Source organism: Ruegeria sp. A4 (assembly GCF_056543025.1).
The window spans coordinates 225,859-1,135,384 of sequence record NZ_JBQGAW010000001.1 but is presented as its reverse complement, the minus strand read 5'-3'; the positions used below and the strand labels follow the sequence as shown (position 1 = coordinate 1,135,384).

Here is a 909,526-nt window from a genome sequence, read left to right as displayed (position 1 = left end):
TGCGCTGATCACGATGATCCCGCTGGTGTGGATTTTGCTGACCGGGTTCAAATCCCCTGCCGACGCGATCAGCTACCCGCCCAAAGTGGTCTTTGACCCAACGCTCGAAGGTTACGTCAATCTTTTCACAACGCGCACCAGGCAGACGCAGGAGTTTCTGGAAGCCAACCCGCCGCAGCACTGGGCCGATGAGATCGTCCGCCAATATGACATGGTGATCGTTGGGCCCTCCAAGTTCGGCGAGCGTTTCATGAATTCGGTCATCATCGGATTTGGCTCCACGTTCTTGAGTATCTTCCTCGGCACGCTGGCCGCCTATGCGTTCAGCAGGTTCAAGGTACCGCTCAAAGACGACCTTCTGTTCTTCATTCTTAGTACAAGGATGATGCCTCCGGTTGCTGTCGCCATCCCGATCTTCCTGATGTTCAGAAACCTTGGGCTGAGCGACACGCATCTGGGGATGATCCTCCTGTATACGGGCGTGAATATCTCCCTGGCGGTTTGGTTGCTGAAGGGTTTCATCGACGAAATTCCAAGAGAGTACGAGGAAGCCGCCCTCATAGATGGCTACACGAGGTTTCAGGCCTTTTACAAAGTGGTGCTGCCGCAAGCCGCCACAGGCATTGCGTCAACTGCGATCTTCTGCCTGATCTTCGCATGGAATGAATATGCTTTCGCCGTGCTGCTGACTTCGGCCAACGCGCAGACAGCGCCCCCGTTCATCCCCACCATCATCGGTATTGGCGGTCTGGATTGGCCTGCGGTTGCGGCCGGTGCGACGATCTTCCTGATCCCCGTCATGATTTTCACCATCCTGATGCGCAAACACCTGCTGCGCGGGATCACATTCGGAGCCGTACGCAAATGAGCGAGTTTCTTACCGGATTGATGCGGCTCCGCCGCGGCCCGTGGGAGATGGTCGCCACCATCCTGATCGCACTAGGTGTCTTCATGCTGATGCAGCCCTTTGTCCTTTGGGCGTTCACCTATTCCTTCATCGTCACGCTGATCGGAACCGTCATGTTCATCATCGTCAGCCATTTTCCGGAGTAGAAATGGCCCAGATCATAGTCAAAAACGTAAAGAAGATGTTCGGCGATTTCACTGCTGTGCGCGAAAGCTCTTTTACAATTGAGGACGGTGAGTTCTTCATGCTGCTTGGGCCGTCGGGATGTGGAAAGACGACAACGCTCAGGATGATTGCGGGGTTGGAGCTTCCGACTTCCGGCGAAATCTATCTGGATGGTGAGGAAATAAGCCAAAAGCCGCCTTCAGAACGTGACATAGCGTTCGTTTTCCAGATGTTTGCGCTGTATCCGCACATGAACGTTCGCAAGAACATCAGCTATCCACTGATTTCACAAGGCATGTCACGCGCAGCTGTCAAAGCCAAAGTTGAAGAAGTTGCCGGAATTCTGGGGATAACTGACATTCTGGAAAGCCCGGTGGGGGGGCTTTCGGGTGGCGACAGGCAGCGCGTGGCACTTGGGCGGGCGATCGTTCGCGAGCCCAAGGCGTTCATGATGGACGAACCTCTCGGCGCTTTGGACGCCGAATTTCGCGAGCACATGGCTGAAGAGTTGCGCGCGCTTCACGATCGCATGGGAGCGACAACGGTTTACGTCACACATGATCAGTTGGAAGCCATGCAAATGGGCGACAAGATCGTTGTGATGAATAACGCTGTGATCGAGCAATTCGGGACACCCCAGGAAATCTACGACAAACCAGCTACGATGTTCGTTGCGGATTTCATAGGATCTCCGTCAATGAACTTCTTGCCGTTTCAGGGAAAAGTGGCACCCGGCTCTGAAAGGGTCAGGCTGAACGGCCATGACGAAGCGGTCCCGAAGCTGATGGAGGGGGCGGAAGGGGAACTGGTCTTCGGTGTCCGGCCGGAACATGTATTTTTGTCCGACGACAGTGACTATCGGGCCAAAGTTCTGGCAGCTGAATACCTGGGGACAACCCAGATCGTGACATTGCAAAGCCCGAACGGTGAGTTGAAGGCCCGCATCGGCGCAGGTGAAAAGGTTGCGCCGGGTGAAACCGTGGGATTGGATTTCCGTTCGACAACGGTGACTCTTTTTGAGCGCTCCACGGGCCGGGCGCTGAAATCCGCCCTGAACGAAGAGGTGCTGAGCAATGGCTGAAGTCATTTTGCAGAACATCTCGAAGTCATTCGGAACTGTTCAAGCCGTCGACGGTATCTCGATGACAATTCCCGATGGTGCCTTCGTCGTGCTTTTGGGTCCGACAGGTGCGGGAAAAACGACAACGCTTCGATTGATTTCCGGACTCGAGAAGATGGACTCGGGATCGGTACGCATCGCCGGCCGAGATGTTGGCCTGGAAACGCCTGCCCAACGCGATGTGGCGATGGTTTTTCAGCAATATTCGCTGTACCCGCATATGACGGTGCGCGAGAATTTGTCGTTTCCACTGCGTTCGCCGATCCTGAAAACTCCTGAGGATCAGATCACGCAGAAGGTGAACGAAGTCGCGGAAATCCTGCAAATCCCGCACAAGCTGGACAACAAGGCCACGGAATTGTCCGGCGGAGAGATGCAGCGTGTTTCGATTGGCCGCGCATTGGTGCGGGATCCCCAAATTTTCTTGATGGACGAGCCGCTCAGTTCACTGGATGCCAAGCTGAGAGCGGATCTGCGCGTTGAGCTCAAGAGAATTCAGGCCGACCTTGGGTCCACGCTTTTGTATGTGACTCATGATCAGGTTGAGGCCATGACAATGGCAACGCATATCGGAGTTCTGGAAGAGGGCAGGCTGGTTCAGTACGGCACGCCAAGGGACATCTATGAAAACCCGTGCAGTGTTTATGTTGCCAGTCGATTGGGTCTGCCGCGGATAAATATCCTTCCGTCGGAATTGTTCGGAGGAGATCACAAGGGCCCGCAGATTGGTCTTCGCCCGGAAAACATCATTGAAGGCGAAGGCAGTGATGCGCGCGTGATACGTGCCGAACACCTGGGTGACCAAACCCGACTTCATCTGGACTTGAATGGCCATCCGGTCGTGACGCTGATCGATGTCCATCAAGATTACCCCGCAGGTAAGACTATCAAAATTAGCCCACGAAACCCGTTGTATTTTGACGCGTCCGGCGCGCGCGTGAATTAAGGAGCAAAAGCATGGCCCAGTTCCTCAACACAAAAGAAACCCTCGTGACCGAGGCGATAGATGGTCTTCTTGCATCCTCAGGTGGGGCACTGACCAGATTGGATGGGTACCCTCATATCAAGGTTGTCTACAGATCGGATTGGGACAAATCGAAAGTCGCCCTGGTTTCGGGCGGAGGTTCCGGCCACGAACCTGCCCATGCCGGGTTTGTGGGCGCCGGAATGTTAACTGCGGCCGTATGCGGAGAGGTTTTCGCTTCCCCATCGGTAGAAGCTGTCCTGGCGGGCATTCTGGCCGTGACCGGTGAGGCGGGGTGTTTGCTGATCGTCAAGAATTATACTGGCGACCGGCTGAATTTTGGACTGGCGGCCGAGCGCGCCCGCGCATTGGGGCGCAAGGTGGAAATGGTGGTGGTCGATGATGACATCGCCCTTCCTGACCTTCCGCAACCGCGTGGCGTGGCAGGGACCTTGTTCGTGCACAAGATTGCCGGAGCATTGGCAGAACGTGGGGCTGATCTGGAAACTGTAACCAAGGCCGCTAAGAACGTAGTCGAGAAAGTAGTCAGTATCGGGATGAGTTTGGACACCTGCACCGTTCCGGGTTCCCCGAAAGAAGACAGGATTGCCCCCGGCAAAGCAGAGCTCGGGTTGGGTATTCACGGTGAGCCAGGTGTTGAGCAGGTGGAGTTCGCAAATGCCGTGACCGCAATGTCCACCGTCGTGGAAAAGTTGAAGCAGCGAGTGGGGGCGGGTGACTGCGTGGCGCTGTTAAACAACTTGGGGTCTACAACACCGCTTGAGATGTCTGTTTTGACGCACGCCTTGTCCGAAACCGGTATCGCGGGACATATTATCGGTCCGGCACCGATGATGACTTCGCTGGACATGCATGGATTTTCTGTGTCGATTCTGCCGGTTGATCCGAATGACTTGTTGGCGCTGGAAGAACCGGTCGAGTTGGCGGCATGGCCAGGGGTCAAAACGATAAAGTCGGTTCGAATTGCCCCTTTGCCAGATGGTTTGACCCCGATTGACCCCATCCCGTCGAACAATCCGGCGACCAAGGAAACAATAAATCGCTTGGCAGAGCTGCTGATCCAAGCCGAGAAAGACCTGAACGAATTGGACGCGAAATCCGGAGATGGAGATACAGGCAGTACCTTGGCGACAGCAGCCAGATCTTTGCAGGGAAGCCTGGATCGAATGCCTCTTGCGGACCTGACGCAATTGTTTCCCGCGCTGGGCAATGAGTTGAGCCAGACCATGGGGGGATCTTCCGGTGTGATCCTGGCGATCTTTTTCAATGCCGCCGGAGATGCCTGTGCCAGTGGCGCTTCCATATCAAAGTCTTTGGTCGAAGGTCTGAACCGGGTCAGCCAGGTAGGTGGGGCCAAAGTTGGCGACAGAACAATGATTGATGCTCTGGCACCTGCGCTTGAGGCGCTGCCTTCAGGGCTGGTGCAAGCCGCGAAAGCCGCGCGTGAAGGTGCTGACAAAACCGCAAATATTCACCGTGCCAAGGCAGGCCGTGCAGCCTATGTTCCCGAAGAAAATCTGATCGGACATAACGACCCGGGTGCAGAAGCTGTTGCATTGCTGTTCGAAGGCTTGGCACGGGAGATTGAGGGCTGAAAGACACGTGGAAGACCAAAAGCAAAAACTAGAATTGGTGAAAAAGCCAACCGTAAACGACATCGCGCGCGTTGCGGGTGTCAGTCTGGCGACTGTTGACCGGGTCTTGAACAGGCGTCCCGGTGTGCGGGCGGTGACCGTGCAGAAAGTACAAAAGGCGATTGATGAGCTTGGGTATGTGCGCGACACCGCTGCTGCCAACCTCGCGCGGAACCGTGTCTACAATTTCGTCTTTATTCTGCCGGACGCCGGCAATGAATTTGTCGAGGCGATATGCGATCAGATAGCTGAACAATCGCGCGATCAGTTCATCGAAAGAACACGGGTCACGATAAAAAAGGTCGCTCCGTTCGAGCCTCAGGACATAGTCAACATTCTGGATGGGATCGACCACCTGAGCGTCGACGGGGTGGCCGTATTCGGGCCGGAAACGCCTTCGGTCCGCGACGCTGTGAAGAGGGTCAGGGATAAAGGCATTCCAGTGGTTGCATTGGTGTCGGACTTGCCAAGCTCGGACAGAGATCATTTTGTCGGAATCGATAACGTTTCGGCCGGGCGAACCGCAGCTCAGTTGATGGGGCGCTTTGTGCATCGTCCGGGTAAGGTTTTGGTTCTGACGGGCTCACGTTTGGCACGTGATCATCTGGAGCGGCGCCAGGGATTTGATCTTGTTGTCGCTGAAGAATTCCCTCATCTGGAAGTCGTGGCGTCTGTCGAGGGCAGGGATGACCCGGATCTGATCTACAAGATGATGCCTGGGATATTTGAGACCTACCCCGACCTGGTCGGAATATACTCTTCCGCCGCCGGCAATGCGGGTTTGGTTCAATTTCTGTCAGAGAGCGGGATCAGCAAGGATCTGGTCATTATCGCGCATGAACTCACGCCGCTTAGTCGTGACGCGCTTCGCCGTGGCACCTTTGACGCGCTGATCTCGCAGGACTCCGGGCATCTGGTGCGGTCCGCCGTGCGTCTGTTGCGTGCAACATCGGACAAAGTCCCTTTCAACAAATCACAGGAACGCATCCGCATCGACATCTATCTGAAGGAAAACTTGCCGCCATAGAGGCATTGGTTTCGGGGAGGAAACTGAATGAAGACGATCAAAGGGCCTGCATTATTTCTTGCACAATTTGCCGGTGACGAAGCGCCGTTCAATTCATGGGACGCCATAACCAAATGGGCGGCGGATTGCGGATACAGGGGTGTTCAAGTGCCCAGTTGGGACGGGCGGTTGTTCGACCTTGAAACGGCCGCGACAAGCAAAGACTATTGTGATGACTTCAAGGGCAAAGCCCAAGAGAATGGCGTTGAAGTCACAGAATTATCGACGCACCTGCAAGGCCAACTTGTCGCTGTTCACCCGGCCTATGATACGGCGTTTGATGGTTTTGCGGCCGAAAGCGTCAGGGGAGATCCCAAAGCCCGGCAGGAATGGGCCGTTGATCAGGTCAAGAAAGCGCTTTCAGCCTCTCGGAATTTGGGAATCTCGGCTCATGCAACATTCTCTGGCGCGCTGGCCTGGCCTTACGTGTATCCCTGGCCCCAACGTCCTGCTGGTCTAATTGAAACCGCATTTGATGAGCTCGCCCGTCGTTGGGTGCCGATCTTGGACCACGCTGAAGACTGTGGCGTTGATGTTTGCTATGAAATCCACCCCGGCGAGGATCTTCATGACGGGGTGACATACGAAATGTTCCTTGAACGAACAGGCAACCATGCGCGGGCGTGCATGCTGTACGACCCGTCGCATTATGTCCTGCAATGCCTCGATTACCTTGACAATATCGACATCTATAAAGACCGCATCCGGATGTTTCACGTAAAGGATGCCGAGTTCAATCCGACCGGAAGGCAAGGTGTCTATTCCGGCTATCAAAGCTGGGTCGATCGCGCAGGGCGGTTCAGGTCACTTGGTGATGGACAGGTGGATTTCGGGGCCGTCTTTTCCAAGATGGCGGCAAACGACTTTGATGGCTGGGCCGTGGTCGAATGGGAATGCTGCCTGAAACATCCCGAGGATGGCGCGCGTGAAGGTGCGCAGTTCGTTTCCGATCACATTATTCGCGTGACCGAGAAGGCCTTTGACGACTTTGCCGACGGCGGCACCGACGAAGCGGCCAATCGGAAAATGCTGGGGATAGGCTGATGGTAACAGGACGCAACGAAGAAAGAACGGGGCGCATTCGCCTTGGTATGGTCGGCGGTGGAAACGATGCTTTCATCGGTGGTGTCCACCGCATAGCCGCACGACTGGATGACAAGTTCGAGCTGGTTGCAGGCGCGTTGTCCTCGACGCCCGAAAAATCTCGGGAAAGCGGCGAGGCGCTGGGCATCGAGCGGGTTTACGATGACTTCAAGCAGATGGCGATGCGAGAAGCGCGTTTGAAATCCGGGATCGAAGCTGTTTCGATCGTCACGCCAAATCACGTTCACTATGCTGCCGCGCGTGAGTTTCTGAAACGCGGCATTCACGTGATTTGCGATAAGCCGCTTACGTCGACCCTTGGTGATGCGAAGAAACTGGTCAAAACCGCTGAAAACTCAAACGCGCTGTTCATCCTTACCCATAACTACACGGGCTATCCAATGGTTCGGCAAGCGCGTGAGATGGTTGCCAACGGGGATATCGGTAAAATCCGCGTGGTTCAGGTTGAGTATCCGCAAGACTGGCTGACCGAGCCGCAGGATTTCAAGCAGGCCGAGTGGAGGACTGATCCGGAACGCTCCGGTGCCGGAGGATCAACCGGTGATATTGGAACTCATGCGTATAATATTGCCTGCTTTGTAACCGGATTGAGGGCAGAAAGCCTTGCGGCGGATTTGCAGGCTTTTGTGCCGGGTCGTCAGGTCGACGATAACGCGCATGTGTTGCTGAGGTTCCAAGGCGGAGCCCGTGGCATGCTGTGGTCTTCGCAGGTTGCGCCCGGTAACGAAAACGCTCTGCGATTGCGTGTGTACGGCGAAAAGGGCGGCATCGAGTGGGCTCAAGAAGACCCGAACTATCTTTGGTTTACTCCTTACGGAGAGCCAAAGCGTCTGATCACCCGAAATGGGGCTGCGGCAGGGGATGCGGCCAATCGGCTCAGCAGAGTGCCCCCGGGACACCCCGAAGGTTACCTGGAAGGGTTTGCCAATATCTATGGCGAAGCAGCCGAAGCCATTCTGGCGTTCAGAAACGGAAGTTCACCTGACGCATCTGTCGTCTATCCAACGGTCCGGGATGGGCTTGAAGGCGTCAGGTTTGTGGCCGCATGCGTGCAAAGCTCTGCCAGAAATTCGGCCTGGGTCAAGCTGGAGTGAGGCTTTCTGCTTTGCGGGTTGAATTGCGGGCCTCGTATGAAAAACCGGGTTGAGGCGGGCAAGCGCCTCAACAATCGACGCGGCCACTCTGTATGAGCAAGCATAGGCCGTGTCACAAACATCGCGCGGTTAACGTTTCCACGGCGTCATCAAAGGTTTGGGCGCTCTTCTCGGCCCGCGCCGTCAGATGAGCGCCTTCCAGCAAGGCCAATGCCGCGCGTGCCTCTGCTTCCGGATCTTCAACGCCCGTGATCGAATGATCGGTTTTGCCAAGCGCAAAGACATTCTCGATCCACCGGGTCATCATGCGCCGGAACTCGCGGATTTTGTCGGTGACCTCAGTCGACAAGCTTTCCCGGCTGATGATCAGCGACACACATAAGCACAGGGTTTTCCCTTCGTTCAAAGCCGCGCGATACAGCGCGATCAGTGCACGCATGCGCGCGCCCGCCGTGTCACAAGTTTCCTCGATCTCGTCGCAGCGTCCGGTAAGCTCGGTATGGTAGCGTGTCATCAAAGCTGAAGAAAGCGCGGCTTTGGTCGGGAAGTGATAGTGGATCGATGCCTTGCGGATGCCCACATCATTGGCAAGGTCGGCATAGCTGAAGCCGTCGAAGCCTTTGCTGCGTACGGCAAATTCGGCAGAATTCAGCAAAGCGGTTTTCGTGTCTAATTCCATGCCACCTTCATCCTATTTGCGCTCAACAATGCCGCGGTGTTTTCTGCTGCTTCCAATGCACCTTCAAGATATCCCCCAAATTGCGCGGCTGTTTCGGTGCCACTGAAAACGATCCTGTCTTCCCAGATCCGCGTCATGGCCTTCGGCAGACCGTATTGCGGATGGGCATATACGGGCTGAAGATCCAGGTCTGTCGCTGTGAAGCGATCAAACGCCCAGTCTTTTAACAAAAGCACGCTGGGGCTGGTCGCCTTGCGCCCGAACAAGCGCCCCAGCTGAGCCAGAACCTGCAGCCGCAACGCCCCTTCATCCCGGCGCGCTTGCGCAGGGATGCCGATGAAACCGAACAGCGCGAAGGGACCACCGCTGGCAGGCGATGCGTCGTGGATTTCCACCATGGGGCCGTGCCGGCTCATAGCGTCCCCTGACAGCCCGTCTTCGCGCCAGAACGGAGTGTCATAGACCGCAACCGCTTTGGCCTGCCCGGCCATCCAGGTCGGGATGTGCCGCATGGCTGACAACGTGCCATCGGGCAGGGCGGGCTCATAGATCAACTCGGCCGCGATGCGTGGGGGCACGGCAAGTACCACACGGTTTGCCAAAATATGCTGCCCAGATTGCGTGGTGACCCGAACCCCGCCTTCGGTGCGGGCCAAGGCGGTGATCTGCGTGGACAGGTGAATTGCCCCATCCGGCAACCGTGCCGACAGCGCATCTGTCAAAGCAGCGAGCCCCCCGATCAGACGATAAGACCCTTCCATGGATGAAAACCCGCGGCCCCGCTCAACACGGCACTGTTCATCTTCGAAACTCAGCGCGCCGGAACTGAATTGGTCAAACCGGTGCAGGCCCAGCCGGTCTGTCAGCGTTGCGATACGTGGCTGGCCGGGCCAGAACCAAGCCGGACCCATGTCCAGATGGGCGCTCCCCTGAACCTCGGTCAGAATGCGTCCGCCCAGACGGCTGCGCGCCTCAACAACCAGAACTTCCTGACCCTGATCCACAAGCTGTGTCGCCAGGCTGAGCCCAGAAAGCCCGCCGCCGATGATGAGCGTATCGGTGCGCATGGGTCAGAACCCCTCAGTTGAAGGACGCAGGTCCAGCTCTTGGGTCCAAGTCGACCGGGGTTGTTGCGCCAGTTGCCAATATACCTCGGCAATATCTTCGGGCTTCATCATTTTGGCTGGGTCCAGACTGTGCCGGTCGCGCGACCGGGCCGTGTCGATTATGCCGTCCAGTATGACATGCGTGATATGCACGCCCGCCGGTTGAAACTCTCGTGCAAGCGATTGTGTCAGCCCGCGCAGGGCAAACTTGGCCGAAGCAAATGCTGAAAACTGTGCACCACCGCGCAGAGAGGCGGTTGCACCCGACACGATCAAGGTTCCGCCACCGCCACGGACCATCGGCTGCATCACCGATTGCGCCAGCACGATCAGCGTTTGCACCATCGACGTCCAGCTGCGCTGGTAATCGTTCAGCGTTGTTTTCAGGAAGGGTGAGATCACCAGTTCTGCGGTGTTGTGCACCACGATCTTGGGCGGCCCGTAAGTGGCAATCAAATTGGCTATGACCGGTGCCGTTTCGCCGGGGTCGGACAGATCGACCTGATGAAAGGAACCGATTGGGTTGTCGGGTTGGGTTCGGCCCAGACCCACGGTCACCATGCCTTCGGCCTGGAAACGCGACACCAACGCCTGGCCAAGCCCAGCCCCCGCTCCGGCGACAAGCGCCAAGGGTTTTTGTTCAGCCATCGGTTACACCGCCGGCGGTTGGGCGTAAGGCAGGTGGCCTGTCTTCATCCAGATCTTGGCCCCGTTCGCCCCCGCAACGGCCGTCAGGCTGTGGCCTTCAGGCAGGCGCAGCCAATCGTTTTTGACCAGTTCGTCCCCGCCTTCAGTGACCGACCCGTCGATGATCAGAACCTCGATCCCGCCAGGGGCGTCCGAGCGCAGCGTCGCGCCCGCGTCCAGATGGGAGTAGGTCACGATCTCGCGCGCATCCTCATGCAGGACAGCGGTGGCGATATCGTTTGCGGGCGCGCGCAGCTCATCCACCATGTTTTTGCGAAACTGGGTTCGATCGTTCATGTCGAACTGCCAGAGCTTGACGAAGATCGTGCATCCCGGTTCCGACCCCGGTGTGTGTTGCGAGGTTGGTGGATTGCGCACATAGGTCCCAGCCGGATAGTCACCGTGTTCATCCTGAAATACACCGTCAAGGACAATGAATTCCTCACCGCCGGTATGGGTGTGGGCAGAGAAATGACTGCCCGGCGCATAACGCACGATAGTGGTGGCCCGTGCGACCTCGCCTCCGATCCTGTCCAACATCCTGCGATCCACACCCTTCATAGGAGAGGCCTGCCATTCCAGCTGGTCTGAGTGAACGACAACGCGGTCAGAGAAGTCCGAATTGATTTCCATGGGGTCAGGTCTCTTCCTTGGTTACGACGCACAGTAATATCTACTAGTAGGTAGGTAAACGCCAGCAGCAAAACTAGAATACTCGACACGTTTCACAGAGTGTTGAACGGTTTCTTGTCAGGGGGGCTTGGTCGCACGGTTAGGTGGCGCAACCGCCACGGAGAGGTTTCACGCCTCGTTTTGAGGGCGGGGCGTGCGCGACACGCATTATCAGGTGCAGCAATATCTGCTTGATATCAATTGCTTCCTGCAAAAGGAAAGCATCAAAAGCCGTTTTGAAACTGGCTGTGGTTTTCGTGCGAGGCAATTCAGTGCCTAAGAAACCAGCGGGTATCTTCGGTTTCAGAGGTTTCGGAAGTACCGCATTGAATTGCAAGAAGTCGAAACAAACTTATGATAATATCGCATTCATGAGGTAGAAGGACGTAACCCTTGATGGGCAACGCATCCGCATGCTTCACTTTCGGGGCTATGTCAGCATTTGGTTTTGCTGGCGCCAAAAAACCGAAAGGCACTACCTTTCCACACCAAAAACCTGAGCGCACCGCTGCCCGAGAGGGTGAGAAAAACAAGCGCGGAAGCTACCCAACACGGAGATATCAGATGAAAAAAATTGCAACGCTACTTGGAAGCGCGTCCTTCGCGATTGCCGGGCCGGCCATGGCCGCGGATATCGTGATCGGTGTGCCCAACTGGGCCTCGGTGAACGCCACGGCACATATTCTTGAGGTCGTGATCGAAGAAAACCTCGGCTTGGACGTGGAATTGCAAAATGGCACCAACCCGATTGTCTTCGAGGCGATGGACAGCGGTTCGATGCATGTCCATCCGGAAGTGTGGATGCCCAATCAGCAGAACCTGCACGATACCTATGTCAAGGAAAACGGCTCCGTCGTCATGAACCAAAACCCGGTTCAGGCCGAACAGGGCATGTGCGTGCCGACCTATATCGCGGAACAATATGACATCAAATCGATTGATGACCTGAGCGACCCCGACAAGGTTGCGATCTTTGACACCGATGGCAACGGAACACCCGAGGTATGGATCGGTGCGCCGGGTTGGGCGTCGACCGTCGTCGAGAAGATCCGGGCCAAATCCTATGGCTATGACCAGATCTTCGAGCTGACGGAATACGAGGAAACCATTGCCTATGCCAATCTGGCAAATGCGACCAAAGCGGGCGACCCGTGGATCGGGTTTTGCTACAGCCCCCACTATATCTTCGTGACACAGGATCTGACGGTTCTGGAAGAACCGCCTCATGATCCGGCCACCTGGACAATCGTTCAGCCCACGGATGATCCGGATTGGTTGTCCAAGTCCGAGGCGTCCTCGGCCTGGAACGGAGCAACGCTTCACTTGCACTACGCCAAGGAACTGGAAGAGAGCTATCCCGAAGTGGCCGCCCTGTTCAGCAACTACCAGATGACAGGCGACGATCTTAGCGCGATGGGTAAGGCGCTGGCCGTCGACAACATCGAAGCTGCGGATTTCGCCAAGGAATGGGTGGCTGCGAATGAAGACACCGTCATCGGCTGGCTGACTAACTAAATCACCACTCTTCAGGCCGTCGCGCAAAACCGCGGCGGCCTTTTTCTGTCGGGCAGGGCATCGCCCTGTGGGGGATAAATGGACGAACCTGTCGTAAAATTAGAAAACGTTTGGAAGATCTTCGGCTCGCGTGCGGAAGAGGCAATGGAAGCGGTCAGAAACGAAGGCATAGGCAAGCCGGAGGTTCTGGAGCGGTTCAACTGTGTTGTCGGCGTTCAGGGCGCCACGTTCGAAGTGCCGAGGGGTGAGATTTTCTGTATCATGGGGCTGTCCGGCTCGGGCAAGTCCACATTGGTGCGACATGTGAATCGATTGATCGAACCCACGGCGGGTCGGATCGAGATTCTGGGTCACGACGTTTCGAAACTGTCGGAATCCGAGTTGCGCCGCATTCGCGCCCAGCAAATCGGGATGGTCTTTCAGCACATGGCGCTGATGCCGCATCGTTCCGTGCGCGATAATGTGGCCTATCCGTTGGAGATCCGAAAGGTGTCCAAGTCAAAGCGCTGGGCCGTCTCGGATCACGCGCTGAGCCTGGTGAATCTGACAGGTTACGAGGACCGCCTGCCCAAAGAGCTTTCGGGCGGGATGCAGCAACGCGTGGGGATCGCGCGGGCGCTGGCCTCGGACCCGGAAATCCTGTTGATGGATGAACCGTTCTCTGCCCTTGATCCGCTGATCCGCCTGCAATTGCAGGACCAGTTCAAAGCACTTGTGGCGCAGCTCAAAAAGACCACGCTGTTCATCACCCACGATCTGGACGAAGCCATTCGGATCGGCCACCGGATTGCGATCATGAAAGATGGCGTCATCGTACAGATCGGAACCCCCGAAGACATCGTCATGAACCCGTCCGACGATTACGTGCGCGAATTCGTTCAGGGCATCTCAAAACTCAAACTGGTCAAGGCGCATTCCATCATGGAGCCGGTGGACAGTTATTCAGGGCCACTTGACGGTGCGCCCCGAGCCGACGAGGGCGCGGATCTGGATCAACTGATCGACCTGGCCGTGAATTCTGATCTGCCGGTCGTCATCACGGATGCGGGTATGGATGTGGGCGTCGTGACCAAGCCGCGCCTGTTGCGCGGTATCCAGGGGGGCAAAAATGACTGATGCTGCAACAGAGATGAAAGTAACGGCCGCCTCTGATATCGAGGTCGATCGCGAGGCGCTGGACCTTTCCATCAAAGAGTTCGCGGGTCCGAACGGTGACTACTATGTCAATGCGTTCCACAAGATCCATGATGCGACCAGCGCGATTCCCAACACGTTCAACAAGTGGGCCGCGGCGCTGGGGCCGTTCTGGTCTGCGTCACGCGCAATCTGGGGCATGTTCTGGACCTTTCTGATCCTTGAGATCATCGCGTGGGTCCAGATCGGCAGGGGCGCATGGGGCAATCCCGGCGCGGATTTTGCCGAGCGCGCTGCGCGTCAGCAGGAACGTGCGGCCGAACTGTTGGCGCGCGCAGCGGATGCCACGGAACAGGCCGATATCGACCGTTTCACCAAACTGGCCGAGAACATACAAAAAGCAGCGGCCACAAGTCTGGAAAGGGCTGCCGCTGCGCAGTCCGAGGCGGCAGGCATCCTGATTACCGGGTTGTTGATGTTGCTGGTGTTCAAGTTGGTTCAAGGGTTCTACGCCGACCGCGTCTACGAAAAACAGTATTCGAACTGGCGTATCGATCCGGACAGCACGGAAAGTGGGCGTTCGACCCGTAACATCGTCATGGGCGCGATCCTCGTTGCAGCAATCGGACCATTGATTGTGTACAAGTTCACCGTAAACGCATCCCTTCCCTTGTTGGACGCGTTCCCGGAACAGCAAGTGTCTGCGATGTTTCTTGGGGAAGGCAACGGCACGCTGTTCTCGAGCCTGGCAAACTGGATGGAGGCCAAGATTGATGCGGCCGCTGCGGCGGGCGGCGACATCTTTGACGGGATCGTGGCGGGCGTGCGCTCGGTGCTTGATGCGCTGACGATTGCACTGATTGGGTCGCCCTGGCCGGTGGTCATGCTGGTCATCTGTGTGACGGCCTGGCGTGCGGCGGGACCAAGGGTTGCCATCTTCACCGCGTCTTCTCTGGCCTATATCGCGTTGCTGGGGTATTGGGACGTGGCGATGGAAACGGTTGCTCTGGTCGGTGCGGCGGTGTTGCTGTGCGTCGTCTTCGGCATTCCGCTGGGTATCTGGTTCGGAAAGTCGCAGCGCGCTTATCGCGCGGCGGAACCGGTTCTGGACCTGATGCAGACGCTTCCCGCCTTCGTCTACCTGATCCCGATCATCGCCTTCTTCGGCACCGGCAACCCGCCGGGGATTCTGGCCACCATCATCTTTGGCATGCCGCCGGTGATCCGCCTGACGGCACTGGGCATGCGGGGGGTGCCTGAAAGCATCAAAGAAGCTGCCGTCGCCTTTGGCGCGTCGAAATGGCAATTGTTGAAGGATGTTGAAATCCCGCTGGCGCTGCCATCGATCATGACCGGTGTGAACCAGACGATCCTGATGTGCCTGTCCATGGTCGTGATCATCTCACTGATCGGCGGGGGCGGTTTGGGCAAGGAAATCCTCGAGGCGCTGCAATACGCGGCCAAGGGGCCGGGCCTGCTGGGGGGCTTTGCGATCCTGTTCCTTGCCATGGTCATGGACCGGATCGTGCAGGGCGCGTTCCGACGAGAAGACGAAAAACTCTGAACGCAAACGCCCCCGGTTCTGATCGGGGGCGCTTTTCTTTGATCCGAGGAAATCATGACCGACCCGTATGAACAATCGATGATGGACAACCTGTATTGGTGGGGCGTGCCCACACTGTTCCGGTGTCCCAATGTCGGGCCCGAAGGGCAGGATATCGCACTGGCGGGCGTGCCGCATTCGACGGGCAACGGCACGACCGAAAGGAACCAGCACCTGGGACCACGCGCGTTGCGGCATGTCTCGGCCGTACAACGCAGGGTGCATGCGGTCTTTGAAATTGATCCTTGGCAGAGTGCGCGGATCGCCGATGTTGGTGATGTGCCTTTTCCAAAGGCCAACGACAACGAAGACTGCATCGAACGCATCACTGAATTCTACAAGACCATAGACGCGGCCGGAGCGCGCCCCGTTTCCGTCGGAGGCGACCATTCCATCACCGGTGGCATTGTTCAGGCCCTGGGTGGCGGCAAGCTTGCAGGCGGGCAGCCGGTCAGCTTTCTGCATCTGGACGCGCATACGGATGTCTTCACCAAGGTTGATCACTTTCTTGGTGCCAAGAAATCAGCGGCTCACTGGGGGGCCTATCTGGCCGATCAGGGGCAGGTGGATCCAACCCGGTCGATGCAGATCGGTCTGCGCGGCCATCCACGCAGCCTGGACTGGCTGCAACCGTCTTACGATTACGGGTACAACATCGTCACCATGCGCGAATTCAGACAGCGCGGATTGCAGGACGTCGTGGCGCAGACCAAAGAGGTTTTGGGTGACCGCCCGGTTTACATCACCTTCGATCTGGACTGTCTGGACCCAACCGTCGCGCCGGCCGTGTCCAATCTGGAACCGGGTGAGAAGGGGTTTGACATAGATGAGGCGGTCGGCATCCTGCGCGCGGCGCGCGGATTGAACATCATCGGCGGCGATGTGGTCTGCATGATGCCCACCAAGGACAGCCCCAACAACATCACCGCGCTGACGGCGGCGGCGGTGATGTTCGAGATGATTTCGATGATCGCCGAGAACGTCGCGCGGGCCTAGCGCCGCGCGTCGATCGCCTGTGCCAGAACGCAAAGCAGTTCGAACATCAGCGAGATGCCAAGCCACGCCGTCCCGCCTTGGGGGTCGAATGGCGGTGACACTTCGACAAGATCGGCGCCGACAAGGTTCAGACCGGACATCCTGCGAATGACTTGCTGGGCCTGAAAGCTGTTGGGCCCGCCGATTTCAGGTGTTCCCGTGCCGGGAGCATAAGTTGGATCAACAAAGTCGATGTCATAGGTGCAATAGGTCGGCTGCATGCCAACGATATCGCGTACCTCGTTCATGACGTCGTCTATGCCCCGGTCGAACAGCTCTTCGACACGAATGATGCGGATGCCCTGTGCCTCGCCCCATTCGATATCTTCAGTGTTGTAGGCCGTGCCGCGAATCCCGACTTGTACAAAACGCTTCGGGTCCACCAACCCTTCCTCGACCGCGCGGCGGAACGGGGTGCCGTGGGTGAATTTGTGACCTCCGAAATAAGTGTCGAACAAGTCGGTGTGACTGTCGAACTGGATCAGGCCAACCGGACCCGAAGCGGCCAGGGCACGCAGGACGGGCAGGGTGGTCAGGTGATCCCCTCCGGCGGTCAATGGTGTGATGTTGCGGGCTTGAAGATCCGTGTAGAAACGCGTGACCCGATCCAGCGTGTCTTCTATGTCGACGGGGTTGGGGGCGACGTCTCCTAGATCTGCGCAGTTCACCATTGAAAACGGTGCCACACCCGTAACCGGGTTCATCGCCCTGATCATCGTGGAATAATCTCTTAATTGCCGCGGACCATGCCGGGCGCCGGGGCGATTGGTGGTTCCGCCGTCCCAAGGGATACCGACGATGCCCAGTTCGACTTCCGAAATCCGTTCGTGCGCCAGATCCAGCATGGGCAGGCGCATGAATGCGGGAATGCCGGCAAATCGGGCCAGTTCCATGGCGGACACCGGTTGAAAAAATGAATCGGCCATGATGCCCCATCCTCTGCAAGTTTCCTCAGTGACCCTAACGGTTCAGGACCGGGCTGGAAATGCCCGCCGCTCTTCAAGACAGGATATGAAAACGCCGGCGGATTTCGGCGTCTTGTTCAGGGGTGAGGTATTTGGGGTAATGCGTGCTCAACACCTCTTGAGCGACGCGCCGTGCGGATGACCACGCATCCATCGCGCCATCGGTTTGCCAGGTGCGGGGCTCCTGACGATCGGCGAGTTTCGGATAGAAATAGTCTCGTTCCATGGCTTCATAGGTTTGCTCGCTGCCCAGAAAATGCCCATCGCCCAGAACCGAATGGCATATGGCGTCAAAGCCAAGATTCGCTTCGGTGACCTCGATCCCGCGCAAGACACGATACGTGTGCGAGTGCATTTCGTTGTCGAGAACGAAGGCCTCGAAGCTGACCCCGAGCAGAGATGCCGTCATGCCCGAGCTTTCATAGATCAGATTGCCTCCTGCCAGCGCTGCCGCCAGCGACGTGATGCCTTTTTCAGCCCCATGCTGGGCGTCGATGGCTTTGGCATCGGCCATCGAAGCGGCCACGCCCGACGGCAAACCCAGCCAGTTCGTGATTTGCGCCGACGCCGCATTCAGGATTGCGGTCTCGCCGCTGCCCCCTGCGAAAGAGCCGGTCCTGAGATCCACGATGAAGGGCCAGTTGGAAAAGACCATCGGAAAGCCGGGTTTGATCGCATTGACCATCACGAGACTGGCCAGCGTTTCGGCCAGTGATTGCGCCAGAAATCCGGCCAGAGTTGCCGGGGCGGTTGCGCCCGCCTGCGCGGCCGTGATGCAGGACATGGGTATGTTATGGGCGATGCATTCATAAACCACGTCCACGGCATCCTCGCCGTATCGCATTGGCGAAATGATCGGGCTTATATGCGCTTTCAGGAAGGGGCGTTTGGCGAATTCCCCGGCCCCTCCGGCGACGATATCCAGCATCGCGACGATCGGGCCGACATGTTCCGCCAACGTGAAAGACGTTGCCATTGGCTTGGTTGTGTTGCGTACCAAAGCGTAAACGGTGTTCACGTCCAGATCGAACACATCCGGGATGTCGGTTGCCACGCAGCATCGGGTAAACCAACTGACATTGGCCAGCGTGTCCTGTAGCCGGGTGAAATCATGCAGATCGGCCAGGGTGGAGGGGCGATAAAGCCCACTGTTGATATCAAGGGTCTGAACCGCAGCACCGCCGGTGCCAAAATACACGCGGTCGCCACCCACCTCGATGGATCGTTTTTCATCCCGGCCATGAAAGGTGAAGCTCTTCGCGGCCGAGGCGATGGCCTGTTCGACCATTGAACGGGGAAAAACCAGGCGGTTCTGTTCCCGATCCTGGGCACCCGCCGCCCTGAGATCGAAGGCCAGCCTGTCCGGCACGTCTCCCATCCCCAGCTCTTCCAGCAAACGCAGCGCCGTGTCATAGATTTTCTCGATTTCCGATAGGCTCAAGGGCTTGAATGCCCCGCCTTTCTGACCGGGCGGGCAAGGATCAATGACGGGTTTGGCCGCACGCTGCGCATGCCGTGCTTTGCGTCCGCTTCGTTTGATGCTGTCGGATGGCATGTGTTTTCGTCACCTTGCGTTTTCCTGCACCGTAGGACCCAAGTTGTCCCGGTATCAAAGAAGAAGTGCCGTTTTCAGAATCCGAAATCGCGGTTTCGATTTTCCGGCACCCGCATCTGCCCTGTTGTCTGCCCATCCCGTTATTCAGCAAGACTGGTGCCGAAGTTGAAGGAGCAATGCCATGAAGTCGCGTACCAGAGCCGTTGTGATAGGGGGCGGGATCGCCGGATGTTCGACGCTCTACCACCTGACCCGGGAAGGGTGGACCGATGTGGTTTTGGTCGAACGGAATGAACTGACCTCGGGCACGACATGGCATTCGGCGGCGCAGGTCACCAATTTCGGCATGAACCAGACGATGGTCGGCCTGAAATCGCATTCGATCCGTCTGTACAAGGAACTGGCCGACGATCCGGATTACCCGATCAACTATCACCACGCAGACGGTGGGATCCGTCTGGCCAACACCGAAGGGCAGATGCAGGGCTATCGTCACTTTGCGTCCATGGCGCGGGGGATGGGCGTGCATTTCGAGGTGATAGACGCGGATGAATGTGCCCGGAGACACCCGTTGATTTCGACCGAAAATCTCATCGGTGGGCTTTGGGATCCGCTGGACGGCGACATCGATCCGGCGCAATTGTGCCAGGCCCTTGCGCGCCGGGCACGCAACGCGGGTGCCGAGGTGTATCGAAATACGCCGGTGACCGCGCTGACACAGCACAGCGATGACACCTGGACCGTGCATACCGAGAACGGGGATATCGACTGTGATGTCGTCGTCAACGCCTGCGGCTACAGGGTCAACGAAGTCGGCGCCATGATGGGTGTTCATCATCCCGTGTCGTCCATGGAACATCAGTATTTCCTGACCGAAGAAATCGAGGCCATCCGGGATGCCGGACACCGGATGCCGCTGCTGCGCTGCCCGATCAGCGATTACTATTGCCGGCAGGAAAAGAACGGCCTGTTGCTCGGGTTCTACGAGCAGGGATGCAAAACCTGGGGTATGGACGGGATTGATCCGAACTTCGTGAACGCATTGTGCCCGGATGATCTGGACCGGGTAACCGATGTGCTGGAAGGGGCCTTTGCGCGCATGCCCGCCTTGATGGAGGTTGGTATTCACACCGTGGTCAACGGACCGATCACCTACACCATTGATGGCGCCCCATTGGTCGGTCCGATTCCGGGCAAGCGCAACGCGTACTGCATCATTGGGCTGCGGGCCGGGCTGGGTGAAGGTGGCGGTCACGGATGGTTGCTGGCACAGCAGATCGTGCATGGCGAGGCATGTTATGACACGTGGTGCCTCGACCCGCGGAGGTTTTCGGGTCATGCCAATGTGGAACTCACCGCGCTCAAGGCGATTGAGGATTATCAGAACGAATTCAGGTTCCACTTTCCGCATGAACATCGCCCCGCGGGCCGACCCGCTAAGACGACCCCTTTGACGCCTGTTCTGGCATCCGAAGGGGCCGAGTTCACTGTGGTCAACGGATGGGAAAGGGTGGACTATTTCAAACCCGATCCCGATTTCTCGCCGACGCTCAGTTTCGATTTTGACGAAACCTTCGATTTGGTGGCCGCCGAAGTCGAAAGCATTCGAACCGGCGTCGGGCTTGCAGAGGTCAACGGGTTCAACCGCATCGAGATCACAGGATCGGACAGGCACGCATTCCTGGATCGGTTGTTTTGCGGGCTTGTTCCTCGGCGTGAGGGGCGTGTCGGGTTGGGATACCTGTTGAATCACTACGGTATGATCAAGGCAGAAGCGACGATTGCCAATCTGCCCGCCTGCGACAGGGGGCCGGCCCGCGTTTGGTATGGTTCCGCCGCGGCGAGCGAGTTTCACGACATGGATTGGTTGCGCCTGCATCTGCGCAGCGATGAGGACGTTCAGTTGCGCAGCCTGACAAATGATCAGACCATTCTGGTTCTGGCTGGCCCGAAGTCGCGTTCTGTCTTGTCAGCCTGCGCCAGAGGAGATTGGTCGGCAGATGCGTTCCCGTGGCTCAGCGTGCGCGAGTGCTTTGTCGGTATTGCTCCGGCGACGGTCATGAACCTGAGTTACTCGGGCGAGCTGGCCTATGAAATCCATGTTCCAAACGCCTCGCTCTATGCGGCCTATCTTGCCTTGCGCGAGGCCGGCGAAACGCACGGGCTGAACCTGTTCGGTGCCAGGGCCGTAGAATCCATGCGCATGGAGAAGAGCTTTTTGCACTGGAAAGCCGATCTGATCACCGAATTTGATCCTTTTGAAACCGGGCTGGATCGGTTCGTCCGACTGGACAAGGGCGCCTTCGTGGGGCGTGATGCCCTGTTGAATCGGAAGTCGGAAGGACCACGACGCAAGCTGGTCCCGTTGCGCATCGATTCAACCCTTGGCCCGGCGCATCCCGGCGCATCGCTGATGCAGGGTGATACTGTCGTTGGCACCATCACGTCGGGCGCATGGGGGTATCGCACCGAGCTGAATCTGGCGCATGCTTTCATTCATCCGTCCCTGGCGCAGCTTGGCCGCGAAATGGAGCTGGACAGCTGCGGGAAACGGATTGGTGCGACGGTTATCAGCCCAAGCCCGTACGACCCGGATTTTGTGCGGATGAAAGCCTAGAATCGACCGTTTCGATCAACTTCTTCATTGCCGCATGGGCAAAACTTTGCTTCGCTAGTTTCGAACAAATCGAAACAATGGTCGGTTGCCGTGTCCAAATCTCTGAGTCTTCGATGGCTGGAAGTGTTTCAGCTGATCGCCAAATCCGGATCGATTCAGCAAGTCGCATCAGAAACAGACTTGTCGATCAGCACGGTTTCGAACCACCTGCGCAGCCTTGAACGCGCGTTGGGGATTGAATTGGTCGACCATGGGCGTCGCCCGATGGGCCTGACGCCGGCGGGCGAGGTGTTTGCCCGCTATGTGCGTGAGGGTCTGACTGTGCTGAAACGCGGTGAGGCCGAGATACGAACGGGAAACTGGCAGCATGCGACGGATCTGCGGCTGGCTTTGATCGATGACTTCGACAACCAGATCGCACCCGACCTTGTTCGTTTTCTGGCGCAGGCTCTGCCACGGTGCAATTTCCGCCATTTCACACGCCCGAGCCACGAAATTCTTGCCAAACTTCAGGAACACAAGCTTGACGTGGGCGTCGCCACACGACCGCTGGGTCGTACCGAGGGGCTGATCGAATATCCGTTGATGAGAGACCCCTTCATCGTCGTGGTTCCCAACAAGTTCGAAGGGTCCCCGGACGAGCTGTTCAACCCGGATGCCGACCTGCCATTGTTGAGGTATTCGCGTGACTATGTGATCGGCAAGCAGATTGAAACTCAACTGGCCCGAAGCAAGTTCAGCCTGCCCAACCGGTTTGAACTGGAGTGCAACCAATCCATCATCGGCCTGGTCGCGCAGGGCAGTGGCTGGGCAATCACGACGGCGGCGTGCTTTCACCGAACGCAGAGGTTTCACAACAGCGTAAAGGCCATGCCGTTCCCCGGCAGCAACTTCGTTCGCACGGTGTCGCTGTTTACAACCGAGGTATACCCGGCAACGACGTCGGTGCTGATCCAGAAGGCCATGAGCAAATTGATACGTCAGCATTTCACAAGACCGATGTGTGCCCGACACAATTGGCTGAAGAATGAGTTCCGCACCATGGAGATAGAGGGCGTCTAGCCCAATCTGACCGGGGTGCCGAACGGCTGATGGTTTAGGGCGGATGCTCGCAGGGCTTAAACTGGACTTGCCGTGTTGGTGTTTCGGGAAACCGAGCCGATGTTCGAATTGCGGTCTGTGCTGGTCCGGGTTCTTTCTGACGGGGTGTCGAAATCGTCTCGCCTCGGGCTCAAAGCGCTTCTAGTCTTTGAAGGACAGGCAATCACGTCAACAGGAAGCCAAATGAGCTGGATCAGAACCATCCCATTCGAGCAGGCCACAGGCAGGCTGAAGAAACTCTATGACCGCGTCACGGGCCCGGGCAACAATGTGGACAATATCATGATGGCGCATTCGTTGCGTCCGCATTCGATGGAAGGGCACATGGCGATCTACAAGGCGGTGCTGCATCACTCGGGCAACAAGATACCGAAATGGTTTCTCGAGGTGCTGGGCGTGTGGGTCAGCTCTCTGAACCGATGCGGATATTGCGTCGAACACCATTTCGCAGGGTTGCAGCGGTTGCTGGGCAACGAAGAACGGGGAAACGCGATCAGGGCGGCGATCGAAGCCCGCGATCCGGCCGCCGCGCCATTGGATGCAGCGCAGGTGGCGGCCATGGCCTATGCGCGCAAGCTGACCGAGGATCCGGGCGATCTGGTCGAAGCGGATGTGACGGCGCTGCGCACGGCAGGGTGGGATGATGGAGAAATCCTCGAGATCAATCAGGTCTGTTCGTACTTCTCTTATGCGAACCGCACGGTTCTGGGGCTGGGATGTTCGACGGAAGGCGACGAATTGGGTCTGTCGCCCAACAACTCTGACAACCCTGACGATTGGGGGCATAGATGAAGCGTGAAACAAGGGGATCAGCGATCCGGTGCGCCAAACGGGCGCCAGCCTTGGCCATGTTGGCCGAGGTCGATTAGACGATCCTATTGAGGATTCAGGCAAGGGCCGCTCGCGCGCAGCTTGAAAAACGGCGTTTGTATCGGAACCTTGTATCCAGTGCGGAATTTATGGGTTTTTAAGGCATCAATTTGACCCCAATCAAAGCGCATCCGTGGCCTTTCTGCTAGCTCCTTTCCGGGACAACAGAAAAGGAAAGATTTCATGGAAGCCATTGCTCGGGTCGAAACAAATTCAACTCAGGTCAAGACCAGGCCGACGCCGGTTGCAGAGGTCGCAGAGCCCAGCCCTGAAAAGATCCGGCAGGCGTTTGAAAGCGGCAAGTACCCCTATGGCCGCAAGATGGCGCGGTCGGTGTACGAAGAACAGAAGGCCAAGCTTCAGGCAGAGTTGCTGAAGGTTCAGTTGTGGGCGCAGGAAACCGGGCAGCGTTTCGTTCTGCTGTTCGAAGGGCGCGATGCTGCCGGCAAGGGCGGTACGATAAAGCGGTTTATGGAGCACCTCAATCCGCGTCAGGCCCGGGTCGTGGCCTTGAATAAACCCACTTGGGAGGAAAAGGGGCAATGGTATTATCAGCGCTATATTCAGGAACTGCCAACGGTTGGCGAAATGGTGTTCTACGACCGGTCCTGGTACAACCGCGCGGGTGTCGAGCGGGTGATGGGCTTCTGCTCTCCCAATGAATATCTGGAGTTCATGCGGCAGACGCCAGAGTTGGAGCGGATGCTGGTGCGTTCGGGCATCCAGCTTTACAAATACTGGTTCTCGGTCACGCAGGAAGAACAGCAGCGTCGTTTCAAAAGTCGCGAGACGGATCCTCTGAAACAGTGGAAATTGTCACCGATTGACAAGGCCAGCCTCAGCAAGTGGGACGATTATACCGAAGCAAAAGAGGCCATGTTCTTTTACACCGATACCGCGGACGCGCCGTGGACGATCATCAAGTCGAATGACAAGAAACGCGCGCGGCTGAATTGTATGCGCCATTTCCTGTCGACGCTGGACTACCCGGGCAAGGATCACGACATTGTGGGTGAGCCCGATCCGTTGATCGTGGGGCAGGCGCATCACGTGATTCACCGCTCCGAGCATATTCTGGGTACAGCACTGCATCCGGACGCTCGTTAATCACGCCGGTGCCCGCCTGGACTGCGCAAGCGGGCACCGAAGTATCATGTTGACATTTTAGCGATCGTCTCTTGTCTCGCGCCAAGCCCGCGCATATGGCTGGGGCAATGACAAAAGTGATGACATATCCGGCCCACTTTCGGGCAATTGCCGTGCTTGGCCTGCCGTTGATCGGTGGTCATCTGGCGCAGTTTGCCATCGGCCTGACCGACACGATCATGCTGGGCTGGTACGGGGTCGAGGCGCTGGCGGCGGTTACCCTGGCCAGCAGCTATTATTTCGTTCTGTTTTTGTTTGGTGCCGGGTTTGGCTGGGCCGTCATGCCGATGGTTGCCACCGCAGCGGCAGAAGGGGACGAAACCAGCATTCGCCGCTCGACCCGCATGGGGCTGTGGTTGTCGCTGCTATACGCTGCGGTGGTCATGCCGTTGTTGTGGTGGTCCTATCCGATCCTGATCGCCATGAAACAAGAGCCGCATATCGCTGAAACCGCGTCGGAATATTTGCGCATTGCCGGTTGGGGGTTGTTTCCGGCGCTCATCGTGATGGTGTTGAAATCCTACCTTGCGGCTCTGGAGCGAACTCAGATCGTGCTGTGGATCACGGTTACGGCGGCGGTTGTGAACGGGTTTACCAACTATGCGCTGATCTTTGGCAATTGGGGCGCGCCGGAACTGGGCGTGATGGGCGCTGCGATCGCTTCGATCGCGACGCAGGTCGTTTCTCTGGTCGCGGTTGTCGTCTATGTGGTCCGGACCTTGCCGGAACACAGCCTGTTCCAGCGCTTCTGGCGTCCGGATTGGGAAATGTTCATCAGCGTGTGGAAACTGGGCGTGCCCATTGGCCTGACCACCCTGGCCGAGGTGTCGCTGTTTGCAACATCCGCCGTGATGATGGGCTGGCTGGGTCAGGTCCCGCTGGCCGCGCACGGGATCGCCCTGAATCTGGCTTCGGCCACATTCATGGTACATTTGGGGCTGTCAAATGCGGCCACCATCCGGGCCGGCAACGCGTTGGGCCGCCGGGACAAGGCGCATCTGGAAAAAGGTGCGATTGCCGTGACGGGCATGTCGCTGGTCATGTCCGTCGTGACCGTCATCCTGTTCCTGACATATGCCGAGCCGCTGATTTCCCTGTTCATGGAGGCCGATGATCCGCAGCGCGGACAAATTCTGGCAATCGGGACAGGATTGCTGGCCATGGCTGCCCTGTTCCAACTGGTCGACGGGGCGCAGGTGATTGCGCTGGGACTGCTGCGTGGTTTGCAGGATGCCAAGATACCGATGGTTATGGCGGCGCTCAGCTATTGGGTGGTGGGAATTCCGGCGTCCTACTATTTCGGCTTCGTCCGTCAGATGGACGGCATCGGTGTCTGGCTAGGGCTGGTGCTTGGCCTGGCTTTCGCGGCGGTGCTGCTGATGGCCCGGTTCTGGATGCATTCGGTGCGGCAGGTGCAGGCGCCGGCGGAACCTGCCTAGTCTTTGCTCAACCGGTCGGCCTTTTTCCGAACCAGAACCGTGCGCAGATCGTGCATCGCCATCAGCAACCTGTCGGTTACATCCTCAAGCTGTTCGTCGCTTGCCTTGGACTGCGCCCATTGCGTTGTCAGATTCAGATAGTCGACAGCGCGGTGAATGTCGTCGATGTCGCGCTGGGCCAGTACGGCCCGGCGCTCGTCCATCCATTGGGCGATCTCTGCCTGATCCCGTTCGGACAAAACCCGTTGGCCGTGCGGCTTGACCTCACCGTTGCGGATGTTGATGACGGCGATCTGGTCCATCTCGATCCGGCGCTGGCGGTTTTCCGTATCGATCCGAAACACCGCGGCCCCGTTTTCACGGATGCGAAAATAATATTCGGGCAGGTCGGCAGACATGTTTACCTCAGAGATGCACAAAAGCGCTGTATACGAGCGCAAGCTTCGGTCAGGGCTGCATCGGACGTCGCATAGCTGACCCGGAAGTTGGGTGACAGGCCGAAGGCCGCGCCAAACACGACGGCGACATCCGCCTCTTCCAGCAGGGCCGTGGCAAAGGCTTCATCGTTTTCGATGACGGTTCCCGCGGGTGTCGTTTTGCCAATCAGCCCGGCGATCGAGGGGTAGACATAAAACGCGCCCTCGGGTGTCGGGCAGGTTATGCCGTCAATCTCGTCCAACATGCGCACCACCAGATCACGGCGGCGTTTGAACGTTTCATTGTTCGGCGCCAGAAAATCCTGTGTTCCGTTCAGCGCTTCCACCGCCGCCCACTGGCTGATCGAGCAGGGGTTCGAGGTGGATTGCGACTGGATCTTGCGCATCGCCGAGATGAGTTCAACCGGACCGGCCGCATAACCGATGCGCCAGCCGGTCATGGCGTAGGCTTTCGAAACACCGTTGCAGGTGAGCGTCCTGTCATACAGGCCGGGCTCCACCTCGGCAGGCGTGCAGAATTCAAACCCGTCATAGGCCAGGTGTTCATACATGTCGTCCGACATGATCCAGACATGCGGATGGCGCATCAGAACATCGGTGAGGGCCTTGAGCTCATCCCGGCTGTACCCTGCGCCTGTCGGGTTCGAGGGCGAGTTGAAGATGAACCACTTTGTCCTTGGGGTGATGGCGGCTTCCAGTTGTTCTGCCGTCAGCTTGAAGCTGTTGGCCAGCGTCGTTTCAACAACAACCGGCGTTCCACCTGCCAGCAAAACCATGTCGGGGTAGCTTACCCAATACGGCGCGGGGATGATCACCTCGTCACCGTCATTCATTGTTGCCATCAAGGCGTTGTACAGCGTCTGCTTGCCGCCCGTTCCAACCGAGATCTGCGCGGGCGTGTAGTCAAGCCCATGATCGCGCTTCATCTTGGCGCAAACCGCCTGCTTCAGTTCCGGAATGCCGTCCGGTGCGGTGTACTTGGTTTTTCCGGCTGCAATCGCTGCAACGGCGGCGTCCTTGATGTTTTGCGGGGTGTCGAAATCCGGCTCACCCGCGCTCAGGCCGATCACGTCGCGCCCGGCGGCTTTCAACTCGGCGGCCTTGGCTGTCATGGCGATCGTAGGCGATGGTTTGACGCGTGACAGTGTCGCAGACAGGAAACTCATGGATGGCCTCGGTTTGTATGTTCAACCCGACTGTCATAGGGTGCGCCGGAATGACGATCAAGCCGAATGGACAATGTGAATTGGAGACCCCGATGAATGATGAAAAAGACTGGTATGGACCTGAGTCTGCGACATTCGGGGACCGTTTGGCAGGCGCGCGCGAAGCGGCCGGAATGACCCAGGCAGAGCTGGCGCGCCGCCTTGGGGTCAAGAAGACGACGATTGTCGATTGGGAAAACGATCTGTCCGAACCGCGTGCGAACCGGTTGTCGATGATGGCGGGGCTGGTCAATGTCTCGATCATGTGGCTGCTGACCGGTGAGGGCGAAGGGATGGATGCCCCGGTGGAAGAGGGCGAAGGTGGAATGGAGCTGTCGACCGCGGTGGCCGAACTGCGCGCCATCCGAGGAGAGATGCGGGTTTGCGCTGAACGTGCGGCGCGTCTGGAAAAGAAAATGCGTCTGATGCTGGAGCAGAAGAATTGAGTGAACCCCGGGACGTACGCATCAAGCGAATGAAAATGCGATCCATGCGGCGAGGGATCAAAGAGATGGACATCATCCTGTCCGCTTATGCCGATCGCAACCTGGCCGATATGGATGCCGCCGGGCTGGATGTCTTTGACGCGCTGCTGCACGAAAACGATCAGGACCTTTATCAATGGGTCACAGGTCAGGTGCAGCCGCCGGCGCAGTTTGCCAGTTTGATTTCAAACATCGCGCAGACCTTTCAGAAATAAGAAAAAAACCGGCTTAACCGATTTTTCGGACTTTCAGGTCATCGTGTCTCAAACAGCACGACTGAATCGGAGGGTCGGATGAGTATGGAAATGCAGGTCTCCGGGCTGGAAGCCAAGGGGTTCATGACCAGCTATCTTGAGGCGCTGGCCCTGGTGGAGCGGCTGCACCGGTTGCTGCTGGATGTCATCAAGGATGAATTCGAGCGCGTCGGCGTGCTGGAAATCAACGCGGTTCAGGCGTTGCTGCTGTTCAATATCGGCGATCACGAAGTGACGGCAGGTGAGCTGAAAAGCCGCGGCTACTATCAGGGCAGCAATGTCAGCTACAACCTCAAGAAGCTGGTTGAGATGGGGTATATGCACCACCAGAGATGCGAGATTGACCGCCGCTCTGTCCGCGTGCGTCTGACACCACGAGGCAGGGAAATCCGCAATATCGTGTCCGACCTGTTTGCGCGTCACGCCGAAGGATTGCAAAGCAGGGGCGTGTTGGAGTTGGAAGGCATCGAAGACATCACCACGTCGCTGCGCCGCGTGGAGCGATATTGGACCGACCAGATCCGCTATATCTACTGACCGGGGTCGTGCGTCGCGCAGAACCAAACCCGTCCTGCATTGATGCACAGGCCTGGCGGCCTTGTTCAAACGCCGGTTCAGAGAACAGGCCCGCAAAAGCAGCACTCAGGCGCGGATTTATTGCGGGTTTTCATCAAGCGCACCAATCTGCAAACCGCTCAATTCCCGTTTCAGCTTTTTCCGCATGGCCCGTTCGAAATCTTCGAACCCCTGAGCGACCTCCAAAAAGGCACCGGGACCATGCAGAACATTGTTTTCAAAAAACGGGATCAGAAAAAGTTCGCCTTCAAAATCCGCCGCGTTGATCACGAGGCCATTGACCACCACATTCTGGAACGCGAAGTGACGATAGGCTATTTGCGGCCCATAGCCATCGTTGTTTGAACCATCTCCGGACAGGTCAATCGTTTGAAACAAGCAGTCGGGTGCCTGGTTCATCAAGGTAGACCCGTAAGCCAGGGCATAGCCCATGGCGGTCGCTGATCCGGAATCTGATCTCACAGAGGCACTTATCTGACCGGAGGCGAAAAGCAGGTCGGCAACATCTTCTATCAGCAACCAATTCAAAATGACGTGCTGGGTGGACCGACCGCTCCATTCGTAAACAGCCAAAGCAACCGGCATAGGAGAGGAAAAAAAGGCCTCCTGCACTTCGGGTGCGATCAGCGCAGCGGCCAAACCCTGCCGTTGCAGTACGTCCTCGGCCTCATCGACCGACACTGAAATGTCCATGGCCAATGCAAGGGCCAGACGACACGTCTCGGCCTTGATCGGGCTGGCCAGCGCGGCCAACCCAAGCGTTATGACCCACCGGATCACCAGTGGCCAACGCTTTCCATGCTGGCCCAGGGTTCCTTCGGCTCCAGAGCATCGCCGTTTTGCAAAAGCTCGATCGAGATATTGTCGGGTGAGCGCACAAAGGCCATGCGACCGTCACGCGGAGGGCGATTGATCGTGACGCCATTGTCCTGAAGGTGCTGGCAAACCTCGTAGATATTGTCGACGCCGTATGCGAGGTGACCGAAATGGCGGCTGTCGCTGGGAAGGCCATCATCACCGTCCCAGTTGTAGGTCAGCTCGATGGGCGCATCCTCCTGCTCCGGAGGGGCCATGAAAATCAGCGAAAACCGCCCGGCTTCGCTGTCATAGCGGCGTGTTTCCTTCAGTCCCAGAAGCTTGTAAAACGCCATGGATTTTTCCAGATCCTTCACGCGGACCATGGTGTGAAGATATGTCAGCGCCATTTTGGTCATCCTTTTCGACTCAGTTTGCAAAGAGCTTAGCGCGCCGACCTAGTGTGTCGAGACCGCTGGGTCTGGCGAACTGAATTTTGCGTGGGTTGCGGCATATATCGCGGTTTCGATGTTGCGGTTGGCGAGATATAGTAGGGAGCGACTCATTGCCAGAAAGGAAAACTTGATGCCGCTGTCCGCTGACCAACAGGCCGAGATCGAAGCGCAACGTGCCCAATCGCATCCCACTCGTCGCGTCGTTTCAGCGGGAATGGAAGATCACCTGTACGCCGCGCATCAGGTTCTGGATCACGGCTTTGTCCGCGTGATTGATTACATGGGCGATGATGCGGCCATCTGTCAGGCCGCGCGTGTGTCTTACGGCAAGGGAACCAAATCGGTTCAGAATGACGAAGGTCTGATCCGGTACCTGATGCGGCACTGGCATTCGACCCCTTTCGAAATGTGCGAGGTCAAACTGCATGTAAAGCTGCCGGTCTTCGTGGCGCGGCAGTGGATTCGGCACCGTACGGCCAATGTAAATGAATACTCAGCGCGATATTCGATTCTGGATCGTGAGTTCTATATTCCCGCACCCGAACATGTGGCCGCCCAATCAGAGGTGAACAATCAAGGCCGTGGCTCTGCTTTGGAAGGTGAAGAGGCCGCGCGTGTTCTGGACGTCCTCAAGGCTGACAGCGCGCGGTGCTATGACAATTACGAGGCGATGATCAGCCAGGACGGGCAGCAGGGGCTGGCACGTGAACTTGCCCGGATGAACCTGCCCGCAAACATCTATACGCAGTGGTATTGGAAAGTGGACCTGCACAACCTGTTCCATTTTCTGCGGCTGCGCGCTGACCCTCATGCTCAATATGAGATCCGTGTCTACGCTGATACGATGTGCAAGATCGTCGCCGACTGGGTGCCCTTTGCCTATAAAGCCTTCGAGGATTACCGCCTTGGGGCCGTCAACCTGTCGGCTCAGATGGTTGAAAGCCTGCGCCGCATGCTGGCGGGTGAGGACGTCACGCAGGAAAGCTCGGGCATGACGGCTCGGGAATGGCGCGAATTCGAAGAGATCATTCGCAAATAGTATTCGAATTGCAGGGCGCTAGTTTCTTTGGATTGTCGTGCCAAGCGGCCCATTGACGAAGCAGAGTGTGGGCTTTTGCGACGCATGCACGATGACCTGAAATCGGAACGAAGGGCGTCGCAACGTGCCAGCGTCGCCCCGAGCACACAATGAAAGCCTGGGAAATCCGGTTTGCGGGCGGGGCTGGGATCTGGTCGCAGGAGCCCGGGGTATCCGACACCACTGCAACGGATATACACCATCGACGCCGCGCAAATGAACAATCCGCGCGGGTAATGGAACAGGCCCGGTAGGGGGTGGTTGACGGCCGGAAATTGGCCGCCATCCTTAATGGATCCATCCCGCGATCAGCGGGGATGTCGTTACAACGGCTTCAATTCCGCAGCCATTTGTCGGCCGTCGCGTCCGTCCTGCAACTCGTACGAGACTTTCTGATTGTCTGCGAGTCCGGTGAGGCCGGACCGTTCTACGGCCGAGATATGTACAAACACATCTTTGCCCCCTTCATCAGGGGCAATAAAACCATAACCTTTAGTGGTATTGAACCATTTCACGGTGCCGGTTGGCATGTCCCGTGTCTCCTTCTACTTGCGCATTGTCCCACAAATTGGTGGGGGCTGTGGTCAGCGTCACCACAAAAAAAGACTGTTTGGCACTTTCTGAACAGTCCGTTTCGTGTGTTTCGCCTTTTTCAACATTGCACGGTGAAGTAAAAAATCAAGAATAACCGCCTGAAACTGGCAAGTTTGCCTAAAATGCAATCAATTGCAGGAGCAGTAAAAACATGCGCCTATATGGGTTGAAAACCTGTGACACCTGTCGCAAAGCATTGAAAACATTGCCAGACGCAGAGTTCGTAGATGTCCGCAGCGATGGCGTGCCGGATGCTGTGCTGTCGCAGGCTCTTGCTGACTTCGGCGACGCTTTGCTCAACACCAGGTCAACGACATGGCGCGGATTGGATGACAACCAGCGCGCGAAAGCACCTTTGGAGCTATTGAAACAGCATCCCACCCTGATGAAGCGCCCGTTGATCGAGAAAGGCGGAGAGCTGTTTCTTGGCTGGACCGCGGAAACACGCACGCAGCTTGGTATTTCTTAAGGAATGCTTATGTGCCTGCAAGCAACAGTGAGGACGTTCAATGCGTAATGCCGCCATGATCTTGGGCGTGATTGCCGGGCTGATCGGGATGATCGTCGGATTTTTCGGATATGCGAAGGTGGTCGTCATCGATCACGTCGGCGAGATCGACGGCGTTCTGAGGCAGGTGGACAACCCTGACCTGATTCAGGCTGTTTCGATCATTGCACCTTTGTTGGCCATTGCCGGGGGCGCGATGGCGCCCGCGCGCGCCCTTGTTGCCGGGATCCTGCTGCTGATTTCAGCGGCGGCGATGTATTACGCATTCGGATTTGGTGTGTTCACCATGTTCCCGATCGCGTTTGCCGGGGTTGCCGGGGTGCTTGGGCTGGCGGCAGGTAAACCAGACCAGCCCAAAGCGCATTTTTAGGTCATTTCAGACGCAGGATTCGATCAAGTGAGATGGGGCCTGCACCGTTGATCACGATCACCAGCATCAGGAACGTCCACATCGTGCGCTGATCCATAATGGATGGCGCCGCGTCGAACAGGCTGCCCAGTTTCACGCCATGGCCGGTGACGTCGACCAGGGTCTGCACCCAGATGAAACCGATCATACCCAAGGCCGCCAAGCGGGTGAACAGACCGACCAGCAGCAGCGCGGGAAGGACGAATTCTGCAACCGTGCCAAAGAAAATGACGACCCGTTGAAAGAACGTCATTTGGGATACGTCGTAAAGGACGGCTTCGGCGGCTTTGGGGAAAATCTGACCGAAGGCACCGGCCGAAGGTGAAAAGATCGAGCCGTCGATCTTCAGCATCGCCGAGTTCCAGTAATAGACCAGAAGAACCGCGACAAAGACCAGTCGCGCCAGCGTGGGTGTAAGCCAGTTGGACGCCAGGTCCACTTTTCCCAGAACATTGTTGTGAAGTGAGATCAGGGCAGTCATGTCTCCAGCCTTTCGATAGTCACAGAAGTTATTGCACCGCCCTGCAAAAGCAGTGCCAGAGTGGTTCCAAGGTCAAATTCCGGCTGCGCCGCAGCGGTTTTTTCAAACGCTTCGCCGATCATGTCGCCGCCTTGCATATGGGCGATCCAATCGGCGCCGCCGACGGGCAGCAACTGGGCAACCGGGTCGAATTCCGGGCGCGTGATCAAAACATCCTCGGCGCGCGCATCGGGTTTCGGCGCGTCGGTTTCGGTGTTGAAACGCCAGATCGCGTGAATGGGCCAGTCCGACCGTACTACCCGCATGGCCGGGGCAAAACGCAGCCGGGTTCGCATGACCTGTTCGGGGTCTACGGCCAGTGCGTCTGCCGCGGCGTGTTGGCTGTCGGCGGCGTGGTACGACTTGCGCAATGCAAGTTCCAGCCGCGCCACATCCGGCAGGTAACCAAGATGGGCAAGCTGCTGCATTTCGGCCAGAAATTCGGGAAAGGCTTCACCGTAGAACATCATCAGCGGTGATGATGGCGGGTGCTGGCGCAGAAATATCCCGGCCAGCCCGTCCATGTTCTGTGGCCCCAGCAACTTGGTAATGACTGGAAACGCCTGATGCATCGCTTCGGTCAAGGACACGGCGACATTGTTGCGATAGACGCTGAACCGACGACCGGCTGGCTGCGCCTGGGCGTCCAGCAAACCTTCGGGGACAGGGGCTGACGCATCCATCATGGCCGCGCGAAATTCGGATTGCGAAACGCTCATGCCGGGATCCGTTCAAGGGCGGTCTGCGCGCGAACGGCCTCTTCCCGCAATATGGACCAGTCCGGTACGTCTGTGTCCCACTCGATCAGGACGGGTTTCGGCCCCGTACGTTCCAGCACGTAATCCAACAGCGCCCAGACCGGATCAACGACTTCACGCCCGTGGCTGTCGATCAGCAGCGGGTGGCCGTGATCGTCTTCATCCTCGTCATGACCGCCAAGGTGAATTTCCCCCACTTTTTCAAGTGGATAGGCATCGATGTAACCCCGAGGAGAAAAGTCCAGATTGGTGGCAGAGACAAAGACGTTATTGACGTCCAGCAACAAGCCACATCCGGTGCGACGTGCAATTTCGCGCAGAAAGTCCGGCTCGGACCAGGTGCTTTCTTCAAAAGCCAAATAGCTTGAGGGGTTTTCCAACAGCATCTGCCGTCCGACGGTGTCCTGAACCTGATCGATGTGATCGCAAACTTGTGTCAGTGTTGCGTCGGTATAGGGCAGGGGCAGCAGGTCGTTGTAGAAATGGGTGTCATGGGTGGACCAGGCCAGGTGTTCGGAAAAGCTGGCGGGGTTCAGCCAGCCTACCAGATGTTTCAGCCGGGCCAGGTGATCAGGGTCCAGCGCGCCTTCGCCGCCGATGGACAGGCCAACGCCATGGACCGAGATCGGGAATTGTTCGGAAAGATGGCGCAGCTGCGCCAGAGGCCGCCCGCCATCGCCCATATAGTTCTCGGCATGAATTTCCAGCCATGCGACGGGTTGCGCGTGTTCAAGTATCTGAGCGAAGTGTTGCGGCTTGTAACCTACGCCCGGAGCTGCGGGCAGGCGGTTCGACCTGTGGGCATCATCCAACATGGGCCAGTTCCTTGATCACGAAAGGGAAGGGGCGGGCGATGGTGCCCGCCCCTGAATTCGTCAGGCCGTTCTTATGCGGGCAGATCGCGATCCAGGGCTTCCAACGAGCCTTTGCGCGGGGTGCCGTCTGCCTGTGCGGGCAGTTCGATATCCGCGCAGGTGCCTGCGTCAACCAGGGTCCATGCGTTGCCCTGATAATCAACGGTCGAGGTGCCCGCGCAGGTGGTGCCGGGGCCCGCGGCGCAGTCGTTCTGACCGGCCAGCGATACGCCATAGCATTTTTCCTTTGCCTGAGCGGATGCAGTGGTTGCGGCGCCCGATACGGCGGCTGCGACTGCGGTTGCGATAACCAGGGACTTGGCTGTGTTCGACATCTCGGTAATCCTCTTGATGACTGGGTATGTCTGCTTGTGACAATGACAAAGGTAGTAGCTTGGTGGACAGAGTTGAATTCACGAGCCCGTGTCTCACAAGCACGTCAAAGGGCGGCGTGCCCTCTTGCAGCGTAATGCATTGTTTTTGATGAAGAAAGAGTGAATTGTTTCAACCTGGCCCCAATTCGGGGGCCAGATTCCCAGCAATATGCTGCCGATTGTTACAGCAAATCCGGCGGGGTGGCTGCCTGCGACAGCTCGTTTGTTACAACGTCAAGCGTTTGTACCTGCGTCTGTTTTTCGCCCAGACGCCGGACACTGACGGTGCGGTCTTCAACTTCGCGATGGCCGACGGCCAGAATGACCGGAACTTTGCCGACCGAGTGTTCACGAACCTTGTAGTTGATCTTTTCGTTGCGAATGTCGGCTTCGGCCCGCACACCGGCGGCGCGCAGCGTTTCGACCACTTCGGCGACATAGCCATCCGCATCGGAAGTGATGGACGCAACCACGACCTGACGCGGCGCAAGCCAGAAGGGCAGCTTGCCGGCGTGTTCTTCGATCAGGATACCGATGAAACGCTCGAACGAGCCCAGCGTCGCGCGATGCAGCATGACGGGGCGGTGCTTGCCGCCGTCGGCGCCGATATAGGTGGCATCAAGGCGTTCGGGCAGCACGAAGTCAACCTGGTGCGTGCCGCATTGCCAATCGCGACCGATCGCGTCGGTCAGAACAAATTCCAGCTTGGGACCATAAAAGGCGCCTTCACCGGGGTTGAGCTCCGGCTCGATCCCGGCAGCACGTGTCGCGCTAAGCAACGCGGCTTCGGCCTTGTCCCAGACTTCATCCGACCCCGACCGTTTCTCGGGGCGATCCGAGAATTTGACCGAGAAGTTCTCGAATCCCAGATCCTTGTAGATCCGGGACAGGAACCGGATGAACTCTGCGGTTTCTGACTCGATCTGGTCTTCGGTGCAGAAGATGTGCCCATCGTCCTGGGTAAAGCCGCGCACACGCATGATACCGTGCAGCGCACCTGAAGGTTCATAGCGGTTGCAAGACCCGAATTCGGCCATGCGCAGCGGCAGGTCGCGATAGGATTTCAGGCCCTGATTGAAAATCTGCACATGGCAGGGGCAGTTCATCGGCTTGAGCGCGTTGATCGCCTTTTCGCGGGCATGTTCCTCGTCCACTTCGACGATGAACATGTTTTCCTGATACTTGTCCCAATGGCCCGATGCTTCCCACAGTTTGCGGTCCACAACCTGCGGGGTGTTGACCTCGACATAGCCGCCGTTGCGCTGCTGGCGGCGCATGTAGTCCTGCAACTGGGTGTAGATCGTCCAGCCGTTGGGGTGCCAGAAAATCTGGCCCGGGGCCTCTTCCTGCATGTGGAACAGGTCCATCTCGCGGCCCAGCTTGCGGTGGTCGCGCTTGGCGGCCTCTTCCAGCATATGCAGGTGCGCTTTCAGCTTTTCCTTTCCGGTGAAGGCCACACCATAGATACGCTGCAACATCGCACGGTCGCTGTCGCCACGCCAATAGGCGCCGGCGATGGACATCAGCTTGAACGCATCCCCCGGAACCTGACCGGTATGTTGCAGGTGCGGACCTCGGCACAGATCCTGCCAGTGCCCGTGCCAGTACATGCGCAGCGGCTCGTCGCCGGGAATAGCCTCGATCAGCTCGACCTTGTAGGGCTCGTTGTTGGCCTTGTAGAATTCGATCGCGCGCTCGCGGTCCCAGACCTCGGTGGTGACGGGATCACGCTTGTTGATGATCTCTTTCATCTTTTTCTCGATGAGGCCGAGATCTTCCGGCGTGAACGGCTCTTCGCGGTCGAAGTCATAATACCAGCCGTTTTCGATGACGGGGCCGATGGTGACCTTGGTGGCGGGCCAGATCTCCTGAACCGCGCGCGCCATGATATGGGCCAGATCGTGGCGGATCAGCTCATTGGCCTGGGCCTCATCCTTCATGGTGTGGATGGCGATCTGCGCGTCGGATTCGATGGGCCATTGCAGGTCCCAGTGCTGGCCGTCAACGGTGGCCGAGATGGCCTTTTTGGCCAGCGAGGTTGAGATGTCGGCAGCCACCTGCGCGGGCGTGACGCCTGCGGCATAGGTGCGTGCATTGCCATCGGGAAAGGTGAGAGAGACGGATCGAGAATCCAGGGCCATATCGGCTCTCCTCGTCGGTTTGGCGCCCACTGAACGCCCGGTTGCGGGTTATGTGTGTTCGGCCCATGTGGCAGGTGGATGGGCCTGTGTCAAGATTGGGGGCGAGGGGCCAGCCCCTCGCGCTCCCCGGAGTATTTGGAAAAAGATGAAGTGGGCGGAATTGCACTCGGGGGTGGAGCGTGCATGATGCAGGAAAAGGAAAGAGGGTTTCATGGCAGCGACGGATTTTCTGGAGACGCCGCAGGGGCGGCGACTGGCTTATCACAAGACCGAAGGGGCAGGGCCGACCATCGTTTTTCTGGGCGGGCTCAAATCGGACATGGAAGGCACCAAGGCCGTGCATCTGGAAGCCTGGGCACAGGCGCGGGGGCAATCGTTCTTGCGGTTCGATTATTCCGGCCACGGCGAAAGCTCGGGCGCGTTCACCGAGGGCAGTATCGGTGACTGGCATCAGGACACATTGGCCGCGGTAAAGGCATTGACGGATGGACCTTTGATCGTGGTTGGCTCATCAATGGGGGGATGGCAGGCATTGCTACTGGCCAAGGTCATGCCCGAGCGAATCGCAGGCTTGGTGACAATCGCCGCCGCGCCGGATTTCACCGAGGACGGGTATTGGGCTTCGTTTAGCGACGAACAAAAAGCTGCGCTGGACACTGTCGGCCACGTCGAGCTGCCGTCCGACTATATGGAACCCTATATCATCACCAAGCGCATGATCGAAGACGGACGCCAGAATTTGGTTCTGCGGGGCGCTCTGGATCTGCCGTTCCCGGTTCGTTTCCTGCAAGGCACCGCAGACACGGCAGTTTCGACCGAAACAGCCGTGCGGCTGCTGGAACATGCTGCGGGCCCTGACATGCGGCTGCTGTTGGTCAAGGGGGCCGATCATCGCTTTTCGGACGAGAAGTGCCTGGGTTTGATCGAGACCGCGGTTCTTGATGTGTTGGGAGAAGCCTGATGCGGCGCTTTGGTTGGCTTCTCGGGCGCGCTCTTTTGGCGCTGGTTGTTCTTGGCGGCCTGGTCTACTGGTTCGGCCCGCGCGAGGAAGTGAACCTGCACCCGACTTTTGATTCTCGGAAATTTGGTGAAGGTGTTCAGGTTTATTTTGAAAGCACCGAGTCCGCCTATGAAGACATCGTTCCGGGTGTCGAAAAGCGCGTGATCTGGCAGGACGAGTTCAAGGAACAGCGCACGCCGTATTCTGTTCTGTACATCCACGGTTTTTCAGCAAGTTCCGAGGAAATCCGCCCCGTTCCTGATCTGGTGGCTGACGCTTTGGGCGCCAATCTGATCTACACCCGGCTGCAAGGTCACGGTCGGGATGGGCCGGCAATGGCCGAGGGTACGGCCTCGGGCTGGATGCAGGATACCGCCGAAGGGCTGGCAGCGGCGCGTGCGGTCGGGGAAAAGGTGATCGTCATTTCCACATCGACCGGAGGAACGCTGGCGGCGGCCGCTGCGTTGGATGCCGACCTCAGCCAGGATGTGGTCGGCATGGTTTTTGTCTCGCCGAACTTTGGTGTGAATACCGTCGCAGCGTGGGTGCCTTCGCTGCCTTGGGCAAGAAGCTGGTTGCCCGTTCTCATGGGGCAAGAACGCGATGTGTCAGGGCCGGACCCAGAGAAGAACAGGTACTGGACGTCGGTCTACCCGTGGGAAGCCGTCGTGCCGATGTCCGTGCTGGTGGATACGGTCTATGCGCTGGATTTCTCTGAGGCCCGGATACCCGCCTTGTTCTGGTTTTCGGATGATGATCAGGTTGTGCGGCCGGACCGGACGCACAAGGTTGCCGAGGCCTGGGGCGCTCCGGCAACGGTCAGGCTGGTGACGATGGGGCCGGGTGACGATCCGTCTTCGCATGTTATCGCGGGGCGGTTGATGTCGCCGGGTCAAACCGATGCCACCGTTGCTGGTATTCTGGAGTGGCTGAAGGGCTTGGGGGTGGAATAAACCCTGATCGGAAAAAGGATGCAAGATGCGTAAGCCGGGCAGCATGTGGAGCCTTGAGACCCTGGGTCGTGTCCGATTGTCCCGGCACTTCTTCATGCGCGATTTTCTGTATTCGGAAATCGGCAACTTCCACCAAAAGCAGAATATTCCGGACAACCCGGATCTGGCGATCGAAACAGGCCGCGCGTTTTGCGAAACCCTTCTTGACCCTTTGGAAGAGACATTTGGCCGGGTCGCGGTCAGGTCGGGTTATCGTTCATCGTCCTTGAACCGGTTTGGCAATGAAAACAAGCTGAACTGCGCCCGAAACGATCACCCGCTGGAATGCCATATCTGGGATCGCGGGGAAGGGGATGCGCGGATTGCCGGGGCATCCATCGTTGTCCCGTGGTTCGCGGATCAATATGCGCAGGGCCGGGACTGGCGGGATCTGGCGTGGTGGATGCACGATCATCTGGAGTATTCCGAAATCTGGTTCTTCCCCAAGCTCTGTGCGTTCAACCTTGTGTGGCGACCCAGGCCGCAACGCCGGATCGACAGCTATATTGCCCCGCGTGGATGTCTGTTGAGGCCCGGCGCTGAACCCGGTGAAGACCTTGCGACGCGGCAAGCCCGTTACGCCGATTTTCCGGCATATCGGGCCATCGCCTACCCGTGAAGTTTTCCTTGCCCGGCTGCGGCAAAACTCTCATCCTGACAACAACTGGAAGGACTCGGAAAACCGAGCAGATGGAGCCCCCGCGTGAACGAACCGCTGGTGTTGTTGCCTGGGTTGATGTGTGATGCCCGGCTGTTTCGACCTCAGATCGAGGTGTTGTCACGGTCACGGCCCGTCACTGTTGCACCTGTTTCCGGAGGCGAGCGAATTGAAGAGATCGCCTCGGGGCTGTTGGATCAGCTTCCACATCGGTTTGCATTGGCGGGCCTAAGCATGGGTGGTGTGGTGGGGCTGGAACTGATCCGGCGGGCACCGGAACGGGTGACGCGCCTGTGCCTGATGTCGACGGATGCACAGGCGGACACACCTCAGATCGCGGCCAGTCGCGAGGATCTGATCATCGGGGCCCTGGGGGGGCGGTTGGAAGAGGTCATGCGCCAACTGGTCGGCACCGATACTTTGGCGCCGGGGCCCAGGCGAATCCCCATTCTGAATGATCTTTTGGCAATGGCGAATGATCTGGGCGCCGAGACATTTGTGCGCCAAATGCGTGCCTTGCAGCGCCGACCCGACCAACAGGGATCGTTGCGCCGCATCAAAGTCCCCACTTTGATCATGTGCGGTGCCCATGACACGCTGACCCCGGTCAGACGGCATTCTTTCATGTCTGACCTGATACCGGAGGCCGCGTTTGAAATCGTCGAAAATGCCGGACATCTGCTGCCGCTTGAAGCGCCCGATGCCGTGAACAAAGCCTTGGCAATCTGGCTGAATATCCCGCAAGGGTTTGTCTAAGGGTAAAGCGCCGCGCGTTCGTCTTTCGAAATGACATTCGGTACGACCGCAGGATCGCCGGTCTCGGGGTCGAAAAACGGCGTTTTCTTCCACCGTCCTGACAGGCGCGATAGCAGGGCGCGGCGCAAAAGGCCAAAAGCCGCAAACCTGACCTTTTCGTGTTTTTGTTTTCCATCGGGTCGAGGGACAAACCCACGGGTCGTGACCGGCCCCAATGCGGAAACATCACCGGTCATCCTGCCGACGATAAACCCTGCAAAGGGCAAACGTGCAGTCTGTGGCGTCGTCGCCAGCGGGGCGTTGCAGCAGCTGGCATACCATCGCAGCATACCATTTGGGCTGAGCTTCATGGCGGAAAGGAATTGGCCTCCGGCGGTGATTTCGATTTCATCCGGTGCCATCTGGAAGATGTCGACCGGGCCTGGGGCCGGGTCGGGCTGCCCGAAATACAGCTGCGCCGCGCGGCAGTCATGACAAAAACACTCGACATGGGTTCCAAGCCGAACGCCCCGGTCCGAGATTTGACCCTTCAACTGGCCGCAACTGCACGAAAAGGCGAGGCCACCATGTGCCGGCCCGCCCATGTTCATCAGGCGACCTTGTTGGTGTTCGCTGCGCGGCGAGGTTTCTTACGGCTGTTTTCATTCATGAAATCAATCACAAGCGGGCGAATGTTGTCGCGCCAGCTGCGGCCCGCGAAAATGCCATAGTGGCCCGCTCCGGGTTCTACGTGGCTGGCCTTTTTGCTGTCTGGCAAGCCGGTGCACAGGTCCAGGGCAGCAATACATTGACCGGGCGCCGAGATATCGTCATTCGCACCTTCGACCGATTTCACGGCAACATCGGTGATCTTGCCGATATCCACCTTGTGGCCGGCGACAACAAATTCGTTGCGTGCGATCTCGCGGTTTTTGAACACGCGTTCGACCGTCGACAGATAGAACTCGGCCGTCATGTCCATCACCGCAAGATATTCGTCATAGAAACGGTTATGGGCATCCAGGTCCGAGGCTTCGTTGCGGATAACACGCTGAATCTGATCGGAAAACGCTTTGGAGTGGCGATCGGCGTTCATCGACATGAACGACGCCAGTTGCAGCAGGCCGGGGTAAACCATACGCCCGACACCTTTGTACTTGAACCCGACTCGTTGAATCATGGTTTCTTCCAGCTGACCCATCGTCACACGGCGTCCAAAGTCGGTGACGTCGGTCGGGGTCGCGTCCGGGTCCACCGGCCCGCCAATCAGTGTCAGGGTACTGGGTTGAGCCTTGGGTTCGACCTCGGCCAGATAGGCGGTGGCCGCCAGTGTCAGCGGGGCGGGCTGACAAACCGCGACGACATGCGTGTCCGGCCCCAGTTCCTTCATGAAATCTACAAGGTAGAGCGTGTAGTCTTCGACATCGAACTTGCCGGCAGACACAGGAATATCGCGCGCATTATGCCAATCGGTGATGTAAACTTCGCAATTAACCAGCAGGCTTTTGACGGTCGAGCGCAGCAGCGTGGCGTAGTGGCCGGACATGGGCGCAACCAGCAGGACCTTGCGCGGTTGTTCTTCCCGGCCGTTGACACGGAAGTGAACCAGATCGCCGAAGGGGCGTTCCAGAACTGTCGTGATCTCGACCAGATGGTCCTTTCCATCCTCGCAGGTGAAAGTACGAATGCCCCAGTCAGGTTTGACGATCATTCGCTGGAAGGTTCGTTCGGTGACTTCGCCCCAGGCAGCCATCCAGCTGAACGCCGGGTTGGGTGTCATGGAAAACAGTGGGTAGGACGCCATCGCGCTTGCGGTTGCACCAAGCCACTGGTTGGTGTTACGCATGGACTCCATAAGGTCGTAGGTCATCATATAGCGCATAAATGGGGCCTCCTGAGTGTCATCCTGAGAGTTCGGACCATTCGTCGCTTTGCCCCCCAGCACCCACGACGTTATTCTGCATGGCAGCGAGGTTAGGGTGGAATTGTTAAAATGACAACAAGTGAAGACCAAATGCCGGACGTGTCCGAAGAACATATTGAACGAATTAAAGAAAATATGGAAAAGGTCGAGCAGCTCTCGAAGCGCCTGATTGAAATTATGGCGTCAAAAAAGTCGCACACCCCAGCGCTGGACAGCCCGAATCAAGAGCTTTTCGCACGAGCAGCAACGGCGTATTGGGCCGATGCATGGCAAAATCCCGCCAAACTGTTGGAGCAACAGATAGAATTCTGGGGCAAGTCGGTTCTCAACTTTGCCGAAGCGCAGAAAGCGCTGACAACGGGTGAGGTGGAAACCGAGGAAACCAAGCCCGGTGACAAGCGGTTCTCCAATCCCCTTTGGGAGACAAACCCTTATTTCCGACTGATCCGGCAGCAATACCTGACGAACGCGGAAGCGATTGCGCAGGCTGTCTCGTCGGTCGATGATCTGAATGCCAAGGACAAACGACGCCTACAGTATTTCTCGCAGCAGATCATCGACATGATGGCGCCCACGAATTTTCTGGCGACTAACCCGGATGCTCTGCAAAAGGCGGTCGAGACCGAAGGTCAGTCGCTGATAAAAGGGTTGGAGAACCTTGTTTCAGACCTCGAAGCCAATGATGGCGAGTTGGTCGTCAAACTGGCGGATGAAAGCGCGTTCGAGGTTGGTGGAAACCTGGCGACAACGCCGGGCGAGGTCATATATCGCAACCGGATGATGGAGCTGATCCAGTACAAGCCGGTGACTGAAACGGTTTATGAGACGCCCATCGTTCTGTTCCCGCCCTGGATCAACAAGTTCTATATTCTGGATCTGAAAGCCCAGAACAGCATGATCAAATGGATCACCGAACAGGGCTATACCCTGTTTGTCGTAAGCTGGGTGAACCCGGATGAAAGCTATGCCGAAACCGGCATGGAAGACTATATTCAGGACGGTTTCCTGACCGCAATCGAAACGGCCAAGAAGATCTGCAAGGTCAAACAGGTCAACGCAGTGGGTTATTGCATCGCGGGCACGACGCTGAGCCTGACCTTGTCCTTGCTGAAACAGCGTGGCGACAAATCGGTCAAATCCGCAACGCTGTTCACGGCACTGACGGATTTTTCCGATCAGGGTGAGTTTACGCCATTCCTGCAAAACGACTTCATCGACGGAATCGAAGAGGAAGTAAAAAAGGAGGGCGTTCTGCGGTCGTGGATCATGGCGCGCACCATGTCGTTCCTGCGATCACGCGACCTGATTTATGGTCCGGCCATTCGCAGCTACATGATGGGGGAAGTGCCTCCGGCCTTTGATCTGCTCTACTGGAACGGCGATGGTGCAAACCTGCCAGCAAAAATGGCCGTGGAATATCTGCGAGGCCTCTGCCAGCGCAACGAGTTCGCAACCGACGGTTTCGAGTTGATGGGGCACAAGCTGAAACTCGAAGACGTGGATGTGCCGCTGATGGCCATAACCTGCGAAACCGACCACATCGCGGCATGGAAAGACTGTTACCGCGGCGTGCAGAAAATGGGCTCGCGGTCCAAAACCTTCGTGGTTTCAGAATCGGGTCATATTGCGGGTATCGTGAACCCGCCCAGCAAGAAGAAATATGGCCACTACACGAACCCGGATATGAAGTCGGACGCCAGCACCTGGCTGAAAGAAGCTGATTTTCACGAGGGGTCCTGGTGGCCCATGTGGGACGCGTGGTTGAAGAAGCGGTCCGGCAAGCAGGTTCCGGCCCGTGAGCCGGGTGATTCGAAGCACCCGAGCCTTGCATCCGCACCCGGGACTTATGTTGTGGCGAAACCAAACGCCTGATTTCATTTTGAAACTTAAAAATTCTGCGCCGCAGCAAGAAAAAACTTGCAATGCTGCGGTGCAGCAATCATATTGTCCTCAAGCTGATGAAACCCGGGGTGGGCCCGGACCGGCTAAAAGGATTAGGACAATGGCAAAGACCCAAGACTTTACCGCGATCATGAAAGACATGATGGGTGCATTTCCGGTGGACACCACCGCAATGGAAGGCGCATTCAAATCGACCGCTTCGCTGAACGAGAAGCTGTCGGGCGTTGCCCTGGACGCTGCTGAGAAATCGGCCGAGATCTCGAACAAATGGACCAAGGACACCCTGGCCAAGCTGAGCGAGATGTCGAAAGCCAAGGCAGAGCCTGCTGACTACGCAAAAGCCGCAACCGACTTCGCAAGCGCGTCGGCTGAAGTTGCAGCTGAAAACCTGGCCGCTTTCGCTGAAATCGCGAAAAAAGTTCAGACCGAAACCGTCGAGCTGCTGATGGCTGCCGGCAAAGACGCCGCGGAAGAAGCAACCGCTGCCGTCAAAAAGGCGACCAACGAGGTCACCACCGCAGCCAAGAAAGCTGCAGCTGCAAAGTAAGAAACGTCTGCGAAGCGCACCCAACCCTCCCATTAGGTGCAATCGCGTTGGGCAGGTCCATTGACCTGCCCTTTCTTTTTGTGCTGCACTCGCATAACCTGTGCTGCAACGCATCATCCTTGGGGAGGGAACCCGGTGTCGGACCAAGAAAAACCGCTGCTTATCAAGCGCTATGCCAGCCGTCGGCTGTATAATACCGAGACCAGCGATTACGTGACGCTCGAAGATATCGCGGGGTTCATCCGCGACGGGCGCGAAGTGCAGATCATCGATCTGAAAACCGGCGACGACCTGACACGCCAGTATCTTCTGCAAATCATTGCCGAACATGAAAGCCGGGGTGAAAACGTGCTGCCGGTGAATGTGCTGAATGATCTGGTGCGCAGTTACATGCTGCCGGGTGGGGGAATGATGCCCCAGTTTCTGCAAAGCTCGTTCGAGATGCTGCGCGAAAGCCAAAACAAGATGATGGAAAACATGAGCGCGATGAATCCGATGTCTCAGATGCCGGGTTTTGACGCATTGCAGGCGCAGCAACAGGCTTTCCTGAAGGCGATGACCAGTGGGTTGTCCAGCGGATGGTCCAGCCCGGAAAAGGAAGAGGAAAAGTCCGAACCGAAAGAGGATCTGGATGACATCAAGAAACAGCTGGCCGAGTTGCAGCAAAAACTGTCCAAGCTGAACTGATCCGTTCCGAACAAAGAAACAGGCCCGCATTGTGCGGGCCTTTCTTTTTCAAAATGCCTTCATCCTACGTGCCATAAACTGGCATCGGGCCGGTCACTTCGCCAACCGATGCCAGCAGGATGTCTGCAATCACGTCCAGCTCTTCGCGGGTCAGGCGGACGGGCAGGCGCACGTCACAGGCCTTCATCAGCATGTCGCGCGTCTTGGGCAGGTCGAAAGTTTCTGGCAGGAATTGCCAGTTCCAGAAGGCGCGGGCGTTGTCTTCGCTCAGACCAAAAACCTGAACCTTGACGCCGCGTGCCTCGGACGCTGCGGCAAAGGCGCGGATCTCATGTTCCTGCATTCCGACAAGATTGAACTGGATCGAATCCGGCGCACGCTGCTCGGGGGGCAGGGGGGCGGGAACCTCGATATGAGACGAGGTGTTCAGGCGACCAGCCACGTAATCATGGTTTGCCAGGCCATCGCGGACGCGGCGCGCCAGTTCCGGAAGTTGCGGACGGATCACCGCCGCGCTGAGGTTGCTCAGGCGAAGATTGTACAGCGGCAGCTTGTTCTGCCAGCGGGCAAAGGCCTCTTGCAGTTCGGGTGAATTGTCGCCCTGCGGACCTTTGTGCTTCTTCCAATTGTGCTCATACGCGCCCGACATGATGACGGCCCGCGCGACAAGATCTGCATCATTCGTGATCAGGATGCCACCTTCGCCGGCATTGATCATCTTGTAGGATTGGAACGAGAAACATCCGACCTTTCCGATCGTACCGATATTGCGGCCATGCCATGTGGTGCCCAGCGAATGCGCGGCATCCTCGATCACCGGAATGTTTCGTGTGTCGCACAAGGCCATGATCGCATCCATGTCGGATGTATGCCCGCGCATGTGGCTGATGATGACTGCCTGAACGTTGTCCAGCTTGGCCTCGAAATCGGCCATGTCGATGCGATAGTTTTCACCCACTTCGCACAGAACCGGAATGCAGTCGGCATGGACAACCGACGACGGCACGGCCGCGAAGGTGAAGCCGGGGATCAGAACACGCGCATCGCGGGGTAGGCCCAGTGCTTTGAGCGACAGAAACAGCGCGGCCGAGCAGGACGACACCGCCAATGCGTATTTCGTGCCCAACAGTTCCGCGAACTCGGCTTCCAGCAGGGCCACCGGGGCATCCTGCGGTGCGGTATAGCGGAACAGGTCACCTGACTGCATCAGGGCCTCGATCGCGTCCTTGGCGGCGGCAGGGATGGGTTCGGCGTCGTGAACGTTGGGGGGCAGCATCATATTTGAAATTCCCGAATTCTATCTTTGGGAAAGATAAAGATAATCGGAAGGCAATCCAAGCCCTCAATCGCCGGGCAGGCGAAAATTCACCAATCTGTCGCAATTTACGTGGATCAGACCCCAAGCCGGTCGCGCAGTGCGAACCATGTCATGGCCAGCACCAAAAGCGGGCTACGCAGGGCAGGGCCGCCGGGGAAAGACAGCGCGGGCACGCGTGCCATCGTGTCAAACCCTTCGGCCTGACCCTGAATCGCCATCGCCATGAGTTGTCCGGCATGGGTCGCAGTGCCGACACCGTGACCGGAATATCCCGAAGCCGAAAGAATTTTGGGTGCGACACGGGCCAGATACGGCATCCGCCGCATGGTGATGGCCAGCGTTCCGCCCCAGGCATAGTCGATCTTCACATCCCGCAAATGCGGGAAAATCTCGGTCATGGGTTTGCGGACCTTGGCGGCGACATCTGATGGAAAGCGATAGCCATAGCTTTCGCCGCCTCCGAACAAGAGGCGGCCATCGGCGCTGAGGCGAAAATAGTTCACCACGAATTTCGTATCCGCAACCGCCACATCCCGGGTCAAAACCCGGGCGGTGTCCTCTCCAAGGGGTTCGGTGGCCGCAATGAAATTGTTGATGGGCATGACCCTGGCGGCGACGGAACGATTGAGGCCGCCCAGATACCCGTTGCAGGCCAGAATGACGTGCTCGGCCCGAACGTTGCTGTGTGCAGTTCGGATCACCGCCGTCTGGCCCTCGTCAATCCCGGTCACTTCGGTGCTTTCATGGATGCGAACGCCCGCTTTGGCCGCGGCTTGCGCCAGTCCCAACGCCAAGTTCAGAGGGTGCAGATGCGCCGCACCCATATCCAGATACCCCCCGTGATAGGCGGGCGACGGGCACAGCGAATGACCCGCGTTTTCGTCCAACAGCTCGATCTGGTCGTATCCGTACCGCTCGGAAAGATGGCGGGCGTGGTCATGCAGTTCTTTTTGCTCGGATTTGCTCAGGCCCAGAACGGCGACACCGGGTTTCAGGTCACAGGCGATCTTGTGTTTTGCAATCAGGGATTTGACCAGATCCTTGGCGTCTTCGGCCAGTTCCCACAGCCTGGCGGCGTCGGCATCGCCTACAAGACGCTCGAGGTCTTCCTGATCCATCCGCTGTGCGCTGCCCAACTGGCCGCCGTTTCGGCCCGACGCGCCAAAGCCGACGCGGTGCGCTTCAAGCAGCACGACGTTGAACCCGGCTTCGGCCAGATGAAGGGCCGCGGACAGCCCCGTATAACCGCCACCGACAACGCATACATCCGCCTTGGTGTCTTCTGACAACGCGGGAAAGCGATCCATCGGATGTGCCGTCGCGGCATACCAGCTGTCTGGGTACTCACCTTTGCGGTCATTGGAATAGAGCAGGTTCACGGAAGGTCTCAGACGTTGATCAGCAGGTGTTCACGTTCCCAAGGAGAGATGACCTGCAGGAACTCTTCGTACTCGGCCCGTTTGACGATGCCGTAAACGCGGGCGAATTCAGGGCCCAGAACCTCGTGCAGGGCAGTGGCCTCGTCGAACAGGTCCAGCGCTTCGCCCATGACCTGCGGGATATCGCCCTCGCCTTCATAAGCGTCGCCATAGAACTGACGACGTGGGCGTTCCTGCTCGACCAGGCCAAGATAGCCGCAGGCAAGCGACAGCGCGATGCCCAGATACGGGTTGCAGTCCATCCCGGCGATGCGGTTCTCGACGCGCCGCGATTCCGGGCCGGACAGGGGCACGCGAATACCGGTGGTGCGGTTGTCACGGGCCCATTCAAGATTAATCGGTGCCGCGTGATCCTTCACATAGCGCCGGTAGGAATTCACATAAGGTGCCATGACCGCCAGACCAGCGGGCAGGTGGTTCTGCAGACCGGCGATGAAGTGGTAAAACGCGTCCGTCTCACCCCCTTGAGGACCAGAAAAGATGTTCTGACCGGTTTCCATATCGATGATCGAGTGATGGATATGCATGGCCGAGCCCGGCTCTTCCTCGATCGGTTTGGCCATGAAGGTGGCAAAACAATTGTGGCGCAGCGCGGCCTCGCGGATCAGGCGTTTGAAATAGAAGACTTCGTCGGCCAGTTTCACCGGATTGCCATGGCGCAGGTTGATTTCCAACTGCCCGGCGCCGCCTTCCTGCGTGATGCCGTCGATCTCGAACCCCTGATGCTCGGCGAAATCATAGATGTCGTCGATCACCGGGCCAAACTCGTCCACGGCCGTCATGGAATAGGCCTGCCGCGCCGCGGCCGGGCGGCCGGAACGCCCCATCATGGGTTTGATGCCCTGCGCCGGGTCTACGTTGGGGGCAACCAGAAAGAACTCCATCTCTGGTGCAACAACCGGCTTCCATCCCTTGTTATGATAAAGCTGCACAACACGCTTGAGCACGTTGCGCGGGCTGTAGGGGATCGGATTGTCATCCCGGTCGTAGGCGTCGTGGATCACCTGCAATGTCCAATCCCCCGTCCACGGCGCAGCGGACGTGGTCGAGAAATCGGGCTTCAGGATCATATCCTTTTCGATGAACCCGTCATCGCCGGCCGCTTCGCCCCAGCCCCCTGTGATGGTCTGGTAAAAGATGCTGTCGGGCAGGTGGAAATAGGATTGCTTTGCGAATTTTGATGCAGGCACCGCCTTGCCGCGCGCAATGCCCGGCAGGTCCGAAATGATGCATTCAACTTCGTCCAGTCGTTGCCCGTGGAAATATGCCTTTGCGGCTTCCGGCAGTTTATCGGTCCAATCAGCCATCAGGCTCTCTCTTTCTTTAGAAACTCGGCCATGTGGCGCGCGATTTTGGCGTTGTCGTCCGGGGCCGTCTCGCGATTTGCGGCTTCGCGCATCAGGTCTTCGGGCACCACGCCCTTGCCCCGTGTCCGCATCAGGCCCGCCACGAATCCGTTGGTGAATTCCGGGTGGGCCTGAACTGTCCAGATTGCGTCCCCATAAGCCAGCATCGCGTTTTCGCAGAAGGCATTCCGGCCCAGAACCCGCGCTTCCTTCGGCAATTCGACAACCTGATCCTGATGCCAGGCATTCAGCCACAGTCTGTTGCCGTCATATTCGTATTCCGTACGACCTACGGCCCATCCTTTCGAGAATTTCTCGACCTTGCCACCCAGTGCCTGAGCAATGATCTGGTGGCCAAAGCAAACGCCGATCAGGGGTTTTCCACTTTCCCGGATCTCGCGCACCAGCGCTTCCAGCGGGGCGATCCAGGGAAGGTCCTCGTAAACCCCGTGGCGCGATCCGGTAATGATCCATCCATCCGCATCATCCGCACCATCGGGGAAAGTGCCGTCCACGACGGGGAAGGTCACGAACTCGAACCCGTTGTCACGCAGCAACGCGGGGAAAAGTTCGTCATAATCCCCGAATTCTTCCTGTAGCACTTCGGGGGTGTGGCCGGTTTGTAGAATACCGATTTTCATGTGTCACCAAATTTGATCAAATTAATCCTAACCGAGACTGGTTGACGCGGCAAGGGGGTCAAACCGTCTCGAGATAGCTCAGCCAGTGATCCTCGGGCGGGATGTTCGCAAATCGGGTGATCTCTTGTCGTTTGGTCATGGTCAGATAGCGGATCAGGTCAGCGGGGAACAGCCGGGCCACCAGGGGGTCCGTGGCCAACCTGTCAATCGCGCGCGACCAATCCGGCATCAGTTGAGGCAGGTCCGCGATGTCGTAGGCGTTCCCCGTGATCGGGGCAGGTGGGGTCAAGCCGTCCTCGATGCCGACAAGTGCCGCGCCCAGAACCGCGGTCAGCATCAGATAGGGGTTTATGTCCCCGCCGGCGACGCGGTGTTCGATGCGCCGTGCGGCGGGCGCTCCGCCCGGGATGCGAATGGCAGCGGTTCGGTTTTCATAGGCCCAGCAGGCGCCCGTGGGCGCATGTGCACCCGGTACCAGCCGAGTGTAGGAGTTGCCGTGGGGTGCAAATATCAACGTACTGCCCGGCATGGCCGCGACACAGCCCGCTACGGCAGACCGCAATATCTCGGTGCCTTCCGGCCCGTTGTTGTCGAATACATTGTGTCCGTTCTGGTCCAACACGGAGAAATGCACATGCATTCCGTTGCCCGCGTCATCGGCATAAGGCTTGGACATGAAGGTGGCCGCAAATCCGTGTCTGCGAGCCAAACCACGCGTCAATGCCTTGAAAAGCCACGTATCATCGGCACAGCGCATGGCGTCCTGATGGTTCAGGTTGATTTCGAACTGGCCGATGCCGCTTTCGGAAATGGCCGTCTGCGCGGGGATGCCCATTGCGGCGCAGCCATCGTACAGGTCGGTAAAGAACGCCTCGAACGCGTCCATTTCGGCAACCGACAGAACGGCCTCATCCGCAAGGCGCCGCCCTGTGATCGGATTCACCGGCGGTTGCGGCTGCGCGCCAGAAGCGTCAACGAGTGTGAACTCCAACTCCGTCGCGGCAACAACGGACCAGCCGCGTTGCGCATAGCGGTCGAGTGTGGCGGACAGGGCATGCCGCGGGTCGCCCGGGAAGGGTACGCCGTCATCATCATACAGACACATTGGCACCAGCGCTGTTTCCGTATCCAGCCAGGGCACGGGGACCGGGCCGCGTTCGGTCGGGCGCAGCACCCCATCTGCGTCGCCGGTTTCAAAGACCAGCGGGCTTCCTTCGATATCAGCGCCCCACAGGTCTACGTTCAGTGCCGAAAACGGCATTCGCACGGCGCCTTTTCCCAGTTTGTCGGCATAGCCGGGGGGCACGCGTTTGCCCCGCATCTGACCATTCAGGTCACATGCGGCAACGCGAAAATTGTGCAGGGCTCTCAGATCCATTGGGGGCTCCGTCGGTGAAACTCCCCAATGATCTACTTCAATGGATGCGCTTTGTCATCAAATTTGATCAAATTTTGGCTTGGGTGCTCAAGGAACGCCCCGCACCGGTATTGACCGGCGCGGAGAGCTGTTTTCAGGCAAAGCTTACGCCATGTTCTTCCATGGGCAATTGCGCCACATGCAAACCTGACAGGGCCTTGATCGCATTGGCCAAAGCCGGTGCCGACGGTGGCGTGCCGGGTTCTCCGACGCCGGTCGGCGCTTCGGCCGATGGCATGATGTGCACGTCGATTGCGGCAATATCCCCGATACGCAGCGGTTCGTAATCCGGGAAGTTGTATTGATCCACAGCCCCGCTTGTCAGGGTGATCTGGTCACGCATCACATGGCCAATGCCATAGCCGATGCCGCCTTCCATCTGGGCCCGCACGATATCGGGGTTCACGGCGATACCGCAATCCACGGCACAGGTGACCTTTTCAATCCTGATGCCACTTTCCGGATCGCCCGAGATTTCGACCACTTCAGCCGCGTAAGACCCAAAGGACTTGTGAACGGCAATCCCCTGCGACCGGCCTTCTGGCGCATTGCCCCAGTTTGCCTTTTCGGCCGCCAGCTTCAAAACAGCTGCCTTGCGTTGCTGGTCCGGGTTGCCGCTGTCGGACAGATGGGCCAGACGGAACTCCACCGGATCACGACCGGCGGCCTCGGCCACCAGATCCATCATGGTTTCCATCGTATAGGCGGTGTGGGTGTGCCCGACCGAGCGCCACCACAGAACCGTCGTCGCCTTTGGCGTGTCGGTCAGACCCACCGCCATGCCGGGGATTTTGTAGGGGCTGTCCGAAACGCCTTCGACCGAGCTGTGGTCGATGCCGTCATGAACCAGAACAGCCTCGAACGGGGTGCCCTTGATCACGGATTGGCCGGCAATCTGGTGCTGCCACCCGACGATGTTGCCTTCGGCGTCCAGACCCACACGAACCTTGTGGCCAAAGGCCGGTCGGTAATACCCGCTGCGAATGTCGTCTTCGCGCGTCCAGACCAGTTTCACCGGGCGCGAGCGGTCAGTGACGACAAAGGCCAGGGCGGCCTCGACCTGATAATCCGCATCCGGGGTGGCGCGGCGCCCGAAAGACCCGCCTGCCAGCATGGTTTTGATGTGGATCTTCTCGGCGGGCAGGCCAAAGATCTGCTGGTAGGCCATATGAGGACCCGTCGGCATTTGTGCCCCGTCATGCAGAACGATGTCTCCGTCTGCGGTCTGCTCGATGGTGCAGTTTAACGGTTCCATCGGGGCATGGGCCAGCAGTGGGAAGTAGAACGTTTTTTCGACGACCTTGTCCGCGCCGTCGATGGCGGCTGCCACAGTGGCGAAATCCGCCTTGTTGACGTTATATGTGGGCTCAGCCTCCAGCGCGGCCATGATCTCGGCCTTGATCTGGTCCGAGTTGCGGGTTTCCGCGCCGGACATGTCCCATTCGACGTCAAGCGCATCGCGTGCCTGAATCGCGGCCCAGGTGTTCTCGGCATACACCGCGACGCCTGCCTGATTGGGCAGAACCGCGGCGCTGATATAGCCTTTGACCTCTTTCGATGCGCTGTCATCAAAGCCCAGCGCGATGCCGCCTTTTGCTTCGGGGCGTTTGATCATGGCGATCATCTGGTTGGGCAGGTGAACGTCCATGGCAAACATCGCCTGGCCGTTGCTTTTGATTGCCGTATCCTTGCGGCGCACCGTTTCATTTCCGATCAGACGGAATTCAGACGGGTCCTTCAGGCGTGGCTCTGCCGGAGCGTCCAGTTGCGACGCAGCGGACACAAATTCAGCGATCGGAGCCGACTTGTCGCCTGCCTTCACGATGCCGTCTTCGATGATGATGCCGGATGCATCCACGCCCCAGCTTTGCGCGGCGGCGTTGATCAGCATCTCGCGCGCGGCAGCACCGGCCTGACGGTATTGCAGCCACGAATTCGCCATCGCGGTCGAACCGCCGGTGCCCTGGAACGGGCCGAACAGCAGGTTGTTGTAGACATTCGGATCCGAGGGGGCGAACTCGTATTCGATCTGGTCCATGGTCAGGCCGATTTCTTCGGCAATCAGCGTCGGCAGTCCGGTCGCCGGGCCCTGACCTTTTTCAAAATGTTTGACGATGGCGGTCACGGTGCCATCGGCATCGATCTTCACAAATGGATTGAACTGCGCGGTCTCGGACGAGGCCGCGGCCAGCGCACCGTCCGGACGGGTGCCGACCAGGAGGACGGCACCGGCAGCGGCGGCGCTTTTCAGAAACCCACGGCGAGAAGTGTTGATGGTCATGGATCAGGCCTCCAGAATTTCAGACGCGCGCTGGATGCCGGCGCGAATGCGTTGATAGGTGGCGCAGCGGCAGGCGTTGCCGGACATGTACTCGTCAATCTCCTGGACTGACGGTTTCGGGTTCTCGGACAACAGCCCGACAGCCGACATCACCTGACCCGACTGACAATAGCCGCACTGGACGACATCCAGTTCGACCCAGGCCTGTTGTACGGCGGCACCGATCTTGTCGTCACCGACAGCTTCGATGGTCGTGACTTCGGCGTTTTCGACGTCTTCAATGAATGTCTGACAGGAACGGACGGGCTCACCATTTACGTGCACGGTGCAGGCCCCGCAGGATGCCACGCCGCAGCCGAATTTTGTGCCGGTCAGTTTCAGTTCGTCTCGGATCACCCAGAGAAGAGGCGTTCCGGGTTCGGCATCAACCTCGTGGGTCGTGCCGTTCAGGTTCAATTTAAGAGCCATGATGAGGGGGTCTCCTGTTGGTGCTGGTTTCCGCAATTGGTAAACTCGCAGGTTTACTTATGGCATATAGTTTTGCCTCTGTAAACTCTTGCGTTTACCTAGTGTTTGACCAGGGCACGTCAATAGGTCTATAGCTCTGACATGAACGAATGCAGCGCACAGAATGCGTCCAAGCGCGCACAGATCATCGAAGCTGCCGTGGCCGAGTTCCAGGAAAAGGGCTTTGCCGCGGCCAGTATGGATCGCATTTCAGCAAGGGCCGAAGTGTCCAAGCGTACGTTGTACAAGTACTTTGAAAGTAAAGAAAACCTGTTTCGCTCCATCGTGGTCGAATTGTCCAGCCGCTTTGCTGAAGTGCTGGAAATCCGGTATGAAAAAGGTCGCGATATTCGTACGCAACTTACTGAACTGGCCTGGGCCGAAGGGCGCATTCTGATGCGGCCCGATGTTATCGCAATGGCCCGGATGGTGATCAGCGAAACCTTGCGCAACCCGACGCTTGCGGCGGAAGCGCAGGGCAAGCTGGACAAGACGGCGACGTTCATTGCCATGCTCAAAGATGCGGCCGAGGATGGGCAGCTTCGGATCGATGATCCGGAACGGGCCGGGCGCGAATTCATTGGCCTGATCAAGGCGCGCGCCTTCTGGCCGCTGCTGTTTACGGGTGGGGTGCTCAGCGAAGCCGAGATGACGGAAACGATCGAAAGCAGTGTCCAGATGGTGATGAGCCGATATGGTGTCTGATCGGAAGCAGTTGGATCCTGATGGACGCAGTCGGGACGCCGCCAGAGGAATGTGTTAGGGCTTTTCGACTTGATTCGGATGGGCAAGGCCACTGACAGCCCATCGGATTTCGAAGCATAGCAGGACGGAGGCGTTGCTGTGACAGGCAAGGCAACACAGGCTGCGCGTCTAAGCGTGGCACCGATGATGGACTGGACAGACCGCCACTGCCGCTATTTCCATCGGCTGCTCAGCGCGGAAACGTTGCTGTATACCGAGATGGTGACGGCGCCGGCGCTCGTGCGGGGCGGGGCGTTGCATCTGTTGGACTACTCTCCCCAGGAACACCCGATTGCTTTGCAACTCGGCGGCTCTGACCCGGAAGAATTGGCGCAGGCGGCGAGACTGGGGGCTGAGGTCGGGTATGATGAGATCAATCTGAACTGCGGCTGCCCGTCGGATCGGGTGCAATCCGGCACTTTCGGCGCGGTCTTGATGAAAGACCCGGCCCGCGTTGCCGACTGCGTGACTGCCATGCGCGAAGCGGTGAATGTGGATGTCACCGTGAAATGCCGCATAGGAGTCGATGACCAGGAGCCCGAAGATGTATTGCCCGCGTTTCTTGAGCACATCAGCGCGGCAGGTTGCCAAAGGGTGACAATCCATGCCCGCAAGGCGTGGCTGCAAGGGCTGAGCCCCAAGGAAAACCGGGATATCCCGCCTTTGGACTTTGACCTTGTGCATCGGATGAAGGTTGAGTTTTCGGATCTTCACATATCGATCAATGGCGGCATCAACACGCTGGACGAGGCAGCCGCACATCTGGAAGCAGGTCTGGATGGGGTGATGATCGGCCGGGCCGCGTATCATCAGCCGGGCGACGTCCTGTCGGATGCTGACCGACGCATCTTTGGTACCGGAACGACGCGTGATCCGTTCGCGATCGTTCAACATATGGTGCCTTATGTGGAACGGCACCTTGCCAATGGCGGGCGTTTGCACCAGATCACGCGTCATATGTTGGGCCTTTTCGCAGGTCGTCCCGGAGCCCGCGCATGGCGGCGCGCCTTGTCTGAAGGGGCTGTGCGGGATGGGGCCGGACCCGAGGTGATGCTGCGGGCGCTGGATCATGTGGCGCCCATGGCAGAAGTTTAAGCGGCAGGGGGAACGATGCCCGAGACGATGTTGCTGGCCCAGATGCTGGGCCTTTTGCTTGCGATCGGAGCGCTGGCCGGCGTGCTTGCCGGATTGCTGGGGGTCGGCGGTGGAATCGTCTTGGTGCCTGCCTTTTTCTATGCGTTTCAAACTCTTGGCTACGGCGGCCCGCAGTTGATGCAACTGTGTCTGGCCACGTCGCTAGCCACGATCATCGTGACATCGGTCCGATCCGTTCTTGCGCACAATAAAAAGGGTGCGGTGGATTGGGATATCCTGCGCGGCTGGGGGCCGGGGATCGTCGTCGGTGCGATCATCGGAGTTCTGGTTGCATCGGCCCTGCGGACCGAAGCCTTGCAGGCGCTGTTCGGCATATTGGGAATGGTGATCGGGGCCTATCTGGGGCTGTGTCGTTCGGAATGGCGGCTGGGTGATGTCATGCCCGGTGGGATAAAGCGGGCCATCCTGTCCCCCGCGGTCGGGTTTCTTTCAGTTCTGATGGGAATCGGCGGCGGCAGTTTTGGTGTACCGCTGATGAGCCTCTACAACACGCCGATCCACCGCGCCGTCGCAACCGCCGCCGGGTTTGGTGTGATCATCGCCGTGCCCTCGGTCATCGGGTTTTTGTTTCTGGATATCGCACCGGAACACCGGCCTCCGCTGACCATTGGGGCGGTCAATCTGGTGGCCTTCTGTATCGTCGTGGCAATGACGATGATCACCGCGCCCTGGGGAGTGAAGCTGGCCCATGCGATGGATCCGAAACCTTTGAAGCGCGTTTTCGCCGTTTTCCTTACGCTGGTGGCGCTCAATATGCTGCGCAAAGCGGTGGGTTTGTGAAGGATTTTGGCGCCAGGGGTTGGGTGAAATTCCCGTATGATCCAGTGCTTGCGGCCTGGGTAGGCCATGCGCTGCCTGCCGCACGGGCCGCGGTAACGGACCCGGCCCATGCTGACTGGCTGGATTGTGACGGGACGTGGTTCATCGGTGTTGACGCGTTGCCCAATGACGCTCAGGGCAGGGTCGGCCAATCGGGGCCTTTGGCCGGAACTGCCATGTCATTCATTGCAGGGCGTTACGGGCAGTTGCCGCTTCACAAAGGCCAAGTCTCGGTCATGCATCCGGGATATCCACGCCCGCGCCGGGGGGAAAACGAAGCCGCCGCGCGGTATCGCAGAAATCGGGACGCGGCTCATGTGGACGGTTTGCGCCCGATGGGGCCGGATCGTCGCCGCCGGGTGGATGAACCGCACGCCTGGATTTTGGGCATACCGCTGACCGAGGTCAGCCCGGATGCGTCGCCCATGGTGTTGTGGGAAGGCAGCCATCATATCCTGGGCGCGGCGTTCAGGCGCGCCCTTGCGGGGAGGCCACCAGAGCGTCTACTTGAAGTCGATATTACGGATATCTACCAATCCGCCCGTCGCGAGGTTTTCGAAACCTGCCCGCGAATCGAACTGCCGGCCAAGCCGGGCGAGGCTTACGTGCTGCACCGTCACTGCCTGCACGGGGTTGCCCCCTGGGTGGAAACGGCAAGCGCAGGGCCGGATGGACGGATGATCGCCTATTTCCGTCCGGAATGCGCCGGGGGTGTGGCGGAATGGATCGAATCCACTTAACCTCCTGTCATTGTTTGGCTTTGGAGGATTTGACCGATGATTACGGTCCATACGAATTCTGATGGTGCATTGATAGAAGTAGAGTTGTCGGGGCAAGTCACCAGCGCCGACTATGCCGATGTCCTGGTTCCTGCAATCGAAGCAGCGCTGACAGAACACGATTCCGTTCGGCTTTTGACCATCGTGCAGCCAGAGTTCAAGGGGTATGATTTGGGCGCGGCTTGGTCCGACACCAAGCTGGGGCTCAGCCACTGGCGGGGGTTTGACCGGATCGCGGTTGTTGCCGATCAGGGCTGGGTGCAAACCAGCATCCGATTGGCCGCCCCGATCCTGCCATGCCCCGTTCAGGTCTTTGAACTGGCCGAGCTTGAAGCCGCCCGGCGCTGGATGCGCGAGTCGCTGGGATCCATTCACGTGACCGATCTTGAGGGCCCATGTGTGCAGATCAGCCTTTTGGGAAAACTGGACCCAGAGGAGTACAAGCAGGCCGAGCGCGACCTGGACGCTTTGTTGCATGACCGCTCCGGGTTTCGGTTGCTGATCGACCTGCGGGAATTTGACGGCTGGCAGGGGTTGTCCGCTCTTGCAGCGCATTTTCGTCTGGCCAGTCGCCACATCGGACAACTGGATCGCGCGGCGATCGTCGGGGACAAAAGCTGGCAGCACATGGCACAACGTGTCGCCAGTCATGTATTGGGCACACGGACTCAGTTCTTTCCGTCCGAGGAAATCGAAAACGCCAAAACCTGGCTGGCTGCCGGGTAAGGCCCTGCTCTGCGCGCCAACCTGCATCTTGTGATCTTGCTGCCAACAGGCGGCTTGCGTGCTTTGTTCTCTGGGCAGAACAAAGCACCTTTGAGCGCGAATTGACCAAATCTGATTGGCTTATTTCGCGGAACGACACGCACCACATGTCTTGAAACCGGTCTTGATGCCGTACCGGTCCAGAATTGTGACGTAAGGGAACTGGTGGGTTTTTCCGTGGAATTTCTGACCTTAAGGTCAACACGGACCAAAAACCGTGTGTTTTCCCCCTAAATTTGACCGGAAATGCCCTTACCTACGCCCTGTCGCTGCGGGCCTCCACTCACGTTGAACAGATGCGTTCATGAGCTGGCCCCTTTAAGGAGCTCGAACTCGGCCCGCGGCGGCACAGTTATTGGAAGCGGGAAGTTTGCGATGACACTTAGGTTATTGATGGAAAGATTTGCGGCACGCAAGACGCCAGTTTTCAAGGCGGACAAGACCAGCACGAAACATGTCCAACGTGCAGCGAAAAAATACGGGACTGCAAAAACAAGCAGATCCGAAATCGCAGCACTGTTCGAGTCAGAGCTGCGCGGACAAGACACAAACGGGTCGGTCCGCAACAAATCCAATGACCACAGGGATACGTCCCCAAAGCAGACTGGCTGACTTCAGGAACCGTTTATGCGCGCTGCACGCCCGCCACGACGTTTGCTGAGGCGCGGCTTTCTGGTTGGCAGTTCTTCCATGATTTCGGCGCGTTCGCTGCTGTCCATCTTGGACCAGCGGGTGATTTCGTCAATCGTGCGATAGCAGCCGGTACAGATGCGTTCAGTCGGGTGAACGACACAGATCTGGACACAAGGGCTTTCGACCTCATTCCTTTTCCAAACCATATTCGTCATCACTGGTCCCCGACCCGTTACAAAAAGCGCAGCCTGTCCAGCGCCCCTTGCAAAATATAGCTGGCCGCAACGTGATCAATAACCTGTCCGCGACGTTTTCGTGTCGTATCCGCCTCAAGTAGTGCTTTTTCTGCCGCAACCGTGCTGAGCCGCTCGTCCCAAAATCCGATGGGCAATTCGGTCAGGCGGGACAAATTGCGCGCAAATGCCCGCGTTGACTGGCATCTTGGACCTTCGCTGCCATCCATGTTCTTGGGCAGGCCCAGCAAGATGCCCCCGATCTCGCGATCGGTTACAATTTCGATCAGGCGCGCGGAATCGAGCGTGAATTTCTTGCGCCGTACCGTTTCCAGCGGGCTGGCGACGCCGCGCATCCGGTCGGACACGGCGACTCCGATTGTCTTTTCCCCAAGGTCCAGCCCCATCAGGGCACTCATGGGTTGCAAGGCTGCTGCGAAATCTTCGATAGCGTCATGGATCATTGAGCGATCCCGGCTTGAAGGGCCGCCGCATCGATGATCTGCAACGCCTCTGAATTGCCGGCAAAGACTTCCATGGCCTCGTCGCGGATATCGATGGCGCGCTGGCCCTGGCCAAGAACGCCCAAGGCCGCGATCAGGCGGGCCCATTCCTCGGGGGATCCGCCTTCTGTCGCCAGCCGATCAGACAGCTGGTCCACCATACCCTGAATCATCTGCTGCCGTTCTTCGGGGCTCAGTTCCGCGGCGGCGGCCATGTCTTCCTGGCTGGGGCCGGGTGCTGTGCTCAGATCCGGTGCATTGAAAACGCCGGCCCTAAAGGCCAGTTCGTCGATCTGAGCCCGAATTGCTTCAGCCCAGGGCGCACCTGCGGGGGAATCCTGCAACGTTTCGACCCACATGCGATAGGCAAGGTCCGGCCGCCCGATCTGTGCCAGCATCTGCCCCCAATAATAGCGCGCCGGGCCGTGACGGGGGTCACGGTTCAGCGCTTCGATCAGTGCCTGTTCCGCTTCGGGTGAGACATACCCTCCTGCGGCCAGAATCATCATTTCAGCCAGGTCCGCATAGGTATCAGCCGTGGCGCTGTCGCCGGACAGCTCGATCACCTTTTGCTGCGCGGTGTACCCATCCTTGAAGTTGCCCGCATTCGTCTCGTGCTGCGCCAGCAACATCTGACCCTGCAAATCATCTGGCCGGCTCGCAACGGTTTCCCGCAACTGCTTCAGCAGGTTGGCATAGCTTTCTTCCAGCTGCGCAGGTCGAGGTGGGGTCGCCAGTTCTTCCGCGGCGCTTTGGGATGGCCGGTTGGAGCGCACTTCCTTGGCCAGTTCAAGCCGTGCGGTCAGCGGCATGTCAGGCAAACCAACGGCCCCGGTGCGATGATACATCGCCAACGCTCCACCGATCAGAAGCAACGAGATTGCCAGGATCGACAACACAGAAACCACACGAGATGGCCCGGCGCCGGCGCCCTCTTTCTTCATTTGATCATCTGCGGCCAGAATGCGACGGGAAATTTCCGTGCGCACCCGTTCGGCGTCGGCCTCGCCAATGACCCCGCGCGCCAGATCCCGGTCCACACCGGCCAACTGTTCGCGATAAACTCGCAGATCGTATGCCGCCGCGGGTTCATCCCCACGGCGTTTGCGCAGCAGGGTAAAGCTGAGAAAAGCTGCGATCAGCAGCGCGACAAGAAAAATCAGAACCCAGAACGTCATGGTCCCTCCGAGGATGCTGCCCTGACTTAGACCTGTGAGGCGTCCGACAAAAGGGACAAATGGCCGCGAATGAGCGACATGTCGCAATAGTGCGATATTGCGGCGTTGCACGGCAGGGTTAAAATGCCGTCACACGGCATATCTGCGCCCAATCACCGAACCGGATGGATTCGCACATGAAACACTATTCAGCCTTTGCTGTGGCGCGGGAAGCTCTGCGCTATCACACCGGATGGGAGCGCGCCTGGCGCTCACCCGAACCCAAGAAGCGCTATGACGTCATCATCGTTGGCGCTGGCGGTCATGGTCTGGCGACCGCGTATTACCTTGGCAAGAACTATGGCATCCAGAATGTCGCGGTTATCGAAAAAGGCTGGCTGGGCGGCGGCAATACTGGTCGCAACACGACGATCATCCGTTCGAACTATCTGCAAGACCCGTCTGCGGCGATCTACGAGAAAGCGCGCAGCCTCTACGAGGACCTGAGCCAGGAACTGAACTACAACATCATGTTCAGCCCGCGCGGCGTCATCATGCTGGCGCAGACCCAGCACGAGATCCGCGGCTACCAGCGCACGGCCCATGCCAACGCGCTGCAAGGAGTCAAGACGGAATGGATCGGCCCCGAGCGCGTCAAGCAACTGGTGCCAATCATCAATCTGGATGGCCCCCGGTATCCGGTTCTGGGCGGCCTTTGGCAGGAACGCGGGGGCACTGCGCGCCATGATGCGGTTGCGTGGGGCTATGCGCGTGCCTGTTCGGCGATGGGGATGGATATCATCCAGCAATGCGAAGTCACCGGTGTGCGCTCGGACAACGGTCGCGTTGTCGGGGTCGATACCACCAAGGGTGCCATCGATTGTGACAAGCTGGGCATCGTCGTCGCGGGCCATTCGGGTCAGTTGGCCGAGATGGCGGGCTTCCGCCTGCCGCTGGAAGCCGTCGCGTTGCAGGCGCTTGTGTCCGAGCCCATCAAACCCTGCATGGACGTGGTCGTGATGGCCAACACCGTGCACGGCTACATGTCACAATCCGACAAGGGCGAAATGGTGATCGGCGGGGGAACCGACGGGTTCAACAACTTCACGCAGCGCGGGTCGTTCCACCATATCGAGGAAACGGTGCGGGCGCTGGTTGAAACCTTCCCGATGATTTCGCGCCTGAAGATGCTGCGCCAGTGGGGCGGGATCGTTGACATGACCGGTGACCGTTCGCCCATCCTGTCGAAAACACCGTTGCAGGGCTGCTTTATCAATGGCGGCTGGGGCACCGGTGGTTTCAAGGCGATTCCGGGTTCCGGCTGGGGGATGGCACAGTTGATGGCGACGGGTCATTCACCGCTGACCGAAGCCTTCTCGATGGACCGCTTTAAAGAAGGCCGCTTCATCGACGAAAGCGTCGCCGCCGGGGTGGCGCACTAGGGGGATTCCCGAAGGTGCCAGAAAACAGAATTCAGGTCGGCCCCCGCGCCGACCGACCGCCAAAAGGATGACAACATGCTAATCCTGAATTGCCCCTATTGCGGCGTAGACGCCGAAGAAACCGAATTGGCCGCCGGCGGCGAAGCGCATCTGAAGCGTTTCGGTCCGGGCTCGTCCGATGACGAATTCCACGACTACCTGTTCATGCGTGAAAACCCGAAAGGTGTTCATTTCGAGCGTTGGCGGCACGCCAATGGCTGCGGCAAATGGTTCCACGCCGCGCGCTGCACGCAGACACTCGAAGTGTTTGGCACCTATACGGCTCAGACCTCCGAACCGCCGCAAGACATCAAGGATGCCATCACTGCCAAACGGCCCGGCTGGACGTGGAGAGAGTTCTCCTGATGCTTCATCTTTTCAAAAATATTCCCGCCGGAGGCTTTGACGCCTCCACATGCGAAAGGCCCGCACAATGAGCACCCGTCTCGCAAAACAAGGCCGGCTGATTGACCGGTCGAAAAAGGTCACATTCACTTTCAACGGAACCTCGATGCAGGGCTATGAGGGGGATACGCTTGCCTCGGCTCTGCTGGCCAATGACCAGATGATGGTTGGCCGGTCGTTCAAATATCACCGTCCCCGCGGCGTTGTCGCCAGCGGCGCGGAAGAGCCGAACGCGCTTGTCGGCCTGGGGCAGGGCAACCGGTTCGAGCCGAACCAGCGTGCCACGACGACCGAGGTGTTCAACGGCTTGACCGCGATTTCACAGAACCATTGGCCAAGCCTTGAATATGATATCGGTGCGGTGAACACGGCCTTTGCCCGGTTTCTGCCGGCCGGCTTCTACTACAAGACGTTCATCCACCCCAAACCCTTCTGGAAACACGTCTACGAACCGTTCATCCGACAGTCGGCGGGATTGGGCAAGGCGCCCGACAAAGACAACCGGGATGCCGACACCTATGAACATTTCTACGCCTTTACCGATGTTCTGGTGATCGGCGGCGGTGTGGCTGGTTTGCAGGCAGCCAAGGCGGCGGCACAATCCGGTGCCAAGGTCCTGCTGATCGAGCAGACCGCGCATTGGGGCGGTCGCGCTCCGGTTGACGGCGGCACCGTGGATGGTGAACCTGTGGATAAGTTCGTGGAACAATTAGTTTCCGAACTCGAAACAATGGACAACGTCATCATGCGCACGCGCTGCATGGGAGCGGGTGTTTACGACCATGGTTATGTGTTGGGGTACGAACGCCTGACGGATCACACGCCGGGCGTGCAGGGCCCGCGCCACCGCTTGTGGCGTATTCGCGCCAAGCAAATTGTAACTGCAACGGGTGCAATTGAACGACCATTGTCCTTTGCTGGCAACGATGTTCCGGGTGTGATGCTGGCTTCGGCCATGCGCGATTATGTCGTGAACTGGGGGGTTGCTCCGGGCGATCGGGTCATCGTCGCCACCAACAATGATGACGCCTACCGCACCGCGATTATCCTGAAACAGGCAGGTGTGGATGTTTTGCGCATTGTTGACGCACGGGCAACGGCCGGACCTTTGGCGGAAGAAGCCCGCCAGTTGGGTATCCGCGTCGATCCGGGCAAAGCCATTGCCAAGGTCAAAGGCGGCAAGCGGGTCAAAAAGGTTGCCATCTGCAATCAGGAAGGCATCGGCGGCGCGCGTGAAGAGGTTGAGGCGGATGCAGTCGCCATGTCCGGCGGCTGGTCTCCGGTCGTGCACATGTGGTCGCATTGCGGGGGCAAGCTGATCTGGGATGAGGCGAACGCGCATTTCCGGCCGGATCCCGAGCGTCCGCCGCTGGGCGCCGACGGCAAAGGGTTCGTTGTTGCTGCTGGCGCGTCCAACGGTCCTCTGGCGTTGCAAGATGTTCTGACAGACGCCCATGCGGCCGGTAAGGCGGCCGCCAAGGCGGCTGGCTTCAAGCCCAAGAACACCAAGGCGCCCGCAGGGGAAACAACCACCGAAGCGCCGATGGAAGCGGTCTGGCTGATGCCGGCAAATGCAGAAGTCCAATTGCGCATGAAATCGTGGCTGGACTTCCAGAACGACGTCAAGGTTTCTGACGTGCAACTGGCCGCGCGCGAAGGCTATGAAAGCGTCGAACACACCAAGCGCTATACAACGCTGGGTATGGCGACCGATCAGGGTAAATTGAGCAACATCAACGGATTGGCGATCCTTGCTGATGCGCTGGAATCCGAAATTCCCAAGGTTGGCACAACCACCTTCCGCCCGCCTTATACGCCCATCTCGATGGGTGCGATCGGCGGTGAGGCACGGGGTGAGGTCTTTCAGCCGATCCGTCGGACACCGATGCACAACTGGCACGACAGGAACGGCGCCGACTGGGAGCCGGTCGGTCACTGGCGCCGGGCCTATGCCTATGTCCGCCCCGGTGAATCCGTGCACGACGCGGTCAATCGCGAGGTCAAGAACACCCGCGAGAATCTTGGCCTGCTGGATGCCTCGACGCTGGGCAAGCTGATCGTCAAAGGCCCGGATGCCGGCAAGTTCCTGGACATGATGTACACCAACATGATGTCCACGCTGAAGGTCGGCAAATGCCGCTATGGCCTGATGTGTTCGGAAAACGGCTTCCTGATCGACGACGGCGTTGTCGCCCGCATCGACGAGGACACGTGGCTGTGCCACACCACCACCGGCGGGGCCGAGCGTATCCATGGTCACATGGAAGAATGGCTTCAGACCGAATGGTGGGACAGGAAAGTCTATGTCGCCAACGTGACCGAGCAATACGCGCAGGTCGCCGTGGTCGGCCCCAATGCCCGCAAGGTGCTTGAAAAGCTGGGCGGCATGGATGTCAGCAAAGAGGCGCTGCCGTTCATGGAATGGCGCGATGGCAAGATCGGAGGTTTCGATTGCCGGGCCTATCGCATTTCGTTCTCGGGCGAGTTGTCTTATGAAATCGCTGTTCCCGCCAGCCAGGGTCAGGCGTTCTGGGATGCCTTGATGGAGGCAGGCAAAGAGTTCGGCGTGATGCCTTACGGAACCGAATGTCTGCACATCCTGCGGGCCGAGAAGGGCTTTATCATGATCGGGGACGAGACCGACGGCACCGTGATCCCGCAGGATCTGGGGCTGCACTGGGCGCTGTCCAAGAAGAAAGAGGATTATCTGGGCAAACGCGCTCATTCCCGCAGCCACATGGCGGATCCCGAGCGCTGGAAGCTGGTCGGTCTCGAGACTGTGGACGGATCAGTTCTGCCGGATGGTGCTTACGCGGTGGGCGAGGGCGTCAATGCCAACGGTCAGCGCAACATGATCGGCCGCGTGACGTCGACATATTACTCGGCCAATCTGGGCAAAGGCATCGCCATGGGGCTGATCAAACACGGCCCCGACCGTATGGGCGAGATCGTCGAGTTCCCGGGCACGGACGGCAAAACCTACAAAGCCAAGATCGTGGACCCGATCTTTTATGACAAGGACGGGGAGAAGCAGAATGTCTGAACCCATCAGCGCATTGAACCACGCCAGCTATGACGGCATCGCCAAGGTCCAGGAATGCGGCCTGCAAGGCATGATAACCCTGCGCGGCGACCTGTCCGACAAGGTGCTGGCCAAGGCCGTCAAGGATGCAACCGGTCAGAAAGTGCCGGGTCAGCGCGAGGTGCTTGTGACCGGCGAAACCGGCGTGGCTTGGATGTCGACCGACGAGTTGCTGGTTCTGGTGCCTTATGCCGAGGTCGAAGCCAAACTGGCCGACATGGTCGGTGCCCTGAATGGCACCCATGCTTTGGCGGTCAACGTCTCGGATGCCCGCGCCGTATTCAGCGTCTCTGGTGCCAGCGCAAGAGAGGTGCTTGGCAAGGTCGCACCTGTCGATCTGTCGGCGGATGCATTCCAGCCCGGCCAGATCCGCCGCACGCGTCTGGCGCAGGTGGCGGGTGCTTTCTGGATGGATGATGAACAGACCTTCCGCGTGGTCTGCTTCCGTTCCGCTGCGGATTATGTGTTCAAACTGCTCAAGGTGGCAGCACAGCCTGGCAGTGAAGTCGGGGTCTACTGAACAAAAAAGCCCCGGTTCATCCGGGGCTTTTTCTTACTTGACTGTCGAACAGGTCCCGACTCCGAAAGGTTTGTTGGCGAAATTTCCCTGAACGAACGCCATGCGAACGGCGACCGTATTGTCGGTTGTTTTCAGGTTCGCCTGATATCGAACACGAACATTGCCGCCGGCAACCATTTTTTGATCGAGATTCCAGATAATACGGTATCCCTTGGCGCCGCGGTCTTTGAATTTTGCCTTGGCCCAATCCTGGTACGAAGTGGCGGCCATCGCCGAAGATGCGGCGGGGTCGATCCGGAACGCATACTCTGGCGCAATCCAGCCATGGGCGTCCTGTTTGGTCATCTTGCAATGATAGGTAACCGTTTCTGCCGCAGCGGTTTGTGCAAGCAATGCGGCGACTGCAATCGGTAAAAGTCTTTTCATTTTATCCACTTGGGTATGACTCTTGGTGTGTGCACTCAAACTGATACACATCAATGCCGCAAGCGGGACCTCGCGTGAACGAAGAAAAAAACGCCAGACGTTCTACCCATGCAAGAGAACGGTGTGAAAACGGCTCAGGCCGTCTTCGGTCAGCAATTCCGAAGTCTTTACAGGCTGCGCCTTGTCATCCGACAGCTTTGCGTAATAACCCAGTTCATCCATCAACGCGCTGACACGTTCGTGCCTCTGGTCTTCCGGAAGCAGAGGTGCGTGAAGAGACAGAAGAAGGGCGGGGCGGTGTTTCTTCAGCCATGCGGACAAAGTGGGGGCAACAATGAATTCCGCGCCCTCGATGTCCATTTTGACCAGCGAAACCCGTGACAGGTCGTTTGTCTTTTCGAATTGGTCCCAGGCGATCGTCAGCGCATCAGTCCCATGCGCCCCGTCTTGCAGAAGCGAACTGGTGGAGTCCCCGGGTTCACCGCGCACAGAGGCCATGCGTGCCACGCCAAATCGATCTGACAGGGCGACCCCGAATGCCGAAACGTTCTGAATGCCGTTCAGATCAAGGTTCCATGCCAGATGCCGAAACGCGGTCGGGTCAGGCTCAAAACACCAGACATGCCGTGCCCTTCGCGCACCGTACAGCACCGTCGGGCCAATCCACGCGCCGATGTCCAGATAGTCGCTTTGAGGGGACAGGAACCGGTCAAGAACTGCAAATGTTTCAGGTTCCCAAGCGCCCGCAGTGGCTTTGCGCCAGAATTTCGAATGGTACGGGTCCAGACGAAAGGGCTCGCCGTTCAGATTGCCCGCATAATATCCGCGGGCGCGATAGAACATCTTGCGCGCCTGTGTCAGCATCGCCTGCCTCCGGGTTTTCTTGCCACGCCCCTTGACCTGCGGCGGTTGCCAAAGCATTTAACCTTGGGAACCGCAACTTACATATAAACAGGGGGCCGACATGGCTTTTGAACTTCCTGATCTTCCTTATGCACATGACGCGCTGGCAGCCAAGGGTATGTCCGCGGAAACGTTGGAATATCACCACGACCTGCACCACAAGGCCTATGTCGACAACGGCAACAAGCTGATCGCCGGCACCGAATGGGACGGCAAGTCGCTGGAAGAGATCATCGTTGGTACTTACGACGCAAACGCCGTGGCACAAAACGGTATCTTCAACAACATCAGCCAGTTGTGGAACCACAACCAGTTCTGGGAAATGATGGGGCCGGGCGAGTCCAAGATGCCGGGCGAGCTGGAAAAGGCGCTGACCGAAAGCTTCGGTTCGGTAGATGAATTCAAGTCGCAATTCAGTGCCGCCGGTGCGGGTCAGTTCGGTTCAGGCTGGGCGTGGCTGGTCAAGAACGCCGATGGCTCGCTGGCCGTCACAAAGACTGAGAATGGCGTGAACCCACTGTGCTTTGGTCAAACCGCGCTGCTGGGTTGCGACGTTTGGGAACACTCCTACTACATCGATTTCCGCAACAAACGCCCGGCCTACCTGTCGAACTTCCTCGACAATCTGGTGAACTGGGAAAACGTCGCATCGCGGATGTAACGTATTGAACCGACGTCGGTTCATAAAGGGCCTGCTGGCGGTGACGCTGGCAGGCCTTGTCACGGCCGCCTACGGGTTCATCATTGAACCCGCGGTTCGGTTGCGCGTGCGCAAATGGCGCATTCAGCGGGACGACTGGACAGCGCCGCCGCTTAGAATCGCCGTACTGTCCGATATGCATGTGGGCGAGCCCTATGTCGGCCTGAATCGCGTAAAGCAGGTGGTCCGTCGAACCAATGCGCTGGCTCCGGACGTGATCCTGCTGTTGGGTGATTTCTTTGCAAGCCACAAAGGTGTCTCGGACACGGTCAAGATGCAGGACCTGGCCCCTGTGCTTGCCGGGCTTGAGGCAAAAAATGGTGTCTTTGCCGTTCTGGGCAATCACGACTGGTGGGATGACAGGTCGGCTCAGCGGCGCGGGTCCGGGCCCAATCGCTATACCGAAATTCTGGAACAGAACGGCATTTTGGTGTTGTCCAATGCCGCGATCAAACTCGAAACTCAGGGCATCTGGCTGGCCGGGCTCGAGGATCAGCTGGCGATCTGGCGCAACGGCAAGCCGCAAGGATTGGACGATCTGGAAGGTACTCTGGCGCAGATCACCGATGACGCTCCGGTTGTGATGATGGCGCATGAGCCCGATGTGTTTCCCACTGTGCCCGGGCGGGTGGCGTTGACCCTTTCTGGGCACACACATGGTGGCCAGGTGCGCCTGTTCGGCTGGTCGCCTGTGGTGCCATCGAAATTCGGCAATCGCTATGCCTATGGCCATGTACGCGAAGATGGGCGCGATCTGGTCGTTTCGGGCGGTATCGGCTGCTCGATCCTGCCGGTTCGTCTGGGCGTGACGCCCGAAATCACCGTTGTCGAGATGTCCGCCTAAAGGGTTGATGACCAGCCGGTGAAAACCCGCCGATACGTGCCCTTTCTGCACGACGGTACCTTGTTTGCTGTTTTCCAGTACACATCTCTGTAGGGCAGAGGGAGAAACTGCATATCAATTCAAACAATGATTGGGCTGCGCACTGTTCGTGCGTCAACAACCCCGCATGTCCGGCAGGTCGAGGGATACCCAGAACACAACCTAATCAGGAGATCGCAATGGTCGCACTTACACAGGGAACTTGGGTTATTGTTGCAGATGGAGAGAAAGCGCTGGTGATGGAGAATATCACCGACGCCGACGATCCCAACCTTGTCGTCGTCGCTGTCGAAGAACAAGACGGCCCGACCGGAAAACCGACGGACCGCGCAGGTCGTCGCAACGACGGCGGACCAAAACAGAAATCGGCAATTGAAGAACCCACGTGGAAGGCGCACGCAAAATCTCTGTTCGTGCAGGATCTGGCGAACCTGTTGAATCGCAAGGGGCTGAAAGGCGCCTATGACAGGCTGGTTCTGGTGGCCAGCCCTCATGTTCTGGGCCTGTTGCGGCGTCGGTTGCACAGCGAGGTGCTGGGAAAGGTCGTGGCCGAGGTCAACAAGACCCTGACCAATCATCCTTTGCACAAGGTCGAACAGGTGGTGCGCCACAGTCTGCAACCCAAAGCCAGACTGGCCTGATCAATACGGCGGGCGGTTCGACCGCCCGCATGGTTTCCCATCCTCAAGTCAGCTTGTTCCGCAAGGCGGTCATGGCTGTATCGGCGTCTTCGACCCAGGTGATGAAATCCGCCAAAGACGTGTCGGCAAAGCCTTGCCCGATCACCTGATCCAACAATGTGTGCAACGCGTCCCAATAGCCGTTCACATTGACCACGACGATTGGCTTGTCATGCAGGCCAAGCTGGCGCCATGTCAGCGCTTCGAACAGCTCGTCCAGCGACCCCGGACCGCCCGGTAGAACCACGACGGCGTCGGCGTTCATGATCATGACCTTCTTGCGCTCGTGCATTGTCTCGGTGATCACGAAATGGGTCAGATCCGTTTTTCCGACCTCGCGCTTGACCAGATGCACCGGAATGACGCCGAAAGTTTCACCACCGGCATTCTGCGCGGCGCGGGCCACTTCACCCATCAAACCGACATCGCCGGCTCCGTAGACCAGCCGCCAGCCTTCCTGCGCCAGCAGGCTGCCGAACTGCCGTGCAGTTTCAGAATAAGCTTTCTCGGCTCCATTGCGTGACCCGCAGTACACACAGACTGATTTCTGAGACATCAAAGAGGGGCTCCGGGGTTGTGTCAGGGGTTTTGACCCGTGATAGCGGGATTGATAGATTGGCTCAACTGTCCGTCGGAAAGCTTTTCAACGCATAGCTTTTGCCCGGTGGAGTGAAAGGAAAATAATGGACGCCAAATCGGGAAACGGAAGCTCGGGCAATTTCATCTGGGGGGTGATTGCAGGTCTTGTTGCGATATTGGGCGCGGGTGGATTGTATCTGTCCGGCGTCTTCACCAAAACGCCCGAGCCGAGCGCCCCGCAGGAAACCGCCTCTGCCGTGGCCCCGGAACCTGTAGGGCAGGATGCGCAGGTTTCGGAACCGGAAGTGGCTGAACAGGCGGCTCCTGTGGATGAAGGGCCCACGACCGAGCCTGCCGAGGACACAGGTAAAGCGGCCGACGCCCCTGACGCAGATACTGCCGTTGCCAAGACGGATGATACCGCGCCCCAGCCAGCGGTCCCTCCGGCGCTGGATCAGATATTTGTTGAGCCAGATGGCACGGCGCTGTTGTCCGGCGATGCCGAGCCCGGCAGCCGGATCGAGGTGCTGCTGAACGGCGAACCCCTGCACAGCTTTACCGTGGACGGCAGCGGCCAGTTTGCCGAATTCGTTTCGATCCCGTTCAGCGACGCGGCTCAGGGGTTGGTCCTGCAAAGCAAGGATGGCGAACGGATCACACAGTCCGACGACTATCTGATTGCGGCATTGCCAAAGCCGGTCGAAGAAGCGCCTGTAACTGAAGAATCGCTGGCATCCGATCCGGACACGACGGCCGATGCCGAAGACGCCACGATCGCGACAGCCGATGAAGATGTTGAGCCCGAAACGACGACCGAAGTTCCGGCGCCAGAAACTGACGTGACCGGAACCGAACCCACCGTGCCGGAGACCGAGGAAACGCAAACCGCCGACTTGCCGCCGCAGACACCCGAACCGGATCAGCAGATTGCGGTGCTGCGGTCCGGCGAAGAAGGGGTTGAGCTGGTGCAGCCGCCTGTGGTGCGGGATACGCCCCCCGATCAGATCGCACTGGATACAATCGGATATTCTGATACCGGCAATGTTCAGTTGACAGGACGTGTGCAGGACGGTGCAGCCGTTCGACTGTACCTGAACAATCGCCTGATCGCCGATCTCGACCCGAAAGAGGATGGATCCTGGCGCAGCGATCTGGAGGGAATTGATCCGGGTGTCTACACGCTGCGCGTGGACGCGGTGAATACGGACGGGACGGTGCTGAGCCGGGTCGAAACGCCGTTCAAGCGAGAGCCGGTTGAAGTGCTGGATGCCGCCGTGGCGGCCAGCCAGGCCAACGCGCAGGGCGAAGCAGCTGCCATCCGTTCGGTTACGGTTCAACGGGGCGACACGCTGTGGGCCATCTCGCGCGACCGGTTTGGCGACGGGGTCCTGTATGTACGGCTGTTCGAGGCCAATCGCGACCTGATCCGCGATCCGGATCTGATCTATCCGGGGCAGGTCTTCACCATACCTGAATAAGCATCGCCTTTGGCCCAAGCGGGCCGGGGTCAATCTCTGACCGCAGTTAAGGTACGTGATGAGACGAACACCTACTATGACCCCGGACGATACGGTGCCGCGCGACGAACGAAGCTCGGGCTGGCGCACGATCCGCAAAGTGGCGCCGTATCTTTGGCCACAGGATGAGCCATGGGTAAAGCGCCGCGTGGTGATTGCCATGGTCATGCTGGTTCTGGCCAAGCTGATCGCGGTCTATACGCCGATCCTTTACAAAGGTGCCGTTGACGCCCTGGCAGGTGAAGGCGTGCCGCCGGTGGCGCTGGGCGCGGTCGGGCTGACGGTTGCCTATGGCGTGGCGCGGATGCTGACCGTGGGTTTCCAACAACTGCGGGATGCGGCCTTTGCGCCCGTAGGGCAAAGGGCCCTGCGGGCGTTGGCGCTCGAGACCTTTCGGCATATTCACAACGTCTCGATGCGTTACCACGTGTCCCGCCGTACCGGAGGGCTGAGCCGCATCATCGAACGGGGTGTCAAGGGCGTCGAGTTCCTGTTGCGCTTTATGCTGTTCTCGATCGGGCCGCTGATCCTGGAACTGCTGCTGGTGGCGATCATCCTGATGTGGCTGTTCGATGTCTGGTATCTGGTGGTCGTCGCCGTCACAATCGGCCTGTATATCTGGTTTACATTTGCCGTGACCGAATGGCGGGTGAAGCTTCGGCGCGAGATGAACGATCAGGACACCGAAGCCAATCAGCGCGCCATCGACAGCCTGCTGAATTTCGAAACCGTCAAGTATTTCAATGCCGAAGCCCGCGAAGCTGAACGATATGATGTGTCGATGAAAGCCTATGCCGGGGCGGCGTTGAAAACGGCTTATTCGCTGGCATTTCTGAATTTTGGCCAGTCATTCCTGATCACCTGTGGTTTGATTGGTGTGATGGTTCTGGCTGCAATCGGGGTTCAGAGCGGGAACCTGACAGTGGGCGATTTCGTCATGGTTAATGCCTACATGATCCAGATCACCGTACCGCTGAATTTTCTGGGGACGGTCTATCGGGAAATCCGGCAGTCGTTGGTCGATATGGGTCAGATGTTCGATCTGCTGGAACAGCCCGCCGAAGTCACCGACAAACCCTGTGCGCCCAACCTCAAGGTAAATGGCGGCGAAGTCACGCTGGACGACGTGCATTTCGGCTATGACCCTGAGAGGGAGATCCTCAAAGGTGTTTCGTTGACCGTTCCTGCCGGGCAGACCGTGGCCATCGTCGGGGCAACCGGGTCTGGCAAATCAACCATCGGGCGGCTGCTGTTCCGGTTCTACGATGTGACCAAAGGAGCCTTGAAGATCGACGGGCAGGATGTGCGGGATGTGACGCAGTCCAGCCTGCACGCGGCCATCGGCGTTGTGCCGCAGGACACGGTACTGTTCAACGACAGCATCCGGTACAACATTGCCTATGGCCGTGACGACGCCACCCCGGAGGAGGTCGCGGCCGCCGCCCGAGCTGCGCAAATTCACGATTTCATCACCTCGCTGCCCGAAGGCTATGACACTATGGTCGGCGAACGGGGGCTCAAACTGTCAGGTGGTGAAAAACAAAGAGTCGGCATCGCGCGGACTTTGCTCAAGAACCCGCCGATCCTGTTGCTGGACGAGGCGACCTCGGCCCTGGACACGGATACCGAGCAGGACATCAAGGATGCGCTGGCGCGCGCAGGAGAGGGTCGTACGGTTATCACCATTGCCCATCGCCTCAGCACCATTGCCGAAGCTGATCGGATCGTGGTTCTGGAAGCGGGCGAGGTCATCGAACAGGGCACGCATGACGAGTTGCTGGCGCGGTCGGGGCGGTATGCCCAATTGTGGAACCGGCAGCAATCGGACGGGGAAGCGGCCTGAAGATCCAAACATGGGACGAAACAGGGTAGGATACACCAAACCAGGAGGGTGCCTGTCATGATGAAGCGACTGAAATCACGACTATCATCTGTTGTGATAGCGATTTGTCTGCCCGTCATTGTGGCGGCCGATCCCATCGTGGGTGTCTGGAAGACTGAACCTGACCGCAAGAACCTGATTTCGCATATCAAAATCACGGCGTGTGGGGACAAGTTCTGCGGTCGGATCCTTTCGGCCTATGACGCTTCAGGCAAGGAAGTCCAAACACCGAATATCGGTAAAAAACTGTTCTGGGACGTGGTCGGTGAAGGCGGTGGAAAATACGGCGGCGGCGAATTCTGGGTCCCGCTGATCAACGTGGATGCGGTGCCACAGATGACGTTGCAGGGGGACAAGCTGCTGGTCAAAGGATGCGAACATGCGATTTGTGCGCATCAGACGTGGTCCCGGTTGTGATGATGGCCAAATGAAAAAGGACCGGGAATACCGGTCCTCTTCCTTTATTCAGCAGCTTTCAGCGGCGGGCCAGAGGGGCGACCAGACTGATCTGATCGACTGTCCTGTTCTGATCCTTCAAAACGCGAGTCGTCCTCCCACACAATTTCAGTGGCCTGCATCTGCCGGGCAGAGCGCCCAATCGCCATGTCCTGCGCGATCTGGCTGGACCGGCCTGCCGTTACACGGGCCAGAACTCGGCTGAGCCAAATCGCATAGGTTGTCACCCAGACCCGCAAGGCCAAAAGCGATGGCGTCACGATCAGCGTCAGGACAGTTGCAATGCCCAGGCCAAAGACCACCGCCGTGGCCAGCTGTTTCCACCACAGTGCGGTGGGGCTGTCGATGGAATAGCCGCCATTGATGAAGTCCAGCGACAGGCCGAACATCATCGGTGTCAGACCGGCCATCGTTGTCAGCGTGGTCAGCAGCACAGGGCGGATACGGGACTCCGCGGTGCGGATGATCGCCTCGATCCTTGGCATATAGCTGCTGTATTCCTGATAGGTGTCGATCAGAACGATATTGTTGTTCACCACGATACCGGCCAGGGCCACGATGCCGGTCCCGGTCATGATGATCGAGAAGGGCTGTTCCATCACGATCATGCCGATCAGAACCCCGGTAGTGGACAGAACCACCGCCAGCAGCACGAGAACTGAATTGTAGAACGAGTTGAACTGCGCCAGCAGGATCACGAACATCAGCCCCAGGGCGCCCATGAACGCGTTCACCAGGAAGGCGCCGGATTCTTCCTGTTCTTCCTGATCACCGGTCCATTCCCAGCTGATCGCGTTGGCGAACGGGCCGGTTTCCAGCCATTCCGTCAGCACCGCAATTCGCTCGTTCGGGTTGATCAGCGCAAACTGCGCGTCCCCGTCTTCGATTGCGCTGCGCAGCTGGTCGACACTTTCTGCGCCGGTCAGTTGAACCAGTTCATATGACTTTCCACCCGTACCATTCAGAACGGTGCCGGTCGGTGTGTAGCCTTCCGTCACTTCACGCATGACGGCCATCCGCACCTGATTTCCATCGGGGCCTTCAGTCACGACCTTGCTCAGCCCCGGTTCGACATCCGCTTTGACGTCGTAGTATCGCTGCTGGTCGACGCGGTTGATCTCGGCCAGCTTGGCCACGGGTTTGCGCGTTACGAAGTTCGACAACGGCACCAAACCGTCCGGGGTACGAACCTTGAGTGTATCCAGTGTCGACAAAACGCGGTCTTCTTCGGGCAGGCGAACACGAATTTCGATCTCTTCGTCATTGCTGTCCGGGCGCATCTCGCCCAGCAATATGCCCCGCGTGACCAATTGGACCATGGCGCCGACGGTTGCCACGTCGGCTCCGAACCGACCGGCCTTGGCGACATCCACGTCAATCTGCCAGTCGATACCGGGCAGGGGCAGGGTGTCTTCGGTCTTGATCAGGCCCGGCGTGGTGTCGAAAACCTCGCGGGCTGTGATCGCTGCCGAGGTCAGGTCTTCCCACCCGTCACCCTTGATGCGCAGATGCACAGGCTTGGCCGAAGCAGGGCCTTGCTCCAAGGGCAGAATCTCGACGATGATACCGGGGATCGTTGCAAGTTGGGCATTCAGTTCATCAATCACAAAGTCGCCGTCATATTCGGGCGCTACGAAGTGCCGCTCGAACAGGCCCCACAGAGCGGATTCCGATATGTTGGGTCGATCCTCCCAAGGGATGATTTCGAACTGAACCCGGCCCACTGTATCGGCCGGCGCCTGAGCGCCACCGTTATTCTGGTTCAGGCCACCTTCGCCCGCAAAGGCAAAGACATTGATGACCGCGGGATGAGATCCGATGATCTCTTCGGCGGCAAGAACCATCGCGTCTTTTTCCGCCAGGGAAAGGTTCCCGCGGGCACGCACATATGCGGTGGCCTGTTCAGGTTCGCTTTCCACGAAGAATTCAACCCCGCGGGATTCCTGAGGAAACCAGACGAAGGCCACGAAATACACCGCCGTGAAAACCGTCAGCAGGGAAACGATCGGCATGATCGGATTGCCGACAAGGAACCGAACGACGTGGCCAAAAAACGTGTGTTCGTCCGCTGTATGAACGTGGTCCTCTTCGGCGCGTTCAATTTTGGCCGCGCTCAGGGTTACAGACCCGGCAAACGCCCCGAACAGGAACAGCAGGGCGCCGGCGATCGAGCCACCGGGCAGCAGGTAGTTGGGGTTCAGAACCTGCATCGCACCCAGAAAGATCATGTATAGCGACGGCGGCACCATAAGCACCCGGACCCACCATGGCGTGCGGGCCCGCAACCAGGTCGAAGACCGATCGAAGAGGCGGCTCAGCCGGCCGGATACACCGCCCATGACCGGCAGATAGATCAGCGCCACGATCAGTGAAGCCGACAGAACGAAGATCAGCGTGACCGGCAGCATTCCCATGAACTCGCCGGGAATACCGGGCCAGAACAACATGGGCAGGAACGCACAGAGTGTCGTTGCGGTCGAGGACACGATGGGCCAGAACATGCGCTGGGCGGCCTCGACATAGGCGTGCATCGGGCCCACGCCTTCCTTGATGCGTTTGTCGGCGTATTCCACCACGACGATGGCGCCATCCACCAGCATCCCCACCGCCAGGATGAGGCCGAACATCACGATGTTCGAGATGCTGACACCCATGACCGCCAGAAACGCAAAACACAGCAGGAACGAGGTCGGGATCGCAAAACCGACCAGCAGGGCGGCCCGCGTACCCAGCGAGGCAAGAACCACGATCATCACCAGCGCAATCGCGGTCAGAACCGAGCCTTCAAGCTGGCTGACCATCGAGCCGACGATGCGGCTCTGGTCGTTCGATGTGCCCAGGTCAACCGCCGCCTGAAGCTCGGGCGGCCACTTGGTCTTTGCATGCGCAATGGTTTCCTTCACCTGCGCGACGGTGTCGATCAGGTTATAGCCCTTGCGCTTGACCACCTGCAACGCGACGGTCGGTTCACCGTTGAAACGGGCCGTCCCTTCGCGGTCTTCGAAAGTGTAGTTGATCTGTGCCAGCTCCCCCAAGGTGACGACCCGATCCCCATTGACCTTGATGGGCAGGCCGTAAACATCCTGTGCGGTTTTGAACGACGACGGTATCTTGACCGAGAAGGTGCCCTGCGCGGTTTCAACTTCACCGGCCGCGATCAACTGGTTGTTGTTTCGAACTACGTTGATCAGCTCGTCCGCCGTCACGTTGTACGCCTCGAGCCGAAGCGGGTCGATCACGACCTCGAGCATCTCGTCGCGATTGCCTGCGATACCGGCTTCGAGAACGGAATCCAGAGCCTCAAGATCGTCCTGTAGATCCTTGGCGACACGGGCCATCGTGCGTTCGGGAACAGGACCGGTCAGGTTCACGATGACGATCGGGAATTCGGAAAAGTTGATCTCGGTCAGGGAATATTGTTCTGCGCCCTCGGGAAAGTCCGCCTGGGCTGTGTTCATGGCGTCACGCACATCGGCCATGATCGCGGTCTTGTCCCAACCGAAGTCAAATTCCAGCGCGACCCCCGCATAGTTTTCCGCAGCGGTCGATGTCATTTCCTTGAGCCCGTCGAGATCCGCCAGTTCGGTCTCCATCGGTTTGATCAGCAGGTTTTCAGAATCCTCTGCGGAAATCCCGGGAAACTGCACTGATACAAACAGGGCAGGGATTTCGATATCCGGCTCGCCTTCTTTCGGAAGCGAGACATAGGCAAATCCGCCGATAACCAGCGAGATGGCGATAAATGCCAACACCATGCGGGCCCGATCTGCGGCCCATGCGACGATACCGGTCATTGTGAAGCTTCCCGATAGGTCGGCGCAACGGTCACACCGCGTGTCACGAACTCTTGTCCGACAATGATGATGTCAGCTGTTTCAGGCAGACCGTCGACCCAGACACCCTCTGCCGTGTCACGCAGAATGCGGACAGGCAGGAAATCCACCACATTGCCGGTGCCGACCGTACGCACACCCAATTGACCCTCGTTGCTTAGGGTCAGAGCGGATTGCGGCAGCAGATGTGCCTTTGTGCCTTCGGCTGCGATGCGGATGGTCGCGGTCTGACCGTCGCGAATGGTCAGATCCGGGTTCGGAACCGTGATTTCAACTTCGAACGTACGCGTTGTTTCATCAGCCGACCGGCTGAGGAAAGTGACGCGGCCGCCAAGCTGCCGACCGGTGACCAGCGTTGCCGATGCCTCGGACCCCACCTGAACACGGTTGACTTCGGTTTCCGGCACGAACCCGACCAGTTTGATCGGATCAAGCTGAATCACGGTTGCGCACAGCGATCCGGGCTGCATCAGGCTGCCCAATTCTGCGGTGTCGCTTTCCAGCAGGCCCTTGAACGGGGCTTTGATGGTCAGGCGTCCGACCTCTCGCTGCGCGGCTTCAACTGCGGCTGTGGCTGCTTCGATTCCGGCCCGGGTCGCCTCCAACTCGGCTTCGGCGGATTTTACACCTGCTTTGGCGGCGCTCATCGCAGCCTCGCTGGAAATCCGGCGGGTTTCCGAAGCAAACCCGGTTTCCGCCAGTTTGCGCGAAGCCGTCAGATTGATTTCGGCCTCGGCCACACGGGCATGCGCCTCCTGCAAGCGGGCTTCAGCCTCGGGAATGCGGCTTTCGGCTTCGAGTTTTCCGGCCAGCGCCTCGGCCAGTTGCGCCGGACGCGTGCCGGGGTCGAGTTCACACAGAACATCCCCGGCCTCGACAAAGGCACCTTTGCGCTTGGGTTCCGAGATCACCGTGGATGTGGTTTCAGACAGAACCTCGACTTGCCGGTTCGCCTTGGTTTGTCCACGCAGCAGAACCGCACTGTCAATTTCGCGCGCCTGCGAACGCAGGGCGACCACGCCAACGGCATCAATATCGGTCTCGTCGGATTCGGTGGCTTCGGTCTGCGCCGCTTCTTCCGCTTCGCCACGCCCGGCGAATGCAAACAAAGAGTCGCGCTCAAAAACAAGAAAATACAACGCAATAATAACCAGAAGGGCGTTGATGAAAGAAATCAAACGCATTGAGTGTTTCTCCTAGAATTCGGTGCCAACGCAAGCGGGCCGTCTTGGTATGAAATGGGGCGTCGGCTGTGTAATTTCTACACTAAACTGAATAGTTCGGTTTAGTTTTTTTCGCAAGAGAGAAGCCAAGCGGTGAAAATGCGCAAAATCGGACCCTTGGCTTGGCGTTGGTGCCGGGGTATGACATGGCGCACTTATGCAAGACACACAGCCCAGGGGGCAGGAATGAGCGACACCGACAGTTTCATTGATGAGGTCACGGAAGAGGTACGCCGTGACCGGATGTATCTGCTGCTGCGCCGCTGGGGCTGGGTTGGTGTGGCGGCGGTCGCGCTGATTGTCGGCGGGGCGGCATTCAATGAATACCGCAAATCCCGCGATACGGCGCAGGCGCAGGATCTGGGTGACTCGATTCTTGCGGCCCTGTCGGAAAACGATTCTGATGCACGGGCAGCCGGTTTGCGGGAAATCGAGGCGCAGTCGCCGGGCGGGAATGCTGTTCTGAACATGCTGCTGTCTGCGTCCCAGCTTGAAGCGGGATCGCGCGAAGAGGCGGTCAACAGTCTGAACGCGGTTGCCGTGCAGGGGGATTTGCCCGAGATCTATCGTGCGATCGCAAGCTTCAAGGCGCTTTTGTTGCAAAGCGACACCTTGCCCGCCGCCGACCGTCGACAGCAGTTCGAAGCGCTGGCAGCGCCGGGTGCGCCCCTTCGACTGCTGGCCGAAGAACAACTGGCCCTGATCGACGTGTCCGAGGGCAATGTCGATGCGGCACTGGACCGCTTGCAGGCGCTGCGTCAGGACGCCGAGGTCGGTATTGATCTGCAACAGCGTGCGGCCCAGCTGATTATCGCGTTGGGCGGCGAACCCGAGCCATTGGCGGCACAACAGGGCTGACCAGGCGGGACAAAAGACTTAATGACAGGCGAGTTCGGAACACCATGGTAACAAGACTAATTTCCCGCGCGGGGTTGCCGGTTGCGGCACTGGCTTTGACCGCATTGACCGCCTGTGAACCTCCCGAAGCGATTTTGCCCGGAGAACGTGAAGACATCCGTCCGGCGTCTGATCTGGAAACAGTGGAAAAAAGCGGCTCTCAGCCCATCAGCTTGCCAGCTCAGAAAGCAAATGCCAGCTGGCCGCAAAGCCCTGGTACGGCTGCTTACCGAACCACGAACGCGGCACTGCGTGCCACGCCACAGCGGGTCTGGTCCGTGTCGATCGGGCAGGGTGACTCGCGCAAGCAACGTATCACCGCCGAACCGGTGGTTGCAGGCGGGTTGATCTATACACTGGATGCGGGGGCGACGGTGTCAGCGGTCACGCCGCAGGGCCAGTTGGCCTGGGATACCGATCTGGTTCCGCCAAGCGACGGTGATGCAGACGCCACCGGTGGCGGCATGGCGTATTCGAACGGCGTTCTCTATGTGTCGTCCGGGTTCGGACGACTGACCGCATTGGATGCAAAAACGGGCGCCGTGCGTTGGCAGAAGCGATTGGATGCAACCGGAAGCGGCTCTCCGATGGTCAATGACGGGTTGTTGTACCTGGTTGCGGGGGACGAAACCGGGTGGACCATCAACACCAAGGATGGGCGTATCGCCTGGCAAATCGAAGGCACGCCCAGCGTCGGTAACGTTCTGGGCGCACCGGCACCGGTGATTGCCTCGGACCTGGCTGTGTTTGCATTCGGGTCCGGCGATGTTGCGGCCACCTTCCGCCGTGGGGGCATCCGTCGCTGGAATGCGTCGGTCGCAGGCGGGCGGCGGGGACGGGCCGCCGCGCAGATCGTTGACGTGACCGGCAGTCCGATGGTTGTCGGAAACACAATCTATATCGGCAACCATTCTGGCCGGACCGTTGCCTTTGACGCTGCCACCGGTGAACGCCGCTGGACCGCCGATGAAGGCGCGGTCGACACTGTCTGGCCCGCAGGCAACAGCATCTTCCTGATCAGTGACCGCAGTCAGCTGGCGCGCTTGAATGCGGCCGATGGCTCGGTCATCTGGGCGCAGGATCTGCCAAGCTTTGTCAAGGACAAGCGAGGCCGCCGCGGTCCGATCTTTGCACATTACGGTCCGATCCTGGCCGGAGGCCGTATTGTGATTGCATCCAATGATGGTTATCTGCGCTTCTTCAATCCGGTTAACGGGGCACTGGTTCACCAGGTCGAAGTTCCCGGAGGTGCAACTACGGCTCCGGTTGTCGCCGGGCAAACGCTGTATGTCGTTTCCTCTAAGGGGGATCTACACGCTTTCCGTTGACGGCAAGATGCGCTAAAGGGCGCTTCTTGAGTCTTGAAAGTTGAGTATCATGTCGCTGACCCTCGCCATCGTGGGGCGCCCGAATGTGGGCAAATCCACCCTGTTCAACCGCCTTGTGGGCAAACGTCTGGCCCTGGTCGACGACCAGCCCGGCGTGACGCGTGACCTGCGCGAAGGCGACGGGCGTCTGGGCGATCTACGCTTTACAGTGATTGATACGGCGGGTCTTGAGGACGCGACGGATGACAGCCTTCAGGGGCGGATGCGCCGTCTGACGGAACGTGCCGTGGACATGGCTGATGTCTGCCTGTTCATGATCGACGCGCGCGTGGGTGTGACACCAACGGATGAAATGTTCGCAGAGATCCTGCGCAAACGGTCCAAGCACGTGATCCTTGCGGCCAACAAGGCCGAAGGCAATGCTGCGGATGCGGGTGTTCTGGAAGCTTACAACCTTGGTCTGGGTGAACCGGTCCGCTTGTCGGGCGAACATGGTGAAGGGATGACGGACCTCTATGCGCAGCTGATGCCTCTGGCGGATGCGGCAGAGGAAAAACAGGTCGAGGACGCCCCGCAAACGGACATTGAACTGGACGAAGACGGTGAGGGCGAGACGCCGCTGATCACCGCGGCCAAGCCCTTGCAGGTTGCGGTGGTGGGGCGTCCGAATGCGGGCAAATCCACCTTGATCAACAAGATCATCGGCGAAGACCGTCTGTTGACCGGGCCAGAAGCCGGGATCACGCGTGACGCAATCAGTTTGCGAATCGACTGGGCTGACCCGGACGGCCAAAGCACGCCGATGCGGATCTTTGACACCGCAGGGATGCGCAAGAAAGCAAAAGTACAGGAAAAGCTGGAAAAGCTTTCCGTGTCGGACGGTCTGCGCGCGGTAAAATTTGCCGAGGTCGTCGTTGTGTTGCTGGACGCCGCGATCCCGTTTGAACAGCAGGATCTGCGGATTGCCGATTTGGCCGAGCGCGAAGGCCGGGCCGTTGTCGTCGCCGTCAACAAGTGGGACATCGAAGACAACAAGCAGGAAAAGCTGCGCGAGTTGAAAGAGTCGTTTGACCGTCTGCTGCCGCAACTGCGCGGCGCGCCGCTGATCACGGTGTCTGCCAAGACGGGCCGGGGGTTGGAGCGTTTGCGCGCCGCGATCCTGCGCGCCCATGACGTCTGGAACCGCCGGGTGCCGACTGCCGCCTTGAATCGCTGGCTGACCGCGATGCTGGAACAACACCCGCCGCCAGCCCCACAGGGACGCCGGATCAAACTGCGCTACATGACGCAGGCCAAAACCCGACCTCCGGGGTTTGTGGTGATGTGTTCGCATCCCGACAAAATGCCTGAAAGCTATACCCGTTACTTGGTGAACGGATTACGGCAGGATTTCGACATGCCCGGAACACCGATCCGCCTGACGCTGCGCGGGCAGGGGGACAAGAACCCCTACAAGGGTCGGCGCAAGAAAAACGCGGGCGCATTGGCCAAGCATCTGAAGGGACGCGGGTAAGCTGAGCACCAGAATCAGGGCTTTGATGACACAGGCAGACTGTCTCAATCGTTCCCAAGGACGAATGTGCGGTTCGCTTCTGCGGCATTGGCGATACCCTCTGACGTCCCATTGCCCTGTTCAATGGCCGTCGCCAGTTCGGTCGCGGCTGAACCTATCGTGAAGATCGATGCAATTCGCGTTCGACCTCCGAAAAGACCTTTGGAAGCGTCGGCATTGTCATAGGTCAGGTCAAATGTCGAAACCAAACTGACCGCCTCATCATTGGGTCGTTTGTTTTGATTGCGTGATATGGGCGGAACCAGCGTTGTCACGCGGCGCTGCACACCTGCGTTGACCTCGACAGGCAGTGCCTTGGCTGGATCAGAGCGCAAGGCGATGTTCACGCCGCTGCGTTCCCCATAGACCAAACTGCGATCCTGAACCGAGGTGCAGCCCGCGACCGCGCAACTCGTGCAGGACTGCATTGCCAGTCAAGATGGCGGCAGAGGATGAGGTGCCGAAGCCGTTAAAAGAGTACCCCGCAAGCGAGACGCAGATGAATGGCGCAAATGGCAAAATATTTCTCGATAAAGTCAATCAACAGGCCTGAAAATACTGTTTGTTTTTCTGATCGGCAGCCTCCACGCGTCAACTCAGAGGGGCATACGAATGCGGTTGAAGCGTTCCGAGACACTTCAGGGCAGTATTTTTCGGGCGCTTCCGTCATATGAAAGGCTCGCGTATTTCAGTGCCGGTGATCCTGACGCCAGCGCGTAACTGCGCCAATTTTCAGCGTTTTCGCTCTGAGGGCGTGACAGCCCCTGTTCTGCGCGCTAGCATTCATGTGTGTGCATCTGTCAGCACATGCATTGCCTGCACGCGGTTGAGCCGCGACTGGATTTTAGCAGATTAAAACAGGGCCATCGTGGGGAGCGGACTGGATGGATCTGAGGGAATACACAAGACACTACGCAGTTCAGGACAACAGATTGGCTGCACTGAGCTATTTTGGCACGTTTGCGGTGTATTTCGCATCGCTGTCTCTGGCGATCGTATTCGTGGATCGCTGGTACATCATGATCCCGGCCGGGATCGTCTTCGCCTTTTCGGCGGTACGCCTTTATGTGCTGCAACATGATTGCGGGCACCATTCGCTGTTTGAAACGCGAATGCAGAACGAATGGGCAGGGCATGGTCTGTCGCCATTCACCTTTGCACCGTTCGAGGTGATGAAACAGAACCACAATCTGCACCACGCGGGGATCGGAAACCTTGAGCATCGTGAGACCGGCGAAATTCACACCATGACATTGCAGGAATGGAAAAATGCGGACTGGAAAACACGTTTGTTTTACAGGCTGTATCGAAACCCTTTCATTCTGGTGCCGGTCGGTGCGCTGTTCACATATTTCATTCGCTATCGCTGGCCCAAGAACACTGTTCGTTTCGGTGTCAAAGGCGTCTTGCTGCACAATGCCTCGATCATCGTATTTTTGGGCCTGTTGTACCTGGTGGCGGGCATGACCGGTATTCTGGTCTGGCTGGTATTTTCTTTTCTGGGCGGAATGCTGGGTGTGTTTCTCGTGTATCTGCAACACAATTTTGAAGATACCTATTGGGATCGCCGTCCTGATCTGAACCCGCAGACTGCAGCGTTGCATGGATCTTCTGCACTGGATTTCGGATGGTGGTTCGATACTGCCGTCGCCTGCATCACGCTACATGACATCCATCATTACAACGCACGTATCCCGTCGTACCGGTTGCGGGCCTGCCACTATAACCTGCCGCCTGAATTCACGCCTCGTCGGATCAAGTTCCCCGAGGCAGTGGCGGCTTTGAACCTCAAGCTTTGGGATGAGGATGCGAAACGCCTCGTGCCATTCCCGAAAAATGACCGAACCGCTGGGTTGGCGCATAGCTGATCCATTGGCTCTGAGAAGGCAAGCGCTGAACTGGCGTACATGCATTTCCAATGTATACGCGATGAGGCAGGGCGATAGAGAAAGGACCCTTAGATGACTGCAGTGACCGACGTAAAAGGTGTGGGAGAGGCGCTGGAAAAAGCCCTTGCAGCCAATGGCTTTAAGACCGCAGAAGTGATAGCGAAGGCGTCACCCGCAGATCTGGTCAAGGTTCCTCGGGTCGGTGAGAGTCGAGCCGCCGTATTGATCGAAGCCGCAAAAGCCGCAATAGCCGCAACACCCACTGCCGGTAAACTTGGCGCGCGCAAGGCGCCGGCACGAAAGTCAGCGGCACGGAAGCCAGCAGCCGCAAAACCAGCCGCCCGAAAGCCGGCGACACGAAAAGCCGCCCCGCGCAAGACCGTGGCCGCTGTAGCGGCAGAAAAACGGGCGGAAGAAGCTGCACGCAAAGCGGCAGAAGAACAAGCGGCGGCCGAAAAAGCCGAAGCCGCCGCCAAGAAAAAGGCCAAGGCCAAGGCGAAAGCTGAAAAAGCCGCCAAGAAACGCAAAGAAATGGAAGCAGCGTTTTCCAAGGCCAAGGATAAGGTGAAAGCAAAGTCCAAGAAGGACAAAAAATCGAAAAAGGACGAAAAGAAAAAAGACGCCAAGAAGGGCAAAAAGGACGCCGAGAAGGGCAAGAAAAAAAGTGACAAGAAGAAAGATAGCAAGAAGGACAAGAAAAAGGCGAAGAAATAAATTCCTTCGCCCCGTCTTGCATTGTGAACCGGCGCCCGGTGGTGCCGGTTTCGTTTTTCAGGCCAGTGTGCCGTCCAGTTGCAGGGTCAGTTTGCCGCCCAGATAGGGGCTCAGGACTTCGGGCAGGGTCACGGTGCCGTCCGCGTTCTGGCCATTTTCCAGCACGGCAATCAGGCAACGCCCAACGGCCAAACCCGAACCGTTCAGCGTATGGACGTATTCCGGCTTGCCGCCACCTTCGGGGCGGAACCTTGCGTTCATGCGGCGGGCCTGGAAATCACCACAGGTCGAAACCGAGCTGATCTCGCGATAGGTGTCCTGACCGGGCAACCAAGCCTCAATATCATAGGTGCGGCGGGCGCCAAAGCCCATGTCACCGGTACACAGGATGACAGTGCGGTAAGGAATGCCCAGCTTTTCCAGAATGCCCTCGGCGCAGCGCAGCATGCGCTTTTGTTCTTCATCCGATTTGTCCGGATGCGTGATCGAAACCATCTCGACCTTTTCGAACTGGTGCTGTCGCAACATCCCGCGGGTGTCTTTGCCCGCGGATCCGGCCTCGGACCGGAAGCACAGGGAATGCGCGGTGTAGCGACGGGGCAGATAGCTTTCCTCGATCAAACTGTCGTTTACGATATTGGTCAGCGACACTTCGGAGGTCGGGATAAGCCACCAGCCTTCGCGGGTCTGATAGCTGTCTTCGCCAAATTTCGGCAATTGGCCGGTGCCCTGCATCATCTCGGACAGAACCAGAACCGGGCCATTCACCTCGGTCAGCCCGTTTTCGGTGATATGCGTATCCAGCATGAACTGCGCCAAAGCGCGATGAATGCGGGCGACGCCACCGGACAACAGCACAAATCGCGAACCCGAGAGTTTGGCCGCGGTTTCGAAATCCATGCCTTGCTGAACGGCTTCGATCTCGAAGTGTTCCTTTGGCGCAAAATCCAGTTCACGCGGTGTGCCCCAGCGGCTGATCTCGACATTGTCGTTTTCATCCACGCCATCCGGCACATCCTCGGCGGGCAGATTTGCGATCCGGATCAACTGATCCGTCAGCAGGGCATCCAGATCCTTGGCCTCGGTCTGCATACGCGCGATTTCGGCCTTTTTCTCGGCGACCAGCGCGCGCAGGCGTTCGAATTCGGCTTCGTCGCCTCGAGCTTTGGCAGCCCCGACTTCTTTGGACGCTTTGTTCTGTTCGGCTTGCGCTGTTTCGGCCGCCAGAATCTTGGCGCGGCGGCTTTCGTCCAGCCTAAGCAAATCTGACGACACCGGCGCGTCCCCACGGCGCGCTAAAGCGGCGTCGAATGCGGCAGGGTTTTCGCGAATGGCGCGGATGTCGTGCATGTCTCAGATCCTTGAATGCGTGAATCACTGAAACCGCTTATGCACCATCTGTGGGGCAGGGTGTAGCGCCGGTTAAGACTTATCGGCCTCGTCGTGGGTTTCATGTGCCAGATGTCCATCCCATTCCTCCGCCGGGATTTTTGGTTCTGGTGGATCAGCCATGTAAGATGGCGTCATGATCTGCACTTTGTTCTCGTTGAAAACGGCGACAATGTTGCGATGCAGGTCCGAGCGGATTTTCGGAATGATGCTGCCGCGGGTGGTGTAACCGTTGATCTGATAATTGATGGCGTAGTCGGCCAGCGCCGTCCACAACACGAAAGGTTCAGGCTTGGCCTTGATCCCCTTGGTGCGGTTGGCCGCCTCAATCAGCATTGCTTCGACTTTTTCGGGCGGTTCTTCATATCCGATACCAACCGTCGTGTGCAGCAGCAAACCACTGCCATCGGTTTTCTTCGAGAAATTCACGACGTCCGAATTCATCAATTGGGCGTTCGGGATCGAAATCAGCTCGTTCTTGATGGATTTCAGATGCGTCTCCATCAGTTTGATCTGAACCACGTCACCGATATGCTCTCCGATCTGAATGCGGTCGCCGATTGACGTGGAGCGGCGATAGATCACGAACAGCCCTGCCAGCATGTTGGACACGACCGAGTTGGCACCCAGCGACAGCATAGCGCCGACCAGAATGGTCAGACCCTGGAAGGCGGCCGAATCCGAACCGGGAATGTAGGGAACGGCAAAGACGAGCGCTATCAGAATCACGATAACCCGAGCGATGTTGAACGTCGGATTGACCCAGTGTTTTTCAAAATCGCCCATTTCGAACGAACCGGCTTCGACCGCGTCGAAGAACACGCGCATGCCCTTGATGATGTACAACGTGACCCATGCGATCAGGCTGAGCATAATCAGGTTTGGGATATAGCTGAGTATTCCCTTGAATATCAGCAGTACCGGTTCTGTCAGATAGGTCAGCAGCAGTTGCGCGAAATAGCGTGTTTCCGCAAAGGCCAGTAGAACGAAGGACAGGTAGTAGTAGAAGCCGAGAAAGAAGATGACCAACAGGGCAAAATTCAACCCGTATCGGATCAGGGCGGCGATTGCTTCGGCCTGAACGCTTTTGGCCGTCGCCGTTTCGACATCCTTCAAGTAACGCTTTACCAGTTTCAGAGTGCGCCGCCTGATCCGTCGGTGCAGCCAAAGGATAACCAGCACGAAGACGACAAAGCCAAAGGTCCATCCGGCGGCCTCAATCGCTCCGGATACCCGGGCTTGATCTGTACGGTTGGAGCGGTAGGCAAGGATGGCCTCTTCGATGGCCTGACCATGCAAGAAGCCGAGGACGTCCAGCTCCATCTGGTCCAGTTCGGCGTCCGCAACCGTTACGATCGATACGATTTCACCGTCGGCGCGAATGCGTATGCCCAGGTCGGTCTCTTCAAAGGTGATGTCGACCGTTGGGCTTTCCGAGGCCTCGGCCACCTCAATGATCTTGTTCTGCACGCTTTCGGCACGTTCCGGCGCGGGCAGGGCGCTGGAGCCGCGCAGGAAGAACAACATGTCGCCGTCCACGATGACGGGTGCCTTGAAACTTTCGGTTTCTTCCGCCTCGGGTTCGGTGGCTTCCGCAGGCAATTCCTGGGCCTTCACCGGTGCGGCCAGACACAGGATCAAGCTCAGCAGAGACAGCAAAAGCGTCAACGATTGGAATGGTTTGTATCTAGCTCTCATTGCCCCCCCTGATGTTCGACTATAGCCAAATTGAGATATCTGCATAGGACATATCTGCAACGATTGACCGGTTCATGTGGCACCTTTGTCAGGTTGCGGCCGATCACATGACCACCTTTGCTTGCAAACACGCATTTCAAAGCATAGGTTCCGGCAAAATTTGCGGAACGGTGCCGCAAAATCTGAACAAAGGAATATCCCATGGAAGGTGGCGCAATCGCCCAGTTTCTCCCGCTTATCCTGATCTTTGCGATCATGTATTTCCTGCTGATCCGTCCGCAGCAGAAGAAAATGAAGGAACATCAGGCCATGGTCGATGCCGTGCGTCGAGGGGATCAGGTTGTCACCCAGGGCGGGCTGATCGGCAAAGTGTCGAAGGTCAAGGAAGGCGAAAACGAGATCGAAGTCGAGATCGCCGAAGGTGTCAAAGTGCGTGTGGTCAAATCGACCATCGCTCAGGTTCTGAACAAAACCGAACCTGCGAAATAACATCACCTTACAAATCCTTGAAAAGGCAGGGTAATGCTGCACATTGATACCTGGAAGCGGGTTCTGATCTGGCTGGTCTGCGTGACTGGCCTGATCATGGCCCTGCCAAATGCGTTTTATACACGGGTCGAGCAATCAAACGACGCCAAAGCCGCGATCGAGCTGGGCGTGGACACGCCCGAGTTGCAGGCCGAGGCGGGGCAATGGCCGAACTGGCTGCCCTCGTCACTGGTTAATCTGGGCCTTGACCTGCGCGGCGGTGCACACCTGTTGGCCGAAGTTCAGGTGCAGGACGTCTACGAATCCCGGATGGAGGCGATGTGGCCAGATATCCGTGACGCCCTGCGCGATGAGCGTTCGACCGTTGGGACGGTCCGCCGTCAGGAATCGGCCCCAGATGAGATTCGCGTGCGCATCAGCCAGCCTGAGGGCATGGCGCGGGCACTGGAGGTCGTGCGCGGCCTTGCCCGCCAAGTGCAGACCCTGACCGGTGTCGGGGCAACGGATATCGAGGCACGTGCCGAAGGCGACACGATTGTCGTTCAGTTGTCCGAGGCAGAAAAACTGGCCTCAGACGACCGCACAGTGCGTCAATCGTTGGAAATCATCCGCCGCCGGATCGACGAAGTGGGCACCCGAGAACCGACCATTCAGCGTCAGGGTGCCGATCGTATCCTGATTCAGGTGCCTGGCATCGGCAGCGCGGGTGAGTTGAAAGAGATCATCGGCACGACGGCGCAACTGACCTTTAACCCGGTTGCCGGACGCGGCACCGATCCGGATGCCGTTGCAGGCATCGGCGAAGAAATCGTGCCGTCGATTGACGAAAGCGGTGTTTACTACACAATTGAGTCCGCTCCAGTCGTTACCGGAGAGGAACTGGTCGATGCGCAGCCCGCATTCGACCAAAACGGCCGCCCTGCGGTCAACTTCCGGTTCAACACGTCTGGTGCGCGCAAATTCGGGGATTACACCCGCGACAATATCGGAGCCCCCTTTGCCATCGTTCTGGACGATGAAGTGATTTCAGCCCCCGTGATCCAAAGTCATATTCCGGGCGGCTCGGGCATCATCACCGGCAACTTTACGGTTGAGGAAAGCACCAACCTGGCCGTCCTGCTGCGAGCGGGCGCACTGCCAGCCGGTTTGGAATTCCTCGAAGAACGTACCATCGGACCCGAGTTGGGGCAGGACAGTATCGACGCGGGCAAAGTCGCCACAATCGTGGCCTTTGTGGCAGTACTGGTTTTCATGGCGCTCAGCTATGGTCTGTTCGGGATCTTCGCCAACATCGCGCTGATCATCAATGTGGGCCTGTTGTTCGGTCTGCTGTCCGTGATCGGAGCAACCTTGACCCTGCCGGGTATCGCGGGGATTGTATTGACTGTCGGTATGGCGGTGGACGCCAACGTGCTGATCTTTGAACGTATCCGCGAGGAATTGAAATCCGCCAAAGGTCCGGCGCGTGCAATCGAACTGGGCTATGAGAAGGCGCTGTCTGCCATTCTGGATGCGAATGTGACCACATTTATCACCGCCGTGATCCTGTTTGCCATGGGCAGTGGCCCGGTGCGCGGCTTTGCAATCACTCTGGGCCTCGGCATTCTGACCTCGGTCTTCACCGCGATCTTCGTGACGCGCCTGATGGTCGTGATGTGGTTCGAACGCCGCCGTCCGAAAACGATCGAGGTTTGACATGAGACTGAAACTCGTACCCCAGAACACCTCGTTCGATTTCTTCAACCGCTGGAAGGTCTGGTTGGGCATTTCCGGCCTGATGATGGTGATTGCCTTCACCTCGTTCATGCTGCAAGGGTTGAATTTCGGTATTGATTTCCGGGGTGGCACGACGATCCGGACGCAAAGCGCGGTCGAGATCGATGTGGGCACATACCGAGATGCCATCGCCCCGCTGGAACTGGGCGATGTGACCATCACCGAGATTTTCGATCCAACCTTTGCGGATGACGAAAACGTTGCGATGATCCGCATCCAGGCGCAGGAAGATGCCGAGGCCGTCGAAGCAGCGACCATCACCGCCGTGGAGGGCGCGTTGCAGCAGGTTGTTCCCGACATTCAGTTCGTGTCCGTGGAATCCGTCGGCCCCAAGGTCTCGGGCGAGTTGATCCAAACCGCCGTCATCGCGGTGGCTTTGGCGATTGGCGCGGTGCTTGTCTATATCTGGCTACGGTTCGAATGGCAGTTTGCGCTGGGGGCCGTGGCGGCGCTGGTTCACGATGTGATCCTGACCATCGGTATCTTCTCGGAACTGCAAATCCGCTTTGATCTGGCCATTATCGCGGCCCTTCTGACCATCGTCGGTTATTCGCTGAACGATACCGTGGTCGTTTTCGACCGAGTTCGAGAGAATCTGCGGAAGTACAAAAAGAAAGACCTCAAAGAGGTGCTGAACATTTCGATCAACGAGACGCTCAGCCGGACGGTGATGACCTCGGTCACCACGTTGCTGGCGTTGATCTCACTTTATGTTCTGGGTGGCGATGTGATCCGCGGATTTGTATTCGCGATGATCTGGGGCGTGATCGTGGGCACCTATTCATCGGTCTTCGTCGCCTCGACCATCCTGTTGTGGCTGGGGGTCAAGCGCGACTGGTCCAAGCCGTCGAACACGGCGGGCAACCAGTTTGCCAATATTGATGCCTGAGGCGTTGCAACAGGCCTTGTCCCTGCCGGGGCTGGGTTGGTTGGTTCTTACCATCGGAGCCGCGGGACTTGTCCGCGGCTTCACTGGTTTTGGCACCGCGATGATCTTTGTTCCGGTGGCCACTCAATTTCTGCCGATTGCCGATGTCGTCTTTCTGATGGCAGCCACCGGGATCGTATCGACCTTTGCGCTGGCGCCGCAGGCATGGCGTGAATGCGACAAGACCGAAATCAGCACTTTGGGCGTTGCAGCGGCATTAACCGTGCCGCTTGGCCTTTGGGTCATGGCACAGGCCGACACGATCGTTCTGCGCTGGATTGCCTGCGGTATCACCGGCGTGACCCTGTTGGCGATCGTCACTGGCTGGCGCTGGCAGGGGCGGCTGGGTGTGCCCGGACGGCTGGCCATCGGTGGCAGCGCAGGCGTGATCGGCGGCATGACCGGACTGACCGGCCCGGTCGTTATCGTATTCTATCTGGCCAGCTCTTCAGATGTGCGCAAGATTCGTGCCAACACGATCATCTTTCTGGCTTTGCTGGACGTGGCCATCGTCTTCAGCATCCTGATCGGAGGCGCTGCGGATCTGTCGATCCTTTGGATTGTCCTGCTGCTGGGCGTGCCCTATCTGACCACGACATTGATCGGCAAGGCGCTGTTCGATCCAAAGCTCGAACGGATCTATCGCGCCGCGGCTTATTCGGTCATTCTAATAGCAGTCGTTTCCGGCTTGCCGATCCTGGATTGAAGGAGGGAAGGAATGCGCCTGAACCAAGTTACGTTTTCGGATGCCAAGCCGGTTGATGGCTACGGCCCCGGATTTTTCCGCATCGGCGGTGATGTGTTCGAGGGCGCCGTTCTGACCGGCCCCGCAGGACCTGCCACCTGGGGCGGCTATGAAGATGCGCAGCCACTTCTGGAACTGGCTGATGAAATTGACGTTCTGCTTGTCGGTACCGGCAAAGACATGGCCCACATTCCCCAATCCTTGCGCACCCGGCTGGAGTGTGCCGGTGTCGGCGTCGAAATCATGAATTCTCCGGCTGCGTGCCGCACCTACAATGTCTTGCTCTCTGAAGGTCGCCGAATAGCGCTGGCTCTGATCCCGGTCTGACGGGATCCCTTCATCTGGCTGAAAATATCCCGGGGTGTGTGAGGGGCTGGCCCTTCACTCGGACCTCTCTGCTCAGAGCTCCCACAACCGAACTGCGGCAAATCCCACCTTTTGCCTCTGATGACATTCCGATAAGCGGGTCTCATGACTCTGATTGTAACCGACCTGTCGATCACCCGTGGTGGCATTCCCGTCCTGGAGCATCTCAGCTTTCAGCTGCCTCCGGGCAAAGCGCTGGTTCTGCGTGGGCCGAACGGGATCGGCAAAACGACCCTTCTTCGCACATTGGCCGGGTTGCAGCCGCCGCTGAAGGGTCAGATCAAGGGTGCGGAAGACCAGATTGCTTATGCGTCCCATTCGGACGGGCTGAAACCGACGCTGACTGTATCCGAAAACCTGACATTCTGGGCTTCTGTCTTTGGCACCAACGGCATCCAGACGGCGCTGGACGCGTTCCAGTTGAACGAGCTGGCCGATCGCCATGCGGGGAACCTGTCGGCCGGTCAGAAACGGCGGCTGGGGCTGGCGCGAATGCTGGTCACCGGGCGGCCGATCTGGATGTTGGACGAGCCGACCGTTTCGCTGGACAGAAATGCGGTGCAGATGTTCGCCGATGCAGTCCGCGCGCATCTGGGGCAGGGCGGGTCAGCCCTGATCGCGACTCATATCGATCTTGGTCTGGATGGCGAAGTTCTGGACGTCGGCCCGAACAAGGCCAAACCCAAACCCATTGACGATTTCGACGGAGGCTTCCTGTGATCGCCCTTCTGCTGCGCGACCTGAAACTGGCCTTCCGTGCGGGTGGCGGGTTTGGTTTGGGATTGGCCTTTTTCCTGATCGTGACCGTAATGGTGCCTTTTGCAGTGGGGCCACAATCGTCACTGCTGTCCACCATCGCGCCCGGTGTGCTCTGGCTGGGGGCGTTGCTGGCTTGCCTGCTGTCTCTTGACCGTCTTCTGGCGCTGGACTGGGAGGACGGATCACTGGACCTGCTGGCCACGGCGCCGCTGCCACTGGAATCAGTCGTGACCATCAAGGCGCTGGCCCACTGGCTGACCACAGGCCTGCCTTTGGTTCTGGCCGCACCTTTCCTGGGGGTCCTGCTGAACCTGCCTGCGCAGGGGTTCTTCTGGCTTGTCATCTCGCTGCTGATCGGCACCCCGGCCATGAGCGTGATCGGAACGTTCGGGGCTGCCCTGACCGTCGGTCTCAAGCGCGGCGGGTTGCTGTTGTCGCTTCTGGTGCTGCCGCTTTATGTCCCCACCCTGATTTTCGGGGCCGAGGTCGCCCGGCGTGGGGCAACGGGGATGGACGTGCAGACGCCGTTGTTGATGCTGGCGGGGATCACGGCGGCCACCATCGCGTTGTTGCCCTTTGCCAGCGCGGCTGTGTTGCGTATCAATCTGCGGTGAACCGTCCCAACTTTGACTGATGTCAATTGAGAAAACCCCCAACTCGGACTAGATAGGGCCCATGTCGATAGCAGCCAAAGCCAATGCCCTCTGGGAATACGCCAACCCGCGCAAGTTTCTTGCGACCAGTGAACGTGTCCTGCCGTTTTTCTGGATCGTCTCGATCTTCTGCATCGTCGTCGGGCTGGTCTGGGGGTTCTTCTTCACGCCGGACGACTACAAACAAGGGTCGACGGTCAAGATCATCTATCTGCACGTCCCGGCGGCGCTGATGGCGATCAATTGCTGGCTGATGATGCTGGCGACTTCTCTGGTCTGGCTGGTGCGGCGTCATCATGTCAGCGCGCTGGCGGCACGGGCGGCTGCGCCGATCGGCATCGTGATGACCCTTATTGCGTTGCTGACCGGGGCGATCTGGGGACAGCCCATGTGGGGCACCTGGTGGGCGTGGGATCCGCGCCTGACGTCGTTTCTGATCCTGTTCCTGTTCTATCTTGGCTATGTCGCATTGTGGGAAGCCATCGAGGATCCGGACACTGCGGCGGACCTGACTTCGGTTCTGTGTCTGGTCGGATCCGTGTTTGCGCTGCTCAGCCGATATGCGGTCAACTTCTGGAACCAGGGCCTGCATCAGGGCGCATCGGTCATGCGCGCGGCAGCCGTGACCGGGGCCGATACGGAAGAAAAAGTCAGCAATATCTACTTCTATCCGTTGTTGCTGTGCATTATCGGATTTGTGCTGCTGTTCATCGCTTTGGTGCTGTACCGCACCGGAACTGAAATCCGCGCGCGGCGCATCAAGGCGTTGCAGGCGCGGGAAAGGGTGGGCGGATGATCCCCGATCTTGGAAAATATGCTGACGCGGTTTTGTCGTCTTATGCCGTGTCCATCGTGCTGCTGGTGGCATTGATCGTGTTCAGCGTGATGCGAGGGCGCAAGGTGCGCACTGAAATGGAAAAAATCGAACAAAGGATTTCGCGAAATGGCTAAGATATCGCCCCTGATGATCGCGCCGCCTTTGATTTTTGGCGCGTTCGCCGTGTTGGCCGGGATCGGTATGTTCCGGGAAGACCCCAACGCGTTGCCCTCTGCCCGCGAAGGCCAACCGGCTCCGCCAGTGGTTCTGAGCGAGTTCCCGGAAAAGAAGCTGTTTGATGATGCGACGCTGCGGGATGGAGAGGTCAAGCTGGTCAACTACTGGGCCAGCTGGTGCGCACCATGCCGCGCCGAGCATCCCAATCTGGAGGCCCTGGCCGCCGAAGGCATCCCGGTCTATGGCATCAACTACAAAGACCAGTTGGACAACGCCCAAGCCTTTTTGACCGAGCTTGGCGATCCCTACGCTGCGATTGGACGTGATGAAAAGGGGCGCATGGCATTGGATTGGGGCCTTTACGGCGTTCCCGAAACCTATGTGGTTGATGGCGACGGCACGATCATTCTGCGCTTTGCTGGCCCGATTACGCAGCGTGTGATTGAAAACACTCTGCGTCCGGCGTTGGAAAAGGCTGCGGGCGGTTGAGCAATTTGGAAAACGAGGTTTGAGCCACCTTACAAGCGATAGCCTCCGGTCACGCCCAGAACCTCTCCGGTTACGAATCCCGCCGCGTCCGAGGCCAGAAACCGAACGACCCTGGCGATGTCTTCCGGAGTTCCGATCCGGCCCAGCGCCGTTTCCTTGACGAATAGCGATGTCAGATCGTCAGGACGGGGGTCTTCGGGGATGTTGATGGCACCCGGCGCAACCGCGTTGACGCGGATTCCGTCCGGGCCAAGTTCTTTCGCCATGGCGCGCGTCCAGAGGTTCAGCGCGGCCTTGCTTGCCCCATAGGTCGCGGCGTCGCGCGGCGGCAGTGTTGCGTTCATCGACGAGATGCTGACGATCGAAGCGCCGCGTTTCAGATGCGGTAATGCCGCGGAAAGCAACGCGGCGGGGGCCAGTACGTTGAGGTCAAGAATGGCGCGATGGTCCGCGGCCTGAAACTCTTGTTTCGGAGTGGAGCGAACAAGACCGGCATTGTTCACGATCACGTCCAGTCGCCCGAAGTGATCGATGACCTTTTCGACCACCCGGGAGGGTTGGTTGTCGTTTGTAAGGTCAGACTGAACCGCCAGAACGTCGCCTTTCAGCAATTCTGAATCGGGGTGGCTGGCCAACCAGGTGAAGGCGACATGGTGATCACCGCGCAGGTCTTCGACTATTGCCCGCCCAATTCCGCGGGCGCCACCGGTTATCAGTGCAACTTTTTCCATGAACTCAGATGACCGGCAAAGCGCCCAGTATTCAACGTTGATTTTTTGCGCTGCCGGAATGCTGTCACTTGCGCAGTAATATCCAGAGCATTGCCGCGATGAACGCGAAGGTGACAAGGTTCATCAATGTGTCCGTGAGATCACCGATCAGCATTGCGTTGGCCCTCCTCTCTGAGCCCGCGGAACAGGCAAACCATCAGCAGGACCGAAATGAAGACAAAGGGCAATGCGCCAAGGGAGATGAGGATCTTAACCGAGTCCACGGATCCCGAAAGGATCATTGCAACGCTCAGCAGTCCCAGCAATCCCCCCCAGATCAGACGCACACGCGGCGGGGGGTTCTCGTCCCCGCCCGTCGAGAAGGTGCCCAGAACAAATGCCGCGCTTACGACGCTGGTCACGATGAACAGAAAGGCGGCCAGTACCGTTGCAAGCGTGGTGATCACGGAAAGTGGAAGTCGGTCGAGCAGGGCGAAGGTCACGCGTTCGATATTTGTCTGCGTATAGGCCAGCAGTTCGCCCGCACCATTGAGTGCCTCGAACAGGCCAATGCCACCAAAGGCACCGAACCAGAGGATTGAAAACAGCGTGGGGGCGAACAGGACGCCGATCACGAATTCCCGTATCGTGCGACCGCGAGAGATGCGGGCGACAAAGACGCCCACGAACGGGCCCCAGGCAATCCACCAGACCATGTAGGTCAGGGTCCAGTCGCTGAACCATCTGGTGACGTCATCGCCGAAGAACGTAAAGGTCTGAAATCCCCTGGGAATGACATTGGTGACATAGTCGCCGAACCCCTGAACGATGGTATTCAGAAGGTATTCGGTGGGGCCAAGGACCACCGTGTAGGCAACAAGGCCGATTGCGATCAGCATGGCGGCATTGGACAGGCGCGCCATGCCCTGGCCCAGATCGATCATGAGTGCCGGGATATACGCAGCAACCATTGCCAGAAACACGACACCAATCAAAAGGGCGCCGACCGTTTCCCGACCGCCCAGCACTGCGATGCCGTCTGCCACCTGAAACACGCCCATGGCCATGGAGCCGCCAACACCAATGGATATGGCGATGATCGCCATGAAGTCCGAAAGCCACCCGACACGTTCAGCCCAGCGTTCACCGGGAAACAGGTTTTTGATCGGCGCACTAACCATCATCCCGGTACCGCGCCGGAAGCTGAAATAGGCAATTGTCAGCGCGGTAGAGCCATAAATCGCCCAGGCATGCAGCCCCCAATGGAAATTTGTCGCCAGCATCGCCTGCTGCGCCGCGATGAAATCCGGTGCCATGCCGGAGATGAAGTTGAAATGGGTCAGCGGTTCCGCCACAGCCCAAAACAGCAGGCCGACGCCCATACCGGCGGAGAACAACATTGAAATCCATGTGGCGGTGGAAAACTCTGGCTCCTCGTCATCCCGGCCAAGGCGAATGTTTCCATAGGGTGAAAATGCCAGAAACAGGCATCCGATCAACATACCCGAAGCGGCGAGCATCACGAACCAGCCGCGGCTGTGGAAGGTCTGCTGGACGATGCCGCTTGCCCAGGTCACCAGGCTTTGAATGTCCACGACACCCCATATCCCGACCACGGCAATTACGCTGAGCGAACATACCAGCAGGGCGTTGGGTTTCTTCATGGCGTTTGGTTTTCCGTTGATGACCTTGCCCAACAGTTTCAGGTTTTCGAATAAATGACCAGAATACAAAAAACCCCCGGCGGGTGGCCGGGGGTTTGAATTGCACGCTTTGGTATCGGTTATGATGCCTTCGCAAGATTGCGCAGGACGTAATGCAACACGCCTCCGTTTTCGATGTATTCAATCTCGGGCGCGGTATCGATGCGGCATTTCAGGGTGATGGTCTTTTCGGTTCCATCGCCATAAACGATCGTGCAGGGGACTTCCTGAAGCGGCTCGATCGTATCCAGCCCGTGAATCGAAACGGTTTCATCCCCTTTCAGCCCCAGGGTTTTGCGGGTGTCGCCACCTGTAAACTCGAACGGAATGACCCCCATGCCAACAAGGTTCGAACGGTGGATACGCTCAAAGCTTTCGGCGATTACGGCCTTGACGCCCAGCAGCGCCGTGCCCTTGGCCGCCCAGTCGCGGCTTGAGCCTGCGCCATATTGCTCGCCACCGAATACCACCAGCGGGGTGCCGTTCGCCTGATAGGCCATCGAGGCGTCATAAATTGACGTCTGTTCACCGTCCGGGCCTTTGGTGTAACCGCCTTCGACGCCGTCCAGCATCTCGTTCTTGATGCGGATATTGGCGAAAGTTCCGCGCATCATCACCTCGTGGTTGCCGCGACGTGAACCATATGAATTGAATTCACGCGGCTGCACCTGACGTTCAATCAGGTACTGGCCTGCGGGCGAGGTCGTCGCGAATGACCCCGCGGGCGAGATGTGGTCGGTCGTGACCATGTCACCCAGAATGGCAAGAACCTTGGCGCCTTCGATGTTGGAAATCGTGCCCGGTTCGGGGCCCATGCCCTGGAAATAGGGCGGGTTCTGGATATAGGTCGATGTCGGCGGCCAGTCATAGGTTTCCGCATCGGTGGTTTCGACCGACTGCCATTTCTCGTCTCCTTTGAAGACGTCGGCGTATTTCGACTGGAACGCTTCGCGCGTGACGGTCTGTTCGACCAGTTCCGCGACCTCCTGCTGCGTTGGCCAGAGGTCTTTCATATAGACGTCGTTGCCGTCCTTGTCCTGACCGATCGGTTCGGACGTCAGGTCGATGTCCATGGTGCCTGCCAGGGCGTACACGACGACCAGAGGCGGCGAAGCCAGATAGTTTGCGCGCACGTCAGGCGAGATGCGGCCCTCGAAGTTGCGGTTCCCGGACAAGACCGAAGTGGCGACCAGATCGCCTTCCGCAATGGCCTCCGAGATTTCTTTCTGGATCGGACCCGAGTTGCCGATACATGTGGTGCAGCCGTATCCGACGAGGTTGAAGCCGATCTTGTCCAGATCCTCCTGAAGGCCCGCGGCCTCGAGGTAAGCGGACACAACCTGCGACCCCGGTGCCAGTGAGGTTTTGACCCAAGGCTTGCGATCCAGCCCCAGCGCGGCTGCCTTGCGCGCCACGAGGCCCGCTCCGATCATCACGTAAGGGTTCGACGTGTTGGTGCAGGACGTGATCGAGGCGATCACGACCTTACCCGATTCCATGCCATAGTTTTCGCCTTTGACCTCGACCTGTTTGCCCATCGGACGCTTGAAGGTCTCGGCCATTTCCTTGGCGAAAGCGGCCTTGGCGTCAGTCAGCGCAACATAATCCTGCGGGCGTTTGGGCCCCGAGATTGCCGGAACAATCGTGCCCATATCCAGGGTCAGGGTGTCGGTGTAGATCGGCGCATAGTTTTCATCGCGCCAGAAACCGTTTTCCTTGGCGTAGGCTTCAACCAGCGCGATGCGATCCTCGTCGCGGCCGGTGTTGCGCATGTAGCGCAGAGTTTCGCCGTCAATCGGGAAAAAGCCGCATGTCGCGCCGTATTCCGGGGCCATGTTGGCGATGGTCGCACGGTCGGCCAGCGGCAGACGGTCTAGGCCTTCGCCGTAGAATTCGACGAACTTGCCGACAACGCCTTTTTCGCGCAGCATTTCCACGACCTTCAGAACCAGGTCGGTGCCGGTGGTGCCTTCGACCAGATCACCGGTCAGCTCAAAGCCCACGACCTCGGGGATCAGCATCGAGATCGGTTGACCCAGCATCGCGGCCTCGGCCTCGATCCCGCCGACACCCCAGCCCAGCACGGCCATGCCGTTAACCATGGTGGTGTGACTGTCGGTGCCGACCAGCGTGTCGGGATAGGCGACTTCTTCACCGTTCTGGTCGGTGTCGGTCCAGACGGTCTGGGCCAGATATTCAAGGTTCACCTGGTGGCAGATACCGGTGCCGGGGGGGACAACGCGGAAGTTGTTGAATGCACCCTGACCCCATTTCAGGAACTGGTACCGTTCCATGTTGCGTTCATATTCACGGTCCACATTCATCTGGAACGCACGCGGGTTGCCGAACTCGTCGATCATGACCGAATGGTCGATGACCAGATCGACCGGGTTCAGCGGGTTGATTTTTTGCGCGTCGCCGCCCAGCGCCTTGATGCCATCACGCATCGCGGCCAGATCCACAACGGCAGGAACGCCGGTGAAATCCTGCATCAGTACCCGGGCAGGGCGATAGGCGATTTCACGGGGGTTTTTGCCACCGTTGGCCCCCCATTCGGCAAAAGCTTTGATGTCATCGACCGAGACCGAGAACCCGTCATCCTCGAACCGCAACATGTTTTCCAGCACCACCTTGAGTGCGCCTGGCAGTTTCGAGAAATCGCCCAGGCCGGCCTCTTGTGCGGCAGGGATCGAATAATAGGAAATGGATTTACCATTCACGCTCAGACTGCGGCGCGTTTTGGCGGTATCCTGTCCGACTTTGATGGGCATCTGTGGCCTCCCTCTCAAATGACTTGGATATTAGGATTTGCTGAGTGTTATCTGCATCACCAAGCCCCCGTGTTCAAGGCTGAACACGCAATGAGAGGCAATTTTGTATACTATTGTACACTTTTTCGCGGGGGGAATGTATCAAAGCCTCAAGAAACCTTGATTGGCTGTTGAGTGTCAAAGCAGCTATCCCTGAGATCCAACCGCTCACCCCGAGAGTTCACATGTTCAGATCCATTGCCTTGACCACCGTGTTTTCCTGCCTTGTGGCGGTACAGGTCGCGGCCGAGGAAGACCCGGTTGTGGTCGAGCTGTTCACGTCTCAGGGGTGTTCATCCTGCCCGCCGGCGGATCGGATCATGCATGATTTGGCCAAGCGCGACGACGTCATAGGGCTGGCTTTGCATGTCGACTACTGGGACTATATCGGGTGGAAGGACGAATATGCGAACCCCGATCATACGCTTCGGCAGCGGGCTTATGCCCGCGAGGGGGGGCGTTCCATGATCTATACCCCGCAGATGGTGATCAACGGGCAGCACGACATCGTCGGGGCGCAATCCCGTGAACTTGATCGATTGATCGAAGCGCATCTGAAAGCCGCGCCCGAAGCGCTTGTGACGGCCGTGCGCTCAGCCGATGAAGTGACAGTGGATGTGACGCCCGTCGAGTTGCCGAAAGGCGATACCTATGACGTGCATGTGGTTCAGTATTCTCCCATGCGTCACGCTTCGATCCGTCGTGGAGAGCTGGCCGGGCACGAGTTGGATTATGCCAATGTCGTTGAGGCCTGGCAGATTGCGGGGCAATGGGATGGAACTGCACCGCAATCATTCACGGTTCAGCTTGGTTTGGACCTGCCGGCAGTCGTTCTGGTTCAAAGGGCCGGGGAAGGGCCGATTGTTGCCGCCACCCGGGTCAAGTGATCAGGGCATTTCTTCCGGTTTGATGCCCAACCCGTTCCAATGTTTCCAGCGGCGGTGAATCCAGAACCATTGCCCCATATGCTGCCGCACCATCTTTTCCAGATCGTCATTGGTGAACTGGGTCATGGTTTTAGGGTCCGTGTGCGGAACCGGTTCGTGCAGAACGATCTCAAAATCGATACCGTTGGGCTGACGCACCGCGTAACACGGAATCAGCTCGGCATTGTATTTGATGGCCAACTCGGCGTTCAGCACGGATGTCACGGCGGGTTTGCCGAAGAACATCAGTTCCTCACCACCCATTGCATGAAGATCGGAAACGATGGCAATGATCCCGCCTTTTTTCAACGAGCGTACCATCTCGACCATACCGCGCCGCCCCTGTTCGAACATCGGGGCGCCTGTCTTGTAGAAGGCTTCGACATAAGCGTCGTTGAAATACGGGTTGGCCATCCGCCGATACAGGCAGCCGATGGGCTGACCGCTGTATGTCTGCAAGGCGATGCGCGCTGCCAGGTAGTGACCGAAATGCGCCGTAATCATCATGACCGGACGCCCCTCGGCAACAGCCGCGTCTAATGCAGCGATACCTGGCCCAGAAATCTTGGCCTTGCTCTGCCGTTCGATAAAGTCTTCCGGAGAAAAATGTTCCATGATCGCACGACCGGCATTGTCCGGCACATCGCGGCAGATCTGCCTGACTTCGGCTTCAGGCAAGTCCGGGCAAGTCAGCTTCAGATTCCGACGAACACGTTTGCGAAACCCAACAACAGGTGCCAGAAACCGCACGATGGCCCCCATCGTTGCAATACGCCGCTCATAGGGAAGCATGCGCATAACGCGGATGACCCCCTGCAGAAACAGGTTGGCGACATAGTATTTCCCAAGCTCAAACCGGCTGAGCTCCGACTTTTCAACGGGCATGGAGGTGTCTCACCGCGTGTTGCGAATTGCTGAGAAAGACATACAGCCCGATGCCTGCAAGCTCAAGCGCCCAGACGGGCGGAAAACCTGAACCCGCAGCAGGTGGCCGGATCGCGCAATACCCGTGGGTTCGCGGGGTCAGGCTGCATCTTCCTCGTCATCGTTTTCGATCAGAACAATGGAACCGGCATCGACCAGAACGCGAATGGCGGCCACGACCTGTGTCATGGCATCTTCGGCTTCCGATTGTTTGACGCGCCCACGTTCGGCCATTTCCTCGCGCAGATTGTCGGCCATGCGGGACGAAATGTTTGACAGAATGAATTCAACGGAGGCCTTGTCATCATCCGCGGCGGCACCTGCCAATGCGGTGACAAGAACCGGCTGTTCCACTTCACGCAGGATGGCGGGAACATCGCGGGTCGCGATACGGTTTGGGATATGGGCAAAGGTGAAGATCGATTGGCGTACCAGATCCGCAAATTCGGCGTCGTCCTCGTCCAATGCGTTCAACAAGTCGTCGCGTGTTGCGGCCGCCGACTGGTTCAGGATCGCGCCCACGCGTGCGTCGGGACCATTGTCGAAAGCCTGAGCAGGCCGCTGATCCAGTTGCGCGGCCAGCGACCAGCCAATACGTTCAACCGCTTCGGGGGTGACATTTGTTGTTTTCGAGATGGCATAGGTAATGCGCCGCGCAACCGGGCCCGGCATATGGGCCAGCATCTGCGCCGCCTGTGCGGTATCCATCTTTGAAAGCATGACGGCCGCCACCTCGGTGCTTTCCGCTTGGGCCATTTTGGCAAGATCCTCAACGGGTATGTCACCCAGGCGTTGCCATGGGTCGCCGATCTGACGCACCCCGGCCAGCTTGCGCAGGCGCGCGGCCGTCGATGGTGCGATCTTTCCGTTCACCGCATCCAATGCCCCTGCAAGCCCATGTGGAAAAGCAAGCCCGACATTGTCCAGAGCGTCGCTGAATTCCTGGGCCACCGCGCCAAGGGTTACACGATCCACAAGGCCCATTTGCCCAAGTTGATGGGTCAATGTCTCTTGCAGGTCGTCAGGCAATTCCTCAAGTGGAATATCGGCGCCCTCGTTCAACAGAAGGCGGACGACAACGGCCGCTTTTTGCCGACCGGTCAATGTGCGCGGAACAACTTGCGGCGCGTGTTCATCCCCCGCGGCAAGTGGGGCAGACCCCCCATTTGCCATTTGTATCAAAGCGTTTGTGTCCTGCATCTGCCCGTAGTGCCAAATTTTCCGAACCACGGGCAGATTAACGGGAGTCGGGTTAAATAACCCTGAAGCTCAGTAGCTGTAGGTCAACCCTGTCCGGATGGCCTCGCGCAGAGACGTCTCGGCCCAGGTCCCTTCGCCGCCGCGGGCCTTGATCTCGCGCCATTGCTCGATTGCCAGATCGGTTTTTCCTTCGGTTACAAAGCCTTGCGCCATGTAGCTGCGCGCCAGAAGATTGTCGGGATTGGCATTGATGGCATTCTGGTAAAAGACGTTCGCCAGCTCCAGCTCGCCCATCTTACGGTAGGTAAAGCCCCAATAGGTCAGCACACGGTCGTCGTCCTGATCCATGATCCGCAGGATATCCTGCGCGTGCCCGTATTGCCCGTCATAGGCCAGTTCGCGGACGGCGTCGTAAAGCTGATCTTCCGACAGGTTGGTTTTGTTGGGTTTGACGCACCGGCCTCTGGCTTCGTCATAGACCCGACCGAACAAACATTTCTTGGTCGTATTCGTCGGTTTCGGCGGGCTGCTGCTGTCGCCGCCTGCGGCGTGAACCACCGGGGCAAAGGCGAAGGCCTGCAAAGCGAGGGCTGAAGCTAACAAAAGGCGCATATTCTTACTCCGTTCTCGGGGCTGCTCACAAAATCATAGTGCGATCTACAAAAAAGCTAACAGTGGAACGGTTGCTTTTATTCACAAGTCGGACAGAAATTTGTCAGCTGTTGACGGATTTCGCGCAGCTTTGCGTTTCAGTGTCCCAGGTTGTGCCGGGCGCGCAGGATTGCGTCTGTTTGGAATGCCCGCTGCACGCAAGGCCGGCAGATGCCACACAAACAAGTGCAAGTGAGCAAAGAACGGTACGGATCATGGTGCCTCTCCCCAAAAAAAATCAACCGCAGAATAACCGATTTCGGGCAGTCTGGCAAAAAACAAGGCCCGGCCTGTGAAATGCAGACCGGGCCGTGGGAAGGCGGCGTCGAGACCTACGTTATTCGCCGAATACCCGGGCGAAGATCGTATCAACGTGTTTGGTGTGATAGCCGAGGTCGAATTTCTCTTCGATTTCTTCGGGGCTGAGCGCGGCTGTCACGTCGGCGTCCGCCAGCAGTTCCTGTTTGAAATCGGTGCGGTGTTCCCAAACCTTCAACGCGTTGCGCTGGACCATGGCATAGGCGTCCTCACGGCTGACCCCTGCCTGGGTCAGGGCCAGAAGAACGCGCTGGCTCATGACAAGACCGGGGAATTTGTTCATGTTTTCCAGCATGTTTTCGGGGAAGATCAGCATCTTGTCGATCACGCCGGTCAGACGGGCCAGCGCAAAATCCAGAGTAATCGTGGCATCCGGACCGATCATGCGCTCGACCGAGGAATGCGAGATGTCGCGTTCATGCCAGAGCGCGACATTCTCCATTGCCGGGATCACTGCCGCGCGTACCATGCGGGCCAGCCCGGTCAGGTTCTCGGTCAGTACCGGGTTTTTCTTGTGCGGCATGGCCGACGAGCCTTTCTGGCCCATCGAGAAGAATTCTGCGCCCTCCAAAACCTCGGTCCGCTGCATGTGGCGGATTTCGATGGCGATGTTTTCGATGCTGCTGGCGATGACGCCAAGCGTCGCAAAGAAGGCCGCATGGCGATCACGCGGGATCACTTGGGTGCTGATCGGTTCGGGCACAAGGCCCAGTTTGTCACAGACATGTTCCTCGACGGCGGGATCGATATTGGCAAATGTGCCGACGGCGCCGCTGATGGCCCCAGTTGCAATTTCCGCACGGGCGTCGCGCATACGGGACAGGTTGCGGTCCATCTCGGCATAGAACCGGGCAAAGGTCAGGCCCATTGTCGTGGGCTCTGCGTGGATGCCGTGGCTGCGGCCGATGCGAACGGTGTCCTTGTGTTCAAACGCGCGTCGCTTGAGCGCTGCCAAAAGCCCTTCGAGATCTGCGATCAGAAGGTCCGCCGCGCGTGTCAGCTGGACGTTGAAGCAGGTGTCCAACACGTCCGAACTGGTCATGCCCTGGTGCACGAACCGGGCCTCTTCACTGCCGACATGTTCGGCGAGATGGGTCAGGAATGCGATGACGTCATGCTTGGTCACGGCTTCGATCTCGTCGATGCGGGCGACGTCGAATTCCACGTCCTTGGCTTTCCAGACGGCTTCTGCATTCTCGCGCGGGATCACGCCCAGATTGGCCATGGCATCGCAGGCATGCGCCTCGATTTCGTACCAGATGCGAAACTTGGTTTCCGGCGACCAGATGGCAACCATGTCAGGGCGGGAATAACGGGGAATCATTGGCGGCAGCACCTTTATGTGATTGGGATGAGGCGTTGGCGCGGGGTTTAGCCGCCTGTGCGCAAGGGAACAAGATGTGAGAGCAGGTATGAGACGGTTTGCCCTGATTTTCGCCCTCTGGCCGGGTGTTTTAGTGGCCGGAGACTTCCAGAAACTGTCCGGAGAGGAAATCCTGTCAGCCTTGGCCGGCAAGAAGCTGGAATACGGCGCGGGTGTTTGGCAGGTTTTCGAAGCCAGCATGACCACGCAGTATTTCTCGGGCGGGCCCAGTGTCGGGCGCTGGGCGGTGAGAGGGGATCAATACTGCTCGACATGGCCACCTGCCGATTTGTGGGCCTGCTACGAAGTATGGCGAAATGGGGACGCGATCCGTTTCGTTGATGATGCGGGCGGCCAGACCGTCGGGGTCTATGCGCAATAGATTTCATCTATTTGTCTGAAAGATTGGGGCGGGATGTTTGCAAGAGCCAGACGACAGGTGTGGGGCAGGGAAATACCTGAACGCGGTTTTCCTGGGTCTTTGCAACGCAGTGCTGGACAAGTCGCGCTTTCAGCGGTCAAGCTGAGGGTGAAGAAATCATCAGGTTATTGAGATATGCGTTTATTATCATCTCCAATTCTTGCCGCTTGCGCCGCTGTCTGGCTGGGTGGGGCAGGATCAGCACTGGCCGACACTCCGGTGACGTATACCGAGGATGGTCGCGCCCTGTTTCGGTTCGACGTGCCCGATTTCTGGGTGCTGCGCACTGGCGGCCCGCGTGAGATCGAAGACACCGGGTTGGATGATCCGCGTGCGGTGGCCCGAGTCATGGGGCTGCGCCCCGTAACGGACGACAACGTCTGGATGGGGTTTGTTTCACCTTCAGGGGTTGCAACCATTCAGGATGGGGTCCGCTACTTGCAGGACATCGACAAATTTCTGGTCAAAGACCCGACCCTTACCAGCACCAGCGACACCCGTATCGGCGGGTTGCCTGCCAGGGTGTTTCGGGGGACAGGGCGCCGGGATGGCAAGGGGGTGAACTTCACGGCCACTGTCATTGATTTGCCGCGCAACCGTGTCGCCATAGCTGTTGCCATCCTGCGGGACGGGGCAGACCCGGATTTCGCCGAAGATTTGAACGCCGTTTTCGCGTCGTTCCGGTCGCTTCTGTAAAGGGGGGCAAGATGCGCATTGGACTGATCAAACGGATTTCCCTCGCATTGGGGCTGGGGGCTGCAACTTTGACGTTGTCGGCCTGTGACGGCGTAACGGTCGGCGTTGGATACGGGTATGACCCGTTCTATGACTCGATGCTGTGGAACGATTACTATCGCGATGTCGATGTGAATGTTGATATCGACCGCCCGGACCGCCCAGATCGACCTGATCGGCCCGTGCGTCCCGAGCGCCCAAATCCGCCGGTTGCCAAACCTCCTGCACGGCCGCGACCCCCGGTGGCCCGGCCACCTGCCGCGCGGCCACCGATCCACCGCCCGGCACCACGCCGCAGATAATCAAAAGGCCGCCTGTCCGGCGGCCTTTTCTCAGGTAAGAAGTTCGGTCGTGATATGCGCCGAGCCTTCAAGTGTCCGGTGAACCGGGCATTTGTCTGCGATTTCCAGCAGGCGCTGTTTTTGTTCCTGATCAAGCGGGCCGCTCAGGCGGATTTTGCGGCGGAACTGATCCACTTTGCCCTCATTTGCCAAACCGGCATCCTGAGCATGAACTTTGTCATGGCAGACATCGACGCTGACACTGGTCAGCGGCCATTTTTTGCGGCGCGCATACATCCTTATCGTCATGGACGTGCAGGCGCCGAGGCCGGATGAGACAAAGCCATAAGGCGACATGCCCTTATCCGTGCCGCCATAAGAGGCAGGTTCATCTGCAACCGCATGATGGTGCGGACCGGCCTGAATATCCTGCATGAAGCCATTCGGATCCGCCTCTGTCACGCGAACGACACCTTCCGGCGCACCCGGGGGTGGCGCGGGGGGGCAAAGTTTCAGATAGCGCGAGACCCAAGCCGAGATGACATCCGCGGCATATTCAGCATCAGACGCCCGTGTGATCAGGTGATCGGCTTCGTCGAGGGTGACGAAGCTTTTTGGGTGCTTTGCAGCCAGAAAGATGGTGCTTGCGTTGTCGATACTGACCGTTTCGTCCCGAGGAGCGTGCAGGATCAGCAAAGCGGCCTTGAGATCAGCGATCGAGGCAGACAGGGCCGATCCCGCAATGTCATCCACGAACGCTTTGCCAATTCGAAACGGGCGCCCGCCCAAGGTGACCTCGGCGCTGCCCTCCTGTTCGATCTGGGGCAGGGCATCCTCGAAATGATGGGACACGTGGCCGGGATCGGCCGGTGCGCCCAAGGTGACCACGGCCTTGACCGTCGGAATTCCGGCACGCGCCCGCAAAACCGCCGCACCGCCAAGCGAGTGACCGATCAGAAGGGCAGGGGCCATGTTTCGTCCGGCCAGATATTGCGCGGCCGAGATCAGGTCCTCGACATTCGACGTGAAAGTCGTGTTGGCGAATTCTCCTTCGGAATGACCCAGGCCGGTAAAGTCGAACCGAAGCACTGCAATTCCCATGGCCGCCAGGCGGGCCGAAATGCGCCGGGCCGCAGGTATGTCCTTGGAACAGGTGAAGCAATGGGCAAACAGGGCCGTCGCAAGGACCGGACCATCCGGCAAATCCAGCCGCGCGGCCAATTGGCTGCCGTCATGTCCGGCAAAAGTGATGCGTTCCGTGGGCATGTCGGCTCCTTGAACGGTTCGGGGAAACATCCCCAATACTGTGGTCAAGCCCGCCGGGTCACAACCCTTATGTCAAACGCGTCACGGGAAGGTGAGAACCAAGCGAGCGTCTTGCAATCCGAAAGATGCCACGGGCGGTGACAGGCGTGGCCGCTAATTGGGGGTGTTTGGCGCTCCATCAATGTGTGTGATGAAAAACCGAACAAACATTCGTTTCACTTATGTCGCAATCAGGCCCATCTACGGCCTACAGCAATTGATAAAGGAGACGCAGATGGCACATGCAGACGCTGCCGCACACCTTCCAAAGATACTTCCCGGTACAGTCATGGCGATTGTTCTGGCTGGCCTCGTGGGTTTTGCCGTCGGGCAATCCCGGCCCGCAGTTTTCAGCGGGCCGCAGGCTCAGGTAAGTCCAACTGTCGAAGACTGGCACGGCAACGTGCGCCGGTCTCATTGGTTAGAATGAGGCGCCGGCCTCACTCGAGCCCCATCAACCGGGCATCGAAGGGGTATTTCGTCAGGTTTTCGTATCCGTCTTCGGTTATGAGAACCTGATCCTCCAGCTTGATGCTGAAATCGCCACCCACTTCGCCCACGCAGGCTTCGACACACAAGACCATTCCGGGTTCCAGCGGATAATCGTAGGCCCCTTCAACCGCCTTGTCCGGATAAGCAACCAGCGGCCATTCATCGCAAAGCCCGACGCCGTGCATCAGACAGCCATATTTCTGCGCCTGGAACTTCTCGTCCAGCCTGTGGGAATTTGCGGTCAGTTCGGGGATCATCACGCCGGGCTTGAGCATCTCCATATTGGTCATGATGTGTTCATGGGCGTGTCGCATGGCATAGATCATGTCCTCGCGTGGCTTCTGATCGCCAATCCACCAACTGCGGGAAATATCGATACAAATCCCGTAAGATCCAATCAGGTCGGTGTCGAACGAGATGATCTCGTTCTGCTGGGTGATCCGCGGGCCACATTCCTGAAACCACGGGTTGGTGCGCTGGCCCGAAGCCAGCAGACGGGTTTCGATCCATTCACCGCCACGCTTGATGTTTTCGGCGTGAAGTACAGCCCAGATATCATCTTCCGAGGTCTTGCCGTCGCCGACATTGGCACGGGCAAACCGTTCCATTTCGGCAACCGCAGTTTCGCAGGCATGGCTGGCGCAGCGCATGGCCAGGATTTCGTCAGGCCCTTTGATGGCGCGGGTCTTCTCGGTCAGTTCTTCGCCTTCCATGATGTCGAACCCCTGCGCCTCGAGCGCGCGCAATCCGTGCAGCATGATCTTGTCGACCGCCAGGCGCATATTTCCGCCGCCGTGTTCTTCGATCAGTACGCGTACTTCGTTCGAGAACACATCTGCGGCAACGTCAACCTTGTCGCCCCGGTCGAAGTAAAACAGGTCAGCGCCCGAGCGCTGCTCGCGCACAAGTGGGTTGAAGGTGCTGAGGAAGGGGGAGTTCTTGTAATCCCAGATCACCATATAGCCATCTGCACACAGCAAAACCGCCCGAAACGGATTGTGGGTGTTCCACAGCTGCATATTCGTGCTGTCGGTGGCATAGCGGATATTCAGCGGGTCAAAAATCAGCAAGCCGCCATAGCCGCGGTCCACGATGGCCTGTGTCAGCCTCTTCCAGCGGTGTTCCCGCATCCGTGCCAGATTGGGAAGTTCCAGCCCCGCAGCGGCCCACTCGTCAAACGCAAGCTGCGTCGGACCAATCTCGATCCGATCATTTTCGTTTGGCGTACCATCGCCCAATGTCGTGCCACGGCTGGGGTCAATCTTGCGCGCGTCTCGGTAGTGCTGGTTCATGGCTGGCCTCGTTGCTTGTTCCAATTACAATTCATCCGCCACAACCAATCGTCTGAGAAAAATGCGACGGCGAGGTTGTCGTTTTCGACCGACAAGAAAAGCTGCGCATGCTAAGCCCCCGGCATGACTCGTATTCTGCAAAACAAGATCCCGTATGATGTCGAAAACCCACGCGCTTTGCCGGGTATTCAACCGGCAACCATGGAAAACTGGCTGCATCAGGATGAGGCTTTTGCCGACCAGATGCGGCGTCGCGAAGAAATTCTGGCTGAGCGGCGCGACGATGTTCTTGCGCTTGATCCTGGGGCCAAACCTGCCGCGCAAGAGTTGCTGGATCTGGTGCTGATGCAGACATATCCCACGGCCGGGGCAGAGGCCGCAAGGCCGGATGGCATATCCGTCGCGATCGACCGCGACCGACCGCTTGATACGCTGTGCAGGCTGGTGCAGGAGGACTTCTGCATTCTTCAGAAACGGGGAAATGAGCATGTTCTGACGGGTGCCATTCTGTGTTTTCCTGCCAGTTGGCGCTTGTCCGAGAAATTCATGCGGCCGCTGATTGATATCCACGTGCCCGTGGAAAGCTATGACGCCAATGTCGCGAAACGGGTACAGAGGCTGTTTGACGGTATTCAACCCGGTCGCCCGCTGTGGCGCTTCAACGCCCTGTGGTACGAAGACCCGGAGTTGTTCCAACCTCGCAGTGCCAGTGAGCCGCGCGAAATACGGGACCGGCGTCAGGCGTCTTATCTGCGAAGCGAGCGGCAGACGTTGTTGCGTTTGCCGAAATCCAACGCGGTCGTGTTTTCCATCCACACATACGTTCTGGCCGCAAACGCGATCCCAAAAACGGAAAACCCCGCCTGATGGCGGGGCCTCCTAGGAGGGTCTTCGATAATTCTTTTACATGCCCAAGGCACCCGCAACATCAGCCAACGCGTTGCTGGCGTTCAGCGCGACAATGGCGAATGTGAGCACAAGCACCTGTGTGTTCAGGCGGAAATCCTCGCCCCGGATCAGGTTGACTGCGGCCATCGATACGGCAATTGGCGCTGAAATGCTGGCCAAAACTCCGGTCATGCACCAACTGCTGAGGCGCAGGATGTCGCTTGGCTTGTCATCATCATCCGCGATGGCCCCGCGCGCGTCCATCTGGGCGGGCAGGTCTGCCTCGTCGCTTCGGAACGCAATGCTGAGCAATTGTTCGTCGGTCAGTTGAATCGGACGCGCGGCAGGAGAGTGTAGGGCAGTGATCGTGTCATCCTGTTCAGACTGCTGCATCCCGGCGAACTGTCCGGTCAGTGATTGAAAGATCTGCTTTCGATCCCGGCTTGTTCGGCTTGGTGTCAGGGTGTCAAAGGCGCTCATGAAGTGCTCGACAGTAAGAACCGTGTGCGGCGACAACCATTCAACCCGTCGGGTCGAACAGATATCGACCATGCGATACAGAGTGACCACCAGCATCAGTTCCGAAATCTCGGCGTCGTCCAAAAGTGGCGAGACTGGCGTAATTGTCAGCACCAACCTGTTTTGGGGATGCGACACGCGGGGCTTTGTTATGGTTTTCAACCCTGCGGCGCGATCCATGCGCTCGTATCGGTCCTGCTGCCCGGAGGCGCCTGTATCCAGAGTCATCCGCACAAGATACTGGCTCGAGACGATGCTGGCCTCGGTCGCGCTGAGCAGGGCCTTGCGCTCGACCAGATGACCGTAGTCTTCCAGCGTCGTGGCAACGATGGATCCAAAGCGCTCTATCGCGCCGGTTGCGTCGCCATCAAATTGCAGGCCGCCATGGTAGCTGTGCTTCCGAGCCACTGCCCCGTCCTTTTCTGCGTTCTGTTATTCAAAGACTAGCACCCCATCTTGGAGAGAATTTGGCGAAAAATGCAAAAAAGTGAAATTTCCCAGCGATTGGTTACGCTTTGGAAACCAAGCAACTAAAGGCTTTTGTTTGTCACTGTGGCGGAAATGTGGCGAAATCAGGTGCGGCGCGTGTTGACGGTGCGGCGGGGCTAATTGTCGATTCGGGCAGCCATTATTGCGATGGATTGCTGATAGACCGAGGCAGCATTCCACTGCTGCAAGACGCGAAAGTTTGGTTCTCCGGGTTGATAACCGCGCCCTGGTTTCCACCCCTTCTTGCGAAGAAAATTGGCGGTTGAGGCCAGTGCATCCGTCATGTTGTAGAAGTCCACGCGCCGGTCGCCCGTAGCATCGACACCATAGGTCAGGGCGTTGCCGGGCAGGAATTGCGTGTGGCCCAGTTCGCCATGTTTTGCCCCTTTTGTCGCCATTGTGATACTGCCTATGTCGACCAGTTTCAGTGCCCCAATTGCGTGGGGAATAAAGAACTCTGACCGGCGACAATCATAGGCCAGTGTTGTGATTGCGGAAACAACCTGACTGTCGCCCATGAAATTGCCAAAGCCGGTTTCCATGCCGTGAATGGCGATCAGAACGCCCGCAGGAACACCATATTGCCGCTCAAAGGCGGCATAATAGTTCGGGTTGGCGGCTTTGCGTTTGCGCCCCTGTGCGACGATTGTATCGGCCCCTCGAACACGCATGAATTTGTCCAGCGAGTATTTGAAGCTTTTTTGATTGCGGTCCGCGGCGATGGTGCGCGTGGCATATTGTGTCTGGGACAGCGCTTGCAGACCTTTCTTTTTCACTCCCGCCTTGCGTGCCTGTTTGGCAAAATCGGCCTTCCATGCCTCAAATCCAGCGCTGGTGTTGCCACAGGGTGCGGCCAGAACCGGAGACGTCAGGGAAAGGGCAAGAATGGTGGCAAGGCGAAACATGGGCGTAATCCGTTGGAATTGAAATCTGCGGTTAGCCTAGCGTGAGCTGCGCCTTGGGCAAAGCGGTTAATAAAGGTCCAGCTCGCCCTTTTTCCTGAGCGTTTCGAACCATTCCTCAGGCGTGGCATTGATGCGGGCGTGTTTCACCATCATCGCATTCATATTTGGCAGATGGGTCGAATCCGGCCAGTCTTCGGGTTGCCACAGATGTGCGCGGATTACACATTTGGGACAGTGTGCAAATGCTGTCTCGACATGGATGAGCAGCGCCAGTTTGGGTGGGTGCCCGTCAATGGCCATGGTTTCAAGCAAACGGGGGTCAGCACAGATGCGGGCGGTGCCGCGAATGCGGAGCGTTTCCATCTTGCCCGGAACAAAGAACAGGACGCTGACGCGCGGATCCTTGAGAACATTGTGAAACGTATCCACGCGTTTGTTTCCCGGCCGATCCGGGATCGCGATCAGGGTATCGGACAGCACCTGAACAAAGCCGGGCGGGTCACCACGGGGTGAAACATCAAGATGCCCATCCGTGTTGGCCGAAGCGATCAGGCAAAATGGCGAGGTCGCTATGAAATCGCGACACATCTGATCGAGGGAGGACACCTCCTTGGCAGTGATCTGCGGCAGCGGATGGCCAGAGATCCTCCTCAGCTCCTGTTCGGATGTCACAAGGTTTGAGAATTTCGAGAAAGGTGAGGTATCGCAAGGCATGCTGTCGTCTCCGGCCGGGAGTGTTCTCACCAGTTTGTTGGATCAAAGGCGGCGCGTCAAACCGTGTGGGCAGACATGACGAGGGCGCCCGAAGGGGCGCCCTGCCAAATCGTTTCCGTACTCAGCTTAGCAGCTGTAGTACATGCCGTACTCCACCGGGTGCGGCGTGTGCTCGTAGGTTTCCACCTCTTCCATCTTGAGCGCGATGTAACCGTCGATCTGGTCTTTGGTGAACACATCGCCCTGAAGCAGGAAGTCGTGATCGGATGCCAGAGCTTCCAGAGCCTCACGCAGGCTGCCGCAGACGGTCGGGATGTCGGCCAGTTCCTCGGCGGGCAAGTCGTACAGGTTCTTGTCCATCGCCTCGCCGGGGTTGATCTTGTTCTTGATACCGTCCAGGCCAGCCATAAGCAGGGCGGCAAACGCCAGATAGGGGTTGGATGAAGGATCGGGGAACCGCGCCTCGACACGTTTGGCTTTGGGGCTTTCAGTCCATGGGATACGCACACAACCCGAACGGTTACGTGCCGAATAGGCTCGCAGAACGGGGGCTTCAAACCCGGGGATCAAGCGCTTGTAGCTGTTGGTCGACGGGTTGGTGAAAGCGTTCAGGGTCTTGGCGTGTTTCAGGATGCCGCCGATGAAGTACAGCGCCTCGTCCGACAGGTCGGCATATTTGTCGCCAGCGAACAGCGGCTTGCCATCTTTCCAGATCGACATGTTCACGTGCATGCCGGTGCCGTTGTCACCTGCGACAGGCTTGGGCATGAAAGTGGCCGATTTGCCGTAGGCGTGTGCCACGTTGTGGATGACGTACTTGTACTTTTGCAGCTCATCGGCCTGCTTGGTCAGGCTGTCAAAGACAAGACCCAGCTCGTGCTGGCACGAGGCCACTTCGTGGTGGTGCTTATCGACCTTCATGCCCAGGCGTTTCATGGTCGACAGCATTTCCGAACGCAGGTCCTGCGCTTCGTCGATGGGGTTGACCGGGAAGTAGCCGCCCTTGACGCCCGGACGGTGGCCCATGTTGCCCATCTCGTATTCGGTGTCGGTGTTCCACGACGCATCCGTTGCATCAACTTCGAAAGATACTTTATTGATGCTGTTGGAAAAACGAACGTCATCGAACAGGAAGAATTCAGCTTCGGGACCCATGTAGGCTACGTCACCGATACCGCTGGACTTCAGGTAGGCTTCGGCTTTCTGCGCAGTTCCGCGCGGGTCGCGGCCATAGGCTTCACCGGTGTCGGGCTCAACGATCGAGCAGTGCAGACACAGTGTCTTTTCCGCATAGAACGGGTCGATGTAAGCCGAAGTCGTGTCGGCGATCAGTTTCATGTCCGAGTTTTCGATCGATTTCCAGCCTGCAATGGACGAGCCGTCAAACATAAAGCCTTCTTCCAGGAAGTCTTCGTCGACCAGATCGACGTCCACCGTGACGTGCTGTAGTTTGCCGCGCACGTCGGTGAAGCGGATGTCGACATATGCGACGTCTTCTTCGCGGATTGTATTGAGAACTGCGTCTGCGCTCATTCCCTTGGTCCTTCTGATAGATGTGTCAGTAATGTTGTGAGTTAGAGTGCTTCCGAGCCGGTCTCGCCGGTCCGGATGCGAATGGCTTGGTCGACGGGCGAGACGAAAATCTTGCCGTCTCCGATCTTGTCGGTTTTGGCGGCCGATACGATGGCTTCGATCGCGGCGTCGACCTGGTCGTCGTCCAATACGACCTCGACCTTTACCTTGGGCAGAAAATCGACGACATATTCCGCGCCGCGATACAGTTCGGTATGGCCTTTCTGGCGACCGAAGCCCTTGACCTCGATGACGCTGAGGCCCTGGACGCCCACATCCTGCAATGCCTCTTTCACTTCGTCCAGTTTGAACGGCTTGATGATCGCTTCGATCTTTTTCATCCCGGCTCACCTTGAATGGTTGTCTCAGGGGCAGTGATCACGTCTAAGATCGGGCGGCAATGTGATTGCGATATCGTGCGGGTCGGGGTGCTTTGAAAAACGGCTGTGTGCTATTTTTTGAGCGACTTGCACAAAAAGTAATCAAAATTGAATCGAGCAAGGGGTGAAAGGATGGAATTGCTGACAGCGGCACAGATGCGGGCCATTGAGCAGGCCGCCATCAAATCTGGTGACGTGACCGGTCTGGAACTGATGGAGCGGGCCGGCCAGGGTGTTGTTGACGCGATTTTCGAAGAATGGCCCGTGTTGGACAGGCGAGGGGCCAGCCCCTCGCGCTCCCCGGGATATTTAGGGCCAGATGAAGAGGATCCGCTGCGCGCAGTGGTGCTGTGCGGACCGGGCAACAATGGGGGTGACGGGTTTGTCGTGGCGCGGCTTTTGCAGAAGCAGGGGTGGGCGGTGGAGGTTTTCCTTTATGGAGACCCGGAAAAGCTGCCTCCGGATGCGCGGGTGAATTATGAGAGATGGGGTGCAAAGAACGAGGTTCGCGTCTTCGCTGTCGACTCCGCCCCGTTGGCGGATGATTTGCTTGGGTTTCCAAAGAGCATTGATCTGGTTGTCGACGGGGTTTTTGGCACGGGTCTCACCCGGCCATTTGGTGGGGCGTTTTCCATGTTGGCCAATGCGTCAGTCAGGGCCCTGCTGCGAGAGCGAGGTGTAAAGGTTGTTTCAATTGACGCGCCAAGCGGCCTGTGCGCCGACAGTGGTCGCATTCTTGGTCAGGCGATTGTTGCGGACATGACGGTGACGTTTCACAGCAAAAAGCTTGGGCATGTTCTGGGCGATGGTCCGGTGACCTGCGGTGCGGTCCGAACCAAGTCGATCGGGCTTGAAACACTGGAAGACGGTCAGATCGTTCACACGACCGAGGCCGACGGGGTGAAGCTGTCGAAAGGTTCGGTTGGCCACAAATACTCACATGGTCATGCTTTGATCCTGTCCGGGGGGGGCGGCAAAACAGGGGCCCCGCGGTTGGCGGCGCGGGGGGCTTTGCGGGTTGGAGCGGGGCTGGTGACGCTGGGCGTGCCGCCGTCTGCGCAGATGGAGGTGGCCAGTCAGATCACGGCTCTCATGTTGCAGCGGGTTGATGGGGCTGATGGATTGTCTGACATACTTGAGGATACGCGCCTGAATGCGCTCTGTCTGGGGCCTGCGCTGGGATTCGAGCGGGCGCAGGCGCTGGTGCCGACGGCCTTGGCTGCGCGGCGGGCGACCGTGTTGGATGCGGATGCTTTGTCAGCTTTTGCAGAGGATCCCGGCGCCCTGATCGCGCGATTGCACGACAAATGCGTACTGACACCGCATGGCGGGGAATTTGCTCGGGTATTTCCGGACATCGCCGCGCAGATGAACGCGCAACCGGCCAAAGGCCCGGCGTTTTCCAAGGTAGACGCAACGCGTGCTGCCGCAAAACGGGCTGGGTGCGTGGTTCTGTTCAAGGGCCCGGACACGGTGATTGCTGCGCCGGATGGCCGGTGCGTGGTGAACTCGGCCGTTTACGAAAGAGCGGCCCCCTGGTTGGCGACGGCCGGGTCCGGCGATGTGCTGGCCGGATTCATCGCAGGGTTGTTGGCGCGAGGTTTGGCACCGATGCAGGCGGCGGAAACTGCGGCGTGGCTGCATGTGGAATGTGCGCGCCAGTTCGGGCCGGGTTTGATCGCGGAAGATTTGCCGGAACAGGTGCCGGAGGTTTTCAGAAAGTTGAATATTTGAGTTCGTTGGGCGTGGAACGGCTCAATTCCCGGCGAGTCGGCGGAAATCCGCCGTCAAGCTTCACGTCAATGCAGACCGAATGTTTGCCAGATGCATAGCTGGACGTCACAATTTATTTGCACACGGTGCCGCGGATTTTCGAATGGATTCGTAACTGTATGATATAAAATGCGAAATGACCTGTTTTTTGACATGCCATGTTGCGAATTTGCAATGTTTGCGAGGGAGCGAATGCGGGCCACTGGAACGCTCGCAGTTCGTAAACAAATGGACAGTATCTGAACCCCGAACCTTTCATGGTGAGTGAAATGACCCTTAACATCAAACCGATATCAGTAGCCGCTGTTCTGACTGCGACGACCGCCATCCCGGCTGTGGCGGAAATGAAATACGAAAACAATAGTGGCGGATATGTGCTGCTGTATGGACAGTTGCACCCCGCCTTGATCTCGGTGGATGACGGACAGGATACCGAGACCCGTGTTCTCGACAACGATCTGTCGAACAGCCGTGTTGGCCTGCGTCTTGTGCAGCCATATGGAAGCAACGAATTCCAATTTTGGTTTGAATCAGGCCTTGGCCTGCCGGGTTCGGCGTCTGCCGATCAATTCGGAACCAACGCAGATGGTTGGAATCGCGAAGACATTCGCCATGTGGATTTTTCGCTGAAAGGTGGCTACGGCAAGTTTTCGGCAGGTCAGGGCAGCATGGTCGCTGATGGTGCCGCAGAGGTTGATCTGTCATATGTCGGAACCGCGCTGTATTCGTTTACCAACGATGAAAATGCAGGGTTCTTCTATCGGGACACGACCGGTATGCTGAGCGGTATTACGGTTGGTGACAGTTCCAGCAACTTTGACGGCGCGCGGCGTGGTCGTGTGCGGTATGATACGCCAACGTTCAATGGGTTCTCCGCCGGATTCGCTTATGGTCAGAACATTTTGTCCAGCAGCGACGACGACGACTATTATGACGTCGGTCTGTTTTACGAAAACACTTTTGCCGGTGGTGTGGAGTTCGCTGCAGCCGTTGCCTATTCGGTAAGAGACCGGGATAACAATTCGGGGGATCGCAAAGATACGATCGGTTCCGCTTCCGTCCTGCTTCCCAGCGGGTTGGGCTTTACGATTGCGGGCGGTACGCGCGACGATGATCAGGCCGGTGCCACGGATCCGAACTATTGGTACGGTAAGATCTCGTACGAAGGCAACTGGGTGTCCTGGGGCAAGACCGGTGTCGGTATCGACTATTATGATGGCTCGGATTTCCAGAGCAACGGTTCTGACACCAAAGCTTGGGGTATCGCGGTCGTGCAAAAAGTCGAGCCGATCAACACGGATGTTTATCTGAAATACCGCAACCACGATTTCGATGACGGCTCGTCATTCGACAACAACGAAGCATGGGTTCTGGGCGCACGCTGGAAGTTCTGATTGTCTGGCTGGAACAAGTGCGAGCGCCCCGGTTTCCGGGGCGTTCTTTTTTGCGGTTTAGGCGATCAAATACCACTGGATTCAGCCTTTGCCTCTTGCACGCGGGCGGCAGGGCAAATAGAAGGCTTCAAATTTGCCCGGCGCGCCCTATTTGCGCGCCCCGAATCCTATGGGGACTACCATAATGCAGGTTACCGAGACGCTGAACGAAGGTCTGAAACGTGGCTACAACATCGTTGTGTCAGCAGCCGAGCTGGACGAAAAGGTCAATGAAAAGCTGACCGAAGCGCAGCCGGAAATCGAAATGAAAGGTTTCCGTAAAGGCAAGGTGCCCATGGCGCTGCTGAAAAAGCAGTTCGGCCAGCGCCTGTTGGGCGAGGCGATGCAGGAAACCATCGACGGCGCCATGAACAAGCATTTCGAAGACAGCGGTGACCGCCCCGCGCTTCAGCCCGAGGTCAAGATGACCAATGAGGACTGGAAAGAAGGCGATGACGTAGAAGTCGCCATGTCTTACGAGGCGCTGCCAGCGATCCCAGAAGTTGATCTGAAATCGGTCGAGTTGGAAAAACTGATCGTCAAGGCTGATGAAGCAGCCGTTGAAGAAGCGCTGAACAATCTTGCGGAAACCGCTCAGGACTTCAAAGCGCGCCGCAAGGGGTCAAAAGCCAAGGACGGCGACCAGATCGTGTTCGATTTCGTCGGTAAGGTTGACGGCGAAGAATTTGAAGGTGGTTCGGCAGAGGATTACCCGCTGGTACTTGGCTCGAACAGCTTCATCCCTGGCTTCGAAGAGCAACTGGTTGGCGTGAAAGCCGAAGAAGTAAAGGACGTCAACGTTACGTTCCCTGAAGAGTACGGCGCCGAGCATCTGGCGGGCAAAGACGCAGTTTTCACCTGCACCATCAAGGAAGTCAAAGAACCGGTTGCTGCGGAAGTGAACGACGAACTGGCTAAAAAATTCGGCGCCGAAGATCTTGAAGCCCTGAAAAGCCAGATCGCAGAGCGCCTGGAAGCTGAATATGCAGGTGCATCGCGCGCCGTGATCAAGCGCGCTTTGCTGGATGCACTGGACGAGAAGGTGTCGTTCGATCTGCCGCCGTCGCTGGTTGAAGCCGAAGCCAAGCAGATTGCGCATCAACTGTGGCACGAAGAAAACCCAGATGTCGAAGGCCACGACCATGACCCGATCGAGCCCACGGACGAGCACACCAAGCTGGCCGAGCGTCGCGTGCGTCTGGGCCTGTTGCTGGCTGAACTGGGCCAGAAGGCCGAGGTTGAAGTTAGCGACGCTGAGATGACACAGGCGATCATGAACCAGGCCCGTCAGTACCCGGGTCAGGAACGTCAGTTCTTCGAGTTCGTTCAACAGAACGCGCAGATGCAACAGCAGCTGCGTGCGCCGATCTTTGAAGACAAGGTTGTGGACTACGTGTTGGAGCTGGCTCAGGTCACTGACAAAGAAGTCAGCAAGGACGACCTGCAGAAAGCCGTTGAGGCACTGGAAGAGGAGTAATCCTCTTCCTTCCCTTCGTCAGAAGAAGGGACAAAAAACGGAGCCGCCTGCAATCAGACGGCTCCGCATGGGTGGCTTTTGTATCTATGAGGTGAGGGGGTCAGGCCTCATGAGCAAAAGCACGGGGGGTTTCCAAAAGAGCGGTTCTTTGCTCTGGCGTGAACGTATCCGTGAGCGCTTCGATCAGCTTGAGGACATCCTGCCGTTCAGCTTCTGTTTTTGCGGCGCTCATCTGTTCCACAAAATATTTCTCGAGATCTGTGAGTGGTTTGTGATCCTGGTTCGCGGGGTTCTGTGCTGCGGCTTTCTTAGCGGCGAACAGAGCCAACGCTTCTTCTTCGTCCATAAAGACGTCGTTGTGAATGCCCGCAAATTCACGCAGGCCGGCGATGCGTTCTTCGGTGCAGTCCAGCAGAGCGGCCAATGCGTGAACCTTACCCATTGGAACTGTCTTACCTACATAGTCGTAAGGCGCGCAATTCGAACGCTTCAACACCCGATCCATAACCGGATCAATCACGGTGATGATGTCCTGAATACCTGCATTCTTCGCATATTCCAAAGATCCGATCATCAATTCGCAAGTCGCGTAGGAGACGGAGTTTTTTTCTTTGCCACGCGTGAGCCGTTGCGTGTCGACGCAGAACCGGGTCGATTCCCACATGGTCGCACTGCGAAGTGGTGCTTCGCCGCAAAGGATCGCCGAAAAGACATCCGCCAACATGTGTGGTCCGGTGGTCTGGAGGGCACGCACGGCTGCGACGACATTCCCCTCATCGTCGAGTCCGATTACATATGCCGGGTCCAGGTGATCGAACTCGTCGATCTCTTTACCATCTTCAATGTTGACGTCCCATCCCAGGCGTTCGCCAAAAACTCGTGCTCTCAACTCGAACATTTCATCAAGAACTTCGCTGAACATATGTCTGTTCAGGCCATCTACCACGATGATCATTTCTTCCCCCTTCGAGTGGTTGTTCGGTAACTTAGACGTTACCGGACACAGGGGATTTTTCTATTGGGGGTTTCCCGTATTTTGGCGAAATTTTGCGTTTTTTTTGTTTAACTTGGGGTAATAAGCCCAATTGCAATCGCCCGGCCAACGGCCTGAGGAGTGGTCAGCGCACTAAGCTTTTCTCGACTGGAACGCAAGTGCACTTCTACGGTTCGGTGTGAAATGGACAAAATATCGCCGATGTCCTGTTGCGATTTCCCTGCCGCAACCCACTGCAAGATCTCTGTCTCACGTCTGGAAAGTGTTGGATGATACAGCGCGCTGGTCAATTCGTCTGAGGAAACCACGTTGTCATGGATGTGCACTGCCATCGATTGCAAGTCACTAATGACATGCGTGTATAGCTTGCGCCATTCCTCTTTGCTGCAATTGCGCGTTGCGCTCAGCAGGCCGATATCTCCGTAGGGACCGCGCACGGGAATTGTAACGCCTTGGTTTGGCAATCCAAAATCATGGGCATCCCGGAATACACGTTGGAAGTCGGGGCTGCGCTCAAGTCGGCTCCAATCCACTGGCGCGATGCTGCGGCGGGCCATATGGATGGTCGGATCAATCATGATCAGACCCTGGTTTTGGTAGTGCTCATTCCAGGCGTCGTCGTAGGTAACAAAGCCGGCAACCGTGCCGGCAGCAGGGTTCATGCCAGCATAAGCAGCATGATCCATATCATGCTTCTCACAGATTTGCCTTAGAAATTCGGTGTATCGAACTTCTGAATCCGGCAGAGTGCTCAGATCGACAATTTCCATGTGGTGCCTACCAGCTGCGGCCCATCTTACAGCCCGATGGTGTCGTCGAGCATGCATATAACACAGAGTGGAACCCGTTTACCTCACCGAGCCAGAACACCATACTTTCCTAAACATGACAAGGCGAGGTACTAATTGTCTGCGCAATTCCAAATAATGAGACATTCAATAGAACATTTTTGTCACTATTCGGCAAAAAGTGCTAATTTCACGCGGCTTTCTGACGCTAATCACCGTCAGTTGGCGGGTTTCAGCCCAGTTTCCACCAACAATCCGCGCGCTTTGGCCTCGGGGTAAAAGCCCTTGGCATAAAGAAATATGGCCCGATCCTGGTTGCCGTCAGCCAGAAGCCAGGCGCCACGAAGGTATTTCCCGGCGAACTCAAGGTTGGTGTCCGCGTCCAATAGACCTTTGGCGTTTCCGGTGTATCCCATGGATCGTGCGGTGGCCGGAAGGATTTGCAACAACCCATAATAGGGCCGGTTGACCGCCCAGGGGCGATGCGTGCTTTCACGAATAGCAAGCTTGTGAACAAGCTCTCGCGGAAGCTCGTAGTGGTCCGCCCATTTGTTGATCGACGCGCGAAGTTCTGGCGTTTCGTTTGGATAGAGCGGAGGATTGAATTGTTGTGTCTCTGCCTTGGAGACTTCTCCTGCACCGCAGGCAACCAACGGGGCTGTCAGCAAGAGTGCCATGAGATTGCGACGGGTGAACAGGGGCATAAGTTTCTCCGGGGTTTCGAGTTGCAATGATATGGCCTGAGTATTTGGCTGCAAGATTATGGATGGAGTTGGGCTAAAATTTGCTGGTTTGGCTCGGAGACAAGAAAAAAGGCCGCGCTTGAAGCACGGCCTTTGTTGTGTTCGAAACCTTGCCGGATCAGGCTTTGGCTTCGTCTTCCTCGGCAGGAGCGGCTTCCGGAGCCAGCTCTTCGTCCTCGGACGCGGCCGAGCCGATGTCGTCGAACAGTTCGGCGATCTCGAATTCAGCGGCTGCTTCTTCTTCGGCGGCCAGTTCCTGGATCGATTTGCCCGAGGCCTGAAGTTCAGCTTCTTCTTCCGAACGCGCCACGTTCATCTTGATTTCAACTTCGACTTCGGGGTGCAGCTTGACTGCAACCGAGTGCAGGCCCAGTTCCTTGATCGGATTGACCAGAACAACCTGCTTTTTGTCGACGGTGAAACCAGCTTCGGTTGCAGCCTCTGCGGCGTCACGCGGGGTGACCGAGCCGTACAGAGCGCCAGCATCCGATGCCGAGCGAATCACGATGAACTGCTGTCCGTCCAGCTTTTCAGCCAGTGCTTCAGCTTCTTTCTTGGTTTCCAGGTTGCGTGCCTCAAGCTGCGCTTTCTGGGCTTCGAACGACGCGATGTTGGCGTCCGAGGCGCTCAGAGCTTTGCCCTGAGGCAGCAGGAAGTTGCGGGCGTAGCCGGGCTTGACGTCAACGACGTCGCCCATCTGACCCAGTTTCGCAACGCGTTCCAGCAGGATAACTTGCATGTCAGTCTCTCCTTACTTCACAGCGTAGGGCAGCAGGGCGAGGAAGCGGGCGCGCTTGATAGCACGGGCCAGTTCACGCTGCTTTTTCGCCGAAACGGCGGTAATGCGCGAAGGAACGATCTTGCCGCGCTCAGAGATGTAGCGTTGTAGCAGACGGGTGTCCTTGTAGTCGATTTTTGGCGCGTTCTCACCCGAGAACGGGCAGACCTTGCGGCGGCGGAAAAATGGTTTTGCGGCCATGGTTTAGTGTCCTTTCCTCAGGCGGTGATCAACGACGCTCGCGGCGGTCGCCACGTTCGTCACGCTTCTGCATCTGAACCGACGGGCCGTCTTCGTGACCGTCAACCTTGATGGTCAGAACGCGCATGACGTCATCATGCAGGCGCATCAGGCGTTCCATTTCCTGAACCGCACCCGAGGGCGCATCGGTTTTCAGGAAGGCGTAGTGGCCCTTGCGGTTCTTGTTGATCTTGTAGGCCATCGTCTTGACGCCCCAGTACTCGCTATCAACCAGCTTGCCGCCGTTGTCAGCCAGAACGGTGCCGAAATGTTCGACGAGGCTTTCCGCCTGCGCGTTGGACAGATCCTGACGCGCGATCATTACATGCTCATACAGTGGCATGTGCACTCCTGTTTATGTCAAGGCGCATTTCATAGGCGGGGCCATCCGGTCCTTCGCGACCCTGCCACGAGAGGCTGCGCGATTCATCTGATTGCGAAGGATGGCCCCGTATACACGTTTGAACCGCAGGAGCAAGCCCCGCCACATATGCCTTTGAGACGCCGCCCAATTTCCTTTGGGCCGCCCAAATGCTGACGCTTTTCGGCTCAAAGTTGTTTTGCATACCGGACGTTACCCGGACCAAACAGAAATTCGACAGTAACCTGATAAAAGGTGAAGTGTTATGACCGCGACCAATACAAACACATACCGGGAAGAGGCGGCGGGCTCGCGCTTTGAGCATTCGGTGCCGGTAATGATTGCCTTCGCGCCAAACTGGAAGGCCCGTTTGATCCTGGCGCGGTTGGTAGGAGCGTTCTTGATCTTTTCGGCGTTTTCGATGTGGCTGATGCCAGGTTCGATCGTGGGTGCAGATGTCTGGCCGATCAAGATGGTGGCATCCATGCTGTTTCTGATCGTCGGTGTCAGTTTGCTGACGATCGAAGTTCTTGATCAGCGCCCGGATGCCTATTTCGATCCGATCCGCCGCGAAGTCCGTGTTCTGCAAAAGAACGAAGACGGGCGCCCTCAGACGGTGCTGCGCCGCAGCTATGAATCGCTGGGTGGTGCGCGTTTTGAAGAAAACGAAGTCCACTTGTTTGATGTGGACGGGAGCCTTTTGATGAAGCTGCCCCTTGAATCGGCGGATGTCAGCCGAGCGCTGAAAGGGCAACTGAGCAAGAGCGTAACAATTTTCGGCTGAACTTTATTCTGTTCAAAAAGGAACAGATGTTGTGACTCGAAAAAGGTTGTGTGCCGCCGACAGGCGGCACATTTTGTTTGTGAGCAACCCTGCCGGGTTGCGTTCACAAAAACGCGGAGATTGTTATGAAATCCACCCTTCTTGCTGCTGCACTGGCCGTATCGGCGACCACGGCATTCGCCAGCGCCGAGAAATACGTGCTGGACCCGAGCCACAGCCAGGTTGTCTTCAGCTATGATCACTTGGGCTTTTCAACCACAACCGGCATGTTCTCGGGCTTTGAGGGCGAGATCATGTTTGATCAGGAAAATCCCGCCGCTTCCAGCGTGAGCGTGTCGATGCCGGTATTGGAAATGTTCACCGGTTGGAAGCCGCGTGAAGATCACTTCATGACCGAGGATTTCTTTGGTGCGACCGAGGGCGATCTGATCACCTTTACCTCGACGGGTATCGAAGTGACGGGTGAAAACACTGCCAAGATCACCGGCGACCTCACCATGAACGGCGTGACCAAATCCGTTGTTCTGGATGCCAAACTGAACAAGGTTGATACCCATCCAATGGCGAACAAGCCATGGGCCGGTTTCGACGCCACCACGACCCTTGTCCGCAGTGAATTTGATCTGGGCCAGTTCGCACCGTTTGTCAGTGACGAAGTGCAGGTGCAGATCTCGGTCGAAGCGCAAAAAGCCGAATAAGCGCAAGACGACGAACATGAAAACCGCCGGTGATCCTGTCACCGGCGGTATTTATTTGGCATTACTGACTGCGGGACGCGGCGAGTTCCACAGTGACGGTGACGGTGAAGCCGAGCGAATCTTCGGTGGGCTGCGATGCGCCGATGCCGAAATCCAACCTGTTCAGATCAACCGAGCCCGTCATGGTCGCGGTGTCGTCCTCCAGCTCCAGTGAAAACGGGAGTATGATGTCGATCGTCTTGTCGCGGATTGTCAGTGGTCCGCGTGCCTCATATCCGCTTTCGGTTCTGAAAAGGTCAGCCTTGAATTGGGCCGTCGGAAACTGGGCGTTGTTGAAGAAATCCGCACCCATGGCCTGTTCGGTTACGGTTCCGAGGCTGAGAGAACCTATTGCGATCGTGACCTCGACGGACCCGGCCGGGCCAGGCTCGGCAGGGTCGTCAAAAGCAATTGCGGCTGTCCAGTCGGAAAACGAGCCGGTGACCGGGCTGCCCAATTGGGAAATCGTGATGGACAGGGTGCCGTTCTGAACCTGCCAGTCTGATTGCACCTCGGCCAGTTGGACGTCGGCGTCATCATCGTCGGCCTCGCGCGCAAATTCGCCAGAGACCCAGCCACCGGTGAGGACAAGCGCCCAAACGGCCACCGCGGCGACGGCGGGCACAAGGGAATGATGCTGGTGTGGAGGCTCCGGAGCGTCTGACCCACCCGGCAACATCCTGCGCAACGTGCTGTCTTTGTCTATGACGTGATGCTTCAACGCTCCGGCAACATGCAGGACCAGCGCGCCGACGAGCGTCCACATGAACAGCCAATGCAGAACGCCTGTCACCTCGGCCACAATGGTTGATTTCGGTACAAAAGGCAGGTTTTGGCCGAAGGGCCAGAGGATTGGAGCAAACCCTTCGGTTGCGGCGTGGTGCACCCAACCGGTCAGTGGCACAAGCACCAATGACCCATAAAGAAGCCAGTGGACAGTTTCGGCGGCAAAAGCCTCGGGCTTGTTGTCGGCATTCAGCAGGCCGGGCTTGGTTTGCGTGAAGGCCCACATTATCCGAGCCAAAGCAACGAAGAACACGGTGACGCCTACGGTTTTGTGCAATGAGAACATGCGCGCCGCGCGTGCGATTTCGGCCTCGCTTGGGGCTGTGGAGGCATGCAATACGGCATGGGCCAGGTTGTCCGCGATCCAGCCGAGCGGCAGGGCCGTGAAGATCAGCAACGCGGTGAGCCAGTGAAACGTCCTTGCGACACTTCCGTAGCTTGAGAAGGAATTGGTCGAGGCCATGGGTGCAACGCTCCGAGATTCTGTGCTGCGCCCAAGTTAAGGTTATCGGAAGTCGGCACAAGTAAGCGCTTGTGCACAGCCAAGGTGCCAGAATGCAGAACACAGGCAGTGCTTGTGCCAGACGATCAGTCAGTTTACACCCCGCCGCAACCTGACATCATCCATGAGGTTGCAATGACACTCGCGTTCGTTTTTCCGGGGCAGGGCGCCCAGACCATCGGTATGGGCAAAGCACTGGCCGATGCCTATCCGGCGGCGCAGGCCGTCTTCGATGAGGTGGACGAGGCACTGGGAGAGAAGCTGAGCAGCGTGATCTGGGAAGGCGATATCGCCGACTTGACGCTGACTCAGAATGCCCAGCCGGCTCTTATGGCGACATCCATGGCGGCAATGCGTGCGCTGGAAGCCGAAGGCGTTTCGGTTGGTCAGGCGGCTTTTGTGGCGGGTCATTCCTTGGGTGAATACTCGGCCCTTGCGGCTGCGGGGGCTTTGTCGGTCGCGGACACCGCGCGCTTGCTGCGCACCCGCGGTCTGGCGATGCAAAGTGCCGTACCGGTGGGCGAGGGCGCAATGGCGGCCATTCTTGGATTGGATCTGGAGGCGGTGCGCGCCGTTGCAGAAGAAGCCGCGCAGGGGCAGGTCTGTCAGGCTGCCAATGACAATGATCCAACCCAGGTCGTTGTGTCCGGTTCCAAGGCTGCCGTGGAGCGTGCCGCCGAGATTGCCAAGGAAAAAGGCGCAAAACGTGCTGTTATGTTGCCTGTAAGTGCTCCATTTCACTGTGCGCTGATGCAGCCTGCGGCAGATGTCATGGCGGAAGCGCTTGCTGCCGTCGAGATTAAGGCGCCTTCCGTGCCTTTGGTGGCCAATGTGCGCGCCGAAGCCGTCAGTGATCCGGATCTGATACGTCAGTTACTGGTGGAACAGGTGACGGGGTCGGTTCGCTGGCGCGAAAGCGTTCAGTTCATGGCCGCGCAGGGCGTGACTGAAACGTGGGAAATCGGTGCCGGCAAAGCGTTGTCCGGCATGATCCGCAAGATCGATCGTGCCATTGCAGGCAAGGCAGTGGGCACACCGGAAGATGTTCAAAAGGCCATTCAGGCCGAATCGTAAGCTCAAAAAGCGTCGTGGCCGACGCACCAAGAGGAAAACCGAATGTTTGATTTGACAGGTAAAAATGCGCTGATCACCGGTGCTTCGGGCGGTATCGGAGGCGACATTGCACGTGCGTTGCACGGTGCTGGCGCAGCGGTCGGATTGTCCGGTACACGAGTCGAGCCATTGCAGGCTCTGGCAGACGAACTGGGCGAACGCGCGCATGTGTTGCCTTGCAATCTGAGCGATCCGGAAGCCGTAGAAGCGTTGCCAAAGCAAGCGGCCGAGGCGATGGGATCGGTGGATATCCTGGTGAACAATGCGGGTATCACGCGCGACAACCTGTTCATGCGCATGTCCGATGAGGAATGGCAGAGCGTGATTGACGTGAACATGACCTCGACGATGAAACTGTGCAAAGGTGTGATCCGCGGCATGATGAAGTCACGCTGGGGCCGGATCGTGAATGTCTCGTCCGTGGTGGCCGCAATTGGCAACCCGGGGCAGGCCAACTATGCTGCGTCAAAAGCCGGGATGATAGGGTTTTCCAAGGCTTTGGCTCACGAAGTGGCAACGCGCGGAATTACCGTGAATGCCGTGGCACCAGGTTTTATCACGACTGCAATGACCGAGAAGCTGACCGAGGAGCAGAAAAAGGGTCTGTTGCTCAAGGTTCCGGCGGGCCGCATGGGTGAACCCGAAGAAATTGCAGCGGCTGTTCTGTATCTTGCCAGCGCCGAAGCGGGTTATGTTACCGGAAGCACCTTGCATGTGAACGGTGGTATGGCCATGTTGTGATCGCCACAGGGGCAGCGCGAAAGCGTTTGCCTCTTGCGTCGACTATGCTATAGGCGGCGCATCTATGCGGGGCCGGTTGTTCAGGTCGGCCTTCGACTTCCCGGTTCGCCGGGACCCAAACCGCCCGAAACGGGCAAATCAAAGCCAACCCGTGCGGGCAAGGGCAGAATCGGGCAGACCGCCCTGTAAAGGAATGAGGAATAGACATGAGCGACGTCGCAGATCGCGTTAAGAAGATCGTTGTTGAGCACCTGGGTGTTGAAGAAGACAAAGTCGCGGAAAACGCGTCCTTCATCGATGATCTGGGCGCAGACAGCCTGGACACCGTTGAACTGGTCATGGCCTTCGAAGAAGAGTTCGGCATCGAAATCCCCGATGACGCAGCCGAGACCATCCAGACCTTCGGCGACGCGGTCAAATTCATCAGTGAAGCGTCCTAAGCGTTTCCTTCTGATCAAAAGCGGCGCTTCCGAGCAACGGAGGCGCCGTTTTTTTATGCCCGCTCAAAATTCATGCTTGCGCGTGCATTTTCGGATGCGCACTGTTTCCATTGAGGCAAAATTCAAAGTGGACAGGGCATGATAAGATCCACTCCCATGATAAATACCGCGCGTTTGACGCTGTGTGCCATGCGCCCGGAGGACTTTGACCGGTTCGCCGAGATCTGGAGAGATCCGTACGTCGTTCAGCATGTTGGCGGCTCACCCCGATCGCGCGGAGAGGCATGGGATTCCTTTTTGCGCAATGCCGGGCATTGGCACATGGCCGGGTTTGGACAATGGGGTGTGCTGCAACAATCGAATCGAAAGCTGATCGGACAGGCCGGTTTCTTTTACGGAAACCGTCAGATGGGCGATGATTTCGACGGCTTTCCCGAGGCGGGCTGGGTTCTGGCGCCCGAGGCGCAGGGGCAGGGCCTGGGGTATGAGGCGGCCAAGGCAGCGCATGACTGGTTTGACCGGGTGATTCCCGGGCCTTTGGTTGCGATGGTGAATGCGTCCAACGCCTCGTCGCAGAAACTTGCCAAAAAGCTGGGCTATGTATTGATGCGGGAAGGGGTGTATAATGAAACCCCGGTGCATTTGCTTCGGCGCAACGGGCCACCGGCGCTCGCGTAAATCCGCCACTTCGACACTATGCCGCAAAATGGCCAAACTGTGCCGATCCCGGTGATATTGGGAGGGCGTTCAAGGTGTATGCTTCCGGGGATTTTCAGAGCGATTGAGCGGAGGACCAAGCTCATGAGGATATACCCCACTATGGAATTGCAGAACGGCCGGTGTGTCACGTTGGACAAAGGTCGTTTGGACAACGCTATGATTTGGCATGTAAACCCAGTCGAAACAGCGCGAAGCTGGGCGGAAGCGGGTGCCGAATGGATGCATCTGACCGATTTCGACGCGATCGAAGGCAAGGATACCAACGTCGAATTGATTGAAGAGATTATCCGCGCTGCCGAAATCCCGGTTCAGTTGGCGGGGGGTATGCGGACCCGCGAACAGGTCGAACGCTGGATCGACAAGGGCGTCGGTCGCGTCGTGATCGGGACGCTGGCAGCGCGCGAGCCGAAACTGGTCAAGGAATTGGCCACGCTCTACCCGGATCAAATCGTGCTGTCGGTCGATGTCTGGCAAGGTTATGTAATGACGGATGGCTGGCGCAGCCAAAGCGTATTCACGCCCGAAGCGTTTATCGATGCATTCGAAGGAGCGCCATTTGCTGCTATCGTGGTGACGGATATCGACAGCGATATGGAGGACGTCGAGGCTCAGCTTGGCCTGATCTCGGGACTTGCCAGCCATTCGCGCACCCCGGTGATAGCAAGCGGGGTTGTACGTACCGCGGATGACATCTCGCGGCTGGCCTATATTCCCAATATCTCGGGTGCAATCGTGGGGCGTGCACTGTTTCGCAAGACACTTGATCTGACGGATGCACTGGAAATGGCAAAATCGGCGCATGAGCCGGTGGCACAGTTCCAATAAATACGCTTCGCCCTTTCAACCGGATCCGTGAAAGGGCGGGCACCGATTTCCGTAACCCACAGCGGTACTGCTTCGGTTGCCCGGCGGCGGGAAGCCCGCCTGAAATCGCCGTTGCTCTTGCCCCCGCACCCCGGGCCGGGGTAAGAGCGGTTCTCATAACAGGAAGCAGGCAAGAGGCACTTCATGCGCAGAGTCGTTGTAACCGGTCTTGGATTGGTCACTCCTTTGGCCAGCGGGGTCGAGGAAACCTGGTCGCGGCTGCTGGACGGAGAGTCCGGCGCTGGTCCCATCACGCATTTTGATGCGGAAGGCAGTGGTGTCGCCACGACCTACGCCTGTGAAGTGCCCCGCGGGGACGGAACCAACGGGACCTTCAATCCCGATGACTGGATGCCGCCGAAAGAGCAGCGCAAGATCGAGGACTTTATCCTGTATTCCATCGCAGCCGCGGAAATGGCCTGCAAGGATGCGAACTGGTTGCCGGAAGATGAAGAGGACCGCCTGCGAACAGGTGTTCTGATCGGTTCTGGCATCGGGGGGTTGGGTTCGATCGCGAATACCGCCAATCTGATCCGCGACAAGGGCCCGCGCCGGGTTTCACCGTTCTTTATTCCGGGTGCTCTGATCAACCTGGCATCAGGTCAGGTGTCGATCCGGCACGGCTTCAAAGGGCCGAACCATTCGGTCGTGACGGCGTGTTCCACCGGTGCCCATGCAATCGGTGACGCCAGCCGTATCATTCGGGCAGGTGACGCAGACGTCATGGTTGCAGGTGGCGGCGAAGGCTGCATCTGCGAAATCGGCATCGCCGGGTTCAACGCATGCAAGGCGTTGTCGACCAAATATGCAGACAACCCGAAGGCGGCCAGCCGACCCTATGACGTTGACCGCGACGGATTCGTCATGGGCGAAGGTGCGGGCATCGTCATCCTGGAAGAGTATGAACACGCAAAGGCCCGCGGTGCAAAGATCTACGCCGAGGTGCTGGGCTATGGCATGTCGGGCGACGCATATCACATCACGGCACCGTCCGAGGATGGTGACGGGGCAGAACGTTCGATGAAAGCCGCGTTGCGCAGCGCCGGGCTGGAGCCGAAGGACTTGGACTACATCAACGCCCATGGCACTTCGACCATGGCGGATACGATCGAACTGGGTGCGGTCGAACGTCTGCTGGGAGACCACGCCGCGAACGCCACCATGACGTCGACCAAATCGGCAACCGGGCACCTTTTGGGTGCAGCGGGGGCGATCGAGGCAATCTTCTCGATTCTGGCGATCCGCGATCAGGTCGCACCTCCGACGATCAACCTGGACAACCCCGCGGTGGAGACACCAATTGATCTGGCCCCGAACACCAAGCGTGAGCGTGAGATCAACGTGGCCCTGTCGAACTCGTTCGGGTTTGGCGGCACCAATGCCAGCGTGATCTTCGGAAAGGCCAACTAAATGTGGCGGGCCATTGCTTCGAACGCGCTGACCATTCTGGTGGTCGGTCTGTTCCTGATGGGTGGACTGATCCTTTGGGGGCAGACCCAGTACAAGGCCGAAGGCCCGCTTGAAACCGCGATCTGCCTTCAGGTCAGAAGCGGATCGAACATGACACGTGTCAGTCAGGAACTGGAAGAGCAGGGCGCGATCCGCAGTGCCACGATCTTTCGGATGGCCGCCGATTACACGGATCGGGCGCAGCAGTTGAAAGCCGGCAGCTTTTTGGTGCGGGAAGGCGCGTCGATGGAGCAGATCATCGACGAAATTACCAGCAGCGGTGCCAGCACCTGTGGATCCGAGATTGAGTATCGTATCGGTGTGACGCGTGCTCAGACCCGTGTGCGCGAGTTGAACCCGGCGACCCTGGATTTCGTCGAAATCGCGTCGTTTGATCCCTTGGAAGACGAGGTGCCCGAGGCCTATGACGAGAAACGCAACGAGGCGGACACCCGTTACCGCGTGTCGCTGGCCGAAGGTGTGACCTCGTGGCAGGTGGTACAGGCGTTGAAGGCGTTCGACGCTTTGACAGGTGAGGTGACCGAGATCCCGGCCGAAGGGATGCTGGCGCCTGACAGTTACGATGTTGTGGCGGGCCAGGACCGTAACGACATTTTGCAGGCGATGCAGGACAAGCAACAATTGCGGATCAATGCCGTTTGGGAAAGCCGTCAGGACGGGTTGCCGCTGCAAAATCCCGAAGAAATGCTGATCCTTGCGTCGATCATCGAAAAGGAAACCGGAGTTCCGGAAGAGCGCGGGCAAGTGGCCAGTGTTTTTGTGAACCGGCTGAAACAGGGGATGCGGTTGCAGACGGACCCGACCGTCATCTATGGCGTCACCAAAGGGCAAGGCACGTTGGGACGCGGGCTGCGCCGCAGCGAGCTGAACCGACCAACCCCGTGGAACACCTATCAGATAGACGGTTTGCCGCCGACGCCGATTGCCAATCCGGGCTTGGCCAGCCTTGAAGCTGCTGTTGCGCCGGATGACACGGATTTCGTGTTCTTCGTTGCCGATGGCACGGGCGGCCATGCATTTGCCGAAACCTTGCAGGAGCATAATCGCAATGTCGCCAAATGGCGCGAGATTGAGGCAGAGCAGAATTCGGGGAATTGATCTGAACGAAAAATAGTTTCGTTCATCGTGTTGCGCCAACGCCGGTCATTGAACCGGCGTTGGCTTTTTTGTGTTCCGATCTTAGGCCGCCGGACGTTTACCGCGTGGGCGACGCCGTTTGTTTGCTGCGGGTTTTGACCCCGCGTCGGCGGATTTGGGTTTGAACCCCCGGCGACGGTTGTTCGGGCGGCGCGCCGGTTTTTCAGGTTGCACAGCTTCGGGCATCGCGCCACTGGCAACTGGAATCTCGATCTTCATCAGCTTTTGAATCTGGCTCAGCAGATCAACTTCTTCCGCGGAACAGAAGGCGATAGCTTCGCCCTCGCGCCCTGCGCGGGCGGTGCGCCCGATACGGTGGACGTAGTTGTCAGGTACCTCGGGCAGGTCGAAGTTGATCACGTAGGCGACGCCCGGGATGTCGATGCCCCGGGCGGCAACGTCGGTGGCCACCAGAATGTTGATGTCACCCGCGCGGAACGCCTTGATCGCGCGATCACGCTGACCCTGGCTTTTGTTGCCGTGGATGGATGCGGCGTTGTAGCCATCGGCCACAAGCCCTTTCATCAGCCGTTCCGCGCCATGTTTGGTGCGGGTAAAGACCAGTGTCAGGGCGTCCGTGTCCTTCGACAGGATTTCACGCAGCTTGGCTGGTTTCCCGGGTTTGGAGACGAAGTGCAGAGATTGTGTAATCTTGTCTGCGGCTTTGCCCGGAGGCGAGACCTGCACCCGCTGCGGGTTGGTCAGGTAAGCGCGGCTGAGCTCTTCCATCTGCTTCGGCATGGTGGCCGAAAACAACATGGTTTGGCGTGGGGTGCCCAGGGCCGGAGCGATTTTTCGCAGTGCATGGATAAAGCCCAGGTCAAGCATCTGGTCTGCTTCGTCCAGCACCAGATGGCGCACCGCTCCGAGGTTTACCGCGCCCCGCTCCATCAGATCTATCAGGCGGCCCGGTGTGGCAACCAGAATATCGGTACCACGGGAAAGGAACATTATCTGCTTGTTGATCGATTGGCCGCCGACAACGGTGGCCACGCGCAGCTTGGTACCTTTCGTCAAGGTGCGGAGGCTGTCGGCGATTTGATTCACAAGTTCGCGGGTGGGCGCCAGGATCAGTGCTTTGGCGGTTTTCGGGTCGAGCTTGCCGGGTTGGGCCAGAAGGTGATCGATCAGAGGCAGGCCAAAAGCCAAGGTCTTTCCGGTGCCGGTTTGCGCCAGTCCCAGAATGTCGTGACCATTCAGAGCAAGTGGAATCGCCTGGTTCTGGATTGGGGTGGGTTGAGTGAAATTGGCGCGTTTGAGTGCCTCGTTCAGTGCCGGGGCAAGGCCCAGCATATCAAAGTCGAACAAATAACTATCCTTTGCAGCCCGGAGCGTTGGCCCACGGACAGGTCATGAAGGGTCGCGCGTTGGCGACCGACAGGGGTTGTGCGAGACCTCGGGACGAGCAGGCGTATCCTGCGCCATCCGGCCGCCGCGTCAAGAACCCTGCGTGATGGGGAACTGGAATGATGAGTTGGCGCTGTGGGGCGGACGAGGTCCGCTTGAACTCACGCATCAGCGCTGTGATGTGGGGCACATGAGGGTTCCGCCATGAAATGTCAAGCGCTGGCAAGCCTTCTGGTGGTCTACTGAGTCGAATAAGGCACTGTTCGCGGCACCAGGCTGCCATTGAATTACAACGTAAAACCAACGGCCCTGTTGATCGCCATTCCAGTATTCACGGCCTGATAGGTTGGAAATGGCATCCTCTCGGCAGTGTGAATGTCGCGTCGGATCCAGTTTTGTGCTTCCAATTGGTGAAGGGATGAGGACAGCGCCCGATCTGTAATGATCGTAAGACCAGATTTGATGGCCGAGAAACGATGAGGGGTACCTGTCAACGCCAGAACTGGCACAGTCCAGGATTTTCGTAGCAGTCTGATTTCATCCTCAGAGCGGGCGGTAGTAATTATCTTGCTGGCGATCGTGGCAGCCTCGGTTCCGAATGGCGTAAGTCGAAATTCTGGACGCAGAGGGTGCCCATGTCCGGGGTTCCTTTCGATCATTCCAAGTTCAATAAGATGAGAAAGGCTGGCTGCAAAGGCCGTTCGGCTTGCGTCGGTCGCTGCCAAAAGCGGGGCTTGCCGGCCCGGAACTTTGGCGTGCAGCAGGGCAAGAATTTTCAGGGACCAAGCCCGCGATGTCAGCTTGACAAGTGTATTTATGTCCATAAAGTATAGTAAATATATTTTTCAAAAAGGAAAAGCCTTATGTCGCTCGTTTCATTGAAAAACACCATCACACTTGCGATGTCCGTTCGGGACCGACACGCCAGTGCGGAATGGTATGCCGCCAAGTTGGGATTTGAGCTTATCCACCACATTGATGAAGCGGGATGGAGCGAATTGCGAACCAATGTCGACCGTGTCACTTTGGGACTGGGCGAACAGGCCGAAGCCTCTCCGGGGAATTGCGTGCCTGTCTTCGAAGTCGCGGATATCGCGGAGGCGCGCGGAAAGTTGGAACTTGCAGGAGTGGAATTTGACGGTGAAACGGACACGATTGAGGGGATGGTCAGCACAGCAACGTTTTATGATCCGGATAGGAATGCGCTGATGCTGGCGCAGGATTTGACAGGCCAGAGCTGAGAGTAAGAGGTAAAGGAAAACTCAACACAGCGACCGCTGCGTGTTGCGTCGACGTTGCGCAACTCATTGACTTTGCGCACTTAATACCGTATAGCTTGTGACATGCTAGAGGAAGTGGGCAACGGCCCCGGGGCGACCCGGTGGCCGTTTTTTGCTTCTCTCGTGCGGAGAAAACTCACGCATGAGGTCACAGGCAAACATGACTTTGATTACCCCGGAAGAGCGGATTTCCCAGACGGCTGAATTGTTGCAGTCGCTTGAGAGGTCCATTCGCGATCTGCGGCAAGCGGCGGAAGACCTGCGCAAACAGATCGGAGCCGGGGAGGATGTAGATCTTGCTGGTTCAGCCAAGCAACTCGGGCAGTTAGAGGGGCTGATCCGAAGTTGTCAGAAAGTGGAGACAAGCTTTGTCGAACAACATCACAGACAAGCCGGAATTGCCCAAGGAGGGTACGCGCTCGATCTTGACCGAGCTCGGTTTGAAGTCGGGTGCAGGCTGGCTCGCCTCCGCGCCTGTTGCGGTGCAGAACAGATTTCTGAGTGAGATCGGGGAGGGAGGGCTGTGTGCCCTCCCTTTCCTGTTCGAATTCTGGGCGCTGCCGCATCAGCTGCCACCCGAGGGCGACTGGCGGTCCTGGGTGATCATGGGCGGACGCGGTGCGGGCAAGACACGCGCCGGGGCCGAGTGGGTGCGGTCGATGGTCGAGGGGTCTTTGCCATTGGATAAGGGCCAGGCCTGTCGGGTGGCTTTGGTTGGTGAGACCTTCGATCAGGTACGCGATGTGATGATTTTTGGCGATAGCGGGATTTTGCAATGCTCGCCGCCGGATCGTCGGCCGGTGTGGAAGGCATCCGAGCGCAAACTGATCTGGCCCAACGGGGCCGAGGCGCAGGCGTTTTCGGCGCATGATCCCGAGGGGCTGCGCGGCCCGCAATTCGATGCGGCATGGGTGGATGAGTTGGCCAAGTGGAAGAAGGCCGGCGAGACCTGGGACATGCTTCAATTTGCGCTGCGGTTGGGGGATCAGCCTCGGGTCTGCGTGACCACGACGCCGCGCAACGTGAAGGTGCTGAAGGATCTGCTGGCCTCGCCGTCCACGGTTCAGACCGATGCGCCGACCGAGGCGAACCGGGCCAATCTGGCGGACTCGTTCCTGCAAGAGGTGCGTGCGCGTTATGCGGGCACGCGGCTGGGGCGGCAGGAACTGGACGGGGTGCTGCTGGCCGATGCCGAAGGGGCGCTGTGGACAGGCTCGATGCTGGATGCGGCGCGGGTCGAGGTAGTGCCCGAGCTGGATCGCATCGTCGTTGCGCTGGACCCGGCGGTGACGGGGGGATCAAGCGCTGATGCCTGCGGGATCGTGGTGGTGGGCGCGCAATTGCAAGGCCCGCCCGAGGACTGGCGCGCCTATGTGCTGGCTGATCGGACGGTGCAGGGCGTTGGCCCGGCGGGCTGGGCGCAGGCGGCAATTGACGCGATGGACGAGTTTGGGGCCGAGCGGCTGGTGGCCGAGGTCAATCAGGGCGGGCAGCTGGTGGAAGAGGTGGTGCGGCAGGTGGACCCTCTGGTCCCGTTCCGGGCGGTGCGGGCCTCACGTGGCAAGGTCGCACGGGCCGAGCCGGTGGCGGCGCTGTACGAACAGGGGCGGGTGCTCCATGTGGCCGGGCTGGACGCGCTGGAGGAACAGATGTGCCAGATGACCGCGCGCGGGTTCGAGGGGCAGGGCTCACCCGACCGCGTCGATGCGCTGGTCTGGGCGCTGCATGAGTTGGTGGTGGGGCCTGCGGGGGTGTACCGGCGGCCGAGGGTGCGGAGTTTGTAAGGCCAGTGCGGCGAATACATCAAGCGCTTTGGATAGGGGCGAGTTCATCTGGCCATCGTCTGGGGTGTTCAGAGACAATCAGCAGAACGTCAGCCCCGGCCAATACGGTTCGAACATCGCGTATCAAATCCAGGTTGAGGCGGTCGATTTCGTGCGCGAAAACGGAGCGACATGGGTCATAGTAGACAGTCACTAAATGGGATCGGCCCAGTTTGGTAACAGACAGATCCCGGATCCGGCCGCCATCTTCAATGAGAGTTGCACGTACGGCGCGGCGCGCGGTCGCAATAGTGGCGGGGCTGGCGCTTAACCCTGCAAGCTCGCCCAATCCGCCTTTGAATTCACGGATATACGCCCCGAGGGCCAGCAGGCAAAGCAGTAGGACAATCACGGAGTCCCCGATCGGAGCGATCAAGGCAAGTGGTCCTTCCCTGAAATAGTAGATGGCAGCCAGGCCGATGCCTGCCGCCGCAGTGATCATCCCGTCAAAAAGCGCCGCTTTGGCCTCCAGTCGCAGGATTGCGCTGTTTCGTCCGATGCGACGCCAGGTGAAATGATGAAAGGCCCAGAGCAAGGTGCAGGTCAGTCTAATCCCCGAGAAATAGAGGATCATTGGCGCAAAGCTCAGAGGCTCGGGGGGCAGGCCGTTCAGATAGTTGTAGATGCTTTTGAGGGCGCTGGTGATAGCAAACAATACAAGACCCAAAAGGGATAGAGAGCGGAGTGTTGAAAAGATGGCCTCGTCTGCGGCATAGCCGAACGGTCGTAGCTTGTCGGGTCCGGCATCAATTCGTTGGCTGATCCTTCGGCCGAGAACGGCTGAAGTAAAACCGATCAGTGAGAACAGTCCGTCCATCATGATCGCGTTCGAATTCGACAGAATGCTGGCCAGGATTCCTGCGGCACCCATGAAGAGATTTCCCCCCATTGCTACTACGAGTGCGCGGCTTTCCAGTCGTTTTCTGATGGCCAATTCTGGCTGGGTCATTCGATCGGTCCCGCTTTGCTTTCAGTACTTCTACCAATAGCCATCCATTCGGAATTCGCCACCTACTTTGGTTGTTCGTGTTGCCCAACCCCCGTACGCCCCATTCCCGAGGCTTAAACTTCTTTCCGTCATAACTCCCTTCAACAAGCCGGGCAGAGCGGCGGCAGAAAGGAGCACAGATGGTATTCGATTTCTTGCGTCGTGGATCGGCTGAAGCGGCGCACGAGGCAAAAGCAAGCGCGGCTGGGCCGGTGGTGGCGTGGCAGACGGGCGGGCGCGTGGCCTGGAGCCCCAGGGACGCGGTGTCGCTGACGCGGACGGGGTTTTCAGGGAACCCGGTGGGGTTTCGCTCCGTCAAGCTGATTGCCGAGGCGGCGGCGGCTTTGCCGTTGGTGTTGCAGGATCAGGCGCAGCGGTTTGATACCCATCCGATCTTGTCCCTGATGCGTCGTCCGAATGCGGCGCAGGGGCAAGCGGAGTTGATGGAGGCTCTGTTCGGGCAGTTACTGCTGTCGGGCAATGCCTATGTCGAGGCGGTTCAGGCAGAGGAAGGCCTGCCGGTCGAACTGCATGTATTGCGTTCCGACCGGATGAGCGTGGTGCCGGGCGCGGATGGCTGGCCCAAGGCATATGACTATGCGGTGGGTGGTAAAAAGCATCGCTTCGCAGCGGAAAACATCTGTCATATCAAATCGTTCCATCCGCAGGATGACCACTATGGGTTCTCGCCGATGCAGGCAGCGGCGATGGCGATTGATGTGCATAACAGCGCGTCGCGGTGGTCGAAATCGCTGCTGGACAATGCGGCGCGGCCATCGGGGGCGCTGGTGTGGAAGGGCGATGGTCACGGGGTGATGGCCGAGGATCAGTTCCGGCGTCTGTCGGATGAGATCGAACAGAACTATCGCGGGGCACGCAATGCGGGCCGGCCGATGGTTCTGGAGGGGGGATTGGACTGGAAGCCGATGGGCTTTTCGCCCTCGGACATGGAGTTTCAGAAGACCAAGGAAGCCGCCGCCCGCGAGATCGCGCTGGCCTTTGGGGTCCCGCCGATGCTGCTGGGGATCCAGGGCGACGCGACCTATTCGAACTATCAGGAGGCCAACCGGGCGTTCTATCGCCTGACCGTTCTGCCCCTGGTGACGCGGGTGGCGGCGGCGGTGTCGGACTGGCTGGCGGGCTTTACCGGCGAGGAGCTGGTGTTGAAGCCTGACATGGACCAGGTGCCTGCGCTGTCCGCAGAACGGGATGCGCAATGGGCGCGGGTCAACGGGGCCGACTTCCTGACCAACGCCGAGAAGCGTGCCTTGCTGGGCCTGCCGGAGCGTGCGGATGGGTGAGGGGTATCCCTCGTTCGAGTGCGCGCCGGGTCTGCGTCTGGCCGCGCACGAACGGGTGGCCGAGATCCAGCATGCACATCTGTGTCGGCGCCTGGATCAGATCGAAGAGATGATGGAGCGGCTGGAGCGCCGGCTGTGGCTGACGGTTTATGGCGTGGCGGCGGTGATCCTGGCGCAGGCGTTTCAATCTCTCTTGGTGGTATCGCCATGAGTTCAATGAGTTACGTGGAGAAGTTCATGGATTTGGAGCACAAGTTCGCAAGGTTCGGTGGCGGTTTGTCGGTTACGGATGATGCGGTAATCGAGGGCTATTCCAGCCTGTTTGGGCAGGTCGATCAGGGCAGTGACGTGGTGCAGCGTGGCGCCTATCGCGGTTCGCTTGACAGGTTGGCCAGGGCGGGGCAGCGCGTCAAGATGCTGTGGCAGCATGATCCGGCGCAGCCCATCGGCGTGTGGGACGAAGTACGCGAGGACGACAAGGGCCTGTGGGTCAAGGGGCGTCTGCTGGAGAGCACGCAGAAGGGCCGCGAGGCGGCAGAATTGATCCGGGCAGGTGCGATGGATGGTCTGTCGATCGGCTACCGCACCAAACGGGCTGTGAAGAATGACAAGGGCCAGCGGGTCCTGACCGAACTGGAGCTGTGGGAGGTGTCATTGGTGACCTTCCCGATGCTGCCCAGTGCGCGGGTGGCGGCGAAGGGAAGGACACCTGACGCCGAGGAAGCCCTGCGCTGTATTGCCGACGTATTCAACGATGCCCGGCAGGAGCTGGCGCGGAACTAGCGCGCCTCAAAACCACTCAGAACAGGACATGCTGATGAGCAAGACCGAAACCCCGGCCTTGACCGGAGAGGGTGCGCCCCTGGTTCAGGAGGTGAAGCAGGCGATGGCTGGCTTCGTGAATGAATTCAAGGGACTGAAAGCCGAAGTTAATACTAAACTGCAACAGACAGAAGAGCGACTGACCATGCTGGATCGTAAATCAACAATCGCGGCACGCCCGCATCTTGCCGCTTCGATCGAAGACGGAGCCCCGCATCAGAAGGCATTTGACGCCTATGTGCGGTCCGGCGAAGATGACGGGCTGCGTGGCCTCGAGATGGAGGCCAAGTCCCTGTCAACAGCGGTCAACAGCGATGGTGGCTATCTGGTTGATCCGCAGACTGCCGAGACGATCAAGTCGGTTTTGAACTCGACCGCCTCGATCCGTTCGATTGCATCGGTCGTGAATGTCGAGGCAAATTCGTTCGACGTGTTGATCGATCACACCGATGTAGGTGCGGGCTGGGCTGACGAAAACTCGGCCACAGCGGAAACCGGAACACCGTCGATCGATCGCATCTCGATCCCGCTGCACGAGCTGAGCGCGCTGCCCAAAGCGTCGCAACGTCTGCTGGATGACAGTGCCTTCGACGTCGAGGGCTGGCTGGCCGGGCGCATTGCCGACAAGTTTGCACGCGCCGAGGCGGCGGCATTCATCAACGGCGATGGCGTCGACAAGCCCAAGGGGTTGATGATCCACCGAGCGGTGCCGAATGATGGCTGGTCGTGGGGCAGCATTGGCTATGTCGCGACCGGTATTGATGCGGGTATTGATGCGGATGCGATTGTCGATGTCGTTTATGCGCTGGGCGCGCAGTACCGGGTCAACGGGACCTTCGTGATGAATTCGAAGACCGCAGGTGTGATCCGCAAGCTGAAGGACAGCGATGGCCGCTTCCTGTGGTCCGATGGTCTGGCCGCAGGTGAGCCGGCGCGTCTGATGGGGTATCCGGTTCTGATCGCCGAGGACATGCCGGATGTGGCAACCGACAGTTTCTCGATAGCCTTTGGTGACTTCCAGGCTGGTTACACCATTGCCGAGCGTCCTGATCTGCGCGTGCTGCGCGACCCGTTCAGCGCCAAGCCACATGTCCTGTTCTACGCGACCAAGCGCGTCGGCGGCGATGTCAGCGACTTTGCTGCGATCAAGCTGGTGAAATTCGGCACCGCCTAACGCGGGCTGAATCCGGGGGGCCCTGGCCCCTCGGACGGCGGGCGCGGGCCGGAGTGAGATCCTCTGCGTTGTCTAGCTGCTCCCCTCCGTCCGAGCAACGTGGGGTGGCGCGTGCCCGCCATTTTCCAAGGATGGGGCCCTGGAGGGGTCCGAGATTGCGGAGTGAGTGGATGATGTTGATCGAAGAGACCGCCATCGCGGATGCGGCGCTGCCGGTGGATCAGTTCAAGGCGCATCTGAGGTTGGGCACGGGCTTTGCCGAAGATGATGTGCAGAATGAAGTGTTGAAGGGGTTCCTGCGAGCCGCCATCGCGGCGATCGAGGCGCGCACTGGCACGGTTCTGATCACACGGGATTTCTCGTGGAGTTTGAACAGGTGGCGCGACCCGTCGGGTGAAGTTCTGCCTGTGGCCCCGGTGGTTTCAGTGCAGGCCGTGACGCTGGCTGACAAGCAAGGAGCCGAAAAAGTTGCGGACGCCGCGACCTATCGCCTGGAGCATGATAGTCAGCGGCCCCGGATCCGCCCATGGGAATCCAGCCTGCCTGCCATCGAAACGGGTGGTTCCGTAAAGATTTCGTTTGTCGCGGGGATGGCGCAGGATTGGGGCGGGCTGCCTGCCGATCTTGGGCAAGCCGTGCTGCTGCTGGCGGCGCATTACTATGAATACCGGGATGAAACCTCATTGGGCGCTGGATGTATGCCCTTTGGTGTCACCAGCCTGATCCAGCGCTATCGCATGGTGCGTTTCGGGGCGGGGGTATCGCAATGAATACGCCGCATCTGAACCGTAAATTGGTGCTGGAGGCGCCAATGCGAAGTGCTGATGGGGCGGGGGGCTATACCGAAACATGGGCTGCGATGGGGACACTGTGGGCCGAGGTGACGGCGCGCAGTGGCGCCGAACGGCAGATCGCCGGAGCGTCCGTTTCGCGTGTCGGGTACCGCATCGTGGTACGTGGTGCGCCCATGGGATCTTCGGTGCGCCCCGCGCCAGATCAGCGGTTTCGCGAGGGAAATCGCTGTTTCGTAATCCGGGCCGTGGCCGAGCATGATCCGCGCGGCAAGTTCCTGACCTGTTTCGCAGATGAAGAGGTGGCGGCATGAGCTATGGCGTTTCCGCCGCTTTGCAGGCGGCCGTGTATCAACAGCTTTCAGCGGACGCAGCAGTCAGCAGCCAATCGGGGGGCGCGATCTATGATGCCGTACCCGCGGGAACCGTGCCGCAGACCTATGTGACGCTGGGCCCCGAAGAGGTGCGGGACGCGTCGGACCGAACAGGCGCGGGCGCGATACACCGCTTCACCGTTTCGGTGGTGTCCCAGGAGGCAGGGTTCGGTGCTGCCAAAACACTGGCGGGCGCGGTGTATGACGCGCTTGAGAACGCGCCACTCAACCTGGTTCGCGGGCGTTTGGTGGGGCTGTGGTTCGAGCGGGCCTCGGCCCGGCGCACCGGGACCGGCGGCACCATCCGCCAGATCGACCTGAAGTTCCGCGCCCGCGTGGAAGATGACTAAGCAATCAACGGAGAGAGCACATGGCTGCCCAGAACGGAAAAGACCTGTTGGTCAAAATGGATATGAACGGTACCGGCCTGTTCCAGACCATCGCGGGGCTGCGGGCCACGCGCATAAGTTTCAATGCTGAAAGTGTGGATGTCACGAGTCTGGAAAGCCAGGGTGGATGGCGCGAGCTTTTGTCCGGGGCGGGGGTCAAATCGGCTTCGATTTCTGGCTCTGGCGTGTTCAAGGATGCTGGCACGGATGAACGCGCGCGGCAGTTGTTCTTTGATGGCGAAACTCCGGCCTTTCAGGTCATCATCCCTGATTTCGGGATTGTAGAAGGCCCGTTTCAGGTGACCGGCATCGAGTATGCGGGCTCGCACAACGGGGAAGCGACCTACGAGATGAGCCTGGCAAGCGCCGGTGCTTTGACCTTCACGGCGCTGTAATCCGATGGCCAATCCGTGGACGGGCGAGGTGGCTTTGACCATCGATGGGGAACGGCGGGTGCTCAAGCTGACGCTTGGTGCTTTGGCGGAGCTGGAGCAGGAGCTGAATGCTGGGTCGCTGGTTGAGCTGGTGCAGCGATTTGAGGGCGGTGCGTATTCCAGTGCGGATGTTCTGGCGCTGATCGTTGCCGGTTTGCGGGGCGGTGGCTGGAACATTGCCCGGGCCGACCTGATGCATGCCGAGATCGAAGGCGGCCCCATGGCGGCCGCCAGAACAGCAGCCGAATTGTTGGCGCGCGCCTTCATGGTGCCGGAGGGCGCATGAGCGGGTTCGACTGGCCTGCCCTGATGCGGGCCGGATTTCTGGGGCTGCGACTGACGCCGGATCAATTCTGGCGTCTGACCCCGGCAGAGCTGCGGCTGATGCTGGGGCAGGGTTCCGGAGCGCCCGCAATGAACCGGGCGGGGTTGGACGCTTTGCTGGCCGCCTATCCGGACAAGACACAAGGAGAGCGTGATGACAGATCGTGACGGGTTTGAGGACCTGCAAGAACGAGGCGAAGCGCTGGGCGATTCCCTCGGCGATGCTGCGACTATGGCGGCAGCGTTTGACAGCCAGATGAAGCGCATCAGCGCCGCATTTGAAGAGACCGGCAAGGATGTCGCCACGCTGGAGCGCGGCATGTCCAGCGGATTGCGCAAGGCCTTCGATGGTGTCGTTCTGGATGGGATGAGCCTTTCCGGTGCGTTGGATGTCCTGAAGAACTCTTTGATCCAAACGGCTTATGCGGCTGCGATCAAGCCGGTGACGGACCACTTTGGCGGCATGCTGGCCAACACGGTCGGCGGGTTGGTGAAAGGAATTCTGCCCTTTGCCGATGGCGGCAGCTTCAGCCAGGGCCGGGTGATGCCCTTCGCCAATGGCGGTGTGGTCAGCGGCCCGACCATGTTTCCCATGCGTGGCGGCACCGGGCTGATGGGAGAAGCCGGGCCAGAGGCGATCATGCCGCTTGCGCGCGGGGCCGATGGCAAGCTGGGCGTGCGGACGCAGGGTGCCGGGCGTGCCGTGAATGTGGTGATGAACATTTCGACACCTGACGTGCAGGGGTTCCGCCGCTCTCAGGGGCAGATTGCGGCCCAGATGAGTCGCGCGCTGGGGCGCGGCAATCGCAACAGGTAAATCAGGGAGCAGCTGATGAATTTCCACGAGGTGAGATTTCCCGCCAGCCTGAGCTTTGGCTCGGTCGGGGGGCCGGAACGGCGCACGGACATCGTGACGCTGGCCAATGGTTTTGAAGAGCGCAACACGCCCTGGGCCCATTCGCGTCGCCGATATGATGCGGGGCTGGGGATGCGGTCGCTGGACGACATCGAGACACTGATTTCGTTCTTCGAAGCGCGGCAGGGCCAGATGTTCGGCTTTCGCTGGAAAGACTGGTCGGATTTCAAATCCGGCAAGGCCACGGCGGACATCAATTTCGGAGATCAGGTGATCGCGAAAGGCGACGGAACACGCACCGAATTCCAGTTGATCAAGACCTACCAATCGGGTGGGGTAAGCTATGCGCGCCCCATCGTGAAACCGGTATTGGGGACGGTGCGTCTGGGGCTGGATCAGGATGAGGTCCGCGAGGGCGTGGATTTTGACGTTGATCTGACGACGGGCAGGGTCACGTTCGCGGACCCACCGCCGGAAGAGGTCGATATCACCGCGGGTTTTGAGTTTGATGTGCCGGTGCGTTTTGACACCGACAAAATCCAGACCAGTGTTGCCAGTTTCCAGGCCGGCGACGTACCGAACGTTCCAGTGGTCGAGGTGCGCATCTGATGGCTGAAGATATTAAGGGTCTGCACGCGCATCTGCAAAGCGGGTTGACAACGGTCTGCCGCTGTTGGGCGATCAAACGCACGGACGGGCAGGAATACGGTTTCACCGACCACGACACGGAGCTGAGTTTTGACGGGTTGACCTTCAAGGCCAGTACCGGCCTGACGGCCGCCGCCATCGAGCAGGCCACGGGCCTGTCCATCGACAACACGGAAGCGATGGGCGCCCTGTCTGACGCGGCCATTCGCGACGAGGATATCGAAGCGGGGCGTTTTGACGGGGCCGAAGTGCGCGCCTGGCTTGTCAATTGGGCAGATCTGGATCAGCGCGTCCTTCAGTTCCGTGGTTCTATCGGTGAATTGCGCCGCTCTGGCGGCGCGTTCCATGCGGAATTGCGTGGCCTGACCGACTTGCTGAACCGCCCTTTGGGGCGCGTTTACCAAAAGCCTTGCACGGCTGTGTTGGGGGATCGGGCCTGCCGGTTCAACACCGACGCGCCGGGGTATTGGTTCGACGGTGTGATCTCGGGTTTCGATGGCGGCACCCTTTTGCATGTTGTAGGAGGCCAGACCATTGAAGAAGGCTGGTTCGAACGGGGGCGCGTGGATGTTTTGTCCGGTTCTGCCAAGGGGTTGTGGTCTTCGATCAAGAATGACAGGCAGACGGCAACCGGGCGCGAGATCACGCTTTGGTCCGGTTTCGGGGCAAGCCTGGCGATCGGCGACAGTGTGAAACTGCGGGCAGGATGCGACAAACGCATGGAAACCTGCCAGTTCAAGTTCAACAACTTTCTGAATTTTCAAGGGTTTCCAGATCTTCCGGGCGAAGACTGGGTCATGGCTGTTCCCAAGAAAAGCAAAGCCAATAGCGGAGGCAGCTTACGGTGACGATACGTAGAGAGGATATTGTGACAGAGGCGCGCAATTGGCTTGGAACGCCTTATATGCATCAGGCCTCGGTCAAAGGTGCCGGTGCGGATTGTCTGGGCCTGTTGCGCGGCGTTTGGCGCGCCGTGATCGGGCGGGAACCTGAATCTGTTCCGGCCTACAGCATGGACTGGTCCGAACCGCAGGGTGAGGAACGGATGTGGGTGGCTGCCAGACGGCATCTGGTCGAAAAACCAATAGGCGAGATGGCATCGGGGGATGTTCTGCTGTTTCGGATGCGCGATGCAAGCGTCGCCAAGCATCTGGGCATCGTCAGTACCACGCACCCCGAGCCGCGCTTTATTCACGCGTATTCCGGCCACGGCGTCGTGGAGAACGCACTGAGCAGGCCTTGGTGCCGCCGTATCGTTTCCTGTTTCGAATTCCCGATGGAGATGCATTGATGGCCACTATTCTTCTTTCTGCAGCCGGGGCCGCGCTGGGCGGTTCGATCGGGGGCACGGTTGCGGGCCTTTCAACCGCAATTATCGGTCGGGCCGTTGGTGCGACGGTCGGGCGGGTCCTTGATCAGAAGTTCTTTAACCAGTCCGTTATGGGCAGCGGCAGTGAAGTCGTTGAAACCGGCCGTATGGATAGGTTTCGGTTGACGGAAACCGGCGAAGGTGTGCCGGTGACCACCGTGTTTGGCCGTATGCGTGTGGGTGGTCAGGTCATTTGGGCTTCGGATTTTCTGGAGACCCAGACGACCACCACAGAGGGTGGCGGCGGCGGGGGCAAGGGGAAACCCAAGACCCCTGAGGTGACTACGGTCACGTACAGTTACTCGATTTCGCTGGCGATTGCGGTCGGCGCCGGTGAGATTGCCGATGTCGCGCGCATTTGGGCGGATGGAGAAGAGCAAGATCGATCCAGCTTCAACATGCGGGTTTACCATGGCACGTGGGATCAGTTGCCGGATCCTCTGATCGAGGCGATTGAAGGCGCGGGAACAGTTCCAGCGTATCGCGGAACCGCCTATGTCGTGATCGAGGACTTCCCGCTCGGCGCTTTCGGCAACCGGGTGCCGCAGTTTTCATTTGAAGTTGTGCGCCCCACGCAGCGGGACATGCCCGATCACGACAGTGCATTGCCTCAGATCGTGCGCGGGGTCGCCATGATACCGGGGACCGGAGAATACGCTCTGGCCAGCTCTCAGGTGAATTATTCACAATCTGGCAAGAGCTGGCCTGCAAACGCACATTCCGCGTCAGGCACCTCGGATCTTGTCTCCTCGACCCGAGCGCTGGAAAGCGAGTTGCCCAATTGCGATGCTGCATCATTGGTGGTGTCGTGGTTCGGCGATGACCTGAGATGCGGACATTGCAAGATCCGGCCAAAGATCGAACAGCGTGAGAACGACAGCAGCGATATGCCCTGGATCGTATCTGATCAGGCCCGAAGTGACGCCGGGCTTGTGGTGCGACAGAACGGCCGCCCGGTCTATGGGGGGACTCCGGCCGATGCGGCCGTGGTCGAGGCGATCCGGCATCTGAACCAATCCGGCAAACGGGTGATGTTTTACCCCTTCATCCTGATGGAGCAATTGCCGGGGAACGGGCTGCCTGATCCCTGGTCGGATGCATCAAGTCAGCCACACCTGCCATGGCGTGGGCGGATCACCCTGGATGTGGCGCCGGGGCGTCCGAGTTCCGTGGACCAGACGGCATCGGCCGATGCACAGGTCGCCGCGTTCTTTGGAACAGCACGTGCGCAAGATTTTGCAATCAACCAGGATACGAACGGATCGGGCGGCACCGGCGGTGGCTCGGGTGGTCTGGTCAGGCCCAGACCGGGTGGTCGGCCTGACGACAGAGGGGATACCGGTTTAACCTGGGTCTCCGGGGGCGGTACCTTTGGCGGGCTGCTGGGGGACAGCGGTGTCACGGCCAAAGAAATCATCACATATTCCGGCCCTCAGGAATGGGGCCTGCGGCGTTTCATTCTGCACTATGCCATGCTGTGCAAGGCTGCCGGCGGCGTTTCGTCGTTCTGCATCTCGTCCGAGATGCGTGGCCTGACCCAGATCAGAGGGGCTTCGGGCTTTCCGGCCGTTGTACAACTTCGCGCCTTGGCGGCCGAGGTGCGTCAAATTCTGGGGCCGAACACCAAAATCGGCTATGCAGCGGATTGGAGCGAGTATTTCGGATACCAGCCAAAGGGCACCAGCGACAGGTATTTTCACCTCGACCCTCTCTGGGCGGACGACAACATCGATTTCATCGGCATCGACAACTACATGCCGTTGTCCGATTGGCGCGACGGTGAAAACCATCTGGACGCCGAGGCCGGCGCGCCTTCGATCTACGACCTGGGGTATCTTCGCAGCAATATCGAAGGCGGTGAAGGGTATGACTGGTACTACGCCTCTCCGGAAGAGGCGGAGGCGCAGATCAGGACTCCGATCGAAGATCAGGGGCATGACGAGCCGTGGATCTGGAGATACAAGGACCTGCGCAACTGGTGGTCGAATCCGCATCACGAACGGATCGGAGGCGTGCGTCAACCCAACCCGACCGATTGGGTGCCCGGCTCGAAACCGATCTGGTTCACCGAGTTGGGGTGTGCGGCAATCGACAAGGGCACGAACCAGCCGAACAAATTCCTGGACCCGAAGTCATCGGAATCGTTGTTGCCCGCGTATTCAAACGGGCTGCGCGACGACTTCATTCAGGTTCAGTATCTGACGGCGATGCTTGGCTATTGGAGCGATCCGAAGGTCAATCCGATCTCGGACATCTATGGCGCGCCGATGCTGGACATGGCAAACGCGTATGTCTGGGCATGGGATACCCGTCCGTTTCCGACCTTTCCGAACCTGAAAAGCCAGTGGGACGATGGCGAGAACTATCCCAGAGGGCACTGGCTGAACGGTCGGTCCGGGTCTCGCACGTTGGCCTCCGTGGTGACCGAAATCTGCCACGGTGCAGGTGTCACGGATATAGACGTCTCTGGTCTGTACGGTGTGGTCCGCGGGTATGTCATCGAAGACGTGACGAACGCTCGTTCCGCCTTGCAGCCGCTGATGCTGCGCTATGGGTTTGATGCGATCGAAAGGGATGGAGTGTTGAAGTTCCAGATGCGCGACGGGTACGGCGCGGTTGCCTTGAACCCCGACCATCTGGCGATCAGCAGTGATCTTGAGGGCACGGTTGAACACCGGCGCGAGGCCGAGGCCGAAATGACCGGGCGCGTTCGTCTGCGCTTTGTTCAGTCGGACGCGGATCATGATGTCGTCGCGGAAGAGGCGGTTCTGCCCGATGATCGCACCCATTCCGTATCCGTGAATGAAATGCCTCTGTCCATGACCCGCACCGAAGGGCGGCAAACGGCCGAACGCTGGTTGAGCGAAGCCAGAGTTTCCCGTGATACGGTTCGGTTTGCGCTTCCGCCGTCTCAAATGCACCTGGGGGCAGGGGATCTGGTTCGTTTGACGGATGCTGAAACCGGGCCGGTGTACCGGATCGACCGGTTGGAATCCGCCGACCTGCAACTGGTTGAAGCGGTCCGGATCGAACAGGGCGTGTACAAAGCGTCCGAATTGAATGACGACCCGGCAACGGTCAAACCCTATGCGGCGCCGGTCCCCGTGCTGCCGGTTTTTCTGGATCTGCCCTTGATCACGGGGGCCGAGGCCCCTCATGCGCCCTATCTGGCCGTTACCGGGGATCCATGGCCCGGGGCGGCAACAGTCTATTCCTCGTCCAGTGACGATAGCTATCGCCTGAGCGACGTCATTGCACAGCGGGCAGTGGTCGGCGTGACTGAAACACCGCTGAGACGCGCCAGTGTCGGTGTCTGGGATGAGGGCCCTGCCTTGAAGGTCAAACTGCTTGCAGGTCAGTTGGAATCCCGCCCGCGCAGCTCGGTGATGAATGGCGTCAATCTGGCTGCAATCGGTGACGGAACACCCGGTAACTGGGAGGTTTTTCAGTTCGCTGACGCGGCGCTCGAGGCCCCGGATGTATACGCGTTGTCCGGGCGGCTCAGGGGTCAACTGGGAACAGACGCCTTGATGCCTGATGTCTGGCCGGATGGATCGGTATTCGTGCTGCTGAATGACAGGGTGCAACAGATCAGCCTGCTGCGAAACGAAAGGCGTCTTGCCAAACATTATCGCATTGGGCCTGCGACCCGCGGCTATGATGATCCGTCCTATCAACATCTGATTGCCTCGTTTGCAGGCAACGGATTGCGCCCCTATGCGCCTGTGCACATGCGGGTTCGGTCTGGTGCCGCCGGGGATGAGCTTACGTGGATCCGACGTGCCCGAACGGATGCGGATGACTGGTCGGGGCTGGAGATTTCCCTGGGCGAAGAAACCGAATCCTACCTGGTCCGTGTCGTTGCGGGTGGAACCGTTCTGCGTGAAGAACTGACATCCGAACCAAGGTGGACCTATTCGACGGCCATGAAAGCGGCGGATGGTCTGTCCGGGGGCTATGAGGTCGAAGTGGCCCAGGTATCTGCTGTATTCGGACCGGGTGCCTGGTCGCGTCTTGCGGTTGGGCAAGCTGCCTGATGCGGCCGGTTCTGCATGGAGATGTCAGTGCTGCGGCGCGCGCCTTGCTGGCCGTGCCGCAGCCGGACAGGGGGGCTTTGTGTGTGCGGATGATCCACGAGGCGGAATTGGCCGATAGGCATTTGGAGCGCACGGGCAAGCTCCACCCGGTTTACGGCAATGGTTCTCTCATGGCCGTTGCGCGAAACAGGGCCCTGGCCGATGAACCCGGGTTTGACGATCTGCAATATTGCCAGTGTTTTGAGATGGTTCTGCACCAGCTTGCGAGATTTCAGGCTAGCCGGACGCGCAGCTGACGCATTTGCTGGCGGCCAGATCCAGAGTCAGCCGCCCATCCGGAATCCGCTCGCCGCAGTCTTCGCAATATCCGAACTCGCCCGCTTCAAGCCGGTCCAACGCGGCCAGAAGCCGGCGTGTTTCCACATCGCGATTGGCCTGCTGTGCCTTGGCCATGGCCTGATTTTGCAGCGCATCCATGCGGCTCAGCCGTCCAACGGCCTGTTGATCCAGCTCGACAACGGCCTGGGCCTGCTGCCCCGACGCTGACATCTGCTGCAATTCCGCCAATCGCTCGCGAATTCGTGTTTCGAAATGGGTGCGCTCTGACTCATTCATTTTCGTTACATGACCGATCATGGGTTTGCGTTTGGTCTTTTTGCCACTAAATGGCATTCTAGGCGCAGTAAAGGATCAAAGCCATGTTCGAAAAGCGCAGCCATGTGACACCGGTTGATCCGGTCTGGACCCGTATCACATCCGAGGCCCATGCGGCCGTCGAGAAAGAGCCCCTCATGGGGGGGCTCGTGCACGCCTGTATCCTGCATCACCGCAGCCTTGAACGCGCGCTTTCATATCGGGTGGCGGCGAAGCTGTGCTCGAACGAAATGTCGATGATGGTTCTGCGTGAAATCGTGGATGAGGCATATGCCGACGATCCGGGTTTGCTCGAAGCTGCTCGGGCGGACCTTATGGCCGTTTACGAACGTGACCCGGCCTGTCATCGGCTGTTGCAGCCGATCCTGTATTTCAAAGGGTACCAGGCCATGCAGGCATATCGCGTGGCCCATTGGTTGTGGCGCAAGGGGCGCTATGATCTGGCCTATTTCTTCCAGATGCGCTCATCCGAGATTTTCGGGATCGACATTCACCCGGCAGCCAAAATCGGCAAGGGCATCATGATCGACCATGCCCATTCCATCGTGATTGGCGAGACAGCAGTGGTGGGCGACAACGTGTCGATGCTGCACTCGGTGACGCTGGGCGGAACCGGCAAGGAAGAAGAAGACCGTCATCCAAAAATCGGAGACGGTGTTCTGATCGGGGCCGGGGCCAAGGTGCTGGGCAATATCTCCATTGGCCATTGCAGCCGCATCGCCGCAGGTTCGGTGGTGCTGCAAGAGGTGCCGCCCTGCAAGACGGTCGCCGGTATCCCCGCCAAGATCGTGGGGGAAGCCGGGTGCGACCAGCCTTCGATCTCGATGGATCATATGCTGGGCAAGGATCAGTAACAGCTCAGCGAGAGCGGTTGGCGCGTTTGTCCAACCGCTTGCGCCGCTGTTCTTCCCGTTTTTGTTTGCGAAGCTCTAGCCGTCTGTCCTGTGCGGCTTTCTGCCGGGCAATCGCGGCCGGATCGTTTGGCTTGAACTTTGAATGCTCACCCGTATAGCTGTTGGGCTTTGCCATGGCACATTCAGGTGCCGTGGCTGCGGGTATCGCCAAAACAGTCAGGCTGAGAATGAGATTTCTTGAGAGCATCGCGCACCTGCCTTCCGTCTGCTTCTAAAGGAAGGAAGTGGGGCGCTTGGATACATCGGGCAATCGGTGCCCCGATCACGCAAGTTCAATTCAATGCAAACACTTGAGGCTGCCCGCGCTCCGGCTGTCCGGGGCGCGGGTATTCTTTGGGTTGTCAGGCCAGCATGACCATCGGGTTTTCCAGGTTGTCGACAATAGCCTTGAGCAGTTCTGCCCCCAGCGCGCCGTCGATGACGCGGTGATCGACGGACATGGTAACGGACATTACGGTTGCCACCGTCAGTTCTCCATCATCCCCGACAACGGGCTTTTTCACGCCGGTACCCACCGCCAGAATGCCGGCATGAGGCGGGTTCACGATGGCGTCGAAATTGTCGATGCCGAACATGCCGAGGTTCGAGATGGCAAACGTGCCACCCTGATACTCGTGCGGTGCCAGTTTGCGCTCGCGGGCACGGGCGGCGAGATCCTTCATCTCGGTCGAAAGCGCCGACAGAGATTTCATGTCGGCGTCCTGAAGAACCGGGGTGAACAACCCGCCCTCGATCGCGACCGCTACGGCCACGTCCGACGGCTTGAGTTGCAGCACGCGGTCACCCGCCCAGACGGCGTTGCATTCGGGCACCTGCTGAAGCGCGTTGGCGACGGCCTTGATGATGAAGTCGTTGACGCTCAGCTTCACGCCACGGCCTTCCAACTGCTTGTTCAACTGGCTGCGGAACTTCAGCAGCGCATCCAGCTTGATGTCACGGCGCAAGTAGAAATGCGGGATGGTCTGTTTGGCCTCGCCCAGTCGCGCAGCGATGGTTTTCCGCATACCGTCGAGCTGAATTTCTTCGTACTCGCGGCCCTCATACATCCGCGCGACCATATCGGCGGACGGTCCAGAGGCCGCCGTCGGTGCGGTCGCAGGCGCGGCCGCTGCGGCTGCCGGGGCAGGAGGCGTCGCAGTGGCCGTCGCGCCTTCGACATCCGCCTTGACGATGCGGCCATGCGGGCCAGAGCCTGTGATCTGTGCCAGATCGAGGCCTTTCTGCGCAGCGATCCGTCGGGCCAGAGGGGAAGCAAAGATGCGACCGCCATCCGCCTTGACCGGAGCGGCCGGCGCAGGGGCAGGGGCGGGCGCCTCGGACGCCGCAGGGGCGGCGGCCTCGTTGCCCGGGTCGGCTGCGGGGGCAGCCTCCGGGGTCTTGGCCGGGGCCGCGGCGATGTCATCGGCGCTTTCGCCATCTTCCAGCAAAATCGCGATGGCGGTGTTGACCTTGACCCCTTCGGTGCCTTCGGGGATCAGGATCTTGCCGACGATGCCTTCATCGACGGCTTCGAACTCCATCGTGGCCTTGTCGGTTTCGATCTCGGCCAGCAGATCGCCGGAGGAGACGGTGTCGCCTTCCTTGACCAGCCATTTGGCGAGCGTGCCTTCCTCCATGGTCGGCGAAAGGGCGGGCATCAGAATTTCGGTGGGCATCTGTCTGTCGCTCCTTACCGGTAAGTCACTTGTTTGACGGCTTCGATCACCTCGTCCGTAGTGACCAGGGCCAGCTTTTCGAGGTTTGCGGCGTAGGGCATCGGAACATCCTTGCCGGTGCAGTTGATGACCGGCGCGTCGAGATAGTCGAATGCTTCCTGCATCACGACGGATGAGATGTAGCTGCCGACCGAACCTTGCGGCCAGCCTTCTTCCACAGTCACCAGACGGTTGGTCTTCATCACCGAATTGATGATCGCACCGGTATCCATCGGACGGATGGTGCGCAGATCGATAACCTCGGCGCTGATGCCTTCTTCGGCCAGCCTGTCGGCGGCTTCCAGCGCGTATTGCATGCCGATGCCGAAGCTGACGATGGTCACGTCCGAGCCTTCGCGCCAGATGCGGGCCTTGCCCAGCGGCACGGTCAGGTCATCGACCTGCGGCATGTCGAAAGTGCGACCATAGAGGATTTCGTTTTCCAGAAAGATCACCGGGTTGGGGTCGCGGATGGCCGATTTCAGCAGGCCCTTGGCGTCGGCTGCGGAATAGGGCATCACCACCTTCAGGCCGGGGATCTGCATGTACCAGGCGGCATAGTCCTGGCTGTGCTGGGCTGCCACGCGCGCGGCGGCGCCGTTGGGGCCGCGGAACACGATCGGACACCCCATCTGACCGCCGGACATGTACAGCGTCTTGGCGGCCGAATTGATGATCTGGTCGATCGCCTGCATCGCGAAGTTGAACGTCATGAACTCGACGATCGGCTTCAGCCCGCCAAAGGCCGACCCAACGGCGATGCCGGCAAAGCCGTGCTCGGTGATCGGTGTGTCGATCACGCGTTTGGGGCCGAATTCGTCCAGCAGACCCTGGGAAATCTTGTATGCGCCCTGATATTCCGCGACCTCCTCGCCCATCAGATAGACATCTTCGTCGTTGCGCATTTCTTCGGCCATCGCGTCGCGCAGAGCTTCGCGAACGGTTTCGGATTTCATCTCGGCATCTGCCGGCCAGTCGGGCGACAGGTCGACCACCGGCGCAGCGGGGGCCGCAGCGGCAGGAGCGGGGGCCTCGACCGCCGCAGGGGCGGCTTCGACCACCGCTGCGGCTGCGGGTGCAGCCGCGGTCACGGCCGAGGCGTCTTCGCCTTCCTCGACCAGAACCGCAATCGGGGTGTTCACCTTGACCCCTTCGGTGCCTTCGGCGATCAGGATCTTGCCGACGATGCCCTCGTCGACGGCTTCAAATTCCATTGTCGCCTTGTCGGTCTCGATTTCGGCCAGGATGTCACCGCTGGATACGGTGTCGCCTTCCTTGACCAGCCATTTGGCCAGCGTGCCCTCTTCCATCGTGGGCGAAAGGGCGGGCATGAGAATTTCGGTTGCCATGTCTTATTCGTCCTCTCAGGCGTAAATGTCGGTCCAGAGCTCTTCAACGGCGGGCTCGGGGCTTTCTTTCGAGAATTCGGCGGCTTGGTTCACGATCTCTTTGATTTCCTTGTCGATCGCCTTCAGGTCATCCTCGGTCGCGTGTTTGCCGGTCAGCAGCAGCTCGCGCACATGTTCGATCGGGTCGCTTTGTTCGCGGACTTTCTGAACCTCTTCGCGGGTGCGGTACTTGGCCGGGTCAGACATCGAGTGCCCGCGATAGCGGTAGGTCTTGACCTCAAGAATGTAAGGGCCCTTGCCGGCGCGGCAGTGGGCAACGGCCTTTTCACCAGCGGCTTTGACGGCCAGCACATCCATTCCGTTGACGATCTCGCCGGGGATGCCGAAGGCTTCGCCGCGCACATAGATATCGGGTGACGAGGTCGAACGCGCCTGCGCTGTGCCCATGGCGTATTGGTTGTTCTCGATCACGAAAACCACGGGAAGATCCCACAGGGCGGCCATATTGAACGTCTCATAGACCTGGCCCTGGTTTGCGGCACCGTCGCCGAAATAGGTAAAGGTCACGCCGCCATTCTCTTTGTACTTGTCGGCAAAGGCCAGACCTGCGCCCAGCGGAACCTGCGCGCCGACGATGCCATGGCCCCCATAGAAATGCTTTTCTTTCGAGAACATGTGCATCGAACCGCCCTTGCCCTTGGACAGGCCGCCTTCGCGCCCGGTCAGTTCGGCCATCACGCCGCCCGGATCCATGCCACAGGCCAGCATATGGCCGTGGTCACGATACGATGTGATCCGCTTGTCGCCGTCCTGTGCTGCCGCTTCGAGCCCGACAACAACCGCCTCTTGACCGATGTACAGGTGGCAGAACCCGCCGATCAGACCCATGCCATAAAGCTGACCCGCCTTTTCTTCGAATCGACGGATCAGAAGCATCTCGCGGTAGTATGTCTTGAGTTCTTCCGCAGAAACATTTGGTTTCTTTGTGGTTTTTCGCGCAGCCATAGTGGCGATCTCCCCCTTTCGGCAAGATAGTTTAGCGTTAAACTATCTCATAAAGCATTTGGGGCTTTCTGGCGAGGGGAAATGTGACGCAGCGTCCGCGCGGGCGTGGCGCAGCCGACAGGCAAAGCGGTGCGACGATGGTCCGAAGGCGTCCGGCAGCCCAAAAAGGATCAGCGGATCACGATCTCATCCGCCCGGATCATGCCAAGAACCGAACGCGCCTGCTGATCGAGCAGGTCAAGATCCAGATAAGTGTCGGACAGGCGCCGAGTCAGGTTTTCCAATTCGGCGATTTGGGCATTCAGCTTTTCCAGGTCCTGTGACAGGGCGTCCCGTTCCGCAGCAATTTCGACCCGCCGAAACAGGCCATAGTCACCTTGTACGGCGGCAAAGGTGAAATACACACCAAGCATGAAAGCCACCGAGAAGAAGATGATTGAGCCCAAACCGGGCCGATGGGAACGGGACACTCTGTTTACCGCCGTATGAAAACCAGCCTCAAAAACGTGCCCTTTGCGAGCATCTGAACACACTATGTCACAGGTGATTCGGGTTGTGAATCCCCTGTTTCGATTTTTTCATCAGTAATTTAAGCGCGTCCTGATCCGCGTCAGCGCCATGATTCTAGCGCCTGATTTCGCGCGACGGTCTGTTCTTTCATGCAGGTCCAGTAGAACATCGGCGCAGCGCTGCCGCCGCCCGACAATTCCTTGTCACAGGTTACGTCTCGGGCCTTCAACCAGGCACGTTGTTCGGTCAGAAGGGCATCACCGTCGCCGCGCGCATCAGCTGCGGGCTTGATCTGAGCCCACAGCCGGTTGAGTTCACGATCTGCGGCCTCCCATTGTTCCTTGGCGCAGAAATTGGCGTCAAGCTGGGTTTGGCCGCCGCAACTGGATTGAGCTGCGGCAGAGCAGGGCAGGATCATTAGGGCAAGAAGGTAAATTGGCTTCACGGCAATATCCCCCGTTCAAAAGGGGATACTACCATGGACCATATCAGGCGATCAAAGGCGGCAAGTGGTGCTTACTGATCCAGCGCTGCGACACCGGGCAGCGTTTTGCCTTCCATCCATTCCAGAAACGCGCCACCCGCGGTCGAGATATAGGTGAAGTCCTTGGCGGCACCCGAGGCGTTCAGGGCAGCAACCGTGTCTCCACCTCCGGCGACCGAGATCAGCTGGCCCGAACGGCTGAGCGCGGCCGCTTTTAAGGCGGCGGCATTGGTGGCGGCGTCGAACGGTTCCAGTTCGAATGCGCCCAGCGGTCCGTTCCAGATCAGGGTTTTGCTTTTTTCGAATATCTCGATGATCGCGGCCACGCTTTCTGGGCCAGCGTCCAGGATCATGTCATCGTCGGGGCATTGATCCGCAGGCAAAACCTGATGAGGGGCATTGGCTTCAAACGTTTCGGCAACCACGACGTCACGTGGCAGAACGATCTGACAGCCGGTGCTTTCGGCCTTGGCCAGAATTTCGGCAGCGGTGTCCTTCATCGCAGTTTCGGCCAGCGATTTTCCGACGCTGATACCTTGCGCGACGAGGAACGTATTGGCCATGCCGCCACCGATCACCAGATAATCGACCTTGTCGATCAGATTGCCCAGCAGTTCCAGCTTGGTCGAAACCTTGGCCCCGCCCACAACCGCTGTCACGGGGCGTTCGGGCGCGCCCAACGCGCTTTCCAGTGCCTGCAACTCGGCCTGCATCAAACGACCGGCGCAGGCGGGCAGCAGGCGCGCGATGGCCTCGGTCGAGCTGTGGGCCCGGTGCGCCGCTGAAAACGCGTCGTTGCAGAATACGTCGCCCAGCCTGGCCATACCTGCGGCCAGATCAGCATCGTTCTTGGTTTCGGCCGCGTGAAAACGCGTGTTCTCAAGTAACAGCACCTGGCCGGGCTGCAACGCCTGCGCCGCCAGTTCGGCCTCGGTTCCGACACAGTCGGCGGCAAACAGGACTTTGGTGCCAAAAGCGCTTTCGAGGGTCGGAACCAGTTGCTTGAGCGACAGGTTCTCGCGCCGCTCTCCTCCGGGGCGGCCGAAATGGGCCAGAAGGATCGGTTTGCCGCCTGCGGCCAGAATATCGCGCACCGTCGGCACGATTCTCTGGATGCGGGTGGCGTCGGTCACAACACCGTCAACCACGGGCACGTTGATATCCACACGCACAAGTACGCGTTTGCCGTTCAGGTCCATATCGTCCAGTGTTTTCCAGCCCATTGTGCGATCCTTGTCATTGGCAAATGATTTAGGCGGTTCTTTTCCTGCAATTTGCCCTCAGGTCAATGCGTCACTTGGCATTCGTACGCGTGCGTCATAGGTATTTGCGCAAGATAAACGACAGGAGGGCCTCATGGCCGAGATCAAGGATCCCGAAAACACGATCATCATCGAGCTGAAAGACGGCAATGTCGTCATCGAGCTGCTGCCGGATGTGGCGCCTTTGCACAGCGCGCGGATGAAAGAACTGGCCCGCAGCGGAGAATACGACAACGTGGCCTTTCACCGAGTGATCGACGGCTTCATGGCCCAAACCGGTGACGTGCAGCATGGCGACATGGAAGATGGGTTCAACCTGCGTATGGCGGGCACCGGCGGTTCGTCGCTGCCGAACGTGCCGGCAGAGTTCTCCAAGCTGCCCCATGATCGCGGTACGCTGGGCGCGGCCCGGTCGCAGAACCCGGATTCGGCCAACTCTCAGTTCTTCATCAACTTCAAGGACAACCACTTCCTGAACGGTCAGTACACCGTTTATGGCCGTGTCATCGAAGGCATGGAGCATGTGGACGCGATCGTTCGTGGCGAGCCGCCTGCGAACCCCGACCGCATGATCAGCGTCAAGGTGGCCGCAGATGTATAAGCTTGCCGCCGCCTTTGCCTTGCTGGCAAGCCCGGCGCTGGCCAGTGGTTTGCAGATCGAGGTCGAAGGGGAAGGGGCCAATGGCACGATCTCCATCGATCTGTTCGAAGATGTCGCGCCGAAGCACGTGGAACAGATCACGGTACTGGCTGCGGACGGCAAGTATGATGGTGTGGTGTTCCACCGCGTGATCGAAGGTTTCATGGCCCAGACCGGCGATGTTCAATACGGCAATTCCACCGCGAACGGCTTTGACATGCGGTATGCCGGGCGTGGTGGGTCAGACCGCCCGGATCTGCCGGCTGAGTTTTCTGATCTGACCTTTGATCGTGGTGTGGTCGGCATGGCCCGGTCGCAGAACCCGGATTCAGCCAATTCGCAATTCTTTATCATGTTCGAACCCGGCCCGTTTCTGGACGGTCAGTACACCGTAGTCGGTCAGGTGACCGACGGTATGGACGTGGTGGATGCGATCAAACGGGGGCATTCCCAGACCGGAGCGGTTACGGGACAGCCCGACGTGATGAAAAAAGTCACCGTCACCGAATGAACCGAAACAGCCCGGCGTTCCAAAGAGCGCCGGGCTGTTCCTTATGGTCGATTGAACGAAACTCAATCGTCTTGTGACATCGCTTTCCAGATGACAGCACCGATCGCGCCGCCGATCAGCGGGGCCACCCAGAACAGCCACAGCTGTGACAGGGCAGGGCCGTCGGCAAACAGGGCGACGCCTGTGGACCGGGCCGGGTTGACCGAAGTGTTGGTGACCGGAATTGATACCAGGTGGATCAGGGTCAAGGCCAGACCAATTGCGATGGGGGCGAAACCGTCCGGCGCCTTGTCCGAGGTTGCGCCCAGGATGATCAGGATGAAGAAAGCGGTCATCACGATCTCGATCACCAGAGCGGACATCAGAGAGTACCCGCCGGGTGAGGCCTCACCATATCCGTTGGACGCAAATCCCCCGACGCCGGCGAAGTCGGGCGCACCGCTGACGATCAGATACAGAACCAGTGCGGCGGCGATGGCGCCGATGACCTGAGCGATCCAGTAGGGCAGCAGATCCTTTGCCGGAAACCGCCCGCCGATCATCAAGCCCAGGCTGACCGCTGGATTGAAGTGCCCGCCCGAGATATGGCCAACCGTGTAAGCCATTGTCAGAACCGTCAGGCCGAAGGCGAAGGAAACGCCAAGCCACCCAATGCCGACATCTGCAACGCCCGCGGCCAATACGGCACTGCCGCAACCTCCGAGAACCAGCCAGAAGGTGCCGAAGAACTCGGCCAGTAGTTTTGATGACATGAAATTTCCTCCACAATGCAATGAGCTTAAGTGTAGTTCATAAATTAACTTTTGTTAAATTGTGCAGAACGGGGAATTTTACCGGCACCCTCGCACCAGGGGTCGAAAAGCCCTTAGCGCCATTGAGAAGGGTCCACGTGAAACAGCTTGGACAGTTGCTTGTAAACCTCCGGGTCCGACCTGCGCAGGGCCTTTGGTCGCTCAAAGAACACTTCAACCGAAACGGCGAAAAACTCCTCGTGCCCTTCCGCGCCATAGGGGTCGATTACGGTTGGCTGCCCGGATTCGACGGCGCGGACATGCGCGTCATAGGCTGTCAGGAATGCGGATTCCCATTCTGAAAAGCTTTGGTCGTCGCTAAGTACGGGCACTCCGTTGGCCGACCCTGTCAGATCGTCGATCTGGTGTGCAAATTCGTGAAACACAACATTTTGGCCGTCATGATCGTTCATGGCCCCGCGCTGGCTATGCGCCCAGGACAGGATCACCGGGCCGCGGTTCCAGCTTTCCCCTGTGCGCACGATTTCCTTCTCGGTGACGACATAGCCGCTGTGACGGCTCTGTCTGGATTTGAATGCGCTGGGATAGATCAGAATGGTGGTCAGGCTGTCATACCAGAGATCGGTATTCACTACCAGCAGGCAGGCTTGCGCGGCGATGGACAGTTGCATGTCTTCGGTAACGTCCAGACCCTCGCACCCGATGAATTCAACCTGATCCAGGAACAAGTTGATCTTGCCCTCCAGCTTTGCGCGCAGGCTTTGCGGCAATTTCCGCAAAATCGGGACCTGAGCGTCGACAAGCTGCCGTTGTTTGTCAGTCAACGGCGCGGCCAACAGGGCGTGGCGCGCCTGTCGTTTGGACCAGAAATAAAAGGCCAGACCTGCGGCGATCACCGCAATAAGTGTCAGAAAAATCAACATGGCCCGACCCTAACGTGATCCCGGCGGGATCAAAACAAGTTTCCCGGGTATAGGCTGCGGTGCAAGAAAGAAACGCCGCTGGTCTCCCTGCGGCGTTTCCGATCTGACCTGATGGGTCGAATTACTGTTTGACGTCTGCTGCCGGGTTCGATCCGGCTTTGGCGCTGCGGCCCGGATTCAGCGGATCGTCCTGTCGCTGTACAGACCCTTCGAAATGCGCGCCGCTTTCGATGGCGATGGTCTTGTGGATGATGTCGCCTTCGACACGTGCGGTCGATGTCAGACGCACCTTGAGGCCACGTACGCGACCCACGATACGTCCGTTGATCACGACGTCATCTGCGGTGACTTCACCTTTGATCGTTGCCGATTCACCAATTGTCAGAAGGTGAGCGCGGATGTCGCCTTCGACTGTGCCTTCCACCTGTATGTCACCAGAGGTTTTGATATTGCCAGTGATGTGCAGATCCGAAGACAGAACCGACGCAGGCGGCTTGGGCTTGGGTGCGGTGGCAGGTTTCGACTCGGTCGGTGCAGGGGCCGCTGGGGTCGCCGGAGCGGCTGGTTTGGCCGCCTCGGGTGCCTTGGATGCGGGCTCGTTGATTTTGCTTTTAGAAAACATTTCTCGCAGCCTTGATGTAAGTCATTGGGTTTACGGGTTTTCCGTTCACGCGCACCTCATAGTGCAGATGCGTGCCGGTCGACCGTCCGGTGCTACCCATATCAGCAATATGATCCCCGCGCGAGACCCTTTGACCAACCTTCACGTTGATCTTGGTGTTATGAGCGTAAAGTGTCTCAATTCCGAATGCGTGCTTGATTTTCACAAGCCGTCCGAAACCGGATTGCCAGCCTGCATGGGTAACGACGCCGTCTGCGGTCGCAAAGATATCCGTGCCTTGCGGCCCTGCGAAATCGACCCCGTTATGCATCCGGCGACCACCGGTTTTGGGGTCGCGCCGGCTGCCATAGCCGCTGGTGAAACGCACGGCCGAATGTACAGGATTGGCAAAGGGGGCCTTTTCCGCCGCAAGTCGGTAAAGGTTCAGCTGATCCATCTGTTTCAGCAATGTATTCGCGCGGGCTTCCTCGGCGGACAACTCGTCCACCTCACCGCGCGTGCTAAGGGATAAAGGGGTCAGCGGACCGCCCATACCGCTATATCCGCGCCGGACCTCTTCGATGATACGGTCTGTTGGCATTCCCGCCTGACGGAACATCTTGTCCAGCGGCTCGACCGAGATCACCATGGCCTCTTCCAGCTGCCGGAAAATCTCGTCGCTGCGTTCCTGCATCAGGCGGATTTCCAGCTCAAGATCATCGCGCTGGTCCAGTGCTTGCCGGGCGTCGGCGGCGATCTGATCGCGTTCCTCGGCCGTACGCGCCAGAGCGTCTGTCATGAAGGCCATCTGAACCGGCGCGCTGGAGGCCGTTACGTACATGTCAGCGTTGCTGTTTTCCTGCTTCAGCGCCGCCAGTTCCTTCCGCGCATCTTCCCGCTGTTTCATGGTTGTGCGCAGCGTGGTCTGAATGACTTCGATCCCCGTCTCAAGTTCGCGACGGCGGTTTTCCGAGGCCAGCAGTTCGGACTGCATGGCGGATATCTGTTCCAGTGCGGCGTTGAAACGATCCTGAGCGGCGAGGGCTTCCTGCGCACGGGCGTCGCGTTCTGCGGACAGGACATTCAATCGTTCCTGATAGGTTGCCTGGTCGCGTTTCGCCTGTTCCCGGAAGTTGCCCGAACCGATGCTGTCCATCAGCAGAATGGCAGTTGCGACAGCGGTCCATCCGACCATGACGGCAACACCGGCCACCGCGACCACCTGCGTTTCCGAGCTGAGACGGATAAAACGTGTATCTTTGTCAGACTTCAGAAAAACCCGGCGTTCCGGAAAGTACCGTTCAAATGCGGAGTGTATTTTTATTGCCAGACGTGTTCGCACGCGTCCTACCTCTCATCCCCAAGATCGGGACCGGTTGTGAGTGCCGGCCGCTCCTTGGGCCGACTGCATAAAGGGCAGGCAGCGTTCGGGCAAGTTTGTTGATCAGTCTGGCGCCAACTGCGTAGAAATCCCCCCAAAGATCGGCGGGAAATTGCCGAAAAGCATGTTGAGGCGTCAGTTGGTGATATCGCCGGGCGCGGGTAGGTCTTCGGTCAGCGGCCAGTAGAAATCGGGCGGCAACCCGGCCTCGGCCCGTTTTTCCTCGTTGAAGGGTGGTTTCAGGACGCCGTGGAAATACCGGCGTACCAAAGCGTGAAACACATCCTTGGGGTCCGCGTTTTCACGGCCACACAGGAAATGAAACCACTTGGACCCATAGGCGACATGGCCGACTTCTTCGGCATAGATCACCTCAAGCGCTGCAATGGCCTGTTCGGCCTTGGCCTTGCGAAAGATCTCGATCATGCCGGGGGTCACATCCAGACCACGCGCTTCGAGCACCATCGGCACGACCGCAAGCCGTCCCATCAGGTCGTCTGCGGTGTCCTCGGCCGCGCGCCACATTCCCGCATGGGCGGGCAAGGCGCCATAATGGCTGCCCATTTGTTCCAGACAATCGCAGACCATCTCGAAATGGCGCGATTCCTCTTCGGCGCATTTTACCCAATCGTCATAAAACCCGATCGGCATCGGCACATGGCCAAAGCGGGCAATGATATCCCAATGCAGATCGACGGCGTTCAGTTCGATATGCGCCACGGCGTGCAAAAGGGCGATGCGGCCCGCCTCGGTGCCCGGTTTGCGCTTTGGCACCTCGCGCGGAGACAGGAGTTCGGGCCGTTCCGGGCGCGCGGGCCGCAGCGGGGGTGACGCCGTCCCGATCTCGATCGGGGGCGCGTCGCCCTTGCGCGAGGCAAACCACGCGGCGGCGTGCTGTTTGGACAGGGCGGTCTTTTCCCGACCTTCCGCCGTTGCAAGAACTTCGGTCGCCATCTGGGTCAGCGATTTGGACACCATTATTCTCCGCCTGGTTGATCCTGTGGCTCTTAAACCGGATGGCGACCGTGGTCGAGGGCGTTACAGCGCGCGCACGGCTTCCAGCACCTCGTCCACGTGGCCGGGAACTTTGACCTTGCGCCAAACGCGGGCAATTTTGCCTTCGGGGTCGATGATGAAAGTCGAACGCTCGATCCCCATCGATTTGCGCCCGTACATGTTTTTTTCGACCCACACGCCGTAGTCTTCACAGACGGTCGCGTTCTCATCCGATAACAGCGGTGTGGTCAGCCCATGCTTGGCGACGAATTTGTCATGTTTGGCGACGCTGTCGCGCGAGATGCCGAAAACTTGAGCGCCCGCATCGGCAAAGGCCTGAAGTTGTTCCGAGAAACCGATGGATTCCTTGGTGCAGCCCGGCGTATCATCGCGGGGGTAGAAAAACAGAACCACGGTGCTACCGCGCAACGCCGAAAGCGTCACCTCGCCGCCGCCGTCGCGCGGCAAAGTGAAGTCAGGGGCGATGTCTGAAACGTCGGGCATTGGAAACTCCGCTAAAGGTTTTTAAAGGCTGCCTGATATCATAGGGCAACGCGTGCGGGTTGGAAGGCGTGGATAGCAATTTGAAGCAGCACGAAGACGGTGACGGAGCACGGCCCGTCAAGCCCGCGCGCCGCCGGTCTCGCCGCCGGGCAGCGGGTCTGTGGGCCATGCGCGGCACTTTCGTGCTGGTACTTCTGGCGCTGTTCACCGGTTTCATGGTTGTCGGGCAAAGAATGCACGCCCCCGTCTGGTTGCGGGACAGGGTCGAAGCGCGGCTTGAACAGGCATTGGGTGGGCTGCAAATCCGGTTTGGTGATGTCAGTTTCATCATTCACGAAGGATGGCGCCCCCGTCTGCGTCTGACTGATGTGGCCATCAGCGACGCTGAGGGTCGGCAAATTGCGCAGGTGTCCGACATGCGCGCCAGTCTGGCCATGCGCCCCTTGTTGCGGGGTCATGTCCGACCCAAAAGGATCATTCTGAGGGGGGCGCAGATCGCCGTGACCCGAGACGAGGACGGGGCGCTGAGCCTTACGGTCGGGTCCGGCAGCGCACCGGTGCAGGAGGCCCCGAACCTGGCACAGCTTATCGAGGCTTCGGATCAGGTCTTCCTGTCTCCGGCCCTGTCTGCACTGACTTCAGTCGAACTTGACGCAATCACACTGGATTATCGCGATCTTAGGCAGGGGCGGTCCTGGATACTGGACGGTGGGCATATTCAAGCCAACCGAGCCGGCAACGAAGTGCGCTTGGCGACCGGGTTTTCGGTTCTGGCGGGGCGTGACTATGTCAGTGCCATCGAGGCCAATTATACAAGTGTTCTGGGCACACCTGCCGCACAATTCGGAATCTCGGTCACCGATCTTCCGGCCGAGGACATCGCGGGCCAAACGCCTGCCCTTGCCTGGTTGCAGGTTCTGCGGGCCCCGATCTCGGGTGCCTTGCGCGGTGGTGTCGACGAAAACGGAGCGATCGGAACTTTGTACGCCACGCTGAATCTGGGGGCGGGGGCGGTGCAGCCAAACCCGGAAACACGCCCGGTTCCCTTCGAATCCGCGCGCACCTATTTCACCTATGATCCCGAAGACCAGATCCTGGATTTCAACGAAGTTTCGGTGGTCTCGGCCTGGGGTGAGGTTCAGGCTGACGGAAAGGCGTATCTGGAAGGTGCAGAAGATGGCGTGCTGGACAGCCTGTCTGCACAGTTGCGGCTGTCCGGTATCAACGTGAACCCGGCAAACCTGTTCCCGCAACCTCTTCAGCTTTCGCGGGCCAGCCTGGATTTCAATATGGCCCTCAACCCGTTCCGGCTGCATCTGGGTCAGATGACCATAGAAGATCCGGGTCACACGGTGCGTGCCTTTGGCGTCCTGACCGGGCGGCCGGATGGCTGGGCCGTCAAGCTGGACGCACATCTGGATCAAATGACGTCGGACAAGGTTCTGGGATACTGGCCCGAACGTCTGGCCCCGAAACCGCGAGAGTGGGTGACCGAAAACCTGTACGAAGGGGTCCTTTCGGATATGGACTTTGCCCTGCGCCTGCTGCCCGGATCGAAACCGGATCTCTATCTGGATTTCGGATTTGAAAAGGCGAAGATCCGGTTTGTCAAAACGCTTCCGCCGATCGAAAAGGCGCAAGGTCAGGCCAGCCTGATCAACAGCAGGTTCACGGTCACTGCGCAGCAGGGCGTCGTGATTGCGGATGACGGCGGTGCTGTGGATGCGTCGGGGACGTCCTTCATCATACCCGACACGGATATCAAGAAATCCGCGCCTGCGATTGCGCGCATTCAGGCCAAAGGCAGCGTGACGGCTGCGTTGTCGTTGTTGGACCGGCCTCCGCTGGAATTGCTCAGCAAGGCGGGGTTGCCCGTTGATGTGGCGAAAGGAACGGTGTCGCTGGCCGGAACCCTTTCCCTGCCCTTGAAAAAGGGTCTCAAGTTTGACGAGACCGAGTTCCATTTTGAAGGCCGGCTGGCAAACCTGTTCAGTGACCGCTTGGTGCCCGGATTTGACGTCAGTGCTGATCTTCTGGACCTTTCTGGTGATCAGTCCGGCGTTCAGCTTCAGGGGCAGGGGCAGTTCGGGGACGTACCGCTGACGGCGCTCTGGCGGCAGCCGATAGACGGCAAGTCGGAACAGCGAAGCACCCTGACCGGTCAGATCGAGCTGTCGCCGCGATTGATGGATGAGATCGGCGCCGGTCTGCCTCCGGGGATGCTGACCGGCAAAGGGATTGCGGATATCACATTGGGGCTCGGCGCCGGGGTTGCCCCGAAATTGTCCGTCACGTCTGATTTGCAGGGTGTCGCGCTGGCCATACCCGAACTTGGTTGGAGAAAGGGGGCCAATTCGACCGGCTCTCTGACGGCCGAAGCGACTTTGGGGTCGCAGTTGAAGGTGGATAGTCTGCGCATAAATGCAGCCGGATTGCGTACATCTGCCTCCATTACGTTTCGTGAAAACGGCGAATACGACCGGGTTCGCTTCACCTCTTTTGACCTGGGCGATTGGCTGGCAGTTCCGGCAGAGCTGATCGGGCGCGGAAACGCCATGCCGGATATCCGTGTGCTTGGCGGCGTCCTTGATATGGGCCGCGCGAATTTCGGCGAAAGCGGCGGATCGGGCGGCGGGGGCGGCGCCGGGCCGAAACTGGACGTGGCTCTGGATCGCCTTCAGGTTACGGAAACCGTCGCGCTGACCGGGTTCCGGGGCGCATTTCAGACGACGGGCGGAATACAAGGGAACTTCACCGCGCAGGTCAATGGCGGCGCGCCGGTCAGAGGGCAGGTCAGCCCCAGAGGGAACCGAAGTGCTGTTGACCTGACGTCGCAAGATGCGGGGTCCGTGCTGCGATCGGCCGGAGTACTGACACAGGCGCGGGGCGGAGAAATGAATCTCAAACTCGAACCTGTGACGGCACCGGGTAGCTATGACGTGATACTGAAAATCACCAACACGCGGATAACCGACGCCCCGGCCATGGCGGCCTTGCTGAATGCCATCAGCCTTGTGGGCCTGTTGGATGAAATGGCCGGACAGGGTATCTTTTTTGCAGCAATCGACAGCCGGATGCGTGTCACCCCCACAGACATCAAAGTGCTCAGCGGCAGTGCCGTCGGCCCGTCGATGGGCCTGTCTTTTGATGGCACCATCGATACGGTGAACGGCTTGCTGAACCTGCGCGGTGCGATCTCGCCCATATACCTGCTCAACGCAGTTGGCAGCGTGTTTACGCGCAAGGGCGAGGGCGTCTTTGGATTCAACTACACCCTGACCGGCCCGCTTGCCTCGCCCAAAGTTTCGGTAAATCCGTTGTCCGGTCTCGCCCCTCTGTTCCTGCGCGACCTGATGCGTGCCCCGGCACCCAAAGTTCAGGATGGTCCGAACGCAGTGCCGCAGAAACCGGATGAACCCAAACGCACATTCGGCTCATCCCCAAGTGACCGCTGACAGGATATGGCCGAATCTGATGCAGGGTTGTAAGGCGCGGGCATGAAACTTAGCGATTTTGATTTCCATCTGCCCGAAGACCTGATCGCCACGCGGCCGGCCAGCCCGCGTTCCTCTGCGCGCTTGCTGGTGGCGCAGGGGGATGCAATCACGGACAGCCATGTTTTCGACCTGCCCGATTTCCTGCGGCCGGGTGACCGGCTGGTGTTGAATGACACACGGGTCATTCCGGCGCGACTGAACGGCCGACGCCACCGGGACAGCGCGCAGGGGCCGGTTTCCGCAGGGATCGAGGCCACTTTGCTTGATCCACAGGCCGATGGCACGTGGTCTGCGTTGATCAAGCCGCTCAAGAAGGTGAAGCTTGGGGAAGAGATTGTCTTCTCGGATGATCTCAGCGCCACGCTGGACAGAGTTGCGGATGGCCAGGCTTATCTGCGCTTCAATCTCAGCGGCGAGGATTTCGACGCGGCGCTGGATCAGGCCGGAGCAATGCCTCTGCCGCCCTACATCGCAGCCAAACGTCCGGCTGATGAACGGGACAAGACGGACTATCAGACCATCTGGGCAAATCATTCCGGTGCCGTGGCCGCCCCGACCGCATCCTTGCATTTCGACGAGGCGCTGATGAAGGCGCTGGCAAAACGGGGGGTAAGCTTCACGCATGTGACGCTGCACGTGGGGGCAGGGACTTTTCTTCCGGTCAAGGTTGAGGATGTCACAACACACAAGATGCATGCTGAATGGGGGCAGGTAAGCCCCGACGCCGCCGCTGAGATACAGGCAACCAAGGCCGCCGGCGGGCGGGTGATCCCGGTGGGGACAACGGCTTTGCGACTGATCGAAAGTGCGGCAAGGTCAGGAAAGATCGAACCCTGGGAAGGCGACACGGATATCTTCATCTATCCCGGTTTTGAATTCCACGTCACTGACGCATTGATGACCAATTTTCACCTGCCGAAATCCACGTTGCTCATGCTGGTTTCGGCGCTGATGGGGCAGAATCGGATGCGCGATGTCTACGCGCATGCCATCGCCCGGAAATACCGGTTCTTTTCCTATGGCGACGCGTCGCTTTTGATCCCTTGAGAGGCGCGGAAACAGCATCGCGGATCGGGAATGTCGTAGACAAGCGCGACGTAGGCGGTCTTTGATCGCAGAACGACACTAAAATCAGGTTGGCATTAGTCGGAGGCCCCAATGATTCAGGTCCTTTCCAGCGCATGGGCGCTGCTGCTCGGCATGGGGTTGCTGATGGTCGGAAACGGCCTCCAGGGCACGATTCTGGGTGTGCGGGGTGAGATCGAAGGCTTTTCGACCCTCGAGATGTCTTTTGTCATGTCGGCCTATTTTCTGGGCTTTCTGGGCGGCTCACGCCTTGCGCCCGAGATGATCCGGCGCGTTGGCCATGTGCGGGTCTTCGCGGCCCTTGCGTCGTTTATTTCGGTCGTGATGATCATGTATCCCATGCTGACCAACCCGATCGCGTGGGCCTTGGGCCGGGTGGTGATCGGATTCTGTTTTTCGGGCGTGTATGTTACCGCCGAAAGCTGGCTCAACAATGCGGCCAGCAATGAAAATCGCGGGCAGGCGCTGTCGCTCTATATGATCGTCCAGATGACGGGGATCATCAGTGCGCAGGCGCTTGTTCTTGTCGGCGACCCGGCTGGTTACGAGACCTTTGTGATCGCCTCGATCCTGGTTTCAGTGTCCTTCGCACCGATTTTGCTGTCGATCTCGCCGACACCGGCCTTTGATACCACCAAACCGATGACCTTGAAGAAACTACTTGAAACATCGCCTCTGGGCTGCGTGGGCATGTTTCTTCTGGGGGGTGTGTTTTCCGCGCAGTTCGGCATGGCGGCGGTGTATGGCGCCCGGGCAGGGCTGTCGCTTGTTGAAATTTCAACCTTCGTTGCGGCGTTTTATATCGGCGCTGTGGTTCTGCAATACCCTTTGGGCTGGTTCTCTGACCGTATGGATCGCCGCTTTCTGATCCTGCTTGTGGCGCTCGCCGGTGCCGGTGGCGCAACGATCGCTATGATGATGGGCGGATCGTTTCCAATTCTGCTTGCTTCGGCTTTCCTGATCGGCGGTATGTCCAACCCGCTATATTCACTGCTGATTGCGCATGCGAATGACTTTCTGGATCACGAGGATATGGCGGCCGCATCCGGTGGGCTGGTATTCATCAACGGTCTGGGCGCGATTGCCGGGCCGGTGATCACCGGCTGGCTGATGGGGGATGCCGTATTCGGGCCACCGGGCTTTTTTCTCTTTATTGCGGCACTGTTACTCGCAATGGCACTTTACGCCCTGTATCGGACGACGCAGCGGGCATCGATACCCGTGGACGAAACCGGCACGATGTCGACGCTGTATCCAACGGCCTCGCCAGTTGCGTTTGAAGTGGCACAGGAAGTCGCCATCGAAGCCGCCGAGGCCGAACAGGCCGAGCAGGAAGATGCCTAGGACACAGGATTATGTCGCAAGTGTTGCAATATGTTACTGTAACAGTTCTGTAAAACGGCCTTAAATGACGTTACGTCCAAACTACGGGCACAAGACGGAGTTTAAGGCAATGGTAACGCCTGAAGAAGTATTGAGTTTTTGGTTAGATGAGGTGGGTCCAAAGGGCTGGTACATAGAGGATGAAGCGCTGGATTCAGAAATCCGCGCACGTTTTCAATCAACGTGGGAGGCTGCGGCCGAGGGCAAGTTTTCGCTCTGGCTGACCTATCCCAGCGGGTCACTGGCTTACATAATTTTGACGGACCAGTTTCCACGCAACATGTTCCGCGGGCAAGCGCGTGCTTTCGCGACGGACCGAGCGGCCCTGGCAGCTGCGAAATGCGCGGTGGACAGAGGTTGGGACAAGAAGATCGGTGAACCGGCCCGGCAGTTCTTTTACCTTCCGATGATGCATTCGGAAAATCTGTGCGATCAGGAACGCTGCGTGCGTCTGATCTGTCAGAACCTAAGCGGCGATACAAGCAATCTGCTGCACGCCCGTGCGCATCGTGAAGTGATCCGCAAGTTCGGTCGTTTCCCTTACCGGAACAAAGCACTGTCGCGCAGCTCGACCCCCCATGAAGAGGCTTATGTCGACATGGGCGGCTATGGCAGCACCGTGCGAGAGCTGCAAGCAATGGCCTGAGACCGTACAAAGGTTTTGCGCCTCTGTTGTTAGTGCGGGGGCTTCAGGCTCCCGGCTCGCATCCTTTGAACGACAAGACCCGTTCGGACGCGATGTCTGCTCCGGTCTGAATGGCTTGGGCGATCAGAACCTCTGGTGTCTCGGCAAGTTCAGTGAACCGCTCCTGCGCAGTTTGCAGCTTTTGGTCAACTGCGTTCAGGCGGCGCAATGTTGCCTGAAGGTTTTGCGCGGCTTGACTGTCAGTGATCTGGTTCTCATTCCTCAAGGTCGCCAAATCCTCACGCAATGCGGAAAGTTCTGCCCGAATGCCCTTCGCCTCATCCCGAATAGGGGCAAGAACCTGCACGGCCTCTGAGAATTCCGCCGAGACGCTTTCGACTTTCGATGCCAGCTTCCAGCCTAAAAACAAGCACAGCGCCACAAGTATCAAAGTTGCGTTTAGCAGAGCAAGCGCCAGATCTTTTAGTGTTTTGGCCATGGTAAACCCCTTGAATTCAATGTGTTCACAAATGTCCGAGCGGCGTCGGCGTTTCTGTTCTAGCCATAGCATGGGCCTGCGTATAGGCTGAAATCCGCATATTCAGGTAAGGTTTACCCTGCGTCTCATTTGTCGCGGGAACGCGTGTTGATGCGTTTCTGAAAATAGTTTAATGGTAAACTAAATTTTCACCACCTGCGCCGAGAGGAACACATGGCTGCACAATCCTATGATCTGATCGTAATCGGGGCTGGCCCCGGTGGCTATGTCGCCGCCATCCGTGCGGCCCAGCTTGGTCTGAAAACCGTCGTGGTAGAGCGCGAGCACCTTGGTGGCATCTGCCTGAACTGGGGGTGCATCCCGACCAAGGCATTGCTGCGGTCCTCCGAAGTGTTCCACCTGATGGAACGCGCCAAGGATTTCGGATTGAAGGCCGACAAGATCGGTTACGATCTGGACGCGGTCGTCAAGAGGTCCCGTGGCGTTGCCGGGCAGCTTTCGGGCGGCATCGGCCATCTGCTGAAAAAGAACAAGGTCGCCGTGGTGATGGGTGAGGCGACGATCCCCGCAAAAGGCAAGGTCAGCGTCATAACCGACAAGGGCACCGAAGAACTGACGGCCAAGAACATCATTCTTGCAACCGGCGCACGGGCCCGCGAACTGCCCGGTCTCGAGGCTGACGGCGATCTGGTGTGGACGTACAAGCACGCGCTGCAACCGCCCCGGATGCCAAAGAAGCTGCTGGTCATCGGCTCGGGCGCGATTGGAATCGAATTTGCCAGTTTCTACAACACGCTGGGGGCCGACACGACGGTGGTCGAGGTGATGGACCGCGTGTTGCCCGTGGAAGATGCGGAAATCAGTGCCTTGGCTAAGAAAGCCTTCACCAAACAAGGCATGACCATCATGGAAAAAGCCATGGTCAAGCAGTTGGATCGCGGCAAGGGCAAGGTTACCGCTCATATCGAGGTCAAGGGCAAGGTTGAAAAGCACGAGTTCGACACCGTTATCTCGGCTGTCGGGATTGTTGGGAATGTCGAAAACCTCGGGCTCGAGGCGTTGGGCGTCAAGATCGACCGCACGCACGTGGTGACGGATGAATATTGCCGCACCGGCGTCGATGGCCTTTATGCGATCGGTGACATCGCGGGCGCGCCTTGGCTTGCACACAAAGCCAGCCACGAAGGTGTCATGGTTGCCGATCTGATCGCGGGCAAGCATGCGCATCCGGTCAAGCCCGAAAGCATCGCCGGATGTACCTATTGTCAGCCGCAGGTGGCCTCGGTGGGATATACCGAAGCCAAGGCCAAAGAGCTGGGGTATGACATCAAAGTCGGTCGCTTCCCCTTCATTGGCAACGGCAAGGCCATTGCTCTGGGCGAACCGGAAGGTCTGATCAAAACCGTGTTCGACGCCAAGACAGGCGAACTGCTGGGGGCCCATATGATCGGCGCGGAAGTTACGGAACTGATTCAGGGCTATGTGGTTGGGCGGCAGCTGGAGACCACCGAAGAAGACCTGATGAACACGGTCTTCCCGCACCCGACTCTGTCAGAAATGATGCATGAAAGCGTGTTGGATGCGTATGATCGCGTGATCCATATGTAACGTCATACGCGTGTTGCGGTCGGGCAGGGGGCGCTGCCCCCGCCTTGCTGCGCGCGGCTCCCCCGGGATATTTTGGGCCAGATGAACAAGGGATCCTTTATTCATCTGGCGGCAAATATCCCGGAGCGCGAGGCAGAGCCTCGCTGAAATCCGTTACTTGTTCAAAGCATCCAGAATGCGGGCCCATGAACGGATGCCCTTGTGGAAGCTTTTGACGTCGTATTTCTCATTCGGCGAATGGATGGCGTCGTCCTCGTTGGCATAGCCGACCAGCATCGAATCCAGCCCCAGAACGGTATTGAAATACCCGACGACGGGGATCGAGCCGCCCATGCCGGTAAACACCGCTTCGCGGTCCCACTCGTCCGACAGTGCTTTGCGCGCGGCTTCGAATTCCGGGCGATCGATATTCATGACCGAAGCGGGCGAACCTTCCAGATCGTTGTCCCAGACAACTTTTGCATCCGGGGACAGGCGATCCTCGACATGTTTGCGGATCTTGTTGCGCAGCGCGTCGGGGTCCATGTCGCCGACCAGTCGGCACGTGATTTTACAATGCGCTTCCGAAGGGATAACGGTTTTCGAGCCTGCGCCATTGTATCCGCCCCACAGCCCGTTCACCTCAAGTGTCGGGCGCGCCCATTGCTGTTCGAGCGTCGAATAGGCTTTTTCGCCGTGCGGCTGGGTATAGCCGACCGAATTCAGATAATCCGCTTCATCGAAACCGCAATTCTGCCACTGGCGCAGCTGGTCCTGGGGCACTTCATGAACGCCTTCATAGAAACCATCGACCGCGACACGCCCGGTTTCGTCATCATAGAATGAGGCAACGATCTTCGACAGCTCGCGCAGCGGGTTCAACCCCGGGCCACCGTAATGGCCGGAGTGCAGATCGATGCGGGGCCCGATGATCGTGAACTCGTCCTTCAGCATGCCGCGAAGCTGCGCGGCAATCGACGGAACACCTCGCGACACCATGGATGTATCGCAAACCAGCGCCAGATCCGCTTTGAGTTCGGCCGCGTTTTCTTCGAGGAAGGGGACCAGCGAGGGTGAGCCGGATTCCTCTTCGCCTTCAAAGAAGAAGGTGATGCGGCAGGGTAGGGATCCGTGCACCGCTTTCGAGGCGCGGCAGGCTTCGACGAATGTCATCAATTGACCTTTGTCGTCCGATGCCCCGCGCCCGCGGATGACGGGGCCGTGCTCGGTATCTTCGATGGCGGGGTCAAACGGGTCGCGCGTCCAAAGGTTCAACGGATCGACGGGTTGCACATCATAATGGCCATAAAACAGGATATGGGGTGCATCCGAGTCCTCGCCCACATGGCCTACGACCATCGGGTGTCCCGGGGTTTCCCGTTTTTCTGCTGCAATTCCGATACTGTTGAGGTCGGCAACCAGCCAGTCGGCCGCACGGCTGACGTCGGCCTTGTACGCGGGATCGGTTGAGATCGAAGGGATGCGCAGCAGCTCCATCAGGCGGTCGATCGAGGTTTGCAGATCTTCGTCAATCCGGTTCAGCACGGTGTCTAGCGACATGGGGATCTCCTGCTTGTCTGTGTTCGCGCGAACCCTAGCAGCGTTGACGGCGCCGTCCAGTGCGGTTGATCATGAATTCTTCATGCAATCACAAGCCCGCGAATGACGTTGCGCGGGCTGCGTCGTTTCCACGCGTCCGAAGGACGGAACTGTACTTGCCGTGAGCATTGCAAACTTATATTTGATGCAAATCAAAGTTGGGTTCACCTGTTCGGCTGTAACCAGCTGAACAAAGTAACACAAAGCTGCTGATACAGGTTAAGCTGTGGGATGTGGCAGACTAATTGCCCAAGGGAAACCGGAAACGGGCATTCAAGGAGGGTCCGTTGGACTATACTGCTCAGCTCGATTCAGCGATTGCCAGGCTGCATGACGAAGGACGTTACCGGACCTTCATCGATATCGAACGTCGCAACGGACAGTTCCCCCATGCAGTGCGTACGCGCCCCGACGGGTCGCAGCAGGACATCACAGTCTGGTGCGGCAATGACTATCTGGGCATGGGCCAGCACCCGGTCGTGTTGCGGGCGATGCACGAAGCGATCGACGCAACCGGTGCCGGGTCGGGCGGGACGCGCAACATCTCGGGGACAACGGTCTATCACAAACGGCTCGAGGCCGAGCTGGCAGATCTGCATGGCAAGGAAGCCGCGCTTTTGTTCACCAGTGCTTATATCGCCAACGACGCCACGCTCAGCACGCTGCCCAAGCTGTTCCCGGGGCTGATCATCTATTCTGACGCGCTGAACCATGCTTCGATGATAGAAGGGGTGCGCCGAAACGGCGGGGCCAAGCGCATCTTCCGTCACAACGACGTGGCGCATCTGCGCGAATTGCTCGAGGCGGACGACCCCGCCGCCCCCAAGCTGATCGCCTTTGAATCCGTCTATTCGATGGACGGTGATTTTGGTCCGATCGAAGAATTCTGCGATCTGGCAGATGAATTCGGCGCGCTGACCTATATCGACGAAGTGCACGCGGTGGGCATGTACGGCCCGCGCGGTGGCGGCGTGACCGAGCGGGATCGCCTTGCACATCGGATCGACATCATCAATGGCACCCTGGCCAAGGCCTATGGCGTCATGGGGGGCTATATCGCCGCCAGCGCAAAGATGTGCGATGCCGTGCGGTCTTATGCGCCGGGCTTTATCTTTACGACATCGTTGCCGCCGGCGGTTGCCGCGGGCGCTGCTGCATCCGTTGCGTACCTGAAAACCGCGTCTGAGCTGCGCGAGCAGCACCAGACTCAGGCGAAGATCCTCAAGCTGCGGCTGAAGGGAATGGGCCTTCCGCTGATCGACCACGGCAGCCATATCGTGCCTGTGATCGTCGGCAATCCGGTGCACACCAAAAAGCTCAGCGATATGCTGCTGGACGATTATGGCATTTACGTGCAACCGATCAATTTCCCGACTGTCCCGCGCGGAACCGAGCGTTTGCGTTTTACCCCGTCTCCGGTGCATGGACCCGACGAAATGAACCGTCTGGTGCAGGCGATGGACGAACTTTGGTCACATTGTGCGCTAAATCGCGCCGAACTTGCCGGATAACCTAACGCCAAAGTGTGCAACGAGTTTGCCGCGTGTTAAGCTTACGCTAACAAAACGAGTAGACGAATCATTGTGGGGATGATTCGCCACTTACGCGAAATACGCGACAGGCAGAATGGGGCAGCAGGGATGATTGGGCGCAGATCTCAGCGCGAATCCGAAGAGAACGTAGATGTCAGACCAAAAGGGTTTGACGACTACGAAGTTCGCCTGGGCGACAAGATGCGCGGTGAACGCGCTACGATGGGCAAATCTCTTCTGGATGTTCAGCGCGAGCTGCGGATCAAAGCCAACTATATAGCTGCAATTGAAAACGCCGACCCCGATGCGTTTGATACACCCGGCTTTATCGCCGGGTATGTGCGTTCCTATGCGCGCTATCTGGGTATGAACCCCGATGAGACCTTCGCGACTTTCTGCGAGGAAAGCGGATTTGAGGTTGCGCATGGCATGTCCGCAGAGGCCTCGGTGGTGCGGAAACCTTCGGGGGCTCTACCTGCGCGCGGTCCGATGGGGCGGGATCCATTCATCTCGCCCAATACGCCCTATATTCCGGGCAAGGAGTCTCTGGTCAGTCAGATTGAACCCCGTGCAATCGGCTCGTCGCTGGTTTTGCTCGCGGTGATCGGTGGCATTGGCTATGGCGGTTGGGCTGTTTTGAACAAGATTCAGCAAGTACAGGTCAGCCCGGTTGAACAGGCACCGGTGGTTCTGTCTGATTTGGATCCGCTGGATGCGGCGCGCAGCAACGTGTCAGATGATGTTACGGAAGTAGCAAGCGCAGAAGCACTGGACCGTCTCTATCGTCCGCAGGCGCTGGATGTTCCGGTGCTGGTCTCGCGGGATGCTCCGATCTCAACGCTTGATCCGCGCGAGGTTGGAACCTTCCGCCCGCCCGAATTGCCGCAGTTCGAAGTGGCTGAACTGCACACGGTCGAAAAACCGGCCCTGCCGCAAGTGGTCGAACAGATCGATACCACGCTCAAGATCGTGGCAGTTGACCCCGCCTGGATGCGTGTGACGGCTGCGGATGGCAGCGTCATTTTCGAAGGTACGCTGGGAACCGTCGAGCAAGGCAGTGTATTCGAAGTGCCCCTGACGGAAGAACCGCCGACATTGCGTGCGGGCGCGTCGGGATCGGTATATTTCGCGATGAACGGTGAACATTACGGCCCGGCAGGTGCTCCGGGAACGGTCGCCAAGGGTGTCGTTCTGTCGAAAGACGCCGTGTCCGAGGCCTATGCCGTCGCCGATCTGGAGGCGGAACAGAACAGTGCGCTCAAGCAACTGGTGGCGGAACTGCAAACCGAGGCGACAGAAACGCCCGCCGAGTGATCTAGCCATTGCGGTAACCCCGTTGCCGAACTATCTAATGTCGCAACTCAGGCAGACGCGGATCCGTCCTTATGTCCCTCAATCATGTACGCCCTTGGCGCGACATTTATCGTCGTAAATCCCGTCAAATCATGGTCGGTAACGTCCCCGTTGGTGGCGACGCGCCCATTGCCGTTCAAACCATGACCAACACGCTGACCACCGATGTGGCGGCGACCGTGGCGCAGGTACAGGCGGCGGCTGAGGCCGGCGCTGACATCGTTCGCGTCTCGGTTCCTGACGAAGCGTCATCCAAGGCGCTGAAACAGATCGTGCGCGAAAGCCCGGTTCCCATCGTGGCGGACATTCATTTTCACTACCGCCGCGGCATCGAAGCAGCCGAAGCCGGGGCTGCCTGTCTTCGCATCAATCCCGGCAATATCGGGGACGAGACCCGGGTAAAAGAAGTCATCCAGGCGGCGCGCGGCCACAACTGCTCGATCCGCATCGGCGTGAACGCGGGAAGTCTGGAAAAGCACCTGCTTGAGAAATACGGCGAACCGTGCCCCGAAGCGATGGTCGAAAGCGGCTTGGAACATATCCGCATCCTGCAAGACAACGACTTTCACGATTTCAAGATCAGTGTGAAAGCCAGTGACGTTTTCCTGTCCGCCGCAGCTTATCAGGGTATTGCCGAGGCCACGGACGCCCCAATCCATCTGGGTATTACCGAAGCTGGTGGGCTGGTCTCCGGCACCATCAAGTCCGCTATCGGTCTGGGCAATCTTCTGTGGATGGGGATCGGTGACACGATCCGTGTCAGCCTGTCTGCCGATCCGGTAGAAGAGGTGAAGGTCGGGTTCGAAATCCTCAAATCCCTTGGTCTGCGTCACCGGGGTGTAAACATCATCTCATGCCCATCCTGCGCGCGGCAGGGTTTTGACGTCATCAAAACCGTCGAGGCGCTGGAGCATCGCCTTGAACACATCAAAACGCCGATGTCTCTGTCGATCATCGGCTGCGTGGTCAACGGGCCGGGTGAAGCGCTGATGACCGATGTTGGTTTCACCGGCGGCGGGGCAGGGTCCGGCATGGTCTATCTGGCCGGCAAAGCCAGCCACAAGATGTCGAACGACCAGATGATCGATCACATCGTGGAAGAGGTCGAGAAAAAGGCGGCTGAACTGGATGCGGCGGCTGAAGCGGCTGAATAGCCTGTTTCTTCACGACATCTGAAAAACCGGCATCTGTTGTGTGGCGCAATGGATGCCGCCGCCAAGCTCTCCCAGCACATCCACGTCAAGCGTCACGACTTCACGCCCAGGGTGGTGCCTTGCAAGCGTTTCCGACGCGATCCTGTCTGTTTCCGAGTCTCCGAACCGGGCCGCAATCACACCGCCATTGCAGACGTAGTAATTGGCATAAGAGGCCACGAAATCCGGGTCTTCGACACGGCGGAAATGCGGCTCGGGTATCACGTCCATGTTGATGCCCGCGGCAATGAGACGATCATGGGTGTCCAGCGCGGCCATGTGGAAAGGATCATCTTTGTCCGGTTCATCCGGCAAGTTGATGATGCCGCGACCGGGGCCGGTAAAGCGGGCCAGACTGTCAATGTGATAGTCGGTGATGTCTTCGCCCCAGACACCTTCGGACCAGATCATGCGTTTGGCCCCATAGGCCGCCAACAACCGGGCTTCGATCTCGTCCCGAGTGAGGCCGGGATTGCGGTTGTCATTCACCCAAGAGCTTTCATGCGCCATAAGTGTCCCATGCCCATCCTGCTCGACGCCACCGGCTTCGCCGATCAGCCCGGTCGGCAACAGGGGCAGACCCAGCGTTTCGGCCACTCTGCCGGCAATTTTCGCATCATGTGCGTGAACCTGTTTTCTTCCCCACCCATTGAACTGGATCTGTTGGACCGCAAGCGCGCCACGGTCGTTGATCGCAAAGACCGGGCCTGCGTCCCGGCACCACAGATCTTCGGTCGGGACATCCCAGATCTCGACCGCCGCAGAAAGCCGTTTGCTGATGTCTGCGTGATGTTCCGATCCGGCGAGCATTGTGACGGGTTCAAAAGCAGAGATCGTGTTTGCGATTTCCGCAATGGTCCCCTGTACCATTTCCAGAAAAACGGGGTCGGGATAGACGGTGCGGCTGACCGGCCATTGCATGAAAGTGCGTTCATGCCGGGCGTCTTCGGCCGGCACGTGGAAGCCGGTCGCGGGCTGCGCAATAGACTGGCCAGAGAGACCCGTCATACCCAACGCTCCTCCGGCCACCAGAAATTCCCGCCGCTTCATGGCATGTTGCCGACAGTTCCGGCCTCAGCCGCGTTCGGCACGTATACCGTCAACGATCTGCTGCATCTGATCGGCTGGCAAATAGCCGCGCAGCATCTCTGTGCCCAACACGAACGAAGGCGTGCCCGAGATCTGCATCCGCTGGGCCAGAGCACGGGTGCGCGCGATCTCATCCGTGACGCGATCGCTGTCCATCGCCGCGATGATCTCGTCGCTGTTCAGCCCCAAACCGTCCGAGATGCGGCGCAAGGCAACTTCGGTTGGCTCGCCGGTGAATTCCAGCAGGGCATCATGGACCTGTTTGTATGCGTCATCGCCCGCCACGTGTTTGGTGGCCACGGCAAAACGTGAGGACAGCACGGACGCATCACCCAGAATGGGGAATTCCTTGATCACAAGGCGGATGTTGCCGTCTTCTGCCAGCAGGCTGGTAACTTCGGGAACGGCACGGCGGCAATAGCCACACCGGTAGTCCATGAACTCGACCAGCGTGATGTCGCCATCCGGGTTGCCGCCAACCCAGCTGTACCCGTCATCGAACAGTTCATCCGCATTGGCGGCGACCAGTTCCTTGTCCGCCGCGGCTTCAGCGACGGCATTGCGCTCTTCCAGAATGTTGATGGCTTCGAGGATCACTTCGGGGTTTTCCAGCAGGTATTCGCGCACCTGGGCACCAAATTCCGCCTTCTCGGCATCGTTCATCGCGTTCAAGTCCAGCGCCTGCGCCGAGGTCGCCGCCATGGAAAGCCCCAGAAGGGCGGGTGCAGCATGTCTGAGGATCATTTCCGTTTCCTTTTGTCTTTGTCGAGTCGTTCCGCCGCAATCAACACGTCTTGTGCCCTTTGCCAACCCGGTGAACCTTCGGGCAGTCGTGCCACGGCGCGTTTCGCGTGAATTCCGGCGTCTTTCAACCGCCCTTGCAGCGCATACCGCTCTGCCGTCACGGTGGATGCCATACCATCATTGCCAACCTGAGCATAGGCCACACCCAGATCCTGCAACAGCCTGGCATTCCGGTAATCCCGGGCGCGGGCTTTTTCCAGCACGCTCAGGGCCTGTTTGGTTTGACCCTGCGCCAGCAACGCCCGCCCGTATCCAGCCAGGATAAGCGCATCGTTCGGAGCCATTTCAACAGCGTTCCCATACGCTTCAACAGCCGCGCCTATTTGCCTGTTTTCCAGCAGAATTTGCCCTTTCAGGTCATAATAGTAGGGGTCGTTCGGGCGCAGCGCCAGTGCCTCGTCGATGGCACGGCGCGCGCGATCCAAATCACGGTTCTGATGATGGGCCGAAGCCTCGCGCATCAGGCGGATGTCCTGAGCGGTTTCTTCTTTGGCGCGCCGTAATGTCCAACTGGGTGAGCGTAAAAAGGCCGACAGTTTGCCTTTGACGCGGGCAAACCAGTAATCGGCATTGGCATTCGGAACGGCCTTGTCGCCGAACTCATCCAGAAACGCTTCGGCGGCGCGCAATCGTTCACGACTAGTGGGATGCGACCGCATGTACGGGTCCTGATTAGCGACGCTCAACAATTCCTGACCTGCGAATTTTCTGTGCAGCTCGACCATGCCGCTGGGGGAAATCTGAGCCCATCGCAGATAGCTTGCGGCGCTTCGGTCGGCCGAGGCCTCTTCGGCGCGGGTATGGCCCAGAAAGCTGCGGATTGCGGCGCCTTGGGTGCCTGCGGCGATGCCAATGGCGGCTTCACCCCCTCCGGCCGCAGCCGCAAGCAGGGCCAAAGCGGTACCAAGGCCCGCATTGCGCCGCGCCGCCTTCAGGTTTTCGGCACGGCGGGCCAGATGGCCGTTCGCGATATGCGCGGCCTCATGCGCGATCACTGCTTGCAGCATTTCGGGGTTTTCGACCGTAAGGATCAGCCCGTAATTCAAATAGATCGCGTTGTAGTCGATGACGAAGGCATTGAACGTGTTGTCATTGACCACAAGGATTTGAACCCGGTTGGTGTTCAGGCCGGCGGCGCGCAGAACCGGAAACGCCAGCTCGCGCAGGCCATGCTCGATATCGGGGTCGCGGATCAGGCTTTGCCCATGAGATTGCGTTGCCGCCGTCAGCCAGACGACAACCGACAGTATCAGAGCCGGGATTGACGTCAGCCGGGATACGCGTTCAAAAGCCATGGCTGCAACATGGGAGATGGGCATGAGAAACTCAACCCGGTCCGAGGTCGATCCCTTCATCGTGATGGACGTGATGGAGGCCGCGCGCCGTGCGGAAGAAGCGGGCCGCCATGTGATTCACATGGAAGTTGGCCAGCCCGGAACCGGCGCCCCCAAGGGTGCGACCGAGGCGCTGGCGAAAGCGATGGATCAAAGCCCGTTGGGCTATACGGTGTCTCTGGGTTTGCCTGCGCTGCGAAAGCGTGTCGCGCAGCTTTATGGTGAGTGGTACGATGTGGACCTGAACCCGGGGCGCGTGGTCATCACGCCCGGATCGTCCGGCGGGTTTCTGCTGGCTTTCACGGCATTGTTCGACAGCGGGGATCGCGTCGGAATCGGTGCGCCGGGGTATCCGTCTTATCGCCAGATTCTCAGGGCACTTGGATTGGTGCCGGTCGATCTGCCGACCGCGCCTGAAAACCGTCTGCAACCCGTGGCAGCGGATATTCAGGGAATGGGCCTGAAGGGGCTGATGGTGGCGTCTCCGGCGAATCCTACCGGCACGATGCTGGATAACGCCGCCATGGGGTCGCTGATCGAAGCCGCACACGGGCAGGGGGCATCCTTCATCAGCGACGAAATCTATCATGGTCTGGAATACGAGGCCAAGGCCGTGACCGCGCTGGAACTGACGGATGAGTGCTATGTGATCAACTCGTTTTCCAAGTATTTCTCGATGACCGGTTGGCGCGTGGGCTGGATGGTCGTGCCCGAGGATCAGGTGCGCGTGGTCGAGCGGATAGCCCAGAACATGTTCATCTGCGCGCCGCATGCCAGTCAGATTGCCGCACTGGCCGCGATGGATTGCGAGGACGAACTGCAAGCCAATCTGGACGTGTACCGCCGAAACCGCGCCCTGATGCTGGACGGGCTGCCCAAGGCGGGCTTTACGAAAATCGCGCCTCCGGACGGGGCTTTCTATGTATATGCCGACGTGTCTGACCTGACCGATGACAGCCGCGCATTTGCGGCCGAGATTCTGGAAAAGGCCGGGGTCGCGGTCACGCCGGGTCTGGATTTCGATCCGCAGCGCGGCCATACGACGTTGCGTTTTTCCTATGCGCGTTCGACGGCCGACATTCAGGACGGGCTGGAACGGTTGCGCGTTTTCATGACCGAGCGGAAGGTGATCGGGGAACCTGCCTGAGCCGTTCACAAATCAGCCCTTGTGGTATAGGCTGCCCGGCAAACGATCTCGGGAAAACTTGAGGCCATGAGCAGGATCTTCATTTGCATCGCCCTGATCTGGGCGCTGTGCGGCAGTGCCGTCGCGCAGGATTTCAGCGCGCTGGCACGCGTTCAGCCCGACCAAAGCCGCATCACGGATGTGGGGCGAACTGGCGTTCGCGTGGATATCGGCCTGAGCCAGGGGGTGCCGTACCGGATCTTCACCTTGCAGGATCCGTACCGGATGGTTCTGGACTTCAACGAAGTGGATTGGACCGGGCTGAACCGAACGGATTTCCTGCAATCCGAACGCGTCAGCGGCGTGCAATTCGGAGCCTATGTTCCGGGTTGGTCGCGGCTGGTGTTGGAACTGGGCGCTCCGATGGCCGTAGACACTGCCGAATTGTCAGTTTCCGAGGTTTCGGGGGCGGCTTTGCTGACTCTCAACCTCAAGGGCACGGATTTTGATACGTTCAACGCAACCGCAGGTGCGCCGCGCAACCCGGGATGGGACCTGCCGGAGCCAGCTGATGTGCCGCAGGCATCGGCGCGCTCGGCAGACCGGCCGTTGCGCGTGATGCTCGATCCGGGGCATGGCGGGATCGATCCGGGTGCCGAAATCGACGGCGTTGATGAAAAAACCCTGATGCTGACCTTTGCCCGCGAACTGCGCGAAGTTCTCTTGCGATCAGGAGGTTATGAGGTGGTCCTGACCCGGGTTGACGACCAGTTCGTCTCGTTGGAGCGCCGGATTGCCTTGGCGCATCGGGCTGGCGCGGATCTGTTCATTTCGCTGCATGCGGATTCCCTTTCGGAAGGTCAGGCCCATGGGGCTGCCGTCTATACCCTGTCGGCCGATGCTTCGGATGTGGCCAGTTCAAAACTGGCCGAGCGGCATGATCGGGGGGATTTGATCTCGGGTATCGATCTGAATGGTGCCGATGATCAGGTGGCCGATGTTCTACTTGATCTGGCGCGCCAGGAAACGATGCCGCGGACCAGGTCCTTGGCCAGCGCGATCGCCAACGGGATGGCCCAGCAAGGCGGGCCGATGAACCGAAAACCGCTGCGGACCGCTTCGTTCTCGGTGCTCAAGGCGGCCGATATTCCGTCTGTTTTGGTCGAACTTGGATTTCTGTCGAGCCCCAGAGATCGAGAAAACCTCAGGGATTCGGAATGGCGGGCGAAAATGGCCTTGGGTATCTTTCAGGGGATCGAAGACTGGCGTCAGCAGGATGTGATCCGCAAATCCCTGATTGGCCAGTGACCTTGCGACGCAAAACGGCTAGAATACGCTTGGTGTTTTGACCCTTGGGCGGTGCAACACTATATAGGCACCACCGCGAGAAAAAGGCAGTAACGTGATCCGGTTCATTCTTTCGTTTTTCGGGGCGATCTTCAGTATCGTTACCTTGGGTATTTTCATGGTCGCACTGGTGATCGGTGCGGTGTTCTGGATGTATGGCCGGGACCTGCCCAGCCACGAATCCCTGGCCCAGTACAAGCCCCCGACGATCAGCCGGATCTATTCGGGCGAAGGCCAGTTGATCGACGAATTTGCGCAGGAACGCCGCCTGTTCACGCCGTCCGCGGAAATTCCCGATCTGGTGAAGCAGGCGTTTATTTCGGCGGAAGACAAGAATTTCTATACCCATCAGGGGTACGACCCACGCGGCATTGTCGCGGCAGGTGTCGAAGCGGTGCGCACCAAAGGCGGGACCGTGCGGGGTGCATCGACCATTACGCAGCAGGTAATGAAGAACTTCCTGTTGTCGGGCGACCGCCGGGCAGAACGCAAGATCAAGGAAATCATCCTCGCCACCCGGCTCGAGGATACCCTGGACAAGGAGCAGATCCTTGAGCTGTACCTGAACGAGATTTTTCTGGGTCAGAACTCGTACGGCGTGACGGCCGCCGCGCAGACCTATTTCAACAAGACCTTGCAGGAACTTGCCCCGCACGAGGCCGCGATGCTGGCCGCGATGCCCAAGGCACCGTCGGATTACCACCCGGTTCGGGAAAAGGAACGCCTGCTGGCCCGCCGAAACTATGTGCTGCGCGAGATGTACCAGAACGGTTACATCGATCAGGCGACCTATGAGTCCGAGGTCGAGATGCCGCTGCGCTCGGTTCAGAACGGCGATTTCGAAAGCTTCCGCACCGCATTGCCGCCGCGCGACTACTTCACCGATGAAATCCGTCGCCAACTGAGCGAGGACTTTGGTGAAGGTGAGTTCTTTACCGGCGGCTTCACGGTTCGTGCGTCGGTGGACGAAGAAATGCAGGTCGAGGCCGCAAAGGCCCTGCGCACGGCGTTGCAGAAATATGACCGGTCGCGCGGGAAATGGCGCGGCACCGGCGAAGTGATTCCGGAAGAAAAACTTGCGGATGAGGCACAGTGGCGCGAGGCACTGTCGCTTCTGGAAATCCCGCGCGATGTGGTGCTGCCGACCCGCTGGTATCCCGCCGTGGTTCTGAATGTCTCGGATCAGCAACTTACCGTCGGGATCGAAGACGGCCCTGCGGATGGCACCATTCCGCGGTCCGATATCAAGTGGATGCAGGGTGATTTTGCGGCGAACTTCAAGCGCGGTGATGTGATCCTTGTTGTTGAGGGCGAAGAGGGGCAGTGGTCTGCCCGTCAGGTGCCCGAAGTTCAGGGCGCCTTTGTGGCGATGGATGTGAACTCGGGCCGCGTTCTGGCGATGCAGGGCGGGTTTTCTTATCAGGATACCGTTTTCAACCGCGCCACGCAGGCACAGCGCCAGCCGGGGTCCAGCTTCAAACCCTTTGTCTATGCCGCCGCGCTGGACAGCGGATACAGCCCGGCAACCATCGTTGTGGACGCACCGATCGAGGTGAACACGCCACAGGGCTTGTGGCGGCCCAAGAACTCGTCAAACAAGTTCTACGGGCCGACGCCCTTGCGCACCGGGATCGAGCAGTCGCGGAACCTGATGACCATCCGTCTGGCGCAAGAGGTCACGATGCCGGTGGTTGCAGGCTACGCCGAACGCTTTGGCGTCTATGACCGGATGGGCGCGTTCCTTGCAAACTCGCTGGGGTCCGAAGAAACGACGCTGTACAAGATGGTCGCGGCTTATGCGATGTTCGCGAACGGGGGTCAGCGGGTTGAACCCACTCTGGTCGACCGTATTCAAGACCGGTTCGGCAAGACCATCTATCGTCATGATGATCGCCAATGCCTGAATTGCAACTCGACCTGGCTCGAGCCCGACGAGGCCCCAACCCTTGTCACGGATCGCGCGCAGGTCATGGATGCCATCACGGCTTATCAGCTGACGTCCATGATGAAAGGCGTGGTGGATCGCGGCACCGCCTCGCGCTATGTGAACCTGCCGGTGCCGACTGCCGGCAAGACCGGAACCACCAACGAATCCAAGGATGCGTGGTTCATCGGCTTCACCTCGAACATCGTGGCAGGCTGCTATATCGGATATGACCGCCCGCGCCCGATGGGCCGGGGGGCTTATGGTGGTACCTTGTGCGGCCCGGTGTTCCAGAGCTTCATGGAAAAAGCCGTCGAAAAGTATGGCGGTGGGCCATTCAAGGTTCCAGAAGGCGGTCACTTTATTAAAATCGACCGTTTCAGCGGCGCCCGCCTGCCGGATGACGCCACCGGTGACTATGTCGTGGCCGAATTCTTCCGCGACGGTGTCGATGGGTTCATCGACCGTGTTTACGACGGTGGTTTTGCGATTGGTTCCGACCTGCCCTTGTTCGAGGAAGCGCAGCGCGCAGGTGTGCAGGTTCAAACCTCCACCGGTCAAACCATCACGGTCGGCCCCAAGGCCACCCAAGGCGATCTGAGTACCGGCGGTCTTTACTAATCGGCCGCGTCCAGAAAAAGGCGCAAAAGGTCGGCTTCCGGGTCGTTTTCGATGGCACCGTCGGATCGCCAGCAGATGGACAAGGCGCATTTGACGGCTGCCCATTGAGCCAGCCGTTTCTCTGAAACATTCATGGCTTCGGAATAGAGCGACAGGCAGGTTTCGATCTGCCGGGGATCGCGCACCAATTCGGTCATGCCTTTTGGGTGCCGCAGTGCATTTGCCAGTTCAAAGGCCGGATCTCCTGCATATCCTTTGGCATCGAAAACCCGCGGGCCATTGTGGGTCAGAATAATGTTGTCCGGGTGAAGATCCCCGTGCAGGGGCACCGGCGTGGGCTGGCTGATCAACAGGTGCTGACCCAGATTTGTGGCGGACAGCATGTCCTTGCGCAGAAGGGTTGGGCAGGCCGGAGCAAAGGTGCAGCCGAACAAAGGGGCGAACACCTGGTTCAGGGGTTTCAAGCCACCGACGTCAGCGGTGGCCTTCCCATGCAGGCGCGCCGCCGTTTCTGCAAGGATCGCAACAGCGTCTTCAGGACGTCCTGCCCGCGCAATGTCCCCCAAAGACGGGCCTTCCAGCCATTCCATCAGAATGGCATTCCGTTCCTCGTTGAGAACCCGAACCGCGCCCCGGTCATGCCAGGCTTTCAACAGCGCGGTCCCGGGTTCTTCGTTGCCGCGATCCGGTCCGCGATAGAGTTTCAGGGCGGCCGGCCCGTGTTCCGACTGTACCTTCCACACCCGCGCCTGGGCTGTCTCGGCAACCAGTTCCGGTTGATGCAATTCCCATCGGTCCAGAAACTCTTTGAATGTGCCTTGCATTCACGCTCAGCCCGTCTTGTGGTGTCTCGCACCTCTTGCTATCACGCAGGCCTGATTGAGCAAGTTGGGACAAGACCATGCGCGCCGAAACCCAGAACACTGTGGCGGAAATCGAAAAGTCGCTGGAGCTGCTGGCGCAGCGCATGGACTATGAGACCGCGCCGCATCGCCTTGAGGAATTCAATGCGCGTGTCGAAGATCCCAACCTGTGGGACAATCCGGAAAAGGCGCAGAAACTGATGCGCGAGCGGCAGATGCTGGTCGACGCGATCGAGACCTACGAGTCTATCAAAACCGATCTCAGCGACAATATCGAACTGATTGAGCTGGGCGAAATGGAAGAAGACGAAGAAGTTGTCCAGGACGCCGAAGCCGCGATCAAGGCGCTTCAGGCCAAGGCCGCGAAGAAAGAGCTTGAGGCCCTGCTTGACGGCGAGGCCGACAGCAACGACACCTTCCTCGAGATCAACTCGGGCGCGGGCGGAACCGAAAGCTGCGACTGGGCCTCGATGCTGGCGCGGATGTATGTGCGCTGGGCCGAGAAAAAAGGCTATACGGTCGAGCTTCAGTCCGAAACCCCGGGCGAAGAGGCAGGGATCAAATCCGCTGCGTACAAGATTTCGGGGCACAACGCTTATGGCTGGCTGAAATCCGAAAGCGGCGTGCACCGGCTGGTGCGGATTTCGCCTTTTGACTCGGCGGCCAAGCGGCACACCTCGTTCTGTTCGGTCTGGGTCTATCCCGTGGTCGACGACAATATCGAGATCGAGGTGAACCCCGCCGATATCCGCATCGACACCTACCGGTCATCGGGTGCCGGTGGTCAGCACGTGAACACCACGGACTCGGCCGTACGGATCACGCACATTCCGACCGGGATTGTCGTGACCTCGTCCGAGAAGTCGCAGCACCAGAACCGCGATATCGCCATGAAGGCTCTGAAATCGCGCTTGTATCAACTGGAGCTGGACCGCCGGAACGCTGACATCAACGCGGCACATGAAGCCAAGGGGGATGCGGGCTGGGGCAACCAGATCCGGTCATATGTTTTGCAGCCCTACCAGATGGTCAAAGACCTGCGGACCAATTACGAGACCTCGGATACCAAGGGTGTTCTGGACGGCGATCTGGACGGCTTCATGGCGGCCACACTGGCCCTGAACGTGGCGGGCAAGAGCCGCTCCGAGGCCCAGGGCGACATCTGAGGTGAAGCGTAACAGCCCTTTCCTGAACGTTCTGAAAGGGCATTGGCAGCTTATCCTCATCACGGCCCTGGTGTTTCTGCTTTGGAATACACTGGTTGCGGTTCCACTGAAGATACTGGTCGTCTTTCTGCATGAGCTGTCTCATGCGGTGACGATCCTGATGACGGGTGGCTCGGTCGAGAGCTTTTCGATCTCACCACAACAGGGCGGCGTTGTCGTCGGCCGGGGCGGCAATCGCTTTCTCAGCCTGTCTGCCGGGTATCTTGGTTCCCTGGCGCTGGGCATGGCCCTTTTGATCCTTGCTTTGCGAACACGGGCCGACCGCGCCGTTCTGGCTGGTTTTGGCGGTGTTATGTGCCTGGTGGCGGTGCTGTATATCCGCGACCCGTTCGCCCTTGTTTTCAGCATCGGAACCGGGGCTGCGATGATTGCTGCAGCGTGGTATCTGCGCCCCGATGCAAGCGATCTGGTGCTGCGCGTGATCGGATTGACCAGCATGATATATGTCCCTTTCGACATCTTCGATGACACGATCCGACGGTCTGGCGCGCGTTCGGATGCATTCATGCTGGCCGAGGAATTCGGTGGCTCTGCCATGTTGTGGGGCGGGATCTGGCTGGTGCTCAGTTGCATCGTGATCGTTCTTTGCCTGCGCTACTGGCTTGGGGCTGACAGCAACCTGCGTTTTCGCAGGTCAGCGCGCTGACATTGCCGTCCGGGACTTCACTGAAAAGATACATTTAAACAGTGGGTTTAAATGATCCGAGCTGCCCGCTAGGCTGCCGGAAACGACAATGGATTGGCGCGTCATGGACCTGACCCGGATATCGGCTACAGACCTTTTGAAACAGTTGGCCAACCGGCAGGTTTCAGCCTCGGACGTGATGCAGGCCACGCTGGATCGCATCGCCAAGGTCAATGGTGAGGTGAATGCCATCGTGGCGCTGAGGGATTCAGATGGTTTGATGGCCGAGGCGAAGGCCTGTGACGACGGCCCGATCACCGGCCCACTGCACGGTCTTCCAATCGCAGTCAAGGATCTTGTGAATGTGGCGGGTGTCGTCTCGTCGCAAGGATCACCTGTTTTTCAAGACCACGTGCCAGCCAGCGACGATCTGATCGCCGCGCGGATGCGGCAAGCCGGTGCCATCCTGATCGGAAAGACCAATACGCCGGAATTTGGGCTGGGATCGCACACGTTCAATCCGGTCTATGGCGCAACGCGCAACCCTTATGATGCCAATCGCACCTGCGGTGGCTCATCCGGCGGGGCGGCGGTAGCCTTGGCGACGGGCATGGTTGCTTTGGCCGATGGCTCGGACATGATGGGCAGTTTGCGCAACCCTGCCGCCTGGAACAACGTTTATGGCTTTCGGCCAAGCTGGGGCAGGGTGCCTTTCGATCCCGTGGGGGACAGCTTTTTGCACCAGTTGTCGACACTGGGCCCCATGGCGCGCTGCCCCGAAGATCTGGGTGTTCTGCTTGATGTCATCTCGGGGCCGGACCCGCGCTTGCCGCTGGCCGTTGAAAGTGCGCCGGTGTCGCCGGTGACCGCCGCAGATCTGCAAGGGCTGCGGATCGGGTGGCTTGGCGACTGGGGCGGCGCTTTTCCGACCGAGCCCGGTATTCTTGACATCTGCAAAGACGCGATGGGCGTGTTCGAAACGCGTGGCGCGCGGGTTGAGGACGTCGCCCCGCCTTTCGATGCCGAAAAACTCTGGACCAGCTGGATCACCTTGCGGTCGTTCAGCGTGGCCGCCGGGCTGGAACCCTTGGTGTCGCAAAAGGAAGATTTGAAAGACTCGGCACAATGGGAACTGGATCGGGGTCTGGCACTGAGTGCAATGGAGGTGCACCACGCCAGTGTCATCCGCTCGGAATGGTTCCGTTGCGCGGCGAAGCTGTTCGAAAAGTTTGACGCTTTGGTTCTGCCGTCTGCTCAGATCTGGCCATTTTCGGTTGATTTGCCTTACCCGACAGAGATCGCGGGCCGGGCCATGGATACCTATCACCGATGGATGCATGTCACGATACCGGTCAGCCTGATCGGCCTGCCATGCCTTGCTGCGCCCGCGGGGTTTGGCACGCAGGGGCTGCCAATGGGGTTTCAATTGTTCGGGCCCAGAGGATCGGATCGAAAACTTTTGTCAGTCGGTGCGGCTTACCACGCCGAAACCAATTGGCCGAACAAGAGGCCGGCGATGCCATAACGCCGGTCAGGGAGGAGGAAGACAACATGGACAAACCCTTTGGTGTTCCGGATATGCGACCGGTCGATACCGCCATGCTGCGGACTGCATTGCAGCGCGCTTGGGCCGACTTTCGCCGCGCACCGCTGTTCGGCCTTATTTTTGCGGGGTTTTACGTACTGTCCGGGTGGGCGATGGCATGGGTGACAGTTCAGACCGGAACAACCTTTTGGCTGGTGCTGGCGGCCATCGGGTTTCCGCTGATCGGCCCGTTTGCCGCTGTTGGTCTGTACGAGGTATCGCACAGGCTGGAACAAGGAGAGCCGCTCGATTTTGGCGCGATCTTCGGGGTCGTGATGCAGCAAAGCCGCAGACAATTGCCCTCGATCTGCGCGATCATAGTTGTCGTGTTTCTTTTCTGGTTTTTTCTGGGGCACATGATTTTTGCCCTGTTCATGGGGTTGGCGACGATGACCAACGTGTCGACCTCGCTTGAGGTGTTTCTGACATTGAATGGCCTGACAATGCTGGCTGTCGGCACGGCAGTCGGGGCGGTTTTTGCGACCGTTCTGTACATGATCACCGTTCTGTCGATCCCTCTGCTGCTGGACCGCGAACTGGATTTCGTAACGGCCATGATCACCAGCTTTACCTACGTGTCAGAGAATTTTCCGGTGATGCTGGCCTGGGGTGCCTTCATCGCGGTGCTGACATTTCTGGCGATGGTGCCCTGGTTCCTGGGGTTGCTGGTGGTTCTGCCGTTGCTGGGACATGCCAGTTGGCATCTGTACCGGCAGATCACGCAGAATGATGAAGAGGAAACACCAACCTGAGACGGTAGGTTACAGGTTCTGAGCCACATTGTTCGTCGACAATCGCGCAGCAGCAAAAATGGCCGTCGAGTCGTGCCCAAGGTATTTTAGCACAACAGGTTCGGGCGTTGTCGCATTTGTCGGGCTGATGACCGACCCACGCCAATGAACTGCCGTTCCCGTGGGGTCCGGAGAGATCAGATAGACCCGGCTGTTGTGACCTTCCCGCTGGGAGGTCAGCATATAGACAGTGTCACCGCTTGAGGCTGCTATCCCCTGTATTTCCCGCGCCTTCGGGGGTGCCTCGGGCATTGCCGCACGCGACACGTAGCCACGGATCAACGTACATTGGGCCAAGGGTCGGGCGTGCAGCAGGGTCATCCGGTGTTCAGCCGACAGGCTTTCGATCACCGCGTAGAACCCGGGGGAAAACGGGGATTTCTCGATCGCATCCGCACCCGAGCCCAAAAACTCTGTCAGGGCCGGGGTTGCAGGGTGTTCTTCGATCTTCTCGATCTCGTCCAGCGGTTTCAGAAGAATGCGGGCATCGACATCGAAAAACCTGCATATACGGTCCAGCACATCCGGTCTGGGTACGCTTTCACCGGAAAGATATCTGTTGAACTGGGTACGGTTTACGCCAAGTTGGCGGCACAGTGCCGAGACCGAGCGATATCGCTTTGCCAATTGCCGAAGGTTCGCACCAAACATTGCGCGAATCTCGGCCGGACTACGAATATCGTCAGTCATGGGTGCCCACGTCTTGCTTAGTTTCCGGAAGAAACCATCGTCGCACCGACGCCGAAGCCCGGTGCATTTTAAAAATCGTACAGAATGACCCCAAGCAACGTATCCCCACGTCGCGTTGCAGCTTCGAGGCTAACGCCCTCATGTGTAAAGGCAATAGGCTTTATCTGAAAATGCCTGATCTTTATTGGGAAAAGCCGACCATATGGCAATTATAGCGCATTCAGATCGCAAGAGTTGAATTTGAAAGGACCAGCCACCCTAAAAAGTGTTCCCGCCTTGGCTGCAAGACAAGCGCCAAGGCGGGACAGGTCGATCAATCGCCGCGCAGCAGGGCCGCCACGCCGGTACGCGCGATTTCCATCAGGCCCAGCGGGCGCATCAGGTCGGCAAATGCGTCGATCTTGTCCGGCGCGCCGGTGATTTCGAAGATGAAGGAATTGAGCGTGCTGTCGACAACATTGGCGCGGAAGATGTCCGCCAGTCGCAGGGCTTCGACCCGCTTGTCGCCTTCGCCGACGACCTTGATGATCGCCAGTTCACGCTCGACCGAGGCGCCCTCGACGGTCAGATCATGCACGTCACGCACCGAAACAATCCTGCCAAGCTGCGCCTTGATCTGTTCGATGACCTGCGGCGTGCCGGTGGTGACGATGGTGATGCGGCTCAGGTGGCCGGTATGATCAACCTCGGCCACCGTCAGGCTTTCGATGTTATAACCACGACCCGAGAAAAGGCCGATGACACGGGCCAGCACTCCGGGCTCGTTTTCGACCAGAACCGCGATTGTATGGCGTTCCTGAACGTCCGAGAAAGTGGGCCGTAGGTTATAGGCCGAATGGCGGGTAGAGCCTTTTTTGATATGTAGGGCAGACATTTACGTCCCTTTCATCATCCTTGAGATGTCGGGCACAGCAAGGCACCCGACCAAATCCGTCGAATTGTGTTAAACCAGAACCGAGCCTTTGCTATCGATCACGCCCTGCGTTTCCGCCTCGCCCAACAGCATCTCGTTATGGGCCTTGCCCGACGGGATCATGGGGAAGCAGTTCTCGTGCTTTTCAACCAGACAGTCAAAGATCACCGGACCGTCGTAATCGATCATCTCCATGATCGCGTCATCCAGATCGGCGGGGTCGGAACACAGGATACCTTTGGCGCCAAAGGCCTCAGCCAGTTTTACGAAATCGGGCAGGGCCTCGGACCAGGAATGTGAATAGCGCTCGCCATGCAGCAGCTCCTGCCACTGGCGGACCATGCCCAGACGTTCGTTGTTCAGGATGAACTGTTTCACCGGCAGGCGGTACTGAACGGCGGTGCCCATTTCCTGCATGTTCATCAGCCAGCTGGCCTCGCCGGCGACATTGATCACCAGAGCGTCCGGATGCGCCATCTGAACGCCGATCGAGGCGGGGAACCCATAACCCATCGTGCCCAGACCGCCCGATGTCATCCAGCGGTTTGGGTCTTCGAACCCAAGGTACTGCGCCGCCCACATCTGGTGCTGACCCACCTCGGTGGTGATGTAGCGATCATGCTTTTTCGTCAGTTCTTCAAGGCGTTGCAGCGCGTATTGCGGTTTGATCGACTTTTCGCTGTTGGTGAAGGCCAGGCAGTTGATCTTGCGCCACTCGGCGATCTGGTTCTGCCACTGCTTGACATTCGCGGCGTCCGTCTTGCGGCCGCGCGACTTCCAGATCTTCAGAATATCCTCGAGCACATGCGCCACATCGCCGACGATCGGGATGTCCACCCGTATGACCTTGTTGATCGAGGACGGGTCGATGTCGATATGCGCCTTTTTCGAGTTCGGCGAAAACGCATCGATACGCCCGGTGATCCGGTCATCGAACCGCGCACCGATATTGATCATCAGATCGCAATCATGCATCGCCATATTGGCCTCATAAAGGCCGTGCATGCCGAGCATTCCCAACCAATTTTCGCCCGAGGCGGGATAGGCGCCCAGACCCATCAGGGTTGAGGTGATCGGAAAGCCCGTTGCATCCACCAGTTCACGCAGCAACTGGCTGGCCGCGGGGCCGGAATTGATAACGCCACCGCCGGTATAGAAGATCGGTTTCTTTGCGGTTTCCATCGCGGCAACCAGTTCGGTGATCTCTTCCAGATCTCCTTTCATCGCGGGTTGGTAATGCGAGGTCGAAGGTTTCGGGCTGGCATATTCGCCCGACGCGAACTGCACATCCTTCGGGATGTCGATCAGCACCGGGCCGGGGCGGCCCGAGGTGGCGACATGGAATGCCTCGTGCAGGGTTTCAGCCAGCGAGTCCGTGTCCTTCACCAGCCAGTTATGCTTGGTGCAGGGGCGGGTGATGCCTACGGTGTCGGCCTCCTGAAACGCATCCGATCCGATCATGAAGGTCGGGACTTGCCCGGTCAGAACAACGATCGGGATCGAATCCAGCAACGCATCGGTCAGACCGGTGACAGCATTGGTGGCACCGGGGCCTGACGTGACAAGCGCGACGCCCGGTTTTCCCGTCGATCGGGCATAGCCTTCGGCCGCGTGGATCGCGCCCTGTTCGTGACGCACCAGAATGTGGCGAATGTCGTTTTGCAGAAAGATCTCATCATAGATCGGTAGCACGGCGCCACCGGGGTATCCGAATACCGTGTCCACGCCCTGATCCTTGAGGGCCTGAACCACCATCTTTGCGCCGGTCATCTCACGTGTCATCTGCTTTGCTCCGTTCGCGACATGTGTCTTGCGTTCGACAAAAAAAAGCCCCCGATTTTTCGGAGGCGCATGGGTTCGATTATGGTTTACCGTTACCGGCCCATGCGCGTGGTTCCTACGATTACGACTAGCGTTCTCATCGCCAGAGGCTCCTTTTTGCTTGGAGGCGACATTATGGTCGGGGGGAAGGGGCGTCAACAGGCAATTGCACCAATTTTCTATCTCAGCGGCGGTATTTTGCGACATTTTATTGCGCAGAGTGCCGCATGTCGGGAATTTCCGGGAATTCGGCGGGTGAGCTGGCCGTTTTGTGTGCGAATAAGGCGGTCTGAAAGCGTCAGGCCGATGTCCGAAACGGGCATGATCATTACTTTTTTCTGCGCCACGCTGAACGTGCAGGGGGCAAAACCCGGAGGCTTGAAATGTTGCAGGACCTGGTTGATCTTGGCCGCTATCCAATCGATCGTCCGGATTCACCGGCTTATGACCGGCTGATCGAGGATTTGAGACGCGAGTTGGAACAGGATGGATGTGCTGTTCTGCCGGGTTTCGTGCACGAAGCAGGGGTCAAGCTACTGGTGCAAGAAGCCGAGGGGGTGGCGCCCAAGGCGCACCGGTCCTTCAACAGAACCAACGCCTATTTCACGAAGGACGACCCAAGGCTTGGCATCGCCCATCCGATCCGCCGGTTCTATGATCGTTCGAACGCCTTTGTTCCGGCCGACAATTTTTCGAAATCCGGCCCGCTGCGGCGCATTTACGAGTTCGACGGCTTTCTTCCGTTTGTCCGCGATGCCCTGAATGAACCCGAAGACCGCTTTTTTCGCTACAATGATCCATTGGCGGACGTGATCATCAATGTCGTGGAAGAAGGGCAGGGCTTTCCCTGGCATTTCGACACCAACAACTACACCGTGACGCTGGCCATCCAGAACGGAGAGACGGGCGGCGCGTTCGAGTATGTGCCCAACCTGCGGACGGCGGAAAATGAAAACTTTGATCTGGTGGCCTCGGTTCTCGATGGGAACATGGGGCGGGTTCGCCGGCTGGAACTGCAGCCGGGGGATTTGCAGATATTCAAGGGCAGGTATTCATTGCACCGGGTTGCTCCGGTCAGAGGCAAGCGCCGTCGTTTTGTCGGCATCTTTTCCTTTGTCGAGGCTGAGGGCATGTGTGGCGGTGTGGAACGGACGCAGCAATTGTATGGCCGCGTTTTGCCGCATCATTTCAAGCGCGCGGGGCTGCGAAAGGATCAATTGCTGGATTGAGTGGTCAACCTCGGTACAATGCATCTGCTTCCTGTCCGGAGAGTCAGATGCCCAGGATTTTGCAGCTTACACCATTTGTGTTGTGCTCGTCCCTGAAGGACCAGATCGACTTCTATTGCGATCGCCTTGGGTTCACCTGTGGGTTCACGCAAGACAATTATGCCTTTTTGAAACGTGGTCCTGTTGCGATCCGCCTTTTGGAATGCCCACCCCGGGATGATGGCAAGCCATTGGGTGAAGAACACTCCTTCTATATCGATGTTGAAGATATTGATGGGCTTTATGACAGCCTGCGCGACCGATTGGCCGATCTGCCCGAAGGCCGTGTCAGGCCGCCGTTCAATCAGCCCTATAATCAGCGTGAATTCCACGTTCTGGACGAAGACGGGACATTGGTTTTTTTCGGAGAAGGTCTTTGACCCGGCGGGTACCGCTCCCGCCCGTCGTCAACACGCTTGCGGCGCCTATCCTATGGTTGGGCCGGGCAGCGCTGCGCGCGCGTGCAGATCAGAAACCGACACCAGTCCCTTGCAGCACGCCATGTTCCAAAGCGTAGCGTGTCAGCCCGGCGGTTGAGGATATGCCGAGTTTGCGTTTGATATTCTTGCGGTGCGTTTCGACCGTCCGCACGGAAATATCCAGCGTTTGCGCAACTTCCTTGTTGGATTTGCCTTGGGCCAGTTCCAGCAGAATGGTCTGTTCACGTCCGGTCAGCGCTTCGCGCACGTTGTCGCCCTTGGGCTTGAGCGATCCGCTGGCGCCGGTGCACAGGTACCGTTCACCCCGCATCACCGCATCAATGGCCTGCTTGATCTCTTCCGTGGGCACGTCCTTGAGCACGTAGCCTTTGGCACCGTGGCTGAGCGCGGTCGAGATATATTCCGGGCTGTCATGCATCGACAGGATCAGGATGCGTGTTTCCGGCAATCGTTCCAGGATGATTTCCGTGGCGCTGAGACCGCCGAGGCCGGGCATGTTCAGATCCATCAGGATCACATCCGGGGCAAGGTCAACAGCCTGATCCACTGCCGCCTGTCCGCTGCCAAGCGTACCGACCACTTGAATCTCATCATAGCTTTCGAGGATGGACTGGATGCCCTCGGCCACCATCGGGTGGTCGTCGACAATAAGAACTCGGATGCTTTCGGCGCTCATGTGCCGGCCTTTCGGTTCGGAGTTGCGTCTTCCTGCGGCGGCAGAAGGTGGCTCAGCGGCAGGCTGACTTCGATGACAGTGCCGCCGCGCGGTCCGCGTGATGACAGAATGCGCAGGGACCCGTCAAGCTGTTCGATGCGTTCTTGCATGTTGCGCAACCCGATCCCGGTGCTGGGGGTGCTGGGATCGGTCCGCATGCCCCGGCCATTGTCAGTGATCCGCATGGTTGCACCTTTCTTGTGTCCGCGCAGGTCTATCGTAACATGCGTGGCGCCAGAGTGGCGCTCGATATTGGTCAGCGCCTCTTGCGCGATGCGATACAGGGCAATCTTGCTGTCCTGGTCCAGCCGGTTGCGGAACACCACGGTCGAGAATTCCGTCTCGATCCCGGTGCGGTCCCGGAAATCGTCGGTCAGAGCTTTCAGCGCTGGCCCAAGACCCAGATCATCCAACACGCCGGGGCGCAGGTCGCGACTGATGCGGCGGACCTCGGTTATGGCGGTGCCAAGATGGTCAATCCCTTTGTCCAGCGGATCGCGTGCGCCCGCGTCATCGCCGCGGGACAGGCGGCGCCGCGCGTTGTCCAGTGCATAGCGTACACCGACCAGAATCTGGCTTATGCCGTCATGCAGTTCGCGGGCAACGCGGCCTCGTTCCTCTTCCTGGGCATCGAAGACGCGCTGGGTCAGCTCCTTCAGCTTGGCGTCCGCAAGTCTGCGCTCGCGGATGTTCAGCAACATGCCGGATGCAAAGACGATGAGCACCGCCGCCACAACGATCGCGCCGATATACATGAAGGTGCGCTGAACGCGGGCCTCGACCTCGGCCCTGGCGTTGGCGACCGTTGCAACGATGTCGTCGATGAAGACTCCGGTTCCCACGACCCAGCGCCAGTCCTGAAGCCCGACGACATAGGCGATCATCTGTGCTTCCTCTCCGGTCGAGGGCTTTTGCCACATGAAGCTGTGCCAACCAGCCCCCTGGCGGGCGAGGCGGATGAACTCGTCAACGATCGGAGTGCCGTCGCTGTCCGTCAGCCCTTCCCAGTTTCGGTTGATGAACTGCGTCTGGCGGGGGCTGACCAGATTGTTGCCGTCATAATCGTAGACAAAGAAGAACCCATCCTGGCCATAGATCATTGCCGACAGGATTTGGGACACGAGGTTTTTCGCAACCTCGTCATCTGGCTCGGCCCGGCCGTAGATATAGGCGAACCCGTTGCGCGCCTGTGTTACGTAGTTGCGCAACTCCTCCTTCTTGGCTTCGACCAGGCTGCGTTCCAGCGCTTCGATCTCACGCTCGGCGGTCGCGCGCGCCTCGTATGCCACAAGCACGGCAATTGCCGCCACGGCCACGACCAGCGGGATTGCCGCCACCAGCGACAATTTCTGCGCATAGGTCAGCGAGACCAGATGTCGGAGTCTTTGCATGGACGAATCGATACGCAAGCGGCGGCGAAAATGCAAAAAGATTGGGCTTTATTCGCGGAATACAGAGATTATCGTCGGGGAAGACGTGCTTTGCGGTCTGATTTCTTGCCGGAAATCGCAAAGAATCCGATTCTCTACGCAGTAGTAGGTATTCCCTTTCAGTTCGGTCACATTAGGCTGACGCGCACTGAATGCGACAGGTCCGGTTCTGCCGGGCCGTGACTATGAAGGGGAGGAACACTCATATGGATCGTCGTTCATTTCTGAAAAAATCCGCGCTGGGCGGTTCGGCAGCTGCAGCGACAGCATTGGCGGCACCGGCTTATGCTCAGGGCCAGCGAACCCTGACCATGGTGACCTCGTGGGGTCGTGGTCTGGCGGGCGTGTTTGACAGCGCGCAGCGTTGTGCCGACAGCATCAACGCCATGTCGGATGGCAGCTTGAATGTTGAAATCAAGGCGGCAGGCGAACTGGTTGGTGCCTTCGAAGTATTTGACGCGGTGTCGTCGGGTCAGGCGGACATGTATCATGCCGCTGACTATTACTTTGTGGGTCAGCACCCGGGTTATGCGTTCTTCACGGCCGTTCCTTTCGGCATGACTGCACAGGAACTGGTGAACTGGTACTATCATGACGGCGGTATGGAGCTGCATGACGAGCTGGGCGAAATCTTTGGCCTGAAGTCCTTCCTGGCCGGCAACACCGGTGCGCAGGCGGGTGGCTGGTACTCGAAAGAGATCAACAGCCCCGAAGACTTCAACGGTCTGAAGTTCCGTATGCCGGGTCTGGGCGGCAAGGCGCTGGGTAAACTGGGCGCATCCGTACAGAACATTCCGGGGTCGGAAGTGTATCAGGCGCTGTCGTCCGGCGCGATCGACGGTACCGAGTGGATCGGTCCATGGGCCGACGAAAAGGCCGGCTTCCAGGAAATCACCAAGACCTACTACACTGCGGGCTTCCACGAGCCGGGCGCAGGTCTGTCGCTGGCAACCAACCGCGACGTGTTCAATGAACTGACCCCGGCACAGCAGAAGATCATCGAGATCGCTGCTGCCGAAGCGCACCAGTGGAACCTGGCACAGTTCCTGGCCAACAACGGCGCAGCGCTGCAGCGCCTGCAGGCGGGCGGCGTCAAGGTTCTGGAATTCCCGGACAGTGTCTGGGACGCGTTTGGTCAGGCCAGCCAGGAAGTTCTGGACGAGAACATGGGCGATGAGCTGTTCAAGAAGATCCACGACAGCGCGATGACGTCGATGGCAGCATCGTCTGCTTGGAACAACCTGTCATCGGGTGTTTACACCGCTCAGCGCGACCGTGTTCGCGGCTAAGCCATTCTGATCCAAGAAAAACCGGTTCCCCCGCGTCGCGGGGGAGCCTTTCCCGTTGCGCTAAGGGGTTTGGGCAAGCAACAATAATCCCATGCACAACTGAGACGACCTGGGGACAACATGCAGGACGAAAACGGTATCTCGTTCTTCGGCGCCCTGTGGAATGGACTGGTCTGGTTCATTCAGAACATTGCCGAAGCCTTCTATAATTTCGGATACGCCATCACGCATCCGCAACTCTGGCTGGACTGGTCCGACAAGGCGTCGATCATGCGCTTTGTCTATTACGGCGGTTCGGTCGAGTTCTTCTTTGTGGTGTTCACGTTCTTTCTGGTTCTGACGGCCATCGGGCTGTACTACCGGAACTTCATGTGGGCCATCGTGCGGGGCCTTGAGGGGTTCGCCAATACCACCGGGCGCTTCTTTGCCTGGGCGGGTCTTTTGATGGTGATCCAGCAGATCGTGATCGTTTTCATGCAGCGGGTCTTTACCAGACCCGATATGTCTTTTGGTTTGGGTATCCCTTTCCAGATGGATATCAGTTGGTTCGCGGAAGAACTGAAGCTGTATAATGCGATGGTCGTGTGCCTGTGCTGTACCTACACATTCGTGCAGGGTGGGCATGTGCGCGTTGACCTCATCTATGCCGGCATCAGCCACCGTGCCAAACGGGTGGTTGATATGTGCGGTGCGGTTTTGTTCATGATGCCCATGGCGGTGCTGACCTGGATGTATGGCTGGTACTTCATGTGGCGGCACCTGATCGTGCCGAAGCCTTCGGCCAGTGACACGCTGGACCGGCTGGTGGCCAAGTCCCGCGCCCTGCGCTGGAACGTGGAAACCATCGGGTTCAGCCCAAACGGGTTCAACGGATACTTCCTGTTCAAGATCTTGCTGGTGGCTTTTGCCGCGATGGTGTTCTTGCACGCAATCGCATTCCTGTACCGCTCGTATCTTGAGTATGTGGAAGGGCCGGAAAGCACTGGAAAATACCTCGACAAGGACAGCCTTGGTGAGGGCGAAGAAGCCTATGAAGGCGCGCATTAAGGACGGAGACCAAGACAATGCTATTCGGACTTGATGGCGTCGAGATAGGCCTCATTATCGTATTCTTCTGCCTCTTTGGGGGCATCCTTTCCGGCTTCCCGGTGGCCTTTGCCATCGGTGGCGCCGGGGTGATTTCCTTCGGGATCATCGCCGCACTGGACAGCGCCGGGTTGTTGGTCCACCAGGCAATCGACACAGGCTCACAAGCCTATCGGGATCTGGTGAATTCCGGGGTCAAAGCGGATGTCATTTCCGTGTTCCGATACCCGGAGTTACCGAGGATCGCCGAGCCGGTTTTTGTGCAAGGTTGGGAAACCGCGCTGGACCGCAACGTGTCGTTCATCGTCAATCGCATGAACGAACGTGTTCTGGCCGGTCAGTCCATCGAAACATTGCTGGCCGTGCTGATGTTCGTTCTGATGGGTATCACGCTGGAACGCTCGAAAATCGCGAACGACCTGCTGACGACGATGGCGCGCGTCTTTGGACCGCTGCCGGGTGGTCTGGCCGTGTCCATCGTGGTTGTGGGGGCATTTCTTGCGGCCTCTACCGGCATCGTTGGCGCGACCGTGGTGACCATGGGCCTGCTGGCGCTGCCAACCATGTTGCGGAACAACTACTCGCCAGAGCTTGCAACGGGTGTGATCGCGGCCTCGGGTACGCTGGGGCAGATTATTCCGCCCTCGATCGTGATCGTTCTGCTTGGCACATTGGCGGGCGATTTGTACTCGACAGCGCAGGAGACGCGGGCCGTTGAGGCGGGATGTACCGATGCGCTCACCTATTTGGGAGAGCCGGCAGTTGTCTCGGTCGGAACCTTGTTCCAGGCGGCTCTTTTGCCGGGGATCCTTCTGGCCCTGCTTTATGCGTTGTATGCGTTTGGTTATGCATTGCTGAATCCCCATAAGGCACCTGCTGTGGCGCTGTCAGGCGGGTCGGGTGAGCCGATCACCCGGTCCGAAGGTTTGACTTGGCTGCTGGGCGCACCGGTTGCGCTGATCGTCGGCACCGTGTTGCTGGGCAATGTCGGCCTGATCGGCAGCCAGAACATTTCGGTCTCGGCTTTCTCGGACATCGGACAGGGCGCATCGTTGCGTACCAACGTGTCGGAAGAATGCAAGGTATCGATGATCGATCTGCATGGTCAGGCCGCCTGGGATCAGGCCGTCGCCGAGCAGGAAGCCATTGACGCCGCTGGCGGTGCAGCTGAGTCTCAGCGCCTGACCGAAGAAGAACTGGCCGCCGCACAACAGGAAATGATTGCATCAGCCGCACCAATTGGCACGGGTGTCGCGATCACCGTCGTGCTGTTGGGCCTCACTCTGGTTCTGGGCCGTGGCATCGCCCCCTCGCGTGCGCCACAGCCGCTTATCGTTGGTGCGATTGGTCTGCTGCTTATGGTGTTGGTCGATATTTTGCTGATTTCGCCCACAACAACTTCAGGGGCGACGTTCCTGTTGCTCGCGTTGCCATTTGCGCTGGCTATGTATGGTTGCAAGGAAGCCGCAGCGCGATGTGCGACCAATGACCTGATCCGCGTGGTCTTCCCGCCACTGGTTCTGATCATCGCGGTTCTGGGATCGATTCTGGGTGGTGTGACCAACCCGACGCCGGCGGCTGCGCTGGGGGCGGGTGGCGCGATCATGCTGGCGGCCTATCGCAAGCTTCAGGATCAGGGGCGATCGGGCAAGGTGATCATCTGGTCGACCTTTGCCGTGATCATCGCCTTGCTGATGGGGGTCAACTTTGACCTGCGGGTCAATCAGGGCAATGTGACGTTGGAGACCTGGATCGCCTTCATCATCGCGTATGCAGCCTATCTGTATGCCTTGTTCGGGCTGCTGTTCGGGTGCTGGGTGCTGTATTCCAGCGGAGTTCTGACCCCGGTGGTGCGCGAGACGGCCAAGGTGACCTCGATGGTGTTTACCATCCTGATCGGATCCCAATTGCTGAACCTGGTGGTGATCTCGTTCGGAGGGGAGCACTATATCCAGCAATTCCTGAAGAGTTTTGACAACGAGTTCACGGTCTTCCTGATCGTGATGCTGGTGTTGTTCATTCTGGGCTTCGTGCTGGATTTCCTCGAGATCATCTACATCGTGATCCCCATTGTGGGGCCGGTGATCTATGGCGGGTCGTTCGACCCGAAATGGGTGACGATCATGGTGGCGGTGAACCTGCAAACATCCTTCCTGACACCGCCGTTCGGGTTCGCGTTGTTCTACTTGCGAGGGGTTGCGCCGAAGGAAGTGACGACGGGTCATATCTATCGCGGGATCATTCCGTTTGTTCTGATCCAGGTGGTAGGGATCGCAATTCTGTGGTTCTTCCCGGCGATTGTCACGATCGTACCGGACCTGATCCCGAACTGATCCGGATCATCAAAATGCAAAAGGGGGCCTGTGGGCCCCCTTTTTCTTGTTTGTTGCAGGGAAGGGGCCAGCCCCTTCTTGCCCTGCGGCCAATTCATCCCCGGGATATTTTCGGCCAGATGAAGAAGCGGATCAGGTGAATTGGATCAGATCCCAGCGGTTGCCAAAAGGATCGCGCCAGACGGCGACTGTGCCATAGGATTCGAAGCGGGGAGTTTCTTCGAAATGGACCCCGTTGGCACGCATCTGTGTGTAGTCGCGTTGGAAATCATCGGTTTGAAGGAAAAAGCCCACACGGCCGCCGGTCTGGTTGCCGATGGCGGCGCGTTGTTCAGGCCCGTCGGCTTTGGCCAGAAGAAGGCCGCCGCCGTCAGAACCCGGCGGTATGATCAGGACCCAGCGTTTTCCGCCCCCGAGATCGATGTCCTTCAAAAGCTGGAAGCCAAGTCTTTCCGTGTAAAACGCAAGTGCGTCATCGTAATCCGGCACCACTAGGGTGACGGCGTGCAGGTTCTGTTTCATCGGATGGTCAGCCCTTGGTGGGGTGGCGGTCGGGAAGCTGGATATTGGCCACTTGCTCGGCGATCGGCGCGGTGGACAGGGGGTGCCGTGAGGAAGAGCAGAAGGTATCCGGATCTTTGATCTTTTGCCATTCGCCCTGAACATAGGCCTCAAGCCCAGAGAATTTTGCCTTGTAGCCCATCTTGGGGCTGCCGGGGACCCAATAGCCCAGGTAGATAAAGGGCAGGCCGGCTTCGCGCGCGATCTCGATGTGGTCCAGGATCATATAGGTGCCCAGAGAATTCTGAGGCTGGTTCGGATCGTAGAAAGAGTAGACCATGCTCAGCCCATCATCGAGCACATCGGTCAGGCTGACAGCGATCAGGTCGCCGGTCTCAGGATCTGCATATTCCACCACCCGGCTTCGAATCGGGGTTTCCTCGATCATTGCCGCAAATTCGAACACGTCCATGTCGGCCATGCCGCCATCGGCGTGCCGGGTGTCAAGATAGCGGCGGAACAGCTCATACTGCTCGTCCGTGGCCCAGGGCGATGTGGCGCGGCGTTGCAGATATCCGTTGCGTTTCACCGCGCGTTTCTGGCTTTTTGTCGGGCGGAAAGCCGAGACGTCGATCCGGGCGGACAGGCAGGCCGCGCAATCTGTGCAGGAAGGGCGGTAGAGTACATTCTGCGACCGGCGAAACCCCTGCTGCGACAGGGAATTGTTCAACTGTTCCGCACCTTCGCCCTGGAGCGCGGTGAACAGCTTACGCTCCATCCTGCCATCGAGATAGGGGCAGGGTTGCGGGGCCGTGACATAGAATTGTGGCGCAATTGGCAGCGTGTGTCGCATGAAGTTCCCAGATAGCCTCGGGAGGGATGATAGCAACCGTTCCCGAGGCCGCCAAGTGTTTCGCGCAACCGCGTGTCAAGCCCGTCGATTGATCATGACCGTGCCCAGAAAACTGTCGGTCAGACCCTGGCCGCGGGCGCTGGTCAACATCATGATCACCGAGATGATCTGGATCACTGCAAACGCCATGCTGACGAAATAGCCGGCAGTGTGGGCGATGGCCTTGCCCATATCCATTCGTTCTCCGAATGCGTCGCGCAATTCGATTCCCATGAACCGCATGCCCAGAGTGGCCGAGCCGTTCGTGATGGTTACTACGCGATAGACAAAGCTGATCACGGCATAGATCACTGCCAGAAAAAACAGACCGAGGCCTGCGCTCAACAGGATCGCCACCGTGCAGAGCAGCGAGATGAAGGCGATATCAAACAACCAAGCGACAAAGCGTTTGCTTGTCACCGAGTTGTAGAATTCTGGTTGGGTATCCGGGTCAGGCAGGTGGTTCATTCGTCAGGTCCGAAAAAAATGGGTCAGGGTACCCTGACCCGGAATGCCGGGACAGGGCAAGGTCAATCAGGCGGGCTTGGCATTTCCGTCGTCTTCATGGTTCTCGCGGGCGCGTTCGTCCATGAACTCGTCGAACTCGGCCTTGTCCTTGGCATCGCGCAGGCGGCGCAGGAATGCCTCGAAGTCCTGCTGTTCGCGTTCAAGGCGGGCCAGTGTATCTGCCTTGTAGGCGTCAAATGCGCTGTTGCCGGATGGTTTCATCGCGCTCATGTGGCTGTGCCAGGATTTGCGGCGGTTGCAGGATTTGCTGAACATGCGTTTGCTCCAGATCATGTAAGCCAGAAGGGCCAGGCCAACCGGCCAGAAAAAGATGAAACCAAGGACCATGGCGGCGATCCAGGCCCCTTTGCCTTTGTCATCCAGCCAGGCCTCGATTCGATAAAGCCATCCCGGATTCGCGGGGACGGCGGGGTCGGACAATGCGGTCATTTGAGCTCTCCAGGGTTGATGTAAACTCTTTTCACATTGATTAGATGGGGTCGTGGGCGGGGGTTGCAAGGGGTCGATGTAAAAAAGATTTACATTCAGCAATTCGGTTGACGGTGAGCGCCATCAGCCGCAGGTTGCGGAAATGGATATGACAGAACAAAAAACGGCACCTGCGCTGAGTGAGATTCTGAATTTGGAAAAGCAGGTCTGGATGGCGCTGGTCGAGGGCAACGCAAGCGCGGACCGGGCCTTGCTGAGCGCGGATTTTCTTGGGGTCTATCCGACGGGATTTGCCAATCGTGACGATCATGTCGGCCAATTTGCAGATGCTCCGACGATGGCCGAGTTCGAATTGAGCGACGAGAGATTGCGAGTTCTGACACCGGATATCGTCTTGCTGTCCTACAAGGCCGATTACCTGCGCCCGGGTGCGACAACGCGCGAGGCGATGCTGATTTCTTCTTTGTGGGAACGCAGAAACGACGTTTGGGTCAACAGTTTCAGTCAGGACACGCCGGTTCAGAACACCTGATCAGAATGCCCCATTGACGATCACGCGCCGCGATGCGCAGTTTGCGCCCATGACAGACGTTTTAGCCATTTCAAGACTTCCGCGCGCTTTCGATCCGTCCCTGGGGGCCGAAGCGCGGGCCCTGATGCCTGATTTGCCGGCCGAGATGGCGGATTTGGTGGCGGGCACCGCCGGTTCCAGCCCCTATCTGAAAAGCCTGATCGAACAAGAGAAGGGCTGGCTGCCCGAGGCCCTGATGCACCCGGATCAGGCATTGGCCGACGTCATGGCTGCTGCGCGTGATCTGCCGCCGGATCAGTTGAAACCCGGATTGCGGCAGGCCAAGCGGCGAATGGCTCTGCTTACGGCGTTGGCCGATATTGCAGGTGCATGGCCATTGGAGAAGGTCACGGCGGCCCTGACCGATTTCGGTTCGCTGGCCGCGGATGTTGCCGCCAAGGCCGAGATCGCGACACTGATCCGGCGCAAGAAGCTGCCGGGCATGACCGAGGATGATGTCGAAACCGCAGCCGGCCTGGTCATACTGGCGATGGGCAAGATGGGCGCGCATGAGCTGAACTACAGCTCGGATATCGATCTGATCGTCCTGTTTGATGAGACGCGCTTTGACCCCGATGACTTTTACGAGGCCCGGCAGGGCATGGTTCGGGCCACGCGCAACTTCTGTGCGACGTTGAGCGAGAAGACGGCGGATGGCTATGTGTTCCGAACGGATCTGAGGCTGCGCCCCGACCCGGCCGTGACACCGGTTTGCATGGCGATGGAGGCCGCCGAGCGGTATTACGAAAGCCTCGGTCGTACGTGGGAGCGTGCGGCTTACATCAAGGCGCGGCCCTGCGCCGGGGATCTGGATGCGGGGCAGCGTTTCCTTGACGGCTTGCGCCCCTTTGTCTGGCGCCGCCATCTGGACTTTGCCGCCATCCAGGACGCCCATGACATGCGCCTGCGCATCCGGGAAAACAAAGGGACGGGCGGATCCTTGTCGATCCCCGGTCACGACATGAAACTGGGGCAGGGCGGTATTCGCGAGATCGAGTTTTTCACGCAAACCCGCCAGTTGATCGCGGGCGGGCGGGACGCTGACCTGCGGGTACGAGGCACGGTTCCCGGGCTGGCGGCGCTGGCGGCAAAAGGCTGGGTGCCACAGGATGTGGCGGACAAGCTGACTGATCATTACCGCGCGCACCGCGAAGTCGAACATCGCATCCAGATGATTCATGATGCCCAGACCCACAAGGTGCCGAACTCACCCGACGGGATCGAACGCGTCGCCTGCCTGATGGGTATCAGCAGTGCCGAGTTGACGCAGGACCTGAAAAACCGTCTGACCGAAGTGCATGAGCTGACCGAAGGGTTCTTTGCCCCCGGACCTGGTGCGGCGCCCGCCCATGTACAGGATGTGGAGTTCGACAAGAACGTTCTGGCCCGATGGACGACATATCCGGCCCTCAGGTCCCAGCGCGGCGCGCGGATTTTCGAACGTCTGCGCCCCGAGTTGCTGTCACGTCTGGCCAAAACCGCCAAGCCCGACGAAGCATTGTTGGCCTTGGACGGGTTCCTGGCGGGCCTGCCCGCCGGGGTGCAGCTGTTTTCGCTGTTCGAGGCGAATCCGCAACTGATCGACTTGCTGATCGATATCGTCGGAACCTCGCATGCTCTGGCTTCGCACCTGTCCCGCAACGCGTCGGTGTTTGATGCGGTGATCGGGGGCAGTTTCTTTGCGGATTGGCCCGGGCAAGAGGCGTTGCAAGCGGAATTGACGCAGGCTTTGTCGGAAGAAACGGATTATGAAACCCAGCTTGATCTTGCCCGGCGCTGGTGCAAGGAATGGCATTTCCGGGTCGGCGTGCATCACCTGCGCGGCCTGATCGACGGGGTTCGGGCAGGTCGGCAATATGCCGATCTTGCGCAGTCGGTCATCGCGGCCATCCTGCCGCATGTCACCGAAAATTTCGCCCGCAAACACGGCCCTGCACCGGGGCGCGGCGCTGCCGTGCTTGGGATGGGGTCGCTGGGGGCAGGCCGGATCAACTCGCAATCCGATCTAGACATGATCGTCATCTACGATCCTTTGGATCAGGACATGTCTGACGGTCCGCGCCCTCTGGCCACGCGCACGTATTATGCGCGTTTCACGCAGGCCCTGATCACGGCATTGTCCGCGCCGATGTCGCAAGGACGCTTGTATGAGGTCGATATGCGGTTGCGTCCCTCGGGCAATCAGGGGCCGGTCGCGACCAGTTGGGCCAGCTTTGTCAATTACCAGCGGAACGAAGCCTGGGTGTGGGAGCATCTGGCCCTGACCCGCGCGCATGTTGTTGCCGGGGATGCCGGACTGGCCGAGGAAATCGAAGCCTTCCGCACCGAGTTTCTGTCGCACCCGCGAGAGCAGGGGAATGTTCTGCGCGAAGTGGCCGAGATGCGGTCACGCCTGGCCGCGGCCAAGGCGCCCGCCGGCATCTGGGACGCCAAGAACGGCCCCGGCCGGCTGATGGATATCGAATTGATGGCCGAAACCGGTGCTTTGCTGGCAGGGTCCGCGCAGCGCGATGTCGCGTCGGGTCTGGATGGTGCCGTCGCAGCCGGGTTGCTGGATGTCGCGCAGGCGCAATCTCTGAAAGACTGCTATGACCTATTCTGGTCGGTGCAATGCGCCGCGCGGTTGCTGTCGGGCAAGACAATCGAAGCCGACAAGATCGGCGAAGGCGGTACTGCATTTTTGTGCCGCGCCACCGGGTTCGAACAGGTCGAGGCGTTGCAGGCGGCATTGCAGGAATGTTACACGACCGCGGCCGATCTGATCGGCGGCGTGATCAAGGGGGAAGAAGATGGCGCGCAGCAGTGATCCCAACGACCACAAAGGCCTGATCCGCGAAGCCTATCGAATCGACGGCATCACCCTGCCAGAGTGCCGCAGCATCTTTTTGGACTGGGCGCTGAGCCTTCCAGCGGATCGCGACCAGAACACGGCGCTGGCCGAGCTGCACGCGGGCTATGCCGCGCAGAACCCTGATCATCCGATGACACAGGTTCTGACCGAAGGCCTTCAGACGGCAAAGGCCCCAAAACGCCGCGGCGGTTGGCGATCCCGTAACCGCTAGGGCTTTCCCACCGGCGCGTTCAGGACTATGAGGGCGCCATGACCCAATCTGCCGACCGTCCCCGCATCCGCCTGAAACCCAAAGCCAATGCGCGCGGCCTGCGCCATGGCTTCCCCTGGGTCTACGCCAATGACATCGTCTCGGACCGCCGTACCAGAAAAATCCCCGCGGGCGCTCTGGCAGTGCTTGAAGATGACAAACGGGCGCCCGTCGCGCTGGTCGCGGTCAACCCCGCGTCCAAGATCATGTGCCGGGTGCTGGACCGTGACATCGACGCGCAGCTTGACGCGACATGGTTCGAGAACCGTTTGCAGCGCGCCCTCGATCTGCGGGAAAGCCTGTTTGACGCCCCGTATTATCGCCTGATCCATGCCGAAGCGGACGGCTTGCCCGGCGTCATCATCGACCGCTTTGGCGAGGCCTGCGTCATTCAGCCGAACGCGGCCTGGGCCGAGGCGCATCTGGATGTGCTGACCCAAGCTCTGGTCAAAGTCACTGGCGTGACCACGGTGCTGAAGAACGCCTCGGGCCGTACACGCGGGCTGGAGGGGTTGGACGACGTCAACCAGGTATTGCGCGGAACCGCGCCCGATGCGCCCCTTCCGGTGCCGATGAATGGCGCCACCTACATGGCGGATCTGACAGGCGGTCAGAAGACCGGGCTGTTTTACGACCAGCGCCCCAACCACGCCTTTGCCGCGCGCCTGGTTCATCCCGATGCGCAGGTGCTGGACGTGTTCAGTCATGTGGGCGGCTTCGGTCTGGCTATGCTTGCAGGCGGTGCGGGGCAGGCATTGTCCGTCGATGGCTCAGCCGCCGCGCTCGACCTCGCGAAACAAGGGGCCGAGGCGTCGGGCCTTGCTGAAAAGTTCCAGACCCGACAGGGCGACGCGTTCGAGGTTCTGACTCAATTGGGCGAAGAAGGCGCGCGATTTGACGTGGTGATCTGCGATCCGCCCGCGTTTGCGCCGTCGAGGCAAGCGCTGGATGCGGGGCTACGCGCCTATGAACGTATCGCACGACTGTCGGCACCTCTGGTCAAACCCGGTGGTTATCTGGGGCTGTGTTCGTGTTCGCACGCGGCTGACCTGAGCCGGTTCCGCGATGCGTCCTCCCGTGGGATCGGGCGTGCCGGGCGACAGGCGCAACTGATCCACACCGGGTTTGCGGGTCCGGATCACCCGCAACTGCCGCAACTGGCGGAAAGCGGCTACCTCAAAGCAGTGTTCTACCGCCTGTGAGGGCCGTTCTCGACACCTGCGTCATCTATCCCACGGTGATGCGCGAGATGCTGCTGGGCGCGGCCCGCCTTGGCCATTTCACTCCGATCTGGTCTGCCCGCATCCTCGAAGAATGGGCCCGCGCCGCGCACAAGCTGGGCCCGACGGGCGAGGCGCAAGCCCGCGCCGAAATTGCCCTGGCGCAAGCGCAGTGGCCACAGGCCGAACGCGCGCCGGTTCCGGGGCTGGAGCAGCGCCTCTGGCTGCCCGACTCAGCCGACATCCACGTTCTGGCGACGGCCATCACCGCCTCGGCTGACGTCATCGTCACCGTCAACGCCAAGGATTTCCCCAGAAATATCCTGGCAGAGGAGGGGCTCGACCGCCGAGATCCCGACGGCTTGCTGCATGGTCTCTGGCTATCGGACCCTGACGGCCTGGCAACCATCGCCGATCGCGTTCTGAGTGAAGCCATCCGCCTTTCCGGCCACCAATGGACCCTGCGGGCGCTGATGAAAAAGGCCCGCCTTCCGCGCTTTGGCAAGGCGCTCACCCAATAAACTGAATCCCCCTTCATCTGGCTAAAAATATCCCGGAGAGCGCGAGAGGCTGGCCTCTCGCTGCGCACCCTCAGCCACGCGCCCAACGCTGCTCAAGGGCCTCCAGTGCCGCTATGCGCTCACCCGTTTTCGGGTGGCTCATCAACCATGCCGGGGCAACGCCCGCCCGTTGCTGCGTCAGGTCTTCCAGCTTGTGAAACAAGGATTTCTGCGGCCCGATCCCGATTCCGGCCTTGGTCAGCAAGGCGGCGGCATATTCGTCCGCCTCATACTCATCCTGTCGTGACAGGCGCGAGGCCAGCAATGACGTCAAAGCATTCGCAATCATCGCTCCGATGAACGGAATAAACCGGTTCAGCACCATGATCAGCGCCGTCCGCATTGCGTTTTGACCTGAAAAATCAATCATCCGTCGCTTTGCATGACCCAAGGCAACATGCCCCAACTCATGTGCGATCACGCTGGCCATCTCCTCGGCCGAAACCTCTCCGTTGCGGAATTTTCGGTAAAACCCGCGCGTGATGAAAATCCGACCGTCCGGAGCAGCCAGCCCGTTCACCGGGTCGATCTCGTAGATATAGACGGGGACCCGATCGATTTCCAAAGCTGCGGCCAGCCGGTCCGTCATCCGTTTCAGCACCGGGTCGGCCAGTTCGGTCGATTTTGCGTCCAGCTCACGATGGGTGCGCCAGACCGAAATACGGTACATCACGATGGCGTAGCCAATTGCCAGCAGGATCGGGGTCAATCGAAGCATGTCAAAGATATGGTCCGAACATGGGCATTGCGCAAGTCACACCTGCGGGATGTTCGTCGGGACCCGCATGTTCGTGCGCCGAAATCGGCAAAACCCTCCTCGTGCGCCGAAACAGGCACAACCTTCGATAAGTTGTGATCTTGCGATATGAGCTGTTGATTATTTCAACGATCCCACTTAACCGACGGGGCGCTATCGATGGGGGACCCATGACCGACAAGAACTATGAAGCGCGTCACCTGGAAACACTCGACCGGGATTTGCGGCGCTTTTCACGCCTAGAAATGGCGACCGCACAGGCTGGACGGCCCTTTGTGGGCTCAGGGATTGCCCTGGCATTCATTGTCACCGCAGGCCTTGTGGCCGCTTTTTTGTTCGGGCAGGGCAACAACGCGCTTGTCGTCGTGATCGCCGCGATGTTCGGGGCCTATATGGCGCTGAATATCGGGGCCAATGACGTCGCCAACAACATGGCCCCTGCGGTGGGGGCGAATGCGCTGACCATGGGCGGTGCCATCGCGATTGCCGCCATTTTTGAAAGTGCCGGGGCGCTCATAGCCGGGGGCGATGTCGTATCGACCATCGCCAAGGGAATTATTGCGCCGGAAAGCATGGGAACGGCCAACGTCTTCATTTGGGCGATGATGGCGGCGCTGCTGTCCTCGGCGCTTTGGGTCAATCTGGCCACATGGGTCGGTGCGCCGGTTTCCACTACGCATTCGGTCGTGGGCGGCGTCATGGGGGCAGGGATCGCCGCTGCGGGATTCGGCGCCGTAAGCTGGGGTACCATGAGCAAAATCGCCGCCAGCTGGGTGATCTCGCCACTTCTGGGAGGTTTGGTCGCAGCCGGTTTCCTGTGGTTCATCAAGGCCCGGATCATCTATCAGGAAGACAAGATCGCCGCGGCCCGCAAATGGGTGCCGATGCTGGTCGGGATCATGGCGGGCGCCTTTGCATCTTATCTGGCGCTCAAGGGCCTCAAGAAAATCATCAAGATCGATCTCGGGACGGCGTTGCTGATCGGTGCGGCGTGTGGCGGGCTGATCTGGGCAGTGATGATCCCGGTGATCCGCCGCCAGTCCGAAGGGCTTGAGAACCGCAACAAATCGCTGAAGATTCTGTTTGGAATTCCACTGATCATCTCTGCGGCGCTGCTGAGCTTCGCGCATGGCGCAAATGACGTTGCCAACGCGGTGGGGCCGTTGGCCGCGATTGTGCAGGCTTCTGCCTCGGGCGATTTCACGCATGCCGTCAGCATTCCCCATTGGGTCATGGTCATCGGTGCGTTCGGGATATCGTTCGGCCTGTTCCTGTTTGGTCCGAAACTGATCCGCATGGTCGGCAGCCAGATCACCAAGCTCAACCCGATGCGGGCCTATTGCGTCGCCCTGTCGGCCGCGATCACAGTGATCGTTGCAAGCTGGCTGGGCCTGCCTGTCAGTTCCACCCATATCGCGGTTGGCGCTGTATTCGGGGTCGGGTTCTTCCGGGAATGGGATGCCGAGCGGAGGCTGAAACGCGCAAGGCTGGCCTTTCCCGAACGCCCCCGCGTCGCGCCGGAAGAACGCCGCCGCCGCAAGCTGGTTCGCCGGTCGCATTTCCTGACCATCGTTGCCGCGTGGGTTATCACTGTTCCCGCAGCAGCAATGCTGGCAGCGATCCTGTTTCTTGGGATTCAGGTGATTGCCGGGTAAACTCTGGCGCTGACCTCAACGGGTCAGCGCTTTCATTCCCTGTTCCAGCCCTGCCAAGGTCATCGGCACCATATGGCCTTCGAAGATTTCCTGAATCATGCCGATGGAATGGGTGTATTCCCAATACTTCTCGGGCACGGGATTGATCCACAGGTTCGACGCCCATTGATCCCGCGCACGTTGCAGCCAGACTTGCCCGGCCTCGGCGTTCCAATGCTCGTTGGCGCCGCCAGGATAGGCGATTTCATATGGGCTCATCGAGGCGTCGCCGACGAAGATGCATTTGTAGTCGGGCCCATAGGTGCGCAACACTTCATGCGTGGGCGTCTGCTGGTCCCAGCGGCGGCGATTGTCACGCCAGACGCCCTCGTAAAGGCAATTGTGGAAATAATAATATTCCAGATGCTTGAACTCGGACCGTGCAGCTGAAAACAGCTCTTCCACCACTTTGATATGCGGGTCCATTGATCCACCAACGTCCAGGAACAGCAGCACTTTGACCGCGTTGTGACGTTCGGGGCGGGTCTTGACGTCCAGATAGCCGTGTTCGGCCGTGGCGCGAATGGTGCCGTCCAGATCCAGTTCTTCCGCAGCACCTTCGCGCGCCCAGCGGCGCAGGCGTTTCAGGGCAACCTTGATGTTGCGCGTGCCCAGTTCAACCGTGTCGTCCAGGTTTCTGAATTCGCGCTTGTCCCAAACCTTGACCGCGCGCTGGTGGCGGCTTTCCTTTTGGCCGATGCGCACGCCTTCGGGGTTGTAGCCATAGGCCCCGAAAGGAGAGGTCCCGGCCGTGCCGATCCACTTGTTGCCGCCCTGATGGCGGCCTTGTTGTTCCTTGAGACGCTCGCGCAGCGTGTCCATCAGCTTGTCGAAACCGCCAAGCGCCTCGATCTCGGCTTTTTCCTCGTCTGACAAGTGTTTTTCGGCCATTTTGGCCAGCCAGTCGCCGGGAATGTCAACGGCTTCCAGAACCTGATCGAAGCTGATCTCGTTCAGTCCTTCGAAACTGGCGGCAAAGGCGCGGTCGAACTTGTCGATGTTGCGTTCGTCCTTCACCATCGACACGCGGGCGAGATAGTAGAACGCCTCGACATCATAGGTGGCCAGACCCTTTTTCATGCCTTCCAGAAAAGTCAGATACTCCCGCAGCGATACCGGGATGCCAGCTTTGCGAAGGTTTTCGAAAAAGGGCAGGAACATCGTGTCAGGCCACCAAACGCACCAGAACCAACGAGATCACCAGACCCACCAGCGCAAAGGCAATGCCGTATCCGGCGGCATATTGCGCCATGTCGGCCCGATTGCCGCTGCGCTTTTTCGCGGCCAGTGCGCCTAAGGTCGCACCCAGTGCCGCCATTCCCAGAACTACCAACATATGTGCGTCATCCGTCTTTCGTGCCATCTGTGTTTCTTCGGCCATTGCCCCGCGACAACGACTGGGCCACCAGATCCGAGCCAAACCCGTACCGCGCCCATCCCAGGCTGTCCAGCCTGACGGCACGTGCCTGCTGTATCTGCCCCGCCTGCTTCAGCGCTTCGGATTTCAGCAACAACAACGTGGCCAGCAAAGACGCATTTTCTGCCCGTGTCATGACATCGATGGCCCTGTTCAACTCGGGCAGAACACTGGGCCCCTTTTCCTGTGCCAGCGCAAATGCCGCGGTTTGCGTTGTGACATAGGCCTGATGCACCTCTGTGCCGGGTGTGGCTTTCAGAAACTGTTGCGCAATCTGAAACTGGCGTTGGGCTTCGATGGGGTCCCGGAATTGTTCCATCCGGCCTATCAGGTAATGAGGATAGGCGCGGCGGTGATCCGTCCATCCCTGCTGCTGACCGATCCGTGCCGCCTTACGGGCAGCGCGCAGCTGTCTGGGCGACCCCGCCCCCGGTCCCAGTGATTTCTGAATCGCGTCAATCCATTCGCGCGGCGTATCCGTAAAGGGTTGAACGGGCACCCTGTCCCCGCGCGGGTTCATCCGGCTGAGAACCCCCGGGATGACCGCGGCAACCTGATCGCGGGTCATGCCGGTGCGCAGTTCCGGCGCATAGGCAGCCCGCAGAACCAACATGTCGAACCCGGTCAGAACCGTATGGATATTGTCGTCGTTGAACACCGAATCCGGCAGGTGATACAGATCGTTCAGCGGACCAAGCGCTTGTGCCAGTTCTTCATGCAGGCAATCACGTATTTCCTGCGGACTGACGTCGTATGGGATGAAAATCCCAAGCCGTTCGCGTTTGCGCAGTTCAGTCCAGCTGCTTTTGATCTTTCGGCGGTCACGGCGATATTCTTCAAGGCTCGAGGAGTTGGGGACGACGAAACAGGCCGCATTGGGCAGAATGCGCAGAATGTCTTTCTGGCTGACGGCTTCGATGGTGATATTGGCCTGCCCTTCGTCGATCTGTCGGATGTTGATCCCGGCCTCGCGCCTCAGGCGGTTGAGCAACCGGGTCAGATCCTGCTGCATGCTTGCGGTCGGTGATCCGCTCAGACGGACAGTGACCGGCGTTTCGAAACGCGTGAAAACGGGCAGGGCGGCGCCGCTTTCCAGTTCGAAATGCAGGGACAGGAAGTCAGAGGCGATGTTTTTGTTGGACCGAGCAGGCGGCGAAGGACGTGCCGTTGAAAAAGACTTGGCAGGCGGCAGGCTTGCTTCGATGGGCGCGACCTGATCGGGCAGCTCGATCGTTTCAACCGTCGCGCAGCCGGCAACAACCAGTGCCAGAAAAAGGGCACTCAATCGCTTCATGAGCGGGCGTACTTGATGAACGGTGTCAGTGTGCCGATGCGATCATACAGTTTCCGCGCGGTTTGGTTGAATTCCTGGGTCAGCCAATAGACCGACGGTGCGCCCTGACGATCTGCCTCGTCATAGACCGCCTGGATCAAGGCCCGGCCAACGCCTGCCCCCCGTGCCTCGGGGCGCGCGAACAGGTCTTGCAGGTAGCAGACCTTTTCCACCTTCCAGGCGTGGCGATGAAACAGATAATGTGTCAACCCGACCAGGGCGCCATTCTGTTCGGCAACGAAACAGGAAAAATCCTGCGGGTCGTCGCCCAGCAGTCTGGAAAAAGTTGTTTCGTATACATCATCGGGCAGGGCGGTTTCATAAAATGCCAGATAGTCCCGCCACATGTTGGCCCATTGGCTTTTGTCCTCGGCACGCAGGGTGCGGATTGTCAGTGCGTTCGCCACGCGATTCATCCAATTCTGTGGGCGGCGAAGCTCTGTTTCGCCAGATGGGCCGATGCTGGCATCCGGGCCGTCCCAAGGCAAGCCATGATCACCGACCGGTCACCGTCCGGCTATCGTTTGCCGCGTGCCATAAAGGCCAGACGTTCGAACAGATGCACGTCCTGCTCATTCTTCAGCAACGCGCCATGCAGTTTCGGAAGCGCATCTGCGCCGCCGCGTTTGAGGTCTTCGGCACTCAGGTCCTCGGCCAGCAGCAGCTTCAGCCAATCCAGCACTTCCGACGTTGACGGCTTTTTCTTGAGCCCTTGCGTCTCGCGGATTTCATAGAACTGGGTCAGAGCGGTGGTCAGCAGCGCATCCTTGATGCCGGGATGATGAACCTCGACGATGCGGCGCATCGTGGCCTCGTCCGGGAAGCGGATGTAGTGAAAGAAACAGCGGCGCAGAAACGCGTCCGGCAGTTCCTTTTCATTGTTCGAGGTGATGATGACGATAGGGCGGTTCTTGGCCCGGATCGTTTCCCCTGTCTCGTAGACATGGAACTCCATCTTGTCGAGTTCCTGCAAAAGGTCGTTTGGAAACTCGATATCGGCCTTGTCGATCTCATCGATCAGCAGAACGACCTTTTCGTCGGCCTCGAAGGCCTGCCACAGCTTGCCCTTGCGGATATAGTTCGACACGTCATGCACGCGTTCCTCACCCAACTGGCTGTCGCGCAGGCGGCTGACCGCGTCATATTCATACAGGCCCTGCTGCGCGCGGGTGGTGGATTTCACGTTCCACTCAATCATCCTCAGCCCCAGCGCACCGGCCACCTGTTTGGCCAGCTCTGTCTTGCCGGTGCCGGGCTCGCCCTTGACCAGCAATGGGCGTTCAAGTGTGACGGCGGCGTTCACGGCAATCGTCAGATCGTCAGTGGCGACATATTCGGCTGTACCTTGAAAGCGTGCGGTCATGGGCCTCTCGTGTGGTTTTTCGTGATCCGTGGGCAGGTTGTGTTGTCCGGGTTACAGACGGTCAATGATTTTGACAACCCGCGTCCCTGCGTCGGTTGAGGCGATTTTTGCAGGAACTCCAAGCCCTTTTGGTTGATTCGTGCGCGCGAATGTACCCTGCCAATTGACACCTGCCTCAAAAAGGCCTGCCAAATTTCATAGAAAAACAGGGTTTTGTTGTTGTTTGTCTCATATTTAGACAAAACAGCACGAGGGCGTGCTGAAGCAACGTTTGTGTAGTGACAATCCCACGCCCGTCGGCTAAACGCTGCGCAGAAGGGGGTGCCAAATGTCAGGTGAAACATCCGCGACCGACGTTTCTGGCCATACCGAGGGAGCAAATATGAAACAGGAAGTTTTTCTGCCGGAGGATTACCGCCCGGCCGAAGATGAACCTTTCATGAATGAACGTCAGCTTGAATATTTCCGCCGCAAGCTGTTGGATTGGAAGAATGAGCTTTTGGCGGGCAGCCGCGATACGATCGAAGGGCTGCAGGACAACACCCGAAACATTCCGGATGTCGCAGACCGCGCGAGCGAGGAGACCGATCGCGCTCTGGAGCTGCGGACACGCGACCGCCAGCGCAAGCTGGTTGCCAAGATCGACGCAGCCCTGCGCCGGATCGAAGAAGGTGAATACGGTTACTGCGAAAAGACGGGCGATCCGATTTCGCTGAAACGTCTTGATGCACGTCCGATTGCGACCATGACGCTGGAGGCGCAAGAGCGCCACGAGCGCCGCGAAAAGGTCCACCGCGACGATTGATCGCCGGGTGCAGCTGGAAAATTTCGAACGCCGGGGCCTGTGGCTCTGGCGTTTTTGCGTTATGCGAGGGGCATGAAGATCAATCGGTTGAATTTCTGTGTAATTGGCGGCGGCATCGGCGGTCTGGCGGCTGCGTTGGCGCTGCGGCAACACGGGGCGCAGGTCACCCTGGTGGAGCAAGCCCCGGCATTGACCGAGGTTGGCGCGGGCCTTCAGATCAGTGAAAACGGGATGTGCGTGTTGCGCGCCCTTGGGGTGGCGGATCTGTCTGTGGGCCAGAAGTCGCACGGTACGATCTTGCGCGATTACCGCAAAGGCCGCGTTGTCAGCCGGCTGCCCGGGCCTTCGGCTGGCCCGACCTATTATTTTCACCGTGCCGATCTGTTGAATCTGCTGCATTCTGCGGCCCGTAAGGCCGGTGTGGATGTCCGTCTGGGGGCCAAGGTTTCCAACGTGCAGAAACACCCCAACGAAGCCGAAATTCTGTTGGCGAGCGACGAACGGCTGCGCGCCGAATGCGTCATCGCCGCCGACGGTGGCCGAAGCACGATTCGTCCGGCTCTGAACGGGCCCGAGACACCCGCGTTCACGCACCAGGTCGTCTGGCGCGCCACCATTCCCTGGCGACCGGATTCAGGCGTGGTGACGGCATCCCTGACCATGGGGCCGGGTCGGCATGTCGTAACCTATCCTTTGCGCGATCAGAGCATGATGAACATCGTAGCGGTCGAGGAACGCTCGGACTGGCGGGAAGAGGGGTGGAAGCTGAAAGGTGACCCGGACGAGCTGCGCGCACGGTTTTCAGGGTTCGGCGGTCCGGTAGGTGAGATTCTGTCAAAGGTCTCGGATGTGAATCTGTGGGCCCTGTTCCTGCGCCCGGTCGCAGAAAAATGGCAGAACGGTCGTCTGGCACTGCTGGGGGACGCGGCGCATCCGACATTGCCGTTCATGGCACAAGGCGCCTGCCTGGCGCTGGAAGATGCCTGGGCGCTTGCACGATCATTCGACGAACACTCGGGCGTCACCAGCGCGCTTGCCGCCTACGAGCAAACGCGCAGGCCAAGGGCAGAAAGCGTGGTTGCCGCTGCCGGGTCGAACGCACGCAATTTCCACCTGTCAGGCCCCGCCCGTTTGGCGGCCCAATGTGCGCTTATGGCCATCGGAGGGAAATTGTCACGCCGCTACGAATGGATATACAGCTACGACGTCACGGCCTGAACCGCTAAATATCCAGATCGACCCAGACAGGCACGTGATCCGAGGGTTTTTCATGCCCGCGCACGGCGGCATCAATCTGGCAATCCCGCATTAGATCTGCCGCTTGCGGGGTCAGCAGAAAGTGATCGATCCGAATTCCGTCGTTCCGGTTCCAGGCCCCGGCCTGGTAGTCCCAGAATGAATAGTGCCCCGCGCTTTGGGTGGTGGCCCGGAACGCTTCGGTGAAGCCCAGATTCAGGATCTTGCGGAATGCGGCGCGGCTTTCGGGGCGGAACAATGCATCGTCGCGCCATGCTTCGGGGCGTTTGGCGTCCTCCGCCTGCGGGATGATGTTGTAATCCCCCGCCATCAACGCGGGTTCTTCGGTGGCCAGCAAATCACGGGCACGGTCATATAGCCGTTCCATCCATGCCAGTTTGTAATCATATTTCGGGCCGGGTGCGGGATTGCCATTGGGCAGGTACAATCCACAGATCCGAAGAGCCTTTTTGCCAACGACGGTGGCTTCTATCCAGCGGGCCTGTTCATCCGCGTCATCGCCGGGAAGGCCGCGGGATACATCCTCGAGGGGAAGCTTCGACATGATTGCAACGCCGTTGAAGCTTTTTTGTCCGTGGGTTTCCACGTTGAACCCACGCTCTTCGAATATCTCGCGCGGGAAGTTTTCATCGACCGACTTGATCTCTTGCAACAGCACAACGTCCGGCTGTGCTTCGTCCAGCCAACGGGGCAGGGCTTCGGCCCGCGCTTTGATGCCGTTGATGTTGAACGTGGCGATTTTCATGCGCGATCCTCCGAAGACTTGGTGCAACCTATCGCGCAGAACGGGCCCAACGGCAAGGCGGAGATCGTATTTGCGAGGCTCTGCCTCGCGCTCCGGGATATTTTTGGCCAGATGAAGAAACGGATTATTAACCGAATTTCTTCAAGCTGAAGTGGCGGTACAGGCGGGGACGCCGATGACCGCGCCAGGTGAAGCCCTCTGGTCTTTCGGTCAGAGGGCGGACTCCTGCTTCATCTGGCTGAAAATATCCTGGGGGTGTGGGGGCAAAGCCCCCACGGTTACATCGAAAAAGATGTGCCACAACCACAGGAAGAGGTGGCGTTGGGGTTGTCGATCACAAATCGCGCGCCAATCAGTTCCTGGGTGAAGTCGATAACCGCGTTTTCCAGAAAGGGCAGCGAAATGGCGTCAACAATGACTTTTTGCCCTTTGCCTTCAAGGACCAGATCATCTTCTTTTGGCGTATCCAAAGCGATTTCGTATTGAAACCCCGAGCAACCGCCGCCTTCCACTGCGACGCGCAGTGCCTGACCCTGATCCGCCGCGCCGATTTCTGCGAGGCGTTCAAAGGCGCGATCCGTGACTGTTGGGGGCAGATTCATGCCGGTCTCCAAAGGTTTCCTTCCGTTACGCCATACAATATAGAAAGTGCAAGGACAGGCGACAAGGACGGGCCATTTGGACAGAGCTAGTTTTGCCTCGGATCCGGACCGCACCAGGGGACGGCTCGTAGCCGAGGAGGAAAGTAGTTTCCGATCGTGCTTTCAGCGCGACCGGGACAGGATCATTCACGCCAGTGCCTTTCGGCGCCTCAAACACAAGACGCAAGTTTTCGTTGAGCATGAGGGCGATAGCTACCGCACCCGCCTGACCCATTCCATCGAGGTGGCGCAGGTGGCCCGGACCATTGCCGGTGCCCTGGGCCTGAACCCAGAGCTGACCGAAGCCGTGGCCCTGGCGCATGATTTGGGGCACACGCCCTTTGGACATACCGGCGAAGACGCGCTGCACGCGTTGATGAAGCCCTATGGTGGCTTTGATCACAACGCGCAGGCCATTCGGATCGTCACAAAGCTGGAGCGCCACTATGCAGAATTCGATGGGTGCAACCTGACCTGGGAATGTCTGGAAGGGATAGCCAAGCACAATGGGCCGGTTGAGGGCGATCTGCCCTGGGCATTGGCCGAGTGCGATCAGGAGTTTGATCTTGAACTGCACACCCATGCCAGCGCGGAAGCGCAAGTTGCCGCCCTTTCCGATGACATAGCTTACAACAATCACGATCTTCTGGACGGGTTGCGCGCAGGGTTGTTCACGGATGACGATTTGCAGGACCTGCCGATTGTCGGGGTCTGTTACGCCGAGGTGGATGCCAGATACCCAGGGCTGGATTCCTATCGCCGGCGTCACGAAGCGCTAAGGCGGGTTTTCGGGGTCATGGTGGCGGATGTCATCAACACTTCGAACGATCTCATTGCCGTTTCTGGCGCGCAGTCCGTCGAAGAAATCCGACATCTTGGGTATCCTGTCATCCAGTTCTCGGATGAGGTTTGGGCGCAACTGCGTGAAATCAGGTCGTTTCTGTTCACCCGGATGTATCGCGCACCCAGGGTGATGTCAGTGCGGGCAGAGGTGGCAAAGATCGTGGAAGATCTGTTTCCGATCTACATGAACGATCCCAGGCAGATGCCCGTGCGCTGGCATGATGACATTGAAGCGGCCAGGGACGACACAGCCTTGGCCCGCATCGTTTCCGATTACATTGCGGGCATGACCGACCGATTTGCCTTGCAGGACCATGCGCGGCTGACGGGCTGATCACTCCACGGCTATGTAAGCGATGGCCCAGACTTGCTGAGCCGCTTGTTTAGCGGACTGTTCGGCGTTCTTCGTCGGTGGGAAAACGATTATCGTCGGGCCATAACCTCCGATCCCCATCGGTGCGCCATCAGCATGCGTTGCAACGATCGGTTTGTGGGTGGCGATACTGTTCCACTCGATTTCAGCCTGATACCCATCCAGCGCCATGGGAAGAGCGGTTTTCCCCTCGGCCCCTGCCAATGTCATGACGTCTGCCAAAAGCGGGCCCGAAAACCTGTATTCCCGCTCATTGCCCGGAGGACCATAGGGGATCGTGATCTCGAACTGCTCCAGCCCGTCCAGCATGGCAGCATCAAACCCTGCCGCGCCGTCATGCGTGACCTCCAGATAGCCCAGCAGACCACCGTCATTCTGACCCCGCGCAGGCAGGTTTGTTTCGCGGACTGCGCCGCCCAGCGTCAGCAGCACATGGCCTTTGGGCTGTGGCAGGTCGGCAAGCGCAGGCAGGGCGGTGGACAAAAGCAAGGCAAAGGACAAGGCGCGGTGCATCGACGGTCTCCGGTAGCGGCGTACAGGCCCGAGATTAGCGAGATGTTTCGCCAAACCAAGCTTAAACATTAGGCGTCCATTGACCTTGCCGGTTTGCGTGGTAAACCCCGCGACAAGCAAAAGGACATCCGAAATGAACCTGTTTTCCGAGATCCGCGGCCTTGTACTGGACGCGCTGGCACAGATGCAGTCCGAAGGCGCATTGCCCGAGGGGCTGAGCTTTGACAACGTGGCGGTCGAGCCTCCGCGCGATGCGGCCCATGGGGACATGGCCACCAACGCCGCGATGGTGCTGGCGAAACCGGCCAGGATGAAGCCGCGCGACATTGCGGATGTTCTGGCCGGGAAACTGGCGGCGGATGACCGGATCACCAGCGCAGAAGTGGCAGGGCCCGGTTTCCTGAACCTGCGTCTTGCGCCGTCCGTCTGGCAAGGCGTGTTGGCGGCTGTGCTGGAAAAAGGCACCGATTTCGGGCGCTCGACCATGGGGCAGGGGCAGAAGGTCAATGTTGAATATGTCTCGGCCAACCCGACCGGTCCGCTGCATGTCGGGCACACACGCGGCGCGGTGTTCGGGGATGCATTGGCAAGCCTGCTGGCCTATTCGGGCCATGACGTGACCCGCGAATACTATATCAACGACGGTGGCGCGCAGGTGGATGTGCTGGCGCGGTCTGCCTATGAACGCTATCGCGAGGCCAATGGCCTCAGCCCCGAGATTGCCGAAGGGCTGTATCCCGGCGACTATCTGATCCCGATTGGCGAGGCGCTGAAAGAGAAATATGGCGACAGCCTGATCGACAAACCGGAAAGCGAATGGCTGGAAGAGCTGCGCGCGTTTTCGACCGACGCGATGATGGACCTGATCCGCGCCGACCTGAAGGCGCTGGGCGTAGAGATGGATGTGTTCTTCTCGGAGAAGTCCCTTTACGGCACGGGCCGGATCGAGGCCGCGCTGCAATCGCTGACCGAAAAGGGCCTGATCTATGAAGGCGTGCTGGAGCCGCCAAAAGGCAAAAAGCCCGAAGATTGGGAGCCGCGCGAACAGACCTTGTTCAAATCCACCGAACATGGCGATGACGTCGACCGCCCGGTCAAGAAGTCGGACGGCAGCTGGACCTATTTCGCCCCCGATATCGCCTATCACTATGACAAGGTAACCCGTGGCTTTGACGCGCTGATCGACGTGTTCGGGGCGGATCATGGCGGCTATGTCAAGCGGATGAAGGCGGCTGTTTCGGCCCTGTCCGATGGCAAAGTGCCGCTGGATATCAAGCTGACGCAGCTGGTGAAACTGTGGAAAAACGGCGAGCCGTTCAAGATGTCGAAACGGGCCGGGAACTTTGTCACCCTGCGCGATGTGGTCGATCAGGTTGGTCCCGACGTCACGCGCTTCGTGATGCTGACCCGCAAAAACGACGCGCCGCTGGATTTCGATTTCGACAAAGTGCTGGAACAGAGCCGCGAGAACCCCGTGTTCTACGTGCAATATGCCCATGCCCGGGTGATGAGCGTGCTGCGCCGTGCCGCCGAGGCGGGGATCGACGCCACCGACGCCACCCTGCGCGGGGCCGATCTGGCGTCGCTGGACCACCCCGCCGAACTGACGGTTGCCAAGAAGCTGGCGGAATGGCCACGCCTGGTCGAGATCGCTGCGCGGACCAACGAACCGCACCGTGTTGCCTTCTATCTGTATGAACTTGCAGGAGATTTTCACGCTCTGTGGAATAAGGGCAATGACGAAACCCAGCTGCGCTTCATTCAGGATGGCGATGTTGCCACAAGCCAGTCGAAAATTGCGCTGGCCCGGGCCGTTTCTGTTGTGATTTCAGCGGGCTTGGGTATTCTTGGCGTTACCCCGGCGCAGGAGATGCGGTAACAAATATCGCCCGAACCGCCGGTACGAGGTAGGCAAGAAATGACCCGCGCGCCTTATTTTCGGGCGCGAAGCGGGCAGTGAGGCGGACATGGCGAGTTACGATTACTCGGGGCACCAAAGCCCCGGGCAGAATGATTACCCGAATCAAGCGCATTTCGAGGATGCGTATGACTATCCCGACGAGATGCAGGATTACGACGCGCCGCGCGGCGCGTTCGGACTGGGGCGGGCGGTCAATTTCCTGGGGGCTGTCGCATCGTTGGCGCTGGTCGCCGGCGTCGGTATCTGGGGATACAAGCTTGTCATGCGGGATGTCAGCGGCGTTCCGGTCGTGCGTGCGGCCGAAGGGCCGATGCGGGTGCAGCCCGAAAACCCGGGCGGAACACCGGCCGATCATCAGGGCTTGGCCGTCAATGCCGTGGCAGCCAAGGGCAGTGCTGCCGCCCCGGCAGATCGTCTGATCCTTGCGCCGCGGCCAGTCTCGTTGACGGATGAAGACGTACCTGCCGCTGATCTGAAGCCGACACCGGCGCTGCATGTGGTGGAAAAACCGATTTCAACCCAGGAAGCCGCCCGATTGCGCCAGAACGCAGTGGATGCGCTGGTTGCGGAACTGGCTGGTGAGGCGGCCAACACGCAGCAAAGCGCCGAGGATGGCGTGCAACTGGCATCGCTGACCACCCCCGAGGAAGAACCTGCAATTGACCCGGCCGATTTCGCAGCCGCCTTGCCGGACCCGGCCATTGCCGCGCTGCCGGGCGTGCGCCGGTCCTTGCGCCCCTTGACCCGCCCGGCACGCACCTCACGCAGCCGGGTGTCGCCAAGCGAGAATTCCGAAGACGCCATCAATGCCGCAGTGAAGGCCGCGGTTGGGTTGGATGTTGATCCTGACACGCTGGCAAAAGGCACGCGTCTGGCGCAGCTTGGGGCCTATGACAGCGTTCAGGTGGCGCAAACGGAATGGGATCGCCTGAACGGAAGGTTCGGCGAATATATGGCGGGAAAACAGCGCGTTATCCAGAAGACCTCAAGCGGTGGGCGTACCTTTTACCGCCTGCGCGTGCTGGGCTTTGAAGACCTGAGCGACTCGCGCCAGTTTTGTGCCGCGCTTGTTGCGCAAGGGGCTGATTGTATCCCGGTGGCCGTCAGGTGAAGTACGGTGCCACGATCACCGATGCAGAGGGCCTGCGCCTGACGCAACAGGAAAAAGACTTGTTTCGGCAGATGAACCCGTTCGGGTTCATTCTGTTCGCCCGCAACATCGAACACGCGGATCAGGTGCGCGCCTTGTGTGATGATTTCCGCGAGGCGGTCGGGCGCAATTGCCCGATCACCATCGATCAGGAAGGTGGCCGCGTGCAGCGCCTGCGGGCACCGCTGGCCCGCGAATGGCTGCCTCCGTTGGATCACGTGGCCAATGCCGCCGAGCAGGCCGAGCGCGCTATGTATCTGAGGTACCGCCTGATTGCCGATGAATTGTTTGGTCTGGGCATCGACAGCAACTGTGCGCCCATGGTGGATGTCGCGCGTCCCGAGACGCACAAGTTCCTGAAGAACCGCTGTTATGACGCTGATCCTGAACGCGTTTCCAGAATTGGCAAAGCCGTGGCGCAGGGTCATCTGGATGGCGGAGTGCTTCCAGTGCTCAAGCATATTCCGGGCCATGGACGTGCCACGTTGGACAGCCACCATGACTTGCCGCATGTGGATCTGCCCCTGGATGAGCTTGAGCGCAGCGATTTCGTGCCGTTTCGTGCCTTGAACGACCTGCCGATGGGGATGTCGGCGCATTTGGTCTATGACCGGATTGACCTGCAACCTGCCACCATCTCGGCAACCATGATGGATGTGATCCGCGACAGGATTGGCTTCGGCGGGCTGATCATGACCGATGACATTGGGATGAAGGCGCTCAGCGGAACGCCCGCTGAGGTGTCGCGGCAAGCCATAAGCGCGGGCTGTGACGTCGTTCTGCACTGCAACGGAAGCTTTGCCGAGCGCGCCGAGGTGCTGGAAGCCGCCGGGGAGATGTCCGATGTGGCACAGGCCCGCGCAGAACGGGCGCTGGCGATGCGCAAAGCTCCGCAGGAACTTGACATCCCTGCCGCCGAGGCGGAACTATCTGCCCTAATGGGCGGGCAGGTATATGAACGATAATCTTTTCAGCGAAGATCCTGTCTCGGTCGCGGATCGTCTTGCGGCCGAAGCGCTGATTGTTGATGTTGATGGGTTCGAAGGCCCGCTGGACGTTCTTCTGACCCTGTCGCGCACGCAGAAGGTTGATCTGAGGAAAATTTCAGTACTCGCGCTGGCGCAGCAATACCTGGCCTTTGTCGAAAAGGCGCGGGCGCTGCGGATCGAACTGGCCGCCGACTATCTTGTGATGGCGGCCTGGCTGGCGTTTCTCAAGTCCCGCCTGCTGTTGCCGCCAGACCCCGAAGACGAGGGACCCTCGGGCGAAGAACTGGCTGCACATCTGGCGTTTCAATTGGAACGCTTGCAGGCGATGCGCGACGCTGCGGCACGATTGATGGCGCGCGATCAGCTGGGGCGAGATTTCTTCAAACGCGGGCAGGGCGAAGATATCACCCGGATCCGCACCGTCACCTATTCCGCCACGCTGCTGGATCTGATGCAGGGCTATGCCCGCATCCGCACCCGTGATGAATTCCGCCCGTTTGTGATGGACCGCGATTCGGTCTTCACCATGGAACAGGCACTGGAACGGATGCGCCCGCTGATCGGGTTTGCCGGGACATGGACCGACATGGAAACTTACCTGCCCGATGGCTGGGAGTCCGACCCGGTACGGCGCAGGTCGGCAACGGCGGCGACCTTTGCGGCCTCGCTGGAACTGGTGAAAGAAGGACATATGGAAATCAAGCAGAGCGAGACATTCGCTCCGATCCAATTGCGCAAGAGGACCGAAACACGTGACTGATGCCCCAGAAGAGACCGGTACGCTGTTCGAGGCGCCTCCGCTGGCAGAGCAGGAGCGTATGGTCGAAGCCGTTCTGTTCGCCAGCGCCGAGCCGGTGACGATTGCGGATCTTGAGGCGCGGATGCCCCATGGCAGCGACGCGGCGCAAGCGGTTGAATTGCTTCAGAAACGGTATGAGGGGCGTGGCGTGCGCGTTGTGCGCGTAGGGGATGCCTGGGCCATCCGCACGGCCCCTGATCTGGGCTTTCTGATGCAGAAGGAAACGGTCGAGACCCGCAAGCTCAGCCGCGCCGCGATCGAAACTCTGGCCATCGTGGCCTATCACCAACCCTGCACACGGGCCGAGATCGAGGAAATCCGGGGCGTGTCGGTCTCGCGCGGGACCATCGATCAGTTGCTCGAGATGGAGTGGATCAAGCTGGGCCGCCGCCGCATGACACCGGGTCGTCCGGTGACGTTTGTGGTGACGCCTGAGTTTCTGGATCATTTTGGTCTGGAAAACGCGCGCGACCTGCCGGGCCTGAAGGAACTGCGCGCCGCAGGATTGTTGGAGAATCGGCCTCCTCCGGGTGCGATCCCTTTGGGTGAAGGGCGCGAGGACGAAGTTGACGAAGACCAGAGCGAGTTGTTCGAGGAAGAGTGATCGAACAGCCCTTTTGTTGCCGCATAAAGCGCCTATCTTTGTGCGTGAGGACACGGAGTTGAGCGATGAATGCAAACCGGATCATCGACATGATTGTGCGTCAGGTCATGCGCCGTCTGGTCAACAAAGGTGTGAACAAGGGTATCGATCTGGCCAGCCGAAAGGGCGGCGGACCCGGCACATCGAATGGGCCCGGAAAAACCAGCGCACCGCGACATGCGCAGAACCTCAGGCAGGCACAGCGCGTGACCCGTCAAATGCGCAGGTTCATGAAGTTCTAGGGGTCAACTTGCGGCTTTGAAGTGCTTTGACAGTTTCAGGCCCTGACCCTGATAGTTCGAGGCAATGCCCGCACCATAAAGCTGGGTCGGCATTTCAGCCATTTTCTCATAGACCAGACGTCCGACGACCTGTCCGTGTTCCAGCACGAATGGCGCTTCGTGGCAGCGTACCTCAAGCACGCCACGGGAACCAGCGCCCCCGGCAGCGGCATGGCCAAAACCGGGATCGAAGAAGCCTGCATAGTGCACTCTGAACTCACCAACCATCGCCAGATAAGGCGCCATTTCAGCCGCGTACATCGGTGGAATATGCACCGCCTCGCGGCTGACAAGGATATAGAACGCGCCGGGGTCCAGGATGATGCAACCATCTTTGGTGCGCACCTCTTCCCAATAGTCCTGCGGGTCGTATTCACCGATTCGATCCAGATCGATCACCCCGGTATGAGGTTTGGCGCGATAGCCCACAAGATCGGTATCGGGCAGTTGCAGGTCGACCGAAAAGCCCAGACCGTCCTGAATAACGGCAGGTCCGTCCACAAGCGGAGATTGCGCATGCAAGGTCCTCAGTTCCGCATCGGACAACACGGCCTGACCCTGGCGGAAACGAATCTGGTTCAGACGCATCCCGGGACGAACCAGAACCGAGAACGAGCGTGGGCAGATTTCGGCAAAAAGCGGGCCTGTGTAACCTGCGGGCACCCGGTCGAACTCGGTACCGCCATCGGTGATCGTCCGCGTCAGAAGGTCCAGTCGCCCGGTCGAGCTTTTGGCGTTGGCCACGGCGCTCATGCTGTCGGGCAGCGCAAGCGATTCCATCAGGGGCACCAGATAGACGCAGCCCTTTTCCAGAACCGCGCCATCCGAGATATCGATGCGGTGCATCTCAAACTCGGTCAAGCGATCCGTGACAGTTCGGCCTTCGCCCGCAAGAAACGAGGCGCGTACACGGTAAGCCACTGTTCCCAGTCGCAAATCAAGGCTGGCAGGTTGAATCTGGGCAGGCAGAACCTCTGGTTCAGCGGTGATCTCACCGCGCGCGATCATCGCCTCTAGCTGTTGGTTCGGGCAAACACCTGTCATCTCGATCCCCCCTGGTGCCAGAGCGGGATCTGGCCTGTATGCCATAAACGTCGGTGTAATTTGGTCGGGCTAGCAGGACTCGAACCTGCGACCTTCCGTCCCCCAGACGGACGCGCTACCAGGCTGCGCCATAGCCCGACGTTGGGGTGTTCATAAAGATTTTCCCGGCAGGGGCAAGAGGAAATCAATGCCTTTTGTCCTAACCCGTCGCCTGTGTTTCAACCCGGTCCAGCCATCGGCGCAGATCTTTTGCAATCGGAGCGATGCGCCGCAGCAGGTCGTCATCAAAATCTGTCTGATTCCACGCAAGCGACGCGATTCCCCCCATCAAGGGCGCGGCGTCCAGTTCGGGCTCTGGCTCCGGCTGTGATGCGTCAGAGGCGCGTGCGCTTGTCTGCGCATCGTTCTCACCGGTTGGCTGGATCGGTTCGCGCAGATCCATGCGAATCTGTTCCGTTGCGGGGGCGGACTTTGGTTCGAACGGCACCACGGTGTCCTGAACGGCCTCAATCGGGGCGGGGCCAGGGTCATCCAGGGAAGGGGACAGCGCCGCGACATGTGCGACGCCTTGTTCGCGCAGGATACGCTGGACACCTTTTATCGTGATCCCGTCTTCGTGCAGCAGTTTTTTGATCCCGCCCAACAGACGCATGTCATTCGGGCGATAATACCTGCGTCCACCTGCGCGTTTGACGGGCTTTACCTGCGTGAACCGGCTTTCCCAGAATCGCAGAACATGAGCCTGAACACCGAGCCAATCCGCAACTTCGCTTATGGTGCGAAAGGCATCGGGGGACTTACTCATAACCTGGACGTCCTGAACTTACTTGCGGTTCCCGGCTGCGACGCGATCTTTCATCAGATGCGACGGGCGGAAAGTCAGCACACGGCGCGGCTGAATCGGGACTTCTTCGCCGGTTTTGGGGTTGCGACCGACACGAGCGGTTTTGTCGCGAACACTGAATGTACCGAAAGACGAGATCTTCACCTGTTCACCACGCACCAAGGCGTCGGACATGTGGTTCAGAACGCTTTCAACCAGCTGCGCACTTTCGTTTCGTGACAGACCTACCTCACGAAAGACGGCTTCGCTCAGGTCCATTCGAGTCAGTGTTTTGTCGCCCATGCTAATTCCCCTGTTGCTATTGAAGCATATGGGTATGGCAAATTCGCTGTCAATATCAATGAATTGCGGGCGGCTGTGTAAGCCGGTTTGCGCCGGTTACCAGCGCAGAACCACTGCGCCCCATGCCAGACCACCGCCAATGGCTTCGGTCACGATCAGATCACCCGGCTTGATCTGTCCGCGCTGCTTGCCCACGGACAGGGCCAATGGGATGGATGCGGCCGACGTGTTTCCGTGATCCTGAACGGTCACAACCACGTTTTCCATCGGCAGGTTTATTTTCTTGGCGGTGCCCTGAATGATGCGGATGTTGGCCTGATGCGGCACGATCCAATCCACGTCCGAGCTGCTCAGCCCCGCTCGTTCCAACGCTGTTTCCGCTGTTTTCGTAAGCTTTTCAACGGCATGACGGAAAACCTGATTGCCCTGCATGCGCAGATGCCCGGTGGATTGGGTCGAAACACCGCCATCGACATAAAGAAGATCCTTGTAGCGCCCGTCCGAATTCAGGTCGGTTGCCAAAATACCGCGATCCTCGGCGGTGCCTGTGCCCTCTTGGGCCTCCAGCACCACTGCACCGGCGCCATCGCCAAAAAGAACGCAGGTGGACCGATCGGTCCAATCCATGATCCGTGAGAAAGTCTCGGCCCCGATCACCAGCACGCGTTTGGCCTGACCGGAAACAATCAGCGCATTTGCGTTGGACAGTGCAAAAACGAATCCGGCGCAAACAGCCTGCACGTCAAAGGCAAAACCCTTGGTCATGCCCAGCCGTGCCTGAACCATGGTGGCGGCCGAAGGAAAGGTCAGATCCGCCGTTGAAGTTGCCAGTACGATTGCGTCGATATCATCCGCCGTCAGGCCCGCGTCGGCCAGCGCGGCCACGGCGGCATTGGTGGCCAGATCGGATGTCGTCTCGTCATCGGCTGCAAAATGGCGGCGTTCGATCCCCGAGCGGGTCTTTATCCATTCGTCGGTCGTGTCCAGGGTTTTTTCAAACTCGGAATTGGGAACAACGCGTTCAGGCAAATAATGCCCAACACCTACTACAACTGAACGGCCTGCCATTTTCCGGTACTGCCTTTTTTGTTATTTATCTGTTTGCGGCGCTGATTGCGCGGCATCTTGTGCAAGCTGGGCAGTGGATGCAACCCGCGCAGCCAATTTTTCGGAAAAGCCGGACTGCGCCAGGGTGAAGGCCAGTTTGATCGCAGCTGACACGCCTGTTGCGTCAGCGCCGCCGTGGGATTTCACCACGGTGCCGTTCAGCCCCAGAAACACGCCACCATTCACGCGTCGCGGGTCGATCCGTTTCTTCAAACGGTTCAGCGACGTGATGGCCAGAATCGAGGCCAATCGGGATAGCGGGGAGTATTTGAACGCCTGCCGCAGCAGGTCACCGATCAGGCTTGCCGTGCCTTCGCCGGTCTTGATCGCGACGTTGCCGGTAAAGCCATCGGTTACAATGACATCCGCCTTGTCACCGGGGATGTCGCTGCCTTCGACGAAGCCCACGAAATCGAAATTCGCCTGTTCCGCGAAGCCCGCGATCATCGAGTGCGCCTCTTTCAGTTCGGCGCGTCCCTTGTGTTCTTCGGTGCCGACATTCAGAAGCCCGATCCGAGGGCGGCTCAGGGCCAAACCGTTGCGCGCATAAGAGGCGCCCATCAGGGCGTATTGCAGCAAGTCCTTGGCGTCGGCGCGCACATCGGCGCCGACATCCAGCATCACGTTGAAGCCCTGAGGGTTGCGCGAGGGCCACAGTATCGCGATGGCAGGCCGGTTCACGCCCGGCAGTTTGCGCAGGCGCATCATCGACAGGGCCATCAGCGCGCCGGTATTGCCGCAGGACACCGCGCCATGGGCTTCGCCCTGGCGTACCGCTTCCAGCGCGGACCACATCGAGGTCTCTTTGCCGTTGCGCACGACCTGACTGGGCTTGTCCTCCATCGTGACCACGCCCGAGCAATCACGAAAAACGACGCGCCCCTCAAGGACACGCCGTTTGGCGACAAGCTTGCGCAATACCTGTTCGGGCCCGTGCAGCAAGAACCTGATATCCGGGTTCTTGTCGGCCGATTTCGCAAGACCGGCAACAACGACCGAGGGACCTGCGTCCCCACCCATAGCGTCGACCGAGATGGTTATCCGTCCGGCGTGCGTGGGCTGTTCAGTCATGCCTTGGTCTGCGCTCGATCAGGCTTAGGCTGCGTCTTCGTCCAGATCGATTTCATCGGCCTGAGCGACGACTTCGCGATCATCATAGTGGCCGCAGGATGCGCAAACGTGGTGCGGGCGCTTCAGCTCGCCGCAGTTCGGGCATTCGTTCGGGTTTGCAGCAACCAGAGCGTCGTGTGCGCGGCGGTTGTTGCGACGCGACTTGGAAACTTTGTTCTGTTGGACGGCCATGGTCTCAACCTTTGTCTGACTAGGGGTCGCAGAATCGCTGCCGACCCGGGTTTCGTAGTTCGTTTATCGTGGTTTGACGCGCGTTTAGGCGACGGGCCCCGCAATGTCCAACCCAAAATCCGATGAGCGCGCGAAAATACTGCGATTCTCGGTATGTTCAAGCGATTTTTCTGACCGCCTGCTATGACAGGAAATCTGCGCTCTGTCACTCGTCTTTTTTGAGCGTATCGCGCAATCCCGCCAATCCGGCGAAAGGTTTGGCGTCTTCGTCGGTCATCGCCTGTTTTCCGGGTTCGGTATAGTCTGCCTGACCCAGCTCCGCACCCTCCTTGCGCGGATATTGCGGCAGGGCCAGCGACAGCGCCTCGACCATTACCAATGCGGTGTCGATTTCCGGGCCCAAGGGCTCGGATTCGTCATCCTGGGGAATTTCGAACTCGGGTTCATCCGGGTCGGTCCAATCGGCCAGAAAGGTGCGGTGCACGGGAATGTCGATCCGGGTCGTGACCGGCTCGAGCGTCACGACACAGGGTTGGATCACGGTTGCACCGAGTTTGCCGTTGAGGACCCAGTCGCGCTTGCCCTGTGCGCGAAGCTCACCGGAAAAGCTGAGTTTGCGCAGCCCCAGCAGCCCCAGATCCTGCCTGATCTCATCCAATGCGGCGCTTGCGGGGCGCAGTTCAAAGGGTGTCGGGGCGTTCTGGGGCAGGTCAGCCACCCGAAATGATGTAACGTTGCCCATTCGTGAGCCTTTCTATGTGTTGAACCGTGGCAGCGGTTTCTGTAATCGGATAGAAGCCGCAAGAGGCCAAGGCAAGAGGGTGTGCATGTTGAAGGTAGTGAACCGGTTGAAACCAGCGACGAAATCGCTTGTGTTTGTTGCCTGTCTGGCTGCGGCCGGGGCCTGTACGCCGATCTACAAGAATCACGGCTATGTGCCTCCGGCCGAGGAACTGGCCGAAATCAAAGTGGGCGTCGATACGCGCGACAGCGTGGAAGAAGCCATCGGCGCACCGGGTGCGTCCGGGGTCGTGCGGGATTCGGGCTATTACTATGTCCGCTCGCGGGTGCGCCATTACGGCCCGAAACGGCCCGAAGTGGTGGCGCGCGAACTGGTCGCCATCAGTTTTGATCAGCGTGGAGTCGTCAGAAACATCGAGCGTTTTGGTCTGGAAGACGGCATCGTGATTCCGCTTGAACGCCGGGTGACCGATTCCAACGTTCAGGACAAAGGCTTCCTGCGTCAGCTGTTGGGCAATATCGGCAACTTCAACCCGGCCAATATTCCTGGCGCCAACTGATCGCGGCGGAACCTTGCGTTGGTCACAAGGCGGTCACATGTCTTGTGTTAACGGTGTCGTGCCGACACTCGTGGGTCGGCACCCATGGAGGACGCGACCGTGGCGGCGGCAGTTATGTTGAGCAAGGGGCGCTATCGCGCCCGAATGGCGGAATCGGCCGAGGATATCAGGGCCGCACAAAGCCTGCGGACATTGGCGTTCGGGACCCGGCAATCGGACGTTGACGCTTTTGACGCGCAATGCAGCCATGTCCTGATTGAAGATATGCGATCCGCCGGGCAGTTGGTCTGCTGCTTTCGGATGCTGACAATGGAGCATGGCGGTGAAATCGGACGCAGCTATTCAGCACAGTTCTACGACCTGAGCTCGTTGGAAGGGTTCAGTGGCCGCATGGTCGAGATGGGCAGGTTCTGCGTTCATCCGGGTCTGAACGATCCCGACATTCTGCGGGCCGCCTGGGGTGCAATGACGTCCCATGTCGATCAACACAATGTCCAGATGCTGTTTGGATGTTCGTCCTTTGCCGGGACCGAAACCGGGCGATATCTTGATGCCTTTGCGATGCTCAAGCATCGCCACCTGGCCCCGAAACGGTGGTTGCCGCGGGTCAAGGCTCCGGACGTGTTCCGTTTCGCCGCGCGTCTGCGGCGCCGGCCGGACGCGAAAAAGGCAATGTCGCGCATGCCGCCCCTGTTGCGGACCTATCTGATGATGGGAGGGTGGGTGAGTGATCACGCGGTTGTGGATCGCCACATGAACACGTTGCATGTGTTTACCGGGCTTGAAATCGGGGCGATCCCTCCGGCCCGAAAACGCCTGTTGCGGGCATTGGCCGGTTAAGATGAGTATTTCCGAAAAGGTGAAGACAGGGCGTTGACGCAGTGTGGCCGCCGGTTTAGCTGGCGGGCATGGCGAGAATTCCTTTGTTGCAGATGTCCGGCATATCCCTGACTTTCGGGGGCGAACCGGTGTTTTCCGAACTGGATCTGGTGGTACAGCCCGGTGACCGCGTGGCGCTGGTTGGGCGCAACGGGTCGGGCAAATCCACGCTGATGAAAGTGATGGCCGGCCTTGTCGAGGCTGACCGCGGTGAAATTGTCGTGCCGCCCGGAAAATCCGTGGGCTATATGGAGCAGGACCCGACGATGGAGGGCTTTGCCACCCTGGGAGACTATGCGTCGAGCGGGTTGGAGCCGGGTGAGCTCTACAAAGTTGAACGGGCTGGTGCGGGGCTGAAATTCGATCCTGCGCGCCCAGTTGAGACTGCTTCGGGTGGTGAGCGGCGGCGCGCGGCATTGGCCAAGCTGATGGCCGAGGCACCGGATCTGATGCTGCTGGACGAACCGACCAACCATCTGGATATCGAAGCCATCGCGTGGCTGGAGCGCGAGCTTGGGTCGACCCGAGCGGCTTTTGTGCTGATCTCGCACGACCGGGCCTTCTTGCGCGCACTGACGCGGGCGACACTGTGGATTGATCGGGGCGCTGTCCGACGGCAGGAGCAAGGGTTTGACGCGTTCGAAGCCTGGCGGGACAAGATCTGGGAAGAAGAAGACCAGCAGCGCCACAAGCTGAACCGTCTGATCAAGTCCGAGGCCAAATGGGCGGTCGAGGGTATCAGCGCGCGGCGCAAACGCAATCAGGGCCGGGTGCGGGCCCTACAGGCGCTGCGGGCCGAAAAGGCGGCACAGATCAAGCGTCAGGGTTCCGCTGCGATGACGCTGGAGGCCGGGCCAAAATCGGGCCGCAAGGTGATCGAGGCCAAAGGGCTGGCCAAAGGGTTCGGCGACAAGCAGATCGTTCGGAATTTTGATCTGCTGGTGCAGCGCGGTGATCGTGTGGCCTTTGTCGGGCCGAACGGGGTCGGCAAGACGACCTTGCTGAAGATGCTTCTGGGGCAGGTGGCGCCGGACAAAGGTTCGGTGTCGCTGGGTACCAATCTTGAGGTCGCGGTGTTCGATCAGTCCCGGGCGCAACTGGACCCAGAGATGAGCTTGTGGGACAGCCTGACCGGCGACCCGGACATGCGGGTTTCCGGCAAGGCCGATCAGGTGATGGTTGGCGGGCAGCCCAAACATGTCGTGGGCTATCTCAAGGAATTCTTGTTTGACGAGCGGCAGGCAAGAGCGGCTGTCAAATCCTTGTCGGGTGGGGAAAAGGCACGGTTGCTGCTGGCCAAGTTGATGGCAAAATCTTCCAATCTTCTGGTACTTGACGAACCGACCAACGATCTGGATGTCGAAACGCTGGATCTGTTGCAGGAGCTGCTGGACGACTACGATGGAACGGTTCTGCTGGTCAGCCACGACCGGGATTTTCTGGACCGCGTTGCAACGACGACCATCGCGATGGAAGGCAACGGGCGGGCGACCGTCTATGCCGGCGGCTGGTCCGACTATATTGCGCAGCGGGGCGAAGTTTCCGAGAAAAAAGACATAAAAACAAAGCCATCCAAGCCGAAGGTGAAGCAGGAAGCAAAAGCCAGGTCGGGATTGTCCTTTTCCGAAAAGCACCGGCTGGAAAAGCTGCCGGCCGAGATTGAACGGCTGGAGGCCGAGATTGCAAAGCTCGAAGAACTGATGTCCGACCCCGAGCTGTTTACCCGCGAGCCGGTCAAGTTCCAGAAAGCGACCGAGGCGCTTGTCGAACGGCAAGACAAGTTGTCGGCGGCCGAAGAGGAATGGCTGACACTGGAAGAGAAAGCCCAGGCTGAGTAGACGCCAACTGCGCCCGCCTTATCAGACGGCGTGGAAAAAGCTGCTTAAAAACCGGAGTTCGCCTGTTGCTTCGGTTTTGCCGGGGACCGGATCAGCGGATCCGCGTCAATTCGTTCAGCTTGCTTCGGCTGCGACCCCGTCGAGCATTTTTATGCAACTGGCGAGATGAAGCGCGTTCAAATGCGTCTGCGACGGTTCGCGGCTGTTCCAAATTGCATGGAAGGCAACGACACCGGGATGTGTCGCAACCACATTGGGGTCGTTTTGGGTGCATTCTTCTTCGGTGCAGGCGATGACACTTTTGAGTTCGGCGCGGTCAAAATCCACCCTTGCCCGGGCGCGCGCGCCCTTGGGGACACGTTTACCCGGCGCTGCCTGAAAAAAAACAGGCGCTGCGCCTCGTGATCAAGGCCCTGGCGGATTGGGGGAAAAGCAGGGTTATCGGTGGGCGCGTACAGGCCGGGCAGGGTTTCCAGCGACGGTCTCGCCGGCGGGAACGTCTTTTGTCACCACACTGCCCGCTCCGATGATGGCATTGTCGCCGATCGTAACGCCCGGCATGATGATCGCGGCCCCGCCGATCCAGACGTTTTCGCCGATCCTGACTGGGTGGGCGACTTCGAGGCCCCGAGCGCGCAAAACAGGATCTTTCGCGTGTTCGGCGCAATAGATCTGCACCGCAGGCCCAAGCATCGTGTCATTCCCAATCGTCACCGGCGCGGTGTCGAGCACGACACAGCCTGCGTTGAAAAACACGCGGTCTCCCAACGACAGGTTTATTCCGTAGGCACAGTGAAACGGAGCCTCGAGAAAGCAATCCCGTCCAACTCCCGCAAAAAGCGCAGCCAGTTCCGGCGCGATGGCCCCACGGGCATCCGGCGGGCATGTGTTATGGGCATGAACGGCCCGGCGCGCTTCGGCGCGAAGCGCATCCAGTTCCGGGTCAAGGCAGCAATACCATTCACCCGCTTCCATTTTCTGCCGCTCGGTCATGAGCCCCGGTTTAGCGCATACGCAGGGCACCGTCGATGCGGATGACCTCACCGTTCAGATAGCCCATCTCGACGATGAAGCCGGCCAGTCTTCCGTATTCTTGCGGATCGCCAAGGCGGGCAGGGTTCGGGACGTCGGCGGCAAGCTGTTGTTGCACCTCTTCGGGCAGGCCCGCTAGCATCGGGGTCATGAAAATGCCCGGCGCGATGGTCATGACGCGAATGCCGGTCGAGGCCAGGTCGCGGGCCATCGGCAGCGTCATGCCCACGACGCCGCCTTTCGAGGCCGCATAGGCCGCCTGACCCTTTTGCCCGTCAAACGCAGCGATCGAGGCGGTGTTGATGATCACCCCACGTGCCCCATCTGGTTCGGGTTCATTCTTTGCCATTTCGACAGCGGCCAGCCGGGACACGTTGAAGGTGCCAACCAGATTGATGTCGATCGTACGCTGGAAAGCATCCAGAGGGTGAGGGCCATCCTTGCCGACAGTCTTGATACCATAGGCGATACCTGCGCAATTCACCGTGGCCGTGATCTTGCCCATCTTGTCCATGCCATGGCGCACGGCTGCGGCCACCGACTCTTGATCGGTTACATCCGTTTGCACGAAATGCCCGCCAATCTCAGCGGCGACCTGTGCGCCGCGATCTGCATCACGATCCAGAATGGTGACCTGCGCGCCTTCCGAGGCGAAGTGGCGTGCCGTGGCTTCGCCCAGACCGGATGCGCCTCCGGTGATGAGGGCGGCAGTGGTGGACAGGTGCATGGTGAACTCCTCCCAAGGATATGAACACTTGTTCAATAACTGCATTTTGGGGTCAGTGTCCACAAATTTGAGAAAGCAGGATCCTGGTTGGCGGGTAGGGTCCTTGGCCCCGATGTTTTGGCCGATCCTCAACAATACTTAATGCCGACTTCACGAAAACGCGCCTGTTCGTGAGCGAAGAACTCGGCGCCTTTGTGTGTTTTTCCGCCAGGAGGATCTGTTATGGTAATAAGTACGAAACACATACTGGGTGCAGTTGTCGCTGTGCCTGTTTTTGGAATGGTGATGGTTGGCGATGCTGCTGCCGCACCGGAAACCTGCAACTGGAAGACGGCTCGGACTCTTGCCAACGCGGGGGACTATGCCGGGTTGTGCGATTGTGTGCAGGTAACCCCGAGTTTTCTGGACAGGCTTCAAAAGCGGGCCGACTTTGAAACAACCTTGAGTGTAACCGGGGCGCAATGCCCGGGGCTGGCCGCGTTGCTGACGGATTTGCCGACGGCAAACCTGTCTGGTTCAGCGGAAAACCGGGGTGAAAGCCGCGGCTCTGAACCCGGTGGGTCTGGATTCGCCGATGCTGGTGGAGCTGTCGGAGGCGGTGACAGTGGCCCCGGCGGTGCGTCTGAAGAAAGCGAAAACAATGGTGGCGGCCAGTCCGGCGGCGGCGGTGAAACCGGTGGCGGTGGTGAATCCGGTGGCGGCGGTGAATCTGGTGGTAGCGGTGAATCTGGCGGCGGAGGTGAGTCCGGTGGCGGAGGTGAGTCCGGTGGCGGCGGTGAATCTGGCGGCGGAGGTGAATCCGGCGGTGGAGGTGAGTCCGGCGGCGGAGGTGAGTCCGGCGGCGGAGGTGAATCCGGTGGCGGAGGTGAATCCGGTGGCGGTGAAGGCAAAGGCGAAGGTAAAGGCGGCAAGGGTAAAGGTGGTGGCAAGGGCAACAACGGCCATGGCAATGGCGGTGAAGGCAGCAGCCCGGGCCGCGGTCATAACGCCAACAATGACGAAAGTGACGACCGGCCCGGTCGTGGCGGCGGAAAAGAACGCAGATAAGCACGGCTTACCGAATGAAAACGGCCACCCGTTTGGGTGGCCGTTGCAGTTTCGTGTCTTTCAACCTTGCCGGGTCAGCCCAGTTGAACCAGCGCGTGGCGCTTTTTGCCTGCGCTCAGCTTGATCGGCGAAGACAGGGCGTTTGCGTCGATCATCAGCCCGGCATCGGTCAGCGGCGCGTCGTCCAGCTTGGCACCGTTTTCGGCGATCAGGCGCTTGGCCTCTTTGCCGGATTTTGCCAAACCCGATTTGACGAAGAGCTGCACGATAGAAATCCCCTCTCCAATTTCATCAAGCGTTAGCGATATAGTCGGGAGTCCAGCCAAGAACTCAGAGGGAAGGTAGTTTTCTCCTTCACGGGCTGCCATTGTACCGAAAATACCTTCAGCAGCATCCATGGCGGACTTTGCAGCTTTTTCGCCATGAAGTAGCGCAGTAACTTCGTAAGCGAGTATCTTTTTAGCGCTATTGATTTCCGCGCCACGCAAAGCCCCCAATCGTTCACATTCTTCAACGGGAAGTTCTGTGAAGATTTTTAGGAATCGGCCCACGTCAGCGTCCGTTGTGTTGCGCCAAAACTGAAAAAACTCGAATGAGGAAAGCATATCTTCATTCAGCCAAACCGCGCCGCCCTGAGATTTACCCATTTTGCGTCCGTCGCTGGTGGTCAGCAGCGGGGTCGTCAGGCCATAGATTTCATGATCCAGCACGCGGCGGGTCAGGTCGATGCCGTTGACGATGTTGCCCCATTGGTCCGAGCCGCCCATCTGCAAAACGCAGTTATACCGGCGGTTCAACTCCAGAAAGTCATAGGCTTGCAGGATCATGTAGTTGAATTCGAGGAAGCTCAGCGATTGCTCACGATCCAGACGAGATTTCACCGATTCAAACGATAGCATCCGGTTAACCGAGAAATGCCTGCCGATGTCTCGCAGAAAGTCGAGGTAGTTCAGACTGTCCAGCCACTCGGCATTGTTCAGCATAAGCGCGCCGGTTTCGCTGTCATCATAGGACAGGTACTTGGCGAACACCTTTTGCATCCCGGCGATATTGGCGTCGATTTGTTCGGGCCCCAGCAGGGGGCGTTCGTCCGAACGGAACGACGGGTCGCCCACCTTGGTGGTACCGCCGCCCATGAGGGTGATCGGCTTGTGGCCGGTTTTTTGCAGCCAGCGCAGAACCATGATGTTCATCAAATGACCCACGTGCAGCGACTGCGCCGTGGCGTCATAGCCGATATACGCTGTTTGCACCCCACTAATCAGCGCGTCGTCAAGGCCCTGATAATCGGTGCAGTCGGCGAGAAAGCCGCGCTCGATCATCGTGGCGATGAAATCCGATTTGGGGTGGTAGGTCATATCGTGCCCTTTGGGTTAATGTTGCGGGGCACTGTATAGGCGGCAGCGCGTGCGAGGAAAAGCCACCTTTTCACCTCGGGCGCGGGGTGCGGTCGAGGGTGTCGATCCAGACACGCGGGCTGAGAAAAAAATCGCCGGGCCGGTCCGGAACGCTTGCCTTTGCGCCCCAACAGAAGGCACGTTGACCGGGCTGCAACCCAAAGGTGAAATCCCGGACCCGGAGGCGGCGAAAGACACAGCCAATTCAGGAGGCAGGCTTGGGCCAGACCATCGCGAAACACGGAAAGCTCCGGGCTTTGGGCGCAATGTCCGGCACATCGATGGACGGGGTTGATGCCGCGGTGGTGGAAACCGACGGGCATTCGATTTACGGGTTTGGGGAAAGTGGATACCGCGCCTATTCGGATGCGGAACGCGACGTGTTGCGCGCCGCGCTGGGCCAGTGGCACGGACCCCAGGTCGATGCAGCGGCAGAGATGGTAACGATTGCTCATGCCGAAGCACTGTCCGAGTTCGAGGATGTGGATCTTATCGGCTTTCACGGGCAGACGCTGGCGCATGAGCCGCGCGGGCGCGGGACCTTGCAGGTTGGTGACGGGCTGGGGTTGGCGCAGGCCCTTGGGCGCCCGGTGGTCTGGGATTTCCGCAGCGACGATGTTGCGATGGGGGGCGAGGGGGCTCCGCTTGCGCCTTTCTTTCATTTCGCCTGTGCCAAATGGTTCGGTGCGGACCGGCCGCTGTGTTTCCTGAACCTGGGCGGGGTCGGCAACCTGACCTATGTGGACCCGGCGTTCGAGGGCCCCGAAGCGCCCGGTGCGTTGCTGGCCTTTGATACAGGCCCGGCCAATGCGCCGGTCGATGATCTGATGCAGGCCCGGCTGGGGCTTCCGATGGACCGTGACGGGGCGCTTGCGCGCGATGGAACGGTGGAAATGGGCGCGCTGGAGCTGTTTCTGGCCGAGCCGTATTTTTCCCGCATGCCGCCGAAATCCTTGGACCGGAACGATTTTTCGGAAATGATCGGTTTGGTCAAGGAGCTCAATGACGCTGACGCGGTGGCGACTCTGACCGGTATGTGCGCCGCAGCTGTTGTGCAGGGGATGGAGCACTGTCCGAAACCTCCGTCCTGTGTGTTGGTCACCGGGGGCGGCAGACGCAACCCGGTGCTGATGGAGATGTTGCGCGTGTCGCTGGATTGCCCGGTCGAACCGGTTGAGGCGGTGGGGCTGGACGGCGACATGCTTGAGGCGCAGGCGTTCGCCTATTTGGCGGTGCGCGTCGCGCGGGGGTTGCCGACCTCTTGTCCCGGAACCACCGGCGTAAAGGCGCTTGTCGGTGGCGGGGTCGTCAGTACGGTGTCGATGGACCCGGTCGGATAACGCGATCCGGAAAACAGTTCAAAAAAACAACTCTTTGTGCGACGATTGCCCGGACCGATGGATCAGGGGCATGGCAGTATGGCGACCAAGGCAGAGCTTGAGGCCGAGTTGGAGAAGTTGCGAAAGCGGAATGCGACGTTGGAGGCGCAGGCCGAAAAGGAAGCGGGTTCCGAAGATCCGCCTGAGGGCACCAAATCGTCGGATGAAATCCGGCAGCTGCTGGAAGACCACGGGATCGACCTGAGCCAGGTTCAGTCCTTGGGGCATGACGTTGTCGAGGAGTTCGGTCGGCTTCAGAAAGACTATCCGATCACGGCGTTGCTGATCGCGTTTTCGCTTGGGTACGTCGTCGGGCGCGCGCAGGGCTAGGAGGCGGGTTATGAGCAGACTGAGCAAGAACCTGGTTACGATCTATCGGACCGAACGTTTGATCGCACGCCGCCGTCTTGGAGTGGTTCAGCAACAGACTATTCTGATGGGCATCGCGGGCATCGCGGCATTGTCGGCGGTGGTGCTTTTGAATGTCTCCTTGTTCTTGGCGCTTCAAAGCTCGATGTCACCAGCATCGGCGGCGGCGCTGTTGGCCTTTGGAAACCTCGTTTTCGCCGGGCTTATGGTGCTGATTGCAAGACGCCGAAATATCGACGACGAAGTCGCCCCGGCCGTCGAGGTGCGCGATATGGCCATAGCGGATATTGAAGACGAATTGGAGGAGATGACCGCAGAGGCCAAAGAGGTCGTGCAGGCGGTCAAGAGCATTGGATCGAACCCTTTGGGATCGGCAGCGACGCTGCTGGTGCCGCTGATCAATTTGTTGATCAAAAGCCGAAGCGACAAATAGAGGCGCAACCCGAAGGTTCATCGACACACCGGAGCGCCCTTGCGGCGGGCTGTGTCAAAATGGAAATGCCCGACGTGATAGCGGTCGGCGTCCGGGCCAAGCACGGTTCCGAAAATACCGCAGGCGCCTTCGTGCAGCTTTCGCAAAACAGCGCCTTGCGCGTTGTTCCATCCGTCCCGGACCGTGATCTGTGTTCCGTCCTTTAGAACGAAGGTCGATATGTCGATCGCCCTTCCGCGCGCATGTTCCGAAATGCGTGAACGCGGCTGGTTGTTCTGGGTCTTGCAGGCATAGTGGCCAACGATCCGCATCCCCTTCAGCCCGCCGCCCATATCGGCAAAGGCCGGCTTGGCCGTGTTTTCGATCCACGTTTTCAGCGTGACCGCTGTCTGGCAATCCATCAATGAGAACTGGCTGAGTGCGATGTCAGAGATTTTGTAAACCCGAACCGGGTTCGTGATCCCGCATCCGCGGGCCTTTCCGGCGACGGGCTTGCGTGTTTCGCCCAGAATGGTCCAGTCGCCGCACACGGCGCCCCGCGCCTGCATTCGTTCACGGCCCGCTTCGAATTGCCGAAACTTGCAGGGTCGCAGGGCAGGGCGTCTGGAAACCAGCACCGCAGGTTCGACTGTCACGGTCGGGTCAGCATCTTCAACCGTTTCTTCCCAGGCAAGCTCTGGCGCAGTCAGATCGGATGCAAGACGGGCCTCGGCACAAGCGGGCTCTGCGCTGGCGAATGCTGCGCTTTGACACAAGAACAAGACAGTCAGCAGGACCTGCTTCATTCTTACTCGTTACTCCGTCGCCTTTGGCTGCGTGTACAGAATGATCAATGGGCAACCGTCTGTAAACTCACCTTTTCAGAGATCGTTATGTGAGCGGTCATGCCTTGGGGATATCGAAGCCCGGTGCAGCAAGTTCGAACCCCTCGAACTGGAAACCGGGCGAGACCGTGCAACTGACCAGCGTGTAATCACCCGTGCTGCGGGCGGCTTGCCAATGGCCTTGCGGGACGATCAATTGTGGTGCGCCAGCGGAAAGATCGGGGGTCAGCACATGTTCGGTGGCGGGGCCTTGGTCCGTTGCGCTGAGCGACAGGACAAGCGGCGCGCCGGCATGGTACAGCCAGATCTCGGTCGCATCGACGCGGTGCCAGTGGCTGCTTTCGCCTTTCTGCAACAGGAAGTAGATGCAGGTGCCGGTGGGGCGACCTTCGTTTTCGGCGCGCCATGTCTCGGCGTACCAACCACCTTCGGGATGCCGTTGCAGGTTCAAGCGTTCGATAATCTCTTGTGCGGTCATGTGCTTCCTCGTGTTTGGGTGCGATTATGCACGGGCCGGTGTGATCTGCTATGGTATTCATGCGTCCGAGGGATATGTTTACGACATGACCCTGAAAATCCCCTTCGATAACTCTTATGCCCGTCTGCCGGATGCGTTCTTTGCGCGGCAGTCACCGGTTCCCGTGCGCGCGCCAAGGATGATTGCGTTCAACGATGATCTGGCCAAATTGCTGCGGATTTCACCCGGTGACGTCGAGGACATGGCCGAAGCCTTTGCGGGAAACAGTATTCCCGAAGGTGCCGAGCCAATAGCACAGCTTTATTCCGGGCATCAGTTCGGGCAGTACAACCCGCAGTTAGGCGACGGACGTGCGGTGTTGCTGGGCGAGACGGTCGGAAAGGACGGGGTGCGCCGGGACATCCAGCTGAAAGGTTCGGGCCCTACGCCGTTTTCCCGCCGGGGCGATGGCCGGGCCTGGCTGGGGCCGGTGCTGCGGGAATATGTGGTGTCCGAGGCGATGCATGCTCTGGGCATTCCGACCACACGCGCCTTGGCAGCGGTGGAAACCGGCGAGACCGTCTTTCGCGAGGGCCCGATGCCCGGAGCGGTTCTGACCCGGGTTGCATCCAGTCATCTGCGGGTGGGGACCTTTCAGGTGTTTGCAGCGCGTGGGCAGATGGACAGCCTGAAGCGCCTGACGGGCTATGCCATTGCGCGGCATTACCCCAAGGCAGAAGGGCCGATGGGGCTGTTGCGTTCGGTGCGCGATGTGCAGGCCGGTTTGATTGCAAAATGGATGAGCGTGGGATTCATCCATGGCGTGATGAATACCGACAACTGCTCGATCGCGGGCGAGACCATTGACTATGGCCCATGTGCGTTCATGGACACGTATCACCCCAACACCGTCTACAGCTCGATCGACCGGATGGGTCGTTATGCCTATTCGAACCAGCCCGATATCGCGGTGTGGAACCTCGCGCAGTTGGCAACGGCCTTGATCCAGCAGATGGACGACAAAGAGGCCGCCGTGGAAGAGGCGACCGAGATCGTCCACGCGATGCCGGACCTGCTGCAACAGAACTGGTTGTCCCGGTTCCGTGCGAAGATCGGACTGGCAACCGCAGACGAGGGCGATCAGGAACTGATCACCGATCTTCTGAAGCGCATGGCCGAGGGGCAGGCGGATTTCACCAATACCTTCCGGGCGCTGGGCGGCGGCACGGCGCGGGATCAGTTCCTTGACCCGGCAGCGTTTGACACCTGGGAAAAAGACTGGCGCGCACGGTTGGCGCACGAAGCGACGCCACAGGAGGTGATGGCCGCCGCAAACCCTGCATTCATTCCGCGCAATCACCGGATCGAACAGATGATCCAGGCGGCGGTGCAGGGCGACTATGCGCCCTTCGACCGGTTGAACGCTGTGTTGGCACGACCGTACGAGGATCAGGGGGATGCGGAAGAACTGAGGCGTCCTCCGGCCGAAAATGAGGTGGTTCATGCGACATTCTGCGGGACATAACGCGCAGCCCGCGTCTATTTCCGCAGGATTTCCAACACCGCAGCGCTGACGATCAGGGTGGCGCCCAGAAATTCCCGCAGGCCAAATGGTTCTCCTGACAGGGCGGCGGCCGACGCGATGCCAACGACAACCTCGCTCATCAGCAGCAGGCCGACCTTTGCGGGGGACAGCTTGGTTGCTGGCCAGATGGTCATGTAGATCATGGGCAGGACATAAAAGGCCGACAGCAGCGCGTATCCCGCTATGCGGATCGACTCTTCGCTTGTGATGTTCGGCAGGGTTTGGCCCCCAAGCATCAGCAGGCTGACAAGCGACAGCAACAACGCGCCAATCACAAAGGCAAAGACCTGACCCGAGATGGTCATGCTACCAGCCTTGTAAAGGCCCAGTGTGCCCAATGCCCAGCATATGCCCGATGCCAGCGCCAACCAGTCGCCCAAGTTCTGCGGCCATGGCACGAATCCGGCGCCTCCGAGCACGACAAACAGCCCGCCAAGCCCGCAGATCAGGCCCATAAGGCGCATCACGCTCAGGCGTTCTTTCAGAAATACGACGCCCAGAATCGTGCCCCAGATCGGAGTGAGATAGAACAACAGGATCGAGCGGACGACGTCGGTGTAAACAAGGCTGATCGAATACAGGCTGAATGCAGCCCCTGTGAACATTCCGCTGAGCATCAGATCGCGCCATTGCCGGGCCAGCATGCGTCTGTCGGGCCAGACAAAGGGGATCAACGCAATCAGGGCCGCGCAGTACATCGCGATCCCTGACCACGGGCCGGTCAGGCCCTGATCGTAGAAAAAACGCACCGGAATCCAATAAAGGCCCCACAGCGCGCCGCCTGTCACCAAAACCATACTGGCCCGGGTGCTGTTGTCGGGTTGGGTCTGGCTCAGGCTCATGCGGGCCCCGCTTTGGCTGCGATGCGTTGTCGTCACCGCATCGGGATAGAGCGTTGCAGGGCCGGGGATCAAGCGGAACCTTCGCTTTGATGTCAGCCAGGATTCAATCGCCGAAATAGCAGGCAGATTGTCAGGGGCGGGTGTCGTATCGGAATTGTCGCAGCAGGAAACCAAGCACAGGGGTTGCGCCTCACGTCAGGCATGGCACTTTAGGATCAATTCATTTGGTCAAGCCCTCATGCCAACTTCGTCCACGCTGCGTATCGCAAGCTACAACATTCAGAAATGCGTCGGGTTGGATTTCCGGCGTCAGCCCCAGCGTATTCTGCAAGTCATCGAAAACATGAAAGCGGATATCGTGGTGTTGCAGGAGGCCGACAAACGCCTGCCGCCCCGTCCGGCCGCGCTGCCGCATTTCATGTTGGACGAGGCGGGATGGCAGATCGTCGATCTGGGCGGCGCGGGAAGTCTGGGCTGGCACGGCAACGCGGTGATCTGGCGCGGAGAGGGGATCTCGGTCCGCCGAAAAGGGCATCACGAGTTGCCGGGGCTGGAGCCGCGCGGGGCGGTTCGGGTCGAGTTCGACACCCATATCGGGCCATTGCGCGTGATGGGTATGCATCTGGGGCTTCTGCCAGCGTCGCGGCGGCAACAGATTTTGCACATTCGGCGGAATGACTGGGATATGGACCAGATGCCGACAGTTTGGGCCGGTGACTTCAACGAGTGGTCACGTCAGCCAGTTCTGGATCACCTGGTTCCCGAAATGCGGTTTCTGCCCCCCAGACCAAGTTTTCCCGCCGCGCAGCCTTTGGGCGCGCTGGATCGGATCGCGCTGGGCAGCGGAATACAGGCCGTGGCGCACGGTGTTCACGACACACGTCCCGCGCATATCGCATCTGATCACCTGCCGGTCTGGGCCGATCTGACGCGCGCCAGATCAGAAGGTCGCAAAAGGTGAAATCCCTGTAGCGAAACCTGCGCAGACATATTAAGACAGACACCCGAGCAAGTCTGAGGGGCATCATGTCGGAAACGATTATTGGGCGTTGTGAAGCCAAGGGGCTGCGCATGACCGGTCAAAGAAGGGTCATCGCGCAGGTACTGGAACAGAGCGACGACCACCCGGATGTCGAGGAACTCTATGCGCGGGCGTCTGCCGTGGACAAAGGCATTTCCATTGCAACGGTCTATCGTACGGTCAAACTGTTCGAAGAGGCTGGTATTCTGGAACGCCTTGAGTTCGGCGACGGACGGGCCCGGTACGAGGATGCCGAGCGCGATCATCACGACCACCTGATCGACATGCAGTCAGGAGAGGTTATCGAATTCGTCGACCCCGAGATCGAAGCCCTGCAGGAAAGAATCGCCGCCAAGCTTGGGTACAAGCTGAAGGGGCACCGGTTGGAGCTGTATGGCGTCCCGCTGGAAAAGGACTGACCCATCACAAAACGCGATTGATCCGCTCACTTTAATTCATCAGGCGTGACGGGAATTGTCTTGCCAGATGCCGTTGGTTGAGGTTGTTGTGCATCTACAGGCACCAGATGTGCCCTTTCCAACGGACGCGCAAATGAACAACGTAAACGGCATCCTGCTGCTCATCGGGTCGATGGCGGCCTTTGCACTTGAGGACATGTTCATCAAGCTCCTGTCCGGCTCTGTGCCGACAGGGCAGATCATGGTGTTTCTGGGCGTGTTTTGCGGGCTCGTGTTCGCCACGATGTCAGTGGTCACCCGAAAGCGGATCTTTGACCCCGTGGCATGGAAAACCCTGCCATTGATCCGCGCTGCGACCGAAGGCTTTGGCGCGGTGGCGTTCGTGACGGCGTTGTCTCTGATCGACCTGTCCACCGTTGCGGCCGTGTTTCAGGCCATGCCGCTGGTCGTCACCATGGGGGCGGCCCTGTTTCTTGGAGAGCAGGTCGGCTGGCGTCGCTGGAGCGCGATCGGCGTCGGCTTTGTCGGTGTTTTGATGATCATCCGCCCGGGGATGGAGGGCTTTCGGCCCGAATCCCTGTTTGTGGTGTTGTCCGTGGTCGCCATTGCGGCGCGCGATCTGATCACCCGCAAGCTGGACCCACGCGTGCCCTCATCCGTTGTTGCGATGCAGGCCTATATTGCGGTGGCTGTGGCCGGCCTGGTTCTGATGCTCATGTCCGGGGCTTCCTTCGTGCCGGTTCAAGCCGGTCAAACGGGCCCATACGCGGGGGCGATCGGATTTGGCGTTCTGGGCTATTACGGCATTGTCACTGCGATGAGGGTGGGCGAAGCCTCGGCCCTGATGCCGTTCCGGTACACGCGCCTTGTGTTCTCGATCCTTGCAGGAATGCTGATGTTCGGTGAACGCCCGGATGCGCTGACACTGGCGGGGGCGACCCTGATCATCGGTTCGGGTCTTTATACCTTTGTCCGCGAACGGCGTCTGGCGCGGGAAATGGCACCCGCCTGACCCTGTTGGCGCAAACAACGTATTGTTAGCCCTAAATGTCCGGGAATATGCGTGTTAGCGTTAACGGAACCGGTTTACTTTTGGCCGGTTGCTGCTATGACGCGTGCAACCGACCGCAGTCACAGGGACAGGCTTCATGAGCACCATCATCGACATCCACGCACGCGAAATTCTGGACAGCCGGGGCAATCCGACAGTCGAAGTTGACGTGATTCTGGAAGACGGCACCATGGGCCGCGCTGCCGTGCCCTCGGGCGCGTCCACCGGTGCCTATGAGGCGGTTGAAAAACGCGATGGCGACAAGGCGCGCTATATGGGCAAGGGCGTTCTGGAAGCCGTCGCCGCTGTGAACGGCGAGATTGCCGAAGAACTGGTGGGCTTTGACGCGACCGAGCAGGTGGCCATTGACCAGGCGATGATCGAGCTGGACGGCACCGAGAACAAGGGCCGTCTGGGTGCAAACGCTATTCTGGGTGTCTCGCTGGCCACGGCGAAGGCAGCGGCGGATTTCACCACCCAGCCTCTCTATCGCTATGTGGGCGGCACCTCGGCGCGGGTTCTGCCGGTTCCGATGATGAACATCATCAACGGTGGCGAACATGCCGACAACCCGATCGACATTCAGGAATTCATGATCATGCCGACCGCCGCCGCGAACATTCGCGAAGCGGTGCGCATGGGGTCCGAGGTGTTCCACACGCTGAAAAAAGAGCTGTCAGGCGCGGGTCTGGCGACCGGCGTGGGTGACGAGGGCGGTTTTGCCCCCAACATCGCCTCGACCCGTGAAGCATTGGATTTCATTCTGAAATCCATCGAAAAGGCGGGCTACAAGCCGGGTGAGGAAATCCACCTGGCGCTCGATTGCGCGGCGACCGAGTATTACAAAGACGGCAAATATGTTCTGTCGGGTGAGGGCACGACCCTGACATCCGAGGAAAACGCGGCCTATCTGGCGGCGCTGGTCAATGACTATCCGATCATCTCGGTCGAAGACGGCATGTCCGAAGATGACTGGGATGGCTGGAAGGCCCTGACCGATGCCATCGGCGACAAGGTGCAACTGGTTGGTGATGATCTGTTCGTGACCAACCCGGAACGTCTGGCCGAAGGGATCGAACGTGGCTGTGCGAACTCGATGCTGGTCAAGGTGAACCAGATCGGCTCGCTGACGGAAACCCTGCGTGCCGTCGATATGGCGCACCGCGCGCGGTACACCAACGTGATGTCGCACCGTTCGGGCGAGACCGAGGACGCCACGATCGCCGATCTGGCGGTTGCCACCAATTGTGGTCAGATCAAAACCGGCTCGCTCGCACGATCGGACCGGTTGGCGAAATACAACCAGTTGATCCGCATCGAGGAGTCGCTGGGGGAAGTGGCCGAATATGCCGGTGCGTCGATCCTGAAATAAGCATGGAATGGGGGCCAACGGCCCCCATTTTTCAAAGTGCGGGTCTCTGATCCGTCAAGCGGTCATTCCGCTGCCCGTGCCACAATCCACGTGACGGATCAATTGATGCTGTTGTCCCTTCGGAACTCTTGGATCCAAGCGTTTCATGGGCCTTGAACCAGCGTCTTCCGGACGGTCCCAGTGACCATTGCGGCGGGAAACACGGCTTCAGGTGTTATCCACCCTTGATTGAACCTTTCTGGTTCGATCCTTCTTTGAGTTTAAGATTGCCGGGCCTGCTTGCAGTTGAAGTTGAAAGTTTTCAAGAAATCTTCGATCTTTTCGCGAAAGAGGCGTGATCCGGATTACGTAATCATTTCAATGGTTTGTGTTTTGCAGGCGTATTGCATTGGCCCTTTTGTATCAAAAAAGAATGCAAAAATCACATTATGTGTGAACTTGTTACTAACTAAATCACAGGCACGTGATCTAATCTGGATGCATTGCAGAAAGGAGACCACGATGTCTGTATCCAAATTCCTTCTGGTAATCGCAGCAGCTTCCGTCACAGTTCTTTCCGCCTGCGCGGGTCCGGGAACCTACCCAATTACCGGAGACCCAGTCTCGGCGAATGACCCGGTACAGGACATGAACCCGGCCAATATCTTCCGCGGCGAGTCTCGTTAAAGCAACTTGCTCATCAGCATATATCTGTCGCGTGGTTTGAACCCCGTGCGCAGATAGATTTTCTGAGCGGCTTCGTTGTGTCGGTCGACTTCCAGATGAAGGGCAGTCAGCCCCGCTTCGGACAAAGCTTTGGGCAGTGCCAGCAAAACTTCGGTCGCGATGCCGCGGCCGCGAACAGCGGGTCGGATATAGATTTCGTCCACGAAACCGTCCATGCCGCCGAATTCAACGGACCAGCCGAATGTCAGGATGATGTAGCCCAACGGCGCGCGTCCGGGGCCGATCAGATAGACACAACCATGGGGAATACCCTCGAGCAGGGGGGTCAGAGCGTTTCGGGTCTGGTCCGGGTCTTGCGTCAATCCAGCTTCGGTATGGAAGGCGGTGACCAGTGCCATCAGACGATCCAGGTCTTCGGGGCGCGCCAGGCGCAGGGCGGCGCTCATAATCTTGCCAGCCTTTCCGTCAAAAGATTGAAGAAGCCATCGGCGTCGATTTCCCCCATGAACAGCGCATTGGGCGCGCGGTCGGTTACGCCCCACCAATCGGCGACGGTCATGCCCATTGTCAGCTCGGACTGGGTTTCAATCTCGACATTCACATGACGGCCTGAAAACAGCTCGGGCCGGATCAGATAGGCGGTCACGCAGGGGTCGTGCAAAGGCGCACCCGCGCTGCCGTATTTTTCCTTGTCGAACCTCTCAAAAAAATCGGTCATCTCGGCGACAGCGATTCCGACTTTGTTTCCCAGCGCACGGAACGCATCATTGCGGGGTTTGGTGACCAGCGCCTTATGCGTGACATCCAGCGGCATGACCACGATAGGTCTGCCGGATTTGAAAACGATATCAGCGGCTTCTGGATCGACGTGAATGTTGAATTCAGCTGTCGGGGTGATGTTGCCGACCTCGAAATACGCTCCGCCCATGAGAACGATTTCCTGTACCCGGTCCACTATGTCCGGTGCCTTGCTGAACGCGGTCGCGATATTTGTCAGTGGCCCCAGCGGGCAAAGGGTTACCGTGTCCGGTTCTTCAGCGCGCAGGGTGTCGATGATGAAATCCACCGCGTGCCCCTCGGTCAGCGGCATCTGCGGATCGGGCAGGTCCGGGCCATCTAGACCTGTCTTGCCATGCACATGCTCGGCCGTGACCAGCGGGCGGTTCAACGGACGGTCGCAGCCGGCATAGACAGGTATGTCGGTCCGGCCCGCCAGTTCGCACACGATCCGAGCGTTCTTGGCGGTCAATTCCAGGGGCACGTTGCCTGCGACCGCCGTGATGCCAAGAACCTCGATGTCCTCCGGGCTGGCCAGCGCCAGCAGGATGGCGACGGCATCGTCCTGTCCGGGATCGGTGTCGATGATGATCTTGCGAGGGGGCATGGGTGTCTCCGGTGGTCGTGAAGGTGGGACACTCGCAAGTGTCGGGTGCCTTGTCTACCCGTTTCTAGGTGCGGCCATGACGTCAACCGGCGGGAGTTTGCCGTTGGCGCGATGCTCTTCGGTTTTGACCTCGTCCCAGAGCGCATCCATCTCGGCCAGATCGCTTTGCGAGGGGGTCTTTCCCCGTTTGGCCAGCCGGGCCTCGACCTGTTCAAAGCGACGGGTGAACTTGGCATTGGTGCGGCGCAGGGCGGATTCCGGTTCGATACCCAGGTGGCGGCCCAGATTGACCATCACGAACAGCAGATCGCCGAATTCATCCTCAAGCGCATCCGCGTCCATCTTGTCACGCGCCTCTTCCAGTTCGGCGGCTTCTTCGGTGATCTTGGCCAGCACGTGGCCGGCGTCGGGCCAGTCGAACCCTACGCGCGCGGCCCGTTTTTGCAGCTTGTGCGCCCGCAGCAGGGCTGGAAGGTTGGCGGCCACCCCGTCCAGCGCGCCTTTCTGTTCCTTGCCCGCACGTTCGGCGGCCTTGATGGCTTCCCAGTCCTTGGTCTGCTGTTCGGCGGATTTGTCGCGGGATTCGTCACCGAAGACATGCGGATGCCGGGCCACCATCTTGTCGGACATGGTGCGGACCACGTCCTGAAAGGTGAAATATCCCGCTTCTTCCGCCATTTGAGCGTGGAAGACGGATTGGAACAGCAGATCGCCCAGCTCGCCCTTCAGCTCGTCCCAGGCCTCACGCTCGATGGCGTCGGCGACCTCATAGGCCTCTTCGATCGTATAGGGTGCGATGGTGGCGAAATCCTGTTCGATATCCCACGGGCAGCCGCTTTGCGGATCACGCAGGCGGCGCATGATTTCCAGCAGGCGTTCGATCCCTGCGTCACTGTCATGGATCAGAGGATTATCGGCCATTGCGAACCCTTTCATTCCGGTGTCAGATGCATCCATCCCGCAGTCCCGATCAGGAGTCCACCCCAGATGCCCGTCGTCAACCGAATTGCCGATTTCTCTGCCGATATGACCAGATGGCGCCAATATCTGCACACGATACCCGAGTTGGAATTCGAGTGCTTTCAGACTGCCGCGTTTGTGGCCGAGCGTCTGCGTGAATTTGGGGTTGATGAATTGCATGAAGGGATCGCAAAGACCGGGATGGTCGCGATCATCAACGGGCAGGGCGACGGCCCGACGATTGGTCTGCGTGCCGATATGGATGCATTGCCGATTACCGAAGAAACAGGCGTCGATTATGCATCGAAGAATCCCGGAAAGATGCATGCCTGCGGGCATGACGGGCACACCATAATGCTGCTGGGCGCGGCGCGGTATCTGGCCGAGACGCGAAATTTCCGCGGCCGCGTGGCCCTGATCTTTCAACCGGCCGAGGAAGAAGGCGGCGGCGCGGGCGTCATGGTCGAAGAAGGCATCATGGAGCGGTTCGATATCTCTGAGGTCTATGGAATACATAATGATCCGGGAAATCCGGAAGGTACGTTCCATACAACGCCGGGGCCGATCATGGCGGCGGTCGATACGTTCGATATTCATATCCAAGGCGTCGGCGGCCATGGCGCCATGCCGCATCAGACCCGCGACCCGGTCATGGCGGCCTGCGGCATCGCGCAAGCAATCCAGACCATCGTCAGCCGCAACCACTATGCGGTGGAAGACCTGGTTGTTTCGGTCACTCAGATCCATGCCGGAACGGTGAACAACGTGATCCCGGACACCGCCTATCTGAACGGCACGGTTCGCACATTCGATCCTTCGGTGCAGAAAATGGTGATGGAGCGGATGGAGCAGATCGTTCAGGGGCAGGCCGCGTCTTACGGTGTCGAGGCACGGCTGGAATATCAGGTGGGATATCCGGCGACGATCAACGATGCCGAAAAGGCAGCCTTTGCCGCGGCCGTCGCGCGCGAAGTATCGGGGCCTGAGCGGGTGGTCGACACTATGGGACGCGACATGGGGGCCGAGGATTTTTCATACATGTTGCAGTCGCGGCCGGGGGCCTATCTGTTCCTGGGGCAGGGTGACGGTGCCGGGCTGCATCATCCGAAATACAACTTCAATGATGATATCGCGCCGGTGGGGGCATCGTTCTTCGCTCGGATCGTGGAAAAGGCGCAGCCGTTGGGCTGATGGGAGAGCGACATGGCACTGGAAGACGCAAAGAACCAGGTGGATGAGGCGTTCACCAATCCGGACCTCAAAGGGCTGTCCTATGAAAACACCTTTGGCGGGGCGACCTCGTTTCTGCGGCGGCTGTACACCAAGGACCTGACCGGTGCCGACATCGCCGTGACCGGCGTGCCGTTTGATCAGGCGGTGACCAACCGCCCGGGCACCCGTCTTGGCCCGCGTGCGATCCGCGAGGCCAGTGCGCTGCAATCTCCCGATGCGCCTTATGGCTGGCCCTTCGATGCGCTGAGCGAGCTGGCGATCATCGACTACGGCGACATGGCCTATGACTATGCCAACATTCCCGCCTTTCCAGACACGCTGACCGACCATATCCGCACCATTCTGGCGGCGGATGTGGCCTCGGTTACGCTGGGGGGCGATCACTATATCAGCTTCCCGATCCTCAAGGCCTATGCCGAGAAATACGGGCCGATGTCGCTGTTGCAGTTCGATGCCCATACCGACACCTGGGCCGATGACGACATGAGCCGGGTGGACCACGGCACCATGTTCTACAAGGCGGTGAAGTCGGGGATCGTGGATCCGAAACGCTCGGTCCAGGTGGGGATCCGCACCACCAACGAGGACACGCTGGGCGTAAACATCATCGACGCGCGCGAGGTCTACGAATCCGGCCCCGCTGCCGTGGCGCAGAAGATCAAGGGCATTCTGGGCGACAGCCCGGTCTATCTGAGCTTTGACATCGACGGTCTGGACCCGGCCTTTGCACCGGGTACGGGGACACCGGTTTGGGGTGGTTTGAGTTCCATTCAGGCGCAGATCATCCTGCGCGACATCGCCGGGATCAACATCAAGGGCGGCGACGTGGTCGAGGTGTCTCCGCCGTTCGATACATCCGGTGCCACGGCGATTGCGGGGGCGCACGTGGCGACGCAGATCGTCTGCCTGTTGGGGTGGAACAAGCTGGCAAGAACATAACCGTTTGGATGCGTATTAACCATTGGTTAGCCATACTGCCGGTATGTGCTGGGTAAAGAAAGTTGAAGGGATGGGGATACAACGCGCATGACTGAATTCAATCAACCGGTCAGCGGCAATGATCTGGCGCGGTTTTCGGGGCCGAATACGTTTATGCGCCTGCCCCAGGCTGCCTCGTTGGCGGGGCTGGATGTGGCGGTTCTGGGGATTCCGATGGATATCGGCACCTCGTGGCGATCGGGCACCCGGTTCGGACCCAAACAGATCCGCAGCGAAAGTGCGATGATAAGGCCCTACAACATGGCTACCTCGGCGGCCCCGTTCGACAGCTTGCAAATTGCTGACATCGGGGATCTGGCGATCAACACCTTTTCGCTTGCGGACAGCCTGAGGATCATCAGGGAAAGCTATGATGCAATCCTGGCAAAGAACGTGACTCCGGTGGCGATGGGGGGCGATCATTCGATCACCCTGCCGATCCTGCGGGCCATTGCGGCAAAGCATGGGCCGGTGGCTCTGGTGCATGTGGACGCCCATGCGGACGTGAATGACGAGATGTTCGGCGAGAAGGAGACCCACGGAACCGTCTTCCGCCGCGCCTATGAAGAGGGGCTGATTGTCCCCGACAAGACCTTTCAGATCGGCATTCGCGGATCGGGCTACGCGGCGTCGGACTTCACCGAAGCCAGGGATTGGGGCTTCCGCCAGTTCCCGGCCTGGGAGTTGTGGCAGCAGAATCTGACGCAGATCGGCTCTCAGATCCGCAAGATCATCGGGGATCATCCCGTTTATGTCACCTATGACATCGACAGCCTGGACCCGGCCTTTGCACCGGGCACGGGTACGCCAGAGATTGCCGGGCTGACCACGCCGCAGGCGCTGCAACTGATCCACGCGTTGCAGGGTGTGAATGTGGTGGGGTGTGATCTGGTCGAGGTTTCACCTCCGTATGACCCGTCCGGCAACACGGCCCTGACGGCAGCCAACCTGATCTACGAGATGCTGTGCATCCTGCCGGGGGTGACGTCACGGTAAACCGGCCCGGAACGGCTTGCCCCGGCGCTTGATCCGCATAGGGTTTCTGCAAGAGGGTAAAGCGGGATGAAAAAGATGGTTCTGTGGGCAGTGATCGCGCTGGTGCTTGGGCTGGGCGCTTACATCCGACTGGCCCCATCTGCGCCGGCCCAATGGCATATTGCACCGGTTGCAGAGGTTGATCAGGACTTGCCGGGTGGCGTTCTGCGCGTTGTTGCAACCGGCCCCGAAGGGTTGCAAAAGCTCGATCGGATCGCCCGCGCCACGCCGCGCACCTCGGTTTTGGCAGGTTCGGTCGATGAGGGCATGATCACCTATGTCACCCGCACGAAATGGATTGGTTTCCCCGACTATACCACTGTTCAGCAGGACGGCGACACGCTTCGCATCCATGGCCGTTTGCGGTTCGGTCGCAGGGATTTCGGTGTGAACAAGGCACGGGTTGATGGGTGGTTGGAGCAGATGTAACTGTTCTACCGGCGCTCAGGACGCCTCATCCTGTTCAAAGTGATCAACTGGATCGCTTTGCAACCCGGACGATAAACACCCTTCCTGCACCTCGCGCCACATGGGCACGTTCAGGGACATCTGGCATTGTGCCGTGAACATGCGGCCGTCGACTTGCAGGCAGATCATCTCACCCAGTTCGATGCGGGACCCGGACGTGTCGGTGCAATAGCAATCGCGGGTCTTGCCGTCGGGGCCGATGTAATCGGCGAAAACCGGCGTGGACGTCAGCAAAAGGGCAAGCAAAATCCGTTTCATGACAGCAAGCTTAGCACGACGTGGCCCTTGACCAAAGCCCCCGGATGATAGACACCGCCGGGATGATCCCCGAAGAACGTCTTGAACAGATCACCCAACGTTTCCAATACCTCGAAGCAGCCATGGCGGATGGCGCATCGGGCGGCGATATTGCGGCGTTGGCCAAGGAATATTCCGACCTCAAGCCCGTGGTCGATCAGATCATGGCCTGGCGCCAGCTGGTGGCAGACCTGGCTGAGGCCGAGGCGATGCTGGCCGACCCGGATATGAAGGAGTTGGCCGAAGAGGAAATTCCGGACCTGCAATCGCGCATCCCCGAGGCGGAACACGCGCTGCAACTGGCGCTGTTGCCCAAGGATGCGGCGGATGCGCGCCCAGCGATGCTGGAAATTCGCCCCGGTACCGGCGGGGACGAGGCCGCTTTGTTCGCGGGCGATCTGTTACGTATGTATCAACGCTATGCCGAGGCCCACGGGTGGCAGTTCGAGATCATCGAAGAACAGGCTTCTGATTTGGGCGGGATCAAAGAGGTGGTGGCCCATATCAAGGGTGACAACGTCTTTGCCCGGCTGAAATACGAATCCGGTGTGCACCGTGTGCAGCGCGTGCCCGAAACCGAAAGCGGCGGGCGCATCCACACCTCGGCGGCGACCGTGGCGGTACTGCCCGAGGCCGAGGATGTCGACATCCAGATAGACGCCAATGACATCCGTATCGACACGATGCGCAGTTCCGGCGCGGGCGGGCAGCACGTGAACACCACCGACTCGGCGGTGCGGATCACACATATTCCGACGGGCTTGGTGGTAACAAGTTCCGAGAAGTCCCAGCATCGCAACCGCGAGATCGCCATGCAGGTGCTGAAGACGCGGCTTTATGACCTCGAGCGGCAGCGGATCGACAGCGAACGTTCCGCCGACCGGGCCAGCCAGGTGGGATCAGGGGATCGTTCGGAACGCATTCGCACCTATAATTTCCCACAGGGGCGGATGACGGATCACCGGATCAACCTGACGCTCTATAAACTGGATCAGGTGATGCAGGGGGATCTGGACGAAGTGATTGACGCTCTGACGGCGGATGATCAGGCCCGGTTGCTGGCCGAGATGGCGCAATGATGGGGCTGCAAACAGCAGCGCAGGCCATGGTGGCCGCAACCGCGCGTTTGAGGGCCGCGGGCGTGGATGACCCGGCGCGCGATGCGCGCCTGTTGTTGGCCCATGCCGCACGGATAGAAGCCAGCCGGGTGACGCTGATTGCCCCGGAAGAGTTGCAGCCCGAGATCGCTGAACGCTATGACCAGCTGGTTTCTTTGCGTGCCATTCGGGTGCCGGTGTCTCATCTGCTGGGCGAACGCGAGTTCTATGGGCGCAGGTTTCGTGTCAGTTCCGATGTTCTGGATCCACGCCCCGAGACTGAAACCTTGATCGAGGCCGCGCTGAGCGAACCTTTCGACCATGTTTTGGACCTCGGGGTCGGGTCGGGCTGTATTCTGGTCACACTGCTTGCGGAGCGCACCAGCGCTTCGGGCCTTGGGGTCGACCTGAGTGAAGCCGCCTGTCTTCAGGCCAGCGCCAATGCCGTGCTCCACAAGGTGCAAGGACGTGCCGAGATTGTGCAGTCAAACTGGTTCGAAGACATTGAAGGCCAGTTTGACCTGATTGTTTCCAACCCACCGTATATTTCCGTATCCGAAATGGAGGATCTTTCGCCCGAAGTGCGGGAGCACGAGCCGCGCATGGCGCTGACCGATGAAGGGGACGGGCTGGGCGCGTATCGGCAGATTGCGGCCTCGGCACCGGATTACCTGCTGCCAGGCGGGCGAATACTTGTGGAAATTGGCCCGACACAGGCAAATCTGGTGTCTGCCTTGTTTGATGCGGCGGGTTTGGCGGATATTCGCGTAATCCCCGATCTGGACGGGCGTGACCGGGTTGTCGGCGCGAAGATGCCGGGTTGAAACTGTTGTCTGAAGCCAAAAAACGCTGCCCCGAGTAAAAAAGCGTGTGAAAATCCCAGATTCCTCTTGTCTGCGCGGTCAGGACATGTTTACTCAGGATTAGTCGGCGAGGTTGACGCTGTTGCAGCGCACCCCTGACGCCAAGCCCAAAAAAGTCGACATCCCGTCACGGCAAACGCCTCTGAGCAGTGCAAAACACGGGTTGAGCGACAGCGCATTGATAAGGCTGACGTAAAGAAAGATGAGATCTTCCAAATCCCGCTCGCGGGCCAAGAACAACCGCAATCGTCCTTCCGGCGGTAACGTCGTAAACCGGGTTTTTGACAGCTCGGGTCCTGAAGGCAAGGTGCGTGGCACGCCGCAGCAAATCATTGATAAGTACAATCAGCTGGCGCGTGACGCTCAGCTGTCAAACGACCGCGTTGCGGCGGAAAACTTCCAACAGCACGCGGAACATTATCTGCGCATGCTGAGTGAGGCGCAGCGCGAGATTGAAGCGCGCCGCGAAGAGCAGGAACGCCAGAACCGCGAACGCCAGGCCGAGCGTGACCGTGAGCGCGCCGAGCGCCAGGAACGTGAAGCGGCCCGGCAGGCCGATCCCGCCGAAGCCCCGCAGCCGGACGTAATGGATTTCGCCGCACCGGACGCTGCTCCGGAAAGCGGTTTGGTCGAGACACCGGAAAGCAAAGGGGCCGAAGCCCCGGCAGCTGAGAAGAAGGAAAAGCCTGCGCGAAAACCGCGGGCACGCAAACCCAAACCGGCGCCAGCGGCTGAAGATGCGCCCAAAACGGATGGCGACGCACCGGAAGCGGCTGAATAAGCCGTCATCAGAATTTGCAAAGCCCCGAGGTCAAGCCTCGGGGCTTTTTTGTGATCAGGGTTTCTGGATTTCGCGCGCCAGGGCACAGAACGCTTCAAGCGGAACCTGCTCGGCCCGTTCAGTGGGTTGGATACCTGCGGCCCGCAGGCGATCCTCGATATCCGGAGCGACGCCTTTAAGCGAGGCACGCAGCATTTTGCGGCGTTGATTGAAGGCAGAGGCCACCACTCGCGACAGGGTCGCGGCGTCAGCAGGATAGCGCGGTTCGGGCAGGGCGGTCAGGTGGACCACCGCGCTGGAGACTTTGGGCGGAGGGGTGAAGGCGCCGGGGGGAAGGGACATGGCGACGCGCGCCTCGGCCCGCCATTGGGCGAGGATGGCGAGGCGGCCATACGCCTTGCTGCCGGGCTGGGCCACGATGCGTTCGGCCACTTCGCGTTGGAACATCAGCGTCAGGCTCTGCCAGAAGGGGGGCCATTCCGGGGGTGTCAGCCAGCGTACCAGCAGTTCGGTGCCGACGTTGTATGGAAGGTTGGCCGCGATGCGGATTGGTGGGGTCAGGTGTTCCAGCGGGTTGATCTCGAGCGCGTCACCATTGATGACCTCCAGCCTTCCGGGATAGGCAGCGGCGATATCGTTCAGGGCGGCGATGCAGCGGGTGTCTTTTTCGACCGCCACGACCTTGCGTGCGCCTTCGGACAGGAGCCCTCGGGTGAGGCCACCAGGACCGGGGCCGATTTCCAGTACGTCGCAGTCTGCAAGATCGCCAGCCTGACGGGCGATTTTGGCGGTCAGGTTGAGGTCCAGCAGGAAGTTCTGACCCAGGGATTTGCGCGCCGAGAGTTGATGTGTGGCGATGACCTCGCGCAGAGGGGGGAGATTGTCGATAGCACTCATGATCCGATTACCGTGACGCAGGCCGCAGGGGCAGCGCCAGAAGTTTTAAGCCTCCGGCGGGGATATTTTCAGCCAGATGAAGGATCAAGAGCCTTTTGCCATGCGTTGGGCAAGCTTCAGAGCTTCGATCAGGCTGGTTGGATTGGCGATGCCTTTCCCGGCGATATCCAGTGCAGTGCCGTGATCTGGCGACGTGCGGATGAAGGGCAGGCCAAGGGTGACGTTCACACCCCGGTCGAAATCCAGTGTCTTGATCGGGATCAGCGCCTGATCATGATACATTGCGATCGCCGCGTCATAGCGGGCGCGGGCAGCGGCATGGAACAGCGTATCCGCAGGGTGGGGTCCCGTCAGGGTCGCACCTTCCGGGTTCAGATCGGCCAGCATTGGGGCGATCCATTCAAGCTCTTCGCGGCCCATTTTGCCGCCTTCGCCGGCATGGGGGTTCAGGCCGGCTATGGCGATGCGGGGGTGCTGTATGCCAAACTGGTCGCGCAGGCCGCGCGCGGTGATTTCGATCGTCTCGCGCAGCAGGTCGGGCGTCAGCGCGGCGGGAACCTGCGCCAAGGGAATGTGGATTGTCGCCGGGACAACCCGCAACTGGTCGCTGGCCAGCATCATGACAACCCGGCGGGTGCCCGACAGCGCAGCCAGAAACTCGGTATGGCCGGGATAGGTAAACCCGGCCCCGTCAATCAGGGCCTTCTTGTGAATGGGCGCGGTGCACAGAGCGGCCGCTGCCCCGGCCTTCACAAGATCGACGCCGGTTTCGATGGCATCAATCACCGATGGGGCATTGGCTGGGTCTGGCTGACCGGGCATGTTTGCAGCAGGGAAGTTCAGTTGCAGCACGGGCAAGGCCTGATCACTGACTGCAACAGCATCCGAAGGGGTTTGGATTTTCGCAATGGGCGTGCCAGCGGGCAGGTGGTTGGCGTCGCCGACAAAGAAAAACGGGCAGCTTTGGCGCAGCTCGGCCCATGCTTTGGCCGCGATTTCAGGGCCGATCCCGGCCGGTTCACCGCAGCTGAGCGCAATCGGGCGTGTCATTCCTGAACAATGGTGGCGTCAGCCCGCAGCTGCTCTACCAGGCTGGACGCAAAGGCCTGTAGCCGCTGCTGCGCCAGTGCATTCGCGACATCCGCCCGCGAGGTGTCTTCGCCCAGGTCGCGGACTCGGTTGCATAGCATCAAGAACACCAGCGTCTGCCCGTTGTTGCGGGTCAGATTTGTTGACACCTCGAAGCGATCCAGCTTGGCCAGTTCTACGGCGAAATCACGTGGTACTTCTGAAGGGCTGGCTTCGATGCGGTCCAGGACTTCGACGGGTTGATCCTTGGCGATTCCATACAAGTCATCGCAGGTGTCGATCTCCTCCCGCAGGGCGGCAGCCCGTGCCAGGGTCTCGGCGCTGCGACCACCCGGCAGGTAATAGGCAGCATAATCTAGCTTGGAAATACGCGGCGCGGCGGTTGCCACCTCGCGCAATCCGCGCAACTGAAACAGGGCGACTGCGTTTGGCAAACTGATGGGATCGGTGATCTCACCGTTCTGAAGCCCAAGAATAACCGGCTGCAAGGCAGGCGGCAGGTTGGAGATATTCAGCCAGTCCAGACGTCCGCCTTCGTTGCGGGTTGCGGCTCCGGAATATTGCGCCGCTGCGGCTGAAAACGCTTCGATAGTTTCAAGTCGCGAGATTTCTTCCGCCAGCAATTCGGTCTGTGCAACGGTTTGCGGGTTCACCGGGATGATGATCTCGGACAGCAAAACCTGAAGGCCGCCGCCACCGGTTTGTCCCAGCGCGCGATCAATCTCGTCTTCGGTCGGACGGGCCTGCGACAGATAGCGCGAGCTGACATAGTCGCGCCAGGCCAGCTGATCTGCAACATAATCACGGACAGTTTCCGGGTCGACGCCTGCCTCACCCAAAAGTTGCAGGAACTGTTCGGTGGACAATTGCCCGCGCGAGGCGAACTCGTCGATACCCAGTTGTACGGCTTCCGGCGCAGCTTCCACGCCTGCTTCACGCATGGCCTGCTTGCGCAACTTTTCTTCGATCAGGGCTTCTCTGACGTCAGCTTCATTGCCGCCGGGCAGGCCCAGAACATTCAGGAATTGCAGGCGTTGTTCCAGTTCGTACCAGGTGACGATATCCTGATTCACGCGGATCGCTGGCGAGAACAGGCTCTGGGCGCTGACCTGCGGCGCTGAAAAAGCGAGGAAAACGGCGGCCAGTGCCGGCGTGACCGGTTTGTGCCAACCGGAACGAAGAAACCTGGAGAAACCTGATATCAACTGCATTTTCTCTTGTATGTGTTACCACCGCCTTCAAGGGCGTATCCTGTCAGCGATAGGGTAAAGCCGAATTCTGTCGAAGGCTCAATAGTGGATGTTGAAGTAAAGCGTCTGCTTACGGACATGTTAACCTGAACACATTCATTCTGGTAGGTTACACCAAGCCCCAGCCGGATTGGCTCTGACTGGTTCAGATCATAGCGTGCCTCGGCATTCGTAAGCCAGTTCTGGTCGACTTGATAGCGGCCCAAAAGCCAGATTTCCGAGATTTCATCCGCAATGTTTTCCGCCGGATCCTCTTCCTGCCAGATATAACTTCCGGACAGGCCGGCAAATTCGGATGCCCAGGCGCCGCGCAATTCAGCTTTGACGAAACTGAAATCGCTGTCGATCAGACCACGCCCGCCGAGTGACCAACCGTTGGCCGTGGTGATTTGCCCCGCCACCAGCAAGTCGGATGTGGTGCCCTGCAACCCGGATGTCAGGGTGAAATTCGGGTCGGCATCCGCCCGAAACACCTGACCCAACGTTACAAGCGCCTGCTGTCCGTCTGCACCATAGCGGGCCCAGTTCAGGCCGATGACCCCGGTGGCACCGTCTTCGCGCTGATCTTCCGCAGGGAAACGGGACAGGGCCAGCAGGTTACCCTGATCGAATTCCTGAAACGTGCTTTCATCATCTGGCACATCAGTGTCCGAGACATGGGTCCATCCCAACTGTGCGATCGGTTCCAGAAGCTGAACCGCGCCGGTCTTTTCACGACGGGTCATCGGATAGCGAAGCGTCAACGCCGCGCGCGGCGTCGAGCGGGTCACATTGCTGGGAAAGTTGCTGTCATGGCGAATATTGAACGTATCCACCGATGCGCCCAGCGTCGCGTCCGCGCGCAGGCCCGATGCAAATGTCCAGCTTCGCAACCATTCGGCATCAACAGTTGCCCTTGCTATGTCACGGCCAACGATATCGGCGTCGCTGGTGCGTTCATGTGCGTGGCCGATAAAAGCCAGCCGAACCTCGCCGCCAAGTGCGCCGGGGAAGAATCGCTTTTCATAATTCAGGTCGAAGACGCGGGATGGGATTTCGTCCTGATTTTCACTGTCACGCAGTGTTTTGTAATGGATCAGGCTTGTTTTGAATGCGGTGTCGCGTTTGATCCGTTCCAGCGCAATTTCACTGCGCAAACGGTCCAGGTCCGGCAGCCCGTAGTCCGCCAGATAGGCGTCGTCCGAGGTGGTTTTCAGATCGAATGTCAGCCGGAAATCGTTCTTCAGGCTGAACCAACCCCCGGCGAACAGATAACCGCGATCCTGATCGGGCTGGACATCATCACGGGTATAGGCCCCTTCAAGCTGAATGCGCCCGTTCACGAACGCCTGGCGATATCGATACCCCAGCGTCGTGGTCTTGCCCGACAAGTACGGCGTCAAGGTCAGATCCTTGTGGTCCCCCAGCTTGAAGAAATAGGGAACCTGAACCCCCGTTCCCAGTTGTGAGGTGCTGCGGATCGACGGCACAAGAAAGCCGGTTGCGCGATCCAAAGTGGGGTCCGGCAAGCGCAGATAGGGGAAATAGAATACCGGATAATCAAGCACCCGAAGCTGCGCGCCTTCAAAGTACAATTGCCGCTCCAACTGGTCGTGGGTGACCTTGCGGGCGCGGATTTGCCAAAGGGGTGGCTTACCGTTGGTGCAGACATGGCAGGAAGTGGCCGAGACCTTGCTGAACTGCGTATAGCGACCCGCTGCCCGTTTCGCCTGAACCGAGGCAATCTGGATCTGCTGATCGAAAACCATCCGAGCACCGATCAGCAGACCGTTTTGGATACCGCTGTCCAGCTGTCCGGAATCGGCCAGAAGGGTCGACTGGCCCCCCTGATCAATGCGAATAGGTCCCTCGAGCGTCAGCTCACCCGTTTCCCGGTCATAGGTGACACGTTGGGCTGACAGCTTGGTATCGCCCTGAAAGGCTTCGACATTGCCTTCGGCCACCAGTTTTCTATCAGGTGTTATAAAGACCTTGTCGGCAACCAAAAGGGCGGGTTCGGCCTGTGACTGCGCAGCTTGCGGGTCAGGCTCGGTCGACGTGGTTTGCGCCGCCAGAACGGTCGGTGTTGACAACGCGATTGCGCTGGTCAGCAGCAGGAAAATCATGCTCTGCATCAGCCGTCCTCCGCGTGTAGAAGCAGGCCAAGGGACAACAAGATGGCGGCGAAGGGCGGCGCCCAGGCCGCGATATAGACGGGCAATTGTCCGTTTTCTCCGAGGATTTGCGCAAAATTGCGGACGAAATAGATGGCAAAGCCAAGCAGTACGGCCGTCAAAACTGCTATTCCGGTACCGCCGAACCGAACGTGGCGCATGGTGAAAGCAGCCCCGATCAGCACCATCGAGACCAGAAAGAAGGGCCTGGCCAGCTGCACCTGCAACCAGACTTCATATTGCTTGGTCGAAAACCCGGCTTCGCGCAGATCCTTGATCAGTTGCGGCAGGTCAAAAACCGACACTGAATCCTGTTGCCCCAGAGTGTCCAGAATGCGCTGCCGGGTCAGCGAGGTCGGCAACTCCAGCCGTTCATGCTCCACCGAACTGGTTTCGGGGTTCTGCCCGTTCTGCAAATTCCAGATCTTGGCCCGCGACAGGACCCAGTTTCCGTCTTCCAGCACGGCCCTGTCGGCGACGATCTGCTGGGTGGGTTTGCCATCGCGCGCAAAGGTGATGATGGTCACGTCGTCCAGGCCCAGCGTATCCCCGTTCGAGGTGCCCCGGGCATGGATGACGGCCTGTCCGTTTTCCGCCGATTGACGCAGCCAAAGGCCTTCGCTGCTGATCGAAAGCGCTGAACTTCCGTTGTTGCGATAGGAATCGGACAGGCGTTGGAATTCCTGGGATGTGGCCGCAGCGATGGGGTTTAGCAATGCCACTGCAAGCGCACCGATGATCAGGGCCAGCGCCGCTGGCGCGACCAGTGCGCGGATACCCGAGCGACCCGTGGCGCGGGTCACCACGAGTTCAGAGGTCCGTGCCAGCCCTACGAACAAAGCGATGGTGGACAGAATGACCAGCAGGGGCAGCATTTCACTGATGGCGGCCGGTGTGTTCAGAAGCGTCAGGTGCAACAATTGGCCGAAGGACAGGTCGACTTCGTCAAATCGGCGGATCTGTTCGATCAGATCGATGAGAATCATCAAGGTCAGAAAAATACCGCCGATGACCAGAAAGCTCTGTAGAAAGCGGCGGGCGAAATAACGGTCGAGGATCACAAGACTGCCCCCGCCAAGCCTTTTGCGCCGGAAAACGGGCCGAAATCGCGCATGCATGTCTTCCTGCGCGACGGCGTATGCCTGCCCTCTCGTGTCACGTCTTTCTCCCCCGAGCCTGCCGGTAATTTTTTCGGGACCTTACTGCAATTGAAACGCGGGGAAAACTGCTATCTGGTCAAGTCGGGCGGCGCGGGCTAGGTCTTGGGGAACAGAATTCGAGGAGTTTGCAATGAGCAGTCTGATACCGGTCCGCTTTCAGGAGTTTGACTTGGATGCGATGGCGCAGGCCGAAGGGCGGGTGGCCATCATCATTCCGTCGGACGGAAAAATGAACCCTGCGGCGCGTCGGGCCAATCGTCTGACGAAAGGCGCTGTGGCGCGGCTTGTCGAAAGTGAGAAATTCGGAAAGACCAAAACCGGCGATGTCATCTCGATGGCTTGGCCGGCTGGGATGGCGGCCGAAGCGCTGGACGTCGTGGTGCTGCCGCGCCGCCCGGAAGCCGACGAGGCCCGCAAGGCTGGTGCCGCTTTGGCCAAATGCGCGGGTGGCAAGGACATGCTGGTGATGGTCGGCAATCAGGCGCAGACCGAAAACCTGGCCCTTGGCATGGTGCTGCGCAGTTATGATTTCAACGCGCACAAAACCAAGGACAGCGAAGGCAGCGGTTCGATTACGATCGGACATTCAAAACCCAAGGAAGCCGAAGCAGAGTTTGCACCGCTATACGCGATTGCCGACGGCGTGCGGATGACCCGTGATCTGACCAACGAACCTGCAAATGTTCTGACGACCACGGAATTTGCCGATCGTCTTGTCGAGATGCAGGAGCTGGGCCTGGAAGTCGAAGTTCTGGAAGAGGACAAGCTGGCTGAACTGGGCATGCGCACTTTGCTGAGCGTCGGGCAGGGCTCTGCCAGCCCGTCCAAAGTCGTTGTGATGCACTGGAATGGCGGCGACAAGGACGATGCGCCCTTGGCTCTGGTGGGCAAGGGGGTGGTTTTCGACACAGGTGGCATTTCGCTGAAACCGGCCGGTGGCATGGAAGACATGACCATGGACATGGGCGGTGCCGGTGTTGTCGCGGGCACGATGCGCGCGTTGGCCAAGCGCAAGGCCAAGGCCAATGTGGTGGGCCTTGTCGGGCTTGTCGAGAACATGCCTTCGGGCAATGCCACCCGTCCTGGCGATGTGGTCAAGTCGATGAAGGGCGACACGGTCGAGATCATCAACACCGATGCCGAAGGCCGTTTGGTTCTGTGCGACGTGATGTGGTACGCGCAGGAGCGGTTCAAACCGGTGGGCATGATCGATCTGGCCACCCTGACCGGGGCGATCATCATCGGGCTGGGTCATGAGAATGCAGGTGTGTTTTCCAACAATGACACATTCTGTGACGCCTTCCTGAAATCGGCCCGGGCCGAGGATGAAGGTGCGTGGCGGATGCCGTTGGGAGATGCCTATGACAAGCTGCTCAAATCGCGCATCGCCGACATGAAGAACGTCGGTGGCCGTCCGGCGGGTTCGATCACGGCGGCGCAGTTTCTGCAACGTTTCGTGAAAGAGGATACGCCCTGGATCCATCTGGATATCGCGGGTGTGGCCTCGGTGTCGTCCGAGACATCCTATGCGCCCAAAGGTGCCACGGGCTGGGGTGTGCGCGCGCTGAGCCGGTTCGTGCAGGACAATTTCGAGTAAGCGAATGGGTGCTGTCTATTTCTACCATCTGACCCGCCAGCCGCTGGAGCACACCTTGCCTGTGCTGCTGGACAAGGCGCGGCAGGCCGGGTGGAAGATTGCCGTGCGGGGCACCGATCCCGCGCGGATGGACTGGCTGGATGAAAAGCTGTGGCTGGGCCCCGAGGACGGGTTCCTGCCACATGGTCGCGAAGGCGGCCCGCATGATGCCGAGCAGCCGATCCTTCTGACCACCAGCGCCGAGGCCCCTAACGGCGCGGTGTGTGTCATGGCGGTGGACGGCGCGCCGGTCGAACCCGAAGAGGTGTCGGCCCTGGAGCGGGTTTGCATTCTGTTCGACGGCAATGACGACATGGCCGTACAGCACGCGCGCGGGCAGTGGAAGACGCTGACCGGCGCCGGATGCGCCGCGCAATACTGGTCGGAGGAATCCGGGCGGTGGGAAAAGAAGGCCGAAGCCTGACGGGCCGTGCCATTTATCAGGAGATTTGAAGATGCAGATGAAGCCTCTGGGCCGCACCGGGATTGTCGTGAGCGATCTTTGCCTCGGGACGATGACGTTCGGGTCGCAGACCTCGGAATCGGATGCGCACCGGCAGATGGACATGGCGCTGGATGCGGGGATCAACTTTGTGGATGCCGCCGAGATGTATCCGGTGAATCCTGTCGCCAAAGAGACAATTGGTCGGACCGAAGAAATTCTTGGAAACTGGAATGCCGCGAATTCGTCGCGCCGGGCGGATTTCGTACTGGCGACCAAGCATTCGGGTGAGGGGCTGTCATATGTTCGCGACGGTGCGCCGATCACCGCCAAGACCATTCCCGAGGCCATCGAAGGGTCTTTGAGGCGGTTGCAGACGGATTACATCGATCTCTACCAGTTCCACTGGCCCAATCGCGGCAGCTATATGTTCCGTCAAAACTGGGATTATGCGCCTTCGGGCCACAATACCGCGGACGTTCTGGAGAATATGCAGGAGTGTCTGGAGGCCTTGCAGGTTCAGGTGGACAAAGGCAACATCTGTGCTTTTGGTCTGTCGAATGAAAGCGCGTGGGGTACGGCGCAGTGGCTGAGACTGGCCGAACAGACGGGCACACCGCGTGCGGCGTCCGTGCAGAATGAGTATTCGTTGCTCTGCCGTCTGTTCGATACCGACATGGCCGAGCTGAGCGTACATGAAGATGTCGGCCTGATGGCGTTTTCACCCCTGGGTACCGGGCTGCTGACCGGGAAATACCAGGGCGGGGCCGTGCCGGACGGCTCACGTATGTCGCTTTCGCCTCAATTGGGCGGGCGCAAGTCTGACCGGGTGTTTGATGCGGTCGCGGCCTATCTGGATGTTGCCGCGCGACATGGCCTGGATCCGACCCATATGGCGCTGGCCTGGTGCCGCTCGCGACCATTTATGATGTCGGCGATTTTTGGCGCGACCACGGTCGCGCAGCTTGAACACGTATTAGCCGGTGCGGATTTGACGTTGTCACAGGAGGTGTTGGCCGAGCTGGACGCTGTCCACAAGGCGCACCCGATGCCGTACTGAGGCGAGGGGGCTCTGCCCCCGGCACGCTGCGCGTGCCTCCCCCGGGATATTTCTGGCCAGATGAAGTTGGATCCGGTCAGTGATGGGTGGGGTGCGCGCGCTCTTGCCTGAGGTCGCGGGCAGATTGGCCATGCGCGGTGCGGAAAGCGCGGGCGAAGCTGGATTGCGAGGCAAAACCGGTGGCCAGCGCGACATCCATCAATGGAAGGTCGGTGTCGGTGACCAGACGGCGGGCCTCGGCCAGGCGCAGTTGCAGATAGTGATCCTGCGGTGTGGTGTTTAGGCGCAGGCGGAACTGTTGTTGCAGGGTGCGCGGGCTGGTGCCCAGCTGGTCTGCGATATGGGCCAGTGGCAGGGGGTCATCCAGGGATGCCTGCATCAGCGAATTCGCCTTTGCCGTCAACGCGGTGTGGCGATGTGGAACGCCGGTGCGGCTTTGCGGTGTGCCGGGGTCCGGCGCGCCATCATACAGAAACAGGCCCGAGACACGGGAGGCGAAACCCGCGCCATGACGGGCGGCGATGATGTGCAGCATCATCTCGACAGCGGGAATCGCGCCGCCCGAGGTCAGGCGACCGTCCGAGACAGTAAAGCGGTCGGGGCGCACATCGACGTCGGGGAAACGAGTGGCGAAGTTTTCCAGGTCTTCCCAGTGGGTCGTCGCAGAGTGACCGTCCAGCAGCCCGGCCTCAGCCAGCAGCCAGGGGCCGCCGTCAATCCCGGCCATCGTCGCCCCGGTACCGGCAATGCGGCGCAGCCCGGCCAGCAGGCTGGGGGTGGCGTGGCGGGCCAGTTGGAAGCCCGCGACGACAATCATGAGGTCGCAGCCTTGCAGGCGAGCAAGCGGGATGCCGGGCACTTGCAAGGCGCTGGTCAGCATCGCGGGTTCGGCTGTGGCGGTCACATAGTCCCAGTCAAATGCGGGCCGGTCCGCTAGGCGGTTGGCAGCGCGCATCGGATCGACCGCCGAGGCGAAGCTGAGCGTGTTGCATTCGTCCAGCACCAGAACGGCGGTTTTCAGGGCCCGATGTTCGGGTTGCAGTATGTTTTTTGCGGATTGCATCAAGTTCGATTCGCATTCTGCCAAGTGGTTTTCCCAAGGCTGCGCCAGAGTCGGGCCAGAACGCAAATCGGAATCCGGGGAGAAGCCTGGGGAAAACCCAAGGCAAAACCGGGTATAACTTGGGGAAAACGCCATGCCTCTGGAAATGAACCGCGAAGTCTTCATCACCTGCGCCGTGACCGGCTCGGGCGGGACGCAGGATCGAAGCCCTCATGTGCCGCGTTCACCGAAGCAAATTGCCGACAGTGCGATTGCCGCCGCGAAGGCGGGTGCTGCCGTGGTGCACTGCCATGTGCGCGACCCCGAAACAGGTGCCCCGTCGCGCGATCTGGCGCTGTATCGTGAGGTGACCGATCGGATTCGGGATGCCGAGGTGGACGCAGTGCTGAACCTTACGGCTGGCATGGGCGGAGACATGGTGTTCGGCGGTATCGAAAACCCGTTGCCATTGGCCGAGGCTGGAACCGATCTGGTTGGTGCGACCGAGCGTGTGGCGCATGTGGCCGAATGTCTGCCCGAAATCTGCACGCTGGATTGCGGGACGATGAACTTTGCCGAGGCGGATTACGTCATGACCAATACGCCCGGCGCGTTGCGGGCTATGGGGCAGATGATGACCGATCTGGGCGTGAAACCCGAGATCGAGGCCTTTGACACCGGCCATCTGTGGTTTGCCAAGCAACTGGTGAAAGAGGGAATTCTGGAACCCAACGCCCTGGTTCAACTGTGCATGGGCGTGCCGTGGGGCGCGCCGGATGATCTGAACACCTTCATGGCGATGGTAAACAACGTGCCCGATGACTGGACCTTCAGCGCGTTCTCGCTGGGGCGGCATCAGATGGCCTATGTGGCGGCCTCGGTGCTGGCGGGCGGCAATGTGCGCGTGGGGCTCGAGGACAACCTGTGGCTGGACAAGGGTGTGCTGGCCGAAAACTGGCAACTGGTCGAACGCGCAGGCACCATCATCGAGAACATGGGCGCGCGGGTGATCGGCCCGCAGGAAGTGCGTGAGAAGCTGGGGCTGGTCAAACGGGCACCCAAGGGTTGACCTGTTTGCGTCCCTTGCCATGACCGGTAAGTGCAGGGGCGCAGCAAGAGGAAGTGAGCAATGCGATCGGTGCTTGTAATCTGCGCGACGGTTCTGGCCGTATGTCTGCCCCGGGTCGGGGTGGCACAGACCGCGGAAGATCCTTTGGCCCGCAAGGACTGCGAAGCCAAAGGGGGAAGCTATGAGATGGGCGGGCGGATACGGCAGTTTATCTGCTTTGAACCTTTGCCCGACGCTGGAAACTCCTGTGAAAAAGCCTCTGACTGCGCAGGGTTCTGCCTGTCGGACACCAAACAATGCAGCGCGGTGACACCGCAATTCGGATGCATTCCGCATCTGGATGAAGCGGGGCGCGCGCAGGTAATCTGTATCGATTAGAGGACAGCATGACAAAGACGGCAGCAATTATCGGGGGCGGTGTCATCGGCGGCGGATGGGCCGCACGGTTCCTGCTCAATGGCTGGGACGTTCGGGTGTTCGACCCGGACCCCGAAGCAGAGCGCAAAATAGGCGAAGTGCTGGACAATGCGCGGCGATCCCTGCCGGGGCTGAGTGACGTTCCGTTGCCGGCCGAGGGCGCGCTGAGCTTTCATGACGACATGGCCGACGCCGTACAGGGCGCGACGTGGATCCAGGAAAGCGTGCCAGAGCGGCTGGATTTGAAGCTGAAGGTTTACAAGGGCTTGCAGGAGGCTTGTGATCCAGATGCGATCATCGGGTCATCGACCAGCGGGTTCAGACCATCCGAGCTTCAGCACGGTGCTTTGCGGCCCGAACAGATCGTCGTGACGCACCCGTTCAACCCAGTCTATCTGCTGCCGCTGATCGAGCTGGTGCCGACCGACAAAAACCCACCGCAGATGATTGAACGGGCCAGGGAATTGCTGACCTCGGTTGGATTCTTTCCGCTGCATGTCAAGAAAGAGATCGACGCGCATATCGCCGACCGCTTTCTGGAAGCCGTCTGGCGCGAGGCGCTCTGGCTGGTCAAGGATGGCATTGCGACCACCGAAGAAATCGACGAGGCGATCCGGATGGGCTTTGGCATCCGCTGGGCGCAGATGGGATTGTTCGAAACCTACCGCGTGGCCGGAGGTGAAGCGGGGATGCGGCATTTCATGGCTCAGTTCGGGCCAGCCTTGAAATGGCCATGGACCAAGCTGATGGACGTGCCGGAATTCACCGATGAACTGGTCGACCTGATCGCCGATCAGTCAGACGCGCAATCCGGAATGCATTCAATCCGGGAACTGGAACGCATTCGCGACAACAATCTTGTTGGCATGATGCGGGCCCTCAAGGCGCAGAATTATGGCGCGGGGGCGGTGCTGAACCAGCATGATGCGCTGTTGAAACCGGGTGCTCTGCCGTCGCTGGATCAGGCGGATCTGAGCCAGCCGATCCTGACCCTGTCCCGCGCCGTTCCGTTGGACTGGACGGATTACAACGGCCACATGAACGAAGCCAAGTATCTGGAAGCCTTTGCGGCCGCCACGGACCGTTTCATGGAGATCATCGGTTGCGATATGGAGTATATCGCGTCGGGTGGCAGCTATTTCACCGCCGAGAACCACATCCGTTACATCGACGAGGTCCATGCAGGGGCGAAGATCGACGTGCGCACGCAGATGCTGTTGGGGCAGGGCAAGAAGCTGCATGTCTTTCACAGCATGTATGAAGGCGACAAGCTGTTGGCCACGGGCGAGAGCTTTCTGCTGCATGTCAGTCTTGAAACCCGCCGTCCCAGCCCGCCGTCGCCCAGGATCGAAGCAGCGATGGCGCGGATTGCCGAGGCACAGGCCGCTTTGCCTTACCCTGAAGGGGCGGGTGCCGCCATTCGGAAGCCATCGTGACTAGGCGCGTATTGGTAACGGCCGGGGCATCAGGTGTCGGTCATGCGATGGCCGCGGCGTTTGACGCCGCCGGTTATAATGTCTGGGTAACGGATATTGACCAGTCAGCCCTGGAAATCTTGCCCGACCATTGGGTGGCGCAAAGGGCTGATGTGACCAATGAGGCCGACATGAGCGCGGTGTTTCAGGCTGTCGGGGCCGCCGGCGGGTTGGATGTTCTGTGCGCAAATGCCGGAATCGCCGGGCCGACCAGCGCGATCGAGGATATCGATCTGGATGCATGGCGCGCCTGCGTTGCGGTCAATTTGGACGGGGCCTTTCTGGCCGCCAAGCACGCGGCCCCTATGATGAAATCGGCGCGGGCGGGCAGCATTATTTTGACCTCTTCGACAGCCGGTCAGTACGGCTATCCGTTCCGAGCGCCCTATGCCTCGGCCAAATGGGCGGTCATAGGGTTGATGAAAACGCTGGCGATGGAACTTGGGCCGATGGGCATTCGCGCAAACGCCATTTGCCCGGGTGCCGTGGAAGGCCCGCGTATGGAAGGTGTCTTGGCCCGAGAGGCAGCTGCGAAAGGCATGACCCGCGATGAGGTCTATCAGGGCTATGCCTCGGGCACCTCTATGGGGCGCTTTGTGGAAGCGCAGGATATCGCCAATATGGCCGTCTTTCTTGCTTCAGACGCAGCACGGCTGGTGTCTGGGCAGGTGATTGCGGTGGATGGGCACACGGTCAACCCCGACCCAAAACTGTAGGTCAGCCCTGATTTGGTCCGCGGATCTGGCGGATGGTCTGACGGACCGCCTGCCAATCCTGCGCCTCTTTCTGGTTTCCGGCGGCTTCGCATTCACGCATTTTCTGCGCGGCTTCCGCCTCGGCCCGGTCTCCGTGCGCGGCATACAGCGCGCGCGCATATTGAGCGGTTTGAATTGCGTCCATTCCTGTGGTCCTCCGTTTGTGATCGGAATGCCCGTTGGTTCGCGCCAAGGGACGATAGCACAGGTTTTGCGCCGCTGCATCAATTCTTGCCGGATACAGCCGTTCTGAGTTGTCGCAAGTGGTCCGGGAAATCGCGGGCGGCCACATCGGCCTCGCGCACAAGTGTGTCGAAGTGCCGTGAAAACGTCTCGATCCGGTCCCGGTCTCGGAACGCCATATAGTGACTGCCTGCATAAAAAACGCACAGCAGCGGCCCGAAAATCGTTACAGGGGCTGAATAAAGCCGTTTGGCATCGAACAGATAGACACGCATTCGGGGATAAAGCTGTTCACACAGCGCCAGCAGATGATCGATCTGCTCCAGACGAATTTCCGGACAAAGGCCATGGTAATACCCCGTGCCGCTGGCAAAGCTCTCGATCTCGAACAATGGCATGGCAATTTCGTAATCAGACTGCGCACTGCGCATCCACGCCAACCTGTCTTCGGACGCACCGATGGCCTGATCCGCCGTGCGCCCCAGATGGGGGGCATATTCCCACTCCAGCACCGCGCGCGTCTTGAGCATGTCGGGCAGGGTGGCCGGGACATAGCGGATCTTGTACCCGGCGGCTTCTTTGTGCCAGTCGAAAATCCGCTCATCGACCAGGGCGCGGGGCGCTTCGGTAATGGACAGGGTACTGGCCAGAATTTCCGCCGCGCTTTCCGGTCTGTCGGACAGGCCCAGCAACCAGTCAGCCGAAACGCCCAGTGCTGCGGCGCAGCCACCCACAACATGCGCATTGGGAAGACGCGCGCCATGATCGGCCAACAACTGGGATACGGTTGATCGGTCCACGCCGATATGGCGCGCAAGCGCGCTTTGGCTGACGTGACGGTCCTCCATCGCGCGGGCAAGGCGTAGGCGGAATTGAGCGGCGCGGTCGCGTTTGTCGATATTTTCCTGCATAAGATGAAAAATATCACAATTGATGAATTTTGTTAATCATATTCAGAATTTTCAGCGCATGCACTGAACGGTAACCCCTTTGTAAAAACAAAAAGAATGGGGTTCGGAATGGAAACGCGGCGAAGATCTGTCGTGAAAGCAATCGTGTGGAGTGTCATGGGGCTGGCCACCATGACGCTGGTGGGCCTGATCGCCACAGGCTCGGCCGCCGTCGGCGGGGCATTGGCGCTGGCGAATACCGCCATCGGCCTGGCGCTTTACATTGTCTATGAAAGAATTTGGGACGGAGTTTCGTGGGGGCGCAATGGCTGAGCCCTCGACACCCAAGTCGCCCGAATGGGGTACATTTGCCCTGATCGTCGGCTGCTATGCCGCATGGCTGGTCGGGCTGTTCTGGCTGGCGGATATTTCGCTGTGGTTGGCGGTGCTGGCTTTGGGCTTTGTTGCGGCCCTGCATTCGTCTTTGACGCACGAAGTCCTGCACGGGCACCCGTTCCGAGCCAAATGGCTGAATGAGGCGCTGATGGCGCTGCCGCTGACCCTGGCCATTCCGTATGACCGTTTTCGCGATCTGCATCTGGCGCATCATCAGGATGCCACCTTGACCGACCCGTATGACGACCCCGAGTCCAACTATCTGGATCCCAAGGTTTGGGCGGACCTGCCGCGCGGCGTGCAGGCTGTGCTGGCCCTGAACAACACGCTTCTGGGGCGGATGGTTCTGGGTCCGGCCATTGGGCAGGTGCTGTTTCTGCGCGACGAATGGCGGGGGCTGGGGCGCGGCGACAGGGCGATCCTTCTGGCCTGGGCATTGCATATCCCCGGCGCGGTTGCGGTGCTGTGGATCGTTGCACAATCGGCCATGCCGATCTGGGCCTATCTGATTTCGGCCTATATCGGGCTGGCGTTGCTGAAGATCCGCACGTTTCTGGAACACCGCGCGCACGAGAAGTCTCGCGCGCGGACCGTGATTATCGAAGACAGCGGGCCGCTGGCATTTCTGTTTCTGAACAACAACCTGCATGTTGTTCATCACATGAATCCCGCCGCGCCATGGTATCGGCTGCCGACGTTGTATCGGGATGGTAAAGACAGGTATCTGGCCTGCAACGAGGCGTATGTTTACCGCTCGTATGCACAGATTTTCCGGCAGTATCTGCTACGTGCCAAGGACCCGGTGCCGCATCCGCTCTGGCCAAAGTCTTGATTTGACGACACAACGGGTGACATGAGTCTCTGGATCCCTGTCACCATCGCCGCCGCCAGTTTTCAGACCGTGCGGTTCATGCTGCAAAAATCCCTGAGCAGCGTGAAACTGTCCGCCGCCGGCGCGACCTTTGCGCGATTTGCGTATTCCATGCCGCTGGCCGTTGCCGGGCTGTTTGTGGCGATGCTGACGACGGGCGCCAGCCTGCCTCCGATTGGCGGAGTGTTCTGGCTGTACGCCGTCATCGGAGGCACGGCGCAAATCCTGGCGACGATCTGTGTTGTGGCGTTGTTCAAACAACGAAACTTTGCGGTCGGGATCACCTTCAAGAAAACCGAAGTCATTCAGACCGCGATCGTCGGCTTTCTGGTTTTGGGCGACAGCGTTTCCAGCGGCGCGCTGGTTGCGATCCTGTTGGGGTTGATGGCGGTGCTTTTGCTGTCGAAAACCCCCGGAGGAGGCGGCGCCTGGTGGCGGCATCTGACCAACCGCGCGTCCCAATTGGGGCTTGGATCAGGGGTTTTGTTTGCCTTTTCCGCCGTCAGCTATCGCGGGGCCTCGTTGCAATTGGGTGATGTCGACGCCTGGTTCCGGGCACTGATCACCCTGGCCGCCGTCGTGACGTTTCAGTTTGTCAGCATGGGCCTGTGGCTGTTGTGGCGCGACCGGGCCGAACTGCGCGCGGTGTGGCAGACCCGATCCACCGGCGTGTTTGTCGGCCTGACCAGTCTGGGCGGTTCGTTTTGTTGGTTCTGGGCCTTCACCCTGCAAAACGCAGCCTATGTCAAAGCGCTGGGGCAGGTAGAACTGATCTTCAGCCTGATGGCCTCGATCCTGTTTTTCCGCGAGACGATCACCCGGCGAGAAATCGCCGGGATGTTGCTGTTGGGTGTCTCGATACTGGCCTTGGTGCTGGCGATTTAGCCGGCACGACGCTCGTCAAAGCTCAAGGCAATGAAGCTGGGCAGGTGATCGCCCATACCCACCACGGCCCGGCCATTGTCTTCCTTGCGCCCGCGGCTACGCCCTTTGGGCTCTCGCTCTTTCCGGGTGTCTTTCTTGGTTTCGGAGTCCCGGGCTTTTTTCTCGGGCTTCGGCTTTTCAGGCTTGGGCTCTTCCTTGACCGGATTGTCGATGCGCGGGATGTCCTTCTGGATCAGCTTTTCGATCGCAGCCAGGGCTTTTTCATCGCGGACCGAGCAGATCGTGATGGCCTTGCCTTCGCGCCCGGCGCGACCGGTGCGGCCGATACGGTGCACGTAATCCTCGGGGTGGCCGGGGACGTCGAAATTGAACACGTGGCTGACGGCTGGAACATCCAGACCGCGCGCAGCGACGTCGGACGCAACCAGCAGACGCAATGATCCGTCGCGGAACCCGTCCAGCGTCTTCATCCGCTGCGATTGGTCCAGATCGCCATGGATCGCAGCGGCGTCATAGCCGTATTTCTTCAGCGATTTCGCGCAGATATCGACATCTGTCTTACGGTTGCAGAAGATGATTGCGTTGGTACACTTTTCGCCCTCTGCGTCGATCAAGGCGCGCAGCACGTTGCGTTTCTGGCTTGCTTCGCGGTCCCGACGGCCGCCTTTGAACATGACAACGCCCTGTTCGATCGTCTCGGATGCGGTCGCTTGCCGGGCGACTTCAACCCGGGCAGGGGCGGACAGGAAAGTATCCGTGATGCGCTCGATCTCGGAAGCCATGGTCGCCGAGAAGAACAATGTCTGCCGCGTGAACGGCGTCAGCGAGAAGATGCGTTCGATATCAGGAATAAAGCCCATATCCAGCATCCGGTCGGCTTCGTCCACCACCATGATCTGAACACCGGTCAGCAGCAGCTTGCCACGTTCGAAATGGTCCAGCAGGCGGCCCGGAGTGGCGATCAGAACGTCGACGCCGCGATCGATCAGCGCCTCTTGTTCCTTGAAGCTGACACCGCCGATCAACAGCGCCTTGGTCAGTTTCAGGTGTTTGGTATAGGTGTCGAAATTCTCGGCCACCTGGGCGGCCAGTTCCCGCGTCGGGCACAGCACCAGCGAGCGCGGCATGCGCGCGCGGGCGCGGCCACGGGCCAGCAGGGTGATCATCGGCAGTGTGAAGCTGGCGGTCTTGCCAGTGCCGGTCTGGGCAATCCCCAAGACATCACGGCCTTCCAGAGCGGGCGGAATCGCGCCTTCCTGGATCGGAGTGGGGGATTCGTATCCGGCCTCTTCAATGGCTTTGAGGACCTTCGGGTTCAGGTTCAGTTCGTTGAATTTTGTCATGTATGTCCGGTTTTTGCGGACACTTGACCTGGCCCGCGCGTCAAAGATGTGCCGGGCCCGGATGGCCATGCGCGTTATGCGACATTTCGGCTTGTACGCGGACATAACAAAAACGTTGATCGGGGTCAAATGAAGAGAATTTCACCTGACCCTGCCTGTTGTCTGCGGTGAATTTCAGCAACAATTCAGCAACTTCCGGGGAAGTGTTTCTGTAGTTTTTCGTCCAGGTTCAAAGGGCGGTGGCGCAGCAGGCCGTGGCGTTCCAGGTTGGCGCGCACCTCTGCGTCCGCGCCGCTCATTTCATTGTAGAACGCACGCAGCCCGTCCATGCCCTGCTCGGCCTCGATCCAGTTGAGCAGTTCGTTCTTGCTCAGCCCGCCCTGTTCGCGCGGAACATTCGGAGCCATGCCGGCCTGGTACGAGCCACGATCCATGCGGAACTGGTAATGTGCTATCCAGTGGTCCCAGTCCGGGGCATGACGATGGCACAGATCGATCTGCGGAAGTTCGTATTTGCAGGGCAGCAGCACCTTGTTCTGAAACAGGTTGTGGATGCGGATGCTCAGGTTTTTCAACCCGGTGCGCACGAACAGCTTTCCCTGCACGTGACTCAGGAAACCGCCCATGACGAAGGCGCCGTAATTCGGGTAAATGGTCTCGACCAGCGCTTCGCGGTTCGGGCCATGCGGGATATGAGCTTTGTACAGGTCATCGCCCCCGGCCAAGGCCTCCAACGGGCGGACACGCACCGCGGGAACCGTGTCTGGAACATCGCGCAGAACATCGGAAATGGGGGCCGCCGGCCAAAGAAACTCATCCACATCGATATGTGTCAACCAATCCAGCCGGGTGTTTCGATAGGCAAAAGTGGCGTGAACCGACTGGCGCACCTGATGCTTTTCCGGCCGTGCGCGTCCGCGTTTTTCCCAAAAGGCGTCATCACAGTTACGGACCCGGACCTTGGGATGCATTCTCAGAGCCCTGAACGTGCGGCGGTTGGGTTCGTCCATGTAGATATATATGAAATCCGCCCCCAGTTCGAGGTGATGGGCCACGAACCGAAGGACGTCTTCGGTTGGTCCCCGGACCATGGAGACAATGCCCCAGGTGGTCATTTGCGCGGTGCGCGGGTGTCGCGCATGCGTTTCAGGCGTCGAAAAACTCCACCTGGGTCCTTGTTCAATTGGATCATCAGGTGATCCACCAGCGGTGCAATCGTGGGATCGTTCATCGCCTTGGTCCAGATCGGAGCGATGAGATTGACGTCCAGCCCGCCTTTTTCAAAGGAAAAGCCTTTCATCTGATAGGGCAGCGGGACGTGGTTCCTGTCCTTGAACTGAAACGGCGTTTCGGGGGCCAGCCCCGAGAAGAGCCGCTCGAACTCATACAGCTTCATCATGCTGAAGAACACGCGCAAGGCATGTCCGACCTCGCGCTGTGTCGGCGTTTGACCGTGATCCGCAAAAGTCTGAACAGACGATACCAGCCAACGCAGGTCGAGGGCGGAAAGAAGATGGTCGGAATGTTCGTCCCACAACCGGCAGAACAGCGCAGGGGCCTGACGCGGAAAGGAGCGTTTTCTGAGATTCGAGATCAGCTGGGCGTTCAGGAAGGCAAGCTCTGACTTTCCGACGAATTCCCGCGCGATCTGAACGCGTTTGCGATCCCAGGTGGTGCTGCGCCCGGGTGGCAATTCGGTGGCGGTGTCGGGCACGATGCGTTTGGCCAGATCATCCAGATCGACGTCAAGCTCGGGCAGGGTCAGGGTGCCGAACTGAAACGGGCTGCGCCGGTTCTCATAGCTGTCCAGCATGTCGGGCAGGCCACCGGGATAGGTCAGTTCGTCGTCACTCATGCGCGCAGGATTGCACAGCCAAACCTGCCTGTGCAATCAGACAGTTGCCTCAGGTCATCATCTCTTTTGTCGCGGTCAGGTTCAGCGCGGGATAGTCACGGACCACCCGATCGATATCCCATTGCAGGCGGGTCAGATAGACGATGTCGCCGTCATGATCATGCGCGATGTGCTGCTTGTTGGCGCCCACGAATTTCTCGACTTCGGCCTTGTCACCGCTTACCCAGCGGGCCGAGGTGAACTGCGATGCTTCGAACCGTACCGGCAGGCCGTATTCCATCTCGATCCGGCTGGCGAGCACTTCGAACTGCAATGCACCCACGACCCCCACGATAAAGCCCGAGCCGATCGAAGGCTTGAACACCTTGGCCGCACCTTCTTCGGCGAATTGCATAAGGGCTTTTTCCAGATGCTTGGCTTTCATCGGGTCGCCCGCGCGGACGCCTTGCAGCAGTTCCGGCGCAAACGACGGGATGCCGGTCACCCGCAGCGCTTCGCCTTCGGTCAGCGTATCGCCAATGCGCAGCTGCCCGTGGTTGGGAATGCCGATGATGTCACCGGCCCAGGCCTCTTCCGCCAACTCGCGGTCGGACGCGAGGAACAGAACCGGGTTCGAGATCGCCATCGGCTTTTTCGACCGCACATGGGTCAGCTTCATGCCACGCTTGAAGTGACCGCTGGCCATGCGGACAAAGGCCACCCGGTCGCGGTGTTTGGGGTCCATGTTGGCCTGAACCTTGAACACAAAGCCTGCAACTTTCTTTTCATCCGGGGAAATCTGGCGGGGTTCTGCGGATTGAACCTGTGGCTGCGGACCATAGGCGCCGATGCCCTCCATCAGTTCCTTGACGCCGAACGAGTTGATGGCGGAGCCGAACCAGATCGGTGTCATGTGGCCTTCCAATACTGCCTGCGGGTCAAGCGCGGGCAGCAATTCGCGCGCCATCTCGACCTCTTCCAGCAGTTTGTCCAGCAGATGCTCGGGGACGTGTTCGGCCAGTTTGGGGTCGTCCAACCCGTTGATTTCGATGCTTTCCGCCACCTTGTTGCGGTCGGCGCGGTCCATCAGTTCCAGCCGGTCGCGCAGCATGTCATAGCAGCCGATGAAGTCGCGCCCCACGCCGATGGGCCAGGCGGCGGGCGTGACGTCGATGGCCAGCATTTCCTGAATTTCGTCGATGATCTCGAACGTGTCGCGGCTTTCGCGGTCCATCTTGTTGCAGAAGGTCAGGATCGGCAGATCGCGCAAGCGGCAGACCTCGAACAGTTTCTGCGTCTGGCTTTCCACACCTTTCGCGCCGTCGATCACCATGACGGCCGCGTCCACGGCTGTCAGCGTGCGATAGGTGTCTTCCGAGAAATCGCTGTGGCCGGGTGTATCCACCAGGTTGAACCGGAAGTTCCCATAGTCGAACGACATCGCCGAGGCCGAGACTGAGATGCCGCGATCCTTTTCCATCTGCATGAAGTCCGACCGGGTCCGCCGCGCCTCGCCTTTGGCGCGCACCTGACCGGCCATCTGGATCGCGCCCCCGTACAGCAGGAACTTTTCCGTCAGCGTGGTCTTGCCCGCATCCGGGTGCGAGATGATGGCGAACGTCCGGCGTCGGGCGATCTCGGGCGGCAGGGTGGGTTGGTTCGAGGTATCAAGCATGAGCGCGCGTATATGCGGGGAATCCTGCCGAAGCAAGACAAAGGGTCTGGTACGAATCATGGGTCTGTGGCAGAAAGAACATATAGTGAACAAATGATGGAGTGGATCAATGAATTTGAAAGAGATTGCCGATGAACTCGTGGCTGGTTGCCGGGAAGACCGGGCCAAGGAAAACCTGTCCAAGCTGTATGCGCAGGATGCGGTGTCGGTTGAAGGGCAGGATTTTCAGGGAATGGGTCGGGAAACCAAAGGGATCGACGCCATCCGTGGCAAGCATGAGTGGTGGGAAAGCGCTCATGAAGTGTCTGGTGCGTCTGTCAGCGATCCGCTTCCTCATGGCGAAGACCGTTTTGCCGTGATTTTCGAAGTGCAGGGCACCGTGAAGGAAACCGGCGAAGCGTTCGAGATGCGCGAGGTTGGTGTCTATCACGTCGCCGACGGCAAGATCATCCGGGAAGAGTTCTTCTATTGATCGACGATCCGTTTCTGGTCTTCCCTGTCTGGCCGGTGCTAGACATGCGGCGATGACTGACAGGGAGGATCGTATGGATCTGGGAATTCAAGGAAAACGCGCGCTGGTCTGTGCCAGCAGCAAGGGATTGGGTCTTGGCTGCGCCGAGGCGCTTGCTGCGGCTGGCGTGAATCTGGTGATGAACGCACGCGGCACCGAGGTGTTGGAGGCTGAAGCCGCACGCCTTCGGTCAGAACACGGCGTCGAGGTGCAGACCGTGGCCTGCGACGTGACCACGCCCGACGGTCAGGCGCAGGTGATCGAGGCCGCGCAGGGCGTTGATATTCTTGTGACAAATGCCGGTGGACCGCCGCCCGGATCGTGGTCGGACTGGGAGCGTGATGATTTCATCAAGGCGCTGGATGCCAACATGTTGACGCCGATTGCATTCATGAAGGCCCTGCTTCCCGGAATGATGGAAAAGGGTTGGGGCCGGGTGGTGAATATCACCTCGCAATCCGTGCGAGCGCCGATTGCGGTTCTGGGCCTGTCAAACGCGGCGCGTACAGGTCTGACGGGCTATGTGGCCGGAACCTCGCGTCAGGTGGCGCCACACGGGGTGACCATCAACAACCTGCTTCCGGGCATCCACGCCACGGATCGGGCGGATTCTCTGGACAGCGGTGTGGCGGCGCAACAGGGTATTTCGATTGACGAAGCGCGTGCCAACCGTGCGGCGACGATCCCGGTCAGGCGCTATGGTTCACGGCAGGAGTTTGGTTCGACCTGCGCGTTTCTGTGTTCGCAACATGCGGGCTTCATCGTTGGCCAGAATATCCTGCTGGACGGCGGTGCGACCAACCTGACGATGTGATCATGGCGCAGGGGTTTTCGTTGAAAGATCAGTTGTTCAACGCTGAGAAGGTCAGTTTTCTCAGCGACTTGTTCTTGGATGCTGAACCGGGTTTCGACGCCTCTGCGTTTCAGGCACAGGTCATGTCACGTCTGCCTGAACTGGAACTGAAACAGCGCATGAGCTGGATCGCGACATGTCTGCAACAGGTCGTGCCGGGCGACTTGCCGACAGTCGCCCCGGTGATTTTGCGGTCTTTGCCGCCTCCGCTGGACCCTGCCAAATCGGATGATGATTTCGGCGATTTCATTTTCGCGCCGCTGGGTGAATGGGTTGCGGCCATCGGGCTGGATCACGTTGATCTGTCTCTGGATGTGTTGGAGGAACTGACGCAGCGGTTTTCGATGGAATGGGCCATTCGGCCTTTTCTGAACCATGCCCCGGACAGGGTGCTTGGGCGGATGCAGGACTGGTGCACCCACGGCAGCTATCACGTGCGCCGATTGGTCAGCGAGGGAACGCGGCCCCGTCTGCCATGGGGGCAGGGCATCGGTCTGGGTCTGACGGACCCGTTGCCGCTGTTGGATCGGTTGCACGGCGATCCGACCCGGTATGTCACGCGGTCGGTGGCCAACCATTTGAATGATATCACCAAGAAAGACCCGGGCTTGGTGCTTGGGCGTCTGGACAAGTGGCGCACCGAGGCGCGACAGACCGCGGCAGAGCTGGAGTGGATGACCTCTCATACGCTGCGCGGATTGGTCAAGGCCGGGCACCCAGAGGCGATGAAGATGCTGGGATATGACCCTGCTGCGGATATCGCCGTGACAATTGATCTGGGTTCCGAGGCCCGTATCGGCGAAGCGCTGGAGTTTTCCGTTGATCTGACCGGGGCAGGGAAACAACCGGTTCTGGTGGATTATATTATTTATTTTCAGCGCCCTGCGGGAAAAAAATCATCCAAGGTGTACAAGCTGAAACAAGCGGCTTTGAACAACGGCAGGCTCACTTTGGCCAAGCGCCACAGGCTGAAGGGTGATGCGTCTACCTTCAGGCTGATCCCCGGCGCGCATCGGCTTGAGGTTCAGGTGAACGGCGTTGTCCGTGCCGGCGTGGACTTTGAGTTGTTGGGTTAGTTGGGCGCAGGAACACTCACGCTTTCGTCAGAACGACCGTGGCCGGATTGCGAATGCAAGGCCGCTGCACTAGCTGCGTACAGACACGCATGACGGGGAAGCAGCGATGAAACACGATTCGGTACGGAATTATTATGGTGAAGTCCTGCAAAGCAGTGCGGACTTGCAGACCAACGCCTGTTGCACGCCGGACGACATGCCGGATCATCTCAAGCGGATAGTGTCCAGGATTCATGACGATGTGCTGACCCGATATTACGGGTGCGGTCTGATCGCGCCTCAGGATCTCGAGGGCGTGTCGATTCTGGATCTTGGCTGTGGGGCGGGGCGCGATGTCTATGCGCTGTCTGCCATGGTTGGTGAAAAAGGCCGGGTCGTCGGTGTGGACATGACGCCCGAACAACTGGACGTTGCCCGCGCGCATCAGGACTATCACGCCCAAGCCTTTGGGCACGCCAAAAGCAACGTTGAATTCCATCACGGCTATATCGAGAAGCTGGAGGAACTGGATCTGGAGCCCGGTTCCTTCGACATCATCGTCTCGAACTGCGTCATCAACCTGGCGACCGACAAGGATGCCGTGCTGCGCGGCGCGCACCGGTTGCTGAAAGAAGGCGGCGAGATGTATTTCTCGGACGTCTATGCCGACCGCCGTGTCCCGCAGGCGATGGCCGAGGATGAGGTTCTGTATGGCGAATGTCTGTCGGGTGCATTGTACTGGAATGATTTCCTGTCGATGGCGCGCAAGGCAGGTTTCGGTGATCCGCGCCGGGTGACGCACCGCCCGCTGACCATCGAGAACCCTGCGCTGGAAGAACGTGTTGCCCCGCTCAGATTCTTGTCGGCGACCTACCGTCTGTTCAAGCTGCCGGCGCTGGAACCGGCCTGCGAGGATTACGGCCAGGCGGTGATCTACAAAGGCACTGTTCCCAACGCGCCGCATGCGTTTGTACTGGACGATCACCACGTCATCGAAACCGGCAAAGTCTTTCCGGTCTGCGGCAATACCTGGATGATGCTGCGGGACACGCGGTTTGCCCGCCACTTCGACTTTATCGGTGATTTTTCCACCCATTTCGGCATTTTCGAGGGCTGCGGCGGCGAAAGCCCGTTCGAGGCAACAGGTGAAATCGCATCATCCGGCGGTTGCTGCTGATCTCTTGCACCTGAGGGGCGGGGTTGCTATCCCCGCCCAAGCCCGATGGATTTGATCGGGAAAGGCAATGGGGTCCATCGGTGACAGGTAACGCAACTCCTCCGCGTCTGGAAATTCGCAACATTATTCGCCGGTTCGAAGGGCGGGTTGTTGTGGATGACGTGTCATTGACCGTGCAGGCCGGCAAGGTGACGTGTTTGCTGGGGCCGTCCGGCTGCGGTAAATCCACCACCCTGCGCATGATTGCCGGGGTCGAGATGCAGGACTCGGGGGAGATTTACGTCGATGGCAAACTGATCTGCGACACCGTGTTTCGGGTGCCCCCAGAGCGGCGCGAGATCGGGTTGATGTTTCAGGACTTTGCGCTGTTTCCGCATCTGAGCGTGGCCAACAACGTGGCCTTTGGCCTGAAAGGCAGCAAGGACGAGAAACGAGCCCGGGTCGAAGAGCTTTTGCGCAAAGTGGACCTGATGCGGTTCATCGACGGGTTCCCGCATCAGTTGTCGGGCGGCGAGCAACAACGTGTGGCCCTAGCCCGCGCTTTGGCGCCACGGCCCCGGATCATGCTGATGGACGAGCCTTTTTCGGGCCTCGACAACCGTCTGCGCGACGGTATTCGGGATGAGACGCTGTCCATTCTCAAGGAAGAGGATGCGGCCGTTCTGCTGGTTACGCATGAACCGGAAGAGGCGATGCGGATGGCGGATGAGATCGCGCTGATGCGGCGCGGCAAGATCGTCCAGCAGGGCGCGCCATACAATGTCTATACCCGGCCGGCGGACAAGGCGGCCGTGGCCTTTTTCAGTGATGTCAACGTGTTGCGGGCGCAGGTGAACGGAGCGCTGGCAGACACGCCGTTCGGCCAGTTTCTGGCACCGGGTATTCCGGATGGAACGGATGTCGAGATCGTATTTCGCCCCCAGCATGTCAAACTGGATTTCGACCGCAACGGCAAGGGCCCGCTGCCGACCGCAACTGATGGCGTTGCCGCGCGGGGCGTGGTCGAGCGTGCGCGTTTTCTGGGAAACGAAAGCCTGGTCGAGTTTCGCATGGACTACGACGGCTCGATCCTCAGGGCGACGGTTCCGAATGTCTTTGTGCCCAATCCGGGCCGTGTCATGTGGCTGACCATTCGTCGCGACAAATGTTTCGTTTTCCCCGAGGCGCAGAGTTAACCTCGCGATTTCCGTGCAAGTGGTGCGCGAAAGCCTCAGATTGCAGGGTCGCGTCGCTTGCCGCATCGCGGGGCTGGGTCTATCAAGGGCCAAACGCGGGGGTAAATCGGGCACATGCGTATTCTTCTGACCAATGATGACGGGATCAACGCTCCGGGCTTGATCACGCTGGAGGCGATCGCTGCCGAACTGGCAGGTCCGGATGGTGAGGTCTGGGTGGTCGCGCCCGCCTTTGAACAATCGGGTGTCGGGCATTGCATCAGCTATACCCATCCCACGATGATCGCCAAGCTGGGCGAACGGCGTTATGCGGCGGAGGGGTCGCCTGCGGATTGTGTATTGGCGGGGCTGCATGACGTGATGTCAGACAGCCCGCCGGATCTGGTCCTGTCCGGCGTGAACCGGGGCAACAACTCGGCCGAGAACACGCTTTATTCGGGCACTATCGGCGGAGCGATGGAAGCGGCGCTGCAGGGGGTTCCTGCGATTGCTCTGTCACAGTATTTCGGCCCGCGAAATCTGGGGCTGGACGACCCGTTCGAGGCTGCCGCGCGGTTCGGGGCCGATCTGGTCCGGCGTATTTTGGATGCAACCCCGGCCGAGCAGGGCGATTACCGCCTGTTTTACAACGTGAACTTCCCACCTGTCCCGGCAGATGAAGTGCGCGGTACGCGCGTTGCCGCGCAGGGTTTCCGGCGCGACACGCATTTTTCGGTGGAGCCGCACAGCTCGCCCTCGGGGCGGCGGTTCCTGTGGATCAAGGGCGGCTATCAGCATAACCCGACTGCGCCGGGAACGGATGCTGCGGTCAATCTGGAAGGCTATATCTCGGTTACGCCGATGCGCGCCGACTTGACCGCATATGACATGCTGGAGGCATTGAAGGCGGTCGAATGAGCGGACTGGACCCGGAAACCGTGATGCAGTTCCTGTTTGCCCTGCGCAAACGGGGGGTCACGGATGCGCGCGTTCTGGAGGCAATGGAACAGGTTGATCGGGGCCGCTTTGTCACCGGCCTGTTCGCAGATCGCGCTTACGAGGACATGCCATTGCCGATCTCCTGCGGTCAGACGATCAGTCAGCCGTCGGTCGTTGGTCTCATGACGCAGGCGCTGGACGTTCGGCCGCGCGATACCGTGCTCGAGATCGGAACCGGGTCAGGTTACCAGGCCGCAATCCTGTCGAAACTGGCGCGCAGGGTCTATACGGTCGAACGCCATCGGCGGCTGGTCAGCGAGACAGGGAAGCTTTTTGCCGATTTGGGGCTTACGAATATAACGGCCATGTTGTCGGATGGATCCTTTGGCTTGCCGGAACAGGCTCCGTTTGATCGGATCATCGTGACGGCCGCGGCCGAAGACCCTCCGGGACCGCTCTTGGCGCAGCTGAAAATCGGGGGTATTATGGTTTTACCCGTGGGTCAGTCGGACACGGTGCAGCAGTTGATCAAAGTAACGCGCACCGAGGCCGGTCTGGACTATGAAGAATTGACGTCGGTCCGTTTCGTGCCTCTGCTTGAGGGGCTTGGCAAGGACGAGGCGTAACAGGCTTGATAAATTGGTCGTCGAAACCCCGGACAACAGGGGCAGGCGTTGAGGACAGAATTATGAGTGCAGTATCCAAATCAGCTATGCGTCGCTGCGCGACCGGAGTGGCCGCTCTGGCCATTCTGGCTGGGTGTGAAGGGCCACTGGATTATGACCTGCGCGGTCAGGTCGGCGGATTTTCGACCACTGATGCAGTGCAATCGGCAACAACGTCGCGCCCGTCGCCCGACAGCCGGGGGGTGATAACCTATCCGAACTACCAGGTTGTCGTGGCCCGACGCGGCGACACGGTGCGCGATGTGGCCGCGCGTGTCGGCCTGCCCGAGGGTGAGCTGTCTCGGTTCAACGGCCTTCAGACAACCGACACCCTGCGAGAGGGCGAAGTTCTGGCCTTGCCGCGTTCGGTAGGTGCAGGCAGTGGCGTAGATATCGCATCAGTTGCCGGAGCCGCCATTGATCAGGCCCCTGAAACGGGGGGCGTCCGGACAACGACGCTGGAGCCTGCCAAGCCAGCCCCGGCGCCCGTCGCAAGCGGGCCGGAACCTGTCCGCCACAAGGTCAAGCGCGGCGAAACGGCTTACACAATTTCGCGCCTCTATCAGGTGCCGGTGGAATCGCTGGCGGAATGGAACGGTCTGGGGTCTGACTTCACCGTGCGTGAAGGTCAGTTTCTGTTGATCCCGGTCAAGAACCAGTCCGCGCCACGTCAAAGCGCTGCTGCAGCGGCACCGGTTGCGGCCACCGAGGTAACGGAGCCGGGGCAGGGGTCGCCGACGCCGACGCCTCCAAGTGCCACGCAGCCCTTGCCCGACGAAAAGGTCGCGCCGCGCGCTGAAGCCCCTGATGTGACTGCCGAAGCCCCGACAAACACGCGATCTACGGCCCTGTCCCTGCCGGTCAGCGGCACCATCATCCGCGGCTACAAAAAGGGCAAGAACGAAGGTATCGACATCGCTGCGGCCCCCGGCACAGCCGTCACCGCGGCTGAGGCGGGAACCGTAGCGGCAATCACCGCGGACGCGGATCAGGTGCCGATCATCGTGGTCAAACACAAAAACGATCTGCTGACGGTCTATGCCAATGTTGATGACATCACCGTCAAGAAAGGGGATCGTGTGCGCCGTGGACAAAAGCTGGCGCAGTTGAGGGGTGGAGACGATGCCTATGTGCATTTCGAGGTGCGCAAGGGGTTTGAATCGGTGGATCCGGACCCCTACCTGAAGTGAGGGTGTATGGCCCTTTCGGGCCATGCCTCCGGCGGGAGTATTTTTGAAAAGATGAAGTGTGTCAGGCGTTTGGGTCGTAGTCGCTCAGGCGTTTGCCGGGTTCGTCCGCGAAGATCTCTGGCAGCGGCGAGACGGATTCGATCAGGTCGATGCGGAAGACGCGGAAGCCGTTGCGCAATTCGCACCATGCGGTAAGTGTCCAGACCCGTCCCCAGTATTCCATATGCAAGGGGCGGATGGTGCGTTCAGTCAGAACGCCGTCAATACGGCGGTAGGACAGCCGAAGCTTTTGGCGTGATTTGATGGCCGCGCGGATCGGAGCCATATGTGCAAGCCCGCGGGCTGCATCTGCAAAAGGGTAGACCGCGAATTTCCAGCTATCGGCTTCGGCCACAACCTGTGTGGGCAGAACGGCGTCGATCTTGTCTGCCAGAGAGTTCGCGGCGGCTTTCAGGTCTGGATCTGCGGCTTCGGCCACGATCGCCATGCCGAGGTTCAGGGCCTCAAGCTCTGCCGGGGTCAGATTCAGCGGCGGCAGGGTGATCTGCTCGCGCACCATGTACCCCACGCCGCGCTCTCCTTCGACCGGAACGCCCGAGGCGACCAGCGTGTCCATGTCGCGATAGATGGTACGGACCGACACTTCCAGCCGGTCCGCGATGTCCTGCGCGCGGTGCAGTTTGCCGTCGCGCAGGATCTGGATGATATCGAACAGGCGGTCAGTTCGGCGCATGACACGCCGTCCGGACCGCGCCTAGGCAGTCATGTTCCATAATACAGCCTCATGGCGCATCTGAACGCTTTCAGGGTTGATGGCTGCCATCATGCCTGCTGCACATTCCTGTTGCGGGAACTGTGCCGCAGCGTCCTGCGCGGCCTTCATGTCCGTCCAGACGACATAGTCCGTCCAGCTGCCGTCTGCGCCCTGGCTGAGCTGTCGGTGGGCAAAGCCGGGCGCGCTGCGAACAAAGGCTTCGGATGCCTTGCTGAGCTTTACGAACTCTTCAGGGGTGGTGCCGTTGGCAAGAGTGAAGGTGACGATTTCAGCAACATGGGTCATGTGAGTCTCCGTTGACCAGGTTTCGATGCCTTGTTCCTAGCCACTTCCAACTGACATAAACCTGTCAGTTGGAAAATGCGAGCCCATAGTTTTTTGCAGATGAGGTCAATTTTCGCCCTCAATCTGTGCCGGATCCCTTTTGGGACGGGGCCCGGGGGCGTAAACACGCACCCAGTTCATATTCCCGGCGCACAAGGGCGCCGATGAAAAAGGAGAAATGAGATGCTGAACAATATTGGCCTTCCCGGTCTTCTGCTGATCGCCGTTGTGGTTCTGGTTCTGTTTGGTCGCGGCAAGATCAGCTCGCTGATGGGCGAAGTCGGCAAAGGCATCACCGCGTTCAAGAAGGGCGTGAAGGACGGTTCGGAAGAACTGGAACAGGACGCGTCGGAACTGGCCAAGGACGTCACGCCTGAAACCGAGAAAGACAAGGCGTAAGCGCAGATGTTTGATCTGGGCTGGACCGAACTTCTGGTCATCGGCATTGTCGCCCTGATCGTCGTCGGGCCGAAGGACCTGCCGGTTTTGTTCCGCAATGTCGGGCGGTTTGTCGGCAAGGCCCGTGGCATGGCACGCGAATTCAGCAGCGCCATGAACGAGGCCGCCGATCAGGCTGGTGTGAACGAGATCAAGAAAGGTCTCAACGCCGCTGCGAATCCGGTTGGCTCGGCCATGGACGGCGTGAAACAAGCCGCGCAGGATATGGCAAAAAGCATGGATCCCACCAAGTTCGATCCTGACAGCGAAACCGGTAAACTGGCAGCCGAGCGAGCCGAACAGGCCAAGAAAATTCAGGCCTCAACGGCCCGCGCTGCCGCCGAGCGCAAGGCCAAGGAAGCTGCCGAGGCCCTGGCCAAGGCCGAAGAAGCCGAAGCGGCGCTGAAGACTGAAGGCGAAACATGACCAAGACCGACGAGATCGAAGATACCTCGGCCCCATTGATCGAGCACCTGGCCGAGCTGCGCACGCGGTTGATCCACTGCGTCGTGGCTTTTCTGGTCGGGATGATCATCTGCTTTACGGTCGCTACACCGATCTTCAATTTTCTGACCAACCCTTTGTGTGAGGTCCTGACCGAGCGCGGACAGGATTGCGGCCTGATCTTCATCTCGCCGCAGGAAGGGTTCTTTGTCGCGATCAAGGTCTCGCTTTTGGGGGGCTTCATTCTGGCGTTTCCCTATATCGGGATGCAGATGTGGCGCTTTGTGGCTCCGGGCCTCTACAAGTCAGAAAAGAATGCATTTCTGCCCTTCATGCTGGCCTCGCCCTTCATGTTCCTTCTGGGCGCCAGCTTTGCCTTCTATGTCGTCACGCCCCTGGCCTATGACTTTTTCCTTGGGTTCCAGCAATTCGGCGCTGAAGGCGAAGCCGTGGCCGATGGCGCGACGGCGGCACCGCTAAGCGTGGTGTTTCAGGGTTCGGCACAGGAATACCTGAACCTGACGATCAAGTTCATCGTGGCCTTTGGGCTGTGCTTCCAATTGCCGGTTCTTCTGACCCTCATGGGCAAGGCAGGGCTGGTCAGCGCCGAGGGTCTGGGGGCCGTGCGCAAATATGCGGTGGTCGGCATTCTGGTGCTGGCGGCGATCGTGACGCCTCCTGACGTGATCACGCAGATTATCCTTTTTGTCGTGGTCTATGGCCTCTACGAGATTTCGATCTTCCTGGTGGCCCGGGTTGAAAAGAAGCGGGAAGAGCAGTTGCGGGCCGACGGCTACTATGACGATGAAGAAGCCGAAGCGGACGAAGATCTGATGCGGGAATTCGAAGACGACAAGTAACCTGCTGAAACAACAGCCGAGGCGCGCCCCGTTCGGGCGCGCCTTTTTCGTTCGCGGGCCTTGTTGCGCCAATCAGAACATGCTTTGAACCGATCCGTATCTGACCGGAGGAGCCGATGGACGACCAAGCCCTGAACCGTATTGCTGCCGCGTTGGAGCGCATGGCGCCGGCGCCTTTGGCCACACCGGATTTCAATGCGGCCCCGGCCTTTGTCTGGCATGTGGAACCGGAACGCCTGGAACCGGTTGAACAGGTCAATCGCGTCGATCTGGATCTGCTGGTCGGCATCAATCGGTCGCGCGACACGTTACTTGACAACACTCGCCGCTTCGCGGCCGGCTACAAGGCAAACAATGCGCTGTTGTGGGGCGCGCGCGGGATGGGCAAATCCAGCCTCGTGAAGGCCGTCCACGGCACGCTGAGCGCAGATCATCCTGACCTGAAGCTTGTGGAGCTACAGCGCGAGGATATGGGCTCGGTCGCGCGTCTGCTGAACCACCTGCGCGCGGCGCCTTATCGGTTCATCCTGTTTTGCGACGACCTCTCGTTCAGTCACGATGACCAGCATTACAAATCGCTCAAGGCCGTTCTGGATGGCGGTATTGAAGGTCGCCCGGAAAACGTGGTGTTCTACGCGACCTCGAACCGTCGCCACCTGATGCCGCGGGACATGATTGAAAACGAACGTTCCAGCGCCATCAACCCGTCAGAGGCGGTCGAGGAAAAGGTATCACTGTCCGACCGCTTCGGTTTGTGGCTGGGATTCCACCCCTGCGATCAGGACGAATATTTTGCCATGATCGACCGCTATTGTGCCGCCTATGGCGTTTCGGTCGATGCCGAAATCCTGCGCGCCGAAGCAATTGAATGGCAGGCCACGCGCGGATCGCGTTCAGGCCGTGTCGCGTGGCAGTTCTTCGTCGATCTGGCCGGGCGCAACGGCGTTCATATCGCCTGATCCCAGCTTCATCTGGCCAAAAATATCCCCGCCGGAGGCATGGCCCGTCAGGGCCATTTCCTAAAGCAGCGCCAGGATCCGCGCAGCTTCATCTGCGGTGCTCGTCAGTGCATCGCGATCTTCGCCCGGGTGGAACCGGGCACGCACGGCGGTCGGCATCGGTGCTGGTTCCACGATCGAAACGCGCGGACCGGTGCGTTCGGTCTCGGCCGCCCAACTGCGGGCCAAGGCCATTTGCGCGGCCTTGGTGGCACCATAGATGCCATAGAACTTCTGACCGGCTTTCGGGTCATCGAAAAACACCGCGTGGCCGTTTTCACCCAGCAGGGGCGAGACATATGGGATCAGAACCGAGGTTGCGTTTGCATTCGTGTTGACTGCCTTGGTCCATTCCTTGGGGTCGACGAAATGTACCGGCGTCAGCGCCGAGGTGTGAACGGCCGTATGCAGCCACAAATCCACCTTGCCCCAACGGTCATGGATCCCGCGGCACAGGGTTGCCATCGCGTTCGGATCGGTGATGTCCATCGGTGCCAGCGTGGCAGAGCCACCCTTGGCCTTGATGCGATCGTCCAGTTCTTCCAGCCCGCCAGTGGTCCGGGCGACGGCGACGATGTGGTATTCGGGCGCCAGCGCTTCGGCCAGGGCAGCGCCCAGCCCGCGCGAGGCCCCGGTTATCAGGGCGATTTTGGTCGTATCGGTCATGCCTGCGGTTTGAACCCCCGCGCGCGGGGCGTCAAGATGTGATCAGCCGCCGGGGATGGCGATACGCCGGGTCTGGCCGCTTTGTCGCAGCATTATGCCATGCTCATCAATCGCGACTACTGTGCCCGAGGCAACGCGGCTTCCGGGTTTTACTTCTTTCACGCGGCCTGATGTCAGTCGCATCAGGGCGCGCATATCCGCTTTCGGCCCGAATACGCCCAGAACCGAGACGGAATTCTTCTTCAGCGCGCCCCGCTGTGTGGCCGCGCTTTGGACTTTGGCGTTTGACATGATCCGCGGACCGGGCCGTGGCCCGAACCCCTTTTTGAGTGAGTGGTCGCGGCCAGATAGCAAAACGCTCAAGCGAACAAAAGCGCTGCACGGACAGGTGTCATCACGATTTGGCGCCCTTGAAAAAAGCCCTTGTGATTGCGTGGAATTCGCCGACTGGTTGTGGCAAATTTCCACTCATCCACATCCCATGACAGCAATCAGGCCGGTCGACAGCTATCGGCTGGCCAGGATGTTCCGCCGTTTTGATTCGCTTTTCAGAACGGAAAACTGACTGTGTCAGTCCCGTTTCGTCCGCTCAGCCCGAGGCCAGTTTCGCCGCGTTCCAGGACCCGCCCGGAACCTGCATGTCGGCGCGCTTCTGGCTGACACGGCTGCTGTTCTCCAGATTGTCCAGATAACCTTCGCTGACGCTGCCCGTGATGTATTTGCCGTCAAAACAGGAACAGTCGAAGGCTTCGATCTCGGGATTGCCCTCCTTGGCGGCCCAGATCAGATCTTCCAGGTGCTGATAGAACAGGGCGTCGGCACCCAGTTCTTCGCGGATCTCTTCGATTTCCTTGCCGTTCGCGATCAGCTCGGCCTTGGTAGGCATGTCTATACCGTAGACATTGGGGTATTTCACCGGCGGCGAGGCGCTGGCGACATAGACCTTCTTGGCCCCGGCATCGCGGCACATCTGAACGATCTTCTTGATGGTGTTGCCCCGTACGATGGAATCGTCGATCAGCAGAACACTGTGGCCGTCGAATTCCAGCGGCACGGCATTCAGCTTGCGGCGGACGGATTTCTGCCGTTCCGCCTGACCCGGCATGATGAACGTACGCCCGACATAACGGTTTTTCACCAGCCCTTCGCGATAGGGGATGCCGGTGATCTTTGCGGCTTCCAGGGCCACGGGGCGGGCGCTGTCGGGCACCGGGATGATCCGATCTATTTCCAGCCCTGAATCCTGAATCTGTTTCGCCAGCGTCTGGCCCATGCGCATCTGCGTCTTGTAAACCGAAACACCGTCCAGCAAAGAATCCGGGCGCGCCAGGTAGACATACTCGAATATGCAGGGTGTCAGCTTGCCTTCGACCGCCTGAAACTCGTGCATGTTGCCGTCCAGATCGATCAGGATCGCCTCACCCGGGCGAAGATCACGCAGCTTTTCAAAGCCGTTGATGCCAAACGCCACGTCTTCCGACGCAAAGGCATAATCATCACCGTCTCCGTCCACTTCGCGTTTGGCGACCGAAAGTGGGCGAATGCCAAACGGATCGCGAAAGGCCAGCATACCGACACCCGCGACCAGACAGATCACGGAATAGGCGCCCTGAACGCGTTCCATCGTCATCTTCACACCGGCAAACAGATTGCGGATGGGTTCGCCGTTGCCATTAACCTTGATCGCGTCCGCCACTTTGTCGGCCAGCACGTTCAAAAGGATTTCAGAGTCTGACGTGGTGCGCAGGTGACGGCTGTATTTGCCGGTAACCTTTTCGCGCTGCTCAGCGGTGTTGGTGATGTTGCCGTTGTGAACCAGATAGATGCCGTAGGGGGCGTTCACGAAAAAGGGCTGCGCCTCGGCCGCGCTGAGGGACCCCGCCGTCGGATAGCGCACATGCCCCATGCCCACGCGCCCCAACAGGGTTTCTGCATCCTGGGCGTTGAACACATCCTTGACCAGACCGTTGGCCTTCTTTTCGCGGAAGAATTCGCCGTTATAGGTCACGATCCCTGAGGCATCCTGACCCCGGTGCTGCAACATCAGCAGCCCGTCATAGATTTCGGCAAACACATCATGTGTCCGGCTTGCGATTCCCAAAATCCCACACATTTACGGGGCTCCAACTTCTATGACGATTTGACCAGAGGGTTGACCGCCGTTCGGCTTCGGATCCTCTGCAAGGCGCGCGCGGTCGGTTTGGTGGCAGGCGACAACGACGCCAACAGGGCGACCATCACAACGACCAGCGCGCATTCGAACAGAAAGAACAAGATCGGTGGCTCCGATTCCGTGGCGGGTTGGCCTCCACATAATGCCTAATGGCGTGGCTGTCATCAAAGGATCACACTCACCTATTGCCGCAGGTCGGGGTTTCGCGGATCGGGGCAGGGTCAGGAAGGAGATGACATGTGCAATCATATGTGCTGTCATGCCAATTAATATGTGCAAGTCAGGATGGGTGAAGCACGCAAAGGGCCGGAATGTGGCAACATAAACCTCAAAAGAAGCAGGAGCAGATCAAGCAACGGTGCCACAGGTGCCGGGGAATGGGCCGGGCGCCCTGTCAGATCTGCAACGGGGCGGGCGAAGTTGTCAAAAGCCGGGATATTCTTGGCAAACCGATCTCCAGCCGGTGCGACGGGTGTTTCGGGCTGAAAACGATCCGCTGTACGGTTTGTGGCGGGGAAGGGTACATTTGAATCGAAAAAGCCCGGACAGTGCCGGGCTTTGATCACGCAATGCACCCTGACTTTACCCGTCAGCTGGTGCCGTGGTTTCGGGTTGTTCGTTTCCTGCCGTGCAGCTGGCGACAAGTTCTTCGTATTGTGCAGTCACCCAGCCCAGAGCGGCTTCGGGGTTTTGCTCTTCAATCTGGCTGCTGAACTGCTCGAATACCTTGGCCGAGCGGCTTTCGTCTACGATTGTATAGGACTGGCCAGTCATGACCGTGTCATAGACAAAGAAGGCGATTGCAACCAGCAGAATGCCGCGCGCGATGCCGAAGAACAGCCCCAGCGCCTGATCCAGGCCGCCCAAAGCCGAGCGCTGGACCAGCGACGAAAACAGCGGTGTGAAAATGCTGACCACAATCAAAGCCAAGGCAAAGACGGCTGCAAAGCCGGTGATCACCGAAAGTTCACAGCTGTCGCGCAGGAAATCTCCGACCACCGGGATTTCTTTGACCAGCGGTACAGCCTGTGGGGCAAAGATGAATGCCAGAACGGCCGCCGCGACCCAGCCTGCAATGGCCAGAACTTCGCGCATGAAGCCACGTGAGTAGGCCAGCAAGCCCGACAGCACGATGATCAGGGCGACGACCCCGTCAATTATTGTAAAACCTTCCATGGCCCTCGCCTGTTCTTTTTCTGCCCCTCGGGGCGCGACTTTAACCTGCTCCGAAGGTTTCGCCAACAAACCCCACCAAATCAGAGGGTCGGGTGAGTGTCAGACCTGCCACAGTGCCGGTTTTGCCACCAGCCGGAGCAATTGCCGACGTGAAACCAAGTTTTTGCGCTTCTTTCAACCTGTTTTCGGTCTGTGGGGCCGGTCTAAGTGCCCCGGACAGCGAGATTTCTCCGAATACGACCGTGTCGGCGGGCAAGGCTGTGTCTTCGCGGGCACTCAGAAGGGCGGCGGCCACAGCCAGATCGGCGGCGGGTTCGCTGACCTTCAGACCTCCAGCAACGTTGAGATAGACGTCGAGCCCGGCAAAAGGAATGCCGCAGCGGGCCTCGAGCACCGCAAGGATCATTGCCAACCGCCCGCTGTCCCACCCAACAACGGTGCGGCGGGGCTGTGAGTGGGGCGAGGGTGCGACCAGAGCCTGCAATTCGACCAGTACGGGACGAGTGCCTTCAATGCCCGCAAAAACAGCAGAGCCGGGGCTTGGCCTGCCACGTTCGGACAGGAACAGGGCCGAGGGGTTGGTCACTTGGGCCAAGCCCTTGCCGGTCATCTCGAACACGCCGATTTCGTCCGCTGGGCCAAAGCGGTTCTTGACCGCGCGCAGGATACGGAACTGGTGGCCGCGCTCGCCCTCGAAATAAAGGACGGTGTCAACCATGTGTTCGACCACACGAGGGCCCGCGATCTGGCCTTCCTTGGTGACGTGGCCAACCATGATGATCGAAACACCGTGCCGTTTCGCAAACGTGGTCAGTTCATGGGCCGCGGCCCGGACTTGTGATACGGAACCGGGTGCGCTGTCGACATTGTCTGCCCACATCGTCTGAATCGAATCGATGATGGCCAGGCCCGGTTTTTCGGCTTCCAGCGTCGTGAGGATGTCGCGCAGGTTGGTTTCGGCGGCAAGTTGAACGGGGGCGTCCTCAAGCCCAAGACGGCGGGCGCGCATACGCACCTGTGCGCTGGCTTCTTCGCCCGAGACATAGATGGTTTTCACGCCCGCACGTGCGAAACGCGCTGCGGCTTGCAGCAGCAGGGTAGATTTCCCGATGCCGGGGTCTCCGCCCACCAACAGGGCGGAGGCCGGGACCAGCCCGCCGCCCAAGACGCGGTCCAGTTCCTCGACCCCGCAGAGGGTGCGGGGCGGCGGTGTTTCCTCGGTGGACAAATCCGCGAGTGCGATGGACTGGCCGCGTTTGCCGCCGAGGGATTTTCTGGCCGGGCCAGTCGATATGGGCGCGTCCTGAACAATGGTGTTCCATTCGCCGCAACCGTCGCAGCGTCCGGACCATCTTGTATGCGTCGCACCGCAGGCCGAGCAGGAGAAGGATGTCGTCTTTGCCATGACGCACTTGGTGCCCGAGCTTGGGCGGTTCTTCAAGCCCTTGCGGGCTTTCCTCACCGCCGATGGCGCGCTGCGGCCTCAGGCCCGGTTGGGCCATCGCCCGAAGCGGGCGCTGGCGCGCCTATTCCGCCGGTCGAAGGGGCGACATTGCAACCACGCTGGACGCCTTTGAGGAGCCGTTGTTGCGCGGTGTGTGCAGTTGGGTCGACAATTCGGGCAGAAGCTCGAACAACTCATCCCGCAGGCGGGTAAGTTGCGACCTGGCGATCGTCTCTTCCATTTCCACATCCCGCGTCCATTGGCGCAATTCGTTCTGGATGACCTGCGCCTCTTCCAGACGTTGTTGAAACAGTTCGATCTCTTCCTGTCGCTGTTGCAGGAACATCCGCGCGCGTTCGACTTGCGCATCGCCATAGGTCCGGGCCAGTTCCTGACTGATCTGGCTCATCTGCGCGGCCAGTTCCAGGATCTCGGGCTCGAGCGATTGCAGGTCGGGGTGCTGGCGCAGAAACCCCATGCGTTCCTTGACGGCGTCAAACTCGGACGACATCACGAACAGCCCGCCGCGATCGGCGGCATGGGCCATTTGATACGCGTCCGCGATGTCATGCATATTGAGCGCAAATTTGCGGTGGCTGTTTTCCAGCGCCATCATTCGGGCATTTGCCGGCAGGTAAAACGCCAGCATGAGAATCAGCGCTGTAAGGCCAATCTGGATGAACATGCCGGCATCCTTTGCCGGTGCCTCGCCAAATCCGGCCTGCATTGAGAGCCAGGGCAATACGCCAAAAGCGGACAACAACGTGGCTGAAACGGCCAACAAGGCCGCCAAACAGATCAGGACAAAAGTCAGTCTTAAAAAGGCATTCTGAAATTGCAATGTAATACTGTGGAGGGCGGCCATGATCGTCGAACTCCTTCTCAAACCGGTACACACCGGGCCGAAGCGGAAGGTAATCTAACGATTGCGTGCGATCCGCTGCGGACCCGAAAACTACAAAACACTGTTGCTCGAAATATAAAGATGATACTTAGGTTTGTGTTTTCAATCAATTAGGTCTGAGCTTTTCGTGAAGTGGATGTCATCTCTGTAATATGGCCAAGCACGATCGACGCCAAAATGCAGGCCGTGAACAGGTAGAGACCCCATGCGGTCTCAACGGTGGCGTATGAGATTCCCTTGGCCAATGTGATGTAAAGCGCGATCAAGAAAATGTCGGCCATGGCCAGCTTGCCGAGGATGTTGAGCGCAGGTTGGACGCGGGCATCCAGCAGGTTCCATTGGATCAGCGCGGTGCCGATGGTTTTGATGTAAGGGGCGAAGAGGGCGAAGATGGTGACGATCAGCGCAAGGAAGACGTCGGATTTCCACAAGGATTGCAGCCCGGTGATGACACTGATTTCGCTGAGGCCGAAGATCGGCAGAAACCCCGCGCGCATCAGCGGGGCGAACCACGCGATGGGGTAAAGGATCAGGAGGGAGAGGGTGGCGAGGCGGAGGGTCATGACTGGGCGTCTAGGTAAGATTTCGAAATTTGCGGCGATGATTTGATATGGTTACCTTAAACCAGCACTCGCCACTGAGTTATTTTTAGACGGGGAGGAATGATGTCGGGTTTTGTGGCCTTCAAGTCAATTGTCGATCCATCGGACTGTGATTTTCTGGGGCATATGAACGTGTCCAAGTATTTTGCGGCATGTTCGGATTCCGTTTTTGCGTTGCAGGCAGAGTTGGGGCTGACGTCCGAAGACATGCGGTCAGGAAGAAAGCTATCCTTTGCGGTGGTCCATGCAGAAAGCAATTTCCTTGCGGAGTTGAGTGCCGGCGAGGCGATCCAAATGGAAAGCGAAATCCTGAAAGTAGGAACGAAGTCCATGACTTTCAGCCACAAATTAGTTCGAGTGATGGACGGTGAGACGACATTTTCGACCGTTTTTAAATGCGTCTTGCTCAACCTGCAGACAAGGCGCGCCGAAGCTATTCCTCAGGACGTTATCGAACGCTCGGCAAAGTGGCTGGCAAAGAGCGAAGATTAACGCACAGCCTCAATCGGCCCCTCTGCACTCCCGCTGATGAACTGCTCGACATAGGGATCACCCGAGGCATCCATCTGGCTGACCGGGCCGGTCCACTGGATGACGCCTCCGTGCAGCATGGCGACGTTGTCGGCAATCGCGCGGACCGAGCTCATGTCGTGGGTGATGGTCATCGCGGTGGCGCCCATCTCGGTCACGATCTCGCGGATCAGGTCATTGATGACGCCGGACATGATCGGGTCGAGGCCGGTGGTGGGTTCGTCGAAAAAGATGATTTCGGGCTCGGCGGCGATGGCGCGGGCAAGACCCACGCGTTTTTGCATGCCGCCTGACAGTTCCGCCGGAAAGCGGTCGGCCACGTCGGATTTCAGGCCCACGCGGCGCAGTTTGTCGATGGCGATCTCGCGGGCTTCCTCGATTGGACGTTTCAGAGAACCACGCAGCAGGCGGAAGGCGACGTTCTGCCAGACGGTCAGTGAATCAAACAGGGCCGCGCCCTGAAACAACATCCCGAACCGGGCCAGAAAGGCATCTCGGTCGCCCTTGCTGGCGTCTTTGCCGTCCACATAGATCATGCCGCGATCGGGTTTGATCAGGCCCAGAATGCATTTCAGCGCGACCGATTTTCCGGTGCCCGAACCGCCGATGATGACCATCGAGGTGCCTTTGGGGATCTCAAGGTTCATGCCTTGCAGCACGTGGTTGTCACCGAAGGCCTTATGTACGTTCTCCATCCGGATCATAGCGAGAAGAATACCCCCGTGAGAACGAAGTTTGCGGCCAGGATCAACACCGCCGCGGCCTCGACCGAGCCTTTGGTGGCGCGGCCCACGCCTTGTGCGCCACGGCCGGAATTCATGCCGTAGTAACAGCCCATGATCGCCGCGATCAGGCCAAAGGCCGCGCCTTTGACCAGCGACGAGACGATGTCGCGTGTTTCAAGGAAATCGACCGTGTTTTTCAGATAGGCGGCCGGGTTGAAGCCCAGGTTTTGCGTGGCCACGGTGTAGCCCCCGGCAATTCCGATGATGTCACCCACTGCCACCAAAGCCGGCACGGTGATCAGGGCGGCCAGAACCCGCGGGGCGGTGAGGTATTTCATCGGGTGGGTCGACAGAGTGACCAGCGCGTCGATCTGTTCGGTCACTTTCATCGTGGCGATCTCGGCCGCGATGGATGAGGTCACGCGCGCGGCAATCATCAGGCCGACCAGAACCGGGCCGAGCTCTCGTACCATACCGATGGCGACGATCTGGGGCACCACCGCTTCGGCGTTGAAACGCGCGCCGCCAGCGTAGATCTGCAACGCCAGCGCACCGCCGGTGAAAATCGCGGTAAGGCCGACGACCGGCAGGGACAGCCAGCCGATGTTCAGCAGGGCCATGCCAAATTCGCGCGGATAGAAGGGGGGGCGCAGAATGTGCGAAATCGCATCAAGTGCGAACAATGCCACCCGGCCAAAGGCCGCAAGCAGGCTCAGAACTGTGCGGCCCAGACCTCCGAGCGCGGTGAGCGGGTTCATTCCACATAGCCCCGCGAATAGCGATTGCCCATTGATGTGAGGATTTCATAGCCAATTGTCCCGGCAGCTTCGGCCAGGTCATCGACGGTCTGATGGCCATTCAGGATACGCAGGCGTTCCGGGTCTTTGGGCAGGTCCGTGACGTCCACCGTGATCAGGTCCATCGAGATACGGCCAACAACCGGGCAGGGCTGATTGCTGGCGAAGGCGTCGATGCCGCCCCCGATGGCGCGATGCAGGCCGTCAGCATACCCGGCCGCGACGGTGGCGATACGGGACGGCCGGCGCGCCACCCAACTGTTGCCGTAACCAACGGTTTCGCCCACGGCCAATCTGCGCACCTGAATGACAGGCAGATCGACGGTGACAACGGGTTTGGCATCCGCAAAGGGCAGGCCGCCATACAGGCCGATGCCCGGGCGGCAGAAATCGAAATGGAACTCGGGCCCCAAAAGCAAACCGCCGGTCGCAGCCAGAGAACGCGGCGCGGCGATACCGTCGGTCATTTCGCGGAAGGTTTTCAGCTGCTGGCGGTTCATCGGATGGTCCGGCTCGTCCGAGCAGGCCAGATGAGACATGACAACGGCCGGGTTCAGGGCCTCGGCCCTTGGGCGCAGTTCGGCCCAGTCGGCGGGTTCCAGACCCAGCCGGTTCATGCCACTGTCCAGCTGAATGCCAAAGGGACGGTCGGGCAGGGCCTCCATATGGCGCTGATACTGCTCGCCCGAGTTGATCAGCGGCGTCAGGTCATTGGCGCGCAGAAGGTCTGTGTCGCCCTCCATATGGCCGGAAAAGACAAAGATCATCGGGCCGGGGCCGACCGCCTTGCGGACAGCGGCGCCTTCTTCTGCGGCTGCCACAAAAAACTTGCGAACGCCTTCCTCGGCCAGCGTATCGCTGACGGGCCCGGCACCCAGCCCATAGGCATCGGCCTTGACCACGGCGCCGGTTTCGACCCCGGTTTTCGCGTCGAGCGCCCGCCAATTCCTGGCGAGCGCCTGAAGATTGATCGTCAAACGTGCAGTACTCATGGCACTGTTCATGACATTGCGCCGTCCAAGGTCAAGAGGGAATGGCGCATTTACCTGTCGGTTTATGTTGGTGTTTGGTCTGTTGTTACGGAAAACACCAAAAAAAAGAAGAAATGGCAGCATTCCGCCATGGTTGCAGGTTTTGGGGATTGTCTTCACATCAACGTTAAAGCGATCCTGGGAACCGGATCGTTCGGTTCCGGCAAAGACCGGGCGCAGCGTCAACTCATGAGGGAGCCATGGATTTTTCTACCGGTTTGACCCGGGACCCGTCAGAGATCATCCGTCTTTTTGCAGACGTTTTTTTCGCATCGGAAGGGCCAGAGGAAGGGGCGGCAATAGGTGCATTCGCACGTGAATTGCTCAACAGCACGCCGCCTGAAGATATCCTGGTGTGCACGGCTCAACACGATCACGAGCTGCTTGGCTGTGCCATCTTTTCCCGGATGACGTTTTCGCAGGATACGCGCAATGTGTTCATACTCTCGCCGATGGCCGTGCAAACGGGCAGGCAAAAAACAGGTATTGGACAGGCGCTGATTTCCTATGGTCTGGATCGCTTGCGGGCGGCAGGTGTGGATGTGGCACTGACCTATGGCGACCCGGCCTATTATTGCAAAACGGATTTTGTGCAGATCACCGAGGATACTGCCCAGCCACCGCTGAAACTAAGCCATCCGCACGGCTGGTTGGGACAGGCGCTGGACGGTTTTGACCTGAAACCGCTGAAAGGCCCGTCGCGATGCGTTTCCGCGCTGAACAATCCGTTGCTGTGGTAGGCGGGATCGGATTTTTCGCTTTGGTCGATGGCCTTGGTTCCACAGCCTAGAACAGGGCCTCATCTATGATCGCCTTGCTGTTCCGGACATGTCGGGCCACCAGCTTTTTCTGTCGCCTTCCGCTGGGGATATAGAAGGCAGGGTCCATATCCTTATTGCAGTTGAGATCGGGAAAAATCTGCAACAGCTCATGCAACGCTTCGGGCGGAAGGGATTTGAGGGCTTCGGGGCCGGTGAACAGGCTTTCACTTGGCGCGCCTTCGGCAAAAAGAACCACGTGACGGTCACAGACAACGTGATGATAAACCACCTGCGTCGCATCGTAATCCACGTAAACGCCCGGCAGGTCTGTCAGCCGGATGGCCGAGACCAAAACGTCCCTTGTGTCGAACATGCGCTGCGCGATGTCCGATCGGACCAGCATTCTGTGCTGTCGCGAAACCGTCAGGTCTCGGCGGGGCAGGCCGTGCCCCAGGGCGCCGGCCGTAATGCGGACTGGGCGCAGTTCGGGTGATTTCAACAGATCGGCCTGGCGCAATGACCGGGACAGAACAAGCCGAACGGTGGCCGCGCTGCCTTCGGTCGTCATCACTTTGTCACCGGGGCGGATATCCTGAACGCTGATTTCGCCACGGTCCGTCAGGATCAGGGTGTCCGAAACGAAACAGGGGGCGCCGGGGCTGGGATTGGGATCCTCAACAAAGTTCACTCCGTCCTTCGATGACAGAGACGCGGTATCGTCCGTGCCGTTGCTGCCGATCTGGGTCGAGGTCTGGCCGCTGGCCGGCCCCTGTGTCGCAGTCACCTGCGAGTCAAAGGATACAAAGCTGAGAACCGAACCATTGTCCGAAAGAGAGACCGCCCCAAACCGGTTGATGCGCGCCGAAATCACGTAATAGTCGAACCCGCCCACAGTGGTCATCGTTCCATTGTCGACATCCGTCGAACTGCGCACCGAGCCATTGGGGTTGTAAACATCGACCTGCAAGCCGGTGACGTCGGTTCCGGTCGGAACCCGGATTTCAATGAAATCTCCGTCCGGAGCAAAGTTCGGGCCGTTGCGATATCTTATTTCCGATATGATCGCGGGCAAATCAGTGGGTCTCCGGGCGGGTTTGGCGCGTTGGGTTGAACGTCACCGTCACGTTAACACCGGGCAGGAAAAACACCAAAGGGCTTGGCGTTTCATATCTGGGGCAGGTGTTCTGTCCGCGATCAATAACCCTCGATTTCACCACCCTGTTGCCAGGGCTTGACCAGATTGCCAAAGCGGGTGAATTGGGCTTCGAACGACAACTCGACCGTACCGATGGGTCCGTGACGCTGTTTGCCGACAATGACTTCGGCCTTGCCGTGCAGACGTTCCATCGCCTGTTTCCACTCTTCCATCTTTTCCAACTCGTGATCGCCGGGCTTTTCGCGCTCTTTGTAGTATTCCTCGCGGAACACAAACATCACAACGTCGGCGTCCTGCTCGATCGAGCCGGATTCGCGCAGGTCGGACAGCTGCGGGCGCTTATCGTCGCGGTTTTCCACCTGCCGCGACAGCTGTGAAAGCGCAATGACCGGGATGTTCAGTTCCTTGGCGATGGCTTTCATGCCCATCGAAATCTCGGCGATTTCGTTTACCCGGTTGTCGGCCATGCCCCGGCAAAGCTGTAGATAGTCGATGACCAGCAAGTCCAGCCCGTGCGTTCGTTTCAACCGTCGTGCACGGGCGGCAAGTTGCGAGATCGGCAAGGCAGGGGTGTCGTCAATAAACAGAGGACAGGCTTCCAGCTCTTTCGCCGCATCCACAAAACGACGGAACTCGGCCTCGGTCATGTCGCCCTGACGGATTTTGTGGCTGGAAATCTCCGAGGCTTCCGCCAGAACCCGGCCCGCAAGCTGTTCCGCACTCATCTCGAGTGAGAAGAAGCCAACAACGCCGCCATCGACCGCGCCTTCGCTGCCGTCAGGCTTTGTGCCACGCTTGTAGGCCTTGGCAACGTTGAAGGCGATGTTGGTCGCCAGCGAGGTTTTACCCATGGATGGACGCCCGGCCAGAATGATCAGGTCAGACGGGTGCAACCCACCCAATTGCTTGTCCAGATCGGCCAGACCGGTGGAAATTCCGGCCATGCCGCCGCCGCGCTGGTAGGCCTCGTTGGTGACGTTGACGGCTTCGGTAACAGCCTTGAGGAAGGACTGAAAGCCTTGCTCGGTCTGGCCCTGCTCGGACAGCTGATAAAGCTGCTGCTCGGCCTCGACGATCTGTTCTTTCGGCTCGCTCGAGACATCGACCCGCGCCGCTTTGTCCGAGATGTCGCGGCCCAGCCGGATCAGCTCGCGCCGGATGGCAAGGTCATAGATCATCTGGGCATAGTCGTGCACCGCGAATGCGCTGATCGAAGCGCCGGCCAGTTTGACCAGATAGGCGGGACCGCCCAGTTCCTTCAGGCCCTCATCCTCGGCCATGAATGATTTGAGCGTCACGGGCGAGGCAAGCGCATTCTTTGCAATGCGGGCCGAGGCCACTTCGTAAATCCGGGCATGGACCGGATCATAGAAATGTTCAGCCCCGATGATCGAGGCGACCCGGTCGTACAGGTCGTTATTGGTCAGGATCGCACCCAGAAGCTGCTGTTCGGCCTCAATGGAATGCGGCATGGTTTCGGCGTTCTGAATCTGTGCCGCTGCCTGCTCGATACTGCTGATCTCGTTCATTTTATCCCCGCTGCCCGTTCCGAGGTTCTACACGCGAAACGTCACCGCAAGCTATCTGGAAATACCTGTGACTAACTTGGGGTAAAGCCTAGGGATAACTTTCCAGACCGCTTGGATGCCTGCATATGCATCGCTTATTATGTAGGAATTGTCGGAAAAGTCACCACATATCGTGGCGACCTGCCCGATTCTTTCGGGTTTATCCCCAATCCTTCCACAAGAGGTTTACGCTGGTTTATTGGCCTCTTGCCATCCACGCGGGTCGTTCAGGAAAGCTTCGACACCATCAAGTGTTTCCTGATCAAAGGCTTTCTGTGCCTTGGCCTCTGCCAGAACATCCCACCATGTGCAGAGCGAGTGCAGCTTGACGCCATGATCACCCAGCGTTTTCTCGGTCTCGGGGAAGATGCCGTAGTAGAAGATGACGGCGGTGTGCCCGCAGTCGGCACCGGTTTCGCGGATCGCATCGACAAAGGACAGTTTCGAGCCGCCATCAGTGGTCAGGTCTTCAACCAGCAACACACGCTCACCTTCGCTCATCGCCCCCTCGATTCGGGCGTTGCGGCCATAGCCCTTAGGTTTCTTGCGCACGTAGGTCATGGGCAGAGCCATGCGCTCGGCGACCATGGCGGCAAAGGGGATGCCCGCCGTTTCCCCGCCTGCGATGTTGTCGAATGCCTCAAAGCCAGCCTCCCGCATCACCGTGACGGTCAGGAAATCCATAAGGGTCGAGCGGATACGCGGATACGAGATCAGTTTGCGGCAGTCGATATAGGTCGGGCTGGGCAACCCGCTGGCCAGCGTGAACGGTTCCCGCGAGTTGAAATGCACGGCCTTGATCTCCAGCAGCATCCGTGCAGTCAGCCGGGCGATTTCGGTGCTGTCGGGAAAAGAACTGGGGATCATGGCGCAAACCTCGGGGCTGAAAACACGTTGCGGGCTGATAGCCCGACCCTTGGGCCGGAGTCGAGAGGGATTGGGCAAAAGAAAAGCGGACCCCCAAGAGGTCCGCTTTTGCCCGTACGGGCGATGGGCAGCCAAGGTGGGCTTAACTGCTCATGTCATAGGCCCGCTCGCCATGTACCGAGAGGTCGAGGCCATTTGTCTCGGTCTCGGCGTCTACGCGAAGTGGTGTGATCTGTGCAACCAGTTTGACCAACACAAACGTGACAACTGCCGTAAAGGCACCCACGATAACGAGCCCGCCCAACTGAGCGGTCCAGGTTCCAAGGCCAAACAGGGCGATCATGAGCGTGCCGAAAATACCGCCGACACCATGCACGGCGAAGACATCCAGCGTGTCGTCGATATTCAGCTTGTTACGCACGATGCTGACGGCTTCCTGACACAGAACACCGGCCACCGCGCCAATGATCAGGGCCTGAACCGGACCGACGAAACCCGATGCGGGCGTGATCGAGGCCAAACCCGCGATTGTGCCGGTGACCAGACCGACCATCGAGGCCTTGCCAAAGCGGATACGCTCCCACAGGGCCCAGCTTAGCGATGCCGTAGCCGCGGACAGGTGCGTGACGGTCAGGGCCATCGCCGCTCCGCCATCGGCGGCCAGTTGCGAACCACCGTTGAAACCGAACCAGCCGACCCACAGCATTGCGGCGCCGACCATGACAAAACCGGGGTTGTGCGGCGGAGTGGTGCGGTTGCGACGCGGCCCGAGGATGACCGCGACAATCAGTGCTGCCAGACCAGCGGTTTCATGCACCACGATGCCACCAGCAAAGTCTCGCACACCGATCTCGCCCAGAATGCCGCCATCAGCCAGCATCCCGCCACCCCAGATCCAGTGCACCACGGGCGCATAGCACAGCAGCATCCACAGCGCCGAGAAAGTCAGGACAAAGCCAAAGCCCACACGTTCGACGTAGGCGCCCACGATCAACGCCGGGGTGATGATGGCGAAGGTCATCTGGAAGGCGAAGAACAGGATCTCGGGCAGGGTTCCTGCAAGGCTGTCCACGTCGACGCCGTTGAGGAAGGCCTTGCCCAAACCACCCCAAAGCCCGCTTTCACCGGGTCCGAACGCGATGGAATACCCTGCGACCAGCCACAGAACGCTCATCAAACAGGCAATAGCAAAGCAATGCATGAAAACGCTGAGGACATTTCGGGCACGCACGAGCCCGCCATAGAACAGGGCGAGGCCTGGCAATGTCATGAAAAGGACCAACGCGGTTGCTACGATGATCCAGGCTGTATCGGCTCCGTTCATGGGCCATTCTCCCTTCCGAATGAGTGCGCGGATCCGTGGAAACTGGGCACGGATCGGCGCTGCGTGAGCGGTGTGGGCTGTTTCAAGCCACCGTCGGTTGGAGAAAAAAGAGGCAAAGCGAAAAAAAGTGCCTGTTTTGGCAGCCTTTTTTCAACTGACTTCAAAAGAAGCGGTTTTTTTGGCCATGTGCTGAAAGTTTAGGCGTCTGCGGAAAGGGCCGTGTACAGCAAGGTCAAGGCGTGGTCACGCGCCGCGCGCCGCACCGCATCGCGACCGGGTACGCCGAATTCGACGGTTTCAACATGCGTCGGCCGTCCCTTGACGGCCAAGCCGAAACACACGCGCCCTTCGGGTTTGAATTCGGACCCGCCCGGCCCGGCAATTCCCGTGATCGAGACGGCAAGTTGCGCCAGCGAGTTGCGCAGTGCTCCATCTGCCATTTCACGGGCCACCTGTTCGGAAACCGCACCATGCGCGTTCAGCGTTTCGGCCCGAACGCCCAACATGTCCTGTTTGGCCTCGTTGGTGTAGGTGACAAAACCCCGATCCACGACCGCAGAGCTGCCGGGAATATCGGTCAGGGCCGCAGCGACCATGCCGCCGGTGCAGCTTTCGGCGGTGGCGATCATCACGCCCTGTGCCTTGGCGCGGTCCAGCAGGTCTGCGACGTTCATAGCCCCAGAACTCCGTGTGCGATACCTGCCAGAACCATCACACCAATGGCTGCAAATATACCCGCAATCACGTCATCCAGCATCACGCCCATCGGATCGCCGCGGCGATCAGCCCAGCCGACAGGGCCCGGTTTGGTGATGTCGAACAGACGGAACAGGATGAACCCGGCAACCCAGCCAGGCCAGAGCGCGGTTATGTCGATTCCATGCGCCCAAGACGGATAGGAAATCGCCCAAAGCGCGATGAACTGGCCTGCGACCTCATCGATGACGATTTCGGACGGGTCGTGGTCATCCTGACCCCTGGTCATCACCCGCGTGGCCCAGAGGCCGCCGAAAAAAACCGCAACCGTTGCGATCGCCAGCAACGGGAAACCACCCAGCGTGTGCAATACCCAGGCCATTGGCAGGGCCACCAGTGATCCCCAGGTGCCGGGGGCGGGGCGCAAATAGCCAACGCCGCCGACAGTCCCGATCATCTGTGCCGCGTTCATGCTTTCACCAGACAGGCCGTGGCGAGCGAGGCGATGCCCTCGCTGCGGCCGGTAAAGCCCAGACGCTCGGACGTTGTCGCCTTGACCGAAACCTGATCTGCACGCAGGCCCATGATTTCAGACATCTTTTCTCGCATGGCCACTGCGTGCGGGCCAATCTTTGGATATTCGCAGACCAGTGTGCAATCGACGTTCGATATACGGTATCCCATCTGCCCCGCCAGCTCGACCGCGTGGCGCAGGAAAATCTCGCTGGCGGCGCCTTTCCATTGCGGGTCCCAAGGCGGGAAATGCTGCCCGATATCGCCCTGTGCCAGTGCGCCATAGATCGCATCGGTGACCGCGTGCATTCCGACATCGGCGTCCGAATGGCCTTGCAATCCGCGGTCATGCGGCACTTTCACACCGCAAAGGATCACATGATCCCCATCGCCAAAACGGTGCACATCGTACCCGTTGCCCAGCCTTACATCCATGTCCGTTCCCATTATGCGTTCCGCCCGGGCAAAATCCTCGGGTCGGGTGATTTTCAGATTGTCCGCATCGCCCGGTACGATGCAGACATCAAGGCCGGCGGCGCGGGCCACCTCGACATCATCCGCAGCGCCGCCCGGATGGGCGGCGTGGGCGGCGGTGATGGCGTCATAGTGAAACCCCTGCGGAGTTTGCGCGGCAAACAGGTTGCTGCGATCCTGCGTACCGGTCACGGCCTGTTCATGCCCAACCCACAGCGCATCGGTCACCGCCAGCCCGGGCGCCGCCGCCGGACATGTTTCCAGGGCGTTCAGAACGTCGGTGATGATGCGGGGTGTGACGCAAGGCCTTGCAACGTCGTGGATCAAAACGCGCTGTACGTTCCGGTCGGCCAGTGCAGCCAATCCATTGCGCACCGATCCCGCGCGATCCGTTCCGCCCGAAGCCAGGATCAGGTCGGTTTCACGGAATTCTTCCCATGCGGCGCTGTCTTCGTCGGACAACACCAGAACAATGTGATCCACCTGTCCGCGAAAGCGCTCGATCGTCCAATCGGCCACCCGCCGGCCCGCAAGGCTGCGCCATTGCTTTGGCACGCCACCCCCGGCGCGCGACCCGCGACCGGCGGCAACTATGATGGCAGCGGTTGTCATATGTGCGCGCTCTCCTCGTGATGGGCATTGTTTAGGCGGCGGTGAATGCAGAGGCAATCACCCATGGTCATGTGATTAATAATTAGGCAAATGATGATTTTGCGGGCTTGCTGCATGCCGATTTGTTGTTCATATGCGCAGAAACCGATATCAAAAACACAACTGCCCAAGGATTAAGCACGTTGACACTGCACCTTGCCGACAAGGAAATAGCACCGCCTGTTTTGCTGGCCCCCATGGCCGGAATCACCGACCGCCCGTTTCGCGATCTGGTGATGCGTTTCGGTGCGGGTATGGTCGTCAGTGAAATGGTCGCCAGTCAAGAGATGGTGCAGGCCAAACCTGGCGTGCGGGAACGGGCGGAACTGTCCGCGGATGTGGAAAACACCGCCGTGCAACTGGCTGGGCGCGAGGCCCATTGGATGGCCGAGGCGGCCCGTCAGGTGGCCGACCGTGGCGCGCGTGTGATCGACATCAACATGGGGTGCCCCGCCAAGAAGGTAACAAACGGTTATTCCGGCTCGGCCCTTCTGAAAACGCCGGACCACGCGCTTGCACTGATCGAGGCCGTGGTGGGCGCGGTCGATCTGCCGGTGACGCTGAAAACCCGGCTGGGATGGGACGACACTCTGTTGAACGCGCCCGACGTGGCACGCCGCGCTCAGGACGCGGGTATTCAGATGGTCACGATCCATGGCCGCACACGCTGTCAGTTCTACAAGGGTCACGCCGATTGGCGGGCAATCCGGGCGGTGAAAGAGGCCGTATCGATCCCGGTTATCGCGAACGGAGACATCGTGGACTCTGACGCCGCCCGAACCGCGTTGCGCCAATCCGGCGCGGATGGGGTGATGGTCGGTCGTGGCGCCCAGGGCAAACCTTGGGTGTTGGCGCAAATCTGTCATGACCTGTACGGGGCCGAAGCGCCCGAGATTCCGACCGGTCATGATCTGGTTGATATGGTTTGCGCGCATTATCAGTCGATGCTGGATTTCTATGGCGCTGATCTGGGTCTGCGTGTCGCCCGCAAGCACTTGGGATGGTACATGGACGAAGCCGCAACGCCTGCGCCCTTGCGCCGGGCGGTCCTGACGTCACGTGATCCGGCGGAAGTTCTGCGCCTGTTGGCAGATGCGCTAAGCGATACGGACGAGGTGGCGGCATGAATTCCGATGCCAGCATCTGGAACTCGCTGCCGGTTCCGGCGTTCATTATTGATGAACAGGACCGGATATCCGATGTGAATGCTGCGGGTGAGGGGTTTCTGAACGCGTCGCGCAAATCGGTGATCGGCCATCCGGTGTGGGATCAGATCGCCGTGGACGCGCCGTTGGAAGAGGCGTTCGAGCGCGCCCGCTGGCAGGGAACGCCTTTGTTCGTGAATGATGTGGATGTGGGGTCGGGTAGCCGAGCGCCACTGCAATGCGCGTTGCAGATTGCGCCTTTGGTCGGGCATCCGGGGTTGATGATCATGATTGTCTCGCCGCGCGAACTGGCCAGCCGCATGACCCGCGGCAACACGGTCAAATCGGCGGCACAGTCGGCGATCGGCATGGCGGAAATGCTGGCGCACGAGATCAAGAACCCGCTGGCCGGGATCACTGGTGCGGCGCAGTTGCTCAGCATGAATATACCGCCGCAAGATCTTGAACTGACTGACCTTATTGTTGCCGAAAGCCGCCGGATCGTGAAGTTGCTGGAACAGGTCGAGCAATTCGGGAACCTTCAGAAACCCGACTTCAAGCCGGTCAACATCCACGATGTGCTGGATCGCGCAAGACGGTCGGCATTGTTGGGATTTGGCGCGGACATGACGATCGTCGAAGATTACGATCCGTCGCTGCCGCTGGCTTACGGAGACCCGGATCAGATTCTACAGGTGATCCTGAATCTGCTCAGGAACGCTTCCGAAGCGGCAGGGCCGCAGGGTGGAACGATCCGCCTGCGGACCTATTTCGAACATTCCTTCCGGTTGCGTCGCAGTGACGGGTCAGGGCATTCGCTGCCTTTGCAGATCGAGATCATCGATGATGGTCCGGGCCTGCCAGAAGACATCCGCGGCGACATTTTCGATCCCTTCGTATCCGGCAAGGAAAACGGCACCGGCCTGGGGCTGGCGCTGGTCAGCAAGATCATTTCGGACCATGACGGCTGGATTTCGGCCGAATCCGTGCCCGGGCGAACGGTATTCAAACTGTCGCTGCGCCGCGCGCCGCGAGACGCAATCGAGGACAAGAAGGAGAGCACCTGATGGATGGCACCGTACTGGTCGCGGACGACGATCGCACGATCCGCACTGTTCTGACACAGGCCCTCACTCGTGCCGGGTGCAAGGTGCATGCGACCTCATCACTGACCACGTTGATGCGCTGGGTCGGCGAGGGAAAAGGGGACGTGGTGATTTCCGACGTGGTCATGCCCGATGGAAACGGTCTTGAGATGCTGCCGAAGATCGCCGAAGACCGCCCCGGTTTGCCGGTGATCGTGATTTCCGCGCAAAACACCATCATGACGGCGATTCAGGCGACAGAGGCGGATGCGTACGATTATCTGCCAAAACCCTTCGACCTGCCGGATCTGATGAAACGGACGGCGCGGGCGCTGGATCAGAAGCAACGCGCCCAGCCAGAGCCGGCCGTGGGCACAAGCGAGCGCCCCGAAGAACTGCCTCTGGTCGGGCGAACACCGGTGATGCAGGCCCTTTACCGGTTGGTCGCCCGGGTGATGAACACAGATCTCTCGGTCATGATTTCCGGTGAAAGCGGCACGGGCAAGTCACTGATTGCGCGGGCCATTCACGATTTTTCCGACCGTCGAACCTTGCCCTTTGTCACTGTCACCGCTGCCGAATTGCGCGATCTGGAAGGCCCGGCCCGTGTGATGGCGCGGGTGCGCGGCGGCACGCTGTTGATAGACGAAATCGCAGATATCGAAGATGAGGTTCAGGCGCGCATCGTCCGCATGATGGATACACCGGGCGATCACGTTCCCCGTTTCATGGCCACCAGCCAGTCGGACCTTACCGAAGGGATGGAGAACGGGCGCATCCGTCAGGACCTTTACTATCGCTTGTGCGGGGCGACGATCCACGTTCCATCACTGCGTGAAAGGGTGGATGACATTCCGCTGCTGGCCGAGCACTTTCTGGCTCGGGAAGAGCGGGAAAACGGCACCAAACGCTGGCTCAGCCCCGAGGCGGTGGAGCTGGTGCGGCGCTATTCCTGGCCCGGGAACGTGCGGCAACTGGAAAATGCCGTGCGCCGGTTGGGTCTGACCAGCCGTGCTGATGAAATCACGAAAGCCGAAGTGGAAACGGTGCTTGGCAGCCAGCCAGAGGCCGAACCGGTCCTGAGCGGCGGTGAGCGCGAAAAGCTTTCGACCTCGGTCGAGCGGCATCTGCGGAGGTATTTTGACCTGCACGGCAACATTCTGCCGCCCCCGGGCCTGTATCAGCGTATTTTGCGGGAAGTTGAGGCGCCACTGATCGAAATCGCGTTGGATGCAACTGGCGGAAATCAGGCGAAATGTGCCGATTTGCTGGGAATCAACCGAAATACGTTGCGAAAAAAGATTACGGATCTCGATATTCAGGTGACACGTCGACGCAAACTGATGTAATATCGCCACACAAACCGTGGCTTCCCGGCATCTGTTGGGAAAAGATCACGATATATGGCGGTAAGCCGCGCAAGCGGCACATCAGGATGAGGGCAGACAGTGGCAACCCGAGCACAGAGCGGGATGATCCCATCGATCAGTCGATGGCGTAAATCACGGAAACTGCGCAATTTTGGCACGTTTGGCCTGGTTCTCATGGGGCCTGTTCTGGCGCTGGCCACTTACCTTGTCATCGGTCCTTTCGATCTTGGCGCCACTGCACCGACTTTGCGGCTGATTCTGTTGGCCGATCTCGTATACGTTCTGGTTGTTGCAGCACTTGTGCTTGGGCAGGTTGGCAGCTTGATTGCCGCACGTCGGGCCAAGTCGGCGGGTTCGCGCCTTCATTTGCGCCTGATCGGGGCGTTTACTCTGTTGGCGCTGGTTCCAACCGTGACCGTGGCGATTTTTGCCGGATTGACCGTCAATATCGGGCTTGAGGGCTGGTTTTCCGACCGCGTGCGTCAGGTTGTTGGGTCTTCGCTGACCGCGGCAGAAGCGTATGAACAGGAACACCGCCGAGGGTTAACGCAAGACGCGTCTGTTCTTGCGCGATATCTGGACAACGCCCGATCGCTGGACTTCTATATCTCGGACGCTGAACTGCGCGAAGTTCTGGCGCAGGGGCAAGCTCAGATTCAACGGGGGCTGCGCGAAGCCTATGTCATCGACGGTGGTGGCGAAATCAAATCGCGCGGGGACCGGTCCTACCTGTTCAACTACGAAGCCCCAACCCCCGAGCAGATTGCAGAAGCCACCGACAAGGGCCTGCTGATCATCGCCGACTGGCCCAACAACGAGTTCCGCGCGCTGGTTCCTCTGAAGGCTTATCTGGACCGCTATCTCTATGTCAGCCGCGAGGTGGATGGGCAGTTGTTGACGCTGCTGGACGATACCAAGGAAACGGCACAGTTCTATCAGCAACTGGAAAGCGAACGGGGCAGGGTGCTGTTCGAGTTCGGCCTGTTGTATCTGGGCTTTGCGTTGATCCTGATCCTTGCGGCAATGTCCCTGGGCATGTGGTTTGCCGAACGGCTGTCGCGTCCCGTGGGGCGGTTGACCACCGCGGCGCAGCGGGTTGGGGCCGGTGATCTGAGCGTCCAGGTGATTGAAGAGGCCAGCGACGACGAAATCGCGATGCTGGGCCGGTATTTCAACCAGATGACCCGGCAGTTGAAAGGACAGCGCGATACTCTGTTGGAGAACACGCGGCAAATTGAAAGCCGGCGCCGTCTGTTCGATTCGGTGCTCAGCTCGGTCACTTCGGGTGTCGTTGGGGTGGACCCAGAAGGATGCATTACATTCGTGAACCGTTCGGCCGAGCGGTTGCTGGATTGGACCGGGGGCGAGCAGCATCTGGCCATCGGCATTGCGGTGCCGGAATTTCTGCCCCTGTTTGAAAGTTTGAAGGACAGCGGGCAAGAGGCCGTTCAGGGCGAAATCAAAGTGACCCGCAAGGGACGGCTCGAGAACCTGTTGGTCCGCATGGCCATCCGTCGGGGAGAAGATGGCGGCCTGGAAGGTTATGTGGTTGCCTTCGATGACGTCACCGATCTGGTCAGCGCCCAACGGATGGCGGCCTGGGGTGACGTGGCCCGCCGCATCGCGCATGAGATCAAGAACCCGCTGACCCCGATCCAGCTGAGCGCGGAACGGATCAAGCGCAAGTTCTCGCGCAAACTGGATGAGGAAGACAGCAGCAGCCTGGATTCGATGACTAACGTGATTGTGCGGCAGACCAACGATCTGCGCCGCATTGTGGATGAATTCTCGAAATTTGCACGGATGCCCGAACCTGAACGCAGGGAAGAAAACCTTGTTGATCTGGTGCACGAGGCTGTCCTGCTGCAACAGGCCGGGCAGCCGGATGTGCAGATCGATGCCGATCTGCCGCAACAGCCCATAATGGCTGATGTGGATGCAACCATGCTGAACCAAGCGCTGACAAACCTCATCAAGAATGCCGGGGAAGCCATTGTAACCCTTAAGGAAAAAGGCGCGCCCGACAACCTTAAGCCACAGATCAAAGTGGCGATTACCAGTGATGATGCGGGTACGGTCATAACCATTGCAGACAACGGGATCGGCCTGCCCGAGGATCGGGCACGGCTGTTTGAGCCCTATGTAACGACACGCGACGAAGGGACCGGGCTGGGCCTGCCCATCGTCAAGAAGATCATTGAAGAGCATGGCGGCGCGCTGACCCTCGAGGATGCGCCCGTATTTGACGGACAGGACCATTTTGGCGCGATGGCCGTGATCCGATTGCCGGGGGTTACTGTGTCCCAAACGGCAGCGCCACAGAAGCAGGCAATTAGAACCAACAAACTGAAAGCAGGCCAAAGATGAGTGACATTCTGATCGTAGATGATGAGCGCGATATTCGCGAGCTGGTGTCCGACATTCTGGAGGACGAAGGCTATTCAACCCGGCTGGCGGCCAACTCGGACGAGTGCATGGCGTCAATCAACTCTGAACCGCCGGGGTTGTTGATCCTGGATATCTGGCTGAAAGACAGCCGAATGGATGGCATCGACATCCTGAAAGCGGTGAAACGCGACAACCCGGATGTGCCGGTGGTGATCATTTCGGGCCACGGCAACATTGAAATTGCCGTCGCCGCAATCAAGCAGGGCGCGTATGATTTTATCGAAAAGCCGTTCAACATAGACCAGTTGATGGTGGTGATCCGCCGCGCGATGGAGACCTCTCGCCTGCGTCGCGAGAATGCGTCTCTGAAGCGGAAAGAAGTCAACAATTCCGACATGATCGGCAAATCCGCCGCGTTCCGCGCCATGCAGGGGCAGTTGGACAAGGTGACCAAGTCGAATGGCCGCGTGATGCTCAGCGGCCCAGCTGGGTCCGGCAAAGAGATTGCAGCACGGTATATCCATGCCCATTCAAATCGTGCCAACGCGCCATTTGTCACGGTAAACTGCGCGGGGATCGAACCCGAACGTGTGGAAGAGGTGCTGTTTGGCCGGGAATCGGCAGAACGCGGCGTGGAATCGGGTTTGCTGGAAGAGGCGCATGGAGGCGTGGTCTATTTTGACGAAGTTGCCGACATGCCCCTTGGGACACAATCAAAAATCCTGCGGGTGCTGGTGGATCAGCAGTTCCAGCGTGTCGGTGGCAGTGACAAGGTGCGCGTGGATCTTCGCGTGATCTCGTCAACAAGCAAGGATCTTGACGAAGAAATCGCGGCTGAACGGTTCCGGGAAGAGCTGTACCACCGTCTGAACGTCGTGCCGATTGCCGTGCCGTCACTCGAAGATCGGCGCGAAGATATCCCGGTTCTGGCGCAGCACTTTATCGAGATGTGCAACGAAACTCAGGGTTTGCCGATCAGGGAACTTTCGGAAGAGGCTGTCGCGCTGTTGCAGACGATGACCTGGCCCGGCAACGTGCGCCAGCTCAAGAACCTGATCGAGCGGGTTCTGATCCTTGGCGATGGCTCCGGCCCGATTGAGGCGCGTGAGTTGCCGAACGAGGAAGAAAAGGCAGAAGATTCAGGTCGTGTCGTGTTGTCTGGCGCACTGGCCACCTTGCCGTTGCGCGAAGCCCGAGAGGCGTTCGAGCGAGAATATCTGCTGACACAGATCAACCGGTTTGGCGGCAATATCAGCCGCACGGCCAGCTTTGTGGGCATGGAACGCAGTGCCCTGCATCGGAAATTGAAATCGCTGGGCGTGGTGACTTCGAACAAATCCGGCGCGCGCGTGGCGCAGATCGATGAACCCGAACCGGCAGAATAATCTGCCGGTCGCACGGCCTCAGCCGGCCTGGCCAGGCGTTATGATCTGAAATGAGCCGTCATCGAATTTCACAAAGCACGACGCGCTGTTGAGCGGTGGCAAAGTGGTTGTTCGCGTCGCGGGCACGCGTGATTTGACGTTCTGCTTGCATGGCGGCAGGCTTACGGGTCGAAACCCTTTCTGGGCCATGCATTGCGCTTCGACCGTGTTGCGCAGGCCCTGATTCACATCCACGGTATAAACACGGCCGGGCTGCCACCAGCCGGGTGATCGATAGCAACGACCCCTGCCATCGCAATATGTACGCCCCGGCCAGTAGGTTGGCGGGCTTTGGCGGATCTGATTGGCTACCGGCACTTCTTTAACCGCCTTCAGCTGGCACTGAGTGGTCTCTTTTTGCAGGCGCGATACGGTTTCACCTTCGCGGTAGTAAAGCGAAAGTGGTCCGCAAGAAGACAGCACCATCAAAGGTATCAGCATAGGAAACAGCGTTTTCATATGCTTATCTTGCCGCAGCGGGGCTGCGATGACAATTCAATTGACCGCTCTGGGGGCATCTGTCATTCAATCCTTTCAGGCAGAAGGGCCAGAAGCATGAAGGTCATTATTTGCGGTGCGGGGCAGGTCGGCTGGCAGATCGCGCGGCATCTTTCGGGCGAGCTGAACGATGTCACCGTCGTGGACAACAACCCCGACCTTGTAAGGCGGGCGACGGAAACGCTGGATGTGCAGGGGATCGCCGGGTTTGCAAGTTACCCGGACGTGCTGGAACGGGCAGGGGCCCGTGACGCTGACATGATCATCGCCGCCACCCATTCGGATGAGGTGAACATGGTCACCTGCCAGATGGCGCACTCGGTCTTTTCGATCCAGCGCAAGATCGCGCGCCTGCGGTCGAAATCCTATCTCGAGGCGATCCACTCGGATCTGTACCGTCGTGATCATCTGCCGATTGATGTGGTGATCAGTCCCGAACGCGAAGTTGCCGCCGCTGCCATGCGCCGCCTGTCTGCCCCATCCGCTTTTGACACCGAGATTTTCATGGACGGCAAGGCGCAGCTGCTTGGGGTGCGGGTGGAAGAGGATTGCCCGATCGTGAATACACCGTTGCGGCAGCTGACGGATCTGTTCTCGACCCTCAGTTCCATCGTGGTTGGGGTGCGGCGCGAAGGCACGCTGTTTGCGCCCGAGTCCGAGGATCAGTTGTTCGTGGGCGACGAATGCTATGTCTTTACCAACGTCAAGGACGTGGATCGCACCATGGAGGTGTTCGGCAAGGCGCAGAAGCGGCAGGATCGCGTGGTGATCGTGGGCGGCGGAAATGTCGGGCTGGAAGTGGCCAGAACGCTGGAAGAACGCGAAAGCCGCGTGCGGGCCAAGATCATCGAACGCGACCGCCATTGCGCTGAACTTGCCGCCGAAGCTCTGGAACGGACGATCGTGCTGCATGGCGACGGGCTGGATGCCGGGTTGCTGAGCGAAGCGGGGATCGAGCGGGCCGATGCGATGCTGGCAGTTACGGATGACGACCGTACGAACATGCTGGCTGCGGTGCGTGCCAAGGCCGAAGGCTGCGCTCTGGCGATTGCATTGATCAACGATCCCAGCATGGTGGCTCTGATGGGGCCCTTGGGGATCGATGCTTATATCAACCCGCGGGCCACGACCGTCAGTTCGATCCTGCGGCACATCCGGCATGGACGGGTGCGTCAGGTCTATTCCATAGGGGACGCCGAGGCCGAGGTGATCGAGGCCGAGGTTCTGTCAACCTCGCCTATGGCCGGGCAACGTCTGCGCGATATCGACTTTCCCGAGGGGGTGCTTGTGGGCGCGGTCCGCAAGGGAGACGAGGTTTTGCGACCGACAGGCAGCCTGCGGATCGATGAAAAAGATGTGGTCGCAATCTTTGCCATGGCCAAGGACGTACCAGAGGTTGAACGCCTGATGCAGGTTTCAATCGATTTCTTCTGATGGCGCATGCAGGGACACAACAGGTTGGATTGTTGCGGCGGTTGCCGTTGTTCCTGTTGATCTGGGGCATTGCATCCCTGACCATGTGGATTCCAGCGATCTATGCGTTGGCTCTGGACGATCACGACACGTCACGATCCTTTCTGTATTCCGGGATCTTGGGCTTGTTTCTGGTTGCCACCATCGCGATGGCGTCCTCCAACCGCATACCCCGGCGCGGCACGTTGGGGCAGCTGGCGGTGATGCTGGCCTGTTTCACGCTGCTACCCATCTTTCTGGCGATCCCATTTCACGACGCACTTGGAACGACCACCTTTCTGAACGCCTATTTCGATATGGTCAGCTCTCTGACGACCACGGGGGCGGACCTGTTTCCGGATCCGGCCCGCCTGACGGCCCCGTTGCATTTGTGGCGCGCCATGGTCGGTTGGATGGGCGGCCTGCTTATGTGGACCGCCGCTGCGGCGATCCTTGCGCCGCTGTCGCTTGGTGGGTTCGAGGTCACTGCCAAAGGCCAGCCGGGGCGCCCGGTGTCAGGGGTGGCACAGAGCGAGCGCGTGGACCCGCGAGGCCGTCTGATCCGTGTCGCCAGGACCCTGACGCCAGTCTATGTCGGGCTGACGACCGTGATCTGGGTTCTTCTGTTGATCGCCGGTGAAGTCGGTCTGACGGCCGTGTGCCATGCGATGGCAGTGATGGCCACGTCCGGAATCTCTCCGGTAGGCGGCATGGAGGGGGCGCAGGCCGGGTTTACGGGCGAAGCCATCCTGTTTCTGTTCCTGTTCTTTGCTCTCTCGCGTCTGACTTTTTCGAAGGATACCGCGACAACAGGCTATTCCCGTCTGGATACGGACCCAGAGTTTCGCATTGGTCTGATGATTGTCCTTGCTGTCGCAATCCTGTTGTTCTTCCGGGTTGTCGCGGGCGTGACGGAAATCGGTGGTCAAATGGAACCAATGCAGGCGTTGCAAGTCATCTGGGGGATGCTGTTCACCGTTCTGGCTTTCCTGACGACGGCCGGATTCGAAAGCGCGAACTGGAACGACGCACAGCAACTGTCGGGTTTGGGAACGCCTGGTTTGCTGTTGATGGGGCTGGCATTGATCGGCGGAGGCGTCGCGACGACGGCCGGAGGGGTCAAGCTGTTGCGGGTCTTCGCGCTGTATCTGAATGGCGCACGAGAGATCGACCGCCTGATCTATCCCTCGTCCGTCAGCGGTGCAGGGGGTGGCAATCGCCGCATTCAAAGCGACGGGGCGTTCATCGCCTGGATCTTTCTGATGCTTTTTGCGCTGACCCTTGCGGTATTCAACCTATTGCTTGCGGCGATGGGGTCCGGATTCGAACAGGCCATGGTGCTCAGCGTGGCCACACTCAGCACGACGGGGCCGTTGATCGAGTTGGCCACCGACGTTCCAATTCGCCTGATCGACCTTCCTGCCAGCGCCAAGCTGACGCTGTGCGCGGCCATGGTCATCGGGCGTCTGGAAACGCTGGCGATCATCGCCCTGATCACCCCGTCGCTTTGGCGGGATTGAGCCGGGCACATCATGCGGCGGCTAACGCCTGATTTTTCATCTGGAATATCTGTGCGTAGCACTCCATACTCTGCCGGAGGGAGCGCGTTGGTCCGCAGCGCGTAGCAAGAACAATGGCGAGATTATAAAAATATGGCTTCGGACAGACAGAATCTTCAGGATGCCTTCCTGAACAATGTACGGAAAGCTAAGGTTCCGGTCACGATTTTCCTGATCAACGGTGTGAAATTGCAGGGTGTCATCACCTGGTTCGACAATTTCTGCGTATTGTTGCGCCGCGACGGACAGTCGCAGCTGGTCTACAAACACGCGATTTCGACCATCATGCCGTCACAGCCGATCAACCTGTATGAGGGCGAAGACGCCTCTTGATGGAACATGAGCGGGCGCGCACCCGGGCCTGGGTGCTGCATCCCGAAATCAAATCAGACGAACAGCGCCGTGTCCCCGAACCGGCGCTGGAAGAGGCGGTGGCACTGGCCGCCGCATTGCCCGATCTGGACGTGATCGGGTCAGAAGTCGTGCGACTTCAACGCGCGCAGGCCGGGTATTTGTTCGGCAGCGGCAAGATTGAAGAACTTGGTGCGCGTTTTCGCGACAACGAGGTTGAGCTGGTTCTGATCGACGGGCCGGTGACCCCGGTGCAGCAGCGCAATCTGGAAAAGGCGTGGAAGGTCAAGATCCTCGATCGGACCGGGTTGATCCTTGAGATTTTCAGCGATCGCGCCCGCACGCGGGAAGGGGTGTTGCAGGTCGAGATGGCCGCGCTCAGCTATCAGCGGACGCGGCTGGTACGGGCGTGGACACACCTTGAACGTCAGCGCGGTGGTTTGGGATTTGTCGGCGGACCCGGCGAAACTCAGATCGAAGCCGACCGCCGCGCCATTGACGAGCAACTGGTACGCTTGCGGCGGCAGTTGAAGAAGGTGGTCAAGACCCGGACACTGCACCGGGCCGCCCGGGCCAAGGTGCCTTATCCAATCGTCGCACTCGTCGGGTATACGAACGCAGGGAAATCGACGCTGTTCAATCACCTGACCGGGGCCGAAGTGATGGCCAAGGACATGCTGTTCGCCACGCTGGACCCGACCATGCGCCGCGTACAGTTGCCCGACGGCCCCGAAGTGATCCTGTCGGACACGGTGGGCTTTATCTCGAACCTCCCGACCGAGCTTGTGGCAGCTTTCCGGGCCACGCTGGAAGAAGTCCTGGGTGCCGACCTGATCGTCCATGTGCGTGATATCAGCCACGAGGAAACCGAGGCGCAGGCGCAGGATGTCGAGGCGATCCTGACCTCGCTCGGCGTCGGCGAAGAGAGGCCTCGGCTTGAGGTCTGGAACAAGATAGACCTGCTGAGCGCCGATGAGCGCGAGGCAACGCTGGCGCGGGCGGACCGAGATCCTGAGATATTCGCGATTTCGGCTGTAACCGGGGAAGGCATCGCGCCGTTGCTGTCCGAGATTGCGATGCATCTGCAAGGTGCACGGCGTGAGGCGGTATTGGATCTGTCTTTCTCTGACGGGGACAAGCGGGCCTGGTTGTTCCGCCAGGATGTGGTGCGCACAGAAGAACAGACCGATGACGGTTTCCGCATCACGGTATTGTGGACCGATAAACAGGCGGCTCAGTTTGACTCGTTGTAGATTTGGGGACAGCGCTGCCCATGTCTGACAAGCCGGACCAAAGAGTGTTCCTGACCGGCCATATCGATGTGCCTGTAGACCGGCTGGAAGAGGTGCGCGCGGCGTTGCCGTACCGTGTAAAACTGACCCGAGCGGAACAGGGCTGCATATCCTTCGACGTGATCGAGCATCAGACCTGTCCGGGTCGGTTCAACGTGTCAGAAGTGTTTGCAGATCAGCAGGCTTTCGATGCACATCAGGCCCGGACACGAGCGTCTGACTGGTCGCGGGTCACTCAGGGGATACCGCGGGACTACAGGATAGAATGCGCATCCAGCGGACGGTGAGTCAGGCCCCGTCTATCTGCCGTTGATGGTCGTCCGCGTCGAACCAGCCCGATGATGATTGTACAAGGTAATCTGACGTCAGTTCCCACTCTTCCCAGCCGCGCGCTATGACGTGATTGCCGGTTACGGAATGGTGCCCTTCGCGGGTCCAGACGAATATGGCATGAGATCCGGCCCATCGCATCATATCGCAACGCAGCTCGAGATCCGGAAAATCCGCGAAAAACCTCCGGGCCATGTCGGCGATCGCAGCGCGCCCCTCGATCGGGTCGCCCCGGTTGATGGTGACCTGCCCGTTTGACGCGAAGAAGCCGGCAACCGCGTCGGGGTCACCTGAGCTCCAGGCTATTGCGTAGTCTCGCGCGAGGTTATTCAGAGTATCCCGAATGCTGGCCATACTCGCCCCCTTTTGGTCCCACATGATCGGTGATGTTATGTTAGGCGAATAAAGCTGTGGGTGCCACGATGCCCCCGCGAACAGGGCGGGGACTTGCCGAATAGGCGGATTATCGCGGGATCAGATTGGTTACCCCGACAGCCGCGGCGCGGGCCAGATCAAGATCCAGTGACATGGGTATGTATTCGCCACGCCGCCACAGCTGCGCCTGATCGTCATAGTAACGCGACAGGAAATGACCCGATTGCCCGGTCGCTGTAATGAAGACCGAGCTGTTGGGGTCGGCAAAGTCATACACCCCGCGATACCCGGCGCCGTGCACATTCTGGAACGGATCAGGCCCTTCCCCCGATGTTCGGCCACGCAGCAATGTGTTGTCGCCGCCGCTGGTCGATTGGCGAATATTCACAAAAAACCGCAATATCGGGACAGAGCCCAGCACGGGGTGATCATGCGTTGCCTGATGCGCGTCGCCCCAACGCAGGGATTCAAGCGCGCTGCCATATCGTTCAGAGATCCAGATCAGCGCGTCGTCCAGCGCAAGCCGCGCCATCTCGGTGCATGTCTCGACCGGTGCGCTTTGAATCACGTCGCACCAGACACCCGCGCCGTCAATGTCGCGATAGACCCGTTCGATGAACAGCGGTTCGACATGTTTGTATTCACTGGCCAGAGGCCCAAGCTCGTCCGAGATCAGCCGGATTTGCAGCGCACGCAGCCAGGCCGCATAGATCAACGGCTCGGGCAGGTGTTCGTTCATCTCACCGTTCCAGTCCGCCAGCAGCGACAGCGCGATCTGGCGCTGGCGTTCCGGCGTTCCTTCGGGGGCCGAAGCCCCGGTGAACCACAGGTCGGCACCGATCAGCGGCAGCAGGGACCGCGCGGTAAAGCTGACCGTGTCCAGCTGTGCCTCGATAAAGCTGTCGCGGGTATGCACCTCGCGCGATTGCATCAGGCGCTCCCAACGATGCACGCGCTGCGTATCGCCCCATTCATACGAGACGTGATCCGGGAAGGGGCGGTCGATGATCTTGTTGTTCGTGTTGCCCAGAACCCCGCCGACGGGGGCCACGAATTCCGGGTTGTCGGCATAGGGCAGGCGGCCTTGCCAGCGATTGGCCTCGATCCAGCCGGGCGAGGGGATGCGCCCCCTACTTTGATTTAGCAGATCACGCCGAGGCATGGCGCCGATCAGCTTCATCCCGATGGTCGTCTTGTCGACCAGCGACAGGTTCTGAGAAGGCGCGATGAACTGCTCACCGACCGCGATGGCCTGCTCCACGTTGTCGGCGTTCATCAGCGCCATGGACGCCGACATCGACGTGTCCTGCGGGCTGAGCGCCGTCCAGGACAGCGATGCCACATGGCCCGGCGGCGTGATGGTTTCCAGCTTGTAATCCGTGCCCGGCAGCACCGGCCCATTGTCCGTCCAGCGCAGGGTCAGCGTTACCGGAGCTTCCCCCTTGATCTCGATGATCGAAGGGCGGGTCTGGAATTCCTTGAAGCCGGTCGGGGTCAGGTATTCCTCGGGATTGTCAGGATTCAACTGCTCGATATGAACGTCCTGATCGTCAAGATACGAGGATGTAAGCCCCCATCCCAGCCGGTCGCTGCGTCCGGTCATGATGGCGGGCACACCAGGGATCGAAGCCCCAATGACACCGCCTTTTTCCAGGCCGAGATGTGCCAGGTACCAAATCCCGGGCGCAGTGAAACCCAAATGAGGGTCGTTGGCCAACAAGGTCCCGCCACTTGCAGAACGTGACGGCGCGGCGGTCCAGGCGTTTGAAGCTCCGGCCAGACCACGTTTGGGAAGGGGCGAAAGAGGTGTGTCGGGAACGTCCGTTCCCGCCGCATACCGCGGGAGATTTGGGAACAGGGCGGCATATTCCGGCAACGCCGCGATGCCGGGTCCGGGAACGTCGGGCAGGATATCGGCCAGACGTTCGGGGTTGTTCAGCATCAGGGACGTACGCGCACGCAGAACTTCATCGGTCAGGTGGCCTGACAGTTGCAGCGCCATCAGCTTGATCACCGCGATACTGTCACCCGGTTGCCAGGGCGAGACCGGGGCGTTGAACAGGAACATTTCGGGTGCGCCGCGACCCAGCGCCTCTTCGTTGATCTCGGTCAGGCGGGCATTGACCCCGGCGGAATAGGCGCGCAGGGCGGCCTTGGTATAGTCGTCCTGCACCTCGACCGAGCGGTGGGCCAGCCCGTAAAGGTCCAGTCTGCGCAGCAGCTTGTCGATGTGAAGCGTGCGCGGGCCAAAGACCTCGGACAGTCGGCCTTGCGCGGTACGGCGCATGACCGTCATCTGCCACAGTCGATCCTGTGCATGGGCATATCCCAAACCAAAGAACACATCGGGATCGGTCTGGCCCAGAATATGCGGCACGTTGGCGGTGTCGCGCACGATCTCGACCGGGGCGGTCAGACCGTCGACCTCAAGCGTTTGGTCATAGTCCGGCAGGGATTGGCTGGCCAAAAAATAGACAAGGCCCATGGCGGCGAGGATCAGGATGATCAGACCCGACGCGATGCGCACCAGCCAGCGGAAAACAAGACCCATTACTGCCCCTATTCTTGTTCAGATGAATGTTGCGCAGAGACTAGAGGATGGTCGGTCCGACCGAAAGAGGAACGCGGCAAGAACCTGCGCGGGAAGGGTTGAAATCAAATGCCCCGCCGCAGTGTTGTGCTGCGACGGGGCCGTGTGTGGGGGAAGTGGTAATCCGGGTTATGGGATGATGCGGGTGTATTTCGTCCCTTCGACGGTCGCGCCGAATTTAAGACCGGCCTGGCCAAAGACCACCGCCAGCACCGGCGAACGCAGTGTTGTCGTGTCCGTGGACAAGGAATTCCCAGTTGCGTCAACTACATATCCAATGTCGGCACCAGCTGTCCATCCGCTGGAACGGCGGAAATCGTTCAGCGCATCTTCGGTCATGAAGAACAGGATGTGCGCATATTGCTGCGCACCGATTTGCAGACCTGCGGTGCCGGAAACTGCGGAATAGTAATCGACCGTGGCGCCGTTGATGCGCAGCGCGCCTTGGCCGTAGGCACCGCCAAAGAAGATCAATCCGGCGTCGGTGATCAGGGGCATAACCAACATGCCGTTGGCTTTGTTCGCGATTTCCACGGTGTTGGGATACCGGCTGTACATTTCGGTCAGCGTGGCATCGACGCGGGCGTCGATCATGGCCGAGTTTGAATTGCCGACGCCGTTGCCGCAGGCGGCGGTCAGGGACAGGCCTGCCATGCCCAAGGCAAAGCCGCGACGGTTCAGTCGGGGGGAGTTGGAACTGCTCATGGTTTTTTCTCTGTAACTGTGCCTGATGTGTCGGGTGATCCCGATCTTGCCGGCAAGGATACGCCGATTATGGCGTTGTGTCACGGGAAAGCTGCCCGCTCAAGGGGGTTTGTCGGCGAAAAGTTGCGACTCTTCGGGGTTTTAGCCTTGCAGGATGCGGGCAACCTGAGGTGAGAAATAGGTAAGAATACCGTCGCACCCGGCGCGCTTGAAGGCCAGCAGGCTTTCCAGCATCGCCTTTTCTCCGTCGATCCAGCCATTCTGGGCGGCCGCCTGGATCATCGCGTATTCTCCCGACACCTGATAGGCATAGGTGGGCGCGCCAAAGCTGTCTTTCACCCGTCGGCAGATATCCAGATAGGGCATTCCGGGTTTGATCATCACCATGTCCGCGCCTTCGGTCAGATCGCGTTCGATCAGGCGCAGGGCTTCGTTCGAGTTGGCCGGGTCCATCTGATAGGTTTTCTTGTCACCGGTCAGCGCGCCCGAGGCGCCGACGGCGTCGCGGAAGGGCCCATAAAAAGCGCTTGCGTATTTCGCGGCATAGCTGAGGATCATCACGTTGTGATGCCCGGCACCTTCCAATGCGCGGCGCATTTCCCCGATCCGGCCGTCCATCATGTCCGACGGTCCGATGATGTCGGCACCGGCATCGGCCTGGGCAAGGGTCATCTTGACCAACGCTTCGATGGTCTGATCATTCACGATCTCTCCGTCGACGACATAGCCGTCATGACCATTGATATTGTACGGGTCCAGCGCCACGTCCGTCATCACCGCAATGTCGGGGGCTGCCGCCTTGATCGCCCGGATGGCCCGGTTCGACAGGTTGTCGGGGTTCCAGGCCTCGGCGCAGTCTTCGGTCTTGAGCGCGGAATCCGTGTAGGGAAAGATGCATATCGCCGGGACTCCAAGCGCTTGCGCTTCGACGGCCGCTTTTGCAATCAGATCCACCGACCAGCGAACCACGCCCGGCATCGAGGGAACGGGTTCTTCAACCCCTTCGCCGTCGCGGACGAAAACGGGCCAGATCAGGTCATCCGTGGTCAAGACATTCTCGCGCACAAGTCCGCGGATTGCCCGGGATTGACGGGCACGCCGAAAGCGGGTCATGGGATAGGGGGCAATGGTCGGTTTCATGGCGCGTTCTCCTTGAACATTCGTGCATTGGGTGGCATGAATTCACAAAGGTCTCAAGGGTATCAATGGACGCGGCAGCGTGGCCAATCCTCCCTGAGTAGTTTGAATAAAGGGTTGGGTTTGGACTGGTACTCTTCGATATTTGAAGTCATCGACATGCGTAGCTTTTCGAATCTCTGGTTCTGGATCGTGCTGGCGGTTGTCTGGTCTTCGGCGAGTCACTGGGTAATGGGCATTCCCTACGATCTGGTGGTGCGTGCCCGACGCATTGGCGGGCAGGTCGAGATCGACCTTCTGGACATCGTTCGCATACACACCAACCGGATCTTGTTGATCGTCGACATGTCAGGCACCATCCTGTTGGCATTCGGGTGTTTTCTGTTCACAGGGCTGGCCACGCTTGGGTTCTATTACGGCGTCGAATTCGCGCAGGCCGTGTTCCTTCTTCTGTTTCCACTGACGCTTGTTCTGGTGGTGAACATCGTGCACGCGCGACGATTGCGGCGGCAGGAACTGACGCTCGAGTCCGTTTCGAAAACCATTGCGCGCTGCCGGCTCTATACCCAGATCATAGGCATGATCTCGATACTGGTCACTTCGTTCTGGGGCATGTATCAGAACATCTCGATTGGCGTTCTGGGATAGCAAAATCTGAAAGGCGAGGCGATGAAGGCTCCGAACCACGTGACAGTTGGCGGCGCCCCCGAAGGGTTTGACGCGCAGCTTGTGCTGAACGAAATCGCCCGCAGCAACGGGCCGGTGGCCCATGTCGCACGTGACGACAAGCGGATGGAGGCGATGCGCGCGGCGCTGGCCTTCTTTGCCCCTGACATGCCGGTCTTCGTGTTTCCGGGCTGGGATTGTCTGCCTTATGACCGGGTGTCACCCAATGCCGACATTTCAGCGGCCCGCGTTGCCACGCTGGCGGCTCTGGTTCACCAGATGCCGCAGAAATTCGTGTTGTTGACGACATTGAATGCGGCAACCCAACGCGTCCCGGCGCGAGACGTGCTGCGCGAAGCTGCGTTCACCGCCCGTGTCGATCAGCGCATAGATGAGGCCGCGCTACGCAACTTCCTGGTGCGCATGGGCTTCACGCAAAGCCCCACCGTGATGGAGCCGGGCGATTACGCCATTCGCGGCGGTATCATCGACATCTTCCCGCCGGGTGAATCGGGCCCCGTCCGTCTGGACCTGTTCGGAGACGTACTGGACGGCGCGCGCCGTTTTGATCCCGTGTCTCAGCGCACGACCGAAAAGCTGGACGTGGTTGAGCTTGCGCCGGTGTCCGAGGTCATTCTGGATGATGCGGCCATCACGCGGTTCCGCCAGAACTACCGGATCGAATTCGGCGCCGCGGGCACGGATGATCCGCTCTACGAAGCGGTAAGTGCCGGTCGCAAGCATCAGGGTATCGAACATTGGCTGCCCTTCTTCCACGAGAAGCTTGAAACACTGTTTGATTATCTGCCGGATGCCACGATCACCGTCGACGATCAGGTTACACCGGCCAGACTGGCCCGATGGGAGACGATTGCCGATCAATACGAAACCCGGCGTCTGGCGCTGGAAAACCGATCCCGCATGGATACGGTCTATAAACCCACACCTCCGGGGCTGCTGTATCTGGATGATGCCGCGTGGGAGGCGGCTGTTGCGGATCGGCGCGTCATGCAGTTCAGTCCTTTGCCGCAGGCCTCGGGTCCGGGTGTCATCGATGCGGGCGGGCGGATCGGGCGCAACTTTGCTCCGGAACGTCAGCAGGAAAGCATCAGCCTGTTCGGTGCTTTGGCCAGCCACATCACCGCCAAGCTTGACAACGGTCCGGTGCTGATTGCGTCCTATTCAGAAGGTGCGCGCGAACGTCTGACCGGCCTGATCGAGGATGAAGGTCTGGCCGAGGCGATTCCCATTGCCAATGGAACGCGCATCGGAAAGCGCGGCCTGCACCTTGCCGTCTGGGCGCTGGAACACGGTTTCGAGACCCCCGACCTGACGGTGATCGCGGAACAGGATGTTCTGGGCGACAGGCTGATCCGCCAACCCAAAAAACGCCGCAAGGCCGAGAATTTCCTGACCGAGACCCAATCCCTCAGCCCCGGTGATCTGGTGGTGCATGTGGATCACGGCATTGGTCGTTATATGGGGATGGAGGTCGTCACGGCCGCCGGTGCCGCCCATGAATGCCTGCTGCTGGAATATGCCGAGCAGGCAAAGTTGTACCTGCCGGTCGAAAACATCGAACTGCTGTCGAAATACGGTCATGACGAAGGGCTTTTGGATCGACTTGGCGGTGGTGCCTGGCAGGCCAAGAAGGCCAAGCTGAAAGAGCGCATCCGCGAGATGGCGGACAAGCTGATCCGCATCGCGGCGGAACGTGCTTTGCGTAAGGCCCCCGTGATGGACCCACCGCCGCACGCGTGGGAGGAGTTCAGCGCGCGTTTCCCCTATCAGGAAACCGATGACCAGTTGCGCGCCATCTCGGATGTGATGGAAGACATGCATTCTGGTGCCCCCATGGATCGCCTGATCTGCGGCGACGTCGGTTTTGGCAAGACCGAGGTGGCGATGCGTGCCGCCTTTGTCGCCGCCATGTCAGGCGTGCAGGTTGCGGTCGTGGCACCGACAACACTGCTTGCCCGACAGCATGCCGCAAGCTTCAGGGAACGGTTTCGCGGCTTCCCTCTGGAAGTGCGGCAATTGTCGCGTTTCGTCTCGGCCAAAGAGGCGCAGCTGACACGTGACGGGCTGGCCAAGGGCACGGTCGATATCGTGATCGGGACCCATGCGCTGTTGGCCAAGAACATACGGTTTCACAATCTGGGTCTGCTGGTCATCGACGAAGAACAACATTTCGGCGTGGGACACAAGGAACGGCTGAAGCAACTGCGCAGTGACATCCATGTTCTCACCCTGACCGCAACCCCGATTCCGCGAACCTTGCAATTGTCGCTAACTGGGGTGCGCGATCTGTCGATCATCGGCACACCGCCCATCGACCGCTTGGCGATCAGAACCTATGTCAGCGAATTCGACGCGGTCACGATTCGAGAGGCGCTGCTGCGCGAACACTATCGCGGCGGGCAGAGTTTCTACGTGGTTCCGCGCATCTCGGACCTGCCCGAGATCGAGGAGTTCCTGAAAAACCAGCTGCCGGAACTGACCTATGTTGTTGCACATGGCCAGATGGCGGCGGGTGAACTCGATGACCGAATGAATGCGTTTTATGACGGTAAGTATGATGTGCTGCTGGCGACGACAATTGTGGAAAGCGGTTTGGACATTCCAACGGCGAACACGATGGTAGTGCACCGCGCTGACATGTTCGGTCTTGCGCAGCTCTACCAGATCCGGGGCCGGGTGGGGCGGTCCAAAACCCGCGCCTATGCCTATCTGACCACCAAGCCACGGCAGAAACTGACGGCTACGGCCGAGAAACGCCTGCGGGTTCTGGGCTCGTTGGACACGCTGGGGGCCGGGTTCACTCTGGCCAGCCAGGACCTCGACATTCGGGGCGCTGGCAATCTGCTGGGCGAAGAACAGTCTGGCCAGATGCGCGATGTGGGCTACGAGCTTTATCAATCCATGCTGGAAGAAGCGATTGCCAAGATCAAGGCCGGCGAGATGGAGGGGCTGTCAGATGCTGACGACCAATGGGCCCCACAGATCAATCTGGGCGTGCCGGTTCTGATTCCCGATGATTACGTACCCGATCTGGATGTTCGTCTCGGCCTCTACCGCCGCTTGTCGTCGCTGTCGACCAAGGTCGAGCTGGAGGGCTTTGCCGCGGAGTTGATCGACCGTTTCGGTAAATTGCCGAAAGAGGTGAATACCCTGATGCTGGTCGTGCGCATCAAGGCCATGTGCAAAAGGGCGGGCATCGCCAAGCTGGACGGAGGCCCGAAAGGCGCGACGATCCAGTTCCACAACGACAAGTTCGCATCCCCTCAGGGATTGGTTGAATTCATTCAGAACCAGCGCGGCATGGCCAAGGTCAAGGATAACAAGATCGTCGTGCGCCGGGATTGGAAGAAAGACAGCGACAAGATCAAAGGGGCCTTTGCGATTGCCCGCGACCTTGCTGAAAAAGTGGTCGCGGAAAAGAAGAAGACCAAGGCTGGTTGATAGGCAGGATGGGGCTCTGCCCCCTCTGCGCGTTCCGCGCATCTCCCCCGGGATATTTGCGGCCAGATGAAGTCACGGATCCCAGCTTCATCTGGCTGAAAATATCCCCGCCGGAGGCATCGCGCGGCAGCGCGATCCCGCCTATACACGCATTGCAGCCTGCGCGCAGAAGCAAGACGCTGCAACCGCCCGATCAGCGCGGGCCAAAGCCAAGTCGAGGCGTTGTTTGACCTGTCGGATTTCAACATCTTCCCCGCGGGCTTTGAGACAATCGTACAGCCCCTTCAGGCTCCAGACGTTGTCGGGATGGATCGACGCGCGGCTGAGCGAGCCGCCAAGGCCAAGATCTTCGCGATAGACGGCTTCTGCTTCTGCTGCATGACCTTGTTCGAACAGCAATGCGCCAAGCGCGTGGCGGGTGGGCTGCATCCAGCCCCAGGGCTCGTCATAGGGCAGGGTGTCGTCCAGTTCGACCGAGCGGCGCAGATGGGCAAAGGCGATCTCGAAATTGCCCTTTCGGTACTCGATCTCACCGCGCAGCATCTCCCCCGCGATTTCCAGCAGGTCGATCGCGCGATTGTTGTGCAACCGGCGTGTTGCCGGAACGCATTCCCTGGCTGCCAGAAACAGGTTCTCTTCCGCTTCGGCATGGACGACGTCACCGGTTGCGGCACGTGCGATGGCGCGGGCGTAGTGGGTCGTCGCCGTCAGGGTGCGGTAGAGATCCGGATCGGAGGGCAGCTCCAGCGCCTTTGCCTCTTCCCAGCGGCCAAAGCGGATCAGGATGTGCGGCCCCATGGACATGTAGCTTTCGAAGTAATCCGCCATGGGGGGGCTTTCGATGCGCAGCATCTCCTCTGGCGTTGTATCCCACAAACCCTGATTGGCGCGCAGGGCAGGTTCGATCTGACCCAGAAACAGCGCGCCGTAGATGGCGAAGTGATAATTGTGTTGGCGGTAGCCGGTGTAGATATTGAACGCGCCTTCGCGTTCGTAATATTTCAGATCCGCATCCGAGGCTTTTTCGTTCCACTGCACCACGTTGTGATAATGGCCGCACAGCACATCAATATGTGTCGGCATATGCACGAGGTGCCCCGCATCGGGCACCAATGTGCGCAGGACATCACCGGCTTTCAGAGCTTTTTCCGGCGTGGGCGACATCTCCATCAGGTGAACATAAAGATGCAGCAGGCCGGGATGTGACATGGCGGCCGGATCGTTGGCCATGGCCCATTCCAACGCCTCTTGCGCTTCAAGCGTTGCAGCGCCTTCTGCCGGTTGGCCTGTTTGCAGGTCCCACATTTTCCAGGGTGTCAGGTTCAAAAGCGCCTCGACGTAGATCGTGCGCAGGTCCGCATGATCGCGGTGCGCGGCGAAGGCTGCGCGCATCGCTTCGGCAAAATCGTGATCCCACCGGTGCATGTCCTCTGCCGGATCTCGTTGCGGATAGCGCGCAGGGAGGGCTCGGATCAGAGCTTGCTCGACGGGCGTACAGCCGTCTGCCAATCGAAGGGCGTTTTGCATGGCATCGTAAGCCAGCGCTAGCGCCTTGCGGCGACCCCGCTCGTCCTGCAAGTCCCATGGCAGGTTGTAATTCGGTCCCGCCGCGTAGGCGACGCCCCAATATGCCATGGCGCATTGGGGGTCATGTTCAGCTGCGCGCTGGAAACAAACCACGGCTTCTTCGTGATTGTACCCATAGGTCCAGTTCAGGCCGCGGTCGAACCACAGCTGAGCCTCGGGAACGGAGGTCGTTACCGGACATGAATAGCTGCCCAGATCATAGTATTCACGCATCAGAAGCCCTCCGCTTGGTTCAGGTCGAGGGTAGCGTGTTTCTGACGAGTCGCACAGATCAGGCTGGCAGGCGTTCTTCGACGCGGCCCATGTGCAGCATAAGCCCGAAGGCCAGAATGCACATGCTCAGGATGCCGAAGGTCAAAGGCGTGATCGAACCGTCGAACAACAACCCGATCGGGGCGGCGACGGCAGCGGCCAGTACCGTCGAAATCGATCCGATGACCGAGGCTGCCATTCCGGCAATATGCCCCATCGGCTCCATCGCGATGGCGTTCAGGTTGCCCAGCGTCACGCCGGCCATGAAAAACACCATGGTTTGCCAGAACACGAACAGTGCGAATGAAGCGTCTGGCGAAAGATGCGCGGCGTTCAGGGTCATGACAAAGGTGGTAATCAGGATTTGCCCCCCCAGCGCCCATGTCACCATCCGGCGCATGCCCACACGCACCACCAGTGCCGCGTTCAGCAAACTGGCCGACCCGGACATCAGCGCCACGAACCCGAACCAGAACGGAAAGCTCTCGGCGCGGTCATGGATTACGTCATAAACGGGCTGAACCATTGTCAGCATGGTGAACAGCACCCCCATGCACAGGGTCTGAACCATGATCGAAAGGCGCACGGTCGGATGCGAGAACATTTCCTTCGTGGCCGAGAACATCAACGGAATGCGGAAGGGGCGACGGTTTTCACGGGCCAGAGATTCCGGCAACCGAACGCCCATCCAGGAAATGATGATCAACGCAAACAGAATGAAAGACACAAAGATCCCGCGCCATCCGAACAAAGCGATCACACCGGCGCCCAGCATCGGTGCCGCCGCGGGCACCAGCGTGAAAATCATCATCGCGATTGAGATGATCCGCGCCATTTCGCGGCCCGAATACAAGTCGCGAATGATCGCCATGGCCACCACGCGCGGACCTGCGGCGCCCAGGCCCTGAACCACGCGTGCAATCAAGACCAGTTCCAGTGAGGAACTGGCCCATGCGACAGCAGACGCCGCAATGTACAAAGCCGCGCCGCCGTAAATGACGGGCTTGCGTCCCAGCGCATCCGAAAGCGGGCCGGTGAAAAACGTGCCGATCCCCATGCCCAACACAAATGACGTCAGGATCAGTTGGGCACGGTTAACGTCATCGGGGCTGAGCTGCGCGCCGATCTCGGGCAGCGCAGGCAGCATAGAATCGATCGAAAAGGCGATGGTGGCGAACATCATTGCAATCAGCGCAATGAATTCCGCCTTCGACATGCGATTGGCCATGAAGACCTCCTAACCCGTTCGCGCTATCACGGCGGGTCGGCATAGGCCAGACTGGAAATTTGCACAGACCTCTGTGCTATTCTGCAGGGGAAGCCTCAAGTTGAGACATGATCTCGGCGATCACTTTCTCCCACATTTCAGGAGGTTGGGCGCCGGGAACTGCATGTTGGTTCGCAACAATGAAGGTCGGGACCGAGCTCACACCCATTTTGCGGGAATGAGCATCGCGGCTGCGGATATCCTCGCGGTCGGCGTCTGATTTCAGCAGCTTCATGACCACGGCGGCGTCCATTCCGGCGCTATCCGCGATGTCGGCCAGTACCTCATGGTCGCCGATGTCGCGACCCTGCACGAAATAGGCGTCGAACAGCGCGTCGACGACGGCATTCTGCTTGCCTTCGATGCCAGCCCAATGGATCAGGCGATGCGCATCCAGCGTGTTGGGCGTGCGCTTCATGCCTTCGAAGTTGATGTTCAGACCGGCCTTTTCGGCATGTTCCACCACCGGCGCATAGGCGCGAACCGCGCCATCCTTGCCGCCGAACTTGCGCTCGAGATATTCGCGCCGATCCATTCCCGCATCCGGCATGTCAGGATTCAACTGGAACGGATGCCATTCAATGACAAAGGGGTGGTCGGGTACGTTGGCCAGTGCCTTGTCCAATTGAGTCTTGCCGATATAGCACCACGGGCAGATCGGATCGGACAGGATGTCGAGCTTGACGGTCTGGATCATTTTGTTGGTGCCTCGAAATAGGCCGGCAGCGCCCGGCGCAGGAGTTTGCCATTTCCGCCGGTCGGCAGGGCGGGCAGATGGATGAAGGCGCGTGGTTGTTTGTAACGCGCCAGGTTGGCTTCGACATAGGTGCGCAAGGCCGCATCGTCCAGCTTTTCCGGGCCCGTATAGAAGGCCGCTATCACAAATGTGTCCGGTTTGACCTCGACCGCGGCGGCGCCGACCTGCGTGATGCCCGGAAAGCGGGACAGGGCGGCTTCGACCTCGACCGGGGACACGCGATAGCCACCCGCGTTCATCATATCGTCGTCGCGGCCCAGATAGCTGATCTGGCCATCCACGGCCATGGCGCCCTGATCGCCGGTCAGAAACCACTCTCCCCGCATCCGCGTTTCAACCTCATCGGGTGCGTTGAGATAGGTCAGCATCAAACCGGGGTCAGTGCGGTGAATGGCGATGGTGCCTTCTTGCCCCTTCGGCACCGGGCCGTCCGGACCAAGGATCGCCACTCGACGCCCCGGTTGCGGTTGTCCCAATGCGTCGCTGCGCGCGGGGTGATCCGGACTGGAAGAAATGAAGGTAGAGCATTCGGACATGCCATAGGCTTCGAACAACTCGGTGCCGGTGGTCTCTCGCCATTGTTCGTGCAGCGCGCGCGACAGTTTCTCACCCGCGCACAAGCCGTGGCGCAGGTCTGGCAGCCCAATCCGATCGCGCCCTTGCACCATCTTGCGATAAACCCCGGGGGCCGCTGCAAAGATCGTTGCGCGATGCTGGCGCAGCAGGGAAGGCAGGGCCGTGACTTCGGTGCCGGGCGCGGGGATCAGGGCAGTTGCGCCCATGGTCCATGGATCCATCAGGCCGGTGCCCAGCGTATAGGTCCAGTTGAAGGCTCCGGCGTGGCACAGCCGGTCGGTCTCGCGAAGACCATACCAGCCATCGACCATCATCTGCCGCGCCCAGATTGCCCGGTGGGCATGGGCCACGGCACGAGGCTTGCCCGAGGTTCCAGAGGTATAGACGACATAGGCCATACGTTCCGGATCGCCCATGTCAAATTCTGCCGGGGGCAGGCTTCGCATCGCTTTCAGCGCGTCCAGCCCGATCTGCTTGGAATGCGAGGCGCAGGCAACGCTCGGATCACGCAGAATCACCGCCGGAGAAAGCTCGTCGATCATCCTGGCGGTTTCGGGTTCCGTCAGTTGTGACGATGTCGGCACCGGTACGATGCCCACGGCAATTGCCCCCAGATAAGCAATCGGGAAATCCACCGTGTTTCCCAGCCGCATCAGCGCGATATCACCGGGTTTCAAACCGGCCCGCAGCAAACCCGTGCCTGTGCCCAGCACAGCAGCTTTCAGATCGCGATAGGTCCAGTCCTGCGCGCCATTCGGGCGCAATATCGACAAAGCCACTTTATCCTGCGCGTGATCGGCACGGCCCAGAACATGGGCCGCCAGATTGAATGGCGTGGGGCAGGGTGCGGGTGACCCCTGATCGAAGATTGACAACATGGCCTCTGGCTATCGCGCCGCCTGCCGCGTTGCAAGCGTGGCTGGCCGGGCCTATAGAAGGGTCATGAGCACTCAAGATCCCAAATCTCTGATCCGAATTGCCCGCGACTCTGGCGACCATACCGAAGTCGAGCCGCTGGACCTTGGCGCACGTGTGCGAGAGCTGCGCAAAGCGCGGGAATGGACATTGGAACAGGCCGCCAGTCAGGCCGGATTGGCACGGTCGACGCTCAGCAAGATTGAAAACGGGCAGATGTCGCCGACTTACGACGCGCTCAAGAAGCTTGCGACCGGGCTGGAGATTTCTGTTCCGCAACTGTTTACGCCGCCCCAGCGCGATCAGGTGATCGGACGCATGGCGATCACCCGTGTGGGCGACGGCACGGCTCATGCCACCACAACCTATGAGCATGAGCTGCTAGCCGAAACCCTGACCAAGAAACAGATGCTGCCCTATCGTGCGCGGGTCCGCGCAAGATCAATGGATGAATTTGACGGCTGGGTGCGCCATGACGGCGAAGAATTCATGTATGTGCTGACCGGTGTCGTCAAGCTTTACACCGAGTTTTACGAGCCGGTTGAGATGCGCAGAGGGGACAGCGCGTATTACGACGGCAGCATGGGCCACAACGTGATTTCCGTCAGTGATGAAGACGCGACGATCCTTTGGGTTACATCACTTGCCTAAAGCGGTTCTGCTGAATTCCCGGTTCAGCCCTTCGGTGAACAGGAAATCTTCGACCTCTTCATGCGCCTCATTCATCGTAAGTTGGTGACGTTCGGCCAAATAGGCTTCAAACCCTTTTCGATCCTTCAACACGCGCATCATGTCCTTGTCACGCAGGTTCGGAAAACGCCGCTTTGCGCGTTCGCATGCCGCATTCCAGTCGTTTGTAAGATCGGTCCAGTTCATCATCAATGAGCTTCCCTTAGCAACGATTAGGACTGCTCTCCCCCGCTTCAGAGTACGGATAGGGTGCCGTAACGTAAGACATGACAAAATGTCGCAGCGCTGGACCTTGCCTTCTTGAGGGGAAAAGTGCCCGCTGCGAAGTTTCCGCAACGGGCCGACGGGCCTACATTTGGTGTGAGTGGTGGCGGGCCCGGTTGTTCTGTAATCCGCAGCGCCAGATTGTCCCGGCAGGCAGAGAGGCGGGGTCATCGCCAGCTTGTTATTAAGCTTAACTGCGCAATATATATGCATATTTTCCAGACAAGTAAAACTGTTTGTGGGTGTTTCTTTCCGGATCGCTTGCATGTGACGATGTTGGACCCTGATTACGATGCTTCCAATGCGGCCAAACGATATCTTGTGTGGGATGGCAATGTGCTGAAATTTGCCGATTGGTGGAAATTTCCTGAGCGCTGTTTGTATGAAACAGCTGGAACTTCAAGCTTCCGTCTTTCGGAAACTTCAATTGGAAAGACCAGCCGGATTCACATGTACAACGGCTGGTCTTGGGTTTGCGCCTTTTACCGGGCGTCGTACCACCAGACTTCGGGCATGTACTGCGGACCGTCGCCATAGATAGGCAGGGTTTCCGGGTGCTTAAGCTCTTTGACATGCGCGATGCGCCCGATGTCAAAGCTCCAGATCGGGATGACATAGCGGCCTGCCGTCAATACCCGGTCCAGCGCGCGGGTGGCCGCGGTAAAGTCCTCGCGGGTTTTTGAGGCCAGCATGGCATCGATCATGGCATCAACTGCGGGCGAAGAAACGCCCATCAGGTTGCGAGTGCCGGGGGCATCGGCAGTTTCGCTGCCCCAATAAAGACGCTGCTCATTGCCGGGAGATAGGGAAAGCGCTCGGCGGAACGTCGTGACGTCAAAGTCTAGTTCAGACGTGCGCCCGACATATTGGGCATTGTCGACCTGTTCCGTCGTGACCCGGATGCCAAGACGTTCCAGCGCGCGGGAATAGATCTCGACCACGGTTGCCATCTCGCTGTCACCCTGTTGAAGCAGGAAAGTCATCTGAAAGGGATCGCCATTTGCATTGCGCAGCACGCCATCCTGAACGGTCCAGCCTGACTCGGCCAATAGTCCGGCGGCCTTGCGGAGGTTTGCCCGGTTCCGGGCCGATCCGTCGCCTTTCGGCAGTTCATACCCTTCCAGCGTGCCGGGCAACAGGATGTCAGCGAAAGGAAGCAACTGGTCTTTTACCTGCCCCTGGGCCGGGCCGGGCTGCATCGCAAGGTCGGACCCCGAGAAATAAGACGTAATCCTTGGTTGCGCACCACCGGTTACCGTGTCGTTGATGAACTCGAAGTTGAACGCAAGCATCAGCGCTTCGCGCACGCGCCAGTCGTCGAACGGAGCCTTTCTTGTGTTCATCACGAACCCGGTCATTCCCGAAGGTTTTCCATGCGGAATTTCGGTCTTGATGACATCGCCGCGCTGCACGGCGGGAAAGTTGTATTGCGTGTCCCATTTGTCGGCGTTGAATTCACGCACGGCTGACAGCTCTCCGGCCTTGAAAGCTTCGAACAAGACGCTGCCGTCGCCGTAGAATTCGATCCGCAGCTCATCAAGGTTCATGGTGCCGCGGCGAAACGGGAGGTCGTTCCCCCAATAGTCCGGATTGCGTCGCAGATTCACGAAGCGTCCCGCTTCGTAGCTTTCGATCACATAGGGGCCGGTTCCAATCGGTACATCATGAAGTTGCGCATCCGCGAAATCCTTGCCCTCCCATTGCGCCTTTTTCAGGATTGGGCGCATCCCGGCCAGCAGCGCAAGCTCTCGGTCGGGTTCATTGAACGTGATCCGCACCGAACGCGGGCCGGTTTGTTCGATACTGTCGATCTTGCCCAAAAGACCGCGATAGCGCAGATGCCCCTGCGTGCCCAACGTTTCGTAAGACCAGATAACATCATCGATCGTGACCGGACTGCCGTCGGAAAACCGCGCCTCCTCCCGCAGGGTGAATTCGACCCAAGACCGGTCCGGATCGGTCTCAACTGATTCGGCTAACAGCCCGTAAAGTGTGAAAGGTTCGTCCCATGACCGTCCCATCAGGCTTTCATGGGTCCAGAAAGGCAATTGCCATGGCGAGGTGCCTTTTTGCAAAAACGGGTTCAGGCTGTTAAAACCGCCCGTGTTTCCGAATACGGCTTTGCCGCCTTTGGGTGCATTCGGGTTGGCGTATGGGAGTGACACAAAATCCGGTGGTAGGGCCGGGTCCCCATACATAGCTATGCCATGAGACGATTCTGCATGGGCGACAGAGATCACGAAAATGGTGGCGATTCCCGCCACAAGTGATCGAAACGGACGGAGAAAATCCGGGCTCATTTTGGAAACAATCCTGCTCTGGCCTTATTTTGTTGGTATTCACCGTAGTGATGATTTTTCTTATTATCAAACTTTTAGCTTGGACCAAGGCGCAGAATTGCTTATAAAGGTTGCACTGCTCGATAGGTTTCTTGCCTGTATGAAACCTGCCTCAATAACTTAACGCCCGCTTCGTGCGGGCGTTTTTTTTGCCTGTGGAAGTCTCAGGCCGGTATTCCAATCCCATATGTTTCCCCGTTTTCTTTGCAGGTGCAGCATGGCATGGTGCGCCTGATCAACGCTTGAGGGAGAATGGACATGAGCCTGTCCGGCAAAACGGCAATCATCACGGGATCAAATTCGGGCATCGGCCTGGGCGTCGCACGCGAGCTGGCCAAGGCCGGTGCCGATGTGGTTCTGAATTCCTTTACCGATCGCGATGAAGATCATGCGCTTGCCGCGCAGATTGCGAAAGAGACCGGAACCAATGCGCGCTACATCAAGGCCGACATGTCCAAGGGTGAGGAATGCCGATCCTTGATCGAACAGGCGGGGTCTTGTGACATTCTGGTGAACAATGCCGGGATTCAGCATGTCTCACCGATCGACAAATTCCCGGTTGAAAAATGGGATGCGATTATCGCAATCAACATGAACTCGGCCTTTCACACCACAGCGGCCGCGTTGCCAATGATGCGCAAGGCGGGTTGGGGGCGTGTGGTGAACATCGCCTCGGCCCACGGTCTGACGGCATCCCCTTTCAAGGCGGCATATGTTGCAGCCAAGCACGGTGTGGTTGGAATGACCAAGACCGTAGCGCTGGAAACAGCGCAGGAGCCGATCACCTGCAACGCCATCTGCCCGGGATATGTGCTGACGCCGCTGGTCGAGTCCCAGATTCCCGACACGATGAAAGAATACAACATGAGCCGTGAGGACGTTGTGAAGAACGTTCTTTTGGAACGGCAACCGTCCAAGGAATTCGCCACGGTCGAGCAACTTGGTGGAACGACTATCTTCCTGTGTTCGGACGCGGCCGCTCAGATCACCGGAACCACAATTTCCGTCGATGGTGGCTGGACCGCGCTTTGAGGTTTTGCGGGGGCGCTGCCCCCACACCCCCAGAGTATTTTGGAAAAGATGAAGGGTTTGCGGCATGAAGCAGATCAATCTGGCTTTGCAGGGGGGTGGGGCGCATGGCGCGTTCACCTGGGGTGTGCTTGACCGACTGCTGGACGAGGACGACATCGAGGTCGCTGCAATTACCGGAACTTCCGCAGGGGCGCTGAACGGTGCGGCCTACAAATCTGGTATGGTTCATTCCGGGCGCGAAGGCGCGCGGGCACGCCTGGACGGGTTGTGGAAGCGCATGGGCGCTATTGGCGACATGCGCTTTGCCAACTGGTTTCGCGGCCTTGAACCGGCGGCCATTGCGCAGGCGATGGAATATTCGGTGCCGTTTTCGATTGGGGATGCCTGGTCGCGGATGGTGTCGCCCTATGCGTACGGGCCGTTCTACAGCAACCCTTTGAAGCCGGTGGTGGACAGGTTCAATTTCGACGAGGTGTGCGCAGATGAAGGCCCGCGCCTGTTTGTGTGTGCCACCTGCGTACGCAGCGGCAAGATCCGCGTCTTTACCGGCGACGAAATCAGCACCGACGCCATCTTGGCCTCGGCCTGTTTGCCGACCCTGTTCAAGGCGGTTGAGATTTTCGACCCGAAGTCAAACCGGACCGAAGCCTATTGGGACGGAGGGTATACCGGCAATCCGGCGCTCTATCCGCTGTTCAACGATGATTTGCCGGATGACGTGGTGATCGTGAACATCAATCCGCTGGAGCGTGACGAAGTTCCGATCACGCCGCAGCAAATCCAGAACCGGATCAACGAGATCAGTTTCAACTCATCCCTGTTTCGCGAGTTGCGGGCGATCAGCTTTGTTCAGCGGCTGCTGAAAGAGGGCAAGCTGACGGCCGGAGAGATGAGCCGCGTGCTGGTTCACATGATTGCAGATAACGAGTTGATGAACAGCCTGTCGGTTGCCACCAAAACCGTGCCCAATCCGGTCATTCTGCACAAGCTGAAACAGGCCGGACGCAACGCCGCAGATGGTTTTCTTGCCAACCATAAGGACGATTTGGGTCAGACCAGCACAATTGATCTGCCTGCGATGTTCAGCTGATCACTCGGGCGGCTGTGTCGGGTCTTTTCCATTCGGGTATACAAGCCCCGCCGAAATCACCAGTTTGGCGGCGTCTTCGATGCTCATGTCCAGCAGGATCACGTCTTCTGCGGGGAAGAACAGCAGAAACCCCGATGTCGGGTTGGGTGTCGTGGGTACGAAGACGCTCAGCAGCTCGCCACCGGTTTCGGCGCGTTGGCTGACCTCACCCTTGGCGCTGGTCGAGACAAAGCCGATGGCCCAGATCCCGCGACGCGGGTACTGGATCAGGCAGGCTTTCTCAAAGGAACGCTCGGTCTGGGCAAACACCGTTTCCGAAATTTGCTTGATCCCGGAATAGACCGAGCGCACGACGGGCATCCGGTCAACAACGCTTTCGGCGAAGTGGATCAGGGAACGGCCCAGAATGCCCTTGGCGATCCAGCCGACCAGAACGGTGAAGATCAGGAAGATCACCACACCCACACCGCGCAGGTTGATGCCCACGTATTGTTCGGGCTGGAACTGTTGGGGCACCAGCGGCAGAACCGCGCTGTCTATCCAGCCGACCACCGACCAGATCAGCCAGACCGTCAACCAGACAGGCGCAATGACCACGATGCCCGTCAGAAAGGACGCGCGCAGCCGTGAAAGCATGCCCGGGCGGCGGTGAGGCTCTTCGTCGAAGGGTGTATTCATTGCGGTTCCGAATGGTTTCCGGATTTAGGTAGTCAATCCACGGCCTTGGTACAATAGGTTAACGTCACCTCTGTTTGACGAGCGCTTGCGCGATCTTGGCCGCCAAACGCGCATTGTTTCGAACAAGGGCGATGTTGGCGACCAATGACCGGCCTTCGGTCTTTTCAAAGATACGTTGCAGCAGATAGGGGGTCACGGCTTTGCCGGTGATGCGATGGGCATCCGCATCTGACTGGGCTTCGGCGATGATGGGGGCCAGTTCCTCGGCCGGGATTTGATCGGCGGCTGGTATCGGGTTCGCCACCAACTGCCCGCCGGGCAGACCCAGCGCGCGGCGGGTCGTGTGAGCTTTGGCGATGGCATCGGCACTGTCCATGCGCAGGGGCGCGTTAAAGGGCGACTTTGCCGACCAGAACGCAGGAAACTCGTCCTGGCCATGTGCGATCACAGGCACGCCCAGGGTTTCCAGAACCTCAAGCGTTTTGGCGAGGTCCAGGATGGCTTTCGCCCCGGCTGCGACGACGGTCACGGGCGTATGTCCAAGCTCGTGCAGATCGGCCGAGATGTCGAAGGTGGTCTCGGCCCCCTGATGCACGCCGCCGATACCGCCGGTGGCAAAAACCTCGATCCCGGCATAATGCGCGGCGATCATCGTGGCGGCAACGGTGGTGGCCCCGGTACCACCGGTCGAGATGCACGCCGCCATGTCCGCGCGCGAGATCTTGGCAACGCCTTGGGCCTGACCCAGCCATTGCAGCTGATCCTGCTCCAGCCCGACATGCAATTTGCCTTCGATCACGGCCATGGTTGCAGGAACCGCACCCGCATCGCGGATGTCCTGTTCGACCTGGGCCGCGACTTCGATGTTCTGCGGATAGGGCATCCCATGGGTGATGATGGTGCTTTCCAGCGCAACGATGGGCAGGCCCGCGTCCTTGGCGGCGCGGACCTCGGCAGAGTTTTGGATGTCGATCACAGTGGGGTTTCTCCGGAAACGTAGGTTGCAGCGGCGTGCAGGGCGCGGGTCAGAGCCTCGTCGCTGGATGCACCGCCGGATTCTGAGGCGATATGGGCCGCCATGAAGGTATCCCCGGCACCGGTCACGCGGGTGACCAGAACGGCAGGGGGTGTTTGCGTCAGGATTTCTGTCGCGCTGCCGATGGTTGCCGAATTGCCGCCATCGGTGACCAGCACACGCAGCGCGCCGCGATCCAGAAGACCCTTGGCCGCGGATTCGGAATCGGTGAACTCGCGCTGGCACAGGATACCGGCCTCTTCGAGGTTCACGTACAGCGTGGCGCGGGCATGTTTCAGGAACGGCAGCAGTCGTTCGGCCTTGCCCGGCGATGCCGGGGCCACGCGCAGATCCGCACGCGCAAAAGCAGGGCTTTGGGCAATCTCTTCCAGCAGGTCCAGTGTCAGATTGCCATCCAGTGCGATCGGGCCCTCAAATGGTGCGTTCTCATAGCCCAGCGGCCCGTGCATCAAAGGGTGCAGTATCTTTGCGCCTGCGGCCTCCAGCGAATGCGCGTCGGCAATCGCCGCGATCAACCCGTTCGCGCCTTCGACGGCCATATAGCGGTCAGTCGGCAAATCCTGCGACCGATAGATGTGATCCGTAACCATGCCCAGGCGCGAACAGGCATGGACAAGCTCGTCGCCTTCGGGATCGCGGCCAATGGCGGTCAGCAGGGTGGGTGTCATGCCGAAACGTACCAGTGTCATGGCAATGTTCATCGCAACGCCGCCGGGCAGGCGGGTGATCCGGCCCGGCACGTCCGAGCCCTGTCGCATGGCGCTGGCCGATCGGCCGATCACGTCCCACAGGACCGAGCCGATGCACAGGATATTGGTGTTCTGAGTCATAGGGGACGTCATGCCGCAGCGGTGTTGCCCGTGCAAGCCGGAACGTCATCGCAACAAGAGATTCCCGACCGGCCCGGACCGATATGGCCTTTGGGCTTGCGATCCGTGGTCTTCGCGGGAACAATCAAAAGCAATGATTGGTGATTATATTTTCCTGTTGGAGCGTTTCGTATGAATGGCCCTGTCTTCCGTGCCATCCTCCGAGCCCTCAATTTCTGCGCCCTGAGTTTTATCGTTCTTCTGACCTTGCATCCGGGATCCGTAAAGGCACAAACGGTCCCGCCGACGGTCATTGATTTCTGGGTCAAGGATGACACTCTGTTTCTCGAGGTGAAACTGAACGCCGAGGCCATGCTGGTCGGTGCCGATCCGACACAACCCGACGCTTATTCCGGCAACTCACAGTACCGATCTCTGCGGCGCATGGTGTCGTCGGAACTGGAACCGCAGATCAGAAATTTCGTTCAGGTCTGGAAGCAGAACCTCGTGGTCGAAGCGCCTGAACGCCTCGACCTGTCTTATGAAGGTGTGCGCATTCCCGTTGTGGGGGATGTGGAAAAAGTGCGTGTTTCCAAATTGTTGTTGACCGCACATTTGTCGGATCAGGCATCGAACCTGCGCCTGACCTGGCCGTTGCAAGGCGGGTCGGTCGTGCTTCGCCAGCAAAAGGTTGTGGCCCCGTATACTGGCTTTCTGGCGGCCGGAGAAATCAGCCCGTTGATCCCGTTGCGGGGCGGGGCGTCGCTGACGACCGAGCAGACACTGCAGACGTTTTTGGCAAAGGGGATCAGCCGGTTTGTTCAAAGTCCCCTCAAGCCAACCATCGTTGTTCTGACGCTCGTGATGCTGACGCTGAGCCTGCGGCCTGTGATGTCTCAGGTGGCGTTTTTGGCAGCAGGGGTTTTTGTCGGGCTCGGGTTGGACATGTACGGCGTGCTGGACCTGCCGGAAAGCTTGCAGGATCAGGCCTTGGTGGCTTCGATCATCATTCTGGCGCTATGGAACCTGGTGGCCCGGCACTTGCAGGTCTGGCGCCTGCTGGCCGTGCTTGCCGCAGGCTGCGTTTACGGATTGGCGCTGGCTTCGGATTTGACAAAGATCGGTGTGCCGCCCGATCATCTGGCCCCTGCTGTTTTGGGGTTTGGCGTCGGAAATATACTGCCTGTCGTCTTTGTGGCTGTTCTGGCCTTTGCCTGCGCGCTTTTGCTTGCAGGCGCGTCACACAGAAAACGAGGTCGGATTTCGGTTCTGGCCTCGATGCTGATCGCCGGGATCGGCGTGTATTGGATGGCTGAACCCTGGTTGCTGGCTTAAGACATTGCCGCCAGCAGCCTGTTCAGCGCACCCAGCGGGTCGTCATCGCCCCAGATCTCGTCCCCGATGCCGAAGAAATCGGTGCAGGGGGCCAGATCACCGATCAGTTCGGGCGTCAGGCCGCCTTCGGCCACGACCGGGACTTCGATCATCTCGGACCACCATTGGAACAGATCCTTTTCGGCGCGGGTTCCGTCGCCCAACGTGGCGGTGCCCACGGGGCCGAAGGCCACATAATCCGCGCCGTGTTCACCCGCCGTCATGCCGTCATGGCTGGACGCGCCGCAGAAACTTCCGACGATCGCGTCCGCGCCCAGTTCCTTGCGCGCGGCACGGACCGAACGTGCGCCGTCATCCAGGTGCACCCCGTCCAGCCCCAGACGTTGCGCCAGCAGCACGTGGTTCGAGATAACGATGGCCACGTCGCGGGCGTGGGCCACCTCGCGGCAGGCATCAGCAGCACGGGCGATGCTGTCTTCGTCGTTGCCAGCCAGCGCCAGACGAATGCAGGCGATCTCGGCCCCGTCCAGAACCGATGCCAGTTTGGCGGGGAACGTGCTCAGCTCGATGGTCGGAGGCGTGATCAGGTAAATCTGCGGCTGCTCGGGGGTGTCCATGGGCGCGTCCTTCGGCTTTTGGTCTTTGGCGCGGTTTAGCGGATTGCGGCGGGGAAGCAAACTTTTATGGCTGAGGCCGCGCAAATAACACCCCCAACGCCTTGCCCTGCAAGAGCCTGCCGATTACAGCAGGCCAAGTTTTCATAAGGTGAACCATGCCCAGCGACAAATCCCAGCCTTCCTTCGTGCTTGTTCGCCCGCAGATGGGTGAGAATATCGGTGCCGCGGCCCGGGCGATGTGGAACTTTGGACTGGACCGGATGCGCATCGTGGCGCCCCGCGACGGCTGGCCAAACCCCAAGGCGGTGGCGATGTCCAGCGGTGCGGGCCGGTTGCTGGACGAAGCGCAGCTGTTCGACGATCTGGCCGGATCGCTGGCCGACAGCACCTTTGTCTTCGCCACCACTGCACGGCAGCGCGGGTTGACCAAACCCGTCTACAGCCCCGAGCGCGCCATGCAGATCGCCGCCGAAAAGGTCGCGGCGGGTGAAAAGGTTGCGGTTCTGTTCGGCCCCGAACGCGCAGGGTTGGAGAACGAAGACATCGCCACGGCAAACGCAATCATCTCGGTGCCCGTGAACCCGGAATACGCGTCGCTGAACCTGGGCCAATGCGTTTTGCTGACCGCTTACGAGTGGGTGCGCCAGACCGGCGACGTGGTGCATGAATCCACCGATCTGGGCAAGGGCGACTGGGCCACGGGGATCGAAGTCGAAAAACTGGTCGAGCACTACGAGGACCGGCTGGAAGAGGCCGGGTTCTTCTACCCCCCCGAAAAGGCCGAGGGCATGAAGATCAACCTGCGCAACCTGTGGTCGCGGATGCGGATGACGCGGGCCGACGTGCAGATGCTGCACGGGATCATGCGGCAGATGGTCCGCTGGAAAGACAAAGGCTGAGGCTGGACCTATCTTCCACCAAGCCCTAGCTTGCGACGAAATCAGGACATGAGGACAGCATGAGCGGTAAGCGCAGCATCTTCGAAGAGGTCTCGGAAACCGAAAAACAACAGGCTGTTCAACCCGGTATGATCGACCGGGGGCGTGGCGGTGCGCGCAAGGCAATCCGTGCCTGGCTGATGATCCTGTTCGCTTTGGTCGTGGTGATGATCGCTGTCGGCGGTCTGACGCGGCTGACTGACAGCGGGCTGTCGATTACTGAATGGCGCCCAATCACCGGAGCCGTTCCACCGTTGAGCGAGGCAGACTGGCAGGCCGAGTTCGACAAGTACAAGCAGATTGACCAGTGGCGCATTCAGAACCAGTGGATGCAGCTGAGCGACTTCAAAACCATCTATTGGTGGGAATGGGGGCATCGCCAACTGGGCCGTGTGATAGGGCTGGTCTGGGCCATCGGTTTCCTGGGCTTCCTCGTGGCCCGCAAGATACCCACGGGTTGGACCGGCAAGCTGCTGATCCCCGGCCTTCTGGGCGGTGTGCAGGGTGCTGTCGGCTGGTGGATGGTCGCCTCGGGTGTGACGCAGGGCGAAGGGATGACCGCCGTCGCCAGCTATCGACTGGCCACCCATCTGGGGCTGGCATTCGTAATTCTCGGGTTCCTCGCGTGGTATATTTTCGAGCTTGGCCGGGAAGAACGTGACCTGATGCAGGCGCGTCGCATGAAGGAAGCGAAACTGTTCTCGTTGTCCACCGGCCTGATGCATTTCGCCTTTTTGCAAATACTCATTGGCGCGCTTGTCGCCGGGATCGACGCCGGACGGTCTTATACCGATTGGCCGCTGATCGGCGGGCAGCTGCTGCCGCCGGACGCCACCGCGTTGGAGCCGATGTGGCGCAATTTCTTCGAAAGCCCGGGACTTGTGCAGTTCATTCACCGCTGCGCAGGTTACCTGTTGTTCATCTTTGCTATTGTCGTCTGGCGCCGCGGCAGCGCCAGCGCGCATCCTCAGACGCGCTTCGCCTTCAACGCGGCTTTCGCGGCCCTGTCGTTGCAAGTTGTCGTCGGCATTGTGACCGTCGTCTACGGAGCACCGTGGCAGATCGCCATCTTCCACCAGTTCATGGCCGTCGTCGTCTGGACCCTGATCCTGCGCGCGCGGTTCCTGACTGCTTATCCAATCGCAACATCTGTGCGCGGAGTAAAATAACATGACCGCTTTCGATGAACTGATGGCTTTTCAGCGTGAAACCTCGGCACTGGGCCAAATCGCTGGGCGATTGGGTTGGGATCAGGAAACTGTCATGCCGCGCGGGGCCGCGCCTCAACGCGCCGAGGAAATGGCGGCGATCGAGGCCGTCCTGCACGCGCGCCGATCGGATCCGCGCGTGGCAGAGTGGCTGGATCAGGCCGCGCCTCAGGATGAAGTCGGAAAGGCGCAGCTTCGAGAAATCCGGCGCGCCTATGATCGGGCGGTCAAGGTGCCCGCTGATCTGGCCACGGCGATTGCCCGGACCACGTCCGCCGCACAGGGAACATGGGCACAGGCGCGCGCGGACGAAGATGTCTCGTCCTTCCTTCCTGTACTGGAAGAGGTCGTATCGCTGAAGCGTCAGGAAGGCGAGGCGCTGGCACAGGGCGGAGACGTCTATGACGCCATGGTCGAGGATTATGAACCCTGTACGACTGGCGCTCAGATCGCGGCCATTTTCGATGAGATGCGCCCACGTCTTGTGGCCTTGCGCGCGGCCGTTCTGGAACGCCCTGAACCTGCCGCGCTGACCGGAAGCTTTGACGAGCTGACCCAGATGCGGCTTACGCAAAAACTGGCGGTCGCCTTCGGCTATGACCTCAACAACGGCCGTGTCGACAAGGCGGTTCACCCGTTCAGCTCGGGTTCGGGCCTGGATGTGCGCATCACCACGCGAACCAGCGAAACGGACCCGTTCAACTGCTTTTATTCCACCATTCACGAGGTCGGCCACGCGGCTTACGAACAGGGGATCGACCGCGGCTACCTGCTGACGCCGCTGGGGCGTGGCGTGTCCATGGGGGTGCATGAAAGCCAAAGCCGGATCTATGAAAACCAGCTTGGCCGTTCGCGTGCGTTTACGGGATGGTTGTTCGATCAGATGAAAGACGCATTCGGCGATTTCGGAATTGCCGATGCAGATGCTTTCTACGCTACCGTCAACCGGGTTCACAACGGCTATATCCGCACCGAAGCCGATGAAGTGCAATACAATCTGCACATCATGCTTCGGTTCGATCTTGAGCGCGCGCTGATGGCCGGAGACTTGCAGGTCAACGAACTTGAGGCGGCCTGGAATGACCGCTTCAAGGCTGACTTCGGTTATGCGGTCGACAAACCGTCGAACGGCTGCTTGCAGGATGTGCACTGGTCGGTTGGGCTGTTCGGGTACTTCCCGACCTATTCGCTGGGCAATGTCTATGCAGGATGTCTGTATCAGGCACTGCGCGGCGCAGTTCCTGAACTGGATGAGCAACTGGCAGAAGGTGACACAACAGGCGCAACCGCTTGGTTGCGTGAACACGTTCAGCAACATGGCGGGCTTTATGCGCCACGCGAGATTATCCAGAGGGCGAGTGGAGTAGAGCCGGGGCCCGATCCCTTGCTGGACTATCTGGAACAGAAGTTCAGCGGATTGTACGGGCTGTGACGGTATGAAACGGTAGCCGATTGGTAAGGTTTCTCGCCATTTGCGTTGCAACATTGGCTTTGGCTTGGACACTCAAACCAGCGCGTCGTGCAAAAAGTTTTGTCACCTGTACCAAGCACAGGAATTCGGGCGCGCGGGTATTTCATGTATGGTTTCTGGGTGACAATCTAGTGTTTTGCGTCCGAAGGGCGAATGACCATGTCCAACCGTGGTTTTTCTTCATGGATCTCGCGGAACGCGCAACGGGTGCTTCAGATTGTGTTTCCTGTCACACCGGTACTTGAACGCCGGTAGGCCAGCGTCGTTCCGACCACGCTGGAAATTGAGCACCAGAATGGCCGGGGCACAGGCTGGGTTTGGAGTGACTCTCACGATAGGCGCGATGTTTCTGAATTCATTGCCAAATACGCTTGAGGAGGTGTTGGCACGATTCCCGATTGATCTGGCACAGATCGTAACCACCGGCCATTCCCGCAGCGAACCGGAAAAGTGCGCATCAACAGATTTCGACATGTATTGCCGCCATGGCTACGACAACAGCGGTACTCCCTTCGCCACGCCCGGTTCTGATTGGTTTGATCCAGGTTCTATGGGCGCCGTGGAAGCCACACTAAGGCGCGGGACCTCTGCGGGTTTTCAATGGGACCAAGTTTTTTAGCATGGTGCTATGATCGGCGCATTCCGGGGGACTATGAGACCGGTTTGAACATTTCGGTTGTTGGCTACTAAATCAGGCATGGCGTTCCAAATGGCTGGAGCGTTGTGATGCGCGACTGGTTTGAAGCGGTGAATGCTTTGGACCAGAGTGCTGCGAACACAAATCCGATCACGTGAAGATCGAGTGGAGACTGCGATATATGAAAGTCAGATTGTTTTTTGATTTCACACTGAACGCTGATTTTGGGTGGCGCGTCCTTTCATTCTGCCCAAACACTTGCCGAACAAACATGCACAGATTGACCTAAACCACTGGCACCAGTTCAATCCGGGTCGCGACGGCTGCAAAGAACAAAACGCTGCCGACCAACACAAATACGTGCCAGATCGTATTGTGGAACGGCAGCCAATCCAGCAGGTAGAAGGCGACACCGATCGTATACACGAGCCCACCGGAAATCATCAGTGTGACGATTGTGGGGGACAGATCTGCCAACATGGATTGCCCGGCCCAGACGGCTGCCCAACCCATCAAAAGGTAAAGCGCAAGCCCGAACCAACGGAACCGGTTTGGGTCTAACATCTTGAGAACTGACCCAAGCGTTGCCGAGGACCACAACCCGAGCAGCAGCCCAGGAGGCTGAGCACCGGACAACAGTAGAAATGGGGTATAGGTCCCTGCGATCTTGACGTAGATGCCGGAATGATCGAGGCGTTGCAGAAACCCGCGCCATTCCTCGCTTTCGATCATGTTGTACAACGCAGAAAACGTCAGCATGAGTATCAACGTTACCCCGTAAATCGAGGCACCCAGTACCGCAGATTGATCATACCGGTAATTGATGGTCATCGTGATCAGCAGGGGAACCGCAATCAACGCGCTCGAGACACCGAGCACATGGACCACCCCGTCGCTGATACGTTCTGTGCGGCTGTAAGCTGGTCGGATATGTGCAAAAGACCACATATGAAAAAGCTAGGCGTCAGAATGGCTTCGGGCAAGCGGATCATCCCGAGAGCTATCGATATCGTGATCCAGAATGACAAAACGCCCGCAGAGCGAGCGTTTTGTTTCATATCCGTAATTTAGCGTGAGGATTATTCTTCGGTTTCCTCATCACCCTGATCGGCGATCCGGGCGACGCTGACGACCTCTTCGCCCTTGCCAGTGTTGAACACCTTGACCCCTCCGGCGCTGCGGGACCGGAACGAGATGCCGTCGACCGGAACCCGGATCGACTGTCCCTTGGAGGTGGCCAGCATGATCTGATCGTCGATTTCGACCGGGAACGAGGCCACCAGCGGGCCGCCCCGCATCGCCTTGTCCATCGCCATCACGCCCATGCCGCCACGGCCGCGCACCGGATAGTCATGCGACGAGCTGAGCTTGCCGGACCCCTTGGCCGTGATGGTCAGGATCAGGTTCTCGGCCGCCGACATCTCGGCATAACGTTCCTGCGGCAGGATGCTGTCGGCATTGCCGCCATCCTCGTCGGCTTCGGTATCGTCGGTCACGCCGGCCATCAGGCGGCGCATTTTCAGATAGGCGGCGCGTTCGTCCGGGGTGGCCTCGAAATGACGGATCACCGACATCGAGACCACGCGGTCGCCCGCGTTCAGCCGGATGCCCCGCACGCCGGTCGATTTGCGCCCCTTGAACACCCGCACGTCGGTTGTGGAGAAACGGATCGCCCGGCCGGAATTGGTGACCAGCATCACATCGTCATCGTCCGAGCAGATACGCGCGTTGACCAGTTCCACGCCCTCGGGCAGGTCCATCGCGATCTTGCCGTTGCGCTTGACGTTGGTGAAGTCGCTCAGCGCGTTGCGGCGCACGTCGCCGGCGCTGGTGGCGAAGACGATCTGAAGGTTTTCCCATTCTTCATCCGGCACATCGACCGGCATGATCGCCGCAATGGAAACGCCGGTGGGAATCGGCAGGATGTTGACGATCGCCTTGCCCTTGCCGGTGCGCCCCGACTGGGGCAGGCGCCAGGTCTTGAGCTTGTAGACCATCCCGTCGGTGGTGAAGAACAGAAGCTGGGTGTGCGTATTGGCCACGAAGAGGGTGGTGACCACGTCCTCTTCCTTGGTCTGCATGCCCGACAGCCCCTTGCCACCCCGCTTTTGCGCGCGGAAATCGGCAAGCGGCGTGCGCTTGATATAGCCGCCCGAAGTCACGGTCACGACCATGTCTTCGCGCTCGATCAGGTCCTCGTCTTCCATGTCACCCGACCAGTCGACGATCTCGGTGCGGCGCGGTACCGCGAATTGTTCGCGGACGCTGCGCAGTTCATCAGCGATGATGCCCATTATGCGTTCGCGCGAGGACAGGATATCTAGGTATTCCTTGATCTTTGCGGCCAGGTCTTCCAGTTCGTCCGTGACCTCTTTGACGCCCAGTTGCGTCAGGCGTTGCAGGCGCAGGTCAAGGATGGCGCGGGCCTGAACCTCGGTCAGGTTATAGGTCCCGTCGTCGTTCATCTTGGACAGCGGATCGTCGATCAGGCGCAGATAATCCGCGATGTCGGCGGCCGGCCAGCGCCGGGTCATAAGCTTTTCGCGCGCCTCGGCCGCGTCGGCCGAAGACCGGATCGTGGCCACGACCTCGTCCACGTTCGAGACCGCCACGGCCAGACCGCACAGGATATGGCTGCGTTCCCGCGCCTTGCGCAGGTCAAAGGCGGTGCGGCGGGCAACGACATCTTCGCGGAAATCGATGAAGCTGGTCAGGAAACGGCGCAGGGTCAGCTGCTCGGGGCGGCCGCCGTTCAGCGCCAGCATGTTGCAGCCGAACGAGGTCTGCATCGGCGTGAACCGGTACAGTTGGTTCAGCACGACCTCGGGTGTTGCGTCGCGCTTCAGCTCGACCACCACCCGCACGCCGTTGCGGTCGGATTCGTCCTGAACATGGCTGACGCCTTCGATGCGCTTTTCGCGCACCGCTTCGGCGATCTTCTCGATCATCGAGGCCTTGTTCACCTGATAGGGGATCTCGTCCACGATGATGGCATAGCGGTCCTTGCGCAGCTCCTCCACGCGGGTCTTGGCGCGGATGATGACGCTGCCGCGGCCTTCCAGATAGGCCTTGCGCGCGCCGGAACGGCCCAGCATCACGCCGCCGGTGGGGAAATCAGGGCCGGGGACGTATTCGATCAGTTGCTCGGACGTCAGGTCCGGGTCGTCGATCAGGGCCAGCGTCGCGTTAACCACTTCGCCCAGGTTGTGCGGCGGGATGTTGGTGGCCATGCCCACCGCGATACCGCCGGCGCCGTTGACCAGCATGTTGGGAAACCGCGCGGGCAGGACGGTGGGTTCCTTGTCCTTGCCGTCGTAGTTGTCCTGGAAATCGACCGTCTCTTTCTCGATATCCGCCAGTAGGGCGGCGGCGGGCTTGTCCATCCGCACTTCGGTGTAACGCATGGCCGCCGGGTTGTCGCCGTCCATCGAGCCGAAGTTGCCCTGACCATCCAGCAGTGGCAGCGACATCGAAAAATCCTGCGCCATCCGCACCAGCGCATCATAGATCGCGCTGTCGCCGTGGGGGTGATACTTACCCATCACGTCACCCACCGGACGGGCCGATTTGCGATAGGCCTTGTCATGGGTATTACCGGTCTCGTGCATCGCATAGAGGATGCGCCGATGCACTGGTTTTAAACCGTCGCGCAGATCGGGGATCGCGCGGCTGACGATGACCGACATCGCATAGTCCAGATAGGACGTGCGCATCTCGGATTCGATCGAGACCGTCGGGCCGTCATAGACAGGGCGCTCGGGCGGGGTTTCATCTATGTTTTCGGGGATTTCTGGCGTATCGCTCACGTAAACTGCCCGTATTTTGTGCTGGGTCTATATCTTGTGGATGCACCTTATCAGACCCGGCACATAAGGTGCAAGCAAGCAGCGTTCCCCAAGGTTCGAATCCTCGGTAACACCCAAGTAACATATTGTTATCTAAGTATTAGGGGGTTTTCGTGCTAGCCTGAGAATACCGTGCAACAAACCGGAGGTCTGCATGAAGACAAGTGAAACCGAATTGATGCTTAAGGGCTATGGCCTGACAACGGCCGAATTTTTCTATCACATGCCCGATTACGTCCACGTCCTGAATACCTTCATCTGGCAGGAATATGACCTTGCGCCGGATCATCCCAAACTGTTCGAATTCATCGAGTTTTGGCAACGAGAAATAGAAGGACCGCTGCATTCCGTGAAATTCACGCACCGCAAGATGATCGCACCGGGCGAGTGGCGCAACATGGTTGGCGAGTTTCGCGTGAACTGAGTGACCGGCCAGGTCCGCCTGTGCGTCGGAATTCCTGTTCTCATTTGAGGCAAGTCGCGTATGGTGACTGCCAATCTGATGGCGTCACAGGAAAAAACAATGATCAGAGCCGTTCTCTTTGTTGCAGCGCTTTGCATGACCAGCCCCGTTTTTGCCGAGGGTGTTCTGGACAAGATCAAGAAAGGTGCCGAGAGCGTCGGGAAGACGATCGACAAAGGTGCCGAAGCGGTTGACGATACGATCACGTCCACCTCGGAGCTGCTGTCCAACGAGGCAACACCTGAAGAGACGCGCGCAAAGCTTGACGCGATGGCAGGCGAGATTCTGGATCAGCTTTTGGCGGAAAACCCCGATGTGCGGCCACTTTATGACGTCAGTGCCGGGTATGCGGTGTTCGACTCTCGCAAGGTTACAGTATTCCCTGTGTCGGCGGGCTATGGCCGGGGCGTGGCGGTGTCGAAGGACACCGGGCAACACACATACATGAACATGGGAACGGGCGGGGTTGGTGGCGCCATCGGCATCGGTGGGTTCGAGACCAAATTCGTGATCCTGTTCGAAACCCCCGCTGATCTGGATAAGTTCATAAACCAAGGCTATGACGCGACCGCAGAAACGGGGGCCATGTATGGCGAGGACAAAACGGGCGAAACCCTGCGTTTTACTGATGGACGCTCGTTCTTTGTTCTCAACAAAAAGGGCTGGCGCGTATCGGCCGGCGCGTCCGGCACCAAGTTCTGGAAATCGCCCGAGCTGAACTGATCAGCCAGAACAGCTGGCCCCGCCCAAAACGCAGAATTTGGCGCAATGAGGATGGTTCAGATGCACGTCCGCCTCGGCCTCGGCCAGGGTATGACCCATCTCGAACTCGGGCGCATAGGGCAGCAGGGTGCAGGCCAAAACAGCCGGTTTTTCGGCCCCCTTGCGTTTGACCACCATTCGGGCGCTGGCGCACATGACGTCGTTTGGGGATTTGTTCAGAATTCCCCAGCACGCGGTGGTGATTTCTGGAACCTCGACAGTTTCGTCCATTTCGGGAAACAGAACGGTCTGAGCCGGGTTCTGCGGGTCAATGTCAAACCCGTGCTTGGCAAAGAACCGGGCATAGCCCGCACGGCTTTCCGCGTCTGACTCCCCCCAGACCGTACGCCCGGCGATGGCCATGTTGAAACCGTGGTCGCGCAACCATTCCATACCGGCCAGGGTTTTGTCGAAACTGCCGTCGCCGCGTTCTTCGTCGTGCAGCGCCGGGCGGAAGTGATCGACCGAAATGCGCAGAGTCAACATGTGGTTGAATTCCTTTTGCAACCCCAGCAACCCTTCGCGCATTTTGCGGCGCATCATCGGCGCCATTGCGTTGGTCAGGATCAGAACCTTGTACCCTCGTTCCAGCGCGGCGCGCGTCATGTCGATCATTTGCGGGTTCATGAACGGCTCACCGCCGGTGAAGCCGATCTCGTGCACGGGCCAGTTGCGGGCTTCGATCTGATCCAGGTAGTTCCGGACCTCGTCAGCGGTGATGTAAACCAAAGCGTCATTGCTCGGGCTGCTGGCGATATAGCAGTTCACGCATTCGATATTGCACAAAGTGCCCGTATTGAACCAAAGGGTCTCGGGCCGTGTAAGGGAAACCCTTGCGCGGGTCTGGCCGTCAGCTGTCACCGATTTGTTTTGAAACTTGCCGATATTGGCGAGCTGAGGGGCGTTGTCTTTCATTCCCGCATCCGGTTCTTAAAGGTCATCAATCCGATCTAGCCCTTTGTCGCGGATTTGGTAAGGGTGACGCAGCGGTTCTGACAGAGTTTTGAACAGAGTGATTTATTGCCGAATGGTTGCGCTAACATTGGACATGCCGGAAGGGGCGGGGTAAGGACAATTCATGGTTTCACGCGTCATACCTGTTGATCCCTTTGATCTGATCATTTTCGGCGGCACCGGCGATCTGGCGCAGCGCAAGATTCTGCCCGCGCTCTACCGTCGTTATTGCGCCGGGCAATGGCACGAGGATGCCAGGATTATTGCAGCAGCGCGGGCGGGCCATTCCGCGGAAGATTTCCGACGGATGGTCGCAGAATCGCTGCACCGGCATGCTGTGGTCCGCGCTTCGGAGTCCCCGGGGGTGTCCGGTTTTCTACAGCGGGTCGATTATGTCCCGCTGGATGCAGTATCAGCCGAAGGATGGGAGTTGCTGGGTGAAAAACTGTCGCCCAACCGCGTGCGCGCGTTCTATTTCTCGGTCGGCCCCAGCCTGTTCGGCCCCTTGGCCGAGCGGGTCCGGGCCTATGATCTGGCGACCGAAGATACGCGCATCGTGGTGGAAAAGCCGTTCGGGCATGATCTGGGCAGCGCGCGAGAGCTGAATGCCACACTGGCTGCGCATTTTGATGAAGGCCAGATCTACCGAATCGATCATTATCTGGGCAAGGAAACCGTCCAGAACCTGATGGCCGTACGGTTTGGCAACATGCTGTTCGAACCGCTGTGGAACAGCCAGTATGTCGACCACATCCAGATCACCGTTGCCGAAACCGTCGGTATCGATGGGCGCGAAGAATATTATGAACGCGCCGGCGCGATGCGGGACATGGTGCAAAATCACCTGATGCAGCTGCTGTGCCTGATTGCCATGGAACCCCCGGCAAAGTTCGATCCGGACGCGGTGCGGGATGAAAAGCTCAAGGTGATCCGGGCGCTTGATCCGGTGGAGCCGCATCACATCGTGCGCGGCCAGTTTTCGGCAGGGCCCGAGGGGGCGGGATACCGCGAATGTGTCGGCAATCCACGCTCGACCACTGAAAGCTATGTGGCGCTGAAGGCGCATGTCAGCAATTGGCGATGGGCGGGCACGCCGTTTTACCTGCGCACGGGCAAACGGCTGGTGGCGCGCTCGTCGATTATCAATGTGATGTTCAAGGACGCGCCGCATTCGATTTTCGGGGAAGAGGCCGGGCGTCACGCCAATGCGTTGTCAATCCGGTTGCAACCCAACGAAGGGATCACGCTGAAAGTTACGATCAAGGAGCCGGGACCGGGAGGGATGCGCCTGATCGACGTTCCATTGGACATGAGTTTCGCCGAAGCGCTGGGGCCCGAGAACCAAGACCCGCCAGACGCTTACGAGCGCCTCGTCATGGACGTGATACGGGGCAACCAGACGCTGTTCATGCGTGGGGACGAGGTCGAGGCCGCCTGGGCCTGGACCGATCCGATCATCGCCGGATGGCTGGCGCGCGGGGACGTGCCGAAACCTTATGACAGCGGCAGCACAGGGCCGGGCGACGCCGAGCTGCTGATGAAACGTGACGGTCGCCGCTGGCAGGGAATAAAGCCATGAACATTCAGGAATATGCCGACCGGGAAATGCTGGCCATCGATGTGGCAAACGCGTTGGCTGGTGAGCTTGAGGCCGCTTTGTTACACAATGACACGGTTGCATTGGCCGTCCCCGGCGGGACAACACCGGGGCCGGTTTTTGACAGCCTGTGTGCCGCCGATCTCGAGTGGGACCGTGTGCGTGTTCTGCCTACGGACGAACGCTGCGTGCCGGCTGATCACGAACGTTCGAACGAACGTCTGATCCGGGAAAGACTGCTGACAAACCGGGCATCCGTGGCGCAGTATCTTCCACTTTATGTTCCGGGCGCAGAGCCTGAAGCGGCGTTGCCGGAAATTGAATCGCTGATCGCGCCGGTGCTGCCTTTGTCGGTTCTTGTCCTCGGGATGGGGGAAGACATGCACACGGCCTCGTTGTTCCCGGGAATGGACGGGCTGGACAAGGCCCTCGACAGCCAGGCGCCGACCTTGATCGTCGCCCGGACCGATGTGCAGCCAGAGCCCCGGATTTCTTTGACGGCCCCTGTTCTGGACGGGGCCTTGTCGAAACATCTGATCATCTACGGTCAGGCAAAACGAGACGTTTTGGACAAAGCCATGTCGATGCCACCGGAAGAGGCACCGATCGCCGCGGTCCTCAGCGGCATGACGGTTCATTGGGCGGAGTGAGGCAATGCAGTTGGATGCTTTGAAGGCGCTTGCAGCAGCTGACCGCCGTATCGTCGACCTGTTTGCAAAGGATGCAACCCGGGCCGGGTCGTTTTCAGCCTCGACCGGGGATTTGCTGTTCGATTATTCAAAAACGCAGATCGATGAAGACGTGCGCGCTGCTTTGTTGCAATTGTGCGAAGATGCCGGGCTTGCGACGCGGCGCGACGCCATGTTTGCCGGGAAGAAGATCAACGAAACCGAAGGGCGCGCAGTGCTGCACACCGCCCTGCGCAACCTTGATGGTGGGCCGGTTGACGTGGACGGTCAGGACGTCATGCCCGGGGTTCTGGACACGCTGCATCGGATGCGTGTTTTTGCCGAGGAAGTGCGCGGCGGCGCCATTGCGGGGGCAGGGGGCAGTTTCACCGATGTGGTGAATATCGGCATCGGGGGGTCCGACCTGGGCCCGGTGATGGCCACGCACGCACTGGCCCCTTATCACGATGGCCCGCGGGTGCATTACGTCTCGAACGTGGATGGGGCCCACATCGCGGACACGTTGCGCCCGTTGGATCCGGCGCGGACGCTTGTGATTGTCGCGTCCAAGACATTCACCACGATCGAAACGATGACCAATGCGCGCACGGCCCGCGCCTGGATGTCCGAGGGCGGAGGTGATCCGTCCCGCCAGTTTGCCGCCGTATCCAGCGCGCTGGAAAAGACGCAGGCTTTCGGCATCCCCGAGGCCCATGTGTTCGGTTTCGCCGATTGGGTGGGCGGGCGTTATTCGGTCTGGGGGCCGGTCGGATTGCCGGTCATGATTGCCGTCGGTTCAAATGCATTTGATGCGTTTCTGCGGGGCGGGCAGGCGATGGATCTGCATTTCCGCTCGGCGGATTGGGTGGAAAACATGCCTGTGATGCTGGCGCTGGTCGGCATCTGGCACCGTCAGGTTCTGGGTTGTACCAGCCGCGCTGTGCTGCCCTATGATCAGCGGCTGCTGCGCCTGCCGGCCTATTTCCAGCAGTTGGAAATGGAATCGAATGGCAAATCTGTCGCGATGGACGGGTCTTCGCTGGCTGTCCCCTCCGGGCCGGTGGTCTGGGGTGAGCCGGGCACCAATGGCCAGCATGCGTTCTATCAGCTGATCCATCAGGGGACGGATGTCATTCCCTGTGAATTCATGGTCGCCGCCGAAGGGCACGAACCCGAGTTGACCCACCATCACCGCCTGCTATTGGCCAATTGTCTGGCCCAGTCAGAGGCTTTGATGCGTGGCCGGTCTTTGGATGAAGCCCGTGAACGCATGGCAGAGAAAGGCCTTGATGGCGACGAACTTGACCGGCAGGCGCGACACCGCGTGTTTCCGGGCAACCGCCCTTCCACAACGCTGATCTATCCGAAGCTTACGCCGTTCGTTCTGGGGCAGATTATCGCGCTGTACGAGCATCGTGTGTTCGTTGAAGGTGTTCTGCTGGGCATCAATTCCTTTGATCAGTGGGGTGTGGAATTGGGCAAGGAACTTGCCAACTCGCTTGGACCTGTCGTGGATGGTGTCGCCAGTGCTGACGGTAAAGACGGATCAACCGCCGCATTGGTCGCCTATGCGCTGAAACACCGAAATTAAGAGCGAAAAAATGCCGCCCACGGCCGTGTTGGGCTGCATTCTTTTATTGTCAGACAATTAAATGATTGGCAGGGTTCCTCCGTAGGAAACGACTGTATTGACGCATCGGGTCACGCCCCAAGCCGTCAATGCCAGATGGATAAGGCAGAGGCCATCCAAGGTCTCGCCAAGGACGGGAGGATGTCCATGCTAGGACAGATGATGACGCAGCCCCTGCTGGTTTCGTCGCTGATCGATCATGCAGACCGCTATCACGGCCAGACCGAGATTGTTTCGGTTGAAACGGATGGAACGGTCACTGAAACCAACTGGTCCGAGATTGCGGAGAATGCCCGACGAATGGCGTCGGCCTTGACCAATCTGGGGCTGGAACCGCAGGACAGAATCGGGACACTGGCCTGGAACAATCGGCGGCATCTTGAAATCTATTTTGCCACGTCGGGCGCGGGCTATGTCTGTCACACGGTCAATCCCCGCCTGTTCCCCGAGCAGCTGACTTTTATCATCAACCATGCCCAGGACAGGGTTCTGTTCTTTGATGCGACGTTCATTCCGCTGGTCGCCGCGCTGCATGACGCTTTGTCCGAAGTTCAGCATTTTGTCCTCATGGGGCCTCGCAATGAAGAGGCTGCGGCTCAGGTTCCTGATCTGAAGTTCTATGACGAGTTGATCCAGACAGGAGATGCGGATTTCCAATGGCCTGACCTGGATGAAAAGACGGCCTGCGGTCTGTGCTATACGTCGGGAACCACGGGCAACCCAAAGGGCGTGTTGTATTCCCATCGGTCAACACTGCTGCACAGCTTTGCATCGAACACACGGGATGTGATCGGGTATTCAGCGATGGATGTTGTCATGCCGGTTGTGCCGATGTTCCACGTCAACGCCTGGGGGTCGCCCTACGCCTGCGCCATGTCGGGATCGCGGCTTGTGCTGCCCGGGCCGGATTTGCACGGCGAAGCGCTGGTCAATCTGATCGACACCTATGGCGTGACTTTGGCCATGGGCGTGCCGACCATCTGGCAGGGCTTGCTGGCCCATGCCGCGGCATGCGGAACCGAACTCAAAAGCCTTGAACGCACGGTTATCGGCGGCGCCGCGTGCCCTCCGTCGATGATCGAAACGTTCCGCGAAACCTATGGCGTTGACACGGTCCACGCCTGGGGCATGAGCGAGATGAGCCCGCTGGGAACGACGAATTATCCCTTGGCCAAACACCTGAAGCTGCCGCCGGAGGAACAGCACAAGATCCGTCTGAGCCAGGGCAGACCACCCTTTGGGGTCGAATTGAAAATCGTGGACGAAGATGGGAATGATCTGCCGCATGACGGCGAAACCCAGGGCGATTTGATGGTGCGGGGTCACTGGGTTCTGGACAGCTACTTCCAGTTGCAGGATCAGGATCTGTTGCAGGATGGCTGGTTCGCCACCGGGGATGTGGCCACTTTGGATCCGGATGGCTACATGACCATTCGCGACAGATCCAAGGACATCATCAAATCCGGCGGGGAATGGATCAGTTCGGTCGAGCTTGAGAACATCGCCGTGGCCCACCCACAGCTTGCGACGGCCGCCGTGGTTGGTGTTCCGCATCCGAAATGGGATGAACGCCCCTTGCTGGTTGCCGTGAAAGCCGATGGTGAAAATCCCGGCGAAGAGGATTTGCTTGCCTTTTTCGAAGGCAAAATCGCCAAGTGGCAGATCCCGGACAAGGTTGTTTTTGTCGACGCATTGCCGCTGAGCGCGACCGGAAAGGTATTGAAACGCAAGCTTCGGGCCGAGTTCGGCGACGCCCTGACAGGCTAGGTCTGTTGCGTTTTGGGGAATTGGCTCCGGCGGTAGGGATCGAACCTACGACCAATTGATTAACAGTCAACTGCTCTACCGCTGAGCTACGCCGGAACGGTTCGCGCCGTATAGCAATCCGGTTTCCCGACGTCCAGAGGGTGCGTGTGTTTTTCGTCGAAAAAAACCGGCATAAATCGATGTGATTTCTGACGGTAATGCAGGTCTGAACGAAGGGGGGATTTTGGCTCCGGCGGTAGGGATCGAACCTACGACCAATTGATTAACAGTCAACTGCTCTACCGCTGAGCTACGCCGGAACTGAGGCGCGTATAGCAACCCGGATTCCGGACGTCCAGAGGTTAAGTACGAGAACCATCAAAAAATTTTGCAGTTTTAGCGAACCCGCCGAAAAACAGATGAAACTGACAGGGGGCCAATGGGGCCCACTTTGTTTTTTCCATTCAGATCAACGAGATGAGCAAAGACGTTGCGCTCGGCCGCGGGCAGCAATGCCGCTGGCGTATCCGTATAGATGCGCTCGGCCAGATGCCGCGCTGTCCCGTCTTTTTCTTCCAATGCGCTCAGAATCTGGGCCTCGCGGGTCTGGCGATGTGCAATCAGCCAGTCCAAACGTTCGGCAGGGCTGGTGATCGGTGCGCCATGGCCGGCGTGGAAAACCGACCAGTCGCGCGCGCGCAGCCGATGGCAGGCAGTCATGAAGTCGGTCAGATCACCATCCGGAGGGGACACCAACGAGCTGGCCCACCCCATAACATGATCCGCCGTGAAACAGATGTTCTGCCAGGCCAGAGCAATGTGATTGCCCAGATGGCCCGGTGTGTGAATGACCTCAAGCTGCCACCCGTCGCCATTGATGGTTTCACCATCCGCCACTTCGACATCAGGGCGAAACGTGGTGTCTATGCCTTCGCCGCCGCCGGTCAGTCCCTGCGCTGCAAGATCGGTCATGACGGCGCTGCGTCCTGCCTCGGGCCCGCCATAAGCATAAATCGTCGCCCCTGTGCGCGCCGCCAGCGGAGCCGCCAAGGGTGAATGGTCCACATGCGTATGTGTGACAATGATATGGCTGATCCTTTGACCCGGCGCCAAGGAATCCAGAATTGCGCCCAGATGTGCCTCGCTTGCGGGGCCTGGATCGATGACGGCAATGTCGCGTTCACCCAGCAGATACGTGTTGGTACCGCAATAAGTCATCGGAGAGGGATTCGGGGCCAGAATACGCCGCAAACCCGGATGCAGTTCCTCTGGCTGGCCGACGGGCGGATCGAAATCATCTGGTGCCTGCATTCTGTGCTCTTTCTCTTGTCCGGGCAGCCCGTTAGGTTTAGCGCATGTCTTCGCACTGGCTCAAACCTTATATGCCTCGCAGTCTTTACGCCCGGGCGGCGCTGATCCTGGTTTTACCTGTGATCGTGCTGTTGCTGGTCGTGGGAATCGCGTTCCTTCAAAAGCATCTTGAGGATGTCACCGGCCAGATGACGCGCGCGGCATCCCGCGAGGTGATGCTGATTTCGACAATGATCGAGGACGCGGAAACGCAACAACAGGCGCTGGCGTCGATTCGTCCCGATTTGCAGGCCCTTGAGATGAAGGCCAGGTTTCTGGGCGTCAACGAACAGCCTGAGATTGGCGCGCGGCGATGGTACGATTTCATCGCCCCGCAGGTCGAATCCGAACTGTATGCCAGGTTGCCCAATCTTGCCGCCGTGGCGTTACCCAGCAGCAAAGAAGCGCGGGTTTATCTGAAGACGCATCTGGGGTTGCTGCAATTGACGTTCGATCGGCGCAGGTTGTCGCCCGCGGCTCCGCATCAATTGATCGTCACCATGGTGTTCTTTGCGGTCATCATGACGACGATCTCCTTTCTTTACATGCGGAATCAATTGCGTCCCATTACGCGCCTCGCTGATGCGGCGCAGGCATTCGGGCGGGGGCGAATCGTTCCGTATTCACCCGGTGGTGCTATCGAGGTGCGCGCGGCGGGAAATGCGTTTCTGGACATGCGGTCCCGGATCGAACGCCAGATCGAACAACGGACGTTGATGCTGTCGGGTGTCAGCCACGATCTGCGGACCCCGTTGACACGTTTGAAGCTTGGACTGTCGATGTTGCCGGAAGACGAGGCCGCACCGTTGCAAAAGGATGTCACGGAAATGCAATCGTTGCTGGATGCGTTTCTGGATTTTTCGCGTGGGGCTGCCGAGGGATCGACGGAAGAGGTCCAACCGGATGAATTCCTCCGCCAGATCGTGGATGATGCAAAACGGGCCGGTCATCAGGCAGAGCTGATCGCGGTCGAAGGGCAGGGGACGGTCATGATACGCCCCATGGCTGTACGCCGGGCGGTGGAAAACCTGATTGGAAATGCCATGCGCTATGGCAGCCGGGCCGAGCTCAGCCTGTTTTTGAACGCGAAATCGATGCGCATCCGCGTTGAGGATGACGGCCCTGGTATACCTGCGGACCAACGTACAGAGGCGGTAAAGCCTTTCACGCGACTCGACCCGGCTCGCAATCAGAATCAGGGCAGTGGCGTTGGCCTTGGTCTTGCGATTGTGGCGGATGTCGCGCGCGCGCACGGTGGAGCTTTGCGTCTGTCGAAAAGTGAACGTCTCGGAGGGCTCTGCGCGGACATTATTATCGGGCGATAGACCCCCTGTTATGTCTGCGCATGGGGTTCAATTTTGTTAATTTGTCTCGCCATGGCATCCTGTCCCCATAGTTTTTTGCTTTTTTGGGGGCGCATAGGATGGTTATCGCAGGATTCGTGAAATTGGCCGAAAAGGGGTTTGTCGGGTGCGCGACACTTGCGGCCTTGCTGCCTCTTTGGCAGTGGTATGACGAAACCGATGAAAGGCGGGTGGAACGCCTGACCGGTTTTATCGGGGCAGGCGATACATGTCTGAAATGGTTGCGGTCCGACCTGATCGAGCCGTTGGCATCCGAGTTGTGGCATGCGTCGCAGCAGGACGTGGTGGAAGGCGACGAGGATCTGGCACCTCTTCCGGTTCAGGTGCGTGCCAATATGGCGATATTTTGCGCTGAAATGCTGGACTATTTGCAGAATGACTTCGGCAAGTTCGATGAGCCTCTTGCCTATGATTACTACATGATGATCATGGATGCGTCGTTCTGGGTCGATCCTGATGAATTCGAGACCTATTTGGAGGCGGTGCATCAAGATCCGAGCCTGTCCGGCAGTCACGAGGATTACAGCTTTGGTGGGCGCGACGGCTATTCCTATGAATGGCAAGTAACCCAAGAGGAGCTCGACGCCTATTTTGGGTTCGAAGATTCGGACGGATAAGCCAGCGCATCAACGTCCAGACGGCAACAACCCACTCGGATGTTTCGGCGAAATGGTAGGCCCGGAGGGACTCGAACCCCCAACCAAAGCGTTATGAGCGCTCTGCTCTAACCAATTGAGCTACAGGCCCGCCTAGGCGCTTGGGTATCACGGTGAACAGCCGCGTCAAGCCTGACCGTTGCAACAAACGCCACAATCGACTAACCCGCCCGCAAAGCTTTCTTGAGGGACCGGACATGACAGCGGGTAAAAACGGAATCACCTATGCCGATGCAGGTGTGGATATCGACGCAGGCAACGCCCTGGTCGATCGGATCAAACCCGCCGCCAAGCGGACCAACCGCCCCGGTGTGATGAGCGGTCTGGGTGGATTTGGCGCGCTGTTCGATCTGAAGGCTGCCGGATACCAGGACCCGATCCTGGTCGGTGCGACGGATGGTGTGGGCACCAAGCTGCGGATTGCGATTAATACCGGCGTCGTGGACGGGGTCGGCGTCGATCTGGTGGCCATGTGCGTGAATGACCTGATCTGTCAGGGGGCCGAGCCGCTGTTCTTCCTCGACTATTTCGCGACCGGCAGGCTGGATACCGATACGGCGGCGCGGATCATCGAAGGGATTGCCGAAGGCTGTGCGCAGTCTGGCTGTGCCCTGATCGGTGGTGAAACCGCCGAGATGCCGGGAATGTATCCCGATGGCGATTTTGATCTGGCCGGATTTGCAGTCGGTGCGATGGAACGCGGCGCAGATCTGCCCGCGGGCGTTCAAGCCGGTGACGTCCTTTTGGGTCTGGCCTCGAACGGGGTGCATTCCAACGGCTATTCGCTTGTGCGCAAGCTGGTCGAACTGTCCGGTCTGGGCTGGGATTCGCCGTCGCCCTTCGGAGAGGGCAACCTGGGTGAGGCACTTCTGACGCCCACACGCCTTTACGTAAAACCGGCTTTGGCTGCGGTTCGTGCGGGTGGTGTTCACGCGCTGGCGCATATCACCGGCGGCGGGTTGACCGAAAATCTTCCGCGCGTGCTGCCCCAAGGGCTGGGGGCCCGGATCGATCTGGGCAGCTGGCAACTGCCCCCTGTCTTCGGCTGGATGGCGAAGACCGGCAGTATCGTTGAGGCGGAAATGCTCAAGACCTTCAATTGCGGCATCGGCCTTATTGTCGTGTGCGCCGCGGACAAGGCGGATGAGCTGTCAGCCCTGCTGGCAGATGCCGGTGAAATCGTCGCTCGGATCGGTGCCGTCACGGAAACGCCCGGCGTCGCCTATTCGGGCAAACTGCTGTGAGCCAGAAGCGCGTCGCGATCCTGATCTCCGGGGGCGGGTCGAACATGGTGTCGCTTGTTGACAGCATGACCAAAGATCATCCGGCGCGGCCCTGTTTGGTGCTGTCCAATGATGCGCAGGCAGGCGGGCTGAAAAAAGCTGCGGACCGTGGCATTCCGACCGCAGTGGTTGATCATCGCCCTTTCAAGGGCGACCGCAGCGCGTTTGAAGCCGAGCTTTTGAAACCCCTGCAAGAGGCGCAACCCGACATTGTCTGTCTGGCTGGCTTCATGCGGGTTCTGACCGCGGATTTCGTGTCTCGGTTTCAAGGGCGGATGCTGAATATCCACCCTTCATTATTGCCAAAATACAAAGGGTTACACACCCATGCCCGCGCGATACAAGCCGGAGATTCCGAACACGGATGCTCGGTGCATGAGGTGACGGCGGCACTGGATGACGGCCCGATTCTGGGCCAGGCACGGGTGCCGATCCAAGCCGATGATACACCGGAATCGCTGGCTGCGCGGGTGCTGGTGTGGGAACACAAACTCTACCCCGAAGTGCTGCGGCGCTTTGCAGAAGGCAACAGGTCGCCCGTCCTGTTGCCGTGAACGCTCGGTGGGTGATTTACACCCGTGCAATAATCGGCCTATGGTCGTCGACAACGCTCGGGACGAGGACAAAAACGGGCAGGCACAAAAACAAGAGCGATACTAGTACGGCGCATGAAAACCCTGACGACGACGCAAGAGCTGGCCGATTTCTGCAAGGCCGCCGAAGGCTATCCCTATATCACGGTCGACACCGAATTTCTGCGCGAGCGGACGTATTACTCCAAGCTGTGCCTGGTGCAATTGGCTGTCCCGTCCGAGGATGAAGACAGCGCGGTTCTGGTCGATCCGCTTGCCGATGGTTTGTCGCTTGACCCGCTTTACGATCTTTTCCGGAATGAAAGCGTGGTCAAGGTGTTCCATGCCGCCCGCCAGGACCTTGAGATCTTCTGGGTGGAAGCCGGCGTGTTTCCCAAGCCGCTGTTCGACACACAGGTCGCAGCGATGGTGTGTGGCTTTGGCGAACAGGTTGGCTATGAAACTCTGGTCCGGAAAATCTGCAAGCAGGGCGTCGACAAGACCTCTCGGTTCACCGACTGGTCCCGGCGCCCGTTGACCGATGCTCAGAAAAACTATGCTCTTGCAGATGTGACCCATTTGCGCGGGATCTACGAGCGTCTGGCCGCAGAACTTGAAAAGACGCAGCGCAGCCACTGGGTTGCCGAAGAATTGCGGACGCTGACACAGCCTGCCACATATGACATCCGCCCCGAAGACGCATGGAAGCGGGTAAAGACGCGCACGAACTCGGCCAAGTTTCTGGCTGTGGTGCGGGAATTGGCGCAGTTTCGCGAATCCTATGCGCAGGAAAACAACGTGCCCCGGAACCGCGTATTCAAAGACGACGCGCTGATCGAGCTGGCATCGACCAAACCCAAAACACATTCGGATTTGGGCGGATCCCGCCTGTTGCTGCGCGAAGCCCGCAAAGGGGCGATCGCCGAAGGTATTCTGGCAGCGGTCAAGCGTGGCGTGAATTGCCCGCCCGACAAATTGCCCAAGGTCGACACTTCGCGCGACAAGCTCAAGGTCAATCCGGCGCTGGCTGACCTGCTTAGGGTTCTGCTGAAGTCCAAGACCGAAAGTTCAGGTGTGGCGGCGAAATTGATCGCCACAAGCTCGGACCTGGATCAGATTGCGGCCGGCGAGCGGGATGTTCCAGCCTTGTCGGGATGGCGGTTCGAGGTCTTTGGCGAGGATGCTCTCAAACTGTGCGAAGGAAAGATTGCCCTCGCGGCCAAAGGACAGTCGGTCAAGGTCGTGTCCCTGTAACGGCGCTTACCGGCGCCGTGATTCCAATGCGTTCAGTTGTCCGACCACGCGGACCAGCCGAATACCTTCCAGTTCCTGCTTCGAGACGTTGATGGCGTCCGATACCATCCGGGTACGCTCCGACCCTTGCGGCGTCTCATAGCTGGGGTAGGTCACGCGGAACACGAATTCCAAAGTTCCGTTCTTCTGGTTTTCTTCCTTTTCAACAGGAACCAGACGCGCGTTGAATGCCCCCTGTCGTACAGCCGTGCCAGACGCATAGATGATCGCGCCGGTGGGGGTTGGGTCGATGCGCAACTCGTCGATCTGACCAATTGGAATGCTGGTGTCTTCGGCATCGGGGCGGGAAAACAGGCCGGTTCCTCCGCCTTGCTTCGGAACCAGTGCGTCGGCGGCATTTGGGTCGGGCGGTGTTTCGGCTTCGACAGATCTGCTGGATCCGAACCAGTTTGAAGGGTTCACCCGAGAGTCACGCCAGCTGCTGCATGCAGTCAGGGTCAGCGTGGCGATGATGAGAACGGACAGAGATTTTTGCATGGACCCACAGACTTTCACACGAGTTCAGGCAATGGGTTAGCGCATATTCTTCGCGTTGAAAAGCCACCGCGGGGGCTGGACAGTGGCGGGTCACCGGCTTAGGTCACAATTGTGAATGCAACCAAAGGATCACCGCATCATGGCCACGCCCGCCTTTGAAGAGATTGTCGAGGATTTCGAGTTTCTCGAGGATTGGGAAGACCGGTATCGCCATGTCATCGAGCAGGGCAAGGCGATGGAGCCGTTGGACGACGCATTCAAGGTTCCGGCGACAAAAGTGCATGGATGCGCCAGTCAGGTCTGGCTGCATCCGATGATTGAATCCGGCGTCTTCAAGTTCGATGGTGACAGCGATGCACTGATCGTGCGCGGTCTGATCGCTGTTCTTCGGTCCTTGTACAACGGTTTGCCCGTGGGCGAAGTTCCCAAAGTCGATGCGGGGGCGGAACTGGCACGCCTTGGCCTGAACGACCACCTGTCCGCCCAGCGCTCAAACGGCCTGCGGTCGATGATCGAACGCATCCGGCAGGTCGCACAGGAAAACGCCTGACCTCATCCTGGGCGGTTTGCCCAGTCCGACAGCGTGTTTTCCAGATCGCCGTAACCGGTGAACCGGCGTTCGAATTCAAGCCCCATCCGGTCTGCGCATTCGCGCGCGCGTTCCGTCAGCTCTGGGCTGTCGATCTGGGCCTGATAGACAAGTTTGGTGTAATTGCCGAAATACATGTCACGCAGTTCCGGGTGGCGGTCCAGGCCCAGTGGTTTCCAGACAAAGGCGTCGAATTGCCGGGCCAGGAAATCTGTCAGATAGAACGCGGTTGTTTCGTCTTCTCCGCGGTCTTGAAAGGCCTGATTTCCTTCGAAGAAGGAATAGCAATGGGGACCCTTCACCATTTCGACCCCAAGTTTCTCGCAGGCGGCCTGAAGCAGACCCCCGGTGCCGCAATCGGCGTAAACGATGTAGATCTTGTCAAAATCGCCTTGATGCTTGGCCACGGCGTCTTCCACGGCCTGGGTGATCCGTTCCGGGTGAACGTGCAGGATCGCCGGCAGGCAGGTCAGAGCCATGTGATCCCAGCCATTTCGTGTTTTGATGTCCAGTATTTCGCGCGCAAGAGCGCCGCAGGCAATCAACAGGATGCTTCCCTTGCCCGTATCGTCATAGCCCTTCGTGGTCAGGCTTGCATCATCTGGCAGGGATTCGTTTGACATCACTTGGCATCCTCCGGGGCTTTTGCCATAGGAGGACGATTGGGGCCGTTGGGCAAGCCCCGATCCGACATCTCATGTCAGGCCGCCGACGCATGCGCTTCGAACGCGGTCAGCAGGGGCCGGGCCAGCGGGCCGTACGCGGCAACACCGTTCAGCGACAGTTCCGGAAACAGCGACAGGATTTCTTGCCGTGCGGCAGACCCGAGACTGTCCCAGATTTGCGCGCCGGGATGAAAGCTCTCGCTCAGGCAATCTTCGGCCCAGAGCAGCTCATGCCGGTCGAACAGCAAATGGATGTAGGTCACCACCCCTCCGGGTCGCAGTATGATGTCGGACCCGTTCACGAGATGTTTGGCAGGCGCCAGGGCTTCGCGATGTCCGGTGTGCAGCTCGAGACGCCAATGCCCAATCAGCATGCGGTGCTGTTGCGACACCAGAAGGTCGCGCGTGTTTCCGATGGTGCCCGCTTTGAAAAGAACAGGCGCATGCGAACCCGTTGCCTTGACGGTTCGCCGCCCCATCCAACGCAGGGGTTGCAGCCCATGATCATGGGTTTCAATCCGGTCGCCGACGGACAGGGTTTCAATCGGTCGCGCGCCTTGCTCGGTGCGGATCATCGTTCCGGGGGTAAAGCAGGGCACCAGATCCCAATCTTCACGGCGGGATGTCAGGCCTGAATACCGGTTTCCGGCAAGGCTGTTGAGCGTGATCGAGCGGACAGGGCCAGCCTCCAAGGCGGATTGGTCCGAATTGTCCGAGAATTCCGGCATCAGATAGGTGTTGCCATCCACATCCTGCGCCACAACTGCGGAAATCCTGGCAGTTGATCCGTCAAAATAGGTGATCGTGGCGTTGTAGACCGAAGTGCCATCGAATGTCTGAGGCGGCCCGTCATCGATCGAAAACCGATCATTGGCCGACATGTTGTTCATGTCGTAATACGAACCCGGATTGCCGACCGGGCTCCAGGTGACGCTGTTGTGAGCCAACGGATCGTCGGACCCGCCGAAGGTTTTCCCCACAAGCGCCGAAGCGTTTTCAGCTGTGTTGTTGCCTTCGAAACTGTCGATATCGACAAGTTTGCCGAGCGAGATGGCCGTGAACGTAGTCGGCACGAGACCCCCTGAGGATGTGGATGCCTCGTTCTTTTAGACCTGCTTTGGTTTAAAATTGGATAATCCGGATCGTCCGGTGACAAGGCGCTTCAGAATCGAAAAGGCCGCCCGGATCGGACGGCCTTTCAATCAGTATTGTTCGGGTCTTAGCCAGCCAGTTGATTGTGCTTGCGGCCCACGAATTCCTTGGCGGTTTCCACTGCAACAGCTGCGTCGCGGCAATAGGCATCCGCGCCGATGGCTTTGCCGAACTCTTCATTCAGGGGCGCGCCGCCGACCAGAACGATGTAATCGTCGCGGACGCCCTGTTCGACCATCGTGTCGATGACCACTTTCATGTAAGGCATCGTAGTGGTCAGCAGGGCCGACATGCCCAGAATGTCGGGTTGTTCGTTTTCCAGTGCTTCCAGGTAGTTTTCGACCGGGTTGTTGATGCCCAGATCGACAACTTCGAAGCCGGCGCCTTCCATCATCATCGAAACAAGGTTCTTGCCGATGTCGTGGATGTCACCCTTCACGGTGCCGATGACCATCTTGCCGACGCGCGGTGCACCGGTTTCGGCCAGCAGCGGCTTGAGAATGGACATGCCGCCTTTCATGGCGTTTGCGGCCAGCAGAACCTCGGGGACGAAAAGGATGCCGTCGCGGAAGTCATGGCCTACGATGGTCATACCGCCAACCAGAGCCTTGGTCAGGATGTCATAAGGTGTCCATCCGCGTTCCAGCAGGATGTTGGTACCTTCTTCGATCTCTTCCTTCAGGCCATCATAGAGATCGTCGAACATCTGCTCGACCAGTTCGTCGTCATTTAGTTCGGACAGGACGATGTCTTCTTCGTCGGACATGGGGTATTCCCTGTGCTGGGCGGGCCATCGACCCGTGGTGGCATTTTTTCCGTTTTGGCCAAAACGTCGCATCGTGACTGTGACGATTGCGACGTCGGTCGTTTCGGGACCGACCTATAAGCCAAAAAATGGGGGGGCTCGATAGAAAAGTCTGCAAGATCATCCTGCAGACTCTTCAACTAAATTCAATCCAACGAAGATTTGGCGGGGGTTGCGCCAAATCGGCGACAGGCCTATGTTTGTGCGAGAACAAAGAAAGAACATACTGACATGAACATCGCGCGGACGATCAAGGCAAGAGGAACAACGACGAACGAAGCTGGTCGGTTTGAACGCTTTGCCACCACGCCCGCCGAAGACGGGTGGGACATAGCAGAAGAATTGCCGCCGCTGCGTACCGAGACAAGCGAAGAGGTTGCGCGCAGCGCTATTACTTATAACCGATCCCCTGACTTGCCCTTCGATCGGTCGATCAACCCGTACCGGGGATGTGAACATGGCTGCGTTTACTGTTTTGCGCGGCCCAGCCATGCGTATCTTGGGCTATCGGCAGGATTGGATTTCGAAACCAGCCTGATCGCTCGACCCAACATGGGGCGTGTTCTGCGTAAGGAATTGTCCGCCAGATCCTACAAAGTCGCGCCGATTGCAATTGGTACGAACACGGACCCGTATCAGCCGATTGAGAAAAAGCACATGATTACAAAGTCATGCCTTGAGGTTTTGAGTGAGTTCAACCACCCGGTCGTGATCGTCACCAAGGGTACCCTGATAGAGCGGGATCTGGTGTTGCTTGCCGACATGGCAGGCCGGGGGCTGGTGCGGGTTGGTATTTCGCTGACAACGTTGGATGCAGAATTGTCCCGCCGGATGGAACCACGGGCGCCGTCGCCCCTTCGGCGGTTGCGCGTGATCCAAACGCTGGCGGAAGCGGGCGTTCCGGTGCGTGTCATGACGTCACCCATCGTGCCGGGGCTGACGGATCATGAACTGGAAAGCCTTCTGGAGGCCGGGAAAGAGGCTGGTGCGGATGCCGCAAGCTGGATCATGTTGCGCCTGCCGCGCGAGGTCTCGCAGCTCTGGCAGGGCTGGCTTGCCGATCATGAGCCGTCGCGGGCGGAAAAGGTCATGTCCAAACTGCGGGAAATGCATGGGGGGCGAGATTACGATCCGCGTTGGGGGCACAGAATGCGGGGCGAGGGTGAGTATGCCGGGATCATCGCTCAAAGGTTCTTGAAGACCTGCAAACGTCTGGGGCTGTCCAAAAAATCGGCCCCGTTGCGTTGCGACTTGTTTGCGGTGCCGCCGCAGCCCGGGGATCAGCTGAGCCTGTTTTGAGGTCATGCGCCCCGGCTTGTCCGGTGCTGTCTTGCGCGGGAAAACACCGGGTCTTCGCGCTCTCATTGCTTCAGCCCAAACAAAAAGACCCCGGCAGTACCGGGGCCTTCGAAACAGATTGACGTGAGGCGCGTATCAGCGATTTTCGATATCCACGTAATCGCGCAGCGTTTCACCCAGGTACAGCTGACGCGGGCGGCCGATTTTGTTTTGCGGATCGGCGATCATCTCTTTCCACTGGCTGACCCAGCCAACAGTGCGTGACAGGGCGAAGATCGGCGTGAACATCGAGGTCGGGAAACCCATCGCTTCGAGGATGATGCCCGAGTAGAAGTCGACATTTGGGAACAGCTTTTTATCGGCGAAGTACGGGTCTTCCAGCGCTTCGCGTTCCAGTTCCTTGGCAACCTGCAATTTCGGGTTGTCTTCAACGCCCAGCAGATCAAGAACTTCGTCTGCCGATTGCTTCATCACTTTGGCGCGCGGGTCGAAATTCTTGTAAACGCGGTGACCAAAGCCCATCAGGCGGAACGGATCGTTCTTGTCTTTGGCGCGGGCAATAAACTCGGGGATGCGATCAACGGTGCCGATCTCTTCCAGCATCTCCAGGCAGGCCTGATTTGCGCCACCATGTGCCGGACCCCAAAGGCAAGCGATGCCGGCGGCGATACAGGCAAACGGGTTTGCCCCCGAGGACGACGCCAGACGCACGGTCGATGTCGAGGCATTCTGTTCGTGATCTGCATGCAGTGTAAAAATGCGGTCCATGGCGCGGCTGAGGATCGGGTTGACCTCATATTCCTCGGCAGGAACGCTGAAACACATGCGCAGGAAGTTCGAGGCATAGTCCAGATCGTTGCGCGGATACACGAAAGGCTGACCGGTGTGGTACTTGTAGGCCCATGCAGCAATAGTCGGCATCTTGGCGATCAGGCGATGCGATGCGATTTCACGCTGCTGCGGGTCCGAGATATCCGTTGAATCGTGATAGAAGGCCGACATCGCGCCGACAACGCCGACCATGATGGCCATCGGGTGCGCGTCGCGGCGGAAACCGCGATAGAAATACTGCATCTGCTCGTGCAGCATGGTGTGGCGAGTGATCGTGGTCTCGAATTTCTCAAGATCCTTTGCCGCCGGCAGTTCTCCGTACAGCAGAAGATAGCAGACTTCGAGGAAATGCGATTTCTCGGCCAGTTGGTCGATCGGATAGCCCCGGTGCAGCAGTTCGCCTTTTTCGCCGTCGATATAGGTGATGGTGCTGTCGCAGCTTGCGGTCGAAGTGAACCCGGGATCGTAGGTGAAGACGCCGGCCTGACCATAAAGCTTGCGGATATCAATGACATCCGGACCAGCGGTCGGAGAATGAACAGGCAACTCATACTCTTTGCCGTGAACGGTCAGAGTGGCTGTTTTGTTGCTTTCGGTCATGGTTGTCCCTTCTTCATTCATGCGCACGCCAGAGATACCTCCGGTGATACGGGCAATGACTGCGCGTGGACGCGCAGTCCGGGTGTTAGCGGAGCAGCGTTACCCGTTTATGAAGCTTGGGTTATTTCGCTGCTTCAGAAAGCCGCGCCAGGGTTTCTTCCCGTCCCAGCACAAGCATCATGTCAAAAACCGAAGGCGTAACGGCCCGACCCGCCAGGGCGGCCCTCAGCGGACCGGCCAGCTTGCCGAACTTGAGCTCCTTTGACTCGGCAAAGGAATTCAGTGCCTCCTCCAGTTCGTTCCGCGACCAGCTAGCATTTTGCAGATGCGGCGTCAATTCCGTCAGTATACCATCGGATACAGTTGCCAGTGCCTTTGCCGCCTTTTCATCCGGAACGATCGGGCGGTTTGTCAGTGCAAAATGAGCCTTTTCAAGCAGTTCCGGGAAGGTGCGCGCCCGGTCCTTGAGGCAATACATCGCACGTTCCAGATCACTGGATTGTGTTTCAGTAAAGGGCGGAAGGTCTGCTGCGGCCAGATATGCTTCGATCTCTTGCCGCAGTGCAGCATCATCCGAGATTGCGATATGCTGTCCACACAGGTTTTCAAGCTTTTTCAGATCGAACCGTGCAGGGCTTTTGCCGATCCCGTCCAGATCGAACCAGTCCTTTGCCTGCGCATCCGTGAAAAACTCATCGTCGCCATGACTCCAGCCCAGCCGGGCCAGGTAATTGCGCATCCCGGCTGCGGGATAGCCCATGGCCTGATACTCCTGCGCTCCAAGAGCACCATGGCGCTTGGACAGCTTCTTGCCGTCCGGCCCGTGAATCAGCGGGATATGCGCCCAGACCGGAACGTCCCAGCCCATGGCTTCGTAGATCATCATTTGCCGCGCGGCGTTGTTGAGGTGATCGTCGCCGCGGATGACATGGGTGACACCCATGTCGTGATCGTCGACAACGACTGCCAGCATGTAGACGGGTGTTCCGTCCGAGCGCAGAAGAATCATGTCGTCCAACTGGTCATTGCGGATGCTCACATCGCCCTGAACCTGATCGTGGATCACGGTCACCCCGTCCTGAGGCGCCTTGATGCGTATGGCAAAAGGTGCATCCGGATGTGTCGCAGGATCGGCGTCACGCCATGGGCTGCGGAACAGGGTTGATTTCCCTTCGCTGCGCGCCTGGTCCCGGAAAGCCGCGATTTCTTCCTGGGTCGAAAAACACTTGTAGGCTTTGCCCTCGGCCAGCAACTGATGCGCGACCTCGGCGTGACGGGCAGCCCCTTCGAACTGGCTGATCACATCACCGTCGTGATCAAGGCCAAGCCAGGCCATGCCCTGAAGGATCGCGGCGGTCGCCTCGGGTGTCGAACGTTCGCGATCGGTGTCTTCGATCCGCAGCAGGAATTTGCCGCCCCGACCACGCGCATACAGCCAATTGAACAATGCAGTGCGCGCGCCGCCGATATGCAGGAAACCGGTGGGCGAGGGGGCAAAACGAGTGACGACCTGTTCAGTCATGGTGAGGATTAACCTTTTGGTAACCGTATCTGGCTTAGTTTGAAGCCTGTCTAACGAGCCCGAAGGACGGGGGCAACCATGCGTGTTCTTGCACGGGTCGAGGCCGCGCTGCTGCACCAGACAGGTTACCTTTTCCCTTGGACGCCGGTTTTTCTGGCGACGGGGATTGGTCTTTATTTCGGCGTCCGCGTCGAACCGGATTGGTCAGTTTATGCCGGTCTTGTCTGTCTTGGAATCGCTCTTGTCGCCTTGCGCCGCCGGCTGCCACCGGGGGTGGGAACGTTGGCAATCGGGGGGGTGCTGATCGCTGCCGGTTTCATTCTGGCAGGCGTTCGCGCCCATATGGTGGCAGAACCGGTACTGTCGTGGCGATATTATGGCCCTGTCGAGGGGAGGGTCGTCGCCATGGATCGGTCTGCCTCGGATGCGTTGCGGTTGACGCTTGATCAGGTACGCATAGGGGATGTACCTCAGGAGCGCAGGCCGCAGCGCATCCGTCTTTCCGTTCATGTTCCAACGGGCGCAATCGCACCGGGGCAGCGTATTATGACCACGGGTCATCTTTCGCCGCCGCAGGGCCCGGTCGAGCCCGGAGGTTTCGACTTTCGCCGTCATGCCTGGTTTCAACGATTGGGCGCGGTCGGCTATACCCGCGTCCCGATCATGACCATCGCGCCAGCGACCGAGGGGATCGACGGCATTCGGGTCACTGCGATCCGCATGGCCATTTCGCAGCGGGTCAGGCAGATTCTGCCCGGTGAAATCGGTGGATTTGCCGCCGCCGTCACCACCGGAGATCGCAGCGGGATGGGGCAGGAGACGCTATCATCCTTGCGGGCGTCCAATCTGGCCCATCTGCTGGCCATTTCCGGGCTTCATATGGGGCTTCTGACAGGCTTCGTATTCGTCGCGTGTCGGTTGGGGCTGTCGTTGTGCCCCCCCGTGGCGTTGCGACTTCCGGTTCGGAAGGTGGCTGCTGTTCTCGCGCTTTGTGCCGCAACCCTTTATCTGTTGTTGTCCGGGGGCAACGTTGCAACCGAACGGGCCTTTGTCATGGTCAGCGTCATGCTGGGGGCCGTATTGATCGACCGACGCGCGATTTCACTGCGCGCGGTTGCTGTTGCCGCCGTAATCGTGCTGGTTCTTCGGCCCGAGTCGCTGCTGAGCCCCGGATTTCAAATGTCCTTCGCCGCAACCACAGCGTTGGTCGCCGTCTTCGGAGCGTTGCGAGAGATGGGCCCGATGCCCGGCCCAAACTGGCTGAAGCCCGTCGCCGGCGTGGTGATGTCATCGGCAATTGCAGGCCTTGCAACAGCCCCCATAGGTGCCGCGCATTTCAATACGATGTCCCATTACGGTCTGCTGGCCAACCTGCTTTCCGTTCCTGTTATGGGTCTTTTTGTCGTGCCCGCCGCCGTCGTTGCGGCGCTTCTGGCCCCGTTTGGACTGGAGGCAATTGCCCTGACCGTCATGGGGTGGGCGTTGCATTGGATCCTTACGGTTTCGGACTGGGTGTCGCACCTTGATGGCGCGCAGGGGTTTGTCGTCAGCCCGCCTTGGTACATCCTGCCCCTGGTCGCATTCGGCGCCTTGTGGATGGCCTTGTGGCAGGGACAAGCGCGGTGGGCCGGAGCAGTGCCTGTTGTCCTGGCATTTCTGCTTTGGAACTCGGGGCACAGACCGGATGTCCTGATCGCTGAAAACGGCGGATTGGTGGGGGTCATGACCGACAAGGGGCGGGCCCTCAGCAAAAGCAAAGGCAGCGGGTTTGTCGCCGGTGTCTGGCTTGAAAATGACGGAGACGGTGTTGATCAGATCGAGGCGGCGCTCAGATGGCCGGACAGCGACATCGTGCAACGATACCCGCTGAAGGGTTTTGAGATCATCCATATCACCGGAAAACGGGCGGCGCGGGCGTTTGATGAATGTCAGGAAAACCAGATCATCATCTCGGCTGTTGCGCTTGCCCTGCAAGGATCGTGCGGGGTGTTCGATCCGGAACGGTTGTACGAAACCGGCAGCCTGTCGGTTTCGAACGGAAAGCTGACCTCGAGCGCGGACATGACCGGCCATCGGCTTTGGTCCCCGAAACCTGCCGGGGACCGTCATTCCAAGCAGGCTCAATAGGTGCGGATGAGTCCGACCAACCGGCCCTGAACCTTGACCTTTTCTTCGGGCAGGACGCGCGTTTCATAAGCCGGGTTTGCAGCCTCGAGCGCGATTGCGTTGCCGCGGCGGAAGTACCGCTTGAGGGTCGCTTCCTGATCCTCGACCAAGGCAACCACGATGTCGCCGTTATCCGCGGTCGAGGTTTCCCGGATGACGACCACGTCACCGTCATTGATGCCAGCGTCGATCATCGAGTCGCCGCGAACTTCAAGCGCATAGTGCTGACCCTGTCCCGAAACCATGGGGCCGGGAACGGCCACGTGATGCGATACATGGCTGATTGCTTCAATGGGAACACCGGCTGCGATCCGGCCCATGACCGGCAGCTCGAGCGCGTCCACCGATACAGGCTCCACATTCGCAGGGCGCGGGCCCTTGGGCCGGTCGCCTTCGATCACACGTGGCGTAAAGCCGGCCGTCGGCTCGCCGCCAAGGCTTTCGGGCAATTTCACGATCTCGATGGCCCGAGCGCGATGGGCAAGGCGGCGGATAAACCCGCGTTCCTCCAATGCGGTGATCAACCGGTGAATGCCGGATTTCGATCGCAGGTCGAGAGCAGCCTTCATTTCATCAAAACTGGGCGGAACACCGTCCGCCTGCACGCGTTTGTGGATGAATTCCAGCAAATCCAATTGCTTCTTGGTCAGCATCGCTCACACCTCGTCGCTCATGCGTTTTCTTTTGTTCTACGCATGTTCACGTTTTGTGTCAACGAATTTGAGGGCAGGTCAGATCGGCAGGTATTCGACCATTTCCCCGATGTCGCGCGCCGGATCGTGTGGGGCGCGGACCAACAGCGCGTTGGACTGCGCCAATACGCTGAGAAGGGAACTGTCCTGATCTGCGCAAGCTTCGATACCGGCATCCGTCACCACGGCGCGCATGTAATGCTCGCGCGGGCCATTCTCGGGCAAAGGACCACTCAGCCGGGCTGTGCGGAAAGGCGGCAGCACCTGTTCAAGCCCCAGCATCCGGCGCACCATCGGGGCCAGAAACAGATAGCCGCATACCATAGCACTGACCGGATTGCCCGGCAACCCGACCATCGCCGCGTTGCCGATACGACCGGCCATCAGGGGTTTTCCGGGGCGCATTCGGATCTTGTAGAAGGATTGCTTCATCCCCAACCCCTGCGAGACGTCCGACACGAGGTCATAATCGCCAACCGACGCTCCGCCGATCGTCACGACCAGATCCGCCCCCTGCGCAAGACCAAAGGCCGTTTCAAGCGACGAAACAGTATCCCGCGCGATCGGAAGCACGCGCACCACAGCCCCCAATCCTTCGAGCATCGCCTTCAGACCAAATGTGTTCGATGCAATGATCTGATCCGGGCCGGGTTCTTCCCCCGGCATGACCAATTCATCACCAGTCGAGATGAGGGCGATCACGGGTTTGCGCGAAACCGGGACGCGAGGGATGTTCATCGCGGCCATCAAGGCCACATCTTCAGCGCGGATCAATCGCGGGGCCGATATGGACGTGCCAGCCTTGAAATCCACGCCAGCGGGTCGGATGTTCGTTTTGGCGCCGGGTGAGTCCGTGATCGTCAGAAGATCACCGCGGCGGTCCGTATCCTCTTGAATAACAATGAAATCCGCGCCCTCGGGCACAGGGGCGCCGGTATAGATGCGAACGGCCTGTCCGGGGCCTACAGTGCCCTCAAACCGACGCCCGGCGGCTGACTCGCCCACGACTTTGAACATGGCGTGCAGTTCGACCTCGTCAGATTTGACTGCATAGCCATCCATGGAAGAGGCGGCAAAAGGCGGCTGATCCCGCGTGGCCGTGACGTCCCGCGACAGAACGCGCCCTGCGGACTGGGCCAGTGGGACTTCTTCTGCCGGCAATGGCCCCACAAGATCGAACAACAGGGCGCGCGCCTCTTCGACAGTAATCATTTCGCCTCGTAACGCCCTGATTTGCCGCCATCTTTAAGCAGAACGCGAATGCCGCCTATCTCCATCGCCTTATCGACGGCCTTGGTCATGTCGTATACGGTCAAGGCGGCTGTCGATACGGCGGTCAGCGCTTCCATCTCAACCCCGGTCTGGCCCGAGGTCTTGACGGTGGCCTGGATTCGAACACCCGGCAAGTCCGGGTCAAGAGTCAGCTCGACGGCCACTTTGGTCACCGGCAAAGGATGACACAGCGGAATGAGGTCCGGCGTCTTCTTTGCGCCCATGATGCCGGCCAAACGGGCAATGCCCAGAACATCGCCTTTCTTGGCGCGACCTTCGGAAATGATTTCAAAGGTTTCCGGCGCCATCCTGATGTGACCCTCGGCAACTGCGACGCGATCTGTCACCTTCTTGTCCGAGACATCGACCATATGTGCCTGACCTTGGGCATCGAAATGGGTCAGTGGCATCACATCACTCCGGGGATCAGCGGGTTTGACAGGATATGGCGCGTTGCCGCTTCAACATCATCCTGGCGCATCAGGTTTTCTCCGATCAAGAAGCAGCGGGCCCCATAGCGGGCAATGTCCTTCAGATCGTCTGGTGTACCCAGTCCGCTTTCGCACACGATGGTGCGATCGGCGGGCACCAGCTTGGACAGGCGGCGCGTCGTGTCGAGCGTTGTCTCGAAGGTCTTCAGATTGCGGTTGTTGATACCGATCAGCGGGCTTTTCAGCTGTGCCGCGCGTTCAAGCTCTGCCTCGTCGTGTACTTCGATCAGAACATCCATTCCCCAATCGAATGCAGTGTCTTCCAGTTCAGCCGCCTGATCATCACTGACCGAGGCCATGATGATCAGAATGCAATCCGCCCCCAGGGCGCGTGCTTCGACCACCTGATACGGGTCGTACATGAAATCCTTGCGCAAAGCGGGCAGGGATGTCGCCTCGCGTGCTTGCGTCAAGTACTCTTTCTTGCCCTGAAAACTGGGGGTGTCGGTCAGGACGGACAAACATGTCGCGCCACCTTCTTCATAAGCCTTTGCAAGAACGGGCGGGTCGAAATCCGGCCGGATCAGCCCCTTGGACGGGCTGGCTTTCTTGATCTCGGCGATTAGGCCATAGCCTTGCCGCGAGGCGTTTTGCAGCGCATTGGCAAAGCCACGGGGTTCCGAGGCGGCCCGTGCCTCACCTTCCAGAGTTTCTAAAGATTTCCGGGCCTTGTCCGCCGCGACCTCTTCCAGTTTGTAGGCTTTGATTCTGTCCAGAACGGTTTCGGTCATGCGGCTTCCTGTGTCTTGGCGGCCAAGGCCGTGATTTTATTTTTGGCATTGCCACTGTCGATGCTTTCAGCAGCCATGGCCACGCCTTCGCGCAGATCATTTGCCGCTTCGGCGACGACCAGAGCGGCGGCCGAATTCAGCAACACCGCGTCACGATAGGCTGACGGGGCGCCATCCAGCAAAGCCCGGAACGCAACGGCGTTTTCCTCGGGCGAGCCACCGATGATGTCCTCGAACGGATGCACCGGAAGACCTGCGTCTTCGGGGTGCAGTTCGACCTCTTTCACAATCCCGTCTTCCAGAGCGGCGACCCAGCTGATGCCGGTGATCGTAAGCTCGTCGGTCCCGTCCGAACCATGCACCAGCCAGGCCCTGTCCGACCCCAGCAGGCCAAGCGTTTCGGCCATCGGGCGGATCAGGTCGCGGCTGAAGGCACCGGTCAATTGCCGTTTGACGCCGGCAGGGTTGGTCAGGGGCCCGAGAATATTGAAGATCGTACGCGTCCCCAATTCCTGCCGGGACGGCATCACATGGGCGATCGCAGGGTGGTGCATTGGCGCCATCATGAAGCCGATACCAACGTCTTTCAGCGCATTTTCAACGACTTGCGGGCCAACCATGACGTTGATACCCATCTGGCCCAATGCATCCGCCGCGCCGGATTTGGAGCTCAGGTTGCGATTGCCGTGTTTTGCGACCGTGACTCCGGCACCGGCCACGACAAAAGCGGTCGCGGTCGAGATGTTCAGGGTGCCTTTGCCGTCGCCGCCGGTGCCGACGATATCCATCGCCCCCTCGGGTGCGTTTACGGCATTGCATTTCGAACGCATCACGGCGGCTGCCGCGGCGTATTCATCGACCGTCTCACCGCGTGTCCGCATGGCCATCAGCAATCCGCCGATCTGGCTGGGCGTGGCTTCGCCATCGAACAGTATGGCAAAGGCTTTTTCGGCCTCGGCTCGTGTCAAAGGACGATCGGCAGCGGCTCCGATCAGCGGTTTCAGCGCGTCGCTCATGCCGGGACTTTCAGTTCTTGCAGGAAGTTTTTGAGAAGGGCGTGACCGTGCTCGGATGCGATGGATTCGGGATGGAACTGCACACCGTGGATCGGCAATTCCTTGTGCTGCAATCCCATGATCGTGCCGTCATCCAGCTCGGCCGTGATCTCCAGGCAATCGGGCAGGGTCTCGCGCTCGACCACCAGCGAATGGTAGCGCGTTGCCTCAAAGGGTGAGGGCAGACCGGCAAACACCCCCTTGCCGGTGTGCTTCACCGTGCCCATCTTGCCATGAACGATCTCGTGGCATCGAACGACCTTGCCGCCAAACACCTGGCCAATGGTCTGATGGCCCAGGCAAACCCCCAATAGCGGCGTTTTGGTTTCAGCGGCCGCTTCCGTCAGTGCCAGGCAAATCCCCGCCTGATCCGGATCGCAGGGGCCGGGGCTCAGCAGAATGCCGGCGGGGTTCATGGCCATCGCTTCCTGCACATCCAGCGCATCATTTCGGCGAATGACCATTTCGGCACCAAGTTCGCCTAAATAATGTACCAAATTGTAGGTAAACGAGTCGTAGTTGTCGATCAGCAGCAGCATTTGGGCACTTATCTTCGCTTGGGCATTTCGGGCTGGCGATGCAGCCCCGGGCCACGGTATAATGTCCGCACATACATGCTCAGGCTTGAGCGGCAGCGTCAAGAGGACATACCGTTTCTGACGCGTTCAATTGGCCGAGCGCCACACCAGATGGCGCAGAGCTGGACGAGGCAGAGGAAAGAGGCGAAAGGCAGGAAAATGGGCGGATTTTTCGGAGGAATGGTCGCGGGCGCGATCGTTGTTTTGATCTTGGGTGCGGTTGTGTCACTCAAGACGCCGATGGTGAATACCCCGGTTGTTGCAACCGAAGCACCGGCGCCGACGATTTCTGAAACGCCCGAGGCTCCGGCGGAAGTGGCAGACGCCGGTTCTGACGCCGATCTGGTGGAACTTGCCCCGCGTGCGCCAGAAGCCGCCGATGACGCCGGCGAGGATCTGGCCGATCTGTCGGGGCTGGAAACGTCAATCGATTCCCAGCCGGTTGTCGGCGCGGCAACGGACGCGCTGAACCAACCGGAAGCGGCCGGTGCAAATGAAGTGTCATTCGTGATCGAAGCACCCGCCGCCCTGCCAGAGCCAAGTCAGGTTCCCGCAATTCAGCCGGACGATGCGCTGCCTGCCGTCATTGATGAAACACCGGCCCCGCCGGCAGAGCCCGAGAACACCGAGGTGGCCGCGCTTGCGCCCGAACCAGACCCTCTGCCACGGGCCGCGCCAGAGCCGGAGCCAGATTCGACGGAAGCCGAAGAACAGAACCCCTTTGAAAACAGCCCGATTGCCGTGGAAGGGGATGAAGACACCATGCCTCGCGAACTTCCGCGCATCGCTGCGCTGCCCCAGATCGGGGGTGAGCAGAAAGCAAGTGCCAGCTCGATCATCGGAAAACGCGTCGTTCCGCTGACGGAACGGGATGATGAGCCCGTCGTGGAACAGGCCTCGGCCGAACAGCCGAAATCGACCAAGCCGATCGAGCGTTTTGCGGCAAAGTTCGAAAACCCCGAAGCCAAGCCGCTGATGTCCATCATTCTGATCGATGACGAGGGCGCATTCGGGTCCGAGGCGTTGCAGGACTTTCCCTATCCGATCAGCTTTGCCGTGAATCCATCGGATCCAGACGCGGCAGAAAAGATGGCCCGTCACCGCAAGGCCGGGTTCGAGGTGCTGGCCCTGGCGGATCTGCCCGAGGCCGCAAGCGCGCAGGACGCCGAGGTGTCGCTGTCGGTGTGGCTGGATACCCTGCCGGAAACGGTTGGTATTCTGGAGGGCGTGAACAGTGGGATTCAGGGCAATCGCAAACTGGCTGATCAGGTCGCCGCGATTGCTGCGGGAACCGGCCGGGGGCTGATTACGCAGGACAATGGGCTCAACACCGTGCAGAAACTGGCGGCGCGAAACGGAATTCCGTCCAGTGTCGTTTTCCGCGATATCGACGGCGCACGGCAGGATCCGAAAATCATGCGCAGATTCCTGGATCAGGCCGCGTTCCGTGCGGGTCAGGAAGGGGCAGTGGTCATGCTGGGACGCGTGCGTCCCGAGACGATTTCAGCCCTGTTGCTGTGGGGGCTGGAAGATCGGGGCAACCGCGTGGCAATGGCTCCGATCTCGGCCGTCATGATGAAACAGGTGCAGTGACCCGCGCAGAATGCAAAGAAAAGGGGCGGTGATCATCTGATCGGTCGCCCCTGTTTTTTTACCCGTTTCCGTTGCCGGTGAACCGGGCGGCATCTGCCGCCGCGCGCCGTATGGCGTTGGATTTATGAACAGTTTCCATAAACTCGGCTTCGGGGTCGCTGTCGTAAACAACACCACCACCGGCTTGGATATAGAGTTTCTGATCTTTCACGATGGCGGTACGCAGGGCAATACACATGTCCATGTCTCCGCCCGCGCTGAAATAGCCGACGCCGCCGCCGTAAACGCCGCGCTTTTCAGGCTCCAGCTCGTCGATGATCTCCATCGCGCGCACTTTTGGCGCGCCCGAGACCGTGCCTGCCGGCATACCGGCAAAGAATGCGTCCAACGCGTCTTTGTCTTCGGCCAGTTCGCCTACAACGTTTGATACGATGTGCATCACGTGGCTGTAGCGTTCGATGATGAACTCTTCGGTCGGACGCACGGTTCCGATCTTTGACACGCGACCGGTATCGTTGCGACCCAGATCCAGCAGCATCAGATGTTCGGCCAGTTCTTTCTTGTCGGCCAGCAGATCCAGCTCGTTCGCCTTGTCTTCTTCGGGCGTCGCGCCGCGTGGGCGCGTGCCTGCGATGGGGCGAATGGTGACTTCGTTGCCAAAGACACGCACCAGGATTTCGGGGCTTGCGCCCACCACCTGAAAACCGCCGAAGTTGAAGTAGAACATGAAGGGTGACGGATTCGTGCGCCGCAAGGATCGGTAGAGTGCAAAAGGCGGCAGCGGAAAATCCTGCGTCCAGCGTTGAGCCGGGACAACCTGAAAGATGTCACCCGCGCGGATGTATTCCTTGGCCTTTTCAACCGCCTCCATATAGCCGGATTTGGTGAAGTTCGACACCGGCGGGGCGACCTCGCGCGCGTCGCCCAGATCGCGGGTTTCCGCGGGCATGGCCCGTTCCAGGTCGCGGACCGCATCCATCACACGCTCAGCCGCCTGGGCATAGGCCGCCTTGGCCGATTGGCCGTCGCTGGCCCAGACGGGTGAAACCACCGTCACTTCACCCTTGACCCCATCCAGCACCGCGATGACAGACGGGCGCAGCATGATCGCATCAGGCAAACCCAGTGGATCAGGGTTCACATCCGGAAGGTGTTCCACCAGCCGAACCATGTCATAACCCAGATACCCGAACAGCCCGGCAGCGGCCTGTGGCAGGTCATCGGGCAATTCCATGCGGCTTTCGGCAAGAAGCGCCCGCAGATTGTCCATCGGGTTGCCATCTTGGGGCAAGAACGCCTCGGCATCGAAACGGGCCGAACGGTTCAGTTCCGAGGTTTCCCCGTGACAGCGCCAGACCAGATCAGGTTTCATGCCGATGATCGAATAGCGGCCACGAACCTCACCGCCTGTCACCGATTCCAGCATGAACGCATCTTTCTGCGCGCCCGTCAGCTTGAGCATCAGTGAAACAGGTGTGTCCAGATCGGCGGCCAGACGCGTATATACAACCTGGTTTTCGCCCGCCTCATAGGCGCGCGCGAAGGTTTCAAAGTCGGGTGTCAGGGCCATATCTGTCTCGTTTAAAAGCTCGCCTGCACGGCGTTCAGCGCCTGTTGATCCACCACGGGGCGCGCCCGGGTCTGGGCGTCACGTACGTAGGCGTTGAAAATATTTTGTGCCAGAGCCTGATCCATCTGCGAGCTCAGGGCATCACGCAACTGACGCAGTTCATCAGTATCCGCCGGCGGCAGGGTTTCATCCAGACGCACTATCCAAGCCGCACCATTACCCGAAACAACGCGCAGCTCACCCGGTTCCATCGCGAAAACTTCGTTCATGAAATTGGCTGGAACATCATCCAGAAACGCTGTGCGGGTCAGGGCATTTTCGACGCGGAAGGGCAGGCCGGTGGCTGCGAAATCACCGTCAGGTGCCAGTTGGTTCAGAATGGCATCTGCCTTTTCGCGCAGGGCTTTGTTGATCTCGGCCTGTTGCCAGGCCTCGGCGACACGGTCGCGCGCGCTCTCCAGCGGTTCCGGGCGACGCGGCAGAACCTCGTTTAGGCGCAGGGCAAAAATTGACCCGTCTTCGAGGAAGGCGATTTCAGGGAAATCCCCTTCCTGAACGGCTTCTGCGGCCGCTCGGAATCCGTCATAGGCCGCAACGCCTTCGTCGCTGTCACGAGTCCAGTCGATCTGACCCAGTTCCATTTCGGTTTCTTCCGCCAGTTCTTCCAGCGTGGCACCGCCCGCCAGCATATCGTTGATATCTTCGGATTGCGCCTCGATCAGACGACGGGCGCGTTCAGTCGCCAACTCTTCGCGAAGTGCCGGCTCGGCCTCTTCAAATGGAACAGTGTTCGCGGCCAGTGATCCGTTGACGCGGAACAGGGCCGGACCGAACACCGAAGGCAACGGGCCCACGACTGTGTCAAGCTCGGCCGCAAAAACAGCGTCCGCCGCTTCGCCCAGATCCTCACGCGTCACGTCGCCCAGATCAATGTCATTCAGTTCCAGATCGCGATCCCGAACCAACTGTTCGAACGTTGTGCCGCCAACCTCAAGCTGCGCCAAAGCGTCCTTGGCGGCCTGTTCGCTTGGAAAGTTCAGACGTTCGACCAGACGGCGTTCGGGCTGGTTGTATTCGTCGTTTCGTTCTTCATAGAGCTTGCGCAGCGCGTCTTCGTCGATGTCGACCGTGTCCACCAACATTGCAGGCGACAGAATCGCATAAGTCAGCTGCTTGGTGCGGGGCAGCATGAACTGGTCCCCATTGTCATCATAGAATGCCTGGATCTGTGCGTCCGTTGGTTCGGCCACAGGTGTATCCAGCGCTTCCGCTCCAACAGTTGCAACCGTAAAGCTGCGCCGCGCGCCGATATAATCGATCATCGTGTCCGTCAGCGTTGCCGGCATTTTCACGCCGCCCATGATTGCGCCCTGCACGATGGTTCGGGCGGATTCCTTGCGCAGATCGGATTCGAATTCGGAATCGGTCATGCCGACCTGTTCCAGCTGAAAGCGATAGGATTCACGGTCAAAAGTTCCGTTGACACCCTGAAATGCCGGGATCGAGATGATCTCTTGCTGAAGGTTCTCATCGCCGATGGAAATCCCAAGCTGACCGACCTCGTTGTCCAGCGCCGCCAAAGCGGTCAGGCGGACAAGGGCGTTTCGGTCCAGACCCAGGTCGCGGGCTTGCGACATCTGCAAAGGTTGCCCGGATTGTGCCTCTACCGCTCGGATCTCACGCTGCAATTCGCGCACGTAGTCGTCGACCGAGATGCTTTCGTCGCCGACTGTCGCAACTGTGCGGATCGTCCCGCTGAGGTTGACCGCGCCAAATCCCGCAAGGCCCAGCATCAGCAGGCCCATCAGAATCCAGACAAAGGTTTTCGAAAGACTTTTAGCGCCTGCGGCCATGATGCCCTCTTGTTTTTTCGGCAGAGTTCTGCCCTGTCGGTTGCGGCCCTGAATACGACGCACACCGCCGAGGGGCAAGCTTAGAAGGACAGGGCCTGCAAACGGTCGAACAATTGGCCCAGCCCGGCCCGATCCAGATTGGCAAAAGCAATGCGCACCTGCCGTTTTCCAGCCGGGTCATGATCCGGCATGAACATGGTTCCGGGCAACAGCAGCACGCCAGCTTCCTTGACCAGACGGCGCGCCAGCTCGTCGGACGGCATGTCGAACGGATGTTCGAGATAGGCAAAATAGGCGCCAAGCCCCAAAAGCCGCCACCCCCGGGCTTCAAGCGCCGGCATCCCTTCTGCAATGGCTGCGCGGCGGTCAAGAATTTCGTCACGCTCGCCGGCCAGCCATTGCGACAGGTTTTGCATACCCCACAACGCTGCGAACTGGCCGATCTGGCCCGGGCAAATGCCGACCGTATCCAGAAATTTCTCGACCTCGGCCAACAAGGCCGGGCTTGTTGCGACGGCACCCACCCTGTGACCCGTCAGACGATAAGCCTTGGAGAAAGAGTAAAGATGGATAAGCGTTTCGTCCCACCCGGGTTGCTGAAACAGATCATGCGGGGGGCCGCTGCGGCTGTCGAAATCGCGATAGGTTTCATCGACGATCAGGCGGATCCCGGTTTCACGGGCCAGGTTGTAGAAGGCTCTGACAAGTTCGGCAGGGTATTCGACGCCGCCCGGATTGTTGGGCGTGACCAGCGCAATGGCGCGTGTCTTGTCGGTAATCAATCCGCGTGCACGCTCTGGATCGGGCAAAAGATCATCGCCGGTCGGCAGGTCCACGGACTGTACTCCGGCCATATCCAGCCACATTTTGTGGTTGAAATACCATGGGGTTGGCAGAATGACCTCATCCGCTTCGCCGGTGATCGCCGATATAACGGCCGAAAACGCCTGATTGCAGCCCGAGGTGATGGCGATCCGAGGTGCGTCTACCTGCGCCGCATAGTGAGAACTGATCTGCGCCGCCAGTTCGGTGCGCAGATCGTCATTGCCCAATACCGGGCCGTAAAGATGCGCGCTGTCTTCGCGCACAGCAAACTCGGCCATAGCCTGCCGCAAGGCCAGCGGCGGCGGATCAACCGGGGCCGCCTGGCTTACGTTGATCAACGGGCGGTCGGATGGGAAGGCAACGCCCTCGACCCATCGGCGCGCCTCCATCACCGGAGGTGCGAATGTTGCGGCGGTACGGCTGAGCGTCATGAGCGGTCTACTAATCAGAAATCAATCGGTGCCGCGATACGGCTCGACATATTGAAGGGCCATATCCCATGGGAAGAAGATCCATGTGTCCTGGCTGACTTCGGTGATGAAGGTATCCACCATCGGGCGGCCCTTGGGTTTGGCGTAAACCGTCGCGAAATGGGCATTCGGGTACATGTCCCGAACCAGTTCCAACGTCTTTCCGCTGTCGACCAGGTCGTCGATGATCAGAATACCGGTTCCGTCACCCATCAGGTCGGCGTCCGGAGATTTCAGCACCTCTGCCTCACCCTGTTCCTGATGGTGGTATGAACGCACGCTGATCGTATCGACCGTACGGATGTCCAGTTCTCGGCTGACGATCATCGCAGGCGCCATGCCGCCGCGCGTGATCGCGACAACACCCCGCCAGTTGCCATCATCGGGACCTTGTCCGTCAAGACGCCAGGCCAGTGCTCGCGAATCGCGATGAATCTGGTCCCAGCTGATATGAAAGCCTTTTTCGTGGGGCAGGCGGTCCTTGGCGCTCATGTTCTTAACCTTTTTCCACGTCCGGGGCGTCAACTGCCTTCATGCCGACAATGTGATACCCCGAATCCACATGCAGATTCTCACCTGTGACACCGCTGGACAGATCCGACAGCAGGTACAGCGCCGAGTTGCCGACGTCATCAATCGTCACGTTGCGGCGCAGGGGCGAGTTATATTCGTTCCACTTCATGATATAGCGGAAATCGCCGATGCCGCTGGCGGCCAGCGTCTTGATCGGGCCGGCCGAGATCGAGTTTACGCGGATGGCATCCTTGCCCAGATCCTCAGCCAGGTACTTGACCGACGCCTCCAGCGCGGCCTTGGCGACGCCCATGACATTATAGTGCGGCATGACCTGCTCGGCGCCGTAGTAGGTCAGGGTCACAGCGCTGCCGCCCTCGGACATCATCTTTTCGGCACGCTGCATCACGGCTGTAAAGGAATATACCGACACATCCATCGTCAGTTTGAAGTTCGCGCGGCTGGTGTCGACATAGCGACCGCGCAACTCGTTCTTGTCAGAAAAGCCGATGGCGTGGACGACGAAGTCCAGCTTGCCCCATTTCTCTTCCAGTGCCGCAAAAAGCGCGTCGATGGATGCTTCGTCACTGACGTCGCAGGGCAGAACGATTTCGCTGCCCAATTGTGCCGCCAGCGGATCGACGCGCTTTTTCAAAGCCTCGCCCTGATAGGAAAAGGCCAGCTCGGCCCCGGCATTCGACAAGGCGCGGGCGATTCCCCATGCGATTGATTTGTCATTGGCCAGTCCCATGATGAGGCCGCGTTTGCCGGCCATCAACTGATTTGACATGTTCGGTTCTCCGCCTGTCTTCGCGTTATGTTGAGTTGGTTTATGCCATTGGTTGCGTTGCATCAAGGCCGTGCGCTCTTGCCCGCAGCGGGTTCTCGCCTTAGGTTCGTCGTTAATACTTTCCAGGGGATGGAAATGACCGAGCGTGATGGCATCTTTGCTGGCTCCGATCCGTTTGAAATAGCGGCCCGGTGGCTTGCCGAGGCTGAAGAAACCGAATTGAACGACCCGAATGCGATTGCGCTAGCAACCGTTGATCCGGATGGCTTGCCAAATGCACGCATGGTGTTGCTCAAGGAAATCGAAGCGGACTCGTTTGTTTTTTATACGAACTACGAAAGCGCCAAGGCCAAGGAACTGGATGCCGCCGGAAAAGCTGCATTTGTGATGCATTGGAAATCTTTGCGGCGTCAACTTCGTGTTCGTGGTACAATACGTCGTGAAAATGGGCCCCAAGCAGATGAGTATTATGCATCAAGGTCATTGAAAAGCCGACTGGGCGCGTGGGCTTCAAAGCAGTCTCAACCGCTTTCAAGCCGGGCAGCTTTGATGGCAGAGGTCGCGAAAGTGACGGCGAAACTTGGGCCAAATCCACCGCGTCCGCCGTTTTGGGGCGGGTACAGATTGACGCCCACCGAGATTGAGTTCTGGGCCGATGGAGCGTTCCGCTTGCATGACCGGTTCAGATGGCAACGAATTGAGCCGGGATCGGCATGGCATGTTGAAAGGTTGAATCCATGACGTTCACGTGTCGTGAAATGCAACAGGCAGAAAATAAACGATTTTTTCAGCTTGAATTTGCCTGCCATTCCCATAAACAACAAACCCTTAACGAACTGTTGAAATTCGCGATGGGAAAACCGTGCCAGAAGACCTGAACAACATGTACCGCGTCCGTGGACACGTAAAATGGTTCGACCCTGCCAAGGGTTATGGCTTTGTTGTATCCGAAGAGGGCGGCCCGGATATTCTGTTGCACGTGAATGTTCTGCGCAATTACGGCCAGAGTTCGGTTGCGGATGGCGCCAGCATTGAAATCATGACTCACCGCACGGACCGAGGGGTTCAAGCGGTCGAGGTCGTTGCGATTGATCCGCCGGCGCGGACCGACTCGATGATGCTTGCCGATTTCGCCGAGCTGGATCCGGAGGCTATCGCAAAGGCGCCGCTGGAAGCCGCACGGGTGAAATGGTTCGACAAAGGCAAGGGTTTCGGATTTGCCAATGTCTTTGGGCGAAATGAAGACGTATTCCTTCATATCGAGGTATTGCGCCGGTCGGGTCTTGCCGATCTGCAACCAGGTGAAGCTCTGGCCATGAGGGTGATCGACGGCAAGCGTGGTCGGATGGCCGCGCAGGTTCTGGCCTGGGAAGCGGCTTTGGATAGCTGAACCGGATGAAACGGCTTCGGATACTCTTGACCATATTCGTAACGTTGTGGGCAGGAGTTGCCGCTGCTGCTTGCAGATCGGATCGTGTCACACTCAGAAATGACAGTGCGACCGTGCAATTTAACGTGGAAGTCGCCGTTACTCCGCAAGAGCGATCCCGCGGTTTGATGTTTCGCGAATCGTTGCCGGCTCGATCCGGTATGCTGTTCGTCTTTGATCCGCCTCAACCCGTTGCTTTCTGGATGAAGAACACACTGATCCCGCTCGATATGGTTTTTCTCGATCGCACCGGTTTGGTGACGCGTGTGCATGAAGGGGCGATTCCGGGTGATCTTACGCCGATTGAAGGGGGCGATTCCGTATATGCGGTGCTTGAAATCAATGCAGGATTGTCCGCGCGCTACTCCATCGGGCCCGGGACACAGATGAAGCACGAAATTTTTTCGCAAGGACCTGCAATTTGGCCCTGTTAGGGCTTTTCAAATCAGATCGGCGTCGTTAGGAAGGCGCACGGTCCGGGGCGTGGCGCAGTCTGGTAGCGCACCTGTTTTGGGTACAGGGGGTCGTAGGTTCGAATCCTGCCGCCCCGACCACTTCCATCAAGCTAATTCGGCGAGCCACCCATTGTCTGGTAGAGCTCGCTGATGGCTTGATTCAAAACCTTACTTTCGACCGGAACTTCAACTGCCGCACCGGTTTTTTGCGGGACGTGGAAGAAAACACGCGCGTCCACGCGATACCCTGCGTTTGTTTTTGTTGACGTAAGTCGCATGACGCTTTGGGGCAGTTCCTGCGGATGTCCGTCGTAGTTCAGAATCAGAAAAGCTGTCGCCTTCGGGGGCAGGAACTCACTGCATTCAAAAACTTCGTTCCCGGTTTTTTTGAAAGACTCGCCAGGGCCCGAGCAACTGGTTTCAAAAGTATCGAACAGCCGTTTCGGGAAGGATTCAAACTGTGCGCTGCGTGACGGGATGGGCACATCTTGTGGTGCGCATGCAACGATGCAGGCCATGGCCGGGAAAAAATGAAACAACTTCATTCGCTTGAACTCCCTCGCTCTTGGGTAAACCGTTCGGCACATGGCGCAGGTCTGTTTGCCCGGACGGTATTGATTCCCTTTCAAGGTAACCAGCATGCCATTGGTTGATCAAATCCAGATAACTATGCTGGTAAAAACGGGAATTCACTTTGAGAGCGCAAAACGTCGGCGGAAATTCGCCGTGGATGAAGCTGTGGAGGAATCGCAGCCGGCACGCAGAAGGCCTCATGCAGCCATCAGGTCAATAAAAAAGATTTGGAAAATGACCGAAAAAGGGCGTTGACCTACTATGGGAACATACGTCAAATTGTATGAGCCAACGAGATTGCCACAACATCTGGTGTATATTCCGGAAAAGGCAGCGGGCGAGGGTCGGATAAGCACAAACGATTAACGTGCGGCCGCATTAGCGGCATTGCGCTGTCCAAGGCAGCGAACAGTACCTTTTTGCACGCTTCTCAGGGCGTTGTGGGCGACACCCTGCAACACAAGATTTGGTGTCGGGAATCTGAAATTGAGCTGAATAAACCAGGGCTGCGGACATGAAGATTGAAAGAAAATTCACCAAACCGGATCAGGACGCCTATGCGGAACTGAATTTTGTGTCCGCAACATCTGAAATCCGAAATCCGGACGGTACAATTGTCTTTCGTCTTGATGACATCGAAGTCCCCTCCAGCTGGTCGCAGGTCGCAAGCGATGTGATTGCGCAGAAATACTTCCGCAAGGCGGGGGTGCCCACCAAGCTCAAGAAAGTGAAGGAAAAAGATGTTCCTGAATTTCTGTGGCGATCGGTTCCCGCAGAAGGCGCAGATTTCGAAGGAGAAACATCGTCGAAGCAAGTGTTCGACCGTCTGGCTGGCGCCTGGGCCTATTGGGGCTGGAAGGGCGGCTATTTCTCGACCGAGGAGGACGCGCGCGCCTATTTCGACGAGATGCGCTATATGCTGGCGACCCAGCGTGCGGCGCCGAACTCACCGCAGTGGTTCAACACCGGCCTGCACTGGGCTTATGGAATCGATGGCCCGGCGCAGGGGCACCACTATGTCGATTACAAGACCGGCAAGCTGACCAAGTCGAAATCGGCCTATGAACATCCTCAGCCGCACGCGTGCTTCATCCAGTCGGTCGATGATGATCTGGTGAACGAAGGCGGCATCATGGACCTGTGGGTGCGCGAGGCGCGCCTGTTCAAATACGGGAGCGGCACAGGCACCAACTTCAGCCATCTACGTGCAGAAGGCGAGGCGCTGTCGGGCGGCGGCAAATCCTCGGGCCTCATGGGCTTTCTCAAGATCGGCGACCGCGCCGCTGGCGCGATCAAATCAGGCGGAACAACCCGTCGGGCAGCAAAGATGGTGATCGTCGATGCGGATCACCCGGACATCGAGCAATTCATCGAATGGAAGGTGATCGAAGAACAGAAGGTGGCCTCGATCGTTGCCGGATCGAAGATGCACGAGAAGATGCTGAACGGCATTTTCGAGGCCATCCGGTCTTGGGATGGATCTGCCGATGACGCCTATGATCCGAACAAGAACGACGCGCTGAAAAAGGCGGTTCGTGAAGCGAAAAAGGTTGCAATACCAGAAACTTACATCAAGCGTGTCTTGGATTATGCCAGGCAGGGCCACGACAGCATCGAGTTTCCGACCTATGATACAGACTGGGATTCGGAGGCCTACAGCTCGGTTTCGGGCCAGAACTCGAACAATTCCATCCGCGTGACCAATGCGTTCCTCAAGGCGGTTGAAAAGGATGCCGATTGGGAATTGATCAACCGCACCGACGGCAAGGTGGCCAAGACCGTCAAGGCGCGCGATCTGTGGGAAAAGGTTGGCCATGCCGCGTGGGCCTGTGCCGATCCGGGCATCCAGTTCCATGACACGGTGAACGAGTGGCACACATGCCCCGAAGATGGTGAGATCCGCGGCTCGAACCCGTGCTCGGAATACATGTTCCTGGATGACACGGCCTGTAACCTTGCTTCGATGAACCTGCTGACCTTCCTCAAGGATGGTGAGTTCCAGGCAGCGGATTACATGCACGCTTCGCGCCTGTGGACCCTGACGCTAGAAATCTCGGTGACCATGGCGCAGTTCCCGTCGAAGGAAATCGCGCAGTTGTCTTATGACTTCCGCACACTGGGTCTGGGTTATGCCAATATCGGCGGACTGCTGATGAACATGGGCTACAGCTATGACTCGGACGAGGGCCGGGCGATCTGTGGCGCACTGACAGCGATCATGACCGGTGTGGCCTATGCGACCTCGGCGGAGATTGCAGGCGAGCTTGGCCCGTTCAAAGGCTATGAGCGCAACGCCGAGCATATGCTGCGTGTCATCCGCAACCACCGCCGCGCGGCGCAGGGTGTGACAGAAGGCTACGAGAAACTGGCCGTCAAACCCGTGCCACTGGATCACGGCAACTGCCCGGACAAGCGCCTGGTCGATCTGGCCATGTCCGCCTGGGACGAGGCGCTGAGCCTTGGTGAGAAAAATGGCTATCGCAACGCGCAGGCCACCGTGATCGCGCCCACCGGCACCATCGGTCTTGTGATGGATTGCGACACCACCGGGATCGAGCCTGACTTTGCGCTGGTGAAGTTCAAGAAGCTGGCCGGTGGCGGGTATTTCAAGATCATCAACCGCTCGGTGCCATCGGCGCTGGAAAAGCTGGGCTATTCCTCGTCGCAGATCGAAGAGATCGTATCCTATGCCGTTGGTCACGGCACCATCGGCAATGCGCCAGGGATCAACCACACCTCGCTGACCGGTCATGGCTTTGGCCCGAATGAACTGGCCAAGGTGGATGCGGCTCTGGAAAGCGCCTTCGACATCCGGTTCGTCTTCAACCAGTGGACACTGGGCGAGGATTTCTGCACCGGTGTTCTGGGCATCCCGGCGACCAAGCTGAATGACCCGACATTCGACCTGCTGCGTCATCTTGGTTTTTCCCGTGCGGATATCGAGGCGGCCAACGATCACGTCTGCGGAACCATGACGCTGGAAGGTGCGCCGCACCTGAAGGAAGAGCATTATTCGATCTTTGATTGCGCCAACCCGTGCGGAAAAAAAGGCAAGCGTTTCCTTGGAGTTGAAAGCCATATCACCATGATGGCGGCGGCGCAGAGCTTCATCTCGGGTGCGATCTCGAAAACGATCAACATGCCGAATGACGCGACCATCGAGGATTGCCAGAAGGCCTATGAACTCAGCTGGTCGCTGGGTGTGAAGGCCAACGCGCTCTATCGTGACGGCTCGAAACTGTCGCAACCGCTGGCGGCGGCGCTGGTCGAGGATGACGACGAAGCGGCGGAAGTGCTGGAGAGCGGCTCGGCGCAGGAAAAGGCCGTCGTTCTGGCCGAAAAGGTGATCGAGAAGGTTGTGGTCAAGGAAATCATCCGCAGCCATCGCGAGAAACTGCCGCATCGCCGCAAGGGCTATACCCAGAAGGCAATCGTTGGTGGCCACAAGGTCTATCTGCGCACCGGTGAGTTCGAAGACGGCCAGTTGGGCGAGATTTTCATCGACATGCACAAGGAAGGTGCCGGCTTCCGTGCGATGATGAACAACTTTGCCATCGCCGTTTCGGTTGGTCTGCAATACGGTGTGCCGCTGGAAGAATTCGTGGACGCCTTCACCTTCACCAAGTTCGAACCCGCGGGGATGGTGCAGGGCAACGACTCGATCAAGAACGCAACGTCAATCCTGGATTACATCTTCCGCGAACTGGCCGTGTCCTATCTGGACCGCACCGATTTGGCCCACGTGAAACCCGAAGGCGCAACCTTTGACGATTTGGGTCGGGGCGAGGACGAGGGTGTCTCGAATGTTTCGGAAATCAGCGATACAGCCGCGTCCAAGTCGTTGGAAGTGCTGAAACAAATCAGCTCTACCGGTTATCTGCGCAAGCGCTTGCCGCAAGATCTGGCTGTGTTCAATGCGGGTCAGGTCGAGGTGAACGGCATGGCTGAACCGGCGGCTTCCTTTGAAGCATCGGCAGCCGAAACGGCGGTGGCCACAAGCATGGACGCCCGCACAAAGGCCAAGATGCAGGGGTACGAGGGCGATCCCTGCGGCGAATGCGGAAACTACACACTGGTGCGCAACGGCACCTGCATGAAATGCAACACCTGTGGCGCGACAAGCGGGTGTAGCTAAGGAAAGCGCCCCGGCACCCCGGGGCGTAGGGGTCGGACGCTGCCCTAGGTAACCGACCCCGACGAATTCGGAGAAAGGACACAAGACTTACCAGATGTCCTTTCTTCACTCGACCGACATGCCCGTGTTGGCCGGGAACAGGGTGGGGCGGAATATTTGCTCCCTCCCACTCTTTCACGGAACGGGTGCGCTCGTTCCATGCGACGTCCAGGCCGCAGGCAAAAAAACACCGGGCGGTCAACGAAATGAGCCTGGATGGCGAAACTGACAGGGGGCTTCGGCCCCCTTTCTTTTTTGCGACTGGTTGCCCGGATGAGCGCGGTCTTGCCGGATCGGGCCATGCCTGTCGGGCAAGTTTTGCCGAAACGGGTCTGGCAAGGTTTTGCCCGGCGGTGTGTCGCAACACCGACTCGGGCAAACACGCAAAGATTGGCGCGACTTCCCGGAAATCACGCAAAACGGGTGACGCCTGCGGCTGTTCCGGTGTTTCTGGGGCCTGTCCGGACGAAGACATAATCAACTTATCCAGGAGGCACGAAAATGAAACCGCAGTACTTGATTGGGATTTCCATTGCTGCACTGACCTTGCCGGGAGTGCTCTCGGCGCAGTCCTCAACCGACGCCAATGGCGATGGCGTTCTGACCATCGAAGAAATTCAGGCCGTGTTGCCCGACGTTGACGCCGATACATTTTCGGCGATGGACGCAAATGGCGACGGGGCGCTGGATGCTGATGAAGTGGCCGTTGCACAAGAGGCAGGTTTGCTTCCACCCAGCAACGGGTAAACAAGAAAGGGCGGCCCGACACTCATCGGGCCGCTTTTCAGATGTTATAACGGCAAGTGAATGTTGAATTTTTCCCGAATCTCAGCATCCAGAAGCGGGTCGAACCGGGCCGCCGACGGGGTGGACAGGATCTCATTCTTTCGGGCCACTGCCTTTTCAACCAGATCCGGCTTGCCAAGCTCCACCCATTCCTTGGGGGACGAGCGGTCACCATAGGTCGGATAGACATAGTCGGCCTGCATACGGCTGAGGGTCGCATCGGTGCCCAGATAATGACCGGGGCCGCCCATGCACACGGATGCGATCTGATCCAACGCCAGGGTTTCATCGGTCACTTCGATCCCGCGCACACAGCGTTGTGCCTGACCGATCAGGTCGTCGCTGAGGATGAGACTTTCAAAGCAGAATCCCAGCAGCGAGGCGTGCATGCCAGCGGCTTCATATACCATGTTCAGACCGGACAGCCCGGCCATCACGTTCGAGCACATCTGTTCCCACCCGGCCTGCATGTCGGGCAGCTTCGAATCTGATGCACCGGCCGCCGCGCCCCCCGGCAAATCGTAGAAGCGGTGCATCTGGGCGCAGCCTGCCGTCAGCAGGGCTTGTTCACCGGAACCGATGGACATTGCTCCGGTCCGCAGATCAAGACCAAAGGGCCAGGTGCCGAAAACTGCGGGTGCGCCGGGACTTACGGCGTTTACATAAACCAATCCCGCAAGGCATTCTGCCGTGGCCTGGGTGATTGCTCCGGCGATGGTTGATGGCGCGGTGGCACCGGCCATTCCGGCTGACAGCAACAGAACCGGCATTCCGGCCTTGATGCATTCCTCCATCACTTCGCAGCTTTCAGTGGCGAATTTCATCGGTGGGACGACGAAGCAGTTCGAGTTCGACACGAATGGTCGCTCGCGATATTTGTCTTCGCCGCCCGCGATCATGTAGATCATCTCCATCGCTGGGGCGACATGGCTGGGTTCCGTGAAGGATGTGCCGACGTGTTTGAATGTTCCTGAACAGCTGGCGTAGATCGTGTTCAGGTCCATTTCCAGGTTGTCCGCGATGTCGCGACAGACCATGGGGCGCTGAACAAAATGAATATTGTCAAGCTGTTGGCAGATACGTGCGGCATCGTGCAAATCCTGAACGGTTGAATCGCGATACTCGCGACCATGCACGTCGACCATGGAAACGGCTGCACCAGCCGTGCCGTAATGTACTTTTGTACCTGTAAGGTCCAGATCGGTTTTTCCGTCACGGCTGTACAAAGTGACATTGCGGTTCGCCTTTGCGATCGTGTCTTCGACAAGCGCACGGGGAAAGCGGATGCGGCCATCGTCGCCCAAAATGCAGCCTGCACCAACCAGATAGTCGATCCCGCTTTGCGGCGCGTCCGCCAGACCAATGGTTTCCAATGCGATCAGGGCGGCCTCGTGGATACGTTCGATCTGTGCCTGGGTCAGGACATTCAGGACACCGCCCTCCATACCGGGGCGCACGGGACGCAGATGTTCAGGCAATGCGGTTGCACGGGCAGCGCGACGCGCAGCGCGACCGCCGCTGCGCGATGTGTTGCGGGATTGGTCGTTCATTTCTTTTTCCGATCTGTGAGAGATGTTTGGGGAACTGGCAAATGGCCGCTTACGGCCGTCCTCTCGCTGCACGCCCCCGGTCCGCACCAATGGTGCGGCTGATCAGGCTGATTTTCCAGTCGTGGTCAGTCATTCCGCCTCTCAACGTTTGGCGCAACAATTCCAAAACACGGCGACGCAATCTGTTCTGTTTGCGACCTCAACGGAATTTACTTCAGCAAATATCTGCCCAACAAACCTCTGACGGAATTCTAAGGCAGATTTTCTCCCCCGAGGACAGAAATCTGTTATACTGCATTCACTTACTCTTGAGCTTTGCGTGCAAGGAATTGAACTCTGACAAAAGCGATCCCAGTTGAATTATAAGTTAACACATGATCTGAAGCCCGAGTGAAATCGCGTTGAAACAGACTTTTGAACTTTTTTCTGTCCTGATTGTCGTGGCTCTGACGGCCAGCGCCAGCCCGGTTTTGGCAGAGGATTGGACAGGGGGGTACGTTGGGCTCAGCTTTGGGTACGCGGATGCGGATGGACCGGGTGGATCAAGCGGGGACGACACCGCCTTTGGTGCGCATGTAGGCTATGATCAGGATTTCGGGGCTTTCGTTCTGGGCGGTGAACTTGAATACAACCGCCTTTCCTTGAACCTCAGCCAGTCTCAGGGCAGTCTGGACAGCATGACCCGATTGAAACTGCGTGGCGGGTACGATTTCGGCAGCGCGCTGGGGTATGTCGTCGTTGGCGCGGCACGGGCCGAAACATCCGTCGACAGCGATACCGCCGCTGTTTACGGGATCGGCATCGCTTATCCGATTGGCGAGAATTTTGTCATCAGCGGTGAGGCGCTGCGGCAAGACTTCGATGATGTCACCCGATCCACCGGTGGTCTGGATTCTAACGTCTTCAACTTGCGTACAACGTTTCGTTTCTGACAACAGGCTTATTCAGCTGCGTGCTTCCTCGCAAGATGCGACGCGAATTCGCAAAGCGTTTTCAGCGCAACCGCAAAGCGTTCATCCGCTACGGTCATGGCCACCCGTATGTGCCCGGCAGCAGCCTTGCCGAAGCTTTCGCCGGGCATGACGGCAATTTTGTGTGCGTCCAGCAGCGCGTTGGCAAACGCGTCCCCCGACATCCCGGTCGCGCGGATATCCAGCATCAGATACATGGCGCCCTGCGCGGGGACGAGGCCAACGATGTTTTGCGAGGCCAGAATATCCATGGCCAAGGCACGGCGGCGGCGGAACGGAGCAGCGATTTTTTCTTCAAGTTCAACACCCGCGGTCAGCGCAAAACTCGACGCGTCCTGTACGAACCCGGGAACGCCGTAGGTGGTGTGAGTCGCCAGATTGATCAGATGGGCGATGACCTCCTGTGGGCCGACGACCCATCCACATCGTGACCCGGTCATGGCGTGGGACTTGGACATGGATCCAACCACAAGCGTTCGCTCTGCCATGTCGGGCAGCGCACGCGGAGAAAGATGTTCACCGTCCCAGACCTGCGTGTCGTATACCTCATCCGAGATCAGCCAGAGATCGCGCCGTTTGCACACGTCAGCGACCGCCTCCAGCGATTGACGGGAATAAACCACGCCGGTCGGATTGTTCGGCGTGTTGATCAACAGCGAAACCGCGCCTTCAGCAGCGGCATCGATCCGCTCGGCCTGGGGCTGGAAAGCGTCATCGGCCGGGGTTTGAACCGCACGGGCCACGGCGCCAATACCCCGAATCGTGCCGGGATAGGTGGCGTAGTACGGGTCGAGGTACAATCCGACATCACCGGGATCGCAAACAGCCATATGTCCGGCGAACAGGGCGGCTTGCCCGCCGGGGGTGATCAGGACGTTGTTCCGAGAGGTCGGAACGCCAGTGCGGGTCTGAACCCGTGCGGCGACCGTGTCGCGCAGCAGGTCCGTGCCGGGCACCATCGCGTAACCTGTATGACCGTTGCGGGCCGACAGTTCCATCGCCCGAAGAATCGAAGGGTCGGTTCGGGTGTCATGTTCACCGATCGTCAGTTCGGTTACGGCTTGTCCTTCGCTTTGCATCCGGCGCGCGCGGTAGAACACGTCCCAGCCATCGCTGCCGCCGCCGGTGATCTGCGTGATGCGTTCAGACAATCTCATGAAATCGCCCCTGGTTGCTTTGCGCTGAATGGGGCAGAGCAGTGGCCGTTTGTCAATCAGCTTCGCGGCGCCAGCGTCGCCTGAAGCTTTTTTGTCAGCGATGCGCGTACGAGGTCATAGGAAACCGTCAAACGATGGCGCAGCTCCTCGGTCTCGGCATCAAACGGCAGGCGGACCCAGCTGCGGTGAAAATAGGGGGCTTTCACCGCGACACGGGCATCAATCAGCATCTGAGCCGTTTCCACGTCGGGTGTTTTGACGGAAACACCGTCATTTGCAATTCCGATACAGGCAAACATCTTGCCGCCAACTTTCCATGCGTCATGACCGCCGCCCCACGGGTCTGACAGTTCTGCACCGGGAAATTCCTTGCAGATGGAATTGATGACGTCTCGGTCCATGACGGGCACTTTGACGGACCCGGTGAACAAACTCAACGCTTGGCTTGGCGGGGATCCCGTGCTAACCGAGGGGCATGAACCCGGTGACCTGCATCATTATCTGCTGCATTACCTGCTGATTTATCAAGCGGGCCGGTTTCTTTCGTTTTCATCCCTGAGACAAGTTGCTAAGCCCGCGCCAACGCGCAAGCCTTTGCTGTTTTCTAGGAGCCCGACCGATGACGACGATCAAGCTGCACAACACGCGGACGCGGACGAAGGAAGATTTCGTACCGATCAACCCTGACAACGTGCGGATGTATGTCTGTGGTCCGACGGTCTATGACCGCGCCCATCTGGGCAATGCCCGCCCGGTGGTCGTGTTCGACGTTCTTTATCGTCTGTTGCGCCATGTCTATGGCGCAGAGCACGTGACCTATGTGCGCAACTTCACCGACGTGGACGACAAGATCAACGCCACGGCACTGGCCCGCAAACAGGCGGGCGCGGAAGGCACGCTAGAGCAACTGGTGCAGCAACGGTCGGATGAGACCATCGGCTGGTACCTGCATGATATGGGCGCTTTGGGCACGTTGGAGCCGAACGAGATGCCGCGCGCGACCCAGTTCATCGCGCAGATGATCGCGATGATCGAAGACCTGATCGCCAAGGGTCATGCCTATGCCGCCGAAGGCCATGTTCTGTTCGCGGTGGATAGCTGGAAAGAAAGCTACGGCAAGCTGTCGGGGCGCTCGGTGGATGACATGATCGCCGGCGCGCGGGTCGAGGTGGCGCCCTACAAGAAGAACCCGATGGATTTTGTCTTGTGGAAACCCTCGACCGATGAACTGCCGGGCTGGGACAGCCCATGGGGGCGGGGACGCCCGGGCTGGCACATCGAATGCTCGGCCATGAGCTATGAGTTGCTGGGTGAGAGTTTTGATATCCATGGTGGCGGCAACGACCTGATGTTCCCGCACCATGAGAACGAGATCGCCCAGAGCAAATGCGCGCACCCGCACGGTGAATTCGCGCGGGTCTGGCTGCATAACGAGATGTTGCAGGTCGAAGGCAAGAAGATGTCCAAATCGCTGGGCAATTTCTTTACCGTGCATGATCTGCTGGAGCAGGGCGTTCCGGGCGAAGTGATCCGCTTTGTCTTTTTGCAGACGCATTATCGCAAGCCGATGGACTGGACTGAGAAAAAGGCCCGCGAAGCAGAGGCGACGCTGCGCAAGTGGCGGGCGCTGACATCGGGCATCGAACCCGCTGCCAGCGCGGCACCTGAAGTGATCGCAGCGCTGAGTGACGACCTGAACACAGCAGGTGCCATGGCCGAGCTTTACCGTCTGGCGTCAGATGGAGACGCTGCGGGATTGCTGGCAAGCGCACAAATTCTGGGTTTGCTGCTGCCCCAGATGGGGGGCTGGGCGGACACGGCGTCCATAGACCTGAGTGCCCATGCAGATCGCTTGGCAAAGGCGCGCGTATCTGCAATGGAAAACAAAGATTTCTCGGAGGTCGACCGCCTCAAGGCGGCGTATATTGCGGCAGGGCTTGAGGTTCGAATGAGCAAGGAAGGTGTTGAACTGGTGCCGGGCGCCGGTTTTGATGCCGCCAAGCTGGAGGAGGTCTGATGACCAGAGAACGCCTCTATCTTTACGACACGACGCTGCGTGACGGGCAGCAAACCCAAGGCGTGCAGTTTTCGACCGCTGAAAAAGTGCAGATCGCACAGGCGCTGGACGCATTGGGGGTGGATTACATCGAAGGCGGCTGGCCCGGAGCGAACCCGACCGATAGCGCGTTTTTCGATGCGGCGCCAAAGACTTCGGCCCGGTTGACGGCCTTTGGCATGACCAAGCGGGCGGGGCGCTCGGCCGAGAATGACGATGTGCTGGCTGCGGTGATGAATGCGGGAACGCAGGCCGTTTGTCTGGTTGGCAAGTCGCATGATTATCACGTGACCCACGCGCTTGGCATTTCGCTTGAAGAGAACACGGAAAACGTTCGTGCTTCGGTGGCGCATATCGTGGCGCAAGGGCGCGAGGCGTTGTTCGATGCCGAACATTTCTTTGACGGGTACAAGGACAACGCCGAGTACGCGACGGAAGTTTGCCGGGCCGCGCTGGAGGCGGGCGCGCGATGGGTTGTGCTGTGTGATACCAATGGTGGCGCGTTGCCGTCCGAGGTCGGGCGGATCGTGTCCGAAGTGATCTCGGCCGGTCTGCCGGGTGAACGGTTGGGTATTCACACCCATAACGATACCGAGAACGCGGTGGCCTGTTCTCTGGCGGCGGTCGAAGCAGGTGCACGGCAAATTCAGGGAACGCTGAATGGTCTGGGGGAACGCTGCGGAAACGCAAACCTGACGGCGCTGATCCCGACACTGCTGCTGAAAGAACCCTATGCCTCGCAGTTCGAAACCGGCGTCAGCCTTGATGCGCTGGCCGGGCTGACCCGCATCAGCCGCATGTTGGACGATGTCCTGAACCGGGTTCCCAGCAAGCAGGCGGCGTATGTGGGCGCGTCGGCTTTTGCGCATAAGGCGGGGTTGCACGCCAGCGCGATCCTGAAGGACCCATCGACTTACGAACATGTAGACCCGGCGAACATAGGCAATGAACGTATCATTCCGATGTCGAACCAGGCGGGTCAGTCGAACCTGCGCAAACGCCTGACCGAGGCGGGGCTGAGCGTCAAAGCCGGTGATCCCGCATTGGGCCGCATCCTAGAGCGGATCAAGGATCGTGAAGCGGAAGGGTATTCCTACGACACCGCGCAGGCCAGTTTCGAACTGTTGGCGCGGGATGAACTGGGACAACTGCCTGAATTCTTCGAGGTCAAGCGCTACAAGGTCACTGTTGAGCGTCGGAAGAACAAATACAACAAGATGGTCAGCCTGTCCGAGGCTGTCGTCGTGGTCAAAGTGGACGGTGAAAAGAAACTGTCGGTCAGCGAGTCCATGGACGACTCCGGAAACGACAGGGGGCCTGTGAACGCGCTGGCCAAGGCGCTGGCGAAGGATTTGGGCCAGTATTCGCAGATTTTGTCAGACATGCGCCTTGTCGATTTCAAGGTCCGTATCACCCAGGGCGGGACCGAAGCGGTGACCCGCGTCATCATCGACAGCGAAGACGGCCAGGGGCGGCGCTGGTCGACGGTGGGTGTCAGTGCGAACATAGTTGATGCGTCCTTTGAGGCGCTGCTGGATGCGATCCAGTGGAAACTGGTCCGTGATTGCGATCCGCAAAAGGCAGCAGCCGAGTGAGTGTGACCTTCGACGATGATGTCAAAGCCTGCGCCGCGCTGGTTCAGCGAGCGGATCCTGACCGGTTCCGCGCGACGATGGCTGCTCCGGTCGCGGCTCGCGTGGTTTTGTTTCCGATCTATGCGTTGAATGTCGAAGTCGCCCGCGCGCCATGGGTGACGCAAGAGGCCATGATTGCCGAAATGCGGCTGCAATGGTGGCGCGACGCGTTGCAGGAGATTGCAGAAGGGTCCGCGGTGCGGCGGCACGAGGTGGTGACGCCTCTGTCGCGGGTCCTGTCGCCGCATCTGGCAGGCGTACTGGATGAATTTGTTGCCGTAAGACGTTGGGAAATATACCGGGATCCGTTCGAGGATCAGGAACATTTTGACGCCTATATCAACCACAGTTCCGGATCTCTTTTCGTCGCCTCTGCGCAGGCGCTGGGTGTGGCGAATGAAAGCGTGTTGCGCGATTTCGGGTACGGAGTCGGTGTGGCAAATTGGTTCCGCGCCATTCCCGAACTGGAAAAGCGGGGGCGCGTACCTTTGCTGGATGGTACGACGGGCGGCGTTCAGCAACTGGCCCAATACGCTTTGGACCGATTGCGCAAGGCGCGATCAAACCGGGGCGACATCGCACCTGAGGCGCGTCCCGCGCTGTATGCAGGCTGGTTGGCGGAACGGGTGCTGAAGCAGGCCATCGCCCAACCCGAGCGGGTGGCGGCCGGAACGCTTGAACCAGGCGAAATGCGTCAGCGACTGTCCCTGATGTGGACCGTCGGCAGCGGGCGCTGGTGATCAGACCCTTTCGGGATCGGCCGGGCGCAGAACCAGCCACAGCAATGCGCCACCTGCCAGTGTCAGCAAGGGGATCATGGCCAGGTTGACGGCGTGCCACCCCTCGATCGCGGATCCGCCCGAGCAGTTCATCAACCCGCCCGAGGCCAGCGATGCAAGTGTCACACCGCCAAACACCAGCAGGTCATTGAGGCCCTGCATCCGACCACGCTCTTGCGGTTCATGAGATGCGGCCAGCATCGTGGTCGCGCCGATGAAGCCGAAATTCCAACCAATGCCCAGAAAGACGAGGGCAACAAAAAAGTTCCCCAATTCAACGCCTTGCAGCGCAATCACTCCTGATGCGGCAAGTATGGCCAGGCCCAGAGCGACGATCTTTTCAATGCCAAATCGGGCGATCAGGTGCCCGGTGAAGAAGCTGGGAACATACATTGCCAGCACGTGACTTGTCACGATATCCGCCGCGTCATTGGCCGAAAACCCACATCCGACAACCGCAAGCGGTGTCGAGGTCATGACGAGATTCATCAGCGCATAAGACACCATGGCACAGATGATCGCGACGGCAATGCGGGGCGTTTTCAACAGCTCGATCCGTGACCGCCCCTTGGGTTCATCAGCCGCAGGTTTCGCAGGCGTCGGAATGTCGAGAAAGAAGAACAGCGCCGAGCCCAGAACGTTGATGCCGATTACGGCCATATATGTTCCCAGAAACGGGATGACGTATGCTTCAGACGTCAGCTTCACGATCTGAGGCCCAATGATGGCGGCCGCCAATCCGCCCGCCATGACATATGAAATCGCCTTGGGGCGGAAATCGTCTGAAGCGGTGTCTGCTGCTGCAAAGCGATAGAACCCGTGTGCGCTCATATAGATGCCGGTCAGCAGGCTGCCGACTAGAAAGATGGGGAACGAGCCCAGAAACAGGCCATAGGCCCCGATCAGCCCGCCCAGTGCACCGGCGGTTGCCCCGACAAGGAACCCCACGCGACGGCCCCATTTTTGCATGATGGCCGAGATCGGCGTGGCTGCCAGCATCGATCCCAGAACGATCAGGGATATCGGCAGCGTCGCCAGGCAGGGGTTCGAGGCCAGCGATTGACCTGCAAGCCCGCCGACGATGAACATCATCGGCATCTGCGCGCCCAGTATGGCTTGGGCAGCCACCAGCACGGCCACATTGCGTTTGGCCTGCCGGTCGTCCGGAAGGGTTGAAATCATGGTCATGGGCGAATGGTTATCGGCTAAGTGTTTGAGGCACAAGCGGGTTGCATCTGCGTCACATGCGCCTAACGTGCCCCGAGATAGCAGAGCAGGGAGGCCGCATGTCCGCAGGCCGCATCATCGAAACACCGGACTGTGTTGCCGAAGGGGCTGAATGGCTGGCCCAAACCTGTCCGCGCATGGCGTATGCGATGGATCAGACCGGCCCTTTGCCGCTGCGCCGCCGCCCCGATGGGTTTGCGCAATTATTGAGTGCAATCGTCAGTCAGCAAGTCAGTGTGGCTTCGGCCAATGCGATCTGGAAACGGCTTCAGGATGCCAGGTTGACCGGTCCGCGCAAGATCCTGTGGGCAACGGATGATGATCTGCGGGCAGTTGGCCTGAGCCGTCAGAAGATCCGATATGCGCGGGCTCTGGCCGAGGCACGCATCGACTATAAGGCGTTGCGCGATGCAACTGACGCAGATGTCGTCGCCACATTGACGCAAGTTCCGGGTATCGGTGTCTGGACAGCCGAAATCTATGCCATGTTCTCGCTGGGTCGCGCAGATGTCATCGCACCCGGTGATCTGGCCCTGCAAGAGGCGGCGCGCATCCTCTATGACTTGCCTGAACGTCCGACGGACAAGGAACTGCGCAAAATGGCCGAGGCCTGGTCGCCCTGGCGTTCGGTTGCGGCGCGGGTTCTGTGGGCCTATTACCGGGTTGCAAAGCAAAGAGAAGGGATCAGATGACACGGGTTTTGAATGCGCTCCGGAAAGAGCCTGTTTCGGGTGATACGCGCTCGGTCGTGGTGTTCGTGCATGGCTATGGCGCAAACGGTGCCGATTTGCTGGGTTTGGCCGATCCGCTGGGCGAACACCTGCCTGATACGTTGTTCGTGGCCCCCGACGCCCCCGAGCAGATCCCTGGAATGCCAAACGGGTATCAGTGGTTCCCGATTCCGTGGATCGATGGATCTTCCGAGGAAGAAGCCCGCCGGGGCATGGAAATGGCTGTCGAGGACTTCAACGCCTTTCTGGACGCACTGATGGTGGACGAAGATGTTCTGCCCGAACAGGTTGTGCTGTTTGGCTTCAGCCAAGGCACCATGATGAGCCTGCACGTTGCGCCGAGGCGGGAAGACCCCGTGGCCGGGATCGTAGCCTTTTCAGGTCGTTTGCTGGAACCCGATCTGTTGGTGGATGAAACCGTCAGCCGGATGCCTGTCTTGCTGGTGCATGGCGACGCCGATGATGTCGTTCCGCCACAATCCCTGCCGGAAGCGGCCGAAGCCTTGCAGGCTGCCGGTTTCAAAGAGGTCTATGCCCATGTCATGAAAGGCACCGGGCACGGTATCGCCCCGGATGGGCTGAGCGTTGCGCTGGCTTTCATGCGCGACAAGCTGAGCCTTTAGTGTTTGGAATCTGATCTGCGGAGCGCCCATGCGTTCCGCACCGGATCAAGTCCAGAGGTGCGCTTCGGCGAACTCGACCGAGTTTCCGGCCGGGTCGCGCACATACAAAGACCGCACGCCGCCGGGCCAGTCAAACTCGGCATCTACCGGAATATTCCAGTCCAGAAGGTGTTTGCGCATCACTGCGATTTCCTCTCGTGACAGCACAAGACACACATGTCCGGGGCCGCGCGCGCCGTGGGGCGGAACCGGCATACCGGGGTCAAGCGGCGGTTGTTCGGTCTGGTCGGGATTGAATATCAGCAGGACCGACCCGCCAATGCGATAGAATACATGGCGGTCAGCGACACGTTGTATGCGTTCGAGCCCAAGAACTTCGCCGTAAAACTGTTCTGCCGCGTCCAGGTCATCAACATAGAGCGCCGCTTCCAGAATGGCCGAAGGGGCCGGGATGTCAGGCGTTTTCTTCATGACCCCAGTTTAGCAGATCGGGGCAGGGTCTGTCACCGGCGCGGGCGACGGTCGCGCTTGCGTTGAGGGGCCGCGTTCAGTGTCGGCATTGGCAGACTGTCCCACTGCCCGGGCTCAAGATCATCCAGGGTCCAGTCTCCGATGCGGTAACGGATCAGGCGCAGCGTCGGCAGGCCCACGGCAGCAGTCATCCGACGCACCTGTCGGTTTTTGCCCTCACGTATGGTCAGTTCAAGCCAGCTGTCCGGTACCGTCTTGCGTTCACGGATCGGCGGGGTGCGCGGCCAGAGCATTTCGGGCTCGTCGATCCGGCGGGCTTTGGCAGGACGGGTCAGACCGTCCTTCAATTCGACCCCGTTGCGAAGCGTTTTCAGGGCAGCCTCGTCGGGGGTTCCCTCAACCTGAACCCAATAGGTTTTGGCCATCTTGTGCTTTGGGTCAGAGATCTGGGATTGCAGCTTTCCATGATCCGTCAGCAGTATCAAACCTTCACTGTCACGGTCCAGCCTGCCCGCCGGATAGACGCCCGGCAGATCGATGAAATCGGACAGCGTGCTGCGCGGGCTGTCCGAATTGGCGCGGTCGGTGAACTGCGGCAGAACATCATAAGGTTTGTTGAAGCGAATGAACCAGGACATGATCTGCGCATAGCCTGAAGATTACCCCCGGTGCAAGCTGTGGATAACTGTCATGTGCCTGTTACGGATTCGCGTTACCCCGTCTGCGACATATTGTGGAAAATCAGGGCTTGTCAGAGTTTTAACACGATATATAGTTATAAAAAGACCGGAGCGGGTGCTCCCCGCTCTGGTGTCACAAGCGGGCAGCTGAGAGCTAGGAGCGATTCTGTGATGGACGGAGACTTCAGGACCGAATTTGTAAGGGAGCCGGGTGCGCTCAAACAACACCCGGCCCTGGTTTTGAACGCCGATTATCGCCCCTTGTCCTATTACCCGCTGTCACTGTGGCCCTGGCAAGAAGCGATCAAGGCGGCCTGGCTGGATCGGGTCGATATCGTGGCTGAATATGACGAGGTCGTCCGCAGCCCAAGCACCGAGATACGAATACCCTCGGTCGTTGTTTTGAAAGACTATGTAAAACCCAGAAAGCGCGTGGCCTTCACGCGCTTTAATTTATTTTTGCGGGATGAATTCCGCTGCCAGTACTGCGGCAGCCGGGACAACCTGACCTTTGACCATGTGGTGCCACGGGCCGCCGGTGGTGTGACCAGTTGGCAGAACGTGGTGGCGGCGTGCAGCCCGTGCAATCTGCGCAAAGGGTCGAAATCGCTGCGCCAGGCTCGGATGACCTTGCGCAAGCCGCCACGTCAGCCCGATGCCGAAGCGTTGCGCAATATCGGACGGAAATTCCCACCGAACCACCTGCATGAAAGCTGGATCGATTTCCTGTACTGGGATGCAGAGCTGGACGAGTTCTAGGCCGCGCGAGATTTCCATGCGGCCAGCCAGATCAGTACCAGCACAGCAGAAGCAATAGCGTTCCAGCCAGCCATCGAGATGCCGAACATCTCCCAAGGGATATCATCGCACCGCACCAAAGGCGCGGACATGATTTGATCGAACAGATCGTCAGCGGACAGACCGCTGATGCTGCCGGATGTGCAGCTGCTTGGGCCTTCCCACCAACCTTGTTCAACGCCGGCGTGAAATGCACCCACCGCCGAAGTCGTCGCGGCCGCTGCTGCGCCCAGCAAAGGAAGAAAGGTCAGCCTTGGCAATGCCAGCGCCACGGCGCCGATCGCGATGGCCACTGCATGAGGATAGCGCTGCCAGATGCACATCTTGCATGGCGCAAGCCCGCCGAGATGCTGAAAGCCAAAAGCGGCCAGAAGAAGGGCCAGTGATCCAAGACTTGCCACCGCGACAAGTTGCGAACGTCTCGTCATAAGTATTTCACCACCAGGAATCCGCCAAACAGGAGGATGATGAACAAAGTGAACATTAGCCCCAGGCGCTTTTCGATGAAGTCGCGGATCGGCTCACCGAATCCCCAGAGCAGACCTGCGACCAGGAAGAACCTCAAGGCGCGGGCCAGAATCGAGGTCGCGATGAAGGTTCCAAGCGGCATGCCGGTCCAGCCGGACATAATGGTGATGACCTTGTAAGGGAAGGGGGTCACACCCGCCGTCAGAACGGCCCAGAACCCGAAGTCGTTGAACCGGGTATTGAACTCTTCCATGGCATGGGCTTTCCCCATGGATTCCAGAATGGGCTGCCCGATGCTTTCATAGAAAAACGCACCAATCGCATAGCCCAGCATGCCCCCCAGAACCGAAGCCACCAGTGCCACGGTTGCGATCAGCCACGCCCGGGACGGGCGGGCCAGAATCATCGGAATCATCAACACATCGGGGGGAATCGGGAAGAACGAACTTTCGATGAAAGCCACGATGGCCAGCGCCCACAGCGCGTGAGGGTGTTCGGCCAGACGAATGGTCCAGTCATAAAGCGATCGTAACATAAAGCACTCAAATCCCGTTTTCGGTCTGAAGCCCAGCCAAACCATGCGCCTGACGGACCGTCAACAGTCGAGGGCGAAACAAATGGAATATTGGATGGTTTTTGCCTCTGGACCTTCGCTCGGATGGGCGCTAATCCAGTGTTCGTGGCCCAAGTGGCGGAATGGTAGACGCAGGGGATTCAAAATCCCCCGCCTTCACGGGCGTGAGAGTTCGAGTCTCTCCTTGGGCACCACAGTTCCGACAAACTCAGAACACCGTCCGTCCTCTTGGCGGGGTGCCGTGATCAAGGTGATGATCCGCAACCTAGATCTTCATGTCCTGTTTGAGGTCCTCTGTAGCAGCCCGTGAATGCCACGACGTTCCGGGCCTGCTTCAACGACAGATCATCAGGCCCCCGGCCGGGGGGGATCTTGAACCGGGTTGGTGTTAAAGGGCCTTTGTCAGATTCGCCAGAACGTACAAACGTGATATGCCCTGCCTCCTTATCCGAAACGCGGTTCGCTCTGTTTCGCGGTGATTTGCGCCAGGAATGAGGTCAGGTTTTGGATTTGGAGTGACTGCATGAACCCAGACGGCTCGCTGTGAACTGATGGGGAAAGTTCAGGATTTATGCTCATATATGCGAATTGGCGCAGGTCAGACCGGTGCCGGCCTTGACATTGCGGGTATCTGAATGAAACCTCGAAAGGGTTGGGAGAAATTGGGAAATTCAAAGATTTGTAGCCGTTGCGATGCGGGCCGGTTTGTATTATCGGCACGCTTCCCTGAGCAGGTGATCAAACTTGATTTCCAACTGCCAGACAAAAAAAGTGGGAGTTAACAGATGAAAAACAGCAGCAAACTGAGCGTCGGCGCCTTCGTCACCGCAGCCCTTCTGGCTCCGGCGGCATATGCCGAAGAGTTCATTACGATCGGTACCGGCGGTGTAACCGGCGTTTACTATCCGACCGGCGGCGCGATCTGTCGTCTGGTCAACAAAGGCCGGAAAGAGCACGGCGTGCGCTGCTCGGTCGAATCGACCGGTGGTTCAGTCTACAACATCAACACCATCCGCGAAGGCGAGCTGGAGTTCGGTGTGGCCCAGTCCGACTGGCAGTACCACGCCTATAACGGCACCTCGAAATTCGAAGAAGCCGGCCCGTTCGAAGGCCTGCGGGCCGTGTTCTCGGTGCACCCCGAACCCTTCACCGTGGTGGCCCGCGCCGATTCCGGCATCACCAACTTTGAAGACCTGAAGGGCAAGCGCGTCAACATCGGCAACCCCGGTTCCGGTCAGCGCGGCACCATGGAAGTTCTGCTGGGCGAAATGGGCTGGACCACAGATGATTTCGAACTGGCGACCGAGCTGAAAGCGGCTGAACAGTCGGCAGCCCTGTGCGACAACCAGATCGACGCGATGGTGTACACCGTTGGCCACCCCTCGGGTTCGATTCAGGAAGCCACCACCGCGTGTGACTCGGTTCTGGTGAACGTCAGCGGTCAGGCCGTGGACAAGCTGGTCAACGAAAACTCGTTCTACCGCAAGGCAACCATTCCCGGTGGCATGTACCGTGGATCTGACGAAGACACCTCGACCTTTGGTGTGGGCGCGACCTTCGTGACCTCGGCCGATGTATCGGAAGATGCGGTTTACGCGGTCGTCAGCTCGGTCTTTGAAAACTTCGATGACTTCAAAAAGCTGCACCCGGCGTTTGCGAACCTGAAGCCCGAAGAGATGATTGCGGATGGCCTGTCGGCTCCGCTGCATCCGGGTGCCGAGAAGTACTACAAAGAAAAAGGCTGGATTCAGTAAGCCAGACCTGACGCAGGGTGCCCACGGGCGCCCTGCACAAAACCCGTATGAAACGGGATTTCAGAAGGCCGAACAATGGCCGCGACGGGGAGACATTTGATGAATTCCGACACTCAATCCAATCGTCCGCTTTCCGAAGAAGAGCTTCAGGATCTGGTTGCATCTTCTGACGCCGGAGGGCGCAATCCGGTCGGGAACGTGGGCGTTTTCCTTGCGGTCGTGGCCGCGATCTGGTCGATATTTCAAGTTGTTCTGGCTTCGCCCCTGGCGAATTATGTCTTGCCCGGAAGCGTCGTGAACAATGCTCGGCAATTCCATCTGGCTTTTGCTTTGTTTCTGGCCTTTGCCGCTTATCCGGCGCTCAAATCCAGCCCCCGGAACTATATTCCGGTTCAGGATTGGATCATGGGACTGGTGGGCGCGTTCGTCGCGCTGTATGGCTATTTCTTCTATGACAAGATCGTCAATGCGGGCGGTTTGGCCGACGACACCGACAAATGGGTTGCGTTGCTTGGCCTGGTGCTGTTGTTCGAGGCCGCGCGCCGCGCGCTTGGCCCGGCCATGGCAATTATCGCGACCATATTTTTGGCCTATGTCTTCTTCGGTGCCTCGGAATGGGTGCCCGAAGTTATCCGCTGGAAGGGCGCGAGCCTGAAAAAGGCGATGAGCCACATGTGGATCACGTCCGAGGGCGTGTTTGGTATCGCTCTGGGTGTTTCTACGAAATTCGTTTTCCTGTTCGTTCTGTTTGGCGCATTGCTGGATAAAGCCGGGGCAGGGAACTACTTTATCAAGATGGCCTTTGGGGCCCTGGGCCACCTGCGCGGTGGTCCGGCCAAGGCGGCGGTTGTGGGCTCGGCTGCGACCGGCCTGATCTCGGGCTCGTCGATTGCCAATGTTGTCACCACCGGTACTTTCACCATCCCGCTGATGAAGCGCGTCGGGTTCAGCAGTGAACAAGCGGGCTCGGTCGAGGTTGCCAGTTCGGTCAACGGGCAGATCATGCCGCCGGTGATGGGGGCCGCTGCATTCCTGATGGTGGAGTATGTGGGCATCTCATATGTCGAGGTGATCACCCATGCCTTCCTGCCAGCGGCGATTTCCTACATCGCACTGGTTTACATCGTGCACCTCGAAGCCGTGAAGCGGAACATGCCCACACTGGGCGACCGCGATGTGCATCTGGCGCGGACCGTAGTGGGGATGCTGGGCTTTTTCCTGGTGTTTGCAGGTCTTTGCTACGGGTCACAATTCCCGGTGGATGCCGTGACAAGCTGGGTGCCGTCGGCCGCTGGGATCGTGCTCAGCCTGATTATCTGCGCGGTATATGTCGCACTGCTTTATCTGGCGGCACAGGTGCCTGACCTGGAACCGGACGACCCTAACGCAAAAGAGGTTACGCTTCCGGTCATCGCCGATATCTACAAAGCTGGCCTGCATTACCTGCTGCCGATCATCGTTCTGGTCTATTTCCTGATGATAGAACAGAAGTCACCGGGCCTGTCCGCCTTCTGGGCCACATCGCTGCTGTTTGTCATCCTGCTGACGCAGAAGCCGCTGAAAGCGATGTTCCGCGGGCAGAGCAACCTGTACAACACTTTCATCGATGGTGTTGCCGACCTGTGGCAAGGTCTGATCGACGGGGCACGCAACATGATCGGTATCGCGCTTGCCACGGCGACCGCGGGCGTGATCGTGGGAACCGTCACGTTGACGGGTGTTGGTCAGGTGATGGCCGATCTGGTCGAGTTCCTGTCGGGCGGCAATCTGATCCTGATGCTGGTCATGGTCGGGCTACTCAGCCTGATCCTGGGCATGGGTCTGCCAACAACCGCGAACTATATCGTTGTCAGCTCGTTGATGGCCGGGGTGGTTGTTGAGTTGGGCGCCCAAAGCGGGCTGATCGTTCCTTTGATCGCTGTCCACCTGTTCGTGTTCTATTTCGGGATCATGGCCGACGTGACACCTCCGGTCGGGCTGGCCAGTTTTGCTGCTGCGGCTGTGTCGGGCGGTGATGCGATCAAAACCGGTTTCACGGCGTTCTTCTACAGCCTGCGTACCGTGGCGCTGCCCTTCGTGTTCATTTTCAACACCGATCTTCTGCTGATCGATGTGACATGGGTCGAAGGGATCATAGTGGCGATTTTTGCGACGATAGCGATCCTTGTCTTCACGGCAGGCACCATGGGGTACTTCCTGACCCACAGCCGCATCTACGAAAGTATCGCGCTGATCGCCGTGGCCTTCGCCCTGTTCAGGCCGGATTTCTTCATGGATCGCATCGCGCCTCCATACACTTCGGTCGAGCCTGCGGCGTTTGTCGAAACCATTGGCCAGACACCACCGGGAACCGAGGTTCGCATGGTGATCAGCGGGCCGGATTTTGATACCGGCAAGATGGTGGACACCACGATTGTGGTGCCAGTCGGATCCGAAGAGGGCGGTGAAGCGCGCGTCGATGCCATGGGGCTGCTGTTGCTCGAAGAGGATGGCCTTGTCAAACTTGACGAGCCGATGTTTGGATCACCGGTTGCCGAAGATCTGGCCAACTTTGACTATTACGGTGACGAGGCCGTGCGCCTGAGCTCGGTCAGCCTGCCGTCCAGCCAGCCTCCGAAGCAACTGGTCTATATCCCGGCGCTGATCCTGCTGGGTCTGATCGCTTTCCTGCAACGCGGCCGTGCCGCCAGACAAGAGGTGCTCGTATGACACGTTCCGTTCTGTGTGCCGTTGATATCAGCAATGGCGAGATTGATGCACCGGTGCTGCAAAAAGCAGCCGCGCTGGCGGATATGGAAGGGGCGCAACTTGACGTGGTGACAGTGCTCCCCGATTTCGGGGAAAGCTGGGTGTCGGGGTTTTTCGAATCCGATTTTCACGACAAGGCGTTGGAGGAAGCGCAGGCCAAACTGACGGCGCTTTGCGTGTCGGCCCTGGGGGCCGAGCGCAACGAAACCATCCGCCATGTGGTTGCGACAGGAACAGCTTATCAGGAGATTTTGAAGACGGCCGAAAATGCCGGCTCTGATTTGATCGTAATCGGAGCCCACAAGCCGGATTTCAAGGATTACCTGCTGGGCCCGAATGCGGCACGCGTGGTGCGACATTCCAACGTCTCGGTTTACGTGGTGCGCTGACGCGAAAAGCAGATGCTGTGCACAGTGGCGCCGGAGCCCCGACGGTCGCCTGCCGCCGTTCGGGCTCCCGCAGCCAGGTCAGTAGCCCGTCATCTCGAGATACCCGACGCCCTCGTGGCTGCCGGTGACCGTGACCGGACCCTCCCAATATTCAAAACGTGTCCCCATCCAGGCGTCCGGCGTCAGGGCGGATACCTTGACGTCGATGCCTCGGTCCGCAAGCACGACGCGCCATTGCGTCGGGACGTCGCGCCCTGCCACCAGATCGGTCGCAAGCGGCTCGAGCCTGACGGATCCGTCGGGGATGGCATCGGTGCTGCCGTCTGAATTGATCCATGTGGCCGAAGTGAAATCGCCGCGACCACCGCGCAAGCGAAAGGCCATCAGCTTGTCCCCGTCCTCGAAGCTGAGCGAAAACCAATCCCAGCCGGTTTGATCCTCGGCCAGGGGTTGCGAAGACCATTCCCGGTCCAGCCAGCCCTGACCGGTGACGCGCATATCGCCATCCGGCAGGTGCAGTACGCCTTCGACTGAATAGAAGGGTTGCGAATAGTAATAGCTGGCTTGTCCGTCGGCGGATTTGACGGAATAGCCCGCTTGGCCATGAAACACCAACGGGCCTTGTGCGCTCAGCGCAAGATCGTACCCGAAATCAGCCCCGTTTGCGGTCAGGGTCAGGGTGTCCATATCCGGTCCGGCCATGCGCCATTCGTCGATCCAGGCCTCGAACGGTTGCACCGCAACACCTGCCTGCCCAATTCCCCCGCGCGACAGGCGTTCGGCAAAAAAGTGGGTGTCAGGCGTGGTGACAGCCGCATGGCCCATCCAGATCTGCGGGCTTTGCCATCCATCTGTTTCAAACGGTTTCAGGGCCGACCGGAAAAGGGTCCATTGGATGCCATAGTCACGCCCGTCCTCGCCTTTGAGGTTGGCCGTCAGATACCACCATTCGATCCGATAAGCGGGATGAGGTCCGTGGTCTTTGGGAAAGTCGAATTCAAAGCCCGCCTGCGGAACCTCGAATCCTTCCGCCGAACCTCCAAGACCTGCATAGCCCTGCGCCCAAAGAGGCGATGGGCACAAAAACACGAGAACGGCCAAAAGGGCATTAACGTTCATTGGCGAACACCTTCAGCAAATCGGCAGGGGGCAGACGCAACATGCGCAGCGCTGGCAGGGCCGCTGCAACCAGGGCGGCCAGCAGGGTCAGCAGGATCAGCCACAACCAATCCCATGGAAACACGAACATCGGCAACCGCCAGCCAAAGGCTTGCACATTGATCACTGCCAACAGAACCCAGGCGAGGATCAGACCAAGCGGCAACGCCAGACACGCGGTCAGAGCCGCGAGCAGTACGCTGCGCAAAAGCTCCAGCCGCGCCAGTTGCGCCCGGTTCAGTCCCAGCGCCCATACCGGAGCTATCTGAGGCAGGCGCTGGGTCCATAGGGTCAGCAGGCTGGTGAGTATGGCAAATCCCGCCACGCCGAGGGTCAGAACATTGAGAGCCGAGGTCACGACAAAGGTCTTTTCGAAGATTGCCAATGATTGCGCCTTCATGGCGGCCTGCTGGACCACGGCCTGACGCGGCAGGGCGAACCGCTCGCGCAAGGTTTGCGCCATTTCAGTCGCCTGTTCGGGGTTCAAACGGATGCCAAACCGTCGGGTTTCAGCCCCCGGCGCGATCCGGTCAAGTTGGCTCATCGACACAATGGCTTGCCCGGTTGGATTTCCATAATCCGAATAAACCCCGGCGATGGTCAGCGCGTGATCCGGGGGCAGTGTCAGCGTATCTCCGGGCCAGAGATTTGCGCGCCGTGCCAGTTGTTCGTTGATCAGCACCGCGTCTCCGGCCATGACGTCGTCCCATACGGTCGAGTTTGCCGATATCAACGGCCAGTGCTGCCGATAGACCGGATCGTCAATGACCCCGTACAGAAACAGGGGGCCCGTCTCGTGCGACAGTTCTATGTTGCGAATTGGAAGGATGGCGTCGACCTGTGGCCGCAGCCATTCCGTGATCTCGCGCCCCTGTTCTTCGTCACGGACGGTCAGATACAGCTCTGAAGTTAGGCGCTGGTCGAGCCAGCCGACAAAGGTCAGCCGGAAACTTGAAACCATTGTGCCCACACCGATATTTGCCGCAAGCGCAAGCAACAGGGCCATCAGGGCAAGCGACAGCCCGGGCAATTGTGCACGCATGTCGGCCCAGACCCACTGCGCGACGGCGCCACGGGATCTGTTGCCAAAGACGGAAAGCGCAAAGGTCAGAAGCGCCGGCAACAAAAGCGCTGCACCCGTCAGCAATCCGGCTAACAGCACGAAACCGGCAACCAGACCACCGATGCCGAGATAGGTGATGACACCGCCGGCGATCAGGGCCAAGCCGAGCAAACCTGTCACAAGGCGTGTGCCAGCATTGCCCTGCCAGGCTTGCACACCGGGCCCCGCCAGCAGGGGCATACGAGACAATCGCCACAGCGCATGGCCACTGGCAAACAAGGTGCCGCAGACAGCCATCGCCATCCCGGCAAACACCCAATGGGGGTGCAATGTCAGCTGTCCGGTCACGGGCGCACCATACAGGCCGCGAAGGGTTGCTGCGACATCGGGCAACAACTCTCCGGCCAGAAAGAACCCAAGAAGCAGACCCAAGGTTCCACCGATCAGGGCCAGCCCCGTCAGTTCGGTCAGGATCAGGAAGACCAGCCGCCGCATCGAAACGCCCAGTGCACGCAGGGTGCGGATCATGCCTCGGCGTTGGGCAAAAGCCAGCCCGACGGTGCCGTTCACGATGAACAGGCCAACGGCAAAGGACAACAGGCCAAAAGCCGACAGGTTCAGGTGAAAACTGTCAGTCAGCCGAGCAGTATCGACTTGCGAGGATGGGCTGGCGCGCTCCAGTTCGGGCGCGACTTCGGCCAAAGGTGGCCGATCACGCGGCTGATCCGGCAACACAATGAGGCGCGAGATGAAACCGGTTTGGTTCAGCAGGGCTTCGGCTGTGCCGATATCCGTCAGAATAACGTCCGGTGGCAACGCCGCGGTGATTGAAAACGGCGGAAGGTTGTTCTGGTCGTGCAACAGCGGCTCCAGCTCTGCCGCGACCAGAAGCCGCCCCGGAGCGGTCAGCATGTCCGCCGGCTCAGTCGGCGCGGTGCTTTGGTCGGTTTCGCTTATGGCGGGCAGGGCCGGGTAGGCGACCATGTCCACACCTATCAGGCGCAATGTGCGGCCCTGAATACGATAGGGGCCCTCCAGGACGGCCGCCACCTGCCAGCCAGCACGACGCAGATCGACGTAACGAGAAACCGGGATCAGACCGGAAGGATCGCGCAGCTCGTCGAACTGCCCAAGGGCAAGCTGCGCGTTGGCCCGGGCATAGCTGGCGCGCGCTTCGGCATTGATGGCCTGAACCGCGGACCAGAGACCGGTGGCCAACGCGATGCCTGTCAAAAGCGTCGCCAGTTGCAACCAGTGCACCCGCCAGTGGGACATCAAAGCCTGAATGACGGCGCGTGTCATTGGATACGACCACCGCAGAGCTGGACGGTTCGATCCAAGCGGGCTGCAATCTGTTGGGAATGCGTGACCAACAGAAGGGCTGCGCCGGTATCAGCCACCAAGGCCAACATCAGATCCAGAACCCTTGCGCTGGCGGTTTCATCCAGATTGCCCGTGGGCTCATCCGCCAGCAGCAGTTTCGGACGCGCTGCCATGGCACGACCAATCGCCACCCGCTGCTGTTGCCCGCCGGACAGGTTTTCGGGATATCTGTCCAAAAGATCGGACAGGCCCAAGCGTTCGGTCAGATGCGCGGTCCAATCGGCATCCTCGGCGGCGGCAAGGCGGGCGTGAAAGGAAAGGTTCTGCGCAACGGTCAGCGAAGGGATCAGATTGAACTGCTGAAACACCAACGAAAGCTGACTGCGCCGCAATTCGGCCCTCCCGGCATCGTCCAGATTGGACAGAGGCGTTCGGTTCAAGATGATTTCACCGCTGTCGAAACAGTCAAGCGCTGCGGCAAGGTTCAGCAGAGTGCTTTTGCCACTGCCGCTTTCGCCGGTCAGGGCCAGTGTCTGCCCTTCATCCAATGTCAGCGACACGTCGCGCAGAACCGGGCGCCCGCCGGGATAGGTTTTCTGAACACGGTCGATGGTCAACAGCATGATCTGGCCTTTTTTCTTCCAAGGATGTGCGATGGAATTCCAAACTGTCCAGTGCGGACCCGCACTCGGTTCCATTCGCCGCAGGCGTTCCTCACGATCGCCGGGGTTGTGCCCTGCACCTCAAAGGGCCATTCTGCCCGGACGGTAAACTGTCGTAAATCGGGATGAAAAACATGACGTTGCTGCATCAGATCGTTTGGGGCAGTACATTTCTGGCGCTCTGCTTCTTGGTCGAGATTCTCTTGCTGACCTGGTGTACCGTCACGATCATCAAGTGGGATGAAAAATGGTCCGCCAAGGGGGTGTTCTTTGGAACGGCAGCACCAATCGCGGTATCTTTGGCCTTTATCGTCGCCACGCACACGATTCAGGTCTGGATTTGGGCCATCGTCTGGGTGTTGCTTGAGGTTTTGCCGGATTGGAACTCGGCCATCTATTTCTCATTGGTGACGTTCACGACCCTGGGATATGGCGATATCGTTTTGGGCGAAGGGTTGCGCATCTTTGGGTCTTTTGCCGCGGTTGCTGGTCTTCTGGCCTTTGGTCTGTCGACCGCTTATCTGGTGGCGATGATGACGCGTGTCTTTCAAGAGAAGTTCTTTACCTAGAGGATAGGCGCAAACAACCGCGCCAATGGGGCGCCAAACCGGATATGCGCGGGTTGCTGGGCCAGACTGCGCGTCAATTCATAGCTTGCCTCGAAATCCGCGCGCAGCATGTGATCAACAGCCAGTGCTGCGCGGGCATCGAAAAACAGGGCCATCGCCTCGAAGTTCAGCCGGAAGGACCGGTTGTCCAGATTGGTCGTGCCGACCGCAGCCAGCGTGTCGTCAACCACGAAAACCTTCTGGTGCATGAAACCGTCCGTGTATCGGAACACGCGCACGCCGCAGTCGCGGATTTCGTCGAAATAGGCAAAAGCAGCCAACCACGGCAGCCGATGATCAATCATATCCGGGACAAGGATGCGCACGTCCACACCGCGCATCGCTGCATGTTGCAGGGCGGTCATGACGTCGATGTCGGGCACAAAATAGGGCGAGGCAATCCACAGTCTTTCTTTCGCCTCGGCGATGGCCGAAAAGAACATCATGGCGCCGGTTTCGGTTTCGTCTCCGGGTCCGGTGGCCACCAATAGGGCATTCATGTCTTGCTCGGCCTCGCTGCCTGCCCAGTCGAGGTCGTCAATCAGGTCTTCATCGCGGGCCCAGTGCCAGTCTTCGGTAAAGATGAGCTGCAATTGCCGGACGATGTGGCCGGTCATCTTGATATGCGTGTCGCGCCAATGGCCGAAATGCGGGTCTTCGCCCAGATATTCAACACCCACGTTGTGACCGCCGATAAAGCCTGTTTCACCGTCGATGATGACGGTTTTGCGATGGTTCCGGTAATTCAGCTGAAACCTGAAATTCGGCCCGCGTTGCTCACGCGGGTCGGCCACGTCAATTCCGGCCTCGCGCATTGTGTCCAGATAGGTGTTTGCCAATCCATAGCTGCCGACGGCATCGGTCATGAAACGGACATGTACCCCGCGTTTCGCAGCCTCGATCAGCTTGGTCTGAAGCTGTCGGCCCAATGTATCGTCTCTGACGATATAGAATTGGATCAGGATGTAGTTCCTGGCCTCGTCTATCGCCTGAAAAATGGCGTCAAACGTTGCCTGACCATCGATCAGAAGCTGAGCGCCATTGCCACTGGATACCGGAAGATGAGCCAGAAATTCGAATGGTCGTGGATTGACCGACATCGTGGATGGGTCAGGTCTGGAGTAGTCAGCAAAGGTCTTGATGCCTTCGACGACCCGTTCGCTTTGTTGGCGCGAGATGCGGTAGCCGCGAAACCTGTGATGCCCCAGAAACAGGTACATCGGAACCGCAAAGATTGGCGCCGATACCAAAAAGACCACCCAGCCAACGGCTCCTTGCGGTGTGCGCGCGGTTTGTGCCGCGCGCACCGAAAACACAACTGCAGTTGCGTACAACGCAAAAACGAAGATGGATACAAGCAATGTCCACATGGGCGTTAAGTCTTTCGGGTCGTTCAGTTTCCTCCAGTGTAGACCCGCGACCAGTCTTTCGCCATATCAACGATGATCCAGCCTTTGTCCGGCCCCTGATCCAGACCGTCAACCAACCGCCCAATCGGACTTTCCCGATCATAGGCCCATTCACGTTCGGCATCCGTATGATGGATCAGAACACCCAGCCGTGGTCCGCTACCCGAGGTTGTCCAATCCAGCATGGCGAAATCGCCGTCTGAGTTTCCTCCGGCCAGAATGGGGCGTTTGCCGATCGTGCGTTCGATGTTGATGGGTTTGCCTTCCTTGTCGTCGATGAAGGCAATCCCGGGGGCCTTGATGACAGTCGGAACGCCATCGACATCTTCGAATGTCGAGTTTCCATATGTGCCCAGAACCTGTTCCGGCGGAATGCCATAGGCCTGTTCCGCGAAGACCCGCATGAAGTGAATGCCGCCGCCCGAGACAATATAGGTCTTGAACCCTTCGTCCCGAAGATAGCGCAACAGCTCGACCATGGGCTGATAGGTCATCTGGTCATAGGGCAATCCGGTGTCCGGGTGTCGGGCCTCGGCCAGCCATTCCGCGACTTGGGCCTGAAACGCCTCGACAGTCGTTCCGGAATGTGACGCGTTGACAACTTCGATCAACGCATCGTGGCCCCCTTGAAGAACCGTCGCAAGATCACCTTCGGCAGCGGCTTTCAAAACGGGTGTGGACAGGATCGAAGGATCTTGTTCAGCCAGTTCAGAAAGCCGATCCATGGCAAAGATAAACTGGAAATAAACCGGCTGTTCTGCCCAGAGTGTGCCGTCATTGTCAAATACCGCGATCCGATCTGAAGGCGTGACATAGTCAGGTCCTTCCGCGTCGGTAACACTGGACACGAATTCAAGGATCGCCTCTTTTGCCGCTGTGGCGTTCCAACTGGGCAGCGGATCAGCGAGCAGGGATACGGGAACACAGGTCAGAAAGGCACCTAAAAGAACGTGTTTCATGAAGATCTCGATAACTGTTGTGTTGAAAAAAGGCCGCCCTGCGCAGGGCGGCCTACAGCGTGGGGCCGCCGGGCCTAGTTGTTGGTCGGCGTTGTCAGCTTCTCCATGACCTGATCTAGGTTGAAGCTGGCTGCTTTCTGACGTGGCGGGAACTCCTGGAACGTACTGAGGAAGTTGCCAACGTATTGCTGGGCGGGCACAAGGAAATAAGCCCGGTCCAACAGCCAATCGTAATAGGTGTTTGACGTGCGATACGCGCGTTCATACGGATCGCGGCGCAGGTTGACGATCAGCGGGATGCGCAGTTCGGTCCATGGCTCGATCCAGGCACGCAACGTGGCCCAGGCTTTCTGCTCCAGGAAGATGAGCTTCCAGTCTTCGAAACGCAGCGCCGTGAGGTCACCATCATCCGAGAAATAGAAGATTTCTTTCCGGGGGCTTGCCGCAGTCTCACCAGTCAGCAGCGGCAGAATATTGTAGCCATCAAGGTGCACCTTATAGTCGCGACCCATGCCCGATGAGCTGTAGCCGGCCTTCAGTTTTTCCTTGATGTCCGGATCGCCGGCCACGGCGAGGTAAGTGGGCAGCCAGTCCATGTGATGCACGATCTCGTTTGTGACTGATCCGGCCTCGATCTTGCCCGGCCAGCGTACCATTGACGGAACACGCCAACCACCTTCCCAGTTGGTATTCTTCTCGCCCCAGAACGGCGTGGCAGCCGCATCCGGCCAGGTGTTTATGTGGGGACCGTTGTCAGTGGAATAATGGACGATCGTGTTGTCGGCGATGCCAAGCTCGTCCAGCAGATCCAGCAGCTGACCTACATGCATGTCGTGTTCGATCATACCGGCGGTGTATTCATCAGCGACCCGCCCCGACAACTCATTGGCCTTGGCGCGCATCTCGTCTTTGACGTGGGTGCGGAAGTGCATGCGGGTACCGTTCCACCAGACATAGAAGGGCTGACCTTGCTCATGCGCCCGCTTGATGAAGTCGATGGCCGCGGCCACGGTTTCGTCATCTACCGTTTCCATGCGCTTGCGGGTCAACGGTCCGGTGTCTTCGATCGTGCCATCGGATTTGGATTTGATGACGCCGCGCGGGCCATAGGCCTCGCGGAAGGTGCGCCCATCCGCCAGAACGCGATCACCCGGATAGTCTTCGTTTTCCGGCTCTTCTTCGGCATTCAGGTGGTAAAGATTGCCAAAAAACTCATCAAAACCGTGGTTTGTCGGAAGATGTTCGTCTTTGTCACCAAGGTGGTTTTTGCCGAATTGACCGGTCACATAGCCGTGGTCTTTGAGAAGCCCCGGGATAGTTGGGTCTTCAACCTGCATTCCGAGATCTGCCCCAGGCAGGCCGACTTTGGAAAGACCGGTGCGGAACACGGATTGCCCCATGATGTATGACGAACGGCCGGCGGTACAGGATTGTTCACCGTAATAATCGGTGAAGATCATGCCTTCTTTGGCAACCCTGTCGATATTGGGCGTCTGATATCCCATCAGACCCATGGTATAAGCCGAGATGTTGGATTGACCGATATCGTCGCCCCATATCACAAGAATATTGGGCTTTTGATCCTGCGCCCAGGCGGGCACGGCAAGGGCGACAGTTACGGTCGCCACCGCGAACCGGCGCAGTGTTCTACGCCAATTATCTGCAATCATTCGTGGAGAAGACATGAAGTGCTCCTGATCAGTCGAGCCTTAATGACCCGGAAAATTGAAATTTAATTGAAGCCGCTAGCTTATAACTTGAAGCTGCAAGCAAGTTCTTGATTGCCCGAATAAAAACAATTTCTTGTTCGAGCAGTGAACACAGCTATTTTACGCGATGAAACGTATCGAAAACTTATCATATGATCACTTTGAAAGATACAAATGTTTGATTCTGATGACGATATGCGGATTCTGGCCAATACCGACTGGTTTGGCACGCGCGATTCAAAGTTTCAGAGCGATCTTATGACGTGCGCAATTCAAAGAACCTTCGATTCCGGAGAAACCCTGTACCACCACGGTGACCGCGCCAACGGTATTCATGCGGTGCTCGCAGGCGCGCTTCAGATCACGGCACCTGCCGATGATGGACAGGAATTCGTATTGCATCAGGATGGATCAGGATTCTGGATCGGGGATCTTGCGCTGTTTGCCGAAGCCAAACGACTGGTCAGCGTCGTGGCAACGCAAAAAACCCGCACCTTGTATTTTCCCGGCTCGCGGGTAGAACGCCTGGTTCAGAAAAACCCAGAATACATCCGTGATTTCTATGCGTTAACGCATGAAAACATGAAGACTGCTCTGCGCATCATGGCCAATCTTGCGGTTACGGGGTCTGAAAAGCGCCTTGTACTGCGTCTGTTGCATCTTGACGAAGGTGCTTTGAGTTCGGACGGATGGATTGTTGTGTCTCAGGAAGAACTTGCTGAAATGGTTGCGGTATCTCAGCCGACCTTGCATCGGCATCTGCATCATCTGGCAGATCTGGGCCTTGTGGAATTGGGGTATGGCCGACTACGGTTGATCGACCGGCGCAAGCTGATCAGCAACTGTCAAAGTTGAAGTCTAAGGATTGAGCGGGGGCAAAGACCCGCTCTTTCGTTCTGTCGGGCTTTTCAGTGCGCCCAGGTTTAGCATGGCGGCATGCCAGTCTTCCGAGCTGTTGCCAGCCGTCGCTGAATACCGCGCCGCACCGATCTTCATCAGACTTCTCTCAAGATCCAAAGAACACTTGGGATGCGCGCTGCGTGATTTCCAAAGATCCAATGCCTGATAAACCGCAGGCAAATCCCGTGATATTAAAGCGGATCGCAAGGCATCGACGGCATATTTCTCCGATGCCAGATATCTGCGGCGCCGTTCCGTTTTCCAGGTTGCATAGCGCGGGCGCAGAAATCTTCCCAATGTCCACAATGCGAATACAACAATGACAAGGTAAAGAACTGATTTGATGATGGTTTGCGCGTCAGGCGGCTGTCGCCTGGGTAGTGCCAGTGTCAGCTTGGTCGGGGGAAGTGATGCCGTTTCGATCTGACCGGTGTCCAGATTGAACCAGTCGATGGAAACGGCCGACAACTGTGTTTCGCCACCATCTTGGGCGATGTACACGGTTTCTTCGACCCGCTGCCCGGACAAGATGCCCCGGTCTTCTGTTTCCGAAAAGCGGGGCTCCTTGGGATAGGCGCGAAGCAGTTGGCTTTGATCCTGCGGCGTCAGCGCCGGGATTGTCAGGGCCGTGGTGCCAGCGATCTGCGCGCTTATCTCGCGCGTGATGGAATCACCGGCCTGCATATCGGTCGGACCGTCCAGCTTCTGATCAAGAGAGAAACCACTTGCGATGATCAGCGGGTCAAGACCTTGAGCGCCCTCGGGGATCTCTGCGTTCAGCTGTATGGAAGGAAGCGCCACCGAAACCTGAACCGGGTCATTGGACTGCGGGTCGGCAAATGTCACGACAACCTCTTGCGCATCATACGCAACAGGCCCTGATGTCAGCGGATACAGGCGATAACTGCGCTGTACGCCGGACCACGTTTCTCCGTCCACCGTTTCGCTTATCGGGCCAGAAGCTCGCTCGGGCAACCGAACCAGGATATTTTGTTGCTCCAATGATGGGAATACCGGCGGCTGCGGCATGAAGGTCGGAACCAGAACCTTGATGCGGACGATGGCGGGCTGGCCGACGATGACGGCCTCGATCGGGACGTCCACTGATACCCTAGGTTGATAGGCTGAGTTTTCCTGTGCGGACACGGATAACGGCAACAACAGGATGAAGACAGCTAGGTATCTCATTCTGTTTGCTCCTGAATTTCCAAAAGGAAGCGGTTTCTCAGAAAATCCTGCATGTCGGTGTCGATCATGCTGATCCACTGGTCGGCGGACAGTGACTGTGGCCCGTCCTTGGGGGTTTGAACCGTGGTGTCACTGCCGCGTGCTGCATCGTTGTCAAACACCGTATCATCGGCACCGATGCCAGCCTCTTCCCCTGTGTCAGACTGCTCACGTGTCGTTTCGACATAATCCAGGATGGCCTTGGACAGGTCGAGATTGTGCTGGGCTTCAGGCCAGTCGGGGCGACGTTCCAAGGCGGTCTGGAACGCCGATATGGCTGGGCGATACTCGCGGTTTCTTATGCGGGCCATACCTTCGGCAAACGCAGCTTCCGGCGTGTCCAGCGTGGAAAACACGGACGACGCCTTTTCGTATTGACCATCCCTGAGATAAGCATATCCCTTGTGATATGGATCTTCGAACATCTCGGCCGCGTCGCCAAAGCGTTTTTGGTTCATCGCGATCTGGCCTTGTTGGTCGGAGGTGAAAAACCAGTCTCGCCACCCTTCTGCCCGCGCGCCGGATGAAGGCAATGCGATCAAAGCCAGAAACGCCCAACGAATTACCCAGCCTTTGCGGAACCACAGCAGAGACAACACCGCAGCAGGCCAGGCCAGGATCCAGCCCTTGTCCTGCCAATCCAGACGATCATCATCATCCAGCGCGGCAGTATAGGCCGATTGAATGCGGCGCATCAGTTGATTGATGTCCCGATCGTCGTCCGAAAACGCGACCACTGAGGCGTTGGGGATGTTGTCCAGCTGCGCGATACGACCACCATCCGGCAGCATGGTGAGAAAGAAAATATCAGAAGAAGAGGAGCTTAGCCCAGCTACCTGAGATGGATCAAGATCGTCCAATACGAACAGAATCGCCCCCGGGCTGTCGCTGTCGTCCAGAATGGACTGAGCCAACGCAAGCGCATCGGCTGCCGCATCGCCATCCTTTGGCATCACCGCGGGCGTCAACCCCTCAAGCAAGGGACGAAGTATATTCGCGTCTTCGGTCAAAGGCGCAACCCGGTGCGGCGATCCTGCATAGGCGATCAAAGCGGTACGTGCGCCGGCACGTTCGGTGATCAGGTCGGAAATCTTGAACCGTGCCCGATCCAGCCGCGATGGCGCAAGATCCGAGCTTTCCATGCTGTCGGTGACTTTAAGAGCGATCACCAACGGGGCCGTGTCTGCGATCAACGGGTTGGGCGCGCGCGACCATGTCGGGCCCGAGGCCGCCAAAGTGACAAGCGCCGCAATGATCAGCGCAACATCAATGGGCTGGATGCGCCCGTATTCTTCTTTGCCCAGCAGCAAGGCCTCTGCAAGGTGCGGGGCGATCCCTGATGGCAGTTTGGTGTCTGCCATCGATCTGGGCCTGATCCGCCACCACAACACAAGGATGGGGATGAGAAGCGGCAGGTAATAGCCTCGGATAAAATGAAAATCAGCCAGATCCATCGTCAGACGGCCCCCTGGTGTCGCTGTGAGAAATGGAACCAGGTCATGCTGACGATAATGACGATCAACGCGATGAGTAACGGAATATGGGCAAGGCTTTGCTTGGGGCGATAGCTTTGCGTTTCCACCATTCTGGGGTTCAGTGAGTCAATGCGTGCGTAGGTTTGTTCAAGGGCCGTTGCATCGTCGGCAAAGAAATATTCTCCGCCCGTACGATCGGCTATGTCCTTCAGCGCCTGAAGATCGACACGGTCTTCGCCCGTGGCATTCGGGTCTCCGACACCAATCGTATACACAACCACGTTCTTTTCCGCAGCAATGGCCGAGGCATTGACGGGTGTCATGCGACTGGACGTATCGGCGCCATCGCTGAGAACAATCATCATGCGCTGGTCAACCTCGCGGGATTCAAAAGTTCGAATGCCAAGCCCGATCGCATCGCCCAAAGCCGTGTTCGGACCCGCCATGCCAACTTGAGTTTGGTCCAGGAACCCGTTCAAACTGTTCAGATCTTCCGTGAAGGGCGCTTGAATGAACGCGCGTGTTCCAAAGATGATCAGCGCCATCCTGTCACCATCTCTTTCAGAGATGAACTGCTTGAGAACCTCTTTGACCGCCTCCAACCGTTGCATCGGGGCACCGGATCCGGTCTGGAAGTCGCGCTGATCCATCGAGCCAGAGATATCCAGCGCCAAAACCACATCGCGTGCAGATTTTTCCATCACCACGGGGTCGCCCAGACGTTCCGGACGCGCCAGCGCCAGAACCAGAAGTATCCAGATCAAGCCGGCGCTGGCCGTTTGCAGCCGGGCCCGGGTTCGGATCATTGACCCGGATTGCGGCTCGACACCCGCCGCCTGGGCCACGCGGCGAAAAAACGGAATGCGAATGGACACGGTTGTTTCCCGCCGAGGCGGAGCAATGGCGTAAACCAGCAGCGGCAGCGGCAAAAGCAGAAATACCCAGGGGGCTGAGAAGGAAAACATCACGTTCACCGATACCGTTTATGGGACTTGACCCAATGCCGAGCAAGCTGGGTCAAGGCACGGTTTGGCGGCAGGTCTTTGTACGGCGCGTCGATCAGTGTTTGGCCGACCTCTGATAAAAAAGACTTTTCATCAGATGTTTGCGAAAGGAAGTTCAACCAGTCATCCCCGTGAATCCCTGCAACCTGCCTGCGCGGATATGCGACCAACGCGGTGCGGCGAAGGATTTCGGCAACTTTTGCGGACGTGATATCCGGGTCTGCCAGCTCGGCCAGCGCATGGCAGCGATACGCGTTCGCCCGCCTTCGCCGGATGAAAAAAATACTGACCAGTACGGCAAGGCCAAGCAGTATGACGGCCAGCGCCAACCAGCCCCATGTCTGCGGAAACATCGAAACAGGCGTGGGTTCCGGTGCCGGCTCGAGCATATTCAGCAGATCAACCAGAGATTTCCCTGTCGTGTCGATGCTCATTTCTGCCCCCTGCGATGTCCGAACAGATACAGCAACTGATCCAGGGCAGGTTCCGCGGTCGTCAATGGAACAACCGGAAAACCGTATCGACGGGACCATGTGTGCAGGTGGTCCAACCGGTCTTCCATGGATTTGCGAATATTGCCGGACAATTCGGGATCGGCGCTGTCGATTTCGATCTGATCGCGCCCGTCCGAGACCGTGAGTTTCAGATCGGGCGCCAGCCCCTTTGCTGTCTTGTCAGCGATATTGAACACGATCAGATCGTTTGAGACCGCAATGCGGCGCAGCAGGGATTCCGATCTTTCGTCAAGCCCGTCGCAGTCGGAAAACAGGCAAACCAGCCCGTTGGTTTGGGGCATACGCACGGCTTCCGACAACATGTCATTCAAAGTTACGGTGGGTTGCGGGTTCAAGGCAGCATACAAGGCCGAATTGGCAGCCCCGATGGAAGACAGAAACCGCATGAGCGCCGCCGCGCGGCGCTGCGGCCTGTGTTCAGCAACGCTTGTGTCGTTGAATACCAGACCACCGACACGATCGCCCTGACCAAGAACGCGATGTGCGGTGATTGCGGCAGCTTCGGCGGCGATGACCGATTTCATGTAGACTTCGGTTCCGAAAAACATCGAAACGCGCTGATCGACCAGCAACAGGGCAGGGCGGTCTCGTTCCTCGGTATAGACCCTGACGTGGGGCTCACCGGTTCGCGCCGTGACTTTCCAGTCAATTGTGCGGATGTCGTCGCCCGGTTGGTAGTTGCGCAATTCCTCGAAATTCAGGCCGCGTCCGCGCAGGCGTGATGCGTGTCTGCCATTCAGGATTGAGCGGGCAGGCTGACGTGGCAAAAAGCTCAGGGCTCGAGAATGCAGTTCCAGACGCAACAGGTGATACGCATTGACGTGAATGCGGGGATCATCGGGATATGCTGAGGATCGCTGCACCCGCCAACCCGAACCGTCAGGGCAGCGCGACGAGACGCAGGATTTCCGCGATCACGTCATCTGCCGTTTTGGCGTTCCCCTGCGCCTCGAAGCTCAGCGTGATGCGGTGACGGAACACGTCATGTGCAATGGCTCGAATATCCGCAGGGTCCACATAGTCACGCTGGTTCATCCACGCATGCGCCCGACCGCATTTGTCCAATGCCAATGAGGCACGCGGGCTGGCGCCGATTTCGATCCAGCTGGCCAGTTCTTCGCTGAGCGCCGCAGGCGTCCGGGTTGCCTGAACCAGATCGGCCATGTAGCGATCCATTGCATCCGAAACATGGATCTGCCCAATTTCCGAACGCGCTGCAAAAACGGCGTCCTGCGGGATTGTCGGTGGTGGCTCGCTTGACGCGCCTTTCCCGGCGGCGATCTCTTCACCCCGCACCAGCCGGATCACTTCAACCTCGTCCTCGACCGGCGGATAGGTGATCTGAACATGCATCAGGAACCGGTCCATCTGCGCTTCGGGCAGGGGATAGGTGCCTTCTTGTTCAATGGGGTTCTGGGTTGCCATCACGATGAACAGCGGTTCCATCTTGTGAGTGGTCCCGGAAACCGTAACCTGGCGTTCTTCCATCGCCTCCAGCAATGCGGCCTGAACCTTGGCCGGTGCCCTGTTGATTTCGTCAGCGAGGACGATATTGGCAAAGATCGGCCCGGGTTCGAACCGAAAGGTGCCGCCTTCGTCAGTTTGTTGAAACACTTCGGTTCCCGTCACGTCTGAAGGCAGCAGATCAGGCGTGAACTGGATCCGGCTGAAGTCTGCATCCAGATTGCGCGCCATCGCCTTGACTGCACGTGTTTTGGCCAATCCGGGCAGACCTTCGATCAGAAGGTTTCCGTTGGCCAGCATCCCGATCAGCAGTCGGTCGATGACCTCGGTTTGCCCGATGATGGACTGGCCCATGCGGGTTTTGAGATCAAGTATCTGATTAAGTGCATTCATGGGTGGTGGTCCAATCGGTGCCAAGCTGGAAGAAACGAATTGATAACGGAACAGGGGGTAAGCCGGTCAGGAATATCCCGAAATATCGGAATGCTAACAGGCTTTGGCGGACCGATCTACCGTGAATGCCTGGTGGTGAGGTGGTGCAAATCTTTCCTCAGTTCCTGTCGTATGGGCCCGGTGTTGGGCGCGTCTCGCAAACTGTCCAGCCAATGGGGGTGAGGCGCCTGTCCCGCGGCCCTGCTCCAGGTCAGATCCCGCAGGATTTTCTGTGCACCGACATCAAGTGTGTCAGGAATTTCGAAATCACTCAGGGTGGCCCAGACGCCGCTCCACAAGCGGCCTACGGACCAGGGATTGTATCCGCCGCCACCCAGAACCAGAAAGCGAGGCGAAAGAGGCTTCAGCGCCGCGACCGTTCGCCAATGCGCGTTGTTGGACAGGGTCAAACGCGAAAGCGGGTCTTCGGCCACGGCGTCTGCACCGCATTGCAGGACAATCGCCTGCGGTTTGAACGCCTCGGTCGCTGGCAGGATCAATTGATCCAGAATGGCGGCGAATTCGTCGTCGTTCAGATGCCTTGGAACAGGCAGGTTGAAGGCCGCGCCACCGGCGTCTTCCTCAAGTTGGCCCGTGAACGGCCATCGCCGCGTTTCATGGACCGAGATCATCCGAACTCTGTCCGACCCGTGAAACGCAAGTTCAACCCCGTCGCAATGATGGGCGTCGATGTCGACATAGACCACGCGATCCATGCCGGCGTTCAAAAGGGTCTGTATCGCCAGAACCGGATCGTTCAGATAACAAAACCCGTTCGCCCGGTCCGCAAGGCCATGGTGGGTGCCGCCCGCAGGGTTGAAAACGATCCCTCCATCCCGGATCAGTTCGGCGGCCAGCATGGAACCACCGGCGGCGGTTGCCGGCCGGCGGTACATCTCGGCGAAGACCGGGTTCGACAGAGTCCCCAAACCGTATTTATCCCGTGTTTCGTCCGTGACGTGCTGGTCCGCTTCGGCCTTTTGCAGGGCGGCGATATAGTCCGGCGTATGAAACCTTTCCAATACACTTGGCTTTGCGCAGGGGCTGACGCGGTAGTTTTCGGGCGTCAACCAACCTAGTTCGCGACACAGATCGATGACGGTTGAAACCCGTGGGATGGCCAGCGGGTGTTTTGAACCGTAGGTCGAGTTGCGGTAGATATCCGATCCGATGAACAGGGGGCGCTTCATGACCTAGCTTGCTGCGGCCTGACTGTTATCCTCGCCCAACCTGCCATCCAATGACATCAGTATGGCGACCGGCCGAAGGGCCGGGATGTGGCTGAACACGATCAGGATGCATACGGTCAGAGGAACGCTCAGAAACGCGCCGATCAGACCCCAGACCGTTGTCCAGAAGGTCAGGGCCAGAATGACAAGAAAGGTCGACATGTTCAGGGATCGGCCAAGCATGGCCGGATCCAGGAAATTGCCGATCAGGAATTGGATCGTTCCACATCCCAGCACGATCACCAGGAAGGGAAGGATCGTTTCGAATTGAACAAGCGCGATCATGGCCGGAAAAAACACCGCTATGATCGAACCGATCGAGGGGATGAAGTTCAGGGCAAAGGTCAATACGGCCCAGGTTTCCGCGTATTCCAGACCAAGCGAGCGGAAAACCGTATAGCTGATGGTTGCCGTTATCAGGCTGATCAGGGTTTTGACGCCGACATAGCGCTGCAAGCTGACCGAAATCGCATCGAGCATGGTGGAAAACTCTGCTGCGGCGACAGGATTTCCGGCGGCCAGTTGGATCTTTTTCCGAAAGGCAAGCCGTTCGGCCATCAGAAAGGCGACATAAAGGCTGATCAGGAAGAACTGGTTCAACAATGAAGTGGCGCTGCCCAGCAACACGCGGGCGACATAGGACATGTCGATACTGACCAGATTGTCACGAATGAAGGTGGTCACGTCGTTGCCGACCAGCCCCGTTACACGCTCGACCGCACCGTCAAACTGGTTTTCATAGGTGCTGATGGATCGTGCAAACTGCGTCGCCTGACTGCCCAGCACGTACATGATCATGAACAAACCCGCCAGAACGACGGTCACACCGGCAATATTTGCCAGCCAGACCGGAGCGCGGGTCAGGGCTACGACGCGATCGCTCAGCGCGATGATCAGAACATTGACCAGCAGCGCCATGGCCAGCGGGATCAGGAAGTTCGCACCGGCATAGAGGCCCAGCACGATCAGGGTCGCGATGATGCATGTATCCCGGACAACGGACAATCGAAGCCTGGGTCTAACCGTGATGTCTTTTTGATCCGGTGTCATTCGGTATCCTGTATCTGGCCCATTTCCTGTCCTGCGCCGCCCAATCCTGCACGCGAGGCCCGGTTTGTGCAATGCGTTCAGGCGTTTGTTGGCCCTCATTCTCGCAATAGATATCCAGGACGGGTTCTGTGTTCCATTTCGGCAGGTTAGGGTTGCAGCATGACCACTGCCGCGAATCCCCTGTTTGGCCGACCTGTTCAGGCACTTTGGCTGTCGATCCGCCGGTTCAGCAGAAAGAACGGTTTCGTCATGAGCAGCCACGTGGCCATGTCGCTGATGATGGCGCTGTTTCCCTTTGTGCTGTTCACCGTGGCGCTGGCAGGGGCGTTATCTCAAGGCTATGTCACAGATGAATTGATTGACCTGATTTTCGGAGCGTGGCCCAAGGACGTCGCTGATCCGATCGTGGCCGAACTGCGGGCCGTTCTGGCCGGATCCGGCTCGGGTGTCATCACCTTGGGGGGGCTGCTGGCGATTTACTTTGCCTCCAACGGCGTGGCTGCCGTGCGTGCAGCCATGAACCAGGCCTACCACGACGAAGACAGTTGGCCGTTCTGGAAAACCCGACTTCTCTGTCTGGTGCTGGTCATTCTGGGCGGGTCGGCCATTCTGATCATTGCCGCGGTCGAGGTGGTTTTGCCGGTCTATACGAAATTGGTGGCTGAACACACGGAAGTTGCCGTGGCCAACTGGTTTTCCGTGGATCGCCTGCGCTGGACGTTCACCGTGGCGGTTCCTGCGGGCACCGTTCTTCTGGCGCATCTTGTGCTGCCAACCCGCAGGCACAGCTTGACGCAAATCCTGCCCGGCGTCTTGTTGACTTTGGTCTTGTGGGCTGCCGGTGGGTGGGCGTTTTCAATTTATATCAGCCAGTTCGCCACCTACAGCGCCACCTATGCTGGATTGGCGGGGGCCATGGCGGCCTTAATTTTCCTGTATCTCTATTCGGCGATCCTGATTTTGGGGGCCGAATACAACGGTGCATTGATTGATCTGCAAAAAGCCGCCGAAGGAGAGACGGCATGAGATTTGCCCTGATACTGGCCTGCCTTGCAATTGCTGGTGAAGTTCAGGCGCAGACGCCAGAGTATGTGGGCTCAGACCAGTGTACCGATTGTCATCAGCAAGAAGCCGAAGCCTGGGCCGCGTCACACCATGCGCTGGCCTGGACAGACCCCGCTGACGGCGCTGTTGTGGCGGATTTCAACAGTACCCGGTTCGATCATGACGGCATGTCCGTCCAATTCAAAAATGAGGCGGGCAGTTTCTCCGCCCGTGTAACGGAAAAAGACGGTGCAACGACGGAATATGACGTACATTCCGTCGTTGGAATCGAACCCTTGCAGCAATACCTTTTCGAGACCGAACCGGGCCGGTTGCAAAGTTTCGATGTGGTTTGGGACACAGAACAAAAGCGCTGGTATCACCTGTACTCTGATCAGGACCTGCCGCCTGATGACGGGTTGCATTGGACCGGCCCTTACAAGAACTGGAACGCGCGCTGCGCCGAATGTCATGCCACAGGTTTTGAGAAGAACTACGACCCTCAAACCAGAAGCTACACGTCGCAGCAGGTCGAAATCGGGGTCGGGTGCGAGGCCTGCCATGGGCCGGGGTCCGCACATATCGACTGGGTCCGGGAACAGGGGTCTTCAGATGGCCTGGCCAATGCCGGCTTTCTGTTGAGTTGGGGCAAGGGGCGGACCGAAGAAGAAATACAACAATGCGCCGGATGTCATTCCCGGCGCGAGGCGCATGGCAACGGAAACCCGGTTCCGGGAACCCCGTACCATGATGCCTATAATCTGGCCGTGCTGCGCCCCGGGTCCTATCATCCCGACGGGCAAATTCTGGATGAGGTCTACGTTTACGGCTCGTTCCTGCAATCCCGGATGTATGCACAAGGCGTCGGATGCATGAACTGCCACGAACCGCACAGCGCAGACTTGAAAGCCGACGGAAACGGGGTTTGCACACAGTGCCATTCGCCTGCCGGAAATCCGGATTTCGTGACCCTTGCCGCAAAGGACTATGACACGCCTGCGCATCACAATCACCCGGAAGACAGCGAAGGCGCCCAGTGCAAAAGCTGCCACATGATCGAGCGGACCTACATGGGTGTCGACGGTCGACGCGATCACAGCTTTCGCATACCGCGACCGGATCTTGGGCTGGGCGTTGATGCCTGCACGGACTGCCATCAAGACAAGGATCAGGCCTGGGCCGCAAGCCAGATAGAGGGCTGGTTTCCGGGATCGCCAAATCGACGCCCGCATTATGGGACGGTTTTCAAAGCCGCGGCCGAAGGGCAGCTCGACACGCCCGAAGGTTTGCTTGCGGTCGCAATGGATGCGTCGCAGCCGGGCATCGTCAGAGCGACCGCCGCGTATCTGTTGCAACCGTTTGGGTCGCCACAGATCGCCGCTGACACAGCGCCGCTTTTGCAGGACGTTGACCCGCTGATACGAGCAAATGCAGCGGTGCTGCAACGTCAGGCCAGCCCGGCAGATCAGGTGCGCAGGCTCGAGCCGTTGCTGTCTGATCCTCTGCGAAACGTGCGCATCGCCGCCGCCAAAGAGTTCCTGAGCATACCGCCGCAGGGCTTGACGGCCGAGCAGCGGACCAAACTTGGGCAGGGCATGTCGGAATGGCAGCAGGTCATTTCGAACAGGCTGGATGCCCCGGAAACCCATCTTGTTCTGGGTGGCATGGCTTTGACGCTTCGCAACGCGCAGGCGGCGGAACAGGCGTTCAGAGAGGTAGTGACGCTGGACCCGCAGAGGGCAGAAGCATGGCCGATGCTGGTTCAATTGGCGCAGATCAATCGTGGCCCGGAAGCTGCGCGGATAGTGCTGCAAGAGGCGCTGGACAGGCTGCCGGATGATCCGAACCTGCTGCAATTGTCGCAACAGTTTGGGCGCTGACCCGGCACATCCGTGCCCGAATTCTTTCATCTTGACGGCAGAATTCCTTGTTACAGCCAAGAACAAAGTGCTGATCCGAGGTGAGCCATGTCCAACGAAGCAACAATGCGGAAGATGCCGGGTTCAAGTCCGGTTTCACTAGCCCAGCGCATCGAAGACCTGCGCAACCGAGAACCATCATACGTGACGCACGGAGATACGCTGATGTTGCAGGGAATGGCTGCCACGTCCTTGCGTGAACAGCGTCTGAGCGGAAATCTTATCCGGCTGGATGATTAAGAGCCGCCTCGAAACCCGGTTGCTACAACGAATTTTTCCGAACTGTCCGAACGAGACGCCGGCGGTTTGACATTGGCGACTTTCTGGAATTTCTGCTTGAGCAACTTTTGCAGATCGCCCTCAGCCCCCCCGGCCAGAACCTTGGCAACAAAAGTGCCGCCTTCTTCCAGAACGTCAAAGGCGAAATAGGCGGCAGTTTCGCACAGCGCCATGATGCGCAGGTGATCGGTCTGCTTGTGCCCCGAAGATGCCGCCGCCATATCCGACATCACGACGTCTGCCTTGCCGCCCAGCCAGTCTTTGACCTTCTGGTCGGCGTCATCTTCCATGAAATCCAGAACGTGGATTTCGGCCCCGGCGATTGGTTCGAGCTCTTGCAGGTCGATGCCCAGAACGGTTCCGATCCGTTTGCCTGACTTTTCGCCCAGCGCGTTCACGCGTTTGACGGCCACCTGACACCAACCGCCGGGCGCACAGCCCAGATCCACAACCCGCGCCCCAGGCACGAGAAAGCGGAATTTGTCGTCCAGTTCCAAAATCTTGTAAGCTGCGCGCCCCCGATAGCCTTCGGACTGCGCACGCTTGACATAGGGATCGTTCAGTTGCCGCTCGAGCCAGCGGGTCGAGCTGAGCTTGCGCCCGCGCGCTGTCTTGACCTTGACCTTCAGGTCGCGTTGCCCGCGGCCCGAATTGTTTTTTCCACTTGGTGTCTTCGCCATCAGAACGGTCCGTCTTCCAATACACCGTCCGCGCTCATCTGTGCATAAAGCAGACCTTCGCGCAGCCCTCGGTCCGCCACCGAAAGGCGGTCAGTGGGCCAGCAACGGAGCAATGCCTGCAATATGGCCGAGCCGGACATGATCAGGGCTTGCCGGTCTTCACCAATGCGAGGGTCCCGGCGCCGCCCATGAGGGCCGAGTTCTAAATACCCGCGTATGACTTTGTCAATCTGATCGCTGGTCATGCGCAGCCCGTCCACTTTGGTCCGGTCATAGCGCTTGAGGCCCAGGTGCGAGGCCGCAACAGTGGTGACCGTGCCGCTGGTGCCGACGATCTGAAACCCTTCGCGCGCCTGTTCGTCCTTGTAGGGGGCAAAGTCGGCAAGGTTTTCTTCGAAAAACCAACTCATCAACGCAAAACGGGCCGCGTCATCCTCGACATCATTGAATTGGTCCCGCAGCGTTGCGACGCCCAGCGGCACGCTGATCCAGTCAACGACCTTGGCCGCTGGAAAAGGGCTGTCGACAGTGTGAAACCCGTGATGCAGCCGCATGATGGCCGCAGGTCGGTCGCGCCGTGGAACGGACGAGATGTCGATCCAGACCAATTCGGTCGAGCCGCCTCCGATATCGACGACCAGCAACTGCTCGGTCTTGGTCGAAACCAGTGGGGCACAGGAAATCACCGCCAGACGGGCCTCTTCCTCGGGCTGAATGATCTCAAGCGTCAGGCCGGTTTCGCGCTTCACCTGCCGGATGAATTCGCGCGAGTTCTTGGCGCGGCGGCACGCCTCGGTCGCGATCAGACGCATCCGTTTGACCTTGTTGCGTTTCAGCTTTTGCTGACAGATTCGCAATGCCTGAACGGTACGCGACATCGACGCCCGCGACAGTCGTCCGGTGCGTTCCAGACCCGCGCCCAACTGCACGGATTTGGAGAAGCTGTCGACCACATGGAACCCACTTCCCTTGGGCTGGGCTATCAACATGCGGCAACTATTTGTCCCCAGATCCAGTGCCGCGTAAAGAGCATCCGGATCGGGTCTTGCCGGCGCGGGGCTTTCGACCGCTTTCGGGAACGCGCCCGCACCTTTGGGACGCTTGGGCGCCATCTTTACGCCCTCCGATTTTCGAGTTACCCCGACCCTAGGCGGGGGATTGCTGACGTGCAAGTGATTTCAATTTTGAAATTAACGCGCGTGTCACATGCCGTTCACAAAATGATGCGATCTCCATGGGCGAACCCACGTTCGGGTTTATCTATTAGCTCTCAGCCAGATACGGAGACCGCAATGAAAGATGAGCGCATCCTTTCCTTCGACGAATTCGATGAAGTCGTAAATCCGCGCCCAGAAGAATGTGAATTTGATCGCGTTGTCGAACGCGCATTGTCCCGTCGCGGTTTTTTGGGCGGCGTTTTGGCGATGGGCAGTTTCACAGCTGTTGGTGGCTCGCTGATTCCTTCAGGGGCTCACGCGGTTTCCAACCGCTTCGCGTTTGAGGCGATTCCCGTGTCGACTGCGGACGAGGTCATTGTTCCCGCTGGATACAAGGCGGATGTTATGGTGCGCTGGGGCGATCCGCTTTGGTCGGACGCGCCAGAGTTCGATCACGCGACCCGTGGTACGGCTGCCAGCCAGGAACGCGCCTTTGGTGACAATACCGATGGTCAGGATATTTTCTTGCATGACGGTCACGTTCTGCTGGTTGTAAACAACGAATATACCAATCGTGACATCCTGTGGGGCAACAATCCGGACGCCAAGCCAGCATCCGATGACGACATCGCAAAGGGCATGATGGCGCATGGTGTCACGATCGTGGAAATCGCGAGCACCGATGGCAAGTGGGGCATCGTGAAGGACAGCCCCTATAACCGCCGCGTTACACCGCAGACCGAAATGTCCATTACGGGTCCGGCCGCCGGTCATGACTTGATGAAAACGGCCGCCGATCCGTCCGGAACGACGTGCAAGGGAACATGGAACAATTGCGGAAATGGCGTGACGCCGTGGGGCACTTACCTGGCTTGTGAAGAAAACTTCAATGGCTACTTCTCGGCCGAAGACGAAAATCACGAGGTCAATGCTGATCTGAAACGTTATGGCGTATCGTCAAAAGACTGGGGTTACGGTTGGGCCAAAATTGATGACCGGTTCGACGTCTCGAAAAACCCAAACGAACCGAACCGTGCTGGTTTTGTGGTTGAGATCGATCCGACTGACCCAACCTCGACTCCGCGAAAACTGACCGCTCTGGGACGCTTCAAGCACGAAAACGCCGAAGTCATAGTAAACAATGACGGTCGCGTCGTCGTTTACATGGGCGATGATGAACGCGGCGAGTTTCTTTACCGCTTTGTCTCGGAAGGTGTTTATGCTGCTGGTGTGGACACAAACGCACTGTTGGAACAAGGCACACTTTCGGTTGCCAAGTTCAACGACGATGGAACCGGTGAGTGGCTTGATCTGACGCCGGAAAGCACTGGCATGGCCTCGCAGGCCGAGATCAGCATCCACACCCGTCAGGCTGGTTCGGCGGTTGGAGCAACCACCATGGATCGTCCCGAGTGGGTTGCGGCAAATCCGAACGCGCCCGAGGTTTACTGTTGCTTGACCAACAACAAGAACCGTGGCGTCAAGCCGAATGCAGGGGGCGACGATACCTCGGCCAACGGCCCGAACCCGCGGGACAAGAACAACTACGGTCAGATCGTTCGCTGGCGCCCGGATGGCGGCGATCATGCTGCGGCTGGCTTTGGCTGGGATCTGTACGTTCTGGCAGGCAATCCCACTGTCCACCAAGACGCCTATGCCGGATCCGAGAACGTGAACGCCGACAATATGTTCAACTCACCCGATGGATTGAAGTTCGACAGCAACGGCTTGCTGTGGATCCAGACCGATGGCAATTATGGCAACGAAGGTGACTTCGCCGGGCAGGGCAACAACCAGATGCTGGCAGGCGACCCTGTCACCGGCGAAATCCGCCGTTTTCTGGTTGGCCCCAACGAATGCGAGGTCACCGGTCTCAGCTGGTCTCCGGACCGTCGCACGATGTTTGTCGGCATTCAGCACCCGGGCGAAGATGGCAACAGCCATTGGCCTGAAGGCGGGGACTCGGTGCCACGCTCGGCCATTATCGCCATTACGCGCGAAGATGGCGGTTTGGTCGGCTAAGGCCATTTGCCCCATCAATTCTTGCCTCGGACGGTTTTTCCCGTCCGGGGTTTTTCTTTTTCATGCAGCGCTTTCATAGAGACAATGAGAATTTTGATATGCGCGTTTTCCCGGAAACTGGGTAAAAGCCACTACACAGCAGTGGGCGCAAAACGTCGTTTGGAAAGCGTCGTGTGTCGAAAATCGACCGACCCAGGCCTACATTGAAGTTTAGAACCGGCCCATCGGGTTAGGAGGAATCACAGCAATGCCTGACGTCACCATCGTGTATTGGCGCGACATTCCCGCTCAGGTCATCGTCGGCAAAGGCCGTCGTGGCGCAAAGCGGCAGTTGGAAGAACGGTTTGAACAAGCCATCGACCGTGCCGCCATGAAGGTGAACGCCAAGGACAGTGATGCCTATCTGGCCGAATGGCGCAAAGCCGAACCTTTCGCGGTCGAAGGCGATCCTGCCGAGATTGCCGAAGCCGAGGCTGTGCGTCTGGAAACGGAATACGATCAGGACCGCGTCAAAGCGCTGATCGCAAATGACGGTTGGGCATGAGCCCCAGACTTTATGGGAGGCCGAAATGGCTTTGCTGAACTTCAAGAAACGTGATGCGGTCGAAAGCGGCCCAGTAAATCCGACCGTCGAAGCCTTTTTGCAAGGCTATTCGATCGAGGTCATGCCGCGTACCGCCGAAAAGGTCGACGATTTCCGCGCGCTGCTGCCCGAGGGGACACGCGTTTACATCGCCCATATCGAGGGCACGCCCATCGAAGACATGGTCAAGACGGCCAAGCGAATTGCGGCGGAAGGTTACCCTGTCATGCCGCATTTTCCGGCACGCATCATCAAGGATGCGGCGACGTTGGAAAACTGGATTTCCATGTATCAGGGCGAAGCAGGCGTCGAACAGGCGTTGTTGCTGGCGGGCGGTGTCGCCAACCCGCACGGCGAATTCGACAGCTCGATGCAGTTGTTGGAAACCGGTCTGTTTGACAAGGCGGGCTTCAAGCGCCTGCACGTGGCGGGCCACCCCGAAGGCAACAAGGACATCGACCCCGACGGTTCGACCAAGAACGTCGATGACGCGTTGCGCTGGAAGCAGAAGTTCAACGAGACCACGGATGCCGAAATGGCGCTGGCAACACAGTTCGCCTTTGACGCCAAGCCGATCATCGCCTGGGCCGACAGCCTGAAAGAAGCGGGCATCGATCTGCCGATCCATATCGGAATCGCGGGTCCGGCCAAGCTGCAAACCCTAATCAAATTCGCCATCGCGTGTGGCGTTGGGCCGTCTCTGAAGGTTCTGCAAAAGCGCGCCATGGATGTCTCCAAGCTGTTGCTGCCCTATGAGCCGACCGATGTCGTGACCGAACTGGCCAACCACAAGGCGGCCAACCCGGATTTCAACATCACCAACGTGCACTTCTTCCCGCTGGGCGGGATCAAGACCAACGCCAACTGGGCGATCAATAACGGCGGCGCTTCGGCTAAGCCTGTAAACTCCTAAGGAACGGACATGACCCGAACAGTCGTAGAATCAAAAACAAAAACAGCCGTCCTGGGCTTTGATGAACCGTTCTGCGTGATCGGTGAACGGATCAACCCGACCGGCCGTAAGAAACTGGCCGCCGAGCTGGAAGCGGGCGACTTTTCGACCGTCGAAAAGGACGCCTTGGCTCAGGTGGCGGCTGGCGCGACCGTTTTGGATATCAATGCGGGCGTTGTCTACAACTCGAACCCCAACCCGAACGAGACCGAACCACCGCTGATGCGAAAGATCGTCGAGCTGGTGCAGGGTCTGGTTGACGTGCCGCTGTGTATCGACTCGTCGGTGCCGGGCGCGCTGGAAGCCGGTCTTGAAGCGGCTGAAGGTCGTCCGCTGCTGAATTCGGTCACCGGCGAAGAAGAGCGTCTGGAACTGGTTCTGCCGCTGGTCAAAAAGTACAACGTACCGGTTGTGGCGATCTCGAACGATGACACGGGTATTTCGGAAGACCCCGATGTGCGCTTTGACGTCGCCAAGAAGATCGTCGAGCGCGCTGCCGATTTCGGCATCCCTGCTCATGACATCGTGGTTGACCCGCTGGTCATGCCCATCGGTGCGATGGCGACCGCCGGTCAGCAAGTGTTCGCGCTGGTCCGTCGTCTGCGCGAAGAACTGGGCGTGAACACCACCTGCGGTGCGTCCAACATCTCGTTCGGTCTGCCGAACCGTCACGGCATCAACAACGCGTTCCTGCCGATGGCGATGGGTGCGGGCATGACCTCGGCAATCATGAACCCGGTGGCGTTGCCAGTGACGCAGAAGAAGATCGCCGAGAAAAAAGAGGCCGTGGCTGCGGCCGGTATCATCCTGCCTGAAGGCATGGACGATGAAACCTTCGTGCAGATGTTCGGTCTGGGATCGACCAAGCCGCGCGCCGGCAAGGAAATGGAAGCCATCCGCGCGGCAAACCTGCTGACCAACAACGACCCACATGGCGGTGAGTGGATCCGGTTCAACAAAGCACCGGACGAAGCGGGTGCCGCAGGACCCGTAGGTGGACGTCGCGGTGGTGGCCGTCGGCGCCGCGCCTGATCTGAACGACACAGACTGCAAAGGCCGGGCTCAGCGCCCAGCCTTTTGCATTTGACCCTGATCAATGTCGAATTTGCAGAAGGTTTCAGAATACCCTGATCCAGGATGCATTGATCAGGTGGCAGCATGAGTAAACATCACCCCCCAAAACTCTCGGATGCGGATCTGACCAGGAAACTGAACAAAAAGGTCTACTTCGATCAGCTGATCGAATTGCAGACACGATTGGCCAGAATTCAGCAAGCTTATCTGTTTCATGGGCTCAAGGGCGTGTTGGTTTTCGAAGGGTGGGACGCTGCCGGAAAAGGGGGGACCATTCGCCGGATCAGTCAGGCCCTGGACCCGCGCAGCTTCAAGGTCTGGCCGATCGGTGCGCCCCGGAACTACTATCTCAACCGGCATTATCTGTTGCGTTTCTGGGAACGCCTGCCGCCTTCGGGTGCGATCTCCGCCTTCGACCGCAGCTGGTATGGCCGGGTTTTGGTTGAGCGGATCGAAAAGCTGACTCCGGAAACACGCTGGCGGGCCGCGTATCAGGAAATCAATGATTTCGAACGAATGCTTGTCGATGACGGGACTCGAATCGTGAAACTGTTCTTCCACATTTCGCAGGAAGAGCAGATGCGCCGATTTACTGAGCGGCTGACCAACCCGATGAAACGCTGGAAGCTGACTTATGAAGATTTCAGAAACCGCGAAAAATGGGATGTCGCAGAGGTGGCCGTGGATGAAATGCTGGCACGGACGTCTACAGAAGTTGCCCCTTGGCACGTGATCCCGTCCAACAACAAGAAATATGCGAGGATCACGGCCATGAAGGCCATTGTCGAGGCGTTTTCGGAAGGGGTTGATCTGAACCCCCAGCATCTGGATCGCCGTACTTTGGAAGCGGCAGGCAAGACCTTGGCAGTCGACCAGTCCCTGATCGACAGCCTGCGAGCCCGAACCGAGTAAGAACCCGAAAAAGGTTGGTTGCGATCCGGGTTGAACGTCTGGATGTTCTGGTGTTATTTCATCTGACAAGGCGGGTATGATGTAATGGTAGCCTGTCAGCTTCCCAAGCTGAACGCGCGGGTTCGATTCCCGCTACCCGCTCCAAAACCGGACTGTAAGGCGCTGTTATTTCATCAAAAAAGGTGGCGCTGCGTGGCTTTGCCACCACCTTGACGGGCCTGACTGGCACGTGTTTCCACGGATCTGCTCAACGGGCTTGGAAAGCCGGTTCTAGCTGTTGAGGCCAAGCAAGGACTCTCTGCCAACGATGTGCGTCGGCAGTTCAACAGATTTGCCCGGTGCGTTGGATTCGATCATCTGAATCAACGCCTGAGCAGCCTTGCGTCCCATGTCACGATGAGGAACATGGACAGTTGTCAGGGCAGGGGCGACAATGCGCGCAAGCTCGATATCATCAAAGCCGGTGATCGATACATCTTCGGGCACCCGAAGTCCCATCTGCTGAGCTTGCCGTACCGCACCGACGGCCAGAACGTCATTGCCGCACAACACCGCGGTCGGCGGGTTGTCATTCGACATGAGATGTTTGAACGCATCGGCGCCGTTTTCAATCTCGTACGAGGTTTCGATCACCGAAAGGTCGTCTTGCGACAGTCCATGTCGGGACATCGCGTCTTTTATCCCTTGGATCCTCAAACGCGCACGGTCGTTGCCCTTGCTGATGCCTGAAATCGTTGCCAACCGCGTATGGCCTAATTCGATGATCTTGCTTGTCAAAGCCTCCATCGCCCGTCTGTTGTCAAACCCGACGGACGGTATCGGTTCGTCTGGCAGGAAGGACCACGCGACAAGGGCCGGCACTTTACGCCTTTCGAGATAGTCGTAGATTTGCACGTCCCGGTCATGCCCGATCAGCAACAGCCCGTCGGCGCCCCGTGCAACCAGCGTTCGGATCTGTTCTTCTTCTGCGGCCGGTTGGTAGGCCGAGCTGGAGACCAGCAAGGTGTAGCCCTGTTTGTGGATCTCTTCTTGGAACGCCTGCAACCCCCTTGCGAAGATTGCATTTTCCATCGTCGGAATTATTGCACCGATCGTGAAAGAACGCCGTGCAGCCATCACTCGGGCTGCAAAATTCGGCGTGTAGCCAAGGGTCTCTACGGCAGAAAGAACACGTTTCCGCGTTGCCTCGACCACCTGTTGCGGGGTGTTCAGGCACCGTGACACGGTGGCAGTTGAAACGCCTGCTGCCTTGGCAACGTCATCCAGCGTCGGTGCGGACCGATGTTTTGACATTCTCGAACTCTCAATTCCGGTTCGCCTAAGTTAGTCGCATTTTTCCAGGGATAAAAGCGTTTATGTAAGCGCTTGCATTTATGATGTAAGCGCTTACAAAGGTATTTGAGCCGATTCTGAAGGGAGTCCCGGAAATGTACCTCGCTGCATCAGTCATCGTTTTTGCGATCTATTTCGCAAATGTCGCTTTGGGTGCTTTTGCGAGCAGCGCGTTTCTTGGCGACGTTGGAGAGATGTTGGTTCTGTTCGCGGCTTCGATCCTGTTCGTTGTCGCAATTCTGAAAAAGGAAGCTGACCGGGACGCACAAAACGGCAGCTGAACTTTTGCTTGGGAGGGCAATTGATGAAAACCGACAAGACCGAACTGGCATCGGCCGAGCGCCGCAATTTTCTGAAACTGAGCGCCAGTGGCTCATTTACGGCCGCATTGGTCGCTGGGGCAGGGGGCGTTTTGTGGTCTTCCGAGGCCGCCGCGCAGACCGCGAAGGAAGAAAGCGAGCGTGAAAAGGCAGCAGATCACGTGATGACCGTGGCCACGGCCTATGTGCTTGGCGCGTCGCGCAGCTATCCGATCATGCAGCTGGACCTGAAGGAAAACATTCAGAACGCCACCAACGGCAAGGTCTATGTCAAACTGGCCCCCGGCGGTCAGCTTGGTGCAGGCGGCGCGCTGGTGCAGAAAGTGCAGGGCGGCACCATTCAGGCGGCGCAGCATTCGCTGTCGAATTTCGCGCCGTTCGCGTCGACAGTCGACCTGATCAACATGCCGTACCTGTGCGGCTCGAACCAGCGTTTCACCAACCTCGTCCATTCGGACACTTGGAAAAATGAGGTTCACCCCAAGGTCGAAGCGGCAGGGTTCAAGGCTCTGTTCTATGTGAACATCGACCCGCGCGTCGTTGCGGTTCGTCAGGGCGGCAATGCCGTGCTCACACCCGGTGATATGAGCGGGATCAAGTTCCGCGTGCCGGGATCGAAGATGCTGCAACAATACTACCGGATGGTCGGCGCCAACCCGACGCCCGTTGCCTGGGGCGAGACCCCCTCGGCCATCAAGCAGGGCGTTGCGGATGCGCTCGATCCTTCGGTAGGCGCACTCTATGTCTTCGGTTTCAAGGACATTCTAAGCCATGTGACCTTCACGCAGGCGGTGCCGGACAGCCAGGTTTATTCCTGTAATCTGGAATGGTTCAACTCGATGCCGGCTGATGTGCAGGAAGGCATCATGTGGGGGTCGGAAATGACGAGCCACCAGAACCTGTCCAAGGTTCCGTCGGCCCGCGCCTATGCCATGGCCGAGCTGAACAAGGCCGGGGTTCAGTTCCACTCGCTCAGTGACGACCAACTGGCGGAATGGCAGGATGCCGGCGGGTATCAGAACGCCGATTGGGATCCGTTCAAGACGGAACTGGCTGGATCGATGGAAAACTTCGAAAAGCTGGTCGAAGCCGCCGGTACACAGGGCAAATATTACGTCCACGACGCCTAAGGCCCAAACCGTGGGCGCCTGTCAGGCGTCCACGAACCTTACTTTCAGTCAGCCCGACAACAACCCGCCACATCAGGCGCGGGTCAGGCTGTCCCTGCGCCGGAGGATCAGATGACCATTCTTCAAAACATAGACCGAAACGCAGAGCGCTGGTTGCTGCTGGTGTTCTACGTGATGCTGGTGATTACCATGGCCATCGAAGTGCTGCGGCGCGAGATTTTTGCTTATTCGTCGATCTGGGGCGAGGAAATCGTTCGGTATTCCTTCATCTACCTTGCCTGGATCGGTGCCGCGGCTGCGGTGAAAGAGCGGGCGCATATCCGGATCGATGTGATCATGCATTACATCGGACCACGCCCCAAGGCGGTGTTGTATATTTTCGGCGATCTCGTGATGTTCGGCGTGGCGATCATCGCGCTCTACTGGTCGTATGAGGCGGTTCATGTCTCGGCCAAGTTCGGCTCGGTCACGGATGGGCTTCGGGTCTCGAAAGTCTGGTTCCTTATGGCGGTGCCCGCCGGATTCGCCCTGATGATATGGCGGCTGATCCAATCTTTCCTGCGTGACGTGAAATCACTTCGGGACGGCACCCCCGTCTTCGAAGGCGACAAGCTGTTTGACTGAGGAGAACACGAATGCTTTGGAATTCCCTCAATCAAACCGTTGAACTGGGCTGGGATTTTTACCTGCCGGTGATCCTGTTCGTGGGCCTGATCGCCTTGGCCGTGCCCGTTTGGGCCGCCATTGGTACAGCGGCGATCGTGATGCTGATCATGTCCGGTGATCTGCCTCTCAGCCTGGTCGGAGAAAGCCTGTTCACAGGTATCGACGCATTCGCCCTGACCGCTGTGCCCTTGTTCATTCTGACCGGAGACGTTTTGGTGCGGACCGGTCTGTCGCGCAAATTCCTGGACGTGGCCGAGGCGCTGACATGCTTTGCCAAGGGCGGGTTCGGGTCGGCCACGGTTCTGGTCTGCGGTATGTTTGCCGCGATTTCGGGGTCGGATGCCGCCGGGGCGGCTGCGGTGGGGCGCATGACCATCAACCGGCTGGTGGAAAGCGGATATCCGCGCCCCTATGCCTGTGCTCTGGTTGCGGCTGGTGCCTGTACCGGCATCCTGATCCCGCCCTCGATCGCCTATATCATCATCGGCCTCGTGCTGGGTATTTCCGCCTCGACCCTGTTTCTTGCAGCCTTGATCCCGGGTCTGGCCATCCTGGTGTCGATCCTGATCACCAACATCATCATGAACCGCCTTTATGCCTATGAGGGCGGCGGCATGATGACCATGGGGGAATGGCTGGCCAATCTGGGCAAGGCGCTGAAATCGGGCTGGTACGCGTTCATTGTGCCGGGGATCATCTTCTACGGCATCTTCTCAGGTCGCCTGACCCCGACCGAAGCCGGCGCAACGGCCGTTGTCGTCACCATAATCATGGGTTTCATCCTGCGCACACTGACGCTGGCAGACTTTCCATCGATGCTGGTCAGTTCGGCCAAGGTGAACGGAGTCATCCTGCCGATCATCGCATTCTCGGCACCTTTGGCCGAAGCACTGGCGATCATGGGAGTCCCGCAGGGGTTCGTGGCCTCGGTGACGTCGCTGACCGATGATCCCTATCTGTTGATATTGCTGATGATCGGCATCCTGATCGCAGCAGGCTGCGTGATGGAGACAACGCCGAACATCGTGATCCTGGCACCAATCCTGAAACCGCTGGCCGACAATATCGGCATGAACGAGATTCAGTTCTGCATCATGATGATCACCGCGTTGGGTGTGGGCTTCATCACGCCGCCGCTGGGACTGAACCTTTTCGTCGTATCTGGCATTACCGGTGAGTCCATTCTGAAGATTGCCGCCCGGGCCGTTCCTTTCGTACTGACCATGCTCATCGTGGTGATCCTGATCGCCTACGTGCCTGCTGTGTCGACCACCCTGCTTCCTGAAATCTACCAATAGGACCTGCTGAACATGCCTCGTGAATACTTGAAAAAGGCGACTCTCACCGCTCAATCGCATGCCTCTGAGGTGCATGATACGGTCAAGACCATCCTTGCCGACATCGAGGCAGGTGGCGACGACAAGGCACTGGAATATGCCCTCAAGTTCGACAAGTTCGAAGGAAATGTCCTGATGACGCAGGACGAGATTGATGCGGCCATCGCACGGGTGCCGGAAAAACTGAAGGCCGATATACGCTTTGCCCACGACAACGTCCGTCGCTTTGCCGAGACGCAGAAGGCCACTGTGTCGGACGTACAGATGGAGATCGTTCCCGGTTTTGTTGCGGGGCAAAAGGCGATCCCGGTGGATGCGGCAGGATGCTATGTTCCCGGTGGGCGCTACAGCCATATCGCCAGCGCGATCATGACGGTGACAACGGCCAAGGTCGCCGGGTGCCGTCATATCACGGCCTGTTCTCCGCCCCGTCCGGGTGAGGGCGTGGCGCCAGCGATTGTCTATGCCGCGCATATCTGCGGAGCCGACAGCATTCTGGCCATGGGCGGTGTGCAGGGCGTGGCCGCAATGACCTATGGTTTGTTCGGCTTGCCGCGCGCCAATATCCTTGTGGGGCCGGGAAACCAGTTCGTGGCCGAGGCCAAACGCATCCTGTACGGCAAGGTTGGTATCGACATGATCGCGGGTCCGACCGACAGCCTGATCCTTGCCGACAGTTCCGCAGACGCCCATGTGGTGGCAACCGATCTGGTCAGTCAGGCCGAGCACGGGTACAATTCGCCCGTCTGGCTGGTGACGGATGATCGCGACCTTGCGCAGAAAGTCATGGAGCTGGTTCCGGTTTTGATCGACGATCTGCCCGAGCTGAACCGGGAAAACGCCTCGGCCGCGTGGCGCGACTATGCCGAAGTCATTGTCTGTTCCGACCGCGAAGAGATGGCCGCCTGTTCCGATGAATATGCGCCCGAGCACCTGACGGTTCAGGCCGAGGATCTGGATTGGTGGCTGGATCGCCTGACCTGCTATGGCTCGCTGTTCCTGGGTGAGGAAACCACCGTGTCCTACGGGGACAAGGCAACCGGAACGAACCATGTTCTGCCGACTTCGGGTGCGGCCAGTTACACCGGCGGTTTGAGTGTTCACAAATACATGAAGATCGTCACCTGGCAGCGGGCCACACGTGAAGGATCGAAATCGATCGCCGAAGCCACCGCACGGATTTCCCGACTGGAAGGTATGGAAGGTCACGCCCGTGCAGCGGATGTGCGTCTGGCCAAGTATTTCCCGGATGAGCAGTTCGATCTGACCGCCGATGGATGACCCGCGCACATTGTTTGACCTGACGGGCCGGGTGGCCTGCATCACCGGCGCCAGTTCGGGGCTGGGACGGCAGGTGGCGCGGACACTTGCCGCAGCCGGCGCGCGTGTTGTCGGCGTGGCCCGGCGCAGCGACGCGTTGGCGCAGATGCAGGCCGAAATCGGCGAACACGCAGAAGCCGTCGTTGCTGATGTTGCGGATCGTGCCGGAATCGGCGGGCTGGTGCAGGTGATCAATTCCAAGTTTGGCGCACCGGATATTCTGGTGCATGCGGCCGGGGTCAACACGCGTGAGGCCGCCGACGAGGTGACACCTGATGGCTGGGATGCCACGCTTGCCCTGAACCTGAGCGCGCCGTTTTTCCTGAGTCAGTCGATGGTGCCCGAAATGAAAAAAAAGGGGTGGGGGCGCATCGTCAATTTCGCCTCGCTGCAAACGACGCGGGCCTTTCCGGGCGGCATTGCCTATGGCGCGACCAAGGCCGGGATCGCGCAATTGACCCGTGCCATGGCCGAAGCGTGGTCGCCCTTTGGCATTACCGCCAACGCAATCGGTCCGGGGTTCTTTCCGACCGAGCTGACCCAGGCCGTGTTTGACGACCCCCAGCGCGCGGAACGCAACGCCGCTCAAACCTGCATTGGGCGCAATGGGCAGATGCAGGATATCGACGGGCCGATCCTGTTTTTGTGCTCGAACGCGTCCGGCTATGTCACGGGGCAGGTTCTTATGGTTGATGGAGGGTTCACAGCCAAATGAAGGCACTGGTTTACCAAGGTGTTGAACAGATGGTGTTCGGTGATGTGCCGGATGCCGAGGCCGGTCCGTCCGAGCATTTGATCCGGATCGAGGCGGTTGGCATCTGCGGCTCGGACATGCACGCCTATCTGGGCCATGATGCCCGCCGTCCGGCTCCGCTGATCCTGGGGCACGAGGCGGCCGGTGTGATTGTTGACGGGATACGAGCCGGTGATCGTGTCACGATCAATCCGCTGGTAAGCTGCGGTCAATGCGCGGCCTGCCTTGCCGGTCGGGAAAACCTGTGCCCGGATCGCCAGATCATCTCGATGCCTCCGCGGGAAGGGGCGTTTGCTCAGTACGTCACCATGCCTGCCAGCAATCTTGTTGAGGTCCCGAAGGATGTTTCGTTCGCCAAAGCCGCGCTGACGGAACCGCTTGCCGTCAGCTGGCATACGGTCCGGTTGGGGATCGAGGCTCTGCATCCTGCGATGGACCGTCGCGCACTGGTGATCGGCGGCGGGGCCATCGGCCTTGCGGCGGCATTGGCCTTGCGGGCAATGGGCGTTGACGATGTGACCATCGCGGAACCAAACCAGCTGCGTCGCAACTACCTGGCGAAAATCGAAAGCTTTGCGCTGGTGGAGTCAACCAAAGGGACTTACCCGTTGGTCATAGATGCCGTGGGGTACGCTGCGACGCGGTCGGTTGCCTCGGCCATGGCCGAACCGGGCGGCGTGATCGCGCATGTGGGTTTGGGTGAGGATACCGGTGGTCTGGATGTTCGCCGGATGACCTTGCAGGAAATCACATTCATAGGGACTTACACATACACCGCCAAAGACTTTCGCCAGACGGCTCAGGCGATCTTTGACGGGCGGCTGGGGGCTCTGGACTGGATAGAAGAACGCACTCTGGCCGACGGCGCGCAAGCGTTTTGCGATATCCGGTCTGGCGCCGTGGCCGCACCGAAGATTATCCTGAGACCCTGGGGATAGAACTGACAGAACTGGAGACCTTCATGTACACAATAATACTGGTCCCGTTAGCTTTGGATCACGGCATATCGCAACACACGCTGGAAATCGCACGGGCCTTGTCAGGAGAGGGCGCAGAAATAATTGCGCTGCATGTCTACGAGATGCCTCAGGGATCGGTCAGCGCCTATCTGGACAAATCGGTTGTCGCCGAAGGGTTTGAACGGGCCCGTTTGCAACTGTTGCAAAAAGTCGAAGGGCTTGAAGGGGTGACGGCCGAAATCGTCAAAGGCCATACCGCGCGGTCCATCATCGACTATGCCAGCAGCAAGGATGTCGACTGTATCGTAATCGGCTCGCACAAGCCGGACCTGAGCGACTACTTCCTGGGATCGACCGCTTCGCGCGTCGTCCGCCATGCCCCCTGTGCCGTACACGTGCACCGAAGGGCCTGAATTCCTCAATCGCGCGTCTAGCGCCCCAAACAGGACCAAAAGCTGGATCATGAACATAGACAAAAAGATCACCGACGATCTGGTGGCCAACGAAATCTCGTTTGTCACCACTGTCCCGTGCAAGCAATTGGCAGGTGTCATCGCGGAAATCGACGAGCGCGAGGGCATCTATCACATCCCGTCCAACAAGGAAGACGAAGGGATGGGCCTGTGTGCAGGGGCGTGGATGGGCGGCAAGCGGCCCGCGATCATCATGCAGAACACGGCCATTGGCGTGACGATCAATACGCTGGCGACGCTGATCCAGTATTACCGGATGCCGCTGCCGATGCTGATATCGTACCGGGGGGAATTGCGCGAACCCATTGCCTGCCAGGTTGAAATGGCGGTTCACACCAAGGCGCTACTGGCTCAGTTGAACATCCCCACCTACCACTTCCACCATCAGGCCGATGTCGAAGAGCTCGACGCGATCCTGAAATACACATTCATGTGCAACAAGCCGGTCGCCATCCTGACCGACGCCAATTTCTGGGGAGGCTATGGCGACCAATGATCCGTTCTGAAATTCTGAAGGAAATCGCCCCGATCCTGCGTGATCAACTGGTTGTCTGCAACATCGGCATTCCCAGCCAGGAGCTGCATGCCATCGACGACCAGCCCACCAACTTCTACATGCTTGGCACCATGGGGCTTGCGTCCTCGATCGGTCTGGGGCTGGCGCTGTCACAGCCGAAGCCGGTGATCGTGATCGACGGCGATGGCTCGATCCTGACCAATCTGGGGACGTTGCCGACCATCGCCAACAACGTGGCAGACAATTATATCCTGCTGATCGTGGACAACGGCTCGTACGGCTCGACCGGCGATCAGCCGACCTATGCGGGGCAAAAGACCTCGCTGGCCAAAATGGCCGAGGCCGCCGGGTGTGAGCGCGTGATCGAATGTGCCGCCGAAGACACCGGGCGCGTACTGCAAGAGGCGCTGGATGCCAAACAGATGACCGTCATCGTCAGCAAATGCGAAAGCGGCAATGCCAAGATGCCGCCGATCACGATGGATCCGGTCGTCATCCGCGACCGCTTCATGAAGGCCGTTCAGGCCTGATGGGCGCAAGCGCCATCCACAGCGCCGAGGACGCCCGCCGCCTGGCGCGGCGGCGTCTTCCGTGGATGGTGTTCGACTATATTGATGGTGCAGCCGGGGCCGAGATGGGTGCCGGTCGCAATCGATCCGCTTTGGATGCAATGACCTTGCGCCCGCGCATCCTGCGCGACGTCAGTGAAAGATCTCTGGCAACTTCCCTGTTCGACCGGCCCGCAAAACGCCCGTTTGGTATCGCGCCGATGGGCATGTGCAATTTGTCCGCGCCGGGGGCCGACATGATGCTGGCCCGCATCGCGGCACGCCACGAGGTGCCGCTTGGGGTTTCGACTGTGGCCTCGACCGCGATGGAGGATCTGATCGTCGAAGCGGAAGGCCATGCCTGGTTCCAGCTGTATTTCAGCGGCGATGGCAGCGGCACGTTCAAGCTGGTCGATCGCGCCAAGGCAGCGGGGTACGAGACACTGGTGCTGACCGTGGATGTGCCCGAGGTTGGCCGACGCCCGCGCGAGTTGCGTCATGGGTTCAAAATGCCTTTCAAAATGGGGCCAAAGCAGGTGATGGATTTTGCCCTGCACCCCCGGTGGTCCTTGCCGGTCCTGCTGAAAGGCAAGCCGGAAATGGCGAATTTCCGGATGGATGGCTACGATTTCGACCGCACCGAAAGCCGCGCCAAGGCAACGTGGGAGACATTGGCTCGTCTGCGCGACCAGTGGGCCGGGAATCTGGTGGTCAAAGGCGTATTGGATGCAGACGACGCGCAAAGGCTCAAGTCAGCGGGCGTGGACGCCATTCAGGTCTCAAGCCATGGTGCACGCCAGTTGGAAAGTGCGCCCGCGCCAATCACGGTGCTGCCCGAGATACGCAAGGCCGTCGGTCCGGATTTTCCGCTTTTCTACGACAGCGGGCTGCGTTCTGGTGAAGACGTCCTCAAGGCACTTGCGAACGGGGCGGACTTTGCCTTTTTCGGTCGCATCCTTCAATTTGCAATAGCGGCCGAAGGCGAAAAGGGTCTGGCGCAGCTATGGTCGGTACTCAGCGAAGAAATCAGCATCGCCATGGCCCAACTAGGCGTCACGTCGCTGGACGAGGTCCGACGCAACGCCTGATATGGGTGAGGACAATGACCCGGGGTTTCCCACGGGTCACTGAACTGTCGGTTTAACCGCGGCGCCTGCGACGACGTCCGCCACCTGTTTCGGTTTCGCCGCCGGTGTTGAAGCTTGGGTTGGGCAAAGTGACAACCTGGGCCAGTTCCGGAAACGGATCCGTCTTGTGCGGGATCGCATTGGCGGCCACGAAGTGATCCTGAAACTTCGGCTCGATGGCGGTTTCGATCTTGGTGATTTCGCGCACGACGCGCTCGATCTCGGCGCGCGATCCGATATTGCACAGCGCGATACGTGCGCCGGTGCCTGCGGCGTTGCCCGCGCTCGAGACTTTCTCCAGCGGCGCATCAGGTATCATTCCCAGCACCATGGCGTGTTTGGTCGAGATATGCGCGCCGAACGCACCGGCCAGAACCACGCGATCCACCTTTTCGACGTTCATTTCGTCCATCAGCAGCCGTGCACCTGCGTACAATGCGGATTTCGCAAGCTGGATGGCACGGATGTCACCCTGCGTGACCGTGATGCGGGGGCCGCCTTCGGCGCTGGCATCGTGGATCAGATAGGCGTGCGTGCGACCTTCGGGCACGCAGCGGGCAGTGCCGGTCTGTTCCGCCGATCCGATCAGGCCGCCTTCGTCCAGCAGGCCTGCGATTCGCATCTCGGCCACTGCCTCGATGATACCGGATCCGCAGATGCCTGTGATCCCGGTCGTGGCAATCTCCTGATCAAAGCCGTCTTCGTCGGACCATTTATCGGACCCGATGACGCGGAACCGGGGTTCCTTGGTGACAGGGTCGATCTCGATTCTCTCGATCGCCCCGGGTGCGGCGCGCTGGCCTGAACTGATCTGAGCGCCTTCAAAGGCAGGCCCGGTGGGCGAGGAGCAGGCGAGCACGCGGCTGGTATTGCCAAGCAGGATTTCGGCGTTGGTGCCCACGTCGACGATCAGAACCAGATCCTGCGACTTTCCGGGTTCTTCGGACAGGGCCACCGCCGCGCAATCCGCGCCCACATGGCCCGCGATACAGGGCAGGATATAGACCTGCGCGCGTGGGTTCATGGTTGTCAGATCCATGTCGCGGGCGGGCAGGGACATGCTTTCCGACGTTGCCAGCGCAAACGGGGCCTGACCCAGTTCCACCGGGTCCAGCCCCAGCAGCAAGTGATGCATGACCGGGTTGCAGACGAACACAGTTTCCACGATCAGAGAGGCATCGATGCCTGACTCTTCGGCAATCGACGTGGCCAGGTCATTGATTGCCTCGCGCACTGCCTTGGTCATTTCCTGATCACCGCCGGGGTTCATCATGGAATACGAAACACGGCTCATCAGGTCTTCGCCGAACCGGATCTGGGGATTCATGAGGCCAGAGGATGCCTTGACCTCGCCGGTTTCCAGATCGGTCAGATGCGCGGCGATGGTGGTCGAGCCGAGGTCGATGGCCAGACCATACAGCCCGCCTTCATGCAGGCCGGGCCAGATTTCGACGATACGCGCCACGCTGTCCTTGTGACCTTTGTGGAGCGCCACGGTGACTTCCCATTTGCCCTTGCGCAGAACCGGTTGAAGTTTGGACAAAAGCGTCAGGTCCGCCGTGACGGCTTCGATGTCCCACTGTTCGCGCAACGCACGCTCGAGCCGTTCCAGATCGCCGGTGGGCGAATGCATGTCGGGTTCTTCCACCACGACGAAGTAAAGGCGCGTGGCCGGGTCCATCGTGATGGCACGCGCGGCGGCTGCCTTGCGCACGACCTGCCGGTGCACCTGGCTTTCGGGCGGTACGTCGATCACCACGTCGCCCTGAACCGAGGCCTGACAGCCCAGACGGCGGCCCGGTTTCAGACCGCGCTTGTCGTCATAACGCTGTTCGACGGCGTTCCATTCGCTCAACGCATCCTCTGACACCGTGACGCCGTGCTTGGGAAATTCGCCATAGCTGGGTGTGATCTGGCACTTTGAACAGATGCCGCGGCCCCCGCAGACCGAATCCAGATCCACCCCCAATTGACGGGCCGCCGTCAGAATTGGGGTGCCGACGGGGAAGTGCCCGCGTTTGCCGGACGGGGTAAAGACGACAAGAGGGTCGGTGGTCATCAGTGACATACCTTTTCATATTCGCGCGTATGCCGGGCAAGATATGGGTTTGCGCAAAAAGGGAAAGGCCATCAGCGGCACGATCTGCACAACGAGCGTCGTTTTCTTCCAATGCATCGACAACCAGAGCCAAAGAGTTGCCCCCAAGGGCTTTTCCTTTGGTTCAATCCATGTAATAGGGTCACCGCCAAACGGGCTTTTGCATGGGGTATTCAGATGCAGATTCGTGAGGCACTTACCTTTGACGACGTTCTCCTGGTTCCGGGCGCATCTTCCGTGCTGCCGGCAACGGCGGATACGACCACGCGTGTGACGCGTGAAATCACCATGAACATCCCATTGCTGAGTTCGGCCATGGACACCGTGACCGAGGCGCGCATGGCCATTGCCATGGCTCAGGCGGGCGGCATCGGTGTGGTACACAAGAACCTTTCGGTGGAAGAACAGGCCCGCGAAGTCCGCCGGGTCAAGCGGTTTGAATCCGGTATTGTCTATAACCCGGTGACATTGCGGGTGGATCAGACATTGGCCGACGCCAACGCGCTGGTGCAGCGCTACAACTTCACCGGTTTTCCGGTCGTCGACGAGCAGGGCCGCGTGGTGGGTATCCTGACCAACCGCGACATGCGCTTTGCGAACTCGGACGATACGCCGGTACACGCGATGATGACTTCGGAAAACCTGGCGATGCTACAGGAACCGGCCGATCTGGAAGAAGCCAAAAGCCTGATGCGGGCGCGCCGTATCGAAAAGCTGCTGGTCGTGGATGGTGAAGGCAAGCTGACCGGCCTTCTGACGCTGAAGGATACAGAGCAGGCCGTTTTGAACCCAACCGCCTGCAAGGACCGCCTGGGTCGCCTGCGGGTCGCTGCGGCGACGTCGGTCGGGGATGCCGGGTTCGAACGGTCCGAGCAATTGGTGGATTCGGGTGTCGACATCATCGTCGTCGATACGGCGCATGGTCATTCGCAGGGCGTTCTGGACGCTGTAAAGCGGGTCAAGACCCTGTCGAACGAGGTTCAGATCATTGCCGGGAATGTTGCAACAGGAGAAGCGACCAAAGCCCTGATCGATGCCGGTGCCGACGCGATCAAGGTGGGCATCGGCCCGGGATCGATCTGTACCACGCGGATGGTGGCGGGGGTTGGCGTGCCTCAGTTGACCGCGATCAGCGATTGTGCGGCGGCAGCGGGCGACGTGCCGGTCATCGCGGATGGGGGCATCAAGTTCTCGGGTGACTTTGCAAAGGCGATCGCGGCCGGGGCATCCTGTGCCATGGTCGGGTCGATGATTGCGGGCACCGACGAAAGCCCGGGCGAGGTGATCCTGTATCAGGGCCGTTCGTTCAAATCCTATCGCGGGATGGGCAGCCTGGGTGCAATGGCGCGCGGATCAGCCGACCGCTATTTCCAGAAAGACGCAGCCAATGACAAACTGGTGCCCGAAGGCATCGAAGGGCAGGTGCCCTACAAAGGCTCGGCCAGTGCCGTGATCCACCAACTGGTTGGCGGCTTGCGTGCGGCGATGGGGTATACCGGCTGCGCCACCATCGAAGAGATGCGCAAGAACTGCAATTTCGTGAAAATTACCGGCGCCGGTCTCAAGGAAAGCCACGTGCACGATGTTCAGATCACCCGCGAAAGCCCGAACTACCGGGTCATGTAAGCCATCCAGCAAGACACAAGGCACCCTGGAACGGGTGCCTATTTGCCACTTGGATCGGCCAGTCGGGCCCATTTCCGCCGAGGTATTCCACCATGACACCCGCCGCCCGTGTTCAGGCCTCGATCGAAATTCTGGATGATATTCTGGCTGGCGCGCCGGTCGAAAAAGCCCTCACCGGCTGGGCGCGGCGCAGTCGCTTCGCCGGATCCAAGGATCGGGCTGCCATTCGCGATCACGTATTCGACGCGCTGCGACGCAAGCGCTCGTATGCAGCGTTGGGAGGGTCCGACACCGGACGCGGTTTGATGATCGGTGCGACCCGTGCGTCAGGCGGAGATCTGGCCGACCTGTTCACCGGCGACCGTCACGCTCCGATGCCGGTTCAGAAAACGGAAGCGGCGCGGGATTTCGCGTCCCAGGCCGAAAGATATGACATTCCGGAGTGGCTTTGGCCTCGGTTCGTTGACTCTCTGAAGGCTGCCTTGGTTCCTTGTGCGATGTCATTGCAGAACCGGGCGCCCGTTCACCTGCGGGTCAACTTGCGAATAACCGATCTTGGCGGGGCCATCGACGCCTTGAAGTCCGAGGGTGTGATCGCCCATCCGGTTCAGGTATGCCAAACCGCGCTCGAGGTGACAGAGGGGGCCCGGCGCATTGCCCAAAGCCAGGCCTATGCCCGGGGTCTGGTCGAGCTTCAGGACGCTGCAAGCCAGGCGGTCGTGGCCGCGCTGGATCTGCGGCCAGGGATGCGTGTTCTGGATTATTGCGCGGGTGGTGGTGGCAAGGCGCTGGCGCTTGCAGCGCACGAGGGCGTCGAAGTGTTTGCACATGATGTGAATGCCGGTCGCATGAAGGATATTCCGTCCCGGGCGGAACGAGCAGGCGCAAAGATAACCATCCTCAACTCCGATGACCTTTCAGGTGTGGATCCGTTTGATGTGGTTTTGGTTGATGCGCCGTGCTCTGGCAGCGGATCGTGGCGAAGGGCGCCTGCCGGGAAATGGGCCTTGACCGAGGATCGCTTGCGGGACCTCACCGCCATTCAGGCCGGTATTCTATCGGACATTGCGCCTTTGGTGCATCCGGGCGGCCTGCTGGCTTACGCAACCTGTTCGGTTCTGAACGATGAAAACGGCAAGATCATAGACGATTTTCTGGATCAGTTTTCCCAGTGGCGGGAAACCTTCCGGAAAACGTGGCACGTTACACACGACTCTGACGGGTTCTTTACGTCGCACTTGACGCGCTGAGCTTTTGGCAAATAACAACCTTGGGTAGATTCCTGATTTCCGAGCGCCGTTAAGCGGGAATTAACCAATTTTGGCCGTTATAGCCGATAACTTTGCGCCCGAGCCGTTTATGTCTGACACAGCAGAATTTTTCAGCGACCCATCTCTTGTCCACACGCCTTCGGCATCTCGTCTATGGTCGTTGGTGGCGGTGGCATTGTTGATCAGCATTGCCCCCAAGGTCGGGTTGTTGCCACCAGATTGGACAATGGGCATGATGGTTGCGGGAACTTCGCTTTTCATCGTGGCACTATGCGTCGTGATCAAAGGCCAGATCGACGCCAGACATGCGCAGCAAACCACTGCTGTCATGGCCGCGTTTGCAGAACAGGAAGAGTCACTTTTCCTGATCGCGAATGCCTATGGCGACATTCTGGCGTCCAACGCACCAGCGCGGGAACAGTTCGGCGCGGCGAAAGGAGCCTGCCTTGAAACCTGCCTCAGTTCGACGTTCTCGACCCCTCAGGTGATTTTGTTGAGGTTGCAATCTCAGGCCCGATCATTCGGTCGGGCCCGCGAGGACTGCGTGATCAGGGGAAACACAAGCAGTGTCACCGTGTTTCAATTGGCTCCCGACATTTTTTGCTGGCGGTTTCAACAGTCAGAACAGGAAAGCTGGCAGTCTCTCAACCTGCCGGTTCTGACCATCGGACTCGCGGATGATGTGGTGCACCCGAATCCGGCGGCTAAAAAGTTGCTTGGGCCGCGTCCCGGTCGGGTGTGCGACATCTTCGGTGATGCTGACGCCGGGATCGGAGCCTCAAACATCATCAAGTCACAGGACGGAATGATACCGGTCGCCGTGACGGAACTTTCCCGATCCAGCAAGGAACGAAGCCTTGGTTTGGTGCCGCTCATTGAAGCTCCGGCGGCCGGGGCCAGCACGTCTTTTGCAGATCTTCCGGTTCCGGTTCTCACCCTGTCTCCGGCGGGGGCCATTCTGAATGCCAACAGGCTGGCGAATAAGCTGCTGGGAAATGAAAACCTGGAAGGTACGAACATAGCCGACATCATGCGGGGTATGGGGCACCCCATTCTGGATTGGCTGGCGCGGACGGCCGCGCAAGAAGACGCGCAACGATCCGAGTTTCTTCAGTTGACCCGAAAAGACAAGGAAGTCTTCGTTCAGGTCACGCTGAGCCGTGTCGTTGTCGATGGCAATATCTGTCTGATCGCGGTTCTGAATGACGCGACCGAGTTGAAGACTTTGGAGGCTCAATTCGTCCAAGGGCAGAAAATGCAAGCTGTGGGTCAATTGGCCGGCGGGGTCGCACATGATTTCAACAACCTGCTGACGGCCATTTCCGGGCACTGCGATCTGCTGTTGTTGCGTCACGATCAGAATGACCCGGATTATGGGGATCTGGTTCAGATCAATCAGAACGCCAACCGGGCCGCTGCGCTGGTCAGCCAGCTTCTGGCATTCTCGCGCAAACAGACGCTCAGGCCCGAAGTTCTGGATTTGCGCGACACGATCTCAGATCTCATTCACTTGTTGAACCGGTTGGTGGGCGAGAAAGTTCTGCTGACCCTCAGCCATGATCCGGTGTTAAAGCCGGTTCGGGCGGACAAACGGCAGCTGGAACAGGTGTTGATGAATCTGGTCGTCAACGCGCGCGATGCTATGCCTGACGGGGGCGAGATCCGCATCGAGACCGAGGTATTGAACCTGTCGCAACCGCTCAGCAGGGACAGGGCGACCGTCCAGCCCGGCGAATACGTTACGGTCAGGGTCATGGACAGCGGCGTGGGAATACCTGCCGACAAACTGCAAAAGGTCTTCGAGCCGTTCTATACGACAAAGCGCACGGGCGAGGGGACAGGGCTTGGGCTTTCAACAGCGTATGGCATCGTCAAGCAGACGGGCGGCTTCATCTTTGTCGACAGCACGGTGGGTCGAGGCACCGAATTCACCGTCTTTCTGCCGGTTTGCGCCACGGTGGCAGAGGCTGAACAGGACACTCCGGCCCAGCCCGAAGCTCAAAGCGCCCGGCAAGGAGAGGGTGTCGTGCTTTTGGTTGAAGACGAAGCACCGGTCCGCGCCTTTGCAACCCGGGCCCTGCGGCTCAAGGGCTACACTGTGCTGGAAGCGGATTCGGCCGAGGAAGCCCTACGACTTCTGGAGGATCCATCTTTGAACGTGGACGTATTCGTAACGGATGTGGTCATGCCCGGCATGGATGGGCCGACCTGGGTGCGCAAAGCTCGGGAAACACGTCCGGATGCCCGCGTGGTCTTCGTATCGGGGTATACGGAAGGTGCCTTTGGCGATTCAGAACCCGAGATCGCCAATTCGATCTTCCTGCCCAAGCCGTTTTCTCTCACCCAGTTGACCGAGGCGGTTTTCCAACAGCTGAACTGAGCACCCTACAAGGCTGCATCGTGGAGCGCGAATTCCTCTGCGTGTCTTTTGCGAAATTTCTGACGAGTCTCTGGCGTCAGCGTCAGATCACCCGGTGGTGATACATTCTCTTGCGGCAGGTCGATCTGCATATTCAGTCGCGCTTGCAGGAAGTCGAGAATTTTGCCCCGGTTTTCGTATTTGAAAATATGCGTGGCGCCGCGACCATTGCTGCGGGTACGGAAAAACTGGCTTTGGCTGCCAACATCGGCAAAATCCGGGCGCGGGTTTGACATATAGGCCTGCACAAACGTGTCGAAACTCATGTCTCGGGTCGAATGGACGTGACCGACCAGATCGGCGCGGCTGCGAAATCGATACCAGCTGCCCAGCCAGTCAACGGGTTCGCGAACAACTGCCAGGATCTCCATCTCGGTATCGTACATTTTCCGAAAAATGTTCTGGAAAAACCGATCATACCTGCGCACCGGAGCATGTTTAAGCTCGGGCGGGTGAGTGACGACGATATCAGCGCGATCCCGCAACGCCGTGTGATAAGCCGTGCTGCCGGTTTTGGGAACGGCAAGGAAGGCAAGGCGTTCCTCATAGAAAACAAGCATTTAATTGCTCCAATTGTCATCCGGCTATGCGCGCAGATTGTCGTAAAGGACTTCTTAATACAATTGCTGAAGACTAAATCCCGTAAGTTTTTATTGAAATGTTCTTCTTTTGGTCCCATAAGGAACAAGAGGCGAACAAAGCAGCGATTGCCGCCCGATCAAGGGTGTGACAAAAGGGAAGGCGACAGGACAATGGCGGATCTTCTGACAATGAGCGACAAGAAAAACGCAGACAAGCAAAAGGCGCTCGACAGCGCGCTGGCCCAGATCGAACGGCAGTTCGGCAAAGGCTCCATCATGAAGCTTGGCGAAGGCGCCAAACAGGACATCGACGCAAGTTCGACAGGCTCGCTCGGGCTGGATATTGCGTTGGGAATCGGCGGTCTGCCCATGGGGCGCATTGTTGAGATTTACGGCCCCGAAAGCTCGGGGAAGACGACGCTGACGCTGCATTGCATTGCAGAACAGCAGAAACGCGGCGGCGTCTGCGCCTTTGTTGACGCCGAGCACGCGCTGGACCCGCAATATGCGCGAAAGCTGGGCGTTGATCTGGATGAGCTTCTGATCTCGCAGCCCGATACCGGTGAGCAGGCGCTGGAGATCACCGATACGCTGGTGCGCTCGGGCGCGGTCAACATGGTCGTGGTCGATTCGGTTGCGGCGCTGACGCCGAAATCCGAACTGGAAGGCGACATGGGTGATAGCAATGTCGGCGTTCAGGCCCGTCTGATGAGCCAGGCGATGCGGAAACTGACGGGCTCGATCAGCCGCTCGAACTGCATGGTGATCTTCATCAACCAGATCAGGATGAAAATCGGCGTGATGTTCGGCAGCCCCGAAACCACCACCGGCGGTAATGCACTGAAATTCTACAGCTCGGTCCGTCTGGATATCCGGCGCATCGGCGCGATCAAGGACCGGGACGAAGTTGTCGGCAACCAGACGCGCGTCAAGGTCGTCAAAAACAAGGTTGCACCTCCCTTCAAGCAGGTGGAATTCGACATCATGTACGGCGAAGGCATCAGCAAGATGGGCGAACTGCTGGATCTGGGTGTCAAAGCCGGTGTGGTCGAAAAGTCAGGGTCATGGTTCAGCTATGGCGACGAACGGATCGGGCAGGGGCGTGAGAATGCCAAACAATATCTGCGCGACAACAGCCGCATTGCCTTTGAGATCGAAGACAAGATTCGGGCGGCTCACGGGCTGGATTTCGACATGCCTCCGGGCGCAGCCGAGGATGATGACATCCTTGAAGCCTGACGATCGCTGACGGGGTGCGGTACGTTCCCGACCCGAGGCGCTGTGTTGAAAATACATGAACAAGGCGGTCCCCGGGCCGCCTTGTTTCGTTCGGACACGCCTCTGCTGTGGACACTCGTTTGACAGGGGGATAAACCTGCGGGGACCAAGTTTTTTGTGCGCCGAGAGAGCCCTATGCCAACCCTGAACGACATCCGATCGACCTTTCTGAACTACTTTGAAAAACAGGGGCATGAGGTCGTGGCGTCCAGCCCGCTGGTGCCGCGCAACGACCCGACGCTGATGTTCGTCAATTCGGGCATGGTGCAGTTCAAGAACCTGTTCACCGGATTGGAAACACGTGACTACAAGCGCGCCACCACGGCGCAGAAATGTGTGCGTGCCGGCGGCAAGCACAACGATCTCGACAATGTGGGTTACACGGCGCGCCACCATACATTCTTCGAGATGTTGGGGAACTTCTCGTTTGGTGATTACTTCAAACACGAAGCGATCCCATTCGCGTGGGAATTGATCACCAAAGAATTTGGGATCGATAAGAACCGCCTGCTGACAACGGTCTATCATACCGATGACGAGGCGTTTGAAATCTGGAAAAAGGTCGGTGTTCCCGAAGACCGGATCATCCGCATCGCCACCAGCGACAATTTCTGGCAGATGGGCCCGACCGGCCCCTGCGGCCCGTGTACCGAGATCTTCTACGACCACGGAGACCACATCTGGGGTGGTCCTCCGGGCTCTGCCGAAGAGGACGGCGATCGGTTCATTGAAATCTGGAACGTCGTCTTCATGCAAAACGAGCAGTTCGAAGACGGCTCGATGGTCGAGCTCAACATGCAGTCGATCGATACGGGCATGGGGCTCGAGCGGATCGGTGCATTGTTGCAGGGCAGCCATGACAATTATGATACCGATCTGTTCAAGGCCCTGATCGAGGCATCGGCCGATGCAACCGGCGTGGATCCTTACGGGGATCAGAACGTGCACCACCGCGTGATCGCGGACCACCTGCGTTCGACTTCGTTCCTGATTGCTGATGGCGTGATGCCCAGCAATGACGGCCGCGGCTATGTTCTTCGCCGCATCATGCGTCGTGCCATGCGTCATGCGCATCTGTTGGGCGCCAAGGATCCGGTAATGCACCGGCTTGTCCCGGCATTGGTACAACAGATGGGCGGTCACTATGCCGAGTTGACCCAGGCACAGCCATTGATCGAAGAGACCTTGTTGCTTGAAGAAACGCGTTTCAAGCAGACGCTGGACCGGGGGTTGAGGCTGCTGGACGATGAGGTGTCCGGCCTTGCCGAGGGGGCGCCTTTGTCCGGTGAGGCGGCATTCAAACTGTATGACACCTACGGTTTCCCACTGGACCTGACACAGGATGCGCTGCGTGAAAAAGGCCGGACAGTTGACACCGAAGGCTTTGAAACGGCGATGGCCGAACAAAAGGCCAAGGCGCGGGCTGCCTGGGCCGGGTCAGGTGAAGCCGCGGATCAGGCGGTATGGTTCGATGTTCTGGACAGCGCCGGGGCGACCGACTTTCTTGGCTATGACACCGAGAAAGCCGAAGCTCAGGTTGCGGCACTGGCTGTTGACGGTGCTTTGGTTGACAAGATCGAAGCGGGCGACAGCGGCTGGGTCGTGGTGAACCAGACGCCGTTCTATGGCGAAGCTGGTGGTCAGGTGGGCGACACCGGCGAGTTGCGGCGTCTTGAAGATCGCGATCACCTCAGCCGGGTGGAGGACACCAGAAAATTCGCGGATGGGAAGGTCTATGCACATAAGGTGACGGTCGTCAGCGGTGCCGTGTCAAAAGGCGATTCTGTCGAGCTGGAAGTCGATCATGCGCGCCGCACGGCAATCCGGGCCAACCACTCGGCCACCCACTTGCTGCATGAAGCGCTGCGGGAAAAGCTGGGCGACCATGTGGCGCAGCGCGGCTCGCTGAATGCGGCGGATCGTCTGCGGTTCGACTTCAGCCATTCCAAAGCGCTGAGCCTGGAGGAAATCCAGAAGATCGAACGTGAGGTGAACGGTTTCATCCGCCAGAACTCGGCTGTCGAGACACGGGTCATGACACCGGATGACGCACGCAAACTGGGCGCGCAGGCACTGTTCGGCGAGAAATACGGTGACGAGGTGCGTGTTGTTTCGATGGGAAAGGCACCTACGGGCAAGGGCCATGATGGCGAAACCTGGTCGATCGAACTGTGCGGCGGCACCCATGTGCGCCAGACGGGTGACATCGGCACCTTTGTTATCCTGGGCGACAGCGCAAGCAGTGCCGGCGTGCGCCGCATCGAGGCACTGACCGGGGATGAGGCGTTCCGTTACCTTTCGACACAGGATCATCGTCTTGCGCAGGTGGCGTCGGAACTGAAGGCGCAGCCGGATGATGTGGTGGCCCGCGTGAAAAGCCTGCTGGAGGAACGCAAGTCATTGCAGAACGAAGTGGCGCAACTGCGTCGAGATCTGGCGATGGCCGGCGGGAACGGGCAGGGCGGTGGTGCCGAAGCGCGTGATGTGAACGGCGTGAAATTCATAGCGCAGGCCCTCAGCGGGGTGTCCGGCAAGGATCTTCCGGCATTGATCGACGAACACAAGGCGCGTCTTGGGTCGGGGGCGGTGTTGCTCATCGCGGATACCGGCGGCAAGGCCGCGGTTGCGGCTGGCGTCACCGAAGACCTGACAGGAACCGTTTCGGCGGTCGATCTGGTCAAGGCCGCCGTGGTGGAATTGGGCGGCAAGGGCGGCGGCGGCCGCCCGGATATGGCCCAGGGCGGTGGACGGGATGCGTCAAACGCGGATTCGGCGATCAAGGCCGCAGAACAGGTTTTAGGAGGATAAGATGGCCGCACTTTGGATTGCACATGTGACGGTGACCGATGCTGAGGCGTATGGAAAATATGCCGAATTGGCCGGGCCAGCCATTGCCAAGCACGGGGGCACTTTCATCGCCCGTGCGGCGCGTTACGTTCAGTTGGAAGGCAAGGAACGGCCACGCAACGTTGTTGCCCGTTTCCCGTCGCTTGAAGCGGCTGTCGAATGCTATAACTCGGATGACTATCAACAAGCATTGAGTCATGCGCGCGACGCCAGTGAACGTGAATTGGTTGTGGTTGAAATCACGGAGTGAACGTCTGCGTTCACGAAGTGTAGCGCGGTTTGCCCGGTAAACGGGCAGCCAATAGGCAATCATTGGCTTATGCCACGATCGACCTTGGAAACTCAGCTCGCAAATATGGGCTGAGTTTATTTTTTCATTATTTCAATTACTTGTCAGGCCACGCCGTCGCGGATTTGCGCGTTTAGCGCCTGAATTGTGGCTGCTTCACCCAAATTCTTGCGCAAAAAGGTCAGATTGACGGACGAATTTCCGCCCTTTTTCCCCTTCAACTTTTTAGGTGATTGCCTGCGCGGGGTTGTTCGCGGATAGTTTCACGAATCGGAATGCGACCCTGTTTGACGTGCAATCGTACGAAGAACATCGGATTGGGGTACAGGCATGAAACACTTCACAAATCTGGCCAAGCGGTTTGGTGCAAGACTTCTGCCGGTTTCAGTGCGGGCCTTCAGCATCAGTTTTTTTGGCGTTTGCACCCTAGCGGTGGTCCCCGTCGCACATGCGTCCGGGAACGGGTTTATCCCAAGTGTCGCGTCCTCGCCGCCACCTTCAGGGGCGGCAAATCTGTGCGCCGAGTACAAATGGGCCTGTGCCGAAAAACGATCCGTGTCCATGTCCAGCCAGCAAGAACTGAAGGTTGTCGAACAGGTGAATCGGCGCGTGAACAGATCGACGCGAGAAGTCACCGATCAATCTCAGTACAAAATGACCGAGCGTTGGGCGCTTCCCACGGACAGGGGGGGCGATTGCGAAGACTTCGCGCTGTTGAAGAAAAGAGATTTGATCCATGCCGGCGTCGATCCAAGTAAACTGTTGATCGCGACGGTTCTGGACACGCGTCGGGTGCCTCATGCGGTGCTGGTGTATCGCTCTTCAAACGGTGATTTGGTTTTGGACAACCTCACGAACCGTATCAAACCCTGGACGGCGACGCGGTATCTGTTTCTTCGCATGCAAGACCCGAACCGCCCCGGACGTTGGGTTGGTGTGTACGGCCATAGCTGAGGAAACCTGAAAGTCTTTTTGAGAAACTGAATACCGGTGCAATCGTATCTTGCACCGGTATTTTTGCTTCCAAATTAAAACGTTTCGCCGCCGCCTTCGTTTTCGCCGCCGCCTTCGTTTTCACCGCCACCTTCGTTTTCGCCGCCGCCTTCGTTTTCGCCACCACCTTCGTTTTCACCGCCACCTTCGTTTTCACCGCCGCCGCCAGAGCCGCTGCCTTCGCCCCCTAGGCCAGTGCCACCGCCGCCGGTGCCGCCGTTTTCACCGCTTGTACCGCCGGTTCCACCGCTTAAACCGCCACCACCACCGAAAGCCGAGCCGCTGTCGACTGTCTCATCGGACGGACCATCTCCGGATCGCTGATCACTTGCGCCGATCGACGCCGTCGGCAAATCTGAAAGCAAGTCTGCAAGTGGCGCACATTCAGCACCTACACGCGCCAGAATTTGATCGAAATCGTGCCGGCGTTGAATGTATCGGATCATACCCGATGTCACAGCGTCACACTCACATAACACCTGTGCGGATGCAGCGGATTGTCTGGCTGTTTGAACGGTGCATGTTCCGGCGGCGAAAGCTTCACCCGTAGGCGAAAACAAAAATGTCGTAGCGACAAAATACAGCGGGATATTGCGGGACCGGATACCCATGTGGAACTCCTCGAAACTCGATACTTTACTACGTGTTCATATGAACCACCGCAGCGAGGGTGTTTATGAACGACGTCACACAACTGGCATATTTTCACCTTAAACGGGTCTCAATCACAACATGTGGATTGGGGGAGTGATGGAGAATTAATGCAACCCAAAGAAGAAAGTCTACTCTTTTCAATTGAAAACCGGGCGTAGTGCCCGGTTGTCCGTTTTTTATCTTTTGTCCGTTTGGACGCAAAATTGCCACACTTGGGCAATTGTTTCCGATTGCGGCAGCGGTCTGCCGGGTAAATCAGGCCGACTTGGCCATCCGCTTGCGCTCGTGCGGGTCAAGATAACGCTTGCGCAAGCGCACTGCATTCGGGGTGACTTCGACCAGTTCATCGTCGTCAATATAAGCAATTGCCTCTTCCAGCGAGAACTGAATATGCGGCGTTAGACGAACCGCATCGTCCGAGCCACTCGCGCGTACGTTTGTCAGCTTCTTGCCTTTCAGCGGGTTCACTTCCAGATCATTGTCACGAGAATGCTCGCCAATCACCATGCCTTGATAGACATCCGTTTGAGGACCGACAAACATCCGGCCACGCTCTTCCAGGTTCCACAGGGCATAGGCCACGGCTTGGCCATTCTCCATCGAGATCAGAACGCCCGCTCGGCGGCCCGGGATCGGGCCTTTGTGCGGCGCCCAGCCATGGAACACGCGGTTCAGAACGCCTGTGCCGCGGGTGTCGGTCAGGAATTCGCCGTGATAGCCGATCAGGCCACGGGACGGTACATGGGCAATGATGCGGGTCTTGCCGGCACCTGCGGGGCGCATCTCGACCAACTCACCTTTGCGGGCCCCGGTGATCTTTTCGATCACGGCGCCCGAGTATTCATCGTCAACGTCAATGGTGACTTCCTCGATCGGTTCCAGCCGCTGGCCGTTTTCTTCACGGAACAGAACCTGAGGGCGCGAGATGCTGAGTTCGAACCCTTCACGGCGCATGTTCTCGATCAGAACACCCATCTGCAACTCGCCGCGGCCCGCGACCTCGAAAGCCTCGCCGCCGGGTGTGTCGGTGACGCGAATCGCGACATTGGATTCGGCTTCTTTCATCAGGCGATCACGGATGACGCGCGACTGAACTTTCTTGCCGTCACGACCGGCCAACGGAGAATCATTGATACCAAAAGTTACGGTGATCGTCGGCGGGTCGATGGGCTGTGCAGGCAGGGCTTCTTCGACCTGCGGAGCAACCAGAGAATCTGCCACGGTTGCTTTGCTCATGCCGGCGATGGTGACGATGTCACCGGCTTCGGCCACATCGATAGGTTGCTGAGCCAGCCCGCGGAATGCCAATATTTTTGAGGCGCGAAAGTTTTCGATCAACGATCCGTCACGGCTCAGGGCTTTCAGGCTGTCGCCAGCTTTCAATGTGCCGCTTTCCACACGACCCGTCAGAATGCGGCCGATGAAAGGATCGCTGCCCAAAGTGGTGGCCAGCATCCGGAACGGCTCACCCTTATGCGCGATCTGTTTCGGGGCAGGAACGTGATCGACGATCAGATCAAACAGTGCGCTCAGGTCCTTGCGCGGGCCGTCCAGCTCCATATCCGCCCAGCCTGAACGGCCCGAGGCATACATGGCCGGGAAATCCAACTGGTCATCATCGGCGCCGAGGTTGGCAAACAGATCAAAGCATTCGTCCAATGCGCGATCAGGCTCTGCATCCGGCTTGTCGACCTTGTTCAGAACCACGATCGGGCGCAGGCCCAGCGCCAAGGCTTTCGACGTCACGAACTTGGTCTGCGGCATCGGGCCTTCGGCGGCATCAACCAGCAGGACGACACCATCGACCATGCTGAGGATACGCTCGACCTCACCACCGAAATCGGCGTGGCCGGGGGTGTCGACGATGTTGATGCGCGTGTCTTTCCATTCGACCGAAGTTGCCTTGGCCAGAATGGTGATGCCACGCTCGCGCTCCAGATCGTTGCTGTCCATGGCGCGTTCCGCCACGGCCTGGTTTTCCCGGAACGCGCCGGATTGTTTGAGCAGCTCATCCACCAGGGTCGTCTTGCCGTGGTCCACGTGAGCGATGATTGCGATGTTGCGCAGGTCCATGAGAGGTCAGCCTTTGAACGGGAAGTTGCCGCGCGCATAGCGCGGCGCGACAAAATATACCAGCCCTAACCGTGGATCAGTGACCGGCAGTCTTGGAAAAGAGGTGAATGATCAGGATTCCGGACAAGATCAACGTCAACCCCAGGATCGCAGGCCAATCCAGCCTTTGGCCGAACACGATGAATCCGATCACGGCGATCAGAAAGATGCCCAGACCGGACCAGATCGCATAAACAATACCGACAGGCATGTATTTCAGCGTCAGCGCCATGAGGTAAAATGCGAGTCCGTACCCCACGACCATAAGGACGGACGGCCAGAACCGGGTGAATTGTTGACTGGCCTGCAAGGCCGTGGTGCCAATGGTTTCCGCAACGACAGCCAGCATCAGATACAGATACGCTTGGGGCATTTTAATCCTCGAAACAGGAAAGATACCCTCGCGTTGAGCATGAAACCGAAGGGGTGGGCAAGGCGATTTTTGGAGTTTGAAGATATGAGAATACCGTCTGAGGTCAGGTATACCTGACTATTCAGAGAATCGAATTAGTGTAATCTTCTCAACGTATTTTATGATTTGTTATTGAGTTTTGAGTTATGACGACATTTTCGAAATCCGTAATATTTGCTGCGGGTCTGATAGTGGCGATTGGGTGGCTTGCTGACGGGGGGTCCGTCGAAGTTGAAGCAGCCAACATGGTTGAACAGTTTGATGGTAGTAGTGTTTTTTAAGCGCCACGTAGAGCTTAGCAGGGAAAAGGGAGCCGTCGGGCTCCTTTTTTCTTTTCTGCCTAGTGGTGTACAGCCTCGACGTTCTGGAAGTGTGCAGCCAGTTGCGGTTGCAGCCAATCCCACAGCCGAGGAGAACCTGCTGCAATCGCAGGCTGAACGCGTGCCTCAAGCTGGGCATATGTTACTTTGTAATCGACCCACGATCCGCCACCGGTTTCCAGATTGGCGACAGGTGTCTGAAAACGATCAACGGCTTTGGCGAACCTGGCGTCGGGGCTGTCTGCCGCTTCAAACTCGTGCCACAATGTCGTGAAGGTGTTGCATTGCGTGTCGGGCAGCAACCCGAACAAGCGCTTGGCGGCCGCTTGTTCCTTGGCGGCTTGCGCTGCGTGATCGACCTGCCCGTGGATCGGATTGTCGCCGGCGTCGATTTCGACGATATCGTGCAGCAACAGCATCTGAAGGACCCGATCAACACTGATACCTGAGGGCGCGTTTTCAGCCAGGACCCAGGCGTAGAGCATGATGTGCCACGAGTGTTCTGCCGAGTTTTCGAAACGATCACCCGCCATCAGCCGCGAGGCACGGAGAACAGACTTCAGCTGATCAGCTTCGGTCAGAAACGCCAGCCGTGTCGTAAACGCGTTGGCCTGCGTATCTGCACCAGCCAGCAGGTTTGCGGCGTGCTCGTAGGCCAGTGGAAAAACCTTTTCCAGATAGGCGGCGCGACCGCCTTCGAGGTTTGAACGCGCTATGCCCACGTGATCCGGATCGGGGTTCGGGGCACACAGAACCTGAAACAGTGGCTGACAACGATCCAGAACCTTTGCAAACTGGGCGTCGGCGGTCTGATCTTCCTCAAATTCACGCCAGACAGCGTGAAACGCATCGGCCTGATCCTTTGGCAACAGCCCAAACAGCTCTTTGGCTGCGGCTTGTTCGGCCTTGGCGACCGCGTTCCAGTCAGTCTCAAGGTGAATTGGGTGGTCGCCGACAACGATTTCAACCAGGTCATGCAGCAACAGCATGCGTATGACCCGATCAATCGAGACTTCCGGCCCCGCCAACGGGGCCATGACAAAGGCCCACAAGGCCAGATGCCAGCTGTGTTCTGCCGAATTTTCGGGTCTGGACTGGTCAAGCAGGACATTTGCCCGCTCGACCATTTTCAGTTCGTCGGCCCGTTTCAGAAATGCGATTTGCGCCGACAGACGGTCGGTCATTGCTTTTCGATCGCCTTCTGCTTTGCACGATGCGCAGACAAGCGTTTGATCACGAACTGCCTGGCTTTCCGTTCAGCCAACCGAACACGAATTTCCGTCAGAAACGCCTCTTCCAGAGACTGAGACGCGGCCCCGAGCACTTCACCAACTTCGACAAAGAACCTGTCTTCGCCCGTCTCATCCATTACCTTCATCGTATCTTCGGCCAGTTTGGCGGCAAGAGATGTGATGGTGTCGGACATCAGCGGGTGTTCTCGGTCAGGCGGCGTTTCACATAGTCGCTGACATTGGTGATCAGCGTGTCCATGTGACGATCCTGAAAGAAGTGATCTGCACCTTCTACTTCGGTGTGCGTGATGGTGATCCCCTTCTGCTCGTGCAGCTTGTTCACCAGCGAGGTCGTGTCAGCCGGTGGCGCCACCCTGTCAGCCGTTCCGTTGATGATCAGGCCGGAAGACGGGCAGGGGGCAAGGAACGAAAAGTCATACATGTTTGCAGGGGGCGATACACTGATGAACCCCGTGATTTCAGGGCGGCGCATCAGCAGCTGCATACCGATCCACGCACCGAACGAAAAACCTGCGACCCAGCAGTGTTTCGAATTGTTGTTCATCGATTGCAGGTAGTCCAGCGCCGATGCCGCATCGCTCAGCTCGCCCACGCCCTGATCATACTCGCCCTGGCTGCGACCGACGCCGCGGAAGTTAAAGCGCAACACGGTGAACCCCATGTTGTAGAAGGCATAGTGAAGATTGTAGACCACCTTGTTGTTCATGGTCCCGCCGAACTGAGGGTGCGGGTGAAGCACGATGGCGATCGGTGCGTCTTTTTCCTTTTGCGGGTGGTAGCGGCCTTCCAGGCGGCCTTCGGGTCCGGGAAAAATCACCTCGGGCATGTGTGCTTTGGTCCTGTCTTTTTCGTGCCGATGCCCGGATATACTTGACGATAATCGTCGGGCACCTTAGAACGGTTCTAATTATGTTGCTTGGCGCATACCAGCGCTGTCAGTCGGAGATACGCACTGGCAACGTCGGCGTCAATGATTTCGCGCAAATCCTGCTGAAAGGGGGCATGGAATGAAGCTGTCGACCAAAGGGCGTTACGCAATGGTCGCCCTGGCGGATATTGCGCTCCAGCCGACGGAACGACTGGTGACGCTTGGGGAAATCTCCGAGAGGCAGGACATTTCGTTGCCATATCTCGAGCAGCTCTTCGTCAAACTCCGCCGGGCGGACTTGGTGTCTTCCGTGCGGGGGCCCGGCGGCGGGTATCGACTGGCACGCCCGGCATCCGAAATTCGTGTCGTCGAAATTCTGGCGGCCGTGGACGAAACCGTTGATGCGCTGCAAAAAGGGGCCGGAGCGTCCGGGGCCTCGTCCGGCAGCCGCGCTCAATCATTGACCAATCGGCTTTGGGAAAGTCTCAGCGCGCATGTCTATGTGTTCCTGCATCAAACCCGTTTGTCAGATGTGATCAAGAACGACCTCGCCCCGTGCCCGGCCGTTCCGAGCCTGTTTTCCGTTGTAGATGAATGATCTTAACGGGCGGGATATGAAATGAAGTCTGTCGGCAAAAAGATGTATCCATGAAACGTGTTTATCTGGATCACAATGCAACAACGCCGCTGCGCCCCGAAGCGAGGGACGCGATGATTTCGGCGATGGAAGTCTGCGGCAATCCCTCGTCGGTTCATGCGGAAGGTCGGGCCGCCAAAGCTCTGATCGAGCGCGCCCGGGCCCAGGTTGCATCGGCCTTTGGGGCGGATGGGGCGGATATCGTCTTTACATCTGGGTCAACCGAAGGTGCGGCGCTGGCATTGTCGGGGCGCCAATTGCACGGCGCGGCGATTGAACATGACGCGGTAAGAGCCTGGATCAAAGAGGATCTTACGGTTTCCGAGGCCGGAGACGTGCAGGTAACCGCGCCTGAAATGTCGACATTGCAACTGGCAAACTCAGAGACGGGGATTGTTCAAACACTGCCGTCCGGTCTGGCCGTGACAGACGCCACACAGGCTTTTGGCAAGCTGCCCGTCGCGTTCAACTGGATGAATGCCCAGATGGCCCTGGTCTCGGCGCATAAACTGGGCGGTCCAAAAGGTGTCGGTGCCGTTGTGATGCAGCGCGGAACCGACCTGGCGGCGCAGATCAAGGGGGGCGGTCAGGAAATGGGCCGCAGGTCAGGAACCGAAAATGTCATTGGTATCGTGGGGTTCGGGGCCGCAGCTGAAGCTGCGATGCGGGATCTGGCCAATGGCGTTTGGGAGCAGGTCGAAGAATTTAGAAATATTCTAGAAAACGCTCTTGAGGCCGCTGTAAAATCACCTATTTTTGTCGGGAAAGGGCGGCAACGCCTGCCGAACACCCTGTGTTTTGCTGCGCCCGGTTGGAAGGGTGAAACCCAGGTCATGCAGATGGACCTGTCGGGTTTTGCCGTCAGTGCGGGCTCTGCCTGTTCCAGCGGCAAGGTTCGTTCCAGCGCGGTGCTTACCGCCATGGGATTTGACGAGGAAACGGCCAGCAGCGCAATCCGCGTATCGCTGGGACCTCGGACAACGGAAGAAGATGTGCTGCGTTTCGCCGAAACGTGGCTTGAGAAAGAGAAAAAGCTTCGCGCGCGCGCCGCGTGATCTGACGGAGGGTAAGTTATGGCCGCTTTGGACCAGACCCAGGTGAAAGAGGGTGTCGATCAGGAAACCGTGGATGCGGTGCGCGAGGTCGGAACCTATAAATACGGCTGGGACACGGACATCGAAATGGAGTACGCGCCGAAAGGTGTGAACCCGGACATCGTTCGTCTGATCTCGGAAAAGAATGAAGAACCGGAATGGATGACCGAGTGGCGTCTGGCCGCGTTTGAGCGCTGGACCAAGATGGAAGAACCGAAATGGGCCATGGTCACCTATCCCGAGATCGATTTTCAGAACCAGTATTACTATGCCCGTCCGAAATCGATGGAAGAGAAACCCAAATCGTTGGACGATGTCGACCCCAAGCTGCTGGCCACTTACGAAAAGCTTGGTATCCCTCTGAAAGAACAGATGATTCTGGCCGGCGTCGAAGGTGCTGAGGATGCTCCGGCCGAGGGTCGCAAGGTTGCTGTGGACGCGGTGTTTGACTCAGTGTCCGTCGGCACGACCTTTCAGGCCGAACTGAAAAAGGCCGGTGTGATTTTCTGTTCGATTTCAGAAGCGATCAAGGAACACCCTGAGCTGGTCAAGAAGTATCTGGGCACTGTGGTTCCGGTGTCGGACAACTTTTATGCGACATTGAACTCGGCCGTGTTTTCGGATGGGTCCTTCGTCTACATTCCGCCCGGTGTCCGCTGCCCGATGGAACTGAGCACCTATTTCCGCATCAACGCCGAAAACACGGGCCAGTTCGAGCGCACTCTGATCATCGCCGACAAAGGCTCGTACGTGTCCTATCTGGAAGGCTGCACCGCGCCCCAGCGCGACACCGCGCAGCTGCACGCGGCCGTGGTCGAGATCATTGTCGAAGAAGACGCCGAAGTGAAATACTCGACCGTCCAGAACTGGTTCCCCGGGGATGAAAACGGCAAGGGCGGCATCTACAACTTCGTGACCAAACGTGCCGACTGCCGGGGCGACCGGTCCAAGGTGATGTGGACGCAGGTTGAAACCGGCTCGGCCGTGACGTGGAAATACCCGTCCTGCATCCTGCGCGGCAACGAAAGCCAGGGTGAGTTCTATTCGATCGCGATTGCCAACAACTATCAGCAGGCCGATACCGGCACTAAGATGGTTCATCTGGGCAAGAACACCAAGTCGCGCATCGTGTCCAAGGGCATCAGTGCGGGCAAGGCGCAGAACACCTATCGTGGTCTGGTTTCGATGCATCCGAAAGCCAAGGACAGCCGCAACTATACCCAATGCGACAGCTTGCTGATCGGCGACAAATGCGGGGCACATACGGTTCCGTATATCGAGGTCAAGAACAACTCGTCCCGGGTTGAGCATGAGGCGACGACATCCAAGGTGGATGACGATCAGCTGTTCTACTGCCGTCAGCGCGGCATGGACGAAGAAGAAGCCGTGGCTTTGGTGGTCAACGGGTTCTGCAAGGACGTTCTGCAAGCACTGCCGATGGAGTTCGCCATGGAAGCGCAGCAACTGGTGGCAATCTCGCTGGAAGGGTCGGTTGGCTGATGACGCGGGCGTCACGAAGCGGCATCCGGAAAGAAGACGTGCTGACCTGGCTGGGTTACGCGTTGCCGGTTCTTGGCGGTCTGCTGGGTATGGCTTACGTCAACATCAACCACATGGAATTCATCAACCCGGTTTGGGCGGTTGGCGGAGGGGCGATCCTGGGCTGGATCGTCGCGCGTCTGATCCGCAAGTTGCTGGGATAAGAAGGTTTCGGGGCCACGGTGCCCCCTGCGATACGCAAAAGGATAAAAAATGCTGGAAATCAAGAATCTGCACGTAAAGCTTGAAGAAGAAGACAAGCAGATCCTAAAGGGTGTGGACCTGACGGTTGAAGCCGGCAAGGTACACGCGATCATGGGGCCGAACGGGTCAGGCAAGTCAACACTCAGCTACGTGCTGTCGGGCCGCGACGGGTACGAAGTGACCGAGGGGTCCGCCACGCTGAATGGCGACGATCTGCTGGAGATGGAACCGGAAGAGCGCGCCGCTGCCGGCGTGTTTCTGGCCTTCCAGTACCCGGTCGAAATTCCGGGCGTGGGCAACATGACCTTCCTGCGCACCGCCGTGAATGCACAGCGCAAGGCGCGGGGTGAGGACGAGCTGTCTGCCGCGGATTTCCTAAAGGAAGTGCGTGCCAAGGCCAAGACGCTGAAGATCGACGCGGATATGCTCAAGCGTCCGGTCAATGTGGGTTTCTCGGGCGGTGAGAAAAAGCGCAATGAAATCCTGCAAATGGCCATGCTGGAACCCAAGATGTGCATCATGGACGAAACCGACTCGGGTCTGGATGTGGATGCGATGAAATTGGTCGCCGAAGGTGTGAATGCGCTGCGCGATGAAGGTCGCGGGTTCCTGGTCATCACCCATTACCAGCGCCTGCTGGATCACATCAAACCCGACGTCGTGCACATCATGGCCGATGGCCGCATTGTCAAAACCGGAGGCCCAGATCTGGCGCTCGAGGTTGAAAACAACGGTTATGCCGACATTCTTGCCGAGGTGAACTGATGGCCTTGCCCGAAGTCAAACAATCCGCGACCGAGGCCCGGCTGTCCGCCTTGACCATGCCCGACGCGGGATGCACCCGCGCCGCGCGCGAAGACGCGCTGGCCCGTGTTCTGGAAACCGGTCTGCCCGGACGGCGTGACGAATATTGGAAATACACTCAACCGGACACTCTGGTCTCGCCAGACGCGCCTCCGGCTGCGGTGTTTGCCGATGATGAGCCGTTGATGTTCAGCGGACTCGACCGGCTGAACATCGTCTTCGTGGACGGTGAATTCAGCGCCGAAGAGTCGGATGACCTGACGCTGGAAGGCGTGACCATAGACCGGCTCGAGGATATCTGCTGCAAGGACATTCATTGGGCGAAAGACCTGTATGGCGTGCTTGAGACGCGCGGTCAGTCTCCGGTCCAGCGTCCGCTGGCGGCGCTGAACACGGCTTTTGCGTCGGATGGTGTGGCCATTCATGTCACCGGCAAACCGTCCAAACCGATCAACCTGATCTATCGTCATGCGTCGCCGACCTCGGATGCGATCCTGCACCACGTTATTCGCGTCGAAAGCGGGGCCGAGGCCACCATTCTGGAAACCGGTCCGGCTGCGTCACGCTTCAACAAATGCATGGAGATCGACATCGCCGACAAGGGCACGCTGCACCATGTGCGCGCCCAGGGCAGGGACCATGAACGCCGGGCCGCGACCCATATGTTCACCCGTCTGGGCACGGAATCGGTCTATAAATCCTTCACTTTGACCGTGAATGGCGTGCTGACCCGCAATGAGCAGGTCGTCGAGCTGACAGGCGATGACGCGGTCGCCCATGTGGCCGGAGCCTGTGTTGGCGATGGCGACTTCCATCATGATGACACGGTTTTCATCACCCATGATGCGGTGAACTGCGAAAGCCGTCAGGTGTTCAAGAAAGTGCTGCGCAACGGGGCGACGGGCGTGTTTCAAGGCAAGATCCTCGTGAAGGAAGGCGCCCAGAAGACCGACGGTTACCAGATCAGCCAATCGCTGCTTCTGGATGATGACAGCCAATTCCTCGCCAAGCCCGAGCTTGAGATCTATGCCGATGACGTGGCGTGTTCGCACGGCTCGACCTCGGGTGCGATCGACGAAACCGCGCTGTTCTATCTGCGGTCCCGTGGCGTGCCGGTCAAGGACGCAACCAACATGCTGACCTTGGCCTTTCTTGCCGAAGCGGTGGATGAGATCGAAGACAGCGCCTTGGCGGAAGAGATCGTAAGCCGTCTGGAAGGGTGGCTGGCGCGTCGTAGCTGATGGCCGTCTCGTCTGACATATTGGCCACATACCGGGGGCCGGGGCGCGTGGTGCGCCGGCTTCTTGAAATGGGTCAGCGGGAAGACAGGGCGCTGGTGTTTGTCATGGCATTTTGCGTTGTGGCCTTTGTCGCGCAAATGCCCAGCCTTGCCCGCAAAGCGCATCTTGAAGGCGTCGAGCTGAACATGCTTTTGGGCGGCGCTTTACTGGGGTCGGTGTTCATACTGCCGTTGTTTTTCTACACGCTGGCGCTGATTTCCTATTGGGCAGCGCGGATGGCGGGCGGGCAGGGCACTGCTTATGGCGCACGACTGGCCCTGTTCTGGGCGTTGTTGGCATCCGCCCCCCTGGTCTTGTTGAATGGTCTGGTTGCCGGGTTCATCGGGCCCGGGCCCGCTTTGACAATTGTGGGTGTCGTCTGGGTTGCTGTTTTTGTCTGGTTCTGGTTATCCGGTCTGAGACAAGTACAAAGGTCCGCTGCATGACTATCAATTCCCTCGGCGCTCTGGCGGTTCTGACGATCAGAAGCCCCGACCAAGCCGCCCGCCAGCTGTTGTCCCTGAAACCGGGGCGGGAAGGGTTGTGGCTGGCCTTTGCGCTGGCAGTGGTTTTGAACTGTCTCGTGCAGTTGGGAATCGATTTGTCGGTGCCCGTGCCGCAAGGTCAAATCGCACCGCCTCCCGAAAGCATCCCCGTTGTTTTGCTGCGATCCGCCGGAGCAATGCTGCTGAGCATCCTCGCGTTCTTCGTCGTTGGAAAAGCGATAGGCGGCAAAGCAAGCTTTGAAGATCTGATGGTCCTGACGGTGTGGTTGCAGTTCCTGCAAATCGTCGCCCTGGTCATGACCCTTATTCTAAGCCTGACGATGCCGTTTCTGATGATGATGATGCTGTTCGCGACGGCGATCCTGAGCCTTTACATCACGCTTCATTTCCTGAACGAAGCGCATCAATTCGGATCCCTTTGGAAGTCCTTCGCCGTAATTCTGTTGTCAGCCCTGATTGCGGTTCCCTTCGTCCTGTATTTAACACCGGCCGCGCCTGTCTAGGAAAACAGTATCATGTATGATGTGCAGAAAATTCGCTCTGACTTTCCGATCCTGTCACGTCAGGTGAATGGCAAGCCGTTGACCTATCTGGACAACGGTGCGTCTGCTCAAAAGCCTCAGGTCGTCATCGATGCGGTGACCCGTGCCTATTCCGAAGAGTATTCGAATGTTCACCGTGGATTGCACTATCTGTCCAATCTGTCGACCGAGAAATACGAAGCTGTTCGGGGGATCATCGCCCGTTTCCTGGGGGCATCGAACGAGGATGAGATCGTTCTGAATTCCGGAACGACCGAAGGGATCAATCTTGTTGCCTATGGCTGGGCCATGCCGCGCCTGGAAGCCGGGGATGAGATCGTCCTGAGCGTCATGGAGCATCACGCCAACATCGTGCCCTGGCATTTCCTGCGGGAACGGCAGGGCGTTGTTCTGAAGTGGGTGGATGTGGACGCGGACGGAGGGTTGGATCCGCAGGCGGTGATCGATGCGATCGGCCCGAAAACCAAACTTGTGGCCGTGACGCAATGTTCCAATGTTCTGGGTACCGTCGTGGATGTCAAAGCCATCACCGAAGGTGCACATGCTAGGGGCGTACCGGTGCTGGTCGATGGCAGTCAGGGCGCGGTGCATATGCCGGTGAACGTGCAGGACATCGGTTGCGACTTTTACGCCATCACCGGCCACAAGCTGTATGGCCCGTCGGGGTCGGGTGCGATCTACATCAAGTCCGAACGCATGGCCGAGATGCGCCCCTTTGTCGGTGGCGGTGACATGATCAAAGAGGTCAGCAAGGATCAGGTGATCTACAACGACCCGCCGATGAAGTTCGAGGCCGGAACACCCGGCATTGTCCAAACAATTGGCCTGGGCGTTGCGCTGGAATACATGATGGATTTGGGAATGGACAACATTGCCGCCCATGAATCCGGCCTGCGGGACTATGCCATGCAGCGCCTGAACGGTCTCAACTGGCTTCAGGTTCAGGGCACGCGGCCAGACAAGGCTGCCATCTTCAGCTTTACGCTAGACGGGGCCGGCCATGCCCATGATGTATCCACGATTCTGGACAAAAAGGGGGTTGCCGTCCGCGCCGGGCATCACTGTGCGGGCCCGCTTATGGATCACCTGGGCGTCACGGCGACCTGCCGTGCCAGCTTTGGTCTATATAACACGACGGATGAGGTCGACACACTGATCGAAGCGCTTGAATTGGCGCATGATCTTTTCGCCTGATTTTGGTTTCAAAGAGGGTGCAACAATCACGATTTTCAGTTGCACCCGGATTGGAACAAGGTTAGCTAACGGCCAAGGCACCTGTAGCTCAGCTGGATAGAGCGCTGCCCTCCGAAGGCAGAGGCCAGAGGTTCGAATCCTCTCAGGTGCGCCATCATCGCCATATTTCTAAGGCTTTTTGGCAAAACAGGAACTTCTGCGCCGAATTGGAAGAAGTTCGCGGGCCACATGGCCGTCGCTAATGAAGAACAAGGGTCCTGCGCTGGTCCGAGGATATGCCGCAGAATAGCGTCATTCAACATCTGACCGGCCAGAAATTCTTTTGCTTTCGCGTTTTCGGTTTCCAGCGCCCGAAGCATCTTGGCTTCCAACAGTTCCAACCCGCATCTGCTGTTGAAACTACGAAAGGTGTCCTAGCTGATCCCCTCTCGGGATATTTTCAAGGCTAATACCCTTTCGGGCCACGGATAGTGTCTGCACGCCTCCGTTTTTCGCCCGCTTGCCACCACCCTAACAATCCTGACAATCATTTTGAGGCTTACCCCCTCAAGCAGTGGTTTTTTGATGTACACTTTCCGAACGAGGCTGGCGCGCGTCAGCTCAAATGAAGGAAGGAATGTGAAAGTCATCTCTTCAAATAAGAAGTTGATAATCGTTGTCGTGATTGTAGCACTATTGGGTAGCGCGATTACCGGGGTTTCAGCTTCAAGCGTTTTAGGATGGATCGTGGTCGCCGTAATTCTGGCGTTTATCCTTGGAAAGCTGACCGATGATGAAGAACCCGAAAGCGATGATGATTCAGAAAGCGACAATGCTTCCGGTTCCAGTGTTCCCACTGACGTCGGTTATGAAAAGTCTCGTGAGACCAGCAATTCCACTGCGGCGACAGCATCCAGCAATGACACCGGAGGCGGTGATGCCGGCGGCGGAGGGGGTGACGCGGGGATGTAACTGGCCGCCCCAGTCAAATCCCTGTCAACTAAGCCGAGATCGTGAAGTCGCTGTCTTAGCCGCGCCAGGTGCGGACGACACCGCAGTCCATATGCACGAAATTGGACCCGTAATATTGACCGACACCGCCGGCCCGGCATGACATAGCAGCCTTAGCCATCTGCGAGACGGAGCGGGAAGACAGGCGCAGGTCTGCCGCTTGTCCCTTCATATGAAGCGATTTCCGGGCGACGCCGCGAGAGCGGGCGCGGAGCATGGCGTTGGTCTGGGGGGAGCGATAGCCCGACAGCAACATGTAAGGTTCGTTGACATCCAAAAGGTTGTGTGATGCCGCCATGATATCAATCGTGCGTAAATCGATGGATTTTACGTGATCTGTACGCCAATCGCGCATGAAATGGTTCACTTCTTTGACAGCGTCCTTGATATATTTACCATCGACCCAATAAATCATGTCCAACCGTTCGCCCGTGCGACCGGAATACATGCGAATGCGACGGATATCGCCGCCGCCGCGCAAAAAGCCTGCTGCTTTGGAGTAGGTGGGTGCTGCTGCGACTGCTGTTGCTGCAAACGCACCCAATAGGGCACGTCGGGTCAAGCCCGAGGAACTGCTCTTGGTCATTTTGGTTCGTCCCGTACTGTTCCTGCCTGCGCACGATGTTACGCGCGCTGTCTTAATTTTTCCCATCCCAGATGCGGAATTTATGACACAATCGGATTCGACGGCCAAGAAGTGTTTCATAGTCACCTTTTCAAGGGGGAATTTTCGGCAGATTTTTGCGCAAATGTCACAGCCGAGCGCAGAATATTTGCAGGTGTTGGCTGCGCATCACCGGGCCGATGCAAACGCGCATCAGACGCCAACAGAAGCAATTCGGTAAGGAATTTGTGAATAGACAAGTTTGCGCAACCAAACTCATAGTTGTTCGACGCACGTATCACCAACCAAGCCATTGATTCCAAGGCCATCCAATGCTTTCTGTTTTCCGAACCCGTACCAGTATCCTGCTTGCCGCCTGTTTTGCGGCCACCGCCAGTATGGCAAACACCACTTCTGAACCTGCGCACAACACGGCGTTTCAGATGGCCGTAGCAGAACATACCCCACGGGAATCGAAGATCGCAGAGTTTTACCGGACAAACGGATTTTCGCCGATTTGGGTGGGTGAATCCGATGAGCATATGCAACGCCGGGCCGCATTGATCCAGGCACTGTCACATGCGCATCTGCACGGTCTGCCGCAGGCTGATGCCACTGTTTCATCCTTGATTCAGAAAATGCAGGATGCACGCTCGACACGCGACCTTGGCGCCGTTGAGGCTGAACTGAGTAGGGTTTTCGTAGAGTTTGCCGACGCATTGTACTCAGGTTTTCTTCGGCCCGGAAATATCGACGACGGACTTGTTCGGTCGGTGGATCGTCGCAGCGCGGCCGAGCATCTGAACGCCCTGAACACACAGGGCGCCGCGTATCTTGCTCAATTGGCTCCTCAAACCCGTCAGTACCGGGCTCTGATGAAGCAGAAACTGGCGCTTCAGGATTTGGTAGATCAAGGCGGTTGGGGGGCGACTGTCCCGGAAACCAAGCTGGAGTACGGTGATACCGGGCCCAATGTTGTAAAGCTTCGCAATCGGTTGGTGTTGATGGGCTACATGAAACCATCGGCCAACCCGTCTTTCGACGCCGCGCTGCTGGAAGGGGTCAGGGCCTTTCAAAACGCGCATGGATTGGAACCCGATGGCGTTGCAGGCAAGGGCACGATTGCCGAGTTGAATCGCCCGGCCGTGGACCGGCTCAAGGCTGTTTATGTCGCTCTGGAACGGGAACGCTGGTTGCCTCGGGAACGCGGCGCACGTCATATTCTTGTCAACCAGACAGATTTTTCGGCAAAGATCGTGGATGACGGGCAAGTCACGTTTGAAACCCGTGCGGTGATCGGCAAGAACACGCATGATCGCCGCAGCCCAGAGTTCTCGGACGTGATGGAACATATGGTGATAAACCCCAGCTGGTATGTCCCGCGCTCGATCATCACCAAGGAATACCTGCCGAAGTTGAAAGCGAACCCCAACGCGGTCGGTCATATCCAGATCACGGACAGCAGGGGCCGGCAGGTCAATCGCGGGGCGGTTGATTTCAATCAGTTCACCGCGCGGAGCTTTCCTTTTGCGATGCGCCAGCCGCCCAGCAAAAGCAATGCTTTGGGGCTGGTCAAGTTCATGTTCCCCAATAAGTATAACATCTATCTGCATGATACGCCCCAGAAAAGCCTGTTCGCGCGTGAGGTGCGGGCGTTCTCGCACGGCTGCATCCGGCTGGCACAGCCTTTCGAATTTGCTTATGCATTGCTGGCCAAACAGGAAGAGGATCCCAAGGCATTCTTTCATCGTGTTCTGAACACGGGAAAGGAAACCAAGGTTGATTTGGAGCAAAAAGTTCCGGTCCACCTGATCTATAGAACGGCATATGTCGGGCCAAAAGGCGAGGTGCAGTATCGCCGCGATGTCTATGGCCGGGACCGCAAGATTTGGGAGGCCCTGCAAAAGGCAGGGGTGGCCCTGCCGGACATTCAGGGGTAAGCACAGGGCAAATCCTGCCAAAAGGAAGCCCGAGATGCAGTATACCATTCAGCAAATCGCCGACGCTTTGGGTGCCGAATGCCAAGGCGATGGTGGCCTGACGATCGTGCGGGCGGCCGAACCGGGTGATGCTGGCCCAACCGACCTGGCCATGGCCATGTCACCGAAATACGCCGAAGCGCTTTCGAAAGGGGAAGCGCGCGCCGCCGTTCTGTGGGAAGGCGCGGATTGGCAGGCAATGGGGTTGCGAGCGGCCATTTTCGTGAAGCGTCCGCGCATGGCGATGGCGGGGATCACCGCAATGCTGGATCGCGGGCAAGGGATTGAACCGGGCATTCACCCTTCCGCAGTGATCGATCCAACGGCCGAAATTGGACCAGATGTGGCGATAGGACCTCTGACTGTTGTAGGTGCTCGGGCGCGAATAGGTTCGGGCTCGGTCATCGGAGCACACTGCGTGGTGGGAATGGACGCCATTCTTGGAGAACAGGCCCTGTTGCGTGAAATGGTCAGCATTGGCGCGCGCGCGCAAATCGGGGATCGGTTCATCGCGCAACCCGGTGCAAGAATTGGCGGCGACGGGTTCAGTTTCGTAACGCCCGAGGTCTCTGGCGCTGAGCGCGCCCGCGAAACGTTGGGTGATCAGGGGGACGCCAAGGCCCAAAGCTGGCTTCGTATCCATTCTTTGGGCGCGGTTGAGATTGGTGACGATGTCGAGGTTGGCGCCAATTGCACCGTCGATAATGGAACCATCCGCAACACGAGGATCGGTGACGGCACCAAGCTGGATAATCTTGTCCATGTCGGGCACAACACCCGCGTCGGGCGAGATTGTCTGCTGTGCGGTCAGACGGGTGTGTCCGGCTCGGTCGAGATCGGCAACAACGTCGTTCTGGGCGGTCAGACCGGAGTGGTCGACAATATTTTCATAGGAGACGGCGTCATTTCGGGCGGGGGCACGAAGATTCTGTCAAATGTGCCCGCCGGGCGCGTCATCATGGGGTATCCGGGCATCAAAATGGAGACCCATACCGATGTCTACAAGGCGCAGCGGCGACTGCCCCGAATGGCACGCGACGTTGAGGCACTTAAAAAGGCTGTTTTCAAACAGACCCCAAGCGATTAAATCATCGTCAAACTGAAAATCAGGGGATCGACATGAGCATCAGCGACCGCGTCATCGCAATCATTGCAGAGCAGGCCGTGCTGGAGCCATCGGATGTGACGCCCGAAAGCACGCTGGAAGATCTGGGAATCGACAGCCTTGGTCTGGTCGAAAGTATTTTCGCCATCGAGGAAGAGTTCGACATTTCAATTCCGTTCAACGCCAACGAACCCAAGGCCAACGATTTTGACATATCCAATGTCGCTGCGATCATTGCCGGGATCGAAAAGCTCGTGTCGGAAAAGGTCTGACTGACGCTCATGAAACGTGTTGTCATTACCGGCGCAGGTACGATCAATTCACTGGGTCATTCGGTTCCTGACACCCTGGAAGCCATGCGCGAAGGCCGTTGCGGCATCTCGGAACTGGAATTTCGGGATGTTGATCGGTTGGCCATCAAAATCGGCGGGCAGGTTCGCGGCTTTGAGGCTGAAGGTCGGTTCAACCGTCAGCAGATGTCGTTGTATGACCGGTTCACTCAGTTCACTCTGACCGCCGCCAAAGAGGCCATCGATCAGTCCGGCATCGAGTTTCACGGAGAGTTGGCCGCAAAATCAGGTGTTGTTTTGGGGACCGCCGGCGGTGGCGTATCGACCTGGGATGACAATTATCGCTCGGTTTATGAGGACGGAAAGAACCGGGTACACCCGTTTGTTGTTCCCAAACTCATGAACAATGCGGCGGCCAGCCATGTTTCTATGGAACACAATCTCAAAGGCCCCAGCTTCACCGTGTCGACCGCCTGCGCGTCGTCGAACCATGCCATGGCACAGGCCTTTCAGATGGTCCGAAGCGGCATGGCCCCGGTCATGATCACTGGCGGATCCGAATCCATGTTGTGCTTTGGAGGCGTCAAGGCCTGGGAAGGGTTGCGCGTCATGTCCAAGGATGCGTGTCGACCGTTCAGCGCCAACCGCAACGGAATGGTACAGGGCGAAGGGGCCGGGGTCTTTGTTTTCGAGGAATACGAACACGCCCGCGCCCGTGGCGCCGAGATCATGTGCGAAGTCGTTGGTTTTGCCATGTCGTCGGATGCGGCCGATATCGTGATGCCCAGCAAGCAAGGGGCTTCAAGGGCCATGTCAGGTGCCTTGGCCGACGCCAGATTGAATGCAAGCGATGTGGGCTATATCAACGCACACGGCACCGGGACGGCCGCGAATGACAAAACCGAATGCGCCGCCGTTGCGGATGTTTTTGGGCCCCATGCTGACGACCTGATGATATCGTCGACCAAATCCATGCATGGTCACCTGATTGGTGGAACCGGTGCGGTGGAACTCTTGGCATGTATCATGGCGCTACGGGACGGTGTGATTGCACCCACCATCGGATACGAGGAACCCGATCCGGAATGCGCGCTTGATGTTGTGCCGAACGAGGCTCGGGAAGCCAAAGTTGACGTCGCGCTCAGCAATGCGTTTGCTTTCGGCGGGCTGAATGCGGTTTTGGCGTTGAAGCGGATTTGATCCGCGAAGCGCCGCCGCAGTCGGTGCGGCGGCACAATCGTAAACGCACCCTCAGTTCGCGTTGACGGTCAGAGTGTCATAGCCGGACGTAAAGCCGGACAACGACATTTCCATCTCCAGTACCTGATCAGGGAAGCGGGCCGGAACCAGCGAAAAGATCGCCTTGGTGCCAGCTTTCATTGCATCGATATCGCCTTGGCTCAGGCCCAGCTGCGCGACGCAGCCAACAGGCAGGCAATGATGATAGTTGTACAACTTGCGGGGCGCACCATCGATGGACAGGGCGAGCTGAGCTTGCAGCAGTGTTTCCAAGGGAACGATCACATTCGCCCATGCAACTGCCGCGCCGCCGTCGGGCAGTCTTCCAATCGACACCTCAGCTATCGGATCACCCTGGTTGCCCTTCAGAATCTGGACGATGGCGCACGGGTCTTCGCCTTGCTGCGCCTTGATGCAGGACAAGTCCCAGTCGCCGAACTTTTCCTTGACGAACTGTTCTCCGGGGCGCGGGCCTTCCTGACCCAAATCGAGACCGTTGTCCGGTTCGGGGGTCGTTGTGTCCTGCGCATATGCTGCGCCACATAGAAGAATTGCCGCCACTGTACTTAGCGAGAGGATTTTCTTGATCATGAATGCCTCGACTTGATGCTTGAGCTTTTTGCTTCGTTTAACACTCTTCCGAACTGGTGTCAGGCACTAACAGAACGCCATGTCTGAACGTGAACGGATTCTTGCCAGAACACCAGAAACCAACTGCCCTGAGACAGAAAAAGAGAGCTGTATAAGCCAGCTCTCTTTTCCAAAAGGTTCTCCCCGTCGGACTGGCCGACTTATTTATGCGCAAACCCTACGAAAGGGGTGCAGACGGGTCAACAGCTATCCTCAAATTTTAATATTACGGTCAGAACTTTGAAACCAAATTTGAACCTGCAAAAAAGCCGTGCCCGAAGGCACGGCCAGTCGACAGGGAGGAAGTCTGCCCCACGTGAAGGAAACAAACGCGGGGCAAATTGACTATCGCAGTCAAAGGTTAACTTTGTATGCTGGTCACGGATCGGTGAAACATAAGGCAATGTTAATGGGCAAGAATATATTTTTGGGTGGCGGAGGCGAAGGCTATGGCCAGCCGCAGGAACTGGCGCTGAAATATGCGAACCGTCATGGGCTGATTGCCGGCGCCACCGGAACCGGTAAAACCGTAACGTTGCAAATCCTTGCGGAAGGCTTTTCCCAAGCCGGAGTTCCGGTGTTTTTGTCCGATGTCAAAGGCGATCTGTCGGGCCTGGCTTTGCCCGGAAGCGACGCGCATAAACTGCATCAGGCATTTATGGATCGTGCCAAACGCATTGGGTTCGACGATTTTGCCTATTCAGCCTGCCCGGTTACGTTCTGGGATCTTTTTGGCGAACAAGGCCATCCGGTGCGGACGACGGTCACTGAAATGGGCCCTTTGCTACTGTCCCGGTTGATGGAATTGAGCGAAGCGCAGGAAGGCATCCTGAACATCGCGTTCCGCGTGGCCGATGAAGAGGGAATGCCTCTTCTGGATCTCAAAGACCTTCAGGCGCTGCTGGTCTGGATCGGCGAGAACCGGGCCCAGCTTTCATTGCGATATGGCAATGTATCGACATCCTCGATCGGCGCGATCCAGCGGCGATTGCTGGTGTTGGAAAATCAGGGCGGAACAAAGCTGTTTGGCGAACCTGCGCTGGATCTGTCCGATCTGATGCGCACCGATGAAAACGGGCAGGGGATGGTTAACATCCTTGCTTCGGACAAACTGATGGCCGCGCCACGGCTGTATGCGACATTCCTATTGTGGCTGCTGAGTGAATTGTTTGAGGAGCTTCCCGAAGTCGGTGATCCTGACAAACCCAAGCTGGTGTTCTTCTTCGACGAAGCGCATCTGTTGTTTGAAGGCGCTCCGAAAGTGTTGGTGGACAAGGTCGAACAGGTTGCGCGCCTGATCCGGTCCAAAGGCGTGGGAGTCTATTTCATCACCCAGAATCCCGCCGATATTCCCGAGGATATTCTGGGGCAGTTGGGCAATCGCGTTCAGCATGCTTTGCGGGCCTTCACGGCGCGTGACCGAAAGAACCTGCGTCTGGCGGCGGAAACCTATCGCGAAAACCCCGCCTTCGACACCGAAGCCGCAATTCGTGAGGTGGGCGTTGGTGAGGCTGTCACGTCGATGCTGCAGAAAAAAGGTGTTCCCGGAATTGTCGAGCGCACATTGATTCGTCCGCCGGGATCCCAGTTGGGGCCCATTTCTGATGCCCAGCGGCGGGCCATTCTCGATGCCTCTCCGATGGCGTCTAAATATGACGATGGTATTGATCGAAAATCGGCCTTTGAAATCCTTCAGGCTCGGGCCGAGGCCGCCGCCAAGGCCGCTGAACAGGCAGAGGCCAATGAAGTGCTGGAGGCACAATCACCGATGGAACGAGAGTATTCTTCGGCTCGCAGATATTCGGGAACCCGGGTCGGCAGATCCTCGTCCCGGGTGCAACGGCGGAAAGACACGTTTGCATCGGCGATGACCGACGCGGTGATCAAGGAACTGAAGGGAACGACCGGACGCCGGATCGTTCGCGGTATTCTGGGTGGATTGTTCCGCAACAGATGACGGAACGGCGCCCATCACGGGCGCCGCAATACTTACTTCAAACGACGCTGGCCTTCCTGACGGCAGTAGGCGTCAGCCTCCGGCACGGACATTTTCGAAGCCGGGAAGTCAATCGCCCGGTCCCAAGTCACCCGGTCGTGACGATATAGCTGACAGGTTACGACACCTTTGGGCGTTTGAACCTTGACGGGAGTTGTTTCAAGTTCTTCCGGAGTGGGAATGCAGGCGGTTGTTACGATGGCAACAACCGGAAACAGAAGCAGTGTCTTGAACCGTGGTGCTTTCATTTTTGACTCTTTTCAAAACGTGTAAATGATCGTTACAGATCGGCGTAGACGGATGTGAGTGCCGGCGACATACCGCAAAAAGAAAACACTGCGGTGTGTCCGTTTATTCAAAAAATCGTTAAGAATCAAGAAACCGCGCCGGATAAGAGGCGCGGTTTCGCTTATTGAAGGTGGAAGTGATCTATTTCTCTGGGATCAGCCCTCTTGGGCTGAATCTGAGAACAATCAACAAGATCAGACCCATCGTGAACAGGCGCATATGTGCAGCGCTGTCCAGCAGGTGGGCTTTCAATGCACTTCCGTCCGGCAAGCCGGCGGTAATGACATTCATCAGCCACAAGCCGATCGGTTCAACCTGAACCCACAGGAACCAGATGAGGAATGCGCCCAGAACGGCCCCGAAGTTGTTGCCCGAACCACCCACGATCACCATCACCCAGACCAGAAAGGTAAAGCGCAGCGGTTGATACGCGCTTGGCGTCAACTGGCCGTCCAGCGTTGTCATCATCGCACCCGCGATACCGCAAACGGCCGAACCCAGTACGAATATCTGGAGATGACGACGGGTGACATCCTTGCCCATGGCCTCAGCCGCCACTTCATTGTCACGGATTGCGCGCATCATCCGGCCCCACGGGCTTTTCAGCGCCATCTGTGCCATCCAGAGTAGAACCAGAAGTACTATCATGAACAGCAGCGAATAGCCGAGTTTGACCGAAAGGGTGGACGCGGTGACGGGATCCAACCCCAACCATTCGGCCCGCGCCAGAAAGGCCGGGTCGTTCTGCAAATCCACTTCGTAGCCCACAACGGGGGACGGGCGTGGGATGCCGTAGACATTCTTGACGCCTCGGGCCAGCCAGTCTTCGTTTTTCATGACGGCGATGATGATTTCGGCGATCCCCAATGTGGCAATCGCCAGATAATCCGAGCGAAGGCCCAGCGCCGTTTTACCGATCAGCCACGCAGCACCCGCCGCCAGCAAACCACCCGCCGGCCAGGCCAGCAGAACCGGCAGATTCAAACCTCCGATATTGCCGGCAATTGCCGGGTCGATGGCCTCGACCGCCGCAATGCTGGAATCGAACACCGCGCGATAGACAAAAAAGCCCACGACAAGAACGGCGATGATCGTCAGGGTTTGCACACGGCCTTTCGGCAGCTTTGTTGCCACCAGAACGGCGGCAACAACTGTCGCGGCGCCCAGCAGCAAAGACAGAACGATGCCATAACCTCCGGCAGCCCAAGCACCGGGCGTGGGCGGCGTTGAAACCAGTACGACGGCCAGACCGCCCAGTGCGACAAAGCCCATCACGCCCACATTGAACAGACCGGCAAAACCCCATTGCAGGTTTACACCGATCGCCATGATGGCGGAAATCAGCCCCATATTCAGGATCAGGATCGCGGTGTTCCAGCTTTGCGTGAAACCGGTCAACAGGATCAGGCCACCGACAATTGCGAACAGCAGCGTGTTTTTGACAGAGTCGGTCATACGGCCTTTCCCTTGAAAAGTCCCGTGGGCTTGAACAAAAGCACAATCAACAGGATGACAAAGCTGACCGCGAACTTGTAATCGGTCGAGAGGAGCTGGACCAAACCTGACGGCGCCAGACTTTCAGGCGACACATAGGTCAGCACCTTCTTCCAGGCGTATGTTATCGTCACTTCGGAAAACGCGATGATAAACCCGCCTGCGATGGCGCCCAGAGGATTGCCCAAACCACCCACGATGGCCGAGGCAAAGATTGGAAGCAAAAGCTGGAAGTAGACGAAGGGTTTGAAGCTTTTGTCCAGCCCGTAAAGAACGCCAGCGGTTGTGGCCAGCGCCGCAACGATGATCCATGTGATCATCACCACACGTTCCGGGTTAATGCCTGACAGCAGCGCCAGATCCTCGTTGTCCGAATAGGCCCGCATCGACTTGCCCGTGCGCGTCTTGTTCAGAAACCAGAACAGCAGCGCCACGGCAACAACGGCCACGATCACCGTGATACCTTGCGACGTCTTGATGGCGAGACCCTCGCGCAGACCGGTCATCGCCTTGAAATCGCGCGCCGAAACAATGAACCGAGCCCCATCCGAGAACCGTTGGTCATCCGGCCCGATGATAAACCGGACAAGGCCGTTCATGATGAACATCACGCCCATGGAGACGATCACCAGAATAACGGGCTTTGCCTTTTGTTCACGGTAGAATTTGTAGACCAGCCTGTCGGTGATCAGCACCAGCACGATACAGCCCAGGATGGCAAAGGGCAGGGCAAGCAGGGCGGTTGGCAACGGTCCAAAGCTGATTCCGGCGGCCTGCAACCCCCATGTGACCAGTACGGCGACCATCGCGCCAAAGGCCATGGTGTCGCCATGGGCAAAGTTCGAAAACCGCAGGATGCCGTAGATCAGGGTCACGCCAAGCGCGCCCAATGCCAGTTGGCTGCCATAAGCGACCGCTGGAACCAACACAAAATTCGCAAGCGCAACAAGCGCGTTGAGTAGATCCATTATTTCTTCTCACTGTCCGGGTGCGGCTTTATGGCACGACGCCGACGAAAGACACAACAATTTGGAACATGATTTTTAGGGCTTTATGCATGTTTTTATGCCGCTTGGCAGGCTTCGGACACGCTGGCAGAGGCCCCTTGGTTCTTCCCCAAAGAAAAAGACCGCGCCACACTGAGGGGCGCGGTCCGAAATCATGAAAGATCGCGGGTCTAGGCACCGGTTTCCGTGCATTGGCCGCGATCATTTTGCAGAACCGGGCGGCGGATAGACAGGTTGTAGGACAGATCCGGGCTTTTGACGAAGAACGTCATGACATGCTGCTCGGTCGTCAGAATGAACGTCAAGTTGTTCAGCCCCGGAAACACCTGCGCGTCCCCGGTCGTGTCACCGAATTTGACCGATCCCTTTTGCGCACCTTCGAACCGTGTCAGCCGATACTCGGTTCCATCAATTTCCGATGTACACACAAATTCGCGCTGCTGAGCGACGGCACCGGTTGCCAGTTGTGCGACCAGGGCGGCGATCATCCATTTTTTCATTTTGACTTCCAATTCTTGTGTCCCCAACCGGGGCGCGTTTCGGGGATTGGTTTAGGTGTTCGTGCGCAGCGATATTTTTGAAATTGGGCCTGATTAAAGCAGCAGATTGGCATTCGGCGCGTTTTCAAAGTCTTTTTCCGCAACGGCCCGCAGGAGATTAATTGATATTTTTCAGACACCTAATACAGGCTCTCATGTCCTGAGCCTCGGTTTGAAGCACCGTTTGCCATGTTCTGGCCTTCAATTTTGCGCATTGCGATCAAGCAAAAGGACCAGCCGAGAATCTCGACTGGCCCCACATGAAAACCTGCCATTGAAAAGCGTCGATCAGCCGCCCAAAAACGACTTTCGCACCTCGGGGTCGGCCAGCAGTTCCTTGCCTGTTCCGGTATAGGCATTGCGCCCCTGAACCAGAACGTATCCCTTGTCAGCGATCTCCAAGGCCTGGCGGGCGTTTTGCTCGACCATCAGGATCGGCAGGCCGGTGCGGGACACTTCGATGATCCGGTCGAACAACTCATCCATCACGATCGGCGAAACACCTGCCGTAGGCTCGTCGAGCATCAGCACCTTGGGCTGGGTCATCAGGGCGCGGCCCACGGCGACCTGTTGGCGTTGTCCGCCCGACAGCTCTCCGGCGGCCTGATTGCGCTTGTCGCGGAGGATGGGGAACAGGTCATAGACCTGCTCCATCGTCTGGCTGATGTCGTCGCGACGGATGAAGGCACCCATTTCCAGGTTTTCTTCCACCGTCATAGAGGTAAAGATGTTCTGTGTTTGCGGCACAAAGCCCATGCCACGCATGACCCGATCCTGTGGGGTGAGGTTTGTAATATCCTCGCCATCCAGACGCACAGACCCTGAACGGACATCCAGCATCCCGAACACGGCTTTCATCGCCGTAGACTTTCCCGCACCGTTGGGGCCGACGATGACTGCGATTTCACCCTTGTCCACCGCGATGGTGCAATCATGCAGGATGTCGGGCCCTTTGCCGTAGCCACCCGTCATGGTGTCGCCGATCAGAAACGGGCCGCCCCCGACCTTATGCGTCGCACCACTTTTGCGATGGGCCGGCGTCATGGTGCCGACACCGTGCGGATTGGTGATCGAGGCGTCCTTGTTGCCCTTGTCATCCTGATAGGGGTTGTCGCTCACGCGCCTGCCTCCAGTTTGTCTTTGTTCTTCAGGCCGGTGCCCAGATAGGCTTCGATCACGTGCTCGTTCGCCTTGATCTCGTCCAGGGTACCCTCAGCCAGAACCTTGCCTTCAGCCATGCAAATGACCGGATCACAGATCTTGCCTATGAAATCCATGTCATGTTCGATAACGACGAAGGTATAGCCGCGCTCTTTGTTCAGGCGCAGGATCGTGTCGGCAATGGTCATCAACAGGGTGCGGTTCACACCCGCGCCGACCTCGTCCAGAAACACGATCTTGGCATCCACCATCATCGTGCGGCCCAGCTCCAGCAGCTTTTTCTGACCACCCGAGACCTGACCCGCCTTGTGATCGGCCAGATGTTCGATGGTCAGAAACTCCAGCACCTCATCGGCCTTGGCCTTCAGCGCGCGTTCTTCATCAGCGATGCGCTTGCGGCCAAACCACGTGTTCCACAGCGACTCGCCTGATTGCGCGCCGGGCACCATCATCAGGTTTTCACGGCAGGTCATCGACGGGAATTCATGTGCAATCTGAAACGTGCGCAACAGACCCTTGTGGAACAATTCATGCGGGGGCAGACCGGTGATATCTTCGCCATCCATCACCACCTTGCCGCTGGTCGGCGGCAGAACACCTGCGATCACATTGAACAGAGTGGTTTTTCCTGCCCCGTTGGGCCCGATCAGGCCGGTGATCGACCCTTTCTGGATTTCCAGCGATGCCCCGTCCACCGCATGAAATCCGCCGAAATGCTTGTGCACGTCCTCGACGACGATCATCTTTTCCCCTTGCCGCCTGTTCGGCGCTGTTGTCTCGACCCCGTTTGCCGGGTGCGGTCTTTTTTCATTGAAACAGCCCGGACACAAGGCCCGGGCTGCTTGCATTCATAGCCTTTGGCGATCAATCAACGGAAGTTGACGGTCTTGTTTTCACCGTCGGTCACTTCGATCTCACGATAGGACCCCGCGCTTTCGCCGGGGCCGATCAGCTCAACACCGGACGCACCGACATAGTCGATGTCCTGACCGTTTGCCAGCAATTCCAGACCCTTGGCCAGTTCGCCGGGATAGATCTTTTCGCCCGGAGCGTTGGCGACGTCCATGATCTTGGCGCCATAGTCGGCCGGATTGGTCGATCCGGCAGCCTGCATGGCCAGCATGAACAAAGCCGCAGCGTCATAGGATTCGGGCGAATAGGGCGACGAACCGTCGAACCCTGCCGCTTCGGCCATGGCAAAATACTTCTCGGCGCCTTCACCGCCCGAACCGGCGATCTGACCGAACGAACCGTTCAGGTCGGGGCCGACATTGGCCGGCAGCGAGTCACCGATCATGCCGCCGGGCAGGCCAAAGGTGTCAAACGCACCGCTGTCCAGCGCCGACTGAATGATGCCCAGACCGCCCTGATCCAGATAGCCCGCAACGACCAGAATGTCGCCACCGGCCGAGGCCAGAGCACCAACTTCGGCCGAATAGTCGGCCTTGCCATCCTCATGCGCTGCAACGATGGTCACTTCACCACCCGCTGCCTCGAAAGAGGTTTGAATCGCGTCCGCCAGACCCTTGCCGTAGTCGTTGTTGGTATAGGTCAGAGCGATCGAGTTGATGCCGCGATCCTTCAGGATATCCGCCATCACCTGGCCTTCGCGCGCATCTGACGGCGCGGTGCGGAAGAACAGGCCGTTGTCTTCCATGGTCGACAGGCCCGGCGAGGTCGCCGAGGGTGAGATCATGACCATGCCATTCGGAATCGCGACGTTCTGAAGGATCGCACCGGTCACGCCCGAGCAATCGCCGCCTATGATTCCGGCAACACCGTCCGCAATCATGCGTTCGCCGTTCGAAGTGGCCAAACCGTTATCAATGCAGCCGGTGTCGGCGCGCGATGCGGTCACTTTGGATCCATCCAGCAGTTTTCCGGATTCGGTGACTTCCGCCATCGCCAATTCAGCGCCCGAACCCATTGCAGGTGCCAGCGATTCAATTGGACCGGTGAATCCGAACAAAACACCAAGCGTGATGTCCTCGGCCAGCGCAGGTCCGGCCAGCAAAGCGGATGCTGCAGTTGCTGTAAGCAGCTTTTTCATATGGTTACTCCCTATTGTGAACGTATTCGTTCTGGCCACGAACCTAGGCAAGCTGCCCGGAAAAGAAAAGTCCTAACGCAATCGTGCTTTTATCGATCGGAAATCTATCTGTTTTGTTAGGGTTTGCCCAAGATTGTCCGGAGAGGGGTCAACATGCGCAGAGCTGCCGCGATTCTGTTCTTCACTTTTTGCACTCAAAGCGCCTTTGCACAGGCGGTGTCGACCTCGGTCGGGAAAATTGAACTCACCGAAATGGCAGGCGGGCTGGATACGCCCTGGGCCGTCGGCATCCTGCCTGACGGCAGTTTTCTTGTCACCGAACGGGACGGAAACCTGCTGTATGTTCAGGACGGAGAGGCGAAAGCCATATCCGGCGTTCCCAAGGTTGCAGCTTCGGGGCAGGGCGGATTGCTGGACATCACGATCCCGCGCGATTTCAATCAAAGCCGCGAGGTCTTTCTGACCTTTTCAAAACCGCAAAAGGGTGGCGCAGGCACGGCTGTCACCGTCGCGCGCCTGTCTAAGAACGGCACGCGTCTGACGAATCTGCGGGTCATTTTCGAGGCTTCCCCCGGCGGATCAGGCGGGCGGCATTTCGGCTCGCGCGTTGTAGAAGCCAATGACGGCACGCTTTTTGTAACCATCGGAGATCGAGGGGATGCGCCACAGGCGCAGGATCGCTCGAACGCCATAGGGTCCGTGATCCGTATCAACCGCGACGGCTCGGTGCCGTCGGACAATCCTTTCATCGGGCAGGCAGATATCCGACCTGAAATCTGGACCTATGGGCACCGCAACCCACAGGGGGCCGATCTGGATGCGCGCGGCCGATTGTGGGTGTCGGAACACGGGGCGCGCGGCGGCGACGAGGTGAACCTTGTCAAACCCGGCGCCAATTACGGCTGGCCGGTCATCTCGTACGGCACGCATTATTCCGGAGAGAAGATCGGCGAGGGCACCAGCAAGCCCGGTATGGAACAGCCGCGCCTATACTGGGACCCGTCGATCGCGCCGTCGGGGTTGATGGTCTATTCCGGCGATATGTTTCCTGAATGGCGGGGCGACATTTTCGTGGGCTCGCTGAAATTCGACTATATCGCGCGGCTGTCCGGAGACCCGCTGCGCGAGGTCGAGCAGATCAAGGGCCCCGAGACCGAACGGGTCCGTGACATAGTGCAGGCCCCGGATGGGGCGATCTGGTTCATTTCAGTCGGGCAGGGCGCGGTTTACAGGATGTCTGTAAAACAGTGACATACGAAGCATGCCAGCAGACTTTACAATTCCATTTGCGCGTTTCCATCGTCGCAGTCACTCTGTCCAACAGGTTACACGGTTAAGGGGATATCAATGAGTGATTTCGACATTGAATTGTGCACAAGTATCCCGCCAAGAACCGAGCTGAATATGATTTTGGAGCAATATTATGCTCTTATCGCTCAAAGAATGCAGGGTATGGGGTTCGAATTGGATCCTTCCGCACCGCAAAGCGCACTTGAGGAATTCTGGGCGAACACGGATGACTACATGCCTCCGAACGGATGCCTGATCGTCGCAAGAAACCGCGATGGCAAAATCGTGGGGTGTGGAATGATGAAACGGTTTGATCAGTCTACCGGCGAGTTGAAACGTGTATTTGTAACCGAAGACGCTCGGGGCACCGGAGTGGGGCGCGCATTGATTCAAGCACGAGAACAAGCCGCCAGAGCTATGGGGCTGAAGCGATTGATCGCAGATACACTCACTCCAAATGTGGAAATGCGGTCTTTGTATCCCAAGCTCGGGTTTGTGGAACTGGACTCTCCGATCAAGACAACAACCTACAAAGATCAGCCCATGCTCCGACCGCACTTGCACTATTTCGTCAAAGAGCTTTGACGCTGAGCCTTAGACTGACAGTCTTCCACTTTGCGCACCACGTTCGCGATAGGGCGTGGTGTTGTAATGCGCCCGGTAGCATTTCGAGAAATGGCTGGGCGAGGCGAAACCACAGGCCAGCGCCACGTTGATGACGCTCATATCGGTCTGCATCAGCAGGTTGCGGGCCTTGTGCAGGCGCAGCTCCATGTAATAGCGCTTGGGGGAACGGCTGAGATACCGGCGGAACAGACGCTCCAGCTGGCGGGTCGACATACCTACGTCCTTGGCAAGGATCGAGGGCGAGATCGGCTCTTCGATGTTTTTTTCCATCATCAGGATAACCTGGCTCAACTTCGGATGCCGCACACCGATTCGGGTCGGAGTTGACAGGCGCTGCGTGTCCTGGTCGGTTCGAATCGAGGAATAGATCATCTGATCCGCCACCGCGTTGGCCAGATCCTCGCCATAGTCATCTGCAATCAGCTTGAGCATCAGGTCAATCGACGAGGTGCCGCCCGCAGTCGTCATGCGGCTGCCATCGATCTGAAAGACGGCTTTGGTCAGTTCGACCTCATCGAATTCCTCGATGAAACTGTCAGAGTTCTCCCAATGGATCGTTGCCTTCTTGTTGTCCAGCAACCCGGCCTTTGCCAGAGTATAGGCCGCAGTGCAGAGGCCACCGATCCGCAATCCCCTTCGGGCTTCGCGCCGCAGCCAGTTCAGCACGCGTTTGCTGGTGGCCGCCTGAACGTCCACACCACCGCAAATCAGAACAACGTCGTCGCGCTGCAACTCAACCAGATCACTGTCAAGCTTGAACTCGGTCCCGGCCGAGCAGGTTACCGTCTCTCCGCCTTCTCCCATCAGCTTCCAGGTGTAAAGCTGTCTGTTCGCCATGCGGTTGGCGATGCGCAGACTGTCAAGCGCCGAAGCAAAGGACAGAAGCGAAAACTTGTCCAAAAGGACAAACACGAAATTCCGGGGTGGGGCCGCAGTGTCTTCCACCGTGACAACTTGGCGTTGCTCTTGCATGGCGAGATGTCCTTGCTTCGCTGCTGGTCAGTTGATTATCCAGCAGCAGATTTGACAGCCACCATGATCAAAGCTTGTTTACGTCGTCAAGAGGCGCAAATGGGATATGGTCACTCTTCATTGCATTTTGTATAGAGACCACCTGAAAACTTCAGCGGAGATCAAAGCTATGACCGAATGGCAAAAATCGAACTGGCGCAACAAGCCCCGGGTTCAGATGCCAGATTATACCGACGCGGCCGCGCTGGCCAAGGTCGAGGCTCAGCTTTCAAAGTATCCCCCGCTGGTCTTTGCCGGCGAGGCGCGGCGTCTCAAACAGCATCTGGGTGCCGCCGGGCGCGGCGAGGCCTTCCTTCTGCAAGGTGGGGATTGCGCTGAAAGCTTTGAACAATTCAGCGCTGATGCGATCCGTGACACCTTCAAGGTGATGCTGCAAATGGCGATGGTTTTGACTTATGGCGCCAAGGTGCCAGTGGTCAAAGTCGGTCGTATGGCCGGGCAATTTGCCAAACCACGCAGTGCCCCGACCGAAGTGGTAAACGGTGTGGAACTGCCAAGCTACCGCGGCGACATCATCAACGAATTGGCCTTCACGCCCGAAGCCCGGATTCCGAATCCCAACAAGATGTTGCAGGCCTACACGCAAGCGGCGGCGACGCTGAACCTGCTGCGTGCGTTCTCGACCGGCGGCTTCGCGGACATGAGCCGCGTGCATGCCTGGACTTTGGGTTTCGCGGATGAACAGGACGTTCAGAAATATTCCGAGGTTGCCGATCGCATTCAGGACACCATCGACTTCATGGAAGCCGCTGGAATCACTGCGGAAACAACTCATGAATTCTCGACCGTCGAATTCTACACCAGCCACGAGGGGCTGCTGCTGGAATACGAAGAGGCACTGACGCGTCTGGATTCCACCTCGGGCAACTGGCTGGCCGGCTCGGGTCACATGATCTGGATCGGCGACCGCACCCGTCAGCCCGACGGCGCGCATGTCGAGTTCTGCCGCGGGGTGCTGAATCCGATCGGTCTGAAATGCGGCCCGACCACCACGGCCGAGGACCTCAAAGTTCTGATGTCAAAGCTGAACCCCGACAACGAAGAGGGGCGCCTGACCCTGATCGCGCGCTTCGGTGCGGGCAAGGCGGGCGAGCATCTGCCGCGTCTGATCAAGGCGGTCAAGGAAGAGGGCGCCAAGGTCACTTGGGTCTGCGACCCGATGCACGGAAACACGATCAAATCGGCCACGGGCTATAAAACCCGCCCGTTCGATTCTGTTCTGCGCGAGGTGCGTGACTTTTTCGGAGTGCATCAGGCCGAGGGAACCATCCCCGGTGGCGTGCATTTCGAAATGACCGGGCTGGATGTGACCGAATGCACCGGCGGTGTACGTGCCGTGACCGAAGAGGACCTGTCGGACCGCTACCACACCGCTTGCGATCCGCGCTTGAACGCGTCGCAGTCGCTGGAACTTGCGTTCCTGGTGGCGGAAGAGCTGACCAACCTGCGCCGCAACGGCTCGAAACGCGCGGTAAGCTGAGCGCATCTGAATCACTGACAACAGCGGGCTATCGGCCCGCTGTTTCTGATCACGGCAATCGGCGGGTCTCAATCGTCGCGAGACACCACCAGATGAAGATGGCCGGCAGAGCGCTTGAATTCGCGTTGTTCCTCGGCAAAACCTTCCACAGGGCGGCGCTGTGTGGGCGCGGGCACCTTAATTTCAGAAACCGGTTTGATCCGCGTATCGGCCAGTGAAAACCGGCGCGGTGTCTTGCCGATTGCGCCATCGGCGATCATGACCCCCAAAACACGACTGACATCCCCAAGGTCGCTTTTCAGTGGCAAAAGGATCATCCGGGCCTGCATCCGGGTACGTCCCAACACCCCGCCCGAGTTCAGACTCAATTCGGCAACAGCGGGGGATGCAAATACCTGTTCCAGAACATCCTTGGTTTGCGCACGGGCATCCGGTTGAAAGAACGCGGTCAACGGCATCCCTCGCACTTCCATCCCTGCAAGCGCGTTCAGATGGCTGCCTGCCAGACGAAATCGGGCCAGGCCGGGTGCGATGCGTTCCAGGATGAACGTATATTCAAGAACATTCTCAAGACCGCGCGGGTCGATTTGAGACCGCATGGGCACGCTGTCGCCGCTCAACAATGCGGTCCAATACGCCTCGGCCTGGCGGATCGGCGATAGGCTGCGCCCACTGTCAAAGCGATCCATTGCGACGATCTTTCCAAATTCTGACCCGGAACCTATCCCGAAAAAGGTTTTCATTTTCATCACCCTACCGTCAATTGTCCGCCTTTTTCATAAAATGCAACACATTGGAAGCATCTGCGGCCCGCAAACCATTGCTATGGGCATTTTGACTCGGGTTATTTCAATTTTGGAGCAATTCTTTAACGAATGGTTAACTTGCGCCAAACAATTGCGTCGTCAGCAAACTCTTGCTCTGCACCAGTCAATGGCATTAGGTGCGGCACATGCTCGAAACAGCAGGGGAACAGGAAAGGGCCATCATGATCAGATCCATGACCGGGTTTGCCGCGGGGAAGGGAACTTTCGGCCCGCACAGTTGGTCGTGGGAACTTCGCAGCGTAAATGGCAAGGGGCTGGACATGCGTCTGCGCGTGCCCGACTGGTTGACCGGCCTCGAAGTCGCGTTGCGGGCGTCCCTGTCCAAATCCCTGAGCCGGGGAAACGTGACCCTGTCGATGCGCTTGAACCGCGAGGATTCTGCCCCGGAACTGGCCTTGAACGAAACCGCGATGGCTGCGGCCCTGACGGCTCTTGAGCGAACTGAAGCGCGGGCAGCTGCGCGCGGCATCACGCTTGCGCCGTCGCGTGCGTCAGATCTTTTGGCGCTCAAGGGGATGATGGATGCAGGAACCGAGGCCGACGATCCGGCTCCGCTTGTTGCTCATCTAACGTCCGAATTCAAAGATCTTCTGGCGGCGTTCATAGATATGCGCAAAGCCGAAGGGGCAGCTTTGGCCGCTGTCTTGAACACGCAACTGGATCAGGTCGCGGAGCTGACGGCGCAGGCCGCAGAGATTGCCGAGCAACGCAAGGACAAGATGACCGAGGGGCTGCGCGAGAATCTCGCGCGGGTGCTGGAGAATACGCAGGGCGCGGATCCCGATCGTGTCGCGCAAGAGCTTGCGATGATCGCGGTCAAGGCGGATATAACCGAAGAAATCGACCGCCTGACCGCGCATGTGGCGGCCGCTCGTGAGTTGTTGGCACAGGACGGGGCCGTGGGCCGCAAGCTGGATTTCCTGATGCAAGAGTTCAATCGCGAAGCCAACACGCTGTGTTCCAAGGCGCAAAGCTCGGACCTGACATCGGTCGGGCTGGAACTGAAAGCGGTGATCGATCAGATGCGCGAACAAGTGCAGAATGTGGAATAAGAATGGGAACGACTGACATGGCGGACCGCCGAGGCCTACTAATCATCCTGTCTTCTCCGTCCGGAGCGGGCAAATCGACCCTGGCCAGACGGTTGATGGCCTGGGATACGGATCTGGAATTCTCGATCTCGGCGACGACCCGCGCCCCACGCCCCGGGGAAGAGCATGGGCGCGAGTATTTCTTTCTGTCCGAGGACGAGTTCAAACAGCAGGTCGCTGATGGGCAGATGCTGGAACACGCCCATGTATTCGGAAACTTCTATGGTTCGCCTGCCGAGCCGGTCAAAAATTCGATCAATGCCGGTAAGGACGTATTGTTCGACGTCGACTGGCAGGGTGAAGTGCAGATCCGAAACTCGGATCTGGGCAAACACGCGTTGTCGATCTTCATTCTGCCGCCGTCAATCCCCGAGCTGCGCCGCCGGCTGGAAACGCGCGGACAGGACAGTGATGACGTCATCGGCCGCCGTATGCTCAAAAGCTGGGATGAAATCAGCCACTGGGGCTATTACGATTACGTCCTGATCAACGATGACCTCGAGGCAACCGAAGAAAAGCTGAAAACCATCGTCAGCGCGGAACGGATGCGCCGCATTCAGCAACCCAGGTTGCAACAGCACGTCCGCAAGTTGCAGAGAGAATTCGAGGGACTGTCATGACCATTTATGCTTTGGGAGAGCAAGCTCCGCACATTCACGAGGACACCTGGGTCGCGCCGGATGCCAATCTGATTGGCAAGGTTGTGCTGGAGCAGGGGGCCTCGGTCTGGTTCGGCTGTACGATTCGCGCGGATCACGAAGAAATCCGGATCGGCGAGGGCAGCAACGTTCAGGAAAACTGCGTGATGCATATCGACGCCGGCTTTCCCCTGACGATTGGTCGAAATTGCACCATCGGGCACAAGGTGATGCTGCATGGCTGCACCATAGGCGAAAACACGTTGGTCGGAATGGGCGCAATCGTCCTGAACGGGGCAAAGATCGGTCGGAACTGCCTGATCGGAGCAGGGGCCCTGATCACCGAGGGCAAGGAAATCCCCGACAATTCGCTTGTCATGGGATCGCCGGGCAAGGTCGTGCGCCAGCTGGATGAGGCCGCAGCCCAAAGGATCACGTTCAGTGCGCTGCACTATCAGGAAAACATGCGCAAATTCCGCGAAACCCTGAAACCTGCGCTTTGACGCGACGGAAAGAGTGGGTTTTGAACCATGACCGAAGACGTTCTTGAGGACATTGTTCTTGCGATCCCGCTGCCGGCGCTGATGGTGGATCAGACCGAACGGATCATGGCCGCGAACACGGATGCAACGTCCCTTCTGGGCCAGAACATTGTTGGACGTCATTTTGCGACCATATTGCGACAGCCACAGGTTCTGGACGCGATTGAGCAAAGCCTGACAAGCAGAAGCGCAAAGAAAGCACGTCATCTGTCCAATGACGGTGCGCAGGACACAACATACACAGTTGAATGCAGATACATGAACGGGGTCGCTTCCGAAGGGGCCGTCATGGTCACGTTTCAGGATACCACCCATCTGGAGCACGCCAGCCAGATGCGGAGGGACTTCGTGGCCAATGTCAGCCATGAATTGCGCACGCCGTTGACTGCCTTGATGGGGTTTATCGAAACCCTGCGCGGTCCGGCCCGGGATGACCCCGCCGCGCGTGACCGGTTCCTCAAGATCATGGCCGATGAGGCCAACCGGATGAACCGTCTGGTCGGGGATCTGTTGTCGTTGAACCGGGTCGAAAGCGAAGAACGTGTTCGACCCAAGCAACAGCTGGAACTTACCGGTCTTCTTCAATCCACAATAAACTCGCTGCGGCCCCTTGCGGAGGATGCTGGCGTGGTTTTGTCGCTGGATGTGAAAAACGGTCCGCTTTCAGTCACCGGTGACAGCGACCAGTTGCGACAGGTTTTCACCAATCTCATCGAGAACGGGATCAAGTATGGCGCCAGTGGCGGTAGTGTTACGGTACGTGTCCTGCCGGCGGACAGGGATCCGGCGATGCGCGGCCCGGCTGTCCGAATCCAGTTCGTAGACAAAGGGCCCGGCATAGATGCCGTTCACCTGCCGCGCCTGACAGAGCGATTCTATCGCGCCGACAGCCACAGGTCGCGGCAACTGGGCGGAACCGGGCTTGGCCTTGCGATCGTGAAGCACATCGTTAATCGCCATCGTGGAAGACTTCGTGTCGAAAGCGAATTGGGAAAAGGTTCTGTTTTTACGGTAATTTTGCCCCGTTGAAACAACTTGGAATGCAAGTTTGCTTTTAATCTGACCCCACGGGGCATTGGCTGTTCCAGGGGTCAAACGCAAAAAAATGCCCTGCTGTCATAAAACCGTTACGCATGTGTCACAAAAGGCTTACGCACGCCCCATAGGGGTCCCCGCAGGATCATCATGGTGGTGATCAAGTACACCTTTTCAGGGAGACTGAAATGTCCTTTGTAAAACTGTCGGCATCTGCGCTGGCTATCGCTGCCGTCTCGGCGACCACTGCTGCGGCGCGTGACAACGTTCAGATCGCCGGTTCGTCGACCGTTCTGCCTTATGCCTCGATCGTAGCCGAACTGTTCGGTGAAAACACAGACTTTCCAACTCCGGTTGTTGAATCCGGCGGTTCGTCGGCTGGTCTGAAGCGTTTCTGCGAAGGCGTTGGCGAAAACACCATCGACGTTGCAAACGCGTCGCGCGCGATCCGTGAAAAAGAGATCAAAGCCTGCGCCGAAAACGGTGTGACCGACATCATGGAAGTCCGCATCGGTTATGACGGCATCGTATTCGCTAGCCAGCAGACCGGGCCTGCCTTCACCGCGTTCGAACCGTCCGACATTTTCAATGCTCTGGGTGCAAAAGTTCTGAAAGACGGTGAGATCGTTGACAACCCGTACAACACCTGGGCCGAGTTCAACCCAGAACTGCCCGATGTTGAAATCGCAAGCTTCATCCCAGGCACCAAGCACGGCACCCGCGAAGTGTTCGAAGAAAAAGTTCTGCTGATCGGTTGTGAAGAAACCGGCGCCATGGAAGCCATGATCGCGGGCGGCATGAGCGAAGACGACGCTGAAGATGCCTGTCTGGCGGTTCGCACCGATGGCAAATCGGTTGATATCGACGGTGACTACACCGAAACCCTGGCGCGTATCGACACCAACCCCAACGGTATCGGCGTGTTTGGTCTGGCGTTCTACGAGAACAACACCGACAAGTTGAAGGTTGCCACCATGTCGGGCGTCGCACCGTCGACCGAAACCATCTCGACCGGCGAATATCCGGTTTCTCGCCCGCTGTTCTTCTACGTGAAGAAAGCTCATATCGGCGTGATCCCGGGCCTGAAGGAATACGCGCAGTTCTTCACCCATGACGAAATCGCCGGTCCCTCGGGCCCGCTTGCCAACTATGGCCTGGTCGCCGATCCCGAACTGGCAAAAACTCAGGACGCGATCGCCAACGAAGTCACCATGGGTTCGGGCAGCTGAGCCTGACACCGTTCTAATGCAAATAGGGGCGACGGATCAGTCGCCCCTTCACTGTCTTTTTACTACTCGCAATCGAAGGCAATGGGGGTGTCATGCCGATACTTTGGCTCTTTCTGATCGTTTCGGCGATCGCGGCTGTCGGCTATCTGTTGGGACGCACACGCGCACTGCAAAACGCAGATGGTGACAGTCGGAATCTGCATTCCCTGCCATCATTTTACGGCGCAAACGTTGCGCTGAAGACACTTGTTCCGGCCTTCGGTCTCTTGATCGTGTGGCTGTTGGCGCAGCCTTTCTTCCTCAATGCGCAGGTGTCGGACATGATACCGGACTCCGTGATAAAGGAAGGTTCCTCTCGCAGCCTGGTGATGGCCGAAGTACGCCGCACCGCCGCCGGGCTGGACAATGCGGTTGCGCTTGGAACCCTGACCGAGAACGCCGCCAGTGATGCCGATGCAAATATCAGCGAGATCACCCAGCTTTTGAAGGACGCGGGGCAGGTGGTGACCTCGGACATCACCCAACCGGTACTGCGCGCCGCGCAGAGCTATCGCGCCATGAGCTCGACCGGGTATGCGATCATGTCCATTGCCGTTATTGCGGTTGCCTTGATCGGTGCCGTAGCGGGCTGGTTGCAAACCAACGCCGAATACCGTGCGCGCAACGTTGTGGAACAGGGGATTCGTGTCCTGCTTCTGGCGGCCGCGTCGGTTGCAATCCTCACAACGGTGGGCATTGTCCTGTCTCTTGTGTTCAACACCTGGGAGTTCTTCAAACTGTACCCCGCGTCAGATTTCTTTTTCGGTATGACCTGGGCGCCCAGCTTTTCGGGCCGCGGCGGGTTGTCCGAACTTGGGATCTTGCCGCTGCTGTGGGGGACGCTCTACATCTCTGTCGTGGCATTGCTGGTTGCGGTACCGATCGGGTTGTTCGCCGCGATCTATCTCAGCGAATACGCTTCGCCCCGCTTGCGGTCCGTCGCCAAGCCGCTGCTTGAGGTGCTGGCCGGGATTCCGACCATCGTTTACGGTCTCTTCGCTTTGTTGACCGTCGGCCCGCTGCTGTTGGACGTATTTGGTGAAAGTGGCCTGGGCTGGATGAAAGCCGGCACCGCCGTCATGACTGCGGGTCTGGTGATGGGGATCATGTTGATCCCGTTTGTCTCATCTCTGTCTGACGACATTATCAACGCGGTGCCTCAGGCCATTCGCGACGGTTCTTACGGTCTTGGCGCCACGCAATCCGAAACCATCCGTCAGGTCGTTCTGCCCGCCGCGTTGCCCGGTATCGTCGGCGCGATCCTTCTGGCGGCATCGCGTGCCATCGGCGAGACCATGATCGTGGTTCTCGGGGCAGGGGCCGCGGCCCGCCTCAGCCTGAACCCGTTCGAAGCCATGACAACCGTGACAGCCAAAATCGTCAGCCAGTTGACGGGGGACGCCGACTTTGCCTCGCCCGAGGCACTGGTCGCCTTCGCACTTGGCATGACCCTTTTCATTCTCACCTTGGGGCTCAACGTGTGTGCCCTGTATATCGTGCGCAAATACCGGGAGCAGTACGAATGACCGACACCAGTATGCAAAGCCCCCAATCCGGTCGCCATACGATCTCGCTCACGGCTTCGGATGAACGCACGAAGAAACGTGCCAAGGCCGAGAAACGGTTCCGTGCTTATGGCATCGCTGCAATCGCAACCGGTCTGTTCTTTCTGGTTGTTCTGTTCGCTTCGATCCTGTCGCAGGGGATTCCGGCCTTCCAACGCACGGTCGTCAGCATCGATTTCACACTGACCGAACCGCAGCGGGACGAAGCCGAAGGGGCCCTGTTCAAGACAAAAGTCTATTCCAACCTGTTCGTCGCTCAGTTGAACAGTGAACTTGCTGAACGCGGAATCAGCGTTGATTTTGATGAGGCCGCGATCGAACGCCTTTTGGGTAAAGTCGGCGGGACGATCCGGACCTTCTATACCGAAAACCCCGACAAGCTGGGTGAGCCGGTCCAATTCGATCTGGCAGCATCCAGCCGGGTGGACGGGTATTTCAAAGGCCGCGTATCCCGCGACACGATACAGGACAGCCGGTTTCTGCAAAAAAGCGATCTGGATCTGGTCGATGCGCTGGAACAGGCTGGCATCATCAAGCAGGCATTCAACTGGCCCTTCATCACCGGCGCGGACGCAGGCGTGGACAACCCCGGCGGCGCAGGCATCGGTGTCTCGGTTGTGGGATCATTCTTCATGATGCTGGTCGTTCTGTGTCTGTCTCTGCCGATTGGCGTTGCAGCTTCGATCTATCTCGAAGAATTTGCGCCGCAGAACAAGCTGACTGACCTGATCGAGGTGAACATTTCGAACCTGGCCGCGGTTCCGTCCATCGTCTTCGGTATTCTGGGCCTGGCCGTTTTCATTCAGTTCATGCATCTACCGCAATCGGCACCGCTGGTCGGCGGTCTGGTTCTGACCCTGATGACGCTTCCGACGATTATCATCTCGACCCGCGCGTCCTTGAAGGCCGTGCCTCCGTCGATACGCGACGCGGCGCTTGGGGTAGGGGCGTCGAAAATGCAGGCGGTGTTCCACCACGTGCTGCCGCTGGCTGCGCCGGGCATTCTGACAGGTACCATCATCGGTCTGGCGCAAGCCTTGGGGGAAACCGCACCTCTTTTGCTGATCGGCATGGTGGGGTTTGTCGCACGCGGATATCCCGACGGCTTTCTTGCAGGCTTTACCGAGCCGAATTCGGCCATGCCCGCCCAGATCTATACATGGGCCGCACGCGCTGACGTCGGCTTTTACGAGAAGGCGTGGGGTGGGATCATCATTCTTTTGATGTTCCTGCTGACCATGAATATCATCGCAATCATCTTGCGCCGCCGCTTTGAACGCCGCTGGTAAATGGGGGCTGGAATGAACGACATGACACGAGTGGAGAGAACCGTGGACTCCAAAGACATCAAGATCAACGCCAGGAACGTACAGGTTTTCTACGGTGAAACCCATGCCATCAAGGACGTGAGCGTTGAGATCGAAGACAAGACCGTCACGGCCTTCATCGGTCCATCTGGTTGTGGCAAGTCCACCTTCCTGCGCTGCCTGAACCGAATGAATGACACCATCGATATCTGCCGTGTCGAAGGCGACATCTTGCTGGATGGTGAAGACATCTATGACAAGCGTGTCGATCCGGTCCAGTTGCGCGCCAAGGTCGGAATGGTGTTCCAAAAACCCAACCCGTTCCCTAAATCGATCTATGACAACGTAGCCTATGGCCCGCGCATTCACGGCATGGCCCGCAACAAGGCAGAACTGGATGAAATCGTGGAAAAATCCCTGCGTCGCGGCGCGATCTGGGATGAGGTCAAGGATCGTCTGGATGCACCGGGCACCGGCCTGTCCGGCGGCCAGCAGCAGCGTTTGTGCATCGCCCGGGCCGTCGCCACCGAACCCGAAGTTCTGTTGATGGACGAGCCGTGTTCGGCTCTTGATCCGATTGCGACCGCACAGGTCGAAGAGTTGATCGATGAACTGAGGTCGCGGTTTTCTGTTGTGATCGTCACCCACTCGATGCAGCAGGCGGCACGGGTCAGTCAGAAAACGGCCTTTTTCCACTTGGGCAATCTGGTTGAATTCGGTGAAACCGGCCAGATCTTTACCAATCCGATAGATCCGCGCACGGAAAGCTACATTACAGGCCGCATCGGCTAAGCACAGGTATCTGACAATGAGCGAACAACATATTGCAACTGCTTTTGATCGCGACCTCGAAGCGATCCAAGCGCATATCATGAAGATGGGCGGACTGGTCGAGGCCGCCATCATAGGCGCGGCCCGCTCGCTGGAAACCCGTGATGAAGAGTTGGCGCAAGAGGTGCGAAAAGGCGACAAAGCCATCGACGCGCTTGAAGAACTGATCAACGAAGAAACGGCCAGGTTGATTGCGCTGCGGGCACCCACGGCCAGTGACTTGCGGCTGATCCTGTCGGTTCTGAAGGTATCCGGCAACCTTGAGCGCATTGGCGACTATGCCAAGAATATCGCCAAACGAACTACGGTTCTGGTCAATGCCAGCGAGATTAACGGAAGCGCTGCGGCCCTGCGCCGTATGGCACGCGAGGTCGAGCGGATGCTGCGTGATGCGCTGGATGCCTATATTCAGCGCGATGCGGAACTGGCCACAGACGTCATTAACCGTGATGAAGAGGTTGACCAGATGTATAACGGCCTGTTCCGGGAGTTTCTGACATTCATGGCCGAAGACCCGCGCAATATCTCGGCCTGCATGCACCTGCATTTCATCGCCAAGAACATCGAACGCATGGGCGATCACGTAACCTCGATCGCTGAACAGGTCGTGTATCTGGTCACCGGCGACCGCCCGGCCGAAGCCCGGCCCAAGGCTGACAACACGTCGCAAACCGTTTAGGAGACGAGCGAGATGTCCGCAGATCAACCTACCGTTCTGGTTGTAGAGGATGAAATGGCCCAGCGTGAGGTTTTGGCTTACAACCTTGAAGCTGAAGGGTTTCGGGTTTCCAAGGCTGGCAACGGCGAAGAAGCCATGCTGTTGGTTGACGAAGACTGTCCGGACATCATTGTTCTAGACTGGATGATGCCCAATCTGAGCGGTATCGAAGTCTGCCGACGCCTGAAAAGCCGTCCGGACACGCGTTCAATCCCGATTATTATGTTGTCGGCCCGGACCGAGGAAGTCGACAAAGTCCGCGGTCTTGAGACCGGCGCGGATGATTACGTGGTCAAGCCATATTCCGTGGTCGAGCTTATGGCGCGCGTTCGCACGCAATTGCGCCGCGTCCGTCCTTCGACCGTTGGTTTGCGCCTGGAATTCGATGACATCATTCTTGACTCTGAGACGCACAAGGTCAGCCGGGACAACAAACCCCTGAAACTGGGGCCGACCGAGTTCCGGCTTCTCAGCACATTCATGGAAAAGCCGGGCAGGGTCTGGAGCCGCGAGCAATTGCTGGACCGGGTTTGGGGTCGCGACATCTATGTCGATACCCGAACCGTTGATGTGCATATCGGGCGATTGCGCAAAGCTTTGACGCAATATGGTGGGACCGATCCAGTACGAACCGTCCGCGGCGCTGGATACGCCTTGGGATAACCACATCCTGCGTATATGGCGCCAAAATCGTTTGAATTTTGACAGGAGCCGTATTTGTGGGTGGCGCCCCGTGGCGGTAGTCGGTATTCGCATAATCAGTATTATGGTAATTAATGGCCGCTTGTAACTTGGCAGCAAAGTGAACACTCTGCCCAGAACACATAAGACTTGTTTTGGAATGCGCCATGGAGCTCAGAAATAGAACTGTCATCGTGACCGGTGCCGCAGATGGCATTGGCCGGGGTTTGGCGGAACGTTTTGCTCAGGAAGGTGCGCGCGTCATCTGTTCGGATATTGACGAAGCCGGAGCCCGTGAAGTCGCAACCCAAACTGGCGGTGTTGCGTTCACATGTGACGTTTCGGATGAGGAACAGATCAAGGCGTTGATTGATTTCACCGAAGATACTGTTGGCCCAATTGATCTGTTCTGCGCAAATGCCGGCATCCTGACGCTTGGCGGTCTGGATGTTCCCGATAATCAATGGGAAAAAATCTGGAAAATCAACGTGATGTCGCACGTGTGGACCGCGCGCCATTTGGTGCCTCGCATGATCGGTCGCGGCGGCGGATATATTCTGACGACGGCCTCTGCGGCGGGTTTGCTGAACCAACCGGGTGCAGCGCCATACGGTGTCACGAAACACGCGGCGGTCGGATTTGCCGAGTGGCTGTCGCTGACATATGGCGCCAAAGGTCTGCGGGTTTCGATTCTTTGTCCTCAGGCGGTTCGGTCAAAAATGACTGAAGGACATGAGGTTTCAGTAGCATCGATCGACGGAATGCTGGAGCCCGATGACGTCGCTGAAACCTGCGTACAAGCCATCCGGGAAGAACGATTTCTGGTTCTTCCGCATCCGCAGGTTTTGGATTATCTGCAACTCAAAGCGGCTGACTACGATCGCTGGCTGGGCGGGATGCGAAAGTTGAATCAACAGTTTACGCCAGATACTTAACGTTTTCTCTGAACCTTCCTCATAAGACCTTCCTGAGCCACCGACGCGACCAGGGTTCCGTCTTCTGAATAGATCGATCCGCGATTGAAGCTGCGTCCCTGCCCCGTCCACGGAGAATCCATCACATACAGATGCCAGTTCTGAAATTTCACAGGTGCATGAAACCACAAAGCATGGTCCAGACTGGCGCCGTTGAACTCTCCGGAAAACCAGCTCAGCCCGTGCGGTCGCAAACCTGACGACATCAGGTTCATATCAGACGCATAGGCCAAAAGCAGATGTTGAGTTTTCGCGTCCGCAGACGCGGCAGCCGCCATGCGAAACCAGGTTTTGTTGCGGTCGTCCGACACTTCGGGGTTGAACGGATCCAGATGATCCACCTCCCGCACTTCGATCGGGCGTTCACGCAGAAGCTCACCGCGAAAACCTTCGGGCACGCGATCCACATATGCGTGTCGAAGCTCAGAACGCGATGGGTACGTCTGGGGTGGATTAACGGTTGGCATCGGATGCTGATGATCCCAACCTTCATCCTGAACGTGAAAGGAAGCTGACATGTTCAGGATCTGCTTGCCATTTTGAATGGCAACAACGCGACGGGTTGTGAACGACCCCCCGTCACGCGCTCTATCTACTTGATAAATAACGGGTTTATCTGGATCCCCGGGTCGGATGAAATAGGCGTGCAGGGAATGGCACAACCGGTCTTCCACGGTTCTGTATGCCGCGGCCAAGGCCTGCGCAATGACCTGACCGCCGAAAATTCGGGTTGGTGTTTCTCCACCCGATCCTGTGCCGCGGAAAAGATCGACTTCAAGCCGTTCGATATCCAGAAGGTCCAGTAAGATGCGTTCCGCTTCGGTCATTGTCTGCTCATGGGCTAATTGATCGAAACCCGGGTATCAGCCTGAGCAAAATCATTCAATCATGGCGGCGTGCACTAAGGCCTTGAGTTCAGCCCGGGATGGATAGGAACTGGACGGCGACAATTGCGTGAAGAACACAGCCGTCAGATCGTTCTGCCAGTCGATCCAGAAATAGGTCGAGGCCATGCCACCCCAGCTGAAATCACCAACGGATCCGGGCACGCGCACCCGACCCGGATTGAGGACAATCGACCCTGCAAGGCCAAATCCCATGCCTTCCATGGGCTGTTCCGCAAAGCTCTTTGGTCCCATCGAGGCGATATCGCCCGGCAAGTGGTTGCGCATCATGAAGTCCACCGTTTTCGGGCCAAGCAGTTGATGCCCGTTGCCGGACCCGCGATTGCGAAGCATGTCGACGAATTTGACATAGTCATCGATTGTGGAAACCAGCCCACCGCCGCCCGAGAAGGTTGTCGCATTCGCAAATGGAGAGGTTTCGTGGGTATCCACCAGCCGCAAGGTATCGCCTCCCTGATCCGCGGAATTCAACGCCATCGCGTCGCCGGCCAGCGGCGTATAAAGCGAGGCGAACCGGTCCCCTGCCCCGTCGGGCACGGAAAACCCGGTTTCGCGCATCTCGAGGGGCGCCAAGATTTCCTGCCGGAAGAATTGTTCCAGGGTCTGTCCCGAGACGACCTCGACAACGCGCCCGAGCACATCGGTTCCAACCGAATATTCCCACCGTGTTCCGGGCTGGAAAGCCAAGGGTAACTCTGCCAGTTCACGTACGCGATCTTTCAGAAGACCCTGATTTGGTTTGAATATAAGGTCCTTTTCATCCATCGCCTCCGGTAGAATCCCAGGGTTGAACGGATAGCTGAAACCGCTGGTATGGGTCAGCAACTGATGAAGGGTCGGGCTTGCCGCGTCCTCGGCTTGATCCAGCTTGTCCGCGCCGGGTACCAGAGCCTGCATCTGTTTGTACTCGGGAAGGAAATCCGACAGCGGCGCGTCGAGGTGAAACAGCCCACGTTCCGCCAGCATCATCAAGGCAACAGACGTGACGGGTTTGGTCATCGAGTAGATGCGCACCAGCGTATCGCGTTGGAACGGCAAGTCCTCTTCAAGATTTCGAAGGCCGCTGGCGTGGAAAAAGACCTCATCCCCATTGTGCTTCAGCAAAAAGGACGAACCCGCGTACTTGCGCTGCTCAACATAGCTGTCCATCCAGATGCGAATCCGGTTCAGGCGCGTTTCATCGAACATGACTTGTTTTCGAAGCATTTTTTTGAGTTCCACCAGAAGTTGACTAATTTCGTGTACGAGTAGGGCCTGAAACAACAGCAAAACCCGGGCTGAAATGAATGGTTATACAAGCAGAGCCAAGAGGCACGCCTTAAATCCAAGTGATACAGTGAAACCGTCACAGATTCGCTTGTAAATTGTTGGACGGCGACGTGCCGGATTGGCCTGGAGGAATAGCATGACGCAAAGCATAGATTTCGTTTACGATTTTTGCAGCCCAAATGCCTTTCTGGCCCACAAGATGCTGCCAGAGCTGGCCGCGCGGCATAATGCCAAGATCACGTATTCCCCTGTCCTTCTGCCTGTTGTTTTCAAGGCAACGCACAACCAGAGCCCGTTTCAGGCGTTTTCCGAAAACCGCCAGAAAACCGCCTATCTTACTCATGACTTGCATCGGTTCGCGCGGCGTCGCGGGCTGAGCTTTCACATGAGCCCGCATTTTCCGATCAATACGAAATTTGCGATGCGCGGCGCCCGGTTCGCTAGTGGTAAATCATGGGAAATCAAATACATAAACGCCATCTTTGATGCCATATGGGTGCATGGGCAAAAGGCAGATGAACTGGCCGTTCTGATTGACATTTTCCAGGAAAATGAACTTCCCGTTCGCAAGCTGCGCGAGGCCATGACAAGCCCCGAAATCAAACAGGACCTGAAGGATCAGACCAAATCATTCGTGCGCCGAGGCGTTTTTGGCGTTCCCAGCCTGTTTTACGGATCTGAAATGTTCTTTGGCAAGAACAGCTTGCCGAACCTGGAAATTGAACTGTCGAAAGACAAGAAACGACACAAATCCAACACGTTGTGAACAGGATCGGTTTTGATCGCAGCGCGACTCAGAACGCTTCGGCGAAGATATTGCCCGACGTTACAACGTTGATCCCACCAGAAACCGGGATAATCGAACCGGTTACATAACTGCCCCCGCGTCCGCACAGAAACAGCACGCACCCGGCTATATCTTCATCACAGCCGACGCGCCCAAGAGGCACTGACTTGCCGACCTTTTCACGCTTGTCCTCATCCGCCGTAGCAAAGGCCGTCATCCGCGATACGAACGGCCCCGGAGCCAGCGCGTTGACCGTCACGTGGTAGGGCGACAGTTCCTTGGCCATGATTTTTGTCAGATGCAGAACCGCAGCTTTCGAGGCTGAATAGCTATAGGCGCCATCCCCCATGGGAACCTCTCCCATCACGGATCCAACATTCACGACCCTGGCCGGATCGTCTGCGGTTCCGGATTGCATCAACATCGGCAGCAGCCTCTGGGTAAGCTCGAATACCCCGGCCACGTTGACCGACATCACCTTGTCCCACGCGTCATACGGAAACTGGCCCAAGGGCGCGCCCCAGGTCACGCCAGAGTTATTCATAAGAATATCAAGCCGTTCCGTCCGATCCTGAATGTCCGAAACCAGTTTGGCGATACTTGCCTCACTGCCGATGTCTCCGGCAAACCCTTCGGCACTTCCCGGTGCCTCCAGCGCATTCAACTCGGCGGCGGCCGCCACACAGGCGTCCCCGTTTCGAGAAGCAATCAACACGCGCGCACCGGCCCGGACCAACGCCTCTGCGGCCATCCGACCGATACCCGTAGCACCTCCGGTGACCAATGCGGTTTTGCCGGGCAGCGTGAAAAGGGTATCGGGGGTCATTGTCGTGTTCCTCTGCTAAATCTGATTTCGGTTGCATTCCGACCCGGTTCAAAGCCTCGTTGTCTTCACGACGATCATCCGCCCTCTGCGTTGGCACGAAACCGGGTTGCACCAAAATTCCACATGACAATCTTCAATCGCATCAGAAACGGTATGCAAGGATTACTCAGCGTCGCAAATGGCCGGCCGATAAGCCCGGATAGTTCCAATGTTCCGATACTGATACCGACGACGACGCGCCCGAAAACCTGTTTTCCCGCAATCGAAAAACGGATGTAAATTTACGGCCCAAGTCCAAACGGACGCGTGGTGTCGTCATGTCGAATGACTGAACTTGGTTACCTCTTTCATCTCAAGGCCTGTTTTCAGGGCAACTGTCTGTATTCAATCCACCAAAGTCAGGTAGACAACCCGGCCTTTTCGCGTCTATGAACCAAGTATGGGGATCGTGAAAACATGCATAACGTTTTGGTATTGAATGGCCCAAACCTCAACCTGCTTGGAACACGGCAGCCCGAGGTTTACGGCAGCACGACACTACATATGATCGAGGATCGTTGCGTTCGGCATGGCGCCTCCATCGGGCTGGACGTCACCCACCTGCAATCCAATCACGAAGGTGTGCTTCTTGACGCCATTCACGCGGCCCGCGGTGTACAAAGCGGGCTTATACTGAACGCAGGCGCTTTCACGCATACGTCGATTGCCCTTATGGATGCGATTGCATCAGTGGAACTGCCGGTTGTCGAAGTGCATCTTTCCAACATTCATGCCCGGGAAACGTTTCGGCACAGGTCTTACATAGCCCCTGTCGCACTGGGTCAGATCTGCGGATTCGGTGCCCACAGCTATATCCTCGCGCTGGATGCGCTCGCGGCTCATCTGAAAGCAGGCAGCACGACATGAAGCTCAAGGAATATCTTCGGTTTGTCAGCTACGCCAAAACCCTGGAAGACCTGTGGGATGCGCATTGCCGCCAAATGGCCGAATATGGATTTTCCCGCCTGATCTATGGGTACACGCAATACCGGACGGCCACGTCTCTGGGTGATCCAGAAGATTTCGTAATCCTGACGAACCACAAACGGGCCTATGTGGACGGATTCATCAAGGATGGTCTGTATTTTCACGCTCCGATGTTGAAGTGGGCCTTGGACAACGAAGGCGCCGCCAGCTGGAAAATGTTGCAGGACATGAACTCGGGCGGGACGATGACCGCGAAGGAACGCGAAGTTTTCGAGTTCAACAAATCCATGGGTGTGGTTTCCGGTTATACCGTCAGCTTCAACTCGGTTTCCATGCGCTCGAAAGGGGCGATTTCCCTGTCGGCCAATAATGGGTTGAGCCAGGAGGATGTGGATGAGGTCTGGGAAGAGCACGGCGACGACATTCTGCTCATGAACAATGTTGCCCATCTGAAAATCCTGACATTGCCGTTCCATCCGCCGAACCGGGCACTTACCAAACGCCAACGCGAAGCTTTGCAATGGGTTGGTGACGGGAAAACCACTCAGGACATCGCGCTGCTGATGGGTCTGACATCTGCAACGGTGGAAAAGCACCTGCGACTCGCGCGCGAGGCGCTTTCGGTCGAAACGACGGCGCAAGCGGTTCTCAAAGCGTCTCTGCACAACCAGATGTTCATTATGGAAGCATGACCGCAATATTTTGACGCTATCCCGCGTCAGTTTACCCTAGGTAAGGAAATCACTACTTTTCAAACCAATCGGAAAAGTTGCAAAGTGAGAGTGTTCCGTGAGTGGTGGCTTTAGCCAGGGAACATTGGATTGGATCTTTGCAATAACAAAGCTCTCCGATCACTCTGACAAGGGGGCGCCTATTTGTCCGCGTACCGGTGTCGGAATTTTGGGGGGCCTCGACCATCCCCATCATGCGGGGCCCTCCAATTCTTCTCTACATTTCAGAATTTTGAAATCCGCCGATGGCAGAAAAAAAGGGTTACGCAGTGCGTAACCCTTTAGATTTGTTGGGAAAGGCCGTTGCTGGTTCTTTCCCTGTGCCCTTTTAACCTTGCGCGGCTTTGGCGACTTCGGCGGCGAAATCTTCTTTTTCAACCACGATGCCTTCGCCAACTTCCAGACGGATGAAGCCGGTGATGGTCGCGCCTGCTTCCTTGGCCGCTGCTTCGACGGTCAGGTCAGGGTTCACGACAAACTGCTGGTTCAACAGAGTCGATTCCGCGACGAATTTCTTCATGCGGCCTTCGATCATCTTTTCGATCACCTGCTCCGGCTTGCCGGATTCGCGGGCGATGTCCATCTGGACCTGCTTTTCTTTCTCGACAACTGCCGGGTCCATGTCTGCTTCGGACAGGGCCGCCGGGTTCACAGCCGCGATGTGCATTGCAACCTGCTTGCCGATCGCTTCGTCGCCACCGGTCAAAGCAACCAGAACGCCGATTTTGCCCATGCCGGTGGTGGCCGCATTGTGGACATAGGACACAACGGTGTCGCCCGACAGTTTCGCCATGCGACGCACCGACATGTTTTCACCGATGGTGGCAATTTTGTCGGTCAGGGTGTCCGCGACGGACTTGCCGCCCAGATCCGCTGCCAGCAGTTCCTCTACGTTGTCGACGCCTTCAGCCGCATATGCAATCTTGCCGACCATTTCCTGGAACTCGGCGTTTTTCGCGACAAAGTCGGTTTCCGAGTTCACCTCAACAGCAACACCGCTGCCGCCATCGACGTGAACTGCAACCAGACCTTCAGCTGCGGTACGGCCCGATTTCTTGGCCGCCTTGGCCAAACCTTTGGTGCGCAGCCAGTCAACGGCTTCATCCATGTTGCCGCCAGTTTCAGTCAGCGCTTTTTTCGCGTCCATCATGCCTGCGCCGGTCGAGTCGCGCAGTTCTTTAACCATTGCTGCTGTGATTGCCATCTTTAGGCTCTCCTCAATTCAAATGGAATTGGGGCAGGTCTACCCTGCCCCATATGTCATTTACGTGACGGGCAGCTTACGCTTCGGCTTTGGCTTCCGGAGCAGCTTCTTCAGCGGGTGCTTCTTCCGCAACGGCTTCTTCAACCGGCGCTTCTTCGAATTCACCCAAATCAACGCCAGCGGCACCCAGCTGAGCGGTCATACCGTCCAGAGCGGCACGTGCGGCCAGATCGCAGTACAGCGAGATCGCGCGGGCTGCGTCATCGTTGCCAGGGATGATGTAATCAACACCGTCGGGCGAGCAGTTGGTGTCTACAACAGCCACAACCGGGATACCCAGCTTGTTGGCTTCGGCGATGGCCAGTGCTTCTTTCTTGACGTCGATGACGAACAGCAGATCAGGTACGCCGCCCATCTCGCGGATACCGCCCAGCGAAGCCTGCAGCTTGGCCTGGTCACGCTCCATGCCCAGACGCTCTTTCTTGGTCAGGCCTTCGGCGCCCGATTCCATCGCTTCGTCGATCTGGTTCAGACGGTTGATCGACTGGGAAACGGTTTTCCAGTTGGTCAGCGTGCCGCCCAGCCAGCGGTGGTTCATGTAGTACTGAGCCGACTTTTCAGCCGCTTCTGCGATCGGGCCAGCAGCCTGACGCTTGGTACCAACGAACAAAACGCGGCCACCTTTGGCAACGGTGTCACGAACGGCCTGCAAAGCCTGGTCCAGCATCGGAACGGTCTGGGTCAGGTCCATGATGTGGATGCCATTGCGCGAGCCGTAGATGAACGGGCCCATGCGGGGATTCCAACGCTGTGTCTGGTGGCCGAAGTGAACGCCAGCTTCCAGCAGCTGACGCATGGTGAACTCGGGAAGAGCCATGCTGTGTTTTCCTTTTCCGGTTTACGCCTCGGCGGGGGTGAAAGAAGCGAATGCTCCAACCGGCGGGCCAGATAGGGATGTCTCCCCTACAAGGCCCAAACCCCGCCTGCGGGTTTGAATGGCGCGCGTATACGGCAGGTTTGAAGGCAGTGCAAGGGTCAAAGACTTATTTTTCAAGCCGCGACAATGCATGCGCGTGGCGCACTGCCGCCTCGCAATGGGCCGCCAGTTCCTTGCGGTTGGTGAAATCCCTGACCCGGGCGGGAGCGTGATAGATCAGTTCAACGGACCCCTGCCTGCGCGCGCCCAATGTCTTGAGCAGATGAGGCGCGAAATCCATATCGCCCCACCAGCCATAGAACCGATCAGGCTGACCTTTCGGCGCGTGAAACACCACCGAGACCGGTTGGACATACATGAAATCCCGCAGCTCGTCTGCGAAGAAAGCGGCAAAGAGCGTTGTTTTAAATGGCAAAACACGCAATCCATCGGTCGAGGTGCCCTCGGGGAAAAACAACAGCTTGTGTCCGGCCTTCAGGCGTTCTTCGAAGATCGCCGTCTGCTCGCGCGCCTTTTTGCGATCCCTCTCGATGAATACGGTCCCGGTGGCCCGTGCCAACCACCCGATACCCGGCCAGTTCGCAACTTCTGCCTTGGACACGAAGTAGACCCTTTTGCGGGCGTTCAGGGCAAAGATATCCAGCCAGGATGTGTGATTGGCGACAACGGCACCGTGTTCCTTCATCAACGCGCCCGAGCAGCGAAATCCGATTCCCAGGATCCGGAACGCGTTTCGACACACGAACTGGCTGATGAACGGTGTAACGGGGCGACGAACACCGAAAAGCGGCAACTCGATCAATCGAATGGCCAACAGAACAAGCAGCCCACCGAACACAAGGATGGCCAAGGGCAAACCCCTCAGGATCACAAGAATCCAGCCGACAAAACCCAGTTCGATCGGATCCGGCGCATCCTCACTGTTCCAAAGCGGATCATTCACCGGATCAAGCTCCGCCATAGATGCGCTTCTGCCGCTCGTTCATGCGGGTCGTATCCAGGATCAGGCACACATCGGTGGTGTTGAAGGAATGATCGATGAACGCCCCCTCACCCACAAACCCGCCAAGCCTCAGATAGGCTTTGATCAGGGCCGGAACCTGCACCATGGCACGACGACGATCCAGCGCGTCCGGTGCGACAAGATCCATGGACTGAAACACGCTCGGCTGGGCGCGCACCCGCAAGTCTGGCGGCGCCAGATGATTGTTATGCAGCATCGACAGCGGCTGGGCCAGTTCCTGAACATCCGTGCCGTGAAAGCTGGCGACGCCGAACAGAACTTCGATCTGGCGTTCGGCCACATAGCGAGAGAGACCATTCCAGAGATGATACATGGCCGTACCGCCCCGGTAGTCCCTGTGCAGGCACGACCGACCCAGTTCCAGCAACTTGCGGCCACTTTGCTTGAGAACGCTCAGATCGTATTCATCCTCGGAATAAAACTGCCCCAATTCAGCGGCGCGATCCCCCGGTAACAGCCTGTAAACGCCGACAACTTCTCCGGTCGCATCATCAATGGCCAGCATGTGATCGAAATAGGGATCAAACCGGTCCCGTTCCAGCCCGGCCACATGATCGACCAGCGCCCCTCCGCCGCCGAGTTCGCGCACAAATACGTCATAACGCAACCGCTGCGCTGCGCGCAGTTCGTCCTGGGTTTCCGCCAGTTTGATCGTGAACGAGGGGCCAGCGTCCGGCATGTCAGACTTATCGATCCTGTTTTATCAACGCGGCTGATACCTCAGTTCTTCGGGGGAAGGCAACAAGTGGAGATCTGGTCTTTTCCGTTAACTCTTCTTAAACCAGTTTCACGGATCAAAGACCGGCATCAGGGCGATGCGTGTTCCGTCGATTACCACTTTCCCCTGCTCGCGAAAGTTAACGGTGATCTTGCCTGCGATGTTGGACTGAACCTGTCCGACACCCCATTCGGGGAAATCCGGGTGGCGAACAAACATGCCCGGTGCAAGAATAGCATTCATGTCTGTCATTTGGGGCTTCCAGTTCCTGCGGCAGATACCGCAGGAGGTACGCATGGGCAACGCGAACGTCAACCTGGCTGAATTGATCGGCTCACGGATCTGCCACGATCTGATCAGCCCGATCGGGGCGATCACCAACGGGCTGGAGCTGTTGGACATGGTTGGCGCTGTCCAGGGCCCCGAGATGGAGTTGATCTCGGGCAGCGTCGGCAGTGCGGGCGCGCGTATCCGGTTTTTCCGGGTTGCCTTCGGATCAGCAGGAGAACAGCCACTGGGCCGGGCTGAAGTGGCCGAACTGCTCAAGGACATCGAACGCACCGGACGGGTGCGGGTAAACTGGAATCTGAAGGAGCCCGTGCCCCGAAATCAGGTCAAACTGGCCTTTTTGGCAATCATGTGTTTCGAAAGCGCCATGCCACTGGGCGGTACAGTCGAAATCGCGACCCAGGATGGAAAATGGTCGGTCACCGGGACAGCGGACAAGCTGAACGTGGACACTGAACTGTGGAAACATGTTGCAACCGGCCGGTTTCCCAACAAGATTACACCCGCGCAGGTCCAGTTCGCTCTGCTGCCCGAAACGGCACATGCGATGGGTCGGCGCGTTTCCGTGGAAACCGCAGCGACCCGCTTTTTGCTGCGTTTTTAATCCCGAATCGTTCCGTTCCCGCGCACAAGATATTTGAAACTGGTCAATTGGGCGGCCCCCACCGGGCCGCGGGCATGCATTTTGCCCGTGGCGATACCGATCTCGGCGCCCATCCCGAATTCACCACCATCGGCGAACTGAGTCGAAGCGTTGTGCATCAGAATTGCGCTATCAAGGCGCTCAAAGAAACAGGCCGCGGCCGTGTCATCCTCGGTCATGATGCAATCGGTATGGTTCGACCCGTAATGCCGGATATGCGCAATGGCTGCATCGATATCGGCGACGGGCTTGGCCGCGATCACGCTGTCCAGAAACTCTTTTCCCCAATCCTCCGCCGTCGCGGAAATTGTACCCTCGACCGCAAGAGCGCCTTCGGCGTGAACCTCGACCCCTGCTTTCAGCAGCGCGGCGATCACGTCACGCCCCAGCGTTTCGGCGATGTCCTGATGGATCAGCAGGCATTCGGCAGCGCCGCAGATCCCGGTACGGCGCGTTTTGGCGTTCAACACCACGTCCAGCGTTTTCTGCGGATCTGCGGCCTTGTCGACATAGATGTGCACGATGCCTTCAAGATGGGCAAAAACAGGCACACGGGCCTCACGCTGGACCAGCCCGACCAAGCCCTTGCCGCCGCGCGGAACGATGACGTCGACATAGTCGGTCATGGTCAGCAATTCCTGAACCGCCGCACGGTCACGTGTCGGCACCAGTTGAATCGAATCTTCCGGCAGATCGGCGGCCTTCAGCCCCTCGACCAGGCAGGCATGAATCGCTGTCGAAGAATGAAAGCTCTCGGAGCCGCCACGCAGAATGACGGCATTTCCGGATTTCAGACACAGCGCACCTGCGTCGGCCGTGACATTGGGGCGGCTTTCATAGATCACGCCGATCACACCCAGCGGGGTGCGTACGCGTTGGATTTTCAATCCGGTCGGGCGGTCCCATTCGGCCAGCACTTCGCCCACCGGATCGGTCTGATCAGCCACCGCGCGCAGACCATCGACCATGCCCTGAACACGCGCCTCATCCAGCATCAGCCGATCCATCATCGCCGGGCTCAGACCTTTCTCGCGGCCGAACTCCAGATCCTTCCGGTTGGCTTCGATGATCTGCGCCCGATTGGCCCAAACCGCGTCGGCCGCAGCAATCAGGGCGGCATGTTTGCGTTCTGGGCTTGCAAAAGCCAGATCGCGCGATGCCGCTTTGGCACGTTTCCCAAGATCAGCCATCAGAGCGGGAATGCTGTCGAAATCTTTCATGTCGCGTGCCTTTCAGGTCATCTTTTTCAGTATTTACAGGGCCAGGTCATCCCGGTGAATAAGGGCCGCACGGCCGGGATATCCAAGGGTCGCCTCGATCTCGGACGATTTGCGCCCCTTGATCGCGTCAGCCTCCTGCGCGGTGTAACGGCTGATCCCCTGCGCCAGCCGGCGGGCCTTGGGGTCAAGGATCGCGACAGGGTCGCCGCGCCCGAAATCGCCGGTCACTTCAACAATACCCGCGGGCAACAGGCTTTTGCCATTTGCCAGCGCATTGGCAGCCCCTTCATCGATGGTGATTTCGCCACGCGGTTTCATGGCCGAAATCCAACGTTTGCGCGCAGCATGCGGGTCCAGCGTTGCGGTAAACCACGTCGAGTTCGCGCCATTTTCCAGCGTTTTCAGAGGGTTCAGAACCGATCCTTCCGTGATCGCCATCGCACATCCGCCCGCGGTGGCCATCTTGGCGGCCAGCAGCTTTGTCTTCATTCCGCCCTTTGACAGGCCAGAGCCCGCATCGCCCGCCATGGCTTCGATTTCGGGCGTGATCTTGTCGATCGTTTCGAAACGCGTGGCCGAGGCGTCCTCGTTGGGGTTGCCCGAATAGAAACCATCGACATCTGACAGCAGGATCAACTGATCCGCTCCGACCGTTACCGCGATTTGCGCGGCCAGACGATCATTGTCGCCATACCGGATCTCATCCGTTGCTACGGTATCGTTTTCGTTGACGATCGGCACGACACCCAAACCCAGCAGCGTTTCCAGGGTCGCGCGTGAATTCAGATAGCGGCGGCGATCCTCGCTGTCCTCCAATGTCACCAAAACCTGCGCCGTGGTGATCCCATGAGGGGTCAACGCCTCTTCATATGCGCGCGCCAGACGAATTTGCCCGACGGCAGCGGCAGCTTGCGACTTTTCCAACGGCAATGTCGCCATGGACAGACCCAAAACGCCGCGGCCCAGTGCAATCGATCCGGACGAGACGAGGATTACATCTGTCCCCTGCCCCTTGAGCCATGCGACATCCTGCGCCAACGAAAACAACCATTCCTTGCGCAACAGGCCGGTTTCGCGATCAACCAGCAAAGCCGACCCGATTTTGACAACCAATCGGCGCGCTGAAGTCAGGGTTGCCAAGGCTGCGCCTCCTCAGCGGGTTTCTGACGCACACGATTGTCATCGATCTGGCCGCGCAACGCGCGCAAAACCTCGGTTACACCTTGATGAGCAACACCGGACATCATCATCACCGGGCCGCCAACGGCCTCTTCAAGCTCGGCTTTGGCCAGATCACGTTCTTCGTCATCCAGCGCATCGACCTTGTTCAGGACGGTGATCCGGGGTTTCTGGGCCAGCTCACCGCCATAGGCCTCAAGCTCGTGGATAATTGTGCGGTAGTCATTTGCAACCGTTTCCGAGGTACCATCGACAAGATGCAGCAGCACGGCGCAGCGCTCAACATGACCAAGAAAGCGGTCTCCGATCCCGCGGCCCTCATGTGCGCCTTCGATCAGGCCGGGGATGTCGGCCACCACGAATTCCACGTTGTCGACCCCCACGACACCCAGATTTGGGTGCAGCGTGGTAAACGGATAATCCGCGATCTTGGGCCGCGCGTTTGACGTGGCTGCAAGAAAGGTCGATTTGCCTGCATTTGGCATGCCCAGCAGACCCACATCGGCGATCAGCTTCAGACGCAGCCAGATCGTGCGGTCAATGCCGGCCTGCCCCGGATTCGCACGCCGGGGGGCCTGGTTGGTGGCCGATTTGAAGTGCAGATTGCCGAAACCGCCATTGCCCCCTTTTGCAAGCAGAACGCGCTGACCCACCTCGGTCAGATCGCAGATGACGGTTTCTTCATCCTCATCCAGGATCTCGGTGCCGACAGGCACGCGCAGGACAATGTCATCGCCATCCTTGCCGGTACGTTGCTGGCCCCTGCCCGGCTGGCCGTTCTTGGCAAAGAAATGCTGCTGAAACCGGAAGTCGATCAGGGTGTTCAGCCCGTCCACGACTTCGGCCCAGACAGACCCGCCTTTACCGCCGTCCCCGCCATCAGGGCCGCCGTATTCGATGTATTTTTCGCGTCGGAAGCTGACGCAACCGCTACCGCCAGCCCCGGACCGGATGTAGACCTTTGCAAGATCGAGAAATTTCATGGTCTGTCCCCTACTGCAAAGGCCCCATCGGCCACAAGTCAGAGTTTTTTACTGTATGTCCAGGTGGGCACATTCGCATCACGCGCCACCGAATAGCTTTCTGCATCGCCAAGATACTGGAACCCGCAATGAGTCAGGACCCGCGCCGAGGCCGGATTGTCCTGAAACACGCTGGCAAACATCGTCGCGTTTTTCAGCGGGTTGGCATTTACCAGCGCTTCGACAGCCATCGACGCAATGCCGGTGTTCCAGTAGATCGGCGCCACCCAATAGCCCACTTCGGACTGGTTCCGATCCAGCCGCTTCAGCGTGATCAGACCGATCAGTTCCGGACCGCCGTCCTTGGTGGCATCCATGACCCAGACGTCCTCGTCCCGGTCCTCGGCCATCGAGCGCGTCACAAAGGCCTCGGTCGAGCCGGGGGCCAAAGGATGCGCGATACTCGTCGTCATGCGCGCCACACGCTCATCACCGGCATAGTGCTCGATCAGCCCCATATCCGACCGACGCAGAGGGCGCAGATCGAACCGCTCGGTTTCTATGACCGGCTGATTTATTATTGTTTCAAGTTTCATGGGTGTGTTCCTCCTCCGAACAACACGAAAAGTACGGACGAAACCGTAAGGCCTGCCAACGTCCACATCAGATATTTTTCAACGGGTCGTCCTTCAACCGCATGGGCAATTCTATCGCCCGCAAAAGTCCAGATCGGATGAAGGATCACCTGGCAAAACAACAAACACAGAGCAATCGTAACCGTCGCTTCGAAACTGGGGGTGCCCGCAGCCACGAACCCGGTGAACCCGGCAATGATCATGGCCCAGGCCTTGGGGTTGAGCGGATGAACAATCAGCCCGGCCAGAAAGCCGGGGGCGTTCCCTTCAGCCTGTTGTCGCGACAAACGCGTGTTGGCGATCTTCCACGCCAGCCAAAAAATATAGGCCGCTGACGCGTATTTAAGCACCGTAAACACCGCGGGTGCCTGATCCGCGAGTTGCAGCAATCCAAAGCCGACCGGCCAAATGATCAACTGCTTCCCAAGGATAACACCTCCGACAAAAGGCAACGCGGCGCGAAATCCAAAACGCGCACCAGTACCCAGCAGGACCATGTTGGCCGGTCCCGGCGTGCCGACCTGGCTGGCGGCAAAGATCAGGAAACTGGTGGTTGCGACTGTCATCGGTTTGTTTGATCACGACTGCGTTAAAACGAAAAAAGGACCGGCACTTTGTGCCGGTCCCCCATGAATTTTTCTTAAACCTTCTGGGTTTCGGCTTACTCTGCGGCCTCCGCCACTGGCAGGACCGAAATGAAGGTGCGGTTTTTGAGCCCCTTGTGGAACTTCACGGCGCCATCAGTGGTTGCAAAGATGGTGTGATCCTTGCCCATACCGACGCCTTCGCCCGGCCAGAACTTGGTGCCGCGCTGACGCACGATGATGTTGCCTGCGATGGCAGCCTGGCCACCATACAGTTTGACGCCAAGGCGACGACCCGCTGAGTCGCGGCCGTTACGGGAGGAACCGCCAGCTTTTTTATGTGCCATTCTCTCTCTCCTTAGCCTTTGGCCAGCTCTTTGGCCTGCTCAACCCATTCGGGTTTCACTTTGACCGTTTCGATAGCAGCAATCTGCTCGTCCGACAAGGCGGCCAGAGCGGCAAAGCTCTCGATACCGGCTTCGGCAAGCTTCTTGGCAGCGGCAGGGCCGACACCGTTCAGCTTGGTCAGATCGTCCGCAGCAGCAGCGGCAGGTGCCTCTGCCTTGGCTTCGGCTTTCTTGGCGGGCTTTGCAGCAGGTGCCGCTTCGCCAGCCGGAGCCGAACCGGTTGCAGCCTTGATGCCCGACTTGTCAGCGCCCGACGACAGGATGTCGGTGATCTTGACCAGTGTCAGCTTCTGACGGTGGCCAACGGTACGCTTCGAGCTGTGCTTACGACGACGCTTGACGAACTTGATGACCTTGTCACCTTTGATCTGTTCGATAACTTCGGCCTGAACGCCTGCGCCTTCGATGAACGGTGCGCCAACGACCGGAGCGTCGCCACCCAGCATCAGAACATCGTTGAATTGAACTTTTTCACCTGCGTCGGCAGCCAGCTTTTCAACGCGGAGGATATCACCCGCCTGAACCTTGTACTGCTTGCCGCCAGTCTTGAGGACCGCAAACATGCGTCTTTCCTTTGTCTAACCGCGTTCTGTGGTCCCCTTCCGGGAGTTTCCGGCCCCAAGACACTTGAAAGCCACCTCGAACAGCGCGCCCTTTTCGGGCTGTGTGAATGACCATCAGGACATCCCAAGGGTCAAATAATAACGATACCCGGCACGGAAAACCGGCCGGGATGCGCGCTTATCCATAGATCGCCGGGAAAAGTCAACACCAAAGCGTCGTCAGAGATCAGACGCCCTGAGTGTCTGTGCGACCGCCCGCCCCAACCGGAAAGAGATATCGTTGAACATCCGGTCAAAGCCGTCGAAAAGCGCCTCGTTCAGGGCGCGCCCGGTTTCGGTTCTGGAGAACGCAATATTCTCACGCATCTGGGTCTCGTCCAACGGCCGATAGGCCATCAGAAGAAAGGAATAAAGCCACGCCTCGGTTTCCGCTGCGCGGCTTTCTTTCTGTGACAGAAGTTCGGCCAGCAATTCCTGTTCGTCGCCTTGCGCGTCGACATCAAGGCCCTGAAAGAAGCTGTAGTCGGAACTCAGCGCCCCATGAACGTTCTTTTCAACAAGGTCATTTGCCTGGATGTACTCATCGACCAACTCGAAACGAGTCGAGTCGCGCTCAACGGACTCGTAAGCTTCGCGGGCCATGTCCTCGATGGCCGGGTCCGACATCGCCTGCCGGGCCGAGTTTTCCAGCGACACGATCGTCTGACCAAGATCGCTTTCAAAAAACAGGATCGCTTGATCAAGCTGCGCAACGGACAGACCCGCCTCAAAGGCATCCGTCAGAAATCTCTGCATCAAGACCGGGTCGTAAATGTCTTTGACCTGTGCTTCAAAATACGCGCCGCCGGTATTGTCCAACAGCGTTTCGTCAAGTTCCTCGCGGTGCCCTTGACCTTCCTGTACGAGAATTTCCATCACATGCGAAAGATGCATGGCCTGCGCCAGCCGGTCGACCCTTTGATCGGCCAGCAATTGTGCGCCCCACAGAACAAACGCAATCGCCAGAAAAATGCGGTGCATCAAATATCCTGCGCGGGGTGCAATTCGGCCATTCGGGCCGCAAGTACTTCGAACCGCATGGCCATGATTTCGTATTGGATCGCGTTCAGCAGTTCATACACTTCCTGCATCAGGGGTTGTTCCAGCGCCTCGACATACGAGTCGACATCCGCATCGGAAAAGTCCTGATAGGTATAGGCTGCCCCCGCAAGGCTGGACAGTTGCAGCGACTGGCGCATACCGGCTTCGTTCCGCTTCATCAGCGCACGCAATTCATCCGCATCAAGTTGCAGGTCAATGACACCTGATGCGCTGGCTGCCAGAAGAAAACGCACCTGAATTTCTTGCAGGGCCCGTACTGCGGTACCGGTCGAATCGATCGCCTTGTTCATACGCTTGAAACTTTCGACCCGTTGCGATCCGTCCTTGATCAGGTCTGCGATGATTTTTTGGCCTTCCAGCTGCTTGGCCTCATCGTCCTCGAGCATATGCGAGGCGTTTTCGGCCTCAACCAGGCGCTGACCCAGATCCGATGCATAAAAGTCAACCGCGTGTGTCAGAGCCTCATCACTCAGGGTTTGTTCGAGGATGGAAACCGCGGTCTCGTGCATGGCGCCGACGTCAAAGACTTCGTCTGCCAGACGCGTCCAGTCCGATCCGAATCCATCGGGATCAATCCCCAGCATCTGAGGGGCAGACCTCGAGCTCAGCGCGATGCTTTCCAGAGCAACATCAAACCCGGTTGTGGTAAGAAAGGCCTCTATCCGATCACGGCTGGCGGCGGAAAGTTCCAAAGGGATCAGAACAAGCGCAAAGAGCGGGGCCAGAAACCAAAAGGCGGAGCGGCGTACAAACTGTATCATGGATATCAGACTAGGAGTTTTGCGCTGGCAGGCAACGGAAAATCCCGGGTTTCTTCAATTCCCGAATTTTCTGCTTGCACCCCTGCCCGTTCCTCACTAAATCCCCCCCTCACAGACCCCCGCGGAGAGGTGCCGGAGTGGTCGAACGGGGCGGTCTCGAAAACCGTTGTGGGTGCAAGCCCACCCAGGGTTCGAATCCCTGTCTCTCCGCCACTATCCCAACGCAGGCTCAATGCTGCCTTTTGGCCCACAAGAAGCGCCCGAAAATTGGTTGCGGCTGCGGGCCATTCCCGGCGGATCGCCGCCAAAACAGGGCGCGACATCTTTGTGCCGGCGTGTTCTTGCCGCGTTTCAAAGGACAATGAGCATAGCCCGGCTTATACTCTATTCTGCTGAGAATTATCGGGAATTCCCCTTTGTACCTGAGTTATTTTTAGCGCATTCCGGCGACACAATTTCCAAAGGAGACACCCATGTCGCGTACTCTTATTCTTGCCATCGTCATCGCCGCAATTGGCGCCGGCGGATACTATTACCTGAATCAACCCGAACCCACACCCGCCGAGCGTTTGGAAACCGCGGCAGAAGAAGCCGCCGAAGCTGTGACAGACGCGGCTTCATCTGTACAGGACGCTGCCTCTGACGCTGTCGATGCTGCGACCGAACAAGCCGCCGAAGCAGCGTCGTCGCTGACGGACCAAGCGACAGAAGCGGCGTCATCGGTTGCAGATCAGGCAAGCGAAGCCGCGTCATCGGTGGCGGATCAGGCCTCTGACGCTGCTCAGGAGGCCAGCGATCAGGTGGCCGCGCTGGCCGGTCAGGGGCAGGAGTTGCTGAACTCATGGCTTCAGGAAGGCAAGCTGGACCCGACCAACTTCGACTATGATGGCATTATGACATCTCTTCAGGACAGCACTCTGGCCACCGATCTGAAGGATCAGGCGATCAAGATTGTGAATGATATCAAGGATTCGCCTGAAATGATTGTTCAGAAAATTCAGGAACTGACCAACCTGCTGACCCAACAGTAAAGTGTTGAAGGCCGGTCCACGGGTCGGCCTTTGCCCCGGGGCGCATCTGCGCTGCCCCTACGTTACGGTGTCGTTGAATTGACCTCCTGCGCGGCTTTTGATTGGCTGTGCCTGACAAAAAGCCCGCGCCCTGCCCGACTGGTCTGACGCTTTTCGGACAAGGGGCGCGCTTTGATTCAGCCAAATTCGAGGATCAACCGATGACCGACCTGCCACAGACTATGTTCGCCGCAATCCTTAAGCATGACGGGTATTCCGGTACGGCGACCGGACCAGCCATTGAAAACGCCGCCGACTGGTTGGAAGAAGCCGAAGTTCCCACGCCGGAACCCGGCCCGGGCCAGGTGCTGATCCGTTTGCGTGCAGCTTCGGTCAATCCGTCCGATCTGCATTTCATCAAAGGTGAATACGGGCAGCCAAGGGTCAAGGGATCCCCCGCCGGATTTGAAGGATGCGGAGACGTCGTGGCCGCAGGAAAGGGCGCCGAGGCCTTGCAAGGGCAACGCGTCGCGTTCGTCGCTGCCGGATCGGGGGCCTGGGCGGAGTATGTCGTCACGCAGATGCAGATGTGCATCCCTCTGCGCCCTGATATCTCGGACGATGACGGGGCCGCCCAGATCGTCAATCCAATGACGGCGATGGCCATGGTGGATATGGCCAAGGCCGACGGCGATGCCTTTGTCGTATCAGCCGCGACCAGCCAGTTGGGCAAGCTGATGTGCAGCCTTGGTCGGGATCTGGGTTTGAAGCCGATCGCTTTGGTACGCCGGGCCGAGACGGCAGGGATGTTGAAAGACCTTGGCGCGGCCGAAGTACTTGTGACAACCGACGAAGACATTGTCGCAAAGTTTGCTGATCTGAGTGCGCAGCTGAAACCGCGCGTGTTTCTGGATGCCGTGACGGACCAATTGTCCGAACAATTGTTCTGCGCCATGCCCAACCGGGCGCGCTGGATCAGTTATGGCAAGCTGTCGACCGAGGCGCCGACGCTGACTCAGACAGGGCAGTTGATTTTCATGGGAAAGCGGATCGAAGGGTTCTGGCTGACAAGCTGGATGATGTCGACCCCGCCCGCCGATCAGATGCGTGTCGTGGCCGAAGTTCAGGCCCGGTTTGCCGACGGGCGCTGGAAAACGGATGTTTCTGAACGCCTTACACTCAGAAATCTTGTACAAAACCTGGCTGATGCGCTGAAAAAGAGTGACGGCAAGGTGATAATAACGCCATAGTAGAACAAACCCGCGTCACCGGAGGACGCGCGCGGGCGGAACGCGGCACCGGCAAACCGGTCGAGGGAGGACAGTTTGGATAACGCACAGCTGCTGATCAGCGGACTGGCAAACGGGTGTGTCTATGGCCTGATCGCGCTTGGCTTTGTTCTGATCTACAAGGCGACCGAAGCGGTGAATTTCGCGCAGGGCGATTTCATGATGCTGGGGGCCTTTGTCACCATCGGCCTGACCAATACCGAATATATGGGCCTGCCATTCTGGCTGGCCCTGCCGATCTCACTGGGGATCATGGGGGCATTGGGATATCTTCTGGATCGCCTGATCATCCGTCGCCTGTTTGGCGAAAGTCAGACCGCCGTCGTTATCCTGACCATCGCCCTGGGCTTCGTGATCCGTTTCGTGGCCGGATTGATCTGGGGGCACGAACCGCAAACGCTGCAAAACCCGCTTGCAGGGAAGGAGCTGCGCTTTGGCGGCCTTGTGCTGGGGCTGGAGGATGTCGCCGTGATCGTCGTCACCATCCTGCTGACATGGGGCCTTTACGTCTTTTTCAACCGTTCCAAGCTCGGGCTGGCGATGCAGGGGGCGTCGCAAAACCAGCTGGCGGCGTATTACATGGGCGTGCCTGTCAAGCGGGTTCAGGGGTTCATCTGGGCGCTGGCCGGGATCGTAGCGGGGATTGCAGGCATTCTGTTCGCCGCCAAGGGCGCCGTGGATCCGACAACGGGATTGCTGGGCATCAAGGCATTTGCCGCCGCCGTCATCGGCGGGTTCGGAAGCTTGCCCGGGGCGCTGGCCGGTGGTCTTGTCGTCGGGGTGATCGAGCCTTTCGCCAGCCGCTATATCGCGGCGGGTTACAGCCAGATCGCGCCATACGCCCTGCTGCTTGCCGTGCTGATCTTTCGCCCCAATGGGTTGTTCAGTCAGGTTCGGGTCAAAAAGGTCTGAGCCATGCGGATCATCTTCAAAACCGACTACATGCAGGATATCCGCCCGTGGAAAGACCTTTACCAGCTTGTCCTGTATCTGATCCTTCTGACGGTGGTTGCCGCAGCCCCCTGGTGGCTGGATGAGTTCTATCTGGGCGAGCTGACCAACGTCCTGATCTGGGCCATTGCCGGATTGGGTCTGATGGTCCTGACCGGGCATACAGGTCAAGTCAGTCTGGGCCACGCAGCCTTTCTGGCTTTTGGCTGCTATGCCAACGTTGCCCTGATTGAAGCCGGGGTGCCCTTTCTTCTCGCTTTTCCGCTGGCCGGCATCCTGACGGGGATCGCGGGCGTGACCGTTGCGATCCCTGCCCTGCGCCTGCATGGCATCTATCTGGCCATCTTCACCATGGCTCTTTCGATCCTGATGGACGACATCATCGTTCTGTCCGAACCCATCACTGGCGGCGTTGCGGGCAAATATGTCGGCGGGGTCGAAATCTTCGGCCATCTGGTGGACCGCTGGGGAACGCCCGATCAGTTTTTCTGGCTGGTCCTGACCGTCACCGTGCTGGTCACACTGGGATATATCAACCTGCTGCGCGCGCCTTTGGGGCGCAGCTTCATCGCGGTGCGCGACTCTGAGGTTTCGGCCCAGGCCATGGGCATCGACATCGCGCGGACAAAGATGATCTCTTTCGCGTTGTCCTGCGCGGTGACGGGCTGGGCCGGGGCGCTGATGGGATTGTTCGCCGGAGCGTTCAACAACGAAACCTTCAGTGTTCTGATCTCGATCCAACTGCTTATGATGATCGTCATCGGTGGGCTGGGATCGATCCATGGCGCATTTCTGGGCGCGACCGTGATCGGGTTCCTGCCGCAGTTTCTGTCGATCTCAAAAGAATATGCCGGTGCCCTGTTCGGCGGCAATACAGTCGCCATTCCGGGGTTGGAGTTCGGCATCTTCGGCATGATCCTGATCGCTTTCATCCTGTTCGAACCCATGGGCATCTATGGCCGCTGGCTGAAAATCCGCACGTGGTTCGAGCTGTTCCCCTTCTATCGAAAAGACATGTTCAAACGGCAGAAATCCTATCTCAAGACGGAGCGTCTGAGATGAGCTTGCTGGAGTTCGAAAATGTCACCCTCAAGTTCGGCGGCCTGACGGCGGTGGATGACCTGTCATTCGACGTTCGGGAAGGTGAAGTCTTTGCCATCGTCGGTCCAAACGGTGCGGGCAAGTCCACTGTTTTCAACCTGATTTCCCGGTTCTACGATCCCGTTGACGGGGCGATCCGGTATGACGGTCATGATCTCCTTCGGGTCAAACCGTCCGGTGTCGCCGCCTATGGCGTAGCGCGGACATTTCAGAACATCGAGCTGTTCGAACACGCAACCGTTCTGCAAAACCTGCTGGTCGGACGCCACCGCCACCGCAGGACAAACCTGATTTCCGAGATTCTGTTCACACCGTCGGCAAAGCGACAGGAACTGGAAAACCGCGAGAAAGTGGAACGGATCATCGACTTTCTCGACCTGCAAGCCTATCGCGACAAGATGATATCGGGGCTGCCCTACGGCGTGCGCAAAGTGGTCGAAGTTGCACGGGCTTTGGCAACTGACCCAAAACTCTTGCTGCTGGACGAGCCGGCCTCCGGGTTGTCCGTGGAAGAAACAACAGACATGCGTTGGTGGATCGATGATATCCGACGGCAGATGGGCATCACCGTTTTGATGGTAGAACATGACATGGGCCTGGTCTCGGGCGTGTCAGACCGGGTTCTGGCCATGGCAGACGGCGCAAAACTGGCACTTGGGACCCCGGCCGAGGTTCAATCGCACCCGGCAGTGATCGAAGCCTATCTTGGGAAGGCTTCATGAGCGCGCCAATCCTGAAAATCCGAAATGTCGAAAGCTTTTATGGCCCGATCATGGCCATTCGCGGTGTTTCGCTGGACGTTCACGAAGGTACGATTGTTTCGATCCTTGGCGCAAACGGTGCCGGCAAGACGACGTTGATGAAAACCGTCTCGGGGGTGATGGACCCGGAAAAAGGCACGATCACCTTTGATGGAGACGACATACAGGGGGCCGAGCCGCATACCGTCGTCCAGCGCGGAATCGTGCATGTACCCGAAGGGCGCGAGGTGTTTCCTCTGCTCACCGTCGATGAAAACCTGAGCCTCGGCGCGTATACCCGAACGGACAAAGTGCAGATCGACCAGGATCGCGAGCTTGTTTTCAGTTACTTTCCAGTTCTGAAAGATCGTCGCACGCAAGAGGCCGGCACCCTTTCGGGCGGGCAGCAACAGATGCTGGCAATCGGACGGGGGCTGATGGCCCGTCCCCGCATCATGCTGCTGGATGAGCCGTCGCTTGGTCTGTCACCGCTTTTGGTGCAGGAAATTTTCGCCATTCTGAAACGTCTGAACGAAGAACAGCATATGACGATGCTGCTGGTCGAACAGAACGCCAATGCGGCGTTGCGGCTGGCGCATCATGGATACGTGATGGAGGTAGGCCGCATCGTCATGGATGGTGCTGCGGATACGTTGCTGAAATCCGAAGACATCCAGAACTTCTATCTTGGCGTGCAGGAAGAAGGCGCACGCGAAAGCCGCCGTTGGAAACGCAAGAAGACGTGGAGGTAAGCAAGATGGATGCCACGCCCCTCGCCTCGCAGGTCAAGATCAACGGCGTTGAACTGAATGCAACCCCCGGACAACGCCCGTTGCGCGTGGATGGGTGCACCACCATCAGCATGCTGTTTCAACACCGTTGCGCGGAACTGGGGGATCGTACAGCCCATCGCGAAAAGGATTTGGGCATCTGGAAGTCATATTCCTGGGCCGACTACTGGCAGCACGCCATGTGGATCGGGCTTGCCCTGCGCAAGCTGGGCCTGGAACGCGGTGACGTTGTTTCGATCCTGTCCGAGGACCGCAAGGAATGGATGTGGTTTGATATGGGCATTCAGTGCGTCGGGGGCATTTCTTCTGGCGTCTACACCACGGATTCGGCCAATCAACTGCAATATCTGGTCAACGACAGTGGCAGCAAGTTCCTCATCGTCGAGGACGAAGAGCATCTGGACAAGTTTCTGGAAGTCGAAAATCAAGTTCCGGATCTGATCAAGGTGATCATTCTGGAAGACGAAGGCTTGCACGACCTGACCCATCCGCGCTGCATGATGATCGACGATCTTTTCGCTTTGGGCCAGCAGGCCGAACAGGAAGATCCGGGACGGTTCGAAGCCGAAATCGCATTGGCCAAACCTCAGGATACAGCTTTGCTGGTTTATACATCCGGCACCACCGGCCAGCCCAAGGGCGCGATGTTGAGCCATGAAAACATCTTGGCCGGCATTGAGGCCGGTGCCTGGTCATTGCCAACGCAGGCCAGTGACGAACAACTGTGTTTCCTGCCCCTCTGCCATATTCTGGAACGCGACGTATCCGTCTATTTTCCACTCGCCGCCCGCTGCACCGTGAATTTCGCGGAAAGCCCTGAAACGGTCTTTGCAAATCTGCAAGAGGTCTCGCCTTCGACCTTCACGGCGGTCCCGAGAGTTTGGGAAAAGATCTATGCGCATGTGCAAATCCTGGCGCAGGATGCAACGCCGTTGGGTCGAATGGCATACGATCTTGCCCTGAAGGCCGGCGCACGGCGGGCCGAGTACGTGAGTTCGGGAAAACCCGTTCCCGCCGCCATCGCAGCCCGGTTCTGGGTTTGGGATCAGTTGGTTCTGAAGAATCTGCGCCGGATGCTCGGTTTGGACAAACTGCGCCGGGGTGGCACGGGTGCTGCGCCTATCTCGGCGGATTTGTTGAAATGGTACTGGGCTATCGGTGTGCCGATCGTCGAGGGTTTCGGCATGACCGAAACGTCCGGCCTCGCCACACTCAACACCGTGGAAAGCAACAAGATCGGAACCATCGGCAAGGTCGTCCCGGGGTGCGATATCCGCATCTCGGACGAAGGTGAAATTCAGCTCAAGGGCATGAACATCTTTCAGGGCTATTGGCGCAACAACGCAAAGACGGCGGAAAGCTTTACCGCCGATGGCTGGCTGCGCACCGGCGATATGGGGCGTATCGACAAGGACGGGTACGTTACCATCACCGGCAGGTTGAAAGACATCATCATCACCGCCGGTGGCAAGAACATCACCCCGGCCGAAATCGAAAGCCGGCTGAAGTTCAGCCATTACATCTCGGACGCGGTGATCATCGGCGACCGGCGCAAATACCTCACGGCGCTGATCATGATCGATCAGGAAAATGTCGAAAAATATGCGCAGGACCAGAAAATCCCTTTCTCGAACTTTGCCTCGCTTTGCGCCGCGGCCGAAGTCAAGGAACTGATCGGCGCCGAAGTGGCCGCAGTGAACAAGGAATTCGCGCGGGTTGAACAGATCAAGGATTTTCGCCTGATCGACGTTCTGCTGACCGCCGAGGATGACGAGCTTACCGCCACGATGAAGCTGAAACGCGGCCTAGTCGAAAAGAAACACGGACATCTGATTGAAGACATGTACACTTAGCCAAAGAGTTTTCGGGAGGAGAAAGATGAAGAAGTCATTCAAATGGCTGGCCGCCGCCACGGCGTTGACCGCCTCGGTAAGCATAGGTTGGGCTCAGACGCAGGGCGTGACGGATGATGAGATTGTCATCGGGTCCGTCAACGACCTGAGCGGCATCTTTGCCGCGGTAGGTGTCCCGGCGACCAAAGGTGCGAATGTGGTATTCGACCGGGTGAACGAAGCCGGTGGCATACACGGGCGCAAAATCCGCTATGTGGTCGAGGACAACGGATACCAGATGCCGCGTGCAATGCAGGGCTACAACAAACTGCTGAACCGCGACAAGGTGTTCGCCATGCTGCAATCGCTTGGCACGCCGATGAACATGGCCGGGTTCAAGCTGTTGGATCCCAAGGGCATTCCCAACGTGGCACCTCTGACCGCTGCGCGTCAGATGTTGCAGGAACCGATGCGGAACAAGTTCACGTCTTTCTCGACCTACTATGATCAGGCGCGTGTCGGTGTGAAATATCTGGCCGGCGAATTTGGATCAAAAACGGTCTGCACCATGTATCTGCCGACAGATTTCGGCGAGGAAATTCTTGAAGGCAGCAAGGCCGGCGCCGAAGAAGCCGGGATCGCTTTTGGATCTGAAACGACCCACAAGCCGGATGAGACGGATTTTGTCGGGTCGCTCAGCAAGCTCAAGGAAGAAGGCTGCGATATCGTCACCATGGCGCTTGGGGTGCGGCAGGCGATCACCGTAGTGGGCACCGCCAAGAAGATGGGCCTGACGGACATGAAGTTCCTCGGCACTTCGGCCAGTTTCCTGACTGTCGTGGCGCAGGTTCCCGGTGGGGTGACTGACGGGTTCTATGCAGCAGCCTCGTGGCAGGATCTTTGGGCGCGTGCGGACCAACCTGCTCCGGCGGCGTTTATCGAAGAGTACAAGGCCGCGACCGGCGAAGATCCGGTTGGATTTGCCATGTTGGGCTATTCCGCTGCCGAAATGATGGTCAAGGCGCTTGAGGCCGCGGGCCCTGACCTGACGCATGACAGCTTTATCGAAGCGATGGAAACACTGGATTATCAGGACGATCTGGTCGGCAACCACATTACCTATGGCCCTGACGACCATCAGGGCGCGGATACGGTTTTCGTCAATGTCGTTGAAAACGGCGCGTGGAAACTGGTTTACGAAGAATAAGATTTCCCGCAAAACAATGCAAAAGGGCTCGCAATTGCGAGCCCTTTCTTTGTTGGGTGTCCCCGGCGAATTAACGCTTGGAGAACTGGAACGAACGGCGGGCTTTGCGCTTACCGAATTTCTTACGTTCCACAACGCGGCTGTCGCGGGTCAGGAAGCCAGCAGCTTTCAGAGCACCACGCAGGTTCGGATCGTACAGTTGCAGCGCCTTCGAGATGCCGTGCTTGACCGCACCGGCCTGACCGGTCAGGCCACCGCCTTTGACAGTGGCGACAACGTCGAACTCGCCTTCGACACCAGCAACCTGAAACGGCTGGCGCAGGATCAGTTGCAGAACGGGGCGTGCAAAATAGACATCCTGATCCTTCCCGTTCACGGTGACCTTGCCGGAACCCGGCTTGATCCAAACGCGGGCAACAGCGTCTTTACGCTTGCCGGTGGCATAGGAACGGCCCAGTTCGTCACGTACGGGTTCACGCACGATGACTTCTTCGGCCACGGTTTCAACGCCTGCGACGGCGCTCAGCTCTTCGAGAGTATTGATCTGATCAGCCATCGGTCATTAGCTCCGGGTGTTTTTCTTGTTCATGGATTTGACGTCCAGAACTTCGGGCGCTTGCGCCTCGTGGGGATGCTCGGCACCGGCATAAACGCGCAGGTTGGTCATCTGCTTGCGCGCCAGGCGGTTGCCCGGCAGCATGCGCTTGACCGCCTGGGTCACGACGCGCTCGGGGTGTGCACCTTCCAGGATCTGCTGTTTGGTGCGCGACTTGATGCCGCCCGGGTGGCCAGTGTGCCAGTAGAAGTTTTCTTCGCGCTTCTTGCCGGTCATCTGGATCTTGTCAGCGTTGATCACGATGACGTTGTCGCCCATGTCCATGTTCGGGGTGAACGACGCTTTGTGCTTGCCACGCAGGCGCATGGCGACGATCGAGGCGAGACGGCCCAGAACAACGCCCTCGGCGTCGATCAGGATCCATTTCTTGTCGATGTCTGCAGGTGTTGCAGAAAAGGTTTTCATGGCAGGATAGTCCTGTTTGATGTGAAAGACCGCCCCAAGCGAGGCGGCCCGAATTCGATGGATTCGTATCTAGACACGCATGACCGCCACGTCAAGCGACCAAACGCCATTTAAAATGTTTTAAAACAATGGCTTGTTAAATAGGTATTATTTTACCCCACAATTTCAGCACGAAAATCGCTTCAATTTCGACACTCTGATACACTCGGTTGGAATTGATCATGCCCAACCACGGAGGATCACATGCAGGATTTGACGCGCAAGATTGAAAACTATGGCGCGGCCTGGCAGGAAAAGTCCGCCGATAAACGGCTTGCGCTTCTGACCCGGTGCTTTGCGGAAAACGGTCGGTACGTGGATCCGACAGCCGATGTTTCAGGCCGTGAACAGTTGAGTGCACATATCGGCGAAGTCCTTTTGACTTCGAATGGGCGTGTCGAAATCACCAGCAGTCCTGTGTCGCACCATGATGTCATCCACTTCACGTGGCATATGGTGGCCCCCGACGGCGCAATCATGGTGGCCGGGCATGATTTCATTCGATTGGACGAGGACGGAAAAATTGCCCATCTGGCCGGATTCTTTGGCGACCCGCCGCCGCTGAGTTGAATGCTAGACGCTGATCTGTTCAGGCGGATTGTCCAGCAAAGCGCGCAACTTCAGCATTGCGTCCTCGAACCGTTCCAACGAAACGTGGCCATTCATTGCGATGCGTACGGCGTTTGGCGCGCGCCCGTCGCGCAGGGCAAACTCATCCGCTGATCTGAGTTGAATGCCTTCCCGCTCTGCCGCGCGGCTGAACGCGGCAGACCGCCACCCCGATGGCAGGTTCAGCCAGATAAAAGGCACATCCGGTGCCCAGTTCAGATCGAACCCACCCAGCGCATTGACGGTGATCCGAACATAATCGCCCATCCGTTTGCGCACATCCTGAGCAATCTGGCGGGTACGCGGATCCGACAGCAGCAGCCGGGTCAGTTCGGCCAAGGGTTGAGCCAGGCCAAAATACCCATATTCGGCCGATCGGCGCAGATCGGCGCTGCGATCCTTTGGGGCAATGGCAAAGCCAACGCGCAAAGCCGGTGTGAGTATCTTTGAAATGGACGACACGTGCCAGCCCCGCTCGGGTGCAAGCGCGCGATAACTGGGTTCGCGCGCCTCCCCCATGCGATAGCAATCGTCCTCCACGATCTGAAGGTCGAAGCGCCGGGCGACGTCCACGACCTCTTTCCTGCGTGCCAGCGGCGTGTGGATGCCGGTGGGGTTCTGAACTTCTGGCGAGACGCAAACGGCCTGAGCATTGGTTTGCCGCAAAACATGCTCCATCGACGCCGGATCGATGCCCCATTTGTCCATCTTGACGCCAATGACTTCGGCGCGCATCAACTCTCCGGCCCGACGAAACCCGGCGTAAGAGAGGTCTTCAACCAACACGATTGGTTTGGGTCCGCGCAGGATGGTCTGGAACACCAGACACAATCCGTTCTGCCCGCCATGGGTCAAGACGATGTCATCATGGGTCAGCGGGCCCAGCGGCAAATCCGACAGCCAATCCACGACCGATTGCCTCATGGGTTGATACGCGTCCCGCGTGGGGTAATTCAGAAACAACCCGGGATCAGCTTGCGAAACCTTTTGCAGGCATTCCCGGATGAGCGCGACCTGCCCCGCATCCGGCAAACGCGGGCTGAACAGGCTGACATTGGCGTTGTGCTTATCTTCCCTCAGATGCAGTTGCCTGGCCCAGACATCATCCAGAATCGGTGATTTCGGCGGGGCCACAAATGTACCGCGCCCAACCTCGGCATGGAGCAAGCCTTCGTCCGTCAGGATCGTATAGGCACGTGCGACTGTACCAGGTGTGATTTGCAGGCGATACGCCAGTTCACGAACCGGCGGAAGCTTGGCGCCAACATCTAATTTCTTGTCACCAATGGCTTTTCTTATTGCGTCAGCAACCAATGTGTATTTCGGACCCTTGGATTTTGGCAGAGCCTCCGGCCAAATTGTATCCATTACAATTCTTCCTTTGCCTTTGACACAATTTCGAATGTATCAAATTTATGTACCAAGCAATACTGTTTTGTGTCAATACAATTTGAAAGGAATTCCGAGATGACACGCACAATGCACACCACCGCCCTTCTGCTGCTGAACGACAGCCCACGGCTGCCTCTGCTCGCGGCTCTGGCCGTGCGGTTTGCGGCGGCGGTCACTCAATGGGAACGCCGTCGCCGCAGTCGCGTCAATCTGAGCTATCTGGATGACCGTCTGCTTCAGGACGTCGGGCTGACCCGCCATCAGGCTGGCCGGGAAACAAAGCGCTTTTTCTGGCAGCCCTGACTGATTCCCAGTCCCAATTATTGGGACCTCTTCCTGGGCCGGGGCCTGTCCCCGGCCTTTTTTATCCGAAATTCGCGGCAGCTGACCCTGCTGGCGGCAGGGAATAGGTCATCGTTGCCCGTGCAACCGGAAGATCACTGCCTTCCGAATATAAAAGCACATCCCCAACGGCCAGTGTTTTTCCCAGCTTCAACAAACGACAGGCCGCAATCATATCGGCGCCGCCTTCCGGCTTGCGCAGGAAATCAAAGGAACTGTTGGTGGTAACGGCCAGTGACTGACGCCCTTTTCGTGCCAGAACCATCGCATAGACACTGACATCGGCAAGCCCGAACATCGACGGGCCGGAAACCGTGCCCCCGGGGCGCAGATGTTGATCCTGAACCACAAGGCGCATGGTGATCGTGTCTTCGGTCAAATCTTCAACGACGAAATCCTTGTGCACCTGCGGGAACACCTCTTTGAGGTATTGTGACAGTTCGTCCCGATTCATTGCCAAAGCCATACTTCCCCTCCTGCTCTTGCCGACCTAGAGTTGGCCCAACTTGGGAACGGAGGGCAAGATGGCAATTCTGGAACGTTACGACACGGGCGCGGTGGCACGGCTGACACTGAACGCCCCGGACCGGCTGAACGCATTGAGTGATGAGATGCTGGCTGCGCTGCAAGCCGAACTTGATGCGCTGCGCGACGACGGCTCGATTCGGGCCGTAGTCCTGTCAGGGGCGGGAAAGGCGTTTTGCGCCGGGCATGACCTGAAGCAGATGACGGCCGGACGCCAATCCGAAGATGGTGGCAAAGCTTACTTTCAAGATCTCTTTTCCCGTTGCGCCCGGATGATGATGTCGATCCAGTCCCTGCCGCAACCCGTTATCGCGCAAGTCCATGGCATTGCGACCGCCGCCGGATGTCAGCTGGTTGCAACCTGCGATATGGCGGTGGCCGCAGAAGGAACACGGTTTGGCGTCAACGGGGTCAATATCGGCCTGTTCTGTTCCACGCCGATGGTGGCTCTCAGCCGCAACATCCCCAGAAAGCAGGCATTGGAAATGCTGACCACCGGCGAATTCATTTCAGCAGAGCGCGCCGCCGAATTGGGGCTGGTAAATCGCGTCGTTCCAGAAGCGCTGCTGGAACAAGAAGCCAACGGGCTTGCGGAACTGGTCGCATCCAAGCTTGGCGTCGCCGTGAAGATCGGCAAAGAAGCGTTCTATCAACAGCTGCAAATGCCTTTGGACCAAGCTTATGCCTATACCGGAGACGCAATGGCGCAGAATATGTTGTACCGCGATACAGAAGAAGGCATTTCCGCCTTTATTGAAAAGCGCCCCCCGAATTGGACCCAATGACGCAATTGTTTTGAACATTTTTTGCCACTGTCTTCATTTTTGCACTTTTCAAAAGGGCAACTCTGTGGCAAAGCTGGGTCGAGGCCAAGGCCTCAAGACACTTTTGGGTCGCCGTGGGCGGAAGGTCCCTCCAGCTGGTCTCTCTCACCAGCGCTGACATTCCCGCAGCGGCGACCCCAAGACCCCTCCAGCAAATCAGTCACATACAATACGGCAGTTGCGCCTGTGTGTGCGGTGCCCTATGTGGCTGCACATGACACAAGTTTTGCATATCGTCGGCGGTGGAATGGCCGGGTCCGAAGCGGCCTGGCAAGCCGCTGAAATGGGCGTTGAAGTGATCATTCATGAAATGCGCCCCACCGTTGGCACCTTCGCACATCAGACAGGAAACCTGGCGGAAATGGTGTGTTCGAACTCGTTCCGATCGGATGATGATGAACAGAATGCCGTCGGTCTGCTGCACTGGGAAATGCGGGCAGCCAATGGGCTGATCATGACAACCGCCGACGCGCACAGGCTTCCTGCAGGGGGGGCTCTGGCCGTGGATCGCGACCCGTTTGCCGAGACGGTCACCGCAAAACTGCGCGCCCACCCACGCGTGAGCGTCACCGATCAGGAAGTCACCTCGCTGCCTGATGACGGCCATTGGATATTTGCGACCGGCCCGTTGACCTCACCCGCATTGGGAGAAGCCATCCGGGCGGAAACGGGATCGGACGCGCTGGCGTTCTTCGATGCAATCGCACCCATTGTCTATGCCGACAGCATCGACATGAGCAAAGCGTGGATGCAATCCCGGTACGACAAAGGCGAGACCGAGGAAGAACGCACAGCTTACCTGAACTGCCCGATGGACCGTGATCAATACGAGGCTTTCATCGACGCCCTTCTGGCAGCGGAAAAAACCGAGTTTCACGAAGGTGAGACCGCAGGCTATTTTGATGGCTGCCTTCCCATTGAAGTCATGGCCGAACGCGGGCGCGAGACACTGCGCCATGGTCCGATGAAGCCTGTTGGGCTGACAAACCCCCATGCACCTGACGTCAAACCCCATGCCGTGGTTCAGTTGCGGCGCGATAACGCGTTGGGCACATTGTTCAATATCGTGGGGTTTCAGACCAAGATGAAATACGGCGCCCAGACCGACGTGTTCCGCATGATCCCCGGCCTGGAAAACGCCAGCTTTGCCCGGCTGGGCGGCATCCACCGCAACACGTTCATCAACTCTCCCACCCTGCTCGATGCACAGATGCGCTTGAAATCCAAGCCCAACATCCGCTTTGCCGGCCAGATTACGGGCGTCGAAGGCTATGTTGAAAGCGCCGCTATGGGATTGCTTGCCGGTCGCATGGCCGCCGCGGAAATACTGGGGCGTGACTTGCCCGAAGTGCCGAAAGACAGTGCAATGGGTGCGTTGATCCATCACATTACGGGCGGGGCCGAAGCCAAGACGTTTCAGCCGATGAACGTAAACTTTGGCCTGTTCCGCCCCGTGGACGGCCTGAAAGGCGGGCGACGCGGCCGGAAGGACCGGTACAAGGCCTATACCGATCGTGCCAAGACAGAATGGCAAACCTGGTTGGATCAATGCTGACTGGACGCGCGGCGTGATCTCGGCCTAGCATGACGGGATGAGCGACAAGTTCCTGGACAGCACCTACAATCTCGACACGCCTGAAGACACTGAAACGCATTATCAGAACTGGGCCGCGACCTACGAAAAAGAGGTCGCGGAACAGGGATATGCAACCCCGGGACGGGTGGCCGCGGCTTTGTGGCAATTCCACCCTCACCCCCAAACGCCAATTCTGGACTTCGGCTGCGGAACGGGGCTTTCCGGTCTCGCCTTGCGGGCGGCGGGATTTGAGGTCATCGATGGCATCGACCCCACCCCCAAAATGCTGGAAGAGGCAGAGGCCAAGGGTGTTTACCGAACCCTGACCGGGTTTGACATCACCAAACCGGCCCCGCTCAGGCGCGGCGCGTATTCGGTGATCACCGCCATCGGTGTCATCGGTCAGGGCGCGGCCCCGCCCGAGACATTCGACCAGTTGATGCACACCTTGCCCAAAGGTGGGTTGCTGGCGTTTTCCTTGAACGATCATGCGCTGAAAGATCACAAATTCACCTGCCGACTGACGGATTGGGTCGACATGGGTGCCGCGCGTTTGTTATTTCGTGAACACGGGCCGCACTTGCCCGGCATCAACCTTAACTCTGACGTGTATGTTATAGAAAAAGCGTGACTTTCGTAACGCGTTTCGCGCCATCCCCGACTGGCCCGCTTCACCTTGGGCACGCGTATTCTGCGATGATCGCCAGCGACATGGCCAGATCCGAACACGGCCGGTTCTTGCTTCGCATCGAAGATATCGATCGGTCCCGCTCGCGTCCGCATTGGGAGGATCAGATCTATGATGACCTCAATTGGTTGGGGCTGACATGGCCGGAACCGGTGCTGCGTCAATCAGATCGGCTGAGTATCTATGATCGCGCGTTGGAGCGGTTGTGGATGAAAGGTCTTCTGTATCCTTGCCTGTGCAATCGCAAAGATATTGCCGCCGCCGCAAGCGCGCCCCAGGAAGGCGCGCCCTTGCTTGGTCCAGACGGAATTATCTATCCCGGTACGTGTCGAAAAATTAACCAGGGCATAGACTTAAGTCAAAACCCTCACCCAAGGGACCAGGTGTTGCGACTGGATGTTACCAAGGCCTGTCGAACAATCCACGATCCGGCCAAATTCCAATTCTTGGAACTGGGCTCCGGCCCCGGTGGCGAAACAGGAACAATTTCTTTCACCCCGGATGAGTTGGAAACCAATGTCGGCGATATCGTACTGGCCCGCCGCGACATGGGCACGTCCTACCATTTGTCCGTCGTTCTTGACGACGCGGCCCAGGGGATCACCCATGTAGTCCGAGGTCAGGATCTGTTCGAAGCCACCCGCATCCATGTGCTGCTTCAGGTGTTGTTGGATTTGCCGACGCCTGCGTATTATCATCACGATCTGATCCGCGATGACGCCGGCAAACGGCTGGCGAAACGCGACGATGCGCGTGCCATCGCGAAATACCGGGCCGATGGTGCCAGCCCGGCAGACATCCGGCATATGGTGGGGCTTTGATCTGGCTCAGTTACGCCATCGGGGCCATCAGTTCGGTCTCGGCCCCGTCCCGCACCGCAGTATAAAAGCACGTCCGGCGGTTGGTGTGACAGGCAGCACCGGTTTGACGCACCAGAACCAACAGGCAATCGCGGTCACAGTCGATGCGGAAATCCACCAGTTCCTGCACATGGCCCGAGGTTTCGCCCTTGATCCAGAAAGACTGGCGCGAGCGCGACCAATAGGTCACCCTACCCGTTTCCAGCGTCTTTTCAATGGCCTGTGCGTTCATCCATGCCATCATCAGCACTTCGCCCGACACCTCATCCTGCGCAATTGCCGGAATCAGTCCCGCCTCGTTATATTTCAGAGTTGATGGATCAAACGCGACGGGGTGAGACATGACAAAAACCTTTTGCATCCGTTGGGTTGGTCACTATGTATGAGGAACACACGACGAGGGAAAGCCATGAGCGGCGAGAACGACCTGATCAAGCTGTATTCCGGACGCATTCTGGCGTTGGCGGCGGACATCCCGCATCTGGATCGGTTGGAAAACCCGGATGCAACGGTCAAGAAACGCTCGCCTCTTTGCGGCTCTACCGTGACGGTTGATCTGAAGGTTCAGGATGGACGTGTCAGCGCCTTCGGGCAGGATGTCAAAGCCTGCGCGCTGGGACAGGCCTCGGCTTCGGTGGTTGGCGACGCGATCATTGGTGCCACGCGCGCGCAGGTCGAAGCAGCGCGCGATCAGCTTGCGGCCATGTTGAAAAAGGACGGCCCCGCCCCGGATGCGCCGTTTGACGGTCTTGAGGTCCTGATGCCGGCGCGGGACTACAAGAACCGCCACGCGTCAATTCTGCTGGTGCTGGATGCCGCCGCCGAAGCCATGGCGCAGGCCGAACAGGCAGATTGCGCCTGATCATAGCTATTTGATGTAAACCCGTTTACCTTCCGCTTAAATTTAAGGAGGGATGGGTTTTGGAAAATCTACTCGAGCATTTTGTAACTCTTTGGGTCGTGATTGACCCGATTGGAACTATTCCCGTTTTCATTGCCGTCACTGCGGGGCTAGAGGCCGCCGCGCGTCGCAAAACAGCTTTGTTGGCATCGATAATAAGCGCCGGCGTCCTTTTGTTCTTTCTCGTGTTTGGGCAATTGCTGATCGAAGCGCTGGATATTGGACTGAATTCATTTCAGGTCGCAGGCGGCATCATCCTGTTTCTGTTCGCTCTGACCATGATCTTTGGCGAAAGCAAACAAGACATAGAACAGCGTCAGGCCGAAGAGGATCAGGAAGATAAGTATCACAAGCAGAATCCCGCGATATTTCCTCTTGCTGTTCCATCTCTGGCCTCGCCCGGCGCGATGCTTGCAGTGGTGATCCTGACGGACAACCATAGATACAGTGCAGCCGATCAGGGGATTACCGCATTGGTCATGCTGTCGGTTTTGGTAGTTGCCTTCGTTCTCATGCTTCTGGCCGAACCGATCATCCGCCTGATTGGCCATTCAGGAGCAGCGATCATCAGCCGTATCATGGGGATGATCCTAGCCTCGGTCGCGGTCAATTCGGTCCTGTCCGCATTGCTTGAGATTTTCAAAACCGGCCAGTTGTAAAAAAACCGCCGCACCTTCCGGGCGAAAGGGCGGCGGCAGGCATTGCGTGTCTCGCGTGGGGTCCGGAGTACCGCACGGGGCCGAGGCAAGGCCCCTCAAGGGGTTTGGGACAGGCAGGTCACCCTTGACTGAAATGGGGATGACAGCGCGGTTTTTTTCGGCACGAGATCGCAGGCAGAAAGGTTTAGAAGCCAACCGGCAGGTGCAAGGCGACCATCAGGATCACGACCAGAGACATCACGCCCACGGCATCCTGTAGGATCGTCGATTGTGAGCGGCTGAATACGGTCTTGATCTGGGTCAGCATAGGGTCACCTCCGGTCAGAGCTTTAATCCTTTGTTGACCTTTTGTTCTCATATTTACCCGAGTCGGTAAAGAACTTTTTAAGAACATTTGTGAACTTTCTGGAACTTTTGGCCTAACCCACTGAAATCAAACGGATCGCCTGATCCTGCTTCATCAGCCACAAAAGTACGCGTGCCGCGCGCCCCCGGTCCGAGGTCAGCTTGGGATCCGCATTCAGCAATGCCCGGGCATCGGATTGGGCCACGGCCATCAAGCCGGCCTGACGCTCGAGATCCGCAATGCGGAACTTTGGCAGACCGGACTGCGCAGTTCCGATCAGATCCCCGGCGCCGCGCATCTCCAGATCGGTTTCCGAAATACGGAACCCGTCTTCGGTTTCACGCAGAACCTCCAGCCTTTTGCGCCCCCCCTCGCTGAGCGGCGGCTGATACATCAACAAACACGTCGATTCCGCATCACCCCGGCCCACGCGGCCGCGCAATTGATGCAGTTGGGCCAGACCAAAGATTTCGGCCCGTTCGATGACCATGATCGTGGCATTGGGCACATTGACCCCCACTTCTATGACGGTCGTGGCCACAAGAACCTTGGTGTCCCCGTTCTGGAATGCGGACATTGCCGCGTCTTTTTCCGACGGCGGCATTTGCCCGTGAACCAGCCCGACCACACCTTCGCCCAATATGGCACGCAAGCGTTTGAACCGTTCTTCAGCAGCCGTCAGGTCTGAAACCTCGGATTCATCGACCAAGGGGCAGACCCAATAGCATTGCCGCCCCTCATCAATCGCCCGGCGCAGATGCGACACGACCTCGTCCATGCGCTGCGTACTGACAATCGCTGTCTTGATCGGTTTGCGCCCCGGCGGCTTTTCGTCCAGCACCGACACATCCATATCGCCATATTGCGCCAGCGCCAGACTTCGTGGAATCGGGGTCGCGGTCATCACCAAGACATCCGCGCCCTGCCCTTTTTCCGACAACTCCATCCTCTGGCGCACGCCAAACCGGTGCTGTTCATCAACTATGGCCAAGCGCAGCGCTTTGAATTCAACATCACTCTGAAACGCGGCATGGGTGCCGACCAGAATTTGGATATTGCCTTTTTTCAAAGCCTCAAGCTTGGCGCGCCGCTCTGCGCCCTTGTCACGCCCGGTGAGCAATTCCAGCACCACTCCGGCCTCTTCCGCTAGCGGTCGCAACCCTTCCAGGTGCTGGCGGGCGAGTATCTCGGTCGGGGCCATCATCACGCCCTGCCCTTTGGCCTCGACTGCAATCAGAAGGGCCATGAAGGCCACCAATGTCTTGCCGGCCCCCACATCACCCTGCAACAATCGGTTCATGCGGGAATCCGATGCCATATCGGCCGCGATTTCCTCGATCGCGCGGCTTTGTGCGCTGGTCGGACGATAAGGAAGGCTGGCCAACACCCTGGACTGCAACGCGCCTGTCCCTACGCTGACGACACCACGGGATTTCCGCTCTCGCTGACGCGCCAGAGCCAGCGTCATCTGATGGGCGAACAGCTCGTCATAGGCCAGGCGCTGACGCGCGGGCGCAAATGGTGAGACATCATCAGCCCCCTGAGGATTGTGACCGGCACGAATTGCCGAGATCCAATCCGGCCAGTTTTGCTGTGCCATCTGCGCCGGGTCGATCCATTCCGCCAGCTTTGGCGCCCGCGCCAATGCGCTGCGGGTGGCCTTGAAGGCCGTTTTTTGAGTCAGCCCCTGTGTCAGATGATATACCGGTTCGAATTCCGGAATTTCACTGGCTTGCTCGACCGGCAAAATATGATCCGGATGCACCATCTGAGCCATGCCGTCGAACAGCTCCAGCTTGCCCGATATCACACGGCGCGCGCCCTGAGGCAGTACTTTCTTCAGATAGTCCCCGCGCGCGTGAAAGAAAACCAGCTGAAAATCGGCCTGGCTGTCTTCGACATGCACGCGGTATGCGCCACCCTTGTTTCGAGGCGGCCTGTGTGGGCCGACCGTCACTTCAACCGTCAACGTCGCAGGCAGATCGACGCCCTGAATCGTCTCTCGCCGACGTCGGTCGACGACGGCATAAGGTAGGCCGAACAGAACGTCGCGTGGGCTCTCAACGCCGGCCTGTTCCAGAACTTGCGCGGTCTTGGGGCCGACGCCCTCGAGTGTTTCAAGCCCCGCAAACAGCGGGAACAGCTGTTCCGGCCTCCCGCTCATGCGCCTTCGATCAGCTGCAACCAGCCATCCTCATCCAGGGTTTCGATACCCAGCTCTGCCGCTTTCCTGGCTTTCGAACCCGCACCGGGCCCCGCGACCAGAATGTCGGTTTTCTTGCTGACGGAACCAGAAACCTTCGCGCCCAACGCCTCGGCCCGTGCCTTTGCCTCGGCTCGGGTCATCTTTTCCAGAGTACCGGTGAACACAACCGTCTTGCCAGCCACCGGGCTGTCAGAGGCGGGCGCATCAGGTGTGACGATTGTCAGTTCCTTGCGCAACGTATCGAACGCGCGCCTCTCTTCCACGTTCGAAAACGCATCGGACAGGGACAGACCCAGCGTTGCGCCGATCCCGTCTATTCCGATCAATTCAGCCCAGGCGGCATTGGCATCCGGCGGAACGCGCGCCGCGGTTATGGCCGCATCCCGCACTTCCTTGACACGTGCCCGACGACCTTCTGCCAGCGCGGCCGCCCGTTCGGCATCCTCGGCCTCATCCGCTTGCCGCTGCGCCAAAGCCGCAGGGCGGGCGGTGTCCAGGGCCTGCGTCATGGTCTCCCAATCGCGGTAAAACAGCGCCAGATCGCGCGCTCCGACCTCGCCGACATGTCGAATGCCCAAAGCGAACAACAGGCGCGCAAATGGAATAGTCCGCTTTTCGTCGATCGCGGCAAACAGATTTCTGGCCGAGGTTTCCCCCCACCCATCCCGGTTTTTCAGCCGTGCCAGATTGGCCCTGTCACGCTGTTCCAATGTAAAGATATCCGCCGGAGTCTTTATCGGAAGGATCGGATCATCATAGAACATCTCGATCTGTTTCGCGCCAAGGCCTTCTATGTCAAACGCCTTGCGTGAGACGAAATGTTTCAGTTTTTCAACGGCCTGCGCGGGGCAAATCAAGCCACCGGTGCAGCGGCGGACCGCATCGCCTTCTTCACGGATCGCCTCGCTTTGACATTCCGGACAGCGCGTCGGAAAGGTAAAGGGCTGCGAACCGGCCGGGCGCTTGGACAGATCAACATCTGACAGTTTCGGAATCACATCCCCGGCGCGGTATACCTGAACCCAGTCACCGACACGTATATCCTTGCCATCGCGGATCGTGCCGCCCTTGGCATCGCGCCCCGCGATATAGTCTTCGTTGTGCAATGTGGCGTTGGACACAACAACACCACCCACAGTCACTGGATGCAACCGGGCAACCGGGCTAAGCGCGCCTGTACGACCGACCTGAATGTCGATCGCCTCCAGCCTCGTCCAGGCCAGTTCGGCCGGGAACTTGTGAGCAATCGCCCATCGCGGCGTAGTTGAGCGGAACCCCAAACGCGCCTGAAGCGACAGATCATTCACCTTGTAGACGACCCCGTCGATGTCATAGCCCAAGGTGGAACGTTGCGCTTCGATATCCCGGTAATGCTCCAGCATCTCTGGCGTCGTTTTGCACAGGCGGGTCAGGGGGTTCGTCGAAAATCCAAGTGATTTCAACCGCTCGATCGCCCCCATCTGCGAGTCGGACAATGGCTCTGAAACCTCTCCCCAAGCATAAGCAAAGAAACGCAACGGGCGCGAGCGCGTGATTTCCGGATCCAGTTGCCGCAAAGACCCCGCCGCCGCGTTTCTTGGATTGGCAAAGGGTTTTCCGCCGCGCTCTGCCTGCCGCGCGTTCAACGCCTCGAAATCCGCGTGAGACATGTAAACCTCACCCCTGACTTCCAGAACCTCTGGCGCGTTTTTCAGGTGCCGCGGAATATCAGATACCGTGCGGGCATTGGCCGTTACGTTTTCACCGACTTCACCATCTCCGCGCGTGGCAGCCTGAACAAGCTGTCCGTTTTCATACCGCAATGACAGCGACAGGCCATCAATCTTGGGTTCGGCGGTGTAGGCCAGACTTTCACCAGACCCAAGGCCCAGGTATTTCCGGATCGACCTGTCGAAATCGGCCACGTCGTCATCATCGAAAGCGTTGCCCAGCGACATCATGCGCACGGCGTGCGTGACCTTCGAAAAACCATCAGCAGGCTTTGCACCCACTTGATCCGTCGGGCTGTCGGGACGTTTGAGATGAGGGAAGCGCGCCTCTATCTCGGCATTGCGCCGTTTGAGAGCGTCATAGTCGGCATCCGACATGTCAGGCGCATCAGCCGTGTGATACAGCGTGTTTGCTTTCGACAATAGTTCGGCCAGACGTGCAAGCTCGGCACGCGCCTCATCTTCCGTCAGCTCGGATATGGAAATTAAGTTGCTCATGGCCTCGCCCTGTCACGCGTACTTGGACCTCAGTGATAGGGCGAGGCCATGGCCAGGTCCAGACGTGCTGAGCCGTGAGTGCAATGTGCCGCCCTGGACCACCGGCGGCACGGGTGGTTCAATTCAAAGCCCGACCGCCATCCGTGTTTCGTCCAGCGTGTTGCTTTGCGGATCTCGCAGCACATAGCCACGGCCCCAGACGGTTTCGATATAGTTCTCTCCGCCGGTCGCATTGCTGAGCTTTTTGCGCAGTTTGCAGATGAACACATCGATGATTTTCAGTTCAGGTTCATCCATGCCGCCATACAGGTGGTTCAGAAACATTTCCTTGGTCAGAGTCGTTCCCTTGCGCAGGCTGAGCAGCTCGAGCATCTGGTATTCCTTGCCGGTCAAATGAACCGTCTTGCCATCCACTTCCACGGTTTTTGCATCAAGGTTCACCGCAATCCGCCCTGTATGAATGATCGATTGCGAATGCCCTTTGGAACGGCGGATGATGGCATGGATGCGTGCCACCAGTTCTTCGCGATGGAAGGGCTTGGTCAGATAATCATCGGCGCCAAAGCCGAATCCCTTGATCTTGCTTTCGGTATCATCAGCACCGGACAAAATCAGAATCGGCGTTTCCACCCTGGCGATCCGCAACTGGCGCAGAACCTCATGCCCGTTCATGTCCGGCAGGTTCAAATCCAGCAAGATCAGGTCGTAGTCATAGAGTTTCGCCAGATCGATTCCTTCTTCGCCAAGATCCGTCGCATAGACGTTAAGGTTCGCATGCGTCAGCATTAGCTCGATGCTTTTGGACGTGGTCGGATCATCCTCGACTAGAAGTATGCGCATTTTTCACTGCTCCAATTCGGGTCAATAATTCCAATTAAAATTAAACCTGACCAAGAATGGTTAATCTGACGTTACCGTTGAATCATTTATTCACGCTCTCCTTTAGGTTGTCGATACTTTTTTAGCGCCGTCGCCTTCAATGCCTCGGCGCCGTGTTCCGCGACCAAAGAAACCCAACCGTTGAATTCTTCGTCGCTCAGGCCGTATTTCTTTTTTGCGTCAGACAGGCTGATCAGCCCGTAAAGCACGCCACGCACGACAAGAATCTTGCGTGACGCCACCCATCGCCTGGTGTTCGCCGGCGGCAAATCCGCATGCGTCAAAATGGATCCATCCGGCAGAGCAACAGACCTTGGCCCTTCAACTTTGTGCAAATACATCACTTTACCCTTCTTGCTGCACCAAAGCTGCCCTCAGCCTACTTAAAGTCGCGTGAAACCGCCCCTTGAGAGTGTGTAGAATTTTCCTATATTCTGCCGGTCTTTCTTAACCCGGACTGGAATCTGCAATGGCCCTCGATACCGAGACCCCGCTGAACTCGCTTGGCTTTGCCAAACCACCCTCGGAAACGCGGGTCGTTGTGGCGATGTCGGGGGGCGTCGACAGTTCCGTTGTCGCGGCCTATCTGGCCGATCAGGGCTATGATGTGGTCGGTGTGACTTTGCAGCTATATGACCACGGCGCGGCATTGGCCAAGAAAGGTGCCTGTTGCGCTGGAATCGATATTCATGATGCGCGACGCGTGGCGGAAGAGCGGGGATTTCCGCATTACGTTCTGGATTACGAGAACATCTTCAAGGATGCCGTGATCGACGAGTTTGCCGACAGCTATCTGGCAGGCGCGACGCCGGTTCCCTGCATCCGCTGCAACGAGCGCGTGAAATTCAAGGACCTTCTGGAAACCGCCAAGGATCTCGAAGCAGACTGCATGGCCACCGGCCATTACATTCAGCGCAAGATGGGCGCCAACGGACCGGAACTGCACAGCGCCGAAGACGCCAATCGCGATCAGTCCTATTTCCTGTTCTCGACCACGCCAGAGCAATTGAGTTTTCTGCGCTTCCCGCTGGGCCACCTGCCGTCAAAAGACGCAACCCGTGAGATGGCGGCGCAGTATGGGCTGTCGGTGGCGGACAAGCCCGACAGCCAGGATATCTGCTTCGTGCCCGACGGCAACTATGCCAGCGTCATCGAAAAACTGCGCCCCGGAGCCGCGGAACCCGGCGAGATCGTTCACGCCGATGGCCGCGTACTGGCGCAGCACAACGGCGTGATCCACTATACGATCGGGCAACGTCGCGGTCTTGGCATCGGCGGCCTTAGCGAGCCGCTTTACGTCGTCAAACTGGACGTCGACAAAAAGCAGGTCGTTGTCGGCCCGAAAGAGATGCTGGCAACGCGCGTCGTTCCGGTGCGCGAGATCAACTGGCTGGGCGATGAACCCTTTTCGTCACGCGATGAATGGCATCTGTCCGTCAAAGTCCGCTCGACCCGCCCGCCGCGCGAGGCAATCATTCGGCCGCTGTCGGACACCACGGCCGAGGTCGAACTGCTGACCCCCGAGGAAGGCATCTCGCCCGGGCAGGCCTGTGTATTTTACGCAAACGAAGGCAGCCGCGTGTTCGGCGGCGGCTGGATCTGGCGTGGGTATTAGGCTGAAACCGGTTCGACCTCGGGTTCGATCTGAATCTGCAATGCATCGTTGAACCGATTGAACGCACCGCACAAGGCGATGCGCCAGGTCAGCTCGACGATCTGGGCATCGGTGAACCATTCCCTCAGATCCGCCACTTCGGCATCCTTCATGCGGCCCGACCGGATCGTCACGGCTTCGGCATAGCGCACGACCGCCTTGTCACAGGCATCCAGTTCCGGATGATCCTCGACGTCCGGCAGACGCGCCGCCCCTTCGGGGCTCAGCCCCGCCACGGTCAGCAGCGGTGTGTGATGCGAGACGCAATAATCGCAGGAATTCAGTTTTGAAACCGTCACCATCGCCAGCTCCAACGCACGGCGCGGCAGGTTTTCCTGCTCTCGCAGGGTTGTCAGCATTCCCGTGACATGGTTCAGAACCGGAGGGCAATACGCTGCGACGCGGGCCCAGTTGTCAAATGGTCCATAGGCGCCCAATGCAGCGTGGGACGCGCGCGCGTCGGCGGTCATTTCCTGATCCGACAAAGTGGGGATGCGGGTCATGTCGAAAACTCCTTTTCTGGGTCACGATACCTTGGACCTGCGCCCCAGCAACAGACCTTGCAGGTCACATATGCGAGACGAAGCGCTCTCTTTGTCGGGTCACAACATATCGGTGGGAGAATTGAAGAGAATATAGAGCCCAACGCAGACCATTATATAGGGCGCAATCCGATCCAGCCGGGCAACGCGCGGGCCAAGGCTTTTGGCGTGGGGTGCCCCCCATGCCGCAACAACAACCAGCAAGGCGGCCGCGCCGGCGGCACCGATCAACGCCACGACCCGAAAAGACGGCGCCGAATCCGCAAGCAGAGGGGTCATTACCGCAAAACTGTCTATCGAGAGGCTCAGGAAAAGCGTCACCACCGAAGTCACCGCCCCTTTTGACTCCGCACCTTCGGCGTCCGCCTCGCGAAACTGATGCCAGATTCCGCGCAACCCAAACACCAGTGGGACAAGGCCAAGATAGCCGATCCAAAACGGAAGGCCGCTCTGGTTCAGGCCTACGGCCACGGTCATGGCCAGGGAAAGTACGATCGTCTGAGCGACGGCAAAGCCCACGATCGCACGGCGCTGTTCCATCACCAGAATCAAGCCCAACAAGACAGCCAGATTGTCCAGATTGGTAGAGATCATCGCGATCCCCGCAGAGACTGCAAACAGCGCGTGATCAAGCATTGCGTGGCTGCATTCTGTTCAAAACCGCCCGCGCCGCGCGCAAGCCGGGTGCTTCGCCCCCCCGCCCCAACCTGTCCATGGTCAGGTCCATGGCGTGCTGTTGCGCGTCGGGTGCGTCGGCTACCTTTCGCAAGGCTTCGGCGATCTTTTCAGGCTGACAATCATCCAGCAGGCATTCCGGCACGGCGCGCGTGTCCGAGACCAGATTGACCAGAGTAACGGTGTCCAGATTGACCATCCGTTCCGCCACCTTCTGCGTCAGCCAGTTGAGTTTGTACGCAATCACCATCGGCGTATTCTGCGCCGCAAGTTCCAGCGAAACCGTCCCCGAGGCCGCAAGTGCAAGATCTGCGGCGCCAAAGGCTGCACGTTTGTCGGCTGTGGCTTGCTCTGCGCCTGCATTGCGAGGGTCCAGCACCACGGGGGTGCCGCGCCATTTTCGCACCACGTCATTTACCAGATCGGTTGTCGCACCAACGGTCGGAATCACCACGCGGTAATTCGGGTGGGCATCGACGAACAACCGCAACGCGCCGCCGAAAGACTCTGCAAGGCGTTCGATCTCACCCCGCCGTGACCCGGGCAAAGCCAGCAGGATTGGCGCGTCAGCCAGATCAAAGCGGTTCCGAAAGGCCGCGATCTCGTCTGGTGTGGCAATCGGCTCGCTGGCCACAGGATGACCGACAAAGTCGCAGTCCATCCCTGCCCGCTCCATGTACGGAGGTTCAAAAGGAAGAAGCGCCAGCACATGATCGATGACCTTTGCCATCTTGTCTGCACGCCCGGGGCGCCAGGCCCAGACACTGGGGGCAACATAATGCACGGTTCGGATGTTGCTGTTGGCTTTTACGATTTTGGCGACGCGCAAGCTGAAATCCGGGCTGTCTATGGTGATCAGTACATCCGGTTTCGTGTCCAGCACCGCCTGTGCCGTCTCGGATATCCGCCGTTTCAGGTGAAAAAACTTCGGCAGCACTTCGACAAGCCCCATGACCGAGAGTTCGGACATCGGGAACCGGCTGCGCAGACCCTGCGCTTGCATCAGCTGGCCTCCCACACCGTCGAATTCAACCTCGGGCACCAGGGTTTTCAACCCCTCCATCAGCGCGCCGCCCAACCGGTCGCCCGAAGGTTCACCGGCGACCAGAAAGACACGCATCAGACCGACCGCTCGCGGATATAGAGAAACAGACCCAGACGGTTGCATTCAGCGATGACGCGCTCTTTTTCCAGAACCAGCACACCGTCTTTTTCCAAAACGATCCCGGACAAACCTGCCGCAACCGTGTCGGTAACGGTTTCCGGCCCGATGGCGGGCAAATCGGCGCGCCGATCCTGATCGGGTTTGGGACCTTTGAATAGAATGCCGCCGCCAGCGTCGGGGCGTTGGGTCAGGGATTGCAGCATCCACGCGGTGCCGAACACCCCCTCGATGGCCAGCGCCTGCCCTTTTGACACGGCACAGGCCTGCCCGGTATCCGCCGCCCCCATTGCCCGAAGAATCCCGGCGGCGCGGTCAGCGTCGGCCATGTCGGCGTCCGAGGGCTGAGCCTCGGTCAGACATCCCACAGGCGGCAACAAACCGGGCGCGATCTCATGCGCGGCCCTGAGGGTGAGGCCGGCCCCTTCAAGAATTCCGATCACGGCGCGCAAAGCTCCGTCATCCCCGGACAGGATGGCCTTTTGGATGATTGGAACCAATGGCAGCGTCGCGGCGTCGATGCGCGAGGGGTCGATTGGCGGGCGCCGAACAGCGCCGGCCAGACAGATATCGGTCACGCCCCGCGCCTTCAGGTCAGCGATGAAACTGCCCAGCTGTTCCAGAGGAAACACGACATCCGCGCTCAGGGTGTCCGGCAGAAACCCCTCCATCGCGCAGATCAGAGGACGTTCTGTCAACTGCGCAACAACTTCGGTCGGCAGCGCCCCGGTTCCCGCAATCAACGCAAGCATGACCCTATTTCCTCGGGGTCAGGAAGGATCGGTCACTGTGGCCGGTGACGAAATCCACGATCTGCTGCACATAGTGGCTTTCGTTGCCTTCACCGATCCGGCTGGCGCGATCCATAAAGGTGCCTTCGCCGTCGGACAATTCCTTGAAGGCCGCGCGCAGCGCCGAGATATCCTCACGCGATACACCCTTGCGCTTGAGACCGACGAGGTTAAGGCCATCCAGCTCACCCCTCGACGCCTGTACCAGGCCGTAAGGAATAACATCCTTGGGCACCATGGTCAGCGCGCCAATAATGGCCCCGCGTCCAACGCGCACCCATTGATGCAACCCCGAAATGCCACCGACGATCACGTCGTCTTCGACGATGCAATGCCCCGCCGCGCCGGCATGGTTCACCATGATCACACGGTTGCCGATCTGAACGTCATGGGCCACGTGAACACCCGCCATCAACAGACAGTCGTCACCGATCCGCGTGACCCCTCCGCCACCTTCCGTACCGGTATTGATTGTAACATGCTCGCGAATGCGGTTGCGTTTGCCAATCTCAAGCCGGGTGTTTTCGCCACTAAATTTCAGATCCTGAGGGATCTCACCAATCACCGAGAAATTGAACACAACGGTATCTTCGCCAATCGAGGTGTCGCCCGTCACGACCACATGCGATTTCAACTCGACCCGATCGCCCAGTTTCACCTGTGGGCCCACGTGGCAGAAGGGACCGATGATACAATCCTGTCCAATCTGCGCACCATCTTCAATAATTGCGCTGGGATGGACTCCGTTCATGTTGTTTTTTCCATATCCCAGTCGACATAGGCCGAGAATTCCGCCTCGGCGGCGACTTCGCCTTCGACTGTTGCGCGGCCGCTGAATTTGAACAGCTTTCCGCCTTTTTTTCCACGCACGGTTTCCACATGCATTTCCAGCACATCACCGGGCACAACCTTGCGGCGGAATTTGCACTTGTCGATGCTCATGAAGTAAATCAACAGTTCGGTGTCGATGACGTCCATTCCCACACCCAGCATCACACCGGCGGTCTGCGCCATTGCCTCGACAATGGTGACACCCGGCATGATCGGCGTACCGGGGAAATGCCCCTGAAAATGTGGTTCGTTCATGGTGACGTTTTTGATTCCACGCGCCGACTGATAGCCCGAGATATCTACCACCTTATCGACAAGCAAAAACGGATAGCGGTGCGGCAGAATCCTCTGGATTAGCTGAATGTCTGCGCTTTTGGTTTCAGTGCTCATGATGCAGATATCCCGTTTTGGATGTTTCTTTTTTTGCGTGGTTAGCAATACAGCACTGCAAGGGCAAGCGAACCTATTCGCCCTGATCCTCTTGCAAGTCGCTTCCATCACCAATCGCAGCGTTTATTCGGATAATTGCGGCATCGGTAATGTCTGACGTGCTTACGACGACGTTGGATCGCTCGATCATCACGCTGGCTCCAATTTCGCGCAACAGATCGACAAGCACCGGGCGCACAATCTCGGAAAAGGTCTGCTGGGCTTCTTCACTGCGACGAGACAGAACATCTAGCTTTGCCCTTTGCCCCTCACGATGGGACTGAACCTTGAGGTCAAACGCCTCGGCCAGGGGGCGGAACTCGTCGGCCGACATGGTGGCGCGCTGCTCGGTGAGTTCCTTTTCTTCGCGGCTCAGTTCCGCGACAATCCGTTGGTTTTCTTCGGCCAGTAAGGCGCTTTCCTTTTCAATTTCGCGCAAAACGCGCTGTCCAAACGCGGACTTGGCAAACAACTCTTCACTGGACAGGGTGACAACACTGGATTGTGGCATACCAAGCTGCTGAGCATTTGCCAAAGGCGCCGAAACCGTCGTCATAAAAGCGCACAGGGCCCAAAGCGGGCCCCGTGTTCTGCCAAGCAATCTGTTCAGCATCGCGGATCAGAACCGGGCCTGGATCGTGAAGTCAAAGTTCTGCTCCTTGTCGAAAGATTCTTTCTTGAGAGGCTGCGAGAAGTTGAACTGCAACGGCCCGAACGGAGTTTCCCAGAGCACCGAAATTCCGATCACGTGCCGGATCGATCCGTTTGCACCGACAATAGTTGCACCTGCCGTATTGACGTTGTCGATGTTGTAGAGGTTGCCAACATCATAGAACAAGCCACCGCGCAGACCGAGTTCCTCGGGAAGACCCAGCGGGAAGTCGGTTTCGAAACGGGCAACCCAGTAGTAGTTGCCCCCGATCGCGTCATCCTGACCGTTGGACAGGTCACGCGGTCCGATACCCGCAGGTTCGAAACCCCGGAAAGTATTGGGGCCCAGCACAAACCGGTCAACAGTACGGCTGAAATCGTTTCCGCGCCAATGCAGAGCGCCCAGTTCCATCGTTGCCCGAAGCACCACCTCTTCGTTCCAAACACGGGTTTGCGCGATGCCACGAGCCGTGGTCTTGAAGAATTTGTTGTCCCCTCCAAGTCCGGCGGCATCCACACCTACTTCAAACAGAACGCCAGTGTTGGGGTCCAGGCCGCCGAGACGGCTGTCATAAATGTAGGACAGTCCCAACGAACTGGACGTCCGTTTGCCCTGCGCAATTTCTGAAGAAATCACCGCACCGTTAACTTCGTTGCTCTGCTGCGTCATCTCGCTGCGGTCCCAGCCATAGCGGAGCCGCAGAGCCGACAACTCACCAATCGCGTAGGTCAACTGCGGTGTGAAGAAAAGACTGCTTGTATCGTAACTTGCAAACCCGGAATTGGTAGCCGACAGCCCCAGACCAAGATCAAAGCGCAGCTTGCGGCCCAGCAGATAGGGCTCGGTAAAGCTGAGTGTGTATTGTTCCGAGTCCTGTGCTGTAGATATTAAAACTCCAAGGTTCTGGCCTCGGCCCAGGAAGTTGGATTCGTTCAGACCAATTGCAATCCCGAAACCGTCCGTAACCGAGTAGCTGCCTCCAAGGCTCAGCGAGCCGGTGGGTTGTTCTTCAACGTCTACGTCCAGAATGACCTGGCTAGGCGACGATCCCTCGCGCGGTTCGACTTCGGCGACGGCAAAGAAGCCCAAGGCATTGATACGCTCCGCAGCCTGACGGATTTCGCGTGGATTGAACGGGTCACCTTCGACAGTGTCAAACTGCCGGCGGATCACTCGGTCCAGGGTGGTTGTGTTGCCTTCAATATCGATCCGCTCGACAAAGATCCGAGGACCTTTTGTCAGAACAAATTCGACATCCAAAGTCAGATCGCGGTCATTGCGCGTAACACGTGGTTCCACCCGAAGGAAATCCACGCCTTGCTTCAGGCCCAGTCGCTCTTGTCTTGTAATCGAGTTTTCAACAAGCGTCGGCGTATATGTCACGCCGGGTTTGATCTTCAGCGCGTCCTGATAAGGTGCCGGATCGACGCCCGGAATCTCACTGACGGTCGTGATTTTACCGAACGAGAATTTTTGGCCCTCGGTGACATTCATCACCAGGAAGAACGCATCCCTTTCACGGGTAAACTCGACATTGGCGCTGTTCACACGGAAGTCGACATAGCCTCGTGAAAGGTAGAAATCCCGAATGACTTGCTTGTCGAACTCGATACGATCGCCGATGAACGTGTCGTTCCGGAAGAACGTCCGCAAGAAGGTTGCCTGCTTGGTTTCCAGAACGCGGCGCAAACGACGGTCCGAAAAGGCACGGTTGCCAACAAAGCTGACACGTTCCACTTCAATGGTCGTGCCTTCTGCCACTTCAAAAACCAGATCAACTCGGTTGTCGCTACGGCGGATAATCCGAGGGATTACGGTCGCGGCAACTCGGCCTTGGGCTGAATACACTTCAGCGATCATGTCGGCGTCAGACTCGGCCAACTGTGGGGTAAAAACGCGGCGCGGCTGAGATTCTATAACGTCCAACAACACGTCGTCTTTGACACGGGCGTTACCCTCGATGCTGATCTGATTGATCGTCGGATATTCCTGAACCGTGATGACCAGCGTAGACCCCCGCGGCGTCAGCTCAACTGTTTCAAATACACCACTGTCAAGCAAACGCTGATAGGCATCATTGAGCTGGCCCGCAGTTACGGTCTGGCCAGGTTCGATTCCCGTTCGGGCGATGATCGTACCGGTTTCAATCCGGCGATTGCCCTCAACGTCAAACGAATTGATCGTGAAATTTTGCGCCAGTGCTGCATGCGGAAAAGTCATTAAGCTTGCAGCAACAAAAAGGAAAAGAACCGCTAGCGCCTGCCACAAAATATTGTTTGTTGGCATTTGCTGCCCGCAGGATGTGCCCGCCCCTCGCCTGTCAGTCATTTTATGCTCTACCCAGAATTTAAGACTTTAATGCTGAGTAGCGGGATTGAATGAGCTTGTCAAAAGGCGAAATAGAAGCAGCCGCGAAGACTGCCATTCAAATTGACGACGTTAATTTCGGTAAGAATCACATGGCCGCCAGATAGGCGGCACCTGCCATAGCCAACGCCGTAACCGCAAAGCTCAGCAGAACATCCCAATTCAGCACGAACAGGAAGCTAAAGCTCTGATACGATTTTTTCAGCGTTTTGGTCATGGCTTTTCCCTCAGACGCAAAAGCCATAACGTCAGAATGAGGCAATATTGCGGCCCAATCTTGCGCCGCGCGCCACAATTAGCAGAACAGATCGTTGCTCACTGAAAACAGCATGAGGGTGAGAATTAAGGTGATCCCTACCCCCATGAGCACCCGCAAGGCCCCATCACTGGGTGGTTTCCCTGCAATGGCTTCATAGGCGTAGAACACGAGATGCCCGCCATCCAATGCCGGGATCGGAAACAGGTTCAGCAATCCGACCGCCGTCGACAGAACCGCGATGAAGAAAATGAAGTTCTGCGCCCCCTGGCTGGCCATTGCCCCCGAGGTTTCGGCAATTCCGATCGGCCCCGAGATGTTGCAGGTGCTGATTGCCCCCGTCACCATGTGCCACATACCCGACAGCGACCCTTCGATGATACGGACCGTCTGTCTGACACCGCCGGTCAGTGAATCCAGAATACCAGCCGGTTCAGTTGCCGGCTCCAGCATCATGCCGCCGATGATCCCAATCCGCCAATGGGTGACGAAACCGCCATCCGGCTGAGGTTCATCCGTGCGTCGCGGGGCCAATGCGAATTCCAGCTCGGACCCATCCCGCCAGACGTCCAACAGCAGAACCCGGCCATCGGACCCTTCGACGAAGTCCTTCAGCTGCTCGAAGGCAAAGATCGGTTCCCCGTTCACCGCCGTGATGACATCGCCTTGTTTTAGCTGAATATCCATCGCCGCACTGCGTGGGGCCACTTGGCGGATCAGGGGTGGAAACATCCATGGTGCTTGTACATCTAGGGTTTCACCGTCCCGGTTCACCGTGTAGTCCAGAACCGGTTCCACAGGCAGCGCCTCGATAAAGTCCTGCCAGGCGCCCTCTTCATCATAGTCAGGTGTCGGGATACCGGCGATTGCGGTGATCACATCACCTTCTCTCAGTTCCTGCACAGTGCCCGGCAAGGGTTGCAACGATCCGACTGTAAGCGGCTCTTTCGATACGCCCTGTGACCAGAAAATCAGGCCAAACACCAGAATGGACATGACAAAGTTGAAGACAGGTCCGGCCGCGACCGTTGCGGCCCGTGCCCACAAAGGGGCACCGTGCATGGTGCGGCGCAGCTCTTCCGGGCTTTGGGTGGCGATGCCTTCCATCGCCTTTTCATCCTTGCCCGATGCCGCATTGGCATCGCCCAGGAACTTTACGTACCCCCCAAACGGCAGCAACGCGATCTGCCATCTGGTCCCCCGTTTGTCGACACGGCTCCAGAGAACCGGGCCAAACCCGATCGAGAACACTTCGGCATGGATACCAGACCAACGCCCCACAATGTAGTGGCCGTATTCGTGCACCGCGACGATGACCGACAATGCGATGACAAACGCGACAATCGTCCAGAGAAGATTGCCAAATTGCGGGATTAGGGAAAGTACGTCCAAAATTCTATCCTGCTCGTTCCACCACAGCGTCATCGATCCACTGACGTGCCAGATGGTCTGTTCGCTGTACGTTATCAAGGGTCATCGGGGCATCAATAAGGCTGTCTGACGCGTCGAACCTGTCGAGAACCGCGGCGACGGCATCAGCCATATCCAGAAATCCGGTCCGGCGTGCGATGAAATGATCCAGCGCACGTTCCTTCGCGGCGTTGAAAACAGCGCCCGCCAGGCCGCCACGCGCCATCACGTCTCGGGCCAGTTTCAATGCGGGATAACGTGCCAGATCCGGCGCGTTGAAACGCAACTGCCCCAGCTTTGCCAAATCAAGGCGCCGTATCGGCAATTCCCGTCTTTCGGGCCAATGCAGCGCGTAACCGATGGCGTGGCGCATATCGGGTGCCCCCATATGGGCCATCATCGCGCCATCACGATACCCGACCAGAGCGTGCACTATGGATTCCGGATGAACCAGCACTTCGATCTGATCCGGTTCGACACCGAAATATTCTTTTGTTTCTATGACTTCCAGCGCCTTGTTGAACATGGATGCACTGTCGATGGTGATACGCTGACCCATATCCCAATTCGGATGGCTGGAGGCCTGTTCAACAGTCGCGTTCACCAGTTCACTCAGGGGCCAATCTCGGAACGCCCCGCCACTGGCGGTGATGATCACACGCTCGACTGTTTCGATGTCTTCACCGACCAAAGCCTGAAACACCGCCGAATGTTCGCTGTCGACCGGCAGCAATCGCGCACCATGCCGTTTGGCCGTTTCCAGAACCAGTGATCCTGCGCAGACCAATGTCTCTTTGTTGGCCAGTGCCAGGGTCGTCCCCTGTTTCAACGCCTCGATCCCCGGCGCCAACCCGGCCGAGCCGACAATGGCCGACATGATCCAATCCGCCGGACGGGCCGCGGCCTCGACGATGGCGTGCGGGCCCGCAGCCGCCTCGACGCCACTGCCGGACAAAGCGGAACGCAGGTCATCAAGCCGGTCTTCATGAGCGGTGACGGCGACATCGGCACCGAGCCGACGCGCGTCATCCGCAAGCCTTTGAATATTGCCACCACCGGTCAAGGCCACGACGTCATACTCGGACGGTGCGCGCGAAATCAGATCAATCGTATTCTGCCCGATCGACCCGGTGGCCCCAAAAACAGATACCTTTCGCATTACATTTCACCCGGCGAATAGATCAGCCCCGCGATCAGAACGAACAGCGCGGCACCCATCATGCCATCGAACCGATCCAGAAAGCCGCCATGGCCCGGTATAAGGTTCGAACTGTCTTTGACACCGAACTTGCGCTTGACCGCGCTTTCGACAATATCACCGACCTGACTTGCCATTGAAGCCAGAACGGAAACAACGACAAAACCGAATCCAAAGCCGGCCAGGCTTGCAAAAACCGCGCCGACACATGCCGCGGCGGCCCACCCGCCGGCGGTTCCCGACCACGTTTTCTTCGGGCTGACCTTGGGCCAGAATTTCGGGCCGCCGACCGCCTTGCCCACGAAATAGCCCGCGACGTCCGTGGCGACCACGACAGCAATCAGCCAAACCATCCAGCCAAAACCGGAATTTTCCCGGATCGAAATGAAACCCAGCCCGGCCCCGACGATCCAGACCACGAACATCCCAAACAGAACCTTCGAACGACTGATCTGCCCCACGCCCACAAGCGCAGGCGCAAGTACGACCGGCAAAGTGTAAATCGGCGGCAGATGGTAGCTGAGAACCACGGTGACGCTTGTCAGAATCCCCAATTGAACAGCCACGCCGCGGGACTGCGGGTCGATCATTCGAACCAATTCCCACGTCATCAGACCACAGGCTGCGGCGATGAAGGTCTCGAACCACCACCCGCCAAGCCAGACTTCGATTGATCCGATCACGACCAGAACCGCAGCAGAAAGAACCCGTGTTGTCAGGTCAGACCATCGGCCGTCTCTCATGCCAGAACCGCTCCGAACCGTCGATCTCTGGTGCCGTAATTCTGGCACAGACGGGCCAGTTCAGCAGCAGTGAAGTCCGGCCAGAGAGTGTCGATGAATTCATATTCCGAGTAAGCCGATTGCCAAAGAAGAAAGTTTGAAATCCGCGCTTCACCGCTGGTTCGAATAACAAGGTCGGGATCAGGAAGAACACGCGTATCCAGATATTTAGGAAGAGTTTCTTCATCCACCTCTTCGGGTTTCAGCCGCCCTTCAGCCACATCCCGCGCCAGACGCTTGGTGGCGCGTGCGACCTCGTCGCGCCCACCGTAATTCAGCGCGACGGTCAAATGAACCAGATCGTTGTTCTTGGTTTCTTCTTCCAGCGAGTCCATCAACTCGATCAACTTGGAATCCAGCCGGACCCGATCCCCGATGAACCGAACGCGGATGCCATTATCCGCAAGTGTCCGGGTTTCCTTGATGATATAGCGGCGGAACAGGTTCATTAGGCCAGCCACCTCGACCTGGGTCCGCTTCCAATTTTCGGTCGAAAAAGCGAACACCGTCAGGTACTTGATCCCCAAACCTGGGCAGGCCTCGACAACCTCGCGCACGCGCCGCGCACCGGCATGGTGGCCGAACAGCCGGGGACGGCCGCGCGCCTGCGCCCAACGACCATTGCCATCCATGATGATGGCCACATGGCGCGGGCCGGACTCCAGCTCGGTTTGCGGGTCTTTTGGCATCAGTTCGGCTCAGACCTGCATGATTTCGGCTTGCTTGGTTTCGAGCGCAGCATCTACGGCCTTGATCATCTCATCCGTCATGTCCTGAACTTCACTTTCCCAAAGCTTCTGGTCATCTTCCGACATGCCGTCCGCCTTGGCCTTCTTGATCTGATCCATGCCATCGCGACGCACGTTCCGGATCGCAATGCGTGCGTTTTCCGCGTACTGACCGGCGACCTTGCTCAGCTCGCGGCGACGTTCTTCGTTCAACTCGGGTATCGGCAGCATTATGATGGTGCCGTTCAATTGCGGATTGATCCCAAGACCGCTTTCGCGGATGGCCTTTTCCACCTTACCCACCAGTGACTTGTCCCAGACGTTTACAGTGACCATTCGCGGTTCGGGCACGTTCACGGTGCCCACCTGGTTGATCGGTGTCATCGAACCGTAAGCGTCAACCATGACAGGTTCCAGCATCGAGGCCGAAGCACGCCCTGTTCGCAATGATGCAAATTCGGTTTTCAAATTGGCCATTGCGCCATCCATGCGGCGCTGCAGATCATTGGTGTCCAGTTCGAAGTCGTCAGACATTCTGCTCACTCCCCGTCTTCAGGTAATCTTTGGATGGGTCTTACGCCATCGCAATTGGGATGTATAGCAATCATGATCGGGAATTGTATCAATGGCCAGAGGTGTTGCGGCCAATTTGGGCAAACATCTTTTCCGGAACCTGGCCGAGTTTCTTCGGCCAGGTTGAGTTCATGGGTCAGCCTCAGGCGTTCGCATCCACCACGACGCGGCCCTTGACCTGACCTTTCAGAATGTCGGCGCCCAGTTGCGGCAGATCGGACAGACCAGCCGGTTGAACCATCGCCTCAAGCTTGTCCATCGGCAAATCCGTGGCGATCCGTTTCCACGCGCGCACCCTGTTGTCATAGGGCTGCATCACGCTGTCGATGCCCAAAAGGTTCACGCCGCGCAGCAGGAACGGAATCACCGTCGCAGGCAAAGCAGCCCCCCCTGCCAAACCTACCGCAGCAACAGAGCATCCGTATTTCATCTGGCCCAGAACACGTGCCAGCATGGCGCCGCCCACAGCATCAACGCAGCCCGCCCATGTTTCGCTTTCCAGAGGGCGTTTTGTGGTCTCGTTCAGGTCGTCGCGCGGCACAATGGTCGTCGCACCAAGTGATTTCAGATAGTCACCGGTTTCGGGCCGTCCGGTGACCGCGGCGACCTCATAGCCCAAATTGCCAAGAATGGCCGTGGCCACCGACCCGACACCGCCCGCGGCTCCGGTCACCAATACCGGTCCACGATCCGGGGTCAGCCCATGATCCTCCAGCGCCATGACCGCCAGCATCGCAGTAAACCCGGCAGTGCCCACAGCCATTGCCTGACGCGTTGTCAGCCCATCGGGCAGCGGCACCAGCCAATCGGCCCGCGCGTTGGCTTTTTGCGAATAGCCGCCCCAGTGTGCCTCACCAACGCGCCATCCGGTCAGAACAACCTTGTCACCGGGTTTGTAGCGGTCATCCGATGAGACCTCGACCGTGCCGGCGTAGTCAATGCCCGGGACATGCGGATAGGCCCGCACCAGCCCGCCCCCTTTCGGAGACAGGCACAGGCCGTCTTTGTAGTTCACCGTGGAATATTCGACCGCAACCGTGACATCACCATGCGGCAGATCATCCACCGACAATTGTTTGATCGAGCCGGTGGCAAGTCCGCTCTCTTCATCCTTGTCCATCACAAGTGCATTGAACATCTGTCATTCCTTTCGTGTTCAGCAACCAGCCCATGTCGTCAGCTGGTTCAAAATATCCCGAGGTCGACGCGGCAGCGTCCTTAGCATTGCTAGATCCAGAAATGCGATTGCACGGTCGCGCGGCGCATCCCGGCCGGTGTTTCCACTTCCAGTTCCGTCCCGGCATCCCAATGGCTCAGGCGCACCATACCGATCGCCACATTGGTTTCAAAATCCGGAGACCAGGCCGCCGATGTCACCTGCCCCACGCGCTTGCCGCTTGCAAACAGGTCCCAGGAACGATCGCAGCCCGGTACAGGCTCACCGGCGATGGCGATTGGCCGGATTTGCTGCACCGGCCCTTCCTTGGCGACACGCAACAGGGCATCCCGACCGATACAGCCAATCGCGGTATGCGTGTTGCAGAACTTTCCCAGACCGCATTCATGCGGGGTATTGTCGTCGGTCATGTCGTTCCCATAGGACAACAGCCCGCCTTCAATGCGTTCGATCAGGTTTGGGCAGCCCGCGCGCACGTTCAGGTCCTCGCCGGCGGCAAACAGGGTGTTCCACAAAGGCATGCCGATATCGCCACCTTCCACGTATATCTCGAAACCACCCTGTTTCGAATAACCGGATCGCGCGACGGCCAGATCGCGCCCCTCGAACTCGAACATGTCGAATTTGAAGAAACGGATATCGCGCACTCGGTCCCCGAAGACACGCGCCATCAGCTCGTCCGCCTTCGGGCCCTGAACGGCAAGCGGCGACACGTCCGGTTCATCCACCAGCACATCCAGACGGTACCCAACGGCGATCCCTTTGACCCACAGCAACAGATCGCTGTCGGCAATCGAGATCCACCAGCGGTCTTCGGACAGCTTCACCGCCACCGGGTCGTTCAGCATGCCGCCGGTTTCGTCAACGATCGGCACATAGAAACATTGCCCCGGCAGCATTCCGCGCAGATCGCGCGGGGTCAGCATCTGCATCAGACGCGCAGCATCAGGGCCGCGCAATTCAACCTGCCGCTCGCACGACACATCCCAGACCTGCACATGGGTCTTCAGATGTCGGTAATCGGCTTCAACACTTTCAAAAACCGTCGGCAACAACATGCGGTTGTAAACCGTATAGCCCTTGACCCCGGCAGCTTCGACTCCTTCAGAGAACGGAGTGCGCCGCAAGCGGCGTGAGGCGGAAATCTGCGGCATTCATACCTCCTGCGGCATAAAGACGATATCACTGACAGGCGCTTCCGAGCCCGTCTCGGTCAGCATTTTGTGCACTTGTCCCCTGTGATGGGTCTGATGATTGAAGAAATGGATCACGCACAGCGCGTAAGGCATTGTGACATCTGCCTCTTTTGCGGCGGAATACCACGTGAACGATCCGGTCAGCGGATCATCCCCCAGCCCTTCTGCCCAGTTCAGGATACGCGCATCGATCTTTTCGCGTAACGCCAACCAGCTTGGCAGATCCGGGCACAGGTATACGCTTTCATGGATACCTCCGCCTGCCTTGTGAATATTGCCATCTGGCCCGTCGCGCTTTTCGAAACGCGACATCCACATCCAATCGCCCCACAGCAGATGGTTCACCGTGCCCAAAATCGAGCCAAAGAACGCCCCGCGTTCAAGGGTCAGCTCCTTCGGTGTCAGAGATTGCAAAAACTCTGCCAACTGTTTGTTCTGCCAGCGATTGTAACGCGCCATTTCCTGCGCATACCCACCCGTGATCATCATTTGGGCCCGTGCCAGTCGATCGGGCAGATTTCAGCGGACTTGCCGCCAAAGTCCCAGACCCGGCCATAGTCGCGCACCTTCGATTTGGTGCCACGCGCCACGATGATGTCAGGTCCCATCCAGTATTTGGAATTTGAGACCATCACCGGATGCTCCGGGTCCTTGCCCGCAAGCATCTCGATCTCTCCCTGGATTTTGCGACCAATCGCGATCCGACGTTTGTTTCCGTCGCGCTCAATCTGGACCGGCGCCCGTTCCGCCCCAATGATCTCGCTGACCAGCATGGTAAACAGACCGGTCGTGCCGCCCGCCTGACCGCTGAAGATTTGCAACAAACCGTTATAAGCCTTGCCGCTTGCGCGCTCGTCAACATAAGCGGCGACTTTCCACTGGCCTTCACCCATCCGGCCCGGAATATCGACCAGCAACCCGACATTCAGGCCCGACAGATCCTCGCCTTCATAGTGGCCTTCATCAACGATGATACCCATCCACGCATGGCAGTGACCCTCCGTGGGGGGATGTGCGCCCAGTGACACCACGCAGGGGCAGAACACGTCGCATGAACAGTTCAGGATCAGCTCGCCCCTGATGGCCCATTCCGTCGGGCTCATCTCTCGCCGCTTGGGATTGGGCATGCGGCTGTCGATGCGCTGGCTGACGGGCAGCCGGTCGGCGTCTGGTTTTCTGTTTTTAGCCATTGGCTTATCCTCCGTAGCTAATTGGATACACGAGCAGGACAAGACCGCCCGCAATCAACACAAACCCCATTGGACGGGTCACGGCGTGCCCGATCTGAGGAAGTTTCTCCAAAACCATGAACAGGGTCGCGAGCCCCATCCACAACAGGCTCATGACACCGCCGACAAAGCCAAGTGCCATGAAGCCCCAGCAACAGCCGACGCAAAAGGCGCCAAGACCCAGGCCCATGCGCACGCCACCTGCAAAACCGGTTCTCCAATGTCCCAGGAAATAGGTCATCGGGGCATGGCAGACACCGTGGCACACCTCTTTGGCGCGGGAAAACTGAAAGGCGCCCACGGCAATCATCAAGCCGCCCGCGACCCATCCGGATTTGGCAATTCCCAGCATATCGACAACACCGCCAAACAGCAGAACCAGCTGAATTCCTGCGATCACGGCCGCAAACCCGACCCAGACGATGGAATACCCGGCCAGAACCCCCAGCCAGCCGGCGCGGCTGCCATTTGCGCTGCGGATCAGGTCATCGTAACTGCGCAGGGTCGGGATCAGGGTCGGCAGCATCATGGCCGCCATCATGATCGCCCACATTGAAAACAGCGGGCCGAACTCGGCCATGGGCATGTACATATCCATGCGCGGATCCATCGCGGCCATCGCCTGCCCCATCGGCCCCGGACGGCCGATCAGATCAAGGTCCATGTCCCGGCTCATCGAGAACATGACCCACCACGCCCACAAGATCAGAACATAAAAGCCCAGCCACATTCCGCTGCGCAGCCACGTACGACTCACTTCGGCCTCCCGACTCAACTCCCTTGCTTTTCAAATGTCAGACTTTTAAATGTCAGACAAATAAAAATTTGCCCAAGGTCGTCTGAAGATGAAAACCGCGCCCCGGAAAACCGCAGACCTGTCTGCCCAGATCGCCCAGGCCATTCGGGATGCGATTGTATCGGGCGAACTGATCGTGGACGCGCGCCTGCCGTCCGAAGCCGAACTGTCGGATCAGTTCCAGGTCTCTCGCCCGACCGTGCGTGAGGCATTGAAACGGCTGGCCGCGCAATCCTTGATCCGCACGCAACGCGGCGCTTCTGGCGGAGCGTTCGTGAATCGCCTGAGCTTTGAGGATGCCTATTCTCAGCAAGTCACGACTTCGACATTGCTGCTGTCGATGAATGCGGTCAGCTTCGATACCGCATGCGAGGCGCGATATGCCCTGGAAAGGGCCTGTGCGCCTTTGTCAGCGCAGCGGCGCACGGCAGATCACCTGGCGACCATGCGGGCAGAAATATTCCGCCAGTCTCAACCGGGACTGACGGACGAAGCATTTTGCGCCTCGGACGTGACTTTCCATCGCGCGCTGGTGGATGGGGCTGGCAACCCGGTCCTGTCCTATCAGCTGGCAGGCGCCGTGGAAGCGATGCAACCGCTGATGAACATGATCACGTTTACCGCGCGATCCCGCGAAGAGATCATCGGACTGCACAGCAGAATAGTGGACGCGCTTGAGGCAAAAGACGCGGACACCGTAGACACCGCACTTATTGATCTGGAACATTACACACGACGGCTGGCCCACGACGTGGTCGAAAGCAAACGTAAACCGACCTGAGGGCCGCATTCGAAACAAGATCAGAACAAGGGGCAAAAAAGCGGGCAGATTTTTATCCGGCGCCAAGATCGGAACTTTCAATATGAATTGAAGTTCAATGACTTACGGGAGGACGTTATGAACCAAAGACCGGACCCAAGTTTTTATCCATCCGCGAAACTTGCGATGGAGGGCCCCGCTGAGACGCTTGCATTCACGCTGATGCTCAGCCCTGACTTTTCTCAACCCGACGGGCTGGCGGTTGTGAATGTCGATCCAAGCTCGGACGATTTCGGAAAGATCGTGCATCAGGTGATCATGCCCGAAAAGGGCGACGAATTTCACCATTTTGGCTGGAACGCGTGTTCTTCTTCCCTGTCGCCGCTGAGCGGTCACGCGTTTCTGGAGCGGCGCTATCTGATCATTCCGGGCATCCGGTCCAGCCGGATTTATGTCATTGACGTGAAAAACCCACTTGAGGCCAAGATTCACAAGATCATCGAACCCGAAGAAGTCTTTGCAAAGACAGGGTATTCCCGTCCGCACACGATCCATTGCGGGCCTGAGGGCATCTATGTCAGCACCCTTGGTGGCGGCGGCCCCGACGGCACAGATGGCCCTCCGGGCATATTCATCATGGATTGCGAGACCTTCGATATCATCGGGCGCTATGAGATCGAGCGCGGCGTGCAGGACAAGCATTATGATTTCTGGTGGAACCTGCCGCGTGACTACATGGTCAGTTCCGAATGGGGGCTGCCGCCGCAATTCGAAAACGGGCTGGTGGCCGAGGATCTGCTGTCCAACAAATACGGCCACCGGATCCATTTCTGGAACCTTCGGAACCGGACGAATATTCAAACCATCGATCTGGGCGAAAACCATCAGATGGCCCTGGAAATCCGCCCCGCGCATGATCCCGTAAAACAATACGGGTTCTGCGGCGTTGTCGTCGATACGACCAACCTGCAAGGTGCGATCTTCACCTGGTGGCGCAATGATGACGGCACGTTCGAAGCCAAGAAGACCATAACAATCGATCCGCAACCCGCTAATCCTGATGATCTTCCTGACCTTCTGAAGGGCTTCTCAGCCGTTCCGCCGCTGGTCACTGATATCGACCTGAGCCTGGACGACAAGTACCTCTATGTCGCGTGCTGGGGAACCGGCGAGATGCATCAATACGATGTATCCGACCCGATGAACCCAACCCTGGCAGGCAAGGTCGAGATCGGTGGAATCGTCAAAAAGACAAAGCATCCAAATGGTCAAAACTTTGGCTATGGCCCACAGATGGTCGAAATCAGCCGTGACGGCAAACGCGTCTATTGGACCAATTCGCTCTATTCCACGTGGGACGACCAGTTCTACCCCGAGGAAGGTGGTGCGGCCATGGTCAAGGCTGATGTCGGCGAGAATGGTGGTCTGACACTGGACCCGAAGTTCTGGGTAGAGTTTCCCAAGGGCTATCGCAGCCACCAGATCCGGTTGGAGGGCGGAGACTGTTCAACCGACAGCTTCTGCTATCCGTCGGTCTGAGTTGGAATTTTTGATGTCATCAACGGCTGGCCTGTGGCTGGCCGTTGTTCTGAGCGGAGCCTATCACGGCCTGAACCCAGGCATGGGCTGGCCACTGGCGGTGTCTTCGGCTTTGATGGAACAACGCCAATCCGCGCTTTGGGGTGCACTCGCGGCTTTGGCTGGCGGGCATTTCGTAGCCATGCTCGGCGTACTTCTTCCTTTTGCCCTGATGGCCGTACTGGTCGATTATCAAAATGAAATCCGCATCGGCGCGGCTCTGGTCGTGATTGGCATGGGCCTGTACATCGCGATAACCCGCCGTCATCCCCGCTTTCTTTCGCGGATCCCGCCAAGCAGGCTCGCGCTGTGGTCTTTTCTTGTGGCGCTTGCCCACGGGGCCGCCCTGATGCTGGTTCCAATCTATCTGGGCCTGTGTGCCGTGGATGAACTGGACGCGGGCCATCAAGCGATTTCTCAGATCATGACCACGAACACCCTTTTGGTTCTGGGCGTCGCCGCGCTGCATACGGCCGCCATGGTTCTGGGTGGCGGTTTTTTGGCCTATGCGGTCTATCGTTGGCTCGGACTGCAATTCCTGTCGCGCAGCTGGTTCAACCTGGAGCTCATCTGGGCCCTGAGCCTCATTCTGGTCGGTGGTCTGGGTCTCTGGTCCGCACTTGGCTGACCTTGTACTTTGTTTTGAAACGCGCTTTGTCTGCATCGAAACAAAACTGGAGCTTCCGAATGCAGGACCAATCCCGCCCAACCGAAGTGCTGCGTCAAGGCAAAATCGACGACTGGACGGCCGCCACAACCCATGCTTTCCCCCGCGAGTTGTCTGACGGCACCCTGCCCGAGAACAAGATGCGCTGGTATCTGCAACAGGATTATCAGTTCGTCGACGGTTTCGTGCGTCTTTTGGCCAGCGCCATCGCGCATGCGCCGACCCTTGCTGACAGCGTACCGGCCGCGCAGTTTCTCGCGGTGATCACAGGCCCCGAGAACACCTATTTCCTGCGCGCGATGGACGCTTTGGGCACTGAACCCAGCACCGAGCCCGCGCCCGCCACACGCGCCTTTCAGGATCTGATGGCCGAAGCCGCAGCCTCTGGCCGTTATCAGAACATGCTGGCGGTACTCGTCGTGGCGGAATGGGTTTACCTGAGCTGGGCCAGCCCGGAAAACCCGCCCAAGTACGGCTTGCCGTTCTGGTTTGCGGAATGGATCACGCTACATGCGGGCGAAGGGTTCGAAAGCGTCGTGGAATATCTGCGCAGTCAGCTGGATAACGTCTGGCCGACGCTTGATGCGGCCGAACAGGCCGAGGTCACGCGACTGTTCCATCGCGCTGTCGAACTGGAACGTGATTTCTTTGACGCCGCCTACGCGGCCTGAACCATAAGGGGGCCGGAATGGTCACAACTCTGAACGTCATCGCGGCATTGCTGACCATCGGGTTCGGCGCGTTTGGGTTCTTGGCCCCGGCCCACACCGCATCGGCCCTGGATCTGGCCCCGACCAACAGCACGATGGGGTTGTCCGAAATGCGCGCCTCGGTCGGTGGTTTGTTTGTTGTGACGGGGATCGCCGTTATCTGGCTGAACAACCCAATGGCCTATGTCATGCTGGGCATTGTCTATTCCGGTGCAGCGCTGGGCCGGTTTGTGTCGGTTGCGCTGGACAATCCCCCCTTGGCCAAGGCGTTGATCTTTGGGGGAATCGAGCTGGTTCTGGCCGTCTGGCTCATCGCTGCGAACGTCAACAAAGCCACCTAACAGATTGGAAATGTTAAAAACGGCTGAGTTCATTCTGAGTTTGCATCCACCCATCACCTCACCTATATAAGAGTCGTCCTTCGGGACTATGGACATAAACGCGCTCGTAATAAGCGGATCGGACCCGGGGGCGGTACCCGGCGGCTCCACCAACCATCCTTCGTTTGGGGATTTTGGGGCCGAAACAGGATCGACGAACGTCTAAAGGGGTTAGCTTTGTCTCGGCTGTCTGCCACCGTTACCGGCGAAAACAGTACAATTGCAAACGACAATCGTGCTCCGGTTGCAGTTGCTGCATAAGCAGTAGCAAGACCGAAACTTAAGCCCTTGCGCCTAGCCGCGTAAGGCGGGGTTCGCAGGTACCTGGCAACAGAAACCTGCATTAATCCCCTACATGTCTGAATTTATTCATCCGGCCCTACGCGGATTCAGAGTTTATTCATTCCTTTTTGCCATCTTGCCAGCACTTGGACAGGAGAACTGGGATGACGAATTCAGAGATACTCAGAAAATGGTACTCCGAAGTTTGGGAAAACGGAAACACCGAAGCAATTGATCAGTTCTTCGCACCCGAAACGATGGCCGAGGGGCTGATTCCGGAAATGCAGGTCGGTGCGGACGATTTCCGGGATCTGGTCATGGCGTTCCGCCATATTCTGGGGGACATCAAGGTCGAACTGCCCAAGATCATCGAAAATGGCGACTGGGTGTCCGCCATTCTGCATGTGCGTACTTTTCGGGCTGACAATGGCGCGCCGCTGGAAGTCACCGGCCAGGTCATGGCGCGGTTCAAGGACGAAAAGATGGTTGAAGCCTACAACCATTTTGACTTCATCTCGTTTTTTGAAGAACTGGGCCAGTTTCCATCGGACACCCTGCCCGTATGCATGACCGGGCAACGTCTGGACTGGGCTTGAACCCAAAGCAATCTTGACCCCCATGACCCTTGCGCGCTAGCAAGTGCCATGGGGTAAGATTGCGAACGCCCCGTGAGGCGACAGCCCAAGTTTCGCATGTATCCGCGGTCACAAGGAAACATGCCATGGCATCGCCCAACTCTATTTCTCCCAAACAACTCCTGCGTCTGATCGGTACTCCGAACGCGCCCGTACTGTTCGACGTCTGCCTGAATGACGATTTTGAAGAAGATCCCTATCTGATCCCCGCATCAGTCCGGCACCCGGCCACGGATCTTCGGGGGCTTTCGTGCAAGATCTCCGATCGCCCAGCCGTGATCATCTGTCAGAAAGGCAAAAAGCTGAGCCAGGGCGTTGTCTCCTGGTTGCGCAGCGAAGGGCATCAAGCCGAATATCTGGAAGGTGGAATGCAGGCCTGGCGCGACATGGCCGATGCACCACGTGTGCCCGCAGCACGCATTCCTGATCGAATTGGTGGCCATACGCTGTGGGTCACGCGTCACCGGCCAAAGATCGACAGAATCGCATGTCCCTGGCTGATACGCAGGTTTGTTGATCCCGACGCCAAGTTCCTGTTTGTGGCACCCGGCGAAGTCGAAAGCGTTGCGACTGTTTTCGGGGCGTCACCCTTTGATATCGAGAACACGTTCTGGAGCCACCGAGGCGACAATTGCACGTTTGACACCATGTTGGATGAATTCGGGCTTCACTCCCCTGCGCTGGACCGGTTGGCGACAGTCATCCGGGCGGCGGACACGAACCGACACGCGCTTGCACCCGAAGCGGCGGGATTGTTGGCGGTGTCCGTCGGGCTTTCAAGGCAGTATCGCGACGACCACGAAAACCTGAAAGCCGGGATGAACCTTTACGACGCGATGTATCGCTGGGCGCGCGATGGGTTTGACGAAAGCCACGACTGGCCCACCGGGCGAACGTCATGACACCGACACTGGCCGAGATTTTCAAGGTTTTTGGCAGGATCGGTCTGCTGTCTTTCGGCGGTCCTGCGGCTCAGATCTCCTTGATGCATCAGGAATTGGTCGAACGCCGACCCTGGCTGGATGAACAGACTTACCTGCGCGCCCTGTCTCTGTGCATGTTGCTGCCGGGCCCCGAGGCGATGCAGCTGGCAACCTATGCGGGGTGGCGTCTGCGCGGCGTTGCTGGCGGGCTGATTGCCGGCAGCTTGTTCGTTTTGCCCGGCGCGTTGGTGATTGCGGTTCTGGTCGCGCTCTATTCAGCATTTGGCGATGTTCCCTTGGTGCAGTCGGCCTTCACGGGCATCAAGGCAACCGTCATCGTCATCGTTTTGCAGGCGCTCCGCAATCTTTCGCGCAAGGCATTGAATGATCGCGAGCATCGAACAATCGCAATCCTGTCTTTCCTGTCCATTTTTCTGCTGAACCTTCCTTTTCCGGCGATCATATTCGTTGCCGCAGCCTGGGGCTACGTGACCTTCAAAGGACCCGTAGAAACTCCCACGCGAGAAGGAACACCACATCTGGCGCGGTCTCTGCGAACGATTGCTGTTTGGTTGCCCCTTTGGTTGGGCCCGCTCGTCGCTCTGAGCGTCACAGGCTATCAACTGCTGAGCGATCTGGGGTGGTTTTTTGCCCGACTCGCCGTTGTGACCTTTGGCGGCGCATATGCCGTATTAGCCTATATGACCCAAACGGTTGTCGGTCAGTACCACTGGATCAGCACGGATCAGATGATTGATGGGCTGGGGCTGGCGGAAACGACTCCGGGGCCGCTCATACTTGTCACACAGTTCGTCGCCATGCTGACCGGGCAACTGACCGGCGGGTTCACGCTGGCACTTGCAGCCGGTGCGGTTGCATTGTGGGCGACGTTCGTTCCGTGCTTTCTTTGGATTTTTCTTGCGGCCCCATATCTCGACCGTCTGGCCGCGCGTCCCCGCCTGTCTGCGGCCCTGCATGGAATCACCGCGGCCGTCGTCGGAGTGATTCTCAACCTTTCCGTGTGGTTCGCCCTGAATGTTCTTTTCGAATCGGTGTCTGAAAAATCATGGGGTCCTCTGGCAATCCCCACGCCGCAGATTTCCGCGTTGAATTTTACCGCATTCGGTCTGACTATCCTTGCTGGGGCCTTGATTTTTCGACTTAAATTAGGGATGGGAACCGTGCTTGCCCTGATGTCGATTGCCGGCCTGGCTGCACACAATATCTGATCAATCCGGTCGTACCCGCCCTTTCGTTTCCGAACAAAACCCCTATGCTGAGCATAACCACTTTTGAGGATCACACATGTCGCAAGGCATCGATTATGGAAACCTGATGCACACCGCCATGCGCGGCCTGATCAAAACAGTGCTGAAGGAAGTTTCTGAAACCGGTTTACCCGGGGCGCATCACTTTTTCATCACTTTCGACACACGTGAAGATGGTGTGGAAATCGCCGACTGGCTGCGTGAACGCTATCCCGAAGAAATGACCATCGTCATGCAGCACTGGTTCGAGAACCTCGAAGTTGGTGACCTCGGCTTTGGCATCACTTTGAACTTTGGCGATGCCCCAGAACCGCTGTACGTCCCCTATTCCGCAATCAAGACTTTCGTCGATCCTTCCGTGGAATTCGGCCTTCGCTTCGAAAGCCCGGAAGACGAAATCGAAGAAGATCAGATCATCGAAGACGACATCGAAGTCGAGGAAGAAGAAATACATCACGATGCGGATATCGTGTCGCTGGACAGCTTCCGGAAATGAACCTTCAAACCCCGCCCGGCGCGGGGTTTATCGTTTCATTAGGAAAGTCTCGACCGACCGTGATTTTTGACCATCTATGAATCGTGAAAACGCGAGGTTCAGCCCGCCTTCGGCAAGCGTGCGGTCGAATTGCTGCAACTCATATCCTCCGTCCTCGTCAATGAACAAAGAAAACACGGTCAGTGTTTCGTCGACGATGCGGCCCCATACAAATGGCTCGCCCTTCATCGGGTCCAGCGGGACTTCGTGACCAAAAACATTGCGCTTCATCGCCGCCGAAAACACATCCGGGCGGTCTGACGGAACAAAATCAATCGAGAACTTCTGTTCCTTTACGCGTCCATCCAGCTTGTATGTCGTCGTCCGCCAACTGACGTTGAAACCGTTCTTGGTCTCGACGATGGAAACGCTCATGTCGCGGGGCGTTGTCGTGCCATCCGCGTCCACGACTTCGGCTGAACCGATATAATCTCCTATGAACGGTGTAATGTCTGCCGCGCGAGCCGCTGCGCTCAGAACCGACAGCCACAAAGCGCAAACTGCAAGTATCGCGACTGCTTTTTCAAGCGTAAAGCGATGGAAATTTGGCATTTTGTCCTCCATGGCGTCTATTGCTCCATTGTAGCCCAGAGGTATCGGCAAACAATGCACATTCCCCGCCAATAACGATTAAAGTGACGCACCCCGCGCCTATACCTTTGACGCCCTTAAGTTTAAGGTGCGCGCAACTGGCCGATTGCGTCACGGCGTGGCTGCGGCTAAACGGCATACAACTGCATACCAGACGGAGTGACCGATGTCTCAAACCCGCACAGAATCCGACAGCTTTGGCCCGCTCGAGGTTCCTGCCGACAAGTATTGGGGCGCCCAAACGCAGCGCTCGATCATGAATTTTCCCATCGGCTGGGAAAAACAGCCGGTCGCCATCGTGCGCGCGCTGGGCGTGATCAAGAAAGCCTGCGCCATGGAAAACAAGGCAACGGGCAAGCTGGACGCAAAGATAGCAGATGCGATCATCCAGGCCGCAGGCGAGGTGATCGAGGGCAAGTTCGACGACAACTTTCCGTTGGTCGTGTGGCAGACGGGTTCCGGCACCCAGTCGAACATGAATGCGAACGAGGTCATCGCCAACCGAGCCATCGAGATTCTGGGCGGCAAGATCGGATCCAAAGACCCGGTACACCCGAATGACCACTGCAACATGGGGCAATCGTCGAACGATACTTTCCCAACCGCCATGCATATCGCAACAGCGATGAGCGTACGCGACGTGCTGCTTCCCGGCCTTGAAAAACTGGCGTCCGGTCTCGAGCAGAAGGCCGAGGAGTTCAAGGACATCATCAAGATCGGCCGAACCCATACGCAGGACGCGACACCGCTGACCTTGGGTCAGGAGTTCAGTGGCTATGCCCACCAGATTCGTCAGGGGATCGCACGCGTGCATGCGGCGATGCCGGGGATTTACGAACTGGCCCAGGGCGGAACGGCCGTTGGCACCGGCCTGAACACCCAGCACGGCTGGGACAAAGCCGTCGCAGGCCATATGGCCCAGATCACCGACCTGCCCTTCGTGACGGCGCCGAACAAGTTCGAGGCGCTGGCCGCCCATGATGCCATGGTCTTCCTTTCGGGCGCTTTGGCGACGATTGCCGGCAGCTGCTACAAGATCGCAAACGACATTCGTTTACTGGGCTCCGGGCCTCGTTCCGGCCTGGGTGAGCTGATTCTGCCGGAAAATGAGCCCGGCTCGTCGATCATGCCCGGCAAGGTAAACCCGACGCAGGCCGAAGCGCTGACGCAGGTCGCCGCGCATGTGATGGGCAACAACGCGGCGATGAATTTCGCCGGATCGCAAGGCCATTTCGAATTGAACGTCTACAATCCGATGATGTCCTACAACCTGCTGCAATCGATCCAGCTGTTGGGGGATGCCACCGACAGCTTTACCGAGCGGATGCTGTTGGGCATCAAAGCGAACGAACCGCGCATCGACAAGCTGATGAAGGAATCGCTGATGCTGGTCACGGCGCTTGCCCCTACCATCGGTTATGACAATGCGACCACCGTTGCGAAAACCGCCCACAAGAACGGTACCACGCTCAAGGAAGAAGCCATCGCGCTGGGCTTTGTGGACGAAGCGACCTTTGATGCCGTCGTCCGTCCCGAACAGATGATCGGCCCAAAAGACTGATGGGCAAGCCGGTCAATCTGAACCGGTATCGAAAGGAAAAAGCGCGGGCCGAAAGAAAGGCCCGCGCTGACCGGAACGCCGTCGCGTTTGGGCGAACAAAAGCTGAAAAAGAAGTCGTGAAGCTTCAACAGAAAAAACAAAAGCGCGACCTCGACGATCATGAGCTGGACGAATGAGCGGCCGTCCCGTCAAACGCTCTCTGACCCTGAAAGGACACCGAACCTCGGTATCACTCGAGGATGAATTCTGGCGTGCTTTTCGCGAGATCGCTCAGGAACAAGGTAAGCCAATCAATGTCTTGGCGGCCGAAATAGATGTGGCCCGCGACCCGGAAACGGGTCTTGCATCGGCCATACGCGTCTTTGTGCTGAACTGGTTCCGCAACCCTGATTGAGACTTGTCACGCCCTCGCCTCGACGTGTAACGTGATTCGGAACAAAAGGGGTACAACCATGAGCGACACCATTACCGGGCCGGATGGGCAGCAAAGATGCGCATGGTGTCAGGCCGCGCCCGAATTCTTTGAATATCACGACAATGAATGGGGCTACCCTGTGGGCGACGACCAACGGTTGTTTGAAAAACTGTGCCTCGAAAGCTTTCAGTCAGGCCTTAGCTGGCGAACGATCCTGAACAAGCGCGAAAACTTCAGGAAAGCCTTTTGCGGGTTTGATTTCAACAGGATGGCGGCGTTTTCCGATGCAGATGTGGAACGGCTGCTACAGGATTCCGGGATCATCCGTCATCGCGGCAAGATTGAAGCGGTGATCAACAATGCGCGTTGCGCGCAGGATCTTGTGGCGGCCGAAGGATCTCTGGCGGCCTATGTCTGGCGTTACGAGGCTGAGACGCCTCCGCCTCCGCAAACGGCGTCCACATCGCCCGAGTCCGTGGCCATGTCGAAAGATCTCAAGAAACGGGGATGGAAGTTTGTGGGCCCTACAACCGTGTTTGCGTTCATGCAGGCCATGGGGCTGGTCAATGATCATGCCGAGACCTGCATCGGCAGAAAAAAAGCGGCACATTTGCGCCGCTCTTTCGTCAAACCTGTCTGACGGATCAGACCGAGGCTTTGTAAATCTTGTCGATGTTGGCACCCAGCGCCGCGTTGAATTCGGCATCTGACTGCTGCTTCAACAGACCTTCGGTCAAGGCCCGCGAGAAGGATGCAATCATCTTGCCATTCCGGCCCAGCAGATCACAGGCTTCTTCCGTCGAATAACCGCCCGACAGGGCCACAACGCGCAAGACCCGCGGGTGGTCGGCCAGCGCGTCATACAGGTTTGCCTGTGTCGGGATCGTCAGCTTCAGCATCACGTCCTGCCCCTCGGCCAGTTGATCGAGGTTCTTGAGGATTTCAGCCTTCAGGATGTCTTCCGCCTCGGCCTTGGTTGCCGAATGGATGTTCACTTCAGGTTCCACGATCGGAACCATACCGGCATCGGTGACTTCGCGGGCGACGTCGAACTGTTGGGCAACCACCGCCGCGATGCCATCGGCATTCGCTTCGTGAATGACCGAGCGTTCCTTGGTGCCGAACACACCATCGGCCTTGGCCAGGGTCTCGGCCAGACCGGGGATCGGTTTCATCATCTGAACGCCATTTGCCTGTTCTTCCAAGCCTTTGTCGATCTTCAGGAAAGGAACGATACCTTTGACCGACCAAAGGTAATCGGCAACCTTGCGGCCTTCGATCTCTTCGCCCAGGGTACGTTCGAACAGGATTGCGCCAATCACTTTGTCCTTTGTGAAATCGTCGGCCAGAATGATGCGGGCACGCATCTTCTGGATTTCACCGAACATCTCTTCCTCCGAGCTGTAGTCGGATGCCTCGACGCCATACAACGCAAGCGCTTTCGGGGTTGATCCGCCGCTTTGATCCAGTGCCGCGATAAAGCCCGTGCCGTTGATCATCTGCGCGCGCTGTTCTGCTTTGGACATATTGTTTTCCCGTTCAATGATGATTCCGATGTTCTTCCCCGCATACAACAGGGCGTGAACCGATGGTAGGTTGTTAGCGCTCAAACAGGCGTAACCATATGCCATCTTTGGATCGAACCGTCAGGTGAGCGACCGGAAGAGGTGTTTTTCCCGGGATTGTTTCGAACCGGTAGCGGCGCAAGAGCATCGACAGGATCAGCGGCCCTTCGACCATTGCAAACCCGGCCCCGGTGCACACTCGGGGGCCTGCCGAGAACGGGATGTAAGCGTCGCGCTGGCACCGCTTGCCGTTTTCCGTGCCCCAACGGTCTGGATCAAAACCGTCCGGATCGTCCCACAAACGCGCCTGACGGTGCAAATGCCACGGGCTGATCACGATCTGCGCGCCAACCGGCACATCCCGGTTACGGAACCGTTCGGGGCACGTGGCCTCGCGAACCATCATGGGCACCGGAGGATAAAGACGCAGTGCTTCGCGAAACACATCCCGGCTGATCCGGAGTTTTGAAGCACAGGCAAATGAAGGATCATCCAGAACGGCGGCTTCATCTGCAACCTTCTGTTGCCATTGCGGGTAAAGGGCCATCAGGTACAGCGTCCAGGCCAAGGCCGACGCACTGGTTTCATGCCCGGCAAGAAAAAAGATCGCTACCTGATCAACCATTTCGTCGGGGTCGAAGAACTGTCCGGTTTCGGGATCAGCCGTCGTCATAATCTTGGTCGCAAGATCATCAGGTGCCGTTCCGTCCTTGATGGCCTTTGCGCGTGTTCTGGTCAGTTCGGCAATCAGCGCCCTGATATCCCGCGCGTTTTGTTTGGTCGCCCTGGAATGAAACCGGGGTAGCCACTTTGGCAAAGGAACAAAAGCCGCCAGATTCAGCAAAGGTTGCGCGCGTTGATAGGCCCGGAACTTTTCGAACACCTGGCTGGCGATAGCGTTTTCGATGGGAACGGAAAACAGGGTGCGAAATATCACGTCCGCCGCTGCATGGCTTGTCTGTTCTTCGAATTCGAGTTCCCCGCCGACACAAGGTCGCAGCCGTTCCACACACGACTCGGCAGCGGCCAGCATGGCAGGGAATGTATCCTTCAGACGGCCCCCTTCGAACGCGGGATCGATAATCCGCCGCTGTCGTTTCCAGGCCTCGCCATTGGTCAGAAACACCGAATTGCCAAGCAACGGGCGCAGGCCTTCGCTGATCCTGCCGGATTTGGGGAATTCGTCAGCCCGTTTCTTGAGGACCGTTTGAACCAAATCCGGTTGATTGATCAGGAACGACCGGAAGAACGGGGTTTTGAATTCTGCCATCCACGCGCGATACAGCCGGGCTGGCTGCGCCGACAGCAGGTCATGTCTGAACAGTTTCACATAGCGCAGCAACGAAACCTTCTCGGGGCGCGGGTCTGGCTTGGGCGGGGTCATGGTCATGGCTTTACCGAGGTGAACTTGGAGACAGGCGTCTCGATGCGGCTGCGCGAAGCCTCACGATCCGCAAACCTTTTCCCCAGCGTCAACGGGCCAGCCGTTATCCGGAAATAATCATAGCTTTCCGGCTTGTCGAAGGCGCAAAGATACTGAAAATGAAGCCGAAAAAATCGCCATCGCAAAGCTTTCCAGCGTTCCGGAGACAAGGTTTGCGAAAAAGCCGCCGACAGGACCAGCGGCCAGCGTTTATCAGCATCGGCCACCCCCGTGACCGCAACCGGATCGCAAAGCGCAAAGGCGCAGCCATCGCCGGGGGCCGAGACATCGATCCAGCTGAGCTCGGACCGTGTGGACAGGAAATGCAGATCGGACCGCAAATCATGTGCCTGGGGCAGAAACGAGACCATGGGAACCACCTGTCCCAGACTTAGAAACGACAGCACCGCGCCTTGCTCGTGCACTTTCGAATTTCGGATCAGTTCGGCCAGAACAGACACACCCAGATGCGCGCCCGAGCTGTGGCCAACGACCAGCACCTCATCCACATCGGAATTCAACGCGTCTTGGATCGCTTCACGAAACGAAGACAACCTTTCCCGTAGCTCGACCGGCATTTGCCCGCTCAGCTGTGCTGAATAGGCGTAATCATGCATCAGGTAATACGCAAACAGCCGGTTATCGACCTTGCGAAACCACAGCAGTAACGCGACGGCGATGGCCGCTCCGGGGAATATCCCCCACCAACCTGCCATGGCTATGCACGCCCATGCCAACGCAAGCGCGATCAGCAGCTGAGACACCAACATCGCCACTGGATACAACGCTGCGATCACCGGGCCCTTGCGCAATCGCATCAGACGCCACAACGTACCGGTTGATACGTAAATCCACCCCGTGCGGGCCAATTGCCAATAGGTCGCCGGGATCGAGGCCGACATGCTGTCGCGCACGATGTCGGACCACACCAGAACCTCGAATTCCGTTTCAACAGTCAGGCCATCTTGTTCCGAGGTCACACGCCAGCCGAAACGTCCCTCCGTTGTCTTTGGGGATATGGCGATCTCGTACCCCGAGATCCGGGCCTGCTTCTGCGATTCACTGCGATACAGCTCGCGATATCGCCGGGGCGGCATCGGATCATAGCCGGGGATATAGAACACCCGACGTCTGCGCACCTGCGGCTGATTTGTGTGACTGCTCATGCCCTTACCTTCTGATGCGCAGGTTAACGCAGGCTTGAAGCCAAGGTAAGAGGGTCAGTTGATCACCCGAAATTTGCCAGCGCCGGAAAAGTCTCCAGCAACCACCAGCTGAAACGGGTGAAAAGCCCGGTTATCAGCATGATGCCCACAAACAGCAACAGCCCGCCCATGACCTTTTCGATCGTGCCCATATACGGTTTGATCCGGTTCATCACGGTCATGGAGCGATTCAGGAACATGGCTGCCAACAGGAACGGAATACCCAAACCCGCAGCGTAAACCCCCAGCAGAAACGTGCCACGCGCGACAGACGCTTCGTTCGCCGCCAATGACAGGATCGCACCCAGTTGAGGACCAATGCACGGGGTCCAGCCGAATGCAAAAGCCAGGCCAAGGATGTAGGCGCCAAAGACCGACCCACCGGAATCACCGGTTTCAATCCGCGCTTCGCGATCCAGAAAAGGAATCCGGAAGACATTCAGAAAGTGAAGGCCAAAGACGATGACAACGGCACCGGACAACTTGGCGAACAGCACCTGATTTTGCAGCACAAACGCGCCAAAGGCCGATGCGGTAAAGCCAAGCAGCAGAAAAACGGTCGACAGGCCCATGACAAAGAACAGCGCCGACATGGTCGCCTTGCGCCGCGCGCGGGCCTCGTCCTGCATCTCGTGTATGGTAACGCCGCTCATATACGCCAGATAAGGCGGTACGATTGGCAATACGCAAGGCGACAGAAAGCTGATCAGGCCACCCAGCAACGCGACGAACATGGCGGGCAGCAGTCCCGCGTCTATGATTTCGATTCCGAACATGTTTCTGCACATATGTGATGAAGACCGATCCGTCACGGGGCCAAACAGTCACATCCTCGTGCTCGGAATCTGGACAATATTACAACTTCACCCTATCCCGAAAATCATGTCAGAGATTACAGATACCCTGGACGCTTTGGGCCTGTTGTGCCCCTTGCCCGTCCTGAAAGCCCGCAAACGACTGAAATCCATGCCGGAGGGTGCCGTTCTGCGGGTGCTGGCCGATGATCCTGCGGCCATCGTGGATGTTCCGCACTTTTGTGCCCAGGCTGGGCATACACTGCTTTCGCAGGACACTGACGGCGCACATCAGATCTATCTGATCCAAAAATCCAGCTGACCTTCGTTGCCGGTCAAAAAAGGCGGGCCGATCAGCCCGCCTTTTTCATTAACTTCCCAGCGACCACCAACCGCGGCGTTTGGGCTTGGCGGGCATAGGTTCAGGCTCTTCCGCTACGCTTTCAAGCACCGGCTCGGGCGTTGCTTCTGCTGGCCCGCCTTCGGCAGGATTTTCGGCTTCTGCAACGTCAGAGGCTTCTACTGCTTCCGCAGATGGCTTTTCCGCCTCATCCGCTTCTTCAACCGCTTGTGCCGCACCCACACCGTTTGCAGGTTGCTCTTCCGACAGCGGAGCGTCAGCCTGTGCTTCGGCTGGTTCAGCAGCCACCTCAATTTGCTCCTTCGCTACCTCGGCGCTTTCGCCCTTGATTCTCTCGCCGGTTTCCTCGGCTGCCGGCTCTTCCGATGCAGCGTCGGCCGTCGTGGCGGATGGCCCTTCAGGCTGTTCGGCGACTTCTTCGGCAACCGCGTCTTTCTTGCGACGGCGCGGGGCGCGTTTGCGCTTGGGTTTGGCCGGTTTTTCTTCCTCCGAAGCCTCAGCTTCAGCCGGTTCAGCATTTTCGACGTCAGGCGTATCGCTCTCTGCGTCTTCTTGTGCTAGCGCGTCACCCTCTTCCGCGGCCTGCTCCGGCGCATCGCCATTGCCCGAACCTTTCTTGCGACGACGACGACGGCGCTTGCGCTTGGGCTTTGCCTCTTCTTCGGTCTGAGCGATTTCCTCTTCGGTCTCTTCCGCGTCCGATGAATCGACAAGATCCATCAGCGACGCATCGACAGAAACAACAGGCGCCGTGGCCTCGGGAACAATCCGGCTGGCCGTCTTGAACTTCTCCATCGAGAAGTCCGGGCTGACTAAATGGATATCCCCTTCGATCCTCACTGAAAGCCCATAACGCGCCTCGATCTGCGCAATATGCTCTCGCTTCTGGTTCATCAGGAAGTTGGCGATGCTGACAGGGCAGCGCACCAGGACTTCGCGCGAACGGCGGCGGGTACCTTCTTCTTCGATCTGACGCAGGATCGACAAGGCCATGTTGTCGTCCGAGCGGATCAGACCGGTGCCGTGACAGGCCGGGCACGGCTGTGTCGTTGCCTCGATCATGCCGGGGCGCAGACGCTGACGGCTCATCTCCAGCAGACCAAAACCCGAAATACGACCAACCTGGATGCGGGCGCGGTCCGTTTTCAGTTTGTCTTTCAAACGCTTTTCGACAGCCGAGTTGTTCTTGCGCTCGTCCATGTCGATAAAGTCGATGACGATCAGACCGGCGAGATCGCGCAGGCGCAGCTGACGTGCAACCTCTTCAGCGGCCTCGAGGTTGGTCTTGAGTGCGGTTTCCTCGATCGAACCTTCCTTGGTGGCACGGCCCGAGTTCACGTCGATCGCCACCAGTGCTTCCGTCACGCCGATTACGATATAGCCACCGGATTTCAGCTGTACGGTAGGATTGAACATCCCGGCCAGATAACTTTCCACCTGATAGCGCGCGAACAGAGGCAGCGCATCTTCGTACCGTTTCACGTTCTTGGCGTGTGACGGCATGATCATCTTCATGAAGTCCTTGGCGATGCGGTACCCGCCCTCGCCTTCGACCAAGACTTCGTCGATATCACGGTTGTAAAGATCTCGGATCGACCGTTTGATCAGATCACCTTCTTCATAGATCTTTGCCGGCGCGATGGATTCCAGTGTCAGCGCCCGGATCTGCTCCCACAAACGCTGGAGGTACTCATAGTCGCGCTTGATCTCGGATTTGGTTCGCTTGGCTCCGGCGGTTCGAATGATCAAACCCGCCCCGGTCGGAACATCGATATCCGTTGCGATCTCTTTCAGCTTTTTCCTGTCCGCTGCGTTGGTAATCTTGCGGCTGATGCCACCACCACGTGCGGTATTGGGCATCAGAACACAATACCGTCCTGCCAGCGAAAGATAGGTGGTCAGCGCAGCACCCTTGTTTCCGCGCTCTTCCTTGACAACCTGCACCAGAAGGACCTGACGTACTTTGATGACTTCCTGAATTTTGTAGCGGCGCGGACGCGGTTTGCGCGGCGGACGAATGTCTTCACTGTCATCATCATCAGCAACCGATTCAATCGATGCGTCTTTTGATGCAGCGTCTGTGCTTTTGGTTTCGTCAACGTCCTCATCAGGGTCTTGTTCATCATCCGCAGCTTCAACAGGTTCTTCTGCTTGCTCCGGCTCGGATTGGGCTTCATCCCCTTCCGATTGAATGTCTTCAACGGCTTCCACTGGCTCTTCGGCCTGATCCTCCGCGTCGTCGTCCGACACCTCGACAGCCTGTTCAGTGGCTTCCTCGGCAACGTCGTCTAGTGCTGCCTCATCCGATGCGGTTTCGGTTGCTTCTTCAGTGGCCGGCGCGTCATCGTCAACCGGCTCCTCTACCGGAGTTTCAGCGACGACTTCCATCGGCGACGTTCCTTCCGGAACATCAACATTTGCTTCTTCACCCTCGTCCAGATCGATGGTTTCCATGCCGGTTGGTTCGGTCGAAACCTCCATCGTTTCAACCGGATCATCCGATTTCACGTCAGCAGCCTTCGCGCGAGACCGGGTCCGCCGCTTCTTGGATTTGGCCTCCTCAGCCTCATCCCGCGCCTTCATGGCCTCGGCATAGGCGCGCTCTTCCTCCATCAACGCCTCACGGTCGGCGACGGGGATCTGGTAATAATCCGGGTGAATTTCAGAGAATGCCAAGAAGCCATGCCGGTTCCCGCCATAATCCACAAAGGCCGCCTGAAGCGACGGCTCAACCCGCGTTACTTTTGCAAGATAGATGTTGCCGGCAAGCTGGCGTTTGTTTTCGGATTCAAAATCGAACTCCTCGACCTTGTTTCCGTCAACCACCACGACGCGGGTTTCCTCCGCGTGGGTGGCATCGATAAGCATTTTCTTAGCCATTTGTCCTTGGTGCACCGCGCCAAACGCGTTGTCCTGACCTGTCCAGGCGGACAGGCGCTTTTGGGGAGGTGTCTTGTCAGGGCGATATCAGACGGCGCGCGGCAGGGTCTGGCGCTGTGGCCCCCTGCCCGTTCTCTCAATCGTTGCGCGCGCGTCATCGCGGTTCTTCTCCGACAGGCGCGTCTGAACGCAGCCTGCCCATTTATTCCTTTCGCCCAGTGATCCCGGGCTCAGGTACTCCACTGCCCCTTGAGGGGCATAATCGGTCTGCTGAACCGCGAGGTCTTGACCCTCACCAACGGATCAGCAGCGAAACTCAAAGATTCGGGACTTGCAGGCGTCAAAATCGCCCGGCCCGTTCCGACACAATAAAAGCAACCCTGTGGAAAAGACAATGGGCAAACTTCATTCCGTGCCCAAACCAGCGTCGCCGCCCCCTTCTTCTGGCCAAAAATATCCCGGGGGAGGCGCCATAGGCGACGGGGGCAGAGCCCCTAAATCGCATCGCTTACAAATAGTCCGAACGCTGAAGGCCGTATTTGGCCATCTTCTCGTTCAGCGTCCGGCGAGGAAGGCAAAGCTCGTCCATGACTGAGGCGATAGAGCCTTTGTGCCTGCGCATCGTATTATCAATCAGCATTCGTTCGAACGCTTCGACATATTCCTTCAGCGGCTTGCCCTCGGTGGTCATCACCGGCTGCATCTCTTCGTGATCGGACATCAACAAAGACGCGATGGTGCCCGAACCACGGCGCGATTGCAGCACCGCCCGTTCGGCAATATTGATCAACTGGCGCACATTGCCGGGCCAAGGGGCCTGCAACAGTTGCGCAGCTTCCTGCGCGCTCACCTGGGGGGCATCACAACCGTATTCTTCGGCAAACTGCTCACTGAGACGGGTGAACAGGGTCAGGATATCCTCGCCCCGCTGCCGCAACGGCGGCATGGTGATGCGCAGCGCGGCCAGGCGATAGAACAGGTCCGGGCGCAGCACGTCTTCCGATGTCTTGCCCGCCTCCTGCAAGTTCGAAATGGCAACGATCCGCGTTTCCGCAGGTGTGCCCTGCTCGTTCATCACGCTCAGCAACTTGGCCTGCAACGTATCGCTCAACGCTTCCACATCTTCCAGCACCAGCGTTCCGCCGCGGGCTTCTTCGATGGCGGGCAATTGTGCATCCTCGGGCATCATGGGGCCAAAGAGACGCTTGGCCAGTGCATCCTCTTCAAGCGCGGCGCAGGACACCAATACAAACTTCTTGCCGGCACGGCTGCCAACGGCATGAAGCGCGTGAGCCACAAGCGTTTTCCCGGTACCGGTTTCACCGTCGATCAACACGTGGCCGTCAGCCTGGCCGAGATCCAGAATATCCTCACGCAGCCGCTCCATGACCGGGCTGGCGCCGATCAGCTTGTTCATGATCTGGGTGCCGCCGGACAGCTCGCGCCGCAAGGCGCGGTTGTCCAGAGTCAGACGGCGCGCATTACTGGCGCGTTTGGCCAGTTCGGACATCCGATCGGGGTTGAACGGTTTTTCAAGGAAGTCGAACGCGCCAACGCGCATCGCTTCAACCGCCATCGGCACGTCGCCGTGCCCGGTGATCATGATCACCGGCAAGGTACTGTCGGCCCCCATCAACTTTTTCAGAAGCTGAATGCCGTCCATTCCCGGCATCTTGATGTCCGAGATCACGATTCCCGGATAATCCGGCCCCAGAACCTTGAGCGCGTCCTCGGCGCTGGCAAAGGTTTCCGTGTCATACCCGGACAAAGCAAGCCATTGGCTGATCGATTGGCGCATGTCCTGTTCGTCATCCACAATGGCAATTTTCATGGCCTGTGCCATAGTCATTCCTCGTTATTCCGCGGCCTCAAGGCCGTCGCTTCCCAGTGCTGGCAACTGCATTTCAAACACCGCGCCACCGTATTGGCCGTTGCGCGCAGTCAGCCGTCCCCCATGGTCGTTCACGATCCCCGATGAGATGGCAAGCCCCAGGCCCACCCCGTCTCCGGGCTGTTTGGTGGTATAGAACGGCTCGAACAGGTTCTCGATATCCTCGATCCCATGCCCGTTGTCGCGTACCGTCAGTACAGCCGTGTCACCCGCCGCCAAGATGATTTCCACATCCGGCTCTGCCACTGATTTGGTGGCGTCCAGCGCATTGCGCAAGAGGTTGACCATCACCTGCTCGATCCGCATCCGATCCCCCATCACCACCACCGGTTCTTCCGGCAGGATCTGGGTGATCTTCACATGGCGCTGACGCAACTGCGGCTCCATCATCGACAAGGCCGAGGCCAGCGCTTCGCCAAGATTTACAGGTGAAAACGCATCCGCCCCCTTGCGAGCGTAAGATTTGAGCTGCCGCGTAATCGCCCCCATCCGCTCGATCAGACCATCGATGCGACCGAAACTTGCAAGCGCTTCTTCCGGCCGGTTTCGACGCAACAGCAGACGGGCGCCGGCCAGATAGGTTTTCATTGCAGCCAGAGGTTGATTCAGCTCGTGACTGACCGCCGCCGACATCTCACCCAGAGCTGCAAGTTTCGAGCTTTGGGCAAGGGTCTGTTCGGCCAAATCCAACGTCTTTTCAACCCTTTCACGTTCAGCGATTTCCCGCTGTAGCCTGGCGTTCAATGCGCGAAGCTCTGCCGACTCGCGCTGAAACAAGGTCATGCGCAGCGTCGCGCGTCGGCTCAGCGCGTAGAACGCCAGCGCCAGAAGAATCGCAAAGCCCATGATCTCGAGCGCCAGAACGCTGTTCACTTTCTCGCGGATCGAGGCATAGGTCGTGAAAGATGTCATTTGCCAGCCGCGGAACGGGATGCGCGTTTCCAGACGCATCACGGCCTCGCCTTGCAGGTAGGCGTCAGGTGGCAAAGCCGTCCAATCGGTCGTGGCGCGAATGGCCCGCTGGATCGCCCCTTGCGGCGGTTGACGCAGCAGGGCCGCCCCCTCATCCAGACCCCGCCAGCGCGGTTCGGTGGACAGAATGATGGTTCCGGTGCTGTCAGTGACCATCACCGCATCCGAAATACCGGCCCATGCCTGTTCAAACTTTTGCAGATCAACTTCGACAACGATCACGCCCAGTATTTCCGCGCTGTTTTCAAGCCGGCGCGAATAGACAAAGCTGTATCCGCCGGATTCCTTGGGAATAACGGAAAAGATCGTCGCATTTGACCGGATCGCGTCCACAAAATACGGAATATTCCTGTGCGCCTCGCCCAGCCTGTTCCGATCCGTCGCCGCAACCGTTCGCCCGTCACCATCCAACAGCATCAACGACGCCGCACCGATTTCCTCAACGAACGAAATCAAACGCTGCGTCGATAACGAATAGTCCCTGGATTGCAGCGCCGAAATCAGTGTCGGGTCCCGCGCCAGCAACTGGGGCACGATCGAGTTGCGGCGCAGTTCGCTCAGCAAATTGCCGGAATACAGTGCAAGGCGCAGCTCGGCCCGGTTGCGGGTGGATTCGGTGAACCTGTCGGTCAACAAACGGTTGGTGATCCAAACCGTTGCGATTGTTGCCACCATCAGAACAAGTACAGCCAGCCGCAACCGCCACCCCAACGGGGCGCCGCGAAACGGTTTCAGCAGCTTTGACCAGCCTGATCGCACGTCCGAGTTCATGATCAGACGTTACGCGTGGGCGCGCGTGACCTCAAGTCACGCCGCTTCAAACACACCTGACAATGCGCGGAACAGCGCCGCCCCGTCGGTGCCGCCATGCCCTTGATCGGCCGCACGCTCGGGATGCGGCATCATACCCAGAACACGACGGTTTTCGGAAAGGATCCCCGCGATATCACCGACCGAGCCGTTGGGGTTCTCGGTATAGGTGAATGCGATCCTGTCCTGATCTCTCAACGCCGCCAGCGTTGCGTCATCCGCGAAATAGTTGCCGTCGTGATGCGCAATCGGAATACCGATCACGTCGCCTGCGTTATAGCCACCGGTAAACACGCTGTCGCTGGTTTCGACTTTCAGGCCCACAGTCTTGCAGATGTATTTCAGCCCGGCATTGCGCAGCAGCGCCCCCGGCAGGATACCTGTTTCCGTCAGAACCTGAAATCCGTTGCAGATTCCGACCGCATAACCGCCGCGTTCGGTGTGGTTGACCACGGCCTTGCAGATCGGCGACTGCGCAGCGATTGCACCGCACCGCAGATAGTCACCGTAAGAAAACCCGCCCGGAACGCCCACGATATCGACACCGTCCGGCAGCGCCGCATCCTTGTGCCAGACCATGTCGACCTGAAAACCGGCCTGCTCAAAAGCGACCGCAAGGTCTCGGTCACAGTTCGATCCGGGGAAAACGATTACGGCTGCGCGCATGGCGGGCCCTCCTACGAGACAAAATCGGTGACGACCGCAACGCCCGGAGGGGTTGGATGGTCAAAGGCGGCAAGCTCGGCGCTCACCTGGTTGAGAGATATTTTTCGCGTGACCAACGGGCTCAGGTCAATTCCACCGCCCGCGATCAGCGACAACAAAGACGGATAGCGCCAGCTTGGCATTCCGCGTGTGCCAAAGACAGAAAGCTGGCCAGAGTAAAGCACATCCATCGGCAACGCCATCTGGGTGTGATCTCCGGCAGGCATCCCGATCTGCACCATGCGCCCCATTTTGCGCAGGGAACGCATAGCGGAAACGGTCGTAGCTTCGACGCCAAGCGCCTCGATCGCGACATGGGCACCGCCACCGGTGATATCCTTCACCGCCTGCGGCGCATCGCTGGTTGCCGCATTGACCACCGCATCTGCGCCCAGAGCCTTGGCATAGTTCAGTTTGTCATCCGTGATGTCGACAATTACCACACGTGCACCAAGCGCCTTGCCCAGCAGCAAAGTGGATATTCCGACACCGCCGCCGCCGAAGACGGCAATCCATTCACCGCCCTGAACCTGTGCCCGACCGACCAATGCCTGCCACGCTGTCGTCACGCGGCAACCCAACGCGGCCGCGATGTCCGGCGCGATGCTGTCCGGCAAGGATGTCAGGTTCGCGTCAGCATGGGCCACTGCGACATATTCCGCAAAAGCGCCGTCACAGGTGAACCCCGGCACAACCTGATCCGCGCAGATCGTCTGATGACCCTGCGCACAATCCGGACACCGGCCACAGGCCAGAATGAAAGGCGCAATCACCCGATCCCCGACACGCCACCGGGTGACGCGCGCGCCGACGGAAACCACCTCGCCGCAATACTCGTGCCCTGGCGTCATGGGCAGGATGACGTCCGGGTCCGAACCAGACCATGCGTGCCAGTCAGACCGGCACACGCCGCAGGCCAGCACCCGCACGACCACGCCGTCTTCCGCCGGTGCGGGATCCGGGATCGTCGTTACCTCAAGCGGCTGACGGTAGGTGATCAGACGCGCGGCCCGCATTCCATCAGACCAGTTCGATCTCGTAGCGTTCGATAACCGTGTTGGCCAAAAGCTTTTCGCACATCTCGGTCACATCTGCTTCGGTCGCGCCGTCGGCCAGTTCAAGGTCGATCACCTTGCCCTGACGCACACCTTCGACCTGATCAAAGCCCATTGCGCCCAATGCGTGCCGAACCGCTTCGCCCTGCGGGTCCAGCACCCCGTTCTTGAGCATCACATGAACCCGTGCTTTCATTTTGGCAACTCCACCTGCGGGCCGCAATCCGAGGCCCATTTCGTTGCGCGGGGGATAGCGCGCCAAATGGCTTTCGACAACCCTGTTTGCAAAGCAGTTTGCCGCAGCAATCCAACTATCCGCCTTCTTTGCCCAATCCCGGGTAATGCGCGTCAATTGCATGGAACGTGCCAGTCAGAACCATCTCGACCGCGACGGCGACCAGCAGGATGGCCATGATCCGGGTCAGGACGTTGATCATTGTCTCACCCAACAGGCGCGAGATCTGATCTGCGAACAACAATCCCAGCCCCACGATCGCGCAGGCAATCAGGATCGCCGAACCCAGCGTCACGATTTCGGCGCCGTTCGACAGTTGGTGCGAAAAAACGATCGTGATGGCAATCGTGCCCGGCCCTATGGTCAAAGGTATCGCCAGCGGTACGACCGCAAAATTCAGTTTCCGCTCGTGCCCGTCGTCCATCGCGGCCTGATCGCCCGGCGGCCGGTCCTCGGCCTTCAACATCGACATCCCGATTCCGAAAATGATGATCCCTCCGGCAATCCGGAAAGCCGGCACATCAATGCCAAAAACCCCAAGCACCTCTTCCCCGATCACGACAGCGGTCAGCGCAATGACGGTAACCGAGATCATGACAACAACCGCAACGTGCCGCCGCTCTGCCGCAGTGCAGTTCTTGGTCATGCTCAGGAAAATGGGGATGTTGTAAAGCGGATTGAAGATTGCAAGCACGGCGGCCAGAAACTTCAGAAATACTGTCTGATCAAACAGTTCCGCCATTTGACACCCATCCTGAACCTTTTGTGCCTGCCCGAGGCAAACATGCTGGGGAAACGAGAAACTGTCAATTTCAACCGCGAACGAAAAAGCGCCGCAAACACGGTTGCGGCGCTTTGGTATTATTCTAGTCCGGCCGTTCCTAGTTGATAAGCGTCGGCTTGGTGACATTGTTGCTGGGCAGGACACCCAGTCGGCGTGCAACTTCGGAATAGGCGTCGGTCAAACTGCCCAAATCACGGCGGAACACGTCCTTGTCCAGCTTCTGACCGGTTTCGATATCCCACAGGCGGCAGCTGTCGGGGCTGATTTCGTCAGCAACAATCAGGCGCTGATAATCGCCTTCAAACACGCGGCCGATCTCGATCTTGAAGTCGACCAGACGAATGCCCACCGCCAGCATCACACCGCTCATGAAATCGTTCACGCGCAAGGCAAGGCTGAGGATATCGTCCATGTCCTGCTGGCTGGCCCAGCCAAACGCGGCGATGTGTTCTTCGGTGACCAACGGATCACCCAGCGAATCGTCCTTGTAGCAGTACTCGACGATCGGGCGCGGCAGCTGCGTGCCCTCTGCAATGCCCAGGCGCTTGGACATCGATCCGGCGGCATAGTTGCGCACGATCACTTCCAGCGGAACGATTTCGCAGTTGCGAACCAGCTGTTCACGCATATTCAGGCGGCGAATGAAGTGGTTCGGAATGCCGATCTGGGTCAGGCCGGTCATGAAGAACTCCGACAGGCGGTTGTTGAGCACACCCTTGCCGTCGATCACGTCCTTCTTTTCCGCGTTGAAGGCAGTGGCGTCATCCTTGAAATACTGGACAATCGTTCCCGGTTCGGGGCCTTCGTACAGAATCTTGGCCTTGCCTTCATAGATTTTCTTGCGACGCGCCATAAGCGACCTTTCCACTCTGCACAGAGGGATTGAGTCCCCTCACGTTGGCGTCCTCATAGTCCAAGCACCCATTTCCCGCAAGTTCATGTACCCGAGAGGCTTTGACGCAGCGCAAATCCCTTGCGCATGGGACGTCGTATAGTCATATCATCAGGAAAGAAGACATAACCCAAGAGGTCCTTGCCCTATGACGACGTTCGACGAACGCGAAAACGCCTTTGAAGCCAAGTTTGCCCATGATGAAGAGATGCAGTTCAAGGCACAAGCCCGCTGCAACAAGCTTTTGGGTCTGTGGGCTGCTGAAAAACTGGGTAAATCCGGTGCCGACGCCGAAGAATATGCAAAAACGGTCGTGATTTCCGACTTCGAGGAAGCCGGGCACGAAGATGTCGTTCGCAAGGTTTCCGGCGATCTGGGCAACCTGTCCTCGGACGAGGAAATCCGCGCGAAAATGGCCGAGCTTCTGCCCGAAGCCAAGGCGCAGGTCCTGAGCGAGACCAACTGAGCCTTCAGCGTCCGACTCATGATCTTCATGAGTTTTATGAATTTGATTTGACGCCTTGGTCATGAGACACGGGGCGTCTCTTTTTTTAACGGCGTTTTTGCGCCATTTCCTGGAACAACCCTATGACAAACGCGCTGAGCAAGCTTCTGGAATCCAATGACGCCATTCTGGCCGATGGTGCCACGGGAACGAATCTGTTCAACATGGGCCTGCAATCTGGTGACGCTCCCGAACTCTGGAACGTGGATGCCCCGGACAAGATCCGGGCTCTGTATCAGGGGTCGGTTGATGCAGGCAGCGACCTGTTCCTGACCAACACGTTCGGCGGCACAGCGGCACGGCTGAAACTGCATGACGCGCACAACCGCGTGGGCGAGCTGAACCGCATCGGCGCCGAGCTGGGACGTGAAATCGCCGACAAGGCCGGACGACCAGTCGTCGTTGCAGGATCGGTCGGCCCGACTGGTGAAATCATGGAACCGGTCGGCAGCCTGTCGCACGCGGAAGCCGTGGAAATGTTCCACGAACAGGCGGAAGCGCTGAAAGAAGGTGGGGTGGATGTTCTGTGGGTGGAAACCATCAGCGCCCCCGAAGAGTTTCGCGCCGCCGCCGAAGCCTTTGCCCTGACCGACATGCCCTGGTGCGGCACAATGAGCTTTGACACGGCCGGACGCACGATGATGGGTGTCACATCGGCCGATCTGGCCCAGCTGGTCGAAACTCTGCCGAATCCTCCCATCGCTTTCGGTGCGAACTGCGGCACCGGCGCATCCGACATTCTGCGCACAGTACTGGGATTTGCCGCGCAAGGCACTGAACGCCCGCTGATTTCGAAGGGCAATGCAGGCATTCCGAAATACGTGGATGGCCACATCCATTATGACGGCACGCCCGAACTGATGGGGCAGTATGCCGCCATGGCGCGGGATGCCGGCGCGACCATCATTGGCGGGTGCTGCGGAACCATGCCCGACCACCTGCGCAAGATGCGTGAGGCGCTGGATACCACGCCTCGTGGTGAACGCCCGACGCTCGATCAGATCACTGATGCGCTGGGTCCGTTCACATCCGCCTCGGACGGGACGGATGACGATGCGGCACCGGAACGTCGCACACGCCGCCGCCGCCGCGCATGATGTCAGCCTGATCAGCGCCCTTCGAATTTTGGAGGGCGTTTTTCCATGAAGGCCACAACACCTTCGGCAAAGTCCCTCGAACGGCCACATTCGCCTTGCAGGTGCGCCTCGGTCGCAAGCTGCTGTTGCAGAGTGTTTTCATACGTTCCGCGAATGGCTTGCTTGATCGCGCCATAGGCGGCTGTGGGGCCTTTTGCCAGATACTCTGCCCTTTTGCGCCAATGATCGGCGAAAGCGTCATCCGGCACGGCTTCCCAGATCATGCCCCATTCATCCGCCTGCTTTGCCGTGATCTTTTCGGCAAACAAGGCCGCGCCCATTGCTTTGGCCAACCCCATCTGACGGGGCATGAACCATGTTCCCCCGGCATCGGGAAGCAGACCGATACGGGCAAATGCCTGTAGGAAGTAGGCGCTTTCGGTGGCAATCACCACATCGGCACAAAGGGCAAGGTTCGCGCCTGCCCCGGCCGCCGGTCCGTTCACCGCGGCAATCGTGGGCACCGGGCAATTGTGGATCGTCTCCAGCATCGGTTCATATTCATCGCGCAGCGACCGTTCCAGATCGATCTTGCCGGTTGAAGACGCATCGCCCAGATCCTGCCCGGAACAAAACGCAGGGCCCGAACCGGTGATGACGACACAGCGCGCCTTGATCGCTGCATCTTTCATGGCGTGCGTAATCTCTGCCCGCATCTGGGTGGTCAGCGCGTTCATCTTGTCCGGCCTGTTCAGCGTCAGAACTGCCAGACCGTCTGCAATCTCCAGAGCAACCGTTTCGTAATTCATGAAAACCCTCCCGTCGCGCCATGTGTTTTTGCACACTTACTGACCCGGACGGGACGGGAAAAGCAGAACCACGCGTCAGTCTTCAAGAATTTGACGCAGACGTTCTTTTTCGTCCTCGCTCAACGCGGCAGAGTCCACCGAAGCACGGGCCTTGGCCCGGGTACGGAGAAAGTTCAACCCAACCGCGGCAGCGATCAACAGCATGATTGGCCCGGCCAGCCACAAAAACAGGTTCGAGCCGCTGGCAGTCGGTTTCAGAAGTACGTATTCGCCATACCGATCAACGATAAACGCGATCGCCTGTTCGTCCGTATCCCCAGCCACCAACCGTTCCCGCAACAACACGCGCAGATCACGCGCGAGATCCGCGTTGCTTTCGTCGATGCTCTCATTGCGGCACACGAGGCAACGCAGTCCGGCGCTGAGATCCCGCGCACGCTGTTCCAGTACCGGATCATCCAGAACCTCGTCAGGCTGCACCGCAAAGACGGGTGTTGCGAGCATCATCAGAATCAGAACAAGGCGTTTCATTCCGCAGGTACTCCGCCGACCGGGGTTTTTCTTGCGCCTGCGGCCACACGGAAGCGCCTGTCACACAGGCTCAGGACACCGCCAAGCGCCATCAGGATACAGCCGCCCCAGATCCAGTTTGCAAGCGGCTTGATATAGGTTCGCATCACCCAGCCGCCATCTGCCTGTTGATCGCCGATCACGACGTAAAGGTCCCCGAGGAAACGATAATCGATCGCCGCTTCGGTCGTGGGCATCCGCGCAACGGGGTAATCCCGTTTTTCCGGGTGCAATGTCCCGATCGGGCGGCCATTCTTTTCAACCAGAACATCCGCCGTGGTCGAAAAATAGTTCGGCCCCTCGACCCGACGAACATCTTGCAGCGTCAGCGTGAACTGTCCCACTTCGAAAGGTTGGTTGGGGTGGGCGACGCGAATATCCTCGCCCTCCCACGCAGTCAGGCCTGCAATCGCAAAGATGGTAACACCCAGCCCGGTATGAGCAACGGCTTTACCCCAATCCGCCCCAGGCAGACGGAACAAGCGTTTCAGACTGCCGTTGCGCCCCGTACGGCTCCACAAATCAACGATGGCGCCAAATGTAATCCACGCCCCAAGGAACAGACCCACCGGCCCCAAAGCGCTGCGGCCGGTCTGCATCGCCCAAACCAGCAGGGCAATCGCCAAGGCCAGACCAAAGGCATAGCGCAGCGACCAGGCCGTTTTTCCAATCCGCCCGCGTTTCCACGGCAACATGGCCCCGATGGGAAGGATCAATCCCAGCAAAACCATGAAAGGAGAGAATGCAGCGTTGAAAAACGGCGCCCCGACCGAGAGTTTGCGATCAAACATCATCTCGGCCACCATCGGCCACATGGTACCGACAAAGACCACGAAACAACTGACCGCCAGCAGGACGTTGTTTACGATCAGCGCGCTTTCGCGGCTGACCATGCCGAAAACACCCTTGGCCTCCATCGCCTGCGCCCGCGCGGCAAACAAAGTCAACGCCCCACCGATGAAAACCACAAGAATGAACAGGATGAACACCCCGCGTTCCGGGTCATTGGCAAAGGCGTGAACCGAAGTCAGCAGCCCCGAACGAACGATGAATGTTCCTATAAGCGAAAACCCGAAGGCAATGATTGCCAGCAGGATGGTCCAGCTTTTCAGCGCCTCGCGCTTTTCAACAACGATTGCCGAATGCAGCAGCGCTGCCGCCAGGAGCCACGGCATGAAAGAAGCGTTCTCAACCGGATCCCAGAACCAGAAACCGCCCCAGCCCAGCTCGTAATAGGCCCACCAGGACCCCAGTGCGATGCCGATTGTCAAAAACACCCAGGCGGCCAGCGTCCATGGGCGAACCCAGCGGCCCCACGCCGCATCGATACGCCCTTCGATCAGCGCGGCGATCGCAAAACTGAACGCCATGCTCAGCCCCACATAACCGAGATACAGAAATGGCGGGTGGAAGGCCAAACCGGGATCCTGCAACAACGGGTTCAGATCCCGCCCGTCAAACGGCGCAATTGCCAGCCGGTCAAACGGGTTCGAGGTAAACAGTATGAAAGCAAAAAATGCCACGGCAATGGCAGATTGAACCGCAAGCACACGCGCCTTCAGGCTTGGGGGCAACCCGCCCCCAAAGAACGCCGCCATCGCTCCGAACAGCGTGACAATCAGCACCCAAAGCAGCATCGATCCTTCGTGGTTTCCCCACGTCCCGCTGATCTTGTAGATCATCGGCTTGGCCGAATGACTGTTTTCGACCACGATCCGCAGCGAAAAGTCCGACACGATGAAAGCCCAGATCAGCGCACCGAAGGAAAATGCAGTCAGCAGAAACTGGACGATGGCAGCAGGCTCGGCAAAAGCCATCCAGCCGGTCCAGTTTTTTGACGCACCGATCAGAGGCACCACGCTTTGCACGATGGCGACGAAAAAGGCGAGGATGAGGGCGAAGTGGCCAAGCTCTGTAATCATGCCCCGGAATATACTGCGAGGCCGAACCGGGGGCCATTAACTTTCGCACGATCCGGGGGCACATAGTGTCGCGGGTCAAAGCCCCCGAAGCTTGCGCCAATCGGTCAATGCTGGATTCGCATCAGGACGCGAGGCGTTCTGTATCAGGTTGGCATCGGGGCCGGGGTCGGCGACGCCCGGGCTGTCGCTGCGCATGGCCCGCACCGTTTCTATGTTCCCCATGACCGTCGGCAACCGCTGCATGGCTGCGCCTATATCCCGCTGAAAATCCTGCATTTTGCTCTGATGGCGCGCGCCAAAATAAAAAGAGACAATCACGCCCAGCAACCACCAAAGAGGTTCCGGCACCAGCGCAATGCCCTGCATGCGTTCAGCGAACCACAGCGGATCCACCATCGCGGCAACAAACAATCCCAGCGTTCCAAGCGCCAAGGCCGGGCGCGGCAACCGGTTCACGCCATCCATGACGCGGTCGAACAGGCCTTTTTGAGGAACCGCGAACTCTCGGCCGAACTGCGTCATTGCCTGACTTTGCAACTCTGTCGCGCGCTCGGCACGGGACTCGGCGTTTTCCCGGTATATTTCAACCGTCTCACGCACAGCGTTGCGACCGCCCCCGAACAGCAGCGCCAATACCCCCGAGATCAACCCCATGCCGCAACCCTTTCCTTGAATTCACTTTCCGTCAGACGATAGCGTGGCGACAGAAACTCTTCGGCCCGTTTGATCCAGCCTCCTTTGCCACCGGATCGGGTGCACGCGTATTTTCTGGATGCCGGGCGTTTGTCGGCCAGCCGAAAGTAATAGTTCCGCCGCGCCACGCCGTAGGCATCGCGCAACGCGTTGGGATCTGGTTGGGCCGCGTCTTCGCACGCCTGCGCCGTTTGCGCGCCGATCACGCCATCTGCCACCACGTCAAACCCCATATCACGCAAAAGCCGTTGCAGGATTATAACTGCTTGCGCACCGGCATTGACATACATGTCGAAGACAGGGGCATGCAGAACATCCGGCAACAGCGCGATGCGTGGCTTTTCAAAGTAGTGCTGAACAAAGATATCGACCGCCTCGCGCTGAGTAAGCGCCCGGACATCCGCCACGTCAACCAGCCCATCCCCCGTCAGATCCAGCCCAAGCCTGCGCATCGCGTGGATCGTGACACCGAACTTGGTTGCCCCGCCCGGATCGTCCGGGTCATTCACGTACCCGCCTTCCCGGCGCACAATTTCATTGGCAATCTGCCGAACCGTTTGCATAGCGCCCTCATTTGGTTGAATGGCGCTGACGATCCCGAAAAAGAATTAACAAGCCTGAACGACCAAGGGCGCTGCCCGCATCCCGCGCGCAACGCCCTCAACACGAATGTGGGTCAGGTCAGCTTTCTTCAGCCTCTTTGTACACGCCCTGCTCTTTCAACGCGTCCACGACTTCCTTCGGCATATAGGTTTCGTCATGTTTGGCCAGAATTTCAGTGGCTTCAAAGACGCCGTTCACGTAACGTCCGGTGCCGACCATGCCCTGATTTTCCGAAAACAGATCAGGCAGAACCCCGGTGAAAGAAACCTTGACGCTTTCGCCGCCGTCGGTGACGACAAAATGTACGGTTTCGCCCTGCCCACGGATGATTGAACCTTCTTCGACCAGGCCGCCGATCCGAAAGACCTCGGTCGGCTTGGGTGGTTCGGCAATCACCTGGCTTGGCGAGCGGAAAAAGTTGATCCCGTCGCGCATGGCGTAACCAATCAACGCCGTCGATGCCACCAAGGCAACGACAGCTACCAGAATGACTTGTACTCGGCGACGTTTCTTGAGCGTTTTCATACCGTCCTCACGGAAATAACGGTGCCATCATCAGGCCCCGGGTTTCAGTCTCACCTAACATCAGATTGGCGTTCTGCAAGGCTTGGCCACTGCTACCTTTTGTCAGGTTATCCAGCGCCGCGATCACGATCGCGCGCCGTTCGATCCGGTCTGCCACAACCCCGATATGACAGAAGTTGGACCCGCGCACGTGGTGGGTCGACGGTGTCTCGCCCATCGGCAGCATCTGAATGAAAGGCTCATCCGCATAAGCCTTTGCAAGCGTTTCATAGATGCTATTCGGGTCACCTTTCACGTAGGTGGTGGCCAGAATGCCCCGGTTTGCAGGGATCAGGTGCGGAGTGAACTGCACATAAACCGTACGACCGGCCAGCTTGGAAAACTCCTGATCGAACTCGCCCAGATGCCTGTGGGTGCCGCCTACGGCATAGGCGTTGGTGCCCTCGCTCAGTTCGGCGTGCAGCAGGTTTTCCTTCAGCGACCGCCCTGCCCCGGATACTGCGCATTTCAGATCCAGCACGATATCGTCCAGATCAATCACCCCCGCAGAAACAAGCGGCCTCAGAACGTATTGACCGGTTGCCGCGTTGCACCCTGTGCCCGCCACCAGCCGCGCGCCCCGGATTTCGTCGCGATAAAACTCGGTCAGGCCATAAACGGCCTCTTCCTGCTGCTCGAGCGCGGTATGCGGGTTTCCGTACCACTTTTCATATTCATCCGGGTCGGTTAGCCGGAAGTCAGCAGACAGATCGATGATCTTCAGATCCTTGGGCAGAGCACTGATCACTTCCTGGCTTGTCTTGTGCGGAAGGGCACAAAAGCACAGATCGATCCGGGAAAAATCGATCTCGGAAATCTTGCACAGGTCCGGCAGATCCATGTGGCGCAGATGCGGGAAAACCTGCGCCATGGTCATCCCCGCCTTGCGTTCGGCGGCCAGCGCGGCGATTTCCATGTTGGGGTGTTCGGCGATCAGCCGCACCAGTTCCGCACCGGTATAACCCGAAGCGCCCAGAATTGCGATTTTATGGGTCATGTCAGACCTCTTCTCAACGTGTGTCACATGTTACGACCGCCGATGCGACGGTCTTGAATTAATGAAAGCAGAGCGGCCGCGTCCTTGACCGAAGTCAGGCGGCCTCGAATGTGATTTGTCGTCGGAGGAACTGTGTCGCCCGGTCGCTCACCACATTGGGTTTCCCCGTCGTCAGGAACCCTCCCGGGCCGTTACCCAGCATGTTGGGGTGGCGATGGAGATAATCCGCAAGGCTTTCCGCAACCAGTTCCCCCTGGCTATAGACCTGCACGTCAGGTCCCAATGCCGCCTGAAACACGTCAGCCATAAGCGGGTAATGCGTACAGCCCAGAATGGCCGCCTGCGGTTCAGGCATCTTGCGCTTGAGGGCTTCCACATGGCTGCGCACCAGCGCCTCGGCCAGGATCATGTCACCGTCTTCAATGGCATCCACGACGCCACCACATGCCTGCGCCTCGACATCCACGCCAATTGCCCGGAACGCCAGCTCGCGCTGAAAGGCCCGGCTGGATACAGTGGCTGGCGTGGCGAACAAGGCGACATGCTTGACCGCCACTTCGCGTGGGGGGGAATTGTCGCCCCATTGCCGTTCGGTCAGGGCCTCGATCAAGGGAACAAAGACACCAAGCACACGTTTGCCTTCGGGCACGCCCTCTTCCTGCATCCGGCGCAGCGCCGCCGCGCTGGCGGTGTTGCAGGCCAGAATCACCAAGTTGCAGCCACGATCCCAAAGGTCCTGCACGGCCTTTCGGGTCAGCTGATAGATGTCCTCGGCATCGCGCACACCGTAAGGGGCATGCGCGCTGTCCGCGTAATACAGGAAATCAACGTCAGGCAGACGTGTCTGCGCGGCGCTCAGGACGGTAAGACCGCCCAATCCGGAATCAAAGATACCTACTGCCATTAGCCCCTTCAGGCGCGATGCCGTTCCTCAAATTCATAGCCATAGTCATAAGACTTCAGCGGTGTCGGAGACAGCTCATACGTCGCTTTGCGCAGGAAATCCATCATCTTGCGCGTATCCTTGCCCAGCGGATCCAGAATGTCGCGCCCGATAGGCGTGCCAATCACCACTTTGACCGGAGTATCGACACGCTTTTTGAACTCTTTGATCAGCAACCCCATACGCAGGGTGTTGTGCATATGGCTTGCAATCTGGAACAGACGTGACGTGTGCCCGTCGAAGAACACCGGAACGACGGTGGCATTGGACTTGGCCACCATTCGGGCTGTGAAACCGCGCCAACCCGGATCCATGGGATGCGCGAACGGATTAACGCCAGTGCTGACCGTACCCCCAGGGAAAATCCCGATCGCGCCGCCATCGCCAAGGTAATTCAATGCGGTCTTCCGCGTATCCAGGTTCAGTTTTACCGCTTCTTTGGTTTCATCAAACGAAACAGGCAAAACGATACGGTTCAGGTCTTCGGCCTTGCGGAAAACGCGATTTGCGAGAATCCGGAAATCACCACGGGTCTGGGACAATATATGCCCCATCATCAGCCCATCCAGAATTCCATATGGATGGTTTGCAATCAGGATAAGCGGACCTTCCCTGGGGATACTCGCCAGTGCGCCACCAACGACATCCAAGGTCAATCCATAGCGATCGACCATGACCGACCAAAAATCCCGACCCTTTGCGACTTCTTGTTCGTATCCGTCGGCCCGTTTGATCAGACGCAACCGTCCCGTGGTGTTCTCCATCAGCCTGATGACCAACCGCCCCCCCTTGGTTTCGGCGGAATGCGCATACGAGATGTCACGAACGACATGACGACGAGAAGACATGAAGGGCTCCGTTTTGCTGCCCGCAAAATAAGTACAAGCAACAGGTTTGACCAGCTATCGTGACACCCTTGTGACGAATTACTCTGCCGCAGCTTGCAATTCAGGCCCACCGCTGCGGATGACGGCAAGTAGCTCCTCTCGCCGTTTCGCAGCCTTGGCCTCATTTTCCCGCAGTACCGGCCCAAATCCGCGGATATCCAGCGGCAAACGGGCCAGGGCGGCAATCGCATCACGGGTGTCCTGCGACACCAGGGGCAGAACCTCGCGCATGTCCTTTTCATACTGTCGGATCAGGGCGCGCTCCATCTTGCGTTCGGATGAATACCCGAAAATGTCCAGTGGAGTGCCGCGCAATGCCTTGAGTTTGGTCAACAGCTTCAATGCAGTCAGGATGGATTCGCTGAAGGCGCGCTTTTTCGGCCTGCCATTGCTGCCCGATCCGCCGAGTATCGGCGGGGCAAGGTGAAAGGTCATCTTGAAGTCACCATCAAACTCGGCCGCCGCTTTTTCCCGACTGGTCAGAAGAAGGCGCGCAACCTCGTATTCGTCCTTGTACGACAACAACTTGTGATACCCTTTTGCCACCGCTTCGCGCACATCCGTGTCCTCGACGCTGTCCACAAGCTTGCGGTACCGCCTGGCCAGCCAGGCGCTTTGATATTCCGTCAGGTGCTGCGCGCGAAACGCGATGATCTGATCCAGTGTCTTGGGCATCTCGGCCATGGTCGGCGCAAGGATGGATTGCACGTCTTCCGGGTGCAGTATTGCCCAACGTCCAATATCAAACGCACGTTTGTTGCGTTCGACCGCCGTGCCGTTCAATTCGATGGCCTCAAAGATCGCCTTATGGCTGACCGGCAAAAGCCCGCGCTGCCAGGTCGCGCCGAAGATCATCATGTTGGAATAGATTGAATCCCCCATCACCGCGCGCGCCAGTTCGGTCGCATCAAACAGCGAGACATCTTCTTTCAGCCGCGCTTGCAGGGCCAGTTCCAGCTGATCCGCAGGAATGCGGAACTCGGTATCACGCGTGAAGTCGCCCGTCACCGTTTCATGGCTGTTCACGACGGCCCCCGTACGTCCGGTGCGCGTCAGGCCCAACGTCTTTGCGCCGGCCGAGACCACCAGATCGCCGCCGACCAGCGCGTGGGCCTCGCCAGTGGCGACGCGAATCGCGCTGATGTCCTCGGGGCGGTTGGCCAATCTACAGTGGATGTGGACTGCGCCGCCTTTCTGCGCCAGGCCGGCCATTTCCATCATGCCCGCGCCTTTGCCGTCAATTTGCGCCGCCTGCGCAAGGATGGCGCCAATGGTGACGACACCCGTACCGCCGACGCCGGTAATCACGACGTTGTGTGTGCCGGTGATCTTCGGCAGATCTGGTGTCGGCAAATCTGGCAGATCAATTTCGGTCGTCGCCTCTTTGCGAATTTTCGCGCCCTCAAGCGTCACGAAAGACGGGCAGAAACCGTTCAAGCACGAGTAATCCTTGTTGCAGCTCGATTGATCGATGGCCCGCTTGCGGCCCAGCTCGGTCTGTTTGGGTACGATCGACACGCAGTTTGACTGTACACCGCAATCACCGCAGCCTTCGCAGACATCGGTGTTGATGAACACGCGCTTGTCGGGATCGGGGAATGTGCCGCGCTTGCGGCGGCGGCGCTTTTCGGCAGCGCAGGTTTGTACGTAAACGATGACCGATACGCCCTCGATCTCGCGAAACTTCTCCTGCACCTGCATGAGATCGGCACGCTCGTATGTCTGAACGCTGGCAGGCAGAGCCTTGAAGTTGACGTTCTCTTTTTCATCGTAAACCAGGGCTACCTCTCGGACACCCATTGCCTTGACCTCGGCAACGATCCGTTCGGCGGTCAGGTCGCCTTCATTGTCCTGCCCGCCGGTCATGGCAACCGCGTCGTTGAACAAGATCTTGAAGGTGATGTTCGTTCCTGCGGACAATGCAGCCCGGATCGCCTGAACGCCCGAATGGTTGTACGTGCCATCGCCAAGGTTCTGGAACACGTGCTTGGTCGTCGAAAACGGAGCCTCGCCGATCCAGTTGGCGCCTTCCCCACCCATCTGAGTGAAACCGGTCGTCTCGCGATCCATCCATTGAACCATGTAGTGACAGCCGATACCGGCATAGGCGCGGCTGCCTTCCGGTACCCTGGTCGAGCTGTTATGCGGGCAGCCGGAACAGAAATACGGAAGCCGCGTCGCTATTTCCTGTGCGTTGTCGGCCCGACGCGCTTCTGACAAAGACGCCAGCCCGGCCCGGATACCATCGGTCTCGCGCCCCTCTTCAATCAGGATCTCGCCCAGCTTTTCAGCGATCATGATCGGGTCAAGCGCACCGCGCGTCGGGAACAGTTCTTCGCGGTGCAATGTCCCGGCACCGCCTTTGTACCAGCCATAGACCCGGCGTCCGCGCCGGTCGTCAAAGATGGCCTCTTTCACCTGAACCTCGATCAGCTTGCGCTTTTCCTCGACGATCACGATCAGGTCCAGCCCCTCGGCCCAGTCGTGGAACCCGGCCATATCCAGCGGGAATGTCTGCCCCACCTTGTATGTGGTAATCCCCAGACGCTCGGCCTCGGCTTCGTCGATATTCAGAAGCGAAAGCGCATGTGTCAGGTCCAACCAGTTTTTGCCTGCCGCGACAAAGCCGATCTTGGCGCCGGGTTTGCCCCACATCCGTTTGTCCAGCTTATTGGCGTGTGAAAACGTTTCGGCCGCGAACCTTTTGTAATCGATGACACGCGTTTCCTGTAGATGCGGCGTATCGCCCAACCGGATGTTCAACCCACCTTCCGGCATATCGAATTCTGGGATGACCATTTGCATCCGGTCCGGACTTCCATCCACGACCGAGGTGACTTCGATCGTGTCTTTCATCGTCTTCAGGCCTACCCAGACCCCCGCGAAACGGCTGAGTGCAAATCCATAAATTCCATAATCAAGGATTTCCTGAACGCCAGCCGGGCTGACGATCGGCATGTACATGTCGACCAGCGACCATTCCGACTGATGCAACACCGTCGAGCTTTCGCCGGTATGGTCATCGCCCATCGCCATGAGTACACCGCCATGTTTAGCTGTCCCTGCCATGTTTGCGTGGCGCATGACGTCACCGGACCGGTCAACGCCCGGCCCCTTGCCATACCAAAGCCCGAAGACCCCATCGAATTTGCCGTCGCCGCGCAGACCCGCCTGCTGGCTGCCCCAGAGCGCGGTGGCTGCCAGGTCTTCGTTCAAACCGAACTGAAACGTGATATCGCTTTCGGCCAGTGGCTTTTGGGCCCGCATCATTTGCTGATCCACTGCCCCCAAAGGCGACCCGCGGTACCCGGTGACCAATCCCGCCGTGTTAAGACCCGCTTGCCGGTCTCTGGCCTTTTGCATCAGCATCAAGCGCACAAGCGCCTGCGTTCCATTCAGAAGAACCGGGTTTTTCTCAAGATCGAACCGGTCGTTCAGCGTTATCTGTGGCTGGCTCATCAGACGTCTCCCCTCGTCAGATCAGTGTGCTTTACTTGGGTTCATTTTAGGTCATAATTTCTGACCTGTATAGAATTTATCCACTGATATGTAACGATTTCGTCCTTTGAATGTAGAACTTGTTACCTATTTCATATAGGGCTTCTGAAAGATAACGAAAGTTGCGGTGATGGATTGGGACAAGCTTAGAATATTTCACGCGGTGGCCGATGCGGGCAGCCTTACGCACGCCGGAGACAAGCTGAACCTGTCTCAATCCGCCGTAAGCCGACAGATCCGCGCATTGGAAGAGTCTCTGGATGCCACCCTGTTCCACCGTCACGCGCGGGGGCTGATTCTCACCGAACAGGGCGAGTTGTTGTTCGACGCCACATCCGCCATGTCGAAACGGCTGGATGCCGCAGCAGCGCGTATTCGGGACAGCGAGGAAGAAGTCTTTGGTGTTTTGCGTGTCACAACGACCTTCGGCTTTGGAACACTCTGGCTGGCACCACGTTTGCCCAAACTGTACGAGCAATACCCTGACCTGAACATCGACCTGATGCTTGAAGAACGCGTTCTGGATCTTCCGATGCGCGAAGCGGACGTCGCCATCCGCATGAAAGAGCCCAGCCAGGCTGATCTGGTGCGCAAGCGCCTTATGACCGTTCAGATGATGTTGTATGCAACCCAAGATTATATCGAAAACCACGGCGGCATGTTGCAGTCCCTGGAAGAGATCAAGGACCACCGTCTGATTTGTCAGACCCCTGCGGCGCCGCAGGTTGGGGCCAGTGCCGCCATGGTGCGCCACCTGATGACCTATAATCCCGGGTCCTTGCTGACTGTGAACAACTATTTTGGTGTGCTTCAGGGCGTTTTGCACAATCTGGGCATCGGTGTTCTGCCCGATTATGTCACTCAGGATTTTCCGCACCTCGTGCCCATCCTGTCAGACATCGAAACCGCAGATGTTCCGGTTTATCTGGCCTACCCGGAAGAATTACGGCATTCAAAACGCGTTGGCGCGTTTCGAGATTTCGTGCAGGACGAAATCATCGAACAGCGTAAACAACTGAAAAAGATGGGAAAACTGTAGCTATGCGCAAATAGCATAACGGACATGAAGTGTTCACAGGGTTAATTGCCTTGAACGTTCACAAACTGACCCCTAAATGAGCACTCGAAGGCGGTGATGCTGAAACGCTCATCATCTTCATACCTCCCTGTTGGACTACGGCCGAGCTTATAGCTCGGCCTTTTTTTGGCTGGACCCTGCATTAAGTCAGCGAAAGCTCTGGGAAAAATACACGCATAGGCATATGATCCCCAAAAAACGATACAATTTCGTGTTTGAGGGAAAATACATGTTCCACCCACTCCGCCTGGTTTTGGCGCTCGTCTCCGCGTTATTCATGGCAGTGCCACTATACGCACAGGACTCCGGTTCAACTTCTACAGTGACCATTCCGGAAGACCTGACACCCGAGCAGGTCGACGATCTTGTTGCGCGCATGTCCGATGATCAGGTTCGCGCAATTCTATTGGAGCGCCTTGATGCCGTGGCGGAAAAACAAGCCGCCGAAAAGGCGGACGTAGAAGACCCGTTGACCGAGATAAGCGAGATCTGGGCGGCCATGGTCGCATCTTGGACACATGTTCTGACCACTGCTCCCAACATTATCACCGCGCAGATTACCGCGTTCAGCAATTTTAGCGATACATTCGGAACGACCGGTGTCTTTACCCTTATGGGGCTTGTCCTTTCTGTACTTGTTGTCGGTTTCATTGCGGAAAAGCTGTTCATCTTCCTGACACGTCGCTGGCATGAAGCGACCGAAGCTGCGGACGAGGCCGACCTTTGGGGCGCCGTCAGATACCTGTTTCGTCGGTTCTGCCGCGAAATCGCCGGGCTGATCATTTTCTATGTCGTGATCCGCGCGGTTGGCCGCGGTCTTCTGACCACAGAACAGATCACCTATGCTGCACCGTTTGTATTCTATCTTATCTGGGTGCCGCGATTGGGTGCAGCAGCGTCCCGGTTTGTTCTGGCACCGGAAAAGCCGCAATTTCGGCTGGTCAATATCGACGACCACTGGGCAAAGTACCTGCACCGCAACCTGATCGGACTGTTGATCCTGATCGGGTTCACGCTGTTCGTCGTTCGGTTCAACGCGCTCAATGGCATCACGGGTGACGATACCCGCATCGGCTTCTGGCTGAACGCGGCAATTCACGTCTATATCGCCGTAATCGCCTGGACTGCGCGTGAAGGACTGTCGCAGATGATGCTGGGCACAGACCCGGATCACACGAAATTCGATGAAGAAGTTGCGCATTATTACCCCTATTTTGCCATCGGCGTTTCGGTGGCAATCTGGCTGCTGGTCGAGTTCCTGGTCGCGCAGCGTGATCCGGCAACACTGAAATTGCTGACCAGCGGTGCGCATTTCACGACGATGTTCTGGTTGTTGATTGCCCCTGCGCTGGATACGCTGATCCGCGGTCTCGTGCGGTGTTTGCAACCGCCGATGTCGGGCGAGGGCCCGCTTGCCGAACGCGCCTACCGGTCCGCGAAACGCAGCTATATCCGGATTGGTCGCGTTATCGCCGGCTTGGTCGTGGTTTTCATGATTGCACGCGCATGGCATCTTGACCTGCGCAACGTCGCTTCGGCCGGTGTCGGTGCCGAAGTCGGCGGTGCCGTGATCGAATTCCTGCTGATCATCGCCGTTGGCTATATCCTGAACGAGGTCGTCTCGCTCTGGATCAACCGCCGACTGGCCAGGGAACAGACTGCGGCCGAGGCACTGGACGAAGAGGCAGGCGGTGAAGGCGGTGGTGCCGGCGGCTCTCGTCTGGCGACGGTTCTGCCTCTGATGCGGATCACGGCCCAGATCACGATTGCCGTGATTTTTGGCCTGCTGGCGCTGGGCGCATTGGGCATCAATATCACGCCGCTTTTGGCCGGTGCCGGTGTTCTGGGTCTGGCGATCGGCTTTGGCGCGCAGAAACTGGTTGCTGACATCGTGGGCGGGGTTTTCTTCCTGATCGACGATGCCTTCCGCGTCGGAGAATATGTCGATGTCGGAGGCACGATGGGCACTGTCGAGAAGATCTCGGTTCGCTCGATGCAGTTGCGTCACCATCGTGGCCCCGTACACACGATTCCCTACGGTGAGATTCAGAAGCTGACAAATTTCAGCCGCGACTGGGTGATCATGAAGCTGAAATTCACCGTACCGTTCGACACCGATCCCAACAAGGTCAAGAAGATCTTCAAGAAGATCGGCGCTGAGATGATGGAGGACGAGACCCACAAGGATGGCTTCCTGCAACCGTTCAAATCGCAGGGTGTGTTCGATTTTGACGATGTCGGCATGATCATCCGCGGCAAGTTCATGGCCAAGCCCGGCAAGCAGTTCACACTGCGCAAGGAGATCTTCAACCGGGTCAAGGCGGCCTTCAAGGAAAACGGCATCGACTTTGCCCGCCGCGAAGTGCGCGTTGCGATTCCGGGTCTGGACGACAATGAAAACCTGACCCCGGAACAGAAGACGGCCGTTGGCGCCGCAGCCGCAGCGCAGCTCAACAAGGATCAGGGATCGGCGTAGGTTTCGCGGTCCACGTCAGCTGCATGCACCCATTTCGAGACGCATTCATCCGGAACCGGCAGTGATGCCGGTTCCGTTTTTCTTTGAAAGACGCAACCTGCGCCGTCTTGACCCTTTCCACACGCGCGCGCTTGCCCTACAAGGCGCGCAATCTCGGCCCACTTGGACACAGGACAGAAGATGCAAGAGCCCGCCATCACACCCGATCTGATTGCCGCACACGGGCTCAAGCCCGAGGAATATGACATGATCCTCGAGATCATCGGGCGTGAACCCACTTTCACCGAGCTCGGCATTTTCTCGGCCATGTGGAACGAGCATTGTTCCTACAAATCTTCGAAGAAATGGCTGCGTACCCTGCCCACCTCTGGGCCCCAGGTGATCTGCGGACCCGGTGAAAACGCAGGCGTGGTGGACATTGGCGACGGTCAGGCCGTGGTTTTCAAGATGGAAAGCCACAACCACCCGTCTTACATCGAACCCTATCAGGGTGCGGCGACCGGCGTGGGGGGCATCCTGCGCGACGTCTTTACCATGGGCGCGCGTCCCATTGCGTCAATGAACGCATTGTCCTTTGGCGAACCCGGCCATCACAAGACCCGTCAACTGGTCAACGGCGTGGTCGAAGGCATCGGTGGCTATGGCAACTGCTTCGGCGTGCCTTGCGTCGGTGGCGAAGTGCGCTTTCACCCCGCATACAATGGCAACTGCCTTGTGAACGCCTTTGCGGCCGGTCTGGCTGACAGTGACAAGATTTTCTATTCGGCCGCGTCGGGCGTGGGTATGCCAGTCGTCTATCTGGGCGCAAAAACCGGGCGAGATGGCGTGGGCGGCGCCACCATGGCATCCGCCGAATTCGACGACACGATCGAAGAAAAGCGCCCCACCGTTCAGGTCGGCGACCCCTTCACCGAAAAACGCCTGATGGAGGCGACGCTGGAACTGATGCAGACCGGTGCGGTGATCTCGATCCAGGACATGGGCGCGGCGGGCCTGACCTGCTCGGCCGTTGAAATGGGTGACAAGGGTGGCCTTGGCGTGCGTCTTGATCTGGAAAACGTTCCTCAGCGCGAAGAAAACATGACAGCCTATGAAATGATGCTGTCCGAGTCTCAGGAGCGTATGCTGATGGTCCTCAAGCCCGAGCTTGAGGCCGAGGCCCGCGCCGTGTTCGAAAAATGGGATCTTGATTTCGCAATCGTTGGCGAAACCATTGCCGAAGACCGCTTTCTGATCATGCATAACGGTGAAGTCAAAGCCGATCTGGTTCTGTCCAAACTGTCTTCCACCGCGCCGGAATACGACCGCCCATGGGAGCCTACGCCACAGGCCGAGGAACTGGCCGAAGTGCCCCAGATCGACCCGATTGATGGGCTGCGCGCCCTGCTCGCATCGCCCAACTACGCCGGCAAGCAGTGGGTCTATGAACAATACGACACCATGGTGATGGCGGATTCCGTCCGCACGCCGGGTCTGGGTGCGGGCCTGGTCCGCGTCCACGGGACCGACAAGGTGCTTGCCTTCACATCCGACGTGACCCCGCGCTATGTGCGCGCAAACCCTTTCGAGGGCGGCAAACAAGCCGTGGCCGAAGCCTATCGCAACCTGACCGCCGTCGGAGCCAAGCCGCTGGCCACCACGGACAACCTGAACTTCGGCAACCCCGAAAAGCCCGAGATCATGGGCCAGTTTGTCGGTGCCATACAGGGCATCGGCGCCGCAGTCGGCGCGTTGGATATGCCGATCGTGTCGGGCAACGTCTCTCTGTACAATGAGACCGACGGACAGGCCATTCTGCCGACCCCCACCATTGGCGCAGTCGGCTTGTTGCAGCACTCGGACGAGGTCATCGGCAACGAGGTGCGCGAAGGCCACGTCGTGCTGGTGATCGGTGAAACCAAGGGGCATCTGGGTCAATCCGCCCTTCTGGCCGAGGTGTTCAACCGCGAAGACGGCGACGCCCCGCATGTCGATCTGGATGCCGAAAAGCGCAACGGTGATTTCATCCGCGCCAACCGCGAGATGATCAAGGCCTGCACCGACCTCAGCGATGGCGGCATCGCTCTGGCTGCCTTCGAACTGGCAGAAGCCGCAGGCGTTGGCGTATGTCTTGACGACGCCCCGACTGAATTCCTGTTCGGTGAAGATCAGGCCCGCTATCTTGTAGCGTGCAATTTCGATCAGGCCGAGGCATTGATGATTGCGGCCGGTCAGGCCGGCGTTCCTCTGAATGCGGTTGGTCGTTTCACCGGCGATACGGTGAAGATCGGCAGTTCGGAAGCCTCGCTTGATGAACTTGCCGCGATTTACCGCAACAGCTTTGCCGAAGCTGTCGCCTGACAACGCAACGCGAACGCCAATCGAAACCGGCGTCGTGACCCGGTGCGGGATTGGTTGTTTTTGCATGTGCCAGTGCTCTTGCACGCCCGGTTCATGCGCTCTACATCTTGGGAAAGACCTTCTGGAGTTACCTACATGCCGATGAGCGCCCACGAAATCGAACACCTGCTGCGCGAAGCCTTTCCCGACGCCGAGATTCAGGTCGGCGGAAATGACGGTGTTCATATGTCTGCCATGGTGGTGGATGAAAGCTTTCGCGGCAAAAACCGGGTTCAGCAACAGCGCGCTGTTTACGCAGCTCTGAAGGGCAAGATGGACGGCCCGGACGGAGAATTGCACGCGCTGGCGCTGACCACCAAAGTGCCGGAATAAGCTTCTCGCCTTCTTTCGAGGCGAACATATGACTCTCCCGTTGGAGAAACGAATAGGAAACGCAAAATGACCGATGTGAAAACCCAGATCGACGAAACCGTCAAAGCCAATGACGTGGTGCTGTACATGAAAGGCACCAAGGAAATGCCGCAATGTGGTTTCTCGTCCCGCGTGGCCGGTGTTCTGAACTATATGGGCGTCGAATACACCGACGTGAACGTGCTGGCCGACGAAGACGTGCGTCAGGGCATTAAGGATTATTCCGACTGGCCGACCGTGCCGCAGCTGTATGTCAAAGGCGAATTCGTAGGCGGTTGCGACATCATCACCGAGATGACCCTTTCGGGTGAGCTGGACACGCTTTTTGATGAAAACGGTGTCGGCTACAACAAAGAAGCAGCCGACAAAATCCGCGAAGCAAACGCGTAATCCTGCCTACCGGCTGGAACAGTCCCGATAAATCGCCTGCTCATTGGCGGCGCCCGCCGCCAAATAGCTGATTGACGCGTTCCAGCCTTTTGAGCGCAGGATATAGGTTCCTTCGGCTCCGAGAGATTCATAGCGGATGCCCGATCCGCTTTCGACCTGGCGCATCGCGACCAGAGTATTGTCCACCATCGTCGCCGCTGCGCCTGAACCGTCGGGCGCGTTGAAATAGGTCACCGGCAACGGCACGCCGTTCTCGCAGGTAAAGGTGACAGACAGAATGTCGATTTCGGCGAGTGCCGCCGTTGCCGAAAAAACAAGCAAAGCACCGCAGAAGAAATTGCGCAGATAGGTCATTGTGCCTTCTTCTCCTCGACGACCGAAGCCAGCGCTTCCGCACGTGCTGCCAGCTCGGCCAGCGTATCCGTGACGGATGGCGGCACCACCGCGACTTCAATACGTTCAGGTTCCGGCGCGGGCGCGTTTCTCAGCGATTGAAGCTCGGTCTCGGCCTCGGCCAGCCTGGCCTCCAGCGACTTGACCTTGTCTTCCGTTGCCGCCGTCTTGTCAGCCAGCAGCAGACCGGCCATCAGCAACATGCGCGCTTCCGGCATCCGCCCAATCTGATCGGACAGAACCTGCGCTTCGTCATCCAGCATTTTGGCGGCCGCGTGCAGAAAGGGTTCTTCCCCGTCCCGGCAAGACACATCAAAACCCCGCCCGCCAATATGAATGGTTACCTCGGGCATTACTCTACCTCACCTTCTACAAGTTTTGCCTGCGACAGCAGAGGTTCCAACCGTGCCAACACGGCCTGCGCTTCGGCTGCATCCGAAGCCTGCGCCGCACGCGTTGCCTCAAGCTCGGCAACGGTGGCGCGGTTCAGCAATTCAGCGTCCGTCAGCCCTTCTGCGGCCGCGGAACGCAACTCTTCGACCGAATTCCGCAACTGCTCGTTCGCCTTGCGCATACGTTGCAGATCGTCATCCAGGCGGGACATCGCAGCGCCATGGCTGGCCCGTTCGGCCCGCAGCATCTCAAGCTCGGCGCTCAGATCATCGACCCGTACCGTATCTTCAAGCTCTGCCTTGAAGCGGCTGTTTTCCGCCTCGACTTCTTTTGCCTGAGCAAGCAATTCACGCAATTGCTCAAGCTCGGCTTTCACCGCCGAAGGATCTTCGATGCCGTCAAGTTCGGCGCGCAGCCTTTCGTTCTCGGCCTTCAACGCGTCCAGTTCGGCACTGTTGTCCAAGGCCGCCTTGGCCTCGGCCAGCTCGGCGCGGGCCGCTTCGACAGACGCGATTTTCGCCCGGGCTTCCTCCAGCTCTGCGCGCAGCGCATCCGCGTCTGGGGCATCCGCTGGTTCCGTGCGCAACTCTTCCAGATCAGCACGCAACGCGTCCACTTGTTTTTCGTGCTGCTCTTTCAGGGTCTTCAGTCGTTCCTGAAGCTGCGCATTGGCAACTCTTTCGTCTTCAAGTTCGGCCTGAAGCCCCTCATTTACTTCAGCGTTCCGGGACGCACCGCCCAACCCTTCGACGCCCGCACTGATACGGTCCATCGCAGCAATAATACGGTGCTGTAGTTCCTCTAACTGGCTCATGCCCCTGTCACCTCTTTATCAAGGTTCATTCTGTCGCGAAGTGATCCGAATCAATACCGAATCCCGCTTACCGACAGTCTAACGGAATGCGACAGAAAATACCCACTGTTTGGTTTCAATCACTTGGGCCGCGCTCTTCACCTATCGGGCGTTGCCAAAGCCCGGTTCCGCTTGCACTTTGGGTGCTGAATGGTATTGAGCGCGCAATCTGCTTTTTATCCAAAGGAACAACGCCCGTGGACCTGACTGCGCTGCGCAAAGCCAACCCCGAACACTGGGACAAAGCGGCGGCCATCCGCACCCTGACCCTTGACGCCGTCGCCGCCGCAAATTCCGGCCATTCCGGCATGCCGATGGGCATGGCCGATGTTGCGACCGTTCTGTTCGAAAAGCACCTGAAATTCGACGCCTCGGCCCCGAACTGGCCCGACCGCGACCGGTTCATCCTGTCGGCTGGCCACGGTTCGATGCTGGTCTATTCGCTGCTCTATCTCACCGGTCATGCCGATGTGACACTGGAAGAGATCAAGAATTTCCGCCAGTTGGGCGCCAAGACCGCGGGCCACCCTGAAAACTTTCTGATCGACGGTGTTGAAACCACGACCGGCCCGCTTGGTCAGGGTATCTCGAACGCCGTGGGTTTTGCCATGGCCGAGGAAATCCAGCGCGCGCATTACGGCAAGAAGGTCGTGGATCACTATACTTACGTGATCGCGGGCGACGGCTGTCTGATGGAAGGCGTCAGTCAGGAAGCGATCACATTGGCCGGCCGCCATGAGCTGAGCAAACTGATCGTCTTCTGGGACAACAACAACATCACCATCGACGGCACTGTCGATATTGCCGATCGCACCGATCAGGTCCGCCGGTTTGCGGCCTCTGGCTGGCACGTGATTGAAATCGACGGCCATGACCCCAAAGCCATCGATGCGGCCATTGTTCAGGCGAAGAAGTCCAAGAAACCAACCATGATCGCCTGTGAAACCCATATCGCTCTGGGTCATGCTGCGCAGGACACCTCGAAAGGTCATGGGGCACTGACGGATCAGGATCAGCTGAAAGCCGCGAAAGAGGCCTATGGCTGGCCGCACGACACATTCGAAGTTCCAGCAAACGTCAAATCCGCTTGGGAAGCCATTGGTGCACGCGGGGCAGACGAACGTGCGGCTTGGGAAGAACGTTTTGCCCAGCTTTCCGAGAGGAAGCAGGCCGAATTCAAACGCGCCTATGCGTTTGAGGCCCCCAAGCGGCTGGCTGGAGCCATTCGTGCGTTCAAAAAGCAGATGTCTGAAGAGCAGCCGAAACTGGCCACCCGCGCCTCGTCCGAAAAAGTTCTGAACGTCGTGAACCCGATTATGACCGAGACTGTTGGCGGCTCGGCCGACCTGACCGGATCGAACAACACAAAATCGGCTGATATGGGCGTGTTCCTGCCGGAAAACCGCAAGGGCCGCTATATCCACTACGGCATTCGCGAACACGGCATGGCCGCCGCGATGAACGGCATGGCGCTGCACGGCGGTATCCGCCCCTATGGCGGTACCTTCATGGCCTTCACCGATTATGCCCGCCCATCCATGCGGCTGGCGGCACTGATGAAGATCCCGTCGGTTTTCGTAATGACCCATGACTCGATCGGTCTGGGCGAGGACGGTCCGACCCACCAGCCGGTGGAACATCTGGCCATCTCGCGCGCGACGCCGAACACCTATGTGTTCCGCCCCGCCGATACGATCGAAACCGCCGAAGCCTGGGAACTGGCGCTGACCTTCAAGGACAGCCCCTCGGTCCTGTCGCTGACCCGCCAGGGCGTGCCGACCGTGCGCAAGGATCACAAGACCAAGAACCTGACCGCACAAGGCGCCTATGTTCTGGCCGAGGCCGAGGGCAAGCGTCAGGCGATCCTGATTGCCACCGGGTCAGAGGTTTCGCTGGCCATGGAAGCCAAAGCGATGCTCGAAGCCGAAGGCATCGGCACCCGCGTCGTCTCGATGCCCTGCATGGAGCTGTTCGCACAGCAGGACGAAGCCTATCGCAAGCGGGTACTGCCTGCCGGTCCGGTCCGCGTCGGCATCGAGGCCGCCGTGCGCGCCGGTGGCTGGGATCGCTGGCTGCTGGGCGAGCGAGGCCGCGAAGCCAAGGCAGGCTTCATCGGCATGTCCAGCTTTGGTGCCTCGGCCCCTGCCGGTGAGCTGTACAAGCATTTCGGCATCACGGCCGAAGCAAGCGTGGCCAAGGTCAAGGAATTGTTGGGACTGTAAGACAGTCCCTTCTGATCGAGTAAAGGGCGGCCTTGGCCGCCCTTTTCATTTTGGTTTCAATGCGTTTCGGATTTGCTGAACAGGGGCATGATTATCTTGGTTGCCACCGGGATCAAAACCAATCCCCAGGCCAAACCAAATAGGCCATCCATCGTGGCCTTGGATACCCACTCAACCGCACCAACCCATTGTTCAGAGACGGAATGCCCAATGGCATAGGCCCAATCATGGATATGATGGCCCAGCCAGCCAAAGCCCAGAACTTCCATCCCGTGGATGACGATCGAGCCCCCCACCCACAGCATCGCCGCAGTTCCGACAATGGACAGTGTTTTCATCACTCCGGGCATTGCCTTGACCAACCCTCGGCCCAAACCGCGACCGATAGGTGTTGGCGCGTTCTGCGCCAGATAAAGCCCCACATCATCCATTTTCACGATCAACGCGACGGACCCATAGACCGCCACCGTCACGCCGATCCCGACAACGGCCAGCGTCGCGGCCTGCATCCACAGGTTCGGGGCTTCGATCGCCGCCAATGCAATGGTCATGATCTCGGCAGACAGAATGAAATCAGTCTTGATGGCGCCCTTGACCTTTTGCTCCTCCAGGTGGCCCGGATCGCGGTTTTTCATGTCGTCCTCAATCACATGGCTGCCATGAGGAAACAGCACATGAAAAATCTTCTCGGCCCCTTCAAAACATAAATATGACCCGCCAAGCATCAACAAGGGCGTGATCAGCCACGGCGCAAAATTGGCCAGCAACAAGGCGACGGGCAGCAAGAGTATGATCTTGTTGAAGATCGACCCGCGCGCAATGCGCCAGATGATCGGCAACTCGCGCGCGGGGGCGAAACCTTGCACGTATTTCGGCGTCACTGCTGCGTCATCTATGATCACACCGGCGGTTTTGGCCCCCGCTTTGCCTGCCGCCGCAACCACATCGTCCACTGATGCCGCCGCAACTTTGGCAATGCCCGCCACATCATCCAACAGGGCCAAAAGACCACTCATCGCGTTTCCCTTCAATCTGCTGTCGCCAACCGGACCCTACCTGATCCAACGGCTAGCGCAAGCGTTAGCGCAACCGGCGCAGGTTTGCGCTAACACCTTAAAAATATGCCGTTTTTGCCCTTTTGAGATTCCCTTTTCGCCGTTATATGGCCCTCAAAGCAAGCGCATCTGGAGACGTCATATGACCATCAAGGTCGGTATCAATGGTTTTGGCCGTATTGGCCGCTGCACCCTGTCGCACATCGCCGCGTCCGGGCGCAACGACATCGAAGTGATCAAAGTCAACGCAACTGGCCCGTTGGAAACCTCGGCTCATCTGCTGAAATATGACAGTGTTCACGGGCGTTTTCCGCGCGACGTCACCATTGACGGCAATACCATGGATCTGGGTCGCGGCCCGATGCAGATGTTCTCGACCTACGACATGACCGAGTTGGACTGGGAAGGCTGTGACGTCGTTCTTGAATGCACCGGCAAGTTCAACGATGGCCTGAAGGCCAAAACACATCTGGAACGTGGTGCTGGCAAGGTACTGCTGTCGGCTCCGGGCAAGAACGTGGACAAGACCATCGTTTTCGGCGTCAATCACAACACGCTGGCCGCAAATGACAACATGGTTTCGAACGGTTCGTGCACGACCAACTGCCTCGCCCCGCTGGCCAAGGTGCTGGACGAGGGCGTCGGCATCGAACACGGCATCATGACGACCATCCACGCCTACACAGGCGACCAGCCGACACTGGACCGCCGCCACAGCGACCTCTACCGCGCCCGCGCTGCTGCAATGTCGATGATCCCGACCTCGACCGGTGCGGCCAAAGCGCTGGGTGAAGTTCTACCAAACCTGAAAGGCCGTCTGGACGGGTCCGCCATTCGCGTCCCTACCCCGAATGTTTCGGCTGTGGACCTGACGTTCCGTGCCTCGCGCGACACAAGCACGGCGGAAATCAACGCGATCGTCGAAGAGGCCGCCAAGGGCCCGATGCAGCGCGTTCTGGGATATGAGCCGGCCCCGCTGGTGTCGACCGACTTCAACCACACCGAGGAAAGCTCGATCTTTGCACCGGATCAGACCCGCGTCGTCGATGACCGCATGGTCCGCGTTCTGGCCTGGTATGACAATGAATGGGGATTCTCGGTCCGTATGGCTGACGTAGCTGTTGCGATGGGCCGCCTTAACTGACCCTTCGGACTTCGCTTGTACCTTGATGCCCGCTCAGGTTATCTGAGCGGGCATTTTACGTTCGGGACAGCCATGACCAACCAAATCGCTATCTGGCTCGGCCTTCTTCTGCTCGGCGGTATCATGCTGGATGTGGCGCTGTACGGCACCGAACATCTGCTTTTCCTCGGAAAGAAGCTTTACGACTTTCTGGACTGGCTCGCTTTCTGGCGCTGACAGAGGTTTTCCTTGACATTTCGCTTGATCTGTCATTGTTAGCGCTAACTCATCTTGCTGAGACATTTGGACGGAGCAGACCATGACCTTGAAACTGGCGATCAACGGATTTGGACGGATCGGGCGCGGGGTTCTGCGCGCGGTGATGGAAAGCGGACGTACTGACGTTGAGATCGTCGCGATCAACGATCTTGGCAAACCCGAAATGAACGCGCACCTGTTTGAATTTGACAGCGTTCACGGCCGCTACCCCAACCCGGTTACGCTCAGCGATGCAGGTCTGGACGTGGGTCGTGGACCAATTCGGCTGAGCAGCGAGCGCAACCCCGAGGATCTGCCCTGGTCGGATATTGACGTCGTTCTGGAATGTACGGGTGTGTTCCGTACGCGCGAGGCGGCGGAACGTCACTTCAAGAACGGATCCCGGAAAGTTCTGATCTCTGCTCCGGCCCGAGGTGACGGCGGTGTGAAAACCATCGTCTTTGGTGTCAACGATGGCGAGCTGACCGCCGATGATCTGGTGGTGTCAAACGCATCCTGCACCACCAACTGTCTGTCTCCTGTTGCTGCCGCTCTGGATGCCGGCCTTGGTATCAAGCACGGCAACATGACCACGGTTCACGCTTACACTGCCAGCCAGCCGGTGCATGATACAGTGGGTAAAGATCCCTACCTGTCCCGAGCGGCGGCGCTGTCGATGATCCCTACGACAACCGGTGCGGCCGCTGCCGTGGGGCTGGTGCTGCCGCAACTCAAAGGAAAACTGACCGGTCAGGCCATCCGCGTTCCAACCCCCAATGTCTCGGTCGTTGATCTTGTGGCCGAGGTTTCACGCCCGACGACTGAAGAAGAGGTCAACCAACTGTTCGTCGATGCGGCTGCCAAAATCCCCGGCGTTCTTGCCGCGGAAAGCCGTCCTCTGGTTTCCATCGACTTCAATCACGACCCGCACAGCTCGACCGTGTCACTGGCTGAAACCAAAGTCACTGATGGCACGCTGGTTCGTGTGCTGGCGTGGTATGACAATGAATGGGGCTTTTCGAACCGGATGCTGGATACGGCGGCTGCAATGGGTGCCCTAGCCTAACCTTTTTTTCAGCGCATCATTGACACGGGGCGTGACGAATTTCGACACGTCCCCGTTCAGCCGGGCGATTTCCTTCACCAGCTTGGACGCGATCGCCTGATGGCGTGCTTCGGCCATCAGGAATACTGTCTCGATCGAATCGTCCAGAGCCCGGTTCATGCCGACCATCTGAAACTCGTATTCGAAATCGGCAACCGCCCGCAGGCCGCGCACGATGATTTGCGCGCCTACATCCCGCGCACAATCAATTAGCAGGTTTTCAAAGGGATGCGCGATGATTTCGGTTCCGGTCTGTTCGGACAGCTGGGCGCATTCCGCTTCGATCATGGCCACGCGCTCTTCCAGCGAGAACAGAGGGCCCTTGTCCCGGTTGATGGCCACACCGATAACCAGTTTGTCCACCAAAGCTGCCGCCCGACGGATGATATCGATGTGCCCCATGGTGATGGGATCAAAGGTTCCAGGATACAATCCAACCCGCATCGCGCCCTCCTGCGCAACAAAATTTCTGCGCAAGCAAACATAACTTTGCTGCAGGTGCAAGTAATTGCTTGGGCAACCCTTGCCGTCAGTGCCCCATTATCATGCCTTCAAGGGCATCTTTTTCCATCGCAAGTTCGGAAAGCTGAGCCTTCACCACATCACCCAAAGTGACAATGCCTACGAGTTTTCCATCTTCAACCACCGGCATGTGGCGAAAGCGCCCCTCTGTCATACGGGACATGATGTCTTCCACGGTGGTCTGGCGCGTCGCCGTGACGAGGTCCTGGGTCATATAAGACTTTACTGGTTGGTTCAGACAACCACTACCGCTGGCCGCCAATTCCCGGACGATGTCGCGTTCCGAAAGGATGCCGACAGCAGTATTGCCACCATCGTCGGAAACAACGACCGTACCGATGCGCTTGTCCGCAAGAATCTTCGAGGCCTCTGAGATTGTCGCCGTTGACGCCACGGTTACGACACCATCTGTCGCTTTGGACTTCAGGATGGCCTGAACTAGCATGAAGAATACCTCCGGAATAATAACACTTATTCCAAAGCGTTGCGCGATTGCCGCGACCTGTCAAGCGTCGGGGCCTGCTTCCAAACGAAGCACTTCATCGCGAATACCGCGTGTCAGGGCATCTGCAAAGCGGTTCAACCGCTCGTTGCGCTGGTCACCCTGATGCCTGACCAGATAGAAGCTGCGCGTCAAACTCACTTGATCCGTCAGGATTTTCCGAAGCCCCGGGTGGAATGGCAACGTGAAATCATGCGCCACGCAAACCCCTGTTCCCAGGCAGACCTGCCTCAGTTGAACCGATACCGAATTCGATGCAAGAGCGACACGGTCAACGCCTATGTCATTCAGGTAGTCAAGTTCCCGGTCAAAGATCATGTCGGGGATATAGCCGATCAACCTGTGGCCCTTCAGGTCAGCAATGCTCCGGATCGGATCATGTCGCTTCAGATACTCTTCGGTCGCGACCATGTGCAGCTTGTAGTCGCTGATTTTCTTCACCAGCAGCTGACCGGCGGTCGGCGCACTGACCGTAACGGCCATATCCGCCTCGCGACGGGACAGGTTGATCACACGCGGAAGCGCAAGGATCTGAATGTCCAGATCAGGGTTTGCGTCGCTGATTTTGGCACACACCTGCGGCAGCAGATAGTTGGCACTGCCGTCCGGCGCACCAATCCGGATTTGCCCGCTCAGGGTTTTCGTTGGTCCTGTTACCGCCCCGGCCGCCGCGCGCATCGCCTCTTCTGCGTGCAGCCCGTGTTCCAACAGCCGCTGGCCCGCCGGGGTCAGAACATAGCCTTGCTGCGACTTGGTGAACAATGTGGAATCCAGCGTCGCCTCCAGGCGCGCAATGCGTCGACCGACGGTGGCAGGGTCGATCTTCAGGATACGACCAGCGGAAGACAGGCTTTCCTCGCGCGCAACAGTCAGGAAAATCCGCATATCATCCCAGTTTGGGGTCATTTTGATCCCTTTTGCATTTTTGCAAAACTCTTTTGAGACATTGCCTCTGTTCGCGGGATTTCTGCAAGCCTATTCTGCGCGCAAATCTATGGAGGAGCTATTGATGCAAGACCTGACCCATTTCCTGAACGGCGAAATGGTCGCCGGAACGTCCGGTCGTTTCGACGACGTCTACAACCCGGCAACGGGTGAAGTTCAATACAAGTGCCCGATGGCCAGTGCGGCGGAAACCACCGCCGCGATCGAGGCCGCCGCCGCCGCCCAGCCCGCATGGGGCGCAACCAACCCGCAAAAGCGCGCGCGCGTCATGATGGCCATGGTCGGCCTGATGAACCGCGATATGGACAAACTGGCCGAAGCGCTGAGCCGCGAGCACGGCAAAACCATCCCCGACGCCAAGGGTGATTTGCAGCGTGGTCTGGAAGTGATCGAATACTGCATTGGCGCACCGCAGATGCTGAAGGGTGAGTTTACCGACAGCGCGGGCCCCGGCATTGACATGTATTCCATGCGCCAGCCTTTGGGTGTTGTCGGCTCGATCATGCCGTTCAACTTTCCGGCCATGATGCCGCTCTGGCACGTTGGCCCTGCTCTGGCCTGCGGTAACGCCGTTGTTCTGAAACCGTCCGAACGCGACCCGTCCGTACCCCTGATGCTGGCTGAACTGTTCGTCGAAGCCGGCTTGCCCAAAGGCGTTTTCCAGGTCGTGAACGGCGACAAGGAAGCTGTCGACACCATCCTCGACAGCGAGATCATCCAGGGCGTCAGCTTTGTGGGTTCAACCCCGATCGCACAGTATATCTACAGCCGCGCAACCGCGAATGGGAAACGAGCACAGTGCTTCGGCGGTGCCAAGAACCACATGATCGTCATGCCCGACGCCGATCTGGATCAGGCGGCGGACGCGCTGGTTGGCGCCGGTTTCGGTGCGGCCGGCGAACGTTGCATGGCCGTTTCGGTGGCTGTTCCCGTGGGCGAAGAGACCGCGGACGCACTGATCGAAAAACTGGTGCCGCGCATCGAAAAGCTGAAGGTTGGCCCCTATACCGCCGGCGATGATGTCGACATGGGCCCGGTTGTGACCGCCGCCGCGAAACAGCGCATTCTGAGCCTGATCAATTCAGGCGTGGAACAGGGTGCGAAACTGGTTGTCGACAACCGCGACTTCAGCCTGCAAGGCTATGAAGACGGCTTCTTTGTCGGCCCCCACCTGTTCGACCACGTGACGCCCGAGATGGACATCTACAAACAGGAAATCTTTGGCCCGGTTCTGTCCACCGTGCGCGCGGGTTCGTACGAAGAGGCCCTTAAACTGGCGATGGATCACGAATACGGAAACGGCACCGCGATCTTTACCCGCGATGGCGATACCGCACGTGACTTTGCCAGCCGTGTGAACATCGGAATGGTCGGCATCAATGTTCCGATTCCGGTTCCGCTGGCCTATCACACCTTCGGCGGTTGGAAGAAATCCATGTTTGGCGATCTGAACCAGCACGGCCCGGACAGCTTCAAGTTCTACACCCGCACCAAAACCGTGACCGCACGCTGGCCGTCGGGCATCAAGGAAGGTGGCGAGTTCAACTTCAAAGCAATGGACTGATCCCACAGTTTCCTGACGCTTGAAGCCCGGCCCGTTAAATGGCCGGGCTTTTTGCATCTTTCCGCCGAAAACCAGCTTTCGTCCGCTCGGTCACAGGAAATTCAAGTGGTTCACTCTGGAAAAATTCAACCAACACCCATATTTTGGCGTGAACGATGTACTGAGCAGTGAACTTATCGGAGGCAACCTTGTCCCAATCCCATATGACCCGTCGCTCTGCCTTGCTGGGCGTGGCTTCTTTGGTGGCAACACCTGCCCTTGTTCGGGCACAAAGCACGGATGCTTTCCCTGAAACGGAAGACGCGATCAGTACGCAATTGCCAGTCCGACGCAATATATCGTCCTTCTCGCAGCAGAACTGGCAGGACCATTTCGATGAATTGGGCGTTGGTTGCCTGTTGGCCGATATCACCAGCCGCGCAGTCCATTACTGGGGGCCTGACGGCACATACAAACTGTACCCAAGTTCCGTACCCATGAGCGAAGAGCTTACCAAACGCGGGTACACGAAAGTTGTGCGTAAGACGGAATTCCCAAGCTGGACACCTACGGCATCAATGCGCGAACGTGATCCTTCGCTGCCGCTTCGGATGGAAGGTGGCGATCCTGGCAACCCACTGGGAACCCGCGCCATGTATCTGGGTTGGCCTGCCTATCTTGTCCATGGCACGCACGACACCCGCAAGATCGGTCGTCAGAGCTCGTCAGGTTGTATTGGCCTGTACAACCAGCATGTAGAAGAGCTGTATCCGCTGGTAAAAGTCGGCACGCAGGTTCGACTGGTCTGATCCACCCGGGTTGAAAAGCAAAAGCCCCGGTCGATCGCCGGGGCTTTCTTGTCTTCGGAAGACAGCGCTTATTCCGGCAGGATTACCGCGTCGACGACGTGGATGACGCCATTGCTGGCTTCAATGTCGGCCTGTACGACCTTGGCGTCGTTCACTTTTACACCGTTTTTGGCGTTGACGCTCAGCCGGTCGCCCTGAACAGTCAGGACCTTGGCGCGCTTGCCGGCGATATCACCGGACATAACCTTGGCCGGTACCACGTGATAGGTCAGGATCGCGACCAATTGGTCTTTGTTTTCTGGTTTCAAAAGCGTCTCGACAGTGCCTTCAGGAAGCGCAGCAAAGGCTTCGTCTGTGGGTGCAAATACTGTGAACGGACCGTCACCTTTCAGGGTGTCAACCAAGCCTGCAGCCTGAACGGCGGCGACCAGAGTGTTGAACGACCCGGCGGCAACGGCGGTGTCGACGATATCAGCGGCCTGAGCCTTGAGCGGCATAGCAAATGCAAGTGCGGCGGCTGCGCCCATGAATGTACGACGGAACATAGCTGTCTTCTCCTCTCCAGCGTGTTATGGAAGGGGTTACGGACCTTTTGCCGCAATGGATCACTTTGGTTTCAGTTTTCTTCGAGCTGCACCCAGATGCTTTGCGCCCGCCCCTCGGCTAGGAACGGCAAGGCAACAACGGCATCAGGCCGATCCTGTTGCAGGTAATATCCCGGCCAAAGCATTGAATACGCGCCAGATTGCAACAAGCTGTGCAATACGTACTGCTCTCCCCAGCCCGGGCAATCATAGAAGAAGCGCTTGGGATATTCGTAGGGCAAAAAAACATCGTGAACGTGGATCACCACCCCGGGGTTCAGCGACGGTATAATGCGGCAGAACAGATGGGCGACATCGTTGCTCATCCGCACGACATGGCTGGAGTCGATGAACAGAATGTCTCCGGCCTCCAGTTCTGCGAACAATGCCGGGTCTGTTTCTTCAAGACGTTTTTGTTCGAACCGGTCGACCACATGGGCGATATCGGCGCGTGGGTACGGATCGACCGCGGTAATGGTGGTATCCAGATTGCCATCGATGATTGCCTGACGGGTCACACAGGTGGAATTACCGCATCCGACCTCGATCACGCGCTTAGGCTGAAAGCGGCGGATCATCAGATATAACGCATCCGCATCCGGGCTGTCATAGTAACCATTGCCGGTACGATAACCGGTCTGGTTGCGTGCGGGATCTTTCAGCGCCTCCAGAGCAGCTTTGTGACGCTCGAATTCCGCCACAAGTTGAGAGATGTCGAAACCTTCCATCCCTGGCGACAACGCATAGGCGGGGCGCGTCAACCCACCCGCCGCTTCGAAGGCTTCCAGCCGCGCCCGTTCATCCTGTTCCGTAACTCTGTCGACCAGTTTCACCCCCAATTCTTCAAGGGCAGCGTTGATCTTCGGGAATTTTCTGGGTTTCAAGGCGCTGGCTCCGCGATCTGTGATGCAATGTTCCTTACCGTTGCGAACCGTTTCTCTGCAAGGGCAAGCCTGTCAAACCCTTGGCAAAACGTAAATTTCCGTATTCACTGATGGGACTGACAACTGCGAGGGGCCCCATGCAGCAGGAATTTACACTCGGGATCGAAGAAGAATACCTGTTGGTGGAACGTGACAGTCTGCAATTGTCCGAAGCCCCCGAAGCGCTGATGGCGGCCTGCCAAAGCGATTTCGAAGGTCAGGTCAGCCCCGAGTTCCTGCAATGTCAAATCGAGGTTGGAACCAGACCGCACGCCACGGTCGCTTCGGCGCGCGAAGACCTGAAGCGGCTGCGGTCATGCGTGTCGAAACGGGCCGCCGAATACAACCTGTCCCCTATCGCCGTCTCGTGCCACCCGTTCGCCAACTGGAAGGATCAACACCACACCCGGAAAGAACGGTATGACGCGCTGCAACATGCATTGGGCGGCGTTGCCCGGCGGATGCTGATCTGCGGGATGCATGTACATGTCGGGGTCGAGGACCCTGCCTTGCGTGCCGATCTGATGCCGCAACTGTCATACTTTCTTCCTCATCTTCTGGCGTTGTCCACATCTTCGCCCTATTGGAACGGCGAGGATACCGGCCTGTCTTCATACCGGCTGACGGTGTTCGACAACCTGCCCCGCACCGGGCTGCCACCCGTGTTCGCCAGCTGGGGCGAGTACGAACGGAACACGGGCATTCTGGTCGAGCTTGGGGTCATCGAAGACACCACCAAGATTTGGTGGGATCTACGCCCCTCACATCGTTTCCCAACTTTGGAAACGCGGATCATGGATGTTCAACCCCGTCTGGAACACACTTTGTCGTTGGCCGCACTGGTTCAGGCATTGACCCGGATGCTGTGCCGTCTGAAAGACCGCAACCTGCGCTGGAGGCAATATGATCGTTTCCTGATCGGTGAAAACCGCTGGCGCGCACAGCGCTACGGAGTGGGTGAAGGGCTGATCGATTTCGGCGACCGTTCGGTCAAGCCCATGTCCGAACTGATCGGCGATCTCATGGGGTTGTTGGCAGAAGACACCGAAGCACTTGGCACGATGACCGAGCTTGCACGGCTCAGGCAGATTGCTGAAAACGGCACTTCCGCCACGCGCCAACGCCGTGTTCATGCCGAGGCATCAGCGCGCGGTGATGATCCGGGGCAAGCCGTCGTGCGCCACCTGATCGAGGAATTTCACGCCGATCTCTGAACGTTTCCGGCTTGTGACCCGTTTCAACCGACTCATTGTTGCGCCTGCAAAATTTCTGTAAGAATTCAGAAATAAACAACCGTTCAATTCATTGCCGACGGGAGGGAGCGTCATGGATTTCGCACTCAGCGAGGAGCAAACAGCCATATTCGACATGGCGCACGCGTTCGGGCAGGAAAACATCGCCCCCTTTGCGCGCCAGTGGGAGGTGGACGGAACCATTCCCAAAACCCTGTGGCCCCAGATAGGCGAGCTTGGTTTCGGCGCGCTGTACGTATCCGAGGAAAGCGGAGGGTCAAATCTGACCCGCTTGGATGCCACGCTGGTTTTCGAGGCGCTGTCAATGGCCTGCCCCTCGGTCGCCGCCTTCCTGTCGATCCACAACATGTGCGCCAAGATGTTGGACAATTTCGCAGATGATGACCTAAAGGCGCGCATCATGCCGGATGTTCTGACCCTGAATACGGTTCTGAGCTATTGCCTGACGGAACCCGGTTCCGGCTCTGACGCGGCGGCCTTGAAAACCCGCGCCGAACGCACCAACGAAGGATATACGTTGAACGGTACCAAGGCGTTTATCTCGGGCGGTGGCTATTCGGATGCCTATGTTTGCATGGTACGCACCGGTCAGGACGGGCCCAAAGGGATCTCGACCGTATATGTCGAGGACGGCACGCCGGGGCTCAGCTTTGGGGCGCTGGAACAGAAAATGGGCTGGAAAAGCCAACCCACTGCGCAGGTTCAGTTCGACGACTGCAAAATTCCCGCAGGCAACCTCGTGGGCACCGAAGGCGACGGCTTCAAATACGCGATGATGGGCCTCGATGGCGGGCGACTCAATATCGCGGCCTGTTCTCTTGGGGCTGCTCAGGCCGGGCTGGATATGACCCTGCAATACATGTCCGAGCGCAAGGCGTTCGGCCAATCCATCGATCAGTTCCAGGCCCTTCAGTTCCGTCTGGCGGATATGGAGATCGAATTACAGGCGGCACGCACCTTCCTGCGTCAGGCGGCATGGAAACTGGACAACGGCGCGCCCGATGCCACGAAATTCTGTGCGATGGCGAAGAAATTCGTAACCGAAGCCGGGTCGAAAGTGGTGGATCAGTGCCTGCAACTGCATGGCGGGTACGGATATCTTGCGGATTACGGCATCGAAAAGCTTGTGCGCGATCTTCGCGTGCATCAGATTTTGGAAGGCACGAACGAGATTATGCGCGTGATCGTCGCGCGCCAACTGCTCGCCAATCGCTGAGGCCCCGATGTCAGACATTGAAATCCGCAACACAGGCCGTGCCGGTCGCATCACCCTGACCCGTCCCCATGCGCTGAACGCGTTGAGCTATGACATGTGCATGGCCATCGACACGGCGATGCGCAACTGGCGGGAAGACGATGCCGTTGACCTGATAGTTCTGGACGCCGAGGGGGAAAAAGCCTTTTGTGCAGGGGGTGACATTGCCGAACTTTATGAAACGGGCACAGAAGGCAATTATGCGTATGGCCAGAAGTTCTGGCGGGACGAATATCGTCTGAATGCCCTGATCTTCGAATATCCCAAACCAGTCATCAGTTTTCTTCAGGGGTTTACAATGGGCGGGGGTGTCGGCATCGGCTGCCATGGCAGCCACCGTGTCGTCGGAGAAAGCTCCAGGATTGCCATGCCCGAATGCTCGATTGGCTTGATTCCGGATGTCGGCGGGTCATTGATGCTGGCCCTTGCACCGGGGCGACTGGGTGAATTCCTTGGGACCACGGGCTTCAGGATGGGGCCTGCGGACGCGATCTTTGCGGGGTTTGCCGACCATTTCATCCCCCAGTCGCAATGGTCTGACCTGATCGAAATTCTGGAAGCGTCTGGAAATGCCGAACTGGTGGCCGAACATTCCGAAACGCCACCCAGTGGTGAATTGGCAGTGGCGCTGACGGATATCGACAATCATTTTTCCGGTGAAACTCTGGGCGACATCCTGATCAGCCTGCGCAATGACGGTCAGGAATTTGCAGACAAAACTCTGGAAAAAATAACGAAAAACGCACCGCTTTCCGTAGCCTGCACGATCGAGATGCTGCACCGTCTGCGTGGCCCCTCGCTTACCATGCGGCGCGCGTTGGAGATGGAATACCGCTTTACCCACCGAGCGATGGAGCATGGTGACTTTCTGGAAGGTATCCGCGCGCAGATCATAGACAAAGACCGCAACCCGAACTGGCAGTTTTCCGATATGGACGTCCCCTTGGTGGCCGTCTCGAAAATGTTGCAGCCATTGGGTGCGGACACCCTGACATTCGAGGAGGACTGAGAGATGCAGATCGGGTTCATAGGGCTGGGAAACATGGGGGCACCCATGGCGGCCAATCTGGCAAAGGCCGGCCATCAGGTTCTCGGATTCGACACGGCCGGCGTTGCCGTTGACGGGGTGACTCAAGCCGGTACCGCGACCGAAGCCGTCGCCTCTGCCGATGCTGTCATAACCATGCTGCCGAATGGCGCCATCCTGCGGGCCGTTGCAGATCAGATCATTCCCGCCATGGCGAAGGGTGCCGTGCTGATCGATTGCTCGACAGTTGACGTGGACAGCGCACGCGCAGTCGCGGAACAGGCCAGCGGCGCTGGTCTGCTGTTCGTCGACGCTCCGGTTTCGGGGGGTGTCGGCGGCGCGGCAGGTGGCACCCTGACATTCATGGCCGGCGGGTCAGACGACGCCTTTGCAAAGGCTGCTCCTCTGTTCGACATCATGGGGCAGAAAGCGGTTCACTGCGGCGAAGCCGGAGCCGGCCAAGCCGCCAAGATCTGCAACAACATGATCCTCGGCGTTACCATGATCGCCACGTGCGAGGCCTTTGCCCTGGCCGACAAACTGGGTCTGGACCGCCAAAAGATGTTCGATGTGGTCAGCACCTCATCGGGGTACAGCTGGACGATGAACGCCTATTGCCCTGCCCCCGGCGTTGGCCCGCAAAGCCCTGCCGACAATGACTATACGCCTGGATTTGCAGCCGAGTTGATGCTGAAGGACCTGCGCCTCAGCCAACAAGCCGCAACCAGTGCGGATGCGGATACACCGATGGGACAGGCCGCGACTGCACTTTACGAGCAATTCGTCGAAAACGAGGACGGACTGGGCCGCGATTTCAGTGCCATGCTGCCTCGGTTTGAAAAGCGTGGGCGAAGTTGATCCAAGTCATATTCCGCTCTCGGAATATTTGATATCCAAAGGGTGCAACCTTTTGGAAAGGATTCTTACGTGATGACCAAAAACATGGGTGGACTCGACAAAACGCTTCGGATCGCATTAGGCGCTGCGCTTATTCTGGGCGCTCTGTTGGGATACGGAACCTGGATGTGGATCGGCATCGTGCCGTTGGTCACCGGTCTGCTGAATTCATGCCCGATATACTCGGTGTTGGGCATCAGCACCTGCCCAACCAAGAAAAACTAGATTGGACAGGCGGTGGAGCGAAGACAGCCTGAAGCTGCCTACTCCGCCGCCACCCGATCCGGGTTGAGCATGGTTTTCAGATACCGACCGGTATGGCTGCGTTCGACTTGAGCAATCTCTTCGGGTGCTCCGACGGCTACGATCTCACCACCGCCGTCGCCGCCTTCAGGCCCGATGTCGATTATATGGTCGGCGGTTTTCACCACGTCCAGATTGTGTTCGATCACCACGACGGTATTGCCCTGATCGACCAATTCATGCAGCACTTCCAACAGCTTGCGTACATCTTCGAAATGCAGACCCGTGGTCGGTTCGTCCAGAATATAGAGCGTCCGCCCGGTTGATCGTTTCGACAGTTCCTTGGACAGTTTGACACGCTGCGCCTCACCACCCGACAGCGTGGTCGCCTGTTGACCCACCTTGATATAGCCAAGACCAACGCGGGCCAGCGCATCCATCTTGTCGCGAATCGAGGGCACGGCCTTGAAGAATTCCTGCGCGTCTTCCACCGTCATATCAAGCACATCCGCAATGGACTTGCCCTTGAACTTGATCTCGAGCGTCTCGCGATTGTACCGCGCGCCCTTGCAGGTTTCGCAGGTGACATAGACGTCGGGAAGGAAGTGCATCTCGATCTTGATGACGCCGTCCCCCTGACAGGCCTCACAGCGGCCGCCCTTCACGTTAAAGCTGAAACGGCCCGGCTTGTATCCCCGCGCTTTCGCCTCGGGCAGCCCGGCGAACCAGTCTCGGATCGGAGTGAAGGCCCCGGTATAGGTTGCCGGATTCGACCGCGGAGTCCGCCCGATCGGGCGTTGATCGATATCGATGACCTTGTCCAGATGCTCCAAACCCTTGATTGTCTCACACGGCGCAGGCGTCTGCCGCGCGCCATTCAGGCGCATCGAGGCGGTCTTGAACAACGTCTCAATCGTCAGGGTCGACTTACCGCCGCCAGATACACCCGTGACACAAACAAACTTGCCCAAAGGAAATTCGGCCGTCACGTCCTTGAGGTTGTTGCCCGAAGCCTTTACCACCGTCACCTTTTTCTTGTTCCCCTTGCGCCGCTCGGCGGGTACCGGAATCTCGCGTACACCTGACAGATACTGCCCCGTGATCGAGGCCGCATCCGCTGCGATCTGCTCGGGCGTGCCGTGGCTGACCACCTGCCCGCCGTGCACGCCCGCACCGGGGCCAATGTCGAACACATAATCGGCTTCGCGGATGGCTTCCTCGTCATGTTCGACGACGATCACGGTGTTGCCCTGATCCCGCAGACTCTTGAGCGTACCAAGCAACCGGTCATTGTCACGCTGGTGCAAACCGATCGAGGGCTCGTCCAATACATAAAGCACCCCGGTCAGGCCCGATCCAATCTGGCTTGCCAGACGAATACGCTGACTTTCGCCGCCTGACAGGGTTCCACTTGAACGAGATAGCGTAAGGTATTCCAAACCAACATTATTCAGGAAACCCAACCGCTCGCGGATTTCCTTCAGAATGGCCCGGGCGATCTCATTCTTCTGAGCGCTCAGATGGTTCGGAGCATCCTCGATCCAGGCAAGCGCTTCGCGGATGGACATTTGTACCACCTGACCGACATGCAGCCCCGCGATCTTCACGGCCAAGGCTTCGGCGCGCAGACGATACCCTTCGCAGGTGCCGCACGGGCGGTTGTTTTGGTACCGTTCGAATTCCTCGCGTATCCACGCGCTATCCGTTTCGCGATAACGCCGTTCCATATTCGGAATCACGCCTTCGAAGCTGCGTGTCACCTGGTACACCCGTCCGCCCTCGTCATAGCGGAACTGGATCTCCTCATCGCCCGAGCCCCGCAGGAACACCTGCTGCACTTTGCTGGGCAGGTCTTTCCAAGGCGTGTTCTTGTCAAACTCATAATGACGCGCGATGGCCTCGATGGTCTGAAGGAAATACGGCGACTTGCCTTTCCTCCATGGTGCCAGGGCCCCGTCATACAGTTTCAGCGTCTGATCCGGCACCACGAGACGCTCGTCAAAGAACAGCTCGACCCCCAAGCCGTCACAATCCGGGCAGGCTCCGAATGGCGCATTGAACGAAAACAGGCGCGGTTCAATCTCCGGGATGGTGAAACCGCTGACCGGGCAGGCGAAGTTTTCGCTGAAGGTAATCCGTTCCGGCTCTCCTTCTCGTGGGGCCGTTTCCAGAATCGCGATTCCGTCCGCCAGATCCAGAGCGGTGCGCAGGCTATCGGCCAAACGCGTTTCCATGCCTTCACGAACAACCAGGCGGTCGACCACAACGTCAATATCGTGACGGAACTTCTTGTCCAATGTCGGGGGCTGATCCAGCTCATGGAACTCACCATCCACCTTCACGCGCTGGAACCCCTGCTTGCGCAGTTCCAGAAATTCCTTCCGGTACTCACCTTTGCGGTCGCGCACGATCGGAGCCAGCAGATAACCCCGCGTGCCCTCCTCCATCGCCATGATGCGGTCGACCATGTCCTGCACCTGTTGCGCCTCGATCGGCTGGCCGGTGGCCGGGCTGTACGGCGTACCTGCGCGGGCGAACAACAGACGCAGATAGTCATAGATCTCGGTTACGGTTCCCACAGTCGAACGCGGGTTCTTCGAGGTCGTTTTTTGTTCAATGGAGATCGCCGGAGACAGTCCACTGATATGGTCAACATCGGGCTTTTCCATCATGTCGAGAAACTGCCGCGCATAAGCGGACAGGCTTTCGACATAACGGCGCTGACCTTCGGCATAAATCGTGTCGAACGCCAGCGACGACTTGCCCGAACCGGACAGCCCGGTGATCACCACCAACTGATCCCGAGGGATGTCGACATCGATGCCTTTGAGGTTATGCTCGCGCGCGCCGCGCACCTCTATATTCTTCAGCTCAGCCATTTCCGGCCCCCAACAAACAAGTGGTTTAGAGATAGGCGAGCTTGCCCGAGTCTCCAACAGAAAAGTTAGAACATTTAGTGAACGTACAGGTTTTCGCCGACCAAATCAAACGATGGGCATGGAATCGAACAGCTCAATGCCTGGCTATCTGGCGGATCCATGATCTTGAGGAGAAAATGGCGCGGTTGACGGGGCTCGAACCCGCGACCCCCGGCGTGACAGGCCGGTACTCTAACCAACTGAGCTACAACCGCGCATCTATTTCATGGCCTTTATCCTGGACCAAGGTTGGCAGCGATGGCGCGGTTGACGGGGCTCGAACCCGCGACCCCCGGCGTGACAGGCCGGTACTCTAACCAACTGAGCTACAACCGCCCGCTGCATGTTCATTGCTGAACGTTTGGGTGTATTATGGCCACGGTCGGGCAGCGTCAAGCGGCGTTTTGCAGTTTTTTGTCAGAATCCAGTTTTTTGTTTGCCCGCTGTTTTTTGCCCTCGCGAATTGTTCAATTTCCCTTGCAGCGCACCCCCGCGGAAGATATGACCGCATGTCATGGGTGATTAGCTCAGTGGTAGAGCGCTTCGTTCACATCGAAGATGTCAGGAGTTCAAATCTCTTATCACCCACCATCCCATTTTCGGATTTTCGCTTGGAACCAGCGGGCTTGCCATGTCGCGCGTTCGGCGGCTATCGTGCCCTATTTGGCCCGATTAAAGGCCACACACTAAGGCTGAGGTCACCATGACGGGGTTAAAGCGCGACATCGGCCTGCTGGGACTGACCTTCATTTCAGTCGGAGGAATCATCGGTTCGGGCTGGTTATTCGGCCCCCTTCTGGCCGTTCAGCATGCAGGGCCCGCGGCCACGATCTCGTGGATTATCGGCGCGGTTGCCATGTTCATTTTGGCCATCACCTTCGCAGAGATTTCCGCCATGCTGCCCATTCCCGGAGGGATCGCGCGCGTGCCTCAGTTTTCGCATGGCAATATCGTTTCGATGGCCATGGGATGGACCGCCTGGATCGGCTACAACACCACGGCGCCCATCGAAGTCGAGGCCATGCTGAAATACCTGGCGCCGTATGCGCCCTGGTTGCATACGGCCGAGACAGGTGATTTGACCGGGGCGGGTATTTTCGTCGCGCTGGTTTTCATGCTGCTGTTCGTCGCGGTGAATGCGCTTGGGGTCAAGTTCTTCACGCGCGTCAATGCTGCGCTGACCTGGGCCAAGATCGCTATACCAGTTGTCCTGTCCATTCTGCTTGTCGCAAGCCGGTTCAACAGCGAGAACTTCACCCAGCCGGATGGGTTTGCGCCCTACGGCGCGCAGGGTATCATGGCCGCCGTTTCCACCGGGGGCGTTATTTTTTCATTCATCGGCTTTCGCCATGTGGTTGATATGGCAGGCGAAGTTCGAAATCCGAAATTCGCAATTCCGGCCGCATTGGTGTTGTCGATTGTTCTGTGCGCCGTCATCTACCTTGGTCTGCAAGTGGCCTTCATCGGCGCGCTGGACCCATCCATGCTGTCCAAAGGATGGGCGCAGTTGAGCTTTGGGGGCGAAGGACCACTGGACGCCATCATCATGTCTGTCGGGCTGGTCTGGTTTCTGAGCCTGCTGAATGTCGGATCCGTGATAGGACCCTTTGGAAACGGGCTGGTCGCAACCGGGTCGAACGCCCGTATCGCCCTCGCCCTTTCAAAAAACAGTTTCCTGCCCAAACGGTTGCAGGTTTTGTCGTCATTCGGGGTTCCGCTGTGGGCGCTGGGGCTGAACTTTCTGATCGGAACGGTTTTCCTGCTGACAGTACCCTTTACCACCGTCATTGCCCTGAACGGTGCGGCCATCGTCTTGTCATTCGCCGTCGGGCCCATAGCCGTGGTTTGCCTGAGAAACCTAATGCCAGATCATCCCAGATCGATCCGAATACCGGCCGTGCGTCTTGTCGCGCTGACGGCCTTCGCCATCGCCACGATGATCGTGTATTGGAGCGGATGGGACACGGTCTGGCGGCTTGGCATCGCGCTGATTGTCGGGAAAATTCTGTTGCTGATCCGGTTCCGGGGACGTTTGGACGAAATGGACGTTACCGAGGCCCTGTGGCTTGTGCCTTATTTCTCAGGTCTTGGGCTGATCTCATTCCTTGGGCAATTCGGAGCCGGATCGTTGAAGCAGATCCCGTTTGGCTGGGACCTTCTGCTTTGCATCCTGTTTTCGTCGATCATTTTCGTTCTTGCCGTCCGCTCGGCTCTGCCACCCGATAAGTTCAATGAATACATAGCCGACGAAGAAATACTTGATCCAAAGCAACCCGTCATTGGATTGTAAAAAAGGCAGGGCATTCGCCCCGCCTTTTTCATTCGCTCAATCTGCTTAGTGTGCCGTGGCCGATGGCCCCGTCGCCTCTGACGAGGCTGCTGCGGCAGCGGCGGCCTCCTCGGCGGCTTCGTCCCATTCAACCGGCTCCGGTGTACGAACCAGAGAATGCTCAAGAACCTCCGAGACGTGCTTGACCGGGATGATCTTCAAGCCTTCCTTCACATTGTCCGGGATATCCGCCAGGTCCTTTTCGTTTTCCTCTGGGATCAGGACCGTCTTGATACCACCGCGCAACGCAGCCAGCAGTTTCTCCTTCAAGCCGCCGATCGGCATTGCGTTCCCGCGCAACGAAACCTCGCCCGTCATGGCGATATCCTTGCGAACGGGAATGCCCGTCAGAACCGATACGATCGATGTCACCATCGCCAGACCCGCTGACGGACCATCCTTGGGCGTTGCACCATCCGGCACGTGCACATGGATGTCGATCTTGTCGAACTGAGGCGGCTTCACTCCGATCTTGGGAGAAATCGACCGCACATATGACGACGCCGCATCGATGGATTCTTTCATCACATCGCCCAGCTTGCCTGTCGTCTTCATCCGACCTTTGCCGGGCAGCTTCAACGCCTCGATATGCAGCAGATCGCCCCCGACCGAAGTCCAGGCCAAACCGGTCACGACACCGACCTGATCGTCCTGCTCGGCCAGACCATAACGAAACTTTGGCACGCCCAGGAATTCATCCAAGTTTTCAGGCGTGACGGTAACGGTTTCCGCCTCTTTCTTGATGATCTTGGTCAGCGCCTTCCGTGCCACCTTGGCGATTTCGCGCTCGAGGTTCCGCACACCGGCCTCGCGGGTATAGGTGCGGATTATCTTTTGCAGCGCTTCATCGGTCAGTTCGAATTCCTTGGCTTTCAGACCATGGTTTTTGACCTGCTTGGCGATCAGGTGCTGCTTGGCGATCTCGCGCTTTTCATCCTCGGTATAGCCGGCCAATGGGATGATCTCCATCCGGTCCAGCAAAGGCCCGGGCATGTTATAGCTGTTGGACGTGGTCAGGAACATCACATTCGACAGGTCATATTCGACCTCAAGATAATGATCTATGAACGTGTTGTTCTGTTCCGGGTCCAACACCTCGAGCATCGCCGAGGCCGGGTCCCCACGGAAGTCCTGCCCCATCTTGTCGATTTCATCGAGCAGGATAAGCGGGTTCGTGGTTTTCGCCTTTTTCAGCGCCTGAATGATCTTGCCGGGCATCGAACCGATATAGGTCCGGCGGTGGCCGCGGATCTCGGATTCGTCGCGCACCCCACCCAAGCTGATGCGAATGAACTCGCGCCCCGTGGCCTTGGCGACCGATTTACCCAAGCTGGTCTTGCCCACGCCCGGAGGGCCGACAAGGCACAGGATCGGGCCTTTCAGCTTTTTCGACCGCTGCTGCACCGCCAGATATTCGACGATCCGCTCCTTGACCTTTTCAAGGCCATAGTGATCGGCGTCCAGAATATCCTGCGCACGACCCAGATCCTTTTTGACGCGGGATTTCGTGCCCCACGGCAAAGACAGAATCCAGTCCAGATAATTGCGCACCACGGTTGCTTCGGCCGACATGGGCGACATGTTCTTGAGCTTCTTCAGCTCGCCTTCCGCCTTCTCGCGCGCTTCCTTCGACAGCTTGGTCTCGGCGATCTTGGCTTCCAGTTCGGCGATCTCGTTCGCGCCGTCCTCGCCATCGCCAAGCTCTTTCTGAATGGCCTTCATCTGCTCATTCAGATAATACTCGCGCTGGGTCTTCTCCATCTGGGATTTGACGCGGGTCTTGATCTTTTTCTCGACCTGCAAAACCGACATTTCGCCCTGCATCAGGCCATAGACTTTTTCAAGCCGCTCGCTGACGCTGAGTGTTTCCAGCAGGTCCTGCTTTTGTTCGACCTCGATGCCCAGATGGCCCGACACAAGGTCGGCCAGCTTTGCCGGCTCGGTGGTTTCACCCACGGCCGTCAGCGCTTCTTCGGGGATGTTCTTGCGCACCTTGGCATAGCGCTCGAACTCGTCCGCGACGGTGCGCAACAGGGCTTCGGTCGTGGTGACGTCACCCGGGATTTCGGTCAGATATTCCGCCCGCGCCTCGAAAAACTCTTCGTTTTCAAGAAACTCGGTGATCTGCACGCGCGCCTGCCCTTCGACGAGCACTTTGACGGTGCCATCGGGCAGTTTCAGCAGCTGCAACACATTGGCCAGAACACCGGACTGGTAAATACCGTTCTCATCCGGGTCGTCGACGCTGGGGTCGATCTGGCTGGACAGCAGAATTTGTTTGTCATCCTGCATCACCTCTTCCAGCGCGCGTACCGATTTGTCTCGGCCCACGAAAAGCGGCACGATCATATGTGGGAACACCACGATATCGCGCAGCGGCAGGACGGGGTATGAGGAATTCAGAGGCTCTTGCATGCTCTATCCTTATCGTTGGCAAGATGGCGCTTGTCCCTCATCGAGGCAACATCCGGCCATCTCCTGTCTTGGACGATAAAGGTGGGGCCTCATCGCCCTTTTTCAACCTTATCGCCATGTATCGTGTCGCAGCATGAACCGAGGTTTTCGGGACTGCAAGATGTCCCGGGAACATATCCACCGAAATTAGTGCAACATGCATATGCAATGCGCAAATTCAGGGTCAGAACACCTGCTGCACTGCCCGGGACAGAAAAAAACCGTGGCCATCCGGGTTGCGACATTCCAGACCTTTCGTGGAGGAGGTGCAGGTAAATCCTCCGAACCGACCGGTTACACCGTATTCCGCACGGTCAAATCCGTCCCGGCTCCGGTTCAGTGGCTGGCACAGCAATTCCACGGGACCGTTGTCGAACATCTGAAAATCATGCCCCCAGTCAGATTGACAGTTCGCGGGGCGCGGCAACGCCGGAGGGCCGTATCTTTCTATGATCGTACACCGAATGTCCGAGGACTCGGCGCTTTCCCCCACCGAACACTGAACGTTTTCGGATGGGGTTTCAAAGGTCCAGACGTCAGCAACGGAAGGGGATGCGCAAAAAATGACTGCGCCGAGGAAAAAGCGGAACATCAAAAATTCTCCGGGTCACAAACAAAACAACTTTGAACAAAGTGGTTTCAGAATACCGGAAAACCCCGCAATTGTCACCTGAACGGACAGGTTACAGGGGCTCGATGTCCCCCTGTGCGCGTTGCGCGTGGAATGCGGCCTGCCACGCCTCGAATGAGCCGTCAGCGATCGCGTCCCGCATGCCCTGCATGATTTCCTGAAAGTAATGCAGGTTGTGCCAGGTCAGCAACATGCCCGAGATCATTTCGTTGGCGCGGAACACATGGTGCAGGTAGGCACGTGAATAGTTCGAACAGGCCGGGCAAGAACAGTTTTCATCCAGCGGGCGTGGATCATCCGCATGACGCGCGTTCTTGATGTTCACCACGCCGTAGCGCGTGAACACCTGACCGGTACGGCCCGAGCGCGAGGGCAGAACGCAATCCATCATGTCGATCCCGCGCGCCACTGCTCCGACTATGTCATCCGGCTTGCCAACGCCCATCAGGTAACGCGGCTTGTCCATGGGCAGGAAATCAGGCGCATAATCGAGACAGTCGAACATGGCCTCCTGCCCCTCGCCCACTGCCAGACCGCCAACGGCGTAGCCTTCGAAACCAATCTTCTTCAACGCCTCGGCGCTTTCTTCCCGCAGGTCCCGCTCAAGCCCGCCCTGCATGATTCCGAACAGAGCATGCCCCGGACGATCCCCGAAAGCGTCACGGGACCTCTCGGCCCAACGCATCGACAAACGCATGGACTCGGCGATCCGGTCGCGATTTGCAGGCAATGCAGGGCATTCGTCAAAGCACATCACGATGTCGGAACCCAAAAGGCGCTGAATTTCCATTGATCTTTCTGGCGTCAGCTCGTGCTTCGATCCATCAATATGGGATTTGAAGGTCACACCCTTTTCGGTCAGCTTCCGCAAACCGGCCAGCGACATGACCTGAAACCCCCCCGAGTCCGTCAGAATCGGTCGGTCCCAGTTCATGAACTTGTGCAACCCGCCCAGGCGATCAATCCGCTCGGCCGTGGGGCGCAGCATCAGGTGATAGGTGTTGCCCAGCAGGATGTCGGCCCCGGTGGCTCGGACGCTTTCCGGCATCATCGCCTTGACCGTCGCGGCGGTACCAACCGGCATGAAGGCAGGTGTCCGCACCTCGCCCCGCGGAGTGCTAATAACACCGGTGCGCGCCTTGCCGTCTGTGGCCTTGAGCTTGAAAGAGAATTGCTGGGTCATGTCATCGCCTCGGATCGCCGAACCGGGCAGGATTTGCCCGATCCGATCGGTCTTTGCAACCCGTCAGGGCAAGGATGCAACGCGGTCAGTAAACAGACGCACGACACCCGCCCCATCCACATCACGACAAACATGAACTGCGGGACGATCCCGGTCAGGTTGCGTCGCACCTATCCGGTCGCCTTCCGTCACAACATGCAGCCCGGTTTCGACCATGTCGAACATGGCCCCGTGCGAACAGGCGATCACGGCGGTTGAATCATGCAGGCCGCACCCTTCCAATCCGCCGATTTCCTTATAGAATTTCAGGTAAAACCGAGAGATATCACGCAGAAAAGATCCCATGCCGGGCGATTTTTGAGCCAGCGCGTCGAAATCCGCGGTCTCGTAAAGTGTTTTCAGGGTGACGTCCAAACCAACCAGCACGGTCTCGGGCGGTGCGGAAAAGACCGCATCTGCGGCAACCGCATCGTGATAGATGTTGGCTTCGGCATGGTCGGTAACGTTGCCCTTGCAGTAGACGGCACCGCCCATGACCACCAACCGGCCGAGGTTACCGGCAAATTCCGGGTCCAATCGCATGGCGTTGGCAATATTGGTCAGCGGTCCGACCGCACACACGACCAGTTCGTTTTTGTGCTTCCGGGCCATCTCGGCCAGAAACTCTGCGGCGGGAAGATCATGGTTCCGTCCGATCTCGGGAATTTCAGTCAGGTCACCAAACCCTTCGGGACCATGGACATGGTCCGATGGGACGTGCATGTCAGCCCCCAAAGGGAAAGGCGCGCCTTCCGCCACCGGAAGGTCCAGGCCCAGCTTGTCCAGCAGGAAACGGGCATTGCGGCTGGACTGATGAACATGCGTATTGCCGAACACCGTGGTCAGGCCGATCAGGTCAAATTCAGGCGCAGCGGCGGCATAGGCGATCGCCATGGCATCGTCGATGCCGGGGTCTGTATCGATTATCAATTTCATCCCCGCCCGATACCGCAAACAAGCCGGGATGCAAAGCAGTCACAAAACTTCTGGTCCAGGCCGAGTTCCTGTAGTGAAGCGTTTGCATCTGCCGGTTTTCCCTCCATACCAGAGTTGAAATCGAGCGACTCGATCCCCATATGTATACCATAGTACACAATAAAAAGAGGACAGAATGACCGAAGATCAGATCATCGGACTGCTTTCGTCAAACATCATTTACCTGCTGGCCGCCGTGCTGGTGGTCATCGTTATTTTCAAAGGCATCAAGATCGTTCCGCAATCCGAAAAATACGTGGTTGAACGGTTTGGAAGACTGCATTCGGTGCTTGGCCCCGGCATCAATTTCATCGTTCCGTTACTGGACGTTGCGCGCCACAAGATCTCGATCCTTGAACGCCAGTTGCCGAACGCGACGCAGGACGCGATCACCAAGGACAACGTGCTGGTGCAAATCGACACCTCTGTCTTCTACCGCATTCTCGAACCGGAAAAGACGGTCTATCGTATCCGCGACGTTGACGGAGCGATTGCCACCACGGTTGCCGGTATCGTTCGCGCCGAGATCGGCAAGATGGATCTGGACGAAGTGCAGTCGAACCGTGCGCAGTTGATCACACGCATTCAGGAAAGCGTTGAAACCGCAGTGGATGATTGGGGAATCGAAGTGACCCGGGCCGAGATTCTGGATGTGAATCTGGATCAGGCGACCCGCGATGCCATGCTGCAACAGCTGAACGCAGAACGCGCCCGTCGTGCGCAGGTGACCGAAGCCGAAGGCCAAAAACGCGCCGTCGAACTGCACGCCGATGCCGAGCTGTACGCAGCCGAACAAACCGCCAAGGCGCGGCGCATTCAGGCCGAGGCAGAGGCCTACGCGACAGGCGTCGTCGCCAAGGCCATTCAGGACAATGGCATCGAGGCTGCGCAGTATCAGGTTGCGCTGAAACAGGTTGAAGCCCTTAATGCATTGGGCAACGGTTCCGGCAAGCAGACCATAGTCGTGCCTGCCAATGCTCTCGAAGCCTTTGGTGACGCGTTCAAGATGCTCAAAGGAGGTAGATGATGGCTGATCCCTTTTGGCTGACCTGGTGGATCTGGCTGGCCGCCGCGCTGGCTCTGGGGATCCTGGAAATCGTTCTGCCCGGTTTCATCTTTCTGGGCTTTGCGATCGGGGCCGCGATCACCGGTCTCATCCTCGTCATCCCCGGCCTGACACTGTCATTGCATGTGCTCGCGCTGATCTTCGCAGTTCTTTCGTTGATCGCATGGCTTGTCCTGCGCCGGCTTTTTGCCTTGCCGCATGGTCAGGTCAAGACCTTCACGCATGACATCAATGACTAAGACACAGTGACGCTCACCCGAGCGTCACGCCCCTACTGGACGCTGTTGCAGGTATTCCCTATATAATCACTCAGGCAACTGACCCGAGGCAAAGATGACCCACCCGAGCGAACAGTTTGAAGGCACCCCGCTGATTGCGCCGTCAACGATTGAACACCCGCTGTACGAGGCTGTCGTCGAAGCGTGCCGCACGGTTTACGATCCGGAAATTCCGGTCAACATCTATGACCTGGGCCTGATCTATACGATCGACATTTCTCCGGACAACGCCGTGAAAGTCATCATGACCCTGACGGCACCCGGATGTCCGGTCGCGGGCGACATGCCCGGCTGGATTGTCGAGGCGATTGAGCCTGTTGCGGGCGTCAAGGAAGTCGATGTCGAACTGACCTGGGAACCGCCCTGGGGCATGGAGATGATGTCTGATGAGGCGCGCCTGGAATTGGGCTTTATGTAGCCATCAGGCACTTGCCCTGCCAATTGTCACGAAAGCTTGGCATTTTCGTCACCTTATCGTGCAGCCCCTGTCACACTCCTGACGGATAACATCTGAAGGTGGCATTCGCGTATGCGGTGCCGTCGGCTGGGTATGCCATGACCGCCCCCCGCTTCCCAGCTCAAGAATATGGGCCGTTCTTGCCCGAGAGCGGTCCTTTTTTGTTCCGACAACGACGATCAATTCAGATTGCAGGTTTCCTTGATCTCTGCCGCTCTGGCATCCAATTGCTTGACGTAGTCACCTGACAGCATTTGCAGCCTTTTTTGCTCGGTTCCCGTGACCAGCCCCAACAGAGCCCCGGCAGGTGTTATGGCAGCAATGCTTTCCAGTTGTTTGTCTTCCGCATGTTTCTTTTCCGATGCAATCGCGCGCAGATCCCCTTCCGCCGTTGCACAATTCACCGGGTGCCGTTCGGATCCCGTGGCCGCCCAAGCTTCGTTGGACATCACACACACGCTTACAGAAAAAAGTGCGGCCGCAAGAAAAGCTACTTTAACTTTCGACTCTAAATTATTCATTTTTCTACCACTTCATGTCTTTCCATCTATTCGGACGGGGTTCCAAAACTTCATTAGACCGATGCTAACCCCGCCTCCCGTATCAAAGCAAGTTTGCGGAGCGGCTGTGCGGACACGCCAGAGCTTTCCAGCGAATTCAAATTCTTTGCGCCACATTGCCTTGAGCAAAACAGCCTGGGACCCTAGATTGGGTGTAACGCGCGACAACGGAGATTTACATGTTCGGCATCCCCGGCAAACAGGCTGTGACCATGACGCCCAAAGCCGCAGAGCAGATTACCCGCCTGATGAATTCGGGCGGCCACGCTGGTTTGCGCATCGGCGTCAAAAAAGGCGGCTGTGCAGGCATGGAATACACCATGGAATATGTCGATCAGGCAGATCCTCATGACGAAGTCGTCGAACAGGACGGCGCGCGCATCATGATTGCGCCAATGGCCCAGATGTTTCTGTTTGGAACCGAAATCGATTACGAAGTGTCGTTGTTGGAATCCGGCTTTAAGTTCAAGAACCCGAACGTCGTCGACGCCTGCGGATGCGGAGAGTCGATCAAATTTGACGAAAGCATCGGCCAACAAGGCTAAGCCCGCCTCATCCCTTTTCATTTGAATGTCGCATGCGGACCGATCTTCGATGTTTCCGTCCGGGATCAGCATGCGAGCAGAATTGTAAGATGATGCCGACAATGCTATCCGCATGCTAAAATCATCGGATGATCAGGGAGATACCAAAATGCGGCAGAAGCTGGCGGCTGGAAACTGGAAAATGAATGGGACCGGCGCTGAATTGACCGAGTTGAAGGCGCTGTCTCAGATCTACCCGGCAGCATCGGTGGAAATCCTGATTTGCCCACCGGCAACATTGCTCAGCCGCGCATCAATTGCCGTTCAGGGCACTGCCATCTCTGTCGGTGGTCAGGACTGTCATGCCGCAAAATCAGGCCCGCATACCGGAGATATCAGTGCGGATATGCTGGTGGATGCCGGTGCAACATCGGTCATCCTGGGCCATTCCGAGCGCCGCGTGGACCACAGTGAACATGACGAAGATGTGCGGGCCAAGGCGCGCGCAGCAATGGATGCAGGTCTGAAGGCGATCATTTGCGTCGGCGAAAGCCTTGAGCAGCGCGAAGCGGCCAATACGCTCGACATCATCGGCGGCCAGATGTCCGGGTCGATCCCGGATCAGTCAACCGGCGAGAACTTGATCGTTGCATATGAACCGATCTGGGCAATTGGCACCGGCAAAGTTCCCACCCTGGAAGAAATCGGGGAAGTTCACGACTTCATGCGCGCCCGGCTGGAGCGCCGCTTCGGCGAAGGCGTGGGCCGTTCCGTCCGCCTGCTCTATGGCGGTTCGGTAAAACCCGACAATGCGGCGGATATATTTTCAGTTTCCAACGTCGATGGCGCACTTGTGGGCGGGGCCAGCCTGAAAGCGTCTGATTTCTCAGGAATCATTCAAGCGCTGGAAGGCGCCTAATTTCAGACTTCGTCCCGCAGTTTCTTCGGCCCAAGGATCGGTTATTCAATAGATCGTCGCTTCAACGCGTTGCGGTCAGGGTTGTTCACTACAACAGGCCCGTCCCCTTTGATCGTACAAAAATCCTGCCTTGCGCACGAAACTCCGTGAGTTGGCGAAGATACGCGGGATTCCGAACTGAGCGATGGGAAGCGAACAAAATTACACAGGGTAATGGCGCGATATGTTTTCTGACGCCCCGCCTTGCGCAGGGCATCCAGCTCTTCCAGCACGGTCGGGTTGCCGCCCTGTACAGGCTGATTGCGACCTTGTGAGACAAATCCGCCATCCCGCGCCAGAACCGATCCGATGCGAAATCCGCCGTTAACAAATCCGGCCTTTGCCTTTTTAGAAGCCACACAAAATGCGTTTGTCAGAGCCGGTCAAAATTCCGAGCTCCGCTTCGTGTGTGTGCTGCAAACTGCCGAAGTACTTTGGCTTGGCCAGTCAAGGGCTTCAGGAAAGCTTCATCACCACAAGGCCTGTCACGATCAGAACCGCAGCTGCGATCCGCGCAGGTGTCAGGGCTTCGCCAAGAAACAGAATACCGACACTGAACGCCCCCACCGCACCGATCCCAGTCCAGATCGTGTATGCGGTGCCCAACGGTAAGTCGCGCATTGCAAGCGCCAGCAGACCAAATGAACCCAACATCGAAACGCCCATCACGGCCGTCGGCCACAATCGGGTAAATCCGGCCGACTGCTTCATGGCAACCGCCCAGACAATTTCCAAAAGGCCAGCAAACAGAAGAAAGATCCAGGGCATAAGACAACCTCATATCCGTACGGGTCGTCCCGAATGATGTCCCAGAAAGCAGAGGTCGTCCTCTGTGCCTCAGATAAGACCCCATCGCGCGGTTTCAAGACACGAAAAAGCCGGGCAGTTGACACCACCCGGCTTTGTTCAGTTTTCAGACAGTCTAGTTGGTTATTATTTCCGGCCCCATGAAGGTGTTGGGCAGGAAGGTCGATATCCACGGAATATACGTCACCATGATCAGGAAGACGAACAGCACCGCAAGGAAGGGCAGCGCCGCCTTCACAACGCTCATCATCGGCATACCCGCAACACCCGAAGTCACGAACAGGTTCAGACCGACCGGAGGCGTGATCATCCCGATCTCCATGTTGACCACCATGATGATACCCAGATGGATCGGGTCGATGCCCAGCTCGATAGCGATCGGGAACACCAGGGGCGCCACGATGACAAGCAGTCCAGACGGTTCCATGAACTGACCGCCGATCAGCAGGATCACGTTCACCACGATCAGGAATGCGACCGGGCCAAGGCCCGCCGACAGCATCGCTTCGGCGATATGCTGCGGCACCTGTTCGTCGGTCAGAACATGCTTGAGGATCAGCGCGTTGGCGATCACGAAAAGCAGAGTGACAGTCAGCTTGCCTGCCTCGAACAGCGTATGCTTGGTGTCCGGGTGAAAGAACGCCGTGATCAGCGCATGGGGCTTTTTCAGCAGCGGCAGGTTCTGTGCGCCTTCCTCCGTGCTCAGCGGGCCCATGTCCTTGTACACAAAGCTGGCAATGAAGAACGCGTAGACTGCGGCGACTGCGGCGGCCTCGGTCGGGGTGAAGATGCCACCATAGATACCACCCAGAATGATGACGATCAGGAAAAGACCCCAACCGGCTTCACGGGCCGAGGCAAAGACCTCTCCCCAGCCTTTCCATTCCCCCTTGGGCAGGTTCTTGACCTTGGCCATGACATAGATGGTGATCATCAGCATCAAACCAGCCATCAGACCGGGAATAACACCTGCAAGGAACATGCGCCCAACCGAGACTTCGACAGCGGCGGCATATACGACCATGACGATGGACGGAGGGATCAGAATTCCCAGTGTCCCCGCGTTGCAGATCACACCGGCGGCAAATTCCTTGGAATAGCCCACCTGACGCATCCCCGCGATGACGATCGAGCCGATGGCGACCACGGTCGCCGGGGACGATCCGGACAGGGCTGCGAACAGCATACAGGCAAAGACGCCCGCAATCGCCAGACCGCCGGGCAAATGTCCGACACAGGCGATCGAGAACCGGATGATCCGTCGTGCGACACCACCTGTTGTCATGAAGGACGACGCCAGGATGAAGAACGGGATCGCCAGCAGGGTAAAATGCCCTTCAAACGCCTCGAACAGCGTGCCCGCGACAGAAGCGAGTGAACTGTCCGAGTAGATCAGCAGAAACAGGGTCGAGCTGAGGCCAAGCGCAACCGCAATCGGCACACCGATCAGCAGCAGGCCGACGACCATCGAGAAAAGAAGTACGACGTCCATTAGTTGTGCTCTCCTTGCTGAGCGCGGACTTCTTCGATCTCGTCCTCGACTTCGTGGCTGGCGACCAGGCGATCCGTTTCGCCACGCCATATCTGAACGGCAACCTGGGCGAACCGGATCACCAGCAGCAGCATCGATACCGGCAGCACCAGATAAGGCACCACTTTGGGAAGCTTTTCGTACCCTTCGCCATAGTTGATCAGGTCTTCCAGAAACCGCAGCGGAGCGACCATCGGGATATCGTCCACCTCATAGAAGCTCTGGCTGCGGGCGTCGAAGTTGAACCCGGTCGGGAACCAGCGTCCGGATGTCGGCGGCAGATCCGCGAAAACCGCCCAATAGTCATAGGCGCCTTTCAGCAACAGCAGCGAAAACACCAGACAGCACCCCACGGCGATGAGCGCCAGAATGCGACGCGGCGCTGGGGCCAGCATGTTCAGGATCGCATCAACACCCAGATGAGAGTGTTTCTTGACCGCGTAAGAGGCACCAAGCAGCACCAGCCAGCCAAAAGTGAACACCGTCAGTTCAAGCGCCCACAGGATATTGGAATTGAAAACAAACCGCGCGATCACATTGGCAAATGTCACGACCGTCATCAGGCCCAACAGACACGCGATCAGGGTTTCTTCGATATGGTCGACCAGCCCGCCTTGGCCGGAATTCGCACCAGACATCTTTCTGTCCCCGCATTTTTTGTGATGAGAGAGTGTTGGGCGGGCTTGTTCAGCCCGCCCGGCCAGCGCGTCGAATACTCCCCAGTCCCCGGACGCGCGGCCTTTGGCCAGATTCAGAAGCCGGCGTTGATGGCCTGAGCCGCGTCGATCTTGTCCTGACCCACGTCACCTGCGAACTGGTCCCAAACGGGCTTCATCGCATCAACCCAGGCCTGACGCTGTTCCGGGGTCAACTCGCGGATGACACCGCCTGCTTCAATGATCGAGGCTTTGGCTGCTTCGTTCACGGCAAAGGCTTCTTTGTTCCGTGTTTCCGTGACTTCAGCCAGAATGGTCAGGAACTTATCACGCACGTCCGGATCCAGGCTGTCCAGCCAGTCCACAGAGGTTACGACAAGATAGTCGATGATGCCGTGGTTGGTCTCGGTGATGCCGTCCTGCACCTCGAAGAACTTCTTGCCGTAGATGTTCGACCAGGTGTTTTCCTGACCATCCACAACCCCCTGTTGCAGCGCGCCGTAAACTTCCGAGAACGCCATTTTCTGCGGGCTGCCACCGATGGCCTCCATCTGTGCCACCAGAACGTCCGAAGACTGCACGCGGAACTTCAGGCCGTTTGCATCCGACGGATCGACCAGCGGCTTGTTGGCCGACATCTGCTTCATGCCGTTGTGCCAGAAGGCCAGCCCCTGAAGGCCACGGCGCTGCATGCTGTCCTTCATCGCCTGACCATCAGCCGACGCCTGGAATGCATCCACAGCATCGATGTTCTTGAACATGAACGGCAAGTCAAACAGGCGGAACTGCTTGGTGAACTTCTCGAACTTCGACAGTGACGGCGCGGCCAGCTGAACGTCGCCCTGCAACATCGCCTCCAGCACCTTGTCATCGTTGTACAGGGTCGAGTTCGGATAGACCTCCATGCACATCACGCCGTTCATCTCATCATTGACGCGCTGTTCCAGCAGCGATGCGGCAATGCCCTTGGGGTGTTTGTCAGTGTTGGTCACATGCGCAAACTTGACGACGATTTCACCATCGTCACAGGCTGCCATGCCAGCGGTGGCTGTGACTGTCAGCGCCAGAGCGGTTGCGGCCGTTGTCAGGAATTTCATCTGTCTTTTCCTCCCAGACTTCCTTGAAACTGTCCTTCGACACCAATTCGGTGTCAGATGAAGCGAAGTGAAACGAATCGGCACGATCCACTCAACGATTTGTTTTTTGCCTCTCAATTTTCTATTAATATTATTTATTTCAAAATGTTATGAAGCGTTTTGCAATGTATACTCGATCCATTCGAAACCCCAAGTGCGAGATTCCGCACAGCAATCTTCCAGTTTGTGCGGAAATCCGCACACCCTGCGAATCAAAACACCCGAATCAACTGGTGCGAAACCGCAGTCCGCGACAGCGGGCTGCCCGGCCCAACAGCTTTAGACGCATGTTAATGCGGAAAAAGGTGGCGGGAGCCCGACCGTTACCGCCGGTAATCCTCGGCCCGAATCTGGTACCGTGCCAGCTTGTCGTAAAATGTCTTGCGCGGCAGTTTCAATGCCTTCGCCGCATCTGATGCCTTACCGTTGTGACGACCCAGCGCCGCGATGAGCAGCGACCGCTCCACCCGCGCCATCTGTTCGCTGAGCCCCAGATCAGTTGCCTGCGCGACTTCTTCCGGCATTCCCAGCACGAAGCGCATCGCGGCTGACATCAGGGATCGCGCATTCCCCGGCCAGTCGCTGGCCATTAGCGACGCCAGATGCTCGGACGAGATTTCCGGCGCCACGATCCCCGCCTGTTCTGCGGCCTGTGCAACGTAATGACGGAAGATCACCGGAATGTCGTCGGGGCGTTCTGCCAGCGATGGAATACGCACCCGCATGACATCCAGCCTGTAAAACAGGTCTGCATTGAACCGGCCTTCAGAACTCAGCGCCGAAAGATCAGCGGTCGTTCCCGCAATGATACGCCCGCCTGGTCCATGCTCGATGATCTCCAACGCCGCAAATTGCGTGGCATGGGGCATGGCCGAGACTTCATCCAGAAACAATGACCCACCTGCCGCATCTTCACAGCTCTCGGCCAAGTCGTCGGGGCTGAGGCTTGAGGCCGTGCGTTTGACAAATGGTCCCTGCCCTGCTGGCGACATCAGATGCACGACCTCGGCGACCTTCGAGATGCCGCTGCCCGGCGGTCCCGTCACAAGAACTTCGGCACCTGTTGGCGCAACGGTCCGAACCCGTTCGCGCAGGGCCTCGGCCTGGGGCGACAGGCCGAACAGCAAACGCGCGGCGGGGTCTCCTCGTTCCAACTCGGATTTCGCCGCTCTTTGCTCCAACACCTGCGAACGGGCTGCAAAGGCGCGTTCAAGCACCTCCAGAAGATCGGACGCGGCGCACGGCTTTTCCAGAAAATCGAACGCACCCTTTCCCATGGCGTCGACGGCCATGGGAATATCGCCCTCACCCGTCAGAAGAACCACGGGAAGATCCGGATCGACCTCTCGGGCATACGACAAAAGGTGGAACCCGTCCCGCCCCGGCATGCGGATATCCGAGATGATGACACCGGGAAACTCGCGGCTGATGTGATCCTTGGCCGCCACAAAGGATCCAGCGGTCGTTGGCTGATAGTCCGCCAATTCCAGAGTTTGAGACAGGGCCTCGCGTACGGCGGCATCATCATCGACCAACAAAACCCTGCGCATCACGCGGCCTCTTCCTTGTCGCAGGGTTCCAGTTCGACGGTGAACATGGCCCCATCCGCCGTGTTCGCGCCCCGTATGTCCCCACCAAAGCTTTGAACCAGCCCGTAGGAAATGGAAAGCCCCAGCCCCAAACCTTCTGACGATCCGACGCTTTTCGTGGAATAGAAGGGCTCGAACATCCGGTCGGGGTCTTCAATGCCCGGGCCAGTATCCTGCAAAGAAACGCTCAATCGTGCGCCTTTTCGCAGCGTTATCGTAATAATCCGTTTTGGTCGCCCCAGCATTGCATCCGCCGCATTGTTGATCAGATTCACGAACACCTGCACCAAACGTACTTCACCCCCCCAAACATACACAGCGCCATTCGGGGGGGTCCAGTTCAGGGTTACATCGTCGTCGCGCAGGCGGGCCTCGGTCAGTTCAACAGCGGTGTTGAGTACCTGTATCAGGTCAACCCGCCCCATCGGTTCGCTTTCGTTGCGGGCAAAGGCGCGAAGGTTCTTGATGATCCGCGCCATCCGCGCCGCCATTTCCGATATCCGGCCCAGATTCTCGGCAGCCATTTCAGGTTTCCCCCGCGTCATGAACGCTGAACCGTTATCCGCAAATTGTCGTATGGCCATAAGCGGCTGGTTCAGTTCATGGCTGATCCCCGCCGACATTTGCCCCAAAGCGCTGAGCTTTCCCGCCTGCACCAGGTCTGCCTGGGCCCGCCGCAGCGCCGCCTCGGCTTCTTCGCGTTCCGCCACTTCCTTGCGCAAACTGGCATTTGCCACTGTCAGGTCATGGGTTCGTTTGGCCACACGGCTTTCCAGAACGGCATTCGCTTCGGCCAATGCCCGCCGCCGCTCCATGGCTAGAAAGAGCATGGCCCCAAAGGCCAGACAGATCGCTGCGACGGCCGCCGCCTGAAGCCTGGCAAGCTGAAGGGCCGGCGCCACGTCCACCAGAACCTCGGCAGTCATGTCGATCACCGGCAAATCAAGGGTCAGATGCAGCGCATCACGCGGCAGGTAACGCCCCCAGTTCAAATGCCACAACTCGTGCCTGCCGACCTGTTTCGAAGAAAAATCAACGGCGGCACCATCTGGCGGCGTCAATCCCGCCTCACCGTCCGCCCGGCGCCAGAACAGCAGGTCGGATCTGTTGGAAATGAAAACGACGCCATCTGAGTCGACAAAGAAAACCGCCTCGGTACTGCCGCGCCACGTTTGTTCAACGTCCTGAACATCAGCAACGACCATCAACGCGCCTTTGATCTGGCCAGACGGGCCAAAAGCGGGGGCGGCATAGGAATAGATCCGGTCTTCGCCCGACGGCACGACCTCATGCGCACTGCCCAAGGCGCCCTGCATCGCACGGCGGAAAGCCGGATGATGGGCCATGTTGCGCTGGGACACAGGCTGCGCCGATACCAGCACCTGCCCGTTCGTATCCAGGTACATCATGTTTACGGCGGCCGTTTTGTCAGCGACGTCCAGCAGCGTTGACCGGGCTTGGCGAAGACCGGCCTGCGTATCCAATTCGCGCAAGACGGGATGAGTTGCCATCAGCACGGCAAGTTCCTGGTACACTTGCATCTGCGTGCTCAGCCGGTCAGCCGCCAGCTCAAGATCTGCCTCTGCCTTCTCGCTCAGCTGAGACAGGGCCTGTCGATAGCCATAAGACCAGACAAACCCCGACAACAGCCCAACGGCGAGCAAAAAACCGGAAATGAACCAAACCCTGTGCATAGACAGGGTCTTGCATTCAAAGCGCCGCATGGCAAGTGTGCGGCGCATGAAGTCTTTTTCGCAATCACCGACAGACCCGGGTTTCGTCCAAAACCCCTACCCATTCTACGACAAGGCGCGAGGCTCGGGCGATCTGTTCTATTGGCAGAACTACGGTATGGTCGCCGCGGTTTCATACCGCGCGGTTCGCGCCCTGTTTCGGGACCGCAGATTTGGCCGCGAGGTACCGCCCGAACTGGCAGAGCAAGGTCCCGCCCATCTGGCGCCCTGGCTGGCCATCGAGGCCCATTCACTGCTTGAGGCAGAACCGCCAAGGCACACACGCCTTCGGTCATTGGTGATGCGCGCCTTCACGTCACGGGCGATTTCTGCGCTGCAACCTTCCATCGAAGATCTGTGCCACGGCCTGATCAAGGAATTCCCTCGGAACACGTTCGACCTGTTGGAAGCCTATTGCACTCAGGTTCCGGTGGTCACGATCTGCCGGCTTCTGGGCGTCCCCGAAGCCATGGCGCCCGATCTGCTACGGTGGTCTCACGATATGGTTGCCATGTATCAGGCCAATCGCACGCAGGACACCGAAGACACGGCCGCCAAATCATCTCGGGAGTTCACCGAATTCCTGAAGGAATACATAGAGCTGCGGCGCAATGATCCACGGGACGACCTGATAACCCGGTTGATAAGCGCCGAGGAAGAAGGCCAGAAACTGTCACCGGACGAGCTGGTTGCCACCTGCATCCTGCTGCTCAACGCAGGCCATGAGGCCACCGTGCATTCACTGGGGAACGGGGTGAAAACCCTGTTGCAGACCCGTACCGCCCCCGACGCCCTGGCACCGGATGGACTCGACGCAACCATCGAAGAGATCCTGCGCTTTGACCCGCCTCTGCACATGTTCACACGTTACGCGTATCAGGACGTGGACCTGTTCGGCCATTCATTCAAACGTGGCGATCAAGTGGCACTGTTGCTTGGCGCGGCCAACCGCGACCCCGCTGTCTGGGCGGAACCGAACACGTTTCAGCCGAGCCGTCCGATTGAAGTCAACACAAGCTTTGGGGGAGGAATTCATTTCTGCGTCGGCGCACCTCTGGCGCGTCTTGAAATGCGGATTGCTTTGCCGATCCTGTTCGAAAGCTGTCCAAACCTGAAACTGGCTGCGCCGCCGCTTTACTCGGACAGCTATCACTTTCACGGGCTGAATCAGCTGCTGGTCAGACGTTAGCCATCACCTTTGGCATTTCTACACGACGCTTCCGGCGATTTTGCTTCCGGCCGGATGAAAACACCAATCAGTTCATCTGGCTCAAAGCCCCATGAAAGACACAAGCAGAAGGGTATGGCCGTGGGTTCTAAGCCCCCTCTGCCAACGCATTCAGCGGCAGCATCGTCGTGGACTTGATCTCTTCCATGGACAACAACGCCGTGACATTGTGCACACGCACCTCCGAGATGAGCGACTGATAGAACTGATCATAGGCACGTGCGTTCTTGACCCGGACTTTCAGGATATAGTCGATATCACCCGCCAACCGGTGCGCCTCTTGCACTTCGGGGTGATCCTTCAATGCTTTCAGGAATTTACGTTGCCAGTCCGCCTCATGTTCCGAGGTGCGGATCAAAACAAAAAAGGTGGCTTCGAACCCAAGTGCCTCGGCATCCAGCAGCACCGTTTGCTGGCCGATGATTCCCGCCCCCTTGAGCTTGCGAATGCGATTCCAGACAGGCGTCTTTGAACTGCCGACCCGAGCCGCAATTTCGTCCAATGATTGGCCCGCGTCCCGTTGCAGCTCGGCCAGAATTTTTCGATCCGTGTCATCTATCCGCACCGACATTCCAATTTTCCTTCTGTTTCGACACCCCTGTTCCGGTTTTCCCGAAAATCGGAACATTTGTCCTTATTTCAGCGGCGATATGGCGCTTTGGTGGGAATATTTCCTATATTGAGGGTCAAGTCAAACAATGTCCGAGACGATCCGATGCAGGATTTTCACACAACCAAGCCCAAAGGTCATGTCGACTTTGTCGGCGCCGGACCCGGTGACCCCGAATTGCTGACGCTCAAGGCGTTGGCCGCATTCGAGCGCGCGGATGTGGTGCTGCATGATCGCCTGATCAGCAAGCCTGTGCTGGACATTGCCGCTCAGAACGCCGCTTTGGTCGATGTCGGCAAGGCCGGGTTCGGCCCCTCGTGGAAGCAAAGCGATATCGACGCGCTTCTGGTTGAACACGCCCTGAATGGCAACCGTGTGGTGCGCCTGAAGTCGGGGGATCCCACAGTCTTTGGCCGCCTGGACGAAGAAATCGAGGCCGTCGACGCGGCCGGCATATCCTGGCAGATCATTCCCGGCATCACGGCGGCCTCTGCCGCAGTGGCTGGCATCGGTCAAAGCCTGACCCGCCGCGGACGCAACTCATCGGTGCGTTTTTTGACCGGGCACGACATGCAAGGATTCGCGGATCACGATTGGAACGCTTTGGCCAAGCCGGGTTCCGTGGCGGCAATCTACATGGGCAAGAAATCCGCTCGGTTCATTCAGGGCCGTCTGATCATGCACGGCGCCGATCGCACCACCCCCATTACCCTGGTCGAGAATGCCTCGCGTCCCGACCAACGGATTTTGGCCACCACCTTGGACCAGTTGCCCACCGATCTGGCCGCCGCCGAAATGGATGGACCGGCCCTGACCTTCTATGGCCTTGCCCCGCGCGAAGCGGCGCAGGCCGTAACCGAATTCAACAAGGAGCTTGCCTGATGGCCCGCGCTTTTACTCCCAAAGTCGTAACTGCAAATGACTTGCTCGAAGGTGACGTGATTTACCTGACCGAAGATGACCGCTGGTCCCGTGACCTGAGCGAGGCAGAACTGATCACCGACGAGGCGCATGCGCAGGTTCGCCTGCTGGATGCCGCGCGTCAAGCAAACAAAATCGTGGGCGCTTATCTGGCCGATGCCGTCGCTGGCGAAAACGGCCCCGAGCCCACCCATTTCCGGGAAGACTTCCGCCGCACTGGTCCGTCCAACTATGCCCACGGCAAACAGGAAACTTCCCCGCAGCCCCGGGCCTGACCTCTGGCCCTTCTCTCTCCCCTTCAAGGCCCCAGGTTCGGGGCTGCAACCAAGGACAGCTAGACATGTATCGCTACTCCGAGTTTGACAAAGATTTTCTGGCAGAGCGTAACGCGCAGTTCCGCGCTCAGGTCGAGCGCCGCATCGACGGTTCGCTGACCGAAGATGAATTCAAGCCTTTGCGCCTGATGAACGGCCTGTATCTGCAATTGCACGCATACATGCTGCGAGTCGCCATTCCCTACGGCACGCTGAACAGCGCGCAAATGCGTCAACTGGCCCTGCTGGCTGAAAAGTGGGACAAAGGTTATGGTCATTTCACCACCCGTCAGAACCTCCAGTACAACTGGCCGAAACTGAAAGATGTGCCAGACATGCTGGACGCGCTGGCCGAGGTCGGCATGCACGCCATCCAGACCTCGGGCAACACCATCCGCAACGTGACCGCCGACCATTTCGCCGGTGCCGCCGCGGATGAGGTCGCCGACCCGCGCCCCTATGCCGAACTGCTGCGTCAGTGGTCGACCGACCACCCGGAGTTCCAGTTCATGCCGCGCAAGTTCAAGATCGCCATCACCGGTTCGGAAAACGACCGCGCCGTGATCAAAGCGCATGACATCGGCCTGCAACTGGTCGAACGTGACGGCGTTCTGGGTGCGCGCGTCATCGTCGGTGGTGGTCTTGGCCGCACCCCGATGATCGGTAAGGAACTGTCCGAATTCGTCGCTTTCGATGATCTGCTGGCCTATCTGGAAGCCACCGTGTCGGTCTGGAACCAGATCGGTCGCCGCGACAACAAGTACAAGGCGCGCATCAAGATCACCGTGCATGAACACGGCATCGACGCCATCCGCGCCAAGGTGAATGAACGTTTCTTGCAGGTTCGCCCACAGTTCAAGGGCGCCGACATAGCGCTGCTGGATGAGATCAAGGGCCACTTTGCGCCTCCGGCCTTCCGCGAAGGTTCGGTTGCGTCGTTTGAAAGTGCCTATTCCAACGATCCGGTTTTCCGGTCGTGGGTCGATACCAACATCGCGCCGCACAAGAACGCGGACCACGCGATCGTTACGATCTCGATCAAGAAACACGGCCAGACGCCGGGTGATGCGACCGCCGAGCAGATGCGCGTGATGGCCGATCTGGCCGAAGAATTCGCCTATGATGAGCTGCGTATCAGCCACGAGCAGAACGTGATCCTGCCGCATGTCCACAAATCGGACCTGCCCGCGATCCACGCCAAGCTGAAGGAACACGAACTGGCCACCGCCAATATCGGCCTGATCAGCGATATCATCGCCTGCCCCGGCATGGATTACTGCGCGCTGGCGACAGCGCGCTCGATCCCGGTTGCTCAGGAAATTGCGACCCGCTTTGAAGAGTTGAAGCTGGAGCATGACATCGGGCACCTGAAGATCAAGATCTCGGGCTGCATCAACGCCTGCGGCCACCACCATGTGGGCCATATCGGCATCCTGGGCCTGGATCGTGCAGGCGTCGAAAACTACCAGATCACCCTGGGTGGCGACGCCACCGAGACGGCCGCGATCGGCGACCGCACCGGTCCGGGCTTTGCCTATGACGAGATCGTGCCGGCCGTGGAACGCATCGTCGACACCTACCTGGATCTGCGCGAGAGTGCTGAAGAAACCTTTCTTATGACCTATCGCCGCGTCGGCATGGAGCCATTCAAGGCCGCTCTCTACCCCGAGGCTCGGGCGAATGCCGCTTGATCTGATCCAAACGGAACTGGGCAAAGACCGCAGCGACCTGACCGAGAAGGTCAACGCATTGAATGCCCGGTTCCGTCACCACAGCGCCCATGACGTGATGCATGGCGCCCTTGAAGAGATCGATGCGCTTGCTCTGGTCTCAAGCTTTGGTGCGGAATCGGTGGTGCTGCTGCACATGGCTGCGGTGATCGACAAGATGACGCCGGTGTTGTTCGTGGATACCCAATTGCTGTTCACCGAAACGCTGGAGTACCAGCAGGAAGTCAGCGAGCGCCTGGGGCTCAGGAACATCCGGATCATCCGGGCGGATGACGAAGAACTGCAACGCGAAGACCCCTATGGCGCGCTGCGCCTGCGGGATACGGATGCGTGCTGCAACCTGCGCAAGACCTTTCCGTTGCAGCAAGCCCTGACCGGGTATTGCGGTTGGATTACCGGCCGAAAACGGTTTCAGTCCGGCACGCGCGCCGCGCTCGAGTTTTTCGAGGTCGAAGACGGCACGGGCCGGATCAAGGTCAATCCGCTGGCCCATTGGGCGCCGGACGATGTGCGCGCCTATATGGAAGAAAACAACCTGCCCCGGCATCCGCTGGTGGCCAAAGGATACCCTTCGATCGGCTGTGCGCCCTGCACTTCACCGGTGAAGGAAGGCGAAGACCCCCGCGCCGGGCGCTGGCGCGATCAGAACAAGGAAGAATGCGGCATTCATTTTGTCGATGGCAAGATGGTGCGCATCGGAGAGAAAACATGAACGTAATCGTAACGGATGAGGGCTTTTCGCCCGATGACTGGACCGACGGCTTTGTCACTCTGGATGATGCCGCAAATGACGTGGTTGCGCTGGACGTCAGCTCGGACACGGACCCGGATGAGCTTTTTGACCGCTTGGGCAGTGCCAAGCTGGTCCGGGTGGATTTTCCATCCTTTGCCGACGGTCGCGGCTTTACCATCGCCCGCACCCTGCGCCTTAAGGGCTATACGGGACGCTTGCGCGCCAAGGGTCATGTTCTGGCAGACCAATATGCCATGGCACGTCGCTGCGGCTTTGACGAAGTTGAGATTGACGGAGACCTGGCAGATCGCCAGCCCGAAGATCAGTGGCTTTCCCGGGCCAACTGGCAAGAGAACAACTATCAGGCGCGTTTGCGCGGTTAAAAGCCGCCCATCGCCAGCTTGAAACGCAAAGGGGGCAATCTGTCCCCTTTTCCTGACTTGGATCAAAGATTAAACGGAGATGTCGGTTTAGCAGACCGGCAGGTAAACGATGACAGAGATGAAGCCCGTGAGCGAAGCAACTGCCGTGAAGGCCCCGGTCCTGCCGGACGCGCAAACTGTAACCGAGGTCAAGCATTGGACCGACAGCCTGTTCTCTTTCAAGGTGACGCGCCCCGCCACGCTGCGTTTCCGCTCGGGCGAGTTCGTGATGATTGGTCTGCTGGGCGACAATGGCAAGCCATTGCTGCGCGCCTATTCAATCGCTTCGCCGTCGTGGGACGATGAGCTGGAGTTCTATTCGATCAAGGTTCAGAACGGCCCGCTGACCTCGAAGCTTCAGCATATCAAGCCCGGCGACCAGATCATCCTGCGCCCCAAGCCGGTTGGCACGTTGGTGCATGACGCCCTGCTGCCGGGCAAGCGTTTGTGGTTCTTTGCCACCGGCACCGGCTTTGCCCCGTTTGCTTCGTTGTTGCGTGAACCGCAAACATATGAAGACTATGACGAGGTGATCATCACCCATACCTGCCGCGAAGTGGCCGAACTGGAATATGGCCGCCAATTGATCGACAGTATCCGTCAGGATGAAATGCTGGCCGAACTTATTGGCGAAGGCTTTGCTGACAAGATCCGCTACTACCCGACGACCACGCGTGAAGAGAGCCCCAAGATGGGTCGGATCACCGACCTGCTGAAGGATGGCACCGTGTTCAGCGATCTGGGGATCGAAGGCGGAATCAAGCCCGAAACCGATCGCGCCATGGTCTGCGGGTCGCTGGCTTTCAACCTGGACATCAAGGAAATCCTTGAAGGTTTTGGTCTGCGCGAGGGCGCGAATTCCGAACCCAAAGAGTTCGTGATCGAAAAGGCCTTTGTCGGCTAAAGGCACCTTGCGTTCGGAGCTTTGCAGCCCCGAACGCAAAAATCACCGGACAAAACACTGTTTTTTCGCAACTGCCGGTGTTTATGCCGCTTGAAGTGTGGCCCGGCCCGGTTTAAATTCCGGGCTCGAAATTCTGCAATTATCAAAGGAATGAACCCATAGCTCGCAGACCTCACAACGCGCCGCCACAACGAGACACCGGCCCGCGCGTCAATGATAAGATCCGTGCCCCCGAAATTCGCCTGATTGGCGCCGAAGGTGAAAATGTCGGGGTGGTTCATCCCGCCAAAGCCATGCAGATGGCCGCTGATGCCGGTCTTGATCTGGTCGAAATTTCGCCCAATGCGAACCCACCGGTCTGCAAGATCATGGACTTCGGCAAATTCAAATATGAAACGCAGAAACGCGAAGCCGAAGCCCGCAAGAAGCAAAAGATCATCGAGGTGAAAGAGGTCAAGTTCCGACCCAACACCGACACGCATGATTATGACGTCAAGATGCGCAACGTCTTCAAGTTTCTGGAAAACGGCGACAAGGTCAAAGTTACCCTGCGTTTTCGCGGTCGCGAAATGGCACACCAGAACCTGGGCCGCGAATTGCTGGAGCGCGTTGCCGAGGACGTCAAGGACTTGGGCAAGATCGAAAACATGCCCAAGATGGAAGGCCGTCAGATGATCATGATGATCGGCCCGCTGCCGCAGAAGTAATCCGGTCCAAAGATCGAAACGGTCCAAGCCCCTTCTCTCTTGAAGGGGCTTTTTTGTTCACGGCGCCTGCCTGCTGCGCAACCAACGGGCCGCGTCCCGGAAATCGAACACCAGCGAGGTGATATCGACGATCAGAAGCACCCGGAGAAAGCCGGCAAAGGCTGGGCTCAGGGAGTCTTCGGAAAACAGCAAAAGCGTCGCGATGATGACCAACGGCACCCAGCACAGAATGTGCGGCAAGGCCATCGCACCGCTCATCCCGCGTGCACCCAACATGATAGGCACGTTCAGCGCCATGCCTGAAATTGCAAGCAATGCAATCAGGTGCCCCTGTGGCTGATCCAGAAATGCCAACGGAAGCAGGTTTACCGGTACCAAAACAACGGCTACCCAGACCTGCACCCACACAGGGAGCGTTCGGAAACTGCGCCAGATATCCAGCACCATGGACGTCGCCTTTTCCAATTCCATAGCCCACGACACATAGCAAACGTGTCGCAGGCAAACAGGGTGCTCACGGCATTGTCAGAGAACGGCTGAAAAAGAGCGTTCCAGTTTGCTGACAAGTTCGCCTATCTGCTCGTCATTTATGATGAATGGCGGCGCAAGAAGTATATGGTCTCCGTTCCGGCCATCCCGGGTGCCCGCCATGGGATAACAGATCAACCCTTCGGCCAGCGCCGCCTTCTTTATCTTTCCGGCAATGCCCAACGATGGATCAAAGGGGGTCTTCGTCTCGCGATCCGCCACCAATTCCACGCCCCGGAACAGGCCGCGGCCACGCAAATCGCCCACGTTCGGGTGCTGTCCAAACGCGGCTTCCAGTGCGGAATGCAGTTTGCTGCCCATGCGTCCGGCGCGCGCCGGTAAATCACCCTCTGTCAGTTCACGGACCACCGCAAGAGCCGCAGCCGTGGCGACAGGATGGCCGATATAGGTGTGCCCATGTTGGAAAAACCCTGACCCATCGCGAATCGCACCGAAAATTATATCGGTGCACAGCATCGCCCCGATCGGTTGATAGCCTGCGCCCAACCCTTTGGCGATGCACAGAATATCCGGTGCAACTCCGTCGTGATCGCAGGCGAACAGATGACCGGTGCGCCCCATGCCACACATCACCTCATCCAGAATCAGCAGCACGCCATATTGGTCGCAGATTTCCCGGATGCGTTTGAAATACCCCTCAACCGCCGGAACCGCGCCAAGCGTAGCACCGACAACCGGCTCGGCCATGAAAGCCATAACCGTTTCGGGACCAAGGCGCAGAATTTCCGCCTCCAGCTCGTTAGCGACGCGCTGACCATAGTCAAAGCTGCTCTCACCCTCGGGCTTCTCGGCATATTCATAGCAGGCCGAGATATGGGTCATTTCGATCAGCATCGGTGCGAATTGGGCCCGTCTCCAGGCATTTCCCCCGGCAGACAAGGCCCCCAGAGTGTTGCCATGATAGCTTTGCTTGCGCGCGATCACGTGGCGGCGCTCGGGCTGCCCAATTTCCAGAAAATACTGGCGCGCCAATTTGATGGCCGCTTCGGTCGCCTCGGATCCGCCCGATACGAAATACACCCGGTCCAGATCCCCCGGCGCGTGCTGGATCAGCAGATCGGCCAATGCCTCGGCCGGTTCCGAGGTCATGAACCCGGTATGGGCAAATGCGATCTGTTCCACCTGCTGTTGCACGGCCCGGATCACTGCCGGGCTGGAATGCCCCAGACAGGACACGGCCGCATCGCCGCAATCCAGATATCGCTTGCCGTCGGCATCGATCAGATAAGCGCCGTCGCCACCCGCTGCGATGGGAAGTTCAGATTTGGTGTGGCGTGGGAAAACATGACTCATGTTCCGGTCCTTCCAAGTGTTTCAACCAAAGCCGCGACCGAAGCCGCGTTGTCCGTCCAGAGCGTGCCATCCGGTGCCGTCAGGCTGTTTTCGAATCCAACACGCAAGTCACCGCCGCGCCGCGCGGTTTCAACCAAACAGTCATGTTCCTGTGTCCCAAAGGCGCACACCATCCAATTGGCCGGGCTGGACGGAAACGCGTCCAGATCCGCTGGCACGGATTGCTGATTCTGACTGTAGCGTCCCAACACAAGCAACCGGTCTGTCTGGTCCGGCTGGACGATTCCTTTTGATTGCCAGTCTTCCAGCAGCTTCACATCTTCCAAGTCGTAGAGAATATGCTGAACCCGCGTGCCCTGAGCCGCACATAGCGCATAGACCCGAGGCGCAAGATCAAGGGCCCGCGCGATTTCCCGGACTGAAATCGAGGCCCATTCAGGCCGGACCCGTTGCAGGCAGTCAAACTGCGACGAGACGTCGAACACGCCTGCTGCCTCGGTGGTGATCTGAACATCCATGCCCGGCACCACCCTTTTCAGTTCCGCGATTGTTTCGCGATACAATCCGGCATCCAGCGTGTGATGTCCGTCAGCATCCCGTACATGCAGGTGCATGCCATTCGCCCCAGCCTCGTGGCAGCCCCGCGCCGTTGCGACGATCTGATCCGTCGTGACTGGCAAGGCCGGGTGATCCGCGCGGCCCCGCCGGGCGCCGTTCGGAGCAACCAGAACATATGGTTTTCCGATGGTTTTCACTGTGCTCTCGGTCATTGCGCCCTCGTGTTCGTCTGTCCTCAGCTAATGAGCCCAAGTTTCGTTTTCAATTTACCAATTGGAAAACATATGTTTTGTTTGCCGCATGACCCGCACTCTTACCGCCATCGTTACGCAATTGCGCCGCGAGATCGATGAAATGCCTGCGCAAATGCAGGTCGCTGTAAAGTACATCATCGATCATCCCGCCGAGTTCGCGTTGAATTCGATCCGAACCACCACCGATCGCATCGGCATCAGCTCGAACGTTCTGATCCGGCTGGCGCAACGTATGGGGTATGACAGCTTTGACGCTTTTCGGCGCCCATTTCGAAACGCTCTGACAACCGATGGTGAGGACAGGTTTGGGCAGGACTGGCTGGAACACCTGAAGGAACAAGGACAGTTTGGTGCGGCGCAGGCACGATTTGCGCAGAACGAAATAAATGTCGTGGCCAGATCGCTGCGTCTCATGGCCCCCCAGTTGACGGAACAGGCCGTCGCGCACATCAGGTCGGCGCGCCGCTGTTATGTGACGGCCACACGATCCAGCCACGCGCTGGCCTATTACTTTCACTACGCTGCACGCATGGCCCATCCCGGGCTTCAGCTGGTGCCCCGCCACATGGGTTCGGCCATCGACGATCTGGTCGAAGCCACCGCCGAGGATTGTCTGTTTGCCATCACGGTTCACCCCTATTCCGCCGACACGATTCAGGCGATGCGGTATGCTCGGGACCGGTCGATGCGCATCGTCCTGTTGTCGGATAGCGAGGTCATCGCCCCGGGGGTTGAACCGGATGTCGTCCTGCCTGTCAGCACGCGAACCTTGCACCCGTTTTCCAGTTTTTCGGGGGCAATGGCCGTTCTTGAATGCCTGCTGGGCCATTTGTTTGACGCCGGCGGAGAGACCGCCAGAGAAAGAGTGGATGCCTATCAGAAAGCACGGGAAGACACCGGAGCGTATTGGCGACCCGGCGTATTGCCAAAGCTTAGAAAACCATAAGCCGGTTCGGTCAAAGCCTCTGGGGTCAACCTCAGAATTCAGCCCCGTTCAGGATCAGCGGCGGATCATTCTTTTCGTTTGGCGCGCGGCTGCGGTCTGGTCGGGATTTCCTTCAACAATCCTCCGACCCCCATTCCGGCAATATCCGATCCGGTCGTTTCGATCCCGCAGGCAACCCGTGACAGAACCCAATCCGCCCCGTTCAACGCCGGAGATCGTGCGCACCCGGGCAACCCGATCACCGGTCGATCCTGCATCGCACCCAGAAACAGCAGGTTTCCCGGATCAACCGGCATCCCGAACCGATCCACCCGCCCACCGGCAAACCGAACAGCAGACGGGGCAACATCGTCCGGGTCCGAGGTCGCGGATCCGGTCAGGATCATGAGCAGATCACCGGTCGTTCTGGTAACCGCCTTGGCCAGCGCATCCACGCGATGCGGCACGATCTGCACATCACACAAATCCAGACCCAGTGCTTCGGTCCGTCCGCGAATGGCGGCGATCCCCTTGTCGTTGGGCGGGCCGCCGGGGATATCCGTGACGATCAAACCTGCCGTCTTGTGAACGGGTCTTGCCAGGCGCACGGCCCCTTGCGCCAAATTGGCGGCCCGCCGAACATCAGCCTCTGGCACGGCATATGAGATAACCTTGATGGTAGCGACCATGCCCTCCGGGACCATCTGCTGGTATTGCGGAACCGTCGCAACCGTAATCATCGGGTTGACCTGATTGAACATTTCCAGCGCATCCACATCCAGAACCGCCACGCCCGGCCCGTCCGCCAACAGGTTGACCCGGCCGGTGAACGCGTCTGTCACGCGCAGATTGGCCGACGCCGCATCTGGCGCAAGTGCCGCGGCCAAACGACGTGCGGCCTCGTCTTCGTGACAATCGCCGGGTTCAAGGCGCGCAACGATCACTTCGCGGATGTCCGCCTGCGTCAACTGCGCTATATGCTCTGCTTGCAGTGACAGCCCCTTGCGCAGCTTTTGACCGTCAGCTGTCACCGAATGGGCCAGAATGGCGCCTTTTGCTTCGGAGACGGGTACCGGACCAAACCTCATGCCTTACCTCGCAGAACGGCCGTCATCTGCGCCAGAATTGCAACGGCAATCTCGGATGGGCCGGCAGCCCCGATATCCAACCCGATTGGCCCATGAATCCTCGAGATTTGCTGTTGGCTAAAACCGGCTGCTTTCATACGCTCGACGCGTTTGGCGTGGGTACGTGTCGATCCCAACGCACCAATGTAAAACACGCCCGCATCCAGTGCAGCTTGCAATGCCGGATCATCCAGCTTTGGATCATGTGTCAGCAGGACAATTGCGGTGCGCGCATCCAACCCGAGTTTTGCAACGGCCTCATCCGGCCAATCCGTAAGGATCGTTTCCCCCGGAAAACGGGCGCTGGATGCAAACGCGTCGCGCGGGTCTATTATGGCCGGATCATACCCGGCAATTCGCGCCATCGGCACCAATGCCTGTGCGATATGCACCGCACCAACAACGATCAATCGCAGCGGCGGGTTGTGAACAGCCACAAAGGTCTGACCATCTTCTTCAAAACCAGACCGATCCATGCGCAGCCTTTCCGCATAGGCGTTACGACGCAAGGCTCTGTGCCCGGTATCGATATTGACTTCGTAAGCGATGGGTTCACGCGCTGCGCGGGCTGCAACCAGTTCCGCAAGCATCGGTTCAGGCAGCACCTTTCCAACGGGTTCGACAAGAACGCGAATGGTCCCGCCACAGGCCAGCCCGACCGCAAATGCATCTTCGTCGCTCACTCCGAATTCCAGCAAGCGGGCTTCGCCTTCGTCAATGGCCTCAAGCGCCTCGACGATCACCGCGCCTTCGACACAGCCGCCAGACACAGAGCCTTCGATCCGACCATCGCCGCCGATCACCAGCTGGGAACCCACCCGGCGTGGCGCGCTGCCCCAAGTTTCGACAACCGTGGCAAGCGCGGCGCCGCTGCCATTGCGGTGCCATTTCAATGCCGTTTCCGGGCTGTTGTCGAATCGTTCCATCAGGACCTCCAGACGTCGTCTGTCTCCAACATAGGCAGGATTGGCGGGATGAAAAGCGCAACGCCCCTGTCAAAACGTCTATGTTGAGCCCTGCAAGCCGATGCTAAAGCCTGAACAATATTCAATAAATCATAGTATTGATTGTTATGGGCCCGGGTTTTAGCTTGTGCGGGCAGCGGGCCAGTTGCCCAAGCTGCATACCAAACACATTTTTTCGGAGACAAGCAGTTGAAACATTATCTTGCACTGGGCGCAGTGGTTGGCCTTTTGACTTCGACCGCGGCGTGGGCTGACACATTCGAACGTTATGGAGAGGTCGAGGGCTGGAAAGTCTTCATCGACAACGAAAAGAAATCCTGCCTGATCGAGGCCGTGGACGACGCGGAAAACGTCGTTCAGATGGGCCTGACCGAAGATCGCGGCGTGGGGTATGTGGGGGTATTCACCAAAGCCGATACCGACATCAAACGTGGCGAAACACAAGAAGTGGCCATCCTGATTGGCGACAACATCTATCTGGGTGAAGCCACAGGTATGAAAGGCAACATCACCAAGGGCTATTCCGGGGGCTATGTTCTGTCAGACAACCCGCAATTCGCGGATGATCTGGCCAAGAAAAAGGTCATGATCGTGTTCCCCGAGACATCCTATGCATTTACCGTCGATCTGACCGGCACCTACAAGGCCATGGAAATGGCCCGGAAGTGCAACGAAGAACAGTTGTCGTAACGGTCTAATCGGAAAGCGCGGCCATCAGCCGTGCTTTCTGCCCCTGGTCGTCAGGTTGTGAAATCACGGCGGCCAGATCCTCGAGCGAGGCAATCGAGTGCCCTGCCCTGAAACTGTCGACATGGGGCAGCATGGCCGCCACCCCCTGGGCCTTGGGGGCAAACCCGTCCCAGCGCAGCAGAGGGTTCAGCCAGATCAGGCGCTTGGAGGACAGGTGCAGCCGCTCGATCTCTTTCTCAAGGCTCTCCGGGTCACCCCGTTCCAAACCGTCGGTGATCAAAAGAACAACCGCACCTTGTCCCATGACACGTCTTGACCAGTCTCTGTTGAACTGATGCAGACAGTCGCCGATGCGTGTGCCCCCTTCCCAGTCCTGCGCCTCGGCCCCGGCAGCGGCGAGCGCTGCGTCGACATCCCGATGATGCAAGTGGCGGGTTATGTTGGTGAGGCGCGTGCCGAACGTGAAGGCATGAACCTTGGCCCAACCCGCCCCCTTGGCGTTCGAGACCGTGTGCAGGAAATGCAGAATGACTCGGCTGTACTGGCTCATCGAGCCCGAGATATCGCAAAGCGCAACTAGATTTGGCCATCGCGGTTTGGGTTGCAGCCGGGCGATATCACGCAATTCGCCCCCTTGCCGCATGGCTGCGCGCAAGGTGCGGGCACGATCGATACGGTGCCCCAGATGGCTGGCCTGTCCGCGGCGCGATTCAATGGGTTTGACCGGCAGGGTCATCCGCGCCAATACGCGCTTGGCTTGCGCGATTTCTGCGGTGCTCATCTGTTCGAAGTCCAGGTTGCGAAGACGCTCTTCGGACGATGCCGTTTGCGTGGCGTCAATCTCGATTTCGGTTTCGCCCTCGTCTTGCGCAGCCGGCTGGGGCGTGTCACGTTCGACACCCTCCAGCAGGGCCTCGGCTGCGCGCTTTTCACCGGCATCCGCTTTGCGTTCCTCTTGCACACCCCGAATGGCAGGAAGCATCATGGCCATCATGTGTTCCATGTATCGCGGGTCGCGCCAGTACATTCGGAAAACCTGCGCAAACACCGTGCGATGTTCGGGGCGGTTCACGAAACAGGCGTGCAGCGTCCAGTAGAAATCCCGTTTCTGGGTGAAACCCGCGGCTTGTACCGCGCGAATTGCATCGATCACCCGCCCCGGACCAATCGGCAGCCCCGCCTTCCGCAACGCGCGGGCAAAATGGGTGATGTTCTGCGCCAGCTTCGGGTTGTCGGGAATCTCCAGCGGGATTTGCTCGGCCATAGCGCGTCAGGCCGGTTCAAGCGTCGCTTTGGCCTCATCCAGAATGCGCTTAGCCTCAGACCCTTGCAGCTTCTGGATGTCGTCCTGATATTTCAGAATCGCCCCCAGCGTGTCACCGATCACCTCGGGGCTAAGGTTCATCACGTCCAGCGCCAGCAGACATTTGGCCCAGTCAATGGTTTCGGCCACGCCGGGTTTCTTGAACAGGTCCTCGGTGCGCAGACGCTGAACGAAAGCCACGACTTCGCGGCTGAGCGCATCGGCGGCCTCGGGCGCGCGCGCGTGCAGAATTTCGATCTCGCGTTCGAAATCGGGATAATCGACCCAGTGATACAGGCAGCGACGCTTGAGCGCATCGTGCACTTCGCGGGTCCGGTTCGACGTGACAATCACAATGGGTGGTTGGGGTGCTGCAACGGTGCCCAGTTCAGGGATCGTGACCTGAAAATCACTGAGAGCTTCCAGCAGAAAGGCTTCGAACGGTTCATCGGTCCGGTCCAGTTCGTCGATCAGAAGAACTGGCGCTCCGTTTTCGTCGGGGCGCATTGCTTGCAGCAAAGGGCGTTCGATCAGGTATTCATCCGAAAACAGTTCCGCCTGCAACGCGCCCCGGTCGGCCCCGCCCGAAGCTTCGGCCGTTCGGATCGCAACCATCTGCGCCGGAAAGTTCCATTCGTAAACGGCAGAGGACGCGTCCAGACCTTCGTAGCACTGCAACCGGATCAAACGGCGGTTCAGACCGGATGCCAGCGCCTTGGCGATTTCCGTCTTTCCAACTCCGGCTTCGCCTTCCAGAAACAACGGGCGTCCAAGCTTGAGCGACAGGAATACAACCGTGGCAAGGGCCCGCCCGCAGACATAGCCCTGACGTCCCAGCATCTGCTGCACGGCATCGATGGAATTTGGCTGCGTCATGGAAATCCTCTCTACTTCGCGGACAAACAGGTCACGCAAGCGCCTTTGCGTCAAGGCCCCAGCCCCTGTCAGAGCTACGACGTTCCGGTTGGTTGACAAGTTTTTTCGGCAACTCGTTCCGGGCTGGTTGGTCTTTCGGGGCAGCTATGCTAGCGGAAGGCCATGACTGATACCCTCACGATCCGCCGCCCCGACGATTGGCATCTGCATCTGCGCGATGGCGCCATGTTGCAGGCCGTTCTGCCCGAAACTGCACGTCATTTCGCCCGTGCGATCATTATGCCGAACCTCGTGCCGCCGGTCGTGCGCGGGGATCAGGCCGCCGCTTACCGCGACAGAATCCTGGCCGCCCTGCCCGAAGGCATGGTGTTCGAGCCACTGATGACCCTGTACCTGACCGAGGATACAGATGCGCAGGACGTCGCCGCCGCCCATGCCAGCGGGCTGATAAAAGCGGTCAAGCTGTACCCCGCAGGGGCCACGACCAATTCGGCCTCGGGCGTGCGTGACTTTGACAAAGTGCGCCCGGTTCTGGAGAAAATGGCCGAGATCGGCCTGCCCATGTGTGTCCATGGCGAAGTGACCGACGCCGAGATCGACATCTTTGACCGCGAGGCCGTGTTCATCGACCGCGTTCTGGACCCGATCCGAAAATCGACGCCGGGCCTGCGCGTGGTGATGGAACATATCACCACGTCCAATGGCGTGGACTATGTCAAAGCCAACGAAACGGATCTGGGCGCGACGATCACCGCGCACCACCTGATCATCAACCGCAACCATATTCTGGTGGGCGGGATCAAACCGCATTACTATTGCCTTCCGGTCGCCAAGCGCGAGGAACATCGCCTGGCCCTGCTGGCTGCCGCAACGTCGGGCGACACGAGGTTCTTCCTGGGCACGGACAGCGCTCCGCACACGGATGCAAACAAGGAAATGGCCTGCGGCTGTGCGGGGTGTTTCACCGCGACGAATACCATGTCTCTGGTTGCCGAGATGTTCGACAGCGAAGGAGCGCTGGACAAGCTCGAGGCGTTCGTCTCGCTCAACGGGCCGGGCTTTTACCGCCTGCCTGTGAACGAAGAGACGATGACCCTGACCAAAGGCGAGCCGGTTGCATACCCGTCAAAGATCGACACGGGCGATGGACCTGTCACGGTGTTCGACCCGGGCTTTCCACTGCACTGGAGCGTGGCTTAACCCGCCATACGTTCGGCCAGATCACGGGCGCGACCGCCGGTGCGCAGCATCGACCAGATCGCGTCCGCCTCATCCGTTCCGATCAGCTTCGACGCTTTGGCGCGCACGCGATCCTCGCGGTCAGACAGCGACATTGGGGTCATCAGGTCATGCGTCGCCTCGCGGCGGATACCGTCGCGACGCAACAAGGCCAGATGCGCCTGCGTTTCCGACAGGTTTTCATCCGCTTCGACCGTGATGCGATCTTGCAGAGACGCAATGCGCGGGTCCGCGCAGACCTTGTCGGTGTAGCTGCCCGGTAAAGCCGTATCATACCCCAGCGCCTGCATTGCGATGACCGTCCGGTAAGAGAACTTGGCCCCCAGCCCGGTTGTGGGCGAAAGCTGATTGCACACACTCATCCAACGGGGATGGGTTTTGATTTTGATCTCGGCCACTTCGGGTTCCGCGATGTCCAGCGCGCGCGCCGCCTCCAACGCCGCGTGCAGGCCGTGACAACACGCGTGGAATTTGTGGCTGACTGTTTCGAACAACCATTCATCACCCAAACCATCCAGCGCGCTTTGATCCGCTGCACCATGATGGGTCGCGCCAAATCCATACGTTCCTTCGAGCGCGTCGGCGTTGGGTTGAAATCCACGCTGAACAAGCACAGCCGCCTCGACCCCTGCCGAAGCGGCAAGCCCGGCATTGTAAGGCTTGCCCATTGTTCCGAACTGGGCCTTCAGCCCGGCCGCACGCGTTGCCGTCAAACCCAAAACGGACCGCATCTGAACCTTGTCGAATCCAAGCAACCGCCCCACGGCGACAGCGGCCCCGAATGCACCGGATGTCGCTGTCTGGTGAAACCCGGCCTGATAATGCCCCTTGCCCAGCCACAGGCCGACACGGATTGACGTTTCCATACCGACCAGCGCGGCTTCGAGCAGATCGACCAGAATACGATCATCCCACTCGGCCACGGCAAGGGCCGCAGGCAGGATGGCGACTGACGGATGCCCGATATGTGCGAAATGCGTGTCATCGTAATCCAGCGCGTGGGATATGGTTCCATTCACCAAAGCTGCGCTGCGCAATGGCGCCGCGCCCCCTCCGAACAGATGAGCCTGAGCGTTCCCGCCCTCGGCCAGAACCATATCGCGAACTATGCAGGACACCGGCTCGGACGCCCCTGCACGACCAACCGCCATCCAATCCAGAACGGACAGCGACGTGACAATCCGCGCCTGAGCCGTCGTTGAAACCGGGCCCGCCGCGAAGGTGGCCAATGCTGCTGTGAAATCCGTCATGAGCGCAGTCTAGCGTGCGCCCTTGCCGCGTAAAGTCCTAGCCGTAGAGTTCTTTCGCACGCGCCTCGAAGGCACGGACGATCCGCTGCATGGCTTCGTTGAACACTACGCCGATGATCCCCTGAAGGATGGCGTTCTTGAATTCGAAATCCACATGGAACGAGATGTTGCAGCCCCCATCGGGCGCGTCCTCGAACTGCCAGTCGGATTTCATGTATTTGAAAGGCCCGTCCAGATACTCGGTATCGATCTTCTTCTGATCTGCAAACAGGGTCACCCGACTGCCGAACCGTTCGCGGAACACCTTGAACGAGATGACCAGATCGGCCTCCATCACCTCGGCCTCACCGACCGCATAGGTCTTGCGGATCCGGGCCGCGGCGCACCAGGGCAGAAACTTTGGGTAGCTGCCCACATCCGCAACAAGATCATACATCTGCTGGGCTGTGTATGGCAGGTGGCGGGTTTCCGAATGGATTGGCATGGTGTCCGGTATTTGCAGGTGACAATGGCGCGTCATGTCGTATGTTGCGCGCCAAAGATCAAGGGGGCTGCGATGACTAACCGCGCATATGTGATAGATGAGATGATCTCGGCCAAGGCCATCGCGGCGCGGATCGAAGAGTTATGCCGCGAAATCACGGATGAGTTCGGCGATACCGACAAGCTTGTCGTCGTGGGATTGCTGCGCGGCAGTTTCGTCTTCATCGCCGATCTGGTGCGGGAACTGGACCTGCCGATCGAAGTGGATTTCCTTGAGGCGTCCTCGTATGGCGATTCGATGGAGAGCAGCCGGGAAGTGCGCATTCTCAAGGACTTGCGCGGCGCCATCGAAGGCCGCGACGTGTTGGTGGTCGAAGATATCGTCGACACCGGGCACACGCTGAACCACGTCACCAACCTGCTGCGCAGCCGCAAGCCGAAACGGCTCAAGTCGATTGCCCTGCTCGACAAACCCAGCCGTCGCGAAGTTGATTTCCGGTCAGACTGGATCGGCTTTGAAATTCCGGATGAATTCGTCGTGGGTTACGGGATCGATTACGCTCAGCGCAACCGCAACCTGCCGTTTATCGGTAAAGTCCGGTTTACCGAGGACTAGCCGCACTTTACCAGGGCAATTTGAGTGGCTACCCAGCGCCTCAAATTCAAAAACCCGAATAATAATAGACAAACTTATTTGCGAGCCCTTACTCTTCCTATCAGCTCGGGAGGATTATGGATGAAGCGTGTAGTTGCGACAGCCGGCGTCGTTATAGCGATCGTGGCACTTGCAAGTTCGGGTGCTGCAAAAGACAATAAGGGCAAAGGGCAAGGTGCCAATAAAAACAAGGTAGAGAAATCCATCAAGTCAAACGGCAAAGCCGTACCGCCCGGTCAAATCAAAAGATACACGCGTGGGCAGAAGCTGCCGAGTGATCTGAGTTTTGACTATATCGACGATCTCGACAACTGGAAGCTCAAGCCTTTGGGGCCCGGCCAGCGCTATATCCGGGTGGATGATGAAATACTCTCGATATCTGATGATACAAAGACAGTTATAGAAGCCGTTGGAATCGTTGGCGATCTGGTCAAATAAGTGGATCGTGACTAGCAGGTTTTGCCAAGCACGACATCAATCGCGCTCAGGAAAATCCCGGTTCCAATCGGAATAAGCGCATCCGGGAAATCATAATCCGGGTTGTGCAGTTGCGGATGGTCCTGCCCCGCCCCCAACCAGAACATGGCCGCCTGCGCACTTTTGCCAAATTGGCCGAAGTCTTCGGAAAAACGCTGTGGCTGATCGACCAGCCTGCACGCGACGCCCCGATCGGCACAGGCTTTGGCCAAAACCGAAACGGTTTCTCGGTCATTGACGCAGGCTTCGAACACCTCGTCATAGCTGATTTCGAACGCCAGCCCCTCGGCCTTCGCCGTGTTTTTGACCAAAGCTTCGGCCTCGGCCATCAGGCTTTCCATTCGCGCGTCCGAAACCGTGCGCAGTGTCACCCACAATTCGGCCCTCCCCGGTGCGACACCAACTGTGCGCTCACCCAGTGAGGCGTGGGTGACCGTGGTCAAAGCGTAGGTGTCATCCAAGTCGCCACCCGCCCCCAATCTGGCCAATGCCGGCATCAACGTCGACAAAGCACCTGCCGGTGACACGCCGTCCTGAGGGGCGGCTGCGTGTGAGGTTTTGCCTGTCAGAACGATTTGCATCCCGCGCGAGGCACAGTTCGCGGGACCTTCACACAGTTCCACGGCGCCCAGCTCCAGCCCCGGCAAATTGTGCAGAGACAACACGATGTCAGGGGAAACCTCAGCGAACTGAGGATCGGCCCGATAAGCAATCGCACCATGTCCGGTTTCCTCGGCGGGTTGGAAAATCAGAACCACGCGGCCAGATTTCGGTCGCTGTTCCTTCAACGCCTCCGCCACCCCGAGAACCATCACCATGTGGCCATCATGGCCGCACAGATGCCCCTTGCCCGCAATCCGAGATGCATATTCCAGATCCGAGAGTTCCTGAATTGGCAGCCCATCCAGTTCGCATCGAATTCCAACCGTGGGGCCGGGAACACCGCTTTCGTAAATGGCCGCAACACCGTGCCCGCCGATGCCGCACAGAACCCTGTCCGCACCCGCTTGGCGCAAGAGATCCGCAACCCGCGTTGCGGTATGCTCCTCTTGCCCCGTAAGCTCTGGCTGTTGGTGAAACTCGTGGCGCAGGCGGATAAGCTGCGCGATCCGCTCGGGTGTCACGCTTGCTGCAACTTTGCTTGCCGGGCCGCGCGAAGCCGGGCGAAATCGTCGCCCGCGTGGTACGAAGACCGGGTCAGAGGTGTCGCGGATACCATCAGGAACCCCTTGCCATAGGCCGCCTTTTCGTAAGATGCGAACTCTTCCGGGGTTACGAACCGATCCACTCCGTGATGTTTCGGAGTCGGTTGCAGGTACTGGCCGATGGTCAGGAAATCGATATCCGCCGCGCGCATGTCGTCCATGACCTGGCGCACTTGCTGTTCGTTTTCACCCAACCCGACCATGATGCCCGATTTGGTGAAGATCGACGGATCAAGCTCTTTCACGCGCTGTAGCAGGCGCAGGGAATGAAAGTACCGCGCGCCCGGGCGCACTTCGGGGTAGAGACCCGGTACCGTTTCCAGATTGTGGTTGAACACATCCGGTTTCGCTTCGACCACAGTCTCAAGGACAGTGCTGTCGCATTTCAGGAAGTCCGGCGTCAGAATCTCGATCGTGGTTTTCGGAGACCGATGACGTACCGCGCGAATTGTCTGCGCAAAGTGCTCGGCCCCGCCGTCTTGCAGATCGTCACGGTCCACCGAGGTGATTACCACGTGGTTCAGGCCAAGTTTTTCGACCGCATGGGCCACGCGACCGGGTTCAAACGCGTCAAGATCGTCGGGGCGACCGGTTGCAATGTTGCAGAAGGTGCAGCCACGCGTACAAATCTCGCCCATGATCATCATGGTGGCATGACCCTGGCTCCAGCATTCTCCTACGTTGGGGCACCCTGCTTCTTCGCAGACCGTCACCAGATTGTTGTCACGCATGATCCGCCGCGTATCCGCATAGCCCTTGCCACCGGGTGCCTTGACCCTGATCCAATTTGGCTTTTTGGGCTGTGCATTGTCCGGACGATGGGCTTTTTCCGGGTGGCGCTCTTCGGGGATCTTCAGATCTCGCACGGTCGTTTTCCTGACTTTGGGTCAACTCTTGTTACTCATAACATAGACAGAAGCGCGGTGTTACACCAGCGGCGCATAGCCGCTATGCGTTGCATCCTCGCTGGCGCAGAAAGACATCATGCGCGTATTCGTATTTGCGATTTAATTTCAATATTTAGCAAGACGTTGGCCTTATTCGCCATCGCAGCGTTTACGCGATTGAATGCGGTTTAGAACTGTTTTAATTCACACCAAAATCATATGTGAATCACAGGAGTTTGACTATGAAAACCGGCGCAAAACTGCCCGACGTGACCTTTCACACCCGTGTCCGTGACGATTCCATCGAAGGACCAAACCCGTTCCGTTGGGAAGACAAGACGACAGCTGACTATTTCGCCGGCAAGCGCGTGATCCTGTTCTCTTTGCCGGGTGCGTTCACCCCGACCTGTTCGACTTATCAGCTGCCTGGGTTTGAGAACGGCTATGCCGATTTCAAGGCCATGGGAATCGACGAAATTTACTGCATGTCCGTCAACGACAGTTTCGTGATGAACAAATGGGCCCAGGATCAAGACCTGAAGAACGTGAAAGTCATCCCCGACGGATCGGGGGAGTTCACCCGGAAAATGGGCATGTTGGTCGACAAGGACAACGTGGGTTTCGGAATGCGCTCGTGGCGCTATGCGGCCATCGTCAATGATGGCGTTGTCGAGGCGTGGTTCGAAGAGCCCGGCCTGATGGATAACTGCCCAGAAGATCCCTATGGCGTGTCCTCGCCGGAAAACCTGATGAAACACCTGAAGGCGTCAGCAGAACCTGAAATGGCCTAAGCCGCAAATCCAAAGAAAAGGCCCGTATACACCGGGCCTTTTTTCTGTTCAGCCGATCATCCGATCTCGTTCCGCCTGTTCCTGATAATGCCGTTTCAGCCGTTGCAGGGCGATCCGCAGGACGATTTTGCCGGACCGCGCTGACCAACCCATTCGCTTTTCCGCCAGCTCCAACCCTTCCAGATAGCAACAGCATCGCAACGCAACATCACTCAGACCTGGCCCCAGGTCGGACAAGGCACGTGCAACGCGGTCCTTCGCATCGGAAGCCCCCTTTCCCCCATGGCTTTCACTGTCAAAGCTGCTTCGACCACCTGTCGTCAGAAAACGATCCCAGTTCTGCGAAACCTGAGGGCCGATCCGTGCCAGCTCAAAATCTTCGCGCAAGCGCTCGCCGGCGCTGACGAGTGAGTCGTCCAGAAACGGTTTTCCGTCACGATCCCGTCTGCGCGACAATGCTATCAGCGGGCTTTCCGCAGCACTGTACCGAATGCGTTTGACCCGCTCGGCGGACCCGCCCGAAGGCTTGCCCTGAAAGTTACTCTGAGCTTCGGCAAAACCAAAGTCAGTCCCGGCACGTGCCTTGTTTTCTGCCTTGGCGATCAAATGGCTTAGCGCCGTTCGTCCCGCTGCGGAAATCCGATATCGCGAAATGCGTCCGGGATTGTCGCAGGTGATCCAGTCTTTCAAAGCCAAGGCCTGCGCGATCCTGCATTCTACGACTGCGGTTCTTGTAGCCCCGGCATTGCCGGTGTCGCGTACGACGACCGCCTTGTCCATTTCCTCGGCCACGGCAAGGACCGAACCCGTCTCGCTCAGGCGGCGCAACACACGCAGTGCCTCATTTTCAAATTCTTCTTCAGCCGCGTTTTCTGATCCGCCTGCCGTGCCGTCGGCGCACTCCGAAGCTGAAAAATGTGTCTCTGCGAGCGATTGCAAGGCCGCATCCACCAGTGGATCGTCGCGGCGCATTTCGATGCGTCGAATTTGCCTGAGGATAGTTGACGCATGGCACCCGGCTGATCGCGCGATATCGCGGATCGAGCGACCGGTCTCGGTATGAGCAAGGTATCTTTGCGCCCCTTCTGGAACCCATGCCGGAATGGTGAAAGCCATGTTGTTTTCCATAATTATTTGCCCTCGTCGACAAAACAAACTGCCACTTTTCGCCCTCGGAATGTGGGTTAACCAAATCTAACTAGAGGTCCATTCGTTACTCGTTCGTTAACCACACAAGGCAAGAACCAGATTTGATTCAAAAAGATAAACAGTCGTGAAACCATCGTTCGGGGAGACCTCGACTAAGGCAACACCCGCTTAGGTTGTGCAAAACAGGACCCATCAATTTTCGAAAAAGGGACACATAACATGCAGGACCTGATGACAATGATCGCAACCCTCCGCCGCCCACGCATGTTGGCGCGTGCTGCCAGATTCGGGGCGCGGGATTACAATCGGGACAGGCATCTGCAACGCATTCTGGGATACGGGTCGCTGCCCGGTTCAGGTCAGGCGCTGCTGCGTTTGCTCGAGATGGAGAAAGAGGTAAATGAACTGCGAAAAGAAGATGATGCCGCCTATTCATTGGTGCGGCATCTGGATCTGCTTATTGCGCTGTTGGGTGAGGCGCAGCTGTATCAGGCCAGCCGCGCCTCGGTTCTTCAGTAATCAGGCGAAAGCATCCGGCATGGAGGCCTTTTTCTCGGCGATATAGGCTTCCAGTGCCGCCGCGGTATCCGGGTCCATCTGCGGTTGCTGATAATTGGCCAGCAAGTGTTCTACACGCGCCGTGGCCAAGGCCCGCGTGTCACGCGCACCCTCTTCCTGCCAGGTTTCGTATGGCTTGTAGTCCAGCACTTCGGATTTCCAGAAGGATTCCTTGAAGTTGGCCTGCGTATGGGCACAGCCGAGATAGTGACCACCCGGCCCTACTTCGCGGATTGCGTCCATGGCCTGCGCGTTTTCATCATAGGCCACGCCCTTGGCCAGTGAATGCAGCACTCCCAACTGATCCGCATCCATGACGAACTTTTCGAAATCGGCAACCAGACCGCCTTCCAACCAGCCGCAGGAATGCAGCATAAAGTTCACGCCCGAAAGCAGCCCCATGTTCAGCGAATTCGCTGTTTCGTAGGCCGCCTGCGCATCCGGCAGTTTCGAGCCGCAGAACGACCCTGCCGAGCGGTATGGCAGGTTCAGACGACGCGCCAGCTGGCCTGCACCATACGTGATATGCGCGGCTTCTGGTGTGCCGAAGGTGGGTGCGCCCGAGTTCATATCGATCGACGTCACGAACGCGCCGAAAATCGCGGGGGCACCCGGCCGGATGATCTGGCTGTAGGCAACACCGGCCATGACCTCGGCCAGAACCTGTGTCAAAGTACCAGCCACCGAGACCGGCGCCATCGCTCCGCCCACGATGAAGGGCGAGATGATGCAGGCCTGATTGTTGCGCGCATAAACCTCCAACGACCCCATCATCACATCGTCGAATGTCATCGGCGAGTTGATATTGGTCAGCGAGGTCATCACGGTGTTTTCCTGCACGAACTCCTTGCCGAACAGGATTTCGCACATTTCAACCGAATCCTGTGCCCGGCTGGGATCGGTTACCGAGCCCATGAAAGGTTTGTCCGACAAGGTCATATGCGCCTTCAGCATGTCCAGATGGCGCTTGTTCACCGGAATGTCGGTCGGCTCGCACACCGTACCGCCCGAGTGGTGCAACCACTTGGACATGTAGGCAAGTTTCACGAACTTGTTGAAATCGTCCATGGTTGCATATCGGCGCCCACCCTGTGCATCACGCACGAACGGAGGACCGTAAACCGGGGCCAGAACCATGTTGCGGCCACCGATCACAACCGATTTTTCGGGGTTGCGGGCGTGCTGGGTAAACTGGCTGGGGGCTGTCTTGATCAGTTCACGCGCCAGACCACGCGGAATGCGCACACGCTCACCGTCAATATCTGCGCCCGCGTCACGCCACCGTTTCAAAGCTGCTGGATTGTCGACAAAGTTGACGCCGATTTCTTCCAACACGGTTTCAGCGTTGTTTTCGATAATCTCAAGCGCCTCTTCGTTGAGGATCTCGAAATTCGGAATGTTGCGTTCGATGTATTTCGCAGTCTCGATACGAACTGCGGTACGCTCGGCACGGCGGGCAGCGCCACCGCCACCTCTCGCCCTGCGCCGGGTGTTTGCCTCTGCCATGAGAAAATCCCGTCTGATTGGTTAGATTGAGCGTTTTGATACAGGTTTGCCGGAACTCAAGCATAGGGATTGCGGCGCTCTGGGGGGAAAAGCGACATTGCCGCCCCACCAAGAAGCAACCGGTCAGTCAGGATCGGCCGCCAACGCTTTCTCCATGGTAAGGCCGTTGCCCGCCTGATCCGTCACTTTCCAGCCCATGTGCCGATACATCGCAATCGTGTCCTTCATCATTTTATGAGTTCGCAACTTCAACTTGGACAGATTCCGCGCCTGTGCTTCTTCTTCGGCAAACTGCATCAATTGCCGCGCGACCCCCTGCCCTTGGGCTTCGGGCGCAACCGCAAGGTTGAACACCATGATTGCGTCGCCAACCTGGTCAAAAACGATGACCCCGACTGTACCGCCGGATATCGCAAGCATGACGCGGTGGGTCTTGATGTCATCCACGATCCCGGCAGTGACGTCCGGCAGATCCTCGATCCGGCTCATCGCATCTGCATAAGCCCTTTCCAGGCACCGCGTTACCTCATCCGCATCCACCACAGCGGCCGTTCTGAACTCGATCTTCGACATGGCACCTGATCTTTCCGCCGGTTTGACTCAGCTTTTGCTCCAAATGACGCCATACCGCTTGCACATGCAAGGCTTGCAACTTATGAGCCGGTTATGACCCAGACATCCCACGACCGCCTTCTGATCATCGACTTCGGCAGCCAGGTTACGCAGCTTATCGCCCGCCGCCTGCGCGAGCTGAATGTCTATTGTGAAATTCACCCTTACCAGAATGTCACGATGGATTTCGTGCGGGAAATGGCGCCGCGCGCCGTGATTTTCTCGGGCGGTCCGGACAGCGTGACGCGCGAGGGCTCGCCCCGTGCCCCGCAAGAGATTTTTGATTATGGCGTTCCGATTCTTGGCATCTGCTATGGTCAACAGGTGATGATGCATCAGCTTGGCGGCAAGGTCGAAAGTGGCCATGGCACAGCCGAGTTTGGTCGGGCATTTGTTACACCCAAAGACAAACTGGATATTCTGGAAGGCTGGTTCGCGGACGGCGATGAACAAGTCTGGATGAGCCACGGCGACCATGTCAGTGAAATCGCACCGGGGTTCGAGGTATTCGGAACCTCGCCCAACGCACCTTATGCGATCACGGCCGATCCATCGCGGCACTTCTATGCCGTGCAGTTTCACCCCGAGGTACACCATACGCCGAAGGGTGCGAAACTGTATGAAAACTTCGTTAAGCTGGCCGGGTTCAAGGGCGACTGGACCATGGGTGCCTATCGCGAAGAGATGATCCGCAAGATCCGCGAACAAGTCGGAGACAAAAAGGTCATTTGCGGATTGTCCGGTGGCGTTGACAGCTCGGTTGCCGCGATCCTTATTCACGAAGCAATCGGGGATCAGCTGACTTGCGTCTTTGTCGATCATGGGCTGCTGCGCAAGAATGAGGCCGAAGAAGTCGTTGGTATGTTCCGGGACAACTACAACATTCAGTTGATCCACGCCGACGAATCCGAGTTGTTCCTTGGCGAACTGGAAGGTCAGAGCGACCCCGAAACCAAACGCAAAATCATCGGAAAGCTGTTCATCGACGTGTTCCAGAAACACGCCGATACCATCGACGGCGCCGAATTCCTGGCGCAGGGCACTCTCTATCCTGATGTGATCGAATCGGTGTCGTTCTCGGGCGGGCCTTCCGTAACGATCAAGTCCCACCACAACGTGGGCGGCCTGCCGGAAAAGATGGGCTTGAAACTGGTCGAACCGCTGCGCGAATTGTTCAAGGACGAAGTCCGTGCCTTGGGTCGCGAGCTTGGTCTGCCGCAGAGCTTCATCGGGCGTCATCCCTTCCCCGGACCGGGTCTGGCCATTCGCTGCCCCGGCGAGATCACCCGCGAAAAGCTGGAGATTCTGCGCGAAGCTGACGCGATCTACATCGATCAGATTCGCAAACACGGGCTTTATGATGACATCTGGCAGGCCTTCGTTGCCATCCTTCCCGTCCGCACCGTCGGCGTGATGGGCGACGGGCGCACCTATGACTATGCCTGTGCGTTGCGGGCCGTCACCTCGGTCGACGGGATGACGGCGGATTATTACCCGTTCAGCCATGAGTTCCTTGGCGAAACGGCAACCCGGATCATCAACGAAGTCAAAGGCATCAACCGATGCACATATGACATCACCTCGAAACCCCCCGGAACCATCGAGTGGGAATGATCCGGCAAAACGCAACCGCGTTCGACGCCAAAACGACCCGATCCCGGGAAATCTTGCCAAGCCGTGCCTGAAAAAGTCGGGCACGGCCTTGAACCTGACGCTTCATAAGCGTTTCAATGATTCAACGAATTCAATCTTATTGATCGCGTAGCGAAAGCCCCGGTACCGAGGCCGTGACCGCGCGGCCAGGCCGGGGTGCGGTACGTGAATCAGACACAAAAAAACACATTCAAGGCCGCCTTGTGGATGACCGGAGCCATCGCGTCCTTCTCCTCGATGGCGGTTGCCGGTCGCGAATTGAGCCTCGTGCACGACACGTTCGAGATCATGATGTATCGAAGCCTCGTCGGGTTTCTTGTTGTCGCCCTCTTCCTCACGGCCACAGGCGGTTGGGATCAGGTTTCCACGCAACGCCTGGGGTTGCACGCCCTGCGAAACACCCTGCATTTCACAGGGCAGAATCTTTGGTTCTATGCGGTCGCTGTTGCGCCTCTGGCGCAGGTGTTCGCGCTGGAATTCACGCAGCCGCTTTGGGTGATCCTGCTGTCGCCGCTGCTGCTGAACGAACGTCTGACGCGCCTCAAGATAACGGCAGCGCTTATCGGTTTTGCGGGCGTTTTGATTGTCACGCGCCCAGGCAGTGCGCCTTTGAGCCCCGGCCTTGCTACCGCGGCCGCGTCTGCGATTTTCTTCGCATTTACAACGATTACCACGAAAAACCTCACTCGTTTTGCCAGCATCGGCTGCATCGTTTTCTGGCTTACGTCCATGCAGGCGGTGCTTGGGGCCATCGCAGCCGGTTTTGACGGGCAGATTGCCTTGCCCACGGCGCAAACCCTTCCGTTTTTGGTTCTGGTCGGGCTGGCGGGGCTGCTGGCACATTTCTGCATTACCAACGCGCTGGCGATCGCCCCGGCGACAGTTGTGATCCCATTTGATTTTGCGAGGCTTCCCACCATCGCTGTGGTCGGAATGATCCTATACCACGAACCCATTGACCATTGGGTTCTGATCGGTGCGGCGATCATCTTTTCAGGAATATTCCTGAATATCTGGTCTGAAAGCCGTAACAGTTTAGCAACAGTTGAAAACAGTAGTCGCAATACGTAACGCACCGTCACCAGTTGACCTTAAAGTAACCAAAAAGAGAGTATCGCTCATCATACACGGGATAGGCGTTCGTAACACTCAGCCAAACGCCATTGAAACCCGCCTGAGATTGTTAGGGAGGACAGAATGAAAAAAACACTACTCGCGACCTGCGCTTTGTGCGTTGGAGCGACGGCAGGATATGCAGGCGGCCTTGATCGAAGCGGTCAGGGCATCAACCTGATCTTCGAAGAAGGGTCAGCAGTCCAGTTTCGGTTGGGATACACCAACCCCAGCGTAACGGGCACCATGCCTGCTTTGGCTGGACCAAACATCGGGCAGCCGGTCGATTCCGGAGAAGTTGCGAACGACTTTTTCACACCGCATCTGGGTTATAAAACGTCACTGACCGAAAAGCTCGATTTCGCGATCATGTATGACCAGCCCTTTGGGGCCGACATTGAATACGCAAACACCTACCCTCTTTCGATCAACCCTATTCCGGGTGGTCGTACCGATGTTTTGAGGGCTACAGCAGACACGGACGCCATTACGGCATTGCTGCGTTACAAATTCGATGGCGGGTTCAGCGCAATCGGCGGTATTCGAGCACAGCGAGTGAAGGCTTCTGTCACCGTCCCGCTTGCAGCAGGGTACCAGGTTGACACCGATGCCGACACTGCATTCGGCTACGTTATCGGGGTTGCATGGGAGAAACCGGAAATCGCAGCACGTGTGTCACTGACATACAACTCCAAGATCAGCCACGATCTATCGCAAACAGAATCTCTGAACCCACCACCGTTCCCTCCGATTCCACCCGGGACCGTGGCCACCTTCAACACAAACAGCGAAATTGAGACGCCTCAGTCGATCAACCTGGACTTTCAGACGGGCGTCGCGCCTAAAACGCTGTTGTTTGGTTCTGTTCGTTGGGTCGACTGGCCACAGCTGGTGTACAACCCGCCAAACTACCCGCCGACCAGCAACCTTGTTGACTACGACGATGCGACCTTCACCTATTCGTTGGGCTTGGGGTATCAATTCTCGGAAGAGTTCAGCGGTGCTGTAACACTAGGCTATGAGTCTTCTCAGGGCACTCCTGTATCCAACCTCGGCCCGACTGATGGGTTCTGGAGCATTGGTCTGGGCGGAACATATTCGTTGGAGAATGCCAAAATTTCCGGTGGCGTACGCTACACTGACATCGGTGATGCAACGGCAGATGGCGCCTTTGGGCAAACAGCCACTTTCAGCGGCAACAGCGCCTGGAGTGTTGGGTTTCAGATCACTTACGCTCTGAACTAAATCCAAGGTGTTTTCATCTTAGGCTCCGCTGTTTCAGCGGGGTCTTTTTTATGCGCAGGTTTCGGGTCGTATATCTATCGAATGAATGAAATTGTGCGGCCATGAACACGCAAAAACACCTTTCTCGGCGCGCCTGGGTCGAACTTCTTCTTCTGGCCGTGATCTGGGGCGCATCCTTTGTAGCCATCCGGATCGCTCTGGACTCCATTCCCGTTATGACATCGGTTCTGCACCGCACGTTCTGGGCGATGCTGGTGCTGTGGTTGGTGGCATGGGCCAAGGGGCTTTCGCTGCCCCGCTCTCTGCGCATCTGGGGCGCATTTCTGATCATGGGATTGCTGAACAATGTCATCCCATTCAGCTTGATGGCATGGGGTCAGCTTTACATCGATTCTGGTCTTACGGCCATTCTGAACGCGACCACGGCCATCTTTGGCGTTCTGGTTGCGGCGCTGTTTTTCAAGGATGAGCGTTTGACACAAGCCCGGGTCATCGGAGTCGTTTTGGGTTTTCTCGGTGTCTCGATCACCATCGGAATACAGACCTTCACGTCTTTCAGCCTGCAAAACACGGCGCAGCTTGCGGTGTTGGCCGGAACGCTGTCGTATGCTTTTGCGGCGGCTTGGGCGCGGTATCATCTGTCTGACCTTCACCCCGTCGTCGCGGCCGCTGGCATGCTGACCGGTTCGACTGTGCTGATCCTGCCGCTGGCGCTCATGACGGACGGGGTGCCAACGCTTGCACTGCCCGCGATCACCTGGGCTGCGATTGGCTATTACGCCATTGTGGCAACAGCGGGGGCATATCTTTTGTACTATCGAGTCCTGGCGATGGCGGGCAGCGGCAACCTGATGCTGGTGACGCTTGTCATCCCTCCGGTCGCCATCGTGCTTGGCGCAATTCTGCGGAACGAAGCGCTGCCGCCGAATGCCTATTTCGGCTTTGTCATCCTTGCCATGGGCCTTCTGGTATTGAACCGAGCTGGCCGCCGTGATTGACGCCGTGCGCTGCCCGATTTAGCAAAGGCAAAAAAGGGACAGCACAAGATGATCTACAACTCAGCCGAAGACTGGCGCACGGCAAGCCGCAAGAAGGTGCTGTTCTTTGGCATGTCCGGTCTGGGCAAGACATATGTCTCGAACATTCTTCGGGACTCAGGCAACTGGTTTCACTACTCGATCGACTATCGCATCGGCACCCGGTACATGGGCGAATACATCACCGACAATGCAAAGGCCGAGGCGATGAAAGTCCCGTTCTTGCGTGACCTGCTTCTGTCGGATTCCATTTACATCGGCTCGAATATCTCGTTCGCGAACCTGACTCCGGTCGCAGCCTATCTGGGCAAACCGGGCAACCCTGCCCTTGGCGGATTGGAGATGCCGGAATACCGCCGCAGGCAGGAACAGTTTCGACTGGCCGAAATACACGCTCTGCTGGATACCGAGTATTTCATCGACCGAGCCGAGCGTTTGTACAAATACCCCCATTTCATCTGCGACACCGGTGGATCGATCTGCGAATGGGTAGACCCCGAAGATCCGAACGATCGGGTACTGTCCGAGCTTTCGCAACACACCCTGATGATCTGGCTGAAGGGGGATGAGGAACACACGGCAGAGCTTGTCCGCCGTTTTGACAAAGCTCCAAAGCCGATGTCTTACCAGGCCGAATTCCTGACCAAGGCGTGGACAGATTATCTGGACCTGCAAGGCTGTTCAGAAGCGGATGTTGATCCCGATGATTTCGTCCGTTGGACCTATGCACAGGCCTTGGCGCACCGCCAGCCGCGTTACGAGGCCATGGCGAACAACTGGGGCGTGGCGATCGCTGCCAACGACATCGGAAAAATCCGCGATGCCGCCGATTTCAATGAGTTGATCGAACGCACACTTGAGACCACGCGCAATAACGCCTAACTACCAGTTTTCACTGATCTCTTAGAAGCCTGACACATGCCCATCAAAATCCCATCGGAACTGCCTGCATTTGACGTCCTGACCAAAGAGGGCGTCATGGTCATGGACGAAGATCAGGCAATGCGTCAGGACATCCGCCCGCTGCGCATCGGTTTGCTGAACCTGATGCCCAAGAAAATCCAGACCGAAAACCAGTTCGCGCGCCTGATCGGGGCAACCCCGTTGCAGATCGATCTGTCTTTGATCCGCATGACCGAACACCGGACCAAGAACACCGCCGCCGAGCATATGTCCGAATTCTATCGCCCGTTTCAGGAGATCAAAGATCAGAAATTCGACGGCCTGATCATCACCGGTGCCCCGATCGAACATCTGGAATTTCATGATGTCACCTATTGGGACGAAATCAGCGAGATCTTCGACTGGACCCAAACCAACGTACATTCCACCTTTGGTGTGTGCTGGGGCGGGATGGCGATGATCAACCATTTTCACGGCGTCAAAAAGCACATGCTGGACGCAAAAGCCTTTGGGTGTTTCCGGCATCGCAACCTGGACCCGGCGTCTCCGTTCCTGCGCGGTTTCTCGGATGACTGCGTCATTCCGGTCAGCCGATGGACGGAAATGAAACAGGATGAAATCGATCGCGCACCCGGGCTGAGGACCCTGTTGGGCAGCGACGATGTCGGCCCCTGTCTGGTCGAAGATCCCGGCCATCGCGCGCTGTATATCTTCAATCACTTCGAATACGACAGTGACACGCTGAAACAGGAATATGATCGGGACGTCAGCAACGGCACGCCTATCAACGTGCCGATAAACTATTACCCCGATGATGATCCATCCAAAAAGCCGCAGAACCGATGGCGCAGTCACGCACATCTGCTGTACGGCAACTGGATCAACGAAATCTATCAGACCACGCCGTTCGACATAACGAAAATTGGCCACTAAAGTCCTGATATCCCTTGGCTTGGTCGCTCTGGGCCTTGTCATGCTGACAACCTGGCGCAGCGCCCGGAACGAAGCGCTGGCCGAGGCGGCTTTCCCCCCCGAGGGTCGGATTCTGGATGTGGGCGGCATCGCCGTGCACGCCGTGGTCATGGGGGACGGCCCTGATGTCGTTCTGATCCACGGTTCCAGCGGGAACACGCGCGACATGACCTTCGCGCTGGCCCCTATTCTGGCCAAGTCATACCGCGTGATCGTTTTTGACCGACCGGGTCTGGGCTATTCCGAAAGCTTCAATCCGGATGGCGAAACCATCATTGAACAGGCGGATATCCTGCAACGGGCGGCGGCTCAGCTTGGTGCGGAAAAACCCATCGTGGCCGGGCAGAGCTATGGCGGATCGGTCTCGCTGGCCTGGGCCGTGACCCGACCCGAGAATATCTCGGCTCTGGTTCTGATCGCCCCGGCCGCCATCCCATGGGAAACGCCTTTGGATGGGTTCAACCGGCTTGCGTCAACCACGGCGGGCAAAGTGCTGGCCTTGCCCTTGATCAGCTCTTTCGTGCCCGAATGGTACGTCACACAGGCGTTGGACAAAGTTTTTGCACCGCAAACGGCGCCCGAAGGTTATGCGGAACATTTCGGGCCCGGGCTGACGATCCGGCGTGGCTCGATGCATGCAAACGCCAAGCAGCGCGCCAACCTGCTGGACGAAATTACCCGACTGCAACCCAGATATGGCGAGATCTCCGTTCCGACGGAAATCATCCACGGAACGGCCGACGACACCGTTGGTCTTGAATGGCATTCTGAACGCCTGATCGAACAGATCCCCGGGGCCGAGTTGATCGAGCTACCGGGTGTCGGTCACATGCCACAGGTGGTCGCGGCACCCGAGGTTGCCGCCGCGATTGATCGCGCGGCGCAGCGCGCGGGTTTGCGTTAACCCACGCTCTAATCCATAGTCAGATATGGATTTTATCGCGAGGTGACATATGGCCCGGTCAGGAAAAGGCTCTATCGAGAAGTATTTTCAGAAAGACGCGCCCAAATCTGTACGGGAAGAGATTCAAAACGCGAAAAAGGGCGATATTCTGAACCCGACCTACCCGTATTCCGAAAAAATGAAGACCAAGGATTATGATGAGCAGATGGACCTGCTTCAGATTGAATTGGTCAAAATGCAATCCTGGGTCAAGGAAACCGACCAGCGGGTTGCCATCATTTTCGAAGGCCGCGATGCCGCCAGCAAAGGTGGCACCATCAAACGGTTTCGCGAAAACCTGAACCCGCGCGGCGCGCGCAACGTTGCGCTGGCCAAACCATCAGACGCCGAACGCAGCCAATGGTATTTTCAGCGCTACATCCCGCATCTGCCCGCCGCAGGAGAGATCGTGTTCTTTGATCGCAGCTGGTACAATCGAGGTGTCGTCGAGAATGTCTTTGGCTTCTGCACCCAGGAACAGCGTGAGAGGTTCTTCCGTCAGGTCCTGCCGCTTGAAACGGGCCTGGTGAATGACGGCATCCATTTGTTCAAGTTCTGGCTCAATGTCGGGCGCGCAGAACAACTGAACCGTTTCCTGGCGCGCGAAAACGACCCTTTGAAGCATTGGAAGCTCAGCGCGATCGACGTCGCAGGGCTGAACAAATGGGATGAATACACGCAGTCGATCTCGGAAACCCTGACCCGGTCGCATTCTGATGCCTGCCCGTGGACGATTGTGCGTTCCGACGACAAGAAACGCGCGCGGCTTGCGGCCATCCGAACGGTTCTGCTTGCCTTGGACTATGATGAGAAGGACAAGAAGAGTATCGGCGAGATTGATGCCCGTATCTGCGGTGGCCCGGATATGTGGGAGGCGTAGATTGTCTCTCTGCCCTGCCCCGTCGATACCTTCACGATCATGCATTGGACGAAAATGCGTCGGTGGTCTATGTCCTTGTCTTCCAACACGCAATCAATGCAACTGAGGCCGGGATGACGAAACGCGGTTATCACCACGGAAACCTGAAGCAAGCCCTGATCGAGGCTGCCTTGTCCCTGATCGAAGACAAGGGCCCGACCGGTTTCACGCTGTCCGAGGCGGCCAAAACGGCCGGTGTCACGCCTGCCGCCGTCTACCGTCATTTTCAAGGGCGCGAGGACCTGATTGCCGAAGCCGCACGGCAGGGGTTTGAGATGTTCGCAGACCTGATGCAATACGCCTATGACGAGGGACAGCCTTCAGCCCTTGCCGCTTTTGAAGCAACGGGGCGTGCATATCTGGCCTTTGCGCGCAAAAATCCCGGGCATTACATCGCCATGTTCGAAAGCGGGATTTCCCTGAACCGGACACCCGAATTGTCCCTGGCAGCCAACCGGGCGAAGGCCGTTCTTGAAAAAGCGGCAGCGGACCTGTCCCAACATATTCCGCCTGACAAGCGCCCGCCCGCGTCGATGTTCAGCGCCCATATCTGGGCGATGAGCCACGGAGTCGTCGAGCTGTATGCACGAAATACCGGCGCAACTTCGCCTTTTCCTCCCGAAGATTTGCTGGAAAGCGGTATCGGCATCTACCTGCGCGGTTTGGGTCTGATCCCCCAGGACGAGTGACGCAGTCAGAACGAACGACTGCCCTGAGGCATACTCAAGCCCGATGTCACATTGATCAGATCCATCTCACCCATCCCCTTGATATCAACGCACCCAAGCTCCGAGACCTGAAACTCGTCAATCAGGGCATATTTCATCTCTTCCGGGGCCACGATGTTCATGGGGTTGGCAAAGACCTGCAACCGGGACGCGATGTTTACGGCAGGGCCAAACACGTCATAGACATATTTCTGAATGCCCACGACCGATCCAACCGCCGCACCCATCCCCAACCCGATCCGGGCCTGCCACTTATGCGGATGGCTTTCGTTGCGGCGTTCTAGATAGCGCAGGAACCTTACCGCACAATGCGCCACGGCGGTCGCATGATCCGGTGTTGGATCTGGCATACCTGACACGGCCAGATAAGCATCTCCGATCGTTTTGATCCGCTCACACCCGAATTGTTCCACGATCCGATCAAAGGCCGTGAAGATGTCGTTCAGTTCACTCAAGGTGACCGTCGGGTCGGTCTTGGCCGCAAAATCCGTGAACCCGACAAAATCCAGCATAACTACCGAAACCTGCTGATACAGCTGCGGTGTGACGACACCGAACGTCTTGAACTCTTCATACACGGCTCGGGGCATCAGGTTCAGCAACAGCCGTTCCACTCTTTCCTTTTCGCGCTCAAGCTCTCGGGTGTTGCGCTCGACCATGGTGGAATAGCTGTCGATCATGCTTTCCAATTCTCGAATGCGGGTGATGTTCTGACATTCCACAATCAGCACCTGTTCGGACAAGCCATTGGCCAATGAGACCGTGACAGCAAAGATCAAGGTCCTGCGTTTCGGCTTTATCTGCAATTCGACCGAGTACCGAAGGCCTGACTGCTTTACATCCTCCAGTTCTTTGGGGTCGAGATCCGACAGAACGTCGCTTAGGGTACTCCCCTTTTCAGGAGTTCCGAACCACTCCGTAAAAGGCCCGTTGTGAAACACGAATTGCAGGTCGGATGCGCGCACCACAGCGACGCCGACTCCGATCGCACGCAGCAATTGCTCGTTTATCGCCAGAATGCTCATGCCGCGTTCCGGGTGACTATGATCGAACGTTTGCCTTCGATTGCGGTCAGAGCAGTTTTGATGTCTCCGTCGGACATGCCATGCTGACTCAGCGCGTCGCCGAACAGCTCGGCCATGACGTCGAACTCGTTGTGCGAAATGTTCAGATGCCGATGAACTGCTTCGATCCTGTCATCACTGAAGGATGCGGGTCCGCCAATCAAAGACGAGACGAACTTGGTTTGATGGTCGATCAGGCGCGGCATATCAATGTCTTCGAAATGATGACCGATCTCATCCGAATCCAAAGCCATTTCATAGAAGGTCATCACGACCCGGCTGATCGTTTTGAAACCGCCATATTTTTCATAAAGTGTCTGTGCCACACGAATACCCGCGCGTTACCAATCAATAACCCCACAACTCTATATCAAATCGATATTTTTGTTAACGCTTATGATTTTCTGGCCCGGAAGGATCAAAAACCGTCTTGCCGCACAGGAAAACCTGCCAGAGCATCGCTGAGGCCGAATGGGATCTTTCATTCGTTCTTTGGGAATGGGAAACGAAGGAAAGGCAACACCATCAGCGGGATTATCTTTTGACTGATCTTGAAGCGTTCTGATGGGCTGGGCCGGGTCAGCTTTGAACGCAAGCCCGCCCTTCTGAAAGAAAACTTCGTCTGATCCCCCCAAAACCCGCCGTTCAAAGAGAATTTCGTTTCAATACGGCGTGTCCTCATGTTCACATGCAGGAAAACGGCACAACAATCGAAAGGACCAAAAGTGCAGGAACATGGATATGCGTCCGGGCGACTGAACCTTCCTTTTGTCGGAATATCGACCTTTGCAAAATCTCCATATATCGAGAACTGGGACAAAATTGACGCCGACGTTTGCGTGCTCGGCGCGCCGTTCGACTTTGGAACTCAGTGGCGCCCCGGCGCGCGTTTTGGTCCTCGGGCCGTGCGAGAGGCATCGACACTTTTCAGTTTTGGCCATGCCGGCGCCTATGATCATGAGGATGACGCGACCTATCTGGACGGCTCGGTTCGGATCGTCGACCTGGGCGATGCGGATATTGTCCACACCAAGACCGAGACGAGCCACAAGAACATAGCCTTTGGCGTGCAAAAAATTCTCGAGGCCGGGGCACTTCCGCTGGTGATTGGCGGTGATCACTCGATCAACATCCCCTGCATTTCCGCATTTGAAAGCGACTGCGCCGAAAACGGCCCGATCCATGTTGTTCAAATCGATGCGCATTTGGACTTTGTAGATGAACGTCACGGCGTCACCAACGGGCACGGAAATCCCATGCGCCGCGCGATCGAGAAAGACTATGTTTCAGGGATGACCCAGCTGGGCATTCGAAACGTATCGTCCACCGCCAAGGAAGGGTATGACGACGCGCGCGCGCGCGGATCGGACATCCTGTCCGTGCGGCAGGTTCGCAGATTGGGAACAGAGGCTGTTCTTGACCGCATTCCCGAAGGCAAACGGTACTATGTAACGATCGATATCGATGCGTTCTGCCCCTCGATCGCGCCCGGAACCGGCACTCCGAGCCACGGAGGTTTTTTGTACTATGACGTTCTGGAAATCCTTCAGGGGCTGGCGAAAAGGGGCGACGTGGTGGGCATCGATCTGGTCGAGGTGGCCCCCGCCTACGACCCCACTGAAAGCACTCAGATTCTGGCGGCGCAGCTGCTGTTAAATTTTCTGGGTTTCATTTTTCACGAACGTGCCCGACGCACGTGAAAAGCGGGTGGAGCGGAAGCTCCACCCAAAACCTCAGGCGTCGATAATGTTGTGCCCCGGCCCGTAGGGGAAGCCTGTGATGTTTTCGGCTCCGTCTTCGCCCACCACCAGAATATCGTGTTCCCTGTAACCGCCTGCACCGGGCTGGCCTTCGGGGATCCACAGCATCGGCTCGATCGACACCACCATGCCGGGTTCCAGCACTGTGTCGATGTCTTCGCGGAGTTCCAGACCGGCTTCGCGACCATAGTAGTGGCTCAGAACACCAAACGAGTGGCCATAGCCGAAGGAACGATATTGAAGCAGGCCTTCGTCGGCAAAAAACCGGTTGATCTCGGCGGTGATACCGGAACATGTGGCACCGGGTTTGATCAGGCTCAGTCCAAGTTCATGCGCGGCCACATTGGCCTTCCACAGGCGCAGGCTGTCGGCATCCGGCTCGCCCAGAAACAGGGTCCGCTCCAGGGCGGTGTAATAGCCCGAGATCATCGGAAAGGTGTTCAGCGACAGGATATCACCTTTTTGCAACGCGCGTTTGGTGACCGGGTTATGCGCGCCGTCGGTGTTCAAACCCGATTGAAACCAAACCCATGTGTCGCGGTATTCGGCATCCGGATAGGCTCGCGCGATTTCCACTTCCATCGCGTCTCGCCCAGCCATCGCGATTTCGATTTCGGTTGCGCCTTCGCGGATAGCGGCATGGATCGCAGCACCACCCACATCGGCCGTGCGCGCTCCACCCTTGATCAATTCGATCTCTTCAGCGGATTTGATCATCCGCGCGGCCATGGTGTCGGCCGCGATGTCAACCAACTCTGGCTCGCCCAGCATGTTCAGCGCCGTGTCGCGCGCCGCAAGCGTCACGTGGTCGCCTTCAATGCCGATCCGCTTTGCATTCCCGATCAGGCTCGCCACTGCCCGCCAGTAGTTGTCGCGTTTCCAGTCAGTATAAATCACATTGTCTTCAACTGACCGGCGCCAGGGTTGCCCGGCATCGATATTGGCGGAAACGGTGGTGCAGTTGTCCTGGGTCACAACACAGCCATAGGGGCGCCCGAACGCACAGTACAGAAAGCCTGAATAATAGGCGATGTTCTGCATCGAAGTCAGCAGAACCACCGGTATATCCCGCTGGGCCATGATCGCGCGCAGCTTGCCAAGGCGGCGGTCATATTCGGATTTGCTGAACGGCAACGGGGCCTTGTCGCCATTATGGCAGGTGAAGAACTGAGGGCGGTTTGAAATGTCAGTCATCCTTGGTCTCTCATCTATGCCGGGCATGCATTTTCCCGGCCACATGTCCCGGCGTTCAGGACAGGCGGTCTCGGGGTCCGAGAGCCGATCACCTCCGTAGTCGCCGCGACGCCATCGCGGCAGAGATGAACAGGTGAATCGTTAGATCAGACGATTTGCTGCGTCAAGCGGGCGAAAGGCCCCGCAGACGCTCCGACCGACGCCGCAACAGTTCAACCGTCGTCAACAGGGCAATGGAGAGGACCACAAGGATTGTGGCGACTGCCAGAATGGTTGGACTGATCTGTTCCCGCAGACCGGTGAACATCTGCCACGGCAATGTCTTTTGCGAGGCGGAGCCCACAAACAAGACCACGACCACTTCGTCGAACGATGTGATAAAGGCAAACAGGCCGCCCGAGATTACGCCCGGCAATATCAATGGCATCTGTATCTTGAAGAAGGTCCTAACGGGCCCTGCGCCCATATTGGCAGCCGCCCGTGTCAGAGATCGATCAAAGCCCACCAGGGTCGCCGTCACGGTAATGATCACAAAGGGAATACCCAGCACGGCGTGGGCCAGGATAACTTTCAGATAGCCTACGAAGTTCTTGTTCATGCCAAGTGTACCTTCGAGGAAACGCCCGATATCACTGTAGAAAAAGAACATACCCGTCGCCGAGATGATCAGCGGAACAATCATCGGCGAAATCAGAATTCCCATGATCGCACGGCGTCCTGGAACGTGAGACTGGCTGAGCCCGATCGCGGCCAGCGTTCCTAACGTTACCGAGATAACCGTCGCAATCGGCGCGATGATCAGCGAATTCTTGAAGCTGCGTTGCCATTCGTTGTTGGTGAAGAAATCTCGGTAATGCTTCAGCGAATAGCCTTCCGGATCAAGCCGCAGCATCTCGGGCGTGAAGGTAAAGAAGTCCTGCGCGTTGAAAGACAACGGCAACACCACCAGAATCGGCGTGATCAGAAAGACGAAGATCGCACCACAGATCACGCGAAACAGGTAGTGATAGAAAACCTGTTGTGCCGTGAGATACGGCAGCAGCTTGCGCCTATACCGCCCCTCGTACAACCAATAGATAAACCAGGCGAAAAACCAGCCGCCGAGCAGCCCCAATACACCGCCCATCAACCCGGCCACTAAAAAACCCACGACACCGAATCCGATGATATTGATCAAGCGTGCGAGGTTTTCGTTCTTCACGATATTTATGTAGACCCAGGCCAGCCCCGCGATCAGGACGGCTCCGCCCAGTATGCCCAGAAGGACCGAACCATTTCCGGCCCCGACGAAAATGCCGGCAAATGCCCCGGCAAGTGCGACACTGGGCAAAACCATGGACATGGGTTTGCGGGATATCGGTGTCAGTGCTGCCATCTTGATTATCCCAACTTCACGTTATCGATGCCCACGATCTTGTCGTAGACCCAGTAGAGCAACAGCACGACCGCCAGAAGGATCGTACCCAAGGCCGCAGCCAGCCCCCAGTTCAGTGAGGACGAGATGTGATAGGCAATCCGGTTCGAGATGAAGACGCCCTTGGTGCCGCCCACGATCTCGGGCGTGATGTAGTACCCAATCGCCAGAATGAACACGAGGATCGAACCGGCACCGATTCCGGGCACGGATTGCGGGAAGTAGATGCGCCAGAACGTCGTCCAGTTCGTTGCACCCATGGATTTAGCCGCACGCGTGTAAGACGGCGGAATGGTCTGCATCACCGAATACATTGGCAGGATCATGAACGGCAAAAGGATGTGTGTCATCGCGATGATGGTGCCGATCTGGTTGTTGATTATGATCAGGCGAGCGTCATCAGCGACCAGCCCCAACCAAACGAGGGTATCGTTAATAACCCCCTGTTGCTGCAACATGACCTTCCAGGCGGACGTTCGAACCAGAAGGGACGTCCAGAAGGGCAAAAGGACAAGTATCATCAACAGGTTCGATACCCGCATCGGAAGTGTCGCCAACAAATAACTGACAGGATAAGCAAGCAGGATACAAGCACCTGTTATTACGAGCGACATGAACAGAGTACGTCCAAAAAGCTTGATCAGGATCTGCTTGTCTTCAGGTTGGGCCTGTGCGCCTTCCGGGGTTCTGCGCATATCGACGGCATTCAGGAAGTAACCATTGGTAATCGCTGGTGAGTGGGTCTTGATCACTCGCCAGGTTTGCGGATCTCCCCATCCGTCATGAATCTCGATCAATTTTTCCTTGAACGGCCCATCCGTTTCAGGGTCCAGTTTTTTGATCTGGCGCCCGGACCTGCGGAACATCGAAGACATGCCAGTCTCTTCGTAGTTCAAACGCGAACCGAGCCTTGTGTGCTCTTTGTTGTCAATCGCAACAATCATGTCGCGGACAAAGGCCTCGTATACATCCTCACCCGGCAACTCACCTGACTGCTCGTCCCAGTTGTTCAGGGCTTCTACGGTCAAGGGAAGCGTGTCGGACACGATACTGTTTTCAACAGACCTGAACAGCATCGATGCAATGGGAACGATGAATGAAAACAGGACAAAGAGGAGAAGCGGAGCAACCAACAGCAACGCCCGGAGCTTTTGCCTGCGTAGCGACCGCGCCAGCGACTGCTTGAGCGGTGTTCCATCAGCGGCCAGCATAGGGCCCGCGTTTTGGGTGGCGTCGGTCATTGTTGCCCCTTGGCTTTTTTGGGGTCAGGGGCAGTTTCCCGCCCCTGACAGTGTCACCAATTCAAAACTGGATCATTGCGCCAGCCACGCCTGGAATTTGGCGTCGATGTCGTCACGGTAGTCCGCCCAGAACTCATAGTTGTACAGGAACGTGTTCTTGGCGTTTTCCGGATCGGTTGGCATATGGGGTGCCATATCGATACCCAGTTCGGCATGCTTACCCACCAGCGGAGCCGACGATGCACGGGCCGGGCCGTACGAGATGTACTTGGCCTGATCCGCCAGACGCTGGGTATCGGTCGCGAACATGATGTAGTCCAGCGCGCGCTTCTGACGCTCTTCGCTCAGACCGGCGGGAATGATCCAACCATCCAGATCGAACACCTGAGCGTCCCAAAGCATGGCGACCGGCTGCTTCTGCTCTTCGATCACGCTGAACAAACGGCCGTTATAGGTAGAACCCATGACTACCTCTCCATCGGCCAGCAGCTGCGGCGTGTCGGCACCCGCAGACCACCAGACAACGCTGTCTTTGATGGTGTCTAACTTGGCCAGCGCCTGATCCTGACCTTCCGGAGTGGCCAGAACGTCATAGACATCTTCCTTCGCGACGCCATCGCACAAAAGGGCCCATTCCATATTGTTGATCGGGCGTTTTTCCAACGAGCGCTTGCCGGGGTAAGCTTCCAGATCGAACACAGCGCAGATATCGGTAGGGGGTGTATCGCCGACCAGGTCAGTACGGTAACCGAAGGTGGTTGAGTACACGATCTGCGGAATAAAGCAGTCGCTGACCAACAGGTCGCCGAAATCTTCGGAGGCAGGTGTGCCATCCGGCGCGGGGGCAAGCTGGGTGTCAAAGTCGATTTCCAGCGCAAGCCCTTCGTCACACAGACGAATTGCGTCTGCGGCCACAACATCGACCACGTCCCAGGTGATATTGCCGGCTTCATTCATCGCGCGCAGTTTTGCAACCGCTTCGGCTGAGCTGTCATCATTCAGGATGGTGACACCTGTCTTTTCAGAATAGGGCTCGTGATACGCCTTCAGCTGCGATTTGGAATAAGCGCCGCCCCAGGAAACGATCGTCATCTCCTCGGCGAACGCACCGCCGGCAACCGCCCCAACTGCAGCTGCTGTCAACAATGTTTTGGTTTTCTTCATGAATAACTCCCAGTTCTTCCCGTTTATGTGTGTGGTCGACTGATGCACGGGTTTTCACCAGCCGGTCCCTCAGTGAGGTCGCGCTTGTTCCGCGCGACTTGGCCTATGCGTCGAGCGCACGACAATCCTGAGCCAGCCAGCCGATCTCGATCTCCTGACCGGGCGTCAGACGGATTGCGTCTGGCGCGTTCCGTGTTTTAACGATGAATTCATCATTTCCTGCAACGGACATGCGGAAACGGAATACGTCACCCATGTAGATGAACTCTTTGACAGTCGCTTTCAGCGTATGAGCATCGGCGTGCAAGCGATCCTTGTTGAATTCCACCCGCTCAGGCCGGATTGACACCTTTGTCCTTTCGCCCGGATTGCGAACATTGATCGGAACCGCGTCAATTTCAGAGCCATCATCAAGTTGGACAAGGCATGTGTCGCCATCAATCGATTTAATGACACCTTCCAAGGTGTTGTTTTCCCCGATGAATTGGGCAACAAAGCTGTTTTCTGGTTCTTCATAAAGTTGATCAGGCGGTGCAAGCTGCTGAATACGGCCATCGTCGAACACAGCGACACGATCTGACATAGTCAACGCTTCGGTCTGGTCATGCGTCACATAGACCGTAGTAATTCCAAGCTCATGCGCAAGTCGCGTGATTTCAAACTGCATATGCTCGCGCAGCTGTTTGTCCAGTGCGCCCAAGGGTTCATCCATCAACACCAGTTCGGGTTCAAAAACCAAGGCGCGCGCCAAGGCTATTCGTTGTTGTTGACCGCCAGACAACTGAGCCGGGCGTCGCCCACCAAACGCACCCATCTGAACCATGTCCAGGGCCCGCTGAACCTTTTCATCCCGTTCAGACTTGCCCAATTTGCGGACTTCCAAGGGGAATGAAAGGTTTTCGGCCACCGTCATATGCGGAAACAGGGCGTAGTTCTGGAAGACCATGCCAATCCCACGCTTGTGTGGAGGGATATTGTTGATGGGTTTCCCGTCAAGAAGGATTTCGCCATGTGTGGCGGTTTCGAATCCGGCAAGCATCATAAGGCAGGTAGTCTTTCCAGACCCGGACGGCCCGAGCATGGTCAGGAATTCGCCTTTAGGCATTGCAAGGTTGAGATCTTTGACAACGAGATTCTCGCCATCATAAGATTTTTGTACGCGTTGGAATTCAACAAACGCGGCATCAGTATTTGTGTCGGTCACAAGACCCCCTGTTGCGTCAAATGATTATCCGAGAGTTGCGGATTTCATTGATCTGTAGTCAGCAGTTAAGACCATGCAGTAGGCACTTGGCAACATTAGATGACGCTTTTGCGAATATTCATATCATATTTGCTGTTTCAATCAGCAAGATTGAGACGACCCATATGCCATGCAAGACTTTGATTGCTTGAAAGAACAGGCTTACCAATCCGTTTGCGAATCTCAGGGATTGCTTCAATGGTCCGAAGGTTGGTGCAGCTAATGAATACCGCTTCTACCGACGGATCAGATCCCAATTCTGTCGCAGCTTCGATCACGGACTGCACCGAAATCCGAGCAACTTTTGCCTCTTCGGCCTGCCCGAATGTCCCGAAAACATCCATGGTTATTCCGTTTTCCGAAAACGCGGCACGCAGCGGTGCGTTGACCTCTTCGATGTAAGGCGACAGCATCGCAAACCTGGACACGCCAAGATCCGCGGCGCAGGCCGTGGCCGCGCGCAAAGGGTTCGTAACCTCTTTTGTATTGCACGACTGTTTGACAAGTTCCTCCACACGCTTTGATCCAATGACGGAACTTGCTGACGTGCAGCCATAACCCACCACCCGGAAAGGACGCGCGCTGGGCAGCAATCTCGCCGCCGCCGGCAGGGCCTCTTCCATCTCGGCCAGGCTTTCCGGTGTCACTTCAATGCCGCTGGGTATCCGTGTTACATACAACGGGCTTTTCCGGCCCGAGAAAATCGTGCTGAATTCCGGCTCGATCGTCTCGTCGACTTGAAGAACAATCAATCCAAGCGGCGGGGCTTGCGGGTCGTCCTCGTCAAGCGTGTAAGGCACGTAGGTCATAGCTGGATCATCTCCGGCCCCATACGCGGGCTGATAAAGCGCGGAACATCGTCTGTTACGACGATGTTTTCTTCGTGAACCAAGATCTTGCCACCAACGGCAATGCCCGGCTCCAAGGTCAGCACCATGCCTGGCTCAAGAACTGTCTGGTCCGTCGGGATGAGCGACGGCCATTCGGTCAGCGACATTCCCAACCCGTGCCCCAATCGACCGGCATCCGTGCCTTCGGATGCCTTGGTCAGCACCGTGTTCATGGCATAAAACAGCTCTGCTGCGGTGGCGCCGGGGCGGGCGATTTCGAATGCGGCATCCGACGCCTCGATCAGCCTGGCGTAAGCAGATTTCACGTCCGGACTTGCCGGGCCGACCGACCAGTTGCGGTCGAAGTCACTGAAATAACCATCCCAGACCAAGCCGGTATCAAGCATCAGTACATCGCCATCCTTCAAGGGGGACGAAGACGCCGGCGATATTACGTCAGAGTAACCGCCCTGCTCTGCCCCACCAGCGAGATACGGCACCCAGTCGGCACCCTCTTCCAGACAGAGTATCTGGAAACCGCGAAAAACTTCATCCAAAGGCACGCCGGCCCGAGCAATCTCGGGAACTCGGGCAAAGGCCCGGCCGGCTATGGCGCATGCGGTTTCGATTTTGGCAATTTCCGCCTCGGATTTGACCATGCGAAGTTGGCGCAAAATACCGTGATCTCCGGTGATGTGGCGCGAACCGAGCCTGTTTCGCAGGCGTTCGATATCCGACATGGGCATACGCGCGTGCGTCTCGTGACCATCGGGCATTCCAATACGGCCTTTGACGGGTGTCAATTCCGTCAAGGCATCCGTCAAAAGCGAGACGCCGTCATCCTGAAGGTCGGGTGAGCTCCATGTTCGGATGTCGTCGATCCAGGTTTGCCCCATCAACGAGGCACCGATCGAAGGGATAACCGCAACCGGTTTACCGGCCGCAGGCAGGATCAGGAACCACGGGCGGGTCGGGCTTTCCCAGAATCTGGTCAGGTATCCGGTAAAGTAACGCACGTCGGTTTCCGTGGTCAGCAGCAGCGCCGACAGGCCAGCGGCATTCATCATCACCTGTGCGCGTTCGGTGCGCGCTGAGAATTCTGCTGGCTCGAACCCTCTCATCCGGCGGCCTCAGAGGTAGAGCGCCGCACGCAGCCTGAACCGTTGAAACGACACCGCTTGAATGGCCCGGTGCTATGGCCCGTTCGGTGTAGATTGATATCGGCTTTCATGCAGCACCCCGAATTTTCGTTCGTTGACGTGAGCGGATCGGTAGGGTTCTGTCAACCAAAGTCTTTTGTTGACCGGAGGCGCCAATGACCCACCCTGATCCAGCCTTCAGCCGCGCGGAATATGATCGCCGTCTTGCCAAGACCCGAAAGGCGATGGCCGCAAAGGGAATTGACTGCCTTTTTGTCGAAGACCCCTCGAACATCGGATGGCTCACCGGGTATGAGGGCTGGTCTTTTTACGTTCACCAAGGTGCCTTGATCTTTCTTGACGCGGACCCGATCTGGTGGGGGCGCCGGCAGGATGCAAACGGTGCGCTGCGCACGGTGTGGATGGGGGACGATCGGGTTTTCGGATACGCCGATCACTTCGTGCAGTCGACAACACGGCATCCAATGCAGGACCTGGCCAAACTTATTGCGGACTGCGGACATGGCCAAAGCCGAATTGGGGTGGAACTGGACAATTATTACTACTCGGCCAAAGCCCATATTACTCTGACAACGGAACTGCCCGGGGCGACCCTGATCGATGCAACGGCCTTGGTCAATTGGCAACGGGTCGTGAAATCCGACGAAGAAATCGCCCTGATGCGCAAGGCGGCCCGGATTTCAGAGTTTGTGACTGACGGCGTGCTTGAGCGCGTTGAACCCGGCCTGCGCAAGAACGAGCTGGTCGCACAGGTTTACCATGACGCAATCACGGGCGTCGGTGATGACTGGGGGGATTACGCAGCCATCGTCCCACTTTTGCCGTCAGGGTCAGATGCCGCCGCGCCGCATCTGACCTGGAATGGAGATGTATTCAAATCGGGCGAATGCACCTTCTTCGAGCTCTCTGGCTGCTATCGCCGATATCATGCTCCGTTCTGCCGGTCGGTATTTCTGGGTCAGCCGCCTGATTATCTCAAGAGGGCCGAGGCGGCCTTGGTTGAAGGGTTGGAAGCGGGTCTGGAGGCTGCGCGCCCCGGCAATCGCGCGAAGGATATCGCCAAAGCGCTGGCGGCGCCTCTCGAACGTGCGGGGATCGAACGCGGTGCGCGCTGCGGCTATCCTGTCGGCCTCAGCTATCCTCCGGACTGGGGCGAACGCACGATCTCGCTGCGGGACGAAGACAATACGATCCTCGAAGCAGGCATGACATTTCACTTCATGCCCGGGCTCTGGATGGATGATTGGGGGCTTGCGATCACCGAAACCATCCTGATCAAGGATAACGGTCCCGCAGAGTGTCTGTGCAAACGACCACGCAAAGTATTCGTCAAGCCCTGAGTGGTGCACGAACGATCCTAGGCCTGCGCCTGATCAAACACGTATCTGTTCAAGCAACCAGTCACGAAACAATGCGGCCGCCGGATTGCTGGCGTCAGCGGAAAGATAATACCCTTCGTTGCAGTCGACAGTGCTGTCATGTGCGCTTTCGACAAGACCGGTTATCATCGCATGTTTCGCCAGAAACTCGCTGATCAGGGCAACCCCGCTGCCATGAACCGCCAATTGAAGCGCCATGCCGAACGTATCGACGAAAACGGCAGGCTGCCGCTGCACGCCCTGCTTGTCGAACCACGTCTTCCATCCGCTTGAAGTGCCGACTGCCTCTATCAGGGGAAGGTCAAACGGATCCCCTGCAAGCGTCGGCGCCTTGAGAGCGACAAGCCTGTCCGGCCACAAACGTTCGGCCCCCCTGCCCACTTGTTTTTCCGATCCGAACCTGACCTGAACGTCAGCTTGCGACGCGTGAAAATCGTCAGGCCAGATTGCGCTGAGCAGCCGCACACTGATCTCGGGATTGCGGGTGGTGAAGTCCGCGAGGTTTGGGGCGATGACCCATTGCGCGACGCTGACAGATGTGGCCACCGTCAGGACATCTCCAGGTGCGCTTGCGTCGGCCCTTCCGGCGGCGGCGGCAAGCGCCTCAAGCGCTCTGCCGACTTCGGGCAACAGTTTCCGCCCTGCATCCGTCAGGGCCAGACTGCGCGGATGCCTTATGAAAAGCGCTGTCCCCAGACGCATCTCAAGGGATTTCACCTGCTGACTGACGGCCGATTGGGTCAGGCCGATTTCCTCGGCCGCCGCGGTAAAACTCAGGGTCCGGGCCGCCGCCTCGAAGGATCGGAACCAGGTCAGGGGGGGAAGTGATTTTGCCATTGATCAAGTTAGCCATTAATCTTTTTAATGCGAAAGCACATAATTCAATCATTTGTCAAAAACCACACCCGTTTCTACCTTCTCCCAGCGCGACAGGAGAGGTGTGATGAAGCCGGAAATACGCAAGATTGTTACCTACGACGAGGAAGTTCTTGTCGAGGGATTTCGCCCTGCGGAAATCCCATGGCGCATGTTCGCCGTGGCCGCAGTGATCACCAATCCCTGGGCGGGTCGATATGTCGAAGACCTCAAACCAGAAATCCACGCATATGGCCCCTTACTGGGAAAGATGATGACGGACCGCATGATCGCGTTGGCCGGCAGTGGCGACGCAATCGAAGCCTATGGCAAGGCAGCCGTCGTTGGGCTGAATGGCGAGGTCGAGCACGCCTCGGGCATTATTCACACCCTTCGGTTCGGCAACCACTACCGGCAGGCGGTCAGCGCGAAATCCTATCTGGCTTTCACAAACACGCGCGGCCCCGCGAATGCGCCGATCATGGTACCATTGATGGACAAAAACGATGCCGGGCGGCGTTCTCACTACCTGACCGTTCAATTCTCGATCCCGGACGCACCACGCGACGATGAAATTGTCGTCGTATTGGGGGCCGCAACCTCGGGCAGACCGCATCACCGTATCGGCAACCGGTATCAGGATCTCAAGGATTTGGGCCATGACGTGGACAACCCGGCCGCGGTCTGAAATCGGCGGGCTGGCCGCCATCCAGACAGGCGCAGGTCCGGACATCCTGTTGCTTCACGGGGTTGGCCTGCGGGCCGAAGCCTGGGGCGCGCAGTTGGACGGGTTGGCGTCTGAAGCGCGCCTGACGGCACCGGACATGCCCGGTCACGGCGAAAGCCCGCTGAGGTTTTTCGGTACGGAACTGTCGGAATACAGCGAAGCTGCACACAACGTGCTGGGCAATCTGAACGGTCCGGTCCTTGTTGTCGGCCACTCGATGGGCGCGATGATGGCGTTGGACCTTGCCGCCAAGGCGCCCGACCGGATTTGCGGCGTCGTGGCAATGAATGCCGTTTTTGAACGCAGTGCAAAGGCAGCGCAGGCCGTTCAGGAACGTGCTGCGGGACTGGATGGTGAAACACCGGTTGACCCAACCAGCACGCTGCGCCGGTGGTTTGGTGACATCGGTTCGCCTGAACGTGATGCCTGCTGCGAATGGCTTACGGCCATGGATCCGGCTGCTTACAAGCTGGCCTATACGGTTTTTGCCCAAGGCCAAAATCCGCGGCGCGAAGCGCTGGAGAAACTCGCCTGCCCCGCGCTGTTCATAACCGGTAGTCAGGAGCCGAACTCCACCCCAGACATGTCGCTTAAAATGGCTGAAATCACCCCGAACGGCCGCGCGCTGATCATCGATGGGGCGGCCCATATGATGCCGATGACACATGCAAGTCAGGTCAACGCCGCCATTTCCAGCTTTCAAAGCGAGGTGCAATCATGACCGAACTCGACCCCCGCGACCTCCGGCGGGCATTCGGCAAATTCATGACCGGCGTGACCGTCGTTACCACGCGCAGCGCCTCTGGCATGGCCCTGGGCTTCACGGCAAATTCCTTCACTTCGGTTTCGCTCGACCCGCCGCTGTTGATCGTCTGCCCCGGCAAGAACTTGTCTTCATACGGCGAATTCTCGACCTGCACCCATTTCACGGTGAGTGTTCTGGCCGAGGGGCAAGAGGATGTGTCCAACACTTTCGCCGGCTTCAAAGGTGACCGGTTCGCCAAAACCGACCATGACCTCGACGCGCGAGAGATCCCTTTGATCAACGGCGCGGTCGCGACATTCTCCTGCCGGACCCACCAAGTGATCGAGGCAGGAGACCATTGCGTTCTGATCGGACAGGTCGAAACCTATTCCCACAACGACCGCCCGGCGCTGGGCTACGCGAACGGGCAGTATTTCAGCCTTGGGCTGGAACGGGGGGCGCTTGAACCGACGGGGCGCAGGATTGTCTGTGGCGCAATCATCGAACACGAAGGCCGCGTGCTGCTTGAGAAAACGGAAGCCGGTTTCAGACCGCCGCAGGTCACATTGTCCGACCGGCGACAGTTGCGCGACAGCCTTCGGCAGGATCTGCATGATCGTGGCATCGACGCACGTCTTGGCGTCGTCTACTCGGTCTATGACGATGCCACAGCGCATAATGTCTACATATTGGGCAATGCGCCGGAACTTCCCAAACACGGCAAGCTTAAGGCCGTCGCGATTGAAGACCTGGCAACCCTTGCCTACTCGACGACGCCAATCACCACCATGATTTCTCGTTTCGCGCTGGAAAGCCGAACCCGCGACTTCTCACTGTATCTGGGCAGTGCGCAGCAAGGCGACGTGCACAGCTTTTCTGAAAGGACCTGATGGATGGAGTTTTCCCTTTTTGCACACATGGAACGGCTGAGCCCAGATCAACCCCATGAGAAGCTGTATGAAGAATTCATCGCGCTGTGTAAAATGGCCGATGAGGCGGGAATGCGCGCCATCTGGACCGGCGAGCACCACGGGATGGACTTTACGATCGCGCCCAACCCTTTGATGTCTTTGGTCGATATCGCACATCACACCAAGAATGTGCGGCTTGGCACGGGTACAGTTGTTGCACCATTCTGGCATCCGATCAAACTGGCGGGCGAAACGGCTGCGGCGGACCTGATGACAGGAGGCCGTATCGAGTTGGGCATCGCCCGCGGCGCCTATTCGTATGAATATGAACGGATGATGCCGGGAATGGATGCATGGGATGCTGGCCAGCGCATGCGGGAAATCGCGCCGCTTTTGCCCCGGCTGTGGGCGGGTGACTGTGCCCATGATGGAGAGTATTTCAAATTCCCCGCCACCACCTCGGCCCCCAAACCGGTGCAACCCGGCGGACCACCGATCTGGATCGCGGCGCGGGATCCGAACAGTCATGAATTCGGTGTACAGAACGGCTTTAACATTCAGGTCACACCGCTCTGGCAGGGCATGCAAGAGATTGAAACGCTGATGGGCCGCTTTGAAGATGCATGCGCAAACCATGAGGGGCCGCGCCCCAAGATCATGCTGCTGCATCACACCTACGTTGGCAGCGACGACGATGATCTGGGTCTGGCCGCTCGGGAATTGTCGCGCTTCTACAACTATTTCGGGGCCTGGTTTCAAAACAAGCGGCCAGTCCGGCAGGGCTTGATCCAGACGTTGACGGATGAAGAGATGGCGGCCAACACGATGATGGCACCGGAAAACCTGGCACGCGATCTGACTGTCGGAACCCCGGACGGGGTCACGGAACGTCTGAAACGATACGAAGATCTGGGCTATGATGAGTATTCGTTCTGGATAGACAGCGGTATGAGTTTCGAACGCAAACGCGCATCGCTGGCCCGCTTCATCGACGACGTCATGCCAAAGTTTCAGTGAGGATCGATGATGCATCAGAAACCACATTTCCAGCTTTATATCGACGGCGCGTGGACCGAAGGGGCACGCGGGCAAGTGATGCATTCGCAAAACCCGGCGACGGGCCAAGAATGGTCCAGTTTCGCCTGTGCCGCACCCGAAGACGTTGACCGCGCCGTGTCCGCCGCGCGTCGGTCACTTGATGATCCCGCGTGGCGCGACATGACGCAAACTGCACGCGGCAAACTGTTGTTCAAACTTGCCGAACTGATCGAGGAAAACGCCGGACACCTGGGCCAGCTTGAGACCACAGACAGCGGAAAGCTGCTTGCCGAAACCGCAAGCCAAACAGCCTATGTCGGTGACTATTATCGATATTATGCAGGGCTTGCGGACAAGATCGAAGGGGCGGTTCTGCCGATCGACAAACCGGACATGCACGTCTTCACCAAACGCGAGCCGATTGGCGTGGTGGTCGCTATCGTCCCCTGGAACGCACAGATGTTCCTGACCGCAACCAAGCTTGGCCCCGCGATAGCAGCAGGCTGTTCGGTCGTGCTGAAGGCCTCTGAAATTGCGCCCGCTCCGATGCTGGAGTTCGCGCGGCTGATCGATGAAGCTGGCTTTCCGCCCGGTGTCGTCTCTGTCATTACGGGGGATGCCGAAAACTGCGCCATCCCGCTTACCCGGCACCCGGATGTGGACCGGATCGCATTCACCGGCGGCCCGGAAACAGCGCGCCATGTCGTGCGCAATTCGGCTGAAAACTTCGCGGTGACCACTTTGGAACTGGGCGGGAAATCCCCGATCATCGTTTTTGATGATGCCAATCTGGATGGCGCCGCCAATGGTTTGATTGCGGGAAACTTCGGCGCCTCGGGTCAAAGCTGCGTGGCCGGCTCGCGCGGGTTGATACATCGCCCGGTACTGGACGCGCTTGTTGACAAGATCGAAGAGAAGATGAAGGGCGTCGCAATCGGCGACCCGTTGGAAACGGCCACCCATGTTGGCCCGCTCTGCACCGCAGCTCAGGTGGAAAGAATTCAGGCGACTTTGGCGAAAGCCACAGAACAAGGCGCACGCATCCGCTTCGGGGGAAAACCTCTGGACCGGCCGGGCTACTTCATGGCCCCTACGCTGGTGGAATGTTCGAACCCAGAGACCGAGACGCTGAAGGTCGAAATGTTCGGCCCCGTGATGTCTCTGCTGCCATTCGATACGGAAGAAGAAGCGATCGCATTGGCCAACGACTCGCAGTTCGGGCTTGGGTCCGGCGTTTTCACTGAAAATGTCGCCCGCGCCCATCGGGTTTCATCCCGTCTGAAATCGGGAATCTGTTGGATCAACACGTATCGCGCCGTGTCCCCGATTGCTCCGTTTGGTGGCTACAATCAATCCGGCTATGGCAGAGAAGCCGGGATCGAGGCCATTCACGATTACACAAGGACCAAAACCGTCTGGCTGAATACGTCGGAACAGCCAATGTCGAACCCGTTCGTCATGCGGTAACAAGATTTTGCTGCATTGTTTTGTCAAAGGCTCCGGACTTTAGCGTTTAGGGTCACCTACAAAACCTTCTTGCAACTGTTCCAGCCAAATAGCTGCGTCTTCCAATCTCGTACACGCAATAAAGTCCGAGTTTTGAGCCAGCATCTTTTCACCAATCTCGTCCTCACAGTTTTGCGGGCGAACGAGGGAATATCTGCAAAGAGTCAATAACATCTAGCACCCATCAGATGTAGTGACGAAGGCGGTGGGTCTGGTGTCGAAATCCTGCTCCGGTAGTCCCAACTGCGCGACGCGCAGGTCCCAGACGCCCACCTGCCGCTTTGGCTTGCCGGAGGCATGGCCACTGAGGTCGAAGCACTGTGCCTAGCCCAAGCGGGACCGAACACCTCAAAGCCGGCGCAAGAGCAACGGGCACATCGCGGATCTAAACTCCGCCGCCGGTCAGCGTCGCGATAGCATCCTTGACCCGCGCCGCGTGATCGCGGTCGGCCGCCGCTGAGTGTGGATCAGCAAAATGCCCGCTGTCATTGTCGAAATACAGCCCCGAGGCATCAGCAAATTCGTCCGACAGCGCGGCCCGTCGCAGGATATCAGCGCCGATCGCCAAGTCATTGCCGGCCATTCCAAAACCCTCTCGGACCATCTTTGAGGCCAGAAGCGAGCCAGGGTTGACCGCGACAAAGACTGGGCCCGTTGGGTGCGCGCGCGCCATTTCCCGTGACCAGATCGTGATAGCCAGCTTGCTTTGCGCATAGGCCTCCATGTCACTCAATTGCCGCTTACCGTGCATCGCTTCTACATCCACCGGCGCCTGCGCGGCCGATGAAAGGTTCACCACGCGCCCTTCGGCTGGGATGATCGGCAACAGCCGTCGGGTCAGCACATGGGGCGTCAGCGCGTTTACCACGAACCGAACATCCATCCCGTCGGCCCGGCGTGGGTGCGGAGTCTTGTAGACACCGGCATTGTTGATCAGAACGTCCAGCCGGTCGTGCCGGGCGCGCACGGCGTCTGCAAGCGTGGCGGCTTCGTCCAGATCGGAAAGATCAGCGCGGAAGGTCTCGGGGTTGCCGCCAACCGTCTGCGCGGCGGCCTGCAGTTTGTCAGAGCTGCGTCCGTGCAGCAGCACGCGGTGGCCTTCGGCCGCCAGTGTCTTGGCGGTCAACAGGCCGATGCCGTCGGTCGCGCCGGTGATCAGGATAGTCTTGGGCATTGCGGCCTCCTTGGGGATGAAATCAGTCGTGAAACTCGGGCAGAACCTCGTCGGCCAGCCGGTGCAGGGTGGGTTCGATCCCGGCCACGTTAAAGCGCAGATTCAGTGCCACGTGGTTGATGCCCAAATCGCGGATCTCGTGCAGGTAGCGGCGCAGGTAATCGGTGCCGGCACTGAACCCAAGATGGATCGGGCGCGGCGGAGCGTCGGCTTGGTCCACCAGATCAACATAGAGCGACTGCATCACCGGTTTGTCGGGCAAGCCGGCCTGTGCCACGCGCGCTCGATAGTCGGCCACAACGCGGGACTGCGCCGCCGCACCACGCGGATAGGTCATCCAGCCGTCACCGTGGCGCGCCACCCACTCTGGCGTCTGCTGGCTGCCACCGGTGATAAGCAGCGGCAGGCGCCCGGCAGCAGGCTTAGGCAACATGTCGATACCGCCAGAGAGGTCGCCCTGCGGGTTGTCCAGACGCGGGTAATCCTGCGCCATGGCGCGGATATAGGCGAGGCTGTCACGGAAGCGCGCCCCGCGATCAGAGAAATCCTTGTTCAGCGCCGGGTATTCCTCGGGACGATCCCCCGAGGCCACACCCAGAAGCAGCCGCCCGCCCGACAGCTGGTCGGCCGAGGCTGCCGCCTTGGCTACATGGGCCGGGTGCCGTAATGGCAGCACGATCGAAGCCACGCCAAGCGCGATGTCGCGCGTCGCAACACCCAGCGCGCCGAGATACACGAAAGGATCGAACACCTGCCCCGCATCGCCGAACGAGGGCACGTTAAAGGGCACGTCTCGCAGCCAAAGCGCGGCAAAGCCCAGTTCGTCGGCCAGCGCGGCGCGCTCCAGATGGCGCGTCATAGAAGGTACCGGATCGTTGCGATTTGCCTCGAGCGGGACCACAAGCCCAATGCTCAGCCTGCCAGGGCGAAACACCGCGTTGAACGCGCGGTTGAGCGGCGCGAAGTTCGGCGTGTTGGATTTGTCCAGCATTTTCCGCCTTTCTCAGAACCGCACCAGCGCCCGGCTTTCCAGGCTTTTGCGGATGATGTGCCGATCGGGATCTTCGGCAAGATCAATCGCGCTGTGGCCCACCCTTGGACGGCCGCGATTGTCGTAGATGTTGAACCAGACGATCTCGTCCGGCGTCATGCGCGACAGATACACCCAATCATGACGCGGGTTGGCCGCCAGGCCGAGTATACGACCGCGCCGGTCGGGATAGATCAGGTCGATGTCGATCCAGTCCGCGTCGTCCACGGTTGCAGGGCGCACGAAACCCAGCGGGGCGGTGTTGATCGGGTTTTCCACCGGCCGCCACAGGTTAACGAAGGCGTAATGCCCCGCCGCCCAATCGCGCGCCCGCTCGGGCCCCAGGATGTCCACCAGCCGCTGGTGCGCACCTTGCGGGCTCAGGTCGCTGTGCACGTTGCGCGCGGGGCGGCGGTTGGCTGCCGGGTCGTCAATGCGCAATGTGTGGTCGAAGAACAGCACCTCGCGCGCGCCGATCCGGTCGCACAGCAGATCGGCCAGTTCGCGGTCGTAGACCTTATGCCAGCCGGGGGATTCGAAACTGGTCACCCGCGTCGGTGCCACACCAAATTCGAACCCGTCAGAGACAAAGCTGGCCCCTGCCCGCCCGGCACGCAGATCGGTCAGCGCCACCTCGGTCGCGGCCAGTTCGGGCGAGACCAGATTGCCAGCGATGCTGTCCGCGTCCAGCACGAATGCCTGCGGCGCGGGCTTGTGAACATGATAATTGACGGTTCCGGTCCGGGTCATGAAAGCCTCCTTGGGGGTGCCGGCCCGGCATACCGGGCCAGTGCTGCATTCAGGCGAGGTCGTCCTGCCCCGCGATCAGGTAGTGATGGCTGACCGAGCCCTTGGTGCGGGCGGCCAGGTGCGGTGCATAGGCCGGGTCCGCCATGAAGGCGCGGGCCGCCTCTTCCGAAGGCCACTCGATGATGATCCTCAGCCCGGCGGGCTGATCCTCGCCTTCCATCTGCGCGTGGGTCGCGGTACGCGCAAGATACTTGCCGCCATGTGCCGCCACGCGTTCGTTGGCGGTGGGCAGGTAGCCGGGGATCCAGTCCTCGGCGGTGGGGGTGACGTCCAGAACGGAATAATAGGTCATCGTGTATCTCCTTCGGGGTCAGAACCAAGCGACGGTGTCTTGCATCGCGCGGCGGGTCTTGGGGAATTCAGGATCTTTCGCGCGATGACCAAAGGCGAACATCACCGCCGGTTTCCATTTCGCGGTATCGACGTCGAAATGTTCAGCCAGCGTCTGCGTCGTCCGCTCCATGTCGAAGCCCTCGATCGGGCAGCTGTCGATCCCCATCAGCGCACCGGCGGTCATCATGTTGGCCAGCACGATATAGGCCTGCTTGCCCGACCAGTCGGTGATCTCGCGCTCAGAGGTGATCTTGTGATCCTCGGCCTGGAACTTGCCGTATGCGCCGTTGAAGATCTCGATCACTTCCTCGGGCAGCTGCTTCACTTGCCGGTAGTGGTCTTGCAGATAATCCGATCCGGCGCGCATCAGTTCACCCGTCGCCGCCAGAATGATGCCGAAATGGCTGGCGGTGCCAAGCTGGCCGGTCGACCCGTTCATCATCCCGTTGGCACCCCATGAAAACTCGCGGAACAGCTCGCGCTTGTCGGGCGACTGGATCATCAGGATGCGGAAGGGCTCGTGCCCGAACGAAGTGGGCGAAAGGCGTGCGGCCTCGAGGATCGTCTCGAAGTCAGCGTCGCTCACCTTGCGTTCAGGGTCGAAGATCTTGGTGGCATGGCGAGAATTGAAGGCCTCAATGATCTGCGCGTTTATATCGGTCTTCACCTCGGTGATCGCGTTCATTTTATGTCTCCGTTGGGGTGTGTGTCGGTGTGCACCTGACTTATCACTTGCGAGAACAAGGAAAAGGTGGTGAAAAATAAGTTCAGTTTTCGTATTTTGGATATAATCGATATGGATACCGACAGCCTGCGCCTGTTCGTCATGGCGGCCGAACGGCTCAATATTAGCGCCGCCGGGCGCGAGCTTGGCCTTGCGCCGGCGGTCTCGAGTGCCAGGCTGGCCAAGCTTGAGAACGAACTTGGCGTCGAGCTTTTGCACCGCACCACGCGCAAGGTGTCGTTGTCATTGGAAGGGTCGGAGTTTCTGCCTTATGCACGTGAAATTCTCGCCCAGACGGATGCAGCGCGCGCTGCCCTCGGAGGCACGGATACCGGCCCCACAGGCACCTTGCGTTTCGCGGCCCCCAGCAGTTTTGCCCAGTTGCACATCATGCCGCTGTTGCCCGAGTTTCATCAACGCTATCCCGACCTGACGCTGGACCTGCGACTGTCGGACAAGCCCTTCGACGCCATCGAGGGCAGTTTCGACCTAGCCCTGCGCAACGCGCCGCTGGCCGATAGCAGCCTCAAGGGGCGCAAACTTTCAGATGACATCCGCCTGCTCTGCGCTGCGCCGGAATATCTTAAGCAGCACGGAGTGCCTTCGACACCCGAGGATTTGACGGGGCATCGCTTCATCGCGTGGGCCAATCTCGACCGGCGCGAACTGGTTGATCCTGCTGGTCAGAAGGCGGTCCTGAACCCGCGCGCGATGATCAGCCGAACCATCGTCGATGACGGCACTGCGCAACGCGCGGCAACGCTTGCCGGAGCGGGGCTTTCGATAAACTCACTCTGGAGCGTGGCCCATGAACTGCGCTCTGGGCGGCTCAGGCAGGTTTTGCCTGACTGGCGGCTGAATGATCATGCAGGGCTGTGGCTGATCTATCCGCGCTCGAACGTGCTGACGCCCAAGACACGAATCTTCATGGATTTTCTCGTCGAAAAACTCGGCGACAGGTCAGGCACCGGCTGGGTCGAAGCGCAGCAGGACAGCTTGTAATCGTGCATCGCGTTCGCGGACAGGTGCAGTTCAAGTTACGCAATGGTGATGGTGGCGGAGAGACAGGGATTCGAACCCTGGAGACGGTTTCCCGCCTACACACTTTCCAGGCGTGCGCCTTCGACCACTCGGCCACCTCTCCGTGCCGGCGATATTTGGACGAATGCCGTCGGATTTGCAAGGCCTCAATTCGACGAAATCAGGGGAATAGCGCAATTTAATCAATGCACCCACCGACGGGTGATCACAAGTCAACACGTGCTGCGATCTGGCCCCTCAGATCTCATCACCGGCATCCGGGTCCATATCCGCCTCGGTCAAATCCGCCGGAGCCTCTGCAACTTTGCGTGGCTTATCCTGCACAGGTGCGGAAGGCTCCTGCTTGCTCGGGTCAGATGCCCGCAGGGTTTCGGGATTTCGCAGCCAGACATCACGTTGTGCGAACGGGATCTCGATCCCTGCTTCCGAGAATCTACGGTTGATTTCATGGTTCATGTCAGATTTCACCGACAAAACCCAATTCACATCCCGCAGGATCGCCCGTATTTCAAAATCCAAGGAATCTGCTCCAAACCCCTGGAACACAACGCTTGGCGCCGGGTTGGCCAACACCATCGGATGGTTGTTGGCAATTTCGCCCAGAATGGTTTCGACCAGGCGCGTATCAGTTCCGTATGCGACACCCACCGGAACGATCACCCGCCCGATCGTGTTGCCGCGGGTATAGTTCGTTACAACACCGCTGATCAGGTCAGAGTTCGGAACGATGACATCCGTCCTGTCAAAGGTCTCGACCCGGGTCGAACGAACGGAAATGTCCTTAACATATCCCATCATGCCATTCACATCGATCCAATCCCCCTTGGAAATCGGACGCTCGACCAAAAGGATGATGCCAGAAACGAAGTTCGACACGATTGTCTGCAAACCAAAGCCGATGCCAACAGACAACGCGCCAGCGACGATCGCCAGCGATGACAGATCAAAACCGGCCACCATGATTGCCACCAACGCGGCAAGGAATATGCCAACGTATCCCGAACCCGCGACAATCGCGTTTTGGCCACCCGGATCTATGTTGGTTTTCGGCAGAAGCGAATTGCGCAGCCCGCTTTGCAACAGACGCGTCAGCGTATAACCGATTGCAAACACGGCAACAAAGGTCAGAAAGTTGCTGGGCGAAATTGTGACGCCACCGATATCAAAACCAAGCAGCAGGCGCGACCATGCTTCCAGCAGATCGGTTTCCCGCGCACCCCAATAGATCGCCAGAATGGGAAGCGCCAAGATGGCCAATGCAAACCCAACCAGTACGGAAAAAAGCGAATCCCCCGCGGCTTCGCCCTGCCCGGTGACCCAGCCGTAAATCTGACTGATGAACCGTTGCAGGATGACCAAGGCCCCGATCAGCACCAATGTCTTGACGGCAGGAAACACGATTGCTTCGGCCGCATTGGTGTATCCGAAAATAGCCAGCAAGGGAGACATGATCCCCAACAGGAACAAAGCCCGGCGCAGGAACTCGACCAGTTGGCTAAAACCCGCAGAACGGGTTGAGGCAGCTTGATCCGGAGGCCCGTCGGTTGTTCGAATCTGACGTACTCGCAACAACAACAAAGCCGTCGCGACAATGACCGGGAAACTGACTACGGCGCGAGTGGCGTCGGAAATGTTTTCGATCCGTTCGAACAAAAACGCCAATTCGTGCAAAACCAGCATCAGGGCAAGCAGATCGATATACACGCGCAGTTCAGTGATGCGCGCAGCGGACAGACGTTGGAACCCTTGCGACGCGCCGATCACGTATACCTGGCGACCAATCCAGTCATAGAAAAACACGATCGCCGCCCAATACGGAACATTCTGAAGCAAAAGGCTGCCCCGCAGACCCGGAACGCCTGTGAGACTGATCGCCGTGACCACGGCCACCACACCGATCCATGGCAACAGAATTCTCAGAAGTGAGATTACGAACGACCAAACCCCCGTCCCGGCCCCGCCGAGTAACCTCAGGTAGTCGCCTCCAAGTTCAGACCACCGTTTGCCAAATATCAGCAGCACGGCTGAAATGACCAGAAGTATGAAGATTGCGAGCCCACGAGCGCGAATTTGCTCGCGCACGACATCTGAACGCAAATTTGTGATCGTTTCGTTTACCAGGCCTTGAACGGCCTCTTTGACATCCACCCATGCCGGACCCCAATACGCCGGGTTGATCGGCGAAGGGCCCTGTTCAAAGAACTCTTTTTTCTGGCGCGCGCGAAGGATCTGATCAATTTCGCTGATCAGCCCGTTCGCACGGCTATACGCCTCTTCGGATATGATGCGCGGAACACGCAGGCTGTTGAGCTGTTCCTCAAGATGCACGCGAAGATTTGCTATGTCTTCAGGTTCAGTCGTGTCCCCTTCGGGTTTGGGCCCCAACGCTTTTATCTGGCTTTCCAGCGTCGTTATACGGTCGGTATTCGCACCACGAGCTCGATTGAAGTCGTCCCTGTAACCATTTATTTCAGAACGTAAATTCTCCAGCGCAGCGTCAGACGCCCGGTTCGCCTCGATGACGGCTTCGGCCCGGCTCGCGGTTTTGACCCAGCCTTGGTAATACTCACTTTGACGATCCGTCAGCTGTGCAACAGCGCTATTCGAAAACCCGACAAAGCACAGGAATAGCAGGGTCAGAAACAGGCGGACCTGTCCAAGCATCACACGTCCTCGAAAACGCCGGGAATGCTGCGCGGTGCCTCGGTCATCCAATCCGGAACCGGAAGCTCTTTTTCACGCAGGAACTCGGGGTTGAACAGCTTTGATTGATAGCGTGTGCCATAATCGCACAGGATGGTCACAATGGTATGGCCGGGCCCCATTTCCTTGGCCAGGCGCACCGCCCCTGCCATGTTGATCGCGGTCGAGCCGCCCATGACCAGGCCTTCGTCACGCAGAAGATCAAAGATGTAGGGCAGCGCTTCGTTGTCAGTGATCTGATAAGAAAAATCCGGCGTGAACCCCTCAAGGTTTTTGGTGATACGCACCTGCCCGATACCTTCGGCGATTGACCCACCTTCCATCGCGATCTCGCCTGTTGTGTAATACGAATACAGGCCAGCCCCCATAGGATCTGCAAGACCGATCTTGACGCCCTTGGGTTGCAAAACTTCGGCAACGCCTGCCAATGTCCCACCCGACCCGACCGCGCTGACGAACCCGTCAACTTTGCCGTCTGTCTGGTCCCAGATCTCGGGGCCCGTGGTTTCCACATGTGCCTGACGATTCGCCACATTGTCGAACTGGTTGGCCCAGATTGCGCCATTGGGTTCTGTCTGCGCCAATTCCTCGGCCAGACGGCGGGAATAGTGCACGAAATTGTTGGGGTTGCGATACGGGGCCGCGGGTACCTGAACCAACTGTGCGCCCGCCAGACGCAGCATATCCTTCTTTTCTTCCGATTGGGTCTCGGGGATAACGATAACCGTTTTGAACCCCATCGACGCACCGACCAAAGCCAGGCCAATACCGGTGTTGCCGGCGGTGCCTTCCACGATGGTGCCGCCCGGTTTCAGATCCCCGCGTGCGATGGCATCTTTGATGATAAAAAGAGCAGCACGATCCTTTACCGACTGACCCGGGTTCATGAACTCGGCTTTGCCAAGAATCTCGCATCCGGTCTCTTCGCTGATACGGCGCAGCCGGATCAACGGTGTTTTTCCTACTGCGTCAGCAAGATCTCGTGCAATGCGCATGGTCGCCTCTTGTCATTTGGTATCTTCGAAGATTTACAGGCGCACTGCCGGGACCACAAGCGCGATAGTCATGCGCGCAAACGATCCCGATGGCGGGCCAGCCAGTAAGCCAGAGACACCAGCTGCAAATCCTTGAAAAGATGACGGTCTGTCATATCGATGAACTCGTCGAACGGCAGTATCCGACTGCGAATATCTTCGCCTTCTGTGTCCAGGCCACCGGTGATGGTTGTCTGGGTCAAGTTGCCAAGCCCGACATAGAGATACATGAAACCCGTCGACGACCCGCTGGAGGAATACGCCCCGCCCGCATATTCCAGCCTGTCAAATCGAACTCCGGCTTCCTCCATGGCTTCGCGATGTGCCGTCTGTTCCGGCGTTTCGCCGGGGTCGATCATCCCGGCAACCGCTTCCCAAAGCCAGGGCTCTGGATCATCGATCAAAAACACCGGCGGTCTGAACTGCTCGACCAGAAGCACGGTGTCGCGGATCGGGTCATATGGCAGAACGGACACCGCGCTGCCCTGCATCAAACCGCCCCGGTGCAGCACGGGGCCCATGCTGCCGTCATGTTGCCGGTGCTGAAGGTCTATTTCCTCCATCCCGAAATAGTCGACGTAAACGCGTTCATGACGGTGGACGATTACATCTTCGGCTATGTTCCGCGGATCGCCGGTTCGTCGTTGCCTGGCCATGATCTTTGCCCAGGCGCGGGTTTGAATTGCGCGGACGCTGCGCGCCATGGTTTTGGGGTCGACTCTGCCGAAATAAGCCATTTCTTCTTCGGCGGCGAGCGCCGTAACCTCGCCCAATTTGTCTGCCCAGCCCTGCAACGACCACAACTCACCGGGTTGCCACGCGCCCGGGGTCGGGAAAAAGACCTGTGCCTGTGCTTCGCCCCCGTCCTCCAGAATGACATTCAACGATTTCAGCTCATAGTCGAAGGATCCTTCGTAATAAGCCAGTCTGGCCAGATCATCGGATGACAGGCCCTGCACCAGCAGGCCTTCGGCAGCGGCACCCTTGGCGGGCAGGATCATCGGGAAATCCTGCCCCTGGACCGCGTGAACCGCGTGATCGCACAGCTTGGCAGCGTGAAACGTTATTTCACTCAGCGGACGACCCAGGACACGCTGCAACAGCGGCAGATACCGCAACGTTCCATAGAAGAACAAATCAGACAAATTTAATCTCTCTTGTGACGAAACGGTTCAGCGCCATTTGCGGCTGGCCTGTTCCGTGGCCAGACCGGCGACAACGGCGCCAATTGCGAGTGCAACCAGAATTTCGGGATAGATCAGCTGCTTGCCATAATCGATACCAATCGAAAAAATGGCCATCACAGCTTCGAACGGGCCGCCATATCGATTGCGCATCGCAAGGTCGAACATGCGGTAGCACCCCTGCACAAACAGCGCCCAGAAAACCAGCGAAGCAACGCCGGTCAGGCCGTTATTAATTCCCGCTGTCCAACCACGCCCAGCGCGCTTGCCCATGATTTTCCAACCACAGATCGCACCAAGAGCCATATTCACATAGGTGAAGTAACCATAGTCCTTACCCTCTTCGCCGTTTTCGATAACCATGCTTGAAACAAGAAAGGCCAGCACGACGAGACAAACAGCGGCGACGAGACGCGAGGCAGTGGGCATGTGACGGTCCGTGAGTTAACTTGGTTTTGCTATTGTGATCTGTGTCACATCGCAATTGCCCGTGTCAAAGGCCGCACCGCACGCAGTCAAATAATAATTCCACATGCGGCGGAAACGCTCATCGAACCCCATGTCCGAGATCTGATCCCATTTGTCGTTGAACGTTTCATACCAACGGCGCAGAGTCAGATCATAGCTTCTCCCGAATTCCTTCGAACGCACGACTTTCAACCCGGCCTGATCGATCTGCTGACGCAGGATGGTCGGCGACGGTAGCATCCCGCCGGGAAAGATATATTTCTGAATGAAATCAACGCCGTTCTTGTAAAAATCCCAGCGATGATCACCCACCGTGATGATTTGCAAGGTTGCCTGGGCACCGGGCTTCAACCGCTCACGAACGGTTTCGAAATAGACCGGCCAGTATTTCTGACCCACGGCCTCGAACATTTCGATGGATGCGATGCCGTCATAGACCCCGCGTTCATCCCGATAGTCTTGCAGCTTGAATTCAACCCGATCTGATAAACCTGCTTTTTCAATACGTTCCTTGGCGTACTTGAATTGCTCCTCACTGATGGTCAGGCCGGTGACACGCAAACCTCGTTCCTTTGCGGCATATTCCGCGAAGCCGCCCCAGCCACATCCGATCTCCAGCACATGATCACCCGGTTTGGCACCCATCTCATCCACAAGGCTTGCGTATTTGGCGATCTGGGCCTTCTCGAGGCTTTCCTGCCCAGACTCAAAAATCGCGCTGGAATAGGTCATCGTGTCATCCAGCCAAGAACTGTAAAATTCGTTACCCAGATCGTAGTGATACGAGATGTTCTTTTTGGCTTGGGCCCTGTTGTTTCTGTGCAGCCAGAACCGCAGCCGTTCGTATGCCTGAACCAGAAACTGGCCCGTAAACCCGTCATAAACGGTCTCGGTTCCAAGATGCACAAGATCCATGAAAGATCGCAGATCGGGTGTACTCCAATGTCCGTCCAGATACGCATCGGAGAAACCCAGTTCTCCCTCGCGGATCAGGCGCGCAAAGACATCGTCGTCGTGAATATCGACCTGCGCCACCGGCCCGGCCTTTGCGCCTTCTGCGCGAAACGTGCGACCGTCGGGTAGTCTGATATCAAGACGCCCGGTTTCCATCCGGTTCAACATTTTAAAGACTTGGGCGAAATATCTGGGCAGGTCTTTTTGCCCTTCGGTCGTCGTCAGGATCATCCGCTCTCCCCTCTGCGGTACGCGTACAAAGCTAGGCGGCGAAATTGTTTCTGGCAAGTTTTCAGTTCCTTAGTGGGATTTTCGGCTTTCATATGCGCGCAACGCGCGAGTCCGCCCTTCGGGCAATTCGACTATCGGTTTGGGGTAATCCGCATCCGGACGCAGCCCCCATGAACGCGGGACGGCATCAAAATACGACAGGGCGGTTTTGGTGGGTTCGGAATAACCTTCGGCAATCCAACGATGCGTATAATTCCCATCGGGATCGAATTTCTCGGCTTGCGTCTGGGGATTGAAAATCCGGAAAAACGGGGATGCATCGGGCCCAGATCCAGCAACCCACTGCCAGCCCATGGCATTGCAGGCCGGATCCCAGTCGATCAGGCAATCCTCAAACCAATTCATCCCTATTTTCCAGTGGGTCATAAGATGCTTGGTCAGATAGCTTGCGACAATCATCCGCGCACGGTTGTGCATTCGACCCGTCACATACATTTGCCGCAGCCCGGCATCGACAACAGGTATTCCAGTTCTGGCCTGCCGCCACGCAGCAACCTCGAGATGGTCCGGATCAGTATTCCAGGGAAAACTGTCCCATTCCGGCTTCCAGTTGGAAGCCACCAGTTGGGGCGTGTGATACATCAGGTGATAGGCAAACTCGCGCCAGACGAGTTGACGTAGATAGGCATCGGCACCGGGTGTTCCAGTCAGCGCGGCCCTTTGGACCATATGCCAAACTGTACGCGGCCCGATTTCACCCAAAGACAGGTATTCCGACAGGTTGGACGTCCCGTCCTGATCCAACCTGTCCCGGTTGCTGGAATAGTGGGAAAGTCGCCCAAGAAACGCCTCGAGCTGATCCAGAGCTGCCTGTTCGCCGGGTTTTACATGAGGGCGAACGACGGCCGCGCCCCTGTTCATGGCATCCCCCATCTGCCAATCGCTCAATTTGTCAGAAGCGGGCCACGACACCGGGGCCTGCAAATCGGCAACCCGCGCGTCGGGAAATTGTACATCCCGCCCCTGAACCGCACGCCACATGGGCGTGAAAACCCTGAATGGATGCCCCGACTTGGTGGCGACAGTCCAGGGTTCGAAAAGAAGATGCCCGGCAAATGACTTTGCCCTCACTCCTTCTTTTGTAAGCGCAGACTTGATCCTCTTGTCGCGTTCGATTGAGGCCGGATCGTAAGCGCGAGACCAGAAGACGGAGGTTGCGCCGGTCTCGGCCATGACCTGCTGCACCTGTTCAAGTGCTTCGCCGCGTCGGAAAATCAGTCGGCTGCCCATATTGGCCAGTGACGCTGTGAAAGCCTCCAACCCCAAACCCAACCGCCACTTCGGCGCGGCCCCCATCTGTTCGACGAGGTGGTCATGAATAAACAAAGGAATGACCGGACGGCCACTTTCGGCCGCTGCAGTCAACGCGGGGTGGTCCGACAGACGCAAGTCCCGTCGAAACCACAAAATGATCGGAGCCTGCTGTTGCTTCACAATACGCCCTTGAGGTTTTTTGATTTCTACGCACCCTCAAGAGTAGTGGATCACAAAACGCGCTCAAGAGCCTCTAAAAGCTGATCAATTTCCTGCTTTGTGGTGTAGTGGGTGAAGCTGACCCTCAAAACACCCTGCGCCGGGTCGACGCCCATCGCCTGCAAGGGGCGCACCGCATAGAAGTCTCCGCCACCCGCCATGACACCGTATTGCGCCAGTTCCGCCGCAACCGGTTCAGCCGGACGGTTCAACGAAAGCGCGACGGTGGGCGCGCGCCGACTGGCGTCGGAAGGACCGATCAGGCGCACAGCGTTTCGATCCTTTACCGCATCCAGAACCGGTTGCAGCAACGACTCTTCGTGTGATCGCATCAGATCGTGGACAAATACGCCCCGCTCTGCCGCGCCCGTCTCGGGCCCGCCATGGTGGGCGCAAAGCAGCTCAACATAATCCGCCATACCTGCACTGGCCGCAATCTGCGCGTGATCGGGGCCAGCCGGGGTGAACCGCTTGTACAGGACGTTGCCGTTGAAATAATGGGCCTGGTTGGGCAACAGCTCACCCAATGTGCGGCGGATGACCATGCACCCCTGATGCGGGCCATAGGTCTTGTACGCAGAAAACAAATAGATATCCGGCCCCAGATCGCCAACATTCGGAAATCCGTGCGGGGCGTAGGATACGCCATCGACGCAGACAAACGCACCCGCTGCATGCGCAATGGCAGTGATCTCGGTGACCGGATTGATCTCGCCAACGACATTTGAGCAATGCGGAAAACAGACCAGACGCACTTTTTCGTCCAGCATGTTTTCCAGATCCTGAGGGTTCAGCGACCCGGTTTCGGGGTCGATCTGCCATTCCCTCACCTCTATCCCGGCCTCGACCAGACGACGCCATGGGCCAGAGTTGGATTCGTGATCCTGATTGGTCACGACGATCGCCTCGCCGGGCTTCATCCATTGCCGGAACGCCTGCGCCAGGACATAGGTGTTCTGGGTGGTTGAAGGACCAAAACTCAGCTCATCCGTGTCGACGCCCAGAATGGCAGCCATGCGCGCACGCGCCTCGTCCATTTCGGCGCCCGCAAGGCGGCTGGCCTCGTATGGGGCGTAAGGCTGAACCTTGCGCTGCGTGTAGAACCGCGTCAGCCGGTCGATCACTGGTTTGCAGGTGTAAGACCCACCTGCATTTTCGAAGAACGCCTGCCCTTGCAGGCTGGGTTCTGAAAAGGCCGGGAACTGCGCCCGAACGAAATCGATATCCAGAGAGCTCATGCCTCATTGCTCCTTAGTTGTGCAGTCAGATCAATGAGATGCCCGCACATGTTTCCGGACACCTCAGAAATCATGGCAGGTCTTCCAGCCCAGCCTGTGCTTGGGCCTTTGGCCGACGAAACACGGGGCAGCCCTTCGTCTTGGAAGGACAACGATACTTAGACAGGGCCGCCCACAACCGTCAAGCGAAAGCAAAACGCAAAAGCCCCGGCTCAACGCTGGGGCTTTGAGAGCTTGCGGAATCGTCGGGCGCCTCCTCTGGCTTCAACCCTGAACCTTGGTATAGGTCCCCTCGCCCGCGAGAATTCCTCGGAAGCCGCCGGGCTCATCAAGCCCGAAGACGATCAGGGGCAGATTGTTGTCGCGTGCCAAGGCAATGGCCGAAGCATCCATGACCCGCAACCGTTTGGCCAGCACGTCATCATAGGTCACGGTATCATAGCGTACGGCGTCAGCATGTTCCGCAGGGTCTTTGTCATACACGCCATCCACTCCGTTTTTGCCCATGAAGATCGCCTCGCACGCCATTTCGTTCGCGCGCAGGGTGGCTGCGGTGTCTGTCGTGAAATACGGGTTGCCAGTACCGGCGGCGAAAATACAGACCCTCTTCTTCTCGAGGTGCCGAACAGCCCGGCGGCGGATATAGGGTTCGCACACCTCGTCCATGCGAATGGCCGAGATCACGCGGGTGAACACTCCGATCTCTTCCAGTGCGGATTGCATCCCCAGCGCGTTCATCACCGTGGCCAACATACCCATATAATCCGCCGTTGTCCGCTCCATGCCTTGGGCTGAACCGCTCAGGCCGCGAAAAATGTTTCCGCCACCGATGACCATGCAAATCTCAACGCCCAGATCGTGAACCGATTTCACTTCTTGCGCGATGCGTTGAACGGTTGGCGGGTGCAAGCCGAATCCCTGATCCCCCATCAATGCTTCGCCTGAGATTTTCAACATGACCCGATTGTACTTTGTTTTCGGGGTCTCGGCTGTTTCAGAAGAAGGGGAAAGGCTCATGTTGCGCTCCGGGCTGGCACGGGGTTAATTTCCGGCGCAAAATGAAGCAAAAGCTCCGCAGGTTCAATGCGGTTGGTGAGGATGGAGGCAACCGCGCATGACCCGGCGATCAACAGACCTGCTTTTTCGGCAACTGCCGCCTGTTCCGGACGACAAGCCGGTTCTGATCGCGGGGCCTACGGCATCCGGGAAATCAGCGCTGGCGCTGGAGATCGCCGAACGGCATGGCGGGGTTATCGTCAATGCGGATGCAAGCCAGGTTTATGACTGCTGGCGCGTCATCTCGGCCCGGCCATCCGCCCAGGAAGAAGCCCGCGCGCCGCATCTGTTGTACGGGCACGTCGCCTATGATCAGGATTATTCCACCGGCCATTGGCTGCGCGAGGTCCTGCCCCTGCTAACGGGGCACCAGCGCCCGATCATCGTCGGTGGGACGGGATTGTATTTCTCGGCCCTGACCGAAGGCATGGCCCAAATTCCTGCGACGCCACCCGAAGTTCGGGCCGAGGCCGATCAGATGCCCATGGCAGACCTTTTGGAGGGGGTCGATGCAGACACGCTTGCAAAGCTGGACATACACAACCGCGCCCGCGTGCAACGCGCATGGGAGGTGCAGCGCGCCACAGGTCGCAGCCTGTTGTCCTGGCAAGCCGAAACGCCCCCACCGGCACTTCGGTTGAACGAGACCCTACCAATCGTTTTTGACGTTGATAAAGCATGGCTGCTGAACAGGATAGAACGCCGCTTTGACCAGATGCTGGAACAGGGCGCGATCGAAGAAGTGCGCGCCATGCAGGACCGGTTCGATCCCACCCTTCCGGCCTGCAAGGCCATAGGCGTGCCGGAACTCAGGGCATATCTGGACGGCACGATGACTTTGGATCAGGCGCGAGAGCGCGCAACCATTGCGACGCGGCAATTCGCCAAGCGTCAGCGTACCTGGTTTCGCGCCCGAATGAAGGCCTGGAATCACGTCGATCCCTCTTGTTAGTACCCGTTAGTACCCGGCTCTTTTGACTTAGCAAAAGCAAGGCGCCGCCAAGTCTCAAAGCTTAAGAGAACTTAATGATTTGCTGCGATTTCCCTTAACAAACTAAGAAAACAATGGGGAAACCGGCATCGCTTTGGGCTGCCAGAAGAAATGCTTCTCCACGACTTCAACTGATCGCGAATGTCGTTTTTGTACTACTTATGACGATTTCGAACATTGACCTTATCTGAAATCTGGTGCCGAATAACGACATGGGGATGAACAGAGTCCAAAAAACAAAATCCTTCACTCTGGCGACCGAAAGAAACCGGGTCGCGTAGAGCCATAATCAATCAACAAAATCAGTGTCACAGGGAGACATCCATGACGAATACCGTATCCACCGAAGACAAGGTGCACTGGGCGGCAGCGATGCACGCTCAGGAATACCGCGACGGCAAGCTAAGCCGAAGGGAATTCATGACACGCGCAACCAGTCTTGGGGTTACTGCCGCAGCGGCCTATGGCATGATCGGATTGCCGACACCTGCTTTGGCCGAAACAGCAAAGCAGGAAGGCGGCACGCTGCGTGTGCAGCAAGAAGTCCGCGCCCTCAAAGATCCCAGAACCTATGACTGGTCGCAGATCGCAAACGTGACGCGCGGCACGCTGGAATATCTGGTCGAGTACAACTCGGACGGATCGTTCCGTGGCATGCTGCTGGAAAGCTGGGAAGTCAACGACGACGCGACCGTTTACACTCTGAATGTCCGTCCGGGCGTCAAGTGGAACAATGGCGACGATTTCACGGCTGACGACGTTGCCCGCAACATCGCGCGCTGGTGTGACAAGAGCTCGGAAACCAACTCGATGGCGGGCCGCTTTGCAACCCTGATTGACGCGGATACCGGTCAGGCCGGTGAGGGTGTCATCGAAGTCGTCGACGCAACCACGGTCAAACTGAACCTGCCTAAGCCGGATATCACCCTTATTCCGGGCATGGCCGACTATCCCGGCGCGATTGTTCACAGCTCGTTCAGCGAGACTGACCTGCTGAACAATGTGGGAACCGGCCCATATCTGATGGACGAACTTGAGGTTGGCGTTAAAGCCGTTCTCGTTCGCAACCCGGATCACACCTGGTGGGGCGAAGAAGTGTATGGCCGCCCTGCCCTGGACCGTATCGAGTACATCGACTACGGAACCGATCCTTCTGCCTGGTTGGCAGCGCTGGAATCCGACGAAGTCGACATGCTGTATGAATCGGTGGGTGAATTCATCGACGTGATGGACGGGCTTGGCTATGTGAAGTCAGAAGTGGTAACCGCCGCGACCATCGTTATTCGTCCCAACCAACTGGCCGAGATCGACGGGCAAAAGCCTTATGCGGACAAACGTGTCCGGCAGGCCCTTCAGATGGCCGTAGACAATTCAGTATGTCTGGAACTGGGCTACGGCGGTCGCGGAGCGCCGGCGGAGAACCATCACGTGGCGCCGCTGCATCCAGAATATGCCGAGCTTCCGCCGCAAAAGGTTGATCCCGCAGCAGCCAAGGCGTTGATGGACGAAGCCGGTTTCGGAGATTTCGAGCACGAGATCATCTCGATCGACGATGACTGGCGTCGCAACACCACAGATGCCGTTGCCGCGCAGCTGCGCGATGCCGGGATCAAGGTCAAGCGGACCGTTCTGCCGGGCAATACCTTCTGGAACGACTGGGCCAAGTACCCGTTCAGCTCGACCAACTGGAACCCGCGTCCGTTGGGTGTTCAGATTTGGGCGCTTGCTTATCGTACGGGCGAAGCCTGGAACGAGTTCGGCTATGCGAGCCCCGAGTTTGACGCCATTCTGGAAGAGGCGCTGGCCATTGCCGACGCGGACAAGCGTCGTGAAGTCATGGCGCGTGGCGAAGCACTGCTTCAGGAGGATGGGGTTACTATTCAGCCCTATTGGCGCTCGCTCTATCGCCACATGAAAGAGGGGCTTGTTGGAACCGACATGCATGTGACCTTCGAACACCATCACTACAAGTGGGGCTGGGCTGCCTAAGCACTGCAATCCACACACGAGGGGCGCCTGACACGGGCGCCCCTTTCCAGCCGCAGACTTGCCGACGCGGGGTCGGACGTCCGAGGCCAGAAAATGGTCCAATGATCTGCGGAATACCTGAACAACAGGGGCCACCATGGGACTATTTATCCTACGACGGTTCGGAGTGATGCTGCTTACGGCATTATGTCTGACATTCGTCGTCTTTTTCCTGACCAACCTATACCCGAACCTTGAAAAGCTGGCGAAAACGCAGGGCAACCAGCGTATGTCGGATGAGCAGGTCGAAGCCTGGTTGGAAAACCGCGGCTACTTGCAGCCGACACTCGTTAAATACGGCCAATGGTTGGGCGTGATGCCCGGGTTCCAGAATACCCTGGAAGATGGCCAGTTCGTGGGAACCTGCACAAGACCCGGTTCGACGGCAGAGGATACGGCAAGATATTGTGGTGTTCTTCAGGGCGATTGGGGATACTCAACCGTTTTCAAGGAAGAAGTCGGAACCATCGTTGGCAAGCGTTTGGGCAATACAGGTTACCTGATGTTTTGGGTTTTGGTCCTGATGGTGCCATCTGCACTGATCGTTGGTGTACTGGCCGGGATGCGAGAGGGATCAGCCCTGGATCGATCATTGTCGACCTTCTCAATCATCACGACAGCGACGCCGGAATACGTATCGGGCGTTATCTTCATCGCGATTTTCACCTCGTCCACCGTGGGGCTGAAATGGTTCAAGGGAACCGCGACGCAAGCGATGGAGAACCCGACATTCGAAAACTTCTTCCTGCCGGTTCTCACCATTGCGCTGTACGGTATGGGCTATATCGCCCGGATGACCCGCGCTTCGATGACCGAAGTGATGACGGCGCAATACATTCGGACAGCACGGCTGAAGGGTGTCTCGTTCCCGAACATCGTCATGAAACACGCCTTGCGCAACGCGTTGATCGCGCCGTTCACGGTTATCATGCTGCAGTTCCCATGGCTGCTGAACGGCGTGGTGATTGTTGAAACCCTGTTCAACTACAAGGGTTTCGGCTGGGCGCTGGTTCAGGCCGCTGGCAACAACGACATCCAGCTTCTGCTGGCGATCTCGGTCGTGTCGGTCTTCGTGGTTCTGATAACGCAGCTGATCTCGGATATCGGCTACGTTTACCTCAACCCGCGCATTCGCATTTCATAAGGAGGGTGAGATTATGGAACCACTAACCTGGACCGGCTCTATCGCCTTCCTGAACCCGCTTCTGATGATCGCACTGGCTGCACTTTTCCTGTCTATCCTGGTCTGGATCATCGCCAGTATCTTTTTGCCTGAACAGCAGATTGTCGTGAATCCGGATGGATCCGTCAGTTCTGGCGGCGGTGTCCGTGGATTGATCCAGCTTGTGCTGCATTACAGTTTCCTTGCCAGCGTGGGATTGGCCGTGGCTTATCTGGTGCTGGGCATCCTGATGGGCACTGGCGCAGGGATCATCGGCGCTATTTCCCAGCAATTCCTGCCTGTATGGGTCGCGCTGATCATCATGTTCGCCATGTCCATCGCCTTCAAACGACGGTTGGGGTTGTACGGCAAACTGTATGACAGTCCCATCGGAATGATCGGCTTTGGCCTTGTGATGTTCTGGGTCTTTACCGGCATCTTCGGCGCGCTTGATCTGATCGTGACCCATGACCCGCTGACACAGATCTCTGGCATGAAGAACAAAGTGCCGGGAACGCCTCTGCCAAATCTGGAGGACGGCGAGTATGCCTGGTATCTTCTGGGCGGTGACAATCTGGCGCGTGACGTATTCAGCCGGATGGTCAAGGGGGCCTGGGTTGTGGTGCAGATTGCACCGCTGGCAACGATGTTCGCCTTTATGGTCGGCATTACGCTGGGGCTTCCCGCCGGCTACTATGGGGGACGTTTTGATACGTTCCTGTCCTTCCTCGCCAACCTGATCCTCGCCTTCCCCGTGATCCTGCTGTTCTACCTGCTGGTGACGCCGGAAATCGTGGCGACCGGGGTGCCGAACTACATGGCGGCCGTGTTGTTCGTGTTCCCGATCCTGTTCATCGGCGTATTGCTGAATTCACGCTATTACACGCGCCCGAATTTCCGTACGCCGTTGCTGATCGGTGTTCTGGGTGTTGCGATCTGGCTCTATCTGTCGCTGATTTCGACCGGTGGCTACATCATCAATACCGACGCCTACCGGATCTGGGGCCTGCCGACCTATCTGGACCTGTTCGATATCCCCGGCGGTATTCTGGTGGTGTTCGTCTCGGTGGTCTTCGTCAACTCGCCCACGGTCTTCCGTATCGTGCGCGGCCTGGCGCTGGACATCAAAACCCGCGATTACGTGGCTGCGGCCCAGACACGCGGCGAAGGGCCGTGGTACATCATGCTTTGGGAAATCCTGCCCAACGCCCGTGGCCCTCTGATCGTCGATTTCTGTCTGCGCATCGGTTACACCACCATTCTTCTGGGGACTTTGGGCTTCTTCGGACTGGGCCTTCCACCGGAAAGCCCGGACTGGGGATCCACGATCAACGAGGGGCGCAAGCTGCTGTCGATCTACCTGCACCCTGCCCTTCCTCCTGCCTTTGCCCTGCTGTCGCTGGTTCTTGGTCTGAACCTGCTGGCTGACGGCCTTCGCGAGGAAAGCCTGAAGGACTGATGTGATCGAGGCCGGGGGGCCAGCCCCCCGGACCCCCCGGGATATTTTTGGCCAGATGAAGGGGATCCCCGCATTTGGTGAGGAGTAAGCAAAATGAGCAAAATGGCGGATTATGACGGCCCGATCCTGGAGATCGACAAGCTGTCCATCTCATTCTTTACCCGCCTGCGGGAAATCCCCGCCGTGATGGATTTCTCGGTCAGCGTAGAGCCCGGCGAAGCCGTGGGGCTGGTTGGTGAATCCGGTTGTGGCAAATCGACCGTGGCACTGGGCGTGATGCAGGATCTTGGCAAGAACGGTCGCATCGTCGGAGGCACGATAAAGTTCAAGGGCCGCGATCTGGCAGAGATGTCGGCCGAAGAGTTGCGCGACATTCGCGGCAATGAAATCGCGATGATCTATCAGGAGCCGATGGCATCGCTGAATCCGGCGATGAAGATCGGCAAACAATTGATGGAAGTGCCGATGATCCACGAGGGGGTAAGTCAGGAAGAGGCTTATTCCCGCGCGCTGGAAGTGGTGACGGATGTTCGCCTGCCAGACCCCGAGCGGATGTTGAATTCGTTTCCGCACCAACTGTCGGGTGGTCAGCAGCAGCGGATCGTGATTGCGATGGCGCTGATGTCGAAACCGGCGTTGTTGATCCTGGACGAGCCGACAACAGCTTTGGACGTGACCGTCGAGGCCGCCGTGGTCGAACTGGTCAAGGATCTGGGCAAGAAATACGGCACCTCGATGTTGTTCATCTCGCACAATCTCGGGCTGGTTCTGGAAACCTGCGACCGTCTTTGCGTCATGTATTCGGGTGAAGCGGTCGAGCGTGGCTCGATCAAGGATGTGTTCGACGAGATGCAGCACCCTTATACACAGGCGCTGTTCCGTTCGATCCCGCTGCCGGGGGCTGACAAGAACACGCGTCCGCTGGTGGCTATTCCGGGGAACTTCCCATTGCCCCACGAGCGGCCTCCGGGTTGCAACTTCGGACCGCGCTGCGACTATTTCGAAGAGGGGCGCTGTGACGCGAAGGAAATCCTGATGGAGGCCGTTCCCGGAAATGACCGGCACCACACCCGCTGCCTTAAATTCCAGGAAATCGACTGGAACGCCCCACTTGCGCTGGCCGATCAGAAAGAAAAGGGTGAGATTGGCCGAACGGTTCTGAAAATGGACAACCTCAAGAAATATTACGAGGTTGCGGCAAATGCCTTGTTTGGCGGCGGTGAGAAGAAGGTGGTGAAAGCCAACGAAACGCTCAGCTTCGAGGCGCACGAATCCGAGACACTGGCCATCGTGGGGGAATCCGGCTGCGGCAAGTCCACCTTCGCCAAGGTCCTTATGGGGTTGGAGACGGCCACAGACGGGCAGATCCTGCTGGACAACCGCAACATCGAACAGGTGCCCATCGAAGAACGCGATGCCAAGACGATCGGCGAAGTTCAGATGGTTTTCCAGAACCCGTTCGACACGCTGAATCCGTCGATGACCGTTGGCCGTCAGATCATCCGGGCGCTTGAAATCTTCGGTGTCGGAAACTCTGAAGCCGAGCGCAAGAAGCGGATGCTGGAACTGCTTGATCTGGTGAAGCTGCCGCGCGCCTTTGCGGACAGGATGCCGCGACAGCTGTCCGGTGGGCAGAAACAGCGCGTGGGTATCGCGCGCGCCTTTGCCGGCGATGCGCGTATCGTTGTGGCGGACGAACCCGTCTCGGCGCTGGATGTGTCGGTTCAGGCTGCCGTGACGGATCTGTTGATGGAGATCCAGCGACAGCACAAGACCACGTTGCTTTTCATCAGCCACGATCTGTCCATCGTGCGTTACCTCAGCGACCGGGTCATGGTGATGTATCTGGGCCATGTTGTGGAGTTGGGCACCACGGATCAGGTCTTTGCCCCGCCCTATCACCCCTATACCGAGGCGCTGCTGAGCGCGGTTCCGATTGCCGATACCTCGATCGAAAAGCAGCATATCGTTCTGGAAGGCGATATTCCATCGGCCATGAACCCGCCACCAGGCTGTCCGTTCCAGACGCGTTGCCGATGGAAATCCGAGGTGCCTGACGGTCGGTGCGAATCCCACGTGCCGCCGGTGCAGACGCTGGCGGATGGGCACCAGATCAAATGCCACCTGGCCGAAGATATACTGGCCCGGATGGAGCCGGTGATCAAAGTCGCGGCGGAGTAAACCCGTTTCTGAACCTTGAAAAAGGGCCGGTCAGGGACCGGCCCTTTCTTTTGGCGCCGTGGTTTCTTGGGGAGACAGGCGGCGCTTGGGAGTGGCGTGAGTGGCGACCCCGGTAATTCGTCAGCCGGTCATGACATTGTTGCCGAAATGTATGAATTCCTGGTTCATTCCCGCAATGTCACCGGCTTCAAGCTGAAGGCTGGCACTGTCGAGCATCTTGTAACTCTGCTGCCCCTTCACCCAGTCGTCGGCAGATTGCAGAGTGGTCAGCGTGTAGGATGTGACCTCGTTAAGGTAATGTGTGGGGATGATCACCTTGGGCTTGAGCTTAGATACGATGTCGTTGCCCTGATCGAAGCTGAGGATATGTTCCGAGCCATCAACCGGCAGCGTCAGAACGTCCACCCGTCCGATCGCGTCCCAGAACTCCTGTGGCGGGTTGTGGCGGTTGTCGCCCCAGATCAGCGTTCGTATGCCGCCGGTCTCGACCAGATAGACGACCATATCCATGTGGCCCACGTTGTTCGGCGGGCAGGCTTCCACACCGAACTCGGCCAGCGCATTGGTCCAGTCATACCATCCCGGCGCGACGCAGGCGTGTTTGTCGGCAAAACCGGTGATCTTGATGTCTGCAAACTCGAAATTGCCTACCATGCGATCCAGCACCATGGTCGAACTTGGGCGATCAATCGCATCGTGATCAAAATGGGCATGGGTCGACAGGGTGATATCCACCGGGATTTGCGGGAATTCGTTGCGGAACCAAAGCCCCCATGCGCCCGACGGATCGTCGCGCCAGGGATCAAACAGCACTGTTGCGCCATTGGGCGAGGTGATCTTGATCGCACAATGACCATAATAGTCGATGCCAACTGGCCCGGTGCTGGCCTGACCCGTTGCGCCTTGCAGATCGATCACGTGGTTGTTGTTGCCCGGCTGTAGCCACGCCTGAGACTGCGCCTGAACCGGTCCTGCGCCCAGTACGGAAGCAGTCGCGCCGACACCGGCAGCCCCCGCCGCCATAAAGAACGACCGGCGAGACAGCCCCGGCGCCAGATGATCCTTGTCGCCGTTCAGGATGGTTGGTTCCAGATCTTTGCGATCCATTTTTGTGTACCTCTCTGTTGGACATGTGCAGGTTTTCCGCACGTCCCAACCAAAGGTAACAAGCCAGGGCATATTGGCTCAGACCGAAAAAATGGGGGCGGAATATGGGGGAAAACCCCATATTCCATGTTCATGAAATCGAGAGCAAATGACTGCGCAAGTTCTGGCTGCGCCCTTCAAGGCCCAGCTTGCGGCGAATGTTGTTGCGGTGAAAATCGATTGTCGATGTTTCTCGGGACAGGGCCTTGGCGATGTCCTTGGTCGTTTTTCCAAACATGACCATCTGCGCAATCTCGATCTCGGTCGGAGTCATTGCTGCAAACGCATCCGTCAGTTTGTCCGACAATGAAGACGTGATCTCGTTCAGGTTCTTCTCGGCCAACTCAAGATAGACATACTGCGCTTCGTCCCCGGAAAGCTGCGTTCGAACCTTTTCCAGATAGGGCAGCACTCGGCCGCGCACCTGTTCGACAATTTCGTGATCGCGGTTTTTGCGTTCATCATCCAGACTGGACAGCAGGACGCGCAGCGCCGTGTTGGTTTCCTGCAATTCACGGGTGCGATCCGCGACACGGGTTTCAAGCTGCGCCAGTGTTTCGTTGAGCTTCTCTTCCAGCGCGCGGCGCAGGTAAACCTCTTGCAACAAAGCCAAATCCGACTCGACCATGCGTGCGAACTGCGCCAACCCTTCGCGGAACAACAAGGCACGCCGGTTCTGCTTGCGATCCAGAACACAAATCGTTCCGAACACCGATCCATCGGGCCATTTCAGCGGCAGGCCGATGTAAAATGTCATCCCATGTTCCAGATCGTCATTGTCGGCCCAAACCGGATCGCAGGCTGCATCCTCAACCACCAGTTCTCCGTCCCGTTGCAGGACGCCCTGACAATAAAGTTTGGGATTCAACTGGAAACTCAAACCAACCGGATACGGGTTTTCGGGATGATCCGAGGTGATCAGCACCGCGTGATCCGGTGCGTCGGTTTTCATGATCAGGCTTGCGGGCACATCCGCCAATTCCGCGACCAGATCAACCAGTTGCTGCCAGTTGGCCAGCGTTTCTTGCGGAATCTCAGGGTGGTCAACAGGCATGAGGCGACCTCACCAGTTACTGGACGATACCCTTTCAGATTAGTTGGACTGGTTGAGCCTGATCAAGAACCGGACGTTCTGCGCCGCGGCATCGGGTTTAACCGCCCCAGATTACCTTCACGTAGTTCTGGGTTTCCTTGTATGGCGGAATGCCGCCATGCTTTTCCACCGCTTTTGGGCCGGCATTGTAGGCGGCCAAAGCCAGTGGCCAGGATTTGAACTTGCGATACTGCCAGGACAGGTATCTGGCCCCACCTTCGAGATTCTGTTTGGGGTCATGCGGGTTGACCCCCAGAAGCTCGGCGGTCTGAGGCATCAATTGCGCCAATCCCAGAGCACCCTTGTGAGACTTCGCATGCGGGTTCCATCCGCTTTCCTGCTGAACAAGGCGCAGGAACAAGTCTTCGGGAATGTTGTGAAGGCGGGCAGCCTGTTTCGCCAGATCCAGATACTGGCCGCGATACTTGCCAGTATATCGCTTGCCGGTATGCGCACGGGATGTCTTTGGTTTCAACCGCGCGGAATCGCGATACTGCGTCGCCGCACGGGAATCCAGAATCTTGGACTGTTTGAGGAAGATATCCTTGCGGCTTTTGGTAGACAGAGTTTGCGCCTGCACAGGCAAAACGGCCAGCACAAGGCAGACAACAGAAAACCCAGCAACCCAAGAACGCATCAATGCCTATCCTGCTCGATAAGAAACCAGTCGGATTATAGGTATTCCCAGAAAAAATGAAAGCTTGGTAAAGACCAAAGTAAGACTCTTGCCCAACACTGTTGTATCTACTGTTTTCATCCATGATGCAGGCCGTATAGGGTCTCACGAAACAAGTCGCGCCAGATTCGGCGCACATACGCGAAAACAGAACGAGGAATTACATGGCGGGTTCAGTCAACAAGGTCATTCTGGTAGGTAATCTTGGCCGCGACCCCGAGGTCCGGTCGTTCCAGAACGGCGGAAAGGTTTGCAATCTGCGCATTGCCACGTCAGAGAACTGGAAAGACCGCAACACGGGCGAACGCCGCGAACGCACGGAATGGCACTCGGTCGCAATCTTCTCGGAACCGCTGGCCCGTATTGCAGAGCAATACCTGCGCAAAGGCAGCAAGGTTTATATCGAAGGCCAGCTGGAAACCCGAAAATGGCAGGATCAGTCCGGGCAAGACCGTTATACAACCGAGGTTGTTCTGCGCCCCTACCGCGGTGAATTGACCTTGCTCGACAGCCGCGGCGAAGGCGGCGGCAGCGGCGGTGGTTACGGCGGCGGCCAAGCCGGTGGCAGCGGGTACGGAGATCCTTACGGCGGTCCGTCCAGTTCCCCGGCACCGGCATCGGGTGGAATCGACGACGACGAGATTCCGTTCTAGAAAATTCGGAGACACGACATGACATGGTCCTTTTCTCTCGGCCGGTTGCTCGGGTCCGAACTGAGGGTCCATGTCACGTTTTTCCTGCTTCTGGCCTGGGTAGGCTTTGCCGCCTATTCCGCCGGTGGCCTGCCGGCCGCCATAGACAACCTGTTGTTTGTTCTGGCCTTGTTTGCCTGTGTGGTCGCGCATGAATTCGGTCATGCCCTCATGGCGCGGCGCTTTGGAATTAAGACCCCAGACATAACACTGTTGCCGATCGGCGGGTTGGCCCGACTTGAAAGGATGCCGGAAAAACCGATGCAAGAAGTGCTTGTGGCACTTGCAGGTCCGGCGGTGAACATCGTGATCTGGGTCATACTGGTCGCCTTCGGAGCGGGAGTGCCGATCGAGACGCTTTCCCAGATCGATTCACCGGGTATCGAGTTTCTGAACAGGCTGGCCTACATCAACCTGCTGCTGGCCGTATTCAACATGATCCCGGCCTTCCCCATGGACGGAGGGCGCGTATTCCGCGCCCTTCTATGCCTGCGCATGGACCGCGTCAAAGCAACACGCGTGGCTGCGGTCGGAGGTCAGATCGTTGCGGTGGGTCTGGGTTTTTTGGGGCTGAGTTCAGGCAACCCGTTTCTCGTGCTCATCGCCGTGTTCGTGTTCATCGCCGCCAACGCCGAAAGCCAGGACGTCGCCCTGCGCTCCGCAGCGCGCCGGGTACTGGCCCGGGACGCGATGATCACCGAGTTTCACGCGCTTTCCCCCGACGATACGCTGAGTACTGCGGCGCAAGCCGTGATCCACACCACGCAACACGAATTCCCTGTATTGGACTCAAGCCAGGCCTTGCTGGGATTCGTCACGCGTGAACGGCTGTTTGCTGCGCTGGCAAGTGACCAACCCAGATCAGCGCCCGCCACGTCGATCATGGACGCGGCGGTCCCCTCGGTTTCGCTTACCACCGGGCTCGAGACCGTTCTGGAGCACTTGCACAACGGCGCTCCGGCCATCGCTGTGGTCACTCGGGGTGGTCGCATGATGGGTTACATCACACGCGAGAACATCGGTGAACTGATGGTCATTCAGGGGCGCTAGGCATTCAGGTCAAGCCGTGGCAAGCGCATCCGACAGGACCGAAAGAACCGCATCTTTCGGCACATCTGAGGTCACGAACGCTTCTCCGATCCCACGCGCCAGAATAAACCGAAGCTGGCCATCCACGACTTTCTTGTCCTGTCCCATAAGATCCACCAGCGCCTCGGCGCTTGGCAATTCGCCCGGAATATCGGCCAGATCCGTCTTCATCCCCATCGCACGCAAATGCGCGCGCACCCGGCTTGGGTCCTCTTGCGAACACAAACCCAGGCGCGATGACAACTCAAACGCCAGCGCGCAGCCAATTGCCACACCTTCGCCATGCAGAAGGCGGTCGGAATAACCCGTCGCGGCCTCCAGGGCGTGGCAGAAGGTGTGCCCCAGATTGAGAAGAGCCCTGTCACCTTGTTCGGTTTCATCCCGCGCGACGATGTCGGCCTTCATTTGCACCGAGCGCGTCACCGCGTGCACACGGGCCGCCATGTCACCCGAAGAAACGCTTGGCCCGTGCGCCTCAAGCCAATCAAAGAATTTCGCATCGCCAAGCAATCCGTATTTCACGACCTCGCCATAGCCTGACAAGAAGTCTCTTTGGGTCATTGTCCCCAGGACAGAGGTGTCCGCCAGAACCAGCGCGGGTTGATGAAACGCACCGATCAGGTTTTTGCCCTGTGGTGCGTTGATCCCGGTCTTTCCACCGACCGAGCTGTCCACTTGCGCCAGCAATGACGTTGGAATCTGCACAAAGCGAACACCGCGCCGCAAAACCGCCGCTGCAAAGCCTGCCAGGTCTCCGATGACGCCGCCCCCCAAGGCCACGACGACATCCCGGCGTTCGACTTTTTCTGCGAGCAGCCACTCGACAGCGCGCTCGAAATGCGGCCAGCTTTTGGTTGCCTCTCCGGCGGGCAGCGCCAGCGCGGTCATCTCGATCCCCGCGGCATTCAGCCCGGCGCGCAGTGCCTCAAGATGCAGACCGGCCACGTTTTCATCCGTCAGAACCGCGACTTTTGGCCGGGCCAGAAGTGGTGATATCCAGCCCCCCGCCCGCGTCAGAAGATCCGGACCGATTTCAACATCATAGGATCGGTCACCCAGGTCCACATGTACTGTTTGGTGCATTTATTTGAGTTCCAAAACATCAGGGCGCGCCAACAGAGCGTCGACAACGCGGCCTACCATATTTTCGATCGAGGTCTCGCCATCCGAATCCACTGTCAGATCGGCCTGAGCATAAACCGGCACGCGGGCCTCGTAGAGGGATTTCAGCGTCGCATAGGGATCGTCGGTGCGCAGCAGAGGACGGGTGTCTTTGTGGCGCACACGGTTCCACAGAACATTCAGATCCGCGCGCAGCCAGACGGCAGCGCCCTTTTCGGCGATGATGCGACGGTTTTCCGGCTGGAGAAACGCCCCCCCACCCGTTGAAAGAATGCCTTTTTGTTCATCCAGCAAGCGCCCGATGACCTGCGATTCCTTGGTGCGAAAGAAAGGTTCGCCGTCACGCTCAAAGATTTCAGGAATGGTCATGTTGGCGGCTGATTCGATCTCGGCATCGCTGTCCAGAAACGGAACACCCAGACGTGCGGCCAACGCGCGACCCACCGCAGTTTTGCCAGCCCCCATCATCCCCACCAGAACCACGGTTTTGTGCAGATCAAAACCACCCTGTGTGTCTGTTGAATGTGTGTTATGCTTAATTTCGCTCATTTAAACGTGAATGACGTGATCTTGGGAAAAATGCCAGTTATAACTTGGCCAAAATCAAAAATTGAGGCAGCGTGGGGCCATGGGCCGACTGATCAAATTCCTGATATATGTTCTTTGCCTGGTATTCATTGGGCTGGTCGCCTACGCCTATGTTGGCCCATTCTTTGGCGCGGATTTTTCTGCGCCTCAAAGTGAAATCCGCGAACCGGTCGTATTGGATGTCAACTAAACAGGCGCTGTTGGCGGTCTTTCTGGCGGGATCGGCACACGCGCAGACCCCGTTATCCGCGATCGAGTGGCTTGCGGATCCGCCGGAAAACCTGCCCGGAACCGTATTGCTGGAACCGCCGGTGGCACAGAACGGCGGATTGCCCGAAATTGAGGTCACGCCGCTTGAAGCGTTGTCGCAACCTTTGGGCCTGGTCGCATCATCCGTCACCGGGTTGCCCGTGGATTTGTGGCAAGGCAGCGATGCGAACCGGCTGGCGGAGCTGATCGCGAAGACGCCCGTTCGCGACAACCCGGCCATGCAACGCCTGTTGTTTACATTGCTTCTGTCGGAAACCCGAGCACCGGCGGGCCCTTATGCGCAAGAGATTATGCTGCTGGCGCGACTGGACCGACTGATGCAGCTGGGCGCGGCTGATCCCGTGCAATCGCTGGTTCAACTGGCCGGGCCGACCGATACACAGGATCGGTTTCAGCGCTGGTTTGACGCAACACTGCTGACCGGTGATGAGGATCGCAGCTGCACCGCCCTTATCGCCGAACCGCATCTGTCAAAGGACTACGCCGCGCAAGTGTTCTGCAAAGCCCGACGCGGAGATTGGGCATCGGCAGCGTTGACGCTTGAGGCAGCGCATGCCCTGGACATCCTGCCGCCGGAAGAGCTGGCGGTTCTGGATCGTTTTCTAAGCCCTGAACTCTATGAAGGCGCGGCTTATCTGCCCCAACCTGAAAACCCGGATCCATTGAGTTTCCGACTGTTCGAAGCGATCGGAGAGCGGCTTCCTTCCGCCTCGTTGCCACGCGCTTTCGCCAACGCGGATCTTCGGGATGTGGCCGGATGGAAAGCGCAGATCGAAGCCGCCGAACGGCTTACACGCATTGGCGCTTTGACGCCCAATCAATTGCTTGGACTTTATACCGAAAGGTCCCCGGCAGCGTCCGGCGCAGTTTGGGACCGGGTCGCGGCCATCCAACGATTTGAAAGCGCATTGGATACGCGAAGCGCTGAAGCCATCGGAAAAACGCTGCCACTAGTCTGGCAGCAGATGCGCAGCGTCGGGCTTGAAGTGCCCTTCGCCGAATTGTTCGCCGAGCGTCTGTCGAAGGTTTCGCTGTCGGTGCCGGCGACTGAAAACCTGCGCTGGCGCATTCTGATGCTGTCTGGCCTGTACGAACAGGCTGCGCAATCAGCACCGGACAACTCGATCGATACCCTGTTTCTTGCGGCGCTGGCGCAGGGTGATCCGGGGCGGGCGGTTTCTCCTTCTCCGTTGGCCGACGCGGTTTCTCAGGGGTTTGCATGGGCGGCACCCGTACCCAACGACATTGACGCCTTACTGGACAACGGTCAGCTTGGTGAAGCCATACTGGAAGCCATGCAGCTGTTTGCGCATGGTGCACGGGGCAATCTTGTGGATCTGACCGCAGCAATCGCAACCTTCCGACGCGTGGGCCTGGAAGACACCGCGCGGCGCGCAGCGCTGAGCCTGTTGATCCTGCAAGAGCGTTGAAGATGGCTATTCCGGCGACAAATGAGCTATGGATTTCGACCTTTCTACAGGCCCAGGCAGCGGAACTTGGCGCGGCGACAAATACCTTGCTGGCCTATGGGCGCGATCTGAAAGACTTTGCATCCTGGTTGCAGCACAGGGGATCCGGATTCGATCAGGCAGATCGTGATCAGATCGAGGCCTATCTGATCGACTGCCAGGCACAGGGCCTGTCGCGTTCCACCCGCGCGCGGCGATTGTCGGCGATAAAACAGCTGTACCGCTTTGCGTTCGAGGAAGGCTGGAGCGAGACGAACCCCGCCATCCAGATCAAAGGTCCGGGGCGGCAGAAACGACTGCCCAAAACGCTGGACGTACCCGAAGTCGACCGTCTTCTGGCAGCCGCCCGACGAACCGGGCGCAGCAAGGCTGATCGCATACGCAATACCTGTTTGATGGAAGTTCTCTACGCCACCGGGATGCGTGTGACCGAACTTGTGTCCCTGCCTGTTTCCTCGGCCCGTGGCGATCCGCGTATGCTGTTGGTGATGGGCAAAGGCGGCAAGGAACGCATGGTGCCCCTGTCCCCACCGGCGCGGGATGCTTTGGCTGCCTGGTTGACCGCGCGGGACGAAGCCGAAGACCAGACCGTCGAGAAAGGCGGTCAAAGGTCTCGTTTTCTGTTTCCGTCGCGCGGCAAGTCCGGCCACCTGACACGGCACAGGTTTTTTCTGCTGGTCAAGGAACTGGCCGTTCAGGGTGGCGTTTCACCCGAGAAAGTCACCCCGCATACCCTGCGCCATGCCTTTGCCACGCATCTGCTGGCCAACGGCGCTGATCTGCGTTCGATCCAGACCTTGTTGGGTCACGCCGACGTTGCAACGACCGAGATTTATACTCATGTTCTGGATGAACGGCTGTCGGAACTGGTGTTGCAACACCACCCGCTGAGCAAAGACCCTGACGAAGACCGGGGCTAAGCCCTTGATCCAGCAGCGCGGCATCCCCATAACGGATGCGTCACCCTAACCCACCAAGGACCAATGGAACCCTCATCTTCTCTGATCGACAGCGCATTCTGGTTTACGTCAGGCGCGATCCTCTTGTTGCTCGTTTTGTCCGGCTTTTTCTCGGGTTCGGAAACGGCGCTTACAGCCTCTTCTCGCGGAAAACTGCGGGCGCAGGCCGACAAGGGATCACGGGGCGCAAAAAAGGCGCTGGAAATCACCGATGACAATGAACGCCTGATCGGCTCGGTTCTTCTGGGCAACAACCTTGTCAACATCCTGGCGGCCTCGCTGGCGACGGCCTTGTTCACCCGTTTGTTCGGCGAAAGCGGCGTGGCGTTGGCGACCCTGGTCATGACTTTGCTGGTGCTGATCTTTGCCGAAGTGCTGCCCAAGACTTACGCCATCACCAATTCCGAAAAGGCCGCGGCGGCTGTCGCGCCGATCATTAGCGTCGTCGTGACGGTGTTTTCACCCATTGTGGCCGCGGTGCGGCTGCTAGTGCGCGGTGTGTTGCGCCTGTTCGGCGTGCAGATCGATCCCGACAGCAACATTCTGGCTGTACGCGAAGAGATTGCCGGCGCCTTGCAACTTGGTCATTCCGAAGGCGTGGTCGAAAAGGAAGACCGCGACCGCATCTTGGGTGCGCTGGATTTGGGCGACCGAACGGTGGAAGAGATCATGCTGCACCGATCGAATATCGAGATGATCGACGCCAATGCCGCCCCCGAGGCAATCCTGAAACAATGTCTGCAAAGCCCCCACACCCGTCTGCCTGTGTTCCGGGACGAGCCGGAAAACATCGTAGGCGTTGTCCACGCCAAGGACCTCTTTCGCGCCATGTATGCGCAGGCAGGCAGCAGCGACGGCGGGACCGACCGTTTGGCAAGCTTTGACATCGGAAAGGTGGCAAACGACCCTTACTTTGTGCCCGAAACCACGACGCTGGACGACCAGATGCGGGAATTCCTGCGGATGCACAGCCATTTTGCATTGGTTGTGGATGAATATGGGTCACTGCGAGGCCTGATCACGCTTGAAGATATTCTTGAAGAAATCGTGGGCGAGATTGCCGATGAGTTCGACATAGACGAAGAGGTTCCGGTAACACGCATCGAAGATGGCCAGTATCTGGTTGAAGGTTCCATGACAATCCGGGATGCCAACAGGGCACTGGACTGGTCTCTGCCGGATGACGAGGCGAACACGCTGGCCGGTCTGGTGATTCACGAGGCCCAGATGATCCCTGACGTCGGTCAGGTGTTTTCGTTCCACGGTTTCCGATTCGAGGTCACGGCGCGTGAAGGCAACCGCATCACCGGACTGAAAGTGCGCCCCCTGTAGCCCTTGCGATTTTTCTGAAATGTTCCGCGCGCTGCCCAAGCGCCTGTCGTCAACCGAACGACCCAATTGCGCTGAACCGGGCGCGGATACTCCGATCATCGCAAAGTCCGGCCCAAGCACGGAGCTGGGCGAGATGGGCCAGTTTGATCACCCCGACTTTGTTGCCGCCGTGCAATAAAGTGAAAAAGCGGCCTTTCCGGCCGAAAAACCACCGGGCGATGTCGTGCTGAACGAGGCGCAGGCCGCCTGTTTGTTTGCGCTCGGTTACAGGTTTCGACGCACTTTGACTGCGCGAGAAGGCTGTGCAAATCCAAAGCCGGTGCAATAGGTGACATGCGACACTTGTTGTCGCTAACAGACGAGTAATATCCCCATCGGCTCGACAGTTTTTTCCAAAATCATGGGGAGGAACACTGTGAAAACCACCTGTCAGGTTGCCGTCATCGGGGGCGGCGTCGTCGGTTGTTCGGTGCTCTATCACCTGACCAAGCTGGGCTGGTCCGACGTGATGCTGCTGGAGCGGTCCGAACTGACCAGCGGATCGACCTGGCACGCGGCGGGTGGGTTTCATACGCTCAACGGCGATACCAATATGGCCGCACTGCAAGGCTATACCATCCGGCTGTACAAAGAGCTGGAAGAGATCACCGGCATGTCCTGCGGGCTGCACCATGTGGGCGGCATCACGCTGGCCGACAACCAGGACCGGTTCGACATGCTGCTGGCCGAACGCGCCAAGCACCGCTTCATGGGGCTGGAAACCGAAATCGTCGGCCCCGACGAGATCAAAAAGATCGCCCCCATCACCAACACCGACGGCATTCTCGGCGCGCTCTATGATCCGCTGGACGGGCACCTCGACCCTTCGGGCACGACCCACGCCTATGCCAAGGCCGCACGGATGGGTGGGGCCACGATCGAAACCCACTGCATGGTGCGCGAGACCAACCAGCGCCCCGACGGCACTTGGGACGTGGTCACCGACAAGGGCACCATCCACGCCGAGCATATCGTCAACGCCGGCGGCCTGTGGGCGCGCGAAGTGGGCGCGATGGCGGGTATCTACTTCCCGCTGCACCCGATGGAGCATCAATACCTTGTCACCGACAACATCCCTCAGATCGAGGCGATCATCGACGCGGGCGGCGAGCATCCGCACGTCATGGACCCGGCCGGCGAAAGTTATCTGCGGCAGGAAGGGCGCGGCCTGTGCATCGGGTTCTACGAACAGCCCTGCAAGCCCTGGGCCGTGGACGGCACGCCATGGGAGTTCGGGCACGAACTGCTGCCCGATGATTTCGACAAGATCACCGACAGTATCGAGTTCGCCTATCGCCGCTTCCCGGTTCTGGCCGAGGCCGGAGTGAAATCGGTGATCCACGGCCCCTTCACCTTTGCCCCCGACGGCAACCCGCTGGTCGGGCCGGTGCCGGGCGTGCGCAACTACTGGTCGGCCTGCGGCGTGATGGCCGGGTTCAGCCAGGGCGGCGGCGTCGGCCTGACGCTGGCGCAATGGATGATCGAGGGCGAGCCCGAGCGCGACGTCTTTGCCATGGACGTGGCCCGCTTCGGCGACTGGATCACCCCCGGATACACCCGCCCCAAGGTGATCGAGAACTATCAGAAACGCTTCTCCGTCGCCTACCCCAACGAGGAACTGCCCGCCGTGCGGCCCAACCGCACCACGCCGATGTATGACATCTTCAGCGATCTGGGCGCGGTCTGGGGCCAGCAATACGGGCTCGAGGTCGCCAACTATTTCGCGCAAGCGGGCGAACCTGGCTATGAAACCCCGTCCTTCCGCCGCTCGGACGCGTTTGCGGCAACGGGCCGCGAGGTGCGCGCCGTGCGCGGTGGCGTCGGCATCAACGAGGTGCACAATTTCGGCAAATACCTTGTGACAGGTCCGCGCGCCCGCGACTGGCTGGATCGGATCATGGCCGGACGCATCCCCAAGCCAGGCCGCCTGTCGCTGACCCCGATGCTGTCGCCCAAGGGCAAGCTGATCGGGGATTTCACCGTGTCCTGCCTGGGCGAGGAGGAATTCCAGCTCACTGCCTCCTACGGCGCACAGAACTTCCACATGCGCTGGTTCCAGCACCATCAGAAAGACGGCGTAACCGTCGAGAATATCAGCGACAAACGCAACGGTTTCCAGATCGCGGGCCCCAAGGCCCGCGAGGTTCTGGCCGCCTGCAAGCGCGCCGATATCAGCGACATGCGCTTCATGGACGTGCGCTGCATGGTCGTCGGCATGACCGACTGCATCGTGCAGCGGGTCAGCTATACCGGCGACCTGGGGTTCGAGATCTACTGCGATCCGATGGCGCAGCGCCAACTATGGTGGACCCTGTGGCAGGCCGGTCAGCCGCACGGCATCACCCCCTTCGGGATGCGCGCGATGATGAGCCTGCGGCTCGACAAGTTCTTCGGCTCGTGGATGCGCGAATTCTCGCCCGACTACACAGCCGCTGAAACCGGGCTCGACCGCTTCATCGCCTTCAACAAGCCCGCTGATTTCATCGGCCGCGCCGCCGCCGAGGCGGAACGTGCCAACGGCCCAGCGCGCAGGTTGGTGGCCTTCGAGGTCGACGCAGACGACGCCGACGTGAACGCCTATGAACCGATCTGGCTGGATGGCACTGTCGTGGGCTTCTGCACCTCGGGCGGTTATTCGCATTATGCCCGCAAGTCCGTCGCCATCGGCTTTCTGCCAACCGAACGCGCAGCAGACGGGCTTGGAGTCAAGATCGAAATACTGGGCCAGATGCGCAAGGCAAAGGTCATCTCGACACCCTTGTTTGACGCAGATGGCGCCCGAATGAGGGGATGACTCGCGCTCGGGCCGACGGCATTGTACCGAAATGACTGAAATACCCATTATCCTTCTGGCAGCGGGTCAATCCAGCCGCATGGGCGGCATCGACAAATTGATGCAGCCGATCAACGGTATTCCGTTACTAGCCCGCTCGGCAAGCACAGCTTGCGCCGTGGGTCCTGTGATTGTCGCCCTGCCCCCTGAACCAAATCCCAGATATGGCGCACTTGATGGCATGGATGTTCAGATCGTTCCGGTCCGGGATGCGGCAGAAGGCATGAACGCCAGTTTGCGCGCCGCGATCCAAAAACTGCCGCCGGATGCACCCGCCGCGATGGTTTTGCTGGCAGATCTGCCCGATCTGACCGAAGCTGACCTGGCAACAATCCTGAAAGCGCGACAATCCCATCCCGACAACCTGATCTGGCGTGGTACGACCGAGGATGGAAAGCCCGGCCATCCGGTTGTGTTTGACAGATCCCTTTTTAGTCAACTGTCACAGTTGCAGGGGGACGACGGTGCCCAGGAGATCGTGCGGAAGCATAAAGACTTTGTTCATCTGCATCCGCTGCCTGGCCGAAACGCACTTTTGGATCTGGATACCTTGGATGACTGGAAGGACTGGCACAAAAAACATGCCCCCTGAACAAACACGGCCCGGTCTTATCGACCGGGCCGGTGCCCAAAACAGGACTACCACTTTGCTCAATCTCCAAAGTGTGGCCAGTGTGCTTTCAGAAACACTCCGACTCCCAAACAGCCAAACCTAAACAAGACCCCCTCGTTAACACGCCGCTATCACTTTTGGTGATCGAGTTAGCCGCCAGCGCCCCCTAGCGCTTTTGGCTCCCCTCACTTGGGCACCTTCATCCTCACTTATCCGATCGCTCGAAACAACGTAAAATTGGAAGGAATGGTTAATTTGGGTCTTCTACGAATGGCTTTTACGCAACATCGCGCGAGACTAGGATCAACTTAAAGGAGACTCTTCAAATTCTGAAAGGGTAGCGATTCGTGATTAAGCGCAAACTTATTCACCGATATCCGCACTCGATAAGATTTTTAGTGTGTCAAGCCACGCCTCACACAGACCCACCCACAACCATTGGAAGAGCAGCTTTTTTCTCCATCATTCGGAAGGATGATTGTCAACAAAACAAAACAAATTCAATATTTTTGAAAGTTTGACGCCATTTTTAGCAACAATCCTCCGATTCGCTCTGGTGCGGATCGGTGAAATTCCGCGAATCCCGATCGACGTCGACCGCAACCCAACACCGGCTTTGTGGCAAAATTAAGATTTATTAATTGATCAGTCAGGAAACGCCAATTCTGAGCAGGCATCTGTTGTCTCAACGCGCAGCCGCAACTGCGCGACGATAATCAGGAGACACAAATGAGCATCCGCAAATCCTCGCTTCTACTTCCCCGCACTTCCAACTGGGTGGGTGTCAGCGCGCTCGGCGCGGCCCTACTGGCAACGACGGCTATACCGTCCATGGCGGACGAGGCATTGGCCGATCTGGTTGAGACCGTTTCACCCTCGGTCGTAACCATCATCGCTGAACAAGATACAGCGCCGACCCCAACCCAGGGGCAAAACTTTGACTTCGAAGGACACCCTTTTGGTGAATTCTTCAAACGCTTCGGCGGCCCCGAAGGGTTCAACATGCCGCAACGCGGCCCGTCTCAGGGCCTGGGTTCGGGATTTGTTCTGGACGAAGCCGGATACATTGTCACCAATCACCATGTCGTCGACAATGCCTCGACCGTGACCGTAAGGCTCAGCGATGACCGTACCTTCGAAGCCGAAGTGGTCGGAACGGACCCGTTGACGGATATCGCGGTTCTGAAAATCGACGCAGGAACTGACCTGCAAGCCGTGGAGCTTGGCGACAGTGACGAGATCCGCGTAGGTGAAGATGTGGTCGCCATCGGCAACCCCTTCGGCCTGAGCTCGACCGTGACCACAGGCATCGTTTCGGCAAAAGGCCGCAACATCTCGGAAGGCCCTTATGCCGAGTTCATCCAGACAGATGCAGCGATCAACAAAGGCAACTCGGGCGGTCCCCTGTTCAACATGGATGGCGAAGTGGTCGGTGTGAACTCGGCCATCTATTCACCCAGCGGTGGTTCTGTGGGGCTTGGATTTGCCGTCACGTCGAACATCGTTGAACACATCGCGGCCGATCTGCGGGATGACGGACAGGTGAGCCGCGGCTGGCTGGGCGTGTCGATCCAGAACGTAAGCCCACAACTTGCGGCAGCGTTGGGAATCGAGGCTTCCTCGGGTGCGCTGGTGTCTGACGTGGTTGCCGGCAGCCCGGCAGACGGCGCCCTGAAGCAGGGAGACGTTATCCTGAGCTTTAACGACGATGCCGTGGAGTCCAGCGGTGACCTTCCCATCCTTGTGGGCACGACCAAGGTCGGCACCGACAGCACTCTGACCGTTTTGCGTGACGGCAAGATGGAAACTGTGACCTTGACGGTTGGCCAGCATCAGGCCGCATCGGCCGAGGCCGACAAACCGGTCGAGGCGGAAGTTGCGGGAACAACACTGGGTGTGACCGTGGCCCCCCTGACCGAAGCGGTTCGGGCAGAAAATGGTGTTGCTGAAACCGTCGAGGGCGTTGTCGTCACCGACCTGAAGCCCGACAGCCCAGCGGCAAAGGCCGGCCTGCAACGCGGCGATGTGATCGTCAAGCTCGGCAATCAGGACACTGTCACTCCGGATGCTTTGAAGGCTGCGCTGGACAGTGAAAAAACCGATCCTGCCCTGGTGCTGATCAATCGTGGCGGCAGCCAGATTTTTGTCGCGGTCGAACTGGCCTGACCTTGAACATGCGTGCGCCGCTTGATGGGGATTTTCGGCGCACGCTTCACCCGGCGGATCAGAGTTGTCCACTATCCGCCGGGATTGCCGGGTGCCGGCCCAGCACCCGGCAAGAACTTCTTCTAACCATATGCTTTAGTTAAAATTTGTGTTTAAATATCAAAAGAAAGGATCCCGACCATGAGCCGCCGTCTGTTGATCGTCGAAGATGATGCTGACACCAGGGACTTCATCGCCAAAGGTTTTGGCGAAGAGGGGTATGTGGTCGAAACCGCTGCTGACGGTCGTGAGGGGTTGTACCATGCCACGGACGGTGGGTTTGACGCCATTGTTCTTGACAGGATGCTACCCGGTCTGGACGGGCTGTCGCTGATCAAGTCGATGCGGGCCGCCGGTTTGAAAACCCCGGTTTTGATGCTGACGGCGATGAGCGCCGTGGACGAAAGGGTAAAAGGGCTGCGCTCGGGCGCTGACGACTACTTGGTCAAGCCTTTTTCGTTTCAGGAGTTGCACGCCAGAATCGAAGCCCTTTTGCGTCGCCCTCAGGAATCCGAAGAGACGCCGACATTGACTTGCAAAGACCTTCAGATGGATTTGCTGACCCGCAAGGTCACACGCGACGGGCACGAGATCACCCTGACACCGCGTGAGTTTCAGATTCTCGAATTTTTCCTGCGCCGCAAAAACCGCGTGGTGTCGCGCACCATGTTGCTTGAAGGCGTTTGGGATTATCATTTTGACCCAAACACCAACGTCGTGGACGTGCATATTTCGAAGTTGCGGCGCCAATTGGACGAAGGCGGTGACGCGCCATTGATTGAAACCGTCCGCGGAGCGGGTTACATGATGTCCGATGGATAACCTTCGGCTTTCCCTGAACAATTCCCGCACAAGGCTGGTTGCAACCAGCATGTTTCTGAGCACGATTCTGACGGCGTCTGTACTCGCCATCGTCTATGTGACCGCCAATCGAAGCATCGAGGCCGAAACCCGCTCGGTCGTATCAGCCGAGTTGACAGGGCTTGCGGATGAATACGAAAGGCGTGGGCTGATAGGTTTGATCACTGCAATTGAGCGCCGTTTGCCAAGTGCCGCCGAGCGGGACGCGCTGTATCTTTTGACAGACAGGTTGGGGGTTAAACTTGTCGGCAATCTCAAGTCTTGGCCGGTGAACATTGCCGCTGGAAGCGGTTGGGTGGACTTGGAATTGCGCCGGGCCGACAATGATCAGCTTGTGCCGGTTTCAGCTGCATCCATCCGCCTTCCGGGCGGCGAGCGCCTGCTGGTTGGACGGGATGCAGCGTCGCGCCAGCAATTCGACAGGGTTTTGTTTCGCTCGGTTGCGTTGGCGCTTGGGATTGCTTTGGTTCTGAGCGTCATCACCGGCTGGTTGTTCACGCGTTTGGTGTTTTCGCGCCTTTCGGATATCGCCAGCACGGCCGAGAATATCGTTTCAGGCGACCTGTCAAAACGGATGCCGCTGCGCGGAACCGGGGACGAATTCGATCAGGTTTCAGGCACATTGAACAACATGCTTGACCGGATCGAGGAGTTGATAAGCAACCTTCGCACCACCTCGAATTCGATTGCACATGATCTCCGCTCACCTTTGTCTCGTCTGCGGCAAAGGGTCGAGGCCCTCTCTGAACCCGACAAAAGCGACTTGGATCGCGAGATCGACATTGCGCGGGCGACGGGTGAAATCGATCACGTCCTGCGGGTTCTGGGGCAGCTCACCGAAATCTCTCGGGCCGAGGCCGGCCTGGGGCGCGAGCAATTCGAAACCATCGATTTGCAGCAACTTGTTGGTGATGTTGTCGAGCTTTATGACCCGGTCGCCGCCGATCAAGGCGTGCAGCTTGAAGTCAAGGGTTCCGCCCCGGCCATTCAGGGGCACCGGCCGCTTCTGTCGCAAGCTCTTTCCAATCTGTTGGAAAACGCAATGCGTTACGCGCCAGAACATACTGCAATCACGATCTCGATCGGTACTCGCGACGGTTTCACCCAACTGAGCGTCAGGGATCGTGGCCCCGGCGTACCGCCCGAAGAATTGGATCGCCTTCAGCTTCCCTTCGTGACACTTGACCCCGCGCGGACGGAGCGGAATGCGGGTTTGGGCCTGGCTCTGGTGGCCGCAATCTCACATATGCACGGCGGAAAATTTGCCGCCCGGAACTGCGACCCCGGGCTGGAAACCACGATCAATCTGGCACAACTGCGTTAATCCGGAACACCGTATATCGCCATGGTTTTGTTCTTGTATCGCGTGTCGGCGGTGACATCCGCACCGAACCAATCCGGTGGCACGTATCCTTTGGCCTGCTCCTCCGAAGTGAACTCTACCTCGACCAGGCGCAGCGGCGCCAGATCGCCTGAAAAGACGTCCAGCTCGAACAGCAAACCATCCGGCAAATGGCCGGTGTAGCGCTCTTTTTCAACCCTGCGCCCTTCGGTTTCCGGCCAGAAGGTTTCGAACTGATCCGCGGTGATCTCTGCCTCTCGTTCTACCCGGACCAGGCCACCGACCCCTTTCAAGGTCAGGAAATACGCATCGTTCTTTTGCCTCAGCCGAAGCTCGGTGGAATCGTCGGGGGCCGTCAGATAACCCTGTCTTACGACGGCTTTTTTCGCTTTGCTCAGGTCCGGCAGGCTTGGAACCAGAAACTTGCGCTCGATTTCCTTGCTCATTGGTTCGAAATCACTCCGTTTTCCAGCTCTTCGAACAGCGCCCTGTAAGACGCACAGGCCGCACTGCGCCCGGCATAGGTGCAGACCGGGGCACGATACTGACCCATCTTTTCAATATCCGCAGCGAAAGGAACCACCGCCTGCAAAAACCGTTTCGGATACAGCTTGCGCATCGCCTTCATGGTTTCCTGATGCAAAACCTTCCGGTGTTGCACCATCGAAAAAAAGGCGCGCAGCTTCTTCTTGCGCAGCTTGTGTTGTTCAAAAAAGCTTACCAGCTGATCGAAACTCCGCTCGGACAGGGTTGTCGGCATGACCGGCACGACGATTTCATCGGCAGCTTTGAAGACATTCTCGGACAAAGTTGAAAAGTTGGGCGGGCAATCCAGAATGATCACGTCATAGTCGCTGCCCGCGGCCATCAAAGCTTTTTTCAGCCGCGAGCGTTTGTTCCGCATCCGCGACAGGAACACGTCGAAGTCGCGAAAGGTCAGGTTCGCCGGCAGCACGTCCAGCCCTTCGAAATCACTGGCCCGGATCGCCTTGATAAACCGCCCCACATCCTCGAAAAACCGCGCATCCTTCAGTTTTTTTGATGGCTTCACCCGAAAGTAGAACCCTGAAGCGCCCTGGGGGTCGAGATCACACAACAGCACCTGTTGCCCCGCCTGCGCATAGGAATAAGCCAGGTTCACCGAAGTGGCGGTTTTGCCAACACCGCCCTTGTTGCTGAAACAGGCAATGATCTTCATTCCTCACTCCTTTTGTCGGTGAAACAAGTTCTGAAACAGGTGCCGGGTATCTGGACCGTCAAACTTCTGAAAGCTGGCAATCACGCGGCTCCGCTCGGCCTTTTGGCGCTGATCCAGAACCGCAATCAATCCCCCAACGGCCAAGCCCATCCGCGCATCCACATGGCCCCGCGTGTCGCTGTGCTGCGCGACAAAGGCCAGCAAGGAGTTTTGCTGAACAGCGCAGTCGTTGAACACGCCCAGATTGTCCTGGAGCTTTTTCAATGGCTTGATGATGTTCTTGAAGCTCTTTTCATCGAACAGAGGCCCAAAAAACTCCATCAGATAGCGCAGTTTCTTGCAATCGATACGAAGGTCATGCACGGTTTCGTCCGGAGTTTCGTCGGTGATACCGTGTGCGATTTTGCAGACCTTGCGATACCGTTTCCAGATCAATGTGCACGCGTATTCATGTGCTGCCCGTTTCGCGTTTGATCCGGGCGTCAGGTGATCCGTTCCGTTGAACATCGCCGTCAGATCGGACATACGGGCGTCGTATTCGTCACTGCGCAACCGGCGGGACAAGCGTGACAGTTCCTTGGCGCGCTCCTTCTCGAAAAGGTCGAACATCTCTTGCAGGCCCGCGTGAAGACTGGGCGGTACAAGACTGAAGTATTTATCTTTTTCCAGAAGGTAGACATCCAGATCACGCAAACGTCCGGTGGCGGCCATGAGATCGGAAAAGACACGCTTCAATTGCACTGTCTGCGCGTCTGAAAAAACGTCTTTGAACAGGCTGATCACGGATCGGACCTTTCGCAATGACACCCGGTAATCATGCAGAAACTCTGTGTCGATATCGGCTATCACCCCATATTCGTTTTGCCGGGCAACTTGCAGATATGTTTGAATGATATCTGCCGCGACCTGAACAGATGGCTCAGCTTTTCCCAACTCGATCTCTGGCTTGGCGCGATAGGCGGCCATGCCCGGGAAAAGTCCGGCACAAAGCGCTTCGACACCTGGCCCACCCCCGGACAAGGCGGAAATCGCGGTGTTCACCTTTTGAAATTCTTGATCATACCCCCGCAGCCGCTGAAGCTGAACGATTGCTGCCTGACCCGTCTGCGAAGACAGGCACCAAGCCGTTCCCCTGACCAGCGTTTTCTCCAGCTCGTCCAATACGGCCAGGGGTTTCGTCTGAACCTCTCCGGTTCCGATCTGCATCAGCGCACGCAGTTTGGGGAAACCCTTCAAAGCCGCTTTCACCGGACCCTGCGGCAGGTCTTGCACAAACCGCCCCTGCCCCTTGCAACGTTGAGACAGCGGCGCACGGCCATTGTGGAAAAGCCACAGTGTTTCTGCGACCTCAACCAGAACACGACCCGAATTCCGCAACGATTGATCGTGGCAATCCAAAAGCACGAAAGATCTCGATTCCGTTGGTGAGTCGATCCTGATCGTGAACCCGGGAATGAGCTTTTCAACACGCGTTTTGTCAATGGATTGGGACAGAATGCACTGAACACCTGAAGGTTCGGTCATGATCCACCAACCCGGGGTGTTTTCAGGTGTTCATTGACACTTGTCTCAACGATCTTCTGCACGCTGGTTCCTTCTTCGACGGTTCTGATCCTTCATCACGTTCAGCGTATTCGGCTTCAACCTTGGCCAGGAGCTTGTCCGGCCCTGGACCGACCCGCGTTTGGTATCTTTTGGCTTTTGAAACCCGGACCGCCGAGGCAGCATGACTTCATGAGAGCGGAAACACCAGAAGACAGCAAGACATTATGTTTTGCCAACGCGCAAACATGGGTGACAGAACCCAGAGGTGCAATTAAGACAGGCTCATGAGCGATCCAGTTTCTTCGATCCGCAACCTTGGACCGGCTTTCGAGCAGGCCTGCGCGCGCGCCGGCATCCACTCGGCTGAAGACCTGCGACAGCTGGGACCGGATGAAGCCTATGCCCGGCTTTTGCGGGCTGGTACCAAAGCACATTTCATCGGCTACTATGTTTTGGTGATGGGGCTTCAGGGACGCCCCTGGAATGATTGCAAGGGTGAAGAGAAAAAGAAGCTGCGACAGCGTTTCGACGCGATCAAGGCCGGCAACAGCGCCGCGCCGGAAAACCGGATGGTTGCCGATCTGGATGCCATCGGGGTTCGCGTTGCACCCAAAGATCTAAAGCAGGTCTGAACAAAAAAAGGCCGCTCCTGGCAGAGCGGCCCGATCTTTCGGCAAAAAAACCGGCTTAGCCGACCAGTTCGATGCCCGAGAAGAAATATGCGATCTCAACAGCCGCGGTTTCCGGTGCATCCGAACCATGGACCGAGTTTTCGCCAACCGATTCAGCAAATTCCGCGCGGATGGTGCCCGGTGCTGCGTCCGCCGGGTTGGTTGCACCCATGACTTCACGGTTCTTCGCAATGGCACCTTCGCCTTCCAGAACCTGAACAACGACCGGAGCCGACGACATGAATTCGCACAGTTCGTCATAGAACGGACGCTCGGCATGTACTTCGTAGAACTTGCCGGCTTGTTCCTTGGTCATGTGGATGCGCTTCTGTGCAACGATACGCAGCCCGGCTTCTTCGAACTTGGCGTTGATCTTGCCAGTCAGGTTGCGACGCGTTGCGTCGGGTTTGATGATCGAGAATGTACGTTCCAGTGCCATGTCGGCCTCTCCTTACAATGTGGCGCGGGTCCGCGCCGAAATCCATCGCGCGCCGCGTACCACGGTCTTTCGCTCATGAAAAGTGTTATGATGGTTTGCCTGCCGCTTTGGCGCTCAGAATGTATCCGGCAAAGGGTCTACCCGGTCCAGACGCCGAACGTAAAGCACTGCAAGCAAACCTGCAAAACTGCTGGCCCACATCATGCCCAGAACCAGAAACGGCCCGTTTTCAGGGCTGACAAACGCACCCGTCATCGAGGTCAGGATCGCGCCAAGCCCGACCACAATCGCCCCGGACAACCCTGCCGCGCTGCCTGCCAGTTTGGGTCGCACGGACATGACCCCTGCCGAAGCGTTTGCATTGGTCAGTCCATTGCCGAACCCTACGCAGATGGCCGAGCCGAAGAATACCCAGACTGACCCCAGCCCGGCGATGAACAGAAGCAATCCGCAGAATGGCCCGGTCGAAGCCACAACGCGGCCGATCAGGATCATTGTCGTCAGACGTGTCCGTACCGCGATCCGACCAGTAACGAAGTTACCGACCATGAACCCGCCTGTAATGATACCAATCCCAAGTCCCAACATGGCAGGGCTCAGATCAAACCATGCGGCAGCCACCAACGGCGCGCCGGTGATGAAGCTGTAGAACCCACCAATCGAAAACGATGCGCATAAGGCATAGCCCCAGAATCGGCGGGCGCGAAACAGATCGGGATACTCGCGCAATTGGGCTGTAAAAGTTGAAGAGCGGTTCGTATTGGTCTCGCCCATGTCGAACCAAAGCAAAACCAGCAGCCCTGCCCCCAGCACAGTGTAAAGAACAAACCCCGAGCGCCAGCCAAAGAGCATGTCGAGTGTCCCACCCAGCATAGGGCCAAGCATTGGGGCCAAAGCCATGGCCATCGCCACATACCCCAGTTTGCTTGCAGCCTCGTTCGGCGGATACCGATCTCTGATCGATGCGCTGGAAAGAACCGACCCAGCCACCACCGCGGCCTGCAAAAGACGAAAGCCCAGAAAGGTCCAAATGGCCTCGGCCAGAGAGCATCCGATTGAGGCGATGACGAAGATGGTGATGCACATCAATAGTATCGGCCTACGCCCGAAACGATCCGAAAGCGGCCCCATGATCAGTTGCAACACAGCTGAGACCGCCAGATAGCCGGCAACCGACAGGTTGACCAAGCCATAATCCACACCGAAATCCGTACTCATGTGAGCCAAAGACGGCAGGAACATGTTCAGTGACAAAACCGACAGTGCCGTGGCAAAGATAAGAGTGACCAAGTGCGGAGGTGTTCGGGCCGCGCGCATGTGAAAACCGTTCTGAATAGCAAACGACACAGCGCTATCACATTGCTTAAAGCTTGAACATGCCGAGCCGCTGGCGGTGGCAACACAGCTCTGCTAAGAGCGCCCCATGTTACGGATCGAAGACATCACCTATGCCGTTGAAGGTCGCCCGTTGTTTGACGGCGCAACCGCGACGATTCCCGATGGTCACAAGGTTGGCCTTGTCGGTCGGAACGGAACCGGAAAGACCACGCTGTTCCGCCTGATCCGGGGCGAGTTGGCTTTGGAATCGGGTAATATCTCGGTCCCGAAACGCGCTCGGATCGGTGGCGTGGCGCAAGAGGTGCCCTCCTCTGACGTTTCGCTGATCAACACGGTTCTGGCCGCCGATACCGAACGCAGTGCATTGATGGCCGAGGCCGAAACCGCCCAAGACCCGACACGTATCGCTGAAATTCAGACACGTCTGGCCGATATCGACGCCTGGTCCGCCGAGGCCCGCGCGGCTTCGATCCTCAAGGGGTTGGGCTTTGACGACGAAGACCAGCAGCGCCCCTGTTCGGATTTCTCGGGCGGCTGGCGGATGCGCGTTGCGCTGGCGGCGGTGCTGTTTTCTCAGCCCGACCTGCTGCTGCTGGACGAACCGACCAACTATCTGGACCTCGAAGGCGCGCTGTGGCTGGAAAGCTATCTGGCCAAATATCCGCACACGGTGATCATCATCAGCCACGACCGCGGCCTTCTGAACCGCGCCGTGGGGTCGATCCTGCATCTGGAAGACCGCAAGCTGACCTATTACGCCGTGCCCTACGACAAGTTCGCGGAACGCCGTGCGGAACGGCTGGCACAGGCGGAATCGGAAAACGCCAAGGCCAAGGCCCGCATCGCACATCTGCAAAGCTTTGTGGACCGGTTCCGCTACAAGGCGTCGAAGGCCGTTCAGGCCCAGTCGCGCCTGAAGATGATCGAACGCATCCAACTGGTCTCGACCCCGCAAGAGGCCGCCCTGCGCGCCTTCAGCTTTCCGGAACCCGAGGAACTGTCGCCACCGATCATCCAGATCGAAGGCGGCGTCACCGGCTATGGCGAAACCGAAGTGCTGCGCCGCCTGAACCTGCGTATCGATCAGGATGACCGTATCGCGCTGTTGGGCAAGAACGGACAGGGCAAGTCGACCTTGTCCAAGCTGCTTTCCGACCGGCTGCCCCTCATGGCGGGCAAGATGACCCGCAGCAGCAAGCTGCGCATCGGTTACTTTGCGCAGCATCAGGTGGATGAGCTTTACGTGGACGAAACGCCGCTGGACCACCTGCGCCGTCTGCGCCCTGACGAAGCGCCGGGCAAGTGGCGTTCGCGACTGGCCGGTTTCGGGTTGAATGCGGACCAGGCGGAAACCGAGGTCGGGCGTCTGTCGGGCGGACAGAAAGCGCGGCTTTCACTGCTGCTCGCCACGATCGACGCGCCCCATATGCTGATCCTTGACGAGCCGACCAACCACCTTGACATCGAAAGCCGCGAGGCGCTGGTCGAGGCGCTGACGGCCTATTCCGGCGCGGTGGTTCTGGTCAGTCACGACATGCACCTGCTGAGCCTTGTCGCGGATCGACTCTGGCTGGTTTCGGACGGTAGTGTCAAACCTTTCGACGGCGACCTTGAAGCCTATCGGTCCCTGCTGCTGGCGCGCGACAGACCCGTCAGGGAAAAGCCCCGGGCTGTCAAATCGAAACGCCCCCCGCGCGAGACGATACTGGCCTTGCGTGCGGATCTGCGCAAATGCGAGGACCGGATCGAAAAGCTGACGGAAATGCATGACAAGCTTTCGACCAAACTGGCCGATCCGGCGCTGTACGAGGACGACAGGATCAACGACCTGGAAACCTGGAACCGCAAGTTCACCGAAGTCACCGAGGCCATGCAAAAAGCCGAGGCATTGTGGGTCGCGGCCGCCGAACGGCTTGAACAGGCAGAAACCGCATGAGCACGCCCATCACGGACACCAACGCCATGATCGCGGGTATGAATCCCGACTTGCAGCCCGGTGAATTTGCCTTTGTCGTTTGGCCTGAAGTCAAACCCTGGCCAAAGGGCACGCGGGCCAGCTGCGCCGAGACCGAAGGGCTGTCACTTGTCGTCCCGATCGCTGCGGCACCGAAAGATGCCGTCGCGATGCGGTGCATCACGTTGCAGGTTCATTCCTCGCTGGAAGGAGTTGGTTTGACCGCCGCCGTTTCCAGCGCGCTGGCACGGGCCGGCATTCCCGCGAACATGGTCGCGGGGTATCACCACGATCACGTCTATGTCCCATCAGGTTGTTCGCAGGATGCCCTGCGTATCCTGCAAGACCTGCAACGGAGCAGCAGATAACAATGGACAGTGCATTTCTGATTACCGCGTTCACAACGCTTTTCGTGGTCCTTGATCCGCCCGCGCAAACGCCGATCTTCGTGGCGCTGACACAGGGTATGGACTGGCACACGCGCCGGTCCATTGCCATTCGGGCCTGCCTGACGGCGGGTTTCATCCTGGCCCTGTTTGCCGCCTTTGGCGAAGCCCTTCTGGGGTTTGTTGGCATCTCGATGGAAGCGTTCCGCGTTGCAGGAGGTGTCCTGCTATTCCTGACCGCGCTGGATATGCTGTTTGAACGCCGCACCAAGCGACGCGAAAGCAGCGCCGAGGAAGAGGAACACCCGGACCCGTCCGTCTTTCCCCTGGGCATCCCGCTGATTGCAGGCCCCGGATCGATTGCAACGATGATTCTGCTTGCGGGCCAGCAGCCGGGCATTCAGGGCCTTGCTATTGTCATCGGTGTGATGCTGGTTGTGCTGGCAATGGTCTTCGTGATGTATCTGACCTCTGGCGCGGTCGCGCGGGTTTTGGGCAAAACCGGGCTGAACGTGTTGACCCGGCTGCTGGGGATGTTGCTTGCGGCCTTGTCGGTGCAGTTCATTCTCGATGGCCTCAAGGCCTTTGGTTTTGCGTCTTAAACCCCCATATATGTGACGTGCAATTTGAGTGGGGTGAACCCTGTGGACAGCGTCGATATCGGACAACTGGTCTATCTGGTCGTGCTTGGGCTGGCCGTCGCGTTCTGGTTCGTTTCGCAAAACCGCCAGTCCCTGAACAAGACGTTGCAGCAGGTGATGGCCTGGGTGTTCATTTTTGTTGGCGTCATCGCCGTCATCGGCCTGTGGGAAGACATCCGGTCTTCGGTTGGCCCTGCCCCGCAGATGACCGTCACCGGCAACGTGATCGAGGTGCCTCGTGCCTATGATGGTCATTATTACCTTCCGGTTTTGGTGAATGGTGAGCCGATCAACTTTCTTGTCGACACCGGCGCCAGCCAGATCGTTCTCAGCGCCCGGGACGCAGAACGTGTAGGCATCGATCCCGATCAACTGAACTATTTCGGCCGCGCCCTGACCGCCAACGGCGAGGTGCGCACGGCGCCGGTGCGGCTTGACACCCTGACCGCAGGCCCCATTACCGACCAGAACGTATCGGCCTGGGTCAATGAGGGCGAGCTGGACAAGTCGCTTTTGGGGATGGAATATCTGCATCGTTTCTCGAGCGTCCAATTTGCAAATGGCAAGTTGATCCTGTCTCGTTGACGGCCCTGACTACTTGAGAACAAAAGTGGAACATGCTAGCATTCCGGCATGTCCACTCAACTTCTTGGCCACAAAACTGCGCGTCAGGCGCCGGGGGTAAAGCTCCATCCGCAGATCACCCTGGAACTGGGCCGCGTGCACGAGGCATGCGGCCCCGCCCGGCGCAGCTTTGCCATGTGGCTGGCCGGTCAGACGCAAGGGCCGGTCTTGTGGATTTCCCCCGCCTGGGAACCCGGCCAGCTGAACCCCGATGGGATGATGGCCTTTGCCGATCCGGCCCGGTTCATTTTTGTTCATCCCACCCGTGCCGAAGATCTGCTGTGGTGCCTGGAGGAGGCGCTGCGCAGCGGGGCCATTCCGCTGATCATCGGCGACCTGCCCGGCGCACCGGGGCTCACGCCGATACGCCGGATGCATCTGGCTGCCGAACAGGGGGGTGCGATGGGGCGGGCTCCGCTTGGTTTGCTGCTGACACCCGGAGATGGCGGCGCGCAAGGGGTTGAAACGCGCTGGCACATGGCGGCCACCCATCGGGATGAGGCTCGGATCTGGGCTCTGACACGCCGCCGCGCCCGTGCCCTGCCCCCGGTCACATGGCAGGCCACCATGACCGCCGCCCGTGCCGGGTTGCATCTGGAACGGATCGAAACCGAAGACACACCGGCATAAAGCCACACGGATCACGCAAGATGTGACTGGTCAAAACGCGGGCCGCGCCCTAGCGTCACCACATGAGCCATCCGATCCATGACAGCCGCTATTCCTGGCTTCGCCTTCTGATCACGCTCGCCATTGCAACAGTGGCGAATGTGGGCATGTGGGCCGTGATCGTGGTCATGCCCGCAGTCGAAGCCGAATTCGGAGCCGGTCGTGCCGAAGCCTCGATGCCGTACACTCTGGCGATGATCGGCTTTGCCCTGGGCAACATGTGGCTGGGGCAGGTGGTGGACCGGCTGGGCGTTACCAGCGCCCTGATCGGAGCAGCCGTCTTGAGTGCGCTGAGCTATGTGCTGGCAACGCTGGCACCAAGCATAATGTTGCTATCCGCGGCGCATCTCCTGCTGGGGCTGGGCACATCGATTGGGTTTGGCCCGCTGATCGCAGATATCTCACATTGGTTCATGAAACGGCGCGGCATTGCCGTCGCGTTGGTCGCCAGTGGGAATTACCTGTCCGGCGCCATCTGGCCCACCATGCTGTCCGGAATTCTGGCGCGGGATGGATGGCAACAGGTCTATCTGACGCTCGCCGTGCTGACGCTTGTCGTCGTCATTCCCCTGTCGCTGCTGCTACGCCGCAGGGTTCCGGTCGAGGCACACAGCACCGCCGCAGCATCCGCCCAAATCAATGCACGAAGTGTCGGTGTATCACCGCGCGCGCTGCAATATATTCTGGGCTTGGCCGGGATCGGTTGTTGTGTCGCCATGTCGATGCCACAGGTTCATATCGTCTCCTATTGCGTCGGGCTGGGATATGGGCCCGCGGTCGGGGCCGAGATGCTGTCACTGATGTTATTGGGTGGTGTTGTCAGCCGGATCATCTCGGGTTTGTTGGCAGATCGGCTTGGCGGGGTCCTGACGCTTTTGATCGGTTCGCTTCTGCAATGTATCGCATTGTTCCTGTTCCTGCCCTACGATGGAATGGTGTCGCTTTACGCCATCAGCCTGCTCTTTGGTCTGGCACAGGGCGGCATCGTGCCCAGCTATGCGTTGATTGTCCGCGAATACATGCCGCCGCAAGAAGCTGGTGCGCGCGTCGGGTTCGTCATGATGATGACCATTCTTGGCATGGCGCTCGGTGGCTGGATGTCAGGGTGGATATACGACCTCACCGGAAGCTACCAACTGGCGTTCGTGAATGGCATCCTTTGGAACGGTCTGAACATTGCGATCGTTCTGATGCTGCTCAGAAGATCCCGCCCCACACGGGAAGGCGTCATGGCATGACCCTTCTGACCCGCCGCAACCTGCTAGCCGGGCTGGCAACCCTGCCCCTGACCCGGGCGGCACAAGCCGCATTGCGGCCATACATCCTGTCGGATGAAGGCACCCGGGTCGGGTTCACGTTTGATCTTGCGGGGGTGATACAGTCAGGGACGATGCCGATCCGGACCGCCGATGTTCAGATTGACACAGGTCGGCTACAGAACAGCCAGGTCACGGTGACACTGGACGTCAGCAAAGCCAGAACGCGGCTGCCCTTTGCCCGTATGCCCATGCTCAGCCCCAGCGTTTTGGACGCGAAGCAGCACCCAACGATCCGGTTTGTGTCAACGGACATAAAATTGGGCGCGGAAGGGCGGATATCAGATGGCGCTCGGATCACGGGTGATCTGACGGTTCGCGGCGTGACCCGCCCGATCACGTTGGAGGCCAATCTGTACCGGCAGGCAGGAAGCGCAGTGAACGATCTGAGCCGTCTGACCATTGGCCTGAAGGGCGCCCTGAACCGGCACGACTTCGGAGCTTCGGGCTATCCTGACCTGGTTGACGACACTGTCGGCCTGGACATCCGCACCGAGATCATACGCGCGACCTGATCGCCGAACGGCAAAAAACGACTCGCTAAAGTCGAATTGATGCGCGCATTGTGCGGCGACCCTGCCAATCTGAGACCACCATGCGCACGATCATTTCATTTGCCGCCCTGTTTCTTTCGGTCATTCTGCTTCAGCTTTCCACAGGAGGCGTTGGGCCACTCGATGCCATTTCCGGCATCACGCTGGATTTCACGACCGAACAGATCGGTCTTTTGGGGTCTTCGCACTTTCTGGGGTTTTTCATCGGCTGCTGGTGGGCGCCACGTCTGATGGGCAATGTCGGTCATTCGCGCGCATTTGCAGTTTGCACCGCGTTGGGCGCGATGGGCCTCATCGGACATACGCTGACCGAAAACCCATATATCTGGGCCGCCCTTCGTGTGGCCTCGGGCACCTGTGTCGCAGGCGCATACACGGTGATCGAGGCCTGGCTGAACGCGAAGGTCACCAATGAAACCCGAGGGCGTGCAATGGGAACGTACCGGATCGCGGATATGGGCGCGTCCCTGTGCGCCCAGTTGATTATCGCCGTTCTGCCCCCGGCCTCTTACGTCTCGTATAACCTGCTGGCGATCCTTTGCTGTGCGTCACTGCTGCCGCTGACGCTGACCAAAGCAAGCCAACCCAAAACACCTGACGCGCCCCGACTGAAACCCGGGCTGGCTTGGCGCAGCTCACCCTTAGCCGTGGCTGGCGTGATCGTGGCCGCGCTCAGCTCGGCCTCGTTCCGAATGGTGGGACCGGTTTACGGGCAAGAGGTCGGACTTGGCGTCGATCAGATCGCATTCTTCCTGGCCTCTTTCGTATTGGGTGGTGCGCTTGCTCAATACCCCGTTGGCTGGCTGGCTGATAAATATGACCGGCGCTGGGTGCTGATCTGGCTGTCGGCTGCCGCGGTACTCAGCTGCGGCGTCACCATGGCAGCCAGCGGCACCGGAACGATCGGGGTCATGTCGGCGGCCGTGTTCTTCGGCCTGACAACCTTTCCGATCTTCTCGGTCTCATCCGCCCACGCAAACGACTTTGCCACGGCCGAGGAACGGGTGGAACTCTCGGCTGCCTTGATGTTCTGGTTTGCCTTGGGGGCAATTGCATCGCCCTACATAACCTCGACCCTGATCCAGCAATTTGGCCCGGGTGCCCTCTTTGCCTTCGTGGCGTTCGGGCATGTCTTCCTGATCGTGTTTGGTCTGGCGCGGATGCGGTCACGCCCAACCCCCGAAGAGCGCACGAATTATGTTTACGCCCCGCGCACCTCATTCACGATTGGTCGCCTTCTGAAACGGTCGCGGGAAGAGTGAAAAACTGGGCACCCCCGCTGTTCTTTGAATGTCTTTTGTGATCACCCTGGCCTTTTCGGTCGGTTCGGTATGGAACAAGGACGGGGCACTGCGACTCGGATTCAAGGCGTTGGAGTCCCTCTGCTTGCCCCAAAGCTCTGGACATGTCCCCGGAACGCGATCCAGATCGTTGCGGCATCACGATTTTCGTTGCCTTCGGGGTCTAAATCGACAAGCAGGCCAAAGCCGGGCTTTTGCTGGGCGATCACATCATGTAGACGGGCGCGCAGACAGTTACGCGGAAACGGATCATGGCTCGGATTCTCATCACCTCGGCGATCCCCTACATCAACGGGATCAAACACCTCGGCAATCTGATCGGCTCGCAATTACCGGCTGATTTGTACGCGCGTTACCAGCGTGGCCGGAGGAACGAGGTCATGTTCCTTTGCGCCACGGATGAACACGGCACACCCGCCGAGCTGGCCGCCGCCAAGGCTGGCAAGCCGGTGGCGGAGTATTGCGCCGACATGTATGCGATTCAGGCCGATATCGCCAACCGGTTTGGCCTCAGCTTCGATCACTTCGGCCGTTCGTCCAGCGAGCAGAACAAGCGCCTGACCCAGCATTTTGCGGGCAAGCTGGATGACGCGGGCCTGATCCGCGAAGTCAGCGAGAAACAGGTGTATTCCAACGCCGATGGTCGCTTTCTGCCTGACCGCTATATCGAAGGCACCTGCCCCAATTGCGGCTATGATCGCGCGCGCGGCGACCAGTGCGAAAACTGCACCAAACAGCTGGATCCGACGGACCTGATCGAGCCGCGCTCGGCCATTTCCGGATCCACCGACCTGGAAGTGCGCGAGACCAAGCACCTGTATCTGCGTCAATCCGCGATGAAGGACAAGCTGGATGCGTGGATCGACAGCAAGACGGACTGGCCGGTCCTGACCACTTCGATTGCCAAGAAGTGGCTGCATGACGGCGACGGCTTGCAGGACCGTGGCATTACCCGCGATCTGGACTGGGGTGTACCGGTCAAGAAAGGCGATCAGGATTGGCCTGGGATGGAAGGCAAGGTCTTTTACGTCTGGTTCGACGCCCCCATCGAATACATCGCCTGCGCCAAGGAATGGGCGGATGCCAACGGCAGGACCGATGCGGATTGGGAACGCTGGTGGCGCATCGACAGGGGCGCGGACGACGTGCGCTATGTCCAGTTCATGGGCAAGGACAACGTGCCGTTCCATACGCTGTCCTTCCCGGCCACCATCCTGGGCACCAACGCGCACAATGAAGAGACCGGATCACCCGAACGCTGGAAGCTGGTGGATTACATCAAGTCGTTCAACTACCTGAATTATGACGGCGGCCAGTTTTCGACCAGCCAGGGCCGTGGCGTGTTCATGGATCAGGCGCTGGACATTCTGCCTGCCGATTACTGGCGCTGGTGGCTGCTGAGCCATGCGCCCGAAAGCAGCGACAGCGAATTCACCTGGGAGAACTTCCAGCAATCGGTGAACAAGGACCTTGCAGACGTTCTGGGCAACTTTGTCAGCCGGATCACCAAATTCTGCCGCTCGAAATTTGCTGAGACCGTGCCCGAAGGTGGACAGTTCGGCCCCCGCGAGCAGGCCTTGATCGAAGAGCTCACCAAACGCGTCCGCGCCTATGAAGGCCATATGGAGGCGATGGAGGTTCGCAAATCCGCGCAGGAGCTGCGGGCAATCTGGGTCGCAGGAAATGAATATCTACAGGCCGCGGCTCCGTGGTCCACATTTAAAGAAGACCCGGAGCAGGCCGCTGCGCAGGTACGTCTTGGCCTGAATCTGATCCGGCTTTACGCCGTTCTCAGCGCACCGTTCATCCCCGACACCTCGGCCCGCATGCTGAGCGCGATGAACACGCTGGATACCAGCTGGCCCGATGATGTTGCCACCGCGCTGAACGCCTTGCCGTCCGGTCACGATTTTACCGTGCCAGACGTTCTGTTCGCCAAGATAACGGATGAACAGCGCGAAGAATGGCAGGACAGGTTCGCGGGAACCCGCGACTGATCGGTCCGGCGCATTGGACGCAGGGGGGCTCGTTTCGGGCCCCTCTTGTTTGGGCCCCACGGCCACGTCAGGGCCTAAGCCAGCATAGTTGCTTGAACTTTTGACCTCCGCCCCGACCGGGGCGGGACTCATCACGCTTGAGATATCGGCGCAAAAAAGTCATCCTGAGATCAGGTTCCTCCGACTCGCGTCGCCGTGGCGACTGGGTCGGTATCTTTTGTTTCCGCATCGAACGAGGCTTTCGCCATGTCCCCAGCATTCCTTTCACCCAACAAGATCAGCAGGCATTTGGCCGCCGCATTCATGCTGATGTCCTTGGGTTTGGCGCATCCGGCGACCGCGCAGGAAGAAGGGGCACCACCAAAGGTTTCCATAGCGGCGGCCTATACCGAGGAAATCACCGACGAAGCCACGTTCATCGGACGCGCCGAGGCAATCAACAAGGTCGATATCGTGGCGCGGGTGAACGGGTTTCTCAACAGCCGCGAGGTCGAGGATGGGGCGACCGTCAAAGAAGGTGATCTGTTGTTCACTATCGAACCCGACCTGTACGAGGCGACGCTTGAGGCCCGAAAGGCCGATCTGAACCGGGCCGAAGCAAATCTTGAACTGGCAAAGGTCGATCTGGCGCGAAAAGAAGAACTTTACAAACGCGACGCGACACCAGAGTCAGAACGCGACATTGCCCGCGCCAACGAACTGGTCGCCGAGGCAGAGGTGAAGGCGGCCAATGCTGCGATCCAGCAGGCCGAGCTTGACCTGAGCTACACGCAGATACATGCGCCATTCGACGGCCGTATCGGCAGGATCACGACCAGCGTCGGAGATGTGGTCGGCCCAAACAACCCTCCTCTGGTCAATATCGTCAGCGAGACGCCCATATACGTGAATTTCTCGTTGAACGAAAAGCTCTTCACCTCAGTCTTGCAGACTTATGGTGAAAACTCGGCATCGCTGGCGGAAAGCCCGCAAAGCCCGAATGTGCACGTCATCCTGCCCAACGGCACTAAGATGGATGAAGTCGGCAGAATTGTATTCGTTGACAACCGTATCGACCCATTGACCGGCGCCATTACCATTCGCGCCCAGTTCGACAACACAGACCGGCTGATTCTGGACGGCGCCTTTGTGAATGTGCAGATCGAAGCGCTGGAACCGACCTTGCAGGTATTGGTGCCTCAAGCCGCCTTGCAGCGCGATCAGCGGGGCGAGTTTGTCCTGGTGGTCAACGACAAGCAGATGGTTGAACAGCGCTACATCACCACCGGTGACACGGTCGGAACCGCGATTATCGTGCTGGACGGCCTGCGCGAAGGCGAAAGCGTCATTGTCGAAGGCCTGCAACGGGTTCGCCCCGGCGTCGCTGTTGACGCAGTCGTCGCCTCTGAGCAACCGGGAGAGTAACAGATGTTCTCAGCCCTGTTCATCAGCCGGCCCAAGCTGGCGCTCGTCATTTCGCTGGTGCTGACCATCATGGGCGGTATCGGATACCTGGTGCTGCCGGTCGCGCAGTTTCCCGATATCACCCCACCCGTGGTCAACGTCTCGACAACTTATACCGGTGCAAACGCCGAGACCGTTGAAAACACCGTTGCCGCGCCGATCGAGGCGCAGGTCAACGGTGTGGACGACATGATCTACATGACGTCCAGATCATCGGACAACGGGTCCTATTCGCTGGATGTGACCTTTGAGGTCGGAACCGATCCCGACATCGCATCGGTCAACGTTCAAAACCGGGTGGCGCAGGCCATGTCGTCGCTGCCAGCCGAAGTGACTTCGTCCGGCGTGGTGACACAGAAATCTTCGACCAACATGCTGATGCTGGTCACTCTGACCTCACCCAACGGGACCTATGACAGTGTGTTCCTGTCGAACTATGCCTCGATCAATCTCCGCGATGCGCTGGCCCGCGTGCAGGGCGTCGGCAAGGCCGATGTTCTGACCAATCTTGAATACGCCATGCGGATCTGGATGGACCCGGACAAGATGGCGGCGCTGTCCATCACACCGGGGGATGTCATCAATGCGATCCGGGAACAGAATATCGAAGTGTCCGCCGGTTCGATCGGTGCGCCACCCGTTCCCGAAGGGCAGACGTTTCAGTACACGATCAAATCCAAAGGCCGCCTGACATCCGCAGAGGAATTCGGTGACATTGTCATCCGGACAGGCGACGCCGGCGCCATCGTCCGCGTCAAAGACATCGCCCGGGTAGAGCTTGGCGCGGAATACTATGCGGCCTCGGGCTATTTTCAGGCGGTTCCAGCCACGGTCATCGGCATCTATCAGGCCCCCGGTGCAAACGCATTGGCGGTTTCGGAACGTGTGCAGGCGGAATTGGCGCGGCTGTCCCGCGCCTTTCCGACGGATGTCGAATATGATGTCCCCTTCAACACGACCGACTTTGTCGAGGCGTCTTTGAACGACGTGGTCTCGACCCTGATCCTGACCTTCATTCTGGTTATTTCGGTTGTGTTCGTGTTCCTGGGAAGTTGGCGCGCAACGATCATTCCAGCCGTGGCAATCCCGGTATCCCTGATCGGTACTTTTGCCTTCCTGCTAGCGTTCGGGATGTCGCTGAACACCATCTCGCTGTTCGCCTTGGTGCTGGCCATCGGTATCGTGGTGGATGACGCCATCGTCGTCGTCGAGAACGTGGAGCGCATCATTGCGGATGAAGGGTTGCCCCCTGCTGAAGCGACTCGAAAAGCCATGGGCCAGATCACGGGTCCGGTCATCGCGACAACACTGGTTCTTCTGGCGGTGTTCGTGCCGGTCACGTTCATGCCCGGCATCTCGGGGCGGCTGTATTCCCAATTTGCCATTACGATTTCGACCGCTGTCGTGATCTCCTCCATCAACGCACTGACCCTTTCGCCTGCCCTGTGCGGCTTGGTTCTTCGTCCCCGGTCCGGCCCTCCCAAAGGGGTGCTTGCGATGTTCGAAAACTTCATCGGCACCGTACGCAACGGCTATGTCGCCATTGTACGAAAGCTGTTGGTTTTTCCGGCCATTGCGCTGGCCATCGTGGTTGGGCTTGGCATGGGAACCGGAACAATCATGTCCAACACCTCAGCCGGATTCATTCCGCTTGAAGACAACGGGTATCTGTTCGTTGATGTACAGTTGCCTGATGCCGCAACATTGGAACGGACCGAGGCGGTGACCGCACGTCTGGATGAACAGATAAGTGAAATCCCGGGCGTCGCGAGCACGGTTCTGGTCAACGGTTTTTCGATGCTGAACGGCACGATCACCAACGGCGCTGCGATTTTCGTCAACCTCGAAAACTGGAGCGAACGGCAGGAAGACGATCTGAGCGCGGACGCCATTCTGGCCAAAGTGCTAGCGATCGCGAACGGTGAATCAGCGGCTTCGGTCCTTGCTTTCAACCCACCGCCCATCCAGGGCCTTGGTATGTCCGCCGGTGTCGAGATGGAAGTTCAGCAAACCGGCGGTGGCACTCCGCAGGATCTGGCATCGGCCGTGGGTTCGTTCGTGTATTCGGCCAATCAGAGGCCCGAGATCGGGCAGGCCTATACGACCTTCCGCGCCAACGTCCCGCAGCTGTTCGTTGATCTGGACCGCGAAAAAGCCAAAACGCTGAATGTCTCGGTCGCCGAGATTTTTCAGACCATGCAGGCACAGCTGGGATCTTACTATGTCAATGACTTCAACCTGTTCGGCCGTGTCTATCGCGTGATGATTCAGGCCGACGGGACCTATCGGGACAATGTCGAAGATATCGCGAACCTCTATGTCCGTTCTCAAAACGGAGACATGGTGCCGCTGGGGACACTGATCGACGTTGAAAACGTGCTGGGTCCGGTTCTGCTGAAGCGCCACAACCTGTTCCGGTCGGCCACGGTGACGGCGGTCCCTGCACCCGGCTTGTCCAGCGGCGATGCAATCAGCGTGATGACCGAAGAATCCGCGACCGCCCTGCCCCCGGGCTATGCGTTCGAATGGACAGGGACGGCACAGCAGCAGCTGGCTTCGGGCAGTCTGGTGATCATCATTCTCGGGCTTGCCATACTGTTCGGTTACTTGTTCCTGGTGGGTCAGTACGAAAGTTGGACCTTGCCTGTCTCAATCCTGCTTTCCGTTGTCGTAGCCTTGTTTGGGGCCGTGGCGGCGGTGGCCATCGTGGGCAGTGACATCAACCTCTATACACAGATCGGTATGATCATGCTTGTCGGGCTGGCCTCGAAGAACGGTATTCTGATCGTCGAGTTCGCCATGGAGCAACGCGCCAAGGGGCTTTCCATCAAAGAGGCCGCCGCAGAGGCTGCGTATCAGCGTTTCCGCGCTGTGATGATGACTGCACTGTCTTTCCTGCTTGGCGTTGTCCCCCTGCTGGCCGCGAACGGAGCCGGAGCCGCCAGCCAGAAGGCGATTGGTGTCGCGGTGTTTGGCGGGATGCTGGCCGCAACACTTGTTGGTGTGATCGTGGTGCCCGTGCTCTATGCCCTGATGCAAGGCATGCGGGAATGGTTGAAGGGCAGCAAGAGCGACCCCGACACTACGGAAAAAGCCGCCTGAACACAGAAAGCCCCATCTGAACTGATGGGGCTTTTTTGCAGTTCCGCTAATAGAAATCAGGCGTTTTCAGCCTATCCCTTATCCTCGGACCGTTCGGACATCCATTGATCGATCCGCGCAATCTGCTCGGCACGCAGCCGCAAGCCCAGCTTGTTGCGGCGCCAAACCGCATCTTCGGCTGAACGGGCATATTCCTTGTCCATCAGCCACGCGACCTCTTGCGCTGTCAGGGTTGCGCCAAAATCCTCTCCCAGATCGGATACCTGTTTTGCATCACCCAAAACATCCCTTGCTTCGGTCCCGTAAGCTCTGATCAGGCGGGCAGCCCAGCTTTCGGTCAAAAAGGGATAGGCCGCCAAAAGATCGCCTTTCAGGGTTTCGACGGCATCCACCGGGAAATCCCCCCCCGGCAGTGCGACACCAGCGGTCCAGGGACCGGGCAGGTTCGGGAAAAACTCACCGACCTTCTCAAGCGCGCTTTCTGCAAGCCTGCGATAGGTCGTGATCTTGCCGCCGAACACATTCAAAACAGGTGCCCCGCCCTGCGCATCGACTTTCAACGTGTAATCCCGCGTTGCAGCAGTGGCACTGCTTGCGCCGTCATCATAAAGAGGCCGCACGCCGGAATAGGTCCACACGACATCGTCGCGCGTTATGCTTTTTTTGAAGTACTTTGATGCAAAGGCGCACAGGTAATCCTGCTCGGCCTCGGTGCAGACCGGTTTGGTCGACGGGTCCGGATGATCCTGATCCGTTGTCCCAATCAAGGTAAAATCCTGCTCGTATGGTATGGCGAAAATGATACGGCCATCTTCGCCCTGGAAAAAATAGCATTTGTCGTGATCGTAAAGCCTAGGCGTCACGATATGACTGCCCCGAACAAGCCGCACGCCCTCGCGAGAGTTCACGCGGATCTTGGATTGAATGATGTCGCCCACCCAGGGCCCACCCGCATTGATCAGCATTTTGGCCCGGACCAAACGGGTCTCACCACTGTTCCGATCCCGAACGGACACTTCCCAAAGATCGCCGACCCGCTCGGCCGAGGTCACTTCGGTTCGGACCATGATCTGTGCGCCGCGCGACTCGGCGTCACGCGCATTCAAAACCACCAATCGCGAGTCTTCGATCCAACAATCGGAATACTCATAAGCCGTTTCGAACTTGTCCTGCAACGGGGCCCCCTCGGGTGCTGACCGCAGGTTCAATGACGTCGTGCCCGGCAGGATTTTGCGCCCGCCCAGATTGTCATACATGAACAGGCCCAACCGGATCAGCCAGGCCGGACGCCGCCCGCGCATCCACGGCATGACCGTGCTGAGCAACCGCGAGGTCGGCGTTTCGGAATCAAACCGCATATCCTTGTGGTAGGGCAGCACAAAACGCATGGGCCAGCTGATATGCGGCATCGCGCGCAGCAGGGTTTCACGCTCGATCAGGGCCTCACGCACCAGGCGGATTTCAAAATACTCAAGATACCGCAATCCGCCGTGAAACAGCTTGGTCGAGGCCGAGGACGTGGCAGAAGCGAGATCGTTCATCTCGGCCAGCGTCACCGAAAGACCCCGCCCGGCGGCGTCCCGCGCTATTCCACAGCCATTGATCCCGCCGCCGATGATGAAAAGGTCTGTGATCTGGTTGTCCGTTGACTGCATATCCATTGATTCCCTGCCTGACACGGTTGCGGGCATTAGCCAGAATGACTTTCGCTTCGTCAATGTTTATGTTCGTTTTTTTTCTTTTTGCAACACTGGTATGATTTTCAAGCAAGTTGGCTTGCCAAAATCGACAAAAAGAACAAAAACGAAAATCAATCCTTTACACCGGAACTGCCCATGTCCTTGTCTTTTCGCCAATCCGACATTCTGGAAATCGCCAGCACCGAAGGGCGCGTTACCGTCGAGGGGCTGGCTGAACGCTTTGGCGTCACCGTTCAGACGATCCGGCGCGACCTGACCGAGCTTGCAGATGCGGGCAAGCTGGACCGGGTTCACGGGGGCGCGGTTCTCCGCTCGGGTGTTTCAAATATCGGATACGAGGACCGCCGCGCGCTGAACGCGGACGCCAAGACCCGCATCGCTCAGACCTGCGCGGCTGATATCCCGGATGGCGCATCAATTTTCATGAACATCGGAACCTCGACCGAGGCCGTGGCAAGGCAGTTGCTGAACCACAAGAACCTGCTGGTGGTGACCAACAACATGAACGTTGCAAACATTCTTGTCGAAAACCCGGAGTGCGAAATCATCATGGCCGGCGGCGTTTTACGTCGAACAGACGGTGGGCTGATCGGCAACCTGACCGTATCGGCCATCCGGCAGTTCAAATTTGACATCGCTGTCATAGGATGTTCGGCCCTCGACACGGATGGCGATCTTTTGGACTTCGACTTTCAGGAGGTTCAGGTCAGCCAGGCCATCATCGAGAAGGCGCGCCGCACTTATCTGGTTGCCGATCATTCGAAGTTTCAACGCTCGGCCCCGGCGCGGATAGGATCAATTGCCGAACTTGACACGGTCTATAGCGACCTGCCCTTGCCCGGCAAGCTGCCAGAGCACTGTCGCGAGTGGCAGACTGGTGTCATCATCTGCGACTAGAGGCGGGCAAATAACAACGTCCGGGCGAGTTGCGCGGCTTGCCAGATCGAACTTGGCCTGACACTATCCTTCATACAAGAATTTGTGCACGGGAGGGGAGGACCGGGCCATGATTGCGCTTTTATTTTCGTTGTTTATCGCCACGATGGGGCTGAACTATTTCAAGTTGACCAAGGCTGGCAACGCCTTGTTTTTCGTCACGTTGGCCATGTGTATCTACTGGCTGAAATTCCACGCCACCACACCGCTGACAATTCAACTCTGAGGGGCTTGCCATGACACCTGAACTGTCCCGCACCCTCAACGCGATCGGTATGCTTGCCGTCTGCCTTGTACTGGCCCTGGCGTTTTTCTATCAGCTTGTCCTCTATGAGCTGCCCTGCCCGCTTTGCCTGCTGCAACGTGTTGGGTTCGTTGCCGTCGGCGTAGGGCTTGGTTTGAACCTGCTCTACGGTCCACGGCCGCAACACTATGCCATCGTGCTGATTGCGGCCTTGTATGGCGGCACTGTATCGATCCGCCAAATACTTCTGCATATCGTACCCGGCACCGGGCACTACGGCTCTCCTGTTTTGGGCCTGCACTACTATACCTGGGCCGGGATCGCCTTTTTCCTTGTGTTGCTGGGCACGTCGATCATGCTGTTGTTTGATCGCCAATACGCGGACCCTTCTGGTCAGGAACCAAGGTTCGGCGGAAATGCTCTGGCCAAGATCGCGTTTTTCGTCATGCTGGCTTTGGCGGTGCTGAACGCGGGTTCAACCTTGCTGGAATGCGGGCCGGGTATCTGCGCCGACCCGCCGACAAGCTACAAGTTGATTGACGAGTTGGACGCCGGCAACTGAAGATACCGTAACCTTCCCCAAAAAGGAGGCACGAGCATGGGATTACTGGGACAGCCGCTTGGCTATTATGACTATCTGACTTTCGTGGCATTGATCCTGCTTCTGGCGGCGGTGATGGCACTGTTTCTCTTTCTCATGGGCCTTCCGGGTCGGATCGCCATCAAGCGCAACCATCCCCATGCCGAGGCCGTAAAGATCATGGGCTGGATGGGATTTCTGGCCGTGGTGCCCTGGGTCCATGCCTTCATGTGGGCGTTCCATGATGGCGTTACGGTCGACATTCGCCGTGGCCCTGACGAGGAAAAAGACGCCATTCGTGATGAAATCAAACGTCTGGGTGGTGATGTCCGGCCTGAATATCAAGGTCGTCTGGAAACAGACGATCCGCAGCAAAGCTAAGGCCAGAGGAAGTCACAAAACATGTTTGTCGCCCTTGGCATCACGCTATTTTACATCATTTTCGTCTGGCTTATTTTCTTCAAGCTGGAACTGCTGAAATTCAACATCGCCTGGGGCATCGTATCCTTTTGGGTTGGCGCGCACCTGTTGCTGATTTTTCTGGTCGCATTGCGGTTCTTTCAGCCCTTCTCGGCCGACAGCCACGTGGTGCGTTCGACCATACAGATCATTCCCAAACTGACACAGCCGACGATCCTGACCGAAGTTCTTGTGGAACCGAACACACCGGTCACCAAGGGTGATCCGCTCTACCGCTTTGATGACACGGTGTTTTCGCTGGCGGTAGACAATGCGCAGGCGCAATTGGTCGCCGCTGAACAGAATTCCAAGATTCTGGAACAGGATGTGATCGCGTCGACCGAAGCTGTTGAACGCGCAAACGCGCAGCTGGCTTATGCGCAGACTCAGCAAGCCCGGTACGAAACTCTTGTGCCCGCCGGTGGAGCGCGGCAAGACGAACTGGACCGCTGGAACGAGCAGGTGACCGAAGACCTTGCTGCCGTCAAACAGGCCGAAGCAAATCTGGAAAAGGCGCGACTGGCCGTGGAGTCCCAGATAGACGGGGTTAACACGGGTATTCTCCAGGCAAGGGCGCAGTTGGCCGAAGCTGAGTATTTTCTTGAAAACACAACAATCTACGCGCCTGAAAACGGCATGATCGTATCGCAACAAGCCCGCCCCGGTCTGGTCGTCGGCGATGTTCGACTGGGCGCGATTGCCAGTTTCGTGACCGAGGACAGCCCCTATATCCTTGCGACCTTTCGACAGCAGAACCTGAAATTCGTGGAACCGGGGCAAGAGGTCGAAGTGGCGCTGGATCTTTACCCGGGCGAAATCCTGACGGGCAAGGTCGAGGCGATCTGGTGGGCCACGCGCCAGGGGCAACTGATCCCTTCAGGCCGCCTGCCCGGCTTTGAACTGCCGAAACTGCCCGGTCGAATTGCCGTGCAGATCACCGTCGATATCCCGGAAGGGCACATTTTCCCGGCTGGCGGCCACGCCGCCGTGGCGATCTACACCGGCATGGGCAAAAGCTTTGAGTTCCTGAGACGCATCAACATCCGTCTCTATTCCTTCGCCAACTTCATTCGACCGCTGGATATCTGAGGATGCGCGCCATGACACTCCGCCGGTTGATGGGAACTGCACTTTGCGCCGCCACCTTCGCGGCCTGCACGCCCGTGGGGCCCGATTTCGTGCGCCCGAACTCTCCGGTCGTCAAGCAATGGATCGAGGTAAACAGCCCCAGCGTCGGCCAAAGCGGCCTGACATCGCGCAGCGCACCCGTGGTCAAATGGTGGGAAACATTCAATGACCCGACCCTCAACCGTCTGATTGCCGAAGCTTATGCCCAGAACCTGACGCTTCAGGTCGCGGGAGCGCGGGTGCTTCAAGCGCGGGCACAGTTGGGGATCGCTTTCGGCGAATTGTACCCGCAATCCCAGGCCATAGGCGCGTCTTTGCAGCGGCGGCAAATCAGCGACAATCTTGGGCCTGTTGCCGATATCAACCGGATCATCCCCCTGGATACCGAATTCTCGACGTCTCAGGTTGGGTTCGACGCCCAATGGGAGCTGGATGTCTGGGGCGCACAACGGCGCGGCGTGCAGGCGGCGCGGTCGAATCTGGCTTTGCAGGTCGCAAACTATGATGACGCATTGGTGACACTGACCGGCGACGTGGCCGCGCTCTATGTCAATATCCGCGCGTTGCAGGAATCGTTGGCGGTCGCCCGGGAAAACATCAAATTGCAGCAGGAATCGGCGGACCTGACCCAGCTGCGGTTCAACAACGGGGTCACGACCGAACTGGACGTTCAGGAATCCACTGCCTTGCTCAACAATACCAAGGCCTTGGTGCCCGAGTTGGAAAGCGACCTGCAACAGACCAAGAATGCGCTGGCCGTGCTGCTGGGGGCCACGCCGTCCCGGATGACCAACCTGCTGGGGAATTCCGGCCGTATCCCGTCAGCGCGAACAAATGTGGCCGTTGGGGTGCCGGCAGAATTGCTGCGCCGCCGCCCGGATGTCCGCGCGGCGGAACTGGCTGCTGCGACTCAATCGGCGCAGGTGGGTATCGCGATGGCTGACCTGTATCCTCAGTTCGTGCTGTCGGGCGCGATCGGTTTGCAGGCATCGGGCGGGCGCGATCTGTTCAGCGGCAACAGCTCCACCGGTCTGGCAAGTGCCGGCGTGGTCTGGAACGTGCTCAACTATGGCCGCATCAAAAACAACGTCCGTGCGCAGGATGCAGCCTATCAAGCCCTGATTGCCAATTATCAGAATACCGTTCTGACCGCGTATTCCGAGGTGGAAAGCGCAATGGTCGCCTATGCGCAAGCGCGAAAACAGGTTGGGTTCTATCAGAAAAGCGTCGAAGCTTCGCGCAAGGCCGCAGATATCGCCGTAAGCCAGTACAGGGACGGAATCGCCAGCTATTCTCGCATTTTGAACACGCAGACCGCGCTTTTGCGGTCACAGGCAAATCTGATCGAAGCGCGGCAGCAGGTGTCCAGCAATCTGGTTGCCGTTTACAAGGGTCTGGGCGGCGGATGGCAGATCCGGCAAAACCAGGAATTCCTGCCTGAAACCGTGCTGGCGGAAATGGCCTATCGCACCGATTGGGGCGATCTGCTTGAAAAAACCCCGACCCGGGCCAGCCTGAACTAGGCGCTACTTGGTCAACCCGCGCAGCCCACCCGAGATCAAAATATTGACCTCGTAAAGGACGCGGGGCGCAGCCAGCCCGCCGGGGCTAGCCAGATAGTTGGGGCTCCATTCCGGATCGAATTTCTGTTTGAAGGCGCGCAAACCTTCAAAATGATAGAACTGCTCACCATGTTCATAGACAAAGCCGCCGATGCGGTTCCAAAGTGATGCAAGCTGACGGTTTTCGATGCCTGAGAACGGCGCCGCACCCAATGAGAACCAGTGGAACCCCTGCTGCGATCCCCAGTTCATCATCTCGGCAAAAAGCGCATCCATTACAAAGCTCGGGCTGTCAGGCTCATAGCGCATCAGATCCAGCGACAGTTCGGATTTGTTGCCGCCCTGAAACAGGTTGGCGAAGGCCATGATCTTGCCTGTCTTACCGTTACGCAGAACCGCATGATCGAAATATGACAGATACTGATCGTCAAAGCCCCCCAACGCAAAGCCCTTTTCGGCACCCGCCTTTTGTGCCAGCCAATGATCTGAAATCGCGCGCAGTTCCGGCAAAACCGGGGCCAGGTCTTCTTTCGGGATGATCTCGAATACATAGCCCTCCCGCTCGGCCCGGTTTCTGGCCTGTCTGAACCGCTTGCGTGACTTTCCGTCCAGCGAGAAATCCCTGAGCGGAACCCGCGCGACCTCACCAATCTTCAGGATCGACAGGCCCAGATCCAGAAATGTCGGCAGGTATTTGGTTGAAACACTGTAGAAGGCACACAGTTTTCCTTCTCGGTCCGCCATTTCCCTGAGTTGCCAGATCAACTGCCGCCCCGCCGTTTCATCGCCGACCGGCTCTCCCTTCGAGATCAGAGCGTTGCCCGTGTCTGCATACGCAATGAATGCGGTCTGATCCGGTGAGATGAGGAACTGCTTGTCACCGGTAAGCGATATTTGGGATTCGGTATCTTCGCACTCCATCACAAGCCGTTCAACGACCTCGGGGATTTCCGTGCGCACGGGCGTCGGAATCTCTCTCCCGAACAGAGAGTTCACGGCCACGACGCCCACGATCACCGCCACGATGAGGCTGGAGCGCAAAAAGCGCGAAGCGTCACCGTTCCAGGCAAACTCCCACCACAGGGCGTTCTGGTACTCGACATGGGAATAGGCGAACAGTCCAATCCAGAATATCACCGCCAGCAGCGCCACGACACTGACCAACCAAGGAATGTTCAGCCTGAAGATCGACGCGCCACTGACCCGATAAAACGCCCCGCGGAACATCGCCAGGAGGCCAATCGTGCCCAGCATCGACAGCGCTTCGTGAGTGTCCAGCCCTTTTGCCAGCGAGGCAAAGAACCCGGCCACCATCAACAACATGGCCACCACCCATGCGCGGTAGAGCTTTCGAAACAAACCGCGGGACACCAGCAAAAGCAGCACGCCGACAGCACTGCCGGCAAGGTGCGATGCCTCGACAAACGACAACGGCAAGACCTCTCTCAGAACACCAAGGTTCTGCGTGCCCGCTGGCAAAGCGCCGGACACCAGCAGGACCACCCCTGCCACGGCCGCAACCCCGGCTGCCACCATCGGAACAATGGGACGGATGACCCGATAGACCCATGTCGCGGCGCCGCCGATCCTGTGCCTTTGCGTCAGTGCGGACGCGACCGCAATCGACACGCTGGCGATACCGAACGGCAAGAAGGTGTAAACGACGCGATACAGCAACAAGGCTGCGATCACATCCGAACGTCCCGACGCCCCAAGCCCCGCGATCAGCGTGGCTTCGAATACCCCGAGCCCGCCCGGCGCGTGGCTGAGGATTCCAACGGCGATGGCGGCGATGTAGATCGTGAAGAAATAGGGATAGCCAACGCCCAGATCGTCCGGCATCAGGACATAGAGCGCCATGGACGCGCCAACCAGATCTCCGATGGCGGCCAGTGTCAGAAGGCTGGCCAGTTTGCCACCCGGCAAGTCAAACCCGATACCTGCGACGGCCAACCGCCTGCCGCCGCTGGACAACCATATGAACATCGCAACCAATGCCCCCAAAAGGCACAGCCCGATGACGGTTTCCACCGTTTCGCTGACAGGCATCACTTTCGAGATCCCGTCCGGATGCACGGTCAGCAGCACACCCAGAACCAGAACAAGCCCCATCCAGAACGCGACCCAGGACGTTGCGATAACCCCGGCCACCCGCCCCAGATCCAAGCCCAGCGACGCATATATCCGATACCGGATCGCCGTTCCGGTAATGTAGGAAAAACCCAGGCAGTTCGACACGGCATAGCCGCTGGCCCCTGCCATTCCGGCAACAGGCAATGGCACTTTGCCGCCCGCCACGCTTTGCACGGCAAACACATCATAGAGCGACAGCGACAGGAAACTGAACGCGGTCCAGCACAATGCGAAAAACATCAGTTTCCACGACGTCGTTGCGATATCGGTCTGGACATCCGACCATTTCACATGCGCCGACAAATCATGTAGAACCGTCAGCGCGATCCCGGTCACGAGAACCGGTATTGCAATCCGCAGCCAGGGTTTTTCCAACATGGCCGTAAGCTTTTCGGCCCAGTGTACGGCCAGAGGTTCACCGTCACTTTCCGCATTGGTCATGCTGCACGTCCCCGTCAGTTTCTGATCGCAGATACCACGCGCGGCTCACCCGCCCGTCGACGATTCAGACATCATCTGCCAACGGACTCTGGCACATTTTGGTTTTATCTCAAAGCGCTAGAGCCGCCCCTTGCGTGTTGACAGCAAAAGGTTCGTTTCCGAACGCGTCACGCCGTCGATCCTTCGGATCTGAAACAGAACCTCATCCAGTTCAGCCAGGGTTTCCGTACTGATCTCGGCGATCAGATCCCAACTGCCATTTGTCGAATGAACTGCCGTCACCTGACGCATGGCTCCGATCCGGGCCATGACGCGTTCCGTCCCGCGCCCCTCGATCTCGAGCATCATCAACCCGCGCACCGGGCTTTGCGCCAGATCGCGACGCGTCAGGACGGTAAAGCCGACGATTTCACCGGACTGTTTCAGCCGCTGCAACCTGCTGCGGACCGTGGTGCGGGTCACGCCCAGTGTTTCCGACAGCTCTGACAGGCTTGCCCGTGCATCCCGTTGCAACGCATTGAGCAGCCGATTGTCCAATTCGTCCATGGCATCTTCTCATAAAGGATTTTCCGAGACCATTTTGAGCATTTTGCCGACTTCACGCAAGACAGTCCGACGGCCTAAATGAACACATGGAAATCAAGGATATCATACTGGTCGGCGCCCCAATGGACGCCGGGAAACGTCGTCAGGGATGCCGGATGGGACCTGATGCGTATCGCGTGGCAGGGTTGGATCAAGCACTGTCTGATCTTGGTCACACCGTTCACGATTGGGGCGACGTGCAGGCCGAAAACGTCGACATTCCCCAACACCCGCACCTGTTCGCCCTGCCCGAATGCGTGGGGTGGACGCGCGCTCTCAGCAAAGCTGCGCAAGACGCGGCGGGTCAGGGCATTCCGATTTTCATGGGGGGTGATCACGCCCTGTCCATGGGTACGGTGGCCGGGATGGCCGCCCATGCTGCTCGGATCGACCGCCCCCTTTTCGTGCTATGGCTTGACGCCCATAGCGACTTTCACACTCCGGACAGTACCGGCAGCGGCAACCTGCACGGAACGCCGGTGGCGTATTTCACTGGCAGACCCGGATTCGAGGATTTCCCCCCTTTGCCCGCCGTCGTACCAACGGATCGCGTCGGCATGATCGGATTGCGTTCTGTCGACCCGGCGGAACGGGCGGCGCTGGAGCAAGACCGCGCCATGCTGGCGGATATGCGCAGCATCGATGAAAACGGTATCAAAGCCCCCCTTTTGGCCTTTCTTGATCGCGTGAAAGCGGAAAACGCTCTGCTACATGTTTCTTTGGATGTCGATTTCCTCGACCCGGCAGTGGCCCCCGCGGTCGGCACGACCGTGCCCGGCGGTGCAACCGAGCGCGAAGCCCACCTGGTGATGGAACTGCTGCATGAAAGCGGGCTTGTCTGCTCGCTGGACCTGGTCGAGTTGAACCCGTTTCTGGATGACCGGGGCCGAACCGCAAAACTGATGGTCGATCTGGCCGCCTCGTTGATGGGTCGCCGTATCTTCGACCGTCCCACCCGGAGTTTCTGATGCTGTCTCTTCAAGCGCCATCTGCCGCTGTCATGATCCGGCCGCACGCTTTTGCGTCCAACCCGGAAACACGCGATGACAATGCCTTTCAAACGCTGAGCACCGCATCCGCCCAGGCCACGTCGGAAGCGGCCAGGGATGAACATGATCGGGCGGTGCAGCACTTGCGCGACGCCGGAGTCACTGTTCATGTGTTTGACGATTTCGGCGACCTCAACACACCTGACAGCGTTTTTCCGAACAACTGGTTCTCGACGCATCCCGGCGGCCATGTGGCGATCTACCCGATGTTCGTGCCATCGCGCAGACGCGAACGCCGGACCGATGTAATCGAACTGCTCAAACAGGAATACCGTGTGCAGGATGTCATCGACTATTCCGGGCTGGAACAAGACAATCTGGCACTGGAAGGGACCGGCGCGATGGTGTTGGATCACGTGGCCCGTATCGCCTACACGGTGACGTCCAATCGCGCCGATCCGGTCCTGTTGGAACGGTTCTGCACACATTTCAACTATGAACCAATCGCCTTCGAAGCCCGCGATGCCAAGGGCCGGGACGTTTATCACACCAACGTTTTGATGGGTATCGGAACGCATTACGCCCTGATTTGCCTCGACATGATTTCGGACCCGGCCCGCCGCATGACCGTTCGCAATCGGCTGGAAGAATCCGGTCGAACGGTCATTGACCTGACGCATAACCAAATTGCCGAGTTCGCAGGTAACGCCATTGAGCTGACCGGACGGGATGGGTTGGTTCTGGCCCTGTCCAGCAGGGCACTTGCCGCCCTCACACCAGACCAAATCGCAACAATCCAGGACAGTGCAACACCGTTGCCGCTGTCCGTTCCAACAATTGAAACCGCCGGTGGGTCCGTGCGCTGCATGATTGCAGGCGTTCACCTTGCCCGCCGATAGGAGAGCACCATGCAACCTTCAGACAAGGCCCTGGTACCATTCGTTTCCGTCGACAACATGATGCGACTGGTACACCACATTGGCGTCGAACAGATGATCACGCAGATTGCCGCTCAGATCGAGGCCGATTTCAAACGATGGGAAAGCTTCGACAAAACACCTCGCATTCCGGCGCATTCTCCTCATGGCGTAATTGAGCTGATGCCAACTTCGGATGGTGAGGCGTACGGGTTCAAATACGTAAACGGCCATCCCAAGAACACCTCCGAGGGGCTGCAAACCGTTACCGCATTCGGCCTGCTGGCAGACGTCTATACAGGATATCCGACGCTGTTGACCGAAATGACAATGCTGACCGCGCTGCGCACGGCTGCGACTTCGGCATTGGTCGGGCGCTATCTGGCCCCGAAAAATGCCAGGACAATGGCAATGATCGGCAATGGCGCACAGTCCGAATTCCAGTGCCTTGCCTTCAAGGCAATGTGCGGGATCGACACCGTTCGGCTTTATGACATCGACCCGAATGCCACGTCGAAATGCGCTGCGAACTTGCAGGGCAAGGGCCTGACCGTCATCCCTTGCAAGACGCCGGAAGACGCCATTGAAGGTGCCCAGATCATCACCACCTGCACGGCAGACAAGAAATACGCAACGATCCTGACCGACAACATGGTCGGGCCCGGCGTGCACATCAACGCCATCGGAGGCGATTGCCCCGGCAAGACCGAGTTGCATCGCGACATCCTGTTGCGTTCGGACATCTTCGTCGAGTACCCTGAACAAACCCGGATCGAAGGCGAAATTCAGGCGCTGGACGCGGATCACCCTGTGACCGAGATGTGGCAGGTCATCACCGGCGCCGCCAAGGGGCGCACCGATGAGCGGCAGATCACTTTGTTCGACAGTGTAGGCTTTGCCATCGAGGATTTCTCGGCCCTGCGCTTTGTGAAACAGGCGATTGAAGGCACAACCTTCTTTGAACCGCTGGACATGTTGGCCGACCCGGACGATCCGCGCGATCTGTTCGGAATGTTGATGCGAGCTGGATAGCACGCAATCTTGGGGGCTCTGCCCCCGCCGCGCTGCGCGCGCCTCCCCCGGGATATTTTCAGCCAGATGAATCAAGGGATCCGAACTTCATCTGGCCACAAATATCCCGGAGCGCGAGGCAGAGCCTCGCTTCCGAGCTATCCCGCAAGCGATGGCAGATAGAGGACAATACCCGGGAATGCCACAAGCATTGCGATGGTCAGGGCGTCCGCGATGAAAAAGGGCGTGACGCCTTTGAACACATCTTGAACACTCAGGTCCGGGCGCACACCGGCAACGACAAAGCAGTTCAGCCCGATGGGCGGTGTTATCAGGCAAAACTCGGCCATTTTGACGACGAGAATGCCAAACCAGATCGCACACATCGGGCCGGACATTCCAAACGCGCTGTCGGCGGCACTGACGGTTTCACCACCATTCAGGGCCATCACCGCCGGATAGACGACGGGCAAGGTCAAAAGCAGCATCCCGATCGCGTCCATGAACATGCCCAACACCGCATATGCCAGTAGAATGCAGATCAAGATCATCATGGGCGACATTTCGAGCCCCGTAATCCAATCCGAGAAGGCACCCGGAAGGTCGGCGAACCCAAGAAAGCGGACATAGATCAGAACGCCCCAGATGATCGAAAAGATCATCGCCGTCAGTTTGGCGGTTTCCAAAAGCGCAGATTTGAACTCGGCCCAGCGCATTCCGTGGAACAAGGCGAAACAGAATACGATGAAGGCGCCAATGGCACCGCCTTCCGTCGGAGTGCCCCATGCTTTTTCACCAAACGGGTTATAGACAAAGCAAATGATAATCAGAATGACGGCGACAATCGGAATGGCACCGGGAAGTGCTGCAAAGCGCTGTTTCCAGGAAAACCCCGTGACCGGCGGGCCAACGGATTTGAAGATCACTGCAATCCCAACGATCAGAAGGCCGTACACGATTGCGGAAAACGCACCCGGAATGAAACCCGCCAACAGCAGTTTCCCGACATCCTGCTCGACGATGATCGCGTAGATCACCAGAATGGCCGAAGGCGGGATCAGGGAGGCCAGCGTCCCGCCCGCGGCAACCACACCTGCTGCAAAGCGTTTGTTATAGCCCACCTTCAGCATTTCCGGAATCGCGATACGGGCGAAGACGGCGGACGTCGCAACCGAAGCTCCGGACACCGCAGCGAAGCCGGCCGTGGCGAAAACGGTCGAAACCGCCAACCCGCCGGGCACCCATGCGACCCAGCGTTTTGCGGCCTCGAACAAAGCGCGGGTAAGCCCCGCGTAATATGCCAGATACCCGATCAGGATGAAGGTCGGAATCAGGCTGAGAGTGTGGGACGCGACCTTGGAATGTGGCACCTGCCCCGCGGTCTTGACCGCCACTGTAAGCGCCTTGCCAAACCGTTCCGGATCGTAACCGAACTTGGCCCAGAAAATCCAAAACAGTCCGACAAGTCCCGCCAAACCGGCTGCGAAGGCAACCCGCATACCCGCCACGACAAGAACCAGAAGGCCGCCAGTGACCCAGAGGCCAATATCAATCGTGTCCATCTATCAGTCCTGCCCTTCGAACTGTTCGGCCTCGGCCGCCGCCTGCGCCGCTGCATCCTGTATCAACGGAACGGCCGCCGGAGCGTCCAGCCCCAGCCAGAACGCCCGACCATACCCCCAGACTTGCAGCGCAAGGCGCAGGCAGAGAACGGAAAATGCAACGGGTGCCAGCAGCTTGGCCGGCCACAAGGGTATACCGATGTCGATCGAACTGTCCCGGCTCCACATTGGGGCGCCAAAATCAAAGGACCGGTCGAAATGAGACCAACTGCCCCAAACCAAAGCCAGCATCAGGATCAGGATCAGAACCACCGAGAGCAGTTCGAACAGCCACAAAGCCCGACCGTGCAAGCGGGATATAACGATATCCATCCGGATATGCCCCCCATCACGCTGAACATATGAAATGCCCAGAAAAGCGATGAGAGGCATCGCCTGTTCGATCCAGTCCACATAGCCCGGCAAAGGAGCATTCAGCGCATTTCGGCCACTGACCGACACAACGGCCAATACCATCAGTGAAAAAACCGCCAATCCGCTGATCAGTGCCAGAAACCGTTCGAGCACGAGCAAACGCTGATCCAACTGGCTCAGACGGCTGCCGTCTACCAGAACCGTGGCTTGTCCTGCCATTCCGGTGTTTCCTTGTTGTTTGTTGCCGGGCGCCTTGAAAGCACCCGGCCTTATGGATCAGTTGCCGCCGCGCTGTTGCTTCAGCGTCGTCTGGACAAGATCGTAAAGGTCCTGTGCCGGCAGGCCCTGTGCGGTCATGTCCGCAATCCATTTTTCACGGATCGGATCAGCGGCCTTTGTGCGGAACTCTTCAATTACCGCTTCGTCGATCATGACCTTCTGGACACCCTTTTCTTCCAACACGCTGTCCCATTGTTCGAGCAAGCCGCCGTAATTCGCCAGGTAGTGATCGATCGCCTCGTCAATCGAGCTGTCCAGAGCCTCACGATGTTCGGCTGGCAGGGCCTCGTAGGCATCGATGTTGACGACAACCGGGCAGTTCACCGTTCCTGGATTCAGGTTCGCGGTCCACCAGTCCGCTTCGTTGATCGTTCCGAATGACAGGTGCGCGTGCTGGGCAAAGGCCACGGTGTCGACGACGCCCGATTCCATCGCATTGAAGGCTTCGGTCGCCGGAACCGATGTCGGCACCCCTCCGACCGCCTCGAAGGCCTGGCCAAGGCCGCCGGTCGCCCGGACCCGCATTCCGTCAAATTCAGCCAGTTCATCCCGCGGCTCGCCCGTGCCGACAAGGTTATACTGCGGCATTGGCGAGGTCATGATGATGCGGGCGTTCCATTGCGCCATCTCTTCCTTGACCGCCGGATGGTCGTATACCGCATGGCTTACCGCAACTTCTTCCTGCAGGTTATTCACACCCAGGAACGGCAGTTCCAAAACGGTGATCGCCCGGTTCTTGTCGCGGTGATAGCCAGCACAGAACTGAGCCATCTCAAAGGCGCCGATTTCGATCCCGTCCAGGTTTTCCCTGGGTTTGGACAACCCGCCATAGCTGACATTGATGGTGAATTCGCCACCGGTTTTTTCGCTGACCAGTTCGGCCAGCTTTTCAACATGTTCCGTAAAGGCGCGGCGCTTGCCCCAGACGGATGCGTTCCATTCTGTCGCCGCGGCTTCGGTCACAAAAGCAACGCCAAGGGCGGCGACTGCGGCACCGCTCAACATCTTTTTCATAGTATCGTCTCCCATAGGTGCGCCCCCTACCGAGGCGCTTGCCGATCAAGCTAGCGCCAACATTCGATTGTGCCAACCCTAACCGGGATTTGCGTATTTTGCAGAATAAGCCCCAGAAACGACCCAAGACGACAGAAGCCTTGAGGTCACCTGTCGTTGCAACCACAATTGACACACAGCGCCCTCAATTCTCGTTACTTTTAAGTGGCTGTTTTTGTTCTATTTTAGTGATTCTTTTGCCGATTTTTTTACAGATTTGGCCATATTGTTGAAATTTCTTTACAAAGAAATCCAAGGATTACACCAATTTATTTATTTATTTTCAGAACGCGGTAATATTCAAACTTGGGGAGGAACAGGATCGACATTGCCTGAATGACAGGCAAAAAATCCACAAGCAATCCAGTCCAGAGGGAGGAGCCTCAAAGATGACCACCGCTGCCCAGGCAGATGCCAAGACTTATCCGCCATCCGCAGAAACCGTCGCTCGTGCGCATGTCGATGCGGCAAAGTATGCTGACATGTACGCAGCCTCAATCAGCGACCCCGACGCATTCTGGGGCGAGCAAGGCAAGCGCATCGACTGGATCAAGCCCTTCACTCAGGTCAAGGACGTCAGTTACGAGTTTGGCTCGGTCAAGATCAACTGGTATGCCGATGGCACGTTGAATGTGTCGGCCAACTGCTTGGATCGTCATCTGAAAACCCGCGGCGACCAGACCGCGATCATCTGGGAGCCGGATGATCCGAATGACCCGGCCCAGCATATCTCTTACGCAGAATTGCACCGCCGCACCTGCCGGATGGCCAACATTCTGGAATCCCTTGGCGTGCGCAAGGGCGATCGCGTGGTCATCTATCTGCCGATGATCCCCGAAGCCGCTTATGCCATGCTGGCCTGTGCGCGGATCGGCGCAATTCATTCGATCGTTTTCGCGGGCTTCTCGCCCGACGCTCTGGCCGCGCGCATCAACGGGTGCGACGCCAAGGTTGTGATCACTGCGGATGAAGCGCCGCGTGGCGGCCGCAAAACGCCGCTGAAATCCAACGCAGACGCCGCCCTGCTGCACTGCAAGGACACAGTGAAATGCCTTGTGGTCAAGCGCACCGGTGGTCAGACCACCTGGATCGACGGTCGCGACTTTGACTACAACGAAATGGCGCTCGAGGCTGACGACTATTGCGCCCCAGCCGAAATGAACGCCGAAGATCCTTTGTTCATTCTTTACACGTCCGGTTCGACCGGTCAGCCCAAGGGCGTTGTGCACACCACGGGGGGGTATCTTGTTTACGCCTCGATGACGCACGAGATCACATTCGATTATCACGAAGGTGATGTGTACTGGTGCACCGCTGACGTGGGCTGGGTCACCGGGCACAGCTATATTGTCTATGGTCCGCTGGCCAATGGCGCGACCACCCTGATGTTCGAAGGCGTGCCCACCTATCCCGACGCCTCGCGTTTCTGGCAGGTCTGCGAAAAGCACAAGGTCAACCAGTTCTACACCGCCCCCACTGCGATCCGCGCGCTGATGGGTCAGGGCAATGAGTTTGTCGAGAAATGCGACCTCAGCGATCTTCGCATTCTGGGCACCGTGGGTGAACCGATCAACCCCGAGGCCTGGACCTGGTACAACGAGGTTGTCGGCAAAGGCAAATGCCCCATCGTCGACACCTGGTGGCAGACCGAAACCGGCGGCCACCTGATGACGCCGCTGCCCGGTGCACATGCGATGAAACCCGGATCAGCCATGAAACCGTTCTTTGGCATCGAACCGGTGGTTCTGGACCCGCAATCCGGTGTTGAAATCGAAGGCAACGGTGTCGAGGGTGTTCTGTGTATCAAAGACAGCTGGCCCGGCCAGATGCGCACTGTCTGGGGCGATCATGAGCGGTTCGAGAAAACCTATTTCTCGGATTACAAAGGCTACTACTTCACAGGTGACGGCTGCCGTCGCGACGAAGATGGCGACTATTGGATCACCGGTCGTGTAGATGACGTGATCAACGTGTCCGGTCACCGTATGGGCACGGCCGAGGTGGAAAGCGCGCTGGTTGCACATGCTGCTGTGGCCGAGGCTGCGGTGGTTGGATACCCTCATGAAATCAAAGGGCAAGGCATCTATTGCTATGTCACGTTGATGAATGATCGCGAGCCTTCGGACGAGTTGATGAAAGAGCTGCGCACATGGGTCCGCACCGAGATCGGCCCAATTGCGTCCCCGGATGTGATCCAGTGGGCACCCGGCCTGCCGAAAACGCGCTCGGGCAAGATCATGCGCCGTATCCTGCGCAAGATCGCCGAGAACGATTTCGGATCCTTGGGCGACACTTCGACACTGGCCGATCCGTCGGTGGTTGAAGACCTGATCGAAAACCGTGCGAACAAGTGAGGGTATGATGGACGCTGCCACGATCACCACGCCCGCCGTTCTCATCCTTCTCGGCCCTCCGGGTGCCGGGAAGGGAACTCAGGCCCGGATGCTGGAAGAGAAATTCGGACTTGTACAACTCAGCACCGGTGACCTGCTGCGCGAAGCGGTCGCGGCCGGAACCGAAGCCGGCAAAGCGGCAAAAGCCGTTATGGAAGCCGGCGATCTGGTAAGCGACGAGATCGTCATCGCCATCCTGCGCGACCGCATGGCACAGCCGGATTGCGCCAAAGGCGTCATTCTGGACGGTTTCCCGCGCACGACGGTTCAGGCCGAAGCGCTGGACAGCCTGCTGGCATCGAACAACCAGAAGATCAACGCCGCGATCAGCCTCGAGGTGGAAGACGCGGAGATGGTGACCCGTATTTCGGGCCGCTACACCTGCGCCGGCTGTGGTGAAGGCTACCATGACCAGTTCAAGAAGCCTGCCGAAGAAGGCAAATGCGACAAGTGTGGCCATACCGAATTCAAGCGCCGCGCCGACGACAATGCCGAAACGGTGGCCTCGCGCCTTGCAGCGTACCACGCGCAGACGGCACCACTGATCGCCTACTATGACGGTCAGGGCGTGCTGCAGCGTACAAACGCCATGGGCAGGATCGAAGACATTGCCAATGACCTTGAAGGGATCGTTGACGAAGTCATGAAATAGGGGGTGGATTTAGGGCCGCAAGGCTCTGATCCCAAACAGAATACTTCAAAAGACCGCTTTGGCGGACTGGAGGAGTTTTGCCTGACGTCACATGGCGTCTGGCGCAAGTGAGAAGCGGTCCGACGCACTGGAGGATGTGGGCATCGGGCCGTCCAACGAGGAAGCGAAGGAGGAACCCGCGATGGCGGATCATTCAACAAACTCCGCGCAGACTGCCGAGTCCGATAAGGGCTATTGGCAGGCCAACCTGCGCCTCATCTACATCAGCCTCGCGATCTGGGCGCTGGTGTCGTTTGGATTCGGCATTCTGCTGCGTCCGTTGCTGTCGGGGATTGCCGTAGGCGGAACCGATCTGGGCTTTTGGTTCGCACAACAGGGATCGATCCTGGTGTTTCTGGTGCTGATCTTCAACTACGCCTGGCGCATGAACAAGCTGGACGCCGAATTCGGCGTGGACGAAGAATAAGGGAGAGCGGGGATTATGGATCAGTTTACCATCAACCTGCTGTTTGTTGGCGCATCATTCGCGCTATACATCGGCATCGCGATCTGGGCCCGCGCGGGTTCCACATCGGAGTTCTACGCCGCCGGTCGCGGCGTTCACCCGGTCACCAACGGTATGGCGACAGCGGCGGACTGGATGTCTGCGGCCTCGTTCATCTCGATGGCGGGCCTGATTGCCTTTACCGGCTATGACAACTCGACCTTCCTGATGGGGTGGACCGGTGGCTATGTGCTGCTGGCACTGCTGCTTGCGCCCTACCTGCGTAAGTTCGGCAAATACACCGTCTCGGAATTCATCGGCGACCGTTTCTACAGCCAGACCGCGCGTGTCGTTGCGGTGATCTGTCTGATCGTTGCGTCGGTGACCTACGTGATCGGTCAGATGACCGGTGTGGGCGTGGCCTTTGGCCGATTCCTCGAGGTGTCTAACACGTCCGGTCTGCTGATCGGTGCATGTGTGGTCTTTGCCTACGCGGTGTTTGGCGGGATGAAAGGTGTGACATACACCCAGGTTGCTCAGTACTGCGTGCTGATTACAGCCTACACCATCCCGGCGATCTTCATCTCGCTGCAGCTGACCGGCACGCCGATCCCTGCCCTGGGTCTGTTTGGTGACACCGCCGGTGGTGAGCCCCTTCTGACCAAGCTGGACGCCATCGTGACCGAGCTGGGTTTCAATGAATACACGGCCCACCACTCGAACACGCTGAACATGGTGCTGTTCACACTGTCGCTGATGATCGGTACTGCGGGTCTGCCGCACGTCATCATGCGCTTCTTCACCGTGCCGAAAGTCTCTGACGCACGTTGGTCGGCTGGCTGGACTCTGGTCTTCATCGCTCTGCTGTACCTGACCGCCCCTGCGGTTGGCGCAATGGCACGTCTGAACATCACCGACATGATGTGGCCCAATGGCGGCATCGAAGGTGGCGCTGTTTCAGTCGAGGAAATCGACACCGATCCGCGCTATGACTGGATGAAAACCTGGCAGAAAACCGGTCTTCTGGATTGGGAAGACAAGAACGGCGACGGCAAGATCCAGTACTACAACGACAAGTCCGAAGCGATGGCCACCATTGCGGAAGAAAAAGGCTGGGTCGGTAACGAGCTGACCAAGTTCAACCGTGACATCCTGGTTCTGGCCAACCCCGAAATCGCCAACCTGCCGGGTTGGGTGATCGGTCTGGTCGCTGCCGGTGGTCTTGCGGCTGCTCTGTCAACCGCTGCGGGCTTGTTGCTGGCTATCTCGTCAGCGGTGTCCCACGACCTTGTCAAAGGTGCGATCAACCCGCAAATCTCTGAAAAGGGTGAACTGCTGGCTGCGCGTATCGCAATGGCCGTAGCCATCGTTGTTGCAACCTACCTTGGTCTGAACCCACCCGGATTTGCGGCGCAAACCGTGGCCCTGGCATTCGGTCTGGCGGCAGCCTCGATCTTCCCGGCGCTGATGATGGGGATCTTCTCGACCCGCATCAACAACACCGGCGCGGTTGCAGGTATGCTGGCTGGTCTGGTTGTGACCCTGGTCTACATCTTCCTGCACAAGGGCTGGTTGTTCATTCCGGGCACCAACTCGTTCACCGATGCAGACCCGCTGCTGGGTCCGATCAAGTCGACCTCGTTCGGCGCAATCGGTGCTATGATCAACTTTGCGGTTGCCTACGTTGTTGCAGGCATGACCAAAGAGACCCCGCAGGAGATCAAAGATCTGGTCGAAAGTGTGCGCATTCCCCGTGGTGCGGGCGCAGCTCAGAATAAGTGAGCTTGATGCGGTCGTTGGTTCTTGCCTTCGACCGCGTCTTTCGATCCACTGTTCCCGCCCGGCACACCACTGGGCGGGATTTTTTAACCAGAACACCGGAGACAACACATGCCCCTGTCCCATGATGAAATTGCCCGGTTTCTGAAATCCGTTCACCCCTATGACGTGTTGCCTTCCGACGCCCTGGATCAGATCGTCAAACAGATCGAGGTCTGGGAAGTTGAGGAGGACGCTTCTGTCTATGAGTTGGGTCACAAGTTGCCCGGGGTGTTCTTGATCTACGAAGGACAGGTTGAGATTACTGATGAGAACGGGGCCATCGTCTCTCATCTGGGGCTGCGCAACTCCTTCGGCGAGAGAGGCCTGCTGAAAGACGGCAAAGCCGCCACCAAAGCCCGTGCTCATACGCCGTCGGTCCTGATGGTTCTGCCACCGGATTTGGTGCGCAGTTTGATCGACAACCACGATGTCGTCGCCAAATTCTTCAATCGAACCCGTGGAGGTCGCAGCGGCCCGCAAAGCCTTGCGACCAGTTCGATTGACGTTCTGATGGCGCGCGATCCCGCCACCTGCCCTGCGGACACGACAGTTCAGGAAGCGGCACGGATCATGCGCGACAAACACATCTCGTCGCTATGCGTGACAGATGGAGAGAAGTTGAAAGGTATCGCCACCCTGCGGGACATTTCGGGCAAATATGTTGCGGACGGGTTGCCCGCAACCACACGGATTTCCGAAATCATGACTGCAAATCCCGTGACGCTGTCGCCCAGCGATATCGGCTCGGACGTTCTGCATATCATGATGGAGCGCGGCATTGGCCATATCCCTGTTTCCGAAGGCGGTCGTCTGGTCGGGATCGTGACGCAGACCGATCTGACCCACTATCAGGCCGTCAACTCGGCCGAGTTGGTTGGTCGGATCGCAAAGGCTGACAGTGCCGAAGAGATGGCGAGGGTGACGGCGGAAATTCCGCAGTTGCTGGTTCAGTTGGTTGCCGGCGGGAACCGGCACGAGATTGTCACGCGGCTGATCACCGATATTGCAGACACGGTTACCCGCCGCCTGCTGAAATTGGCCGAATCTGAACTGGGTCCGCCACCTGTACCCTATTTGTGGCTGGCCTGCGGCTCACAGGGACGGCAAGAACAAACCGGCGTATCGGATCAGGACAATTGCCTGATGCTGGACGATAGCGTCACCGACGCCGATATGTCCTATTTCACCAAACTGGCCAAATTCGTCTCTGACGGGCTGGACGTCTGCGGGTACTTCTACTGCCCCGGCGACATGATGGCGACCAATCCGCGCTGGTGTCAGCCGGTTCGTGTCTGGCGCGACTATTTCAAAGGCTGGATTGCCAAGCCAAACCCCGAGGCGCAAATGCTGGCCTCGGTCATGTTCGACCTGCGCCCCATCGGCGGTGCATTTGAGTTGTTTGGCGATCTGCAAGCGGACACTCTGGCAGTGGCCAGGGCAAACTCGATCTTCGTCGCACACATGATTTCGAACTCGCTGAAGCACACGCCCCCCCTGGGCCTGCTGCGCGGTTTCGCGACGATCCGCTCGGGCGAGCATCGCAATACGCTGGATCTGAAACACAACGGAGTTGTGCCCGTCGTCGATCTGGCGCGCATCTACGCACTGCAAGGCGAGCTGACCGAAGCCAACACCCGCGCCCGCCTGAAAGCAGCCGAGGCCTGTGGCGTGCTCAGCCCTTCTGGTGCGCGTGACTTGCTGGACGCCTATGATCTGATCGCTGAAACCCGGCTGGAGCATCAGGTGCGGCTGGTTAAATCCGGAGCGATGCCCGACAACTACCTGCCACCGTCTGAATTGTCGGACTTTGAGCGAAGTCATCTGCGTGATGCTTTCGTGGTGGTAAAAACGATGCAATCGGCAGTTGGCCACGGCAAGGGAATGCTGGGCTGACATGCGACTGACCAACGGAGAGACCACATGTTTCTGGAACTGATCGGCACGATTTTCGCAGGGGTCGCATGTGCCGGCATCGTTCTTCTGCTGAACAAGCTGACCGGAGGGCGTTTGCCAAAATGGACAACGCCGGTTGCGGCCGGTCTTGGAATGATCGCGATGACCATCAACAGCGAATATTCCTGGTACGATCGCACGCGCGACCAACTGCCGGAAGAGATGACCATCGTGCAAGAGGTCGAAAGCCGCGCGTTTTATCGTCCTTGGACCTACGCGGTGCCGTTCGTTGACCGGTTTGCCGCAATCGACACCGTATCGGTGCGCACAAACGAAAACGTTCCGGAACAACGACTTGTCGATCTTTACTTCTTTGGCCGCTGGGCTCCGGTTTCGAAACTGCCGGTGGCCGTGAATTGTGCAGAAGGCCGCCGCGCCAACCTGGCGGATGGTGCCGAATTTGCCGAGGACGGGCGTCTGGTGAACGCTGACTGGATTGCAGCCGGAACCAATGACCCCGTCATCGCAGCCACTTGCGGGGTGTGATCATGCTGACCGGATTGAGTTTGAGGCTCAGGATTTTTCTGTTCTTCTGTCTCCTCGCCCTTGGCGGGGTTGCCATCAGCGCCACCGCTCTCTGGATCACCTATTCCCGTGCGGGAAACCCCGGTCTGCTGAATGATTTCGTCTTCGCCGAAATCCTGATCGGATTTGGATTTCTGGCACTGGTCGCGGGGGTTTGGCTGCTGTTCGACGACAACGTCGCCAAACCGATCGAACGGCTTTCCGCCCAGCTGCGGGCCCGTGCACATGCCGGTGTAAGCACTGACCTGGACATGCAGGCCGCGCGGTATCTGGGTGATCTTGCCCCGGCAGCGGCGGGATTGGCGGAACAACTGGCCTCGAACGCCATGCGCACAGCCGAGGCCGTGGCCGCCGAAACCGCGCATCTGGCCGCCGAAAAACAGCGCCTGACCGCGCTGCTGACGGAAATCCCGGTGGCTATGCTGCTGGCCAGTCCGAAACATCAGATCGTTCTGTACGACGGGCAGGCCGCCGAGGTTCTCGCCCAGATCGCGCATCCTCGACTGAACGCATCTCTTTTCGAATATCTCGAAGCCACCGGCCTGACGGACGCATATGCCAAGATGTGCAAAACCGGAAAGGACGTCTATTGCACCCTGTCCAGCGTGGACGGGCGGCAGACCTATTCCGCCAGGATGAAACCCTTGGGGGATGCACCCGGATATATGCTTGTCTTCGAAGACAGCGCGACACATATGTCACCGGACGATGCCCGCCCGCTGGTTTATGATTTCGAACTTCTCAATACACCGGGGGATGATGCGTTCGAGAACCGCCCCCTGTCGGATCTGTGTTTCGTGGTTTTCGACACAGAAACAACCGGTTTGCTACCTCACAAGGATGAGATCGTGCAGATCGGCGCAGTGCGCGTTCTGAATGGTAAAATCGTTCAGGGTGAGCATCTGGACATGCTGGTTGATCCCGGCATTCCGATTCCCCCGGCCTCGACCAAAGTACACAAGATCAGCGATCGTATGGTTCAGGGGGCGCCCGATATTGCCGAAGCCGGGCGCGTATTCCATCAGTTTTCGCGCGACGCGGTGATCGTGGCGCACAATGCCCCGTTCGACATGGCGTTCCTGCGCCGCCATGCCAAACGGATGGGTGTCGAGTGGGATCATCCGATACTCGACACGGTTTTGCTGTCTGCGGTGCTGTTCGGGGCAAGCGATACGCACACACTGGATGCCTTGTGTGAACGGCTGGAAATCACGATCCCCGAAACGTTGCGCCATACCGCACTGGGCGACGCGGTTGCCACGGCCGAGGCATTGATCAAGATGCTGCCGATCCTGCAAGCCCGCGGTCTGACAACCTTTGGCGAAGTGATTATGGAAACCCGCAAACACGGTCGTTTGCTGGAAGATATGAACTGACGGCACAAATTGCACCCGGCAGTCAGCTTTTCATGGACAATCCGGGCCACGCATGGCACCTGATGCGCGGCCAAGGATTAAGCGCGCGATGACCGAAAAGACCTTTAGACCGACCCCGGATCAAAGCCCCGCCTTTCGGGAAGCGTTGGGATGCTTTGGCACCGGTGTCACGGTGATTACCGCGCAATCCGACAATGGCCCGCGTGCCATTACGGTGAATTCATTTGCCTCAGTCTCATTGGACCCGCCACTGGTCCTGTGGTGTCTGGCCAAGGAATCATTCCGATTTGATACGTTCAGTACCTGTGATCTCTATTCGATCCACGTCATGGCGCAGGATCAGCAGGATAAGGCGTTGCGGTTTGCACGCGATGGGGCGGATTTCTCACATGCGGACTGGACCGAGGATGAGGCCGGGCGTCCACATCTGGCCCAGTGTCTGGCCCGGTTCGATTGCCGCCTTCATGCCCGTCATGACGCAGGGGATCATCTGATCATCGTGGGTCAGGTAGAGCAGGTCATGTATCGCACTGGCAAAGGGCTGATCTTCAAACGCGGGCAGTTCGGCGGGTTTGTCGACCTGATCTAATCGTCCAACGACCCGTGAACCGCCAACGCCTCCAGTTCCGCGTCCTGAGGAGTGATCACGCGAAAGGCTTCGTGCACGCCTGTCTCTGTCAATTCCCTTGCGACGGTCAACAACGTGTTGGCCGGATGGTCTTCGCACAACTCCGACATGTGGTCGATTTCAGCTTGCGCAACGCCCAATGCGGCCTCGACCGAGGGTGCGCCATAGAACTGCACAAAATGTTCGGCCAGGTTATGCGTAATCTGATCTTTCTCTGAGGCTTCGATCTGCGTCACGGCGACAAAAGTCACCCGACCAAAGGTTTCCAACCCCAGCCAGCCATTCGCAAATGCCTGTCGAGCCTTGCCTTCAAGATCGCCCTGCCCCCAGTTGGAAAACTCAAACCCGCCCGAAACGCACCACTCTCCGGTGCGTGCCGGGGAATGAAACACGTTTATGTCGCTTTCGTCGAAATGGATCGCTCGGGCCAGTTTCATTCTCGGTTCTCCAACAAGTCAGTCAGGGGGCGCAGATGCGTGTTGACCCCGTCGCGGATCAGCATCCCGAAACGTTCATCCGTTCCAAGGAATACGCCACCGTCGATCAGCGGTTCGCCCACGCCGCGCAGCAGGCCCATCCATTCGGCGTGCAAGGACGCGTTGCCATCCTCCTGCCAACGGTTGAGCCAGGTCAACATGTGTCGTGACCAGCTTTCCACCAACTGCGTTGCAGAAACCTCGGCACAGCCTTCATCGTACAGCGCGGTGATATCAGGGGTTTCACCCGGCGCATCACTGGTTTGCAACAGCGTCAGCTCCCAACCGACGATCAGCCAGTCCGGCTCTTCTTCGAGCATTGATGTTGACGCAGCCGCGCGAAACCGGCCGCACCGCGCGCCGTTCACGCAAATCAGACCATCCCAACCCAGATGCACCGCAACCTCTGGCGGGGCCAAAGCACCCAGCGCGTTCTGGAATCCCACAGCACAAAGCGGCAGCATCGCCACGGCATCCTGCAACGGTACCTCGGGGGCAAAAACAATTGCCACGCGCAGGAAATCCGCCTGAATATTGTAGACAACCGTCCCCGCATCACAGCCTAGCGCAGCCATGGCTTGCGCGCGCTCGAACGGGTCTTCCCCACCCTGAACCGGGTGGCCCGTCAGCAAGGGTGGGAAAACCGGCTGGCTCATGCGTTGCCTTTGGTGATCATGTCGCGGGCGATCTTGCGGAATGCCTCGGCCTGCGGGCTGTCAGGTTTGCTGACCACGATGGGCGCACCACCGTCGGCGGCGACGCGGATGTCCAGATGCAAGGGGATTTCACCCAGCAGCGGCACGCCCAGCGCCTCTGCCTCGGACTTGACACCACCATGACCGAAAACATTTTCTTCGTGCCCACAGTTCGAACAGATATGCGTGGACATGTTTTCGATCATCCCGACAATGGGTGTCTTGAGCTGGTTGAACATGTCGATCCCCTTGCGGGCATCAATCAGGGCCACGTCCTGCGGCGTTGAGACGACAATGGCACCATCCACCTGGAACTTCTGGCTCAGCGTCAGTTGCACGTCACCGGTGCCGGGCGGCAGATCGACGATCAGAACATCCAGCGCGCCCCATTGCACCTGGCTCATCATCTGTTGCAGCGCACCCATCAGCATCGGCCCGCGCCAGACGACCGCCTGACCTTCATTGGTCATCAAACCCATCGACATCATGGTGACGCCGTGGTTGCGCAGCGGCAGGATCGTCTTGCCGTCAGGGCTGGCCGGGCGGCCCGAGACACCTAACATCCGGGGTTGCGACGGCCCGTAAACATCCGCGTCCAGCAGACCCACACGCCGGCCTTCCGCAGCCAATGCGCAGGCAAGGTTGGCCGAAACGGTGGATTTGCCAACCCCACCCTTGCCAGAGGCAACGGCGATGATCCGATCCACACCCGGCACGGCCTGCGGCCCGGTTTGCGATGGCTTGGGTTTCGGTTTCAGATCCGGCGGTGCCTTGTCGGAATGCGCGGTCATCAAGGCCGAAACATTTGCCACGCCTTCCACCATCTGAGCGGCCTTTTCAGCCGTGGCGCGTACGGGTTCCATCTTTTCCGCATATTTCGGGTCGACCTCAAGCACGAAGCGTACAGTGTCGCCTTCCACATTCAAGGCGCGCACGATGCCTGCGCTTACGATGTCCTGCCCGGATACCGGGTCGGTGATCTTTTTCAGGTTCGCCAGAACCGCGTCACGAACACTCATGCTTGTTCCCCTTGATCCGCCCTGCTGACAGGGGCGTGCGTATCGACTCGGCGCTCATTGCACGTGTCTCCGTCTTTGTCTGTACATTTGACGCATCCCGCCCCGCGAAGTTACGTTGAGCCATGCGCTTTGTCCTCTTGTGCCTGAGCCTGACGCTCTCTGCCACCCCCTCTTGGTCACAAGAGGCGATTGGCCTTGCGGCCCCGGCAGAGGTTAAAGACTCCGGCTTGTTGCAACATATCCTTCCTCGCTTCTCTCTCAAGACCGGGATCCGTGTTATTGCAGACGACGCCGGGGTCATGGTGCTGGAAACCGCGCCGCCCGGTGATCCTGTTTTTGCCCGCAACGACGTGATCTATCACCTGCGTATCGAAGACAACGACCGCCAGTCCCGTTTTCTTGAATGGCTGAAGTCGGATATCGGCAAGCGCACGGTGGAAAGCTTTGCTCCGGCAGACGGTGGGCCCTACTCTGCCAATTTTGATATTGCCGTGGTTGAGTCCGGTGACATCGTCGAGGGCGACACCCAACTTGGCGAGGAACTTTCGATGACCCATTGCGGACGCTGTCATGTCATCGGGCCAAGGAACCGCATGAATGGCCTGGGGTCGACCCCCTCTTTCGCCGTTCTGCGCGCAATGCCCGACTGGTCGCAGCGATTCGAAGCGTTTTTCGCCCTGAACCCCCACCCCGCATTCACACAGATCGACGGTCTGACACCGCCTTTCGATCCCGAACGCCCGTCTCCTATTCACCCGGTTGAGATGACATTGGACGATCTTGACGCGATCCTGGCGTTCGTATCGCGCATCGACGCTGCGGATCTGGGTGCACCTCTGAAACTTCAGTGATCCTTTCTGTCTGAATAGTAATCCTCGGTCGTGACGACCCGAGGCTTGGGCTTTGACTGGAAAGGATTGTCTTGCTGTTGGAACTGCACGTTCACCCGGCAATTGTCACACATCTGGATCATCCGCGCCTGATCCGACGTCGCGAACATCGGATGCGTGCCCGACAGCTTCTCCATGATCCGCTCAACCGTGGACTTCACGCCGAACAATGCCCCGCATTCCACGCAGGCAAAAGGTTCTTCTTCGTTCAGAACCTGCTGTGACAGGGCCGCATCGCTGAGATCAAGTTGTGGAACAAGCGTGATCGCATCCTCGGGGCATATGGTCTTGCACATCCCGCATTGCAGACAGGCATCTTGCTGGAAGTTCAATTGCGGCTTGTCCGGATTGTCGATCAACGCACCGGATGGGCACAGCGACACACAGCTGAGGCACAGGGTGCAGCTGGCGGTATTCACTGCAACCGCCCCGTAAGGCGCGTTTTCGGGCAGCGGCAAAGGCGATTCAGCCTGCGGGTTCAGCGCCTGGGCTGCCAGCCGCGCAATTTGCCGGCGATTGCCCATAGGCAGGACCGGGTCGGACAAAGGCCGGGGCACCGCTTGTCCGTACAGCAGATCGGACATCGCATCGGGGTCTGCTTCGTCAATCAGGCCTATGCCGTCGGGGCCTGCAATGGCATGTGCAAATTCAAGCTCCCGGTTCAGCGCCTTGCGTTCGGTCGTCGGTGCCAACAGCACATCCACCCGCGCGAACCCATGCGCCAGAGCAGCCAGCATCTCGGCATGGCCAAAGCCAGATATCACGTTCAATTCCAATGGAATCACATCCGAAGGTAATCCACGCCCGAAACGCGCCGCCAATCGGATCATTTCGGACCCGTGGGCGTCATGGACAAGCAGCCGAGGCGCGGTGCCGCCGGCCCGTCGATAGGTGCGAGCCAGAATATGCATCCGCGACAACAGCGCCGAAACAGGTGGGTCTTCATAGGTTATGGCCGTTGAAGGGCACAGCGCGGCGCAAGCACCACAGCCTGCACATACCATCGGGTCAATCGCCACATGCTCGCCCGCCGGGGAAATCGCACCGGTTGGGCAGATATCCAAACAGTTGGTACAGCCCACCTGCTCGGCCCGGGAATGGGCACACAGGGTTTCTTCCACCCGCACATAAAGTGGCTTTTCGAATGTCCCCACCAATTGCGCGGCTTCAAAAGCCAGACGTTCCACGGAAACCGCATCCCTGGGATCAGCCCGCAGATAGCCTTCGCGCTTGTCCGGGGCCTGAACAAAGGGCGTTTCTCCTGCCAGATCGATGACAATGTCACACGAAGAAAGCGCACCGTCCTTTGGATCGGTCCAAGCAAACGCGCCGCGCCCACCGGGCACGACCTGCTGAAGCGCGTCCAGACGCAACGAAAACCCACCAAGCGCACCGGAAACCGAACGAAGCTGCCCCCGCACCACGTCATAGGCGCGCGAGAGAGGCTCTGACAAATCGGTCGTCATGACGGTCACTGCCAACGACTCCGCCAGACGCTCTGCCAGATCAAAGGCCACCGCACCGGGTCCGATGATGAAACAGGTGCCTTCACTGAAGACATCCACGCTGGGTGTGACCGGTTGCGCCAGAACGGCCTCGGCCGCCAAAGCGGCCATCTTGGGGGTCGCATCCGCACCTTGGTCTGACCACCCGGCCCGATCGCGCAGATCGACAAATCCGGGCACGTCGATATTCAGGTCTTCGGCCAGTGACCGGAAAACGTCATGCTCTTGCGCACAAGCGATGACGGTATCACCTTCTTTCATCAAGGCGGCGGCGGACTGCAACTCATCGGTACAAAGCGCGGTATGCAACTTGGAACAGGCAACGCCGCAGGCGCTTTCGATCTTGTCCGGATCGATTGCCTGTGTTCCGGCGCAATCACATAGCAGTAGTTTCGTGGCCATATCCTCTCCTCGGGCAACCGCCCCGGTTCCATGCACACTAGGCTGTACCCCCGGGAAAGCAACTTCAACCCCTTGCCGCGTTTCCTGCATAGGGTTGAATTTCGGCAATAAATGCCAGGAAACACAAGCATTCACAGGACCTGCTCACGCAGTTGCTACCCTGGACTACGACCAAAGTCGTAGAGCTTAGGCTTGGCACACAGCCAGTTTGTGTACCATAGTGGACTTGGAAAGGCAGGGGAGAGCCTTTCGGGGAGGAGCCAGTGGCCAAGGCCGCAAGCCAGACTGAAATGCCGGTTGGCGTCATCGTGCGCAAGACACCCGGGGTCACACGGTGGGCCCGGTGGAACTGGCGCGCTGTGGCCCTTTTACCCGGCGCGGGGCCGGCCGACTGGCAGGAACTGCGCCGCGAAGGCGATGCTGTCGAGTATCACGCGGCCACCTTGCCCCTGACGCTCTGGGCAGATGAAACCGAAGCCTACATGGTTAACTTGTCGGATGGGCAGCCTTCGCTGTACCTTGTGCTGCGGGACGAACTGAAAGGCGAAACTCCCCTGAATGCAGTTCTGATCACCGCCTCTCCGTTCGAGGGGCAGGATTACGCGGATACCGGTGAAGAAATTGTCGAGAAGATCCCGATGACTGAAGGGCTGATTGCCTGGGTTCGCGATTTTACTTTGAAACATCATCAGCACGAAGTTTTCGTCAAGCGCCGCCGCGACAAGAAGCGGACAGATCTGGTTGAAGACGGTAAGGGTGATGCTCGTATCCGGCAGACGTCGGACGTGTATCGCGCCCCGAGAAAGGCGCTGCAATGAACCGGCCCGATGATTTCTGGTCTCGCCGAAAGGCCGCCGTTCACGCCGAAGCCGAGGCCGAGGCACTGGCCCTTGAAGAACAGGCGATCGCAGAACGGCAAGCGGAGCTGGAAGAAAAGGATGACGCCGAGATCCTCGCCGAGTTCAACCTTCCCGACCCAGAGACCCTGCAACCCGGCGACGATGTTTCGGGCTTCATGGCCAAGGCCGTGCCCGATCGCCTGCGCCGACGTGCCTTGCGCCGGCTGTGGCGGCTGAACCCGGTTCTGGCCAATGTCGACGGGCTGGTTGATTACGGCGAAGACTACACCGATGCGGCCTGCGTGATCGAAAACATGCAAACCGCCTATCAGGTTGGAAAGGGCATGCTGGCACATATCGAAGCACTGGCGGCCGACGCGGAAGAGGCCAAAGACGATGCTGCTGAAAGCGAAGCCGATACGCGCGCTGAACCCGAGGCCGAGCCGTTCGAACCCGATACCGGGCCCGAGCCGGTTTCCGTCGCCCGCGCGGACGAGCCGGAAGAAATCGACCTTCCCCCGGCGCCACGTCGAATGACATTTGAATTTGAAGGATGACCGAATGACCGCAAGTGACGCGCACACTCTGGACGTTTCAGCCGAGGATCGCCTGCGCGCGGATTTCTACAACTTTCTGGGCTTGCTGCTGGCCGGTCCACCCGACCAGATGCTGCTGGATCAAATGGCGGGCCTCAGCGGTGATGACACTGATCTTGGTCAGGCCATCCAGGCCATGGCGCGGGTTGCAAAGGTCACCAAGCCCGCCGCCGCTGAACGGGAATTCAATGCATTGTTCATCGGTTTGGGTCGGGGCGAATTGCTTCCCTATGCCAGCTTCTACCTCACGGGTTTTCTGAACGAGAAACCCCTTGCGCAGCTCCGCAATGACATGGCGGTGCGTGGGATCACACGTGCCCAGAACGTGTTCGAGCCCGAGGACAACATCGCCTCATTGATGGAGATGATGGCAGGCATGATCGTTGGGCGTTTTGGAAGCCCGGCATCCCTTGAAGATCAGAAAGCATTCTGGAGCAAACATATCGGCCCATGGGCCGCACATTTCTATTCGGATTTGGAAGCTGCTGAAAACTCGGTTCTCTATGCATCCGTCGGCACCGCCGGTCGGGTATTCATGGAGATCGAGCGCGAAGCGTTCCGGATGACAGCGGGGTAGCCCGCACATCGCCGGTGCCCTGTGGGCACCAAACCGCAATTGGGACAGGAGGAGCCCATGAGCAAGACCAAGGAAGAAGGCGCCACACGCCGCGACTTCCTCAAACTGGCCGGAACCGCAGCGCCTGCTGCTGTTGCCGCCGCCAGCCTGACCGGGAAAGCCGAAGCGGCCGAAGCGCCGACAGACGATACCCGCATCCAGGATACCGCGCATACACGCGCCTACATCGAGAGCACGCGCTTTTGAGCCACGATGAAAGCACCCGGTTCTAGATCGGACGTTTTCACACCCGACTGACGGTTGCGATTGGCCCTGACGTCGGCATCAGCAGTACCAAGCCAGCCATGGCTGACATGGCGAGCAAGGGAGGAAACAAATGCTTCGGAAAAAGACCAACGGGGTTGCGAGACGCCCCCAGCGGACAAGTATCCTGTCCCAGGTCGGCGAGAAAACCGTCGATCGCCGCGCATTCCTGCGTGGCTCGGGCCTGACGATCGGCGGCCTTGCCGCGATCAGCGCCACGGGTGGAACCGTGACGCCAGCCAGCGCCCAGACCGCAGCCAACACGGCTGTCGAGAACATCAAATCCGTCTGCACGCATTGTTCGGTCGGTTGCACGGTGGTTGCCGAAGTTCAGAACGGCGTCTGGATCGGGCAGGAGCCCGGCTGGGACAGCCCGTTCAACCTGGGCGCCCATTGCGCCAAGGGTGCCGCCGTTCGCGAGCACGCCCATGGCGAGCGCCGCCTGAAATATCCGATGAAAAAGGAAGGCGGAGAGTGGAAGCGCATCAGCTGGGAAGAGGCGATCAATGAGATCGGCGACGGCATGATGAGCATCCGCGAAGAATCCGGGCCTGACAGCGTGTACTGGCTGGGTTCCGCCAAGCACAACAACGAACAGGCCTATCTGTTCCGCAAGTTCGCCGCCTACTGGGGCACGAACAACGTGGACCATCAGGCCCGGATCTGCCACTCAACCACGGTTGCGGGCGTTGCGAATACATGGGGCTACGGCGCCATGACCAACAGCTACAACGACATGCACAACAGCAAGGCGATCTTCATCATCGGCGGCAACCCGGCCGAGGCGCATCCCGTGTCGCTGCTGCATATTCTGCGCGCAAAAGAGCAGAACAACGCCCCGCTGATCGTCTGCGATCCGCGCTTTACGCGTACCGCGGCGCATGCGGATGAATATGTCCGTTTCCGCCCCGGCACGGACGTGGCGCTGATCTGGGGTATCCTGTGGCACATCTTCGACAACGGTTGGGAAGACAAGGAATTCATCCGCACCCGTGTCTGGGGCATGGATCAGATCCGCGAGGAAGTTGCCAAGTGGAACCCGGATGAGGTGGAACGTGTCACCGGCACTCCGGGGTCGCAGTTGAAGCGGGTTGCCCGCACGATGGCCAACAACCGTCCCGGAACGGTTGTCTGGTGCATGGGCGGGACGCAGCATACCAACGGCAACAACAACACCCGCGCGTACTGCGTACTTCAGCTTGCACTGGGCAACATGGGAACCTCGGGTGGTGGCACCAACATCTTCCGCGGTCATGACAATGTTCAGGGCGCAACGGACCTTGGTGTTCTTTCCCATACCCTGCCCGGCTATTATGGCCTGTCCGCAGGCGCATGGGGTCACTGGGCCCGCGTCTGGGGCGAAGAACCTGAATGGCTGGCCGGTCAATTCGCCACGATCAAGGACAAGGACGGCAAGGACAAACCGCTGCAGAACGAGCGCGGCATTCCTGTTTCTCGCTGGATTGACGGTGTTCTGGAAGACCCGGCCAACATGGATCAGGACAACAATGTCCGCGCCATGGTTCTGTGGGGCCACGCGCCCAACTCGCAGACCCGGATGACGGAAATGAAGACGGCGATGGAAAAGCTGGACATGCTGGTCGTGATCGACCCGTATCCCACCGTTTCCGCCGTTTTGCATGACCGTACCGATGGCGTCTACCTGTTGCCCGCCTGTACGCAGTTCGAAACCCGTGGCTCGGTCACGGCTTCGAACCGGTCGTTGCAGTGGCGCGACAAGGTGGTCGATCCGCTGTTCGAAAGCCTGCCGGACGAGGTCATCATGGCCAAATTCGCCAACAAATTCGGCTGGGCGGACCGGTTCTTCCGCAATATCGAGATGGAAGACCCCGAAACCCCGAATGTTGAAAGCATCACGCGTGAGTTCAACTCGGGCCTCTGGACCATCGGCTATACCGGTCAGTCGCCGGAACGTCTGAAAAGCCATATGGCCAACCAGCACACGTTCGACAGAACCACGCTGCAAGCCATTGGTGGACCAAACGACGGCGAATATTACGGTCTACCGTGGCCCTGTTGGGGCACACCGGAAATGGGCCATACGGGGACACCAAACCTCTATGACATGTCCAAACCGGTGGCTGAAGGCGGCCTGACCTTCCGCGCCCGTTTCGGCGTGGAACGCGACGGCGACAACCTGCTGGCCGAAGGGGTCTATAGCGTTGGATCGGAAATTCAGGATGGATACCCTGAGTTTACGATGCAGATGCTGATGGATCTTGGCTGGGACGGTGATCTGACGGCCGAGGAACGCGCGGCCATCGACGCCGTGGCCGGACCAAAGACCAACTGGAAAACCGACCTGTCCGGCGGCATCCAGCGGGTCGCGATCGCACATGGCTGTGCGCCCTTCGGGAACGCCAAGGCCCGCGCGGTTGTCTGGACCTTCCCGGATCCGATCCCACTGCATCGCGAGCCGCTCTATACCAATCGGCGCGATCTGGTGGCGGATTATCCCACCTACGAGGACCGTCAGGCCTATCGCCTGCCCACCCTTTATGCTTCGATCCAGAAGAACGACTTTTCAAAGGATTACCCGATAATCCTTACGTCTGGTCGTCTGGTCGAATATGAAGGCGGCGGTGACGAAACCAGGTCGAATCCGTGGTTGGCCGAGCTTCAGCAGGACATGTTCGTCGAGATCAACCCGCGTGATGCCAACAACCTTGGCATTCGGGACGGATCACAGGTCTGGGTCGAAGGCCCCGAGGGCGGCAAGGTCAAGGTGATGGCGATGCTGACCAACAGGGTCGGTGCCGGCGTGGCCTTCATGCCGTTCCACTTCGGCGGCCATTTCCAGGGCGAGGACCTGAGGGAGAAATACCCCAAAGGTGCAGACCCCTATGTGCTGGGTGAAAGTACCAACACCGCCCAGACCTATGGCTATGATTCAGTGACCCAGATGCAGGAGACCAAGGCGACTCTCTGCAAGATCTGGGCAGCGTAAGGAGGACGATAAATGGCTAGAGCAAAGTTTCTCTGCGACGCTGAACGCTGCATCGAGTGCAACGCCTGCGTAACCGCGTGTAAGAACGAACACGAGGTGCCGTGGGGCATCAACCGCCGCAGGGTGGTGACGATCAATGACGGCAACCCGGGCGAACGCTCGATCTCGGTCGCCTGTATGCATTGTTCGGATGCGCCTTGCATGGCGGTGTGCCCGGTCGACTGCTTCTATCAGAACGAAGAAGGGGTCGTGCTGCACTCCAAGGACCTGTGCATTGGCTGCGGCTATTGCTTCTATGCGTGCCCCTTCGGCGCGCCGCAATATCCGCAGGCGGGTAACTTCGGATCGCGCGGCAAGATGGACAAATGTACCTTCTGCGCCGGCGGCCCCGAGGAAACGCACTCGACCGCAGAGTTCGCCAAATACGGTCGCAACCGGATCGCCGAGGGCAAGCTGCCCATCTGCGCCGAAATGTGTTCCACCAAGGCCCTGCTGGCCGGTGACGGCGACGTGGTTTCCGCAGTTTACCGTGAACGCGTCGTGGCGCGCGGTTTCGGCTCGGGCGCCTGGGGCTGGGGCACGGCCTACGACCAGAAAGACGGCTGAAATCCGGCTTTTGACAAAACAGCCTCCCGCCATTTGCGGGGGGCTTTTCAGGTGATGTGATCGGGGATCCGTTTCCTGCAACGTCACAGCAAACGTATTTGAGAGGCATGCATGACCAATGATGTTTACTGGCTGCTGAAGCTTGACCTCAATCTGGATAAAAAGGATGAGTTCGAAGCGCTTATGGCGGAAATGGTCGCGGCCACGCTGCAAGAAACCGGCGCCATAAGCTATGAATGGCACATGACCGGTTCGGCTGTTCATATCTACGAACGCTATGCCAGTTCCGAAGATGCCATGATACATATGCAAAATTTTGGTGCTAACTTCGCTGAACGGTTTCTGGCCCTTCTGACGCCAGTGGGGTTGGACGTGTATGGTCCGGCCAAGGATGATCTTCGCGAAGCGCTCACGCCAGTCGGCGCCGTTTTTCACCAGCAAATCGGTGGATTTGACCGCTGATATGAAAATGCACAGGAGGATATCCCTATGCGTCTGTTTCAGTTTCTGCTCGTTTCGATTTTTCTGACCGGAGCCGCATGGGCGCAAGAGACCTCTGAACCCACGGCGGATGAGCGCACCTCGACCGGCGGAGCGACAACGCTGGAAGATATTCTTGCCCGGCAGCGTGGTGAAACCGTCGACAACAGCTATCGTTCCGAGAACACGGGTCAGGGCAATGCCGAGGGGTTGCTGGGGCAGCTTGGCACGCGGGGTGTGGCCTCGGACAGTGACGTGTATCGCGCTTTGCGCTATGGCTCGGCTGATGTGACGGTGTCTTCTCATGGTCCGGCAGACAGCGTGCTGATACAGGATGGCGGCATGTGGTGGCTGACCTTCCGCACCGGACCGCTGCGCGAATACGGCACCTATATCATTGCCGGGATGCTGGGCATCATCCTGTTGTTTTTCCTGATCCGAGGCAAAATTCGCATCGACGGTGAAAAAACCGGCCGCACGGTCACACGTTTCAACGGGTTCGAGCGGTTCGGCCATTGGCTGTTTGCCGGGTCGTTCCTGATCCTTGGCGTCACGGGCCTGCTGACGCTTTATGGGCGCGACTTCCTGATCCCGGTTTTCGGGAAAGAGGGCTTTGCGGCCCTCGCACAGGGCTGCAAGTGGTTGCACAACAATCTGGCCTGGGCCTTCATGCTGGGCCTGATCATCGTCACGGTAAACTGGATTGCCCATAACATCCCCAACCGCGTCGATCTGAAATGGCTGGCCGCAGGTGGCGGGTTGTTCACCAAGAACAGCCACCCGCCGGCAAAGAAGTTCAACGCCGGTCAAAAGATCATATTCTGGGCCTGCATCCTGCTGGGCGTCTCCATCAGCCTGTCAGGCCTGTCGCTGTTGTTCCCGTTCGAGATGCCCTTGTTTGCCAAAACCTTCCAGATCGCCAATTCGACCGGTATTCCGCAAATGATGGGCCTGAACCTGCCGGAGCAGATGTCGCCGCAGGAAGAAATGCAATATGCTCAGGTCTGGCACGTGATGGTTGCTTATGTGTTCATTGCGATCATCGTGGCGCATATCTATCTCGGCTCTGTCGGAATGGAGGGCGCCTTTGACGCCATGGGCACCGGCGAGGTCGAAGAACAATGGGCCCGTGAACACCACTCTTTGTGGCTGGAAGAAGTTCAGGAAAAAGAGGCAGGCAAAACCGCCGCCTCGCCTGCTGAATAGATGCGAGGGCTGGTTCTGGCCCTGGCGCTGATCCCTCTGCCCGCCTCGGCCGAATTCTTCACGCTCAAGGGACATGGCGGCCCAATCATGGGGATCGCCACAGCCCCGGACGGGCGTATCGCAACAGCCAGTTTCGACAATTCCGTCGGACTGTGGGCTGATCGGACCCCCGAATGGCTGGAAGGTCACGAAGCCGCCGTGAACGCCGTTGCCTTCAATGGCACGGCCATCTACTCGGCCGGAGATGACTTCACCCTGCGCAAGTGGCCCGGTGGCGACGTGGTTGGGCGACATCAGGGCAAGATCGTGGGTCTGGCAGCGTCCAAGACCCACGTCGCAACCGCCAGTTGGGACGGAACGATTGGGCTTTGGCCCGTGAACGGAGCCGCGCCCACAACTCTCGGGCCAACCGGAAGCGGTGTGAACGCCGTGGTGTTTTCTTCTGACGGCACACGGCTTTATTCCGCAGGCATGGATGGGTCGCTGCGCATTTGGGACATCTCGAACGGGCAAGAGATCAACCGGCTCATCGAACACGGGTTCGGCATCAACGAACTGGTCCTGAATGAACAGGACGACTGGATCGCTTACGGTGCCGTTGACGGAGTGACCCGAATTCTGGACCTTTCCACCGGTGAAGAACGCGATTTCACTCTGGATCGTCGCCCGATCCTTGCCATGGCGCTCAGTCCGGATAGTCGGTTTCTGGCCGTGGGCGACGGCGAAGGCTATATTATGGTCATCGATACCTCGGACTGGCGCATCGCACAGGACTTTCGTGCAACGTTGCGAGGACCAGTCTGGGCCCTGGCCTTTTCGGTCGATGGTGAAAACATCCATGCTGGCGGGATCGACGAGGCCATGTACAGTTGGCCGGTCACCGCCTCGTCCGACCGGCAACAGATGGCTTCTGCCGAGCCGAGTTTTCTGCAAAACCCCGACGAGATGGACAATGGTGAGCGTCAGTTCGCGCGGAAATGTTCGATCTGTCACAGCCTCACCCCCAACAGTCAGCGCCGCGCAGGCCCCTCCTTGCACGGGGTTTTCGGCAGACGCGCGGGCACGTTACCGGGATATTTGTACTCGGATACGCTGCAAGGCTCTGATATCATTTGGAATGACGAAACAATAAATGCTCTTTTCGACGAAGGGCCTGACCATTACATTCCGGGGTCCAAGATGCCGATGCAGCGAATTACACAAGCTCAGGATCGTCAGGATCTTATTGCTTTTCTGCGCCGCGCAACGGGTGCCCGGAACTGAACAGGAGGAGACCATGAAAGCCTTTCTTGCCGCGGTCGCCGCAATGGTCGTCATTGCAGTGGCAGCCCCTGTCGTGCTGGATCGGATCGGGTTCACCGCCGCCGATGCCACGTCCGGCTCTGCCGTGCGCCTCGACTGAATGTCACAATACCTGACCACCCGCGAACTGGCCGATCTGCTGCGCATCGGCGAGCGCAAGGCCTATGATCTTGCCTCCTCGGGCGAGGTGCCCTGTGTTCGCGCCATGGGCAAACTGCTGTTCCCGCGCGCCGAAATCATTGCCTGGCTCAACGCGTCGCGATCCGGTCCGCAGGTGGCCGAACCGCCTCTGCCTCCGATTGTAGCAGGCAGCCATGATCCTCTGTTGGACTGGGCGCTGCGTGAAAGCGGATCGGGGCTTGCCACCTATTACGACGGCTCCTTTGACGGGCTGACACGGCTGAGCGAACGCAGCGCACAAGCGGCTGTATTGCACATCCACGAAGACGGAGGGTTCAACGAAAAATCCCTGCGGGACGCCTTGGGCGAAGGGCCGGTGGTGTTGTATGAAATCGCCCGGCGCCAGCGCGGGCTGCTTCTTGCCCCGGGCATATCGGATATCAAAACGTTCAAGGATCTCAAATCGCGCCGCGTGATCATGCGTCAGGACAGTGCGGCCAGCCAACACCTGTTCGACAGCCAGCTGGAAGCCCATGGCATGAGCCGAGACGATCTGGACGCGACCCCCGGCTGCGCACGCACGGAAGAGGAACTGGCCATCGCCCTTCACGGCGAAAAGGCCGAGGCCGGCTTTGGGCTGGGGGCTTTGGCAGGGCTTTACAACCTGGGTTTCGTCCCCACCCATTCCGAGAGGCTGGATCTGGCGATTTGGCGCAGGTCATATTTTGATCCGCCAATGCAGAAACTGATAACGCTGCTGCGCTCGGATCAATTTGCGCAAAGGGCCCGTGAATTCGGTGGCTACGACCTGTCGGGCCTGGGCACGATCCACCACAACGGTGCCAGCGGTTGAGCCCTCATCCGCCTTTTACCTTGTCAGGATGCGCCCGCCGCAGGCCGGCTTAGTCGGCGTTCGGAAAGAACACCTGCTGCCCGTCCAGCCTGAACGACGCAATCGCCTCCTGCCCGTCCGGCCCCGTCAGCCAGTCGATGAAACGCTGGCCGGCCGTCGCCCGCACATGCGCGTGCTTGTCAGGGTTTACAAGAATCACGCCGTATTGATTGAACAGGCGCGGATCCCCTTCGACCAATACCTCAAGATTTCCGCGGTTCCCAAAAGACAGCCACGTGGCCCGATCCGTCAGCGTATAGGCATCCATTCCACTGGCCACGTTCAGCGTCGCCCCCATACCAGATCCGGTCTCGCGATACCACGTACCCGAAGCTTCGGTAGGGTCCAGCCCGGCCGCGGACCAATAGCCCAGTTCAGCCTTGTGTGTTCCGCTGTCGTCACCGCGTGATGCAAACGGCGCTTCGGCCTCGGCGATTTTCGACAGCGCGGCCAACACATCGGTGCCGCCGCGAATTCCGGCAGGGTCAGACTTGGGGCCGACCAGAACGAAATCATTGTACATCAGATCCTTCCGCTCTACGCCCCAACCGTCAGCAACAAATTTCTCCTCGGCCGGTTTGGAGTGAACCAAAAGAACATCCCCGTCCCCGTTGATGGCGTTGCGAATGGCCTGACCGGTTCCAACCGCCACGACACGAACATCGATACCTGAATCGGCTTCGAACCACGGAAGGATGTATTCCAACAGTCCCGAGTTCTGTGTGGACGTGGTCGACTGCACCACAATAAACGGCTCTTCCGCCGAAACCGCGCTGGTCAACAGGCCCAAAGCCACCGCCGCTGCCCGAATTGCTTTTCGGAACATCACTCTCTCCGCTTTCTCAGTTTCAAGTAACCAATCCGCCCGCCAAATAGCGGCGCGACGCATCGCTTTCGGGTGAATCCAAAACCTGTTTTGCCACACCATGTTCCACGACATGCCCGCCCTGCATCATGACCATGTCCGAGGCCAAACGACGTGCCTGACCGATATCATGCGTCACCATTACGATCCGCACGGCCCGAGCCGATGCCCGCAATATCATTCGTTCGATCATCTGGGTCGCGCTTGGATCCAAGGCGCTGGTGGGCTCGTCCAGAAACAAGGTCTCGGGGTCCAGCGCCAGCGCACGGAGAATCGCCAATCGCTGCGCTTCTCCCCCGGACAATGACCGCGCGGGTTGTCTGGCCTTGCCGTCCAGCCCGCCTTCGGCCAGCAATTCGGCGATACGGGCCTTACGGGCCCTTCGCCCCATGCCTTGACGCTTGAGAACGAAGTCAAGGTTTGCCGCAACTGATCGACGCAGCAGAACCGGTTTCTGAAACACCATCGCCTGGCGGGCTTTCTGTGCCGCGCCCAGCGGTTTTCCACCTTGCACGACCTGCCCCCGATCCGGCGTGATCAAACCGTGCAGGCAGCGCAGCAACAGGCTTTTGCCTGCACCGTTGGGGCCAAGAATCAAGGTTGGCCCCGGCCCATCCAGAACCAATGACGAGACGTCCAACAACGCCTTGCCGTTACTTCGGATTTGCAGGTTCTCGACTTTCAGGCAATTCACCGCGTCGCAGAACAGGTCACGCATGACGTACCCCTTCCCGTTCGGCCCGCAGGCTGACCGCGCTGACCATCGCGTTCACGGCCACCGCGATCCCAATCAGGATTGCCCCCAGCGCCAGAGCCAGCGCCAGATTTCCCTTCGACGTCTCCAACGCGATCGTCGTCGTCATCACGCGCGTCACATGATTGATGTTGCCGCCCACGATGATCACCGCGCCGACCTCGGCAATGGCGCGCCCAAACCCCGCAAGCAAGGCCGTCACCAGTGCCAGCCGCGCATCCCAGAGAAGCACGGGAACCGATGCCAGCCGCGACACGCCCAGTGATCGCAGCTGTTCAGAATATTCCTCGGCCAGCATTTCGACCACCTGCCTGGTCAATGCCGCGATAATGGGAGTGACCAACACGACCTGCGCAATGATCATGGCCGTCGGGGTATACAAAAGCTCTAGCACACCCAACGGGCCGGAACGGGACAGCATCAGATAGACCAGCAGCCCCACGACCACGGGCGGGAACCCCATCAGGGCATTCATCAGAACGATCAGCATCCGCCGCCCCGGAAACCTGGCCACAGCCAGGGCGGCACCGACGGGCATGCCGATCAGGGCAGAAATCAGAACCGCAAACACGGATACTTTCAGGGACAACAGCACAATCGCCCACAGCTCTGAGTCTCCCTCAAAGATCAGCGCGATTGCAGAACTGAATTCTGATGCAAATCCCTGCATTTCTTCCCATTGACTTCACATTTCGTATGAAATGCGTTCGTTTACAGGTAAATACTACTCTGATTTCAGGTCGAGTACAGACACATATCCGGCATTTAGAATGAAAAACGCGGCCCCGCTTGGGACCGCGCTTCAATTCCCTAAGGAAAGGCTGAGATCAATTCAGTGCAGCATCGGTGATCTGATGTGTCCAGGCCCCTTCGGGCTTTTTGGTAATAACCGGATCAGACCCGCCTGCCAGCAATGTGTTGACGGTGCGGTCGAAATCAGCCGGGTCCAGCGCGCCGTTCGACCCTGCGGTCAACTTGGCGATCTCACCCATCATACGCTTTTGGTGCTCTTCCGTCTGGGCACCGGTTGCATCGTTTTCCAGAACGATTTCCGCCGCTTCGTCCGGGTTCTCCTCGGCATATTTCCATCCCTTCATCGACGCGCGAACAAACCGCTCCATCTTGTCGGCGAAAGCCGCGTCGCTCAGGTTCTCTTCCAGCACATAGAGACCGTCTTCCAGCGTTGCCACGCCCTGGTCTTCGTATTTGAAGGTCACCAGCTCATCCGGGCTGACACCGGCATCGATGACCTGCCAGTATTCATTGTAGGTCATGGTGCTGATGCAATCCGCCTGACGCTGAAGCAACGGGTCGACGTTGAAGCCCTGCTTCAGAACTTCCACTCCGTTTTCGCTTTTGCCATCGGTGCTGATGCCCAACTGGCTCATCCAGCTCATGAAGGGAAACTCGTTGCCAAAGAACCAGACACCCAGCGTGCGGTTCTTGAGGTCTTCGGGCGACGAGATCCCGGCGTCTTTCCAGCAGGTCAGCATCATGCCCGAGCTTTTGAACGGTTGCGCGATGTTCACCAGCGGCAGCCCTTTTTCACGGGCAGCCAGCGCGGCAGGCATCCATTCGACGGTCACATCGGCGCCACCGCCTGCAATCACTTGCGTCGGAGCGATGTCAGGCCCGCCGGGCAGAATGGTGACGTCCAGCCCCTCTTCTTCGTAAAAGCCCTTGTCCTTGGCAACATAATAGCCCGCGAACTGTGCTTGCGTGACCCATTTCAGTTGCAATGTCACCTCATCCGCCGCCAGCGCCGCACTGGCTGCCAGGCTAAAGGCGGCAACCGCCCCGCTGAGTAGCTTGTTCATCTTCATTTCTCCTAGTTGCTTGTTGTGCCCCAATTTCGGGGTCTGTTGATTTCTTTGTCTTATCCGCGCTGTGACGGGTGCCAGAAGGTCACCACTTTTTCGATCCCCGCAACCAGCCCATAAAAGGCCGTGCCGGCCAGTGCCGCAACAACGATTTCGGCCCAGACCATGTCCAGCGACAATTGCCCGACACTGGTAGAGATCCGGAACCCCATACCAAGTGTCGGTGAACCGAAGAACTCGGCCACGATAGCGCCGATCAGAGCCAAAGTGGTGGAAATCTTCAACCCGTTGAAAATGAAAGGCATCGCTGCGGGCAAACGCAGTTTCATGAAGCTCTGCCAATAGGTTGCGGCATAGGTCTCCATCAGATCGCGCTGCATCGAGGTGGCTTCCCGCAGGCCCGCCACGGTGTTGACGAGCATCGGAAAGAACACCATCACAACCACCACCGCCGCCTTGGAGTGCCAGTCGAACCCAAACCACATCACCAGAATGGGGGCGGTTCCGACAATCGGCAGGGCGGCCACGAAATTGCCGACCGGCAACAGGCCCAGGCGCAGGAAATCCCAGCGATCCACCGCAATCGCCATCAGAAAGGCAGCGATGCACCCGATGACATAGCCGCTAAACGCGCCCTTAATGATGGTCTGCACAAAGTCAGCCCACAGGATCGGAAGGCTGTCCGCAAACCGTACCGCAATCACCGACGGCGCTGGCAGGATAACAAGCGGAACCTCTAGCCCGCGCACCAGAAGCTCCCAGATCCCGATGACCGTCAGGCCAAAGATCAGCGGGGCCAGAAACCGCACCATTCGGGTGTCGACATAAGGCCCGCTGGCCAACCGGCTATTCAACCACCAGCCCAAAAGCCAAAGCAGGACAGCACACAAAACCAGTATCATTGCGCCATCCCCATCCGTTTCAATACGGCCCGTTCAATCAGCCCCAGCAACCCGACCAGGCACGCCGCCAGAATGGCAGCCGCGAACAGAGCCGACCAGATCTGTACCGTCTGACCGTAATAGCTGCCGGCAAGCAACCGCGCGCCCAGACCGGCAACAGCCCCTGTCGGAAGCTCACCAACAATGGCGCCGACCAGCGACGCGGCGATCCCGATTTTCAGCGAGGTGAATAGATACGGCATGGATGCCGGCAGGCGCAATTTCCAAAAGCCCTGAGACCGGCTGGCGTTATACGTCCGCAACAAGTCCAGCTGCATCGCATCGGGGCTGCGCAGGCCCTTGACCATGCCGACGACAACCGGAAAGAAACTCAGATAAGCCGATATGATCGCCTTGGGAATGATGCCCTGGATACCAACGGAATACAGCACCACAATGATCATCGGCGCCAGCGCGATGATCGGAATGGTTTGACTGACAATGGCCCATGGCATGACCGACAGATCCATCACGCGGCTATGCACGATACCCACGGCCAGAAGGATCCCTAGGCCGGTGCCAATCGCAAACCCAAGCATCGTCGCGCTGAGCGTGACCCAGCCATGATAGATCAGCGACCGTTTCGAAGTGATCTTTTTCTGGACCGTCGTTTCCCACATTTCCACGGCGACCTGATGCGGGGCCGGCAAACGAGGCCTGTCCTGTTCCCACGTGGCCGGGATGGCGAATGTGTTGTTCAAAACAAGACCAACCTCGGACATGTCCCGCCGGTCCTTGGCGGATGGCGGCTGCACGACGGCCCCCGCGCGTTCCTGTTCGGTCAACACGCCCTTTATGTTCATCGGAATACAGGCCACGTACCAGAACAGAACAATTGCGGCGATGACGGTGAATACGGCGGTGACCTGCTTCATGCACGCCACTCCATCCGATAGACGGGCACGGTATCCGGCGGCACAGGGGGTTCCTCGGCCGTCACTTCAAACCCTTCACGGCGATAAAAACGTTGCGCCGCCGTATTGGGCCGGTGCGTCGTCAGCCAGAGAAAATTTCGGCCCTCTTTTGCTTTGTCGACAAGGCGCTTGCCGATACCCTGCCCCGTCCGGCTGCAATACAGCGCGCCGATTTTATTCTGTGCCGGGTCCACTGACATGTAGCAATCGACCGGATCACCTGCGACCCACATTTCGCGGCTGTCGAATGCGTCACTGATCAGCTTTGCCAGCTCGTCGACAGGAAGTTCGTCGGGCATCCAGTCCGTTTGCGTGGCCCAGTCATGAACAACCCTGGCGCAGGCAGGCACATCGTCTGGCGCCGCGCGCCGGATCTTATCCGCATTCAGCTCAGCCGTCATTGGAATGCCCACCCCGCAAACCTTCGCGCACGCGATGCGCGACCTCGATGAATTCCGGGGTGTCGCGAATGTCCAGCGGCCGTTCCTTGGGCAGCGGGCTGTCAATCACATCGGCGATCCGCCCGGGCCGTGGGCTCATCACCACGATCTTTGTGCTCAGATAAACCGCCTCGGGTATCGAATGGGTGACGAAGCCGATCGTCTTGCCGGTTCGCGCCCACAGCGCCAGAAGCTGTTCGTTCAGGTGATCGCGCACGATCTCGTCCAGCGCGCCGAAAGGCTCGTCCATCAAAAGGATATCGGCGTCGAAGGCCAGCGCCCGGGCGATGCTGGCCCGTTGCTGCATCCCACCCGACAGCTGCCAGGGGAACTTTCCACCAAATCCTTCAAGATCAACAAGTTCTAGAACGTTCTTTACACGTTCTTCCTGCTCCTGCGCCGAGTATCCCATGATCTCGAGCGGCAGTTTGATGTTCTTAGCGATGGTCCGCCACGGGTACAGGCCCGCCGCCTGGAACACATAGCCATAGGCCCGGTTCCGGCGAGCCTCGTCCGGGGTCATGCCGTTGACGGTCAGCGTGCCGCCCGTAGGCGTTTCCAGCGCAGCGACACAGCGCAGAAAGGTCGTCTTGCCGCAGCCCGAAGGGCCGATGAAACTGACGAATTCGCCCTTGTCGATCGCCAGATTCACGTCCTTGAGGGCGTGCACGGGTCCGTCATTGGTTTGGAAGGTCAGGTCGAGGTTCTTTGCCTCAATTACCGGCGCGCTCGTTATCATTCTTTATTAGTCCCCAATCTTTCGACCCAAAGCCAAACCAACCCAGCAATCGCTCCTGCAACGCTAAACAGCAGTAGGTCATGCAAATCGACCACCAAAGGTCGTCCTGTCATGTTTTCGGTGCTGACCAAAAGGTACACCGCCACACCCGTCAATGCGCCAAAAACCGCAGCTGTTTTCGGATGAAAAAGGTGAAAGATCACCGCAGTCAACCGCAGTGCAAACGCTGGCAGGACCGTGAAGATGAGACCGAACAGCCAATACAACGGCACGAGAGACATGACTGCCCGCCAACCCATGCCGTTTTCTGTCTGTGATTCGATCAAGAGAAGCAGCAACACCGTCCCCACGAAGACCGCAACCAGATACCCCAATACAGCGCGGAAAAACGGCACTCACACCCCCGTCGCCGGGATGCCCGACCGCTCTACCGGGCGCGGGGCGGTCAGCTGTTTCCAGGTGCTCAGCGCCTTGTTGACGGTGGTATTCGCCTCACGCGCGACAAAGTCTCCATGACCTTCCTGCGTCCGGATTTCACCGTCATGCACCGCCACCTGACCCCGCGTCAGGGTAAAGCGCGGCAGACCTTTGACCTCTTTGCCCTCGAACACATTGTAATCAATCGAAGATTGCTGCGACGCGGCGCTGATCGTTTTGCTTTTCTCAGGATCCCAAACAACAAGATCAGCATCCGCCCCGACCAGAACCGCACCCTTTTTAGGATAGCAATTCAATATCTTGGCAATGTTTGTTGAAGTAACAGCCACAAATTCATTCGGTGTCAGACGCCCAGTATTGACCCCATGTGTCCACAACATCGGCATCCGGTCTTCCAGCCCGCCGGTGCCGTTCGGGATCTTGGTGAAATCCCCGACGCCAAAGCGTTTCTGTTCGGTTGTAAAGGCGCAATGATCGGTTGCAACCACGCTCAGCGTTCCAGATTGCAGGCCATTCCACAGGCTTTCCTGATGCTGTTTGTTGCGGAACGGAGGACTCATGACCCGTCGCGCCGCGTGGTCCCAATCCTGATTGAAATATTCACTTTCGTCCAATGTCAGGTGCTGGATCAGGGGTTCTCCCCACACTCGCTTGCCCTGCATTTTTGCCCGGCGGATGGCTTCATGCGCCTCTTCGCACGAGGTGTGTACAACATAAAGCGGCACACCCGCCATATCCGCGATCATGATCGCCCGGTTGGTGGCTTCGCCTTCCACCTGCGGCGGGCGCGAATACGCATGTGCTTCGGGGCCGGTATTGCCTTCGGCAAGCAGCTTGGCACTCAACTCTGCCACCACATCCCCGTTCTCGGCATGTACCAGCGCGGTACCGCCAAGCTCGGCAAGACGCTTGAACGAGGCGAACAGCTCATCATCATTCACCATCAGCGCGCCCTTGTAGGCCATGAAATGCTTGAAGGTGTTGATGCCGCGCGTCTCGATCACGGTTTTGATGTCGTCGAACACCTGTTCCCCCCACCAGGTCACCGCCATATGGAACGAATAATCACAATTCGCCCGCGTCGACTTGTTGTCCCAACGTTTCAGCGCATCCAGCAGGCTTTCACCCGGATTGGGCAGTGCAAAATCGACAACCATGGTGGTGCCGCCGGCCAGGGCCGCCCGCGTCCCGCTTTCAAAGTCATCACTGGAATAGGTGCCCATGAACGGCATTTCGAGATGGGTATGAGGATCAATCCCGCCCGGCATCACAAAACAGCCGGTTGCGTCCAGTTCCTTGTCCCCCGTCAGGTTCATACCGATTTCGGTGATCACGCCGCCCTCGACCAATACATCCGCCTTGTAAGTCAAATCCGCGGTGACAACGGTTCCGTTTTTGATGACAGTACTCATTTTGAACTCCCTGATGCGGTCTGCGCCGCTTGCTTCATCTGGCCAAAAATATCCCGGGGGAGTCGCCCTCGGGGCGACGGGGGCAGCGCCCCCTATTCCACGATTTCGGCAGTCTCGACCACGGCATGCAGCAGAACATCCGCCCCGGCTGCGGCCCATTCCTTGCTGATTTCTTCGGCTTCATTGTGGCTCAGCCCGTCAACACAGGGGCACATGATCATCGCGGTCGGCGCAACCCGGTTGATCCAGCAGGCATCATGCCCCGCGCCCGAGATGATATCAGTGTGCGAATAGCCCAGCCGTTCGGCCGCGTTTCGCACGGCCGATACGCAAGCATCGTCAAATTTCACCGGATCGAACCCGCCGACTTTCTCGAATTCGATCTGAAGGCCCATCTCGTCAACGATGTCCTCGGCAGCCACCCGCAGGCGGTTTTCCATGTCGGTGATCACCTCCAGCTCGGGCGAGCGGAAATCGACCGTAAACACCACCTTGCCCGGGATCACATTGCGTGAGTTCGGGTAGACATCGATATGCCCCGCCGCGCCCACCGCATGCGGAGCATGTGACCATGCGATCTCGTCCACCTTCTCCAGGATCCGCGCCATGGCCAGCCCGGCATTCTTGCGCATCGGCATCGGTGTCGATCCGGTATGCGCGTCCTTGCCCGTTACCGTGATCTGCGTCCAGCTCAGCCCCTGACCATGGGTGACGACGCCGATATCCTTGCCCTCGGCTTCAAGGATCGGCCCCTGTTCGATATGCAGCTCAAAGAACGCATGCATCTTGCGGGCGCCCACCTCTTCATCACCACGCCAGCCGATCCGGTTCAGCTCATCCCCGAACTTTTTGCCCTCAGCATCTTCGCGGTTGTATGCCCAGTCTTGCGTATGCATCCCGGCAAATACGCCCGAGGACAGCATCGCCGGCGCGTAACGCGTGCCTTCTTCGTTTGTCCAGTTGGTGGCGACGATCGGATGTTTCGTCTTGATCCCCAGGTCGTTCAGCGTCCGGATCAGTTCCAGCCCTCCCAGGACACCTAGCACGCCGTCAAACTTACCGCCTGTCGGCTGCGTATCCAGATGCGATCCCACGTAAACCGGCAGCGCGTCCGGGTCGGTGCCTTCGCGGCGGGCAAACATGTTGCCCATCTGGTCAAGCCCCATGGTGCACCCTGCTTCCTCGCACCATTTCTGGAACAAGGCGCGGCCTTCCGCGTCCTCATCCGTCAAGGTCTGGCGATTGTTGCCACCAGCGACACCCGGGCCGATCTTGGCCATCTCCATCAGGCTGTCCCACAACCTGTCGCCATTGATCCTGAGATTCTGCGCCGGAGCTGCCATGTTCATCTTCCCTGTTTGCTGGCGAGTTGGCTCGCTTTTGATGTCTTGATTTGACCATATGGTCAAACTCACGCTATCACGGGTTCGGTATCAGTCAAGAATTTGCGCGGTTCAGCTGAAATTTTCAGTACGCCCCGCACCTGTTCGACGAAAAAAGAGACACGCTGAAAACATGCCAAAAGACCGCGCACCAACCCGTATTCAGAAAAAGAACCGCGCCGCGATTCTAGAGGCCGCTCTGAACGTGTTTTCAGCCCACGGGTTTCGCGGCGCAACCGTAGACCAGATCGCGGCAGAAGCAGGTCTGAGCAAGCCGAACCTGCTGTACTATTTCCCATCAAAAGAAGCGATCCATACTGAATTGCTGTCCGGCCTGCTGGATACCTGGCTGGCTCCGCTGCATGATCTGGACGCCAATGGCGATCCGATGGAGGAAATCCTGGCATACATTCGGCGCAAGTTGCAGATGAGTCAGGAGCTACCACGGGAAAGCCGCCTTTTTGCCAACGAGCTTGTACAGGGCGCGCCGCGTATTCACGATGCATTGTCCAATGATCTCAAGACACTGGTCGACGAAAAGGTCACGATCCTTACCGGCTGGATGGATCAGGGAAAAATCGCGCGGGTGCACCCCTACCACCTGGTGTTTTCGATCTGGGCCCTGACGCAGCACTATGCAGATTTCGATGTTCAGGTTCGTGCAATTCTGGGCAACGAAGATCCGTTCGAGGGCGCAGAAGCCTTTGTTGACACGTTGTACCGCAAACTTCTGAGCCCCTGAAAAAAGGGGCCGCAAAAACGGCCCCTTGACGATCTGTCGCAATCCCCTCATTCGGCCGCCTTGGCCATCGGGTTGTTCGGATGCGTCGTCCAGTTCGCATAGGTTGGCTGAACTTCTTTTCCGGTCCGGGGATCTACCTCGCCCGCTGCCATCGGCACCATATCGATGCAGCCTTCGATCGGACAAACATCGACGCAGAGGTTGCAGGCGACGCATTCGTCATCCATCACCTCAAACACGCGGTCCTCGGACATGGAAATCGCCTGGTGGCTGGTGTCTTCGCAGGCTGCATAACACCGGCCACACTTGATGCACTGATCCTGATCGATCTTCGCCTTGGCGACGTAGTTGAGGTTCAGATACTGCCAGTCGGTGACATTGGGCACCGCACGTCCGATCACTTCATCAATGCTGGAATAGCCTTTCTCATCCATCCATTCCGACAGCCCTGCCGTCAGTTCGTCGATGATCTTGAAACCATAGGTCATCGCAGCGGTGCACACCTGAACGTTGCCGCAACCCAGCGAGATGAACTCGGCCGCGTCACGCCAAGTGGTGACGCCGCCGATGCCGGAAATCGGCAGGCCTCGTGTCGCCTCGGCCCGCGCGATCTCGGACACCATCGACAATGCAATGGGCTTGACGGCGGGGCCGCAATACCCACCGTGGCTGCCTTTGCCGTCAATGGACGGTTCAGGGCTGAACGTGTCCAGATTGACGCTGGTGATCGAATTGATGGTGTTGATCAGCGACACCGCATCCGCGCCACCGTTTCTGGCTGCCGCAGCCGGTTTGCGGATGTCAGTGATGTTCGGCGTAAGCTTAACGATGACCGGACGGTCGTAATACTGTTTGCACCAGCGCGTGACCATCTCGATATATTCCGGAACCTGCCCCACGGCCGAGCCCATGCCGCGTTCGCTCATCCCATGAGGGCAGCCGAAGTTCAGCTCGATCCCGTCCGCACCGGTTTCTGCCACGCGTGGCAGAATGGCCTTCCATGCTTCTTCCTCGCACGGAACCATGATCGACGCGATCAAGGCGCGATCCGGGTAATCGGATTTGACCCGCGCCATTTCCTCGAGGTTCACCTCGAGAGGACGATCCGTGATCAGTTCGATATTGTTCAGGCCCAGCAAACGGCGGTCGGCCCCGTAGATTGCGCCATAGCGCGGGCCATTCACGTTTACGACCGGTGGTCCTTCGGCGCCAAGCGTTTTCCAGACAACGCCGCCCCACCCGGCTTCGAAGGCGCGGCGCACATTGTATTCCTTGTCCGTCGGCGGCGCAGAGGCCAGCCAGAACGGGTTGGGGCTGGAAATGCCCAGAAAGTTTGTCGTCAGATCGGCCATGGCTTCTCCCTTCCCGGCTCAGCCGGATTTTTTGAATATCATTTCGGTCGGGCGAATACGCCCGGCCTTGAGGTTTTTGACGTAGTTTTGGAACTTTTCGGGCGCCGTTTCCCCCATCATCAGGTGGATTCCCAGCGGCGCTGGTCCGGTCTCGGCTATCTTGGCAAACACATCTTCGAAGAACTGGATCGCAAACGCGGTGCGGTCTGTTTCGGCAACCAGCTCAAGACCAGCCGCGGCCGCGGCGTCTTTGTATACCTCTGGCGCGTGAACAAAGGAGGTTTCTGGAAAAGTGGACCAGGGAAGCGGAAAAGCCAGCGGCTCATCCACCTCTCCGCCCATGACGTCGAACAGGGCAAATGTGCCACCGGTGGCCAGTACGCGTGAAACTTCAGCGAACAGCCCCGCTTTGTCTTCGATATTCATGCCCACATGCATCATGACGGCAAGGTCGAACCCGGCATCCGGCACAGGCATGTCCAGAGCACTGCCAACGTGAAAGCTTGTCTTTTCGGAATGCCCGACCAGATCGCTGAGCGCAGTTGCGGTTTCCACGAACTCGGGCGTCAGGTCGACCCCTGTTACCGTTGAGTCATATTTGTCCACTATGTACCGGGATGTGCCTCCGATGCCGCATCCGATATCCAGAACGCGTGTCGCATGGGTCGGGGAAAGCTGCGCAAACAGGTTGTCGGTCGCAAGAACGCCGCCCGTATGGAATTCATCCCCCGCCTTCAGATCAGCGACCGTGGCCGCATCCGGGTCGATGCCGCTGGCCTCCAGCGCCGCGCGGACGCGTTCGGTCAGTGCACCGGTGGTATAGTGTTGAGCAACGGCTTGTTCGATCTGGGACATGGGAATACCTCAGCAGCGAAAGGAATGGGGTGAATACCCCACCCTATCACGAAACGAGCATCGCGTGGATGTCCATCGCCGCGTCCCGACCTTCGGCAACGGCCGTTACGGTCAGATCTTCGCCGCCCGCAGCGCAGTCACCACCAGCCCAGACACCAGCCAAGGAGGTTCGGCCAGCGCCGCTGATGGCGATCTTGTTGCCATCCAGCGTCAGGCCTTCGGGTGCGCCCTCCAAGGTCTGTCCGATGGCCTTGAGAACCTGATCGGCCGGCAAGCGGATCGTTTCTCCGGTTCCGATCAGCTGACCGTTCTGGCTGGATGTATATTCCAGCTCGATCTCGGTCGCGGCGCCATTGCCGTGGATGGCCACCGGCTGAACATTGGCCATGATCCGAACGCCATGCGACGCTGCCAGGTCCTGCTCGTACCGGCTGGCCCCCATGGCATCCCGGCCGCGGCGATAGGCAATCGTGACGTTTTCGGCGCCCAGAAGCTTGGATTTCACGGCGGCATCCACAGCTGTCATGCCCCCGCCGATGACAACCACATTCCGTCCAACGGGCAGATCGGCAAGGTCGCTGGCCTGCCGCACGTCCGATATGAAATCGACCGCGGCCCGCACACCGTCCTTGTCGACGCCGCCTGCACGCAAGGCGTTGACACCGGCAAGACCGATGGACAGAAACACTGCGTCGTAGTTTTCGACCAGCCCATCCAACGAGATGCTTTCGCCCAAAATCGAACCGGTCTCGATTGCAATCCCTCCGATTTTCAGCAGCCAGTCCACCTCGGCCTGTGCAAAATCGTTGGTCGATTTATAGGCCGCGATACCATATTCATTCAGGCCGCCGGGTTTGGGCTTGCTTTCGTGGATCACCACGTCATGGCCCAGCATCGCCAGCCGGTGGGCACAGGCCAGACCCGCAGGCCCGGCCCCCACAACGGCAACCGTCTTGCCGGTCGAAGGCGCACGTTCAAACGGATGCACACCCGAGGCCATGATTTCATCGGTGGCGAAACGTTGCAGGCGCCCGATCTCAACCGGTTTGCCTTCGGCGGCCTCGCGAACGCAGGCCTCTTCGCACAGCGTTTCGGTTGGACAGACCCGAGCGCACATTCCGCCCAGAATATTCTGTTCCAGAATCGTTCGCCCTGCTGATTGCGGTTGACCGGCTTGAATCTGGCGAATGAACAACGGGATATCGATATCCGTTGGACAGGCCGTCACGCATGGCGCGTCATAGCAGAAATAACAGCGATCTGCGGCTACTGCGGCCTCATGCTGGGCAAGCGGCGGATGCAGATCGGTGAAATTCGAGGTCAGCTCATCGCTTGAAAGCCGCCCGGCTACGATACCGGGTGCCATCTGGCCCTGTGCCATCACTCTACTCCCTGTAGATATGTTTGTTATGCTCTCAGCTTGCCACAAATAATTTTTTTATCAATTGGTAAAATTTGCCAAATGGTCAAAAAATGAAAAGCGCTGCAAAAACAACCGTGTTTTTGGGCACTTTGCTTAGGGATTGATCACGAACCGCGTTGAATCACTGGGCCCGAAGGCAGGATTTGCCCAGGAAAGGGTTGTGCGAGGATTGGCATACAAGGTTCGGTGAGCATGGCGCGCTGCCGATTGCACCTTTCGACATGAACCGGGCCAACCTCGGAAAATCCGCAAAAGAACCTTGCTCAACCCTTCCTCGGCGCGATGAGAGGAATGCCATAGACTAAAAGAAATCAAACTTTCGGCTTTTGACGCCCCACCCCGCTTGCTGTAATCCGGATTAAAGGGTGCCGGTTCCGGCAGCTTTCAGGAATGGGCATAGATGCAGGCAAGTTCTCGGAAATTCAACATAGCGGTTGTCGGGCAAAACAACCGTCTGCAATATGAGGCCCTGTTGTTCGCGGCCTCGCTTCGCCACTGCTCGCCTGGGTTCAAAGGCCGGCTGTTTGTCGCCACACCCAACCCGGGCCCGCGCTGGTCCAACAACCCCGGCATCCAGGACGAAGACGTTCTGAAAGCCCTGAAACAGTTGGATGCCGAAATCCTGCCCTTCGACTCGCATGTTTTCGGCGAAAGTTACCCTTATGGCAACAAGATCGAGGCTTTGTTGGCCCTGCCGCAAGGTGAACCCTTTGTGTTCTTCGATACGGACACGCTGATCACCGGCGACATCACAAGCGTTCCGTTCGATTTCGACCGCCCCGGAGCCTCACTGAAGGTCGAGGGCACGTGGCCAAAGCCGACGCTGTACGGCCCCGGCTTTGACGGTATCTGGCGGGCGCTCTATGCCCGCTTCGGGCTGGATTTCGAAAGCTCGGTGGATCCGGACCAACCCGATGGTTACTGGCGGCGATACCTTTACTTCAACGCGGGTTGCTTCTTTTACAAATGCCCCAGAATGTTCGGTGAACGGTTCCTGGACTACGCAAGAACGATCCGGGATGAAAACATTCCCGAACTGACGGGCCAGAACCTTGATCCATGGCTGGATCAGGCAGCCCTGCCGCTGGTCATTCATTCTTTTGGCGGCGGTCGGGATGCATTGCCTGACGGGCTTTTGGACGGGTCCGTCAGCTGCCACTATCGCCTGTTCCCTTTGCTTTATGCCCGCGAAAGCGATCACGTGATCGATGTGCTGGAAACCGTCGTGGCCCCCAACAAGGTCAAAAAAGTGCTCAAACAGTATGATCCGTTGAAAAAGCTGGTTCTTCAGGGCAAAGGCGAAAAAATCCGTGCGCTCTTTGATCAGGACAATCTGCCGCGGCGGGAACAGGCACTGCGCAACGCGATCAAAAGCAAAGGACTCTGGCTGCGCTGACAGGATCGTTGTGCGCAGGCGGGCAATGGCCTACAGATTCCGCAAGACAGATACCAACAGGAGATATTCACGATGTCTGACGGCCCGACCTACGGTTTCGACACATTGCAAATTCATGCGGGTGCCCGCCCCGACCCGGCGACCGGAGCACGCCAGACACCGATTTATCAGACGACCGCCTATGTGTTCCGGGATGCGGACCACGCAGCGGCCCTGTTCAACCTGCAAGAGGTGGGCTTTATCTATTCCCGCCTGACCAACCCAACCGTCGCCGTTCTGCAGGAACGCGTGGCGACGCTTGAAGGCGGCGTCGGGGCGGTGTGCTGCTCGTCCGGGCATGCGGCGCAGATCATGGCGCTGTTCCCGCTGATGGGGCCCGGCTGCAACGTGGTCGCCTCGACCCGTTTGTATGGCGGCACGGTCACGCAGTTCAGCCAGACGATCAAACGCTTTGGCTGGTCCGCCAAATTCGTGGATACCGATGATCTGGACGCCGTAAAGGATGCCATCGACGAAAACACCCGCGCCGTGTTCTGCGAATCCATCGCCAATCCGGGCGGTTATGTGTCTGATATCCGTGCGTTGGCGGATGTTGCTGATGCAGCGGGCATTCCGCTGATTGTCGACAACACCTCGGCCACGCCCTACCTGTGCCGTCCGATCGAGCACGGCGCGACGCTGGTTGTGCATTCTACCACCAAGTACCTGACCGGCAACGGCACCGTCACAGGCGGGTGCATCGTGGATTCTGGCAAGTTCGACTGGTCCGCGAATGACAAATTCCCGTCACTGAGCGAACCCGAGCCTGCCTATCACGGCCTGAAGTTCCACGAGACCTTTGGCCCGCTGGCCTTCACCTTCCACGGTATCGCCATCGGTCTGCGTGATCTGGGCATGACCATGAACCCGCAGGCAGCTCATTACACGCTGATGGGGATCGAAACATTGTCGCTACGGATGGAGCGCCACGTGGAGAACGCCCAGAAAATCGCAGCGTGGCTGGAAGCGGATGACCGGGTGGAATACGTCACCTATGCGGGATTGCCGTCATCACCGTACAAGGATCGGGTCAAATCGCAGTATCCACGTGGCGCAGGTGCATTGTTCACCTTTGCGGTGAAGGGCGGCTATGACGCCTGTATCAAACTGGTCAACGCGCTGGAAATCTTCAGCCACGTGGCCAATTTGGGCGATGCCCGCTCGTTGATCATCCACTCGGCTTCGACCACCCACCGACAACTGACGCCGGAACAACAGGAAGCCGCGGGCGCGGGCCCCGGTGTCGTGCGAGTGTCTATCGGCATCGAAGACGTGAATGACCTGATCGCGGACCTTGATCAGGCCCTCGCCAAAGCCAGCGCCTGACAATGGCCGGGCACGACACAAACGACCTTGACCAGCCCATCGGTTTGCCGGTGTCGGGTGACTTTCCGCGCCCGACGCCGCCTTATACACCGATGGAAGGCCGGTACTGTTCTGTCGTGCCACTGGATGTGAATCGCCATGCGCCTGGGCTTTTTCGGGCGTTTGCAAATGACAGGGATGGCCGTAACTGGACATACCTGCCCTATGGCCCGTTTGACAGCGAACCGGAATTTGAAGACTGGGCCCGCGCCAACTGCATGGATGCGGACCCGATGTTTCATACCGTATTGGATGCCGACGAAGTGCCGGTGGGCATGGCCTCTTATCTTCGGATCGAACCCGCAGCGGGTGCCATCGAAGTGGGCCACATCCACTTTTCGCCGCTGTTGCAACGCAAGCCGCAATCGACCGAGGTCATGTATCTCATGATGAAGCGGGTTTTCGACGAGCTCGGCTATCGCCGGTACGAGTGGAAATGCGACGCACTGAATGCACCGTCACGCAATGCCGCTGAACGGCTGGGATTTACTTTCGAAGGGGTGTTTCGGCAGGCGACCCATTACAAGGGCCGCAATCGGGATACGGCGTGGTACGCGATCATCGACACCGAATGGCCGCGCATTCGCGATGCATTGGAAGCGTGGCTGTCGCCCGACAATTTTGACGGCAAGGGCCAGCAGCGCAAACCGCTGATGGCCCGTTCGAAAGCGTGATCTTAGTCTGAAATCTCGAATTCCATCGAGACACTGACGGAAACCGAGACCTCGCCTCCCGCGACGGGAACACCCCCCGCATCCGCCATGCTCAGCGCGCGCATTTCTGCCATCGGACGAATGCCAGCCGTTTGTTCCGAGATCGACTGAACCGGACCAAGCGTCACACCCGCTGCCTCTGCCAACTGCTGTGCTTTGGCCGTGGCTTCGCCGACGGCCTTGGCGCGCGCCTGCGCCTCGATCGGTTTGGGATCCTGCACGCCAAAGCTCAAGCCCCCGAAATCATTGGCGCCGTCCTGAATGACCGCGTCCATGATTTTCCCCAGTTGGGTCAGGTCGCGCACACGCACAAACACGCGATTGGACGCAGTAAAGCCGGTAATTTCCGGTGTCTCCCCATTCTGTCCATGACGACCCGACCAGACGGGGGACAATGACAGATCCCGTGTCTGGACGTCACGATCTTCGATACCCATCTCGGTCAGACGCGCCAGGACTTTGGATACGGCATCCGACGTCGCCTGCATCGCAGTCGAGGCTTCGGCGTTTTCGTTGGTCACGCCCAAGGTTATCGTCGCCATATCAGGCGCAATCTGCACTGTTCCGGTTGCATCAACGTTGATGCGACGTTCTTCCGCATGAGCGGCCCCGGCAGCCGTAGCCGCCATCATCGCGGCCAGAAAAGCGAATGTCTTCAAGGTTATCACTCCAAATTACTCTGCTTTTAGATGGGTTGACGGGCCCTTGCGATACAAGAGGGGATACCGCCTTTTTCTTTCCCTCGGCGGGTTCCTGCTTTAATGTCGGTCTGCAAACGCAAAGTCGTTTGCATTGACATTGATAATTATGGTTCCTCCGGAATATGAAACCCGCCTTTGCGCTGTCTTTTTCTGCGACCGGAATAACACTGCACCACCGTTCCGATGACGACTGGTTTGTTATCGGTACGATTCCGCTGGATGTTCCGGACTTGTCCGCACAGATACAGGCGTTGCGGGAAAAGGCATTTGCGCTGGAGAATGATCTGAGCTGCAAGCTCGTGCTACCAGAGGATCAGGTTCGGTTTCTAAAGCTTTCGACCGATGGGTTGCCACCGCAAGACCGGACGGAACGTATCGAAACTGCGCTGGCCGAAGCCACGCCTTACGCCCTGTCGGAACTGAGTTATGACAGTCACACCGAAGGTGACACGACCTATGTTGCTGCCGTGGCGGTTGAAACTCTGGCCGAAGCGCGGACCTTTGCCTCGGAACATGGCTTTGTGGTGGTGGCGTTCACTGCCGAAGACAAAGAGGGCGCGTTCCCGCGCGAGGCGTTGTTTCGCGAAACCTCGGACGCGTCCGATCTGTCACACCCGGAAAATCAGCCATCTCCGGTGGAAACGGACGCAGGTGAACAGGCTGATGATTCCGGCCTGCCCACCCATCCGATTGCCGGCACCGCCGCGCCCGAGGCTTTCCGTGCACCCCGGGAAACAGCAAACAGCCTGGATGCACCTTCAAGGGTAAACCGGTCTGCCATTGCTGTCTTTGCCGCTGTGCTTCTCGTTGGTGGGCTTGTTGGCGTTTGGCTGGCATCGGGGTCCGACCCTGAACAGGATCAGGCGGAACAGAGCCCGGCTCAGGTTGCGGTTCCCGCCACTGAACCCGCCGCAGAGCCCCTGCCTGAACCAGAGCTGGACACGGCTGCGCTGGAAGCCCCGCAACAAACCGTTCCGGACCTTGCGACCGATGACGCCGAAGAACCTGCGAACGAGCCCTCAGAAACCGAGACCGGCACGCAGCCGGATCTGACTGCCACAGATGCAGCCATTCTGGAGGCCCTCAAAGTTGCCCCTACCGCGGTGGAACCCGTCGCTCAGGACCCCGAGACGCAAAGAAGTGTCGAGGCCGTTACGGGCATAAGCACGACAGCGCCTGCGGCACCGGAAATACCCGAAACTGTTGAACCGCAGGAATTGTATCTGGCATCGCTCGACAACGCCGATCTGTTCGAGGATGCGGTTGCCTTACCGCCCGACCCCAGTTTTGACACCGACGCTCCTTTTGAACCCGACGTATCCCCCAACATTGCCGGCACTCGGTTTGATCTGGATGAGAACGGCTTGGTCGTGCCAACACCGGAAGGCACCGTGAATCCGGAAGGGATCGTTGTTTATCTGGGGCGCCCATCCAAGGTTCCGCCTGAAACTCCGGTTCGTTTCGAAGAAGAACCGGTGGTCGACGAGGTCGACGACAGATTGGCGGGCATTCGGCCCAAGCCACGCCCTGCTGATCTGGTCGAGAATTTCGAGCGCGGTCAACTGGGTGGCCGGTCATTGGAGGAATTGGCATCCAAGCGGCCGAAAGCGCGCCCGGAAAGCCTTCAGACCAAGCCACAGGTCGATGATGCACCAACGGCCTTGGCTGTCGTAAGAGTACCGCGCCCCAAATCCCGCCCTGCCGGATTGGCCCCTGCCAAATCACCTGTTTCAAACAGTTCGAACCTTGGGTCCACAGCAGCATTAGATCAGAAATCCGATGAAGCAGGATCGTTCCAACCAAAAACCGTCGCGCCCAAAATTCCTTCGACCGCGTCGGTTGCGCGACAAGCCACGATCGACAACGCAATCAACCTACGCAGATTGAACCTGATCGGGGTCTACGGAACGCCAGCCAACAGACGCGCATTGGTGCGGCTTCCCAGCGGGCGTTACAAAAAGCTGAAAATCGGAGACCGCCTTGATGGCGGGAAAGTCATCGCGATCAGCGACAGTGAGCTTCGATATCAGAAAAAGGGCCGCAACGTGACCCTGGCGATGCCGCGCAGCTGAAAACCGGCAATCGATCTTCTGACGCACCAACCGTCACATAAAAGCGCCGAAGGCAGATGAACTGCCCCCGGCGTGTCAGTGCGTTGCAATCAGGCTGCGGAAATCTCGCCGCTTTCGATCTGTTCGCGTTCGATGGATTCGAATAGCGCCTGGAAATTTCCCTCGCCGAAACCGTCGTCGCCCTTGCGCTGAATGAACTCGAAGAAGATCGGTCCGATGACGGTTTTCGAGAAAATCTGTAGCAGAATCCGGGTCTCACCACCGTCGACAACGCCTTCACCATCGATCAGGATGCCGTGTTTCATCATCCGGTCCAACGGCTCCTCGTGGCCGGCCACACGGGTCTTGGACATCTCGTAATATGCCTTGTTCGGGCCCGGCATGAATTTCAGGCCGTTTTCCGCAATTGCATCGGTCGAGGCGTAAATGTCGTCACTGCCGACGGCGATATGCTGAATGCCTTCACCTTTGTATTTCTTCAGGTAAGACACGATCTGACCCGTTTCACCACGATCTTCGTTGATCGGAATACGGATGCGGCCACAAGGAGATGTCAGCGCCCGGCTGAAAAGCCCGGTGAACTTGCCCTGAATGTCAAAGAAGCGGATTTCGCGAAAGTTGAACAGGTCGCCGTAGAACTTGAACCACTTGTCCATGTTGCCCTTGTAGACGTTGTGCGTCAGGTGATCGAGATAGAAGAAACCCACACCCCGTGGTTTGGATTCTTTGATCCACTCGAATTCCTGATTGTATGGCGATGTGTCGTAATATTGATCGATAAAATAGATCAATGATCCGCCGATGCCCTTGATCGCAGGCACATTCATGGTTTTGTCAGCGCCGTCGTAAGGTTCTGCACCTTTCGACACCGCATGGTCATAGGCCTTTTGCGCGTCAACAACGCGCCACCCCATGGATGGCGCGCAAGGGCCGTGTTCATCCACGAACCTCGCGGCAAAGCTGTCGGGATCCGCGTTCAGGATATAGGTGACATCCCCTTGCTGCCACAGCTCGACGGCGGGTTTTTCCTTGTGGCGGGCCACCAGGTCAAACCCCATCTTCGCGAACAGATCACGCAGCTCCTGCGGTTCAGGATGGGCAAACTCGACGAATTCAAACCCATCGGTACCGGCAGGGTTTTCTTCGCTGATAACAGATTTCGGGGCGTTGTGTGGGAAAGGACCCATGGCGCGTCTCCTTCGAAAACAGGAATTTCTTTGCTGATTCAAAAATATGACTTTTATGACGCTGTTTCTGCGCATTGTTTTCGTGTAAACTGCCGATAGGCGCGCAAAACGCGCATAAAAGTTAATAAAGGCAGGATTTTTCCGCACATGCTGGACGCGACCGACAAGCGATTGCTTTCCGCCCTGCAAAAGGACGCACACCTGACCGCGCACCAACTGGGCGAAATGCTGAACCTGTCGCCCAGTCAGGCAGGACGCCGCCGCCAGCGGCTTGAGGCCGAAGGGTACATCACCGGGTATGCCGCCCGGCTGGACCCGCTGAAACTGGGTCTGCAAGTGCAAGGCTTTGTTCAGGTCCATCTGGGGACTCATGGCCCTGAACAATCTGCAAGCTTCGCCCGCATGGTCGACACCCGCCCCGAAATTACCAGCGCATGGACGATGACCGGAGAGGCAGATTACCTGCTGCACATCTATTGTGACGATCTTTCCGCGCTCAACAGCTTGCTACATTCGGTCATCCTGCCGCATCCTGCCGTTGCAAGGGTCCATAGCCAGATCGTAATGGACCAACTGAAACGCGACGCCCCCCTGCCCACCTGAACGGGCCCGAGAGGACACCTATGGACGTATTCCTATATCAGGCTTCGATCTATCTGGCAGCGGCAGTCATCGCCGTTCCCCTGTCTGCACGGCTGGGGCTGGGGTCGGTTCTGGGGTATCTGGCCGCCGGGATCATCATTGGTCCTGTTCTTGGGCTTGTCGGCGCGGAAACGGAAAACCTTCAGCACGTTGCCGAATTCGGTGTGGTGATGATGCTGTTCCTGATCGGTCTGGAACTGGAACCGCGCGCCCTGTGGGATATGCGTGACAAGTTGCTGGGATTGGGCGGGTTGCAGGTTGCGTTGTCGACGGCTGCGATCGCTGCCGTGGCAATGTACGCCAACCACCCCTGGTCGGTCGCCCTGGCCGTAGGGCTGACCTTGTCGCTGTCATCCACGGCAATCGTTCTTCAGACTCTTTCGGAAAAGGGCCTGATGCGAACAAATGGCGGTCGAGCTACGTTTTCGGTGCTGCTGACGCAGGACATAGCGGTCATTCCGATCTTGGCCTTGCTTCCACTTCTGGCCTTGCCGGCCATGCCACATATCGAATCGGATGGTTCGATTGACCGCGGGGCCGGAGAACTTCACGGCGCGGACCATCACAGCCTTTCTCTGGTCGAAGGTCTGCCGGGTTGGGCCGTCACGCTGGTTACGATCGGGGCAGTGGTGTTTGTCATTCTGGCCGGTGTCTACCTGACCCGCCCGCTGTTTCGCTTCATCCACGCGACCCGCCTGCGCGAGATGTATACCGCCCTGGCGCTTATGATCGTGGTCGGGATTTCCTTCCTGATGACCCTCGTCGGACTGTCCCCTGCCCTGGGCGCCTTCCTGGCGGGCGTGGTTCTGGCCAGTTCCGAGTTCAGACATGAAATGGAAAGCGACCTTGAGCCATTCAAAGGGCTTTTGCTTGGGCTTTTCTTCATCACGGTCGGTGCCGGTATTGATGTTGCCTATTTCTTTGACGATCCCCTTGACCTGATCGGTCTGGCGCTTCTTTTGATCCTTGCAAAAGGGATCATCCTGTATCTTGTGGGCAAGGCCTTCAAGTTGCGTGGGCGCGATCACTGGCTGTTCACCTTGGGGCTGGCGCAAGCGGGTGAGTTTGGCTTTGTTCTGCTGGCATTTTCCACGCAACAGAATGTCATCCCCCCCGACCTGTCCCAAAAACTGCTGATGATCATCGCTTTGACGATGCTGATCACACCGCTTCTGTTCATCATCTACGATCTTCTGTCGCGAAAGATCGGCGACACTTCCAAAGAACCCGTGCCGGACGAAATTGACGAAAAAGGCCCCGTCATCATCGCCGGGATTGGTCGGTTCGGGCAGATCGTAAACCGGCTGGTGCGGGCCAGCGGGTTCAAGACGGTTGTGCTGGACCACAACATCGAAACCATTCAGCTGATGCGCCGTTTCGGCGTCAAAGGGTTTCTGGGCGATCCTACACGCCCTGAATTGCTGCGTGCTGCGGGATTGGAAAAAGCGTCGGTCCTTGTCGCTGCCATGGATGACCACAAACAAGTCACGCGACTTGTCGGGTATGCCAGACGGCAGCGCCCTGACCTGCACATCATCGCACGCGCCCGCGACCGGACTCATGTGTACGAGCTCTATCAGGCTGGTGCCAACGACATCGTGCGGGAACTGTTCGACAGCTCATTGCGCGCAGGCCGCTATGTTCTGGAGAATATCGGGCTGAGTGAGTACGAGGCCGCACAGGCGGAACAGACCTTTTATCACCATGACCGGATGTCTGTTCGCGATCTCGCCGAACTATGGGTCCCGGGTCTGCCAACGGCCGAAAACAAGAAATACATCGAGCGTGCACAGCAGCTGGAAAAGGATCTGGAAACCGCGCTGCTGGAACTGGCTGAAAAACACGCCAAGAAATCCGCCTGACCCAAGCCTGTGCCCGGGTCAGGCAAGGAATCAACCGTCAGACACTCCTGCCTCGGCAAAGGTTGCCATACCGGAATGGCAGGCCACGGCGCTTTTGAGAATATTGATCGCCAGTGCCCCGCCCGAGCCTTCACCCAGCCGAAGACCAAGGCTCAGCAGCGGTTCCTTGCCCAGCTTCGCCAATACGGCACCGTGTGCGGCCTCGGCGCTTTGGTGGCCGGCCACGGCGTGATCCAGCGCGGTGTCCGACAGCCTTCGCAGGCAGGCAGCGGCAGCGGTACAGATGAAACCGTCCAGGATCACAGGAATGCGCAATATCCGCGCGGCGGCAATCGCCCCCGCCATCGCCGCGATCTCACGACCTCCGAGGCAGCGCAGGATTTCAAGGCCGTCCTCTGACTTGTGCAACGCTACACCTTCGGCCACAACGCGGGTCTTGTTGGTCAGCCCCGCATCATCGACGCCCGTCCCGCGACCTGTCCAATCGGCCGCGTCACCGCCGAACAGCGCGCAGGCAATGGCGGCTGCCGGGGTGGTGTTGCCAATGCCCATCTCGCCCACGACCAACAGATCAGCCTGCGGATCCACGGCCTGCCAGCCAGTGCGCAACGCGTCCAGCAATTCGGCCTCCGTCATGGCCGGTGCCTGGGTGAAATCTGCGGTCGGGTTGTCCAGATCCAGCGCGTGAACATCCATCGTTGCACCCGCCGCCCGGGCCAGTTGGTTGATCGCCGCACCGCCATGTTCGAAGTTCATCACCATTTGCACGGTCACTTCCGACGGAAAAGCCGAGACCCCCTGTGCAGTGACTCCGTGGTTTCCGGCAAAGACGATGACCTGTGGCGCCGCGATCTGTGGCCGGGCATTTCCTCGCCATCCTGCGTACCAGATTGCCAAATCTTCAAGTCGCCCCAGCGCGCCTGGGGGTTTCGTCAGTTGTCCGTTTCGCTCTGCAGCGCCCTGTGCCGCGGTGGCATCCGGCCCCGGAGCCGCTGCAAGCGCAGCACGGAACGCGTTCAAATCATTCAGTTCAGGCAACATGAAAGCCTCATTGCATCAGAGTGATCCTGTGTGTTTAACCGAAGCATCGAATCCAACAAGACCCCGAAAGGCACGGGCGTGCATAAAAACGACACCAATCCCTTTTCCCTGTGGGACATTCCGCTGGCTCTGGTGCTGTTGACCCGCCTGCCCCTGCCCCGATTGCCCGAACCTGTATTCAAGCGGCAGGCACAGGCGGCATGGGCCTTCCCCGTCGCCGGGCTGGCCGTCGGAGCGATTGCCTGTCTGGTCGGATGGTTGGCAATGGTCTTTCATCTGCCCCCTTTTGTTGCCGCGGCCCTGTTGGTTGCAACGTTGATCATGACGACGGGCGCGATGCACGAGGACGGTATGGCCGATACGTTCGACGGCCTCTGGGGCGGGTTCACCGCTGAACGTCGACTTGAAATCATGAAAGACAGCCAGATCGGAACCTATGGTGTTCTCGCTTTGGTTTTTTCTCAGCTTGCTCGGGTTTCGGCAGTTGCCACGATTTTGGCAACAGGGTCGATTTGGGCGATTCTGGCAGCCTGCATGTTCTCACGCGCCTTGATGCCGGTTTTGATGGCATCCCTGCCAAACGCCAGAAAATCGGGGCTGAGCCATTCGGTGGGAACCCCCGGCGCGATTTCGGTCAGCATGTCCTTGGGCCTGGCCGCTCCAATCGCCGTTTTTCTGTGCGGGGGTGCGGCGATCACCGCCATCTTCTCTGCCGCCTCGGTTGCTGCCATCTTGGCGCTGACAGCGCGCAAGAAGATCGGCGGCCAGACCGGGGACATACTTGGGGCATCGCAACAACTGGCCGAGATCGCGTTTCTGCTTGCCATCAGCGCGCAGATCTAGGACACGCCGCCTGTTTCGATCCGCAGTGTTCCACCGCAATGCTTGCAATGCACGGCATCGGGATCATGCCGATACAACCCGCAGCTTGGGCATTTGTGACGTACCTTCTGCGGCATGAATATCGCCTGCGCCAAACGGACAAACAACGCGACACCCACGACCATGATGAACACCGAGAACAGCTTGCCCCAAGGGGTGCTCAGCGTGATGTCACCGAACCCGGTTGTGGTCAGGGTGGCCATGGTGAAATACAGCGCATCTATGTAAGGCGTCTGGGCGTCTTCCGGAATGAAGAACACCAAAACCGCCGTGGAGGTGGCAAAGACAAAAACCATCAGATTGATTGCCGCAATCACCGCGTCTTCGTGGGTGCGAAAAAAGGTACTGTCGCGTCGCAAGTCCCTGAGCAGGTGGTATGAATGGATCAGGCGCAAGGCCCGCAGAATCCTCAGGAAAGCCAGGTTGCCCGTCAGGAACGGATCCAGAACCAGCGAGACGATGACGACAATATCCGCCAGCGTATAAATCTGGCGCAGCAGCTTCCAGCGATCCTTTGAAATCCAAAGCCGCGCAGAGAAGTCCAAAAAAATCAAAAATCCGATCAACTGGCTTGCAAGGACCAAGCCGGGACCATGAGTGACGTGAGCCGTTGCGACAAAGAAAACGATTGTCGCTACATCGAACAGGATCAGAGCGTACCGAAACCAGACCGAAATCGGGTCATGCCCGATATACAGATATCTAACTGTCTGCTTCATGTCCGCCCTGTAGCTTGCTGCATATACAGTGAAATTAGCGGTACTTGCGGAATTCACCAAGCCACGAAAAAGGCCGCCCCGATGGTGGAGCGGCCTGTTGTCATATTGAACTCGCTGTCAGGCAGCGCGAGAGGTCAGAACTTCGTCCACCTGTTTGGCAGCGGATACTTCGCCGGTGCCGGAAACCGCCGCGACCTCGCGGGTCAGACGTTCCAGGGCAGCTTCGTACAGCTGACGCTCGGAATAGCTCTGCTCGCGCTGGTCGTCCGTGCGATGCAGATCGCGGACCACTTCCGCAATCGAGATCAGATCGCCCGAGTTGATTTTCTGTTCGTATTCCTGAGCACGGCGCGACCACATGGCGCGTTTGACCTTTGCCTTTCCCTTCAGCGTTTTCATCGCCTGACTGATCACGTCGGGCGAGCTGAGCGACCGCAGACCGGATTCGGTAACCTTGTTGGTCGGCACACGCAGTGTCATCTTGTCTTTCTCAAATGAGATGACGAACAGCTCCAGAGAGAACCCCGCGACTTCCTGTTCTTCGATCGAGATGATCTGGCCTACGCCGTGGGCGGGGTAGACAACATAGTCGTTCGGGCGGAACTCGAGCTTTTTCGACTTTGTCATTCAGTTTTTTCCTTGCTTGCGGACGGGACACAGACAACAAAAACACCACATGCGGGGACTTTTTCAGCCCCGACAGGCGGCGATATTGTCACAAATTCAAATCTCCAAAGCGAGCATACTTGTGGAGCGCATCCCAATCTCGGTCATCATACAAGAAACAAGTATATCACAAAAATACGACACCCGAAAGTTTACCCCACGGTAAATTTTTATATTCAACCTGTTTTCAACAGGTTGTGCCGCGTTCTTTGCGCATCAAACAGGGGTTTGAGCGCGAATCGTTCAACCACCCTCGCCCGGTGCTTCCGAGAAATACTTCTCCATCTTGCCTTCTTCACCGTCGCGTTCTTCCGCATCGGGAAGCGGATCTTTCTTGGTGACGATCACGGGCCACATTTCCGAGTACTTGCGATTGAATTCGACCCATTGATCCATGCCCGGTTCAGTATCGGGTCGGATCGCGTCGGCCGGGCATTCCGGTTCGCAAACACCGCAGTCGATGCATTCGTCGGGATGGATGACCAACGTGTTCTCACCTTCATAGAAACAGTCCACCGGACATACTTCGACACAGTCGGTATATTTGCAGGCGATACAGTTTTCGGTGACAACATAGGTCATGATCGGATTCCCGTTTGCGGTTTGAGCGTTTAGCTAATTCAGTCTGGCCTACTCTTCAAGATATGATCAGCGATCTTCTGTGCGAGAAAGATCAAGTGAACGGCGATCTTTCTTTGTCGGGCGACCTTTTCCTTCAAACCCCGGATTTTTGGGCGGAACGTCCTGTTTTTCGGTCATATCGAAATACAGCGCTTGCGCTTCGGGGGCCGGACCACGGCGATCCCCGATTTTTTCGATGCGAACGACGCGGACGATACGGCCCTGAGGAAAGGTCAGAACGTCGCCCGGTGCCACGGCCTGCGCCGGTTTTTGCACCCGGTTTCCGTTCAACCTGACATGGCCGCCGCTGACCTGTTTGGCGGCCAGGCTGCGGGTCTTGAAGAACCGCGCCTGCCACAACCATTTGTCAATCCGCAGCTTGGCCTCGGCCATTTCGGATCAGTTGCCGTCCTTCAAACCCATCAGCGCGGCTGCAAACGGGTTGTCGGGATCAATCGCCTTTTCCTTTTTCGGCGGCCGCGACGAGAAGGTCTTGGCGCCCTGAGGCTTGCCGCCCTTCTTGCCATGCGGTTTGCCACGGCCATCCTGCGGTTTGCCGCGCGGTTTGCCCTTGCCCTGCCCCTGCTCGCGGCGCGGGCCTCGATTGGGCTGTCGCTGACGGGCCCAGGTGAAGGTGTAGAACACTTCAACCTCGGGTTCGTCTGACACTGGTTCTGCGGGAAGGCTGTCCGCGCCAGCCTCGGCTGCCGCCTCGGTGCCGTCGGTGGCCTCGGCTGCCGCCTCGGCGGGTGCGGCGACCTCTTCTGCCGCGACTTCACTTGCCGAGGCTTCTTCGGCGGTCGGTTTGTCCGCTTCAGCTTCCGCCGGCTGTTCGACCGGTGCAGGTTTGACTTTCGGCCGCTCGCCGCGTTCCGCCTTGTATCCCAGCCCCTGCATAAGGTCTGCGAACTGATCCAGCGTCATACCGGTGATCGACAGCATATCGGGTTTGGCTTCGAATCCGCCGCGGCTGTCTTCTGCGCGCAGCATGTCCGCCAAACGTTCCAACATGTCGATACGGATCGAACGCTCGCCTGCATCGCGGTAGCCACACATGGTGTCATAGCCCTGCGGTGCATCCTTGGCGACCGGCACGGTCACCAGGCCCGGAGGCGGCGCTTCGGGGAATTCCTGCAACCCGCTGGACAGCGCCCAGAGCACGAGACGCAGACGTGTGGGGGCCGGTTTCAGCAGCAGCGGCATGAAAATGGTGAACTGGCCGAACCGGATACCATGCTTGCGCAAGGCGCCGCGGGCGTCCTGATCAAGATCCTTGACCTCTTGTGCGACCTGGGCGCGGGGCAGGATACCCAACGCTTCGACCATGCGGAAAGCAAATCCTTTGGCAAGGCCGCTGAGTTCCTCATCGCGGGACAGGTTCAGCAGCGGCTCGAACAGAGCGGCCACCTTGCGGTCAATGAAGTGCTGCAAACGGCGCTGCACTTTCTGCTCGACATCCGGCCCCGCCGCTTCGTCAACGAACACTTCGACCATAGGTTTGAGAGGTTCCGCCCCGGCAACCAGCTTGCCAACGGCGTATTCACCCCACATCAGGCCACCCTGATCAGTGAAATCAATTTCAGTATCGGGCGCGTTGTAGAAGCGATCGGCGCGCAGATGGAATTGCGGCGCGAGTGCTTGCAGAGACGCCGATTTCAGAGCTTTCGCCTCGGTTCCCTGCGCGCTTTTGTCCGGGATGAACCGGAACCCTTCCAGACGACCGACGAATTCGCCTTCGACGGTCACTTCACCCTTGTCATTTACTTCGGCCAAAAGGGCCTCCTTCTGTTTGAGCCGGCGCAACAAAACGGATGTGCGCCGATCCACAAATCTTTGCGTGAGACGCTCATGCAGAGCGTCGGACAGTCTGTCTTCTACAGTGCGGGTTTCGTCACGCCAATGTGATTCGTCACGAACCCACCCTTTCCGCTGCGCAACATATGTCCACGTGCGAATATATGCCAATCTTTTAGATAAAGCGTCGATATCGCCGTGGGTCTGATCGATCCGTCTGATCTGCCGTGCCATGAACTCGTCGGGAATAGATCCCCGTTCATGCAGATGGCCATAGATCACCTCCAGCAAGCTGGCGTGTTCCGCGTGGCTGATACCGCGAAAATCAGGGATTCTGCACACATCCCACAACAACCGGACGGACGGGCCGTCGCTTGCACGGGCGACAACCTCGGTCACTTGCGACAGCGATTTCAACGCGTTCAGGTCATCAGCAGGGCGGGCCTTGATCAGGTGTTCATCATCCGGGCTGACCTCAAGCGAGTCGATCAGCGCTTCAATCGAGCCGAACCGAAGGGCGGCGTTCCGCCAGTTCAGCTTTTTCATCGGCGTAAACCGGCTGTCCATTATCGCCTGCGCCACGCCCTCGTCCAGCGGCGGGGCCTCTCCGGTTACGCCGAAGGTGCCATCCGACATCCCGCGACCTGCCCTGCCTGCGATCTGCGCCAGCTCGTTCGGCGCAAGCGGACGCATCCTGCGCCCATCGAATTTGGACAGGGATGAAAACGCAACGTGGTTCACATCCAGGTTCAACCCCATCCCGATAGCGTCCGTGGCAACCAGGTAATCAACCTCGCCGTTTTGATACAGGTCCACCTGTGCATTCCGGGTCCGCGGGCTGAGCGCCCCCATGACCACCGCGGCACCACCTTTCTGGCGGCGCAGCAATTCGGCGATGGCATAGACGTTTTCAACCGAGAACCCCACGATGGCGCTGCGCGCAGGCATCCGGCTGATCTTTCTGGAGCCCGAGTAAACCAGCTGTGACATCCGCTCTCGCCGCACGAACTGCGCCTGGGGGACCAGCGCCGAAATCGGGCCACGCATTGTGTCCGAGCCCAGGAACAATGTCTCGTTCGTGCCGCGAGACCTAAGCAGACGGTCGGTGAAGACGTGACCCCGTTCCGGATCGGCACAGAGCTGGATCTCATCGATGGCAACAAAATCAGCGCCCATGCCTTCCGGCATCGCCTCAACCGTGCACACCCAATACTGGGCGCGGGGCGGTACGATCCGTTCTTCACCCGTGACCAGCGCCACCACCGACGGCCCACGGATCGCAACGATCTTGTCATAGACCTCGCGCGCCAGCAGGCGCAGCGGCAGACCGATCACGCCGGTCCGATGGCCCAGCATGCGTTCGATAGCGTAATGGGTTTTACCAGTGTTGGTCGGGCCAAGTACGGCCACGATTCGGGATGACCCGCTCACATTCGCCCCCTGCCCCGAGCCTTACAGCGCCTTGCCTTCAACCTGAGGCTTCAGCCGATTCACGGCATTGGTTACTTCTTCGTGATGAGGATGTATAGACAACGCCCGAGAATAAGCCTCGTAGGCTTTCCGAGGTTCCCCGATAACTTCAAAGATCAGACCCAGACCGTAAATAGCCTCATAGTGATTTGGATTCAGCGTCAGCACATGTTCCAGATCGGCGGCTGCCATACCAAATCGCTCGACCCCGAAAAAGGCAGATGCGCGCAGATGCCAGCCTTCGGCGAAATCAGGCGCGTGATCCGTCAGCGCGGTCAGGTGATCCAGAGCAGCGTCGACGTCGCCCTCATCCAAGGCCTCGCGTCCCCGCTCCAGCAGCAGATCAGCCGACGCAGACCCCGATTGCGACCACAGCGCCTGCAACTGCCGATCCAGTGCAATTGCCTGTTCCGGGGTCGACTGCGCCAGTTTTTGCAGCAACTCATCCTCGTCCCGTGAATCCGCCTGCTGCGCGAAACAATTGGTGGAAAACGTGACTAGGACAAAAAGTGCCGCAACGGTACCTTTGAGATTGTGAATTGCAATGCTCATAACAATAGTCAGTGTAGCGTTGCGACCGGGGATGTCCATTCACGGCGCACTAACAATATGAGGAAAAGCATGAGCGAGACTCTTGAAAAGGCGGCTGCCGCACTGAACGAAAAACTGGATGGCGGCGCGTTTGATGACACGGCCAAGTTCGCCATTACCGATCTGGGTTCGATCGTTCTGGACGAAAACGGTGCGCGGGTCAGCGATGAAGAGGCCAGTGTCACCATGAGCGCTGATGCAGAGACGTTCGAACAGATCCTCAGCGGTGAGCTGAATCCGACCGGCGCGTTCATGTCCGGAAAGCTGAGCATTGACGGCGACATGGGTGTTGCCATGAAGCTTGCCTCGGTGCTGGCCTGATGGAGTTGTCGCCGGCCCCCTTTTTTGAAGACGTGGCCGGCGGACCTGCCGGTGGAAAGGCCCATTGGTTGACGACGTCTGACCAAAAACGCATTCGCGTGGGTCACTGGCTTCCGGATGATGGCGCACATGGCACCGTCATGATGTTCCCCGGACGCACCGAATATATCGAAAAATATGGCAGTACCGCCGGTGAATTCGCGAAGCGCGGCTTTGCGATGCTGGCCGTGGACTGGCGCGGTCAGGGTCTTACGGATCGGTTGCTGGACAACCCACGCATCGGCCATGTCGATCATTTCACCGATTACCAATATGATGTTCAGTCAACCCTGGACCTTGCAAACGCTCTGGAATTGCCCAAGCCGTGGTACGTCGTCGGGCATTCGATGGGCGGTGCCATCGGGTTGCGTGCCGTCATCGAAAAAGGGTGTTTTGCCGCGTGCGCGTTCACCGGCCCGATGTGGGGAATTTTCTTCACTCCGGTCATGAAACCTCTGAGCCGCGTTACAGCGTATTGGGGCACCGCGCTTGGCCTTGGCGAACGCACCCCCCCGACCACGACGCTTGAAAGCTATGTCCTGTCGCAACCTTTCGACGGGAATATGCTGACCCGCGACCCGGACATGTACCGGATGATGCAAAATCAGCTGAATGCGCATCCCGAACTGGCTCTTGGTGCCCCTTCCAACCGCTGGCTGCGCGAGTCGCTGGACGAATGCGAATGGTTGATGGAACAGCCCGCCCCAAAAACACCCTGTCTGACTTTTCTGGGCAGCCACGAACAAATCGTGGATCGCAAGGCCATACGGGCGCGCATGGCCAATTGGCCGAATGGTACATTGATCGAAATCCCGAACGGTGAACATGAAGTGCTGATGGAAGCACCGGACGTTCGGAGCCCGGTTCTGGACCAGCTTGCCAGTCATTTCCGGGCCAACCAATCAAATGGGGCGTCCAAGTTGGTTTCCACGTAAACCTTTTCACCTTGGGATTGGCCGCTTGTGATCCGCGCGCGCCAACCCTAGATGTTTGCAAAGCAGTCTACAAAAGGTGATCCATGCGCGACCTTCCCTTTCCCGTCCGTGACGCAAACGCAATGGGCGGTGCCGACAATCTGGGCAATCTTCCCGAATGGGATCTGACGGATCTCTACGCCTCGGAAGAGGCGCCCGAACTGGCGCGCGACTTGGACTGGCTGGAAGGCGAATGTGCCGCCTTTGCGGCAGACTATGAAGGCAAGCTGGCAGAGCTGGACGCTGCGGCCCTTTTGGCCTGCGTTCAGCGCAATGAAAAGATCAACGCCGTCGCAGGCCGTATCATGTCCTTTGCCGGTCTGCGCTATTACCAACTGACCACCGACGCAGAGCGGGCCAAGTTCCTGTCGGACATGCAGGAAAAGATCACCGTGTTCACAACGCCTCTGGTGTTTTTCACGCTCGAGATCAACCGGATCGAAGATGATGTGCTTGGGGCGCATTTTGCTGCCAACCCGGATCTTGCCCGATACGAGCCCGTGTTCCGGCGCATCCGCGCGATGAAGCCCTATCAGCTGTCGGACGAGCTGGAAAAATTCCTGCACGATCTGGGCGTTGTCGGCGACGCGTGGGAGCGTCTTTTCGACGAAACCATCGCCGGGCTGACCTTTACGGTGGACGGCGAAGAGCTGAACATCGAAGGCACCCTGAACCTGTTGACCGAACAGGACCGGTCCAAGCGCGAGGCCGCGGCGCGCGAACTGGCCCGCGTGTTTCAGGAGAACATCAAAACATTTGCCCGTGTCCACAACACGCAGGCCAAAGAGAAAGAAATCGTCGATCGCTGGCGCAAGATGCCGACCGCGCAAACAGGGCGTCACTTGTCGAACGATGTCGAGCCCGAAGTGGTCGAAGCCCTGCGCGAGGCGGTCGTGGCCGCCTATCCCAAACTCAGCCATCGGTACTATGATCTCAAGCGAAAGTGGCTGGGGCTGGATGTGATGCAGGTCTGGGACCGCAACGCGCCGCTGCCGATGGAAGACACCCGCACCGTGTCGTGGGAGGACGCCGAGAAAACCGTGATGGAAGCCTACGCCGCCTTCGATCCCCGCATGGCCGACATCGCGGCGCCGTTCTTCTCGAAAGGTTGGATCGACGCGGCGGTTAAACCCGGCAAGGCCCCGGGCGCCTTCGCGCATCCCACCGTGACCGAGGTGCATCCTTACGTGATGCTCAACTATCTGGGCAAACCGCGCGACGTGATGACGCTTGCGCACGAGCTGGGCCACGGCGTGCATCAGGTGCTGGCTGCCGATCAGGGCGAGATGCTGTCCTCGACGCCGCTGACGCTGGCCGAAACCGCCAGCGTCTTCGGCGAGATGCTAACTTTCCGCAAGATGCTGGACCAGGCCGAAACGCCCGAACAGCGCAAGGTTCTGCTGGCCGGCAAGGTCGAGGACATGATCAACACGGTGGTCCGCCAGATTGCCTTCTATGACTTTGAATGCAAACTGCACGCCGCCCGGCGCGAAGGGGAGCTGACCCCGGATGACATCAACGCCCTGTGGATGAGCGTTCAAGCCGAAAGCCTTGGCCCGGCATTCGAATTCATGGACGGGTACGAGACCTTCTGGGCCTATATCCCGCACTTTGTTCATTCGCCCTTCTACGTTTACGCCTATGCCTTCGGCGACGGGTTGGTGAACGCGCTATACTCGGTCTACGCCAGCGGCGCCGACGGGTTCGAGGACAAGTATTTCGAAATGCTGCGCGCAGGTGGATCAAAGCACCACAAGGAACTGCTGGCCCCGTTCGGGCTGGATGCCAGTGACCCGAAATTCTGGGACAAGGGCCTGTCGATGATCTCTGGTTTCATTGACGAGTTGGAGGCGATGGAGGGCTGAGACGCCCTTAACAGAGGGTGGCGACATCTGCCTTGTGGAAATCCTCCTTCCTCGGCACTGTCGCGCCCAAGGGGCTGTTGAATGCCCGCTGCGCGGGCTAAGCGGACTTTGGCAATCAAGCTTTTTACTATCTTCTTCGCGCTACGGCATTCAAAAACAGTCCAATTAGCACAACACCTAAAATCGATTCCGATGCCACCATTAGACGCCCCCTGTCCGTCACTGGCAAGATGTCTCCGTATCCCAACGTGGTTATTGTAACGGTGCTGAAATAAACAAAACGAATAAATTCGCCGCCGTACCCAGCATGCAAACCACTGTTGTAGCTAGAAGCAATTAATCGAAACTCTTCAACCAAAAACGACGGCACACTAATATCAAGTTTAGGCAGGTTTTTTCTCGGTATGCCTGAACTGCCATTGGGGGGATAACAATGTTCTATTCCAAGTTCATCTATTGCATCATTCAGTCGGGGACCTGAAATGCGCTCCATACCGCCTAACCAAGATAAAATTTCCCACTTAGAATGACCGAGGGGAGTCCAAAAAAAATGTTTGGGCACGACAAATCCACTGTACTCGACATCAACGAACTCATCGAGTCGGTTTTGGTGCATCTCTCTATTTGTAACGCCAGGGGACAATAGCTTTGTTGGGACCAATTTATGATAGCCGACCAACAGAACATTTTCCATTTTCGAAATAAATAAAATTTCTGCTGTGTCGGCATATGCATAAACGGTAACACCGCTTTTTATTATTTCACAGTCGCCAAAATAACCACCGATTTTTGACTCTAACTTTTCTTCCGCCTCTCTCAGACTTGGGTCCCACTTGGCTGTCGTAATATAGAAATCATTTGGAAAAAAAGAATACAAAAATGCGTAGGCTGGAATAAGCAGAATATACAGTACGCCAGTTATTAACGGAGATGCGAAAGCAAATCCCAGAACATTTTTGCAGGTATATATCATAGTACGCAAATTCTTTGCCAACCTCTGAGCATGGAACGGTAGCAGTGGTTAGTATTTTGGTAAGTGCAGTGTAAATGCTTGGCAATCCCCCAAGGATTGGCTACGCATCGAGATCAAAGCAGATTACCTGTTTCCGCGCAACGCGCCAACTTACGAAAATTGGACTCATAGCGGCCATACCAAGATCACTTCAACTGACTGTCTTTCGACCCCCGCCGATTGACACCGCCACGCGCCTTGAACGCGCCGTCCCGCTCTTGCTGGCAATCCAGGCAGAGCTTTACTCCCGGCAACGCGACGCGACGCTTTTCCGGGATAGGTTCCTCGCATTCGGCACAATGGGTCAGGCTTTCGCCCTGGGGCCGCTTTTTCGCCTGCATCCGCGCCAGTTCATCTGAGATCGACGCTTCGATCTGTTCGCTCACAGCGCCGTCGCGTGCCCAACCTCCGGCCATCGGTCATCTCCTGAAATTGTGACACTCAGGATAGCTGAGCCGTTGGCCGCAACGCAAGTTACAGTGAAACCGCGCCCTCGAATACACGATCAATCACCTCTTGCGTCCCGCGTGAGAATTCCAAAGGACAGGGAAATTCCGCCACTTCCCTGATTGATCGGCAAAAGGCCTCGACCTGCAACTTGTAATGGTCTGCTCCGGGGAAGCGGGTAACCTGAACTTCAAGCCCCGGCCGGTGCAGTTCGACCCGAGCCTCGCCAAACACACGCGCATTGAACGGGGTCGTCAGACGGACCAAACCGCTTTCGCCGTGAAATACCATCTCTTGATGGGGATGCATCCGTATGGACACATAGCTGGAATAGGTAAATCCGGGGAACTGGGCGCGTATTTCGGTAAAGATGTCGATATCGTCCTGCCAACGGATCGCGGATTGCACAGACACAGGCTCTTGCCCGGTTGCAAAGCGTGCTCCGCCGATCACGTAGACCCCGATGTCACGCAATCCTCCGCCGCCCGTTTCCGCACGGTTTCGAATGTTCCGAGTGTCAGAGCGATTGTCGAAACTGAACGCTCCGGTCACATGTACCAAATTGCCGATGGCACCATCAGCGATCAGTTTCCTTGCAAGCTGCCATTGAGGGTGATGGACGATCATGTATGCCTCGGCGGCCAGCAGGCCGCTTTGGTCCCGCTTTTGGATCAATGCGTCGAATTCATCCGCCTTCATGGTCATTGGCTTTTCGCACAGAACATGCTTGCCAGCGCTCAAAGCCTTAAGGCTCCATTCCGCATGCATATGGTTGGGCAACGGAATGTAGACTGCGTCGATTCCGGCGTCTGCCAACAATGCATCATAGCTGTCAAATACCTGCAAATCCGGGCAAAAGGACTGAAACGGCTCTGCTTTTGCGGCATCCGAGGTTGCCAGCGCAGCCAAGCGCGCGCCATTGGCGGCATGTATCGCCGGGGCCATGTATTCGCGGGCAAATTTCGCGGCACCCAATACACCAAATTGAACCGGTTTTTGCATTGCGCCCTCCGTACTCGGCTTGTTTCAAATTACGCGCTTCCCGAGGGGTTACCAGCGCTGGTTCTGCTGGGAAATCAAAGACAAAACACGTCTTTTCCTAACACAGCTTTCGACCTTCAGCCATTGTTTCAGGGCTTTGGTTCAGTTTCCGCCAATATTCACAAAAAACGCCCCCTGATCATCAGAGGGCGTTTTCCGTCATTGCTGGAACGCGAAGAATCTTCCTGCGAGGCAAGAAGGGCGCAACCGTTAGCTGACGCCCAACATGCCTTTTTCCCGCGCCAGATCCCGCATTTTCTTTTGCAGCTTCTCGAACGCGCGCACTTCGATCTGGCGAATACGCTCACGGCTTACGTTGTACTGAGTGCTCAACTCCTCGAGCGTAACAGGCTGATCCATCAGACGGCGCTGGGTCAGGATATCCTTTTCCCGATCATTCAGCACATCCAAAGCCGCCGCCAGCAATTCCCGACGCGCTTCCAGTTCATCGCGTGCTTCGTAATCACCGGCCTGATCGGCATCCTCATCCTCAAGCCAGTCCTGCCATTGCATGGTGCCTTCGCCTTCGGACCCGACCGTGGCGTTCAGGGACGCATCACCACCGGACATCCGGCGGTTCATGCTGATCACTTCCTCTTCGGTCACGCCCAGATCAGTGGCGATCTTCTTGACGTTTTCAGGGCGCAGGTCGCCCTCTTCCAATGCACCGATGCGGGCCTTGGCCTTGCGCAGATTGAAGAACAGCTTTTTCTGCGCCGAGGTCGTGCCCAGTTTCACCAGAGACCAGGACCGCAGGATGTATTCCTGGATCGAGGCACGTATCCACCACATTGCATAGGTCGCCAGACGGAAGCCTTTTTCAGGGTCAAACCGTTTGACCGCCTGCATCAGGCCCACATTGGCCTCGGAAATCACTTCGGCCTGCGGCAGACCATAGCCGCGATAGCCCATGGCGATCTTGGCCGCCAGACGCAGGTGAGACGTCACCATCTTGTGCGCGGCTTCGGTGTCCTGCTCTTCGACCCAACGCTTGGCCAGCATGTATTCTTCTTCCGGCTCCAGCAGAGGAAACTTGCGGATTTCCTGCATATAGCGATTCAGGCCGCCCTCGGGCGTCGGTGCGGGAAGATTTGCGTAGTTTGCCATTATTGTGTCCCTCCGACAAATGTTTAGATGTTTAACATAGGATATGGGTAAGGAACCCTTCCCATTCAAGAGGTGCTGCTAACAGTCTGGAATTAATCTTACGTTAAGGAAAGGTAAAAAGCCCTTTTTCACAGGAGTTTGCTTATTATGACAGCGGTGTGCGCAGACGTTCGACAAGGTTTTGCATATCTTGCGGCAAATCGGCCTCGAACCGCAGGGATTCACCGGTGACAGGGTGCTCGAACCCCAAAACGGCGGCATGAAGCGCCTGACGGGGGAAAGTGCCTACAAAACCGGCGGCGGCGGCAGAGAACGCTTTGGCGGACAGCTTGCGCTTGCCGCCATAAACCGGGTCGCCCACCAGCCCGTGCCCTGCGTGGGCCATGTGAACGCGGATCTGATGCGTTCGGCCGGTTTCAAGCCAGCATTCGATCAGGGCAAGACCCGCCGGCACACCAAATGTCTCGACAACGCGTGCGCGTGTCACGGCATGCCGCCCGCCATGGAACAGAACCGCCTGTTTCTGACGGTCGGTCTTGTGTCGCGCAAGTTGCGTCGTGACGCGCATGATGTTGCCGGGTTCAAAGCTGATCCCTTTGACACCGCGCAACCGAGGGTCGTTGGCATCCGGCACCCCGTAACACACCGCACGGTAATACCGTTCGACGCTATGCGCCGCGAACTGCTCGGCCAGACCGTGATGCGCCGCGTCTGACTTTGCGACCACCAGAAGACCACTGGTTTCCTTGTCGATGCGATGCACGATACCGGGGCGTCTCACCCCGCCGACGCCCGACAGATCGTCTCCGCAATGGTGGAGCAAAGCATTCACCAATGTCCCGCTGGGTGATCCCGGCGCGGGATGCACGACCATGCCTGCGGGTTTGTTGACGACGATTACGTCCGCATCCTCGAAGACGACCTCCAGCGGGATGTCCTCGGGGCCGATATGGCTGTCTTCGGCCTCGGCCACGGCAATCGTGACCCGTGCCCCTTCGGCAACCTTGGCCTTGGGGTCGCGCGCCTCGGCACCGTCGATCTGCACCGCGCCCCCTTCGATCAGACGCGCAAGTCTGGTGCGCGACAGGTTTTCCCCGTCTGGCACATCGCGGGAAAGCGCCTTATCAAGGCGAGGCGGCGGATCGGCCGCGATCTGAAACTCAATCTGGCGGGTGCCCATGACTGTCCCTTCCGAACCTCAAGAACCGCAGGAAACTCCGCAACTGCGATTGCTGCGGCGGATGGTCATGCTGTTGACCGCGGTGATGATTGGCGGGGTTCTAGTGACATTCGCCCTGATTGTCATCCGCCTATCGGACCGCACACCCACCTTGCCGGATCAGATCGCGCTGCCCGACGGCGCCCGGGCGCAGGCCCTGACCATCGGGGCAAACTGGTATGCCGTCGCAACCGATGACAATCGCATTCTGATCTTTGACAAAACAACTGGAAAACTGCGCCAGGAAATCGCGGTCGAATAGGCCCTGCCACCTGTTCCGGCGGCATGAAAGATCCGGGGATTGTCCAGCCTCAGCCGGGAAACAGCCGAGTTCCGATCCACGCAGCACCCAGACGCTGATCCAGCGCATCCGACCGCATCTTGTGCTTGCCAGACACCGGCGCCAACATGATGTCGCCCAAGCAAATCCTGTCACCAACCGTGAAAAGCTCTACGCTTGCGCATTCAAGGTCGCGCCCCAGGGTTTCAGCGATCCGGATCATGTCTTCAAAACGTTCGGGCCGGGGTTCAACGGTGCTGCTGGTTGGTGAATACAGCTCATCTGCAAGGTAATCGTAGTCGCGATCATGGAGCATCTGGATACGCCCTCGCCCCCGGTCACGGTCAACCTGCACCAGCTGTACGCGTCCGGCGATCACCCAGAATTTCCAAGTGCCGGCCTGTCGATCCCCGGCGGACAAATCTTCTTCGATGTAATAGAGGGGCTTTTGCGTGGCGCGCCACCATTCGCCTGTCCAGAACCCTTCGGGCGTTTTTGTCTTGTGCCACGCTGCCAGTTTCTGGTTGGCATCGTCGCGCTGCGGGCCATCCAGCGGGAACGACAGGGCCAGCTTGTGACCATGGCTCATCGTTCCTTTCAACCAATACTGACCGGGCCCGAGGTCGAGTGTTTCGGGCAACGCCGGAATATGCGCCTCCCACATGCGCTGTGGGCAGGCAAGCAGTTCCGAGGCGCTGCCCACGTATTTGGACCGGTCAGAGATCAACGGATCAGGGACTTCGCCAAACAGCTTCATGACCACCAGTTTTTCGGCGAATGTCTTTGGCGCGCGCAGATCGGGTAGAGACCGATGGCTATCCGCATAGTTGTACAAAGACATACCAAGCGCATTCAGCCGCGCAGGATCACTGCCATAGTGTTCCCAACCGCGCGAAAAACCGACGCGTGGCGGGGTGTTGGCGCCATGAAGATTGTCGGCTGCAATTGCGTCGAGATCAGCCTGTGCCGCCTTGAGATAGTCTTCCCTGTCAGAGAGCAGAGCAACGGACACGACGCCGCCGGTGGCGTCGTGGATTTCTTCGGTCGTAGCGCGCAAGGTGGGCAGGTTTGCCGGAAACTCCACCGGTTTGAGGCCCCCACGGCCGTGGCGCGGCAAAGGCGCGTCGCCCGGTCTCACCCCCAGGTTCCTCAGACGTCGGTCCAGAAACGAATGCCGCTTGATCCCGTTTGCAATCCACCATCGCATCCGACGCCCCCACAGATGTACGGCAAGCGTTTCCTCTTTGATATACGCGTCCCTGAACTCTCGGACGTGAATATCATTGGCTTGTCCTGCCCGTCTGAAAGGCAAAGGATAAAAGACCGGTATGGGGCTGGCATGTTTAAGTTCGTCGTGGTGGCGCAGAAACCACGTCATGACACCGGGGCCGTAGACGCTGTGTTCCTGATCTGACGCATGCGGCAACTCCCCAGCCTGTTTCAGGCGTTCCAGTTCTTTCCGTTCTTCCCCTTCAACCCAGGGGCGGATCGGATAGGGATCCTGGCAGTATTCGGAATACGCATTCAACGTGGGGCTGTCGGATGGCAGCCGCATGACGGCATTGCAGATGGTATCACGGTTGAAATACCCAAAGACATGATCTGCCCTTGGTATCGGGGCAAGCGCCAACACATCCGTGTCGCACCACAGAAAGTCCGTTTTCTTCATCAGATGCAATCTGAAGATATCGGATTGGGGCACGGGCGTCTTGAACTGGTTGTTTACGATGAAATGCTTGGGCTCGTGGATTTCGTTTGCCGACACCAGTTCGATACCATCCGGAACGTTGTCGACTTGCCCATAGTGGAACAAAACAACCCTGTGCCCGCATTCGACGAATGACAGCATGCACATCTGCTCCAGAAAGCTCAGGCTGCCTTCCATCCACAGCATCCCAATCGTCGGAAGAGAGTGATCCGCAACCATTCGTCTATTTCTCCAGGGGCTGTTTTGTCAGGACTCTGTCCGGTTTTCGTCAGTCGAAGACGGCGCGCTGGCCGACAGGCGTTCCTTTACGCTACGGTCCTTTGCGACAAAATCCACAGCCGGTTTTTCAAGAAGTCTCTGGTACAGCTCATCATACTCGGGCAGCTTCAGCAGATCGTTGATCAGGGCCTTGTGCCAGCGGAACGCTCTTCTATGCAGCCGTCGAAGCCTGTCGTCAGCGCGAAACTCTTCCAGCACCGCATCCACTTCATCCTTGTACCGCAGGATTGTTTCATCCTTGGCACCGCCACGGTTCCAGCGGTCCCAATATTCGGTTCCAAGTGTCTGCGAGGAATGATTTGCCCGACCTCGGCTGCGCTTGGCCAGATAGGCCTGCGTGGATCTGACGGCATAGTGGTTGATCTGTGCGACTTCAAAACCAAACGGAGGCGAGACATGGTTGCCGAAGGGCGCAGGTTCCGTGGCGTGCCCTCCGGGCACGGACCGGAACACGCCGGCCTGAAGTTCGGCACGGGGGTGCGGGTTGTGCAACCCGAAACGAAGATAGAAATCGCCCTGCCTGAACAGGGATTTGACAAACCGGCGCCCTGCCCCGCCTTGTTCGAAATCCAGTTCACAATCGAAGAATTGCCGCGTCACCAGCGTATCGCGCATAACATGCCGACCACTGTTCGAGAAAATCTTCCAGGGGATGGAGATGACGTCAACGCCGGGCGTTGCCTCGATCAGATCATCAACCCTGTGATTTCCAACGTGAATATTCAGGAATTCATCCGCGTCGCCGACATATAACCATTTTGCGTCTTTCACCACCGGCAAGCGCCGTGCCTGTCTCAGCGCAGACCGGTGTATCCCTCCGGTTCCAACCCGGTTCCTGTGAAACTCCACATGGCCCAAGTCCTGCAACCGTCTCAGAATCTGGTTGGTACCGTCTGTACAATCATTGGTGTAGACAATGATCCGATCAAACCCCAACACCTTGTGATGGGCCACCCATTCCAGAATATAGGGACCCTCGTTCTTCATCGCAGTGATGAGGACTTTTTCAGGCTTTTCCATCGCTGCCACTTATCCCCGCCGCCTAGCCGTTCTGACCTTTGCTGTCATCTTGCGGGACAATCTTTTCAATGGCGATCTGCGCGCCGGCAATCGCACGGATGCGCAACTCTCGGGGGTGCTGACCCAGAAACTCGTTGACCGCACGGATCACCCCGTCGCCCCACCAGCCGCGGCGGTGGTAGTCGTCGAACGCCATGATCCCCCCAGGTTTGATCTTGGGAAACAAAGCGGCTAGATCAGCGGTCACGCCTTCATACGAATGGTCTCCGTCGACATAGGCGAACGAGATGCTTTCATCATCAAAAAGCTCCAACGCAGGCACCGAAAAATCGCGGATAATACCGACCTTGCCCTCTTCGATCTCCGCCTCGAAAGTCTTTACGACCTTCTGGAAGATGGCCTCCATCTTTTCGTCTTCGGTCCGACCCACAAACGCGGTTGTGTGCGATTCCTCACCAATATGCTTCCACGGGTCGATCAGAAAAAGCTGACTGGGCTCGATCAGTTTCAGAATGGTCGGAGAGAACTCACCCTGCCAGACACCGATTTCAACGGCCAAGCCCCCCTTTGGCAAACGCGAAAGGAATGTTCGGCGGATTGCGTCTTTGCTGTTTTTGCGTTTGGTCGCTTTGTCAGCCTTCGGTTTCTTCTGGCCGCCGGGCGCAACACCGATAACCTTGGGTTCGTTCGACATCTCGACCTCACTTGCAGACGGGTATCACATTCACTCAAAACCCGTTTTGTTCATTGCGCCATGGCTACCACGCCACAGCCTCAAGAACCAGAAGCTATGTGTCCTTTTTGCCAAGCGGTGGCAACTTGTCGATGCCAAGCCACGGTGGCTGCAAGCTGGTTATCCGGTAACGTGCAGCATTACGCCCGAGGAAACTGTTTATCGCCGCATTCATACCCGTATACGACCCGCCTCCGTGACGGCGATAGGATGTGAACGCGATACTGCCCCCGGGGGCAAGAACCCGGTCGATACGTCGCAACAGCTGGGTCATCACCTGCTCTGCCCGCACCCCGCGGATGATGACGACGCCGACGCTTTCGTCTTCAAACAGCTTCAGCATCAAGGGGGGCAGCGCCCGGTAGATATGCAATCGCCCGGCAAGAATGGGGTCGCGGAAATATTCCAGCAATGCATAAAACGTGCGATCCAACGCCTGTAGCTCGGGATCCTGAGTTGCATCCGGACATGTAAAACCGTCCCAAGACAACCCCCACGGTCCTATGACCGTCAATTTCTCGACAGCGTCCAGATCAAGTATTTCTTCGATGATTTCAGTCTCAACATGTCCGATCAGCACCCAATTCTTCTTGCCACTGATTGATCGAAGAAAACTCTGCCGCTGGTCTTTTGTTCTTTCAACTTCCGGAGGGGCAGAAGGCAGGTAGACAGGATCCTTGGGATCGAACGGCACCGAAACCTGTTTGGCATCCGTAATTTGCGCATGCTGCGCCGCGGCCTCTTCGTAATCAAACGAGGTTTCGAGGGCATCGAGCCGAACGAACCAAGGAAAATTGTATGGCTTGGAGTTCTCGGGCTTGGACATCTTGCCGAGCCGCGTCCATTTCGCGACCTGGGCAAATGTGATTTCCGGGTCCTTGTACATTTCAGCGTTGAAAGACAGATCGCCATCTTCCATCACGCCGAGTTCCAGCGCCTTCACATAGCGTCCGCTGCGAAAGCGGCTGAACTTTGCAACAAAATCCTGCGCCACCTCGGTTTTTCTGAGGCTTGCGATGCGCTCCTTGTGAAATGCAACCGCCTGATGATGCAATTGCCCCAGAACAGGATCGGATCGCAGCTTTTCATACACCTCCCGAAGTCGCGCAACTTTGGACAGGATCGAGGTTTCTTCGATGTCGTTATAGCAATGCAGCTTCCAGTAGGCCTGACCTGTTGCCTCCATCTTCGGATGAAAACTCGAGGTATTCACATCCCCGCGCAACCGTTTCATCAGATAGCTTTCCACGGACCTCACCGCATAGTGGTTCATCCGAAAAAGCCTGCGCCCAAACCCGGCGCCCGTTGATGAATACGCCCACCCTCGTCTTCGCATGGCCGGCGGCAACGGATCACCGTCCCCGTCGACCCAAGCAAATCGATCCGCCTTGTTGGGTATCGGGCCGCGCGGTCGATGCGTGCTGATTGTGCGATACGATCCGTTGTTGCGAAACAGCGATTTGAACGCCCGCAAGTTGTGAGGACTGACGGCGCCAAGCTCGCCCGCACGGGTGAATTGCTCGACAATGAACCTGTCTTCGAACTCGACGATTCCGTTGTGCCCGAACAGCTGCCAGATTGCGGCAAATCCGTCCGCATGCGGCAATGCACGAAACAAATCGTCCAGTGTTCCGTCGCCGACGCGAATATCAAGAAATTCATCCACGTCGCAGACCAATATCCATTCGGCTTCTTTGCACCAGGGGTGTTCCATGGCGTTTGCATAAGCTGAAGCCTGAGGTCCAAATTCCCACGGGCCGGGATTGTCGATATGCGCCAGAAACCCCAGTTCCTGGCATCGCTGAAGGATCGCGTCGGTACCATCGGAACAATCGTTCGAATTGACGATAAAGTGGGTGAAGCCGATCGAAAGATAGTATGCAATCCATTCCAGGATGAACGGCCCTTCGTCTTTCATCGTGGATATGACAAGTCTCATCGCGTCTACCTGTACCCGTGGCCCGCAAATTCAGGATAGCGGGAAAAAACGCATCTTTGCAGATGTATAGCGCGTATCCCTGCCTGCGGCTTTGTTACGGGCCCCGGAAATGCATTGCAAGTGGACGAGCCCGCCGGTTCAACGTCTGCCAACTCCAAATTCCGCGGACGATCGCAGCCCCGTGGGCAGCGTTCAATGCGTAGGGCTTTACGCTTGAAAACGACAATTTGATTGCCTTCGGGCGCCAACCATTTATAGCTGACGTTCAATGTCGCCAAAGGTTTTTGGCAGCAAGGATGCGGTATCTCGAGTGGATCATGACAGGTAATCTCAAAGATCAAAGGGCGCATGGCCTTGATTCACTGCGCGGTATCGCTGCGTCTGCGGTCGTGTTTGTACACGCAGTGCACATTCATCCACTCGGCGTCTACTACAAGAACTGGGGTGCCGACTACTATGCGATGGGAGTGCCGCTGTTTTTCATAATAAGCGCGATGTCCATGTCGCTAGCTTATCCAAAGGGAGTGTCCTTTGATCGAAGCTGGGCCTATGCCTTGCGCAGATTTTTTCGAATTGCACCACTCTTCTACGTGATGCTCTTTGCTTGGCTGTATATTGGGGTCCAGGCCGAAACCGGTACGATCATCAGGAATATTACATTTCTGTTTGGGTTTGTCCCCAGTGAACAAACCAGTCTTGTTCCGGCGGGTTGGTCAATCGGCGTCGAAGCTATCTTCTATCTTCTGTTCCCCTTCCTTTGGATTTGGCGGAACATTTGGTCAGCGGTGTTTCTCTTTTTGCTCGCCTGCTTGGGATGGGGGTATGTAAACTTATCCAGTCAGGGTGAAGTTCCCGATTTTTATTATTGGACCAGCTTTTTCACGAACGCCCCGTACTTTGCGTTGGGTCTGATCGTTTGGTGCGCCTACCGTTGGACACCTAAGTCATACGAGCGCCCCGTCGGCTATTTAGCGCTCGGTGCCGGGATCGCCGGGTTGATTTACATGTATCTGTTTGGCCCGGTTCTTGATCAGGCGCAAACGCTAAACAAACCGGTTCCACTCGCACTGGTTTTGGGCTGGGGCTTCGCCTTTGCAAGCCTAGCTCTATCGCAGGCACTTCGACCCGTTTTTTTTCTCTATAACCCTTTTACCCGCTTTCTTGGAAAGATCAGTTACAGCCTATATCTGATGCATCCGTTTCTTATCTATAACACAAACCTGACCCGATGGGCCGCAACACTTACGGACAATCCGGATCTTGTGGTGCCCATTGTCTGTGTTATTACCCTTGCCGTAGCGATACCTATTGCAACTGTTATCTATTATGCTGTCGAAGTTCCATTCATCCGCCTTGCCCGCCGGATAACCAAGCCTGATTTGAGAAACCCGGCTTCACAACAATTGGCGTCGTAACGGCAGAGCACGCCTACCAAAACAATGCGGATCTATAGCATCAGGGGAACAATCTCGCCTCGATTGCGGGCGATCTCGGCAATGTCAAAAGCGCCGCCTTGCAGTTCAGCCTCAGCCCGAACAACCATAACAGAGTGATTTTTGACGATGACTTCACGAACGATGTCCGGGCGACAGGCGCAGGACATGACGCATTGAAGCACCAGGTTCGTCAGCCCCTCTTTCCCTTTGAAGTGATCGGAATTGTAATGTGGTTCCATCGTAGACCATTGCCAATCTTCAATGGCGAAAATGCCCCCTTCCGACATGCGTGCAAAAACGAGGTTAAATGACAACATCGTTTCCAAATACTGGTGCGAAGCGTCATCTATAACGAGATCAATATTCTCGTTGCCGAACTCTGCGTCCAGCAATTCTCCGAACCGACTGATGTCCGCCTGACTTATCCCCTTGCAAAGCCGCACATTATCCTGCCGCGAACACCTTTCGACATACGCGTCAAGGTGAGGCAGATCGCGCGTCGAATATTCAACTGCTACCAGTTTGTCAGGCCGAAATACACAATCGAGGAGAGCAACGCTCCCTCCCTGCCATACTACGATATCGACGACATTATGAGCATCGATCTTCGAGGTGCAATCAAGTTCGGCGTCGATCATTTCGCTGGTTTTCGCCAGCAGAAACTCATTATTGCTCGATGTGATTTCATGATATTTTGCAACATTGACCGTGGCGGAAGAATGACACCGCCACCGATACCTCTGTTCCGCTCTGACCAGAAAATTGGTTGAACCTTCTTCCTTTTCGTATCCCCTGAAATTGAGTGCATCGCAGTTGAGAAGACTTGCCTGAAACTACTCATAATTATGCCCTTACCTGTTGGAATGGTGCTTCATGACCTGAAGGTTAAGGGTTCACAAACTTCCTGAACCCCAAACGCGGAATGATAAGTGGGGCAGTTGTTTTACGACCCAACAAATGGGTTGGGTCCGACCTTATTTGCCAAGACTTATGCTGAAGTTGGCGCAAACATTCGCATAATTCTTAGCGTCAAAAAAGATATGTTTCACTCTGGGCGTCAAAATTGAAGGTTAAGGCACGTCTGAGTTGAAAAAAAACACAGTTAACAGGAAATGTGACTCCATTTATCCAACGCCGTAGGCGATTTCCAGCGAATCTTGTTGAAACTTCACAGCAGAGAGGTCAGAACCAGCCAGACATCTATGCAAGGTTATAATCTATGCTCGCGGAACTTCGGGAACAATATCTGACCACGGTTGCCCGTGCCCTGGATGGCACGATCTATGAAGACCCACCAATTCTGTTTGGAGACACCAAACCGGATTATGACTCCAAAAACCGTGAATACGGCTGGGATTGGCCGTCTGTTGCTTTCACTATGGTGGGCAGCAAGAGATTGGCCAATGTTCGCGCCATGGTGGAATCCGTCATCGGCAACCAGGTTCCCGGCGATTTTGTCGAAACCGGAGTATGGCGTGGCGGTGCCAGCATCTTCGCGAAAGCGGTTCTCTTTACATATGGCCAGAATGACAGACGTGTCGTTCTTTGTGACTCTTTCAAGGGACTGCCCGAGCCGAATGAAGAACTGTATCCTCACGACAAGGGGTCTGATTTCCATAAGTACGACGCTCTGGCCGTGTCAGCCGATTCTGTAAGGGCGAATTTTGAAAAGTTCGGGCTCCTGGACGATAATGTCGTGTTCATTGAAGGCTTTTTCAAAGACACCATGCCACTGGTACCCAGCGAGCAGATTGCAGTGCTGCGTCTTGACGGCGACATGTATGAATCAACCATAGATCCTTTGCGGCACCTTTTCGGTAAGGTCTCGGAAGGCGGTTGGATCATCGTTGACGACTATCACGTGGTTCCCGCAGCTAAAGCGGCCGTGCATGATTATCTTGACGAGGTGGGCTATAAGCCACCCGCGATCAACGAAATCGATGGCGTGGGCGTCTATTTCCAAAAGGTCTAGAGAGGACCAGGCCTTGGGTTCAGGTCATGGGTCAGGTTGCGCCCGTCACCTGAACACCTGAAACGTCACGCTCAGCAAGGCTGCGGCCTGTAGGTGTTTCAGAATGGCCGACCAGGCTGACACCCTTGAGGTGCTACCGGGCAGAATCCTTAACATTCCGATGAACGCCCGAAACATGGAACTGATTCAGGTTCTGAAAGCAGTTCTTTCACGTGGTACAGCCGTCTTCGGCACCCCTTTTGGACGTCGCACAGTGGGCGCCACACCGGATGCAATCTTTGCGCCCGACCCCAATTTCTTGTTCTTTCACTGAGAGATGGTGCGGTCGAGAAGACTCGAACTTCCACGGGAGTTACCCCACAGCGACCTCAACGCTGCGCGTCTACCAATTCCGCCACGACCGCACTGCCAATGACTTGGTAAAGCGGCGTATAGACGTTGGTGCGCGCGATGTGAAGAGGCAAAAACGCAGTGGTTTAAATTCCTTCACCACGGGCTTATCTCTGCCACTGGACAACACGCCATTGACCTGACAGGAGCCACACGATGCCATCGCCCGATAACCGCCCGATCGTTCAGATCGATATCGTCTCGGATGTCGTGTGCCCCTGGTGCGTTGTCGGGTTTCGACAGCTTGACATGGCGTTGCAGCAACAGGGTGTCCTTGCCCAGCTTCGCTGGCATCCGTTCGAGTTGAACCCGGACATGCCACCCGAAGGCCAGAACCTGCGTGAACATATCATGGCGAAATACGGCTCGACCGCAGAGCAAAGTCAGCAGGCACGGGACAAGCTTACCTCGATCGGGGCCGAGCTCGGCTTTGTCTTCAACTTCGACGATGACAGCAGAATGGTGAACACATTCGCAGCGCATCAGTTGCTGGATTGGGCGGAATCAGTCGGCCGACAGCATCCTTTGAAACTGGCTCTGTTCGAAGCCTATTTCACAGCGCAGCGGGATGTCTCCGATATGGATGTTCTGCTGGAAGTTGTTCGATCCATCGGACTGGACGCGGATACGGCGCGACAAGCGCTTGAAACCGGAGAACACATAGCCCCGGTGCGTGAAAAGCAGCTGTTCTGGACCAGGCGGGGAATTTCAGGCGTGCCATCCATGGTTTTTGGCGGGAAATACCTGCTGACCGGCGCACAGGGTTCTGAAACCTATGCCCAGGTGCTGCAACGTTGCCTGTCCGAGGCCGCCTGACCCCTTTTCTTGACCGATTCAGACGGATATGAGACCGCCATGGAATGGAAAATCACCGATGGTCTGACCAGCTATGACGACGCCGTTGCCTTTATGGAGGCGCGCGTCGCCGCAATCGCAAATGGCGAAGCCCAAGAGTGTGTCTGGCTGCTGGAACACCCGCCACTTTATACGGCCGGCACGTCGGCCAAGATCGAGGATCTGACCGACCCCGATCGGTTTCCGGTTTACGCAAGCAAACGCGGCGGCGAATACACCTATCACGGGCCCGGTCAACGTGTGGCCTATGTCATGCTGGATTTGAACAAACGTGGTCGCGACGTGCGTCAGTTTGTGAAACAGCTGGAGACCTGGGTGATCTCGGCGCTGGCGGAATTCAACGTGCAAGGCGAGATCCGTGAAGGGCGCGTGGGGGTTTGGGTTCGGCGTGATGACAAGCCGTTGACAGCGACCGGCAAACCGGCGGAAGACAAGATCGCCGCCATTGGTTTGCGCCTGCGCAAATGGGTCAGTTTTCACGGGATCTCGGTGAATGTCGAACCGGATCTGGAACATTTTTCCGGCATCGTCCCTTGCGGGATAAGCGAATACGGCGTGACCTCATTGGTCGACCTGGGCTTGCCGGTAACGATGGCAGACCTTGATGCCGCACTGAAAAAGACTTTCGCAGACGTTTTTGGCCCAGTGGCACCCTGAATCCATCTGTCGATCACTGCGCAGCGAATCGCTGCGCGCCACTGTTGCAAACAACAATCCCTGTGACAGGCTGGCTCTGTTTCCCACGCGTAAGGCAATTAACCCTGAATTCGGTGGATTTGTAGAAGTCTTTAAGCATTTTTTAACTCAGGTGGATACAAAGGCCCCGTTAACGAGTAATATGGAACTGCCAATCAAGAGTGAGTGGTATGTTAACCGGTGATCCAGGGCTCGCCCTCGAAATCCGAGAAGTGTTTGGTTACGAGTCTGCCGTTCCGACCCCAAATCGGAACGGCAATTCTCTTTCAGGCACCGCTATTCTTCCTGGTGGCCAAATCGGGACGAACCGACGCAGGCGCAGCGGGCCTGTTCCAGTTCGAGCGTCGCATGGCCCACCCCGAAACGAACTTGCAGCGTCTGCCTGACACTGTCCCGTACCATTTCGGCATCTGACCACGCGTTCGCATCGATGACCAGATGCGCCGTCAGCGCGGGCTGCCGTTCCTGCATGCTCCACAAATGCACGTGATGCACTTCGGCCACCCCATCCGTTTCTTCGATCGCCGCGGCTACCTGCTCTGGCTCCAGGTCGGGCGGAGCGCCCAGCATCAGAACGCGGACCGTCTCGCCTATCTCTTCTTTGACATGCCACATGATGTAGACCGAGATCAGGATCGTCACCGCCGGGTCCACCCATGTCCAGCCGAACAGGATCACTGCGGTGCCCGCTACGATCACGGCGATTGATCCCAAGGCGTCCGCAACATTATGGATGAATGCGGCCCGGATATTCATGCTGTCCTTGGCCATGGTATACGTCAGCGCAGCGGTTATGAGATCGACCACCAATGCCAGCGCGGCGACCCAGACCACAAGCCATCCGTTGATCGGCTCGGGTTCAAAAAACCGCATGACGCCTTCGTAGAACAGATAGACCGACAACACGATCAACGTGGTGTAATTGACCAAGGCCGCAACGACTTCGGCCCGGCCGTAGCCAAAGCTCATCCGTGGATCGGCCGGACGCCGTGCAATCTTGCGGGCAAAAAACGCGATGATCAGCGCAACAGCATCCGAAAAATTGTGCAGCGCATCGGCAATCAACGCCAGAGAACCCGAAATGATGCCCCCGATGACCTGAGCCAATGTCAGGAACATGTTCACCGCAATCGCCCAGGCGACGCGCGCATCGCCAGCGTCTGGATCAATGTGGTTGTGTTGGTGACCATGCCCGGTGTGGGAATGCTGGTGTGCCATATCGTTTCATGTCCCTTGTTACGGCTTCCCAGAGCATGTAATTCCTCTAGCCACTAGAGGTTCAAGAGGTCAAAACCGAAAAATGTATTCGATCGGGGACTTATCGCGCCGAACCGGGGTGAAAATTCCAACAATCCGGTTCTATGAAGACAAAGGCCTGTTACCCAAACCAGAGCGAACCGCGGGCAATCAACGCCGGTATGACGCAGCCGCGTTGAAACGGCTGATCTTCATTCGCCATTGCCGTGATCTGGGATTGCCGTTGGCCGACGTCGTGGGCCTGCTGTCCCTTGAAGGCGCGTCTGGCAGCGACCTTAACCGGGCGCACGAAATTGCCCAAAAACAACTGGCCGATCTGCGGGACCGAATTGCCCGCCTGCAAAACCTCGAAACGGAACTGACCCGAATTTCAGCGGCCTGCGACGGGCAGCACGATCATGTCTGTGCCGTGCTGCACGCATTTCAGGACCACGGCGAATGCATGGGGCCCCATGGCGCCGAATGATCAGGCGAGAGCGGCGCTGATCTTTTTCGCGTGTTCACCGATAAGCTCGAAATCCCCCATCTTGCCCGGCGGGCGCATGGAAACCCCTTCGTGGCGCGGCAGGACGTGAAAATGCAGGTGGAAGACTTCCTGCCCGCCTGCCGCCTCGTTGAATTGCTGGATCGTCACCCCGTCCGCGTCGAATGCGGACTTGACCGCCCGGGCCATCTTCTGCACCGTTTTCACAACCGCCGTCAGTTGCTCGGGCGTGGCATCCAACATGTTGCGGCATGGTGTTTTGGGGATCACCAACAGATGCCCGTCCGCGCGCGGCATGATATCCATGAAAGCCAGCGTTTCATCATCCTCGTACACGCGCATGCACGGGATTTCTTCGCGCAGGATTTTGGCAAAGATATTGTCGGGGTCGTAATCAGCCATCTCAAACCTCTGGATTGCGGGTGTCGGCACAGTTCTGAGACGCGCGCGGGCGACGGTCAAGGCGGAACTCTGCCAACGCCCATGCCGCATCGACAGTCCGGGCTTGAATTCTCATCCGCCATGCCCAGATACCCCACGTTCAAGGCCGGAAAATCGTGCGGCACCCGCGTGCCCGCGACAATTAATCTTGATCCAGATCAAACTCGGCCATTGAAGGTGCCCTCTTCACATTCTAAAACCAGCAGGAATCCCGCGCGTTGGAGAGGTCCGACTGCGCGGTGCAGTTGCAACAGGAGGCACCTATAATGGCAGACGCAGCCATTCACGGTCACGACCATGAAGATCAGCGCAGCTTTTTCCAGCGCTGGTTCATGTCGACCAACCACAAGGACATCGGGATTCTGTACCTGGTCGTTTCGGCCCTTGCCGGTCTGATCTCGGTGGCGATGACCGTTTACATGCGGCTCGAGCTGATGCACCCGGGCGTTCAGTACATGTGCCTGGAAGGCTTCATGGCCGACCCGTGTACCCCCAACGGTCACTTGTGGAACGTGATGATCACCTATCACGGTGTTCTGATGATGTTCTTCGTTGTCATCCCCGCCCTGTTCGGCGGATTTGGCAACTATTTCATGCCGTTGCAGATCGGTGCGCCGGACATGGCGTTCCCGCGGATGAACAACCTGTCCTTCTGGCTGTATGTCGCCGGCACCTCGCTGGGTGTTGCCTCGCTGCTCAGCCCGGGTGGGAACGATCAGCTCGGCTCGGGTGTGGGCTGGGTTCTGTATCCGCCGCTGTCGACGACCGAAGGCGGCATGTCCATGGACCTGGCGATTTTTGCCGTGCACGTATCGGGCGCCTCCTCGATTCTCGGCGCGATCAACATGATCACCACCTTCCTGAACATGCGTGCCCCGGGCATGACCCTGTTCAAGGTACCGCTGTTCAGCTGGTCGATCTTCGTCACCTCATGGCTGATTCTGCTGTCGCTGCCGGTTCTGGCAGGCGCGATCACCATGCTGCTGATGGACCGCAACTTTGGCTTCACCTTCTTTGATCCGGCCGGCGGCGGTGACCCGATCCTGTATCAGCACATCCTGTGGTTCTTCGGCCACCCCGAAGTGTACATCGTGATCCTGCCCGGTTTCGGCATCATCAGCCACGTGATCGCCACCTTCTCGCGCAAGCCGATCTTCGGCTATCTGCCGATGGTATGGGCGATCATCGCAATCGGCGTGCTGGGCTTTGTCGTGTGGGCGCACCACATGTACACCGTCGGCATGTCGCTGCGTCAGCAGGCCTATTTCATGCTGGCAACGATGGTCATCGCGGTTCCGACGGGGGTCAAGGTATTCTCGTGGATCGCCACCATGTGGGGCGGCTCGATCGAGTTCAAGACGCCGATGCTGTTCGCCTTCGGCTTCCTGTTCCTGTTCACCGTCGGCGGTGTGACCGGTGTGGTTCTGTCGCAGGCCGGTGTCGACCGTGCCTATCATGACACCTACTATGTCGTGGCACATTTCCACTACGTGATGTCGCTGGGTGCTGTCTTCGCGATCTTCGCCGGGGTGTACTTCTACTTCAGCAAGATGACGGGCCGTCAGTACTCTGAGTTCTGGGGCAAGGTTCATTTCTGGCTGTTCTTCATCGGCGCCAACCTGACCTTCTTCCCGCAGCACTTCCTGGGCCGTCAGGGCATGCCGCGCCGCTACATCGACTACCCCGAGGCATTCGCCCAGTGGAACTTCGTTTCGTCGATCGGCGCGTTCATCTCGTTCGCCTCGTTCCTGCTGTTCTTCGGGATCGTGTTCTACGCCCTGTTCCGTGGTGCGAAAGAGACACGTCCGAACCCGTGGAATGAATACGCGGATACGCTGGAATGGACCCTGCCGACACCGCCGCCCGAACACACGTTCGAGCAGCTGCCCAAGCAGGAAGACTGGGACAAAGGCCACGCGCACTGATCCCGATCTGATCCAAAGAAACCCCGCCCAAGTGGCGGGGTTTTCGTTATCCACCTCTGTCAGTTCGCCAAGTGTACCAAAATCCGCTATGATACCCCCACAGAACAGTCGGAGGATCGGCAATGCCGGAAATCGACTTTTGGTATTCAATAGGCAGCACTTACAGTTTCCTTACCGTGATGCGTCTGGACGACTGGTGCGCTGAACATGACGCCACCATAAACTGGCGGCCCTTTAATGTGCGCACGGTCATGTCAGCCCAGCAGAATATCCCGTTCGCCGGAAAACCCGAAAAATCCGCATATATGTGGCGTGATATCGAACGGCGCTGTGCCAAGTATCACATCCACGCCAGCCTGCCCGCACCCTATCCGATTTCCGATCTTGCCCTGGCCAATCAGGTCGCTCTGCTTGGTATGACGGATGGATGGGGCAAGTCATTTACCCAGAACCTATACCGCATCTGGTTCGAGGATGGCGTCGAGGCCGGCAGCGAAAGCGCCCTGTCCGAAGCATTGCTGCGGTGCCAACAGGATCCTCGCCTGACGCTGGCTCGCGCGCGCAGCCCGGATATCGTCACCGCGCTGGAAGCTGAAACAGACATCGCCGTGAAACTGGGTGTTTTCGGCGCCCCCAGCTTCGTGGTGAGGCAAGAGGTGTTCTGGGGCGACGACCGTTTGGATGACGCCTTGTCCTGGGCGCGTGTGGGCCACGTGGTCTGATCAAAACCCGTCGACATGAGGCGGCACTGCGATATGTTTCCGGTATGCCGTACAAATGGAATCAGACATCCGAAACCGAACAGGAACTGCGCCTCTGGCCGCATAATTCTCTGCCGCGACGTGGGGCGATGATTGCCATCCTGTCCGTATTTCTGTTCGGTTTGATCCCGTTGCTGGCCGTGCTTGGGTCGGTCGTGTTGTGGGGCCTGTTACCGTTTCTGCTGTTGACGGTGCTTGGGCTTTGGCTGGCGATTCAGGCGAACTATCGCGCGCGCAGTGCGTTTGAGATTTTCACCTTGTCCGGTTCACAAGCCCGCCTGGTGCATCACACCCCGGGCAAAGACCAACAGGAATGGTCGTGCAATCGCTATTGGGCACGACCTGAAATGTACGAAAAAGGCGGCCCGGTTCCACACTATGTCACGCTCGTCGGAGACGGGCGTGAGGTCGAAATCGGGGCGTTTCTGTCGGAGGACGAGCGTATCACGCTCTATGACGATTTGGCCAGGAAACTGCGCGACCCTGTCGCGCAGTAGGTGTTTCAGCCTGATGTCTCAGCAGTCGCCGTTTGACGCGGCGCAGAGGTGATCCTTGACCATAGGCCCGACCTTGCCGAAGTCCATCTGTCCGGTATAACGGGTTTTCAACTCGCCCATGACCTTGCCCATGTCGCGAATGGAACCGGCACCGGTCGAAGTGATTGCAGCCTGAATCGCCTTTGAAACCTCATCATCATCCAACTGTTTGGGCAGAAACTCTTCGATGACGGCGACTTCCTGCATCTCGCGCTCGGCCAGATCCAGGCGACCACCCTCTTCATAGGCGCGCGCACTTTCCTTGCGTTGCTTGGTCATTTTTCCAAGAATTTCAAGCACCTCTGCATCACCACAGCCTTTGACTTCTTCATTGTCCGAGGCGCGCGCGGCGATGTCGCGGTCCTTGATGGCCGCGTTGATCAACCGCAGTGTCGACAGACGCTCGGCTGCTTTGTCTTTCATTGCTTGCTTCAGGGCGGCATTCACCCGTGATCGCATGTCCATTTGGCTTGTCCATCCCCATGACAACGGAACCCCGAACATATCTAAACAAAAAGCGCGTTACAACCGGGGGCGAACAAGCTTAACCCATTGAAAAATAACGATAGCCTAAAAATTGAACAGACTTGACCCAAGCGCTTAACCCCCTTAGGTATGCGCCGGTTTACCTTGCAGGAGAGTCGCGCCATGGCCCAGAACGCCCCGTCCAAGCCCACCGCATGTCTGGCATTGGCCGACGGAACGCTGTTTTACGGCATCGGTTTCGGTGCAACCGGACAGACCGTGGCCGAACTCTGCTTCAACACAGCGATGACCGGATATCAGGAAATCATGACCGACCCATCCTATGCCGGGCAGATCGTCACCTTTACCTTCCCCCATATCGGCAATGTCGGCGTGAACCCGGAAGACGACGAAACCGCTGATCCGGTCGCCGCTGGCATGGTCGTCAAATGGGACCCGACCGAGCCGTCCAACTGGCGCTCGGCCGAAGAACTCAAGGGCTGGCTTGCCCGCCGTGGCCGCATCGCCATCGGCGGCGTTGATACCCGCCGTCTGACCCGCGCCATTCGCCAGCAGGGCGCGCCGCATGTGGCGCTGGCTCATGATCCCGAGGGCAATTTCGACATCGAAGCACTGGTTGCAGCGGCCCGCGGCTTTGCCGGGCTGGAAGGTATGGACTTGGCCAAGGATGTCACCTGTGCCCAAAGCTACCGCTGGGATGAAATGCGCTGGGCGTGGCCGGAAGGGTACAAGCGGCAAGAGGCCCCCGCCCACAAAGTCGTGGCTGTCGACTATGGAGCAAAGCGCAATATTCTGCGCTGTCTCGCCTCGGCTGGATGTGATGTAACCGTGCTGCCAGCGACGGCGACCGCTGCCGAAGTGCTGGCCCATCAGCCGGATGGCGTTTTCCTGTCGAACGGTCCCGGCGACCCGGCCGCAACGGGTGCCTATGCTGTGCCGATGATCAAGGAAATTCTGGACACAACCGATCTGCCCGTCTTTGGTATCTGCCTTGGCCACCAGATGCTGGCCCTGGCGTTGGGCGGTCAGACAGTCAAGATGAACCACGGCCACCACGGCGCGAACCACCCGGTCAAGGATCTGGAAACCGGCAAGGTCGAAATCACGTCGATGAATCACGGTTTTGCCGTGGACGCGCAGTCTTTGCCGGAAGGCGTGGTCGAGACCCACAGATCGCTGTTTGACGGCTCGAACTGCGGGATCCGCATGACTGACAGACCTGTATACTCGGTACAATACCACCCCGAAGCGTCGCCCGGACCCCAGGACAGTTTTTACCTGTTCGAACGTTTCGCCGATGCGATGGAAAAGAAAAAAGAGCAGGCATAAACCCTTAAGTTACCGGAGTTAACGGCACATTAACCTTGTTTGATCAACCCTGTGCGCAGGTAACTGTGCCAGGGTTTTTTTAATGGTTGAACTTAACCTTCAGGATTTTACAAACGCGTCCCCGATCCCGGCGCCCGGTTTTCGCAAACCGCTGGGCACATGCCTGCTGGAAACCGAGGTCATCACCCGTTCACAACTGGACCATGCGCTGAGCCTGCAAACCAGGCAGAAAGCGCCGCTTGGCGAGATTCTGGTTGGCGAAGGGTATGCCACCAGGCAGGACGTTCTGAAAGCTCTGTCCACGCAGTTCGGGTGGCAGATCGCGGACCTCGAACAAATTCCACCGATGCCCGGATTGTGCAACCTGAAGCCGGTGGATTTCTGGCTTGAGCACAATGTCATTCCCTGGATGCGCATCGGCCCTCTGGTTTTGGTCGCCACTGCCCGGCCCGATCGTTTTGCAACCGTGATCGCCGAGATGCAGGATTGCGACTATTCCATCCTGCCCGTTCTTGCGGGTTCTCATCAGATCGACCGGGTCATTGCACAGCACTTCTCGCGGACACTCGCAAAAGCGGCCGAAACCCGTGTGAACGCGGAACAAAGCTGTCGCAACTGGACCGCCGGGTCCCGGCTCGTATCATCTGCGGCAACGCTGGGTGTGCTGTGTTTTTTTGCCCTGTTCCCTGCGATTGGGTTGATGGTTTTGTTGGGCGCGGCCGTAGGCAGTTTGGTTCTTTTTGCAGCCTTTCGGATAATGGGCGCCCTGGCCTGCCTCAGCGACCGCATGAAAAAGCCGACCGAGCCAACAGAGGCGGCGATCGCGCTGCGTCACCCCTGCGTGTCCATCATGGTGCCGTTGTACAAGGAGCGAGAAATCGCGAATGCTCTGGTGCAGCGGCTTCAAAGGCTGACCTATCCCAAAGCGCTGCTGGACGTCATTCTCGTGCTCGAGGCGACCGATGACGTGACGCGCGGCGCCCTTGCGCGAGTGGCTCTGCCCAGTTGGATGCGTGTTGTTGAAGTCCCCGAACTGAACGGTTTGACCACCAAACCGCGCGCCATGAATTACGCGCTGGACTTTTGCCGCGGTGACATCGTTGGCGTTTGGGATGCCGAAGACGCACCACAGCCGGATCAGATTGAACGTGTGGTTGCGCATTTCACCCAAGCTTCGCCCGAGGTGGTTTGCCTGCAAGGTGTTTTGGATTACTACAACCCCCGCACGAACTGGCGGTCGCGCTGTTTCACCATCGAATACAACAGCTGGTTTCGCGTGATCCTGCCGGGTATCGCACGTATGGGGCTGGTCGTCCCGCTTGGGGGAACGACGTTCTTTTTCCGCCGCGAAAAGCTGTTGGAACTGGGCGGTTGGGACGCCCACAATGTCACCGAAGATGCCGATTTGGGCGTGCGGCTTTGCCGAGCGGGTTACCGGACCGAGATGGTGGACACCACCACCTTTGAAGAGGCGAATTTCCGAGCCTGGCCGTGGGTGAAGCAACGCTCACGCTGGCTCAAGGGGTTCATGGTCACCTATCTTGTGCACATGCGGGACCCGCAGAAACTGTATGCTGATTTGGGTGCGGCCAAGTTTATCGGCCTACAGGCATTTTTTTTGGGCACTCTGGGTCAGTTCCTGCTGGCCCCCGTTCTATGGGTTTTCTGGTTGTACGCCCTGGGTATACCCAATCCGATGGAGCAGATCCTGCCGCAGCAGATCACGACGGCGCTGATCTGCCTGTTTCTGGCGACCGAGGCCCTGAATATATGCGTCGGGATCATCGCTGTATCCGCGCGTGAACGTCGGTTTTTGCTGCCGTGGGTTCCGACGATGTGTCTGTATTTCCCTCTGGGGGTGGTCGCCGGTTACAAGGCCCTGTGGGAACTGGCGACAAATCCGTTTTTTTGGGACAAAACCCAACACGGGCAGGCCAGCGAAGACGTTCCGCTGACCTGACGTTTATTTGTCGCGACGACTGGCATCCTGTTTCAGACGTGTCATGAAGGCGACCGAAATATGTTCCTTCAACGCCTGCCCCGCAGCCTCTTCGTCTCGGGCTGCGATGGCATCGACGATTCCCTTATGCTCACTTTGCGCAATCTCGCCACGACCCTGAACAGCCAGCGAAGTGGTCGCCATCAAAGCCATGGTCCGGTGAACCAGATCAAGCTGCTGAACCAGATAGCGATTGTGTGACGCCAGATGAATCTGTTCGTGAAACCGTCGGTTGGCGCGCGACAAGGCCGTTGGGTCATCGATCAGCTTGTCATCTTCGACCACCATGTCCTGAAGAACCTTGATTTCTTCTTCGGTGGCGTGTTTTGCGGCCAGGCGCGCAGCCAGCCCTTCAAGTTCCCGGCGCACGATGTAAAGCTCGGCCATCTGGTTGTGATCCAGGGACGCGACGATCAACGACCGCCCGTCCCGTTCCAGCAGAGACTGGGTTTCCAACCGTTGCAACGCTTCGCGGATCGGGGTGCGTGACACTCCGAAACGCTCTGCCAGTTCGCTTTCGACCAACCGATCACCGGGCTTGTAGACGCCCACGTCGATGGCTTCCAGGATAAGGCTGTAGGCGTCCTTGGTCGGGGATCGGGTCTGGCTCATGGGATCGTTGGTCTCCTCGTTCGGACATGTCTAGCCGTGACAGGGGGCGGCGATCAAGTACAGCATTGAAAACCGCCCGACTGCGCCCTAAACCCAAGCCATGGTCAAACCTTCGTTTAGTCATGTCACACAATGGGTGTTCGATCTGGACAACACCCTGTACCCACCGCATATGCGGCTGTTCGATCAGATAGAAGTTCTGATGACGGATTATGTGGTGCAAGCCATCGGTGTTGACCGGGCCGAAGCCGACCGGCTGCGCGCGCATTACTGGCGGAAATACGGGACCACGCTGGCCGGGTTGATGGCCGAACATGATCTGGACCCCGACCCCTACCTGCACGCGGTACATCAGGTTGACATGAGCCACATGGACCCGGATGCGGAACTGGCCGATCATATCCGCGCCCTTCCCGGCCGGCGGATCGTCTACACCAACGGCAGCGCGCCCTACGCGGAACGTGTCCTTGAGGCACGCGGCCTGACAGGCCTGTTCGACGCGATATACGGTGTTGAACATGCAGGGTACCGACCAAAACCCGAAAAAGCCGCGTTCGAAGCGATCTTTGAAAAGGACGGCCTTCAGACCGAAATAGCGGCCATGTTCGAAGATGAACCACGCAATCTCGCGGCCCCACACGAGATGGGAATGCGCACGGTTCATGTTTCTCCCGACCCGCATGAAGCCGATCACATCCACCATCACACGGACGATCTGACCGCGTTCCTGGCGCGCCTGCGATAGGCTGTCACAGTGCGACGATCTGCACGTTCTGCACACGCATCTGCGTCCTTATATGCGCTGCAGCGACGAACAGATGGAGACCCCGATGAGCGCGATTGACATGCCGCTGCGCCTGCCGATCTGGCAGCGCCTTTTCTTTGCAATTCCCGTCTTTGGATGGCTGGCGCGCGAGGCGGTCAACGCCAAGGCAGAAGACTTGTATTACACCGCCGCTGCGATTTTCAGCATGTGGGGCTGTTCCATCATGTTGTTCGGCCTTCCCGGCCTCTACATCCCTGCCCTTATGATGGTGCCGCTGATGTTTCTGATCCTCATCCTGATTTCACGGGGCTGAAATACGGGACAGGATGTCACTTGGCACTCGGGGCAGATCCGAACTAGGTTCTGCCCAGAATGATGAGAGGCGCCATGTCCGACAGCTGTGACATCCTGATTTCCGGTGGCGGGATCGCCGGTCTGACCGCTGCGGCGGTATTCGGAACGGCAGGTTTTGAAGTGATCTGCGTTGATCCGAGCCCTCCAATCACCGAGCGGGACGTGGACGGGTCAGACCTGCGCACCACGGCTTTTTTGCAGCCTGCGCGCGGCCTGCTGGAACAATGCGGTCTGTGGGCAAGACTGGATGCACAGGCGGCCCCGTTGCAAGTCATGCGGATCGTTGACGCCGGGGGCGACTTGCCCGAGCCACGCGTCGTTCGCGACTTCAACGCGGCCGACATCTCCGAACAACCTTTCGGCTGGAACCTACCCAACTGGTTGTTGCGCCGTGAAATGGTGGCCCGACTGGCCGAGTTGCCAAATGTCGATTTCCGTCCCGGCACCGCGACCACCAGCCTGTTTACCCGAACCGCCGAGGCCCGCGTGAGCCTGAGTGATGGCAGCCGCGTCCGGTGCAAGCTTGTGCTTGCTGCCGATGGTCGCAACTCGCCAATGCGCGAAGCAGCCGGCATCAAGGTGCACACAACACGATATGGGCAAAAGGCGCTGGCATTTGCGGTGACGCACCCAATTCCACACGAGAATGTTTCGACCGAAATTCACAGATCCGGGGGGCCGTTCACGCTGGTGCCTCTACCGGACTGGAACGGGCAGCCCTCGTCCGCCATCGTCTGGATGGAACGCGGACCGAAGGCCGTTGAACTCCTGAACCTGGAACCCGAGGCTTTCGAGGCCGCCATGACCTCTCGGTCCTGCGGGTTGTTCGGCCCGCTGAAATTGGCATCCCGCAGAACGATCTGGCCCATCATCAGCCAATCGGCGGAACGTCTGGCGGGTGAACGCATTGCGCTGATGGCCGAGGCGGCGCATGTAGTGCCTCCCATCGGGGCACAAGGATTGAACATGTCTCTGGGTGACCTGCGTTGCCTGCTGGATTTGGCGCAAGCCCGGCCCGAAGGTCTGGGAGACGAACAGATGCTGGGCGCCTATCACAAGGCCCGTCACACCGAGGTCGAGATGCGCCTCAAGGGCATTGATCTGCTGAACCGCGCCTCGATGATTGAGACGCGGCCGCTGCGAGATGCACGGGCGATGGGGCTGAGCGCGCTCTATTCCCTGCCACCAGTGCGCAAGACTTTGATGCAGATGGGCCTTGGCGTTCGCTAAGGCCCGGTCCGCTTACAGAACCTGATCCAGCACCCGTTTCAAACGCGCGATGGTGCCGTCCACGTCGTACAGCTTGTCGAGCCCGAACAGACCCAACCGGAACGTGCTGAACCCTTCGGGCTCATCACATTGCAACGGAACACCTGCGGCAATCTGCATGCCAAGTGCCGCAAATTTCTTGCCGTTCTGGATTTCGGGATCCGAGGTGTAGCTGACCACAACTCCGGGCGCGCCGAAACCGTCGGCCGCAACCGAAACGACACCCTTGTCCTTGAGCATCGATCGCACACCGTCACCCAGCGCCCACTGCGCCGCACGCAACTTTTCGAACCCGTATTCACGAGTCTCTGCCATGGTGTCGCGGAAGGCCAGCAACGCATCGGTCGGCATCGTGGCGTGGTAGGCGTGGCCCCCGTTTTCATAGGCTTGCATGATCTGCCGCCATTTCTTCAGATCAAGGGCGAAACTGTCGGAACTGGTCTGCTCCAGACGTGCCTCTCCGCGTTCAGACAACATGACCAGACCGGCACATGGCGAGGCGCTCCACCCTTTCTGCGGCGCCGAGATCAGAACATCGACACCGGTGGCTTTCATGTCCACCCAGGCGCAACCCGACGCAATGCAATCCAACACCATCAACGCACCCACCTCATGCGCCGCGCTTGCCAGCACGGTCACATAGTCATCCGGCAGAATGACCCCCGCCGACGTTTCGACATGCGGAGCAAAAACAACACCGGGCTTTTGTTCGCGAATCGCGGCGACGACCTCTTCGATCGGAGCAGGCGCAAAAGGCGATGGGCTGGAATTGCCAGTCTCGCGCGCCTTCATGACTGTGGTCGAGTTTGTCAGAGACCCGCTTTCAATGATCTGGCTCCACCGGTACGAAAACCATCCATTGCGAACCACAAGCACATCTGCGCCGTGCCCGAACTGTCGGGCGACCGCTTCCATGGCATAGGTTCCACCGCCGGGAATAACGGCGACGCCATCTGCATTGTACACGCCCTTCAACATATCCGAAATGTCGCGCATCACCTGCTGAAACTTCTGCGACATATGGTTCAGCGAGCGGTCCGTAAATACGACCGAGAATTCTTCGAGCCCATTCGGGTCAACAGTTTCCAGCAAGCCTGGCATGGCGCATCCTCTCCAAAGCGTTTTCGAAGTCTTGTCCGCTTTGTCAGTTCGGGTAAAGCCCTTTCGCGGCAAAAATTTGACCCAACGTAAAGCTTAACAAACACTTAATTTTTTTGGCTTAAATTCGTGAAAGCACGAAAATGACGCCAACCAGTGTCACTTCCCCTTTACACTTCTACTTGCTTCTGAACAGATGCGCACACTTTATACTTGAAGGGATAGATTCACCCGTGACGATACAAAAGCGGATCAGCTTCCAGTTCGTTCGAGACGAAGTAAAACGACGCATTGAAAGCCGTGTCTGGCCACAAGGATCGCTTTTGCCGACGGAGACCCAGCTGGCAGAGGAGTTCAATTGCGCCCGGGCCACTGTGAACAGAGCCTTGAGAGAACTGGCCGACCAGGGCTTTGTCGAGCGCAAACGCAAGAGCGGCACACGTGTCAAGAAAGAGCCCAGCAAACACGCCAAACTCGAATTGTCATTGGCGCGGCAAGTGGTCGAAAGCCAGAATGCAAACTATCGTTATGCGCTTGTTGAAAGGAATGTCGTCACCAGCCCAGGATGGCTTTCCTCGCAGATCAACGTGGCACCGGATGCGCGTGTTCTACATGTAATCTGTATGCACTATGCGGACAATCGGCCCTTCCAGATGGAAGAACGATGGATCAACATCGAGGCCGTACCTGATGTGGAGGACGCGGACTTGTTCGAACAGGGGCCGCATGAATGGCTGTTGACGGCCGCACCTTTCACCGATGCCGAGGTCGCTTTCTGTGCCATTTCCGCAGATGCGCGACTGGCAGAATTCATGGGAACCACGGCGGGAACATCCATGATTCAAATGGAGCGCACCACCTGGAAAGAAGACAGGCCGCTTACCTTTGCGCGCATGACGCATCATCCGGGCTATTGCATCCGCACCAAGTACTGACTCTGTTCAGCCGATGGGACCAGGCAGACGTTCTTCGCTCAGCAGAACGTTGGCCTCGACGTCGCCTGCACCCGGCAGTGTCATGATCCGGCGCCGCAATACACGCTCGAAATCGGCCAGGTCCCGGGCCACGACACGCAGTCGATAATCATACAGCCCCAGCACGTGCTCGACGGTCTGCACCTCGGGAACGGCACTGACAGCGCGCTCAAAATCTTCAAGACTGACTTGGCCCTTGCGCCCCAGTTTGATGCCCAGAAAGACTGTGACACCGAACCCCAGCGCTTCGGCATTCAGACGCAGCCGACGGCCCTTGATTATTCCTGCCTCTTCGAGCCGGCGAATGCGACGCCAGGTGGCGGGTTGGGATAACCCGAACCGGCGCCCCAATGCTCCGGCACTTTGCGTGGCATCCTGTTGCAGCGCGCGAAGAAGACGACGATCAATCTCATCCAACTCGATCATACCGGCAGCACCTCGTCCCGCTTGACCCGCGCAATGTGCATAAGGGCCTCGATATCGGCAATATGCGGCAGGGTCAGAATCCGGTCGCGATAAAGCTGCTGATAGTGCTTCATATCTCTTGCAATTACGGAAAGACGAACATCGACACGACCCAGAAAGGTCTGGATTTCGATCACCTCTGCCACGTTACGCGCCGCCTGCGTGAAATCGTCGAAAGCTCGGGCCTGCGTCTTGTCGAGCGTGATCCGAAGCGAAACCTCGACGGCATATCCCATCGCGGCCCAGTCTATCACGGCCTCCTGACCTTCGATGATCCCTGCAGCCTGCATCTTTTCGATTCGCCGCCAGCAGACGCCCGCACTGATCCGGCAAAGATCGGCCAGTTCCGCTGTTGTCAGGCTCGGGTCTGCTTGAAAGTGGCGCAGAATGCGCCGATCAATGTCATCAAGCATGATTTTTTCACATTCTCCGATTGGCGCGAATTATTCTTCATCTTTTTCGCAAATACTCAAGCCCAACCCTATCGCCATTGCGCGAACAGGCAGATACAACCGCCGCAATCAAACCAGAAAGGACCGGCGAAATGCGCGTCTATTACGATCGCGATTGCGATATCAACCTGATCAAAGACAAGAAAGTGGCTATCCTGGGCTATGGCTCGCAAGGTCACGCGCACGCGCTGAACCTGCGCGATTCAGGTGCAAAGAACCTGGTCATCGCGCTGCGCGAAGGTTCGCCTTCGGCCAAGAAAGCCGAAGCCGAGGGCCTGGAAGTCATGGGCATCGCCGAGGCGGCCGCCTGGTGTGACGTGATCATGTTCACCATGCCCGACGAGCTTCAGGCCGAGACCTACAAAAAATACGTCCACGACAACATCAAGCCGGGTGCCGCGATTGCATTCGCCCACGGCCTGAACGTCCATTTCGGCCTGATCGAGCCGAAAGAAGGCGTCGACGTCATCATGATGGCCCCCAAGGGCCCCGGCCACACCGTGCGCGGCGAATACACCAAAGGCGGCGGCGTGCCCTGCCTGGTCGCTGTCCACAACGATGCAACCGGCAAGGCGCTGGAAATCGGCCTGTCCTACTGCTCGGCCATCGGTGGCGGGCGTTCGGGCATCATCGAAACCAACTTCCGTGAAGAGTGTGAAACCGACCTGTTCGGCGAACAGGCGGTTCTGTGCGGCGGTCTGGTCGAACTGATCCGCTGCGGCTTTGAAACTCTGGTCGAAGCCGGTTACGCCCCTGAAATGGCCTATTTCGAGTGCCTGCACGAAGTGAAACTGATCGTTGACCTGATCTATGAAGGCGGCATCGCCAACATGGATTATTCGATCTCGAACACCGCCGAATACGGCCAGTATGTCACCGGGCCGCGTATCCTGAAATACGACGAGACCAAAGCGCGTATGAAAGAGGTTCTGAACGACATCCAGCAGGGTAAATTCGTTCGTGACTTCATGCTGGAAAACGCCGTTGGCCAGCCGACCATCAAAGCGGCGCGCCGTGCCAATGACGAGCATATGATCGAGGAAACCGGCGCCAAGCTGCGCGGCATGATGCCGTGGATCTCGGCCGGAAAGATGGTCGACAAAGAAAAGAACTAAGAAGGGCGGAAGCCTGTCACAGGGCGGCCCGCGTGGCCGCCCTTTTCGTTTGAACAAAGGTTCGGCAAGGCACATAAACAGCCGGTCAGGTTTAATTTCTGGCGCACCCGCGCGTTCCGACAGGACAATCAATGGTTCAACAGCCGACAAAACAGGACTGGAGCGGCGTCTTCACGCTGGGCCTGATCTGGGGCGCGACCTTCATGGTCGTTGCCATGGCACTTGAAGGGTATGGCCCAATCACCGTTGCCACCTCACGAACCACGCTGGGCGCTGTTACCCTGTTGCTGATGATGAGGGCGACCGGTCGCAAGCTGCCGGTTCTGACGCCGGCGCTGAGTGTTTCGATTGTCCTTATTGGCGTGCTGTCCACTGCCGTGCCATTCATGTTGCTGAGTTGGGGGCAGCAATTTGTGCCATCTGCTTTTGCGGGGCTGTCTATGGCGGCCATCCCGCTGATGGTGCTGCCGCTGGCGCATTTCTTCTCGGATGAACCACTGAACCTGCGCCGGTTTCTGGGGGTGTGCCTTGGCTTTTCCGGGGCGCTGGTTTTGATCGGACCCGGCCTTGCACAATTGGGCCAGGGGGCCGAACCCGTCGCGCAACTGGCCTGCATCACGGCGGCGCTGTGTTACGCAAGTTCATCCGTGCTGACTCGACGCTGCCCGCCGGTTGACCCTTTGGTACTGGCTGCCCTGACGCTGGTTGTCGGCGCCGCGCTTCTTCTGCCCATAATGCTGCTCACCGAGGGGCTGCCGACCTGGCAAGGCCCACGCTCGACAATCGCCCTGATCGTTCTGGGTTTGCTGCCAACTGCGTTTGCCACCCTTTTGCGCGTTTCGATCACCCGCAGCGCCGGGTCGGTTTTCCTGACATTGGTGAATTACCAGGTGCCGATCTGGTCGATGGTGTTCGGCGCATGGATCCTGTCCGAGGCCCTGCCCCTGCGCTTTTTCATCGCTCTGGCCCTGATCCTGACCGGCATGGCCATCAGCCAGTGGTTCAGCCTGCGAAAGGTTTTGTTCGGGAATTAGCTTGTGGCGGCTTCGACCTCTGCCACGATGCTGTCGACAACTTGGGTCAGCAACCCATCGTCTTCGCATTCAGCCATCACGCGGATCAGAGGTTCTGTCCCGGATTTGCGGATCAACAACCGGCCCTGCCCGTTCAGCCGCGCCTCGGCATCGGCGATGGCCGCCTGAACACTTTGAACCTCCAACGGTGTTTGATCGCTGGAGTAGCGCACATTCTTCAGCAACTGCGGAACGGTTTCGAACTGCTTGGACAGATCAGATGCCTTGCGCCCCGACAGAACCATTTCCGCCAGAAAATGCAGACCAGCCATCAACCCATCACCGGTGGTGGCGTAATCGCTCATCACGATATGGCCGGACTGTTCCCCACCAAGGTTGAACCCGCCTTCACGCATCCGTTCGACCACGTAGCGATCACCGACGGCCGTTCGCTCCAGACGCAAACCCTGCGCTGTCAGATGGCGTTCCAGGCCCAGGTTGGACATGACGGTCGCGACCAGAGCGTCGCCCTTCAACTGGCCCGATTTCTTCCATGCCGTCGCCAGCAAAGCCATAAGCTGATCGCCGTCAGCCACCTGACCGGTTTCGTCGACCACAACCACTCTGTCCGCGTCGCCGTCCAGACAAATGCCCACGTCGGCGCCATGCGCGACAACGGTTTCTGCGGCCAGTTGTGGCTTGGTCGATCCGCAGTTGAGATTGATGTTCTTGCCGTTGGGCGCGATTCCCACGGGGATCACTTCTGCGCCCAGCTCCCACAGAACCTCCGGCGCGGTGCGGTGGGCTGCGCCGTTCGCACAATCGATCACCACCTTCAAACCATCCAGACTGACGTTCCGCGGCAACGACGACTTCACACGTTCGCCATAGCGAAACCGTGCGTCATCAACCCGGCGCGCCCGGCCGATATTCTGCGCCTGGGCGGGTCTGACGCCTTCGTCGATCAGTCTTTCGATCTCGACCTCGGCCTGATCGGACAGTTTATAGCCGTCCGGCCCAAAGAACTTGATTCCGTTGTCTTCGGCAGGGTTGTGGCTGGCCGAGATCATGACGCCCAGATCAGCCCTCATGGAGCGCGTCATGAGGCCAACGGCGGGCGTCGGAACGGGCCCCAGCAGCAGCACGTTCATTCCAGTGGACGTCAAACCGGCCGTCAGCGCGTTTTCCAGCATATAGCCGGACAAACGCGTATCCTTGCCGATGACAACCCGGTGCACTCCTGTCGCGTCGCGCCGGAAATACCGCCCGACTGCGGCCCCGATGCGCAACGCCATCTCTGCCGTCATCGGATGCGTGTTGGCGGTGCCCCGCACCCCGTCGGTTCCGAACAGCTTGCGCATAGGTGTCACTCCGTGATTTGCCGTGCGACCGGATTACCGGACAGCAGCCCATAGGCGCAAGGCCTGAGAGGTCTCGGCCACGTCATGAACGCGGATGATCTGCACGCCCTGAGACAATCCCGCCAGAGCCACCGCGATTGATCCCGGCGCGCGGGCAGTCTTGCAAGGCTCTTTTCCGATGGTGCCAATAAAGCCCTTGCGCGACACGCCCAACAGGATCGGGCAGCCCAAGCCGTGGAACAGGCTGAGATTGCGCAAAAGGGTCAGGTTGTGATCCTCGGTCTTCCCAAACCCGATCCCGGGATCCACAACGATCTGATCGCGGCTCAGGCCAAGACGTTCCAGCAACGCGATCTGGCCTTCGAGAAAATCGTAAACATCCAGCAATACATTGTCGTATCGCGGATTGATCTGCATCGTCGCCGGATCACCCTGCATGTGCATGACACAGACAGGCACACCCTGCGCGGCACAGAACGGTGCCAACGCCGGATCGAAGGTGAAGCCCGAGACATCGTTGACCAACCCTGCCCCGGCCGCGCAGGCAGCCTTGGCGACATCGACCTTTCGTGTATCGATGGAAATCAAAGCGCCTGTTTCCGACCGGATCGCTTCGATCAACGGGCGGGTTCGCGCGATCTCTTCCCCGGCCGGGACAAAATCCGCACCCGGACGGGTGGACTCTCCGCCGATATCCAGAATCGTGGCACCATGCGCCACCATATTCACCGCAGCCACGCGAGCAGCATCTACCGAGCTGTGAACACCGCCATCCGAGAAACTGTCCGGCGTGGCATTCAGAATCCCCATGATATGAGGCACCTGCATATCAAGGCCCGCCACGTCAGCCCGCGGTTGGATCAAACGGCTCAGGTAATCTGACGGAACGTCCGAGGCCGCGACGATTTCGGGTTCGGACCCGCGCCGCAGGGCTTCGACATGGGTGAACCAAAGGGGTTGACCCGCCAGCGGCACAGCACCTGCGGGACGGGTCCTTCCATGCTGGACCAGTGGTCTGAAATAGGTTCTCACAGCTGAGCCTGATCCACCGCTACAGCGCGCAAGGGCGTTTTGGGTTCCGTCGGCAAAGCGCCGCCGATCACCATCATTTCGCTCGCTTCAAAGGTCGCCGCGAACCATGCAGCCAGCGCCACGGCATCCGACGGGGCGGCAGACGGGCCGTCAACGGCATCCAGGACGATCTTGGATGGGGCCCAGACACAGATCTGGCCATTCTTCATCGCCCAATCCAATTCGGTCCGCGTCGAGACCACCACACAGCGATGATCCCGTGCCGCCAGAACCCAGGCATTCTGTTCAATTGCCAACAGGTCAATTCGGCGTTGTGTCATCGCATGACCCGTTTGCGGAGCGGCCAGGTCGGACGCCCCAACGCACAGGATCAGCGGGCGCTGGCGGTTCTCCAACTGATCGATCCAACCCTTCAGGTTCTCCGACGCGATGGCGTCATTCGACAGGAAGACAAGGCGGGGATGCGGGCGTTCTTCTTCGGCCACCTCATGATGGACAGAGTCTTTTCCGCGCACGATCTCAACCCCCAACGCACCCGGGCCCCGATCCAGTTTTTCGATGCGAACAAAAACCCTTACAGCCTGAGGTTCAAGCAGGATGCGTTCCGCAACGCGTTCGGCCAATGTCTCAAGCAGGTTCAGACGCTCGGCCGCCAGCTCATAGGCGATGGATTCCGTTACCCGGTCATATGACAGGATGCGATCCACATCATCATCAATCGGGTCCGTCAGAGGCCGGACTTCGACCACGATGTTGAAGCAGATCCGCTGGGTTGTTCCCCGCTCGGCCTGGAAGGCGCCGATTTCGACTTCGACGATATGGTCGCGCAACGAGATACGATCCAACGGCCCCCGAGGAGACGTCGCCTCGGACCGTTCGGACGGGTGTGCGAATGCCAGACGGATTTCAGAACTCATGGGTCAGGCCTTTTCGGGCTCGTTGCATCGTTTGCTTACTATAGGCGTCGCGAGGGCCTATAGCACTCAAACAAGCGCCATTCCAACCGCCGAATGCGGCGTCACGAGACCCGAAACCAGCTCATCATCCCCGAAGCAGCATGCCCAAGCATATGACAATGCAGCAACCAGTTCCCGGGATTGTCCGCGATCAATGCAATTTGGCGCGCCTGTCCCCGCCCGACCAGAACGGTATCACGCCAGGGGCCCAGAGAGCCATCGTCCATGATCAGCCGGAAGTGATGCCCGTGCAGATGCATTGCGTGCGGAAATGCGGTTTCATTCACGAACTCGATCCTGTGCAAACTGCCGACGGCCGCATCCAGAAACGGATCTTCGGGGCGCTCGGCGTAACCGTTCAGCGCCCAGAATTTGCCAAATTGCGCCAGCTCGCGGCCTGACAGTTCGGTTTCACCCAGCCGGGCGCTTTCCAGCCAGCGCATTGCACCACCTTGCAAAACCATCCGGTGCGTTCTGGCATGTCGAAGATTCCCGATCTCAGGCAAAGGGTTAGGCGGCAATGCTGACACGCCCTGCCTGTTCGCCCCGGCAGCGTTTCCACCGACCTCGAACCGTGCCAGCCCAAAAGAACCATCTCTTTCGACGCTGACCAGGCTTGCCGTTTCGCCCTCGGTGACGACATCCACTATCAGATCCGCACGCTGCGCAGGTGCAAACGGGAAAGAGCCCGTCAGCCGCAGCGGTGTTTCCAAGGGCATTCCATCCAAGGCGACGATCCACCCCGAAAGACCATCAAGATCCAGGTCAAATATCCGGGCATTGGAGGCGTTGACCAATCGCAGTCGCAGTCGCTCGTTTCTGCGTACCGCAAACGCGGGATCGAATGATCCGTTGACGGTCAGGATGTTCCCAAGCCGGCCTGCATGGCTCAGATCATGGCCATTGTCGAAATCATCCGTTATCTGCGCGGTCTCAGGGTTCAACCGCCAATCATCCAACATCAGCACCAGATCCTGATCAACATCCGGTGCCGTGGCCTCTGCAACGATCAGCGGCCCATAAAGCCCGCGGGCAACTTGTTCCATCGACTGGTTGTGCGCGTGGTACCAATAGGTGCCCGCATCCGGGGCAACGAAGTCATAGTCAAAAGTGCCGCCCGGTTCGACGACATCCTGCGTCAGGCCAGGCACACCATCCATGGCGTTGTCTATGCGTATCCCGTGCCAATGCACCGATGTGGGTCGGGGAAGGTCATTCACCAGCTTGCGCTGAACGCGTGCGCCCTGATCGACCTTTATTACCGTACCGGGGACTGTGTTACCGTAACTCCAGACCGCCGTGTCAGGAAACCCATCAGGCGCAACGCGCTGCCGGCTCAGATGCGCCTTGAGCGGCGGATAACCGGCGGCCCCGGCCGCGACCGGCGCAATGGCGACTGCGGCGGCTGTTTTCAGAATCTGTCGTCGGGTGAAAAGCATTACGGGCCTCCTGGGCCCGTAATATAGACTGCAACCTGCCACGCGCCATCAAGCTTCCAGCGCGGGTGCGTCAATCAGTTGCTCGCTGTCCGGTAGTTGTGGCGGTAGAAAATGTGCACACCGATCCGCGCAGTCTGTTTATAGACCCGCGACCAAGATGGCCGAACCGCGGTCGTGTGGTAGTGGGTCGCCCCTTCGGTCAGCTCTTGGCCGATACCATCAATGGCCGCCCGAGCGACCTTGGACACGCGCTCATAAGCTTTCTTCTCGTGGATGACCTCTTTGCGACCGTCACATGTATAGGTGAACTGGCACTGGTATTTCTTGCCGGTGCCCTGGCGGATCACACCACACAGTGAACTTGGAAAGCGGCTGCTTTTGACCCGGTTCAGAATGACCTCGGCCACCGCAAACTGACCACGCACGCTTTCGCCACGCGCTTCGAAGTACAGCGCCTCGGACAGGCACTTCCAGTTTTCGTCACCGGTCGCCTTGGGCTGTTGGTCTAGCCAGTCCTTGGAGTATGTTACTTCAACAGGTTTGGCCGCCTTGCGCGGTTGGAAAAGTTTGAAATAGTCGCGAAAACTTTGCGCCGGCAATTCGCTGCGGGCGACAAGTTCTTTCTTTGCAGTATCAATTGCTTCCCTCTCGGCGAAGGACGCACTCGGCAGCACGGTTGCCGCCATTGTGGCAACAGCCATTATGTAACGTAGCATCAGATAACCTCGCACAGGCACTTCACGCGCCATACCCTCCCCCGGCGGGCGCGACGAGGCATCTAACGCAATCGAGCGCAAAGGTCCAGTCTTTCGGAAAATGCAAGTGGAATCTTGCCCGCAGCGAAGATAAATTTCGCCTGCGAGTGTTCAGATAACCCACTAATCCTTGGGTTTTCAGCCCCTGTCAACCCCCAAGTCTGGAGGAAATCGCCAGTTGAGCGGCAGCCAGCCGAGCGACAGGAACCCGGAAGGGCGAACACGAAACATAGTCGAACCCCAAATCCCTGCAAATGGCGATTGATTCGGGGTTTCCGCCGTGTTCTCCGCAAACCGACAGGGTTACATCCGGTTTCGCGGCTCGTCCCCGCTCGGCTCCCAGCTTCAGCAATTCCCCGACCCCATCCGGATCAAGAACGTGGAACGGATCTTCGCCGAAGACACCCTGGCGAACATAGGCGGACATGAACCGGCCGGCATCGTCGCGGGACAGACCATAGGTCATCTGCGTCAGGTCATTGGTACCGAAACTCATGAACGCGGTCTGCGGGGCGATCTCTTCTGCGCGCAGACAGGCACGCGGGGTTTCAACCATCACACCCAGCCGATATTCAAATTCCTGCCCTCGTTCTGACGCGACCGCTGCCGCCACCGAATCGATGCGGGACTTGACCAGTTCGACCTCTCGTTTCGCAGAGACCAGCGGGATCATCACTTCGGGCACGACCGGGGCGCCGTTCTTTCTGGCATCAAGCGTGGCTTCGAAGATCGCGCGCGCTTGCATGTCATAGATTTCCGGCACCGTTACGCCCAGGCGAACGCCGCGCAAACCCAGCATCGGGTTGTATTCAGTCATCGCATTGACCCTGCGTTCGACATCGGAAACCGGCAAATCCAGCGCCTCGGCCAATTCCCGTTGACCGCTGCGCGTGGTGGGCAGGAACTCGTGCAAGGGCGGGTCGAACAGGCGAATACAGACAGGCTGCCCTTCCATGATTCTGAACAGTTGAACAAAGTCTTCACGTTGCATCGGAAGCAAACGTTCCAGCACAGCCGCCCTGCCTGAAGACGTTTGCGCAAAAATCATCTCGCGCATCACGATCAGGCGACCGGGTTCAAAGAACATATGCTCCGTCCGGCACAGGCCGATGCCCTGAGCCTGAAAATTGCGCGCCGTCTGCGCATCGGCCGGCGTGTCGGCATTGGCGCGGATGTCAATATCACGCTCGGCATCGGCCCACGCCATCAATGTCTGAAAACAATCATCCAACGCGGCCTCAAGCATGGCAGGCTGCCCTGCCAGCACCTGACCGGAACTGCCATCGATTGTCAGAATATCACCGGTTTTGAAAACACGGCCATCGGGCGCGGTCAGCATCTTCTTTTTAGTCTGGAACCGCATGTCTGAGGCACCAACGATACAGGGCAGGCCAAGTCCACGACCAATCACGGCGGCGTGGCTGGTCATGCCGCCCTTTTCCGTCAAAACCGCCACGGCGGCATGCATCCCGCGCACATCCTCGGGCGAGGTTTCGCGGCGGACCAGAACGCAGGCCTCTCCGCGCGCGGCACTGGCCTGCGCTTCTGCGGATGTAAACACGATCTTTCCGGTTGAGGCGCCCGGGCTGGCACCGATGGCCGTCGTCAACACATCACGCCGCGCTTCCGGATGGACCTGCCGGTGCAAAAGTTCATTCAACGCATGGGGGTCCACACGCATCACCGCCTCTTGCGGCGGTATGATCCCGTCTTCAGCCAGACGAACGGCGATCCGCATCGCCGCGCGCGACGTTCTCTGAACCCGGACGCCATCCAGAATGTGCACTTTGCCGTTTTGAATGACGAACTCGACCTGCATTTCTTCGCGCAGTTTTTCGCGCATCAGCGCGGCTTGTTCTTTCAACTCGGCAAAGGCTTTGGGTGCGACTTCTTCAAGCGACGGTCCTCGCGGGTCTTTTTCAAGAAACAGCGCGGCCACATCTTCGCCCAGCGCATCCCGGCCCTGGCTCTGGCTCAGGTAGCGCCCCGTGATCTGCGGCATTCCGGTGGTGGAGTCGACCAGTTGAAGCACGCCTGATCCGCATTCACCCTGCCCGACGCCCGGGATCATCTCTTGAATGACAAGCCCAAGACCGGCATCTGCCGGGGCACCCTTGGCCTGCCGCAGCAGCCGGGCGGATGTCCCGTCCCATGCGCGGGCCATCGAGCGCAAAACTCCGATCAACTGCTCACCCCGGTCCTGCGGGAAGGCTTCATCCGTTTCATCTTCGTAGGCGCGCAGGGAATGGCGCAAGCCTTCGCTGCCATCCATGTCGATGTCATCGAACACATCCGCGTCCAGCCGCGCCACGTGGATCGCATAGCTTTGAACGAACCTGAGATACAGCGCAGCAGCGGCCTCTGCCCCCATGGTGTCGGACAGGTCCACATAGCGTGCATCATTCATGCCAATGTTCAGAACCGCACCGGGCCCACCCCAGTCGGGATCTTCAGAACTTGGCCGGACGCACAGCAAGGTCGTGGGATCGAATTGCTCAAGGATCGCGTCAAGGTTCGGAACGTCGCCTTCCGCAATCTGATGGACCGCATCAAACGACAAGGCGACGGTCCGGGGCACCGGCAGATCCAGTCGGACCAGCCGTTGCAGACACTTGGCCCGCCCGCCATGGGTATGGGCCGTGACCGGAGCATCGGATGTAATGAGCGTGGTATGCGGATTATTCTGCACTGCAGCACCTTTTGATTTGAGTGCAGCATAAGCGCTTGCGCCCTTCGTGCAAGGGCGTTGTGGGCACGCATCACTGCGTGCCCGATGTTTTAACCTTCGATCCGCGACAGATCGGCCACGCTGGAACAAACCTGCCTGATCTGACTGAGCAGGTTCAACCGGTTACGACGGATCACGTCATTGTCGGTGTTGACCTGTACGTCCTCAAAGAACGCATCCACCGGCCCGCGCAGCGCGGCCATGGCCGCCATTGCAGTTGGGAAGTCTTCGGATTTCAAGGCAACGTCAATCTGCGTCTGCGCCCCGTCCAAAGCCGCGAAAAGCGCCTTCTCGCTGTCGGTCTCAGCGAATTTCACATCCGCACCGTAAGAGTATTCCACGCCGTCCTTTTCCTCGGCCTGGGTCAGGATGTTGTTGGCCCGCTTGAACCCCTGCACGAGGTTCTCGCCATCTTCAGTCGCGATCACTGCATTCAGGGCGCGGGCGCGTTTGACCAGCAGGTTGAGGTCGTCATTCCCCTCCATCGCGATGCAGGCATCGATGATGTCGTGGCGGATGCCTTCGTCGCGGAGGAAGACCTTGAGACGGTCGTGGAAGAAGGAGAGGAGGTCATCGCGCATTGGTACGAACTCCCCGCGCCAATCGATTCCGCTTCTTTGATTGACCCAAACTCCCGCTATTTCGTTTATGGATTCGAGAACAACAGATTCCCTGGCACTTGGGCCTGCTGCAATTGCAGCTTTCACTAATGCAACTTTGTCCTCGGCTGTTGCTCCGATGAACTCCCTTATTTCCTCGGAAACTTCTTGGCCACGTTCGAAGTCTTGCCACATCTCATTGGCAATGGCTTTTTTCAACTCTGCGTACCTGGGCTGTCGAACTTCTTCGAAACCATTTTCGATTTGATCTGTTAAAGAGAGGCTGAAACCATTCTCCAGCACCAACCGAATAACCCCCAATGCCGCACGACGCAGAGCAAACGGGTCTTTCGAGCCAGTCGGCTTCTCATCAATCGCCCAGAACCCGGTCAGCGTGTCCAGCTTGTCAGCCAGCGCCACGGCGACCGACAGAGGTGCCGCAGGCACATCATCCGACGGCCCCAGCGGCGAGTAATGTTCCTGCGCAACAGCAGCCACCGCGGAATCCTCGCCGGCGGCTTCGATGTAATACCGCCCCATGAGCCCCTGAAGTTCGGGAAATTCATAGACCATCTCTGAACTCAGATCGGCCTTGGCCAGGCGCGCGGCCTTCTCGGCCTGATCCGGGTCGGCGCCGGTTACGGGGGCCAGTTCGCGGGCCAGCGCGGCGATGCGCTCGATCCGCTGGGCCTGGGTGCCCAGCTTGTTGTGGAAGGTCACGTTCTCCAGCGCGCGGGTCCATTGGGTGATGTCCGCTTTGGCAATGCGCAGGTCGTTTTCCCAAAAAAATTTGGCATCGGCCAGACGCGCCGACAGCACCTTTTGGTTGCCGGCCAGAATGGTCGCGCCGTTGTCGGTGGTCTCGCGATTGGCGACGGTGATGAAACGCTCGATCCGACCGGTCTTGGGGTTCTTCACCGAAAAGAACTTCTGATGCTCTTTCATCGAGGTCTGCAACACCTCGGGCGGCAATTCGAGGAATTCCTCGTCGATTTTCCCCATCAACACCACAGGCCATTCCACCAGCCCGGCAACCTCGGCCAACAGCCCCTTGTCTTCGACGATTTCCAGACCGGCGGCAAAAGCCATGTTCTGCGCATCATTCCAGATGTGTTCGGCACGTTCATCCTGTGACAGCAAAACGAATGCGCGTTTCAGCTTGGCGGCATAGTCCTCGAAAGACGTAACCGGGAACCGGTTGGGGGCCATGAAACGATGACCGACCGTGGTGTCACCGGAGCGGATGCCATCGACCTGCATCGGAACAACCTGCGCCCCGGAGTCATCGGACAAGATGCACAGAATGGAATGCAACGGGCGCACCCACCGCAGACTGCCACTGCCCCAACGCATGGATTTGGGCCATGGGAAATTGCGAATGGTAGCTTCCAGCACTTCGGCAATGATCTCGGCGGCCGGGCGGCCCGGTTTCTCGATGGTGGCGAAATAGACAGCGCCCTTGGGTGTCTCACGCTCTTCCAGTTGGTCGCGGGTCAGGCCCGCGCCCCGCAGGAACCCTTCGATCGCCTTGTCCGGCGCGCCAACCTTGGGCCCTTTGCGCTCTTCCCGGATTGTCGGGCTTTGCGCCAGCAGACCTTCCACCGCCAGTGTCAGGCGGCGCGGTGTGGTCAGTGCGGCCGCGTTTGAATAGGTCAAACCGGCCTCGACCAGGCCATCGGTAATCCGCTTTTTCAGATCCTCACCGGCACGGGTTTGCATCCGCGCAGGAATTTCTTCGGAAAACAGTTCGATCAGCAGGTCGGGCATAGTCGGTCCTTAGAAGTTCACAATCGTCTGAATGACGATGGCATTGGCGATATCCACAAAGAAGGCGGATACAAGGGGCAGCACGATAAAGGCAATAGGCGACGGCCCATATCGCTTGGTTACTGCCGTCATATTTGCAATCGCCGTGGGTGTGGCGCCCAGGGCAAAGCCTCCGAAGCCCGCTGCCAGCACCGCTCCGCGATAATTCGAGCCCATCAGGGGAAACAGTACCCAAATCACGAAGACGACCGTAAACACCGTTTGCGCCGTCATGATCACGGCAATTGCCACACCCAGTTCCGCGATGGTCCACAACTGCAAGCTCATCAGTGACATTGCCAGAAAGGCACCAAGCGCAAATTCAGACAGCAATGCCAGCGACGGTGTCCGTGCAACCGGCGGCGCGGTCGGAGCGATGGCCGCTCGGACATTCGAAATCACGATGCCCATGATCAGACAGGGCACAAACAGCGGCAGTTTCAGCCCAGCGGCCGAAATCGCCTCGCCCAGCGCATAGCCCAGAATAATCGCAAGGTTCAGATGCAGCAGCACGCGCATGATTGTCACATGGTCAATTTCGGTGGCCGCGGTCGTTTCTTCCGGCAGTCCGACCGTATGTTCTTCGTCAGGTCGGTCCGGCGACAGGCCTCGTGTTTCCACCAGAAGACGGGCGATGGGGCCACCCACCAGCGCAGCAAGCACCAGTCCGAGCGTCGCCACGGCAACGCCAAGTTCGGTTGCACCGTCCAGACCCGTTGCGCTGGCAACTTCGGGTGCCCATGCGATTGCGGTTCCGTGTCCACCAATCAAAGCGGCCGAACCGAACAGAACGCCTGCTTGCGCCGGATAGCCAAACAAGGAAGCCCCTGCCGCGCCGATAACGTTCTGCGCAACAATCGTGACAAGCGTCAAAATCAGGAGGATCAACAAAGGCTTACCACCGGCAATCAAGTCAGAAAGCCGCGCGTTCAGTCCGATCCCGGCAAAGAACAGAACCAGCAGAGCGTCCCGGGTCTGCAACTCGAATGACAGCTCAACATTGGCAAAGAGATACAGAAGCAAAACCACGAGCGAAGCCAAAAGGCCGCCCGTGACCGGTTCAGGAATATTGAACTGCCTCAGAACTGCGACTTTGCCGTTGATCCGGGCACCCAACAAATACACCGCAAACCCCAGAGTTGCAGTAATGAAGTCCGGGATCAAAACGGCGTCAGCCATGGTTTTCCTCAGTTTTCAGGGCGTTTCGGGCACTCCTCACCCACCACCGTACCGTCATAGGCTTTTTCACCGCAGTTGTTCAACGCGTGCCAGACATATCCCTTGCCATCCCTGGTAATCGCCACGATCCGGTCGACGCCGAAATGGATGTTCTTCTCACTCAAAAACGCCTGCGCCTGCCCCGATTTCAGTGCATCGCCCAGCGAAACGGCGTCGTAACAGTCAAACCAACCCGGCGCGGTCAAGGGTTCTGGGTTTTCAACAGCAATAAATCCGGCCATCTGATCCGGCTTCAGATCCGTTTCAAAACAGCCTCGGTAGCGGATCGGAGAACTGTCTGCATCGATCGCCTGAAAGTCCGAATAGGTGATTGGGACAGGCGCATCGCTTTGGTCCGTCATCAGGACCACGTCCTGGCCGGGCTGCGGTTCGACCTCATAGTAGAAACCGTAAATCTGCAAATAATACATTCCGGCCCCGGCCACCAAGGCCGACAACAACAGAACAATTGCCAGCAGTTTTCCCGTCATGTTTCAGGCTGCCTCTTTCAAGTTCTTGTAAAATAGGACAGGTTTCGTCCGGGTACAGGCATCAATGAGGTCAACACCATGGAATCCACGCTTGCTGTCGGTTTTTTCGGCGCATTGTTTGCCATCATGAACCCGGTTTCCAACCTGCCGGTGTTTCTGAGCGTCACTCAGGATCTGCCTGCCGCCGACCAGCGCAAGATTGCGGTGAAGACGGTGATCTATTGCCTGATCCTTGGCGGTGCCTTTGCGCTGGTCGGAAGTCAGGCGCTTGGCCTTTTTGGCATCAGCGTCAATCACTTGCGCGTCGCCGGCGGCCTGGTCGTCATGATGATCGGCCTCAACATGCTGAACGGAAACGAAAGCACCTCTCATCATGGAACAAAAGGAGAGAAGGAAGCTTACCCCGAAACCGATACGGTGGCCTTTTACCCGCTGGCCTTTCCCATTCTTGTGGGCCCCGGCACGATAACCACCCTGATCCTGTACGCACATCAGGTTAAAACTGCGGTTGAGACCTTTGTTTTTACAGGAGTATTTCTCGTCGTGCTCGGCCTGCTTCTGATCACGTTCTGGAACGCCGCCTGGCTGGCTGAACGCCTGTCCAGCAACGCGCGCGTGATCATGAGCCGCTTCATGGGTATGATCCTTGCCGCCATTGCCGTCAGCATGATCGCAGACGGGCTCAAGGCGCTTTTGCCCGGGCTGGCCTGATTGCCTCATCAGGCCTGAAACCCGGCGGCCTCGGTGTGTACGAACGCATCCGCACATTGTTTGGCCAACGCCCGGACGCGCCCGATATAGGCCTGCCGTTCGGTCACCGAGATCACGCCGCGCGCGTCCAGCAGGTTGAAGATGTGACTGGCCTTGATGCATTGATCATAGGCCGGGTGCGCCATGATGATGCGTTTGCCCGTCTTCGGGTCCACATGCTCTTGGCTCAGAATGGCGGCGCACTCGGCCTCGGCCTCTTCGAAGTGGCGCAGAAGAACCTCGGTGTTTGCCACGTCAAAGTTCCAGCGGGCGTACTCCTCTTCGGTCTGCTTGAAGATATCGCCATAAGTCAAAGGACTGGGCGACTGGGGGTCATTGAACGGCATGTCCATCACGTGATCGATGCCCAGCACATACATGGCCAGACGCTCAAGCCCATAGGTCAGTTCACCTGATACCGGCGCGCAGTCATGGCCGCCAACCTGTTGGAAATAGGTGAACTGGCTGACTTCCATTCCGTCACACCAGACTTCCCAACCCAGACCCCAAGCGCCGAGCGTCGGGCTTTCCCAGTCATCTTCGACAAAACGGATGTCGTGCAGATCCATGTCGATGCCGATCGCCTCGAGGCTTCCCAGATACAGCTCCTGCAAATCCGGTGGGCTGGGTTTGATCAGCACCTGGTACTGATAATAGTGCTGCAACCTGTTCGGGTTTTCACCGTAACGCCCATCCGTCGGGCGGCGTGACGGCTGAACGTAAGCCGCAGCCCAGGCTTTCGAGCCAAGCGCGCGCAGGGTGGTCGCGGGATGGAACGTTCCGGCCCCGACTTCCATGTCATAGGGCTGTAGAATGGCACAGCCTTTAGACGCCCAATAGGTCTGAAGCCGCAGGATGATCTCCTGAAATGAACGCGGTGCGCTGGTCGGTTCGGTCATGGCATTCCCTTTGGGCGCCTTTGCGCCCGGTTCCGGTCGGTTTTGCCCTTCCTATGCAAGGGGCAAAGGGGCGTCAACGGGGCTTGGCGCCAAGCCTGTATCTGCGGTGCCACACTGGAAATTCCCCGCATTCGCGGCATGGCGTTTCGCAAATGAATTCGCGTATTCTGCGCCAAAGCACGAACACTGCATAAAACGGGCAGACTATGACACGCGTATTTTCAGCAATCCTATTGTTTCTTCTGGTCGGCCTGCGCGCCGCAACCGCACAACAAGATCCCGGCGTTTGGGTCCAGGTCGAGGCCCAGCCATCACTGCGCGAAGCGCAGGAACGGGCACAGGCCTATGCCAGTGCTTTGCCGGACGTGAACGGGTTTCGCCTGAACAGCGGCTGGTACGCGATCGTGATCGGCCCCTATGCGCGGACCGACGCCGAACAGGTGCTGCGCGTCTATCGGGCCGAAGGCCAGATCCCGCGCGACAGCTACATCGCGTTTTCCAGCGCGATGGGGCAACAGTTCTGGCCCATCGGGGCAAACGTTCTGAACCGTGGCACCGTCGCGGCACCAATTGAACAAGCGGCACAACCGGAAGAGGCTCCGGCAGTCGCCACACCACAGGATTCGGATGAAACCCGTGCGCAGGCGCTTCAGTCCGAACGTCTATTGACCGCGCAGGAACGCAAGGATCTGCAAACGGCTCTGCGCGCGGCGGGGTTTTACAACTCGACCATTGATGGTGCGTTCGGGCAAGGCACCCGCCGTTCGATGAGCGATTGGCAGCGCTATAACGGGTTTGACGCCACGGGTGTTCTGACGACGTTGCAGCGCAAGGCCCTGATGGATGACTACAACGCGCCGCTGATCTCTGTCGGAATGGAGCGGTATTCCGACGACAAGGCCGGGATCGTGCTCGACATGCCTCTGGGCGCTGTCAGCCTTGATCGCTATGAGGCCCCCTTCGCACATTTCAAAAGCACCTCTGACCTGAACGCCAAGGCGCTGCTGATCAGCCAGGAGGGGGACAAGAACACGCTCCGCGCGCTTTACGAGGTGATGCAATCGCTTGAGATCGTTCCGCTGAATGGCCCTCGTGAATTGGGCCGTGACCGGTTTACCCTTGAAGGACGCGGCAACGGCAAAGTGTCCGTTACGCAAGCGCAATTGGCCGATGGAAAAATCAAGGGCTTCACCCTTGTCTGGCCCGAAGGAGACGAGGCACGTCGCCTGCGAGTTCTGTCAGCGATGACATCCAGCTTCAGCACGACGGATGCGGTTCTGGATGCTGCCGCCGGTGCATCCGCAGAACAGCGCATCGATCTGGTGTCGGGCCTTCAGGTCCGCAAACCCCGGCTGACGCGCTCTGGCTTTTTCGCGGATGAGAACGGGACAGTACTGACGGTTTCCGAGGCCGCGGACAGCTGCACGCGGATCACGCTGGATGGTGATCAAGAGGTTCAACTGGCCCTGACGGACCCTGAACTCGGCGTGGCAGTCCTGCGCCCTGCAAAGACACTCGCCCCCATGAGCGTCGCTGCGTTCAGTGCCGCCAAGCCGCGCATCAAGTCAGAGGTGGCCGTGTCCGGCTTTTCCTATCAGGGCGCGTTGGGTGGCCCCACCCTGACCTACGGGCAGGTCGCGGACGTTCGAGGACTGAACGGTGAGACCGGCGTCAAGCGTCTGGCGCTGAACGCTCAACCCGGCGATGCGGGTGGCCCCGTCTTCAATGACAGCGGCAACGTCGTCGGAATGTTGTTGCCCACACCGTCCAAAGGGCGCACCCTGCCCGCTTCGGTCAGCCTTGCGGCCACCGTTGATCGGTTGACCGAAATTCTTGCAGAGGCCGGAGTGTCCGGTCAATCGAGCGAAGAAACCATACAGATATCACCCAATGAGTTGAACCGGCGCGCAACCGGCATGACGGTTCTGGTTCACTGCTGGGATTGATCCGACAGCACCTCAACAAAAAAGCGCCGCATGAAAGTGCGGCGCTTTTTCGTTACAGAATATCAGGTGTCACGTGGATAAAGGTCGGCACAGGCGCATCGAATGCGGCCCTTACTGCACTTTGCATCTCTGCCACATTCGAAGGCGCCGAGGAGCGCGCACCAAAGGCTTCGGCAAGTTTGCAGAAATCGGGATTATGCGCCATGACCGCGTTGGGCGCGATCTGGCTGCGCACCATACTGTCCTCGATTTCCTTCAGTTTGCCATTGTCCCATAGAATGATCGGAAGCGACAATCCCAACTCAACCGCCACGCCCAGTTCCTGCATCGTGTAATGGAACCCGTAATCCCCGGCGATTACCGCCGTGGGTTTGCCGCGCCGGGCAACCGCCCCGCCAATACTGGCGGGCAACCCATAGCCAAGAGTGCCAAACCCCGTCGGATGATGCCAGTGATGAGGATAGGCCATGTCCCATACCTCTTTGGCGACATAGGCAAACTGCGTCATGTCCGAATAGATCATGGTGTCGGCCGGCATGGCAGCGCGCAAAGCATCCGCGATCGGCACGATTCCGGGCCGCTCTGCATCCACCTCGGCACGCCAGCGGACGCGCATCTCGGCGACTTCCTCGGGTGACCAGCCTGTTGCTGGTTTCATGTCCTGGGTTGCGTGCCACAAGGCGCGGGCAAAGCTCTGGCTGTCGACTTGCAGCTTGATGGCGGCGCGATGGCGATCGGAATGAACTTCGGGGTCGAGGTCGACGCGTATCAAGGTCGCCTTGTGCCCCAAATCCTGCCGCCACAAATCGACCTCGCCCAGCTCGGCCCCCACCGCAACGACCAGATCCGCCGACGCGATTACCTCGGCG

General features: G+C 58.5%; 894 protein-coding genes, 14 tRNA genes, 1 other RNA gene and 1 pseudogene (2 of these 910 running past the window's edge). 474 read left to right on the top strand and 436 right to left on the bottom strand.

The features are described 5' to 3' along the window. The 8 genes in view from ACR0E2_RS05660 to ACR0E2_RS05625 are tightly spaced (at most 37 nt apart) and all read left to right on the top strand, a layout consistent with a single transcriptional unit that may run on beyond the window. A protein-coding gene (locus ACR0E2_RS05660) for a carbohydrate ABC transporter permease (RefSeq protein WP_480445572.1) crosses the window boundary here: on the top strand, positions 1–868 show its 3' portion. Its footprint begins 71 nt before the window's first position; 868 of the gene's 939 nt are visible here — the last part of the coding sequence; its start codon lies beyond the left edge, outside the window; it ends in the stop codon at positions 866–868. Next, a complete protein-coding gene (locus ACR0E2_RS05655) occupies positions 865–1,053 on the top strand; it encodes a hypothetical protein (RefSeq protein ID WP_058274732.1) in 189 nt (62 codons plus the stop codon). The genes ACR0E2_RS05660 and ACR0E2_RS05655 overlap by 4 nt, the downstream gene beginning before the upstream one ends. 2 nt (positions 1,054–1,055) lie before the next feature. Continuing rightward, the gene (locus tag ACR0E2_RS05650) at positions 1,056–2,153 is read left to right on the top strand and encodes an ABC transporter ATP-binding protein (RefSeq protein WP_152458515.1); all 1,098 of its coding nucleotides are present in this window, start codon (positions 1,056–1,058) and stop codon (positions 2,151–2,153) included. Then, positions 2,146–3,138 (top strand): ABC transporter ATP-binding protein, encoded by a 993-nt coding sequence (locus ACR0E2_RS05645; protein ID WP_171115168.1) that lies wholly within the window; start codon positions 2,146–2,148, stop codon positions 3,136–3,138. Before ACR0E2_RS05650 ends, ACR0E2_RS05645 begins: the two co-directional genes overlap by 8 nt. Positions 3,139–3,149: 11 nt before the next feature. Beyond that, positions 3,150–4,772 carry a dihydroxyacetone kinase subunit DhaK gene (locus ACR0E2_RS05640; RefSeq protein ID WP_480445571.1) on the top strand — a complete coding sequence of 541 codons (1,623 nt, stop codon included), beginning with the start codon at positions 3,150–3,152 and terminating at the stop codon, positions 4,770–4,772. 37 nt (positions 4,773–4,809) lie between these two features. Next, complete coding sequence (locus ACR0E2_RS05635; protein ID WP_480445569.1) at positions 4,810–5,838, top strand: LacI family DNA-binding transcriptional regulator; 1,029 nt, start codon at positions 4,810–4,812, stop codon at positions 5,836–5,838. A 27-nt stretch (positions 5,839–5,865) separates the two neighbouring features. Continuing rightward, entirely contained in the window at positions 5,866–6,921 is a 1,056-nt protein-coding gene (locus tag ACR0E2_RS05630; RefSeq protein WP_171167441.1) for a sugar phosphate isomerase/epimerase family protein, read from the top strand. After that, positions 6,921–8,075 carry a Gfo/Idh/MocA family protein gene (locus ACR0E2_RS05625; protein WP_480445567.1) on the top strand — a complete coding sequence of 385 codons (1,155 nt, stop codon included), beginning with the start codon at positions 6,921–6,923 and terminating at the stop codon, positions 8,073–8,075. Before ACR0E2_RS05630 ends, ACR0E2_RS05625 begins: the two co-directional genes overlap by 1 nt. 112 nt (positions 8,076–8,187) lie before the next feature. Here the strand turns inward: ACR0E2_RS05625 and ACR0E2_RS05620 are convergent, their stop codons facing one another. From ACR0E2_RS05620 to ACR0E2_RS05605, 4 genes are read right to left on the bottom strand one after another with little or no spacing between them, the layout of a single operon-like run. Beyond that, a complete protein-coding gene (locus tag ACR0E2_RS05620) occupies positions 8,188–8,754 on the bottom strand; it encodes a TetR/AcrR family transcriptional regulator (protein ID WP_480445565.1) in 567 nt (188 codons plus the stop codon). Then, the gene (locus ACR0E2_RS05615; RefSeq protein WP_480445563.1) at positions 8,745–9,821 is read right to left on the bottom strand and encodes a flavin monoamine oxidase family protein; all 1,077 of its coding nucleotides are present in this window, start codon (positions 9,819–9,821) and stop codon (positions 8,745–8,747) included. Before ACR0E2_RS05615 ends, ACR0E2_RS05620 begins: the two co-directional genes overlap by 10 nt. 3 nt (positions 9,822–9,824) lie before the next feature. Further along, complete coding sequence (locus tag ACR0E2_RS05610; protein ID WP_171228015.1) at positions 9,825–10,508, bottom strand: SDR family NAD(P)-dependent oxidoreductase; 684 nt, start codon at positions 10,506–10,508, stop codon at positions 9,825–9,827. A gap of 3 nt (positions 10,509–10,511) precedes the next feature. Beyond that, on the bottom strand, positions 10,512–11,180 hold the full coding sequence (locus tag ACR0E2_RS05605; protein ID WP_171228016.1) for a cupin domain-containing protein: 669 nt from the start codon (positions 11,178–11,180) through the stop codon (positions 10,512–10,514). Positions 11,181–11,783: 603 nt separating this feature from the next. On the opposite strand from ACR0E2_RS05605, the gene ACR0E2_RS05600 reads away from it, so the two are divergent. The 4 genes from ACR0E2_RS05600 to ACR0E2_RS05585 all read left to right on the top strand — a co-directional run bounded on the left by ACR0E2_RS05600 (position 11,784) and on the right by ACR0E2_RS05585 (position 16,467). Further along, positions 11,784–12,734 carry an ABC transporter substrate-binding protein gene (locus tag ACR0E2_RS05600; protein WP_480445561.1) on the top strand — a complete coding sequence of 317 codons (951 nt, stop codon included), beginning with the start codon at positions 11,784–11,786 and terminating at the stop codon, positions 12,732–12,734. A gap of 78 nt (positions 12,735–12,812) precedes the next feature. Then, a complete protein-coding gene (locus ACR0E2_RS05595; RefSeq protein WP_480445560.1) occupies positions 12,813–13,850 on the top strand; it encodes a quaternary amine ABC transporter ATP-binding protein in 1,038 nt (345 codons plus the stop codon). Continuing rightward, positions 13,843–15,432, top strand: a complete 1,590-nt coding sequence (locus tag ACR0E2_RS05590) for an ABC transporter permease (protein ID WP_480445559.1) — start codon at positions 13,843–13,845, stop codon at positions 15,430–15,432. Before ACR0E2_RS05595 ends, ACR0E2_RS05590 begins: the two co-directional genes overlap by 8 nt. Before the next feature lie 54 nt (positions 15,433–15,486). Further along, entirely contained in the window at positions 15,487–16,467 is a 981-nt protein-coding gene (locus ACR0E2_RS05585; RefSeq protein WP_480445557.1) for an arginase family protein, read from the top strand. On the opposite strand, the gene ACR0E2_RS05580 is transcribed toward ACR0E2_RS05585, so the two are convergent. After that, positions 16,464–17,432 carry an agmatinase gene (locus ACR0E2_RS05580; protein ID WP_480445555.1) on the bottom strand — a complete coding sequence of 323 codons (969 nt, stop codon included), beginning with the start codon at positions 17,430–17,432 and terminating at the stop codon, positions 16,464–16,466. The genes ACR0E2_RS05585 and ACR0E2_RS05580 overlap by 4 nt on opposite strands. A gap of 73 nt (positions 17,433–17,505) precedes the next feature. After that, on the bottom strand, positions 17,506–19,026 hold the full coding sequence (locus ACR0E2_RS05575; RefSeq protein WP_480445553.1) for a trimethylamine methyltransferase family protein: 1,521 nt from the start codon (positions 19,024–19,026) through the stop codon (positions 17,506–17,508). 181 nt (positions 19,027–19,207) lie between these two features. Between ACR0E2_RS05575 and ACR0E2_RS05570 the strand changes: the two genes are divergently transcribed. The 5 genes from ACR0E2_RS05570 (at position 19,208) to ACR0E2_RS05550 (ending at position 26,199) form a co-directional block, all read left to right on the top strand. After that, on the top strand, positions 19,208–21,643 hold the full coding sequence (locus tag ACR0E2_RS05570; protein WP_480445552.1) for a GcvT family protein: 2,436 nt from the start codon (positions 19,208–19,210) through the stop codon (positions 21,641–21,643). A 90-nt stretch (positions 21,644–21,733) separates the two neighbouring features. Beyond that, positions 21,734–22,705, top strand: a complete 972-nt coding sequence (locus tag ACR0E2_RS05565; protein WP_171615803.1) for a LysR family transcriptional regulator — start codon at positions 21,734–21,736, stop codon at positions 22,703–22,705. A gap of 222 nt (positions 22,706–22,927) precedes the next feature. Next, positions 22,928–23,536 (top strand): carboxymuconolactone decarboxylase family protein, encoded by a 609-nt coding sequence (locus tag ACR0E2_RS05560; RefSeq protein WP_480445550.1) that lies wholly within the window; start codon positions 22,928–22,930, stop codon positions 23,534–23,536. Between the two features lie 261 nt (positions 23,537–23,797). Continuing rightward, complete coding sequence (ppk2, locus tag ACR0E2_RS05555) at positions 23,798–24,721, top strand: polyphosphate kinase 2 (protein ID WP_171205518.1); 924 nt, start codon at positions 23,798–23,800, stop codon at positions 24,719–24,721. Between the two features lie 107 nt (positions 24,722–24,828). Then, positions 24,829–26,199 carry an MATE family efflux transporter gene (locus tag ACR0E2_RS05550; protein ID WP_480445549.1) on the top strand — a complete coding sequence of 457 codons (1,371 nt, stop codon included), beginning with the start codon at positions 24,829–24,831 and terminating at the stop codon, positions 26,197–26,199. Here the strand turns inward: ACR0E2_RS05550 and ACR0E2_RS05545 are convergent. Together ACR0E2_RS05545 and ACR0E2_RS05540 are read right to left on the bottom strand one after the other, a co-directional pair. Next, a complete protein-coding gene (locus ACR0E2_RS05545; protein WP_170343830.1) occupies positions 26,196–26,597 on the bottom strand; it encodes a hypothetical protein in 402 nt (133 codons plus the stop codon). The two genes, ACR0E2_RS05550 and ACR0E2_RS05545, sit on opposite strands and share 4 nt — an antisense overlap. A gap of 2 nt (positions 26,598–26,599) precedes the next feature. Continuing rightward, positions 26,600–27,802: a pyridoxal phosphate-dependent aminotransferase gene (locus ACR0E2_RS05540; RefSeq protein WP_171167473.1), complete on the bottom strand. Its 1,203-nt coding sequence runs from the start codon at positions 27,800–27,802 to the stop codon at positions 26,600–26,602. Between the two features lie 92 nt (positions 27,803–27,894). Here ACR0E2_RS05540 and ACR0E2_RS05535 point away from each other — a divergent pair, with 92 nt between their 5' ends. From ACR0E2_RS05535 to ACR0E2_RS05525, 3 genes are all read left to right on the top strand, one after another. Continuing rightward, positions 27,895–28,287, top strand: coding sequence for a helix-turn-helix domain-containing protein (locus tag ACR0E2_RS05535; RefSeq protein ID WP_152458492.1), 393 nt, complete (start codon positions 27,895–27,897; stop codon positions 28,285–28,287). Between the two features lie 29 nt (positions 28,288–28,316). After that, complete coding sequence (locus ACR0E2_RS05530) at positions 28,317–28,541, top strand: succinate dehydrogenase assembly factor 2 (RefSeq protein ID WP_170344713.1); 225 nt, start codon at positions 28,317–28,319, stop codon at positions 28,539–28,541. Positions 28,542–28,619: 78 nt separating this feature from the next. Then, positions 28,620–29,117, top strand: a complete 498-nt coding sequence (locus ACR0E2_RS05525; protein WP_371807722.1) for a MarR family winged helix-turn-helix transcriptional regulator — start codon at positions 28,620–28,622, stop codon at positions 29,115–29,117. Between the two features lie 117 nt (positions 29,118–29,234). On the opposite strand, the gene ACR0E2_RS05520 is transcribed toward ACR0E2_RS05525, so the two are convergent. Continuing rightward, complete coding sequence (locus ACR0E2_RS05520) at positions 29,235–29,936, bottom strand: DUF1194 domain-containing protein (RefSeq protein ID WP_480445547.1); 702 nt, start codon at positions 29,934–29,936, stop codon at positions 29,235–29,237. Then, positions 29,933–30,361 carry a VOC family protein gene (locus tag ACR0E2_RS05515; protein WP_171639216.1) on the bottom strand — a complete coding sequence of 143 codons (429 nt, stop codon included), beginning with the start codon at positions 30,359–30,361 and terminating at the stop codon, positions 29,933–29,935. The genes ACR0E2_RS05520 and ACR0E2_RS05515 overlap by 4 nt, the downstream gene beginning before the upstream one ends. A 175-nt stretch (positions 30,362–30,536) precedes the next feature. On the opposite strand from ACR0E2_RS05515, the gene thyX reads away from it, so the two are divergent. Next, the gene (gene thyX, locus ACR0E2_RS05510; protein WP_171228026.1) at positions 30,537–31,445 is read left to right on the top strand and encodes an FAD-dependent thymidylate synthase; all 909 of its coding nucleotides are present in this window, start codon (positions 30,537–30,539) and stop codon (positions 31,443–31,445) included. 362 nt (positions 31,446–31,807) lie between these two features. On the opposite strand, the gene ACR0E2_RS05505 is transcribed toward thyX, so the two are convergent. After that, complete coding sequence (locus ACR0E2_RS05505) at positions 31,808–32,014, bottom strand: cold-shock protein (RefSeq protein WP_152458488.1); 207 nt, start codon at positions 32,012–32,014, stop codon at positions 31,808–31,810. Between the two features lie 215 nt (positions 32,015–32,229). On the opposite strand from ACR0E2_RS05505, the gene ACR0E2_RS05500 reads away from it, so the two are divergent. After that, entirely contained in the window at positions 32,230–32,547 is a 318-nt protein-coding gene (locus tag ACR0E2_RS05500) for an ArsC/Spx/MgsR family protein (RefSeq protein ID WP_171228027.1), read from the top strand. Between the two features lie 40 nt (positions 32,548–32,587). Further along, positions 32,588–32,956 (top strand): hypothetical protein, encoded by a 369-nt coding sequence (locus ACR0E2_RS05495; RefSeq protein ID WP_152458486.1) that lies wholly within the window; start codon positions 32,588–32,590, stop codon positions 32,954–32,956. A 1-nt stretch (position 32,957) separates the two neighbouring features. Here ACR0E2_RS05495 and ACR0E2_RS05490 read toward each other — a convergent pair whose 3' ends face one another. The 5 genes from ACR0E2_RS05490 to thrS all read right to left on the bottom strand — a co-directional run bounded on the left by ACR0E2_RS05490 (position 32,958) and on the right by thrS (position 37,642). Then, positions 32,958–33,476 (bottom strand): DoxX family protein, encoded by a 519-nt coding sequence (locus ACR0E2_RS05490; RefSeq protein WP_152458485.1) that lies wholly within the window; start codon positions 33,474–33,476, stop codon positions 32,958–32,960. Continuing rightward, the gene (locus ACR0E2_RS05485) at positions 33,473–34,234 is read right to left on the bottom strand and encodes an HvfC/BufC family peptide modification chaperone (RefSeq protein ID WP_480445546.1); all 762 of its coding nucleotides are present in this window, start codon (positions 34,232–34,234) and stop codon (positions 33,473–33,475) included. The genes ACR0E2_RS05490 and ACR0E2_RS05485 overlap by 4 nt, the downstream gene beginning before the upstream one ends. Beyond that, complete coding sequence (gene bufB, locus ACR0E2_RS05480) at positions 34,231–35,088, bottom strand: MNIO family bufferin maturase (protein WP_480445544.1); 858 nt, start codon at positions 35,086–35,088, stop codon at positions 34,231–34,233. The genes ACR0E2_RS05485 and bufB overlap by 4 nt, the downstream gene beginning before the upstream one ends. 71 nt (positions 35,089–35,159) lie before the next feature. Then, positions 35,160–35,462, bottom strand: coding sequence for a BufA1 family periplasmic bufferin-type metallophore (locus tag ACR0E2_RS05475; protein WP_152458482.1), 303 nt, complete (start codon positions 35,460–35,462; stop codon positions 35,160–35,162). A gap of 221 nt (positions 35,463–35,683) precedes the next feature. After that, positions 35,684–37,642: a threonine--tRNA ligase gene (gene thrS, locus ACR0E2_RS05470; protein ID WP_480445543.1), complete on the bottom strand. Its 1,959-nt coding sequence runs from the start codon at positions 37,640–37,642 to the stop codon at positions 35,684–35,686. Positions 37,643–37,853: 211 nt separating this feature from the next. Between thrS and ACR0E2_RS05465 the strand changes: the two genes are divergently transcribed. The 4 genes from ACR0E2_RS05465 (at position 37,854) to ACR0E2_RS05450 (ending at position 41,048) form a co-directional block, all read left to right on the top strand. Beyond that, entirely contained in the window at positions 37,854–38,603 is a 750-nt protein-coding gene (locus ACR0E2_RS05465) for an alpha/beta fold hydrolase (RefSeq protein WP_480445542.1), read from the top strand. Next, positions 38,603–39,595, top strand: coding sequence for an alpha/beta hydrolase (locus tag ACR0E2_RS05460; protein WP_480445541.1), 993 nt, complete (start codon positions 38,603–38,605; stop codon positions 39,593–39,595). The genes ACR0E2_RS05465 and ACR0E2_RS05460 overlap by 1 nt, the downstream gene beginning before the upstream one ends. Positions 39,596–39,638: 43 nt before the next feature. Continuing rightward, a complete protein-coding gene (locus ACR0E2_RS05455) occupies positions 39,639–40,253 on the top strand; it encodes a hypothetical protein (RefSeq protein WP_480446184.1) in 615 nt (204 codons plus the stop codon). Positions 40,254–40,337: 84 nt separating this feature from the next. After that, on the top strand, positions 40,338–41,048 hold the full coding sequence (locus tag ACR0E2_RS05450) for an alpha/beta fold hydrolase (protein ID WP_480445540.1): 711 nt from the start codon (positions 40,338–40,340) through the stop codon (positions 41,046–41,048). Here the strand turns inward: ACR0E2_RS05450 and ACR0E2_RS05445 are convergent. Further along, positions 41,045–41,638 (bottom strand): DUF6151 family protein, encoded by a 594-nt coding sequence (locus ACR0E2_RS05445; RefSeq protein ID WP_480445539.1) that lies wholly within the window; start codon positions 41,636–41,638, stop codon positions 41,045–41,047. The two genes, ACR0E2_RS05450 and ACR0E2_RS05445, sit on opposite strands and share 4 nt — an antisense overlap. Next, positions 41,638–42,909 (bottom strand): polyhydroxyalkanoate depolymerase, encoded by a 1,272-nt coding sequence (phaZ, locus tag ACR0E2_RS05440; RefSeq protein WP_152458477.1) that lies wholly within the window; start codon positions 42,907–42,909, stop codon positions 41,638–41,640. Before phaZ ends, ACR0E2_RS05445 begins: the two co-directional genes overlap by 1 nt. 111 nt (positions 42,910–43,020) lie before the next feature. Between phaZ and ACR0E2_RS05435 the strand changes: the two genes are divergently transcribed. The 3 genes from ACR0E2_RS05435 (at position 43,021) to phaR (ending at position 46,087) form a co-directional block, all read left to right on the top strand. Then, positions 43,021–44,823, top strand: a complete 1,803-nt coding sequence (locus ACR0E2_RS05435) for a PHA/PHB synthase family protein (protein ID WP_480445538.1) — start codon at positions 43,021–43,023, stop codon at positions 44,821–44,823. 130 nt (positions 44,824–44,953) lie between these two features. Beyond that, positions 44,954–45,400 carry a phasin family protein gene (locus ACR0E2_RS05430; protein ID WP_152458475.1) on the top strand — a complete coding sequence of 149 codons (447 nt, stop codon included), beginning with the start codon at positions 44,954–44,956 and terminating at the stop codon, positions 45,398–45,400. 135 nt (positions 45,401–45,535) lie between these two features. Then, the gene (gene phaR, locus ACR0E2_RS05425; RefSeq protein WP_171115229.1) at positions 45,536–46,087 is read left to right on the top strand and encodes a polyhydroxyalkanoate synthesis repressor PhaR; all 552 of its coding nucleotides are present in this window, start codon (positions 45,536–45,538) and stop codon (positions 46,085–46,087) included. A gap of 64 nt (positions 46,088–46,151) precedes the next feature. Here the strand turns inward: phaR and ACR0E2_RS05420 are convergent, their stop codons facing one another. From ACR0E2_RS05420 to ACR0E2_RS05390, 7 genes are all read right to left on the bottom strand, one after another. Further along, positions 46,152–47,366 (bottom strand): DegT/DnrJ/EryC1/StrS family aminotransferase, encoded by a 1,215-nt coding sequence (locus ACR0E2_RS05420; RefSeq protein ID WP_480445537.1) that lies wholly within the window; start codon positions 47,364–47,366, stop codon positions 46,152–46,154. 113 nt (positions 47,367–47,479) lie between these two features. After that, a complete protein-coding gene (locus tag ACR0E2_RS05415; protein WP_480445535.1) occupies positions 47,480–48,784 on the bottom strand; it encodes an NAD(P)/FAD-dependent oxidoreductase in 1,305 nt (434 codons plus the stop codon). 8 nt (positions 48,785–48,792) lie between these two features. Then, a complete protein-coding gene (locus ACR0E2_RS05410) occupies positions 48,793–50,151 on the bottom strand; it encodes a glutamine synthetase family protein (RefSeq protein WP_480445533.1) in 1,359 nt (452 codons plus the stop codon). Further along, the gene (locus ACR0E2_RS05405; protein WP_480445532.1) at positions 50,151–50,831 is read right to left on the bottom strand and encodes a type 1 glutamine amidotransferase; all 681 of its coding nucleotides are present in this window, start codon (positions 50,829–50,831) and stop codon (positions 50,151–50,153) included. Before ACR0E2_RS05405 ends, ACR0E2_RS05410 begins: the two co-directional genes overlap by 1 nt. 58 nt (positions 50,832–50,889) lie before the next feature. Then, positions 50,890–52,209: a glutamine synthetase family protein gene (locus ACR0E2_RS05400; protein ID WP_480445531.1), complete on the bottom strand. Its 1,320-nt coding sequence runs from the start codon at positions 52,207–52,209 to the stop codon at positions 50,890–50,892. Between the two features lie 133 nt (positions 52,210–52,342). Next, a complete protein-coding gene (locus ACR0E2_RS05395) occupies positions 52,343–54,529 on the bottom strand; it encodes a xanthine dehydrogenase family protein molybdopterin-binding subunit (protein ID WP_480445529.1) in 2,187 nt (728 codons plus the stop codon). A gap of 3 nt (positions 54,530–54,532) precedes the next feature. Continuing rightward, positions 54,533–54,997, bottom strand: coding sequence for a (2Fe-2S)-binding protein (locus ACR0E2_RS05390; protein ID WP_480445527.1), 465 nt, complete (start codon positions 54,995–54,997; stop codon positions 54,533–54,535). Positions 54,998–55,138: 141 nt separating this feature from the next. Here ACR0E2_RS05390 and ACR0E2_RS05385 point away from each other — a divergent pair, with 141 nt between their 5' ends. The 5 genes from ACR0E2_RS05385 (at position 55,139) to ACR0E2_RS05365 (ending at position 59,259) form a co-directional block, all read left to right on the top strand. Further along, entirely contained in the window at positions 55,139–55,741 is a 603-nt protein-coding gene (locus ACR0E2_RS05385) for a TetR/AcrR family transcriptional regulator (protein ID WP_152458466.1), read from the top strand. A gap of 138 nt (positions 55,742–55,879) precedes the next feature. Further along, positions 55,880–56,875 (top strand): tRNA dihydrouridine(20/20a) synthase DusA, encoded by a 996-nt coding sequence (gene dusA, locus ACR0E2_RS05380; RefSeq protein WP_480445525.1) that lies wholly within the window; start codon positions 55,880–55,882, stop codon positions 56,873–56,875. A gap of 15 nt (positions 56,876–56,890) precedes the next feature. Beyond that, entirely contained in the window at positions 56,891–57,715 is an 825-nt protein-coding gene (locus ACR0E2_RS05375; protein WP_480445524.1) for a sulfite exporter TauE/SafE family protein, read from the top strand. Between the two features lie 23 nt (positions 57,716–57,738). Beyond that, positions 57,739–58,494 (top strand): hypothetical protein, encoded by a 756-nt coding sequence (locus tag ACR0E2_RS05370; protein WP_480445522.1) that lies wholly within the window; start codon positions 57,739–57,741, stop codon positions 58,492–58,494. Positions 58,495–58,530: 36 nt separating this feature from the next. Next, complete coding sequence (locus tag ACR0E2_RS05365) at positions 58,531–59,259, top strand: SpoIIAA family protein (protein WP_171228047.1); 729 nt, start codon at positions 58,531–58,533, stop codon at positions 59,257–59,259. 653 nt (positions 59,260–59,912) lie between these two features. Here ACR0E2_RS05365 and ACR0E2_RS05360 read toward each other — a convergent pair. From ACR0E2_RS05360 to ccmI, 3 genes are read right to left on the bottom strand one after another with little or no spacing between them, the layout of a single operon-like run. Further along, complete coding sequence (locus tag ACR0E2_RS05360) at positions 59,913–60,146, bottom strand: DUF1289 domain-containing protein (RefSeq protein ID WP_171167523.1); 234 nt, start codon at positions 60,144–60,146, stop codon at positions 59,913–59,915. A 17-nt stretch (positions 60,147–60,163) separates the two neighbouring features. After that, positions 60,164–60,628: a Holliday junction resolvase RuvX gene (gene ruvX / locus ACR0E2_RS05355; protein ID WP_480445520.1), complete on the bottom strand. Its 465-nt coding sequence runs from the start codon at positions 60,626–60,628 to the stop codon at positions 60,164–60,166. Continuing rightward, positions 60,625–61,845, bottom strand: a complete 1,221-nt coding sequence (gene ccmI / locus ACR0E2_RS05350; protein WP_480445518.1) for a c-type cytochrome biogenesis protein CcmI — start codon at positions 61,843–61,845, stop codon at positions 60,625–60,627. Before ccmI ends, ruvX begins: the two co-directional genes overlap by 4 nt. Before the next feature lie 176 nt (positions 61,846–62,021). Between ccmI and ACR0E2_RS05345 the strand changes: the two genes are divergently transcribed. From ACR0E2_RS05345 to ACR0E2_RS05330, 4 genes are all read left to right on the top strand, one after another. Further along, positions 62,022–63,266: a sarcosine oxidase subunit beta family protein gene (locus ACR0E2_RS05345; RefSeq protein ID WP_171205004.1), complete on the top strand. Its 1,245-nt coding sequence runs from the start codon at positions 62,022–62,024 to the stop codon at positions 63,264–63,266. Between the two features lie 75 nt (positions 63,267–63,341). Beyond that, a complete protein-coding gene (locus ACR0E2_RS05340) occupies positions 63,342–63,671 on the top strand; it encodes a sarcosine oxidase subunit delta (protein ID WP_170610145.1) in 330 nt (109 codons plus the stop codon). Positions 63,672–63,738: 67 nt separating this feature from the next. Next, a complete protein-coding gene (locus ACR0E2_RS05335) occupies positions 63,739–66,753 on the top strand; it encodes a sarcosine oxidase subunit alpha family protein (RefSeq protein WP_480445517.1) in 3,015 nt (1,004 codons plus the stop codon). Further along, a complete protein-coding gene (locus ACR0E2_RS05330) occupies positions 66,746–67,312 on the top strand; it encodes a sarcosine oxidase subunit gamma (RefSeq protein ID WP_480445515.1) in 567 nt (188 codons plus the stop codon). The genes ACR0E2_RS05335 and ACR0E2_RS05330 overlap by 8 nt, the downstream gene beginning before the upstream one ends. A gap of 33 nt (positions 67,313–67,345) precedes the next feature. Here ACR0E2_RS05330 and ACR0E2_RS05325 read toward each other — a convergent pair whose 3' ends face one another. Together ACR0E2_RS05325 and ACR0E2_RS05320 are read right to left on the bottom strand one after the other, a co-directional pair. After that, positions 67,346–67,777, bottom strand: coding sequence for a hypothetical protein (locus tag ACR0E2_RS05325; RefSeq protein WP_480445514.1), 432 nt, complete (start codon positions 67,775–67,777; stop codon positions 67,346–67,348). A 63-nt stretch (positions 67,778–67,840) separates the two neighbouring features. After that, positions 67,841–68,602 carry an FkbM family methyltransferase gene (locus ACR0E2_RS05320; RefSeq protein ID WP_480445513.1) on the bottom strand — a complete coding sequence of 254 codons (762 nt, stop codon included), beginning with the start codon at positions 68,600–68,602 and terminating at the stop codon, positions 67,841–67,843. A 100-nt stretch (positions 68,603–68,702) separates the two neighbouring features. Between ACR0E2_RS05320 and ACR0E2_RS05315 the strand changes: the two genes are divergently transcribed. The 3 genes from ACR0E2_RS05315 to ACR0E2_RS05305 all read left to right on the top strand — a co-directional run bounded on the left by ACR0E2_RS05315 (position 68,703) and on the right by ACR0E2_RS05305 (position 70,865). After that, positions 68,703–69,302: a superoxide dismutase gene (locus ACR0E2_RS05315; RefSeq protein WP_171228054.1), complete on the top strand. Its 600-nt coding sequence runs from the start codon at positions 68,703–68,705 to the stop codon at positions 69,300–69,302. Positions 69,303–69,306: 4 nt separating this feature from the next. Next, the gene (locus tag ACR0E2_RS05310; protein ID WP_480445512.1) at positions 69,307–70,185 is read left to right on the top strand and encodes a metallophosphoesterase; all 879 of its coding nucleotides are present in this window, start codon (positions 69,307–69,309) and stop codon (positions 70,183–70,185) included. A 218-nt stretch (positions 70,186–70,403) separates the two neighbouring features. Beyond that, positions 70,404–70,865 carry a baeRF12 domain-containing protein gene (locus tag ACR0E2_RS05305; protein ID WP_152458383.1) on the top strand — a complete coding sequence of 154 codons (462 nt, stop codon included), beginning with the start codon at positions 70,404–70,406 and terminating at the stop codon, positions 70,863–70,865. A gap of 43 nt (positions 70,866–70,908) precedes the next feature. On the opposite strand, the gene ACR0E2_RS05300 is transcribed toward ACR0E2_RS05305, so the two are convergent. Beyond that, positions 70,909–71,460 (bottom strand): LOG family protein, encoded by a 552-nt coding sequence (locus ACR0E2_RS05300; RefSeq protein WP_171327960.1) that lies wholly within the window; start codon positions 71,458–71,460, stop codon positions 70,909–70,911. Positions 71,461–71,587: 127 nt separating this feature from the next. Between ACR0E2_RS05300 and ACR0E2_RS05295 the strand changes: the two genes are divergently transcribed. From ACR0E2_RS05295 to ACR0E2_RS05285, 3 genes are all read left to right on the top strand, one after another. After that, a complete protein-coding gene (locus ACR0E2_RS05295; protein ID WP_480445511.1) occupies positions 71,588–72,961 on the top strand; it encodes a LysM peptidoglycan-binding domain-containing protein in 1,374 nt (457 codons plus the stop codon). Positions 72,962–73,037: 76 nt separating this feature from the next. Beyond that, on the top strand, positions 73,038–74,843 hold the full coding sequence (locus tag ACR0E2_RS05290; RefSeq protein ID WP_480445509.1) for an ABCB family ABC transporter ATP-binding protein/permease: 1,806 nt from the start codon (positions 73,038–73,040) through the stop codon (positions 74,841–74,843). 57 nt (positions 74,844–74,900) lie between these two features. Further along, positions 74,901–75,299, top strand: coding sequence for a DUF2147 domain-containing protein (locus tag ACR0E2_RS05285; RefSeq protein ID WP_480445508.1), 399 nt, complete (start codon positions 74,901–74,903; stop codon positions 75,297–75,299). A gap of 44 nt (positions 75,300–75,343) precedes the next feature. Here the strand turns inward: ACR0E2_RS05285 and ACR0E2_RS05280 are convergent, their stop codons facing one another. Beyond that, positions 75,344–79,132, bottom strand: coding sequence for an efflux RND transporter permease subunit (locus ACR0E2_RS05280; protein ID WP_152458378.1), 3,789 nt, complete (start codon positions 79,130–79,132; stop codon positions 75,344–75,346). Beyond that, positions 79,129–80,355 (bottom strand): efflux RND transporter periplasmic adaptor subunit, encoded by a 1,227-nt coding sequence (locus ACR0E2_RS05275; protein ID WP_480445506.1) that lies wholly within the window; start codon positions 80,353–80,355, stop codon positions 79,129–79,131. The genes ACR0E2_RS05280 and ACR0E2_RS05275 overlap by 4 nt, the downstream gene beginning before the upstream one ends. Positions 80,356–80,580: 225 nt before the next feature. Here ACR0E2_RS05275 and ACR0E2_RS05270 point away from each other — a divergent pair, with 225 nt between their 5' ends. The 3 genes from ACR0E2_RS05270 to der are packed head-to-tail and all read left to right on the top strand — an operon-like array spanning position 80,581 to position 84,132. Beyond that, on the top strand, positions 80,581–81,252 hold the full coding sequence (locus tag ACR0E2_RS05270) for a hypothetical protein (protein WP_480445504.1): 672 nt from the start codon (positions 80,581–80,583) through the stop codon (positions 81,250–81,252). A 44-nt stretch (positions 81,253–81,296) separates the two neighbouring features. Beyond that, positions 81,297–82,619 carry a PQQ-like beta-propeller repeat protein gene (locus ACR0E2_RS05265; RefSeq protein WP_480445503.1) on the top strand — a complete coding sequence of 441 codons (1,323 nt, stop codon included), beginning with the start codon at positions 81,297–81,299 and terminating at the stop codon, positions 82,617–82,619. Between the two features lie 49 nt (positions 82,620–82,668). Beyond that, positions 82,669–84,132, top strand: coding sequence for a ribosome biogenesis GTPase Der (der, locus tag ACR0E2_RS05260; RefSeq protein ID WP_480445501.1), 1,464 nt, complete (start codon positions 82,669–82,671; stop codon positions 84,130–84,132). A 44-nt stretch (positions 84,133–84,176) separates the two neighbouring features. Here the strand turns inward: der and ACR0E2_RS05255 are convergent, their stop codons facing one another. Continuing rightward, positions 84,177–84,599 carry a hypothetical protein gene (locus ACR0E2_RS05255; protein ID WP_480445499.1) on the bottom strand — a complete coding sequence of 141 codons (423 nt, stop codon included), beginning with the start codon at positions 84,597–84,599 and terminating at the stop codon, positions 84,177–84,179. Between the two features lie 456 nt (positions 84,600–85,055). On the opposite strand from ACR0E2_RS05255, the gene ACR0E2_RS05250 reads away from it, so the two are divergent. From ACR0E2_RS05250 to ACR0E2_RS05240, 3 genes and pseudogenes are all read left to right on the top strand, one after another. Continuing rightward, entirely contained in the window at positions 85,056–86,039 is a 984-nt protein-coding gene (locus tag ACR0E2_RS05250) for a fatty acid desaturase (RefSeq protein ID WP_480445498.1), read from the top strand. A 93-nt stretch (positions 86,040–86,132) separates the two neighbouring features. Beyond that, positions 86,133–86,288: pseudogene (locus ACR0E2_RS05245) on the top strand (helix-hairpin-helix domain-containing protein); the annotation flags it as partial. A 153-nt stretch (positions 86,289–86,441) separates the two neighbouring features. Next, positions 86,442–86,774: a hypothetical protein gene (locus ACR0E2_RS05240; RefSeq protein WP_254705383.1), complete on the top strand. Its 333-nt coding sequence runs from the start codon at positions 86,442–86,444 to the stop codon at positions 86,772–86,774. A 57-nt stretch (positions 86,775–86,831) separates the two neighbouring features. Here the strand turns inward: ACR0E2_RS05240 and serS are convergent, their stop codons facing one another. After that, positions 86,832–88,124, bottom strand: a complete 1,293-nt coding sequence (gene serS, locus ACR0E2_RS05235; protein ID WP_171362644.1) for a serine--tRNA ligase — start codon at positions 88,122–88,124, stop codon at positions 86,832–86,834. A 72-nt stretch (positions 88,125–88,196) separates the two neighbouring features. Beyond that, positions 88,197–89,861: a mechanosensitive ion channel family protein gene (locus ACR0E2_RS05230; protein ID WP_480445496.1), complete on the bottom strand. Its 1,665-nt coding sequence runs from the start codon at positions 89,859–89,861 to the stop codon at positions 88,197–88,199. A 201-nt stretch (positions 89,862–90,062) separates the two neighbouring features. On the opposite strand from ACR0E2_RS05230, the gene yajC reads away from it, so the two are divergent. The 10 genes from yajC (at position 90,063) to ACR0E2_RS05180 (ending at position 97,060) form a co-directional block, all read left to right on the top strand. After that, on the top strand, positions 90,063–90,350 hold the full coding sequence (yajC, locus tag ACR0E2_RS05225; protein ID WP_152458368.1) for a preprotein translocase subunit YajC: 288 nt from the start codon (positions 90,063–90,065) through the stop codon (positions 90,348–90,350). A gap of 33 nt (positions 90,351–90,383) precedes the next feature. Then, a complete protein-coding gene (secD, locus tag ACR0E2_RS05220; protein ID WP_171228065.1) occupies positions 90,384–92,045 on the top strand; it encodes a protein translocase subunit SecD in 1,662 nt (553 codons plus the stop codon). 1 nt (position 92,046) lies between these two features. After that, positions 92,047–93,015, top strand: coding sequence for a protein translocase subunit SecF (gene secF, locus ACR0E2_RS05215; RefSeq protein WP_480445495.1), 969 nt, complete (start codon positions 92,047–92,049; stop codon positions 93,013–93,015). Beyond that, positions 93,008–93,760 carry a TSUP family transporter gene (locus tag ACR0E2_RS05210; RefSeq protein ID WP_480445493.1) on the top strand — a complete coding sequence of 251 codons (753 nt, stop codon included), beginning with the start codon at positions 93,008–93,010 and terminating at the stop codon, positions 93,758–93,760. The genes secF and ACR0E2_RS05210 overlap by 8 nt, the downstream gene beginning before the upstream one ends. Positions 93,761–93,772: 12 nt before the next feature. Further along, positions 93,773–94,126 (top strand): Mth938-like domain-containing protein, encoded by a 354-nt coding sequence (locus ACR0E2_RS05205; RefSeq protein WP_480445491.1) that lies wholly within the window; start codon positions 93,773–93,775, stop codon positions 94,124–94,126. Positions 94,127–94,270: 144 nt separating this feature from the next. Next, a complete protein-coding gene (gene ccmA / locus ACR0E2_RS05200; protein WP_480445489.1) occupies positions 94,271–94,885 on the top strand; it encodes a heme ABC exporter ATP-binding protein CcmA in 615 nt (204 codons plus the stop codon). Next, complete coding sequence (gene ccmB / locus ACR0E2_RS05195; RefSeq protein ID WP_152458362.1) at positions 94,882–95,538, top strand: heme exporter protein CcmB; 657 nt, start codon at positions 94,882–94,884, stop codon at positions 95,536–95,538. Before ccmA ends, ccmB begins: the two co-directional genes overlap by 4 nt. A 61-nt stretch (positions 95,539–95,599) precedes the next feature. Continuing rightward, entirely contained in the window at positions 95,600–96,373 is a 774-nt protein-coding gene (locus ACR0E2_RS05190; protein ID WP_152458361.1) for a heme ABC transporter permease, read from the top strand. Then, on the top strand, positions 96,370–96,528 hold the full coding sequence (gene ccmD, locus ACR0E2_RS05185) for a heme exporter protein CcmD (protein ID WP_171115312.1): 159 nt from the start codon (positions 96,370–96,372) through the stop codon (positions 96,526–96,528). Before ACR0E2_RS05190 ends, ccmD begins: the two co-directional genes overlap by 4 nt. Beyond that, entirely contained in the window at positions 96,521–97,060 is a 540-nt protein-coding gene (locus tag ACR0E2_RS05180) for a DsbE family thiol:disulfide interchange protein (protein WP_171231406.1), read from the top strand. The genes ccmD and ACR0E2_RS05180 overlap by 8 nt, the downstream gene beginning before the upstream one ends. 29 nt (positions 97,061–97,089) lie before the next feature. Here ACR0E2_RS05180 and ACR0E2_RS05175 read toward each other — a convergent pair whose 3' ends face one another. From ACR0E2_RS05175 to acnA, 3 genes are all read right to left on the bottom strand, one after another. Continuing rightward, positions 97,090–97,791 (bottom strand): SDR family NAD(P)-dependent oxidoreductase, encoded by a 702-nt coding sequence (locus tag ACR0E2_RS05175; RefSeq protein WP_480445487.1) that lies wholly within the window; start codon positions 97,789–97,791, stop codon positions 97,090–97,092. Positions 97,792–97,931: 140 nt separating this feature from the next. Beyond that, positions 97,932–99,434, bottom strand: coding sequence for a BCCT family transporter (locus ACR0E2_RS05170; protein WP_480445486.1), 1,503 nt, complete (start codon positions 99,432–99,434; stop codon positions 97,932–97,934). A gap of 119 nt (positions 99,435–99,553) precedes the next feature. Then, positions 99,554–102,244, bottom strand: coding sequence for an aconitate hydratase AcnA (gene acnA / locus ACR0E2_RS05165; protein WP_480445485.1), 2,691 nt, complete (start codon positions 102,242–102,244; stop codon positions 99,554–99,556). A 224-nt stretch (positions 102,245–102,468) separates the two neighbouring features. Between acnA and ACR0E2_RS05160 the strand changes: the two genes are divergently transcribed. After that, positions 102,469–103,170, top strand: a complete 702-nt coding sequence (locus ACR0E2_RS05160; RefSeq protein WP_171115322.1) for a DUF1223 domain-containing protein — start codon at positions 102,469–102,471, stop codon at positions 103,168–103,170. On the opposite strand, the gene ACR0E2_RS05155 is transcribed toward ACR0E2_RS05160, so the two are convergent. The 4 genes from ACR0E2_RS05155 to purB form a co-directional block, all read right to left on the bottom strand. Further along, entirely contained in the window at positions 103,171–104,094 is a 924-nt protein-coding gene (locus tag ACR0E2_RS05155) for a lysophospholipid acyltransferase family protein (protein WP_171228073.1), read from the bottom strand. A gap of 138 nt (positions 104,095–104,232) precedes the next feature. Continuing rightward, a complete protein-coding gene (locus ACR0E2_RS05150; protein WP_480446183.1) occupies positions 104,233–105,306 on the bottom strand; it encodes a flagellar motor switch protein FliG in 1,074 nt (357 codons plus the stop codon). A gap of 96 nt (positions 105,307–105,402) precedes the next feature. Beyond that, a complete protein-coding gene (locus tag ACR0E2_RS05145; RefSeq protein ID WP_171167585.1) occupies positions 105,403–105,945 on the bottom strand; it encodes a tetratricopeptide repeat protein in 543 nt (180 codons plus the stop codon). Positions 105,946–106,321: 376 nt separating this feature from the next. Then, a complete protein-coding gene (purB, locus tag ACR0E2_RS05140) occupies positions 106,322–107,626 on the bottom strand; it encodes an adenylosuccinate lyase (RefSeq protein WP_480445483.1) in 1,305 nt (434 codons plus the stop codon). 88 nt (positions 107,627–107,714) lie between these two features. Here purB and ACR0E2_RS05135 point away from each other — a divergent pair, with 88 nt between their 5' ends. The 3 genes from ACR0E2_RS05135 to ACR0E2_RS05125 all read left to right on the top strand — a co-directional run bounded on the left by ACR0E2_RS05135 (position 107,715) and on the right by ACR0E2_RS05125 (position 109,123). Beyond that, a complete protein-coding gene (locus ACR0E2_RS05135) occupies positions 107,715–108,047 on the top strand; it encodes a hypothetical protein (RefSeq protein WP_480445482.1) in 333 nt (110 codons plus the stop codon). A gap of 174 nt (positions 108,048–108,221) precedes the next feature. Next, a complete protein-coding gene (locus ACR0E2_RS05130) occupies positions 108,222–108,782 on the top strand; it encodes a hypothetical protein (protein WP_152458352.1) in 561 nt (186 codons plus the stop codon). Between the two features lie 11 nt (positions 108,783–108,793). Further along, a complete protein-coding gene (locus ACR0E2_RS05125; RefSeq protein ID WP_171167593.1) occupies positions 108,794–109,123 on the top strand; it encodes a hypothetical protein in 330 nt (109 codons plus the stop codon). 30 nt (positions 109,124–109,153) lie between these two features. Here ACR0E2_RS05125 and ACR0E2_RS05120 read toward each other — a convergent pair whose 3' ends face one another. Beyond that, complete coding sequence (locus ACR0E2_RS05120; RefSeq protein WP_171639268.1) at positions 109,154–110,368, bottom strand: bifunctional alpha/beta hydrolase/OsmC family protein; 1,215 nt, start codon at positions 110,366–110,368, stop codon at positions 109,154–109,156. Positions 110,369–110,642: 274 nt separating this feature from the next. Here ACR0E2_RS05120 and ACR0E2_RS05115 point away from each other — a divergent pair, with 274 nt between their 5' ends. Further along, positions 110,643–110,837, top strand: coding sequence for a hypothetical protein (locus ACR0E2_RS05115; protein WP_480445481.1), 195 nt, complete (start codon positions 110,643–110,645; stop codon positions 110,835–110,837). A 10-nt stretch (positions 110,838–110,847) separates the two neighbouring features. Here ACR0E2_RS05115 and dddP read toward each other — a convergent pair whose 3' ends face one another. Next, a complete protein-coding gene (dddP, locus tag ACR0E2_RS05110) occupies positions 110,848–112,191 on the bottom strand; it encodes a dimethylsulfonioproprionate lyase DddP (RefSeq protein WP_480445480.1) in 1,344 nt (447 codons plus the stop codon). A gap of 123 nt (positions 112,192–112,314) precedes the next feature. Between dddP and ACR0E2_RS05105 the strand changes: the two genes are divergently transcribed. After that, positions 112,315–113,058: a heme-dependent oxidative N-demethylase family protein gene (locus ACR0E2_RS05105; RefSeq protein ID WP_171725542.1), complete on the top strand. Its 744-nt coding sequence runs from the start codon at positions 112,315–112,317 to the stop codon at positions 113,056–113,058. A 36-nt stretch (positions 113,059–113,094) separates the two neighbouring features. On the opposite strand, the gene ACR0E2_RS05100 is transcribed toward ACR0E2_RS05105, so the two are convergent. The 5 genes from ACR0E2_RS05100 to ACR0E2_RS05080 form a co-directional block, all read right to left on the bottom strand. Beyond that, positions 113,095–114,006 carry a hypothetical protein gene (locus ACR0E2_RS05100; RefSeq protein ID WP_480445479.1) on the bottom strand — a complete coding sequence of 304 codons (912 nt, stop codon included), beginning with the start codon at positions 114,004–114,006 and terminating at the stop codon, positions 113,095–113,097. 197 nt (positions 114,007–114,203) lie between these two features. Continuing rightward, a complete protein-coding gene (locus tag ACR0E2_RS05095; RefSeq protein ID WP_480445478.1) occupies positions 114,204–114,992 on the bottom strand; it encodes a lytic murein transglycosylase in 789 nt (262 codons plus the stop codon). 66 nt (positions 114,993–115,058) lie between these two features. Further along, a complete protein-coding gene (locus ACR0E2_RS05090) occupies positions 115,059–115,706 on the bottom strand; it encodes an MSMEG_1061 family FMN-dependent PPOX-type flavoprotein (protein WP_480445477.1) in 648 nt (215 codons plus the stop codon). Positions 115,707–115,832: 126 nt separating this feature from the next. Next, a complete protein-coding gene (gene glnA, locus ACR0E2_RS05085; protein ID WP_152458343.1) occupies positions 115,833–117,239 on the bottom strand; it encodes a type I glutamate--ammonia ligase in 1,407 nt (468 codons plus the stop codon). A 41-nt stretch (positions 117,240–117,280) separates the two neighbouring features. Beyond that, positions 117,281–117,619, bottom strand: a complete 339-nt coding sequence (locus tag ACR0E2_RS05080) for a P-II family nitrogen regulator (protein WP_152458342.1) — start codon at positions 117,617–117,619, stop codon at positions 117,281–117,283. Positions 117,620–117,790: 171 nt separating this feature from the next. Between ACR0E2_RS05080 and ACR0E2_RS05075 the strand changes: the two genes are divergently transcribed. The 3 genes from ACR0E2_RS05075 to tig all read left to right on the top strand — a co-directional run bounded on the left by ACR0E2_RS05075 (position 117,791) and on the right by tig (position 122,341). Continuing rightward, positions 117,791–119,392, top strand: coding sequence for an NAD(P)H-hydrate dehydratase (locus ACR0E2_RS05075; protein ID WP_480445475.1), 1,602 nt, complete (start codon positions 117,791–117,793; stop codon positions 119,390–119,392). Positions 119,393–119,700: 308 nt separating this feature from the next. Further along, a complete protein-coding gene (locus ACR0E2_RS05070; RefSeq protein WP_480445473.1) occupies positions 119,701–120,825 on the top strand; it encodes a porin in 1,125 nt (374 codons plus the stop codon). A gap of 184 nt (positions 120,826–121,009) precedes the next feature. Continuing rightward, positions 121,010–122,341, top strand: coding sequence for a trigger factor (tig, locus tag ACR0E2_RS05065; protein WP_480446182.1), 1,332 nt, complete (start codon positions 121,010–121,012; stop codon positions 122,339–122,341). 100 nt (positions 122,342–122,441) lie between these two features. Here tig and ACR0E2_RS05060 read toward each other — a convergent pair whose 3' ends face one another. The 6 genes from ACR0E2_RS05060 to rpsF form a co-directional block, all read right to left on the bottom strand. Continuing rightward, a complete protein-coding gene (locus tag ACR0E2_RS05060; protein WP_480445472.1) occupies positions 122,442–123,296 on the bottom strand; it encodes an acyl-homoserine-lactone synthase in 855 nt (284 codons plus the stop codon). 107 nt (positions 123,297–123,403) lie between these two features. Further along, entirely contained in the window at positions 123,404–124,105 is a 702-nt protein-coding gene (locus ACR0E2_RS05055) for an autoinducer binding domain-containing protein (protein ID WP_152458337.1), read from the bottom strand. A 236-nt stretch (positions 124,106–124,341) separates the two neighbouring features. After that, positions 124,342–124,827, bottom strand: a complete 486-nt coding sequence (locus tag ACR0E2_RS05050; protein ID WP_480445470.1) for a transglycosylase SLT domain-containing protein — start codon at positions 124,825–124,827, stop codon at positions 124,342–124,344. A gap of 157 nt (positions 124,828–124,984) precedes the next feature. After that, the gene (gene rplI / locus ACR0E2_RS05045; protein WP_171115363.1) at positions 124,985–125,605 is read right to left on the bottom strand and encodes a 50S ribosomal protein L9; all 621 of its coding nucleotides are present in this window, start codon (positions 125,603–125,605) and stop codon (positions 124,985–124,987) included. A gap of 12 nt (positions 125,606–125,617) precedes the next feature. Then, positions 125,618–125,845, bottom strand: coding sequence for a 30S ribosomal protein S18 (gene rpsR, locus ACR0E2_RS05040; protein WP_005608650.1), 228 nt, complete (start codon positions 125,843–125,845; stop codon positions 125,618–125,620). A 28-nt stretch (positions 125,846–125,873) separates the two neighbouring features. Further along, complete coding sequence (gene rpsF / locus ACR0E2_RS05035; RefSeq protein ID WP_152458335.1) at positions 125,874–126,227, bottom strand: 30S ribosomal protein S6; 354 nt, start codon at positions 126,225–126,227, stop codon at positions 125,874–125,876. A 283-nt stretch (positions 126,228–126,510) separates the two neighbouring features. Here rpsF and ACR0E2_RS05030 point away from each other — a divergent pair, with 283 nt between their 5' ends. After that, positions 126,511–127,029 (top strand): hypothetical protein, encoded by a 519-nt coding sequence (locus tag ACR0E2_RS05030; RefSeq protein WP_171167615.1) that lies wholly within the window; start codon positions 126,511–126,513, stop codon positions 127,027–127,029. Positions 127,030–127,154: 125 nt separating this feature from the next. Beyond that, positions 127,155–127,727 carry a YceI family protein gene (locus ACR0E2_RS05025; protein WP_152458333.1) on the top strand — a complete coding sequence of 191 codons (573 nt, stop codon included), beginning with the start codon at positions 127,155–127,157 and terminating at the stop codon, positions 127,725–127,727. 61 nt (positions 127,728–127,788) lie between these two features. On the opposite strand, the gene ACR0E2_RS05020 is transcribed toward ACR0E2_RS05025, so the two are convergent. Then, positions 127,789–129,015, bottom strand: coding sequence for a cytochrome b/b6 domain-containing protein (locus ACR0E2_RS05020; protein WP_480445468.1), 1,227 nt, complete (start codon positions 129,013–129,015; stop codon positions 127,789–127,791). A gap of 174 nt (positions 129,016–129,189) precedes the next feature. Here ACR0E2_RS05020 and fabD point away from each other — a divergent pair, with 174 nt between their 5' ends. The 7 genes from fabD (at position 129,190) to mltG (ending at position 135,500) form a co-directional block, all read left to right on the top strand. After that, entirely contained in the window at positions 129,190–130,128 is a 939-nt protein-coding gene (gene fabD, locus ACR0E2_RS05015) for an ACP S-malonyltransferase (RefSeq protein ID WP_171204964.1), read from the top strand. Between the two features lie 42 nt (positions 130,129–130,170). Further along, on the top strand, positions 130,171–130,908 hold the full coding sequence (gene fabG, locus ACR0E2_RS05010; RefSeq protein WP_480445467.1) for a 3-oxoacyl-[acyl-carrier-protein] reductase: 738 nt from the start codon (positions 130,171–130,173) through the stop codon (positions 130,906–130,908). Positions 130,909–131,114: 206 nt separating this feature from the next. Continuing rightward, on the top strand, positions 131,115–131,348 hold the full coding sequence (locus tag ACR0E2_RS05005) for an acyl carrier protein (protein ID WP_008756330.1): 234 nt from the start codon (positions 131,115–131,117) through the stop codon (positions 131,346–131,348). Between the two features lie 138 nt (positions 131,349–131,486). Further along, positions 131,487–132,026: a GNAT family N-acetyltransferase gene (locus ACR0E2_RS05000; protein ID WP_480445465.1), complete on the top strand. Its 540-nt coding sequence runs from the start codon at positions 131,487–131,489 to the stop codon at positions 132,024–132,026. A 123-nt stretch (positions 132,027–132,149) separates the two neighbouring features. Then, complete coding sequence (locus tag ACR0E2_RS04995) at positions 132,150–132,893, top strand: 1-(5-phosphoribosyl)-5-[(5-phosphoribosylamino)methylideneamino]imidazole-4-carboxamide isomerase (RefSeq protein WP_152458328.1); 744 nt, start codon at positions 132,150–132,152, stop codon at positions 132,891–132,893. A 183-nt stretch (positions 132,894–133,076) separates the two neighbouring features. Next, positions 133,077–134,342, top strand: coding sequence for a beta-ketoacyl-ACP synthase II (gene fabF / locus ACR0E2_RS04990; RefSeq protein WP_480445463.1), 1,266 nt, complete (start codon positions 133,077–133,079; stop codon positions 134,340–134,342). Continuing rightward, the gene (mltG, locus tag ACR0E2_RS04985) at positions 134,343–135,500 is read left to right on the top strand and encodes an endolytic transglycosylase MltG (RefSeq protein ID WP_480445461.1); all 1,158 of its coding nucleotides are present in this window, start codon (positions 134,343–134,345) and stop codon (positions 135,498–135,500) included. Positions 135,501–135,581: 81 nt separating this feature from the next. On the opposite strand, the gene ACR0E2_RS04980 is transcribed toward mltG, so the two are convergent. Together ACR0E2_RS04980 and ACR0E2_RS04975 are read right to left on the bottom strand one after the other, a co-directional pair. Further along, positions 135,582–136,847 (bottom strand): DEAD/DEAH box helicase, encoded by a 1,266-nt coding sequence (locus ACR0E2_RS04980; protein WP_480445459.1) that lies wholly within the window; start codon positions 136,845–136,847, stop codon positions 135,582–135,584. Between the two features lie 326 nt (positions 136,848–137,173). After that, complete coding sequence (locus ACR0E2_RS04975) at positions 137,174–137,710, bottom strand: winged helix-turn-helix transcriptional regulator (protein ID WP_171362669.1); 537 nt, start codon at positions 137,708–137,710, stop codon at positions 137,174–137,176. 39 nt (positions 137,711–137,749) lie between these two features. On the opposite strand from ACR0E2_RS04975, the gene ACR0E2_RS04970 reads away from it, so the two are divergent. The 3 genes from ACR0E2_RS04970 (at position 137,750) to ACR0E2_RS04960 (ending at position 139,950) form a co-directional block, all read left to right on the top strand. Continuing rightward, positions 137,750–138,127: a VOC family protein gene (locus ACR0E2_RS04970; RefSeq protein WP_171204959.1), complete on the top strand. Its 378-nt coding sequence runs from the start codon at positions 137,750–137,752 to the stop codon at positions 138,125–138,127. Between the two features lie 199 nt (positions 138,128–138,326). Then, on the top strand, positions 138,327–138,671 hold the full coding sequence (locus ACR0E2_RS04965) for a hypothetical protein (protein WP_480445457.1): 345 nt from the start codon (positions 138,327–138,329) through the stop codon (positions 138,669–138,671). Beyond that, positions 138,649–139,950, top strand: a complete 1,302-nt coding sequence (locus tag ACR0E2_RS04960) for a DNA-packaging protein (protein ID WP_480445456.1) — start codon at positions 138,649–138,651, stop codon at positions 139,948–139,950. The genes ACR0E2_RS04965 and ACR0E2_RS04960 overlap by 23 nt, the downstream gene beginning before the upstream one ends. Positions 139,951–139,969: 19 nt before the next feature. Here the strand turns inward: ACR0E2_RS04960 and ACR0E2_RS04955 are convergent, their stop codons facing one another. After that, positions 139,970–140,878 carry a cation efflux transmembrane domain-containing protein gene (locus ACR0E2_RS04955; RefSeq protein ID WP_480446181.1) on the bottom strand — a complete coding sequence of 303 codons (909 nt, stop codon included), beginning with the start codon at positions 140,876–140,878 and terminating at the stop codon, positions 139,970–139,972. Between the two features lie 239 nt (positions 140,879–141,117). Between ACR0E2_RS04955 and ACR0E2_RS04950 the strand changes: the two genes are divergently transcribed. From ACR0E2_RS04950 to ACR0E2_RS04875, 16 genes are all read left to right on the top strand, one after another. Further along, positions 141,118–142,278: a phage portal protein gene (locus ACR0E2_RS04950; RefSeq protein ID WP_480445455.1), complete on the top strand. Its 1,161-nt coding sequence runs from the start codon at positions 141,118–141,120 to the stop codon at positions 142,276–142,278. Then, positions 142,271–142,489, top strand: coding sequence for a GTA head formation protein, RCAP_rcc01685 family (locus ACR0E2_RS04945; RefSeq protein ID WP_171231429.1), 219 nt, complete (start codon positions 142,271–142,273; stop codon positions 142,487–142,489). Before ACR0E2_RS04950 ends, ACR0E2_RS04945 begins: the two co-directional genes overlap by 8 nt. Positions 142,490–142,515: 26 nt before the next feature. Continuing rightward, positions 142,516–143,061, top strand: coding sequence for an HK97 family phage prohead protease (locus ACR0E2_RS04940; RefSeq protein WP_480445453.1), 546 nt, complete (start codon positions 142,516–142,518; stop codon positions 143,059–143,061). Positions 143,062–143,095: 34 nt separating this feature from the next. Next, a complete protein-coding gene (locus ACR0E2_RS04935; RefSeq protein ID WP_480445452.1) occupies positions 143,096–144,274 on the top strand; it encodes a phage major capsid protein in 1,179 nt (392 codons plus the stop codon). Positions 144,275–144,444: 170 nt separating this feature from the next. After that, the gene (locus tag ACR0E2_RS04930) at positions 144,445–145,044 is read left to right on the top strand and encodes a head-tail connector protein (RefSeq protein ID WP_480445451.1); all 600 of its coding nucleotides are present in this window, start codon (positions 144,445–144,447) and stop codon (positions 145,042–145,044) included. After that, positions 145,041–145,379, top strand: coding sequence for a phage head closure protein (locus tag ACR0E2_RS04925; RefSeq protein ID WP_480445449.1), 339 nt, complete (start codon positions 145,041–145,043; stop codon positions 145,377–145,379). Before ACR0E2_RS04930 ends, ACR0E2_RS04925 begins: the two co-directional genes overlap by 4 nt. Further along, on the top strand, positions 145,376–145,789 hold the full coding sequence (locus ACR0E2_RS04920; protein WP_480445448.1) for a DUF3168 domain-containing protein: 414 nt from the start codon (positions 145,376–145,378) through the stop codon (positions 145,787–145,789). Before ACR0E2_RS04925 ends, ACR0E2_RS04920 begins: the two co-directional genes overlap by 4 nt. A gap of 20 nt (positions 145,790–145,809) precedes the next feature. Continuing rightward, on the top strand, positions 145,810–146,223 hold the full coding sequence (locus tag ACR0E2_RS04915) for a phage major tail protein, TP901-1 family (RefSeq protein ID WP_480445447.1): 414 nt from the start codon (positions 145,810–145,812) through the stop codon (positions 146,221–146,223). Positions 146,224–146,227: 4 nt separating this feature from the next. Beyond that, a complete protein-coding gene (locus tag ACR0E2_RS04910; RefSeq protein ID WP_480445445.1) occupies positions 146,228–146,548 on the top strand; it encodes a gene transfer agent family protein in 321 nt (106 codons plus the stop codon). Next, positions 146,545–146,754, top strand: coding sequence for a rcc01693 family protein (locus tag ACR0E2_RS04905; protein ID WP_152458311.1), 210 nt, complete (start codon positions 146,545–146,547; stop codon positions 146,752–146,754). Before ACR0E2_RS04910 ends, ACR0E2_RS04905 begins: the two co-directional genes overlap by 4 nt. Beyond that, positions 146,741–147,403: a phage tail tape measure protein gene (locus ACR0E2_RS04900; protein ID WP_480445444.1), complete on the top strand. Its 663-nt coding sequence runs from the start codon at positions 146,741–146,743 to the stop codon at positions 147,401–147,403. Before ACR0E2_RS04905 ends, ACR0E2_RS04900 begins: the two co-directional genes overlap by 14 nt. Positions 147,404–147,418: 15 nt before the next feature. Continuing rightward, entirely contained in the window at positions 147,419–148,051 is a 633-nt protein-coding gene (locus ACR0E2_RS04895; RefSeq protein ID WP_152458309.1) for a DUF2460 domain-containing protein, read from the top strand. After that, positions 148,051–148,938 carry a DUF2163 domain-containing protein gene (locus ACR0E2_RS04890; protein ID WP_480445442.1) on the top strand — a complete coding sequence of 296 codons (888 nt, stop codon included), beginning with the start codon at positions 148,051–148,053 and terminating at the stop codon, positions 148,936–148,938. The genes ACR0E2_RS04895 and ACR0E2_RS04890 overlap by 1 nt, the downstream gene beginning before the upstream one ends. Next, entirely contained in the window at positions 148,935–149,381 is a 447-nt protein-coding gene (locus tag ACR0E2_RS04885) for an NlpC/P60 family protein (protein WP_152458307.1), read from the top strand. Before ACR0E2_RS04890 ends, ACR0E2_RS04885 begins: the two co-directional genes overlap by 4 nt. Next, positions 149,381–153,496: a baseplate multidomain protein megatron gene (locus ACR0E2_RS04880; protein WP_480445440.1), complete on the top strand. Its 4,116-nt coding sequence runs from the start codon at positions 149,381–149,383 to the stop codon at positions 153,494–153,496. The genes ACR0E2_RS04885 and ACR0E2_RS04880 overlap by 1 nt, the downstream gene beginning before the upstream one ends. Continuing rightward, complete coding sequence (locus ACR0E2_RS04875) at positions 153,496–153,792, top strand: DUF7742 family protein (protein WP_152458306.1); 297 nt, start codon at positions 153,496–153,498, stop codon at positions 153,790–153,792. Before ACR0E2_RS04880 ends, ACR0E2_RS04875 begins: the two co-directional genes overlap by 1 nt. Here the strand turns inward: ACR0E2_RS04875 and ACR0E2_RS04870 are convergent. Beyond that, positions 153,773–154,111: a TraR/DksA family transcriptional regulator gene (locus ACR0E2_RS04870; RefSeq protein ID WP_171228355.1), complete on the bottom strand. Its 339-nt coding sequence runs from the start codon at positions 154,109–154,111 to the stop codon at positions 153,773–153,775. The genes ACR0E2_RS04875 and ACR0E2_RS04870 overlap by 20 nt on opposite strands. Positions 154,112–154,194: 83 nt before the next feature. Between ACR0E2_RS04870 and cysE the strand changes: the two genes are divergently transcribed. After that, positions 154,195–155,004 carry a serine O-acetyltransferase gene (cysE, locus tag ACR0E2_RS04865; RefSeq protein WP_171639287.1) on the top strand — a complete coding sequence of 270 codons (810 nt, stop codon included), beginning with the start codon at positions 154,195–154,197 and terminating at the stop codon, positions 155,002–155,004. Between the two features lie 4 nt (positions 155,005–155,008). Here the strand turns inward: cysE and ACR0E2_RS04860 are convergent, their stop codons facing one another. The 7 genes from ACR0E2_RS04860 to ACR0E2_RS04830 form a co-directional block, all read right to left on the bottom strand. Next, positions 155,009–155,179 carry a hypothetical protein gene (locus tag ACR0E2_RS04860; RefSeq protein WP_171639288.1) on the bottom strand — a complete coding sequence of 57 codons (171 nt, stop codon included), beginning with the start codon at positions 155,177–155,179 and terminating at the stop codon, positions 155,009–155,011. Positions 155,180–155,405: 226 nt separating this feature from the next. Beyond that, positions 155,406–156,719 (bottom strand): pyruvate dehydrogenase complex dihydrolipoamide acetyltransferase, encoded by a 1,314-nt coding sequence (locus ACR0E2_RS04855; protein WP_480445438.1) that lies wholly within the window; start codon positions 156,717–156,719, stop codon positions 155,406–155,408. 14 nt (positions 156,720–156,733) lie between these two features. After that, positions 156,734–158,107: a pyruvate dehydrogenase complex E1 component subunit beta gene (locus tag ACR0E2_RS04850; RefSeq protein WP_480445437.1), complete on the bottom strand. Its 1,374-nt coding sequence runs from the start codon at positions 158,105–158,107 to the stop codon at positions 156,734–156,736. A 15-nt stretch (positions 158,108–158,122) separates the two neighbouring features. Continuing rightward, positions 158,123–159,112 (bottom strand): pyruvate dehydrogenase (acetyl-transferring) E1 component subunit alpha, encoded by a 990-nt coding sequence (gene pdhA, locus ACR0E2_RS04845; RefSeq protein ID WP_171115415.1) that lies wholly within the window; start codon positions 159,110–159,112, stop codon positions 158,123–158,125. Between the two features lie 170 nt (positions 159,113–159,282). Next, positions 159,283–159,582 (bottom strand): FtsB family cell division protein, encoded by a 300-nt coding sequence (locus ACR0E2_RS04840; RefSeq protein WP_171115419.1) that lies wholly within the window; start codon positions 159,580–159,582, stop codon positions 159,283–159,285. A gap of 140 nt (positions 159,583–159,722) precedes the next feature. Beyond that, positions 159,723–160,040, bottom strand: a complete 318-nt coding sequence (locus tag ACR0E2_RS04835) for a lysozyme inhibitor LprI family protein (RefSeq protein WP_254430079.1) — start codon at positions 160,038–160,040, stop codon at positions 159,723–159,725. Between the two features lie 98 nt (positions 160,041–160,138). Further along, a complete protein-coding gene (locus ACR0E2_RS04830) occupies positions 160,139–161,329 on the bottom strand; it encodes a phosphoglycerate kinase (RefSeq protein WP_480445435.1) in 1,191 nt (396 codons plus the stop codon). 133 nt (positions 161,330–161,462) lie between these two features. Between ACR0E2_RS04830 and ACR0E2_RS04825 the strand changes: the two genes are divergently transcribed. Then, positions 161,463–161,969 carry a peptidylprolyl isomerase gene (locus ACR0E2_RS04825; RefSeq protein WP_152458298.1) on the top strand — a complete coding sequence of 169 codons (507 nt, stop codon included), beginning with the start codon at positions 161,463–161,465 and terminating at the stop codon, positions 161,967–161,969. Beyond that, positions 161,962–162,519: a peptidylprolyl isomerase gene (locus ACR0E2_RS04820; RefSeq protein WP_171231444.1), complete on the top strand. Its 558-nt coding sequence runs from the start codon at positions 161,962–161,964 to the stop codon at positions 162,517–162,519. Before ACR0E2_RS04825 ends, ACR0E2_RS04820 begins: the two co-directional genes overlap by 8 nt. Positions 162,520–162,581: 62 nt before the next feature. Here the strand turns inward: ACR0E2_RS04820 and aqpZ are convergent, their stop codons facing one another. The 6 genes from aqpZ to ACR0E2_RS04790 all read right to left on the bottom strand — a co-directional run bounded on the left by aqpZ (position 162,582) and on the right by ACR0E2_RS04790 (position 167,676). Next, positions 162,582–163,271, bottom strand: coding sequence for an aquaporin Z (aqpZ, locus tag ACR0E2_RS04815; protein WP_480445433.1), 690 nt, complete (start codon positions 163,269–163,271; stop codon positions 162,582–162,584). A gap of 113 nt (positions 163,272–163,384) precedes the next feature. After that, complete coding sequence (locus ACR0E2_RS04810) at positions 163,385–164,194, bottom strand: M90 family metallopeptidase (RefSeq protein WP_480445432.1); 810 nt, start codon at positions 164,192–164,194, stop codon at positions 163,385–163,387. 121 nt (positions 164,195–164,315) lie between these two features. Next, on the bottom strand, positions 164,316–164,816 hold the full coding sequence (locus ACR0E2_RS04805; protein ID WP_117868644.1) for a bactofilin family protein: 501 nt from the start codon (positions 164,814–164,816) through the stop codon (positions 164,316–164,318). Further along, entirely contained in the window at positions 164,806–166,137 is a 1,332-nt protein-coding gene (locus ACR0E2_RS04800; protein WP_171115427.1) for a DUF5930 domain-containing protein, read from the bottom strand. The genes ACR0E2_RS04805 and ACR0E2_RS04800 overlap by 11 nt, the downstream gene beginning before the upstream one ends. Before the next feature lie 174 nt (positions 166,138–166,311). After that, positions 166,312–167,130 carry a ferritin-like domain-containing protein gene (locus ACR0E2_RS04795; protein WP_480446180.1) on the bottom strand — a complete coding sequence of 273 codons (819 nt, stop codon included), beginning with the start codon at positions 167,128–167,130 and terminating at the stop codon, positions 166,312–166,314. Positions 167,131–167,214: 84 nt separating this feature from the next. Then, complete coding sequence (locus tag ACR0E2_RS04790) at positions 167,215–167,676, bottom strand: peroxiredoxin (protein ID WP_170343959.1); 462 nt, start codon at positions 167,674–167,676, stop codon at positions 167,215–167,217. A 68-nt stretch (positions 167,677–167,744) separates the two neighbouring features. Here ACR0E2_RS04790 and ACR0E2_RS04785 point away from each other — a divergent pair, with 68 nt between their 5' ends. From ACR0E2_RS04785 to ACR0E2_RS04770, 4 genes are all read left to right on the top strand, one after another. Then, positions 167,745–171,131: a YhdP family protein gene (locus ACR0E2_RS04785; RefSeq protein ID WP_480445430.1), complete on the top strand. Its 3,387-nt coding sequence runs from the start codon at positions 167,745–167,747 to the stop codon at positions 171,129–171,131. A gap of 42 nt (positions 171,132–171,173) precedes the next feature. Continuing rightward, positions 171,174–172,220 carry a tRNA preQ1(34) S-adenosylmethionine ribosyltransferase-isomerase QueA gene (queA, locus tag ACR0E2_RS04780; RefSeq protein ID WP_480445428.1) on the top strand — a complete coding sequence of 349 codons (1,047 nt, stop codon included), beginning with the start codon at positions 171,174–171,176 and terminating at the stop codon, positions 172,218–172,220. Between the two features lie 111 nt (positions 172,221–172,331). Further along, positions 172,332–173,603, top strand: a complete 1,272-nt coding sequence (locus ACR0E2_RS04775) for an MFS transporter (RefSeq protein WP_480445426.1) — start codon at positions 172,332–172,334, stop codon at positions 173,601–173,603. Between the two features lie 109 nt (positions 173,604–173,712). Continuing rightward, entirely contained in the window at positions 173,713–174,288 is a 576-nt protein-coding gene (locus ACR0E2_RS04770; RefSeq protein WP_480445424.1) for a DUF924 family protein, read from the top strand. A 43-nt stretch (positions 174,289–174,331) separates the two neighbouring features. Here the strand turns inward: ACR0E2_RS04770 and ACR0E2_RS04765 are convergent, their stop codons facing one another. Further along, positions 174,332–174,766 (bottom strand): hypothetical protein, encoded by a 435-nt coding sequence (locus ACR0E2_RS04765; RefSeq protein ID WP_480445422.1) that lies wholly within the window; start codon positions 174,764–174,766, stop codon positions 174,332–174,334. 213 nt (positions 174,767–174,979) lie between these two features. Between ACR0E2_RS04765 and lpdA the strand changes: the two genes are divergently transcribed. After that, on the top strand, positions 174,980–176,374 hold the full coding sequence (gene lpdA / locus ACR0E2_RS04760; RefSeq protein WP_480445420.1) for a dihydrolipoyl dehydrogenase: 1,395 nt from the start codon (positions 174,980–174,982) through the stop codon (positions 176,372–176,374). 153 nt (positions 176,375–176,527) lie between these two features. Here lpdA and ACR0E2_RS04755 read toward each other — a convergent pair whose 3' ends face one another. After that, positions 176,528–177,913, bottom strand: coding sequence for a dipeptidase (locus ACR0E2_RS04755; protein WP_480445419.1), 1,386 nt, complete (start codon positions 177,911–177,913; stop codon positions 176,528–176,530). Between the two features lie 326 nt (positions 177,914–178,239). Here ACR0E2_RS04755 and hemA point away from each other — a divergent pair, with 326 nt between their 5' ends. The 3 genes from hemA (at position 178,240) to ispG (ending at position 181,991) form a co-directional block, all read left to right on the top strand. Beyond that, positions 178,240–179,463: a 5-aminolevulinate synthase gene (hemA, locus tag ACR0E2_RS04750; RefSeq protein ID WP_480445417.1), complete on the top strand. Its 1,224-nt coding sequence runs from the start codon at positions 178,240–178,242 to the stop codon at positions 179,461–179,463. Positions 179,464–179,592: 129 nt separating this feature from the next. Continuing rightward, positions 179,593–180,798, top strand: a complete 1,206-nt coding sequence (locus ACR0E2_RS04745) for a helix-turn-helix domain-containing protein (RefSeq protein ID WP_171228119.1) — start codon at positions 179,593–179,595, stop codon at positions 180,796–180,798. A gap of 71 nt (positions 180,799–180,869) precedes the next feature. Further along, the gene (gene ispG / locus ACR0E2_RS04740; protein WP_480445415.1) at positions 180,870–181,991 is read left to right on the top strand and encodes a flavodoxin-dependent (E)-4-hydroxy-3-methylbut-2-enyl-diphosphate synthase; all 1,122 of its coding nucleotides are present in this window, start codon (positions 180,870–180,872) and stop codon (positions 181,989–181,991) included. A gap of 9 nt (positions 181,992–182,000) precedes the next feature. Here the strand turns inward: ispG and ACR0E2_RS04735 are convergent, their stop codons facing one another. Genes ACR0E2_RS04735 through ACR0E2_RS04725 form a run of 3 tightly spaced genes read right to left on the bottom strand, consistent with a single transcriptional unit; the run spans position 182,001 to position 185,242 of the window. After that, entirely contained in the window at positions 182,001–183,080 is a 1,080-nt protein-coding gene (locus ACR0E2_RS04735) for an agmatine deiminase family protein (protein ID WP_480445413.1), read from the bottom strand. A 24-nt stretch (positions 183,081–183,104) separates the two neighbouring features. Next, positions 183,105–183,863 (bottom strand): DsbA family protein, encoded by a 759-nt coding sequence (locus ACR0E2_RS04730; RefSeq protein WP_480445411.1) that lies wholly within the window; start codon positions 183,861–183,863, stop codon positions 183,105–183,107. Then, complete coding sequence (locus ACR0E2_RS04725) at positions 183,860–185,242, bottom strand: M48 family metalloprotease (RefSeq protein ID WP_480445409.1); 1,383 nt, start codon at positions 185,240–185,242, stop codon at positions 183,860–183,862. The genes ACR0E2_RS04730 and ACR0E2_RS04725 overlap by 4 nt, the downstream gene beginning before the upstream one ends. On the opposite strand from ACR0E2_RS04725, the gene ACR0E2_RS04720 reads away from it, so the two are divergent. The 3 genes from ACR0E2_RS04720 (at position 185,241) to ACR0E2_RS04710 (ending at position 190,275) form a co-directional block, all read left to right on the top strand. Continuing rightward, positions 185,241–186,404: a pyridoxal phosphate-dependent aminotransferase gene (locus ACR0E2_RS04720; RefSeq protein WP_480445408.1), complete on the top strand. Its 1,164-nt coding sequence runs from the start codon at positions 185,241–185,243 to the stop codon at positions 186,402–186,404. The genes ACR0E2_RS04725 and ACR0E2_RS04720 overlap by 2 nt on opposite strands. Positions 186,405–186,470: 66 nt before the next feature. Continuing rightward, positions 186,471–187,691, top strand: coding sequence for an N-acetylmuramoyl-L-alanine amidase (locus ACR0E2_RS04715; RefSeq protein WP_171167687.1), 1,221 nt, complete (start codon positions 186,471–186,473; stop codon positions 187,689–187,691). A 94-nt stretch (positions 187,692–187,785) separates the two neighbouring features. After that, positions 187,786–190,275: a penicillin-binding protein 1A gene (locus ACR0E2_RS04710; RefSeq protein WP_152458276.1), complete on the top strand. Its 2,490-nt coding sequence runs from the start codon at positions 187,786–187,788 to the stop codon at positions 190,273–190,275. On the opposite strand, the gene ACR0E2_RS04705 is transcribed toward ACR0E2_RS04710, so the two are convergent. Beyond that, a complete protein-coding gene (locus ACR0E2_RS04705; RefSeq protein WP_480445406.1) occupies positions 190,272–191,099 on the bottom strand; it encodes an aminoglycoside phosphotransferase family protein in 828 nt (275 codons plus the stop codon). The genes ACR0E2_RS04710 and ACR0E2_RS04705 overlap by 4 nt on opposite strands. Positions 191,100–191,176: 77 nt before the next feature. Between ACR0E2_RS04705 and prfB the strand changes: the two genes are divergently transcribed. The 4 genes from prfB (at position 191,177) to ACR0E2_RS04685 (ending at position 195,326) form a co-directional block, all read left to right on the top strand. After that, complete coding sequence (prfB, locus tag ACR0E2_RS04700) at positions 191,177–192,304, top strand: peptide chain release factor 2 (RefSeq protein WP_152458274.1); 1,128 nt, start codon at positions 191,177–191,179, stop codon at positions 192,302–192,304. Between the two features lies 1 nt (position 192,305). Further along, positions 192,306–193,010: a M50 family metallopeptidase gene (locus ACR0E2_RS04695; RefSeq protein WP_480445405.1), complete on the top strand. Its 705-nt coding sequence runs from the start codon at positions 192,306–192,308 to the stop codon at positions 193,008–193,010. 103 nt (positions 193,011–193,113) lie between these two features. Continuing rightward, positions 193,114–194,514 (top strand): amidase, encoded by a 1,401-nt coding sequence (locus ACR0E2_RS04690; RefSeq protein ID WP_480446179.1) that lies wholly within the window; start codon positions 193,114–193,116, stop codon positions 194,512–194,514. A 26-nt stretch (positions 194,515–194,540) separates the two neighbouring features. Continuing rightward, on the top strand, positions 194,541–195,326 hold the full coding sequence (locus ACR0E2_RS04685) for a DUF2189 domain-containing protein (RefSeq protein ID WP_480445403.1): 786 nt from the start codon (positions 194,541–194,543) through the stop codon (positions 195,324–195,326). A 9-nt stretch (positions 195,327–195,335) separates the two neighbouring features. On the opposite strand, the gene ACR0E2_RS04680 is transcribed toward ACR0E2_RS04685, so the two are convergent. The 3 genes from ACR0E2_RS04680 to ACR0E2_RS04670 all read right to left on the bottom strand — a co-directional run bounded on the left by ACR0E2_RS04680 (position 195,336) and on the right by ACR0E2_RS04670 (position 198,750). Next, positions 195,336–196,055: a helix-turn-helix domain-containing protein gene (locus ACR0E2_RS04680; RefSeq protein WP_480445402.1), complete on the bottom strand. Its 720-nt coding sequence runs from the start codon at positions 196,053–196,055 to the stop codon at positions 195,336–195,338. A gap of 313 nt (positions 196,056–196,368) precedes the next feature. Continuing rightward, entirely contained in the window at positions 196,369–196,929 is a 561-nt protein-coding gene (gene ilvN, locus ACR0E2_RS04675) for an acetolactate synthase small subunit (RefSeq protein WP_117868667.1), read from the bottom strand. Between the two features lie 69 nt (positions 196,930–196,998). After that, complete coding sequence (locus ACR0E2_RS04670) at positions 196,999–198,750, bottom strand: acetolactate synthase 3 large subunit (protein ID WP_171639312.1); 1,752 nt, start codon at positions 198,748–198,750, stop codon at positions 196,999–197,001. 422 nt (positions 198,751–199,172) lie between these two features. Between ACR0E2_RS04670 and ACR0E2_RS04665 the strand changes: the two genes are divergently transcribed. After that, positions 199,173–200,018 carry a HalD/BesD family halogenase gene (locus tag ACR0E2_RS04665; RefSeq protein ID WP_480445400.1) on the top strand — a complete coding sequence of 282 codons (846 nt, stop codon included), beginning with the start codon at positions 199,173–199,175 and terminating at the stop codon, positions 200,016–200,018. A 47-nt stretch (positions 200,019–200,065) separates the two neighbouring features. Continuing rightward, positions 200,066–200,437 (top strand): bleomycin resistance protein, encoded by a 372-nt coding sequence (locus tag ACR0E2_RS04660; RefSeq protein ID WP_480445399.1) that lies wholly within the window; start codon positions 200,066–200,068, stop codon positions 200,435–200,437. A gap of 88 nt (positions 200,438–200,525) precedes the next feature. On the opposite strand, the gene ACR0E2_RS04655 is transcribed toward ACR0E2_RS04660, so the two are convergent. Together ACR0E2_RS04655 and ACR0E2_RS04650 are read right to left on the bottom strand one after the other, a co-directional pair. Then, positions 200,526–201,173: a response regulator transcription factor gene (locus ACR0E2_RS04655; protein ID WP_171631808.1), complete on the bottom strand. Its 648-nt coding sequence runs from the start codon at positions 201,171–201,173 to the stop codon at positions 200,526–200,528. Continuing rightward, positions 201,170–202,603: a cache domain-containing protein gene (locus tag ACR0E2_RS04650; RefSeq protein WP_152458267.1), complete on the bottom strand. Its 1,434-nt coding sequence runs from the start codon at positions 202,601–202,603 to the stop codon at positions 201,170–201,172. Before ACR0E2_RS04650 ends, ACR0E2_RS04655 begins: the two co-directional genes overlap by 4 nt. A gap of 245 nt (positions 202,604–202,848) precedes the next feature. On the opposite strand from ACR0E2_RS04650, the gene ACR0E2_RS04645 reads away from it, so the two are divergent. From ACR0E2_RS04645 to ACR0E2_RS04635, 3 genes are all read left to right on the top strand, one after another. Further along, positions 202,849–203,931 carry a TRAP transporter substrate-binding protein gene (locus ACR0E2_RS04645; RefSeq protein WP_117868673.1) on the top strand — a complete coding sequence of 361 codons (1,083 nt, stop codon included), beginning with the start codon at positions 202,849–202,851 and terminating at the stop codon, positions 203,929–203,931. 120 nt (positions 203,932–204,051) lie between these two features. Continuing rightward, a complete protein-coding gene (locus ACR0E2_RS04640; protein ID WP_171228130.1) occupies positions 204,052–204,978 on the top strand; it encodes a TRAP transporter small permease subunit in 927 nt (308 codons plus the stop codon). Between the two features lie 17 nt (positions 204,979–204,995). Then, complete coding sequence (locus tag ACR0E2_RS04635) at positions 204,996–207,350, top strand: TRAP transporter large permease (protein WP_171228131.1); 2,355 nt, start codon at positions 204,996–204,998, stop codon at positions 207,348–207,350. 132 nt (positions 207,351–207,482) lie between these two features. Here ACR0E2_RS04635 and ACR0E2_RS04630 read toward each other — a convergent pair whose 3' ends face one another. The 4 genes from ACR0E2_RS04630 to ACR0E2_RS04615 form a co-directional block, all read right to left on the bottom strand. Next, positions 207,483–207,872 carry a VOC family protein gene (locus ACR0E2_RS04630; protein WP_171228132.1) on the bottom strand — a complete coding sequence of 130 codons (390 nt, stop codon included), beginning with the start codon at positions 207,870–207,872 and terminating at the stop codon, positions 207,483–207,485. 7 nt (positions 207,873–207,879) lie between these two features. Further along, complete coding sequence (locus ACR0E2_RS04625) at positions 207,880–208,704, bottom strand: arginyltransferase (RefSeq protein ID WP_171228133.1); 825 nt, start codon at positions 208,702–208,704, stop codon at positions 207,880–207,882. Between the two features lie 75 nt (positions 208,705–208,779). Next, positions 208,780–209,211 carry an RDD family protein gene (locus ACR0E2_RS04620; protein WP_171115477.1) on the bottom strand — a complete coding sequence of 144 codons (432 nt, stop codon included), beginning with the start codon at positions 209,209–209,211 and terminating at the stop codon, positions 208,780–208,782. A 66-nt stretch (positions 209,212–209,277) separates the two neighbouring features. Beyond that, positions 209,278–209,700 carry a DUF2852 domain-containing protein gene (locus ACR0E2_RS04615; RefSeq protein WP_224852868.1) on the bottom strand — a complete coding sequence of 141 codons (423 nt, stop codon included), beginning with the start codon at positions 209,698–209,700 and terminating at the stop codon, positions 209,278–209,280. A 148-nt stretch (positions 209,701–209,848) separates the two neighbouring features. On the opposite strand from ACR0E2_RS04615, the gene ACR0E2_RS04610 reads away from it, so the two are divergent. From ACR0E2_RS04610 to ACR0E2_RS04590, 5 genes are read left to right on the top strand one after another with little or no spacing between them, the layout of a single operon-like run. Next, positions 209,849–210,232 carry a DUF4440 domain-containing protein gene (locus tag ACR0E2_RS04610; RefSeq protein WP_480445396.1) on the top strand — a complete coding sequence of 128 codons (384 nt, stop codon included), beginning with the start codon at positions 209,849–209,851 and terminating at the stop codon, positions 210,230–210,232. A 49-nt stretch (positions 210,233–210,281) separates the two neighbouring features. Next, positions 210,282–213,077, top strand: a complete 2,796-nt coding sequence (locus tag ACR0E2_RS04605; protein WP_480445395.1) for a [protein-PII] uridylyltransferase family protein — start codon at positions 210,282–210,284, stop codon at positions 213,075–213,077. After that, a complete protein-coding gene (locus ACR0E2_RS04600; RefSeq protein ID WP_480445393.1) occupies positions 213,061–213,333 on the top strand; it encodes a hypothetical protein in 273 nt (90 codons plus the stop codon). Before ACR0E2_RS04605 ends, ACR0E2_RS04600 begins: the two co-directional genes overlap by 17 nt. A 38-nt stretch (positions 213,334–213,371) precedes the next feature. Continuing rightward, the gene (locus ACR0E2_RS04595) at positions 213,372–214,574 is read left to right on the top strand and encodes an RSP_2647 family RNA methyltransferase (RefSeq protein WP_480445391.1); all 1,203 of its coding nucleotides are present in this window, start codon (positions 213,372–213,374) and stop codon (positions 214,572–214,574) included. Further along, the gene (locus ACR0E2_RS04590) at positions 214,571–215,113 is read left to right on the top strand and encodes an RSP_2648 family PIN domain-containing protein (RefSeq protein ID WP_480445390.1); all 543 of its coding nucleotides are present in this window, start codon (positions 214,571–214,573) and stop codon (positions 215,111–215,113) included. The genes ACR0E2_RS04595 and ACR0E2_RS04590 overlap by 4 nt, the downstream gene beginning before the upstream one ends. A 70-nt stretch (positions 215,114–215,183) precedes the next feature. On the opposite strand, the gene ACR0E2_RS04585 is transcribed toward ACR0E2_RS04590, so the two are convergent. Continuing rightward, complete coding sequence (locus ACR0E2_RS04585) at positions 215,184–215,870, bottom strand: M48 family metallopeptidase (RefSeq protein WP_152458255.1); 687 nt, start codon at positions 215,868–215,870, stop codon at positions 215,184–215,186. 209 nt (positions 215,871–216,079) lie between these two features. On the opposite strand from ACR0E2_RS04585, the gene ACR0E2_RS04580 reads away from it, so the two are divergent. After that, positions 216,080–217,564, top strand: a complete 1,485-nt coding sequence (locus ACR0E2_RS04580; protein WP_480445389.1) for an inorganic phosphate transporter — start codon at positions 216,080–216,082, stop codon at positions 217,562–217,564. Positions 217,565–217,579: 15 nt separating this feature from the next. On the opposite strand, the gene ACR0E2_RS04575 is transcribed toward ACR0E2_RS04580, so the two are convergent. The 5 genes from ACR0E2_RS04575 to ACR0E2_RS04555 all read right to left on the bottom strand — a co-directional run bounded on the left by ACR0E2_RS04575 (position 217,580) and on the right by ACR0E2_RS04555 (position 221,716). After that, positions 217,580–218,764 carry a vWA domain-containing protein gene (locus ACR0E2_RS04575; RefSeq protein WP_171228140.1) on the bottom strand — a complete coding sequence of 395 codons (1,185 nt, stop codon included), beginning with the start codon at positions 218,762–218,764 and terminating at the stop codon, positions 217,580–217,582. 4 nt (positions 218,765–218,768) lie between these two features. Next, positions 218,769–218,966: a hypothetical protein gene (locus tag ACR0E2_RS04570; protein WP_171327694.1), complete on the bottom strand. Its 198-nt coding sequence runs from the start codon at positions 218,964–218,966 to the stop codon at positions 218,769–218,771. Beyond that, positions 218,947–220,314 (bottom strand): DUF2927 domain-containing protein, encoded by a 1,368-nt coding sequence (locus ACR0E2_RS04565; RefSeq protein ID WP_480445387.1) that lies wholly within the window; start codon positions 220,312–220,314, stop codon positions 218,947–218,949. Before ACR0E2_RS04565 ends, ACR0E2_RS04570 begins: the two co-directional genes overlap by 20 nt. Then, entirely contained in the window at positions 220,311–220,769 is a 459-nt protein-coding gene (locus ACR0E2_RS04560; RefSeq protein WP_480445386.1) for an N-acetyltransferase family protein, read from the bottom strand. Before ACR0E2_RS04560 ends, ACR0E2_RS04565 begins: the two co-directional genes overlap by 4 nt. Positions 220,770–220,870: 101 nt before the next feature. Further along, positions 220,871–221,716 (bottom strand): AAA family ATPase, encoded by an 846-nt coding sequence (locus ACR0E2_RS04555; protein WP_152458249.1) that lies wholly within the window; start codon positions 221,714–221,716, stop codon positions 220,871–220,873. 382 nt (positions 221,717–222,098) lie between these two features. Here ACR0E2_RS04555 and dksA point away from each other — a divergent pair, with 382 nt between their 5' ends. Beyond that, positions 222,099–222,521: an RNA polymerase-binding protein DksA gene (gene dksA, locus ACR0E2_RS04550; protein ID WP_171167736.1), complete on the top strand. Its 423-nt coding sequence runs from the start codon at positions 222,099–222,101 to the stop codon at positions 222,519–222,521. 72 nt (positions 222,522–222,593) lie between these two features. After that, the gene (locus ACR0E2_RS04545; RefSeq protein WP_480445384.1) at positions 222,594–223,739 is read left to right on the top strand and encodes an FAD-dependent oxidoreductase; all 1,146 of its coding nucleotides are present in this window, start codon (positions 222,594–222,596) and stop codon (positions 223,737–223,739) included. Positions 223,740–223,743: 4 nt separating this feature from the next. Here the strand turns inward: ACR0E2_RS04545 and xth are convergent, their stop codons facing one another. Both xth and ACR0E2_RS04535 read right to left on the bottom strand, forming a co-directional pair. Further along, entirely contained in the window at positions 223,744–224,523 is a 780-nt protein-coding gene (gene xth, locus ACR0E2_RS04540; protein WP_480445383.1) for an exodeoxyribonuclease III, read from the bottom strand. A gap of 278 nt (positions 224,524–224,801) precedes the next feature. Beyond that, positions 224,802–225,125 carry a HesB/IscA family protein gene (locus ACR0E2_RS04535; protein WP_152458245.1) on the bottom strand — a complete coding sequence of 108 codons (324 nt, stop codon included), beginning with the start codon at positions 225,123–225,125 and terminating at the stop codon, positions 224,802–224,804. A gap of 76 nt (positions 225,126–225,201) precedes the next feature. On the opposite strand from ACR0E2_RS04535, the gene ACR0E2_RS04530 reads away from it, so the two are divergent. Further along, positions 225,202–226,341 (top strand): deoxyguanosinetriphosphate triphosphohydrolase, encoded by a 1,140-nt coding sequence (locus ACR0E2_RS04530; protein ID WP_171328100.1) that lies wholly within the window; start codon positions 225,202–225,204, stop codon positions 226,339–226,341. Here ACR0E2_RS04530 and ACR0E2_RS04525 read toward each other — a convergent pair whose 3' ends face one another. Further along, on the bottom strand, positions 226,342–226,893 hold the full coding sequence (locus tag ACR0E2_RS04525) for a putative pterin-binding protein (protein ID WP_480445381.1): 552 nt from the start codon (positions 226,891–226,893) through the stop codon (positions 226,342–226,344). 133 nt (positions 226,894–227,026) lie between these two features. Between ACR0E2_RS04525 and argS the strand changes: the two genes are divergently transcribed. From argS to ACR0E2_RS04495, 6 genes are all read left to right on the top strand, one after another. After that, positions 227,027–228,772 (top strand): arginine--tRNA ligase, encoded by a 1,746-nt coding sequence (gene argS, locus ACR0E2_RS04520; protein ID WP_480445379.1) that lies wholly within the window; start codon positions 227,027–227,029, stop codon positions 228,770–228,772. Between the two features lie 88 nt (positions 228,773–228,860). Next, on the top strand, positions 228,861–229,925 hold the full coding sequence (locus tag ACR0E2_RS04515; RefSeq protein ID WP_480445377.1) for an SPOR domain-containing protein: 1,065 nt from the start codon (positions 228,861–228,863) through the stop codon (positions 229,923–229,925). Further along, on the top strand, positions 229,922–230,929 hold the full coding sequence (nagZ, locus tag ACR0E2_RS04510; RefSeq protein WP_480445375.1) for a beta-N-acetylhexosaminidase: 1,008 nt from the start codon (positions 229,922–229,924) through the stop codon (positions 230,927–230,929). The genes ACR0E2_RS04515 and nagZ overlap by 4 nt, the downstream gene beginning before the upstream one ends. Then, positions 230,919–231,713 carry a segregation and condensation protein A gene (locus ACR0E2_RS04505; RefSeq protein WP_480445373.1) on the top strand — a complete coding sequence of 265 codons (795 nt, stop codon included), beginning with the start codon at positions 230,919–230,921 and terminating at the stop codon, positions 231,711–231,713. Before nagZ ends, ACR0E2_RS04505 begins: the two co-directional genes overlap by 11 nt. Then, entirely contained in the window at positions 231,706–232,356 is a 651-nt protein-coding gene (scpB, locus tag ACR0E2_RS04500) for an SMC-Scp complex subunit ScpB (RefSeq protein ID WP_152458238.1), read from the top strand. The genes ACR0E2_RS04505 and scpB overlap by 8 nt, the downstream gene beginning before the upstream one ends. A 65-nt stretch (positions 232,357–232,421) precedes the next feature. After that, positions 232,422–232,637, top strand: a complete 216-nt coding sequence (locus ACR0E2_RS04495) for a hypothetical protein (RefSeq protein WP_171115509.1) — start codon at positions 232,422–232,424, stop codon at positions 232,635–232,637. Between the two features lie 3 nt (positions 232,638–232,640). Here ACR0E2_RS04495 and ACR0E2_RS04490 read toward each other — a convergent pair whose 3' ends face one another. The 8 genes from ACR0E2_RS04490 to ACR0E2_RS04455 all read right to left on the bottom strand — a co-directional run bounded on the left by ACR0E2_RS04490 (position 232,641) and on the right by ACR0E2_RS04455 (position 237,997). Then, positions 232,641–233,720, bottom strand: a complete 1,080-nt coding sequence (locus tag ACR0E2_RS04490) for a 2'-deoxycytidine 5'-triphosphate deaminase (RefSeq protein WP_480445371.1) — start codon at positions 233,718–233,720, stop codon at positions 232,641–232,643. 61 nt (positions 233,721–233,781) lie between these two features. Continuing rightward, positions 233,782–233,858 (bottom strand) — tRNA-Pro (locus ACR0E2_RS04485). A 61-nt stretch (positions 233,859–233,919) separates the two neighbouring features. Further along, the gene (locus ACR0E2_RS04480) at positions 233,920–234,525 is read right to left on the bottom strand and encodes a MerR family transcriptional regulator (protein ID WP_480445369.1); all 606 of its coding nucleotides are present in this window, start codon (positions 234,523–234,525) and stop codon (positions 233,920–233,922) included. Positions 234,526–234,543: 18 nt separating this feature from the next. Next, the gene (gene ihfA / locus ACR0E2_RS04475; protein WP_152458234.1) at positions 234,544–234,846 is read right to left on the bottom strand and encodes an integration host factor subunit alpha; all 303 of its coding nucleotides are present in this window, start codon (positions 234,844–234,846) and stop codon (positions 234,544–234,546) included. Between the two features lie 96 nt (positions 234,847–234,942). Further along, complete coding sequence (locus ACR0E2_RS04470; RefSeq protein ID WP_480445367.1) at positions 234,943–235,914, bottom strand: beta-ketoacyl-ACP synthase III; 972 nt, start codon at positions 235,912–235,914, stop codon at positions 234,943–234,945. 21 nt (positions 235,915–235,935) lie between these two features. Further along, positions 235,936–237,024 (bottom strand): phosphate acyltransferase PlsX, encoded by a 1,089-nt coding sequence (plsX, locus tag ACR0E2_RS04465; RefSeq protein WP_171231483.1) that lies wholly within the window; start codon positions 237,022–237,024, stop codon positions 235,936–235,938. A 24-nt stretch (positions 237,025–237,048) separates the two neighbouring features. Further along, a complete protein-coding gene (gene rpmF, locus ACR0E2_RS04460) occupies positions 237,049–237,255 on the bottom strand; it encodes a 50S ribosomal protein L32 (RefSeq protein WP_008756996.1) in 207 nt (68 codons plus the stop codon). 205 nt (positions 237,256–237,460) lie between these two features. After that, entirely contained in the window at positions 237,461–237,997 is a 537-nt protein-coding gene (locus tag ACR0E2_RS04455) for a YceD family protein (protein ID WP_480445365.1), read from the bottom strand. A gap of 85 nt (positions 237,998–238,082) precedes the next feature. On the opposite strand from ACR0E2_RS04455, the gene ACR0E2_RS04450 reads away from it, so the two are divergent. The 3 genes from ACR0E2_RS04450 to ACR0E2_RS04440 all read left to right on the top strand — a co-directional run bounded on the left by ACR0E2_RS04450 (position 238,083) and on the right by ACR0E2_RS04440 (position 241,273). Continuing rightward, the gene (locus ACR0E2_RS04450) at positions 238,083–238,556 is read left to right on the top strand and encodes an outer membrane protein assembly factor BamE (protein WP_171167760.1); all 474 of its coding nucleotides are present in this window, start codon (positions 238,083–238,085) and stop codon (positions 238,554–238,556) included. Positions 238,557–238,640: 84 nt separating this feature from the next. Then, positions 238,641–239,396, top strand: a complete 756-nt coding sequence (locus ACR0E2_RS04445) for a GNAT family N-acetyltransferase (RefSeq protein ID WP_480445364.1) — start codon at positions 238,641–238,643, stop codon at positions 239,394–239,396. Positions 239,397–239,464: 68 nt separating this feature from the next. Next, the gene (locus ACR0E2_RS04440; protein ID WP_480445362.1) at positions 239,465–241,273 is read left to right on the top strand and encodes an ABC-F family ATP-binding cassette domain-containing protein; all 1,809 of its coding nucleotides are present in this window, start codon (positions 239,465–239,467) and stop codon (positions 241,271–241,273) included. A gap of 114 nt (positions 241,274–241,387) precedes the next feature. On the opposite strand, the gene ACR0E2_RS04435 is transcribed toward ACR0E2_RS04440, so the two are convergent. From ACR0E2_RS04435 to ACR0E2_RS04425, 3 genes are all read right to left on the bottom strand, one after another. Then, positions 241,388–241,600: a hypothetical protein gene (locus ACR0E2_RS04435; protein WP_480445360.1), complete on the bottom strand. Its 213-nt coding sequence runs from the start codon at positions 241,598–241,600 to the stop codon at positions 241,388–241,390. A gap of 111 nt (positions 241,601–241,711) precedes the next feature. After that, positions 241,712–242,266: a sugar O-acetyltransferase gene (locus ACR0E2_RS04430; protein WP_480445359.1), complete on the bottom strand. Its 555-nt coding sequence runs from the start codon at positions 242,264–242,266 to the stop codon at positions 241,712–241,714. 10 nt (positions 242,267–242,276) lie between these two features. Then, positions 242,277–243,032, bottom strand: a complete 756-nt coding sequence (locus tag ACR0E2_RS04425; protein WP_480445357.1) for a 3-hydroxyacyl-CoA dehydrogenase — start codon at positions 243,030–243,032, stop codon at positions 242,277–242,279. Positions 243,033–243,254: 222 nt separating this feature from the next. Between ACR0E2_RS04425 and ACR0E2_RS04420 the strand changes: the two genes are divergently transcribed. Continuing rightward, entirely contained in the window at positions 243,255–244,079 is an 825-nt protein-coding gene (locus ACR0E2_RS04420; protein WP_480445355.1) for a hypothetical protein, read from the top strand. 74 nt (positions 244,080–244,153) lie between these two features. Here ACR0E2_RS04420 and tyrS read toward each other — a convergent pair whose 3' ends face one another. Further along, the gene (tyrS, locus tag ACR0E2_RS04415) at positions 244,154–245,437 is read right to left on the bottom strand and encodes a tyrosine--tRNA ligase (protein ID WP_171723117.1); all 1,284 of its coding nucleotides are present in this window, start codon (positions 245,435–245,437) and stop codon (positions 244,154–244,156) included. A gap of 305 nt (positions 245,438–245,742) precedes the next feature. On the opposite strand from tyrS, the gene ACR0E2_RS04410 reads away from it, so the two are divergent. The 3 genes from ACR0E2_RS04410 to ACR0E2_RS04400 are packed head-to-tail and all read left to right on the top strand — an operon-like array spanning position 245,743 to position 247,657. Further along, positions 245,743–246,816 carry an anhydro-N-acetylmuramic acid kinase gene (locus tag ACR0E2_RS04410; RefSeq protein ID WP_480446178.1) on the top strand — a complete coding sequence of 358 codons (1,074 nt, stop codon included), beginning with the start codon at positions 245,743–245,745 and terminating at the stop codon, positions 246,814–246,816. A 36-nt stretch (positions 246,817–246,852) separates the two neighbouring features. Then, entirely contained in the window at positions 246,853–247,185 is a 333-nt protein-coding gene (locus tag ACR0E2_RS04405; protein ID WP_217360251.1) for a hypothetical protein, read from the top strand. A gap of 10 nt (positions 247,186–247,195) precedes the next feature. Further along, the gene (locus ACR0E2_RS04400; protein ID WP_480445353.1) at positions 247,196–247,657 is read left to right on the top strand and encodes a hypothetical protein; all 462 of its coding nucleotides are present in this window, start codon (positions 247,196–247,198) and stop codon (positions 247,655–247,657) included. 17 nt (positions 247,658–247,674) lie between these two features. Here the strand turns inward: ACR0E2_RS04400 and ACR0E2_RS04395 are convergent, their stop codons facing one another. Next, on the bottom strand, positions 247,675–248,442 hold the full coding sequence (locus ACR0E2_RS04395) for an extensin-like domain-containing protein (RefSeq protein WP_480445351.1): 768 nt from the start codon (positions 248,440–248,442) through the stop codon (positions 247,675–247,677). Between the two features lie 97 nt (positions 248,443–248,539). After that, positions 248,540–248,959 carry a cupin domain-containing protein gene (locus tag ACR0E2_RS04390; RefSeq protein ID WP_480445349.1) on the bottom strand — a complete coding sequence of 140 codons (420 nt, stop codon included), beginning with the start codon at positions 248,957–248,959 and terminating at the stop codon, positions 248,540–248,542. A gap of 85 nt (positions 248,960–249,044) precedes the next feature. Between ACR0E2_RS04390 and ACR0E2_RS04385 the strand changes: the two genes are divergently transcribed. Then, positions 249,045–250,463 (top strand): protein adenylyltransferase SelO, encoded by a 1,419-nt coding sequence (locus tag ACR0E2_RS04385; protein ID WP_480446177.1) that lies wholly within the window; start codon positions 249,045–249,047, stop codon positions 250,461–250,463. Positions 250,464–250,477: 14 nt separating this feature from the next. Here ACR0E2_RS04385 and ACR0E2_RS04380 read toward each other — a convergent pair whose 3' ends face one another. Beyond that, positions 250,478–251,437, bottom strand: coding sequence for a DMT family transporter (locus ACR0E2_RS04380; protein WP_171167781.1), 960 nt, complete (start codon positions 251,435–251,437; stop codon positions 250,478–250,480). A gap of 166 nt (positions 251,438–251,603) precedes the next feature. Between ACR0E2_RS04380 and ACR0E2_RS04375 the strand changes: the two genes are divergently transcribed. The 5 genes from ACR0E2_RS04375 (at position 251,604) to ACR0E2_RS04355 (ending at position 255,894) form a co-directional block, all read left to right on the top strand. Further along, complete coding sequence (locus ACR0E2_RS04375; RefSeq protein WP_152458217.1) at positions 251,604–252,326, top strand: endonuclease/exonuclease/phosphatase family protein; 723 nt, start codon at positions 251,604–251,606, stop codon at positions 252,324–252,326. A gap of 65 nt (positions 252,327–252,391) precedes the next feature. Then, positions 252,392–252,805: a Fur family transcriptional regulator gene (locus ACR0E2_RS04370; protein ID WP_152458216.1), complete on the top strand. Its 414-nt coding sequence runs from the start codon at positions 252,392–252,394 to the stop codon at positions 252,803–252,805. A gap of 133 nt (positions 252,806–252,938) precedes the next feature. Next, positions 252,939–253,817, top strand: coding sequence for a DMT family transporter (locus ACR0E2_RS04365; protein ID WP_480445347.1), 879 nt, complete (start codon positions 252,939–252,941; stop codon positions 253,815–253,817). Between the two features lie 136 nt (positions 253,818–253,953). Continuing rightward, on the top strand, positions 253,954–255,228 hold the full coding sequence (gene eno / locus ACR0E2_RS04360) for a phosphopyruvate hydratase (protein ID WP_480445346.1): 1,275 nt from the start codon (positions 253,954–253,956) through the stop codon (positions 255,226–255,228). Between the two features lie 501 nt (positions 255,229–255,729). Continuing rightward, complete coding sequence (locus ACR0E2_RS04355) at positions 255,730–255,894, top strand: hypothetical protein (RefSeq protein ID WP_171115544.1); 165 nt, start codon at positions 255,730–255,732, stop codon at positions 255,892–255,894. Here the strand turns inward: ACR0E2_RS04355 and ACR0E2_RS04350 are convergent. The 3 genes from ACR0E2_RS04350 to mazG are packed head-to-tail and all read right to left on the bottom strand — an operon-like array spanning position 255,891 to position 258,199. Then, positions 255,891–256,340 carry a GNAT family N-acetyltransferase gene (locus ACR0E2_RS04350; protein WP_152458213.1) on the bottom strand — a complete coding sequence of 150 codons (450 nt, stop codon included), beginning with the start codon at positions 256,338–256,340 and terminating at the stop codon, positions 255,891–255,893. The genes ACR0E2_RS04355 and ACR0E2_RS04350 overlap by 4 nt on opposite strands. Continuing rightward, complete coding sequence (locus ACR0E2_RS04345) at positions 256,337–257,278, bottom strand: nucleoside hydrolase (RefSeq protein WP_480445344.1); 942 nt, start codon at positions 257,276–257,278, stop codon at positions 256,337–256,339. Before ACR0E2_RS04345 ends, ACR0E2_RS04350 begins: the two co-directional genes overlap by 4 nt. Before the next feature lie 54 nt (positions 257,279–257,332). Then, the gene (gene mazG / locus ACR0E2_RS04340) at positions 257,333–258,199 is read right to left on the bottom strand and encodes a nucleoside triphosphate pyrophosphohydrolase (protein WP_480446176.1); all 867 of its coding nucleotides are present in this window, start codon (positions 258,197–258,199) and stop codon (positions 257,333–257,335) included. A 66-nt stretch (positions 258,200–258,265) separates the two neighbouring features. Between mazG and ACR0E2_RS04335 the strand changes: the two genes are divergently transcribed. The 4 genes from ACR0E2_RS04335 (at position 258,266) to ACR0E2_RS04320 (ending at position 261,913) form a co-directional block, all read left to right on the top strand. Continuing rightward, positions 258,266–259,429 carry a M20 aminoacylase family protein gene (locus ACR0E2_RS04335; RefSeq protein ID WP_480445343.1) on the top strand — a complete coding sequence of 388 codons (1,164 nt, stop codon included), beginning with the start codon at positions 258,266–258,268 and terminating at the stop codon, positions 259,427–259,429. A gap of 12 nt (positions 259,430–259,441) precedes the next feature. After that, complete coding sequence (speB, locus tag ACR0E2_RS04330) at positions 259,442–260,410, top strand: agmatinase (RefSeq protein ID WP_171328141.1); 969 nt, start codon at positions 259,442–259,444, stop codon at positions 260,408–260,410. An 87-nt stretch (positions 260,411–260,497) separates the two neighbouring features. Further along, the gene (gene speB / locus ACR0E2_RS04325) at positions 260,498–261,445 is read left to right on the top strand and encodes an agmatinase (RefSeq protein WP_171639358.1); all 948 of its coding nucleotides are present in this window, start codon (positions 260,498–260,500) and stop codon (positions 261,443–261,445) included. 66 nt (positions 261,446–261,511) lie between these two features. Beyond that, the gene (locus tag ACR0E2_RS04320) at positions 261,512–261,913 is read left to right on the top strand and encodes a DUF1499 domain-containing protein (protein ID WP_171167798.1); all 402 of its coding nucleotides are present in this window, start codon (positions 261,512–261,514) and stop codon (positions 261,911–261,913) included. A gap of 15 nt (positions 261,914–261,928) precedes the next feature. On the opposite strand, the gene ACR0E2_RS04315 is transcribed toward ACR0E2_RS04320, so the two are convergent. Then, complete coding sequence (locus ACR0E2_RS04315) at positions 261,929–262,210, bottom strand: hypothetical protein (RefSeq protein ID WP_152458207.1); 282 nt, start codon at positions 262,208–262,210, stop codon at positions 261,929–261,931. Between the two features lie 62 nt (positions 262,211–262,272). On the opposite strand from ACR0E2_RS04315, the gene prfA reads away from it, so the two are divergent. From prfA to ACR0E2_RS04300, 3 genes are all read left to right on the top strand, one after another. Continuing rightward, positions 262,273–263,328: a peptide chain release factor 1 gene (prfA, locus tag ACR0E2_RS04310; RefSeq protein WP_171232029.1), complete on the top strand. Its 1,056-nt coding sequence runs from the start codon at positions 262,273–262,275 to the stop codon at positions 263,326–263,328. Further along, the gene (gene prmC, locus ACR0E2_RS04305) at positions 263,325–264,170 is read left to right on the top strand and encodes a peptide chain release factor N(5)-glutamine methyltransferase (protein ID WP_152458206.1); all 846 of its coding nucleotides are present in this window, start codon (positions 263,325–263,327) and stop codon (positions 264,168–264,170) included. The genes prfA and prmC overlap by 4 nt, the downstream gene beginning before the upstream one ends. A 241-nt stretch (positions 264,171–264,411) precedes the next feature. Further along, a complete protein-coding gene (locus ACR0E2_RS04300) occupies positions 264,412–264,990 on the top strand; it encodes a DUF4167 domain-containing protein (RefSeq protein ID WP_152458205.1) in 579 nt (192 codons plus the stop codon). A gap of 54 nt (positions 264,991–265,044) precedes the next feature. Here ACR0E2_RS04300 and rsmA read toward each other — a convergent pair whose 3' ends face one another. The 5 genes from rsmA to lptG all read right to left on the bottom strand — a co-directional run bounded on the left by rsmA (position 265,045) and on the right by lptG (position 271,440). Continuing rightward, the gene (rsmA, locus tag ACR0E2_RS04295; protein WP_480445341.1) at positions 265,045–265,887 is read right to left on the bottom strand and encodes a 16S rRNA (adenine(1518)-N(6)/adenine(1519)-N(6))-dimethyltransferase RsmA; all 843 of its coding nucleotides are present in this window, start codon (positions 265,885–265,887) and stop codon (positions 265,045–265,047) included. A gap of 84 nt (positions 265,888–265,971) precedes the next feature. Next, positions 265,972–266,937 (bottom strand): 4-hydroxythreonine-4-phosphate dehydrogenase PdxA, encoded by a 966-nt coding sequence (pdxA, locus tag ACR0E2_RS04290; protein WP_480445340.1) that lies wholly within the window; start codon positions 266,935–266,937, stop codon positions 265,972–265,974. Continuing rightward, a complete protein-coding gene (locus tag ACR0E2_RS04285; protein ID WP_152458202.1) occupies positions 266,934–268,187 on the bottom strand; it encodes a peptidylprolyl isomerase in 1,254 nt (417 codons plus the stop codon). Before ACR0E2_RS04285 ends, pdxA begins: the two co-directional genes overlap by 4 nt. Beyond that, entirely contained in the window at positions 268,178–270,340 is a 2,163-nt protein-coding gene (locus tag ACR0E2_RS04280) for an LPS-assembly protein LptD (RefSeq protein WP_480445338.1), read from the bottom strand. Before ACR0E2_RS04280 ends, ACR0E2_RS04285 begins: the two co-directional genes overlap by 10 nt. Continuing rightward, positions 270,340–271,440, bottom strand: coding sequence for an LPS export ABC transporter permease LptG (gene lptG, locus ACR0E2_RS04275; RefSeq protein WP_480445336.1), 1,101 nt, complete (start codon positions 271,438–271,440; stop codon positions 270,340–270,342). The genes ACR0E2_RS04280 and lptG overlap by 1 nt, the downstream gene beginning before the upstream one ends. 229 nt (positions 271,441–271,669) lie before the next feature. Here lptG and ACR0E2_RS04270 point away from each other — a divergent pair, with 229 nt between their 5' ends. Genes ACR0E2_RS04270 through ACR0E2_RS04260 form a run of 3 tightly spaced genes read left to right on the top strand, consistent with a single transcriptional unit; the run spans position 271,670 to position 274,677 of the window. Next, positions 271,670–273,136 carry a leucyl aminopeptidase gene (locus ACR0E2_RS04270; protein WP_480445335.1) on the top strand — a complete coding sequence of 489 codons (1,467 nt, stop codon included), beginning with the start codon at positions 271,670–271,672 and terminating at the stop codon, positions 273,134–273,136. A gap of 4 nt (positions 273,137–273,140) precedes the next feature. After that, on the top strand, positions 273,141–273,599 hold the full coding sequence (locus tag ACR0E2_RS04265; RefSeq protein WP_171167813.1) for a DNA polymerase III subunit chi: 459 nt from the start codon (positions 273,141–273,143) through the stop codon (positions 273,597–273,599). 31 nt (positions 273,600–273,630) lie between these two features. Next, the gene (locus ACR0E2_RS04260) at positions 273,631–274,677 is read left to right on the top strand and encodes an aldo/keto reductase (protein ID WP_480445334.1); all 1,047 of its coding nucleotides are present in this window, start codon (positions 273,631–273,633) and stop codon (positions 274,675–274,677) included. Positions 274,678–274,753: 76 nt separating this feature from the next. On the opposite strand, the gene ACR0E2_RS04255 is transcribed toward ACR0E2_RS04260, so the two are convergent. Then, the gene (locus ACR0E2_RS04255) at positions 274,754–275,740 is read right to left on the bottom strand and encodes a GlxA family transcriptional regulator (protein ID WP_480445332.1); all 987 of its coding nucleotides are present in this window, start codon (positions 275,738–275,740) and stop codon (positions 274,754–274,756) included. Positions 275,741–275,873: 133 nt separating this feature from the next. On the opposite strand from ACR0E2_RS04255, the gene bcoG reads away from it, so the two are divergent. Genes bcoG through ACR0E2_RS04235 form a run of 4 tightly spaced genes read left to right on the top strand, consistent with a single transcriptional unit; the run spans position 275,874 to position 279,396 of the window. Next, complete coding sequence (bcoG, locus tag ACR0E2_RS04250; protein WP_152458196.1) at positions 275,874–276,788, top strand: 3-dehydrocarnitine:acetyl-CoA trimethylamine transferase BcoG; 915 nt, start codon at positions 275,874–275,876, stop codon at positions 276,786–276,788. 60 nt (positions 276,789–276,848) lie between these two features. Then, positions 276,849–277,166: a hypothetical protein gene (locus tag ACR0E2_RS04245; RefSeq protein ID WP_480445330.1), complete on the top strand. Its 318-nt coding sequence runs from the start codon at positions 276,849–276,851 to the stop codon at positions 277,164–277,166. 8 nt (positions 277,167–277,174) lie between these two features. Beyond that, entirely contained in the window at positions 277,175–278,641 is a 1,467-nt protein-coding gene (locus ACR0E2_RS04240; protein ID WP_480445328.1) for a carnitine 3-dehydrogenase, read from the top strand. Next, complete coding sequence (locus ACR0E2_RS04235) at positions 278,638–279,396, top strand: SDR family oxidoreductase (RefSeq protein ID WP_171228183.1); 759 nt, start codon at positions 278,638–278,640, stop codon at positions 279,394–279,396. The genes ACR0E2_RS04240 and ACR0E2_RS04235 overlap by 4 nt, the downstream gene beginning before the upstream one ends. Position 279,397: 1 nt before the next feature. Here ACR0E2_RS04235 and ACR0E2_RS04230 read toward each other — a convergent pair whose 3' ends face one another. Both ACR0E2_RS04230 and ACR0E2_RS04225 read right to left on the bottom strand, forming a co-directional pair. Next, positions 279,398–279,580, bottom strand: coding sequence for a hypothetical protein (locus ACR0E2_RS04230; protein WP_117868740.1), 183 nt, complete (start codon positions 279,578–279,580; stop codon positions 279,398–279,400). A 79-nt stretch (positions 279,581–279,659) separates the two neighbouring features. Then, positions 279,660–280,529, bottom strand: a complete 870-nt coding sequence (locus ACR0E2_RS04225; protein ID WP_480445327.1) for a helix-turn-helix domain-containing protein — start codon at positions 280,527–280,529, stop codon at positions 279,660–279,662. Between the two features lie 108 nt (positions 280,530–280,637). Here ACR0E2_RS04225 and ACR0E2_RS04220 point away from each other — a divergent pair, with 108 nt between their 5' ends. The 3 genes from ACR0E2_RS04220 to ACR0E2_RS04210 are packed head-to-tail and all read left to right on the top strand — an operon-like array spanning position 280,638 to position 282,660. Beyond that, a complete protein-coding gene (locus tag ACR0E2_RS04220; RefSeq protein ID WP_480445325.1) occupies positions 280,638–280,841 on the top strand; it encodes a DUF2061 domain-containing protein in 204 nt (67 codons plus the stop codon). Beyond that, the gene (locus ACR0E2_RS04215) at positions 280,834–281,736 is read left to right on the top strand and encodes a fatty acid desaturase (RefSeq protein ID WP_480445324.1); all 903 of its coding nucleotides are present in this window, start codon (positions 280,834–280,836) and stop codon (positions 281,734–281,736) included. Before ACR0E2_RS04220 ends, ACR0E2_RS04215 begins: the two co-directional genes overlap by 8 nt. A 21-nt stretch (positions 281,737–281,757) precedes the next feature. Continuing rightward, positions 281,758–282,660: an EamA family transporter gene (locus ACR0E2_RS04210; protein WP_171328171.1), complete on the top strand. Its 903-nt coding sequence runs from the start codon at positions 281,758–281,760 to the stop codon at positions 282,658–282,660. Here the strand turns inward: ACR0E2_RS04210 and ACR0E2_RS04205 are convergent. The 4 genes from ACR0E2_RS04205 to ACR0E2_RS04190 all read right to left on the bottom strand — a co-directional run bounded on the left by ACR0E2_RS04205 (position 282,657) and on the right by ACR0E2_RS04190 (position 287,512). Then, on the bottom strand, positions 282,657–284,003 hold the full coding sequence (locus tag ACR0E2_RS04205) for a DEAD/DEAH box helicase (RefSeq protein ID WP_480445322.1): 1,347 nt from the start codon (positions 284,001–284,003) through the stop codon (positions 282,657–282,659). The two genes, ACR0E2_RS04210 and ACR0E2_RS04205, sit on opposite strands and share 4 nt — an antisense overlap. A 185-nt stretch (positions 284,004–284,188) precedes the next feature. Next, positions 284,189–285,118 (bottom strand): glycosyltransferase family 2 protein, encoded by a 930-nt coding sequence (locus ACR0E2_RS04200; RefSeq protein WP_480445321.1) that lies wholly within the window; start codon positions 285,116–285,118, stop codon positions 284,189–284,191. Then, the gene (locus ACR0E2_RS04195) at positions 285,115–285,858 is read right to left on the bottom strand and encodes a hypothetical protein (RefSeq protein ID WP_171328172.1); all 744 of its coding nucleotides are present in this window, start codon (positions 285,856–285,858) and stop codon (positions 285,115–285,117) included. Before ACR0E2_RS04195 ends, ACR0E2_RS04200 begins: the two co-directional genes overlap by 4 nt. A gap of 49 nt (positions 285,859–285,907) precedes the next feature. After that, on the bottom strand, positions 285,908–287,512 hold the full coding sequence (locus tag ACR0E2_RS04190; RefSeq protein WP_171228366.1) for a peptide chain release factor 3: 1,605 nt from the start codon (positions 287,510–287,512) through the stop codon (positions 285,908–285,910). Between the two features lie 109 nt (positions 287,513–287,621). Between ACR0E2_RS04190 and ACR0E2_RS04185 the strand changes: the two genes are divergently transcribed. The 8 genes from ACR0E2_RS04185 (at position 287,622) to ACR0E2_RS04150 (ending at position 295,056) form a co-directional block, all read left to right on the top strand. Continuing rightward, positions 287,622–287,984 (top strand): nuclear transport factor 2 family protein, encoded by a 363-nt coding sequence (locus ACR0E2_RS04185; protein ID WP_152458185.1) that lies wholly within the window; start codon positions 287,622–287,624, stop codon positions 287,982–287,984. Between the two features lie 73 nt (positions 287,985–288,057). Further along, positions 288,058–288,837: an SDR family oxidoreductase gene (locus ACR0E2_RS04180; protein ID WP_171639979.1), complete on the top strand. Its 780-nt coding sequence runs from the start codon at positions 288,058–288,060 to the stop codon at positions 288,835–288,837. A gap of 2 nt (positions 288,838–288,839) precedes the next feature. Beyond that, entirely contained in the window at positions 288,840–289,952 is a 1,113-nt protein-coding gene (locus ACR0E2_RS04175; protein WP_480445319.1) for a hypothetical protein, read from the top strand. A 106-nt stretch (positions 289,953–290,058) separates the two neighbouring features. Then, complete coding sequence (locus tag ACR0E2_RS04170) at positions 290,059–291,108, top strand: methyltransferase domain-containing protein (protein WP_480445318.1); 1,050 nt, start codon at positions 290,059–290,061, stop codon at positions 291,106–291,108. Between the two features lie 80 nt (positions 291,109–291,188). Continuing rightward, positions 291,189–292,283: an ABC transporter ATP-binding protein gene (locus ACR0E2_RS04165; RefSeq protein ID WP_171231521.1), complete on the top strand. Its 1,095-nt coding sequence runs from the start codon at positions 291,189–291,191 to the stop codon at positions 292,281–292,283. A gap of 114 nt (positions 292,284–292,397) precedes the next feature. Continuing rightward, positions 292,398–293,180 carry a 5'/3'-nucleotidase SurE gene (surE, locus tag ACR0E2_RS04160; protein ID WP_480445317.1) on the top strand — a complete coding sequence of 261 codons (783 nt, stop codon included), beginning with the start codon at positions 292,398–292,400 and terminating at the stop codon, positions 293,178–293,180. Continuing rightward, positions 293,177–293,827 carry a protein-L-isoaspartate(D-aspartate) O-methyltransferase gene (locus tag ACR0E2_RS04155; RefSeq protein WP_152458180.1) on the top strand — a complete coding sequence of 217 codons (651 nt, stop codon included), beginning with the start codon at positions 293,177–293,179 and terminating at the stop codon, positions 293,825–293,827. Before surE ends, ACR0E2_RS04155 begins: the two co-directional genes overlap by 4 nt. A 62-nt stretch (positions 293,828–293,889) precedes the next feature. Beyond that, entirely contained in the window at positions 293,890–295,056 is a 1,167-nt protein-coding gene (locus tag ACR0E2_RS04150; protein WP_152458179.1) for a peptidoglycan DD-metalloendopeptidase family protein, read from the top strand. 61 nt (positions 295,057–295,117) lie between these two features. On the opposite strand, the gene ACR0E2_RS04145 is transcribed toward ACR0E2_RS04150, so the two are convergent. Together ACR0E2_RS04145 and ACR0E2_RS04140 are read right to left on the bottom strand one after the other, a co-directional pair. Beyond that, a complete protein-coding gene (locus ACR0E2_RS04145; protein WP_171167846.1) occupies positions 295,118–295,789 on the bottom strand; it encodes a helix-turn-helix transcriptional regulator in 672 nt (223 codons plus the stop codon). A gap of 21 nt (positions 295,790–295,810) precedes the next feature. After that, positions 295,811–296,116, bottom strand: a complete 306-nt coding sequence (locus tag ACR0E2_RS04140) for a hypothetical protein (protein ID WP_480445315.1) — start codon at positions 296,114–296,116, stop codon at positions 295,811–295,813. A 222-nt stretch (positions 296,117–296,338) separates the two neighbouring features. Between ACR0E2_RS04140 and ACR0E2_RS04135 the strand changes: the two genes are divergently transcribed. From ACR0E2_RS04135 to ACR0E2_RS04120, 4 genes are all read left to right on the top strand, one after another. After that, entirely contained in the window at positions 296,339–296,554 is a 216-nt protein-coding gene (locus ACR0E2_RS04135) for a twin-arginine translocase TatA/TatE family subunit (protein ID WP_152458176.1), read from the top strand. Between the two features lie 6 nt (positions 296,555–296,560). Continuing rightward, a complete protein-coding gene (gene tatB, locus ACR0E2_RS04130) occupies positions 296,561–297,019 on the top strand; it encodes a Sec-independent protein translocase protein TatB (protein WP_152458175.1) in 459 nt (152 codons plus the stop codon). Then, positions 297,016–297,897, top strand: coding sequence for a twin-arginine translocase subunit TatC (tatC, locus tag ACR0E2_RS04125; RefSeq protein WP_171228196.1), 882 nt, complete (start codon positions 297,016–297,018; stop codon positions 297,895–297,897). The genes tatB and tatC overlap by 4 nt, the downstream gene beginning before the upstream one ends. 116 nt (positions 297,898–298,013) lie before the next feature. Further along, positions 298,014–298,856, top strand: coding sequence for an ATP-binding protein (locus tag ACR0E2_RS04120; protein ID WP_152458173.1), 843 nt, complete (start codon positions 298,014–298,016; stop codon positions 298,854–298,856). A gap of 60 nt (positions 298,857–298,916) precedes the next feature. On the opposite strand, the gene ACR0E2_RS04115 is transcribed toward ACR0E2_RS04120, so the two are convergent. Both ACR0E2_RS04115 and ACR0E2_RS04110 read right to left on the bottom strand, forming a co-directional pair. Then, positions 298,917–299,561, bottom strand: coding sequence for an SDR family NAD(P)-dependent oxidoreductase (locus tag ACR0E2_RS04115; protein ID WP_152458172.1), 645 nt, complete (start codon positions 299,559–299,561; stop codon positions 298,917–298,919). A gap of 42 nt (positions 299,562–299,603) precedes the next feature. Further along, positions 299,604–299,852 carry a hypothetical protein gene (locus tag ACR0E2_RS04110; protein WP_480445311.1) on the bottom strand — a complete coding sequence of 83 codons (249 nt, stop codon included), beginning with the start codon at positions 299,850–299,852 and terminating at the stop codon, positions 299,604–299,606. Between ACR0E2_RS04110 and ACR0E2_RS04105 the strand changes: the two genes are divergently transcribed. Then, on the top strand, positions 299,851–300,126 hold the full coding sequence (locus ACR0E2_RS04105; protein ID WP_480445309.1) for a hypothetical protein: 276 nt from the start codon (positions 299,851–299,853) through the stop codon (positions 300,124–300,126). The two genes, ACR0E2_RS04110 and ACR0E2_RS04105, sit on opposite strands and share 2 nt — an antisense overlap. Positions 300,127–300,150: 24 nt before the next feature. On the opposite strand, the gene purF is transcribed toward ACR0E2_RS04105, so the two are convergent. The 5 genes from purF to ACR0E2_RS04080 form a co-directional block, all read right to left on the bottom strand. Continuing rightward, complete coding sequence (purF, locus tag ACR0E2_RS04100) at positions 300,151–301,674, bottom strand: amidophosphoribosyltransferase (RefSeq protein ID WP_171639384.1); 1,524 nt, start codon at positions 301,672–301,674, stop codon at positions 300,151–300,153. A gap of 642 nt (positions 301,675–302,316) precedes the next feature. Further along, positions 302,317–302,910, bottom strand: coding sequence for a CvpA family protein (locus ACR0E2_RS04095; protein ID WP_152458169.1), 594 nt, complete (start codon positions 302,908–302,910; stop codon positions 302,317–302,319). Positions 302,911–302,950: 40 nt separating this feature from the next. Next, a complete protein-coding gene (radA, locus tag ACR0E2_RS04090) occupies positions 302,951–304,315 on the bottom strand; it encodes a DNA repair protein RadA (RefSeq protein WP_480445307.1) in 1,365 nt (454 codons plus the stop codon). Positions 304,316–304,436: 121 nt separating this feature from the next. Beyond that, the gene (locus ACR0E2_RS04085) at positions 304,437–305,219 is read right to left on the bottom strand and encodes a DNA repair protein (RefSeq protein ID WP_480445305.1); all 783 of its coding nucleotides are present in this window, start codon (positions 305,217–305,219) and stop codon (positions 304,437–304,439) included. A gap of 149 nt (positions 305,220–305,368) precedes the next feature. Beyond that, a complete protein-coding gene (locus ACR0E2_RS04080; protein ID WP_224852706.1) occupies positions 305,369–305,821 on the bottom strand; it encodes a paraquat-inducible protein A in 453 nt (150 codons plus the stop codon). A 102-nt stretch (positions 305,822–305,923) separates the two neighbouring features. Between ACR0E2_RS04080 and ACR0E2_RS04075 the strand changes: the two genes are divergently transcribed. Continuing rightward, complete coding sequence (locus ACR0E2_RS04075; protein WP_152458165.1) at positions 305,924–306,352, top strand: acyl-CoA thioesterase; 429 nt, start codon at positions 305,924–305,926, stop codon at positions 306,350–306,352. Here the strand turns inward: ACR0E2_RS04075 and ACR0E2_RS04070 are convergent. Genes ACR0E2_RS04070 through alr form a run of 3 tightly spaced genes read right to left on the bottom strand, consistent with a single transcriptional unit; the run spans position 306,349 to position 308,905 of the window. Further along, on the bottom strand, positions 306,349–307,095 hold the full coding sequence (locus tag ACR0E2_RS04070; protein ID WP_480445304.1) for an ABC transporter ATP-binding protein: 747 nt from the start codon (positions 307,093–307,095) through the stop codon (positions 306,349–306,351). The two genes, ACR0E2_RS04075 and ACR0E2_RS04070, sit on opposite strands and share 4 nt — an antisense overlap. Then, positions 307,092–307,874 carry an MlaE family ABC transporter permease gene (locus tag ACR0E2_RS04065; RefSeq protein ID WP_152458163.1) on the bottom strand — a complete coding sequence of 261 codons (783 nt, stop codon included), beginning with the start codon at positions 307,872–307,874 and terminating at the stop codon, positions 307,092–307,094. Before ACR0E2_RS04065 ends, ACR0E2_RS04070 begins: the two co-directional genes overlap by 4 nt. After that, a complete protein-coding gene (alr, locus tag ACR0E2_RS04060) occupies positions 307,871–308,905 on the bottom strand; it encodes an alanine racemase (RefSeq protein WP_480445303.1) in 1,035 nt (344 codons plus the stop codon). The genes ACR0E2_RS04065 and alr overlap by 4 nt, the downstream gene beginning before the upstream one ends. A gap of 239 nt (positions 308,906–309,144) precedes the next feature. Between alr and ACR0E2_RS04055 the strand changes: the two genes are divergently transcribed. Then, a complete protein-coding gene (locus ACR0E2_RS04055; RefSeq protein WP_480445301.1) occupies positions 309,145–309,684 on the top strand; it encodes a GNAT family N-acetyltransferase in 540 nt (179 codons plus the stop codon). A 46-nt stretch (positions 309,685–309,730) separates the two neighbouring features. Here ACR0E2_RS04055 and ACR0E2_RS04050 read toward each other — a convergent pair whose 3' ends face one another. From ACR0E2_RS04050 to ACR0E2_RS04020, 7 genes are all read right to left on the bottom strand, one after another. Then, positions 309,731–310,777: a Hint domain-containing protein gene (locus ACR0E2_RS04050; protein WP_480445299.1), complete on the bottom strand. Its 1,047-nt coding sequence runs from the start codon at positions 310,775–310,777 to the stop codon at positions 309,731–309,733. A gap of 122 nt (positions 310,778–310,899) precedes the next feature. Further along, positions 310,900–312,390 carry a replicative DNA helicase gene (locus tag ACR0E2_RS04045; protein ID WP_171167861.1) on the bottom strand — a complete coding sequence of 497 codons (1,491 nt, stop codon included), beginning with the start codon at positions 312,388–312,390 and terminating at the stop codon, positions 310,900–310,902. A gap of 225 nt (positions 312,391–312,615) precedes the next feature. Further along, positions 312,616–313,296 carry an orotate phosphoribosyltransferase gene (locus ACR0E2_RS04040; protein WP_480445298.1) on the bottom strand — a complete coding sequence of 227 codons (681 nt, stop codon included), beginning with the start codon at positions 313,294–313,296 and terminating at the stop codon, positions 312,616–312,618. Between the two features lie 142 nt (positions 313,297–313,438). Then, a complete protein-coding gene (locus ACR0E2_RS04035) occupies positions 313,439–314,620 on the bottom strand; it encodes an ammonium transporter (RefSeq protein WP_480445297.1) in 1,182 nt (393 codons plus the stop codon). 197 nt (positions 314,621–314,817) lie between these two features. Then, positions 314,818–315,294, bottom strand: coding sequence for a CinA family protein (locus ACR0E2_RS04030; RefSeq protein WP_480445295.1), 477 nt, complete (start codon positions 315,292–315,294; stop codon positions 314,818–314,820). Continuing rightward, positions 315,291–315,788 (bottom strand): phosphatidylglycerophosphatase A family protein, encoded by a 498-nt coding sequence (locus ACR0E2_RS04025; protein WP_480445293.1) that lies wholly within the window; start codon positions 315,786–315,788, stop codon positions 315,291–315,293. The genes ACR0E2_RS04030 and ACR0E2_RS04025 overlap by 4 nt, the downstream gene beginning before the upstream one ends. Beyond that, positions 315,785–316,915 (bottom strand): bifunctional 2-C-methyl-D-erythritol 4-phosphate cytidylyltransferase/2-C-methyl-D-erythritol 2,4-cyclodiphosphate synthase, encoded by a 1,131-nt coding sequence (locus tag ACR0E2_RS04020; protein WP_480445292.1) that lies wholly within the window; start codon positions 316,913–316,915, stop codon positions 315,785–315,787. The genes ACR0E2_RS04025 and ACR0E2_RS04020 overlap by 4 nt, the downstream gene beginning before the upstream one ends. 182 nt (positions 316,916–317,097) lie before the next feature. Here ACR0E2_RS04020 and dusB point away from each other — a divergent pair, with 182 nt between their 5' ends. The 5 genes from dusB (at position 317,098) to ntrX (ending at position 324,327) form a co-directional block, all read left to right on the top strand. Beyond that, positions 317,098–318,081, top strand: coding sequence for a tRNA dihydrouridine synthase DusB (dusB, locus tag ACR0E2_RS04015; RefSeq protein WP_480445290.1), 984 nt, complete (start codon positions 317,098–317,100; stop codon positions 318,079–318,081). Further along, a complete protein-coding gene (locus ACR0E2_RS04010) occupies positions 318,078–319,166 on the top strand; it encodes a two-component system sensor histidine kinase NtrB (RefSeq protein ID WP_480445288.1) in 1,089 nt (362 codons plus the stop codon). The genes dusB and ACR0E2_RS04010 overlap by 4 nt, the downstream gene beginning before the upstream one ends. Beyond that, complete coding sequence (locus ACR0E2_RS04005) at positions 319,166–320,533, top strand: response regulator (protein WP_171167875.1); 1,368 nt, start codon at positions 319,166–319,168, stop codon at positions 320,531–320,533. The genes ACR0E2_RS04010 and ACR0E2_RS04005 overlap by 1 nt, the downstream gene beginning before the upstream one ends. A gap of 123 nt (positions 320,534–320,656) precedes the next feature. Then, positions 320,657–322,921: a sensor histidine kinase NtrY-like gene (locus ACR0E2_RS04000; protein ID WP_480446175.1), complete on the top strand. Its 2,265-nt coding sequence runs from the start codon at positions 320,657–320,659 to the stop codon at positions 322,919–322,921. Next, a complete protein-coding gene (gene ntrX, locus ACR0E2_RS03995; protein ID WP_152458151.1) occupies positions 322,918–324,327 on the top strand; it encodes a nitrogen assimilation response regulator NtrX in 1,410 nt (469 codons plus the stop codon). The genes ACR0E2_RS04000 and ntrX overlap by 4 nt, the downstream gene beginning before the upstream one ends. Positions 324,328–324,345: 18 nt before the next feature. On the opposite strand, the gene ACR0E2_RS03990 is transcribed toward ntrX, so the two are convergent. Continuing rightward, a complete protein-coding gene (locus ACR0E2_RS03990) occupies positions 324,346–324,825 on the bottom strand; it encodes a hypothetical protein (RefSeq protein ID WP_152458150.1) in 480 nt (159 codons plus the stop codon). A 96-nt stretch (positions 324,826–324,921) separates the two neighbouring features. Here ACR0E2_RS03990 and trkA point away from each other — a divergent pair, with 96 nt between their 5' ends. The 5 genes from trkA (at position 324,922) to ACR0E2_RS03965 (ending at position 329,805) form a co-directional block, all read left to right on the top strand. Beyond that, positions 324,922–326,298, top strand: coding sequence for a Trk system potassium transporter TrkA (trkA, locus tag ACR0E2_RS03985; protein WP_152458149.1), 1,377 nt, complete (start codon positions 324,922–324,924; stop codon positions 326,296–326,298). Continuing rightward, on the top strand, positions 326,298–327,836 hold the full coding sequence (locus ACR0E2_RS03980) for a TrkH family potassium uptake protein (RefSeq protein ID WP_480445286.1): 1,539 nt from the start codon (positions 326,298–326,300) through the stop codon (positions 327,834–327,836). Before trkA ends, ACR0E2_RS03980 begins: the two co-directional genes overlap by 1 nt. A gap of 132 nt (positions 327,837–327,968) precedes the next feature. Next, positions 327,969–328,208 carry an RNA chaperone Hfq gene (hfq, locus tag ACR0E2_RS03975; protein WP_005982826.1) on the top strand — a complete coding sequence of 80 codons (240 nt, stop codon included), beginning with the start codon at positions 327,969–327,971 and terminating at the stop codon, positions 328,206–328,208. Then, positions 328,208–329,479 (top strand): GTPase HflX, encoded by a 1,272-nt coding sequence (gene hflX / locus ACR0E2_RS03970; RefSeq protein ID WP_480445285.1) that lies wholly within the window; start codon positions 328,208–328,210, stop codon positions 329,477–329,479. The genes hfq and hflX overlap by 1 nt, the downstream gene beginning before the upstream one ends. Positions 329,480–329,499: 20 nt before the next feature. After that, positions 329,500–329,805 carry a putative quinol monooxygenase gene (locus ACR0E2_RS03965; protein WP_480445283.1) on the top strand — a complete coding sequence of 102 codons (306 nt, stop codon included), beginning with the start codon at positions 329,500–329,502 and terminating at the stop codon, positions 329,803–329,805. Position 329,806: 1 nt separating this feature from the next. Here ACR0E2_RS03965 and ACR0E2_RS03960 read toward each other — a convergent pair whose 3' ends face one another. From ACR0E2_RS03960 to hemB, 4 genes are all read right to left on the bottom strand, one after another. Further along, entirely contained in the window at positions 329,807–330,202 is a 396-nt protein-coding gene (locus tag ACR0E2_RS03960; RefSeq protein ID WP_171328210.1) for a nuclear transport factor 2 family protein, read from the bottom strand. 109 nt (positions 330,203–330,311) lie between these two features. Next, positions 330,312–332,774, bottom strand: coding sequence for a penicillin acylase family protein (locus ACR0E2_RS03955; protein ID WP_480445282.1), 2,463 nt, complete (start codon positions 332,772–332,774; stop codon positions 330,312–330,314). 168 nt (positions 332,775–332,942) lie between these two features. After that, entirely contained in the window at positions 332,943–333,518 is a 576-nt protein-coding gene (locus ACR0E2_RS03950; protein ID WP_171228223.1) for a lipid-binding SYLF domain-containing protein, read from the bottom strand. A gap of 141 nt (positions 333,519–333,659) precedes the next feature. Then, positions 333,660–334,658 (bottom strand): porphobilinogen synthase, encoded by a 999-nt coding sequence (gene hemB / locus ACR0E2_RS03945; RefSeq protein ID WP_480445281.1) that lies wholly within the window; start codon positions 334,656–334,658, stop codon positions 333,660–333,662. 120 nt (positions 334,659–334,778) lie between these two features. Between hemB and ACR0E2_RS03940 the strand changes: the two genes are divergently transcribed. Continuing rightward, the gene (locus ACR0E2_RS03940) at positions 334,779–335,303 is read left to right on the top strand and encodes a component of SufBCD complex (RefSeq protein ID WP_152458141.1); all 525 of its coding nucleotides are present in this window, start codon (positions 334,779–334,781) and stop codon (positions 335,301–335,303) included. A gap of 21 nt (positions 335,304–335,324) precedes the next feature. Then, on the top strand, positions 335,325–338,783 hold the full coding sequence (mfd, locus tag ACR0E2_RS03935) for a transcription-repair coupling factor (RefSeq protein ID WP_480445280.1): 3,459 nt from the start codon (positions 335,325–335,327) through the stop codon (positions 338,781–338,783). Between the two features lie 141 nt (positions 338,784–338,924). On the opposite strand, the gene ACR0E2_RS03930 is transcribed toward mfd, so the two are convergent. The 4 genes from ACR0E2_RS03930 to ACR0E2_RS03915 all read right to left on the bottom strand — a co-directional run bounded on the left by ACR0E2_RS03930 (position 338,925) and on the right by ACR0E2_RS03915 (position 344,100). Beyond that, positions 338,925–340,583, bottom strand: coding sequence for a tetratricopeptide repeat protein (locus ACR0E2_RS03930; protein ID WP_480445278.1), 1,659 nt, complete (start codon positions 340,581–340,583; stop codon positions 338,925–338,927). A gap of 58 nt (positions 340,584–340,641) precedes the next feature. Beyond that, complete coding sequence (locus tag ACR0E2_RS03925) at positions 340,642–341,850, bottom strand: multidrug effflux MFS transporter (RefSeq protein ID WP_480445277.1); 1,209 nt, start codon at positions 341,848–341,850, stop codon at positions 340,642–340,644. A gap of 76 nt (positions 341,851–341,926) precedes the next feature. Next, positions 341,927–342,586 (bottom strand): DsbA family oxidoreductase, encoded by a 660-nt coding sequence (locus ACR0E2_RS03920; RefSeq protein ID WP_480445276.1) that lies wholly within the window; start codon positions 342,584–342,586, stop codon positions 341,927–341,929. Next, positions 342,583–344,100: a class I adenylate-forming enzyme family protein gene (locus ACR0E2_RS03915; RefSeq protein WP_480445274.1), complete on the bottom strand. Its 1,518-nt coding sequence runs from the start codon at positions 344,098–344,100 to the stop codon at positions 342,583–342,585. The genes ACR0E2_RS03920 and ACR0E2_RS03915 overlap by 4 nt, the downstream gene beginning before the upstream one ends. A gap of 64 nt (positions 344,101–344,164) precedes the next feature. Between ACR0E2_RS03915 and ACR0E2_RS03910 the strand changes: the two genes are divergently transcribed. After that, positions 344,165–344,788, top strand: coding sequence for a helix-turn-helix domain-containing protein (locus ACR0E2_RS03910; protein ID WP_171167898.1), 624 nt, complete (start codon positions 344,165–344,167; stop codon positions 344,786–344,788). On the opposite strand, the gene ACR0E2_RS03905 is transcribed toward ACR0E2_RS03910, so the two are convergent. Together ACR0E2_RS03905 and ACR0E2_RS03900 are read right to left on the bottom strand one after the other, a co-directional pair. Beyond that, positions 344,777–345,016, bottom strand: a complete 240-nt coding sequence (locus ACR0E2_RS03905) for a hypothetical protein (protein WP_170344111.1) — start codon at positions 345,014–345,016, stop codon at positions 344,777–344,779. The two genes, ACR0E2_RS03910 and ACR0E2_RS03905, sit on opposite strands and share 12 nt — an antisense overlap. A 557-nt stretch (positions 345,017–345,573) precedes the next feature. Beyond that, entirely contained in the window at positions 345,574–347,391 is a 1,818-nt protein-coding gene (locus ACR0E2_RS03900; protein ID WP_480445272.1) for an extracellular solute-binding protein, read from the bottom strand. 297 nt (positions 347,392–347,688) lie between these two features. Between ACR0E2_RS03900 and ACR0E2_RS03895 the strand changes: the two genes are divergently transcribed. Together ACR0E2_RS03895 and ACR0E2_RS03890 are read left to right on the top strand one after the other, a co-directional pair. Continuing rightward, a complete protein-coding gene (locus tag ACR0E2_RS03895) occupies positions 347,689–348,462 on the top strand; it encodes a 3-hydroxybutyrate dehydrogenase (protein WP_152458132.1) in 774 nt (257 codons plus the stop codon). Between the two features lie 64 nt (positions 348,463–348,526). After that, the gene (locus ACR0E2_RS03890; protein ID WP_480445271.1) at positions 348,527–349,552 is read left to right on the top strand and encodes a patatin-like phospholipase family protein; all 1,026 of its coding nucleotides are present in this window, start codon (positions 348,527–348,529) and stop codon (positions 349,550–349,552) included. Here the strand turns inward: ACR0E2_RS03890 and ACR0E2_RS03885 are convergent, their stop codons facing one another. From ACR0E2_RS03885 to ACR0E2_RS03875, 3 genes are all read right to left on the bottom strand, one after another. Next, entirely contained in the window at positions 349,553–350,230 is a 678-nt protein-coding gene (locus ACR0E2_RS03885) for a DUF502 domain-containing protein (protein ID WP_152458130.1), read from the bottom strand. A gap of 64 nt (positions 350,231–350,294) precedes the next feature. Then, positions 350,295–351,206: a pseudouridine-5'-phosphate glycosidase gene (locus tag ACR0E2_RS03880; RefSeq protein WP_480445269.1), complete on the bottom strand. Its 912-nt coding sequence runs from the start codon at positions 351,204–351,206 to the stop codon at positions 350,295–350,297. Then, positions 351,203–352,096 (bottom strand): PfkB family carbohydrate kinase, encoded by an 894-nt coding sequence (locus ACR0E2_RS03875; protein ID WP_480445267.1) that lies wholly within the window; start codon positions 352,094–352,096, stop codon positions 351,203–351,205. Before ACR0E2_RS03875 ends, ACR0E2_RS03880 begins: the two co-directional genes overlap by 4 nt. 171 nt (positions 352,097–352,267) lie before the next feature. Between ACR0E2_RS03875 and ACR0E2_RS03870 the strand changes: the two genes are divergently transcribed. Further along, positions 352,268–353,410 carry a HupE/UreJ family protein gene (locus tag ACR0E2_RS03870; protein ID WP_480445266.1) on the top strand — a complete coding sequence of 381 codons (1,143 nt, stop codon included), beginning with the start codon at positions 352,268–352,270 and terminating at the stop codon, positions 353,408–353,410. On the opposite strand, the gene ACR0E2_RS03865 is transcribed toward ACR0E2_RS03870, so the two are convergent. Then, positions 353,407–354,027 carry a thiamine phosphate synthase gene (locus ACR0E2_RS03865; protein WP_171639410.1) on the bottom strand — a complete coding sequence of 207 codons (621 nt, stop codon included), beginning with the start codon at positions 354,025–354,027 and terminating at the stop codon, positions 353,407–353,409. The genes ACR0E2_RS03870 and ACR0E2_RS03865 overlap by 4 nt on opposite strands. Before the next feature lie 155 nt (positions 354,028–354,182). On the opposite strand from ACR0E2_RS03865, the gene ACR0E2_RS03860 reads away from it, so the two are divergent. From ACR0E2_RS03860 to ACR0E2_RS03845, 4 genes are all read left to right on the top strand, one after another. Further along, positions 354,183–354,926, top strand: coding sequence for an RNA methyltransferase (locus ACR0E2_RS03860; RefSeq protein WP_480445264.1), 744 nt, complete (start codon positions 354,183–354,185; stop codon positions 354,924–354,926). Positions 354,927–354,985: 59 nt separating this feature from the next. After that, positions 354,986–356,134: a heme A synthase gene (gene ctaA, locus ACR0E2_RS03855; protein ID WP_171167918.1), complete on the top strand. Its 1,149-nt coding sequence runs from the start codon at positions 354,986–354,988 to the stop codon at positions 356,132–356,134. A gap of 1 nt (position 356,135) precedes the next feature. Continuing rightward, positions 356,136–357,605 carry a carboxypeptidase M32 gene (locus ACR0E2_RS03850; RefSeq protein ID WP_480445263.1) on the top strand — a complete coding sequence of 490 codons (1,470 nt, stop codon included), beginning with the start codon at positions 356,136–356,138 and terminating at the stop codon, positions 357,603–357,605. 334 nt (positions 357,606–357,939) lie between these two features. After that, complete coding sequence (locus ACR0E2_RS03845) at positions 357,940–358,263, top strand: hypothetical protein (protein WP_480445261.1); 324 nt, start codon at positions 357,940–357,942, stop codon at positions 358,261–358,263. A gap of 303 nt (positions 358,264–358,566) precedes the next feature. Here the strand turns inward: ACR0E2_RS03845 and trhA are convergent, their stop codons facing one another. Both trhA and gyrA read right to left on the bottom strand, forming a co-directional pair. Next, on the bottom strand, positions 358,567–359,229 hold the full coding sequence (gene trhA, locus ACR0E2_RS03840) for a PAQR family membrane homeostasis protein TrhA (RefSeq protein ID WP_480445259.1): 663 nt from the start codon (positions 359,227–359,229) through the stop codon (positions 358,567–358,569). A 131-nt stretch (positions 359,230–359,360) separates the two neighbouring features. After that, positions 359,361–362,087 (bottom strand): DNA gyrase subunit A, encoded by a 2,727-nt coding sequence (gene gyrA, locus ACR0E2_RS03835; RefSeq protein ID WP_480445257.1) that lies wholly within the window; start codon positions 362,085–362,087, stop codon positions 359,361–359,363. A gap of 193 nt (positions 362,088–362,280) precedes the next feature. Here gyrA and ACR0E2_RS03830 point away from each other — a divergent pair, with 193 nt between their 5' ends. Beyond that, positions 362,281–362,550 carry an usg protein gene (locus tag ACR0E2_RS03830; RefSeq protein ID WP_152458119.1) on the top strand — a complete coding sequence of 90 codons (270 nt, stop codon included), beginning with the start codon at positions 362,281–362,283 and terminating at the stop codon, positions 362,548–362,550. Positions 362,551–362,649: 99 nt separating this feature from the next. Further along, positions 362,650–363,312, top strand: coding sequence for a lipid-binding SYLF domain-containing protein (locus ACR0E2_RS03825; RefSeq protein ID WP_480445255.1), 663 nt, complete (start codon positions 362,650–362,652; stop codon positions 363,310–363,312). Here ACR0E2_RS03825 and ACR0E2_RS03820 read toward each other — a convergent pair whose 3' ends face one another. Next, a complete protein-coding gene (locus tag ACR0E2_RS03820) occupies positions 363,313–364,266 on the bottom strand; it encodes a radical SAM protein (protein ID WP_480445254.1) in 954 nt (317 codons plus the stop codon). A gap of 163 nt (positions 364,267–364,429) precedes the next feature. Here ACR0E2_RS03820 and zwf point away from each other — a divergent pair, with 163 nt between their 5' ends. From zwf to ACR0E2_RS03800, 4 genes are all read left to right on the top strand, one after another. Next, positions 364,430–365,884 (top strand): glucose-6-phosphate dehydrogenase, encoded by a 1,455-nt coding sequence (gene zwf / locus ACR0E2_RS03815; protein ID WP_480445252.1) that lies wholly within the window; start codon positions 364,430–364,432, stop codon positions 365,882–365,884. Next, positions 365,881–366,552: a 6-phosphogluconolactonase gene (gene pgl, locus ACR0E2_RS03810; protein ID WP_152458116.1), complete on the top strand. Its 672-nt coding sequence runs from the start codon at positions 365,881–365,883 to the stop codon at positions 366,550–366,552. The genes zwf and pgl overlap by 4 nt, the downstream gene beginning before the upstream one ends. Positions 366,553–366,556: 4 nt before the next feature. Continuing rightward, positions 366,557–368,161 carry a glucose-6-phosphate isomerase gene (gene pgi, locus ACR0E2_RS03805; protein WP_480445250.1) on the top strand — a complete coding sequence of 535 codons (1,605 nt, stop codon included), beginning with the start codon at positions 366,557–366,559 and terminating at the stop codon, positions 368,159–368,161. Positions 368,162–368,347: 186 nt separating this feature from the next. Beyond that, the gene (locus tag ACR0E2_RS03800) at positions 368,348–369,967 is read left to right on the top strand and encodes a long-chain-fatty-acid--CoA ligase (RefSeq protein WP_480445248.1); all 1,620 of its coding nucleotides are present in this window, start codon (positions 368,348–368,350) and stop codon (positions 369,965–369,967) included. A gap of 21 nt (positions 369,968–369,988) precedes the next feature. Here ACR0E2_RS03800 and ACR0E2_RS03795 read toward each other — a convergent pair. The 3 genes from ACR0E2_RS03795 to ACR0E2_RS03785 all read right to left on the bottom strand — a co-directional run bounded on the left by ACR0E2_RS03795 (position 369,989) and on the right by ACR0E2_RS03785 (position 371,257). After that, positions 369,989–370,063, bottom strand: a tRNA-Asn gene (locus ACR0E2_RS03795). 128 nt (positions 370,064–370,191) lie between these two features. Continuing rightward, positions 370,192–370,266, bottom strand: a tRNA-Asn gene (locus tag ACR0E2_RS03790). A 76-nt stretch (positions 370,267–370,342) separates the two neighbouring features. Then, positions 370,343–371,257: an MBL fold metallo-hydrolase gene (locus ACR0E2_RS03785; RefSeq protein ID WP_480445246.1), complete on the bottom strand. Its 915-nt coding sequence runs from the start codon at positions 371,255–371,257 to the stop codon at positions 370,343–370,345. A gap of 44 nt (positions 371,258–371,301) precedes the next feature. Between ACR0E2_RS03785 and ACR0E2_RS03780 the strand changes: the two genes are divergently transcribed. Then, a complete protein-coding gene (locus ACR0E2_RS03780) occupies positions 371,302–372,621 on the top strand; it encodes an ATP-binding protein (protein ID WP_171362788.1) in 1,320 nt (439 codons plus the stop codon). 98 nt (positions 372,622–372,719) lie between these two features. Then, positions 372,720–373,277, top strand: a complete 558-nt coding sequence (locus tag ACR0E2_RS03775; RefSeq protein WP_152458112.1) for a hypothetical protein — start codon at positions 372,720–372,722, stop codon at positions 373,275–373,277. Between the two features lie 53 nt (positions 373,278–373,330). Here ACR0E2_RS03775 and ACR0E2_RS03770 read toward each other — a convergent pair. Continuing rightward, positions 373,331–373,407: transfer RNA gene (locus ACR0E2_RS03770), tRNA-Ile, on the bottom strand. A gap of 106 nt (positions 373,408–373,513) precedes the next feature. Here ACR0E2_RS03770 and purM point away from each other — a divergent pair. From purM to rnd, 3 genes are all read left to right on the top strand, one after another. Continuing rightward, entirely contained in the window at positions 373,514–374,560 is a 1,047-nt protein-coding gene (gene purM / locus ACR0E2_RS03765) for a phosphoribosylformylglycinamidine cyclo-ligase (RefSeq protein WP_480445244.1), read from the top strand. Beyond that, positions 374,557–375,153: a phosphoribosylglycinamide formyltransferase gene (purN, locus tag ACR0E2_RS03760; RefSeq protein ID WP_171228249.1), complete on the top strand. Its 597-nt coding sequence runs from the start codon at positions 374,557–374,559 to the stop codon at positions 375,151–375,153. The genes purM and purN overlap by 4 nt, the downstream gene beginning before the upstream one ends. A 114-nt stretch (positions 375,154–375,267) precedes the next feature. Further along, positions 375,268–376,425: a ribonuclease D gene (gene rnd, locus ACR0E2_RS03755; RefSeq protein ID WP_152458109.1), complete on the top strand. Its 1,158-nt coding sequence runs from the start codon at positions 375,268–375,270 to the stop codon at positions 376,423–376,425. Positions 376,426–376,431: 6 nt separating this feature from the next. Here the strand turns inward: rnd and ACR0E2_RS03750 are convergent, their stop codons facing one another. Continuing rightward, positions 376,432–376,962: a hypothetical protein gene (locus ACR0E2_RS03750; RefSeq protein ID WP_480445243.1), complete on the bottom strand. Its 531-nt coding sequence runs from the start codon at positions 376,960–376,962 to the stop codon at positions 376,432–376,434. 139 nt (positions 376,963–377,101) lie between these two features. Between ACR0E2_RS03750 and ACR0E2_RS03745 the strand changes: the two genes are divergently transcribed. Continuing rightward, positions 377,102–377,512 carry a SufE family protein gene (locus tag ACR0E2_RS03745; RefSeq protein ID WP_480445242.1) on the top strand — a complete coding sequence of 137 codons (411 nt, stop codon included), beginning with the start codon at positions 377,102–377,104 and terminating at the stop codon, positions 377,510–377,512. Positions 377,513–377,514: 2 nt separating this feature from the next. Here ACR0E2_RS03745 and ACR0E2_RS03740 read toward each other — a convergent pair whose 3' ends face one another. The 3 genes from ACR0E2_RS03740 to ACR0E2_RS03730 form a co-directional block, all read right to left on the bottom strand. Next, entirely contained in the window at positions 377,515–378,174 is a 660-nt protein-coding gene (locus tag ACR0E2_RS03740; protein WP_480445240.1) for a DUF1638 domain-containing protein, read from the bottom strand. 77 nt (positions 378,175–378,251) lie between these two features. Then, the gene (locus ACR0E2_RS03735; RefSeq protein ID WP_480445238.1) at positions 378,252–379,289 is read right to left on the bottom strand and encodes a Hint domain-containing protein; all 1,038 of its coding nucleotides are present in this window, start codon (positions 379,287–379,289) and stop codon (positions 378,252–378,254) included. A gap of 146 nt (positions 379,290–379,435) precedes the next feature. Beyond that, on the bottom strand, positions 379,436–380,134 hold the full coding sequence (locus ACR0E2_RS03730) for a corrinoid protein (protein WP_152458104.1): 699 nt from the start codon (positions 380,132–380,134) through the stop codon (positions 379,436–379,438). Positions 380,135–380,404: 270 nt separating this feature from the next. On the opposite strand from ACR0E2_RS03730, the gene ACR0E2_RS03725 reads away from it, so the two are divergent. Further along, positions 380,405–381,472, top strand: coding sequence for a PA0069 family radical SAM protein (locus ACR0E2_RS03725; RefSeq protein ID WP_480445236.1), 1,068 nt, complete (start codon positions 380,405–380,407; stop codon positions 381,470–381,472). A gap of 135 nt (positions 381,473–381,607) precedes the next feature. Here ACR0E2_RS03725 and gltA read toward each other — a convergent pair whose 3' ends face one another. Both gltA and gltX read right to left on the bottom strand, forming a co-directional pair. Continuing rightward, positions 381,608–382,903, bottom strand: a complete 1,296-nt coding sequence (gene gltA / locus ACR0E2_RS03720) for a citrate synthase (RefSeq protein WP_171115733.1) — start codon at positions 382,901–382,903, stop codon at positions 381,608–381,610. 121 nt (positions 382,904–383,024) lie between these two features. Then, entirely contained in the window at positions 383,025–384,425 is a 1,401-nt protein-coding gene (gene gltX / locus ACR0E2_RS03715; RefSeq protein ID WP_480445235.1) for a glutamate--tRNA ligase, read from the bottom strand. A 78-nt stretch (positions 384,426–384,503) separates the two neighbouring features. Here gltX and ACR0E2_RS03710 point away from each other — a divergent pair, with 78 nt between their 5' ends. Then, positions 384,504–386,552 (top strand): ComEC/Rec2 family competence protein, encoded by a 2,049-nt coding sequence (locus ACR0E2_RS03710; RefSeq protein ID WP_480445234.1) that lies wholly within the window; start codon positions 384,504–384,506, stop codon positions 386,550–386,552. Here the strand turns inward: ACR0E2_RS03710 and lexA are convergent. From lexA to ACR0E2_RS03680, 6 genes are all read right to left on the bottom strand, one after another. Continuing rightward, positions 386,546–387,244, bottom strand: a complete 699-nt coding sequence (lexA, locus tag ACR0E2_RS03705; protein WP_152458099.1) for a transcriptional repressor LexA — start codon at positions 387,242–387,244, stop codon at positions 386,546–386,548. The two genes, ACR0E2_RS03710 and lexA, sit on opposite strands and share 7 nt — an antisense overlap. 78 nt (positions 387,245–387,322) lie before the next feature. After that, complete coding sequence (locus tag ACR0E2_RS03700) at positions 387,323–388,495, bottom strand: molybdopterin molybdotransferase MoeA (RefSeq protein ID WP_480445233.1); 1,173 nt, start codon at positions 388,493–388,495, stop codon at positions 387,323–387,325. Then, positions 388,492–388,965, bottom strand: a complete 474-nt coding sequence (gene moaC / locus ACR0E2_RS03695) for a cyclic pyranopterin monophosphate synthase MoaC (RefSeq protein ID WP_480445231.1) — start codon at positions 388,963–388,965, stop codon at positions 388,492–388,494. Before moaC ends, ACR0E2_RS03700 begins: the two co-directional genes overlap by 4 nt. Then, complete coding sequence (gene trpC, locus ACR0E2_RS03690; RefSeq protein WP_480445230.1) at positions 388,965–389,777, bottom strand: indole-3-glycerol phosphate synthase TrpC; 813 nt, start codon at positions 389,775–389,777, stop codon at positions 388,965–388,967. Before trpC ends, moaC begins: the two co-directional genes overlap by 1 nt. Next, positions 389,774–390,793 (bottom strand): anthranilate phosphoribosyltransferase, encoded by a 1,020-nt coding sequence (trpD, locus tag ACR0E2_RS03685; RefSeq protein WP_171228257.1) that lies wholly within the window; start codon positions 390,791–390,793, stop codon positions 389,774–389,776. Before trpD ends, trpC begins: the two co-directional genes overlap by 4 nt. Beyond that, a complete protein-coding gene (locus ACR0E2_RS03680; protein ID WP_171228258.1) occupies positions 390,790–391,371 on the bottom strand; it encodes an anthranilate synthase component II in 582 nt (193 codons plus the stop codon). The genes trpD and ACR0E2_RS03680 overlap by 4 nt, the downstream gene beginning before the upstream one ends. Before the next feature lie 198 nt (positions 391,372–391,569). Here ACR0E2_RS03680 and ACR0E2_RS03675 point away from each other — a divergent pair, with 198 nt between their 5' ends. Then, positions 391,570–393,003, top strand: a complete 1,434-nt coding sequence (locus ACR0E2_RS03675; RefSeq protein ID WP_480445229.1) for a divergent polysaccharide deacetylase family protein — start codon at positions 391,570–391,572, stop codon at positions 393,001–393,003. Positions 393,004–393,061: 58 nt separating this feature from the next. On the opposite strand, the gene trpE is transcribed toward ACR0E2_RS03675, so the two are convergent. From trpE to fabI, 5 genes are all read right to left on the bottom strand, one after another. Continuing rightward, positions 393,062–394,573: an anthranilate synthase component I gene (gene trpE, locus ACR0E2_RS03670; protein WP_480445228.1), complete on the bottom strand. Its 1,512-nt coding sequence runs from the start codon at positions 394,571–394,573 to the stop codon at positions 393,062–393,064. Between the two features lie 11 nt (positions 394,574–394,584). After that, positions 394,585–396,426, bottom strand: coding sequence for a peptidyl-prolyl cis-trans isomerase (locus tag ACR0E2_RS03665; RefSeq protein ID WP_480445226.1), 1,842 nt, complete (start codon positions 396,424–396,426; stop codon positions 394,585–394,587). Between the two features lie 80 nt (positions 396,427–396,506). Continuing rightward, entirely contained in the window at positions 396,507–397,682 is a 1,176-nt protein-coding gene (locus ACR0E2_RS03660) for an aminotransferase (RefSeq protein WP_480445224.1), read from the bottom strand. Between the two features lie 21 nt (positions 397,683–397,703). Then, entirely contained in the window at positions 397,704–398,213 is a 510-nt protein-coding gene (gpt, locus tag ACR0E2_RS03655; RefSeq protein WP_152458089.1) for a xanthine phosphoribosyltransferase, read from the bottom strand. A gap of 4 nt (positions 398,214–398,217) precedes the next feature. Continuing rightward, on the bottom strand, positions 398,218–399,024 hold the full coding sequence (fabI, locus tag ACR0E2_RS03650) for an enoyl-ACP reductase FabI (protein ID WP_480445223.1): 807 nt from the start codon (positions 399,022–399,024) through the stop codon (positions 398,218–398,220). A 135-nt stretch (positions 399,025–399,159) separates the two neighbouring features. Between fabI and pdxH the strand changes: the two genes are divergently transcribed. The 4 genes from pdxH to ACR0E2_RS03630 all read left to right on the top strand — a co-directional run bounded on the left by pdxH (position 399,160) and on the right by ACR0E2_RS03630 (position 401,007). Further along, positions 399,160–399,765: a pyridoxamine 5'-phosphate oxidase gene (gene pdxH / locus ACR0E2_RS03645; protein WP_152459861.1), complete on the top strand. Its 606-nt coding sequence runs from the start codon at positions 399,160–399,162 to the stop codon at positions 399,763–399,765. A 142-nt stretch (positions 399,766–399,907) separates the two neighbouring features. Then, on the top strand, positions 399,908–400,414 hold the full coding sequence (locus ACR0E2_RS03640; RefSeq protein ID WP_174829352.1) for a cold-shock protein: 507 nt from the start codon (positions 399,908–399,910) through the stop codon (positions 400,412–400,414). A gap of 5 nt (positions 400,415–400,419) precedes the next feature. Continuing rightward, entirely contained in the window at positions 400,420–400,887 is a 468-nt protein-coding gene (locus ACR0E2_RS03635) for a DUF192 domain-containing protein (RefSeq protein WP_152458086.1), read from the top strand. Between the two features lie 43 nt (positions 400,888–400,930). Continuing rightward, positions 400,931–401,007: transfer RNA gene (locus ACR0E2_RS03630), tRNA-Pro, on the top strand. 11 nt (positions 401,008–401,018) lie between these two features. Here the strand turns inward: ACR0E2_RS03630 and ACR0E2_RS03625 are convergent. Then, a complete protein-coding gene (locus tag ACR0E2_RS03625; protein ID WP_254443822.1) occupies positions 401,019–401,549 on the bottom strand; it encodes a hypothetical protein in 531 nt (176 codons plus the stop codon). Between the two features lie 446 nt (positions 401,550–401,995). Between ACR0E2_RS03625 and ACR0E2_RS03620 the strand changes: the two genes are divergently transcribed. Continuing rightward, positions 401,996–405,616 carry a vitamin B12-dependent ribonucleotide reductase gene (locus ACR0E2_RS03620; protein ID WP_480445221.1) on the top strand — a complete coding sequence of 1,207 codons (3,621 nt, stop codon included), beginning with the start codon at positions 401,996–401,998 and terminating at the stop codon, positions 405,614–405,616. 540 nt (positions 405,617–406,156) lie between these two features. Next, on the top strand, positions 406,157–406,402 hold the full coding sequence (locus tag ACR0E2_RS03615; protein ID WP_117868858.1) for an EF-hand domain-containing protein: 246 nt from the start codon (positions 406,157–406,159) through the stop codon (positions 406,400–406,402). A gap of 44 nt (positions 406,403–406,446) precedes the next feature. On the opposite strand, the gene ACR0E2_RS03610 is transcribed toward ACR0E2_RS03615, so the two are convergent. Beyond that, positions 406,447–407,991, bottom strand: a complete 1,545-nt coding sequence (locus tag ACR0E2_RS03610) for a trimethylamine methyltransferase family protein (RefSeq protein WP_480445219.1) — start codon at positions 407,989–407,991, stop codon at positions 406,447–406,449. A gap of 401 nt (positions 407,992–408,392) precedes the next feature. On the opposite strand from ACR0E2_RS03610, the gene ACR0E2_RS03605 reads away from it, so the two are divergent. Next, positions 408,393–408,923, top strand: a complete 531-nt coding sequence (locus ACR0E2_RS03605; protein ID WP_253283440.1) for an outer membrane protein — start codon at positions 408,393–408,395, stop codon at positions 408,921–408,923. 8 nt (positions 408,924–408,931) lie between these two features. Here ACR0E2_RS03605 and ACR0E2_RS03600 read toward each other — a convergent pair whose 3' ends face one another. Then, on the bottom strand, positions 408,932–410,119 hold the full coding sequence (locus tag ACR0E2_RS03600) for a pyridoxal phosphate-dependent aminotransferase (protein ID WP_480445217.1): 1,188 nt from the start codon (positions 410,117–410,119) through the stop codon (positions 408,932–408,934). Between the two features lie 56 nt (positions 410,120–410,175). Further along, on the bottom strand, positions 410,176–410,520 hold the full coding sequence (locus tag ACR0E2_RS03595; RefSeq protein WP_480445216.1) for an MmcQ/YjbR family DNA-binding protein: 345 nt from the start codon (positions 410,518–410,520) through the stop codon (positions 410,176–410,178). A gap of 218 nt (positions 410,521–410,738) precedes the next feature. On the opposite strand from ACR0E2_RS03595, the gene cysS reads away from it, so the two are divergent. The 3 genes from cysS to ACR0E2_RS03580 are packed head-to-tail and all read left to right on the top strand — an operon-like array spanning position 410,739 to position 414,549. Further along, positions 410,739–412,136: a cysteine--tRNA ligase gene (gene cysS / locus ACR0E2_RS03590; protein ID WP_480445214.1), complete on the top strand. Its 1,398-nt coding sequence runs from the start codon at positions 410,739–410,741 to the stop codon at positions 412,134–412,136. Then, positions 412,136–413,770 carry a citramalate synthase gene (cimA, locus tag ACR0E2_RS03585; protein WP_480445212.1) on the top strand — a complete coding sequence of 545 codons (1,635 nt, stop codon included), beginning with the start codon at positions 412,136–412,138 and terminating at the stop codon, positions 413,768–413,770. Before cysS ends, cimA begins: the two co-directional genes overlap by 1 nt. A 2-nt stretch (positions 413,771–413,772) precedes the next feature. Next, positions 413,773–414,549: a squalene/phytoene synthase family protein gene (locus ACR0E2_RS03580; protein WP_480446174.1), complete on the top strand. Its 777-nt coding sequence runs from the start codon at positions 413,773–413,775 to the stop codon at positions 414,547–414,549. Here the strand turns inward: ACR0E2_RS03580 and ACR0E2_RS03575 are convergent, their stop codons facing one another. Beyond that, positions 414,550–415,776 carry an MFS transporter gene (locus tag ACR0E2_RS03575; RefSeq protein WP_480445211.1) on the bottom strand — a complete coding sequence of 409 codons (1,227 nt, stop codon included), beginning with the start codon at positions 415,774–415,776 and terminating at the stop codon, positions 414,550–414,552. It abuts the gene before it with no gap. A 98-nt stretch (positions 415,777–415,874) separates the two neighbouring features. On the opposite strand from ACR0E2_RS03575, the gene ACR0E2_RS03570 reads away from it, so the two are divergent. Further along, positions 415,875–416,507, top strand: coding sequence for a DNA-3-methyladenine glycosylase family protein (locus ACR0E2_RS03570; protein WP_480445209.1), 633 nt, complete (start codon positions 415,875–415,877; stop codon positions 416,505–416,507). Further along, positions 416,504–417,169, top strand: a complete 666-nt coding sequence (locus ACR0E2_RS03565) for an alpha/beta hydrolase (protein WP_152458076.1) — start codon at positions 416,504–416,506, stop codon at positions 417,167–417,169. The genes ACR0E2_RS03570 and ACR0E2_RS03565 overlap by 4 nt, the downstream gene beginning before the upstream one ends. Positions 417,170–417,214: 45 nt before the next feature. Here ACR0E2_RS03565 and ACR0E2_RS03560 read toward each other — a convergent pair whose 3' ends face one another. After that, the gene (locus ACR0E2_RS03560; protein ID WP_171632270.1) at positions 417,215–417,640 is read right to left on the bottom strand and encodes a VOC family protein; all 426 of its coding nucleotides are present in this window, start codon (positions 417,638–417,640) and stop codon (positions 417,215–417,217) included. Between the two features lie 32 nt (positions 417,641–417,672). Next, positions 417,673–418,278 (bottom strand): rRNA large subunit pseudouridine synthase E, encoded by a 606-nt coding sequence (locus ACR0E2_RS03555; protein ID WP_480445207.1) that lies wholly within the window; start codon positions 418,276–418,278, stop codon positions 417,673–417,675. A 213-nt stretch (positions 418,279–418,491) separates the two neighbouring features. Between ACR0E2_RS03555 and ACR0E2_RS03550 the strand changes: the two genes are divergently transcribed. Further along, the gene (locus ACR0E2_RS03550) at positions 418,492–419,079 is read left to right on the top strand and encodes an HNH endonuclease (RefSeq protein ID WP_152458073.1); all 588 of its coding nucleotides are present in this window, start codon (positions 418,492–418,494) and stop codon (positions 419,077–419,079) included. On the opposite strand, the gene ACR0E2_RS03545 is transcribed toward ACR0E2_RS03550, so the two are convergent. Next, positions 419,076–419,546: a disulfide bond formation protein B gene (locus tag ACR0E2_RS03545; RefSeq protein WP_224855945.1), complete on the bottom strand. Its 471-nt coding sequence runs from the start codon at positions 419,544–419,546 to the stop codon at positions 419,076–419,078. The genes ACR0E2_RS03550 and ACR0E2_RS03545 overlap by 4 nt on opposite strands. After that, positions 419,543–420,121, bottom strand: a complete 579-nt coding sequence (locus ACR0E2_RS03540; RefSeq protein WP_480445206.1) for a YqaA family protein — start codon at positions 420,119–420,121, stop codon at positions 419,543–419,545. Before ACR0E2_RS03540 ends, ACR0E2_RS03545 begins: the two co-directional genes overlap by 4 nt. A 147-nt stretch (positions 420,122–420,268) precedes the next feature. Here ACR0E2_RS03540 and ACR0E2_RS03535 point away from each other — a divergent pair. The 4 genes from ACR0E2_RS03535 (at position 420,269) to ACR0E2_RS03520 (ending at position 425,051) form a co-directional block, all read left to right on the top strand. Continuing rightward, positions 420,269–420,354: transfer RNA gene (locus ACR0E2_RS03535), tRNA-Leu, on the top strand. A gap of 591 nt (positions 420,355–420,945) precedes the next feature. Beyond that, complete coding sequence (locus ACR0E2_RS03530) at positions 420,946–421,914, top strand: TAXI family TRAP transporter solute-binding subunit (protein ID WP_480445204.1); 969 nt, start codon at positions 420,946–420,948, stop codon at positions 421,912–421,914. Positions 421,915–422,013: 99 nt separating this feature from the next. Beyond that, complete coding sequence (locus ACR0E2_RS03525; RefSeq protein ID WP_152458068.1) at positions 422,014–424,623, top strand: TRAP transporter permease; 2,610 nt, start codon at positions 422,014–422,016, stop codon at positions 424,621–424,623. Next, the gene (locus ACR0E2_RS03520; protein ID WP_152458067.1) at positions 424,620–425,051 is read left to right on the top strand and encodes a universal stress protein; all 432 of its coding nucleotides are present in this window, start codon (positions 424,620–424,622) and stop codon (positions 425,049–425,051) included. The genes ACR0E2_RS03525 and ACR0E2_RS03520 overlap by 4 nt, the downstream gene beginning before the upstream one ends. Positions 425,052–425,129: 78 nt before the next feature. On the opposite strand, the gene ACR0E2_RS03515 is transcribed toward ACR0E2_RS03520, so the two are convergent. Genes ACR0E2_RS03515 through ACR0E2_RS03505 form a run of 3 tightly spaced genes read right to left on the bottom strand, consistent with a single transcriptional unit; the run spans position 425,130 to position 429,218 of the window. Beyond that, complete coding sequence (locus ACR0E2_RS03515) at positions 425,130–426,170, bottom strand: lipocalin-like domain-containing protein (protein WP_480445202.1); 1,041 nt, start codon at positions 426,168–426,170, stop codon at positions 425,130–425,132. Continuing rightward, entirely contained in the window at positions 426,160–428,574 is a 2,415-nt protein-coding gene (locus tag ACR0E2_RS03510; RefSeq protein WP_480445201.1) for an ABC transporter permease, read from the bottom strand. Before ACR0E2_RS03510 ends, ACR0E2_RS03515 begins: the two co-directional genes overlap by 11 nt. Beyond that, positions 428,571–429,218 carry an ABC transporter ATP-binding protein gene (locus ACR0E2_RS03505; protein ID WP_171639451.1) on the bottom strand — a complete coding sequence of 216 codons (648 nt, stop codon included), beginning with the start codon at positions 429,216–429,218 and terminating at the stop codon, positions 428,571–428,573. Before ACR0E2_RS03505 ends, ACR0E2_RS03510 begins: the two co-directional genes overlap by 4 nt. A gap of 173 nt (positions 429,219–429,391) precedes the next feature. Here ACR0E2_RS03505 and ACR0E2_RS03500 point away from each other — a divergent pair, with 173 nt between their 5' ends. Next, complete coding sequence (locus ACR0E2_RS03500; protein ID WP_170344179.1) at positions 429,392–429,826, top strand: ion channel; 435 nt, start codon at positions 429,392–429,394, stop codon at positions 429,824–429,826. On the opposite strand, the gene cls is transcribed toward ACR0E2_RS03500, so the two are convergent. From cls to ACR0E2_RS03485, 3 genes are all read right to left on the bottom strand, one after another. Further along, positions 429,823–431,235 carry a cardiolipin synthase gene (cls, locus tag ACR0E2_RS03495; RefSeq protein WP_480445199.1) on the bottom strand — a complete coding sequence of 471 codons (1,413 nt, stop codon included), beginning with the start codon at positions 431,233–431,235 and terminating at the stop codon, positions 429,823–429,825. The genes ACR0E2_RS03500 and cls overlap by 4 nt on opposite strands. A gap of 23 nt (positions 431,236–431,258) precedes the next feature. After that, positions 431,259–432,233: an HAD family hydrolase gene (locus ACR0E2_RS03490; RefSeq protein ID WP_480445197.1), complete on the bottom strand. Its 975-nt coding sequence runs from the start codon at positions 432,231–432,233 to the stop codon at positions 431,259–431,261. A gap of 74 nt (positions 432,234–432,307) precedes the next feature. After that, positions 432,308–433,918, bottom strand: a complete 1,611-nt coding sequence (locus ACR0E2_RS03485) for an arylsulfatase (RefSeq protein WP_480445195.1) — start codon at positions 433,916–433,918, stop codon at positions 432,308–432,310. Between the two features lie 198 nt (positions 433,919–434,116). Here ACR0E2_RS03485 and ACR0E2_RS03480 point away from each other — a divergent pair, with 198 nt between their 5' ends. Continuing rightward, entirely contained in the window at positions 434,117–434,797 is a 681-nt protein-coding gene (locus ACR0E2_RS03480; protein WP_480445193.1) for a Crp/Fnr family transcriptional regulator, read from the top strand. A gap of 3 nt (positions 434,798–434,800) precedes the next feature. On the opposite strand, the gene ACR0E2_RS03475 is transcribed toward ACR0E2_RS03480, so the two are convergent. The 8 genes from ACR0E2_RS03475 to ACR0E2_RS03440 form a co-directional block, all read right to left on the bottom strand. Further along, a complete protein-coding gene (locus ACR0E2_RS03475) occupies positions 434,801–436,030 on the bottom strand; it encodes a hypothetical protein (protein ID WP_480445192.1) in 1,230 nt (409 codons plus the stop codon). Next, positions 436,027–437,430, bottom strand: a complete 1,404-nt coding sequence (locus ACR0E2_RS03470; RefSeq protein ID WP_480445191.1) for a VWA domain-containing protein — start codon at positions 437,428–437,430, stop codon at positions 436,027–436,029. Before ACR0E2_RS03470 ends, ACR0E2_RS03475 begins: the two co-directional genes overlap by 4 nt. 95 nt (positions 437,431–437,525) lie before the next feature. Next, positions 437,526–438,509, bottom strand: coding sequence for a VWA domain-containing protein (locus ACR0E2_RS03465; RefSeq protein WP_480445189.1), 984 nt, complete (start codon positions 438,507–438,509; stop codon positions 437,526–437,528). Positions 438,510–438,514: 5 nt separating this feature from the next. Further along, entirely contained in the window at positions 438,515–438,982 is a 468-nt protein-coding gene (locus tag ACR0E2_RS03460; protein ID WP_480445187.1) for a DUF4381 domain-containing protein, read from the bottom strand. Next, positions 438,979–439,926, bottom strand: coding sequence for a DUF58 domain-containing protein (locus ACR0E2_RS03455; RefSeq protein WP_480445186.1), 948 nt, complete (start codon positions 439,924–439,926; stop codon positions 438,979–438,981). The genes ACR0E2_RS03460 and ACR0E2_RS03455 overlap by 4 nt, the downstream gene beginning before the upstream one ends. A 16-nt stretch (positions 439,927–439,942) precedes the next feature. After that, positions 439,943–440,920, bottom strand: a complete 978-nt coding sequence (locus ACR0E2_RS03450) for an AAA family ATPase (RefSeq protein ID WP_171168023.1) — start codon at positions 440,918–440,920, stop codon at positions 439,943–439,945. Positions 440,921–441,036: 116 nt separating this feature from the next. Then, positions 441,037–442,149, bottom strand: coding sequence for an acetoin utilization protein AcuC (locus ACR0E2_RS03445; RefSeq protein WP_480445185.1), 1,113 nt, complete (start codon positions 442,147–442,149; stop codon positions 441,037–441,039). Between the two features lie 3 nt (positions 442,150–442,152). Continuing rightward, positions 442,153–443,238 (bottom strand): AI-2E family transporter, encoded by a 1,086-nt coding sequence (locus ACR0E2_RS03440; RefSeq protein ID WP_480445183.1) that lies wholly within the window; start codon positions 443,236–443,238, stop codon positions 442,153–442,155. A gap of 159 nt (positions 443,239–443,397) precedes the next feature. On the opposite strand from ACR0E2_RS03440, the gene ACR0E2_RS03435 reads away from it, so the two are divergent. From ACR0E2_RS03435 to ACR0E2_RS03425, 3 genes are all read left to right on the top strand, one after another. Then, positions 443,398–444,264 (top strand): YihY/virulence factor BrkB family protein, encoded by an 867-nt coding sequence (locus ACR0E2_RS03435; RefSeq protein WP_480445182.1) that lies wholly within the window; start codon positions 443,398–443,400, stop codon positions 444,262–444,264. Continuing rightward, positions 444,261–446,162 carry a cytochrome c3 family protein gene (locus ACR0E2_RS03430; protein WP_480445181.1) on the top strand — a complete coding sequence of 634 codons (1,902 nt, stop codon included), beginning with the start codon at positions 444,261–444,263 and terminating at the stop codon, positions 446,160–446,162. The genes ACR0E2_RS03435 and ACR0E2_RS03430 overlap by 4 nt, the downstream gene beginning before the upstream one ends. A gap of 87 nt (positions 446,163–446,249) precedes the next feature. After that, positions 446,250–446,441, top strand: coding sequence for a hypothetical protein (locus ACR0E2_RS03425; protein ID WP_480445179.1), 192 nt, complete (start codon positions 446,250–446,252; stop codon positions 446,439–446,441). Here ACR0E2_RS03425 and ACR0E2_RS03420 read toward each other — a convergent pair. Together ACR0E2_RS03420 and ACR0E2_RS03415 are read right to left on the bottom strand one after the other, a co-directional pair. After that, the gene (locus tag ACR0E2_RS03420; protein ID WP_480445177.1) at positions 446,438–447,160 is read right to left on the bottom strand and encodes an RlmE family RNA methyltransferase; all 723 of its coding nucleotides are present in this window, start codon (positions 447,158–447,160) and stop codon (positions 446,438–446,440) included. The genes ACR0E2_RS03425 and ACR0E2_RS03420 overlap by 4 nt on opposite strands. Next, the gene (locus ACR0E2_RS03415; protein ID WP_171115826.1) at positions 447,160–448,272 is read right to left on the bottom strand and encodes a Ppx/GppA phosphatase family protein; all 1,113 of its coding nucleotides are present in this window, start codon (positions 448,270–448,272) and stop codon (positions 447,160–447,162) included. The genes ACR0E2_RS03420 and ACR0E2_RS03415 overlap by 1 nt, the downstream gene beginning before the upstream one ends. A 180-nt stretch (positions 448,273–448,452) precedes the next feature. On the opposite strand from ACR0E2_RS03415, the gene ACR0E2_RS03410 reads away from it, so the two are divergent. The 6 genes from ACR0E2_RS03410 to ACR0E2_RS03385 all read left to right on the top strand — a co-directional run bounded on the left by ACR0E2_RS03410 (position 448,453) and on the right by ACR0E2_RS03385 (position 454,004). Further along, positions 448,453–450,339, top strand: a complete 1,887-nt coding sequence (locus ACR0E2_RS03410; protein ID WP_480445176.1) for a PhoX family protein — start codon at positions 448,453–448,455, stop codon at positions 450,337–450,339. 247 nt (positions 450,340–450,586) lie between these two features. Then, entirely contained in the window at positions 450,587–450,883 is a 297-nt protein-coding gene (locus ACR0E2_RS03405; protein ID WP_117868895.1) for a virulence factor, read from the top strand. Positions 450,884–450,908: 25 nt separating this feature from the next. Further along, entirely contained in the window at positions 450,909–451,835 is a 927-nt protein-coding gene (locus ACR0E2_RS03400; RefSeq protein WP_171228294.1) for a methylenetetrahydrofolate reductase, read from the top strand. A 9-nt stretch (positions 451,836–451,844) separates the two neighbouring features. After that, positions 451,845–452,906: a methyltetrahydrofolate cobalamin methyltransferase gene (locus ACR0E2_RS03395; protein ID WP_152458043.1), complete on the top strand. Its 1,062-nt coding sequence runs from the start codon at positions 451,845–451,847 to the stop codon at positions 452,904–452,906. 126 nt (positions 452,907–453,032) lie between these two features. Continuing rightward, on the top strand, positions 453,033–453,860 hold the full coding sequence (locus ACR0E2_RS03390) for a polyphosphate kinase 2 family protein (protein WP_152458042.1): 828 nt from the start codon (positions 453,033–453,035) through the stop codon (positions 453,858–453,860). A gap of 70 nt (positions 453,861–453,930) precedes the next feature. Further along, positions 453,931–454,004 (top strand) — tRNA-Gly (locus tag ACR0E2_RS03385). A 126-nt stretch (positions 454,005–454,130) separates the two neighbouring features. Here ACR0E2_RS03385 and ACR0E2_RS03380 read toward each other — a convergent pair. Then, positions 454,131–455,153 carry a LacI family DNA-binding transcriptional regulator gene (locus ACR0E2_RS03380; protein ID WP_480445175.1) on the bottom strand — a complete coding sequence of 341 codons (1,023 nt, stop codon included), beginning with the start codon at positions 455,151–455,153 and terminating at the stop codon, positions 454,131–454,133. A gap of 134 nt (positions 455,154–455,287) precedes the next feature. Between ACR0E2_RS03380 and ACR0E2_RS03375 the strand changes: the two genes are divergently transcribed. The 11 genes from ACR0E2_RS03375 (at position 455,288) to ACR0E2_RS03325 (ending at position 464,304) form a co-directional block, all read left to right on the top strand. Beyond that, on the top strand, positions 455,288–455,473 hold the full coding sequence (locus ACR0E2_RS03375) for a hypothetical protein (RefSeq protein ID WP_171228297.1): 186 nt from the start codon (positions 455,288–455,290) through the stop codon (positions 455,471–455,473). 23 nt (positions 455,474–455,496) lie between these two features. Further along, positions 455,497–456,642, top strand: a complete 1,146-nt coding sequence (locus tag ACR0E2_RS03370; protein WP_480445173.1) for a TRAP transporter substrate-binding protein — start codon at positions 455,497–455,499, stop codon at positions 456,640–456,642. 111 nt (positions 456,643–456,753) lie between these two features. After that, on the top strand, positions 456,754–457,266 hold the full coding sequence (locus ACR0E2_RS03365; protein WP_171115839.1) for a TRAP transporter small permease: 513 nt from the start codon (positions 456,754–456,756) through the stop codon (positions 457,264–457,266). Positions 457,267–457,277: 11 nt separating this feature from the next. Then, a complete protein-coding gene (locus tag ACR0E2_RS03360; RefSeq protein ID WP_152458037.1) occupies positions 457,278–458,606 on the top strand; it encodes a TRAP transporter large permease in 1,329 nt (442 codons plus the stop codon). Between the two features lie 12 nt (positions 458,607–458,618). Continuing rightward, the gene (gene hisD, locus ACR0E2_RS03355) at positions 458,619–459,926 is read left to right on the top strand and encodes a histidinol dehydrogenase (protein ID WP_152458036.1); all 1,308 of its coding nucleotides are present in this window, start codon (positions 458,619–458,621) and stop codon (positions 459,924–459,926) included. Then, a complete protein-coding gene (locus ACR0E2_RS03350; RefSeq protein WP_171204787.1) occupies positions 459,919–460,680 on the top strand; it encodes an SDR family NAD(P)-dependent oxidoreductase in 762 nt (253 codons plus the stop codon). The genes hisD and ACR0E2_RS03350 overlap by 8 nt, the downstream gene beginning before the upstream one ends. Beyond that, entirely contained in the window at positions 460,677–461,657 is a 981-nt protein-coding gene (locus ACR0E2_RS03345) for a zinc-dependent alcohol dehydrogenase (protein WP_480445170.1), read from the top strand. The genes ACR0E2_RS03350 and ACR0E2_RS03345 overlap by 4 nt, the downstream gene beginning before the upstream one ends. A gap of 23 nt (positions 461,658–461,680) precedes the next feature. Next, entirely contained in the window at positions 461,681–462,091 is a 411-nt protein-coding gene (locus ACR0E2_RS03340) for a universal stress protein (RefSeq protein ID WP_480445169.1), read from the top strand. Positions 462,092–462,140: 49 nt separating this feature from the next. Next, complete coding sequence (gene comD / locus ACR0E2_RS03335; RefSeq protein WP_171231609.1) at positions 462,141–462,647, top strand: sulfopyruvate decarboxylase subunit alpha; 507 nt, start codon at positions 462,141–462,143, stop codon at positions 462,645–462,647. Continuing rightward, entirely contained in the window at positions 462,644–463,198 is a 555-nt protein-coding gene (comE, locus tag ACR0E2_RS03330) for a sulfopyruvate decarboxylase subunit beta (RefSeq protein WP_171231610.1), read from the top strand. Before comD ends, comE begins: the two co-directional genes overlap by 4 nt. Further along, on the top strand, positions 463,198–464,304 hold the full coding sequence (locus ACR0E2_RS03325) for an alpha-hydroxy acid oxidase (protein WP_480445168.1): 1,107 nt from the start codon (positions 463,198–463,200) through the stop codon (positions 464,302–464,304). Before comE ends, ACR0E2_RS03325 begins: the two co-directional genes overlap by 1 nt. Before the next feature lie 52 nt (positions 464,305–464,356). On the opposite strand, the gene ACR0E2_RS03320 is transcribed toward ACR0E2_RS03325, so the two are convergent. Continuing rightward, positions 464,357–466,402 carry an ASKHA domain-containing protein gene (locus ACR0E2_RS03320; protein WP_480446173.1) on the bottom strand — a complete coding sequence of 682 codons (2,046 nt, stop codon included), beginning with the start codon at positions 466,400–466,402 and terminating at the stop codon, positions 464,357–464,359. Positions 466,403–466,618: 216 nt separating this feature from the next. Here ACR0E2_RS03320 and guaB point away from each other — a divergent pair, with 216 nt between their 5' ends. From guaB to ACR0E2_RS03305, 3 genes are all read left to right on the top strand, one after another. Then, positions 466,619–468,067: an IMP dehydrogenase gene (gene guaB, locus ACR0E2_RS03315; protein ID WP_171168056.1), complete on the top strand. Its 1,449-nt coding sequence runs from the start codon at positions 466,619–466,621 to the stop codon at positions 468,065–468,067. Between the two features lie 92 nt (positions 468,068–468,159). Next, positions 468,160–469,317: an RsmB/NOP family class I SAM-dependent RNA methyltransferase gene (locus ACR0E2_RS03310; protein WP_480445167.1), complete on the top strand. Its 1,158-nt coding sequence runs from the start codon at positions 468,160–468,162 to the stop codon at positions 469,315–469,317. 109 nt (positions 469,318–469,426) lie between these two features. Further along, complete coding sequence (locus ACR0E2_RS03305; RefSeq protein WP_480445166.1) at positions 469,427–471,718, top strand: hybrid sensor histidine kinase/response regulator; 2,292 nt, start codon at positions 469,427–469,429, stop codon at positions 471,716–471,718. A gap of 5 nt (positions 471,719–471,723) precedes the next feature. On the opposite strand, the gene ACR0E2_RS03300 is transcribed toward ACR0E2_RS03305, so the two are convergent. Continuing rightward, positions 471,724–472,317, bottom strand: a complete 594-nt coding sequence (locus tag ACR0E2_RS03300; protein ID WP_480445164.1) for a gamma-glutamyl kinase — start codon at positions 472,315–472,317, stop codon at positions 471,724–471,726. Positions 472,318–472,509: 192 nt separating this feature from the next. Here ACR0E2_RS03300 and recA point away from each other — a divergent pair, with 192 nt between their 5' ends. From recA to ACR0E2_RS03280, 4 genes are all read left to right on the top strand, one after another. Further along, positions 472,510–473,577: a recombinase RecA gene (recA, locus tag ACR0E2_RS03295; protein ID WP_152458025.1), complete on the top strand. Its 1,068-nt coding sequence runs from the start codon at positions 472,510–472,512 to the stop codon at positions 473,575–473,577. A 174-nt stretch (positions 473,578–473,751) separates the two neighbouring features. Next, entirely contained in the window at positions 473,752–476,424 is a 2,673-nt protein-coding gene (gene alaS / locus ACR0E2_RS03290; protein WP_480445162.1) for an alanine--tRNA ligase, read from the top strand. A 1-nt stretch (position 476,425) separates the two neighbouring features. Next, entirely contained in the window at positions 476,426–476,713 is a 288-nt protein-coding gene (locus tag ACR0E2_RS03285; protein ID WP_170344227.1) for a DUF1330 domain-containing protein, read from the top strand. Between the two features lie 369 nt (positions 476,714–477,082). Beyond that, positions 477,083–477,706 (top strand): transglutaminase-like cysteine peptidase, encoded by a 624-nt coding sequence (locus tag ACR0E2_RS03280; RefSeq protein WP_480445160.1) that lies wholly within the window; start codon positions 477,083–477,085, stop codon positions 477,704–477,706. Between the two features lie 74 nt (positions 477,707–477,780). Here ACR0E2_RS03280 and ACR0E2_RS03275 read toward each other — a convergent pair whose 3' ends face one another. The 6 genes from ACR0E2_RS03275 to ACR0E2_RS03250 all read right to left on the bottom strand — a co-directional run bounded on the left by ACR0E2_RS03275 (position 477,781) and on the right by ACR0E2_RS03250 (position 483,322). Then, a complete protein-coding gene (locus ACR0E2_RS03275; RefSeq protein ID WP_480445159.1) occupies positions 477,781–478,191 on the bottom strand; it encodes a hypothetical protein in 411 nt (136 codons plus the stop codon). A 463-nt stretch (positions 478,192–478,654) separates the two neighbouring features. Then, on the bottom strand, positions 478,655–480,472 hold the full coding sequence (gene typA / locus ACR0E2_RS03270) for a translational GTPase TypA (RefSeq protein WP_152458021.1): 1,818 nt from the start codon (positions 480,470–480,472) through the stop codon (positions 478,655–478,657). Positions 480,473–480,548: 76 nt separating this feature from the next. Next, positions 480,549–480,884, bottom strand: a complete 336-nt coding sequence (locus ACR0E2_RS03265) for a DMT family transporter (RefSeq protein ID WP_480445157.1) — start codon at positions 480,882–480,884, stop codon at positions 480,549–480,551. Positions 480,885–481,263: 379 nt separating this feature from the next. Continuing rightward, positions 481,264–482,427: an HD domain-containing protein gene (locus ACR0E2_RS03260; protein ID WP_480445156.1), complete on the bottom strand. Its 1,164-nt coding sequence runs from the start codon at positions 482,425–482,427 to the stop codon at positions 481,264–481,266. Then, on the bottom strand, positions 482,424–482,669 hold the full coding sequence (locus ACR0E2_RS03255) for a hypothetical protein (protein ID WP_152458018.1): 246 nt from the start codon (positions 482,667–482,669) through the stop codon (positions 482,424–482,426). The genes ACR0E2_RS03260 and ACR0E2_RS03255 overlap by 4 nt, the downstream gene beginning before the upstream one ends. Continuing rightward, a complete protein-coding gene (locus ACR0E2_RS03250) occupies positions 482,669–483,322 on the bottom strand; it encodes an alpha/beta hydrolase (RefSeq protein ID WP_152458017.1) in 654 nt (217 codons plus the stop codon). Before ACR0E2_RS03250 ends, ACR0E2_RS03255 begins: the two co-directional genes overlap by 1 nt. 181 nt (positions 483,323–483,503) lie before the next feature. Here ACR0E2_RS03250 and iscR point away from each other — a divergent pair, with 181 nt between their 5' ends. The 11 genes from iscR to ACR0E2_RS03195 all read left to right on the top strand — a co-directional run bounded on the left by iscR (position 483,504) and on the right by ACR0E2_RS03195 (position 492,115). Continuing rightward, positions 483,504–483,962 carry a Fe-S cluster assembly transcriptional regulator IscR gene (iscR, locus tag ACR0E2_RS03245; RefSeq protein ID WP_152458016.1) on the top strand — a complete coding sequence of 153 codons (459 nt, stop codon included), beginning with the start codon at positions 483,504–483,506 and terminating at the stop codon, positions 483,960–483,962. Positions 483,963–484,012: 50 nt separating this feature from the next. Beyond that, complete coding sequence (locus ACR0E2_RS03240) at positions 484,013–485,056, top strand: cysteine desulfurase family protein (protein ID WP_480445154.1); 1,044 nt, start codon at positions 484,013–484,015, stop codon at positions 485,054–485,056. Positions 485,057–485,074: 18 nt separating this feature from the next. Next, positions 485,075–486,595, top strand: coding sequence for a Fe-S cluster assembly protein SufB (sufB, locus tag ACR0E2_RS03235; RefSeq protein ID WP_480445152.1), 1,521 nt, complete (start codon positions 485,075–485,077; stop codon positions 486,593–486,595). Beyond that, a complete protein-coding gene (locus ACR0E2_RS03230) occupies positions 486,595–486,798 on the top strand; it encodes a hypothetical protein (RefSeq protein WP_152458013.1) in 204 nt (67 codons plus the stop codon). The genes sufB and ACR0E2_RS03230 overlap by 1 nt, the downstream gene beginning before the upstream one ends. A 49-nt stretch (positions 486,799–486,847) precedes the next feature. Further along, complete coding sequence (sufC, locus tag ACR0E2_RS03225; RefSeq protein WP_171168077.1) at positions 486,848–487,603, top strand: Fe-S cluster assembly ATPase SufC; 756 nt, start codon at positions 486,848–486,850, stop codon at positions 487,601–487,603. Continuing rightward, positions 487,603–488,883, top strand: a complete 1,281-nt coding sequence (locus tag ACR0E2_RS03220; protein WP_171168079.1) for a SufB/SufD family protein — start codon at positions 487,603–487,605, stop codon at positions 488,881–488,883. Before sufC ends, ACR0E2_RS03220 begins: the two co-directional genes overlap by 1 nt. Further along, positions 488,883–489,368, top strand: coding sequence for a YIP1 family protein (locus ACR0E2_RS03215; RefSeq protein WP_171231619.1), 486 nt, complete (start codon positions 488,883–488,885; stop codon positions 489,366–489,368). Before ACR0E2_RS03220 ends, ACR0E2_RS03215 begins: the two co-directional genes overlap by 1 nt. After that, positions 489,365–489,931 carry a YIP1 family protein gene (locus ACR0E2_RS03210; RefSeq protein WP_480445150.1) on the top strand — a complete coding sequence of 189 codons (567 nt, stop codon included), beginning with the start codon at positions 489,365–489,367 and terminating at the stop codon, positions 489,929–489,931. Before ACR0E2_RS03215 ends, ACR0E2_RS03210 begins: the two co-directional genes overlap by 4 nt. Positions 489,932–489,943: 12 nt before the next feature. Further along, the gene (locus ACR0E2_RS03205) at positions 489,944–491,164 is read left to right on the top strand and encodes a cysteine desulfurase (protein WP_152458008.1); all 1,221 of its coding nucleotides are present in this window, start codon (positions 489,944–489,946) and stop codon (positions 491,162–491,164) included. 77 nt (positions 491,165–491,241) lie between these two features. Then, a tRNA-Arg gene (locus ACR0E2_RS03200) sits at positions 491,242–491,318 on the top strand. 464 nt (positions 491,319–491,782) lie between these two features. Beyond that, a complete protein-coding gene (locus ACR0E2_RS03195) occupies positions 491,783–492,115 on the top strand; it encodes a hypothetical protein (RefSeq protein ID WP_480445148.1) in 333 nt (110 codons plus the stop codon). Positions 492,116–492,170: 55 nt separating this feature from the next. On the opposite strand, the gene mepK is transcribed toward ACR0E2_RS03195, so the two are convergent. Next, positions 492,171–492,740: a peptidoglycan L,D-endopeptidase MepK gene (gene mepK, locus ACR0E2_RS03190; RefSeq protein ID WP_152458006.1), complete on the bottom strand. Its 570-nt coding sequence runs from the start codon at positions 492,738–492,740 to the stop codon at positions 492,171–492,173. Between the two features lie 350 nt (positions 492,741–493,090). On the opposite strand from mepK, the gene ACR0E2_RS03185 reads away from it, so the two are divergent. Genes ACR0E2_RS03185 through ACR0E2_RS03170 form a run of 4 tightly spaced genes read left to right on the top strand, consistent with a single transcriptional unit; the run spans position 493,091 to position 497,332 of the window. Continuing rightward, entirely contained in the window at positions 493,091–494,698 is a 1,608-nt protein-coding gene (locus tag ACR0E2_RS03185; protein ID WP_480445146.1) for a L,D-transpeptidase family protein, read from the top strand. 34 nt (positions 494,699–494,732) lie between these two features. After that, the gene (gene lpxD / locus ACR0E2_RS03180) at positions 494,733–495,824 is read left to right on the top strand and encodes a UDP-3-O-(3-hydroxymyristoyl)glucosamine N-acyltransferase (RefSeq protein WP_480445145.1); all 1,092 of its coding nucleotides are present in this window, start codon (positions 494,733–494,735) and stop codon (positions 495,822–495,824) included. A 32-nt stretch (positions 495,825–495,856) separates the two neighbouring features. Next, complete coding sequence (locus ACR0E2_RS03175; protein ID WP_171204768.1) at positions 495,857–496,114, top strand: acyl carrier protein; 258 nt, start codon at positions 495,857–495,859, stop codon at positions 496,112–496,114. A 9-nt stretch (positions 496,115–496,123) separates the two neighbouring features. Then, the gene (locus ACR0E2_RS03170) at positions 496,124–497,332 is read left to right on the top strand and encodes a beta-ketoacyl-[acyl-carrier-protein] synthase family protein (protein ID WP_171231625.1); all 1,209 of its coding nucleotides are present in this window, start codon (positions 496,124–496,126) and stop codon (positions 497,330–497,332) included. A gap of 51 nt (positions 497,333–497,383) precedes the next feature. Here the strand turns inward: ACR0E2_RS03170 and ACR0E2_RS03165 are convergent, their stop codons facing one another. Next, entirely contained in the window at positions 497,384–497,962 is a 579-nt protein-coding gene (locus ACR0E2_RS03165) for an invasion associated locus B family protein (protein WP_480445143.1), read from the bottom strand. Between the two features lie 448 nt (positions 497,963–498,410). Here ACR0E2_RS03165 and ACR0E2_RS03160 point away from each other — a divergent pair, with 448 nt between their 5' ends. Beyond that, positions 498,411–499,958 carry a helicase HerA-like domain-containing protein gene (locus ACR0E2_RS03160; RefSeq protein WP_480445141.1) on the top strand — a complete coding sequence of 516 codons (1,548 nt, stop codon included), beginning with the start codon at positions 498,411–498,413 and terminating at the stop codon, positions 499,956–499,958. Between the two features lie 32 nt (positions 499,959–499,990). On the opposite strand, the gene ACR0E2_RS03155 is transcribed toward ACR0E2_RS03160, so the two are convergent. From ACR0E2_RS03155 to ACR0E2_RS03125, 7 genes are all read right to left on the bottom strand, one after another. Continuing rightward, a complete protein-coding gene (locus ACR0E2_RS03155) occupies positions 499,991–500,245 on the bottom strand; it encodes a hypothetical protein (RefSeq protein WP_171115893.1) in 255 nt (84 codons plus the stop codon). A gap of 181 nt (positions 500,246–500,426) precedes the next feature. Next, positions 500,427–501,740 carry a branched-chain amino acid ABC transporter permease gene (locus ACR0E2_RS03150; RefSeq protein WP_480445139.1) on the bottom strand — a complete coding sequence of 438 codons (1,314 nt, stop codon included), beginning with the start codon at positions 501,738–501,740 and terminating at the stop codon, positions 500,427–500,429. After that, a complete protein-coding gene (locus ACR0E2_RS03145; protein WP_152457997.1) occupies positions 501,737–502,747 on the bottom strand; it encodes a branched-chain amino acid ABC transporter permease in 1,011 nt (336 codons plus the stop codon). The genes ACR0E2_RS03150 and ACR0E2_RS03145 overlap by 4 nt, the downstream gene beginning before the upstream one ends. A 209-nt stretch (positions 502,748–502,956) precedes the next feature. Next, positions 502,957–503,286 (bottom strand): hypothetical protein, encoded by a 330-nt coding sequence (locus tag ACR0E2_RS03140; RefSeq protein WP_152457996.1) that lies wholly within the window; start codon positions 503,284–503,286, stop codon positions 502,957–502,959. A gap of 327 nt (positions 503,287–503,613) precedes the next feature. Continuing rightward, positions 503,614–504,444: an ABC transporter ATP-binding protein gene (locus ACR0E2_RS03135; protein ID WP_152457995.1), complete on the bottom strand. Its 831-nt coding sequence runs from the start codon at positions 504,442–504,444 to the stop codon at positions 503,614–503,616. Beyond that, positions 504,441–505,229, bottom strand: coding sequence for an ABC transporter ATP-binding protein (locus ACR0E2_RS03130; RefSeq protein WP_152457994.1), 789 nt, complete (start codon positions 505,227–505,229; stop codon positions 504,441–504,443). The genes ACR0E2_RS03135 and ACR0E2_RS03130 overlap by 4 nt, the downstream gene beginning before the upstream one ends. Before the next feature lie 125 nt (positions 505,230–505,354). Continuing rightward, positions 505,355–506,536, bottom strand: coding sequence for an ABC transporter substrate-binding protein (locus ACR0E2_RS03125; RefSeq protein WP_224855817.1), 1,182 nt, complete (start codon positions 506,534–506,536; stop codon positions 505,355–505,357). A 153-nt stretch (positions 506,537–506,689) separates the two neighbouring features. On the opposite strand from ACR0E2_RS03125, the gene ACR0E2_RS03120 reads away from it, so the two are divergent. Further along, complete coding sequence (locus ACR0E2_RS03120; RefSeq protein ID WP_480445137.1) at positions 506,690–507,787, top strand: PQQ-dependent sugar dehydrogenase; 1,098 nt, start codon at positions 506,690–506,692, stop codon at positions 507,785–507,787. Between the two features lie 96 nt (positions 507,788–507,883). Continuing rightward, positions 507,884–508,411 (top strand): GNAT family N-acetyltransferase, encoded by a 528-nt coding sequence (locus ACR0E2_RS03115; RefSeq protein ID WP_171228326.1) that lies wholly within the window; start codon positions 507,884–507,886, stop codon positions 508,409–508,411. A 9-nt stretch (positions 508,412–508,420) separates the two neighbouring features. On the opposite strand, the gene ACR0E2_RS03110 is transcribed toward ACR0E2_RS03115, so the two are convergent. Further along, on the bottom strand, positions 508,421–509,425 hold the full coding sequence (locus tag ACR0E2_RS03110; protein ID WP_171168156.1) for a GlxA family transcriptional regulator: 1,005 nt from the start codon (positions 509,423–509,425) through the stop codon (positions 508,421–508,423). Between the two features lie 169 nt (positions 509,426–509,594). On the opposite strand from ACR0E2_RS03110, the gene ACR0E2_RS03105 reads away from it, so the two are divergent. Beyond that, positions 509,595–510,965 (top strand): class II 3-deoxy-7-phosphoheptulonate synthase, encoded by a 1,371-nt coding sequence (locus ACR0E2_RS03105; protein ID WP_171115908.1) that lies wholly within the window; start codon positions 509,595–509,597, stop codon positions 510,963–510,965. A gap of 68 nt (positions 510,966–511,033) precedes the next feature. On the opposite strand, the gene ACR0E2_RS03100 is transcribed toward ACR0E2_RS03105, so the two are convergent. Continuing rightward, a complete protein-coding gene (locus ACR0E2_RS03100) occupies positions 511,034–511,708 on the bottom strand; it encodes a PAS domain-containing protein (RefSeq protein ID WP_480445135.1) in 675 nt (224 codons plus the stop codon). Between the two features lie 245 nt (positions 511,709–511,953). Between ACR0E2_RS03100 and ACR0E2_RS03095 the strand changes: the two genes are divergently transcribed. From ACR0E2_RS03095 to ACR0E2_RS03045, 11 genes are all read left to right on the top strand, one after another. Continuing rightward, positions 511,954–512,844, top strand: coding sequence for a YicC/YloC family endoribonuclease (locus tag ACR0E2_RS03095; RefSeq protein WP_171328396.1), 891 nt, complete (start codon positions 511,954–511,956; stop codon positions 512,842–512,844). Positions 512,845–512,861: 17 nt separating this feature from the next. After that, complete coding sequence (gene gmk / locus ACR0E2_RS03090; protein ID WP_170344277.1) at positions 512,862–513,503, top strand: guanylate kinase; 642 nt, start codon at positions 512,862–512,864, stop codon at positions 513,501–513,503. Continuing rightward, positions 513,500–514,024 (top strand): gamma carbonic anhydrase family protein, encoded by a 525-nt coding sequence (locus ACR0E2_RS03085; protein WP_171204764.1) that lies wholly within the window; start codon positions 513,500–513,502, stop codon positions 514,022–514,024. The genes gmk and ACR0E2_RS03085 overlap by 4 nt, the downstream gene beginning before the upstream one ends. Positions 514,025–514,051: 27 nt before the next feature. Beyond that, entirely contained in the window at positions 514,052–515,092 is a 1,041-nt protein-coding gene (locus tag ACR0E2_RS03080) for a sensor histidine kinase (RefSeq protein WP_480445133.1), read from the top strand. Between the two features lie 194 nt (positions 515,093–515,286). Further along, entirely contained in the window at positions 515,287–516,327 is a 1,041-nt protein-coding gene (locus tag ACR0E2_RS03075) for a substrate-binding domain-containing protein (RefSeq protein WP_152457983.1), read from the top strand. A gap of 92 nt (positions 516,328–516,419) precedes the next feature. Continuing rightward, positions 516,420–517,892 carry a phosphate ABC transporter permease subunit PstC gene (gene pstC, locus ACR0E2_RS03070; RefSeq protein WP_480445131.1) on the top strand — a complete coding sequence of 491 codons (1,473 nt, stop codon included), beginning with the start codon at positions 516,420–516,422 and terminating at the stop codon, positions 517,890–517,892. Continuing rightward, positions 517,889–519,220: a phosphate ABC transporter permease PstA gene (gene pstA, locus ACR0E2_RS03065; RefSeq protein WP_171115919.1), complete on the top strand. Its 1,332-nt coding sequence runs from the start codon at positions 517,889–517,891 to the stop codon at positions 519,218–519,220. Before pstC ends, pstA begins: the two co-directional genes overlap by 4 nt. A 12-nt stretch (positions 519,221–519,232) precedes the next feature. Next, positions 519,233–520,030 (top strand): phosphate ABC transporter ATP-binding protein PstB, encoded by a 798-nt coding sequence (gene pstB, locus ACR0E2_RS03060; RefSeq protein ID WP_171228332.1) that lies wholly within the window; start codon positions 519,233–519,235, stop codon positions 520,028–520,030. 16 nt (positions 520,031–520,046) lie between these two features. After that, on the top strand, positions 520,047–520,748 hold the full coding sequence (gene phoU / locus ACR0E2_RS03055) for a phosphate signaling complex protein PhoU (protein ID WP_171115921.1): 702 nt from the start codon (positions 520,047–520,049) through the stop codon (positions 520,746–520,748). Between the two features lie 12 nt (positions 520,749–520,760). Next, entirely contained in the window at positions 520,761–521,450 is a 690-nt protein-coding gene (phoB, locus tag ACR0E2_RS03050) for a phosphate regulon transcriptional regulator PhoB (protein ID WP_152457978.1), read from the top strand. Positions 521,451–521,635: 185 nt separating this feature from the next. Then, positions 521,636–522,403 carry an SDR family oxidoreductase gene (locus ACR0E2_RS03045; protein ID WP_480445129.1) on the top strand — a complete coding sequence of 256 codons (768 nt, stop codon included), beginning with the start codon at positions 521,636–521,638 and terminating at the stop codon, positions 522,401–522,403. Here ACR0E2_RS03045 and ACR0E2_RS03040 read toward each other — a convergent pair. Together ACR0E2_RS03040 and ACR0E2_RS03035 are read right to left on the bottom strand one after the other, a co-directional pair. Further along, positions 522,400–523,269, bottom strand: a complete 870-nt coding sequence (locus ACR0E2_RS03040; RefSeq protein WP_171204759.1) for an acyl-CoA thioesterase — start codon at positions 523,267–523,269, stop codon at positions 522,400–522,402. The two genes, ACR0E2_RS03045 and ACR0E2_RS03040, sit on opposite strands and share 4 nt — an antisense overlap. Before the next feature lie 51 nt (positions 523,270–523,320). Then, on the bottom strand, positions 523,321–524,535 hold the full coding sequence (locus ACR0E2_RS03035; protein ID WP_480445127.1) for a serine hydrolase domain-containing protein: 1,215 nt from the start codon (positions 524,533–524,535) through the stop codon (positions 523,321–523,323). Between the two features lie 217 nt (positions 524,536–524,752). Between ACR0E2_RS03035 and ACR0E2_RS03030 the strand changes: the two genes are divergently transcribed. Continuing rightward, a complete protein-coding gene (locus tag ACR0E2_RS03030) occupies positions 524,753–525,382 on the top strand; it encodes a DsbA family protein (protein WP_480445126.1) in 630 nt (209 codons plus the stop codon). Positions 525,383–525,410: 28 nt separating this feature from the next. Here ACR0E2_RS03030 and ACR0E2_RS03025 read toward each other — a convergent pair whose 3' ends face one another. Then, positions 525,411–526,229 carry an SDR family oxidoreductase gene (locus ACR0E2_RS03025; protein WP_480445125.1) on the bottom strand — a complete coding sequence of 273 codons (819 nt, stop codon included), beginning with the start codon at positions 526,227–526,229 and terminating at the stop codon, positions 525,411–525,413. Positions 526,230–526,685: 456 nt separating this feature from the next. Here ACR0E2_RS03025 and aroQ point away from each other — a divergent pair, with 456 nt between their 5' ends. Continuing rightward, positions 526,686–527,135, top strand: coding sequence for a type II 3-dehydroquinate dehydratase (gene aroQ / locus ACR0E2_RS03020; protein WP_171115935.1), 450 nt, complete (start codon positions 526,686–526,688; stop codon positions 527,133–527,135). After that, positions 527,132–527,887: an autoinducer binding domain-containing protein gene (locus ACR0E2_RS03015; protein ID WP_480445123.1), complete on the top strand. Its 756-nt coding sequence runs from the start codon at positions 527,132–527,134 to the stop codon at positions 527,885–527,887. The genes aroQ and ACR0E2_RS03015 overlap by 4 nt, the downstream gene beginning before the upstream one ends. 367 nt (positions 527,888–528,254) lie before the next feature. Here ACR0E2_RS03015 and tsf read toward each other — a convergent pair whose 3' ends face one another. The 5 genes from tsf to ACR0E2_RS02990 all read right to left on the bottom strand — a co-directional run bounded on the left by tsf (position 528,255) and on the right by ACR0E2_RS02990 (position 532,061). After that, positions 528,255–529,130, bottom strand: coding sequence for a translation elongation factor Ts (tsf, locus tag ACR0E2_RS03010; RefSeq protein WP_480445122.1), 876 nt, complete (start codon positions 529,128–529,130; stop codon positions 528,255–528,257). Positions 529,131–529,206: 76 nt separating this feature from the next. Further along, on the bottom strand, positions 529,207–530,007 hold the full coding sequence (gene rpsB / locus ACR0E2_RS03005; protein ID WP_152457971.1) for a 30S ribosomal protein S2: 801 nt from the start codon (positions 530,005–530,007) through the stop codon (positions 529,207–529,209). Between the two features lie 166 nt (positions 530,008–530,173). Next, on the bottom strand, positions 530,174–531,028 hold the full coding sequence (gene olsA / locus ACR0E2_RS03000; protein ID WP_480445120.1) for a lyso-ornithine lipid O-acyltransferase: 855 nt from the start codon (positions 531,026–531,028) through the stop codon (positions 530,174–530,176). Further along, a complete protein-coding gene (olsB, locus tag ACR0E2_RS02995; RefSeq protein WP_480445119.1) occupies positions 531,015–531,770 on the bottom strand; it encodes an L-ornithine N(alpha)-acyltransferase in 756 nt (251 codons plus the stop codon). Before olsB ends, olsA begins: the two co-directional genes overlap by 14 nt. A gap of 108 nt (positions 531,771–531,878) precedes the next feature. Next, entirely contained in the window at positions 531,879–532,061 is a 183-nt protein-coding gene (locus ACR0E2_RS02990; protein ID WP_050602459.1) for a DUF3553 domain-containing protein, read from the bottom strand. A gap of 43 nt (positions 532,062–532,104) precedes the next feature. Here ACR0E2_RS02990 and ACR0E2_RS02985 point away from each other — a divergent pair, with 43 nt between their 5' ends. Then, positions 532,105–532,701 carry a histidine phosphotransferase family protein gene (locus ACR0E2_RS02985; RefSeq protein WP_480446172.1) on the top strand — a complete coding sequence of 199 codons (597 nt, stop codon included), beginning with the start codon at positions 532,105–532,107 and terminating at the stop codon, positions 532,699–532,701. Here ACR0E2_RS02985 and ACR0E2_RS02980 read toward each other — a convergent pair. The 9 genes from ACR0E2_RS02980 to ACR0E2_RS02940 all read right to left on the bottom strand — a co-directional run bounded on the left by ACR0E2_RS02980 (position 532,698) and on the right by ACR0E2_RS02940 (position 540,152). Continuing rightward, positions 532,698–533,960: a glutamate-5-semialdehyde dehydrogenase gene (locus ACR0E2_RS02980; RefSeq protein WP_480445118.1), complete on the bottom strand. Its 1,263-nt coding sequence runs from the start codon at positions 533,958–533,960 to the stop codon at positions 532,698–532,700. The two genes, ACR0E2_RS02985 and ACR0E2_RS02980, sit on opposite strands and share 4 nt — an antisense overlap. 33 nt (positions 533,961–533,993) lie before the next feature. Continuing rightward, positions 533,994–535,100, bottom strand: a complete 1,107-nt coding sequence (proB, locus tag ACR0E2_RS02975; protein WP_480445116.1) for a glutamate 5-kinase — start codon at positions 535,098–535,100, stop codon at positions 533,994–533,996. Next, a complete protein-coding gene (gene obgE / locus ACR0E2_RS02970; protein WP_480445115.1) occupies positions 535,088–536,122 on the bottom strand; it encodes a GTPase ObgE in 1,035 nt (344 codons plus the stop codon). Before obgE ends, proB begins: the two co-directional genes overlap by 13 nt. Before the next feature lie 38 nt (positions 536,123–536,160). Next, on the bottom strand, positions 536,161–536,697 hold the full coding sequence (locus ACR0E2_RS02965; RefSeq protein ID WP_152457964.1) for a GNAT family N-acetyltransferase: 537 nt from the start codon (positions 536,695–536,697) through the stop codon (positions 536,161–536,163). Continuing rightward, positions 536,694–537,302: a LysE family translocator gene (locus ACR0E2_RS02960; protein ID WP_480445114.1), complete on the bottom strand. Its 609-nt coding sequence runs from the start codon at positions 537,300–537,302 to the stop codon at positions 536,694–536,696. Before ACR0E2_RS02960 ends, ACR0E2_RS02965 begins: the two co-directional genes overlap by 4 nt. 95 nt (positions 537,303–537,397) lie before the next feature. Beyond that, positions 537,398–537,667: a 50S ribosomal protein L27 gene (gene rpmA / locus ACR0E2_RS02955; RefSeq protein WP_039535512.1), complete on the bottom strand. Its 270-nt coding sequence runs from the start codon at positions 537,665–537,667 to the stop codon at positions 537,398–537,400. 11 nt (positions 537,668–537,678) lie between these two features. Further along, a complete protein-coding gene (locus ACR0E2_RS02950) occupies positions 537,679–538,290 on the bottom strand; it encodes a 50S ribosomal protein L21 (protein WP_152457962.1) in 612 nt (203 codons plus the stop codon). A 219-nt stretch (positions 538,291–538,509) separates the two neighbouring features. After that, on the bottom strand, positions 538,510–539,310 hold the full coding sequence (locus ACR0E2_RS02945; protein ID WP_480445113.1) for a DUF2059 domain-containing protein: 801 nt from the start codon (positions 539,308–539,310) through the stop codon (positions 538,510–538,512). Next, a complete protein-coding gene (locus tag ACR0E2_RS02940) occupies positions 539,310–540,152 on the bottom strand; it encodes a DUF2059 domain-containing protein (protein WP_171168195.1) in 843 nt (280 codons plus the stop codon). The genes ACR0E2_RS02945 and ACR0E2_RS02940 overlap by 1 nt, the downstream gene beginning before the upstream one ends. Before the next feature lie 123 nt (positions 540,153–540,275). Between ACR0E2_RS02940 and ACR0E2_RS02935 the strand changes: the two genes are divergently transcribed. The 9 genes from ACR0E2_RS02935 to ACR0E2_RS02895 all read left to right on the top strand — a co-directional run bounded on the left by ACR0E2_RS02935 (position 540,276) and on the right by ACR0E2_RS02895 (position 549,073). Beyond that, positions 540,276–540,365: transfer RNA gene (locus tag ACR0E2_RS02935), tRNA-Ser, on the top strand. A 260-nt stretch (positions 540,366–540,625) separates the two neighbouring features. Beyond that, complete coding sequence (locus ACR0E2_RS02930; protein WP_480445111.1) at positions 540,626–541,183, top strand: hypothetical protein; 558 nt, start codon at positions 540,626–540,628, stop codon at positions 541,181–541,183. Between the two features lie 200 nt (positions 541,184–541,383). Continuing rightward, complete coding sequence (locus tag ACR0E2_RS02925; protein WP_480445110.1) at positions 541,384–542,412, top strand: alcohol dehydrogenase catalytic domain-containing protein; 1,029 nt, start codon at positions 541,384–541,386, stop codon at positions 542,410–542,412. 75 nt (positions 542,413–542,487) lie between these two features. Further along, complete coding sequence (locus ACR0E2_RS02920) at positions 542,488–543,363, top strand: branched-chain amino acid ABC transporter permease (protein ID WP_171168199.1); 876 nt, start codon at positions 542,488–542,490, stop codon at positions 543,361–543,363. 3 nt (positions 543,364–543,366) lie between these two features. Next, positions 543,367–544,464 (top strand): branched-chain amino acid ABC transporter permease, encoded by a 1,098-nt coding sequence (locus ACR0E2_RS02915; protein WP_480445108.1) that lies wholly within the window; start codon positions 543,367–543,369, stop codon positions 544,462–544,464. Then, positions 544,461–545,225, top strand: a complete 765-nt coding sequence (locus ACR0E2_RS02910; protein ID WP_480445106.1) for an ABC transporter ATP-binding protein — start codon at positions 544,461–544,463, stop codon at positions 545,223–545,225. The genes ACR0E2_RS02915 and ACR0E2_RS02910 overlap by 4 nt, the downstream gene beginning before the upstream one ends. Then, positions 545,222–545,995, top strand: a complete 774-nt coding sequence (locus tag ACR0E2_RS02905) for an ABC transporter ATP-binding protein (RefSeq protein WP_152457954.1) — start codon at positions 545,222–545,224, stop codon at positions 545,993–545,995. Before ACR0E2_RS02910 ends, ACR0E2_RS02905 begins: the two co-directional genes overlap by 4 nt. A gap of 5 nt (positions 545,996–546,000) precedes the next feature. After that, positions 546,001–547,887: an AMP-dependent synthetase/ligase gene (locus ACR0E2_RS02900; protein ID WP_480445105.1), complete on the top strand. Its 1,887-nt coding sequence runs from the start codon at positions 546,001–546,003 to the stop codon at positions 547,885–547,887. Between the two features lie 25 nt (positions 547,888–547,912). Next, positions 547,913–549,073 carry an ABC transporter substrate-binding protein gene (locus ACR0E2_RS02895; protein ID WP_480445103.1) on the top strand — a complete coding sequence of 387 codons (1,161 nt, stop codon included), beginning with the start codon at positions 547,913–547,915 and terminating at the stop codon, positions 549,071–549,073. Positions 549,074–549,143: 70 nt separating this feature from the next. Here the strand turns inward: ACR0E2_RS02895 and rpsI are convergent, their stop codons facing one another. Together rpsI and rplM are read right to left on the bottom strand one after the other, a co-directional pair. Next, positions 549,144–549,629 carry a 30S ribosomal protein S9 gene (gene rpsI, locus ACR0E2_RS02890; protein WP_152457951.1) on the bottom strand — a complete coding sequence of 162 codons (486 nt, stop codon included), beginning with the start codon at positions 549,627–549,629 and terminating at the stop codon, positions 549,144–549,146. A 6-nt stretch (positions 549,630–549,635) separates the two neighbouring features. Continuing rightward, complete coding sequence (gene rplM, locus ACR0E2_RS02885) at positions 549,636–550,094, bottom strand: 50S ribosomal protein L13 (RefSeq protein WP_170354147.1); 459 nt, start codon at positions 550,092–550,094, stop codon at positions 549,636–549,638. Between the two features lie 243 nt (positions 550,095–550,337). On the opposite strand from rplM, the gene ACR0E2_RS02880 reads away from it, so the two are divergent. Next, positions 550,338–550,703, top strand: a complete 366-nt coding sequence (locus tag ACR0E2_RS02880; RefSeq protein WP_480445101.1) for a nuclear transport factor 2 family protein — start codon at positions 550,338–550,340, stop codon at positions 550,701–550,703. A 3-nt stretch (positions 550,704–550,706) separates the two neighbouring features. Here ACR0E2_RS02880 and ACR0E2_RS02875 read toward each other — a convergent pair whose 3' ends face one another. Next, positions 550,707–552,110, bottom strand: a complete 1,404-nt coding sequence (locus ACR0E2_RS02875; protein WP_480445099.1) for an aminotransferase-like domain-containing protein — start codon at positions 552,108–552,110, stop codon at positions 550,707–550,709. Between the two features lie 99 nt (positions 552,111–552,209). On the opposite strand from ACR0E2_RS02875, the gene ACR0E2_RS02870 reads away from it, so the two are divergent. Further along, positions 552,210–552,437, top strand: a complete 228-nt coding sequence (locus ACR0E2_RS02870) for a DUF1127 domain-containing protein (RefSeq protein WP_171115969.1) — start codon at positions 552,210–552,212, stop codon at positions 552,435–552,437. A gap of 61 nt (positions 552,438–552,498) precedes the next feature. Here the strand turns inward: ACR0E2_RS02870 and ACR0E2_RS02865 are convergent, their stop codons facing one another. Further along, positions 552,499–552,942, bottom strand: coding sequence for a PaaI family thioesterase (locus ACR0E2_RS02865; RefSeq protein ID WP_171228740.1), 444 nt, complete (start codon positions 552,940–552,942; stop codon positions 552,499–552,501). Between the two features lie 58 nt (positions 552,943–553,000). Between ACR0E2_RS02865 and ACR0E2_RS02860 the strand changes: the two genes are divergently transcribed. The 4 genes from ACR0E2_RS02860 (at position 553,001) to gluQRS (ending at position 556,910) form a co-directional block, all read left to right on the top strand. After that, positions 553,001–553,786 carry an enoyl-CoA hydratase gene (locus ACR0E2_RS02860; RefSeq protein WP_480445097.1) on the top strand — a complete coding sequence of 262 codons (786 nt, stop codon included), beginning with the start codon at positions 553,001–553,003 and terminating at the stop codon, positions 553,784–553,786. 253 nt (positions 553,787–554,039) lie between these two features. Continuing rightward, positions 554,040–555,380: a methylenetetrahydrofolate--tRNA-(uracil(54)-C(5))-methyltransferase (FADH(2)-oxidizing) TrmFO gene (gene trmFO / locus ACR0E2_RS02855; protein WP_480445095.1), complete on the top strand. Its 1,341-nt coding sequence runs from the start codon at positions 554,040–554,042 to the stop codon at positions 555,378–555,380. Between the two features lie 37 nt (positions 555,381–555,417). After that, complete coding sequence (locus tag ACR0E2_RS02850; protein WP_480445094.1) at positions 555,418–556,032, top strand: class I SAM-dependent DNA methyltransferase; 615 nt, start codon at positions 555,418–555,420, stop codon at positions 556,030–556,032. A gap of 65 nt (positions 556,033–556,097) precedes the next feature. Further along, entirely contained in the window at positions 556,098–556,910 is an 813-nt protein-coding gene (gene gluQRS / locus ACR0E2_RS02845) for a tRNA glutamyl-Q(34) synthetase GluQRS (protein ID WP_480445093.1), read from the top strand. A 10-nt stretch (positions 556,911–556,920) separates the two neighbouring features. Here gluQRS and hisI read toward each other — a convergent pair whose 3' ends face one another. Further along, positions 556,921–557,310 (bottom strand): phosphoribosyl-AMP cyclohydrolase, encoded by a 390-nt coding sequence (hisI, locus tag ACR0E2_RS02840; RefSeq protein WP_152457941.1) that lies wholly within the window; start codon positions 557,308–557,310, stop codon positions 556,921–556,923. Positions 557,311–557,358: 48 nt separating this feature from the next. Here hisI and ACR0E2_RS02835 point away from each other — a divergent pair, with 48 nt between their 5' ends. After that, entirely contained in the window at positions 557,359–557,811 is a 453-nt protein-coding gene (locus ACR0E2_RS02835) for an iron-sulfur cluster assembly scaffold protein (protein WP_480445091.1), read from the top strand. A 59-nt stretch (positions 557,812–557,870) separates the two neighbouring features. After that, positions 557,871–558,509 (top strand): MarC family protein, encoded by a 639-nt coding sequence (locus ACR0E2_RS02830; protein ID WP_152457939.1) that lies wholly within the window; start codon positions 557,871–557,873, stop codon positions 558,507–558,509. Between the two features lie 184 nt (positions 558,510–558,693). On the opposite strand, the gene ACR0E2_RS02825 is transcribed toward ACR0E2_RS02830, so the two are convergent. From ACR0E2_RS02825 to sciP, 5 genes are all read right to left on the bottom strand, one after another. Further along, entirely contained in the window at positions 558,694–558,816 is a 123-nt protein-coding gene (locus ACR0E2_RS02825) for a hypothetical protein (protein WP_256367496.1), read from the bottom strand. Positions 558,817–558,928: 112 nt separating this feature from the next. Next, a complete protein-coding gene (gene recG / locus ACR0E2_RS02820) occupies positions 558,929–561,019 on the bottom strand; it encodes an ATP-dependent DNA helicase RecG (protein ID WP_480445089.1) in 2,091 nt (696 codons plus the stop codon). Continuing rightward, complete coding sequence (gene ligA / locus ACR0E2_RS02815) at positions 561,016–563,268, bottom strand: NAD-dependent DNA ligase LigA (protein ID WP_480445087.1); 2,253 nt, start codon at positions 563,266–563,268, stop codon at positions 561,016–561,018. Before ligA ends, recG begins: the two co-directional genes overlap by 4 nt. Positions 563,269–563,391: 123 nt before the next feature. Beyond that, positions 563,392–564,108 (bottom strand): response regulator transcription factor CtrA, encoded by a 717-nt coding sequence (ctrA, locus tag ACR0E2_RS02810; RefSeq protein WP_152457936.1) that lies wholly within the window; start codon positions 564,106–564,108, stop codon positions 563,392–563,394. An 86-nt stretch (positions 564,109–564,194) separates the two neighbouring features. Further along, on the bottom strand, positions 564,195–564,488 hold the full coding sequence (gene sciP, locus ACR0E2_RS02805; RefSeq protein ID WP_171168228.1) for a CtrA inhibitor SciP: 294 nt from the start codon (positions 564,486–564,488) through the stop codon (positions 564,195–564,197). A gap of 128 nt (positions 564,489–564,616) precedes the next feature. On the opposite strand from sciP, the gene mnmA reads away from it, so the two are divergent. Then, a complete protein-coding gene (gene mnmA / locus ACR0E2_RS02800) occupies positions 564,617–565,762 on the top strand; it encodes a tRNA 2-thiouridine(34) synthase MnmA (RefSeq protein WP_480445086.1) in 1,146 nt (381 codons plus the stop codon). Here the strand turns inward: mnmA and ACR0E2_RS02795 are convergent. The 19 genes from ACR0E2_RS02795 to ACR0E2_RS02705 form a co-directional block, all read right to left on the bottom strand. Beyond that, entirely contained in the window at positions 565,759–566,304 is a 546-nt protein-coding gene (locus ACR0E2_RS02795) for a carboxymuconolactone decarboxylase family protein (protein ID WP_480445085.1), read from the bottom strand. The genes mnmA and ACR0E2_RS02795 overlap by 4 nt on opposite strands. 99 nt (positions 566,305–566,403) lie before the next feature. Continuing rightward, positions 566,404–566,979 carry a hypothetical protein gene (locus tag ACR0E2_RS02790; protein ID WP_171228729.1) on the bottom strand — a complete coding sequence of 192 codons (576 nt, stop codon included), beginning with the start codon at positions 566,977–566,979 and terminating at the stop codon, positions 566,404–566,406. Next, entirely contained in the window at positions 566,972–568,138 is a 1,167-nt protein-coding gene (gene lpxB, locus ACR0E2_RS02785) for a lipid-A-disaccharide synthase (protein ID WP_480445084.1), read from the bottom strand. Before lpxB ends, ACR0E2_RS02790 begins: the two co-directional genes overlap by 8 nt. Continuing rightward, positions 568,138–568,932, bottom strand: a complete 795-nt coding sequence (locus ACR0E2_RS02780; protein ID WP_171204729.1) for an LpxI family protein — start codon at positions 568,930–568,932, stop codon at positions 568,138–568,140. Before ACR0E2_RS02780 ends, lpxB begins: the two co-directional genes overlap by 1 nt. A 4-nt stretch (positions 568,933–568,936) precedes the next feature. Then, entirely contained in the window at positions 568,937–569,722 is a 786-nt protein-coding gene (lpxA, locus tag ACR0E2_RS02775) for an acyl-ACP--UDP-N-acetylglucosamine O-acyltransferase (RefSeq protein ID WP_480445082.1), read from the bottom strand. Next, positions 569,719–570,192, bottom strand: a complete 474-nt coding sequence (gene fabZ, locus ACR0E2_RS02770) for a 3-hydroxyacyl-ACP dehydratase FabZ (protein ID WP_152457928.1) — start codon at positions 570,190–570,192, stop codon at positions 569,719–569,721. Before fabZ ends, lpxA begins: the two co-directional genes overlap by 4 nt. Positions 570,193–570,265: 73 nt before the next feature. Then, positions 570,266–570,742: an OmpH/Skp family outer membrane protein gene (locus ACR0E2_RS02765; RefSeq protein WP_253283443.1), complete on the bottom strand. Its 477-nt coding sequence runs from the start codon at positions 570,740–570,742 to the stop codon at positions 570,266–570,268. 108 nt (positions 570,743–570,850) lie between these two features. Beyond that, positions 570,851–573,169, bottom strand: a complete 2,319-nt coding sequence (gene bamA / locus ACR0E2_RS02760; RefSeq protein WP_480446171.1) for an outer membrane protein assembly factor BamA — start codon at positions 573,167–573,169, stop codon at positions 570,851–570,853. 169 nt (positions 573,170–573,338) lie between these two features. Then, positions 573,339–573,467: a hypothetical protein gene (locus tag ACR0E2_RS02755; RefSeq protein WP_256367495.1), complete on the bottom strand. Its 129-nt coding sequence runs from the start codon at positions 573,465–573,467 to the stop codon at positions 573,339–573,341. Positions 573,468–573,545: 78 nt separating this feature from the next. Then, a complete protein-coding gene (gene rseP, locus ACR0E2_RS02750; protein ID WP_480445080.1) occupies positions 573,546–574,898 on the bottom strand; it encodes an RIP metalloprotease RseP in 1,353 nt (450 codons plus the stop codon). A gap of 4 nt (positions 574,899–574,902) precedes the next feature. Continuing rightward, positions 574,903–576,075, bottom strand: coding sequence for a 1-deoxy-D-xylulose-5-phosphate reductoisomerase (dxr, locus tag ACR0E2_RS02745; protein WP_480445078.1), 1,173 nt, complete (start codon positions 576,073–576,075; stop codon positions 574,903–574,905). Continuing rightward, a complete protein-coding gene (locus tag ACR0E2_RS02740; protein ID WP_480445077.1) occupies positions 576,075–576,857 on the bottom strand; it encodes a phosphatidate cytidylyltransferase in 783 nt (260 codons plus the stop codon). Before ACR0E2_RS02740 ends, dxr begins: the two co-directional genes overlap by 1 nt. Then, complete coding sequence (locus ACR0E2_RS02735) at positions 576,854–577,585, bottom strand: isoprenyl transferase (protein WP_171116012.1); 732 nt, start codon at positions 577,583–577,585, stop codon at positions 576,854–576,856. Before ACR0E2_RS02735 ends, ACR0E2_RS02740 begins: the two co-directional genes overlap by 4 nt. Before the next feature lie 9 nt (positions 577,586–577,594). Then, a complete protein-coding gene (gene frr / locus ACR0E2_RS02730) occupies positions 577,595–578,158 on the bottom strand; it encodes a ribosome recycling factor (protein ID WP_171632603.1) in 564 nt (187 codons plus the stop codon). Positions 578,159–578,339: 181 nt separating this feature from the next. Then, positions 578,340–579,335, bottom strand: a complete 996-nt coding sequence (gene acuI / locus ACR0E2_RS02725) for an acryloyl-CoA reductase (RefSeq protein ID WP_480445076.1) — start codon at positions 579,333–579,335, stop codon at positions 578,340–578,342. Between the two features lie 89 nt (positions 579,336–579,424). Next, positions 579,425–580,528 carry a dimethylsulfoniopropionate demethylase gene (locus ACR0E2_RS02720; protein WP_480445074.1) on the bottom strand — a complete coding sequence of 368 codons (1,104 nt, stop codon included), beginning with the start codon at positions 580,526–580,528 and terminating at the stop codon, positions 579,425–579,427. Then, the gene (locus ACR0E2_RS02715) at positions 580,529–581,056 is read right to left on the bottom strand and encodes a DinB family protein (RefSeq protein WP_480445072.1); all 528 of its coding nucleotides are present in this window, start codon (positions 581,054–581,056) and stop codon (positions 580,529–580,531) included. After that, entirely contained in the window at positions 581,056–581,760 is a 705-nt protein-coding gene (locus ACR0E2_RS02710; RefSeq protein ID WP_480445070.1) for a DUF1326 domain-containing protein, read from the bottom strand. Before ACR0E2_RS02710 ends, ACR0E2_RS02715 begins: the two co-directional genes overlap by 1 nt. A 4-nt stretch (positions 581,761–581,764) precedes the next feature. Then, positions 581,765–582,529, bottom strand: coding sequence for a DUF2182 domain-containing protein (locus ACR0E2_RS02705; protein ID WP_171168684.1), 765 nt, complete (start codon positions 582,527–582,529; stop codon positions 581,765–581,767). A gap of 115 nt (positions 582,530–582,644) precedes the next feature. Between ACR0E2_RS02705 and ACR0E2_RS02700 the strand changes: the two genes are divergently transcribed. The 10 genes from ACR0E2_RS02700 (at position 582,645) to ACR0E2_RS02655 (ending at position 590,294) form a co-directional block, all read left to right on the top strand. Then, on the top strand, positions 582,645–583,376 hold the full coding sequence (locus tag ACR0E2_RS02700; protein ID WP_171231673.1) for a FadR/GntR family transcriptional regulator: 732 nt from the start codon (positions 582,645–582,647) through the stop codon (positions 583,374–583,376). Positions 583,377–583,493: 117 nt separating this feature from the next. Beyond that, positions 583,494–584,894 carry a selenium-binding protein SBP56-related protein gene (locus tag ACR0E2_RS02695; protein ID WP_480445069.1) on the top strand — a complete coding sequence of 467 codons (1,401 nt, stop codon included), beginning with the start codon at positions 583,494–583,496 and terminating at the stop codon, positions 584,892–584,894. Positions 584,895–584,907: 13 nt separating this feature from the next. Next, on the top strand, positions 584,908–585,561 hold the full coding sequence (locus ACR0E2_RS02690; RefSeq protein WP_172978476.1) for a hypothetical protein: 654 nt from the start codon (positions 584,908–584,910) through the stop codon (positions 585,559–585,561). 59 nt (positions 585,562–585,620) lie between these two features. Beyond that, on the top strand, positions 585,621–586,271 hold the full coding sequence (locus tag ACR0E2_RS02685; protein WP_480445067.1) for a TenA family protein: 651 nt from the start codon (positions 585,621–585,623) through the stop codon (positions 586,269–586,271). A gap of 17 nt (positions 586,272–586,288) precedes the next feature. Beyond that, entirely contained in the window at positions 586,289–586,651 is a 363-nt protein-coding gene (locus ACR0E2_RS02680) for a DUF4345 family protein (RefSeq protein WP_480445065.1), read from the top strand. A gap of 36 nt (positions 586,652–586,687) precedes the next feature. Next, positions 586,688–587,035, top strand: a transfer-messenger RNA (tmRNA) gene (gene ssrA, locus ACR0E2_RS02675). Between the two features lie 101 nt (positions 587,036–587,136). Further along, entirely contained in the window at positions 587,137–587,568 is a 432-nt protein-coding gene (locus ACR0E2_RS02670; RefSeq protein WP_170344384.1) for an ester cyclase, read from the top strand. Between the two features lie 125 nt (positions 587,569–587,693). Then, complete coding sequence (locus tag ACR0E2_RS02665) at positions 587,694–588,509, top strand: chromate resistance protein ChrB domain-containing protein (protein WP_480445063.1); 816 nt, start codon at positions 587,694–587,696, stop codon at positions 588,507–588,509. Then, positions 588,506–589,759 (top strand): chromate efflux transporter, encoded by a 1,254-nt coding sequence (gene chrA / locus ACR0E2_RS02660; RefSeq protein WP_480445061.1) that lies wholly within the window; start codon positions 588,506–588,508, stop codon positions 589,757–589,759. Before ACR0E2_RS02665 ends, chrA begins: the two co-directional genes overlap by 4 nt. A 76-nt stretch (positions 589,760–589,835) precedes the next feature. Further along, entirely contained in the window at positions 589,836–590,294 is a 459-nt protein-coding gene (locus tag ACR0E2_RS02655) for an SspB family protein (protein WP_152457909.1), read from the top strand. 27 nt (positions 590,295–590,321) lie between these two features. On the opposite strand, the gene ACR0E2_RS02650 is transcribed toward ACR0E2_RS02655, so the two are convergent. Then, positions 590,322–590,885: a hypothetical protein gene (locus ACR0E2_RS02650; RefSeq protein WP_171328498.1), complete on the bottom strand. Its 564-nt coding sequence runs from the start codon at positions 590,883–590,885 to the stop codon at positions 590,322–590,324. A 205-nt stretch (positions 590,886–591,090) separates the two neighbouring features. On the opposite strand from ACR0E2_RS02650, the gene fumC reads away from it, so the two are divergent. The 4 genes from fumC to ACR0E2_RS02630 are packed head-to-tail and all read left to right on the top strand — an operon-like array spanning position 591,091 to position 593,540. After that, positions 591,091–592,485 carry a class II fumarate hydratase gene (gene fumC, locus ACR0E2_RS02645; RefSeq protein WP_480445060.1) on the top strand — a complete coding sequence of 465 codons (1,395 nt, stop codon included), beginning with the start codon at positions 591,091–591,093 and terminating at the stop codon, positions 592,483–592,485. After that, positions 592,485–592,661 (top strand): DUF4169 family protein, encoded by a 177-nt coding sequence (locus ACR0E2_RS02640; protein WP_480445058.1) that lies wholly within the window; start codon positions 592,485–592,487, stop codon positions 592,659–592,661. The genes fumC and ACR0E2_RS02640 overlap by 1 nt, the downstream gene beginning before the upstream one ends. After that, the gene (locus ACR0E2_RS02635; protein WP_152457905.1) at positions 592,658–592,879 is read left to right on the top strand and encodes a ribbon-helix-helix domain-containing protein; all 222 of its coding nucleotides are present in this window, start codon (positions 592,658–592,660) and stop codon (positions 592,877–592,879) included. The genes ACR0E2_RS02640 and ACR0E2_RS02635 overlap by 4 nt, the downstream gene beginning before the upstream one ends. 58 nt (positions 592,880–592,937) lie before the next feature. Next, positions 592,938–593,540, top strand: coding sequence for a DNA-3-methyladenine glycosylase I (locus ACR0E2_RS02630; protein ID WP_480445057.1), 603 nt, complete (start codon positions 592,938–592,940; stop codon positions 593,538–593,540). A gap of 4 nt (positions 593,541–593,544) precedes the next feature. Here ACR0E2_RS02630 and ACR0E2_RS02625 read toward each other — a convergent pair whose 3' ends face one another. From ACR0E2_RS02625 to ACR0E2_RS02610, 4 genes are all read right to left on the bottom strand, one after another. Continuing rightward, entirely contained in the window at positions 593,545–594,426 is an 882-nt protein-coding gene (locus ACR0E2_RS02625) for a fructose bisphosphate aldolase (protein ID WP_480445056.1), read from the bottom strand. Between the two features lie 73 nt (positions 594,427–594,499). Further along, positions 594,500–595,849, bottom strand: a complete 1,350-nt coding sequence (locus ACR0E2_RS02620; RefSeq protein ID WP_480446170.1) for a cytochrome P450 — start codon at positions 595,847–595,849, stop codon at positions 594,500–594,502. 2 nt (positions 595,850–595,851) lie between these two features. Further along, a complete protein-coding gene (locus tag ACR0E2_RS02615; protein WP_480445054.1) occupies positions 595,852–597,054 on the bottom strand; it encodes a hypothetical protein in 1,203 nt (400 codons plus the stop codon). A 62-nt stretch (positions 597,055–597,116) separates the two neighbouring features. Then, positions 597,117–597,869 carry a cytochrome c biogenesis CcdA family protein gene (locus ACR0E2_RS02610; RefSeq protein ID WP_210092321.1) on the bottom strand — a complete coding sequence of 251 codons (753 nt, stop codon included), beginning with the start codon at positions 597,867–597,869 and terminating at the stop codon, positions 597,117–597,119. 106 nt (positions 597,870–597,975) lie between these two features. Between ACR0E2_RS02610 and ACR0E2_RS02605 the strand changes: the two genes are divergently transcribed. Then, a complete protein-coding gene (locus ACR0E2_RS02605) occupies positions 597,976–598,209 on the top strand; it encodes a sulfurtransferase TusA family protein (RefSeq protein WP_480445053.1) in 234 nt (77 codons plus the stop codon). A gap of 48 nt (positions 598,210–598,257) precedes the next feature. On the opposite strand, the gene ACR0E2_RS02600 is transcribed toward ACR0E2_RS02605, so the two are convergent. The 8 genes from ACR0E2_RS02600 to purC all read right to left on the bottom strand — a co-directional run bounded on the left by ACR0E2_RS02600 (position 598,258) and on the right by purC (position 608,433). Further along, positions 598,258–601,128, bottom strand: coding sequence for an Rne/Rng family ribonuclease (locus ACR0E2_RS02600; RefSeq protein ID WP_480445052.1), 2,871 nt, complete (start codon positions 601,126–601,128; stop codon positions 598,258–598,260). Between the two features lie 508 nt (positions 601,129–601,636). After that, entirely contained in the window at positions 601,637–602,971 is a 1,335-nt protein-coding gene (locus ACR0E2_RS02595; RefSeq protein WP_050603452.1) for a sigma-54-dependent transcriptional regulator, read from the bottom strand. A 12-nt stretch (positions 602,972–602,983) separates the two neighbouring features. After that, positions 602,984–604,666 carry a sensor histidine kinase gene (locus tag ACR0E2_RS02590; protein WP_371807735.1) on the bottom strand — a complete coding sequence of 561 codons (1,683 nt, stop codon included), beginning with the start codon at positions 604,664–604,666 and terminating at the stop codon, positions 602,984–602,986. Positions 604,667–604,798: 132 nt separating this feature from the next. Beyond that, the gene (gene purQ / locus ACR0E2_RS02585; RefSeq protein WP_171116059.1) at positions 604,799–605,467 is read right to left on the bottom strand and encodes a phosphoribosylformylglycinamidine synthase subunit PurQ; all 669 of its coding nucleotides are present in this window, start codon (positions 605,465–605,467) and stop codon (positions 604,799–604,801) included. Positions 605,468–605,478: 11 nt separating this feature from the next. Beyond that, positions 605,479–606,522, bottom strand: coding sequence for a zinc-dependent alcohol dehydrogenase family protein (locus tag ACR0E2_RS02580; protein WP_480445050.1), 1,044 nt, complete (start codon positions 606,520–606,522; stop codon positions 605,479–605,481). A gap of 4 nt (positions 606,523–606,526) precedes the next feature. Continuing rightward, positions 606,527–606,757: a phosphoribosylformylglycinamidine synthase subunit PurS gene (gene purS / locus ACR0E2_RS02575; RefSeq protein ID WP_117872765.1), complete on the bottom strand. Its 231-nt coding sequence runs from the start codon at positions 606,755–606,757 to the stop codon at positions 606,527–606,529. 115 nt (positions 606,758–606,872) lie between these two features. Next, positions 606,873–607,538 (bottom strand): MarC family protein, encoded by a 666-nt coding sequence (locus ACR0E2_RS02570; protein WP_480445048.1) that lies wholly within the window; start codon positions 607,536–607,538, stop codon positions 606,873–606,875. Between the two features lie 139 nt (positions 607,539–607,677). Then, positions 607,678–608,433 carry a phosphoribosylaminoimidazolesuccinocarboxamide synthase gene (purC, locus tag ACR0E2_RS02565; RefSeq protein ID WP_117869044.1) on the bottom strand — a complete coding sequence of 252 codons (756 nt, stop codon included), beginning with the start codon at positions 608,431–608,433 and terminating at the stop codon, positions 607,678–607,680. Positions 608,434–608,620: 187 nt separating this feature from the next. On the opposite strand from purC, the gene ACR0E2_RS02560 reads away from it, so the two are divergent. Continuing rightward, positions 608,621–608,938: a DUF1476 domain-containing protein gene (locus tag ACR0E2_RS02560; RefSeq protein WP_152457893.1), complete on the top strand. Its 318-nt coding sequence runs from the start codon at positions 608,621–608,623 to the stop codon at positions 608,936–608,938. Between the two features lie 122 nt (positions 608,939–609,060). Continuing rightward, the gene (gene bmt / locus ACR0E2_RS02555; protein ID WP_480445046.1) at positions 609,061–610,074 is read left to right on the top strand and encodes a betaine--homocysteine S-methyltransferase; all 1,014 of its coding nucleotides are present in this window, start codon (positions 609,061–609,063) and stop codon (positions 610,072–610,074) included. A gap of 11 nt (positions 610,075–610,085) precedes the next feature. On the opposite strand, the gene ACR0E2_RS02550 is transcribed toward bmt, so the two are convergent. From ACR0E2_RS02550 to ACR0E2_RS02505, 10 genes are all read right to left on the bottom strand, one after another. Next, entirely contained in the window at positions 610,086–610,862 is a 777-nt protein-coding gene (locus tag ACR0E2_RS02550) for an enoyl-CoA hydratase-related protein (RefSeq protein WP_152457891.1), read from the bottom strand. Positions 610,863–610,937: 75 nt separating this feature from the next. After that, positions 610,938–611,393 carry a cytochrome c-type biogenesis protein gene (locus ACR0E2_RS02545; protein WP_171116069.1) on the bottom strand — a complete coding sequence of 152 codons (456 nt, stop codon included), beginning with the start codon at positions 611,391–611,393 and terminating at the stop codon, positions 610,938–610,940. Beyond that, positions 611,390–613,354 carry a heme lyase CcmF/NrfE family subunit gene (locus tag ACR0E2_RS02540; RefSeq protein WP_480445044.1) on the bottom strand — a complete coding sequence of 655 codons (1,965 nt, stop codon included), beginning with the start codon at positions 613,352–613,354 and terminating at the stop codon, positions 611,390–611,392. The genes ACR0E2_RS02545 and ACR0E2_RS02540 overlap by 4 nt, the downstream gene beginning before the upstream one ends. 75 nt (positions 613,355–613,429) lie before the next feature. Next, positions 613,430–614,008, bottom strand: coding sequence for a holin family protein (locus ACR0E2_RS02535; RefSeq protein WP_480445042.1), 579 nt, complete (start codon positions 614,006–614,008; stop codon positions 613,430–613,432). Beyond that, the gene (locus ACR0E2_RS02530; RefSeq protein ID WP_480445041.1) at positions 613,999–614,610 is read right to left on the bottom strand and encodes a holin-associated N-acetylmuramidase; all 612 of its coding nucleotides are present in this window, start codon (positions 614,608–614,610) and stop codon (positions 613,999–614,001) included. Before ACR0E2_RS02530 ends, ACR0E2_RS02535 begins: the two co-directional genes overlap by 10 nt. Before the next feature lie 118 nt (positions 614,611–614,728). Then, the gene (gene ccmE, locus ACR0E2_RS02525) at positions 614,729–615,175 is read right to left on the bottom strand and encodes a cytochrome c maturation protein CcmE (protein WP_171116077.1); all 447 of its coding nucleotides are present in this window, start codon (positions 615,173–615,175) and stop codon (positions 614,729–614,731) included. A gap of 7 nt (positions 615,176–615,182) precedes the next feature. Next, positions 615,183–616,211: an N-acetyl-gamma-glutamyl-phosphate reductase gene (gene argC / locus ACR0E2_RS02520; RefSeq protein ID WP_480445040.1), complete on the bottom strand. Its 1,029-nt coding sequence runs from the start codon at positions 616,209–616,211 to the stop codon at positions 615,183–615,185. Positions 616,212–616,305: 94 nt separating this feature from the next. After that, entirely contained in the window at positions 616,306–617,115 is an 810-nt protein-coding gene (locus ACR0E2_RS02515; protein WP_171168294.1) for a glutamate racemase, read from the bottom strand. Positions 617,116–617,123: 8 nt separating this feature from the next. Continuing rightward, positions 617,124–618,002 (bottom strand): lysophospholipid acyltransferase family protein, encoded by an 879-nt coding sequence (locus tag ACR0E2_RS02510; protein WP_480445038.1) that lies wholly within the window; start codon positions 618,000–618,002, stop codon positions 617,124–617,126. 78 nt (positions 618,003–618,080) lie between these two features. Then, positions 618,081–621,500, bottom strand: a complete 3,420-nt coding sequence (locus ACR0E2_RS02505) for an indolepyruvate ferredoxin oxidoreductase family protein (RefSeq protein ID WP_480445037.1) — start codon at positions 621,498–621,500, stop codon at positions 618,081–618,083. A gap of 169 nt (positions 621,501–621,669) precedes the next feature. Here ACR0E2_RS02505 and ACR0E2_RS02500 point away from each other — a divergent pair, with 169 nt between their 5' ends. The 5 genes from ACR0E2_RS02500 (at position 621,670) to grxD (ending at position 628,234) form a co-directional block, all read left to right on the top strand. Next, positions 621,670–622,578 (top strand): LysR family transcriptional regulator, encoded by a 909-nt coding sequence (locus tag ACR0E2_RS02500; RefSeq protein WP_480445035.1) that lies wholly within the window; start codon positions 621,670–621,672, stop codon positions 622,576–622,578. 268 nt (positions 622,579–622,846) lie between these two features. After that, positions 622,847–625,093: a mechanosensitive ion channel domain-containing protein gene (locus tag ACR0E2_RS02495; RefSeq protein ID WP_480445033.1), complete on the top strand. Its 2,247-nt coding sequence runs from the start codon at positions 622,847–622,849 to the stop codon at positions 625,091–625,093. 180 nt (positions 625,094–625,273) lie between these two features. Next, positions 625,274–627,433, top strand: a complete 2,160-nt coding sequence (gene purL, locus ACR0E2_RS02490; protein WP_480445032.1) for a phosphoribosylformylglycinamidine synthase subunit PurL — start codon at positions 625,274–625,276, stop codon at positions 627,431–627,433. 135 nt (positions 627,434–627,568) lie between these two features. Then, on the top strand, positions 627,569–627,805 hold the full coding sequence (locus ACR0E2_RS02485; RefSeq protein ID WP_152457878.1) for a BolA/IbaG family iron-sulfur metabolism protein: 237 nt from the start codon (positions 627,569–627,571) through the stop codon (positions 627,803–627,805). 66 nt (positions 627,806–627,871) lie between these two features. After that, positions 627,872–628,234 carry a Grx4 family monothiol glutaredoxin gene (grxD, locus tag ACR0E2_RS02480; RefSeq protein WP_171116094.1) on the top strand — a complete coding sequence of 121 codons (363 nt, stop codon included), beginning with the start codon at positions 627,872–627,874 and terminating at the stop codon, positions 628,232–628,234. A 6-nt stretch (positions 628,235–628,240) separates the two neighbouring features. Here the strand turns inward: grxD and ACR0E2_RS02475 are convergent, their stop codons facing one another. Genes ACR0E2_RS02475 through ACR0E2_RS02465 form a run of 3 tightly spaced genes read right to left on the bottom strand, consistent with a single transcriptional unit; the run spans position 628,241 to position 629,834 of the window. Beyond that, complete coding sequence (locus ACR0E2_RS02475) at positions 628,241–628,588, bottom strand: MliC family protein (RefSeq protein ID WP_480445030.1); 348 nt, start codon at positions 628,586–628,588, stop codon at positions 628,241–628,243. Further along, positions 628,585–628,980: a cell division protein ZapA gene (locus ACR0E2_RS02470; RefSeq protein WP_480445029.1), complete on the bottom strand. Its 396-nt coding sequence runs from the start codon at positions 628,978–628,980 to the stop codon at positions 628,585–628,587. Before ACR0E2_RS02470 ends, ACR0E2_RS02475 begins: the two co-directional genes overlap by 4 nt. Next, a complete protein-coding gene (locus ACR0E2_RS02465; protein ID WP_480445027.1) occupies positions 628,980–629,834 on the bottom strand; it encodes a hypothetical protein in 855 nt (284 codons plus the stop codon). The genes ACR0E2_RS02470 and ACR0E2_RS02465 overlap by 1 nt, the downstream gene beginning before the upstream one ends. Before the next feature lie 236 nt (positions 629,835–630,070). Between ACR0E2_RS02465 and tkt the strand changes: the two genes are divergently transcribed. Continuing rightward, entirely contained in the window at positions 630,071–632,095 is a 2,025-nt protein-coding gene (tkt, locus tag ACR0E2_RS02460) for a transketolase (protein WP_480445025.1), read from the top strand. Between the two features lie 56 nt (positions 632,096–632,151). On the opposite strand, the gene ACR0E2_RS02455 is transcribed toward tkt, so the two are convergent. Continuing rightward, a complete protein-coding gene (locus ACR0E2_RS02455; RefSeq protein ID WP_480445024.1) occupies positions 632,152–633,111 on the bottom strand; it encodes a DUF808 domain-containing protein in 960 nt (319 codons plus the stop codon). 181 nt (positions 633,112–633,292) lie between these two features. Between ACR0E2_RS02455 and gap (ACR0E2_RS02450) the strand changes: the two genes are divergently transcribed. The 3 genes from gap (ACR0E2_RS02450) to gap (ACR0E2_RS02440) all read left to right on the top strand — a co-directional run bounded on the left by gap (ACR0E2_RS02450) (position 633,293) and on the right by gap (ACR0E2_RS02440) (position 635,597). Continuing rightward, on the top strand, positions 633,293–634,294 hold the full coding sequence (gene gap / locus ACR0E2_RS02450; protein ID WP_152457871.1) for a type I glyceraldehyde-3-phosphate dehydrogenase: 1,002 nt from the start codon (positions 633,293–633,295) through the stop codon (positions 634,292–634,294). Positions 634,295–634,366: 72 nt separating this feature from the next. Beyond that, a complete protein-coding gene (locus ACR0E2_RS02445; protein WP_171116107.1) occupies positions 634,367–634,510 on the top strand; it encodes a hypothetical protein in 144 nt (47 codons plus the stop codon). Positions 634,511–634,592: 82 nt separating this feature from the next. Then, positions 634,593–635,597 carry a type I glyceraldehyde-3-phosphate dehydrogenase gene (gene gap / locus ACR0E2_RS02440; RefSeq protein WP_152457870.1) on the top strand — a complete coding sequence of 335 codons (1,005 nt, stop codon included), beginning with the start codon at positions 634,593–634,595 and terminating at the stop codon, positions 635,595–635,597. On the opposite strand, the gene coaD is transcribed toward gap (ACR0E2_RS02440), so the two are convergent. The 3 genes from coaD to ACR0E2_RS02425 form a co-directional block, all read right to left on the bottom strand. Further along, positions 635,589–636,080, bottom strand: a complete 492-nt coding sequence (coaD, locus tag ACR0E2_RS02435; protein ID WP_171228681.1) for a pantetheine-phosphate adenylyltransferase — start codon at positions 636,078–636,080, stop codon at positions 635,589–635,591. The two genes, gap (ACR0E2_RS02440) and coaD, sit on opposite strands and share 9 nt — an antisense overlap. Positions 636,081–636,165: 85 nt before the next feature. Further along, the gene (locus ACR0E2_RS02430) at positions 636,166–636,603 is read right to left on the bottom strand and encodes a CBS domain-containing protein (protein ID WP_480445021.1); all 438 of its coding nucleotides are present in this window, start codon (positions 636,601–636,603) and stop codon (positions 636,166–636,168) included. A gap of 60 nt (positions 636,604–636,663) precedes the next feature. Further along, positions 636,664–637,566 (bottom strand): LysR family transcriptional regulator, encoded by a 903-nt coding sequence (locus tag ACR0E2_RS02425; protein WP_480445020.1) that lies wholly within the window; start codon positions 637,564–637,566, stop codon positions 636,664–636,666. A 103-nt stretch (positions 637,567–637,669) separates the two neighbouring features. Between ACR0E2_RS02425 and ACR0E2_RS02420 the strand changes: the two genes are divergently transcribed. Both ACR0E2_RS02420 and ACR0E2_RS02415 read left to right on the top strand, forming a co-directional pair. Then, positions 637,670–639,169: a CoA-acylating methylmalonate-semialdehyde dehydrogenase gene (locus ACR0E2_RS02420; RefSeq protein WP_480445019.1), complete on the top strand. Its 1,500-nt coding sequence runs from the start codon at positions 637,670–637,672 to the stop codon at positions 639,167–639,169. Between the two features lie 203 nt (positions 639,170–639,372). Further along, the gene (locus ACR0E2_RS02415) at positions 639,373–639,957 is read left to right on the top strand and encodes a L,D-transpeptidase (protein WP_171116564.1); all 585 of its coding nucleotides are present in this window, start codon (positions 639,373–639,375) and stop codon (positions 639,955–639,957) included. 68 nt (positions 639,958–640,025) lie between these two features. Here the strand turns inward: ACR0E2_RS02415 and ACR0E2_RS02410 are convergent, their stop codons facing one another. Continuing rightward, on the bottom strand, positions 640,026–640,502 hold the full coding sequence (locus tag ACR0E2_RS02410; RefSeq protein WP_152457864.1) for a fasciclin domain-containing protein: 477 nt from the start codon (positions 640,500–640,502) through the stop codon (positions 640,026–640,028). Between the two features lie 71 nt (positions 640,503–640,573). Then, on the bottom strand, positions 640,574–641,425 hold the full coding sequence (locus ACR0E2_RS02405; RefSeq protein WP_480445017.1) for a class I SAM-dependent methyltransferase: 852 nt from the start codon (positions 641,423–641,425) through the stop codon (positions 640,574–640,576). Positions 641,426–641,562: 137 nt separating this feature from the next. On the opposite strand from ACR0E2_RS02405, the gene ACR0E2_RS02400 reads away from it, so the two are divergent. The 5 genes from ACR0E2_RS02400 to ACR0E2_RS02380 all read left to right on the top strand — a co-directional run bounded on the left by ACR0E2_RS02400 (position 641,563) and on the right by ACR0E2_RS02380 (position 646,121). After that, on the top strand, positions 641,563–642,678 hold the full coding sequence (locus ACR0E2_RS02400; protein ID WP_480445015.1) for a carboxylate-amine ligase: 1,116 nt from the start codon (positions 641,563–641,565) through the stop codon (positions 642,676–642,678). A 112-nt stretch (positions 642,679–642,790) separates the two neighbouring features. Continuing rightward, positions 642,791–643,933 (top strand): acyl-CoA dehydrogenase family protein, encoded by a 1,143-nt coding sequence (locus tag ACR0E2_RS02395; RefSeq protein WP_480445013.1) that lies wholly within the window; start codon positions 642,791–642,793, stop codon positions 643,931–643,933. Positions 643,934–643,940: 7 nt separating this feature from the next. Then, positions 643,941–644,981 (top strand): enoyl-CoA hydratase/isomerase family protein, encoded by a 1,041-nt coding sequence (locus ACR0E2_RS02390; protein ID WP_480445012.1) that lies wholly within the window; start codon positions 643,941–643,943, stop codon positions 644,979–644,981. A 3-nt stretch (positions 644,982–644,984) separates the two neighbouring features. Continuing rightward, entirely contained in the window at positions 644,985–645,857 is an 873-nt protein-coding gene (mmsB, locus tag ACR0E2_RS02385; protein WP_480445010.1) for a 3-hydroxyisobutyrate dehydrogenase, read from the top strand. 72 nt (positions 645,858–645,929) lie between these two features. After that, the gene (locus ACR0E2_RS02380; protein ID WP_152457858.1) at positions 645,930–646,121 is read left to right on the top strand and encodes a YgaP family membrane protein; all 192 of its coding nucleotides are present in this window, start codon (positions 645,930–645,932) and stop codon (positions 646,119–646,121) included. Between the two features lie 38 nt (positions 646,122–646,159). Here ACR0E2_RS02380 and uvrA read toward each other — a convergent pair whose 3' ends face one another. From uvrA to ACR0E2_RS02365, 3 genes are all read right to left on the bottom strand, one after another. Next, on the bottom strand, positions 646,160–649,018 hold the full coding sequence (gene uvrA, locus ACR0E2_RS02375; RefSeq protein WP_480445009.1) for an excinuclease ABC subunit UvrA: 2,859 nt from the start codon (positions 649,016–649,018) through the stop codon (positions 646,160–646,162). Positions 649,019–649,195: 177 nt separating this feature from the next. Beyond that, positions 649,196–649,272 (bottom strand) — tRNA-Asp (locus tag ACR0E2_RS02370). A 44-nt stretch (positions 649,273–649,316) separates the two neighbouring features. Further along, a tRNA-Asp gene (locus ACR0E2_RS02365) sits at positions 649,317–649,393 on the bottom strand. 180 nt (positions 649,394–649,573) lie between these two features. Here ACR0E2_RS02365 and ACR0E2_RS02360 point away from each other — a divergent pair. Both ACR0E2_RS02360 and ACR0E2_RS02355 read left to right on the top strand, forming a co-directional pair. Beyond that, a tRNA-Val gene (locus ACR0E2_RS02360) sits at positions 649,574–649,648 on the top strand. 112 nt (positions 649,649–649,760) lie between these two features. After that, complete coding sequence (locus ACR0E2_RS02355) at positions 649,761–651,347, top strand: APC family permease (protein ID WP_480445007.1); 1,587 nt, start codon at positions 649,761–649,763, stop codon at positions 651,345–651,347. A 45-nt stretch (positions 651,348–651,392) separates the two neighbouring features. On the opposite strand, the gene lon is transcribed toward ACR0E2_RS02355, so the two are convergent. From lon to ACR0E2_RS02335, 4 genes are all read right to left on the bottom strand, one after another. Then, positions 651,393–653,801 (bottom strand): endopeptidase La, encoded by a 2,409-nt coding sequence (gene lon / locus ACR0E2_RS02350; protein ID WP_480445006.1) that lies wholly within the window; start codon positions 653,799–653,801, stop codon positions 651,393–651,395. Positions 653,802–654,024: 223 nt separating this feature from the next. Next, the gene (locus ACR0E2_RS02345; protein WP_480445005.1) at positions 654,025–654,432 is read right to left on the bottom strand and encodes a DUF6636 domain-containing protein; all 408 of its coding nucleotides are present in this window, start codon (positions 654,430–654,432) and stop codon (positions 654,025–654,027) included. A 91-nt stretch (positions 654,433–654,523) separates the two neighbouring features. After that, positions 654,524–655,654 (bottom strand): tRNA guanosine(34) transglycosylase Tgt, encoded by a 1,131-nt coding sequence (gene tgt / locus ACR0E2_RS02340; protein WP_480445004.1) that lies wholly within the window; start codon positions 655,652–655,654, stop codon positions 654,524–654,526. 63 nt (positions 655,655–655,717) lie between these two features. Next, complete coding sequence (locus tag ACR0E2_RS02335) at positions 655,718–656,629, bottom strand: nucleoside hydrolase (RefSeq protein ID WP_480445003.1); 912 nt, start codon at positions 656,627–656,629, stop codon at positions 655,718–655,720. 175 nt (positions 656,630–656,804) lie between these two features. Between ACR0E2_RS02335 and ACR0E2_RS02330 the strand changes: the two genes are divergently transcribed. The 3 genes from ACR0E2_RS02330 (at position 656,805) to ACR0E2_RS02320 (ending at position 658,430) form a co-directional block, all read left to right on the top strand. Next, positions 656,805–657,695, top strand: a complete 891-nt coding sequence (locus ACR0E2_RS02330) for an SPFH domain-containing protein (RefSeq protein WP_171168338.1) — start codon at positions 656,805–656,807, stop codon at positions 657,693–657,695. Further along, the gene (locus ACR0E2_RS02325; protein WP_480445001.1) at positions 657,695–657,973 is read left to right on the top strand and encodes an NfeD family protein; all 279 of its coding nucleotides are present in this window, start codon (positions 657,695–657,697) and stop codon (positions 657,971–657,973) included. The genes ACR0E2_RS02330 and ACR0E2_RS02325 overlap by 1 nt, the downstream gene beginning before the upstream one ends. 94 nt (positions 657,974–658,067) lie before the next feature. Continuing rightward, entirely contained in the window at positions 658,068–658,430 is a 363-nt protein-coding gene (locus ACR0E2_RS02320; RefSeq protein WP_152457849.1) for an SUF system Fe-S cluster assembly protein, read from the top strand. Between the two features lie 218 nt (positions 658,431–658,648). Here the strand turns inward: ACR0E2_RS02320 and ACR0E2_RS02315 are convergent, their stop codons facing one another. Then, the gene (locus tag ACR0E2_RS02315) at positions 658,649–658,918 is read right to left on the bottom strand and encodes a hypothetical protein (protein ID WP_480445000.1); all 270 of its coding nucleotides are present in this window, start codon (positions 658,916–658,918) and stop codon (positions 658,649–658,651) included. A gap of 290 nt (positions 658,919–659,208) precedes the next feature. Between ACR0E2_RS02315 and ACR0E2_RS02310 the strand changes: the two genes are divergently transcribed. Both ACR0E2_RS02310 and tpiA read left to right on the top strand, forming a co-directional pair. Beyond that, positions 659,209–659,574, top strand: a complete 366-nt coding sequence (locus tag ACR0E2_RS02310) for a HesB/IscA family protein (RefSeq protein WP_171362933.1) — start codon at positions 659,209–659,211, stop codon at positions 659,572–659,574. 148 nt (positions 659,575–659,722) lie between these two features. Beyond that, positions 659,723–660,472, top strand: a complete 750-nt coding sequence (tpiA, locus tag ACR0E2_RS02305; protein ID WP_480444998.1) for a triose-phosphate isomerase — start codon at positions 659,723–659,725, stop codon at positions 660,470–660,472. 41 nt (positions 660,473–660,513) lie between these two features. On the opposite strand, the gene ACR0E2_RS02300 is transcribed toward tpiA, so the two are convergent. The 7 genes from ACR0E2_RS02300 to ACR0E2_RS02270 form a co-directional block, all read right to left on the bottom strand. Further along, on the bottom strand, positions 660,514–660,870 hold the full coding sequence (locus ACR0E2_RS02300; protein WP_480444996.1) for a tRNA-specific adenosine deaminase: 357 nt from the start codon (positions 660,868–660,870) through the stop codon (positions 660,514–660,516). Positions 660,871–660,967: 97 nt separating this feature from the next. Beyond that, complete coding sequence (locus ACR0E2_RS02295) at positions 660,968–661,279, bottom strand: DMT family transporter (protein WP_171328559.1); 312 nt, start codon at positions 661,277–661,279, stop codon at positions 660,968–660,970. A 154-nt stretch (positions 661,280–661,433) separates the two neighbouring features. Further along, positions 661,434–662,810 (bottom strand): TRAP transporter large permease, encoded by a 1,377-nt coding sequence (locus ACR0E2_RS02290; protein WP_480444995.1) that lies wholly within the window; start codon positions 662,808–662,810, stop codon positions 661,434–661,436. After that, positions 662,810–663,487, bottom strand: a complete 678-nt coding sequence (locus tag ACR0E2_RS02285) for a TRAP transporter small permease (protein WP_152457843.1) — start codon at positions 663,485–663,487, stop codon at positions 662,810–662,812. Before ACR0E2_RS02285 ends, ACR0E2_RS02290 begins: the two co-directional genes overlap by 1 nt. Positions 663,488–663,600: 113 nt before the next feature. Next, positions 663,601–664,602 (bottom strand): DctP family TRAP transporter solute-binding subunit, encoded by a 1,002-nt coding sequence (locus ACR0E2_RS02280; RefSeq protein WP_480444994.1) that lies wholly within the window; start codon positions 664,600–664,602, stop codon positions 663,601–663,603. Positions 664,603–664,964: 362 nt separating this feature from the next. Beyond that, a complete protein-coding gene (locus ACR0E2_RS02275) occupies positions 664,965–666,194 on the bottom strand; it encodes a sigma-54-dependent transcriptional regulator (protein WP_171116154.1) in 1,230 nt (409 codons plus the stop codon). Next, positions 666,191–667,972: a sensor histidine kinase gene (locus ACR0E2_RS02270; protein ID WP_480444992.1), complete on the bottom strand. Its 1,782-nt coding sequence runs from the start codon at positions 667,970–667,972 to the stop codon at positions 666,191–666,193. The genes ACR0E2_RS02275 and ACR0E2_RS02270 overlap by 4 nt, the downstream gene beginning before the upstream one ends. Here ACR0E2_RS02270 and ACR0E2_RS02265 point away from each other — a divergent pair. Next, positions 667,971–669,152 (top strand): cytochrome P450, encoded by a 1,182-nt coding sequence (locus ACR0E2_RS02265; RefSeq protein ID WP_480444990.1) that lies wholly within the window; start codon positions 667,971–667,973, stop codon positions 669,150–669,152. The genes ACR0E2_RS02270 and ACR0E2_RS02265 overlap by 2 nt on opposite strands. A gap of 127 nt (positions 669,153–669,279) precedes the next feature. Here ACR0E2_RS02265 and ACR0E2_RS02260 read toward each other — a convergent pair whose 3' ends face one another. Beyond that, on the bottom strand, positions 669,280–669,762 hold the full coding sequence (locus ACR0E2_RS02260; RefSeq protein ID WP_117869097.1) for an Lrp/AsnC family transcriptional regulator: 483 nt from the start codon (positions 669,760–669,762) through the stop codon (positions 669,280–669,282). A 144-nt stretch (positions 669,763–669,906) separates the two neighbouring features. Here ACR0E2_RS02260 and cobA point away from each other — a divergent pair, with 144 nt between their 5' ends. The 7 genes from cobA (at position 669,907) to infC (ending at position 675,532) form a co-directional block, all read left to right on the top strand. Beyond that, a complete protein-coding gene (cobA, locus tag ACR0E2_RS02255; protein WP_480444988.1) occupies positions 669,907–670,683 on the top strand; it encodes a uroporphyrinogen-III C-methyltransferase in 777 nt (258 codons plus the stop codon). Next, positions 670,683–670,997, top strand: a complete 315-nt coding sequence (locus ACR0E2_RS02250; RefSeq protein ID WP_152457837.1) for a DUF2849 domain-containing protein — start codon at positions 670,683–670,685, stop codon at positions 670,995–670,997. Before cobA ends, ACR0E2_RS02250 begins: the two co-directional genes overlap by 1 nt. Positions 670,998–671,062: 65 nt before the next feature. Continuing rightward, positions 671,063–672,727: a nitrite/sulfite reductase gene (locus tag ACR0E2_RS02245; RefSeq protein WP_480444986.1), complete on the top strand. Its 1,665-nt coding sequence runs from the start codon at positions 671,063–671,065 to the stop codon at positions 672,725–672,727. Continuing rightward, positions 672,717–673,478 (top strand): phosphoadenylyl-sulfate reductase, encoded by a 762-nt coding sequence (locus tag ACR0E2_RS02240; protein ID WP_171116163.1) that lies wholly within the window; start codon positions 672,717–672,719, stop codon positions 673,476–673,478. Before ACR0E2_RS02245 ends, ACR0E2_RS02240 begins: the two co-directional genes overlap by 11 nt. Then, on the top strand, positions 673,475–673,882 hold the full coding sequence (locus ACR0E2_RS02235; protein ID WP_480444985.1) for a DUF934 domain-containing protein: 408 nt from the start codon (positions 673,475–673,477) through the stop codon (positions 673,880–673,882). The genes ACR0E2_RS02240 and ACR0E2_RS02235 overlap by 4 nt, the downstream gene beginning before the upstream one ends. A 109-nt stretch (positions 673,883–673,991) precedes the next feature. After that, positions 673,992–674,825, top strand: coding sequence for a ferredoxin--NADP reductase (locus ACR0E2_RS02230; protein WP_152457833.1), 834 nt, complete (start codon positions 673,992–673,994; stop codon positions 674,823–674,825). A 116-nt stretch (positions 674,826–674,941) separates the two neighbouring features. Then, the gene (gene infC / locus ACR0E2_RS02225) at positions 674,942–675,532 is read left to right on the top strand and encodes a translation initiation factor IF-3 (RefSeq protein ID WP_480446169.1); all 591 of its coding nucleotides are present in this window, start codon (positions 674,942–674,944) and stop codon (positions 675,530–675,532) included. Between the two features lie 57 nt (positions 675,533–675,589). On the opposite strand, the gene ACR0E2_RS02220 is transcribed toward infC, so the two are convergent. From ACR0E2_RS02220 to ACR0E2_RS02210, 3 genes are read right to left on the bottom strand one after another with little or no spacing between them, the layout of a single operon-like run. Beyond that, a complete protein-coding gene (locus ACR0E2_RS02220; protein ID WP_480444983.1) occupies positions 675,590–676,003 on the bottom strand; it encodes a hypothetical protein in 414 nt (137 codons plus the stop codon). A 54-nt stretch (positions 676,004–676,057) separates the two neighbouring features. Beyond that, positions 676,058–677,374: an aspartate aminotransferase family protein gene (locus ACR0E2_RS02215; RefSeq protein ID WP_480444981.1), complete on the bottom strand. Its 1,317-nt coding sequence runs from the start codon at positions 677,372–677,374 to the stop codon at positions 676,058–676,060. Beyond that, complete coding sequence (locus ACR0E2_RS02210; protein WP_480444980.1) at positions 677,371–678,144, bottom strand: beta-keto acid cleavage family enzyme; 774 nt, start codon at positions 678,142–678,144, stop codon at positions 677,371–677,373. The genes ACR0E2_RS02215 and ACR0E2_RS02210 overlap by 4 nt, the downstream gene beginning before the upstream one ends. 88 nt (positions 678,145–678,232) lie before the next feature. Here ACR0E2_RS02210 and ACR0E2_RS02205 point away from each other — a divergent pair, with 88 nt between their 5' ends. Then, a complete protein-coding gene (locus ACR0E2_RS02205; RefSeq protein ID WP_480444978.1) occupies positions 678,233–679,132 on the top strand; it encodes a MurR/RpiR family transcriptional regulator in 900 nt (299 codons plus the stop codon). Between the two features lie 65 nt (positions 679,133–679,197). Here the strand turns inward: ACR0E2_RS02205 and ACR0E2_RS02200 are convergent, their stop codons facing one another. Together ACR0E2_RS02200 and ACR0E2_RS02195 are read right to left on the bottom strand one after the other, a co-directional pair. Beyond that, on the bottom strand, positions 679,198–680,199 hold the full coding sequence (locus ACR0E2_RS02200) for a molybdopterin-binding protein (protein WP_480444976.1): 1,002 nt from the start codon (positions 680,197–680,199) through the stop codon (positions 679,198–679,200). Then, positions 680,196–681,164, bottom strand: coding sequence for an XdhC family protein (locus ACR0E2_RS02195; protein WP_152457826.1), 969 nt, complete (start codon positions 681,162–681,164; stop codon positions 680,196–680,198). The genes ACR0E2_RS02200 and ACR0E2_RS02195 overlap by 4 nt, the downstream gene beginning before the upstream one ends. Positions 681,165–681,392: 228 nt before the next feature. On the opposite strand from ACR0E2_RS02195, the gene ACR0E2_RS02190 reads away from it, so the two are divergent. Next, a complete protein-coding gene (locus tag ACR0E2_RS02190; RefSeq protein ID WP_152457825.1) occupies positions 681,393–681,893 on the top strand; it encodes a hypothetical protein in 501 nt (166 codons plus the stop codon). A gap of 4 nt (positions 681,894–681,897) precedes the next feature. On the opposite strand, the gene ACR0E2_RS02185 is transcribed toward ACR0E2_RS02190, so the two are convergent. Beyond that, positions 681,898–683,157 (bottom strand): vWA domain-containing protein, encoded by a 1,260-nt coding sequence (locus ACR0E2_RS02185; protein ID WP_152457824.1) that lies wholly within the window; start codon positions 683,155–683,157, stop codon positions 681,898–681,900. 6 nt (positions 683,158–683,163) lie between these two features. Further along, positions 683,164–684,072: an AAA family ATPase gene (locus ACR0E2_RS02180; protein WP_152457823.1), complete on the bottom strand. Its 909-nt coding sequence runs from the start codon at positions 684,070–684,072 to the stop codon at positions 683,164–683,166. 162 nt (positions 684,073–684,234) lie between these two features. Here ACR0E2_RS02180 and pyrC point away from each other — a divergent pair, with 162 nt between their 5' ends. Beyond that, positions 684,235–685,272: a dihydroorotase gene (gene pyrC / locus ACR0E2_RS02175; protein WP_171231725.1), complete on the top strand. Its 1,038-nt coding sequence runs from the start codon at positions 684,235–684,237 to the stop codon at positions 685,270–685,272. Here the strand turns inward: pyrC and ACR0E2_RS02170 are convergent. Both ACR0E2_RS02170 and ACR0E2_RS02165 read right to left on the bottom strand, forming a co-directional pair. Continuing rightward, on the bottom strand, positions 685,269–686,561 hold the full coding sequence (locus ACR0E2_RS02170; protein ID WP_480444974.1) for an MmgE/PrpD family protein: 1,293 nt from the start codon (positions 686,559–686,561) through the stop codon (positions 685,269–685,271). The genes pyrC and ACR0E2_RS02170 overlap by 4 nt on opposite strands. Before the next feature lie 37 nt (positions 686,562–686,598). Further along, complete coding sequence (locus tag ACR0E2_RS02165; RefSeq protein ID WP_171232045.1) at positions 686,599–687,045, bottom strand: type II toxin-antitoxin system RatA family toxin; 447 nt, start codon at positions 687,043–687,045, stop codon at positions 686,599–686,601. 72 nt (positions 687,046–687,117) lie between these two features. Between ACR0E2_RS02165 and hpt the strand changes: the two genes are divergently transcribed. Both hpt and ACR0E2_RS02155 read left to right on the top strand, forming a co-directional pair. After that, positions 687,118–687,660 carry a hypoxanthine phosphoribosyltransferase gene (hpt, locus tag ACR0E2_RS02160; protein WP_152457820.1) on the top strand — a complete coding sequence of 181 codons (543 nt, stop codon included), beginning with the start codon at positions 687,118–687,120 and terminating at the stop codon, positions 687,658–687,660. A gap of 120 nt (positions 687,661–687,780) precedes the next feature. Then, positions 687,781–688,137: a hypothetical protein gene (locus ACR0E2_RS02155; protein ID WP_480444973.1), complete on the top strand. Its 357-nt coding sequence runs from the start codon at positions 687,781–687,783 to the stop codon at positions 688,135–688,137. Positions 688,138–688,148: 11 nt separating this feature from the next. On the opposite strand, the gene ACR0E2_RS02150 is transcribed toward ACR0E2_RS02155, so the two are convergent. Continuing rightward, positions 688,149–689,300: an amidohydrolase gene (locus tag ACR0E2_RS02150; protein WP_480444972.1), complete on the bottom strand. Its 1,152-nt coding sequence runs from the start codon at positions 689,298–689,300 to the stop codon at positions 688,149–688,151. Beyond that, complete coding sequence (gene lipA / locus ACR0E2_RS02145) at positions 689,297–690,247, bottom strand: lipoyl synthase (RefSeq protein ID WP_480444970.1); 951 nt, start codon at positions 690,245–690,247, stop codon at positions 689,297–689,299. Before lipA ends, ACR0E2_RS02150 begins: the two co-directional genes overlap by 4 nt. A gap of 263 nt (positions 690,248–690,510) precedes the next feature. Between lipA and ACR0E2_RS02140 the strand changes: the two genes are divergently transcribed. Next, positions 690,511–691,059 (top strand): redoxin family protein, encoded by a 549-nt coding sequence (locus ACR0E2_RS02140; protein WP_480444968.1) that lies wholly within the window; start codon positions 690,511–690,513, stop codon positions 691,057–691,059. Positions 691,060–691,107: 48 nt separating this feature from the next. On the opposite strand, the gene ACR0E2_RS02135 is transcribed toward ACR0E2_RS02140, so the two are convergent. Beyond that, complete coding sequence (locus ACR0E2_RS02135; RefSeq protein ID WP_480444967.1) at positions 691,108–692,187, bottom strand: DUF6456 domain-containing protein; 1,080 nt, start codon at positions 692,185–692,187, stop codon at positions 691,108–691,110. 240 nt (positions 692,188–692,427) lie between these two features. Between ACR0E2_RS02135 and ACR0E2_RS02130 the strand changes: the two genes are divergently transcribed. After that, positions 692,428–692,727, top strand: coding sequence for a DUF6477 family protein (locus tag ACR0E2_RS02130; protein ID WP_152457814.1), 300 nt, complete (start codon positions 692,428–692,430; stop codon positions 692,725–692,727). Here ACR0E2_RS02130 and ACR0E2_RS02125 read toward each other — a convergent pair whose 3' ends face one another. Further along, positions 692,728–694,272, bottom strand: a complete 1,545-nt coding sequence (locus ACR0E2_RS02125) for a trimethylamine methyltransferase family protein (RefSeq protein WP_480444965.1) — start codon at positions 694,270–694,272, stop codon at positions 692,728–692,730. It lies immediately after the preceding gene. A 123-nt stretch (positions 694,273–694,395) separates the two neighbouring features. Beyond that, positions 694,396–694,845 carry a GNAT family N-acetyltransferase gene (locus tag ACR0E2_RS02120; protein ID WP_480444964.1) on the bottom strand — a complete coding sequence of 150 codons (450 nt, stop codon included), beginning with the start codon at positions 694,843–694,845 and terminating at the stop codon, positions 694,396–694,398. A gap of 93 nt (positions 694,846–694,938) precedes the next feature. Here ACR0E2_RS02120 and guaA point away from each other — a divergent pair, with 93 nt between their 5' ends. From guaA to ACR0E2_RS02075, 9 genes are all read left to right on the top strand, one after another. Beyond that, positions 694,939–696,498: a glutamine-hydrolyzing GMP synthase gene (gene guaA, locus ACR0E2_RS02115; RefSeq protein WP_171639596.1), complete on the top strand. Its 1,560-nt coding sequence runs from the start codon at positions 694,939–694,941 to the stop codon at positions 696,496–696,498. Positions 696,499–696,702: 204 nt separating this feature from the next. After that, a complete protein-coding gene (locus tag ACR0E2_RS02110; protein ID WP_480444962.1) occupies positions 696,703–697,608 on the top strand; it encodes a DMT family transporter in 906 nt (301 codons plus the stop codon). A gap of 126 nt (positions 697,609–697,734) precedes the next feature. Then, positions 697,735–698,895, top strand: coding sequence for an OmpP1/FadL family transporter (locus tag ACR0E2_RS02105; RefSeq protein WP_152457810.1), 1,161 nt, complete (start codon positions 697,735–697,737; stop codon positions 698,893–698,895). 101 nt (positions 698,896–698,996) lie between these two features. Next, positions 698,997–699,893 (top strand): DMT family transporter, encoded by an 897-nt coding sequence (locus tag ACR0E2_RS02100; protein WP_480444960.1) that lies wholly within the window; start codon positions 698,997–698,999, stop codon positions 699,891–699,893. Positions 699,894–699,941: 48 nt separating this feature from the next. Further along, a complete protein-coding gene (locus tag ACR0E2_RS02095) occupies positions 699,942–700,814 on the top strand; it encodes an ATPase (protein WP_171228638.1) in 873 nt (290 codons plus the stop codon). Positions 700,815–700,850: 36 nt separating this feature from the next. Further along, complete coding sequence (gene metA / locus ACR0E2_RS02090; protein ID WP_171228637.1) at positions 700,851–701,768, top strand: homoserine O-acetyltransferase MetA; 918 nt, start codon at positions 700,851–700,853, stop codon at positions 701,766–701,768. After that, positions 701,758–702,711 carry an alpha/beta fold hydrolase gene (locus tag ACR0E2_RS02085; RefSeq protein ID WP_480444959.1) on the top strand — a complete coding sequence of 318 codons (954 nt, stop codon included), beginning with the start codon at positions 701,758–701,760 and terminating at the stop codon, positions 702,709–702,711. The genes metA and ACR0E2_RS02085 overlap by 11 nt, the downstream gene beginning before the upstream one ends. A 49-nt stretch (positions 702,712–702,760) precedes the next feature. After that, complete coding sequence (gene ppk2, locus ACR0E2_RS02080; protein ID WP_480444958.1) at positions 702,761–703,630, top strand: polyphosphate kinase 2; 870 nt, start codon at positions 702,761–702,763, stop codon at positions 703,628–703,630. 113 nt (positions 703,631–703,743) lie between these two features. Next, positions 703,744–704,358: a TetR/AcrR family transcriptional regulator gene (locus tag ACR0E2_RS02075; RefSeq protein ID WP_152457804.1), complete on the top strand. Its 615-nt coding sequence runs from the start codon at positions 703,744–703,746 to the stop codon at positions 704,356–704,358. A gap of 5 nt (positions 704,359–704,363) precedes the next feature. Here ACR0E2_RS02075 and ACR0E2_RS02070 read toward each other — a convergent pair whose 3' ends face one another. Together ACR0E2_RS02070 and ACR0E2_RS02065 are read right to left on the bottom strand one after the other, a co-directional pair. After that, complete coding sequence (locus ACR0E2_RS02070; protein WP_171116220.1) at positions 704,364–705,422, bottom strand: adenylate/guanylate cyclase domain-containing protein; 1,059 nt, start codon at positions 705,420–705,422, stop codon at positions 704,364–704,366. After that, positions 705,419–705,787 carry a group I truncated hemoglobin gene (locus ACR0E2_RS02065; protein ID WP_152457802.1) on the bottom strand — a complete coding sequence of 123 codons (369 nt, stop codon included), beginning with the start codon at positions 705,785–705,787 and terminating at the stop codon, positions 705,419–705,421. Before ACR0E2_RS02065 ends, ACR0E2_RS02070 begins: the two co-directional genes overlap by 4 nt. A gap of 399 nt (positions 705,788–706,186) precedes the next feature. Between ACR0E2_RS02065 and speB (ACR0E2_RS02060) the strand changes: the two genes are divergently transcribed. Further along, positions 706,187–707,161: an agmatinase gene (gene speB / locus ACR0E2_RS02060; RefSeq protein ID WP_480444956.1), complete on the top strand. Its 975-nt coding sequence runs from the start codon at positions 706,187–706,189 to the stop codon at positions 707,159–707,161. A 33-nt stretch (positions 707,162–707,194) separates the two neighbouring features. Here the strand turns inward: speB (ACR0E2_RS02060) and ACR0E2_RS02055 are convergent, their stop codons facing one another. The 7 genes from ACR0E2_RS02055 to ACR0E2_RS02025 all read right to left on the bottom strand — a co-directional run bounded on the left by ACR0E2_RS02055 (position 707,195) and on the right by ACR0E2_RS02025 (position 715,428). Next, a complete protein-coding gene (locus tag ACR0E2_RS02055; protein WP_480444954.1) occupies positions 707,195–708,415 on the bottom strand; it encodes an aminopeptidase P family protein in 1,221 nt (406 codons plus the stop codon). Between the two features lie 163 nt (positions 708,416–708,578). Next, positions 708,579–709,790, bottom strand: a complete 1,212-nt coding sequence (locus tag ACR0E2_RS02050) for an ABC transporter permease (protein ID WP_152457799.1) — start codon at positions 709,788–709,790, stop codon at positions 708,579–708,581. Positions 709,791–709,795: 5 nt separating this feature from the next. Beyond that, on the bottom strand, positions 709,796–711,070 hold the full coding sequence (locus tag ACR0E2_RS02045; protein ID WP_152457798.1) for an ABC transporter permease: 1,275 nt from the start codon (positions 711,068–711,070) through the stop codon (positions 709,796–709,798). A gap of 72 nt (positions 711,071–711,142) precedes the next feature. Further along, entirely contained in the window at positions 711,143–712,234 is a 1,092-nt protein-coding gene (locus ACR0E2_RS02040; RefSeq protein WP_152457797.1) for an extracellular solute-binding protein, read from the bottom strand. A 103-nt stretch (positions 712,235–712,337) separates the two neighbouring features. Beyond that, positions 712,338–713,438 carry an ABC transporter ATP-binding protein gene (locus ACR0E2_RS02035; protein ID WP_152457796.1) on the bottom strand — a complete coding sequence of 367 codons (1,101 nt, stop codon included), beginning with the start codon at positions 713,436–713,438 and terminating at the stop codon, positions 712,338–712,340. A 137-nt stretch (positions 713,439–713,575) separates the two neighbouring features. Then, complete coding sequence (locus tag ACR0E2_RS02030; RefSeq protein ID WP_480444952.1) at positions 713,576–714,286, bottom strand: maleate cis-trans isomerase family protein; 711 nt, start codon at positions 714,284–714,286, stop codon at positions 713,576–713,578. Then, positions 714,283–715,428 carry a M24 family metallopeptidase gene (locus tag ACR0E2_RS02025; RefSeq protein WP_480444950.1) on the bottom strand — a complete coding sequence of 382 codons (1,146 nt, stop codon included), beginning with the start codon at positions 715,426–715,428 and terminating at the stop codon, positions 714,283–714,285. The genes ACR0E2_RS02030 and ACR0E2_RS02025 overlap by 4 nt, the downstream gene beginning before the upstream one ends. A 194-nt stretch (positions 715,429–715,622) precedes the next feature. Between ACR0E2_RS02025 and ACR0E2_RS02020 the strand changes: the two genes are divergently transcribed. After that, positions 715,623–716,807 carry a M24 family metallopeptidase gene (locus tag ACR0E2_RS02020; protein ID WP_480444949.1) on the top strand — a complete coding sequence of 395 codons (1,185 nt, stop codon included), beginning with the start codon at positions 715,623–715,625 and terminating at the stop codon, positions 716,805–716,807. Between the two features lie 33 nt (positions 716,808–716,840). On the opposite strand, the gene ACR0E2_RS02015 is transcribed toward ACR0E2_RS02020, so the two are convergent. Beyond that, a complete protein-coding gene (locus ACR0E2_RS02015) occupies positions 716,841–717,683 on the bottom strand; it encodes a LysR family transcriptional regulator (RefSeq protein WP_480444948.1) in 843 nt (280 codons plus the stop codon). A 106-nt stretch (positions 717,684–717,789) separates the two neighbouring features. On the opposite strand from ACR0E2_RS02015, the gene ACR0E2_RS02010 reads away from it, so the two are divergent. The 5 genes from ACR0E2_RS02010 to ACR0E2_RS01990 are packed head-to-tail and all read left to right on the top strand — an operon-like array spanning position 717,790 to position 722,589. Further along, on the top strand, positions 717,790–718,389 hold the full coding sequence (locus tag ACR0E2_RS02010; RefSeq protein WP_480444946.1) for an amino acid synthesis family protein: 600 nt from the start codon (positions 717,790–717,792) through the stop codon (positions 718,387–718,389). Next, positions 718,361–719,149 carry an alpha/beta fold hydrolase gene (locus ACR0E2_RS02005; protein ID WP_480444944.1) on the top strand — a complete coding sequence of 263 codons (789 nt, stop codon included), beginning with the start codon at positions 718,361–718,363 and terminating at the stop codon, positions 719,147–719,149. The genes ACR0E2_RS02010 and ACR0E2_RS02005 overlap by 29 nt, the downstream gene beginning before the upstream one ends. Next, positions 719,146–720,063 carry a flavin reductase family protein gene (locus ACR0E2_RS02000; protein WP_480444942.1) on the top strand — a complete coding sequence of 306 codons (918 nt, stop codon included), beginning with the start codon at positions 719,146–719,148 and terminating at the stop codon, positions 720,061–720,063. Before ACR0E2_RS02005 ends, ACR0E2_RS02000 begins: the two co-directional genes overlap by 4 nt. 3 nt (positions 720,064–720,066) lie before the next feature. Next, positions 720,067–721,101 carry an LLM class flavin-dependent oxidoreductase gene (locus tag ACR0E2_RS01995; RefSeq protein WP_480444941.1) on the top strand — a complete coding sequence of 345 codons (1,035 nt, stop codon included), beginning with the start codon at positions 720,067–720,069 and terminating at the stop codon, positions 721,099–721,101. A 9-nt stretch (positions 721,102–721,110) separates the two neighbouring features. After that, the gene (locus ACR0E2_RS01990; protein ID WP_480444940.1) at positions 721,111–722,589 is read left to right on the top strand and encodes an aldehyde dehydrogenase; all 1,479 of its coding nucleotides are present in this window, start codon (positions 721,111–721,113) and stop codon (positions 722,587–722,589) included. A 424-nt stretch (positions 722,590–723,013) separates the two neighbouring features. Here ACR0E2_RS01990 and ACR0E2_RS01985 read toward each other — a convergent pair whose 3' ends face one another. From ACR0E2_RS01985 to ACR0E2_RS01965, 5 genes are read right to left on the bottom strand one after another with little or no spacing between them, the layout of a single operon-like run. Beyond that, a complete protein-coding gene (locus ACR0E2_RS01985) occupies positions 723,014–723,802 on the bottom strand; it encodes an SDR family NAD(P)-dependent oxidoreductase (protein WP_480444938.1) in 789 nt (262 codons plus the stop codon). A gap of 22 nt (positions 723,803–723,824) precedes the next feature. Then, positions 723,825–724,793, bottom strand: a complete 969-nt coding sequence (locus ACR0E2_RS01980) for an LLM class oxidoreductase (protein WP_480444936.1) — start codon at positions 724,791–724,793, stop codon at positions 723,825–723,827. Positions 724,794–724,805: 12 nt separating this feature from the next. Then, positions 724,806–725,582 (bottom strand): CmcJ/NvfI family oxidoreductase, encoded by a 777-nt coding sequence (locus tag ACR0E2_RS01975; protein WP_480444934.1) that lies wholly within the window; start codon positions 725,580–725,582, stop codon positions 724,806–724,808. Positions 725,583–725,631: 49 nt separating this feature from the next. Beyond that, on the bottom strand, positions 725,632–725,934 hold the full coding sequence (locus tag ACR0E2_RS01970) for a DUF1330 domain-containing protein (RefSeq protein WP_171228622.1): 303 nt from the start codon (positions 725,932–725,934) through the stop codon (positions 725,632–725,634). An 18-nt stretch (positions 725,935–725,952) separates the two neighbouring features. Next, positions 725,953–726,660, bottom strand: coding sequence for an NAD(P)H-dependent oxidoreductase (locus ACR0E2_RS01965; RefSeq protein WP_480444933.1), 708 nt, complete (start codon positions 726,658–726,660; stop codon positions 725,953–725,955). Positions 726,661–726,771: 111 nt separating this feature from the next. Here ACR0E2_RS01965 and ACR0E2_RS01960 point away from each other — a divergent pair, with 111 nt between their 5' ends. Then, a complete protein-coding gene (locus ACR0E2_RS01960; RefSeq protein WP_480444931.1) occupies positions 726,772–727,701 on the top strand; it encodes a LysR family transcriptional regulator in 930 nt (309 codons plus the stop codon). Positions 727,702–727,753: 52 nt separating this feature from the next. Here the strand turns inward: ACR0E2_RS01960 and ACR0E2_RS01955 are convergent. The 9 genes from ACR0E2_RS01955 to pyrH all read right to left on the bottom strand — a co-directional run bounded on the left by ACR0E2_RS01955 (position 727,754) and on the right by pyrH (position 738,102). Next, positions 727,754–727,843 (bottom strand) — tRNA-Ser (locus tag ACR0E2_RS01955). Between the two features lie 134 nt (positions 727,844–727,977). Then, positions 727,978–730,404 (bottom strand): DUF3772 domain-containing protein, encoded by a 2,427-nt coding sequence (locus ACR0E2_RS01950; protein ID WP_480444930.1) that lies wholly within the window; start codon positions 730,402–730,404, stop codon positions 727,978–727,980. Further along, complete coding sequence (locus tag ACR0E2_RS01945) at positions 730,404–731,438, bottom strand: cysteine synthase A (protein ID WP_171639622.1); 1,035 nt, start codon at positions 731,436–731,438, stop codon at positions 730,404–730,406. The genes ACR0E2_RS01950 and ACR0E2_RS01945 overlap by 1 nt, the downstream gene beginning before the upstream one ends. 68 nt (positions 731,439–731,506) lie before the next feature. Further along, a complete protein-coding gene (locus ACR0E2_RS01940; protein WP_480444928.1) occupies positions 731,507–732,622 on the bottom strand; it encodes an NUDIX domain-containing protein in 1,116 nt (371 codons plus the stop codon). A 27-nt stretch (positions 732,623–732,649) separates the two neighbouring features. After that, positions 732,650–733,090, bottom strand: a complete 441-nt coding sequence (locus tag ACR0E2_RS01935) for a TrgA family protein (RefSeq protein WP_171228617.1) — start codon at positions 733,088–733,090, stop codon at positions 732,650–732,652. A gap of 15 nt (positions 733,091–733,105) precedes the next feature. Further along, positions 733,106–734,314 (bottom strand): class I SAM-dependent methyltransferase, encoded by a 1,209-nt coding sequence (locus ACR0E2_RS01930; RefSeq protein ID WP_480444926.1) that lies wholly within the window; start codon positions 734,312–734,314, stop codon positions 733,106–733,108. A gap of 69 nt (positions 734,315–734,383) precedes the next feature. Further along, complete coding sequence (locus ACR0E2_RS01925) at positions 734,384–735,808, bottom strand: cryptochrome/photolyase family protein (RefSeq protein WP_480444924.1); 1,425 nt, start codon at positions 735,806–735,808, stop codon at positions 734,384–734,386. A 50-nt stretch (positions 735,809–735,858) separates the two neighbouring features. Beyond that, on the bottom strand, positions 735,859–737,085 hold the full coding sequence (locus tag ACR0E2_RS01920; protein ID WP_480444922.1) for an aminotransferase class V-fold PLP-dependent enzyme: 1,227 nt from the start codon (positions 737,083–737,085) through the stop codon (positions 735,859–735,861). A gap of 264 nt (positions 737,086–737,349) precedes the next feature. Further along, the gene (gene pyrH / locus ACR0E2_RS01915) at positions 737,350–738,102 is read right to left on the bottom strand and encodes a UMP kinase (protein ID WP_152457773.1); all 753 of its coding nucleotides are present in this window, start codon (positions 738,100–738,102) and stop codon (positions 737,350–737,352) included. Positions 738,103–738,199: 97 nt separating this feature from the next. On the opposite strand from pyrH, the gene miaA reads away from it, so the two are divergent. The 5 genes from miaA to ACR0E2_RS01890 all read left to right on the top strand — a co-directional run bounded on the left by miaA (position 738,200) and on the right by ACR0E2_RS01890 (position 745,962). Further along, a complete protein-coding gene (gene miaA, locus ACR0E2_RS01910; RefSeq protein WP_480444920.1) occupies positions 738,200–739,093 on the top strand; it encodes a tRNA (adenosine(37)-N6)-dimethylallyltransferase MiaA in 894 nt (297 codons plus the stop codon). Between the two features lie 363 nt (positions 739,094–739,456). Further along, the gene (locus tag ACR0E2_RS01905) at positions 739,457–741,121 is read left to right on the top strand and encodes an ABC transporter substrate-binding protein (RefSeq protein WP_152457771.1); all 1,665 of its coding nucleotides are present in this window, start codon (positions 739,457–739,459) and stop codon (positions 741,119–741,121) included. A 136-nt stretch (positions 741,122–741,257) separates the two neighbouring features. Next, the gene (locus tag ACR0E2_RS01900) at positions 741,258–742,304 is read left to right on the top strand and encodes an ABC transporter permease (RefSeq protein ID WP_152457770.1); all 1,047 of its coding nucleotides are present in this window, start codon (positions 741,258–741,260) and stop codon (positions 742,302–742,304) included. 13 nt (positions 742,305–742,317) lie between these two features. Continuing rightward, a complete protein-coding gene (locus tag ACR0E2_RS01895) occupies positions 742,318–743,781 on the top strand; it encodes an ABC transporter permease (RefSeq protein ID WP_171632930.1) in 1,464 nt (487 codons plus the stop codon). 93 nt (positions 743,782–743,874) lie between these two features. Further along, positions 743,875–745,962, top strand: coding sequence for a dipeptide ABC transporter ATP-binding protein (locus tag ACR0E2_RS01890; protein ID WP_152457768.1), 2,088 nt, complete (start codon positions 743,875–743,877; stop codon positions 745,960–745,962). Positions 745,963–746,082: 120 nt separating this feature from the next. Here the strand turns inward: ACR0E2_RS01890 and ACR0E2_RS01885 are convergent, their stop codons facing one another. From ACR0E2_RS01885 to ACR0E2_RS01875, 3 genes are all read right to left on the bottom strand, one after another. After that, entirely contained in the window at positions 746,083–747,069 is a 987-nt protein-coding gene (locus tag ACR0E2_RS01885; protein ID WP_480444918.1) for an MBL fold metallo-hydrolase, read from the bottom strand. 130 nt (positions 747,070–747,199) lie between these two features. Further along, the gene (locus ACR0E2_RS01880; protein ID WP_480444917.1) at positions 747,200–748,162 is read right to left on the bottom strand and encodes a LuxR C-terminal-related transcriptional regulator; all 963 of its coding nucleotides are present in this window, start codon (positions 748,160–748,162) and stop codon (positions 747,200–747,202) included. 97 nt (positions 748,163–748,259) lie between these two features. Continuing rightward, the gene (locus tag ACR0E2_RS01875; RefSeq protein WP_152457765.1) at positions 748,260–748,838 is read right to left on the bottom strand and encodes a lytic transglycosylase domain-containing protein; all 579 of its coding nucleotides are present in this window, start codon (positions 748,836–748,838) and stop codon (positions 748,260–748,262) included. Positions 748,839–749,041: 203 nt separating this feature from the next. Here ACR0E2_RS01875 and ssb point away from each other — a divergent pair, with 203 nt between their 5' ends. Together ssb and ACR0E2_RS01865 are read left to right on the top strand one after the other, a co-directional pair. Further along, complete coding sequence (gene ssb / locus ACR0E2_RS01870) at positions 749,042–749,530, top strand: single-stranded DNA-binding protein (protein WP_152457764.1); 489 nt, start codon at positions 749,042–749,044, stop codon at positions 749,528–749,530. 18 nt (positions 749,531–749,548) lie between these two features. Continuing rightward, positions 749,549–750,619, top strand: a complete 1,071-nt coding sequence (locus ACR0E2_RS01865; RefSeq protein ID WP_480444916.1) for a site-2 protease family protein — start codon at positions 749,549–749,551, stop codon at positions 750,617–750,619. A 9-nt stretch (positions 750,620–750,628) separates the two neighbouring features. Here the strand turns inward: ACR0E2_RS01865 and aroB are convergent, their stop codons facing one another. Further along, on the bottom strand, positions 750,629–751,741 hold the full coding sequence (gene aroB, locus ACR0E2_RS01860) for a 3-dehydroquinate synthase (RefSeq protein ID WP_480444915.1): 1,113 nt from the start codon (positions 751,739–751,741) through the stop codon (positions 750,629–750,631). Beyond that, positions 751,742–752,329, bottom strand: a complete 588-nt coding sequence (locus ACR0E2_RS01855) for a shikimate kinase (protein ID WP_171228605.1) — start codon at positions 752,327–752,329, stop codon at positions 751,742–751,744. Between the two features lie 79 nt (positions 752,330–752,408). Between ACR0E2_RS01855 and ACR0E2_RS01850 the strand changes: the two genes are divergently transcribed. From ACR0E2_RS01850 to ACR0E2_RS01805, 10 genes are all read left to right on the top strand, one after another. Continuing rightward, entirely contained in the window at positions 752,409–752,558 is a 150-nt protein-coding gene (locus ACR0E2_RS01850; RefSeq protein WP_171168466.1) for a hypothetical protein, read from the top strand. Continuing rightward, positions 752,548–754,068: a hypothetical protein gene (locus ACR0E2_RS01845; RefSeq protein WP_480444913.1), complete on the top strand. Its 1,521-nt coding sequence runs from the start codon at positions 752,548–752,550 to the stop codon at positions 754,066–754,068. The genes ACR0E2_RS01850 and ACR0E2_RS01845 overlap by 11 nt, the downstream gene beginning before the upstream one ends. A 2-nt stretch (positions 754,069–754,070) precedes the next feature. Beyond that, positions 754,071–755,027: a site-specific tyrosine recombinase XerD gene (locus ACR0E2_RS01840; RefSeq protein ID WP_480444912.1), complete on the top strand. Its 957-nt coding sequence runs from the start codon at positions 754,071–754,073 to the stop codon at positions 755,025–755,027. 63 nt (positions 755,028–755,090) lie between these two features. Next, on the top strand, positions 755,091–756,398 hold the full coding sequence (locus tag ACR0E2_RS01835; protein ID WP_171328669.1) for an HlyC/CorC family transporter: 1,308 nt from the start codon (positions 755,091–755,093) through the stop codon (positions 756,396–756,398). Positions 756,399–756,417: 19 nt separating this feature from the next. Further along, complete coding sequence (locus tag ACR0E2_RS01830; protein WP_171231771.1) at positions 756,418–756,576, top strand: hypothetical protein; 159 nt, start codon at positions 756,418–756,420, stop codon at positions 756,574–756,576. Positions 756,577–756,813: 237 nt separating this feature from the next. Further along, on the top strand, positions 756,814–759,231 hold the full coding sequence (locus ACR0E2_RS01825; RefSeq protein ID WP_480446168.1) for a GcvT family protein: 2,418 nt from the start codon (positions 756,814–756,816) through the stop codon (positions 759,229–759,231). Between the two features lie 31 nt (positions 759,232–759,262). Continuing rightward, positions 759,263–759,862, top strand: coding sequence for a nucleotidyltransferase family protein (locus tag ACR0E2_RS01820; RefSeq protein ID WP_480444910.1), 600 nt, complete (start codon positions 759,263–759,265; stop codon positions 759,860–759,862). A gap of 750 nt (positions 759,863–760,612) precedes the next feature. Next, a complete protein-coding gene (locus ACR0E2_RS01815; RefSeq protein WP_152457755.1) occupies positions 760,613–762,049 on the top strand; it encodes a DegQ family serine endoprotease in 1,437 nt (478 codons plus the stop codon). Between the two features lie 180 nt (positions 762,050–762,229). Beyond that, positions 762,230–762,910: a response regulator transcription factor gene (locus ACR0E2_RS01810; protein ID WP_152457754.1), complete on the top strand. Its 681-nt coding sequence runs from the start codon at positions 762,230–762,232 to the stop codon at positions 762,908–762,910. Continuing rightward, on the top strand, positions 762,903–764,273 hold the full coding sequence (locus ACR0E2_RS01805) for an ATP-binding protein (RefSeq protein ID WP_171116302.1): 1,371 nt from the start codon (positions 762,903–762,905) through the stop codon (positions 764,271–764,273). The genes ACR0E2_RS01810 and ACR0E2_RS01805 overlap by 8 nt, the downstream gene beginning before the upstream one ends. Here the strand turns inward: ACR0E2_RS01805 and ACR0E2_RS01800 are convergent. From ACR0E2_RS01800 to ACR0E2_RS01790, 3 genes are read right to left on the bottom strand one after another with little or no spacing between them, the layout of a single operon-like run. After that, complete coding sequence (locus tag ACR0E2_RS01800) at positions 764,270–764,737, bottom strand: CYTH domain-containing protein (RefSeq protein ID WP_480444908.1); 468 nt, start codon at positions 764,735–764,737, stop codon at positions 764,270–764,272. The genes ACR0E2_RS01805 and ACR0E2_RS01800 overlap by 4 nt on opposite strands. After that, positions 764,734–765,489, bottom strand: coding sequence for a ParA family protein (locus ACR0E2_RS01795; protein WP_480444906.1), 756 nt, complete (start codon positions 765,487–765,489; stop codon positions 764,734–764,736). The genes ACR0E2_RS01800 and ACR0E2_RS01795 overlap by 4 nt, the downstream gene beginning before the upstream one ends. A 3-nt stretch (positions 765,490–765,492) precedes the next feature. After that, on the bottom strand, positions 765,493–767,013 hold the full coding sequence (locus tag ACR0E2_RS01790; RefSeq protein WP_480444905.1) for a CHAD domain-containing protein: 1,521 nt from the start codon (positions 767,011–767,013) through the stop codon (positions 765,493–765,495). 305 nt (positions 767,014–767,318) lie between these two features. On the opposite strand from ACR0E2_RS01790, the gene ACR0E2_RS01785 reads away from it, so the two are divergent. Continuing rightward, positions 767,319–767,666 (top strand): TfoX/Sxy family protein, encoded by a 348-nt coding sequence (locus ACR0E2_RS01785; protein ID WP_480444903.1) that lies wholly within the window; start codon positions 767,319–767,321, stop codon positions 767,664–767,666. A gap of 55 nt (positions 767,667–767,721) precedes the next feature. Here the strand turns inward: ACR0E2_RS01785 and ndk are convergent, their stop codons facing one another. Together ndk and ACR0E2_RS01775 are read right to left on the bottom strand one after the other, a co-directional pair. Next, entirely contained in the window at positions 767,722–768,144 is a 423-nt protein-coding gene (ndk, locus tag ACR0E2_RS01780; RefSeq protein ID WP_068334875.1) for a nucleoside-diphosphate kinase, read from the bottom strand. Between the two features lie 114 nt (positions 768,145–768,258). Beyond that, positions 768,259–769,461 (bottom strand): multidrug effflux MFS transporter, encoded by a 1,203-nt coding sequence (locus ACR0E2_RS01775; RefSeq protein WP_480444902.1) that lies wholly within the window; start codon positions 769,459–769,461, stop codon positions 768,259–768,261. Between the two features lie 106 nt (positions 769,462–769,567). On the opposite strand from ACR0E2_RS01775, the gene ACR0E2_RS01770 reads away from it, so the two are divergent. The 11 genes from ACR0E2_RS01770 (at position 769,568) to ACR0E2_RS01720 (ending at position 783,469) form a co-directional block, all read left to right on the top strand. Further along, a complete protein-coding gene (locus ACR0E2_RS01770) occupies positions 769,568–771,418 on the top strand; it encodes an ABC-F family ATP-binding cassette domain-containing protein (RefSeq protein ID WP_480444900.1) in 1,851 nt (616 codons plus the stop codon). Next, positions 771,415–771,804 (top strand): ACT domain-containing protein, encoded by a 390-nt coding sequence (locus tag ACR0E2_RS01765; RefSeq protein WP_480444898.1) that lies wholly within the window; start codon positions 771,415–771,417, stop codon positions 771,802–771,804. Before ACR0E2_RS01770 ends, ACR0E2_RS01765 begins: the two co-directional genes overlap by 4 nt. A gap of 2 nt (positions 771,805–771,806) precedes the next feature. Further along, positions 771,807–772,424, top strand: a complete 618-nt coding sequence (locus tag ACR0E2_RS01760; RefSeq protein WP_152457746.1) for a MarC family protein — start codon at positions 771,807–771,809, stop codon at positions 772,422–772,424. Between the two features lie 42 nt (positions 772,425–772,466). Further along, positions 772,467–773,048: a TIGR02281 family clan AA aspartic protease gene (locus tag ACR0E2_RS01755; RefSeq protein WP_171228594.1), complete on the top strand. Its 582-nt coding sequence runs from the start codon at positions 772,467–772,469 to the stop codon at positions 773,046–773,048. A gap of 48 nt (positions 773,049–773,096) precedes the next feature. Continuing rightward, positions 773,097–773,717 (top strand): ImuA family protein, encoded by a 621-nt coding sequence (locus ACR0E2_RS01750; RefSeq protein WP_171228593.1) that lies wholly within the window; start codon positions 773,097–773,099, stop codon positions 773,715–773,717. A 62-nt stretch (positions 773,718–773,779) separates the two neighbouring features. Next, complete coding sequence (locus tag ACR0E2_RS01745; protein ID WP_480444897.1) at positions 773,780–774,994, top strand: MFS transporter; 1,215 nt, start codon at positions 773,780–773,782, stop codon at positions 774,992–774,994. Then, the gene (locus ACR0E2_RS01740) at positions 774,991–775,587 is read left to right on the top strand and encodes a YceI family protein (protein WP_480444896.1); all 597 of its coding nucleotides are present in this window, start codon (positions 774,991–774,993) and stop codon (positions 775,585–775,587) included. The genes ACR0E2_RS01745 and ACR0E2_RS01740 overlap by 4 nt, the downstream gene beginning before the upstream one ends. 80 nt (positions 775,588–775,667) lie before the next feature. Then, complete coding sequence (locus ACR0E2_RS01735; RefSeq protein ID WP_171231784.1) at positions 775,668–776,888, top strand: MFS transporter; 1,221 nt, start codon at positions 775,668–775,670, stop codon at positions 776,886–776,888. A gap of 290 nt (positions 776,889–777,178) precedes the next feature. Next, positions 777,179–778,924, top strand: coding sequence for a methionine--tRNA ligase (gene metG, locus ACR0E2_RS01730; protein ID WP_480444895.1), 1,746 nt, complete (start codon positions 777,179–777,181; stop codon positions 778,922–778,924). A 303-nt stretch (positions 778,925–779,227) separates the two neighbouring features. After that, entirely contained in the window at positions 779,228–780,328 is a 1,101-nt protein-coding gene (locus ACR0E2_RS01725) for an efflux RND transporter periplasmic adaptor subunit (RefSeq protein WP_171228881.1), read from the top strand. 3 nt (positions 780,329–780,331) lie between these two features. After that, a complete protein-coding gene (locus ACR0E2_RS01720; protein ID WP_480444893.1) occupies positions 780,332–783,469 on the top strand; it encodes an efflux RND transporter permease subunit in 3,138 nt (1,045 codons plus the stop codon). Positions 783,470–783,540: 71 nt separating this feature from the next. Here the strand turns inward: ACR0E2_RS01720 and glpD are convergent, their stop codons facing one another. Continuing rightward, positions 783,541–785,130 (bottom strand): glycerol-3-phosphate dehydrogenase, encoded by a 1,590-nt coding sequence (gene glpD, locus ACR0E2_RS01715; RefSeq protein WP_480444892.1) that lies wholly within the window; start codon positions 785,128–785,130, stop codon positions 783,541–783,543. Positions 785,131–785,304: 174 nt separating this feature from the next. On the opposite strand from glpD, the gene ACR0E2_RS01710 reads away from it, so the two are divergent. The 6 genes from ACR0E2_RS01710 to ACR0E2_RS01685 all read left to right on the top strand — a co-directional run bounded on the left by ACR0E2_RS01710 (position 785,305) and on the right by ACR0E2_RS01685 (position 790,039). Next, on the top strand, positions 785,305–786,066 hold the full coding sequence (locus ACR0E2_RS01710; RefSeq protein ID WP_480444890.1) for a DeoR/GlpR family DNA-binding transcription regulator: 762 nt from the start codon (positions 785,305–785,307) through the stop codon (positions 786,064–786,066). A gap of 109 nt (positions 786,067–786,175) precedes the next feature. Beyond that, positions 786,176–786,331, top strand: coding sequence for a DUF5993 family protein (locus ACR0E2_RS01705; RefSeq protein WP_171116330.1), 156 nt, complete (start codon positions 786,176–786,178; stop codon positions 786,329–786,331). A 10-nt stretch (positions 786,332–786,341) separates the two neighbouring features. Beyond that, a complete protein-coding gene (locus ACR0E2_RS01700; RefSeq protein WP_152457736.1) occupies positions 786,342–786,911 on the top strand; it encodes a disulfide bond formation protein B in 570 nt (189 codons plus the stop codon). Between the two features lie 36 nt (positions 786,912–786,947). Next, positions 786,948–787,310, top strand: coding sequence for a DUF3302 domain-containing protein (locus tag ACR0E2_RS01695; protein ID WP_171116334.1), 363 nt, complete (start codon positions 786,948–786,950; stop codon positions 787,308–787,310). A 21-nt stretch (positions 787,311–787,331) separates the two neighbouring features. Then, entirely contained in the window at positions 787,332–788,477 is a 1,146-nt protein-coding gene (locus tag ACR0E2_RS01690; protein WP_480444889.1) for an HlyD family secretion protein, read from the top strand. An 11-nt stretch (positions 788,478–788,488) separates the two neighbouring features. Beyond that, positions 788,489–790,039 carry an efflux transporter outer membrane subunit gene (locus ACR0E2_RS01685; RefSeq protein ID WP_480444888.1) on the top strand — a complete coding sequence of 517 codons (1,551 nt, stop codon included), beginning with the start codon at positions 788,489–788,491 and terminating at the stop codon, positions 790,037–790,039. A gap of 3 nt (positions 790,040–790,042) precedes the next feature. Here ACR0E2_RS01685 and mprF read toward each other — a convergent pair whose 3' ends face one another. Next, positions 790,043–792,652: a bifunctional lysylphosphatidylglycerol flippase/synthetase MprF gene (gene mprF, locus ACR0E2_RS01680; RefSeq protein WP_480444886.1), complete on the bottom strand. Its 2,610-nt coding sequence runs from the start codon at positions 792,650–792,652 to the stop codon at positions 790,043–790,045. Positions 792,653–792,769: 117 nt separating this feature from the next. Beyond that, complete coding sequence (locus tag ACR0E2_RS01675) at positions 792,770–793,198, bottom strand: Lrp/AsnC family transcriptional regulator (protein ID WP_152457732.1); 429 nt, start codon at positions 793,196–793,198, stop codon at positions 792,770–792,772. An 86-nt stretch (positions 793,199–793,284) separates the two neighbouring features. Between ACR0E2_RS01675 and rocF the strand changes: the two genes are divergently transcribed. From rocF to ACR0E2_RS01660, 3 genes are read left to right on the top strand one after another with little or no spacing between them, the layout of a single operon-like run. Beyond that, positions 793,285–794,205: an arginase gene (rocF, locus tag ACR0E2_RS01670; RefSeq protein WP_480444884.1), complete on the top strand. Its 921-nt coding sequence runs from the start codon at positions 793,285–793,287 to the stop codon at positions 794,203–794,205. Then, positions 794,205–795,125, top strand: a complete 921-nt coding sequence (gene ctlX / locus ACR0E2_RS01665; protein WP_480444883.1) for a citrulline utilization hydrolase CtlX — start codon at positions 794,205–794,207, stop codon at positions 795,123–795,125. The genes rocF and ctlX overlap by 1 nt, the downstream gene beginning before the upstream one ends. Positions 795,126–795,134: 9 nt before the next feature. Continuing rightward, the gene (locus ACR0E2_RS01660) at positions 795,135–796,175 is read left to right on the top strand and encodes an ornithine cyclodeaminase (RefSeq protein ID WP_152457729.1); all 1,041 of its coding nucleotides are present in this window, start codon (positions 795,135–795,137) and stop codon (positions 796,173–796,175) included. A 137-nt stretch (positions 796,176–796,312) separates the two neighbouring features. Here ACR0E2_RS01660 and ACR0E2_RS01655 read toward each other — a convergent pair whose 3' ends face one another. The 3 genes from ACR0E2_RS01655 to ACR0E2_RS01645 are packed head-to-tail and all read right to left on the bottom strand — an operon-like array spanning position 796,313 to position 799,423. After that, positions 796,313–797,716 carry a TRAP transporter large permease gene (locus ACR0E2_RS01655; RefSeq protein ID WP_171231793.1) on the bottom strand — a complete coding sequence of 468 codons (1,404 nt, stop codon included), beginning with the start codon at positions 797,714–797,716 and terminating at the stop codon, positions 796,313–796,315. 3 nt (positions 797,717–797,719) lie between these two features. Beyond that, positions 797,720–798,349, bottom strand: a complete 630-nt coding sequence (locus ACR0E2_RS01650) for a TRAP transporter small permease (RefSeq protein ID WP_152457727.1) — start codon at positions 798,347–798,349, stop codon at positions 797,720–797,722. 57 nt (positions 798,350–798,406) lie between these two features. Then, a complete protein-coding gene (locus tag ACR0E2_RS01645; protein ID WP_171116347.1) occupies positions 798,407–799,423 on the bottom strand; it encodes a C4-dicarboxylate TRAP transporter substrate-binding protein in 1,017 nt (338 codons plus the stop codon). A 428-nt stretch (positions 799,424–799,851) separates the two neighbouring features. On the opposite strand from ACR0E2_RS01645, the gene acs reads away from it, so the two are divergent. From acs to ACR0E2_RS01605, 8 genes are all read left to right on the top strand, one after another. Next, positions 799,852–801,816: an acetate--CoA ligase gene (gene acs / locus ACR0E2_RS01640; protein WP_480444880.1), complete on the top strand. Its 1,965-nt coding sequence runs from the start codon at positions 799,852–799,854 to the stop codon at positions 801,814–801,816. 7 nt (positions 801,817–801,823) lie between these two features. Beyond that, the gene (locus ACR0E2_RS01635) at positions 801,824–802,507 is read left to right on the top strand and encodes an adenylate kinase (protein ID WP_152459846.1); all 684 of its coding nucleotides are present in this window, start codon (positions 801,824–801,826) and stop codon (positions 802,505–802,507) included. A 181-nt stretch (positions 802,508–802,688) separates the two neighbouring features. Next, positions 802,689–802,973 (top strand): DUF4212 domain-containing protein, encoded by a 285-nt coding sequence (locus tag ACR0E2_RS01630; RefSeq protein WP_152459845.1) that lies wholly within the window; start codon positions 802,689–802,691, stop codon positions 802,971–802,973. A 15-nt stretch (positions 802,974–802,988) separates the two neighbouring features. Next, positions 802,989–804,773, top strand: a complete 1,785-nt coding sequence (locus ACR0E2_RS01625; protein WP_171228579.1) for a sodium:solute symporter family protein — start codon at positions 802,989–802,991, stop codon at positions 804,771–804,773. Positions 804,774–804,881: 108 nt separating this feature from the next. After that, complete coding sequence (locus ACR0E2_RS01620) at positions 804,882–806,705, top strand: DUF294 nucleotidyltransferase-like domain-containing protein (RefSeq protein WP_480444878.1); 1,824 nt, start codon at positions 804,882–804,884, stop codon at positions 806,703–806,705. Positions 806,706–806,732: 27 nt separating this feature from the next. Continuing rightward, a complete protein-coding gene (locus ACR0E2_RS01615) occupies positions 806,733–807,251 on the top strand; it encodes a hypothetical protein (protein WP_171116357.1) in 519 nt (172 codons plus the stop codon). A 2-nt stretch (positions 807,252–807,253) separates the two neighbouring features. Continuing rightward, positions 807,254–808,666, top strand: a complete 1,413-nt coding sequence (locus tag ACR0E2_RS01610; protein ID WP_152457721.1) for a 3'-5' exonuclease — start codon at positions 807,254–807,256, stop codon at positions 808,664–808,666. An 88-nt stretch (positions 808,667–808,754) separates the two neighbouring features. Next, positions 808,755–809,255 carry a flavin reductase family protein gene (locus tag ACR0E2_RS01605; RefSeq protein WP_480444877.1) on the top strand — a complete coding sequence of 167 codons (501 nt, stop codon included), beginning with the start codon at positions 808,755–808,757 and terminating at the stop codon, positions 809,253–809,255. Here ACR0E2_RS01605 and ACR0E2_RS01600 read toward each other — a convergent pair. Genes ACR0E2_RS01600 through ACR0E2_RS01590 form a run of 3 tightly spaced genes read right to left on the bottom strand, consistent with a single transcriptional unit; the run spans position 809,252 to position 811,484 of the window. Continuing rightward, positions 809,252–809,731 (bottom strand): DUF6505 family protein, encoded by a 480-nt coding sequence (locus ACR0E2_RS01600; RefSeq protein ID WP_480444876.1) that lies wholly within the window; start codon positions 809,729–809,731, stop codon positions 809,252–809,254. The genes ACR0E2_RS01605 and ACR0E2_RS01600 overlap by 4 nt on opposite strands. Next, positions 809,728–810,426: a biotin/lipoate--protein ligase family protein gene (locus ACR0E2_RS01595; protein WP_480444875.1), complete on the bottom strand. Its 699-nt coding sequence runs from the start codon at positions 810,424–810,426 to the stop codon at positions 809,728–809,730. Before ACR0E2_RS01595 ends, ACR0E2_RS01600 begins: the two co-directional genes overlap by 4 nt. Further along, entirely contained in the window at positions 810,423–811,484 is a 1,062-nt protein-coding gene (locus ACR0E2_RS01590) for an Mrp/NBP35 family ATP-binding protein (protein ID WP_480444873.1), read from the bottom strand. Before ACR0E2_RS01590 ends, ACR0E2_RS01595 begins: the two co-directional genes overlap by 4 nt. Before the next feature lie 122 nt (positions 811,485–811,606). On the opposite strand from ACR0E2_RS01590, the gene ACR0E2_RS01585 reads away from it, so the two are divergent. Continuing rightward, entirely contained in the window at positions 811,607–812,335 is a 729-nt protein-coding gene (locus ACR0E2_RS01585; protein WP_480444872.1) for a c-type cytochrome, read from the top strand. Here the strand turns inward: ACR0E2_RS01585 and ACR0E2_RS01580 are convergent. Continuing rightward, complete coding sequence (locus ACR0E2_RS01580) at positions 812,329–814,281, bottom strand: 4Fe-4S binding protein (RefSeq protein ID WP_480444871.1); 1,953 nt, start codon at positions 814,279–814,281, stop codon at positions 812,329–812,331. The two genes, ACR0E2_RS01585 and ACR0E2_RS01580, sit on opposite strands and share 7 nt — an antisense overlap. Before the next feature lie 263 nt (positions 814,282–814,544). On the opposite strand from ACR0E2_RS01580, the gene ACR0E2_RS01575 reads away from it, so the two are divergent. The 11 genes from ACR0E2_RS01575 to ACR0E2_RS01525 all read left to right on the top strand — a co-directional run bounded on the left by ACR0E2_RS01575 (position 814,545) and on the right by ACR0E2_RS01525 (position 824,131). Beyond that, positions 814,545–815,099, top strand: coding sequence for a DUF3305 domain-containing protein (locus ACR0E2_RS01575; protein WP_152457714.1), 555 nt, complete (start codon positions 814,545–814,547; stop codon positions 815,097–815,099). Continuing rightward, positions 815,096–815,677, top strand: a complete 582-nt coding sequence (locus tag ACR0E2_RS01570) for a DUF3306 domain-containing protein (protein ID WP_480444870.1) — start codon at positions 815,096–815,098, stop codon at positions 815,675–815,677. Before ACR0E2_RS01575 ends, ACR0E2_RS01570 begins: the two co-directional genes overlap by 4 nt. Before the next feature lie 4 nt (positions 815,678–815,681). Then, entirely contained in the window at positions 815,682–816,293 is a 612-nt protein-coding gene (locus ACR0E2_RS01565) for a TorD/DmsD family molecular chaperone (RefSeq protein WP_171231802.1), read from the top strand. 57 nt (positions 816,294–816,350) lie between these two features. Then, a complete protein-coding gene (locus ACR0E2_RS01560) occupies positions 816,351–816,539 on the top strand; it encodes a ubiquinol-cytochrome c reductase iron-sulfur subunit N-terminal domain-containing protein (protein ID WP_171116379.1) in 189 nt (62 codons plus the stop codon). Between the two features lie 130 nt (positions 816,540–816,669). Next, on the top strand, positions 816,670–819,564 hold the full coding sequence (locus ACR0E2_RS01555) for a formate dehydrogenase subunit alpha (RefSeq protein WP_152457710.1): 2,895 nt from the start codon (positions 816,670–816,672) through the stop codon (positions 819,562–819,564). Between the two features lie 12 nt (positions 819,565–819,576). After that, on the top strand, positions 819,577–820,170 hold the full coding sequence (gene fdh3B, locus ACR0E2_RS01550) for a formate dehydrogenase FDH3 subunit beta (RefSeq protein WP_010439472.1): 594 nt from the start codon (positions 819,577–819,579) through the stop codon (positions 820,168–820,170). A gap of 111 nt (positions 820,171–820,281) precedes the next feature. Beyond that, positions 820,282–820,632 (top strand): putative quinol monooxygenase, encoded by a 351-nt coding sequence (locus ACR0E2_RS01545; RefSeq protein ID WP_480444868.1) that lies wholly within the window; start codon positions 820,282–820,284, stop codon positions 820,630–820,632. Positions 820,633–820,659: 27 nt separating this feature from the next. Next, positions 820,660–821,856, top strand: coding sequence for a formate dehydrogenase subunit gamma (locus ACR0E2_RS01540; RefSeq protein WP_480444867.1), 1,197 nt, complete (start codon positions 820,660–820,662; stop codon positions 821,854–821,856). Beyond that, positions 821,857–823,119 carry a c-type cytochrome gene (locus tag ACR0E2_RS01535; RefSeq protein WP_480444865.1) on the top strand — a complete coding sequence of 421 codons (1,263 nt, stop codon included), beginning with the start codon at positions 821,857–821,859 and terminating at the stop codon, positions 823,117–823,119. A 13-nt stretch (positions 823,120–823,132) separates the two neighbouring features. Next, complete coding sequence (locus ACR0E2_RS01530) at positions 823,133–823,258, top strand: hypothetical protein (RefSeq protein WP_256367747.1); 126 nt, start codon at positions 823,133–823,135, stop codon at positions 823,256–823,258. Then, positions 823,259–824,131 (top strand): substrate-binding domain-containing protein, encoded by an 873-nt coding sequence (locus ACR0E2_RS01525; RefSeq protein ID WP_480444864.1) that lies wholly within the window; start codon positions 823,259–823,261, stop codon positions 824,129–824,131. It begins immediately after the preceding gene. A gap of 49 nt (positions 824,132–824,180) precedes the next feature. Here the strand turns inward: ACR0E2_RS01525 and ACR0E2_RS01520 are convergent, their stop codons facing one another. The 11 genes from ACR0E2_RS01520 to ACR0E2_RS01470 form a co-directional block, all read right to left on the bottom strand. Beyond that, entirely contained in the window at positions 824,181–824,996 is an 816-nt protein-coding gene (locus ACR0E2_RS01520) for an ABC transporter substrate-binding protein (protein ID WP_480444863.1), read from the bottom strand. A 22-nt stretch (positions 824,997–825,018) separates the two neighbouring features. Continuing rightward, a complete protein-coding gene (locus ACR0E2_RS01515) occupies positions 825,019–825,753 on the bottom strand; it encodes an ATP-binding cassette domain-containing protein (protein WP_480444861.1) in 735 nt (244 codons plus the stop codon). After that, a complete protein-coding gene (locus ACR0E2_RS01510) occupies positions 825,746–826,459 on the bottom strand; it encodes an ABC transporter permease (RefSeq protein WP_152457703.1) in 714 nt (237 codons plus the stop codon). Before ACR0E2_RS01510 ends, ACR0E2_RS01515 begins: the two co-directional genes overlap by 8 nt. A 157-nt stretch (positions 826,460–826,616) precedes the next feature. Next, positions 826,617–827,606 carry an ABC transporter substrate-binding protein gene (locus ACR0E2_RS01505; protein ID WP_152457702.1) on the bottom strand — a complete coding sequence of 330 codons (990 nt, stop codon included), beginning with the start codon at positions 827,604–827,606 and terminating at the stop codon, positions 826,617–826,619. 59 nt (positions 827,607–827,665) lie between these two features. Next, positions 827,666–828,511, bottom strand: coding sequence for an ABC transporter permease (locus tag ACR0E2_RS01500; RefSeq protein ID WP_480444860.1), 846 nt, complete (start codon positions 828,509–828,511; stop codon positions 827,666–827,668). Then, positions 828,508–829,425 carry an ABC transporter permease gene (locus tag ACR0E2_RS01495; protein WP_480444858.1) on the bottom strand — a complete coding sequence of 306 codons (918 nt, stop codon included), beginning with the start codon at positions 829,423–829,425 and terminating at the stop codon, positions 828,508–828,510. The genes ACR0E2_RS01500 and ACR0E2_RS01495 overlap by 4 nt, the downstream gene beginning before the upstream one ends. Then, positions 829,422–829,865 carry a GNAT family N-acetyltransferase gene (locus tag ACR0E2_RS01490; protein ID WP_245217983.1) on the bottom strand — a complete coding sequence of 148 codons (444 nt, stop codon included), beginning with the start codon at positions 829,863–829,865 and terminating at the stop codon, positions 829,422–829,424. Before ACR0E2_RS01490 ends, ACR0E2_RS01495 begins: the two co-directional genes overlap by 4 nt. Then, a complete protein-coding gene (locus ACR0E2_RS01485) occupies positions 829,855–830,643 on the bottom strand; it encodes an ABC transporter ATP-binding protein (RefSeq protein WP_480444857.1) in 789 nt (262 codons plus the stop codon). Before ACR0E2_RS01485 ends, ACR0E2_RS01490 begins: the two co-directional genes overlap by 11 nt. Continuing rightward, positions 830,640–831,038: a hypothetical protein gene (locus ACR0E2_RS01480; RefSeq protein ID WP_480444855.1), complete on the bottom strand. Its 399-nt coding sequence runs from the start codon at positions 831,036–831,038 to the stop codon at positions 830,640–830,642. The genes ACR0E2_RS01485 and ACR0E2_RS01480 overlap by 4 nt, the downstream gene beginning before the upstream one ends. After that, complete coding sequence (gene hydA, locus ACR0E2_RS01475) at positions 831,039–832,493, bottom strand: dihydropyrimidinase (RefSeq protein ID WP_480444853.1); 1,455 nt, start codon at positions 832,491–832,493, stop codon at positions 831,039–831,041. It lies immediately after the preceding gene. Between the two features lie 92 nt (positions 832,494–832,585). Continuing rightward, entirely contained in the window at positions 832,586–833,836 is a 1,251-nt protein-coding gene (locus ACR0E2_RS01470; protein ID WP_152457697.1) for a Zn-dependent hydrolase, read from the bottom strand. 172 nt (positions 833,837–834,008) lie between these two features. Between ACR0E2_RS01470 and ACR0E2_RS01465 the strand changes: the two genes are divergently transcribed. After that, positions 834,009–834,617, top strand: coding sequence for a TetR family transcriptional regulator C-terminal domain-containing protein (locus ACR0E2_RS01465; protein WP_171633089.1), 609 nt, complete (start codon positions 834,009–834,011; stop codon positions 834,615–834,617). 47 nt (positions 834,618–834,664) lie between these two features. On the opposite strand, the gene preA is transcribed toward ACR0E2_RS01465, so the two are convergent. The 3 genes from preA to ACR0E2_RS01450 are packed head-to-tail and all read right to left on the bottom strand — an operon-like array spanning position 834,665 to position 838,205. Then, positions 834,665–835,969 carry an NAD-dependent dihydropyrimidine dehydrogenase subunit PreA gene (gene preA, locus ACR0E2_RS01460; RefSeq protein WP_171228556.1) on the bottom strand — a complete coding sequence of 435 codons (1,305 nt, stop codon included), beginning with the start codon at positions 835,967–835,969 and terminating at the stop codon, positions 834,665–834,667. Between the two features lie 18 nt (positions 835,970–835,987). Continuing rightward, positions 835,988–836,824: a methyltransferase domain-containing protein gene (locus ACR0E2_RS01455; protein ID WP_480444851.1), complete on the bottom strand. Its 837-nt coding sequence runs from the start codon at positions 836,822–836,824 to the stop codon at positions 835,988–835,990. A gap of 46 nt (positions 836,825–836,870) precedes the next feature. Next, on the bottom strand, positions 836,871–838,205 hold the full coding sequence (locus tag ACR0E2_RS01450) for an NAD(P)-dependent oxidoreductase (protein WP_480444849.1): 1,335 nt from the start codon (positions 838,203–838,205) through the stop codon (positions 836,871–836,873). Positions 838,206–838,647: 442 nt separating this feature from the next. Between ACR0E2_RS01450 and ACR0E2_RS01445 the strand changes: the two genes are divergently transcribed. The 3 genes from ACR0E2_RS01445 to ACR0E2_RS01435 all read left to right on the top strand — a co-directional run bounded on the left by ACR0E2_RS01445 (position 838,648) and on the right by ACR0E2_RS01435 (position 841,721). After that, positions 838,648–839,643, top strand: coding sequence for a hypothetical protein (locus tag ACR0E2_RS01445; protein ID WP_480444847.1), 996 nt, complete (start codon positions 838,648–838,650; stop codon positions 839,641–839,643). A 72-nt stretch (positions 839,644–839,715) separates the two neighbouring features. Continuing rightward, a complete protein-coding gene (locus ACR0E2_RS01440) occupies positions 839,716–841,008 on the top strand; it encodes an O-acetylhomoserine aminocarboxypropyltransferase/cysteine synthase family protein (RefSeq protein ID WP_152457691.1) in 1,293 nt (430 codons plus the stop codon). Between the two features lie 2 nt (positions 841,009–841,010). Further along, complete coding sequence (locus ACR0E2_RS01435) at positions 841,011–841,721, top strand: GNAT family N-acetyltransferase (protein ID WP_480444846.1); 711 nt, start codon at positions 841,011–841,013, stop codon at positions 841,719–841,721. 2 nt (positions 841,722–841,723) lie between these two features. On the opposite strand, the gene ACR0E2_RS01430 is transcribed toward ACR0E2_RS01435, so the two are convergent. Further along, complete coding sequence (locus tag ACR0E2_RS01430; protein ID WP_480444844.1) at positions 841,724–842,428, bottom strand: SIMPL domain-containing protein; 705 nt, start codon at positions 842,426–842,428, stop codon at positions 841,724–841,726. A 155-nt stretch (positions 842,429–842,583) separates the two neighbouring features. Here ACR0E2_RS01430 and ACR0E2_RS01425 point away from each other — a divergent pair, with 155 nt between their 5' ends. Beyond that, complete coding sequence (locus tag ACR0E2_RS01425) at positions 842,584–844,533, top strand: hypothetical protein (protein ID WP_480444842.1); 1,950 nt, start codon at positions 842,584–842,586, stop codon at positions 844,531–844,533. 89 nt (positions 844,534–844,622) lie between these two features. Here the strand turns inward: ACR0E2_RS01425 and hppD are convergent, their stop codons facing one another. Continuing rightward, complete coding sequence (gene hppD, locus ACR0E2_RS01420; protein ID WP_480444841.1) at positions 844,623–845,720, bottom strand: 4-hydroxyphenylpyruvate dioxygenase; 1,098 nt, start codon at positions 845,718–845,720, stop codon at positions 844,623–844,625. A 147-nt stretch (positions 845,721–845,867) separates the two neighbouring features. On the opposite strand from hppD, the gene ACR0E2_RS01415 reads away from it, so the two are divergent. After that, entirely contained in the window at positions 845,868–846,323 is a 456-nt protein-coding gene (locus ACR0E2_RS01415) for an Lrp/AsnC family transcriptional regulator (protein WP_152457686.1), read from the top strand. Between the two features lie 20 nt (positions 846,324–846,343). Further along, the gene (locus ACR0E2_RS01410) at positions 846,344–848,224 is read left to right on the top strand and encodes a monovalent cation:proton antiporter-2 (CPA2) family protein (protein WP_480444839.1); all 1,881 of its coding nucleotides are present in this window, start codon (positions 846,344–846,346) and stop codon (positions 848,222–848,224) included. 30 nt (positions 848,225–848,254) lie between these two features. Here ACR0E2_RS01410 and cobT read toward each other — a convergent pair whose 3' ends face one another. After that, positions 848,255–849,265, bottom strand: coding sequence for a nicotinate-nucleotide--dimethylbenzimidazole phosphoribosyltransferase (gene cobT, locus ACR0E2_RS01405; protein ID WP_480444838.1), 1,011 nt, complete (start codon positions 849,263–849,265; stop codon positions 848,255–848,257). Positions 849,266–849,343: 78 nt separating this feature from the next. On the opposite strand from cobT, the gene cobS reads away from it, so the two are divergent. Beyond that, a complete protein-coding gene (gene cobS / locus ACR0E2_RS01400; protein WP_171228547.1) occupies positions 849,344–850,108 on the top strand; it encodes an adenosylcobinamide-GDP ribazoletransferase in 765 nt (254 codons plus the stop codon). Here cobS and ACR0E2_RS01395 read toward each other — a convergent pair. The 6 genes from ACR0E2_RS01395 to ACR0E2_RS01370 all read right to left on the bottom strand — a co-directional run bounded on the left by ACR0E2_RS01395 (position 850,105) and on the right by ACR0E2_RS01370 (position 856,008). Next, on the bottom strand, positions 850,105–850,866 hold the full coding sequence (locus ACR0E2_RS01395) for an ion channel (RefSeq protein ID WP_171228546.1): 762 nt from the start codon (positions 850,864–850,866) through the stop codon (positions 850,105–850,107). The two genes, cobS and ACR0E2_RS01395, sit on opposite strands and share 4 nt — an antisense overlap. A 117-nt stretch (positions 850,867–850,983) precedes the next feature. Next, positions 850,984–851,493 carry a CarD family transcriptional regulator gene (locus tag ACR0E2_RS01390; RefSeq protein WP_171116428.1) on the bottom strand — a complete coding sequence of 170 codons (510 nt, stop codon included), beginning with the start codon at positions 851,491–851,493 and terminating at the stop codon, positions 850,984–850,986. Between the two features lie 282 nt (positions 851,494–851,775). Continuing rightward, positions 851,776–852,114: a ferredoxin FdxA gene (gene fdxA / locus ACR0E2_RS01385; protein WP_152457680.1), complete on the bottom strand. Its 339-nt coding sequence runs from the start codon at positions 852,112–852,114 to the stop codon at positions 851,776–851,778. A 66-nt stretch (positions 852,115–852,180) separates the two neighbouring features. Next, positions 852,181–852,546, bottom strand: a complete 366-nt coding sequence (locus ACR0E2_RS01380) for an RNA-binding S4 domain-containing protein (protein ID WP_480444835.1) — start codon at positions 852,544–852,546, stop codon at positions 852,181–852,183. 6 nt (positions 852,547–852,552) lie between these two features. Continuing rightward, the gene (locus tag ACR0E2_RS01375; protein ID WP_480444834.1) at positions 852,553–855,378 is read right to left on the bottom strand and encodes a helicase-related protein; all 2,826 of its coding nucleotides are present in this window, start codon (positions 855,376–855,378) and stop codon (positions 852,553–852,555) included. Between the two features lie 21 nt (positions 855,379–855,399). Continuing rightward, positions 855,400–856,008 carry a tetratricopeptide repeat protein gene (locus ACR0E2_RS01370; protein ID WP_171204570.1) on the bottom strand — a complete coding sequence of 203 codons (609 nt, stop codon included), beginning with the start codon at positions 856,006–856,008 and terminating at the stop codon, positions 855,400–855,402. Positions 856,009–856,038: 30 nt separating this feature from the next. Here ACR0E2_RS01370 and ACR0E2_RS01365 point away from each other — a divergent pair, with 30 nt between their 5' ends. The 3 genes from ACR0E2_RS01365 to ACR0E2_RS01355 all read left to right on the top strand — a co-directional run bounded on the left by ACR0E2_RS01365 (position 856,039) and on the right by ACR0E2_RS01355 (position 859,207). Further along, the gene (locus ACR0E2_RS01365) at positions 856,039–856,329 is read left to right on the top strand and encodes an SCP2 sterol-binding domain-containing protein (RefSeq protein ID WP_152457676.1); all 291 of its coding nucleotides are present in this window, start codon (positions 856,039–856,041) and stop codon (positions 856,327–856,329) included. Beyond that, positions 856,329–857,303 (top strand): alpha/beta fold hydrolase, encoded by a 975-nt coding sequence (locus tag ACR0E2_RS01360; RefSeq protein WP_480444832.1) that lies wholly within the window; start codon positions 856,329–856,331, stop codon positions 857,301–857,303. The genes ACR0E2_RS01365 and ACR0E2_RS01360 overlap by 1 nt, the downstream gene beginning before the upstream one ends. Positions 857,304–857,386: 83 nt before the next feature. After that, positions 857,387–859,207: a M3 family oligoendopeptidase gene (locus ACR0E2_RS01355; protein WP_480444831.1), complete on the top strand. Its 1,821-nt coding sequence runs from the start codon at positions 857,387–857,389 to the stop codon at positions 859,205–859,207. A 127-nt stretch (positions 859,208–859,334) separates the two neighbouring features. On the opposite strand, the gene ACR0E2_RS01350 is transcribed toward ACR0E2_RS01355, so the two are convergent. From ACR0E2_RS01350 to ACR0E2_RS01330, 5 genes are all read right to left on the bottom strand, one after another. Further along, on the bottom strand, positions 859,335–860,180 hold the full coding sequence (locus ACR0E2_RS01350) for a potassium channel family protein (protein WP_480446167.1): 846 nt from the start codon (positions 860,178–860,180) through the stop codon (positions 859,335–859,337). A gap of 185 nt (positions 860,181–860,365) precedes the next feature. Beyond that, a complete protein-coding gene (locus ACR0E2_RS01345) occupies positions 860,366–860,635 on the bottom strand; it encodes a DksA/TraR family C4-type zinc finger protein (protein ID WP_224855323.1) in 270 nt (89 codons plus the stop codon). 58 nt (positions 860,636–860,693) lie between these two features. Next, entirely contained in the window at positions 860,694–861,668 is a 975-nt protein-coding gene (locus ACR0E2_RS01340; RefSeq protein ID WP_480444829.1) for a Gfo/Idh/MocA family protein, read from the bottom strand. Between the two features lie 249 nt (positions 861,669–861,917). Then, on the bottom strand, positions 861,918–862,814 hold the full coding sequence (gene rpoH / locus ACR0E2_RS01335; protein ID WP_171116444.1) for an RNA polymerase sigma factor RpoH: 897 nt from the start codon (positions 862,812–862,814) through the stop codon (positions 861,918–861,920). Positions 862,815–862,959: 145 nt separating this feature from the next. After that, positions 862,960–863,994 (bottom strand): RluA family pseudouridine synthase, encoded by a 1,035-nt coding sequence (locus tag ACR0E2_RS01330; protein WP_480444828.1) that lies wholly within the window; start codon positions 863,992–863,994, stop codon positions 862,960–862,962. Here ACR0E2_RS01330 and ACR0E2_RS01325 point away from each other — a divergent pair. Beyond that, positions 863,993–864,295: a DUF6476 family protein gene (locus ACR0E2_RS01325; RefSeq protein WP_152457651.1), complete on the top strand. Its 303-nt coding sequence runs from the start codon at positions 863,993–863,995 to the stop codon at positions 864,293–864,295. The genes ACR0E2_RS01330 and ACR0E2_RS01325 overlap by 2 nt on opposite strands. Positions 864,296–864,344: 49 nt before the next feature. Here ACR0E2_RS01325 and ACR0E2_RS01320 read toward each other — a convergent pair whose 3' ends face one another. From ACR0E2_RS01320 to ACR0E2_RS01305, 4 genes are all read right to left on the bottom strand, one after another. Then, complete coding sequence (locus tag ACR0E2_RS01320) at positions 864,345–866,240, bottom strand: ATP-grasp fold amidoligase family protein (RefSeq protein WP_480444826.1); 1,896 nt, start codon at positions 866,238–866,240, stop codon at positions 864,345–864,347. A 27-nt stretch (positions 866,241–866,267) separates the two neighbouring features. Then, positions 866,268–867,287, bottom strand: coding sequence for a glycosyltransferase family 2 protein (locus ACR0E2_RS01315; protein ID WP_480444824.1), 1,020 nt, complete (start codon positions 867,285–867,287; stop codon positions 866,268–866,270). A gap of 55 nt (positions 867,288–867,342) precedes the next feature. Continuing rightward, a complete protein-coding gene (locus ACR0E2_RS01310; RefSeq protein WP_480444823.1) occupies positions 867,343–868,014 on the bottom strand; it encodes a class I SAM-dependent methyltransferase in 672 nt (223 codons plus the stop codon). Positions 868,015–868,108: 94 nt separating this feature from the next. After that, positions 868,109–869,992: a glycosyltransferase family 2 protein gene (locus ACR0E2_RS01305; protein ID WP_480444821.1), complete on the bottom strand. Its 1,884-nt coding sequence runs from the start codon at positions 869,990–869,992 to the stop codon at positions 868,109–868,111. A gap of 317 nt (positions 869,993–870,309) precedes the next feature. On the opposite strand from ACR0E2_RS01305, the gene ACR0E2_RS01300 reads away from it, so the two are divergent. Beyond that, on the top strand, positions 870,310–871,407 hold the full coding sequence (locus ACR0E2_RS01300) for an acyltransferase family protein (RefSeq protein WP_171328781.1): 1,098 nt from the start codon (positions 870,310–870,312) through the stop codon (positions 871,405–871,407). Between the two features lie 32 nt (positions 871,408–871,439). Here ACR0E2_RS01300 and ACR0E2_RS01295 read toward each other — a convergent pair whose 3' ends face one another. Next, a complete protein-coding gene (locus tag ACR0E2_RS01295) occupies positions 871,440–872,066 on the bottom strand; it encodes a class I SAM-dependent methyltransferase (protein ID WP_480444819.1) in 627 nt (208 codons plus the stop codon). A gap of 581 nt (positions 872,067–872,647) precedes the next feature. Between ACR0E2_RS01295 and ACR0E2_RS01290 the strand changes: the two genes are divergently transcribed. Then, positions 872,648–873,400 (top strand): TylF/MycF/NovP-related O-methyltransferase, encoded by a 753-nt coding sequence (locus tag ACR0E2_RS01290; RefSeq protein ID WP_171328784.1) that lies wholly within the window; start codon positions 872,648–872,650, stop codon positions 873,398–873,400. A 317-nt stretch (positions 873,401–873,717) separates the two neighbouring features. On the opposite strand, the gene ACR0E2_RS01285 is transcribed toward ACR0E2_RS01290, so the two are convergent. After that, a tRNA-Leu gene (locus tag ACR0E2_RS01285) sits at positions 873,718–873,804 on the bottom strand. 142 nt (positions 873,805–873,946) lie between these two features. On the opposite strand from ACR0E2_RS01285, the gene ACR0E2_RS01280 reads away from it, so the two are divergent. Both ACR0E2_RS01280 and lipB read left to right on the top strand, forming a co-directional pair. Continuing rightward, the gene (locus ACR0E2_RS01280) at positions 873,947–874,606 is read left to right on the top strand and encodes a DsbA family oxidoreductase (protein ID WP_480444817.1); all 660 of its coding nucleotides are present in this window, start codon (positions 873,947–873,949) and stop codon (positions 874,604–874,606) included. 39 nt (positions 874,607–874,645) lie between these two features. Then, positions 874,646–875,302 carry a lipoyl(octanoyl) transferase LipB gene (lipB, locus tag ACR0E2_RS01275; protein ID WP_480444815.1) on the top strand — a complete coding sequence of 219 codons (657 nt, stop codon included), beginning with the start codon at positions 874,646–874,648 and terminating at the stop codon, positions 875,300–875,302. Positions 875,303–875,617: 315 nt separating this feature from the next. Here lipB and ACR0E2_RS01270 read toward each other — a convergent pair whose 3' ends face one another. Further along, entirely contained in the window at positions 875,618–876,559 is a 942-nt protein-coding gene (locus ACR0E2_RS01270) for a cation diffusion facilitator family transporter (protein WP_480444813.1), read from the bottom strand. Between the two features lie 82 nt (positions 876,560–876,641). On the opposite strand from ACR0E2_RS01270, the gene ACR0E2_RS01265 reads away from it, so the two are divergent. Beyond that, the gene (locus ACR0E2_RS01265; protein WP_480444812.1) at positions 876,642–877,064 is read left to right on the top strand and encodes a MerR family transcriptional regulator; all 423 of its coding nucleotides are present in this window, start codon (positions 876,642–876,644) and stop codon (positions 877,062–877,064) included. Here the strand turns inward: ACR0E2_RS01265 and ACR0E2_RS01260 are convergent, their stop codons facing one another. Then, positions 877,065–877,484, bottom strand: a complete 420-nt coding sequence (locus ACR0E2_RS01260) for an HIT family protein (protein WP_480444811.1) — start codon at positions 877,482–877,484, stop codon at positions 877,065–877,067. Between the two features lie 305 nt (positions 877,485–877,789). Here ACR0E2_RS01260 and ctaD point away from each other — a divergent pair, with 305 nt between their 5' ends. The 3 genes from ctaD (at position 877,790) to ACR0E2_RS01245 (ending at position 880,706) form a co-directional block, all read left to right on the top strand. After that, positions 877,790–879,448, top strand: coding sequence for a cytochrome c oxidase subunit I (gene ctaD / locus ACR0E2_RS01255; RefSeq protein ID WP_170346621.1), 1,659 nt, complete (start codon positions 877,790–877,792; stop codon positions 879,446–879,448). Between the two features lie 122 nt (positions 879,449–879,570). Continuing rightward, a complete protein-coding gene (locus ACR0E2_RS01250; RefSeq protein WP_480444809.1) occupies positions 879,571–880,170 on the top strand; it encodes a DsbA family protein in 600 nt (199 codons plus the stop codon). Between the two features lie 44 nt (positions 880,171–880,214). After that, on the top strand, positions 880,215–880,706 hold the full coding sequence (locus ACR0E2_RS01245) for a DUF2244 domain-containing protein (RefSeq protein ID WP_480444807.1): 492 nt from the start codon (positions 880,215–880,217) through the stop codon (positions 880,704–880,706). 18 nt (positions 880,707–880,724) lie between these two features. Here the strand turns inward: ACR0E2_RS01245 and ACR0E2_RS01240 are convergent, their stop codons facing one another. After that, complete coding sequence (locus tag ACR0E2_RS01240) at positions 880,725–881,210, bottom strand: GatB/YqeY domain-containing protein (protein WP_152457635.1); 486 nt, start codon at positions 881,208–881,210, stop codon at positions 880,725–880,727. 183 nt (positions 881,211–881,393) lie between these two features. Between ACR0E2_RS01240 and carA the strand changes: the two genes are divergently transcribed. Further along, positions 881,394–882,560: a glutamine-hydrolyzing carbamoyl-phosphate synthase small subunit gene (gene carA / locus ACR0E2_RS01235; protein WP_171228524.1), complete on the top strand. Its 1,167-nt coding sequence runs from the start codon at positions 881,394–881,396 to the stop codon at positions 882,558–882,560. Positions 882,561–882,642: 82 nt separating this feature from the next. Further along, positions 882,643–884,520, top strand: coding sequence for a glycosyltransferase (locus ACR0E2_RS01230; RefSeq protein WP_480444806.1), 1,878 nt, complete (start codon positions 882,643–882,645; stop codon positions 884,518–884,520). Between the two features lie 3 nt (positions 884,521–884,523). On the opposite strand, the gene ACR0E2_RS01225 is transcribed toward ACR0E2_RS01230, so the two are convergent. Continuing rightward, positions 884,524–885,171 carry a GntR family transcriptional regulator gene (locus ACR0E2_RS01225; RefSeq protein ID WP_152457632.1) on the bottom strand — a complete coding sequence of 216 codons (648 nt, stop codon included), beginning with the start codon at positions 885,169–885,171 and terminating at the stop codon, positions 884,524–884,526. Positions 885,172–885,271: 100 nt separating this feature from the next. Between ACR0E2_RS01225 and ACR0E2_RS01220 the strand changes: the two genes are divergently transcribed. The 3 genes from ACR0E2_RS01220 (at position 885,272) to ACR0E2_RS01210 (ending at position 887,521) form a co-directional block, all read left to right on the top strand. After that, on the top strand, positions 885,272–885,916 hold the full coding sequence (locus ACR0E2_RS01220) for a pyrimidine 5'-nucleotidase (protein ID WP_480444805.1): 645 nt from the start codon (positions 885,272–885,274) through the stop codon (positions 885,914–885,916). An 85-nt stretch (positions 885,917–886,001) separates the two neighbouring features. Beyond that, on the top strand, positions 886,002–886,250 hold the full coding sequence (locus ACR0E2_RS01215) for a hypothetical protein (RefSeq protein WP_171231849.1): 249 nt from the start codon (positions 886,002–886,004) through the stop codon (positions 886,248–886,250). A gap of 74 nt (positions 886,251–886,324) precedes the next feature. Continuing rightward, entirely contained in the window at positions 886,325–887,521 is a 1,197-nt protein-coding gene (locus ACR0E2_RS01210; protein WP_480444804.1) for a UbiH/UbiF family hydroxylase, read from the top strand. Positions 887,522–887,533: 12 nt separating this feature from the next. Here ACR0E2_RS01210 and ACR0E2_RS01205 read toward each other — a convergent pair whose 3' ends face one another. Continuing rightward, positions 887,534–888,661 (bottom strand): aminotransferase class V-fold PLP-dependent enzyme, encoded by a 1,128-nt coding sequence (locus ACR0E2_RS01205; RefSeq protein ID WP_171228519.1) that lies wholly within the window; start codon positions 888,659–888,661, stop codon positions 887,534–887,536. Positions 888,662–888,891: 230 nt separating this feature from the next. On the opposite strand from ACR0E2_RS01205, the gene ACR0E2_RS01200 reads away from it, so the two are divergent. Next, complete coding sequence (locus ACR0E2_RS01200) at positions 888,892–889,593, top strand: GntR family transcriptional regulator (protein ID WP_254705361.1); 702 nt, start codon at positions 888,892–888,894, stop codon at positions 889,591–889,593. A gap of 6 nt (positions 889,594–889,599) precedes the next feature. Here the strand turns inward: ACR0E2_RS01200 and ACR0E2_RS01195 are convergent, their stop codons facing one another. Together ACR0E2_RS01195 and ACR0E2_RS01190 are read right to left on the bottom strand one after the other, a co-directional pair. Next, positions 889,600–890,058, bottom strand: coding sequence for an Lrp/AsnC family transcriptional regulator (locus ACR0E2_RS01195; protein ID WP_152457626.1), 459 nt, complete (start codon positions 890,056–890,058; stop codon positions 889,600–889,602). Next, the gene (locus ACR0E2_RS01190) at positions 890,055–890,510 is read right to left on the bottom strand and encodes an Lrp/AsnC family transcriptional regulator (RefSeq protein WP_480444801.1); all 456 of its coding nucleotides are present in this window, start codon (positions 890,508–890,510) and stop codon (positions 890,055–890,057) included. The genes ACR0E2_RS01195 and ACR0E2_RS01190 overlap by 4 nt, the downstream gene beginning before the upstream one ends. Before the next feature lie 131 nt (positions 890,511–890,641). Here ACR0E2_RS01190 and ilvC point away from each other — a divergent pair, with 131 nt between their 5' ends. Both ilvC and ACR0E2_RS01180 read left to right on the top strand, forming a co-directional pair. Further along, complete coding sequence (gene ilvC, locus ACR0E2_RS01185; protein WP_171170636.1) at positions 890,642–891,664, top strand: ketol-acid reductoisomerase; 1,023 nt, start codon at positions 890,642–890,644, stop codon at positions 891,662–891,664. Between the two features lie 131 nt (positions 891,665–891,795). Further along, positions 891,796–892,698, top strand: a complete 903-nt coding sequence (locus ACR0E2_RS01180) for a DMT family transporter (RefSeq protein ID WP_480444800.1) — start codon at positions 891,796–891,798, stop codon at positions 892,696–892,698. Here the strand turns inward: ACR0E2_RS01180 and glmM are convergent. From glmM to ACR0E2_RS01135, 9 genes are all read right to left on the bottom strand, one after another. Beyond that, on the bottom strand, positions 892,695–894,038 hold the full coding sequence (gene glmM / locus ACR0E2_RS01175; RefSeq protein ID WP_171228515.1) for a phosphoglucosamine mutase: 1,344 nt from the start codon (positions 894,036–894,038) through the stop codon (positions 892,695–892,697). The genes ACR0E2_RS01180 and glmM overlap by 4 nt on opposite strands. Positions 894,039–894,071: 33 nt before the next feature. Then, positions 894,072–895,070, bottom strand: coding sequence for a dihydropteroate synthase (folP, locus tag ACR0E2_RS01170; protein ID WP_480444798.1), 999 nt, complete (start codon positions 895,068–895,070; stop codon positions 894,072–894,074). Further along, positions 895,067–895,987: a dihydroneopterin aldolase gene (locus ACR0E2_RS01165; RefSeq protein ID WP_152457620.1), complete on the bottom strand. Its 921-nt coding sequence runs from the start codon at positions 895,985–895,987 to the stop codon at positions 895,067–895,069. The genes folP and ACR0E2_RS01165 overlap by 4 nt, the downstream gene beginning before the upstream one ends. A 101-nt stretch (positions 895,988–896,088) precedes the next feature. After that, positions 896,089–897,465, bottom strand: a complete 1,377-nt coding sequence (locus tag ACR0E2_RS01160) for a multicopper oxidase family protein (protein ID WP_480444797.1) — start codon at positions 897,463–897,465, stop codon at positions 896,089–896,091. A 74-nt stretch (positions 897,466–897,539) separates the two neighbouring features. Further along, positions 897,540–898,181 (bottom strand): cell wall hydrolase, encoded by a 642-nt coding sequence (locus ACR0E2_RS01155; RefSeq protein WP_170346602.1) that lies wholly within the window; start codon positions 898,179–898,181, stop codon positions 897,540–897,542. 187 nt (positions 898,182–898,368) lie between these two features. Next, positions 898,369–900,909, bottom strand: coding sequence for a putative PEP-binding protein (locus ACR0E2_RS01150; protein ID WP_171119583.1), 2,541 nt, complete (start codon positions 900,907–900,909; stop codon positions 898,369–898,371). 89 nt (positions 900,910–900,998) lie between these two features. Then, a complete protein-coding gene (gene glyS / locus ACR0E2_RS01145; protein ID WP_480444795.1) occupies positions 900,999–903,314 on the bottom strand; it encodes a glycine--tRNA ligase subunit beta in 2,316 nt (771 codons plus the stop codon). A 9-nt stretch (positions 903,315–903,323) separates the two neighbouring features. After that, positions 903,324–904,532 carry a sodium/glutamate symporter gene (gene gltS, locus ACR0E2_RS01140; RefSeq protein ID WP_171639697.1) on the bottom strand — a complete coding sequence of 403 codons (1,209 nt, stop codon included), beginning with the start codon at positions 904,530–904,532 and terminating at the stop codon, positions 903,324–903,326. A gap of 8 nt (positions 904,533–904,540) precedes the next feature. Continuing rightward, entirely contained in the window at positions 904,541–905,062 is a 522-nt protein-coding gene (locus ACR0E2_RS01135) for a DUF6446 family protein (protein ID WP_171170622.1), read from the bottom strand. Positions 905,063–905,140: 78 nt separating this feature from the next. Here ACR0E2_RS01135 and ACR0E2_RS01130 point away from each other — a divergent pair, with 78 nt between their 5' ends. Further along, entirely contained in the window at positions 905,141–905,773 is a 633-nt protein-coding gene (locus ACR0E2_RS01130; RefSeq protein WP_480444794.1) for a MarC family protein, read from the top strand. Positions 905,774–905,781: 8 nt separating this feature from the next. Here the strand turns inward: ACR0E2_RS01130 and ACR0E2_RS01125 are convergent, their stop codons facing one another. Beyond that, positions 905,782–906,711, bottom strand: a complete 930-nt coding sequence (locus ACR0E2_RS01125; RefSeq protein ID WP_480444793.1) for a glycine--tRNA ligase subunit alpha — start codon at positions 906,709–906,711, stop codon at positions 905,782–905,784. A gap of 206 nt (positions 906,712–906,917) precedes the next feature. Between ACR0E2_RS01125 and ACR0E2_RS01120 the strand changes: the two genes are divergently transcribed. Continuing rightward, positions 906,918–908,657 (top strand): serine protease, encoded by a 1,740-nt coding sequence (locus ACR0E2_RS01120; RefSeq protein ID WP_480444791.1) that lies wholly within the window; start codon positions 906,918–906,920, stop codon positions 908,655–908,657. 52 nt (positions 908,658–908,709) lie between these two features. On the opposite strand, the gene ACR0E2_RS01115 is transcribed toward ACR0E2_RS01120, so the two are convergent. After that, a protein-coding gene (locus tag ACR0E2_RS01115) for a thiamine pyrophosphate-binding protein (RefSeq protein ID WP_480444790.1) crosses the window boundary here: on the bottom strand, positions 908,710–909,526 show its 3' portion. The gene runs 758 nt beyond the window's last position; 817 of the gene's 1,575 nt are visible here — the last part of the coding sequence; its start codon lies beyond the right edge, outside the window — the gene reads right to left on this strand; the stop codon is at positions 908,710–908,712.

Coding starts and splice junctions, on each gene's coding strand:
- ACR0E2_RS05655 (WP_058274732.1), top strand. CDS start 865: ATGAGCGAGTTTCTTACCGGATTGATGCGGCTCCGCCGCGGCCCGTGG.
- ACR0E2_RS05650 (WP_152458515.1), top strand. CDS start 1,056: ATGGCCCAGATCATAGTCAAAAACGTAAAGAAGATGTTCGGCGATTTC.
- ACR0E2_RS05645 (WP_171115168.1), top strand. CDS start 2,146: ATGGCTGAAGTCATTTTGCAGAACATCTCGAAGTCATTCGGAACTGTT.
- ACR0E2_RS05640 (WP_480445571.1), top strand. CDS start 3,150: ATGGCCCAGTTCCTCAACACAAAAGAAACCCTCGTGACCGAGGCGATA.
- ACR0E2_RS05630 (WP_171167441.1), top strand. CDS start 5,866: ATGAAGACGATCAAAGGGCCTGCATTATTTCTTGCACAATTTGCCGGT.
- ACR0E2_RS05625 (WP_480445567.1), top strand. CDS start 6,921: ATGGTAACAGGACGCAACGAAGAAAGAACGGGGCGCATTCGCCTTGGT.
- ACR0E2_RS05620 (WP_480445565.1), bottom strand. CDS start 8,754: ATGGAATTAGACACGAAAACCGCTTTGCTGAATTCTGCCGAATTTGCC.
- ACR0E2_RS05615 (WP_480445563.1), bottom strand. CDS start 9,821: ATGCGCACCGATACGCTCATCATCGGCGGCGGGCTTTCTGGGCTCAGC.
- ACR0E2_RS05610 (WP_171228015.1), bottom strand. CDS start 10,508: ATGGCTGAACAAAAACCCTTGGCGCTTGTCGCCGGAGCGGGGGCTGGG.
- ACR0E2_RS05605 (WP_171228016.1), bottom strand. CDS start 11,180: ATGGAAATCAATTCGGACTTCTCTGACCGCGTTGTCGTTCACTCAGAC.
- ACR0E2_RS05600 (WP_480445561.1), top strand. CDS start 11,784: ATGAAAAAAATTGCAACGCTACTTGGAAGCGCGTCCTTCGCGATTGCC.
- ACR0E2_RS05595 (WP_480445560.1), top strand. CDS start 12,813: ATGGACGAACCTGTCGTAAAATTAGAAAACGTTTGGAAGATCTTCGGC.
- ACR0E2_RS05590 (WP_480445559.1), top strand. CDS start 13,843: ATGACTGATGCTGCAACAGAGATGAAAGTAACGGCCGCCTCTGATATC.
- ACR0E2_RS05585 (WP_480445557.1), top strand. CDS start 15,487: ATGACCGACCCGTATGAACAATCGATGATGGACAACCTGTATTGGTGG.
- ACR0E2_RS05580 (WP_480445555.1), bottom strand. CDS start 17,432: ATGGCCGATTCATTTTTTCAACCGGTGTCCGCCATGGAACTGGCCCGA.
- ACR0E2_RS05575 (WP_480445553.1), bottom strand. CDS start 19,026: ATGCCATCCGACAGCATCAAACGAAGCGGACGCAAAGCACGGCATGCG.
- ACR0E2_RS05570 (WP_480445552.1), top strand. CDS start 19,208: ATGAAGTCGCGTACCAGAGCCGTTGTGATAGGGGGCGGGATCGCCGGA.
- ACR0E2_RS05560 (WP_480445550.1), top strand. CDS start 22,928: ATGAGCTGGATCAGAACCATCCCATTCGAGCAGGCCACAGGCAGGCTG.
- ppk2 (WP_171205518.1), top strand. CDS start 23,798: ATGGAAGCCATTGCTCGGGTCGAAACAAATTCAACTCAGGTCAAGACC.
- ACR0E2_RS05550 (WP_480445549.1), top strand. CDS start 24,829: ATGACAAAAGTGATGACATATCCGGCCCACTTTCGGGCAATTGCCGTG.
- ACR0E2_RS05545 (WP_170343830.1), bottom strand. CDS start 26,597: ATGTCTGCCGACCTGCCCGAATATTATTTTCGCATCCGTGAAAACGGG.
- ACR0E2_RS05540 (WP_171167473.1), bottom strand. CDS start 27,802: ATGAGTTTCCTGTCTGCGACACTGTCACGCGTCAAACCATCGCCTACG.
- ACR0E2_RS05535 (WP_152458492.1), top strand. CDS start 27,895: ATGAATGATGAAAAAGACTGGTATGGACCTGAGTCTGCGACATTCGGG.
- ACR0E2_RS05530 (WP_170344713.1), top strand. CDS start 28,317: ATGAAAATGCGATCCATGCGGCGAGGGATCAAAGAGATGGACATCATC.
- ACR0E2_RS05525 (WP_371807722.1), top strand. CDS start 28,620: ATGAGTATGGAAATGCAGGTCTCCGGGCTGGAAGCCAAGGGGTTCATG.
- ACR0E2_RS05515 (WP_171639216.1), bottom strand. CDS start 30,361: ATGGCGCTGACATATCTTCACACCATGGTCCGCGTGAAGGATCTGGAA.
- thyX (WP_171228026.1), top strand. CDS start 30,537: ATGCCGCTGTCCGCTGACCAACAGGCCGAGATCGAAGCGCAACGTGCC.
- ACR0E2_RS05505 (WP_152458488.1), bottom strand. CDS start 32,014: ATGCCAACCGGCACCGTGAAATGGTTCAATACCACTAAAGGTTATGGT.
- ACR0E2_RS05500 (WP_171228027.1), top strand. CDS start 32,230: ATGCGCCTATATGGGTTGAAAACCTGTGACACCTGTCGCAAAGCATTG.
- ACR0E2_RS05495 (WP_152458486.1), top strand. CDS start 32,588: ATGCGTAATGCCGCCATGATCTTGGGCGTGATTGCCGGGCTGATCGGG.
- ACR0E2_RS05490 (WP_152458485.1), bottom strand. CDS start 33,476: ATGACTGCCCTGATCTCACTTCACAACAATGTTCTGGGAAAAGTGGAC.
- ACR0E2_RS05485 (WP_480445546.1), bottom strand. CDS start 34,234: ATGAGCGTTTCGCAATCCGAATTTCGCGCGGCCATGATGGATGCGTCA.
- bufB (WP_480445544.1), bottom strand. CDS start 35,088: ATGTTGGATGATGCCCACAGGTCGAACCGCCTGCCCGCAGCTCCGGGC.
- ACR0E2_RS05475 (WP_152458482.1), bottom strand. CDS start 35,462: ATGTCGAACACAGCCAAGTCCCTGGTTATCGCAACCGCAGTCGCAGCC.
- thrS (WP_480445543.1), bottom strand. CDS start 37,642: ATGGCCCTGGATTCTCGATCCGTCTCTCTCACCTTTCCCGATGGCAAT.
- ACR0E2_RS05465 (WP_480445542.1), top strand. CDS start 37,854: ATGGCAGCGACGGATTTTCTGGAGACGCCGCAGGGGCGGCGACTGGCT.
- ACR0E2_RS05460 (WP_480445541.1), top strand. CDS start 38,603: ATGCGGCGCTTTGGTTGGCTTCTCGGGCGCGCTCTTTTGGCGCTGGTT.
- ACR0E2_RS05455 (WP_480446184.1), top strand. CDS start 39,639: ATGTGGAGCCTTGAGACCCTGGGTCGTGTCCGATTGTCCCGGCACTTC.
- ACR0E2_RS05445 (WP_480445539.1), bottom strand. CDS start 41,638: ATGAACATGGGCGGGCCGGCACATGGTGGCCTCGCCTTTTCGTGCAGT.
- phaZ (WP_152458477.1), bottom strand. CDS start 42,909: ATGCGCTATATGATGACCTACGACCTTATGGAGTCCATGCGTAACACC.
- ACR0E2_RS05435 (WP_480445538.1), top strand. CDS start 43,021: ATGACAACAAGTGAAGACCAAATGCCGGACGTGTCCGAAGAACATATT.
- ACR0E2_RS05430 (WP_152458475.1), top strand. CDS start 44,954: ATGGCAAAGACCCAAGACTTTACCGCGATCATGAAAGACATGATGGGT.
- ACR0E2_RS05420 (WP_480445537.1), bottom strand. CDS start 47,366: ATGATGCTGCCCCCCAACGTTCACGACGCCGAACCCATCCCTGCCGCC.
- ACR0E2_RS05410 (WP_480445533.1), bottom strand. CDS start 50,151: ATGGCTGATTGGACCGATAAACTGCCGGAAGCCGCAAAGGCATATTTC.
- ACR0E2_RS05405 (WP_480445532.1), bottom strand. CDS start 50,831: ATGAAAATCGGTATTCTACAAACCGGCCACACCCCCGAAGTGCTACAG.
- ACR0E2_RS05400 (WP_480445531.1), bottom strand. CDS start 52,209: ATGGATCTGAGAGCCCTGCACAATTTTCGCGTTGCCGCATGTGACCTG.
- ACR0E2_RS05395 (WP_480445529.1), bottom strand. CDS start 54,529: ATGACCATCAACACTTCTCGCCGTGGGTTTCTGAAAAGCGCCGCCGCT.
- ACR0E2_RS05390 (WP_480445527.1), bottom strand. CDS start 54,997: ATGGCTCTTAAATTGAACCTGAACGGCACGACCCACGAGGTTGATGCC.
- ACR0E2_RS05385 (WP_152458466.1), top strand. CDS start 55,139: ATGAACGAATGCAGCGCACAGAATGCGTCCAAGCGCGCACAGATCATC.
- ACR0E2_RS05375 (WP_480445524.1), top strand. CDS start 56,891: ATGCCCGAGACGATGTTGCTGGCCCAGATGCTGGGCCTTTTGCTTGCG.
- ACR0E2_RS05365 (WP_171228047.1), top strand. CDS start 58,531: ATGATTACGGTCCATACGAATTCTGATGGTGCATTGATAGAAGTAGAG.
- ACR0E2_RS05360 (WP_171167523.1), bottom strand. CDS start 60,146: ATGACGAATATGGTTTGGAAAAGGAATGAGGTCGAAAGCCCTTGTGTC.
- ruvX (WP_480445520.1), bottom strand. CDS start 60,628: ATGATCCATGACGCTATCGAAGATTTCGCAGCAGCCTTGCAACCCATG.
- ccmI (WP_480445518.1), bottom strand. CDS start 61,845: ATGACGTTCTGGGTTCTGATTTTTCTTGTCGCGCTGCTGATCGCAGCT.
- ACR0E2_RS05345 (WP_171205004.1), top strand. CDS start 62,022: ATGAAACACTATTCAGCCTTTGCTGTGGCGCGGGAAGCTCTGCGCTAT.
- ACR0E2_RS05340 (WP_170610145.1), top strand. CDS start 63,342: ATGCTAATCCTGAATTGCCCCTATTGCGGCGTAGACGCCGAAGAAACC.
- ACR0E2_RS05335 (WP_480445517.1), top strand. CDS start 63,739: ATGAGCACCCGTCTCGCAAAACAAGGCCGGCTGATTGACCGGTCGAAA.
- ACR0E2_RS05330 (WP_480445515.1), top strand. CDS start 66,746: ATGTCTGAACCCATCAGCGCATTGAACCACGCCAGCTATGACGGCATC.
- ACR0E2_RS05320 (WP_480445513.1), bottom strand. CDS start 68,602: ATGCTGACACAGGCGCGCAAGATGTTCTATCGCGCCCGCGGATATTAT.
- ACR0E2_RS05315 (WP_171228054.1), top strand. CDS start 68,703: ATGGCTTTTGAACTTCCTGATCTTCCTTATGCACATGACGCGCTGGCA.
- ACR0E2_RS05305 (WP_152458383.1), top strand. CDS start 70,404: ATGGTCGCACTTACACAGGGAACTTGGGTTATTGTTGCAGATGGAGAG.
- ACR0E2_RS05300 (WP_171327960.1), bottom strand. CDS start 71,460: ATGTCTCAGAAATCAGTCTGTGTGTACTGCGGGTCACGCAATGGAGCC.
- ACR0E2_RS05295 (WP_480445511.1), top strand. CDS start 71,588: ATGGACGCCAAATCGGGAAACGGAAGCTCGGGCAATTTCATCTGGGGG.
- ACR0E2_RS05290 (WP_480445509.1), top strand. CDS start 73,038: ATGACCCCGGACGATACGGTGCCGCGCGACGAACGAAGCTCGGGCTGG.
- ACR0E2_RS05285 (WP_480445508.1), top strand. CDS start 74,901: ATGATGAAGCGACTGAAATCACGACTATCATCTGTTGTGATAGCGATT.
- ACR0E2_RS05280 (WP_152458378.1), bottom strand. CDS start 79,132: ATGACCGGTATCGTCGCATGGGCCGCAGATCGGGCCCGCATGGTGTTG.
- ACR0E2_RS05275 (WP_480445506.1), bottom strand. CDS start 80,355: ATGCGTTTGATTTCTTTCATCAACGCCCTTCTGGTTATTATTGCGTTG.
- ACR0E2_RS05270 (WP_480445504.1), top strand. CDS start 80,581: ATGAGCGACACCGACAGTTTCATTGATGAGGTCACGGAAGAGGTACGC.
- ACR0E2_RS05265 (WP_480445503.1), top strand. CDS start 81,297: ATGGTAACAAGACTAATTTCCCGCGCGGGGTTGCCGGTTGCGGCACTG.
- der (WP_480445501.1), top strand. CDS start 82,669: ATGTCGCTGACCCTCGCCATCGTGGGGCGCCCGAATGTGGGCAAATCC.
- ACR0E2_RS05255 (WP_480445499.1), bottom strand. CDS start 84,599: ATGCAGTCCTGCACGAGTTGCGCGGTCGCGGGCTGCACCTCGGTTCAG.
- ACR0E2_RS05250 (WP_480445498.1), top strand. CDS start 85,056: ATGGATCTGAGGGAATACACAAGACACTACGCAGTTCAGGACAACAGA.
- serS (WP_171362644.1), bottom strand. CDS start 88,124: ATGCACGACATCCGCGCCATTCGCGAAAACCCTGCCGCATTCGACGCC.
- ACR0E2_RS05230 (WP_480445496.1), bottom strand. CDS start 89,861: ATGAGAGCTAGATACAAACCATTCCAATCGTTGACGCTTTTGCTGTCT.
- yajC (WP_152458368.1), top strand. CDS start 90,063: ATGGAAGGTGGCGCAATCGCCCAGTTTCTCCCGCTTATCCTGATCTTT.
- secD (WP_171228065.1), top strand. CDS start 90,384: ATGCTGCACATTGATACCTGGAAGCGGGTTCTGATCTGGCTGGTCTGC.
- secF (WP_480445495.1), top strand. CDS start 92,047: ATGAGACTGAAACTCGTACCCCAGAACACCTCGTTCGATTTCTTCAAC.
- ACR0E2_RS05210 (WP_480445493.1), top strand. CDS start 93,008: ATGCCTGAGGCGTTGCAACAGGCCTTGTCCCTGCCGGGGCTGGGTTGG.
- ACR0E2_RS05205 (WP_480445491.1), top strand. CDS start 93,773: ATGCGCCTGAACCAAGTTACGTTTTCGGATGCCAAGCCGGTTGATGGC.
- ccmA (WP_480445489.1), top strand. CDS start 94,271: ATGACTCTGATTGTAACCGACCTGTCGATCACCCGTGGTGGCATTCCC.
- ACR0E2_RS05190 (WP_152458361.1), top strand. CDS start 95,600: ATGTCGATAGCAGCCAAAGCCAATGCCCTCTGGGAATACGCCAACCCG.
- ccmD (WP_171115312.1), top strand. CDS start 96,370: ATGATCCCCGATCTTGGAAAATATGCTGACGCGGTTTTGTCGTCTTAT.
- ACR0E2_RS05180 (WP_171231406.1), top strand. CDS start 96,521: ATGGCTAAGATATCGCCCCTGATGATCGCGCCGCCTTTGATTTTTGGC.
- ACR0E2_RS05175 (WP_480445487.1), bottom strand. CDS start 97,791: ATGGAAAAAGTTGCACTGATAACCGGTGGCGCCCGCGGAATTGGGCGG.
- ACR0E2_RS05170 (WP_480445486.1), bottom strand. CDS start 99,434: ATGAAGAAACCCAACGCCCTGCTGGTATGTTCGCTCAGCGTAATTGCC.
- acnA (WP_480445485.1), bottom strand. CDS start 102,244: ATGCCCATCAAAGTCGGACAGGATACCGCCAAAACGCGCCGCAGTCTG.
- ACR0E2_RS05160 (WP_171115322.1), top strand. CDS start 102,469: ATGTTCAGATCCATTGCCTTGACCACCGTGTTTTCCTGCCTTGTGGCG.
- ACR0E2_RS05155 (WP_171228073.1), bottom strand. CDS start 104,094: ATGCCCGTTGAAAAGTCGGAGCTCAGCCGGTTTGAGCTTGGGAAATAC.
- ACR0E2_RS05150 (WP_480446183.1), bottom strand. CDS start 105,306: ATGGCAAATGGGGGGTCTGCCCCACTTGCCGCGGGGGATGAACACGCG.
- ACR0E2_RS05145 (WP_171167585.1), bottom strand. CDS start 105,945: ATGCGCCTTTTGTTAGCTTCAGCCCTCGCTTTGCAGGCCTTCGCCTTT.
- purB (WP_480445483.1), bottom strand. CDS start 107,626: ATGATTCCCCGTTATTCCCGCCCTGACATGGTTGCCATCTGGTCGCCG.
- ACR0E2_RS05135 (WP_480445482.1), top strand. CDS start 107,715: ATGAGACGGTTTGCCCTGATTTTCGCCCTCTGGCCGGGTGTTTTAGTG.
- ACR0E2_RS05130 (WP_152458352.1), top strand. CDS start 108,222: ATGCGTTTATTATCATCTCCAATTCTTGCCGCTTGCGCCGCTGTCTGG.
- ACR0E2_RS05125 (WP_171167593.1), top strand. CDS start 108,794: ATGCGCATTGGACTGATCAAACGGATTTCCCTCGCATTGGGGCTGGGG.
- ACR0E2_RS05120 (WP_171639268.1), bottom strand. CDS start 110,368: ATGCCCACGGAACGCATCACTTTTGCCGGACATGACGGCAGCCAATTG.
- ACR0E2_RS05115 (WP_480445481.1), top strand. CDS start 110,643: ATGGCACATGCAGACGCTGCCGCACACCTTCCAAAGATACTTCCCGGT.
- dddP (WP_480445480.1), bottom strand. CDS start 112,191: ATGAACCAGCACTACCGAGACGCGCGCAAGATTGACCCCAGCCGTGGC.
- ACR0E2_RS05105 (WP_171725542.1), top strand. CDS start 112,315: ATGACTCGTATTCTGCAAAACAAGATCCCGTATGATGTCGAAAACCCA.
- ACR0E2_RS05095 (WP_480445478.1), bottom strand. CDS start 114,992: ATGTTTCGCCTTGCCACCATTCTTGCCCTTTCCCTGACGTCTCCGGTT.
- ACR0E2_RS05090 (WP_480445477.1), bottom strand. CDS start 115,706: ATGCCTTGCGATACCTCACCTTTCTCGAAATTCTCAAACCTTGTGACA.
- glnA (WP_152458343.1), bottom strand. CDS start 117,239: ATGAGCGCAGACGCAGTTCTCAATACAATCCGCGAAGAAGACGTCGCA.
- ACR0E2_RS05080 (WP_152458342.1), bottom strand. CDS start 117,619: ATGAAAAAGATCGAAGCGATCATCAAGCCGTTCAAACTGGACGAAGTG.
- ACR0E2_RS05075 (WP_480445475.1), top strand. CDS start 117,791: ATGGAATTGCTGACAGCGGCACAGATGCGGGCCATTGAGCAGGCCGCC.
- ACR0E2_RS05070 (WP_480445473.1), top strand. CDS start 119,701: ATGACCCTTAACATCAAACCGATATCAGTAGCCGCTGTTCTGACTGCG.
- tig (WP_480446182.1), top strand. CDS start 121,010: ATGCAGGTTACCGAGACGCTGAACGAAGGTCTGAAACGTGGCTACAAC.
- ACR0E2_RS05060 (WP_480445472.1), bottom strand. CDS start 123,296: ATGATCATCGTGGTAGATGGCCTGAACAGACATATGTTCAGCGAAGTT.
- ACR0E2_RS05055 (WP_152458337.1), bottom strand. CDS start 124,105: ATGGAAATTGTCGATCTGAGCACTCTGCCGGATTCAGAAGTTCGATAC.
- ACR0E2_RS05050 (WP_480445470.1), bottom strand. CDS start 124,827: ATGCCCCTGTTCACCCGTCGCAATCTCATGGCACTCTTGCTGACAGCC.
- rplI (WP_171115363.1), bottom strand. CDS start 125,605: ATGCAAGTTATCCTGCTGGAACGCGTTGCGAAACTGGGTCAGATGGGC.
- rpsR (WP_005608650.1), bottom strand. CDS start 125,845: ATGGCCGCAAAACCATTTTTCCGCCGCCGCAAGGTCTGCCCGTTCTCG.
- rpsF (WP_152458335.1), bottom strand. CDS start 126,227: ATGCCACTGTATGAGCATGTAATGATCGCGCGTCAGGATCTGTCCAAC.
- ACR0E2_RS05030 (WP_171167615.1), top strand. CDS start 126,511: ATGACCGCGACCAATACAAACACATACCGGGAAGAGGCGGCGGGCTCG.
- ACR0E2_RS05025 (WP_152458333.1), top strand. CDS start 127,155: ATGAAATCCACCCTTCTTGCTGCTGCACTGGCCGTATCGGCGACCACG.
- ACR0E2_RS05020 (WP_480445468.1), bottom strand. CDS start 129,015: ATGGCCTCGACCAATTCCTTCTCAAGCTACGGAAGTGTCGCAAGGACG.
- fabD (WP_171204964.1), top strand. CDS start 129,190: ATGACACTCGCGTTCGTTTTTCCGGGGCAGGGCGCCCAGACCATCGGT.
- fabG (WP_480445467.1), top strand. CDS start 130,171: ATGTTTGATTTGACAGGTAAAAATGCGCTGATCACCGGTGCTTCGGGC.
- ACR0E2_RS05005 (WP_008756330.1), top strand. CDS start 131,115: ATGAGCGACGTCGCAGATCGCGTTAAGAAGATCGTTGTTGAGCACCTG.
- ACR0E2_RS05000 (WP_480445465.1), top strand. CDS start 131,487: ATGATAAGATCCACTCCCATGATAAATACCGCGCGTTTGACGCTGTGT.
- ACR0E2_RS04995 (WP_152458328.1), top strand. CDS start 132,150: ATGAGGATATACCCCACTATGGAATTGCAGAACGGCCGGTGTGTCACG.
- fabF (WP_480445463.1), top strand. CDS start 133,077: ATGCGCAGAGTCGTTGTAACCGGTCTTGGATTGGTCACTCCTTTGGCC.
- mltG (WP_480445461.1), top strand. CDS start 134,343: ATGTGGCGGGCCATTGCTTCGAACGCGCTGACCATTCTGGTGGTCGGT.
- ACR0E2_RS04975 (WP_171362669.1), bottom strand. CDS start 137,710: ATGGACATAAATACACTTGTCAAGCTGACATCGCGGGCTTGGTCCCTG.
- ACR0E2_RS04970 (WP_171204959.1), top strand. CDS start 137,750: ATGTCGCTCGTTTCATTGAAAAACACCATCACACTTGCGATGTCCGTT.
- ACR0E2_RS04965 (WP_480445457.1), top strand. CDS start 138,327: ATGACTTTGATTACCCCGGAAGAGCGGATTTCCCAGACGGCTGAATTG.
- ACR0E2_RS04955 (WP_480446181.1), bottom strand. CDS start 140,878: ATGGGGGGAAATCTCTTCATGGGTGCCGCAGGAATCCTGGCCAGCATT.
- ACR0E2_RS04950 (WP_480445455.1), top strand. CDS start 141,118: ATGGTATTCGATTTCTTGCGTCGTGGATCGGCTGAAGCGGCGCACGAG.
- ACR0E2_RS04945 (WP_171231429.1), top strand. CDS start 142,271: ATGGGTGAGGGGTATCCCTCGTTCGAGTGCGCGCCGGGTCTGCGTCTG.
- ACR0E2_RS04940 (WP_480445453.1), top strand. CDS start 142,516: ATGGATTTGGAGCACAAGTTCGCAAGGTTCGGTGGCGGTTTGTCGGTT.
- ACR0E2_RS04935 (WP_480445452.1), top strand. CDS start 143,096: ATGAGCAAGACCGAAACCCCGGCCTTGACCGGAGAGGGTGCGCCCCTG.
- ACR0E2_RS04930 (WP_480445451.1), top strand. CDS start 144,445: ATGATGTTGATCGAAGAGACCGCCATCGCGGATGCGGCGCTGCCGGTG.
- ACR0E2_RS04925 (WP_480445449.1), top strand. CDS start 145,041: ATGAATACGCCGCATCTGAACCGTAAATTGGTGCTGGAGGCGCCAATG.
- ACR0E2_RS04920 (WP_480445448.1), top strand. CDS start 145,376: ATGAGCTATGGCGTTTCCGCCGCTTTGCAGGCGGCCGTGTATCAACAG.
- ACR0E2_RS04915 (WP_480445447.1), top strand. CDS start 145,810: ATGGCTGCCCAGAACGGAAAAGACCTGTTGGTCAAAATGGATATGAAC.
- ACR0E2_RS04910 (WP_480445445.1), top strand. CDS start 146,228: ATGGCCAATCCGTGGACGGGCGAGGTGGCTTTGACCATCGATGGGGAA.
- ACR0E2_RS04905 (WP_152458311.1), top strand. CDS start 146,545: ATGAGCGGGTTCGACTGGCCTGCCCTGATGCGGGCCGGATTTCTGGGG.
- ACR0E2_RS04900 (WP_480445444.1), top strand. CDS start 146,741: ATGACAGATCGTGACGGGTTTGAGGACCTGCAAGAACGAGGCGAAGCG.
- ACR0E2_RS04895 (WP_152458309.1), top strand. CDS start 147,419: ATGAATTTCCACGAGGTGAGATTTCCCGCCAGCCTGAGCTTTGGCTCG.
- ACR0E2_RS04890 (WP_480445442.1), top strand. CDS start 148,051: ATGGCTGAAGATATTAAGGGTCTGCACGCGCATCTGCAAAGCGGGTTG.
- ACR0E2_RS04880 (WP_480445440.1), top strand. CDS start 149,381: ATGGCCACTATTCTTCTTTCTGCAGCCGGGGCCGCGCTGGGCGGTTCG.
- ACR0E2_RS04875 (WP_152458306.1), top strand. CDS start 153,496: ATGCGGCCGGTTCTGCATGGAGATGTCAGTGCTGCGGCGCGCGCCTTG.
- ACR0E2_RS04870 (WP_171228355.1), bottom strand. CDS start 154,111: ATGAATGAGTCAGAGCGCACCCATTTCGAAACACGAATTCGCGAGCGA.
- cysE (WP_171639287.1), top strand. CDS start 154,195: ATGTTCGAAAAGCGCAGCCATGTGACACCGGTTGATCCGGTCTGGACC.
- ACR0E2_RS04860 (WP_171639288.1), bottom strand. CDS start 155,179: ATGGCAAAGCCCAACAGCTATACGGGTGAGCATTCAAAGTTCAAGCCA.
- ACR0E2_RS04855 (WP_480445438.1), bottom strand. CDS start 156,719: ATGCCCACCGAAATTCTGATGCCCGCCCTTTCGCCGACCATGGAGGAA.
- ACR0E2_RS04850 (WP_480445437.1), bottom strand. CDS start 158,107: ATGGCAACCGAAATTCTCATGCCCGCCCTTTCGCCCACGATGGAAGAG.
- pdhA (WP_171115415.1), bottom strand. CDS start 159,112: ATGGCTGCGCGAAAAACCACAAAGAAACCAAATGTTTCTGCGGAAGAA.
- ACR0E2_RS04835 (WP_254430079.1), bottom strand. CDS start 160,040: ATGATCCTGCCCTGCTCTGCCGCAGCTCAATCCAGTTGCGGCGGCCAA.
- ACR0E2_RS04830 (WP_480445435.1), bottom strand. CDS start 161,329: ATGGGCTGGAAAACACTGGACGATATGGACCTGAACGGCAAACGCGTA.
- ACR0E2_RS04825 (WP_152458298.1), top strand. CDS start 161,463: ATGGCCGAGATCAAGGATCCCGAAAACACGATCATCATCGAGCTGAAA.
- ACR0E2_RS04820 (WP_171231444.1), top strand. CDS start 161,962: ATGTATAAGCTTGCCGCCGCCTTTGCCTTGCTGGCAAGCCCGGCGCTG.
- aqpZ (WP_480445433.1), bottom strand. CDS start 163,271: ATGTCATCAAAACTACTGGCCGAGTTCTTCGGCACCTTCTGGCTGGTT.
- ACR0E2_RS04810 (WP_480445432.1), bottom strand. CDS start 164,194: ATGTTGATTTTTCTGACACTTATTGCGGTGATCGCCGCAGGTCTGGCC.
- ACR0E2_RS04805 (WP_117868644.1), bottom strand. CDS start 164,816: ATGTTTTCTAAAAGCAAAATCAACGAGCCCGCATCCAAGGCACCCGAG.
- ACR0E2_RS04795 (WP_480446180.1), bottom strand. CDS start 167,130: ATGGCGACCGAAGTTCTTGCAACGGCGGAAGGTCGGGAAAAGACCGCC.
- ACR0E2_RS04790 (WP_170343959.1), bottom strand. CDS start 167,676: ATGCCCGACGTTTCAGACATCGCCCCTGACTTCACTTTGCCGCGCGAC.
- queA (WP_480445428.1), top strand. CDS start 171,174: ATGAAACTTAGCGATTTTGATTTCCATCTGCCCGAAGACCTGATCGCC.
- ACR0E2_RS04775 (WP_480445426.1), top strand. CDS start 172,332: ATGATTCAGGTCCTTTCCAGCGCATGGGCGCTGCTGCTCGGCATGGGG.
- ACR0E2_RS04770 (WP_480445424.1), top strand. CDS start 173,713: ATGGTAACGCCTGAAGAAGTATTGAGTTTTTGGTTAGATGAGGTGGGT.
- ACR0E2_RS04765 (WP_480445422.1), bottom strand. CDS start 174,766: ATGGCCAAAACACTAAAAGATCTGGCGCTTGCTCTGCTAAACGCAACT.
- lpdA (WP_480445420.1), top strand. CDS start 174,980: ATGGCTGCACAATCCTATGATCTGATCGTAATCGGGGCTGGCCCCGGT.
- ACR0E2_RS04755 (WP_480445419.1), bottom strand. CDS start 177,913: ATGTCGCTAGACACCGTGCTGAACCGGATTGACGAAGATCTGCAAACC.
- ACR0E2_RS04745 (WP_171228119.1), top strand. CDS start 179,593: ATGATTGGGCGCAGATCTCAGCGCGAATCCGAAGAGAACGTAGATGTC.
- ispG (WP_480445415.1), top strand. CDS start 180,870: ATGTCCCTCAATCATGTACGCCCTTGGCGCGACATTTATCGTCGTAAA.
- ACR0E2_RS04735 (WP_480445413.1), bottom strand. CDS start 183,080: ATGAAGCGGCGGGAATTTCTGGTGGCCGGAGGAGCGTTGGGTATGACG.
- ACR0E2_RS04730 (WP_480445411.1), bottom strand. CDS start 183,863: ATGATCCTCAGACATGCTGCACCCGCCCTTCTGGGGCTTTCCATGGCG.
- ACR0E2_RS04720 (WP_480445408.1), top strand. CDS start 185,241: ATGAGAAACTCAACCCGGTCCGAGGTCGATCCCTTCATCGTGATGGAC.
- ACR0E2_RS04725 (WP_480445409.1), bottom strand. CDS start 185,242: ATGCCCATCTCCCATGTTGCAGCCATGGCTTTTGAACGCGTATCCCGG.
- ACR0E2_RS04715 (WP_171167687.1), top strand. CDS start 186,471: ATGAGCAGGATCTTCATTTGCATCGCCCTGATCTGGGCGCTGTGCGGC.
- ACR0E2_RS04705 (WP_480445406.1), bottom strand. CDS start 191,099: ATGCAAGGCACATTCAAAGAGTTTCTGGACCGATGGGAATTGCATCAA.
- prfB (WP_152458274.1), top strand. CDS start 191,177: ATGCGCGCCGAAACCCAGAACACTGTGGCGGAAATCGAAAAGTCGCTG.
- ACR0E2_RS04690 (WP_480446179.1), top strand. CDS start 193,114: ATGGACCTGACCCGGATATCGGCTACAGACCTTTTGAAACAGTTGGCC.
- ACR0E2_RS04685 (WP_480445403.1), top strand. CDS start 194,541: ATGGACAAACCCTTTGGTGTTCCGGATATGCGACCGGTCGATACCGCC.
- ACR0E2_RS04680 (WP_480445402.1), bottom strand. CDS start 196,055: ATGACTGACGATATTCGTAGTCCGGCCGAGATTCGCGCAATGTTTGGT.
- ilvN (WP_117868667.1), bottom strand. CDS start 196,929: ATGTCTGCCCTACATATCAAAAAAGGCTCTACCCGCCATTCGGCCTAT.
- ACR0E2_RS04670 (WP_171639312.1), bottom strand. CDS start 198,750: ATGACACGTGAGATGACCGGCGCAAAGATGGTGGTTCAGGCCCTCAAG.
- ACR0E2_RS04665 (WP_480445400.1), top strand. CDS start 199,173: ATGTTGCAGGACCTGGTTGATCTTGGCCGCTATCCAATCGATCGTCCG.
- ACR0E2_RS04660 (WP_480445399.1), top strand. CDS start 200,066: ATGCCCAGGATTTTGCAGCTTACACCATTTGTGTTGTGCTCGTCCCTG.
- ACR0E2_RS04655 (WP_171631808.1), bottom strand. CDS start 201,173: ATGAGCGCCGAAAGCATCCGAGTTCTTATTGTCGACGACCACCCGATG.
- ACR0E2_RS04650 (WP_152458267.1), bottom strand. CDS start 202,603: ATGCAAAGACTCCGACATCTGGTCTCGCTGACCTATGCGCAGAAATTG.
- ACR0E2_RS04645 (WP_117868673.1), top strand. CDS start 202,849: ATGGATCGTCGTTCATTTCTGAAAAAATCCGCGCTGGGCGGTTCGGCA.
- ACR0E2_RS04640 (WP_171228130.1), top strand. CDS start 204,052: ATGCAGGACGAAAACGGTATCTCGTTCTTCGGCGCCCTGTGGAATGGA.
- ACR0E2_RS04635 (WP_171228131.1), top strand. CDS start 204,996: ATGCTATTCGGACTTGATGGCGTCGAGATAGGCCTCATTATCGTATTC.
- ACR0E2_RS04630 (WP_171228132.1), bottom strand. CDS start 207,872: ATGAAACAGAACCTGCACGCCGTCACCCTAGTGGTGCCGGATTACGAT.
- ACR0E2_RS04625 (WP_171228133.1), bottom strand. CDS start 208,704: ATGCGACACACGCTGCCAATTGCGCCACAATTCTATGTCACGGCCCCG.
- ACR0E2_RS04620 (WP_171115477.1), bottom strand. CDS start 209,211: ATGAACCACCTGCCTGACCCGGATACCCAACCAGAATTCTACAACTCG.
- ACR0E2_RS04615 (WP_224852868.1), bottom strand. CDS start 209,700: ATGACCGCATTGTCCGACCCCGCCGTCCCCGCGAATCCGGGATGGCTT.
- ACR0E2_RS04610 (WP_480445396.1), top strand. CDS start 209,849: ATGACAGAACAAAAAACGGCACCTGCGCTGAGTGAGATTCTGAATTTG.
- ACR0E2_RS04605 (WP_480445395.1), top strand. CDS start 210,282: ATGACAGACGTTTTAGCCATTTCAAGACTTCCGCGCGCTTTCGATCCG.
- ACR0E2_RS04600 (WP_480445393.1), top strand. CDS start 213,061: ATGGCGCGCAGCAGTGATCCCAACGACCACAAAGGCCTGATCCGCGAA.
- ACR0E2_RS04595 (WP_480445391.1), top strand. CDS start 213,372: ATGACCCAATCTGCCGACCGTCCCCGCATCCGCCTGAAACCCAAAGCC.
- ACR0E2_RS04585 (WP_152458255.1), bottom strand. CDS start 215,870: ATGCTTCGATTGACCCCGATCCTGCTGGCAATTGGCTACGCCATCGTG.
- ACR0E2_RS04580 (WP_480445389.1), top strand. CDS start 216,080: ATGACCGACAAGAACTATGAAGCGCGTCACCTGGAAACACTCGACCGG.
- ACR0E2_RS04575 (WP_171228140.1), bottom strand. CDS start 218,764: ATGTTCCTGCCCTTTTTCGAAAACCTTCGCAAAGCTGGCATCCCGGTA.
- ACR0E2_RS04570 (WP_171327694.1), bottom strand. CDS start 218,966: ATGGCACGAAAGACGGATGACGCACATATGTTGGTAGTTCTGGGAATG.
- ACR0E2_RS04565 (WP_480445387.1), bottom strand. CDS start 220,314: ATGAAGCGATTGAGTGCCCTTTTTCTGGCACTGGTTGTTGCCGGCTGC.
- ACR0E2_RS04560 (WP_480445386.1), bottom strand. CDS start 220,769: ATGAATCGCGTGGCGAACGCACTGACAATCCGCACCCTGCGTGCCGAG.
- ACR0E2_RS04555 (WP_152458249.1), bottom strand. CDS start 221,716: ATGACCGCACGCTTTCAAGGTACAGCCGAATATGTCGCCACTGACGAT.
- dksA (WP_171167736.1), top strand. CDS start 222,099: ATGAAACAGGAAGTTTTTCTGCCGGAGGATTACCGCCCGGCCGAAGAT.
- ACR0E2_RS04545 (WP_480445384.1), top strand. CDS start 222,594: ATGAAGATCAATCGGTTGAATTTCTGTGTAATTGGCGGCGGCATCGGC.
- xth (WP_480445383.1), bottom strand. CDS start 224,523: ATGAAAATCGCCACGTTCAACATCAACGGCATCAAAGCGCGGGCCGAA.
- ACR0E2_RS04535 (WP_152458245.1), bottom strand. CDS start 225,125: ATGAATCTGCCCCCAACAGTCACGGATCGCGCCTTTGAACGCCTCGCA.
- ACR0E2_RS04525 (WP_480445381.1), bottom strand. CDS start 226,893: ATGCACCGCGCCTTGTCCTTTGCCTTGCTTTTGTCCACCGCCCTGCCT.
- argS (WP_480445379.1), top strand. CDS start 227,027: ATGAACCTGTTTTCCGAGATCCGCGGCCTTGTACTGGACGCGCTGGCA.
- ACR0E2_RS04515 (WP_480445377.1), top strand. CDS start 228,861: ATGGCGAGTTACGATTACTCGGGGCACCAAAGCCCCGGGCAGAATGAT.
- ACR0E2_RS04505 (WP_480445373.1), top strand. CDS start 230,919: ATGAACGATAATCTTTTCAGCGAAGATCCTGTCTCGGTCGCGGATCGT.
- ACR0E2_RS04495 (WP_171115509.1), top strand. CDS start 232,422: ATGAATGCAAACCGGATCATCGACATGATTGTGCGTCAGGTCATGCGC.
- ACR0E2_RS04490 (WP_480445371.1), bottom strand. CDS start 233,720: ATGACAGGTGTTTGCCCGAACCAACAGCTAGAGGCGATGATCGCGCGC.
- ACR0E2_RS04480 (WP_480445369.1), bottom strand. CDS start 234,525: ATGAGTAAGTCCCCCGATGCCTTTCGCACCATAAGCGAAGTTGCGGAT.
- ihfA (WP_152458234.1), bottom strand. CDS start 234,846: ATGGGCGACAAAACACTGACTCGAATGGACCTGAGCGAAGCCGTCTTT.
- ACR0E2_RS04470 (WP_480445367.1), bottom strand. CDS start 235,914: ATGGCAGGCCGTTCAGTTGTAGTAGGTGTTGGGCATTATTTGCCTGAA.
- plsX (WP_171231483.1), bottom strand. CDS start 237,024: ATGACTGAACAGCCCACGCACGCCGGACGGATAACCATCTCGGTCGAC.
- rpmF (WP_008756996.1), bottom strand. CDS start 237,255: ATGGCCGTCCAACAGAACAAAGTTTCCAAGTCGCGTCGCAACAACCGC.
- ACR0E2_RS04455 (WP_480445365.1), bottom strand. CDS start 237,997: ATGGGCAACGTTACATCATTTCGGGTGGCTGACCTGCCCCAGAACGCC.
- ACR0E2_RS04450 (WP_171167760.1), top strand. CDS start 238,083: ATGTTGAAGGTAGTGAACCGGTTGAAACCAGCGACGAAATCGCTTGTG.
- ACR0E2_RS04445 (WP_480445364.1), top strand. CDS start 238,641: ATGGAGGACGCGACCGTGGCGGCGGCAGTTATGTTGAGCAAGGGGCGC.
- ACR0E2_RS04440 (WP_480445362.1), top strand. CDS start 239,465: ATGGCGAGAATTCCTTTGTTGCAGATGTCCGGCATATCCCTGACTTTC.
- ACR0E2_RS04430 (WP_480445359.1), bottom strand. CDS start 242,266: ATGACCGAGCGGCAGAAAATGGAAGCGGGTGAATGGTATTGCTGCCTT.
- ACR0E2_RS04425 (WP_480445357.1), bottom strand. CDS start 243,032: ATGCACCTGTCCACCACTGCCGCCCTCATCACCGGAGGCGCATCCGGT.
- ACR0E2_RS04420 (WP_480445355.1), top strand. CDS start 243,255: ATGGTAATAAGTACGAAACACATACTGGGTGCAGTTGTCGCTGTGCCT.
- tyrS (WP_171723117.1), bottom strand. CDS start 245,437: ATGACCTACCACCCCAAATCGGATTTCATCGCCACGATGATCGAGCGC.
- ACR0E2_RS04410 (WP_480446178.1), top strand. CDS start 245,743: ATGTCCGGCACATCGATGGACGGGGTTGATGCCGCGGTGGTGGAAACC.
- ACR0E2_RS04400 (WP_480445353.1), top strand. CDS start 247,196: ATGAGCAGACTGAGCAAGAACCTGGTTACGATCTATCGGACCGAACGT.
- ACR0E2_RS04395 (WP_480445351.1), bottom strand. CDS start 248,442: ATGAAGCAGGTCCTGCTGACTGTCTTGTTCTTGTGTCAAAGCGCAGCA.
- ACR0E2_RS04390 (WP_480445349.1), bottom strand. CDS start 248,959: ATGACCGCACAAGAGATTATCGAACGCTTGAACCTGCAACGGCATCCC.
- ACR0E2_RS04385 (WP_480446177.1), top strand. CDS start 249,045: ATGACCCTGAAAATCCCCTTCGATAACTCTTATGCCCGTCTGCCGGAT.
- ACR0E2_RS04375 (WP_152458217.1), top strand. CDS start 251,604: ATGCCAACTTCGTCCACGCTGCGTATCGCAAGCTACAACATTCAGAAA.
- ACR0E2_RS04370 (WP_152458216.1), top strand. CDS start 252,392: ATGTCGGAAACGATTATTGGGCGTTGTGAAGCCAAGGGGCTGCGCATG.
- ACR0E2_RS04365 (WP_480445347.1), top strand. CDS start 252,939: ATGAACAACGTAAACGGCATCCTGCTGCTCATCGGGTCGATGGCGGCC.
- eno (WP_480445346.1), top strand. CDS start 253,954: ATGAGCACCATCATCGACATCCACGCACGCGAAATTCTGGACAGCCGG.
- ACR0E2_RS04355 (WP_171115544.1), top strand. CDS start 255,730: ATGTCTGTATCCAAATTCCTTCTGGTAATCGCAGCAGCTTCCGTCACA.
- ACR0E2_RS04350 (WP_152458213.1), bottom strand. CDS start 256,340: ATGAGCGCCGCCCTGCGCCTGGCGCGCCCCGAAGACCTGGATCGTCTG.
- ACR0E2_RS04345 (WP_480445344.1), bottom strand. CDS start 257,278: ATGCCCCCTCGCAAGATCATCATCGACACCGATCCCGGACAGGACGAT.
- mazG (WP_480446176.1), bottom strand. CDS start 258,199: ATGGCCGATAATCCTCTGATCCATGACAGTGACGCAGGGATCGAACGC.
- ACR0E2_RS04335 (WP_480445343.1), top strand. CDS start 258,266: ATGCCCGTCGTCAACCGAATTGCCGATTTCTCTGCCGATATGACCAGA.
- speB (WP_171328141.1), top strand. CDS start 259,442: ATGGCACTGGAAGACGCAAAGAACCAGGTGGATGAGGCGTTCACCAAT.
- speB (WP_171639358.1), top strand. CDS start 260,498: ATGACTGAATTCAATCAACCGGTCAGCGGCAATGATCTGGCGCGGTTT.
- ACR0E2_RS04320 (WP_171167798.1), top strand. CDS start 261,512: ATGAAAAAGATGGTTCTGTGGGCAGTGATCGCGCTGGTGCTTGGGCTG.
- ACR0E2_RS04315 (WP_152458207.1), bottom strand. CDS start 262,210: ATGAAACGGATTTTGCTTGCCCTTTTGCTGACGTCCACGCCGGTTTTC.
- prfA (WP_171232029.1), top strand. CDS start 262,273: ATGATCCCCGAAGAACGTCTTGAACAGATCACCCAACGTTTCCAATAC.
- prmC (WP_152458206.1), top strand. CDS start 263,325: ATGATGGGGCTGCAAACAGCAGCGCAGGCCATGGTGGCCGCAACCGCG.
- ACR0E2_RS04300 (WP_152458205.1), top strand. CDS start 264,412: ATGAGATCTTCCAAATCCCGCTCGCGGGCCAAGAACAACCGCAATCGT.
- rsmA (WP_480445341.1), bottom strand. CDS start 265,887: ATGAGTGCTATCGACAATCTCCCCCCTCTGCGCGAGGTCATCGCCACA.
- pdxA (WP_480445340.1), bottom strand. CDS start 266,937: ATGACACGCCCGATTGCGCTCAGCTGCGGTGAACCGGCCGGGATCGGC.
- ACR0E2_RS04285 (WP_152458202.1), bottom strand. CDS start 268,187: ATGCAGTTGATATCAGGTTTCTCCAGGTTTCTTCGTTCCGGTTGGCAC.
- ACR0E2_RS04280 (WP_480445338.1), bottom strand. CDS start 270,340: ATGCAGAGCATGATTTTCCTGCTGCTGACCAGCGCAATCGCGTTGTCA.
- ACR0E2_RS04270 (WP_480445335.1), top strand. CDS start 271,670: ATGAGCAGTCTGATACCGGTCCGCTTTCAGGAGTTTGACTTGGATGCG.
- ACR0E2_RS04265 (WP_171167813.1), top strand. CDS start 273,141: ATGGGTGCTGTCTATTTCTACCATCTGACCCGCCAGCCGCTGGAGCAC.
- ACR0E2_RS04260 (WP_480445334.1), top strand. CDS start 273,631: ATGCAGATGAAGCCTCTGGGCCGCACCGGGATTGTCGTGAGCGATCTT.
- ACR0E2_RS04255 (WP_480445332.1), bottom strand. CDS start 275,740: ATGCAATCCGCAAAAAACATACTGCAACCCGAACATCGGGCCCTGAAA.
- bcoG (WP_152458196.1), top strand. CDS start 275,874: ATGCCTCTGGAAATGAACCGCGAAGTCTTCATCACCTGCGCCGTGACC.
- ACR0E2_RS04245 (WP_480445330.1), top strand. CDS start 276,849: ATGCGATCGGTGCTTGTAATCTGCGCGACGGTTCTGGCCGTATGTCTG.
- ACR0E2_RS04240 (WP_480445328.1), top strand. CDS start 277,175: ATGACAAAGACGGCAGCAATTATCGGGGGCGGTGTCATCGGCGGCGGA.
- ACR0E2_RS04230 (WP_117868740.1), bottom strand. CDS start 279,580: ATGGACGCAATTCAAACCGCTCAATATGCGCGCGCGCTGTATGCCGCG.
- ACR0E2_RS04225 (WP_480445327.1), bottom strand. CDS start 280,529: ATGCAGGAAAATATCGACAAACGCGACCGCGCCGCTCAATTCCGCCTA.
- ACR0E2_RS04220 (WP_480445325.1), top strand. CDS start 280,638: ATGGAAACGCGGCGAAGATCTGTCGTGAAAGCAATCGTGTGGAGTGTC.
- ACR0E2_RS04215 (WP_480445324.1), top strand. CDS start 280,834: ATGGCTGAGCCCTCGACACCCAAGTCGCCCGAATGGGGTACATTTGCC.
- ACR0E2_RS04210 (WP_171328171.1), top strand. CDS start 281,758: ATGAGTCTCTGGATCCCTGTCACCATCGCCGCCGCCAGTTTTCAGACC.
- ACR0E2_RS04205 (WP_480445322.1), bottom strand. CDS start 284,003: ATGACAAAATTCAACGAACTGAACCTGAACCCGAAGGTCCTCAAAGCC.
- ACR0E2_RS04200 (WP_480445321.1), bottom strand. CDS start 285,118: ATGACCACCTGGGGCATTGTCTCCATGGTCCGGGGACCAACCGAAGAC.
- ACR0E2_RS04195 (WP_171328172.1), bottom strand. CDS start 285,858: ATGAGTGACGACGAACTGACCTATCCCGGTGGCCTGCCCGACATGCTG.
- ACR0E2_RS04190 (WP_171228366.1), bottom strand. CDS start 287,512: ATGCTTGATACCTCGAACCAACCCACCCTGCCGCCCGAGATCGCCCGA.
- ACR0E2_RS04185 (WP_152458185.1), top strand. CDS start 287,622: ATGAATTTGAAAGAGATTGCCGATGAACTCGTGGCTGGTTGCCGGGAA.
- ACR0E2_RS04180 (WP_171639979.1), top strand. CDS start 288,058: ATGGATCTGGGAATTCAAGGAAAACGCGCGCTGGTCTGTGCCAGCAGC.
- ACR0E2_RS04175 (WP_480445319.1), top strand. CDS start 288,840: ATGGCGCAGGGGTTTTCGTTGAAAGATCAGTTGTTCAACGCTGAGAAG.
- ACR0E2_RS04170 (WP_480445318.1), top strand. CDS start 290,059: ATGAAACACGATTCGGTACGGAATTATTATGGTGAAGTCCTGCAAAGC.
- surE (WP_480445317.1), top strand. CDS start 292,398: ATGCGTATTCTTCTGACCAATGATGACGGGATCAACGCTCCGGGCTTG.
- ACR0E2_RS04155 (WP_152458180.1), top strand. CDS start 293,177: ATGAGCGGACTGGACCCGGAAACCGTGATGCAGTTCCTGTTTGCCCTG.
- ACR0E2_RS04150 (WP_152458179.1), top strand. CDS start 293,890: ATGAGTGCAGTATCCAAATCAGCTATGCGTCGCTGCGCGACCGGAGTG.
- ACR0E2_RS04145 (WP_171167846.1), bottom strand. CDS start 295,789: ATGCGCCGAACTGACCGCCTGTTCGATATCATCCAGATCCTGCGCGAC.
- ACR0E2_RS04140 (WP_480445315.1), bottom strand. CDS start 296,116: ATGACCCATGTTGCTGAAATCGTCACCTTCACTCTTGCCAACGGCACC.
- ACR0E2_RS04135 (WP_152458176.1), top strand. CDS start 296,339: ATGCTGAACAATATTGGCCTTCCCGGTCTTCTGCTGATCGCCGTTGTG.
- tatB (WP_152458175.1), top strand. CDS start 296,561: ATGTTTGATCTGGGCTGGACCGAACTTCTGGTCATCGGCATTGTCGCC.
- tatC (WP_171228196.1), top strand. CDS start 297,016: ATGACCAAGACCGACGAGATCGAAGATACCTCGGCCCCATTGATCGAG.
- ACR0E2_RS04120 (WP_152458173.1), top strand. CDS start 298,014: ATGGACGACCAAGCCCTGAACCGTATTGCTGCCGCGTTGGAGCGCATG.
- ACR0E2_RS04115 (WP_152458172.1), bottom strand. CDS start 299,561: ATGACCGATACGACCAAAATCGCCCTGATAACCGGGGCCTCGCGCGGG.
- ACR0E2_RS04105 (WP_480445309.1), top strand. CDS start 299,851: ATGATCCGCGGACCGGGCCGTGGCCCGAACCCCTTTTTGAGTGAGTGG.
- ACR0E2_RS04110 (WP_480445311.1), bottom strand. CDS start 299,852: ATGTCAAACGCCAAAGTCCAAAGCGCGGCCACACAGCGGGGCGCGCTG.
- purF (WP_171639384.1), bottom strand. CDS start 301,674: ATGTGTGGGATTTTGGGAATCGCAAGCCGGACACATGATGTGTTTGCC.
- ACR0E2_RS04095 (WP_152458169.1), bottom strand. CDS start 302,910: ATGGAAGGTTTTACAATAATTGACGGGGTCGTCGCCCTGATCATCGTG.
- radA (WP_480445307.1), bottom strand. CDS start 304,315: ATGGCAAAGACGACATCCTTCTCCTGCTCGGCCTGCGGTGCGACGCAT.
- ACR0E2_RS04085 (WP_480445305.1), bottom strand. CDS start 305,219: ATGGCCGCCCTCCACAGTATTACATTGCAATTTCAGAATGCCTTTTTA.
- ACR0E2_RS04080 (WP_224852706.1), bottom strand. CDS start 305,821: ATGACCCTCCGCCTCGCCACCCTCTCCCTCCTGATCCTTTACCCCATC.
- ACR0E2_RS04075 (WP_152458165.1), top strand. CDS start 305,924: ATGTCGGGTTTTGTGGCCTTCAAGTCAATTGTCGATCCATCGGACTGT.
- ACR0E2_RS04070 (WP_480445304.1), bottom strand. CDS start 307,095: ATGATCCGGATGGAGAACGTACATAAGGCCTTCGGTGACAACCACGTG.
- ACR0E2_RS04065 (WP_152458163.1), bottom strand. CDS start 307,874: ATGAACCCGCTCACCGCGCTCGGAGGTCTGGGCCGCACAGTTCTGAGC.
- alr (WP_480445303.1), bottom strand. CDS start 308,905: ATGAGTACTGCACGTTTGACGATCAATCTTCAGGCGCTCGCCAGGAAT.
- ACR0E2_RS04055 (WP_480445301.1), top strand. CDS start 309,145: ATGGATTTTTCTACCGGTTTGACCCGGGACCCGTCAGAGATCATCCGT.
- ACR0E2_RS04045 (WP_171167861.1), bottom strand. CDS start 312,390: ATGAACGAGATCAGCAGTATCGAGCAGGCAGCGGCACAGATTCAGAAC.
- ACR0E2_RS04040 (WP_480445298.1), bottom strand. CDS start 313,296: ATGATCCCCAGTTCTTTTCCCGACAGCACCGAAATCGCCCGGCTGACT.
- ACR0E2_RS04035 (WP_480445297.1), bottom strand. CDS start 314,620: ATGAACGGAGCCGATACAGCCTGGATCATCGTAGCAACCGCGTTGGTC.
- ACR0E2_RS04030 (WP_480445295.1), bottom strand. CDS start 315,294: ATGAACGTCGCAGACCTGCTGGACCGCGCCAAGGCACAGGGCGTGATG.
- ACR0E2_RS04025 (WP_480445293.1), bottom strand. CDS start 315,788: ATGAACGCGGCACAGATGATCGGGACTGTCGGCGGCGTTGGCTATTTG.
- ACR0E2_RS04020 (WP_480445292.1), bottom strand. CDS start 316,915: ATGACAACCGCTGCCATCATAGTTGCCGCCGGTCGCGGGTCGCGCGCC.
- ACR0E2_RS04010 (WP_480445288.1), top strand. CDS start 318,078: ATGAATTCCGATGCCAGCATCTGGAACTCGCTGCCGGTTCCGGCGTTC.
- ACR0E2_RS04005 (WP_171167875.1), top strand. CDS start 319,166: ATGGATGGCACCGTACTGGTCGCGGACGACGATCGCACGATCCGCACT.
- ACR0E2_RS04000 (WP_480446175.1), top strand. CDS start 320,657: ATGATCCCATCGATCAGTCGATGGCGTAAATCACGGAAACTGCGCAAT.
- ntrX (WP_152458151.1), top strand. CDS start 322,918: ATGAGTGACATTCTGATCGTAGATGATGAGCGCGATATTCGCGAGCTG.
- ACR0E2_RS03990 (WP_152458150.1), bottom strand. CDS start 324,825: ATGAAAACGCTGTTTCCTATGCTGATACCTTTGATGGTGCTGTCTTCT.
- trkA (WP_152458149.1), top strand. CDS start 324,922: ATGAAGGTCATTATTTGCGGTGCGGGGCAGGTCGGCTGGCAGATCGCG.
- ACR0E2_RS03980 (WP_480445286.1), top strand. CDS start 326,298: ATGGCGCATGCAGGGACACAACAGGTTGGATTGTTGCGGCGGTTGCCG.
- hfq (WP_005982826.1), top strand. CDS start 327,969: ATGGCTTCGGACAGACAGAATCTTCAGGATGCCTTCCTGAACAATGTA.
- hflX (WP_480445285.1), top strand. CDS start 328,208: ATGGAACATGAGCGGGCGCGCACCCGGGCCTGGGTGCTGCATCCCGAA.
- ACR0E2_RS03965 (WP_480445283.1), top strand. CDS start 329,500: ATGTCTGACAAGCCGGACCAAAGAGTGTTCCTGACCGGCCATATCGAT.
- ACR0E2_RS03960 (WP_171328210.1), bottom strand. CDS start 330,202: ATGGCCAGCATTCGGGATACTCTGAATAACCTCGCGCGAGACTACGCA.
- ACR0E2_RS03955 (WP_480445282.1), bottom strand. CDS start 332,774: ATGGGTCTTGTTTTCCGCTGGCTGGTGCGCATCGCGTCGGGTCTGATC.
- ACR0E2_RS03950 (WP_171228223.1), bottom strand. CDS start 333,518: ATGAGCAGTTCCAACTCCCCCCGACTGAACCGTCGCGGCTTTGCCTTG.
- hemB (WP_480445281.1), bottom strand. CDS start 334,658: ATGAAACCGACCATTGCCCCCTATCCCATGACCCGCTTTCGGCGTGCC.
- mfd (WP_480445280.1), top strand. CDS start 335,325: ATGAAGGCTCCGAACCACGTGACAGTTGGCGGCGCCCCCGAAGGGTTT.
- ACR0E2_RS03930 (WP_480445278.1), bottom strand. CDS start 340,583: ATGCGTGAATACTATGATCTGGGCAGCTATTCATGTCCGGTAACGACC.
- ACR0E2_RS03925 (WP_480445277.1), bottom strand. CDS start 341,850: ATGGCCAATCGCATGTCGAAGGCGGAATTCATTGCGCTGATTGCAATG.
- ACR0E2_RS03920 (WP_480445276.1), bottom strand. CDS start 342,586: ATGATCCAGACCGTCAAGCTCGACATCCTGTCCGATCCGATCTGCCCG.
- ACR0E2_RS03915 (WP_480445274.1), bottom strand. CDS start 344,100: ATGTTGTCAATCTTCGATCAGGGGTCACCCGCACCCTGCCCCACGCCA.
- ACR0E2_RS03910 (WP_171167898.1), top strand. CDS start 344,165: ATGAGCACTCAAGATCCCAAATCTCTGATCCGAATTGCCCGCGACTCT.
- ACR0E2_RS03905 (WP_170344111.1), bottom strand. CDS start 345,016: ATGATGAACTGGACCGATCTTACAAACGACTGGAATGCGGCATGCGAA.
- ACR0E2_RS03900 (WP_480445272.1), bottom strand. CDS start 347,391: ATGAGCCCGGATTTTCTCCGTCCGTTTCGATCACTTGTGGCGGGAATC.
- ACR0E2_RS03895 (WP_152458132.1), top strand. CDS start 347,689: ATGAGCCTGTCCGGCAAAACGGCAATCATCACGGGATCAAATTCGGGC.
- ACR0E2_RS03890 (WP_480445271.1), top strand. CDS start 348,527: ATGAAGCAGATCAATCTGGCTTTGCAGGGGGGTGGGGCGCATGGCGCG.
- ACR0E2_RS03885 (WP_152458130.1), bottom strand. CDS start 350,230: ATGAATACACCCTTCGACGAAGAGCCTCACCGCCGCCCGGGCATGCTT.
- ACR0E2_RS03875 (WP_480445267.1), bottom strand. CDS start 352,096: ATGACTCAGAACACCAATATCCTGTGCATCGGCTCGGTCCTGTGGGAC.
- ACR0E2_RS03870 (WP_480445266.1), top strand. CDS start 352,268: ATGAATGGCCCTGTCTTCCGTGCCATCCTCCGAGCCCTCAATTTCTGC.
- ACR0E2_RS03865 (WP_171639410.1), bottom strand. CDS start 354,027: ATGGACACCCCCGAGCAGCCGCAGATTTACCTGATCACGCCTCCGACC.
- ACR0E2_RS03860 (WP_480445264.1), top strand. CDS start 354,183: ATGCCCAGCGACAAATCCCAGCCTTCCTTCGTGCTTGTTCGCCCGCAG.
- ctaA (WP_171167918.1), top strand. CDS start 354,986: ATGAGCGGTAAGCGCAGCATCTTCGAAGAGGTCTCGGAAACCGAAAAA.
- ACR0E2_RS03850 (WP_480445263.1), top strand. CDS start 356,136: ATGACCGCTTTCGATGAACTGATGGCTTTTCAGCGTGAAACCTCGGCA.
- ACR0E2_RS03845 (WP_480445261.1), top strand. CDS start 357,940: ATGGCCGGGGCACAGGCTGGGTTTGGAGTGACTCTCACGATAGGCGCG.
- trhA (WP_480445259.1), bottom strand. CDS start 359,229: ATGTGGTCTTTTGCACATATCCGACCAGCTTACAGCCGCACAGAACGT.
- ACR0E2_RS03830 (WP_152458119.1), top strand. CDS start 362,281: ATGAAGACAAGTGAAACCGAATTGATGCTTAAGGGCTATGGCCTGACA.
- ACR0E2_RS03825 (WP_480445255.1), top strand. CDS start 362,650: ATGATCAGAGCCGTTCTCTTTGTTGCAGCGCTTTGCATGACCAGCCCC.
- ACR0E2_RS03820 (WP_480445254.1), bottom strand. CDS start 364,266: ATGAAAGACAACGCCCCTCAGCTCGCCAATATCGGCAAGTTTCAAAAC.
- zwf (WP_480445252.1), top strand. CDS start 364,430: ATGGTTTCACGCGTCATACCTGTTGATCCCTTTGATCTGATCATTTTC.
- pgl (WP_152458116.1), top strand. CDS start 365,881: ATGAACATTCAGGAATATGCCGACCGGGAAATGCTGGCCATCGATGTG.
- pgi (WP_480445250.1), top strand. CDS start 366,557: ATGCAGTTGGATGCTTTGAAGGCGCTTGCAGCAGCTGACCGCCGTATC.
- ACR0E2_RS03800 (WP_480445248.1), top strand. CDS start 368,348: ATGCTAGGACAGATGATGACGCAGCCCCTGCTGGTTTCGTCGCTGATC.
- ACR0E2_RS03785 (WP_480445246.1), bottom strand. CDS start 371,257: ATGCAGGCACCAGATGATTTCGATCCGCCCGTCGGCCAGCCAGAGGAA.
- ACR0E2_RS03780 (WP_171362788.1), top strand. CDS start 371,302: ATGTCTTCGCACTGGCTCAAACCTTATATGCCTCGCAGTCTTTACGCC.
- ACR0E2_RS03775 (WP_152458112.1), top strand. CDS start 372,720: ATGGTTATCGCAGGATTCGTGAAATTGGCCGAAAAGGGGTTTGTCGGG.
- purM (WP_480445244.1), top strand. CDS start 373,514: ATGACAGCGGGTAAAAACGGAATCACCTATGCCGATGCAGGTGTGGAT.
- rnd (WP_152458109.1), top strand. CDS start 375,268: ATGAAAACCCTGACGACGACGCAAGAGCTGGCCGATTTCTGCAAGGCC.
- ACR0E2_RS03750 (WP_480445243.1), bottom strand. CDS start 376,962: ATGCAAAAATCTCTGTCCGTTCTCATCATCGCCACGCTGACCCTGACT.
- ACR0E2_RS03745 (WP_480445242.1), top strand. CDS start 377,102: ATGGCCACGCCCGCCTTTGAAGAGATTGTCGAGGATTTCGAGTTTCTC.
- ACR0E2_RS03740 (WP_480445240.1), bottom strand. CDS start 378,174: ATGTCAAACGAATCCCTGCCAGATGATGCAAGCCTGACCACGAAGGGC.
- ACR0E2_RS03730 (WP_152458104.1), bottom strand. CDS start 380,134: ATGTCCGACGAAGAAGACATCGTCCTGTCCGAACTAAATGACGACGAA.
- ACR0E2_RS03725 (WP_480445236.1), top strand. CDS start 380,405: ATGAACATCGCGCGGACGATCAAGGCAAGAGGAACAACGACGAACGAA.
- gltA (WP_171115733.1), bottom strand. CDS start 382,903: ATGACCGAAAGCAACAAAACAGCCACTCTGACCGTTCACGGCAAAGAG.
- gltX (WP_480445235.1), bottom strand. CDS start 384,425: ATGACTGAACAGGTCGTCACTCGTTTTGCCCCCTCGCCCACCGGTTTC.
- ACR0E2_RS03710 (WP_480445234.1), top strand. CDS start 384,504: ATGCGTGTTCTTGCACGGGTCGAGGCCGCGCTGCTGCACCAGACAGGT.
- lexA (WP_152458099.1), bottom strand. CDS start 387,244: ATGCTGACCAAGAAGCAATTGGATTTGCTGGAATTCATCCACAAACGC.
- ACR0E2_RS03700 (WP_480445233.1), bottom strand. CDS start 388,495: ATGATTACTGTCGAAGAGGCGCGCGCCCTGTTGTTCGATCTTGTGGGG.
- moaC (WP_480445231.1), bottom strand. CDS start 388,965: ATGCCACTGACCCATTTCGATGCCCAAGGTCAGGCACATATGGTCGAT.
- trpC (WP_480445230.1), bottom strand. CDS start 389,777: ATGACCGAAACCGTTCTGGACAGAATCAAAGCCTACAAACTGGAAGAG.
- trpD (WP_171228257.1), bottom strand. CDS start 390,793: ATGAGCGACGCGCTGAAACCGCTGATCGGAGCCGCTGCCGATCGTCCT.
- ACR0E2_RS03680 (WP_171228258.1), bottom strand. CDS start 391,371: ATGCTGCTGCTGATCGACAACTACGACTCGTTTACCTACAATTTGGTA.
- ACR0E2_RS03675 (WP_480445229.1), top strand. CDS start 391,570: ATGGGCGGATTTTTCGGAGGAATGGTCGCGGGCGCGATCGTTGTTTTG.
- trpE (WP_480445228.1), bottom strand. CDS start 394,573: ATGGCCCTGACACCCGACTTTGAAACCTTCGCGCGCGCCTATGAGGCG.
- ACR0E2_RS03665 (WP_480445226.1), bottom strand. CDS start 396,426: ATGGCCGCAGGCGCTAAAAGTCTTTCGAAAACCTTTGTCTGGATTCTG.
- ACR0E2_RS03660 (WP_480445224.1), bottom strand. CDS start 397,682: ATGACGCTCAGCCGTACCGCCGCAACATTCGCACCTCCGGTGATGGAG.
- gpt (WP_152458089.1), bottom strand. CDS start 398,213: ATGAGCGCCAAGGACCGCCTGCCCCACGAAAAAGGCTTTCATATCAGC.
- fabI (WP_480445223.1), bottom strand. CDS start 399,024: ATGTCAAATCAGTTGATGGCCGGCAAACGCGGCCTCATCATGGGACTG.
- pdxH (WP_152459861.1), top strand. CDS start 399,160: ATGACCGAGCGTGATGGCATCTTTGCTGGCTCCGATCCGTTTGAAATA.
- ACR0E2_RS03640 (WP_174829352.1), top strand. CDS start 399,908: ATGTACCGCGTCCGTGGACACGTAAAATGGTTCGACCCTGCCAAGGGT.
- ACR0E2_RS03635 (WP_152458086.1), top strand. CDS start 400,420: ATGAAACGGCTTCGGATACTCTTGACCATATTCGTAACGTTGTGGGCA.
- ACR0E2_RS03625 (WP_254443822.1), bottom strand. CDS start 401,549: ATGCTGGTTACCTTGAAAGGGAATCAATACCGTCCGGGCAAACAGACC.
- ACR0E2_RS03620 (WP_480445221.1), top strand. CDS start 401,996: ATGAAGATTGAAAGAAAATTCACCAAACCGGATCAGGACGCCTATGCG.
- ACR0E2_RS03615 (WP_117868858.1), top strand. CDS start 406,157: ATGAAACCGCAGTACTTGATTGGGATTTCCATTGCTGCACTGACCTTG.
- ACR0E2_RS03610 (WP_480445219.1), bottom strand. CDS start 407,991: ATGAACGACCAATCCCGCAACACATCGCGCAGCGGCGGTCGCGCTGCG.
- ACR0E2_RS03600 (WP_480445217.1), bottom strand. CDS start 410,119: ATGAGATTGTCTGAACGCATCACGCAGATCACCGGCGGCGGCAGCGAT.
- ACR0E2_RS03595 (WP_480445216.1), bottom strand. CDS start 410,520: ATGGACCGAGACGTCATCAATTCCATCTGCAAGGAATTTCCCGGTGCA.
- cysS (WP_480445214.1), top strand. CDS start 410,739: ATGACGACGATCAAGCTGCACAACACGCGGACGCGGACGAAGGAAGAT.
- cimA (WP_480445212.1), top strand. CDS start 412,136: ATGACCAGAGAACGCCTCTATCTTTACGACACGACGCTGCGTGACGGG.
- ACR0E2_RS03575 (WP_480445211.1), bottom strand. CDS start 415,776: ATGACCATGATTTCAACCCTTCCGGACGACCGGCAGGCCAAACGCAAT.
- ACR0E2_RS03570 (WP_480445209.1), top strand. CDS start 415,875: ATGTCCGCAGGCCGCATCATCGAAACACCGGACTGTGTTGCCGAAGGG.
- ACR0E2_RS03565 (WP_152458076.1), top strand. CDS start 416,504: ATGACACGGGTTTTGAATGCGCTCCGGAAAGAGCCTGTTTCGGGTGAT.
- ACR0E2_RS03560 (WP_171632270.1), bottom strand. CDS start 417,640: ATGAAGAAAACGCCTGACATCCCGGCCCCTTCGGCCATTCTGGAAGCG.
- ACR0E2_RS03555 (WP_480445207.1), bottom strand. CDS start 418,278: ATGTCCTGGTTCATTCGCTTCAACAAACCTTATGATGTTCTGCCGCAG.
- ACR0E2_RS03550 (WP_152458073.1), top strand. CDS start 418,492: ATGGACGGAGACTTCAGGACCGAATTTGTAAGGGAGCCGGGTGCGCTC.
- ACR0E2_RS03545 (WP_224855945.1), bottom strand. CDS start 419,546: ATGACGAGACGTTCGCAACTTGTCGCGGTGGCAAGTCTTGGATCACTG.
- ACR0E2_RS03540 (WP_480445206.1), bottom strand. CDS start 420,121: ATGTTACGATCGCTTTATGACTGGACCATTCGTCTGGCCGAACACCCT.
- ACR0E2_RS03530 (WP_480445204.1), top strand. CDS start 420,946: ATGAAAAACAGCAGCAAACTGAGCGTCGGCGCCTTCGTCACCGCAGCC.
- ACR0E2_RS03525 (WP_152458068.1), top strand. CDS start 422,014: ATGAATTCCGACACTCAATCCAATCGTCCGCTTTCCGAAGAAGAGCTT.
- ACR0E2_RS03520 (WP_152458067.1), top strand. CDS start 424,620: ATGACACGTTCCGTTCTGTGTGCCGTTGATATCAGCAATGGCGAGATT.
- ACR0E2_RS03515 (WP_480445202.1), bottom strand. CDS start 426,170: ATGAACGTTAATGCCCTTTTGGCCGTTCTCGTGTTTTTGTGCCCATCG.
- ACR0E2_RS03510 (WP_480445201.1), bottom strand. CDS start 428,574: ATGACACGCGCCGTCATTCAGGCTTTGATGTCCCACTGGCGGGTGCAC.
- ACR0E2_RS03505 (WP_171639451.1), bottom strand. CDS start 429,218: ATGCTGTTGACCATCGACCGTGTTCAGAAAACCTATCCCGGCGGGCGC.
- ACR0E2_RS03500 (WP_170344179.1), top strand. CDS start 429,392: ATGACGTTGCTGCATCAGATCGTTTGGGGCAGTACATTTCTGGCGCTC.
- cls (WP_480445199.1), bottom strand. CDS start 431,235: ATGTGGACATTGCTTGTATCCATCTTCGTTTTTGCGTTGTACGCAACT.
- ACR0E2_RS03490 (WP_480445197.1), bottom strand. CDS start 432,233: ATGAAACACGTTCTTTTAGGTGCCTTTCTGACCTGTGTTCCCGTATCC.
- ACR0E2_RS03485 (WP_480445195.1), bottom strand. CDS start 433,918: ATGTCTTCTCCACGAATGATTGCAGATAATTGGCGTAGAACACTGCGC.
- ACR0E2_RS03480 (WP_480445193.1), top strand. CDS start 434,117: ATGTTTGATTCTGATGACGATATGCGGATTCTGGCCAATACCGACTGG.
- ACR0E2_RS03475 (WP_480445192.1), bottom strand. CDS start 436,030: ATGAGATACCTAGCTGTCTTCATCCTGTTGTTGCCGTTATCCGTGTCC.
- ACR0E2_RS03470 (WP_480445191.1), bottom strand. CDS start 437,430: ATGGCAGACACCAAACTGCCATCAGGGATCGCCCCGCACCTTGCAGAG.
- ACR0E2_RS03465 (WP_480445189.1), bottom strand. CDS start 438,509: ATGTTTTCCTTCTCAGCCCCCTGGGTATTTCTGCTTTTGCCGCTGCCG.
- ACR0E2_RS03460 (WP_480445187.1), bottom strand. CDS start 438,982: ATGAGCATCGACACGACAGGGAAATCTCTGGTTGATCTGCTGAATATG.
- ACR0E2_RS03450 (WP_171168023.1), bottom strand. CDS start 440,920: ATGAATGCACTTAATCAGATACTTGATCTCAAAACCCGCATGGGCCAG.
- ACR0E2_RS03445 (WP_480445185.1), bottom strand. CDS start 442,149: ATGAAGCGCCCCCTGTTCATCGGATCGGATATCTACCGCAACTCGACC.
- ACR0E2_RS03440 (WP_480445183.1), bottom strand. CDS start 443,238: ATGACACCGGATCAAAAAGACATCACGGTTAGACCCAGGCTTCGATTG.
- ACR0E2_RS03435 (WP_480445182.1), top strand. CDS start 443,398: ATGACCACTGCCGCGAATCCCCTGTTTGGCCGACCTGTTCAGGCACTT.
- ACR0E2_RS03430 (WP_480445181.1), top strand. CDS start 444,261: ATGAGATTTGCCCTGATACTGGCCTGCCTTGCAATTGCTGGTGAAGTT.
- ACR0E2_RS03425 (WP_480445179.1), top strand. CDS start 446,250: ATGTCCAACGAAGCAACAATGCGGAAGATGCCGGGTTCAAGTCCGGTT.
- ACR0E2_RS03420 (WP_480445177.1), bottom strand. CDS start 447,160: ATGGCGAAGACACCAAGTGGAAAAAACAATTCGGGCCGCGGGCAACGC.
- ACR0E2_RS03415 (WP_171115826.1), bottom strand. CDS start 448,272: ATGGCGCCCAAGCGTCCCAAAGGTGCGGGCGCGTTCCCGAAAGCGGTC.
- ACR0E2_RS03410 (WP_480445176.1), top strand. CDS start 448,453: ATGAAAGATGAGCGCATCCTTTCCTTCGACGAATTCGATGAAGTCGTA.
- ACR0E2_RS03405 (WP_117868895.1), top strand. CDS start 450,587: ATGCCTGACGTCACCATCGTGTATTGGCGCGACATTCCCGCTCAGGTC.
- ACR0E2_RS03400 (WP_171228294.1), top strand. CDS start 450,909: ATGGCTTTGCTGAACTTCAAGAAACGTGATGCGGTCGAAAGCGGCCCA.
- ACR0E2_RS03395 (WP_152458043.1), top strand. CDS start 451,845: ATGACCCGAACAGTCGTAGAATCAAAAACAAAAACAGCCGTCCTGGGC.
- ACR0E2_RS03390 (WP_152458042.1), top strand. CDS start 453,033: ATGAGTAAACATCACCCCCCAAAACTCTCGGATGCGGATCTGACCAGG.
- ACR0E2_RS03380 (WP_480445175.1), bottom strand. CDS start 455,153: ATGTCAAAACATCGGTCCGCACCGACGCTGGATGACGTTGCCAAGGCA.
- ACR0E2_RS03375 (WP_171228297.1), top strand. CDS start 455,288: ATGTACCTCGCTGCATCAGTCATCGTTTTTGCGATCTATTTCGCAAAT.
- ACR0E2_RS03370 (WP_480445173.1), top strand. CDS start 455,497: ATGAAAACCGACAAGACCGAACTGGCATCGGCCGAGCGCCGCAATTTT.
- ACR0E2_RS03365 (WP_171115839.1), top strand. CDS start 456,754: ATGACCATTCTTCAAAACATAGACCGAAACGCAGAGCGCTGGTTGCTG.
- ACR0E2_RS03360 (WP_152458037.1), top strand. CDS start 457,278: ATGCTTTGGAATTCCCTCAATCAAACCGTTGAACTGGGCTGGGATTTT.
- hisD (WP_152458036.1), top strand. CDS start 458,619: ATGCCTCGTGAATACTTGAAAAAGGCGACTCTCACCGCTCAATCGCAT.
- ACR0E2_RS03350 (WP_171204787.1), top strand. CDS start 459,919: ATGGATGACCCGCGCACATTGTTTGACCTGACGGGCCGGGTGGCCTGC.
- ACR0E2_RS03345 (WP_480445170.1), top strand. CDS start 460,677: ATGAAGGCACTGGTTTACCAAGGTGTTGAACAGATGGTGTTCGGTGAT.
- ACR0E2_RS03340 (WP_480445169.1), top strand. CDS start 461,681: ATGTACACAATAATACTGGTCCCGTTAGCTTTGGATCACGGCATATCG.
- comD (WP_171231609.1), top strand. CDS start 462,141: ATGAACATAGACAAAAAGATCACCGACGATCTGGTGGCCAACGAAATC.
- comE (WP_171231610.1), top strand. CDS start 462,644: ATGATCCGTTCTGAAATTCTGAAGGAAATCGCCCCGATCCTGCGTGAT.
- ACR0E2_RS03325 (WP_480445168.1), top strand. CDS start 463,198: ATGGGCGCAAGCGCCATCCACAGCGCCGAGGACGCCCGCCGCCTGGCG.
- ACR0E2_RS03320 (WP_480446173.1), bottom strand. CDS start 466,402: ATGACCACCGACCCTCTTGTCGTCTTTACCCCGTCCGGCAAACGCGGG.
- guaB (WP_171168056.1), top strand. CDS start 466,619: ATGCAGATTCGTGAGGCACTTACCTTTGACGACGTTCTCCTGGTTCCG.
- ACR0E2_RS03310 (WP_480445167.1), top strand. CDS start 468,160: ATGACACCCGCCGCCCGTGTTCAGGCCTCGATCGAAATTCTGGATGAT.
- ACR0E2_RS03305 (WP_480445166.1), top strand. CDS start 469,427: ATGTCTGACACAGCAGAATTTTTCAGCGACCCATCTCTTGTCCACACG.
- ACR0E2_RS03300 (WP_480445164.1), bottom strand. CDS start 472,317: ATGCTTGTTTTCTATGAGGAACGCCTTGCCTTCCTTGCCGTTCCCAAA.
- recA (WP_152458025.1), top strand. CDS start 472,510: ATGGCGGATCTTCTGACAATGAGCGACAAGAAAAACGCAGACAAGCAA.
- alaS (WP_480445162.1), top strand. CDS start 473,752: ATGCCAACCCTGAACGACATCCGATCGACCTTTCTGAACTACTTTGAA.
- ACR0E2_RS03285 (WP_170344227.1), top strand. CDS start 476,426: ATGGCCGCACTTTGGATTGCACATGTGACGGTGACCGATGCTGAGGCG.
- ACR0E2_RS03280 (WP_480445160.1), top strand. CDS start 477,083: ATGAAACACTTCACAAATCTGGCCAAGCGGTTTGGTGCAAGACTTCTG.
- ACR0E2_RS03275 (WP_480445159.1), bottom strand. CDS start 478,191: ATGATCCGATACATTCAACGCCGGCACGATTTCGATCAAATTCTGGCG.
- typA (WP_152458021.1), bottom strand. CDS start 480,472: ATGGACCTGCGCAACATCGCAATCATCGCTCACGTGGACCACGGCAAG.
- ACR0E2_RS03265 (WP_480445157.1), bottom strand. CDS start 480,884: ATGCCCCAAGCGTATCTGTATCTGATGCTGGCTGTCGTTGCGGAAACC.
- ACR0E2_RS03260 (WP_480445156.1), bottom strand. CDS start 482,427: ATGACCGACCGTCTGTCGGCGCAAATCGCATTTCTGAAACGGGCCGAC.
- ACR0E2_RS03255 (WP_152458018.1), bottom strand. CDS start 482,669: ATGTCCGACACCATCACATCTCTTGCCGCCAAACTGGCCGAAGATACG.
- ACR0E2_RS03250 (WP_152458017.1), bottom strand. CDS start 483,322: ATGCCCGAGGTGATTTTTCCCGGACCCGAAGGCCGCCTGGAAGGCCGC.
- iscR (WP_152458016.1), top strand. CDS start 483,504: ATGAAGCTGTCGACCAAAGGGCGTTACGCAATGGTCGCCCTGGCGGAT.
- ACR0E2_RS03240 (WP_480445154.1), top strand. CDS start 484,013: ATGAAACGTGTTTATCTGGATCACAATGCAACAACGCCGCTGCGCCCC.
- sufB (WP_480445152.1), top strand. CDS start 485,075: ATGGCCGCTTTGGACCAGACCCAGGTGAAAGAGGGTGTCGATCAGGAA.
- ACR0E2_RS03230 (WP_152458013.1), top strand. CDS start 486,595: ATGACGCGGGCGTCACGAAGCGGCATCCGGAAAGAAGACGTGCTGACC.
- sufC (WP_171168077.1), top strand. CDS start 486,848: ATGCTGGAAATCAAGAATCTGCACGTAAAGCTTGAAGAAGAAGACAAG.
- ACR0E2_RS03220 (WP_171168079.1), top strand. CDS start 487,603: ATGGCCTTGCCCGAAGTCAAACAATCCGCGACCGAGGCCCGGCTGTCC.
- ACR0E2_RS03215 (WP_171231619.1), top strand. CDS start 488,883: ATGGCCGTCTCGTCTGACATATTGGCCACATACCGGGGGCCGGGGCGC.
- ACR0E2_RS03210 (WP_480445150.1), top strand. CDS start 489,365: ATGACTATCAATTCCCTCGGCGCTCTGGCGGTTCTGACGATCAGAAGC.
- ACR0E2_RS03205 (WP_152458008.1), top strand. CDS start 489,944: ATGTATGATGTGCAGAAAATTCGCTCTGACTTTCCGATCCTGTCACGT.
- mepK (WP_152458006.1), bottom strand. CDS start 492,740: ATGACCAAGAGCAGTTCCTCGGGCTTGACCCGACGTGCCCTATTGGGT.
- ACR0E2_RS03185 (WP_480445146.1), top strand. CDS start 493,091: ATGCTTTCTGTTTTCCGAACCCGTACCAGTATCCTGCTTGCCGCCTGT.
- lpxD (WP_480445145.1), top strand. CDS start 494,733: ATGCAGTATACCATTCAGCAAATCGCCGACGCTTTGGGTGCCGAATGC.
- ACR0E2_RS03175 (WP_171204768.1), top strand. CDS start 495,857: ATGAGCATCAGCGACCGCGTCATCGCAATCATTGCAGAGCAGGCCGTG.
- ACR0E2_RS03170 (WP_171231625.1), top strand. CDS start 496,124: ATGAAACGTGTTGTCATTACCGGCGCAGGTACGATCAATTCACTGGGT.
- ACR0E2_RS03165 (WP_480445143.1), bottom strand. CDS start 497,962: ATGATCAAGAAAATCCTCTCGCTAAGTACAGTGGCGGCAATTCTTCTA.
- ACR0E2_RS03160 (WP_480445141.1), top strand. CDS start 498,411: ATGGGCAAGAATATATTTTTGGGTGGCGGAGGCGAAGGCTATGGCCAG.
- ACR0E2_RS03155 (WP_171115893.1), bottom strand. CDS start 500,245: ATGAAAGCACCACGGTTCAAGACACTGCTTCTGTTTCCGGTTGTTGCC.
- ACR0E2_RS03150 (WP_480445139.1), bottom strand. CDS start 501,740: ATGACCGACTCTGTCAAAAACACGCTGCTGTTCGCAATTGTCGGTGGC.
- ACR0E2_RS03145 (WP_152457997.1), bottom strand. CDS start 502,747: ATGGATCTACTCAACGCGCTTGTTGCGCTTGCGAATTTTGTGTTGGTT.
- ACR0E2_RS03140 (WP_152457996.1), bottom strand. CDS start 503,286: ATGAAAAAATGGATGATCGCCGCCCTGGTCGCACAACTGGCAACCGGT.
- ACR0E2_RS03130 (WP_152457994.1), bottom strand. CDS start 505,229: ATGATCGTCGTCGAGGACGTGCACAAGCATTTCGGCGGATTTCATGCG.
- ACR0E2_RS03125 (WP_224855817.1), bottom strand. CDS start 506,536: ATGAAAAAGCTGCTTACAGCAACTGCAGCATCCGCTTTGCTGGCCGGA.
- ACR0E2_RS03120 (WP_480445137.1), top strand. CDS start 506,690: ATGCGCAGAGCTGCCGCGATTCTGTTCTTCACTTTTTGCACTCAAAGC.
- ACR0E2_RS03115 (WP_171228326.1), top strand. CDS start 507,884: ATGAGTGATTTCGACATTGAATTGTGCACAAGTATCCCGCCAAGAACC.
- ACR0E2_RS03110 (WP_171168156.1), bottom strand. CDS start 509,425: ATGCAAGAGCAACGCCAAGTTGTCACGGTGGAAGACACTGCGGCCCCA.
- ACR0E2_RS03105 (WP_171115908.1), top strand. CDS start 509,595: ATGACCGAATGGCAAAAATCGAACTGGCGCAACAAGCCCCGGGTTCAG.
- ACR0E2_RS03100 (WP_480445135.1), bottom strand. CDS start 511,708: ATGAAAACCTTTTTCGGGATAGGTTCCGGGTCAGAATTTGGAAAGATC.
- ACR0E2_RS03095 (WP_171328396.1), top strand. CDS start 511,954: ATGATCAGATCCATGACCGGGTTTGCCGCGGGGAAGGGAACTTTCGGC.
- gmk (WP_170344277.1), top strand. CDS start 512,862: ATGGCGGACCGCCGAGGCCTACTAATCATCCTGTCTTCTCCGTCCGGA.
- ACR0E2_RS03085 (WP_171204764.1), top strand. CDS start 513,500: ATGACCATTTATGCTTTGGGAGAGCAAGCTCCGCACATTCACGAGGAC.
- ACR0E2_RS03080 (WP_480445133.1), top strand. CDS start 514,052: ATGACCGAAGACGTTCTTGAGGACATTGTTCTTGCGATCCCGCTGCCG.
- ACR0E2_RS03075 (WP_152457983.1), top strand. CDS start 515,287: ATGTCCTTTGTAAAACTGTCGGCATCTGCGCTGGCTATCGCTGCCGTC.
- pstC (WP_480445131.1), top strand. CDS start 516,420: ATGCCGATACTTTGGCTCTTTCTGATCGTTTCGGCGATCGCGGCTGTC.
- pstA (WP_171115919.1), top strand. CDS start 517,889: ATGACCGACACCAGTATGCAAAGCCCCCAATCCGGTCGCCATACGATC.
- pstB (WP_171228332.1), top strand. CDS start 519,233: ATGAACGACATGACACGAGTGGAGAGAACCGTGGACTCCAAAGACATC.
- phoU (WP_171115921.1), top strand. CDS start 520,047: ATGAGCGAACAACATATTGCAACTGCTTTTGATCGCGACCTCGAAGCG.
- phoB (WP_152457978.1), top strand. CDS start 520,761: ATGTCCGCAGATCAACCTACCGTTCTGGTTGTAGAGGATGAAATGGCC.
- ACR0E2_RS03045 (WP_480445129.1), top strand. CDS start 521,636: ATGGAGCTCAGAAATAGAACTGTCATCGTGACCGGTGCCGCAGATGGC.
- ACR0E2_RS03040 (WP_171204759.1), bottom strand. CDS start 523,269: ATGACCGAAGCGGAACGCATCTTACTGGACCTTCTGGATATCGAACGG.
- ACR0E2_RS03035 (WP_480445127.1), bottom strand. CDS start 524,535: ATGTTCGATGAAACGCGCCTGAACCGGATTCGCATCTGGATGGACAGC.
- ACR0E2_RS03030 (WP_480445126.1), top strand. CDS start 524,753: ATGACGCAAAGCATAGATTTCGTTTACGATTTTTGCAGCCCAAATGCC.
- ACR0E2_RS03025 (WP_480445125.1), bottom strand. CDS start 526,229: ATGACCCCCGATACCCTTTTCACGCTGCCCGGCAAAACCGCATTGGTC.
- aroQ (WP_171115935.1), top strand. CDS start 526,686: ATGCATAACGTTTTGGTATTGAATGGCCCAAACCTCAACCTGCTTGGA.
- ACR0E2_RS03015 (WP_480445123.1), top strand. CDS start 527,132: ATGAAGCTCAAGGAATATCTTCGGTTTGTCAGCTACGCCAAAACCCTG.
- tsf (WP_480445122.1), bottom strand. CDS start 529,130: ATGGCAATCACAGCAGCAATGGTTAAAGAACTGCGCGACTCGACCGGC.
- rpsB (WP_152457971.1), bottom strand. CDS start 530,007: ATGGCTCTTCCCGAGTTCACCATGCGTCAGCTGCTGGAAGCTGGCGTT.
- olsA (WP_480445120.1), bottom strand. CDS start 531,028: ATGGCGGAGCTTGATCCGGTGAATGATCCGCTTTGGAACAGTGAGGAT.
- olsB (WP_480445119.1), bottom strand. CDS start 531,770: ATGCCGGACGCTGGCCCCTCGTTCACGATCAAACTGGCGGAAACCCAG.
- ACR0E2_RS02990 (WP_050602459.1), bottom strand. CDS start 532,061: ATGACAGACATGAATGCTATTCTTGCACCGGGCATGTTTGTTCGCCAC.
- ACR0E2_RS02985 (WP_480446172.1), top strand. CDS start 532,105: ATGGGCAACGCGAACGTCAACCTGGCTGAATTGATCGGCTCACGGATC.
- ACR0E2_RS02980 (WP_480445118.1), bottom strand. CDS start 533,960: ATGAAAGATTTCGACAGCATTCCCGCTCTGATGGCTGATCTTGGGAAA.
- obgE (WP_480445115.1), bottom strand. CDS start 536,122: ATGAAATTTCTCGATCTTGCAAAGGTCTACATCCGGTCCGGGGCTGGC.
- ACR0E2_RS02965 (WP_152457964.1), bottom strand. CDS start 536,697: ATGAAACTTGAAACAATAATAAATCAGCCGGTCATAGAAACCGAGCGG.
- ACR0E2_RS02960 (WP_480445114.1), bottom strand. CDS start 537,302: ATGACAGTCGCAACCACCAGTTTCCTGATCTTTGCCGCCAGCCAGGTC.
- rpmA (WP_039535512.1), bottom strand. CDS start 537,667: ATGGCACATAAAAAAGCTGGCGGTTCCTCCCGTAACGGCCGCGACTCA.
- ACR0E2_RS02950 (WP_152457962.1), bottom strand. CDS start 538,290: ATGTTTGCGGTCCTCAAGACTGGCGGCAAGCAGTACAAGGTTCAGGCG.
- ACR0E2_RS02945 (WP_480445113.1), bottom strand. CDS start 539,310: ATGCACCGCATTTTTCTGGCGATTGCGTTTGTTCTGTGGGGCGCACAA.
- ACR0E2_RS02940 (WP_171168195.1), bottom strand. CDS start 540,152: ATGATACAGTTTGTACGCCGCTCCGCCTTTTGGTTTCTGGCCCCGCTC.
- ACR0E2_RS02930 (WP_480445111.1), top strand. CDS start 540,626: ATGTCGCGTACTCTTATTCTTGCCATCGTCATCGCCGCAATTGGCGCC.
- ACR0E2_RS02925 (WP_480445110.1), top strand. CDS start 541,384: ATGACCGACCTGCCACAGACTATGTTCGCCGCAATCCTTAAGCATGAC.
- ACR0E2_RS02915 (WP_480445108.1), top strand. CDS start 543,367: ATGCGGATCATCTTCAAAACCGACTACATGCAGGATATCCGCCCGTGG.
- ACR0E2_RS02910 (WP_480445106.1), top strand. CDS start 544,461: ATGAGCTTGCTGGAGTTCGAAAATGTCACCCTCAAGTTCGGCGGCCTG.
- ACR0E2_RS02905 (WP_152457954.1), top strand. CDS start 545,222: ATGAGCGCGCCAATCCTGAAAATCCGAAATGTCGAAAGCTTTTATGGC.
- ACR0E2_RS02900 (WP_480445105.1), top strand. CDS start 546,001: ATGGATGCCACGCCCCTCGCCTCGCAGGTCAAGATCAACGGCGTTGAA.
- ACR0E2_RS02895 (WP_480445103.1), top strand. CDS start 547,913: ATGAAGAAGTCATTCAAATGGCTGGCCGCCGCCACGGCGTTGACCGCC.
- rpsI (WP_152457951.1), bottom strand. CDS start 549,629: ATGGCTGATCAGATCAATACTCTCGAAGAGCTGAGCGCCGTCGCAGGC.
- rplM (WP_170354147.1), bottom strand. CDS start 550,094: ATGAAAACCTTTTCTGCAACACCTGCAGACATCGACAAGAAATGGATC.
- ACR0E2_RS02880 (WP_480445101.1), top strand. CDS start 550,338: ATGCAGGATTTGACGCGCAAGATTGAAAACTATGGCGCGGCCTGGCAG.
- ACR0E2_RS02875 (WP_480445099.1), bottom strand. CDS start 552,110: ATGGATACAATTTGGCCGGAGGCTCTGCCAAAATCCAAGGGTCCGAAA.
- ACR0E2_RS02870 (WP_171115969.1), top strand. CDS start 552,210: ATGACACGCACAATGCACACCACCGCCCTTCTGCTGCTGAACGACAGC.
- ACR0E2_RS02865 (WP_171228740.1), bottom strand. CDS start 552,942: ATGGCTTTGGCAATGAATCGGGACGAACTGTCACAATACCTCAAAGAG.
- ACR0E2_RS02860 (WP_480445097.1), top strand. CDS start 553,001: ATGGCAATTCTGGAACGTTACGACACGGGCGCGGTGGCACGGCTGACA.
- trmFO (WP_480445095.1), top strand. CDS start 554,040: ATGACACAAGTTTTGCATATCGTCGGCGGTGGAATGGCCGGGTCCGAA.
- ACR0E2_RS02850 (WP_480445094.1), top strand. CDS start 555,418: ATGAGCGACAAGTTCCTGGACAGCACCTACAATCTCGACACGCCTGAA.
- gluQRS (WP_480445093.1), top strand. CDS start 556,098: ATGATCGCCAGCGACATGGCCAGATCCGAACACGGCCGGTTCTTGCTT.
- hisI (WP_152457941.1), bottom strand. CDS start 557,310: ATGCAAAAGGTTTTTGTCATGTCTCACCCCGTCGCGTTTGATCCATCA.
- ACR0E2_RS02835 (WP_480445091.1), top strand. CDS start 557,359: ATGAGCGGCGAGAACGACCTGATCAAGCTGTATTCCGGACGCATTCTG.
- ACR0E2_RS02825 (WP_256367496.1), bottom strand. CDS start 558,816: ATGCTGACCCAGATCAAGACCGTATTCAGCCGCTCACAATCGACGATC.
- recG (WP_480445089.1), bottom strand. CDS start 561,019: ATGAGCGGGAGGCCGGAACAGCTGTTCCCGCTGTTTGCGGGGCTTGAA.
- ligA (WP_480445087.1), bottom strand. CDS start 563,268: ATGAGCAACTTAATTTCCATATCCGAGCTGACGGAAGATGAGGCGCGT.
- ctrA (WP_152457936.1), bottom strand. CDS start 564,108: ATGCGCATACTTCTAGTCGAGGATGATCCGACCACGTCCAAAAGCATC.
- sciP (WP_171168228.1), bottom strand. CDS start 564,488: ATGTATTTGCACAAAGTTGAAGGGCCAAGGTCTGTTGCTCTGCCGGAT.
- mnmA (WP_480445086.1), top strand. CDS start 564,617: ATGGCCCTCGATACCGAGACCCCGCTGAACTCGCTTGGCTTTGCCAAA.
- ACR0E2_RS02795 (WP_480445085.1), bottom strand. CDS start 566,304: ATGACCCGCATCCCCACTTTGTCGGATCAGGAAATGACCGCCGACGCG.
- ACR0E2_RS02790 (WP_171228729.1), bottom strand. CDS start 566,979: ATGCTTGATCACGCGCTGTTTGCAGTCTCTGCGGGGATCGCGATGATC.
- lpxB (WP_480445084.1), bottom strand. CDS start 568,138: ATGCGTGTCTTTCTGGTCGCCGGTGAACCTTCGGGCGACCGGTTGGGC.
- ACR0E2_RS02780 (WP_171204729.1), bottom strand. CDS start 568,932: ATGCTTGCGTTGATTGCGGGAACCGGGGCGCTGCCGACCGAAGTTGTT.
- lpxA (WP_480445082.1), bottom strand. CDS start 569,722: ATGAACGGAGTCCATCCCAGCGCAATTATTGAAGATGGTGCGCAGATT.
- fabZ (WP_152457928.1), bottom strand. CDS start 570,192: ATGAGCACTGAAACCAAAAGCGCAGACATTCAGCTAATCCAGAGGATT.
- ACR0E2_RS02765 (WP_253283443.1), bottom strand. CDS start 570,742: ATGCCACAATCCAGTGTTGTCACCCTGTCCAGTGAAGAGTTGTTTGCC.
- bamA (WP_480446171.1), bottom strand. CDS start 573,169: ATGCCAACAAACAATATTTTGTGGCAGGCGCTAGCGGTTCTTTTCCTT.
- ACR0E2_RS02755 (WP_256367495.1), bottom strand. CDS start 573,467: ATGACCAAAACGCTGAAAAAATCGTATCAGAGCTTTAGCTTCCTGTTC.
- dxr (WP_480445078.1), bottom strand. CDS start 576,075: ATGCGAAAGGTATCTGTTTTTGGGGCCACCGGGTCGATCGGGCAGAAT.
- ACR0E2_RS02740 (WP_480445077.1), bottom strand. CDS start 576,857: ATGAGAGACGGCCGATGGTCTGACCTGACAACACGGGTTCTTTCTGCT.
- ACR0E2_RS02735 (WP_171116012.1), bottom strand. CDS start 577,585: ATGCCAAAAGACCCGCAAACCGAGCTGGAGTCCGGCCCGCGCCATGTG.
- frr (WP_171632603.1), bottom strand. CDS start 578,158: ATGTCTGACGACTTCGAACTGGACACCAATGATCTGCAGCGCCGCATG.
- acuI (WP_480445076.1), bottom strand. CDS start 579,335: ATGTTCAATGCACTTGTGATGGACAAGGATGAAGAGAGCGGACTTGCC.
- ACR0E2_RS02720 (WP_480445074.1), bottom strand. CDS start 580,528: ATGCCGCAGATTTCCGCCTCACGCCGCTTGCGGCGCACTCCGTTCTCT.
- ACR0E2_RS02715 (WP_480445072.1), bottom strand. CDS start 581,056: ATGATCACGGGTGGGTATGCGCAGGAAATGGCGCGTTACAATCGCTGG.
- ACR0E2_RS02710 (WP_480445070.1), bottom strand. CDS start 581,760: ATGGCTAAAAACAGAAAACCAGACGCCGACCGGCTGCCCGTCAGCCAG.
- ACR0E2_RS02705 (WP_171168684.1), bottom strand. CDS start 582,529: ATGTGGCTGGGCTTTTATGTTCTGATCTTGTGGGCGTGGTGGGTCATG.
- ACR0E2_RS02700 (WP_171231673.1), top strand. CDS start 582,645: ATGAAAACCGCGCCCCGGAAAACCGCAGACCTGTCTGCCCAGATCGCC.
- ACR0E2_RS02695 (WP_480445069.1), top strand. CDS start 583,494: ATGAACCAAAGACCGGACCCAAGTTTTTATCCATCCGCGAAACTTGCG.
- ACR0E2_RS02690 (WP_172978476.1), top strand. CDS start 584,908: ATGTCATCAACGGCTGGCCTGTGGCTGGCCGTTGTTCTGAGCGGAGCC.
- ACR0E2_RS02685 (WP_480445067.1), top strand. CDS start 585,621: ATGCAGGACCAATCCCGCCCAACCGAAGTGCTGCGTCAAGGCAAAATC.
- ACR0E2_RS02680 (WP_480445065.1), top strand. CDS start 586,289: ATGGTCACAACTCTGAACGTCATCGCGGCATTGCTGACCATCGGGTTC.
- ACR0E2_RS02670 (WP_170344384.1), top strand. CDS start 587,137: ATGACGAATTCAGAGATACTCAGAAAATGGTACTCCGAAGTTTGGGAA.
- ACR0E2_RS02665 (WP_480445063.1), top strand. CDS start 587,694: ATGGCATCGCCCAACTCTATTTCTCCCAAACAACTCCTGCGTCTGATC.
- chrA (WP_480445061.1), top strand. CDS start 588,506: ATGACACCGACACTGGCCGAGATTTTCAAGGTTTTTGGCAGGATCGGT.
- ACR0E2_RS02655 (WP_152457909.1), top strand. CDS start 589,836: ATGTCGCAAGGCATCGATTATGGAAACCTGATGCACACCGCCATGCGC.
- ACR0E2_RS02650 (WP_171328498.1), bottom strand. CDS start 590,885: ATGCCAAATTTCCATCGCTTTACGCTTGAAAAAGCAGTCGCGATACTT.
- fumC (WP_480445060.1), top strand. CDS start 591,091: ATGTCTCAAACCCGCACAGAATCCGACAGCTTTGGCCCGCTCGAGGTT.
- ACR0E2_RS02640 (WP_480445058.1), top strand. CDS start 592,485: ATGGGCAAGCCGGTCAATCTGAACCGGTATCGAAAGGAAAAAGCGCGG.
- ACR0E2_RS02635 (WP_152457905.1), top strand. CDS start 592,658: ATGAGCGGCCGTCCCGTCAAACGCTCTCTGACCCTGAAAGGACACCGA.
- ACR0E2_RS02630 (WP_480445057.1), top strand. CDS start 592,938: ATGAGCGACACCATTACCGGGCCGGATGGGCAGCAAAGATGCGCATGG.
- ACR0E2_RS02625 (WP_480445056.1), bottom strand. CDS start 594,426: ATGTCCAAAGCAGAACAGCGCGCGCAGATGATCAACGGCACGGGCTTT.
- ACR0E2_RS02620 (WP_480446170.1), bottom strand. CDS start 595,849: ATGACCCCGCCCAAGCCAGACCCGCGCCCCGAGAAGGTTTCGTTGCTG.
- ACR0E2_RS02615 (WP_480445054.1), bottom strand. CDS start 597,054: ATGAGCAGTCACACAAATCAGCCGCAGGTGCGCAGACGTCGGGTGTTC.
- ACR0E2_RS02610 (WP_210092321.1), bottom strand. CDS start 597,869: ATGTTCGGAATCGAAATCATAGACGCGGGACTGCTGCCCGCCATGTTC.
- ACR0E2_RS02605 (WP_480445053.1), top strand. CDS start 597,976: ATGTCAGAGATTACAGATACCCTGGACGCTTTGGGCCTGTTGTGCCCC.
- ACR0E2_RS02600 (WP_480445052.1), bottom strand. CDS start 601,128: ATGGCTAAGAAAATGCTTATCGATGCCACCCACGCGGAGGAAACCCGC.
- ACR0E2_RS02595 (WP_050603452.1), bottom strand. CDS start 602,971: ATGGCACAGGCCATGAAAATTGCCATTGTGGATGACGAACAGGACATG.
- ACR0E2_RS02590 (WP_371807735.1), bottom strand. CDS start 604,666: ATGGTGGCAACAATCGCAACGGTTTGGATCACCAACCGTTTGTTGACC.
- purQ (WP_171116059.1), bottom strand. CDS start 605,467: ATGCGCGCAGCCGTAATCGTTTTCCCCGGATCGAACTGTGACCGAGAC.
- ACR0E2_RS02580 (WP_480445050.1), bottom strand. CDS start 606,522: ATGCGGGCCGCGCGTCTGATCACCTACCGTCAGCCGCTTGAGGTAACG.
- purS (WP_117872765.1), bottom strand. CDS start 606,757: ATGAAAGCACGGGTTCATGTGATGCTCAAGAACGGGGTGCTGGACCCG.
- ACR0E2_RS02570 (WP_480445048.1), bottom strand. CDS start 607,538: ATGGCGGAACTGTTTGATCAGACAGTATTTCTGAAGTTTCTGGCCGCC.
- purC (WP_117869044.1), bottom strand. CDS start 608,433: ATGGCGCGTCGCAAGAAAATCTATGAAGGCAAGGCCAAGATTCTGTAC.
- ACR0E2_RS02560 (WP_152457893.1), top strand. CDS start 608,621: ATGACGACGTTCGACGAACGCGAAAACGCCTTTGAAGCCAAGTTTGCC.
- bmt (WP_480445046.1), top strand. CDS start 609,061: ATGACAAACGCGCTGAGCAAGCTTCTGGAATCCAATGACGCCATTCTG.
- ACR0E2_RS02550 (WP_152457891.1), bottom strand. CDS start 610,862: ATGAATTACGAAACGGTTGCTCTGGAGATTGCAGACGGTCTGGCAGTT.
- ACR0E2_RS02545 (WP_171116069.1), bottom strand. CDS start 611,393: ATGAAACGCCTTGTTCTGATTCTGATGATGCTCGCAACACCCGTCTTT.
- ACR0E2_RS02540 (WP_480445044.1), bottom strand. CDS start 613,354: ATGATTACAGAGCTTGGCCACTTCGCCCTCATCCTCGCCTTTTTCGTC.
- ACR0E2_RS02535 (WP_480445042.1), bottom strand. CDS start 614,008: ATGGGGTTGATCTCGGGGGTATTGGCGCTGCTGTTCGGGGGCGGTCGC.
- ACR0E2_RS02530 (WP_480445041.1), bottom strand. CDS start 614,610: ATGCAAACGGTTCGGCAGATTGCCAATGAAATTGTGCGCCGGGAAGGC.
- ccmE (WP_171116077.1), bottom strand. CDS start 615,175: ATGAAAACGCTCAAGAAACGTCGCCGAGTACAAGTCATTCTGGTAGCT.
- argC (WP_480445040.1), bottom strand. CDS start 616,211: ATGACCCATAAAATCGCAATTCTGGGCGCTTCGGGTTATACCGGTGCG.
- ACR0E2_RS02515 (WP_171168294.1), bottom strand. CDS start 617,115: ATGGCAGTAGGTATCTTTGATTCCGGATTGGGCGGTCTTACCGTCCTG.
- ACR0E2_RS02510 (WP_480445038.1), bottom strand. CDS start 618,002: ATGTCTTCTCGTCGTCATGTCGTTCGTGACATCTCGTATGCGCATTCC.
- ACR0E2_RS02505 (WP_480445037.1), bottom strand. CDS start 621,500: ATGAGCCAGCCACAGATAACGCTGAACGACCGGTTCGATCTTGAGAAA.
- ACR0E2_RS02500 (WP_480445035.1), top strand. CDS start 621,670: ATGGATTGGGACAAGCTTAGAATATTTCACGCGGTGGCCGATGCGGGC.
- ACR0E2_RS02495 (WP_480445033.1), top strand. CDS start 622,847: ATGTTCCACCCACTCCGCCTGGTTTTGGCGCTCGTCTCCGCGTTATTC.
- purL (WP_480445032.1), top strand. CDS start 625,274: ATGCAAGAGCCCGCCATCACACCCGATCTGATTGCCGCACACGGGCTC.
- ACR0E2_RS02485 (WP_152457878.1), top strand. CDS start 627,569: ATGCCGATGAGCGCCCACGAAATCGAACACCTGCTGCGCGAAGCCTTT.
- grxD (WP_171116094.1), top strand. CDS start 627,872: ATGACCGATGTGAAAACCCAGATCGACGAAACCGTCAAAGCCAATGAC.
- ACR0E2_RS02475 (WP_480445030.1), bottom strand. CDS start 628,588: ATGACCTATCTGCGCAATTTCTTCTGCGGTGCTTTGCTTGTTTTTTCG.
- ACR0E2_RS02470 (WP_480445029.1), bottom strand. CDS start 628,980: ATGCCCGAGGTAACCATTCATATTGGCGGGCGGGGTTTTGATGTGTCT.
- ACR0E2_RS02465 (WP_480445027.1), bottom strand. CDS start 629,834: ATGAGCCAGTTAGAGGAACTACAGCACCGTATTATTGCTGCGATGGAC.
- ACR0E2_RS02455 (WP_480445024.1), bottom strand. CDS start 633,111: ATGAGTGGTCTTTTGGCCCTGTTGGATGATGTGGCGGGCATTGCCAAA.
- gap (WP_152457871.1), top strand. CDS start 633,293: ATGACCATCAAGGTCGGTATCAATGGTTTTGGCCGTATTGGCCGCTGC.
- ACR0E2_RS02445 (WP_171116107.1), top strand. CDS start 634,367: ATGACCAACCAAATCGCTATCTGGCTCGGCCTTCTTCTGCTCGGCGGT.
- gap (WP_152457870.1), top strand. CDS start 634,593: ATGACCTTGAAACTGGCGATCAACGGATTTGGACGGATCGGGCGCGGG.
- coaD (WP_171228681.1), bottom strand. CDS start 636,080: ATGCGGGTTGGATTGTATCCTGGAACCTTTGATCCCATCACCATGGGG.
- ACR0E2_RS02430 (WP_480445021.1), bottom strand. CDS start 636,603: ATGCTAGTTCAGGCCATCCTGAAGTCCAAAGCGACAGATGGTGTCGTA.
- ACR0E2_RS02425 (WP_480445020.1), bottom strand. CDS start 637,566: ATGACCCCAAACTGGGATGATATGCGGATTTTCCTGACTGTTGCGCGC.
- ACR0E2_RS02420 (WP_480445019.1), top strand. CDS start 637,670: ATGCAAGACCTGACCCATTTCCTGAACGGCGAAATGGTCGCCGGAACG.
- ACR0E2_RS02415 (WP_171116564.1), top strand. CDS start 639,373: ATGACCCGTCGCTCTGCCTTGCTGGGCGTGGCTTCTTTGGTGGCAACA.
- ACR0E2_RS02410 (WP_152457864.1), bottom strand. CDS start 640,502: ATGTTCCGTCGTACATTCATGGGCGCAGCCGCCGCACTTGCATTTGCT.
- ACR0E2_RS02400 (WP_480445015.1), top strand. CDS start 641,563: ATGCAGCAGGAATTTACACTCGGGATCGAAGAAGAATACCTGTTGGTG.
- ACR0E2_RS02395 (WP_480445013.1), top strand. CDS start 642,791: ATGGATTTCGCACTCAGCGAGGAGCAAACAGCCATATTCGACATGGCG.
- ACR0E2_RS02390 (WP_480445012.1), top strand. CDS start 643,941: ATGTCAGACATTGAAATCCGCAACACAGGCCGTGCCGGTCGCATCACC.
- mmsB (WP_480445010.1), top strand. CDS start 644,985: ATGCAGATCGGGTTCATAGGGCTGGGAAACATGGGGGCACCCATGGCG.
- ACR0E2_RS02380 (WP_152457858.1), top strand. CDS start 645,930: ATGACCAAAAACATGGGTGGACTCGACAAAACGCTTCGGATCGCATTA.
- uvrA (WP_480445009.1), bottom strand. CDS start 649,018: ATGGCTGAGCTGAAGAATATAGAGGTGCGCGGCGCGCGCGAGCATAAC.
- ACR0E2_RS02355 (WP_480445007.1), top strand. CDS start 649,761: ATGACGGGGTTAAAGCGCGACATCGGCCTGCTGGGACTGACCTTCATT.
- lon (WP_480445006.1), bottom strand. CDS start 653,801: ATGCAAGAGCCTCTGAATTCCTCATACCCCGTCCTGCCGCTGCGCGAT.
- ACR0E2_RS02345 (WP_480445005.1), bottom strand. CDS start 654,432: ATGTTCCGCTTTTTCCTCGGCGCAGTCATTTTTTGCGCATCCCCTTCC.
- tgt (WP_480445004.1), bottom strand. CDS start 655,654: ATGACCCAGCAATTCTCTTTCAAGCTCAAGGCCACAGACGGCAAGGCG.
- ACR0E2_RS02335 (WP_480445003.1), bottom strand. CDS start 656,629: ATGAAATTGATAATCGATACAGACCCCGGCATCGACGATGCCATGGCG.
- ACR0E2_RS02330 (WP_171168338.1), top strand. CDS start 656,805: ATGACCGAAGATCAGATCATCGGACTGCTTTCGTCAAACATCATTTAC.
- ACR0E2_RS02325 (WP_480445001.1), top strand. CDS start 657,695: ATGGCTGATCCCTTTTGGCTGACCTGGTGGATCTGGCTGGCCGCCGCG.
- ACR0E2_RS02320 (WP_152457849.1), top strand. CDS start 658,068: ATGACCCACCCGAGCGAACAGTTTGAAGGCACCCCGCTGATTGCGCCG.
- ACR0E2_RS02315 (WP_480445000.1), bottom strand. CDS start 658,918: ATGTCCAACGAAGCTTGGGCGGCCACGGGATCCGAACGGCACCCGGTG.
- ACR0E2_RS02310 (WP_171362933.1), top strand. CDS start 659,209: ATGTTCGGCATCCCCGGCAAACAGGCTGTGACCATGACGCCCAAAGCC.
- tpiA (WP_480444998.1), top strand. CDS start 659,723: ATGCGGCAGAAGCTGGCGGCTGGAAACTGGAAAATGAATGGGACCGGC.
- ACR0E2_RS02295 (WP_171328559.1), bottom strand. CDS start 661,279: ATGCCCTGGATCTTTCTTCTGTTTGCTGGCCTTTTGGAAATTGTCTGG.
- ACR0E2_RS02290 (WP_480444995.1), bottom strand. CDS start 662,810: ATGGACGTCGTACTTCTTTTCTCGATGGTCGTCGGCCTGCTGCTGATC.
- ACR0E2_RS02285 (WP_152457843.1), bottom strand. CDS start 663,487: ATGTCTGGTGCGAATTCCGGCCAAGGCGGGCTGGTCGACCATATCGAA.
- ACR0E2_RS02280 (WP_480444994.1), bottom strand. CDS start 664,602: ATGAAATTCCTGACAACGGCCGCAACCGCTCTGGCGCTGACAGTCACA.
- ACR0E2_RS02265 (WP_480444990.1), top strand. CDS start 667,971: ATGAAGTCTTTTTCGCAATCACCGACAGACCCGGGTTTCGTCCAAAAC.
- ACR0E2_RS02270 (WP_480444992.1), bottom strand. CDS start 667,972: ATGCGCCGCACACTTGCCATGCGGCGCTTTGAATGCAAGACCCTGTCT.
- ACR0E2_RS02260 (WP_117869097.1), bottom strand. CDS start 669,762: ATGTCGGTGCGGATAGATGACACGGATCGAAAAATTCTGGCCGAGCTG.
- cobA (WP_480444988.1), top strand. CDS start 669,907: ATGCAGGATTTTCACACAACCAAGCCCAAAGGTCATGTCGACTTTGTC.
- ACR0E2_RS02250 (WP_152457837.1), top strand. CDS start 670,683: ATGGCCCGCGCTTTTACTCCCAAAGTCGTAACTGCAAATGACTTGCTC.
- ACR0E2_RS02245 (WP_480444986.1), top strand. CDS start 671,063: ATGTATCGCTACTCCGAGTTTGACAAAGATTTTCTGGCAGAGCGTAAC.
- ACR0E2_RS02240 (WP_171116163.1), top strand. CDS start 672,717: ATGCCGCTTGATCTGATCCAAACGGAACTGGGCAAAGACCGCAGCGAC.
- ACR0E2_RS02235 (WP_480444985.1), top strand. CDS start 673,475: ATGAACGTAATCGTAACGGATGAGGGCTTTTCGCCCGATGACTGGACC.
- ACR0E2_RS02230 (WP_152457833.1), top strand. CDS start 673,992: ATGACAGAGATGAAGCCCGTGAGCGAAGCAACTGCCGTGAAGGCCCCG.
- ACR0E2_RS02220 (WP_480444983.1), bottom strand. CDS start 676,003: ATGGAATTGGAAAAGGCGACGTCCATGGTGCTGGATATCTGGCGCAGT.
- ACR0E2_RS02215 (WP_480444981.1), bottom strand. CDS start 677,374: ATGAGTCATGTTTTCCCACGCCACACCAAATCTGAACTTCCCATCGCA.
- ACR0E2_RS02210 (WP_480444980.1), bottom strand. CDS start 678,144: ATGACCGAGAGCACAGTGAAAACCATCGGAAAACCATATGTTCTGGTT.
- ACR0E2_RS02205 (WP_480444978.1), top strand. CDS start 678,233: ATGACCCGCACTCTTACCGCCATCGTTACGCAATTGCGCCGCGAGATC.
- ACR0E2_RS02200 (WP_480444976.1), bottom strand. CDS start 680,199: ATGAGGTTTGGTCCGGTACCCGTCTCCGAAGCAAAAGGCGCCATTCTG.
- ACR0E2_RS02195 (WP_152457826.1), bottom strand. CDS start 681,164: ATGGAACGATTCGACAACAGCCCGGAAACGGCATTGAAATGGCACCGC.
- ACR0E2_RS02185 (WP_152457824.1), bottom strand. CDS start 683,157: ATGGCCGAGCAAATCCCGCTGGAGATTCCCGACAACCCGAAGCTGGCG.
- ACR0E2_RS02180 (WP_152457823.1), bottom strand. CDS start 684,072: ATGACGCAGCCAAATTCCATCGATGCCGTGCAGCAGATGCTGGGACGT.
- pyrC (WP_171231725.1), top strand. CDS start 684,235: ATGACTGATACCCTCACGATCCGCCGCCCCGACGATTGGCATCTGCAT.
- ACR0E2_RS02170 (WP_480444974.1), bottom strand. CDS start 686,561: ATGACGGATTTCACAGCAGCATTGGCCACCTTCGCGGCGGGCCCGGTT.
- ACR0E2_RS02165 (WP_171232045.1), bottom strand. CDS start 687,045: ATGCCAATCCATTCGGAAACCCGCCACCTGCCATACACAGCCCAGCAG.
- hpt (WP_152457820.1), top strand. CDS start 687,118: ATGACTAACCGCGCATATGTGATAGATGAGATGATCTCGGCCAAGGCC.
- ACR0E2_RS02155 (WP_480444973.1), top strand. CDS start 687,781: ATGAAGCGTGTAGTTGCGACAGCCGGCGTCGTTATAGCGATCGTGGCA.
- ACR0E2_RS02140 (WP_480444968.1), top strand. CDS start 690,511: ATGAAAACCGGCGCAAAACTGCCCGACGTGACCTTTCACACCCGTGTC.
- ACR0E2_RS02135 (WP_480444967.1), bottom strand. CDS start 692,187: ATGGAAAACAACATGGCTTTCACCATTCCGGCATGGGTTCCAGAAGGG.
- ACR0E2_RS02130 (WP_152457814.1), top strand. CDS start 692,428: ATGCAGGACCTGATGACAATGATCGCAACCCTCCGCCGCCCACGCATG.
- ACR0E2_RS02125 (WP_480444965.1), bottom strand. CDS start 694,272: ATGGCAGAGGCAAACACCCGGCGCAGGGCGAGAGGTGGCGGTGGCGCT.
- ACR0E2_RS02120 (WP_480444964.1), bottom strand. CDS start 694,845: ATGTCGAAGATCGAGTTCAGAACGGCCGCTGTGGTGGATGCGGATGAG.
- guaA (WP_171639596.1), top strand. CDS start 694,939: ATGACCCAGACATCCCACGACCGCCTTCTGATCATCGACTTCGGCAGC.
- ACR0E2_RS02105 (WP_152457810.1), top strand. CDS start 697,735: ATGAAAAAAACACTACTCGCGACCTGCGCTTTGTGCGTTGGAGCGACG.
- ACR0E2_RS02100 (WP_480444960.1), top strand. CDS start 698,997: ATGAACACGCAAAAACACCTTTCTCGGCGCGCCTGGGTCGAACTTCTT.
- ACR0E2_RS02095 (WP_171228638.1), top strand. CDS start 699,942: ATGATCTACAACTCAGCCGAAGACTGGCGCACGGCAAGCCGCAAGAAG.
- metA (WP_171228637.1), top strand. CDS start 700,851: ATGCCCATCAAAATCCCATCGGAACTGCCTGCATTTGACGTCCTGACC.
- ppk2 (WP_480444958.1), top strand. CDS start 702,761: ATGGCCCGGTCAGGAAAAGGCTCTATCGAGAAGTATTTTCAGAAAGAC.
- ACR0E2_RS02075 (WP_152457804.1), top strand. CDS start 703,744: ATGACGAAACGCGGTTATCACCACGGAAACCTGAAGCAAGCCCTGATC.
- ACR0E2_RS02070 (WP_171116220.1), bottom strand. CDS start 705,422: ATGAGCATTCTGGCGATAAACGAGCAATTGCTGCGTGCGATCGGAGTC.
- ACR0E2_RS02055 (WP_480444954.1), bottom strand. CDS start 708,415: ATGACTGACATTTCAAACCGCCCTCAGTTCTTCACCTGCCATAATGGC.
- ACR0E2_RS02050 (WP_152457799.1), bottom strand. CDS start 709,790: ATGGCAGCACTGACACCGATATCCCGCAAACCCATGTCCATGGTTTTG.
- ACR0E2_RS02045 (WP_152457798.1), bottom strand. CDS start 711,070: ATGACCGACGCCACCCAAAACGCGGGCCCTATGCTGGCCGCTGATGGA.
- ACR0E2_RS02040 (WP_152457797.1), bottom strand. CDS start 712,234: ATGAAGAAAACCAAAACATTGTTGACAGCAGCTGCAGTTGGGGCGGTT.
- ACR0E2_RS02030 (WP_480444952.1), bottom strand. CDS start 714,286: ATGACCTACGTGCCTTACACGCTTGACGAGGACGACCCGCAAGCCCCG.
- ACR0E2_RS02025 (WP_480444950.1), bottom strand. CDS start 715,428: ATGAGAGGGTTCGAGCCAGCAGAATTCTCAGCGCGCACCGAACGCGCA.
- ACR0E2_RS02020 (WP_480444949.1), top strand. CDS start 715,623: ATGACCCACCCTGATCCAGCCTTCAGCCGCGCGGAATATGATCGCCGT.
- ACR0E2_RS02015 (WP_480444948.1), bottom strand. CDS start 717,683: ATGGCAAAATCACTTCCCCCCCTGACCTGGTTCCGATCCTTCGAGGCG.
- ACR0E2_RS02010 (WP_480444946.1), top strand. CDS start 717,790: ATGAAGCCGGAAATACGCAAGATTGTTACCTACGACGAGGAAGTTCTT.
- ACR0E2_RS02005 (WP_480444944.1), top strand. CDS start 718,361: ATGACGTGGACAACCCGGCCGCGGTCTGAAATCGGCGGGCTGGCCGCC.
- ACR0E2_RS02000 (WP_480444942.1), top strand. CDS start 719,146: ATGACCGAACTCGACCCCCGCGACCTCCGGCGGGCATTCGGCAAATTC.
- ACR0E2_RS01995 (WP_480444941.1), top strand. CDS start 720,067: ATGGAGTTTTCCCTTTTTGCACACATGGAACGGCTGAGCCCAGATCAA.
- ACR0E2_RS01990 (WP_480444940.1), top strand. CDS start 721,111: ATGCATCAGAAACCACATTTCCAGCTTTATATCGACGGCGCGTGGACC.
- ACR0E2_RS01985 (WP_480444938.1), bottom strand. CDS start 723,802: ATGCCCAAGACTATCCTGATCACCGGCGCGACCGACGGCATCGGCCTG.
- ACR0E2_RS01980 (WP_480444936.1), bottom strand. CDS start 724,793: ATGCTGGACAAATCCAACACGCCGAACTTCGCGCCGCTCAACCGCGCG.
- ACR0E2_RS01975 (WP_480444934.1), bottom strand. CDS start 725,582: ATGACCCGGACCGGAACCGTCAATTATCATGTTCACAAGCCCGCGCCG.
- ACR0E2_RS01970 (WP_171228622.1), bottom strand. CDS start 725,934: ATGACCTATTATTCCGTTCTGGACGTCACCCCCACCGCCGAGGACTGG.
- ACR0E2_RS01965 (WP_480444933.1), bottom strand. CDS start 726,660: ATGAACGCGATCACCGAGGTGAAGACCGATATAAACGCGCAGATCATT.
- ACR0E2_RS01960 (WP_480444931.1), top strand. CDS start 726,772: ATGGATACCGACAGCCTGCGCCTGTTCGTCATGGCGGCCGAACGGCTC.
- ACR0E2_RS01950 (WP_480444930.1), bottom strand. CDS start 730,404: ATGCTTGGACAGGTCCGCCTGTTTCTGACCCTGCTATTCCTGTGCTTT.
- ACR0E2_RS01945 (WP_171639622.1), bottom strand. CDS start 731,438: ATGCGCATTGCACGAGATCTTGCTGACGCAGTAGGAAAAACACCGTTG.
- ACR0E2_RS01935 (WP_171228617.1), bottom strand. CDS start 733,090: ATGCCCACTGCCTCGCGTCTCGTCGCCGCTGTTTGTCTCGTCGTGCTG.
- ACR0E2_RS01930 (WP_480444926.1), bottom strand. CDS start 734,314: ATGATCCTGACGACGACCGAAGGGCAAAAAGACCTGCCCAGATATTTC.
- ACR0E2_RS01920 (WP_480444922.1), bottom strand. CDS start 737,085: ATGAGCTCTCTGGATATCGATTTCGTTCGGGCGCAGTTCCCGGCCTTT.
- pyrH (WP_152457773.1), bottom strand. CDS start 738,102: ATGAGCCTTTCCCCTTCTTCTGAAACAGCCGAGACCCCGAAAACAAAG.
- miaA (WP_480444920.1), top strand. CDS start 738,200: ATGACCCGGCGATCAACAGACCTGCTTTTTCGGCAACTGCCGCCTGTT.
- ACR0E2_RS01905 (WP_152457771.1), top strand. CDS start 739,457: ATGACGAATACCGTATCCACCGAAGACAAGGTGCACTGGGCGGCAGCG.
- ACR0E2_RS01900 (WP_152457770.1), top strand. CDS start 741,258: ATGGGACTATTTATCCTACGACGGTTCGGAGTGATGCTGCTTACGGCA.
- ACR0E2_RS01895 (WP_171632930.1), top strand. CDS start 742,318: ATGGAACCACTAACCTGGACCGGCTCTATCGCCTTCCTGAACCCGCTT.
- ACR0E2_RS01890 (WP_152457768.1), top strand. CDS start 743,875: ATGAGCAAAATGGCGGATTATGACGGCCCGATCCTGGAGATCGACAAG.
- ACR0E2_RS01885 (WP_480444918.1), bottom strand. CDS start 747,069: ATGGATCGCAAAGATCTGGAACCAACCATCCTGAACGGCGACAAGGAT.
- ACR0E2_RS01880 (WP_480444917.1), bottom strand. CDS start 748,162: ATGCCTGTTGACCACCCTGAGATTCCGCAAGAAACGCTGGCCAACTGG.
- ACR0E2_RS01875 (WP_152457765.1), bottom strand. CDS start 748,838: ATGCGTTCTTGGGTTGCTGGGTTTTCTGTTGTCTGCCTTGTGCTGGCC.
- ssb (WP_152457764.1), top strand. CDS start 749,042: ATGGCGGGTTCAGTCAACAAGGTCATTCTGGTAGGTAATCTTGGCCGC.
- ACR0E2_RS01865 (WP_480444916.1), top strand. CDS start 749,549: ATGACATGGTCCTTTTCTCTCGGCCGGTTGCTCGGGTCCGAACTGAGG.
- aroB (WP_480444915.1), bottom strand. CDS start 751,741: ATGCACCAAACAGTACATGTGGACCTGGGTGACCGATCCTATGATGTT.
- ACR0E2_RS01855 (WP_171228605.1), bottom strand. CDS start 752,329: ATGAGCGAAATTAAGCATAACACACATTCAACAGACACACAGGGTGGT.
- ACR0E2_RS01850 (WP_171168466.1), top strand. CDS start 752,409: ATGGGCCGACTGATCAAATTCCTGATATATGTTCTTTGCCTGGTATTC.
- ACR0E2_RS01845 (WP_480444913.1), top strand. CDS start 752,548: ATGTCAACTAAACAGGCGCTGTTGGCGGTCTTTCTGGCGGGATCGGCA.
- ACR0E2_RS01840 (WP_480444912.1), top strand. CDS start 754,071: ATGGCTATTCCGGCGACAAATGAGCTATGGATTTCGACCTTTCTACAG.
- ACR0E2_RS01835 (WP_171328669.1), top strand. CDS start 755,091: ATGGAACCCTCATCTTCTCTGATCGACAGCGCATTCTGGTTTACGTCA.
- ACR0E2_RS01830 (WP_171231771.1), top strand. CDS start 756,418: ATGTTCCGCGCGCTGCCCAAGCGCCTGTCGTCAACCGAACGACCCAAT.
- ACR0E2_RS01820 (WP_480444910.1), top strand. CDS start 759,263: ATGACTGAAATACCCATTATCCTTCTGGCAGCGGGTCAATCCAGCCGC.
- ACR0E2_RS01815 (WP_152457755.1), top strand. CDS start 760,613: ATGAGCATCCGCAAATCCTCGCTTCTACTTCCCCGCACTTCCAACTGG.
- ACR0E2_RS01810 (WP_152457754.1), top strand. CDS start 762,230: ATGAGCCGCCGTCTGTTGATCGTCGAAGATGATGCTGACACCAGGGAC.
- ACR0E2_RS01805 (WP_171116302.1), top strand. CDS start 762,903: ATGGATAACCTTCGGCTTTCCCTGAACAATTCCCGCACAAGGCTGGTT.
- ACR0E2_RS01800 (WP_480444908.1), bottom strand. CDS start 764,737: ATGAGCAAGGAAATCGAGCGCAAGTTTCTGGTTCCAAGCCTGCCGGAC.
- ACR0E2_RS01795 (WP_480444906.1), bottom strand. CDS start 765,489: ATGAAGATCATTGCCTGTTTCAGCAACAAGGGCGGTGTTGGCAAAACC.
- ACR0E2_RS01790 (WP_480444905.1), bottom strand. CDS start 767,013: ATGACCGAACCTTCAGGTGTTCAGTGCATTCTGTCCCAATCCATTGAC.
- ACR0E2_RS01785 (WP_480444903.1), top strand. CDS start 767,319: ATGAGCGATCCAGTTTCTTCGATCCGCAACCTTGGACCGGCTTTCGAG.
- ndk (WP_068334875.1), bottom strand. CDS start 768,144: ATGGCACTGGAACGTACATTCTCGATCATCAAACCCGACGCAACGCGT.
- ACR0E2_RS01775 (WP_480444902.1), bottom strand. CDS start 769,461: ATGCGCGCGGCCCGAACACCTCCGCACTTGGTCACTCTTATCTTTGCC.
- ACR0E2_RS01770 (WP_480444900.1), top strand. CDS start 769,568: ATGTTACGGATCGAAGACATCACCTATGCCGTTGAAGGTCGCCCGTTG.
- ACR0E2_RS01765 (WP_480444898.1), top strand. CDS start 771,415: ATGAGCACGCCCATCACGGACACCAACGCCATGATCGCGGGTATGAAT.
- ACR0E2_RS01760 (WP_152457746.1), top strand. CDS start 771,807: ATGGACAGTGCATTTCTGATTACCGCGTTCACAACGCTTTTCGTGGTC.
- ACR0E2_RS01750 (WP_171228593.1), top strand. CDS start 773,097: ATGTCCACTCAACTTCTTGGCCACAAAACTGCGCGTCAGGCGCCGGGG.
- ACR0E2_RS01745 (WP_480444897.1), top strand. CDS start 773,780: ATGAGCCATCCGATCCATGACAGCCGCTATTCCTGGCTTCGCCTTCTG.
- ACR0E2_RS01740 (WP_480444896.1), top strand. CDS start 774,991: ATGACCCTTCTGACCCGCCGCAACCTGCTAGCCGGGCTGGCAACCCTG.
- ACR0E2_RS01735 (WP_171231784.1), top strand. CDS start 775,668: ATGCGCACGATCATTTCATTTGCCGCCCTGTTTCTTTCGGTCATTCTG.
- metG (WP_480444895.1), top strand. CDS start 777,179: ATGGCTCGGATTCTCATCACCTCGGCGATCCCCTACATCAACGGGATC.
- ACR0E2_RS01725 (WP_171228881.1), top strand. CDS start 779,228: ATGCTGATGTCCTTGGGTTTGGCGCATCCGGCGACCGCGCAGGAAGAA.
- ACR0E2_RS01720 (WP_480444893.1), top strand. CDS start 780,332: ATGTTCTCAGCCCTGTTCATCAGCCGGCCCAAGCTGGCGCTCGTCATT.
- glpD (WP_480444892.1), bottom strand. CDS start 785,130: ATGGATATGCAGTCAACGGACAACCAGATCACAGACCTTTTCATCATC.
- ACR0E2_RS01710 (WP_480444890.1), top strand. CDS start 785,305: ATGTCCTTGTCTTTTCGCCAATCCGACATTCTGGAAATCGCCAGCACC.
- ACR0E2_RS01705 (WP_171116330.1), top strand. CDS start 786,176: ATGATTGCGCTTTTATTTTCGTTGTTTATCGCCACGATGGGGCTGAAC.
- ACR0E2_RS01700 (WP_152457736.1), top strand. CDS start 786,342: ATGACACCTGAACTGTCCCGCACCCTCAACGCGATCGGTATGCTTGCC.
- ACR0E2_RS01695 (WP_171116334.1), top strand. CDS start 786,948: ATGGGATTACTGGGACAGCCGCTTGGCTATTATGACTATCTGACTTTC.
- ACR0E2_RS01690 (WP_480444889.1), top strand. CDS start 787,332: ATGTTTGTCGCCCTTGGCATCACGCTATTTTACATCATTTTCGTCTGG.
- ACR0E2_RS01685 (WP_480444888.1), top strand. CDS start 788,489: ATGACACTCCGCCGGTTGATGGGAACTGCACTTTGCGCCGCCACCTTC.
- mprF (WP_480444886.1), bottom strand. CDS start 792,652: ATGACCAATGCGGAAAGTGACGGTGAACCTCTGGCCGTACACTGGGCC.
- ACR0E2_RS01675 (WP_152457732.1), bottom strand. CDS start 793,198: ATGGACGAATTGGACAATCGGCTGCTCAATGCGTTGCAACGGGATGCA.
- rocF (WP_480444884.1), top strand. CDS start 793,285: ATGGAAATCAAGGATATCATACTGGTCGGCGCCCCAATGGACGCCGGG.
- ctlX (WP_480444883.1), top strand. CDS start 794,205: ATGCTGTCTCTTCAAGCGCCATCTGCCGCTGTCATGATCCGGCCGCAC.
- ACR0E2_RS01660 (WP_152457729.1), top strand. CDS start 795,135: ATGCAACCTTCAGACAAGGCCCTGGTACCATTCGTTTCCGTCGACAAC.
- ACR0E2_RS01655 (WP_171231793.1), bottom strand. CDS start 797,716: ATGGACACGATTGATATTGGCCTCTGGGTCACTGGCGGCCTTCTGGTT.
- ACR0E2_RS01650 (WP_152457727.1), bottom strand. CDS start 798,349: ATGGCAGGACAAGCCACGGTTCTGGTAGACGGCAGCCGTCTGAGCCAG.
- ACR0E2_RS01645 (WP_171116347.1), bottom strand. CDS start 799,423: ATGAAAAAGATGTTGAGCGGTGCCGCAGTCGCCGCCCTTGGCGTTGCT.
- acs (WP_480444880.1), top strand. CDS start 799,852: ATGACCACCGCTGCCCAGGCAGATGCCAAGACTTATCCGCCATCCGCA.
- ACR0E2_RS01635 (WP_152459846.1), top strand. CDS start 801,824: ATGGACGCTGCCACGATCACCACGCCCGCCGTTCTCATCCTTCTCGGC.
- ACR0E2_RS01630 (WP_152459845.1), top strand. CDS start 802,689: ATGGCGGATCATTCAACAAACTCCGCGCAGACTGCCGAGTCCGATAAG.
- ACR0E2_RS01625 (WP_171228579.1), top strand. CDS start 802,989: ATGGATCAGTTTACCATCAACCTGCTGTTTGTTGGCGCATCATTCGCG.
- ACR0E2_RS01620 (WP_480444878.1), top strand. CDS start 804,882: ATGCCCCTGTCCCATGATGAAATTGCCCGGTTTCTGAAATCCGTTCAC.
- ACR0E2_RS01615 (WP_171116357.1), top strand. CDS start 806,733: ATGTTTCTGGAACTGATCGGCACGATTTTCGCAGGGGTCGCATGTGCC.
- ACR0E2_RS01610 (WP_152457721.1), top strand. CDS start 807,254: ATGCTGACCGGATTGAGTTTGAGGCTCAGGATTTTTCTGTTCTTCTGT.
- ACR0E2_RS01605 (WP_480444877.1), top strand. CDS start 808,755: ATGACCGAAAAGACCTTTAGACCGACCCCGGATCAAAGCCCCGCCTTT.
- ACR0E2_RS01600 (WP_480444876.1), bottom strand. CDS start 809,731: ATGAAACTGGCCCGAGCGATCCATTTCGACGAAAGCGACATAAACGTG.
- ACR0E2_RS01595 (WP_480444875.1), bottom strand. CDS start 810,426: ATGAGCCAGCCGGTTTTCCCACCCTTGCTGACGGGCCACCCGGTTCAG.
- ACR0E2_RS01590 (WP_480444873.1), bottom strand. CDS start 811,484: ATGAGTGTTCGTGACGCGGTTCTGGCGAACCTGAAAAAGATCACCGAC.
- ACR0E2_RS01585 (WP_480444872.1), top strand. CDS start 811,607: ATGCGCTTTGTCCTCTTGTGCCTGAGCCTGACGCTCTCTGCCACCCCC.
- ACR0E2_RS01580 (WP_480444871.1), bottom strand. CDS start 814,281: ATGGCCACGAAACTACTGCTATGTGATTGCGCCGGAACACAGGCAATC.
- ACR0E2_RS01570 (WP_480444870.1), top strand. CDS start 815,096: ATGAACCGGCCCGATGATTTCTGGTCTCGCCGAAAGGCCGCCGTTCAC.
- ACR0E2_RS01565 (WP_171231802.1), top strand. CDS start 815,682: ATGACCGCAAGTGACGCGCACACTCTGGACGTTTCAGCCGAGGATCGC.
- ACR0E2_RS01560 (WP_171116379.1), top strand. CDS start 816,351: ATGAGCAAGACCAAGGAAGAAGGCGCCACACGCCGCGACTTCCTCAAA.
- ACR0E2_RS01555 (WP_152457710.1), top strand. CDS start 816,670: ATGCTTCGGAAAAAGACCAACGGGGTTGCGAGACGCCCCCAGCGGACA.
- fdh3B (WP_010439472.1), top strand. CDS start 819,577: ATGGCTAGAGCAAAGTTTCTCTGCGACGCTGAACGCTGCATCGAGTGC.
- ACR0E2_RS01545 (WP_480444868.1), top strand. CDS start 820,282: ATGACCAATGATGTTTACTGGCTGCTGAAGCTTGACCTCAATCTGGAT.
- ACR0E2_RS01540 (WP_480444867.1), top strand. CDS start 820,660: ATGCGTCTGTTTCAGTTTCTGCTCGTTTCGATTTTTCTGACCGGAGCC.
- ACR0E2_RS01535 (WP_480444865.1), top strand. CDS start 821,857: ATGCGAGGGCTGGTTCTGGCCCTGGCGCTGATCCCTCTGCCCGCCTCG.
- ACR0E2_RS01530 (WP_256367747.1), top strand. CDS start 823,133: ATGAAAGCCTTTCTTGCCGCGGTCGCCGCAATGGTCGTCATTGCAGTG.
- ACR0E2_RS01525 (WP_480444864.1), top strand. CDS start 823,259: ATGTCACAATACCTGACCACCCGCGAACTGGCCGATCTGCTGCGCATC.
- ACR0E2_RS01520 (WP_480444863.1), bottom strand. CDS start 824,996: ATGTTCCGAAAAGCAATTCGGGCAGCGGCGGTGGCTTTGGGCCTGTTG.
- ACR0E2_RS01515 (WP_480444861.1), bottom strand. CDS start 825,753: ATGCGTGACCTGTTCTGCGACGCGGTGAATTGCCTGAAAGTCGAGAAC.
- ACR0E2_RS01510 (WP_152457703.1), bottom strand. CDS start 826,459: ATGCAGGGATTTGCATCAGAATTCAGTTCTGCAATCGCGCTGATCTTT.
- ACR0E2_RS01505 (WP_152457702.1), bottom strand. CDS start 827,606: ATGAACAAGCTACTCAGCGGGGCGGTTGCCGCCTTTAGCCTGGCAGCC.
- ACR0E2_RS01500 (WP_480444860.1), bottom strand. CDS start 828,511: ATGATACTGGTTTTGTGTGCTGTCCTGCTTTGGCTTTTGGGCTGGTGG.
- ACR0E2_RS01495 (WP_480444858.1), bottom strand. CDS start 829,425: ATGAAGCAGGTCACCGCCGTATTCACCGTCATCGCCGCAATTGTTCTG.
- ACR0E2_RS01490 (WP_245217983.1), bottom strand. CDS start 829,865: ATGACGGCTGAGCTGAATGCGGATAAGATCCGGCGCGCGGCGCCAGAC.
- ACR0E2_RS01485 (WP_480444857.1), bottom strand. CDS start 830,643: ATGATAACGAGCGCGCCGGTAATTGAGGCAAAGAACCTCGACCTGACC.
- hydA (WP_480444853.1), bottom strand. CDS start 832,493: ATGAGTACTGTCATCAAAAACGGAACCGTTGTCACCGCGGATTTGACT.
- ACR0E2_RS01470 (WP_152457697.1), bottom strand. CDS start 833,836: ATGGCAGCTCCGGCGCAGAATCTCAGGATCAATGGCGACAGGTTGTGG.
- ACR0E2_RS01465 (WP_171633089.1), top strand. CDS start 834,009: ATGCCAAAAGACCGCGCACCAACCCGTATTCAGAAAAAGAACCGCGCC.
- preA (WP_171228556.1), bottom strand. CDS start 835,969: ATGGCCGATCTGACGACAAACTTTCTGGGCATTTCCAGCCCCAACCCG.
- ACR0E2_RS01455 (WP_480444851.1), bottom strand. CDS start 836,824: ATGTCCCAGATCGAACAAGCCGTTGCTCAACACTATACCACCGGTGCA.
- ACR0E2_RS01450 (WP_480444849.1), bottom strand. CDS start 838,205: ATGGCACAGGGCCAGATGGCACCCGGTATCGTAGCCGGGCGGCTTTCA.
- ACR0E2_RS01445 (WP_480444847.1), top strand. CDS start 838,648: ATGCAGGCAAGTTCTCGGAAATTCAACATAGCGGTTGTCGGGCAAAAC.
- ACR0E2_RS01440 (WP_152457691.1), top strand. CDS start 839,716: ATGTCTGACGGCCCGACCTACGGTTTCGACACATTGCAAATTCATGCG.
- ACR0E2_RS01435 (WP_480444846.1), top strand. CDS start 841,011: ATGGCCGGGCACGACACAAACGACCTTGACCAGCCCATCGGTTTGCCG.
- ACR0E2_RS01425 (WP_480444842.1), top strand. CDS start 842,584: ATGAAACCCGCCTTTGCGCTGTCTTTTTCTGCGACCGGAATAACACTG.
- hppD (WP_480444841.1), bottom strand. CDS start 845,720: ATGGGTCCTTTCCCACACAACGCCCCGAAATCTGTTATCAGCGAAGAA.
- ACR0E2_RS01415 (WP_152457686.1), top strand. CDS start 845,868: ATGCTGGACGCGACCGACAAGCGATTGCTTTCCGCCCTGCAAAAGGAC.
- ACR0E2_RS01410 (WP_480444839.1), top strand. CDS start 846,344: ATGGACGTATTCCTATATCAGGCTTCGATCTATCTGGCAGCGGCAGTC.
- cobT (WP_480444838.1), bottom strand. CDS start 849,265: ATGTTGCCTGAACTGAATGATTTGAACGCGTTCCGTGCTGCGCTTGCA.
- ACR0E2_RS01395 (WP_171228546.1), bottom strand. CDS start 850,866: ATGAAGCAGACAGTTAGATATCTGTATATCGGGCATGACCCGATTTCG.
- ACR0E2_RS01390 (WP_171116428.1), bottom strand. CDS start 851,493: ATGACAAAGTCGAAAAAGCTCGAGTTCCGCCCGAACGACTATGTTGTC.
- fdxA (WP_152457680.1), bottom strand. CDS start 852,114: ATGACCTATGTTGTCACCGAAAACTGTATCGCCTGCAAATATACCGAC.
- ACR0E2_RS01380 (WP_480444835.1), bottom strand. CDS start 852,546: ATGGCCGAGGCCAAGCTGCGGATTGACAAATGGTTGTGGCAGGCGCGG.
- ACR0E2_RS01370 (WP_171204570.1), bottom strand. CDS start 856,008: ATGGACATCCCCGGTCGCAACGCTACACTGACTATTGTTATGAGCATT.
- ACR0E2_RS01365 (WP_152457676.1), top strand. CDS start 856,039: ATGAGCGAGACTCTTGAAAAGGCGGCTGCCGCACTGAACGAAAAACTG.
- ACR0E2_RS01360 (WP_480444832.1), top strand. CDS start 856,329: ATGGAGTTGTCGCCGGCCCCCTTTTTTGAAGACGTGGCCGGCGGACCT.
- ACR0E2_RS01355 (WP_480444831.1), top strand. CDS start 857,387: ATGCGCGACCTTCCCTTTCCCGTCCGTGACGCAAACGCAATGGGCGGT.
- ACR0E2_RS01350 (WP_480446167.1), bottom strand. CDS start 860,180: ATGATATATACCTGCAAAAATGTTCTGGGATTTGCTTTCGCATCTCCG.
- ACR0E2_RS01345 (WP_224855323.1), bottom strand. CDS start 860,635: ATGGCCGGAGGTTGGGCACGCGACGGCGCTGTGAGCGAACAGATCGAA.
- ACR0E2_RS01340 (WP_480444829.1), bottom strand. CDS start 861,668: ATGCAAAAACCGGTTCAATTTGGTGTATTGGGTGCCGCGAAATTTGCC.
- rpoH (WP_171116444.1), bottom strand. CDS start 862,814: ATGGCAAACTACGCAAATCTTCCCGCACCGACGCCCGAGGGCGGCCTG.
- ACR0E2_RS01325 (WP_152457651.1), top strand. CDS start 863,993: ATGACTGTCCCTTCCGAACCTCAAGAACCGCAGGAAACTCCGCAACTG.
- ACR0E2_RS01330 (WP_480444828.1), bottom strand. CDS start 863,994: ATGGGCACCCGCCAGATTGAGTTTCAGATCGCGGCCGATCCGCCGCCT.
- ACR0E2_RS01320 (WP_480444826.1), bottom strand. CDS start 866,240: ATGGTTGCGGATCACTCTCTTCCGACGATTGGGATGCTGTGGATGGAA.
- ACR0E2_RS01315 (WP_480444824.1), bottom strand. CDS start 867,287: ATGAAGAACGAGGGTCCCTATATTCTGGAATGGGTGGCCCATCACAAG.
- ACR0E2_RS01310 (WP_480444823.1), bottom strand. CDS start 868,014: ATGTCGAACGAACCCAAGGTTATCGGTGTTGCGCCCGGCGGCCAGAAG.
- ACR0E2_RS01305 (WP_480444821.1), bottom strand. CDS start 869,992: ATGAGACTTGTCATATCCACGATGAAAGACGAAGGGCCGTTCATCCTG.
- ACR0E2_RS01300 (WP_171328781.1), top strand. CDS start 870,310: ATGACAGGTAATCTCAAAGATCAAAGGGCGCATGGCCTTGATTCACTG.
- ACR0E2_RS01295 (WP_480444819.1), bottom strand. CDS start 872,066: ATGATCGACGCCGAACTTGATTGCACCTCGAAGATCGATGCTCATAAT.
- ACR0E2_RS01290 (WP_171328784.1), top strand. CDS start 872,648: ATGCTCGCGGAACTTCGGGAACAATATCTGACCACGGTTGCCCGTGCC.
- ACR0E2_RS01280 (WP_480444817.1), top strand. CDS start 873,947: ATGCCATCGCCCGATAACCGCCCGATCGTTCAGATCGATATCGTCTCG.
- lipB (WP_480444815.1), top strand. CDS start 874,646: ATGGAATGGAAAATCACCGATGGTCTGACCAGCTATGACGACGCCGTT.
- ACR0E2_RS01270 (WP_480444813.1), bottom strand. CDS start 876,559: ATGGCACACCAGCATTCCCACACCGGGCATGGTCACCAACACAACCAC.
- ACR0E2_RS01265 (WP_480444812.1), top strand. CDS start 876,642: ATGTATTCGATCGGGGACTTATCGCGCCGAACCGGGGTGAAAATTCCA.
- ACR0E2_RS01260 (WP_480444811.1), bottom strand. CDS start 877,484: ATGGCTGATTACGACCCCGACAATATCTTTGCCAAAATCCTGCGCGAA.
- ctaD (WP_170346621.1), top strand. CDS start 877,790: ATGGCAGACGCAGCCATTCACGGTCACGACCATGAAGATCAGCGCAGC.
- ACR0E2_RS01250 (WP_480444809.1), top strand. CDS start 879,571: ATGCCGGAAATCGACTTTTGGTATTCAATAGGCAGCACTTACAGTTTC.
- ACR0E2_RS01245 (WP_480444807.1), top strand. CDS start 880,215: ATGCCGTACAAATGGAATCAGACATCCGAAACCGAACAGGAACTGCGC.
- ACR0E2_RS01240 (WP_152457635.1), bottom strand. CDS start 881,210: ATGGACATGCGATCACGGGTGAATGCCGCCCTGAAGCAAGCAATGAAA.
- carA (WP_171228524.1), top strand. CDS start 881,394: ATGGCCCAGAACGCCCCGTCCAAGCCCACCGCATGTCTGGCATTGGCC.
- ACR0E2_RS01230 (WP_480444806.1), top strand. CDS start 882,643: ATGGTTGAACTTAACCTTCAGGATTTTACAAACGCGTCCCCGATCCCG.
- ACR0E2_RS01225 (WP_152457632.1), bottom strand. CDS start 885,171: ATGAGCCAGACCCGATCCCCGACCAAGGACGCCTACAGCCTTATCCTG.
- ACR0E2_RS01220 (WP_480444805.1), top strand. CDS start 885,272: ATGGTCAAACCTTCGTTTAGTCATGTCACACAATGGGTGTTCGATCTG.
- ACR0E2_RS01215 (WP_171231849.1), top strand. CDS start 886,002: ATGAGCGCGATTGACATGCCGCTGCGCCTGCCGATCTGGCAGCGCCTT.
- ACR0E2_RS01210 (WP_480444804.1), top strand. CDS start 886,325: ATGTCCGACAGCTGTGACATCCTGATTTCCGGTGGCGGGATCGCCGGT.
- ACR0E2_RS01205 (WP_171228519.1), bottom strand. CDS start 888,661: ATGCCAGGCTTGCTGGAAACTGTTGACCCGAATGGGCTCGAAGAATTC.
- ACR0E2_RS01195 (WP_152457626.1), bottom strand. CDS start 890,058: ATGATCGAGTTGGATGAGATTGATCGTCGTCTTCTTCGCGCGCTGCAA.
- ACR0E2_RS01190 (WP_480444801.1), bottom strand. CDS start 890,510: ATGCTTGATGACATTGATCGGCGCATTCTGCGCCACTTTCAAGCAGAC.
- ilvC (WP_171170636.1), top strand. CDS start 890,642: ATGCGCGTCTATTACGATCGCGATTGCGATATCAACCTGATCAAAGAC.
- ACR0E2_RS01180 (WP_480444800.1), top strand. CDS start 891,796: ATGGTTCAACAGCCGACAAAACAGGACTGGAGCGGCGTCTTCACGCTG.
- glmM (WP_171228515.1), bottom strand. CDS start 894,038: ATGCGCAAGCTGTTCGGAACCGACGGGGTGCGGGGCACCGCCAACACG.
- ACR0E2_RS01165 (WP_152457620.1), bottom strand. CDS start 895,987: ATGAGTTCTGAAATCCGTCTGGCATTCGCACACCCGTCCGAACGGTCC.
- ACR0E2_RS01160 (WP_480444797.1), bottom strand. CDS start 897,465: ATGCTTTTCACCCGACGACAGATTCTGAAAACAGCCGCCGCAGTCGCC.
- ACR0E2_RS01155 (WP_170346602.1), bottom strand. CDS start 898,181: ATGCTACGTTACATAATGGCTGTTGCCACAATGGCGGCAACCGTGCTG.
- glyS (WP_480444795.1), bottom strand. CDS start 903,314: ATGCCCGACCTGCTGATCGAACTGTTTTCCGAAGAAATTCCTGCGCGG.
- gltS (WP_171639697.1), bottom strand. CDS start 904,532: ATGGCTGACGCCGTTTTGATCCCGGACTTCATTACTGCAACTCTGGGG.
- ACR0E2_RS01135 (WP_171170622.1), bottom strand. CDS start 905,062: ATGACGGGAAAACTGCTGGCAATTGTTCTGTTGTTGTCGGCCTTGGTG.
- ACR0E2_RS01130 (WP_480444794.1), top strand. CDS start 905,141: ATGGAATCCACGCTTGCTGTCGGTTTTTTCGGCGCATTGTTTGCCATC.
- ACR0E2_RS01125 (WP_480444793.1), bottom strand. CDS start 906,711: ATGACCGAACCGACCAGCGCACCGCGTTCATTTCAGGAGATCATCCTG.
- ACR0E2_RS01120 (WP_480444791.1), top strand. CDS start 906,918: ATGACACGCGTATTTTCAGCAATCCTATTGTTTCTTCTGGTCGGCCTG.